Below are 847,096 nucleotides of genomic sequence, written 5' to 3' on the forward strand. Positions count from 1 at the left end.
TCGAGGTACTCGGCCACGGTCAGCAGGTGCCGCGGGGCGACCGGCTGGATCGTCACGGGGGCTCCTCCCAGTTCGCTGTGAAGTTTGGCAGGAGCCGTGGCCCGCGCACCCACGACCCGCCGCGCAGCGCGGGCCGAACGTCAGCGCGGCGCCGCGGCGGCGAGTCCCGTGACCATCCCGCGGAAGGTCCGGGTCAGCACGAGGCCGTAGAGCCAGCCCGTGCCGGGGCGCCCGGGGAAGAAGGTGGCGCTCCACCGGATGCGCGTGCCCGTCCCGGCCGGTGTCAGATCCACGACGGCCCGGTAGTCGCGCAGCGGCAGGCCGGAGAGCAGCGCGTAGCTCAGGCGACGGGCAGGCTCCCGCTCCACGATCTCCTCCTGCACGCAGTGCCGCCCGGTGTTGAACTGCGCGATGCCGCCGAGCCCGTCCGGCGTGCCGTCCCGGCCGGGCCGCACGCCGGAATGCGAGCCGAGCGGCGACCAGTTCGGCCACGTCGACCGGTCGGAGAGCAGCGACCAGACCGCGTCGGGCCCTGCCTCCGTGGTGGTCTCGGCGGCGATGCGCTTCATCCTCATGTCAGCCTCCTGATGTACAGCTCGTGAGCCGCGTCGGTGGCCGCGCGGTCACCGGTGGCCAGTAGGTCGAGCAGGAGCCCGCGGACGGTCGCGAGGCCGAGCCGGACGGTGGTGCGGGCCTCGTCGGACGGCAGCCCGCGATCGACGAGCAGACCGCTGAGCTGGTCGATCCAGGCCGGCACGACCCACTCCAGCATCGGCGCGGCACCCGGGTCGCCCTGCAGCGCGCGGCCGTACAGCTCGAAGAAGAGCCGCTCGTGCGGGTGCAGCCGCGGATCGGCCACGCGCTCCCACATCCGGCGGGCCAGGTCGGCCGTCGACGCGCCCGGGTCCGCGGCCAGCTCGGCCATCGCGTCGCGCTGCTGCTCCTCGACGGTGCGGACGATCGCGAGCAGCAGCCCGTCGCGGGACCCGAAGTGGTAGATCAGCATCCGATGGCTGGTGCCGATCGCCGACGCGATGCCGCGCAGGGTGGCGCCGCCGAGGCCGTGCTCGGCGAGGTGGGCGATCACCGACGCCAGCAGCGCCGCCTTCGCGTCCCCCTCCACACGAGGGACTGTACCACTTGGTACATGGCGCCTCGTCAGCGCACAGGCACCTGCACCGCGGCGAGCACGTCCGCCACCCGCACCGGGGCGCCAGTGCGGGCCGACTCGTACACCGCTTGCACGGTGGCCAGCGCGAGCAGCGCGTCGTCCAGCGTGACGCCGGGGCGGCGGCCGGTGCGGATCGCCTCGACGATGTCGCGGTACTGCCGGGCGTGCCCCGTGAACATCGGACCGTGGGCCGGGTCGGAGTCCTCGCCGGCCGGCAGGACGCGCGCGGTCTGGTCCGAGCGGTCACCCTGGTCGGCACCGACCCCCGCGTCCCCGCCCGCCTCGGCCCCCGCCAGCTCCTTGCTGTGGAAGTACCGGAGCCGGTCGTCGTCGATCACGGCGGAGCCGGCGTCGCCCAGCACCTGCAGCCGGACGGAGAGGCCCGGGTAGGCGGCCGTGGTGGCGTGCAGGGTGGCCAGCGCGCCCGACTCGAACCGGACGACCGCGGCGACCGTGTCCTCCACCTCGACGCGCTCGTGCGCGAGCAGCCCGGCGAGCGCCGTGACCTCGACCGGTGTGCCGAGGAACCACACCAGCAGGTCGACGGTGTGCACGCCCTGGTTCATGAGCGCGCCGCCGCCGTCGAGCTCCCAGGTGCCACGCCAGGCACCGGAGTCGTAGTAGTCCTGGCTGCGCCACCACGACACCGTCGCCACCGCCGACGTGATGCAGCCGAAGCGGCCCGCACCGATCGCCTCGCGCACCGCCACGCTCGCCGGGTCGAAACGGTGCTGGCTGATCACCGTGACCACGGTGCCCTCCGGCGCCGCCGCGGCAGCCGCCGCGATCGGGGCGGCCGCCTCGATCGTGACGTCCACCGGCTTCTCCACCACCACGTGCCGGCCGGTCTCCAGCGCCGCAACCGCGATCTGCGCGTGGGCCCCACTGGGTACGCAGATCGCCACCGCGTCGACGTCCTCGCGGGCCAGCGCCTCGTCCAGGGACGTCGTGACGGCCGGCGCCGGGTCGAGACGCCGGGCGAGCGCTCCGGCGACCGCCGCATCGCTGTCCACGAGCACGCTGACCGCCGTGTCCGGGTCGGCGGCGAGCACCTCGGCGTGCAGCGCGCCGATCACCCCGCAGCCGACCACCGCGAACCGCAGCGTCACCGGTACTCCACCCCCACCGCGTCGAGGATCCGCGTGAACGCCGTGGTCGCCCGGCGGAAGTGGTGCTCGCCGGAGAACCCGCCGAGCGCACCCGCGGTGGCCAGGTGCGGCTCCATCGAGCAGAACCCGTCGTAGCCGTCGGCCTGGAGCGCGCGCACCGTGGCCTCCACCTCGCCGTCCCCGGCCCCGGCCGGCACGACCGTGCCGTCCGCCAGCAACGCGTCCTTCACCTGCAGGTACTCCAGGTGCGGGCGGAGCGCCTCGTAACCGTCGGTGAACGGGGTGACGCCGACCTGCACGAAGTTGGCCGGGTCCCAGGCGAGCCGCAGCGCCGGCGAGCCGACGGACTCCACGATGTCGAGGCAGCGCTGCGGGGTGTCGCCGTAGATCTCCTTCTCGTTCTCGTGCAGCAGCACGACGTCGTGCCCCGCGGCCTCCGCGGCCAGCGCGGCCATCCGGCGCAACACCTCGTCGCGGTGCGCCGCCGGGTCGTCGCCCTTGGGGATGAAGAAGGAGAAGAGCCGGATGTAGGGCGCCTGCAGCGCCCGGGCCACGTGCAGGGCGCGACGCATCCGCACCAGGTGGGCCTCGAAGTCGTCGAGCACCCCGATCTTGCCGATCGGCGAACCGACCGAGGAGGTACCGATGCCGGCGCGCTCCAGCGTGGCGCGCACCTTCTCCAGCCGGTCGTCGTCGAGATCCAGGACGTTGGTGTCCCACGCGCTGCGGAACTCGATGTGGCGGATCCCGAGGTCGGTGAGGACCCGGCACTGCTCGTCGAGATCGGGGGAGATCTCGTCGGCGAAGCCGGAGAGGGTCCACATGCTGTTACGCTCCCGTCTGGGCGCCGTCCGATCGGGGCGCCCGGCAACCGAGCGTAGTAGGGGCTCGGCGCGGCGATTGCCGATCCAAGGGCCCGGGTAGGCGGGGGCCATGACGTCGACGGATGCGGAAGCCCGGCCGCGGGTCGTGATCGTCGGAGGCGGGTTCGCCGGGCACACGGCGGCGCGCGGGCTCGCGAAACGGATCGGCCACGCGGCCGAGATCGTGTTGATCAACCCCACGGACTACTTCCTCTACCTGCCGCTCCTGCCCGAGGTCGCGGCCGCCGTGATCGACCCGCGACGGATCACGGTGCCGCTCGCGGCGACGTTGCCCGGCGTGCGGGTCGCGCTCGGGGAGGTCGACGCCATCGACCTCGACGCCCGCACGGTCGGCTGGGCCGACCCCGAGGGCGGTCGGGGCGAGCTGCGCTACGACCGGCTCGTCCTCGCCGCCGGCAGCGTCAACAAGCTGCTCCCGATACCCGGCGTGGCCGACCACGCCCACGGCTTCCGCGGCATCCCGGAGGCCCTCTACCTGCGCGACCACATCACCCGGCAGATCGAGCTGGCCGCCTCCGCCACCGACCCCGCGGAACGCGAGGCGCGCTGCACGTTCGTCGTGGTGGGCGCCGGCTACACCGGCACGGAGGTCGCCGCCCAGGGCCCGCTGTTCACCGACGCGCTGGTGCGCCAGCACGCCGCGCTGCACGACCAGCCGGTGCGCTGGCTGCTGCTCGACCTCGCCGAACGCGTCCTGCCCGAGCTGGACCCGCGGCTCTCGCACACCGCGGACCACGTGCTGCGCGAGCGCGGGGTCGAGGTGCGCACCGGGCAGTCGGTGCAGGAGGCCACCCGCGAGCATGTGTGCCTCACGACCGGGGAGAAGGTGCCCACCCGGACCCTGGTGTGGTGCGTCGGGGTGCGGCCCGACCCGCTCGTGGAGGGCGTCGGGCTGCCCACGGAGAAGGGCCGGCTCGCCGTCGACACCCAGCTCGCGGTTCCCGATCACCCCGACGTGTTCGCCTGCGGCGACGCGGCCGCGGTGCCGGACGTGACGCGTCCCGGGGAGGTCACGGCGATGACCGCGCAGCACGCCACCCGGCAGGGCAAGCTCGCCGCGCGCAACGTCGCCGCGTCCCTCGGGTTCGGGTCGCCCCGCGGCTACCGCCACCACGACCTCGGCTTCGTCGTCGAGCTCGGCGGGCACGACGCCGCCGCCAACCCGCTGCACGTGCCGCTCTCCGGCGTCGTGGCCAAGGCCGTCACCCGCGGCTACCACCTGTTGTCGATGCCGACCAACCGCACCCGCACCGCAGCCGACTGGCTCCTCGACGCGGTGCTCCCCCGCCAGACCGTGCAGCTCGGGCTCGTCCGCGGGTCCGACGTGCCGCTCGAGACGGCTTCACCCGAGGTGGGAGGACCGAAGGGACCGGCGGCGAGGCGGTGATCGGGTAGCTTCCGCCCGTGGAGCGGGAGAAGGTCACGCTGACCGGAGCGCCGGAGACACTGCTCGCCACCCTGTACGGGCGGGCGCTCGACAGCCGCGCACCCCGCTCCGTCCTGCACGACGAGACGGCGGCCCGCGTCGTCGAGCGGATCGACTACGACTTCCGCCGCACCGGGATGACCGCCACCACCGCGGCGGGGGTCGCGCTGCGCGGCCGGCAGCTCGACACCTGGACGCGCGAGTTCCTCGACGCCCACCCCGAGGCCACCGTCCTGCACCTGGCGTGCGGGTTGGACACCCGCGCCCAACGGCTGGCGACGGGCCCGTCCGTCCGCTGGATCGACCTCGACCACCCGGAGGTCGTCGCGCTCCGGGAGCGCCTGCTGCCGCCCCCTGCGGGCGACTACCGCCTCGTCGGCGCCTCTGCCACCGACGACGGCTGGCTCCAGGCGGTGCCCGCCGACCGTCCCACCGTCGCCGTGTTCGAGGGCCTCACGATGTACCTGCACGAGGAGGACGGGCGCCGGCTGATCGAGCGGATCACCGGCCGGTTCCCGAGCGGCCAGCTGCTCTTCGACTGCTACGGCACCATCGGCATCCGGATGCAGAAGCTCGTCACCGCCGTCCGCAACTCCGGCGCCACCCTGCACTGGGGCATCGACGACCCCCGCGAGCTCGAGGCCTGGCACGACGGCCTGGTGCTCCTCGACGCCCTGCGCAGCGTCGACATGCCCGGCCTGGACCTGCTCCCCCGCGCCGGCCGCGTCCAGATGCGGGTGCTCGCACGGCTGCCCAAGCTCCGGGACGTGGGGCGGATCCTGCGCTACCGCTTCTGACGGCCACCCCGATCAGCCACACACCAACTGTGGTGCTCCCACACCAACTGCAGTTCGTGTGCCGGCTACACAGTTGGTGTGCGACCGCCCCCAAGCCGCGGCCCACCCCCTCGCACACCAACATCAGCGCTCCCACACCAACTGCAGTTCGGGTGCCGGCCCCACAGTTGGTGTGCGACCGGCCTCGGGGCTCAGCGCACCAGGCGGAAGAAGGCCCGCAGCTCCGCCGCGAAGAGCTCCGGCTGCTCGAAGGCCGCGAAGTGGCCGCCGCGCTCGGGCTCGTTCCAGTAGCGGATGTCGGGGAAGCGGCGGGCCGCCCAGCGCCGGGACGGGCGGGGGTTCTCGTGCGGGAACACCGAGCAGCCGACGGGGACGCGCACCTCGTCGGTGGTCTCGCCGGCGAACGTGCGCTGCACCTCCCGGAAGCTCTCCCAGTACAGCCGCGCGGCCGATGCGCCGGTGCCTGGCAGCCAGTAGAGCATCAGGTTGTCCAGCATCCGGTCGCGGGTGATCGTGCTCGCCGGGTCGGTCCAGGCGTGGAACTTCTCGACGATCCACGCGGCGAGCAGGGCCGGTGAGTCGACGAGGCCGTACCCGATCGTCTGCGGGCGGGTGGACTGCTGCATCGAGTAGCCGTCGCCGTCCGCCCGGCCCCGGGCGAGGTCGTCGAGGGCGGCCCGCTCGGCCGCGGTGAGGTCGTCGAACGTGGCCGGGTCCGGGGCCGCGAGGGGTGGGACGAGGTGGATGCCCGCGACGTGGGCCGGGTCGAGCTTGCCGATCCAGGTGCTGACCGACGTGCCCCAGTCGCTGCCGGCGGCGCCGTAGCGGTCGTAGCCGAGCCGGGCCATGAGCTGCGCCCACGCCGCGGCGATGCGCTGCACGGTCCAGCCGCGGCGGGCCGGCCGGTCGCTCCAGCCGTATCCGGGCAGCGAGGGGCACACGATGTGGAACGGGTCCGGCGGCTCGGTCAGCAGCGCGATGACATCGAGGAACTCGACGACGGAGCCGGGCCAGCCGTGCGTGAGCACGAGAGGCAGGGCGTCCGGGTGCGGCGAGCGGACGTGCAGGAAGTGGATGCCGAGGCCGTCGAGCTCGGTGCGGAACTGTGGCAGCGCATTCAGCCGCGCCTCGGTGGCGCGCCAGTCGTAGCCGTCGGCCCAGTACGCGCACAGCTCCTGCAGGTGCGCGATCGGCACGCCCTGCTCCCAGCCGTCGACGGTCTCGCGCTCGGGCCATCGGGTGCGCCGCAGCCGGTCGCGCAGGTCGGTCAGGTCGGCGTCGGGCACCGCGACGCGGAACGGGGTCACGCGCACGGGTCCAGGAGGCGCGCGAGCTGCGCGAGGTCGGCGATGCGCAGGTCGCCGTCCAGCCCGCGGAGTGCGGCCGTGCGCATGCCGGCGGCCCGGCCGGACGCGAGGCCGGGCTCGCTGTCCTCCACCACCAGGCACGCCGCGGGATCGACGCCGAGCCGGGCGGCCGCGATCCGGAACCCCTCCGGGTCGGGCTTGCCGCGCCGGACGTCCTCGACCGTCACCAGCGCTTCCCGCCGGGGGTACGTCGGGGGTATCGGTGGATCCAGCTTCTCGCTGGGCGTGCCGGCGGGCAGTCCTCGTTCCGGGTTGTGCTCGGGCTGTTCGCCGGTGCGTCCAGCGTGGAGCTGGGCCGCCGAGACCCTTGGCGCACCTCCGGCGGGGAGCGCTAGCAGCGGCGGTTCGATCCCCGCCGCACCCAGTCGCGCCTTGGCCAGCCGCACGTCCGCGCTGGTCACGACGGCCCAGGGCAACCCCAGCCGGTCCAGCGCGGCGAGCAGTTCGGGCGCGCCCGGCGCGGCGACGACGTCCGCGACGTCGTCGTACTGCAGGTCCATCTGGCGCTGCGCGGACGCCGCGACGGCCCCGTCGTCGAGCTCGGGGAGCAGGCGGCGCACGGTGGGCCCGGGCGGGCTGCCGTGCGCGATGGCGATCACGGATGCCGGGTCGAGACCGTGCTCGGCCGACCAGGTGCTCCACGCCCGCTCCACGGCCGCGTCCGAGTCGACCAGGGTGCCGTCCATGTCGAGCAGGACCGCGCGCACCGACGTCATCTCCATGGGACCTCCGATTAAACTCGGTATCCGAACATAATCTGCCCGGCGACGAACCCGCGGCCCGACCCGGGGTGGGGCGTGCCCCACCCCGGGTCGGAGGTCAGCACGGTGGGCCGCCGATCACCACCTCGGCAGGCTCCTCGCCATGAAGACGCTCGCCGTGGCCGCCGCCGTCACCGTCCTCCTCGCCGCTTCGGCCGCCTGCGCCGCGCCGGCCACCGCCGAGCCCACCGCGCTCGCCTGGGGTCCGTGCCCCGGGGGGAACGCCGACCCGCGCCAGCGGTGCGCAACCCTCGACGTGCCGCTCGATCACGACATCCCCACCGGCGAGCACATCGGGCTCGCCGTCTCCCGGATCCCGGCCGCGAACCCGGCGGCACGCCACGGCACGCTCGTGCTCGTGCCCGGCGGACCCGGCGAACCCGGCCTGGACGACCCGTCCGACGCCGCCTCCCGCCTCCCGCAGGAGATCCTCGACGCGTACGACATCGTCGGTTTCGACCCGCGCGGGGTCGCCCGCTCCGCGCCGGTGAGCTGTGGGCTGGCGACGGAGGACCTGTCCCTGGTGAAGCTGCGCTCATGGCCTGCGGCGAACGGCGACATCGCGGAGAACGCCGCCTTCGCCGAGCGCACCGCCGACGCGTGCGCGGAGCACGGCGGCCCGCTGCTGGCCGAGATCAGCACGGCGAACGAGGCCCGCGACATCGACCTGATCAGGGCGGCGCTGGGGAAGGACCAGGTGTCGCTGTGGGGCGTCTCGTACGGCACGTACGCCGGCGCCGTCTACGCCCAGCTGTTCCCCGGGCGCACCGACCGGGTCCTGCTCGACAGCGTCGACGATCCCGACCCGCAGCGGGTGGCCCGCGGCTGGCTGGCGAACTACGCGGTCGGCGTCGAGGACGCGTTCCCGGCCTTCGCGCGGTGGGCGGCCGACCCGGGCAACCCGGAGCGCCTGGCCGACATCCCGGAGGCGGTGCGGAAGCGGTTCCTCGACCTCGCCGAGCGCCTGGACCGGGACCCGCTGCCGTGGCCGGGCGCCAAGCCGCCGGAGCTGAGCGGCAACGTCTTGCGCCAGGCCCTGCTGGACGGTCTGTACGCACCCGACCGCTACCCGACGGTGGCGGGGCTGATCCGCACCGCGCGGGATGTCGCCGACGGCCGGCCCGGCGCCGCGCTGCCCCCGGCGAGGACCCCGCCGGACGAGGTGATGCAGAACTCGGCGGCCGCGGTCGCGGCGACGATCTGCAACGACGTCGCCTGGCCCACCGACATCGCCGCGTACCAGCGGGCCGTCGCCGAGAGCCGCCAGCGCCACCCGCTGACCGCCGGCATGCCGGTGAACGTGACGCTCTGCGCGTTCTGGGATCGGCGGTCGGCCGAGGAACCGGTGCGGATCGGCGACGACGGCCCGGAGAACGTGCTGCTGGTACAGAACCTGCGCGATCCGGCGACGCCGCACTCCGGCGCGCTCGCGATGCGCGACGCGCTCGGGGACCGGGCGCGGATGGTGACCGTCGACGCCACCGGCCACGGCTCCTACGTCAAGACCGGCAACGCCTGCGGCGACGGCCTGGTGACCGGCTTCCTCCTGACCGGCGACCGCCCGGACGAGGATGTCTTCTGCCCGGCCGCCTGATCGCGAGCGGCATCAGGGCGTGTCTGGTGGATCAGGGTCGGTGGGCTTCGGGATCCGGATCGTCCCTGGCAAGGCGGAGGCGCGAGCCGTCGTACCTGGTGTACCCGGTCGTGCCGACAACGCAGCCAGGGGCGATCTGGGCCCGAAGACCGCGATCATGATCCGCCGGACACGCCCTAAACTCGGCAAGCAGGCATAATCCGCGAGGAAGGCCCGATGGCGAGCCCACGCTGGCACGGAGCACTCACCGTGCTCACCGAGATGCGCCGCTCCCCGGGCACCACGCGAGCGGCGGTGGCGCAGCGGCTCGGGTTGTCCAGCGGCTCCGCCACGGACATCACGGCCCGGCTGCGCGAGCTCGCGCTGCTGACCGAGACCCCGGCGGCCGTGGAGGGACGCGGCCGGCCCACCACGATCCTCGCCCCGCACCCCGACGGCCCCGTCGTCATCGCCGTCGACCTGCGCCACGAGGACTGGCGCTGCGCGGTGGCCGGCCTCGACGGCCACCCGACCGTCGTGGACGGCGCCCCGCACGCCATTCGCGAGCCCGAGCGGGCCGTTGCCGCCGTCCGGGAGGCGATCCGGCGTGCGCACGCCGGGCTGCGGGACCGGGTCCGCGCGGTCGGCGTCGCGGTCGCCGCCACCGTGCAGGACGGGCGCGTCGTGCAGGCGTCCACTCTGGGCTGGGGCCCGGTCGACCTCACCCCGCTCGGCCTGCCCGGCGTCCCGCTCCGGATCGACAACGACGCGACCCTCGCCGGGGTCGCCGAAGCCCGCGGCGGCGCGGCGGCGGGTGCCGGCACCGCGCTGCACGTCACGGTGGAGGTGGGGGTCGGCGGCACGCTCGTGGTGGACGGCCGGTCGGTGCGCGGGGCCACCGGCGCCGGCGGCGAGATCGGCCACCTGCCGTTCGGCGACCGGACGCTGCGCTGCCCGTGCGGCGCACTCGGCTGCTGGGACCTCACCGTCGACGGGCGCGCGCTCGCCCGCCACCTGGGCGAGCCGCCACCGCCCGATCCGCGTACCTACGCCAAGGCCGTGCTGGACCGGACCGACCCCACCGCCCGGGCCGCCGTCGGACGCGCGGCGGCGAGCCTCGGCGGCGGCATCGCCGGCCTCGTCAACGCCCTCGACCCGCAGGTCGTGACACTGGGCGGGCTCGCGCAGCCGCTGCGGGCCGCCGGGGCGGGCGCGTTCACCGAGGCGTTCACCGGCGGGCTGATGACGTTCCGCCGGGCGGCTCCTCCCCCGCTGCGCGCCGCGGCGCTGGGGGACGGCGCGGCGCTGCACGGGGCAGCCGCCACGGCCCTGGACGCGGTGCTCACCGAGGAGTCGCTCTCGACGTGGGCGCGGCTGCGAGGCGCGTAGGCCACGTCCGATTGCCGCCAGCCCCGGCCGTCGCCGGTGTGCAGGCTCGGGTGCCATGACCGCCCGCTTCGACGAGCTCATCGATCGGTACGTCCTGACCAGCGCGGAGTTCGAGCAGCGGCTGCGGCGGGTGCGGGCCGACCAGTGGACCCTGCCCACCCCGTGCAGCGAGTGGAACGTGCGTGACCTGGTCAACCACATGGCCCGGGGGAACCTCAACTACGTCCGGCTCATCGGCGGCGCCACGAGCGCGGAGTTCCTGCGGCTCCGGGATGCCGACGCGCTGGGCGCGGATCCGGTCGCGGCCTACGCGCGATCCGTCCGGGAGTGCGCGGCGGCCTTCGCGGCGCCGGGCGCCGTGCGGCGCACCGTCGACTACCCCCTCGGCCGGGTGACCGGGCGGCAGGCGCTGGCCGTGCGGACCACGGACAGCACGATCCACACCTGGGACCTCGCCCGCGCGATCGGCGCCGAGGACACCCTCGACGCCGGGCTGGTCCGGTGGATCGACGACCACCTCGACGAGATCTACGCCGGCCTCGCGGAGACACCCGTGTCGCTCGACTCCACCCACCGCTTCTTCGCCGCACCGCAGGGCGAGCCCGGTTCCGGCGCGTCGCGGCAGGACCGGCTGCTGCACCGAATGGGCAGGACCATCACGCACCGGCCGGGGCACGTCCGTATCTAGGCGCGCGGCTGGGACCCGTGCGCGGTCGCGCCTCCAGCAGCGGCAGGACACGGGGTTCGACCACCACCGAGAGCACCACCACGCTGGTCGAGCGGGCGATGGTGGGGCTGCGCCCCAGTGCGAGCAGGGTGTCCTGCAGATCCTGGTGGGACGACGCGCCCAGCCGGCAGAGGACATCGGACGAGCCGGTGGTGGCGTAGGCCTCCAGCACGGCGGGCAGGCCCGCGAGCTCCGCGGCGACGTCCGCCAGCTGACCCTGCGCGATCTCCAGCGTCGCGAAGGCCTGCACGGGGTATCCGGCCGCGGCCAGATCGACGTCGGGGCCGTAGCCGGTGACCACACCCTCGTGCTCCAGCCGGTCGAGCCGCGCCTGCACGGTGCCCCGCGCGACCCCCAGCGTGCGCGAGAGCTCCAGCACCCCGGCCCGCGGGCTCGCCCGCAACGCCCGCAACAGGTCGACGTCCAGCGCGTCCAACTCCATGTGGGCGGACTGTACAGCTGGTCCGGCTATCAAGCGCACAATCCGTTCAGGACGACCAGATCCGATGCCGGGAGTTGCGTAGCAGTTACGACGTGAGCTGTCCTGTGCCATGGCCATCGAGCAGACCCTCACCAACCAGGAGCGCCTGGCCGAGCTGGACCTCGACCAGCTGCGGCAGCTCGTCGGGCTCGTCGAGTACGACGCCGGGGGCGACCCCTTCCCGGTCACCGGCTGGGACGCCGTCGTGTGGGCCGTCGGCAACGCCACCCAGGCCGCCGCCTTCTACCAGCTCGCCTTCGGCATGGAGCTCGTCGCGTACTCCGGCCCGGAGACGGGCAACCGCGACCACCACGCGTACGTCCTGCGCTCGGGCGCGATCCGCTTCGTGCTGAAGGGCGGGGTGGACCCGGCCAGCCCGGTGCTCGACCACCACCGGCGCCACGGCGACGGGATCGTCGACATCGCGCTCGAGGTGCCGGACGTCGACCGCTGTATCCGCCACGCCCGCGCCGAGGGCGCCACGGTGCTGGAGGAGCCGCACGACGTCACCGACGAGCACGGCACCGTCCGGCTCGCCGCGATCGCCACCTACGGCGAGACCCGGCACACGCTCGTGGACCGCTCCGGCTACACCGGCCCCTACCTGCCCGGATACGCGGCACGCACCTCCGCGCGGCCCGCGCGGAAGCGGCTCTTCCAGGCGCTCGACCACGTCGTCGGGAACGTGGAGCTGGGCCGGATGGACGAGTGGGTGGGCTTCTACCACCGGGTCATGGGCTTCACGAACATGGCGGAGTTCATCGGGGACGACATCGCCACGGAGTACTCGGCCCTGATGAGCAAGGTGGTGGCGAGCGGCAACCACCGCGTCAAGTTCCCGCTGAACGAGCCCGCGATCGGCAAGAAGCGCTCGCAGATCGACGAGTACCTGGAGTTCTACGGCGGCGCCGGCGCCCAGCACCTCGCGCTCGCCACGAACGACATCCTGCGCACCGTCGACGCGCTGCGCGCCGCCGGCGTCGAGTTCCTCCCGACACCCGACTCGTACTACACCGACCCCACCCTGCGGGCGCGGATCGGGGAGGTCCGGGTGCCGATCGAGGAGCTGCGGGCCCGCGGCATCCTCGTCGACCGCGACGAGGACGGCTACCTGCTGCAGATCTTCACCAAGCCGGTCGGCGACCGCCCGACGGTGTTCTTCGAGCTGATCGAGCGCCACGGCTCCCTGGGCTTCGGCAAGGGCAACTTCCAGGCGTTGTTCGAGGCGATCGAGCGCGAGCAGGCGAGGCGGGGGAACTTCTAGGCGGTTCAGACCATGATTTTGGGTAGCTGCGTCGTCTTCGGGGTCGCCGTCGCCTTCTCCGAGCCCGCGCCGGTCAGCGCCCGGACCTCCATCTCGGCCTGCCGGGCGTCGGCCCCATCGTCCTTGCGGCCGAGGAAGGTGCCGATCACCCCGAGCAGGAACGACGCCGGGATGGACACCAGGCCGGGGTTGGCGAGCGGGAAGACGGCGATGTCGAGGCTCGGGACCATCGCCGTCGGGCGGCCGGACACCGCGGGTGAGAGCACGATCAGCCCCACGCTGATGCCGAGGCCGCCGTAGATGCTGCACAGCGCGCCCATGGTGTTGAACCGCTTCCAGAACAGCGAGTAGAGGATCGTCGGCAGGTTCGCCGACGCCGCCACCGCGAACGCGAGCGCCACCAGGAACGCCACGTTCTGGTTGCGGGCGACGATGCCCGCCAGCACCGCCACGACGCCGACGAGCACCGCGGTGCGGCGCGCGACCCGCACCTCGGCGTCCGGCGACGCGTTGCCCCGCTTGATGACGTTCGCGTAGACGTCGTGGGCGAACGACGCCGACGCCGTGATCGTCAGGCCGGCCACCACGGCGAGGATCGTGGCGAACGCGATCGCCGAGATGATCCCGAGCAGGAGCTCCCCGCCGAGCTGGTAGGCCAGCAGCGGGGCCGCGGAGTTGGTACCGCCGGGAGCGGTGGCGATCCGCTGCGCGCCGCCGGGCACGAGTGCGGCCGCGCCGTAGCCGAGCACGAGCGAGAACAGGTAGAAGATGCCGATCAGCCAGATCGCCCACACCACCGAGCGCCGCGCCTCCTTGGCGTTGGGCACGGTGTAGAAGCGCATCAGGATGTGCGGCAGGCCGGCCGTGCCGAGCACCAGCGCGAGGGCCAGCGACAGGAAGTCGATCTTGGCGAGGTCGGACGCACCGTACTGCAGGCCGGGGATGAGCAGCTTCTCCCCGAGCTCCTTGACCGCGCCCGTGGACGTCGTCATCGACGGGTTCGCCTCCACCGCCTCGCCCAGCAGCTCGGAGAAGTCGAACGCGTGCCGCCCGAGCACCCACGTCACCAGGGTGGCGGCGCCCACCAGCAGCAGCCCGGCCTTGATGATCTGCACCCACGTGGTGCCCTTCATGCCCCCCACCAGCACATAGGTGATCATCAACAGCCCGACGACCGCGATCACGACGCCCTGGCCGAACGTGTTGCTGTTCGGGATCTGCAACAGCAGGGCGATCAGCGCACCCGCACCGGCCATCTGGGCCAGCAGGTAGAACAGCGACACCACGAGCGTGGAGGTGGCGGCCGCCGCCCGCACCGGACGCTGCCGCATCCGGAAGCTCAGCACGTCGCCCATCGTGAACTTGCCGGTGTTGCGCAGCAGCTCCGCGACCAGGAGCAACGCCACCAGCCACGCGACGAGGAACCCGATCGAGTAGAGGAACCCGTCGTACCCGTTCACCGCGATCGCACCCGCGATACCGAGGAACGAGGCCGCCGACAGGTAGTCACCCGCGATGGCGATGCCGTTCTGCGGACCGGTGAACGACCGGCCGGCCGCGTAGTAGTCCGACGCGGTCCGGTTGCTGCGGCTCACGCGGAACACCACGACCAGCGTCACGAGGACGAACGCCGCGAACACGGAGATGTTGAGGACCGGGCTGCCGAGGTTCTCGGACATCAGTGCTGCCCCTCCATGCGGGTGCGGATGGACTCCGCGACGGGGTCGAGCCGGGCGCCGGCGTAGCGCACGTAGAGCCCGGTGATCACGAAGGTCGTCACGAACTGCAACAGGCCGACGACGATCCCCACGTTGATGTAGCCCAAGAGCGGGATCGCCATGAGGCGGGGCGCGTAGGAGGCGACCAGGACGTAGCCCAGGTACCAGAGCATGAAGGCCGCGCTCATCGGGAACACGAACCGCCGCAGTCGCGACCGCAGCTCGGCGAACTCGGGGCTCGCCTGAACCCGCTCATGGAGCGTCTGCTCGTCTCTCACCCGGCACCGTCCCAAATCAACTTTCGAGGTGTCTGCCAGCCCGGTGCAACGACCGCGGGACCAACCGGTTCCGCAGCCCTGACCTGCAAGATCGAATTTCGGGCACGATGGGGAGCGCCGTTCTCGATGGGGCCGACCCGACCGGGTGAAAGTACGTGGGACGCGGTGAGCGTCATCACGCAGCAACGCAGGAACGGCCACCCGGAGTAACCGAATAGGGCCGGTGCCTGCGATCTTCATTCCTTCGGGCCGACTTCTCGCCGCACTCCCGAGCGACAGGCCGATGCCCCGGCGTGACGGACCCCGCGGCTACGCTCCCCCGCGATGGGGGGAACCAGGGAGCTCGTCCGGGCCGCGGCGCGCCCGGTCGCGGTCACCGCGGCCACCGCGGCCTGGGTGCTCGGCGCCGTCGTCAACGACCTCGACGGCTGGTCGTTCACGCTCGCGGCGGCGGTGGGCGCCGTGCTCACCGCGCTCGCCGTCGGCATCCCGCTGCGGGCCGAGCACAACGCGCGTGTGCGCGCCGACAGCGCCGAGCAGATCGCCGAGGACGCGTCGGCGCGCATCCAGCTGGTGTTGAACGACGCGCTCGAGCCCCTCACCTACCTCATCGGTCGCATCACCGACCGCAGGCGCTGGTCGTTCGGGCGGGAGGCGGGCGAGCTGCAGGGCCAGGCCATGGCGGTGGTGCTGTCGGCGGCCGCCGAGGTCCTCGGTGCCGACCGCCTGCGCTCCTGCTTCTTCGTCCGTGAGGACGAGAAGCCGGTCCGGCTCGTGCCGTCGGCGTTCCACGGGCGCGCGGAGGAGCCGCGCACCACGTTCGTGGAGGGCACGGATCTCGGTGACTTCGCGCTGGGCCTGCTCGCCCGGCGCGAGGACCTGTTCTGCGCCGACACCGAGACCGCTTTCCCGCCCGGCTGGGACCCGGGCCCGCACAAGTACCGCACCTTCATCGTGGTGCCGGTGGCCACGGAGGCCCGCCAGTTCGGGATCCTCACCGTCGACGGGCTCGAGGTCGGCGACCTCACCGAGGACGACGTCGCAGCCGTACGGGTGCTCGCCCGCCTCTTGGCGGTCGCCCTGGGCACCTGAACCCGGCTATCCTTGGGTCGTGGCGAAATCCCGGAAGAACGGCGACGACGTCCAGCGCGCCCGGCTGGCCCGGCTGCTGAGCGACCCGGCCACCTATTTCGCCGACGCCCGCCGCCAGGCCCACGAGCAGGCCAAGCGCCTGCTGGCCGCCCGCCTCGACGAGCACGGCGAGCCCTCCCCCGGCCGCCCCTGAGCCGGGGCCGACGGCTCACACCCCCAGCTGTCGCGTCACACACGAACCGTGGCGCTCACACACCAACTGCAGTTCATGTGCCGGCACCGAAGTTGGTGTGTGACCGGGTGAACGACGTCGCAAGCGAGACCTCCACACTTTCTCCACATCGCGACCAGCTCCCCTCCACAGCCGCGGCCTAGATTCGGCGCCATGACCGGGGGGCGGCGGGTGCTGGTGGTCGACGACGAGCCGACGATCGCCGGGTCGATCGCCGCGCGCCTGCGGGCCGAGGGGTACGCGGTCGGGGTGGCGCACGACGGCCCGTCCGCGATGGCCCGGTTCGAGGCGGACGAGCCGGACCTCGTGGTGCTGGACGTCATGCTCCCCGGCTTCGACGGGCTGGAGGTGTGCCGCCGCATCCAGGCGCACCGGTCCGTCCCGGTGCTCATGCTGACGGCCCGCGACACCGAGACCGACCTGCTGGTGGGTCTCGCCGTCGGCGCGGACGACTACCTGACGAAGCCGTTCTCGATCCGGGAGCTGGCCGCCAGGGTCGGGGTGCTGTTCCGCCGGGTCGAGCGCGCGGCGGCCGCGCACCGGGTGACGGGGCGGATCGTGCTCGGCGACCTGGAGATCGACCCCGCTGAGCGGCGCGTGCTGCGCGGCGGCGCGGCCGCCCACCTCACGCCAACCGAGTTCGACCTGCTCGTGCACCTGGCCAAGCAGCCACGCACCGTGCACCCGCGGGAGGCGCTGCTCGCGAGCGTGTGGGGCTGGGCCGACGCCACCGGCACCCGCACCGTCGACAGCCATGTCAAGGCGCTGCGCCGCAAGCTGGGCGCCGACCTCATCCGCACCGTGCACGGGGTGGGCTACGCCCTGGACATCCCCCGATGAGGCCGCTCGCGGACCTGCTCCCGCGGCCGCTCGACCCGCTGCGCTCGATCAAGCTCAAGATCAGTGTCCTGCTGCTGGGGTCCGGGGCGGCCGGCGCGGTGTACCTGTGGCTGGAGTACCGGTGGCTCCCGCCGCTGGCGACCACGCTCGTGGCGCTCGCGATCGTGCTGCTCACCGCGCAGCTGCTCGCCCACGGCATGACCCGGCCGCTGCGCGACATGACGGCGGCCGCGATCGCGATGGCGCGGGGGGACTACACCCGCCGGGTGCGGGCCACCTCGCGGGACGAGGTCGGCACACTCGCCACGGCCTTCAACCAGATGGCGGGCGACCTCGCCGCCGCCGACCAGCAGCGCCGCGAGCTCATCGCCAACGTGTCGCACGAGCTGCGGACGCCGATCGCCGCGTTGCAGGCCGTGCTCGAGAACGTCGCCGACGGCGTCGCCGAGCCCGACCCGGCCACCCTGCGCACCGCGCTCGCCCAGACCGAGCGGCTCGGCGCGCTCGTCCGCGAGCTGCTGGACCTGTCCCGCATCGACGCCGGCGCGCTCACGTTGCAGCCGGAGCTCGTGCAGCTCGTGCCGATGCTGGACCGGGCGGTGGCCGAGGCGCGGGTGGCGGCCGACGTGGCCGGGCGGGACGTCGGCTTCCGGCTCGACGTCGCGCCGCCGGGGCTCTCGGTGCGCGCCGACCCCAACCGGCTGCACCAGGTGGTGCTCAACCTGCTCGACAACGCGGCGCGGCACGCGCCGCCGGGAACGGACGTCCACGTCGTCGGACGTCGAGAGGGAGGGGATCTCGTGCTCGAGGTGCGGGACGAGGGGCCGGGGATCGCCCCCGAGGAACGGGACCGGGTGTTCCACCGCTTCACGCGCGGTGAGCGGGCCGTGGGCGGGGGCACCGGTCTCGGGCTCTCGATCGCCCGGTGGGTGGTGGACCTGCACGGCGGGCGGATCGCCGTCGTCGACGGGCCGGGGACGAACGGGCACCCGGGCTGCCGCATCCGCGTGACCCTGCCGGGGCGGTCGTGAACGAGGCGCCGCCGGCAGCGGCGGAGCCGGTCGAGCCGGTGGCGGCACCCGGGCCGGTGGCAGCGGGATCGCCCGTCGAGGTCTTCCCCCTCTGGCGCGCCCCGGCCACACCGCCCACGCGGCTGCTGCTCGGGGCGGCCGCGGCGGCGGGACTCACCACGGCGATCGTGCTGCCACTGGAGCGGCCGGGGCTCGGCTGGTTCGTCGCCGCGGTCGTGAGCGCGGTCGTCGTGGCGGCGGTCGCCCGGCAGGCGCACCGCCTCGACCCCACCCCGCACGCACGGCGCGCGTACGCGGTCGACGGGGCCTGGGCGCTCGCCGCCGTCGGCCTGGTCGGGATCGGCGCCGTCCGGGACGCGGAGTGGCTGATCGCGCTCTGCCTGCTCGCGGCCGCGTGCGCGGCGTCGATCGCGGTGGCCGGGCGGCACTTCCGCAGCCTCGTCTTCAGCGCGATGGCCGTTCCGCTGGCCGCGATGCGGGCGCTGCCCTGGGTCGGGAGGGCGCTCTGGGCGGCGCGGCAGGGCGCCGGCGGGCACGCCGCCCGCACGACGGTGGCGGCTGCGGTCGGGCTGTGCCTGGTGGCCGTGTTCGCGCCGCTGCTCGCCTCGGCCGACCCGGCGTTCGCCCGGCTGCTGGACGACCTCGTGCCCACCGTCGACGACGCGGGCGTCGCGCGGGCGGTGCTGTTCGTGCTCGCCGCCTGCGCCGTGCTCGGCTGCGGGTTCCTGCTGGTGGCTCCGCCGGCCCCACCCGGACCGCGCCCGAGCGGCCCGGCCCGGCTGCGTCGCGTCGAGTGGGCCCTGCCGATCGGGCTGCTGGTCGCGCTCTTCGGGCTGTTCGTCGGGGTGCAGTTCGCGACGCTCTTCGGCTCGGACGACTACGTCCGGCGCACCACCGGCGTCACCTACGCCGAGTACGCGCGCGGCGGGTTCTGGCAGCTGCTCGCGGTCACCGTGCTGGCGCTGGGCGTCGTGCTGCTCGCCTCCCGGTACGCACCCACCCCGAGCCGCGCCGACCGCGCGTGGAAACGGGGCCTGCTGGCCACGCTCGCCGCGCTCACGCTGGTGATCGTCGCCTCGGCGCTGGGCCGCATGTGGCTCTACCAGGAGGCGTACGGCTTCACGACGTTGCGGCTCGTCGTGCTGACCTGCGAGCTGTGGCTCGGCGCCTGCTTCCTGCTCGTGCTGGGGGCGGTGCTGCGCCTGCGGGCGAGGCCGCTGGTCCGGGAGATGGCGGCCGCGGGAGTGGTGGCCCTGCTCGCGCTCGCGGTCCTCGACCCCGACGAGTTCGTCGCGACCTCCAACGTCGACCGGTACGCGACGACCGGTCAGCTCGACACCTGGTACCTGGGCACGCTGTCGGCCGACGCGGTGCCGGCCCTCGCCCGGCTGCCGGAGCAGCAGCGCTGCGAGGTCCTTCCCCGCATCGCCGCGAGGCTGACCGGACCGGAGGAGGGCTGGACGGGCTGGAACGCGTCCCGCACGGCGGCGCGCGAGGTGCTGGCCGAGATGCACTGCTGAGTCCCCGTGACGTGAACTAGGCTCGGTGGCACCACGTTCGCCGCCGAATGGGGAGCTCGATGACCGCCGTTCAGGAACCACCCACCGCGGTCCGCACCGTGGCCGTCACGATCGACGGCCGAGAGGTCACCGTCGCCGAGGGCACCACGATCTACGACGCGGCCCGGCAGGTCGGCGTGGACATCCCGGTGTTGTGCCACAACGAGCGGTACGACCCGGTCGGCGTGTGCCGGATGTGCGTGGTCGACACGGGCTCCCGCGTGTACGCCGCGGCCTGCGTGCGGCCGTGCGAGGACGGGATGCAGGTGCAGACCTCCACCCCGGAGGTCGAGCGTTCGCGAGCGGTGCTGACCGAGATGCTGATGGCGGACCAGCCGGCCCCGGAGGACGACCGCAAGCACACCACCACGCGGGACAACCTGCTGTTCGAACTCGCTGACGGGTACGACGTCGTCGGGCCGGACGGCCTGCCCCGCGGTTCGGGGCGGGGCACGGACCTGTCCAACCCGGTGATCGCGGTGGACCACGACGCGTGCATCCTGTGCGACCGCTGCGTGCGGGCGTGCGACGACGTGCAGGGCAACGACGTGATCGGCCGCTCCGGCAAGGGCTACTCCACTCGGATCGCGTTCGACCTGAACGACCCCATGGGCAAGAGCTCGTGCGTGACGTGCGGCGAGTGCGTGCAGGCCTGCCCCACCGGGGCGCTGACGAACAAGTCCATCGGTGGCATCCCGATCCGGCCCCGCGAGGAGCTGGACCAGGTCGACTCGGTGTGCCCGTACTGCGGCGTCGGCTGCGCGCTCACCTACAACGTCGACCGCGAGCGCGGCGCGATCGTCTTCGCCGAGGGCCGCGACCAGCCGGGTTCGCAGAGCAGGCTGTGCGTGAAGGGCCGTTACGGCTGGGACTACTCCGCCTCCCCGCAGCGGCTCACGATGCCGCTGATCCGCATCGACTCCTCGTACCCGAAGGGCCCGCTGTCCGCGGACGTGCGCGGTGACCGCAACAGCGAGAACGACCGGGGCCGCGCCGGATCGGGCGGCAACCGCAGCGGCGGCGGGAGCCGGGACAACCGGCCGGGCAAGGACCGCGGGCGCAAGCCGGGCGGCCTCGTCGACTACGACGAGGTGATGCCGCACTTCCGGGAGGCCACCTGGGACGAGGCGCTCGACCTCGTCGCCCGGCGCCTGAAGGAGGTCCACGCGGAGGGCGGGCCGGGTGCGATCGCCGGCTTCGGGTCGGCGAAGTGCTCCAACGAGGAGGCATACCTCTTCCAGAAGCTGATCCGCACCGGCTTCGGCACCAACAACGTCGACCACTGCACGCGCCTGTGCCACGCGTCGTCGGTGGCGGCCCTGTTCGAGGGGGTCGGCTCCGGAGCGGTGTCGACGACCTACGGCGACGTCGCCAACGCCGACGTCGTGATCATCACCGGTTCCAACCCGACGGCGAACCACCCCGTCGCGAGCTCGTTCTTCAAGCAGGCCCGCCGCCGGGGCACGAAGGTGATCTACGTCGACCCGCGTGCCTCCACGGTGGCGGAGCACGCCGACATCTTCGTGCAGCTCAAGCCGGGCACCGACGTGGCCTTCTACAACGCGCTGATGCACGAGGTGATCCGGCTCGGGCTGATCGACCGGGAGTTCATCGCCGGCCGCACGTCGAACTACGACGAGCTGGCCCGCACGGTGGCCGACTACCCGCCGGAGCGCGCCGCGCAGATCACCGGCGTCGACGCGGACACCATCCGTGAGGTCGCCCGCACCTGGGGCGAGGCGGGCGCCGCGGTCGTCTACTGGGGGATGGGGATCTCCCAGCACACGACGGGCACGGACAACGCCCGCTGCCTGATCGCGCTCTGCTCGATCACCGGCAACGTGGGCCGCCCGGGCACCGGGCTGCACCCGCTGCGCGGCCAGAACAACGTGCAGGGCGCCTCGGACGCGGGCTTGATCCCGATGTTCTACCCGGACTACCAGGGCGTTGACGCCGACGCGACGCGTGAGCTGTTCGAGCAGGCCTGGGGCACGCGGCTCGACCCCAACCGCGGCCTGACCGTCACCGAGATCGTCAAGTCGGCGCTGGAGCCGGGCGGCGTGCGGGGCATGTACATGCTCGGCGAGAACCCGTTCCTGTCCGACCCCAACACCAACAAGGTGCGCAAGGCGCTCGCGGCGCTCGACTTCCTCGTGGTGCAGGACATCTTCTTCACCGAGACCGCCGAGTTCGCCGACGTCATCCTGCCCGCCACCTCGTACCTGGAGAAGGACGGCACCTACACCAACACCGACCGCCGGGTGCAGCTCGGGCGCAAGGTTCTCGATCCACCGGGCGAGGCCCGCCCGGACTGGGTGATCGTGCAGGACATCGCGCGGCGGGTGGGGCTCGACTGGCGCTACGAGGACCCGAGCACGGTGTTCGACGAGATGGTCGAGCTGATGCCGTCGTACGCGAACCTGCGGTGGGACAACCTGGGCTCCTCCGGCAAGCTCTACCCGAACGCCGACCCGGAGCACACCGACGGCACGATCGTCATGTTCGACGACCGGTTCAACACCGACGACGGGCTCGCCCACCTCGTGCCCGCCCAGTGGCTGCCGCCCAGGGAGCTGCCCGACGCCGGCTACCCGATGGTGCTCAACACGGGGCGGCTGCTCGAGCACTGGCACACCGGCTCGATGACGCGGCGCTCGTTCGCGCTCGACGCGATCTCACCCGTGGCCGAGGTCTACATGCACCCCAAGGACGCCGCCGACCGCGGGTTGGCGCACGGGGAGCGGGCGCGGGTGCGGTCCCGGCGCGGCACGATCGAGCTGCTGGTGCGGGTGAGCCACCGCGAGCAGCTGGGCAACGTCTTCATCCCGTTCCACTTCCGGGAGGCGGCGGCCAACCTGCTGACCATCGACGAGATCGATCCGGTCGGCAAGATCCCGGAGTTCAAGTTCTGCGCGGTACAGGTCGAGGCTCTGTGAGCGAGCTTGCGAGCTCACCATCGACACAGCGAATCTTCGCGGCGGTGACGAGCGCCAGCGAGGAGGCGCCGTGAAGGAAGGGCCTCGGGCGGCCGGGAGGGAGTTCTTCTCCACCCGCACGGTCGCCGAGGCCCTCGCCGGGTTCCGGCCCGCGCGGCGCACCCCGGTGGAGGACGTGCCGCTCGCCGACGCCCTGCACCGGGTACCCGCCGGCGCCGTGCCGGCCGCGGCGTCGCTGCCCGGGTTCGCCCGCTCCACCGTCGACGGCTACGCGGTGCGCGCCGCCGACACGTACGGCGCGTCCGAGGCCCTGCCCTCCTACCTCGACCTGCTGGGCGCCGTGCGGATGGGCGCGGCTCCGACGGTGGCCGTACGGCCGGGTGGGGCGGTCGGGATGCCGACCGGCGGCGTGCTGCCCGACGGCGCCGACGCCGTGGTGATGGTCGAGCACACCGCCGAGACGATGCCCGGGACGATCGAGGTCACCCGGCCGGTCGCACCGGGCGGCGGGATCGTGCGCGCCGACGAGGACGTCGCGGCGGGCGATGCGCTCGTACGTGGCGGGCGGCCGCTGCGTGCCCCCGACCTCGGGCTGCTCGCGGCGGCGGGCGTCACCACGGTGCCGGCGCACGCCCGGCCGCGCGTGGTGATCGTCTCAACCGGCGACGAGGTCGTGCCGCCGGACACCCCGGCGCTGCTCCCCGGCCAGGTGCGCGACGCCACGGCCTCCGCGCTGGCCGGGCTCGTCCGGGACGCGGGTGGTGACCCGGTGGTCGCCGGGATCGTCTCCGACGATCCGGGCGCGTTGGAGGCCCGCCTGCGCGAGGTCCTCCCGGGGGCCGACCTGGTGGTCGTCTCCGCGGGCTCGTCGGTCGGCGCCCGCGACGAGACGGCGGGCGCCGTGGCCGCCCTCGGCGATGTCTGGTGCCACGGCCTCGCCATCAAGCCCGGCAAGCCGACGCTGCTCGCCGAGTGTTCCGGCGTGCCCGTGGTCGGCCTGCCCGGCAACCCGCTGTCGGCGCTGGTGGTGTTCCGGCTGGTCGGGGTGCCGCTGGTGTGGCGGCTGGCCGGTTGCGCCACCCCGCCCCCGGAACCGTCCACGCGCGCCCGCCTCGCCCGCGACCTCCCGTCGGCGGCGGGCCGGCTGGACGTGGTGCAGGTCGCTCTGCGGGACGGCGAGGCCGAACCGATCTTCGGCCCCTCGGCGCTCCTGTCGGTGCTCACCCGCGCCGACGGCTACGTGGTGGTGAACGAACCGGCAACGGGCCTGGAAGCGGGCCGCGAGGTGAAGGTGACCCTGTACGGGTAGGCGCCACCGAGCGAGCGGCACCCTGGCTCGCTCGGCCGGTGCGAGCGAATGTGCCGTTCGCTCCCCGGCGCCCGCTTCACCAGAACACACCTTTCGGGTCCAGGTCCGACATCAGCTCCGCCCGGCCCGCCACCTCGATCGGCCAGTCGTTCGCCGCCCGCTCGCCGAAGCGGAAGTTCGGGGTGGTTCCCGCCGTCCACGGCGCGACCGCGTCCATCAGCTCCCGGTGCAGGCGGCCGGGCACGTCGGTGCCGTCCACCAGCGAGAGGACCTGCAGCAGGTAGGGGGCGTCGCGGTGCGCCACCGCGTCCGGCACGGCGGGCGGGCGGGCCAGCGCCCCGCCCAGGTGGCGCAGGCTCAGCACGCACATGACCGGCGCGCCGGGCCCGGTGATGCCGAGCGCGGCGTCCAGCACGGCGGGGTCGAGCGCGCGCAGCATGGCGTTCGTACCGGTGTAGGGGTGCGGGTCGGCCGGCTCGTTGAAGATCGCCGCGGCCCGGGTGTACGGCAGCTCGCCCAGCGTGCCGGTGGTCGGCACGGCTGCGCGCAGGGGTGCGACCAGCCGCTCCCCCTCCGCCGCCGAACCGGTCCAGGCGATCCGGACCTGCGCGATGTAGCGCCCCCGCAGGTGCTCGGGCACCATCGGCAGGTCGGGGTAGGGCAGCGCCCCGATCGACGACGTGAGCCCGTCGGGCAGGCCGGCCGTCCACTCGCGGTACGCGGCGAGCAGGGCCGGCACGTGCTCGCCCGCGACGGACAGCGCGCCGCCGTAGATGCGGCCGACCGGCGCGAGCTCGATCTCCATCCCCGTGACGACGCCGAGGCCGTGCCCGGCCCCGCGCAGCGCCCGGAAGAGCTCCGGGTCCGACTCGGCCGTGACGTGCCGCGGACCGGTGGCAGTGACGAGGTCGATGCTGCGGACCCGGTCGCTCGCCCACCCCAGCTCCCGGGCGAGCACGCCGATGCCGCCGCCGAGCGTGTAGCCCACGACGCCCGCCTCCGGCGAGGAACCGCTGGGCGGGGCCAGCCCGTGCTCGGCGGCCGCCTCGACGACCTGCGCCCAGCGGGTGCCCGCCTCGACCCGCGCCACGCGGGTCACCGGGTCGATGCGGACGCCGTCCATCCGCCGGGTGGTGATCAGCACGCCGCCCGGGAGCGGCACCCCGCGCCCGTGGCCGCTGGTCTCCACCGCCACCGGCAGCCCGTGATCGGCGGCGTACCGGACGGCCGCCCGGACGTCGTCCGCGCTCGTCGCGCCGACGACGAGGTCCGGCCGGTGCGGGTGCGCCACCTGGTAACCGGAGAGCTCCCCGTGGAACCCGTCGTCGTCGGGCCGGAACACCGGCCCGTTCACGTTCTCGATCGCGTTCATGCCGGCGACGCTACGGACCCTTCCGGACAGTATCGGTCCGGAAGGCGTCACGGGTCGAGCTCGGCCACACCCACGAGCACCCGCTCGCACGCCTGCACCAGCACGGCGGCCGCCTTCCGCAGGTCGACCCCGGCGAGCGGGTTCGCCGCGTGGCGCTGCCACCGGGCCAGCTGCTCGGCCGCCGCCTGCGCGACCTCCTGCGGCGTCGCATCCGGCGCGAGCCCGAGCCGGGTACGGGGATCGGGGCCCGCGGCCCCGAGCAGTCGCTCGACGGCGGAGCGCTCGCCGGCCGGGAGCTCCAGCTCGCCGGCCCGCACCGCGTCGACGACGTCCAGCTCCGTGAGCTCGAACGCCGCGGAACGGATCCGGTCCAGCCGGTAGCGCAGCCCGTCGCCACCGACCGGCGGCGGCTCGTGCCGCACCAGGTCCTCCAGGGCCAGCAACACCGCGCGCGACCGGAACGCGTCCGCGCGCCGGGTGAGCCGTTCCGCCACCAGCTCGCGCAACACGGGCAGGCCGCTGTCCTGCACGAGCGCGGCCGCGAGTGCCTGCCGGGTCGGGGCCCGCCCGGACCGGATCTCGGCGACGGCGACCCCCACGACCGCACCTTCGAACGGGACGCGACGCTCGACCCCGGACGGCGCCGCACCAGGACCCCCTACGGGCGCCTCCCCCGCAGGTCCGGTGCCGACCGCCACGGGCTCGGCGTCGCGTTCGGCCCGGGCCTGCAACGCCCGGAACTGCTCGTCGGACAGCCGGACCCCCGCCTGCGCGAACGGGGGTGCCACGGGGACGACGACGTGGCAGAGCCGCCGCACGTCGGCCACCGCCGCGCACTCGATCGCCACCCGCTGCGCCGCCTCGTCCACGGGCCCGTCCACCAGGAGGGCCCCGACCGCGTGCGCGGGGCGATGCCACGCGGACCCGAACGGCCGGCCGGGCAGGAGCACGCCGCCTGCGGGGTCGAGCCGCAGCAGCACGACGAAGGCGTCGGCGGGCGGTGCCGCCGGTGCCGCGACGTCGACGAGGCCGGCCACCCCGTCCGTCCCGAGCGCCGCGAGCGTCGCCGACCCGTCACCCGCCACCCCGATCCGCGACGGCGCCTCGAGCCGCTCGGCGAGCACGCGCACGGCGTCGGTGCGCGCGGTGCTGCGATAGCGCTCCCGCGCCTCCCGCACAGCATCGCGGACCTGCTCGATGAGGGGCTGGGCCACCTCCGGGGCGCCGTCGACGACCGCCGCGGCGGGCCGTGGAACGGGCACCGAGCCCTCCACCGTCGTGCCTTTCCCGGGGGCCGACCGCACGTCGATCTCCCCGCCCACCGTGGAGATCCGGACGCCGACGTTGCGCAGGCCCCGGCCCGGGGAGCCGGTCACGCCGCTCCGGTCCCAGCCCGGGCCGTCGTCCCGCACGGTGAAACGCAGCCGGCCGTCCTCGGTGCACAGGCGGACGGCGATCGGGGCACCCTCGGCGTGCTTGCGCGCGTTGTTCACCGCCTCCAGGCAGGAGAAGTACACCGCCGACTCGACGTCGTCCGGGAACCGGTCCCCGGCCACGCCGCTCGCATCCACGGCGACCGGCGGCTCGCCGCCCGCCAGCTCCTTCTCCAGCGCCCGCAGGAGCCCCAGCTCGGCCAGCAGCGGCGACGACACCCCCATGGCCGTCTCCGCGAGGACCGACTCGGCCACGTCGATCTGGCCGCAGACCTGCGCGAGCCGTTCCCGCGCCTTGACGAACTGGGCCATGGACACCTGGTGCTCCACCAGACCGAGCGCGAGCCGCAGCGACACGAGGTGGTGCTGCGCCCCGTCGTGGAGGTCCCGCTCGATGCGCCGCCGCTCCCCGTCCATCTCGGCGACGACGGCGCGCCGGGACGCGGCGAGCTCACTGGCGTGGGCGAGGGCGGCCCGCAGCTGCCGCTCCAGCTCGATGCCGTACCGGCTGGCCTGCAGCACCGCGCCGAGGCTCTCGGCGACGTCCTCCAGCAGGTGCTGCCGTTGCTGCTGCAGGCCGGCGACGGCGTCGTAGTCCACCGCGATCGTGCCGATGGCTTCCGTCCCGTGCCGGACGACCACCTCGACGAGCTCGTCATGAGCACGCGCGGACCCTTCGCTCCAGGTGTAGCTGCGGTCCCGCAGCCCCGGGCGGGTGACCGTGAGCCGGCACGTGGCGGCTCCCAGCCCGCGCCCGACGGCCTCCGCGACGCGCGCCAGGTCCGGCGCGTCGGTCGCGGTGACGCGGGAGAACGCCGTGATCCCGGCGAGCACGCTGTACGGGGTGGGGCGGGTGCCGAAGAGGAGCCGGTCGGTCCACCGTTCGGCCCAGATGTAGGCGGGGCGCAGCGCCACCGCCGCGAGGACGGTCGCGAGCAGGGTGGGCAGGAGCGCGCCCTCCGCGAACGCCAGGCTCGTCGTGCTGATCACCGCGCAGTAGCCGCCACCGACCAGGGCCGCCGTGAGCCCTGCCGCGAGCCCGCGGCTGAACAGGCGCTCGACGTTCCACAGTCCGCCGGGCCGGGTCGCCACGAACACCGCGCCGGCGATCGAGACGCTGGCGAGCCGGGAGAACCAGAACAGCAGCGCGGTCGGCTCGCCGCCGGGAGGCCCGCCCACACCGGCGGTCGGGTCGGCCAGGAGCAGCAGGTCGCCCAACCCCGTCGCCCACATCAGCAGGGTGATCCCGGCGAGCACGATCGCGATGGCGGCGGCCACCGCCACCACGCTGAACAGCAACCGCGCCTGGGTGCGCGCCGTCGCCGTCGGGGCACCCCTGATCTGACGCGGCAGGACCAGCACCCCGACGATCGGCCCGAGGAAACCGAGCAGCAGCACGCCGCTGACGGCGTGCGGCAGTGCGGTACCGAGCCCGACGAGCAGCAGCGTGCCGCAGGCGGCGAGCACCAGAACGGTGCGGACCGTCCGGACGGGACGGGGCTCGCGCTCCACCGGGAACACGAGCAGCGCGAGGATGTAGGCGACACCCGGGACGCCCTGGTGCAGCAACTGGTGGAGCGGGCCGAGGTGCAGCCCGAGGGCCGTCTCGACCCCCATGGCCGTGGCGTGGGCCTGCAGGTTGAAGCCGCCGGCCGACCCGACCAGCGCGAGCACCTGCAGCCGGGTGGACCAGCTCGATCGCGTCTCCTTCCGCGCGACGAGCGCGCCCGCGACGCCGAGCGCGAGCAGGCTGATCGCGTAGTCGAGGGCGCCCTGTGCCGTGGGCCAGCCGGCCTGTGCCGTCGCGAGGATGCCCTGCGCCCACGGGTCGCCTGCGGCGGCGGAGATGGCGAGGGTCGCGGCAACCGCCGGGTCGCGGGCGGCGACCCACGCGACGACGCCGACACCGAGCGACGCCAGCGACAGCACGCCACAGACCAGCAGGAACGCCGCGTACGCGGCCAGCACGAGCCCGCCGCGACGGGGCCTCGCGGCGACGGCGGTCACGAGGTCCTCAGTTCGGCGCCGACGCTGCTGCCGACGACCGGTTCGAGCCGGTCGGGCAGCCGTACGCACAACCGGACCGAGCCCGAACCGGCGGACTCGGGCGTCCCGGCGTCCGTCGTGATCGTGAGGTCACCGCCGAGCGCCGCGAGCCGCTCGCCCTCGTCGGCGAGCGCGCCGGCGAGCGCTTCCGGGTTCACCGCGGCCGCCGGGTCCTCGATGCTCACCACCACGTGAGCGTCGGCGCGGTCGAGGTGTGCGAGCAGCTCGCCCTCGTCCGGGCGGCCCGCGAGCACTCCCAGGGCCGCGGCGACGACGTAGTACACGCCGGACTCGATCTCGTAGTCCAGCCGGCCGCCCAGGTCACCGGACAGCCGCACCGGCCGCGGCAGGTCGGCCGCCACCTCGTCGAGCGCCGCGGCGGGACCCTGGTCGCGCAGCACGGCGGGGTAGACCCCGCGGGCGATCAGGCGGAACCGGGCGAGGAGCTCGTCGAGCGCGAGCCGGGCGTGCGCGAGCGCCCGCTGCGCCGACTCCACGTCCTCGGGGGAGCGGCCGAGCTCCGCGCCCGCGGCCGCGACGTCGGCCCGCAGGGCGGCCAGCCGGATGCTCGTGGCGTTGCCCAGCTCCATGACCAGGCGCCTGCGCTCCACCTCCCGGGCCCGGGCGAGGCGTTGCCGCGACGCGTGCAGCTCCCGGGCGAGGTCGTCGGCACGGCGCACCCGCTCCGCGAGCTCGGCGTTGAGCGCCACCCCGCGCAGCAGCAGCGCAGCACCGTTGGCGACGTCCCGCACGAGCTCCTGGTCGCCGGGGGTGATGGGCGCGCCGGGCTTGGTGATCGTGAGCGCCGCGCGCAGGATCGTGCCGTCCAGCACCGGGACGACGTGGTCGACCTCCGGTCTCGCGAGCAGCACCGCCAGGTTCTCCACGGTGTCGGGGCCGCGGCTGGAGCCCAGGTGCGGCCACTCCGCCGCGGCCACCAGCCGGTCGCCGACGGCGAGCCACACGACCGCCCTGGTGGCGCCGGTGCCGTCGGCGAGCACCTGTGCGAGCCCCGGCAACGCCTTCTCCAGCGCTCCCCCGCGGATGCGCGCCGCGGCCGCCGCGAGCGACGAGTACGGCGTGACCTCGCGGTGGTGGGTGACCCGCTCGACGATGCTGTCGATCCACGGCTGGACGGCCCCGAGCCCCACCGCCGCCACGACCACCGCGACGAACGGCGTCAGCACCTCGAGCGCGCCGTGGCCCACCACCCGCGCCGACCAGTTGACCACGACGACGAGCACGACTGCGACGCCGCAGGCGACCAGCAGTGCCCGCAGCGACCGCGCCACGCTCGTCCGACTCATCGCGCCGCCGATCCGCGCCCGATCGGGTAGTGGTGGTGCCCCAGCGACGTCACGTTATGTGCCAGGGCGACGGAGGCCAATCGGGCGGACGGGCTAGTGCGGGCCATCGATGGGCGTCAGTCGCCGTCACGCTGCGAGCGCAGGTAGGTGAGCACGGCCAGCACCCTGCGGTGGTGCTCCGTGGTGTCGGGTTGCAGGTTCAGCTTCCCGAAGATGCTGGCGATGTGCTTCTCGACCGCCTTCGGGGTGACGAACAGCTGCCCGGCGATGCCGTTGTTCGACCGCCCCTCGGCCATGAGGCGCAGCACGTCGAGCTCGCGCTCGGACAGCGTGGAGATGATCCCCTTCCGCTCCCCGCGCGGCCGCTCCACCAGCCGCCTGGCGAGCACCGGCTCGATGACGATCTCACCGCCGCTGATCCGGGAGAGCGTGTCGCTGAGGACGTCGACGCTCCCGACCTTCTCCTTGAGGCGGTAGCCGACGGACTCGGTGCCGATCTGCAGGATGCGCATCAGGTAGTGCGACTCGGCGTAGTGGGACAGGAACAGCAGCCCCATGCCCGGGTACGAGGTGCGCAGGCGTTCCGCGGTGACCAGGCCGCCGTCCGGCTCGGGGGGCATCCGGATGTCGAGGATCGCGATGTCCGCGGGTTCCTCCCGCAGCAGCTCGACGAGGGAGTCGCCGTCGGCGGTGCAGCCCACGACCTCGTGCCCCGCCGCCTCCAGGAGCATGACCAGTCCCTCGCGGAACAGTGCACCGTCCTCGGCAAGCGCTACTCGCATGGGATCCTCATCGTGATGGTTGTGGCGTCCGGTCCACCCGCCACGTCGATCGCACCGTCCAAACGCCGGACGGCCCCGAGCATCGCGTCGGCGTGGCGCTGCTCGACGCCGACGACGTCCACGGCCAGCGTGCGGTCCTCGCGCCGCACGACGACGTCGAGGCGGGGCGAGCCGGGAGGCACGGTCTCCAGGCACCCGACCACCGCGAAGTAGGCGGCGCCCTCGGCCGCGGGTCCGAAGCGGTCCTCGGGGGCGTCCACCCGCACCGGCACGTCCATCTGCTCGGCCACCTCGCGCAGGGCCGCTCCGAGGCCCGCCTCGTCGAGCAGCGGGGGGTAGATCTTCCCGGAGACGTCGCGCAGCTCCTGCAGCACAGCATGCAGCTCGTCCTGGAAGCCGTCGATGTAACCCTGCAGGTCGCACTCCGCCTTGGCGGCGCGGTGGCGCAGCAGCCCGAGCTGCAGGGTGAGCGCGGAGATCCGCAGTGCCGCGCCGTCGTGCAACTGCCGCTCCAGGCTGCGGCGCAGCCACCACCGCTCGCGTTCGGTGCGGAGGCGGGCCTCCTTGGTGGGGGCGGACAGCCGGGTGCCGGGATCGGCGGACGGCGACGGGGACGGGGACGGGGACTGCGGCGGTTCGGGAGACGGGCCCTGCTCGGAGGCCGTGCGGGGAGCGTCGCCGGCGCGCTGCGCTGGCTCGAGCATCATGCAGTCATCGTCCGGCGACAGCGCGTATCAGTGAATGGGGCGCACCCCACCTCGGGTAGGGCTGTCCCCCTTGTTCGCCCGGAATTCGGCCAGAACGGTAATAGCCGGCCCCCGGGCGGCGACGGGGCAGACACGAGACCCGATGGTGGGAGGAGACGTGGGCTATCACCTCGGGGTGGACCTCGGAACGACGTTCGTCGCAGCCGCACTGGCCACGGACACCGGAATCGAGATGTTCACCCTCGGCGACCGCACGGTGGTGACACCCGCCGTCGTGTACCTGCGGGAGGACGGCGCCCTCGTCTCCGGGGACGCGGCCGCCCGCCGGGCGGTGAGCAGCCCGGAGCGGATCGGGCGTGAGTTCAAGCGCCGCCTCGGCGACCCCACGCCGGTGATGCTCGGGGGCACGCCGTACGCGGTCACCGTGCTGCTCGGCTCCCTGCTGCACGACGTCCTCACCCGGGTCACCGAGACCGAGGGCACCAAGCCGGACAGCGTGGTGCTCACCCACCCGGCCAACTGGGGGCCGTTCCGGCGGGAGCTGTTCGACGAGGTCCCCCACGTCGCGGGGCTCACGGCGCCGCGGATGGTCACCGAGCCGGAGGCCGCTGCGGCGCACTACGCCGCGTCCCGGCAGCTGTCGGACGGCGAGATCATCGCCGTGTACGACCTGGGCGGCGGCACGTTCGACGCCACCGTGCTGCGCAAGCACCCGGGTGGCATCGAGATCCTCGGCGTCCCCGAGGGGATCGAACGCCTCGGCGGCGTCGACTTCGACGAGTCCATCCTCTCCCACGTCAACTACGTCGCGGGAGGTGCGCTGAGCGAGCTCGACATGAGCGACCCGCAGACCGGCGTCGCGCTCGCCCGCCTGAACCAGGACTGCGTGCTGGCCAAGGAAGCGCTCTCGATCGACACCGAGACGACCATCCCGGTGTTCCTGCCGAACCGGCACTTCGACGTGCGGCTGACGAGGGCCGAGTTCGAGGACATGATCCGGGCGCCGATCGAGTCGACGATCGGCACCCTCGTGCGCACGCTGCGCTCCGCCCAGGTCGACCCGAGCCGGCTCTCCGCCGTGCTGCTGGTCGGAGGATCGTCGCGCATCCCACTGGTGGCGCGGATGATCTCCGAGGAGCTGGGCCGGCCGACGGTGGTCGACGCGCATCCGAAGTACGCCGTCGCGCTGGGGGCGGCCACGCTCGCGCGCGCCGGTGCGAGCACCACGCGCAGCAGTGCCGCCGCCGGGGCCCCGGCCGCACCCGTCACCGAGTTCCCGAACATCGTCCCGGACGAGGCGGGCGCGCCCGCCGTCCCCCACGTGCTCGACGCGGGGCCCGCACCGGCGTTCCGCACACCGCCTCCGATGGCCGAGCCCGGAACCCAACCGCCCATGCCGGTGCCCGCCGCGCACCCGGGGTTCGGCGCTCCGGGTACGACCCAGGACCGGTCGCCCGCCGGGCCGCCCACCGGCCCACCGGCTCCCCCCGTCCTGGACGGCGACCGGGGCAGCAGCAACCGCGTCCTGCTGGTCGTGGCGGCGGTGGTCGCGCTGCTCGCCGTGGTCGGCGGGGTCGGGTACGTCGCGATCGACCAGCTCCGGGCGGCCCAGCAGGCGCCCGCCGCGCAACCGGCCGCCGTGCCCGGGCCTGCGGCGGCCGCCGCACCCCCGCCGGCGGCAGCCGTGCCGCCGTCCCCCGCCGCTCCCGCCTCGAGCGTGCCGGTGCCGTCCCTCGGCCCCACCGTTCCGGCCGGGGCCACCTCCGGGTTCGTCGTCGTCTCACCCAACGGGCGGCAGGCCTACGTCGCGAACCGGACCGCCGGCGTCGTCACGGTCCTCGACACCGCGGTGAACCGGGTCACGGCCACGATCCCCGTGGCAGCGGGCCCACCGCAGTTCCTCTCGTTCTCACCGGACGGCAGGACCATCTACGTCAGCATCTGGGACGACGCCCGCACGATCGCCGCCGTCGGCGTGCTCGACACCACGAGCAACTCGATGGTCGCCACGATCCCGGTCCGCACCAGGCCCTACCTCGCCGCCGTGAGCCGCGACGGGAAATGGCTGTACGTGCCCAACCACGACTCCGGCACGGTGTCCCTGATCGACACCGCCACCAACCAGGTCACGACCGAGATCAAGGTGGCCCCCAACCCGCACTGGATCGATTTCTCGAAGGACGGCACGCGCGCCTACATCGCCAACCACGAGTCCAACCTCGTGTCGGTGCTCGACACGTCGAACAACACCGTGATCGCCGAGGTCCCCGTCGACGTCAGCCCGCACAGCGTGGCGGTGCACCCGACCCGGCCGCTCGTGGCCAACGTCAACTACGACTCCAGCACCGTCACGATGATCGACACGAACACCGAGCAGGTCGTGGCGAGGATCCCGGTGGGCAGGAAGCCACAGGACATCACCTGGGCGCCCGATGGCCGGTTCGCCTACACCGCCAACGTCGAGGGCAACTCCGTCTCGGTGATCAACGTCGACACGATGACCGTGACGGCCACCATCCCGACCGGCGCGTCGCCCACGTCGGTGGCGGTGAACCCGGACGGCAGGACCGGCTACGTCACCAACCTCGACGACGGCACGCTCACGCTGCTGAACCTCGCCGGCTGATCCGGTGGGGTCCGCCCCACCCCGGAATGGCGGGTCGGCCCGCCGGTTCCGTAGGGCAGGCGCCATGTATCGCCGAAGATCAGGGGAGCATCCTTCACGGGTCGGAAGAAATTGCCGGACCGGAAGGAGAACGACGATGAGCACCACCGCCGCACCCCTCAGCAATCGTGATCGTGCCGTTCTCCGGGCCGTCGCCGCCGGCCGGTGCCGGATTTCCCCGGCCGGCGGTGCACTGGTCGTCGACGGCATGTACTTCGCCGACCAGTTCGCCGGTTCGCGCCTCGCCGCCGCAGGCCTGATCGTCCCTTCCCCGAAGCCGGGGCCGGCGCTGCTCACCGCGTCCGGGCGCGCCCTGATCGGCGCCGGAGTGGCCGCCTGACCAGCGCCGTCACCCCGGATCCCGGACCCGTTCCGACCCTCCCACGAGCCCGGCCGCCTCCCGCGCGGCCGGGCTCGCCCACGTCCGGCCCGGCCTGGAGGAGGGTTCACCCCAACCCGCGAACGGGTGCCAACTCCCCGCGCCGTGGGGTCCACTCGGTGTTGTCGACGCCCGCGAACCGCCATTCTCGACATGGGCAGAAACTGCGGAAACACGTCCCGCAGCCCGTTTACCGAAAGGTGGAGCACATGTCGGACTACTGCGACGACGAGTACGAGGACGTCGACTGGGAGGACGAGACCGAGGAGTCGGACGAGGACGAGCAGGAGGAGGTCGACCACGAGGACGAGGACTGCGAGGACTACGAGTACGCCTGATCCTCGCACCGGCCTCGGATCGAGAACATGAACGCGCAGCCCGTGCCGGGATCTCGACGAGCCCACCCGGGCCCATCGGTCACCGTGCAGGTTGCCGGCGGCACGCAGCAGGACCGGACCGCGCTCGCCGCGGCCCTGCTGCGTGCCGGGTCCGGCGGCGTCACGTTCACCGGAGGCCAACCCGGCGGCCCCCTGGGCGCCGCGGTCGACGCCGTCGTGCTCCTCGCCCCCGCGGCACAGGTCATCGGGGCCGCCGAGCTCGACCTGGCACACACCCTGCGCCACCGCTCCCCCCGCATCCTGCTCGCCCTCACCGGATTCGACCGGCACCCCGGGTGGCGGGAGGTGGTCGACGCCGACCTCGATCGGCTGCGGGCCGTCGGCGCCACCGTCGCGCCGTTCGCGGTGTCGGTCGACATGCACCACCGCGCCGTCGCCACGGGCGACCTCGACCTCGCGGCCGCCTCCGGCATCCCCGCACTCGCCCGGCGCCTCGACGACATCGCCGAGCAGGCCGCCCCCCGCCCCGCACGCCGGCCACGCACCGTCCCCGACCGCGCCCGCTGGCAGCAGGTGCTCGCCGACGGCATGGCCGCCGCGTCCTCCGACGTCGACTTCGACCTGCGCAGCCGCGTCCGCGCCGCCGTCGCCGACGCGGAGGGCGTCGTGGAGGCGAGCGACCCCACGCGGGACTGGACCGCCATCGAGACGTGGCTGCGCGCCCGCCTCACCTACGAGTGCGAGCAGACGTTCGCCCTGTTGGCCGACCGCACCGCGGACGTCACGGCAGCACTCGACCGGGAGCTCGGCGGCGAACCGCTGCCCCGCCCCACCCCTCCCGACCTGCCCGACCCCTTCGGCCACCTCCCGGCCCGGGACGCACCGCAGGGCTTCCGCCGCCCCCTGGCGACGCGCGGCCGGAGCATTCTGATGTCCGGGTACGGCGGCCTGATGATGGCGCTGATCCTGCCCCGCTTCGCCGGCGTGCACCTGCCGGCGTGGGTGATCGTGACCGGCGCCCTCACCACCGCCCTCCTCCTGGGCGGCGCCACGCTGAGCGGCGAACGCAAGCGACAGCTGGAAACGACCCGCACGCGAACGAAGACCCGGGTCCGCCAGATGACGGACACGTACGTCCTGGTGACAACAAAGACAACCCGCGACACGATACGCAACACCAACCAAAAACTACGCACCGAATGCACGAACCGCACTATGGAGCCATAGCGCTGTTTGACGGGCTTGAAAACAGCAGTATGGCTCCACAACGCTACCTGTGGATGGCTTGTGGATGGTCGTTTGACCATCTTCCCTTCTTCCTGCAGCTTTCTCTCGTGGCTCTTCCTCCGCTGCCCTTGCTGTTTCGTGGGTCCGAGGCCGTCTCGCGCGGCTTTCTCACGTCCGCGCAGCTGCGTGGAACCGGTGTCCTCAGGCTCTGCCGGGACATCTACACGTCGTCCGGTACCAGGGTCACCCACGAGCTGCGCTGCCGCGCGCTCGCGATGGCCCTACCGCCGGGCACCGTGATCACCGGCCGGTCGGCCGCCACCGTGCGCGGGGTGCGCCTGTGCTGGCCGGAGGACGACGTGCAGGTCCTGGCGCCGTTGGAGGCGCGGCTCGGGCGGCGCAGCGGTGTGGACGTCCGGCGGACGGAGATCGCACCGGACGAGTGGGAGCCGTGGGCGGGCGGGCGGATCGCCACGCCTCTCCGCATGGCACTCGACCTGCTGCTCGCCCGGCCGTTGCCCGACGCGGTCGCCGACATGGATGCCGTGCTGCGCGCCGGGAAGATCGATCCAGCGGTGGTCACGCGGATGCTGGGGGAGCGTTCCGACAACGGGATCGTGCTCGCGCGGCGCGCCCTCGAGCTCACCGATGCGCGCGCCGAGTCCCTGCCGGAGTCGAAGCTGCGGGTCCACCTGGTGCTGGACGGCCTCGATCCGGTGCCCCAGTACTGGATCGAGGACGAGACCGGCCGCATCGCCCGAGTCGATCTCGCGCTCCCGGAGCACAAGCTCGCGATCGAGTACGACGGCGACTGGCGCGACGGCGAAACGTGGGCGCTGAACCGCGACCGCGACCGCCTGAACCGCGTCCACGCCCTGGACTGGCGCGTGATCTTCGTGACGGCCCCCCTGCTACGCAACACACAGAGATTGCTGGGGACGGTAAGGGGAGGGATCCCCAACTGAGTGTTATGGAGCCATAGTGCTGTTTTCGACGCCCCTAAAACAGCACTATGGAGCCATACTGCGGTCGAGGTGGCGGTGTTGGCGGTTGGACAAGGCCTTCAGCAAGGTTGTCAGGGCCACCGTTGCTGCTATTGCTGCTGCCAGGAGCGTTGCCATGCCTCCTGGGGTAGCGGCGCGTGTTCGGGGCGCCGCGGTCGCCTCGCCGTGGTGGTCGGCGTGTTCCACCGGTGTCAGCACGGGGCGGGGCGCGGTCCCCAGCGCGAGCTTCAGCGCGTCGTGTGCCGGCTTGGGGCCGCCTTCGGCCCAGGTGTTGGTCCACTCGACCGTGGTCCCGGCCGCATCCGTGCAGGCCGCCCGGATGCGGACCGGGCCCGCGCCCTCCGGCATCAGGTCCACGTGCATGGTGAAGTCCACCGCTTCGGCGTCCCGGGGGGCCGTGGCCGTCCACTCCACTGCCGACACGGTCTCCGTCACGGGGCCGTCCGCGCTCGGGGCGGGCGCCGGGAGCGTGGACGTGGTGAGCTGCGCCGTCCATCCCGGCGGGTCCGCCGCCGTGACGCCGACCAGGGGCCGCCCGGTGGGCAGGAGCAGCCGGAAGCCGGTGGCGGGGGCCGCCGGGTCGCCGCCGGTCATGCGGAAGACCAGCGTGACGTCGCGGGCACCGGGCTCGACGTGGTCGGGCTCGATCACGACCTGCGTCCCGCCCAGCGCCCCGGCCGCGCTGCCGGCACCCGACAACAGCGGCCCGAGCGCCAGCAGGACCGCGGCGACGACCCGCTGCACCGTCATCCGTGACGGCTCAGGTCGTGGAAGAAGCCGTCGACGACGTGCAGGTCGCCGGCGCGGGCCACCTCGTCGTAGACGTGCTTGCCCACGGCGAGGTCGAGCACGCCGAGGCCGAACGGGGAGAACACCACCGGCTTGTCCACCGGGATGCGCACCCGACCGGCCATCACGTCGTCGAGCGTGCCGTCCAGGAACTCGCGGTTCCCGGTGAGCTGTTCGACCAGGTGCGGCGACGTGTCCGCCTTGAGGCAGTGCTCGACGTCGTCGACGACGTTGGTCGACGCGAGCAGGATCTCCGGCGCGAGGTCGCGCAGGGACACGTGCAGCACCACCGGGTTGTGCGCGAACCACGACACTTCGTGGACGTGCGGCGTGCTCGCCACGGTGGCGAAGACGACCAGGTCGGACGACCGGATCAGCCGCTCGATGCTGTCGTGCACCGTGATGCGCCCCGCCACCCCGGACCGCTCCAGGTGACCGCGGAAGCCCGCGGCGCTCTCGGCGGACAGGTCGTGCACGCCGACCTCGTCGAACGACCAGCCGGTGCCCGCCAGGAACGTCTGGATGTAGCGGGCGATCAGCCCCGTCCCGACGAACCCGACACGCGTCGGCCGCGCCCGCCCCCGCGTGAGCCGGTCGGCCCCCAGCGCCGCCGACGCGGCCGTCCGGGTGGCGCTGATGATCGAGCTCTCCAGGCAGGCGAACGGGTAGCCGGTGTCGTGGTCGTTGAGGATCAGCACCGCCGAGGCCCGCGGGACGCCTGCCGCCACGTTCTCCGGGAAGCTGGAGATCCACTTCAGGCCGTCCACCCGGATCCCCCCGCCGATCGACGCGGGAAGCGCGATGATCCGGGCCGTCGGGCGGTCCGGGAACCGCAGGAAGTACGACGGCGGGTTCACCGAGTCGCCTGCGCCGTGCAGCCGGTAGGTGGCCTCGACGAGCTCCACCACCCGCTTCTCCCCGCCCTGCAGCGCGCGCTGGACCTGGGCACCCGAGATCACCGCGAACGGCGGCACCCCGCTCACCGCACGGCCTCGCTGCCGCTCGCTCACCGCACGGCCTCGCTGCCGCTCGCTCACCGCACGGCCTCGCTGCCGCTCGCTCACCGCACGGCCTCGCTGCCGCTCGGCCGGCGCTTCGCGCAGGCGCTGTGACATTGGTTCGCTCGCTGCCGCTCGCTCACTGGTCGGCCCCCGGCACCGGCATGCGCAGCGGGGCGCTCATGCCGACGACGACCTCGCGTTCCCCCTCGTACGGCTCCCGGCTGTGCGCCATCCGCACGTTGTCGACGAGCATCAGGTCGCCGGCCTGCCAGGGCTCGCGGAGGGTGTTGGCCTCGTAGACCTGGTTGAGCAGCTCGACGACGTCCGCGCCCACCGGTTCACCGCCGCCGAACCAGGTGGTGAACGGGAGGCCGTCGGCGCCGTAGGCCTCCGCGAGGTACTCGTGCACGTCCGGGTCCATCGTCCACTCGCTCAGGAAGGCGATCTGGTTGAACCAGCACGCCTGCCCGGTGGCGGGGTGCCCGACGAGGGCGTGGCGTCGCTGCCAGGTGCGCAGGCCGCCGTCGGGCCGCCACTCGAACCCGATCGCGTTGGCCCGGCAGTAGGCCTCGACGGCGCCCCGGTCGTCCGTGCCGAACGCGTCGGCGTAGGACGCGCCGATCTCGTCGTTGTAGTTGCGGACCAGCGTCCAGCCCTCCCGCGCGAACCGCTGCACCAGGTCCGGGGGCAGCTGGTTCAGCACGGCCGTCGAGTCGGCCACCCCGGTGACGCCGCCCGCCCTCGGCGGGGTGATGCAGGCGAACAGCATCAGCGACGGGACCTCGAGGGTGTAGCTCAGCTCGTGGTGCATGCACATCGGCTGGTTCGCGGGCCACTTGGTCGACGAGTAGACGCCCTCGACGTAGGGCCTGCGCGGCGCGAACGCCTCCCGCTCGGCCATCAGGCCGGTGCCGAGGTTCTGGAACACGGCCGCTGCGCCCGCGGCGTCGCGCAGGCCGAGGCCGCGGACGAGAACGGCGCCGTGCTGCGCCACCACGCCCCGTAGCCCGTCCCGGTGTTGGGCCGTCCAGGCCGCGGCGTCGGCGGTGGGTTCGACGTGCAGGAGCGGGGTCCGACCGGGGCGCAGCTCGACGTCGAGCGGTGGCGCCAGGTGTGGGGACGACATCGCGATCTCCTCTTGTCCGGTTTTCTCGTGTGAGGGACTCGGATCGGATCAATCAGGCGTATCGGCAGGCGAGGGCGACGTTGCGTCCGTCGTCCGCCGGCTCGTTCGGTGTCGGCCTGCTGTCGATCAGGCCGGCGAGATCGGCCAGCACGGGGTGTCGGATGACGTCCTTGAGGGACACGACGCGGTCGAGGGCGACCGCGAGCTTCACGGCGGACAGCGAGGAGCCGCCGAGGTCGAAGAAGTGGTCGCGCCGGCCGATCCGGTCCGCGTCGAGGCCGAGCATCCGCGCCCACACGGCCGCGAGCAGCATCTCCGTCGGGGTGACCGGCGGTTCGCGGTCGTCCTCGTCGGTGGTCACCGCGAGCGCGGCCAGCTCGGTGAGCGCCTTCGTGTCGATCTTGCCGTTGGCCGTCAGCGGCAGGCTCTCCCGCCAGTGGAACGCGACCGGCACCATGTAGTGCGGCAGCGACGCCCCGAGCCGCTCCCGCAGGAGGTCGGCGTCGAGGGGCCCGTCACCCGAGTAGAAGGCGACCAGGTGCTTGCCCCGGTCGGGCCGCTCGGCCACGACGACCGCGCCGTCGCGGACGCCGGGCACGCGCAGCAGGGTGTTGTCGATCTCGCCGATCTCGATGCGGAAGCCGGAGATCTTCACCTGGCTGTCGCGGCGCCCGAGGAACTCCAGCTTGCCGTCCGGCCGCCAGCGGCCGTAGTCGCCGCCCTTGTAGAGCCGCCGGCCGGGGCGGTGCGGGTCGGTCAGGTACGTGGTGCGCGTGCGCTCGGGGTCGTTGACGTACCCGCGGCCCACGCAGACGCCGGAGAAGGCGATCAGCCCGGGAGCGCCGAGCGGCACCGGGTGGAGGTGCTCGTCGACGACGTAGACGCTGACGTTCTGCACCGCGGGGCCCAGGGGCATCCGGTCCGTGTCCGGGGCCGCGCGCATGACCTCGTGGTTGGTGTCGTCCGAGGTCTCGGTCAGGCCGTAGGCGTTGACCAGCGCGGTGCCGGGCCGGGCGGCGAAGTAGCGCTGGGCGAGCTCGGTCTTGAGGGCCTCGCCGGTGGCGGAGACGCAGTGCAGGTCCGGCAGCTCGTGCGGGTGCTGCTCGAGGTAGGACAGGACGACCTCGAGGTAGGAGGGCACGACCTGCGCGACCCCGACCCGCTCGCGCTCCACGGTGTCGACGAACCGCGCGACGTCCAGGATCACGTCCTGCTCGACGAGGACGGTCCGCCCGCCGACCAGCAGCGCGGACACCAGCTGCCACAGCGAGATGTCGAAGCACTGGGGCGCGACCTGCGCCACCACCTCGCGCTCCCGGATGCCGAGGTCGGCGATCTTGGCGTGGAGGTGGTTGAGCATGCCGGCGTGCTCGCACATCGCGCCCTTCGGCTCGCCGGTGGAGCCCGACGTGAAGTAGATGTAGGCGAGCTGGTCCGGCGCGACGGCGACGCCGAGGTCGTCGGCCGCGTGCCCCTCCGCGTAGGCGGTGTCGGCGAACACCTGCTGCACCCCCGGGACCGTGTCGAGGGCCTTGTCGAGCGTGGTGGTGCTGCCGGGTTCGGTCAGCACCAGCGTGCAGTCCGCCCGGGACAGGGTCCTCGCGATGCGGTCCGCTGGGAAGTGCGGCTCGATGGGCAGGTACACGCCACCGGCCTTGAAGATCGCGATGACGGCGGCCATCCAGTCCAGGTTCCGCTCGGTCACCACCGCGACCACGCCCTCGCGGCGCAGCCCGCGCGCGAGCAGCGACCGCCCCAGGCGGTTCGCCCGCGCGTTGAGTTCCCGGTAGGTCCACTGCCGGTCGCGGTGCACGGCGGCGACGGCGTCCGGCTGCAGCCGTACGCGCTGCTCGAACAGCTCGTGGAAGCGGCGGTCCGGCAGCTCGCGGCGCGGGCCGGCCAGCCCGTCGAGCTGGAGGCGCAGCTCCTCGGCCGACAGCAGCCCCGCCCGGCCGTGCTCGGCATCCGGGCCGGCGACCATCGCCTCGAGCGCGGCCACGTGGTACCCGGCGATCCGCTCGACGCTCGGGGCGTCCAGGGCTTCGGTGCGGTACCGGAGGCGCAGCGCGCCGCCCCCGTTCGTCAGCCCGATCCGGAGCACGACGCCGCCGGCGAGGCCGGCCCGGTCGTCGAGGATGTCGATCGGGTCGAACTCGGTCTCGAACCGCGGCGCGGTGACGCCCAGCTCGCCCTCCATCTCGTCCAGGTCGAACGCCCGGTGCCGCACCACGTCCATCTCGACCGGGGCGACCGCCCGCAGCAGCGACCGCCACGAACCGGGTTCGGCCGCGAGCGGGCAGGGCAGCGCCCGCCCGGCCGGGCCGGCCGCGTAGCCCGTGACGACGTGCCGCTCGGCGGACAGGGCCGCCAGCACCTTCGCGTGCGCGGCCAGCACGAGGGTGTGCAGGGGCAGGTCCATCGAGCCGGCCAGCCGGCGCATCGCGGCGACGAGCCCGGTGCCCAGCGGCGCGACGCGCTCGCCGGTTCCGGGGGCCGGGTCGAGCGTCCACCTCGGGATCGCGGTCGCGCCGCCGGTCAGCAGGACCCGGCTCCAGAAGTCCCGGCCGGTCTCGATCTGCGTGTTCATCGAATCGTTCCTCTCCTTGCCGGGTCTACTGGCCGCGGACGAGCACGGCGGCACAGTTGTCGTCGATGCTGATCCGGCGCACCTGCAGATCAGCGGACTGCTCGCGCATCTTCTTCGCGGGGTTTCCGCCCCACCGCGCGTCGGAGGGCATTTCCTCGCCCTTCATGAGGAACGAGTCGGCGGCGAGCACCGCGCGGTCGCCCATCGTGACGCCGTAGAGGACGAATGCGCCGACGCCGATCGTGCAGCCGGCGCCGATCACGGTGCGGTCGGACTTGAAACCGCCGTCCTCCTGAGAGTGGCACTGGATGACGCTGCCCGCGTTGAGCGTGCAGTCGTCCCCGATCGTCACGAACGACCGTTCCGACATGTAGCAGCCGTCGTCGAAGACGCGGCGGCCGATCCGCACACCCAGCAGCCGCCACATCACGTTCTTGAGCGGGGTGCCGTTGAAGACGTTGAAGTAGGCGTCGGCACGAACCTTCCAGAAGCGTTCGTGCCGCCAGAACGCACGGTCGTAGAGCGAGCAGCCCAGCGGCCGCAAGGCCTGCAGCGGCCGGAGCAGCCGGTCGACGAGGACGAAGTACACGACGGTGAAGACGAACGCCCCCACGCTGGCGACCGCGATCCCGAGTCCGCCCCACGACGCCCAGAGGTCGAGCGCCCCCATGTAGAGCACGGTGACCACGAAGAAGTAGATCCAGCGCACCAGGAGCGACAGCGCGATCGTGATGGTGTTGTGGACGTTCTTGGCCCGCAGGCCGCGGCGCAGCTCGTCGGCGCCGTTCACGAGGAGCTGCTTGTCGCGTTCGACCGACCGCGGGATCTCGAAGGCGGGCGATCCGAGCAGCCCCACGCCCTCCCGCACCCGGTCGTCGACGGGAACCATCACCTTCGTCGCCAGCAGGCAGTTCTCGCCGGTCGCGCCCTGCGCGGGATAGGCGACCCTGTTGCCGATGAAGTTGTGCGCCCCGATCGACACGCGGGACATCCGGAACGATGTGTTCGAGAAGTCGGCGTTGATGATCGACAGGCCGTCCGCGACCATCGTCGCGCTGCCGACGGTGGTGAGGAACGGGGTGTCGTGCTTGACTTCCTCGCCGAAGTTCGCGCCGGTCTGCACGCGCGCGGGAAAATCGTATCCGAGCCAGCGCAGGTAGTGGACGATGTAGGAGCTGTCACCGAAGAGGCGCGTGAAGAACTTCTGGTTGGTCGTGCGTGCGATCGCGCGCTGGGCCCAGTAGTGGAATCCGTAGAACGGGTAGACCCGGTCCGGTCGCACGGCCAGGTTGAGAAGCCGGGGAACGGTGCCGACGAACGCGAGACCGAGCAGCATGCCGCCGAACAGCAGCAAGGTGGTGATGGCCAGCGCGTCGACGTAGAACGTCCAGCTCCGGAGGGACAGGGGCCCCGGGTCGAGCAGCGCGGCGAGCTGCGGGACCTCGGTGAGCAGCAGGACCAGGCCGCCGATCGCCAACGGCGTGCCCACCAGGAGCAGGTTGACGAGCTGCACCGTCACGAAGGCGGCCCGGCGCACGATGCCGACCTTCCGCGGGTCGAGCGGCCGGGCGGCCGGCTCCGTCCGCAGCGCGGGGGAACCGTGCCAGCGCTCGCCGTCGGGCACGGTCTGCCCGGCGTGCAGCGAGGAGGAGTGTGCCAGCTCGGCACGGTCGCCGAGCGACGTCCAGATGTCGAGCACCGTCGCCTCTCCGACCAGAGCACCGTTGCCGAGGCTGACCGCACCCGTCTGGATGACGCCGTCGTGGGCTCGATAGCCGGGGAAGAACGAGTCCTTCCGGACCACCGCGCCGGCGCCGATCCTGAGCATGTCGGTGCACACCGGCACGTTGCCGGACAGCACCACGGCGCCCCGGCCGATCTTCGCGCCGAGCATCCGCAGGTAGAGCGCGTAGAGCGGGGAGCCGACGAACAGTGCCATCGGGTTGCGCTGGACGAGGGTCCTGACGAGCCAGAAGCGGAAGTACGCCATGCTCCAGACCGGGATCTCCTGGGGCTTCCAGCGCCCGACGAGCACCCACTTGAGCAGGACCGGAAGGGCGCAGAGGCCGAGGAACATCGCGCTCCCGACTGCGACCGACCGCAGGTAGATGTCGACCAGGCCCTGGCTGACCAGGATCCATTCGTAACCCTCGACCCCGACGACCGCGACGGCCGACGGGTAGCCGATGAGGAACAGCAACTGCAGCGCGCCGCAGAGGACGTACCGCTGCTTGCGGGTGGGCGCCTGCCGGTGCCGGGCAGCGCGCACCGTGCGGACCGCCCGCACAGCCCGCATGATCTGCGTCCCGAGCACCGGCGGCTCCGCCGAGTCGTCCGGACCGGCGGCCCCGGACGCCCGCGCACCGAACGCCGCGGCCAGCTTCGTGACCGAGGGGTTCGCGTAGACGTCCTTCATCGCGATCGCGGGCAGGTCGTCGCGCTTGCGGAGCTTGGCGCAGAACCGCGCCATCAGCATCGAGTCCGCGCCCAGGTCGTCGAAGAAGTGCGCGTCGACCGGGACCTCGGCCCCGGTCACCTCGGCCAGGACGTTCGCGAGCGCGGCGGCGAGGCCGGGGTCGGCCGATCCCGGCGCCGGTGCGAACGCGCCCGCGAGGCCCGCGATGCTGGGGTTCGCGTAGACGTCCTTCATCGCGACGGACGGCAGGTCGTCCCGCTTGCGGAGCCGGGCGCAGAACCGCGCCATCAGCATCGAGTCCGCGCCCAGGTCGTCGAAGAAGTGCGCATCGACCGCGACCTGCGGGGTGCCGATGACCTCGGCCAGCACGCCGGCGAGGTCCCGCTCCAGGTCGGAGAGCGGGCCGGCACCGGTGGGCGGCGCGGCCGGCGGCTCCGCCAGGTCGACGAAGGGCGCGACGACGGGCGCCACGAACGGCGTCGGGAGGACCTCGACGGCCTGCGGAACCGGGAGGGCGACGGCCTGCGGAACCGGCAGCTCGACGGCCTGCGGAACCGGGAGTGCCACCGCCTGCGGAACGGGCGGCTCGACCGCCTGCGGCGCCCGCGGGAAGGGTGTCGGTCGCCGGAAGGGTGTCGGGCGCGCCGGCGGAGTCGCGGGCTCGATCTCGCCGGTCCGCAACTCGGCCGCCACGTCCTGCCCGTCGAGCCGACCGAGGTACTCGATCTCGCCGGCCGGGTTGACGCGGCCCAGGTCGCCGGTGCGGAGGATCCGGCCGGACGGGTTCGCCGGGATGCCGAGGAAGTCGGGGATGAAGGTCTTGTCGGTGAGGTCGTCGCGGTTCAGGTAGCCGCAGGCCAGCCCGATCCCGGCGATACCGATCTCCCCGACCTGCCCGTGCGGGAGGGCGTGGAACGGGTCCGCCGCGTCGAGGACGACCGTGCTGTAGGTGGGCAGGGGGATCCCGATGGTCGCCGGTTTGACCGGGTCCAGCTCGGTCCACGTGGCCGACACCGTGGCCTCGGCCGGGCCGTAGACGCCCAGGAACCGGCGGCCGGGCCGGTGCCACCGCCGGACGAGGTCGTCCGGGCAGCCCTGCCCGGACACGAGCAGGAACCGCAGGCCGGGAACGTCGCGCTCGAGCGTGGCCAGCAGCCCCGGGGTGCAGCACAGCGCGGTGACGCCCTGCGCGTTCAGGAAGTCGTGGAGGTCCGCTCCCCGCAGGTCGACGCCGGCCGGCCGGGGCACCAGCGTCGCGCCGACGGCCCACGGCACCCAGATCTCCTCGGCCGAGAAGTCGCAGGCGAGCGGCACGCCCTGGTAGACGCGGTCCGACGGGCGGATGCCGTACACCTCCGCGGCGACCTTGATGAAGTTGCAGACGCTCCGGTGGTCGACGGCCACGCCGGTCGGCCTGCCGTCCGGGCCCTGCCGGTAGGTGATGTAGGCGAGCGAGTCGTCCCGCCCGCCCCGCTCGGTGTCCGTGAGCCGGTAGGACTTCTGCTCGTCGATCAGCGGCGCCGCGTGGTCGAGGCGGACGATCTCGGCACCCGACGCGGTGAGCAGGCCGATCTGCTCGACCCGGTCGACCACGTCCGAGTACGACAGCACCGTGTGCATCCCGGCGTCCTCGACGACGGCGGCCACGCGGTCCGCCGGGAGGCCCGGGTCCACCGGAACGTACGCGGCCCCGATCTTCAGGACGGCGAGGATCGCCACGTACGCGTCGGCCGGCCGGTCGAACAGCACACCGACCCGGTCGCCCGCGTTCGAACCCCGCGCGCGCAGGAAGCGGGCGAGCTGGTTGGCCCGGGCGTCGAGCTGGTCGTAGGTGAGCGACAGGTCGGCGGAGTCGACCGCGAGCCGGTCCGCCCGGCCGTAGGTGCGGACCCAGTCGCACCGCTCCTCGAAGAGGCGGTCGAGGCGCTCGTCCGTGCGCACCCGCCAGCCCTGCGCCTCGTACCGGTCGACCAGCACCAGCTCGGACATCGGGATGGACCGCCGGATGTCGTCGCGCTCCGCGAGCGGGACGAGGTGCTGTGTGCTCATCGCAGTGCTCCTCAGGCCGTGCGGCTGCCGGCGGACAGCTCGTCGAGCACGCCCTCGCCGTAGAGGTCCTGCACCCAGTTGCTCTGGTAGATCGTGTCGAGGTAGCGCTCGCCGAGGTCGGGCGCGATGGCCACCGCGGTGAGGTCACGCGCGTCGTGGCGGGTCAGCCAACCCGTCGCACCGCTGACGACCGTGCCCGTCGAACCGCCGAACAGGAACCCGCGTCGGGCCAGCCGGTGGCAGGTCCGGATCGCGTCGGCCTCCTCGACGTGCAGGACCTCGTCCACGTAGCTCACGTCGAGCAGCGGCGGGCGGACGTTCATGCCGAGACCGGGGAGCATCCGGCGCGCGGCCGGCGTGCCGAAGCTGACGGATCCGACGCTGTCGATCGCGACGATCCGCACCGAGGGGTGGTGGTCCTTGAAGTAGCGGGCGCAGCCCATGAGCGTCCCGGTCGTGCCGGCCCCGACGAACAGGACGTCCAGCCCGGGGAACTGTCGCGCGATCGCGGGTCCGGTCGTCCGGTAGTGCGCCTTCCAGGAGTTGTCGTTCGTGTACTGGTTGAGCCACACGTAACGCTTGTCGGACGCGCAGAGGTTGCGGACGTAGTTCAGGCGCGCGCCGAGGTACCCGGTCTCCGGGTCGGGTTCGGTGATCACGTGGACCTCGCTGCCCAACGCCTCCATCAGCAACCGGGTCGCCAGGTTGCAGCGGGAGTCGGTCACGCACCGGAACCCGTAGCCCTTGCTCGCGGCGATGATGGCGAGCGCTACGCCGAGGTTCCCGGACGAGGACTCGACCAGGACGGACCCCGGCCGCAGGGCACCGCTGCGCTCGGCCGCCTCGACCATCTCGTTCGCGGCCTTCAGCTTCACGGATCCCGCGAAGTTGAACCCCTCGCACTTCAGGAACAGCGGGCGTCCGAAGATCGATCGCAGGTCGACGTAGAGGTCGTCCTGGTTGAACTCCTGAGGAACGGAGATGATCGGCATGATGCCCCCTCACTGCTGAACCGGCCGGATGTCTCGGCCGATGAGCCACTGGGTACGAGAATGCGGTCGGGAGCGGCGCGGAACGATGGGGGCAGCACGTCGCTCGGTGCGGCCCACCCCCGGATCCACGTGGGGTTGTCCCGACCGCCGGGAGCGGGGGTGAACCCGCCTCGGCGCGACCGGGCGTACCGTTCCGAGGTGGTCGCCGACTCCCCGTTCGTCTCCGACGTCCCCGCCGTGGCGGCGCTGGACGCGTGGCGGGACGCGTGCGCGGCCGCCGGCTGCCCCCCGCGGGTGGACGCCGTGCGGGTTCCCGTGGGCGAGGCGGTCGGACGGGTGACGGCCGAGCCCGTGTGGGCCCGCCGCTCCTCCCCGGCGTTCGATTCCGCGGGCATGGACGGGATCGCGGTACGGGCGGCCGACACCGTCGGCGCGGCGGAGACCACGCCCGTGCTCCTCGCCGACTTCGCCGTGGTCGACACCGGTGACCCGCTGCCCGACGGCTACGACGCCGTGGTCATGCGCGAGCACGTCCACCACGTCGGCGAGGCCGCCGAGGTGCGCTCCGCCGTACCGCCGTACCAGCACGTGCGCTCGATCGGCGAGGACGTGTCCGCATCCGAGTTGCTGCTCCCGGCCGGGCACCGGCTGCGCCCGGTCGACGTCGCGGCGGCCGCGGCGGCCGGGGCCGTGGAGCTGGCGGTGCGGCGGGCGCCGGTGGTCGTGGTGGTCCCGACCGGCGACGAGATCCGCCCCATCGGCACCGAGCCGGCGCCGGGCGAGATCCTCGACACCAACTCGCTGATGCTGGCGGCGCAGGCCCGGGAGCTGGGCTGCTCGGCCCGCGTCACGCCGATCATTCCCGACGACCCGGCGCTCATCACCGAGGCGATGCGCAAGGCCGCGGCCGACGCCGACCTGGTGGTGCTCGTCGCGGGCTCGAGCGCGGGGCGCGACGACTACACGGCGCGGGTCGTCGCCGGCGCCGGCACGCTCGCCGTGCACGGCGTCGCCGTGCGGCCCGGCCACCCGGTCGTGCTCGGCGCCGTGGACGCCACGCCGGTGCTCGGTGCCCCCGGCTACCCGGTGTCCGCCGCGCTGACCTTCGACATCTTCGCCGCGCCCCTGCTGGCCGCGCTGGAGGGCGCCGCACCCCGCGAGCGCCCCACGACCACGGCCCGGCTGGCCCGCAAGCTCGCCTCCAACGTCGGCATGGACGACTGGGTGCGGGTGCGGCTGGGACGGGTCGGCGGCGAGATCGTCGCGACCCCGCTGCCCCGCGGGGCGGGCGTGCTCACCTCGCTCGTGCGCGCCGACGGGCTGCTCGTGGTGCCGGCCGGCCTGGAGGGCCACCACGCCGGGGAGCGGGTGCGGGTGGAGCTGCTGCGCGGGCTCGGCGAGATCGGCCGGACGATCGTCGCGATCGGCTCGCACGACCTGGTGCTCGACGTCGCCGCGTCCGCGCTGCGTACCGCCGACCCGCTGCTCACGCTCGCCGGCTCGAACGTCGGGTCCCTCGGCGGGCTCGTCGCGCTACGGGACGGGCTGTGCCACCTCGCGGGCTCGCACCTGCTCGACCCGGCCACCGGGGAGTACACGCTGCCGTACGTCGAGAAGGTGCTCGTGGGCGAGGACGTCGCGGTCGTGCGGCTCGTGCACCGCGAACAGGGCCTGCTCGTCGCGCCCGGCAACCCGCTCGGCGTCTCCGGCATCGGGGACCTGCCCCGCGTCCGCTACGTCAACCGGCAGCGCGGCGCGGGCACCCGGGTGCTGCTCGACCACGAACTGTCGAACCGCGGCATCGAGCCCGCGGAGGTCGACGGTTACACCCGGGAGGAGCACACCCACCTCGCCGTGGCCGCCGCCGTCGCGGCCGGCCGCGCGGACGCGGGCCTGGGCATCCTCGCCGCGGCGCGGGCGTTCGGGCTGGACTTCGTGCCGGTCGCGCGGGAGCCCTACGACCTCGTCCTGCGCGCGTCGACGGTCGACGACCCCCTGCTCGCGCCGCTGTGGGAGCTCATGGCGAGCGCGCCGTTCCGCGCGGAGGTGGAGGCCCTGGGCGGCTACGGCTGCACGGAGACGGGCCGCAGGATCATCTAGCGGGGCACATCGGTGGAGCGACCGGCACCTTCGCTCGCACCAAGATGAGTGAGTCCGAACCCGGCCGTCCCTCCGATGATCGCCAGGTGCGGTTCCAGAGCCGCAAATCTGCGGCTCCACGACCGCTTACGGCGATCATGCGACTGCCGGCGACCGACCGCTGTCACGGGGCGGTGCCTTCCGCGGAACCCACCGCAATGCATGGTCGAGTCGACGCCGCGGGTCTTGCGCCTTGATCGGAAACGCAAGGTGTCGACGTGACCATGAAACGTTGCGGTGGGCGCGCCGTACCCGGCCGGTGACCGGCTGCCCCGCAACCTCGACCCGGCCCCGCACGCCGTCACCGGCCTTCCCCCGCCCCTACCCGTGTGTGCAGTGGCCGGGTGGGCACAACTACCGGACCCCGTGGCCCGTGATCAGCCGCCAACCGTCGAGCTCGGACTTACTCATCGAGTGTCCCCCGGTGGGGTTCGCTCCTCGGGGACCGCCGTCACTCGTCGCTCAGCTCGTCCTCCAGGGGACGCAGCTCGGCCGTGAACTCGTCGAGGAACCCGGCCCAGCCCGGGAGGGGCGCGGCCGGTCGCACCACGAACTTGGTGAGGCCCACGTCGACGTACCGGCGGACGAGGTCGCGCGCCTCGCCCCAGCCGTGCGGCACGAGGCCGTCCGGGTCGAGGTCCGGGCGGCGCCGGACGACGCGCTCCCGGGCCGCGGCCACCTCGGCGTCGGAGGCGTCCGCCGCCACGACGGCGATGTTGGTGCCGTAGTGGTCGTCCTCGATCTCCCGGCCCGCCTCCGCCGCCGCGCGCTCGATCTGCGCGCGGGCGTCCCCGGCCTCGTCCGGGGTGACGAAGCTGCCCAGCCAGCCGTCGGCGAGCCGGCCGACCCGCCGCAGCCCGGCCGGGGCGCGGCCGCCCAGCCAGATGTCCGGCGGCCGGGGCGGCAGCGGGGCCACGGACACGTCGTCGAGGTGGAAGAACCGGCCGTGGTGCGTGACGCGGGGTTCGGCGAGCAGGCGGCGCACGACCTCGAGGGACTCGTCGAAGAGGGCGGCGCGGGACCCGTCCGGCGCGGGGAAGAGCTGCCGCTCCGCTGCGATGGCCGGCTGCACCCCGAACGCGGGCAGGATGCGCTTGGGCGCGAGGGCGGCCAGCGACGCGAGTTGGGCCGCGACCAGCGCCGGGTTCCGGCCGGGCAGCACGATGACCCCGCTGCCGACCTTCAACGTCCGGGTGCGGGACGCGGCGAAGCCCATCCCGACGAGCGGGTCGATCAGCGGGCCGGACGCCTGGTCCGCCAGCCACAGCGAGTCGATCCCCCTCGCCTCCAGCTCGTCGACGAGCTCGCCCAGCTCCGGGCCGGGACCCGGCCCGCCGGCGAGTGGAACCGACCCGATGCCCACGCGGACCTTCACGGTCGTCACGCTACTGGGACCGGCCGACTACTGTCGGCGCGTTGTTGTGCACGCGACCCCGGCCGGCCCCTGCCCCGCGTCGCTCAGTCGAGGACCCGGAGCACCCAGGGCCAGGCCGGCCGGCCGGAGTCGGGGTGGTACTCGCACGCGTACGCCTTCGGCGCACCGTCGGCCGTGAGCTCCTTGCCCCAGGCGTGGCATTCGGACTCCGTGGTCGTGTAGCCGTAGGTGTACCAGGTGGACTGGACCGAGCTCGCGGGTGGCGGGGCGGGCAGGCGCTCCTCCGGCGGCGCCGCTGCGCCCGTACCGGTCAGCCCCAGGCAGAGTGCGCCCGCAACAGCGAGAACAACGAACACGCGTCTCATGTCATCTCCTCGAATCGGTCCGGCGGGTTGTCGATCAACACCGCCGGAGTGATCTTGAAGTGATCGACTTGGCGGGGCCAGGCCAGCAACCGGTAACCAACCGGACATCGGACAGGTGGCCGTAGGGTCGGCGCGTGGCCGTCCACCCCGAACACCACCAGCAGGGCTACGACATCCGGTTGGAGTGGGGCCGGGAGGGCCGCGGCGCTGCTGGCCGCCGAATGCGCGGTCGTGATCGTCGTCGACATGCTGTCGTTCTCCACCGCCGTCGACGTCGCCGTGGGTCGCGGGGCGGCGGTGCTCCCGCTGCGCTCCGCGGATCGCGAGCGGCCCGTTCCGCCGGACGTCGTCCGCGCCGGTCCACGGCGCGGACCCGGCCCGTCGCTCTCCCCCGCGTCGCTCACCGGGCTGGCCGCCGGCACGCGCCTCGCCCTGCCCTCGCCCAACGGCGCCACCCTCTGCGCCGCCGTCGCCGCCGGCGGGGCCGTGCTGTTCGCGGGGTGCCTGCGCAACGCGTCGGCCGTGGCGGCCGCGGCCCGGGACGTCGGCGGGCCGATCGGGATCGTCCCGGCCGGGGAGCGCTGGCCGGACGACACCATGCGCGTCGCCGCCGAGGACGCGCTGGGCGCAGGCGCCATCGCGGCCGCGCTGCCGGGCCGTTCCCCGGAGGCCGAGCTCGCCGTCGCGCAGTTCACGGCCGCCCGCGGCCGGGGGCTCGGCGAGCTGCTCGCCGCCACGTCCTCGGGGCGCGAGCTGCACGCCGACGGCTTCGCGGCCGACGTCGAGCTCGCCGCCGCCCTGGACACCAGCACCGCCGTCCCGCGCCTGCGCGACGGATTCCTGCAAGGCGTGTGATGGACGGGCGCTGGCTCGAGGTCGGGGACGGCGTGCTCGCCCGGCGGTACGGGGAGCTGGACCTCACCGTCGGGCTGGTGCTCGGCACCGAGCGGGCGCTCGTCGTCGACACCCGGGGCGACGCGCGGCAGGGCGCCGAGCTCGCCGCCGCGGTACGGGAGATCACCACCCTGCCGCTGGTCGTCGCGATCACGCACGCCCACTTCGACCACTGCTTCGGCACCGCCGCCTTCGTCCCGGCCCCGGTGCACGCGCTGCCCCGCTGCCGCGCGGTGCTCGCCGCCACCGCGGCGGCCCAGCGCAGCCGGTGGGCCGCCCACTACCGCGCCCACGGCGATCCCGGCACCGCCGACGCGCTGGCCGCCACCGAGCCCCGGCTGCCCGACGCCGACGCGCCCGCCGCCCTGGACCTCGGCGGCCGCCCGGTCGAGCTGCTACACCCCGGCCGGGGCCACACCGACCACGACCTGGTCGTCGCGGTGCCCGACGCCGGCGTCGTGTTCGCCGGTGACCTCGTCGAGCAGGGTGCGCCACCAGACCTTGAGGACGCGGTCGTGCCGGAGTGGCCCGCCACCCTGGACACGCTCCTCGCCCTGCGGCCCCACACGGTGGTGCCCGGCCACGGCGACCCGGTCGGCCCCGCGTTCGTGGCCGGGCAGCGGGCGGAGCTGGCCGGCGTGGCGGCCCTGTACGCCGCGGTGGCAGCGGGTGCGCTGTCCGCCGCCGAGGCGGCCCACCGCTCCCCCTACCCGGACGTCCCGTGGCCCGACCCTCACTAGGGTCACCCGGGTGACGTTCTCAGCACAGCTGCGGGAGCTGACCGCGCCCACGTGGGACGCGGCCGTCGGGCACCGGTTCGTCGACGAGATCTGGCGCGGCGGGATCGACAGCGATGTCCTCGCGACCTACCTCGTGCAGGACCACCAGTTCGTCGACGCCTTCCTGGCTCTGATGGGCGCGGCCGTGGCCTCGGCCGACCGCGCGGACGCCCGGGTGGTCCACGCCCGCCAGCTCGGCATCATCGCCGGCCCGGAGAACGACTTCTTCGCCCGCGCGCTGGACACGCTCGACGTCCCGCTGGCCGATCGCACCGATCCCGGCCTGCTGGAGCCGACGCGCGGCTTCGTCGACCTCATGGACGAGGCCCGCCGCAGCGCCGACTACCCGTCCTGCCTCGCCGTGCTCCTCGTCGCCGAGTGGCTCTACCTGGAGTGGGCGACGCGGCCGGAGGAAACCCCGCCGGAGGAGCCGCTGCAGGCGGAGTGGATCGCCCTGCACAGCGGGCGGGCGTTCACCGCGTGGGTGGAGTTCCTGCGTGCGGAGTTCGACCGCAGGTGCGCCGACCTCGATGCGCCCCACCGGGACCGGGTCCAGGAGCTGTTCGTGCGCGCCGTCGACCTCGAGCTGGCGTTCTTCGACACGGCGTACACCTGACCGGGCCCGTCAGGAGACGCGCGTCACACCCACGCCGGCGACCTCACATCCGGCGGCGCTGCCGGGTCGTGGAGGTATGGACGCTCGCCTGGATCTCACCACCAACCCGGTCTCGGCCAAGGTCGTGAAGCACATCGTCGCGGCCAGCCGGGCCGTCGAGGACTCGGCGCTGCCCGCCGCGACGTATCAACTGGTGGCCCTGCGCGCCAGCCAGATCAACGGCTGCGGGTTCTGCACCGACATGCACACCAAGGACGCCGCGCACGCCGGGGAGACCGCCACGCGCATCAACCTGGTCGCCACCTGGCGGGAGGCAACGGTGTTCACCGACGCCGAACGCGCCGCACTGGAGCTGACCGAGCAGGGCACCCGGATCGGCGATGCCGCCGGCGGCGTCTCCGACGACACCTGGGCGGACGTCGCGAAGCACTACGACGAGGACCAGCTCGCCGCCCTGGTGTCGCTCATCGCCGTCATGAACGCCTTCAACCGCGCGAACGTCATCGTCAAGCAGCCCGCGGGCGACTACCAGCCCGGCCAGTTCGGGTAGCGAGCGTTCGACCACCCACCCACTCCGCCACATCCGTGAGGAACCCATGCCCACTTCCGTTGCGATCCCCGGCTACCTGGCCGGAACCTGGACCCCCGACCCGGCGCACTCGGAGATCGCCTTCTCCGTCCGCCACCTCATGATCAGCAAGGTGCGCGGCCGGTTCACCGGCTACGACGTCACGATCGTCACCGGCGACGACCCGATGGACTCGTCGGTCACCGCCACGATCGACATCGCCTCCGTCGACACCGGCAGCGAGACGCGCGACACCCACCTCCGCTCCGGCGACTTCCTCGATGCCGAGAAGTACCCGACGATGACCTACCGGTCGACCGGCGTCCGCCGCACCGGCGACAGCTGGACCGTCGAGGGCGACCTGACGGTGCACGGCGTCACCCGCCGCGTGCCCCTGGCCCTCGAGATGAACGGCTTCAGCCCCGACCCCTGGGGCGGGCTGCGGGCCGGCTTCTCCGCCACCGCGGAGATCGACCGGCACGACTTCGGCATCGACCTCACCGTCCCGATGGACACCGGTGGCGTCGCGCTCGGGGACAAGGTGTCGATCAGCATCGAGATCCAGGCGGTCCGCCAGGGCTGATCGCGGGGTGTCGTGGCGGTGCGTCCCTCGTGGGCGCGCCCGGTCACCTCGGGACGGCATGCCCACCACTCCTACCCGAGTGGTCGCAGCCGGCAGCTGGGTTGGATCCGTCCGGTGCGTCGGGGTGGGTGGCCGGCCTGGGTTCACTACCGACCCCCGGGGTTACGCGGGCGGCCGTCCCCGACGTGGGGGCACGCCCGTCTGTGGACGAGACCGTCCCCGCCGGGTGCCTACGCCGCGGCGGGAGGCGAGACACACAACGGCCGGTCGGGTACGGCGCGCCCACCCTCCGAGTCGGGTCGCGATCATGGCGAGATGGTCGCCAGTTGATCTTCGGGGGACATTTGCCCTTGATCGCCGCCGCAGGACCCCGATGACCTCCCGGTTCAGTCGCCGGTGACCCGCCCGTATCCGGAGCCGAGGACGTTGTTGCGAATGGTGATCCCCGAGCTTCCGTCGGTCTGCTGGACGGCCTTCCGGCCGGCGCCGGCGAAGTTGTTGTTCTGGATGACGAAATCGTGGGCGTCGCGCAGCGCGATGGTCTGGTTGGCATAGCACTGGAAGTAGTTGTGCTCGATCTTCCAGCCCCTGGTGGCCCCCCTGCCGCCGCCACCGCCGTCGGTGCTGCCGGGGCCCTCCACCATCAGGCACTGGTGGAAGGCCGGGTCCTCGCAGTGGTTGTCGGCGATGACCGCACCCGCGCTGCCGCCGCCCGTGCTCGGGGTGGCGTAGGTCTGCATGCAGTCGAGGTGGGCGTCCTTCTCGGCACCCTTGAGGATGTCGAAGAACCGGTTGCGCAGGATCTTCGCGCCGTCCCCGAAGAACCGGAGGCCGTCGATGTCGTCGCCCGCGTAGTAGACCTGCGAGATCGAGTTGTCCTGCACGACGTTGTTCGTGCCCTTGGTCCACACGCAGTTGCCGGCGCAGTTGGCGAAGTTGAAATTCTGGACGGTGACGTTGTCCGCGTTCACCGTGATGCCGACGGCGTCGTGCCCCCGCCCGTCGTAGATCACGTTCGAGGTGGTGATGTTGATCCGGGACGTCTGGTCCGAGGTGATGCACACGACCCCGGGCGCGGCGCAGTACGTCGAGGCGGCCGGCGGCTCGAGGGGTGTCGAGCTCGAGCGGAGCTGCACCCCGGACGCCGCCCCGGACGCTGCGGTGCCGGCCCACAGCGACGGCAGCAGGAAGGCGACCGCGGCCAGCGCCGCGAGCAGCGGCGGGAACCATCGAACGCGCGCCCGCACGGCGTGGATGCGTCGATGCGCCGCCACGTCGACCCCGCCGGAACCCTGGTCGATCAAGACCCTCCCTGGATGGTGCTCAGGACATTCCTACCCCCGCCCCGCGCAGGCCGAGACGAGGGGTAGCGGATCGGGCGACTCCCCGGTGGGCTGGAACACCACCGTGCCGGCCCCGATCCCGGAGAGCACCTTGATCGACTCGTCGATGCGGGCCGCCAGGTCGGGGGCGCCCGTGTCGACCTCGACGAAGACGACCATGTCGAACGGCTCCCCTGCGCGGCCCGCGGCCCGGCACCCGGCGGCCGCGGTGGCGATGCCCTCCCGGACCTGGTCGAGGCTGAGCACCGAGTCGAGGATGACACCGTCGGCCACCTCGCCGGCCAGGCCGACCGTCTTGGGCCCCCGGCCACCGACGAGCAGCGGCGGCGGGGTGGCCGGCGGCCAGTCCAGCGCGACGTCGCGCAGGCGCACGTAGCGACCCTCGACGTCGACGGTGCGGCCGTGCAGGAGATCCCGGACGGCGGTGGTGTACTCGCGCAGCAGCGTCATCGGTGACGGGACCCGCGCCCCGACCTGCTCCATCCACTCCAGGACGCCGTGGCCGAGCCCGGGGTGGAACCGGCCGGGGAACATCCGGGCGACGGTGGCGATCTCCATCGCGGCGAGCGCCGGGTTGCGCAGTGGCACCGGCAGCAGCCCGATCGCGACGTGCAACCGCTCCGTCCAGGCGAGCGCCGCGGTGGCCGCGCTGAGGCCGCCCTCGCAGAAGCAGTCCTCCCACAGCCACAGCTGGGCGATGCCCGCCGCCTCGGCGGCCCGCGCGACCTCGCGCAGCTCCTCGGGCGGCGACTGCGGCCGGAAGGTCACGCCGATCGTCGGATCCGTCATGGGTGCGATCACACCATGGGGGGCCGACACGAACTGGAAACACGTCGTGGCTTGCGCCGGTGCCCCGCGGCGTCGTCCACTCGACGAGTATTTTCCGGTTCCGGCGATCAGGCACCTCGACGGGCGTGCCTGCAGACCCGGACTCGAGGAGAACGAACATGGGCTCCGACGCGTTGTAGCAGGTAGCACCGTCGGAGATGGAGCAGCAGGCAAGGGGGCTGTGACAGATGGAGCAGGTGGGGACGCCGGGTTTCACGGAGCGACGGCTCGCTCGCCTCGGCGGGGGCACCGACACGCCTGGGCTCTTCTCCTCGCGCTTCTTCCATCCGGCCCCGTCCCCGGACGGCGCGCTGCTCGCCTGGATCTCCGACCGCGACGGCCGTCCGCGCGCGTGGGTCGCTCCGCTGCCGCCCGTCGGCAGGGCGGTGATCGAGCCGGACCGGCCCCTGCCCGCCGACGGCGACGTCGAGACGATGTGCTGGTCACCCGACGGTCTCTGGATCGCCTGCCAGGTCGCGCCGTACGGCGGCGAGCGCACGCGCGTGCAGGTCGTCTCGCCGGACGGCAGCGAGGTGCGCGACCTCGCGCGCGGCGCGGCGGCCAGCACCCTCGGGGTGTGGTCCCCCACCGGCCGCCAGCTCGGCATCACGGTCTACGCCGAGGGTTCCGGTGACGGGCAGGCATGTCTCGTCGACCTCCGCGACGGCACCTCCACCGTGCTCGCGGCCGGCCCGTCGGCGCGCGTCTGCGCGGTGAGCGGCGACGGCAGGCGGGCGGTCGTGGGGCTCGGCCCCCGCGGGGCCCGCCGGCTGGAGCTGGTGGACCTGCGCAGCGGTCGGCGCACGGAGCTGCTGCCCGGTGGCGCCAACGTGGCCGACGCCCGGTTCGGCGTCACCGGCCGCCAGCTCTACGTGCACACCGACGCGGGCCGCGAGCGCCCCGCGCTGCTCGCCGTCACGCTGCGCGGCTCCAGCGGGGTGTCCACCGTCTACCCCATCGCCGAGCGCCCGGACGACGACCTCGACCTGGTGTCCCTCGATCCCGCGGGCGTGCGCGCCGCGCTCTCCTGGAACGTCGACGGGCGCAGCGAGGTGGAGCTGCTCGACCTGCGTTCCGGGCTGCTCGAACCGGTCGTGCCGGTGCCCGGCGACGTCGTCACGAACGCCGCGTTCACCCTCGACGGCACGGCGCTGCTCGTCGCGAACGAGGGCCCCGCGGTCTCGCCACGGCTGTCGCGGATCGCGCTCGACGTCCACGGCGACGCCACCCCGCTGCTGCGCCCCGCAAAGCAGTTCGGCGCGGCGCTCGTCGAGCCCACGCTGCACGAGTTCCGCGGTGAGGACGGGCTGCGCCTGTCCGGCTGGCTGTTCCGGCCGCGCGGCGCCCTCGGCCCGCTGCCCACGCTGATCTGGCTGCACGGCGGCCCCGAGGCGCAGGAACGGCCCACGTTCCAGCCGCTGTTCCAGGCTTTGGTTGCGGAGGGCGTGGCCGTCTTCGCACCGAACGTGCGCGGCTCCGGCGGCTACGGTCGTACGTTCACCACGGCCGACGACGGCGAGCGCCGTTTCGGCGCGATCAACGACGTGCGGGCGGCCGTCGAGTTCCTGGTCGCGGCGGGTCTGGCCGACCAGACCCGCGTCGGGGTGTCCGGCCGCTCCTACGGCGGCTACCTCACCCTCGCGGCGCTGGCCTGGTTCCCCGACCTGTTCACGGTGGGCGTGGACGTGTGCGGCATCTCCGACTTCACCACCTTCTACGCGCGCACCGAACCGTGGATCGCCACCGCGGCCACATCCAAGTACGGCGACCCGCACGCCGACGCCGCCCTGCTGCAGGAGCTCTCACCGCTGCACCACGTCGACCACATCGCCGCACCGCTGCTCGTGGTGCACGGCGCGCACGACACGAACGTGCCGCTCGCGGAGGCGCAGCAGGTGGTGGACGCCCTGCGCGAGCGCGGCGCGAGCCCGGGGTTCCTGCTCTTCGAGGACGAGGGCCACGAGGTGCACGGCACCGACAACCGGGTGGTGTTCGTCCGCGAGGTGGTGCGCTGGGTCACCGCGCACCTGCTGGGCCTGTCCGAGCAGACCGCCTGAGCCGGCGCGGGCGAGGCCGAGAAGAGGCGCAGCACCACGTCCACCCTTCCCGTTCGCCCGCCGGCGGCTGGGCGACGTCCGCGGGTGAGCCTCGACTCGCCGGCCTCCATGCGAGCTACAGCTTGCTGAACGACTGGATGATCGTCTGGCCGTCGGAGCCCGTGCCCACGACGAACCGGTAGGGCTCGCTCGACGTGCCGCCGTCGCGGCGGGTGAACACCACGGTGCCCTCGACGGTGTCGTCGCCGGTCTGGCGAACGTTCTGCAGGCTCACCGATGCCACCTCGGCCCAGAAGCCGTCGTAGCCGCTCTGCCCGCCCGACCGGTTCTGCGCCTCCGAGCCGAGCAGCTTCCACGCGGCGTCGGTGTTGTCGGGCAGCAGGCCGTAGTAGTTCTGGACGAACGCGGCGGCGCCCGATGCGGGGGCGGGAGCCGAGGTCGGCGCCGTGGTGGGCGGTGCGGTGGTGGCCGCGGGCGCCGTGGTGGCCGGCGGTGCGGGAGCGGCCGGGGCGCTGGTGGTGGCCGGCTGGGCGGCGGGGGTGCCGTCGCCGGTACCGGCGTCCGCCCCGCTGGTGAGGATCGCGATGGTGACGCCCGCAGCCACCGCGAGGACGCCGAGCGCACCCAACAGCAGGGGCATCCGGCTGCGGCGGCGGCGCGGCGGCTCCCGGAGCGGCACGTCGGACAGCGTGCGCGTCCCCGGCGGAGCGGGCGGCGCGGCCGCCGCGGTGCGCACCGGGACCGTGGCCACGAGCGGCGCCAACCCGGAGTCGGCGCCCATCGCGAGCGCGGCGAACGCGTCGCGGGCCTGGGACGCCGTCGGCCGGTCCGCCGGCTCCCGGCTCAGCAGCCGCATGATCAGGCCGACGACCGGGCCCTCCTGCTTCGGGCGGCGCGCCTGCTCGGTGGCGACCTTGTGCAGGAGGGCGTAGGCGTTGTCGTCGAGCCCGAACGGCGGGGTGCCCTCGACGGCGGCGTACAGCGTGGCGCCGAGCGCGAACACGTCGGACGCGGCCGTGGGGGTGAGCCCGCGCGCCACCTCGGGTGACAGGAACGCGGGGGTGCCGGCGATCAGGCCCGTGCGGGTGAGCTGCACGTCGTCGACGGCGCGGGACACGCCGAAGTCCGTGAGCTTGACCCGCCCGTCGTCGGCGATCAGCACATTGCCCGGCTTGACGTCGCGGTGGGTGACGCCGGCGAGGTGCGCGGCGGCCAGTCCGTCGGCCACCTGGCGCCCGATGTCGCCGACCTGCTCCTGGGGCAACGGGCCCTTCTCCCCGAGGACCTGGGCCAGCGACCGCGAGGGGAGGTACTCCATCACCAGCCAGGGCCGGTCCTCGTGCACCACGACGTCGAACATGCTGATGACGTGGGCGTGCTGCAGCCGGGCTCCGATCCGCCCCTCGCGCAGGATGCGCTGGCGCGACACCTCGAGCGCCTCGTTGCCCGCCGCGGTGGGCGGCTCGGCGGCCGCGAGCAGCTCCTTCACCGCCACCGTGCGGTTGAGCAGCTCGTCCGTGGCTCGCCAGACGGCCCCCATCGCACCAGCGCCGATGTGCTCGTCGAGCCGGTAACGGCCGCCGACGCGGACCGGGGTGTCATCGGATGCGGGGCTCATCGCCCGCAAGGGTAGCCAGGTGCGCTGAGAGCGTGCTTAAGGCGGTGCCCGTCCGCGACCGGCTTACCGCCGATGCTCCGAAAGGGTCAACCGCGCCGCCAGCACGCTACCCACAGCAGCGTCGCTGCGCCAACCGTGAGAGCTGCGCAGAGGAAGGCGGGGCCGTCGGCGAGCGCACCCATCACCGCGACGCCGACGGTCGCGCCGGTCTGCCGGACCGCGTTCAGCAGGCCGCCCGCCGTGCCGGCGGTGCCCGGCGGCGCCGCCGCGACCACGACGGTGACCAGGGCCGGCAACGTCAACGACACCCCGGTACCGATCAGGAGCAGCCCGGCCCCGAGCACCGGGTACGGCGCGGCGGGCCAGGCCGCGAGCAGCGCCGGGCCCGCGACGAGCAGCACGAGCCCGGCGAGGACGGGCAGCCGCGGACCGCGGGCGGCGACGATGCGGGCCGTCAGCACCGGCCCGGCCGCGGTCGGGAGCGTGAGCGGGAGGAACGCGAGGCCGGCCTGCAGCGGGTCGAGCCCGTGCCCGTCCTGCAGGAGCAACGTCGTGGTGAACAGCACGCCGGCGAGCACGAAGTTGACGGCCGCCCCGGCCACGAGCCCGGCGGCCACCCCGGGCGCGTGCAGGAGCGCGGGCGGGACGGTGGGCGTCGGGCTGCGCCGCTCCCAGCGGACGAACAGCAGCGCGCCGAGCACCGCCGGCACCGCCGCCAGTGGCTGCGCCGCGACGACCCCGTCGGTGAGGGAGGCGAGCACGACGCAGGCGGCGAGTTGCGCGCGCCATCCCGGCCGGCCGGACACCGGCCCGGCGCGCCCGTCGAGGTGCCCGGTCAGGGCCAGGCTCGCGGCGGCGAGCGGGACGTTCACCAGGAAGACGGCCCGCCAGCCGCCCAGGTCCACGAGCAACCCGCCGACGAGCGGCCCGGCGACCAGCGCGACGCCGGTCGTGGCCGCCCACGTGCCGAGCGCCTTCGCCCGGCGTTGCGGGTCCGGGTGCAGCTGCGTGATCAGCGCCAGCGAGCTCGGCAGGCACGCCGCCGCGGCCACCCCGAGCAGCGCGCGCAGGCCGGTCAGGACGCCCATCGTGGGTGCACAGGCGGAGACCAGCGACAGGAGGCCGAACGCGGCGACACCCCAGCGGAAGACGCGGTGGGCGCCGAGGCGGTCCGCGGCCGCGCCACCACCGAGGAGGAACGCGGCGAACGTGACGGTGTAGGCGTCGACCACCCATTGCTGGCCGGCGAGCGACCCGCCCGTCGAGGCCCGGAGGTCCGGCAGCGCGACGGTCAGGACCGTCGTGTCGAGGAGCACGAGGAAGTACGCGAGGGAGATCCCCAGGAGCCGCGGGGTGGATGCGGCGGTGTTCGGAGCAGTCGTCACGCCGCCGACTCTGAACAGCGCCCGGCCGCTGACCAACAGGCCGGACCGGCGTCGGCGTTCGGTCATCCCGAACGCAGGAGACCTACCCTGGTCGGGTGGACCTACGACACCTGCGCGTCTTCCTGGCGGTCGCGGAGACGGGCACGGTGGCGGCGGGCGCCGAGCGCGCCGCGCTGTCCCGCGCCACGGTGTCCGAGCAGGTCCGGTCCCTCGAGGGCGCGCTCGGCGTCGTGCTCTTCGAGCGCCGGCGCGACGGGATGGTGCTCACCGAGCGGGGACGGCGGCTCGTGCCTGCCGCGCGGCAGCTGCTCGAGCACGCCGACGCCGTGCGCCGCCTCGTCACCGGCGCCCGGACGACCATCGGGATCGGCGCACTGGAGACGCTCGTGGCCACCCGCCTCCCCGCCGTGATCGCCCGGCTCGCCGACCGTCGCCCCGATCTCCGGCTGGACGTGCGGTCGATGATGCGCGGCCCCCTCCTGCGGGCCGTCGCCACCGGCGCCCTGGACGCCGCGCTCCTGCTGGACGTGGGGACGTCGCTCGGGGAGCTCGGGTTCGACGACGAGGGTGGCGCGCTCCAGTTCGTCGACATCGGCTCGGTCCGGCTGCGCCTCGTGGCTCGGCCGGGACACCGGCTCGCGGCGGCCGGGCCGCTCACGCCCGCGGACCTGGCCGACGAGCACGTCCTCGTGACACCGTCCGGCTGCTCGTTCCGGATGGCCGCGGAACGGCTGCTCGGCCCCGACGGCCGGCGCACCGAGCTCGCCAGCGTCTCCACCGTCAAGGCATGGGTCGGGCAGGGCATCGGCATCGCGCTGCTGCCCGACTTCGCGGTGGCCGGCGAGCTGGCCGACGGCACCCTCGTGCCGCTGCCGCTGCACGGCCCGCCGGTGGAGCTCGCCCTGCGCGTCGTCTGGAAGGGCGGCGACGACGGCCGCGAGCTGCGCGACGCGCTCTATGCAATTGCCTCCTGAGCGGCCGGTTCCTTGCGGGAACCTTCCGTTCGGCGCACCAGATCAGGCATCGGTGACAGACCGTGCGTCTTTTCGGTGACGACGCTCTCGCGTGGCGGCGGGAGGGCCCTCACGGGGGCACGATGGTCGCATCGTGCGGCGCGGTCGGGCGCTCCACGAGCTCATCGCAGCCGGCAGCGAAGGGGAGAAGATGAAGATCGCCGACATCCTCGAGACCAAGGGTTCCACCGTTCACTCCGTGCTGCCGTGGCTCACGGTGACCGAAGTCGTCGACCGGCTAGGCATGCTCGGGATCGGTGCCGTGCTGGTGTGCGACGAGAACAGCGCGATCGCGGGCATCGTGTCCGAGCGCGACATCGTCCGCGCCCTGCGCAAGCACGGCGCCGACCTGCTCACGCTGCCCGTCAGCGAGGTCATGACCCACTACGTCCAGACGACCCACCCGGACGAGACGGTCGCCCACGCGATGGCCCGCATGACCGCGGGCCGCTACCGCCACCTCCCGGTCATCGACAGCGGCCGCCTCGTCGGCATGGTCAGCATCGGCGACCTGGTCAAGCACCGCGTGCGCGAGATGGAACTGGAGACGGGCGTCCTGCGCGATGCGCTGATCTCCCGGTACTGACCCCCGGTCGCGGCAAAGCCACTCTCACGCCATCTGGTGGCGTGAAAGTGGCTTTGCCGCAATGCGGTCCAGTGATCAGTCGAACGCCGGGTCTTCCGTGCGCGTGCGCTTGAGCTCGAAGAAGTGGGGGTAGGACGCCAGCAGGCGGGCGCCATCGAACACGCGGCCGGCGTCCTCGCCGCGGGGGATGCGGGAGAGGACCGGGCCGAAGAAGGCCACGCCGTCGACGTGGATGGTCGGGGTGCCGACGTCCAGGCCCACCGGGTCCATCCCGCGGTGGTGGCTCGCCTTGAGCTCCTCGTCGTACTCGGTGCTGGTGGCGGCCTCGGCGAGGGTGGCGGGCAGGCCCAGCTCCGCGAGGGCCTCCTTGATCACGACGTCGAAGTCCTTGTTGCCCTGGTTGTGGATGCGGGTGCCGAGGGCGGTGTAGAGGGGTGCCAGGATCTCGACGCCCTCGGAGCGGGCGGCGGCGATCGCGACGCGGACCGGGCCCCAGGCGCGGTCCATGAGCTCGCGGTAGTTCTCGGGCAGGTCCCGGCCCTCGTTGAGCACGGCGAGGCTCATCACGTGCCAGTCGATCCGGACGTCGCGGACCTCGCGCACCTCGAGCATCCAGCGCGAGGTGATCCACGCCCAGGGGCAGAGCGGGTCGAACCAGAAGTCGACGTGAGCGGTCTCGGCGGGTGCGGCGCTAGTCACTGCTGCTCCTCGGGTCAGGTGCTCTTCCAGCGGCACCAACTCGTCGGAGGTACCCCGCATTCCGCCACGGGCCCGATCTCGACGGCGCGCCGCGGACGCACGTGGTTGGATCGGCAGCCAGTCCGAGCGTCCCACCGACCCAGGAGTGCCGAGTCCGCATGGCCCCTCCCAACCTGACCCGCACCGACGCCGAGCGTCGGGCCGCGCTGCTGGAGGTCGTCGACTACTCCGTCGAGCTCGACCTCACCGACGGCGGCGGAGCCCCGGGTGACGCGACGTTCGCCACGGCGACGACCGTCCGCTTCCGCTGCGCCGAGCCCGGCGCCGGGAGCTGGATCGACTTCGTCGGCCCCGCGGTCGCCGAGGCCACGCTGAACGGCGAGCCGCTCGACGTGTCGGGCTACCGCGAGGAGGACGGGATCCCGCTGCCCGCGCTGGCGGCCGACAACGAGCTGCGGGTCGTGGCCACCGGCCGGTACATGAACACCGGCGAGGGCCTGCACCGGTTCGTCGATCCGGTGGACGGCGCCGTCTACCTGTACTCGCAGTTCGAGACGGCCGATGCGAAGCGCATGTTCGCCTGCTTCGACCAGCCCGACCTGAAGGCGCGCTACACGCTCACCGTCACCGCACCCCCCGCCTGGAAGGTGGTATCCAACGCCACCGCTTCGAGCGTCGCCGACGGCGTGCACCGGTTCGCGACCACCGAGATCATGTCGACGTACCTGGTGGCGCTGATCGCGGGACCGTACGCGGAGTGGCGCGACGAGCACGACGGCATTCCCCTGGGGATCTACTGCCGCGCCTCGCTGGCCGAGCACATGGACGCCGAGCGGCTGTTCACCGAGACCAAGCAGGGCTTCGACTTCTACCACCGCAACTTCGGCGTGCGGTACCCGTTCGGCAAGTACGACCAGCTGTTCGTGCCCGAGTTCAACGCCGGCGCCATGGAGAACGCCGGCGCGGTGACGTTCCTGGAGGACTACGTCTTCCGCTCCCGCGTCACCCGGTTCCTCTACGAGCGCCGGGCCGAGACCGTGCTGCACGAGATGGCGCACATGTGGTTCGGTGACCTCGTCACCATGCGCTGGTGGGACGACCTGTGGCTGAACGAGTCGTTCGCCACCTGGGCGTCGGTGCTCTGCCAGGCCGATGCCACCGAGTACCGCAACGCGTGGACCACGTTCGCCAACGTCGAGAAGTCGTGGGCGTACCGGCAGGACCAGCTGCCCTCCACGCACCCGGTGGCCGCCGACATCCCCGACCTGCAGGCCGTCGAGGTCAACTTCGACGGGATCACCTACGCCAAGGGCGCGTCGGTGCTCAAGCAGCTCGTGGCGTACGTCGGGCTGGAGCCGTTCCTCGCGGGCCTGCGCACCTACTTCCAGCACCACGCCTGGGGCAACGCCACGTTCGCCGACCTGCTGGCGGCGCTCGAGGAGTCGTCGGGCCGGGACCTGTCCGGCTGGGGCGCGCAGTGGCTGCGCACCACCGGGCTCAACCTCCTGCGCCCGTCGTTCGACGTGGACGCCGAAGGCCGGTTCACCCGCTTCGCCGTGGTGCAGGGCGGTGCGCGGCCGGGGGCGGGCGAGCTGCGCACCCACCGGCTCGCCGTCGGCGTCTACGACGACCGGGACGGCAAGCTGGTGCGCACCCACCGCGTGGAGGTCGACGTCTCGGGCGACCGCACCGAGGTGCCGGAGCTCGTCGGGGTGCCGCGCGGCCGGCTCGTGCTGGTCAACGACGACGACCTCACGTACTGCGCCCTGCGCCTCGACCCGGGCTCGCTCGCCACGCTCGTCGACCGCATCGGAGACATCGCCGAGCCGCTGCCCCGCACGCTGTGCTGGTCGGCCGCCTGGGAGATGACCCGCGAGGCCGAGCTGAAGGCCCGCGACTTCGTGGCGCTGGTGGCCGGCGGGTTCGGGGCCGAGTCCGAGGTGGGTGTGGTGCAGCGGCTGCTCATGCAGGCACAGACCGCCACGGCGTCCTACGCCGACGAGCAGTGGGCCGCCGAACGCGGCTGGCCGCTCCTGGTCGACGCGCTGCTGTTCCGGCTCTCCACGGCACCGGCCGGTTCGGACGCGCAGCTGGCCGTCGTCAACGCGCTCACCGGCAGCGTGCTCTACACCTCGGTGTTGGAGGGCATGCGCGGCTGGCTGGACGGCGTCGACGTGCCGGACGGGCTCACCGTCGACACCGACCTGCGCTGGCGGCTCCTGCACGCGCTCGTGGCGCACAGCTACGCGCGCGAGCCCGAGATCGACGCCGAGCTGGAGCGCGACCCCACCTCCACCGGGCAGCGGCAGGCCGAGCGCGCCCGCGCGCTGATCCCGACGGCCGAGGCCAAGGAGCGGGCCTGGAACCGCGCCGTGCACGACGACGAGATCCCGAACGCCGTGCAGGAGGCCATCATCAGCGGCTTCGCCCACCCGGCGCAGCGCGGGCTCCTCGGCGGGTACGTCGAGCGCTACTTCGCCGAGGTGGCCGAGGTGTGGTCCCGGCGCACCAGCGAGCGGGCCCAGCAGGTGGTCATGGGCCTGTTCCCGTCGTGGGCGGTGGACAAGTCCACCGTCGAGGCCGCCGACGCCTGGCTGGCCGACGCGTCGCACCCGCCTGCGCTGCGTCGCCTGGTCTCGGAGGGCCGCGCCGGGATCGTCCGGGCGCTGGGGGCGCGGGAGTTCGACCGGTCCTAGCCGCCCGTGCCGGGCTCACACACCAACTCCGGTGCTGGCGCACCAACTGCAGTTGGTGTGTGAGCGCGGATGTTGGTGTGCGAGCGCCTCGGGGCGGCCTGGCTCAGCGCGCGCCCAGGGTCTCGGCCAGCGCGTCGCGGACCTCCGGCTCCTTCGGCGGCTCCTGGCCGCGCTCCCCGGCGAGCACCTGCAGCGACGTGATCGGGTCGGCCAGGCCGCAGGAGACGAACTGGTCGAAGGCCCTCATGTCGGGGTCGACGTTCAGGGCGAAGCCGTGGCTGCTGACGCCGCCGCGGATCCGCATGCCGATCGAGGCGATCTTCCGGTGGTCCTGGGTCCACACGCCGACGAGGCTGGAGCCGCCCGGCGGGGTCTGGCGGCGGACGGCGGGGAAGCCCAGCACGTCCAGCGCGGCGATGATGCCCTGCTCCATCCAGCGGACGACGTCGGCGGGGCCGCGCTCGCGCACGTTGGCGACGAGGTAGCCGACGATCTGGCCGGGTCCGTGGTAGGTGGCCTGTCCCCCGCGGTCGACCTCGACCACGGGGAGGCCGGACGCGGCCGGTGGGAGGTCGGCGGGTGAGGTCCGCGAGCCGTAGGTGACGACCGGTGGGTGGGAGAGCAGGAACAGCCGGTCGCCCGCCGTGCCCGCCTGGCATTCGGCCACCCAGCCCTGCATGGCCGTGATGGCGTCGTCGTAGTCGACCTCGCCCAGTTCTACGCGGGCGAGGTCAGGGAAGACCCGCACCACTCAGCGGTCGAGCCCCACGCTGCGCAGGAAGCGCCGCCACGTGCTGTTGGCGGGGCGGTACTCACCGCACGTGGCGCGGCCGCAGGCGCCGCAGTCGGAGCCGGGCCGGTAGTGCTCGTGCGCCTCCGGGCCGTGGCCGCACGTGCACGGATCGACGACCGTGTGCTGCGCGGGCGGCTCGGGCGGGTCTGTCGGCGCCGGGAGCGGCTCCCGCCGCTGCACCGGGAAGGAGCTCTCGAGGTCCGGGATGGCCGGCATACCCGTGGGTGGTGTGAGCACGGACGAGCCTGCAGTGCTCCGCCGGCCGCGACGCTGCCCATCGCCGGCTGAATATCCCGATGCCGCGTCACCCATGTAGGTCCCTGCCCTTCATCAGTCCGTGGCCCCGAAGGGCCGTGGACGAACAGTATGCGACGCAGACCACTGGGTCGACCATCACCAACTCCGGTTAAAGCTCGGAGGTTACGGCCGATCTGTTACCGGTCGCATACCGTGTACGGGCCCGGGTACCCGGCGGTGGGCGGTCGGGAAACGGCGGCCACGAGGGTGCTGGAGGACTCTGGCAGTAGCGAGCGGCGTCCAGGGTGTCATCGCCAAGGCGAAGGCTCGGACCGACACACCCGGTCGCCGACGCGGCCAACAGTGGTCAGAGGCGCGGGGCGGCCCACTTCACACAGCCAGCACTGGCTTCACACAAAGCCGGCCATGTGTGAAGCCGGTCCTGGATGTGTGAAGTCTTGTCGGCGAGGGCTGGGCCGACGCGAGCAGCGATCCAGGCCCTTCAAGGAACAAGTGGGTGAAACCCGGGCGGCGCGCAGCAGGTCGGAGTCCTCCAGCGCGCTCCTGGACATCGGCGGGTGGGGCCGACCTCAGTGCGTGCGGGGGCGGCCGCCCGCCTGGTCGGCGAGCATGCGCAGGCCGCTCAGCAGGCCACCGAGCAGGTCGCCCTCCCTGAAGGAGGCCAGCATGCTCATGACGGCGAGCTTGGCGCCGCGGTCGGGCAGCCGGGTGCGGGCCTCGGCGCCGCTGAGCACCTCGACGAACCGCTGCTCCGGGCTCACGGCCACGAGCACGGCGTCGCTGGAGCCCTCGAGCTGGTCGTGCAGCTCGGCGACGCGGGTGGACGGCTCGGGGCCGAGGTCACCGAGGTACACGCTGAAGCGCAGCCCGGTGGCCCGGCTGGTGAGCGTGAGCGCCTCGTCGAGCCGCGCCATCTGCACCGGGGTGAAGGGCTGCTCGGCTCGCGACGGCTCCTGGTACTCCTCCGCGCGCGAGATCCGGCCCGACGCGGTGACGACGGCCCCGACGGGCAGGTCCTCGCTGCCGGGATCGACGACGGCCGTGCCGGTGCCACCGTGGTCGGTGGTGCTTCCCGGGTGCACCTCACCAGCTGCCACGGGCACCTCCTCGATCAGCGCCGGCGCGCGCGCCCACGAGGGCGGGGGCGCGGTCGGCGGAGTGGTCGCCGGTGTGGTCGACCGCGGGCAGCTGCGCCCCCTCGGGGTTGGCCGTCCACCACATCGGTTCGTGCGGCCACGGCTGCCCCACCCGGTACCGGGGCCTGCGGGCCATCCTCGGTGCGACCACGAGCAACGCGATACCCAGGTACAACGCTGCCGCGGGCACCGCGAAGTAGAGGATCGTCTCCCACACGCTCACGTGCTCAGACGATAGTCGACGGCCCGCGGGCACCCGGCCGCAGGGCGCCCCCGGAGCCGCCGCTGCGCGGCGCGGGATCGTCCGCAACGGGCATTGCACATTCGAGCGCATTTCGGGCGCTCCAAGCGGCCGCAGCACCCGATTTTGACCCGTTCGTAGTAACTCATTGGGCCAAGTGTGCTGTAACGTGTCCCCCAAACGCCGACCTGAGAAAACGCTGTAACACCCCCTCCTATTCTCCAGATAGCCAGAACAGGCGGCGGGCTCGGCATTCGAAGTTCTCGTCGGCGGCGTTCGTGATCAGCTGGGGCACGGGACGCGAACACCGCTCGAGATCCGCGGATGCGGACCCATCGCCTACGACGACGGCGCGACCTCGCGCCGACGTCCGTCAGGGGGAGCAGCATCGCAGGGTCTGGGGGACCGGTGGCGAAGCGAGTGGGAACTCGGGTGGCCGTAGTGGGGTATGGCTACTGGGGGAGCAAGCACGTACGTGTGCTGAGCACGATGCCGGACGTTGCCGTCGTGGTCGTGGACGAGCACGTCGGACGCCTCGAGGAGGCGGTGGCCTACTACCCGTCGATCGAGAGAACGGCCACGTCCCTCGCGGACGTGCTCGACGACGTCGATGCCGTGCTGGTGGCCACGCCACCCGCGGGGCATGCCGAGATCGCGTTGCAGGCGATCAACGCGGGCAAGCACGTGCTCGTGGAGAAGCCGATGGCCACGTCGGTCGCGGACGCCGAGGCGATGGTGATCGCGGCCGCCGTGCACGGCGTGCAGCTGATGGTCGGGCACACCTTCGAGTACAACGCGGCCGTCCGCCGGCTGCGGGAGATCATCCGTTCGGGAGCGCTGGGCCGCGTCCTCTACATCGACTCGGCCCGGTTGAGCCTCGGGCGGTACCAGCGCGACGTGAACGTGATCTGGGACCTCGCCCCGCACGACATCTCGATCGCCTCGTACCTGCTCGACGAGCTGCCGGTCGCGGCCTCGGTGTGGGGTGACCGCAACGTCACGCCGTGGCGCGAGGACGTCGCCTACCTGCGGCTGGACTTCCCGCAGACGCGCGCGTTCGTGCACGTGAGCTGGTTGAACCCGAACAAGGTGCGCCGCACCACCGTGGTGGGCGAGCGGAAGATGGCCGTCTACGACGACATGTCCGACAACGAGCGGATCCGGATCTACGACATCGGGGTCGACCCCTCGAGCATCGACGACCCGCACAGTGCCCACGAGCGCCCGGTGAGCTACCGCACCGGCGACATCGTCTCGCCGTTCGTGGCGTTCCACGAGCCGTTGATGGCCCAGGACCGGGCCTTCGTGGACTCGGTGCGCACCGGTATCCCGTCGGAGACGCCGGGCGAGCGCGGCCTCGACATCGTGCGGGTGCTCGCGGCCACCGACTCCGCGCTGGTCACCGGGCGTACCGCCCCGGTGCTGAAGCCCGCGCAGATCGCCGGCGTGCGAGCCGTCTCATGACCGGCTCGGTCAAGGTTCCGTTCCTCGACCTGGCCGCGGTACACCTCGACCTGCGCGACGACCTCGACGTCGCGTGGAAGGAGGTGCTCGCGCACGGGCGGTTCATCGGCGGCCCCGAGGTCGCCGCGTTCGAGGCCGAGTTCGCCGCGCACTGCGAGGTGGAGCACGGCGTCGGGGTCGGCAACGGGACCGACGCGCTCGAACTGGTCCTCGCCGGGCTGGGGATCGGCCCGGGCGACGAGGTCATCGTGCCCGGCAACACGTTCGTCGCCACCGTCGAGGCGGTGCGCGCGGTGGGCGCGCGGCCGCGGTTCGTGGACGTGCGTCCCGACACCCTGCTCGCCGACCCGGCGGCCGTGGCCGCCGCCATCACCCCGCAGACGGCGGCGATCGTGGCCGTCCACCTGTTCGGGCAGATGGCCGACGTCGACGCGCTGGGGCGGCTCGCCACCCGGCACGGCATCGCGCTGGTCGAGGACGCCGCGCAGGCCCACGGGGCCCGGTACCTGAGCCGGCGGCCGGGCGGCTGGGGCGCGGCCGCCGCGTTCAGCTTCTACCCGGGCAAGAACCTCGGTGCCCTCGGCGACGGCGGCGCGGTGGTGTCGAACGACGCGCAGCTGATCGAGAAGATCCGCCTGCTCGCCGACCACGGCCGTTCTCCGACCGACCGCTACGTCCACGAGGTCTCCGGCCGCAACAGCCGCCTGGACACGCTCCAGGCGGCGGCGCTGCGGGTCAAGCTCGCCCGGCTGGACCGGATGAACGCCGCACGCGTCGCGCTGGTCGAGCAGTACCGGCGCGGGCTGCCGTCGTGGTGCGTGCCGGTCGCGGAGGACTCGGCCGCCGAGGCCGTCTACCACCTGGCCGTGGTCCAGGTGCCCGACCGGCCCGCGGTCACGGCGGCGCTCGACGCCGCCGGCATCGGCTGGGGCCTGCACTACCCGGTCCCCTGCCACCGCCAGCCCGCGTTCGCCGAGTACGCCGACGGGCCGCTGCCTGTGGTGGAGGCGGCGGCCGGTCGGATCCTGTCGCTCCCGCTGTCGCCCGCGATGGCACCGGAGCAGGTCGACCTGGTCTGCGAGGTCCTCCACGATGTCCCGACCTGATCGCCGTCGCCGCGTCCCGTCGCTGCGGTCGCCCCGCGTGCTGATGTACCACTACTTCGGGGAGGCGCCCGGCGCCGACCCGGAGCAGCTCTTCGTCGGCGAGCGGGCGTTCGCGGCGCAGCTCTCGCACCTGCGGCGCCGCGGCTGGCGGGCGCTCACGCTCGACGAGTACCTGGCCGCCCTGGACGGCACCCCGACCCCGCGCCGGTCGTACCTGCTGACGATCGACGACGGCCACGAGTCGGCGCCCAGGATCGCCGCGCCCGCGCTCCGGGCCGCCGGTGTGCCGTCGGTGTTGTTCGTCTGCCCGGACCGGCTCGGCGGCCGGGCCGAGTGGACGGACGCGTACTCCGCCGAGCGGCTCGCACCGGCCGAGGAGCTGAAGGGGCTGCCGGACGTCGGCATGGAGCTGGGCGTCCACAGCGCCGACCACACGCGCATGGTCGGGATGGGCGCGTCCGAGCTGCGGGTCCACGTCTCCGACGCGCGCGACCGGCTCGAGGCCACCACCGGTGTGCGGGCCCGCACGTTCGCCTACCCCTACGGCACGCACGACCCGGCGGCCCGGGCCGCCGTCGCCGGCGCGGGCTACGACGCGGCGTTCGCGGTGGCCCGCGAGCACGGCCGGTTCGCGGTGGACCGGGTGTTCGTCCGCAGCACCGACTCGATGCTGCGGTTCCGCTTCAAGCTCTCCACGGTCTACCGGGTGATCTCGCGCGTCGGCGGGCGGGCCTGGCGGCTGCGGCACGCGGTCCGCGGGATCGGGGCGCGGCTGCGCAACCCGGTGTCCGCACGCGGGGCCGCCACGGTGCGCCGGCTGGCCGACGTGGTGATCTCGGGCGCGGCGCTCGTGGCGTTGGCGCTCCCGATGCTCGTCATCGCCGCCGCCATCCGCGTCGAGAGCCGCGGCCCTTCCCTGTTCCGGCAGCAGCGGGTCGGGCTGCGCCGCCGCTCGTTCGAGATGCTGAAGTTCCGCACCATGAAGCCGGGCGGCGACGACAGCGCGCTGCGGGACCTCATCGCTCGCGAGCTGCGGGGCGAGGACACCGTCGTCAACGGCAGCTCGAAGCTCGACGGCGACACCCGCATCACCCGGGTCGGCCGCTTCCTGCGCCGCACCAGCCTCGACGAGCTGCCGCAGCTGATCAACGTGCTGCGCGGCGACATGACGCTCGTGGGGCCGCGGCCGTGCCTGGAGTGGGAGGCCGACATGTTCCCGGCCGAGTACGCCACGCGGTTCGACGTGCCGCCGGGCCTCACCGGGCTGTGGCAGGTCAGCGGCCGCAGCGAGCTCGGCACGCTCGACATGTTGCGCCTCGACGTCCGGTACGTGGAACAACGCTCGCTCGCGCGCGACCTGGAGATCCTGGTCCGCACGGTCCCGGCCATGCTGGGCGGGGGCGGGTCGCGGTGACCACGGTCCTCGTCGCGACGACGGGCGGTCACCTCACCCAGCTGAACGCACTGGCCGAGCGCATCCCGCCCGACCCGGACGCCGTGTGGGTCACCCACGCCAACGAGCAGAGCACCTCGCTGCTGGCCGGGCGCGACGTGGAGTACGTCCCGTACGTCGGGCAGAAGGACGTGCCGGGCGTGCTGCGCTGCATGCTGCACGCCCACCGGCTGTTCCGGGCCCGGCACCCCACGCGGGCGGTGTCCACGGGCTCGGGCATCGCGCTGGGCTACCTGCCCTACCTCGCCGCCCGCGGGGTGGAGTGCCACTACATCGAGAGCGCGGCCCGGGTGGGTGGGCCGTCGCTCACCGGCCGTGTCCTGCGCTGGGTCCCCCGGGTGCACACCTACACCCAGTCCCGGCGGTGGAGCGGTGGGCCGTGGCGCTACGGGGGCAACGGGTTCGACGTGTACGAGGCGGTGCCGGCCGAGCGGGTGCCCGGCGAGCGCGTCAAGGTCGTCGTCACGGTGGGCACGGCGGCCGAGTTCACGTTCCGGCGGCTCGTGCTCCCGCTGGCGAAGCTGCTGGCCGCCGACGGCCCCCTCGAACAAGCGCTCGGGCGGCCGGTCGACGTGCTGTGGCAGACGGGCTGCACGCCGGTCGACGACCTGCCGATCACGGCCACCCCGTTCCTGCCCGCCGCGGACCTCATGAGCGCCCTCGAAGCGGCGGACATCGTGGTGAGCCACGCGGGCACCGGGTCCGCGATCGCCAACCTCGCCGCCGGCCGCTTCGCCGTGATGGCGAGCCGGGAGGCCGAGTTCGGCGAGGCGGGCGACGACCACCAGCGGGAGCTCGCCGACGAGCTCGCCGCGCGCGGCCTGGCGCTGCACCGCGGCCCCGCCGACATCACGGTGAACGACCTGGTCTCCACGCTGTCCACGGCGGTGCGCAGGGTGTCGGAGGTCCCGCCGTTCGAGCTGCGGCCATGACCGTTCCGAGCATCATCGCGGCCGACCCCGTCACCGATCCGCGGTGGCGGCGGCTCGCCGCGCAACCGGTGGGAAGCCTGTTCACCTCCCCGCCGTGGATCAGTGCGGTCTGCCGGTCCTACGGCTTCACGCCGGAGGCGCGGATCTCGGTCGACGCCGCGGGGGAACCGCTCGGCGGGTTCGCCTGGGTCACCGTGGATGATGTGCGCGGCAGGCGCGTGTCGAGCCTGCCCTTCTCGGACCGCGCCGACCCGCTCGTCACCGACCCTCCGGTCTGGACCGCGCTCCTGGACGCGGCGAAGACCGGCGACCACCAGCTCACGCTGCGCTGCATGGACGACTCGGCGGCGCTCGCCGACCCCCGGCTGCGCGCCATCGGCGCGGCGGCGTGGCACGGCACCCCGCTGGACGCCGGGATCGACGAGCTCCACCGGCGCATCTCCGGCACGTCGCGGCGCAACATCGCCGCGGCCGGGCGGGCCGGGGTCCGCGTGGACGTCCGGGACGACCTGGACGCGGTGCGCGCCTTCCACCGCCTGCACGTCGGGCTGCGCAAGCACAAGTACCACCTGCTGGCGCAGCCGCTCGCGTTCTTCGAGAACATCTGGCACGAGCTCCACGAGGGTGGGGGCTGCGTCACGCTGCTGGCGTCCCTCGACGGCGAGGTGATCGCGGGCGCGATGTTCCTCGAGTGGAACGACGTCCTCTACTACAAGTTCGGCGCCTCCGATCCCGCCCACCTGCGGGCCCGCCCGAACGACGCCGTCTACTGGACCGGGATCCGGCGTGGCGTGGAGCGGGGGCTCCGGCTCGTCGACTGGGGGCTCTCCGATCTCGACCAGCCCGGCCTCGTCGCGTTCAAGGGGAAATGGGCCACCGACGAGCGCCGGATCGTCACGCTGCGTTCGGGCACCTGGCTGCAGGCGCCCGAGCAGGAGGAGTTCGGGCGGGAGCTGGGTGAGCTCACCCGCCTGCTCACCGACCCGTCGGTGCCCGACGAGATCACCGCGCGGGCGGGCGCACTCCTCTACCGCTACTTCTGCTGAGGGGGAACCAGTCATGACCGTCGTCGCCGGTCCGGTCGTCGTCGTCGGGCAGGGTTATGTCGGCCTGCCACTCTCCGTGCGGGCCGTTCAGGTCGGCCACGAGGTGATCGGGTTCGACCTGGACAAGCACCGCACCGACCAGCTGCGCCGCGGTGAGAGCTTCATCGACGACATCAGCGACGAGGACATCGCGGCCTGCCTGCGCACGGGCCGGTTCATGCCCACCGACGACCCGCGCGAGCTCGCGGGCTTCCGGATCGCCGTGGTGTGCGTGCCCACCCCGCTGCGCGACGGCGCCCCCGACCTGTCCTACATCGAGGAGTCGGCCCGCATGCTCGCGCCGCACCTCACGCGGGGTGCCTGCGTCGTGCTCGAGTCCACGACCTATCCGGGCACCACCGAGGAGGTGTTCGGCCCGATCCTCGAGGCCGGGTCCGGGCTCGAGGCCGGCACCGACTTCCACCTCGGGTACAGCCCCGAGCGCATCGACCCGAACAACCCCACCTGGCACCTGGAGAACACTCCGAAGATCGTCTCCGGTGTCGACGAGGCCTCCGCGGCCTCCGTGCGGGCGTTCTACGACACGATCGTCGACCGCACGGTGCCGGCGCCCGGCACGCAGGAGGCCGAGCTCGCGAAGCTGCTCGAGAACACGTTCCGCCACGTCAACATCGCGCTGGTCAACGAGCTGGCGATGTACTGCCACGAGCTCGGCATCGACGTGTGGTCGGTCGTGGACATGGCGGCCACGAAGCCGTTCGGGTTCATGAAGTTCACCCCGGGCCCCGGCGTGGGCGGGCACTGCCTGCCGATCGACCCGTCGTACCTGTCGTGGCAGGTGCGCCGCTCGCTGGGCCGCACGTTCCGGTTCGTCGAGATCGCCAACGACGTCAACGACAACATGCCCGCCTACGTGGCATCCCGGGTCACCGAGCACCTGAACCGCCGGAAGCTCGCGGTCAACGGCAGCCGGGTGCTGCTCGTCGGGCTGACCTACAAGCGCAACTCGGGCGACGCCCGCCAGAGCCCCGCCGTGCCGGTGGCCCACCGGCTCGCCGACCTCGGCGCGCAGCTGTCGGCGATCGACCCGCTGGTGGCCGCCACCGACGTGCCGGACGGTGTGGAACTGGTCGAGTGCACGCCCGAGGTGCTCGCCGCCGCCGACGTCGTGGTCGTCCTCACCGACCACGACGACGTCGACTGGGAACTGGTCGAGCGTCACGCCGACCGGGTGCTGGACACCCGCAACCGGCTCTCCGGCTCGGGGGTGGATCGGCTGTGATCCGCATCCGACAGCGCTGCCACGATCCCGACGAGCCCGAAGAACAGGCCGAACACCGGCGGGCCCGTGAACGTCACGGTGGCGACGGACTGCACCAGGCAGGCCACCATCCACCCGATCGTCACCAGGCCGATCCACCGCTGGAGCGGCGGCCGGGACGACCGCCACAGCCTGCGGGCCGCCAGGTAGATCGCGAGCAGGCCGGCCACGAAGGCGATGGCGCCGAGGAAGCCGCTCTCGCCGATGACCGCAGGCCACTCGGTGTCGGTGAGGAAGCGGCCGTCCTCCACGCCGCGGCCCAGCCCCCACACGTCGGGGAACCCCCGCGCGACGTACTCGGGGCTGTAGTTCTCGGCGGCCGTGGCCGACCCGTACCGGCCGAACCCGGCGCCGAGGGGGAAGTGGTCCGCGGCCACCTCGAAGGAGCCGATGGTGAGCACCGTGCGGGCCGCCGAGGTGGCGGCGTTGGGGTCGAGGTACTCCTGGTAGGTCTCGTTGGCCACGGACGCGAGCGGCGCGGCCAGCAGCACCGCCGCGAGCGGGACGCACACGGCTGCGGCGAGCAGCGTGCCCTTGGAGCGTGCCAGCGCGTGCACCCAGACCCACGCCGCGGCGAGGCTGCCGATGGCGGTGCGGCGGGCGGACAGCAGCGAGCCGGCCGCGGTGGCGATCATGAGCACGAACGTCAGCGGGCCCTTCCGCACCGCCACCCGCCAGGCGGTGAGGGCGATCGCGGACAGCGTCATGAACTGCCCGAGGTCGATCGGGTGGCTGAACGGCCCGACGAGGGACGGGAGCGCGCCGCGCGCCTGCACGGCGTTCTCGTCGCTCGCCATGAACGCCAGCCAGGGGTCCTCGAGCACGAAGTTGGCCGCCGTGGCGACGACGCAGAAGACCACGAGCACCGTGCCGGCCTTGGCCGCGGAGCGCAGGTGCCGTTCCTCCCAGTCGACCTGGGCCACGGCCCACGCGAACACGAGGCCCTTGGCCATCACGAACGCGCCGGTGAGGAAGATGTCGGGCGCCACCCCGAGGAAGAGGCCGCTCAGCAGCCCGGCCACGAGGAAACCGGCGAACCACCACTGCCCCGGGAACACGCGCAGCGGCTGCCGCGCCACGAGCCGGCGCAGCGGCAGCACGAAGGCGCAGAGCAGCACCATCGCCTCGTCCAGGTAGCTCAGCTCCGGCACCGGCACCAGGTGCGTCAGCGGGCGGACGAACAGCGCCGCGAGCACGGCGAGCCCCACGGTGGTGCGGGGTGCCACCACCGCCACCAGGAGCAGGACCACGCCGGCGAGGGTGGCCACGGCGGCGATCGGCTGCACGACGGCCAGCGCACCCAGTGCGGCCGCCGCGAGCGCCCACGGCCACATCGGCCGGCTCAACACGGTCATCACATCCAAGGTGCCAGGCTGGTGATGATTGGTGCAAGGCGCGCTCCCCCACCCTGCACGTCCGGACACCGAATATTGCGACGGGCTGATTCCCGGGGGCGAAAATGACCGTTGACCGAGCCATTCACATCCTGCGCGAGCGCTGGAAGATCGTGGCGCTCTGCCTGGTTCTCGGCGTGCTCGGCGCGGGGGTCGCGAACTACTTCGCGCCGCGCGAGTACAGCTCAGACATCACGCTCTACGTGTCCCTGCAGGGCACCGCCGAGGACTCGGACGAGGCCTACCAGGCCAACGAGCTCGCCAAGGAGCGGGTGCTGTCGTACGAGCCGCTCCTCACCGACGAGCGCATCACCCAGGCCGTGATCGACCGGCTCGGGCTGACGATGACGCCCGCGGAGCTGGCCCAGCACATCACCGTCACGGTCGACTCGGACTCCGTCGTCATGACGGCCGCCGTGCGGGACTCCACCCCGCAGGGGGCGGCGGACGTCGCCAACGCGCTCGCCGCGGAGTTCGTCGGCCTCGTCGGGCAGCTCGAGGAGCCGATCGGCCCCACGGCCGCGCCCGCCGCGCCGGCGCCCGGCCAGCCGGCCCCGCCCGCCCCGGAACCCGCGAAGATCGGGGCGGAGATCATCCGCCCGGCCACCCCGCAGCCCACTCCGGTGTCGCCCGACACCCCGTTCAACCTGGCGTTGGGCGCAGCGCTGGGCCTGCTGATCGGCGTCCTCGGGCTGGTCATCCGCGAGGCGCGGGACCACTCGGTCCGCTCGGTGTCCGAGCTGAACCGGCTGGCGCCGGGCCCGGTGCTTGCGGAGATCGCCCACGACCGCCACGTGCCGTCCCGCCCGCTGATCGTGGACGAGCCGTTCACCTCCCCGCGCGCCGAGGCGTTCCGGAAGCTGCGCACGAACCTGCAGTTCCGCGGTGGCCGCCGCGGCCACCACGTCGTCGTGGTGACGAGCGCCCGCATGGGCGAGGGGGTGTCCACCACCGCGTGCAACCTCGCGATCGCGATGGCGGAGGCCGGGAACCGCGTCCTGCTGGTGGACGCCAACCTGCGCAACCCGCGGGTGAGCGACTACCTGGGGCTGGACCCGTTCCCCGGCCTCGTGGACGTGCTCGCCGGACGGATGGTCTGGCAGTACGCGCGGCAGCCGTGGAACCGCGGCGGTTTCGACGTGCTCACCGCCGGCCCCTACCCGCACAACCACAGCCAGCTGCTCGCCTCCTATAGCCTGGCTGACCTCTTCGCCGACATGCGCAAGCACTACGACTTCGTCGTCGTCGACACCCCGGCGCTGCTCGCGGTGTCCGACGCGGCAGCGGTGGCCGCGCGGGCCGACGGCGTGGTCCTCGCGGTCCAGCACCTCCAGACGTCGCAGGAGCAGGTGAGCGCGGCCGTGGAGGCGCTGCACACCGTGTCCGCCCGGCTGCTCGGCACCGTCCTCACGATGACGAAGGGCCGGCTGCGCCGGGAGGGGCGGGTGCCGTCCTACCAGGCGCCCGTGTCGACCGCCCGCCGCGACGGGCCACTCGCGCCGCCCACCACGACTCCGCCCGAGCCGGTGATCCAGAGCCCGCCCAACGGGCTGCCGCGCGCCATACCGGCACAGGCCGGCAGTGACGACCTGCCGGCCGACGGGCCGGCCGAGCCGGCTGACGTCCCGGAGGAGACCACGGTCGAGTCGACCACCCGGCCCGTCGACCACCCGGAACGGCGGCCGTCACCCACGCCGCGGCGCTAGCACCGCCCCCACGCTCCTAGCGTTCCTGGCCGATCGTCTGCGGCACCGCGGTGCGCAGGAGCACGAGGTAGACCCCGGCCATCGTCCAGCGCAGGAGCAGCGTGGCCAGCACGATGCCGATCGGGCCGAGGAGGACGTAGAAGATCGTGTCGAGCGCGGCGTTGAGCACGGCCGTGACGGCGGCGATCGCCAGCATCCAGCGTTGCCTGCGGGCCACCACGAGCAGGCGGGTGCCGACCACGTTGAACACGTGCGCCGGGAGCGACAGCATCACGATCGCGCCCCACAGGAAGCCCTGGCCCCATGACTCGGGCAGCAGGCCCGACGCGAGCGCGGCGAGGCACACGATCGCCCCACCGGCGGTGAGTACCGCCGTGACGACGCCGAGCACGCGGCCGTCGCGGCGCAGCAACGCGGTGGCGTCGCCGGGCGCCATCGTCGGCAGGCGGGCCCACGCACCCACGCGCCGCACGAGGAAGGCCATGTTGACGAACTGGGCCGCCGCGTACATCAGCCGGTCCGCGATCTCGTAGCTCGAGACGGAGCCCGCTCCCGATGCGGAGAGGTACAGCCGGTCGACCGCCGGTCCGAGCTGGGTGACCCCGGACGAGAGGGCCTGCGCGACCAGCCCGAACGGGGTCAGTGCACCGTCCTCGGCGCCGGCCTGCTGGGCGCGCAGCCTGCGCACCCACACCGCGAGGACGACGGCCCGGACCGCCTCCCCGGCGGGGAGCATCGCCGCCACGGCGACCAGCGGCGCGTCCCACCAGACCGCGAGGAGCACCGCGGGCAGCAGCGTGCGCATCGCCTGCACCGCGATCGGCACCGTCGGGCCGCCTCGGGCGATGCACTCACCAGAGAGGATGCTCGCGATCGCGGCGAGGATCGGGGCCGGCGCGACGGCGCACACGAGCATGACGAACTCGCCCCGCGCAGGCGAGCCGATGGCGTATGCGATCGCCAGCGCCGGCACCACCAGCACCGTGACGACCGTGGCGAACAGCAGGACCCGCCGCCGGTAGTCGCGCAGCGCGGCGGGCGCCGGGCGCCGGTCCCGCCCGAGCACCCGCCCGTACTCGGCGATGGTGGTCAGCTCGACTGCGGAGCTGATGATCACCGACACCGTGATGGCGACCGACGTCGCGAGCAGCAGGATGTCGGAGTCGCCCGGATCGAGCACCAGCGCGGCGACGAACGGGAACGTGAAGCCCGGCAGCGAACCGATGATCGCCGCTGCCGCGGTGTGCAGGTCCTGCCTCACCGGGCTAGCGCGTATTCAAGCGGCGGAGCCGCTTCATAGGAGCACGCCACCGGCACCGCCGCGGGTTCTCAGACGTCTGCTCGCGAGGACAGCGGCGACGTGGTGAATTGGCATTCATGAGGAGTCGATCCCGGCGTGAGCAGGCGTCTGAGGTTCCGCTACCGGCACCGCTACGCAAAACCATGCTCGAACACTCTCTCAGGTCAGGACTGAAGCGGCCCACCGGTACTGCTCCGCCAGCCCTTCGCGCAGTGGCACGGCGGGTGCCCAGCCGACGGCCGCCTCGATGGCCGCCGTGCTCCCGCCGGTGCGTTCGACGTCGCCGGGCACGGGGTCTCCCCTGCGGACGGCGGGCACCCGGCCCGAGATCTCGCCCAGGAGCTCGATGACCTCGTTCACCGTGGTGGAGGTGCCGCCCGCCACGTTGAACACGGCGCCCGCCGCGACGTCGGCGGCCGCCACGCGCACGTTGGCCTCGACGACGTCCTCGACGTAGGTGAAGTCGCGGACCTGCTCGCCGGTGCCGAACACCGGGATCTCCGCGCCGTCGCGGACGGCCGTGCAGAAGCGCGTGAAGGCCATGTCCGGCCGCTGCCGCGGGCCGTAGACGGTGAAGTAGCGCAGCGAGACGGTGGGCAGGCCGTAGTTCTGCGCGTAGAGGACGCACAGGTGCTCTGCGGCGAGCTTCGTGACGCCGTACGGGGACAGCGGCCGCGGCAGGTCGGACTCCTGCGTGGGGTAGCGCAGCGCGTTGCCGTACACCGACGAGGAGGAGGCGTAGACGAAGCGGGTGAGGTGCGGCGCCCGCAGCGCCGCTTCCAGGAGCTTCTGGGTGGCGCCGACGTTGCCCTGCAGGTACTCGCCGAAGTCGGCGCCCCAGGACTTGCGCACGCCGGGCTGGCCGGCCTGGTGGTAGACGACCTCGACGTCGGCCAGCAGCGCGCCCAGGTCGGCGGCGTTCAGATCGGCCTCCACCAGCCGCAGCCGGGGGTGCTCGATGTCCCGCAGGTTGTCGCGCTTGAGCCGCGGGTCGTAGTAGTCGGTGAGCGCGTCCACGCCGACGACGTCGTGCCCGTCGGCGAGCAGCCGGCGCGCGAGCGTGCTGCCGACGAAGCCGGCCACGCCCGTGACCATCGCCCTCATGACGGCGCCCTCATGACGGCGCCCTCACGACGACGCGACCGGGGTGAGGCCGCGGAAGAAGACCTCGCGGACGACCTGGGGAGCGCTCAGGCCGGCGACGGCGGCGGTGACGGCGCTCCGGTCCAGGCCGCGCGCCGCGCGGATGGCGGCGGCGAGCGCGGCGCGGTCCCGCCCCCGCACGAACCCCGACACACCCTCCGCGACCAGGCCGCCGGTGTCGGCGCCGTCGGTGACCACGGCCGGCAGCCCCATGGCCAGCGCCTCGACCAGGACCCGCGGGAAGCCCTCGTAGCCGGCGTGCGAGGTCATCAGGAAGACCCCGGAGCGACCGCGGGCCTCCGCGACGTCGGCGGGGCCGAGCCGGCCCCGCAGCGTGATGCGGGCGCCGACCTCCGGCGGCAGGGCCGCGATCTGCTCCTCGAGCGCGGGCTGCAGGGGGCCGGAGCCGATCACTTCGAGCGTCCACGGCTCGTCGGGGTGCTCCGCCGCGAGGTGGGCGAAGGCGCGCACGGCCAGCGCGGGGTCCTTCGGGACCACCAGCCGGCCCACCCAGACCACGTTGTAGGGGTTCGCGGGCGTGTCGACCGGATGCGTGATGGCCGGGTCGAACCAGGTGGGCGCCGAGACCGTGCGCGGGTTCCACTGCCGCACCTTCTCCGCGTACGCCGGGTTGAACACGATCACCCGCTCGGCCATCCGCGCGATCATCCGGTCGAGCCGCTCGTGCAGGCCCCCGGTGAACCGCCAGTACGAGTCCGACGTCGGTCCGAGCAGCCCGCGTTCCTGCGTGTGGATGCAGTACACGAGCGGCCCGCGGAACAGCAGGCGGGTGAACAGGCCCACGTCGACGCGGTGCGCCTGGACCGCCTTCGCCTTCGGGATGCGCCGCCGGTAACGCAGCAGCCCGGCCACGAGCCGCAGCGAGAAGGGCACGAGGCCCTTCGGCCGGGACGTGTCGATCCGGGCGACCGGCATGAACCAGAACTCGCGCTCGCCGCGGCGGACCCGTTGCCACACGCCGAGCGGCCCGTCGGGCGAGCCCGGTTCGTGGATGCCGACCAGGCCCAGCCGGACGTCCTCCGGCGCGTACTCGAAGAAGCCGCGCAGGCAGGTGTCGATCCCGCCGATCGTGACCGCGCGCCGCGGGTCGGACTGCTGGATCACGAGGCGGTCGATCTCGCCGTTCCCCGGTGCGGCACCGTCACGCATCTCGTTCCTCCGGAACGCGCTCGGCGAGCCGGGGCGGGCGCCCGACCGCCATCCAGGAGAAGCCGGCGCGGCTCAGGACGTCCGGGTCGACGAGGTTCCTCGTGTCGACCACGATCGCCTGCCGGACGACCGTGGCCAGCCGCTGCCAGTCCAGCCCGCGGAACTCCGGCCACTCGGTGAGGACGACCAGCGCGTCGGCGTCCTTCGCGGCCACGTACGGGTCGTCGACGACGGTCAGCAGGTCGTCGTCGAACGCGGCGCCGTGCCGCACCGGGTCGTCGGCCCGGATCGCCGGGTCGAACGCCTGCAGCTCGGCGCCGGCCTGCCGGAGCAGGGCGGCGACGGCGAGTGCGGGCGAGTCGCGCAGGTCGCTGGTGCCCGCCTTGAACGCCAGCCCGAGCAGGGCGACCCGCTTGCGGGTGAGCGACCCGTTGCGCTTGCCGGTGACGGCGGTCTGGACCTTCTCGACGATCCGCCTGCTCTGGCGCGTGTTCGTCTCGATCGCCGCGCGCAGGAGGCGGAACTCGAAGTCGACGGAGTCGGCGAGCTGCAGCAGCGCCGAGGTGTCCTTGGGCAGGCACGAGCCGCCCCAGCCGGGTCCGGGCGAGAGGTAGGACTGGCCGATCCGCTTGTCGTAGCCGAGACCCTCGGTGACGTCCTCGACGTCGGCACCGAGCCGTTCGCACAGCTCGGCGATCGCGTTGACGTACGACAGCTTCGTCGCGAGGAAGCAGTTGGCGGCGTACTTGATCATCTCGGCGCTCGCCAGATCGGTGAGCACGGTCGGGGCGCCGAGCCGCGCGTACAGCGCGGCAACGCGCTCCGCGGCGTCCTGGGCGTTCGACCCGACGATGATGCGGTCGGGGTGCAGGAAGTCGTACACCCCGGAACCCTCGCGGAGGAACTCCGGGTTGCTCACCACGGCGACGTCGGGCCGCTCGATGAGCTCCGCGGTGCGCTCGCCCGTGCCCACGGGCACGGTGGACTTGTTGACCACGATCGCCCCGGCGGGCAGCACCTCGCGGACCTCGTCGATGACCGCCTCGACCGCGGAGAGGTCGGCGATGCCCCCGACCCCCATGGGGGTGGGCACGCAGACGAACAGGACCTCGCACGGCGTGCCGTCGCGGCGCAGCTCGTCCAGCGCGGCCCGCGCTCCGGTGACGAACGACAGGCGCCCGGCCGCCAGCATCTCCCCGACCATCTCGGCGAGCCCCGGCTCCCGGATGTCGATCTTCCCGGCCTGCAGCCGCTCGACCTTGGCGCGGTCGACGTCGGCACAGATCACCCGATGGCCCAACGACGCGAGACACGCACCCGTCGTCAGGCCGACATACCCCGTTCCCACCACCGCGATGCGGCGGGCAAACTCCGACACCAGCGTCTCCTCCCCCGTCAACGCAGGACGTCGTCATGACCCCTTTCGGGCCAACGCCGGGCCGCGTTACCAGTTACTACTCGGCCGGGGGACCCTGGTAGCCCTCCGCCGCCGACGGGTCGTCGAACCCGACCTCACGGCCGTACCCCGAGCCGACCCGGTTGTCCCGCACGACCACGCCCGTGGAGTCGCGGCCGAGCGCGAAGGCCTTGTTGCCCTCGCCGACCATTTCGTTGTTGCTGATCGTCACGTCCTGGATGTCCTCGAGCGCCACCGACTGCGCATCGGCGTTGGACTCGCAATAGTTCCCGTCGAACAACCAGTTGCGGCTCACGCCGTCACCGGAGCCGCCTTCGTCGTTCGGGCCCTCCGCCATCAGGCACTGCGCCCGGATCCCCTCGCACCGGTTGCCCTGGATCACGACGTTCGAGCTGCCGGGCAGCTCCACCGCGAACGTCTGGATGCAGTCGACGTGCGAGTCCTCGACGTCGTTGGCCTCGAGGTCGTAGACGCGGTTGTTCAGGATCTGAGCCCCGTCGCCGAAGAAGCGGATCGCATCGACGTCGTCACCCGCGTACTCGACCTGGGTGATCTCGTTGTCCCGCACGGTGACGTTCTCGCCGTTCGCGACGATGCCGGTGCTGTCGGCGCCCTTGGACACGAAGCCCTCGACCACGACGTTGTCGGCCTCGATCCGGATCCCCGGGACCTCGGCCCCGTTGCCCCGGTAGTACACCGGGGCGTCCGGGGTGCCGCTCGACGTGATGTCCAGCTCGTCGTCCAGATCCCCGGAGAAGCACACGGCGTCACCCGGAGCCGGGGTCTCCTCCGGCGTGAGGCAACGCTCCGGCGCCGATGGTGGCGGCGACGGGAGACCGGCCGGGCGCGCCGGCGTGGCCGTTCCCGATGTCGAACAGGCCACCAGACCCGTGAACATCAGCACCGCGACGAGCGCCCCCAGGCCCCGCAGCACCATGCCCGCACCTCCCCCGCCGAGCACATCGTGCTCAGCCTCCACCTGGCAGCGTACGGAAGGCATGAAGTGCAGGACGGGAGAAACTGTGAGGGCTCACAGCTACCGAAAGATCGCGGCCATCTTGTCGAGGCACTGCTCCAGGCCGGCCCGGGACACGTCACGGGCCTCGGCGGTGCCGTAGCCGAACTCCCGCACGGTCAGCTCGGTGCGCCCGCCGTCGGCCGGCCGGAGCGTGACCACGTGCCGCACCGCGCGGGGCACCCCCGGCGGGATGGCCTCGTCGGGGAGCAGCGCACGTTGCGCGTCGGTGAAGTCGAGCGCGAACTCGAGCCGTTCGGGCGGAACGACCGTGCGATACGTCCAGGTGTTGTACATGTCCTGACCGCCGTACTCGGCGGGTGCGCGCATGCAGACCAGCGACGTGCCACCCTCCCGGACGTCCAGCTCCGCGAGGGGCGCGGTGAAGCCCGTCGGGCCCCACCAGCGCATGACGTACGCGGGTTCCGTCCATGCCTTCCACACCTGCCCGACCGGGGCGTCGAGCACCCGGGTGACGGCGAGGTCGTGCGTCGGGATGCCGCCCCGGCCGCTGATCTGCTGCACCGACCACCGGTTGCCGTCCGGGTCGCCGAAGTGCACGAACCCGACGTTGTCGAGCGCGTCACCGGCGCCGGCCGGCCGGAACGACACGCCGTCCTCGCTGACGACCACCCCGCTGTTCTCCACGCCCCGCTCCACCAGCTCCGCGTGCGCGGCACGGACGTCCGGGACGACGAGCACGAGTCCGCGGAGCGACCCCGGCACCATCTCCTCGAAGTAGCCCGCTGCCACCTGGATCGAGCAGCCCGAACCCGGCGGCGTCAGCTGGACGAACCGGTGCCCGTCGTCGGCTCGCACGTCGAAGTCGACGGTGAACCCGAGCCGATCGGCGTAGAACGCCTTCGCGCGCTCCACCTCCGCCACGGGCACCTGCACGACCTCCAGCGTCCACTGCATGACCTGCTCTCCCTTCCCTCGGCGCCCCTCCGAGCGTGCCCCGCGGACCGGCCTGCCGGATCCGTGCCGACCACCTATCGGCTACGCGGGCACCACTCGTCCGCGCGTACGGTGGGCCTGGCACGGCCACGAGGGGGAGTTGAGGCAGTGCTGGAGATCGAGGTCGACGACAAGCCGTCGCACCCGGAATGGGATGAGTGGGTCGCCGCCGCACCCGGTGGGCACCACCTGCAGTCCAGCGGCTGGGCGCACGTCAAGGCCGGCACCGGCTGGCGGGCCACGCGGTTCCTGCTGCGCCGCTCCGGTGAGCTGGTGGGTGGCTGCCAGCTGCTGGACCGGGACGTCGCCGTCGTGGGCCGGATCGGCTACGTGCCGCGCGGACCGGTCATCGCGGACCGCGACGCCGACCTCGTCGACTCAGTGCTGGATGCGCTCCGCGAGCACGCGCGGCGCCGCCGGATCGCCGTCGTGAAGATCCAGCCACCGGTCGACCGCGGAGACCTCCCGCCGCTGCTCGAGTCGCGGGGCCTGGTCGCCAGCGAACTGCACACCGCGCCCGCGGCCAGCGTCGTCGTGGACGTCGGTCCGGAGCGCGACGAGGAGGCCATCTTCCGCGGTCTGCGCGCCACCACCCGCCGCCGCGTCCGGCAGGCGCGCAAGCACGGCGTCACCGTGCGGACCGGGGGCGCCGACGACCTGCCCGTCCTGCAGGCGATCATCGAGGCCACGGCCCGGCGGCAGGGCTTCGCCCCGTACCCCGCGGACTACTACCAGCGGCTGTGGGCGGCGTTCGGCACGTCCGGCCACGCCCGGCTGTTGATCGCCGAGCACGAGGGCGTTCCGCTGTCGGCGGTGCTGCTCGTCGCGTTCGGGGACACCGTGATCTACAAGATCGGTGGACTGGCCGACGTCGAGGGCGCGCCGCCTGGGGCCAGCGAACTGACGCACTGGACGGGCATCACCTGGGCGCGCGAAGCCGGCTACCGCTACTACGACTTCGAGGGCATCCCGCTCGAGCTCGCGCAGGCCATGCGCGAGGGGAAGCCGGTGGAGCCGAAGGGCGTCGCGTTCTTCAAGCTCGGGTTCGGGGGCGAGCCGGTCGTGTACCCGGGCACCTCCGACCTCCTTCCCGAGGGGCTCCCCGGGCGCGCGCTCAAGTACGTCCTGCCGCGTGCGGAACGGTGGCGGGGCGTGGTGCACCGGCTGTCAGGGCGCGGCAGCTAGCTCGCCGCGGCCGGATCTGCGGCCGCCAAGGCACCCGGCTGGGGATCATGCGTGCCGGCCGGGTGGTTCAACGGAACGGGACCCGGGCATTTCGTCCACACGCTCGACGTAGACGTGAGCGGGCTCCGGTCGAGATCGAAAACCGCTGGTGTCTACCTCGTCCGTGTGGACAACCAGCCGGCGCGACCGCTCCACCGAGGCCGTGGCGGGTGCGGGTCGGGACCACCGGGCAGGAGCATGAGCGTGGCGGCCCGCTCGAACGTCGCCCCGATGCGCTCGAAACCTGTGACGGCGGCCGCGAGCGCGTCCCGGTCGCCGTGCAACCGGCCGGTGGCGCGGGCGAGGCACGCGGCCGCCCACGCATGCCCGGCCGTGGCGGGTCCGGCGGCCGCGAGCCGTTCGGCGGCGTCCGCCCGGCCGGCCACGACGGCCAGCTCGGCGTGGGCGGCCACCGCGTAGGCGTGGTAGCGGCCCTCCGTCGGCTCCGGCACGTCCGCCGGGCGGCCGAGGTGCACGGCGGTCCGCGCCGCGGTGAACACGCCCAGCGGCGCGTGCTGCAGGTGGAAGACGTTTGCGGTGCCGGCCTCCGCCGCGCGGGCGTTCCAGGTGGCGGCCTGCCCCACGTCCCCGCCGAGCCCGCACGCGAGCGCGGCGAACTGCGCCGCCACCGGCAGCCACACCGCGGGCGGGCGGCCCGCCCGCTCCCAGCCCTCCCACATCGCCGGCGCCTCGCGGCGGGCTCGGTCGAGGTCACCGGCCAGCACCAGCGCCGGCAGCACGGTGCTGACCGGGAGGTAGGGCGAGTCGCCGTGCGCGTCCCCCAGGATCCGGCGGGCCACGTCCTGCGCCGCCGCGACCTCCCCGACCGCCACCGCGTCGGCGCACGCCACCGCGAGCACGTCCTCGATCTCGGCGGCACCCTCGGGCTCGGTCGGATCGAACGCCGGGAGGAACGCGAGCCGCTCGGTGGACAGCCGGTGCGCGTCCTGGAGGCCGCCCTCGACGACGGCGGCGCCGCGGAGCGCCCCGAGAGCCGCGCTCAGCAGCAACGGATCCCCCGTCCGCCGTGCCGCGACGACCGCGTCCTCGGCGAGCGCGCGGTCCGGCGAGAGCTTCCGCGGCCCGGCGTTCCACGCGGCCGCGATCGCGAGCCGGGCGGACGCCACCGCGTCGGTGCCGTCCGCCGCGGCCGCCGCCTCGGCGAGCAGCGCACACAGCCGCTCGTGGGGCACCTCGACCGTGAACGTGGCCGGGCAGCGGCAGGCCAGGTCGACCGCCAGGGCCAGCACCGCCGCCGTGGCGTTCCCGTCCGCGGCGACCCGCCCGGCATCGACCAGGAGGTCGAAGGCGATGCCCGTGTCGTGGCCCACCTCGGCGCACTCGGCCGCCGAGCGCAGGTCACGGGCCCGATCGTCCCGCGTCCCGGCGTGCCCGGCCGCCTGCTGGTACCGCCCGCGCGCCTCCTGGAGGAAACCGCTGATGTGGGTGATCCGCCCGAGCGAGCGCGCGAGCCGGTGCGCCGCCGGGTCGGGACCGGGCGGGTACGACGCCAGCGCGTCGCGCAGGTCGTCGAGCACGAGGTCGACGTCCGCGCGGCCCGGCACGGCCCGGTCGACCGCCCACATCCGGTACCGGTGCTGCACGTCGCCGGTCTCCCCCGACTCGCGCAGCTTGTCCGCGGCCACGGCGCGGATCGTGGCGAGCAGCCGCCACCGGCCCTGCGCCCGATCGTGGAGCACCAGGCTCTTGTCGACGAGGCGGCCGAGGACGTCGGCGGCCACCGGGGGCTCGATCCCGCCGACGGCGGCCGCGGCGGGCAGGTCGAACCCGCCGGCGAACGCGGCGAGCCGTCGGAACAGGGCGCGCTCCTCGTCGTCGAGCAGGTCGTGGCTCCAACCGATCACCGCACGCAGCGACCGGTGCCGCACCTCCTGCCCGCGACCGCCCGCGAGGAGCCGCAGGTAGTCACCGAGGCCCGTGAGCAGGCCGGGGGCGCCCAGCGCCGCGCTGCGGGCCGCCGCGAGCTCGATGGCGAGCGGGAGCCCGTCGAGGCGGGCGCACAGGTCCGCGACGGCGCCGGCCTCGATCGGCGCCACGGCGCGGTCGGCGAAGAGCCGCTCGGCGTCCGACCCGAGCGGGAGCGGACCGACGGCCACCACCCGCTCCCCCGGCACCGCGAGCCGCTCCCGGCTGGTGGCGAGCACGGTGCCGGTGGGGCACGCGGCGAGCAACCGTTCGACGAACCCGGCGACGGCGTCGACGACGTGCTCGCAGTTGTCCAGCACGAGCAGCGAGCGGCCGCGGGCGAGCCTCCCGGCGATCGCCGCTTCGAGGGGCTGCTGGGGTCCCTCGACCACCCCGAGCGCGGCCGCCACGGCCTGCGGCACCGAGTCGTCGCGGGAGGGCACCAGGTCGACGAACGCGCCGCCGAACGGGAACGCCGCCTCCCCGGCCGCGACCGCTGCCAGCCGCGTCTTGCCCACGCCGCCCGGCCCGGTCAGCGTCACGAGCCGGTGCCCGGCCAGTGCGGCGAGCACCGCGGACCGCTCGACGGCCCGCCCGACGAACGACGTCCGGGCGGCCGGCAGCCCCGCGATCCCGCCCGGCGGCGGCCCGGCCTCCGGCCCGACCAGCGCGGCCAGCTCCCGCCGGTCGGCCACGCCGTACTTGCGCAGCAACGACGAGACGTGCCCCTCGACGGTGCGCACCGACAGGTGCAGGCGCCCGGCGATCTGGGCGTTGCTCAGGTGCGCGCCCACGGCCGCGAGTACCTCGGACTCGCGGCCGGACACCTCGACGGGGTGCGCCATCCGCCCATCATCGTCCACGTGAGAAGCGCGGTAGCTTGGATGGAGTGACGGCCATCGCCCCGCGCCCCGACCGGGCGCTCATCCCGCCCGGGCTGCGCGCGCCCGCCGCAGCCGTCTCGGTGCTGGCGCTCCTGGTCTTCGGCTTCTTCGCGGCGCGGTACGCGGACGACACGACCGCGGGCCGCCTCGACCGGCGCGTCGAACGGCTCGTCAGCGACGGGCCGTCGCTGCCCGGCGCCGTGATCCTCCTCGGCAACCCGATCACGGTCGCCGTGCTCGCCGTGCTGCTCTCCGTACTCGCGTTCGCGCTCGGTCACCGCAGGCTGGCGGCGCTGGCGATCATCGGGCCGGGGCTCACCGGCCTTGCCACCACCGGCCTCAAACCGCTCGTCGGCCGGACGATCGACGGCGGGCTCGCCTTCCCGAGCGGCCACACCGGCGGGGCCACCGCGCTCGGGGTGGTGGCCGCGCTGCTGCTGATCGCCGTGCTGCGCACGGCCACCGGCGCGAGCGCCCTCCTCATCACGGCGGGTGCGCTCGTGTCCGGGGGCGGGATGGCGCTCGCGCTCGTCTCCGACCGCATCCACTACCCCACCGACACGGTCGGCGGCTTCTGCGTGGCCGTCGCGGTGGTGCTGACCAGCGCGTTGGTGATCGAGCGGTATCCCTCGATGGGGAAGGCGTCGGGCCCCGGTCCATCATGAGCGGGACGACCCACCAGGACGAAGGTGCCCGCATGCCGCTCCCCGATGCGCCCCTGCCGAAGTCGGCGGCGCTGAACGCCCGCCTGCACGCCGCGGTCCCGGGGGGCGCCCACACCTACGCCAAGGGCGACGACCAGTACCCCGAGAACCTGGCGCCCGTCATCTCCCACGGCCGCGGCGCCCACGTCTGGGACGCCGACGGCAACGAGTACATCGAGTACGGCTCCGGGCTCCGGGCGGTCAGCCTCGGCCACGCCCATCCTCGCGTCGTCGAGGCCGTGCGCGGCGAGCTGGACAAGGGGAGCAACTTCGTCCGCCCCGCCGTCATCGAGGTCGAGGCCGCCGAACGCTTCCTCGCCACGGTGCCCACCGCCGAGATGGTCAAGTTCACCAAGAACGGCTCCGACGCCACCACCGCCGCCGTCCGGCTGGCCCGCGCGCACACCGGCCGCACCGTGGTCGCCCTGTGCCGCGACCACCCGTTCTTCTCCACCGACGACTGGTTCATCGGCGGCACCCCGATGTCGGCCGGCATCCCGCAACAGGACACCGTCACCTTCCCCTACGGCGACCTCGACACCCTCTCCTCGCTGCTGGAGCAGCACGAAGTCGCCGCGATCATCCTCGAGGCCGCCACCCAGACCGAACCTCCCGCGGGCTACCTGGAGGGCGTCCGCGAGCTGGCCACCCGGCACGGGTCGGTCCTCGTCCTCGACGAGATGATCACCGGTTTCCGCTGGAGCGAGCACGGCGCCCAGGGCCTCTACGGCATCACGCCCGACCTCTCCACCTTCGGCAAGGCCATGGGCAACGGCTTCGCCGTCTCCGCCCTCGCCGGCCGCCGCGACATCATGGAACGGGGCGGCCTGCACACCGACCAGGAGCGCGTGTTCCTGCTCTCCACCACCCACGGCGCCGAGACCCACTCCCTCGCCGCCGCCATCGCCGTCATGGACACCTACGCCGAAGAGGGCATCGCCGACCGGCTCCACGCGCTCGGCAACCGCCTCGCCGCCGGCGTCCGCGACGCCGCCGCCGGCATGGGCGTCGCCGACCACGTCAAGGTCCGCGGGCGCGCCAGCAACCTCGTCTTCGCCACCCTCGACGCCGACGGCAGACCGTCCCAGCCCTACCGCACCCTATTCCTGCGGCAGCTGCTCGGCGGCGGTGTCATCGGGCCGTCGTTCGTGGTCAGCGCCGCCCTCACCGAGGACGACATCGACCGCACCGTCGAGGTCGTCGGCCAGGCGTGCGCGGTCTACCGGAAGGCACTCGACGCCGGGGACCCCACTCCGTGGGTGGGTGGGCGACCGGTCAAGCCGGTGTTCCGGCGCTACGTCTGATCGGGTTCGGGTCGCGCTCGACATCCCGCGGTGCGGCCTCGATCACGCCGATTCCCCCGACCCGGGAATCCCACGAGGCGGGCAGAAATTCGCAATCACACCGGTTCCCGGCGGCGCACTGAATTGTCGGAGCGTGGCCGATCGGGGCCGGCGTGAGCCTTTGCCCCGACCCATGAAGATTCGGACGATGCGCACCGAGCAGCCCGCGGTGATTACGCCGTTCGACGCCCGCTCGAACCGCCCCGGATACGCGATCCGACGACCGTCGTTGCGCTGAGCCGCGGACGGGCGAAAGCGCTCGACAGCGGACGGCGCGTCAGGCGACGCGTCCCCCCGGCGGGACCGCCCGTCCCGCCCGTGTGCATCCGGCCGGCGGGCGCCGACGAGCCGGCACCCGACTGACCTCGTGGTTCACGGTGGACCACACCCCGGCATCTCGAGCCGCCACATCGCACGCACGTGGCACTCCATGACTCCCCTCACGCCATGTCCACCGTCTCGGGAGCTCAGATCGTTACAAGATTTCCGAACAGCGCAGGCGCTTTGGGCCGTTCGGCGCAGATGGAAGCCTCCGCGTGCGGGCCGAATGCAGCAGTTGCTCCGGCACCGAACGCGTTCCTGTGAAAACCCTTATTTCGCTCGCGTAACAGCGGCGACGAGAACGTCGAAAAACTTTTTACGTGCCGCGTACGACGGGGGGTCGGCGGCAGTCGGCGAGCGAGCGACAGCCCTTGTATGAAGCCGACTCGGCACGCGAGACAACAACCATGGGGGGAACACAACGATGGCAGTAATGCCACCTCCGAGGCTCCTCGACCGCCTCGTTGCGGATCGCCTGCCACATCATCCACCGAGGCGTCTCGAGCACTTCTTCGAAGCCGGCTGCGACCGGAACCCTTCGGCCGTCGCCGTCGAGGACGGCGACCTCGCCCTGACCTACGCCGAGCTGGAACGACGGGCGAACCAGCTCGCGCACCTGCTCCGCGCGCACGGGGTGGTCGCCGGGTCGCGGGTCGGCCTGCTCCTCGAGCGGTCATGGCTCACGTACGCGGCCCTGCTCGGGGTGCTCAAGGCCGGCGCGACGTTCGTTCCGATCGATCCGGGCGCGCCTGCCGACCGCGTCGCCTACATCGCCGAGAACGCCGCCCTGAACCTGCTGCTCAGCACCACGACGTTGGCCCCGACCACCGCGGAGCTCACCGCCACGCCGGTGTGGCACCTCGACGAGCTGGGCGAACACCTCCAGCGCGCCCCCGCCTCCCGGCCGGCGCCTGCCACCACCGATCCCGACGACGACCCGATCTGCTACGTGATCTACACGTCCGGATCGAGCGGGCGCCCGAAGGGCGTCGCCGTGACGCAGTCGAGCATCTGCAACTTCATCGACGTCGTGCCCGGCGTCTACGACGTCCGGCCCACCGACCGCGTCTACCAGGGGATGACCGTCTCCTTCGACTTCTCGATCGAGGAGATCTGGCCGACCTTCGCCGTGGGCGCGACGCTCGTCGTGGGGCCCACCGACTCGCGCAGGCTGGGCGGGGAGCTGGCCGACTTCCTCGAGGGGACCCGGGTCACCGTCCTGTACTGCGTGCCGACACTCCTCGCGACGATCCCCCGCGACCTCCCCCGCATCCGGAACCTCCTGGTCGGCGGCGAAGCGTGCCCCGCGGGCCTCGTCCAGCGGTGGAGCCGCCCCGGCCGGCGCATGCTCAACACCTACGGGCCGACCGAAGCCACGGTCACGTGCACCTGGGGGCAGCTCGTCCCCGACAGGCCCGTCACCATCGGGCGGCCACTCCCGACGTACTCGATCGTCATCCTCGACGACCAGCTGAGGCCCGTGCCGGACGGCGAGGTCGGCGAGATCTGCGTGGGTGGCCCCGGCGTGGCGCTGGGCTATGTCGGCCTGCCCGAGAAGACCGCCGAGCGGTTCGTGCCCCATCCCCTCGCCCCTCCCCGGCCGGACGGCCGGCCGGGGCGCCTCTACCGCACCGGCGATCTCGGGCGGATCGACCCCCACGGCGAGATCGTCTACCTCGGCCGGGCCGACAGCGAGGTCAAGATCCGGGGCCACCGGGTGGACCTCGAAGAGATCGAGAACGTGCTGCTCGAGGACCAGGACGTCGAGAGCGCCGTGGCGGCGCTCAAGGCGGTCGGGGGCAGCGAGGAGCTGGCGACGTACATCGTGCCGCTCACGGGCCCCGACGATCGGGACGCCCTCGTGACGCGCCTGCTCGAGCAGATGCGAAGGCGTCTGCCCGGCTACATGGTGCCGGCCTACCTCGACGTGCTCGACGCGCTGCCGATGATGCCCAGCGGCAAGGTCGACCGGAACCGGCTGCCCGCACCGGCGGCCCGACGCGTTGCCGCGGCCGGCCCGGGCGGGCCCGTGGTTGATGTCGCCGGTGACCTCGAGCGCCGCATCCGGGAGGTGTGGGCCGAGGCGATCGGGGTCGAACCGGACGCGCTGTCGGTCGAGGCCGACTTCTTCACCGACCTCGGCGGGCACTCGATGCTGGCAGCCACGGTCGTCTCCGCGATGCGCGAACGGGGGATCGGCCGCAGCCCGGCCATCCGGGACCTGTACGCGAACCCGACGGTCCGCTCGCTCGCCGCCGCCCTCGACGCATCCGGGGCCACCCAGCCCCTCGGCGCGGTGCCGGCGCGGGTGGAACCAGCCGGGCTCCACCCGTGGAGGAAGGTCGCCGGTGCCGGCACGGTGCAGGCCGCATTCCTCTACGCGCTGCTGTTCGTGGTGGGGTTCCCGATCGTCGTGGTGTACAGCCTGAACGACGGCGACGTCTCGATCGAGGTGCTCGGCCAGCTGGCCGTCGCCATCGCGGCGGCCTACCTGGGTGCGCGCTGGTTGCTGGTGCCGTTCTTCATCCGCCTGCTCGCGGCGGACGTCCGGCCCGGCCGCTACCCGCTGTGGTCGATGACCTTCGTACGCCTGTGGGCGATGGACGTCCTGCTCGGGTTCGCCCCGCTGCCCGTGCTCAGCGGCTCGCCGTTCATGCCCGGGTTCCTGCGCGTGCTCGGCGCTCGCATCGGGGCGGACGTGCACATCGCCACGGGCGCGGTGTCGATGCCGACGATGCTCGCGATCGGCCCCGGAACCGCCGTCGGCTACGGCGTCGAGGTGCGACCGTGGATCGTCGAGGACGGTTGGGTCCACGTCGCACCGGTGCAGATCGGGGCGGACGCCTTCGTCGGCGCCGGAGCCGTCCTCGAACCCGGGTCGTCCATCGGGCCCGAAGCTGCCGTCGCGAACCACTCGATGATCGGGCAGGGCCAGGTGGTCGGGGACCGCGAACGGTGGGCCGGATCGCCGTCGGCCCGGGTCGAGCGCCTCTCGCCCGCGGTCGAGTCGATGCTCGCGGCCATGCCCGTGCCCGGGTGGACACCCCGGCTGCGGGGGCGGGCGCTGCTCGGCCTGTGCCTGCTCGAACTGCTTCCGCTGGTGATGTTCGTGCCCGGCGTCGCGATGGTGTGGTGGGCGCTGCTGAACCACGGGATCGTGGCCGGCCTCGTGGCGGCCGCATTCGTCGGGCCCGTGTTCGTGCTCACCGTGTGCGTGCTGATCGCGGTCGCGCGACGCCTCGTCCTCCCCCGCACCCCGTCCGGGGTACACGGCCTGCACTCCGGGCTCGGCATCCGCAAGTGGGTCGTCGACAAGCTGCTCGAGCAGAGCCTCACCTACACGAACTCGCTGTACGCAACCCTCTACACGGTCCCGTGGCTGCGCGCGCTCGGCGCCGAGGTCGGCCGCGGCGCCGAGGTGTCGACCGCCGCCCACCTCGACCCGGCCCTGCTGACGCTGCACGACGAGAGCTTCGTCGCGGACATGGCCAGCGTCGGCAGCGCCACGTTCGCCAACGGCCGGATGGCCCTGCAGCACACCGTGGTCGGGCGGCGCGCCTTCGTCGGCAACGCCTCCATGGTCCCGGCGGGCACGACGATGGGTGACGACTCGCTCGTCGGTGTGCACACGGTGCCCCCGGCGGGGGGTGTGCCGCCCGGGACGTCGTGGCTCGGTTCCCCGGCGATCTACCTGCCGAAGCGGCAGGACAGCGGCACGTTCGACGAAGCGCTGACCTTCCGGCCCAGCCGGCGGCAGCGGGTCGAGCGGCTCGTGATCGAGTTCTTCCGGATCGCGCTCCCACCATCGCTCCTGGCGGTGGCGTTCTACCTGTACCTGCTCGGGATCTCGCAGCTCGCCGACCGCACGAGCCTCCTCGCGGTGGCCGCGCTCGCCCCGCTGCTCGCGATCGCCGCGAGCCTGCTCGTCGTGTTCACGGTGGCCACGGTGAAGTGGTGCGTCGTCGGCGCGTACCGCCCGCGGGTCGAGCCGCTGTGGAGCCGGTTCGTGCGGCGCACCGAGTTCGTCACCGGCCTCTACGAGGCCGCGGCCGTGCCCGCGCTGCTGAACCTGGTCATCGGCACGCCGTTCCTGCCACCGCTGCTGCGCCTGTTCGGGGCCCACATCGGGAAGCGGACCTGGATCGGCACCACCTACCTCACCGAGTTCGACCTCGTGACGATCGACGACCACGCGACGGTCGGCCGTGGGGTGTCCCTGCAGACCCACCTGTTCGAGGACCGCGTGATGAAGATGTCCACGGTCCACATCGGAGCCGGAGCGACCCTCGGGGATCGCGCGATCGTCCTGTACGACGCCGTCGTCGGCCCGCACACGGTGCTGAGCGCGCTGTCGCTGGTGATGAAGGGCGAGCAGCTCCCAGCCGAGACCAGGTGGCGCGGCATCCCGGCAGAGGGGGTGGCGGTGTGACGAGCGTGCAGATCACGGTGCTCGACCTCGACGGCGTCCCGGAGGACGCCCTCCGCGAGGGGCTCACGCCGGGCGACGTCGCCACGGCCGCGCACGTGCGGAACGAGCGGCGGCGCCGGCGGCTCCTCGCCGCCCGCCGCGAGTTCCGGGCCGCGGCCGCAGCTCTCGCCGGATGCCCTCCGGAAGCGGCGACGCTGCGCCGTGGGCTGGACGGCCGGCCGCTGACCGTCGCGCCCGACCGGCACGTCGCGGCCGCCGAGCAGGGTCGGTACTGCGTCGTCGCCACCGCGCACGGCCTGCCCGCCGGGGTGGACCTGAAGCACGTCGTCCACGCCCCGCCGGCCCCGGCGCTGGTGGGATTCCTGCCGGAGAGCGCCCGCGCGGCGCTGGCGGACGGTCCGGCCGACCAGGCCCCTCGGGAGTTCGCGCTGTGGTGGTGCCGCATCGAAGCAGCGGCCCGGGTGTGCGGCGCCGGCCTGGACGACGGCGCACGGTGCCTCGCGTCCTGTGCCCACCACGCGGAGGTGGTCGGGCCCGGCCTGGCGGTCGCCGTGGCCGTACCCGACCGGGCGCCGCTGCGGGTGCGGGTGTCGTTCACGCCCTCGCTGGCGGGAGCCCTGCCATGAGTACGCCCCTCGCGCTGGTCTACCGGGGCAAGGCCGCGAAGCCGGCCGCCTGCTCGGACGCGGTCGCCGAGCTGCTCGCCGACTCCGCCCACGGCTTCGACGTCCGGTTCGTCGGCCCGAAGGAGGACCTCGGGCTCACGAGCGACGTCCTGGCCGGGGCGGCCCTGTACGCCCAGCCCGGCGGCGGCGAGCTCGGGCCCGCGTACCGCAGGATGCGCCGCTACCGCGACGCCATCCGGGCCTACGTCGCCGGCGGCGGCCGATACCTGGGCGTCTGCCTGGGCGGCTACCTCGCCGGCCGGACCCCGGGCTTCGCGCTCCTGCCCGGCGACACCGACCAGTACGTCCGGACGCCGGACGCGACCGTACGCACCACCGACGACACCGTGGTCGAGGTCCGGTGGCGCGGCTCGCACCGGCACCTGTTCTTCCAGGACGGGCCGGTGTTCCGCCTCGGCCCCGACGCCACCGGCGTGGACGTGCTCTCCCGGTATCCCAACGGGGAGCTCGCCGCGCTCGTCGCGCCGTTCGGCGCCGGCCGGGTCGGGGTGGTCGGCCCGCATCCCGAAGCCACTCCCGACTGGTACGGCGACCTCGGCCTCGCCGACCCCGACCCCCGTCACGCCGAGCTCGGCCACAACCTGGTCGATGCACTCATGGGCGGCCCGGCCGCCACCGCTGCCCGGCCCGGCGGGGCCGGCTCGAGGAGGATCTCGTGAACTCCCGTCCGCTGACACTGGACAACCCCGCTGCCGCCCGGGCGATGCAGGCGGTGGCGTCGTGACGCAGACCGCGCCCGCCAACGGGTACCCGCCCCCGGCGATCGCCTTCCCCCCGCCACGCCGGCCCCGCCTCGCCGGGGTCGACATGGCACGCGGCCTCGCGCTGGTCGGGATGGTCGCGGTGCACGCCCTCGTCGTCGTCACCGACGACGGCGCACCCACCCCGCTCTACACCGTCGTCGCGGGCCGGTCCGCCGCCCTCTTCGCCGTTCTGGCCGGGGTCGGGATCGCGTTCACGACGGGACGCGCCCGGGTGGCACCCGGCCGCCCGTTCTGGGCCGCCGCGGCGGCCCTCGTCGCCCGCGCGGGGGCCATCGGGCTGATCGGGCTCGCACTCGGCGGCACGGACGCGGAGATCGTGTCCGTCATCCTGTGCTACTACGCGATCCTGTTCCTCTTCGCAGTGCCGCTGGTGCTGCTGCCGACCTGGGCGGTTGCCGCCACTGGCGCCGTGGTCGCGGCCGGCGTCCCGGTCCTGAGCCACCTCGTGCGCCCGGGGCTGCCTGCGCCGAGCCTCGACAACCCCTCGTTCGCCGACCTGTTCGGCCACCCGCTCGAACTCCTCACGGAGCTCACGCTCACCGGCACCTACCCGGCGTTGCCGTGGCTGACCTACCTCTGCGCCGGTCTGGTGGTCGGCCGGCTGCGCCTGTCGTCGGTGCGCGTGGCAACGGGGCTGGTCGCCGGCGGCGTCGGGGCGGCGCTGGCCGCGTCCGTCGCGTCGCTGATCCTGCTCGACCCGCTCGGCGGCATGGCGAGCATCGCGGCCGCCACGCCCGCCGAGGACCTGGAGGGGTACCGCTCGGTCGCGGACTACCTCGCCCTGGTGCCCGAAGGCACCACCCCGACGACGACGTGGTGGTGGCTCGCGGTCATGGCGCCCCACTCGGGCACCACGCCCGACCTCGTCCAGACGACCGGCTCGGCGCTGGCCGTGATCGGGTCGATGCTGCTGCTCGCCCGGCTGGCGGGGCCGGTCGCCGGCCGCATCATCGGGATCGTGGGGGTGCCGCTCGCGGCGGCGGGATCGATGACGCTGACCCTCTACACCGCCTCGGCGATGTTCATGGACTCCGACCTCGACGGGTACGACCCGATGGGAGGGTTCCTCGTGCAGGTCGGGGTCGGCGTCGTGTTCGCACTGGTGTGGCGGAAGGCGATGGGAAGGGGGCCACTGGAGTCGCTGGTGAGCTGGGCCGCGCACCGGGCGCGCTCGTTCGTCGACCGGTGGAACCAGCTCCCCGCCCCGACGTGGCGGGAACGGACCTGGTGAGGGCGGGCCGGCCCGGCGCCGTCGTCGGGCTGCTCGTCGCGTTCGCCGCCGCGCTCGCCGGGTGCACGGCCGGGCCGGGCGCCCCACGACCGGCCGAGCCGGAACGCGCCGAGCCGTGGGAACAGCGGCCCGTCGTCGACCTCGCGTTCGACGTCGCCGACGACCTCACCAGCGTCCGCGGGCGCGAAACGCTCACCTTCACCCCGGATGCACCGGTCTGCGAGCTGGTGCTGCGGATGTGGCCGAACAAGCCGACGACCGCGGAGAGCGGCAGCGGGATGTCGCTCACCTCTGCCGTGGTCGACGGCGTGGCGACCCGGCCGGTCGTCCGGGCCGCAGGCGCACCGGAGTCGCACGACGGCACCCTCGCCGAGTTGCCGCTGCAACGTTGCCGGCAACCGGGCGAGCCGATCCGGGCGGATCTGGAGTTCGCACTCGCGCTCGGCGACGACGCCCCCGAACGGATGGGCTACTCCTCGTCGGCCGACGTCGCGTGGTTCGCCACCGCCTTCCCCCTCCTGTCGTGGGTGCGCGGTGAAGGCTGGACGCGCGACGACGCCGTCGACCTCAGCGGCGAGACCGTGGTCAGCGAGGACTTCCGGCTCGCCCAGCTGACCGTCACGGCCCCGAGCCGCTACCGCGTCCTCGCCACCGGCACGCCCGGCGGGACCAGCGGGGAGTCCGGCCGGACGACGCACCGCTTCACCGCCGACGCCGTCCGCGACGTCGCCGTCGCCGTCGGCGACTACGACGTGAGCGTGCACGAGCTCGCGGGTGTCACGGTGTCGCTGGGGACGCCGGCGAGCGGCACCCGCGTGCCGCCGGACGTGTGGGCATCGGAGATCGAGGACATGCTCTCGGCCCTGCAGGTGTTGCTGGGCCCGTACCCGTACCCGGAGCTCGCCGTGGCGATCGCGCCCCCGCAGTCCGACGGCATCGAGTTCCCGGCCGCGCTGCAGTTCGGCGACGTCGACCGCCGCGGCCTGCGCTCACTCGTCGCCCACGAGCTGGCGCACCAGTGGTTCTACGCCCTCGTCGGCAACAACCAGGCCAGGGACCCCTGGATCGACGAGGCCTTCGCCACCTACGCCCAGGCCGCCGTCGCCGGCCAGCGGGACGTCTACCGGCTCGACGACGTGTCCCGGCGGTGGCGCGGGCACCTCGGCGAACCGATGTCGTACTGGGCCGACCAGGGCAGCTTCGGACGCTACGAGCAGGGCGTGTACAGCCAAGGCGCGGCCCTGCTGCTCGAGGCGCGCGACCGCGTGGGGGCCGACCGGTTCGACAAGGCGCTCCGCGGCTACATCGCGGTCAACGCGCACCGCTTGGCGCGTCCGGCGGACGTCAAGGCGGCCTTCGCCGACCTGCCCGAGGTCGTCGAGATGCTCGACCAGCACGGTGCGTTGAGCTGAACCCGGCCGTTACGGAGCTGCTGTGCTCAGCACGGGCGAGACGGCGTCCGACGCGTCGATGCGCCACGGCATCCACGGCGTGTTCGCGGCCTGGTACATCGCCTCCAGCGCGATCCGTTCCTTCAGCGTGTCCGCGGGCTGCCAGAACCCGCTGTACGGGTACGCGGCCAGGCGGCCTTCCTTCGCCAGCACCGCGCACGCGTCCGCAACGAGGTCGCTGTTCTCCGGCAGGTAGTCGAAAACCTCCGGGCGCAGCACGAGGTACCCACCGTTCTCCTGCAGCCGCATGTCCTTCAGCGCGGTGATCGCCTCGATTCGATTGCCCTCATTCACCTCGACCACGTGGAACGCCGCCTGCGGCGGAACCGCGAGGAGCTGCCCGACGGCGTCGGGGTTCGCGGCGAACTGGTCGATCATCGTGTTGATGGGCGCGTCGGTGAGTACGTCGGCGTAGTTCGCGAGGAACATCTCCTCGCCCTCGAGCAGGCGCCGCACCCGGCGCAGCCGCTCGCCGATCGGGGACTCGAGGCCGGTGTCGACGAACGTGATCGACCAGTCGGCGATGTCGCTGCCGAGCAGCCGCACCTCGCCGCCGTGGAGGACGAAGTCGTTGGACCCGGTCTCGTGGTAGTCGAGGAAGTACTGCTTGATGTGGTGCCCGCCGTACCCCAGGCACAGGATGAAGTCCTTGTGCCCGTAGTGGGCGTAGTAGCGCATGACGTGCCAGAGCAGGGGCCGCGGCCCCACCGGCACCATCGGCTTCGGCGTGTCCGAGGTCCCGTCCCGCATCCGCATCCCGTAGCCGCCGCAGAAGAGCACGACCTTCACCGCTGGACCTCCTCCACGCCGCGACCACTCGGTTCCGAGCGTCTAGTCGGGTGCCCGACGAGGGCTGTTACACGCGCCACTGCCGTAACGGCGTGCGGCGGAAGGCCGAGTCAGCCGGTGACCACGTCGGTCCCGCCCCCTGAGGAGACATCGGTGAACCCTGCGTGCCGCCTGTGCGCCGCGCCGCTCACACGCACCTTCGTCGACCTCGGGATGTCACCGCCGTGCGAGAGCTACCTGCGCCCCGACCAGCTCGGCGAACCCGAGGCCTTCTACCCGCTCCACGTGCGGATCTGCGAACGCTGCCTGCTCGTGCAGCTGCCGGCGCTCGTCGCGGCCGAGGAGATCTTCACGGCCGACTACGCCTATTTCTCCTCGTACTCCGACAGCTGGGTGGCGCACGCCGGCCGCTTCGTCGAGGACGCGGCGGCACGGCTGGGACTGGGATCGAGCAGCTTCGTCGTCGAGGCGGCGAGCAACGACGGCTACCTCCTCCAGCACGCCGCGGCGCGGGGGATCCGGGTGCTCGGCGTCGAGCCGTGCGGCGGTGTCGCCGAGGCCGCGCGCGAGCGTGGCGTACCGACGGAGTCGGTGTTCCTCGGTGAGCGGACCGGCACGGACATCGCCGAGCGGCACGGCCCGGCCGACCTCGTGGTGGCGAACAACGTGCTCGCGCACGTGCCCGACCTGCTCGACTTCGTCCGCGGTCTGCGGGCCCTCGTCGCGGACGGCGGCCCGAACGGTGGCGGCACGGTCTCGCTGGAGTTCCCGCACCTGCTGCGGCTCATCGAGGGCCGGCAGTACGACACGATCTACCACGAGCACTACTCGTACTTCACGCTGCGCACGGCCGCGGCCGCACTCGCCACGGCCGGGCTCACCGTGGTCGACGTCGAGGAGCTGTCCACCCACGGTGGCTCGCTGCGCGTGTTCGCGCGGCCGGGCGAGCACCCGCCGTCGGAGATGGTGGAGAAGGTCCTCGCCGACGAGCGGGCAGCGGGCCTGCACACCGTCGAGGGCCATGCCGGGTTCGCCCGCGAGGTGTTCGAGGTCAAGGCCGGCCTGCTCGAGTTCCTGCTGAGGGCGAAGCGCGAGGGCCGGTCGGTGGCCGGGTACGGCGCCCCGGGCAAGGGCAACACCCTGCTGAACCACTGCGGGATCCGCGAGGACCTGCTGCCGTTCACCGTGGACCGCAACCCGCACAAGCACGGCATGTACCTGCCCGGCACGCGCATCCCGGTGTACCCGCCCACGCGGCTCGCCGAGGTGCGGCCCGACTACGTCCTGGTCCTGCCCTGGAACCTGCGCGCCGAGATCGCCCAGCAGATCGCCTACACGCGCAAGTGGGGGGCGCGACTGGTGGTACCGATCCCCCGGCTGGAGCTCGTCTGATGCCACGCCCTCGGTCCGCTGCCCTCAACGAGCGGCTGCACGCCGTCGTGCCGGGCGGCGCCCACACCTACGCCAAGGGCGACGACCAGTACCCCGAGGACCTCGCGCCGATCATCTCCCACGGCCGCGGCGCCCACGTCTGGGACGCCGACGGCAACGAGTACATCGAGTACGGCTCGGGCCTGCGCGCCGTGTCCCTCGGCCACGCCTATCCCCGCGTCGTCGACGCCGTCCGCCGCGAGCTCGACAAGGGCAGCAACTTCGTCCGCCCAGCCGTCATCGAGGTCGAAGCCGCCGAACGGTTCCTGCAGACCGTCCCGACCGCAGAGATGGTCAAGTTCACCAAGAACGGCTCCGACGCCACCACCGCCGCAGTGCGGTTGGCTCGCGCCGCCACCGGCCGCAGCCGAATCGCCCTCTGCCGCGACCACCCGTTCTTCTCCACCGACGACTGGTTCATCGGCGGCACCCCGATGTCCGCGGGCATCCCCCAGCAGGACGTCGTCACGTTTCCCTACGGCGACCTGGCCGCCGTCGAAACCGTGCTCGACCAGCACGAACCCGCCTGCGTGATCCTCGAGGCCGGCACCCGGACCGAACCACCCGCGGGCTACCTGGAGGGCGTCCGCGAGCTGGCCACCCGGCACGGGTCGGTCCTCGTCCTCGACGAAATGATCACCGGGTTCCGCTGGTCGGAACACGGCGCCCAGGGCCTGTACGGGGTCACCCCGGACCTGTCCACGTTCGGCAAGGCGCTCGGCAACGGTTTCGCGATCTCGGCGCTGGCCGGCAAGCGCGAGCTCATGGAGCGCGGCGGCCTGCGCAGCCACCACGAGCGCGTCTTCCTCCTGTCCACGACGCACGGCGCCGAGACCCACTCCCTCGCCGCCGCCATCGCCGTCATGGACGCCTACGCCGAGGAAGGCATCACCGAGCGGCTGCACGAGCTCGGCGACCGGCTCGCCGCCGGCGTCCGGGAGGCCGCCGCCGGCATGGGCGTCGCCGATCACGTCCAGGTCCTGGGACGGGCCTCGAACCTCGTCTTCGCCACCCTCGACACCGACGGCGAACCATCCCAGCCCTACCGCACCCTCTTCCTCCGCCAACTGCTCACCGGAGGCGTCATCGGACCGTCGTTCGTGGTCAGCGCCGCCCTCACCGACGACGACATCGACCGCACCGTCGAGGTCGTCGCCCAGGCCTGCGCCGTCTACCGCAAGGCCCTCGACGCCGGCGACCCGACACCCTGGATGGGCGGACGACCGGTCAAACCCGTCTTCCGGCGCTACGCCTGATGGCCCCGGACCCGCCGGGCTCGGAGACACTCACCGGCCGAGGGCAGCCCCGTACCGGATGCGACCCGCTGCGCTGCAGCGGCCAGGTAATGGACGTTGCACGGCCACCGCTCGGCCGACCGGGTCTGCCACCGGCACGCCGTGCACCGCCCATCTCGGTCGGGAACGTGCTCGGCGAGCAATGCACGCCAGACCTGCACCATCGGCGCGAGGGCAACGGCAATTGTGCTCGGGGGAACCATCGCCCCAGCGCCTGATGGTTGACGAGCTGGAATCGCCACATGGTCTCCCGAGAACTGGCCGTCAGATCGGATCTTCGGGAGGGTATTGCCGCATCGGCCATGCCAGCGAGCAGATTTCTCGTAATTTCTCGCTTCCTGCTGATCGACCCCGATACCCAGAAATCAGGCGCTATCGTCGCCGGCCTCGTCCGCAAGGTCGTTCATCACGCGCGCGATGATCGCTCGCGCAGAGCGGCCATAGCCAGCAACGGCAGCCAGTTGCCCGAAAGCGTCGCTGTAGAGCTCGACCTCCTGGGGCTGTCTTAGATCCAACGCTGCCGACATCGTCTCGACCAGGACCTTCTTGTCGTCATACAGCCAGAACCCGTGCCACGGAGAGGTGGTGTATCGGGTTTCGAAGCCGATGATGCCCAGCTTCACGTTTGGCAGCTGGGACAGGGAGATCAGCCGGTCCAGTTGGCCGAGCAGCACGTCGGGCGAGCACAACCGGAATCGCAAAGCCGCCTCGGTCAGCACGAAGTGGAACCTCTTGTCCGCCCGGTACAGGATTTCCTGCCGCTGGACCCGTGCTTGCACGGCATCGTTGACGTCGTTGTGCAGCTTGAGCCGCACGACGCCTTCGGCGAAGCGTGCTCGCGCGTACTCCGGTGTCTGCAGCAGACCCGGGATGACCGTCGCTTCGAAGGCGCGGAACAACCGCGTCTTCTGGTCCAGCTCCGCGAGCGCTCTCTGACGCGGGCGGAGGCCGCCCCGGAGGAGTCGCTGCCAGTCGGCGTGCTGGACCTCGAGGGTGTGCAGCGACGCAAGCAGCCCGGCCGACTCACCCTCGCTGGCGGTGGCGCGGGTCCATGCTCGTATATCGTCACCCGTCGGCGTCTGCCGACCATTTTCCAGCTTGGACACCTTCGACGGTGGCCAGGACAACGACTCCGCGAGCTGCTTGCCGCTGAACTCGGCATGTTGGCGGAGCTCGCGGAGTCGTCTGCCGAGCGCTTGGCGCGCCTCAAGGACGTTCGATACGTCCGACGCCCTGCTGTGTGGCAAAGTCGTCCCGTCCTGCTGCGTGATGCCTTGCGGCATCACGCCAGTAGTTGTGCTGCACGATCACTGCCGCATCATCGACGACTTCTCCGCCGAGAAATGCGTTGGAGTCGTCGAAGTGCATCCGGACCAGCTTGCACGAATCGAACAGCCAGTAGTCATGATCGGGTATATTTTGGCAGTCCGCCTGATCGCGCGGCAGGTAGCGGATGTCCTCACCCGCAGCATTGGTGAACTGTGCGCACCACACACCGAAACGGCTGTAGTCGGTGAGCGGCATGCTCACCACGCGGACCCGGGCGAAACGCCTTCCCGCAGCCGTTGCCTCCCGCAGCATGTCCAGCCAGCTCTGCATCCACGGGAGATCATCCGGCTCACCCGCGAGGAACCTCCGCAACGACTCGTTCTCGTACGTCACGTCGTAGGTATCACGCGTCTCCAAGCGGAACGCCGTGTGCTCGAAGGTGTGGAAGAGGTGCCGGAACTCCGGACCAGGCGCGATCAGGCTCAGCGTGCCTCCTCGAGATAGCGACGTGCATAGAACTTCAACACGTCCTCGGGGATCTCGATCAACTCCTCGTGGTCGGGGACCGGCCCGATGTCCGCCAGGGCCTGTGGATCGGTGACCTTCCAGCCCTGCGCGATGTAGGTCACGCGGTCCGCGCGGTCCGTCGCGTACAGGGTGGGCGAGTTGTCCACCTGCGAGTTGGGATCTTTTCCTAGGAAGAACGCTCGCACGGCGCCTCCATGCTCGAAATCCGTAGAAAATTCTTCTCCATCGTTGCGCAGGCTTACCCGCACGTCAAGGGCAAGCGGCGACGGCGCGCGGCACCCCTGGGCGGCCGGCCGAGTCGGCCTTCCGCCGCTACGGCTGAAGCCGGAGCAGGAGCAGCCAGTCCTCGCCACCCGCCGAGTTCCGGCCCGGCGTTGGGACAGCGCCGGAGGGATCTATGGCGACCTCCAGCGGCGGGGCCGTGGCGTCGGCGGGGTCCACCCAGCGGGCCGTCAACTGCGCGAGCCTCGTCGGATCCACGGTCAGCGTGCGCGCGGTCGGGACGTACGCCACCAGCGAGCCGCCGGCCCGCGCCGCGGTGACGTAGTCGCTGCCCATGATCCCCACCTCGGCGCCGGCGGCGACCGGATCGCCACGACCGCCGGTGATGACCTCCGCGGACTCGTCCGGCACGAGCGTCGGCCACTCGAGCGACTCGAAGAACTCCCGCAGCCGACCCAGCTGCACCACCGCAGGCGTGTCCAGCCGGCCCTCCCAGCCGGGCAGGAGCTCCCAGTCGTCGGAACCGTAGAAGTAGCCCGGCGAGCCGGACGTCAGCGCCCAGGCCATCTGCCGGCGCAGCACCACGTCCCCGGTGACCGGCGTGCCGGGCAGGTTGTTCTCGCCCTCGTAGTTGGCCTCCGACAGCAAGGCCGGCTTGCGGTCGCGCCGGTACGCGTCGAGAACCGCCCGGTAGGTCGGGAGATAGGTGTAGACGAAGTCGAAGTCGACCCTCGGGGCCCACTGGGGACTGTCGGTCGAGATCGATGCCGGGTAGCCGAGCTGGATCGAGAACGGCCGGTTGTCGCCCGTCGACCGGATGCCCGAGAGCATCTCCCCGAACAGCTCGTCGTACGCGGGGGGCGAGTCGTGCCGGCCCGGGAGGTCGTTCGGGAAGTGATCTCCGCCGGTCATCCACACGATGTTCGGGAAGCGCGCGTACCGGGCAGCGACCATCTCGCCATAGCGGTGGGCTTGCGCGCGTGTTGCGTTCCGGAAGGCGTTGCCGACGGTCCAGCCGTCCACCGGGTACAGGAACAGCGTGTTCCCGTGGGCGCACGCCACCTGGACGTACTCGTCGACCCGCTGCCAGTACGCCTCGTTCCACCGCGTGACGTCGCCACCCTCGAAGGGCAGGAGCCCGTCGTAGGTGCGGCCGTCGTCGCCCGGCCCACCGTTGTCGATCGCGCCGATCAGCGAGACGATCGACGCGTTGAAGCCCCGCGCCTCGCGATCGGCGAAGTACACCTCCGCCTGCGTCGGCGACCAACGCACCATTCCCGCCCACGGGGAGTCGCCGAAGACGAGCAGCGGGTCGCCGTGCTGGTCGGTGAAGTACCGGCCACGCGGTTCGACCGCGCTGACGTACCTGTGGTCCTGCATCCTCGCCTCGTCGCATGCCGGCTGGGGTTGCGTGACGGCGGGCGCGGGCGCCTGCCCGCAGGCGGCGCCCGCACCGACGATCAGCGACAGGCAGCCGATCACCAGCACACGCCGCACCCGGATCAGCCTATCGACGGCTCCTCGACGAGCGAGAACACCCGCTCGTAGGCCTCCTTGCCGAGTTCGATCTGGGTGCTCGCCCGCTCGCGCAATGGGGACCGGAGCACGGTTGCCTGTTCCCACGCCGATCGCGCGGCGGCCGCGACCCGGCCCTCGAGATCGGGATCGTCCAGCCGGACGAGGTGCAGCCCATCGTCACCGAACATCGCAGCGAGTCCGAGGAGCTTGTCGTCGTAGTAGCGCGACGACGACAGCCCAACCACGGGAATGCCCTGTGAAAGCGCGAACACCGCCAGGTGGTAAGCGCCGGTCACGACCACCCGGCAACCGCCGACCCGGCGGGCGACCTCCAGCGGGGTCACGAACCGCCCCTGCACCGGCGCCACATCGAGGTACTCGGCCACCAGCGGCAGGGTGGACCGCCGGTCCTCCGAGGCCTGCTCCGAGATGACCAGCGGGACCAGCCGGGCCGTGAACTCGCCCGCCACCGCGCGGACGGCCCGGCCGACGGCCTCCTGGGCCCGCACAGCGACCGGCGAGTAGCCGGCAACGCGCAGGCAGACACCGAGGCCGGTGCCCAGCTCCTCCCGACGGACCCCGTACGCGAGCTCGATCGCGTCGTCGCCGGTGATCACGATGTGGTCGGACGGCACCCCGAAGTCCGACAGCAGGTCCGGCCCGACCCGGTCCTCCCGCAACGCGATGAGGTCCACCCCCGGGAGCACCTTCGCGGCGCGAGACACCAACGAAGGCTCGGTCAGCGGGCCGAAGCCCTGCCCGACCATCACCGTGGGGATACCGCGTTCGACACCGTGCTGCAGCAGGTCGAGCGTGCGGTGGAACTGCCACGGGTCGATGTCGTTCATGTACCCGCCGCCGATCGCGAGGACGAGCGATGTCTCTCGCAACGCAGCCGCCACCACTGGGCGAGTCGAGATATCCGGTCCGGCACCGTCCGGCCCGCCTGCCTCGACAGATTCGGTCGCCGCCGCTGCTGTCCGCCGCTTGCGCAACCGCTTGACGACGCCCCTCAGCTCCTCACCGGCGCGCAGGGATCCCACCGAAGCGGTTCCGGCAACCCTCAGCCCGAGTCGCGATCCCACGGCGGCAAGTGGCTCTGCGACGAACCGGGGTAGCCGGCCGTCGGAGATCGGGTGCACGTCGGGGTGGTGGGCGCGCAGCAGCGTCGGTGCGCTGGTCATCACGTGCAGCGAGACGCCGGGCCAGCGCTCCCGCAAGCGACGCAGCGTGACGGAGAGCATTGCCAAGTCACCGATGTTGCTCATCCAGTGCTCGCCGTTCTGCACCACGATGCGAACTGGCGGGCTGTCCACTCTTCTCGTCATCGGACTCCTGCGGGACAAGATCGGTCAGCCTATCGGTCCGCACTCGACGGACCGCTGTTACTCGCTCTCCGACCCGGCGCGGTTAGCTGGTCGGTCGGCGGAGTGATGCACGACTCGGGGTAGAGCTAACGCTGCGGGTCGCCGCGGCGAGCTTCAAAGCAAGCGTCAGATCGACGCGCACCCCACGACCCCCGAGGGAGCAGGTGGACACACCGCAGCCGGGCAGCACGCAGCTGCGGAAGAAGCTCACCCGCGTAGCAACCGCCTCCGCCGGGGCGCAGGCCATCGCCCAGTGCGTCTCGCTCCTGCACACGATCGTGCTCGCACGCCTGCTGAGCCCGGCCGAGGTCGGCATCTTCGCGGCCGGCACGGTGCTCACCGCACTTCTCCTCGACGTCTCCGAGGGCGGCCTGCGGGCGGCGCTGGTGAACCGGCAGCGCGACGTCGAGGCTGCTGCGGAGACGGTGTTCTGGGCGACGCTGGTGAGCGGCGTGCTCATCAGCGTCGGAGCGCTCGCCACAGCACCCCTGATCGGCCTTGTGTTCAGCGACTCGACGGTCGGGCTGGTCGCTGCCGCCTCCGCCGGGGGGCTGCTGCTCCACTCGCTGACGAACGTGCCCGAGGCGCTCCTCCAGCGCGAGTACAGCGTGGCGCGCAACATCGTCCTCAGCCCGGCCGCCTCGCTCTCCTTCGCCGTCGTGTCCGTGACCTGCGCAGTGCTGGGACTCGGGGTGTGGAGCCTCGTGATCGGCACCTACGCGTCGTCGGTGACGCTGCTCGTCGGCGTGTGGGTGCTCGTCTCGTGGCGTCCGGGACGGGCGAAGGCCTCGGTGGCCCTGTGGCGCCAGCTCGCGCGCTACGGCTACCCGCTGCTGATCGACCACGTCGCCAGTCAGATCCGCACCACCGCGGAGCCGGTGGTGGTCGGACGGCTGCTCGACACCGCGGCGCTCGGGTTCTACCGCTACGGCCTGCGCATCGCCCGGTTGCCCGTCAACGTCATGATCAGCGTGGTGGCGTACGCGCTCTTCCCGGCGTTCTCCCACATCGCAGCCGATCCGGAGCGGCTGCGTCAGACCTACCTGAAGGCACTGCGCTGGGTCACTTTCTGCGCCGCACCGGTGTCCGGCCTCATGCTCGCGATCGGCGAGCCGGCCGCCGTCGTGGTGCTGGGCGAGCCGTGGCGGGAGGCCGGGGTCGTGCTCGTCGCCATGGCGGGGCTCGGGATCGGCAAGGCGTTCGCCTCAGTCAGCGAGGAGGCGATCAAGGGCTGCGGCCGGACCGCGCTGATCAACGTCGCGACCGCGGTGGAGTTCGCGCTCGGGTTGTCCCTGCTGGTCCTGATCGTACCGTTCGGGCTGCCCGGGGTCGGTCTGGCAATCTCGGCATCGGCGCTGGTCGTCGGCGTCCTGTGCCTCGCGCTGGCGCGCTCGGCGCTCGGCGCTCGGGCCTCGCAGATCGTCCGCGCGACGCTGCCGTCGGTGGCGGCCAGCATTGCCGCTACGGCGGCCGCCGGCGCACTCGAACGGCTCGTCCTGCACACCGACACCCGGGGGGTCGCCGTCGCCGTGGCCTTCCTCGTGCTCGACGCCGTGGTCTTCCTGGCGGTGTACCTCGCGGTACTCGCCGCCGTCGCGCCGTCGATGGTGGGCACGATCTGTCGTGTTGCCTGGTCGCGGCTGCTCCCCGGGCGGGATCAGCGCTCGGGCACCGACTGAAGGTCTCGGCCAGCCGAGCAGCACGGTGTCATGGGCGCCGGATCTGCTTCCGCCGGAGGTCGCCCGACCAATTGTCGGTCTCGGACGGTCAGGACCTCGACTGTCTTCGTGGCTCACGGCCGCTCCCCCCGGCGCGCTAGCGCGGCGACGATGTCCAACTCCTCGGCGGTGAGCGCGACCTCCCGGCCGGCAGGCCGAGCCCTCCGTCCAGTTGATCAGACGAATCGACAGTTCGAGAGGGGCTGCGCCAGTTCGCGCCCGGTAGGCGCGCGAGCACCACCTGCTGATGACTCCCAGACCACTTTGGCGTCATCGGACGCGGCCAGGCTCGGCGGCACCGCTGGCGATGCGAATCGCGTCGCTGACATCCCGCCCGCACGCGGGCGTGCATGCGTCAGACGATTTCGTCGAAGGGTATCGCGCGCAATCGGCGGAGATACCAGAAAAGGGTGCGGATGACGACGCCGATAAGCTTGTGAGTCCGGACGGGCAAGACTACTGTGACTCGCGTGAGGCTCGTACTCGTAACGGCGTTCCCTGCCGATCCGGGCACGCCGCGCGGCGGCGTGGAGGGTGTGAGCGTGGTGCTGGGCGGCGCTCTACGGCATCACCGCGATCTCGACCTCCATATCGTGACGACCGGGAACGTCGATGCGGTGCAGGTCGATCATTGGGGCGCGGCGCGCATTCACCGGCTGCCGTGGACCGCATCCCGCATGCTCTCGGGAGCGCTCGGACGGGACGCCCGCCGCCTGCGCGAGTATGTCAGCGGTCTCCGCCCGGATGTCGTGCACGCGCACGACACCTACGGGATCATGATGCAGTCGATCGACACGCCGCGCGTGCTGACCATTCACGGCTTCATCCATGCCGATACGTGGGTATCCGGTGCGTCACTGGCCCGTACACGCGCATTCGTCTGGAGACAGATCGAGATGCGCGCGTGGGCGAGTTATCCGCACATCATTTCTATCAGCCCGTACGTGCGCGAACGACTGACCGGTATCGCGACCGGTGCGGTGCACAACATCGACAATCCCATCGCCGATGCATTCTTCGACGTTCGACGCCGCGATGGCGCCGCGCAGGTGTTCTGCGCCGCCACGATCTCGCCGCGGAAGAACACGCTGGCCGTGGTCGACGGTTTTGCGCGGGCGAAGGCGCAAGGCCTGTGCGCCACGTTGCGGCTCGCCGGTCCACAGCCCGTCCCCGCTTACACCGAGGCAGTCCGCCAGCGCATCCGGCAGCACGGGCTCGACGACGCGGTCGTGCTGCTCGGCCAGCTGAGTACCGACGCCATGCTCAGCGAACTGGCAGGCGCCAGCGTCTCGGTGCTGATGTCGGTCGAGGAGAACGCGCCGCTGGCGGTGCAGGAGGCGATGGCCGCCGGCGTTCCGGTGATCGCCTCCAGCCGCTGCGGCATGCCGTACCAGATCGACGACGGCGAGAGTGGGTTTCTGGTCGAGCCGGACCGTGTCGACGACCTGGCGGCGCGATTGCTGCAGATCATCGGCGACGGCGATCTTCGCGAACGGCTGGCGCGGCGCGCACGCGAAGTGGCGCGCGAGCGGTTCCACTCCGAGCGCGTCGCGACGAGGACGATCGTGGCCTACCAGCGCGCCTGCGGCATCACCTCGCCGCCAGCTCGCCAATCGCCTCCAGGGCCGCTTGCGGCCACAGCAGGTGGTGGACGGCTGCCGGACTGAGCCGGCGCTCGACGATCGTCGAGGTCTGCGTCGGTGATGGCGGGTCGAGCAGCGCGCCAGGCCCGCCGCGCGCACCAGGTCACACAGAGCCGCCTTGCAACGAGTACTCGAGGTGCCTGCTGAACACGCCGTTACCCCGCCGACGCTGAGCATCCTCTGCGCGGCCCACGACACCGAGCCCTACCTGGCCGAGGCGATCGACTCGGTCGTGGCACAGACCGTCGGCGACTGGGAGCTGATCGTCGTCGACAACGGGATGTCCGACGAGGTCGTCCGGATCGTCGGGCAGTACGCCGACGACCAGCGGATCCGGCTCCTGCGCCAGGAGTTCCGCAGCCTGGCCGGCGGGATCGACGCCGCAGCCGGGGACGCCAGGGGCTCCTACTACGCCGTCCTGCCCAGCGACGGCCGGATCGAGCCCACGTTCTGCGAACGCGTCGCTGAGGTGCTCGCCGAGCATCCCGGGATCGACGTCCTCTGCATCGACGCACTCCCGTTCGTCGGGAGCGAGGACCGTCCGCCGACCTTCCGACAGCGCTGCGGCGTCACCGACGAACCCGGCGTGGGGCACAGCTTCGAGCTGGTCGAGATCATCCGGGAGGGTGCGCTCTACCACCCGGCCGCCATCCGAGCGTCTGCGTGGGATGCGGCCGGCGGGTACGTCGGCGACACCCCGCAGGTGGACGACCTCTCGATGTGCATCCGACTGGCGGCCGCCGGGCGTGACCTGCGGGTGCTGCCCGAACCGCTCGGCCGCTACCGACTCCGGTCCGACGCCGACCGCACCCGTGCTCAGGCCGACGAGTACGACGCCAGCGTGGAGCGGGCGTTCCTCCGGGCCGCCACCCTGACCGACGATCCGGCGGTGCGTGCCGAGGTGCGCACTGTGGTGCGCAACCACCGCTACGCGCGGGCGCTGCGGCTGGCCCGCGAGGCGATGCGCACCGGTGACCCCGCGACCGCGCGGCAACAGGCCTGGCTCGCCTTCCGTCAGCGCCCAGGACTCCGGCCTGCGGCGCTCTGGGCCGTGCTCCGGCTAGCGCCCGGTGGCGTCGATCAGGTGAAGGCGGCCAAGCGGTGGATCACCGGGCTGGTGCGCCCCGGCACCCGGCATCCGTGAGGGCCGCGCTCGCCGAGAAATCCGAAGAAGGGGCGCGCTCGCAGGTATCAGCGTTGGGCGACGACATACACTCCGGGCGCCAGGAGCTCTCGCACCGGTCGGCTACCGATCACCTTCATCACCTGCTGCGGGATCCTCGACCCGTATTTGAACATCAGGTAGTCACCGGTCAGGAACTCAGCTTCTCGGAACTGCCCTCGGAGTAGCTCCGCCAGCTCGTTCTGGCTGAATCCCGCGTGCGCGCCCAGCTCGTTCCGGAACCGGCCCCGCAGGCGCTTGCCCAAGTCGATGGCATTCCAGCGCAGCTTCTGTTTCCACGTGGCGTCGTACGAGCCGATGTAGCCGATCGCGCGGTTCCGGTTGGGGGTGGCCAGGTAGAGCAGCCCGCCGGGACGCAGCACGCGGGCCAACTCGGACAAGCTGCGGGCCGGGTCGGCCACGTGCTCGATTACATGATGGTAGAACACCATATCGAAGTCGTCGCCGGAAAACGGCATATCGAGCACCGAGCCCCGCTGGAGTTCGAATCCGGGAATGTCCGGGTAGTTTTCGGTCTCCCAGGCGGCGTCGATGTCGATCCCGACCAGTTCACCACCGAGCTCGTCGTGGATGTACCTCGCTTCGTGGCCTTTCCCGCAGCCTGCGACGAGGATCCGCGGGGGCTGGCTCGAGCGGGCCTTCCGGCGGACCGCGCGGACGAAATGCTGAGCGCCGGCGTGGGTGTTCTCGAGACTTCTTCCCTGGTAGTACATGAAGACCCTCCGAAAAGCAGCGGGTGGCCTCACCGCCCCCCTCGCGTCTACAGGCTCGCTGTATGGCGAGCCGGCGTTACGGCGTACGGCTCGTCATGGAATGGACGGTCGCCGCCCGCGCCAGCACCCGCGCGCCCGCGCGGCTGAGCCGCTGCTTGACCGGCCGGATCACCCGCAGCGCACCCGGAGCAACGGTGACGCCGACGACGACTGCGGTGCTGCGCAGGGTGCGGCGGGCCGCGAACGCCACCCGGGCCGCCGCGCGCGCCCCGGCCACGTCGCCGTTGAGGAACGCCCATCGCGCGCGCCGCAGCGCCTGCCGGTAGCGGAACCCGCGGAGCCTGCGGTCGAGCAGGACGAGTGTGGCGCCGTCACCGGACTCCACGGCGGCCGCGGTGTAGACCCGCTCGCAGGCCGCTTCGAACGCCTCGACACCGGTGGGGTCGCGCGACGCCGAGTCATCCCGCAGCCGGTACCTCGTGAGGCACTCGGGCAGCACGCGGATGTCGCGACCCGCGACGATCAGCCGCAGGTAGAGCGCGATGTCCTCGACGAGATCCGTGCCCGCGGCATACCCTCCAGCGGCCTCCCACGCGGCCCGCCGGAACGCCGCGAAGTAGGGGATCACGTCGTGCCCACCGATCATGTCCGCAAGCGTGATCCGGTGCTCCAGCCCGAATCGCCTGCGCAGGAACGAGCCGGCGAGGTCGTCGTCGCCATCGCGGAAGACCCGGGCGTCGCACGAGAGAACGTCGATCTCCGGCCGGTCGTCGAGCACCTCGGCCATCCGCCGGCAGAACGTCGGGGCGAGCAGATCGTCGCTGTCGAGGGGCACGAGGTAGCGACCGGAGGACGCCTCGACCGCGGCGGCGATACCACCGATCAACCTCCGGTTCTGCTGCCGGACGAGCCGGACGCGCGGGTCGCCGGTGTAGCGGCGGACGATGTCGGCGATCTCGTCCGACGGGCCGTTGTCGACGACGATCAGTTCCCAGTCCGGCATCGTCTGCGCGACGACCGACTCGATCGTCTCCGCCAGGTAGGCCTCGCACTGGTACGCCGAGCACAGGATGCTGAAGGCCGGCGGCCTGCTCCCAGGGGTCATCGCTCGAGCTACCAGCCGATCCCGACGTAGTGGGCACTGCTGCGCCTCGTTCCGGCGGCGGGCAATCGCACGAGGTCGACGACGGGACGATCGGCAATCGGGTCGACGGCCGCCGCGATCTCCGGTGCGGCGGAACCGACGACGAAGACCTCGGCGTGAGCGACGACCTCGGCGAGGTCGACGGTGAGGAGCCGGCCGATGTGCGGCAGGCGATCCGCGATGTGCTCCCGGTTGGCGCCGACGAGCCGGGACACCGAGACGTTCGGGTCGTAGATGCGCAGGTCGTACCCCTTGCCGATGAGCCGCTCGGCCAGCTCGACCAGCGGGCTCTCGCGGAGGTCGTCGGTGCCTGCCTTGAAGGACAGGCCCATCAGAGCGATCCGCCTGCGTCCGAGGGCGACGACCAGGTCCACGGCGCGACGCAGGTGAGCTTCGTTCGCGGGCATCACGTTCGCGAGCAGCGGGACGTCGACGGCGTGGCGCTGTGCGGTGTGCACGAGCGCGCGGACGTCCTTGGGCAGGCAGGAACCGCCGAAGGCGAAGCCGGGCCGCAGGTAGGCCGGGCTGATGTTGAGCTTGGTATCGGCGAGGAAGACGTCCATCACCTCGTGGGAGTCCAGGCCGGCCGCACGGCAGACCGCGCCGATCTCGTTGCCGAACACCACCTTCAGGGCGTGGAAGGAGTTGTCGACGTACTTCGACATCTCCGCGACGGCGATCGACACCCGGAACCGCGGGCCGGACAGCCCCGCGTACAGGCGCATCACCGCGTCGCCGCTGCGCGGGTCGCTCTCCCCCACCACGGTCTTGGGCGGCGACTCGAAGTCGCGCACGCTCGTACCCTCGCGGAGGTACTCGGGGTTGATGCACACGCCGAAGTCCACACCGGCTCGCTTCCCGGACGCGCGTTCGAGGGCGGGGACGAGGAGGCCCTCGCACGTGCCGGGCGTCATCGTGCTGCGGAAGACGACGACGTGCCACGACGGCTTCGTTGCCAGCGCTGCACCGATCTCGGCGCACGCCCGTTCCAGGAACTCCGTGGACAGGCTGCCGTTCGGTGCCGACGGCGTGCCGACGCAGACGAGGGTGACCTCGGTGGCCGCTACTGCCGCTCGGGCGTCGTCGACGATCCTCAGCCGCCCTGACGAAACGACGTCCGCGACGATGTCGTTGATCCGCTCCTCGACGATCGGCGAGCGTCCGGAGCGCAGCAGCGCCGCCTTGCGCTCGTCGACCTCGACGCCGACGACCTCGTGTCCGCGTGCGGCGAAGCAGGCCGCCGACACGCACCCGACGTAGCCGAGCCCGACGACGCCGAGCGGCGCGGGCGGCGCCCCGTCTTCCCACCGGTTCATGATCCCGCCCTCATCCGGCCAGGGCCGGACCGTTCCCCGGGGGCGGCAGGACCACTTGCCTGGAAGTGCCGATCCGCCAGTCGTCGAGGTAGACCCGTCCGACCGAGTCGATGCTGCGGTCGCGGTAGTACCCGGTCTTCACGGAGACGGTGGAGGTCACGCCCGCCGGGTTGACGTACATCGTCCCGCCGGGCGGCGCGAACCGGGGGAGGACGAGCTCGCCGTCGCGCCACACCTCGACGTACCCGACGGCCGGATCCGGCGAGAACTTCACGTGCATGATCCAGTCGGCCCAGCGGCCCTTGTCGGCGAGCCCGACCGGGTGGATGAACTGCCGAGGACCGTCGGGGTGCCCGTACCCCCCCTCGATGCGGAAGTCCCCGTCCTCCACGGTCAGCTCGAGTGGGGGCGAACCGTCGAAGTTCTGCTTGAACTGCATGATCACCTGCCACTCCGAGTAGTAGGTCGGGAAGTTCGGGTCGAGGTAGGTCGAGAACCCGAACCAGAGGTCCTCCCCTTCGACCATCTCCCGGAACTTCGGCTCGATCTCGTTGCGGCTGCCGCAACAGATCCCGTCGTCCGGTCCGGTTCTTCCGACGAGCGCCAGCTCCACGGCGTAGCCGCCGCTGCGCGCAGGGTTCTGGACGACCTTCGGCGGGGGTCCACCGACGGTGTTCCAGGGCGTGTCCAGGAACTGGGAGAGATCCCCTGTCTCCAGGTCGCCCGACCACAGGAGCATCCCCGGCGGCTGCGGCGCGGGGCTCTGACTGCACGCCATCAGGCTCGCCACGGCCAACAGGACCGACCCCCACCTGCTCGTTCGCGCAGCGATCCGCCCCCTCATGCCAGAACCGCCACATCGAAGGAGACCGCGCCCGGCGTACCCGTGTCGACCCGCACCGCGGCCCGCGTCGTTCCGTCCGTCCAAGTCACGTCCACCCCGCGCGATCCGTCCCGGGCGACCCAGAGGTCCTCCACCCTGAGGTCGCGATCGGCCGAGACGGTGAGCACGGTGGCGACGACCACCGGGCACTCCGCGTCCTCGACCACCGCACCGACCAGCCAGGCCGGCACGCGCGACTCGAAGGACGGCGACCACCACCCCAGCCCCTCGTCGTCGTCACCGCGCACCTGGTACGAGTCCAGTGCGGCGGTGCTGGTGCTCGCCACCTGCAGGACCGGTACGCCGGCCCGCGTCACGAGTTGCGTCGGCCCGTGGGCCTCGACGTCGAGGTCGGGGCCCAGGGGCCAGGAGGTCCGGAAGCGGTGCCGTCCCGTCCCCTCGAGAAGATCGAGGACGAGCACCCAGTCCCGGTCCGGTGGGGCGACGAGGTAGCGCCGGTGCAGCACGGGGTCGTCGAGCCGGGTGTACCCGTCGTGCTCCGCCTCGACGACTCCACGTCCCAAATCCATGCCGCGCACGCTCGTCGCCGCGTGCCGCGTCCACAGGAACGGCCCGCCCGCGACCGATTGGTCGAGTCGGTCGACCTCGACCGTGGCGTGCATCCTGGTGCGCCGGAAAGCGGTGCGCCACAACGGCTCGGCGTAGTAGCTGCCGGTGCCCGGATCCCCCACGAGATCGTGCCCGTCGGCGGCGATCGTGACGGCGAGGGCGTCCGCGTGCCCGTGCGCGGCCAGGGCCAGGTAGCCGAGCGGGCCGACGTCCATCATGATCCGCTGCTGCGCCCTGCGGAGAACCACCAGGCCGCCGCGCGGGGCGTACCAGCTCCCCGCTCGCACCGGACGGGTCTCCTGCTCGCGGCTCCCACCGGGGGCGAGCCACTGCGCAGGGAGGTCGGACGAGGCGGGCCAGGGGCCGCCGGTCGTCGCCGCGACCAGCGCGAGGTGGCGTTCGAGCGTGGCGATCGGATCCGGATTCAGCCGGAGCGCGAACCCGCCGTCCTCGTCGCCGTACCTCGGCAGCGGATCGCCGTCGCCGACGAGGTCGGCGAGGTACTCCGCGCTGCGCCGCACGGCCGCGCAGATCGCCTCCGGTGGCTGGTCCCCCCGCAGCGCCAGGAGGGTAGCGGGGACGAGCAGCAGCTGCGCACTGAAGATCAGGTAGGCCGACGACTGCTCGGCCCCAGCGCCGTCGGACAGGATCTGCCGGTCTGCCTCGCGCGCGAGAGCCGCGAGCGCGTCCCGCTCCCAGCGCCGCGCCCACGCCAGCTCGGGAAAGAGGATGCCGACGGTCGCCGCGCCGGCCAGCTCGCCGAGGAGGTGGTTGTTGGCGGAGCTGAACCGGGAGCGGTCCCGCCAGCAGAGGTCCGCGCTATCGGCGAGCATCGTGACGATCCGCCGGTACCGCTCGGGGGTCATGGCCGGGGCGTCCCGCAGGCCCTGCACCGCGATCGAGACCGAGATCGCCCGCAGGCCTGCCTCGAACCCACCGCGCCACGCGATCCCGTGGCCCGTCGGGTTCTGGTCGAGCCAGCTGTCGATCTGGTCGAGTGCCGCTTCGGCGTAGCCGTCGTCGCCGGTGAACAGCCAGGCCTGGGCGAGCCATGGCAGGTGCTGCAGCCGGTTGAGCTCCCAGATCCACTTGGCATCACCGCGATGGGTGCGGTGGTTGATGCGTGCCGCGGGCTTGTCCGGCCACCGGCAGCCGGTGCGCGGGTCGAGGTTCCAGTCGATGCGGCCGGGGAACCGGACCGGCGGGTTCCCGAAGAAGGCGAACGTGCCGTCACGGACGGCGTCCGCCGCACGGACGACCGCACTCGCCTCGTGGGGCAGTTCCCGGGCTATCGCGGCGGCCCGGGCCCGGTCGAGCACCACGGGCCGATCGGCGGCGTCCTGGAATCGCCGGAACGCCGTCTCCCATCCCGAGCCGGTGGCGTCGTCCAGCACCCCCGCGTCGCGGACGCGGAAGCCGAGAGCCCGCGTCGATCCGCCCACCGCGCTCGCGATCCGCCAGCCCACCTCGCGCGGCCCCATCATCCGGGCGCGCGTCGCGTACCAACCGATCCTGCCCACAGCCACCGCTGTCCCCCGCCCTGTCTGCGCGCCCCGTGGCTCCCCCCTCGACGGCGGGAGCGGGGCGATCCGTGAGTAGAAGTCCGTGAGGTTCCGCCGCGAGTGCGCCCACGACAGCTCACCCGCGACCCTGGCCTTGCCGATCTCGCCCATCTCCTCCCGCCTGCGCCGGTCACCGAGCAGCTCGTCGACGCACTTCGCGAAGGCGAGCTCGTCGTCCGCGGGGGCGTAGACGGCGGCGCCGCCCGCCGAGACCCGCGCCTCGACGAGGTCGAACGCGACGATCGGCCGTCCGGTCGCCATGTACTCGACGATCTTGTTCATCGAGGAGACATCGTTCAGCGGCGTCCGCGGATCCGGCGCGAGGCACACGTCGGCCGTGGACAGGCAGCGCTGCACGAACTCGTCCGGCACCCGTCCGGTGAACTCCACGCAGTCGTCGAGTCCGAGCCGGGTGCACAGCTCGCGCACCTCGTCGAAGCAGTCCCCGCTGCCCATGAAGATCGTGTGCAGGTCGGCGCGGCCCAGGTCGTGCCGCAGGTGCGCGAGGGCCCGCAGCGCGTAGTCGATGCCGTCCTGCGGCCCCATGACGCCGAGGTACGCCGCGAGGTGGCGCTTGCCCCGGCGGAGGTCGGGATCGGACTCGGTCGTCGTGAAGCGCTCCAGGTCGGGTGCGCTGCGCACCACCTGCACCACGGCCGGGTCCTTGCGGCCCCGGTCGATCGCGACCTGCCGGTAGCTCTCGTTCGTGCTGATCACGCCGGCGGCGAGGACGAAGGTCAGCCGCTCGCACAGCAGGGTCACCCGGAACAGCCACCTCCCACCGCGGGGGAACCGGGAGCGGAACAGCTCGGGTACGAGGTCGTGGTGGTCGAACACGAACGTGGCACCGCGCGCCATGAGCGGCAGCGCGGCCAGGAACAACAGGTCCGGCGGGTTGCAGGCCTGCACCACGTGCACCGGACCCTCCCGGCGCACGCGCAGGGCCAGCCGCAGCGTGTGCCACAGCGCGGAGCCGTACTCCCGCACGTAGCCGACCGGACCACCGGTGGCCGCCCGCAGCGGGTAGCGCAGGATCCGCACCCCGTCCAGCACGACCTCCGGCTCGGCGTCCCGGCCGGTCCCGGCCGGGCAGATCACCACCACTTGGTAGCCGGCCTCGACCAGCGCCCGGCTCTCCTGCCACACCCGCCGGTCGAACGGCACCGGCAGGTTCTCGACCAGGATCAGCACCCGAGGCCCCCGCGTCGACGCGCCCCCGGCCCCGCGAGTGCGGATCGCACGCTCACTCATCGCGTGCCCACCAGCTCGGTGAGCAGCCGCTGGTAGCCGGCAACGGTGTTCTCGATCGAGTACTCCCGCTCGGCCCGGTCCCGGGCCCGGGCGCCCATCGTGGCGCGCAGCACCGGGTCGTCGGCCAGCCTGCCCAGCCGATCGGCCAGCCCATCCTGGTCGCCGACCGGGACCAGGAAACCGTCCTGGCCCTCCGTCACCATGTCGGCCAACGCTCCGCAGTCGGTGCTGACCACCGGCAGCGCAGCCGCCATCGCCTCGAGCAGGGTCAGCGGGACACCCTCGTGCACCGAGGACAGACAGGACACGTCCAGGCCCGGCAGCAACTCGGCGACGTCGGACCGGACCCCCGTGAACCGCACGCGGGATGCGATCCCCAGCTCGTCGGCGAGTGCGCGCAGCTCCTGCTCCCGCTCCCCGCCGCCCACCACCACCAGCCGCAGCGCCGGGCGGGTCGCGGCGGCCGCTGCAAAGGCGCGCAGCAGCACGTGGTGCGCCTTCTGCGGGCTCAACCGGGCCACGATGCCGAACACGACGTCGTCCACGCCCAGGCCGAGCCGCTCCCGGGCCGCCGCCCGGTCCGCCGGCGTCGGGGGGGGTCGCAGCACGATCCCGTTGGGCACCACGACCTCGCGGGTCCGCCGCCACCAAAAGCGCCCGATGCCCTCCTCCTCCCGCAGGTATCGCCCCTGGCTGGGGGTCAGCAGCACGAGCGCGTCGGACAGGAACAGGGTGTCCACGTCGTGGCGGGGCAGCACCCGGTCTCCTACCCGGGTCAGGTCCATGTCGTGCACGGCGATCACGTTGGCGGGCACCCGGGCCAGTTCGGCGGCCAGCCGGCCGAGGGTGAGCGCGGCACGGTTGTGGTGGGTGACCAGAACCACGTCGGTGCGGTCCCGGCGCAGCAGCCGGACGAGCCGGGGCAGGGTCCGCAGGTCGCGGCGGCCGGCGCGGTCCATCACGTCCACGGGCACCCCGGCGGCGCGGAACTCCTCGGCCAGCGGGCCGCCGTCACGCAGGCAGATCAGCCGGGGCACCACCTTGTCCCGGTCCAGGTGCCGGAACAGGGTGAGCAGCAGCAACTCGGCCCCACCGACGAAGGTGCGGTCCAACACCGCGGTCAGCCGGATCGGCCGAGCCGGGGCCGCCGAGGCAGGGCCCGCCGCACCGCGCCCGGCAGTGCGCTCGATCGCCGTCTCCGCCTCGGTCACCGACCGCTCCAGGGTGAAATGCGACTCCACCAACCCCAGCTCACCGAACGTCGTGTCAGCACCGGGGCTCACCCCCGATCACCTCCCGATACAGGGCGTCCAACCTCCGCCAGACGACATCGACGTCGAACTCCGCCAGCACGCGGCGCCGTGCCTCACCACCCAAGCGCTCGCGCAGGCCCCGGTCATCCAGCACCTGGCGCATCGCGTTCATGAGGGAATCGACGTCATCCGGGGGCACGAGCACAGCAGAGCGGCCGTCTTCGACGAGTTCGGGAATCCCGCCGACATCGGTGGCCACGACGCAGACGCCGCGAGCCATCGCTTCGAGGACCGCCATCGGCTGCCCCTCCGAACGCGAGGGCAGGACGAAGACATCGGCCGCAGTGAGGAGCGTGGCGACCTCGGACGCGGGCAGCCAGTCCAGCACCTCGGCCGATCCCTCGATCCCGAGCTCCGCGATCGTCCGGCGCGCATCGTCGACTCCGCGATCCCCGGCCAGCGTCAAGTGAGCGGGAACGCGGCCGTCCCGCTCCGCTGTGAGCTTCGCCCAGGCCTCCAGCAGGCAGAACGCGCCCTTGGCCGCGCAGATCGCCCCGAGGAAGACCACCTTCAGCGTGTCGCCGGCGCGAGAGGCCGCCAGCCCCGGTACGACGACGGCGTTCGGGACGACCTCGACCCGCGCCCGGGGAGCGATCCGGCGGATGCGTGCCGCCCATCCATCGCCCAAGGTCACTACGACCGCGGCCTGCGTCAGCACCCGGCGTACCACCCAGCGGAACGGAGCCGGTAGCCGGGCGTGGAAGCGGTCGAACCGTCCTGAATGAATGTGGACGATCACCGGGACACGGAACGCACGCGCGATCCAGAAGAGCACGGCCTTACGGACGAAGCTCCCGCTCGACGACATGTGCAGGTGGACGAGATCGGGTCGCGCGCCCACGAGGGCACGCAGGTACCGGGGTACCGCCGACGCGAACGTGAAGATCTTCCGCATCGGGCTCCCGTCGCGATGGGTGACCACGTGATGCGTGTGCCACCGCGTCCAGAGCGGCGTATCCCGAATATTTCGCACGTGGGTCGCGATGCCGCCGCGGGTGTCCAGGCTCGTCGAAGCGACGAGCACCCGCCCCACGGGTGGTGCGGTCGATGCCTCGTCAATCGCCCGGTCGTCCATCACACAGCCACTCCGTCTCGTCGTTCGACCGAACTCGCCGTTGGATTCCGCTCGTTCCCGGACGAGTTCTCGAGTGAGGCGCCGACCGCAGCCCCGGCGATGAGGAACACCAGCAGGTTGGGGAAGTCGAAGAAGCGAAGATCGACCGTGGCTCCGCTGGCGGACCACACCAGGAGAGAGGCGAGCGCAATCACCCCGACGGCCCGCCCGTTCACCCCACGGGCCGGCAACCGCCGAAAGGCGCGGACCACCTGCCTCAACAGGAGCGCGAGGACGGTGAGCCACAGTCCGAGCCCGACCAGCCCGAGCTCGGCGGCGATGCCCAGCTCGTTCTCGTGGGAGGAGTACCCATAGCCCCGCTCCCACTTGATGTCGTTGGCCCATTGCTGGTGGTGGTGTGTGTTGATCTGCTGAAACCTGCCGAAACCCCAACCGATGACGGGTTCCTCCTGGATCGCCCATAGGGACGTCGAGATCATGTTCATCCGGTCCTGGACCTCACCGAGCGAACCCAGCCCGCCCTTCGCCCGATCAGCACTCGAGATCGTCGACCAATCCGCTGCGATAAACATGCATGCGCCGATCAGGACAACCACGAAGACGGCGCGTACGCCCCGTGCGATGAGCGCGCAGAGCACGACTGCGAGACCGAACACCATGAGCGCGGCACGGGTGTGAGTCAGGTAGACACCGACTGCACACATCGGCGCCACCAGCGCCGACAGCACCCGCTGCCACGCACGCAGCGATCGCTCCCGGGCGAGCACCACGGCCGCGACGAACCCCGCCGACATGACGAGTCCGTTGATGACAGGCTGGTCGAAGACGCCAACCGCCCGTTCCGGCCAGGACGGGGAATCGACGATGTAGCGCGGCCATACCAATGCTTTCGGCCCGGTGAACTGCAGTACGCTCACCACTGCCGAATATGCGGAGAACGCGAGCAGGCTCAGGAGCAGGACTCGAATCCGGGACGCACTGCGGAAGTACGCCCGCCCCACGACGTACCCGACGAACGGGAAGATGACTCCGGCCAGGAGGAAGCGGTAGAGGACGATCGGCTCGCCGCTTCTCGGATCCACCGCCGGATACACGTGCGGCCACACCACCGACACGACGTTCCAGAGCAGGTAGGCGACCATCACCGCTTCGAGCGGGCCGAAGTGGAAGCGGGTCTTCGCCCGAAGGCCCGCGAGGGCCGCCGACGCGACGAGCGCGACGAAAAGGAGCGTCATCGGCTCGGCCGGGAGGCCGCTGACGTGCATCGCCAGCCGCACGAACGAGGCGACCAGCAGCAGAACGGTCGTGACGAGCGGCGAGCCGAGCACGACCGCGAGGAGCGCGCACCCGGCGACGGTGATCAGCAGGCCCGACGGCCCCGGCACTGGGCCGGCGTACATCAGGCCGATGATCAGGACGATGCCGATGGCCGCGGCCACCGCCGTCCGGCCCGCGTGCGACGGCGGCGCGGTAAGGGGCAAGACCGCGGCACCGCGGAGCCTGACGCGCTCTCGGAGCGGGATCAGTGCGCCCAGCAGGGTGGTCACGTCCCGTCCTTCGACCCGTTCGACTCGATGGACACGGCACTCACCTGTGGGTACGGGGTCTGCCGGCCGTTCTGGGAGTCGCTGGTCGGCACGATCCCGACGCCGGCGCCGACGCGCGGGGTCAGGGAGTGCTGCTGCGGCGCCGCGTCCGCGGTGGCCGGCGGGGGCCGGCGCGTGCCGAGGTCGCCGCGCGTCCCGTCGATCACGACGCCCGCGACCACGGCCTCCGCGGTACGCAGGAGGCCGACGGCGGCGGAGAGGTCGTCGCTGCGTGTGCGCTCCTCGTCGACCAGAACGATCACCCGGTCCGCCGCCGCACAGATCAACTGGCTCTCCGGAGCCTCGAGCAGCGGTGGTGCCTCGATGATCACCAGCGCGACAGCGCGCGACGCGTCGCGGAGGACGTCGGCAACCAGCCTTGGGTCAGCGAGGCCGTACGGGTCGATGTGGGCAGCATCTCCGGGGGGAAGCACCCACAGGCCTTTCGTCCGGGCGATCGCCGCGTCGAACAGGCTCGTGCGGCCCTCCAGCACGTCGACGAGCCCCGGGGTCTCCTCGTACCCGGACCGGGAGACCCTCAGGTCGGCAAGGATGTGCAGAACACCACCGCGGCGCGCCGGCCACGCGCTCGCGAGTTCATGGGCGAATGCCGACAACCCGTCGCTCCGGCGCGCACCGACGACAGCGACCACCGTCGTCGCGCCGCCCGCGGTGGTGATGCTGTTGAGAAGGCCCTGCATGCGGACGCCGCTGTCGTCCCCACGCGACAGCTCCGCGAGAACCGGCACTCCCGCCACCTCCTGCACCTCGCCGGCATTTCGGACACGTCGGTCGAACACCGAGATGACGAGTGCGATCAGGACTCCGAGAACGGCACCGCCGAACGCACCGGCGACGACCCCCGGCAGCGGGCTGGGCGTAGAGCTGAAGACACCGGGGTCGAGCTGGAGTTGCTTGATGTGGTTGGTGTCGTCCGCGAGGAACTCCGTGAGTCGTCCCTGCAGCGACCTGATCTGGTCGAGGAGCACACTCTTCTGGAGATCGGTGCGCGCCTCTGAGTTGATGATCTCGACGTTCTTGTCGATCTCGGCTTGGAGGTCGTCGGCCGCTCGCCGGCGTTCCGCGACGAGGTTCTGCCGGATGTCCTCGCGAAACGTCTGGGTCGCTCCGACCACGGCGTTCCGCACAACGTCTTCGGATTCACCCGACGCCTGGATGTAGATGATAGGAGCCGACGCTGCGGTCTGCGCGGACAGCGTCACGTCATCAGGAACGCCGACCTGCGCGCGCAGCAACTGCTGATAGCTATTCTGGTTGAAATAGTCGACGTAACCGATCGCGAGAACAGCGTCCTGCTCGGGCGCTCGACTCTGCGATTGGCTGCTGAGAGCGGTCGTCGCGGTCCATGTGGTCGTGGCGGTCGGGATCGACCACAGCGCCGCGAGACCACCGCCGGCCACTGCTAGAACCACTACCAGTACCCACCATTCTACGACGCGTAGAGTATATTTCCGAAGGGGGGTCATCGGCTGCCTTTGCTGACGTTCGGGAACGCCCCGGCTCTCCGCTGCGTCCTGGAGTCCGGGCGTGGTTTGCAGTGGAGTACTCGTTGTGCGGGGCCCCACCATTACGCCCTTCAGCGGGCACCACGGCCCCTGAACGCCGCGCCCAGGGCTTTCCGCAGGATCAGCAGGTCGAGCGCCGGGCTCCAGTTCTCGACGTACCGCAGGTGGAGCCGGACGGACTCGTCCCACGACAAGTCGCCACGCCCCCTCAGCTGCCACACACCGGTCAGGCCGGGCTTGACCAGGAGCCGACGGCGCGCGTCGACACCGAATGCGGCCACCTCGGCGGGTAGCGGCGGGCGAGGGCCGACGAGTGCCATCGTGCCGGCGACCACGTTGAGCAACTGCGGAAGCTCGTCCAGCGAATACCGGCGCAGGACGGCACCCACGCGCGTCACGCACGGATCCGCCCGCCTCCCAGCGGGTGGTCCCGCTCCCCCGTGCTGCTCGACGGGCTCGGGGACGCGCTGCTCGGCGCCCACGGCCATCGAGCGGAACCTCAACATCCGAAACTCGCTGCCGTACCTTCCGACGCGCGTCTGGCGGAGCAGGACCGGTCCCCGGTCATCGATCTTGATAGCGACCGCCACGGCCACCAGTACGGGCAGGAGCAGGACGACGAGCAGGAAGGCGCCGAGCCGGTCGTAGCCGTGCTTGACCATCCGGGAGAAGCCGGTGAACGCCGACTTCCCGAGACGCAGCAACGGCAGTCCGTCCACCGGCTCCACGCGCAGGCGCGGGCCTGCGACATCCATGAGACCGGGGTCGACGACGAGCTCGGCGCCGACGTCCTCGATGCGCCAGGCGAGCTCGTGCAGGTGCCGCGTCGACCACTCCATGGTGCGTGCGACCGCCACCACCCGGTGCTCGCCCCGGGATACGACCCCCACGGCAGCATCCAGGTCACCCAGTACCGGCACGCCGTTGATCCGGTCGGTGCCGTCCGGTGCGATCCCGGTCGGCGTGCAGACCCCCGCCACGACCCAGCCCCGCGTCTCGTCGCGGCGGGTGCGGTCGATGAGATCCGCCACGGAGTCGCTCGTCCCGATCGCCAGCACGGGAACGACGCACCGCCCGCCCTTGCGTTGACGGCGGAGCCGGGCGCGCAGCAGCAGGCGGCCGGCCGCCGCGAGGACGCCGGCGAGCGGGATCACTCCGAATACCCATGGCCGCGCGGCCGAGGGCAACAGCGCAAGCCCCAGCATGCCCAGGACGACGGCGCCGAGCCCGACTCCTTTCACCAGCCGGGTGAACTCCTCGGAGCCGTGCCCGAGGACTCGGACGTCCCACGCCCGCGCGGCGGTCAATCCGGCCAGGGTGAGCAGCCCGGCGAGGACCGCCACTCCCGGACCGACGGCACCGGGGGTGGGGACGATCCTCCCCGCTCCGAGGAGGATCTCGGCGAGAACGGCCACGACCACGCCCGCGACGTCGGAGGCGATCACCTGGGTCCGGTAGCCCTTCTCCCACCGCGACGGTCCCGACTCGCCCACGGACCCGACGACACCGAGTCCCTCCGGCGGCACGTGCCACGGTTCGGCCGCGGACGACGGGCCATCGTCAGGGCGCGGCCCGTTGAGGCCGAGGTGAGGAGTCACGTATCCCTCGCTGCTCCGGGCACGTAGAAGTGCACGCCCGTGGAAGGTGAACGGGATGGCTCGACGCGATGCGGTCCGCGGACCGGCACTGATCACCGCTGAGCTCGCCGGACCCCGCCAGCTCGTTACTCGCGCGGGTCGATCAGTACGCGCCGTCGCCGTGCACCACGGCCCGCGCGGTCAGCAGCAGGATCCGGGCGTCCAGGGCGAGGGTCCAGTTCTCGACGTAGCGCAGGTCCAGGCGCAGCGTCTCCTCCCAGGACAAGTCGCTGCGGCCGCTCACCTGCCACAGCCCCGTCATGCCGGGCTTCACGAGCAGCCGTCGCGACGCCTCGGCCGCGTAGCCGGCCACCTCCGACGGGAGCGGGGGCCGCGGGCCCACCAGCGACATCGAGCCGCCGAGCACGTTGAACAGCTGCGGCAGCTCGTCGAGGGAGAACCGGCGCAGGAACTGGCCCACCCGAGTGATTCGCGGGTCGCTACGCATCTTGAACAACGGGCCCGCCCCCTCGTCCTGCTCCAGCAGCTTCTCGCGCTGCTGCTCGGCGTTCGGCACCATCGACCGGAATTTGATCATCTTGAACTCCCGGCCGCCCACGCCCACGCGCGTCTGCCGGAAGAACACCCGACCGCCGTCGAGCGCCACAGCGATCGCGATTGCGATCAGCAGGGGCCCGATAACCAGCACGAGCAACACCGACGCGACTCGATCGAGCAGACCCTTGAGCAGGCGGGAGGTACCTGTGAACGTCGGGTGGGTCAGCCGCAGCAGCGGCAGCCCGTCGAGCGAGTCGACGTGCAGGCGCGGACCGGCGATCTCCATCAGCCCCGGCTCGACGACCAGCTCCGTGTCGGTCTCCTCGAGGTCCCAGGCCAGCTGCTGGAGCCGTCGCGGTGACCACCCGGGCGCCTGCGCCACGCTGACGGCGTCGAACTCCCAGCTCCGTGTCAGCCCGGCGACCGCGTCGAGGTCGCCGATCACCGGCACGCCCGCTAGGTCCGGGCAGCCGCCCTCGCCGCGTCCCGTGGGTGTGCACGCCGCGATGACCGTCCAGCCTTCGTGAGGAGCGCGGCGGGTCTGTGCGACGAGTGCGGCAATGGCTTCCTCCGTGCCGACGGCGAGCACGCGTGCCATCGCTGCACCGGCGCGTCGCCGCCGGTGCAGCTCCCACCGCAGCCCGAGCCGTCCGGCCGTCGCGAGGGCGCCCGCGATCGGGAGCACCCCGAAGACCCACGGCCGCCCGGCGGGGAGCTGGCTGGCGAGGCTGACGAGCGCGACGACGACCGCGGCGCCGAGGAACCCACGCAACAGGCGGCTGAACTCGGCAGACCCGTGTCCGACCACCAGCGGATCCCACGCCCGGGCCACCCCGAGCGCGCAAGCGGTGAGGCCGAGCACGATCGCCCCCATGGCGAGGACGACCTGAGGATCGGCGCTGCCCCACTGTGCATAGAGCGCCGCCGACACGACCACCGCGACCAGATCCAGAACGATCGCGGCCCGGCGGTACCCCCGCTGCCACCGCGAATGAGTCGCAACCCGTTGCGCGGGTTCCCTCGGTAGCCGCCGAACGAGGTGCGGACGAGGTGCGGGGTGAACCGGACGGCCGACTCGAAGAGCATCACTGCTCATGCGCTGCCTCCCCCTCGCGGAGCCTCCGATCCGACGACGAAACGGTTCGATCCCGGCGGGTCAGGCGTTAACCGGCGGGGCATCAACACCCGATCCGGGCGATACGAACAGGTGCCGGACGGGCCAACCCGCGAGCCGATCGGAGCAGAGCGGATTGGGTCCGACGGGACAGGGGTCTTCCCGTCCTCACGAGGCACATCACCGAGCTACCCGGTGCTCTCCGGTCGGTTGCTGGGGTCGGGATGCGAGGCGCCCGCCCGGCAGCGCCGCACGTTGCGGCCGGCGGCGAACGTCGTCCCACAGACAGGCGCGTTCCGAATGTGCTCGCAGGGTGTCCGGGCTGGTGACACGGGTGCCAAGGGATCGCGGCGAACGATCTCTCGCCATCTGCAGCCCTGACCGCGTAACGGGGTGCTGCTACGCGACGAGCCCATCACGTGCCAGCGGCTCGTTCAGGCCGCATCACCCCGATCGGAGCGGAAACGGATGCGACAACGCGAGGGCACCCGGCTCGTCGTGTTCGGATGGCACAACGTCGAGAAGACCTGGTACTTCGCCCCCCGCAGAGGATCCGGTCCACGCGGGCTCGCCCAACAGCTACGGCTCCTGCGGACCTTCGCGAACGTCCTGCCGCTCGAGTCCGCGCTGGCCGACCTCACCGCCGGTCGCCCGCTGCCGCGGCGCGCCGTCGCGCTCACCTTCGACGATGGATACCGCGACAACCTCACGATCGCCGGGCCGATCCTGCGCGACCTGGGGCTCCCTGCCACCTGCTTCCTCGTGCCGGGGCTCCTCTCGAGGACCGCGCGGCCGTGGTGGGAGGAGCTGGCGCATGCTGTGGCGCACGCCGGGGTCACCGAGATCACCTGGGATCAGCGGGTGCTTCCACTGCGCACGACGGTTCAGCGGCGTGCAGCGCTCCCCCCGCTCGTGCAGGGGCTGAAGGACCGCGACCGCACAGCTCGGGAAGCCGCCACGGAGAAGATCGTCGAATTGCTCGCACCGTCTCGTCGTTTCCACGTCGACGAGCACTTCATGGACTGGGACGACGCGCTGCGGCTGCGCGCCCACATGACGATCGGCTCCCACTCTTCGCACCACGCAATCCTTTCCCGGGAGGACGACGCCACGCAGGCGGCTGACCTGCGCTCGGCCCGGGCACAGCTTCAGGAGCGGCTCGAGGTCGAGACGCCCGTCCTGGCATACCCCAACGGCGGAACGGCCGACTACTGCACGGGCACGCTGAAGGCGGCACAACGCGCGGGACACTCGCACGCCGTGACCACCCGGCCCGGGATGAACAAGGCCACGACTCCACCGTTCGAGGTCCGGCGGATCATGATGAACCCCGAGCGCGGAGCGCTCGACCTCGCGAAGGTCCTCCGGGATGCTGTGGCCGGAGACCGATGACGCGCGATGGTGGATGCCCGTTCGCCGCGCATCGCACCGACGGCAATCGCGATCGGGCGATCGCTACCGTGATGAGGTGAAGAGGGAACCGCGCGGCCGGAGGTGGGAGCTGCGCGCGGCAGCGGGCCTGGTATGGGTCGCGGCAACGCTCGTCGGGCTCGCTGTGGCAGCAACGACGCGGATCGGACCCGTGATGTTCACCGTCTCGGGCAGCCACGGTGTGCATCTCGGTGACCTGGTCGCGTTCGCGGTGACCTACGGCGCGGGAGCTGTGCTCACACGCCGCATGCTGGTTCGGCGTGCGCCGCGCTCTCGACCGGACGGCCGACGCCCGGCCACCATCGGTCGCAACACGGACGTTGATCGGTAACAGGACCCGCCTGCCTGTCGAAAGCCCTGGTGGAGCTCCCCAGCCCCCGGCCACCACGGCCGCCCCTGACGTCGAGGGGTCACCACCTTGCCCAGTACCCCGTGGCACAGCACCGCCTTCAGCCACCGCGCCCGGATCGCCTGTGCCCTCTTCCCCGTCGGCCGTGCGATCGCCGTCGACCTGCTCGTGCTCGCCGCCCTGTTCACGGGCGCCACGCTGCTGGGGATCCTGATCCACGGCAGGCACGCCGTGGCGCACGAGGCGGTGGGGGTGCTGGCGCTCGCCGCCGGGCTCGCCGCCGCCATCCTGCTGGCGGCCGTGGCCGCGCTCACCGGCAGCGCGCGCACGGGGCGGATCGCCGGAGCGATCGCCCTCTACGCCGGCGTGGCGCTCCTCGTGGAGGCGACCGGCCTCGAGGACCCGATGAACATCTGGGTGCTCGCCGGCTCCGTCGCGGTGCTCGGCGCGCTCGGGCTGCTCGTGCTCGGTGTCCGCGGGCCGGTCACGGGGCTGGCCGGGCGATGGGCGGCGGGCGCCGTCGGCGGGGTGGCCATGGCGGTCGTCGCGGCCATCGCCGTCGTCGCCGTCGCCCGCCCCGGGCTGATGCCGCCCGGCTGGGTGGTGGCCACGACCGACGTCGTCGCGTGGTCGGGTGCCGGCGCCGCCGGGATCATCGCGCTCGCATCGGGCGCCCGCTCCGGGCGGGCGCTGGTCCGCCGCACCGGGATCGCCTTCGCCGCCCTCTCGGCCGCCCACGCCATCCGGATCATCGCGGGCGAGCCGCCCGGCTCCGGCCGCGGCGCCATCGACGCCGCCCTCGAACTCGCCGCCGTCGCGATGCTGCTCGTCGCCGCCGTCGCCTTCTTCGTCGCCGTCCTGCACGGCCTCCGCACACCGACCACGCCGGTCCCGGCCCTGGTCCGCACCCTCGAACGCGCCGACGACCACGAGGACACCGCCGCCCCGAGCCCGCTCGGCGCCGCCACCCTCGGCCCCGTCACGGACGGGATCCGGATCCTCACCCCCGCCCTCGTGGCCGGCGCCACCGCCGACGGCCACGACCGCGCGGGCGGCCCCCCACGCCGCTGGGGCCGCCCGAGCCCCCACCGCCGTGGCCGCCCCGACCGCGGCCGCCCACGGGGACGCCGCACCCGCGACTGACGCCCGGGTCGATCGTCAGTCCAGATCCGCCATGTCGAGCACGAACCGGTAGCGGACGTCGCCCCGTTCCAGCCGCTCGAGGGCCTCGTTCACCCGTGCCGACGGAAGCACCTCGACGTCGGCGGTGACGTCGTGCTCGGCGCAGAACTCCAGCAGGGCGCCGGTCGCGGCGAGCCCGCCGCTGCCCGCGGAGCCGAGCTTCTTGCGACCGATGAGGAGAGCCGTGGTCGGGACGGTCACCGGTCCGAGGTAGCCGACCTGGCTGAGCGTTCCGTCCATGGCCACCAGCTGCAGGTAGGGGACGAGATCGTGCGGACCCGAGATGGTGTCGATCAGGACGTCGAACCGGTCCCGGGCCGCCGCCATCCGGGCGGCGTCGGTGGAGACGACCAGGTCGTCCGCGCCGAGCCGGCGGGCGTCGTCGGCCTTCCCCGCCGACCTGCTGATGACCGAGGTCTCGGCGCCGAGGGCGACGGCGAGCTTGACCGCGAGATGCCCGAGCCCGCCCAGCCCGGCGACGGCGACCCGGGTTCCCGCTCCCACCCCGAGGGCGCGCAGCGGTTCCCAGACGGTGATCCCGGCGCAGAGCAGCGGGGCCGCGGCCGCGGGGTCGATGCCGGCCGGAAGCCGGTGGACGAACCGGTCGCGGACGACGTACTCGCGGGAGAACCCGCCGAGCGTCGTCGAACCGTCGCGCCGGTCCGATCCGCCGTAGGTCAACGTGGGGAACTCGTGGCAGAAGTTCTCCTGGCCCGCCACGCACATGGTGCACGCGCCGCAGGAGTCGACGATGTTGCCGACCGCGACGCGGTCCCCGGGCGTGAAGCGGGTGACGTCCGGCCCGGCCAAGACGACCACGCCCGTGAACTCGTGGCCCGGCACGAGCGGGCCGTCGCCGCGATGAGCGCGCACGGCGTGCAGGTCCGTGTGGCAGACGCCGCAGTGGTCCACGCGCACCGCGACGTCGTCGCGGCGGAGGTCGCGCCGCTCGAGGGGCGCCCGCTGCAGCGGCGTCGCGGAACCGCCCGCTCGCCAGCCCACGGTGCGTCTCATGACCCATCCTCCTTCAAACAGACTGTTCGGTCTGTTCTACGCTAGCAGCAAAGCAAACCGACTGTTCTGTTGATACGGTGCGCGCATGGTCGACCGGCCCCTCACGTCACGCGGCGCCGCCACCCGCCAACGCATCCTCGACGTGGCGACCCGTGAGTTCGCCGAGCACGGGATCGCCGGCGCCCGCGTCGAGCGGATCGTGGCGGCGGCCCGCACCAACAAGGCGCAGCTCTACGGCTACTTCGGGAGCAAGGACGGGTTGTTCGACGCGATCTTCTTCGGCTCGTTGGAGCGGATCGTGAACGTCGTCCCGATCGACGCCGCGGACCTCGCGGACTGGGCCGTGCGGCTGTACGACGAGTACCTGCGGCGCCCCGACCTCATCCGGCTGGCCACGTGGGCGCGCCTCGAGCGGCGCCCCGCAGGCCACCTCGTCGACGACGCGGACCGGCTCGACGACCGCAAGCTGCGCGCCATCGCCGACGCGCAGGAGGCGGGCGTCGTGCGAGCGGGCGACCCGTTCGACGTGCTGGCCATGGTCATCGCGATGTCCATGGCGTGGTCACCGGTGAGCAACGTCTACGCGGCCACCGCCGCCGAACCCCCGGAGGTCCACGAACAGCGGCGCACCCTGCTCCGGGAGAGCGTCACGCGCGCCGTGGGCACCGGCTGAGCAGGCGTCAGGCCGCGCGCTCGCCCAGCCACGGCTCCCAGGACGGCAGCGGCTCGACCGCCAGCACCAGGATCCCGCCCGCCGCGCGGTCGGGTGCCCGGGGCGCGACGGCGAGCGTCCAGCCGAGCTCCTCGATCAGCCGGTCGGCCTTGCGGGAGTTGCAGGTGCGGCAGGCCGCGACGCAGTTGTCCCACGCGTGGGCGCCGCCCTTGCTGCGCGGGACCACGTGATCGATCGTGTCGGCCCGCTTGCCGCAGTAGGCACAGCGCCGCCCGTCCCGCCGGAGCACACCGGCGCGGGTCATCGGGACGGCGTGGCGGTAGGGCACACGCACGTAGCGGGAGAGCCGCATGACCGACGGCGCGGGGATGGTGAGGTTCTCGGAGTGGAAGGCGGCGCCGAGGGTTTCCTCGACGCACTCGGCCTTGCCGGTGAGCATCAGGACGACGGCGCGCTTCGCGGTGACGACGGCGAGCGGCTCGAAGGTGGCGTTGAGAAGCAGGACCCGGGACCCCGTCGGGATCGCGCTCGGGTGCCGCGCGATCCCCGGTACCTCCCCTGGATCGGGGTCGGCACCGATGGGGTCCGGTTGTCGATGCTTCACGCGACCACCTCCCTGCCGCAGATAAGACCACAGCCGGGCGGGTTACGCACGTGTGATATAGAACCGACGCGCCGGGACGTGACCCGTTCGCGGTCAGCGGGCCGCGTCGGCCAGGAGATCGCTCTCGATGACGACCCGCATCCTGCCGAGCACGTCCATCATCGTGTCCACGAGCTGCTGCGCCTCCTTGCCGGAGCGGGCGGAGGCGATCTCGCGGCGGGCGTCGCCCATGAAGCTGGTGAGCAGCGCGACCAGCACCCGGTTGACCGGGCTGTTGCTCGCGCCGAGCAGCCGGAAGTTGTCCTTCACCCACGCCTTGCTGCTCTGCCGCAGCAGCTTCTGGAAGCCGGGCGGGGTGTCCCCGTCGTGCACGAGCTTGACCATGTCGCGGTTGGCCCACGTGGCTTCCAGGTACGCCCGCGCACCCGCCTCGAACAGCGCGAACGGATCGGAGGCCCCCTCGGCACGGGCGGCGGCGACGGCCCGGGCCGCCACGACGTGCTGCTCGTCGCGGTAGCGCTCCCACAGGGCCGTGAACAGCTCGCCCTTGCCGCCGAAGTGGTGGTAGAGGCTGCCGACGCTGGACCCCGCGCGCTCGACGACCTCCGAGACGCTCGCCTCCGCGAAGCCGCGCTGGGCGAACACGGCCCGGGCGGCGTCCAGGAACTGCGTGCGCGTCTGCTCGGTGGTGCTCCACTGCCGGCCTGCGCTGCGGCCGCTGCGCACTGTCACGGCGCCTCCCTCGGGGACCAGGCTCCACTCGGGGGCCGGTCGCGCGAGCCTACGTGGCCAGGGTACGGGCGGGGTGGAACACCGGGACCGCGGTCTCGTCGTGGTCCTCCCATCCCACCTCCACCCGCATGCCGACGTGGACCGCATCGGGGTCGGCGTCCACCTCCGCCAGGAGGCGGAAACCCTCGTCGAGATCGACGTACGCGACGACGTACGGGGTGCGCGCGCGGAAGTACGGGTGGCCGTGCCGGCGCACCACCGTGAAGGTGTAGACCACGCCTCGGCCCGCCGACTCGTGGACCTGCCCACCCTCGGTGCGGCGCGGGTAGAACACGACCTCGCCGTCGGGGCCGGTGCCGTAGGTGAGCCGGTGCTCGCCGCAGGCCAGCCAGAACGGGGCCGTGTCGGGCTCGGTGAGCACGGGCAGCGGGCGGGTGGGGGTGTCGGGCACTTCTCAGCCCCTCTCCAGGACGACGGTGGCGGCGGCGTGCCGGGTTCCGAGCAGCCCGCCGTTGCCGTGGGCGACGGCCGTGCGGGCATCCTCGACCTGCGACGTGGACTCCCCGCGCAGCTGCCGGGCGGCCTCGATGAGCAGGAAGATCCCCCGCATGCCCGGGTGGTTGGACGACAGCCCTCCGCCGTCGGTGTTGAGCGCGGGCCCGCCGGGCCGGTCGAAGCGCAGCCGCCCGCCCTCGACGAACTGCCCGCCCTCGCCCTTCTTGGCGAACCCGAGGTCCTCGAGCAGCGTGAGCACGGTGATCGTGAACGAGTCGTAGATCATCGCGATGTCGACGTCCTCGGGGCGCACCCCGGCCGCCGAGAACGCGGGCGGCCCGGAGAGCGCGGCGGCGCTGGTGGTGATGTCGCGGCCGTTGCCGGGGTAGCCGACGGCCTCGCCGGAGCCGGTGATCCACACAGGAGCGGTGCGGCAGTCGCGCGCGACGTCGGCCGCGGCGATCACGACCGCGCCGCCCCCGTCGGAGACGAGGCAGCAGTCGAGCAGGTGCAGCGGGTCGGCGACGAGCCGCGAGCCGAGCACGTCGTCGACGGTGATCTCCCCGGAGCTGCGGATGCCGAGCGCGGCGAGCCCGGCGACGGCCTCCGGGTTGCGGACGGCGTGGGCGCGCGTGGTGACCGCGATCTCGGCGAGCTGCTCGGGCGTGGTGCCGTACTCGTGCATGTGCCGCTGCGCGACCAGCGCGTAGTTGCCGATGAGCGGCAGCCCGTAGGGCATTTCCATGTTGTTCGCGGGCGCCGGGTCGGCCATCGGCCGGGCACCGGTGCCGATGGCGCGCGACTCGCTCTTCGCCGTGGACCCGTAGGTCAGCAGCGCGACGCGCGCCCGGCCGGCGGCGATGTCGCGCGCGGCGTGCGCCGCGTGGAACTCGTAGGAGCTGCCACCCACGGCGGTGGTGTCGACCAGCCGGGGCGAGATCCCCAGGTACTCGGGCACGGCGATCCCGGCCATGGGGCCGGTCTCCCCCGCGTCGTACACGGCGTCGACGTCGGCGAGCGTGAGGCCGGCGTCGGCGAGGGCGGCGGCCGCGCTCTCGGCCTTGATCTGCCACTTGGACAGCCCGTCGACCCGCCTCGACGGGTGCTCGTGGATCCCGACGATCGCCGCGTCGCGTGCTGCCATCCCCTACCTCCTAGTGGAACCGGATGCGGCCGCGGTCGATCACCACGGTGCCGTCGTCGGTGGTGGTGCGGAAGAGCCCCGAGCCTTCACCAGCGCCCGGCCCGTCGTCCCAGACCGAGACGACCAGGTCCTGGCCCGGCAGCACCGGCCTGGTGAACCGCCCGGACATCGCGTCGAACCGGTCCGGGTCGCCGGAGCAGACCGCGTGCAGCAGGGCGCGGCCGGTGAAGCCGTAGGTGCACAGCCCGTGCAGGATCGGCCGCTCGAACCCGCCGCGCGCGGCGAACGCGGGGTCGGCGTGGAGCGGGTTGCGGTCGCCGGACAGCCGGTAGAGCAGCGCCTGCTCGGGCCGGGTGGGGTAGCGGACCTGCTCGTCGGGCGCCCGGTCGGGCAGCGTCCACGGCTCGCTCGCGGCGCCGGATCGGCCGAACCCGCCCTCGCCGCGGATGAACACCCCGCTCCGGCTGGTGACGAGCGGCTTTCCGGTCTCGGCGTCGGTGGCCGTGTTCTCGCTGGTCACGAGCGCCCCGCTGCCCTTGTCGGCGATGCCGGTGACGGTGGAGACCACCTGCACCCGGCCGTCGACCGGCAGCGGCGCGTGCAGCTCGAACGCCTGCTCGGCGTGCACGAGCTTCGCCGGGTCGAAGTCGCCGAGGCGGCGGCCGGTGCGGGCCTGGGCGGCCAGCACGGCGAACGTGGGCAGCACCCGCAGCTCGACGCCCGCGGTGTTCTCGGTGGTGAAGGCGAGCTCGGCCGTGGGGTCGGACGCCCCGGCACCGACGCCGAGTGCGTAGAGGATGACGTCGTCGGCGCGCCACGTCCGTTCGACCGGGTCGGACGCGACCCCCACCACGCCGTGGTCCAGCGCCATCGCACAGCCTTCCGCTCGGCAGTCTTGGAACGCGGTTCTAGGACAGAGTTGCGGCGCCGCGGGCCCCGTGTCAAGCCGTTGACATGCACCTCGAGCCGCGCTCATAGTCGAATGCGGTTCTAGGATGCCGATCCAGATCCGGTTCCGGGAGGACGCGATGCCGCGATCAGTGACGCTCGACGCCGCAGACCCCGACGCCACCGACCTCGACACCGCGCGCAGGCGGCTCGCCACCCCGGACCGGCTGCGGGAGTTCTTCCGGCCGCGCAGCGTCGCGCTCGTGGGCGCGTCCGACGGCTCGGGCTGGAGCCGGTTCATCGTCGACAGCCTGCGCACGGCCGGCTTCAGCGGCGCGCTGCGCATGGTGCACCCGACCCGGCCCACCGCGTTCGAGCTGCCCACCGTGCCGAGCCTGCGCGCGTTGGACGAGCCGGTGGACCTGGCCTACGTCCTCGCGCCGACCCGGGCCGTCGAGGGCGTTCTCGAGGACGCCGCCGCGGCCGGGATCCGCAACGCGATCGTGCTGGCATCCGGCTACGGCGACGGCGGCGGCGCGGAGGGCCGCGCGCTGGAGCGCCGGCTCGTCGAGCGCGCCGTCGAGCTGGACGTCACGTTGCTCGGCCCCAACTGCCTCGGCTTCGTCAACGCCGCGGGCTCGGTGGCGCCGTTCGGGCTCGGGATCGTGCCGCCGCTGCGCCGCGGACCAGTGGGCATCGTGCTCCAGAGCGGGGCCCTGACCAGCAACGTCCTCGCGTTCGCCCGGGCCCACCAGGTGGGCATCAGCCTGCTGACCTCGATGGGCAACGAGGCCGTGATCACCACGGCGGACGTGGTCGAACACCTGATCGCAGACAGCGACTGCCGCGTCATCGGCCTCTTCCTCGAGTCGGTGCGCGACGCGCCACGCTTCACGGCGCTCGCCGCGGCCGCGCTGGCCGCGGGCAAGCCGATCGTCGCGCTCAAGGTCGGGCGCACCGAGGCCGGGCAGCGCACCGCGCTCGCGCACACCGGCGCGGTGGCGGGCGACGACGCGGTGGTGGACGCCGCGTTCCGCCAGTACGGCGTGATCCGGGTCGACAGCCTGGAGGAGCTGCTCGTGACGTGCGGGCTGCTCGGGTCGGGGCAGGTGCCGCGCGGGCGGCGGATGGGAGTGGTCACCGCGTCCGGCGGGGCCTGCGACATCATCGCCGACCGCAGCACCGACGAGGGGATTTCGATCCCGGAGTTCGGCGCGGCGACCACGGAACGATTGCGCGCGGTGCTGCCACCGTTCGCGGCCGCGCGGAACCCGCTCGACGTCACCGGTGTGATCCTCGCCGACCGGGGGTCGGCGCAGGCCGGCCTCGGCGACGTCGCCCTGAACGCGGTGGTCGAGGACCCCGGCGTCGACTTCGTGTTCAACATGCTCGCCCTGCCCGCCGTCCCGCCCCCGGACCCGTCGCTGATCGAGCAGCGGGTGGCCGCGATCGCCGCCACCCGCGACCGCTCCCCCGTTCCGGTCGTCAACTTCACCGCCACCTGCACCGACCTCTCGCCCTACGCCCAGTCCCTGCTGGACGCCCACGGGCTGCACGCGCTCGGCGGCATCGAGTTCGGCCTCCGGGCCGTCCGGCACGCGCTGCGCTGGCACGAGACCCGGCAGGAGCCGCCACCCGTCCCGGCGCCCGGCGCGGCGAGTTCCCCCGCCGGGCTGCCCACCGGGTCGTGGTCGGAGGCCCGCGGGCGGGAGCTGCTCGCGGCGGTCGGGGTGCCGCTGGTGCCGGCCGAGCTGGTGGCCGACGCGGACGCGGCGGTCGCCGCCGCCGAACGGTTCGGCGGCCCGGTGGCCCTCAAGGTCTGCTCGGCGGAGATCACGCACAAGAGCGACGTCGGCGGCGTCGCGCTGGGTGTCGGGGGTCTGGGCGTCACGGGCGCGGACGAGGTGCGCGCAGCGTTCGCGCGGGTGCTCGCGGCCGGGCGTGCCGTCACCACGGGCGTGGACGGCGTGCTGGTGAGCCCGATGCGCCCGCCCGCCACGGAGCTCTTCGTCGGCGTCACGGTCGACCCGTCGTTCGGGCCCGTGCTCGCCGTCGGTCTCGGCGGGGTGTTCATCGAGGTCCTGCACGACGTCGCGCTGCGGCTGCTGCCGGTGGACCCCGCGCAGGTGCGCCGGATGCTCGGCGAGCTGCGCGGCGCGGCGGTGCTCGACGGCGCGCGCGGCACCCGGCCCGCCGACCTGGACCGCGTGGCCGAGGTCGTCGCGCAGGTCGCCGAGGCGGCCGCCGCGCTCGGGCCGGCCCTGCAGACGCTGGAGATCAACCCGCTGCGCGTCGACGGCGCGGACGTCGAGGCCCTCGACGTGCTCGTCGTGACGTCCTGACCAGGAGGAACCATGGAACTCGATCTGGGGCCCGAGGCGGCCGCGTTCCGGGAGGAGGTCCGCGACTGGATCGCCCGCAACGCCCCCGCCGGGCTCGCCGAGCTGGTGGACTGGACGTCCCCACCGATGACGGGCGGTGACCGGGCCGCGTTCGAGAACGCGGAGGCCGACCCGCGGTACGAGGAGTGGGGGCAGCGCCTGCTCGACGACGGGTGGATCTGCCCGCAGTGGCCGGAGCACTTCGGCGGCCGCGGCCTCGGCCCGGTGCAGAACGCGATCTACAGCGAGGAGCTGGTGCGGGCGGGCCTGCCGCGCATCCGGCGCGGGTTCGGCGAGAACATGGTCGGGCCCTCGATCATGGTGCACGGCACCGAGGAGCAGCAGAAGCACTTCCTGCCCCGGATCATCACCGCCGAGGACGTCTACTGCCAGGGCTTCTCCGAGCCCGAGCAGGGCTCCGACCTCGGCGGGGTGCAGACCCGCGCGGCCGTCGTCGGCGACGAGGTGGTCGTCACCGGGCAGAAGGTGTGGACGTCCGGGTTCTACCGGGCGAACATGATCTTCGTCCTGTGCCGGACCGACCCGGACTCGCCCAAGCACAAGGGCCTGTCCTACGTGCTGCTGCCGATGCACGACAACAACATCGACGCCCGGCCGCTCAAGCAGCTCACCGGCTCCGCCGAGTTCGGCGAGGAGTTCATCGACGGCGCGCGGGCGCCGCTGTTCAACGTCATCGGGGGGCTGAACAACGGCTGGCGCGTCGCGATGACGACGCTGGGGCACGAGCGCGGCGGCAGCGCGACGATCGCGCACCTGCGGTACCGCCGCCAGTTCGAGGCCCTCGTGGAGCTGGCCCGGGAGAAGGGCCGCGACCGCGACCCCGCGGTGCGCCAGGACCTCGCCTGGTGCCACACGCACGTCGAGATCATGCGCTACCAGGGCATGCGGCTCATGGCGCAGCTGGCCGAGGGCCGCGAGCCCGGACCGGAGGCATCGGTGTCGAAGCTGTTCTGGAGCGAGTACGAGCGGCGCGTCGGCGAGATCGCCGCCGAGCTGCTCGGCGCGGAGGCCCTGGTGCGGCCGGAGGGCGAGGGCTACCGGACCAGCCACTGGCAGGGCGTGTTCCTCGCCAGCCGGGCCGGCACGATCTTCTCCGGCACCAGCGAGATCCAGCGCAACATCATCGCGGAGCGGGCCCTGGGCCTGCCCCGCGAACCGGCGCCGGTGGGTGCCCGGTGAGGGCACCGGGAGTTCAGGAAAGCCACATTCCTGAACCTGCAGTACATGAATGTGGCTTTCCTGAACCTCGGACGGACGGGAGGAGCGTGCGATGAGCGGGCGGTTGGACGGGCGGGTCGCCGTCGTCACCGGCGCCGGGCGGGGCATCGGGGCCGGGATCGCCCGGCTGCTCGCCGCCGAGGGGGCCGCCGTCGTCGTCAACGACCTGGGCGTGGAGCTGGACGGCAGCGGCGCCGACACCGGACCCGCGGCGACGGTGGCCCGGGAGATCACCGACGCGGGCGGCACGGCGGTGTCCGACGGCGGGGACGTCTCCGACACCGAGGTCGGGGAGCGCCTCGTCCGCACCGCGGTCGAGAAGTTCGGGGCGCTGGACGTGCTGGTCAACGTGGCCGGCATCCTGCGCGACCGGATGATCTTCAACCTGGCCGAGCAGGAGTGGGACGACGTCATCCGCGTCCACCTCAAGGGGCACTTCTCCACGATCAAACCGGCGGCCGGGTACTGGCGCGAGCAGCGCAACGCCGAGGGCCACTACCGGCTGGTCAACTTCACGTCGGTGTCCGGCCTGTACGGCGCCCCGGGCCAGCCGAACTACGCCGCGGCGAAGATGGGCATCATCGGGCTCACGTACTCGTGCGCGAACGCGCTGGGGAAGTACGGGGTCACCGCCAACGCGATCTCCCCCGGCGCCGCCACGCGGATGACCGCGTCGATCCCGACGGAGCGGCAGCGCGGCACGAGCGCGGGCGACGACGAGCGCTCACCGGACAACATCGCGCCGATCGTCGCCTACCTGGCGAGCACCGCGTCGGACTGGCTCACCGGGCAGGTGATCGGGGCCCGCGGCTACGAGGTGCACCTGATGAACAAGCCCGAGCCGGTGCGCCACGTCGTCTCCGACGGCCCGTGGCAGCCCGACCGGCTCGCCGACCTGGTCGAACGCGTCTTCAAGCCCGCCGTCAGCTAGGTCGTGTTTCAGAGCGGCGAAGCCGCTTCGTGGGGGCACGCCACCGGCACCGCCGCGGGTTCTCAGGCGCCTTCTCGCGAGGACAGCGCCGACGCTGTGAACTGGCGTTCATGAGGAGGCGATCCCGGAGCGAGAAGGCGTCTGAGGTTCCGCTACCGGCACCGCTACGCAAACCAGCCAATTCATAACAGGAGTTCAACGATGCAGCTCGTGTTCGACACCGAGCAGGAGGACCTGCGCCGCGCCGTGCGCCGGTTCCTGGAGAACGAGGTGCCGCTGACGACGGTGCGCACCCTGATGGGGACGCCGGACGCCCACGACCCGGCGCTGTGGCGCCGGATGGCCGGGGAGCTCGGCCTCCAGGGCCTCCTGGTGCCCGAGGAGCACGGCGGCAGCGGAGCGGGCTTCGTCGAGCTCGCGGTGGTGGCCGAGGAGATGGGCCGGGCGGTGCTGCCGGGGCCCTTCCTGTCCAGCGCCGTGCTCGCGGTGTCCGCGGTGCTCGACGCCGGCGACGACGAGGCGGCCAAGGACCTGCTGCCCGGCGTCGCGGACGGCTCGACGATCGCCACGCTCGCCGTCACCGAGGGCGAGGGGCGCTGGGAGGTGGAGGCGACGGCCGCCACCGCGCAGCCGTCCGGGCAGGGCTGGGCGCTGCACGGGACCAAGGACTACGTGCCGGACGGGGCGCTGGCCGACCTGCTGCTCGTGGTGGCCCGCACCGACGCCGGGCTCTCCCTCTTCGCGGTGGACGGCACGGCGGCAGGCGTCACCCGCACGGCGCGGCCCACCCTGGACCAGACGCGCCCGCTCGCCCGCGTCGGGCTCGACGGGGCGGTCGGCCGGCTCGTCGGCGCCGACGGCGCCGCCGGGGACACCGTCGGGCGGACGCTGCAGAAGGCCGCGGTCGCGCTCGCGCTGGAGCAGGTCGGCGGCGCGCAGGCGGCGCTGGACATGGCGGTGGCCTACGCGAAGCAACGCGTCCAGTTCGGCCGGGTGATCGGGTCGTTCCAGGCCGTGAAGCACAAGGCGGCCGACGTGATGCTGAAGGTCGAGTCGGCCCGTGCGGCCGCCTACTACGGGGCGTGGGCGGTGGCCGCCGGCTCCGACGAGGTGCCCGCCGTCGCGAGCCTGGCCAAGGCGTACTGCTCCGACGCCTACTTCGCCGCCGCCGCGGAGAACATCCAGATCCACGGCGGCATCGGGTTCACGTGGGAGCACGACGCCCACCTGCACCTCAAGCGGGCGGAGGCCACGAGGCTGTGGCTCGGGGACCCGAGCTGGCACCGCGCGCGGCTGGCCGATGCCATCGGGGTGTGACCGGGGCGGCCGGCGTCCGGTCGGGGGAGCGCGACCGAATCCGCTACGCGTGGCGGCTGCTCTCGGTGGTCTGCCTGGCGTCGCTGATGACCGGGATCAACGTCAGCTCGCTCAACATCGCGCTCCCGGCGATCGTCGACGGGCTCGACGCGGGCCCGGTGGCGGCGAGCTGGATCCTGCTGTCGTTCCAGCTCACGCACGTCACGCTGATGGTGTTCTTCGGGCGGCTGGCCGACGTGCTGGGCAGGCGCACGATGTACCTCACCGGCGTCGCGCTGTTCTCGGCGGCGAGCCTGTTCGCCGGGGCGGCGCCGGACGTCGGGCTGCTCATCGCGTGCCGGGTGGTGCAGGCGACGGGCGCGGCGATGCTCATCGCGAACAGCGCGGCGCTGGTCACGGCCGCGTTCCCGCGGCGGCTGCTCGGGCAGGGCCTCGGCATCTACATGGCGTCGTTCTCGCTGGCGCAGATGCTCGGGCCCACCGTTGGTGGGCTGGTCACCACCGAGCTCGGCTGGCGCTGGACGCTGCTGCTCAACGTGCCGGTCGGCGTGGTCTGCCTGCTGTGGGGCCTGCGGGTGATGGAACGGGTGCCGCGTTCGGGCGAGCCGCTGCGGCTGGACCCGGTGGGCAACGTGCTCGTGGTGCTGGCCCTCGGCGGGCTGCTCACGGCGCTCTCCCAGGGCGGTACGACGGGCTGGACGGACCCGGTGGTGATCGGCGGCGTCGTCGCGTTCGTCGTGGCGCTGCCGCTGTTCCTGGTCGTGGAGCTGCGCGTCCCGTTCCCGGTGGTCGACGTGCGGCTGTTCCGCGTGCCGGTGGTGGGCATCGGGGTGCTCGCCGGGTTCCTCGGCACGATGTCGCGCTTCGCGGTGGTGCTGCTGATGGGCCTGTACTTCCAGGCCGTCCAGGGGGACACGCCCAGCGAGGCGGGCCTCAAGATACTGCCGCTCGCGGTGGCCTCGATCGTGTCGTCGCCGGGCGCGGGGACCCTCCTGCGGTGGGTGCGGGCCCGGACGATGGCCGCGGTCGCGTCGTCGGTCTCGCTGGCCGGGCTGGTGCTGCTGCTGGTCGTGATCGACGTCGACACGCCGTACCCGCTGCTCATCGCCGCGGTCGTGGTGATCGGGTTCGGGTCGGGCGCGTTCATCCCGGCCAACAGCACCGCGATGCTGCAGGACGTCCGCTCCGAGCGGCTCGGGATCGTCAACGGCGTGCGTTTGATGGCGCAGAGCTCGGGGGTGGTGGTCAGCACGGCCGTGACGCTCACGCTGATCAGCCTGCCGCTGCCGCCCGCCCTGCGCGGGCACGTGCTCGACGGCTCGATCGCCCGGGTCGACCCGTCCGCCCTGGACGGGCTGATCACCGGCTTCCGGTGGTCGTTCGGCGTGATGGCGGTGACGGCAGCGCTCTGCGTGCTGACCTCGCTCGTGGGCAGGCGGGTGGCGCCGCCCGGGGTTCAGGAAAGCCACGTTCCTGAACCTGGAGGACAGCAATGTGGCTTTCCTGAACTTCCGGCATCTCGATAGGAGGCACATCAGATGGGAGTGCTCGACGGGCGGGTCGCACTCGTCACCGGCGCCAGCCGGGGCATCGGGGCGGCCATCGCGCGGCGGCTCGCCGCCGAAGGGGCCGCCGTCGCGGTCTCCGCGCGCACCACCGCGGCGGGCGAGTCGCGCTTCGCCGGCACGATCGCCGAGACGGCCGCGGCCGTCGAGGCCGCGGGCGGGCGGGCGCTGGCCGTGCGCGCCGACCTGTCCCGCCCGGCCGACCGCGCCGCGCTGGTCGAGCGGGTGGAGGCCGGGCTCGGGCCCGTCGACGTGCTGGTGAACAACGCGGCGGTCACCTGGTTCACGCCGGTCACCGAGTTCTCCGACAAGCGGTTCGCGCTGATGTTCGAGGTGCAGGTGACGGCGCCGTTCGACCTGGCCCGGCGGGTGCTGCCGGGCATGCGTGCGCGGGGCGGCGGCGCGATCCTCAACGTCTCCTCGCGGGCGGCGATCCACCCGCCGGTCACGCGCGCGGGCCGGGGCGGCACCGTCTACGGGATGTGCAAGGCCGCGGTGGAGCGGTTCAGCACCGGGCTCGCGGCCGAGGTGCACGAGGACGGCGTCGCGGTCAACGCGCTCTCGCCCAACCGCGTCGTGCCCACCCCGGGCACGCTCCACCACCACCTCACCAGCGAGGACGACCCGGACGCCGAGCCACCGTCGGTGATGGCCGAGGCCGCGCTCGCACTGTGCCGGCCGAGCGACCCGCTCCTGTCCGGCCGGATCGCCTACTCCCAGGACCTGCTCGCCGAGCTCGGCATCGCCGTCCCGGCATGAGACCGGGCTGGGTGCGGGTCGACTGCCACCTGCACACGGTCGCGTCCGGCGACTCCGTCCTCGGGTTGGAGGAGCTGGCCGACCGCGCCCTCGCGCGGGGCATCGACGTGGTGTTCGTGACCGACCACCACGAGGTCGCCGCGGCCGTCGCCGCGCGGGAGCGCGACCTGGGCGTGCGCATCGAGGTCGGCGAGGAGATCCGGACGCCGGACGGGGAGGTGCTGGGGTTGTTCCTCACCGAGCGGATCCCGTACGTGCTGCCGCTGCCGGAGGTGGTGGCCCGGATCCGCGCGCAGGGCGGGCTCGTCGGGCTCCCGCACGCCTACGACCCGGTGCGCGCCGGCACCGGCGCCGTGGCCGACGGGCTCTGTGCGGCCGGCCAGGTCGACTTCGTGGAGGCGTTCAACGCCAAGGTCGGCGACGCGGAGCACAACGCGGCGGCCGCGGCGTTGGCCGCCCGGCACAGCCTTCCCGCCACCGCGGGCTCGGACGCGCACGACGGGCCCGGCGTGGGCGCCGCGTACGTCGAGATGCCGGCGTTCGACGGTCCCGCGGACTTCCTCGACGCGCTCGGCCGCGGGCGGATCGTCGGTGAGCTCCGGCCGCACGCGCGGCGATTTGCGAGCCTTGACACGCGGCGTGACGTATCGCACGATCGAGAGCGATTCTAGAGCAGGATTCTAACGGTTTCGGCCGCTCGCAGCGCTGCGAGCGCACTGCGCCCCAACGAGGAGGCTGCGTGCCCACCACCGTGCCGACCCCGCAGCCGACCCCGCAGCCCGCCGCTCCGCTGCTGCGGATCGAGGACCTCCACGTCGAGTTCGACACCCCGGACGGCACGGTCGAGGCGGTCGCCGGGGTGGGCTTCACGGTCGGGGCACAGGAGACCGTCGCGGTGGTCGGCGAGTCCGGCTCGGGCAAGACCGTCACCGCGCTCGCCGTGCTCCAACTGCTCGACGGCGGGCGGATCAGCGGCGGCCGGGTGCTCTGGGACGGCACCGACCTCACCGCGGTCGACCGCCGCGCGCTGCGCCGGATCCGGGGCAACGAGATCGCGATGATCTTCCAGGACCCGATGACGTCGCTCGACCCGCTCTACAGCGTGGGTCACCAGATCGTCGAGGCGGTGCGGCTGCACCGCCGGATCGACAAGCGCGCCGCGCGGGAGCGCGCCGTGGAGCTGCTGGAGCAGGTCGGCATGCCCGACCCGCGGCGCAGGCTCGAGGCCTACCCGCACCAGCTCTCCGGCGGGCAGCGGCAGCGCGTGATGATCGCGATCGCGCTGGCGTGCTCGCCCCGGCTGCTCATCGCCGACGAGCCCACCACCGCCCTCGACGTGACGATCGAGGCGCAGATCCTCGAGCTGCTGCGCAGCCTGCAGGTCGAGTACCGCAGCGCGATGCTGCTCGTCACCCACGACATGGGGGTGGTGGCCGAGACGGCCGACCGCGTGGTGGTGTTCTACGCGGGGCAGGTCGTCGAGCAGGGCCCCACGGCCGAGGTGCTGCGCGACCCGCAGCACCCGTACACCGCGGCGCTGCTGGCCGCTGTCCCCAGCCCCGAGTCCGACCGCGCCGAGCCGCTCGCGGCCATCCCGGGGGTCGTCCCGCCGCTGCGGGCGATGCCGTCCGGATGCCGCTTCCACACGCGCTGCGCGATGGCGTGGGACGAGTGCGCGCGCGAGGAGCCCGCGTTGGCGCCCCTGCCGGGCGCACGCTCGGCCCGCTGCCTGCTGCACCGCTCGGGAGCGCCGCTACCGGCGGCCACCGGGAAGGGGGCCTGATGTCCTCGCCCGCGCCCCGGACGCTGCCCGGGGACGTCGCACCCGGCGGCGACCTGCTGGAGGTCGGCGACCTCGTCAAGCACTTCCCGATCACCCGCGGGCTGCTGCGGCGGACCGTCGGGCACGTCCGCGCCGTCGACGGCGTGTCCTTCCGCGTCGCGCCCGGGGAGACCGTCGGGCTGGTCGGCGAGTCCGGTTCCGGCAAGTCCACCGTGGCCCGGCTCGTGCTGCGCCTGCTGGAGCCGACGAGCGGGAGCATCCGCTTCACGGGCCGCGAGATCGGCCACCTCTCGGCGAAGGAGCTGGTGCCGCTGCGCCGGCAGATGTCGATCGTGTTCCAGGACCCGGTGAGCTCGTTCGACCCGCGCATGACGGTCGGCGCGGTGATCACCGAGCCGCTGGAGGCACAGGGCATCTCGTCCGGACGGACGGCCCGGCGGCGTGCCGGCGAGCTCCTGGAGCTGGTCGGGCTCTCGGCAGGCGACCTCGACCGCTACCCGCACCAGTTCTCCGGCGGGCAGGCCCAGCGCATCGGCATCGCCAGGGCGCTGGCCACCGACCCGCGGCTGCTCGTCTGCGACGAGGCCGTGAGCGCCCTGGACGTCTCCGTGCAGGCGCAGGTGCTCAACCTGCTGCGCAGGCTGCAGGCCGAGCTGGGGCTGTCGTACCTGTTCATCGCGCACGACCTCAACGTCGTGCGCTACGTGTCCGACCGGATCTGCGTCATGTACCTCGGGCGCATCGTCGAGCAGGGCCCCGCCGATCAGCTCCTCGCCGACCCGCGCCACCCGTACACGCAGAGCCTCGCCGCCGCGATCGCGGCCGACCCGCGCAGCCCGGTCCGGCGCCGCCGCGGCGTCGTCCGCGGGGAGACGCCGAGCCCGAGCGACCCGCCGCTCGGCTGCCACTTCCACCCGCGCTGCCCGCACGCGTTCGACCCGTGCACCTCCGTCGCGCCGGCGCCCGTCGCGGCGGGCCCGGGCCGCACCGCGTCCTGCCACCTCGTCGGGGAGGCCCGCGGTGCTTGAGTACGTCGTCCGCCGCGGGCTCTACGGGGTGCTCGTCGTCGCGCTCGTCACCGTCTTCGTGTTCCTGACGCTCCGGCTGATCCCCGGCGACGTCGTGCGCCTGCAGCTCGCCGACGCCCCCGGCGTGAGCCCGGAGCAGATCGCCGAGCGCGCCGCGCAGCTCGGCCTCGACCAGCCGCTGCTCGCCCAGCTCTGGCGGTTCGTCGCCGACGCCGCCACCGGCGACTTCGGCACGTCGTTCCAGAGCGGCGAGCCGGTCACCGCGCTCATCGCGGACCGGCTGCCCACCACGCTGCAGCTGGGGGTCATGGCGCTGGTCGTGAGCGTCGTGCTCGGCGTGCCGCTCGGGCTGCTGTCGGCCGTGCGCCAGAACAGCTGGCTCGACCAGGGGCTGCGCGCGGTCTCGGTGGCCGGCCTGTCGATCCCGAACTTCTGGCTGGGGCTGCTGCTCGTCACCTACCTCGCGCTGTGGTTCTCGTGGTCGCCGCCGCTGGTGTACCGCACGCCCGCCGAGGATCTCGGCTCCAACCTGGTGCACATGGCGCTGCCGGCGTTCGCGCTGGGTGTGGCCGGCATGGCCGCGATCGCGCGCATGCTGCGCTCCTCGATGCTGGAGGTGCTGCGCTCGCCGTACATCCGCACGGTGCGGGCCAAGGGCGCGCCGGAACGCACGGTCCTGTTCACCCACGCCGTGCGCAACTCCCTGGTACCGGTCTTCAGCCTGATCGGCCTGCAGGTCGGGCACATCCTCGGCGGCACGGTCATCCTGGAATCGATCTTCGCGATCCCCGGGATGGGGATGCTGATCTTCGAGTCCGTGCAGCTGCGCGACTACCCCGTCGTCCTCGGCTGCGTCGTCGTGTACGGCGCCGTGTTCATCCTGGTCAACCTCGTCGTCGACGTGCTGTACGGCGTCATCGACCCGCGCATCCGCTACGCCTGAGGGGAGTCGGCATGAGTGACGTCACGGCGTCGGTGCCGCTGCCGGCGCGCCGTCCGGCCGGTGGTCGCAGGGCCCGGTGGCTGCTCCGCCGCCAGCCGCTGGGCGCCGTCGCGGGGGTCGTGGTCGTGCTGCTCGTGGTGGCGGCGGCGCTCGCGCCCGTCATCGCGCCCTTCGACCCCACCGCCCAGCACCGCGAGAGCTTCCTCCAGATCCCCGGCGGCCCGTTCCTCATGGGCACCGACGACCTCGGCCGCGACATCTTCAGCCGGGTGCTCTACGGCGCTCGCACGTCGTTGCTCGTCGCGGTGTGCACGCTGGCGGTGGGCGGGGTCCTGGGCGTGGCGATCGGGGTGGTCTCGGGCTACTTCGCGGGCGGCTGGGTCGACACGCTCCTGCAGCGCGTCATGGACACGCTGATGGCGATCCCCGGCATCGTGCTGCTGCTGTTCGTGGCCGCGCTGCTCGGGCCGAGCATCCGCAACACCGTGATCGCGCTCAGCCTGCTCGTGGTGCCCTCGTTCAACCGGGTGGCCCGCGGCGAGATGCTGCGCATCCGCGAGGAGCTCTACATCGACTCGGCGCGCGCCGCCGGCTGCAGCACGTGGCGCATCCTGCGCCGGCACGGGCTGCCCAACCTGCTGGCGCCGATCCTCGTCGTCACCAGCCTCATGTTCGCGATCGTGATCATCGCGGAGTCCGCGCTGAGCTTCCTCGGCATCGGCACCCCGCCGCCCACGCCGTCGTGGGGAGCCATGCTCAGCGACGGCTCCCGCTACATGGAGATCGCCCCGTGGATGGTCGTCTTCCCCGGGGGTGCGCTCACCGTCGCCGTGCTCGCGTTCAACCTGCTCGGCGACGCGCTGCGCGACGTCTTCGACCCGAAGCAGTCCCGCTGAGAATCCGGGGGTCCCCATGCGCTCGTTCCGGCTCGTGATCGCGCTCGTGCTCGTGGCGCTCCTCGGCTCCGCCTGCTTCAGCGCTCCGGGGGGTGGGGGCTCCGGCGCCAGCCTCGACGAGCGCCGCCCGCAGCAGGACGCCGGACCGCCGCAGCCGGGCGGCGTGTTCCGCTACGCGCTGCCGTCCGACGCCCGCTCGCTCGACCCGCACAGCCAGTCGTCGTTCAACACCCACATCGCGATCGGCTCCACCTACTCCAAGCTCGTCGACTTCAAGACCGGGCCGGACATCCCCTACGGCGCGCCGGAGCTGGAAGGCGACCTCGCCGAGAGCTGGGAGACCTCCCCCGACGGGCGCACCTGGACGTTCCACCTGCGGCACGGCGTGCGGTTCCACGACGTGGCTCCGGTGAGCGGGCGCGAGTTCACCTCGCAGGACGTCCTGTGCACGCTCCAGCGGATCCGCGAGCTGCCCGGCCACCAGATCAACCAGATCGCGATGGTGCAGGACGTCACCGCACCCGACCCGTACACGGTGGTCTTCCAGCTCGCCGAGCCCTACGCCGAGTTCGACACCAACCTGGCAGGCCACTTCATGTGGATGCTGCCGTGCGAGGGCACCCGTGGCGAGTTCGACCTCGCCACCACCGCGATCGGCACCGGGCCGTACGTGCTGGAGCGCTGGGAACGCGACCGCGAGCGGGTGCTCACCGCCCACCCCGGCTACTACGTCGAGGGCCAGCCCTACATCGACCGCATCGAGATCTCGATCGTGCCCGACCAGGCCGCCGCGATCGCCGCGTTCCGCACCGGGCAGACCGACTTCCTCAGCGCGCTGACCCTCGACGTCGCCCAGGCCGAGCGCCTCCTCGCCGAGGACCCGGAGGCCGTCCTCCAGCGCGAGCAGGGCCTCACCCAGACCCGCGTGTACATGAACCAGGAACGCGAGCCGTTCGACGACGTGCGCGTGCGCCGCGCCGTCGCACTCGCGGTCGACCGGCAGGGGATGATCGACTCCATCCGTGCGGGAGGGAGCCCGACGGCGGCCGTCACGCCCACCCTGTTCGGCGGTCTCCCGTCCGAGGAGGCCGTGCGGCTGCAGCCGCACGACCCGGAGCGGGCGCGGGCGCTGCTCGCCGAGGCCGGGTTCCCGCAGGGCTTCTCCACCAAGATGATCATCACCGACGGGTACGGCGAGAACGTCGTGCGCGAGGCGCAGTGGGTGCAGCAGGACCTCGCGGAGGTCGGCATCCAGGTCGAGCTCGTCGTGCAGGACTACGCCACGTACTTCACCGAGAGCTTCGCCGGCAAGAACTACGACATGGGCTACGGGCTGCAGACCCCGATGCTCTCCGCCGACGAGTACCTGACCGGCGAGTGGACCTCCGACGGCACCCGCAACTGGTACGGCATCGCCGACCCGGCGCTCGACCAGATGATCGCCGCGCAGCGCGGCGAGCTGGACCGGGCCGCCCGCGAGCAGCAGCTGCACGACATCCAGCGCTACATCATCGAGAACGTGTCCAACCCGGTGCCGCTCTACGTCTACGACGGCCTGTCCATCTACGCGCCCTACCTGCACGACGTGTACCCGCACCCCGACTACGGCACGAGGCACCAGGCGCGGATGTGGCTGGGCCCGGAGGCGCCGGGGCGGGAGTGAGCCCCGCTCACGCGACGAACGGCACTCCCGTCGGTTCGACGAGAGTGCCGTTCGTCCCTCACGGGAGCGCTCAGCCGAGGCCGAGCTTGTCCGAGCAGGCGGGCCAGGCGTTCCAGCCCTGCGCGTCCTGGACGCGCTCGGCCACGGCGATCTGCTGGGCGCGGCTGGCGTTGTGCGCCTTGCCCTCGCCGCCGAAGGCCTTCCAGGTCGACGGCGTGAACTGCAGGCCACCGGAGAAGCCGTTGCCGGTGTTGGCCGACCAGTCACCGCTGCTCTCGCACTGGGCGAGCTTGTCCCAGACGCCGGACGGGGCGGCGTCGGCGGTACCGGCCAGGGCGAGCGGGGCGCCGACGGCGATCGCTCCGGCCACGGCGAGCCGGAGAAGGTGCTTGGACGTGGACGTGCGGGAGCGCAAAGCCATTCTTCGGGTTTCTCCTCGATGGGGGGCGAATGCCTCACGGGGCATCGTCGGCTCACTCAGCAGACCGACCGGAACGACCGTACGTGCAGGTCAGCCGCGTTCGTCAAACACGACTAGCCGGTGAGCCGAATCACGCAAAGCTTCCCCACCGAAAGTAATCATCGCAAATTCGCAGCGCACACCCGAAATCGATCAGCGCGGGGATTCGATCGATATCTTCGATATCAGCTCGTGATGGAGATGCGCTTCACACGGCGATCATGCGCCCGTGTGAGCGGTAACACCGTGGGCCGCGGCGTCAGCGCGTGATCGCGTCCAGGGCCAGCCCCACATCGGCGACCAGGTCCTCGGAGTCCTCGCAGCCCGCCGAGAAACGCAGCATGCCGGGCGCCACGGCGTCGCCCCAGCGCTGCCTGCGGTCGGCGGTGCTGCGCAGGCCGCCGAAGCTCGTGGCCGAGCCGACCAGCCGGGATGCGGCGAGGAACTCACCCACGGCCGACTCCGATGCGAGCGTGAACCGCAGCACGCCGTTCCAGCGGCGCATCTGGCGGGCCGCCACGGCGTGGGCCGGATCGGCCGGGTCGCCGGGCCAGCGCACATCGGCCACCGCGGGGTGGGCGCGCAGGACGGGGACGAGCGCGGCGGCGTTGCGGGCCTGCCGGTCCAGCCGCAGGTCGAGGGTGGCGAGGCCGCGGTGGGCGAGCCACGCCTCCATCGGCCCGGGCACCGCGCCGCCCCGCGAACGCGACTCGCGCAGGCGCGCCACCAGCCCGGGATCGCGCGCGCTGACGTGGCCGAGCACCACGTCGCCGTGCCCGGCGAGCGCCTTGGTGTCGGAGGCGATCACCAGGTCGGCACCGAGCTCGAGGGGGCGCTGCCCCAGCGGCGTCGCGGTCGTGTTGTCGACGGCGAGCAGTGCGCCGACCGCGTGGGCGGCCGCCGCGGCCGCGGCGATGTCGGTGACCTCGAGACCGGGGTTCGACGGCGTCTCGAGCAGCACGAGCGCCGCCCCGTCGAGCGGTGGGAGCGGCGCGGCCGTCGGCGTCTCGCGGACCTCGACGCCCAGTGGCGCCAGCTCCCCGTACGCGAGGGCGCGGGCGAGGTAGTAGCCGTCGGAGGGCAGCACGATCGCGCCGTCCCGGCCGGCCGGCCGCAGGACGGCGGAGATGGCGGCCATCCCGGACGCGAAGAGCACGCACTCGCCGCCGTCGAGCTCCCCGATCGCGGTCTCGAGCGCCCGCCAGGTCGGGTTGTCGGCACGCCCGTAGGAGTCGGCCGGGGTGGGGTCGCCCGGAAGGCCGAGCTGGAAGGTCGACGAGAGCACGGGCCCCGGATGCATCGGCGCCCCCGGCGCGCCGGTCTCGTGTCCCCCGTGGACGCACCGCGTGCCGTCACCGATCACGCCGGCACCCTACGTCCCGCCGGACTTCACACACCGCGCACCGGCGCTCGATGTGTGAAGTCGCCCTACTCCGGTCGGGGAGCCCGGCTGATCAGTTCCTTGCCCATCTCCGATGCGGAGAGGCCCTCGTGGCAGACCCTCCGGACCGCGTCGGCGATCGGGAGCTCCACCCCGAGGCGCTCGCCCAGGGCGCAGATGCTCTTGCAGCTCTTCACGCCCTCCGCGATCTGCCCGTGGTTGCCCGCCTCCGCCTGGGCGAGGGAGTCGCCGCGGCCGAGGTGCTCGCCGAAGGTCCGGTTGCGCGACAGCGGGGAGGAGCAGGTGGCCACGAGATCACCGAGCCCGGCCAGGCCGGCGAACGTCAGCGGGTCGGCGCCGAGCTCGACGCCCAGCCGCGCCGTCTCGGCGAGCCCGCGCGTGATCAGCGACGCCCTGGTGTTGTCGCCGAAGCCCATGCCGGCGGCGATGCCGCACGCCAGCGCGATGACGTTCTTGCCGGCGCCGCCCAGCTCGCAGCCGATGACGTCGGTGTTGGTGTAGGAGCGGAAGTAGCCGGTGGTGCACGCCTGTTGCAGCGCGACCGCGCGGTCGTGGTCGGCGCACGCGATCACGGTGGCGGTGGGCTCCTCGGCGGCGATCTCCCGGGCGAGGTTCGGCCCGGACACCACCGCGACCCGTTCCGCCGGCGCGCCGGCGACCTCGGCGATCACCTCGCTCATCCGCAGCAGCGTGCCCAGCTCCACGCCCTTCGCGAGGCTCACCAGCGTGCCTTCCGGCGGCAGCAGGTCGCGCCAGCCCGCGAGGTTGGCCCGCAGCGTCTGCGACGGCACGGCGAAGACGACCGCATCGGCCCCCTCGAGGGCCTCGGCGGGGTCCGCGGTGGCCGTCAGCAGCCCCGGGAGCGCGATCCCGGGGAGGTAGTCCGGGTTGGCGTGGCGCTCGTTCACCGCGGCGGCCACCTCGGGACGGCGCGCCCACAGCCGCACGTCCCGCCCGGCGTCGGCCATCACCTTCGCGAACGTCGTGCCCCACGAGCCGGCACCGAGCACCGCGACGCGACGCACCGTCACGAGGCCGTCCTCCGGTAGAACTCCTCGGGGGCGGGCTCGCCGCGCACCGTGGCGAGCAGGTCGCGCACCCTCGTCATGATCAGGTCGGTGACCTCACGCAGGAGCGCGGCGTCGACCGGGCGGTCGCGGTAGGCGGAGAGGTCGATGGGCTCCGCGCACCGCACGATGATCGGCTTCCGCGGCAGCGGCCGGAACTTCCTGTTGTAGCCGTCCAGCACCTCGCGCGTGCCCCAGTGGACGAAGGGCACCACCGGCACACCGGCCGACAGCGCCAGCCGGGCGACGCCGGTGCGCGCCTGCATCGGCCAGCCGTCGGGATCGCGGGTGATCGTGCCCTCGGGGTAGATCACGACGACCTTGCCCTCCTGCAGCGCGCGCGTGCCGTCGCGCAGACTCTGCTGCGCGTCGGCCGAGTCCCGGTAGACCGGGATCTGCCCGCTCCCGGCGAGCGCCCAGCCGAGCACCGGCGCGCGCCACAGGCTGTGCTTGGCGAGGAACCGCGGAACCCGGCCGGCCCGGTGCACCACGAGCCCGCTGAAGATCGGGTCGAGGTGGGAGACGTGGTTCGCGACCATCAGCGCGCCGCCGGACCGGGGAACGTGTTCCTTGCCCTCGAACCGGGAGCGGGCAACCAGCCAGCTGATCGGGTAGAAGAAGATCGCGCAGAACGCGATCCAGAACCCGCCCCTCTCACGCCTGACCACGACCCAGAGTGTTCCTGGCTCGGTCCCCGAGGTCCACCACCGGGTCAGGCACGATGGAGGGGTGACCTCGACCGTGGACCTCGTCGTCCCCGTGAAGCCGCTCGCCAAGGCGAAGTCCCGGCTCCGTGGTGCCGCCGACGGCGGTATCGGCTCCCCCCGCGCGCACGCCCGGCTGGCGATGGCGCTCCTGCGCGACACGATCGACGCGGTCCGGGCGGCCCCCGCAGTCCGGCGCCTGCTGGTGGTCAGCTCCGACCCGGTCGTGGCCGCCGAGCTGGGCGTCTTCGGCATCGAGGTGGCGCCGGACGGCCCGGTGCCCGGCCTCAACCCGGCGTACGGGCGCGGCGCCGCCCTGCTGCGCGGGCAGGACCCCGCCACGGCCGTCGGCGCGCTGCAGGCGGACCTCCCCGCCCTGCGCCCCGACGAGCTCGACGAGGCGATCGCCGCCGCGATCACGCTGTTCGACGCGGGTGTGCAGCGGGCCTTCGTCGCCGACGCCGAAGGCACCGGCACCACGTTCCTGCTCGCCGCGCCCGGCACCGCGCTCGACCCGCGGTTCGGGGTGGGCTCCGCCCGCGAGCACGAGCGCTCCGGCGCCCACCCCCTCGCCGGGGAGTGGCCCGGCCTGCGCCGCGACGTGGACACGGCCGCCGACCTGCGGGAGGCGGCCGACCTCGGCCTGGGCGAGCACACGAGCCGCGCGCTCACCCCAATCCCCGGCTGCGGTCCTCCCTGCAGGCGATGACCCCGTCGGGCCGGACGAGCACCCGGCGCCCGGCGTACACGGCGTCCCACCGGGCCCGGTGGTCGGGGTGCACGTCCGCGCGCGTGACCGCACCGTCCGGGACGAGGGTGCAGGTCGTCGGGTCGAACAGGTCGAGGAGGCTCCGCCCGCCGCCGAGGTTGACGTGCGGCGCCCGGGTGCCGGGCTCACCGCTCGGGGTGGCGGGGTCCTCGACCAGGGCGCCGGCCGCGGGCGGGTAGCGGAACCCCAGCACGATGGCGGCGGCGTCGATCTGGTCCGGTGGCGGCGGCTGCCCGGGGGTCTTGCGGGACCGCAGGAGCGCCTGCGCCACGGTGAGCTCGGCGATCGGGAGCCGTTCGTCCTGGTAGGTGTCGAGGACGCCGGCCGGTGCGGAACCGCGGCAGGCGGCGGCCAGCTTCCAGGCGAGGTTGTGCGCGTCGGCGACACCGGTGTTCCCGCCGAACCCGCCGTAGGGCGGCATGACGTGGGCGGCGTCCCCGACGAGGAACAGCCGACCGTGGCGGAACCGGTCGGCGACCCACGCGCCCGTGCTCCAGGTCTGCACGCTCTCGACCACCGGATCGAGGTCCGGCAGCCCGGTGGCCGTCCGCACGGCGTCCCGCAGGTGCATCACCAGGTCGGCGCGGTCCCACCCCGGGCGCAGGTGGGTGCCGAGCTGCCACGTCCGGTCGGCCGGGTCGCCCCGGGCGAACAGGAACGCCTCCGCCGAGCGGCACATGATCGCGCCGACGTGGCGCCCACGGAGCGCGGGCCCGAGGTCGGCCCGGAAGAGCGCGCTGACCGCGGTGCCCGCCACCGGCTCGCCGTGCATCCCGATCCCGAGCCGCCGGCGCAGGGCGCTGCGGGCGCCGTCCGCAGCGATCGCGTAGCGCGCCCGCACCGTGCTCGTCCCGGCCGGGCCGCGCAGGCGTGCCGACACGTCGCCGTCCCCGACGACGAGCCCCTCGACCGCCGTGGCGAACCGCAGGTCCGCGCCGAGCTCGGCGGCCCGGCGCCGCAGGACGGGCTCGATCCGCTGCTGGTCGCACGAGTACGGCCGGCTCGGGCTGACGTCCTCGGCCACCGACGTCTCCTCCGGGGGAGGGGCCACCCACACGTCGTGCTCGTCGGCCACGGTGGCGGCCACCACGAACCCCGCGTTCGGCTCGCCTGCCGCGAGGATGTCGTCCTCGACGCCCAGCGCGCGGTAGATCTCCATCGACCGGACGTTCACCAGCCGCGCCTTGGGGTGCAGCGACGTCGCCGGGTGGCGTTCGGCGACGACCACGCGGGTGCCGTGCAGGGCCAGGAGGGCCCCGGCGGTGAGACCGGCCAGCCCGCCGCCCACCACCAGCACGTCGGTCTCGACGTCCGCCATCAGTGCCGCCACGGGTTGCGCGTCCGCGCCCGTGCGGGGGTGTCCACGACGTCGTCGGCGAGCGAGGTCACCAGGCGCGACAGCTGTGCGGCGAACGTCGCCACCTCCTCGTCCGGCCATCCCTCGAGGTGCCGCGCGAAGCGCCGCGTCAGGTCGGCGCGGAACCGCGCACGCTCGCGGTGCCCCTCGTCGGTCAGCTCGATCACGTACGAGCGGCCGTCCGCCGCGTCGCCGACCCGCTGCACGAGGCCGGCCCCGGCCAGCTCCCCGACGGCCCGGGTGATCGACTGCGGCGGCACGCCCAGCTCCGCGGCCGCGGCGGAGGGACGCACGGGCTGCTGGGAGGCCAGGTTCAGCAGTCCCAGTGCCACCGGTCCCGGTTCGGACGCGGCAGCGGCGCGCTGCTGGATGCGGGCGACCCGGTGCAGGTCGCGGACGATCGACCAGACCTGATTACTTCCTTCCACGCAGGAAGTATATTGCAACCCACAGTTCACCTCGATGTCGGCCGCCGCCACGAACACATCACGGCCCGCGTGGGGAACAATCGCTACGTGGGTGACGACGTGCGCAGGACTCAGACGAACGGCAAGGGCGAGGTCACCACTCCCCGCCGGACCCGGACCGGGCGCACCGCCCCCCGACCGTCCACCCGCCGCGTCAGTCCGGCCGGCAGTGCCGGCGCCGGCGGGGCGGTCTCCACCGCGGCCCGCGAGCACCCCGGCCCGGCGGCGCCGCCCACCGGAGCCCGCGCGGCCAACCCGCCGTCGGCCGCCGCCGTGCCGGTGAGCCCGCCCGCACGCACGCCCGCGCCCGTCTCGGAGCTGCCCGACGACCGCTACCTCAACCGCGAGCTGTCGTGGCTGGACTTCAACGCCAGGGTGCTGGCGCTGGCCGAGGACGAGAGCCAGCCGCTGCTGGAACGCGCCAAGTTCCTGGCGATCTTCGCGTCCAACCTCGACGAGTTCTACATGGTCCGCGTCGCCGGCCTGAAGCGCCGCGACGAGACGGGGCTCGCCGTCCGCAGCGCCGACGGCCTCTCCCCGCGCGAGCAGCTGGCCCGCATCGCGACTCGCACGCAGGCCATCCAGGAGGCGCACGCGCGCCTGTTCCTCGACCACGTCCGTCCCGAGCTGCAGGCGCGGGGGATCCGCATCCTGCGCTGGGCCGACCTGACCGACGACCAGCACGCCCGCCTGTCGGCCTACTTCTCCGCCCAGGTGTTCCCCGTGCTCACGCCGCTGGCGGTCGACCCGGCCCACCCGTTCCCGTACATCTCGGGGCTCTCGCTGAACCTCGCCGTCACCGTCCGCGACCCGGACGGGCGCACCGAGCGGTTCGCGCGCGTCAAGGTGCCCAACAACGTGCCGCGGCTCGTGCGCGTCGACACCGACGACGACGGGGTCACCTTCCTGCCGATCGAGGACCTCATCTCCGCGCACCTCGGCGAGCTGTTCACCGGGGTCGAGGTGGCCGAGGTGCACGCGTTCCGGGTCACCCGCAACGCCGACCTCGAGGTCGAGGAGGACCGCGACGAGGACCTCCTGCAGTCGCTCGAGCGCGAGCTCGCGCGCCGCCGGTTCGGCCCGCCGGTACGCCTCGAGGTCACCGACACGATGAGCGACCACGTGCTGGAGCTGCTCCTGCGCGAGCTCGACGTCGACCCGCACGACGTCGTCACGGTGCCCGGCCTGCTCGACCTCACCGCGCTCTGGGCCGTGCACTCGGTGGACCGGCCCGACCTCAAGGACGACCCGTGGGTGCCGGCCACCCACCCGGCGTTCGCCGACCGCGAGACCCCGCGCAGCGTGTTCGCCACCCTCCGCGAGGGCGACGTGCTGGTCCACCACCCCTACGACTCGTTCTCCACGAGCGTGCAGCGCTTCATCGAGCAGGCCGCCGAGGACGAGGACGTCCTCGCGATCAAGCAGACGCTCTACCGCACGTCCGGCGACTCCCCCATCGTCGACGCCCTCATCGACGCGGCCGCGGCCGGCAAGCAGGTCGTCGCGCTCGTGGAGATCAAGGCGCGGTTCGACGAGCAGGCCAACATCCGCTGGGCCCGTGAGCTGGAGAAGGCGGGCGTGCACGTCGTCTACGGGCTGGTCGGGCTGAAGACCCACTGCAAGACCTCGCTCGTGGTGCGCCAGGAGGGTTCCACGATCCGCCGCTACTGCCACGTGGGCACCGGCAACTACAACCCCAAGACCGCCCGGCTCTACGAGGACATCGGCGTGCTCACCGCCGACCCGACGATCGGTGCCGACCTCACCGACCTGTTCAACTCGCTCACCGGCTACTCCCGCCAGACCTCCTACCGCAGCCTGCTCGTGGCGCCCTACGGGGTGCGGCGGGGGATCGTGCGGCGCATCGAGGACGAGATCGAGGCCAAGCGCGAGGGCCGGGAGGCCGGCATCCGCATCAAGGTCAACTCGCTGGTGGACGAGCAGGTGATCGATGCGCTGTACCGGGCCTCCCAGGCGGGCGTGCCGGTGGACGTCGTGGTCCGCGGCATCTGCGCGCTGCGGCCCGGCCGGCCCGGGCTGTCGGAGAACATCCGGGTGCGCTCGATCCTCGGCCGTTTCCTCGAGCACTCCCGCGTCTTCCACTTCGTCGACGCCGACGAGTACTGGATCGGCAGCGCCGACATGATGCACCGCAACCTCGACCGCCGGGTCGAGGTGCTCCTCCGCGTGGCCGACCCGCGCCTCGCCGCCAAGCTCGGGGAGATGTTCGACTCCTGCCTCGACCCGGCCACCCGCTGCTGGACGCTGCACGCCGACGGCCCGTGGGAGCCGTCGCCGCCACCGGAGGCGGACGTCTCGCACGTGCGCGACCACCAGGCCGAGATGATGATGCTCCGCCACGCCGCCGCCTCGGCGACGGACGCCGAGTGACTGCGCTGCGGATGATGGAGCCCACCGCGGCGGACGTCCTGGCCGCCGGTGCCGTCCTGTGGCGCCACGGCGCGCACGGCGTGGAGATCGGGCTCGTGCACCGCCCGAAGTACGACGACTGGTCGTTCCCGAAGGGCAAGCTCGACGCGGGCGAGACGATGCCCTTCGCCGCCGTCCGCGAGATCGCCGAGGAGACCGGCCAGGTGTCGCGGCTCGGCCCGGTGCTCGGCGACGTCCGCTACGCCGTGCCGGAGGGCGGCAAGCTCGTGCGGTACTGGGCGGCCGAGGCGCGGGGCGGCGGGTTCACGCCGGGAGACGAGACCGACGAGCTGCGCTGGCTGGACGCCGCAGCGGCCGAGGAGCTGCTGTCCTACTCGCACGACCTCGACATCCTGCACCGGTTCGCGCACGTCGGTCCGCCGGTCTCGGTGATCGCGCTCGTCCGGCACGCGAAGGCGGGGAGCCGCAGCCAGTGGGACGGCGACGACGAGCTGCGTCCCCTCTCCGGCTCCGGCCAGGAGCAGGCGCGGCACCTCGACGGGCTGCTGGGGCTGTTCGGGCCCGACCGCGTGACCTCCGTGCCTGCGGTGCGCTGCCGCGACACCGTCGCCCCCCTCGCCGGCCGCTTGGCGCTTCCCATCGGCGAGGAGCCCCTGCTCGGCGAGGGCACCTACCAGGACGACCCGGCGGCCGGCCTCGCCCGCATCCACGCGATGGCCGGCGTCCCGGGCGTCACCGTCGCGTGCAGCCAGGGCGGCGTGGTCCCCCACCTCGTCCGGGCCCTCGCCACCGGCGCCCGCCTGCCCGGCGTGGACCCCGACGACGTCCCGGCCCGCAAGGGCAGCACCTGGCTGCTCACGTTCGGGCCCGAGGCCGCGCTCCGCGCCGCCGACTACTACGAGCACCCCACGGGCTGAGGGCCCGGCCGGCTGGCTGGCCGGCAGTGGGCGGCGGCCGCCTGGCCGTCACGTCAGGAGCAGCGGCGCGTCCCAGACGTCCGGGCCGATGGTGCCGGGGTGGTTCGCGAACGTCGCCAGCACGAGGGCGACGCCCGCCGCACCCTGGAGCAGGCCAGGCTCGTCCACGCCGATCCGGCGCCCGGAACGCGTCCGGTGCCCGTGCCGGAAGCCGAACGGCGCCGTCCGGTCGAAGTCGTAGAGCACGCGCTGCGCGAGGAGGCCGACCACGGAGAGCAGCACGGGGTCGGGGTCGCGTTCGGTGACCCGCAGGACGACCTGCAGCAGGCCGGCGGCCCCGTGGCAGATGGTCGGCCCGACGAGGCCGGTCTCGGACCACGGGCGCAGGGCGGCCCCCCGCAGCGCCGCCACCGCCACCGCGCACAGCTGCGCGTCGCCGAGCACGGTGCCGGCCAGGTGCAGGGCCCGGGCGACGCCGGCGGTCCCGTAGCACCAGGCCGCCTTGGCGGCCCCCGGGACGAGCGGTTCGTCCCCGGCCTCCTGCGCGAACCCGATCCGGGACGGCCACAGCGGACCGGCCTCGTCGGCGACGGCACGGCGCAACAGCCAGTCGGCGATGACGCGCATCGCGTCGGGCATGCCCTCCACCCGGTGCCCCCGCTCGTGGGCCACGGCCATCAGCGCCAACGGCCCGGCGATCCCGTGCGCGAGGCCGACGTCCAGGTAGCCGTGCGGGTACTCGGCGGGGTCGTCGGCGCGGCACCACCAGCCCGGCACGGGCCCACCGGGCGCGGCGACCGGGCGGGTGCACGCGACGAGGTGGCCGAGCGTGGTGTGGAGCGCTTCGGCGCTGCGCTCGTCGCCCAGTGCCAGCAGGAGCCTGCCCGTGCCGGCGAGCCCGCTCACCACGTCGTAGTCCGAGACCGCGAGGCCCGGGCCGTCCTCCGCGGCCCGCCGGGCCTGCGCCGCGACCCGCTCCTCGCACGCCGCCGACACCGCGTGCGCCAGCGTGCGCAGGAGCTTCGGGTAACCGCCGTGGACGCTTCCGTGCAGGACCGCCGCGGGCACCAGGTCGGCGCCCGCCCCGCTCGCGGCGGCCGCCAGGTGGGCGTGGGTGGCCGCCGCCCACGACGGGTCGGCGACCGACATCGTCGCGTGCAGCAGCGCGACACCGGGGTGGCCGAGCAGCAGCGAGGACGGGCCCCACGCCGGGTGCCCCGCCGGGCGCCGGGCGCGGCGGGCGGCGGTGGCGACCGGCTCTGGGGAGCGGAGCCGGTCGGCCACCTCCGTCGCGACGTCGATCGCACGCCGGCGCAGGTCGGGCGGGACGGCGAGCGGCAGCGCGGTCATCGCCCGTACCTCGCCCTTCCCGCCCGGACGGCCAGCGCCCGGTGCAGGAGGGCGTAGACGCCGCGCTCGCGGGCGTGGTCGACGCCGAGAAGGCGGTTGCAGTGCATGTGCGTGAGGCTCGCGGCGATGTGCGCCCGCCGTCCGGGAGGGCATCCGGTGCGTTCGAGCGCGGCGGCGTACGCCGCGAGTGCGTTCGCTCGCCGCGCGCGGAGCGCGTCATCCGGTACGCCGGGGAGCGGGCCCGCCACCTGCCTGCGCCGCGCCGCCGGCACCGCCCGGCGGTCGGCCACCGGCACCGCGGCGGCGAACCGGTCGGCGAGCCCGCCGGACGGGTCGAAGCCGAGCAGCAGGTCGTGCACGCTCGCCGCGGCCCGCACGTCGGCGTCGTCGCCGTCCGGGTCCCAGGCGAGGGCCAGCACGCTGTCGGCGTGGAAGGCCCGCTCGGCGTCGGCCATCGCCTCCGGCCCCCCGTAGCGCTCGACCTCGGGGTCGTACGCGTCGAGTGACGCCGAGGTCAACAGCCCGTCCTGGCGCAGCCGGTTCGCCCAGGCGTGCAGGCGCGGCAGCAGCTCGCCCCACAGCCCGTCCGGCTTGCCGCGGAACCGCAGCCGCAGGTGCGGCTCGGGATCGCGGTAGCGGACGAAGAACCAGCCGTCGACGCCGGCCGCGGCGAGCGCGGCGTCGTCCACCAGTTCGGGCAGCCGGGAACGCAGCACGGCCCGCTGCGCCTGCTCCGTCGCGTGGAGCTTCGCGTAGAGCCATTCCCCACCGGGCAGCTGGAGCAGGTCCGCCTCGCGCCGCCGCACCGTCCCGGCCACGGCCGGCGCCGCGGCCTCCGTACGCCTGCCCAGCAGCTGGAACACCACCTCGCAGGTGTGCGTCCCGCGGGGCCCGCGCAGCCAGCCCGCGTCGGACGGCGCCTCCAGCACCACGAGCCCGGGGTGCCGGCGCAGCTCGTCGCGGAACACCAGCCGGTGCAGCGGGTCGTCGAGGTCGACCGGGACGTGGTTGTCGGCGACGGTCAGCCGGACGTGCCGGGGCACGTCCCAGCGCTCCCGCCACTCGGCGAGGCGCCGGTCCGACCGGTCCGCCCCACGCAGCCCGCGTGGCGGCGACCAGCGGGCAGGAGCGAGCACGGTGCGGCCGTGCCGGACGCGGGGCAGGTACGGGGCGGCGGCGAGCGCACCCCAGCTCCACGGCAGGCACTGGGGGGTGTCCTGCGCGCCCAGCTCCAGCAGGAACCTCGCCACCGGGGGAACGTGCCCGCTGCGCGGGTTGAGCATCGAGCCGGGCACGGGGGCGATCCGCGTGCCGTCGTCGACGTCCACGACGTGGAGCCGGTCGGTGGTGGCGGTGACCGCGAGCCGGTGCAGCGGCAGGTCGGTCACGGAGGCGTCGGCCGTGCCCGGTGCGAGCGGGATGCGCAGGGGCAGTCGCTGCGGGACCGCCGCGACGTTCGCCGAGCGCGGCACGAGCGGGCGGTAGGCGACCTGCGCGGCCCGCACGCCGTCCGCCGGCGCGCCGGCCCGGACCAGCCCCGTCAGCTCGGCATCCAGCTCGGGGAGCAGGGGCGCGAACCGGGCCACGGTGGTGCCGGCGAGCGCCGAGCCGAGGCTCTGCCCCACGACGAGGCGGAAGTCGCCCGCGCACAGCTCGTCCCACCCGTCGGCGAGCACCTCGGCGCACAGCTCCATGGACGGCGGGGCGGGCTCGTCCCGCGCGAGCCGCTCGACGAGGGCGTCGTCGAGCACGATCTCGGTGCGCCGCTCGCGGACCGCGGTGAGGAGCTCGGCGGCGAGGACCGCCATGCGCTCCTCGTCCTGGTCCGGACCGGACGGCGGTTCGTCCCACCGCGGCAGGCCGAGGCCGGTGCCGCCCAGCAGCTCGGTGACGGGCACGGCGCGCTCGGTGCCGTACCGCTCGAGGAACCGCTCGTGGTAACCCGGCAGCCACGCGGCGGTGACCGGGGTGGACAGGCGCCACAGCACGGTGGCGGCGCGCTCGGCCTCGCGGGCCACCTCGACGGGGAGCGTGAGGTCCACGTCGAGGCGCAGGTCGGTCCGCACCGGCGAGGCGCCGTCGTCGTCGTGCAGCTCCCGCATCCGCGCGGCGACCCGCCTCCCGGCGCGCAGGTCGCCGTCGATCCCGCGCAGCGCCCCGAAGAGCTCGTGCGCGTCACCGCCCACCGCGAGCACGTGCCGGAGGGGATCGGCGCAGTCCGCGGGTGGGTCGAGGTCGGTGAGCAGCGCGTCGAGGTCGACGAGCCGGCACAGCACCGGCTCGAGCGTCCGCCGGTCGACCCCGAAGCGCCCGGCGAGGCCGGCCAGGAGCTCGGTCCAGCGAACCGGGGCGCCGGTCGCTTCCAGCGCGGCGGCGACGATCGGGGTCAGCCGGATCGAGGTCTCCCGCCGGGCCCCCGGGTCCGCCGTCCGCGCCGGCAGCAGCAGCCGTCCGTCGCGCACGGACCGGACCGGGTTGGCGACGACGCTCGCCCGCGCCAGGACCGCGGGCACGCTCCGCACTCCTGCGAGCAGCGCATCGAGCCAGGCCGCGTCCGGCCGGCCGGACGCCCGGTGCCGGTCCCCCGCGCGCAGCGCCGGGTTCTCACCGAACCGCACGGGCGCGACGCCGGCGAAGAGCCCGAACGGGGTCGCCCGGCCGGTCAACCGCAGGTGGTACTTGGTGAGCGCGATGAGCGCCCGGTGCAGATCCTTCGCCTTCGCCGGTGCGCCGGCAGCGATCGCCCGGACGTCACGCGCGAGGCTCGGGCTGGCGGAGTCGACCGCCTCCAGGAGCTGTCCGTCCGCCGCGAGAGCGACCAGGCGCTCCCGCTCGTCGGGCACCTCGGGCAGAAGGGCCGTCCGGCCGGGCCGGCGCGGCGCGGCCGCGGCCCGCAACAGGCCCACGGCTGCGCTCTCGAAGGCCGAGTCGCGCCGGACCGGCCGGACGGGCGTCATCACTTCTGGCAGGGCCAGTAGATCGTGGTGCAGATGTCGGTCACGCCGGTCTTCTGCGCGGACATCTGCGGCTCCACGACGACGGCGACCTCGATGTCCAGGTCGAAGTCGGCGGGGGCGAGCGTCTCGGTCGGCATCAGGCTGCTCCGATCGTCGGTGACGGGTTTTCGCGGTACCGCGCCCATCACACTAAGGATCGTTCAACGATCCGACAAGATGTTGATCCTTCGATCCTCGCGAGCTAGGGTGTCGCAGGCGCACGAAGAGGCGGGGCCGCGCGCATGCACGGCCCCGCCTCCATCCGAGGTGAGAGCTACTTCTTCGACTTGGCCTTCTTGGACTTGCCGTCCTTGGCCTTGCCACGGTCCTTCTCGGCCTTGGCGTCCTTGCTCCTCGCGCCCTTGGTCCCGACCGCGGTCCGGACCGCCTTGCCGTTCGTGGCCTTGCCCCGCTTGGCGGGCGCCTCGACGGCGGGCTCCGCCGCGACCGGCGCCGGCGCGGAAGCACTCGGCTTCGCCGCCCCGCCGACCGCCGCGCGGAACCCGGCACCGGGCCGGAAGGCCGGCACGGTGGTGGCCGGCACGGCCACGGCGGCGCCGGTGCGCGGGTTGCGCGCGGTGCGGGCGGCCCGGGCACGACCCTCGAAGACCCCGAACCCGGTGAGCGTCACCGACTCACCGGAGCGGACCCTGTCGACGATGGTCTCGAGCAGCCCATCGACGGCTGCCGCGGCGGTGCGCCGGTCCCCGAGGCGCTCGGTGAGCGCGTCCACGAGCTGCGTCTTGTTCATACACCCACGGTAGAAGGGTGTGCCCGGCCGCCCGAAGCGGCACGCCGGTCAGACCTGCGCGGTGGTGGGCAACCGTCCCGGACGGGTGACCTCGAACGCGGTGATCTCGTCGACGTGACGCATCGTGAGCCCGATGTCGTCCAGGCCCTCCAGCAGCCGCCAGCGGGTGTAGTCGTCGATCTGGAACGGGACCGTGAGGTCGCGCGCGTGCACGGTCTTCTCCTCGAGGTCGACCGTGACCTCGACGCCCGGCTCGTTCTCCAGCAGCTTCCACAGCAACTCGACGTCCGGCTGCGCGACCTGCGCCGCGACCAGGCCCTGCTTGGCCGAGTTGCCGCGGAAGATGTCGCCGAACCGGGCGGCGATCACCACGCGGAACCCGTAGTCCATGAGCGCCCAGACCGCGTGCTCGCGCGACGAGCCCGTGCCGAAGTCGGGCCCTGCGACCAGCACCGATCCCTGCGAGAACGGCTCCTGGTTGAGGATGAAGTCCGCGTTCGCCCGCCAGGCCGCGAACAGGCCGTCCTGGAACCCGGTGCGCGTGACGCGCTTGAGGTAGACGGCCGGGATGATCTGGTCGGTGTCGACGTTGGACCGGCGCAGCGGCACGCCGATGCCGGTGTGGGTGCGGAACGCTTCCATCAGGCCAGGTCCTCCGGGCTGCTCAGGGTGCCGCGCACCGCCGTGGCCGCGGCCACCAGCGGGGACACCAGGTGCGTGCGGCCGCCCTTGCCCTGGCGGCCCTCGAAGTTGCGGTTGGACGTGGACGCGCTGCGCTCACCGGGCGCGAGCTGGTCGGGGTTCATGCCGAGGCACATCGAGCAGCCCGCCGAGCGCCACTCGGCACCGGCCTCCCGGAACACGTCGTCGAGGCCCTCCGACTCGGCCTGGAACCGCACCCGCATCGAACCCGGCACCACCAGCATCCGGACACCGTCGGCCACCTTGCGGCCCTTGATGACGTCGGCGGCGGCGCGCAGGTCCTCGATCCGGCCGTTGGTGCAGGAGCCGACGAACACCGTGTCGACGTGGATGTCCCGCAGCGGCATCCCGGCCTGCAGCCCCATGTAGGTCAGGGCCTTCTCGGCGGTGACGCGCTCGTTCTCGTCGACGATCTTCTCCGGGTCCGGCACCTTCGCCCCGAGCGGCAGGCCCTGGCCGGGGTTGGTGCCCCAGGTGACGAACGGGGTGAGCGCGTCGCCGTCGATGTCGACCTCGGCGTCGAACGCCGCGTCGTCGTCGGTGCGCAGCTCGCGCCACGCGGCCACGGCCGCGTCCCAGTCGGCGCCCTTCGGCGCGCGGTCGCGGCCCTTCAGGTAGTCGAAGGTGGTCTCGTCGGGAGCGATCATGCCGGCCCGGGCGCCCGCCTCGATCGACATGTTGCAGACCGTCATCCGGGCCTCCATCGAGAGGTTCTCGATGACGTTGCCGCGGTACTCCAGCACATAGCCCTGGCCGCCGCCGGTGCCGATCTGCGCGATGATCGCCAGCACGACGTCCTTGCTCGTGACGCCCGGACGGAGCTTCCCGTCCTTCGAGCTGACGTTGATCGCCATGGTCTTGAACCGCTTGAGCGGCAGCGTCTGCGTGGCCAGCACGTGCTCGACCTCGGACGTGCCGATGCCGAACGCCATGGCGCCGAACGCGCCGTGCGTGGAGGTGTGGCTGTCGCCGCAGACGACCGTGAGGCCGGGCTGGGTGAGCCCCAGCTGCGGGCCGACGACGTGCACGATGCCCTGCTCGGCGTGGTTCATCGGGTAGAGCGGCACCCCGAACTCGGCGCAGTTCTTGCGCAGCGTCTCCACCTGCGTGCGCGAGACCGGGTCCGCGATCGGGAGGTTGGTGTCCACCGTGGGCACGTTGTGGTCCTCGGTGGCGACCGTGAGGTCGGGCCTGCGCACCCCGCGCCCGGCGAGGCGGAGCCCGTCGAACGCCTGCGGGCTGGTGACCTCGTGCACCAGGTGCAGGTCGATGTAGAGGAGATCGGGCTCCTGTCCCTCACCCTTGCGGACCAGGTGCTGGTCCCAGACCTTCTCGGCCAGCGTGCGTGAGTTCCCCACGGCTGCAGCCTCCTCGCTGGACGTCTCACATTTCGGGAAGTTAGTATCGGCTCGTGAGACAGCATAGCGGCATCGGTGTGCTCGACAAGGCCATGGGGGTGCTGCGGGCCACCGCCGCCGAGCCCTGCGGCCTCGCGGAACTGTGCGAACGCACCGGGCTGCCCCGGGCCACCGCCCACCGGCTCGCCGTCGGCCTGGAGGTGCACGGTCTCCTCCACCGCGGCGCCGACGGCCGCTGGCGCCCCGGCCCGGCTCTCGCGGAGCTCGCCGCCGGGGGCGTCGACCCGCTGCTGGAGGCCGCGGGCGCCGTGCTCCCGCGGCTGCGCGACATCACGGGCGAGAGCGTGCAGCTCTACCGCCGCGACGGCACCCACCGCATCTGCATCGCCGCCGCCGAACCCACGAGCGGCCTGCGCGACACCGTGCCGGTGGGCACGCGCCTGCCGATGACGGCCGGCTCCGGCGCGAAGGTGCTGGCGGCGTGGGCCGAACCGGCCGTCCAGCGCGCCGTGCTCGCCGAGGCCACGTACGGCGACCGCGTGCTGGTCGACGTCCGCAGGCGCGGGTGGGCGCAGAGCGTGGCGGAGCGCGAGTCCGGCGTCGCGAGCGTCTCGGCGCCGGTGCGCGACAGCACGGGCCAGGTCGTAGCAGCCGTCTCGGTGTCCGGTCCGGTCGACCGCATCGGCCGCCGCCCCGGCGTGCGATGGGCCGCCGACCTGCTGGCCGCCGCGGAAGCGCTACAACACCGCCTCTAGGAGTGACGCTGCGGGCGTCATGGATCCACAACGCGATCTGCAGGCCGTCGAAGCAGCACTACGGCTCCATGGAGCCGATGGCCTCACCGGGGCTGTACGCGCACCCGCGACTCGTGCACAGTCGTCTCGTTGCGCACAGGAGTCGTCCTGTCGCGCACGGAGACGGAGCGAGGCCGGACGGGGGCGGGCGCGGTGCACGAGAGCGAGCGCACGCGCATCACCCGGCTCGTCCTCGCCGGCGGCTCGGTCATCCGCAAGGAACCGCTGGGACCGGACGCCGAGCGCCGGCTGCGCCACGAACTGGCGATCCTCGAGCGGCTCCGCGGCGTGCCGGGAGTCGCGCAGCTCCTCGGCCCTCCGGAGGGCCACCCGGACGGCGGGACCGCGATCCTGCTCGCGGACGTCCACGGCACGAGCCTCGCCGAGCGGGCGCCACCCCGGACCCCCGGCGAGCTGATCGCACTCGCGACGAGGGTGGCACGAGCGGTGGCCGGCATGCACGGCCGCGGCGTGATGCACCGGGACATCACCCCGGCGAACATCGTCGTCTCCCCCGACGGCGCCCCGTGCCTGGTGGACTTCGCGCTGGCGACGTCGCTCGCCGAGCTGCGCCCCGAGTTCACCCACCACACCGAGATCGTGGGCACGCTGGCGTACCTCGCGCCTGAGCAGACCGGGCGCACCGGACGTCCCGTCGACCAGCGGGCCGACCTCTACGCCCTCGGCGCCACGCTGTACGAGCTGGCCACCGGCGCGCCGCCGTTCGGCTCCGGCGACCCGCTGCGGCTCACGCACGATCACCTGGCTCGGGTTCCGGCACCCCCGGCGGAGGCGAACCCGGACGTACCGGCGGCGCTCTCGGAGATCATCCTGCACCTGCTGGAGAAGGAGCCGGACAACCGGTACCAGTCGGCCGAGGGCGTGGTCCACGACCTCGAGCAGGCGCAGGCGGGACCGGGCCGGCTGCGGGTCGGTGAGCGCGACGTCCCGCTGCGGTTGCCGCCACCGTCCCGGCTGGTCGGGCGCCACCACGAGGTGGCGGCGCTGCGGGCGGCGTTCGACGGCGCGCTGGCGGGCCGCTGCCGGGGCGCGCTCGTCGGCGGCGCCCCGGGGGTGGGGAAGACCGCCCTGGTCGACCAGCTGCGGCCCGCGGTCACCGGCAGCCACGGGTGGTTCGTGGCAGGCAAGTTCGACCAGCACCGCCGGAATCCGCATTTCAACGCCGGGTACCACGCGTTCCGCGCGCTGGGTCGGCTGCTGCTGGCCGAGCCGGAACGCGAGCTGGCCGAGGTTCGCCGCCGGCTCCTCGCGGAACTGGGCCCGAACGCGCCCCTGATCGCGGCGATCCTGCCCGAGTTCGGCACCCTCCTGGGAACGCCGCCCGATCCGGGCGATCCGCTGTCGTCGCAGGTGCGGTCGCAGCGCGCGGGCGTTGCGATCCTGCGGGCCGTCGCGTCGCCGACCCGACCAGTCGTGATGTTCTTCGACGACATGCAGTGGAGCGAGCGCACCCCGCTCGGCTTCGTCGACCTCGTACTGACCGAGGAGCCCATCGACGGGGTGCTGCTGGTCGGCACGTACCGCGAGGCCGACCTCGACGGGGCGGATCCGCTCACGCCGTTGATGTCGCGGTGGCGCGAGCGGGACGACGTGCTGCACGTGCGCCTGGAGAACCTGCCCGTGGCGGGCTCCGTCGCCCTGGTCGCCGAGATGTTGCACGTGGACCGGGACGCGGCGGCGGGTCTCGTCGAGCTGATCGGCCCGCAGACGTCGGGCAACCCCTACGAGGTCGTGGAGCTGCTGGACGCGCTCCGGCGCGACGGTGCGCTGACGGCGACGGAAGCCGGGTGGCGGTGGGACGAGCAGGCGGTGCGCGCCCGGCTGGACCGGGCCGATGCCGGCGGGCTGGCGATCTCCCGCGCGCATGCGCTCGCGCCGCCATCCCGTGAGCTCACGGAGGCGATGGCGTGCCTGGGCGGGCGGGTCGAGCGGGGCGTCCTGCACACCGCGACCGGTGTTCCGGCGGCCGAGGTCGAGCAGCGCCTGGCACCGGCCCTCGACGAGGGCGTTCTCGTCGTGGAGCCCGGTGCGCGCACGGGGGGTGGGCGAGGCGCGGTGGTGCGGTTCCGGCACGACCGCATGCGTGAGGCCGTGCTGAGCGGGCTGGGCGCGCGGCGGCGGCGCGCCCTCCACCTCGCCATGGCGCGGCGACTCGCCCTGGATCCGGAGCACCCCGGGACGGCGGCGGAGCAGTACCTGCCGGTGATCGACCTGGTCACCGAGCGGACGGAGCGGCGGGCCGTGGTGCGCCTGCTCCGCCGGGCCACCGGGCCGGCGGTGCTGATCGGGGACCACGAGCTGGTGGCCCAGCTCCTGACGGCCGCGCTCGGCATCGCCGACCCGGCCGACACCGCCACGCTGCTCGAGCTGCACACCGGCCGCCACCGCGCGCTGTTCAGCATGGGCCGGCTGGAGGAGGCGGACGAGCAGTTCCGCGCGATCGACGGGCTGACCCGTTCCGCCACGGACCGGGCGCTCGCGACGTCCGTGCAGGTGCGGAGCCTGACCCACCGGAAGCGTTTCGCCGAGGCGACCGCCATGGGCGTCGAGGCGCTGCGCGACCTGGGCATCGGCGTGCCGCCGGCCGACCGGCTTGCCGGCGAGCTCGACCGCCAGTTCGACCACTTCTACCGGTGGCTGGCCACGGAGACCGCCGACGAACCGGCCGGCCCGGCCATCACCGACCCGGCCCTGGTCGCCGCCACCCACGTGCTCAACGCCCTGCTGCCGACCGCCTACTACAGCGACCACGCGTTGGTCGGCTGGCTCTCCCTCGAGGCCGTGCGGATCTGGCTCCACCACGGTCCGGGCCCGACGCTGATCGGCCCCGCGAGCATCGCGGCCTTCCACGCCATCGCGCTGCGCGGCGACACCGCTGCCGGGTGCCGGGCGGCGCAGCGGATTCTCGAGCTGGGCGAGGCGCGCGGCTACGAACCCGGGACCTCGCAGGCCCGCTTCGTGTCCGCGTGCGTCGGCTGGTGGTGCGAGCCGATCGAGAACGGCGTCCAGGCGGGCCGGCGCGCCACGGAAGGGCTGATCGCGAGCGACGACCTGGCCAACGCCGGCTACGCCCTCTACGCGATCGTGCCGAACCTGCTGGACTGCGCCCCCTCGGTGGACGCCTTCGTCACCCAGGTGGAGACCGGTCTGGCGTTCGTGCGGCGGACCGGCAGCGCCGACCTCGGCCAGTGGCTGGACGGGTACCGGTGGCTGGCCGACGCATTGCGGGGAGGCGGCGCCGACCCCAGCCCGGTCGAGCGGCTCACCGACAACCCGGTCGCGCTGCTCGTCGCCCACCTCACCAGGGCGATCGCCGCCGCCGTGTTCGGCGAGCCCGCCGAGATGTCCCGGCACGCCGCATCCGCGATGCCGCTGCTGCCGGCCGCGCTGGGCCTCTACCCGACGGCGGTCGCCCACCTGCTGCGCGGGCTCGCCCTCGCCGGGGACGTACGGGCCGCCGACGAGGACGAGCGCGCCGACCTGCTGTCCGAGCTCGACGGCGTGGTGCACTGGCTCGGCGCCCGCGCCGCGGACGCGCCCGAGAACCTCCTGCACCTGCAGTGGCTGGTCGAGGCCGAGCGGGCGTGGGCGGTGGGCGACTTCCGCGCCGCGGCCGTTGCATTCGACGCCGCGCGCCGCGAGTCCGCGCTGCGCCGGCGGCCGTGGCACCGGGCCCTGATCGCCGAACGGGCCGCCCGCTTCTTCCTCGAGCACGGCCTCGACCACACCGGACACGAGCTGCTCGCCCAGGCCCGCGCGCAGTACGCCGCCTGGGGTGCCGCCGCGAAGACCGAGCAGCTGGACTGGGCCTACCCGGCACTGCGGCCACCGGCCGACCTGCCGCACCGCCGGTCCACGGTGGCCTCCGGCACGCTCGACCTGCTCGGCGTCCTGTCCGCGTCCCAGGCGCTGAGCTCCGAGACCAGCGTCGAACGGCTGCACACCCGCGTCGCCGACGTGCTCAGCGCGATGACCGGCGCCACCGCGGTGCACCTGCTGCTGTGGAGCGGCGACCGGGACGACTGGGTCCAGCCCGCTGCGCCCCCCGGCGGTACCCAACCCGCGCCACCGATGTCCGTGCTCCGCTACGCGCGACGGCTACGCGAGCCGCTCGTCGTCACCGACGCCACCGACGACGACCGGTTCGCCCGCGACCCCTACTTCGCCGGCGCCGGCTGCTGCTCGCTGCTGGCCCTGCCCGTACTCAGCCGGGGAGCCCTCCGGGCGGTGCTGCTGCTCGAGAACCGCCTCATCCGCGGCGCCTTCACCGTCGACCGCCTCGACGCCGTCGCGCTCATCGCGGGCCAGCTCGCGGTCTCGCTCGACAACGCCCAGCTCTACGCCGAGCTCAGCGCCTCGCGGGCGCGGATCGTCGCCGCGGCCGACCAGGAGCGCAGGCGGATCGAGCGGGACCTGCACGACGGTGCCCAGCAGCGGCTGGTCTCGCTGGCGCTGCAGCTGGATGCGGCGCGGGCCGCGGTCCCGCCCGAGCTCGACCCGCTCGCCGGACGGCTGCGCGCCGCCCTGGACGAGGCCAACGGGGCGGCGCGCGAGCTGCGCGAGATCGCCCGCGGCATCCACCCGGCGATACTGGTGGAGGGCGGCCTCCCGCCCGCACTGCGGACGCTCGCCCGCCGCTCGACGCTCCCCGTCGACCTCCGGATCCGCGCCGAGGGGCGGCTGCCCGAGCCGGTGGAGGTCAGCGCGTACTACGTCGTCGCCGAGGCACTGACCAACGCGGCCAAGCACGCTCTCGCCTCGACCGTCACCGTCACCGTCGAGGCCGACGCGGACCGTGGGGCCCTGCACGTCACCGTGCACGACGACGGCCCCGGCGGCGCCGATCTCATGCGCGGCACGGGCCTGCTCGGCATCAAGGACCGCGTGGAGGCCCTCGGCGGCCGCGTCGACGTCGACAGCCCGCCCGGGGCGGGCACCAGATTGATCGCGCAGCTACCGCTCACCGCGGTGAGCGGCTCCGTCACCTCCCGCTAGTACCGATCGCGCGACCTGCCCAGCCATCATCCTGCCGGGCCGCTAACGTGGCCTCTGACGGCGCGCTCACCACAGCAAGTCACCACGCAAGCCGCCAAGCGACTGAAGACGGGGGACGATGAGTTACCTGCTCGGCATCGATCTGGGCACCACGCGCACGGCTGCCGCGATCGGTAGGCTCGACGCGCGCCCCGGCGAGACCGAGATCGTCAACCTCGGCGACCGCGCCAGCGCCGTCCCCTCGGTGCTCTACCTCGGTGACGACGGCAGCGTCGTCGTCGGAGAGGCGGCCGAACGCCGCGCGGTGAGCTCGCCCGACCACGTCGTCCGCGAGTTCAAGCGCCGCATCGGCGACCCGACCCCGCTGATCGTCGGCGGCCGGCCGTGGGCCCCGGAGGACCTCTCGGCCCGGCTCGTTCGCTGGGTCGTCGACCGCGTCGCGCAGCGCGAGGCCGGCCCCGCCGCCCGGATCGCCGTCACGCTGCCCGCCTCGTGGGGGCCGCACAAGACCGAGCGGCTCGGCGGTGCGCTCGCCGGGCAGGGCCTGCAGGTCTCCTACCTCGCCGAGCCGCAGGCCGCGGCGCTGCACTACGCGTCGGCCGAACGGGTGGAGCCCGGCTCGACGATCGCCGTCTACGACTTCGGCGGCGGCACGTTCGACGCGGCCGTCGTGCACAAGGACGGGCACACCTTCAAGCTCCTCGGCCGGCCGGAAGGGGTCGACCGCCTCGGCGGCATCGACTTCGACGAGATCGTCTTCGAGCACGTCATGGCCGGCATGCCGGAGGCGTTCGAAGGCCTCGACGAGAGCGATCCCGCGGTCCTGTCCGCGATCGCCGCGATCCGGCGCGAGTGCGTCGAGGCGAAGGAAGCGCTCAGCAGCGACACCGAGGTGTCGATCCCCGTGCTGACGCCCAGGGCGCAGGGTTCGGTGCGGATGCACCGCAGCGAGTTCGAGGCGGCCATCCGCCCGCAGGTCGAGGACACGGTCGACGCGCTGCAGCGCGCGGTGGGCTCGGCCGGGCTGGCGCCGCAGCAGCTGTCGGCGGTGCTGCTGGTCGGCGGTTCGTCGCGCATCCCGCTGGTGGGGCAGCTCGTCTCGGAGCTGCTCGGCCGGCCCGTCACGGTCGACGTCGACCCGAAGAACGCCATCTCGATGGGTGCCGTCCTGTCGTTGCTGCCGGCACCGCCCACCGGCTCCGGGCCGCGGCCGCGCGTCCCGGCGCCGCGCACGGGCGGCTCGGCGCGGTTCCCGATCGCCGCCGGCGCCGCGGGTGCCCCGCCGCACGGCGGGGGCGGTGGTCCGCAGGGGCCGTACGGGCCGCCCGCGGCGCCGCCGGGCGGCGGCCCGTACGGCCCTGGCCCGATGGGCGGTGCGAGCTCGAGCCTTCCGCCGTACCGGCCCGCACCCCCGCGCCCACCCGTGGCTCCCCCGCCCCGCCCGGCCACCCCCAACTACGCCCCGGACTTCGACGACGAGCCCTACGAGCCCTACGAGCCCCGGTACGACTACGCACCCGAGCCTCGTGGGAAGAGCCCGTCGTTCCTGGTGACGGCCGGCGCGGTGGCAGCGGCCATGGCCGTGATCGCCGCCGTGTTCCTGTGGCCGCAGCCGGACACGGAACCGGCCGCCGCGACCACCCCCCGCCCCGCCCCCACGCAGGAGGCCAGCGAGCCGGCGCCGACCACGACGGAGCGCCCGGCGCCCACGGAGGAGCAGCCGCCGGTCACCCGCCCGGTCCCGCCACCGCCACCGCAGACGCGCCCCACCACGGAAGACCCGCCGGTGACGACCACGGAACCCCCCGTGACGACCACGCCCCCGCCGGACACCACGGTGCCGACCACCCCGCCGACGACGGAACCGACCACCGAGCCCACGGACAACCAGGGCGGCGGCGCCAGCCAGACGCCCGACGCGGCGGCGCCGGTCTGACGGGTCAGGCGTCCCAGGTGACCGGGAGGCTCTTCACCCCGTAGATGTCCGCGGTCTCCGGGCGCAGGCCGACCTCGTCGGCCGGTACGGCCAGGCGCAGCGTGGGGAACCGGCTGAACAGCGCCGGGAACGCGACCCGCATCTCGACGCGGGCCAGCTGCTGCCCCAGGCACTGGTGGATGCCGTGGCCGAAGGCCAGGTGCCCGCCGGCGTGCCTGCGGACGTCGAGCACGTGGGGATCGGCGAACCGCCCGCGGTCCCGGTTGGCCGTGTTGTAGGAAAGGATCACCGTCGTGCCGGCCTCGATGGTCGTGCCGCCCAGCTCGACGTCCTGAAGCGCCGTCCGCATGAACGTCTTGGCAACGCTCAGGTACCGCAGCAGCTCCTCCACGGCCGGCTCGGCGAGCGCGGGGTCGGCGCGCAGCGCTGCCAGCTGCGCCGGGTTGCTCAGCAGCGCGAAGGTGCCTAAGCCCAGCATGTTCGCGGTGGTGTCGAGCCCGGCCGCCAGCAGGATCAGGCTCATCCCCCGCAGCTCCTCATCGGTCAGATCGCTGTCCGTGAGGTCGCTGAGCACGTCGTCCGTGGGGTTCGCGCGCTTGGCGGCCACCAGCTCCGCGAGGTACTGCTGGACCGCGGTGTAGGCCGCGATCATCTCCTCGTCGCTCGTCTCCCCGTTCATGAACGACTCGACCTGCTTCTCGAAGGAGCCCCGGTCCTCGTACGGCACGCCGAGCAGCTCGCAGATCATGATGGCGGGGATGGGCGTGGCGAACGCCGTCATCAGGTCGGTCGGCGGCCCGGCCTCCTCCATGGCGTCGAGGTGGTCGGCGGTGATCTGCTCGACGCGCTCGGTGAGCAGCCGCATCCGCCGTACGGTGAACTTGCCCACCAGCGGTTTCCGATAGCGCCCGTGCCGCGGCTCGTCCATGAGCAGGAACTCGCCGGGAGGCGCAGGCGGGACCTCCACCCCGCTGAAGTCGATGAGCGGGTGGTGGAGCATCAGCTCCTTGCGCGAGCTGAACCGCGAGTCCGCCAGAACCGCCCTGACCAGGTCATACCCGGTGACCAGCCAGCCCTCGTGCCCGTCGGGGAACCGGTAGCGGCTGATCGGGCCGTGCCGCCGGGCGTCGATCAGCTCTGCCGGCGGGTCGAAGGGGCAGCCGGGCCGACGCGCCGTCGGCAGGGTCGTGACGGCGTGGACGGACTCACCCATGACCATTCCTCGTCTCGCTCGTGTTGAGCCAATCTGGCATCACTATGGTGCCACAGCAGCGGGGCCAGCTGGTGTCCCGCCTGTCGAATGAGGCCGAAACACCCACTTCACCTGGAGGAACACCCGGGCTGGACCGACCGCGCGGCTGGCACCGCACATGGCACCACCGCTCGGAGCGGCGCAGATGAAGTCTGCCCCGGACCGCAGGGCCTCCGGTGGCGCCGCGCATCGTGCGGGGCCGCCCCTCACCCGTCAAGGGCGCTTCGCGTCGCTTCGCGCCCCTTGACGGGCGAGCCTCTGCGACCCCTCCGGGCAGTATCGCGGGCAGGCCAGGGCCTGCCCGGTGGGGCGCGCGGCGCCACCGGAGGCCGGTTTCACGGACATGATCACGGCTTCGGTGCGAAAACGGGCAAATATGACACGCAAACGCGCCGAATCGCCGATCAAGCCTCGGGCGGCCGGGCCCACGCACGAGACGCAACGCGGGAGGGATGCCCACGCAACCACAAGAGGCGAGCCGCCAGCCGAAGCCGAAGCCCAGGCGGAAGGCGAGGCCGAAGCCGAAGGCCAGGCGGAAGGCGAGGCCGAAGCCGAAGGCCAGGCGGAAGGCGAGGCCGAAGCCGAAGGCCAGGCGGAAGGCGAGGCCGAAGCCGAAGGCCAGGCGGAAGCCGAAGATGCCAACGCAACCACAGGAGGGGGGTCCGGGGGGCGAAGCCCCTCCGGGTGGGGTCTGGGGGCTGCGCCCCCAGAAATAAAGCGGAGCGAGGTGGTCCGCGTTCTCCGCGAACACACCTCGCCCCTCGCGTAGCCCCGACGGGATTTGAACCCGCGCTACCGCCTTGAGAGGGCGGCGTCCTAGGCCGCTAGACGACGGGGCCCTGGGAATCGCTCCGTGTTGAGTTTATCAGACCGCTTCTGGAGCGTTTCCGCTGGGGTACCAGGACTCGAACCTAGACTAACTGAACCAGAATCAGTCGTGCTGCCAATTACACCATACCCCAAGGGTTCACGATCGCCGGAGGCGTCCGTACCCTGCGCCGACCACTCTAGCCGAGGCTCGCAGCGCGCTCCAAACCGGCCCTCAGGCGGGCGAGGGAGCGCTCGCGACCCAGCAGTTCCATGGACTCGTAGAGCGGCGGCGAGACCGTGCGGCCGCTGACGGCCACCCGCACGGGTGCGAATGCCTTGCGTGGTTTGAGGCCCAGGCCGTCCACGAGCGCGGCCTTGAGGGCGCCCTCGATCTGCTCGTGGGACCACTCGGGAACGGCGTCGAGGCCGGTCAGGGCCGCTTCGAGCACCGGGGCGGCGTCGGCGCCGAGGTTCTTCTCCGCCGCGTCGTCGTCCGGTGCGAAGCCGTCCTCGGGCACGAAGAGGAAGCGCAGCATGCGCGCGGCGTCGGACAGCACGACGCTGCGCTCCTGCACCAGTGGCGCCGCGGCCGCAAGCACCGCGCGCTGCTCCTCGGTGGGCGTGCCGGTGATCACACCCTCGGCCTCGAGGTAGGGCTCGACGCGTCGGGCGAACTCGTCGACCGGCAGCGCCCGCAGATGCGCCGCATTGATCGCTTCGGCCTTCTTGAGATCGAATCGCGCGGCATTGCTCGACACGCGTGTGACGTCGAACGCATCGACCATCTCGGCGATCGTGAACACATCGCGGTCATCGGCGATCGACCAGCCGAGCAATGCGAGGTAGTTCAGCAACCCCTCGGGCAGGAATCCGCGATCGCGGTAGAGGAAGAGGTTCGACTGCGGGTCGCGCTTGGACAACTTGCGGTTGCCCTCGCCGGTGACGAGCGGCAGGTGCCCGTACCGGAACGGTCCGTTCCCGATCCCCACCCGCTGCAGCGCCTCGAGCAGCGCGATCTGGCGCGGGGTGGACGAGAGCAGGTCCTCCCCGCGCAGCACGTCGGTGATGCCCATGAGGGCGTCGTCGAGCGGGTTGGTGAGCGGGTAGAGCGGGGTGCCGTCACCGCGGGCGAGCACGAAGTCGGGCACCGTGCCGACCTTGAACGTGACGGGGCCGCGGACGAGGTCGTCGAACGTGATGTCGCGGTGGGGCATCCGCAGCCGGAACACCGGCGAGCGCCCCTCGGCGCGGAACGCCGCCTTCTGTTCCTCGGTGAGGTCGCGGTCGGCGTTGTCGTAGCCGAGCTTGGGGTCGCGGCCGGCCGCCCGGTGCCGGGCCTCGATCTCCTCGGGTGTCGAGTACGACTCGTATGCCTCGCCCGCCTGCACGAGGAGCCCGAGGGCGTTGCGGTAGGAGTCGCCACGCTCGCTCTGGCGGTAGGGCCCGTGCGGGCCCCCGACCTCCGGGCCCTCGTCCCAGTCGAGACCGAGCCAACGCAGGGCGTCGAGCAGGGCCTCGTACGACTCGACGGAGTCGCGCCGGGCGTCGGTGTCCTCGATCCGGAACACGAAGGTGCCGCCGTTGTGGCGGGCGTGTGCCCAGTTGAACAGGGCGGTGCGGATCAGTCCGACGTGCGGGGTGCCCGTCGGCGACGGGCAGAAGCGCACCCGGACGTCATTGCCAGCGTTCATGATGCGGCCAGCCTATCGAGGCCTGGCCAGGAGGTTCCCGTCGGCGTAGAAACCGACGGGTGTCGAGCACTGAGCGCACGACCTGCCTCGTCGTCGGCGGTGGTCCGGCGGGGATGATCCTCGGCCTGCTCATGGCGCGGGCCGGCGTCGAGACCACCGTCCTGGAGAAGCACGCCGACTTCCTGCGGGACTTCCGCGGCGACACCGTGCACGCCTCGACCCTCACCCTGCTCGACGAGCTGGGGCTCGGCGAGCGTTTCGCGGCGTTGCCGCACCGCGAGGTCGACCAGATCCAGGTGCAGCTCGACGCCGGGACCGTGCAGGTCGGCGACCTGAGCAGGTTGCCCGGCGCGCACCAGCACATCGCCCTCGTGCCGCAGTGGGACTTCCTCGACCTGGTGGCCGACGCGGCCGAGGAGGAGCCGACGTTCACGCTGCGGCGCAACGCCGAAGCCGTCGGGCTGTTGCGCGACGGCGAACGCGTGAGCGGGGTCCACTACCGCGACCGCACCGATGGTTCCGAGCACGAGATCCGGGCGAGCCTCACGGTCGCCTGTGACGGCCGTGACTCGGCGGTGCGCGCGGCTGCCGGTCTCGTACCCCGCACCTTCGGTGTGCCGATCGACGTCTGGTGGTTCCGGCTGCCCCGGCGGGAGACCGACCCGGCGGGCCTGCTCGGCCGCGTCTCCGGCGGGCAGTTCGCCGTCATGATCGATCGCGGCGACTACTGGCAGTGCGCGTTCCTCATCGCCAAGGGCAGCGACGCCGCGATGCGCGCGGCGGGCCTGGAGCGGTTCCGGGAGCGGATCGCGGCCCTGGCGCCGTGGATGGCCGACCGGCTCGACGCGTTGACGTCCCTCGACGACGTGAAGCTGCTGGACGTGAAGCTGGAACGGCTGCGCAGCTGGCACCGCGAGGGCCTGCTGCTGATCGGTGACGCCGCGCACGCGATGTCACCGGTGGGCGGTGTGGGGATCAACCTCGCCGTCGCCGACGCCGTGGCCGCCGCGAGGCTGCTCGCGCCCGCCCTGCGCTCCGGCGGCGTCGTGCCGCGCTCGTTGCTCCGGCGGGTGCAGCGGCGCCGGTGGTGGCCCACGGCGCTGATCCAGGGTGCCCAGCGCCTCGCCCACCGGGCCGTGCTCAGCCGCCGGGCCACCACGGCGAACACCCCGGTGGCGAGCCCCGCCGGCCCGGCCGACGGCTCCGTGCCGACCGCGCCGACCGAGGCGCTCCCGCCGCCCCTGCGCCTGCTGCGCCGCTTCCCGGTGCTGCAGGGCGTGCCGGGGCGCCTCGTCGCGATCGGCCCCTTCCCGGAGCACGCACCCGCCTGGGCGCGCCGCGCGCCCGAGCCCGCCCCTCCGCCGAGTTGATCCGGGCTTACAGGAAGTTGTTCGGCCAGATCATGGTGCGCCACATGTGCGCGACCGGTGACCCGTCGAACCCCAGCCCTTCGCTCGGCTGCCGGAAGTGCCGCCCGACGAGGTCGGTGAACTCCTCGAAGTCCACGCGGGCGTCCGGATCGAACGAGTACATGTCGTTCAGCGTGACGAGCCGCGACGTCATGTACCAGCGGTGCGTGCGGGCCGCCTCGTGCTCGCGGTGGATGTACTCCGGCGGGTCGTAGTCGGCGCCGAAGAAGGCGATGTACTCCTTCGGGTAGGCGTAGCCGACCGACTCGTCCGCGAAGTACCGCAACGCCTCGTGCTTCTCGATCGCCCAGGCGACCTCCTCGTCCACGTACGGCGCCACCATCTGCGCGCCCCAGTAGCCGTGGTCGCTGCGCAGCAGGCCGGGCACGGCGATGTCGTGCAGCAGGCAGGCCAGCACGACCTTCTCGTCGAGGCCCTTCTCCCGGGCCAGCCGGGCGCTCTGCAGCATGTGCGAGACGGAGAAGTCGTCGAAACGCAGCCGGTAGAAGTCCTCCAGCGTGGGACGCTCGGGCATCTTCGGCAGGGCCGGGTTGTCGCCCATCATGTACACGGTGTTCGGCTTGTCCATCTCGGCCCGCTGGGCGGCCTTCGCGCCGCTGTGGGCCGGGGTGCCGAGCGTGGCCGCGGCGGGTGGGGCGATCACCCGGCGCCTGCCGCCCACCGCGTCGTCCAGCGGCTCGCGGACCCAGCCCATGTCCCCGACGGCCCGGAACGGGCTCGGAGCCTGCGGTTCCTCGTGATCGGTCATCGTGGCCCCCTCGCGGCGATCAACCGTTAGCGTTGCACAGCAGTCCCGGTCCAGAAAGCCTTCCGGCGAGCCTTACCCGCCGGGTCATCGACCCGGCTACCCCACGGGCGCCACCGTGGTCCTCGTCAGCACGACGACGAGGAGACCACGATGTCGCACTTCACCACGCACGACGGAACCCGCCTCGCGTACGAGGACCACGGAACCGGCGAGCCGATCGTCTTCGTCTCCAGCTGGGTGCTGGACACGGACATGTGGGAGTACCAGATCCCGTACTTCGTCGAGCGCGGGTACCGCTGCATCGCGCTCGACCGGCGCGGGCACGGCCGTTCCGACCGCCCGTCGACCGACTACGACGTGGACACCACGTCCGACGACCTCGCCGCCCTGCTGGAGCACCTCGACCTGACCGGCGTCACGCTGGTGGGGCACTCGTTCGGCGGGGCCGAGGTGGCCCGCTACCTGGTCCGGCACGGCGAGGAGCGGGTTGCGCGCGTCGCGTTCCTCGCCGCCGTCATCCCGTTCATGAAGCAGACCGAGGACAACCCCGACGGGCTCCCCGAGGCCGCCCACGAAGCGGTGCTCGCCCAGCTCCGGACCGACCGCCCGAAGTGGTTCGCCCGGCAGGCCCAGGTCTGGTACGCCACCCACCTGGGCAACGACGTCTCGCCCGCCCTGATCGACTGGACGATCCGCAAGTGCCTGTCCGCCTCGCCGTGGGCGACCGCGCAGCTCTTCCGGTCCATGTTCCACGCTGACCACCGGGCCGGGCTGCGCGAGATCACGGTGCCCACGCTGGTCGTGCACGGTGCCGCGGACACGTCCGCACCCGTCGCGCTCACCGGCAGGCGCACCGCGGACCTGGTGCCCGGGTGCCGTTACGTCGAGTACCCGACGGCGGGGCACGGGCTGTTCGTCACGCACGCGGAACAGCTGAACGCCGAGCTGCTGGAGCTGCTCAAGGGCTGACCGCGACGCGCTCGCGCAGGGCCGCGTAGGCGAGGGCGTCCACCAGCGCCAGCCAGGACGCCTCGACGACGTTGCCGTGCACCCCGACGGTCGTCCACGACCCGGAGCGATCCGTCGACTCGACCAGCACGCGCGTCACGGCATCGGTGCCGTGGCTGAGGATGCGCACCTTGTAGTCGGAGAGCTCCACCCCCGCCAGCCACGGACACCTCGGCGACAGCGCCGCACGCAGCGCCGCGTCCAGGGCGTTGACCGGGCCGTTGCCCTCCTGGGTGGCGATCAGTCGCTCCCCGTCCAGCTGCACCCGGACCGTCGCCTCGGCGACCACCGCGCCGTCGGCGCCGTGCTCGATGATCACGCGGTACGACTCGAGCGTGAACGGTGCCGGCGCGTCCGCGCCGATGGCCGAGCGCATGAGCAGCTCGAGCGAGGCGTCCGCGGCCTCGAACGACCACCCCACCGCCTCGCGCTCCTTCACCGTCCGCGCGACCGACGACACCGCGTCGGGATGGCCGGCCAGGTCCAGGCCGAGCTCAGAGCCCTTGAGCTCGACGCTGGCCCGGCCGGCCATCTCGGTGACGAGCACCCGCTGCCCGTTGCCCACAACCGCAGGGTCCATGTGGTTGTAGAGCTCCGGGTCCACCTTGATCGCACTCGCGTGCAGGCCCGCCTTGTGGGCGAACGCAGACGTCCCGACGTAGGCCTGGTGGCCCTCGGGTGCGATGTTGGCGATCTCCGCCAACGCGTGCGAGGTGCGGGTCAGCTCGCCGGGCGCGCCGTCCGGTAGGACGGGCATGCCCAGCTTCGTCACCAGGTTCCCGACCACGGCGAACAGGTCGGCGTTGCCGGTCCGCTCGCCGTAGCCGTTGGCGGTGCACTGCACGTGCGTCGCACCCGCCTGTACCGCCGTGACCGAGTTGGCCACCGCGGCGCCCGTGTCGTCCTGGCAGTGGATGCCCAGGCGGAAGCCCGTGCGCGCGGCCACCTCGGTCACCACCTCCGCGATGCCCAGCGGGAGCATGCCGCCGTTCGTGTCGCACAGCACCGCGACGTCGGCGCCGGCCGTCACGGCCGCATCCAGCACCCGCAGCGCCGTGTCGGGGTCGAACCGGTAGCCGTCGAAGAAGTGCTCGGCGTCGAGGAACACCCGCCGCCCCTCGCCCCGCAGGAACGAGACCGTGTCGGCGACCATCGCGCAGTTCTCGGCGACGTCGGTGCGCAGGGCCCGCTCGATGTGGCGGCGGTCGGACTTCGCCACCAGCGTCACGACCGGGGCCCGGGAGTCGAGCAGCGCGCGCACCTGCGGGTCCGCCGCCGCGGTGAGCCCGGCCCGCCGCGTCGAGCCGAACGCCACGAGCACCGCGTGCCGCAACTCGAGCTCCCCCGCCGCGGCGCGGGCGAAGAACTCGGTGTCCTTCGGCAGCGCGCCCGGCCAGCCGCCCTCGATGAAACCGACGCCCAGCGCGTCGAGGTGGCGGGCGACGGCGAGCTTGTCGGCCACCGAGTAGCTGATGCCCTCGCGCTGGGCCCCGTCCCGAAGCGTCGTGTCGAAGACGTGGAAGGCGTCACCGAGCGGGGTTCCGGCCGGTTCGGTTCGGGACATTTCGAGGGGCTCCTGGCTGTCGGGACGCGATTCGGGCAACAAAAAAGACCCCCCGCGAATGCGAGAGGTCTGCGCGTCGGCTGTGGTGCTGGTTAGCCGACGCGCTCGTCAATAATGATCACGTAGAGGTGCTGCACGAGCCCAGTGTGGCACGCGCCGTCCCGCCGTGTCACACGCGCCCCCCTGCGGCGGCGAGCCGCGGGACGAACCCGTCCAGCAGGTGCGGCAGGCTGAGCACGCTCGAGAACTGCAGCGCGTCGTAGTCGGTGCCGTCCATGAACAGCGCCCGGCCCTCGCGGACCACGGGCAACGCGGCGAGGATCGGGTCGGCCTCGATCCCGGCCCGCTCCTGCGGAGAGCCGGCCTGCCAGACCAGCACGTCGGCGTTCAGCATGCCCGCGTTCTCCCGGCTCACCGTGCCGTAGAAGCTGTCGCCCGCCGCCGCGTCGAGCTCGGGTGGCACGACCATGCCGAGCGCGCCGAAGAACCGGGTGCGGGTGTCGTCGGTGGCGTGGAAGGGGTAGTTGCCGTCGTACATCGGACCGGAGAGGGCGACGGTGCGGCCCTCGAGCCCGGGATGCGCGGCCCTGACCTCGGCGAACCGCGCCTCGACCTGCGCCACGAGCTCCTCGGCGCGCTCCGGCTGCCCGAGCGCCTGGCCCGTCACCCTCGTCTGCACCTGCCACGGCGTGCCGAAGTCGACGTACTCGGCGGGTTGCACGACCGTGGGCGCGATGCGGCTGAGCGTGTCGTACTGCTGCCGGTCCAGGCCCGCCGTGACGGCCATGATCAGGTCCGGCTGCAGCGCGGCGATCTGCTCGAAGTCGACGCCCTCCCGCGGCAGGATCACCGGCCGGGCGGGGCCCGCGGCGGCGTCGGCCCACGGGAAGAACGCGTCGTCCTCCGGCCCGAACGCGTAGCGGACGGCGACCGGCACCACCCCGAACGCCAGGATCGCGTCCTGCTCGGTGTAGCCGAGCGACACCACGCGCTGCGGATGCGCCGGCACCACCGTCTCACCGAACTCGTGCGCCACCGTGACGCCGGCGGGTGGCGCCGCCTGCGGCGCGGCACCCGAGGCGCACCCGGCGAGGAGGGCTGCGGCGGCGAGACCGATCAGGAGGCGACGGAGCACCGGGGCTGTCTATCTCAAGTTAGGTGAGGCTGCAATAACCTGGATCACGCATCGGCTTCGAGCCGCAGGTCCCGGCCCCGCGTCTCGGGCATCCTGATCGCCGTGACCAGGCTGATGAGCATGATCGCGCTCATGTAGATCGCCACCCCGATCCAACCGGCGGTGACCTGCACCAGCACCGCCGCGAGCAGCGGCGCGATCCCGCCACCGAGCACCGCGGAGAACTCCCGCCCGAGCGTCACCCCCGCATAGCGGTAGCGCGAGCCGACCAGCTCGGCGAACGCGGCACCCTGCGAGCCGACCGTGCCGTACGCGGCGAAGATGAAGCCGATCACGATCACCAGCACGACGAGCGCCGGGTTGCCCGTGTCCAGCATCAGGAAGGCCGGTGCCGGGAACACGACCAGGAACGCGGCCACCGCGATGATCACCGGCCGCCGCCCGAAACGGTCGGTGAGCGAGCCCGTGACGTACGCGGACAGGCAGCCGAACAGCGCCCCGACCAGCAACGCCTGCGGCACCAACCGCGCGTCGACCCCCACCGTCTGGATCAGGTAGCTGGCCATGAACACCTGGAACACGTACGACTGCGTGTGGCCGCCGATGTTCAACGCGAGCGTCCGGTAGAACGGCCTGCGCCCCACCGTGAACACGCTCTTGATCGGAGAGACCTCGACCCGCTGCTCCTGCGCCCGCTCGCGCTTCGCCTGCTCGAACACCGGCGCGTCGCGCAACCGCCTGCGCAGGACGTACGCCGCGATCGTCACGAACGCGCTGGAGAAGAACACCACCCGCCAGCCCCACGCCAGCAGCTGGTCCGGCGGCAGCATCTGGACGAGGATCCAGATCACCGCCCCGAGCGCCGTCCCGGCCGACGCCCCCACGAACACCAGCGACGCGTACCGGCCACGACGCTCCCGCGGCGCGACCTCGGTGAGCAGCACCACCCCACCCGCCTGCTCCGCCCCGGCCCCGAGCCCCTGCAACAGCCGCAACACCACGAGCAACGCCGGCGCCAGCGCACCCACCTGCTCGTACGTCGGCAACGCCCCGATCAGGAACGTCGAGATCCCCATCAGGAACAGCGTCGCCACCAGCACGAACTTCCGCCCCAGCCGGTCGCCGTAGCGGGAGAAGAACAACCCGCCCAGCGGCCGGGCGAGGAAGCCCACCGCGTACGTCGCGAAACCCGCCAGCACCCCGATCGCCGGATCCGCCTGGGTGAAGAAGATCTTGTTGAAGATGATCGCGGTCGCGGTGCCGTAGATGACGAAGTCGTACTGCTCCAGAGCGGTGCCGATGAGCCCACCCCACGCCGCCGTGCGCAGGTTGCGACGGTCGACGACGTTGCCGGAGCCGTCGTCGACCTGATTCCCGGCAGAGGGCCTCACATCTTCGTCCACCCGGGTGACCCTAAGTGGGTGCCGCCCCCGCCGCAGGACCACCCCGCGATTGCAGCAAAGCCACTTCCATGCCATCTCATTGCATGAAAGTGGCTTTGCTGCAACGGGTCTTCCCATTCCGCCCCATCGGCTCCATCGTGCCGGTCAGCATGGGCTCATGGAGCTCATCAGGTTGCGCGCCACATTTCCCGATGGTGTGGCTTCGGCGAAGCAGCTCGTCGCGGCGGGGGTGCCGGAGCGGACCGTCTACTACCGCTGTCTCGACGGCGGCCCCTGGCAGAACCCGTTACCCGGCATCATCTTCCTGTTCTCGGGCAGGCCCACCCGCCGGCAGTCGGTGCTGGCGGCCGTGTTGCTGGGCGGGCCAGGGGCGATGGTGACGGGTGCAGAGGCCTGCCGCCGGCACGGGCTGCGGCGCGGGCCGGCGAAGCTGCGAGACGAGCGCGATGCGATCGACGAGGTCCAGTTGCTCGTGCCTGCCGGCCGCCAGCTGCGATCGACGGAGTACGTCCACGTCGAGCGCACGAAGTTCCTGCCCGAACCCGTCATCCGGTCCGGGGTTCCCCTGGCGCCGCTCCCCCGCGCCTGCATGAACGCCGTCCGGCGGCTGAGGACGGAAGGGGAGATCGCCGAGCTGCTCTCGGACGCGGTGCAGCGCCGGCTGTGCACGGTGGCCGAGCTCGCCGGAGAGCTGGACAGGAGTCCCCGCGCCCATACCGCCCTTCCCCGCCGGGTGCTGCGTTCGGTCGCCGACGGCGTGCACTCCGCCGCCGAGCTCGCCGCCAAGCGGATGTGGAGCAGAACGGGGCTTCCGACCCCGATGTGGAACGTCGAGATCTACACGGAGGATGGGGTGTTCCTCGGCGTGGCGGACTGCTGGCTCGACGAGGTCGCGATGGTGTGGGAGATCGAGTCGACGGAGTGGCACCTGAGCCCGGAGGACCACGACCGCACGGTCGAGCGCGCCGCCCGCTTCACCGCTGCCGGCGCGGTCTACACCGCATCGAAGCCCAGGAAGATCCGGACGGACCCGGCGGATGTGGCGCGGATCCTCCGCGCGACCCATGCGCAGGCTGCGGCCCGCCCTCGCCCACCCCTACGCGCCGTTGCAGCAAAGCCACTTTCACGCAACGACATTGCGTGAAAGTGGCTTTGCTGCAAGATCTCTCGGCCCCTACGACGCCGGGGAAGGGGTGGCCCTCGCGCTCACCAGCGCCGCTAGGCGGTCGCCGATGGACTGGGTGTGGCCCGTGGCGCTGTGGTCGCGGGTGGCCAGGTCGAAGGCGACGGCGGCCTCGATGCGGCGGGCGGCGTCGCGGTTGCCGAGGTGGTCGAGCAGGAGGGCCACCGAGAGGATGGCGGCGGTGGGGTCGGCGATGCCCTGGCCCGCGATGTCGGGGGCGCTGCCGTGCACGGGCTCGAACATGCTCGGGTTGCGCCGGCTCACGTCGAGGTTGCCGCTGGCCGCGAGGCCGATGCCGCCGGTGATGGCCGCGGCGAGGTCGGTGAGGATGTCGCCGAACAGGTTGTCGGTGACGATCACGTCGAACCGGCTCGGGTCGGTGACGAGGTGGATCGTGGTGGCGTCGATGTGCTGGTAGGCCACCGACACCTCGGGGTGCTCCAGCGACACCTCCTCCACGATGCGCGACCACAGCCGGCCCGAGTAGCTCAGCACGTTCGTCTTGTGCACGAGCGTGAGGTGCTTGCGGGGGCGCCGGGTCGCGCGGTCGAACGCGTCGCGCACCACCCGGTCCACGCCGAACGCGGTGTTGGTGCTGACCTCGGTGGCGATCTCGTGCGGGGTGTCCTTGCGCAGGATGCCGCCGGTGCCGACGTACGGGCCCTCGGTGCCTTCCCGCACGACGAGCATGTCGACCTCGCCGGCCGACGCGAGCGGGCCGCGGACGCCCGGGTAGAGGCGCGCGGGGCGCAGGTTGACGTGGTGGTCGAGCTCGAACCGCAGGCGCAGCAGCAGGCCGCGCTCCAGGATGCCGCTGGGCACCGATGGGTCGCCGACGGCGCCGAGCAGGATCGCGTCGTGCTGCTGCAGTTCGGTGAGCACCGACTCCGGCAGCAGCTCTCCCGTGGAATGCCAGCGTGCGGCGCCGAGGTCGTACGTGGTGGTCTCGGCGCCGGGGGAAACCTCGTTGAGGACTTTGAGCGCCTCGTCGATGACCTCCGGCCCGATGCCGTCCCCCGGAATGACCGCAAGGCGCATTGCCGATGTCCTCTCTCCGTCTGGCCCCGAAGCAGCCGGGCGCACGTTACCGGCCGCGACGGCACCACTCCGCCGTCGGCCACCCGATCGCGGTCACCCGGTGGCGTGGATCTGGTACGAAAGCGGATCACCGCGCCGTTCCTCGGCCCGGGACACGCCCTCGAGCGGGCCATTCTGCCCCTCGGCTCGACCACCGCGTTCGGCGCCCCCGCACTTGGCCAGCACCCGGTCGGCGGAAGGTCGACCCTCCGAACGCGCGCAGACGGTGGCGTCCGGAACGCCGAGTGATCAACTTCCGGTGAGCGTCCACGACGCCAGCGGCTCGTACCGGGCGGTCCGCCCGGGTCCGGCGCCGAGGTGGCTGCGCACGAGGGACAGTTCGCCGGCGGTCCACGGGTGCCCGGCGAAGCCGGCCAGTGCCTGGACGACCGGCCGCAGGTCGGCGCCCTCGCGGCCACGGGCGAGGGTGAGGTGCGGTCGGTAGGGCCGGTCCTCGACGTCCACCCCTGCCCGCTGCGCTGCCGCCCGCACGGACTCGGCGAGCCCGCGCAGCGCCGCGACGTCGCCGGTGACGCGGGTCCACAGCACCCGGTCGGTGAACCGGCCGGCGCCGTGCAGCGCGAGCCGCATCGGCGGGTGGCGGGACGCGGTGTGGCCGAGCCGTGCGGACAGGTCGGCACGTGCCCGGTCGCCGACCTCGCCGAGGAACGCCAGCGTGAGGTGCCACTTGTCGGGCCGGGTCCAACGCAGCTCCGGCTCCCCGGCACGCAGCGCCGCCGTGGCCGAGCTCAGCTCGTCGAGCGCCCCGGCGGGCGGCGTCACCGCCACGAACACGCGCATCATCGCTCGACCTCGCCGACGCTCGGCCAGCGCTTCGCGCGGGCGCTGTGACATTGATTCGCTCGCAAGCTCGCTCATCCCCGCCGGGGCGGCAGCGGCACGTGGGCGAGGTCCTCGGCCACCACGATCTCGCCACCGAACACCTCGGCCGCCTCGGCGGCGAACCGGGTGGGGTCGGGGTAGCGCTGGGAGAAGTGCGTCAACACCAGCTTCCGCACGCCGCACTCGGCGGCCACGGACCCGGCCTGCCGTGCGGTCAGGTGCCCGTACGTCCGCGCGAGCCACTCGTCCTCGGCGAGGAACGTGGACTCGATCACGAGCATGTCGACGCCGTCGGCCAGCGCGTACACGCCGTCGCAGAGGCGGGTGTCCATGACGAAGGCGAACCGCTGGCCACGCCGCGGCACGCTGACGTCCGCGAGGCGCACGGTGCGCCCACCCACGTCGAGCTCCCCCTCGCGCTGCAGCCTGCCCACGTCGGGACCGGATATCCCGCGCTCCGCGAGCCGTCCGGGCAGCATGCGCCGCCCGCCCGGTTCGGCGAAGCGGTACCCGAAGGCCTCCACGGGGTGGTCGAGGCGGCGCGCCTCGAGCACGCCGCGCGGGCCGGACGCGAGCACGCCGTCGCGCTCGACCGGCTCCTCGCGCACGTCCGCGATCTCGTGGAACGAGCTGGCGTGCCGCAGCCGCGCGAAGTACTCCCGTCCGGACGCGGGGAAGTGCGCGAACACCGGGTGCGTGACGCCGTCGAGCGAGAGCCGCTGGACGACGCCGGGCACCCCCAGGCAGTGATCGCCGTGGAAGTGGGTGACGCAGATCCGGGTGACCGCGCTGCTCGCCACCCCGGCCAGCAGCATCTGCCGCTGCGTGCCCTCCCCCGGGTCGAAGAGGAAGCCCTCACCGTCCCAGCGGAGCAGGTAGCCGTTGTGGTTGCGGGTGCGGGTCGGGGCCTGGCTGGCGGTGCCCAGCACCACGAGCTCGCGACCCGACATCGGTTACTCGAACGAGATGAGACGGGTGGTCCTGGCTCCCACCGAGGCGCCGATGGGTTCCAGCACCGCCGGGTCGATCGGCCGGTCCACCCGGAGCAGCATGATCGCGTCCTTGTGGTCGGTGGTCTGGCTGATCTGCGCGGCCTCGATGTTGACGGCGGCCTCGCCGAGCAGTGAGCCGACGCGGCCCATCACGCCCGGCCGGTCGGCGTACTCGAGCAGCAGCACCTCGCCCTCGGCGCGCAGGTCGAAGTGCCGGCCGTTGACCTCGACGAGCTTCTCCACCTGGGCGCGGCCGGTGAGCGTGCCGGACACGGTGATCGACTCGCCGTCCGGCATCGCGGCGCGCAGCTGCACGACGCTGCGGTGGTTCTCGCTCTCCGGCGCCGTGGTCAGCTCGACGTCGACCCCGCGCTCGGCCGCCAGTGCCGGCGTGTTGACGAACGTGACCTGGTCCTCGACGACGTTGGTGAACACCCCGCGCAGCGCGGCGAGCTGCAACACCGAGACGTCCTCGGCGGCCAGCTCCCCGGCGACGTCGACCGTGACGGTGGTGGGCAGGCGCCCGGCTACGGCGTAGAGCACGGCACCGAGCTTCTGCACCAGCGGGAGCCAGGGCCGCACCTCCTCGCCGACGATGCCGCCGACCTGCACGTTCACCGCGTCCGGCACGAACTCGCCTGCCAGCGCGAGCTGCACGGACCTCGCGACGTCGGTGCCGGCCCGGTCCTGCGCCTCGTCGGTGGACGCGCCCAGGTGCGGGGTGACGACCACCTGCGGCAGCTCGAACAGCGGGCTGGAGGTGGTGGGCTCGGTGACGTAGACGTCGACGCCCGCGCCGCCGACGTGCCCGCTGCGCACGGCCTCGGCCAGCGCGTCCTCGTCGACGAGACCGCCGCGGGCGGCGTTGACGATCAGCACGCCCTTCTTGGTGAGGGCGAGCTGGTCCTTGCCGATGAGCCCGAGCGTCTCCGGGGTCTTGGGCAGGTGGATCGAGATCGCGTCGGCCCGGCGCAGCAGGTCCTCCAGCGACACCAGCTCGATGCCGAGCTGCGCGGCGCGGGCCGGGGCGACGTACGGGTCGTAGGCGATCAGCTCGACGTCGAACGCGGCGAGCCGCTGCGCCACCAGCTGGCCGATCTTGCCGAGGCCGACGACACCGACCGTCTTGCCGTTCAGCTCGACACCGGTGAACGAGCTGCGCTTCCACTGCCCCTGCCGCAGGCTCGCGTCGGCGGCGGCGATGTGCCGGGCGGTGGAGAGCAGCAGGGCGACCGCGTGCTCGGCGGCCGAGACGATGTTCGAGGTCGGCGCGTTCACGACCATGACTCCGCGGGCGGTGGCCGCGGGCACGTCCACGTTGTCGAGACCGACGCCCGCACGGGCGACGACCTTCAACCGGGTGGAGGCGGCGAGCGCCTCGGCGTCGACCTTCGTGGCCGACCGGACCAGCAGGGCGTCGGCGTCGGCGATCGCGGCCAGCAGCGCGGGGCGGTCGGTGCCGTCCACGTGGCGGATCTCGACGTCGTCACCGAGAAGGGCGACGGCGGACGGCGCGAGCTTCTCGGCGAGCAGGACGACTGGACGGGCAGCTGCGGTGCTCACGGCGGATGCAGGGCTCCTGGATCGAGGTCGGGTGTGCGACCCCCGATCGTAGAACCCCGGCCTCACACCGCGGCCGGTCGCACCTGTTCCGCGAGCAGCTCGACCGAGCGCATCCAGGCCGCGCGATCCACCACCGGGAACGTCACGATCAGCTCGTCGGCGTCCGCGGTGCGCGCGAAGTCCTCCAGGTACTTCACGACGACGTCGGGGGTGCCCGCCGCGGTGTAGCGGGTCATCCCCCGGATCTGCTGGCCCGCCGGCGCCTCGAGCAGGACCTCCGCCTCCTCGTCGGTGAGGTCGTGGCCGCCGCGCGACAGGAACCGCTTCACCCGGTCGCGTTGCACGGCGTACAGCCGTTGCGCGGCCTCGTCGGCGGAGTCGGCGGCCACGACGTTGACGGCGGCCATCACGTGCGGCCGGGAGAGCTGCGCCGACGGCCGGAACTCCTGGCGATAGAGCGCGACGGCCTGTTCGAGCGCGTCGGGCGCGAAGTGCGACGCGAACGCGTACGGGAGCCCGAGGGCCGCGGCCACCTGGGCCCCGTACAGCGACGATCCGAGGATCGTGAGCGGCACGCCGGTGCCCCGGCCCGGGTACGCGTGCACGCCCGGCACGAGGCTCTCGTCGGAGAGGAACGCCTGCAGCTCCTGGACGTCCTGGGGGAACCGGTCGGAGGCCCGCGGGTCGCGGCGCAGCGCGGTGACGGTCTGCTGGTCGGTGCCCGGAGCCCGGCCCAGACCCAGCTCGATGCGTCCGGGGTGCAGGCTGGCGAGCGTGCCGAACTGCTCGGCTATCACCAGCGGGGAGTGGTTGGGGAGCATGACGCCGCCGGAGCCGAGCGCGATCCGCTCGGTGTTCGCCGCGACGTGCGCGATCAGCACGCTGGTGGCCGACGACGCGATCGCCCGCATGTTGTGGTGCTCGGCGTACCAGATCCGCCGGAAGCCCCACTCCTCCGCGCGCTGCGCGAGCCCGACGCTCGCCTCGAGGCCTTCGCGGACCGTCTCGCCGTCGCCGACGGTGGCGAGGTCGAGGATCGACAGGGGGAGCGGGAGGGACACGGCAGCGACCTTTCGTGAGGGACACGAACGTCAACCGACGGGGCCCGCCGGATCTTCCCGGCCCGGAACCCCAGCAAGGTGGCTTTGCTCCGGTTGAACCGGAGCAAAGCCACCTTGCTGCGTCGCGGGTAGCTCAGGTGGCCTTCTCACCCACCCAGCTCATCAGGCCGCGCAGCTTCTCCCCGACCTGCTCGATCGGGTGCTGCTGGCCCTCCGCCTGCAACTTCGTGAACGTCGGGCGACCGTTGTCGTCCTCGGCCACCCACTCGCGGGCGAACGTGCCGTCCTGGATCTCGCCCAGGATCTTGCGCATCTCGTCCTTCACCGCCGGCGTGATCACGCGCGGGCCGCGGGTGAGGTCGCCGTACTCGGCGGTGTCGGAGATGGAGAAGCGCTCGTTCGCGATGCCACCCTCGTACATGAGGTCGACGATCAGCTTGAGCTCGTGCAGGCACTCGAAGTAGGCGATCTCCGGGGCGTAGCCGGCCTCGGTGAGCACCTCGAACCCGGTCTGCACGAGCGCGGCCGCGCCGCCGCAGAGGACGGCCTGCTCACCGAACAGGTCGGTCTCGGTCTCCTCCTTGAACGTGGTCTCGATGACGCCCGCGCGGGCGCCGCCGATGGCCGCGGCGTAGGCGAGCGCGAGTGCCTTGGCGCCGCCGCTGGCGTCCTGTTCGACGGCGATGAGGCAGGGCACGCCCTTGCCGTCGACGAACTGGCGGCGCACCAGGTGGCCGGGGCCCTTCGGCGCGACCATCGCGACGTCGACGCTGGCCGGCGGCTGGATCAGCTCGTAGCGGATGTTGAAGCCGTGCCCGAAGAAGATCGCGTCGCCGTCCTTCAGGTTCGGCGCGATGTCCTGAGAGTAGATGAAGCGCTGCTTCGTGTCCGGCGCCAGGATCATGATCACGTCGGCCCAGGCGGAGACCTCGGCGGGCGTACCCACCTGCAGCCCCTCGTCCTGCGCCTTCTGCCGGGACTTCGAACCCTCGGGCAGGCCGATGCGGACGTCGACGCCGGAGTCGCGCAGCGACAGCGAGTGCGCGTGGCCCTGGCTGCCGTAGCCGATCACCGCGACCTTGCGGCCCTGGATGATCGACAGGTCGGCGTCGTCGTCGTAGTAGATGTTCACGCTCATGACGGGTGTGGTACGTCCTCTCCTGTTAACGAACGGCTGCAGCGGTGATGGAGCGGGGCCCGCGGCCGACGGCCACCATCCCGGACTGCACCATCTCCCGGATCCCGAAGGGCTCGAGGTTCTTCAGCAGTGCGCCGAGCTTGTCAGCCGTGCCGGTGGCCTCGATCGTGAGGGCCTCGGGTGTGACGTCGACGGCCTTGGCGCGGAACAGGTCGACGATCTCGAGCACCTGGCTGCGGACCCCGGGGTCGGCGCGCACCTTCACGAGCAGGAGCTCGCGCTGCACCGAGGCCGCCGACTCCAGCTCGACGATCTTGATGACGTGCACCAGCTTGTTGAGCTGCTTCGTGACCTGCTCGAGCGGGAAATCGTCGACGGCGACCACGATCGTCATCCGCGAGACCCCGGAGTGCTCGGTGGGCCCGACGGCGAGCGAGGTGATGTTGAACCCGCGGCGCGAGAACAGGCCGGAGACGCGGGCGAGCACGCCGGGCTTGTCCTCGACCAGCACCGACAGGGTGTGTCTCTGGGTCATGCTTCCCTCGTCATCTGCGTGCTGGCCGCCGCGTCGTCGGCCACGATCTCGTCCGCGTCGAACAGCGGACGGATGTCCCGGGCCGCCATGATCTGGTCGTTGCCGGTGCCGGCCGCGACCATGGGCCACACCTGCGCGTCGGCGCCGACCACGAAGTCGATCACGACCGGCCGGTCGTTGATCTCCATGGCCTGATGGATCACCTTGTCGACCTCGTCCTTGGACTCCGCGCGCAGGCCCACGCAACCCATGGCCTCGGCCAGGAGCTTGAAGTCCGGGATCCGGTGCTTGTGGGTGCCGAGGTCGGTGTTGGAGTACCGCTCCGAGTAGAAGAGGTTCTGCCACTGCCGGACCATGCCCAGGTTGCCGTTGTTGATGACGGCGACCTTGATCGGGATGTTCTCGATCGCGCAGGTGGCGAGCTCCTGGTTGGTCATCTGGAAGCAGCCGTCGCCGTCGATGCACCAGACCACCGAGTCCGGAAGCGCCATCTTGGCGCCCATCGCCGCGGGCACGGCGAAGCCCATCGTGCCGAGTCCGCCGGAGTTCAGCCACGAGCGCGGCTTCTCGTACCGGATGAACTGGGCCGCCCACATCTGGTGCTGCCCGACGCCCGCGGTGTAGACCGCGTCCGGCCCGGCGATCTCCCCGATCCGCTCGATCACGTACTGCGGCGACAGCGAGCCGTCGGCCGGCCAGTCGTACCCGAGCGGGTACGTCGTCCTGAGCTCGTCCAGCTGCTCCCACCACGACCCGAGGTCGGTGGCACCGGAGGCGCGCTCGGCGCGGACGGCGTCGATCAGCTCGACGATGACCTCCTTGCAGTCACCCACGATCGGGACGTCCGCGCGGCGGTTCTTGGAGATCTCGGCCGGGTCGATGTCGGCGTGCACGATGGCGGCGTTCGGCGCGAACGTCGACAGCTGACCGGTGACGCGGTCGTCGAACCGGGACCCGAGCGCCACCAGCAGGTCGGCCTTCTGCATGGCGGCCACCGCGGCGACGGTGCCGTGCATGCCCGGCATTCCGACGTGCTGCCGGTGGCTGTCCGGGAAAGCCCCCCGCGCCATCAGGGTGGTGACGACCGGGATGTCCGTGAGCTCGGCCAGCTCGAGCAGCTCGGCCGTGGCCTCGGCCTTCAGCACGCCGCCGCCGACGTAGAGCACGGGCTGCTTGGCCGAGGACATCAGCTTGGCCGCCTCGCGGATCTGCTTGCCGTGCGGCCGGGTCGTCGGCCGGTAGCCGGGCAGCTTCATCTCCGGGGGCCAGGAGAACGTGGTCCTCTCCTGCAGCACGTCCTTCGGGATGTCGACGAGCACGGGGCCGGGTCGGCCCGTGGACGCCAGGTGGAACGCCTCGAGGATCGCCTGCGGGATCTCCGCGGCGTCCGTGACGAGCATGTTGTGCTTGGTCACCGGCATGGTGATGCCGGTGATGTCGGCTTCCTGGAACGCGTCGGTGCCGATCAGCGGGCGGGACTGCTGCCCGGTGATCGCGACCACCGGGACCGAGTCCATGTGCGCGTCGGCGAGCGGTGTGACCAGGTTGGTGGCGCCCGGACCCGACGTCGCCATGCAGACGCCCACCTTGCCGGTGGCCTGCGCGTACCCGGTGGCCGCGTGGCCCGCACCCTGCTCGTGGCGCACGAGCACGTGCCGCACCCTGGTGGAGTCGAGCAGCGGGTCGTACGCCGGGAGGATCGTGCCGCCGGGGATGCCGAAGACGACTTCGCAGCCCACCTCCTCGAGCGAGCGCACGAGGGACTGGGCGCCGGTCATCGGCACCTCCTCGACACGCCGTACCGGCTGGCCGGTGGACGTGGCCTGGCCCTGGCGGCCGGGAGGCGGCCCGGGTTTCGGTGCCGGCGGCCCGGGGACCGGGCCGGATCGGGGCGTTGCGGTGGTCATCTGCTGATCGCTCCGCATGGGGTTCGGGATCCGGACAGAAAAAAACCCCCGACCGTCGGGCTGACGGAACGAGGGTGGCGCGTCGACGACCGAGGGCTCGCTCAGGCGTGGACGCGCCTGCGAAGTACGAGCACCCGGATGGCGGACATGGTGGCGACGCTAGCCGCCGGGCGCGTCGCGCGTCAATTCCGTGAGACGCACGTACCAGATCGTGGGACGGCCGGGGATCCAGCCGGCGACCGGTCGGCCGGCGATCCGCGTAGTTCTGCGGACGCGCGAGCCCCGGCGACGGGCGACCCTGCCCGGGTGAGCTCCGGCCTGTACGCCCTCAAGCCCTGGTACGCCGACCGTCTCGCCGGCATCCGGCGAGCCCTGGCCGCCCGCGGGGTGACGCCGGGCGCCGTCACCGCCGCAGGCGTCGGCTTCGGGGCGCTCGCCGGGCTCGTCCTGGCGACGGTGCACGGCCCGGTCGTGGCGGCGGTGCTGGTGGCCGCGCTGCTCGCGCTGCGGCTGGCCGCGGCGAACCTGGACGGCGCGCTCGCCCGCGAGACCGGCAGGTGCACCCGCTGGGGCGCCGTCGTCAACGAGCTGGGCGACCGCGCCGCCGAGCTGGCCGTGCTCGCGGGCTGCTTCGCCCTCGCGCCGCCGTGGGTGGTGCTGCTGGCGATGCTCGCCGCGAGCGCCCCGTCGTGGGTGGCGCTCGCAGGGGCCGCCGCCGGGGCGGCGCGGATCAACGGCGGGCCGGTGGGCAAGACCGAACGCTGCCTGCTGCTCGTCGTGCTCGCGGCGGCGCCCGCGTACGCGGCGGTGCTGCTCGTCGTGCTGGCCGCGGGGTCGGCCGGCACCGCAGCGCTCCGGCTGCGGGCCCTCCACGCCTCGTCCTGACCCGACGGACAGGGCAACTGCTTGACAAGGCAAGCAGCCCTCCGAACACTCGCGTTCAGCCAGCCGCACAGCGTTCCGAATGCTGAACGGCCCGGTCGACGCCCGTCGAGGAGGACGCGTGCCGTGAAGCTCCCCGCCTTCGCCTACCACCGTGCGGAGACGCTCGCCGACGCCACCGCCGTGCTCGCCGAGCACGCCGGGGAGGCCCGCGTCCTCGCCGGTGGGCAGAGCCTGCTCCCGGTCATGGCGCTGCGGATGTCCCACCCCGAGGTGCTCGTCGACATCACGTCGGCGAACGATCTTCAGACCCACCAGGTCTGCGAGGTCGTGCGGGTGCCGGCGGCCGTCACTGCGCGGACCGTCGAGACCGATCCGGCGGTCGCGCGGGCCCACCCGCTGCTCATCGCGTGCCTGGCCGAGGTCGGGCACGTCGAGATCCGCACCCGCGGCACGGTGTGCGGCTCGCTCGCCCACGCCGATCCCGCGGCCGAGATGCCGGCGCTGGCGCTCGCGACCGACGGTGTGCTCGAGCTGGTGAGCAGCCGGGGTAGCAGGCGGGTGCCGGCCGCCGACTTCGTGCTGGGGCCGTACACGACCGCGATCGAGGACGACGAGCTGGTCGCAGCGGTCGAGCTGCCCTGCCCACCGGCAACGGCGGGCTGGTCCGTCCGCGAGATCGCCCGCAGGCGGGGCGACTTCGCGCTCGCGGGCGCGGTCGTCGTGCTCGACCGGGGTCCGGACGGGCGGTGCGCGAGCGCCCGGGTCGCGCTGTTCGCGGTGGCGGCGGCGCCGTCCCGGGCGGCCCGGGCCGAGGAGGTGCTGATCGGCTCCACGCTGGACGACGCCGCACTCGACGAGGCCGCGCACCGCGCCTTCGCCGGCGTCGAGGTGCTCGGCGACCTGCACGGATCCGCCGAGTACCGCAGGCGGGCCGGCACCCGGCTGGTCGCCCGCGCGCTCCGCGACGCCCGTGGCCGTGCCCAGTGCCGACACCCGGAGGCCGCCCGTGCGTGACGCCCACCTGCCCGCCCCCGTGACCGTCACCGTGAACGGCAGGCGGGAGACCGCCGCCGTCACCCCGCGCACCACGCTCGCCGACTTCCTGCGCCACGGCATCGGGCTCACCGGCACCCACCTCGGCTGCGAGCACGGGGTCTGCGGCGCCTGCACGGTGCTGCTGGACCGGCGGCCGGTGCGCTCGTGCCTGACCCTCGCCGTGCAGGCCGACGGCCGGGACGTGGACACCGTCGAGGGGCTCGCCGGGCCCGGCGGCGAGCTGCACCCGCTGCAGGAGCAGTTCTGGCGCCACCAGGCGCTGCAGTGCGGGTTCTGCACGCCGGGCTTCCTCATGGCCGCGGTCGCCGCGGTCGAGGAGGACCCGGAGATGGACCGGGACGGGATCCGCGAGCGCCTCTCCGGCAACGCCTGCCGCTGCACCGGCTACCAGCCGATCGTCGACGCCGTCGAGGAGTACGCCCGGGGTGAGGGCCGGTGAACGTCACCGAGGGCTGGGTCGGCCGGCGCGTGCGGCGCGTCGAGGACCCGCGCATCCTCCTCGGCCGCGGCCGCTACGCCGACGACGTCACCCCCGCCCGGTGCCTGCACGCGGCGTTCGTCCGCTCGCCGCTCGCCCACGCGACGATCACCGCGATCGACACGGCGGAGGCGGTCGGGGCGCCGGGCGTGACGGCGGTGCTGACGGCCGCCGACCTGCAGCCCCACCACCGGTCGTGGAAGGGCCTGCTCGACTGGGCGGGCCTGGTGGGCGGCGACCAGCACCCGCTCGCCGTCGACGCCGTCCGGTACGTCGGCGAGCCCCTGGCCATCGTGCTGGCGGACAGCCGCGCGCTCGCCGAGGACGCCGCGGGGCTCGTGGTGGTCGACTACGAGGAGCTCCCGCCCGTCGTCGACCCGGTGCGCGCGCTCGAACCGGGTGGGCCGCTCGTGCACCCGGAGCTGGGCACCAACCAGGCGTTCGAGGGCGAGTTCGGCGGCGGGGACGTCGAAGATGCGTTCGCGGGCGCCGCCGTGGTCACCGAGGTCGCGATGAGCACGGCCCGGCACACGGCGGTGGCGATGGAGCCGCGCGGCGCGGTGGCCGAGTTCGACCCGGTGGCCCGCTCGCTCACCGTCCGGCTGTCCACGCAGGCACCGCACATGCTGCAGGCGGCGCTCGCGCAGATCCTCGGCCTGCCGGAGAACGCCGTGCGCATCCTCACCGACGAGGTGGGCGGCGCGTTCGGCATGAAGGCCCACGTCTACTCGGACGAGGTGGCGACCTGCCTGGCCAGCATGCTGGTCGGACGGCCGGTGAAGTGGATCCAGGACCGGGCCGAGTCGCTGGCGGCCGACACCCAGGCCCGCGACGAGCGGGTGCGTGCCGCGCTCGCCCTCGCCGCGGACGGCACGATCCTCGGCCTGCGCTCGGAGACGGTCAGCGACGGCGGCGCCTACTCGGTGTTCCCGCGCAGCATGGTGACCGAGGGCATCCAGGTCGCGACGATCATGCCGGGCCCGTACCGCGTGCCCGCCTACCGCGGCCGCATCCGGGTAGCGATCACGAACAAGGCGCCGCTCGCGGTCTACCGGGCCGTGGGCCACCCCGTCGCGATCCTCGTCATGGAAGCGCTGATGGACGAGGCCGCCCGCACCATGGGCATTGCCCCCGACGAGCTGCGGCGCCGCAACCTCATCGCCCCCGAGGAGCTGCCCTACACCTCGATCACGGGCCAGGTCTACGACAGCGGCTCGCACCGGGAGGCCCTCGAACGGCTCGTGGAGCGGCTCGGCCCGGCCGAGGAGCGCCGGGCGGACGCCGAGGCCCGCGGGCGGCTGCTGGGGGTGGGCCTGTCCTGCTTCGTGGAGGTCACCGCGCCGGGCGTGGCCTTCTACGGCAAGCGCGGCGCGCCGATCACCGCGCACGACCAGGTGGAGGTGCGCGTCGAGCCGGACGGGTCGGTGACCGTGCTGCTCGGCACCCCGGGCCAGGGCCAGGGCCTGCACACGACGGCGGCCCAGGTGGTGGCCGACCACCTCGGCGTCTCCTTCGAGACGATCACCGTGCTCTCCGGCGACACCCGCACGATGCCGCACGGCACCGGTGTGTGGGCGAGCCGGTCGGCCGTGGTCAGCTCGGGCGCCGCCTCGACCGCCGCCGCCGAGGTCCGGCAGCGGATGCTCGCGATCGCCGGCCACCTGCTCGAGGTCGACCCGGCGGACCTCGAGGTCCGCGACGGGATCGTGCAGGTCGCGGGCGCCCCGAACGCCCGGCTCACCGTGGCCGACGTGGCGGAGGCCGCCCACTGGCGCACCCACCGCCTCCCGCCCGAGCTGCGGGTCGGCCTCGCGGCCGTCGGCGAGTACAGCGGCCCGAACGTCACGTTCAACAACGGGGCGCACGCCGCCGTCGTCGAGATCGAGGAGGACAGCGGGCTGGTCCACCTCGTCGACTACGTCTGCGTCGAGGACTGCGGGGTGCTCATCAACCCCGAGATCGTCGCCGGCCAGATCCGCGGCGGCGTGGCCCAGGGCGTCGGTGGGGCGCTGCTGGAGCGCCTGCACTACGACGAGCACGGGCAGCTGCTCACGTCGACGCTCCTGGACTACCTGCTGCCGACCGGGCCGGACCTGCCCGACATCCGGCTGGACCACATCGAGACCCCGAGTCCGGTGACGAAGCTCGGCGTCAAGGGCGCCGGGGAGGCCGGCGCGGCGGGTGCGCCCGCGGCCGTGCACAACGCGGTGAACGACGCGCTGTCCCGGCGCGGGGCGCGGGTGTGGCACCAGCCGCTCACCCCCGAACGCGTGCTGCGCGCCCTCGACCGTGCCCGCGACGACCTCTGGCCGGACCCGCCGGAGGCCGTGAGCGTCCCGAGCTGGCCCGCGGCGGAAGGAGCTTCCTGATGTCCGGATCCGAGCTGCTGCTCACCGTCTTCAACGGGCTGAGCTTCGCGGGCCTGCTGTTCCTCGTGGCGAGCGGGTTCACGCTCATCTTCAGCCTGATGGGCGTGCTCAACCTCGCCCACGGCACCTTCTACCTCTGGGGCGGCTACCTCGGCCTCGTCACCCTCGGCGCGACCGGCAGCTGGGTCCTCGCTCTGGTGGCCGGGGCGCTCGGGGTGGCCGTCGGCGGTGGGGTCCTCGAACGGCTCGTGTTCCGCCGGGTGCGCGGGCTCGAGCTGCCCGAGGTGCTGCTCTCCGTCGGCATCTCGCTCGTGCTCGCCGACCTCGCGCTCGCCGGCTTCGGCGGTGACTCCCTCACGATGGCGCCACCCGCGGCCCTCGACGGCAGCATCGTCCTCGGCGACCTCGTCGTCCCCCGGTTCCGGCTCGCGGTGATCGCGGCCGCCGTCGTGGTCATGGCCGGTCTCGCGCTCCTGCTGAGACGCACGAGGGTGGGCGCGGTCATCCGCGCGGGCGTCGACGACGAGGAGATGCTCGACGCCCTCGGGGTGAACATCCGCCGGGTCGCGGCCGCCGTGTTCGTGCTCGGTGCGGCGCTCGCCGGGGCGAGCGGCGTGGTCGGCGGCGTGTTCTTCGGCCTCTACCCCGGGGCCGACGCCGAGATGCTGCTGTTCGCGCTCGTGGTCGTCGTGGTCGGGGGCCTCGGCAGCCTCGCGGGTGCCGTGCTCGGGAGCGTCGTCGTCGGGCTGGTCTACAGCTTCGGCGTCGCCCTCGCCCCCGACCTCCTCTACTTCGTTCTCTTCGGGCCGATGCTGCTCGTCCTCGTGCTGCGGCCCCGCGGACTCCTCGGAGGCAGGCTGTGACCGAACGCAGATCACGCATCGTCGCGCTCGTCGTCCTCGGCGTGGCCGCGGCTCTGGTCCCCTACGCCGTCGGCGAGTACTGGGTGGGCATCGCGACGGAGGCCGCGATCTTCGCCATCGTCGCCCTCGGGCTGAACGTGCTGATCGGCCTCGGCAGGCTCGTGTCCGTCGGGCACGCCGGCCTGTTCGCCACCAGCGCCTACGCCGCGTCGCTCACCCAGCAGCACTTCGACCTCGACTTCGTCGGCTCCGGGATCGCCGCCATCGCCGTGACGGTCGCGGTCACCGCCGTGTTCGCGGTGCTCGCGGTCCGCACGACCGGCATGTACTTCCTGATGATCACCCTCGCGGCGGGCATGCTCGTGTGGGGCCTCGCGCACCGCTTCACCGCGCTCACCGGCGGGGACAACGGGGCGGTCAGCGGCATCCGGCCGCTCGGCCTCACGCAGTACTACGCGTACTACTGGCTCGTCCTCGCCGTGCTCGTGGTCGTCGCCTGCGGGCTGTGGCGGTTCCAGGCCTCGCAGGCGGGGATGCGCATCCGCGGCACCCGCGACAGCACCGCCCGGATGACGAGCCTCGGCTACTCCCCCGCCGCACAGCGGTTCGTCGCCTTCCTCGCCTCGGGCACCGTCACCGCGGTCGCCGGGGTGCTCTACGCCGGCTACTACCCGGTGGTCAGCCCGTCCACGGCGCACCTGTCCATGTCGATCCTGTTCATGGTCATGGTCGTCGCCGGCGGGTCGTCGGTGTTCCTCGGGCCCGTCGTCGGCGCCGTCGTGCTCACGGTGCTGCGGGCCGTGGTGTCGGCCGAGACCCCGCGCTGGCCGACCGTCATGGGTCTGATCCTCGTCGCCGTCGTGCTGTTCGCCCGCGAGGGCATCACGGGGACGCTGCGGGACCGGATGCGCGACCGCCGCCGAGCCGCGAGAACCGCGCCACCCGTCGAGCTCGCCCCGACCTCCTGAGCCCCCGAAGCGGAGCAACGATGCGCACTCACCAGGCATTCGCGGCAGGCCTGCTGGTCCTGCTCGCCGGCTGTGCCCCTCCCGCGGCAGCCGACACGGACGTCCACCGGACCACCGGCCCGATCACCGTCGGGTACGTCGACAGCCTGTCCGGCCCGCTCGCCGGGGCCGGCCAGGACATGCTCGAGGGCACCCAGCTGTGGCTCGAGCAGCACGGCGGGCAGATGGCGGGCCGGCCCGTCGAGCTCCTCGTCGAGGACGACCACGGCTCGACCGAGACCGGCGTGCAGGTCACCAAACGGCTCGTCGAGGCCGAGGGCGCCGATCTCGTGATCGGCCCGCTCGCCGGCAACGTCGGCGTGGCGCTGGGCCGGTACGTGACCACCACCGAGGTGCCGCTGGTCTACCCGATCCCCACCAGCGACGTGTTCGTCCACGAGGACTACCCGACGGTCTTCCCGGTGACCGGCACCGCGCCCCAGTTCAACGCCCCGCTCGGCGACTGGGCCGTCCGCCACGGGCACCGCCGGGTGATCACGATCTGTTCGGACTACGCGTTCGGGCAGCAGGTCTGCGGTGGCTTCGCCGGCCGGTACGTCGCCGCGGGCGGCGAGCTCGTCGCGCAGATCTGGCCGCCGCTGGGCAGCTCCGACCTCGCACCGTTCATCTCGCAGCTGCAGCGCACCCCGGCCGACGCGGTGTTCAGCGGGCTGATCGGGGCCGACAGCGTCAAGTTCCTGCGCGCGTGGCGGAACTTCGGCATGCAGGACCGAATGACGCTGCTCGGCTCGGACCCGGCGTTCGACCAGGCCGTGCTGCGGGGAGTGGGCGCCGACGCGGCCGGGCTGGTCTCGATCGGACACTTCGCCGAGGGCCGGGACAACCCCGAGACGCGGCACTTCAGCGAGGCCTTCCAGCAGCGGTTCGGCAAGATCCCCAGCTACTACGCAGCCAGCGGCTACCTCGCCGCCGACTGGACGGCCCGCGCGCTCCAGGCGAACGGCGGGAAGGTCGGGGAGGCCGCCGAGTTCGTGCGCGTGATGCGGTCCATCGACTACCCGGACAGCGTCTTCGGCCCGATCAGCGTGGACGAGCGCGGCCAACCCGTCTACAGCGCCTACCTGCGCGAGGTGGCGCCCGGGCCGGGCGGCAAGCCGTGGAACACCGTGACCGAGACGATCGAGCAGGTCGGCCCGACGGGCGGGCTCTCCTACGCCGACTACCTGTCCCGGCCCGTGTTCTCCCGCGACTACCAGGGTTTGCCCGGACAGGAGGACGGATGAACGGCGTGCTCGCCCTGCACAACGTCGGCCGCGAGTACGGCGGCCTGCGCGCGCTCGACGACGTGAGCTTCTCCGTGGACACCGGCGAGCGCGTCGGTGTGATCGGCCCGAACGGCGCCGGCAAGAGCACGCTCTTCCGCGTGATCGCCGGCAGCGAGCGGGCGAGCTTCGGCCGCATCTCGATGGACGGGGTCGACGTCGGGCGCGTCCCCGAGCGGCGGCGGGCCATGATGGGGATCGGCCGCACATTCCAGATCACCGAGCTGTTCGACACGCTCACCGTGCGGGAGAACCTCCTGCTCGCGGCGCGGCGCGTCGACTTCGCCGCGGTCGTGGAGCGCTTCGGGCTCGGGAGCTGGGTCGACACCACCGTCGGCGACCTCGGGTACGGCCAGCAACGGCTCGTCGAGCTGGCCGTCACGTTCGCCACCGGCGCCCGGCTCCTGCTGCTCGACGAGCCCGCCGCCGGGCTGGGCGCCGCCGAACGCGTCGCGATCTCGGAAGCGATCGCCGGCCTTCCCGCCGACGTCACCGTGCTGCTCATCGAGCACGACATCGACCTCGTGCTCGGGCTCGTGGGCCGGGTGCTGTGCCTGGCGAGCGGGCGGCTCGTGGCGGACTGCCCCGCCGAGGAGGTGCGCACCCACCCGGCGGTGCGCGAGGTGTACCTGGGCGACCGGGAGGACGTCGGATGAGCGAGCTTGCGAGCGAATCATCGGCACAGCGCCCGCGCGCTGCGTTGTTTCCTGATGGGCCGGCCGAGCGCAGCGAGGCCGAGCGTTGAGCACCCTCACCGTCACCGGGCTCTCGGCCGGCTACCAGGGCCACCCCGTCGTCGATGGCCTCGACCTGACCGTCGGGCGGGGCGAGGCGGTGGCCCTCGCCGGCCGCAACGGGATGGGCAAGACGACCACCCTGCGCGCGCTGATGGGCCTGGCCACCCCGCGGGTGAGCGGCGGCAGCGTCCGGTTCGGCGACGTCGAGCTGCGCGGCCTCCCGCCGCACCGCATCGCCCGCGCCGGGATCGGCTACGTCCCGCAGGGCAGGCGGATCTTCCCGAGCCTGACCGTGGCCGAGCACCTGGCCGTGGTCGCCGCACCGGCCCGGTCCCACACCGAGCCGTGGACCGCGGGCCGCGTCCACGACCTCTTCCCGCGGCTCGCCGAGCGCAGCGGTCAGCGCGCCGGCACCCTCTCCGGAGGGGAGCAGCAGATGCTCGCGATCGCGCGGGCGCTCATGACCAACCCCCGGCTCGTGCTGCTCGACGAGCCGAGCGAGGGGCTCGCGCCCCGCGTGGTCCGCCAGGTCGGGGACATCATCCGCACGCTGCACTCCGCGGGCGTCGGGGTGCTGATCGCCGAGCAGGACCTGTCGATGGTCCGCCGCGTGGCGGACCGCGTCTACTTCATCCACCGCGGCGGCGTCGCCGCGGAGTCCGCCACCGACGGGCTCCAGGACGACCTGCTCGACCGCTATCTCGGCGCCTGAGGGGAACCACATGGACGACCGGCTCAGGACCATCAGCCACGTGATCGGCGGCGCGATCGCCGACGACGAACCGCCGGCGTGGGGCGACGTGTTCGACCCCGCCCGCGGCACCGTGACCGGCCGGGTGGCGCTGGGCGGCAGCGACGCCGTCGGCCGCGCGGTCGCGGTGGCGCGGGGCGCGCAACCCGAGTGGCGCGACACGCCGCTCGGCGCCCGGCAGCAGGTGTTGCTGCGGCTCGTGCGGCTCGTCGAGGAGCACCGCGACGAGCTCGCCGACCTCGTCACCGGCGAGCACGGCAAGACGCTCGCCGACGCCCACGGCGAGATCGAGGCGGGCCTCGACGTGGCGCGGTTCGCCTGCGGCATCCCGCACCTGCTGAAGGGCGACTTCAGCGAGAACGTCTCGCGCGGGGTCGACACCTACTCGATCAGCCAGCCGCTCGGGGTGGTCGCCGGGATCACGCCGTTCAACTTCCCGGTCATGGTGCCGATGTGGATGTTCCCGATCGCCGTCGCCTGCGGGAACGCGTTCGTGCTCAAGCCGAGCGAGAAGGACCCCTCGGCCGCCAACCTGCTCGCCGGGCTCGCGGTGCGGGCCGGTCTCCCGCCGGGCGTGCTCAACGTCGTGCACGGCGGCGTCGCGGCCGTCGAGGCGCTGCTGACGCACCCGGACGTCGCCGCGATCAGCTTCGTGGGCTCCACCCCGGTCGCCCGGCACGTCTACGCGACCGCCGCCGCGCGCGGCAAGCGGGTGCAGGCGCTCGGTGGCGCGAAGAACCACCTGGTCGTGCTGCCCGACGCCGACCTCGACGCCGCGGCCGACGCACTGGTCTCGGCCGCGTACGGCTCGGCGGGCGAGCGCTGCATGGCGATCTCCGTCGGCGTCGCCGTCGGCGACGTCGGCGACGCGCTGCGCGAGCGGCTCGTGCAGCGGATCGCGAAGCTCCGCACCGCCGACGGGCGCGAGGAGGCCACGGACATGGGGCCGCTCGTCACACCGGAACACCTGGCGCGGGTGCGCGGCTACGTCCAGGCGGGCGTCGACGCCGGAGCGGACCTCGTGGTCGACGGGCGCGAGGTGCGCGTGCCGGACCGCGAAGCGGGCTTCTTCCTCGCCCCGACGCTCTTCGACCACGTCCGGCCGGACATGTCCGTCTACACGGACGAGATCTTCGGCCCGGTGCTGGTCGTGCTGCGCGCCGGCACCCTCGACGAGGCGATCGAGCTGATCAACTCGGGGACCCACGGCAACGGGACGTCGGTGTTCACCCGCTCCGGCGCCGCGGCCCGGACGTTCCGGCACGGCATCGAGGTCGGCATGGTCGGGATCAACGTGCCGATCCCGGTGCCCGTGCCGTACTACCCGTTCGGCGGGTGGAAGCAGTCGCTCTTCGGCGACTCCGGGCAATACGGCGAGGACGGCGTGCGGTTCTTCACCCGGCGCAAGGTCGTCACGACCCGTTGGGGTGACGCGGCGGGCGGGGTGGACATGCGCTTTCCCGCCGCCCCGGCGCACAGCGGGCCCGCGAAGTAGCTTTGGCGCCATGGCTGACGAGGTCGTTCCGCCGGGCAGGCCGGCGGTCCCGGCGGTCGCCCGCGCCGTCCGCGTGCTCGAGGAGGTGGCGGCGGAGCCGGACGGGCTCACCCTCAGCGCGCTCGCCCGCGCCGTCGGAGCGCCGAAGAGCAGCTGCCTCGCCGTCTGCACGACGCTGGTGGACACGGGCCTGCTGGTGCGGTCCGAGTCCGGCCGGTACCAGCTGGGCCTCAAGGTGGTGCAGCTGGGCCGCACCTACCTCGCCCGCTCCGACCTCGCCACGGAGTTCCGGCGCGCGGACGCGGAGCTGGGGCTGCTGCCCGGCGACACCATCGTCCTGTCGGTGCTGAACGGGCGGGAGGTCACCTACGTCGGCACCCGCGCCGGGAAGCGGCCCGTCGCGATGCGCTACGAGATCGGCCTGCGGCTCCCCGCCCACTGCACGGCCAGCGGGAAGTCGCTGCTCGCCGCGCTCCCGGCCGGCCAGATCGCCGAGCGGTACGCCGACGGCCGGTTCGAGACGCTCACCCGCCGCAGCATCTCCACGGCCGACGGGCTGGCGGCGGAGCTCGAACGGGTCCGGGCCCGCGGCTACGCGGTCGACGACGAGGAGGCCGCCCTGGGCATGCTCTGCTTCGGCGCCGCGGTGCTCGACATCAGCGGCCGGCCCGCGGGCGCGCTGAGCGTGAGCATGGTGAAGGCGGCGGTCGACGCCGACCGGGCCGCGACGGCCTCGCGGGCGATCCTGGAGCTCGCCCGGGCGCTGACCCGGCGCCTCGGTGGGCCCGACCTCGAGCTGACGGGGCTGGCACCGCCTGCGTAGGACTACGTACCACCATCGAGTGGTCGCACGGAGGGATCGGGGCGCGACCGGCGGCACGCTCGGCGCATGGATCCGGTCACCCTCACCCTCGGCGCCCTCGGCATCGGCGGAGTCGCCGTCGGCGGTGCCCGCCGCGCGGAGCTCACCGCGCGCTGGCGCACCTGGGTGATCGCCGCGCCGCTCGTGCTCGGCCCGCTGCTGCTGGGCGGGCGGGCCGGCGGGGCCGCGCTCGCCGCCGCGCTGGGGGTCGTCGCCGCGGCCGAGTTCGCCCGGCTGGCCGGCCTCCCCCGCTGGGACGCGATCGCACTGGCGGCGCGGGTGGCGGGCGTCCCCGTCGTGGCGCTGCTGCGCCCCGACCTGCTCGGGCTGCTGCTGCCGGTGCTCGCGATCGCCGCGGCCGTCCCCGCGGTGCTCACCGGCGACGCCGAGACCGGGGGGCGGCGGGCGGCCTACGGGGCGTTCGGCACCGTGTGGATCGGTGGCGGGCTCGCGGGGCTCGCCGTCCTCGACCCGCAGGTCGCCGTCGCGGTCTGCCTCGCCGTCGGCGTCGCGGACGTCGGGGCGTGGTGCGGCGGCCGGCTGCTGGGCCGGCGCGGGCCGGGCGCACGGCCGCTCTCTCCGCTGTCCCCCTCGAAGACCTGGGGCGGCGTCGCCGGGGCCGTCGTCGGCGCCGGGGCCGTGCTGCTCGCGCTGGGCAGGCCCTCGGCCGGGCTGCTGGTCGCGGTCGTTGCCGGTGGGGTGCTGGGCGACCTGCTGGAGTCGATGCTCAAGCGGGAGGCGGGCCGCAAGGACGCCGGGACCTGGCTGCCCGGCTTCGGTGGCCTGCTCGACCGGGTCGACTCGCTGCTGGTGGCGCTGCCCCTCGCGGTCCTCGTGACGGAGCTGTCATGACGGCGCTCGCCGCGGCGGCGCGGCACTGGCTGTGGCGGCTGGTGCTGGCGCTGACCGGCGGCCTCACCGTCGTGGGTTCCCTCCCGCGGGGCGGGTGCGTGGTCGTCGCCAACCACAGCTCGCACGCCGACACCGCGGCCCTGCTCGCCGCGGTCGACAGCGGGCACGCCCCGCGCGTAGCCGCCGCGGCCGACTACTGGTTCGCACGCGGCTGGCGCTCCACGGCCTGCCGGGTGCTGGCGGCCGCGTTCCCGGTGCGGCGCACGGGCGGCGGGAGCGCCGACATCGCCGCCGCCGCGGCGTTGCTGCGCGCGGGCCGGGCGGTGATCGTCTACCCGGAGGGGACGCGCGGGGCCGGCGGCGCGGCCCGGTTCCACGCGGGCGCGTTCCGCCTCGCCGCGGCGGCGGGCGTGCCGGTGGTGCCGGTCGGTATCGCCGGCACCGCGGACCTGCTGCCCAAGCACGGGCGGCTGCGCCGCACCCGCGTGACCGTCCGGATCGGCGCCCCGCTCACCCCCGACCCGGACGCGGCCCGCGCCGAGGTGACCCGCCTCGCGACCTCCCCGTCACACACCAACTTCGGTGCTCACACACCAACTGCAGTTCGTGTGCCGGCACCACAGTTGGTGTGTGAGCGGCCGAACTCGGCCGCGTCGGCGCGGCGCCTCGCGGGGTCCGGGGTGGGGCTCGGCCTCGTCGTCGCGTGGAGCTTCGCCGAGGCGATCTGGTGGCCGCTCGTGCCGGAGCTCGTGCTGTTCGCGCTGCTGCTCGCGGCGCCGCGCGCCGGCGTCCGGCTGGTCCCGGCGGCGGTGCTCGCGAGCATGGCGGGCGGGCTCTGCACCCTCGCCCTCGCGACGGTGGGCGCCGCGCCGGCGGCCCCGCTCGTCACCGAGCGGATGCGGGCCGCGGTGGTGGAGCAGACCGCCGCCGAGGGTGCGTACGCGGTACGGCACCAGCCGCTGTCCGGCATCCCGTTCAAGGTCTACGCGGCCGAGGCGGGGCGGGCCGGCGTCGAACCGCTCTCGTTCCTCGGCGCGGCGATCGGCCACCGCGGGGTGCGCATCGCGTCGGTCGGCACGGCGTGCGCCCTGCTCGGCGTCGCGCTGCGGCGGTGGCCGCACCGCTACGTCCACGTCGTCGGGACCGGCATCGCGCTCTTCGCGGTGGGCCTCACGCTGGTGGTCGCGGCCTGGACGTGACCCGATGCGACGATGGTGGCGTGAGCGCTCCCCCCGAGCCACCGCCGCGCGCGGTCTTCCGCATCTCCCCGCTCGTCGTGCTCGCGGCGCTGACGTTCGCCGTCTGCGCCACCCCCGTGGCGTTCGCCGCGCCGTTCCTGTGGCTGGTCTACCTGATCCCGATCGGGATCATCGTGTGGACGCTGCGCGTGCGCACCGTGGCCGACCCCGAGACGGTCACCGTGCGCCGGGTGGTCGGCGGCCGCCGCGTGCCCTGGAGCGACATCACGTCGGTGCACCTGGGCCGGGCCCGCAACCCGGGCGCCGCCCGCGTCAGCGCGGTGCTGAACGACGGTTCGGAGCTCGCCCTGCCGGCCGTGCACCTGCGCGACCTGCCCCGGCTCGCCGCGGTGAGCGGCGGCCGCCTCCCCGACCCGACCGCGGACGCCTAGAAAGGCACCTCGACACCGAGCAGACCCTCCCCGTGGCCGCGTCCGGAGAGCAGCGCAGCTGGTCGAGGTCGCGGCCGTACTCGGTGGCGGCGAGCCGCATCGCCGTCTCCCGGTCGAGCAGGCAGCGGCGGGGTGGGCCGTCGGGCGGGTGTCGGTGACGGTCATGGTTCCTCCGGTGGCAGGTGGAGGGCGTCGGCGTACATGTCGACGGCGCGGTCGAGGAGGCGGGCGTAGCGGTCCCCGCCCGGGTCGTTGGCCCACTGGGAGCCGGCCGCGCGATCTCCCGGAGCACGCCGCGCGGCTCGTCCGGCAGGCGCCCCGCCGAGTCCGCGGCGAGCCGGTCGTACTCCTCCCACGCCTGCCCGAACATCGCATCGAAGATCGCGTGCTTCGACGCGAAGTGGGAGTACAGCGACGGCGCCCGCATGCCGACGCGGGTGGCGACCTCGCGCAGGGTCGGTGCCGCGAGCCCGTGCTCCCGGGCGACGTCCCACGCGGCGGAGAGGATCGCCCTCGGCGCAGGACCGCTGGTCAAGGACGCCTGCGGTTGCCCAGGCGCGCCCCCACCAACACACCGATGATCATCGAGCCGATCATCGCTCCTGCGACGGCCCGGCCCGGTGCGGTGCGTGCCGGGACCGCGACCGGCACGACGACCGGCACCTCGGCCGGTGCCGGCGCCAGATTGCCCCGCATGGTGGCGGCCCACGCCGTCACGAGGAGGACGAACCGGGAGACGAGGTAGGCGAACACCAGCAGCCCGAGCAGCGAGCCGAAGACGGTCCCGCCCACGGAACCGGTGATCCGGCCCAGGTAGATCACCAGCCCCTGCTTCAGCACCTCGAGACCGATCGCGCCGAGCAGCGCCGCCCGCGCTGCGCCCCGAACGGGTTCCCGGGTCCGGGGCAACCGGGTGATGATCCAGAAGAAGATCAGCCAGTCGGCGACGAGGCCGAGGACCAGGCCGAGGCTGATCCGGGTGGTCTCCGTCCAGGCGGCGCCCTGCCACCCGGCGAGCCTCAGGACGCCTTCCCCCGCACCGGTCCCGATCGCGCTGATCGCGAGGGAACCGATCACGGCGATCCACAACCCGGCGAGGGCAGCGAGGTCCGAGAGCAGGCGCCGGGGCGACGCCGGGCTCTGCGGCGGGATCGCCCACTGCGCCGAGACCGCTTCGCGAAGGTTGAACATCCACCAGATGCCGGCCCACAGGGCCGCGAGCAGCCCGATGCCCGCGACGGTGTTGCGCTGCGCGATCGCGGCGTCGATGACCGGCTCGACGGTGTCGGACAGCTCCGTCGGCACGGCCCGGGCGATCGCGGCCTCGAGAGCGGCGAGCAACGACGGGTTGAAGACGAGCGCATACCCGGTCGCCGCGAAGGCGATCATCAGCAGCGGAACCGCGTTGAGAACGCTGAAGAACGTGATCGCGGCGGCAAGGTGGTTGCCGCGGAGCTGGTGGTACCGCTCGCCGGCACGCAGCAGGTGGTCGATCCACTCGTGCCCGGCTCGCAGCCTCGTGACCGCTGCCCGGGCCCGAGCCGGAGGAGACGTGCTCATCATGCGCCACCACCATCTGCGGTCACCGAACGGTCGACACAGGATGGGCCAGCGGACATCGATCTGCCGCGCGCGTACGCGGGCCTGGGCGCGAAGTGCGCGCTGATCACCGACGGCCGGTTCTCCGGCGGGTCCAGCGGCATCTCGGTGGGGCACATCTCCCCGGAGGCCGCGGCCGGCGGCGTGATCGGCCTGATCGAGGACGGCGACACCGTCGTCATCGACGTGCGGGCGCGCGTCCTCGAGGTGGAGGTCGCCGACGAGGTGCTCGCCGAGCGCCGCGCCAAGGTGGACGCGAGCGAGCGCCCGTGGCAGCGGAAGGACCGCGACCGCCCGGTCACGAAGGCGCTGCGCGCCTACGCGGCCCTGGCCACCAGCGCGGACCGGGGAGCCGTCCGGCAGGTCCGGGGCACTCCTCACCGGGCCAGCAAGCTCCTGATGATCTCCGTGACGTCGGCGGGTGCCTCCTCGGCCATGAAGTGGCCGGCGTCCAGGGTCCGGTGGTCGAGGTCCACGGTCCACGCCTTCCAGAGGGCTGCGGCGTCGAAGCCGAAGGCGGCGCCCCAGTCCTGCTGGACGACGGTGACCGGCATGGTGAGCCGCCGCCCGGCGGCGCGGTCGGCACGGTCGTGCTCGCGGTCGATCCCGGCCGACGCGCGGTAGTCGGCGACGATCGAGGGCACGGCCTCGCGCGAGGCCCGCAGGTACTCGGCGCGGACGTCCCCGGGGATCGCGTCGGGATCGCGGGCCCACACGTCGAGGAAGTGGCCGAAGAACGTGTCCGCGCTGCGGTGGATCATCTCCTCGGGCAGACCGGGCCGCTGCGCCATGAGGTACAGGTGGAACGCCACCGCGGCGTCCGCGCCGTGCAGGATGTCCCACATGTCGAGCGTGGGCAGCACGTCCAGCGGCCCGAGGTGGGTGACAGCGTCGGGGTGGTCGAGACCCGCCCGGATCGCGACCAGCGCCCCCCGGTCGTGCCCGACCAGTGCGAACCGGTCCGCGCCGAGATGACGGGCCACCGCCACGACGTCCGCGGCCATCGTGCGCTTCGAGTACGCCGACCCGTCGTCGGCGGGCTTGTCGCTGGCCCCGTAGCCGCGCAGGTCGGGGCAGATCACCCGGTGGTCGGCGGCGAGGTCGGCCGCGACATGCCGCCACATGAGGTGGGTCTGGGGAAAGCCGTGCAGCAGCACGACCGGGCTGCCGTGGCCGCCGACGGCGACGTTGATCCGGGTCCCGTCGGCGCCGGGCAGCAGTTCGGTGCGGAAGCCGGGGATCGTGGTGGTCATGCCCCCGAGTCTGTGCGGGGCCGATCAGCATCCGGTCAGCACCGGTGAACGCGGTGAGGATCCAGGTTCTCGGTCCCGTCGCGGCGTACGACGAGCAGGACCGGCCGCTCAACCTCCGGGGCCCCCGCCACCGCGCGGTGCTCGCGCGGCTGATCGTGGCCCGCGGGCGCACGGTCCCGGTGCCCGCCGTGGTCGAGGACCTCTGGCCGGGCGACCCCCCGCGGCGCGCGGTCGGCGCGGTACGGACGTTCGTGTCCGACCTCCGCGCCGCGCTCGGGGCCCGGATGATCGCCACCGCCGGGCCCGGCTACGCGTTCCGCGGCGAGTCCGTGGACGCGTGGCGCTTCGAGTCCGCGGTCGCCCGGTCCGGTTCCGAGGCCGACGCCGTCGGGCCGCTGGAGGAGGCGCTGGACCGGTGGCGAGGCCCGGCCTACGCCGACTTCCCCGACGCCGCATGGCTCCGATCGGAACGCAGGAGGCTCACCGAGCTGCGGCTCGGCGCCGTCGAGCAGCTGGCACGGGCCCGGCTGGCGGCCGGGCGGCCCGAGGCCGCCGTGCCCGACCTCGACGCGCACGTCACCGACCACCCGTGGCGGGAGGAGGGCTGGCGGCTGCTCGCGCTGGCGCTGTACCGCTGCGAGCGACCGGGCGACGCGCTCGCCGTCCTGCGCCGGGCCCGCCACCAGCTCGTCGATGAGCTCGGCATCGACCCGGGCCCGACGCTCGCCGCCATGGAGATCGACATCCTGCGCCGCTCACCCCGCCTCCTGCCGACGTCCGCTGTGGACCGCGTGTGGGCGAGCGCGGCCGCGGAATGGGAGCGCAGCGCGACGATCGGGGCGCGCGCGAAGTTGGAGTCGACGACCTCGCTGCTGCGCAGCCTGGCGATCCACGGTGGCGGACCCCGCGCGGCCGCGGCCCGCCACGCGGCCACCGTCGCCGTGGCCGAGCAACTCGGCGACAGCCCGCTGACCGCCCGGGTGATCGGCGGCTACGGGGTGCCCAGCGTGTGGGCCCGCTCGGACGACCCCCGGTCCTCGGCGGTGGTCGTCGCGGCCGCCGAGCGGGCCCTGCCGGGCGCCGATGCACCTGCGGACCGGGCCCGCTTGCTCGCCGCCATCGCGATCGAGACGCGCGGGGTGCCCGGCAGCCGGGGGCCGGCGGTCGCCCGCGAGGCGGAGCGACTCGCCCGGCGCGTGGGCGACCCCGCCCTGCTGGGCTTCGCGCTGTCGGGCCGGATCATGCAGTCGTTCCACCGGGCCGGCCTCGCCGCGCAGCGCGGGGAGATCGCCCGCGAGATCCGCGCGCTCGCCGCCGAGCACGAACTCCCCACCTACACGATCCTCGGCCACCTCGTGACGATGCAGTCCCTCGGCGCGCTCGGTGATCTCGACGGCGCGGCCGCCGAAGCCGCGGCGCTGGCCGCAGCGGGTGCGCGCTTCGACAGCCCGCTGGTGCCGGTGTTCGTCGCCGGGTTCGGCGCCGTGCGCGCTGCCGAGGGCGGCGCCGCGGACGCCGAGGCCCGCTACCGGGAGGCCGCCCGGCTCCTCGCCGCCGCGGACATGCCGGGCGTCGAGCACGGCCTGCTCGACCTCGCTCTCGTGTGCCTGCGGCTGCGGCGAAGCGAGGGCCCCGGACCGGTGAACGACCCCGGCCCGTACGCACCCTGGATCCGGCCCCACCTCCTGCTCGCCGACGGGCGCACGGCCGCGGCCGCCGACGCCCTGCGGTCGCTTCCCGAGCCGCCGCCCGACCAGCTGCTCGAAGTCCTCTGGTGCCTGGCCGGACGCGCGGCGCTCGTGCTCGGCGACGCGGAGACGATCGCCCGCGCCGAGCGGGCACTCGCTCCCGCCGCCGGCGAGATCGCCGGGGCCGGCAGCGGCATGCTGACGTTCGGACCCGTCAGCGAGCACCTCGACGCGCTGCGGCGCTAGCGGCCCTCCAGCAGCGGGCTGGCGGGGTCGTGACCGCTCCCCTGCTTCCGCCACGCCAGCCCCGAGAGCGCCTCCAGCACCACGCGGTTCGCCAGGGCCGCGGTGATGTCGGCGTGGTCGTAGGGCGGCGAGACCTCCACGACGTCGACGCCGACGACCGGGAGCTCCATGCAGATCCGGCGGACGGAGTCGAGAAGCTGCCGGGCCGAGAATCCGCCGGGCTCCGGGGTGCCGGTGCCGGGCGCGTGGCCGGGATCGCAGACGTCGATGTCGACGGACAGGAACACCCCGTCGCACCCGTCCACCGCGATCGCGAAGGCCTCGTCGAGGCAGGCGGTGAGCCCGCGGGCGCCGATCTCGGTCATCTCGTAGGACCGCATGTGCTGCTCGGCCATCCACGCGAGCGTCTCGGGGCCGGGCCAGTAGCCGCGCAGCCCGAGCTGCAGGAAGCGGTCGCCGCGCAGCGCGCCGGACTCGATCAGCCGCCGCATCGGCTGCCCGTGGCCCCAGAGCGAGCCGTGCAGGATGTCGCCGGTGTCGGCGTCCGCGTCGAAGTGGAGCATCGAGACCCGGCCGTACCCGCGGTGGTTGGCCACCCCCTTCGCGTCGGCGAACGCGATGGCGTGGTCGCCGCCGAGGACCAGCGGCAGCGCACCGTTCCGGGCCACCGTGGTGACGGCTTCCTCCAGTACCCGGAGGCTGCGCTCGACGTCGCCGGAGAACATCTCGACGTCGCCCGCGTCGAGCACCCGCAGATCCTGCAGCCCGTCGACGCGCAGGGCGAGGCTGGGGCGGGTCGCGTCGGGCGGGAGGTAGTCGGCGGTCCGGATCGCCTGCGGTCCGAAACGGGTACCGGGCCGGTGGGATGTGCTGCCGTCGAACGGTGCGCCCAGCACGACGACGTCGGCGCCGGCGTAGGTGGCCGGCTCGTCGATCGTGCAGCGGTCGACGCCGAGGAACGTGATGTCCGGGCCGTACATCGGGCCGTAGCGCGGCATGATCACACGGTAGTCACCCCGGTAGTCACCCGGTGAGGGTCTGGGTGCCGAGAACGGTGATCAGCGCGAGGCGTTCGGCGTCCTCGGTGCCGGGCACCGCGGTGTAGATCATGATGCGCAGGTCGCTGCCGGCCACGGTGAGCATGTCGCAGTCCAGCGTCACGGGCCCGGCGTGCGGGTGGTCGACGACCTTGCGCGCGGTCTCGTGGTGGCCGACGGCGCCGGAGTCCCACAGCTCGGCGAACCGGTCGCTGGCGGTGCGCAGCTCCGCGACCAGCCGCCGCAGCTGCTGGTCGGCGGGGTAGCGGCCGGCGGCGGCACGCAGGTCGGCGACCAGCGTGGCCTCGAGGGCCCGCCGGGAGTCGGGGGTCTGCCGGACCCGGGTGCCGCGACCGACCAGGTTGCGCCACACGGCGTTGCGCTCGCGGCCCCGCCATCCACCCGGGTCGCCCATCAACGCCGCGTAGGGCTGGTTGGCCACCAGCAGCGTCCAGGCTGCGTCGAAGACCGCGACGGGGGTGGCGGGCATCCGGTCGAGCAGGTGCTGGACGCTCGGGGTGATGTAGGCGGACACCGTCTCCGGGCCCGGTGGGGTCATCCCGGCCAGGTGGAACAGGTGGTCGCGCTCGGCGGGCGTCAGGCGCAGGGCCCTGGCCAGCGCTTCGATGACCTGGTCCGACGGGTGGGACGCGCGGCCCTGCTCGAGGCGGGTGATGTAGTCGACGGAGATCCCGGCCAGCAGGGCCAGCTCCTCCCGGCGCAGCCCGGCCGCCCGCCGGTACCCACCGGCCGGCAGTCCCGCGGCCTCGGGCGGGACCCGGTCGCGCCAGCGGCGCAGGGCCCGCCCGAACTCCGAGATCGCCATGCCCACCAGTCTGCATCCGCATCGGCGGGCCCGCCTGGTACCAGCGGTCCCAGGAAGACGGGACTCTGGTGGCCCGCGCGTTGCGCCACGACCGTGGAGGCATGTCACTCGACCCATCCCCCGTCTGGTTCATCACCGGCTGCTCCACCGGCCTCGGCCGCGCGCTGGCCACCCACGTCCTCGACCGTGGCTGGCGGGCGGCGGTCACCGCCCGCGACCCGCGGACCGTCGCCGACCTCGTCGACGCCCACGGCGACCGGGCAGTGGCCCTGCCGCTGGACGTCACGGATCCCGAGCAGGTCTCGGCCGCGGTCGCGCGCGCCGAAGAGGCATTCGGCCGGATCGACGTGCTGGTCAACAACGCCGGCTACGGGTACCTGGCCGCCATCGAGGAGGGCGAGGACGCCGAGGTGCGGGCGCTGTTCGAGGCCAACGTCTTCGGCGTCGTCGCGGTGACCAAGGCCGTCCTCCCGGGCATGCGCGCCCGGCGCACCGGTCACGTCGTCACCATCTCCTCGCTCGGTGGGCTCGCCGCGTTCGGCGCCACCGGCTACTACCACGCCACCAAGTTCGCCGTGGAAGGGTTGTCGGAGTCCTTGGCGGCGGAGGTCGCGCCGCTGGGCATCGGGGTCACGATCGTGGAGCCCGGGGCCTTCCGGACCAACTGGTCCGGGCCGTCGATGCGGCAGTCCGCCACCCGGATCGACGACTACGCCGAGACCGCGGGCAGACGCCGCGACGCGACGCTGGCCACGTACGGCCGGCAGCCCGGCGACCCGGCCCGCGCCGCCGAGGCCGTCGTCGCCGCGCTCGAGGCGAGGGAGCCGCCGCTGCGGCTGCTCCTCGGCACCGCCGCGCTGCAGGTCGCCCGCGGCAAGCTCGACGCGCTGCAGCGGAACTTCACCGACTGGGAGCGGCTCACCCTGAGCACCGAGGTCGCGACCTCACCCGCGTGACGCCGTGGTCAGCGCGGGGCCGAGCGCGTCCAGGGCACGGGCGGCGGTGTCGACCATCTCGACGACGCGTCCGGTGCCCAGGTGGTCGGCGGCGAAGCCCAGGTACTGGACGTGCACCTGGACCTGGGCCCACAGCCGCTCCACCTCCCGCAGCGCCGGCGGGAGCTGCGGCGCGGCGTACGTGACCGGCGCGGTGGCGCCCTGCGCGGCCAGCGTCGCGACGTCCAGCCCGGCCGGGGCGACGCGGGCGTTGCCCCAGTCGATCAGCACGGCGCCGTCCGGGTCGAGCAGCACGTTGCCGCGGTGGGCGTCGCCGTGGGTCAGCGTGCGCGGCAGCAGGGCGAGGGCGGCGCGGAGGCGGGCGTCGGTCGACCATCCCTCGAGCAGTTCGGCGATCTCGGCGAGGCGGGGTTCGCCGGTACGGCCGTGCGCGCCGCGGACCGCGGGCAGCGTGTGCCCGGCGACCAGCGCCCGCCACCAGCCCGCGTCGACCACCGGGATGCCGCGCGGGCGCCGGCGGTGCCAGTGGGTGTGCACCCTGCCCAGCACGTCCCACACCGCCGCCGGCACCGCACCGCCGTCCAGCGCGGCGCCCGCGTAGAACGGCAGGAGCAGCCAGTCGCCGTGGTCGTCGCGGCCGGTGGCGAGCAGGCGCGGGCGGTCCACACCCGGCACCACGGCGAGCGCGCGCATCGCGGCCACCTCGCTCGGCCGTGCCCGCTTGAGGACGACCGCGGCGGGCCGACCGGCCACGTCCAGATCGATGCGTTCGACGGTGTCGGCGACGTACCCGCCCGCCAGCGGAGCCCGCGCGGTGACCGTGACCGGCGCTCCCGCCCACCGCGCGGCCGCGTCGATCCACGCGGAATCCGGCGGCGTCACCGCAGGAGCACGAGCACCAGCACGGCGGCGGTCACGCCGATGATCAGGGCCAGCACGCCCCATGAGGCTGGGCGGACGTTCCAGGTGCGTCCCTTGTCGAGAGCGATCCGGCCCGCCCCGGTGAGCACGAGCGCGGCAGCGGCCAGGCCGAGCACCACGTCCAGCTCCACCGCGTTCGGGCCGGCGGGCGAGGCGATGAAGAAGCCGTTGCCGACCTTCACCGCCACCGAGTTGATCATCAGGGCGAGCAGGCCCGCCGCCGCGATCGGGGTGAGGAGGCCCAGCACCACCAGCGCGCCGCCGACCAGGGCCGTGAGGCCCGCGACCCAGGCCAGCACCGGCGCCTGCTGGTAGCCGAAGCCCTCCAGCGTGCGGGTGAACTCCCCGATGCCGGGGCCGCCCCACATCCCGGTGACGATCTGCATGCCGTGGGCGAAGAACGTGCCGCCGACGGCGAAGCGCATCAGGAGCAGGCCCACGTCGGTGCCCGGGTTCCACGCCAGCGGCCGCCGGTTGGGCCGGGTCTGGGAAGGCTCCTGGGAACCGAACCCACCCCCGCCGGGCAGGATCGAGGTGGGCTGGTCGCTCATGGTGCCAGAGCGTAGCCGTCCCCGTTGTCGGCAAAGCCACTTTGCCGCAAGCACGTGTCGGCGAGGTGGCTTTGCCGCAATGGCGAGCACCCCGGCCACGGCACCCGATTCACCGGCCGCTCACCCGGCGCCACCTAACCTTGACCCCGTGGGAGGACGGGTGCGGCGCGCGGCCGCGGCGGCGCTGCTCGTGCTGACGCTCGGTGGGTGTGCCACGTTCCCCGAGCAGGGCCCCCGCGAGTGGCACGAGCAGTTGGAGGGCGCGGGCGAGCTCGGCGGGCCCCCGGTGGTGCCGGAGCCCACACCGCAGCCCCGGCCGCAGCAGCCGCCCGGGCAGGAGGGGCAGGACGGCCCGCAGCAGCCGCCGTCGGGCTGCCAGGACCCCGACCCCCAGGTCATCGCCACGTGCCTGAACCCGGTCGGAGCCATCGCGGTGCTCCCCGATGCGGCCACGGCGCTCGTCGGCGAGCGGCAGACCGGGCGCGTGCTGCGCGTCGAGCAGGGCAGCGAGCCGGAACTGGTGGGCACGGTGCCGGTGGACCCCACCGGCGGTGGTGGCCTCACCGGGCTGGTGCTGTCGCCGTCCTACATCGAGGACCAGCTCGTCTACGCCTACGTCACCACGCCCGAGGACAACCGCGTCGTGCGCATCGCGGCAGGCGAACCGGCCAAGCCCGTGCTCACCGGCATCCCCCGTGGCCCGTCGAACAACAGCGGCGCGCTCGCCGTCGACGAGGACGGCTCGCTGCTCGTGGCCACCGGCAACGCCGGGCAGATCACCCCCGCGCCCGAGTCCCTGGCCGGGAAGCTGCTGCGCATCGACGTGCAGGGCCGCCCGGCCAAGGGCAACCCGGACCCCCTCTCGCCGACCTTGAGCACCGGGCTGCAGTCCCCCGGCGGGATCTGTGTCGACCCCCGGCGGGGCGCGGCCTGGGTGACCGACCGGCGTGCCGGCGAGGACGTGCTGCACCTGGTCGTCCCCGGCGAGCTCCCGGCGCCCGCCTGGCGCTGGCCGGACCGGCCCGGTGTCGCGGGCTGCACGGCCCAGGACGGTGCCGTGGCCGTCGCCCAGGTGCAGCCGGAGTCGCTGTTCGTGATCCGGTCCGACGCGAAGAACCTGTTCGTCGGCGCACCCGAGACGATCCTGCAGGAGACCTACGGCCGCCTCTCCGCAGCCACCCTCGCGCCGGACGGCCTGCTCTGGCTGGGCACCGTCAACAAGGCGGGTGGCGAGCCGGTGTCCTCCGACGACCGCGTGATCCGGATCCAGCCCCTCGCAGCCGGCGGCGACAACCGGCAGTAGACCGGATCAGCCGCAGCGCTCGATCACCAGCTCCCGCACGCGCTTGGCGTCGGCCTGCCCCTTGGTGGCCTTCATGACCGCGCCGACGATCGCACCCGCGGCCTGGACCTTGCCGCCGCGGATCTTCTCGGCGATGTCCGGCTGGGCGGCGAGGGCCTCGTCGACGGCGGCGAGCAGCGCGGTGTCGTCCGAGACGACCACCAGTCCGCGCGCGGCGACGACCTCGTCGGGCCCGCCCTCACCGGCGAGGACGCCGTCGACGGCCTGGCGCGCCAGCTTGTTGGACAGCTCGCCGGACGTCACGAGCTCGATCACCCGGGCCACCTGGGCCGGTGTGATCGGCAGCCCGGCCAGCTCGACGCCGCGGGTGTTGGCCTGCTGGGTCAGGTAGGAGACCCACCACGACCGGGCCTCGCCCGCCGGGGCGCCCGCGGCGACGGTGGCCTCGATCAGCTCGAGCGCGCCCGCGTTGACCAGGTCGCGTAGCTCGGCGGCGGTGAGGCCCCACTCCTGCCGGATCCGGCCACGGCGCTCCCACGGCAGCTCGGGCAGCGTGGCACGCAGCTCCTCGACCCACTCGGCCGGCGGGGCGATCGGCACCAGGTCGGGCTCCGGGAAGTACCGGTAGTCCTCGGCGGTCTCCTTCGTCCGGCCCGACGACGTGGTGCCGGTGGACTCGTCGAAGTGCCGAGTCTCCTGCACGACGCGGTCGCCCGCGAGCAGCACGCCCGCCTGGCGCGTCATCTCGTAGCGGATCGCGCGCTCCACCGACCGCAGCGAGTTGACGTTCTTGGTCTCGGTGCGGGTGCCGAGCTCCGTCGCACCCTTCGGCATCAGCGAGATGTTGGCGTCGCAGCGCAGCGAGCCCTGGTCCATGCGGACGTCCGAGACGCCGAGCGCGCGCAGCAGGTCGCGCAGTGCCGTGACGTACGCCCGCGCGACCTCGGGCGCCCGCTCCCCGGTGCCGGAGATCGTCTTCGTGACGATCTCGATCAACGGCACCCCGGCGCGATTGTAGTCGAGCAGCGAGTACTCGGCGCCGTGGATGCGCCCGGTGGCGCCGCCGACGTGCAGCGACTTGCCGGTGTCCTCCTCCATGTGCGCGCGCTCGATCTCCACGCGGAACACGGAGCCGTCGTCGAGCGGCACGTCCAGGTACCCGTTCACGGCGATCGGCTCGTCGTACTGGGAGGTCTGGAAGTTCTTCGGCATGTCCGGGTAGAAGTAGTTCTTCCGCGCGAACCGGCCCCACGGCGCGATCGTGCAGTTCAGCGCCAGCCCGATCCGGATGGCCGACTCCACCGCCGAGCGGTTGACCACCGGCAGCGCCCCGGGCAGGCCGAGGCACACCGGGCACACCTGGGTGTTCGGCTCCGCCCCGAACATGGTGGGGCAGCCGCAGAACATCTTGGTCTGCGTGTTGAGCTCGACGTGGACCTCGAGCCCGAGCACCGGGTCGAAGCGCTCGAGCACCTCGGCGTAGTCGACGAGTGTCGGCGCGCTCATGCGGCAACCTCCGGAACGCGATCGATCAGCGGGCCGTCCTCGGCGTTGCGGGCCGCCTCGTACGCCGCCGCCACCCGGTACATGCGGGCCTCGCCGAGCGCGGGGGCCATCACCTGCAGCCCGACCGGCAGCCCGTCGGCGAGCCCGGACGGCACCGAGATCGCGGCGGTGCCCGCCAGGTTGGTGGGGATCGTGGCCAGGTCGTTGAGGTACATCGCCAGCGGGTCGTCCACCTTGTCGCCGATGGTGAACGCCGTGGTGGGCGTCGTCGGCGAGACCAGGACGTCGGCCTGCTCGAACGCCGCCGCGAAGTCGCGGCTGATGAGCGTGCGCACCTTCTGCGCCTGCCCGTAGTAGGCGTCCCAGTAGCCGGACGAGAGCGCGTACGTGCCGAGGATGACGCGCCGCTTCACCTCCGCGCCGAACCCGGCCTCGCGGGTGGCGGCCATGACCTCCTCGGCGGACGCACCGCCGTCGACGCGCAGCCCGTAGCGCATGGCGTCGAACCGGGCGAGGTTGGAGGACACCTCGCTCGGCAGGATCAGGTAGTACGCCGCCAGCCCGTACTCGAAGTGCGGGCAGGAGACCTCGACCAGCTCCGCGCCGAGCTTCTCCAGCTGCCGCAGCGCGTCCTCGTAGGACGCGCGGACGCCGGGCTGGTAGCCGTCGCCGGACATCTCGCGCACCACGCCGACGCGCAGCCCGGACAGGTCGCCGCTCGCGCCGCGGCGCGCGGCCTCGACGACCGCAGGAACCGGCTCGTCGATCGAGGTGGAGTCCATCGGGTCGTACCCGGCGATCACCTCGTGCAGCAGCGCGGCGTCCAGCACGGTGCGCGCACACGGCCCGCCCTGGTCGAGCGAGGACGCGCAGGCGATCAGCCCGTACCGGGAGACGCCGCCGTAGGTCGGCTTGGCGCCGACGGTGCCGGTGAACGAGGCCGGCTGGCGGATCGAACCGCCCGTGTCGGTGCCGATCGCGAGCGGCGCCTCGAACGCGGCGAGGGCCGCCGCCGAGCCGCCACCGGACCCGCCGGGCACGCGGCTGGTGTCCCACGGGTTGCGGGTAGGGCCGAAGGCGGAGTGCTCGGTGGACGAGCCCATCGCGAACTCGTCCATGTTGGTCTTGCCCAGGATCGTGATGCCGGCGGCGCGCAGCCGGGCCGCGACCGTGGCGTCGTACGGCGGACGCCAGCCGTCCAGGATCTTCGAGCCCGCCGTGGTGGGCATGTCGATCGTGGCGAACACGTCCTTGAGCGCGAGCGGGACGCCGGCCAGCGGCGACGCGGGCGCGGTGCCCACGGCGAGGCCCTCGTCCACCAGCGCCGCCGACGCGAGCGCGGCGTCGCCCGCGACGTGCAGGAACGCGTGCACGTCGCCGTCGACGGCCGCGATGCGGTCGAGGTGGGCCTGCGCGACCTCCACGGCCGACACCTCGCGGGAGTGGATCTTCGCGGCGAGGTCCGCCGCGTTCATCCTGGTGAGCTCGCTCATGCCTCCTCCCCCAGGATCCGCGGCACGCGGAAACGGCCGTCCTCCGCGGCGGGAGCACAGGCCAGCGCCTGCTCCTGGGTGAGGCCGGGGCGCAGCTCGTCGGGGCGGAACACGTTCTGCAACGGCACCGCGTGCGAGGTGGGCGGGATGTCGTCGGCAGCGACCTCGCCCACGCGGGTGACCGCACCGAGGATCACCTCGAGCTGGCCGGCGAAGACATCCAGTTCGGCGTCGGTGACGGCGAGCCGGGAGAGCCGGGCGAGGTGTGCAACCTCCTCCCGGCTGATGTGCGCTGCCGCGGGTTCGGCGGACATGTCCCTCCAGGACTGGCGTGCTCAGGGGCCCGCAACCGGGTGCGGACGATGGCGATACGTGCCGCGCCGGGCGCTGGCATCGACACCTTGCGAGTCTAGTCGTCGCCGCATTCGATATCGGGGGCGGTACGAGCTGCCGCCCTCGTGCCGAAACGGCTCGCTCCTGACACAATCCGCATAGCAGTGCCGCCGCGTGAACCGCCCCGACTGACGCGGGAGGAGTCCCGCGGTGGGGGGCGCGTACGCGAGAGGACGTGTGGTGTGTCGTTCCTGCTCCGGGTCGTTCTTCCGGACAAGCCGGGCAGCCTCGGGTCCGTGGCCACCGCGCTGGGCAACGCGGGGGCCGACATCCTCGGCGTGGACGTCGTGGAGCGGGCCCATGGCCATGCCGTGGACGACCTCGCGGTCGAGCTGCAGCACGGCCGCCCGCCGGACGTCCTGATCACGGCGGCCGAGTCCGTCCCCGGCGTCGAGGTCGAGTCCGTCCGGCCGCATTCGGGCAAGCTCGAGACGCACCACGAGCTGGAGCTGATCGACCAGATCGCCGGCGACCCCGAGCACGGCCTGCAGTTGCTCGCCGACGGCGTGCCCCGGATCTTCCGCGCGGGCTGGGCGATCGTCGCCGTGCGGGACAACGGGTCGTCCTACCGGCTCGCCGAGAGCCCGGCCGCCCCGGAGACCCGCGCGGGCGACCTGCCGTGGCTGCCGCTGGAGAAGGCCACGGTGCTGGACCCCGCCGTGCACTGGATGCCGGAGCCGTGGAGTGCGCTCGACACCGAGCTCGCGGCGGCGCCGTTCGGGCCGAAGGCACGCGCCCTCGTCGTCGGGCGGCCCGGCGGGCCGGCGTTCCGGCCCTCCGAGCTGGCGCGCCTCACCCACCTGGCCGGCATCGTCGTCACGGTCCTCGGGCCTTGAGCACGGTCCACTAGTGGACCGCCCCTGGTCCCGCGTCCCGAGCTGGGTCGGCCCGGCCCTGCGGCCCGAGCTCGCCGGCACGATCGACGGCATCATCGCCGCCGTCCGGGCCGAGGTGCCCGAGTACGCCCGCCCGCTCACGGGCCGTTTCGGCGCCCGGATCACCGAGGGCGTCTCGGTGGCGCTGGGCCAGTTCCTCGACCTGCTGGGCCGCGACGACCCCCTCGACGACGCCCGGGTGTACCGGGCGCTCGGGCAGCTGGAGCACCGTGAGGGCCGCACGCTCGCGGCCCTGCAGACCGCCTACCAGGTGGGCACCCGAACGCTCTGGCAGCGCCTCGCCGCCAGCACCACCGCGCGCCGGCTTCCCCCGGAGGTGATCTTCAACCTGGCCGAGGCGCTGTTCGGGTACATCGAGCAGATCAGCGCCGCCTCCGTCGCCGGGTGGGCGGACGAGGAGGCCAGCCAGGCGGGGTCGCTGCAGGCCCGCCGGCACGCGCTCGTGGAGCTGCTCGCCCGGCCGACCCCACCGGCGGCGCCAGCCGAGCTGGAACGGGCCGCCGCGGCCGCGGGCTGGACCGTGCCGGCCCGGGTCGCGGCGCTCGTCGTCGACGACGCGGTGGCCGTCGCCGCGCGCCTTCCCGGCGCGGTGGGCGCCGACCTGGACCCCGTGGGCCTCGTCGTCGTGGCCGCCCGCGGGGAAGCGGACTCGGCCTGGCTGGACCGCGTCCGCGGTGCGGCCGGTGAGCGGCGTGCCGTGCTCGGGCCGGTGGTCGAACCCGCGCAGGCGCACCGCTCGGCCGGCCTCGCCCAGGCCGCGTGGCCGCTGCACGCCGCCAACCGGCTGGACGACGACGCGCCCCTCGTCCGCGCGGACGAGCACCTCGTTCCCCTGCTGCTCGCCGCGGCCCCGGACCTCGCCGCCGCGCTCACCGAGCGTGCGCTGGCCCCCCTGCGCGCCTTACCGACCGGCGCCGCCGCCCGCGCCGAGGAGACCCTGCGCGCCTGGCTGGACGCCCACGGCGACGTCACGGCCACCGCGGCCGCGCTGCACGTGCACCCGCAGACCGTGCGCTACCGCCTCGCCGCCCTGCGCGAGACGTTCGGCGGGGCGCTGGACGACCCGGCGGCCCGCCTGGAGCTGGCGGTTGCCCTGCAGGCAGGCGCCAGCTGCGAGCACCCGTAACCGGGGGCCGCACCGCGAGGTAGCCCGCCCGCAGCCGTCACACACCAACCTTGGTGCCCACACACGAACTGCAGTTGGTGTGCCGGCACCACAGTTGGTGTGCGACCGCGGGGTCAGGTCGTCGAGAGGCCGCGCAGGACGATGTCGAGGCCCCGCCGGAACTCCTCGTCGGGCGGCACCGACCGGGCGTCGGCAGCCGTGCGCGCGAGGAGCGGGTAGTCGGCGGCGGACAGCTCCGACATCACGATCGTGCCCGGCCCCGACAGCGCGGCGAAGTGCTCGTTCTGCAGGAACCCGAGGACGTGGCCGATCAGCGTGCGCTGGGCGAGCACGCGGTCGGCGCCGTCGAGCCCGCCCTCGGTGAGCACCGACAACATGGCCTCGATCAGCCGCAGCGAGCCCGGCGCGGCCTGCCGGTGCCGCAGCACCAACGGAACGACCGCGGGATGCCGGGCCACCGCCACCCGCATGCGGTCCAGCAGCACCCGGACGCGTTCCTGCCAGCCGGCGTCCGGCAGCGACGTGTCGACCGAGCGGAACACGTGGTCCACGACCAGCAGCTCCAGCGCCTGCCGGTCGGCGACGTAGCGGTACAGGCCCATCGTGGCCACGCCGAGCTCGCGCGCGACCGCACGCATCGTGAGCGCCGCGAGCCCCTCGCGATCGACGACGGCGAGTGCGGCGGCGACCAGCTGGTCGTCGGTGAGCGAGCGGGGGCGGGGCACGACTTGACAGCGTACAAGGTACGCGCATACTGGATCGTAAGCGTACTTCGTACACCTAAGGAGGATCCATGGCGCCCACACACATCGCGCCCCGCACGCTGGACACCGTCGCCGGGTCGCGGGTGCCGGTACCGCACCCCGATCACCTGGTCCACCTGCAGTTCCGCCGGTTCGCCGGGTGCCCCGTGTGCAACCTGCACCTGCGCTCGTTCGTCAACCGGCTCGCGGACGTCGAGGCGGCCGGCGTCCACGAGGTCGTGGTCTTCCACTCGAGCGCCGACACGCTGCGCACCTACACGTCGGACCTGCCGCTCGACGTGATCGCCGATCCCGACCGTGTCCTCTACCGGGAGTTCGGCGTGGAGTACGGGGCGCGCTCGTTGCTCGACCCGCGCGGCTGGCCGACCATCGTCCGCGCCGTCGCGTGGGAGCTGCAGGCCATCCGGCGCCACGCGCGGCCCGCTCCGCCGACCACCCCGGAGGGCGGCCGCCTCGGCCTGCCGGCCGACTTCCTGATCGCACCCGACGGGAGGGTGCTCGCCGCCAAGCACGGCGCGCACGTCGACGACCAGTGGTCGGTGGAGGAGCTCCTCTCGCTGGTCCCGGCCGGGACGGAGCACCGGGCATGATGACCATCGAGGTGTTCGTCACCGGCCGCACGCTCACCGCCGATGCGGAGCGCGAGCTCGCCGACCGCATCCTCCGGACGCTGACGTTCGAGGAAGCGGCCCCGCACTCGGTGCTGGACTCCACACGCGAGCTCATCCACGTCGTGGTCGTGCAGCCGCGGACCTGGGCCACCGGCGGGCCGGCGGCGGGCCCGGCGCCCCGCTACCTGGTACGGGTCACGGTGCCGGGGTCCTGGAGCAACCCGGAGTTCGCCGGCCACATCGTGCCCATGATCACCGATGCCGTCGCCGGCACCGAGCCCGACGCCACCCGCCTGCGCCGCGAGCCGCACTGCGTCGTGCAGATCATCGGCCTGCGCGAGCACTGCGTGGGCACGCTCGGCCGCGCCATGGCGAGCACCGAGATCGTGCGGCTGATGACGCAGGGCTTCCGCGACTCCGGTGAGCGGCCGGTGGCCCCGGAGGGCAGCACGATCGACCCGGTGTGCGGGATGGCCGTCGAGTGGGCCACAGCCCGGTACACCCTCACCCACGACGGGGTCGACCACGCCTTCTGCGCCCCGGGCTGCCGCAAGGTCTACGCGGAGGATCACAGCCTCGTGTGAGCCACACACCAACCGTGGTGCTCACACACGAACTGCAGTTCATGTGTGAGCACCGAAGTTGGTGTGCGTGAGGGTGGGACCCGGCGCGCTCAGCCGGCGAGGCGGACCGGGTCGCCGAGCGGCTTCGGGCGGGGCGGGAGCGGGGTGACCTCCGCCTTCGGGGCACCACCGGGGAACGCGAGGCGGGCGAGCTTGCGCACCACCTTGCCGTACTGCCGCGGGAGCGAGCCCGTGGTGTAGGGCAGGCCGTAGCGCTCGCAGATCTCCCGCACCCGCGGTGCGATCTCGGCGTAGCGGTTGCTCGGGAGGTCCGGGAACAGGTGGTGCTCGATCTGGTGCGACAGGTTGCCGGTCATGATGTGGAACAGCGAACCGCCGGACAGGTTGGCCGAGCCCAGCATCTGCCGGACGTACCACTGGCCCTTCGTCTCGCCCTCGAGCCGGTCCTCGTCGAACGTCTCGGTGCCGTCCGGGAAGTGCCCGCAGAAGATCACGGCGTGCGACCACATGTTGCGCACGACGCTGGCGGTGGCGTTGGCGGCCATCGTGGAGAGGAACCCGGGGCCGGACAGCAGCGGGAACAGCACGTAGTCCTTGGCGAGTTGCTTACGCGCCTTGCGCCAGAGACCGCGGGCCTCCTTGCGGACCTGCTCCCACGACTTGGTGCCCTCCTGCGCCTTCTCGACCTCGAGGTCGTACAGGGCGATGCCCCACTCGAAGATCATGGAGAGGCCGACGTTGTAGATCGGCTGCAGCAGGTAGACCGGCTTCCACTCCTGCTCGGGGGTGACCCGCATGATCGCGTAGCCGAGGTCGCGGTCCTTGCCGCGGATGTTGGTGAACGTGTGGTGCTCGTAGTTGTGCGACCTCTTCCACGACTCGGCCGGGGAGGCGTGGTCCCACTCCCACGTCGTGGAGTGGATCCTCGGGTCGCGCATCCAGTCCCACTGGCCGTGCAGGATGTTGTGGCCGAGCTCCATGTTCTCGAGGATCTTGGCCACGGACAGCGCCGCCGTGCCGGCGATCCATGCCGGGGGGAACCGGGAGAACAGCAGCGTGGCCCGGCCGCCGACCTCGAGGGCCCGCTGCACGGCGACGACCTTGTGGATGTAGCGGGCGTCGCGTTCGCCGAGGGTGCCGACCACCTCGGCGCGGATCGCGTCGAGCTCGGCACCGATCGCCTCGACCTGCTCGTCGGTCAGGTGTGCCGCAGCACTCGGGGTCTGAGTCATGGTTGCTCCAGGGGTTGACGAGCGGCGAAGCCGCTTGGGTGAGCACGCAACCGGCACCGCCGCGGGTTCTCAGACGTCTCCTCGCGAGGACAGCGCCGACGTGGTGAATCGGCATTCATGAGGAGGCGATCCCGGAGCGAGGGGACGTCTGAGGTTCCGCTACCGGCACCGCTACGCAACGATCATCACCACTTCTCAAAGCTCGATCTCGACGTCGCCCGCGGCGCCGGAGACGCAGGTGCGGACGATCTGGCCTGGGGCGTCGTGCAGATCGCCGGTGCGCAGGTCGCACACGCCACCGGAGCGCAGCCGCCCGACGCAGGTGTGGCAGATGCCCATGCGGCAGCCGTTCGGCAGCAGCGCGCCCGCCGACTCACCCGCTGCGAGCAGCGCGACGCCGGGGCCTGCCTCCGCGGTGATCCCGCTGGTCGTGAACGTGACCCGGCCACCGGTGCCCGGGTCGGCGACCGGCGTGGGTGCGACGAAGCGTTCGACGTGCAGCGCCTCGAGGTCGCCGTAGCGCGACCAGTGCTCGGTGAGCGCCTCCAGCAGCCCCGCCGGCCCGCACGCCCACGCCTGGCGCGCCGCCCAGTCGGGCACGACGTCCGCGAGCGCGTCCGGGGTGAGCCGGCCCTCGGCGGCGGTGTGCCGCTCGACGAGCCGCAGCCCGGTGGTCGCGGCGAGCGCGCGCAGCTCGCTCCCGAACACCAGGTCGTCCGGTGTGCGGTCGCAGTGCACGACGACGGCACCGTCCAGGGCGCAGGGCCGGCCGGCCGCGACGTCGCGCAGCATGCCCATGACGGGCGTGATCCCGCTGCCCGCCGTGACGAACAGCAGCTTCTCCGGCACCGGGTCCGGCAGCACGAACTCGCCCGCGGGCGGCGCGATCCGCAGCAGCGTGCCCACCGGCGTGCGGTGTGCGAGCGCCCCGGAGACGGTGCCGCCCGGCACCGCGGTGACGGTGACGGCGAGGCGCGCGTCGCCCGGCCTGGAGGTGACGGAGTAGGTGCGCCACTGCCACACGCCGTCGAGCCGGGTCCCGATCCCGACGAACTGGCCGGCCCGGTGCGGGATGCGCGAGCGGGCGGTGTGCAACAGCAGCGTGGTCGTGTCGGCGGTCTCGCGGCGCAGTCCCACCACGCGCGCATGCGGCTCGCTCGTGGACCACAGCGGGTTCAGCGTGCCGAGCAGATCGTCGGGCAGCAGCGGTTGGGTGAACAGCGCCGCCGCCCCACGAGCTCGCCTGCCGATCTCGCCGAGCACTCCCATGCAGGCGACGCTATTGCTCGCATCGCACACGATGCCACGGCTCCGGCCACGGTCACGGCCGCAGTTCTGTGGCGAAACCCAAAGAGGGTGGGCTAGATCCGGTAGCCGCTCAGCTGGAGATCCTGGCGGAGATCGAGCACCTCGGACACGAGGTGGTTGTTGCCGGCGGCGAGGAGCCCCCTCCGGGTGACGAGCACGTCCTCGAACCCGATCCGGGTGTCGACGCCCAACAGCATCGCCTGCTCCAGCACCGGCCACGCGCCCGTGTCCTCGCCGTGCAACAGGATCGGCACCGGCATCGAACCGAGCGCGCGCAGGATGCGCAGGCCCTCGGCCACCGCCGTGCTGGGGTCGGTGACGGTGGACTCCGCGAGAACCCGGGTGGTGCCGGGCGGCACCCCATTGGCGCGCAGGGTGACGGCGTCGCCGCTGGTCCACACGCCCAGCTCGATGCCGATGCCCACCGAGCGGACCGCGGCGCAGACGTCGACCCAGCCCTTCTCGTGCACGTTGACCGAGCACACGTCGGGCTTCCCGAGACCGAGGTGACCCCACGCGAGCACGGCCTCGATCCGCTTCCGCGGGTCGCGCTCGATCCAGCGGCCGGTGGTGACGCCGATCTCCATCGAACGTGCCTGGGCCCGGATCGCGGCCACGGTGTCCCCGACGAACACCGGGTCGAGCGTCTCCAGCCCGGACGGGTCGCGGGGGTGCACGTGCACCGAGCCGACCTTGAGCTCGGAGACCGCGCGCGCGTCCCGGGCGAGGTGTCGCGGAGTGACCGGGAGCAAGGGGTGCGCGTCTGCGGGCCACGACCCGTTCAGCACCGCCTGCAGCACCCTGGCACCCCCCGATCCCCACGGATCCTAGTCACCGGACGCTCGGATCCTACGGGCCGCCACCGGGCATGATCATGCCGGTCAGCTCTCGACGGTGGCGACCTCCCTCGCGGCGTCCGGGCCCCGCTCCAACAGCACGCGAAAGCCCGCCTCGTCGAGGATCGGGACACCGACCTCGAGCGCCTTGTCGTACTTCGACCCCGGCGAGTCGCCCGCGACGACGAAGGCCGTCTTCTTCGACACCGAGCCCGCGGCCCGGCCCCCGCGGGCGGTGATCGCCTCCTTGGCCTCGTCGCGGGAGAAGCCCTCCATCGAGCCGGTGATCACGATTGACATCCCGTCGAGCGTGCGCGGGACCGACGCGTCGGCCTCGTCCTCCATCCGCACCCCGGCGGCCCGCCACTTGCGGACGACCTCGCGATGCCAGTCGACCGAGAACCAGTCGCGCAGGGCCGCCGCGATGGTGGGCCCGACGCCCTCCACGCTCGCGATCGGGGCCAACGCGGCGGCGAGCGCCTTGGCCTGCGCCCGCACGGCGTCGCGCGCCGCGCGTTCCTCGGCCACAGCCCGCTCGTCCGCGGTGGGTTCGCCGGCTGCCTCGGTGGCCGCGGCGACCGCCTCGGCGCCGGTGGCCGCCGGCGCCGCGCTGCCGCCGGCCTCCTCGTCACCCGGTTCGTCGGCCGTGCCGTCGGAGGTGATCACGTACCCGGCCTCGGCAGTGGCCCGCGCGGCCTCCTCGGCGGCGGCCTCGATGGCGTCCATCGACCGGAACTCGCGCGCCAGCGCCTGCGCGGCCGTGGGCCCGACGTGCCGGATGGACAGACCCACGAGCGCCCGCCACAGCGGCCGCTCCTTCACCGCCTCCAGGTTGGCGAGGAGGCGGTGACCGTTGGCGGACAGCTCGCCGTCCTTCTTGCGGAAGAGCTCGACCCGCAGCAGGTCGGCCTCCGTGAGCCCGAAGACGTCACCCTCGTCCTGCACCACCCCGGACGTGAGCAGCGCCGTGGCGGCCTCGTAGCCGAGGCCTTCGATGTCGAACGCGCCACGGCCGGCCACGTGGAACAGCCGCTCCCGCAGCTGCGCCGGGCAGGACCGGGCGTTGGGGCAGCGCAGATCGACGTCGCCCGCCTTCTGCTGGGCGAGCTCGGTGCCGCACTCCGGGCAGTGCGTGGGCATCACGAACTCGCGCTCGGTGCCGTCGCGCAGGTCGACGACCGGACCCAGCACCTCGGGGATGACGTCGCCCGCCTTGCGGATGACCACGTGGTCGCCGATGAGCACGCCCTTGCGCTTGACCTCCTGCGCGTTGTGCAGGGTGGCCAGCGCGACCGTGGAGCCCGCGATGACGACCGGCTCCATCTGCGCGAACGGTGTGACGCGCCCGGTGCGCCCGACGTTGACCTGGATGTCGAGCAGCCTGGTGGTGGCCTCCTCCGGCGGGTACTTGAAGGCGATCGCCCAGCGCGGCGCCCGGGACGTGGAGCCGAGGCGCCGCTGCAACGCCACCTCGTCGACCTTGACCACGACGCCGTCGATCTCGTGCTCGATGTCGTGGCGGTGCTCGCCCCAGTACTCGACGTGGGCGAGCACCTCGTCGATGCCGGTGACGACGGCGCTGCGCTCGGACACCGGCAGGCCCCATGCGCGCAGCGCGTCGTAGCCCTGCGACTGGCGTTCGAGGGTGAACCCCTCGCGCTTGCCGAACCCGTGGCAGATGAGGCGGAGCCTGCGCGAGGCGGTGACCTTGGGGTCCTTCTGCCGCAGCGACCCCGCTGCGGTATTGCGCGGGTTGGCGAACGGCGGCTTGCCCGCCTCGACGAGGGAGGCGTTGAGCGCCTGGAAGTCCTCCAGCCGGAAGTAGACCTCGCCGCGCACCTCCACCACCCGGGGCACCGGGAACTCGTCGGTGCCGGTGAGGCGGTCGGGCACCTCCTCGAGGGTGCGCATGTTGAGTGTGATGTCCTCGCCGGTGCGGCCGTCGCCACGGGTGAGCGCACGGGTGAGCGCGCCGTCCTCGTAGAGCAGGTTGACGGCGAGCCCATCGATCTTCAGCTCGCACAGGTGGTGGAGCTTGCCCTCCCCGACGTCGCGCGTGATCCGCTCGGCCCACGCGCGCAGCTCGTCCTCGGTGAACGTGTTGTCGAGGCTGAGCATGCGCTCGAGGTGGTCGTGCGCCGCGAAGTCGGTGGCGAACTTCCCGACCACCCGCTGCGTGGGCGACTCGGGGGTGACCAGCTCGGGGTGGGCGCTCTCCAGATCGACCAGCTCGCGCCACAGCGCGTCGAACTGCCCGTCGGAGACGACGGGCGCGTCGAGCACGTAGTAGCGGAACTGGTGGTCGGCCACCTCCGCGGCCAGCCGCGCGTGCCGTTCGCGCACGTCAGTGTCAGTGCTCACGAGCAGAGGTTAGCGACGAGGACCGACATCCGGCGGCAACCGGCGTTCACCGCTTCCGGCGCAGTGGGACGACGCGGGCGTCCTCCGTGCGACCCAGCTTCTCGAGGTGCTCCACGTAGCGGTCGGATCCGGGCGGCTCGTCCTCGACGATGACCCCGAACAGGTGCTTCGCTACCACCTCGCCGATCGCGTGCAGCACGTCGTGCCGGTCCATGCCGGTGGCCGACAGGCGCCGCGCCGCCTGCCAGACCTCCGGCGGCTCGTCGTCCCACAGCTGGTTGGCGACGATCTCGTGCACCGTGATGTGCAGGCGGGGGTTCACCCCGTCGACGGTGTCGGAGTCGGGATCGGCGAGCGCCCGGTGGTACTCCGGGTGCTCCCCCTCGATCAGCATGCCGCGGTCGTCCGGGTCGCTCGGGTCGAGGAACGGGAACTGCTCGTCCCCGATGCGGGTGCCAACGGTGGGCGCCGCGAACATCCGGCGTTCGAGCAGGTCGGGCAGGTCCTCCGGCCGGACGTCGTCCAGGTCCAGGCCGGCGAGGTAGGCGTCGGCGACGTCGGACGCGACCGGCTCGGCGTCGCTGGGACGGCCGATGGAGCACACCATGTCGTCCACCTCGTCCCGCAGGACGGCCAGCGCCGTCTCGGGGAGCTCGGCGCGCCGTCCGGCCCAGCTCGCCCAGGCCAGCACGGTCGCGGGAAGCGCCTCGAACTCGTCGTCCGAGATCTCCGGCCCCTCGTTGAGGGTCTCGTCGAGGAACAGGTCGATCAGGCCGGGCCCGACGCGCAGCGGCCGGGCGGGATCGACCGAGGACCCGAACTCGACGAGCAGCTCGGCGCATCCGCGGGCCGCGGGCGGAAGGTCCCGTGCCTCGCCCGAGCCGAGGAACTCGGCCACGACAGCGGCCTCCGCCGCCGCATCGAGCTCCTCGGGAACGGGCGTCGGCACGGGCGTCGGGAGCTGCCGCACCCGGGCCACGGCCACGGCGCGGGACGGCGCGAACTCCTCGTCCACGGGCGGCTCGAGGCCGGCGCGCCCCTGCTCGTCGGTCAGGGCGAACGCCGGCACGAGCAGGGCGGCGGCCGCCTCGGGCGAGAGCTCGCGGATCTCGGTGACGGCGTCGTCGATCCCGCGGATGTCCGCGAGGACCGCGTCGGGTTCCGCGGTGACGAACGTGTCCTTCACGATGCCGCCGAGCGTGTGGTCGATCAGCGTGACCACCCCGTGCCGGGCACCGGAGCGCTCGACCACGAGCTGCACGCTCGTCTGGTCCCCGAAGACGTCGCCGTACGCCCACGCCGCGGTCACCCGCTCGGTGCCGATCTCCCGCACCCAGCCGGGCTCGCCCGTCCCGCGCGCGACCAGCTCCTCGGCCGCGGCGGTGGCCAGCTCGCGCTGCCGTTCGGTGCCGAGCGACCCGATCAGCCGGAGCATGCCCACCGCGCCCGGACGCCGCTTCCGTCCCGCGTACGCCACCAGCGCCTCGCCGAGGACGACGTCCGGATCGGCGCCGACCAGATGCTTCCCCCACCACGCCCCGAGCACGCCCGACGCATGCAGCTCGGCCTCGAGCAGGTCGGACGCGGCCTCCACGTCGCGGATGGCGGCCTGGGCCATCCGGGCGATCACCGCCTCCGGCCCGTCCGGCATGCCCTGGTTCCGCGCCCCCGACTGCTTGCGCTTCCGTCCCTTGCTCTGCGGGCTCACCCCACCAACGGTGCCAGAGCGGTGGTGGCTACCAGCCCTCGGGAGGGTCGACGAACGCCTGCCCGAGATCACGGACGAGCGCCATCGCCCGCCGCGCCCACGCCGGGGTCGCCCCGGCGAGTCCGCATGTGGGTGTGGGGACCGCGAGGGCACCGAGGCGGGCCCGGTCGAACCCGAGCCGGTCGGCGAGGTCGAACGCAGGGCGCGCGAGGTCGCGCAGCTCCGGCCGGGCCGCGGGCTCCCGCGCCGGCACGAGCCCGAGCAGCAGGGGCGTCCCGGCGTCCCAGACCTCGCCGAGCGCGTCGAGGGCCGCCGGCAGCGCGGTCTCCCCGCGGAGGACCGGCAGCGTGGCATCGATCCCGACGCCCACCACGCCCGTGCCGGCGAGCAACCGGACGGGCGGCCGGTCCGCGCAGCAGTGCACGACCACCGGCGCCCCGAGCGCCGAGACGAACTCGCGCAGGGCGTCCTGGGCCTCCGTACGCCCGACCGCGGGCACCGTGCCGTAACCGGACGCGGTGGGCAGCACGCCCGCCAGCACAGCGGGCAGCGTCGGCTCGTCGAGCTGGACGAGCACGTGGGCGCCGGTGCGGGTGGCCACCTCCGCCACGTGGGCGCGAAGCCCCTCCAGGAGGCTCGCGGTGAACTCCCGGACCGCGCCCGGGTCGGTCAGCACGCGGTGACCGCTGTGCACCTCCACCGCGGCGGCGAGCGTCCAGGGCCCGGCCGCCTGCACCTTCACCCAGCCCGGCCGGGCCGGTTCGCAGGCCTCGTCGAACGCGTCGAGGTCGCCGCGGAGCAGGTCGACGGCCCTCCGGTGGTCCCGCCCGGTCCGCGCCGCGACCCGGTAGCCGGAGGGCACGACCTCCACGGCGAGGTCGACGAGCAGCCCCGCCGTCCGGCCGATCATGTCCGCTCCGACGCCACGGGCCGGCAGCTCCGGCAGGTTCGGCAACAGCGGCAGCTCGCCCACCACCGTGGCGGCGGCCTCCCGCGGATCGGTGCCGGGCATCGAGCCGACGCCGGTCGCGGCGCCGTCGGGCCAGCGCGCGGGCGGCGCGGACGGCTCATCGGCGTCGGGGCTGCCGGGCACGACGAACGCGCCGCCGCCCACCGTCTCCCCCGGCGTGGCGCCGGCCAAGCCGGCCGCGGCGAGGGCGGCCTCGAGCGGATCGGTACTCACGGGCGCTGGTCTACCACGGTCGTGGGTGGTGACGAGTGCCGGAGCACTCGTTACCGCTCACGGCCCGGTGGCGGTGATCGTGGCGCTGCCCAGGACGACGTCGCCTGCCGCGTCGGGGCGGTAGAGCGCGACCGCCTGGCCACGGGCGACGCCGCGCAAGGGCTCCTCCAGCTCGATGCGCAGGCCGCCGGGAGTGGGCTCGGCGACCGCCGCGGCCAGGCCGCCGTGGGCGCGGACCTGCGCGACGCAGTCGAACCGGGCCCCCGGCGCGGCACCGGCGCTCCAGACCGGGCTCGCACCCTCGATCGTGCGGACGTCGAGCGCGGTGGCCGGCCCGACCGTCACCGTGCCGGTGGCGGGCTCGATGCCGAGCACGTACCGCGGGCGGCCGTCGGCGGCGGGGGCGTCGACACCCAGCCCCTTGCGCTGCCCGACCGTGAATCCGTGGACGCCGTCGTGGCGGGCCAGCTCGGCACCCGTCGCGGCGTCGACCACCGCGCCGGGCCGGACACCGAGCCGCGCTCCGAGGAACGCGCGGGTGTCGCCGGAGGGGATGAAGCAGATGTCGTGGCTGTCGGGCTTGTCGGCCACGCGCAGGCCGCGCACGCCGGCCTCGGCCCGCACGGCCGGCTTCGGGGTGTCGCCGATCGGGAACATCGCGTGCGCCAGTTGGTGCGGCGTGAGCACGGCGAGCACGTACGACTGGTCCTTGCCGGCGTCGACGGCCCGCCGCAGCTCGCCTGCCACCAGCCGTGCGTAGTGGCCGGTGCAGACCGCGTCGAAGCCCAGCGCCAGCGCCTTGTCGAGCAGCGCGGCGAACTTGATCTTCTCGTTGCAGCGGAGGCACGGGTTGGGGGTCTGGCCCTCGGCGTAGGCGGCGACGAAGTCGTCCACCACGTCCTCGCGGAAGCGCGCGGCGAAGTCCCAGACGTAGAACGGGATGCCGAGCACGTCCGCGGCGCGGCGGGCATCGGCGGCGTCCTCTCGGGAGCAGCAGCCGCGCGAACCGCTGCGCAGGGCGTCCGGGGTCTCGGACAGCGCCAGGTGCACGCCCACCACGTCGTGCCCGGCGTCGACGGCACGGGCAGCGGCCACGGCCGAGTCGACACCACCGCTCATCGCCGCGAGCACCCTCATCGAGCCACCGCCGTGCCCGCCCGCCGGGCCCGCTCCACGACCTGACCGATCACGGAGGCGACCGCGTCGACGTCGGCGGCGGTGGACGTGTGGCCGAGCGTGAAGCGCAGCGAACCGCGGGCGGTGGCCTCGTCGGCCCCCATCGCGAGCAGCACGTGGCTGGGCTGCGCCACCCCGGCCGTGCACGCCGAACCGGTGGAGCACTCGACGCCCTGCGCGTCGAGCAGCATGAGCAGGCTGTCGCCCTCGCACCCCGGGAACGACAGGTGCGCGTTGCCGGGCAGCCGCGACGGGCCGCCCTCGACCACACCGGTGCCCGGGTCGCCGTTCAGCGTGGCCTCCGGGGCCACGGCGGTGATCCGGGCCACGAGGTCGTCGCGCAGGGCCGCCAGCGCCGGAGCCCGCCGGGGCGCGTCCGCGACGGCGAGCTCCACGGCGGTGGCCAGCCCCACCACCGCGGGGGTGTCGAGGGTGCCGGACCGCACGTCACGTTCCTGCCCGCCGCCGTGCAGCAACGGGGTGAGCACCACCTCGCGGCCCAGGAGCAGCGCGCCCGCCCCGATGGGGCCGCCGAGCTTGTGGCCGGTGAGCGACAACGCGTCGACGCCCGACGCGGCGAAGTCGATGGGGAGCACCCCCACGGCCTGGACCGCGTCGGTGTGCACCGGCACGCCGAACTCGTGGGCGATCGCCGCGAGCTCGCGCACCGGGTTGACCGTGCCGACCTCGTTGTTGGCCCACATCACCGAGACCAGCGCGACCCGCTCGGGCTCCTTCGCGAGGGCGGCGCGCAGCGTCTCCGGGCGCACCCTGCCGACGTCGTCGACGTCCAGCAGCTCGACCTCGGCGCCTTCGTGCGCACCCAGCCAATCGGCGGCGTCGAGCACGGCGTGGTGCTCGATCGCGGAGACGAGCACGCGGGTGCGGCGCTCGTCGGCATCCCGCCGCGCCCAGTACAGGCCCTTGACGGCGAGGTTGTCGCTCTCCGTGCCGCCGGTGGTGAGCACCACCTCGGACGGCCGGGCGCCCACGGCGGCGGCGATGCGTTCGCGCGCCTCCTCTACGTCGCGGCGCGCGCGCCGGCCGGCCGAGTGCAGCGAGGACGCGTTGCCGGTGTGAGTGAGTGCCTCAGCCATCGCCGCCACGGCCTCGGGAAGCATCGGCGTGGTGGCGGCGTGGTCGAGGTAGATCGCGCTCGTGGCGGCCACCTCCCCCGGTAGATCGGTCCGGGCCAGGATAGTCGCCGCGACGGGCCGCCCCCGGGCAGCGGTGGCGCCCGCCCGTTGGACGGGCAAATGGCGCCGCTAAGCCGCCATCGGCGCACGCTCGTGGCGTCGGCGCACCGTCGGGTGGGGCACCTCCGTCACCGCGGCGATCGCGTCGCCCGCCCGGCGGGCCAGCTCCCGGCGGTCGGCCGCGGGCGGCAGCGCGGGCAGGATCGTGAGCTCGCACTCGAGGCCGGGCAGCCGCAGCACCCGCATCAGGGAGTCCCACAGCGTCTGCTCGCCGACGAACGCCGCGGCACTCGTCCGGTCCCCACCCGGCAGGCGCAGGACGACGGCGATCGGCCGTACCGGCGCGCCGGCGTCGATCGCGGCCTGGAACACCGCCCGCCGGAACGGTCCCGCGGCAGCGCCGCACCAGGTCGTGCCCTCGGGGAACACCGCGACGTCGGCACCGGCCCGCAGTGCGTCGGCGGTGGCCGCGACCGTGGCCCGCAGCCCCCGCAGCCCCGCCCGGTCGACGAACAGCGCCCCGCTGCGCCGCGCGATCCCCCCGATCACGGGCCAGTCACCCATCTCCCGCTTCGCCACCATCCGCACCGGGCGCAGCGTCCCGACGGCGAGCACCTCGATCCAGGACAGGTGGTTCACCGCGAGCAACTCACCGCCGTCGCCGAGCTCGCCCGCCACCCGCAGCCGCACGCCGCTGCACCGCAGCACCGCCCGGTAGGAAACGCGGAGCCAGCGGGCCCGTGCAGCGCCCGGCAGCAGCGCGCCGCCGACGAGCGCGCCCACCAGCACGGCCACCAGGCCGCAGAGGCGGGCCGGCACGAGCGGCGCCCGCGCACCGGCACCGTCGACGGGCGCGTGGCAGCCGGGCCCGCACGGTGACACCGGCAGCCAGCCGGACGCCGGGGCCGGGGGGTGGCCGGGCACTAGTGTCCCCCGCCGGAAGTTCGTCGGGCAGGTCGGTGGATCCAGGTTCTCGCTGCGGGTGCCGGGCGGCGGCCCTCGTACCGGGCGTACTCGGGTCGTCGACCGGTGCGCGCAGGGTGGAGCTGGGCCGCCGAGTCATTCGGCGGACTTCCGGCGGGGGACACCTAGGAGTCGCCGAAGAAGAACCGGGCGTAGCGCTCGTCCAGGTGGTCGAGGCCGAGGAGGACGAAGAAGTCCGCGCAGTCGAAGTCGGGGTCCAGCGCCGGCGGCCCGCAGACCCACGCCCCCAACCGCAGGTAGCCCTGCAACAGCGGCGGGATCGCGACCCGGCGGGGCCGGCGCAGCACCGGCGGCTGCCACGGCTTCAGGGGCTGCACCCGGTACGGCTCGGGGGACAGGTGCCGCGCCAGCACGCGGTCCCAGACCGCCGATGCCGCTGCCCCGCCGTCGGCGAGCGGCACGCTCGCACAGCCCGCCAGCCAGCGGTGCCCGGTGAGCAACATGTAGCGCGCGAGACCCGCCCAGACCAGGCCGACGACCGCCCCGTTGCGGTGGTCCGGATGCACGCACGAGCGCCCGGTCTCCACCAGCGACGAGCGGAGCGGCGCGATCTCGCCCAGCTCGAACTCGTTCGCGGAGTACAACCCGCCGGCCCGCTCGGCCGCGGCGGGCGGCAGCATCCGGTAGTTCCCGACGATCTCGCCGCTGCCCTCGTCGCGCACCAGCAGGTGGTCGCAGAAGGCGTCGAACCGGTCGACGTCGAGCCCCGGTTCCGGGGTGTGCAGGACGGCCCCGAGCTCCTCGGCGAAGACGCGGTGGCGCAGGCGCTGGGCGGCGCGCACCTCGTCCGGTTCCGTCGAGAGCAGCAGGGAGTAGCGGGGGGAGGTATCCGACTGCGGCGTACGGGCGAGCACCTGCGTCGAGGTCACGGGGTCTTGGTACGGGCCTGAAGCAACACCCGTACCCGAGCGCATCGACGAGGGGATGGCAGGAGGGTGAACAGCGCAACGTGCCCCGGGCGATGATCCGCCCGGGGCACGTCGATGGCGCTGTGATCAGCCCTTGCGCTTGGCGATCTCCTCCGTCAGCTGGGGTGCGACCTTGAACAGGTCACCCACCACGCCGAAGTCGGCGATCTCGAAGATCGGCGCCTCGGGGTCCTTGTTCACCGCGATGATCGTCTTCGACGTCTGCATCCCGGCCCGGTGCTGGATCGCACCGGAGATGCCCAACGCGATGTACAGCTGCGGCGACACCGTCTTGCCGGTCTGCCCGACCTGGAACTGGTGCGGGTAGTAACCCGAGTCCACCGCCGCCCGCGACGCCCCCACCGCGGCACCCAACGAGTCGGCCAGCGCCTCGACCACGGAGAAGTCCTCCGCCGACCCCACACCACGGCCACCGGAGACCACCACCGACGCCTCCGTCAGCTCCGGCCGGTCCCCACCGGTGATCGGCTCCCGGCTCACCACCGTGGCCGACCGCCCCGAACCCGCCGACACCGCCACCGACTCCTCGACACCCGCGCCCGGGGCCGGCTCGGCCTCCACCGAACCCGGCCGCACCGTGATCACCGGGTGGGCGCCGTTCGCCTTCGCCTCCGCGGTGTACGCGCCACCGAACACCGAGTGCGTGGCGCCCTCCGGTGTCACGGCGACGACGTCGCCCAGCAGACCCGAGCCCGTGCGTACCGCGACCCGGCCGGCGATCTCCTTGCCGTCCGCGGACACCCCGATCAGCACCGCCGCCGGACCCTTGTCCTCGACCAGCGACGACAGCACCGCCACCTCGGGCGTCAGGAACTCGTCCGAATCGGACTCGGCGACGTAGACCTTCGCCGCCCCGTACTCCTTCAACCCGTCGGCCAGCTTGCCCGCCGTACCCGCCGGGCCGACCACCACCGCCGACGGCTCACCCAGCGACCGCGCCGCGGTCAACAACTCGTACGTGCTCTTCTTGATCTCACCCTCGAGGTGGTCGACGAGGACCAGCACCTCAGCCATGAGCTTGTCTCCTTCTCGTCGAACGCGGGTCAGATGAGCTTCTGGCCGACCAGGAACGCGGCCGCCTTCTGACCACCGTCACCCTCGTCCTCGACCTTCTCGCCCGCGCTCTTCGGCGGCTTGGGCTGCGACGAGGTGACGCTCGACAGGGCGTTCGCCAGCCCCACCTCGGAGGCGTCGACACCCGCATCGGCCAGACCCAACGTGGCGACCGGCTTCTTCTTCGCCGCCATGATCCCCTTGAACGACGGGTACCGCGGCTCGTTGATCTTCTCGTTCACGCTCACCACCGCCGGCAACCCGGCGGTCAACGTGGTGACCCCGTCGTCGGTCTCGCGGCGCACCGTGACCGTCGACCCGTCCACGGTGACCTCACGGGCATGGGTCAACGCCGGCAGGCCCAGCACGTCGGCCACCATCGCCGGCACCGCGCCCGACCGCCCGTCCGACGCCTCGTTACCGGCCACCACCAGGTCGACACCCTCGACGGTCCCGATCGCCTTCGCCAGCGCCCGCGCCGTCTGCACCGCGTCCGACCCCGCGAGGGCCTCGTCCGACAGGTGCACCGCCTTGTCCGCACCCATCGACAACGCCTTGCGGATCGCGTCCGTCGCCCGGTCCGGACCCATGGTCAACACCGTGACCTCGGAACCGTCGTGAGCTTCCTTCAGCTGCAGGGCCGCCTCCACCGCACGCTCGTTGATCTCGTCCAGCACCGCGTCGGTGGCGTCGCGGTCCAAGGTGCCGTCCGAGCGCAGTTTCCGTTCGGAGTAGGTATCGGGCACCTGCTTGATCAACACGACGATGTTCATCGGACCTCTTCGACCTCCTGCCGGTGCGGACGTGCCGCGATGGGCCTGTCGGACGCTCGGCGCCCCGCGCCGACAATGCCATCACAACGCGGCTTCGGCGCGCCGGACGCCCGGTTCGGGCAATTGTTACCAGCGGGTAGCGGCGCGGCAAACGCCCCGCAGGTGAGACTCCTCACCCGCACCGTGTGAGGCGACACCACTATGGGTAACTGGGACTTATGCCGCTCTTGCACCGAATCCGCACATTTCTCGCGAGCCCCCAGGGCCGGCGCCTCACGGACCAGGGTCGGCGCATGGCCTCCGACCCGCGCAACCGCGAGCGCGCCCGCAGCTTCCTCTCGCGCCTGCGCCGCCGCTGACTCCGTCCGGCGGCGGCCCGGAACGCCTACGGGCGAACCTGCCGCGGCGGGGGTACGGCCGGACGGTTCCGCGAGTACTGTCCGGCCACCCGACCCGCGGAGCCGCGCATGTCCGTATCGGCCCGACCCGGGCGAGACCGCCTCCCGCGCGTGACCGGTGGCAGTGTGGTGAGCGTGCTCGATCACGCAGCCCGCCGGCCCTCCCGAACCGTCCCGGGGCGGCGCCGATGATCGTCACGGGATACGACGACCGCCAGGGCTGCGGTTACGTCCTGCGCACCGGCGCCGACGCCACCGACGGGATCCCGATCGGCGAGGAGGTCAGCTACGACGGCATCGCCGTGCGGGCCACCCCGGAGCTCGCCGCGATGCTGCGGGACGCGCTGCGGAGCCGCCCCACCGCGCTGCTGAGCTGGCAGGGCCCGCGGGTGCCCCTCACGCTCGAGGACGGCATCCTCCTCGCCTGGCTCATGCACGACGTCGGTGGCGTCCTGTCCGTCCGCGGCGCGCCACGGCCCCCGCCGGCCGGCTGACGCGCTCCGCGGCCGGGTGGGCCTCCGACCGTTCACCCGGCCGACTTCGCACATCCATCCTGGGCTTCGCACAAGGCGGGCCTTGTGCGAAGCCGATAGTTGGTGTGCGAAGTCCACTCGGCGGGGCCCCTACCCCAGGCGCCGGACGCGCAGGACGTTGTCCTCGCGGTGGCCCGGGCGGCCGTCCGGGTCGGGGAAGTCGCGCGCCACCACCTCCTCCAGTTCCACGACCCACCGCTGCGGCTCGAGGTCCAGCGCGTCGAGCACTTCGGAGGTGGTCGGGAAGTGGTGGTCGAACGGCGGCTCCTCCTGCCAGGACGGCCAGCCGGCGTGACCGACGACGAGCAGGACGCCGCGCGGCGCCACCGCGGCCGCGGCCCGGCGGAGAATCCCGTCGCGCTCCCCGTCGGCGGCCACCGGCGAGTGGAGGAACTGGGCCGAGACCAGGTCGAACGAGCCCTCCGGGAAGGACCGGGACAGGTCGTGGCGCTCCCACCGGATCCCCTCCGCGACGCCTGCGTCCCGCGCGTGGTCCGCGCCCCGGCGCATCGCCGTGGCGGAGATGTCGACGGCCGTGACCTGCCATCCCCGGGCGGCCAGCCAGATCGCGTCCCCGCCCTCACCGCAGCCGAGGTCGAGCGCGGTGCCGGGCGTGAGCGGCGTGACCTCCCGGACGAGGAGCGGGTTCGGCCGGCCGCTCCAGACCCGCTCCTCGTCGCCGTAGCGTTCTTCCCAGTACCGCTCGGCGCTCTTCGTCGGGTCGGTGGCCGCTGTGTGCTGGTGCATGAGCGCACGGTGCCCCCGCGCGCTCGCGATGGCAACGTTGCTTGCCATTCCGGCAACAGCCTTAGGGTTGGGACCGTGACCGTCGTGCGCTCCGTCGCCCTGTTCGTCCTGGCCGCGCTCGCCGAGATCGGCGGTGCCTGGCTGGTCTGGCAGGGCGTGCGGGAGCACCGCGGCCTGCTCTGGATCGGCGCCGGGGTGCTCGCCCTCGGCGCCTACGGTTTCGTCGCGACCCTCCAGCCGGACCCGCACTTCGGCCGGATCCTCGCCGCCTACGGGGGCATCTTCGTGGCCGGCGCGCTGCTCTGGGGCGTCGTGCTCGACGGGTTCCGGCCCGACCGCTACGACGTCATCGGCGCGGCGATCTGCCTCGTCGGCGTCGGCGTGATCATGTACGCCCCGCGCGCGGCATGACCCCCGATCCGTCCCTCCCCCTCACCGGTGAGCGCACGGTGCCGGGCATCCCGGAGGAGAACTACTGGTTCCGGCGGCACGAAGCCGTCTACCTCGCGCTCCGGGACCGGTGCGCCGGTGCGCTGGTGCTGGAGGCCGGCTGCGGCGAGGGGTACGGCGCCGGCATGCTCGCCGAGGTCGCGGCCGGGGTCCTCGCGCTGGACCTCGATCCGCTGACCGCGACCCACGTCGCCCACCGCTACCCCCGCGCCGGCGTCGCGCGGGCGAACCTCGTCGCCCTGCCCGTGCGCGACGAGGGGTGCGACGTCGTGGTGTCGCTGCAGGTGATCGAACACCTGTGGGAGCAGGAACGGTTCCTGCGCGAATGCTTCCGCGTGCTGCGCCCCGGCGGCGGTCTCGTGCTGTCCACGCCGAACCGCCTCACGTTCTCCCCGGGCCGCGAGACCCCGCTCAACCCGTTCCACACCCGGGAGCTGTCCGCCGCGGAGCTCGCCGGGCTCGTCCGGGACGCGGGCTTCGCCGATGTCGAGGTCCACGGCCTGCACCACGGGTCGCGGCTGCGCGAGCTCGACGCCCGCCACGGCGGCTCGCTCGTCGACGCCCAGGTGGCCGTCGCGCTCGGCGGTGGGAGGTGGCCCGCCGCACTGCGAGCGGATGTCGAGTCGGTGACGGCGGCCGACTTCGCGCTGCAGGCGGCGGAGGTGGACGCGAGCCTGGACCTGGTGGCCGTTGCAGCAAAGCCACATTTACGCCATCTGCTTGCGTGAAAGTGGCTTTGCTGCAACGCACGTAGCGTTCCCGGTGTGACCGAGCCCGTCGGGACGTTCTGCCTGGTCCTGCACAGCCACCTGCCCTGGCTCGCGCACCACGGCCGCTGGCCCGTCGGGGAGGAGTGGCTGTACCAGTCCTGGGCGCACGCCTACCTGCCCGTCCTCGACCTCGTGGGCCGGCTGGCCGCCGAGGGCAGGCGGGAGCTGCTCACGCTCGGCGTCACGCCGGTGCTGGCCGCCCAGCTCGACGACCCGCACTGCCTGCGCGGGGTGCACGGCTGGCTCGGCGGCTGGCTGCTGCGGGCGCACGGCGCCGCCGCGCGCCTGCCCGGGCACGCCGCGCGGGAGCACCGGTCGGCGACGGCCGCGCTGGAGGTGTTCGAACGCGACTGGCGCCACGGCGCGTCCCCGCTGCTGCGCAGGCTGGCGGACGCCGGCGCGCTCGAGCTGCTCGGCGGCCCGGCGACGCACCCGTTCGGCCCCCTGCTGCAGCCCGACGTGCGTGCGTTCGCGCTGGAGACCGGGCTCACCGACACGGCCGTGCGGCTCGGGTCCCGGCCGGCCGGGATATGGGCGCCGGAGTGCGGTTACGCGCCCGGCATGGAGCGCGGGTACGCGGCGGCGGGGGTGCGGCGCTTCCTCGTGGACGGCCCCACGCTGCGCGGTGACACGGCGCTCGCCCGGCCCGTCGCCGACTCGGACGTGCTGGCGTTCGGCCGCGACCTCGAGGTGACCTACCGGGTCTGGTCACCGCGGTCGGGCTACCCAGGCGGGCGCGACTACCGCGACTTCCACACCTACGACCACCCGTCGGGGCTCAAGCCGGCGCGGGTGACGGGGCGGCGGGTGCCCCCGGAGGCCAAGCGGCCCTACGAGCCGGCGCGCGCCGCCGTGGCCGTGGCCCGCGACGCCGCCGACTTCGTCCGCGTGGTCCGGGATCGGCTCGCCGGGCTGCGCGAGCGGCTCGGGCGGCCGGGGCTGACGGTCGCGGCGTTCGACACCGAGCTGTTCGGACACTGGTGGCACGAGGGCCCCGCATGGCTGGATTCGGTGCTGCGCGCCCTGCCGGACGCCGGTGTGCGGGTCACGACGCTGCGGGGTGCCGCGGACGCCGGGCTGGTCGGGTCCCCGGTGGCGCTGCCGGCGTCGTCGTGGGGGTCGGGCAAGGACTGGCGGGTCTGGGCGGGCCCGCAGGTCGCCGACCTGGTGGCGGTGCAGGAGCGGGTGCAGAAGGCGCTGCTCGGCGTCCCGGCCCCCGGGCTCGCGCGCGACCCGGTCCGCGACGCCGTGGCGACCGAGGCTCTGCTCGCGCTGTCGAGCGACTGGGCGTTCATGGTCAGCAAGGACTCGGCGGCCGGCTACGCCCGCGAGCGGGCGATGGGGCACGCCGCGCGCGTCGAGGAGCTCGCCGGCCTGCTGGCCGGCGGCCGCAGGCGGGCGGCCGAGCGCCGCGTCGCGGGCTGGGGCGGTGACGACGCCGTCTTCGGCCACCTCGACGCCCGGGGCCTGCTCACGACCGTTTCCGCTACCCACCGGTAGGTTCCACGGGTGCGCGTGCTGATGGTCTCGTGGGAGTACCCGCCCGTCGTCGTCGGCGGGCTGGGCCGGCACGTGCACGCCCTCGCCACGGAGCTGGCCGCGGCCGGGCACGAGGTCGTGGTGCTCTCCCGGCAGCCCGCGGGGAGCGACGCCTCGACGCACCCGACCAGCGACGAGCTGCTGGACGGCGTGCGCGTGCTGCGCGCGGCCGAGGACCCGCCGCACCTGGAGTTCGACCGCGACCTCGTGGCGTGGACGCTCGCGATGGGGCACGGGATGCTGCGAGCCGCGCTGACCCGGCTGCTCCCGTCCTGGCGCCCGGACGTGGTGCACGCCCACGACTGGCTCGTGGCGCACCCGGCGATCGCGCTGGCGGAGGTGCTCGAGGTCCCGCTCGTCGCGACGATCCACGCCACGGAGGCGGGTCGCCACGCCGGCTGGCTCTCCTCGCCGTTGTCCCGGCAGGTGCACTCCGCCGAGTGGTGGCTCGCGCACCGCGCCGACACGCTGATCACGTGCTCCGCGGCCATGCGGACCGAGGTGGCCGAGCTGTTCGACGTGGACCCCGGTCCGATCGTGGTGCGGCACAACGGCATCGCGCCGCGGCGCTGGCAGGCGAACGCGGCCCGGGTGCGCGCCGTGCGCGAGCGGTACGCGCCCGGCGGCGCGCCCGTGCTGATGTACTTCGGCCGCCTGGAGTACGAGAAGGGCGTGCAGGACCTGATCGCGGCGCTGCCCCGGATCCGGCGCGCGCACCCGGGCACCCGGGTGGTGGTGACCGGCACCGGGACCGCCCACGACCAGCTCGTGGCCGCGGTCGAGAAGCGCCGGGTGCGCCGGAGCGTGACGTTCACCGGCCACCTGCCCGACGCCGACCTCTCGGCCCTGCTCCGCGCCGTGGACGCGGTGGTGCTGCCGAGCCGCTACGAGCCGTTCGGGATCGTGGCGCTGGAGGCCGCCGCGGCGGGTGCGCCGCTGGTGGCTTCCACGGCGGGTGGCCTCGGTGAGGTGGTGGTGAACGGCGAGACGGGTCTGTCGTTCGCGCCCGGTGACATCGCCGGCCTGGCCGCGGCCGCGGGTGCCGTTCTCGACGACCCTGCGGCTGCCGTCCGCCGGGCCCGCGCTGCGCGGAAGCGTCTGGGGAGCGCTTTCGAGTGGGGGCGCATCGCCGAGGACACCGCGTCGGTGTACGCGACGGCCGCCCGGGGCGGCGCGGCCGAGCCGGGCCGCCCGAAGATCCCTACCGGGAACGCCTTCGGGCGGGACTAGTGGTTCCCGCCGGGAACCACTAGCTCAGGCCGCGCTGCTGCGCAGCACGTCGAGTGCCGCGTCGGGGTACTCGGTGGCGAGCTGCTCCACGAGGTCGTCGCGGTTCTCGCCTACCGCCGCATTCACCGCGAAGGTGTACTCCTCCTCCAGCTCCTGCAGGCGGCGGACGGTGGCGTCCTTCATGGTCGGAACGCTTCCTCTCGGAACGGTTTGTGATTCCACCGTGACCAACGGAGTGGGTGCCGGCTTCGTTCCCGCAACGATCTCGGCATGCCGAGGCTCACACCTACGAGGGACTGCTAGGAGGTCCTGAGCAACTCCGGCCGTGGCGAGCGGCGCCACCGGAGGCGGGGCCGCGGGCGTGATCGCCAGGATCGGGACGTCACGCTCACTTGGAGGATGTTGCCGAATCGGGGGTGCGCTGCCCAGGCTTGATCAGCGCATGCGGTCCTCAGGCCGCATCCGTGCGGCTCTGTGACCGCACTCGACGATCAAGGTCGCCACGCGTCGGGACGCGGGGTGTTCCGCGGAACGCGGCAACCGGCCGTCGGCCGGTCCGAGCAGTACCTCACGGTGTGCTGCTCGGGCTGATCATGGGCTGCGAGTCGCACCTCAGCGTCGCTGCGGCCCCTGCGTGGTGCACGCGAGGTCCCGTTTCCGCTGATCGAACCGCACCGGGAGATGAGCGATGCAGCAGGCCCGGCTTGCTCAGGGCTGGGTAAGCCTCTCCTGCACCGCGGCGGCGGTCTTGCGGGCGACGTCGGCGAGCGCGGCGCGCTGCTTCGCCGCGGCGTCGTAGTCGGCCTTCCGGTCCCGCACGACGCGGGCGGGTGCGCCGACGGCGATCGAGTAGCCCGGCACGTCACCGCGGACGACGGCGTGCGCGCCGAGCACGCACCCGCGGCCGACGCGGGAACCCCGCAGCACGGTCGACTTCACGCCGAGCCAACAGTCGGGGCCGATCCGCACCGGCGTCTTGACGATGCCCTGGTCCTTGATGGGTGAGTGCACGTCCTCGGTGCGGTGGTCGAAGTCGGTGACGTACACCCAGTCGGCGACGATCGTGGCGGCGCCGATCTCGACGTCCAGGTAGCAGTTGATCGTGTTCTGCCGCCCGAGCACGACCTTGTCGCCGATGCGCAGCGACCCCTCGTGGCAGCGGATCGCGTTGCCGTCGCCGATGTGGACCCACCGGCCGATCTCCAGCCGGCCGTAGCCGGGGCGCGCGTGCAGCTCCACGCGCTTGCCGAGGAACACCATGCCGCGCAGCACCACGTGCGGGTTGGCGAGGCGGAACCGCAGGAGCCGCCAGTAGCGCACGAGGTACCAGGGCGTGTACGCGCGATGGCGGAGCACCCAGCGCAGCGAGGCGAGCGTGAGGAAGCGGGCCTGCCGCGGGTCGCGCCGACCCGCGCGTCCCCACCGGTGGCGCAGCGGCGCCCCCCACATGCTCGTCATGGGCGCGACCCTATGACGCGGGCCGGGCCGCTTGCGCCGGCGGCGGTGATCGGCGAACGTCTGCGGCGTGTCCCGGATCGCCGTGATCGGCAGCGTCAACCTCGACCTCGTGGCCCGGGTGCCACGCCTTCCCGAGCCGGGCGAGACGCTCGCCGCGAGCGGGTTGCGGCGGGTGCCCGGCGGGAAGGGCGCGAACCAGGCCCTGGCGGCACGGCGGTTGGGCGCCGACGTCACGATGGTGGCCGCGGTGGGCACCGACGCGGCCGCCGACGAGGCACTCGCCCTGCTCGCCGCGGACGGGGTGCAGCTCGGCCGCCTGCGCCGCGAGCCGGGCGAGCCCACCGGCCACGCCCTCATCACCGTGGACGACGCGGGCGAGACCACGATCGTGGTGATCGCCGGGGCCAACGCCGGCCTCACCGTGACGCCGGACGACGTCCGCGACGCCGACGCCGTGCTCACGGTCCTGGAGATCCCGGACACCGCCGTCGCCGACACCGTGCGGCTCGCCACGGGCATGGTCGTGCTCAACGCGGCGCCCGCGCGGCCCCTGGACCCCGAGCTGATCCGCCGCGTCGACCTCATGGTCGTCAACTCCGCCGAGTACGCCGCGATCGACGGGCTCGACGCCGCGGGCGCGGTCGCCGTCACCTACGGCGGCAAGGGCGCGGTGCTGCGCCGCGGTGGTCACGAGGTGGCCCGTGCGGAGCCCCCGCCCGTCACCGTGGTGGACGGCACCGCGGCGGGCGACACGTTCACCGCGGCGCTCACCGTCGCGCTGCTCGACGGCGCCTCCGACAGCGAGGCGCTGCGCCGGGCCTGCGCCGCCGGGGCGCTGGCCGTCACGAAGGCGGGCGCGCAGCCGTCGCTGCCGACCGTCGCCGAACTGGAGGCCGTCCTGTGAGCACACCGATGGTGATCGACACGGACCCGGGGGTCGACGACGCGGTCGCGATCATGCTCGCGCTCGCGTCGCCCGAGGTGGAGCTGAAGGCCGTCACGACGGTCTTCGGCAACGTCGCGCTGGACCTCACCACCGCGAACGCGGGCCGCCTCCTCGCGCTGTACGACCGTGCCGACATCCCGATCGCCGCGGGTGCCGCGCGCCCGCTCGTCCATCCGCAGCGCGAGCGGGCGGCGGAATGGCACGGCAACGACGGGCTCGGCGGGCGGGCGACCACGCTCCCCGAGCCGGTGGCCCCGGGGCCGCAGCCCGCGGTGGAACTGCTCGCGTCGGTGCTGCGCGCGTCCGACCGGCCGGTGACGCTCGTGCCGATCGGGCCCCTGACGAACATCGCGCTCCTGCTGGCGGCGCACCCGGAGCTGGCGCCGCGGATCGGGCGGATCGTCTGGATGGGCGGCTCGCTGGGCGCCGGCAACACCACAGGTACGGCCGAGTTCAACGCGTACTCCGACCCGGAGGCCGCGCACCGCGTGCTCACGCAGGACGACGTCCCGGTCACGATGGTGCCGCTGGACCTCACCCTGCGCTGCCCGGCGGGCCCCGAGTGGATCGAGGCGCTCGCCGCGGGCGGTCCGCGCGGCGCCGCGCTCGCCGGCGTGATCACCCACTACCGGGCGGCGTTCCGCGAGCGCTACGGCATCGACGCCGTGGCCGTGCACGACGCGGTGGCGGTGCTGGAGGCCGTGCTCCCCGGGACGCTGCGCCCGACGCCGACCCCGATGGCGGTGGCCTGCGACCTCGGCCCGGCCCGCGGCGCGACCGTGGGCATGCCCGCGGGCTCCGGCGCACCGGTGCAGGTGGCCATGGACGCCGACACCGACAAGGTGCTGGCCGAGATCCTGGAGCGCCTGCGCCGCCTCGGCTGATCCCGGGGAACTCAGGCGAGGCCCTGCTCGATCGCGTAGCGCACCAGCGCGGCCCGGCTGTGCAGGTGCAGCTTGCGGAGGACGTTCTGCACGTGGTTCTCCACCGTGCGCGGGGAGAGCACGAGGCGGGTGGCGATCTGGCGCGCCGTGAACCCCTCCACGACGAGCCGCACGACGTCGGACTCCCGGTCGGTGAGCTGGCGCTCGCGCTCGGCGGCCGGGCGGCCGAACTCCTCGAGCAGCACGTCGGCGAGGCCGGGGCTGAACACCACCTCCCCGGCGGCGGTGCGCCGCACCGCACCCGCGAGCTCCGTGGGCTCCACCGGGCCAGCGAGGTGGCTGGTCGCCCCGGCGCGCACGGCGGCGAGCGCGACGGCGTGATCGGACACGGCGGAGAGGGTGAGCAGGGGGACCTGGGGAACCGCGACCGCGAGCTCCGCGACCGTGCCGAGGACCGCTGAGCCACCGTCGAGCTCGACGACGACCACCTGCGGGTGGTGCTCCTCGACGAGCGGGAGCGCCCCCGCCGGACCGGTGCTGCCGGCGACGTCGACACCCGCGTGCACGAGTGCCGCCGCGACGTCCGGGACGTCGCACGCTGCGGTGACGAGCACGGCGGAAGCCTGAGGGTTCATCCGGCCGACGCCGCCCACCGCCGCACGATCATGTCCGGATCCTCCCAAAGAGGGAGGGTCCGCGGAGCCGGTTCAGATGTGATCACCCGTACGGCGCAGGCGGTGACGGGCCGTGCTCACTCCTCGACGATGCCCTTCTCGATCGCGTACCGGGCGAGCTGAACGCGGTTGTGCAGCTGAAGTTTGCGCAGCGTGCTCTGGACGTGGGTCTCGACGGTGCGGTGCGAGACACCGAGCCGTTCGCCGATCTGTCGGGCCGTGAGACCCTTCGCGACCAGGCGCAACACGTCGGTCTCCCGCTCGGTGAGCGCCGGGACCGCGGGGCCGGACCGGTCGCTCCCCGCGAGCCTGCGGTACTCCCCCAGCACCAGGCCTGCGAGGCCCGGGGTGAACACCGGGAAGCCGTCCGCGGTGCGCCGCACGGCGGCGAGGAGCTCCTCCGCGCTCGCGGACTTCACGAGGTAGCCCGCCGCCCCCGCCTTGACCGCCTCCAGGACGTCGGCGTGCTCGCCGCTCGCCGAGAGCACGAGGATCCGGGTCTCGGGCAGGGCGTCGAGGATCCCCTCGATCGCCTGGAGGCCCGTGGTCTCACCGAGGTTGAGATCCATCAGCACGACGCGCGGCCGCACGGCGCGGGCGATCCGGACGGCGGCGTCCGCGTCCGGGGCGGTGGCCACCACGTCGAGGCCGCGCTCGGTCAGGTCGCGGGCAACGCCCTCGCGCCAGATCGGGTGGTCGTCGACCACCATCACCGTGATCCCGTCCGTCACGCCCGGTCCTCCCGCGCCACTTCGATGATCCACTCGGTGCCCCGGCCGGGCCCGGTCTCGCAGCTGATCGTGCCACCGAGGTCGTGCACGCGGCCGCGCATCGACCGGGCCACCCCGATCCGCCCCTCCGCCTCGGCGGCCGCGAGCCTGCCCTCGGGGATGCCCGGCCCCTCGTCCCGGACGCTGATCTCCACGCCGGCCCCGACGTCCTCGAGCAGCACCCAGGCCGGCGCCTCCGCGCCGACGTGCAACGCGACGTTGGCGAGCGCGGTGCTCACCACGGCCACCAGCTCGTCGACGGCGTGCGCCGGCAGCTCGACGGGATGGGCGGGTGCCGACACCGTGACGCGCGACGACGCGAGCACGCGCAGCGCGGCGGCGAGGTCGCGGTGGCCGCGCTCGTCGACGGCCGCCGAGCCGCTGGTCAGCAGCGTGCGCAGCGCGACCTCCTGCTCCCCGGCCAGCGTGCCGAGCTCGCCCGCCGCGCCGCCGAGCTCGCGGCCGCGCCGCCGCACGTACCCGAGGACCTGCAGCACCCCGTCGTGCACGGCGCGGGCCAGCCGCTCCCGCTCGGCCATGGCGGCCTCGGAGGCGACGGCCCGGCGCACGCGCTCGGCGGAGCGGCGCAGCACGGTGGAGGCGAACCCGATGGTCAGCCCGGCGAGCGCGAGCAGCTGGATGTCGTACAGCTCGTCCTGGAGCGTCGCCTGGAACCCCGCCAGCGCGGCGGAGACGACCGCCGCGCTCACGATCCCACCCGGCACGCCGAAGGCGATCGCGCAGGCCAGCACCGCACCGGACGTCCAGATCGAGCCCACCACGGGCGCGTCGCCCGCGAACTGCGCCGGGGTCTGCACCACCGGCGTGGTGGCCATGACCGCGACCGTCACCGCGACGTCGGCGACGGCGACCCGGCCGCGCCGGTCCGGCCCGGCGGGCCTGCGCAGGTAGGCGTAGCCGGAGCCGGCCGTCCACGCCACCATCCCGGCGACCACCGCCACCGCTCCCGTGGTCGAGGCGTACTCGTCGAGGGATACCAGCAGCACGGCCGAGGCGCTGACCAGCGTCAGCACCCGGTACACGAGCATCCCGCGCCACAGCGGCTCGAGCGGGTGCTCGACGTCGGCGCCGGTCGGAGTCATCTCGTCCCGGTCACCAGCGCGTTGTAGAACCACGCGCGGGGGACGACGCGCGCGAGCACGTTGGCGTCCAGCCAGGACAGCCGCTGCCAGGACCGGTACGCGAACATCGCCCAGCCCCACCCGAGCCTCCCCGGCGGCACCGCGGCCTCGAACGTGCGCACGGGCCAGCCGACCATCGCGGCCGTGAGCTCCTCGGTGACCACCCGCACGTCCCCGGCGCCCGCCCGGCGCGCGGTGGCCTCCAGCTCGTCGGGGTCGAACACGTGGATGTCCACCACCGCCTCCAGCGCGGCCGCGCGGGACGACTCGTCGAGCTCCTCCTGCGACCGCCGCCACCCCTGCAGCGCGGGCAGCTTGGTGATCGTGGTGACGGCCTTCCAGGTGAGGGAGCCGAGCCGCCGGGCGTAGCGGTCGCCGATCCGCGTCGGTTCGCCGGCGAACACGAACCGCCCGCCCGGCTTGAGGACGCGCAGCACCTCGCGCAACGCCAGCTCCACGTCCGGGATGTGGTGCAGCACCGCGTGCCCGACGACCAGGTCGAACGTCGCGTCCTCGTACGGGATGCGCTCGGCGTCGGCGACCCGGCCGTCGACGTCGAGGCCGAGGTGCTCCGCGTTCCGCAGTGCCGCCTGCACCATGCCCGGCGAGAGATCGGTGACCGATCCGCGCGTGGCGATCCCCGCCTGCATGAGGTTGAGCAGGAAGAACCCGGTGCCGCTGCCCAGCTCGAGCGCCCGCCCGTACGGCCAGGCCCGCTCGCCCGCGGCGTACCGGAAGCGGTCGGCGGCGTAGGTGATGCAGCGCTCGTCGTAGGAGATCGACCACTTCTCGTCGTAGGTGCCGGCCTCCCAGTCGTGGTAGAGCACGTTGGCCAGCTTCCGGTCGTGCCGCGCCGCCGCCACCTGCTCGGCGGTGGCGTGCGGGTTCGGGGCCGGATCTGGCGTGCTCATGGGTTGGGACACTATCCCGCACACCCACCGGTCCCGGCCGTCGAGGAGCTGCGGTGAAGTACCTGATGTTGATCTACGGCAACGAGCGGATCTGGAACAGCCTTCCCGCCGCCGACTTCGCCGACCTGGTCGGCGAGGTCGACGCGTTCAGCGAAGGGCTGCGGGCGTCCGGGGAGCTGGTGGACAGCCAGGGCCTGGTCACCCGGCCCCACGCGGTCCGCATGGGTGGCGACGGCCCGATCGTCACCGACGGGCCGTACCTGGAGGCGAAGGAGTACGTCGGCTCCTACTTCGTGGTGGACGTCGACGACGAGGCGCGGGCGCTGGAGATCGCCCGGTCGTACCCCGCCCTGCGGTTCGGCACGACGGTGGGCGGCGGGCTGGAGGTGTGGCCGCTGATGACGCGCGACGGTGGCGACATCTAGCGACGTCGAGGACCTGCTGCGCGAGCTCGCGCCGCAGGCCCTCGGGTCCGTCGTGCGCCGGTACGGCGACTTCGCCCGTGCCGAGGACGCGCTGCAGGAGGCCCTGCTCGCGGCGCTGGAGGTGTGGACGCGGGACGGCGTGCCGGAGCACCCGGCGGGATGGTTGCGGACGGTCGCCCTGCGCCGGTACGTCGACCAGCTGCGCACCGACGCCGCCCGCAGCCGCCGCGAGGCCGCGCTCGTCGACGCAACGCCGCGCGACGCGCTCGTCACGCCGCCGCCGGACGCCGAGCCGGTGCGCGACGACCTGCTGGAGCTGCTGTTCCTGTGCTGCCACCCCGCGCTCGGCCCGAGCGCGCAGGTCGCCCTCACCCTGCGGGCGGTCGGCGGGCTGACCACCGCGGAGATCGCCGCGGCGTTCCTGGTGCCCGAGCCGACGATGGCGCAGCGCATCGTCCGGGCGAAGCAGCGGCTCCGCGACGCGGGCGCCCGGTTCGCCCCGCTGTCCGGGCCCGAGCTCGACGCGCGGCTCGCCGCGGTGCTGCACGTGCTCTACCTGATGTTCAACGAGGGGTACGCGGCCACCAGCGGGCCCGCGTTGCGGCGGGTCGAGCTGACCGGGCACGCGGTGCGCCTGACCCGCAGGTTGCACGAGCGAACCCCCGAGGCCGGCGAGGTGGCCGGGCTGCTCGCCCTGATGCTGCTGACGGAGGCCAGGGGGCCGGGCCGCACCGGGGCGGACGGCGAGCTGGTCCCGCTGGCCGAGCAGGACCGCGCGGCCTGGGACCGCAGCGCCGTCGCGGAGGGCACCGAGCTGATCACCCGGACCCTGGCCACGGCCCCGATCGGCCCGTACCAGGTTCAGGCCGCGATCGCCGCGGTGCACGCGGAGGCCCCGTCGGCCGCCGACACCGACTGGCAGCAGGTCCTCGCGCTGTACGACCTGCTGGAGAAGCTGGCACCCAACCCGGTCGTCACCCTCAACCGGGCGGTCGCGCTGGGCGAGGTGCGCGGCCCGCGGGCGGCCCTGGACCTGCTGGCCGAGCTGGACGACGGACCGCTCGCGGCGCACCACCGGCTGGCCGCGGTCCGCGCCCACCTGCTGGAGCGCAACGGCGACCGGGACGCGGCGGCGCACGCGTGGCGCGAGGCCGCGCGCCTCGCCGGCAGCCTCCCCGAGCGCCGCTACCTCGTCCGGCGGGCGGCCGACCTGGCGTGACGCAGGTCACGCCGGGTGCCGTCGATCGCGGGCGGGTGGCTCCGATCCCCCGGCGGACGGGCGCCACCGGGGCGCCCCGAACCCGAGAGGTGGGCCATGACGAAGGTGACCGCGCAGATGTCGGTGTCGCTGGACGGCTTCTACGCCGGCCCCGAGCACACCGGCGACGGGAGCTGGCTGGAGTCCGCGGAGGCCGCGGGCTTCTTCCGCGTCACCCGCTGGGCGACCGAGGCGATGGCGTGGCGGGAGCGCCTGGGCTTCGCGGGTGGCGAGCAGGACGTCGACTCGGAGATCATGGCCGAGACGTTCGCCGCCGCCGGCGCCTACGTGATGGGGCGGCGGATGTTCGACGGCGGCGAGGTGCCGTGGGGCGAGGAGCCGCCGTTCCGGGCCCCGGTGTTCGTGGTGACCCACCGCCCCCGGGTGACCCTGCACCGGCGCGGCGGCACCAGCTTCACCTACGTCACCGACGGGGTCGCCGCCGCGGTCGAGCAGGCGCGCGCCGCGGCGGGCGACCGCGACGTGGCGGTGGCCGGCGGCGGCCGCCTGGTGCGGCAGGTGATCCGCGCAGGCCTCCTCGACGAGCTGGAGCTGCACATCTCGCCCGTGGTGCTCGGGCGCGGCATGCGACTGCTCGACGCCGATCTCGACCTGGGGGACAAGGAGGGGATCGAGCTGGTCCAGGCCCGGGTCGTCGACACGCCGGGCATCATCCACGTCCGCTACCGCGTCGCCGGGCGGGCCCCGCTGCTGCTCGACGACCGGGGCCGCGGCGGCGGCCGCACGGAGACGGTGCCCGCATAGGTACCTCTTTGCCCGGCCTTTAGGATCCGCGGCGATGAACGAGCCGCGCGTGAACCCGCCGGCCGGGGCCTGGGGCGCGAGTCACCAGGCCCTGGCGCCGGGCGCCGGGCACGGGGCCGTCGTGGTGGTGTCGACCGTGCTCGCGGCGGCGCTGGTCGCGAGCAGCTCCGCGGTCGGCGGCACCGGCCTGGTCCCACTGCTCATGCTGCTGCTCGCGTGCGGCGCGCTCGTGGTGCCGGTGGCCCTGATGGTCATGACCTGGACGCACGCCGGGCCCCGGATGCGCGTGCTGTTCGCCGTGGCCGGCGTGGCCGCCGTGCTGGTGCTCGCATTCGCCGTGGCCGGCATCGTCACCGTCGCGCCGCCGCTCCTGTCGTCCTGAGCGCACCGGCGGCCGAAGCGAGCGGCGTCACGCACCAACAGCGGCGTCACACACCAACCGTGGTGCCGGCACAGCAACTGCAGTTGCTGTGTGAGCGCCGGAGTTGGTGTGTGAGTGGGCCGGCCCGCCTCGCGCCCTGCGGTCGACGCGACGCGTCTCCGCCTAGGCAACCTGTCGACCGGTGGCGTGAGCAATCAAGGCATGCGTGAGCGGACACGGTTACGTCGGCGAGGCCTCTCCCGGGCCGTCGCACACCAACCTTGGTGCCGACGCACCAACTGCAGTTGGTGTGCCAACGCCACAGTTCATGTGCGAGCGAGCAGCCTGCGCCGGGGGCCGGCCGCCCCTCGGCCCCTACTGCCCGACGAACTTCGCCTTGCCCGGCCCGTTCTCGATGAACGACTCCATGCCGGCCCTGCGGTCCTCGGTGGCGAAGAGCGCCGCGAACAGCTCGGCCTCGATGTCGAGCCCGGTGCGCAGGTCGACGTCCAGCCCGCCGTCGATCGCCTTCTTCGCCGCGGCGAGCGCCACGGCGGGCCCGTTCGCGAACTTCTCGGCCCACCGCCGCGCGGTGGCGTAGACCTCGTCGGCCGGGACGACCTCGTCGACCAGCCCGATCCCGAGCGCCTCCTGCGCGTCGACCATCCGCCCGGTGAAGATCAGGTCCTTGGCGCGCGACGGCCCGATCAGGCGCGACATCCGCTGCGTGCCACCGCCGCCGGGGATGATGCCGAGCAGGATCTCGGGCTGCCCGAGCTTGGCGTTGTCGCCGCAGACGCGCCGGTCGCAGCCCAGCGCCACCTCCATGCCGCCGCCGAGCGCGTAGCCGGTGATCGCCGCGACCGTGGGCTTGGGCACCTCGGACAGCGCACCGAAGCACGCCGACAGCCTGCGGGCGACGGAAGCCATGTCCGCGTAGGACAGCCCGGCCATCTCCTTGATGTCGGCACCGGCAGCGAACACCTTCTCGCCGCCGTACACGACCACCGCGCGCACGTCCGCACGCCGGGTGGCCTCCTCCGCGCAGGCCTTGAGCTCCTCCTGCACCTGCCGGTTGAAGGCGTTCATGGGCGGCCGGTCCAGCCGGATCGTCCCGATACCGCCCTCGACGTCGAGCCTCACGAATTCGGTCACGCCCGTGACAGTAAGGCCTCGACCAGTTCCACGGGCCGGCTGAGCGCGAGGAGGTGCCCGCCCGGCAGCTCCTCGACCTCGACGCCGGGCAGGCGCTCGGCCACCACCCGGCGCTGGAACTCCAGCGGGAAGAACCGGTCCTCCCGGCCCTGCAGGAACCGGGTGGGCACCTCCGGCCACGCCGCGAGCGGCCACGGCTTCTCGAAGGGGGTGCCGGACTGGTTCGCGCCGCCGGCCATCGCCACCGCCGTGACGTCCGGCGGGACGTCGTGGAAGAAGTCGACGAGCGGATCGAACGTGTCCCCGGCCCGGCCCTCCCGGACGGCGAACGCGGCACGCGCCTCGGCCTGGCCGGTCACCTCCCACCACGCTCCCCCGGACTCACCCGGCTTCGGGACCATCGCGTTGAGCAGCACGATCCGCTCGACCGGCACCCGATCGGCCACCAGCGGCACGGTGAAGCCGCCCAGCGACTGGCCGACGAGCACGAGGCCATCGCGCCGATCCCCGATCGCGCCGACCACCACGTCGGCGTACTCGGCCAATCCGGCGCCGTCGTCGGTGGCGGGGAGGTCGACCGCGATCACCTCGTGCCCCCTGGCCCGCAGCTCGGGCACCACGCGGTGCCAGTACCACGCCTGCCCGCCCGCGCCGGGGACCAGCACGAATGTCGTCATGCTCCCAATTTAGGAGTACGGGGCGACGCGGAGAAGGCGACCGGTTTCGTGACCCGCTTCCCGCGCCCCGCCCCGTGGGCGTCCAGCCGGGTGCACCCGACGGCGAATGGGCCGGCCCTGCCGTCAGGCCGGCGCCGGAGGGACGGCTTCCCGGGGCAGGTCGGCGGGCACCGGGTCCTCGGCGGCCGGGCGCACCAGCAGGATGCAGACGAGGCCGATCAGCGCCGAGAGCGCGATCATCACCGGGATGGGCCAGTAGGCGCCGCCCGCGGCGCCGACGAACGAGGCGGCGACGAGCGGGACGAACCCGGCGATCGCGCCGCCGAACTGGTAGCCGATGGAGGCGCCGCTGTAGCGGACGCGCGCGGGGAACATCTCCGAGTACAGCGCGGCCGTCGGCGAGTACACGGCGTTGTGGCCGACACAGATGGAGATGACCACCGCGAGCCAGGCCAGCACCGCGACCTGCGAGGTGATCATGAAGTTCAGCGGGATCGCGAACAGGGCGATGAAGAGGGTGCCGAAGATGATCACCGGGCGCCGGCCCAGCCGGTCCGACAGGATGCCCATGATGGGGATCGTGACGATCTGCACCGCGCCCGCGGCGGTGACCCCCACCAGGTAGAGGTTCCGCTCGAGGCCGTACTGGCTCGTCGTGTAGGCGATCGTGTAGACGGTCATGGCGTAGAACAGCACGCCGTGCGCCAGGTACAGCCCCGCGGCCAGCAGCACGTTCCGGAGGTCGTTGCGCATCAGTTCGACCACCGGCACCTTCGCGACGCCATCGGTCTGCTGGACCCGCGTGAACTCGGGGGACTCCGTGATGCGCAGCCGGATGAACAGGCCGACACCCACCAGCACGATGCTGATCAGGAACGGCACCCGCCAGCCCCACGCCAGGAAGTCCTCCTCGGGCAGCTGCTGCATCAGCAGGAACATGCCCGTGGCCAACAACCCGCCGACCGCGCTGCCCATCTGCGCGAAGCTGCCGAAGAAGCCCCGCCGCTTCTTGTCCGAGTGCTCCACGGCCATCAGCACCGCGCCGCCCCACTCGCCGCCGACCGCCATGCCCTGCACGAACCGGAGCACGACCATGAGGACGGGGGCCCAGATCCCGATGGTCGCGAAGGTGGGCAGCATGCCCATCACGAAGGTGGCCAGGCCCATCATCGTCAGCGTCACGATCAGGGTGGTCTTGCGCCCGACGCGGTCGCCCACGTGGCCGAACAGCAGCCCGCCGACCGGCCGGGCCACGAAGCCGACCGCGAACGAGGCGAAGGCCGCCAGCGTGCCGGCGAGCTCGGAGAAGGTGGGGAAGAACAGCTGCCCGAACACCAGCGCCGACGCGGTGCCGAAGATGAAGAAGTCGTACCACTCGATGGACGTCCCGACCATGCTGGCGAGGGCCACCCGCCGCGTGGACTCCGCCCGAACCGGACTGCTCTGCGTCTGCATCGTTGCGTTGCCGCCTTCCGGATGGTGTCGGCCCGCCACCCCCGCACGGCCGGCGCGACGTCTGTCGGTCGACCTGTCTGTCGGTCTGTCTGACAAACATAGGGTGTGCAGCGTCGGAGCGGAACAGCGAAATCTCCCCGGACTACCGCAGCCAGGCCGTGTAGCGGCCCCTCCGCTTCTGCACCGAGAGCGGCAGGCCGAACGTCGTGCTCAGGTTCTCGTCGGTCAGCACGTCGTCCAGGAGCCCGGCGGCCACCACCGCGCCCTCGCGCAGCAGCAGGGCGTGGCTGTAGCCCACCGGGATCTCCTCGACGTGGTGGGTGACCAGCACCGACGCCGGCGCGTCCGGGTCGGCGGCGAGCGCGGCGAGGCGCCCGACGAGGTCCTCGCGCCCGCCCAGGTCGAGGCCTGCGGCCGGCTCGTCGAAGAGGATCATCTCCGGGTCGGTCATGAGGGCACGGGCGATCAGGGTGCGCTTGCGCTCCCCCTCGGACAGCGTGCCGTACTCGCGGGCCGCGAACCCCCGCATGCCCAGCGCGGCGAGCAGGCGGTCGGCGCGATCGGTGTCGGCCGCGTCGTAGCGTTCCCGCCAGCGGCCGAGCACGCCCCACCCCGCGCTGACGACGACGTCGCGCACCGTCTCGTCGTTCGGCACCCGCAGCCCCAGCGCGGAGGACGTCAGGCCGATCCGGGTCCGCAGCTCGAACACGTTGACGCGCCCCAGCTGCTCGCCGAGCACGTGCACCGTGCCGGCCGACGGGTGCAGCTCGGCCGCGGCGATGCGCAGCAGGGTGGTCTTCCCGGCGCCGTTCGGGCCGAGGACCACCCAGCGTTCGTCGAGCTCAACGGTCCAGTCGACGTCGCGTAGCAGGGTGCTCCCCCCACGGCGGACGGTGACCCCGGACATCCGGACGACGGTGTCCGCGAGATCGCCAGCGGTGGCAGTTGGGAACTCAGAGCTTGATCCGGGCGCAGCCACGGGGCATATCCTCGCCGATCGTGCCGGTCTTCCCACTGGGTGCCCATGCCGACGAGGGTGGCGTGCGCTTCGCCGTGGCCTCGACCAGCGCGGATGCCGTAGAAGTTTGCCTCGTCGACGGTCTGGACGACGCCCCGTCCGAGAAGCGGGTGGCGCTCACGGAGCGCACGTTCGGGGTATGGCACGGCTACGTCGAAGGGGTGCGGCCGGGACAGCGCTACGGCTATCGCGTGCACGGTCCGTACCGGCCGTGGGACGGCGTCCGGGCCAACCCCGCCAAGATCCTCGTCGACCCCTACGCGCGGCGGATCACCGGCCACGTGGCCGACCTGCGGGCCGCCCGGGGCTGGGTGGACGATCCGATGACCGGCCCGCCCAGCCCGGTCGACTCGCTCGGGCGCGTACCGCTGTCGGTCATCACCCCACCGGACGAGGCGGCGCCCGGCCCGCGCCCCGACGTGCCGTGGTCGGAGACGGTGATCGCCGAGCTGCACGTGCGCGGCTACACCAAGATGCACCCGGACGTGCCACCGGAACACCGCGGCACGTACCTCGGGCTCGCCCACCCGGCCGTGATCGAGCACCTGTGCCGGCTCGGCGTCACGGCCGTGGAGCTGATGCCGGTGGCGGCGATCGCGGACGAGCCGCCGCTGCTGGAGCGCGGGCGCGCGAACTACTGGGGCTACGCCACCCTGGGCTTCCTCGCCCCGCACGCCGGCTACGCGAGCCGACCGGGCGCCGAGATCGAGGAGTTCCGCGCGATGGTGGCGGCGCTGCACGCCGCGGGCATCGAGGTGATCCTCGACCTCGTGCCGAACCACACCGCCGAGGGCGGGGTCGGGGGCACCACACTGTCCTACCGCGGCCTGGACGCCCCCGCGTACTACGCCCTGCGCAGCGACGGGCAGGACGCCGACATCACCGGCACCGGCAACACCCTGGACGCGGGCTCGCCCACCGTGATCCGGCTCGTCTGCGACGCGATGCGGCACTGGGTCACGGTGATGGGCGTCGACGGCTTCCGGATCGACCTGGCCAGCGTGCTCGGCCGGCCCCGCTCCGGCCCCTTCGATCCCCACGCGCCGTTGCTCACCGCGATCGCCGTCGACCCGGTCCTGACCACCGCGAAGCTCATCGCGGAGCCGTGGGACGCCACCGGCGAGGGCTACCAGGTGGGCGGGTTCGGCGTGGCCTGGTCGGAGTGGAACGGCCGCTACCGCGACGCCCTGCGCGACTTCTGGCGCGGTCACGGCAGCATCGGCGAGGTCGCGTCCCGGCTCACCGGGAGCTCCGACCTGTACCGGATCTCGGGCAGGCGACCGTGGGCGTCGATCAACTTCGTCACGGCGCACGACGGGTTCACCCTGCGCGACCTGGTCTCCTACGGGAACAAGCACAACGAGCGCAACGGCGAGGACAACCACGACGGCACCGACGACAACCGCTCGCAGAACTTCGGCGAGGAGGGCGAGACCACCTCTCCGGTGCGCGCGGCCCGCAGGCTCGCCGCGGCACGCGCGATGCTGGCCACGCTGCTGCTGTCCACCGGCACGCCCATGCTGCTGGGCGGCGACGAGCTGTGGCGCACGCAGGGCGGCAACAACAACGCCTACTGCCTGGACGACGAGACGTCCTGGGTGGACTGGTCGGGGCGCGACGGCGCGCTCGCCGCCTTCACCGCCCGGGTCGCGGCGATCAGGCGCAGTTCCCCCGCCCTGCACCGCGACCGGTTCTACCGCGACGGCGAGGTGCTCTGGTGGCACCCGTCCGGGCGCAGGCTCGGCGGCGCCGACTGGCACGACGTACACCTGCGGACCCTCGGGCTGCTGCGCCGCGAGTGGCTGCTGCTCCTGCACGCGGGCACGGAGGCGGTGGCCGCCACGCTCCCCCCGGGCGGCCCCTACGCGCCCGAGCTCGACAGCACCTGCGACGACGGCGTCCCGGCCACCTCGCGCCCCCTCCTCGGTGGCGCCACGATCACCCTGCCCCCGCGCTCGCTGCTGCTGCTCCGCGTCCCCTGACCCGGCGACTTCACAGACCTGAGGCGGGCTTCACACACGGCCGGCCTTGTGTGCGGCCCGGCCACGATGTGTGAAGTGGCCCGGGCCGGTGCGGGCAAGGCGGCGTCAGCCGCCGCAGCAACCGCCCCCGCAGCACCCGCCGCCTGCGGGCCCGGGAGCGGAACCGCGCCCGCCCACGGCGACCGTGCTGAGCAGCTTCACCGTGTCGTCGTGCCCGTCCGGGCAGCGCGCCGGCTCGGCGGCATCGGCCATCGGACGGCTGACCTCGAAGGTCGAGCCGCACTCGCGGCAGCGGAAGTCGTAGCGGGGCACGGGCAGAGCTTACGTCCCACGCCGGCGTGGCGAGCAAGTGAACGTTGCGTTTCCTAGACGTGGCCAGTAACCTCCACAGAGAACGGAGCGTTCTCTAAGGGGGTCGGGATGGCGCGCCGCGTGCTGCCGGGTCTCATGCTCGTGATGCTGCTCGGCGCCCTCGACCAGACGGTGATGGCGCCGGCCCTGCCCGCCGTGGCCGCGAACCTCGGCCGGTTCGACCTCATGCCCGCCGTGATCACGGCGTACCTGGCGGCCGCCACCGTCTCGATGCCGCTGCACGGCAAGCTCGGGGACCGGTTCGGACGCAAGCCCGTGCTGCTGGCGGCGATCGTGGTCTTCGTGCTCGGCGCCTTCCTCTGCGCCACGGCGACGTCGATGCCCGAGCTGGTCGCCTGGCGGATCATCCAGGGCGCGGGAGGCGGCGGGCTCATGATCGGCGCCCAGGCCGTGCTCGGCGAGGTGGTGAGCCCGCGGGAGCGCGGGCGCTACCTCGGCCTGCTCGGCGGCGTGTACGTCGTCGCGGCGGTGGGCGGGCCGCTCCTGGGCGGGCTCGCCGTCGACCACCTCACGTGGCGCTGGATCTTCGCGCTCTACCCGCCGCTCGGCCTGGTGGCGCTGATCGTCGTCGCCCGCACGTTGCGCCTGCCCACGCCGCGCGAGCGCCCGCCGTTCGACGTGCTCGGCACCGTGACGCTCTCCCTCACCGTGACGGGGGTGGTCCTGCTCAGCAGCGGCCCGGGCCGCCTCACCCCGCTCGTCGCCGCGGCCACCGTGCTGGCGGCGGCGGGCTGGCTGGCCACCGCCAGCCGGGCCGCCGACCCCGTGCTGCCGCTGCGCCTGTTCCGCACGCGCTCGATCGCGATCCCCACGGCCGTGAGCGTGCTCATCGGCTTCGCCCTGTTCGGCACCGTCAGCTACCTGCCGGCGTACCTCCAGGTGGCCGGTGGCGCCTCGGCCACGCAGGCCGGCCTCGTGGTCACCGCGCTGATGGCGGGAGTGCTGGTCACCACCACGGCATCCGGCCGGATCATCACCCGCACCGGCCGCTACAAGGCGTTCCCCATCGCCGGGACGGCCACCGCCGCGCTCGGCCTCGCGCTGCTGGGCACCATCGGGCGCACGACGCCGCTCCCGTTGCTGCTCGCCGCCCTGCTGCTGGTCGGACTGGGCGTCGGGATGGTCATGCAGGTGATGGTGCTGGTCGCGCAGAACGGGGCCGAGCACCGCGACCTCGGGGCCGCCACCTCCGCGGTGACGTTCCTGCGCCAGATCGGCGCGAGCACCGGGGTCGCCTCGATCGGCGCCGTGATCACGTCGCGGTTCGCGGCCGCGCTGCCCCCGGGCACCGACGCGCAGATCGCCACCACCCTCGACCCGGAACGGCTCGCGCACCTCCCCGCCACCGTGCGCGACGCCTTCGGCGCCGCGGTCCCCCCGGTGTTCGGGTTCGTCGCCCCGCTGCTCGGGCTGGCCTTCGTGCTGGCCGTCGCACTGCCCGCCCGGCCGCTGCGCAACACCGCGCACGTCGGCAACACCTCGGAAAGGAGCGCTCGATGACCCACGCGCCCACCCGTCCCGCCACGGGCTTCGTGCTCCCGCTGTCCGCCGTCGGCCGCGACGACCTCGCGGCGGCCGGCGGCAAGGGCGCCAACCTCGGCGAGCTGGTCCGCGCCGGGTTCCCGGTCCCGGACGGCGCCGTGATCACCACCGATGCCTATGCGGCCGTCGTCGAGCACGCGGGCCTCGGCCCGGCCCTCGCCACGGCCGAGCGGGACGAGGGCGCCGGCCTGCGGGCGGCCTTCGCGGCCGCCGACGTCCCCGACGAGCTGCGTGGCGCGATCCTCGACGCCTACGCGCTGCTCAGGAACGGACCGGTGGCCGTCCGGTCGAGCGCCACCGCGGAGGACCTGCCCGGCGCCGCCTTCGCGGGCCAGCAGGACACCTACCTCAACATCGTCGGCCCCGACGCGTTGATCGACGCGGTCCGCCGCTGCTGGGGGTCGCTGTGGACGGAGCGCGCCATCGCCTACCGGGCGCGCCGCGACGTCGATCCCGCCACCGTGCGGATCGCCGTGGTGGTGCAACGGATGGTGCCGGCCGCGTTCGCGGGCGTGCTGTTCACGGCCAACCCGGTGACCGGTCACCGCGGGGAGGTCGTCGTCGACGCGAGCAGCGGGCTGGGTGAGGCCGTGGTGTCCGGGCTGGTCACGCCCGACCACTACGTGCTCGACACGGACGGGCGCGTGCGCGAGCGGCGGCCCGGGCTGCGCGAGGTCGTGGTGCGCGGGGTCGAGGGCGGCGGGGTCGAGCACCACACCGACCGGCACGGAGCCGACGAGGCGCGCGAGGAGCTCCCGGACGCGGTGCTCGCCGAGCTGGCCGTGCTCGCCCGATTGGTGGCCGGGCACTTCGGCCGGCCGCAGGACATCGAGTGGGCGTGGGCCGACGGACGGGTCTGGCTGGTGCAGGCCCGCCCGATGACGGCCCTCCCGCCGCCACCGGTCCGCCTGTCCCGGATCCAGCGCCTCACCGGCCCGCAGATCGCCGAGTACCTGCCGATCCGGCCCTACCCCATGGACACGAGCGGCTGGATCGAGCGGGGCATCGGGCGGATGGTCCACCGGATGCTCGGGGAGATCCCCGGGCTGCACCTCGACTTCGCCGACGTGCTCCCGGAGATCGACGGCGTCGTGGACTCCTACGTTCCGCCGCAGCCTCGGCCCACCCGCAAGCTGCTCAGCGCACCGGCCCGCAACCTGCCTCGGATCCGGCGCCACCGCCCGGCCGACTGGACGCGCGACCCGCGGTACATCCGCTTCGAGCGGGAGACGCTCGAGCTCGCCGCCGTCGACGTGCGCACGCTCGGCTGGGACGCGCTGCGCCGGCTGCCCCAGCGCGCGTTCGACGTCGTGGACGTCGTCACCGACCTGCGGGTCGACTACCTGCCCCGGGTCGCGGTCGACCTGGTGCGGTTGCGCCTGCTCCAGGCGCTGCTGCGCCGCCGCGACCTCTCCGGGCTGACGCTCGGCACGCGCACCCGCACCGAGGACGCCAACCGGGAGCTGCTGCGGCTCGCCGAGCGCGTGCGCGCCGACGGGGCGCTGCGCGCCGTCTTCGGGCTCGAACCGGAGGCCCTCGCGGAGCGGATCGCGCAGGATCCGGCGTTCGCCGACTTCCGCGCGGCGTTCGCGGCCTTCCTCGACGAGTACGGCCACCGGGAGACGACGAGCCCGCTGCTGATGTCCACGCCGACGTGGAGCGACGCGCCCGCCACCGTGCTGGGCATGGTGAAGGTCCTGGTGGAGGACGCCCCGCCGGCACCGGCCGCCGACCGGGCGGAGAAGGCCGAACGGCAACTGCTGGCGCACCCGCTGGTGCGGCTGACCCGCTCCGAGCGGCGCGTCCGCCGGCTGCTCGCCGAGGCCCGCAGCGGGATCGCCTTCCGCGAGGACAGCCACTTCCACGGCACCCGCGTACTCCCGGCCCTGCGCCACGCCGTGCTGGAGATGGGCCGCCGGTTGGCCGCGGCGGGCGTGCTGCGCGATGGGGACGACGTGCTGCACCTGCGCCTCGGCGAGCTGGAGGAGCTCGGCGACCCGGCCACGCTCCCCCCGGCCGACGTGGAACGGGTGCGAGCCGCGGTGCGCAGCCGGGCGGCGCGCCGGGCGGAGCTGGCGGGCGTGCCGCTCATCGCGCCCTCGGTCCTCTTCCCCGACCGCGCGGCCGCGGGAGACGCACTGGTCACGGGCACGCCGGCAAGCGGTGGGCGGGCCAGCGGGCCGGTTCGGGTGATCCGCGAGGTGGCGGACTTCGGGCAGCTGCGCAGCGGTGACGTGCTCGTCTGCCCGTACACGAACCCGTCGTGGACACCGCTCTTCCAGCGGGCCGCCGCCGTCGTCGTCGACACCGGCGGCAGCGGGTCGCACGCCGCGATCGTCGCGCGGGAGTACGGGATCCCGGCCGTGATGGGCTCGGCCATCGGCACGAGCGTCCTCGTCGACGGTCGGGTCGTGACGGTCGACGGCGACAGCGGCCGGGTCACGGGAGACTGAGGGCGTGAGTTCCCCGGCACGGAGCGCAACCGAAGCGGACGTCGACCACCGGAAGCGGCCGCGCAGGCGCGGCGCCGCGCTCGAGAGCGCGATCCTCGATGCGGCGCTCGCCGAGCTCTCCGAGGTGGGCTACTCGCAGCTCTCGGTGGAGCGGGTGGCCGAGCGGGCGGGTGCGAGCAAGGCGTCGCTGTACCGGCGGTGGCCGAGCAAGGTCGAGCTGGTGATGGACGCGGTGTACCACGTCTTCCCCGACGCGGCCTCGCCACCGGACACGGGCGGCCTGCGCGGCGACCTCCTCGCGGTGATGCGAGCGGTCGCCGACCGGCTGGCGGGCCCGGCCGGCCAGGCGCTGGGCGGGGTCATGAGCGACGCTCTCGGTCACCCGGACAAGGCCCGGCAGGTGCGTTCCTACGCGCGCGGCAACAGCCAGGCGGCGATGCGCGAGATCGTGCGCCGCGCGGTCGAGCGGGGTGAGGTGCACCCGGCCGCCGTGACGGAACGCCGGCTCGAGTCCGGGCACGCCCTGCTGCGGTACCACTTCCTCACCCGCGGCGTCCCGATCCCGGACGACGTGATCACCGAGATCGTGGACGAGGTGACGATCCCGCTGCTTCAGCTGCCGAGGGCGTGACCGGGCGTCAGCCGGGCAGGACGATCTTGGCGAGCTCCGCCGACGAGGCCAGCAGCGGGTGGGACGGGAGCACGCGCACGGTGTAGCCGGCGAGCCCGGCGTGCGGCAGCTTGACCATCGACTCGAACCGCTCGCCCATCCCGTCCGCCACGCCGACGTGCTCCATCGCCACGGTGACCGCCTCGCCGAGGTCGTCGGTCTCGCCGACGCGCCCGATCACGGCCTCCACCGCGACGTCGCGCGGGGCGAGCCCGGCCAGCTGCACCGACGCGCGCACGGTCATCGGCGCGCCCACCTCGGGGGTGTCCGGCAGCCCCGACGCGTCGACGCCGGTGATCTGCACCCGCTGCCAGGAGGCGTTGAGACGCGACCGGTACGCGGCCAGCTCCCGCGCCGGGCCGAAGTCGTCGCCGGAGATCCGGGCGGCCGCCCGCGCGGCGGGCGCGTACCAGTCCTCGACGTACTCGCGCACCATCCGGGTGGCCTGCACCTGCGGGCGCAGGGTGGTGAGCGTGTGGCGCACCAGCTCCACCCACCGCGCCGGCACCCCGTCCACGCGCTCGTAGAACGCGGGCGCCACCTGCGTGGCGAGCAGCTCGTAGAGGGCGTTGGCCTCCAGGTCGTCGCGCCGGATCGGGTCGTCGATGCCGTCGGCGGTGGGGATCGCCCAGCCGTTGGCGCCGTCGTAGAACTCGTCCCACCAGCCGTCGCGGATCGACAGGTTGAGCCCGCCGTTCAGCGCCGACTTCATGCCGGACGTGCCGCAGGCCTCCAGCGGCCGCAACGGGTTGTTCAGCCACACGTCGCAGCCCCAGTACAGGTACCGCGCCATCGACATGTCGTAGTCGGGCAGGAAGACGATGCGGTGGCGCACCGCGGGGTCGTCGGCGAACCGGACGATCTCCTGGATCAGCGCCTTGCCGCCGTCGTCGGCGGGGTGGCTCTTCCCGGCGACGACGAGCTGCACCGGCCGGTGCGGGTCGAGCAGCAGGTCACGCAGCCGGTCCTTGTCGCGCAGCATCAGCGTGAGCCGCTTGTAGGTGGGCACGCGGCGGGCGAACCCGACGGTGAGCACCTCCGGGTCGAAGACGTGGTCGGTCCAGGACAGCTCCGGCGTGGACGCCCCGCGCTGCAGCCACGCCTCCCGCACCCGGCGGCGCACCTCGGACACCAGCCTTGCGCGCAGCGCCCCGCGCAGCTCCCAGAGCATCTCGTCCGAGACCGGCTCGCGCGGCGTGCTGTTCCCGGACGAGCCGGCGTCCCCGAGGAGCGCCGTGACCTCCCGCGCCTCCCAGGTGGCGCCGTGCACGCCGTTGGTGACCGAGCCGATCGGCACCTCGTCGCGGTCGAAGCCGTCCCACAGCGGGCCGAACATGCCGCGCGAGACCGCGCCGTGCAGCCGGGAGACGCCGTTGGCGCGCTGGGCCAGCCGCAGGCCCATGTGCGCCATGTTGAACATGTTGGGGTTCTCCTCGGCGCCCAGCGCGAGCACGCGGTCCATCGGAACGCCGGGCAGCATCTCGTCGGAGAAGTAGTGCCGCACGAGGTCGAGCGGGAACCGGTCGATGCCGGCCGGTACCGGGGTGTGCGTGGTGAAGACGGTGCCCGCCCGGACCGCGGCCACGGCCTCGTCGAACGAGAGCCCGTCGCGCTCGTGCAGCTCGCGGATGCGCTCCAGCCCGAGGTAGCCGGCGTGCCCCTCGTTGGTGTGGAACACCTCCGGCGCCGGGAGCCCGGTGCTGGCGCAGAACGCACGCACGGCGCGCACTCCGCCGATTCCGACGAGGATCTCCTGCTTGATCCGGTGGTCCTGGTCGCCTCCGTAGAGGCGGTCGGTGACGCCACGCAGGTCGGGCTCGTTCTCCTCGATGTCGGAGTCGAGCAGCAGCAACGGCACGCGTCCGACGGTGGCCTGCCAGACGCGCGCCTTCAGCGCGCGGCCGCGCGGCATCGCCACCTGGACGAGCATGGGCTCGCCCTCGGCGTCGAGGAGGAGCTGCAGCGGGAGGCCCTGCGGGTCGAGCACGGGGTAGTGCTCGAGCTGCCAGCCGTCGAGCGAGAGCGACTGGCGGAAGTATCCGGAGCGGTAGAGCAGCCCGACGCCGATCAGCGGTACGCCGAGGTCGGAGGCGGCTTTCAGGTGGTCGCCCGCGAGCACCCCGAGGCCGCCGGAGTAGTTCGGCAGCACCTCGCTCACGCCGAACTCCATGGAGAAGTAGCCCACTGCCGCGGGCAGCGTGGGGTCGTCCTCGCGCTCCAGCTGGTACCAGCGCGGCTCCTGCAGGTAGCTCCCGAGGTCGTCGGCCAGCTCCCGCACCGTCACGACGGTGTCGGCGTCCTTGGCCAGCTCGGCGAGCCTCGCCGACGGGATCTCCCCGAGCAACCGGACCGGGTCGTGCCCCGCGCGCTCCCACGCGTCGGGGTCGAGCGTGGCGAAGAGGTCCTGGGTGGGGGTGTGCCAGGTCCAGCGCAGGTTGGTGGCCAGGGTCTGCAGCGGGGCCAGCGCCGAAGGCAGCTGGGCGCGGACGGTGAACCTGCGAAGAGCCTTCACCCTCCAGACCATAGAGGAATGGATCCCGAGATCGGTCCAGAACTCGCCACACCCCGCGTTGACGGGGCCCGCTCACCGGCCATTACGGTCGTGCGATGGACCTCGACGACGCGCGGGACGTCCTCCGCGAGCAGCACCGGGCCGTCCTCGCCACGATGCGCGGCGACGGCACCCCGCAGATGTCGCCGGTGCTGGTCGCGGTGGACGACGGGGGACGTGTCCTGGTGAGCACCCGCGAGACCGCCCTCAAGGTGCGCAACCTGCGCCGGGACCCGCGGTCGTGGCTGTGCGTGCTGCCGGACGGGTTCTTCGGGCGGTGGGTTCAGGTCGAGGGCCGGACGGAGATCGTGTCCCTGCCGGCCGCGATGGACGGCCTCGTCGACTACTACCGGCGCGTCTCCGGCGAGCACGACGACTGGGACGGCTACCGGGAGGCCATGCGGCGGGAAGAGCGGGTGCTGCTGCGGATCGAGCTCGTCCGGGCCGGCCCCGACCGTTCCGGCTGACGGGCTTCCGCCCGCTCACCGCAGGTGCCGGGCGAACCAGTCCACGGCCAGCCGGTCCGCCTCGGCGGCCGCGGGCAGCCGCGGCGCGGGCTCGATGCCGGGCTCCTCCGCCAAGGCGTGCGGCATCCCGGGCACGACCACGAGCTCGGCCCGCACCCGCCGCGCGAGCGCGTCGCGCAGTTTCCGGGCCGGTGCCCGGAAGCCCTGCTCGTCGTCGTCCTCGCCCACCACGAGCAGCGTGGCCGGGCACGCCGCCACCTCGTCGGCGCGCGCCACGAAGTCCAGCCGCCCGGCGATCTCGAGCGCCGGCTCCGACCACGGGTAGCTCATCCCGAACTTGCGGCCCACCGCCTCGACCACCGCGTTCAATTGTGCCAGCGGGCTGACCAGCACCGCCGCGGCGACGTCGAACCCGCCGCCCGCGACCACGAGCTGCGCGACGGCCGAACCGAGCGACCCGCCGAGCAGCCCGATCGGCCCGTCCCGGAAGCCGAGCCGCCCCCGCAGCTCCGCGTAGGCGGGCGTGAACTCCGCCGCCGCCCGCGCGCTGATCGGCCCGTACAGGTTCTGCACCGCGTCCTCGTAGCCGAGCCGCATCAGCCCGTCGACGCCGTCGTCGGGGAACCGCGCCCCGTGCATGGGCAAGCCGAGGTAGATCCGCCATGCGTCCAGCCCGGCGAGGGGTAGCGCCGCAGCGAACGCCGCCTCGGTGCGCGGCGGGTCCATCAGGTGCCACGCGACGACGACGGGCGTGGCCGCGCGGTCTCCTTCCGGGGGAACCGCGAGGAACGGGACTCCCGCCGCGGTGCCGGTGATCGCGGTTGCGACTGCCATGACTCCTCCTTCAAGCTGTACGCTGTCCAATTTAACTGAACAATGTACAGTTCGCAAGGTGCAGGGCACCCGAGGCCCCGGCCAGCGCGCCGGGCTGAGCCGAGACCGCGTCCTCGACGCCGCCACCGACCTGATCGCCGAGCGCGGAACGGTGACGATGCGCGCCGTCGCACAGCGGCTCGGCGTCGCGCCGAACGCGCTCTACAGCCACGTCGCGGACAAGACCGAACTGGTGGACGGCGTCCTGGACCGGGTGCTCGCGCAGGTGGACGCGCCCGACCCCGGACCGGGCGACGATCCCGGCGACGCGATGCACCGGTTGATGACGTCCGCCCACGAGGTATTGCTGCGCCAGCCGCAACTGGTGCCGGCCTTCCTCACCCGCCAGGGGGCGCGCGGCGAGAACGCGCGACACCTCGGCGCCGTCATGCTCGAGCACCTGGCGGCGGCCGGGGTCACCGGCGACGCGGCCCGCGAGGCCCTGCGCGTCCTGATCGTGTACACGATCGGGTTCGCCGCCTTCGACGGCGCTCCCGACGAGCGACCGGTCCCCGGCCCCGAACTACGGGACAACTTCGACCGCGGGCTGCGCTGGTTGATCGCGGGAATCACGGCTGGTGATACCCGGTGAGGGCGCCGGCTCCCGGGTATTCTGAATCGTTGCGGTGACCAACGGGTGAACGCGCGCTCCCCGTTCTGCTGCCGGGCGGATCGGGTAGGTAGGTTTGTGACTCCGCGACGGGGACGTGATGGTAGCTGGGGGTGTGCCGATGACCGGCCGGCTCGGGATCGATGACGTTACTCCCACGGTGGGCGGCGGCCGTCATCCGAGCAAAGCCGTGGTCGGCGAGGTCGTCCCGATCACCGCCACGGTGTGGCGCGAAGGCCACGACGCGGTCGCGGCCAACGTCGTCTGGCGCCGGGTCGGCAGCCAGGGCGCCGCGCACCACGTGCGCATGACGCCCGTCGGCAGCGGCACCGACCGGTACGCCGCCACCGTCGTGCCCGACGAGCCGGGCCTGTGGACCTTCCGCGTCGACGCGTGGAGCGACCCGTGGTCCACGTGGCGCCACACCGTCACGGTCAAGCTGTCGGCAGGGCAGGGCGCCGAGGAGCTGGCCAACGACCTGGAGGGCGGTGCCCGGCTGCTGCAGCGGGTCGGCCGCCGCCCCGGTGAGCGCCCGCACCGCGACCTGCTCTTCGGCGCCGCCAACGCGCTGCGCGACACCGCGCTCCCGCTGCACGCGCGCGTGGCGCCCGCGCTGTTCCCGGCTGTCGAGAAGATCATGACCGAGCGGCCCGTCCGCGAGCTGATCACGCGCGGGCGCGCGCAACAGGTCCACGTCGACCGCGAACGGGCCCTGTTCGGCTCCTGGTACGAGTTCTTCCCGCGCTCCACCGGCGGCGTCGACGAGCAGGGCCGCCCGATCCACGGCACGTTCGTCACCGCGTCGAAGGAGCTCGACCGGGTCGCCGCAATGGGGTTCGACGTCGTCTACCTGCCGCCGATCCACCCGATCGGCACGGTGCACCGCAAGGGCCGCAACAACAACGTCAACGCCGGCCCGGGCGACGTCGGCTCGCCGTGGGCGATCGGCTCCGCCGAGGGCGGCCACGACGCCATCGAGCCGGAGCTCGGCACCATCGAGGACTTCGACGCGTTCGTCGACCGCACCCGGGACCTGGGGATGGAGGTCGCGCTCGACTTCGCCTTGCAGTGCGCCCCCGACCACCCGTGGGTGACCGACCACCCCGAGTGGTTCACCGTCCGCCCCGACGGCACGATCGCGTACGCGGAGAACCCGCCGAAGCGCTACCAGGACATCTACCCGGTCAACTTCGACAACGACCCCTCCGGGATCTACGCCGAGTCGCTGCGGGTGGTGCTGCACTGGGTCGAGCACGGGGTGCGGATCTTCCGCGTGGACAACCCGCACACCAAGCCGCCGAACTTCTGGCACTGGCTGATCTGGCAGGTCAAGTCCCGCCACCCGGACGTGCTGTTCCTCGCCGAGGCCTTCACACGCCCGGCGCGGCTCTTCGGGCTCGCCCGGCTGGGCTTCACGCAGTCGTACACCTACTTCACGTGGCGCACCACCAAGGCCGAGCTCACCGACTTCGCGCTGATGCACGCCGAGCGCGCCGACGAGTGCCGCCCCAACTACTTCGTCAACACCCCGGACATCCTGCACGAGTCGCTGCAGACCGGCGGGCCCGCGATGTTCGCGATCCGCGCCACCCTCGCGGCCACCCTGTCGCCGACCTGGGGCGTGTACTCGGGGTTCGAGCTGTTCGAGTCCCAGCCGGTGCGCCCGGGCAGCGAGGAGTACCTCGACTCCGAGAAGTACGAGCTGCGGCCCCGCGACTTCGACTCCGCCCGGGGCCGGCACCGCTCGCTCGAGCCCTACCTCGCCCGGCTCAACGAGATCCGCCGCGCCCACCCCGCGTTGCAGCAGCTGCGCGACCTGCACTTCCACCAGGTCGACAACGAATCGATCATCGCCTACTCCAAGACCGACCCGGTCACCGGCGACACCGTGCTCGTGGTCTGCACGCTCGACTCCCGCACCCCGCAGGAGGGCACCATCTCGCTGGACATGCCCTCCCTGCGCGCCGAGTGGGACGACCGCCTCACGGTCCACGACGAGATCACCGTCGAGACGTACGAGTGGGGCCAGTACAACTACGTGCGGCTGGAGCCGGGACGGAACGTGGCGCACGTCTTCCGCGTGGAGCGGTAGCCTTCAGCGGAAGGCCACCACGTTGCGCCCCACCCACTCGGCATACGGGCGCGGCGGGCGGGCGAGCAGCCGCTCCACGTCGGGGCTCACCCGCTGCTCGGCCGGCGTCGGCTCCCCCAGGGCGCCGAGGGTCGCCTCGACGACCGGCGCGGGCATGAACCCCAGCATCTGCGACCTCGCCTCCGCACGGGTCTGCTCGACGAGCCGCACCTCCTCGCCCAGCGCGGCGCCGATCGCCGCGACCCGCTGCCGGGGTGCGACCGGCGCCGGCCCGGTGAGCTCGTACGTCCGGCCGGCGTGCCCGTCGCCGAGCAGCACGGCCGCGGCGACGTCGGCGATGTCGACCGGGTCGACGACGGGCACCGCGACGTCCGGGAACGGGGTGTGCACCGTCCGCGCCGTGCGTACCGGCTCCGCCCACGCCAGGTCGTTCGACGCGAACGCGCCCGGCCGCAGCAGCGTCCACCCCAGCCCGGACGCGGTGACCGACTCCTCCAGTCCGGACGGGTGCCGGCCGGTGCCGACGCCGATGGAGGACAGCAGCACGACCCGTCGGACACCGCCGTTCCGGGCGACGTCCAGGACGGCGTCGAGGTCGGCCGCGGCGCCGTGCACGTCGGCGGAGGTCAGCAGGAAGAGCGCCTCCGCCCCGGCCACGGCCGGCTGGAGGGTGCCCGGGCGCAACAGGTCGGCCGGCACCGCCTCGACGGCCGCCGGCACGTCCGGCGGTCTCCGGGAAACCGCCCGCACCTTCTCTCCGGCCGCGGCGAGCGCCTCCACCAGCGGCCGCCCGACGTTCCCGGTGGCTCCGGTCACCACGATCACGATCTGCCCCTTCCGTCCGTCCATCCGGTACGGAGGGAAGCTAATATCGTGGGGCTAGTAGGTACCTAGAGGAAAGCGACTCCATGGCAGCACAGGTGTGCCCGGTGAGCCCCGTCGTCGACATCGTGTTCAGCCGGTGGACCACCCCGATCCTCTGGACGCTGCACGAGCTCGGCCGCCTGCGGTTCGTCGAGCTCCAGCGGCACATCGAGACGATCACACCGAAGGTCCTCACCCAGCGGCTGCGGCAGCTGGAGCGCGACGGCCTCGTGGTGCGCACCTACCACCCCAGCGTCCCGCCGAAGGTCGAGTACGAGATCAGCGAGCTGGGGCTCAGCCTGGCCCCGCTGTTCGCGCAGCTCGCCCACTGGGCCGACGCGCACCTCGGCGAGGTCGACCGGGCGCGCCGCAGCTACGACGCCGCCGGCCGCCCCCTGAGCAGCTAGCGCCCCACCCCGCCCTGCTCACACACCAACTGTGGTGCCGGCACACGAACTGCAGTTGGTGTGGGAGCGCTGATGTTGGTGTGTGGGCCACCATGCCGGCCGGCGAGTGGTGTTCGGCCCCGAGATCGCCGATTCGGTGTGCGCGGCGCCACCGGAGGCCCGGGCGCCGGGGCCGCCGGGATGGCCTCGAGCCAGTGGCACACCAACCCTGGCGCCCACACACGAACTGCAGTTGGTGTGTGGGCGCCACAGTTCGTGTGTGACCACCCGGCGGCGGCCGCTCGGCGTCAGCCCGGCGAGTGCAGCCACGGCTCCCGGAGGTCGTGGTAGTGCACGTCCTGCATGAGGTCCATCTCCTCCCGCAGCGCCTCGACGGCCTCGGGAGGCATCTCACCCTGCTCGCCCGCACGTGCCTCCTGCTCCGAGGTGAAGTAGGCGACCTGCGTGAACCTCCCGTCCTCGCCGTCGTGCAGCGCGGCGATGAATCCGAGCAGGTCGGGTCGCAGGTCCGGGAACCGGTCGTCGAACGTGGCCGCCAACTCCCGTAGGCGGGCCACGTCGCGGGCACGCCCCTGGATGACCTGGACGAAGCCGGCGTCGTCCGAGCCGCCGAGGCGCGCGACGTCGACCTCGCTGCAGTCGTGGAACTCCACTCCGTGCGGGAACAGCTTCTCGACGCCGGAGAACCACTCGCCCTGCTGCGCCCGCCCGCTGTTGCGCCGTGCGGCCTCGGCGGACTCGAAGCGCGCGATCCCGAAGAGGCGGCCGTCGTCGGTCACGCCCGTCGTGCTGCCCAGCCAGCCCTCCGCGCCGGGCGCGAGCCGTTGCAGCCAGTCCTCGGTGGCCCGTCGCGCCTGGTCGGCGTCTCTCACCTGTCCCTGGAACACCTGTACGAACACAGCCCGCTCCTTCCGCTCGAGGGGCGGTCCAGGGTCCTCCCGGCGGCGGGTGCGGACGAGCGCCGGCCGACGCAAGGCGACGCCGCCACGCATCGTCCATCCGGCGTACCGGACGGCCTGGGGAGCGGCCCGAGGAACCGCGGAGAACCAGTCACGCGCGGTGATGTTGCGGACGCGGTGCGCGACACATCCGAGGTCCCTGCCCCCGCGCTCCGTGATGCCGGGAGCTACGCTCCGACGCAGCCGCCGAGCCACGTCGTGCATCGGGCCCAGAGCCCCGCGAGACTGGCCGGGTGCGCCCTCCGCCATATGTCCCCGCCCGGTAGGAACGCGATACACCCATGTCGACCGACATCTCGGCCCCAGAGACCCGGCACACCGAAGACGACCAGCTCGTCGAGACCTCGTCCGAGGATTTCGAGCATGCGCGCCCGCTGGACGTCGATCATGATTGGTTCAAGCGGGCGGTCTTCTACGAAGTACTGGTCCGGGCGTTCTCGGACTCCAACCGGGACGGCACCGGCGACCTGCGCGGCCTGACCGAGAAGCTCGACTACATCCAGTGGCTCGGCGTCGACTGCCTCTGGCTGCCGCCGTTCTACGACTCGCCGCTGCGTGACGGCGGTTACGACATCCGCGACTTCCGGGCGGTGCTGCCCGAGTTCGGCACCGTGGACGACTTCGTGGTGCTGCTCGACGAGGCCCACAAGCGTGGGATCCGGGTCATCACCGACCTCGTCATGAACCACACCTCCGACCAGCACCCGTGGTTCGAGGAGTCGCGGCGCAACCCGGAGGGACCTTACGGCGATTTCTACGTCTGGTCCGACGACGACTCCCGCTACGCCGACGCCCGGATCATCTTCGTCGACACCGAGACGTCCAACTGGACCTACGACCCGATCCGCGGGCAGTTCTACTGGCACCGGTTCTTCTCCCACCAGCCGGACCTGAACTACGACAACCCGGACGTGCAGGAGGCGATGATCGAGGTCCTGCGGTTCTGGCTGGACCTCGGGATCGACGGCTTCCGGCTCGACGCCGTGCCCTACCTGTTCGAGCGGGAGGGCACGAACTGCGAGAACCTGCGGGAGTCGCACGAGTTCCTGAAGCGCTGCCGCAAGGTGATGGAGGTCGAGTACCCCGGCCGGGTGATGCTGGCGGAGGCCAACCAGTGGCCGTCGGACGTGGTGGAGTACTTCGGCGACGCCGGCATCGGTGGCGACGAGTGCCAGATGGCCTTCCACTTCCCGCTGATGCCGCGCATCTTCATGGCCGTGCGCCGGGAGAACCGCTTCCCGATCTCGGAGATCCTGGCCCAGACGCCGGCGATCCCGTCGGGCTGCCAGTGGGGCATCTTCCTGCGCAACCACGACGAGCTCACGCTCGAGATGGTCACCGACGAAGAGCGCGACTACATGTACGCGGAGTACGCCAAGGACCCGCGCATGAAGGCCAACATCGGCATCCGCCGCCGGCTGGCCCCGCTGCTCGACAACGACCGCAACCAGCTCGAGCTGTTCACGGCGCTGCTGCTCTCGCTGCCCGGCTCGCCCGTCCTGTACTACGGCGACGAGATCGGGATGGGCGACAACATCTGGCTCGGTGACCGGGACGCCGTGCGCAGCCCGATGCAGTGGACGCCGGACCGCAACGCCGGCTTCTCCACGTGCGACCCCGGGCGGCTGTACCTGCCCCTGATCATGGATCCGCTCTACGGCTACCAGGCCGTGAACATCGAGGCGCAGCTCAACAGCACGACGTCGCTGCTGCACTGGAACCGGCACATGATCGAGATCCGCAAGCGTCACACCGCGTTCGGGCTGGGCGAGTACCACGAGCTGGGCGGCTCGAACCCGTCGGTGCTCGCCTACATCCGCTCGTGCGGCGACGACGTCGTGCTCTGCGTCAACAACATGTCGCGCTTCCCGCAGCCGGTGGAGCTGGACCTCTCGGCATGGCAGGGTCATGCCCCCCATGAGTTGACTGGTGGCGTGCCGTTCCCGAAGATCGGAGAACTTCCCTACCTGCTGACCCTTCCCGGGCACGGCTTCTACTGGTTCTCGATCACCCCTGCGGAGGACGCTGGATGAGGCTGGACGAGGAGCTCCCCGAACTTCTGCCCGAGTGGCTGCCGAAGCAGCGCTGGTTCGCGGCGAAGGGCAGGCAGGTCCGGTCCGTCGCGGTCGCGTCCAGCACGCCGCTGCGGACGGACGGGGAACCGCTCCTCGACCACGTTCTCCTCGCCGTCGACTTCGCCGACGACTCCCCCGTGCAGCACTACCAGCTCCTCGTCGCCCGGCGCGAGCACCTGCGCGGCGAGCTCGAGCACGTGGTGATCGGGGCCGTCGACGGTCACGTCGCCTACGACGGTCTCTGGGACACCGCGGTCACCGCGTGGTTGCTCGACGCCATCCGCGCCGGGCGCACGGTGGGCGAGATCCGGTTCGTCGCCGAACCGGGTGCCGAGATCGCGGAGGGCTCGCCGGGCCGGGTGCTCGGGGTCGAGCAGTCCAACACCTCGGTGTCGTGGGGCGAGCAGTCGATCCTCAAGCTCTTCCGACGCGTGCTGCCCGGCATCAACCCGGACCTCGAGCTGCACCGGGCGCTGCGCTCGGTCGGGAGCGACGAGGTGGCCGCCCTGCAGGGCGCGGTCGAGGGTGTCCTCCACGGGGAACCCGTCACGTTCGCGATTCTCCAGGACTTCGCCGCGAACTCCGCCGACGGTTGGGCCATGGCCCAGGCGAGCGTGCGTGACCTGTTCGCCGAGGGCGACCTGAGGGCCGACGAGGTGGGCGGCGACTTCGCGGCCGAGGCGTCGCGGCTGGGCGAGACGATCGCCGTGGTGCACGCCGAGCTGCGCGACGCCCTCCCCACCGGCGGGGTCGACCCGCGCGCGCTGGCGACGGCGTGGCACGAGCGCCTCTCCGCCTCCGTGAACGAGGTGCCCGCGCTCGCCGAGCACGCCGAGCCGATCCACGCCGTCTACGACGCCGTCGCGGCGATGCCCGGCCCGATCCCCACCCAGCGCGTGCACGGCGACCTGCACCTCGGGCAGGCGCTGCGCACGCCGCAGGGCTGGCTGGTGATCGACTTCGAGGGTGAGCCCGCCGCCCCGCTCGCGGAGCGGGTCCGTCCCGACTCGGCGTTGCGCGACGTCGCCGGCATGCTCCGCTCGTTCGACTACGCCGCGTTCCACCAGCTCTCGCAGTGGGAGCCGACCGACCAGTGGACCGACCCGGACCACGACTCCCAGCTCGTGTGGCGCGCCCGGGAGTGGGCCGACCGCAACCGGTCCGCGTTCTGCGACGGCTACGCCCTGCGCGCCGGCGCCGACCCCCGGGAGCAGGCCGTCCTGCTGCGGGCGTTCGAGCTCGACAAGGCCGTGTACGAGGTGGTCTACGAGTCCCGCTTCCGCCCGACCTGGGCCCCGATCCCGCTCGCGTCGATCGGCCGCCTGACCACCGCCGCGCAGTCGGATGCCGGAGTCTGACGAAACCGTCGGTGCGCTCGGGCACACTCGTGTTCGATGACCGAGACTCCCGGCGAGGTGGCAGAGGCCGAGCTCCCGCGTGCGCGGGCCGGCGACGACGAGGCGTTCCACCGCCTCGTCGCTCCCCTGCAGCGTGAGCTGCACGCCCACTGCTACCGCATGCTCGGCTCGCTCCACGACGCCGAGGACGCCCTCCAGGACGCGCTGCTGCGGGCCTGGCGGGGCATCGACCGGTTCGAGGGGCGCAGCTCGGTGCGCTCCTGGCTGTACAAGATCGCCACCAACGCCTGCCTCGACGCGATCGCCCGGCGGGGCAGGCGGGCACTGCCGATCGACATCGGCCCGTCGGTGGAGCGCGCGGCGGTCGACGACCAGCCGCTCACGGATGTCGCCTGGCTCGGGCCCTACCCCGACTCCGGGATAGCCGACGGCCCCGCCGCCCCGCACGCGCGCTACGAGCGGCGCGAGAGCGTGGAGCTGGCGTTCGTCGCCGCGATGCAGCACCTGCCGGGCAACCAGCGGGCCGCGCTGCTGCTGTTCGAGGTGCTGGGTTACTCGGCCAAGGAGGTCGCCGACACGCTCGACACCACCACGGCGTCGGTCAACAGCGCGTTGCAGCGAGCCCGGAAGGTGGTCCAGGAACTGCGGCCGGAGCAGAGCCAGCAGCAGACGCTCCGCTCGCTCGGCGACGCCCGGCTGCGCGAGCTCGTCACCGGGTACGCCACCGCGCTCGAGCGCGGCGACGCCGCCACTCTCGTCTCGATGCTCACCGCCGACGCCACGTGGTCGATGCCGCCCCTGCCGAGCTGGTACCGCGGCACCGCGGCGGTCACCGACTTCCTCGTCCGGCTGCCGCTGCGGTGCCGCTGGCGGCACCTGCCGGTGCGCGCCAACGGCCAGCAGGCGGTCGCCTGCTACATCTGGGACGACGAAGCCGGCGCGTTCGTCGGGCGCATCATCGACGTCCTCACGCTCCGCGGCGACCGCATCGCCGCGGTCACGGCGTTCATCGACGAGGGCCTGTTCCCCCACTTCGACCTGCCGGCAACGCTTCCGGAGGAACACCCACCCTGGAGGTAGGAGCTTCCCGGCGGGGGCGAGCGGCCGCGGCGGTGATCACCGCGGCCATGCTCGCCTCCAGCACCGAGGTCCCGGTTCCCGCGGCCCAGGCCACGCGGTCCTGGCACCGGTGCTCCAGGTAGGTGATCGCCGGTGCCGCGCTCCCGGGGGCGAGTGACTGCTGGGTCAGGCCCAGCACCTCGATCGGGAGGCCGGCGGCGGCCAGGATCCGGGTGAGCGCGTCCACCGGCCCGGTCCCGGTGGCGCGGTGGGTGGCGCGGTCGCCGCGGATCGTCAGATCGACCTTGAGCTCGTCGGCTCCGGCGCCCGCCGAGCTCGCCTGCCACTCGTGCATCACGACCAGGGGCGCCTCCGGGGCGAGGTAGGTGGCCGCGAACAGCTCCCACAGCTGCGCCGCGGTGACCTCGGCGCCGCCGGCGTCGGTGGCCCGCTGCACGTGGCGCGAGAAGTCGATCTGCAACGGCCGCGGCAGCTCGAGGCCGTACCCGGCGTGCAGCAGGTAGGCGATCCCGCCCTTGCCGGACTGGCTGTTGACGCGGATGACGGCGTCGTAGTCGCGGCCGATGTCGGCCGGGTCGATCGGCAGGTACGGCACGTCCCAGCGGGCGAGCGACTCGGGGACCCCCGCGGCGGCCGCGGCCGCCCGGTGGTGGGCGAAGCCCTTGCCGATGGCGTCCTGGTGCGTCCCCGAGAAGGCGGTGTGGACCAGGTCCCCGACGTAGGGGTGGCGCTCGTGCACCGCGATCCGGTTGCAGTGCTCGACGGTGCGCCGGATCTCGTCGATGTCCGAGAAGTCGATCATCGGGTCGACGCCCTGGGCGTGCAGGTTCAGCGCCAGCGTCACGAGGTCGACGTTGCCGGTGCGCTCGCCGTTGCCGAACAGGCAGCCCTCCACGCGCTGGGCGCCGGCCAGCACCGCGAGCTCGGCGCACGCGACGCCGGTGCCGCGGTCGTTGTGCGGGTGCACCGAGAGGATCACCCCGTCGCGGCGGGCGAGGTTGCGGTGCACGTACTCGATCTGGTCGGCGTAGACGTTCGGGGTGGCGACCTCCACGGTCGCCGGCAGGTTGAGGATCACCGGGCGCTCCGGGCGGGCGTCCCACCGGTTCGTGACGCGGTCGCACAGGTCGAGCACGTAGTCGGGCTCGGTCAGGTTGAACACCTCGGGCGAGAACTCGAAGCGCACGTGCGGGTCGTCGCCGACGAGCCGGTGCACCTCGGCCGTGCCGGCCAGCACCATGTCGGTGAGGGCGGCGCGGTCGGCGCGCAGCACCACGTCCCTCCAGGTCGGAGCGGTGGCGGTGTACATGTGCACGACCACCTCGCCCCGCATGCCCGCGACCGACTCGACGGTCCGCGCGATCAGCTCCGGGCGGGCCGGGGTGAACACCACCACGGTGACGTCGTCCGGTACGAGGTCGGTCTCGGCCAGCAGCCGCACGAAGTCGAAGTCGGTCTGCGACGCCGACGGGTAGCCGACCTCGATCTCCTTGTAGCCCATCGCCACCATCAGCTCGAAGAAGCGCCGCTTGCGCTGCGGGTCCATGGGTTCGACCAGCGCCTGGTTGCCGTCACGCAGGTCGACCGGCACCCACAGCGGTGCGGCCGTGAGCCGGTTGCCCGGCCAGCGCCGGTCGGGCAGCGGCGACACCGGCGTCCGGGCGAAGACGTCCCGGTAGCGGTGCGACGGCATCTGCGAGCCGCGCTGCCGGTTCCAGGCCGGGGCGCCGGCCGGTACCGGGCCGGCCGGCGTGGCGAGGGTGGGGAAGGGGTGTGTCACGAGGAACTCCTGGGATCGGTCCGGGACGGACCGGCGCGCGTCGGCACCCACGGCGGGGTGCCGGTCCTCAGGCCCCGCCGTGGCTGCGAAGAAGGAGGGCGCTCCACGACACGTCGGCTACGCTAACAGTCCTCAGGTTCTCAGACAAGCAGAGAGGTGTGCGGTGGCGAAGCTCGAACGGCTCCCGCTGGCCACGCAGGCGGCGAAGGTGATCCTCGACCGGGTCGCATCGCAGGAGTGGCCCGTCGGCCGGAAGCTTCCGGGGGAGGCGGCGCTGGCCGCCGAGCTGGGCGTAGGCCGCTCCACCGTGCGCGAGGCGATCCGGGAGCTGGCCGGGCGGGGGGTGCTGGCAACCCGGCAGGGCGCCGGCGTGTTCGTGGTCTCCGCCGAGCCGATCGAGGACTGGGAGACCGTCCTGCGCCGCGCCGAGATCGCCGACATCGTCGAGGGCCGGATCGCCATCGAGACCGAGTCGGCGCACCGCGCTGCCCAGCGGCGCACCCCACGGGACCTGCTGGCGATGCAGAGGGCGCTGGCCCGGCGCGCGGAGGCGGCCCCGGACGCCCCCGACGCCGCATACGTCGACGTCGACCTGGAGTTCCACCGCGCCGTCGTCGCCGCGGCCCACAACCCGGTGCTGGCCGAGCTGTTCGACTCGTTCCGCCCGCGCGTGCGCGAGGCGATGATCGACCTGGTGGCCCTCGCCGGGCCCGCCGCCCGCTCCGCGCACGACCAGGACGTGCACGCCGACATCGTCAGCGCCGTCCGCGACCGCGACCCGGAGCGCGCCGCGGCGGTGAGCCGGGCACACCTGGTGGGGATCCACGACCGGATGGAGCCCTGAGCGCCGGTCAGCCCCGGGGGAAGCTCCCGCCCGCCGCGAGATCCGCGATCAGCGCGTGCACATCGTTCCGCACGGTCCAGCGGCTCACCGCACACGCCGCCTGCGCGTAGACTCCGGCGTCGGCGCCGGCAGCACGCAGCCAGTCGTCGAGCGTCTCCGGCAGCGGCCCCGCGGGCTCGACGAGGCAGCGGTCGCCCTCGCCCGCGGGGCGCAGGTACCGCGGGTCGTCCGCGACGAGGACGGCGAGCCCCTCGTCGAACCACTGCGGGACGGACCCCTTCCCGAGCCGGGTGTGCAGCTCGACGTGGGTGAGCTCGTGGGCGGTGATCACCGGGTCGATCCCCCGGGGGGACAGCAGCACGGCACGGTTCAGCACCGCGACCCCGCGCTCACCGCCACCGCCGATCCGCGCGTAGCACCGGTCGGTGAGGCAGGCGAGGAAGTCCGGGTCGCTGCGCAGGCCGCCGAAGAACGCCGCGACCCGCTGCTCGCCCTCGTCGACGGCGGCACCCACCCGCGCGCGTTCCTCCGCACCGACCCGGGGCTCGACGTGCAGCCCCTTCCGCACCCGCTCGAGCCCGTAGCAGCCCGGGCAGGCGGTGGCCGCGACGGCCGGGAACGCGACGGCGACCGCGACGACGAGGGCGAGGAGCACCGCGAACGTCCCGCCGAGCAGCAGTCGCCTCCGCACCTCCCCGATCATGCAGGATGCGCACGGTGATCGGATCGTTGCTCCCAGGTTCGGCGAGGGGCGATCCGGCGCACTAGGGTGCGCGCGTGGATCGTGAGGAGAACCGGACCCAGACGATCAGCGAGCGGAGCGACCCGTGCCCGCCGGACCCGCACACGATCGACCGGCTGCTCGGGGGCGCACACCACGACCCGCACTCGATCCTCGGCGCCCATCCGCACGAGGACGGCACCGTGGTGCGGGTGCTGCGTCCGCACGCCGACGAGGTGCAGGTCGTGCGCGACGGCGGGGAGGGGTTCCCGCTCGTCAAGGTGCACGACTCCGGCCTGTTCTCCGGTGTGGTGCCGGGGCCGTCCGCGGACTACCGGCTCGCCGTGCGGTACGGCGAGCGCGTCGACGTCGTCGACGACCCCTACCGCTGGCTCCCGACGCTCGGCGAGATCGACCTGCACCTGATCGGTGAAGGGCGCCACGAGCGGCTGTGGGACGTGCTCGGGGCGCACGTGCGCAGCTACGACACGCCTGCGGGCGCGGTCACGGGCACGAGCTTCGCGGTGTGGGCCCCCACCGCAAAGGGCGTGCGCGTCACCGGCGACTTCGACGGCTGGTCGGGGTGGGCGCACCCGATGCGCGCGCTCGGCAGCTCGGGCGTGTGGGAGCTGTTCGTCCCCGGCATCGAGCCGGGCACCCGCTACAAGTTCCGCATCCTCGGCCGGGACGGGCAGTGGCGGGACAAGGCCGACCCGCTGGCCTTCCGCACCGAGGTCCCGCCGGCCACCGCGTCGATCGTGGACGCCTCCACCCACGAGTGGCGCGACGAGGAGTGGATGGCGGCCCGGTCCCTGCGCCAGGCGCACACCGAGCCGATGAGCGTCTACGAGGTGCACCTCGGGTCGTGGCGGCCCGGGCTCGGCTACCGCGAGCTCGCCGACGAGCTCGCCGGCTACCTGAGCGAGATGGGCTTCACCCACGTCGAGCTGCTGCCGGTGGCCGAGCATCCGTTCGGCGGGTCATGGGGCTACCAGGTCACGTCCTTCTACGCCCCGACCGCCCGCTTCGGCACCCCCGACGACTTCCGGTACTTCGTCGACCACCTGCACCAGCGCGGCTTCGGCGTCATCGTCGACTGGGTGCCGGGGCACTTCCCCCGCGACGAGTGGGCGCTCGCGAAGTTCGACGGCAGCGCGCTCTACGAACACGCCGACCCGCGCCGCGGTGAGCAGCCCGACTGGGGCACGCTCGTGTTCGACTTCGGCCGCCGCGAGGTGCGCAACTTCCTCGTGGCCAACGCGCTCTACTGGCTCGACGAGTTCCACATCGACGGCCTGCGCGTCGACGCCGTGGCCAGCATGCTCTACCTCGACTACTCCCGCCCCGAGGGCCAGTGGCTGCCCAACGTCCACGGCGGCCGCGAGAACCTCGACGCGGTGACGTTCCTGCAGGAGATGAACGCCACCGTCTACCGCAACCACCCCGGCGTCGTCACGATCGCCGAGGAGTCCACGGCCTGGCCCGGCGTCACGCGGCCCACCCACCTCGGCGGCCTGGGCTTCGGCTTCAAGTGGAACATGGGCTGGATGCACGACACGCTCGACTACGCCGGGCGCGACCCGATCTACCGGGCCTACCACCACAACCAGATGACGTTCTCGCTGATGTACGCGTTCAGCGAGAACTTCGTGCTCCCGCTCTCCCACGACGAGGTCGTGCACGGGAAGGGCTCGCTGTGGCAGCGCATGCCCGGCGACGCGTGGAACAAGTCGGCGCAGCTGCGCGCGCTGCTGGCGTACATGTGGGCGCACCCGGGCAAGCAGCTGCTGTTCCAGGGCGGGGAGTTCGGCCAGGAGCGGGAGTGGTCCGAGTCGCGCTCGATCGACTGGCACCTGCTCCAGGACCCGCTGCACGGCGGGGTGAAGACGCTGGTCGGAGACCTGAACCGGACCTACCGCGCCACGCCCGCGCTGTGGACGAAGGACTTCACGCCCGAGGGCTTCTCCTGGATCGACGCCAACGACGCCTCGGGCAACGTCCTGAGCTTCCTGCGCCACGGTGTCGACGCCGACGGCAAGCCCACCGTGCTCGCCTGCATCGCGAACTTCTCCGGCAGCCCCAAGCGGGACTACCGCATCGGGCTGCCGTTCGCCGGCCGGTGGCGCGAGGTGCTCAACACCGACGCGCAGATCTACGGCGGCTCCGGCGTCGGGAACCTGGGCGCCGTCGAGGCCGAGCGGACGATGTGGCACGGGCGACCGGCGTCGGCCGTGCTGCAGCTCCCGCCGGCGGGCGTGCTGTGGCTCGTGCCGGAGCCGGGTGCCGGTGCGGTGAGCCGCCGCACCGCGGCGACGAGGACGGCCGCGCCGGCCCCCGTCGCGGACGTCCCCGCGACCGGCCCGGGAGACGACCCCGATCTCGCCGCCGAGGTCCCCGCCTCCGACGCGGCCGAGCGAGCACCCTCGCCGTCGCCGTCGCCGAGCGAGAGCACCGGCGACCCGGCTCTGGACGCCGAGGTCCCGGCGTCGGATGCGCCCGCGCGACCGTCGCCGGTCGCGCGGCCCGCGGCCGACGTCGCCCTGCCGGCCTCGCAGAACGGTCTCCGTTCCGCAGCGCCGGAGGTCGCCTCCTGGGACCCCGCGCCGTGGAGCTCCGCACGGTCCGGGGAACCGGGCCCCGACGACGCGGACACCGGGGAGCTGCCCACGGTGTCCGCCGACCCGGAGCCGGTGGCTCAGTCCGGCGACACCGGTTCCGCCGCAGGGAGCGCGGGTTCCTCCGATGCTGATCGCACGGACGCCGATCGCACCGACGACGACAGCAGCACCGCCCAGTAGCCCAGCAGGATCGCGCAGTAGAGCGAGCGGCCGATGTCGGCGCCGATCCCCTCGGGCGGCCAGTCCGCGTTCCAGGACACCGGGATGACGGCCAGCGCGAGCCCGGCCGCCGTGAGCGCGCCGAGCCCGAGCGGCACGAGCGCGAGCGCGCCGGGGAACAGCAGCATGAGGTAGTTGTGCCAGGCGATCGGGGAGAACAGCAGCCCGGCCGCGAGCACCGCCCACGGCGCGGTGCCGGCCGGGTCGACCCGGTGGCGGTTGCGGCCGACCCAGACGAGGGTGCCGACGAGCACGGCCAGCCCCGCCAGCATGCCGAACACGGCCGGCACGCCGAACCGCACGGCCAGCCCCGGCAACGAGGCGTTGTCGACCGTGTCCGGCACCGGCTCGGTGAAGGCGATCTTCAGCCACTCGATGGCGCTGGACGGCCCGGCGACGATCGCTCCCGCGAGCGTCGCGACCACTGCCGCGGCGATGCCGGCCCGCAACGGCACCCACCGGCGCTGGACGGCGAGCAGGAGCAGCACCGGCGCGAGCGACGGCTTGAGCGCCACCGTGACCCCGTACAGCACGGCGGCGAGCACCGGGCGCCCACGGCGCTCGGCGATCCAGCCCGCGACGAGGCCCGCGAGGAGCAGCGGGTAGATCTGCCCGAGCACGAGCGTGCCGTGCAGCGGGGAGGAGGCCAGCACCGCGAGGAGCGCCAGCACGGTGGCGGTGCGGGAGAGCCGCAGCTCCCGGGCCACGGCGAGCACCGAGGCCGCGACCAGCAGCAGCGTGAGGACCACGAACACCCGGTACGCCGAGAGCGCGTCCAGCCAGGCGAACGGGGCCAGCAGCACCGTCAGCAGCGGCGGGTTGAGGTTGGTCAGCTTCGCCGGTGTGTCGTAGATGTCGTCGCCCCCCACGAGGGCGACGGCGGAGTGCCAGAACGTGTCGAAGTCGACGTGCAGGTCGCGCATGTCGGTCCCCGGCAGCATCGTCACCAACGCGTCGGGGTGCCGCACGTGCAGCGCCACGGTGACCACGAGCGACGCCAGCACCAGCAGCCCGGACACCGCCCGGCGCACCGCCGGGGCGCGCCGGCCCGGCTCCGGAGGGGCCAGATCCAGCGCTCGGTTCAGCAAGGGCCGTCCGAACTTCAGGGACACGGTGCCTGACGCTATCCGGCCCGTACGTGTTCGGCCGAACCGCTCCCCCGCAACGGCCCGGCGCGCGATGATGTGCGGCGTGTCAGCCCGGCTCGCCGCCCTCGCCGCGGTCCTGATCCTCACGAGCGCGTGCAGCCAGGTCCTGCCCGGGACCGCGCGCCCGGCCGCCGCTCCCGCCCCGGCCACGGCGGCTGTCGCCGGCCAGTCCGATCCCGCCGGGCGGGTCGCGGATGCCACCGCATGGGCGCTGCAGGAGTTCTGGCGCGCCGAGCTCCCGGCCGCGTTCGGACAGGAGTGGCGCGACATCGGCACGTTCGCCCCCGTCGCCACGCGGGACCCCGCGGCCACGGCGCCGCCCTGCGTCAACCGGGCGGCCGACCTCGCCGATCAGGCCTTCTACTGCCCCTCCGCCGATGCCGTCGCCTGGGATGCCGACGGCCTGATCCCGGAGCTGCACGAACGGTTCGGGCCGGCGGGCGTCGCGGTGGTGATCGCGCACGAGGTGGGCCACGCCGTGCAGTCCCGGCTCGGCGTGGACGCGGAGCAGGGCCAAGACCCGCAGCGGTTCCCCACGATCCTGCTCGAGTCGATGGCCGACTGCTACGCGGGCGCCGCGCTGGCCGACTTCGCCGAGGAGCCCGTCGCCGGCATCCCGCTCGGACCGGAGGAGCGCGATCGGGCGATGCAGGCGCTCGTCGGGTTCCGCGACCCGCTCGGCGTCTCCGCGGGCGACGAGTCGGCGCACGGCAACGCGTTCGACCGGGTCTCCGCGTTCCAGGACGGCTGGACCGACGGCGCCACGCTCTGCGCGGACATGAGCGTGGACAACCGCACGTTCACGCAACGCCGGTTCGGCTCCGAGGCCGATCAGGCCCGGGGCGGCAACCTGCCGCTGCGCGAGCTGCTCGCGTTCGTCCAGCGCGACGCCGGCGAGTTCTTCGCCGGCCTGGCGCCCGGTTTCGACCCGCCGCCGCTCTCCACCGGCGGCGCCTGCCCCGTCCCCGAGCTGGCCCCGCAGGGGCCCGCGGCCTACTGCCGCGAGGACCGCGGTGTGGCGGTCGACGTCGCCGCACTCCAACGGCTCCACGACGACATCGGCGACTTCGCCGGCGCCACCGTCGTGGCCGGCCGGTACGGGCTCGCCATGCTCGACGCCACCGGGCGGTCCCCGGTCGGCCGGTCGGCCGGCGCCGCGGCCACCTGCCTCACGGGCGCCTACACCGGCCGGCTGTTCGGCTCCACCGACGGCTTCCACCTCTCCCCCGGCGACCTCGACGAGGCCGTCGAGGTGCTGCTCGCGGCCGACTGGGTCGCCCGCGACGCGGCGGGCGCATCCGACCCGGCCGAGCACGGGTTCGAGCGCGTCGCCCGGTTCCGCACGGGGCTGCTCGACGGCCCGGCCGCCTGCTGAGGCACCGGCCGGGCTTGACGCGGTGAACGGCAGCGGCGACGCTGTCGTCCGTGGATCTCCGGACGGCCGACCTGCTCCGGCGGCCGCTGTACGGGCAGTGCTACGACCGGGGCGACGCCGACTGGTAGCGGCGCTCCCGCGCTCGCCGTCCCGTCCCGTCCGTCCTCCCGAGAGGGTCCCCGTGTCCGCGTCCCCCGTGGCGGCGTTCGTCGCTGCCCTGCCCAAGGTCGAACTGCACCTGCACCTGGTCGGCTCCGCCTCGCTCGACACCGTGCTCGCGCTCGCCCGCCGCCACCCCGACGGCGGCGTCCCCACCGACCGCGAAGAGCTGCGCCGCTTCTACGCCTTCACCGACTTCCCGCACTTCCTGACCGTCTACCACCGCGCGAACCTGCTGGTCACCACCGGCGCCGACGTCGTCACGCTGCTCGAAGGGCTCGCGGCGGAGCTAGCGGCCCGCAACGCGCGCTACGCCGAGGTGCAGGTCACGCCGGTGCGCAACCGCATGGCCGGTATCGGCTACGCGGACCTCGCCGCGGCGCTCGCGGACGGCCGCGCGCTGGCGCGCGAACGGCACGGCGTGGAGCTGGGCTGGATCTTCGACGCCGATGCCACGCTCGGCCCGGCGGGGGCGGAGGAGACCGTCGACTTCGCGATCGGGCACCGGCCGGAGGGGACGGTCGGCATCGGCCTCGGCGGGCCCGAGGTGGGCGTTCGCCGGGCCGACTTCGCGCCGGCCTTCCGCCGCGCCGTCGCCGCCGGCCTGCACAGCGTGCCCCACGCCGGGGAGACCGTCGGTCCGGACGAGGTGTGGGCCGCGGTCAGGGAGCTCGGCGCGGAGCGGATCGGTCACGGGATCGGTGCCGCGGGCGACCCGCGCCTGGTGGAGCACCTCGCCGAGCACGGCATCGCACTCGAGGTGTGCCCGGTCTCGAACCTGCGCACCGGCGCGGTCCGGGACATCGCGGCACATCCGCTCCCGGCGCTCGTGGCCGCCGGGGTGCCGGTGACCCTCGCCACCGACGACCCCGGCATGTTCCACACCGACCTCGACGCCGAGTACCTGCTCTGCCACGAGGCCTTCGGCATGGGCGTCGCCGAGCTCGCGGACATCGCCCGCACCGGAGCCCGGGCCGCGTTCTGCTCCGCCGAGGTCCGCAACGAGCTGCTGTCCGACATCGACCAGGTGGAGGCTGCCCACGCATCCGGCGCTCAGGTCTAGAAGCACACTCGTGGTACTGCAGCGCTGTTCGTGATGGTGCCCGGCGCAGCGTCGCTGGTGGTGTGGGGTCCGCCGGCGCTGTCCAGGTCTGAGACCTGGTTCGGGCCTGCTCCGGTGGTGGGTGTGTTCCGCGGAACGCACAAACGATCATCGGCTGGGCCTGACCAGGGATTCGCCACCGGTGGGCGCGCCGTACCCGGCTCGTAGCGTGGGGCCCCCGTCTCGACCCGGTCCGGGGTGCGTTCCCTCCGGTTCGCCTCGTCCCTGCACCTTTGCGGGGTGGTCGGTTTGGCGTCACTACCGTCCCCCGGGCTCACCCGGGCGGCCGTCCCCGGCCTGCTGGCACGCCCGTCCGCGACGGGATCATGCGGCTGGGTGGGACTCGACCGGCGGTGGTGCCGTTCCCCCTGCGACCCCGATCGTGGTGTCGGCACCGAATGTCCGGCCGGCCGACAGCCGGCCTGGAGCGACCCGAGGATGGGGCTTGATCAGCGGATACGGGACCTGGCGTGCATGTGTGAGCGTGATGTCCCGATCCCGCCGATCACGGCCCGCTGGGTGTCGACCTCGGGGTTGTTCGTGGGGGACGCCCGGGCGTCTGGGGAGTGCAGGGTGGGCCGGCGGGACCACCGCAGGTCGAGTGGCCGCCAGCAGCGGCGGTCTCGTCGGGACTGGCGTGCCAGCCGGTCGGGGACGGCCGCCCCGGTGACCCCGGGGGACGGTAATGGTGCCAACCCGACCACCCCGCGGGGTGAGGTGTGGGCGGAGAACGGGAGTGGTCGCACCCGGGACCGGGTCGAAGGGGTGCGGCGGTCGGGCTACGAGCCGGGTACGGCGCGCCCACCGGCAGCCGATCCCGCGACGAGGCAGCCCCGACCCCGCGGCCGCGGTCACGTTCATGATCCGCGGTATCGGTTGTCCATGGCTGCGGCCACCGCCATGGACAACCGATATCCGCGATCTTCCCCGCCAAGATCCGAGGTATCGGGCGTCCATGGTCGTGTGGACAGCCATGGACACCCGAAACTTCGGATCATGCCCGCGCATCGACGGGCATCGGCCCTCCGCCGCGTGCGCAGGTCCCCGCCCAGCCGATCAGGTCCGCTCGGATAGCTGGCCGACGACCCGACGCCAACACAGTGGCCCGAACCAGCTACTACGGCCACCGACCAGCAACATGATCACGACCTACCGCTGGAGTGCTGGGCCATCAGAACAACGCGCGGGCCAAGGCCCGGCGGGCGCTGCTGACCCTCGGGTCGTCGACCGGGTACAGCTCGAACAGGCCCACCAGGTGCTCGCGCACGCGGTCGCGCTCCTCGCCCGCCGTGCGGGCGACCGTCGACACCAGGCGGTTGAACGCCGCCTCGGCACGGTCACCTGCCACCTCGGCATCGGCGGCGGCGAGCTGCGCGTCGACGTCGTCGGGCGCGGCGTCGGCGCGGGCCACGGCCGACGGGTCGGCCGACTCCGCCCGCGCGAGGAACCGCACCTGCGCCAGCGCGGCGGTCGCCTGCTCGTTGGCCGGCTCGGCCGCGAGGATCTGCTGGTAGGCAGCCTCGGCCGCGGCGTAGTCGCCGCGTTCGAGTGCGTCCTCGGCCGCGGTGAACCGCGGGTCCTCCGGCTCCTCGACGGGCTCTTCACCCGTGGCGCCCGCCTCGGCCTCTGCGATGGCCGGCATCCGCTCGCGCAACGCGTCGAGCAGGGCAGCGATCCACTGCTTGACCTGCGACTCGGGCAGCGCGCCGGTGAACGCGTCGACCGGCTGCCCACCGGCGACGGCCACCACCATCGGGATGGACTGGGCACCGAAGGCCTGCGCGATCCGCGGGTTCGCGTCGACGTCGACCTTGGCGAGAACCCATGCTCCGCCGCCGGCCTCGGCGAGCCGCTCGAGCACCGGCGAGAGCTGCTTGCAGGGCTCGCACCACTCGGCCCAGAGATCGACGACCACCGGGATCTGCAGGGAGCGCTCCAGCACGTCGGCCTGGAAGCTCTGCTCCGTGACGTCGACGACGAACTGGCTCGCGCCGTCGTCGCCGTCGGGCCGCGGGGCCGCCTTCTGGCGGGCTGCCGCCTCGGATCGGGCTTTCAACGCGGACAGGTCCACAGCACCGGCCATCGCGCGCGACAACGCGGCCGTCTGTGCCGCCTGACGAGGATCGGGTCGAGACACGCTGTTCATCCTGCCACCGGCCACGGGAACCGCGCGCAGCCACCGAACATCCGCCGAACGTGTCGAGCCGAACGGGAACTCGTCACGGCGGGTGATCACGGTGCGCGATCTCCTGATCGCGCTCCGCCACCGATCACCGGACCGGGCGAGCACCAGACCAGCGGGCCATTCGTTGAGCATGTGGGAGTGACCGAATGGTCGCTCTGAGTAGACATCCGCTCGGCCGCACCCCGCGGCTTCCCTCACTCGAAGGAACCTGCATGAGCACGGAGAACACCGTCGCCGACCGCCTGCTCGAGGACGCCCGCAAGAAGACCGCCAAGAGCGAGAGCCCCGTGCTGGGCAAGGTGGCCCTGATCGTGGGGGCGATCGCCCTGCTCGTCAGCCCGATCTCGATCATCGGCTGGATCGTCGGCGCCGTGGCCATCGGCCTCGGTGCCGCCGCCCTCCGCCGGCCCGCCGCCGCCAAGCAGGCGAAGATCGCGATGGCGCTCGGCGGCGCGGCGATCCTGGTCGGCGTCTTCTTCTTCACCCTGAACGTCGCCATGAGCTGACGTCACCCACGCGAGAGGGCCGCACGACGACCGTGCGGCCCTCTCGTCTTTCAGCCCTCCTCGAGGTGCGCCTCGACCCGTTCCACCTTCGAGCCGAGCTGACCGGTGTACCCGGGACGGATGTCGGCCTTGAGCACCAGGCTCACCCGCGGCGCGTGGGCCTGCACCGCCTCGACCGCCCGCTTGACCACGGCCATCCCCTCGTCCCACGTCTCCGCCTCGATCGTGGTGAACATCGAGGTGGTCTCGTTGGGCAGGCCCGACTCGCGGACCACGCGGACGGCGGCGGCGACCGCGGCACTCACACTGTCGCCGGGCGTGCCGGCAGGCGCGATGCTGAAGGCGAAGAGCATGGGCCCACACTGCCCCAGCCGGCCCGGCGACCGCGACCCGAGGAGCCCCCGTGATCAGCGTCAGCCGCCTCCGTCCGGACGACCGCGCCCGCTGGGAGGAGCTCTTCCGCGGCTACATCGCCTTCTACGAGCGGAGCATCCCCGACGGGGAGTACGAGCGGGCGTGGGAGGCGTTCCAGCTCGACACCCGCGTGCACGCGTTCGGGGCCCGCAGGCAGGACCTGCTCGTGGGCATCGCGCACTTCTTCCCGCACCCGCACACGAACGCGCGCGACGTCTGCTACCTGCAGGACCTGTTCACCGCGCCGGAGGCCCGCGGCCACGGCGTGGCCCGTGCACTGATCCAGGCCGTGCACGGCTGGGCGCGCGAGCGGGGCTGCAGCCAGCTGTACTGGCACACCCACGAGTCGAACGCCACCGCACGACGGCTCTACGACGGAGTGGCCGAGAACCGGGGCTTCATCCGCTACCAGATGTCGATCTGACCGCACGCACTCCCCGGCTCGTGACAGCAACACTGCTAACGTCGCGAGCCATGGCCAGTCGGCAGCCGCTGCCCTTCGACCCGATACTGCGCGCCGCCGAGCTGTGGGACGCGCGGATCGGCCCGGCCCGGACCATGGCGGCGGTGACCAGCGTGATGCGGGTGCAGCAGATCCTCCTCTCCGCCGTGGACGGCGCTCTGCGGCCCCACGGCCTGACCTTCGCCCGCTACGAGGCGCTCGTGCTGCTCACGTTCTCCCGGACCGGGCGCCTCCCCATGCGCGTGATGGGCGAGCGCCTGCAGCTGCACCCCACCAGCGTGACCAACATCGTCGACCGGCTGCAGGCCGACGGCCTCGTGCGCCGCATCCCGCACCCCACCGACCGGCGCGCCACCCTCGTCGAGATCTCCGATGCCGGCTCGTCGCTGCAGGAGGCGGCCACCAAGTCGGTGACGGCCATCGACTTCGGGCTCAGCGGCCTCACCCCCGACGAGGAGGCCCAGCTCACCACGCTGCTGGGCCGGGTGCGGCAAGCGGCGGGCGACTTCGAGGAGGGCGGCGACCAGCCGCGCTCCTGACCCGGGCACACCCACGGCTGCGGCCGACTCGCACACCAACCTCGGTGCTCGCACACCAACTGCAGTTGGTGTGCCGGCACCACGGTTCGTGTGTGGGCGGCCGCAGCCCGGCGACGGCACCCCCGTCGGACCGCGCCGGCCACGAAGCCGGCGGCCGCGGTCAGCTCCGCTCGGTGTCCTCCGCTCCCCCGCCGTTCGCGGGCGGCGGGTGCCCGGCACCGCCCGGCCAGGAGCGCATGGCCGACCCGCCCCGGGACCGGCGCTGCGCCCGGGCGCGCCGCCGCCCCGGCCCCGGACGGTTGCCGGCGCCGGCCGCCGTCCCCCCTCGCCTGCGTCGACGTCGCCTACCCACGCAGTAGCCACCGACCGCGCCGCCCGCCGAGCCGGCCAGCGCCCACACCGAGCACGTCGTGAGATCCACGTGACCCTCCACCTCGTCAGATGTTGCCGCCCTGTTGCGGCAACCCCGTTGACACTAGGTCGGATCCCCGACATCCTGGAATCGACGCCGGACCGATCTGGGGGATGCGGATGTGATGGGTCGACTGATGCTGCTGGCCACGGTGCTCGTGGCGATCGCCGTCACCGTGGCCACCACGGTGGCACTGCTGCTCGTCGAGCCCACCGCCCCGCGCTCCGAGGCCGTGCGCACGGGCGCGCTGAGCGGAGGCGCGGTCGTCGCGCTCTACGCCCTGTGGCTCAACGACCGCAGGCGCCGGGTCGAGGAGGACCGCCACCAGCTGGAGGGGGTCAAGGTCGCCGACGAACGCTTCGCGCGGTCCGTCGAGCTGCTCGGCAACGAGGCCGACCAGGTACGGGTCGGCGCGATGCACTCCCTCGTCTGGCTCGCCGGCTCCACCCCGCGCTACAAGCAGACGGTGCTCGAGATCCTGTGCGCCTACCTGCGCCGGCCGTACGAGCATCCCGACCTGCCCGACGAGAGGGGCACTGCGAGCGATACGGCGAGCGCCCCCGAGGCCGACCGGGAACGGGACGTGCGGCTCACCGCGCAGCGGCTGATCGCCGACCTGCTCCCGTGGGGCGAGGATCCGGACGAACGCCTCTACCACCTCGACCTCTCGGGAGCATGCCTGGAACACCTCCGACTGGAAGGCAGGCGGATCGGGCGGCTCACGGCGCGCCGTGCCCGGTTCCACGGCACCACCCGGCTGGGGCAGCTGGAGGCGGCCAAGCCCGTGCTGTTCACCGACGCGTCGTTCCTGGGGCGCCTCGACCTGCGGAACGCGCGGCTCGACGGCGGCGTCTCCTTCCAGCACACCCGCTTCCACGGCGAGGTGGCGTTCGACCACGCCGCCGTGTCCACGTTCCTCGACCTCAGCACCACCGCGCCCGCGGCTCGGACGGGCACGCTCGCCCTCGGCCCGCAGACCCGCATCGACGGCGCGGTCGAGGGTTGGGCGCTCGCAGCGCCATGACCGGACGCGTCGGGGCGGGCGGGCTACGGGCAGCGCGGGCGGCTCGCGGTTGGTCGCAGTCCCAGGCCGCGCGCGAGTTGGCCGCGCTCGCCGGGTCGAGCGGCGCCCCGGTGGCGGGCGCCGCCAGCCTCAAGACGCTGCTGTCCCGATGGGAGAACGGCCACTCCGTGCCCGAGCCGCAGTACCGGGCCCTCCTCGGCGAGCTCTACGACCGGACGCCCGTCGAGCTCGGCATCGCGGGCCCGCCCGCCGATCCCGACGCGGCCGGAGCGCCGGCCCGGCTCCGGGCCGCCCTCGCCGCGGCCGGCGCCGTCGACGGGGCGGCGCTGGATCTGTGGCGCGAGCAGCTCGACGTCGCCACCCGCCTCGACGACGAGCTGGGCACCACGGGCGCGGGAGAGGTGGTCCGGGCCCTGGTCGAGCGCCTCGACCACACCGTCCAGCACATGATCGACCCGTCCCGGCGCACAGCGGTCGCCACCGTGCTCGCCGCGGCGGCGATCCTCGCGGGCACCCAGGAGCTCGATCGCGGCCGGCCCGACCTCGCCTGGCACCGCTACCTCCGAGCCCGCACCGCAGCCGCCGAGGCGGGGCAACCCGGGCTGCTCGCCGACGCGTACGCCGGTCAGGCCGCCGTGCTGGTCGACGCGGGCGAGCCCGCCGCCGCGGAGCTGCTGCTCCAGGCGGCCGAGGCCGAGCTGCCCCACCCCGCGCGTGCCCTGCTCGCGGGAGCGCGGGCCGCCGCCGCGGCCGCGCTGGGCGACGCCGCAGGCGCGCGCCGCGCGATCGCCGTGGCCGACATCGCGGCGCCCACGGTTCCGGTCGAGCTCGGCGACCTGCACCGCTGGCACGGGCACGCGCTCACCGTCCTCCACGACCCGGCGGCGGCCGAGCCGCTGCGCCGCGCACTCGCCGCCGCACCCCGCTCGGTTCGCCACCGGGCGGCGGTCCACGCCGACCTCGCCCTCACCCTGGCCGTCGAGCACCCCCGGGATTCCGCCGACCACGCGCGCGCCGCGCGCGAGCTCGCCGAACGCATCGGCTCGGCCCGCACCGAGGCCCGCCTGGCCGCCCTCCGCCCGCCGGCACGACACCCCCCGACCCGGGCTTGATCAGGTGGGACCGCGCTCCTTCCGGTCCCCGCCGAGCCGGGCGGTCAACGCGTCGGCGGCTCCGTACGGGTCGAGCTCGCCCCTCAGCACCCGCTCGGCGAGCTGCCGAAGCCCGACGGTGCCACGGAGGTCGCCGATCCGGCTGCGGTGCTGCTCGAGCGCGATGGCCTCGATCTCGGCCTCCGCCCGGGCCCGCCGGCGACGAGCGCGCTCCCCGCTGCGATCGAGCCACTCCCGGTGGGCGTCGAGCGCGGCCACCAGGTCGTCCACGCCCTCGGCGCGGGTGGCCACGGTGCGCACCACCGGCCGGCGCCACCCGTCCTCGTCGCCCTGCTCCCCCAACGCGAGCATTTGCCGCAGGTCGCGCACGGTCTGCCGGGCGCCGTCCCGGTCGGCCTTGTTCACCGCGAACACGTCGGCGATCTCGAGGATGCCGGCCTTCGCGGCCTGCACGCCGTCGCCCATCCCGGGCGCGAGGAGCACCACGGTGGTGTCGGCGAGGCCGACGACCTCCACCTCGGACTGGCCTACACCCACCGTCTCGACGACCACCACGTCGCACCCGGCCGCGTCGAGCACCCGCAGCGCCTGCGGGGTGGACCAGGCGAGCCCGCCGAGGTGGCCGCGGGTGGCCATCGACCGGATGAAGACGCTGTCGTCCGTGGCGTGTTCGCCCATCCGCACCCGGTCGCCGAGCAGGGCGCCGCCGGAGAACGGCGAGGACGGGTCGACGGCGAGCACGCCCACCTTGCGACCTTGTTTCCGCAGGAGGCCGATCAGCGCCGATGTGGTGGTCGACTTGCCGACACCGGGCGGCCCGGTGACGCCCAGGACGTGCGCGCGTCCGGTGTGCGGGCCGAGCGCGGCGGCCACCTCCCGCAGGGCGGCCTCGGCGCCGTCCTCGACGAGCGAGATCAGCCGCGCGACGGCCAACTGCTGGCCGCCCCGGGCGCGCTCGACCAGCTCGGGGACCCCGGCTCGCCGTCCCACGCGGCTCCGCTCAGCTCGCCGCCGGCACCCGGATGATCAGCGCGTCGCCCTGGCCACCCCCGCCGCAGAGCGCGGCGGCGCCCACACCGCCGCCCCGGCGGCCGAGCTCCATGGCGAGGTGCAGCGCGATCCGGGCGCCGGACATGCCGATCGGGTGGCCGAGCGCGATGGCGCCGCCGTTGACGTTGACCTTGTCCGGGTCGATGCCCAGCTTCTTCGTGGACACCAGGCCCACGGCGGCGAACGCCTCGTTGATCTCCACGAGGTCGAGGTCGGTGGGCGCGATGCCCGCCTTCTCGCACGCCGCCGTGATCGCGTTGGCCGGCTGCTCGTGCAGGCTCGCGTCCGGCCCGGCCACCACCCCGTGCGCGCCGATCTCGGCGATCCAGGGCACGCCCAGCTCCTCGGCCTTCGCGCGGCTCATCACAACGACGGCGGCGGCGCCGTCGGAGATCTGCGAGGACGAGCCCGCGGTGATCGTGCCGTCGGAGGAGAACGCCGGGCGCAGCTTGGCGAGGCTCTCGCCGGTGGTGTCGCCGCGCACACCCTCGTCGGTGGAGACGACGAGCGGGTCGCCCTTGCGCTGGGGCACGCTGACGGGCGCGATCTCGGCGTCGAACGTGCCGTCGACGGCGGCCTTCGCGGCGAGCTGGTGCGACCGCGCGGCGAAGGCGTCCTGGTCCTCGCGCGTGACGCCGTAGCGGGCGTTGAACTTCTCGGTGGAGGCGCCCATCGGCAGCTGGTCGAACGCGCAGAACAGCCCGTCGTGGGCCATGTGGTCGAGCATCGTGACGTCGCCGAACTTGAAGCCGGCACGCGACTTGGGCAGCAGGTGCGGGGCCTGCGTCATCGACTCCTGCCCGCCGGCCACCACGATGTCGAACTCGCCCGCTCGGATGAGCTGGTCGGCCAGCGCGATCGCGTCGAGCCCGGAGAGGCAGACCTTGTTGATCGTGAGCGCGGGGACGTCCATCGGGATGCCGGCGCCGGACGCCGCCTGCCGGGCGGGGATCTGGCCGGCCCCGGCCGTGAGGACCTGACCCATGATCACGTACTGGACCCGGTCGGGCGCCACACCGGCGCGCTCCAGCGCGGCCTTGATGGCGACGGAACCCAGCTGGGCGCCGCTGAAGTCCTTCAACGCACCCGACATCCTGCCCATCGGTGTGCGGGCCCCGGCGACGATCACGGATCCGGACACGGCTGACCTCCATCGGCTGCGCTGGCGGGCGCCTCGGACGATACCCGCGGGTAGCGTCCTCCGCGGTCGTGAGAACTCGCACAGCTGCCGGTGGTGAGCTGCGGCGGTTACATTCCGGAAATGGGAGAACACACGGTCCTCGCGGTCGACCACGTCGGCATCGCGGTGGCGGACCTCGATGCGGCGATCGAGTGGTATGCCTCCACCTTCGGACTGGTGACGACGCACACGGAGACCAACGAGGAGCAGGGCGTCCGCGAGGCGATGCTGTCCGCCCCGGGCGACGGGGGCGCGGCCGTCCAGCTCCTCGCCCCGCTGCGGGCCGACTCGGCGATCGCGAAGTTCCTCGACCGCAGCGGCCCGGGGATCCAGCAGCTGGCCTACCGCGTGGCCGACGTCGACGCGAGCTGCGCGGCGCTGCGGGAGAAGGGGCTGCGCCTGCTCTACGACGAGCCGCGCCGTGGCACTGCGGGCTCGCGCATCAACTTCGTCCACCCGAAGGACACCGGCGGTGTGCTCGTCGAGCTGGTGGAGCCGGCGGGCGCTCGACACTGACGTGGGCGCCGTCACGCGGCGGGATCATGCAGGTCACGGTTACCCTACCGACCGGTAACCGCCGCGACTCGAGCCAACGGAGGCCAGCCGTGCAGGAGATCCGCGACGCAATCCTCGCTGAGCAGTACGACGCCCTCGCCGGGCTGGACGTGCCCGACCACTACCGGGGTGTCACGGTGCACGCCGACGAGGCGGAGATGTTCGCCAGCATCCCCACGCGGGAGAAGGACCCGCGCAAGAGCCTGCACCTCGACGAGGTGGCCACGCCCGAGCTGGGGCCGGGTGAGGCGATCGTGGCCGTGATGGCGAGCGCCATCAACTACAACACGGTGTGGACCTCGATCTTCGAGCCGCTGTCGACGTTCGGCTTCCTGCGCCGCTACGGGCGCGTGTCGGAGCTGACCAAGCGGCACGACCTGCCCTACCACGTGGTCGGCTCGGACCTCGCCGGTGTCGTCCTGCGCACCGGCGCCGGCGTCACCCGCTGGAAGCCGGGTGACCGCGTGGTGGCGCACTGCCTGTCCGTCGAGCTGGAGAGCCCGGACGGGCACGACGACACGATGCTCGACCCGGAGCAGCGCATCTGGGGCTTCGAGACCAACTTCGGCGGGCTCGCCCAGCTCGCGCTCGTGAAGTCCAACCAGCTCATGCCCAAGCCGGCCCACCTGTCCTGGGAGGAGGCGGCGTGCCCCGGCCTGGTCAACTCCACCGCCTACCGCCAGCTCGTCTCCCGGCACGGCGCGGACATGAAGCAGGGCGACACCGTGCTGGTCTGGGGCGCGTCGGGCGGGCTCGGCTCCTACGCCACGCAGTACGCCCTGAACGGGGGCGCGATCCCGATCTGCGTGGTGTCGTCGCCGCAGAAGGCCGAGATCTGCCGCCGCATGGGCGCGGAGCTGATCATCGATCGCAACGCGGAGGACTACCGGTTCTGGAAGGACGAGCACACGCAGGACCCGCAGGAGTGGAAGCGCCTCGGTGCGCGCATCCGGGAGCTCACCGGCGGTGACGACCCGGACATCGTCTTCGAGCACCCGGGACGGGAGACCTTCGGCGCGAGCGTCTACGTCACGCGCAAGGGCGGCACGATCGTGACCTGCGCCTCGACGTCCGGTTACGAGCACAGCTACGACAACCGCTACCTCTGGATGAACCTCAAGCGGATCGTCGGGTCGCACTTCGCCAACTACCGGGAGTCGTTCGAGGCGAACCGGTTGATCGACAAGGGTTTGATCCACCCGACGCTCTCGAAGGTCTACCCGCTCGCCGAGACCGGTCAGGCCGCCCTCGACGTGCACACCAACAGCCATCAGGGGAAGGTCGGCGTTCTCGCGCTCGCCCCCCAGGAGGGGCTCGGTGTCACCGATCCGGACAAACGTGCCCGTCATCTGGACGCGATAAACCGCTTCCGTGGAGTCTGATCAACTCCGGACCACCCACAGGGGTGAGGCTGTTCACCCGGTCAACCCGCAGCCAACCACCCTCTGCGGCCCGCCCGGTACGGTGACGGCATGGCCGGGAACCCCTCACCGCCCCCGTCCGATGCCGGCTTCGAGGTCGTCCGAAGGGGCTACGACCAGGGTCAGGTCGACGCGCACCTGCGCCGACTGGACGCCGAAGTGAGCATTCTCGTCACCGATCGGGACGCTGCTCTCGCGCAGGCCGTGCAGCTGGCGAGGGAACTGGACGAGTCACGGGTGCGGGCGGAGAAGCTGCGGGCGCAGGTCCGCACGCTGGCGAGCCCGAGCCAGAGCCCGCAGGGCACCACGGAGCGGATCCGCTCGATGTTGCGCCTCGCGGAGGACGAGGTCGCCGACATGCTCGCCCGTGCCGAGACGGAGGCGAACCGGCGCACCACGGAGGCCGAGGCGCAGGCCGCGCAGACCCTCGCCGCCGCGCAGGCCGACGCCGACGCCATCCGCGAGGAGGGCCGCACCGACGCCGAGAAGGTTCAGCAGGAGATCGACGAGGAGCGCGAGGCCTTCTCCCTGGAGCGCGCCGCCGCCCTGGAACGACTGGCGGCCGAGCGCACCTCCACCGAGGCCGATCTGGCCGCCCGGATCGAGCGGGCCACGGAGGAACGGGACCGGGCATGGGCGGAGTCGGAGGCCGGTCGCACGCGGGTGGAGGAGGACTTCACCATCGCCATGGACCAGCGGCGGGCCGAGTCGCTCTCCGCGCTCGCGGCCACGCACACGGCGGCGATCCGCGACGCCGAGACGCTGCGCGAGTCCGCCGCCGCCCAGGCCCGTGAGGTGATCGCCCGCGCCGAGGAGCAGGCCCGCGAGCAGATCACGGAGGCCCAGCGCCGGGTCGACGACCTGGTCACGGCCCGCGCCCGCATGGCCGATCAGCTGGGACGCACGCGCGCGATGCTCGACGAGACGCTCGGCTCCCTCGCCCTGCCGCCGGAACAGCTCATCCCGGCCGCGCGGCCCGCGAGCGACGGGCGGGGTTCGCCCGACTCGGACGGGGCAGAGACCGTCGCGGGGGCGGAGGCGGCCGACGGGGCCGAGCAGGCGGCCGAGCCGCCTGCGGCCGGTGGCGCCGCCGACGACGACGAGGGCGGCCAGCCGGGCGACGGCGCGAGCACGACCGCGGTCCGCCACACCTCTCGCCGACGCCGCCGCTCCAGGGCCGGATCCAGCCACCGCTGACACCGCGGCTCGCGGAAGGCCTTCATGCGGCCGGCGCGGCGCTCCCCTGCGTCCGCCAGGTCGGGGACGTCTGCACGCTCGTCAGCCGCCATCCCTCGTCCGTGCGGCGGGCGGAGAACCGGTACACCTCGCCCATCATGAGCACCGGCCGCCCGTCGATGCGGTCGGCGAAGGTCACGAGCGCGTTCGCGCGGACGGCGGCTGTGTGCTCGCCGAGCTCGACGAGTACGCCACCGATGAGGTGCTGCGTCGCCTTGTCGGGGGTGTGGTTGCGCGCAGCCTGTGCGACGAGGGCGTCGCGGCCCTCCGCGGTGCCGCCGGGTGTTCGGGCGGTCGCGTCGACGGTGAAGAGGGACCCCATGTCGTCGAACCGGGCGTCGTCCAGGCACGCCGCGAGGCGCTGCACGAGGTCCTCGATGTCCCGCAGGTCGTCCATCCGACCCTCCATTCCGTTGGTGTCACCAACGATAGCGGAACGTTGGTGTCCCCAACGGATTGAGTAGGGTGCCCGCGTGGACGTCCGAACGGCCCCGGCCCGGCTTCGCTCGATGCCCAGCTGGTTGCTGAACCAGGTCACGCTGCCCGCACGTCGGATCGTCAGCGAGGCGCTCGGTGACGTCAGCGCGCGGCGCCCGCACTACTCGGTCCTGTCCGCCCTGGAGGAGTTCGGCCCGGCCAGCCAGGCGGCGCTCGGCCGCCGGTGCGGGATCGACCGCAGCGACATGGTGGCGCTCGTCAACGAGCTCGCCTCGGCCGGCCGGCTGGAGCGCACGCCCGACCCGGACGACCGCCGCCGCAACGTCGTCGCGATCACCGACGCGGGCCGCCAGTTCCTCTCGGAGCTCGACCGGCTGCTGCGGCACGCGCAGGACGAGCTGCTCGCCCCGCTGTCGTCACCCGAGCGGGCCGAACTGGCCCGGCTCCTCGATGCGGTGCTCGCCCACCATTCCGGCGGGGACCGCTAGCCGGGCCGCCGCCGGCCACGCGCCGCCCAGCAGGCCGCGTGCCAGTGCCGACGGTCGGCCACCGACCCCAGCTCGTCCGCGGGCCAGGCCACGACGTGGCCGGTGCCCGCGCGGATCAGCTGCTGGCAGCCGGGGCAGCGGTAGTCCTTCCCGGCCGCCGAGCCCGGCACGCTGCGCACCACCCAGTCCCCGTCGGGGGCGGACTCGCGGCGCACGGCGGCCGCCGACCGCAGCGGCACGTGCTCCGGTCGGCGGCGACGGTGGCGGTTGGAACGAGCCACTAGCGACCGTTGTAGTCCCGGAACCCGTGACCCGTCTTGCGCCCCAGCCTGCCGGCCGTCACGAGGTGTTCCAGGAGCGGCGCCGGCGCGAACCCGGAGAGCCGGAACTCCTGGTAGAGCGTGCGCTCGATGGCCAGCGACACGTCGAGGCCCACCACGTCGAGCAGCTCGAACGGCCCCATCGGCAGGGCACAGCCGGTCTTCATCGCCGCGTCGATGTCGTCGGCCGTGGCGTAGTGCGCCTCGAGCATCTTCACCGCGTCGTTGAGGTACGGGAAGAGCAGCGCGTTGACGATGAACCCGGCCCGGTCCACGCACGAGACGGGGACCTTGCCCAGCCGCTCGCACAGCGCGATGCCGGTGGCCGTGACGTCGGCGCCGGTGGTGATCGTCGAGACGACCTCCACGAGCTTCATGACCGGCGCCGGGTTGAAGAAGTGCAGGCCGAGCACGTCCTGCTGCCTGGCGGTGGCGGCCGCGCACTCGACGACCGGCAGCGACGACGTCGTGGTGGCGAGGATCGCGCCCGGCTTGCAGATCTCGTCCAGCGCGGCGAAGACGGCGCGCTTGACGTCGAGCTCCTCGGCGACGGCCTCGACCACCAGGTCGACGTCGGCGAGGTCCTCCAGCCGGGTGGTCGTGGTGATCCGGGCCAGCGTGGCGTCCCGTTCGGGCTCCTCGAGCTTGCCCCGCACCACGGCCTTGTCCAGCGACTTGCGGATGCCCGCGAGCGCGCCGTCGACCTTGGACCCGCTGCGCCCGCGCACCACCACGTCGAACCCGGCCTTCGCGAAGACCTCGACGATGCCCGAGGCCATCGTGCCCGTGCCGACCACGCCGACGCGCTGCACGTCGCGCACGGCCGCGTCGGCCGGGACCGCCGAGGCGGGGGTGAGCGCGTCCGGGACGACCTCGGAGCTGTGCGGCTTGGCGTAGGTGTAGAAGCCGCGCCCGGTCTTGCGGCCGAGCAGGCCGGCCGTGGTCATCTGCTTCAGGACCGGCGCGGGCGCGTGCAGCGGGTTGCGCGACTGCCGGTACATCGTGTCGAGGATCTCGTAGGACGTGTCCAGCCCGATGAGGTCGAGCAGCGCCAGCGGGCCCATCGGGTAGCCGCAGCCGTGGCGCATGGCGGCGTCGAGGTCCTCACGGGTGGCGTAGCGGGACTCGTACATCCGCGCGGCGTGGTTGAGGTAGCCGAAGAGCAGGGCGTTGGCGATGAACCCGGCCCGGTCGCCGATGACGACGGGCACCTTGTCCAGCGACGCGGCGAACGCGCGCGCGTCGTCGATGACGTCCGGCTCCGTGACGACCGTGCGGACGAGCTCCACGAGCTTCTGCACCGGCGCCGGGTTGAAGAAGTGCATCCCGACGACCTTGCCGGGCCGGCCGGTGCGCACGGCCAGCTCCGTGACCGACAGCGAGGACGTGTTGGACGCGAGGATCACGTCGGGCCGGCACACCCGGTCGAGCTCGCCGAGGACCTGCGCCTTCAGGTCCAGGTGCTCGGGCACCGCCTCGACCACGAAGTCGGCGTCCGCGAGGTCGGCGAGCGACGTGGTGCTGGTGATGCGCCCCAGCAGCTCGTCGGCGGCCTCCTGGGTGAGCTTGCCGCGTCCGACCGCGCGCGCGGTGGACGTCTCGAGGTGCACCCGGCCGCGTTCCACGGCCTCGGCGTCGACCTCGGCGGCAAGCACCCGTAGCCCGTTGCGGGCGAACACCTCGACGATGCCCGCCCCCATCGTGCCCAGGCCGACGACTCCGACCGTCCGGAACTCGCGCACGCTTTGGCCTCCCGCTTCCCCGAGGGACGATTCGCCGCGATCCTCCCATCCGGGGAGCGGTCACGGGGTGTGAGAGCTACCTCCCGTGGCGTACCCGCACGAGCCCGACCAGCGCCTTCATGGTGCGCGCACCCCGGGAGAAGCTGGTGACGGGCACGGGCAGCGGGAAGCGCTGGCTCGCGACCGCCTGCGGGCGGGCGAACTCGCGCAGCCCGTCCTCGCCGTGGATGCGCCCGAACCCCGAGTCGCCCACTCCCCCGAAGGGGAGGCCCGGGATGCCGGCGAACGAGATCACCCCGTTGACGGCGACCATCCCGCAGCGCAGGCGCCCGGCGATCTCCTCGCCGCGGGCCCGGGAGAACACGGCGGCGCCGAGGCCGTACGCGGTGGCGTTGGCGCGGCGCACCGCCTCGTCGACGTCCGGGACGCGGTTGACCACCAGCAGCGGCCCGAACGTCTCCTGGGTGACCGCGCAGCTGTCCTCCGGGACGTCGACGATCACGACCGGCTCCACGAACGGCGGCTGCACCGACTCCGCGCCGCCGACGACCGCGCGCCCGCCGCGCGCCAGCGCGTCCTCGACATGGCGGCGCACGACGTCGATCTGCGCCGGCATCGTCATCGGCCCGTAGGCGCCACCGGACCCGGCCCGCAGCCCGCGGGACCTCGCCACGACCTTCGCCGTGAACTCCTCGGCCACCGCGTCGAGCACGTAGACCCGCTCCACGCCTGCGCACGTCTGGCCCGCGTTCGACATGCCACCCCACACGGCGGCGTCGGCCGCGGCGTCGAGGTCCGCGTCGGCGTCGACGATCATCGGGTCCTTGCCGCCGCACTCGACGAGCACCGGGGTCAGGTTCTCCGCGCAGGCGGCCATCACGCGCTTGCCGGTGGCCGTCGAGCCGGTGAAGGCGATCTTCCCGATGCCGGGGGCGCGGCAGAGCGCGGCGCCCGTCTCGCCGAAACCGGTGACGACCTGCAGCACCGGCCGGCCGTCCACGATCTCGGCGAACGTGTCGGCGAGCGCCATGCCGACACCCGGGGTGAGCTCGCTGGGCTTGAACACCACGGCGTTGCCGGCGGCCAGCGCGTAGGCGATCGAACCCATCGGCGTGAAGACCGGGTAGTTCCACGGCCCGATCACGCCGATCACGCCGTACGGCCGGTAGGTGACGCTCGCCGCCTGGTTGCTCATCAGCAGGCCGGGCGCGACCTTGCGGCGGCCGAGCACCTTCTCCGCGTGCTTGGTGGCCCAGTCGAGGTGGTCGATCGCCAGGATGAGCTCGAGGCGCGCGTCGTCGAGCGGTTTGCCGGTCTCCTCGACCACGACGGCGGCCAGGTCGTCGAGCTTGTTCACGAGCGCCGCCCGCCAGGCCGCGAGGAGCTGCCTGCGCTCGACGTCGCCGATCCCGTCCCACCACTCCGCGGCCGACGCCCCCCGGGCCACCGCGGCGCGCACCGCGGCCTCGTCGTGCACCGGGTGCGTGCCGACGACGTCGCCGGTGCGCGGGTCGAGGGACTCGAAGGTCGCCGGCGCTTCGGTGGCGGTCATTACCCAAGGGTAGGGCGTCGGCGGCGGGTCACACAGGCCGACGACGGCCCGCCCGGGCCTACCCCTCCCGCGGCGGCGGGATCGGACCGGACGGGGGAACCCACACCTCGCAGGGTGTGTTCGCACCCGCCAGCCGCCGGTCCGTCGTCACGAGCGGGCAACCCAGCTCGTCGGCCAGCGCGACATACAACCCGTCGGACACACGGATGCGATCGCGCAGGGCAAACGCGCGCCGGACGTGGGCGGCGGAGGGGGGCACCAGTTGCTGGGCCCTACCGAGCGCCGCATCGAGGGCGATCCTCGCCGCGTCCGGCGCCAAACCTCCAGAACGGACGAGCCGGGCGAGTGCCGAAAGGACCTCGGCCGGCTGATGCGACGGAGCGGCGACCTCCTCCTCGTCGAGCAGCCCGAGGATCCACTTCGCGTTCCGCTGGACCAGAACGACGTCGACGAGAGCCGACGCATCGAGAACGATCACTCGCCGAACTCCTCGCGGACTTCGTCGAGGAGGGCGGCGGAGTCGATGACCAGATCGCCGGGAGGTGGCAGAGCACGCATCCGCGCCACCCACTCCTTGCGCTCCGAGGTGCGGAGGGCGCGCTCGACGGCCTCCTGGGTCAGCGCCGAGAGCGGGAGCTTGTGCTCCTGGGCCGCCCGGTAGAGCTCGTCCGGGAGGTAGACGCTGACCTTTGGCATACCCCCAGTGTACCCCCAAGCTTTCAGAACAGGAGCAGGTCGTCCCGCTGCATGCCGCGCAGGGCGTCGTAGTCGACGGTGACGCAGCGGATGCCGCGGTCCTCGGCCAGCGTGCGGGCCTGCGGCTTGATCTGCTGCGCCGCGAACACCCCCGCCACCGGCGCGAGCAGCGGGTCCCGGTTCATCAGCTCGAGGTAGCGGGTGAGCTGCTCCACGCCGTCGATCTCGCCGCGGCGCTTCACCTCCACCGCGACCGCGCCGCCGTCGGCGTCGCGGCAGAGCAGGTCCACCGGGCCGATCGCGGTCATGTACTCCCGGCGCACGAGCGTGTAGCCCTCACCCAGCGTGCCGGGGTGCGCGGCGAGCAGCTCCTGCAGGTGCGCCTCGACGCCGTCCTTCACGAGCCCGGGGTCGACGCCGAGCTCGTGCTTCGAGTCGTGCAGCACCTCGTCGATCGTGATCACGAGCGACTCCTCGGCCTTGTTGCGCACCGTCCACACGCCCGGCTGCTCCTCGAGCCAGCACGGCGGGCTCATCCAGTTCAGGGGCTTGTAGGCGCGGTCGTCGGCGTGGACGCTGACCGAACCGTCGGCCTTGACGAGCAGCAGCCGCGGCGCCATGGGCAGATGGGCGGTGAGCCGCCCGACGTAGTCGACCTGACACCGAGCGATGACGAGACGCACAGGGGGACCTTAGGGGCTCGCCCCCGCTCCCCCGTGCGCGGTCAGCGCGGCGCGTTGCGGGCCGCCAACGCCGTGCCCGCCGCGGCCAGCGCCGTCCGCAGCTCCGGGGGGTCGAGCGCCTCGACCTCACCGCCGAGCGCCGTGAGCTGGCCCGCGGCGACGTCGATGCCCTCGACGTCGAGCTCGAGCTCGCGCCACCCCTCCGCGTCCGGGGGCCCGGCCTGTGCGATCGCCTTGAGCGCCGCGTCGTGGTCGGCGGCGTGCGGGAGGGCCTTGAGCCCGCGCGGCCCCACGCGCAGTCGGACCGTCGCGCGCAGCATCTGGCTCTCGAACCGCCCGGCCGCCCCCTCCCACCACTCGGCGAGGTCGAAGTCGTCGGGCCGCTCGAAACGATCGCCGGTGGGCTGCGCGGCCACGATCCGGTCGACCCGGTACGTGCGGACGGCGCCGTCGACACCACCGGCGACGTACCAGGTGCCCGCCTTCAGCACGAGTCCCAGCGGCTCCATCGTCCGCTCGACGATGTGATCGCGACCGCGCCGGTAACCGATGTGCAGGCGCTGCTGATCCCACACCGCCTCGGCGACGGCCGCCAGCTGCGTCACCTGCTGCGGCGTGTGGAACCAGCCCGGGGCGTCCAGGTGGAACCGCTCAGCCACGGCCCGTGCGTGCTCCCGCAGGTCGGCGGGCAGGGTGGCGAGCAACTTGGCCTGCGCACCCGCCAGCGCCGCGCTCATCCCGAGCTCGGCGAGCACCTGCGGGGCACCCACGGCGAAGATCGCCGCCGCCTCGTGGGCCGTCAGCCCGTCGAGGCGCGTGCGCCAGCCGTCGAGCATCCGGATCCCGCCGCCCCGGCCGGGCTCCGTCCACAACGGCACACCGGCCGCCGACAGCGCGGCGACGTCGCGGTAGATCGTGCGCTCCGACACCTCCAGCTCCCGGGCGAGCTCGGCCGCGGTCGCCCCCCGCAGACGCTGGAGGGTGAACAGCAGCGTGACGAGCCGGGACGCGCGCACCCCGGCATCGTGCCCGATCCGGCCACGGGGCACGGTGGGTGGCGTGCAGAGGATCAGCAGCCGGCAGGTGTACGCCAACGCGTGGATGACCGTCCGGGAGGACACCGTCCGGCGCGACGACGGGTCGGAGGGGATCTACGGGGTCGTCGACAAGCCGACGGCGGCCATCGTCATCCCCCGCGACGGGGACCGGCTGCACCTGGTCGAGCAGTTCCGCTACCCGGTCGGGCAGCGGCGCTGGGAGTTCCCGATGGGCACCGCCCCCGACCGGGCGGAGGTCGACCCGGCGGAGCTCGCCGCCCGCGAGCTCGCCGAGGAGACCGGGCTCGTCGCGGGGCACATGGAGTTCCTCGGCGATCTCGACCTCGCGCCCGGTACGTCCAGCCAGCGCGAGCACGTGTTCCTCGCGACCGACCTGCGCGAGGGCCCGATCAGCCGTGAGCCCAGCGAGCAGGACATGCAGGCCCGCTGGTTCACGATCGGCGAGTTCGACAAGATGGTCCGGCGCTCCGAGGTGGTCGACGCGCAGACGCTCGCCGCCTACCTGCTGATGCTGCTGCGCGAGCGGTGACCTCGGGCGACCGGCGGCGTACCGGCCCTACCTCTTCCGGAGCAGCGTCACGCACAGCCGCCACCCGCCTCCGGGCCGGACGATGAGGGGCTCGTTCAACGCCGCGTCCGTGTCGAACTCGCCTCGGTCCTGCAGCGCGTAGTACGCGCCAGGGCGCATCCGGACCGACGTCGACGGCTTCCCATCCGACCCCGTGCAGGCCGCCTCGCGGCTGTCGTACGCCGGGGCGCAGGTCGTGCAGGCCGGCAGCGTGACCTCGTGCGCCGTCGGTCCGGCGATCAGCACGCGCACCTCGGTGGCCGCCGCGTTGTAGACCAGAACGGTCTCGCTCGCCGGAGCGTCGATCGGCGCGGGGAGCGGCAGCGACCGGCCCGCTGCGGCGCCTACCTCAGCCGTGATGAGGGCCGAGCGGGCCTGCGGGACGCCCGGGTCGCCCGGGTAGTCGACCATCAGCGTCTCGAAGCGCTCGGTTGCGCCGCCGTAGTCACCCGCGGCGAAGTTCGCGAGCCCGCACCCGGAGAGCGAGCGCGCCCGGTCCCCGTTGGCCGCCGCGGCGACGCCCGCGGCGTCCGGAAGCGTGATCGCGTAGTCGAGCACGGGGAGCGCCTCGCAGAACCGTCCCTCGGCGAACGCCGAGTTGGCCTCGGTGAACGTGTCGAGGACGGCCTGTGGCACCCCGGCGGCCGGCGCGGTGTCCGCGAGGTCCCGCTCGACCAGCAGCAGGTCGTCCATCGCCGACCGCATCGCGTCGACCCGGGCCGCACCTGCGGCCGCGGCCATCGTGGCGCGCGCCGCCGTGGCCCGCTCGACGTGCGTGGCGGCGAGGTCCTCGCGCACCTGCGCCGCGTCCGGCTCGCCGCCGAGCTCGTGCAGCAGCTCGCCGTAGCGGGCGATGGCACCGTCGAGGTCACCCGCACCGCGGAGTGCCACCGCCCATGCCAGCAGCGCGCGGCGGGCGCCGTCGCGGGCGAACGGCTCGAGCAGGCTGCCGGTGTGGTCCCGCCGGAACGCCTGGTAACCGGTCACCGCCGCCGCGAGGGCACCGGCCCGCTCGGACCCCTCGGCACTGAGGAAGTCGTCGCACTCGGCCCGCCGCAGCGCCGCGGCCGGGACGTCCCGGCTCAGGGTGAGCTCGTACGGCCCGGTGAGCGCCGCGAAGGAACGGTTCGCGGCCGTGCAGTCGGCCCGGCCCTGGGCGTCGAGGCCACCCGCGTACGTGGCGCGCGCGGCACCGGCGTACCCGATGTGGCCGCCGACGACCACCAGGACGGCGACGATCCCGAGGGCGACCGGCCGCAGCCGGTCGGCGAGCGTGACCGGCCGTGGGCGCACGCGGGCCACCGTCCAGGCGTCGACGGCCGTGGCGACCGCCCACGTCCCGAGGAGGATCCGCCACAGCCACGGCGAGCCGGCCGCGTCGTTGGCGAAGGCGACCACGACCATCAACGCCACGATGACGAGGCACGCGGTGGCCCGCAGCCAGCACCGCAGGTAGAGGTAGCCGAGCCCGAGCCCGGTGAGGTTCAGCAGCGCCGCCGCCACCGCCGACCACCCGGCGGCCTCCCGGGGCTCCGGCGATCCGGCGGGCTCCGTCGGGTCGCCGGTGCCGTCGCCACCCATGCCCCCCACCCCTCTCCGTCCCCCTCACCGGAGAGAGTTGACCACGGCAGGCCGCGGGGCAATCCCCAACTGCGGATCCGCGGTGGGCGGCGACGGCACCCTGTTCGTGGGCGGCTACCGCAGCCGCACCGGCAGCCGGGCGAGCCGCCGCATCCCCGGCGCCCGCACCCACTCGAGCTCGTCGGAAGCGAGCGCGAGCCGCGGGTACCGCTCGACGAGCGCCCGCAGCGCCACCTCCCCCTCCTGCCGGGCGAGCGCCGCCCCGAGGCAGTAGTGGAACCCGTGGCCGAACCCGACGTGGCCCTCGCCGTGCCCGGCCGGGCGGCGCGTGACGTCCAGCCGCTCGACGTCCGCGTACTCGCGGGGGTCGTGGTTGGCCGAGACGAGCACGGGCTGCACCACCTCGCCCCGGCGGATCGTCACGCCACCGAGCTCCAGGTCCTCGGCCGCGTAGCGCATCCGGGCGATCGCCACGGGGCCGCACCAGCGCATGAGCTCGTGGACGGCGCCGGGCCACCGGGCCGGGTCGTCCCGCAGCAGGGCGAGCTGGTCGGGATGGGTGAGCAGCGCGACCGTCGCGTTGCCGATGAGGTGCGCGGTGGTCTCGTGGCCCGCGATCACGAGGGTGATGACCATCGTGACGAGCTCGTCCGCGCTGAGCCGGTCGCCGCCCTCCTCCTGCACCTGGACCAGGGCCGAGAGCAGGTCGTCGGCGGGCTCGGCGCGACGGCGGGCGATCTGCTCGTGGACGTGGTCGACCATCTCGCGGGCGGCCGGCGCGATGGCTCCGGGCTGCATCCGCATCAGCGCGGTGCTCCAGCGGTGCCAGGCCGGCCGGTCCTCCTCCGCGACGCCGACCAGCTCGCAGATCACGGTGATCGGCAGCGGGTAGGCGTACTCGGCGACCAGGTCGACGGGCTCCGCCTGCCCCGCCATGCGGTCCAGCAGGGCTGCGGTGATCTCCTCCACCCGCGGCCGCAGCGCGTTCACCCGGCGCACGGTGAACGCGCGGGACACGAGCTTGCGCAGGCGCGAGTGGTCGGCGCCGTCGTAGTCGAGGATCGAGTCGGCGAAGTAGTGCGCGAGCTCGGCCGGGATGCCGATCTGCTCGATCATCTTGTCGCGCACGCTGTCGGCCTTCACCCCTGGCACCGAGCGGGCGCTGTTGACGAAGCGCGGGTCGGACAGGACCGTCCGAACGTCGGCCTGCCGGGTGACGAACCACGCCGGGCTGCCGTCGGGCGCCTCGCCGCGCACCACGGCCGCCTGCTCCCGCAGCTGCCCGTAGCCGCCCGCCGGGTCGGCGATCAGCCCAGGGTCCATGATGTTGGGCACGACGGGTGGCGTCGCGGTCATCGGTGGCTCCGTTTCCCGGCGCCGCGCGGATCCCGGTTCAGCGGACACGGCGGCTCCATTCCTCGTCGATGTGCACCAGCAGCGCCCGGTAGCGCTGCGCGATCACGGGTGCGATCCGCTCGAGCACGGCGGCGGGCGGGTCGGCCACCTCCAGGGCCGCCGCGAGGGTGCTCTCGAGCAGGTCGGCGGGCGCGCCGACGCCCAGCCGGGGGATCCCGGGCCCCAACCCGTCGATGACGACGAACCCCATGCCGACGGCGGAGAACACGTACAGCGCCGACTCCGGGCCGAGGCCCGGGCGCAGGCAACCGGCGTCGGCGAGCAGGCGGATGTGCTCGACGATCGCCTCTTGGCGGTGCGCGGTGAACTCGCCGAGGCTCCCGGCGGCCTCGTGCACGAGCTTCCCGAGCACCTCCACGTCGCCCAGGTAGAGGGAGCGCGCCACCGGGTCTGCCGTCATGTCCTCGTAGACGTGCCGCATCATGCGGCTCGGCAGCACCTCGCGCGCGTCCGACTCCATCCGCTCGGCCACGCCACGCGCGATCACGCGGTGCACGCGCATGAGCACGGTCAGGAAGAGCGCGTCCTTCGACCGGAAGTGCAGGTAGACGGTGCCCTTGCCGATGCCGGCGTGCCTGGCGACGTCGTCGATGGTGACCCGTTGGTAGCCCCACCGCACGAGCAGCTCGGCGGCGCTGTCGAGCATCCGCTCGACGCGCGGTTCCGACGCTGCCACGGGTCCCCCTCAGAACTCTTTGACCAGATTTACGCATCCAGTCATACGGTCACAGTACGACGGCTCGGCACGCCTGGCAACAGCGGGCTACCGTCGGGACATGGGCGACTACGAGCACCTGCTGGTGAAGCAGGACGGCGACACCCTGCGGATCACGATGAACCGGCCGGAGCGGCGCAACACGCTCACCGAGGCCCACATGCGCGAGCTGCTGGATGCCTTCGAGACCGCGGGCCGCTCCGACGCCACCGGCATCGTGCTGGCCGGTGAGGGCAAGGCCTTCTCCGCCGGGCACGACTTCGCCGACGTCGCCGCCCGCGATCTCGCGGGCGTGCGCGACCTGCTGCAGCTGTGCACGCGGCTGATGCGCACGATCGAGTCCGTCCCGCAGGTCGTGATCGCGCGCGTCCAGGCGATCGCGACGGCCGCCGGGTGCCAGCTCGTGGCGTCCTGCGACCTCGCCGTCGCCGGCGAGTCCGCGGCGTTCGCCATCCCGGGCGGCAAGGGCGGCTGGTTCTGCCACACCCCCGCCGTGCCCGTCGCCCGCAACGTCGGCCGCAAGCGGCTGATGGAGATGGCGTTCACCGGCGACCCGATCGACGCCGGGACGGCCGCCGAATGGGGTCTGATCAACTACGCCGTGCCCGACGCCGATCTCGACGCCCGCGTCGACGAGCTGCTCGCCCGCGCCACCCGGGGCAGCCGGTTCGCGAAGGGCGTCGGCAAGCAGACCCTGTACGCCCAGCTCGACCGGCCCGAGGCGGACGCCTACGCCATCGCGCTGGAGGTCATGGCGTCGATGTCCCAGACCCCGGGCGCCCGGGAAGGGATGGCGGCGTTCCTGGAGAAGCGCCGACCGGTCTGGCCCGACTGAGATCACGGCCTGTCGACACCTACGCTGCTCGGGATGCTTTCCCGACGGCGGCTCCTCGCGATCACGGTCACGGCCGGCACGGTCGCGGCGTGCGGGCGGCCCTCGGGCACCAGCCTGGAACGGGCGCGTGCCGCCGGCGCGATGCGCATCGGGATCTCCGGCGAGCAGCCCTACTCGTACACCGACACGGACGGCCGGGTCACGGGCGCGCAACCCGAGGTGGCCCGCGTGGTGCTCGACCGCATCGGGGTGCCCGGGCTCGACGCGGTGCAGGTGCCGTTCCACGAGCTCCTCCCGCGGCTGCGCGACGGCCAGTTCGACCTGGTGGCCGCCGGGATGACGGTGACCCCCGACCGCTGCCGTGACGTCGCGTTCACCCGTCCAGACTTCGTGGCCTTCCCCGCGTTCCTGGTCCGCAAGGGCAACCCGGAGGGGATCGAGTCCTTCCGGGACGTCGCCCGCTCCCGCGCCAGGCTCGCCGTGCTCGCGGCCGCCAGCGAGATCGACTACGCCCGGGCGGCCGGCGTGCCGGACGACCGGCTGGAGATCGTCGACAGCCAGTCCACGCTCTTCCGCAGCGTCGCCGACGAACGCGTGGCGGCAGGCGCCCTCACCCGGATCTCGCTGGTGGACGTCCTGCGCCGCAACCCCGGATCGGGGCTCGCCGTCACCGACGCCGTCGAACCGGTGGTGGGCGGCCGCCGGACCGTGCCCGGCGCCGCCTTCGCCGTCCGCACCGGGGAGAACGACCTGCTGGCCGCGTTCGACCCGGTGCTCGCGGACCTGCAGGCCTCGGGCGAATGGCTGCGGCTCACGGAGCCGTTCGGCTTCACGCGCGACAACCTGCCGCCGCCCGACCTGACGACCGAGGACCTCTGCCGGGCCTGAGCCGGTGCCCAGGACGTCAGTGCCCCAGGACCGCCTTCAGGAACTCCTGGGTACGGGGGTGGTCGGGCTCCGAGAACAGCTTCTGCGGCGCCGCGTCCTCGATCACCTTCCCGCTGTCGAACATCATCACCCGGTGCGAGAAGTCGCGGGCGAAACCCATCTCGTGCGTGACGCAGAGGATCGTGATGTCGGTGCTCTCCCCGATGTCGCGCAGCAGGGCGAGCACGCCGGCGACCAGCTCGGGGTCGAGTGCCGACGTCACCTCGTCGAGCAGCAGGACGTCGGGTTGCATGGCGAGCGCGCGGGCGATCGCCACGCGCTGCTGCTGCCCGCCCGAGAGCCGGGACGGGTGCTCGTCGATCTTCTCCCCGAGCCCCACCAGGTCGAGCAGCTCCTGCGCCCGGGCGTTCGCCTCGTCCTTGGACAGGCCGAGCACCCTGGTGGGCGCCTCGACGAGGTTGCCGCGAACGGTCATGTTCGGGAACAGGTTGAACTGCTGGAACACCATCCCGATGCGCTTGCGCACCTCGCGGCTGTGCTTCTCGTCGGCCGGGACGAGCTTGCCGCCCTTCTCCATGTGGGACAGGCCCTTGCCGGCGACCTGGATCGTGCCCGCGCTGACGGACTCCAGGCACATCAGCAGCCGCAGGATCGTGGTCTTGCCCGACCCGGACGGGCCGATCAGGGTGACGTGCTCGCCGGGCGCGACCGTGAAGCTGAGGTCGGACAGGACGACGTTGTCCCCGAACCGCTTCTCCACCTCGTCGAAAACGATCATCGGCTCGGCGGCACCGTCAGATTGCACCGACACGACGCTCCAATCTGCGCATCAGCAGCGACGCGGGATAGCTCAGCAGCAGGAAGAACACACCCGCCATGGTGTAGGGCTCGACGTAGCGGAAGTACGTGTCACCAGCCTCCTGCGCCCGGCCGACGACGTCCAGGATGCCGATCCCGATCAGCAGCGGGACCTCCTTGAACATCGAGATCACGTAGTTGCCCAGCGCCGGGATCACGCGCGGGACGGCTTGCGGCAGCACCACACCGGTCCAGACCCGCGACCGCGGCAGGGAGAGCGCCGTGGCGGCCTCCCACTGCCCGCGCGGGATCGCCTCGATGCCGGCGCGGTACACCTCGGAGGTGTAGCAGGCGTAGTGCACACCGAGGGCGATGACGCCGACCACGAGCCCCGGCAGCACGATGCCGAGCGTCGGGAGCCCGAAGAACAGGAAGAAGATCTGCACCAGCAGCGGCGTGCTGCGGACGAACTCGACGAAACCACGCACGATGATCGCGACGATCCGCGGCCCGCGCAGCAGCACCGCGAACACGAGGCCGAGCAGCATCGCGATGATCGAGCCGAGCACGGTGGCGACGAGCGTGAGCCCGAGCCCCTGGACCAGTGCGGGCAGGATCGAGAACGCGTAGTTCCAGTCCCAGACGGCCATCAGTGGGCCCCCGCCAGTGCTCGGGCCGGGCCGCGGGTCGTCCGCCGGCCGAGGCGGACGGCGGTCGTCCGCTCCAGCATCCGCATCACCGCGGTGATGACCAGCGACATGATCAGGTAGTAGACCAGGAGCAGCAGGTAGATCTGGATCACCCAGGGGTTGAAGTTCGGGACGAGTACGTCCTTCGCCTGCCGGGTGATCTCGTGGATGAACACGAACGACAAGATCGACGTGCTCTTGAGCAGCTGGATGAAGAGGTTGTTGAAGGGCGGGATCATCTCGGCCACCGCCTGCGGGAGGATCACCCGGCGCATCCGCTGGGCCGGCGACAGGCTGAGCGCGAGCGCCCCCTCGTACTGGGCCCGCGGCACCGACTGCACCGCACCACGGACGATCTCGGCGCCGTACGCACCGTGGTTGAGGCCCAGCACGGCGACGCCGCCCCAGATCGGGATGAACTCGAAGCCGACCAGCACCGGAAGCGCGAAGAAGATCCAGAACAGCTGCACGACCTCGGACGTGCCCCGCAGCCCCTCCACGTAGATCCGGCTGATCACCCGCACCCACCGCCACGGAGACAGCAGCGCCAGGCCGGCGACCAGCGACAGCACGATCGTGAGCGCGATGCCCCCGATCGTGGCGATCAGCGTGTTCGACAGGCCCTGGTTGAGGATCGACACCCAGGCGCCGAGGTTCTCCATGGCCGGCTCAGGCGGCGCAGAGCTTCTCGGTGGTCAACCCGTCGGCGGGCAGGTTGGCCTCCGCGAAGCCGAACGGGCTCGCGGCCGTGAGCCACCGCCCGTCGTCGTGGGCCTTCTGCAGCTCGGCGTTGAACGCCTCCCGCAGGTCGTTGTCCGCCTGCCGGAACACGAAGCCACCCGCGGAGACGACCGGCTGCCCGTTCTCGGTGGGCGTGAAGCCCTCGGTGACCTCCACACCGGCGTTCGGGTTCTTGCCGGCCAGCCACTTGAGCGAGATGTCCGTGAGCGCGCCGGCGTAGGCCCGGCCCGACGTGACGGCCTGCAGCAGCGCGTTCTGGTCGTCGAACGCGCTGATGTTGCCGCCGGGGACCCCTGCCGACTCGGCGTACCCCTGCTCCACCGCGGCGCTCAGCACCGCGAGCGGAAGCCCCTTGGACGCGATGTCCTCGAACGTCTTGACCTGCTGGGGGTTGCCGGCGGGCACGAGGAACGCCGTGAGAGCCGAGTAGTCCGGGATCGAGAACGCGGCCTGGCCGCACCGCTCCGGCGTGATGTTCATGCCGGCGCACACCATGTCGTAGCGGTTGGCGTTCAGCGCGGGGATGAGCGAGCCGAAGTCGACCTGCTCGGCCTGTACGTCGCCGATGCCGATGCCCTGCAGCACGACCCGGGCGACCGCCGGGGCCTCGCCGGTGACCTGGCCGCTGGTGTCGCTGAAGCCGTAGGGCTCCTCACCCGCGATACCGATCTTGATCGTGCCGGCGCTCCGGGCGCGCTCCAGGACGCTGCCGCCCTCGCCGCCACCACCGCCACCGCCACCGGTCGCCTGGCACGCGCCGAGCACCGTCCCGCCGCCCAGCGCGACCGCCCCGGCCGTCGCCGTGCGGCGGAGGAAGTCCCGCCTGCTCCAGCCTCGCTGCGTCATCTGGTTCCCCTTCTCGTCGGACCGCGGCCCCCCTCCGGCCACCGCCGTTCGACGTCCGAACGTAGGTGAACTCCACGGGCGAGCCCGCACCCGGGCTCTCCAGACCACCACTCGTTACGCGACCGCAATGAGTAGCCCGCAGCCGGCCGATGTTCACCCGATCGGACGCCATGAGCGGAGCTGGAACGGGGTACTCAGGTCAGTTTCGCCGGTGATCACGCGGATGGCCCGGCAAGCCGGTGGCCCCGCGATGCGACAGGATCGGGGCCATGCTGCGCATCGCCGGGCTACCGGTCTGGGTCGGCCCGTCCGACGTCATCGCCGGGGCGCGCGCCGTCGCCGGGTGGAGCGACGAGGCCGTCGAGGTCGTCGCCACCCTGCCGGCGCGGGTGTCCGGCCTCCTCGACGAGGCCGACGGGCTGGTCGGGCGGATCACGGCCGTGGCCGACCGCGCCGACGTCATCGTCGATCGCACCGACGGCGTCATGCGGTCGGTCGACGAGCTGCTGGGCACGGTGCGGGCGACGGTGGGGCGCGTCGACGAGGTGCTCCGGGGCGTCGACGCCCTGCTGGCCGACGTCCGCTCCGTCGCCGATGGCGCAGCGCTCCTCGTCCGGAAGGCGGGATCCGTGGCCGACGAGGCCGCCGTCGTGGTGACCGGCGCCGGCACGATCACCGAGGGCGCGCGCACGATCGTCGCCACGGCCGGCGCGGTGACCGATCGCGCGGGTGGCGTCATCGACCAGGCGGCCGGTGCCACGGAGGCCGCCACCGAGCTGCTCGCCGTCTACCAGCCGATCGCACACCGCGCCGCCCCGCTCGCCGAGCGGTTCGTGGAGGAGTTCTCCGAGGACGAGGTCCGCGCGGCGATCCGGCTGGTCGACCAGCTGCCGCAGCTCACCGAGCACATGGAGCGCGACATCATGCCGATCCTCGCCACCCTCGACCGCGTCGGCCCGGACGTCCACGAGCTGCTCGAGCAGCTCAAGGAGGTGCGCCAGGCGATTCAGGGCATCCCCGGCCTGCGGTTCTTCCGCCGCCGCGGCGAGCGGGAGGACGCCGAGGAGAAAAGTCCCCGCTGAGCACCGATGAGTTCCGTTCGTGCGGGCTGTCTACATGGCAGCAGACTCCACCCCTCCCGAACGGAGCCCTCCGATGACCGCCATCACCGCCACCCGCCCCGTCACCATCCGCATCGCGAACGTCGCCCTCTGGGTGGTGCAGGTCCTGCTCGCCGCAACCTACGCGTTCGCGGCGGCCGGCAAGCTCGGCGGAGACCCGGCGGTCCTCGCCGGGTTCGCGGCCATGGGCATCGGCACCACCGTCGTGTACCTCATCGGCGCGCTGGAGCTGGCCGGCGCGATCGCGATGTTCGTCCCCCGCCTGACCGGGCTCGCCGCCACCTGCTTCGTCGCGCTGATGGTGGGCGCAGTGATCGCCACCCTGGCCGCAGGCGGCGGCGCGATCGTCGCGTTCCCCGCGACCGTCGGCGTCGTGGCGGCCGTGGTCGCGTGGGGCAGGCGCGAGAGCACCCGCCGGCTGATCGCCCAGCTGCGCCGCTGAGGCCGCCCCAACGCGGTCACACACCAACAGTGGTGCCGGCACACGAACTGCAGTTCGTGTGCCGGCACCACTGTTGGTGTGTCAGTGGCCGTGGGCTGCCAGCACCAGCGTGACGATCTCGTCCATCATGGCCGTGAGCTGGTAGTCCTTCGGCGTGAACACCGCCGCAACCCCGCGCCGCCGCAGCTCCGCGGCGTCCTCCGCGGGGATGATCCCGCCGACCACCACCGGCACGTCGTCGGCGCCCGCCGCGCGCAGACCCTCCACCACGGCGGGCACGACCTCCAGGTGCGACCCGGAGAGCACCGAGAGCCCCACCACGTGCACGCCCTCCTGCACCGCCGCGGCCACGATCTGGGCAGGCGTGAGCCGGATGCCCTGGTAGACCACCTCGAAGCCGACGTCGCGGGCCCGCACGGCCACCTGCTCCGCCCCGTTGGAATGCCCGTCGAGGCCCGGCTTGCCCACCAGCATCCTCAGGCGTGACCCGATGGTCTCGCTGCCGGCGCGCACCCTCTCGCGCACCTCTGCGATCTCGGTGGCCGCGGCTCCGCCCACCGCGACGGCCGACACCCCGGTGGGTGCGCGGAACTCGCCGAACACCTCGCGCAGCACCCCGGACCACTCGCCGGTCGTGACGCCGGCCTTCGCGCAGGCGATCGAGGCGTCCATCAGGTTGGTGTCGGTCTTCGCGGCGTCGCGCAGCCCCGCCAGCGCGGACTGGACGGCGGCGGCGTCCCGCCCGGCCCGCCATTCGCGGACCGCCTCGATCGCGGCGGCCTCCGTGGTCGGGTCCACCGTCTCGACCGACGCGGCCCCCTCCGCCTGCAGCGGGCTCGGCTCCGTGCTCTGGTACCGGTTGACGCCGACGACCACGTCCTCGCCCGCCTCCATGCGCTTGCGCCGCTCGGCGAGCGAGCTCACGAGCCGACCCTTGATGTAGCCGGACTCCACGGCGGCGACGACCCCGCCCATCTCCTGCACCCGGTCGATCTCCACACGGGCGCCATCGACGAGCTCGGACACCTTGGCCTCGACGACCCGGCTGCCGTCGAAGAGGTCCTCGTACTCCAGCAGGTCGGTCTCGAAGGCGAGCACCTGCTGCATGCGCAGCGCCCACTGCTGGTCCCACGGCCGGGGCAGGCCGAGCGCCTCGTTCCAGGCGGGCAGCTGGATCGCGCGGGCCCGCGCGTCGCGCGACAGCGTCACCGCCAGCATCTCCAGCACGATGCGCTGCACGTTGTTCTCCGGCTGCGCCTCGGTGAGCCCGAGCGAGTTGACCTGCACCCCGTAGCGGAGCCGCCGCTGCTTGGGGTCCTGCACGCCGTAGCGCTCGCGTGTGATCTCGTCCCAGAGCCGGGCGAACGCGCGCATCTTGCACATCTCCTCGACGAACCGCAGTCCGGCGTTCACGAAGAACGAGATGCGCCCGACGACGTCGCCGAACCGCTCCTGCGGCACCTGCCCGGCGTCACGCACGGCGTCCAGCACGGCGATCGCCGTGGACAGCGCGTACGCCAGCTCCTGGGGCGGCGTGGCGCCCGCCTCCTGCAGGTGGTAGCTGCAGATGTTGATCGGGTTCCACTTCGGGATGTTCGGCACCGACCAGGCGATCATGTCGGCGATCAGGCGCATGCTCGGCGCGGGCGGGAACACGTAGGTCCCGCGCGAGAGGTACTCCTTGACGATATCGTTCTGCGTCGTGCCGGCGAGCAGCTCGGCGTCGGCGCCGTGCTCGTCGGCCACGGCCACGTACAGCGCGAGCAGCCACATCGCCGGAGCGTTGATCGTCATCGAGGTGTTGGCCTCGGCCATCGGGATGCCGTCGAACAGGGCGCGCATGTCACCGATGTGGCTCACCGGCACCCCGACCTTGCCGACCTCGCCCTTCGCGAGCTCGTCGTCGGGGTCGTAGCCGGTCTGCGTGGGCAGGTCGAACGCGACCGAGAGCCCGGTCTGGCCCTTCGCGAGGTTGCGGCGGTAGAGCGCGTTCGACTTCTTGGCGGACGAGTGGCCCGCATACGTGCGGATCACCCAGGGGCGATCGCGCTCGCGGTCGGTCGGGTACGGCACCGTGCACCTCCGCGTCGAGATGAGCTGACACGATGCTACTGGCGCGTAACCCGCTGGGCGCCGGTTCACGAGCGGCGTCACACCATGGGATCGATCCAGGCAGGGGGGCGCGGATTCTGCGCCCAGGACGCACAATCACCCGGTGTCCGACGCCCGGCTCACCATGGTTATCGGCGTTGTCCTGATGCTCGGGATCCTGCTGCTCGCGCTGCGCTGGACGTTCGGCACCGGCCGGGACCAGCCCGCGCCGCACCTGCCCGATCCGGACGACCCCACGGGCGACGGCCTGCTCACGGAGGTCTCGCGGGTGCCGACGGAGGCTGCGGCGCAGGTGCTGCGCTCCCGCCTCGCCGATGCCGGGATCCGCGCGACCATCGGCCGCACCGGCGACGCCTACCGGCTTCTCGTGTTCCCCGCGGACCTGGGCGACGCCAAGGTCGTGGCCCGCACGAACGAATGAGGTGGCCGTGCCCCGCGTCGCCGGAGCACGGCCACCTCTTCCCCCGTGGAACGGGCGCCGCCCCCACGGCCGCCCGGCCCGTTCAGCGGCGCTCGGACGCCTCCCCCGCTGCGATCGCCACGGTCGGCGCGTCGCCGGTGGCCTGCTCCCCAGCCGGCCGCCGGCGCTTGCGCACCGCCCGCACGATCAGCGCGACCACGACCGCGGCGACCGCCGTGGTCGTGACCGTCGGTCCGAGCAGGTGCGCGGAATGCCGGATCGCGATCGATGCGGTGCTGCCGAGCCCGACGTAGACCAGGCCCCACAGCACCGCGCCGACCGCGGTGTACCGCGCGTACCGCCCCCACGGCATGCGCAGCGTTCCGGCGATCACCGGCACCAGCGAGTGGGCCACGGCGAGGAACCGCGACCCGACGAGCGCGCGCCCCGTTCCCCCGCGCAGCACGCCCTCTGCCCGCACCCAGTTCGCCTCGCCGATCTTGCGACCGCCCCAGCTCGCCCGGATCCGTCCCCCGAACCTCCGGCCGAGCAGGTACCCCCCGGTCTGCCCGACGAGGCTCGCCCCCGCCGCGACGGCGGCGAGCACCAGGTACTCCCCCGTGGTGACCACGGTCGTCGCCGCGGCGAGCAGGACGACCTCCCCCGGTGTCACCAGACCGACGAGCACGGTGGTCTCCAGCACCAACAACACGCCGACCACCGCGTAGAGCTGCCACGCGGGGATCGCGTCGATCATCGAGAAGAAGGAGCCGAGCCAGTCGCCGATCACTCGTCCACCCTGTCGCGGGTGCGGCGCCGGGCCTATCGGGGCAGCCCCTGAACCGGGGTGGGGATCTCCCCCGTCTTCACTCGGGGCTTGCCCCTGGGTGTGAGGTTCCCTACGTTCGCACCGCGGCTGTAATCGATTTCTCGGGGGACGGAGGTGGCTCGTGCCCGACAGCGGCGGCGCACTGGTCACCATGAGCGGCATCACGAAGCGCTTCGGTGGCGTGCTGGCGTGCGACGACGCCGAGCTCTCCGTCCGGGCCGGCGAGGTCCGCGCACTGCTCGGGGAGAACGGCGCGGGCAAGTCCACGCTGATGAACGTCCTGGCGGGTGTGATCACCGACCACGAGGGCACGATCAGCGTGGCCGGCCGGCCGTACCGGTTCCGCGGCCCGGGCGACGCGCAGGCGGCCGGCATCGCGATGATCCACCAGGAGCTGGACCTCGTGCCCGGCCTGTCGGTGGCCGAGAACATCTTCCTGGGCCGGGAGCCCCGCACCCGCCTCCGCACCGTCGACACCAGGCGGATGGCCGCCGCCGCAAGGACCCAGCTCGCCGAGCTCGGCGTCGAGCTCGACCCGAACCGGTCGGTCGGGTCGCTGCGCGTCGGCGAGCAGCAGCTCGTGGAGATCGCCAAAGCGCTCTGCTCATACTCGGGCCCGCAAGCGACCCGTCGGCCGACGGACGCGCGCGTGCTGGTGATGGACGAGCCGACGGCCGCGCTCGCCGACGCCGAGGTGCGGTTGCTCTTCGCCACGATCGCCCGGCTGCGCGAACGCGGGGTGGCGATCATCTACATCTCGCACCGCATGGAGGAGATCGAGGAGATCGCCGACCGCGCCACCGTCATGCGCAACGGCCGGGTGGCCGGCACCGTCGACCCGCGCACCGCGACGCGCCAGGACGTGATCGAGCTGATGGTCGGCCGGGCCGAGGACGAGCAGTTCGGCCACGCACCCACCGCCGACCACGCGAAGGTGCTGCTGGAGGTGCGCGACCTCACCGTGCACGCGAGCGGGCACCGGGCCGGCCGCACCGACCCGGCCGGCATCGACCTCACCGTCGGCGAGGGTGAGATCGTCGGGCTCGCCGGGCTGATGGGCGCGGGCCGCACCGAGCTGCTCGAGACGCTCTACGGGGCCGCCCCGGCCGGCCGGCGCACCGGAACCGTGCGCCTCGAGGGCCACCCCTACGCCCCTTCCGGGCCGCGCGCCGCGCTCGCCCGCGGCGTCGGCTTCGTGCCGGAGGACCGGCGCGGCAGCGGGCTGCAGCTCGACCACTCGGTCGGGCACAACATCGCGCTCACCGCGCTGCGATCGCTGTGCACGGCGGGGGTCGTCCGGGCCCGGCGGGAGCGCCGGTCGGTGCGGGAGCAGATCTCGGCGCTGGCGATCCGGACCGCGTCGGCGGCCGTTCCGGTCGGTACGCTGTCCGGCGGCAACCAGCAGAAGGTCGTCTTCGCCCGCCAGTTGCTCGCGCGGCCCCGGCTCCTGCTGCTGGACGAGCCGACGCGCGGGATCGACATCGGCGCCAAGGCCGAGCTGTACCGGCTGCTGCAGCGCCTGGCGGGCGAGGGCATCGGCATCCTCTTCGCCTCGTCGGAGCTGCCGGAACTGCTCGGCGTATGCGACCGGATCGTGGTCCTGCGCCGCGGCCGGGTGGTCGCCGACCTGCCGCGGTACCGCGCGGACCAGGCGACCGTGCTGGCCGCCGCCATGGGCGCGGCTCAGGAGGGACAGCGATGAGAGACCCCGAAGCGGCGCGCGAGCAGGCCGGGCGCCGTCCTGCGGGGGAGGCGCGCAGGGAGCGAGGAACGAGCGACCGAGCACCGGAGGAGCAGGACGGCGCCTCGAAGGGCCTGCGAGCAGCCGGAGCGAAGCGCAGGCGATCCGACACAGCCGACACGCTCTTCCGGTTCCAGAGCCTGTTCGGCCTGGTGGTCGTGTTCGTGGTGGCCGTGCTCGCCTCGCCGCAGCGCAACGGGGAGCTCATCTTCCTGTCGCTGTCCAACCTGGGCAACGTCGTCCGCGCGGTGTCCGAGATCGGGATCATCGCGATCGGGATGACGTTCGTGATCCTCATCGGCGGCATCGACCTCTCGGTCGGCGCCGTGCTGGGCCTCTCCGCCGTCGGCACCGCGATCCTCATGGTCGACAGCGGCTGGGGCGTGCTCCCCACCGTGCTGGTGGTGCTGCTGATCGGCGCCGCGTTCGGTGCGCTGCAAGGCGTCGCGACGGCCGTGATCGGCATCCAGGCGTTCATCGTGACGCTCGCCGGGCTCCAGGTGGCGCGGGGCCTCGCCCGGATCTGGTCCGGCGGGGTCGGCGTGCCGATCGCGTACGGCGACGGGCCGCAGCAGGCGCCGCCGTCGTTCGAGATCCTGCGCGGCTCGATCAACGGCGTGCTGCCGGCACCCGCGGTGATCTTCCTCGTGCTCGGCGCGATCGCCGTGATCGTGCTGCGCACCACGGCGTTCTCCCGGCACGTGTACGCGATCGGCGGCAACGAGAAGGCCGCGCGGCTGGCCGGCGTCCCCGTGACGCGGGTGAAGATCGCCGTCTTCACCATCGCGGGGTTGTTGACGGCGGTGGCCGGGATCATCCACGCCGGCCAGCTGAGCCAGGGCAGCCCGAACGACGGGATCGGCTACGAGCTGAACGCGATCGCCGCCGTGGTGATCGGCGGCACCAGCCTCGCCGGTGGCGTCGGCACGATGAGCGGCACGCTCGCCGGCGCACTGCTGCTCGGGATCCTCACCAACATCCTCGGCCTCAACAACATCGACGCCAACATCCAGCTGCTGATCACCGGGCTGGTGATCGTCGCCGCTGCCGGCCTGCAGAAGCTCCGCCGCACCGTCACCTGACGGGCGGGAAAGATCGCCATTCGAGGTTCAGGGGGATCCGAACGATGCACCGATTCGGCAGGCCGGCGCTGCTGGCCGTCACCGCCCTCGCGCTCGCCGCGTGCAGCGTCGAGCAGCCCGAGAGCGCGCCGCCGGGAGACGCCGCCGCGGCCGACTGCGGCCCCGGGCGCGACTACCTGATCGGCATGTCCCAGGCGAACAACGCCGAGCCCTACCGGGAGGTGATGAACGCCGACATCGAGACGGCGGCCGAGGCCGTCGACGGCTTCGAGGTGAACGTCGCCGACGCCGCCCAGGACAACAGCAAGCAGGTGGCCGACGTCGAGAACTTCATCACCCAGCAGGTCGACCTGCTGATCATCTCCCCGAACGAGGCGGCGCCCCTGACCGCCGCCGTGGCGAAGGCGTACGACGCGGGCATCCCGGTGATCGTGCTGGACCGCAAGGTGGACGGCGACAAGTACACGGCCTTCATCGGTGCCGACAACACCGAGATCGGCCGCAAGGTCGGCGAGTACTACGCCACGACCCTGCTCCCCCAGGGCGGCAAGGTGCTGGAGATCGCCGGCCTCCCCGGCTCCACCCCGGCCGCGGAGCGCGCCGACGGCTTCCGGAAGGGCATCGCCTCCAACCCGGCGATCGAGATCGTGGCGAGCCAGCCCGCCGACTGGCTGCGGGACAAGAGCCAGGCCGTGGCGGACGCGCTGCTCAAGGCCCACCCGGACGCCAACGCGATCTACTCGCACAACGACCCGATGGCCGAGGGTGCCTACCTCGCGGCCGACGCCGCCGGCCGGGCCGGCGACCTGATCTTCACCGGCATCGACGCGCTGCCGATCCCGTCCGGCGGGATCAAGGCGGTGGAGCAGGGCCGGCTGAAGGCGACCTACGTCTACCCGACCGGCGGCCGGGAGGCGGTCGACCTGGCCAAGAAGATCCTCGTCGACTGCGCGGACGTGCCGAAGACCACCACGCTGGAGACCCAGCAGGTCACGGCCGACAACGCCGCGCAGGTCTACACGCAGCTGGGCGGACAGTCGTAACCGGTCCTTCCCGGCGCCGCCTCAGCGTTGGGGCTGCGTCTGCACCCGCGCGACGTCGGCGCCCAGGGCGCAGAGGTTCTCCACGAACCGCGGGTAGCCGCGGTCGATGTGCTCGACGTCCCACACCTCGGTCTGCCCCTCGGCGCACAGCCCGGCCAGGACGAGGCCCGCGCCCGCGCGGATGTCGCTCGCCCACACCGGGGCGCTGGACAGCCGGTCGACGCCCCGGACGACGGCGTGGTGGCCGTCCGTGCGGGCGTCGGCGCCCAGGCGCACCATCTCGTCGACGAACCGGAACCGGGCCTCGAACACGTTCTCGGTGATCATCGACGTGCCGTCGGAGACGGCGGACAGCGCGATCGCCATCGGCTGCAGGTCGGTGGCGAAGCCCGGGTAGGGCAGCGTGACGAAGTCGACGGCCCGGGGCCGGTCCTCCATCCGCACCGTGAACTCGCCGGTGCCGATCTCGGTCTCGGCGCCCGCGCTGCGCAGCTTGTCGAGGACGAGGTCGATGTGGTGCGGGTCGATGCCGCGGACGGTGACCTCGCCGCGGGTCATCGCCGCGGCGAACGCCCACGTGGCGCCGACGATCCGGTCCCCGAGCACGCGGTGCTCGGTGGGTTGCAGGCCGGGGACGCCGTGCACGGTCAGCGTGGAGCTGCCCACCCCGTCGATCTTGGCGCCCATCTGCTGCAGCATCGTGCAGACGTCGACGATCTCCGGCTCGCGCGCGGCGTTGTCGATCACCGTGGTGCCCTCGGCCAGCACCGCGGCCATCAGGATGTTCTCGGTGGCGCCGACGCTGGGGAAGTCGAGCCAGATCTGCGCCCCGCGCAGCTCCTCGGCGTGTGCGACCACGCGTCCGTGCTCGATCTCGGTGGTCGCGCCCAGCTTGCGCAGGCCCGCCTGGTGCATGTCCAGCGGGCGGGAACCGATCGCGTCCCCGCCCGGCAACGGCACGACGGCGCGGCGGCAGCGGGCGACGAGCGGCCCGAGCACGCACACCGAGGCCCGCAACCGGGACACCGACGCGTAGTCGGCCTGCGCGCCGGGGCGGGCCGGCACGTCGATCGCGACCGTGTCCTGGTCGACATCGACGGTGCAGCCGAGGCTGCGCAGCACGTCGGCCATCAGCGGGACGTCCAGGATCTCCGGGCAGTTGGTGATCGTCGTCGTGCCCTCTGCCAGCAGCGCCGCCGCCATCAGCTTCAACACGCTGTTCTTCGCCCCGACCACGTCGACGGCGCCGACGAGCCGGGCGCCACCGTTCACCGCGAAGTGCTCTGCCACGCGGGCGACGCTATCCGGTGCCGACCGCGGGGATGCGGGCGGCCACCACGGCCTCCCATCCGGCCAGCATGCAGTCCACCACCGCGTCCAGCTCGTCGCGGGTGGCTCCGTCGCGCGCCTGCAGCGAGAGGCCGTACTGCACCGACATGACGTAGGCGGCCAACGCTGCGGTGTCTGCGCCGGACGTCACGTCCCCGTCGGCCTGCCCGCGCGCGAGCCGCTCCTGCACGGCCGCCGTGGTGGCCCGGCGAAGCTCGGCGAGGAAGTCGCGGATGCCCTCGGTGCTCGGCGTGTACGTGGTGGCCGCCAGCACGATCATGCAGCCCGTGGGCCGGCCGGCCGTGGTGTAGGAGCGGACGTTCCCCCGCAGCATGGCCTCGATGCCCGCGCGTGCGGTGGGCGCCTCCCACAACGTCCGGAACGCCGGCTCGCCGTCCATGTCCTGGTAGAGCGCCACAGCCTCGCGGAAGAGCTCCTCCTTGCTCCCGAAGGCGGCGTAGAGGCTCGGCGGGCGGATGCCCATCCGGGCTGTGAGGTCGCCGATGGACGTGCCCTCGTAGCCGTGCTCCCAGAACGACTCCATGGCCAGCTGCAATGCGGCTGCGCGGTCGAACCCGCGCGGTCGTCCCCGCTCGGCCATGAGCAACCCTTCTGTAGCGACTCCTCAACATACTCTCCGCTACTTAGTAGCCATGTACTTAATAGCCATGTACTTTAAATCTCATGCGATCGGAACCGCAGGGCGCCGCTGCCGGCGCCCTCGTGTGGCGACTGGCGACGCGGTGGCGGGTCGCGGTCGACCGGGCACTGGCCCCGCTGGACCTGACCCACGCCCAGTACGTCCTGCTGGCCGCCCTGTACGGCCTGGAGCGCGCGGGACGACGGCCGAGCCAGCGCGAGCTGGCCGACGAGACCGGCCTGGAGGCGCTCTACGTCTCCAAGCTGGCGCGCACGCTCGAGGCGAAGGGACTCGTCGCCCGCCACCGCGACCCGCACGACACCCGCGCCGTCCGGCTCACCCTCACCGACCGCGGGCACGCCGGCGTGCGATCGGCCATGCGGACCGTCCAGGACCTGCTCGAACGCCTCCTCGCACCGATCGGGGGCCGGGACGGCGCACGGGCCGCGGCCCTCGTCCGCGACCTCGCCGCACTGCTCGACGCACCACTCACGCAGGAAGGAACCCCGCCATGACCGACACCCCCGTTCTCGGCTCGACCATCCACCACACGGAGACCGGGAGCGGGAGGACGTTCGTCTTCCTGCACGGCAACCCCGCCTCGTCCCACATGTGGCGCGAGGTCCTGCCCCGGGTCGGCCCCGGCCGCCTGCTCGCGCCCGACCTCATCGGGATGGGCCGGTCCGGGAAGCCCGACATCCCGTACCTGTTCGCCGACCACGCGCGCTACCTCGACGCCTGGTTCGACGCCCTCGACCTGGACGACGTCGTGCTGGTCGGCCACGACTGGGGTGGCGCGCTCGCGTGCGACTGGGCCGCCCGGCACCCGGAGCGGGTGCGCGGGCTCGCCCTTCTCGAGGCGATCGTCAAGCCGATCGACAGCGCCACTCTCACACCGCAGGCCATGGGCCGCGCCGAGCTGGTCCGCAGCCGCGGCGAGGAGCTCCTGCAGTCCGACCAGCTGATCCGGATGGCCTACACCGGCGCCGTACTCGCTCCCGTCGCCGAGGACGTGCTGGCCGAGTACCTCGCCCCGTTCCCGACCCCGCGCTCCCGCCGCCCCGTCCTGGCCTGGGCGCAGCAGATGCCGATCGACGGCGAGCCCGCCGAGCTCGTCGCCCGCATCGAGGCCTACGGCGCCTGGCTCGCGAAGAGCGGGGACGTGCCGAAGCTGCTGATGACGTTCGAGGGTTCACCCACGCTGGTGATCGGTCCCGAGACGGCCGCGTGGTGCGCGGAGAACATTTCCGGCCTCGAGGTCGTCCGGTGCGGGGAGGCCGGGCACCACGCCGCGGAGGACCGGCACGCGGAGATCGGGGACGCCATCACCGCCTGGGCCTCCCGCTGCGTTTTGTAGCGATCATTCAAAATATCCCTTGACGGGCCGCTCGCGTCGCCGCAGACTTCCTTAGCGTTCACTACAGAAAAGGAGTCGAGATGACCGACCTCACCGGCCGCGTGGCCCTCGTCACCGGCGGCAGCCGCGGCATCGGCGCGGCGATCGCGGTCCGGCTGGCCCGGGAAGGCGCCGACGTGGCTCTGACCTACCGCGAAGCGGACGACCGCGCCGCGAAGGTCGTCCGCGAGATCGAAGGGCTGGGCCGGCGCGGGCTCGCCCTCCGGGCCGACAGCGCGGATCCGGCTCAGGTGCGAGCGGCCGTCGACCGGGCCGCCGCCGAGCTCGGCCGGCTGGACGTGCTCGTCAACAACGCCGGCGTGTTCCCGTACGGCCCGTTCGAGCAGGTCGGGCCCGAGGAGCTGGACCGGACCATCGCGATCCACGTGCGCTCGGCGTTCGTGGCGGCGCAGGCGGCGTCCCCGCACCTCGGCGCAGGCGGACGGATCATCAGCATCGGCAGCAACCTCGCCGAGCGGGCCCCGCACGACGGGATCGCCCTCTACTCGATGACGAAGTCCGCGCTCACCGGCTTCAGCCGCGCGCTGGCCCGCGAGCTCGGTCCCCGGGGCATCACCGTCAACGTCGTGCACCCCGGCTCCACGGACACGGACATGAACCCGGCCGACGGGCCGTCGGCCGACGGCCAGCGCGGCCTCACCGCCCTGGGCAGCTACCAGAGCGCCGACGACGTCGCCGCCACCGTGGCGCACCTCGCCGGTCCGGGCGGGCGGACGATCACCGGCACCGCGCTGCTCGTCGACTCCGGCGCGAACGCATGACGACATAGGCTGCCCTCATGGCGGTGCACCTGACCAGGATCTACACGAAGACCGGCGACGACGGCACCACGGCGCTCGGCGACTTCAGCCGCGTGCCCAAGACCGACCCCCGGCTCGCGGCGTACGCCGACACCGACGAGTGCAACACGGCGCTCGGTGTCGCCGTCACCGTCGGCGGGCTGGCCCCGGAGCTGCTCGGCCCGCTCCGGCAGGTGCAGAACGACCTCTTCGACGTCGGCGCCGACCTGTGCGCGCCGATCGTCGAAAATCCGCAGTACCCGCCGCTGCGGGTCACCGAGGAGTACGTCACCCGGCTCGAGGGCTGGTGCGACGAGTTCAACGAGGGCCTGCCCAAGCTCGACTCGTTCGTGCTGCCGGGCGGCACCCCGGGGGCGGCCTACCTGCACGTGGCCCGCACCGTGGCGCGGCGGGCCGAGCGTTCGGTGTGGGCGCTGCTGGAGGTCGACGCCGAGCGCACCAACCCGCTCACGGCGAAGTACCTCAACCGCCTCTCCGACCTGCTCTTCATCCTCGGCCGCGTGGCCAACCCCGACGGCGACGTCCTCTGGCGTCCCGGCGGCCCGACGAGCTCCTGACCAGCAGCCGACCTGGCGCTGCAGCAGCTATTCCGGCCGGTCGAGGCCGGATACCTGCTGGAGCGCCACAAGGGCTCACGCCGTCCGTCGGCCACGGGCGAAGGCACGATGGAACCGGGCCACCACCATGCTCCGCCGCGCCGGTGTGCGCATCTCGCGCGGAACCCAGCGGACGACCTCGACGCCGTAGGTGTCCCGCAGCCAGTCCTCGCGCAGCTTCTCGGTGAACAGCGACCCCGGCTCGTCGTACTTGCCCGCCCCGTCGGCCTCGCCGACCGTGCGCTGCTCGGCGAACCACATGTCGACCGCGGGATCGCGGTCGCTCGTCCCGGTGGGGAACGGCACCTGGAGCTGCGGGCGCGGTAGCCCTGCTTCCAGCAACCACCAGCGGGAGATCGACTCGAACCAGCTCTGGGGGCCCGGCGCTGCCCGTTCGACGACGAGGCGGGCGACCCGTGACCCTGGCCGGCCGCGGCGGCGGCGCAGCTCCGCCTGAAGGCCCTCCAGGTCGGTGAGACCGCGGGTGAGCGCGGCGTCGGCGACCGCCAGAGCGCAGTCCGCAGGCATGGCGTCGCAGCAGTCGAGAACGAGCCGGGCACCGGCGAGGACGGGCACACCAGCGAGATACCGCAGATCGGCGTCGTCGTAATCGGCTAGATGCACCGTGAGCGGGGCGGCCGGACCGGAGCGCGGGCCGTTGGTGGGTGCCGGCGGGCGCCGGGTGATGCTGATCCGGGAATCCACCCGAGGCGGGAGCGGCAGCCCCAGCAGCCGGGCCGCGCTGAGGTGCGAGACGACCCCGGTGCCGGCGGTGAGACCGGTGAGCACCGCCGCGCACTGTCGGAGGTGCCCGTCGGCGCTCGGCCGCCGGGAGTCTGCGTAGACGCCCCGGCGCACCCGGCGCCACTCGCCACTGCCCAGCAGGCGTCGGATGTCGGAGTCGGTGGCGCCGAGCACATGGCACTGCCCGGCCGTGATCACACCGCCCTGCTGCTGCGCAACGCGACGCATCCGCTCGCCAAGAGCCCGCTCCTGCGGCGACAACGGTGTTCGAGTGCGGCCCACGCACCCGAGCGTGACCGATCGGCCACGTAGATCGTTCGAGTTGTCCACAGGCCACCCGAGCCGCGGCCCGCACACCTGGCGTTGCAGCAGCAATTCCGGTCGATCGAGGCCGGATACCTGCCGGAGCGCCATACCGGCGGCCACCTGAGGGTCAGGAGGCCCGGCGGTAGCCGGTGCGGCCGGGCGGGCCGGCCTCGACCCAGGAGAGGAAGCCGGTCAGGACGCCGGGGGCCATCGCGAGCTCCAGCTCGGCCTCGCGGATGCGGCAGAGCAGCACGGCCGCTCCCTGCGGGATGACGTAGGCCTCCGGGTTCACGGGCGTGCGGCGGCCGACGATCTCCAGCTCGGTGCGGTCGACGACGACGGTGGGGCCCGGCCGCAGCGACGTCAACCGGAACCAGGCCAGCTGGTCCCCGCGGTAGCGCCCCACACCGAAGTGCCATCCCGCGGTGCCGTCCTGTGCGCGGAACCGGGAAAGACGAGCGGGGCGGCGGCGCAGACAGACGTCCACGCCACCGCCCCGCATGAGGCGTACTCGCCGAAAGGCGAGGTATCCGAGACAGAGACAGGCGAGCAGCAACAGCAGACTGACGAGCAGCGCTGTCGCTCCCACCCCCGTGCCCTACTCGGAAGCGCCGGCGGCTTTCAGCCGCACATTCGCTCGTGCCGCCGCGGCGACGCCCTCCGGCTCGGAATCGTCCGCTCGCTGGAGCGCATCGCGCGCCCGCGACACGTCGATCTCGTCGGCCAGCTCGGCGTACTCCGCCAGCACCGTGACGGTGTCCGGCGTGACCGACAGGAACCCGCCGTGCACGGCCAGCGTGGTGGTCGTGCCGTCGGTGCTGTCGACGCGTACCAGCGCCGTCTCCTCCAGCTGCGCGAGCGTGGGCTCGTGACCGGGCAGCACGCCGATCTCACCCACGGTGGTGCGGGCGAAGACGAACGTGGCCTTTCCCGACCAGATCCGCCGCTCGACCGCGACCAGCTCCACCGCCATCTCAGCCACCGGGTCAGCCCTCGAGCTTCTTGCGGTTCTTGTCGAGGTCCTCGAGGCCACCGCAGAGGAAGAACGCCTGCTCGGGCACGTCGTCGAACTCGCCCTTGGCGATCTTGTCGAACGCCTCGATGGTCTCCTTGAGCGGGACCGTGGAGCCCTCCTGCCCGGTGAACTGCTGGGCGACCAGCAGGTTCTGGGAGAGGAACCGCTCGATGCGCCGCGCGCGGCCCACCAGCTGGCGGTCCTCCTCGGAGAGCTCGTCGATGCCGAGGATCGCGATGATGTCCTGCAGGTCGTTGTACTTCTGCAGGATCCGCTTGACCTCGTTGGCCACCCGGAAGTGCTCGTCACCGACGTACTGCGGGTCCAGGATCCGCGAGGTCGACGTCAGCGGGTCCACCGCCGGGTAGATCCCCTTCTGGGAGATCGGGCGGGAGAGCTCCGTGGTGGCGTCGAGGTGCGCGAACGTGGTGGCCGGCGCGGGGTCGGTGTAGTCGTCCGCGGGCACGTAGATCGCCTGCATCGAGGTGATCGAACGGCCACGGGTCGAGGTGATCCGCTCCTGCAGCTCGCCCATCTCGTCGGCCAGCGTGGGCTGGTAGCCCACCGCGGACGGCATGCGGCCGAGCAGCGTGGAGACCTCGGAGCCGGCCTGCGTGAACCGGAAGATGTTGTCGATGAAGAGCAGCACGTCCTGGTTCTGCTCGTCGCGGAAGTACTCCGCCATCGTCAGCGCCGAGAGGGCCACGCGCATACGCGTGCCGGGCGGCTCGTCCATCTGCCCGAAGACGAGCGCGGTGTCCTTGATGACGCCGGACTCGGTCATCTCCGTGATGAGGTCGTTGCCCTCGCGGGTGCGCTCACCGACGCCGGCGAACACCGAGGTGCCACCGAAGTTCTTGGCGACACGGGTGATCATCTCCTGGATGAGCACCGTCTTGCCCACGCCGGCGCCGCCGAACAGGCCGATCTTCCCGCCCTGCACGTACGGGGTGAGCAGGTCGATGACCTTGATGCCGGTCTCCAGCATCTCGGTCTTGCCCTCGAGCTGGTCGAACGCGGGGGCCCTGCGGTGGATGCTCCACAGGTCGCCCGTCGGCTGGAAGCTCGTGTCGTCGAGGCAGTCGCCCAGGGCGTTGAACACGTGCCCCTTGACCTGGTCGCCCACCGGCACCGAGATCGAGCGGCCGAGGTCGGTGACCTCCTGGCCGCGGACCAGGCCGTCGGTCGGCTGCATGGAGATCGCCCGTACCTGGTTGTCGCCCAGGTGCTGGGCGATCTCCAGGGTGAGCTTCTTGGCCAGGTCGCCGAAGGTGACCTCGACGGTGAGGGCGTTGTAGAGCGGCGGCACCTGGTTGCGCGGGAACTCCACGTCGACGACCGGGCCGGTGACCCGGACGACCCGGCCGGTCCTGGTCTGGGTGCCTGGATCAGCGGTGGCGGTCATCAGTCCTCACTTCCTGCGCTCACGAGCGCGTCGGCCCCGCCGACGATCTCGCTGATCTCCTGGGTGATCTGTGCCTGCCTGGCCTGGTTGCTCTCCAGGGTCAGGGTACGGATGAGTTCGTTGGCATTGTCGGTTGCGGCCTTCATCGCCCGCTGCCGGTTGGCCGACTCCGACGCCGCCGACTCCAGCAGCGCGGCGAACAGCCGGGCGCCGACGTACTTCGGCAGCAGCGCGTCGAAGAGGGTGTCGGCATCCGGCTCGAACTCGTAGAGGGCCTTCAGCTCACCACCGGACGACTCCCTCGAGGCGTCCGCCTCGGCGTACTCCACTTCCATGGGAGCCATCCGCCGGGCCGCAGGTGTCTGCGTGACCATGTTCTTGAACTGCGTGTACACCATGTGCAGCTCGTCGACCGACTCGACGGCCTCGGCCGGGGCGCCCGCGATCTCCGCGGCGCTGCCGGTCTCCTGGCCGCCCGCGCCCGCCATGAACGCGGCCACCAGCACCTTGGCCACCTCGGCCGCGTCGGCGTAGCTGGGCTGCTCGGAGAACCCGGTCCAGGACGCGACCACGGGGCGGCGGCGGAACCGGTAGTAGTTCACGCCCTTGCGACCGATGACGTAGAGCATCGGCTCCTTGCCCTGGTCGCGAAGCAGCGACTGCAACTGCTCGGCCTCGCGCAACACGTTGGCGTTGTACCCGCCGGCCTGACCGCGGTCGCTCGTGACCACCAGCACCGCGGCCCGGCGCGGGTTCTCCCGCTCGACCAGCAGCGGGTGGTTCAGCGCCGAGTTGGAGGCCAGCTCGGTGAGCATCGCCGTCATCTGCTCGGCGTAGGGCTTCGCAGCCTCGGCGCGAGCACGCGCCTTGGCGATGCGCGAGGTGGCGATGAGCTCCATCGCCCTGGTGATCTTCTTGATGGACTGCGTCGACCGGATCCGTCGCCGCAGCACACGGATCTGTGCCGCCATGAACTAACCGCCTAGCTTCCGGAGGGGGCCGGCTTGTTGACCTTGACGGTCTCCTGGTCGACCTCGTCCTCGTCGAGCGACTCGGCCTTCGCTTCCTTCGGCACCACGGAGGAGCCGTCGGAGGCGGTGAAGCTCTTCTTGAACTCCGCGGTGACGTCCTCGAGCCGCTGCACGTTGTCGTCGTTCAGCTTCCCGGTGTCCCGGATGTCGCCGAAGATCCCCTCGTGGTTGCGCCGCACGTTGTCGAGGAACTCCTGCTCGAACCGCCGCACGTCGCCGACCGGCACCGAGTCGAGCTTGCCGGTGGTGCCCAGCCACAGCGAGACCACCTGCTCCTCGACCGGGAACGGCGCGTACTGGGCCTGCTTGAGCAGCTCCACCAGCCGGCCACCACGGGCCAGGGCAGCCGCGGACGCGGCGTCGAGGTCGGAGCCGAACGCGGCGAACGCCTCCAGCTCGCGGAACTGCGACAGGTCCAGTCGCAGCGAGCCGGACACCTGGCGCATGGCCCGCACCTGCGCGGCACCACCCACGCGGGACACCGAGATACCGACGTTGATCGCCGGCCGGACGCCCTGGTTGAACAGGTCGGACTCCAGGAAGACCTGGCCGTCGGTGATCGAGATGACGTTGGTCGGGATGTAGGCCGACACGTCGTTCGCCTTGGTCTCGATGATCGGCAGCCCGGTCATCGAACCGCCGCCGAGCTCGTCCGACAGCTTCGCGCAGCGCTCCAGGAGCCGGGAGTGCAGGTAGAACACGTCGCCGGGGTAGGCCTCGCGGCCGGGCGGGCGGCGCAGCAGCAGCGAGATCGCCCGGTAGGCCTCGGCCTGCTTGGACAGGTCGTCGAACACGATCAGGACGTGGTTGCCCTCGTACATCCAGTGCTGGCCGAGGGCCGAACCGGTGTAGGGGGCCAGCCACTTGAACCCGGCCGGGTCGGAGGCCGGAGCAGCGACGATGGTGGTGTAGGCCAGCGCGCCGGCGTCCTCCAGGGACTGCCGGATGCCGGCGATCGTCGAGCCCTTCTGCCCGATCGCCACGTAGATGCAGCGGACCTGCTTCTTCGGGTCGCCGCTCTCCCAGTTGCCCTTCTGGTTGATGATCGTGTCGACGCAGACCGCGGTCTTGCCGGTCTTGCGGTCGCCGATCACCAGCTGGCGCTGGCCGCGGCCGATCGGGGTCATCGCGTCGATGGCCTTGATGCCGGTCTGCAGCGCCTCGGAGACGCCCTGGCGCTCCACCACCGACGCGGCCTGCAGTTCCAGCACGCGGCGGTCGGTGGACTCGACGTCGCCCAACCCGTCGATCGGGGCGCCCAGCGGGTCGATGACCCGGCCGAGGAAGTTGTCGCCCACCGGCACCGACAGGATCTCCCCGGTGCGACGGACCTGCTGGCCCTCCTCGATCCCGCTGTACGGGCCGAGGACGACCGCGCCGATCGCGCGCTGGTCGAGGTTCAGCGCGACGCCGAGCACGCCGCCGTCGAACTCGAGCAGCTCGTTGGTCATGACCGAGGGAAGGCCCTCGACGTGGGCGATGCCGTCACCGGTGTCGGCGACGGTGCCCACCTCTTCGCGGGAGGTCTCGGTCTCCAACGACGAGACGTAGCTGGAGATCGCGCTCCGGATCTCCTCCGGGGAGATCGTCAGCTCTGCCATGGCTGTCCTTCGTATCGCGGGTCTGTGGGTTGGGCGCTCAGCGGGCGGCCGTCAGTCGGGGAGGGTGCGGCGGGCGGCGGCCAGCCGGCCGGCGATGCTGCCGTCGATCACCTCGCCGCCGACGCGCACGACCAGCCCGCCCAGCAGGCTGTCGTCCGGTTCGACCTGCAACGAGATCGGGCGGCCGTAGAGCCGGGTGAGCGCCTCGGTCAGTCGGCGTTCCTGGACGGCGGTCAGCGGCATCGGCGAACGGACGTGTGCGACGTAGCGGTCGCGACGGGCCGCGGCCAGCTCCGACAGCTCCTCGGCCGCCCGGTCCAGGCTGCGCCCCCGCGGGTAGCGCACGGTCTGCTCGAGCAGCCTCGCCGTGACCGGCGAGGCCTTGCCGGCGAGCACGCCCGAGAGCAGGCCGACCCGCTGGTCGGCCGCGGCGCTCTCGTCCGACAGCAGGGTGGCCAGCTGCGGCTCGCGGTCCAGGATGCGGCCGAACCGGAACAGCTGGTCCTCGACGTCATCGAGGCTGTTGTCCTTCTCCGCCGCCCCCAGCACCGAACGCCGGGCAAGCACCTCGACCGCCTCGGTGAGGTCCGACGGGCGTGACCAGCGCGAGGACACGAGGTCCGAGACCGCGTCCAGGGCCGGCTTGCCGACCTTGTCCGCGAGCAGCCGATCGGCCAGGCTGGAGCGTGCGGTCGCGGGGGTGGCCGGGTCGGCGAGGGCCCGGCGGAGCGTGGGCTCCCGGACCAACAGGCCCAGCACCGCGAACAGGTCGTCGCCCAGCCGGGTCAGATCCGCCGACCGGCCGGCGTCGATCGCCCGATCGAGCGTCCGCTCCGCCTCGGCCAACGACTCCCGGCTGGCGGACTGCAGCAGCACCGCCATCAGTTGCCCCCATTCCCGGCTGCCGCCGTCGGCGCAGCCGTCCGGTCGTCCCGCCCGACCATGCCCTCGAGCTCGTCGAGGAAGGTGTCGACGGACGCCGACCGGCTCGCGTCGTCGGACAGGTCCTGCACGACGATCCGTTCGGCCAGGTCCATGGACTGCCCGCCCAGCTCCCCGCGCAGCCGCCGGACCAGCAGGTCCCGCTGGGCCCCGAGCTGTTCCTCGCCGCGCCGGCGCATGCGCTCGACCTCGCGCTCGGCCTGCTCGACGAGCTCCTCGCGGATGCGGGTGGAGTCCGCCCTGGCGTCGTCGCGGATCCGGGCGGCCTCGTTGCGGGCGTCGGCGATGGCCGACTCCAGCTTCTGCTCCGCTTCCCGGTACTGCCCCGCCGCCGCCTCGGCCGCGTCCACCTGCTGTTGGATCGTGTCCTGGCGGGTCTTCACCATGTTCTGCACCGGGGGCAGCACGAAGCGGTAGAGCACCCAGAGCACGACCACGAAGCCGACCAGCTCGGCGATCAAGATGGCCATCAGCGCTTCCCCTCGCTCCCGGCCGGGGCCCGCTCGAGCTCGGCGAGGTAGCTGTCGACGGTGGAGCGGTGGGCCCCGTCGCCGGACAGCGGGCGCCCCAGCACCCGTCCGGCCAGCTGCGTGGACAGCCCGCCGATCTCGGCGCGCAGGCTGCGCACCGCCTCCTCGCGCTGGGCGGCCAGCTGCTCCTCGCCACGGCGGTGGATCTCGGCCACCTCGCGGTCGGTGTCCGCCCGCATCTCGTCCCGGATCTTCTGGGCGTCGGCGCGCGCCTCGTCCCGGATCCGGCCGGCCTCGCCCCGGGCCTCGGCGAGCGCCTTCTGGTAGCGCTGCTCCGCCTCCGCCAGCTTGCGCTGGGCGTTGTCCCGGTCCTCGGCCTGCTTGCGGTTCATCTCGTCACGGTCGGCCATCGCCTTGGTCAGCGGCGGCACGACGAAGCGGTAGAAGAAGAACAGGACGAGCAGGAAGATCACGAAGACGACGATGATCGTCGCGTTCGGTACGAGGAAGTTCGGCGGTGCGCCTTCTCCCGCCGCAGCCATCACTCTCGTCATGGGGTTCCGATCAGCCCGCGCCCAGCACGAACACGAACAGAGCCATGAATGCCAGGTTGATGAAGTACATGCCCTCGACGAGGCCGATGATCAGGAACATCGTGGTGTTCAGCCGGCCGGCGGCCTCGGGCTGGCGGGCCACCCCGTTGATGACCGCGGCGCCGGCCAGGCCGTCACCGATCGCCGCACCGATGGCGCCGCCGGCGAGGGCGATGCCACCGCCGACCATGGCGAGGCCCGTCAGCAGGCCCTCGGTGCCGCCTTGAGCAGCCTCCTGGGCCAGAACTGCAACGCTCATGACTCTCCTCTTTCCCGCGGAACCGCGTCCCGCGCGTCGTCTCTTGGGGAGCTTTCGAACTCGGTGCGCTAGTGCGCGTGCTCGTCCTCGCTGCCGATCGCCTCGCTGAAGTAGATCAAAGTCAGCAGCGTGAAGATCAGGGCCTGGATCACCCCGACGAACATGTCGAACAGCTTCCAGCCCGCGTTCGGCAGCCACAGGATGTACGGCGGCAGCAGCGCGATCACCGAGACCATGATCCCGCCGGCGAAGATGTTGCCGAACAGCCGCAGCGCCAGCGACGCCGGCCGGGACAGGTACTGGGTGATGAACTCGATCGGCGCCAGCGCGGCGTACGGCTTGGCCAGGTGGCCGAAGTGCCGGCCCGCGCCGTTGGCCCGGATGCCCGCCACGTTCACCCAGACCAGCACCATGAGGGCCATCGGGTAGACGAGGTTGACGTCCGCGGTCGGCGGCGGGACGTAGTGCTCCGACGGCAGCGCGGCCAGCCAGTTGCAGATGAGGATGAAGGCGAAGAGGGTGATACAGAGCCCGACGACGCCCCGCGGCACCCGCCGGCCCATGCCCTCGCGCACCTGGGTCTGCACCCACCCGGCGAGCGCCTCGAAGGCGATCTGCAGCCAGGACGGGCGGCCCTTGGTGGCGCGCCGTGCCATGTAGTAGCCGGCCCCGCACACGATGACACCGGCGATCAGCGTGCCGATGATGGTGTCGAGGTTGAACGTGAGCCCCAGGAACTCACCGGTCCAGTGCTCTCCGGGGGTGATCTCGCCCTCGGCGGCGAGCACGGCGGTGGGCACGGCGGTCATCTGTTACGGATCTCCTTGATCAGGGGAACCATCGAGCTCGCGACGGCGATGAGCTGGAACAGTGCGAGCCCGCCGAACACGGCGATCCCGGCCGGCCGGAAGAGCAGCGCGCAGCCGAACGCGATCACCGTGATGACCGCGAGCCGGGCGAGCACCGAACCGGAGAATCGGACCTTGGACGGTTGGGTACCGGCGAACCTGGCGACCGAGCGCACCGCGACGGCCAGGTTGGCCAACCCCAGCGCCATGCCGACCAGGCAGAACAGAGCGAACGGGGCGAGGCTCATGGGCACGAGCACCGCGAGGACCAGCACAGCGGCGACCCCGGCGGCGATCGCCGCTCGCCGGAACGTCGCACGGGTGACCGGCGGCGTGTACTCGGATGAATTCAGCACCATGCTGGCCTCACCCCTTTCCCGAATATCTCTCGAACAGCTTGTAGACATATAGCGACGCCGCTCCCACCCCGAGCAGTAGCCCGACCAGGGTGAAGACCGGGAAGGTTTCGAACGGCAAGTCGACGAGCCATCCCAGCCCGAGCCCTGCAGCGACGCACAGAGCCAGTGTGACCCCCATCGAGAGCAGGTCACCCAGCTCCGGCCCTTCGCCGGCCACGGGCTCTACTCGGCTGAGCCGAGGTCGCACCCTGCCCAGGTGTGAGCCTTCACCGCACCTAACTCCTCGATCAGAACGGGGAGGGCCTCTCATCCCGAAAGCCCGGTCGACACCCGACCAGGCCATCGACCGGCCCGCGAGACGGACGCTATCACAGCGTCAACGGATCTCTCGGATCGCCCTGACCTGCGCACACGACTGTCAGCCATGTCACTGTGCGTCGGATGTCCGATTCCCCAAGATCGCTTCGAGAAGTAGCTGCACCATCACACTGCGTTCACGGAATGGGCCTGCCGGCCGAACCGTTCTGCGCGCGCCTGCGCTCCCGCGGAACGGCCGTCGCGATGACCGCGACCAGCAGTCCCAGCCCGGTGGTCCACGCGGCCACGGTCACGTCGTCGAGCAGGGCGAGCGCGACCGCACCGAACGCCAGCACGCCGGCCCACAGGTAGATCAGCAGCACCGCGCGCCGCTGGCTGTGCCCGATCTCGAGCAGCCGGTGGTGCAGGTGCATCTTGTCCGGGGAGAAGGGCGACAGGCCCTTGCGCGTGCGCCGCACCACGGCCATGAGCAGGTCGAGCAGGGGCACGAACACCACGGCGGCCAGCACGATGAGCGGTGCGAACAGCGCCAGGACGTCCCTCGTGTCCGCGCCGATGATCGAGATCTTGCCCGACGCGCTCGTGGTGGCCGCGGCCAGCAGAACACCGATCAGCATGGAACCGGAGTCGCCCATGAAGATGCGCGCGGGATTGAAATTGTGCGGCAGGAACCCGAGGCACGCGCCCGCCAGCACGGCCGCGATCAAGGCCGGCGAGTACACCGAGGGGTCGTTGCCGACCCGGCCGACCAGCCCGATCGCGAACAGGCCCACGGCCGCCGCGGCGATCATCCCGACGCCTGCGGCGAGCCCGTCCAGCCCGTCGACGAAGTTCATGGCGTTCACCAGCGCCACCGTGAGCAGCACCGTGAGCAGCACGCCCTGCTCCTGGCCCAGCACCAGGAGCGAGCCGGACTCGTTCCAGTCCGAACCGCCCCACGGCACGAAGAAGACCGTCCACTGCACCCCGAAGATCACCAGGACGCCCGCGGCCGTGGTCTGGCCCGCGAACTTGGTGAGCGCGTCGAGGTCGTAGCGGTCGTCGAGCGCGCCGACGGCCGCGAGCAGCAGCGCGGCGAGCAACACCCCGCCCACCTCGGAGGCGTTGTTGTCGAACGCCAGCCGCAGGGCCGGGAGCTGGTAGGCCATCCCGACGCCCGCCAGCACACCGCCGAGCATGGCCAGGCCGCCCCAGCGCGGGGTCGGCGTGACGTGCACGTCGCGCTTGCGCGGCCACGCCACCGCACCGAGCCGCAGCGCGAGCACCCGCACCGGGCCGACCAGCAGGAACGTCACGACCGTGGCCGTCAGACCCGTGAGCAGGAACTCCCGGATCGGCAGGACGAGCGTGGGGACCGCCACGGCGAGCGAGCGTCAGGCGCGGGGGTACGCAGGGGCCCGCGCGACGAGCGTCGACACCGCGGTGGCCACCTCGGCCAGCTCCGCGTCGCCTCCCGGGGTGCCGTGCTCGGCCCGTACCGCGCGACCCAGCAGGGAGCCGACCTCGGCCATGTCCGTCTCCGTCATGCCCTGCGTGGTGACGCTCGGCGATCCGACGCGCAGGCCGGACGGCTTGAGCGGCGGGGCCGGGTCGTACGGGATGGAGTTCTTGTTCAGGGTGATGCGCGCGGCGTCGCAGCGGTTCTCGGCCTGGTCGCCGCTGACGCCGATCGGGCGCAGGTCGACGAGCGCGAGGTGGGTGTCGGTGCCACCGGACACCGGCCGCATGCCCTCCGCCTCGAGGGCCTTGGCCAGCGCCTGCGCGTTGGCGATCACCTGGCCCGCGTACGCCTGGTACTCCGGCTGCGCCGCCTCGCGCATGGCGACCGCCTTCGCGGCGACGGCGTGCATGAGCGGACCACCCTGCGAGAACGGGAACACGGCCTTGTCGATGGCCTTGGCGTGCTCCGCCTTCGCGAGGATCATGCCGCCGCGCGGGCCGCGCAGGACCTTGTGCGTGGTGGCCGTGACGACGTCGGCGAACGGAACCGGCGAGGGGATCGCCTTGCCTGCCACCAGGCCGATGAAGTGCGCCGCGTCGACCATGAGCTTGGCGCCCACCTCGTCGGCGATCTCGCGGAACAGGGCGAAGTCGATCAGCCGCGGGTACGCGGTGGCGCCGGCGATGATGAGCTTGGGGCGGTGTTCGAGGGCGAGGTCGCGCACCTGGTCGTAGTCGATCAGCTCGCTGTCCTCGCGCACCGTGTAGGACACGGCGTTGAACCACTTGCCGGAGAAGCTGACCTTGCTGCCGTGCGTGAGGTGCCCGCCCTGCTTGAGGTCCATCGCGAGCACGGTGTCGCCGGGCTTCGTGAACGCGGCGTAGACGGCGAAGTTGGCCGACGCGCCCGAGTGGGGCTGCAGGTTGACGTGATCGGCGTCGAACAGCCCCTTGGCCCGGGCGTTGCCGATCTCCTCGGCCCGGTCGACGACCTCGCAGCCGCCGTAGTAGCGCCGGCCCGGGTAGCCCTCGGCGTACTTGTTCGACAGCGTCGATCCCAGCGCCGCCAGCACGGCCGGGCTGGTGAGGTTCTCGCTGGCGATGAGCTGGAGGCCGCCCCGCAACCGGTCCAGCTCGTCGAGCACCACTCCCGCGATCTCCGGGTCCTGGTGCTGCAGCGCGGTGAAGTCCGGGCCCCAGAAGGGGGTGCTCTGCTCGCTCACGGTTGAACGGTACCCGCTGGGGGCCGCGACCCGTCCGGGCGTTACCAGAGCAACGATCTCATTTGTTGCCAGTGCTCTCAACGCATGACAGACTGCGCCGATGACCGCCGCCGGAGCCCGCGCCCGCGTGCGCGCCGAACTCACCCGCGAAATCGTCGAGGCCGCCCGTCGCCACCTCGCCACCGACGGGGCCACCGGGCTGTCGCTGCGCGCCGTCGCGCGCGAGCTGGGCATGGCGTCCTCGGCGGTGTACCGCTACTTCTCGAGCCGCGACGAGCTGCTCACCGCCCTCATCGTCGACGCGTACGACGCAATCGGCGCGGCCGCCGAGAAGGCGGAGGCCGCCGTCCCGCGGGCCGACCTGCGCGAACGCTGGCGGGCCACCTGCCGTGCGGCCAGGGTGTGGGCGGTGGCGCACCCGCACGAGTACGCCCTGATCTACGGCTCCCCGGTGCCCGGCTACGCCGCACCCGAGGCCACCATCGGTCCCGCGTCCCGCGTGGCCGTGCTGTTGTGCCGGGTGGTGGCCGACGGCGTCGCGGCGGGCACCGTCGACGCGACACCGGACGGGCCGGACGCGGGCGACGTGCTCACCCCGGGTGTCGCCGAGGGCCTCGGCCTGCCGGAACCACTCGCTCCCCGGATGGTCACGGCGTGGAGCAGCCTCTACGGGGCGATCAGCTTCGAGCTGTTCGGCCAGACCCACAACGTGGTCGCCGACCACGCCGCATACTTCGACACCACGGTCGAGCGCCTCGCCGACCTCGTGCCGCTCCCCTGAGCCGGCCGGGTCAGGCCGGGAGCACCTCTCGGCCCAGCACCTCGGCGACCGCCTCCGTGGTGACCGCGCCCTCGCGGAGGACGCGCGGCTCGTCGCCGGTCAGGTCGACGATCGTCGACGCCACCGGCTCGCCGGACGGCCCGCCGTCGAGGTAGGCCGCGACCTTCTCCCCGAGCTGCTCCTCCGCCTCCGCAGCCGACGCCGCGGGCGGCTTCCCGGAGACGTTCGCGCTGGACACCGCCATCGGGCCGACCTCGCGCAGCAGCTCCAGCGCCACCGGGTGCAACGGCATGCGGAGCATGACCGTGCCCTTGGTGGCGCCCAGGTCCCAGTTGAGCGACGGCGCGTGCGAGAGCACCAGCGACAGCCCGCCCGGCCAGAACGCCTCGATGAGGTCGCGCGCCGACTTCGGCACGCCGAGCACCAGGCCGTCGATCGTCGACCAGGAGCCGACGAGCACCGGGACGGGCATGTCCGGCCCGCGCTCCTTCGCGGTGAGCAGGCTGCGCACGGCCGGGGCGCTGAACGCGTCGCAGCCGATGCCGTAGACGGTGTCGGTGGGCAGCACCACGAGCCGCCCTGCCTTCACCGCCCGGGCCGCCGCAGCGAGCCCCTCCGCGCGCTGGTCCGGGACCGCGCAGTCGTACGTGGAAGCCACGGGGGGAGCCTATGCCGCGCGCCCACGCGCCCCTTCTCGGCCCGCACAACCCGTCGGCGGGCGCGGCAGTATCGGTTGTCCATGGTTGCCGTGACGACCATGGACAACCGATACCTGGGATCTTCCCGCCGGTGATCCGCAGTATCGGGTGCTCATCGTCGTAGCCGAAGCAATGGACAACCGATACTTCCGATCATGGTCGCCTCCGGCCCCGCGACGAGCTGCGGGGGCGGAGACGGGGTGCGTCAGGCCCGGTGGAGCGGGCGGCGGCGGGCGGTGGTGAAGCGGGGGCGCCCGGCCAGGTCGGGGTGGTCCTCGACGTCGGTGAGCACGCGGCGACGGTGCATCAGGGCGGGGACGGCCTCGCCGTGGGTGTCGTCGTGCTCGATCGCGAGCGCGCCGCCGTTGCGCAGCAGAGCGGCGGACGCCGAGACGACGGCCCGGATGATTTCCAGCCCGTCCGGACCCCCGAAGAGGGCCGCAGGCGGGTCCCAACCCGTGACCTCCGGCGGCAGCGGGGTGCCGTCGGGGACGTAGGGAGGGTTGCAGAGCACGAGGTCGACGTGGGTCTCGAGCTCGACGAGCAGGTCGGGCTCGCGCACGTCGGCGGCGTGCAGGATGACCGGGGTGCCACCCGCGGCGACGTGATCAGCGACGTTGCGGTGCGCGTAGGTCAGGGCGGCGGGGTCGAGCTCGACGGCGTGCACCACCGCGTCCGGGCGGCTCTTCGCGACCGCGAGGGCCAGCGCCGCGGTGCCCGTGCAGAGGTCGACGACCACCGGGGCGGCGACGTCGACGATCTCGTTCAACCCCCACTCGAGCAGGAGCTCCGTCTCGGGGCGCGGGGTGAACACGCCGGGACCGACCGCGACCTCCGCGGGGCCGAGCACCGCCGTGCCGAGCAGGTGCTGCAGCGGCTCGCGGGCGGCGCGGCGCTCGACGAGCCTGCGCAGGGCCTCCAGGGCGGGCGCGTCGACGAGCGGATGCATCATCAGCTTCCCCCGGTCGACGCCGACGACGTGAGCCGCTAGCATCTCCGCGTCCGCCCGGGGCGAGGCCACCCCGGCCCCGGCGAGCACCCGCTCGGCCTCGAGGATGGCCAGCCGCAGCGGTTCACGACTCACGACGAGCCTTTCGCGGATTGCAGCAAGGCCACTTCACGCGACCCCGTGGCATGAAAGTGGCTTTGCTGCAATCACGGGGCCTCACCTGCCCACGGCCTCCGCGCGGTCCGCCGCCTGCAGAGCGTCCACCACCCCGTCGAGGTCGCCGTCCAGCACCGACGAGAGGTTGTGGGCCTTGTAGCCCACGCGGTGGTCGGAGATGCGGTTCTCCGGGAAGTTGTAGGTGCGGATGCGCTCGGAGCGGTCGACGGTGCGCACCTGGGAGCGACGCTCCACGGACGCCTTCGCGGCCGCCTCCTCCTCGGCGAGGGCCTGCAGCCGGGAGCGCAGCACCTCCATGGCGCGGGCCCGGTTCTGCAGCTGGGAGCGCTCGTTCTGGCAGCTCACGACGATGCCGGTGGGCAGGTGCGTGATGCGGACGGCCGAGTCGGTGGTGTTGACGCTCTGCCCGCCGTGGCCGGAGGAGCGGAAGACGTCGATGCGCAGGTCGTTCTCGTCGACCTCGACGTCGGCGTCCTCGCCGGTGTCGGGGTAGACGAGCACGCCGGCGGCGGAGGTGTGGATGCGCCCCTGCGACTCGGTGACGGGCACCCGCTGCACGCGGTGCACCCCGCCCTCGAACTTCAGGGCCGACCAGACGCCGTCGGCGACGGGTGCGCGCGAGCGCACGGAGACGGTGACGTCCTTGTAGCCGCCGAGGTCGGAGGCCACCGAGTCGATGATCTGGGTGGACCAGCCGCGGTGCTCGGCGTACCGCAGGTACATGCGGGCGAGATCCCCGGCGAAGAGCGCCGACTCCTCGCCGCCCTCCCCCGACTTGATCTCGAGGATGACGTCGTCGGAGTCGTGCGGGTCGCGGGGTACGAGCAGCTCGGCGAGCCGCCGCTCGAGCGCGGGGATCTTCTCCGCCAGCTCGTCGGCCTCGGCGGCGAACGAGGAGTCCTCCGCCGCGAGCTCACGAGCGGTGGCCAGGTCGCCGCGGGCGGCGGTCAGCTCCTGCGCCACCGCGACGATCGGCCCGATCTCGGAGTACCGCCTGCCCAGCTTGCGGGCGGTGGCGGGGTCGGCGTGCACGGACGGGTCGGCGAGCCGCAGCTCCAGCTCGGCGTGCTCGGCGAGCACCGCTTCGACGGCCGGTGCTGTCATGGCAGCTCCTCCTCCCCTGGTCAGGACACGACAAACCCCCATCGCGGAAACCGCCGAGAACGATCGGCCACCGAGACGGGGGTCCGGGGGCTTGCCCCTGGCTGGGGGTGTGGGGGGCTCGGCCCCCCACAGTGACGCGATGATCGACGACCGGCGAGCGCGTTCCGCGAGCAGACCACGCCCGCCCGATCGAGCCCTACTTCTTGCCGGCCCGCTTGCCGTAGCGCGCCTCGAAGCGGGCGACGCGCCCGCCGGAGTCGAGGATCCGCTGCTTGCCGGTGTAGAACGGGTGGCACGCCGAGCAGGTTTCGACCGTCATCTTGCCGCTGGTCTTGGTGCTGCGGGTGGTGAACGAGTTGCCGCAACCGCAGACGACCTGCGTCTCGACGTACTCGGGGTGGATGCCTGAACGCACGTTGGTTCCTCTCGAAGTGGCGCCGGGTCCCCGCGACGGCGGGGTGAACCGGAACCGGAGCGTGACGTCCCATTCAACCACCCGGGCCGCCCGCGGATTCCCGCGGGCGGCCCGGGTGTGGGACGGGTGGGTCAGTCGTTGTCGGTGCCGGGGGTGCTCTTCGCGACCTGCATCAGGAACTCGATGTTGGTGCGCGTCTTGCGGAGCTGGGTGAGCAGCAGGTCGATGGCCTGCTGGTCGTCCAGGGCCGAGAGGACCCGGCGCAGCTTCACCATCACCCCGTACTCGTCGGGCGACATCAGCAGCTCGTCCTTGCGGGTGCTGGAGTCGCCGACGTCGATGGCCGGGAAGACCCGCTTGTCGGCGATCTTGCGGTCGAGCTTGAGCTCGGCGTTGCCGGTGCCCTTGAACTCTTCGAAGATCACCGTGTCCATCGTGGACCCGGTCTCGACGAGCGCCGTGGCGAAGATCGTCAGCGAGCCGCCGTCCTCGATGTTGCGCGCGGCGCCGAGGAAGCGCTTGGGCGGGTACAGCGCGGTGGAGTCGACACCACCGGACAGGATCCGGCCCGACGCGGGCGCGGCCAGGTTGTAGGCCCGGCCGAGGCGCGTGATGTTGTCGAGCAGCACGACCACGTCGTGGCCCAGCTCGACCAGGCGCTTCGCCCGCTCGATCGACAGCTCCGCGACCGTGGTGTGGTCGGTCGGCGGCCGGTCGAACGTGGAGGCGATGACCTCGCCCTTCACCGACCGCTGCATGTCGGTGACCTCCTCCGGCCGCTCGTCGACGAGGACGACCATGAGGTGGCATTCGGGGTTGTTCGTGGTGATCGCGTTGGCGATGTTCTGCATGATCGTGGTCTTGCCCGCCTTCGGCGGCGACACGATCAGCGCACGCTGGCCCTTGCCCACCGGCATGACCAGGTCGATCACGCGCGTGGTGAGCTTGTGCGGCTCGGTCTCCAGGCGCAGCCGCTCGTTGGGGTAGAGCGGGGTGAGCTTGGTGAACTCCGGCCGCTGCTTCGACGTCTCCGGGTCCTGCCCGTTGATCGCGTCGACGCGGACCAGCGGGTTGAACTTCTGCCGCGACTGCTCGCCCTCGCGGGGCTCGCGCACGGCGCCGGTGATGGCGTCGCCACGGCGCAGGCCGTACTTGCGGACCATCGACAGCGACACGTAGACGTCCGTGGGGCCGGACAGGTAGCCGGTGGTGCGGACGAACGCGTAGTTGTCGAGGATGTCGACGATGCCGGCGACCGGCAGCAGCACGTCGCCGTCGCGCACCTCGGTGTCGACGTTGCCCTGACCGCCGCCGCTGCTGCTGCTGCCGCGGTCGCGGTCGCGGCCCCGGCGACGGTCGCGGAACCGGCGGCCGCGCCGGCCCCGGCCCTCACCATCGTCGTCATCGTCGTCCGGCCGGTTGTCGCGGGGGCCGCGCGAGTCGGAGCGGTTGTCGGCACGGTTGTCCGGACGGTCACCGCGGTTGTCGCGGTCACCACGGTTGTCCCGGTTGTCCCGGTTGCCGTCCCGGTTGTCGCGGTTCCCGTCGCGGTTGTCACGGTCACCGCGGTTGTCGCGGTTGCCGTCGCGCCCGCCACGGTCACGGCCGCTCTCCCGGTCGCCGCGGTCACCACGGCCGCTCTCGCGGCGGGTGTCGGGGCGCGCGTCGCCGCCGTCGCTCTGCCGTTCCTCGGCGGGCGCGGTGCTCGGCGCGGTGCTCGTGGCCTCCGCCGGCTGCGGGGCCTGCTCGGCCTGCTGCTCGGCGCGGTTGCGCCGGCTCTGCCGTGAGCGCCGGGTGGGCGCAGCGGTTTCGGTGGGCTCGGCCGCGGGGGCGGCTCCGTTCTCGGCCGCGGGTGCGGACTCGGTGGCCGGAGCGGGCTCGGCGGCGGGCGGGGCGGCGGGCGCGGCATCGGCCGCGGCGGCACCGTTCACGGTGGACGTCCCGGGCTGGGACGTGGCGGACGGCGCACCGGCCGGCCGGGACGCGGCCCGGCGGCGTCGGGTGGGGGCCGCCGCGGGGGCGGCTTCGGCAGCGGGGGCGGCCGGCGCGGCCTCGGCTGCGGGGGCGGCCTCGGCGGCCGGAGCGGAGCCGTTGACGGCAGGCGCCTCGGTGTTCGCCGGGGCGGCGGGCTCCGCACCGGTGCCCGGGAGGGTCTGCTGGGCCGGGGCGGAGCGCTTGCGGCTCGGCGGCGCACCCTGCTTCTCCTTGATGGCGGCGATCAGATCGCCCTTCCGCATCCCGGCGATGTCCGGGATGTTCAGCTCGCCGGCCAGCTGGCGAAGCTCCGCCAGCACCATGCCGGTGAGGCCGCCGCGCTTTCGAGGGGCGGGCACAGCCTCGGTGCTGACGAGATCGGTCTCGCTCACAGATGTCCTTCCTGACCGACCGGGCATCCAGCCCTGGTCAGCGGGATTCACACACTCGCCCGGACGGTGTGCCGGACGACATGTCGGTCAACGGGTCGCGGGAACAGCGGCCGCCCCGACAGCAATGGTGGCGATCGTCGCGACGCTCCTGGGAAGAGGCCGCTCGGGTCGGAACCGGTCTGGCTCGGTGGATCTTGGAGGATTCCGGCCGAGTGGCCACGCGGATGCCGCGTGGATCGCCGTTGCGGTGCCGAGCGTAGACGGTCCGCCCTGATCGCGGCAACAACCCCCTGTCATGGCGCGCCGGTTGGACGAAGATCAGCCGATCTCGACCGTCGCACCCGTCTCGTCGACGGGCAGCGCGTGGGCGGTGAACCCGTGCAGGTCCAGGTCCGGGGGCAGGATGCCGTCGGCGGTGAGGGCCAGCACGGTGGGACCGGCGCCCGAGATCGCGGCCGGAATGCCGCGGTCACGCAGCGTGCCGACCAGGTCGGCCGACAGCGGATAGGCCGGGCGCCGGTAGTTCTGGTGGAGCCGGTCCTCGGTGGCCGGCAACAGCAGCTCGGGGCGCTGGGTGAAGGCCAGCACGGCGAGCGCGGTGCGGCTGCCGGTGAAGGCCGCGTCGACCAGCGGCACGCGGTCGGGCAACAGCCCGCGCGTGGTGCTGGTGAGCGATTCAGTTCCCGCGACGAGTGCGACCGGGTGGATGCCCGGATGCAACTCGAGGCGTACAGCGCTGAACCGCTGCGCGGTATTCCCGCCGGCGTCCCACGCGATGACGAACCCGCCGAGCAGGCTGGCCGCCGCATTGTCCGCGTGACCCTCCATACCGGCCGCGACCTGCAGGATGGTGTCCCGCTCCAGCTCGGCGTCCCGCCCGGCCAGCACCACGGCCGCCGTGGCACCCGCCACCGCGGCGGCCGCCGAGCTGCCCAGCCCCCGCGAGTGCGGGATCGCGTTGTGGCAGCGCATGCGGATACCGGGCGGGGCATCCCCGACGACGTCCCATGCCGTGCGCATCGCCCTGGCCACGAGGTGCGCCTCGTCGCACGGGACGCGCCCCGCGCCCTCGCCGGTCACCTCGATCGCGATGCCGTCGGACGCCACCGCCACCTCGACCGAGTCGTGGAGGCCGAGGGCGAGCCCGAGCGTGTCGAAGCCGGGCCCGAGGTTCGCCGACGAGCCCGGCACCCGCAGCCGGACCTCGCGGGGCCGCCCCATCAGCCCAGTTCCAGCGCCGCGGCGACGGCGCCCGGGTCGATCGGCACCACGGTGGGCTCGGGCGCCGCGAGCAGTGCCGTGTCCGGGTCCTTCAGGCCGTGGCCCGTGACGGTGCACACGACGAGCGAGCCGCGGGGCAACGTGCCGTCCGCGGCGGACTGCAGCAGCCCGGCGACGCTCGCGGCCGACGCGGGCTCGACGAACACGCCCTCGCGCGCCGAGAGGAGCCGGTATGCGGAGAGGATCTCGTCGTCGGTGACGGCGGCGAAGCGGCCGTCGGACTCGTCGCGGGCCTTCATGGCGCCCGCCCACGAGGCCGGCGCGCCGATCCGGATCGCGGTGGCGATGGTCTCCGGCGCCACCACCGGCTCGCCGTGCACGAGCGGCGCGGCGCCCGCGGCCTGGAACCCGAACATCCGCGGCGGCGTGTGGATCAGCCCGTCGGCGAGGTAGGCGCGGTATCCCTGCCAGTACGCGGTGATGTTGCCCGCGTTGCCCACCGGCAGGCAGTGCACGTCGGGGGCGCGGCCGAGCTCGTCGCAGATCTCGTACGCCGCGCTCGCCTGGCCGGCGATCCGGGTGGGGTTCACGGAGTTGACGAGCGCGGCGACCGGGTAGTCGGCCGTGGTCTTGCGCGCGAGCTCGAGGCAGTCGTCGAAGTTGCCGTCGATCTGCAGGATCCGGGCGCCGTGCGCCACGGCCTGCGCCAGCTTGCCGAGCGCGATCTTGCCCCTCGGCACGAGGACGGCGCAGGTCATCCCCGCGCGCGTCGCATAGGCGGCGGCGGAGGCGGAGGTGTTGCCGGTGGACGCGCACAGCACGCCCTGCTTCCCCTCGGCGAGCGCGTGCGTGACCGCCATCGTCATCCCGCGGTCCTTGAACGACCCCGTGGGGTTCGCGCCGTCGACCTTCAGGAGGACCTCGCAGCCGGTGGCCGCGGACAGGTGTGGCGCGGGCAGCAACGGCGTGCCGCCCTCGCCGAGCGTGACGACGGTCCAGCCCTCCTGGACCGGCATCCGCTCCCGGTAGGCCTCGATCACCCCCGGCCAGCGGGTGAGCTTCTGCGCGGCGGTCATCCCGCAACTCCCTTCCGGCCCAGGTCCTCGACCCGAAGCACGCTGTGGACACCGTGCACGACGTCGAGCCCGGCCAGCACCTCAACCGTGGCGGCGAGCGCCGCCTCCGGCGCCCGGTGCGTCACGACGACGATCCGCGCGGAGGCGTTGCCGTCGCCCTCGCCCGTCTGCCGGGCCGCGGCGATGCTGACGCCGTGGCGGGCGAACTCGCCGGTGATCGTCGACAGCACGCCGGCGCGGTCGGCGACCTCGAGGCTGACGTGGTAGCGCGTGCGCAGCGTGCCCATCGGCCGGACCGGCAGGCTCGCGTACGCCGACTCCCGCGGCCCGCGCCCGCCGAGCACCCGGTTGCGGGCCACCGCGACGAGGTCGCCGAGCACGGCGCTCGCCGTGGGCGCGCCACCCGCGCCCTGCCCGTAGAACATCAGCTGACCCGCGGCCTCGGCCTCGACGAACACGGCGTTGAAGGCCCCGTCGACGGCCGCGAGCGGGTGTGCGGCGGGGATCATCGCGGGGTACACGCGCGCCGAGACCGACTCGGGCGTCGACTCCTCGCCGGGTGTCCGCTCGCAGATCGCCAGCAGCTTGATCACGCAGCCCATCGCCGACGCGGCCGCGATGTCCCCCGCGGTGACCGCGCGGATGCCCTCGCAGTGCACGTCGGCCGCTGTGACGCGGGTGTGGAAGGCCAGCGACGCGAGGATCGCCGCCTTGGACGCCGCGTCGTAGCCGTCGACGTCGGCACTCGGGTCGGCCTCGGCGTAGCCCAGCCGCGTGGCCTCCTCGAGCGCGTCGGCGTAGCTCGCCCCGGAGGCGGCCATCGCGGACAGGATGAAGTTCGTGGTGCCGTTCACGATGCCGGCGACGCGCATGATCCGGTCCCCGGCCAGCGACTCGCGCAGCGGGCGCAGCAGCGGGATCGCGCCCGCGACGGAGGCCTCGTAGTAGAGGTCGGCCCCCGAGGCGTCGGCGGCCTCGGCGAGCGCGGCGCCGTCCTCGGCGAGCAGCGCCTTGTTGGCGGTGACCACCGACTTCCCGGCCTTCAGCGCCTCCAGCAGCAGCGCGCGCGCCGGCTCGATGCCGCCGATCACCTCGACGACCACGTCCACGTCGTCGCGGGTGACCAGGCCGGACGCGTCGGCGGTGATCAGGTCGCCGAGGTCGGCGTGCTTGTGCCGGCGGCGCACGGCCACCCCGGCCAGCTCGAGTGGGGCACCGGCGCGGGCTGCCAGCTCGCCGGCCTGCTCGTGCAGCAGCCGCACGACCTCCCGGCCGACGGTGCCACAGCCCAGCATCGCCACGCGGATCGGTTTCACGCCCCGATCCTCGCTGGTGCGCACTCGCGAGCGGCACCCCGGGTGGGCGGCCTCACGACGAGACCTCCAGCCGGAACTGGTCCTCGAGCGTCTCCCGGCGCAGCAGGGGCCGCGCCTCGCCGTCGCGCACGGCCACCACCGCGGGCCGCGGCAGGCGGTTGTAGGAGCTCGCCATCGAGTAGCAGTAGGCGCCGGTGGCGGCCACCGCCAGCAGGTCGCCGGGGGCGAGGTCGGCGGGCAGCCAGCAGTCGCGCACCACGACGTCGCCGCTCTCGCAGTGCTTGCCGACCACCCGCGAGAGCACCGCGTCGCCGCTCCCGTCGCGCTCGGACGACCGCGAGGCGAGCCGGCAGTCGTACACCGCGTCGTAGAGCGCGGTGCGGATGTTGTCGCTCATGCCGCCGTCGACGCTCACGTACCGCCGCGCCGACGCCCCACCCAGCGGCACGTCCTTGAGCGTGCCCACGGCGTACAGCGTGATGCCGGCCGGTCCGGCGATCGCCCGGCCCGGCTCCACCGCGATGTGCGGCACGACCAGGTCCTCGGCGTGGCACTCCCGCTTGACGATCGAGCGCAGCTCCTCGGCCAGCTCCGGCACGTCGACCGGGGTTTCGTCGGCGCGGTAGGCGATGCCGAACCCGCCGCCGAGGTCGAGGGTGGTGAGCGCCGCCACGGCGTCGCCGCCGTGCTCCTTGTGCAGCCGCGCGAGGAACCGCACGACGCGGTGGGCCGCCACCTCGAAGCCCTCGGTGTCGAAGATCTGGCTGCCGATGTGGCTGTGCAGGCCCACGAGCGCCAGCCCGCCGGCCGCGAGCACCCGCCGCACGGCCTCGGCGGCCGCGCTCGCCTCACCACCGGAGATCGAGAAGCCGAACTTCTGGTCCTCGTGGGCGGTGGCGATGAACTCGTGCGTGTGCGCCTCGACGCCCACCGTCAGCCGGACCATCACCGGCACGACGACGCCGCGCTCGCGCGCCACCGCGTCCAGCCGGGCGATCTCGTGGAACGAGTCGAGCACGACCCGGCCCACCCCCGCCTCCACGGCGGCCACGAGCTCGTCGATCGACTTGTTGTTGCCGTGCAGCGCGATCCGCTCCGGCGGGAACCCGGCGCGCAGCGCGACGGCCAGCTCGCCGCCGCTCGCGACGTCCAGGGAGAGGCCCTCATCGGCGACCCAGCGCGCCACCTCGGTGCACAGGAACGCCTTCGCCGCATAGTGCACCGCCTCCGCCCCGAACGCGGCGGCGAACTCGGCCGCGCGGGAGCGGAAGTCGGCCTCGTCGATCACGAAGAGCGGGGTGCCGTAGCGCTCGGCGAGGTCGCGGACGTCGACGCCCGCGACCTCCAGCGCGCCGCCCGCACCGCGGGCCGCGCTCCGCGGCCAGACGGCGGGCGCGAGCTCGTCGAGCCCGGCGGCGTCCTGCGGGCGGAGCCCCGCGGTCTCCGGGGGTACCGAGATGCCGGCGTGCAGCGGGCCGGCGGGGTGCGCGTTCACATCCGCTCCGGAGCCGAGACACCCAGCAGCCCGAGGCCGTTGGCGAGGACCTGGCGCGCGGCGACGCAGAGCGCGAGGCGGGCGCGGTGCAGGTCGCTGACCTCCTCGTCGCCCATCGGCAGCACGCGGCACGTGTCGTAGAACTTGTGGTAGGCGCTCGCCAGCTGTTCGAGGTAGCGGGCCACCCGGTGCGGCTCGCGCAGCTCGGCGGCGGCCGCCACGACGCCGGGGAACTCACCGATCGTGCGGATCAGGTCGCCCTCGCGCGGGTGCTCCAGCAGGCCGTAGTCCTCGCCCGGCTCGACGCCCAGGTCGGCGGCGTTGCGGGCGAGCGACGCCAGCCGGGCGTGCGCGTACTGCACGTAGAAGACCGGGTTGTCGTTCGAGCGCTTGACGAGCAGGTCGAGATCGATGTCGAGCGGCGAGTCGGCCGACGAGCGCACCAGCGAGTACCGCGCCGCGTCGACGCCGACGGCCTCGACCAGGTCGTCCATCGTGACCGTGTTGCCCGCGCGCTTGCTCATCCGCACCGGCTTGCCGTCCTTGACGAGGTTGACCAGCTGCCCGATCAGCACCTCGACCACGCCCGGGTCGTCGCCGAAGGCCGCGGCCGCCGCCTTGAGCCGGCCGACGTAGCCGTGGTGGTCGGCGCCGAGCATGTAGATGCACAGGTCGAAGCCGCGCGAGCGCTTGTCGAGCAGGTAGGCCAGGTCACCCGCGATGTAGGCCGGGTTGCCGTCGCTCTTGATGACCGGGCGGTCCTTGTCGTCGCCGAAGTCCTTGGAGCGCAGCCACCACGCGCCGTCGGCGAAGTAGAGGGCGCCGGAGTCCTTCAGCCGCTGGACGGCCGCGTCGACCGCGCCCGACTCGTGCAGCGACTGCTCGTGGAAGAACACGTCGAAGTCGGTGCCGAAGTCGTGCAGCGTGCTCTTGATGCTGTCGAACATCCGCCCGACGCCCACGCGCCGGAACGCCTCGTCCCGCTCGGCGTCGGGCAGGTCCAGCACACCCGGTTCCGCCGCCACGACCTGCTGGGCGACCTCCCCGATGTACGCGCCGGCATATCCGTTCTCCGGGGTCGGCCGACCCTGGGCGGCCGCCACCAGGGACCCGACGAACCGGTCGATCTGGGCGCCCGCGTCGTTGAAGTAGTACTCGCGCGTGACCTTGGCTCCCCGCGCCGTCAGCACGCGGCCCAGCGCGTCGCCGACCGCCGCCCAGCGGGTGGCACCCATGTGCAGCGGGCCCGTCGGGTTGGCGGAGACGAACTCCAGGTTGACGTTGCGCCCCGCGTAGTCGTCGCCGGTGCCGTAGCCCTCGGCCGCCGCGACCACGTTCCCGACGACCGCGCCCTGCGCGTCGGCGGCCAGCCGGAGGTTGATGAACCCCGGCCCGGCCACCTCGGCGCCGGCCACGCCCGCACGCCCGGCCAGCTCCTCGGCCAGCCAGCCCGCGAGGTCCCGCGGGGAGACACCGGCCTTCTTCGCGGTGCGCATGGCCACGTTGGTGGCGTAGTCGCCGTGCTCGGGGTTGCGCGGCCGCTCCACGGTGACGTCCGCGGGCAGCGCCGTCAGGTCCAGGCCGCGTCGCGTCAGCACGTCGGACGCAGCGGCACGGACCAGTTCGGCAAGCACGTCGGGAGTCACCAGTCAAGTTTAGGCAGGTGCGCTCACGGGTTTCTCATGCGCCGCACCTACACTGCGTTCTCGCAAGGGGCCGTCGGAGTGACGGGTGCGACGCCCCGATTCCGAGGTCTGGACGGTTCATGGTCAGCGGTAAGACGAGCAAGGCCGCACGCAAGTCCCGCCCGACGGTGGTCGTCCAGAAGTCCACCCCGTGGGGACTCATCGCGGCCGTCGTCGTCGTCGCGCTCTTCGCCGGCGTCGTCTTCGGTTACGCGTTCATGCGCGGCCAGGAGAACGAGGCGCAGGCCAACGCCATGGCGCCGTTCACGCCCACCGCGGAGAAGCAGGACCCGTCCACGCAGATCCCCGGCGTGCAGGTCCAGCCGTACGAGGGCGGGCTGCACGTCGACCGGACCACCCACGTCGCCTACACCCACGCCCCGCCGATGGGCGGCGCCCACGACTACAGCTGGGCCACCTGCACCGGCGTCGTCTACCCGGAGGCCATCCGCAGCGAGAACGCGGTGCACTCGATGGAGCACGGCTCCATCTGGATCGCCTACAACCCGGACCAGGTCACCGGGCCCGCGCTGGACACGCTGCGCAGCAAGGTGGAGGGCCAGCCCTACATGCTGATGTCCCCCTTCCCCGGACTCGACCAGCCGATCTCGCTGCAGTCCTGGGGCCACCAGCTCAAGCTGGCCGACGCGAACGACCCGCGGATCGACCAGTTCATCACCGCCCTGCGGCTGAACCAGTACCAGTACCCGGAGCCCGGCGCGAGCTGCAACGAGATCGGCCCGCAGGAGGGCGGCTTCCAGCAGGACAGCCCGCCACCGTTCGAACCGGCCCCGGCTCCCGGCTCGCCGGGCGCGTACCCGGAGACCGCCGGCCAGCCGACACCGGACGGGGCCGCACCGGGCGGCATGGCGCCGGGCGGGGCCGCCCCGGCACCGGCACCGGCCCCCGGTTCGTGATGGCTGTGAGCACCTCCACAGCACCGGCCGAGGCAGGGCAGCCCGCCCCGCAGGAGGCCCGCTGGATCCGTCCCGTCCTGGCCGTCGTCGCCGTCGTCGGGCTGCTGCTGCTCGGGGCCGCCGGCGGGCTGCTCATCAGCGGCGTCCCCGGCTCGGGCGCGCCCGCCGTCCCCGCCGTCGACTCGGTGGACGTCGGGTTCGCCCAGGACATGACCGTGCACCACGAGCAGGCTGTGACGATGGCCTCGTGGGAGCGCGACCACACCAGCGACCCCTACGTCCACCAGATCGCCTCCGACATCGCGGCCACCCAGACCTCCCAGATCGGCCGCATGCAGGGGTGGCTGGAGCTGTGGGGCGCCCCGTCGCTGCCGACGGGCGGCAAGCACATGGCCTGGATGACCGAGCCGACGCACATGCACTCCCCCATGCCCGCGGGCGGCGTCGCCACCATGCCTGGCATGGCCGACGACCAGGAGCTCACCGCCCTGCGCGCCGCCACCGGCCCCCAGCTCGACGTCCTCTTCCTGCAGCTCATGCTCCGCCACCACCAGGGCGGCGCCGGCATGCTCGAGTACAGCGCCCAGCACGCCGCCGTGCCGCAGGTCCGCAACCTCGCCTCGCAGATGCTCCGTTCCCAGACCACCGAGGCCGACTACCTGCGCCAGCTGCTCACCGAACGCGGGGGGCAACCCCTGCCGCTCTAGATCCGGGCGTGCGCTAGGGTTGCTCCATCGCACGGCCCCCGTAGCTCAGGGGATAGAGCACCGCCCTCCGGAGGCGGGAGCGCAGGTTCGAATCCTGCCGGGGGCACTCGATTGGCCGATGTCTGCTCGCGGAGAGCGCGAGCAGACATCGAGTGTTCGTGCCTTCTGGGGGCCAAGCCCCCAGACCCCCTGCCGGAGGGGCTCCGCCCCCCGGACCCCCCAACCTCGCGCCGCCCGGGGGACCATCACTTGACCACGAGAATCGGCCTCTCACCTGTACGAGCTGGGCGAGGGGCCGATCTTGTCATGTCCGCCTGTCGCCAGCCTTGACCGGCCGTGGGCGGCCGTCTACGCCCAATACGCGCCCAAGTTCGCCGGTACGGCCGCCCCAGGTGCCCGAGCGCCTGCTCAACTCGGCGACGCGCGATCGCGTCCGGAGGGCGACCAGCGGGATCCCACAGTCATCCGAGGCGCCGTAGCGCTGTCTCGACAGCGACCTCGACCCGGGAAGTCATGCCGGGCACATCGACGGGACGGCGCCCAGCGACCTGACTGCAGATCCACTTCGGGCCGCTATCGTCATGGTGCAGCAGGGCATACAGGTCCCACCACGGATCGAGAGTCACCCCGGCGATCGACTCGTAGAGCGACCGAAGCTGCTCCGACCACTCGGGCGAGTAGAGCGCCGCCAAGTATCGCCGACAGTGCCCGACGTCAATCGCGCGCGCCCCGCGATGGATGGAGTTCCAGTCGGTCAGCCCAGTAATCCTCCCGCGCGACCACAGCATGTTGACAGGCAGGAGATCGCAGTGCAGAAAGACGGCAGTGTCCTTTGGCGGCGGCGCCGTCATGACACCAAACGCCGCCTTCCACACAGCCGGCTTCGGTGCGTCGATGGGTACCTGGAACCCACCAAGAGGAGCGATCCAAGAATCCTTCCAAGGTCTGAATATCTTCGCGGGGAGATCGAGGGAATGCAGTAATACAGCAATCTCCGCGATCCTCGTCATCCACGACCGAGGCTCCGCCGGACTGAGGTGAACATGCCCCTGCAACCGTGTCATCAGCAACGATGGCGCGCCCCCCGTCGAAGCACCGGCAACATCAGTAGCCAGGATGCCCGGAACCGGGAGCCCGCTTCCCGCCACCACACCAAGGTTGGCGATCTCCTTCTCCAAACTCCCCTGCAGGCCAAGCCCGCCCGGGTACTGCCGCAGTACGACGAACGTTCGCATTCCACGTCGCTCGACAGTCAACCGATTCACAGCGGAGCAGACGCCACCGGTCAATCGGCGATAGCCGACGATGCGACTGCCCCGACCCATCGACGCCGCAACCCAGGCGAGAGTCTCCACGGAGGGCCGACGCCGTATGAACCCGCCATCCCTCCAGTCGCCGTCGGTCACGAGCGCGAGCCTATTCGTCAGGGGCCAGCGGCGATAGGGGTTTTCGATGAGTGAGCTTCCGAACTCCAGTCGATTCCGATACACGAACCCGTCGCCAGGAAAGCCGGCCTCCCGAGTCGGGAGCGCAGGTTCGAATCCTGCCGGGGCACCATCACGGTGACCACACGAAACGGCCCCTCACTGCTGGAACAGGTTGGGGGCCGACCTTGTCGCGTCCTGACCGGCTCGTGGTGACAGCAGCGGCGGTCGGTCGGGGATCGGCTTCGGGGACTGCTCGACCCGCCGATCCCACCGCGCCCGCTGTGCGGCTTACGGCTCCGCCTCCTGGAGGAACCGCACGAGCAGTCCCGTGAGCGCGGTCCGCTCGGCCGGCTCGAGGTGGGCGAGCAGCCCCTCGCTGGTCCGGCGGGCGGACTTCTCGGCGGCGCGGAAGACCTCCCGGCCGCGGTCGGTCAGCTCGACCGCACGCAGCCGCCGGTCCCCGGGGACCGGGCGGCGCACCGCGAGCTCCCGGGCCTCGAGGTCGTCGACGATTCGCATCATCGACACCCGATCGCTTCCCACGCGCTCCACCAGGTCCCGCTGGGTCTGCGGCCCGTCGCCGGCGAGGATCAGGAGCACGCCGAAGTGGCGGCCCTCGATCCCCAGCGGGGCCAGCGCACCGGCGAACGCCCGGGCGGCCCGGCTGTGGGCCCGGCGCAGCAGCTGTCCCACGGCGTAGGGCGGGAGCTCATCGGGCACCGGCGCGGCGCTCATGGCAGCACCCTAGCTCAACCGGTACTGCTTCACATGTAGCAGTTACATGTGTAACAATCTCCGCGCCGACCTGATGAGGAGATCCGATGCCCGACTTCCCGACGTCCCCGGCCACACCGCCTGCCCCCCTCGCCGACAGCTCCGCCACGAGCCGGCGGGCCAGGATCGGCCGAGCCCTCTTGGTGATCGTCGCGGCGGTCACGGTGGTGCTGCCGGTGCTCCTCGACGGCGTCGTGCTCGGAGGCGCCCACATGCAGAATCCCGCCTGGCTACCCCACGCCAAGCTGCACGCAGCGATCTCGCTCCTGGCCGCCATCGCCCTGGGCGGCGGCGCGCTGGTGTGCCTGCTCGCCCGTCCGGTCACCGATCGCTTCACCATGGCGATGGGCGGCTACCTCGCGAGCGCGTTCTGGATCGCGCTGATCGCCGCCGGGTGCTGGCCCGGCACCTCGTACTACTTCGCCGGCGACCCCGTGTACGCCCCCGGCATCGACGAAGCCCGATCGCTCGGCGTGCCGAACAACGTCGCCACAGCCCTGCTCATGCTCGCGGCCGTGATCGTCGGCCTCCTGCTCGTCCTGGGGCCTGGCAGCCGTCGGCAAGGGCCCCACGGCGACGATCACGGGGTCCATCCCGGCTACTCGTCGGGCGACCCGGCGAGGTAGGTGGCGGCGAAGAGCGCGACCGGGGTGGCGGCCCGGCCCCGGGCATCGGGCCTCACCGCGAGGTGCCACCACGCGGCGGCCGCCGCGGGCGGCAGCGGGGCATCGTCGCCGCCGTGATCCAAGCCATGCGACCGGCACCACCGGCGGGCCCGGTCGGCCAGTTCCCGGTAGTCCGCTGGGCGGGAGAGCCGGATCCGGGTGGTGGCGGCGTCCGGGAGTGGGACGGCTCGGAGGAAGTCGCGTTCGGCGGCCTTGAGGGGCAACTGCTCGCGCCGCAGACCGAACTCGACGGCGGCGACCGTGCACACCGGCTGCACCGAGGCGGCGATGGCGTGTCGGCCGGACACCCGCGCGAGCGCGACGCGATGGTGGCCGTCGAGGACGAAGTACAGCGCGCCGATGCGCAGGAGCCGGATCGGCGGCACCGACCCGCCGTGTGCCACGTGCTCGGCGAGACGGTCCAACCGCACGCGCGACGACTCGGTGAGCGGTTGGAAGCGCTGGGTGAACTGCCCGGGCCGACCGACGGTGCCCACGACGGCCCCGACCGGGACGAACGTCGATCCGATCGGTTGTCCCGCGAGGCGGTCGCAGCGTCCCGGCCGGGCGCCGGCGGCCGTCAGGACCTCGTGGAACACGAGGGCGGGTTCTCGCCCCCACTCGTCGGCGATCGACCCCGAGAGCGCGTTCACATCGTCCCCTCTCCGCGGCCGTGTCCGCCCGCTACTCCCACGGCAGGGCGGCGTCCGCGTTCTCCGGATCGGGTATCAGCGACGCGGCCTCCGCGCCGCCGTCGTCGCGCACGTCGCCGCTGATGAACTGCAACTCATCGTCGGAGTCCGGCAGTGCGATTCGGATGATGTCACCGGACCGGAACTCCTCGTGCTCGCCGGCCATCAGCTGCCTCCTCGGTCGCCTCGGTTGTCGTGATGCGGTCCGCGCCGATCGCGATGCCGACGATCGTGCAGGACTCGGTGCCGTGGTTGCGCCAGGCGTGCCGGGTGCCGTTCTGGACGACCGTGTCACCCGCCCGCAGGACCGTCCGCTCGCCGTCGTCGAGTTCCAGTGTGACCTCACCCGTGACGACCAGCACGTAGTCGATGCTGTCGGTGGTGTGCAGTCCCGGGACGTCGGGCTCGTTCGCGGCCATCGCGCCCGGCATCAGGCGCTCCAGATCGGCCAACGCCGCGGCCACATCCAGACCGGGAGGCGGGACCAGCTCGCCCGGCGGGATCGTGTTGATCATGAATCGCGATCCGCCCCGGGGCGGGTAGTACGCCTCCGCGCGGTGCGGTGAGCCGTCGTCCGGGAACGCGGGCCGCTCGTCCCGACCCCACAGGCGGTAGGCCGCACAGCCGGGCATCAGGTCGGACGTGATGGGCTCGACATCACGGTCGTCGACCACGCGGGCCTTGCCCGCGGAGTCGTGCCCGGTGACCACTCGACGGATCCTCACGTGCTCCATCCGGTCGCTCCTCCGTACGGTTGCGTATTGATACGGGTGCGTATTGATACGCCACCGTATGCTGGTCTCGCGAACCGGTCAATACGCCGGCGTATCCTCCTGCCGGTGGTGAGCGAGTCGACGCGGCTGTCCGCCCAGGACTGGGCGCGGGCAGCGCTGAAGGCGATCGCGGACGGCGGGCTCGCCGCGGTCGGGATCGAACCGCTGGCACGGACGCTCGGCGTGACCAAGGGCAGCTTCTACGCGCACTACCGCAACCGGGACGAGCTGATCGCGGCGGCACTCGCGGAGTGGGAGCGAAGCCACAGCGACGCGGGACTCGCCGAGCTCGCCGCGATCGCCGACCCGGCACAGCGGTTGCGCGTGCTGCTCACCACCGTGGTGCACGCCGTCCGGCCACTGGCGCCATCGGTGCACCTGAGCCTGCTCGGCGACCGCAACGACCCCCGGGTCGGGGACGTGGTTCGCCGGGTGAACCGAGCCCGGCTGGAGCTCCTGACCCGCACCTACCGGGAGCTCGGCCTCCCACCGGACCGGGCGGCGGCCCGGGCGCGGGTCGCCTACGCGGCCATCCTCGGGCTGATGCACCTGGCACAGACCGATCCGGACGCCCCGCGCTCCGCCGAACTCGCCGACGAGGCGACCGCGGTCTTCCTGCCGTCATGACCGCGGGCGCCGTTCAGTGCTGCCGGTGCGGCGTGCCCCGCAACGTGCACCAGTAGACCGACTGCTCGGCCGGGGTGACCGCGATGGACACCCGCGCGGACACGTCCTCGCCGAAGCGGCGGCGCAACGCCTTCCGCACGGTCTTCTGCACGCGCTTCGCGATCTCGTCCCGGTCCCACGACGTCCCGTCGGCGAGCGAGAGGACGGCGACGAACCCGTGGCGGTGGGGCACGGTGCCGAGCTTCGGGCGGACGTCCTCGGCCCGGGAGACCTCCGCGGTCATCGCGAGCTTGCGGCGGGCGCTGATCGCCCTGGCCAGCTCGGCCTCGATCGCGTACGGGTCCACGCCGGGCGGTGCCGTGACGTGCAGGACCGCCATGACGGCGTCTTTCGTGATCATGCGTCCGCTCCTCCGGCACCGATGGGTCGTGCGACTCCGGTAGTAGACGAAGAGCGGTCGGCAAACACAAGACCCTGCCGTTCCCGACCGGTTGCTGATCAGCAATTGACAGCGGGGCGCAAGTGGACGAGTTTGTGCTCGGTCGGCAGTGCTGCCGGCAAGGCGGCAACCCGACCAGCCCGTGGTGCCAAGGCACAGGATCGGAGAGTCCGCCATGAGCACAGACGCTGCACCCGCCCCGTTGATCCGATCGCAACGGCGCCGCGCCGTCGTCGCCAGCACGGTCGGGACCGCCATCGAGTGGTACGACTTCTTCCTGTACGGCACCGCGGCGGCGCTCGTCTTCCCCCACATCTTCTTCCCGGGCGAGGACCCCTACGTCGGGGTGCTCGCGGCGTTCGGCACGCAGTTCGTCGGGTTCGCGGCCCGGCCCGTCGGGGCCGCGATCTTCGGTCACTACGGCGACCGGATCGGCCGCAAGGCCACGCTGATCGCCACGTTGCTCATCATGGGGATCGGCACCGCCCTGATCGGCGTGCTGCCCGGATACGCGGCCATCGGCGTGGCGGCGCCGGTCCTGCTCACCGTGCTGCGCCTGCTGCAGGGCATCGCGGTCGGCGGCGAGTGGGGCGGCTCGGTGCTGCTGGCGATGGAGTGGGGATCGCGCGAACGCCGCGGGTTCTACGCGAGCTGGCCGCAGCTCGGCGTGCCCATCGGCCTGCTGCTGTCCACGGCCATGGTCGCGATCATGTCGTCGCTGACCGGGCCGGACTTCCTCACCTGGGGATGGCGCGTGCCGTTCCTGGTGAGCATCCTGCTGATCGCCGTGGGCCTCTACGTCCGGCTGCGCGTGCTGGAGAGCCCGGAGTTCGCAGCGGTCAAGAAGAAGAAGACCGTCGCCCACCGCCCGCTCGTCGAGGTCATCCAGAAGCAGTGGCGGGACATCCTCGTCTCCGCGTTCGTGCGAATGTCGGAGCAGGCGCCGTTCTACCTGTTCGTCACGTTCGTGCTGACCTACGGCACGCAGGAGATCGGGCTGGAGCGCGGTGAGCTGCTGAACGCCACCTTGATCGCCGCGGCGATCGGGCTGGTGAGCGTGCCGCTGTTCGGCCACCTGTCCGACATCATCGGCCGCAAGCTGATGTACGGGATCGGGGTCGTCTGCGTCGGCCTGTTCGCGTTCCCGTACTTCGGGTTGCTGAACACCGGCGCCTCGGGGCTGATCGTGCTCGCGATCGTCCTGTCGCTGGTGTTCCACGACATGCAGTACGGCCCGCAGGCTGCGCTCATCGCGGAGAGCTTCGGCACCAACGTCCGCTACAGCGGAGCCGGCCTGGGCTACCAGCTCGCCTCGGTCATCGCCGGCGGTCCGGCGCCGCTGATCGCCGCGGCGATCCTGCAGTCGACGGGGTCCAGCACCTGGATCAGCTGGTACATCGTCGGTTGTGCGGTGGTCTCGCTGATCGCCCTGCTCGCGATGCCGGGGCCGGGCAAGGTGTACGACCCCGAACCGTCCGTTCAGGCATCCATCGACGATCAGTGAGATCCGGTGTCGATCCCGGCGCTTCCCGTTCGACCTGGGGGGTGAGAGGGTCCGAACCGGACCCGCCGATCCCCAGGGGATGACCGTGAAGTACATGCTGATCATGCGCGCGACCGACGAGTCCTTCGCGGCGTACGCGGACGTCGACTTCGACCAGATCATGGAGTCGATGGGCCGGTACAACGACGAGCTGATCCAGGCCGGCGTCCTCGTGGCCGCCGAGGGGCTCGCCGACGCCGCGGAGGGCGTGGTCGTCGACTACTCGGCGGAGACGCCCGTCGTGACGGACGGGCCGTACGGCGAGACGAAGGAGCTGTTCGGCGGCTTCTGGATCCTCGACGTCGCGTCCAAGGAGGAAGCCGTGGAGTGGGCGAAGCGGGCTCCGCTGGCCGGCCCCGGCTCGAAGGCCGAGATCCGCCGGGTGACGAGCATCGACGAGCTGCCGCAGGACAACGAGTGGATCAAGAAGGAGCGGGCCTGGCGGGAGGCGACCGGCCAGCTGTGAGCCGCACCGACTCCGGTGGCGGGCGGCGGGCGGTCGAGGCGGTCTGGCGGATCGAGTCCGCGCGGATCGTCGGCGCCCTCGCCCGCTACACCAGGGACTTCGCGCTCGCCGAGGACCTCGCCCAGGAGGCGCTGGCCGAGGCGCTCGTCACGTGGCCGAGCGGCGGCGTCCCCCGCAACCCGGCGGGCTGGCTGCTCACCGTGGGCCGCCGCCGCGCCATCGACGGGTTCCGCCGCCGGTCGGCGCTCGACGACCGGTACGCCGACCTCGCCCGCGAGCTGGGCGAGGACGGCGGCTCGGCGGACGCCGACGTGCTCTGGGACCCCGACCGGCTCGACGACGACGTGCTGGCGCTGGCGTTCATCGCCTGCCACCCGGTGGTGTCGCGGGAGGCGCGGGTGGCGCTGACGCTGCGGGTGATCGGCGGCCTGACCAGCGACGAGATCGCCCGGGCGTTCCTCGTGCCGACGGCCACCGTCCAGGCCCGCATCACGCGGGCCAAGAAGACCCTCGCTGCGGCGCGCGTGCCGTTCGAGGTGCCGGCGCGGGACGAGCGCCGCGAGCGGCTGGGCTCGGTGCTCAGCGTCGCGTACGTGATCTTCACCGAGGGCTCGACGGCGACGTCGGGCCGGGAGTGGATCCGCACCGACCTGGCGCACGAGGCGATGCGGATGGCGCGGATCCTCGCGAACCTGATGCCGGACGAGCCGGAGGTCCTCGGACTGCTCGCGCTGCTGGAGCTGACCGCGGCGCGGTTCCCGGCCCGCACCGGCCCGGACGGCGAACCGGTGCTGCTGGAGCACCAGGACCGGCGGCGCTGGGACCGGGCGGCGATCGGGCGCGGGCGCGCGCTGCTCGCCCGCGCCGGGGGTGCCGGCCGCGGGTTGGGCGCGTACGGCCTGCAGGCCGCGATCGCCGAGTGCCACGCCACCGCGCCGTCGGTCCGGGAGACGAACTGGGAGCGGATCGTCCTGCTCTACGACGCGCTCGGCCGGCTCGCGCCCTCCCCCGTCGTCGACCTCAACCGCGCGGTCGCGATCTCGATGGCCGAGGGGCCCGCGGCCGCGCTTCGGATCGTCGACGGCCTCGCCGCCGCCGACGCGCTCCCCGGATCGCACCTCCTCCCGAGCGTGCGCGGGGAGCTGCTCGCCCGGCTCGGCCGCACGGAGGAGGCCCGGGCGGAGCTGGCCCGCGCCGCCGGCCTCTGCGGCAACGCCCGGGAGCGGGAGCTGCTGGAACGGAAGCGAGCGGCGCTGGAGTGTGCTGACGAACCCCGGCCGTAGCGAGCGGCGGCCACGTGGTGTCGTCGCAAGGCGAACGATCGGACCGATACCCCGGTCGCCGACGCGGCCTCGCAGCGGCAGTACTCGGAGGAGCCGGGGGTGGGCCGCGCTGCCGGCCCTCGGGCGGCCGCCCTTCCACCGGGAGCGGCTTGATCAGCAGATCGGTGCATCCACGGCCCCGCACCGAAGCCGTGATCATGCCCGCGAGCCCAGGCCTCCGGTGGCGTCGCGCAGTGCGCCGGGATTCTTCAGCGCATCCCTACGACCCGCGGCGCACCGCATCCTCCGGAGGTCGCAAGCCGGACTGGGAACCTGCGCCCGATGTGCGGGCGCGCTCGTCCCGACAGGCTCGGCGCATGACATCGAAGGCCCCGCGCGGGCTCGCGGCGCTCGCCGCCGCCTGCGCCGTGGTGGCGCTGGTGAGCGGCTGCGGCGCCCCGGCGACCACGACCCCGGCCCCGCCGGTCCCCGCCCCGAGCACCGCGGCCCTGACCGGGCCGGACGTCGACGCGTGGCTGGACGGGCTGGTCCCGGCCGCCCTCGAACGGTCCGGCATCGCGGGTGCCGCGGTCACCGTGGTCCACGACGGGCAGCTGCTCACCGCCCGCGGGTACGGCTGGGCCGACGCGGGCACCGACGGTTCCGCTCCGCGGCGCGTCGACCCCGACCGGACGCTCTTCCGGGTCGGGTCGGTCTCGAAGGTGTTCGTCGCGACCGCGGTTCTGCAGCTGGTCGAGCAGGGGCGGATCGACCTCGACGCCGACGTGCAGACCTACCTCGACTTCCCCCTGCCGCGGACGTTCGACCCTCCCATCACGATGCGCCACCTCCTGACGCACACGGCGGGTTTCGAGGAGCGGATCAAGGGCATCATCACCCGGGGTGAGCGCCGGGTGGACCTGCGCGACACCGTCGCCGTCGACCCGCCGGAGCAGGTGTTCGAACCCGGCACCGTGCCGTCGTACTCCAACTACGGCTATACGCTCGCCGGCTACGTCGTCGAGCGGGTGAGCGGAATGCCGTTCGACTCGTACGTGCAGCGCAACGTGCTCGACCGCGCCGGCATGGCGTCGTCGAGCTTCGCGCAGCCGTTGCCGCCGGAGCTGTCCGGCAGGCTCTCGCGGGGCTATGTCACCGACTCCGACCCGCCCGGCGCCTTCGAGACGGTGGGCCCCGCCCCCGCCGGCGCGCTGTCGGCGTCCGCGACGGACATGGGTCGGTTCATGCTCGCGCAGCTCGGCGAGCTCGGACCGGATCGGGCCCTGCTCCGCCCCGACACCCTGGCGCTGATGAAGCGGCCCGCCCTCGACGCGACGTCCCTCGGCACGCTGGCCGCCGGTCCCCGGATGGCGCTCGGTCTGTTCGAGGAGGACCGGGGCGGCCACCGCATCGTCGGGCACGGTGGCGACACGGACTACTTCCACTCGCACATGACGCTCTTCCCGGACGACCGGACCGGCGTCTTCGTCACGCTCAACAGCGGCGGCCGCGGCGCGACGGACACCCTCGAGCTGCGGCAGTCGCTGCTCGACGGGTTCACCGACCGGTACTTCCCCGCGACCGGCCCCACGGACCGGCCGGCGACGCCGACGGCGGCGAGCCACGCCGCGCAGGCCGAAGGCAGCTACGAGAACGCGCGTTCGCCCTACAGCACGTTCCTCAGCGCGCTCCGGCTCAGCGGCCAGACCCGCGTCACCGCGCGACCGGACGGAACGGTGCTCATCGACCCGGGACCGCTGAGCATGTACCCGGCCGTCTACCGCGAGGTCGAGCCCTGGGTCTGGCAGGAGGTCGGGGGCCTGCGGACCGTCACGATGCGCACGGTGGGAGACCGGGTCGAGGCGATCGGTTTCGAGTCGGCGTTCACGCTCCTGCGCACCGGGCCCGGCCGCGACGCCGGCCTCGTGGTCCCGGTGGTCCTGGCATCGGCGGCCGTGCTGGTCATCGGCCTGCTGGCCTGGCCGATCGGAGCGATGACCCGCCGCCGCTACCGCATTCCGGCGGCTCCGCGGCCGGCCCGCGCGGCCCGCGTCCTGACCCGGGTCGCCGCGGCAGCCGCCGTGCTCGCGCTCGGGGGGTGGACGGCGGTCGTCCTCACCATCGCCGGCCTGGGGGATGTGCCGGAGCCGCTCATCCGCGCGCTTCAGGTCGCCCAGTGGGTGGCGCTCGCCGGGGTGCTCCCGGCGGGGCTCGTCCTCGTCTCCTCCGCCCGGCACCGCGCAGGCCCGATCAGGATCCTCGGTAGCGTGTCGCTGCTGCTGGGCCTGGTGGGAACCGCGTGGTTCGCGCAGAGCTTCGGCCTGCTCTCGCTCGACGTGTCCTACTGACGGCCCGGTGACCCGATGACCTCCCAGATTGCCGCCCCGATCGAGGCCGACCCGCCGCAGGGCTGGCCGGACCGGTTCGCGGGATGGGCCGACACCCGACTCACGCGCGTGGGCCTGACCGGTGAGTTCCGGCGGGACTGCGCGCTCGCCGTGGTCTTGTGCCTGGTCACGACCGTCCTCCTGCTGGTGGTGTTGGCCGACCCGGCGCAGACCGCCGACCTGGGGATGGCGCCGTTCCACGGCACCGCGGCGATCGTCGTGACGGCCGCGCAGTCGCTCGTGCTGTGCATCCGGCGCGTGAGCCCGGTGCTGTGCCTGTGGGTGGTGGCGCTGCTGCAGGTGATGATGTTCGCCATGCTCCCGGCCGGGGCGGCCATCCGCGGTCTCGCGCCCGCGGTCGCCGCGTACGGCTGCGGGGCGCTGCTGCCCGGTCCCCGAGCGGCCCGGGTGGTCGCCGGCGTCGCCCTGTTCGAGAGCACCGCGCTCGTGGTGGCCAACGTCGTCCCCACGGTGAGCCCGGTGTCGGCGGTGGTCGCGCAGGCGCTGTCGAGCGTGCTGACCTACACCGCAGGCGCCCTCTTCGGCGCCTACGTCGCGACGCGCCGGCAGTACGTCGGGCTCGTGCGGGTGCGCGCGGCGGAGGCGGTCGAGGCGCAGCGGGCGAGGGCGGATGCCGCCATCGGGTCGGAACGGGCGCGGATGGCCCGCGAGCTGCACGACATCGCGGCCCACCACCTGTCCGGCATGGTCGTGCAGACGGCCGTCGTCGAGCGGTTGATCGACCGCGATCCGCAGGCGGCCAAGGAGGCGGCCGCGTGGATCCGCGCGCAGGGCAAGGAGACGCTGCACAACCTGCGCCTCGTCGTCGGCGCGCTCCGCGGGCCCGGGCAGGGTGACCTGGAGGACGGTGGAGCTCCGGTGCCCGGGCTGGCCGTCCTCGACCGCCTCGTGCAGGCGGCGCGCGAGCTCGGCACGCCCGTCGTGCTCGTGCAGGACGGTGAGCGGAAGGAGCTCCCGCCGATCGCCGACATCACGTTCTACCGGGTCACCCAGGAGGCGCTCTCGAACGCCCGGGAGCACGCGCCGGGTGCTCCCGCGCGGGTCGTCCTGCGCTACGGCGGGTCCGAGGTCTCGTTGGCCGTCGAGAACGAGGCCCGCCCGGCGCCGGACCGCCCGCGGGTCCACCGCGGGTTCGGCCTGGCCGGGATGCGGGAGCGGGCGCAGCTGATCGGGGCGGAGTTCGACGCCGGGCCGACGGCGGCCGGCGGGTGGCGGGTGTCGCTGCGCCTGCCCGCCGACCGGGAGACCGCGTCGCCGCACGCGGGGGCCCACCGATCCGCCCCGCGCCCGGGCACGAGACTGACGCCGTGATCAGAGTGGTGCTCGCGGACGACCAGTCCGTGGTCCGGGCGGGGTTCAAGGTCATCCTCGAGCTCGCGGGTGACATCGAGGTCGTCGGCGAGTGCGCCGACGGTCCCGCGGCCGTACGGCTCGCCCGCCACCTCCGGCCCGACGTCGTCTGCATGGACGTGCGCATGCCCGGCGGCGACGGCCTCGCCGCCACCCGCGAGATCACCTCCGGCGAGGCCGACGGGTCCGCGCCGGCCGTGCTCGTCGTGACCACGTTCGACCTCGACGAGTACGTCTTCGGCGCGCTCGAGGCCGGTGCCAGCGGGTTCATCCTTAAGGACACCGAGCCCGACGACCTCGTCGACGCGGTCCGCCGGCTCGCGAACGGGTACGGCCTCGTCGACCAGGTCGTGACGCGGCGGGTGATCACCGAGTTCGCCCGCCGCAGGCCGGCCCGCACCGCGTCCGGCGACGCGGCGCGCCAGCTCACGGCCCGGGAGACCGACATCGTGCGGCTGCTCGCCCGGGGCATGTCGAACGCCGAGATCGCGCGGGAGCTCGTGATCGAGACGAGCACGGTGAAGTCCCACCTGGGACGCGCGATGACCAAGATCGGTGTGCGGGACCGCCTCCAGACGGTGGTGTGGGCGTACCAGAACGGCATGGCCTCGTGAGCGACGTGGCGGGGCTTCGGCCGGGGGTCACGCTGCGGCGCCACCAGCTCGACGCGCTCGACGGGGTGGGCAAGGTGCTGGCACGAGGCGGGCGGCGCGCCTGGGTCGTGTTGCCGCCGGGCGCGGGCAAGACCGTGGTGGGCCTGGAGGCGGCACGGCGGTTGGGGCGGCCGATCGTCGCGTTCGCCCCGAACACGGCGATCCAGGGCCAGTGGCTCGCGGAGTGGTCCCGCTTCGGCCCCGACCCGCCGGCAGGCTCCGTCGACCGCGGGCTCGGCGCCGCCGTCACGGCGCTGACGTACCAGTCGCTCGCGAACTTCGACCCGGACGCCGAGATCGACCCGGACGGGCACGACCGCGGGGTGCACATCCAGCGGCTGCGGTCCTCCGGCCGTGAGCTGGTGGCGGCGCTGGGCAGGCGACCGGTCACGCTGGTGCTCGACGAGTGCCACCACCTGCTGGACGTGTGGGGTGAGTTGCTCGCCGAGGTGCTCGAACGCCTGCCCGACGCCACGGTCATCGGGCTCACGGCCACCCCGCCGAGCGCGCTGACCCGCGACGAGCGCGCGCTCGTGGACCGCCTCTTCGGGCGGATGGTCACCGGACCCTCGATCCCGGCGATGGTGCGCGAGGGCGAGCTCGTGCCGTTCGCCGAGCTCGCGTGGTTCACCACGCCGACCGGCCGGGAGCAGGCGTGGCTGGCGGCGCAGACCGAGCGGTTCACCGACCTGACGGCGGACCTGGTCGACCCCGGCTTCGCCACCGTCGGTTTCCTGCCCTGGCTGGACCGGTACGCGGTGCGCCGGGAACACAGCTCGGGCGAGGGCGCCGCCGTGCCGTGGCACCGGTTCGCCCGCGACCACCCCGAGGTGGCGGACGCGGCGCTGCGTTTCCACCACGCCGGGATGCTGGCGCTCCCGGACGGGGCCCGGCTGCACGAGCGGCACCGGCACGCACCCACCGCCGACGACTGGATGCGGCTGCTGCACGTCTACGCCCACCGGTTCCTCGCCCGCAGCGACGACCCGCGCGATGCCCACGCCCACGACGCGATCCGCGCCGCGCTGCCCGGCGTCGGCTACCGGCTCACCCGGCACGGCGTGCGCAGCGGCCGTTCCCCGGTCGACCGGGTGATCGCCCGCAGCTCCGGGAAGATCGACGCCGCCGGCCGGATCCTCACCGCCGAGCACGAGGCGCTCGGCGACCGGATGCGCGCGGTGGTGATCTGCGACCACGAGCGGGCCCGCGCCACCCTGCCGTCGGGCCTCGTCGGCGTGCTCGACGCCGACGCCGGCTCGGCCCGGCTGGCCCTGCGCCACCTCGCGCGGCTGCCGGGGCTGGCGCCGCTCCTGGTGACCGGTCGGACGGTCGCAGCGGGCGCCGACGTCGCGCGCGCCTTTCACGAGTACGCCGCCGAGGCCGACCCCGACCTGCAGCTGGACCCGGTGCCTGCGGACGCCACCGGCGTCGTGGAGATCACCGGGGGGTGGGCCTCGCGCCGCTGGGTCCCGCTGGTGACCGGGTTCTTCACCGCCAGCGGGTCGATCACGCTGATCGGCACCCGCGCGATCCTCGGCGAGGGGTGGGACTGCGCCGCGGTCAACACCCTGGTCGACCTCACCGAGGCCACCACCGGCACGTCCGTCGTGCAGCTGCGCGGGCGGGCGCTGCGCCGGGACCCGGGCTGGCCCGGCAAGGTCGCGCACACCTGGTCCGTCGTCTGCGTCGCGGAGGACCACCCGAAGGGCGCCGCCGACTTCGAGCGGTTCGTCCGCAAGCACGAGGGCTACTACGGCGTCACCGAGCAGGGGAACGTCATGGACGGGGTGACGCACGTCGATCCGGCGCTCTCCGCGTACGCTGCGCCGCCCGCCGGGGAGTTCGCCGGCTTCAACGACCGGATGCTGGCGCGCTGCGGGGCCCGCGACCGGGCGCGGGAGCTGTGGCGGGTGGGCGCGCCGTACGCGGACCGCCCCGTGCGGGTGGTCCGGCTGGTGGGCCGCGCTCCCGTCCGCGAGCGGGCGGAGCCGCGCCCTCCCGCGGTGGTGGCGACGCGGCTGGGCCTGTCCACCGACGCCCGCACGCCGTGGCCGATCGCGGCGCTGGTCACGTCGATCGCCGCCGTCGCGTTCCTCGCGGCGGGCGCCGGCGCGGTGGCGGCCGTCCCGCTCGTCGCGGCGGTGCTCTGCGCCGGGGCGTACGCCCGGCACGCCCACCGGCGCGGCCTTCTGCTCCACGACGTCGCCACCTCGTCGCCCGACGTGCCCGCGATCGCCTACGCCACCGCCGAAGCGCTGCACGCCGCCGGGCAGATCGACCGCGGGGCCGACGCCGTCATGATCGAGCCCGACGAGACGGGGGCCTGGCAGTTCCGCCTGACCGGCGCCGATCCGGCCGGCTCCGAGCGGTACGCGGCCGCGTTGGACGAGGTGCTCAGCCCGCCCGCCGACCCGCGTTACCTGATCGGCCGCTACGTGCCGGCGGACCCGGGAACTTCGTGGCCCGCCACGCTGCTCGCCGGGTTGCGCCCGCCCGCGCGCTGGGCCCGTCCCCATGCCGTGGCCCACCACGCGGTGCCGGCCGCGCTGGCCGAGCACCGACGGCACGCGGACCTCTTCGCCCGGGCCTGGCGGCGCTGGGTCAGCGACGGGCCGCGGCCCGTCTACACCCGCAGCCCGGAGGGGTCGCTGCTGCTCGCGTCCCGGCGCGGCCTCTCCCCGCTGGATGCCCACACAGCTCTGCGCCTGACGTGGGAGTAGCCGTCCTGGTGTCGCTGGGCACCCTCCACTCGGGCACCGAGGCGTTCTTCCGCGCCTGCTTCGACGTGCTCGCCGACCTCCCCGCGCGGGTCCTGATCGCCGTCGGCTCCCACACCGATCCCGCCCGGCTCGGGACGCCGCCCGCGAACACGCTGGTCCGCGCGTCCGTCCCGCAGCTGGAGGTGCTCCGGCGCACCGCGGTGTTCGTCACCCACGGCGGCATGAACAGCGCGCTGGAGGGCCTCGCGAACGGGGTGCCGCTCGTCGTCGTCCCCCAGCAGTTCGAGCAGCTGCTCATCGGCCGGGCCGTCGCCGAGCGCGGCGCGGGCATCGTGCTGCGGCACAACCTGTCGAATCGGCCCGTCCCGCCGGCCGAGCTGCGGGCCTCCGTCGAACGCGCCCTCACCGACCCGTCGCGCAGCGTAGCCGCGAAGTCCCTCGCCGACACCGTCGGCGACGGCGGCGGGGTACCCGCGGGGGTCCGGGCGATCAAGGACCTGCTGGGCGCAGCCGGCTGAGCAGCTCGACCACCGGCGCGGACGGCCGGGGCGGGTGCACGACGTAGACCTCGCGGACCGGGGCGCGCCCGTGCAGGTCCCTGGCGACGACCCGGCGCCCCGCCAGCAGGCTCGCCGGCACGAAGGAGACGCCGAGCCCCGACTCGACGAGCGCGAGCGTGACCTCGTAGTCCCTGGTCTCGTAGGCCACGTGCAGCGGGCCCAGCGAGTCCAGGCAGATCCGGTTCGGCACGCCCGGCGCCCCGGAGATCCAGTCCTCGTCGGCGAGGTCGTCGAGCGCGATCTCCTCGGCGGTGGCGAGCCGGTGGGCGGGCGGAAGCACCAGGTGCAACCGGTCCCGGAGCAGGAGCCGCCGGTGCAGGCCGCGGGCCGGCGGCAACGTGACCCCCGGGTAGCGGTGCGTGACGAGCAGGTCGAGCTCGCGCGCGGCGACGAGGCCGTAGCCCTCGGGAGGCTCGACGTCCACCAGGGAGGTGCGGATCCCGGGACGCTCCTCCTTCAACGCGGCCAGCGCCCGCGGCAGCAGCGTCCGGGCGGCCGTCGAGAAGGCGCCGACCGCGATCCGCTGTGGCTCCGCACCCGCGGCCTCGCGCACGGCCTCCTCGGCGGCGCGCAGCTCACCGATCACCCGTTCCCCGTGCTCCAGCAGGACCCGCCCGGGCCCGGTCAGTCGGGTGCCGGTGCGGCCCCGCTCGATCAGCGGGGCACCGACCTCGCGTTCCAGCTTCGCGAGCTGCTGGGAGAGCGCCGACGGCGTGAACCCCATGCGCGCGGCCGCCGCCGCGATCGAACCGGCATGGGCCACCTCGACGAGCACGCGCACGCGTTCCGCGTCCAGTGCCATTAGCGTTCCTGATGCTCGCCCAGCAGGTCGAACTTCAGCTTAACGATCGCCGGACGCATCCTCGTCGTATGACGTCCCTTCCCACGGCCGCCGACGTCGCCGCGGCCGCGATCCGCCTGGCCCCCTACGTCCGGCGCACCCCCGTGCTGCGCGCCGAGATCGACGGCCACCCGGTGGTACTCAAGCTCGAGCACCTGCAGCGCAGCGGGTCGTTCAAGCTCCGCGGCGCCCTCAACGCGCTGCTCGCCGGGGAACCGCCGGAGCGCGTCGTCACGGCGTCCGGCGGCAACCACGGGCTCGGCGTGGCCACCGCGGCCGGCATCCTCGGCGTCCCGGCCGTGGTCTACGTGCCGCGCGGCGTGCCCGAGAGCAAGGCCAGCAGGATCGAGGCGACCGGCGCCAAGCTGATCCGACACGGCGACACCTACGCCGACGCCGCGGCGGCCGCCCGCGCCGAACCCGGCCGGTACGTGCACGCCTACGACGAACCCGTCGTCGTGGCCGGGCAGGGCACGGTCACGGCCGAGATCGTCGAGGAGTGCCCGGACGTCGACGCCGTCGTGGTCGCCGCGGGCGGCGGCGGGCTCGCCGCCGGCACCGCCCTCGCCGCCGGCGGCCGCGCGGTCGTCACCGCCGAGCCGACCGGCTGCCGGGCGGTGCACGCCGCTCTCGAGGCCGGCACGCCGGTGGACGTCGAGATCGACTCGGTGGCCGCCTCGGCCCTCGGCGCCACGAGGATCGGCGACCTGCCCTTCGCCGTCCTCCGCGCCTCCGACGCGGTGGCGACGCTCGTGACCGACGCCGAGATCCTGTCCGCGCAGGAACTGCTGTGGGAGGAGTTCCGGCTGCGGGTCGAGCCGGCCGCGGCGGCCCCCTTCGCGGCGTGGCAGGCCGGGAGGGTCCCCGGCGAGCTCCCGTGCCTCGTGCTGTGCGGAGCGAACTCGTGAGGGCACGAACGCACCGCGGAAAGACGCCGTGCGCCCGGCGGGTTTCCGATGCCCGTCGATCCGCGGGCATGATCCGAAGTATCGGTTGCCCATGGCTGTCCACAGGACAATGGACGCCCGATACTGCGACGATAGGGCGGGGAGCCCGCGTCGTTGGCTCAGCAATCCGGCTCAGCAATCCGGCTCAGCTCGGGTACGTCGCCGTCCGGACGAAGCGCACCTCGTCCAGCGGGACCTCCTCCCCCAAGGTCGCCCACCTCGACGTCCCGAAGAGCGACCCGGCGACGATCGCCGTGCTGGCCCTCGACGGCGTCCGCGACGGCGCGCCGGAGGTCGTGGCCGACGACGTCAGCCGCAACGTCCGCAGCGGGCTGTCCGCCGAGATGCCGGTGCTCTACCCGCAGCTCATGCCCGCCGGAAGTGCCAGATGATCTCGATGGGGAAGCCGGCGTCGGCCGCGCGGGCGGCCTCCGGCACCACCGCGGCGAGCGACCACGGCCAGGCGTCCCACGGCCCGGGGTCCGATGCCCGCTCCGGGGCCGGGCCGACGGGTTCGAGGACGGGCTCCTCGCACCGGCGCAGCTCCAGGCCCACGGCGAGCGCCGCACGCAGGTAGTCGCTCACGAGGTGGCGGTGGCCGGGCAGCCGTCCGGGGCGCCCGGCGGAGTCGCGCACGGTGGGGATGGACCCGCGCAGGATCCGTTCGGGGTGCATGTCGGAGACCACCAGGTGACCGCCGGGACGCAGCACCCGCGCGAACTCCGCGAAGGCCGGCCGCAGGTCGGGGACGTGGGCCAGCGCCAGCCCGCAGGTCACCAGGTCGGCGGACGCGTCGGCGACCGGCAGGGCGCCGAGGTCGCCGGACCGGAAGTCGCCGCCCGGGACGTTGGCGCGGGCCCGGGCGAGCATGTCCGGTGAGCTGTCCACGCCGATCACCCGATGCCCGCGCTCGACGAGCATCGCCGAGAACCGGCCGGTGCCACAGGCCGCGTCGACGGCGACGCCCGCCGGTACGGCGTCGACGATCTCCTTCACGATCGGCTCGTCGAAGTCGAAGGCCGTGTTGTGCCCGTCGTCGTAGGTGGCCGACCACACCCGGTACCCGTCGACCGAGCCCACCCGGTCGACGGTGACGGCGGCGTCGGCGAGCGACTCGTCGGCCAGCAGGTCCCGGACCTCCGCGATCCGCGCCTCGACGAACTCGCGGTCGTACTCGCCGATGAACCCCCGCAGCAGGGCGATGCCCTCGATCCCGACGAGGTAGGCCAGCGGGTGCTCGTAGATCACGGCCCGGGACGGTAACCGCGGGCGCCGCTCTGCGGCCACCGACTTCTCAGCAGCCGCAGCATCGCGACGATCCCGGCCAACGGACCGATCGCCAGCAGTGCGAACGCCCAGTACCAGCCGGCCGCCTGCTCGACGGCGGGAACGAGCCAGATCGTCGCGCCCGTGAGCAGGAACCCGAGCGCCATCTGCACGGTCAGAGCGGTCCCGACGTAGCTCTGGTCGGCCAGCTCGGTGACGAGCGTGGAGAACTGCGTCGAGTCGCCGACCACGCTGTACCCCCACACCAGCCCGACGATGACGAGCAGCCAGAGGGGGCCGTCGATCAGCAGGCCGATGGTGGCGGCGCAGGCGCCCGACACGGTCATCATCCCGATGGCGGTCCGCTCCCGACCGATCCGGTCGCCCAGCGCACCTCCGCTCCAGTTGGCGAGCCCGCCGGCCACGAACACCGCGAACGTGACGTACGCGGCCAGCACCGGCTGGTCCAGCCCGCGCCGGTGCAGCGCTGCCGTGAAGAAGACCAGGAACCAGGCCCACATCGCGTACAGCTCCCACATGTGGCACAGGTAGCCGATCATCGCGAGTCGGGTGCCGCGGTCGCGCAGTACCGCCCAGACCTGCCGCGGGTCGAACACCGCCCCGGGGAACGGGAACGGGCCTTCCCGCACGACGGTCAGGGTGATCACCCCGCCGGCCACGGTGAGGACCGAGGTGGTCACGATGACGGTCCGCCAGTCCAGCCCGCCGAGGCCGTTGACGAGGTGCGGCACGCCCTGGCTGACGCTCAGCGCGCCCACCAGCACCCCGAGGGCGGTGCCCCGGCCGTGCCGGTACCAGGTGGAGATCAGCTTGAGCGCGGGCGGGTAGATGCCGGCGATGAAGAAGCCGGTGGCGAACCGGGCGGTGACGCCGAGGCCCACGCCGTCGGTGGCGAGGAGGAGCAGGTTCGCGCTCGCGGCTCCGAGCGAGCACAGGAAGATCAGCCGGGTCGACGCGAGCGCGTCGGCGACGGTGCACGCGGCCGAGAGCAGCGCACCGCCGACGAACCCCCACTGCACCGCGATCGTCATCCAGGCGACGGCCTCCGCCGAGAGCTGCCATTCCACGCGCACGTGCGGTATGACGGCGGTCGCGGAGAACCAGGTCGACATGAACAGCAGGGCCGTCGCGGTGAGCACGGCGAGGGTGCCCCGAGGCGTCGTGCACCGCACGGTCATGAGGTGCGTCGGGCCCGGAACGCCGCGACGGAGCTGCGGTTCTGGCAGGCCCGCGAGCAGTAGCGGCGGCGGGGGCCGCGCTGGACGTCGGCGTACACCCGGTCGCAGCCCGCGGCCCGGCAGGTACCCAGCCGCTCGGCGTCGTGCTCGCAGACGGCCAGCGCCAGCCCGAACGCCGTGTTGGCCCGTACCCGGTCGACGAGACCCGTGCCCGGCTCGCCGTAGTGCAGGTGCGGGCCCAGCCCGTGGTCGGAGATGTGCGGCTGCAGCGGTACCTCGGCGAGCAACCCGTTGAGCAGCGCGATCACCTCGCCGCCGCCGAAGGCGGGACGCAGCCGGCGGGCCCAGTCCCGCAGCCGGTCCCCGTCGGCCGCGGAGAGCTCCGTGGGAACGAGGTATCGATGCGCGCCGAGCAGCTCGACGAGCCCGGCATCGGGGACACCCGCACCCGTCGTGACCGCGTTGATCAGGGCAACCGCCGTGGCGGCGCCGTCGATCCGGTATCCGCTCGTGTCCATGCGTCCCCCTGTAAGCGCAATGGAACCACAATTGCCTTAGCGGCGCAGCCCGAGCGTTCCGGACAGGTGGTGACCGGTAGGTTGCAGGCAGTTCCGAGGGGAGATCACGGCCGTGGACGCGGAGCCGGGCATCGATCCGCGACGGGTGGCCGAGGTCATCGCCACAGGGGCCGACGGGGTCGGCCGGCGGGCCTCCGGCTACCGGGTCGCCTCGGGCGTGGTGCTCACCGCGGCCCACGCGGTGAGCGACGCCCGCGCCGTCCACGTGCGCTTCGACGCCGACCGGCCGGGCGAGTGGAGCGCCCCGGCCCTCGACGTGGTGGCCGACCCGGCCTCGGATCTCGCGGCGGTGCACATCGACGCCCCCGACGACGTGCCCGCGTCCGCCTTCGGCCGGATCGGCGACCGCTCCGGCGTGCTCGCCGTGCAGACCGTCGGGTTCCCGCGGTTCAAGCTGAGGGACTACACCGCCCCGCGGAGCGGCTCCTACCGCGACTCGCACCACGCGGTGGGCACGGTGGCGCCGCTGTCGAACCGGCGCTCCCGCCGTCTCGAGGTGAGCGTCACCGCGCCCGAGCGCGATCCGGATCCGGACGCCTCACCGTGGGAGGGCATGTCCGGAGCCGCCCTGTGGGCCGGCGGCTGCATCGTCGGGGTCGTCACCGACCACCACCGCTCCGACGGGCTCGGCCGGCTCGCGGCGGCGCGCGTCACGGACCTCCTGGACGACGCGGCGGAGAACGCGGCGCGCGGGCTGCGGGACCTCCTCGGGTTGCCGCCGCGCCTGGACGACGTGGCCGGGCCGAAGGAGGCGACCTACCGGCGGCAGATCCGGGACATCGCTCCCGAGGAGCTGCTCGAGCGGGAGGGCGAGCAGCTCGCCCTCGCCGGGTTCGCCGATCCGTACGGGTGGTGGGAGGGGCCCGCGTGGGGCGGCAAGACCGCGCTCATGGCGTGGTTCGCCCTCCACCCGCCGGCGGACGTCCACGTCGTCGCGTACTTCGCGGGTGCGGGCGGCGCCACCTTCCTCGACGCGGTGTCCGAGCAGCTGGCCGCGCTGGCCGGGCGGCCGTTCGAGGCGCCCGCGACGAGCGCCGACCTCCGCCGCGGGCTGTTCGAGCTGGTCGAGGCCGCGGCGCAGCGGTGCCGGGACGCCGGACGGAGGCTCGTCCTCGTCGTCGACGGGCTCGACGAGGACACCGGACCGGCCACGCGGGAGCCCAGCATCGCCGCGCTGCTGCCGCGCCGCCCCCCGCCGGGCGCGACCGTGCTCGTGACGAGCCGCCCGGACCACCCGCTCCCGCCGGACGTGCCCGCCGACCACCCGCTCCACCGGTGCGTCCGGCAACGGCTCCCGGTCTCGCCGCACGCCCGCGACGTGGAGCTCTTCGCGCGGTCGGAGCTGGCGAACCAGTTGCGGGAGGGCCAGCTCCACGAGGACCTGATCGGGCTGATCACCGCGTCCGGCGGCGGCCTCACCAGGGACGACCTCGCCGAGCTCAGCGGCGCATCCCCGTTCGCGGTCTCGGGCCTGCTGTCCGGCGCGTTCGGGCGCAGCGTGCGCGTCCGGACGAACCGGGGCTACGTCCTCGCGCACCGGGCGCTGCGGGACGCCGCCGAACGGGAGCTCGGGTCGCACCTCGACAAGCACCGGACGCGGCTGGCCGACTGGTGCGAGGACCACCGGCGGCGCGGCTGGCCCGCGGGCACACCCGCCTACCTCCTGCACGACTACCCCCGCACGCTGGCTGCCGCCGGCGACGTCATGCGGCTCGCCGCCCTCGCCTCCGACCCCGCGCGCCACGAACGGCTGCTGGAGGTCACCGGCGGCGACGCCGCGGCGTTCGACGAGGTCGCGCTGGCCCAGCGGCTGGGGACCGAGGAGCGCGAGCCGGACCTGATGGCGGCCACGGTGCTCGCGATGCGCCACGAGGAGCTCGCCGGCCGGAACAGGCAGGTTCCGGTGCGGCTACCGGCGGTGTGGGCCGCGCTGGGCCGCCGGGACCGGGCCGCGGCGCTGGCGCGGGGGTTCCCGAAGCGCAAGCGGCGGGCGGCCGCGCTGGCCGGCGCGGCGTGCGCCGCCGCGTGCGCGGGCCACCTCGACGACGCCGAGATGCTCGCGGAACGGGTACCGGACGAGGACCGGCAGGACGGCGCGCTCGCCACGATGGCCGCGGCCGCCGCCGTCCACGACCCGGACCGGGCTCTGCGGTGGGCGCACAACTGCTCGCCCGCTCGTCGGACGGGTGCGCTCGCGCGGGTCGCCACCGCGCTGGCCGCGCGGGACCGGGCGAGGGCCCGGGAGGTCGTCGCCGAGCTGGCGGCGTCCCCGCTGGGCCAGGGTTCCCGGGTCGCCGTGGCGGTGGCCGCCGTCGCGGCCGGCCGGCCGGACCACGCCGAGGCGCTCGTCGCCGGCATCCCGCGGGGCGGGTTCCGGAACCGGGCCCTCGCCGCGGTGGCGGTGGCGCTCGCCGATGCGGGCGAGGCGGGCCGGGCGGAGCAGATCGCGGAGACCATCCGGCGGCCGGGGCCGCGGCTCCCGGCGCTGGCCGCGCTGGTCCGTGGTGCGGTACGCCGGGGCGACGCCACGGCGGCCCGGCGGCACCTCGCCGCGCTGCACGACGCCGCGCGGCTCGCCCCGCACCCCGGTGAGGTGCTGGTCGACGTGGTCACGCTCGCCCGCACGGTGGCCGACCCCGCTGTGGCCGCCGAGCTGCTGCAGGCGGCCGAGCGGCTGGTCGCGGACCGGATCGACCGCGACCAGCGCGACTGGGCCCGCGCGCGGCTGGCCGTCGCGCATGCCGCGGCCGGCGACCCGGAGCGTTCCGAGGAGCTGCTCGAGCTGCTCCCGGACGGCGACCGGACCGCGGGCGCGCTCATCGAGATCGCCGCGCAGGCCGCGCGGGACGGACGGGCCGGCCGGGCCGAGGCGGTGGTCCGCCGGGTGTCCGGCGACGGCAGGCGGATGCGCGCGCTGGTCGACGTCGCCGCCGCCCTCGCCGCCCAGGACCCGCGCCGGGCCGAGGCGATCGCCGCCGAGGCCGAGAGCATGGCGCGGCGGACGAGCGACCCGCACCGGTTCGCGACGATGGCGGAGCCGGTGGTGGACGGCCTGATCGGGCTGGGCGGGGTCGAAGCGGCGCTGGGGGTCGCCGAGCGGATCGCGGAGCCGTCCGCGCGCGACGCGGCGTTGGGGCGGGTGGCCACGGCGCTCGCCAGGAGCGGCGCGGTCGAGGACGCGATCGACCTCGCCCACGCGCTCCACGAGCCCGAGCACCGCTCGTGGGCGCTGGTCGGGATCTGCGAGGCCCGGGCCGCACGGGGTGACCGGGACGGTGCGGCCGCCACCGCCGCCGCGGTCCTCGCGGAGCCGTCGGGGGGCGGCTACCCGCGCGTCGTCGAGTTCCTGCTGCTCTCGGCGGCCCTGCACGGCGCGGGTGCGGTCGACGAGGCGGGGCGGCTGCGGGCGGCCGCCGGTAGGCAGGTCGTCGACGACGTCCCGGATCCCGGGCAGCGGGTGCGGGCGATCGCGCAGCTGGCGGTCACCCTCGCGGCCGCGGACGACGCCGTCCCGGCCGCGGTACTGGTGCGGCGCACCGGGGCGATGCTGTCCGGCATCGACGACCAGCGGCGGCAGGACCGGGCACGCACGCGGGTGGTCGAGGTCTTCGCGGCGGCCGGCCGGACGAGCTGGGCCGACGACAGCGCCCGCCCGATCGTCGCCCCGGCGAGCCGGGTGCGCGCGCTGGCCGCGCTCGGCGCGGCGACGGCCGATGACCCGGACCGCGCGTGGACCCTGCTGGGCCTCGCCGAGGAATCGCTGCCTCGCATCGAGGCCGCGGAGGACCGGTGGGCCGCGACCGGCCGGATCGCCGCGGCCGCCGCCGTGGTGCTCGCCGCCGGGACCGCGCCCGCCCACGACCGCCGTGCGTGGATCACCCGCCTGGTGGCGGAGCTGCTCGGCACCGCCGGCTGGCTGGAGGCCGTTGCGGCCCTCGCCCGGCTCGACCGCGCGGCATTCGACGTGCTCGCGAGCTGGCTCGCGGAGCACACCGCGTCGTGACGAAATCCTTGGAAAGGCTTAAGGCGGCGATGCGTGTGCGCTATCACGTTGCCCACTAGGCTCGGAGTCGTCCGACTCCGACCCCACCGAGAGGAGGCAGGCGGTGTACGACCTGCCGAACATGTCGCCACTGCGCGTGCCAACCCGGTGTGCGCGGAAGCTCGACGGAATCGTCGAGTCCATCCGGGTCCACCCTCCCGGTCGATCGCACCGACCACGCGTGGGGATGGGTTACCTGCTGTAACAGGCGGATCGCCATCCCGGCACCGGGTCGTGCGGCCCGACCGTGGATTGCGATTCCGCGAGGAGCCTCGTAATGCCGTTGGCGCTCTCGGAAGTCATCACACAACTGCGCGCCGAACTCGCGGACGCCATGCGCGCCGGCGAGAACGAGCAGCTGCGCTTCGAGCTCGGCCCCGTCGAGGTCGAACTCACCGTGGGTGTCGACAAAGAGGCGAAGCCGGGCGCCAAAGCCAAATTCTGGGTGCTCGAGCTGGGCACGGAGACCCGGTTCGCAGCCTCCTCCACCCAGAAGATCAAACTCACGCTCGAGCCGCGACACCTCGCCCAGCCGGGCCGCCGCCCCACGATCTCGGGCGACGCAGCGCCCGACGAGCGCTGACGCCCGGCCCTCCCCCGCCCCGGCTCCGCGTGCCGAGCACGTGACGACCGGGTGGTCGCCACGGATGCCCCGGGGGGCCCGCGGATGGAGGCTGGTCCCCCCGACCTCATCCGCAAGGAGTCGTGACCGCCGTGAAGATGCTGCTCGAGCTCATCCCCCTGCCCGTGTCGGACATCGACCGCGCCAAGGAGTTCTACGTGGACGCGGGCTTCACCGTCGACGTCGATGTGCGGCCCGCGGAGGGGGTGCGGGTGTGCCAGCTGACCCCGCCCGGCTCGGCCTGCTCGATCACGTTGACCAGCGGCCTGCCGCAGCTCGCCGACGCGACCCCCGGTTCCGTGCGGGGCCTGCACCTCGTCGTCGCCGACGCCGCGGCCGCGCGCGCCGAGCTCGCCCGGCGGGGTGTGGCCGTCGGTGAGATCGACGAGCACGCCCAGGGCATGCGGTACGTCCCGTTCAGCGACCCGGACGGCAACACGTGGATGCTGCAGGAGATGCCGTGGCGGGCGGGGGACTTCGCGTCAGCCGAGTGACCCCAGGTTCGGCAGGTCGTGGCCCAGGCGGTCGCGTTTCGCCGTGAGGTAGCGGACGTTGTGCTCGTCCACCGGGGCCAGCAGCGGGACGCGCCCGGTGACCTTGACGCCGTTCTCGGTGAGCGCCAGCACCTTGTCGGTGTTGTTCGACAGGAGCCGGACCGACCGAACGCCGAGGTGCCGCAGCACGCGGGCCGCCGCACCGAAGTCGCGCACGTCCACCGGCAGACCGAGCGCGGTGGCCGAGTCGACCGTGTCGAGGCCCTGCTCGTCCTGCAGCACGTGGGTGCGGACCTTCGCGACGAGCCCGATCCCCCGGCCCTCGTGGCCGCGCAGGTACACGAGCACGCCGCACCCCGCGTCGGCGATCGCCTCGACCGCCGACCGGAGCTGGGCCCCGCACTCGCAGCGCAGGGCACCGAACACGTCACCGGTGAGGCACTCGGAGTGGACCCGGACCAGCACGTCCGCCTCGCCGCGCGGTTCGCCGCTGACGAGGGCGAGGTGCTCGTTCCCGTCGTGCGGGTCCCGGAACGCGACGGCTCGGAACCGCCCCCGCCGCGTCACCAGGTCCGACTCCGCGACCTCGGCCAGTTCGGTGTTGCGCGTGTCCTGCATGAGCTGTCCCTCTCGTCCACTCTCGCGAACCGTGAGAAGGTCCATCGTGATGGACCTCCTCCCGGTCGACACCACGTTCGACGCGCGTGACCGCGGCGCCACGGTCGCGCTGTTGCCGGTCGGCAGCTTCGAGCAGCACGGCCCCCACCTGCCGCTCACCACCGACACCCTGGTCGCGGGCACGATCGCGGTCGAGCTCGCGGCCGCGTACCCGGTGTTCAGACTTCCACCGCTCACGATTTCCTGCTCCCACGAGCACGCCGCATGGGCGGGCACGGTCAGCATCTCGGCCACCACGCTCGCTGCGATCGTGCGCGACGTGGCCGCGTCGGTCGAACGCGCGGGCGCGAGCACGCTCGTGCTCGTCAACGGGCACGGCGGCAACTACGTGCTCGGCAACGTCGTGCAGGAGGCGAGCCTCGGCCCGTTGCCGATGGTGCTCTTCCCCAACGAGCTGGACTGGGAGGACGCCCGCACCGAGGCCGGCCTGGGCACCACCGGCCCGTCCGACATGCACGCCGGTGAGCTGGAGACCTCGATCCTCCTGCATGCGCATCCGGATCTCGTCAGGCCGGGGTACGAGCGAGCCGACCACCTCGCCGACGACCGCCGGTACCTGCTGGCACGGGGGATGCGGGCGTACACGGAGTCGGGAGTGGTGGGCCGTCCGTCACTGGCGTCCGCGGAGAAGGGACGTGCGGTGCTCGCGAGCCTCGCGCGGTCGTTCGCCGGGCACCTGTGAAGCGCCTGGTCGTCACGCGCAGCAGCAGCACTGCCCCGCCCGGCAGGCAGGCCACCATGCAGAGCACGCCGTAGGCGACGGCGGCGGCGAAGCCCTGGTCCGCCCCGAGCCCCACCGCGGCGAACCCGACGGCGGCGACGGCCTCCCGCGGCCCCCACCCGCCGACGTTGAGCGGCAGCGCCATGACCAGGAGCGCGAGCACGAGCAGCGGGAGCAGCTGGGTGACGGGCGCGGTGGCGCCGACGGCGCGGGCGGCCACCACGAACGTGGCGAGGTAACCGGCGAGGGCCACCACGGAGAGACCGACGATTCCCGGCGCCGAGCCGGCGCGCACCACCGCACGCACGTCAGCGGCCATCGGGCGCAGGCGCCCGCGCAGCATCCAACCCAGTACCGGCAGCGCCACCAGCGCGAGGATCCCGATCCACCCGGCGCCGGGCACGAGGTCCCCGAGCACGCCGAGCAGGGTGGGTTCCACGGCCAGCACCACGGCGGCCACGCCCACCAGCACGACCAGACCCACCAGCCGTTCGAACACGACCGCGCGCACACCCCGCCCGACGTCACCGGCCCGCCTGCCGTGCCCGACGGCCCGGTGCAGGTCGCCGAGCATCCCGGCGGGCAGCACGGCGTTGAGGAACAGGGCCTGGTAGCAGTCGGCGACGGCCCTGGGTAGCGAGAGGCGCATGCCCATGCCGCGCGCCACCAGGCACCAGCGCCACGCGCTGCACACCGTGGTGACGACGCCGAACCCGAGCGTGGCGAGCACCGGCCCCGCCTGTAGCGCGGAGAGCGCGTCGAGGACCGCCTGCGGGCCCGACCACCACACGAGCACGCCGACGAGCACGGCGACCGCCACCGGCCGCGCCACGCGTGCGGCGCTCACGAGCGGTTCTCCGGAAGGGCGAGCAGGTCGGCGTGCCCGACGACGACCCGCAGGTCACCGCGTGCGGCCGCCGCGAGCCTGCGATGCAGGTAGGCCTCCGCCTGCTGGGCGAGGGCCGGGCGGTGCTCGCAGGCGGCCGCGAGCCAACCGCGCAGCCACTGCTCGATCAGTGCGCCGTCGGCGACGCCGAGGCGCCACGGGCTGGGCGCCCGCACGACCGCGACGCCGTGCCGGCCGAACGCCGCCGCGGCCGCGGGCGCGGCGTCCGGTCCGAGCAGCCTGCGCCCGTCGACCGTGCGCCGCTGGTGGGCGTCGAACGCGGCGGCGAAGGCGGAGTCGAGCGGGTCTGCGGGTGTGAGCAGCACGCTCCCGGTGACCGAGAGCGCCAGCAGCGCCGCACAACCGACCGCCGCGCACGCCGCAGCGAGGCGCTCCACCTCGTCGGCGGTGAGCAGGTCCAGCAGCGCGGACGCGGCGACCACCGCCGTGCCGGCGAGCTGCGCTGCACCGAGACCGGTGAGGTCGCCGACCCGCGGCTCGGCGCTGATCCCGGCCGGCAGGCTCGCCATGGCCCGGTCGACCAGGGCGGGGTCCCGGTCGTGCAACAGCCAGTGCTGCGGCCCGGGCAGCCGGCCGGCGAGCCAGCGGCCCATCGAACCGGTCCCGCAGCCGAGGTCGCGCACCACGAGCGGGGCGCCGGACCGGCCACGCAGCCACGTACCCAGCCGGTCGGTGAGCGCGGCGGACCGGGCGGCGGCGTCCGCGGGCTCGCGCAACGCCAGCCAGTCCGGGGTGACCGGCGCGCCGGGGGAGCTCACGTCAACGCGTCGGCCAAGCACCGCGCGGTCACCTCCCAACCGGTGAGGGCGCCGCGCCGGTCCCGCGCGGCCCCGCGCGCCGTGCGGCGCAGCCGCGGCTCGTCGAGCCAGCGGGCCAGGCCGGTGGCCAGCGCGGAGACGTCGCCCGGGGGGACGAGGAGGCCGGGGAGCTCGCCGTCCGGCGCCCGGCCGAGCGTCTCGGGCACGCCGTCGACGGCGGCCGCGAGCACCGGGACGCCCCTGGCGAGCGCCTCCGTCACGACCATGCCGTACGACTCGGCGCGCGACGGGAGCACCAGCAGGTCGGCCGTCGCGTACACGGCGTTGAGCGCCGCGCCGCGCAGGGGGCCGGTGAGCGCCACGCGGTCACCCAGGCCGTACCGCTGCACGAGGTCGCAGACGTGCGCGACGTGGCCGGGGGCGCGCGTCACCGGGCCGACGAGGAGGCAGCCCCAGTCGCGGTCGCGGATCCGGGCGAGCGCCTCGACCAGGAGGTCCTGGCCCTTCGTCGGCGTGATCGAACCGAGGCACAGCAGCCGCGTGCCGCTCTCCTCGGCGTCGGCGAGCGGGGCCGGCTCCACACCGGGCGGCACGACGTGCACCCGGTCGGCCGAGAGCCCGTGCACCGTGACGAGCCGGCGGGCCGCCCACGGGCTGGTGGCCACGACCGCCGCGGCGGCGTGCACGGTGATGCGCTCGCGGGCCACGCGGTCGGCCACGACCGCGGGCGGCAGCCCGGTCTCGTCACCGAGCGGCAGGTGGATGAGCACGACGAGCCGCAGCCGCCGCACGTGCGGGGCGAGCACGTCCGGCACGGCGCACGCGACGAGCCCGTCGAGCAGCACGTCGGCCCCGTCCGGCACCGCCGCGAGCCGCCGGCCCAGCTCCCCGCGCGCCGCCGCGTCCGGCTCCGGCCACCTGCCGTTGACGGCGATCTCGCACACGGTCCGGCCCGCCGCCGGCAGTGCCTGGCAGACGCGCCGGTCGTACGCGTTGCCGCCGCTGGGACGGGCCGGGTCGTCGATGTCGCCCGGCACCACGACGTAGATCGTCCGGGCGGTCACGGGAGCCGTCACAAGGACCGCTCGTAGCTCGCCCACGCGATGTGCGACTCGTTCAGCGTCACCGCGATCGCCGAGATCCCGCGCGCACCCTCGCCGAGCGCTCCCGAGTGGATGCGGTCGGCGAGCCGGTCGGCCACCACGCGGGCCAGGAACTCGGTGGAGGTGTTGACCCCCTCGAAGGCCGGCTCGTCGTCGAGGTTGCGGTAGTTGAGCTCGCCCAGGACCTCGCCGAGCTGCTGGGTGGCCAGCCCGATGTCGACCACGATCCCGTCGTCGTCGAGATCCGGGCGGCGGAACGTCGCATCCACCACGAACGTCGCGCCGTGCAGGCGCTGGGCCGGACCGAAGACGTCACCCCGGAAGCTGTGGGCGACCATCATGTGGTCCCGGACGGTAATGCTGAACACTCTCGCTCCCTCGCCCCGCGGCCGGATTCCGTTCCTACCCCACACGTGCCGCCGTCCGCGGAAGTTCACCGCGACCGGTGAAACGGTGACCGGGCGCCCCGGGTGCGTCAGGCGGTCGGGTGGCGCAGGCGAACGCACAGGGCCGGGAGCGTGCCGTCGGCGAGGCGCGGCAGCAGCGCGGGCAGCTCCTCGAACGGGTGCTCGGCCGTGACCAGCGCATCGAAGCGCGGGTCGGTGAGCAGGCGCAGCGCGACCGCCATGCGCCCGGCGTAGCCGCGGCGGGCCCGGCGCGGCGAGACCGTGCCGACCTGGCTGCTGCGGACCGTCAGGCGCTTGGTGTGGAACGCCTCGCCGAGCGGCAGGGCCACCGGCCGGTCGCCGTACCAGGACAGCTCCACGACCTCCCCCTCCGCGGCCAGGAGCTGCAGCGACCGGGCGAGGCCCGCCTCGGTGGCGCTGGCGTGCACGACGAGATCGCAGTCGCCCGCTGCGGTGTCCGGTGTGGCGAAGCCGACCCCCAGCGCGTCGGCGATCGCGGCGCGGGCCGGGTCGGCGTCCACCAGCTCGACCCGGCCCCCGGGGATCCCGGCGAGCAGGGCCGCGACGCTGCACCCCACCATGCCCCCACCGACCACGGCGATCCGATCGCCCACCAGCGGCGCGGCGTCCCACAGCGCGTTCACCGCCGTCTCGACCGTGCCCGCCAGCACCGCACGGGCCGCCGGCACGTCGTCGGGCACCGGCGTGACGGCGGTCGCCGGCACCACGAAGCGCGTCTGGTGCGGGTACAGGCAGAAGACCGTCCGGCCGACGAGATCGGGTGGACCGTGTTCGACGACCCCGACCGCGAGGTACCCGTACTTCACCGGAGCGGGGAACTCCCCCTCCTGGAACGGGGCCCGCATCGCGGCGTGCTGGCTCCGTGGCACCTCGCCGCGGAAGACGAGGGTCTCGGTGCCGCGGCTCACCCCGGAGAACAACGTGCGGACGACGACATCGGCGGGGCCGGGTTCGGGCAGCTCGACGGTCCGGATCTCACCCTCGCGCGGGGCCGCGAGCCAGAACGCCTGGGCTGTGTGACCCATGTCTCATACCCTCCCGTGGTGAACCGGCGCGGCCGTGCGGACGTGATGCGGAGGTGGAACGCGGAGTGGTCACCAGCACCTGCACATTAGTGAAGGGGGGCCCGGAACAGGCGGCAGCGGCCGGCGCGCAGCTGCTGATCCTGGCCGGGCTCGCCGCCGCGTTCGGGCTCGGACCGCTCGGTGTGCTGGTCGGAGTGGTGTACGCGGCGGCCTTGCTGGGGCTGCTGTCCGCCGCGATGCACCGTGCCGGGCGGTCCGTGCTCGGGCCCGCCGACGTCGTCACGCTCGTCAGGGCGCTGCTCGTCGGCGGTGTCGCCGCGATCGTCGCCGACGGCCTGCTCACCGGGTGGACGGCGCCGGCCCCGCTGGTCGCCCTCGCCTCCGTGGCGCTGGCCCTCGACGCCGTCGACGGCAAGGTGGCCCGGCGCACCGGGACGGTGTCGCCGGTGGGCGCCCGCTTCGACATGGAGGTCGACGCGTTCCTCGTACTCGTGCTGAGCGTGCACGTCGCCGGGATCCTCGGGCCGTGGGTGCTCGCGATCGGCCTGATGCGGTACGCGTTCGTCGGCGCGAGCCGGCTGCTGCCCTGGCTCCGCGGGACGGTGCCGCCGAGCTACGTCGCGAAGACGGTGGCCGCCGTGCAGGGCGTGGTGCTCGTGGTCGCGGCCTCGCGGTTGCTCCCGCACCCGGTCGCGGTCGCCCTGGTGGCCGTGGCGCTCGCGCTGCTGGTCTGGTCGTTCGGCCGGACGGTGCAGTGGCTGTGGCGGGCCGAGCGGGTGCGTTCCGCGGCCTGACCGGAGAGCGAACCGCGTGGCCGTCACCGCGGGGGGATCGGTAGCGTCGAGGGTCCGACAAGACGAGGAGCCACTCGATGACCGGCCCAGCCACCGGCCAGCACGACGCCGAACCGGCCGAGCCGGAACCGCAGCCCACCCCGGCAGCGGGCGCATCGCTGGTGATCTGGCTCCTCGTCGGCTCCGCGTTCGTCATGATCCTCAACGAGACGATCATGAGCGTCGCCCTGCCGGTGCTGATCGCCGACCTCGGCATCTCCGTCAGCACGGCACAGTGGCTCACCAGCGGCTTCCTGCTGACGATGGCCGTGGTCATCCCGATCACCGGTTTCCTGCTGCAGCGGTTCCCGCCGCGCCGGGTCTACCTCACGTCGATGCTGCTGTTCAGCACCGGCACGTTCATCAGCGCGCTCGCGCCCGGGTTCCCGGTGCTGCTCGCCGGCCGGATCGTGCAGGCGGCCGGCACCGCGGTGATGGTCCCGCTGCTCATGACCACCGTGCTGCGCCTGGTGCCCGCCGAACGCAGGGGCGCCACGATGGGCACGATCACGATCGTGATCGCCGTCGCACCCGCGGTGGGGCCCACGCTCTCCGGCGTCATCCTCAGCACGCTCGGCTGGCGGTTCATGTTCTGGATCGTGCTGCCGATCGCCCTGGTGGCGTTCGCGGCGGGCGCCCGCTGGCTGCGGGTGGCCGCCGAGGTGCGCCCGGTGCCCCTCGACCTCGGCTCGGTGGCGCTCTCGGCGCTCGGGTTCGGCGGCCTCGTGTTCGGGCTGAGCAGCGTAGGGGAGGCCGCCCGGGGCGAGGCGCTGGTCACGCCGTGGATCCCCACGGTCGTCGGGCTGGTGGCGCTCGCGCTGTTCGTCGCCCGCCAACTGCGGCTGCAGGGCGACGGCAACGCGCTGCTGGACCTGCGGCCGCTCGCGCACCGGCCGTTCGTCCTCGCGATGGTGCTGGTCGTGCTGAGCATGATGTCGCTCTTCGGCGTGCTGATCCTGCTGCCGCTCTACCTGCAGGACGTGCTGCGGGTCAGCGCGTTCGTCGCCGGGCTCGCGGTGCTGCCGGGCGGGCTCGCGATGGGCCTGCTGGGGCCGGTGGTCGGGCGCCTGTACGACCGGCTCGGCCCGCGCACGCTCGTCATCCCCGGCGCCGTGGTGCTCACCTGCGCCCTCTGGGCGTTCACCAGCCTGGGCGCGGGCTCACCGCTGTGGATGATCATCGTGTTCCACGTCGTGCTGGTGGTCGGGATCTCACTGATGCTCACCCCCCTCATGACCGACGCGCTCGGCCGGCTGCCCGGGCACCTCGACTCGCACGGCAGCGCGATCATGGCGACCCTCCAGCAGGTGGCCGGTGCCGCCGGCACGGCGCTGTTCATCACCGTGATGGCGGTGGCGTCCGCGGGAGCCGGCGCGGGCACGGACGTGGACGGCGCCCGGGCCGCGTTCATGGTCGCCGCGATCATCGCGACGGTCGCCCTGCCGCTCACCCTCCTCGTCGGGGGCAAGGAGCGCTCCCATGGAGCGAACGGCGCTCTGGCGCGCTAGGTGAGTGAGAGAGTGCCGCTCGTGCAACAGAAGCACTCCCTGGAGCGCAGAGGGCCGGGGCTCGCGCGGGTCGGCGCCTGGTGATCGATCCGCCATGCGGGAAACTGCCCTGACGAGGGCGTTCAGCGTGGTTTCGCAGCGATCAAGGCCGACGACCACTGGCGGGCCCACCACGCTCACGGGTAGGGGTCAGCGCGTGCCGAACGTCCCGTCCGGTGGCGGGGGCGAGGCGGTGGCGCGGGCATCGGCGACCGGGCGGGCGTCGCCGCGGAACCGGTCGAGATCCGACCCGTGCAACAGGCGCCCCGCTGACCGGCCGCCCGCGGCCCGCGTCGCCAGCACGTCCACCGGTAGCGGGTCCCGGCGGCCCACGAGCAGCAGGTTCCCGAACCGCCTCCCACGAAGCACCGCCGGGTCGGCCACCAGGCAGGTGTGCGGGAACACCGCCTGCAGCGTGGCCACCTGGGCGCGGGCGAAGGCCAGCGGGCCGCCGTCGGTCAGGTTGGCCGCGTAGGTCGCGGCCGGGGCCATGAGGTCCGCGACCGCGTGCAGGAACTCGGTGGAGGCGAGGTGTGCGGGCGTGCGGGCGCCGTCGAACACGTCCAGGACGACGAGGTCGAACGTGCCGGGCCGGAGCCGTTCGACGACATCACGCGCGTCACCGGTCCGCACCCGCAGCCGCCAGGAACGCTCGAGCGGCAGCTCCCGGCGCACGAACTCCACCAGGGCCCCGTCCCGCTCCACCACCTGCTGGGTCGACCGCGGCCGGGTGGCCGCGACGTAGCGGGCCAGCGTGAACGCCCCGCCGCCCAGGTGCAGCGCGCGCAGCGGCCTGCGGGGCGGTGCGGCCAGGTCGACGACGTGCCCGAGCATGCGGGTGTAGCCGAACTCCAGGTGCGTCGGGTCGTCGAGGTCGACGTGCGACTGCGGCGTGCCGTCGAGCAGGAGCGTGAACCCGCGCCGCCGATCGCGATCCGGCCGGATCTCAACGCCGCCGATCCCACGCACGCCCACCCCCCGAGTATCCGACGACGCAGCACCATGGCTCCACAGTGCTGTTCCCCGGGCCTTCCAGCAGCGTCATGGAGCCATGACGCCGAGTGTCAGCGCGGCCACCGCCGCGGTGCAGGCCAGGGCGCGGACGTGGTTCCAGGCCGTCCAGCGGGACAGGTGGTCGGCCCAGATCGCGGCACCTTCGTCGGTGAGGGGGTTGGCGGCGTCGAGCCGGTTGTTCATCGGGACGTTCACCACGAACGTCAGCCCGATGCTGCCGACGAGGTACAGCAGCCCGCCGATCACGATCCAGGCCGTGCCCGGGCCACCGGTGATCGGCGCCCCGATCACGAGCAGCAGGCAGAGCAACCCGGTGCCCATGAACACGAGGAGGAACAGCGGGTTCTGGATCACGCGGTTCAGCTGCTGCATCGCCTCGATGCCCGCGGCGGGGCGCAGCAGGCGCAGCCCCGGCATCACCGCCGTGGAGAAGGCGAAGAACACGCCCGCCATGAGGCCCGAGCCGATGACGCCGAGCAGCGCGACGACGGGTAGGACGGTGGCGATCACGGTGCCTCCTCGCTGTGGTGTGGACATCCAGACTGCCCGGGTGATCCAGGACCATCAATGCTCGCGAGTCGCGCTCTCCTGCTCGTTCGTCCAGGAGCCGTGGATGCGGCGCATACTCCCGTGGTGACGACCGACCCGATGCTGGCCGACGACCCGCTCGGCGAGGCGCTGCACTTCCTGCGCGTGACCGGCAGCTTCTACTGCCGTTCCGAGCTGGCGGCGCCGTGGGGCCTGACGATGCCGAGCTGGCCGGACTGCATGTGGTTCCACATCGTCACCGCGGGCCGCTGCGAGCTCGACGTGGAGGGCACCGGCCCGCGCCTGCTGCAGGCCGGGGACGTCGCCCTCGCCCCCCACGGGCAGGGGCACGCGCTGCGCAGCGAGGCCGGCGTCGCCGCGCCGGACGTCATGAGCCTCGAGCACGAGTTCCGCAACCGGTACGCGATCCTGCGCCACGGCGGCGGCGGCGCCGGCACCACGCTGGTCTGCGGCGCCGTACGGCTCGACCACCCGGTCGCGCACCACATCGTCCCGCTGCTGCCGGACCTGATCCACGTCGAGCCCGCGGGCGGGCCGCAGGACGAGTGGATGCAGAGCACGCTCCGGCTCATCGCCGCGGAGGCCGCGTCGCTGCGCCCGGGCGGCGAGGCCGTGATCACGCGGCTCTCGGACATCCTCGTCATCCAGACGCTGCGCGCCTGGATCGAGCACGACCCGGCCGCGCAACGCGGGTGGCTCGGCGCGCTGCGGGACCGCCAGATCGGCCGGGCGATCTCGCTGATCCACCGCGAACCGGCCCGGGACTGGACGGTCGCCTCCCTCGCCGGCGAGCTCGCGATGTCACGCTCGGCCTTCTCGGCGCGGTTCACCGATCTCGTCGAGGAACCCGCGATGCGCTACGTCACGCGCTGGCGCATGCAGGTGGCCCGCACCTGGCTCGCCGAGGACGGTGCCACCGTCGGGGAGGTGGCCGGCCGGCTCGGCTACCAGTCCGAAGCCGCGTTCAGCCGGGCGTTCAAGCGGACGGTCGGGATGTCGCCCGGCGTCCTCACCCGCAGCTGATCAACCCGGCGGGAGCCGGCCCGTTCACCCGTACTAGTGTCACCCACTCGAATGGTGCATACAGTATGGAAGCGGGCGCATGGACCTTTCACGTCGAACCGTCCTCCTCGGAGTCCCGGCGCTCGCCGCCGCCGGACTGATCACCCCGGCGGCGGCCGCGGCACCACCGCGGCAGAGCCCGATCCACATCCGCTCCCGCGACGCGGTCACCACCCCCGACCTGCCCGGACTCGACGTCGACTACCCGCGTCACGTCGAACTGCTGGTGCATTACGTGCGCAAGGACGAGAGCGACCCTGCCGGATGTTCCACGCGCGACCGGGAGGAGGTGGTGCAGGCCGAGGTCCCGGAAGGCGCGGCCGGCGTCCGGATCGGCGGCACGCCGTACGAGCTCCTGCAGTTCCACTTCCACACCCCGGCCGAGCACCGGCTCGACGGCCACCACTTCCCCGTCGAGCAGCACTTCGTGCACCGCGGCCCGGACGGGGAGACCCTCGTGGTCGCCCTGTTCCTGGCCCCCGGCGGGCACGGCGGCACGCTGCAGGACACCGTGCTCGGCGGCCTACCGCAGGAATGCGGCCCCGAGCGCGAGATCACCGGAGACCTGGCCGCAGCGTTGCCGCACGACCTCTCGACGTTCCGCTACCCGGGCTCGCTGACCACCGCCCCGTACAGCGAACCCGTGTCGTGGCTCGTGCTGGCACAGCACCGGAACGTGGCGACGGCGAGCACCAGGGGCTACCGGAAGCTGTTCCCGGAGGGCGACGCACGCGAACCGCAGCCCCTCAACGGCCGGGTGGTGCGGTACCGCCCGCAGTAGCGCCGGCGAGCTGTCCGCATCCCACGCTCGGGCCCGCGGCGTCCCCCGGCGGCGCCGCCAGCTCCGCGAGCCGCAAGAGCGCGGCACGGACACGTAGCCGGCAGCGGCCCGGGTCGCCGACACGGCAACATCTGCGCTCACGCACCAACCCGAGTCGGTGTGCGGTACCCGCCACCGGCGTGCGGGCATTCCGTCGGAGCCGCCGCCGATCACCGGCGCCGGCTCCCCCGAACGGGGCAAAAGGAACACCGCTCGTCGCTCGGGGCCGTGCTCTCGTCCGGTTCAGCAGGCCGGTGACGTGCAGCGATCTTCCGGGTTGCTTACGTTCCCTCTCGGATCAATGACGGCTCGGTCACGAAAAGGACACGGGACTCCCCACCCGCCGGCACCCCCGACGCCGGACGTCCTTACCGGGCCGCCGATCCGGAAGGCAGGTCGTGGCTCGGCATCGCTCCCCCCGGGGCCGAGGCGCGCACCAGCACCCGCTCGCGGTGGTCCCCCGCCACCGACGACGAGCGAGTGCGAGCGCGCTACGGTCCGTACCGACCCCGCTGCGGCGGGGTGCCGCTGCAGTCGCCGTAACCGGCAGCGCATTCTCGCTGGTCGGCGGCGCTGCACCCGATCAGCAAGCGCGTCCCGAAGCCGCGGTCGTGCCGGTCGCGCAATCGAGCGCGGAGGACGACGGCCCGGCCGCCGTCCTCGCGGCGGTCGTCGAACCGGTCGATACGGAGCCGGAGATCGCCGACGCGGCCGGGCTCGTCAAGGCCGCGCAGCTCGCGGAGCAGCAGGTCGCACGCGCGGCCGAGCAGGCCCGCGTCGAGGCGGAACGGGCCGCGGCCGAGGCGGCCCGCGGGCCCGTGAGCTGCGACCTGAGCACGTCCGGCCTCGGATCCGTCAAGTCGAACGTGCGCACGGCCGCGGAACAGCTCGGGTGCACGTTCGGCGAGCCCACGATGTACGGCGTGGCCGGGCGGGCCGGCACGTCCGACCACCCGGGCGGCCTCGCCGTCGACTTCATGGTCGACCGCGCCACCGGCGACCGGCTCGCCACCTGTGCCCTGGAGAACATGGGCGCCCTCGGCGTCAAGTACGTGATCTGGCGGCAGCGCATCAACCACGGCAGCGGCTGGAAGGCCATGGAGGATCGCGGCGGCGCCACCGCGAACCACTTCGACCACGTCCACGTGTCCTTCGACCGCGGAGCGGGCGGCGGCACCTTGCGCGGCTGCTGAGACACACAGGGTGAGCGCTCCTATCGCTGAGTGACCGATCCGCTATGGTCTGTGACGGACCGACGCGCGATCCCGCTCCCCCGCGGGCATCCCCCACCTCGCCCGCACGGGTCGCGCGGTCCGGAAGGCAGGTCGTGTCTCGGCACCGCTTCCCCGGCGGCCGGAACGCGCACCCGCGGCCCGTCGCGAGCGCGGTCGCACCCCCCGGTGCGCAGGCCCCCCGACCGGCGCGCCACCGCGCCCCGCGTGAGTCCGCCGTGCGCAACGGGATGGCCGCGGCCGCCGCTACCGGCGGCGCCCTCGCCGTGACCGTGCCGGTGGTGAACGCCCCGGCGCCCCCGGCCGCGGCCGGCGACATGTACATCCGCTCCACCGCCGCGGAGACCGACGGCGTCCGGATGGTCGCGAACCTCGTCCCGGTACCGGCCACCCACGAACCCGAACCCCTCGAGCTCGACGTCTCCGACCTCGTCAAGGCCGTCGGCCTGAACGCGATCGAGGCGCGCCGGGCGGAGGCGAACTGCGCCGCCGACCTCAGCTCCCTCGGCCGCGTCAAACCATGGGTGCGGGACGCCGCCCGCTTCCTGTCGTGCCTGTACGACGAGCCCGACCTGATCGGCATCGGGCAGCGCAGCCGCGACTCCGACCACCCGCGCGGGCTCGCGGTCGACCTCATGACCCGCGGCGAGAAGGGCGACCGAATCGCCGAGTGCGCCCTGGACAACCAGGAGGAGCTCGGCGTCGAGTACGTGATCTGGAAGCAGCGGATCAACTACGGCGACGGCTGGGAACGCATGGAGGACCGCGGCGGGACCACCGAGAACCACTACGACCACGTGCACGTCTCGTTCGAGCGCGGCGCAGGCGACGGCACCCCGCGAGCGGAGCGCTGCAGCTGACCCGGCAGGTTCAGGAAAGCCACATTCCTGAACCTGGAGGACAGCAATGTGGCTTTCCTGAACTTCGGCTATGCCCCGATCCGCCCCGGCCGGCCTGCGCGGCCCGTCCGCCAGATGTTCACCACCGACGGGCGGGGTTGGCTTCCGGGGCCGTCGGGCCACACGCTCTTCGGGGCGTCCGGGCTCGCCTCGTCGAGGTCGCCGGGGTGCTGCGGTGAGATCAGCACGAAGTTCTCGGTGACGACCGGGCCGCAGCACTCGGCGCCCGCCGGCACACTCGCGAAGAGCGTGGTCCGCCCCCGCGTCTCCCCCTCCAGCGAGACCGCGTAGAGGCCGTCGTTGATGTTCAGTGCCAGGCCGGAGTCGGTGGAGATCCAGAGGTTCCCGTAGGGGTCGAAGGCGAGGTTGTCCGGCGACGTGATCGGGCTGACCTGCGCCTTGTCGAACCCGCCGAAGTAGGTGCCCGGGTCGTTGGGGTCGCCGCAGACCAGCAGGATCGACCAGCCGAACGATGCGGCCGTCGGGTCGCCGCCCTGCTCGATCAGCTCGACGACGTGCCCGTGCTTGTTGTCCACGCGCGGGTTCGCCTCGTCCGCGCCCGTGGTGCGGGTGGCGTCGGCCTTGCCGCGGTCGGTGTTGTTGGTGAGCGCGATGTAGACGTTGCCGGTGTGCGGGTTGGACTCGATGTCCTCGGGCCGGTCCATCTTGGTGGCCCCGGCCTTGTCGGCCGCCTCGCGGGTGAAGACGTAGACCTCGGCGGCGGTCATGCCGTCGACGAAGGACCGGTCGCCCGCGGCCAGCGGGATCCACTCGCCGCCACCGTCGAACGTGCCGTCGGTGGGCAGGCGCCCGCTGCCGTCGATCTCCGCGGTGGGGCTCGAGCCCGTGAACCGGGCGACGTGGAGCGTGCCGCGGGTGAGCAGCGTGCGGTTGTGCTCGCGGGCCGCGCGGGTCTCGCCGTCCATCATCGGCTCGTCGGAGACGTACTTGTAGACGTAGTCGAACCGCTCGTCGTCGCCCATGTACGCGACCACGCGCCCGTCGGACGCGACCCGGATCGTGGCGCCCTCGTGCTTGAGGCGCCCGAGCGCGGTGTGTTTGACGGGCGGGGCCGCGGGGTCCTGCGGGTCGACCTCGACGACCCAGCCGAACCGGTTGACCTCGTTCGGTTCCCGGGTGACGTCGAAGCGGGGGTCGAATCGCTCCCACAGCCGTTCGGTGCCCTCTTCCTCGACGCCGTACCGGGCGAGGCGGGCGGCCGCGACCGGCTCGGTGACCCCGGCGGCGCCCGCGAAGTACCCGTTGAAGTTCTCCTCGCCCGACAGGAACGTGCCCCACGGGGTCACGCCGCCCGAGCAGTTGTTGAACGTGCCGAGCACGCGCGTGCCGGTGGGGTCGGCGGAGGTGCGCAGCCAGTCGGAGCCCGCGGCCGGGCCGTCGAGGACGAACTCGGAGGTCCCGGTGTAGCGGCGGTTGTACTGGGGGTCCAGCAGCGGGGTGATCCGGCCGGTGCCGCGGTCGCGTTCCACCACGACGACGGTCAGGCCGTGGGCCGCCAGCCCGATCCGGTACTGCTCCTCGGTGGGGTTGGCCGCGTCGTAGCCGCGGAACATCAGCGGCTCGGTCGTGTACTCGTGGTTGGAGAACATCAGGTACCGCTCGCCCGCACCGCGCAGCGGCAGCAGCCCGCAGAAGTCGTTGTTGTACCCGAACTGGGTGGCCTGTGCCTCCGCCGTCTGGTTGTCGAAGTCGAACGCGGGTGCGCCGGGCACCACTGGGTCGCCCCAGCGGATCACGACGTTGCTCTCGTAGCCGGGCGGCAGCGTGATCGCGTCGGTGGTGTTGGGGGCGACCGGCTCGAAGTCGAGCCCCTGCGGGCCGGATGGCGCGGCCGCGGCCTCCTCACCCTCGGAACCGGGCGAGCACGCCGCGAGGGCGGCGGTGGCGCCGCCGGCGAGGGTCAGGACGGCGCCGGCGCGCAGCACGCCGCGCCGGGTGACGGCGCGGGCAAGCACGTCGCCGAAGTACTCGTTGTCCGAGGTGTTGGGCGCGTCGTGGGCACACGCGTTGGCGCAGCGGTACCGGCAGGTGAGGCCTTGGCGGCCACCGTGGCTGTTCGTCAGCAGCGGGAGCGCGATACGGCCGGACGGGCGCGGCTGGGCCACGTCATCCTCCTGGGGGATTCGGGAAACGCGCTGACCCTAGGCAGTCCCGGCGAGTGAACGATGGCCCCCAGGTGGAGTAGAGGTGAACGGGCCTGCCGGTCCACGAGGCGTTGCTCACCCGCTCGCCCTCGGCGAACGGCGCCGCCGAGAGCGAACACGGCACCCCGTCGGCGCGTGCCCGGCCTAGCGTCGGGACGACGCCGACGAGAGGAGCTCCCGATGTCGATCCAGGACGCCGTGCACCACCCGCGCCCCCCGGGGCCGCCGCACCGCCCGGTCCCGCCGCCCGCGCGGCCGGCGCTGCCCCCGATCGGCGGACCCGTCCTGTACGCCGCCACCCCGGCCGCCGGCACCGACCCGGTGCTCGACAGGCTGCTCGAGGAACGGATCGTCTTCCTCGGCCGCGAGGTCGACGACGAGATCGCCAACCGGATCAGCGCGCAGCTGCTCCTGCTCGCCGCGCAGGACCCGGACCGCGACATCACGATGTACATCAACTCGCCCGGCGGCTCGGTCACCGCGGGCATGGCCATCTACGACACGATGCGGCTGGTCCGTCCGGACGTCGCCACGTGGGCCATCGGCTTCGCCGCGTCGATGGGGCAGTTCCTGCTGACGGCGGGCGCCCCCGGCAAGCGCCACGCGCTGCCGCACGCCCGGATCCTCATGCACCAGCCCTCCGCCGGCATCGGTGGAGCGGCCACCGACATCGCGATCCGGGCCGGGGTCTACGCGCAGATGAAGCGCGAGATCGCCGAGATCACGGCCGGGCACACCGGCCAGTCCGTCGAGACGATCACGGCCGACTCCGATCGCGACCACTGGTTCACAGCGGCGGAGGCACAGGCGTACGGCCTGGTGGACCACGTGATCGCGGAATGAGCCCTGCTACCCGGGTGACAGGGGGAACGTGGCGAGCAACGACGTGCCCTCCCCCGGCGTGCTGCTGACCGTGAACTCCCCGCCGGCCGCCTCCACGCGGTCGACGAGGCCGATCAGCCCCGATCCCCGGCCGACGTCCGCCCCGCCGACGCCGTCGTCCCGCACGACGACGCGCGCGACCCCGTTCGTCGCGTCGACATCGATCTCGACCAGGGACGCCCCCGCGTGCTTCGCGACGTTCGTGAGCGCCTCCGACACGACGTAGTAGGCGGGCACCTCGACCCGCTCCGGCAGCCGGCCGGCGACGCGCACGTTGAGCGTGGCCGGCACGGCGGAGCGGCGGCGAGCGACCGCAACGCGTAGGCGAGACCGCCCTCCGACAGGATCGCCGGGTGCAGCCCGCGGGAGATCTCGCGGAGCTCCGACAGCACCCCGCTCAGGCCGTCCACGACCCGCCCGATCGCCGCGGGCAGCTCGCGCGGCTCGGGCGGCGCCATCGACTCCACCTCACGCAGGGCGAGCGCCAGCGACACGAGCCCCTGCTGGATCCCGTCGTGCAGGTCCCGTTCGAGCCGCCGCCTTGCGTCGTCCGCCGCGGCCACGACCCGCGCCCTCGACGTGGTGAGCTGGGCGCGGGCGTCCGCATTGGAGATCGCGATGGCGATCAGGTCCGCGAACTTGGCGATGCCCTCCTCGGCATCCGCCGGCAGCCCACCCGGCCGGATCGCGTCGGCGCCGGGCGGCGCCGCACCGGTACGCGGCGCCCAGGTCGCTGCCGCGGTGCCCCACAACCGGTCGCCGACCATGATCGGGGCTCCCACACTGGCGACGTCGGCGCTGTACACCGCCGCCGCGATGGGCCCGGCGGCGTCGCGGTAGCTGTCGATGTGCGCGGAGCGGCCGGTGCGGAACACCCGCACGGCGACGCTGTCGCCGTGGAGCGGCCAGCGGGAGCCGACCCGCACCGGCACGTCGACGGTGCCGGTGCTCGCGAGGACCGTCACCGTGGCGTCGGGTTCGAACCGCCCCACGAACCCGTGGTCGACGTGCGGGATCCGGGCGATCTCCTCCGCGACGCGCGTGACGATGACCTCCAGTGTCTCGCCCTTCGCGACGAGCGTCGCCACGCGCCGCAGCGCGGCCTGCTCGTCGGCGAGCCGCACGACCTCGGCACGTGCCTGCGCGTTCGAGATCGACGTCGCGACGAGCTGCGCGAACTCGGCGATGCGCGACTCCGCGTCGACGGGCGGCTCGAGGGCGAGCCAGCCCGCGACCATCACGCCCCAGAGCCGGTCCTCGACCTCGACCGGGCTCGCCGTCGCCGAGCGGAGGCCGCGCCCGTGGACGTGCTCGGCGATGGGTCCCCCGGCCGGGAGCTCCTCGCTGTTCATGCGGGTGGCGCGGTGCTCGCGGAGGACGAGGCCGGCGAGCCCGTCCCGCTCGACCGCCACCCGCGTGCCGAGCGCGAGGCCCGGGCCATGGACGTCCGAGCCGGTCCAGCCGGCCACCGCCGTGGCCGTCGTCGACCCGGCGCCCTCGTACCGGAGCATCTGCGTCATGCCGGCGCGGAGGAGCCGCCCGACCTCCTCCGTCACGCTGGCGAGCACCTGTCCGGTGCCGGGCTGGCGCGCCACGAGCGTGGCCACCCGCCGCAGCGCGGCCTGCTCGTCCGCGAGCTGCTCGAGCAACGTCTGGTGGTCGGTCAGTGTCGCGAGCAGGTGGGCGTTCTCGGCGCTCTGGCGCTGGCTCTCCTTGCGCAGGGCGCGCTCGTCGTCGAGGAAGCGGAGCATGCGCAGGGTCATCGAGGTCACGCGAGCCATGGCGTGCAGGAGCCCGACCTCGTCGGCGCTCAGTGGCTCCGGGCCGGAACGCGCGACGACGAGGCGCGCGCCCGGCGGGTGCTCGAGCGCCACGACGGCGGCCGGGGCACTCCCGGAACCGGGAACGACGAGCTCCCGGCGCAGCCCGCCGGCCACCGAGGTGAGCTCGGCGACGGGGGTGTCCCCCTCGGGATAGCCGATGGCGGCCACGGCGCTGCCGCGCGCCACGATCGCAACGACCTCGGCGTCCAGTGACTCCGCCACCCGTTCCACCGCGCCCGCCGCGGCCTCGGCCTCCGTGGCGAACGACGAGACCGCGGCCAGGAACTCGGCGAGCTTCTGGGCCGACCATCCCGGGGGTGCCGACATCTCAGGCGACCGACAGGACGACGAGTGTCTGGTTGTGGAAACCGATCACCCCCTGTTTGCGGGCGATCTCCCCGTGCGTGAAGAAGCCGGCCACCGGCGCTCCACCGGAGCACTTCACGATCTCGTCGATCTCCACCCGGACCCCTTCGTCGCCGAGCACGGGACGCCTGCCGACGCACTCGAACGCGAGCACTCCGAGCGGCGGGTTGCCCTCGAGTGCTTCGAGGGCATCGGCGCACGCCGCGGTGCCGGCCCAGCGGACCGACTCGACGTCGCCTTCCATGAGCCAGACGAGCGCTGCCTGGGGCACCTCCGCGATGCACGCGAGGGACCGGTCTCCGAAGTCGCCGCCCGCGATGAACCGGATCTCCTCCTCTCCCGCGCGCTGGCCGAGCCCGAGCGGGTGCACCAGCGCGAGCCGGGCGAGCTCTTCCTGGTCGGTGTGAGCTTCGGCCGGAGCGCCGAGGCGCTCCAGGTACACGTCGAGCGCCGGCTCCCCGTTGAGCGTGTGGACCCGGTTGCCGCCGCTCTCCGTCACGAGCATCGGCTCGCCGACCCGGCGCCATCCGTGGCGCACGCCGATGCCGAGCGGAGCGTCGGACCCGATCCCGGCCGCGACCACCGAGTCGGTCAGCACCTGGTCGCCGTGCAGCTGGGATGTCCGCGCCATCCGCACGTCGCCCGCGCACCCGCCCACTAGCGGCACGCCCGCCCCGAGCACCCGGTAGACGCCGCGCAGGATCTCCCGCTGGTCGCCCGCGAGGCCGTCGGTGAGCAGCAGCAGGACGCGGTGCGGTCGCTCGTCGATCCCGGCGAGGCAACGCGCCGCCGAGGCGCCGGCCGCGCGGAGGTCGTCCGACGCCGGGCCGGCCGCGGCCGTGCCGATCGAGAACCCGTCGCCGCCCAGCGCCGTGACGACGACGCTCCGCAGCCCGGGGCCGCTCGACGTGATCTCGGCGGACGTGGAGCACCCGATCAGGGGAACTCCGCCGGACCGCTCGTTGATCTGCCGCAGCACCACGGGCAGGTCGAGCAGCTCGGAGCAGAAGACGATCAGCAGCTTCGCGTCGGCGTGCAGGAGTGCGCAGTCAGCCGCCCGAGCTCCCGGCTCCGGCTCGGTTCCTCCGGCCTGTCCGACTCCGAGCCAACGCTGCGCGCCCATGGTCACCCCGGTTCGAGGAATCCCACAACGCTACTCACGCGCACAATGCGCCACCCGAGCGAAGAACCGGTGTTCTCCCCGCGGTGCAGTGGGTGGCGCCGTCGCGGTGTCCCGGCGGTGCCGCTAGCGTGGCGCACTCGCCACCTTCTGCATCGATGGAGAGGTCACCACCCATGCGCGTCGGCGTGCTCACCGGGGGCGGGGACTGCCCCGGCCTGAACGCGGTCATCCGGGCGATCGTCCGCAAGGGCGTGCCGGAGTACGGGTACTCGTTCCTCGGCTTCCGCGACGGCTGGCGCGGCCCGCTCGAGGCGCTCACCCGGCCGCTGGACATCCCCGCCGTGCGCGGGCTGCTGCCCCGCGGCGGCACGATCCTCGGCTCGTCGCGCACCAACCCGTTCGCCGTGGAGGGCGGGGTCGAGAAGATCCGCCGCAACCTGCAGAACCTCGGCGTCGACGCCCTCATCGTGATCGGCGGCGAGGACACCCTCGGCGTCGCCACCAAGCTCCACGAGACGGGCGTCAACGTCGTCGGCGTGCCCAAGACGATCGACAACGACCTCAACGGCACCGACTACACCTTCGGCTTCGACACCGCCGTCAACATCGCGACCGAGGCGATCGACCGGCTGCACACCACCGCGGAGTCGCACCACCGCGCGCTGATCGTCGAGGTGATGGGGCGGCACGCCGGCTGGATCGCGCTGCACTCCGGCATGGCGGGCGGCGCCAACGCGATCCTCATCCCGGAGGTGCGTTTCGACCTCGACCAGGTCTGCAAGTGGGTCGAGGCGCGGTTCCAGCTCGACTACGCGCCGATCATCGTCGTCGCCGAGGGCGCCATGCCCAAGGAGGGCGAGGAGGTGCTGCAGGGCGGCGAGACGGACGCGTTCGGGCACGTCCGGCTCGGTGGCATCGGCGACTGGCTCGCCCACCGGATCGAGGAGCGCACCGGCAAGGAAGCCCGCACCACGGTGCTCGGGCACGTCCAGCGCGGCGGCACCCCCACCGCCCGCGACCGCTGGCTCGCCACCCGATTCGGCCTCCACGCGATCGATGCCGTGCACGCGGGCAAGTGGGGCCACATGACCGCGTTGCGCGGCACCGACGTCGTCACCGTGCCGCTCGCCGAGGCCACCAAGGAGCTCAAGGTCGTCGACCCGAGCCTGTACGCCGAGGCCGAGGTCTTCTTCGGCTGACCGCCCCGCGCGGTCAGGCCGCGAGCGGAGCCGGCGTCGTCTTGAGGGTGGGGGCGGTACCGGACCGCAGGCGCCGGGCCGTCCCGGCGACCGAGCCGATCGTCGTGCCGATGCCGAGGCTCACCGCGAGGGCGAGGAGCGGGTCGCCTGCGAACGTAGCGCCGCCGAGGAAGCCCAGCATCGCGACGTACGCGGCCGACATGGTGGCCCCGAGCGCGCTGTAGCCGACGTACCGCCGGACCGGGAACCGGCTCGCGCCGGCGGCCAGCGCCGCCACCGTCCGACCGGCCGGGATGTAGCGGGCGGTGAGCAGGATGAGCCCGCCCCGCGTCGTCAACGTGCGCTCGGTGCGGGTGAACAGGTCGGCCCGCGGCGTGCCGGGCGCGATCCTGCCGCGCACCGCGGCCCCGAACCCCCGGCCGACGAGGAAGGTCGCGAGCTCGCCGACGAACGAGCCCAGCGAGGCCGCCGCGATCACGGCGACCAGGCTCTGGTGACCCGCTGCCGCGCCCACTCCGGCCGCGATGATGAGCGCCTCGCTCGGCACCATCGGCACCAGGGCGTCGACGACGGCGAGCCCGACGATCACCAGCAGCAGCCACTGGGAGGTCAGGGCACCGTCGAGGAGCAGCCGCAGTCCATCGATCACCGGACCAGGCTATTGACCGCCCGGTCGGCACCGCATCGGTCGAAAGGACCCGGCTGCCCCGATTTCGTCTCAGGGACTTCCCTTAAGTGAAGGTCTCTAGACGATGCCCTGCCGCGTAGCGGTGTAGACGATCTCGGTGCGTCGCCGTACGTCGAGCTTGTCGCGCAGGTTCCGCACGTGGAACTTGACGGTGGCCTCGCTGATCACGAGCCGCCTGCCGATCTCGCGGTTGGACATGCCGACGGCCAACAGCCGCAGCACCTGGTTCTCCCGCTCGGTCAGCATCGCGCCGCCGAGCCCGCGCACGGGTGGGCGGTCCTCGTCGCGCAGCACGTCCATGACGACGGAGCCGGTCGGGCCCCCGGCGTCGAACACGCTCTCGCCGCGCAGCAACGTGTGCACGGCGCGGACGATGTCGGCGGTGTCGGCGCCCTTGCGCACGTAGCCGTGTACGCCGAGGCGCACGGTCCGCATCATGACGTCCCGGTCGCGGCAGCCGGTGAGCACGAGCACCCGCACCCCGCGATGGCGTTCCAGCAGCATGCGGGCCAGTTCCACGCCCGCGGCGTCGCCGCGGCCGAGCGCGACGTCGAGGATCACCAGGTCGGGTGGACATCGGTCGGCGATCACGAGCGCGTCCCGGGGCGTGGCGGCTTCCCCGATCACGGACACGTTCGGGTCGGGGGCGAACAGCTGGCGCAGCCCGAAGCGGACGATGGCCTCGTCGTCCACGACGAGGATGCGAGCAGTTCGCCGTACGGTGGTGCTCGGAGCGGTACTCACCGGGTCGAGCAGGGCGTGGTGGTCGAGCAGGGCGTCAGCGGTCATCGGGCTCCCTCCCCTGGCGCTTGGTCGGGTGGGAGAAGGCTAGGGATCCACACGTTGCCTGGACGTTGCACGCGCAACGTCTGGCGCGCTTGCTGCCCGAGCCGCCCTGGGTGATGATGGCCGGGTCCTGGGGCGATGACGCTCGGAGTGCTGATGACTACCGATGGCATGTTCGACCCCACGGCCCATGCGCACCGGCTGCAGCAGGTGTTCGAGGCCGTGCTGGCCGGTGACCCCGTCCCCGGCTCACCTCGCACGCTCGTGTCCGAGTCGTGGCAGCGCAGCCTCGCCGCTCACGTCGACCCGGACCGGCGCACGCCGCCCGTCGTCCTCGGCGAGTCGGAGATCCCCCAGCTGCGAGCGGCCCACCCGCTCAACGCGGTGATGCCCCTGCTGCGCAGCACGCTCGTGAGCATCGCCGACGAGGCCATGCACGTCATGCTCGTCACCGACGCCGACGGCACCATCCTCTGGCGCGAGGGCGCCACCGCCGTCCTCAGCTCGGCCGACGAGGTGGGTCTCACCCCGGGTACCCGGTGGACGGAGGACGCCATCGGCACCAACGCGATGGGCACCACGCTCGCCGTCGACGCGCCGGTGACGATCCACTCCGCCGAGCACCTGGTGCGCACCTACCACGCGTGGACGTGCGCCGCCGCCCCCGTGCACGACCCGGACACGGGCACGATCCTCGGCGCCATCGACATCAGCGGCCCGCTGCACACGGTGCACCCGGCGATGAAGCAGCTGGTGATGGCCACCGCCCAGCTCGCCGAGCACCAACTGCGGGTGCGCCTCGCCATCGAGGACGAGCGGCTGCGCCTGCGCAACATGCCCCACCTCGCCAGCCTCCGCGGGCAGGCGGGCGCGCTGATCACGGCGAGCGGCCGGATCATCGCGGGCGAGCCGTACGGCCTGTGGCCGGAGCGCGTGGCCCTGCACCCCGGTGCCGACCGGGTGGCGCTCGACGACGGCCGCGAGATGGTCGTGGAGCAGCTCGCCGAGGGCTACCTGCTGCGCGCGCCGCAGCCCAGCAGCCCCGCTCCGCCGCGCTCCGCGCTGTCGCTGCGCTTCACCGGCGAGGGCGCGCCGACCGCCATCCTCGACGGCCGGTCCGTCCCGCTGACGCTGCGCCCCGCCGAGCTGCTCACCGCGCTCGCCCTGCACCCCGACGGGCTCACTGCGGAGCAGCTCGCCCTGCTCCTCTACGGCGAGGAGGGCAACCCCACCACGGTGCGCGGCGAGGTCCTGCGGTTGCGCGGGCTCATCGGTACCGACGTGCTGCGCACCCGCCCGTACCGCCTCGCGGCCACGGTCGACACCGACTTCCAGGCGGCGCGCCGCGCGATCCGCGCGCACCGCTGCGCCGACGCCCTGCGTTCCTGCGCAGGCCCGCTGCTGCCGCGCTCGGACGCCCCCGCGATCCGGGAGCTGCGCGCCGAGCTGGAGGCCGGGCTGCGCGGCATCGTGCTGGAGAGCGAGGACGTGGACCTGCTCGTCGAGTTCGCCGGCCATCCCCTCGGCCGCGACGACCTCGAGGTCCACGACCGCCTCCTGGCGCTGCTACCCCCGTCCGACCCCCGGCGCGGGCCGGTCTCGGCCCGCCGGATGCACCTGCTCTTCTGAGGCCCCGGCGCCGAACCTCCGCTCGCACACCAACTTCGTGGCTCGCACACCAACTGCAGTTGGTGCGTGAGCGTCAGAGTTGGTGTGTGGGCCCCGGCCGGCGGCCGCTCACTCCACCGTGACGCTCTTGGCCAGGTTGCGGGGCTTGTCGACGTCCCGGTCCAGGGCGACTGCGGCGTGGTAGGCGAGGACCTGCAGCGGGATCGACAGCAGGATCGGGTCCAGCTCCGGCTCGGCGCGGGGCACGACGATGGTGCGGTCGGCGAGGTCGGAGGGCAGTTCCCGGTGCGCCACCGCGATCACCGGGCCCTTGCGCGCCTTGATCTCCGAGAGCGTCGAGGTGTTCTTGTCGAGCAGGTCGTCGTCCGGGACGATCGCGACGGTCGGCATCTCCGGGCTGATCAGCGCGAGCGGACCGTGCTTCAGCTCGGCCGACGGGTACGCCTCCGCGTGGACGTAGCTGATCTCCTTCAGCTTCTGCGCGCCCTCGCGGGCCACCGGCCAGCCGCGGCGGCGGCCGACGAACATCACGCTGTGGCTCTTCGCGATGTCCTTGGCGACCTCGGCGAGCGCGTCCGACTGCTCCAGGATCTGCGCGATCTGGTCCGGCAGCGCGTTCAGCCCCGCGATGATCCGCCTGCCCTGCTCGGGCGAGAGGTCGCGGATGCGGCCCAGGTGGAGGGCGAGCAGCGCGAACGCCGCCACCGTCGAGGTGAACGACTTCGTGGCGGCCACCGACATCTCCGGGCCGGCGTGCAGGTAGATGCCGCCGTCGACCTGGCGGGCGATCGTCGAGCCGACCACGTTGACGATGCCGATCACGCGGCCGCCCTTGCGCTGCAGCTCCTGCACCGCGGCGAGCGTGTCGATGGTCTCGCCGGACTGGCTGACCGCGACGTACAGCGTGTCCGGCTCGACCACCGGGTTGCGGTAGCGGAACTCCGACGCCGGCTCGGAGCTCGCGGGCACGCGGGCGAGGTCCTCGATCAGCTGCGCGCCGAGCTCCCCGGCGTAGCAGGCCGTGCCGCAGCCGAGGATCTTCACCCGCCGGAACTCCCGCGCCTCGCGGACCGTCATGTTGAGCCCGCCGAGGTGCGCGGTGGCGAAGCGCTCGTCGATGCGGCCCTTCAGCGCCCGCTCGACGGTTCGCGGCTGCTCCCGGATCTCCTTCGCCAGGAAGTGCGCGTGGTCGCCGATCTCGGCGCCCACCACGTCCCAGTCGATCGTGGACGGGCTCTTCGCCACGGCGCGGTCGTCGAGCGTGTAGGTCCGGTAGCCGCTCGCCGTGATCGTCGCCAGCTCACCGTCGTCGAGGTACACGACCTGGCGGGTGTAGCCGATCAGCGCCGCGACGTCCGACGCCACGAACATCTCCCGCTCACCGACGCCGAGCAGCACCGGGCTGCCGTTGCGGGCCACGACGATCCGGTCCGGGTGCTCGGCGTCCAGCACCGCGAGGCCGTAGGCCCCGACCACCTGCCGCAAGGCCTGGCGGACCGCCTGCTCCAGGTCGTCGGCGCCGGCGGCGAACGCTGCGGCCACGAGGTGCGCGACCGTCTCGGTGTCGGTCTGCGACGTGAACTCCACGCCGTCGGCCGCCAGCTTCGCGCGCAGCTCGTCGGCGTTCTCGATGATCCCGTTGTGGACCACCGCGATCCGACCCGCCGCGTCCGTCTGCGGGTGGGCGTTGGCCTCGGTCGGCTCACCGTGCGTGGCCCAGCGGGTGTGCCCGATTCCCGGCGCACCCTTGAAACGCGCGGGCAGGTCCGCGGCCAGCTCGGCGACCCGCCCGCTCACCTTCCGGACCTTCAGCCCGCTGCGCCCGCGCACCGCGAGGCCGGCGCTGTCGTACCCGCGGTACTCCAGGCGCCCCAGCCCCTCCAGGAGGATCGGGGCGGCGTCCTGGGGTCCGACGTATCCGACGATGCCGCACATAGAAGTCCCTTCACCCGTAGACCATCCGCCGCAGCTGGCGCGTGGACAGCGCAGGCGGGGCCACCCGCCGCGCCGCCAGCTCCGCGTCCAGCACCGCGAATATCTGCTCGTTCGTGAGCCCGCGACGTTTCAGCTCCGCGTGCCTGCGCCGGACGAACTCCGGTAGCTGCTCGGAGAAGTAGCCGAGAACCTCGGCCACCACACGTGCCGCCTCCCCCGCGTCGAGCGGGGTGCTGCGGACCAGGTGCGCGATGAGGTCGTCGTACGGTCCGGCGGGCACGAGAGGAGATGGTGCCCCACGGGGACGGGAAACCCAAAGTTCCTGCCCGGAATCGGGCAGGATTCGCCGGAACGGGGGCCCGGCTACGGAGCGCGATCAGCGGCCGAAGGCCTGGGAGCGGAACCACTCGATCTCGGCCACCATCTCCCCGGCGCTGAGCGGCAGGATGCTCTGCGGGATCATGACGGGTGGCAACCCGAACATCGGGTTGAGCCGTGCCGCCCAGCGCCCGACCGGGTTCAGCCGGGCGCGGTACGCCGCCGGGTCGACCAGATCGATCCCGACCCACCGCTGCCACCTGAAGACGCGCACGCCGCAGCCGGTGATCTCGGACCACGGGATCCAGCCGCCACCCGCTGCCGACGCGCTGCCGTGGATCCCCAGGCGATCGATCACCAGCACCGGCCTGGGTGCGGCCAGCCGCCAGATCCCGCACCCTCCGCAGGCGGCGAAGAACACGATGCCGAGCGCACCTTTGATGGCGGTCAACCCGCCTTCGGACACCATGAAGGCCGCGCCGATCACGAACGCCAGAGAGCCGACAGACATCAGCGCGAGCTTGGCGCGGCTGGGGAAGACGACGACCCGCTCGTCACCGCTGCCGGGGCGCCCGAATCGTTGGATGCTCATGCCGACTCACGACCGGCGGCGCGGGCCCCATCGTTGGGACCGAGTGACGCGCGTCACGCAGCGGGTTCCATCTCGCCGGCCTGCCACAGCCGCGCGTAGTGCCCGCCCACGGCGAGCAGCTCGGTGTGCGAGCCCACCTCGACGATCCGGCCGCCGTCGAGCACCACGATCCGGTCGGCGCGCGCCGCCGTGCCCAACCGGTGGGCCACGACGAACGCCGTGCGGCGGGAGGTGACGCGGTCGCCCGCGGCGTGCACCGCCGCCTCGGTGGCCGGGTCGAGCGCCGCCGTGGCCTCGTCGAACAGCAGCACGTCGGGGTCGGCGAGCTCGGCGCGGGCGAGCGCGATGAGCTGGCGCTGCCCCGCGGACAGGCCCTGCCCGCGCTCGCCGACCGGGTGCCGGAACCCGCCGGGCAGCCCGCGCACCAGCTCCAGCGCGCCGACGGCCCGCGCCGCGGCCTCGATCTCGGCCGGGCTCGCGTCGGGACGCGCGTAGGCGATGTTGGCGGCGACGTCGCCGGTGAACAGGTGCGGCTCCTGCGGCACGATCCCCAGGCGGTGCCGGTACGCGGCCAGCGGGTAGCGCCGGACGTCCACCCCGTCGACGAGCACCCCGCCCGTGCCGGCGTCGTAGAACCGGGCGAGCAGCTTGACCACCGTGGACTTGCCCGCGCCCGTGGCCCCGACGAGCGCGATCGTCTCGCCGGGCGCGACCCGCAGCGAGACGCCGTCGAGCGCGGGTGCCGCGGCGCCCGCGTAGGTGAAGCCGAGGTCGCGCAGCTCGACCTCGCCGCGCAACCGCTCGGGCACCGGTACCGGGTCGGCCGCAGGCTCCGGGGGCACCGACGTGGGGGTGCGCAGCAGGTCGGCGATGCGCGACAGCCCGATGCGGGCCTGCTGGTAGCCGTCGAAGACCTGCGACAGCTGCTGGACGGGCGCGAAGAACAGCGCGAGGTAGAGCAGGAACGCGGTGAGCACGCCGGGCGTCAGGTCGCCACCGGCCACCCGCGCCGCACCGACGCCGAGCACGGCGGCCGTGGCGACGTCCGACAGCAGGGCGACGAACGGGAAGTACGTCGCGATGTAGCGCTGCGCGCGCAGCCGGGAGCTCCGGTAGGCGGCGCTGCGCTCGCCGAACCTGCTGGCGCTGCGCTCCTCGCGGACGTAGGCCTGCGCGACCCGCACGCCGGTGACGTTCTCCTGGAAGTCGGCGTTGACGATGCTCACCCGCTCCCTCGCCTCCGCGTACGCCGCCGAGGCCACCCGGCGGAACAGGACCGTGGCGACCGCGAGCACCGGCACCACCGCGAGCGCGACGAGCGCCAGCTCCGGATCGGTGGCCAGCAGCGCGACCGCGACACCGCCGATCGTGAGCACGCTGACCACGGCCTGCGCGAGCCCGGTCTGCAGGAACGTCGACAACGCGTCGACGTCGGTGGTCATCCGCGTCATGATGCGGCCGGACAGCTCGCGCTCGAAGTAGTCCAGCCCCAGCCGCTGCAGATGGGCGTAGCTGCGCACGCGCAGCAGGTAGAGCAGGGTCTCGCCGGCCCGCGACGTGACGACGGTCTGCGCGGCCACCACGAGCCACCCCACGACCACCAGCCCGAGCCCCAGCAGCGAGGCCGTGACGAGCACGCCGGGCGCCCCAGCCGTGATGCCGCCGTCGATCGCCAGCCGGGTGATGCCGGGGAGCGCGAGGCTGCCGAGGGCGTCGAGCGCGACCAGAGCGATCCCGAACAGGAGCGGACCGCGCACCGGACGCAGCAGGCGGGCGAGCCGGAACCCGGGATCGGGTGCGGTGGGGTCCTCACCGGGCACGTGGGGCACCTCGGTGGCCGGCGGCAGCGCCTCGACCGCGGCGAGCAGCTCCGGGGTGGGCGCCATGTCGCCCGCGGCGGAGCTCATGCCGCCGCCCCCACGGGCCCCCACCCCGCTCGACGCGGTGGCCGTGCGGGCCGCCGGCACCGCGGCGTCGGCGACCGGCTCCGGCCACAGCTCGCGCGAGTCCCCCGGGTCGGCCGGGTGGGCGCCGCGTTCGGGCACGCCGTCGGGGGCGTCGAGCAGCTCCCGGAACAGCGCGCAGCGCTCCATCAGCTCCGCCTCCGTGCCGACGTCGACGACGCGGCCCGCGTCGAGCACGGCGATCCGGTCGGCGAGGGCGAGGCTCGAGCGGCGGTGCGCGATGAGCAGCGTGGTGCGCCCGGCGGTGAGGGCGCGCAGCGTGTCGTGGATGGCGGCCTCGGTGGCCGTGTCGACCGCCGACGTTGCGTCGTCCAGCACCAGCACGCGCGGGTCGGTGAGCACGGCCCTGGCCAGCGCGATCCGCTGGCGCTGCCCACCCGAGAGCGTGAGGCCGCGCTCGCCGACGAGCGTGTCGTAGCCGTCGGGCAGCATCTCGACGAACCCGTCGACCTGCGCCGCGCGTGCCGCCGCCCGCACGTCCTCGTCGCTCGCGTCCGGGCAGCCGTAGGCGATGTTGGCGCGGATGGTGTCGGAGAAGAGGAACGCCTCCTCGAACACCACGCCGAGCTCGCGACGCAGGTCGGCGAGCCGCAGCTGCGGCAACGGCACCCCGCCGAGCCGCACCTCGCCCCGCTGGGGGTCGTAGAAGCGGGGCAGCAGCAGCGCGACGGTGGACTTGCCCGATCCTGCGGTCCCAACTATTGCAACCGTCTCGCACGGCTCCACGCGCAACGTGACGTCGTCGAGCACGGGGTCGTGGCGCGAGTAGCCGAACGTGACGTCCCGCAGCTCCACCGACAGCGGGCCCTCCGGGAGGGTGGCCGGGGACGCCGGGTCGACGACGTCCGGCCGGGAGTCGATCAGGTCGTGGACGCGCTCCACGCCCGCCCGGGCGAGCTGGGCGCTCACGATCACCGAGCCGAGCAGGCGGGCGGGCCCGACCAGCTGGGCGACGTAGGTGGAGAACGCCAGGAACGTGCCGATGCTGATGGAGTCGTGCAGCGCGAGCCAACCGCCCACGGCGATCACGCCGACCTGCCCGAACGTGGGGAGGGCGAGCAGCGTGGGGTTGAGCCGGGCGGTGAGCCGCGCGGCGCGCATCCGCTCGGCGAACAGGCGTGCGGCACCCCGTTCGAGCCCGGCGGTCTCGCGCGCCTCCTGGCCGAAGCCCTTCACCACCCGGACGCCGGTGACGGTCTCCTCCACGTGCTGGGCGATGTCGGCCGCCCGCTGCTGCGCCGACCACGTGGCCGGGAACAGCTTCGCCCTGGTGCGCAGCGCGATCCAGCCCACGGCGGGTACCACCACGAGCGCGACGACCGTGAGCAGCGGGGAGAGCCACAGCATGGCCGCCACCGAGGCGACGACGAGCACGATCGCGCCGAGCGCGAGCGGCGCCATCGACAGCAGCGACTGCACCAGCTGCAGGTCGGTGATCGCGCGCGACACGACCTGGCCGGTGCGCAGCGCGTCCTGGCGCTCGCCGTCGAGGCGCTGCATGGCGGCGAACACCTGCCGCCGCAGGTCGTGCTGCACGTCGAGGGCGAGGCGGCCGGCGAGGTAGCGCCGCAGGAACGCGGCGCCGAAGCGCACCAGCGCCAGCCCCAGCACCGCCGCGACCACCGGGGCGAGCACCGCTGTGGACCCGGCGACGGCGTCGTCCACGGCGACGCGGGTGAGCAGCGGCCCGATCGCCTCCAGGCTGACCCCGAACACCGACGCCAGCAGTGCCCCCGCCGCCACCGCACGGTGACGAACGCAGGCGTGGACGAGCCGGCGGATCCAGCCGGAGGAGGGAGCATCGGGCACGCCTCCACGTTATGTCGCCGCACCGACACGCGGCCCCGGGTTAGGTCGTCGGTCACGAATCGGTGTCCGGTTCGGACGGATCGGAACACCGCGGTCGGTCTCCGCGCTGCAACGGGCACCTCGTGCGATGCTGACCGCCCGGTCGACGCGCCCAACCGACAGGAGACCCCGGTGCGCTCCAAGATCATCGCAGTAGCCACCGTGCTGCTGGCCGCCCTCGGCATCGCCGGGTGCGGAGGCGGATCCGACGCCGGCACCCTCCGGGTCGGCACCGAGGGCACCTACAGCCCGTTCAGCTTCCAGGGGCCGGACGGCCAGCTCACCGGGTACGACGTCGAGGTCGCGCAGGCCGTCGGGGCGAAGCTCGGCAAGCAGGTCGAGTTCGTGCAGACCCCGTGGGACGCGATCTTCGCCGGGTTGGAGTCCAAGCGCTTCGACCTGGTCGCCAACCAGGTGACGATCAACGACGAGCGCAAGGCGAAGTACGACCTCTCGCAGCCCTACACGGTCTCCGAGGGCGTGATCGTCACCCGCGCCGACAACACCGACATCACCAGCCTGGCCGACCTCAGCGGCAAGACCACCGCGCAGACCGCCACCAGCAACTGGGCCACCGTGGCCCGGGACGCCGGCGCCAACGTGGAGGCGGTGGAGGGCTTCGTGCAGGCCGTCCAGCTGCTGAAGGACGGCCGGGTGGACGCCACGGTCAACGACACGCTCGCGGTCGCCGAGTTCCAGAAGGTGCGGGGCGACGCCGCCGTGAAGATCGCCGGAACCACGGGCGACACGAGCCAGCAGGCGTTCGCTGCCCGCAAGGACAGCGGGCTGATCGCCGACGTCGACCGGGCGCTCGGCGAGCTGCGCGCGGACGGCACGCTGAAGCAGATCTCGGACAAGTACTTCGGCTCCGACGTCAGCGGGCCCTAGTGGACCCAGACACCTGGGACCTGATCTGGCGAAACCTGTGGCCGATGCTGGTTGCCACCGTCACGAAGACGCTGCCGCTGACGGCCATCAGCTTCGTGCTCGGCCTGGTGCTCGCGCTCTTCCTCGCGCTGGCCCGGATCTCCAAGATCCGTCCGCTCTCCCTGCTGGCGCGCGGGTACATCTCCGTCATCCGCGGCACGCCGCTGCTGGTCCAGCTGTTCATCGTGTTCTACGCGTTGCCGCAGCTGAACATCGTGATCGACCCGTTCCCGGCGGCGGTGATCGCCTTCACCCTCAACGTCGGGGGCTACGCGGCCGAGGTGGTCCGCGCGGCCATCCTGAGCCTTCCCAAGGGGCAGTGGGAGGCAGCGCAGACGATCGGGATGGGCTATCCGACGACGCTGCGCCGAATCATCCTGCCGCAGGCTGCGCGCACCGCGGTGCCGCCGCTGTCCAACACGTTGATCTCGCTGGTCAAGGACACGTCGCTGGCCTCGACCATCCTGGTGACCGAGCTGCTGCGGGTCGCGCAGCTGGCGGCGGCGCCGACGTTCGACTTCTTCGCGCTGTACGGGGTGGCGGCGGTCTACTACTGGGTGATCTGCCTGGTCCTGTCGTCCGGGCAGGTCCGGCTCGAGACGAGGCTGGAGAGGTACGTGGCCAGGTGACCGACCTGCTGACGGTCCGCGGCGTCGAGAAGGCGTTCGGCGACCTACGGGTGTTGCACGACGTCTCGTTCGACGTGCCGGCCGGCACGGTGACCGCGGTGATCGGGCCTTCGGGATCGGGCAAGACCACCGTGCTGCGCACGTTGAACGCCCTCGACCACGCCGACTCCGGGGTGATCACGATCGGCGACCTGTCGGTGGACTTCGCCGCCGACGTCGACCGCGCCACCCTCACGCGCTTCCGGTTGCAGAGCGGCATGGTGTTCCAGAGCCACAACCTGTTCCCGCACATGACGGTCCTGCAGAACGTGATCGAGGGCCCGGTGATCGTCCAGAAACGGCCGAAGGACGAGGCCACGGCGGACGCCCGGCGGCTGCTGGAGCAGGTGGGCCTGGCTGAGAAGGCCGACCAGTACCCGTTCCAGCTGTCCGGCGGGCAGCAGCAACGGGTCGGCATCGCCCGGGCGCTCGCACTGGCGCCCAAGCTGATGCTGTTCGACGAGCCGACCTCGGCGCTGGATCCCGAGCTGGTCGGCGACGTGCTGCGGGTGATCAAGGATCTGGCCAACGAGGGCTGGACGATGGTGATCGTCACCCACGAGATCCGGTTCGCCCAGCAGGTGGCCGATCAGGTGCTGTTCCTCGACGGCGGTGTGGTGCTCGAGTCCGGTCCGCCGGAGCGGGTCCTCACCGAGCCGAGAGAGGCCCGCACGAGGCAGTTCCTGGACCGCATCCTCAATCCGATCTGACCGCGCACACCGTGTGGGCTCCGCGCACATGCCGGAGCATGTGTGCCGTCCCGCGCCGGTGTGTGCGGCGCCCGCTGGGGACGGCGGTCAGGTGATGTCGCGGCGGGCGCCTACCAGCCAGCCCACGGCGCCTGCGGCCGCCGTCCAGGCCGCCAGGACGAGCAGGGCCGCGCCCCAGCCCGGTGGGGACGTCACACCGGCGAGCAGCTCGACGAGCTCGGGCCCCGTGGCGGGGCCCGCGATCTCGTACACCGGGATGCCGTAGACCGCCACCTCGCCGGCGTTGCCCGGCAGGTAGGACGACAGGGCGCGGACGGCCTCGGACTCGGCCCCGTCGAGCAGCGCACCCACCAGGAGCTCGCCGATCATGAGGTACAGCAGCAGGGCCACGAGGGCGCTGACCTGGTTGCTCACCGCCGTGCCGAACGCGGCCCCGAGCGCGCCCCACAGCGCCGACACCACGACACCGATCACGACGGTGGCCGCGAGCGCGCCCAGGCCGGGGAACGCGGCACCCGCGTCGGCGACGACGCCGGCGAGCACCCCGGTGACCGCCGCCGCCATGGCGTAGCAGGCCCCGACCCCGCCGCTCACCAGCATCTTCGCCACCAGCACCGGCGCCCGGCCGCGGGTCGTGAGGTAGGTCGTGGTGATCGTGCGGTGGCGGTACTCGCCCGCCGCGGCGGCGACGCCGTGCACGGCGGCGAACACGCTCGTCAGCCCGAGCGCGTAGGCGAGCGATCCCAGCAGCAGCGGCAGCTGCTCGGCCTCGGCGAAGGCCGCGGTGAACACCCCGCCGAAGAGGTTGATCATGCTCGAGAGCAGGGCCACCGGGATCAGCAGCCCCCACCACAGCCTCGTCGACGCGACCTTGCGGAACTCCGCACGGACCGGCGCCCCGATCGCGCCCGGCGTCACCCCGCCCGCCACGGCTCGGCGGTGAGCTGGAAGAACAGCTGCTCCAGCTCCACCCGCTCGTGCACCATCCCGTAGATCGCCACGCCGGCCCCGAGCGCCACGTCCCCGACGTGGACGGGGTCGGTGCCGGCCACCCCCAGCCAGCCGTCGGAGAGGGTGTCGATCTCCAGCACACCCGTGGTGGCGAGCGCCTCCGCCAGCCGGGCGGGATCAGCGCAGCGCACCAGGACGCGGGCGCTGCGCGACCCCTTCAGCTGCTCGAGCGATCCCTGGTAGACGCAGCGGCCGTGGCTGATCACCACGAGGTGGTCGGCGGCCTGCTCCACCTCGGCGAGCAGGTGGGTGGAGATCAGGACGCTTCGTCCCTGTGCGGCGAACGCCCGCAGGAACGCCCGCAGCCACGCGATCCCCTCCGGGTCCAGCCCGTTGCCCGGCTCGTCGAGCACCAGCACCTGCGGATCGCCGAGCAGCGCGACGGCGAGCGCGAGCCGCTGGCGCATGCCGAGCGAGTACTCGCCCACCGGCCGCTCGCCCATGTCCCCGAGCCCGACGGTGCCGAGCGCGTGCTCCACCGCCTCGTCGGGCACCCCGATCGCCGCCGCGCAGGCGAGCAGGTGCGCGCGGGCCGTGCGGACGGGGTGGAAGCCCTGCGCCTCGAGCACGGCCCCGACCGCCCGGGCCGGCCGCGGCAGCTGCCCGAACGGCATGCCGTTGATCCGCGCCTCGCCCGCGGTCGGCGTGACGAGCCCGAGGATCATCCGTAGCGTCGTGGTCTTTCCGGAGCCGTTCGGCCCGAGGAAACCGGTCACGGCGCCCGGCTCCACCGAGAACGTCAGCCCCTCGACGGCCTGCACGGCACCGAACCGCTTGCTCAGCTCGCGAACGGTGATGCGGCCGGTCCGGTCGTCCTCCACCAGGTTGCTGGGTCCGCTCTAGTCGTCGGCCGGGTCGGTGTCGCCTGCCGGCTTGTGGCTGTTGACCGCCTTGCGGTCGGCCGCGGGCTTGGCGTCGGGGGCCGGCTTGGCGTCGGCAGGCTTGCCGTCATCGGCCGACACCACGGGCAGCTCGGGGTCGGTGGACGGCGCGACCTCGGCCGGCGGGCCGTCGATCGCGACGAGGACGGCCTCGGCCCACCCGGCGTGCTCGACGTCGCCGAGCGGGTTCATCGCCCGTCCCTTGCTGCCGGGCCCGAACCTCGGTGGCAGCTCGGCCACGCGCAGCCGGTGCCGCGCGGCCTCCTCGCGCGTGATCGCGTCGAGCGCCGCGGCGGGCCCGCCACGCGCGCCGCGCGCGAACGTGGCGACCACCGCACCCGACGGGAGCGAGGCGAGGAGCTGTCGCAGCGACACGTCGAGGCCGGGGACGTGGCGGGAGATGTCCTCTGCACCGATGATGCAGCTCACCAGGGCCGCGGACTGGTCCCGGGTCAGGTCGATCAGCTCGGGGAGCTGGCGGGCGAGCACGTCGGCCACGCCCGCGCCCGCGCGCGAGAGGTTGACGACGCGCCATGCCTCCCGGTGCCGCAGCCGCTCGTGCACCACGCCGACGTAGCCGGTCTCCCGCCGGGTCGCTCCGATGCCCTGGCTGGCCGAGTCGCCGAGCACGATCCACAGCGGGCCGGTGGCCTGCCTCGCCTCCAGGTTGGCGGCGGCCCAGTCGTCGGCGAAGGCCCTGATCTGCAGCCTGCGGGCGGACGCGCCGGGCAGCACGCCGCCGAGGAAGCGCTCGCCACCCGCCTTCACCCGTCGCGCCGCGGCGCGCATCCGAGGGACCTGCATGGGAGAGCTCATACGGAACTCCGAGGGGTCGTGACTGCCCGCCGGCACGGGGGTTGCACGCGGGTGGGGACCGTCACCGTATCCAGTGGTGTCCGCCCACTGACAGCCGGGGCGCGTGTCGGCGGTCCGGTTCGTCCTGTTCTCGCGAACATCACCCGCCGTTATGCTCCGGTGCCGGTAAGTGTGCCCTGTCTCACAGCCCCGAGACGACGTGGAGGCCTCATGCCCACCCAGCTCCCCGACTACTCCGCGATCCTCTCGCACTGGGCGGAGCAGCGCCCCGACGCTCCGGCCGTCAGCTACGGCCGCACCACCCGCACGTGGGCCGGGCTGGCGCGGCGGGTGCAGCAGAACGCGGCGGCGCAGCGGGCCGCGGGCCTGGTGCCGGGCGACCGGGTCGCCGTGCTCGACCTCAACCACCCGTCGTGCCTAGAGCTGACGCTCGCGTGCGCCCGGGCCGGCACGGTCAACGCGGTGGTGAACTTCCGGCTGGCCCCACCCGAGATCGCGTACGTGATCAACGATGCCGCGGCGCGCGTGCTGTTCGTCGGCCCCGAGTTCGCCGACGCCGTCGAGCAGCTGCTCCCGAAGCTGCCCACGGTGGAGCGGGTGATCCCGGTCGGCGGCCCGGACGACGAGTACGAGGGCTGGCTCGCCGCGGAGGAGCCGGACGGTGACGCGCACGCCGGCGCCCCGGACGACTGCTTCGTGCAGCTGTACACGTCCGGCACCACGGGCTTCCCGAAGGGCGCGATGCTGACCCACCGCGGGATGACGGCGCACGCCCGCAACGTCGCCGCCGACTTCGACATCGACACCGACGCGCGGGTGCAGGTGGCGATGCCGCTCTACCACGTCGGCGGCACCAGCTACTCGCTGCTGGCGCTGTCTCGCGGCGCCCACATCGTGATGCTGCGGATGCCCGATCCCGCGGCCGTCCTGGAGACGCTGGAGACCGGACGGATCACCCACACCTTCCTGGTGCCCGCGCTGATGGCGGCGATGACGCAGGTGCCGGGGGCCGCCGAGCGCGACTTCTCCGCGCTGCAGGCACTCTCGTACGGCGCCTCGCCGATGCCCCTGCCGGTCATGCGGGCGTGCCTCGCGCTCTTCCCGGGCGTGATGCACCAGGTGTACGGGATGACCGAGGCCTGCGGCGTCGTCAGCTCGCTCGGCCCCGAGGACCACGAGAACCCGGCCACGGCCCACCGCCTCGTCTCCGCGGGCACGCCGATCCAGGGCGTCGAGATCGAGGTGCGCGACCCGGCCACCGGCGACCCGGTGCCCACCGGGGCGCCGGGCGAGGTCTGGGTGCGCACCGAACAGATCATGGGCGGCTACTGGAGCAAGCCGGAGGCGACGGCCGCGGCGGTCACCGAGGACGGCTGGCTCCGGACCGGCGACGGCGGCCACCTGGACGCCGACGGCTACCTCTACGTCACCGACCGGATCAAGGACATGATCGTCAGCGGTGGCGAGAACATCTACCCCGCCGAGATCGAGCGCGTGCTGGCCGAGCACCCCACCGTCGACGACGTCGCGGTCATCGGGGTCCCGGACGTCAGGTGGGGCGAGGTGCCGAAGGCGGTGGTGGTCGCGGCGCCGGGCGCCACCGTCGACCCGGACGCCCTCGTCGCGCACTGCCGCGAGCACCTGGCGGCGTTCAAATGCCCGAAGAGCGTGGACGTGGTGGCGGAGCTGCCCCGCAACCTCACGGGCAAGGTCCTCAAGAAGCAGCTGCGCGAGCCGTACTGGCAGGGCCGGGAGCGGACGATCGTGTGAGCGTCAGAACCCGAAGGCCGTGATCGTCGGCAGGGTGCCATCGCCCAGGGCGTCGAGCACGTACCGCTCGTGCGGCACCACCGGCTCCGGCAACGCGGTGAGCCGGTACCAGCCCAGGCCGGCCGCCTTGGCCGCCTCCAGCAGCCGCGGCTCGCCCGTCCAGCGGCGGCAGGCGAAGAAGAAGTCGACGCGCTCGTCGATCGGGTCGCCGTTGGCGTGGGTGCGGTGCATCGTGGTGAGCGGCTCGAGATCGACCGGCTCGATCTTCACGCCGATCTCCTCCGCCGCCTCCCGGCAGGCGGCCGCGAACACCGACTCGTCGGCCTCGACGTGCCCGGCCGCCGCGGCGGCCCAGTGCCCGTCCCGATATCCGGTGCCCTGGCGCAGTTGCAGCAGCACCTCGGCCTCGCGGCCGGTTCCGCGGAGGAGGAGCACGTAGGCGGCCGGGACGACGCGGAACCTCACACGGGCACCCTAGGCTGCGGCCGTGGTCAACACCCATTACGAGACGATCAGCACTCCGGACGGCGACTTCGAGGCGTTCTGCGCGCTGCCCGGGACCTCCCCGGCCCCGGCGGTCCTGGTCTTCCAGGAGGTCTTCGGGATCAACGACAACATCCGCGGGCTGGCCCGGCAGCTCGCCGAGGCGGGCTACCTGGCGCTCGCCCCGGACGTGTTCTGGCGGACCGCGCCACGCTTCGAACGCAAGGACGAGTCCGGCCTCACCGAGGGCATGGCCCACCTCCAGCAGCTGGACTTCGACGGCCTGGTACCCGCCGACCTCACCGCCACCCTCGCGCACGTCCTGGCGATGCCGCAGTGCAACGGCCGGGTTGGTGGTGTCGGGTTCTGCCTCGGCGGCACCCTCGCCTACCTGTTCGCGGCCACGGCGCGGGTCGACGGGCGCGGGCCGGACGTGGCGGTGTCCTACTACGGCTCCGGCGTCGACCGGATGCTGGACAAGGCCGAGCACGTCGAGTGCCCGGTGCTGTTCCACTACGGCGCCCAGGACCAGTTCATCCCGGAGGAGCAGATCGACGCGGTGGAGCATGCGTTCGCCGGGCGGAGCGACGTCGTCCTGCACCGCTACGCCGCCGGCCACGCCTTCTCCAACTGGGACGCCCCGACGTTCTACGACGAGCAGGCGGCCCGCACGGCGTGGCCCCGCACCCTGGACTTCCTGGCCGAACACCTGAAGCCCTGACACTTCGGTGGGTCAGGCCGAGTGGGGGCCGAAGAGCCCCGGCGTCCAGGCCGCCGCCCTCGGGCGGGAGGCCCACCACAGGCGGGCGTAGAGGCGCAGGACCGGCGACGGGCGGGACCGCCGGGCGCAGCTGCGGGCCAGGCGGTGGGCCGCCGCGGCGGCCTCCAGCTCCCGGCGACGCGCCTGCACGATGTGCATCTCGTGGGCGAACGGGTGCACGGCTCACCCCTCGTCGTGCGCGGGCCGGGGCAGGTACTGGGCGAGGAAGAGCCGCACCGCACGGGAGCCGGGCGGCCGGAGCGAGGGGTCCTCGAGGCGGCCGTCGTAGCGGGCCCAGACGGCCGCGACGTCGCGCGAGAGCTCCGCGAACTCGTCGGCGGTGAGCCAGGTGATGGTGGCGCGGTTGCGCGCGTGGCGCCGCCACTCCTCCGGCTCCCGGTCCCGCCGCCGGCCGAACTCCTTGATCCGGCCGACCTCGTAGTCCAGGAAGACATCTGTGAGCGCCTCGGCCGCCAGCGCCCCCTCGGGCCCCAGGTCGGTGGCCTCCCAGCTCTGGTCGTACTTGACAAGCTTCCAGGGCCGCTCGCGGCCGGTGCCCCCGCCGGCCTGCTCGACGAAACCGTATTTGGCCAGCATGTTCAGGTGGTACGAGCAGCTGGCCACGCTCTCCCCCGTGAAGTCGGCGCAGCGCGTGGCGGTGGCCGTGCGCTCGAGGCCGAGCAGCTCGATCAGCTTCCACCGGGTGGGGTGCGACAGCGCGCGGAGCGCCTTCGGGTCGGTGATCCGTTCGGGCAGCTGCTCGGTCACGCATCACAACATATCTTTAGCAAGCTTCCTTTCGCAAGAAACCTTGCTCATCCTTACTTGACTCGTCGGTAACATCTCCGGCCATGCTGCTGTCGACCCAACTCCAGTACAGCGAGGACCCCGCCCGATCCGCCGAGTCGGTGCTCGCGATGGAGCAGGCGGGCCTGGACGTCGTGTGGGTCGCGGAGGCGTACAGCTTCGACGCGGTCTCGCTCATGGGGTACCTCGCCGCGCGCACCGAGCGCGTGCAGATCGGCTCCGGGATCCTGCCGATCTACAGCCGGACCCCCACCCTCACCGCGATGACCGCCGCCGGGCTCGACGCGCTGTCGGGCGGCCGCGCGATCCTCGGGCTGGGCGCCTCCGGGCCACAGGTGATCGAGGGCTTCCACGGCGTGCCCTACGACAAGCCGGTGGCGCGCACGCGCGAGATCATCGAGATCTGCCGGAAGGTCTGGCGGCGGGAGCGGCTCACCAACGAGGGCCTCTACCCGATCCCGCTGCCCGAGGGCCGGGGCACCGGGCTGGGCAAGCCGCTGAAGCTGATCAACCACCCGAAGCGGGCGGACATCCCGATCTGGGTGGCCGCGCTCGGCGACAAGAACGTCGAGATGACGGCCGAGCTCGCGAACGGGTGGCTCCCGCACGTGATGCTCCCGGAGAAGATCCGGGACGTCTTCGGGCCCGCGCTCGACGCCGGACTCGCGAAGCGCGCGCCCGAGCTCGGGCCGCTGCAGATCACCGGCGGCGGGATCCTCGCGGTCGAGGAGGAGATGTTCGAGCCGGCCCGCAAGCTCGCCCGCGGCATGTACGCCCTGTACATCGGGGGCATGGGAGCGCGCGGGCGCAACTTCTACAACACGGTCTTCGCCCGCCAGGGCTACGCCGACGCGGCACGGCTCGTGCAGGACCTCTACCTCGACGGCCGCAAGGAGGAGGCCGCCGCCGCGCTGCCCGACGACTTCATCGACAGGGTCACGCTGATCGGGCCCCCGTCGTACGTCCGGGAGCGGATCGGCGTGCTGGGCGCGGCGGGCGTCACGCACCTGCACGTCAGCCCGGCGAGTGCGGACGTCCCCAAGCTGCTCACGCAGGTGAAGGAGTGGATCAGCTAGGTCGACGCGATCACGCACGGTGACTGAGTCACACTCTGTTGTCGACCGTCGCCGAGAGCAGGGAGCGCCGTGATCGAGCCCGCCATCGCTGTGTCCGACCGACCGATGGCGCCGCACCAGTACCGCTTCGTGGAGACGCACGCGTGGTGGCTCGGCACCTTCGGGCCCCACCAGCACCTCACCGAGCACCGGCTGCGGCAGTGGATCCCCGTGCAGGCCGACCGGGAGTGGGTGCTGGAGCGCGAGCTGACGGGCGCGCAGACCTGGCTCACCGGCTCGGCGGAGGAGGCCCGTGAGGACGGGTTCGACCTCCAGGCCGTCGCCCCCGTCGGCCGCTTCCGCGCCCGCCACGGCGACTTCGACACCGCGCGGGACACCGAGGACGATCTCGGGATCGAGATCGAGACCGTGTTGTGCGCGCCGTCGCGGCCGCCGCGACGCGGGAGCTGGCAGTCCCCCAACCCGGAGTTCCTGCATCGCCTGCCCCGGGACCCGGCCACGCTCCTCGCCCGGCTCCACGAGGACAACCCGGGCAGCTGGTTCGGACCGTTCGCGGCCGCGGTCACGGCGCTGCGCACGGCGCTCGTGCCGGCCGAGCTGCGGGCGGCGTTCTTCCGGGCGCTCTCCGCGCTCCCCGGCGTGAGCTTCACCGACGACGCGCAGAACATCGACGGGCGCACGTGCCTGGCTCTCGTCCACGACGCCGGGCGCACCCGCACCGAACTGCTCCTCGACCCGGCCGACGGCCAGTTCGCGGGCGAGCGCGACACGCTGCGCACCGACTCCCGCGCCGGGCTGAGGGCCGGCACCGTGATCAGCACCACTGCGGTGCGGACCGCGGTCGTCGACGCCGAGGGCGCGCTCCCGGCGGCCTAGGAGCGCGCCCCGTCCACGCAACCGGTCGACGGGGTGGGTCCCTCCACCCTGGCTGCGCGCGTCAGGCCCCAGGCTTGATCAGCCGATGGGTGCGCCCGCGGCCGCATGTGGCCGTTCCCGCACCTGGCTGTCGATCATGGCCCGCACCGCCTCCGGTGACACCCGGGCGGGCCCTCGTACCCCGTCCACGCTCATGCCCGCAGTCGACCGGTTGCGTCCGCCGACACGGTGTGCGGGGGCACCGGGACGGCGCGGCGCCCGATCGGCCCGGCCGCGCACCGCGATGAAGTTCACTGAACCGACCCCTTGACCGGTGCAGCCGATCACCTCCCCCGCGCGGTACCCGCCTCCGTGGTGCGGAGGACTAACCTGGCGGGCAGTCCTCGGCGATGTCGATGAGATCCGATCAAGGCGGTCATCAGCGTGTCCAGCAGCAGTACGTCCAGTCCAGCAGGCGAGTTCGGGCCGAACGAATGGCTCGTCGAGGAGATGTACCAGCGTTTCCTCGACGACCCCAGCAACGTCGACCCCGCATGGCACGAGTTCTTCGCCGACTACCGACCGACCGACACCGCTGCCGCCGACACCGCCGATGACTCGGCCGGCACCGGATCCGTCCAGGAAGCCGCCCAACAGCCCGGCAGGCCGTCCACGCCCTCCGACGCGCCCACGGCGCCCGCCCCCACGCCCGCCACCGAGCGACCGGAGCCCAACGAGCGCGTCCGGGCCGCCGACCGCGCGGCGCTCACGCCCACGAACGGCAGCGCGCTCACCCAGAAGCGCAGCACCCCCTCCACCGGGGCGAAGCCGCCCGCGGGCAGCACCTCCCAGGCCGCCCGGCCCGCCGCACGGGCAGCGGCCGACCCCGACGCCGGCACCTCCATCCCGCTGCGCGGTGCCGCAAACGCGGTCGTCAAGAACATGAACGCCTCGCTCACCGTGCCCACGGCCACGAGCGTGCGGGCCGTGCCGGCGAAGCTCCTCGCCGACAACCGGGTCGTCATCAACAACCAGCTCAAGCGCACCCGCGGTGGCAAGGTCTCCTTCACGCACCTCATCGGGTACGCGCTGGTCAAGGCGCTCGCCGACTTCCCGGGGATGAACCGCCACTTCACCGAGCAGGACGGCAGGCCGGTCGTCGTGCAGCCCGACCACGTCAACCTCGGGCTCGCGATCGACCTGCCGGGCAAGAACGGGCAGCGCTCGCTCGTCGTCGTCTCGATCAAGGGCTGCGAGACGATGAACTTCGCGCAGTTCTGGTCGGCCTACGAGGCCATCGTGCACAAGGCGCGGGCCGGCTCCCTGCAGGGTGAGGACTTCGCGGGCACCACCATCACGCTCACCAACCCCGGCACGCTGGGCACCAACCACTCGGTGCCGCGGCTGATGCAGGGCCAGGGCGCGATCATCGGCGTCGGCGCGATGGAGTACCCGGCCCAGTTCCAGGGCGCGAGCGACGAGAAGCTGGCCGAGATCGGCGTCAGCAAGATCATCACGCTGACCTCCACGTACGACCACCGGATCATCCAGGGCGCCGAGTCCGGCGACTTCCTGCGCCGGATGCACGCCCTGCTGCTGGGCGAGGACGAGTTCTACGACGAGATCTTCCGGTCCGTGCGGGTGCCGTACGAGCCGGTGCGGTGGGTGCAGGACATCCCCGAGGGTGCGATCGACAAGACCGCCCGGGTGATCGAGGTGATCGACGCCCACCGCACGCGCGGGCACCTCATGGCCGACACCGACCCGCTGAACTACCGCCAGCGCCGCCACCCCGACCTGGACATCCTGTCCCACGGCCTCACGCTGTGGGACCTCGACCGGGAGTTCGCCGTCGGCGGGTTCGCCGGCCAGCAGCACATGAAGCTGCGCGACGTGCTCGGCGTGCTGCGCGACGCGTACTGCCGCACCATCGGCACCGAGTACATGCACATCGCCGACCCCGAGCAGCGCGCGTGGCTGCAGGAGCGGATCGAGGTGCCGCACCAGAAGCCGGGCGCCGCCGAGCAGAAGTACGTGCTGTCGAAGCTCAACGCGGCCGAGGCCTTCGAGACGTTCCTGCAGACCAAGTACGTCGGGCAGAAGCGGTTCTCCCTGGAGGGCGGCGAGACGGTCATCCCGCTGCTCGACGCGGTGCTGGACAAGGCGGCCGAGCACGAGCTCGACGAGGTCGTCATCGGCATGCCCCACCGCGGACGGCTCAACGTGCTGGCCAACATCGTGGGCAAGCCGATCAGCCAGATCTTCCGCGAGTTCGAGGGCAACCTCGACCCGGGCCAGGCCCACGGTTCCGGCGACGTGAAGTACCACCTCGGCGCCGAGGGCAAGTACTTCCGGATGTTCGGCGACGGCGAGACGGTCGTGTCGCTCGCGTCCAACCCGTCGCACCTCGAGGCCGTCGACCCGGTGCTCGAGGGCATCGTCCGCGCCAAGCAGGACCTCCTCGACAAGGGCGAGGGCGGCTTCAGCGTCCTGCCGCTGATGATGCACGGCGACGCCGCGTTCGCCGGCCAGGGCGTGGTCGCGGAGACGCTCAACCTCGCCAAGCTGCGCGGCTACCGCACCGGCGGCACCGTGCACGTCGTGGTCAACAACCAGGTCGGCTTCACCACCGCGCCCGAGCACTCGCGCTCGTCGCAGTACTCCACCGACGTCGCGAAGATGATCGACGCGCCGGTCTTCCACGTGAACGGCGACGACCCGGAGGCGTGCGTCTGGGTGGCGAAGCTGGCGGTGGAGTACCGCGAGCGCTGGCACAACGACGTCGTGATCGACATGATCTGCTACCGGCGCCGCGGCCACAACGAGGGCGACGACCCCTCGATGACGCAGCCGGCCATGTACGACATCATCGACGCGAAGCGCAGCGTCCGGAAGCTCTACACCGAGTCGCTGATCGGCCGCGGGGACATCACGGTCGAGGACGCGGAGCACGCGCTCAAGGACTTCTCCAACCAGCTGGAGCACGTCTTCAACGAGGTTCGGGAGCTCGAGCGGACCCCGCCGGCGCCGAGCCCTTCGGTGGAGCGGGAGCAGTCGGTCCCCACCGACCTCGACACGTCCGTCTCGCAGGAGGTCGTCCACCGCATCGGTGACGCGCACGTCGAGCTGCCCGAGGGCTTCACCGTTCACCAGCGGGTCAAGCCGGTGCTGCAGCGGCGCTACCAGATGTCGCGCGAGGGCAACGTCGACTGGGCGTTCGGCGAGCTGCTCGCCCTCGGCTCCCTCGCGATGGACGGCAAGCTCGTGCGGATCTCCGGCCAGGACACCCGCCGCGGCACGTTCGTCCAGCGCCACTCCGTGATCATCGACCGGCGCTCGGGCGAGGAGTACTACCCGCTGCGCAACCTGTCCGAGGACCAGGACCGGTTCCTGCCATACGACTCGGCGCTCTCGGAGTTCGCCGCCGTCGGCTTCGAGTACGGCTACTCCGTGGCCAACCCCGAGGCGTTCGTGGCGTGGGAGGCCCAGTTCGGCGACTTCGTCAACGGGGCACAGTCGATCATCGACGAGTTCATCTCGTCCGGTGAGGCCAAGTGGGGCCAGATGTCCGACGTCGTGCTGCTGCTGCCGCACGGCCTCGAGGGGCAGGGCCCGGACCACTCCTCGGGTCGCATCGAGCGGTTCCTGCAGCTGTGCGCCGAGGGCTCGATGACCGTGGCCGTCCCCACCGAGCCCGCCAACTACTTCCACCTGCTGCGCCGCCACGCGATGGACGGGGTGCGCCGCCCGCTGGTGGTGTTCACGCCCAAGTGGATGCTGCGCGCCAAGCAGGCGGTGAGCCCGCTGGCCGACTTCACCGGCGGCCGGTTCCGTCCGGTCATCGACGACCCGCACTTCCGCGAGAACGGTGACCCGGCCTCCGAGGTGCGAAAGGTCCTGCTCTGCTACGGCAAGGTCTACTACGAGCTGGCGGCCGCGCGCGAGAAGCGGGGTGTCGAGGACACCGCGATCGTGCGCATCGAGCAGCTGTACCCGGTGCCGGACCGCCAGCTCGCCGCCGTGCTGGAGCGCTACCCGAACGCCGAGGACGTCCGCTGGGTCCAGGAGGAGCCGGCCAACCAGGGCGGGTGGCCGTTCGTGGGCCTCGAGCTGCCGATGAAGCTGCCCCGGCTCGTCGGGTTCCGGCGCGTGTCGCGGCGGCGGATGGCCGCGCCTGCCGCCGGCTCGGGCAAGGTCCACGAGGTCGAGCAGGCGGCCCTCATCGACGAGGCCCTGGGCACTTCTGACTGATCAACGCCGCCAGGCGGAGACAAATCAGGGAGAACGGAGTCGGAGTAGCCGTGTACGCAACGGATCGCGGCATCGAGGAGCTGGTCGATCGGCGCGGCGAGGAGCAGGTCAGCGTGGAATGGCTGGCCGATCGGCTGCGCACGTTCGTCGACCTCAACCCCGGCTTCGAGAACGCCGTCGACCGGGTCGCGAGCTTCCTGGCCCGCGACGACGCCGACGACCTGGAGGACTGAGCCGCCGAACCGACGACCTCGCGGGTCATAGGTCGTCGGTTCGGCGGCGTTCCAGGAAGACGGTGTCGCGCCAGACGCCGTGGTGGCGGCCGATGCGTTCGCGCATGCCGAGGGTGCGGAACCCGGCGGACCGGTGCAGGGCGATGCCGGCCCGGTTCTCGGGGAAGATCGAGGTCTGCAGCGTCCACAGCCCGGCGTCGTCGGCGCCCACCACCTGGCGGTGGATCAGCGCCTTACCGGCACCGCGGCCGCGGTGGCCGTCCCCGACGTAGATCGAGGTCTCGGCGACGCCGGAGTGGACGGCCCGGGCGGACACCGGCGCGGCGGCGGCCCAGCCGACGACCTGGCCGTCGAGTTCGGCGACCCAGCGGTGGTCGGGCAGCCAGGCGCGGTCCAGGGTGCGCCGGTCGGGGGCCTCCGTCTCGAAGGTGGCGTTTCCGGTGGCGATGCCCTCGGCGTAGATGCGGCGCACGTCGGCCCAGTCGGCCGGGTCCATGGCGCGGACGGTGACGTCGGCGGGGACGTCGGTGGGGCAGCACGGGCGCGGCCCGAGCATTCCCATCACGGCGTCGGCGGCGTGCGGGAGACCGGTGCAGCAGGTCGGGTTGACCGACACCAGGGTCGCGGTGCCCTCCTTGCGCAACCGCACGAACCCGGCGTCGGCGAGCTTGCGCAGGTGGTGGGAGCAGGTGGACTGGCTGATGCCGAGCTGCCCGGTGAGCGCCCCGACGGTGGTCTCCCGCCCGGCCACCGCGACGGCGTGCAGCAGCCGCACCCGCATCGGTTCCGCGAGGCAGGCGAACCACCCCGCGTACGTCGCCGCGTCCCGCGACGCCAGCTGCGCCGGCTGGAACGCCGACTCCTCCGGGGGCACCACGGACAGCGGCAGCGAGGCGCTCATGGCGCACATTATCGACACACATCGATGGTTGCGTCAATCGACAACGGTCGATACAGTCCGGCACCATCAATCGACACAGATCGATGGAGGGTGTCATGAACGAGGCGAACGAGGCGCTGCCGGTCGTGGTGGTGGGCGCCGGCCCGGCCGGGCTGGCCGCGGCGGCACACCTGGTCGAGCATGGCCTGGCCCCGGTGGTGCTGGAGACCGGGCCGGCGGCGGGGGCGGCGGTGCGGGAATGGCACCACGTGCGGTTGTTCTCGCGGTGGGGGGAGCTGGTCGACACGGCCGGGGAGAAGCTGCTGGCCCCGACGGGGTGGCAGGCCCCGGATGCGGACCGCTACCCGACCGGCCAGGAGTGGGCCGACCAGTACCTGCAGCCACTCGCCGACGCCCTCGGCGATCAGGTTCGCTACGGAGCGCGCGTCGTGGGCGTGGCGCGGCGGGGCTGGGACCGCGTGGTCGACGCCGCCCGTGCGAGCGAGCCGCTCACCGTGCGGGTCGAGACCACCGACGGCGAGGAACGGATCACCGCACGCGCGGTGATCGACGCATCCGGAACGTGGGGGCTGCCGAACCCGCTGGGCGGGGACGGCTTGCCCGCGGTGGGCGAGCACGCCGCGGCGGAGCGGATCCGCTACCGAGTGCCCGACCTGACCGACGCGGGCGAGCGCACCCGCTACGCCGGCAAGCGGATCGCGGTCGCCGGCAGCGGCCACTCGGCCCTGACCGCGCTGGTGGCCTTCGCCGAGCTGGCCGACCAGGAGCCGGGCACCCGGGTGGTGTGGCTGCTACGGCGCGGCGAGATCGGCAACACCTTCGGCGGCGGGGATGCCGACCAGCTGCCGGCCCGCGGGGCGCTCGGGAGGCGCGCCGCGCAGGCCGCCGCGGCCGGGCACATCCGCACCGTGACCGGGTTCCGCACCGCCGCTGTCCAGCACGATCCGAACGGCCGGCTCGTGCTGGAGTCCTTCGACGGCGTCCAGCTGGACCCCGTGGACGAGGTCGTCGTGCTCACCGGGTTCCGGCCCGATCTGAGCTTCCTGTCCGAGGTCCGGCTGGACCTGGACCCGGTGCTGCAGGCCCCGCGAGAGCTGGCACCGCTGATCGACCCGAACGTGCACTCGTGCGGCACCGTGTACCCGCACGGCGCCCGCGAGCTGGCCCAGCCGGAACCGGACGTCTACCTGGTCGGCATGAAGTCCTACGGGCGGGCGCCGACGTTCCTGTCGCTGACCGGCTACGAGCAGGTCCGCTCCGTGGTCGCCGCGATCGCCGGGGACCGCGAGGCAGCCGAGCGCGTCGAGCTGGTGCTGCCCGAGACCGGCGTCTGCTCGGGTGGGGGCCTCGTCGACAACGCCGAGGAGGTCGCGGGTGACGAGGCCTCCGCCGCGGGCGGATGCTGCGGCCCGGCGACGCCGAACCTCGCCGCCCCGCCGAGCGCCGCGCACTGACCGCTTCGTGCACGCCGAGCGGATGACCGAGCGACCCAGCACGCTGTCGCGCGCCGGGTTGCGGCGGGTGCTCGCCGTCCTGTGCGTCACCGAGATCGTCAGCTGGGGCGTGCTCTACTACGCCTTCCCGGTGCTCGCCCCGGGGATCGCGGCCGATACCGGCTGGTCGATCGGCACGATCACCGCCGCGTACTCGCTGGGGCTGGTGGTGGCCGCACTCGTCGGGATCCCGGCGGGGCGATGGTTGGACCGGCTCGGCCCGCGGCTGGTCATGACCACGGGCTCGGTGCTGGCCGTTCCCGCGGTGCTCGGCATCGCCGGCGCCGGGTCGCTGCCGTGGTTCTTCGCCGCCTGGGTGCTGGCCGGAGTGGCCCAGGCCGGGGTGCTCTACCAGCCCGCGTTCGCCGCGCTGACGCGCTGGTGGGGGTCGCGCCGAGTCACCGCCCTCACGTCCCTCACGCTGCTGGCCGGTCTGGCCAGCACCATCTTCGCCCCGCTCACCGCGGCGCTCTTCGAGCAGCTTGGCTGGCGGGGCACCTATCTGGTGCTCGCCGTGGTTCTCGCGGTGGTGACGATCCCGGCGCACCTGTTCGGGCTGCGTGGCCGGTGGCCGGACCCCGACCCGGAAGAGCACGCCGAGCACGGCGGCCACGACCCCGGGGCGGTCGCGCGCAGCCGGCCGTTCGTCCTGCTGGTCGCGGCCATCGCGCTCGGCACGTTCGCCGCGTTCGCGGTGGTGGTCAACCAGGTGCCGCTGCTGATCGAGCGCGGCATGTCGACCACCTTCGCGGCGTGGGCGCTGGGCCTCGGCGGGCTCGGGCAGGTGCTCGGGCGGCTCGGCTACGGCGGCCTCACGGCGCACACGAGCGTCCGGGCACGTGGCGTGCTCGTCCTCGCCGGCACGGCGGCGGCAACGGCCCTGCTCGGGCTGCTCCCCGGTCCTGCCGGGCTGCTCGTCGCCGCGGCCATGCTCGCGGGCGCCGCCCGCGGCGTGTTCACCCTGCTGCAGGCCACCGCCGTCAGCGACCGCTGGGGCGCCGCGCACTACGGGCGCCTGTCCGGCCTGCTGTCCGCACCGGCCATGGTGGCCACCGCGTTGGCTCCGTGGGCCGGGGCGGCGCTGGCCGGGCTCCTCGGCGGGTACCCGCCGGTGTTCGTCGTGCTCGCGGTCCTGGCTGCGCTGGCCTCGGTTCTCGCCCTCGGCAGCGTCCCGCGACACCGCGGCGGCTAGCCGGGCTTGCGGGCGATGGCGGCCGCCGCGTTCTCGTGCACCCGGTGCGTTTCGACGATCTCGACGTCCACCAGGCCCGCGTCCATCAGCGCTCCGGTGAACTCCGCCGGGGTCAGGGCTCCGGCGGCGCAGCCGGTCCACTGCCCCATGGCGGCGCGGGCCCGGTCGTCGACGTCGGGATCGGCCACCACGTCGGACACCGCGAAGCGGCCGCCGGGTCGCAGGACCCGTGCGGCCTCGCGCAGATGCTCGCTCATCCCGCACCCCGGCTGTATCGACGATTGTCGAGACAGAGGTTGCGCCGCTGAATCGAAGCCTGTCAAGGTAGACAGATGTCGAAGCAGGAGCGGGAGCTGATCGGGCTCGCCCAGTTGTCCTCGATGGTCGGCTGCGGGACGCCGCTGGTGCGGGAGCCGATCCGGGCCGAGCAGGCGGTGCAGCTGTCGCGGGCGTTCAAGGCGCTCGGTGATCCGGTGCGGTTGCGGCTGGTGTCCCTGATCGCCTCGCACGACGGCGGCGAGGCCTGCGTCTGCGACCTGACCGCAGTCTTCGACCTGTCCGGACCGACGATCTCGCACCACCTCAAGGTGCTCCGGGAGGCCGGACTGATCTCCGGCGAGCGGCGCGGCACCTGGGTCTACTACCGCGTCGAGCCGCCCGCACTGGCCCGGCTGTCCGACGTACTGGCGATCGAGCAAGGCGTCGGCCCGTGACCAGGACGAATCCGACGGAAGCGCAGCCGGTCGCGGCGCGGCTGCCGACGCTGGACCGGTTCCTGCCCGTGTCGATCCTCGTCGCGATGCTCCTCGGCCTGGCCGCCGGACGTCTGGCGCCCGGGCTCGGCCCCGCGCTCGACGCCATCGCCGTGCAAGGTGTCTCGCTGCCGATCGCGCTCGGCCTGCTCGTGATGATGTACCCGGTGCTGGCGAAGGTGCGCTACGACCGCCTCGACACCGTCACCCGCGACCGGCGCCTGCTCGCCGCCTCGCTGCTGCTCAACTGGGTCGTCGGCCCCGCGCTCATGTTCGCGCTGGCCTGGCTGCTGCTGCCGGACCTGCCCGAGTACCGCACCGGGCTGATCATCGTCGGCCTCGCCCGGTGCATCGCCATGGTCATCATCTGGAACGACCTCGCCTGCGGCGACCGCGAGGCCGCCGCCGTGCTGGTCGCGCTGAACTCGGTGTTCCAGGTCATCGCGTTCGCCGCGCTCGGCTGGTTCTACCTCGACCTGCTGCCCGGTTGGCTCGGCCTGCCCCAGGCCACGCTCGACGTCTCGCCCTGGGAGATCGCAGCCTCCGTACTGGTGTTCCTCGGCATCCCGCTGGTCGCCGGCTACCTCTCACGCCGGCTCGGTGAACGCGCCAAGGGACGCACCTGGTACGAGGACCGGTTCCTGCCCCGCATCGGCCCGCTCGCCCTCTACGGGCTGCTGTTCACCATCGTCATCCTGTTCGCCCTGCAGGGCGAGGCCATCACCTCGCAGCCGCTGGACGTCGCACGCATCGCGCTGCCCCTGCTGGCCTACTTCGCGATCATGTGGCTGGGCTCGCTCGCCCTCGCCCGAGCGATCGGACTCGGCTACGAGCGCGCAGCCACGTTGGCTTTCACCGCGGCCGGTAACAACTTCGAGCTCGCCATCGCCGTCGCCATCGCCACCTTCGGCGTCACCTCCGGGCAAGCCCTCGCCGGCGTCGTCGGACCATTGATCGAGGTCCCGGTGCTCGTCGCGCTCGTCCACGTGTCACTCGGCCTGCGTCGACGGTGGTGGCCCGCCGCCCCCGCAGACCGATGACCCCCCGCCTTCGATCTCCCACCCGCTCGTCCGCGCCGAAGGAGCCATCGTGTCCGCCGTCCCCGAGGTCCTGTTCGTCTGCGTCCACAACGCCGGGCGCTCGCAGATGGCCGCCGCCCTGCTCGACCACCACGCCCGAGGGCGGGTGCACGTCCGTTCTGCCGGATCCACCCCGGCCGACCAGATCAACCCCGCCGTGCGCGAGGTCATGGCCGAGATCGGGCTGGATCTGTCGAAGGAGTTCCCCAAGCCGCTCACCGACGACGTCGTCCGCGGCGCCGACGTCGTGATCAGCATGGGGTGTGGCGACGCCTGCCCGGTGTATCCGGGCAAGCGCTACCTGGACTGGGATCTGGCCGACCCGGCCGGCAGGACCGCCGCCGAGATCCGCCCCATCCGCGACGAGATCGACACCCGCGTCCGCGCTCTCCTCGTGGAGCTGGCCCCGGCATCGATCTGAAAGCGCCACGAAGGAGCAGGGCGCTAGGCGACGGAGCGTTCCAGGGCGTCGACCAGCCACGCCTGCGCCAGACCCACCGTCACGGGCTCGCCGGTCACGTCGCCCACGAGCCGCCAGTAGCGGCGGAGCCGGGGATCGCGGTCGACGGTGGCGGTGGTGAGCAGCTCCTTGCGGAAGCCCGGGGTGTCCCGGCGCCGCTGCCCGCCTGCGTACGCGGCCACGAACCGGTCGAGCGCCTCGCCGGGCTCGGGCCGCCGCCCCGCGAGGAGCAGCGGATGGGCCAGCTCGCACGCGGCACCGATCCCGGTGAGCAGCTCCGCCTCGTCCGTGATCCACTCGAGGTTCACCCGTGCCCTCGCCCGCATCCGGTGCATCAGGGTGCGGTCGCCGGCGAGCGCGACCATCTCGGCGTACGCCACCACCTGGCGCGATGTCGGGTCCGCGGGCGGCAGCGGGACGCTGACCTCGAGGAACATGTCGACGAACTCCGCCGGCAACGGGGCGATGAACAGGCGCCGCCAGAACGAGACCAGCGCGTCCCGCGCCGCCCGGCGATCCTGCGCCGCCGCGAGCAGCTCGAGGCGCGCCGCCCGCTCGGCGGGCGCGGCCGCCTCCACGGCGGCGAGCGACGCCCGTCGCCAGGCGAGTGCCGCCAGCTCGACGTCGAGCTGCGCGCGTTCCGCCGCGACGACCTCGGCGATCGACCGCTCCTCGGTGAGGACGGCCGCGATCGCGGGCAGCCCGAGCCCGAGCGCACGCAGCCGGCGGACGAGGTCGAGCCGCTCGACGGCCGCGGGCGCGAACCGGCGGTGCCCGCCCGCGCTGCGCCCGGAGTCGAGCAGCCCTTCGTCGCAGTAGAAGCGGACCGTCCGGACGGGCACACCGGTGAGCGCGGCGAGATCGCCGATGCCGAGCGCCGTGTCCCTGCTCACAGTTGCTAGAACCTCCAGCGGGGTGGAGTTCCTACGGTACGGCCCGTGGATCGGATACGGAGCAGTGATGCGCGCGTCGACCGGCTGACCACGGCGCTGCGAGAGGTCACCGCCGCCTTCGCCGACGCGGTCGCCGGCCTCGACCCGCAGGCCACGGTGCCGACCTGCCCGGAGTGGCGGGTGCGGGACCTGGTGGGCCACATCGGACAGGCCTACCGGTGGAGCGCCGAGCTCGTGCGCACGCGCGCGGGCACTCCTCCACCGGACCCGCGCGACTCGGATCCGGGCCGGCCGCAGGACTGGCCCCGCCGGCTGCACGACAGTGCCGCCGACCTCGCGAGCGCGATCACCGACACCGGCCCGGACACCGCCGTGTGGACGTTCCTCGGGAACCGGCCGGCGCGGTTCTGGCTGCGGCGCATGGTGGCCGACACGGCGGTGCACGTCGCGGACGCGGCGTTCGCCGCGGGACGCCCGTTCACCATCGCCCCGGACCTCGCCGCCGAGACGATCAGCGAGGGGCTCGGGCTGATCTCGGCGGCCGAGGCCGCCGACCTGAAGCCCGAACTGGGCGAGCTGCGCGGCGACGGGCAGACCCTGCTGCTGCGGCCCACCGACGTCGAGACCGGCTGGCTGATCACCCGCGGCCCCGGTGGCGTGACGTGGGAGCGCGGCACGAGCGACGCGGACGTGGTGGTGGGCGCGCCGGTGGGCGACCTGCTGCTCGTGTTCTCCCGGCGCATCACGCCCGACGACCCCCGGCTCGCGATCACCGGCGACCGGGCATTGCTGCAGCACTGGTGGGCACACACGGCGTTCTGATGCCCCGTTCAGGTGAAGATCGGCTCGTCTGTACTATTCCGCCACCCCGAACGGGTGATGTGAACGTGCCGTCGCCCGCCGGGCGGAGCACGCACAGCACCTGGGGGGAACGATGGCCGGACTACTGACGCTGACGGCAGCCGTGGCAACCGCGATCGCCACACTCGGCCCGGTTCAGCCAGCACCTGCAGCACCACCCGAGCTCAAGATCCTGGCGGAACGGGTGATCAACTGCCGGAACAACGCGAACATCGACTCGCGACTGATCGCCGCCACCCTGGCCCGCAGCGCCGCGGGCGACGCGATCGTGTTCGACGGCACCTGCCTGGTCACCGAGACGATCCCGCTGCTGGGCAACCGCTCGTACCAGGGACGCTCCCGCACCGGCACGGTCGTCCAGCAGGCCGACGGCGCGAACCTGCGGGCGATCTTCGCCAGCGACAGCTGGCTCGACAACTCGCCGACCACCGGCAGCGCCACCTCGCTGCGCACCATGACGATCAAGGCCAACAGCGCGGCGAACCCCGACGCTGCCGACGCCGTGGTGGTGCGGTCGTGGCAGACGTTCGTCGAGGACGTGCAGATCGAGGATGCGAAGCGGGACGCCATCCGGCTGACCAACCTGTCGGCGAACGGCACCGAGCTCACGAACACGCAGGTGAACGGGCGCATCGCGAACAACCAGCTCAACGACTCCGGCGGCAGCGGCGTCTTCGTCGAGGACACCGGCAACTCCGTCACCGACTGGCAGCTCGAGGACAACTACATCGCCGAAACCGGCGGCGACGGGATCGCGCTGGACAACACCGCCGGGTGGATGATCAGCGGCAACCACATCTACGACGTCGGGGGCGACAGCGCCCTCTACGCCGACCGCCTGTACGGCTCCTCGATCACCGACAACTACATCGAGGACTTCGGGACGACCGGGATCCTCGCGAAGGTCCAGGGCGGCGCCGCGAGCACGATCATCGGCAACCGGATCTTCCAGAACGAGGGCCGCGGCGGCAGCTTCCTGCAGGTCCTCGGCAACTACGGGGACGCGAAGGCCGCGGTCAACAGCAACACGATCCGCGGGAAGGGCCTGGGGATCGGGCTGGACTACCAGCGCGGCAGCGCCGACAGCCTCGAGGTCACCTCCAACGGCAACCTCGTCACCGAGGTCGAGGTCGACCGCCAGGTCGGGGAGGGCGTGATCATCAACCCGGGCACGCTCACCCTCGGCCAGCCGTGACCGGCTTCGTCCAGAGCAGGGAGTAGCGGCGCTCGCACACCAACCGTGGTGCCGGCACACCAACTGCAGTTGGTGTGCGAGCCCCAAGGTTGGTGTGTGAGCGACCTGGAACGGCCTTCCGGCCGTCGTCGCGTGTGTGTCAGCGGCGGGGCAGGCGGAAGCGGCGGCGGGTCGCCTCCAGCAGCGCGGCCGCCCTGGCCTCCACCTCGGCGTCCAGCTCGTCGATGGCCGCCGCGTCGGCACGCCGGTCGGGGGCGGGGCGGGGCCGCAGCTTCATCCACGACTCGACCCACAGGGCGTCCAGCGCGGCCTCCCAGTGCAGCTCGACGCCGAGGCGGGTGAGACCCGCGCGCTCCTCCGCGTGCGCCATCGCCCGGCCGAGCCCGACCAGCTCGCGGTTCAGCGCGGCCGCCCGCGCCCGGTCCCGCTCGTGCAGGGCCTCCGCGGCCGCCGCGATCCCCGCGACGACCTCCTTGTACTCCCGCGCCGCGCTCACGTCGACAGCTCCTCCAACGAGGGCACGATGACCACCTCGGGCTGGGTGTGCTGGGCCCGGTCGAACAGCAGCCCACGCCCCGGGCGGGGCGACCAGGTGACGAACATGCCGGGCACGAGCGGCTGCACCTCCGAGCCCTGGACGTCGAGGGCCACCCACGCCCCCAGGTCGTCGGGCGAGGCGCCCATCATGAGGAGGGCCTTCAACCGCGCCGGGCTCCGCCACCACCCGAGGACGTGCACCCCGGTCTCCGGACCGAAGTGCAGCACCTTGCGCAGCGCCTCCGTTCCGGCCCGGTCCAGCGCGGTGTCGGCGGCGTCCGCGGCGTAGAGCACCAGCGCCACGGGATGGCGCGACGCCGTGCCGGCCAGGCGCTCGGTCACCTCCTGCGCCAGCGCCTCGACGCGGGCGCGCACGCCGTCCAGCCGGACCGTCTCGACGCGCTGCCCGGCCCCCGCCGCCCGCTCGGCGAGCCGCTCCGCGGGCTCGAGGGCCTCCGCGATGAGGGGGGCGATCACCACGTCGAGGGTGTCCCGGGGGTGCTGGCCCGCCAGCGACGCGGCGGCCGCGCCCAGCACCTGCACCGCCTCCCGCGCGGCGGACGCGAGCACGCCGAGGTTGCGCCCGGGTGCGTCCGGCAGCCCGACCGCGGCCGCGCTGCCCGCCACGTCGATGCACTGTCCGACCAACGCCCGGGGGCCCGCGGGGAGGACGGTGAGCAGCTCGGACAGGCGCGGGGAGCGGCTCCCGTCGAACAGGCGCGGCTCGGGACGCCCCCGCGCGTACGTCTCGTGCAGCAGGTGCTGCACCTCGTCCACCGAGCCCTTCCCGGTGGCGTCCGGGAGCCGCACCACCTCGTTGCCGTGCGTGATACCCGACTCGTGGTTGATCACGGCGTGCCAGCGCGGCAGGCCGAGCGTGGCGTCGTTCAGCTCGGCGAGCACCCGGCGCGCACGGGGCAGCGCGATCCGCAGCACGAACTGTTCGAAGATCGCCGGACGCCCCCAGAACGCCTCGATGCCGGACACGTCCTGGCTGGCCAGGACCAGGTGGATGCCCTGCGAACGCCCACGCCGCGCCACGTCCTCCAGCAGGAGGGTGGCCTGCCGCGTGACGGCGTCGCGTTCGGCGAAGAGGTACTGGAACTCGTCGATCACGGCCACGATCCGCGGCCAGCGGCCGGCCGGGTCCTCGCGCCGCAGCTCCTCCAGCTTCGTCACCTCGTGCGCCTTGGCCGCCTCGGCGCGACGGCGCATCTCGTCCGAGAGGAACTGCAGGAGCGCGAGTCCGAACTCGCGGTCGGTGTTGATGTTCACGCCGATCAGCCGCGCGTGGGGCAGCCACGTCTGATCCCGCCGCCCCGGGGCGAACTGCGCGAACGAGACGCCCTCCTTGAAGTCGAGGAGGTAGAACTCGAGCTCGTCGGGGCCGTAGCGGGCGGCCATCGAGCTGATCATGGTGAGGAGCAGGTTGGTCTTCCCGGAGCCACTGGGGCCGCCGATCAGGGCGTGCGGGGAGGCGTCGGCCAGCGAGACCTGGGCCGGCAGCCCGTCGGCGAACCCCACGGGTGCGTGCAGCCCGCTCACCGACCGGGAAGCACCCCACTTCTCCGTGCCCGGCAGCAGATCGGTGAACGTGCCGACCCGGCTGCGCCAGCGCTCGTGCTCGTCGGCGATGGTGTGAGCGGCACGGGTGACCTCCGCCGGCGGCAGCACGGGATCCGGTTCCACCGTGACGTGCGGCCCGGTCATCGACGAGACCGCGAGGCCACTGTCGTCGAGCCGGACCGTCTCGATCGGCGCGTTGGCCGTCATCGGGACGTCCAGCAGCACCAGCTGCACCCCGCAGGCGAGCCCGTCGCGCGCCACCCGCTGCAGCTGGCGGTGCTCGGCGTCCTTCAACGACGCCCGGTTGCCCAGCAGCACCGCGACGACCCACGGCTCGGTGCGGCCGCCGTTCGCCTCGGCCATCGCCCGCAGCGACGGGTGCCCGTCGACGAGGACGCGCGTGTGGACGCGCCGGATCCGGTCCGACAGCTCCTCGAGCAGCTCGTCGAGCATCGCCGGGTCGTGCACCGTGAGCAGCCCGGTGCGGGTGAGCGGGTAGAGACCGGGCAGCGAGCCGGTGAACCGGCCGACGTCCCAGACGTGCAGCTGCACCACACCGGGCCGGAAGCTGCTCATCACCCGCAGCAGCAGGTTCTCCACCAGCGACTCGGCCCGGGGCCGGCTGTCGTGCGTGGAGCTGATCTGCAGGTGCGACTCGTCGAGCAGGGGGACCGCGACCGGGAACCCGGGCTCCGCCCGGCCGATCCGCCCGGTGCCGATCGTCCACAGCGACGGCACCGGACCCGACCCGTCGACCTTGCCGACCTGGCCGAGCCACTCGTCGGGGTCGCCGCCCGCCGCGGCGGGCGCCGCCTCGGCGAGGATCTGCCCGAGCTGCCGGGGACCGGTGGCGAGCCACTCCCGGAACGCGGCCGTCCGATCGGACGCGACCCGGGCGACCGGCCCGGCGAGATCCGGGTTCGCGAGCAACCTGCGCAGGCCGGGATCGTTCTCGACCGCCTCGAGGCCGTCCTCGCGCAACCACATCTCGACCATCGCCTCGGCATGTGCGCGCACCGCCGACCCGCGCGCGCCCTCCGCCGCGCCGAGCGCCCGCGCGATCGCGTCGCACAGCGCGTCGAACGCCGTGGCGATGCGCTGCTGCCGTTTGCTGGGCCCGCGTACCACTGATCGTCCTAGGTTGTTTTGAGCAAGCGGCGGAGCCGCTTGTCAGGAGCACGCAGCCGGCACCGCGGCGGGTTCTCAGGCGTCTTCTCGCGAGGACAGCTCCGACGCGGTGAACTGGCGTTCATGAGGAGGAGTTCCCGGAGCGAGAAGGCGTCTGAGGTTCCGCTACCGGCACCGCTACGCAAACGGGCCACGTCATAAACACTCCCTACAACCTCGCGTCGATGTCGGCCACGGCGGTGGCACCGCCGCTGATCAGGCCAAGGCCGCGCTCCAGCTCGTCGGCCGCCTGCCGCAGCTCGGGGGGCAGAAGCGGCTCGGAGTGCTGCTCGCCCAGCCCGTCGAGCACGGCGACGGCGTCGTCGATCCGTGCTCGCGCGACCCCCGCCTGCTGGTAGGCGCTGCCGAGCTGCTCGGCAACGGCCGCCAGCACGGCGCGGATCTCCCCCAGATCACTCACCCGACCTCCTCGCTGCGTTCACCCACCCGCCGGCTCCGCAAGCTCCGCCGGCTGCCGTCCCCCGGGCTCGCTCACAGTCGGTTGGCGACGCCCTCGGACGCCTGGATCGCGGCCTGCACCTGGTTCTGCACCTCGCCGATGCTCCCGACGGCCTGGGCGAGCAGCCCGTTCGCCTCGGAAACGTCCGCCTGCGTACTGCCTTCCGTCACACGCTGCAACGCACCTTGCGCCTGCTCCAGCGAAGAGTGCGCCTGTTGCAGCGCCCCGAGGCTCTCCGAGGCCTTGTCGTTGGCCAGCGCGATGCCGGCTCTGACCTCTTCGATGCTCGCCATCTTCTTCGTAACTCCCCGTCGTACCAAATCCAGTCGTACGGTGCGAATCTAGCCGCGATACGGCTACCCGACGCATGCGGCTCGCTACTCGGTTTCCCGATTTTTCGTGCATCCGTACGCTCAGCCGTCGTGACGGAAGGAGGGCATGCCGACCCGGGCACGCGCGGTAGCCGGGGTGGACCGGTCCTGATCGGCGCACTCGCCGTCGACTCCCTCGGCAACGGGCTCTTCCTCCCCCTGTCCCTCGTCTACTTCGTCGAGCTCACCGCCGTGCCGCTGGCGCTGGTCGGGGTGCTGCTCACCATCGCCAACGCGGTGACGCTGCCGATCCCGGTCTGGGCGGGCACGCTCGCCGACCGGTTCGGGGCGCTGCCGCTCGTGGTGGGCGCGCAGTTGCTGCAGGCCGTCGGCTTCCTGGCGTACGCCTGGGTGAGCGGGCCGGCCGGCATCCTCGTGTCGTCCGCGCTCGTCGCGATCGGCGTGCGGTTCTTCTGGTCGGCGGTGTTCACCGCGATCGCCGACCACGTCGACGGCAGCGCGTCCACGCTCTCCCGCGACACCTGGTACGCGCTGGCCAACGGCGCCCGCACGGCCGGGCTCGCGGCGGGCGGGCTCGTCACGGGGATCGTCGTGTCCGACGGGCGGGACGCCGCCTACCGGGCCGTGGCGTACGGCGCCGCCGTGTGCTTCACGGCCGCCGCCGTGCTCATCACGGTGTTCGTCCGCACCGGGGCCGGCCACGCGCACGAGCCGCTCGAGCGCTCCGGGTACGGCACGCTGCTGCGCGACCGGCCGTTCCTCGGCCTGATCGCGCTCAACGCGGTGTACGCGCTCTCCACCATGATGCTCGGCGTCGCGCTCCCGACCGTGGTGCTCACCGGGATCGAGGGGCCGGCCTGGCTCACGGCCGTGCTGCTCGCCGGGAACGCGGTGCTGATCGCGGTGCTGTCCGCACCGGTCGTCGCGCGCCTGACCGGGTTCCGCCGCACGCGCAGCATCATCGTGGCCGCTTCCCTGTGGGCCGGGTGGTGCGTCTCGCTCGCGGTGCTCGTACCCGGGCAACCGGGCTGGGTGCTGCCGGTGCTCATCGGGGGCACGCTGCTCTTCACGGCGGCCGAGATCGTGCACGCGCCCGTGTCGATGGGGCTGGCCACCGCGGCGGCGCCACCCGCGGCCCGCGGCCGCTACCTCGCCACGTTCCAGTACTCGTTCACGATCTCGTCGATCATCGCGCCGGCGTTCTTCGCCACGCTCTTCGAGCTGGCCCGCTCCGCACCGTGGATCGTGCTGGGTGTGCTCAACCTGGCGAGCATCGCCGGGATGCTGGCGCTGGAGCGCAGGCTCCCGGCACGGGTGCTACGCGACCCGGCCCGGTCCGGGTCAGGCGGCTGACGTTGACGATAGGACAGCCACCCGCGAGTGGGTAGGACGAAGCACCACCGCATTTGGGTCTTGCGACGGGGTGCGTCGGCGTTCGAAGGTGTCCCCTTCTGGGCGAGACGTCGGAGGGCTGGCGATGGCGGGAGAATCCCAGGTGGTACGCGCGGCACTGGTGCAGGCGAAGTGGACGGGCGATACCGCCTCGATGATCGACGTGCACGAGTCGTACGCGCGGTCCGCCGCCGAGCAGGGCGCGCAGATCATGGGTTTCCAGGAGGTCTTCAACGCGCCGTACTTCTGCCAGGTGCAGGAGGCGGAGCACTACAGGTGGGCCGAGCCGGTGCCGGACGGGCCCACCGTGCAGCGGATGCAGGCGCTGGCCAGGGAGACCGGCATGGTGCTCGTCGTGCCGGTGTTCGAGGTCGAGAGCGCGGGCAACTACTACAACACCGCTGCCGTGATCGACGCCGACGGCACCGTCCTCGGCAAGTACCGCAAGCACCACATCCCGCAGGTCACGGGGTTCTGGGAGAAGTACTACTTCCGGCCCGGGAACCTCGGCTGGCCGGTGTTCGACACCGCGGTCGGCCGCATCGGCGTCTACATCTGCTACGACCGGCACTTCCCCGAGGGCTGGCGTGCACTGGGACTGGCCGGGGCGCAGATCGTCTACAACCCGAGCGCCACCAGCCGCGGGCTCTCGGCGTACCTGTGGAAGCTGGAGCAGCCGGCCGCCGCCGTCGCCAACGAGTACTTCATCGCGGCGATCAACCGCGTAGGCGTGGAGGAGTACGGCGACAACGACTTCTACGGCACCAGCTACTTCGTCGACCCGCGCGGGCAGTTCGTCGGCGAGCCGGCGTCCGACCGGGACGAGGAGCTCGTGGTGCGCGACCTCGACCTCGGGATGATCGACGAGGTGCGCCAGCAGTGGGCGTTCTACCGCGACCGGCGACCCGACGCCTACGACCCGCTGGTGCAAGCATGAGCGCCGGCGACGACCTGCTCGCGCGCACCCGCGCCGTCCTCCCGTCCTGGCTGGCGATCTACTACCAGGAGCCCATCGAGATCGAGCGCGGCGAGGGCCGCTACGTCTGGGACGCCGACGGCCGGCGCTACCTGGACTTCTTCGGCGGCATCCTCACCACGATGACGGCGCACGCCCTTCCCGAGGTGACGAAGGCCGTCGCCGACCAGGCCGGCCGGATCATCCACAGCTCCACGCTCTACCTGAACCGGCCGATGGTGGAGCTGTCCGAGCAGATCGCGTCCGTGTCCGGGATCCCGGACGCGAAGGTGTTCCTGACGACGAGCGGCACCGAGGCCAACGACACCGCGCTGCTGCTGGCCAGCTCGCTGCGGCGGTCGAACCAGATCCTGGCGCTGCGCAACAGCTACCACGGGCGCTCGTTCTCGACGGTGGCGATCACCGGGAACCGCACGTGGTCGCCCACGTCGCTCTCGCCGTTCCAGGTCTACTACGTGCACGGCGGGCAGCGGTACCGCTCGCCGTTCGCGCACCTGTCCGACGGCGAGTTCATCGCCGCGTGCGTGGCGGACCTGAAGGAGGTGCTCGACCAGGCGGGCGGTGACGTCGCGGCCCTGATCGCGGAACCGATCCAGGGCGTCGGCGGGTTCACGTCGGGCCCGGACGGGCTGCTGGGCGCGTTCGCCGAGGTGCTGCGCGAGCGCGGGATCCTGTGGATCTCCGACGAGGTGCAGACCGGGTGGGGCCGCACCGGGGAGCACTTCTGGGGCTGGCAGTCCCACGGCGCCACCCCGGACATCGTCACGTTCGCCAAGGGCATCGGCAACGGGCTGTCCATGGGCGGCGTGATCGCGCGGCCCGAGGTGATGGACTGCCTCTCCGCCAACTCGATCTCGACGTTCGGCGGCTCGCCGTTGACGTCGGCGGGCGCGCTGGCCAACCTGCGCTACGTGCTCGACCACGACCTGCAGGGCAACGCCGCCCGGCACGGGCCGACCCTGTTCGAGGGCCTGCGCGCGGTCGGGTCTCCGATCGTGGGCGACGTCCGGGGCAAGGGCCTGATGATCGGCGTCGAGCTGGTGCGTCCGGGGACGGGTACGCCCGGCGAGCCCGCGCCGGAGCTCGCGACGGCCGTGCTCGAGGCGTGCAAGCGCCGCGGGCTGCTCGTCGGCAAGGGCGGGCTGCACGGCAACGCGCTGCGCATCGCCCCGCTGCTGACCCTCACCGCCGACGAGGCGGCGGAAGGCCTCGCCATCCTGGTGGCCGCGATCGAGGAGGTCACGCCATGACCCGCACGCTCATCCGCAACGGCCTCGTGATCACCGCGTCGGACGAGCTCTCGGCGGACGTACTGGTCGAGGACGAGAAGGTGGTGGCCCTCGCCGATCCGGCGCTCGCGCAGTCCTGGACCGCGGACACCGTCATCGACGCCACGGGCCGCTACGTCGTGCCCGGTGGCGTGGACGCGCACACGCACATGGAGATGCCCTTCGGCGGCACGAAGGCCATCGACACGTTCGAGACCGGCACCCGCGCCGCGGCGTGGGGCGGCACGACGACGATCATCGACTTCGCGATCCAGTCCGTCGGCGGCTCGCTGCGCGAGGGCCTCGACGCCTGGCACGCGAAGGCCGACGGCAACTGCGCGATCGACTACGCGTTCCACATGATCCTCGCCGACGTCAACGAGGGCTCGCTCAAGGAGATGGAGGCGCTCGTCGGCGAGGGCGTCACGAGCTTCAAGCTGTTCATGGCCTACCCGGGCGTCTTCTACTCCGACGACGGCAAGATCCTGCGGGCGCTGCAGAAGGGCGCCGAGACCGGCGGGCTGGTCATGATGCACGCCGAGAACGGCATCGCGATCGACGTCCTGGTGGAGCAGGCGCTCGCCAAGGGCCACACCGACCCGCGCTACCACGGCGAGGTGCGCCACGCGCTGCTGGAGGCCGAGGCGACGCACCGGGCGATCAAGCTCGCGCAGGTTGCGGGCGCGCCGATCTACATCGTGCACCTCTCGGCCACTCAGGCGCTGGCGCAGGTCGCGGCGGCCCGCGACGAGGGCTACAACGCCTTCGCCGAGACGTGCCCGCAGTACCTGTTCCTCTCCACCGACGACCTGGCCCGCCCCGGGTTCGAGGGGGCCAAGTACGTCTGCTCGACGCCGTTGCGCCCGGCCGAGCACCAGGCCGCGCTGTGGCGGGGCCTGCGCACCGACGACCTGTCGGTCGTGTCCACCGACCACTGCCCGTTCTGCTTCAAGGGGCAGAAGGACATGGGCATCGGCGACTTCTCGAAGATCCCGAACGGGCTGCCGGGCGTCGAGACGCGGATGGACCTGCTGCACCAGGGCGTGGTGGACGGGCACATCTCGCGGAAACGCTGGATCGAGATCGCCTCCGCCACGCCCGCGAAGATGTTCGGGCTCTACCCGCGCAAGGGCACGATCGCGCCCGGGTCGGACGCCGACATCGTGATCTACGACCCGGCGGCCACCCAGGTGCACTCCGCGCAGACGCACCACATGGCCGTCGACTACTCCTGCTACGAGGGGCGCGAGACCACCGGGAAGGTCAGCACGGTGCTCAGCCGCGGCCGCGTGATCGTCGACGGCGGCGAGTACCGCGGCTCGGCGGGCGACGGCTCGTTCCTCACCCGCGACACCTGCCAGTACCTCAGGTGACCACCATGGACATCGGGGTCGTTCTGCAGACCGACCCGCCTGCACAGGCCGTCGTCGACCTCATGGTGCGGGCCGAGGAGCTCGGGTTCAGCCACGGCTGGACGTTCGACTCGCACGTGCTCTGGCAGGAGCCCTACGTCATCTACCCGCGGATCCTGGAGCGGACTCAGCGGTTGACGGTCGGGCCGATGGTGACCAACCCGGCCACCCGCGACTGGACGGTCATCGCGTCGCTGCACGCCACGCTGAACGAGCAGTTCGGCAACCGCACCGTCTGCGGCATCGGCCGGGGCGACTCGGCCGTGCGCGTGCAGGGCCGCCCGCCCACGACCCTCGCCCGGCTGGAGGAGTCGATCCGCGTGATCCGCGACCTCGCGGAGGGCCGCGCCGTCGATCTGCGCGGCACCGCGGTGCAGATCCCGTGGGTCGCCGAGGGCACGAGGCTGCCGGTCTGGATGGCCGGGTACGGGCCGAAGGCGCTCGACCTCGTCGGCCGCGCGGCCGACGGGTTCATCCTCCAGCTCGCCGACCCGTACCTCGTGGAGTGGACGGTCAAGACCGTGCGCGCCGCGGCGGAGGCCGCCGGCCGGGACCCCGCGACGATCACGATCTGCGTGGCGGCCCCGGCGTACGTCGGCGACGGCAGCGCCGAATCCTCGGGGCATGCCCGCGACCAGTGCCGCTGGTTCGGCGGGATGGTCGGCAACCACGTCGCCGACCTCGTCACCCGCTACGGCGAGACGTCCGCGGCGGTGCCCGCCGCGCTCACCGGCTACATCAAGGGCCGCGCCGGCTACGACTACAGCCACCACGGCCGCGCCGACAACCGGTCCACCGACTTCGTGCCCGACGAGGTCGTCGAGCGGTTCTGCCTGCTCGGCCCGCCGTCCGCGCAGCTCGAACGGCTCGCCGAGCTGAAGGAGCTGGGAGTCGACCAGTTCGCGATCTACGCCATGCACGACGCCAGGGAGGCGACGATCGACGCGTACGGCGCGTCGGTGATCCCCGCCCTGTCGTAGCGTCCCGGACCGGAGGTCCACCACACAATTCGACGGCCCAGCTTCCCGCTGGGCGCACCGGCGAACCGGCCGAGTACGCCCGGTACGAGGCCGGCCCGCCGGCACACCCAGCGAGAACCTGGATCCGCCGATTTGCGCACCGGACCTCCGGTCCGGGTCGCTAACCCTGGAGGTCTCATGCCCGGCTACCTCATCCTGCACGGCGAGGTGACCGACCCCGACGGCTACGAGGAGTACAAGGCGAAGGCGCAGGTCCTGATCGCCGAGCACGGCGGCCGCTACCTCTCGCGCGGCGCGAGGTCCATGCGGCTGGAGGGAGAGTGGCTGCCGCGTTTCGTGGTGGTGGAGTTCCCGAGCTACGACGCCGCGCTGGCCTTCTACAACTCGCCGGAGTACCAGGAGGTCGCCGAGATCCGGAAGCGGTGCAGCACGTCGGCGGTGGCGATCGTGGAGGGCCTGCCCGCGCAGTGAGGCCCCTCGTTGCAGCGCGAGCCGGTACAGCAGATCCATCCGGAACTGGTCCATGTTGGTGGACCGGTTCTCGGTTAGCGTCGGGCCGTGCAGTCCTCGAACTCCATCTTCACGTCACTCGAGCACCAGCCCCTGCCGCCGGTCCCCGACGGCGCCGAGGTCATGACGGCCACGGTCGAGGTGCCGCCCGGCGATCCGGGTACGCCGCCGCACCGCCACTCCGGCCCGGTGTTCGGCTATGTCACCGAGGGGGCGATCGTCTGGGAGCTGGAGGGCGAGCCGGAGCGGGTGATCCGGGCCGGTGAGGCGTTCTGGGAGCCCGGCGGCGACGTGATCCACTACCAGGCCGGGAACGCGCTCGCCGATGCCCGGAGCCGGTTCGTCGTGGTGATGATCCACGCGCCGGGGGCGCCCATGCTCACCCTGGTCGACGAGGCCGAGCTCGCCGAACGCCGCCACCTGCGGGCGCCGCGACCGGTGCAGGCCTGAGCCCGGTGCGCATCCTGCTGGCCGGGTCCACCGGCGTCGTCGGGAGGCGGCTCGTCCCGCTGCTGGTCGCCGACGGCCACCACGTCACCGCGCTCACCCGCAGGCCCGAGCGGGCCGCCCTGCTCCGTGCCGCGGGGGCGCACGCCGCCGTCGTCGACGTGCGTGACGCCGGCGCGCTCGCGGCGACGGTCCGCGCCGCCGAGCCCGAGGTGGTGCTGCACCAGATCACCGACCTCGGCGCGGCGGACCTCGCCGCCAACTCCGAGCTGCGCGTCACCGGCACCCGCCACCTCGTCGACGCCGCCCTCGCCGCCGGGGCCCGCCGGATCGTGGCGCAGAGCATCGCCTGGGCCTACACCGGCGGGGACGACCCCGCCGACGAGGACACCCCGTTCGACCTCGACGCCCCCGAGCCACGTGCCGGGTCCGTGCGCGGGATCGCCGCGCTCGAGGCGGCGGTGCGCGAGGCGCCGGAGTGGGTGGCGCTGCGCTACGGGATGTTCTACGGCCCGGGCACCTGGTTCGCCCCGGACGGGCTGCGCGTCGCCGACGCCGTTGCCGGCCGGCTGGTGGCCGACGGGGACGTGACGAGCTTCCTGCACGTCGACGACGCGGCCGCGGCGGCGGTGGCCGCGCTGGACTGGCCGTCCGGCGCGGTCAACGTGTGCGACGACGAGCCGGCGGCCACCCGCGACTGGGTGCCGGCCTTCTGCGCGGCCGTGGGAGCACCGCCGCCGCCGGTCTCGGACGCGCCACGGCGGGCGTGGGCCCGCGGCGCGGACAACCGGCTCGCCCGGGAGAAGCTCGGCTGGACGCCTCAGCACCCGTCGTGGCGCCAGGGCTTCCCCCTCACCGCAGCAGCTCGGTGAGGGCGTCGAGCGCCCCGCGCCACGCGTGGCCCGCGGGCGTCGCGTAGCCGACCACGAGCGCGCCGGGGCGGTCCGGGCCGGGCCGGTGCCAGTAGCCGCCGGTGTGCAGGCCGTGCACGTGCACACCGGCCCGCTCGGCGGCCGCCACCGTCGCCCGCTCCCGCTCCGCCGAGCCGAGCGGGAGCAGCGCGTGCAGCCCGGCCGCCACCCCGGCCGGTGACGCGCCGACCGCCGCGAGCCGGGCCCCGAGCTCCTGCCGTCGCGCCCGGTAGACCAGTCGCATCCGCCGCACGTGCCGGTCGTACTCGCCGCGTGCGAGCAGGTCGGCGAGGGCGAGCTGGTCGACGGCCGGGGCCCAGGCGCCGAACGCCGTGATCTCGGCGTCCAGGGCCGCCCGCAGTGCCCGCGGAACCACCAGCCAGCCCAGGCGCACGCCCGGTGCGAGGGTCTTGCTCGCGCTGCCGGCGAACACGACGCGGTCCGGATCGAGGGGCTGCATCGCCCCGACCGGCTGCCGGTCGTAGCGGAACTCGCCGTCGTAGTCGTCCTCCACGACGAAGCCGTCGCAGCGCCGGGCCCACTCCACCACGGCGGCCCGCCGCGCGGGCGCGAGCACCACGCCGTACGGGTGCTGGTGGGCCGGCGTGAGCAGCGTGAGCGCCGGCTCATCGGGGAGCGCGGCCGGGTCGGCGCCCGCATCGTCGACGGGCAGCGGGACCAGGTTCAGCCCGGCGGCGCGCAGCACGTGCCGGTGGCGCGCGAAGCTCGGGTCCTCGACCCCGGCGTGCCTGATCCCGCGCCGGTGCGCGACCCGGGCCAGCAGGGCCAGCGCCTGCGTGAACCCCGCCGTCACGACGACGGCGTCCGGGCTCGCCCGCACGCCGCGGGTCCGTGCGACGTGCTCGGCGACCGCGGCCCGCAGCGCCGGGAGGCCGGCGGGGTCGGGGTAGTCCAGCAGGACGGCGCTCCCGGTGAGCGCCCGCCGGACGGCGCCCGCCCAGGGCGTGCGGGGGAACGCGCTGAGGTCGGGCCGCCCGGGCCGCAGGTCGATCGCGGGACCGGGGTGGGCCGGGGCCGGGCGGCCGTCCGGTTCGGCCGGGTGGGACACGGCCGGGACCGTGCCGACCACCGTGCCCGAGCCCGCCACGCCGACCAGCCAGCCCTCCGCCACGAGCTGGCCGAACGCCTGCACGACGGTGCCGCGGGACAGGCCGAGATCGGCCGCGAGGCTGCGGGTGCCCGGCAGCCGGGTGCCCGGTGCGAGGCGGCCCGACCGCACCGCGGCGCGCAGCGCGGCCTCGAGCGCGCGGCCGCGCCCCCTGCCCGCGCCGACGTCCAGGTGCAGGTCGAGCCCGCGTACGTGGGTCACCGACGCCCGCCGGCCGGCGGGATGCGGGCCTCGAGCCCGGCCAGGAAGTTCGGGCACTCGATGAAGTCGGGCGCCGGGCACCTCAGCCCGTGGCCGATCAGCTCCCGCGCCGCGGTGGCCGACGCGATGCGGCGCTCCAGCTCGGCGTCGTGCCGGGCGAGCACCTCCTTGCGGGCCGCGGGGTCCGTGGTGTTCAGCATCGCGCGAACCTGCTCCAACCCGAAGCCGAGCTCCTTGAACTGCTGGATGAGGGCCACCCGCGCGAGCCCGTCCCGGCCGTACCGGCGTCGCCCGCTCACGCGGCGCACGGGCGTGAGGAGGCCGACCGCCTCCCAGTGCCGCAGGACGTGCGTGGCGAGACCGAACCGGTCGGCCAGCTCGCCGATCGTCATCTCGTCCTGGCCGGAGCTTGACTTCACGTCAACATGAAAAGGCAGGGTCGACCCCGTGGACAAGACCTTTCTGGAACTCCTCGTCGCCTTCGACCGCCGGCCGGCCTCCGTCCGGTTGCGGCGCCGGTCGTACGAGCTGCTGCAGGTCGAGCACGGCCGCCGGGTGGTGGACGTCGGGTGCGGCGGTGGCACCGCCGTGGCCGAGCTCGCGGACCTCGGGTCGGACGCCGTCGGCATCGACGCCGCCGAGGAGGCCGTCGCCTTCGCCCGCGAGCACCACCCGGGCCACCGGTTCGAGGTGGGCGACGCCGTGGCGCTGCCGTTCCCCGACGGGAGCCTCGACGGGTACCGGGCCGAGAAGCTCTACCACGTGCTCGACGACCCGGCGAAGGCCTGCGCCGAGGCCCGCCGGGTGCTCGCACCGGGCGGGCGGATCGCCCTCGTCGGCCAGGACTGGGACGCATACGTGATCGACTCCGACGACCCCGTGCTCACCAGGACGATCGTGGCCGCGGCCGCCGACGACATGGTGCACGGCCGGGTGGCCCGCCGCTACCGCAACCTGCTGCTGGACGCCGGCTTCGACGACGTCGTCTGCGAGGTGCACACGCCCGTCCTCGACGATCAGGAGCTGGCGCTCTTCACCGTCACCCGGCTGGTCACGGGCGCGGTGCGGGCCGGCGTGGTGAGCCAGGAGCAGGGCGACGCGTGGCTCGGGGAGCAGCGCACGCGGGCCGACCGCGACCGGCTCTTCGTCGCGATGCCGCTGTTCCTCGCCGCCGGGCGCCTGCCGGTCACACCGTCCTGATCGTCGCCATCATCGCCATGTCCTCGTGTTCGAGGTTGTGGCAGTGGAAGACGAACCGGCCGGCGTGGTCGGAGAACCGCACCGCCACGTCGACGACCTCCGCCGGCCGCACGTCCACGGTGTCCTTCCAGCCGGCGTCGTAGGTGCCGGGGTCCCGGCCGCCGCGGCTCAGCACCTGGAACGCGTCCAGGTGCAGGTGGACCGGGTGGTGCACGTCGGTGACGAAGCGCCACACCTCGGTCTCACCGAGCGGGATGTCGGCGAGCGAGGTGTTCGGGTCGAACGACGTGCCGTTGATCGTCCAGCCCTTGTGGTCACCGACGGCGCCGCGGTTGAACCGGAACGTGCGCTGCCGGGCGCCCGCCGGCGGCACCAACGGCTCGACGTCGGCGAGGCGGTCCGGCACCCGGCTGTCGTCGCGGGCAGCGCGCACCACCCGGAACCGCAGCACCCGGCCGGCCGGCCCGCCGTCCAGGCCGTTCACCATCGTCACCTCGGTGCCGACGGGCAGCGCCGAGAAGTCCACCACCACGTCGAACCGCTCCCCCGGCGCGATCTCGATCGCCCCGTGCTCCTGCGGCGCCCCGAGCAGCCCGCCGTCGGACCCGATCTGCACGAACGGCACGTCCGGGCCACCGGGAACGGTGAGGGCGAGGCGGTAGCGGCGGGCGTTCGAGGCGTTCAGCAGCCGCAGCCGGTAGCGCGCGGCATCGACCTCGTGCACCGGCCACGGCGCCCCGTTGACGAGCACGACGTCGCCGAGCACACCCTCCATCCAGTCGTCCTCCACGCCGGGGAGCGAGCGCATCCCCTGGTCGAGCCCGGGATAGGCGAACGAGCCGTCGGCGGCGAACGCGCGATCGCAGATCATGAGCGGCAGCTCGCGCTCGCCGCGGGGCAGCGGCAGGGCGTCCTCGACGTCGTCGCGCACGATGTGGAACCCGGCCAGCCCGCGGTAGACGGCCGGGCCGGTGAAGTCCATCCGGTGGTCGTGGTACCAGAGCGTGGCGGCCCGCTGGTCGTTCGGGTACCGGTGCTCGCGCTCGCCGGCGGCGAGGTCACCGGTCATGCCGTGATGGCTCCAGCCGCTCGTGTCACCGACGGGCAGTACGAGATCCAGCGGCCAGCCGTCGTGCTCGGCCGGGGTGTGCCCGCCGTGCAGGTGCACCACGGTCGGCACGGGCAGCTCGTTGCGGTACCGCACCACCAGCGGCTCGCCCCGGCGCGTCTCGAACGTCGGGCCGGGGAAGATCCCGTCGTAGCCCAGGATCGGCGTGCGCAGCCCGGGCAGGATCTCCGCGTCGGCCACCCGCTGCGTCACCCGGTACAGCTGCGCCCCGGCATCGTCGACGCCGACGGGCCGCGCGACCGGCGGCACCGGCAGCGGCACCCGGAACGGCTCCGGCAACGGCGCCGCGCTCGCCAGCACCTCCCCCGTGGAACCTGCCGTCGCGCCCGACCCGCACGCCGGGAGCGCGGCGAGCGCCGCCGCCCCACCCAGCATGCCGAGGAACCCCCGCCGCGAGATGTTCATCGCCGGCCCCGCGGGCGAGCGGCCGACGGGGTCCAGACCCATGCGGTGAGCAGCACGGCCACGACCACGATCGCGACGCCGAGCGGCACGTGCACCGCCAGCTCCCGGGAGTAGCCCATCCCGATCTGGTAGCCCTCGGCGAGGAACAGCAGCACGGTGACCGGCAGCACCCAGAGCCGTCCACGCCCGAAGAGGACGTAGCCCAGGGCACCGGCGATGAGGGCCATGGCCACCAGCGACAGCAGCGATCCGAGGAGGCCGTGCACCGTGATCGCGTCGACGTCACCGGTGAGGTAGCGACCGGCGAGCACGGGCTGGGCGAGCACGGCGACGAGGTGCCCGGTGAGCAGGAACCGCAACGTCCAGAGCGATACCCGCGGTCTCCTGGTCGGAGCGGCCGCTGGGGGTGCGAGGGTGTCCACGGCCACGGACGTTATAGGTAGACAGCCTACTTATAAATCCGGGATCTCCCTGATACGGGCCGGATGTTTCGGGGCACGGGATAGGTAGGATTCCTGGATATGAAGCCCGACGCCGTCCGCGGCCACCTGGACGGGCTGATCCTCGCGGTGCTCGAGGACGGCCCGCGGCACGGCTACGCGATCATCGAGGCGCTGCAGGGCCTCAGCGGCGGCCGGCTCGACCTGCCCACGGGCACCGTCTACCCGGCCCTGCGCCGCCTGGAGCGGGCGGCGCTGCTGTCGGGCGCCTGGAGCACGGTGGGCGGGCGCGAACGGCGCACGTACACCCTCACCAGGGCCGGCCGGCACGCCCTCGCCGGCCAGCGCGCCGACTGGACCGAGTTCAGCGCGGTGGTCGATGCCGTCCTGCGGCCGGCGGCAGGCACGTCGTGACGGCCGCCGTCGACCCGGTCCGTGCCCACGTCGCCGAGCTCGACCGCGTGCTGCGCGGGCCCGCCGCCGTGAAGCGGAGCATGATCGCCGAGGTGCGCGACGGCCTCGCCGACGCCGTTGCCGGCCACCTCGACCGGGGCCTCGACCCGCAGCGCGCCGCCACCGCGGCCGTCCGCGAGTTCGGTTCCGTACGCCAGGTGGCTCCGCTGCTGCAGGAGGAGCTCACCGCCCGGCAAGGACGGCGCACATCGCTGCTGCTCGTCGTGACGTTCCCCGCCGATCTCCTCGCGTGGGACGCGCTGTGGATGACGGGACACGGCTGGCCGGCTCCCCCGACGGCCGCGGTCACCGCGCTGGCCCGCGCCACCGACGTCCTCACCGTGCTGATCACGGCGGCCGCGTTCGTCCTGCTGCTGGCCACGTTCCAGGGCCACCCGCTGTCCCGTTGGGTCACCGGGCTCACCGGCCTCCTCGGCGCCCTCGGCGTCGTCGGCTGCGGCGGCATGTCCGTCGTCATGAACCTCTTGATGCCCGGCGAGGACGGACCGCTCCCGGTCACCCCGGCGACCGGCCTCGTCATCGCGTTCACCGTGGTGGTCGGCGGGCTGGTGACGCGGTCCGCCGCCCGGTCGCTGCGCTTCGCGCGCGCTTCCCACGAGTCAGATCAGGGAGCGGACCCGCAGGTCGGGTAGGGCCGCCGCCAGCAAGTCGAAGGAGATCAATTTTCGTACGAACGGCACTCTCGTCCAGCTCTATCGGACGAGAGTGCCGTTCGTACGATCGGATCTGGCGGCTACATCCCGTTGGCGGAGAGCCAGCCCTTCGCGACCGTGTCGACCTCCGGCTTGTCCGGGGCGTTGAGCTGGCGGTTCAGCTCGACGAGGCCCTCCGTGTCGAGCTTGGCCGACACGGCATTGAGCGCCTCGGTGACCTGCGGGGTTGCCTTCGCCGAGTTGATCAGCGGCACGACGTTCTGCGCGGCGAAGTTGCTCTGCGGGTCCTCGAGCGCCACGAACCCGTTCTCCTCGATGGCGGGGTCGGTGGTGAACAGGTCGGCTGCCTGCACCGTGCCGTCGGCGAGCGCCGCGACCGTGACCGGCCCGCCGGTGTCGAGCGCGCGGAACTCCTTGAACGTGCACCCGTAGGTCTCCGCGATACCCGGCAGCCCGTCGGGCCGGGTCTCGAACTCGGGCGGGCCGCCGAACACCAGCTGCCCGCACACCGGTCCGTAGTCGGCGAGCGAGGTGCCGTACTGCTGCGCGGTGGCGGCCGTGACGACGATCGCGTCCTTGTTCTCGGCCGCCGAGCGCTCGAGCACGGTGAGCGGGGCGGGCGCCTGGGCCTTCAGCGCGTCGTAGACCGCGTCCGGGGCGGTCTCGGTGGCGTCGGGGTTGATGAACTGCAGGAGCACCCCGGTGTAGTCGGGGACGAGGTCCCACGAGCCGTCCTTCATGCCCGGGAAGTAGACCTCACGGGCACCGATGCCGAAGTCCCGCTCGACCGTGACTCCGGCCTTCTCCAGCGCCTGCGCGTAGATCTCCGCGAGGAGGCGGTTCTCCGGGAAGTCGGCGGATGCGATGCGGATGGTGTCGGCGGCCGCGGGTTCCTCACCGCCGCCGCCCGGGGCGAGCGGGTCGCCCCCGCCGCCGCATGCCGACAGCAGCAGTAGCCCTGCGAATGCGCCGGCGAGGAGGGTGGACGTGCGCTTCATCGTTCGACTCCAGCGAGTTCGGGAGCGGGGGTTCGTGGGGCGGGAGGAGCGTCGGGTTCGGGGCGGGCGACGTCGACGGTGGGCGATCGCAGGGAACCGCCGCGCAGGCCGGGCGAGACGACCGCCCGCTGCACCAGCGCGAGCACGGCCTCGACGACGAGCGCGAGCAGGGCGATCAGCAGTGCGCCCGCGACCATCTGGGCGTAGTCCTGCTGACGCAGACCGTCGATGAGGTAGCGGCCGAGCCCGCCGTAGCTCACGTACGCCGCGACCGCCGCAGTGGCGATCACCTGCAGCGCCGCCGACCGCGCGCCGCCGAGCACCAGCGGCAGCGCGTTCGGCAGCTCGACCTTGAAGAGCAGTTGGGCCTCCCGCATGCCCATGCCGCGGGCGGCGTCGACGACCGACCGGTCGACGTTGCGGACGCCCGCGTACGTGCCGGCCAGCAGTGGCGGCACGGCGAGCACGGTGAGGGCGAGGACGACCGGGAGCAGGCCGATGCCCATCGAGAGCACGAGCAGGATGAGCAGCCCCAGCTCGGGAAGCGCCCGCAGCCCGTTGGCGACGCCCACGACCAGGAAGCTGCCCCGCCCGGTGTGCCCGACCACCACCCCGATCGGGACGGCCACCACCAACCCGAGCAACAACGCGAGCCCGCTGTAGTACAGGTGCTCCACCAGCCGGATCGGCACACCGCCGCCGCCGGTCCAGTTCGCGGACGTGGTGAGCCACGCCACCACCTCGTTGACGATGTTCACGCTCGGCTCCTCGTCGTCCCTCGGCTCGCCCGTTCCCACGGGGTGGCGAGGCGCCCGGCGGCGAGCAGGACGGCATCCGCGAGCAGCGCCAGAATCACGATCAGCGCGATGCCCGCCACGATCTCGCTCGGGATGTTGCGCTGGTAGCCGTCTGTGAAGAGACCGCCGAGCCCGCCGACACCGATGAGCGCGCCCACGCTGACGAGGCTGATGTTCGCCACCGTGGCGACGCGCAGGCCCGCGACCAGGACCGGGACCGCGAGGGGGAGCTCCACCGCGACGAACCGCCTCGCCGGGCGGAACCCCATCGCCGTGGCGGAGGCGACGACCATGCCCGGTACGGCGGCAAGGGCGTCGGCGATGGTGCGCACGAGCAGCGCGACCGTGTAGATCGTGAGCGCGACGATGACGTTGACGGGGCTCTTGACCTGCGTGCCGAGGATGCCGGGGAGCAGGACGAACAACGCGAGGGACGGGATCGTGTAGAGCAACCCGGATGCGGGGATGAGCACGGCGCGCGCCGGGGCGCTGCGGTTGGCGTACCAGCCGAGCGGGACGGCGAGCACCAGCCCGATGATCACCGGCAGCAGCGACAGCACCACGTGCTCGCCGAGCAGCCCGACGATCCGGCCGACGTTGCGGGGGATCCACTCCCAGACCACGGACGGGTGTCCTCTCAGGCCGCGGCCACGTCCCGCCGGACATCGTCCAGCGCACGCAGCACGTCATCGGCGGTGATCGACCCCGCAACCCGCCCCTCGCCGTCGATCGCGACGCCGCGGCCCGACGGCGACGACAGCGCCGCGTCCAGTGCGCTGCGCAGCGAACCGCTCCCGATGTCGTAGAGCGACCCGCCCGGCACGAGGTGCTCGGCGTCGACGACGGTGGCCCCGTTCCGTTCCGCCCCGTTCAGCCAGCCCTGCGGGTAGCGATCGGAGTCGACGACCAGCACCCAGGCGTCGTCGTCGGGCAGCGGCTCGCCCAGGCCGACGGTGGGCAGCTCGCCGATGGGGATGTCGGCGGACGACAGGAAGCCGAGGCCGCGGTAGCCGCGGTCGCGACCCACGAAGTTGTCGACGAAGTCGTCGACGGGCCGGGCGAGGATCTGGCCCGGCTGGTCGTACTGCGCGAGCACGCCGCCGACGCGCAGCACGGCGACCTTGTCGCCCAGCTTGATCGCCTCGTCGATGTCGTGGGTGACGAACACGATGGTCTTGCCCAGCTCGGACTGCAGGCGCAGCAGCTCGTCCTGCAGGCTCTCGCGCACCACCGGGTCGACCGCGCTGAACGGCTCGTCCATGAGCAGGATCGGCGGGTCGGCGGCCAGCGCCCTGGCCACGCCGACGCGCTGCTGCTGCCCGCCCGACAGCTGCGAGGGGTAGCGCCCCGCCATCTCCGACGCCAGGCCGACGATCTCCATCAGGTCGGCGGCGCGCGAGCGGGCCTTCGCCTTGCTCCAGCCGAGCAGCAGCGGGACCGTGGCGATGTTGTCGAGGATGGTGCGGTGCGGGAAGAGCCCCGCCTGCTGGATGACGTAGCCGATGCCGCGGCGCAGCTCGGCGGCGTCGGTGGCGGTGACGTCGCGCCCGTCGACCATGATCGTGCCCTCGGTGGGCTCGATCATGCGGTTGATCATCCGGAGGGACGTGGTCTTGCCGCAGCCGGACGGCCCGACGAAGACCGTGATCCCACCGGCCTCGACGACGAGGTCGAGGTGGTCGACCGCAACGGTGCCGTCGGGGAAGCGCTTGGTCACGCCCCGGAACTCGATCATCCGAGGGACCTCCGTGTTCGCCGACGACCCCTTGCCGGTCGCCACTAACCAGCGAGGCTAACGTGAGGGACCGACAACCGCGACCGATGTGATCGGTCCGCGATCAGACGGCCCATGAACGGCCGGCGGATGCGGGGGTCGCGAGCCTCCCGCGGGCGAGGACGTCACGCACGCCGGCGGACCGCACCGGCCGGGAGAACAGCCAGCCCTGGTAGGCGTCCACGCCGATGCCGCGCAGCACGTGGAACTGCTCCGCCGTCTCCACGCCCTCGGCCACGGTGGTGCGCCCCATGGCCCGCGCCATGTCCACGACGGCGCGCGCGACGGCGAAGTCGGCCGGGTCGTCGGCGATGCCGGTCACGAACGCGCGGTCGACCTTGACCGTCTGCGCCGGCAGCTCCTTGAGCCGCGCCAGCGAGGAGTAGCCGGTGCCGAAGTCGTCCACGGCGAACCGGACACCGCGCTCGGTGAGCTCGGCCATCGCCGCGAGCGCGGGCGGTGGGAGGGCGACGAGGCTGGTCTCGACGAGCTCGAGCACGAGGCGGTCCCACTCGAGGCCGGCCTCGGAGACGGCGTCGCTCACGGCGGCGCTGAACCCCGCGTCCCCGGGCAGCAGCCCGGCCAGGTTCACGGCGACCGCGCACCGGCGCCCGCGGTGCTCGGGCCAGGCCGCCGCCTCGCGCGTGGCGGCGCGCAACACCCAGAGGTCCAGGTCGCGCAGCAGGCCGCTGCGCTGCGCGACGGGCAGGAAGTCCGCAGGCGGGATCAGCCCGCGCTCCGGGTGCGGCCAGCGCACGAGCGCCTCGGCCGAGAGCACCGTGCCGTCGGGGCCCACCACGGGCTGGTAGTCGAGCACGAGCCCGTCGCCCGCGATCGCCGCCCGCAGCTCGGCCTCCAGCTCGAGGGCCTTGGTGGCCGAGCTGACCACGCCGTCGGTGGCGATCCCGATGCCGCCGCGGGACTGCCGGCGCTTGGCGTCGTGCATGGCCGCCTCGGCGAACCGCAGCAGGTCGGCGGCCCGCACCTCGCCCGTCGGCACCGGGGTGGCGAGCCCGACGGACGCCGTCATCTGCACCGGGCGCCCGTGCACGGTGATCGTGGTGCGCAGCAGGTCGGCGACGGTCCGCGCGAGCAGGTCCGGCCCGCCGACCTCGGCGTGGTCGGCGCAGATCACGACGAACTCGTCGGCGCCCAACCGCGCCGCGGTGCAGCCGAACGGCAGCTCGCGCTGCAGGCGGCCGGCGAGCGCGACGAGCAGGTCGTCACCCGCGTCGTGGCCGAGCGAGGAGTTGACGCGCGCGAAGTCGTCGAGGTCGCCGCACACGACCGCGACCCGGTCCCGGTCGGGCCCCGCCAGCAGCCGGTCCACGAGCTCGAGCCCCGCGGCGCGGTTGGGCAGGCGCGTGAGCTCGTCCACCGTGCCGGCGCTGCGCAGCAGCTCGGCGGCCCGGCGGCGGTCCGAGACGTCGGTGCACGCCACCAGCCAGAACCATCCGCCGTCGTCCGCGGCCGTCGCGGTGACGGCCAGCTCGCACCACACCGTGGTGCCGTCGGCGCGACGCAGCGGAGCGCTGTCGACGCGGTAGGCGTGTCGTGCGCCCGTGGGGACCGGCCGCAGCCACCCCGGCAGCGCCGCCTCGCCCGCCGGTGCGTCGTCGGCGGACAGGGCGGTGGCCGCGGTGCCCCGCAACCGTTCGAGGGGGACGTCCAGCAGCGCGCACATGCCCCCGTTGGCGTCCACGACGCGGCCCGCGGGGTCCAGCAGCGCGACGCCGCCGGGCACGAGCGCCATCAGGTCGGCGAAGCGCCTGCCCGCGCGCTCCGTCCGGAACCTGGCGATCCGGTCCGCGCTCACGTCGTGCACGATGCCGACCAGCCGGACCGGGGCCCCGTCCGCGCCGCGCTCCACCTGGGCCCGGCAGCTCAGCATCCCGTCCCCGGGCAGCTGCACCTCGACGTGGTGGTCGGCGACGGCGTTCCCGGCACGCAGCTCCGCGCACAGCGCAGCCACCTGCTCGCCCTCGATGGGCCCGGAGCCGCGGTCCGGGTCGATCCCGACCGAGCCGTAGAGCTCGTCGAGCGTCCCGCTGCGCTCCAGGGAGGAGGTCGCCAGGTCGAAGGACCAGGTCCCGATGCGGGCCAGCCGCTCGAGCTCGCTGACCCAGACCGGGTCCACCACCGGCGCGGCGTCCCGCTCGAGGATCACGACGGCGGTCAGGCCGACGCCCGGCAGCGGCCACCGCACCGCGCGGACGGGCACGAGGCTCCCGTCCGCGCGCACCAGCTGCGTGTCCTGGTCCGGCCCCACGAGGAGCCGGTGCATCCGGGCACCGACGAGCGCCCTCGTCTCCGCGGCCCCGGCCAGGGCCGCGAGCGCGTCGTTGGCGCGCACGACCCGGTCGTCGAGGTCGTGGAGGAGCGCGGGCCCCGCCGGGAGCGGAACGGCAGGGCACCGCTCCCGATCGGGCGCCGGGGCCTCCGCGACGGCACGGGCCAGCGTGGAGGCGAAGAACGCCGCCTCCGGGTGCACCTCGGCACCGAGCACGGCGTGCCGCTCGCGGTACATGTCCGCCCGCAACACAGCGTCGGACCCACCGTGCGGCTCGGTCGGTGGCTCGACCACCGGGCCATCGCCGAGGCGGTGTCCGAGCTCTCTCACGTGCGTCTCCCAGCGTCGCGGCGTCGATACTCATCGCTACAACGACGGCGACGGCCACACGATCTGCCCGAAATGCTCGGTCGGCCTACACCGCCACGAGTGAGTGAACGGCCCCGTCGACACCGTGCGTGACGATGCTGATCACCATCGGAGCAAACGTGCAGGCCCGGGGCCTCAGGTAGTACCGTCCGCCGCCGCGGCGACGGCTGACGACACGGCCAGGGCGACCCGCGGGTCGAACGGGCTCGGCACGATCGCGTCCGCCGAGAGCTCCGCGGACGCCACCGAGAAGATGGCCTCCGCCGCCGCGAGCTTCATCGCATCCGTGATGCGTCGCGCCCCCGCGTCGAGGGCACCGCGGAACACTCCCGGGAACGCGAGCACGTTGTTGATCTGGTTCGGGAAGTCGCTCCGCCCGGTGGCCACGATGGCGGCGTGCCGCTTCGCGACGTCGGGGTGCACCTCGGGGTCCGGGTTGGAGAGCGCGAAGACGATCGCGTCGGCCGCCATCCGCGCCAGCAGCTCCTCGGGCACCGTCGCGCTCGACAGGCCCACGAACACGTCGGCGCCCTCGAGGGCCTCGGCCAGGCCGCCGGTCACCCCCCGCGGGTTGGTGACGGCGGCCAGCGCCGCCTTCTCCCCGCCGCGCCCGGCGTCGAGCACACCGCGCGAGTCGAGGACGACGACGTCGGGCACGCCGGCCGCGAGCAGGATCCGCGCGCACGCGACCCCCGCCGCCCCCGCCCCGGACACGACGACGCGCAACCCGTCGAGCCCGCGGTCCTGCACCGCGCAGGCGCCGCGCAACGCGGCGAGCAGCACGATCGCGGTGCCGTGCTGGTCGTCGTGCATGACCGGGCAGTCGAGCGCCTCGACGAGCCGCCGCTCCAGCTCGAAGCAGCGCGGCGCGGCCACGTCCTCCAGGTTCACCGCGCCGAAGCTCGGGCGCAGCCGCACGAGCGTCTCGACGATCTCGTCGACATCGGTGGTGTCGAGCACGAGCGGGATCGAGTCCAGCCCGGCGAACGCCTTGAACAGCGCGGACTTGCCCTCCATCACGGGCAGCGCGGCGCGCGGGCCGATGTCGCCGAGCCCGAGGACGGCCGTGCCGTCACTCACGACGGCGACGAGGCGGTTGGTCCAGGTGTAGCGGGCCACGAGGCCCGGTTCGGCGGCGATGGCCCGGCTGACCTCGGCCACGCCGGGCGTGTAGGCGACGGCGAGGTCGCGCGCGTCCGCCAGCGGGGCGGTGAGCGCGGTGCCCAGCTTGCCGCCTCCGTGTGCGGCGAAGATCTCCTCGCGGGTGGGGATGGTGCGTTCTGAAGCGATCGTCACGGGTCCACTTCCTCGTGGTGCTCAGGGGCGCCGACACGGGCGCCTGCGCTCGCCGTGCACCGGGGGCCACGGGTCCGCGACCACTGCCGGACGGCCGAGCGCCGAGCAGCCGCAGGATGCCGCGGCGAGCCCGGCGGAAGGGCAGTCGGGTACCGCGCCGATCTTACGCAGCCGGCCGCCCGCTCCGAGCGGGAAGGCGACGAACGGCACTCAGGCGACGCTGCGGAACCGCCGGGGACGGGGCCACATCCGGCACCGCACCACGGCGAGCACCGTGGCGGGGCCGAGCGTCCGTGAGTCGGTCGAGCCGAAGTCGTTGTCGCCGAGCACCCACCAGCCGTCCTCCGAGGGCCGCGCGGCCCGCTTCACCGACAGCTGCTCCGGCCGGGCGGTCCAGCGCACCAGCACGACGTCCCCGGCACGCACCCGGGCTCCGAACCGCACGAGCAGGACGTCCCCGTCCCGCAGCGTGGGCGACATCGACGGCCCTCGCACAGCAACCCTCCGCCAGTGCACGCCCACCCCCTCATCACCCTGCTGTGCCCCGACGCCGGGAGTAGTGTCGGACACGCCAGAACGATCACCATCAGGGAGGACCCATGCGGCTGCTCGCCCGCATTCTCCGCCCGCGGCTGGAGGCCACCGCGCACTGCGACCTCCCCTGCGGCGTGTACGACCCGGCACAGGCCCGGATCGAGGCCGAGTCGGTGAAGGCGATCCAGGAGAAGTACCAGTCCAACGAGGACCCGGAGTTCCGCTCGCGGGCGCTCGAGATCAAGGAGCAGCGCGCGGACCTGGTCAAGCACCATCTCTGGGTCCTCTGGACCGACTACTTCAAGCCCCCGCACTTCGAGAAGTACCCGGAGCTGCACGAGCTGTTCAACAAGGCCACCAAGAAGGCGGGCGGCGGCCCCGGGGGCGCCAAGGCCTCCTCGGACCCGGCCACCGGCCAGGAACTGCTCGACTACATCGCCCAGATCGACAAGATCTTCTGGGAGACCAAGCAGGCTGCCTGATCCAGGCGATCGAAGCGGCGCTGACCAGCGGGAATGACCTTCCGCTGGTCAGCGTCTTTCTCGTTGTCGGGCGACTTTCGGCGGCCCGGTCACGGTCCAGACGGCCCCCGGACAGCCCAGGTCGGGAGCCCGGGCGAGCGCATCGTCTCTAGGTCATGAGTCAGGTGCGGGACCCGTTCTTGACCTCAACGTGAGTGAAGCCCGGACCATGCTGGGCATGGACTTCGATGTCGATGAGTTCTTGCTGGGTCCGCTGACGGCGCGTGTCGCAACATCTGGCCCGACCGTCCGTCCCACGTGGTACCTCTGGGAAGACGGCGCATTCTGGATCCTCACAGCGGTCTGTCGCCCGCAGTCCCATGATCGCCGTAAGCGGTCGTGGAGCCGCAGATTTGCGGCTCTGGAACCGCACCTGGCGATCATCGGAGGGACGGCCGGGTTCGCACTCACCCATCTAAGGTCGAGGCCATGACCGGTCGCGTGTTCCTGCTCCGTCACGGAGAGACCGAGTGGTCGCTCTCCGGCAAGCACACCGGCCGCACCGACGTCCCCCTCACCGAGCGGGGCCGGGAGCTCGCGGCCGCCGCGGGGCAGCTCGTCACGGACCTGCACGACCCCCCGCCCGCTCTCGTGCTCGCCAGCCCGCGCAGCCGTGCGCAGGACACCGCCCGGCTCGCCGGGTTCCGCGTCGACGGCGTCGACGAGCGGCTCTCCGAGTGGGACTACGGCGAGTACGAGGGCCGTACCACCGCCGAGATCCGCGAGTCGGTGCCGGGATGGACGGTGTGGACGCACCCGTGCCCGGGCGGGGAGACCGCCGACGAGGTCGGCACGCGGGCCGACGGCGTCATCGCGCACGCCGCCGACGCGCTCGGGCGGGGCGACGTCGTGCTCGTCGGGCACGGCCACTTCAGCCGCGTCCTCGTGGCCCGGTGGATCGGGCTGTCACCCACCGACGGCGTCCGGTTCGCGATGGAGGCGCCGTCCTGGGCGGTGCTGGGCGACGAACGCGGCGTGCCGCGGCTCGACCACGTCAACCTGACCCCGAAGGGCCACCAGTGATCCGGGAAGCACGCGCCGAGGACGTACCCGCGGTCGTCGGCCTCGTCCACGAGCTCGCCGAGTACGAGCGCAGCCCCGAGCTGTGCACGCTCACGGAGGAGCAGCTGCACGCCGCCGTGTTCGGCCCCGACCCCGTGGCGCACTGCCACATCGCGGAGTCGGCGGGCGAGGTCGTGGGGTGCGCCATCTGGTTCCGCAACTTCTCGACCTGGCGCGGGGTACCCGGGATCTACCTCGAGGACCTGTTCGTGCGGCCGGCCCACCGCGGCAGCGGGCTGGGCAGGGCGCTGCTGGCCGCGCTCGCCGCCGTCTGCGCCGAACGCGGCTACGCCCGGCTCGAGTGGCAGGTGCTCGACTGGAACGAGCCGTCGATCGGCTTCTACCGGGCGCTGGGCGCCGTGGCGATGGACGAGTGGACGACGTACCGGCTCGACGGCGAGGCGCTCACGACGTTCGCGAAGAGCGCCGAGGGCTGACGCCCGGCAGCTCGCCGGCGGACGACGCGGCCGGTGCCCGGCGCGCGCCGCGGCCGCAGGCACCCCGTCGCCGAGCGCTGCGAGCGCCTCCCGCGGGACCAGTCCACCGAAGGCACCGGGACGGCCTGAGATCGATACGGCGGGCGCTATCCCTGCCGCCGCAGCTCGTCCATCCCGATCGCCCAGGTCCTGGAGGCCTCGCTGATCAGCAGCAGGAACGTGCAGACGACGTATACGCCCGCCAGGATGCCGAGCACGAGCTGGTGGGACGGCCCGATCAGCGTGTAGACGACGGGCAGGAGCAGCAACTGCGTGACGATCGCCGGGGTACGTGCCCAGCGACGACCGGCAACCAGGCCGAGCCCGACGGCGATGAGCGCGGCTCCGACGAGCACGAAGTAGCCGGCCTCACCCACGATGTCGCGCACCAGCAGGTCCGTGTCCTCCGCACCCAGCGCGCGCACGACCAGGGCGACCGCGAAGCCCAGCCCCAGCAGGCCCTGGGCGCCGACGAGCACGCCGGCCAGACGTACCTGGCGCGGCGCCCGCTCCGAGCTCATGCCCTCGAGGATAGGCCCGTGACGCCCGCGAACCCGGGGCGGTTGCCCGACCTGGGGCCCGGCGACCACGACTCCTGGCCGTGTCCGGCGCGCTACGCGTCGTCGTGCGAGGAACGCAACTCGTCGCAGCCAAGCGCGCCGATCACCCGCTGGAGTGACGATCGGAGGCCATTCACCGCTGCTCGTGGACCGTCGAGCCGATAAGGGCTCGCACCTGGGGAAACGTTGCCCCATGGTAGTCACGGACAAGCGAGTGATCGTAAGTGGACCTCTCGCATGGTCCGACCGGGCGCGGGGTAATCGGGCCCGGTGGGCGGTTCGGGGTTGATCGCTCAGCGCAGCGGCACGGCAGGCGGTACGGGCACAGTAACCGTCAGTACTGGCGCTCGTTGCGTTGAGTGGGTGAGAGTGCTCACCTGGGTGGACCTCGACCCTTGAAGATCGAGCGTGCTCGTGAAACTATTCACAAGCGCGTCCACAAGACCGTGACAGACGATCGGCGCGACCCCGATCGCGCAAGCACAAGGAGCCGAAGACCAATGGATTGGCGTCACCGCGCTATCTGCCGCGACGAGGACCCCGAGCTGTTCTTCCCCGTGGGGACCAGCGGTCCTGCGCTGCTGCAGATCGCCGAGGCCAAGACCGTCTGCCGGCGCTGCCCCGTGGTCACCGAGTGCCTCAGCTGGGCGCTCGAGAGCGGCCAGGATGCAGGCGTCTGGGGCGGCATGAGTGAGGACGAGCGCCGGGCGCTGAAGCGCCGCAACGCGCGCACCCGGGCACGTACTGCCTGATATATCCCTTCCTTCCCCAACCGCGGGCCCGAAGCCGGACTGCACCCGGCTCCGGGCCCGCGGTCGTTGCACCGGGCGCACGCGGGGGCTGCTCCGGAGGGGGCCGACGGTCCGGGCGGCGCGACCACGCCTGCAGGACCAACGGCCTCCTGGTGAAGGCTAGCGTCCCCGCAACGAGAGCTTGATGACGGCCTCCGTTCCGCCTCCCGCGCGGGGCCGCACCTCCAGCACGGAGCCGAGTTCGGAGTCCACGAGGGTCCGCACGATCTGCAGACCAAGGCCGGTCGAACGCTCCAGGTCGATCCCCTCGGGGAGGCCACGCCCGTCGTCGCCGACCACGACCTCGAGCTCGCCGCTCGAGCGGTTCGCCGACACCACCACCTCCCCCGCCCGCCCGGGGTCGAAGGCGTGGGCGAGGGCGTTGTGCACCAGCTCGGTGAGCACCAGCACCAGCGGTGTGGCCAGCGCGGCGGGGAGCGTGCCGAAGCTGCCCTCCCGGCGCACCTTGGCCCGGGACTCCGCGGTGGCCCCGTCACCGATGGCCGGCAGCACCTTGTCGACGAGCTCGTCGAGGTCCACCCGCTCGGCCACCGAGACCGACAGCGCCTCGTGCACCAGCGCGATCGAGTTCACCCGCCGCACGCTCTCGGCGAGCGCGATCCGCGCCTCCGGGATGGCCGTGCGGCGTGCCTGCAGCCGCAGCAGGGCCGCAACCGTCTGCAGGTTGTTCTTGACCCGGTGATGGATCTCCCGGATCGTCGCGTCCTTCGACAGCAGGGCCATGTCGCGACGGCGCAGGTCGGTGACGTCACGCACCAGTATCAGCGCGCCCGCCGCGTCGCCGCGGGGCCGCAACGGCATCGCACGCACCAACATGACCGCCCCGCGGGCGCGGACCTCCATCCGCAGCGAGTGCTTGCCGTCGAGCGCACCCTCGATCCGCTCCGCGACCTCCGCCGCGTCGAACGGGTCGTGCACCACCTCGCGCATCGCGTCCGCGAGGACGACGCCGACGAGGTCGCTGGCGTGGCCCATGCGGTGGTACGCCGAGAGGGCGTTGGGGCTCGCGTACGCCACGAGGCCGTGCGCGTCCAGCCGGATCAGGCCATCGCCCGCCCGTGGGCTGCTGACGGCTCCCACGGCCTCCGCGGTGGGCGGGAAGGTGCCGTCGGCCACCATCTGGCACAGGTCGGACGCGCTGCCGAGGTAGGCGATCTCCAGCGGGCTGGGCACCCGGGGCATGGCGAGGTTGGTGTCCCGGGAGAGCACCGCGATCACCGAGCCGCCGAACCGCACCGGGATCGTCTCGCGCCGCACCGGCACCTCCAGGTGCCAGCGTGGGTTCTCCTCACGGCAGATCCGGCCCTCGACGACCGCGCGCCGCAACTGCGGGCTCTCCGTGGCGCCGATCCGGGCGGCCACGATGTCCTCGGGGTGCGCGGTGGGCGCCGTGGTGGGACGGGCCTGCGCCACGCAGAGGAACTCGCCGCCGCCCGCCAGGTTGATCCCCGCCAACGGGATCCACAGCAGGAAGTCGGCGAACGACATGTCCGCCAGCAACTGCCACTCGGCGACGACACGCTGGAGGTGCTCGACCGCGTCGCCGCGCAACTCCGTGTGCTCGGCGAGCAGCTCACTCAGGGTGGACACCCGATGCCGCCTCCCGGTCCGTACTGGGGTCCATGAAACCACGTGGGAGAATCGGCGCATCCCGCGGAGTGAGGAGGTCGAGCATGTCCAAGCGCGCACGCAAGCGCCGCGACCGGAACAAGAAGGGCGCGAACCACGGCAAGAAGCCGAACACCTGACAGCGCCCCGGTCCGCGGGGGCGGCGTCCCGTCGTCCCCGCGGGTGCTAGCCGCGCTGTTCGATGCGCGTGCTGCGCACCTCGACCGTGGTGGTGGTGCCCTGAGGGCCCTCCTCCACCGTCACCGCGGCCTGCTCCAGGACCGCCACCCGGATCTGCTGGCGCAGCCGGTCCTTCAGCCCCGCCGGGGCGTGCTCACCGCCGCACTTCGCGGCCAGGAGCCTCTTCAGCTTCTCGTCGAGGCCGTACTCCGACAGGCACGGCTCGCACTCGTCCAGGTGCTGGGCGAGCAGCCTGCGCCGCGAGTCGTCGCACTCGTGGTCGAGGAAGAGCCACACCTCGGCGAGCACTTCGGAGCAGTCGGTGTCGTGATGGTTGCCGCAACTCATGAGGAGACCCCCTCCTCCTGCCGTCCGCGCATGAACCCGCGGTCACGGGCGGTGCCGGTGAGCAGGTCCCGCAGCTGCCGCCTGCCCCGGTGCAGCCGGGACATCACGGTGCCGATCGGGGTGCCCATGATGTCAGCGATCTCCTTGTAGGCGAAGCCCTCGACGTCGGCGAGGTACACCGCCATCCGGAAGTCGTCGGGGAGCTGCTGCAACGCAGCCTTCACGTCGTTGTCCGGAAGCCGGTCCAGCGCCTCCATCTCGGCCGACGGCAGCCCCTGCGAGGTGTGCTCTCCCGCCTGGGCGATCTGCCAGTCGGTGATCTCCTCGGTGGGCGCCTGCACCGGCTGGCGCTGCCGCTTCCGGTAGCCGTTGATGTAGGTGTTGGTGAGGATCCGGTACAGCCAGGCCTTCAGGTTCGTGCCCGCCCGGAAGGTGCGGAACGCCGAGTAGGCCTTGAGGTAGGTCTCCTGGACGAGGTCCTCGGCATCGGCCGGGTTGCGCGTCATGCGCAGCGCCGCGCCGTACAGCTGGTCGATCAGCGGCATGGCGTCGCGCTCGAAACGAGCCGCGCGCTCCTCGGTGGTCTCATCGGACTCGCCGGCCGGCTGTCCACCGTCCGCGCTCTCGTTGACCGGGCGGCCGTCGCGCTGGTCGTCGACGGCGTCTGCCGCGTGCTCGGTGCCGGGCACCGCGCTCCTCTCGCGCCGGGTCGCCCGCGCGGCGACCTCGGGAACGGTCACCCCCGTGGCGACCGCGTAACGCCCTGAGGGTACGCCGCCCGGCCCGGTCGAGCCCGCCCGGCGCACCCGGTCGGTGCGCGGCCCCTCCATCACTGCCTGTGTCACGGCTGCGTCAACACCCCGCGGTAGCGGGTGATTCCCCGCGCAATGACTGTTCTAGTCTCCGCACCGTGGCAGGCAAGGGGACCCCGGCGACGGCGCTGCTGACGAAACAGGGCGTCACCCACCGGGTGCACAGCTACGACCACGGCGCCGGGCAGGCGTACGGCCCCGAGGCCGCCGACCGGCTGGGGCTCGACCCGGAGCGGGTGTACAAGACGCTGGTGGCCGAGGTGGACGGCACGCTCACCGTGGGCGTCGTACCGGTCTCCGCCACCCTCGACCTCAAGGCACTGGCCGGGGCCGTCGGCGGGAAGCGCGCCCGCATGGCGGAGATCGCGGCGGCCGAGCGCGCCACCGGTTACGTCGCAGGCGGCATCTCCCCGCTGGGGCAGCGCAAGCGCCTCCCGACCGTGGTCGACGCATCGGCACAGCAGTGGGAGACGATGTTCTGCAGCGGCGGCCGCCGGGGCCTGGAGATCGAGCTGGCCCCGTCGGAACTGGTGCGCCTGTGCGGAGCGACGGTGGCGGAGATCGCCGCCTGAAACGCCGGCCCCGCCCGGGCCGACGACCGCCGGCAGTGGGGACGACCTCCACATGAAGAGTGCGGCCGAGGCGGTGATCAGCAGTACTCCACGGTGGTGGCGACAGCGATGGCCTGCTGCCCGCCGTGAGTGGAAATGGGGCCCCAGCGTCCGCATGGAGCGCGTTGCCGAGTCGGTTGCGGCGGCCGCCCTCGGACGGCGTTCAGCCACCGGAGCTGCGTGGCCGTCGATCGGTGGATCGACGGCCACATGAGGCTGTTGCCAGATCCAGCCGCCGGGCGCCGGCCCGTGATCGGCGGTATCGGTTGTCCATGGTTGTAACAACGACGATGTGCACCCGATAACGGCAGGCCAGTGCGTCGATCAAGGGCAGATCGTGGCTGTTGAAGATGGCGGGCTCAGCTGCATTTCGCCTTGATCGCCGAACGCCGGCGCGGCCGGTGATCAGCAGTAGCTGCTCGCACGTGATCACACATATGCCGCGTTCAGCGACGAGACCTGCTCGTCCCGAGCTCCGGCAGGCGCTCCCCCAACCACGAGGTGACTGCCGCCCGGAGGCCGGGCGCGTCGGACTTCAGGCTGTGGTCGCCGCGCAGCAGCACCACGTCCCGGCCCGGCGCGGGCTCCGGGCGGCCGAACGGGTCGGTCTGCCCCTGCACGACGAGGATCGGCACGGTCGGCATCGCCAGCTCGGGGAGCCGGTCCTTCTCAGGCCTGCCCGGCGGGTGCACGGGGAACGCCAGGCACAGCACGCCCACCGTGCCCGCGTCCGTTGCCGTCCGGCAGGCCACCCGCGCACCCGAGCTGCGCCCCCCGACCACGAGCGGCAGGTCGTCGCGGACGTGTTCCACCACGGCGAGCCAGGCCGCGTCGAGCTGCGCCGCGGGCGCCGGGGCACGCCGGCCGGCCACCCGGTACGGCTGCTCCACGAGCACGACGTGCACGCCGAGGGCGAGGGCCACCCCCGCCGCGACGAGCAGGTCGGGGGCTCCGACGCCACCTCCGGCGCCGTGGCCGAGCAGCAACCGGCCCCGCGCGGGACCGTCGGTGTCGCGGCGGGTGATGCGGGCCGGACCGTGCGGCGTGGGGACCTCGGTGGTCACGCCTCCAGGATCAGAGGTCGGCATCGACCCAATGTAGAGGCCTTCTACGCTCTGCCGTCCGACGACGACGCCGTGGGGCCGCGTTATGGAGCCACAACGCGATCTGCACGCCCGCCGAAACAGCACTACGGCTCCATAGTGCTGGGCCCGTCTACTTTGCGTTCGGCCCTGACAGGAGGTCTAGTTGGATCGGCTCCCGCTCCTCCGCCATGGCCTCCAGCAGCTGCGGTCCGTTGTTGCGGACGCTGTTGACCAGCGCCGACACCGGCCGGAGCTCCAGCTGTGCGACGAGGTCGGGCGAGGGCGGTGTGATGAGCGACGCGACCTCGTCGTCGTCGGCGTGCCGGTCGGGGTCGAGCCACGCGTCCCACGCGGACGACGGCAGCACCAGCGGCATCCGGTCGTGGATCTGGGCGAGCGGGCCGACGGCGCCCGTGGTGAGCACGGTGGCGGTGACGAGCCCGTCCGGGTAGGCGTTGTCCGGGTCGTCCTTGGGCTTCCAGTACTCCCAGAGCCCGGCCATGGCGAGCGAGCTGCCGTCGGCGTAGTGCGTGTAGTAGGGCTGCTTGTGCTCGGGGCCCCGCTGCCACTCGAACCAACCATCGGCGGGGATGAGGCAGCGGCGGGCGTTGAACGCCCGGCGGAACGCCGGCTTCGTGGCCACCGACTCGGACCGCGCGTTGATCATGCGCGCGCCGCCCTTCGGGTCCTTCGCCCAGGACGGCACCAGGCCCCAGCGCACCATCCGCAGCGTGCGCTCGGTGCGGTCCGGGTCCGGGGTGCCCTCGGCGTCGCGCGGGTGTCGCTGGACCACGGTGATGATCTGTTTGGTCGGCGCGACGTTGTAGTCCGCCTGCGCCGCGCCGTCGGTGGCGTCGACGGCGCGGAACTCGTCGGCGAGGTCCGCGGGAGCCTTGATCGAGGCGTATCGGCCGCACATGCCTCCATCGTTGCAGCTCGGCGGCCGCCCGGCTCGGGACCTGCCGCAGTCGTCGCGGAAGGGACCCGCGGGACGCGCCGCGCGGTTACGCTCGCGTCATGCCCGATCCCGCCGAAGGCGATCTCGAGGGCCGAGTGCGCGAGCTGGAGCGTGAGGTGGCGCGCCTGAAGGACGGCGTCGAGATCTCCCGCGCCGACGCCGCGGCCGCTCGCGTGCTCGCCGGCGGCGCCGACCGCGACGTGTCGGACATCAAGACGCTGCTGCGTGCCCACACGCAGACACTGAACGCCCTGCGCGAGACACAGCTGGAAGAGCACGGCGAGCTGACAGCGCTCGACGACAAGGTGACCTCGCTCGGCGACAAGTCGACATCCCTGCAAGCCCAGCTCGATGGTCTCCGGTCGGAGGTGCAGCGTGGCTTCGGGATGCTCCAGACCGGGATGGCCCAGATCATCGCCTCCCTCCCGGGCCGGCGAGGCGGCCCCGATCAGCCCGGATGAGCCCGTCGCGGCTGAGCCTCCGCCCGCCATGCGGAATCATGGTGGGGTGACCGCACCCTGGCCCGCCCCGCACGCCGCCACGCCCGTTCGCGGCCGGGTGAGCGTGCCGGGCTCCAAGTCCGTGACCAACCGCGCGCTGCTGCTCGCCGCGCTCTCCGGCGGGCGGGCCACCGTCACCGGAGCGCCCGAGTCCCGCGACACCGCGCTGATGGTGGGGGCGTTGCGCGCGCTGGGCGTGCCGGTCGAGGTCGACGGGGAGCGGATCGCGTTCGGCGGCCACGACGGGCTGCGCGGCGGCGGGAGCGTGGACTGCGGGCTCGCCGGCACGGTGATGCGGTTCGTTCCGCCCGCGGCGGCGCTCGCCGACGGGCCGGTCACGTTCGACGGCGACCCGCGTGCCCGCGAGCGCCCGATGGGCACCGTGCTGGACGCGCTGCGCGCCCTCGGCGCCCGCATCGAGGGCGAGGCACTGCCGTTCGTGCTGCACGGCGCCGGCGGCCTGCCCGGCGGCACCGTGGTGATCGACGCGTCGGCGTCCTCGCAGTTCGTCTCCGGGCTGCTGCTCTCCGGTGCCCGCTACGACAAGGGCCTCACCGTGCACCACGACGGGAAGCCGGTGCCCTCGCTGCCGCACATCGAGATGACGGTGGCGATGCTCCGCGAGGCCGGGGTCGAGGTCGACGACTCGGAGCCGAACACCTGGCGGGTCGCCCCCGGCCCGGTCGCGGCCCGCGACTGGGCGGTGGAGCCGGACCTGTCGAACGCCGCGGTGTTCCTCGCCGCCGCGGCCATCACCGGAGGCGAGGTCACGGTCGCCGGCTGGCCCGCCCGCTCCACGCAGCCGGGCAGCGAGATCCTCTCGGTGCTCGGGCAGGCGGGCTGCGCGGTCATCCCCGGCCCCGACGGGATGACCGTGCGCGGACCGGCCGAGCTGGCGGGCGTGGACGTCGACCTGCACGACGCCAGCGAGCTGACTCCCACGGTTGCCGCGGTGGCCGCGCTCGCGGCCGGGCCGTCACGGATCCGCGGTGTCGCCCACATCCGCGGTCACGAGACCGACCGGCTTGCCGCGCTTGCCGCCGAGCTCACCGCGCTGGGCGGCGACGTCGACGAGATCCCGGACGGCCTGGAGATCCGGCCCGTCCCGCTCACGGCCCGGCCGGACCGGCCGTGGGGCGCATACGCCGACCACCGGATGGCCACCGCCGGCGCGCTGGTGGGACTCGCGGTGCCGGGCGTCGCCATCGACGACATCGGCTGCACCGACAAGACCATCCCCGACTTCCCGGCCCGCTGGGCGGCGCTGCTCGCAGCGTGAAGCCTCGCGAGTACGACGAGTCCGACGTCCGGGTCCGGCCCGGGCGCCGGGGCTCGCGGCCGCGCAGCAAACGCCGCCCCGAACACGCCGACGCGGCGGAGGCCATGGTCACGGCGGTGGACCGCGGCCGCTGGACCTGCGCGCTCGGCGGTGACGCCCACCGGCCGCCGGTGATCGCCATGCGGGCCCGTGAGCTGGGCCGCACACCCGTCGTCGTCGGGGACCGGGTGGGCCTCGTCGGGGACCTCTCCGGCACCGTCGACACGCTCGCCCGCATCGTGCGCGTCGAGGAGCGCCGGACCGTACTGCGGCGCACCGCCGACGACACCGACCCGTACGAGCGGGTGGTCGTCGCCAACGCCGAACAGCTGGTGATCGTCACCTCGATCACGGATCCGCCCCCGCGCAGCGGTTTCGTGGACCGCTGCCTGGTGGCCGCGTACGCAGGCGGTCTCGCTCCCGTGCTGTGCCTGACCAAGGCCGACCTCGCCGACCCGGAACAGTTCGCCGCGCCGTACCGGGAGCTGGACCTCCCCGTGGTCGTCACCCGGCGCGACCGCGAGCCCACCGCCCTCGCCGAGGTGCTCCGCGGCCGGGTCTCCGCGCTCGTCGGCCACTCGGGGGTCGGCAAGTCGACGCTGGTCAACGTGCTCGTGCCGGACGCGGCTCGGGCCGTGGGGGTGGTGTCGGCCGTGGGCAAGGGCCGGCACACCACCACGGCGGCCCTCGCGCTGCCGCTGCCCGACGAGCTGGGGGCCGGGTGGGTGGTCGACACCCCGGGCGTGCGCTCGTTCGGCCTCGCCCACGTCACGGCGGACGACGTGCCGGCCGCGTTCGACGACCTCGCCGACGCGATCGAGGACTGCCCCCGGGGATGCGGGCACCTCGGCCCACCGGCAGACCCGGAGTGCGCCCTCGACACCATGGTCGAGGAGGGCAGGTTGCGGCCCGGCCGGCTCGCGGCGCTGCGCCGGGTCCTCGTAGCCCTGCGGTGAGGCCCGCCGGGATGGCAGACTTGCGTTCGCGACCCAGCCGCCGAAGCGCAGCGGAGGCCATGTGACCAGCGAGGAGCCGTCGCCACTTCGCATCGGCCACGCGGAGCGCACGTCGGCGCAGCAGGCGCTCGACGAGCACCTCGCGGCGGGCCGGTTGGGCGTCGACGAGTACGCCGACCGCTCGGCGGCCGCCGCGAACGCGGTCGTGGCGGCCGACCTGGCAACCCTGTTCACCGACCTGCCGCAGCCCCACCCGGAGTTGCCGGGCGGCCCGGCCGGGCCCCCCACGACGGCACCGCTGCCGACGACACCGCCGCCCGGCGAGGTGGCACCGGCGAGCGGTGGTCCACTCGCGAACCTGGGCCCGGGGATGATGGGCCTCGCCGTGGTGGCCGCGATCGGGTTGTTCCTGCTCACGCGGCAGGCCGGGGTCTTCATCCTGATCCCGCTGGCGGCCGTGCTGCTGTGGTTCTCCCGGCGCTGACGGCCCGGGGTCGCTGCTCGCGGCGGCCACCTCGGAGCGCCTTGATCGCCACGGTCGTGACAGGAGCCGCGGATGGTGCTTGTTGCCGAACCGGCATTACCGGATCTTGGGGTTGCGTTGGCGGCCGTCCGAGGACTGTCGCTACGGCCGGAGTCGTTCAGGACCCCTACGACCGGCCCTCCACCAGGAACGCCACCTCGGACGGGTCGTACCAGGCCAGCTCGTGGTCCTCCGCCTCGCCCACGAGGAACTCGGCGTCGAGGTCCCCGAGGTCCGCCGCGTCGACGGCGCCCGCGGCCCCGCGGACCGCGTACGCGGCCTCCTCGGTGTCGACGTGCACCGCGGCGATCGACTCGAACGGCACGGACCCCGAGATCCGCACGGCGCCGTCGTCGAGGTCGGGGCGCAGCGTGACGTCGTCGAGGTCGGCGGACACCACGATGCGCCGCGCAGGCGTCGCATCCTCGCCGAGGCCGAACTCGACGGAGAGCAGCCGCAGCGACGCACGGGCGGCGTGGCTCATCGCCGCGTACTCGAGTTCCTCGTCGTCACCGCTGGTGTAGGCCTCCCGCAGGGCGGGGGTGAGGGCGAACGCGGTGCCGCCGATCGGGTCGAGCACCCCCGTCTTGACCAGCGTCCGCAGCATCGGCCATGTGGCCGGGACATAGATGCGCATCAGGATCACGCCACCGTGGTCAGGAGCTCGTCGAGGGACTCGTTCACCATCCCGGCCAGCACGTCGAGATCGTGCATGGCGTCGCGGTCCCCGTTGAACCCGTAGTAGACCCCGCCGTCGTAGGAGGTGAGACCGATCGCGAGGGCCTGGCCCTTCGCGAGCGGCACGACGGGGAACATCTCCAGCATGCGGGCACCGGCGGCGTAGAGCGGGAACTGCGGTCCCGGCACGTTCGTCACCACCAAGTTGAAGATCCGCTTCGAGAACCCGCTGGCGGCACGCGCCCCCAGGGCGTGCAGCGTAGGCGGCGCGAATCCGCCGATGCGGACCAGGGTGTCGGCACCCACGGACTGGCCGCCCGCCGTGTGCTCGCGCATCGCGTGCGTGACGTGGTGCAGGCGCACCACCGGGCTCGGCTCGCCGACGGGCAGGTCCACCAGGAACGACGTGACCCGGTTGCCCAGCGACCCGGCCGTGGCGGAGCTGGGCACGTCGGCCTCCCCCCTGACCGACAGCGGCACCATCGCCCGCACCGTGGACGACGGCGTGACCGGCTCGCCGCGGGAGAGCAGCCAGCTGCGTAGGGCACCCGAGATGACGCTGAGCACGACGTCGTTCACGGAGCACCCGTGCGCGGCGCGAACGCGCCGGTAGTCCTCCAGCTCGGCCCGGGCCACCGCGAACCGCCGCTGGGTGGAGATGTCGACGTTGAGCGGGGTGCCCGGAGCGGGCCTGCTCGCCGTCCACACCATCGAGAACAGCTTGCCGGCCGCGCCCGCGACCTTGTTGACGGTGGCCATCGCGTCGCCGGTGGCCACCCGGACGTTGTCGACGGCCTCCCCGGGGCGCGCGACGGCCTCGGCGACGGCGCCGAGCACCAGTTCCGCGCCCGACGGCTCCGGGCGGGGCATCCACAGCTCCTCGGGCACCACCCGCGGTTCGGCGGACACGTCGAGGATCACCTGCCCGATGTCGATCGCGCTGATGCCGTCGACCATCGCCTGGTGGGTCTTCGTGACGACGGCGATGCGGCCCTGCGCCAGCCCTTCGACCAGGTACATCTCCCAGAGCGGGCGCGTGTGGTCCAGCGGGCGCGACATCAGGCGCGCGACGAGCTCGGTGAGCTGCTCCTCGGAGCCCGGCTTGGGGAGCGCGGAGCGGCGGACGTGGTAGGCGACGTCGAAGTCGGGGTCGTCGATCCACACCGGCCGTGCGAGGTTGCCCGGCACGTACCGGACCTTCTGCCGGTAGCGCGGCACGAGCGCGATGCGCTGCTCGACCAGGTCCACGAGCCGGTCGTAGTCGAACCCCGCCCTCGACCGCCGGAAGATCGACACGGCCCCGACGTGCATCGGGGTGGTGGGCTGCTCCAGGTACAGGAACGAGGCGTCGAGGGGCGAGAGCCGGGGCGGCATGTGGTGATCGTAGGCCGTGCCCTGTGGACCCCGGTCGATGAAATTCGTGATCCAGACAGCCTCTGGCAAGGCGGAGGCACGAGCCGTCGTATCGGGTATACCCGGTCGTGCCTCCAACGCGGCCAGGGGCCGTCCGGGCGCGAAGGTCGCGATCGGGGTCCGCAGGGCGGCGGCCTACGCTCGGTCCATGGCTGGCGAGCGGTCACCGAAGGACACCTTCATCACGGTGTACGGCCGCAAGCCCGTGCTCGAGGCGCTCGACGACCCCGCGCTGCGGGTGGACAAGGTGGTGCTCGCCGAGGGGTCGCGCGGCGAGCCGGTGCGGGCCATCCTCGATGCCGCGCGCGACCGGGGAGTGCCCGTGCAGCGGGCATCGGCGCACCGGGTGAAGGTGCTCGCCGGCAACGGACGGCACGACCAGGGCGTGCTCGCCGACGTCGTCGCGCCGCGGATGGCGCCCGTCGCCGAGTTCACGGCCGCCCTTCGCCCCGGTGCGCCCGCCGCGGTGCTGGTGCTCGACCGGCTCACCAACCCCGCCAACGTCGGGATGATCCTGCGCAGCGCCACCGCGGCCGGCCTCGACGGAGTGCTGCTCGCGCGGCGCGGGCTGCCCGCGATCGACCCGCTGGTCGTGAAGGCGTCGGCGGGGATCGCGTTCCGGGCGCCCGTGCTGCGGTCGGGCACCGTCGAGGACGGGTGCGCCGCCCTGGCCGACGCGGGGTTCGAGCTGTACGGCCTGGACACCCGCGGCGACTCGCTGCCCGCCGCCACCCTGCCCGGCCGGGTCGCGCTCGTGCTCGGCAACGAGACCGACGGGCTGTCGCAGGCCGTACGTCCCCTGCTCGACGGGCTCCTCGCCATCCCCATGCACGGCGACGTCGAGTCGCTGGGGGTGGCGAGCGCGGGCGCAGTCGCGGCGTTCGAACTCTCTCGAAGGCGGCACCAACCGGCTTAGGGTGGCGGCATGGTCCAACGCCGGTTCCCCCGCCCGTCCGAACTGCGTCCGCTCCTGCGGCCGGCCCCGTTCGTGTGGGACGCCGACGAACGGCGGTTGCGACGCGCGGCGAGCATCGCCGACCTGCGGGCGATCGCGCGCAGGCGCGTCCCCCGCGCGGTGTTCGACTACGTCGACGGCGCCGCCGACGGGGAGCACTCGCTGCGCCGGGCGCGGCAGGCCTTCGCGCGGGTCGAGTTCTCCCCCACGGTCCTGCGCGACGTCTCCGAGGTCGACACCGGCCGGGAGATCCTCGGGCAGCGGGCGACCCTGCCGTTCGCGTTCGGCCCCACCGGCTTCACGCGGATGATGCATCACTCCGGTGAGCCCACCGTCGCGTCCGTGGCCCAGCAGTTCGGCATCCCGTACACGCTCTCCACGATGGGCACCACCACCATCGAGGACGTCGCGGCGGCCGCTCCTCAGGCGCGCAAGTGGTTCCAGCTCTACGTCTGGCGCGACCGCGCGCCCGCCAAGGACCTCGTGCAGCGGGCGGCCGATGCCGGCTACGACACCTTGATGCTCACGGTCGACACCCCGGTCGGCGGGTCGCGGCAGCGCGACGTGCGCAACGGCCTCACGATCCCGCCCGCGCTGACGCTTCGCACGTTCCTGGACGGCGCCCTGCACCCGAACTGGTGGTTCAACCTGCTCACCACCGAGCCGTTGAGGTTCTCCAGCCTCGAATCGCGGTACGGCTCGGTCGAGGGCATGATCAACCGGGTCTTCGACCCCGCGCTCACCATCGACGACGTGGCCTGGCTGCGCGAGGCCTGGCCCGGCAAGCTCGTGATCAAGGGCATCCAGAGCGTCGACGACGCCGTGCGTGTGGTCGACGCCGGAGCCGACGGCGTGCTCCTGTCGAACCACGGCGGCCGCCAGCTCGACCGCGCGCCCGTGCCGCTCGAGCTCGTCGAACCCACCGTGCAGGCCCTCGGCGGCCGGGCCGAGGTGCTCGTCGACACCGGCATCACGAACGGCGCCGACGTCCTCGCGGCCGTTGCGCTCGGCGCCCGCGCAGCCCTGATCGGGCGGGCCTACCTCTACGGGCTGATGGCCGGCGGCCGGCTCGGCGTCGAGAAGGCGGTCACGATCCTCGCCGCCGAGATCGTGCGAACCCTGCAGCTCATCGGGGTCAACAGCGTCGACGAGCTTCACCCGTCCCACGTGCGTCTACGCCCGAACGGGTGAGAGAAGCTGCAGCGTTGCCGCATCAGGTCCATGGTGCAGGGATGGGTTTCATGGACAAGGCCAAGGAAATGCTGGGTCAGCACGACGACAAGGTCGACCAGGGCCTGGACAAAGCCGGTGACGCGGCCAAGGAGCGCTTCGGCGGCCACGACGAGCAGATCGACCAGGGCGTCGACAAGCTGCAGGAGATGACGGGCGAGGGCGACACCACCCGCGCCCCGGAGGGGGAGCAGCCGCCCCCGCCTCCGCCGCCGCAGTGACCAACCTCTGACCCCACCCACACCTCGACAAGGTGGCCTCGCCCCGGCAGCACCGGGGCAGGGCCACTTTGCTCCTGATCAGGCCTCGAGATCGAAGAGCACCGACAGCTCGTCGATCGTGGCCGCCTCGTCCCGGTGGTGCACCACCACGGCGCCCGCCGCGCGGGCGCCCCGAACGTTGCGCTCGTGGTCGTCCACCACGACGCAGCCGGTCACCGGCACGCCGATCCGGTCCGCCACCCGGCGGTACAGATCCGGATCCGGCTTCCGGACGCCCAGCATGGAACCCAGAACCACCAGGTCGAACGCCGCCGCACACGGCTCGGGCACCGTGTCGGCGTCGGTCACCAGCGCGGTCGGCGTCCCGGTGGAGCGCACGCGCCGGACCAGATCGAGCAGCTGCGGCCCGTCGGCGAGCACGCCCGCGTAGTCCATCACCAGCGCTCCCAGGGCCACTGCGCCGAAGCTAGGGCATCCCGTCGTCCACGGCTTGCAGGAGGCCGCTCAGGTACGCGCGGATCAGCGGCTCCTCCGCCATGGCCGGTCCGGGCAGCGCCCCGACGGCTCTCGCGACGCCGGCCGCGGCAGCCGTGTGCCGGTCCCGCCCGCGCCGGGTGATCGCGACACGCACGATCCGGCGATCGGCGCCGTCCCGCACGCGCCTCAGCGCACCGTCCCCTTCGAGCGCGTCCAGGACGGGCGTGAGGGTGGCCGGGGCGAGCCGGAGACGTCCTGCCAGGTCGCGGTGCGACAGCGCCTCGACCTCGATGAGCGCGGCCAGCACGGCCAGCGCCGTGACGCTCAGCCCGTGAGCGGCGGCCGCCTTCCGGGTGAGGCGCTGCAACGCCAGCCCGGCGCGCACGATCAGCCGATCGAGTGGTTCCGTGGCGGATCCGGGAGGCACGGCCGGACGGTACGGCGGCAGTGGTGCGGACACGTACCGTACGGGCACGAAGCAACTCGTTCGGCCCTGCGGTCGGCCCCGACCGCCGAGGATCGAGCCGTGACGATCACGCTGCCCGCACCCGCGCAGCCCCGCCTGCGCCCCGTTCCCTACGAGCCCCTCCCCGGCCAGGCTCCGGCACGAGCCGCCCCGGGCGAACCACCGCCGGAACGACCACCGGGGGAACGACCGCTCGGGGAACGACCGCCGGGTGGCGCACGCGAGTTCTTCGACGCCCACCGGGCCGCCACCCGCATCCTGCGCCTGGCCCTCGAGGTGCTCGACGGCAAGCGCGCCCCGATGCAGCTCACACCGCACTTCGCCGCGCGACCCCTGCGCTACTGGCGGGCGGCCTCCGGGCAGCGCGCCACCCGGGTGCCGGTACGGCACGGCCGCATCCGGCTCTGCATCCCGCGCCCCGGCGTGGCGGAGGTCGCCGTCACGTGCCGCGTGGACGGCACCTACCGCGCGCTCGCCGCCCGCCTGGAGCGTGCCGGCGACCGGTGGCGCTGCACCGCGGTGCGCCTGCTCTGACCTGGTTTCGAAGAGCGGCGTAGCCGCTCGTACTTGCGAGCACGCACCCAGCACCGCCGCGGGTTCTCAGACGTCGTCTCGCGAGGAAAGCCCCGACGTGGTGAACTGGCGTTCATGAGGAGGGGCTCCCGGAGCGAGACGGCGTCTGAGGTTCCGCTACCGGCACCGCAACGCAAGCCTTCTCCGAACGCTCCCTAGGGGCGTGCCGCGGTGGGTGAGCCGTGGCACTGCTTGTACTTGCGCCCCGAGCCACACGGACAGGGGCGGTTGCGCGACGGCTCCGCGTTGCCGGTGACCGTGGACTCGCCACGGCTGCCGTCACGCCCGCCGCTGCCGCCCGCGGTGCGCCTGGCGGTGGTGCCGCCGTCCTCGGCCGGACCGCTGTAGCGCAGCTCGGTGGGCCGGGAGCCGCGGAACGCCGCCGGGAGGACGCTGCCGCTTCCCGTCGGGTCGCCGCCACCGGGTGCCGGCGCCGCGTGCCGCCCCGCCGGGGGCTGAGCGGGCGCCTGCGGCGCTGCGGGTGGCGCCGTTTCCTGCGGAGGAGCGGCACCCGCCTGCTGGACGGCAGCAGGCTCGCTCGCCGCCCCCGGGGCGGGCTGCGCCGGCTGCACGGCCTGCACCGTGGCGTTGAACAGGTAGCCGACCGTCTCCTCCTTGATGCCCTCCGACATCGCGTTGAACATGTCGTAGCCCTCGCGCTGGTACTCGATGAGCGGGTCGCGCTGGGCCATGGCCCGCAGGCCGATGCCGTCCTTGAGGTAATCCATCTCGTACAGGTGCTCGCGCCATTTGCGGTCGATCACCGTGAGCAGGACCTGCCGCTCCAGCTCGCGCATCCCGCCGAGCGGGGCGATGAGCTGGTCGACCTCGGCCTCCCGCCGGTCGTACGCGTTCCTCGAGTCGGCGAGGACCTCCTGGTAGAGGGTCTCCTTGTTGAGGTCGTCGATCCCGTCCTCGTCGCCCTCACCCACGAGGTCCTGCCAGCGGGTGCCGACGGGGTAGATGGTGCGCAGCGCCGTCCAGAGCTTCTCGAAGTCCCAGTCCTCGGCGTAGCCGTCCGCGGTGGCACCGTCGACGTACGCCTTGATGACGTCCTCGATCATGTTCTCGATCTGGGTCTGGATGTTCTCGCCGTCGAGGACGCGGCGCCGCTCCTCGTAGATGACGGTGCGCTGCTTGTTGAGCACCTCGTCGTACTTGAGGACGTTCTTGCGGATCTCGAAGTTCTGCTGCTCGACCTGGGTCTGTGCGCTGCGGATGGCCTTGGTGACCATGCCTGCCTCGATCGGCACGTCGTCCGGCAGGTTGAACCGGTTCATGATCGACTCGACCACCTGGCCGTTGAAGCGGCGCATCAGGTCGTCGCCGAGCGAGAGGTAGAACCGCGACTCGCCCGGGTCGCCCTGGCGGCCGGACCGGCCGCGCAGCTGGTTGTCGATGCGGCGGGACTCGTGGCGCTCGGTGCCGAGCACGTACAGCCCGCCTGCCGCCTTGACCTCCTCGGCCTCCTCGGCGACCTGCTCCGTCATCTTCGTGACGGTGCCCTCCCAGGCGGCCTCGTACTCCTCGCGGGTGTCGACGGGGTCGAGCCCGCGGCGGCGCAGCTCCAGGTCGGCCAGGAACTCGGGGTTGCCGCCGAGCATGATGTCGGTGCCGCGGCCCGCCATGTTGGTGGCCACCGTGACCGCGCCCGCGTGACCGGCCTGGGCGACGATCGTGGCCTCGCCCTCGTGGTGCTTCGCGTTCAGGACGTTGTGCGGCACCTGGAGCCGCCGCAGCAGCCCCGACAGGTACTCCGACTTCTCCACGCTCGTGGTGCCGACCAGCACCGGCTGGCCCACGTTGTACTTGTCGGCGATGTCGGCCGCGACGGCGTCGAACTTCGCCTCTTCCGTCTTGTAGATCAGGTCCGGCTGGTCCTCGCGGATCATCGGCCGGTTGGTGGGGATCGACACCACGCCCAGCTTGTAGATCTGGTGCAGCTCGGCCGCCTCCGTCTGGGCGGTGCCGGTCATGCCCGAGAGCTTGGTGTAGAGCCGGAAGTAGTTCTGCAGCGTGATCGTGGCGAGCGTCTGGTTCTCGTTCTGGACCTGGACCTGCTCCTTGGCCTCGATGGCCTGGTGCATGCCCTCGTTGTAGCGCCGGCCCGCCAGCACACGGCCGGTGAACTCGTCGACGATCAGGACCTGGCCGTCGCGGACGATGTAGTCCCGGTCCTTCTTGAACAGCTCCTTGGCCTTGAGCGCGTTGTTCAGGTAGCCGACGAGCGGGGTGTTGGCCGCCTCGTAGAGGTTGTCGATGCCGAGCTGGTCCTCGACGTGCTTCACGCCCTTGTCGGAGACCCCGATCGTGCGCTTCTTCAGGTCGTACTCGTAGTCGTACCCCTGGATCTCCGCGCTGCGGCGCGACAGCTCCTGCGGCGTGAGGCTGGTGACGTCGTAGCCACGCATCACCCCGCGCGCGGTGCCGCGGCCGTTGGCCATGTCGGCGAAGGCCTGGTACCAGCGCGAGCTCGCCTCCGCGGGACCGGAGATGATCAGCGGGGTGCGCGCCTCGTCGATCAGGATGGAGTCGGCCTCGTCGACGATGGCGAAGTTGTGCCCGCGCTGCACCATGTCGGCCTTCTTCCAGGCCATGTTGTCGCGCAGGTAGTCGAAGCCGAACTCGTTGTTGGTGCCGTAGGTGATGTCGGCGCCGTACTGCTCCCGGCGCACCACGGGCGGCATCTCCGAGAGGATCACACCGACGGTGAGCCCGAGGAAGCGGTGGATGCGCCCCATCTTCTCGGAGTCGCGCTTGGCCAGGTAGTCGTTGGTGGTGACGACGTGGACGCCGTCGCCGGAGAGCGCGTTGAGGTACACGGGGAACACCGAGGTGAGGGTCTTGCCCTCACCGGTCTTCATCTCGGCGACGTTGCCCAGGTGCAGCGCCCCGCCACCCATCAGCTGAACGGGGTACGCCCGCTGGCCCAGCGTTCGCACCGCCGCCTCGCGCACCACGGCGAACGCCTCGAACATCATCTCGTCGAGCGACTCGCCGTCGCGGTAGCGTTCGCGGAACTCGTCGGTCTTCGCCCGCAGCTCGGCGTCGGTGAGCGCCTGCGTCTCCGGCTCGAGTTCCTCGATCACCTTGGCGTACTTCGCGAGCCGCTTCACCAGCTTGGTCTCGCCGGCGCGGAGCAGACGGTTCAACAGCGGCACGGATCGACCTCATTCGCCTTCGCGGAGCAGTTCGCGTTGCAGGCAGCCCCGCCGGAGCACGCGCTGCCCCGACCAGGGTAGCGAAGCGGCGGGCCGCCACCGGTAACAACGCCCGAGGGGCGGCCCGCGTTCCGATCGAACGCGGACCGCCCCTCGGAGCAGGCCGGAGATCGCTACGGCTAGTGCTCCAGGCGGATCATCCCGTAGTCGTAGCCCTTGCGGCGGTAGACGACGCACGGGTAGCCGCTGTCGGCGTCCGAGAACAGGTAGAAGTCGTGTCCCACGAGCTCCATCCGGGAGAGCGCGTCGTCGACGCTCATCGGCTTGGCCGTGTGCACCTTGTGCCGGACGATGCGACCCGGGAGCACGTCCGGCAGGTCTTCGTCGTGGGCGCGCGGGCCGGGGATGTCGAGCGTGTCGTCGGCCCTGAGGTCGGCGTCGTCGACCCGGTCGTCCTCGGTGACGGCCACGTCGTCGAGTACCGCGGTGCCCGCGCCACGGCCCGCCACCACACGGGTGCGCTTCCCGGTGACCCGGCGCCGGTCGTGCGAGCGGCGCAGCTGCGCCTCCAGCTTGGCGACCGCGGCGTCCAGTGCGGCGTAGAAGTCCTGCGCGCAGGCCTCTGCTCTCGCGGCGGGCCCACACCCCTTGCCGGTGATCTCGACACGCTGGCAGTTCTTGAGCTGGCGGCGGTTGCGCTCGTGGAAGAGCTCGACCTCCATTTCCACGATCTTGTAGTCGTACCGCTCAAGTCGACCGATCTTCTCGGTCACATGGACCCGGAAATGGTCTGGGACCTCGACGTTTCGGCCGGTGACAACGATCTCCACGCAGACTTCCCTCGCTCTCAGCATCGCTTGGGCGTCGGGTTGACGTTTGCAGGGTCGCCGGAGAGTGCCCACCCCCGGCGCTCGATCGGTGATCCTCCTGATGGGTGCCTCGGTGGGATCCGAGCACCGTAACGCGCATCACGGTTCGGCAACAGCCCTCTGAGCCGACTGGCCCCGGCCTGGGTGGAACCGGCGCTCGAGAGGTTCCGCGCACCGGCCCGCGGCGGTACGATTAGCCGAATCCAAGATCAACTGACCGTTCCGGGGCGGTGGCGTCGCAGAGCACGATCGCCGCCCCCACGTCCACGCCGGCCCCGGCGAGCGCGTCGCGACAGGTCCGGAGCGTGGCGCCCGTCGTCACCACGTCGTCGACGAGCAGCACCGCCCCGGGACCGGGCAGCGCTGCGGGCCGCACGCGCACCCGGCCCGCCAGGTTGGCGGCGCGCTGCTCCGCGTCGAGGCCCACCGAGTCCCGCGCCCGGCGGGCCAGCTGCAGCGGCCGCGCGGCCCGCACACCGGGACGCAGGCCGGCCACCGCGCGGCACAGGCGCGCGACGTGGTCGCCGCCGCGCTCCCGCGCCGCCGCCGGGCGCGACGGGGCGGGCACGAGCCACACCGGCACCGGGCCGGCCGCCTCGTCGAGCGCCGCGGCGAGCAGCGCCCCGAGCGGGCCGGCGAGGTCGCGCCGGCCACGCTCCTTGTACCGCAGCAGCGCCGACCGCAGCGGCCCCCGGTACCGCCCGACCGCGAGGACCGCGGGGCCGCCGGGCAGGTGCGGCCGCCTCGGCGGCCCGAGCCCGGCCCGGCACCGCGGGCACCACGGGGACTCGGGCCCGCCACATCCCGCGCAGTCGCCGGGCAGCACGAGATCGACCAGCGCTGCGCCCAGCCCTCGCACGTCCACGGGACCAGCATCCCGTTCCCCTCGGTCACCCGGCGGCGCGCGAACCGGGGTTGTCCACAACCCCCGGCGCTCAGCCCGGGTACAGGGGGACGGCGTCGGGGGCGCCGGAGAGCACCTGGCGCCATGCGGCCTGCTCGCCGCCGCCGAAGCTCCAGACCCCGGTCTGGTCGGTGACCCACAGGGGTCGGTTGGCGGCGGCCGCGACCGCGGTCAGCGGGGCGGTGAGGTTGTTGCTCACGATCTGCGCGACGACGAGGCCGTCGACGGCGACCTGCCCGACCAGCATCTCGGGGTTACGGGTGATCGCGACGATCGACTCGGTCGAGCGCCAGTCGGCGGCCACGACCGCGCCCAGGTCCTCCGAGCGCAGCCGGCGGACGTTGCGGATCGCCACCTCGCCGTCGATGGTGCGGGCGACGGCACCGGTGTACAAGCCGCCCCCGACGACCGCCAGGACGCGCATGCCGTCCCGCGACAGCCGCAGGTCGGCGATCGGCCCGAGGCCGGCGAGCTCGTCGGCGTTGACCCGCCCGGATCGGGGCGGCGCCGTGTCGTCGACGAGCACGCGGGCGACGACCCTGGAGTCCAGGACGGTCCACACCTCACCGCCGGTGGGCGTCCAGGACGGCCTCGTCATGGTTCCCGCGGTGAGCGGAACCGCCTCGACGGCACCCGCCTCCTCCCGGCCGACGAGCAACGTCCGCTGCGCGCCGACCGTCGCGACGGCCGCGAGCCGCTTCCCGTCCACCGTGGAGGCCGCCGACTGCACGTCGAAGGCGCCGTTGCCCAGCTGACCGGGCAGCGGCGCGCTCGGTTCCGGGCCACTGAGCTGGCGCACGCGCCCGCCCGCCACGACGAGCCCCGGCACGTCGGCACCCGGCTCGATCTCGGCCGACAGCGCGGCGACGTCCTCCCGGGTGAGGTCCTGCCGGTCCGGCAGGAGCGGCTCGCCGTCGGCCAGCAGCCGGACCCGCCCGACGTTCACCTCGGACAGCGACAGCACCACCTGCGCGGCCAGCAGCATCCGGGAGGACTGGTCGAGGTCGCCGAGGCGGGTCAGGTCGACGACCACGGCGCCGTCGTCGCTCGTCGTCACGTTCGAACGCAGCTGCGCGCCCGGCGGCAGGAGGGAGACGGCCGCGCCGGTCAGCGCGCCGGACGGCCCGGCGAGCAACAGCTCCATCACCCGCGCGGCCTGGGCCCGCGACGGCACGCTGGGCACGTGCCGCACGTCGGCGACGGCGAGCCGGCGCACCGGGTCGACGAACCAGGTGCGCACCGGCTTGTAGTTGTCCCGGAAGACCGAGAGCGGCACGACGACCCCGGGCGGGAGGTCGGAGATCCGCCACTGACCGTCCCGGCGGACGACGGTGACGTCCTGCTGGAACAGCGTCTGACCGGGCTCGAACGAGCCCGACGAGGTGAGGTGGCCGATCGCCGTGCCGCGGATCCGGATCGTCGTGGTGTCGGAGCTCGGGCCGGCCGCGCCCGGGGCCGGGACGGTGTCGAACTGGCCGTCGAGCACGGTGAGGCCCGCGGAGTCGTCCCAGCCCTCGGCGTCGGCGGAGAGGAACCGGCGGGCCGCGCCGTGCCGCTCGGTGCTGCTGCCGGACGCGAAAACGAAGTCGCGCACGAGGTCGAGCGGGTTGCTGCCGGCGACCGGGCCGGGGGGCACGAGCGCGTCCTCGCCGCCGCCGACCTGGCGCAGCACCTGCACGGGCGAGCTCTCGGGCACGCTCGCGCACCCGGCCAGCGTGGCGAGTGCGACCAGGAGTGCCGGCACGACCGCGGCGCGGCTACGCCTCACGGCTCCTCCTGCTCGAACCCGTCGGGTCGCGCGGGCACGGTGGTCGTGCGCGGACGCGGCGGGGTGGGCACCGACGCGGGCTCGTCCGGGGCCGGCGGCTCCTCGGGCCCCAGCGGCAACGGACTCGACTCGACGACGTCGCCGACGGTGCGCGGCAACGTCAGCCGGAACGCGGCACCCTTCCCGATCTCGCCCCATGCCTGCAACCACCCGCCGTGCAGGCGGGCGTCCTCGATGGCGATCGAGAGCCCCAGCCCACTGCCACCGCTGCGCCGGGCCCGCGACTCCTCGGCGCGCCAGAACCGGTTGAACACCAGGCCGGCCTCGCCGGGCCGCAGGCCGCCGCCCTGGTCACGCACCAGCACGGCCACGGTCCGCGCGTCGCCGCCGAGGACGATGCGGACGGGTTTGCCCTCGCTGTGGTCGATCGCGTTGGCGACGAGGTTGCGGACGATGCGCTCGACGCGACGCGGGTCGACCTCGGCCGGCACGCCGACCGGTAGGTGCAGCTCCAGCGGGGTGCCGGTCTCGTCGGCGATGCCGCGGACCGCCTCGACGGCCCTCGTGACGACCCCGTGCATGTCCACGCGCTCGGCCCCCAGCTCCGCGACGCCCGCGTCCAGCCGGCTGATCTCGAGCAGGTCGGCGAGCAGCGCCTCGAACCGGTCCAGCTCCGCGACGAGCAACTCGGAGCTGCGGCGCAGCGCCGGGAGCAGCTCCTCGCGCGACGCGTAGAGAACGTCCGCGGCCATGCGCACGGTCGTCAGCGGCGTGCGCAGCTCGTGGCTGACGTCGGAGGTGAACCGCCGCTGCAGCGCACCGAACTCCTCCAGCTGCCGGATCTGGCTCTGGATGCTCGTGGCCATCTCGTTGTAGGACTCCCCCAGGCGCGCCACCTCGTCCTCGCCCTGCACCGGCATCCGCTCGTCGAGGTGGCCGTCGGCGAACCGTTCCGCGATCTCGGCGGCCTGGCGCACCGGCCGCACCACCTGTCTCGTGACGATGCCGGCGATCCCCGCGAGCAGGAGCAGGAGCACCAGCCCACCCACGATCAGCGTGCTCTGCACCGTGCCGAGCGTCCGTTGCTCAGCGGTGAGCGGGAACAGCAGGTAGAACTCCAGGTCGCCGACGGCGGTGCGCACCGGCTGCCCGACGATGAGCGTCGGGACCTCGACACCCTGTTCGGTGAGCGTGGTCTGGTACTGGCTCGACAGCGTTCCCGCGGCCACCGCCTCGCGCAGCGTCGCCGGGACGTCGTCGACCGGTCCGGCGGCGACCTGCGCCCCCGCGTCCCGGACGCTCGTGCTGAGCACCGCCCGGAACTCGCCGGCCGTGGCGGGCTGGTCCTCCGCGGAGCTCGCGTTCGTCAACCGGTCGAGGGCGTTGTTGAGCTCGCCCTGCGCGCCCTCCCGGTCCGGGTCGACGCCGGCGAGGTCACGTTCCAGGAGCACGGCGCCGGTCTCCGTGCGCAGCCGCGCGTCGGCCTCCTTGGCCTGCAACAGCCGCTGCGCGATCTGCGTCTGCAGCACGAGGCCGAGCACCAGCACCACGGCCGTCGACAGCGCCAGGGTGCTGATCACGACCCGCAGCTGCAACGAGCGGCGCCACGCCACGCTCCACGCGTCGGTCAGCTCCGCGATCAGCTGCCGGGTGGGGACCAGGGCACGCCGAACCCGCTCGGCGAGCGGCGCGGTCATGCCGGGTGGCGGGCCCGGGCGGTCACGGCGGTCCCGCCTTGTATCCCACGCCGCGGACGGTAAGCACGACCTCCGGGTGCTCCGGATCGCGCTCGACCTTCGACCGCAGCCGCTGCACGTGGACGTTCACCAGCCGCGTGTCGGCCGCGTGCCGGTAACCCCACACCTGCTCCAGCAGGACCTCGCGGGTGAACACCTGCCGCGGCTTGCGGGCCAGCGCCACCAGCAGGTCGAACTCCAGCGGGGTGAGCGCGATCTGCTCGCCGTCCCTGATCACCTGGTGGGCGGGCACGTCGATCGTGACGTCGCCGATCGCGAGCTGCTCGGCGGGCTCCGCCTCGGTGCGCCGGACCCTGGCCCGGATGCGCGCCACCAGCTCCTTCGGCTTGAACGGCTTCACCACGTAGTCGTCCGCGCCCGACTCCAGGCCGAGGACGATGTCGACGGTGTCGGTCTTGGCGGTCAGCATCACGATCGGCACGCCCGACTCGGACCGGATCGCCCGGCACACGTCGATACCGTTCATGCCGGGGAGCATCAGGTCGAGCAGCACGACGTCGGGCCGCAGCTCCCGGACGGCAGGGAGGGCCCGCGTGCCATCGGCGACCACGGCGGTGTCGAAACCCTCGCCCCGCAACACGATCGTCAGCATCTCGGCAAGCGCCGGGTCGTCGTCGACCACCAGAACGCGCGACTTCATGAGCGCAGCATCCCACCCCGGCGCCGCGGGCCCGCCTCGGACCCGCGGGTTCGCGCAATGTGCACCCACCCTGCATGCACTCTCGCTAGCCTGGACCGGTGCCCAAGAACGTGCAGATCCGCAATCTGGACGACGCGACGTACGCCAAGCTGCGCTCCCGCGCCGCGGCCGACGGCATGTCACTCAGCCAGTACCTGCGGCGGGAGCTGGAACACCTGGCGAGCCTTGCGACGATGGCCGAGGTCCTGGAGCGCGCGGACCGATGGCGCGCTGAAGGAGGCGCCATACCCGGTCACGTGCTCGCCGCCGCCCACGAAGCCGACCGAGCCGAACGCCGGTGATCGGTTTCGTCATCGACGCGTCAGCAATCCTCGAGCTCATCACGGGCCCCGCGCCGCATCCAGAACTACGGCGGACCGCGATGACCGCCCGCGGAGCGGCTCCCGAGCTGATCGATCTCGAAGCCGCGAGCATGATCCGGCGCGCCGTGCTCTCCGGGCAGGTGCCGGCGGAGGTGGGGCGCGCGCGGCTGCAGGCGGTGAGCGACACCCCCATCACGCGGACCGCGCATCGTCCGCTGCTGCCCCGGGTCTGGGAGCTGCGCCATGCGATCACCGCGTACGACGCCTCCTACGTCGCTCTCGCCGAGCAGTTCGACGTCCCGCTCCTCACGTGTGATGCCAGGCTGGGCGGGGCGAACGGGCATCGAGCCGAGATGGTCGTCTATCCGAGGAGCTGAGCGGCGAGCGCGTCGGCGTCGATCGAGGCGCTGCCATCCAGCACCGTCCACGGCGACAGCCAGGACGCCGCCGCGAGCTGCGCATATGCCGCGGCGGTGCGTTCCTGCAGCCCGGCATCCGACTCGTATGCGTCCCGTTCCCGGCCCTCCTCGGTGCGCTCCCGGTGCGCGGCCCGCTGTGCCGCAACCGACCGGGGCACGGCGAGCAGCAGCTGGTGGTCCGGCACCGGCACGCCGAACCGCTCCACCTCCAGCTCCCGCGACCATCGGGCGAACTCGCCGTCGGCGGGCTCGTGCAGCCGGGCCGCGTTGTAGGCGACGTTCGAGGCGATGTACCGGTCGACGAGCACCACGTCGTGCGACTCGCGAGCGGCTCGCAGCTCCGGGGCGGCCGCGCGGCGGTCCAGGGCGAACAGCAGCGCCATCCCGTGGACGGACGCCGCGAGGTCGCCGTGGCGCCCGTACAGGGCCTCGCGGGCCAGCTCGGCGTGCACGTCGGCGTCGTAGCGGGGGAACGCGAAGCGCGCGACGCTCGCCCCCTTGGCGGCGAGCCCCGCGCACAGCGCGTCGGACAGGGTGCGCTTGCCGGCCCCGTCCAGCCCTTCCACGACGATCAGCCGCCCCATGCTCGCATGATGGCAGTCCCGCGGCACACACCGTCACCGGACCGCACATATCGCCGGGAACGTGTGCGGTCTCCACCCGGTATGTGCGGTCAGCTCAGCCGGGACCGCCACAGGAGCCAGGCGAAGTACGGGGTGCCGATCAGGGCCGTCAGCGTGCCGGCCGGGAGTTGGGCTGGGGCGATCACCGTGCGGCCTACGACATCGGCCAGGCACACCAACAGGCCCCCGAGCAACGCCGCGACCGGGAGGACCCGGACGTGCCGGGCCCCGACCAGCGCCCGCGCGGCGTGCGGGGCGACGAGCCCCACGAAGGCGAGCAGCCCGATCGCCGAGACCGCGGTGGCGGTGAGCACGGCGGCGGTGGTGAGCAGCGCGAGCCGGGCGTTCCCGAGCGGGATGCCGAGGACCCGGGGGGTGTCGTCGTCGAGGGCGAGGAGGTCGAGTTCGTCGCGGACGCGCACGAACCCGGTCGCGGCGAGCAGCAGCACGACGGCGACGGGGATCACCTGCGAGAACGTCCGCCCGTACGTCGAGCCGGCGAGCCAGGTGAGGGCCTTGGCGCCGTTCCACGGGTCGGTGAACACGATCAGGAGCGTGATCAGGGCCATCGAGCCGTAGGAGACCCCGATCCCGACCAGTACGAGCCGGTCGGTGGCCAGCCCGCCGCGGGCGGCGAGGCCGAACACCAGCGCGGACGCCAGCAGCGCGCCGAGCGCGGCGCTGCCGGTGAGCGTCCAGACGCCGACGGTGGGCACGATCGTGATCACCGCGACCGCGGCGACCCCCGCCCCGCCGCTCACCCCGAGGAGCGCGGGCTCGGCGAGCGGGTTGCGGCACACCGACTGCACGACCGCGCCCGCGACCGCCAGCGCGGCGCCGGCGAGGAGCGCGGCCAGGACCCGCGGCACCCGCGCGTCCAGCACGAACATCGTGACGGGCCCGGCGCGGCCGGCGAACCAGGTCAGCACGTCGCCCATGAGCAGGAACGCGTCGCCGAGGAGGAGGCTCCCCGCCGCGGTCGCGACGGTCAGCGCCGCCGTCACGGCCGCGACCACGAGGAACGTGCGATGGTCGCGCAGCCGGCCCGAACGGGCCGCCGGCGCCTGCCGCACCGGCCCGGAGTCGCGGAACCGGCGGGCCACCGCCACCAGCACGACCGCCCCGAACACCGTGGTCACCACGCCGGTCGGCACCTCGATCCCGCCCTGGCCGCCCAGCGCGAGCCGGACCAGCACGTCGGCCGCGAGCACCACACCGACCCCGGCCAGTGCGGACATCGGCACGAGCACCCGGTGCCGGTAGAGCCCCGGCACGAGCGGGGCGACGAGCCGGACGGCGGCCGGGGCGCAGAGACCGACGAACCCGATCGGGCCCGCGACCGTCACGGCGGCCGCCGACAGCAGCACGGCGAGTACGGCCGCCACGACGCGCGTGCGGCGCACCGGCACACCCAGCACCACGGCGGTGTCGTCACCGAGGCCCAGCACGTCCAACCGGCTGCCGAGCACGACGAGCCCCGCGATCCCGAGCAGGACGACCGGGGCCATCCGGGCGACCGAACCCATGCCGATCTGCGCGAGCTGCCCGCTGCCCCACGCGTACAACCCCGTGGTCTCCTCGGTTGACAGCAGGATGAGCAGGTTGACCAGCGCGAACAGGGCGAGCGACACCGCCGACCCGGCCAGCACCAGCCGGGTCGGCCCGGCGCCCCCGCCGGACAGGGCGAACACAAGCGCCGCCGCACCGAGGCCGCCGGCGAGGGCGAGCAGCGCCGACACCTCGACCGGCACCACCACGCCGAACGCCGCGCACGCGACGATCACGAGGTGCGCGCCGGCGTTCACCGCGAGCGTGTCCGGCGCGGCGAGGGCGTTGCGGGTGATCGATTGCAGTGCGGCACCGGCGGCACCGAGCGCCGCCCCGACGACGACGCCTGCGAGCAGCCGCGGCGCCCGCGAGGCCACCAGGACCGCGGCCGTCCCGTCCGTGCCGTCGCCGGTGAGCAGCGCCAGCAGGTCCGCGACGCCGACGCTCGACGTGCCCTGGGTGAGGTGCACCGCCGAGAGCACGAGGACGACCGCGACGCCGACCGCGACGACCACGGCCACGGTGACCCGGGACGCCACCTGCGGCGCGACAAGGGCTTCCTGCACCTTTCAGCCGGCCAGCGCGGCCGTGATCGCGTCGATGTACTGGCGCATCGACGCCGGGCCACCGAACATCCAGATGCCGTCGGGCAACCGCGTGACGTTCCCGGCCTGCACGAACGGGAGCGACTGCCAGACGGCGTTGCCGGAGAGCCCGTCGACGAACGGGTCGGGGCCGTCCACCTGGTTGGTCCAGTAGACGAACTCGACGTCGCCCAACGTGGTGAGCCCCTCGACGTCGGTGCTGGCCAGGCCGTAGTCCTCGTCGCCGCCCATCGGCCACGCGTTCACCAGGCCCAGCTCCCGCGACACCGTCTCGACCAGCGAGCCCTCGGTGAACGGGCGGATCGACAGCCGCCCGCCGTCGAGGTAGCCGTCCGCGAAGGCGATCCGGCGCCCGGCCAGCCCGGCGGCGGCGATCCGCCGAGCGCTCTCGGCCAGCGCCGCGTCGAAGTCGGCGAGCAGCCGATCCGCCTCCGCCCGCTTCCCGGTGGTCTCGGCGACGAGCTCCACGTTGCGGCGCATCTGCCCGATCGCGTCGGACGCGTCCGCCGGCCGCACGACCACGACCGGGGCGATCGCCTCGATCTGCGCGATCGCGCCCTCGTTCACCTCGGGTGTCGTGAACACGACGTCCGGCCGCAGCGCCGCGATCGCCTCGACGCTCGGCTCACCGCGGACACCGACATCGGTGACGTCCTCGGAGAGCGGAGCGGCCTGCACCCACGCGGCGTAGCCGTCGACGTCGGCGACCCCGACGGGCATCACGCCGAGCGAGACGAGGTGTTCCACCAGGTTCCACTCGAGCCCGACCACGCGGGTGGCCGGGCCGTCGAAGGCGACCTGCTGGCCGCGAGCGTCGGTGACCTCGATCCGCGGCCCGCTCCCGGAAGCCGCGGGTTCCGGCTCGCCGGCCGGGGCCTCGGTGGTGCCGCACGCGGCGAGCGCCAGTGCGGCGACGGCCGCGCCAAGGGCGACGACGATCCGCCGTCCTCTCATGCCGACTCCTTCTTGTCCCGTCTGGTGGTGTGCCGGCCGACCGGCCGGACGCGCAGGAGACCCGAGACCGGGTCGCGGTCGACCGCCACCCGGATCCCGTAGGCCTCGGTGATCAGCTCGGGCGTGAGGACGGCAGCGGGCGGGCCCACCGCGCGCACGCGCCCGTCGACGAGCAGCAGCACCTCGTCGGCGACGGCGGCGGCCTGGTTCAGGTCGTGCAGCACCACGCCGACCGCGATGCCGGACTCGTCGGCCAGGTCGCGCAGCAGGTCGAGGATCTCCACCTGGTAGCGCAGGTCGAGGTGGTTGGTGGGCTCGTCGAGCAGGAGCACGCCGGTGTCCTGGGCGAGGCAGCACGCCAGCCAGACCCGCTGCAGCTGCCCGCCGGACAGCTCGTCGACCGGCCGGTCCGCCAGGTCCGCCACACGCGTGAGCGCCATCGCGCGCTCGACCGCGGCCGGCCCGTCGGGATCGTCGCCGCGGAAGCGCCCGCGGTACGGGTACCGGCCGAAGCCGACGACGTCGTGCACCGACAACCCCGCCGGTACCGGGCGGCTCTGGGTGAGCAGCGTGACGCGGCGCGCGAACTCGCGCCGGGTGAGCGCGAGGGCGTCGGCGGGCGGGTCGCCGTCGAGGAGGATCTCGCCACGATCGGGGCGGTGCAGGCGCGCGAGCGCCCGGAGCAGGGTGGACTTGCCGCTGCCGTTGGGCCCCACGAGCGCCGTGACCTGCCCTGGGCGGACGCGGGCCGCGGCCCCGTGCACGACCTGGATGCCGTGGTAGCCGAGATCGAGGTCGACGCCGCTCAGCGTGGTGGGCACGGCTTAGGATAGCCAGACCTTATTCCGACACAAGGGGTGATCACTGAGATCGACGCAACGCCTCGACTATCGTCCGTTTCTGTGACCGACCAACCACGTCCCGAGATCCGCTTCGACGTCCCGCACGGGGCCCGGATCTGGAACTACTGGCTCGGCGGCAAGGACAACTACCAGGCCGACCGCGAGGTCGGCGACGCGGCGAAGGCCGCGTGGCCGGACATCGCCGACGCCGCCAAGAAGTCACGCCAGTTCCTGATCCGCGCAGTCCGGTTCCTCGCGGCCGAGGCCGGGATCCGCCAGTTCTTGGACATCGGCACCGGCCTGCCGACGATGCAGAACACCCACGAAGTGGCCCAGTCGGTGGCGCCCGACGCCCGGATCGTCTACGTCGACAACGACCCCCTCGTGCTGGCCCACGCGCGGTCGTTGCTGGTGAACACCACCGCCGAGGGCGTCACCAGGTACGTCGACGCCGACTACCGCGACAGCGACCGCATCATCTCCCACGCCCGCGACGTGCTGGATTTCGACCGACCGATCGGCGTCATGTTCATGGGCGTACTCGGGTACGTCCCCGAGCCGGACGAGGCAAACACGATCATCACGCGGATCGTGGACGCCGTCCCGCCGGGCAGCTACCTGGCGCTGTGGGACGGCACCGACACCAGCGAGCGGGCCCGAGCCGGTGCGAAAGCGCAGGCCGAGGCCGGCTCCCCCTACCACCAGCGCAGCGTGGCGCAGATCGAGCGATGGTTCGACGGGCTGGAACTGGTCGAGCCCGGCGTCGTGTCGATCACAGGATGGCGACCGGACGACGTGGAGGTCGGCCAGATCGAGCCGATCGACGCGTACGGCGGGGTTGCGCGCAAGCCCTAGGCACTCCGTTCCGACGCCAGCATTCGCGGGCTAGATGATCGATTCCTTGAAGGTGGTGTGTCGATCGGCCAGGAGCGCGCCCGGCACACGCGGCCTCACCGCCTGCAACCACTGAACACAAGACGCTCTCGTGGGCGCGCCGTTCCCGGCCGGTGGCGGACTGCATCGCCCGCCTCGCCCGGGCCTCCCGTGCGTTTCCCCCGGTTCGGCCGCCCCTTCGCGCGAGCAGCGTGGTCGGGTGGGCGCAGCTACCGGACCCCGTGGTCACCGTGACAGCCGTCCCCGACACGCTGGCACGCCCGTCTTCGACGACACCGACCCCTGCTGGGTGCCACTCATCCCGCGGTGGTGCCGTTGCACCCCGCCCAGCGTGGGTATCGGATACTCACCTTGTGATCGACTCGCCTTGCGGGGGCCATGATCAGCAGGGTGTGGCGGGGCGTTGTGGGGGTCATGGGGACGGGACCACAGCAGGTTGCGTCCCACCCGACCGCAGCACCGGCCGACGACACCCTCATGATCGCCAGAAGTGGTGTCAGGGCGTCAGAAATGTCGCCCTGACACCAGTACTGGCGATCAACGCCTGAGGAGACAGAGCAGCCAGACTGTTGCTCCCGGACCGGCGCGACGACGGGCCCGTCACGGCAACCTCACCGCCTACGACCACTGAACACCAACTTCACGGAATCAATCGTCTAGGCGATCGCGCGCACCGTCTCCCAGGTCGCCGCGAAGCCGGGGTGCAGCGGCAGGTCACCCAGGCTGTCGGCCCGTACCCAGCGCACCTCCAGGGTCTCGCCGGTCAAGCCGGTGGGCAGCACACCGTCGCGAGCCCGGCCCACGACGGTGGTGTAGGACCAGCCACCGTGGTCGTCGACGTAGGTGCCCGTGACCTGGTAGGCGTCGGCGCCCAGGCCCGCCTCCTCGGCGGCCTCGCGCCGGGCGGCCTGCTCCGCGGTCTCCGCGCGGTTGCGGGCGCCGCCGAGCAGCCCCCACGTGCCGCCGTGGTGGCTCCACAGCGCGCGGTGTTGCAGCAGCACGCACTCGCGGTGCCACAGCAGGAGCCCGGCCGCGCCGAATATCCCCCAGTGCTTGTGGCCGAGCGCGCAGTGCGTCCAACCGTCGCCGTCGCCGCGGGGGAGCACCACGCGTTCACACTATGTCGGAGGACTCCCCCGGGGCGAGGGTCGGCAGCCGGCCCGCTCAGTACCGGTAGTGCTCCGGCTTGAAGGGGCCCTCGACGTCCACGCCGATGTACTCGGCCTGGTCCTTCGTGAGCTTGGTCAGCTCACCGGCCAGCGCCTGCACGTGGATCTTGGCGACCTTCTCGTCCAGCACCTTGGGCAGCCGGTAGACGTCCTTGTTGTACTCCTCGAACCTGGTGAACAGCTCGACCTGAGCGATCACCTGGTTCGAGAAGCTGTTGGACATCACGAACGACGGGTGCCCCGTGGCGTTGCCCAGGTTCAGCAGCCGCCCCTCGGACAGCACGATGATCGAATGCCCGTCCGGGAAGACCCACTCGTCGACCTGCGGCTTGATGTTCAACTTCCGGATCCCCGGGAAACGGCCCAGCCCGGCGATGTCGATCTCGTTGTCGAAGTGACCGACGTTGCCGATGATCGCCTGGTGCTTCGTGCGCGACATCAGCTCCGCGGACACGATGTCCTTGTTGCCGGTGGTCGTGATGATGATGTCGGCCTGGCCGATCACATCCTCCAGCCGCGCCACCTGGTAGCCCTCCAGCAGCGCCTGCAACGCGCAGATCGGGTCCACCTCGGTCACGATCACCCGGGCACCCTGCCCGGCCAGCGCCTCCGCCGAGCCCTTCCCCACGTCGCCGTACCCGCACACGACCGCGACCTTGCCGCCGATCAGCACATCGGTGGCGCGGTTGATGCCGTCCACCAGCGAGTGGCGGATGCCGTACTTGTTGTCGAACTTGCTCTTGGTGACCGAGTCGTTCACGTTGATCGCCGGGAACAGCAACAGACCCTGCTCGGCCAGCTGGTAGAGCCGGTGCACACCCGTGGTGGTCTCCTCGGTGACACCGCGGATGTCCGAAGCCACCGTGGTCCAGTGCTTCGCGTCCTCGGCCAGCGACCGGCGCAGCGTGTCCAGGATGATCCGGTACTCGTCCGAGACCGTCAGGTCCTCGTCCTCGACCGTCGGCACGACACCGGTCTTCTCGAACTCCACACCCTTGTGCACCAGCAGCGTGGCGTCACCACCGTCGTCGAGGATCATGTTCGGGCCCACGACGTTGCCCGCCTCGTCGGTGAACTTGAACAGCTGCTCGGTGCACCACCAGTACTCCTCGAGCGTCTCGCCCTTCCAGGCGAAGACCGGGACGCCGGCAGGCGCCTCCGCGGTGCCGTTCGGGCCGACCACGATCGCCGCGGCGGAGTGGTCCTGGGTGGAGAAGATGTTGCAGGACACCCAGCGCACATCGGCCCCGAGGCTCACCAGGGTCTCGATCAACACCGCGGTCTGCACCGTCATGTGCAACGAACCCGCGACCCGGGCGCCGTGCAACGGACGCGCCTCCGCGTACTCGCGACGCAACGCCATCAGGCCGGGCATCTCGTGCTCCGCGAGCCGGATCTCCTTGCGGCCGAACTCCGCCAGGCCCAGATCGGCCACGGCGAAGTCGATGCCGTTGCGCTTCTGCAGCCTGCTGCTGATGTCGGCAGTGGCGGTCATGGGGTACTAACGCCTCCTCGTACGGCTGGGTGCGGCCGGCCACGCTACTCGTGCCCCGGCACGCTGGGACTTCGAGGACGGCGGAACGGAATGCACGGGCCCGCCCTCCTCGCGTGAGTGCAGGCGCCCTTGTTCCGTGTGCAATGGCCAGGTGGTCGAGCGTGGCGGGCTCCGGCCCGTCGCAGCGCCTCTCGACCCCGACTTCGCGATTGCCCTTCAAGCATCCGAGCTCCCGCAGGGGCTGTCAACTTCGCAGGTCATAGGGTGGCGGGGTGAGGATTGCGCTGTTCCTGACGTGCCTGGGAGACGCGGTGCATCCCGAGGTCGGCCGGGCCACCGTCACGCTGCTGGAGCGGCTGGGACACGAGGTCGTGTTCCCGGCCGACCAGACGTGCTGCGGCCAGATGCACGTCAACACGGGGTACCAGCGCGAGGCGGTGCCGCTCGTCCGCCACCACGTCGAGACCTTCGAGCCCTACGACGTGATCGTCGCCCCGTCCGGGTCGTGCGTGGGCTGCGTGCGCCACCAGCACGCGATGGTCGCCCGCGGCGCCCACGACGAGCGGCTCGCCGAGCGCGCCGGCGCCGTGGCCGCGCGCACGTACGAGCTGTCCGAGCTGCTCGTGGACGTGCTGGGGGTCGAGGACGTCGGCGCCTACTACCCGCACCGCGTCACCTACCACCCCACCTGCCACTCGCTGCGGATGCTGCGCGTGGGCGACAAGCCGTTGCGGCTGCTGCGCCACGTACGCGGCATGACGTTGCTGGAGCTGCCCGAGGCCGACCAGTGCTGCGGCTTCGGCGGCACGTTCGCGCTGAAGAACGCCGACACGTCCACCGCGATGCTGGCCGACAAGATGCGCAACGTCCTTTCCACCGGCGCCGAGGTCACCACGGCCGGCGACGCCTCGTGTCTCATGCACATCGGCGGCGGCCTGTCGCGGCTGCGCAGCGGCACCCGCACGGTCCACCTGGCCGAGATCCTGGCGAGTGAACAGCCTTCGTGAGTGGATACGAGTGCTGGAGCACTCGTATCCACTCACGACCGAGCGCAGCGAGGCGGCACGATGAGCACTTTCCTTGGAGTTCCCGCGCCGCGCGGTGTGGGGCACCTGCGCGGCGAGCGCTCCTTCCCCGACGCCGCCCGCGGCGCCCTGGCCGACTCCCAGCTGCGGCGCAACCTCGGCCACGCCACCCGCACGATCCGCGACAAGCGCGCGAACGTCGTGGGCGAGCTGGACGACTGGGAGCAGCTGCGGCTGGCCGGCTCGGCGCTGAAGGCCGCCACGATGGCGCGGCTGGACGAGCACCTGGAGCGGCTCGAACGCGAGGTCACCGCGCGCGGCGGCGCGGTGCACTGGGCCCGCGACGCGAACGAGGCGAACGCGATCGTCACCCGGCTCGTGCGGGAGACCGGCGAGTCCGAGGTCGTCAAGGTCAAGTCGATGGCGACGCAGGAGATCGGGCTGAACGAGGCGTTGGAGGCCGCGGGCGTCACCGCGCACGAGACCGACCTCGCCGAGCTCATCGTGCAGCTGGGCGGCGACCTGCCCAGCCACATCCTCGTGCCGGCCATCCACCGCAACCGCGCGGAGATCCGCGAGATCTTCCTGCGCGAGATGCCGGGCGTCGACCCGGACCTCACGGCCGAGCCGCGCCGGCTCGCCATGGCCGCGCGGGCCCACCTGCGGGAGCGGTTCCTGCGCGCGAAGGTCGCGATCTCGGGGGCCAACTTCGCCGTGGCCGACACCGGCACGCTGCTCGTCGTCGAGTCCGAGGGCAACGGGCGGATGTGCCTCACGCTGCCGGAGACGCTGATCACGGTGATGGGGATCGAGAAGGTCGTGCCGACCTGGCAGGACCTGGAGGTCTTCCTGCAGCTGCTGCCGCGCTCGTCCACCGGCGAGCGGATGAACCCGTACACGTCGGCGTGGACCGGGGCGACGCCCGGCGACGGCCCGCAGGCGTTCCACCTCGTGCTGCTCGACAACGGGCGCACCGCGGCGCTCGGCGACGAGCTGGGCCGCAGCGCCCTGCACTGCATCAAGTGCTCGGCGTGCCTCAACGTCTGCCCGGTCTACGAGCGCACCGGCGGGCACGCCTACGGCTCCGTGTACCCGGGCCCCATCGGCGCGGTGCTCTCGCCGCAGCTCACCGGCGTGGAGGACAACGCATCGCTCCCGTACGCCTCCAGCCTCTGCGGGGCGTGCTTCGACGCGTGCCCGGTGCGGATCGACATCCCGTCGCTGCTGGTGAAGCTGCGCGCCCGGCACGTCGACGAGCGGCGGGCGCGCACCGTGCCGAGCGCGGAGGCGATCGCGATGGCGGCGGCGGCGTGGGTGATGTCCTCGCCGGGCCGGTTCGCGGCCGCGGAGAAGGGGTCGCGGGCCGGGCGGCTGCTGGGCCGCGGCGCCGGCCGGATCCGCGCGCTACCGCCCCCGCTGTCGGCGTGGACGGCCAGCCGGGACGCCCCGCGCCCACCGGCCGAGACGTTCCGCGAGTGGTGGGCCCGCGAGCGCGGGGGTGCGTCATCATGAGCGAGCCTGCGAGCGAATCATCGGCACAGCGGCCGCGGGCAGCGCGGCCCGAGCGCCAGCGAGGGCTTGCGTCTGCCCGGGAGGAGGTGCTCGGCCGCATCCGGGCTGCCAACGCCGCCACCGGGCACCCGGCGCCGCCGGACGTGCCGCGCGACTACCACCGCCGCGGTACGCACGCGGCCGGCGCACCCGAGCTGCTCGCGCTCTTCCGCGACCGGCTCGTCGACTACAAGGCCACGGTGCTCGACGCGCCCGCGGACGGGGTGGTGGAGGCGGTGCGGATCGCGCTGGCCGACGTCACCGGGCCCGTGGTCGTGCCACCGGGTCTGCCGGACGGCTGGTGGCCCGGCGACGTCGCGGCCACCCGCCGCACCGACGACGGGCTGTCCCCCGCCGACCTCGACACCGCCGCCGCCGTGCTCACCGGCTGCGCCGCGGCCTGCGCCGTCACGGGCACGATCGCCCTCGACGGATCCCCGGACCAGGGCCGGCGCGCGATCACCCTGGTGCCCGACGTGCACGTCTGCGTGGTGCGCGCCGAGCAGGTGGTGGAGACGGTGCCCGAGCTGGTCGCCGCGCTGGAGCCGACCCGCCCGATCACCTTCGTCAGCGGCCCCTCGGCCACCAGCGACATCGAGCTGGAGCGCGTCGAGGGCGTCCACGGCCCGCGCACGCTGATCGTCGTGCTCGCCGGCTGACGGCGCGGGGAGCCGTCAGGGTTTCGGGGCCGCGGCCTTGTCACCGTCCGGGGTGACGGCGAACCACTTGCCGTCCGCGCCGTGCCCGTCGGTGGCCCCCGGCGCCTCACCGGCGTGGCGGTAGACGGGCCAGCCGCCGACGGTCAGCTGCGCCTGCCCGTCCGGGCGCTGGACGGTGCCGACGTCCTCCTCGTCGAGGCCGTCGATCCGGATCGGGTCGCTCGCCGGTACGGGCTCCCAGGTCTCGGCGCACGGACCGGCGCAGGTCGCGGCCGGCGGCTGCGCGCTGTCGCCGTCGAACCGGTAGAGGGTGAAGCCCAGCCCGTCGATGACCACGGTGCCGAGCTTGGCCGTGCTGTTCGCGCTCACGATCGTTCCCGGCGGTCGCTCGAGCTCGGTGACGGGCGCCGCCTGGCCCGGCGTGGCGGGCACCGGGACCTCGCCGACGCTGCAGGCGGACAGTGCGATCGCGGCGACGGCGGCAACGGCAGCAGCCAGCGCAGTGGTGCGGAACATGCGGGAACCTCCGATTCGGAACCGGCCTTCGCCTCGACACACGGGCCGTGGCCCGGGCGGTTCGGAGTCCTCGGTGACGGGGCCTGCGCCGTCGGTGAGCGGTGCCGCGGCGCGGTCAGCCGAGCAGGTGGTCGCGCAGCAGCGACTCCGCCGCATCGCCGCGCCCGCGGGCGACGAGCAGCCCGGCGGGCACCACCGCGAAGTCGGAGTCGACCACGACCGGCGCGTCGGCGAGCACCGGGGCGAGGACGGGGTCGGTGCGCAGGGTGGCCACCACCGCCGGCAGTCCACCGGCGAGGTTCCGCTGGCGGAACACCCCGCCCGCCAGCACGACCAGCCCCACGTCGCGCCCGGCGTCGGCGTGCACGCGCAGGTGCCGGCGGACGGCGATCACGGCCGCCAGCGCGGCGATGCGCCGGTCCTCGGCGGCGCTTCCCCGGTCGCGGGGGACGTACCCGGTCTCGGTGGCCATCCGGGCAACGGTGGGACCGAGCAGGTCGGCCTCCACCGGGTCGACGATCCCCTCGGTCTGGCTCTCCACCAGCACGCCACCGGCTGCCGCGCGCACGCCGAGGTCGCCCTCGACGGTGCGGACCGGCTCGGACCGGTCGGCGGAGTGGACGTCGGTGGTCGCACAGCCCACGTCGACCACGAGTGCCCGGGCGTCGCAGATCGCGGCGAGGCGGGTGGCCGCGTGCCCCACCGCCTCCGGCGTGACCACCCGCACGAGCCTGCGGAACCGGGGGGCGACGGCCGGGCCGCGCCCGCCGATCGCGTGCCGCCGGTAGAGATCGGCGAGGGCGGCACGCGCCGCGCCCGGCACCACCTCGCCCAGGCGGGGAAGCACGTTGTCGCACGCCACCACGCTGCGGCCGGTGGCGCGCAGCAGGGCGAGCGCGTCCTCGCGGGCCGCCGAGTTGCCGGCGAGGACGATCGGATGGCGGATCCTGGCCCTGGCCAGCCGGCCGGCGTTGTGCAGCAGCCCGGCCGGGTCGTCGCCGTCCGCGCCGCCCACGAGCAGCACCACGCCGGGCCGGGCGCTGCGCAGCAGCCGCACGTCCGACGGCTCCAACGGACCGGCGTGCACGTGGACGACGTGCGCTCCGGCGGAAACGGCCACCCGGTGCCCCGCCTCGGTCGCCGACAGCCGCTCGGCGCCCACCACGGCGAGGCGCAGCCCACCCCCCGCGGACGAGCAGGCCAGCAGCTCCGGCTCGGCGCCCCCGCCGGCGGCCGACACCGCGCGCACGGCGGCGTCCATGCCGGCGAGAACGTCACCGGTGGTGGTCGGATGCTCGGCGAAACCCGCCAGCGACCCGTCGGCGTGCACCAGAACCGCCTTGGTCCACGTCGACCCCACGTCGAGGCAGACCGATGCGGCCTGGTCGGTGGGCGTCACGGCGCACGAGCCTAACCGCTGGCGCCCCCGATGGCGCTGCGTGAAGCCGATGGTGAAGCCACTCGTCCGGAGGTAACTTTCGGTGACGCCTGCCACAGTCGCCTTCAGGAGGCCCTCGATGCTCGGTCTGATGCAGGATCGACCGCTCGCCCTGCCGCACGTCTTCCACCGGGCCGAGCAGTACTTCGGGCACAAGACGATCGTCACGGCGGGCACCGCCGGGGAGACGCGCACCACCGTGGCCGAGTGGGCGCACCGCGTGCGGCGGCTGGCCACGGTGCTCGACACCCTCGACGTCAGCGCGGACGGCCGGGTTGCCACGTTCGCCTGGAACAACGCTCGCCATCTCGAGCTGTACCTGGCCGTCCCCTGCACCGGCCGGGTGCTGCACACGCTCAACATCCGGCTCTTCCCCGAGCAGCTGGTCTACGTGGCGAACCACGCCGAGGACGAGGTGGTGTTCGTCGACCGGTCCCTGCTGCCGCTGTTCTGGCCGCTGGTCGACAAGCTGGAGAGCGTCCGGCACGTCATCGTGCTCGACGACGGCGCCGACACCGAGATCCCCGCCGACCCGCGCGTGCACGACTACGAGGAGCTGCTCGCCGCGGCGGCCCCCTTCGGGGGGCGGTTCGAGATCGCGGACGAGAACACCGCGGCCGCGATGTGCTACACGTCCGGCACCACCGGCAACCCGAAGGGCGTGGTCTACAGCCACCGCTCCGCCCTGCTGCATTCATTGATCACGCTGATCGCCGACGGCATCGCGCTGTCCGAGCGCGACGTGCTGCTCCCGGTCGTCCCGATGTTCCACGCCAACGCGTGGGGCCTGCCGTACGGGGCGCTGCTGGCCGGCGCAGACCTGGTGTTCCCCGGCCCGAACATGACCCCTCCGGCCATCGCCGACCTGCTGGAACGCCACCGCGTCACCATCACCGGCGGCGTGCCGACCATCTGGATGGGGATGCTGCCGCTGCTCGCCCAGCACGACCTCGGCGCGCTGCGGACGATCCTCTGCGGTGGGTCGGCCGTGCCGAAGGCGCTGTCCGAGGCGTACCGGGAGGCCATCGGGGTGCCGATGCTGCACGCCTGGGGCATGACCGAGACCAGCCCGATCGCCACCATGAGCACCGCCCGCAGCCAGCACGGGTCGCTCACCGAGACCGAGCGCGCCGACGTCCGCGCCCGGCAGGGCCAGGCCGTGCCGCTCGTCGACGTGCGGCTGACCGACCCGGCCACCGGCGAGCTGCAGCCGTGGGACGACGTCGCCACCGGTGAGATCCAGGCCGCCGGGCCGTGGATCGCCGCCGAGTACTACCGCGGCGAGGGCGGAGGCACCCAGTTCACCGACGACGGCTGGCTGCGCACCGGCGACGTCGCCTCCGTCGACCGGTACGGCTTCCTGCGGCTCGTCGACCGCACGAAGGACCTCATCAAGTCCGGCGGCGAGTGGATCGGCTCCGTCGAGCTGGAGAACGAGATCATGGCGCACCCGAAGGTCGCCGAGGCCGCCGTGATCGCGATCCCGCACCCGAAATGGGTGGAACGTCCGCTCGCGTGCGTCGTCGTCAAGCCCGGAGAGAGCCTCACCGCCGAGGAGGTCATCGCCCACCTCGAACCCCGCGTGGCGAAGTGGTGGCTCCCCGATGCGGTGGAGTTCATCGACGAGGTGCCCAAGACCAGCGTGGGGAAGTTCTCCAAGAAGACGCTTCGTGAGAAGTTCGGTGGCTACCAGGTAGCCACGCCCACAGCGGCCAGCACGACCGATGACGGCAGGACATGACAACGGCACGACTCGTTTCAACCCGCACCACGACCAACCGCCCGAACGGGAGCCTGCCGCACACGATGAGCGGTGCTTCGCGGAGCGAACCCCCGCGAACGGCACCGCTGCAGAGCCCGGAGCTCACCGCCCTGCGGATCGCGTACTCCGACATCTCGACGATCGCCTCCTCGCTCGCCGAGGAGGACTCCTGGCTGCCCACCCGCTGCCTGGGATGGACCGTGCGCGACCTGCTCGTGCACCTGCTCGGCGACGTCCAGCGGGCGCTCGTGGCGCTGGCGACCCCGGCGGCCGGCCCGGCCGACCGTGACGCCGTGACCTGGTGGACGGCGGTCGAACCGACCGAGGATCCGGGGTTCCGGGAGCTGCGCAACCTGCGCACGATCGCCGGGGCGTGGGAGCTCGAGGACCTGGTGCGCACGTTCATGGAGACCACCCGTGCCGTCGTCGGGCTGGCCGGGCGCACGCCGCCGGAAGCGCTGGTCGCGACGCACGGGCACGTCCTGCAGGCGGTGGATCTCGTCACCACCCTCGCGGTGAAGGGGGCCGTCCACCACCTCGACCTCGTGGTGGATCTGCGTCGGCCGGGCCCGCGCCCCGAGCCCCTCGCGCTGGTCCGCTGCACGCTCGACGCGCTGCTCGGCCATCCGGCACCCACCGACTGGTCCGACGAGCGCTGGGCGCTGCTGGGCACGGGCCGGGTCCCACCGGGCGGCGGAGAGCGACGGGTTCTGGGAGCGGAGGCGGCCCGGCTCCCCCTGCTCTGCTGAGCTCCCGGGACGTAGCCTGCCCCCGTGGAGATCGCCGCGCTCGCCGAGCGGGTGCGCGCGACGCCTCCCCGATGCGGGGCCACCCGGCTGGTCTGCATCGACGGGCCGTCGGGCGCGGGCAAGACCAGCCTCGCCGCCCGCCTCGCCGCGGCACTCGGCGAGCCGCCGGTGCTGCACATGGACGACATCTACCCCGGCTGGGACGGCCTCGCCGCCTCCGTGCCGCTGCTGTACGACCAGGTGGTGGCGCCGCTGGTGGCCGGACAGCCCGCCGGCTACCGCCCCTACGACTGGCACCGCGGCGAGTTCGGACAGGTGCACGATCTCGGCTCGCCGGAGCTGCTCGTCGTCGAGGGGGCGGGGTGCGGGGCGCGGGTCATCGCCGATCGGGCCGTCCTGCTGGTGTGGATCGAGGCGCCGCGGGACGTGCGGTTCCGCCGCGGGATCGCCCGCGACGGCGAGACGTACCGCCCGCACTGGGAACGCTGGGCCCGGCAGGAGGCGGCCCTCTTCGCCGCCGAGGGGACGTCGGGCCGGGCGGACGTCCGCATCGACGGGGCGCCGGCCTCACCCCACGACCCGACCCGCGAGCTGGTGCTGCTCCCCCGGGCTTGATCAGCAGCTTGGCGCACCCCCGGCCACGTAGAGGGTGTTGCCCGAATCGCGGCCGCGGTGGTGTTCCGGTGGTCGAGGGGCCGGTCGGTCTCCCGGGATCCGCTGCGGTGGGCCCGCCGTGCCCGGCCGAGCGGGTCGGGTCGGATAGCGCTCCCCATTGATCACATGCTTGCGACCGTCCCCAGGAGGGCGCTGAGCGGGATCTCGCGACGATCAACGCGCCATGATCGGTCCGAGATTCGCCGCAGCGCCCACCCGAGGGCGCCCAGCCACAGCTGATCACAAAGAGGCCGCCTCCGGCGGCACCCGGACACACACGGCCCTCGGAATGCACCCGACGACGCGAGGGCCGCCCCGACCCTGACTCGGCAACACACTCCATACGCCCATGCACCAGGGCCGTGATCATGCCCTCCCCGAAGCGACCTCCGGATCAGCGGCCCGTGGGCACGGCCTCCAGCCGGTCCAGCAGCTCCGCGATCCGGACGCGGTCGGCGTCGAGTGCGGCGTCCGGGTCGCCCCCGGCTCCGGTGTGGGTGAGCAGCAGCCGGGCGCCGTGCCCGGTGCCCGCCACCAGCTCCCACCGCAGCGAGCCACCGTCCTCGGCGTTGTGCTCCAGCACGTTCTCGCGGGCGGAGGCACCTGGCGGGGCCAGATCGGTGAGCACGCCCCACACCCCGTCGGCCGGGCGGGTGAGCTGGCGCTCGTGCCGCACCCGCCAGCCGTCGGCACCCGTCTCGACGGTGCCGGCGTCCAGCCCGAACTGCGCGACGAGCCGCTCGTGCAGCGCGATGTCGTCCACCCCCGGGTCGGCGCCCGGGCGCCCGTCGAGCGCGAGGTCGAGGGCCACGATGCAGGTGTGCCACCCGGCGCCGAAGCTGGCCGCGCCCGCGCGGTCGTCGAACGTGTGCAGCAGGACGAGCCGGGTGCCCTCGCCGTCCGGGTGCAGCTCCCAACGCAGGTGGTCGGTGCCCCAGGTGTACGCGATCAGCCGCGGCGGGTCGAGGTCGGTGATGGTTCCCGTGTCGCCATCGCCGTCCAGGTCGAAGGTGAGGGCGCCACCCGCCCGCAGGTCGAGCGTCACGTTCCCCGGAAACCAGTCCGCGAGCCGGTCCGGCTCGGTCACCGCCCTCCAGACCTTCTGCGGCGGGTGCTTCAGCCACCGCTCCATGCGCAGCACGGAACGTCCCTCCCGGGCTTGCAGGCTCTCGGTCATGTCTCCTCCGGGTCGGCATCGAGATGCCGTTCGAGGGCGTCGAACCGGTCGGCCCACATCCAGCGGTACGGCGCGAGCCACTCGTCGACCTCGGCGAGCGGCGCCGGGTCGAGCTCGTACCACCGCCGCTGCGCGTCGGCCCGCACCTTCACGAGCCCGGCCTCGCGCAGCACCCGCAGGTGCTTGGACGTGCCGGGTTGGCTGAGGCCGAGCTCGGCGGTGAGCTCCCCGACCAGCCGCGGCCGTTCCCGCAGCAGGTCGAGGATCCGCCGGCGCACCGGCTCGGCGAGCACCTCGAACGTCACGGCATCAACATACCAAGACGGCTATATAGCCGCAACGGCATTATCACTGCTGGCGGGCCCGCCTCCCGAGCACGGAGTGCGAGCGGCCGTAGGCGAAGTAGACGACGATGCCGATCACCATCCAGATGACGAACCGCAGCCAGGTCTCGACCGAGAGGTTGATCATCAACCACAGGCAGGCCAGCACGGCGAGGATCGGCACGAGCGGCACGAGCGGCGTGCGGAACCCCCGCGGGAGGTCCGGCCGGGTGCGCCGCAGGATGACGACGCCGATGGACACCAGCACGAACGCGAACAGCGTGCCGATGTTGACCATCTCTTCCAGCGCCCCGATCGGGAAGAACACCGCGACGACCGCCACGATCCCGCCGATGATCAGGCTGACCCGGTACGGCGTGCCGTGCGTGCCGGTGTGCGACAGCCACTGCGGCAGCAGCCCGTCGCGCGACATCGCGAACCCCACCCGGATCTGCCCGAGCAGCAGCACCATGACCACCGTGGTGAGGCCGGCGAGCGCGCCGATCGCGATGATCGTCGCCGCCCAGTCGACCCCGACCGTCGCGAAAGCGGTCGCGAGCGTGGCCCGGGTGCCGTCCGGCTGGGTCGCCAGATCGGTGTAGGGCACCATGCCGGTGAGCACGAGCGCGACGGCCACGTACAGCACCGTGACGATGGCCAGCGACCCCAGGATCCCGCGCGGCAGCGACCGCTGCGGGTTCTTGGTCTCCTCGGCCGTGGTCGCGACGACGTCGAACCCGATGAACGCGAAGAACACCAGCGACGCCGCGGCGAGCAGCCCGTACACCCCGAAGGTGCTGCTCGCCGCACCGCCGAACAGCGAGAGCAGCGACTGCGTCAGGACGCCCGCCCCCTCCTCCCCGGCCGGCGCGGGCGGCGGGATGAACGGGACGTAGTTCGCGGCGTTGATGTAGAAGGCACCGAGGACGATCACGAAGAGCACGATCCCGACCTTGATCGCCGTGATCACCATGCTGAACCGGCTGGACAGCTTGGTCCCGAGCACGAGCAGCGTGATGAGCACCGCGAGGAGCAGCAGCACGCCCCAGTCGACGGCGAGCCCCCCGATCGTCACGGTGGTCGGCACATCGAGGCCGAACTGGCTGAACACCGTCTCCAGGTAGACCGACCAGCCCTTGCCGACCACGGCGGCCGCGACGGAGAACTCGAGCACGAGGTCCCAGCCGATGATCCAGGCGATGAACTCGCCGAACGTCGCGTAGGAGAACGTGTACGCGCTTCCGGCCACCGGCACCGTGGAGGCGAACTCCGCGTAGCACAGCGCGGCCAGCGCGCAGGCGACCGCGGCGAGGACGAACGCCAGCGAGACCGAGGGCCCCGCGACGTCTCCCGCCGTGCTCGCGGCCAGCGTGAAGATCCCGGCTCCGATCACGACCGCGACGCCGAAGACGATCAGGTCCCAGGTCGTCAGGTCCTTCCGGAGCTTGCTGTCCGGCTCGTCGGTGTCGGCGATCGACTGCTCGACCGGCTTGGTACGCATGATCCCGTTGCGGGTCCCGCGGAGGGCCATCCGCGCAACCTAACTCCACACCGGGCCGACCAGCCAATCCTCCATAAGGGGTGGTCAGCCCGCGAGGGCGGCCCGGTCGAGGTCCGGCTCCAGGTAGATCAGGCGGGCGACCGGCACGCACTCGCGGACCCTGGCCTCGGCCGCGTCGATCGCGGCGGCGACACCCTCGAGCGGCAGGCCGGGCGCGAGCGCGATCTTCGCGGCCACCAGCAGCTCCTCCGGGCCGAGGTACTGCGTCTTGATGTGGATGACGCGCTGCACCTCGCCGGACTCGAGGGCCGAGACGATCTCGCCGAGCACCTTGGGCCCGGCGCCCTCGCCGATGAGCAGGCTCTTCATCTCGATGATCAGGATGATCGCGATGGCGCCGAGCAGCACGCCGATGCAGATCGTGCCGATGGCGTCCCAGACCGGGTCACCCGTCAGCACGCTGAGCCCGACACCCAGGAGGGCGAAGGCCAGGCCGATGAGCGCGCCGAGGTCCTCCAGCAGCACCACCGGAAGCTCGGGCACCTTGGCCTGGCGGATGAACTGCCACCAGCTGCCGGTGCCCTTCAGCGGCCGGGACTCGTGGATCGCCGTGCGGAACGAGAACGACTCGAGCCCGATCGCCACCACCAGGATCGCCACCGCGACGATCGGCGACGTGAGCGGCTCGTGGGCCCCCAGCTTGTGGATGCCCTCGTAGATCGCGAACACCGATCCGAGCGAGAACAGCAGCAATGCCACGACGAACGAGTAGAAGTACCGGTCACGGCCGTAGCCGAACGGGTGCTCCGGGGTGGCCGCGCGCCGCGCCGTACGGCCGCCGAGCAGCAGCAGGCCCTGGTTGGACGTGTCGGCGACCGAGTGCACGGCCTCGGCGAGCATCGAGGACGAGCCGGTGATCAGGTACCCGATGAACTTCGCGAGCGCGATCCCCGCGTTGGCGAGCAGAGCCGCCACGATCGCCCGCGTTCCCCCGCCTGCCGCCATGACGGAGCAGCCTAGTGCCCCGGCACGGGAGGCTCGGCACGCAACTCGGCGGCCCAGGCGCCCGCTGGCTGCGTTGTCGGAAGGCCCGCGTACGCCCACGACCTTCCTCCGCCTTGCCGGCGAACGCCTGGACCCACCGATCTACGCACCAGCCTCCCGTGCCGGGGCACCAACCGGACGAATCCCGACAGCCGGGAGGATGGCCTGGTCGACGATCTCCGCCAGCCGCTCCGCCGACGGCTCCTCCCCCGTGTCGAGCGCGTGCTTCAGGACCAGCGCTTCCCCGATGTCCTCGACCACGGGCGTGACCAGGGCGGGGTCGACCTGGCCGAGCGTCGCGTAGTGGTGCAGCACGGTGGCGGTGAACCGCCTGCCGGCACGGTCGAAGATGCCCTGCAGGCTCTCGACGAGGTCGGGGTGGCGGTGACGTTCGAGCATGATCGCCTGCACGGCGCGGGCGGTGGGGTGGCGCGACCACCGCAGCAGCAGCTCCAGGGCCGCGATCAGGTCTCCGCGCAGGTCGTCGGCGGCCGGAGAGGGCTCCTCCACGGGGTAGGCGGCCGTGATCGCATCGAGCAGCACCTGCTCGGGCGCGGCCCAGCGCCGGTAGAGCGTGGTCTTGGGGGTGCCGGCGCGGCGGGCGATGCCTTCCATCGTCAGCCGCCCGAGGCCGACCTCGTCGAGCTCGGCGAGCGCCGCGGCGTGCAGGTCCGCGAGTAGCGCCGCGCCGCGGCGCCGTGGTCGACCGGCCATGATCCTCCTTGCCTAGATACGCAAACGTATCTTACGCTGCATTAGCTACGAATCCGTATCTTACGAGAGGTCTGGTGTGCCCTCGACCCGCTACGAGCCCCCGCCCGTCCCCCGGGTGCGCGCCCTCGCCCCCGACCTCGCGCGCGGCACGATGCTCGCCGTCATCGCCCTGGCCCACTCCCAGGTGCTCGCCCAGCCGTTCCTCGGCCCGGTCCCCGGGCCGGGCCCGGCCCTGGACACCGCGGTGCAGGTTCTGCTGACGCTGTTCGTCGACAGCCGCGGCTACCCGATGTTCGCCGCGCTCTTCGGCTACGGGATGGTGCAGATCCTGCGGAGCAGGGAGCCCACACTCGGCCCGGAGGGCGCACGCCGCGTGCTCCGGCGCCGTGCCTGCTGGCTCGTCGTGTTCGGGTTCGTGCACGTCCTACTGCTCTTCCCCGGCGACATCCTCGCCTCCTACGGCGTCCTCGCCCTCCTGTTCCTCGACGCGCTGCGCTGGCCGGCCGCCCGCCTGTTCGCGGTCGCGGGAGGGCTCGCCGTCCTCGGCGCGCTCGGCTACGGCACGGTGCTCGCCCTTCCCGCGCCGGCCGGCCTGGCGCAGGAGCTGGACCCGCTGGTCTCGGCGGCATACCGCGTCGCGTCGTTCCCGCTGGCGATGCCGATGAACGCCGTGATGGCCGCGGCGCCCCTCCTCGTCGGGATCTGGGCCGGCCGCCGCAGGCTCCTCGAGGAACCCGAGCGGCACCGCCGGCTCCTCGCCCGGGCGGCGGGTGCCGGCATCACGATCGCCGCCGTGGGCGCCGTCCCCCACGCGTTCGTCACCACCGGGCTGTGGCACCCCGGCACGGGCGTGCTCATCGCCGTGGGGACGCTGCACACCGCCGTGGGGTACGCGGGCGGGCTCGGCTGCGCCGCGTTGGTCGGCCTCGTCGCGGCGCGCCTGACCCGCACGCCGCCGGGGCCCGTGACGAACGCCCTCGCCGCGTGCGGGCAACGCTCCATGACGTGCTACCTGGCGCAGTCACTCGCGTGGTTCCTGCTGCTCGAGCCGTACCTGGCGGGCCTCACCGGCGCCGCCGGGGTCGCCGCGGCGGCCGCCGTGGGGCTCGGGGTCTGGCTGGCCACGGTGCTCGTCGCGGACGCGCTCCGCCGCGCCGGCCGTCCCGGACCGGCCGAGGCCCTCCTGCGCCGCCTGGCCTACGGCAGGTGAGATCGTCAGATCGCGAGGGAGTCGCTCGCCAGGAAGAGCTGGGTGCCGCCGGCGCGGGCCTCGACCGTGACGGCGATGTCGGCCGCACCGAGCCACAGCGAGGCACCCCGCCCGATCTCCAGCTCGCCCCCGAGGGAGCGCACGCACGCCCTGCCCGCGGTGCAGAGCACGATGCGCGGCCCGCCGTCGGGCACCGGCACGGGAACGCCCGGGGCGCCGTCGAAGCGACGGAGCAGGAACTCCTCGGCCGGGGTGTCGTAGCGCACCCAGTCGCCGTCCGGCTTGCCCACGACGATCGGAGCGGGCGTGGAGCGGAAGTCGAGCACGCGCAGCAACTCCGGGACGTCCACGTGCTTGGGGGTGAGCCCGCCGCGCAGCACGTTGTCGGAGTTGGCCATGATCTCGATGCCCGCCCCGGAGAGGTACGCGTGCAGGTTGCCCGCCGGCAGGTACAGCGCGTCGCCCGGATCGATCGTGACCCGGTTGAGCAGCAGCGCGGCGAGGACGCCCGCGTCGCCCGGGTAGCGCTCGGACAGCTCCAGCACCGTGCGCGCCTCGGTGGAGAACTCCCCGTCGCCGCCGGCGAGGCCGACGCAGCCGTCCTGCAGCGCGGGCACGAGCGTGTCGAGCACGGCCTGGGGCAGCGTGATCCACGTGGTGAAGAGGGCGCGCAGGCCGTCGGCGTCCGGCTGGGCGGCCAGCAGCTCGGCGTGCCCGGTGAGCTCGGGCACCCCGAGGGCCCGCAGCAGCCGCACCGTGGCGGCCGGGTCGCGGAACCCGGCGAGGGCGTGGAGCTCGGTGAGCGCGCAGATCAGCTCGGGCTTGTGGTTGGCGTCCTTGTAGTTGCGGTCGGACGCGTCCCGGGCGATCCCGGCGGCGTCCTCACGGGCGAACCCCTCCCTGGCCTGCTCGATGCTCGGGTGCGCCTGCAGCGACAGCGGCTCGTCGGCCGCCAGCACCTTGAGCAGGTACGGCAAGGTGGAGTCCCACCGCTCCGTGCGCTCGGGCCCGAGCAGCTGCTTCGGGTCGGCGCCCAGCGCGTCGAGCAGCGACGTGCGCCCCCCGTCCGGGTGGACGAGTCGCGACGGGTCGGCCGGGTGGGCCCCGAGCCACAACTCGGCCTGCGGGTGCGGCGAGGGCACCTCCTGGCCCAGCAGGTCGGGAATCACCGTGCGCGATCCCCATGCGTAGGCACGCACGGGATTGTCCAGCAGCTCCACGTCCGGTCAGCTCTCCTCAGGCAGGCTCGATCGTGCGGGTGGCCAGTCCCAGGTACACCGCGGCCACGTCCAGCCGGGACGCCAGCAGCGCGGCCCGGAGCAGGGCGGCGTGCCGGGTGCCGCGCGCCACCTCGTCGACCGGGTGCTGCACGTCGGCCGCCGGCCATCCGCGCCCGGCCCGCCGCAACGTCACCTGACCGGGATCATCCTCCCCGGTGGCCAGGAGCACGAGACGCACGGGGGGTGCCCCCGCGGATCCGTCCGGGTCCGCGAACGGGTCCCGGAAGATGTCGACGCCGGACGCCCCGCGGTCGAGCGCCCGCACGAGCGCGGTGGCCCCGGCACCCTCGGTGGCCTCGGCGGAATGGGCGACGACGCCGGCGTGCGTGGCGAGCGCGGCGGCGCCGTGGGCGGCGACGGCGGCCGCGAGCCGGTCGGTGCCCCACAGCAACGGGGTGTGGTCGGCGAGACGGAGGGCGAGCGACTTCGCCGGGTTCATGAACGGCTCGTGGCCGGGCTGGTTGCGCTCGGCCTCGGCATCGAGGGCGTCGGCGAGCACGTCCATCCCGAGGCCGAGCGGAGCGTCCAGCAGGCCGAGCGCGCGAATGGCGGCGAGCCCCACGGCCAGCGCCCTCGGCAGGTCCAGCCCGGGGGGCACCGGGATGCGCGGCTCCACCAGCCGGGCCCGGCCGGCGCCCGCCGACGCCACCGGCCCCTCGGGGGGCGCGGACAGCACCACCTCGGCACCGCGGCGCACCGCGAGCACGACGCTGTCGGCGAGCTCGGCGTCGGTGGCCTCCGAGGTATGGGCCACCACGACGTCGAGCGGCCCGATCCACGACGGCGTGGCGTCGGCGACCACCACCGGCACCGGCGCCGTCGGGCCCAGCAACGCCGCCAGGACGCCCCAGGCTGTGGCGGACGCCCCAGGCCGGTGCAGCAGCACCAGTGCACGCGGCCGGTGGCCGGCGAGGTCGCCGACGCCGCCCTCGGTGGCGCCCTGCGCCGCCGACCGCACCTGCGCGCCCGCCGTGGCCGCCGACCGCAGGACACCGCCCGTGTCGAGCGCCGCCAGAGCGCGCGGGTCGGCGAGCAGGGTGTCGTCGAGCACTAGTGCCTCCCGCCGGAAGCTCGTTGGTCGAGTCGGTGGATCCATGTTCTCGCTGGGTGCGCCGGACGACGGCCCTCGTACCGGGCGTACTCGGGTCGTCGGCCGGTGCGGCCGGCGCGGACCTGGGCCGCCGAATCGGTCGGCGGGCTTGCGGCGGGGGGCACTTCAGTCGCCGGTGGGCGCGGGGGTGGGCGGGATCGCCTCGTCAAGCAGCAACACCGGGATCCCGTCGACCACCGGGAACCCGCGCCCGCACTCGGTGCAGGTGAGCACGTCGGCGTCGGGGTCGGCGGGGGTGCCGGCCCGCAGCGGGGCGTGGTCGTCGGACGGGCAGGCCAGGATTTCCATGAGCTGAGGGTCGAGCTGTACGGCCACGAGCCTCCTCCTTCGCAAGGGCACGCGGAGCTGCCCGCGATGTTGCCAGTGCGCGGCGCGATCCGCCCGGTTCGTTGCCGAGCAATCGGGCACGATTACGCGCGGACCACCCCGAGCACGTCGTCCCGCAGCGCCGCCATCGCGGCGGCGTCGGCGGCCTCGACGTTCAGCCGCAGCAGCGGCTCGGTGTTGGACGGGCGCAGGTTGAACCAGGAGCCGTCCGGCAGGCTCACGGTGAGCCCGTCGAGCTCGTCGAGCTCGACGCCCTCGCGCGCGCCGTACGTCTGCTTGATCGCGGCGATCCGCCCGGCCTGGTCGGCCACCGTCGAGTTGATCTCGCCGGAGGCGGAGTAGCGCTCGTAGGCGGCCATCAGCCGCGACAGCGGCCCGTCCTGCTCGGCGAGCGCCGCGAGCACGTGCAGCGCGGCCAGCATGCCGGAGTCGGCCTTCCAGAAGTCGCGGAAGTAGTAGTGCGCCGAGTGCTCACCGCCGAACACCGCGCCGGTCTCGGCCATCGTCTGCTTGATGAACGAGTGGCCGACGCGCGTGCGCACGGGCTTGCCGCCGTGCTCGGCGACGATCTCGGGCACCGCCTTCGACGTGATCAGGTTGTGGATGACGGTGGCGCCGGGGTCCTTGGCCAGCTCCCGGACGGCGACGAGGGCCGTGATCGCGCTCGGGCTCACCGGCTCGCCGCGCTCGTCGATCACGAAGCAGCGGTCGGCGTCGCCGTCGAAGGCGATGCCGATGTCGGCGCCCTCGGCGACGACGCGCTTCTGGAGGTCGACCAGGTTGGCCGGGTCGAGCGGGTTGGCCTCGTGGTTGGGGAACGAGCCGTCGAGCTCGAAGTACATCGGCACCACGTCGAACGGCAGCGGCTCGAACACCGCGGGCACCGTGTGTCCGCCCATGCCGTTGCCGGCGTCGGCCACCACGCGCAGCCGGCGGGACCCGCTGAGGTCGACGAGCTTGCGCAGGTAGGCCGCGTACTCGGAGAGCAGCTCGCGGTTGCTCACGGTGCCGCCGCCGGGCCCGGCGGGCACCCCCGCCTCGACGGCGGCCCGGATCGTGGCGAGCCCGGTGTCCTGCCCGATCGGCGTGGCGCCTGCCCGGCAGAGCTTGATGCCGTTGTACTTGGCCGGGTTGTGGCTGGCGGTGAACATCGCGCCGGGCAGGCCGAGCGTGCCCGAGGCGAAGTAGAGCATGTCGGTGCTCGCAAGCCCGATCGAGACGACGTCGAGGCCCTGCCCGGTGACGCCCTCGGCGAACGCGGCCGAGAGCTCCGGGGAGCTGTCGCGCATGTCGTGGCCGATCACGACCCCCTGCGCGCCCTCACCCCGCACGAGCGCGGCCATGGCCGCTCCGAGGTCGCGCACGGTGGAAGCGTCGAACTGCTCACCGACCACACCGCGGATGTCATAGGCCTTCACGATCGCGCCGAGATCTGCCACGCCGCAGACCCTAGCGACCCCCACCGGACGTCCCGCACATACCTCGACGGCCCATCTACGCACCGGACGTCCGGCGGGGGCGCTCGCGAGGCCCGGTGTCAGTCCTCCGCGGGCCCGGGCAGGACGCGCAGATGCCCCCGCCGCCCCGTGCCCGCGGCCGGCACCGGCTCCGCGGGCCGGTCGGCGCGCCCGGCCTCCCGCACCGCCTCGGCGAGCGCGGTGAGGTCGTCGCTGTTGTGCTGCGGCGCGGCGAACTCGCCTTCGAACCGCACGACCTCCCAGCCCCGCGGCGCCGTGAGGCGGTGGGCATGCCGGGTGCACAGGTCGTAGGAATGGGGCTCGGCCTGCGTGGCCAGTGGGCCGACGACCGCCGTGGAATCGGCGTAGACGTAGGTGAGCGTGGCCACCGCGGGCTCGGTGCACCCGGTTCGTGAACACCGCCGCACACTCAGCACGTCCGGGACGATACCCCGTCCGGCCCGCGCTACCCCGCCGCGACGCGCGGCCGTCCGCGAGTAGCTCCCCCGACCCGCCGAGCGGTACGGCCATCCCGGGGAGTCCCACGTCCGTTCGGGCGAGCCTTCCGCACGGCCGGCCGAGTGTCGCGCACGTGACAGGAGGGTCCTGCATCCGACGACGGTCGCCGGGCCGGGTGGTGTCGCCGCCCGCCGCGGTGTCGCGGAGTGGGGCGGGCGCGCCCGGGGCCGTAGCATTCACGGGGTGACGACCGCGCGCCGCACACTGCGTCGCTCTCCCCGGAGGCGGGACCGCCGGGGCCGTGGCCTGCGCGGGCTGATGTACCCCGCCACCACGCCGGCCTCGCGCACCCGCGCCGAGAAGTTCGATGCGATGGTCCTGGAAGCGCTCGAGCCGATCGAGCTGCGCTGGGGATCCGAGCTCTCCGAGCTCGACCTCGCCGTCGACGAGGTCCCGGAGGTCGAGCAGACGTCCCCGGACGACGTGGTGTGGGGCCAGGGGGTGCTCGCCGACGTCGGTGTGCCGCTCGCGCAGCTCGTGCCCGCGGGCGTCGACCCGGAGGGCCTGCCGTCGCGGGCCCGCATCGTGATCTACCGCAGGCCGCTGGAAGCGCGCGCCCGTGACGGCGCCGACCTGGCCGACCTGCTGCACGAGGTGCTCGTCGAGCAGGTGGCCGAGTACCTCAACATCGAGCCGGACGCCGTCGACGGCGGTGGCGACGGCGACGAGGGCTAGCGGTCCGTCACGAGGCGGCGCGGCGCAGCCTGCGCCGCTCCCGCTCGGACAGCCCACCCCAGATCCCGAAGCGCTCGTCGTGCGCCAAGGCGTACTCGAGGCACTCCGCGCGCACCTCGCAGCCCGAGCAGATGCGCTTGGCCTCCCGCGTGGAGCCGCCCTTCTCGGGGAAGAACGCCTCCGGGTCGGTCTGCGCACACAGCGCCCGCTCCTGCCAGTCCTGCTCCTCGCCGTCCTCCTCGGCGAGAGAACCGATGGCTTCGCCGAACTGATCGGTGGCCGGATCCGGCACTCCCGCTGAGGTTTCGACCAGCCCCATCGTGGCTGTGATCACGTTCACAATTGCCCACCTCCCCGCGCGCCCCCGGCGTGGCTGCCACCAACCCTACGGGCTGGGAATGACAGCGATGTAAGTACAACGCTGTCGGTTCGCGGTTGGCAAGCTGAAGCTGCCGACCGGGTGATGCAGTCCACCCGGTCGGTCGCTCGTTCAGCACAATGATCCGGTGCGTGTCGAGTCTCATCGGGTCAGCCCCTGGTTCCTGCTGCTCGTGGCGATCACCGTAGCGGGAGCCCTACTCACCGTGATCGGTACACCGACCACGGCCACCGACGGCACCCCCGTGCTGCTCACCACGGGGATCGTGCTGCTGGTGCTCGGCGGGTGGGCGGTGTCGCTGTGCCTGCACGAGTTCGGGCACGCCGCGGTCGCCTACCGCGCCGGCGACCGCTCGGTGCGCGCCAAGGGCTACCTGACGCTCGACATCCGCCGCTACGCCGATCTCGGGCTGTCGCTGGTGCTGCCGATCCTGATCCTCCTCATCGGCGGGATCCCGCTCCCCGGTGGCGCGGTGTGGATCGAGCACGCCGCGATCCGCTCCCGGGCCGCGCGGAGCCTCGTGTCGCTCGCGGGCCCCGCCACCAACCTGGTGCTCGGCGGGCTGCTCACCGCGGCCGTCGCACTGGTGGAGATGCCGATCGGGCTCGCGGTCGGGCTGTCGTGCCTCGCGTTCATCCAGGTGATCGCGTTCGTCCTCAACATCCTCCCGATCCCCGGCCTCGACGGGTTCGGCGTGATCGAACCGTTCCTCTCCATGAACGCGCGCCGGATGGCGGCCCGGGTGCGGCCGTGGGCACCCCTCGTCCTGTTCCTGCTGATCATCGGCGTGCCGGGCGTCAGCTCGGTGTTCTTCCAGATCGGCGGCACGGTGTTCGCGGCGGTCGGCGGCGACGCCACCCTCGCGTTCGCCGGCTACGGCGAGCTCCTCTTCTGGCGCTGACTCGCGAGCCGGGGTCAGTCGAGGCGGCGGCGGGCGGCGGCGACCATCGCCGGGACGGTGTCGGTGTCGTAGGGCAGGGCGTCCAGCGGCCACCAGCGCAGATCGTCGGACTCGTCGCTGATCCGCGGCACGGCACCGGCGGGCGCCCGCACGAGGAACCGGACGTCGAGGTGGCGCGTCGGGAGCCCGAGCGAGCAGGTGATCGAGTGGACGTCGACGTGCAGCGGCTCCGGGTCGATCACGAGTCCGGCCATGCCCGACTCCTCGGTGGCCTCGCGCAGGGCAGCATCGGCGAGCGACGGGTCGCCCGGCTCGCAGTGCCCGCCCAGCTGCAGCCAGCGCCCCACCCGCGGGTGCAGCGTGAGCAGCGTGTGCTCCGCGGCGGCGTCCACCACGAGCGCGGACGCCGTCAGGTGGCCGGGCACGCAGGAACGCGAGCACGCGTCCTCCGGGCGGGCGTCGAGGAACGCGAGCAGCGCGTGCCGCAGTCCCTGCTGGCCCGCGTCTGGCGGGTCCCAGGCGCGCAGCTCCGCGGCGGCGGCTGCGGGCGCTACCACTCGACGAGCCCGGTGGCCGGGTCGGCCGGCGGGCGCGGCTGCAGCGGCTCCACCGGCACCCCGAGGGCGACGACCCCGAGCGGCCGCCGGCCGGTCGGGACGTCCAGGTCGGCAGCATCGCCGGTCGCCGTCCAGTGCGCCCCGAGCCCCTCGGCCGCCAACGCCGCGAGGAACGCCCGCACGGCCGCGGCCTCGCCCGGCGAACCGTCGCCGAGGACCACCACCAGCTCGGGCGCCCCGTCCTCGGCGCCGACCGCTTCGAGGAACGCGGCCCGCCGCACCGGGTCGCGCAACCAGCCGAACCGGACCGGCGCCGCGGACGCGGCGAGCGCGGCCCCCACCGCGCGCCGCACGGCCGCCTCGTCCACCGGCTCGTCGCGGAAGTCGCGGACGTCGCGGGGCAGCAGGAGTGCCTCGCGCCGCCCCTGGGCGATCGCCTCCTCGGTGCCGAGCGAGAACAGGTCCTCCTCGACGGGGCGGACGAGGTCGCGCGCCGTGGAGCCGTCGTCCACCGGGTGCAGGCCGCGGACCACCGCCACCGGGAGCCCGCCGAGCTTCCCCTTGACCAGGTCGGCGGCCGCCGCCAGCTCGTCGGCCAGCGCCACCTCCGTGACCAGCAGCTCGTTGCCCTCGGTGTCGTGCTCGCCCTCGTAGCCGTGCAGGACGGGCACCCCGGCCGAGCCGATCGCCACGTCGGTCTGCCCCACCCGCCAGGTGCGGCCCATCGTGTCGGTGACGACCACGGCCACCCCGACACCGAGCAACCGCCGCAGGTCGGCGCGCAGCCGGGCGGCGCTCGCGTCCGGGTCGGCCGGGAGCAGCGCGAGCTCGTCGCGCCGCACGTTGGAGCCGTCGACCCCCGCCGCGGCCTGCACGATGCCGAGCTTGCCCGCCACAATCAGCGTCCGCCCGCGCCGGGCGAGGACCCGCTCGGTCTCGGCGTCGACGAGCTCGCGGCGCAGCGCGTCGCGCGCCTCCGGGTCGGTGGGCGCCTTGACGAGCCTGCCCTCCGTCTTGGAGAAGACCTTCGAGGTGACGACCACGACGTCGCCGTCCTCGAGCCACGGAGCCGCCGCGGCCAGGGCGCCCGCGAGATCGTCGCCCGGGCGGAAGTCGGGGAGCCCGCGGACCGGCAGGACGGAAAGGCCCTCGGGAGCGGCGTGATCACGCAACGGTGGTACCCGCCAGCTCCAGGGCGCGCCGCGCCATCTCGGCGGTGGCATCGACGTCCGTCATCAGCAGCGGCACGGACCGCACGTCGACCCCCGGCACGTCGGCGACGTCGCTGCTGTGCACGAGCCAGCCGTCGAGCACACCCCCCTCGGCGCGGGCCCCGAGGTGCCGCCCGACGGCCTCCGCCGTGGTCTCCACGCCGATGGCGGTGAGGCAGGCGTCGGCCATCCCGCGCACAGGCTTGCCGCCGACGATCGGTGCGAGCCCCACGACCTTCGCCCCGGTCTCGCGCAGCGCGTCACGCACGCCGGGGACCGCGAGGATCGTCCCGATGCTCACCACCGGGTTGGACGGCGCGAGCAGCACGGCGTCGGCGTCCCGGATCGCGTCGCGGGCGGCCGGCAGCACGCTCGCCTCCTCCGCACCGACCGAGACGATCTGGTGGGCCGCCGGCTCGGCGTGGTACCGGACCCACCACTCCTGGAAGTGGATCGCCTTGCGCGCCTGCGGGCCGGTGTCCGGGTCGTCCACGACGACGTGCGTCTCCACGCGGTCGTCGGTGGCCGGGAGCAGCCGCACGCCCGGGCGCCAGCGCTCGCACAGCGCGGTGGTGACGTCCGAGAGCGGGTAGCCGGCGCGGAGCATCCGGCTGCGCACGAGGTGGGTGGCGAGGTCGCGGTCGCCGAGGCCGAACCAGGTCGGCTCGGCACCGTAGGCGGCGAGCTCGTCGCGCACCGTCCACGTCTCGCCGACCCGGCCCCAGCCGCGCTCGGTGTCGATGCCACCGGCCAGCGTGTACATGCAGGTGTCGAGGTCGGGACAGATCCGCACGCCGTGCATCCACACGTCGTCGCCGACGTTCACGACCGCCGTGATCTCGTGCCCCGACCCGCCCTCACCAGTGGCCGGCAGCCCCAGGGCCGCCTTCACCCCGAGCAGGAAACGGGCCCCGCCGACACCACCCACCAGCACCGTGACTCTCACGCGCGCGAGCCTACGCACGCGGGAAGAGCAAGATGCCGCTACCGCTCCGTCTCCCGCCGGTAGTGCTCGGCGATCTCGTCGCTGGTCGTCAGCCACACGTCGGGGTGCGCGGCGACGTAGGCCAGCGCCTGGTCGAGGTACTTCGTCCGGAACGGCTGGCCGGTGACGAACGGGTGCAGGGCCAGGGCCATCACCCGGCCGCTGCCGGCCGAGTCGGCGTGGAGCTGGTCCAGCTGGTCCGAGACCGCCTGCACGAAGTCCGCCCCGGACAGGCCGTGCATCGTGAACAGGGTCAGGTCGTTCAGCTCGATCGGGTACGGCACGCTCAGCATCCCGGGCACGTTCAACCGGTACGGCTGGTCGTCGTTGGTCCAGTCCAGCACGTACCCCACCCCGAGCTCGGCCAGCAGCGACGGCGTCTCGAAGGTCTCGCTCAGCGCGGGCCCGAGCCACCCGCGCGGCCGCTTCCCGGTGGCCTTCTCGATGGTCTCGACGACGTCGGCCAGGTAGGTCCGCTCGTCCGCGGCCACGTCGGACTGCAGGGTGGAGTTGTTCCGGCCGTGCGCCAGCCACGCCCAGTCCCGGGACCGGCCGGCCTCGATGATCTGCGGGTAGCGCTCGGCGACGTCGGCGTTCAGCAGCACGCTCGGGCGGATCCCGTGGCGGTCGAACACCTCGATCATCCGCCAGATGGCCACGCGCGGCCCGTAGTCGCGCCAGCCGTAGTTCAGCGGGTCGGGCACCTGGCCTGCGGTGATCGTGTTGATGCTGGTCGACGGGCGGTCGACCAGGAAGTGCTCGACGTTGAGACCCACGTAGAAGGCGACCCGGGCGCCACCCGGCCAGTGGATCGGCTCCCGCTCGACGATGGGGCTGTAGTCGAACAACCGGTTCTCCATGCGCCCACCGTGCCAGAGCGGGAAGCCCGTCGAGATCAGTCCGGGAGGGTGGACGAGCGCACCCCGCCCGCGCCCCCACGCGTCAGATCGCCCGGTAGTCCTTCGCCGAGAAGCGCGGGCCGAAGCGGGGGCGGCGGAACCCCGAGGCCTCGATGTAGCGCACCGCACGGTGCCGCTGGGGCGCGTACGGGGCGAGCTCGGCGAGCATCCCCGCGTCGTCGAGCGGGCGGCCGAGCAGCGCCCAGCCGACCACCGACGGGATGTGGAAGTCACCGACGCTCACCGCGTCCGGGTCGCCCCACACCCGCTGGGCGACCTCGGCCGCGGTCCACACCCCGATCCCCGGCACCTTCCGGAGCAGTTCCCGCCCGGGGGCGCCGCCCAGCTCGCAGGCCGCCTCCAGGCGATGGGCCACCACCGCCGAGGCGAGCACCGCCCGCCGCCGGGCGAGATCGACACCTGCCCGGTGCCACTCCCAGTCCGGGATCGCGCGCACCTGCGCGGGCGACGGCGGGACCCGCATGCCGGCCGGGGCGGGCCCGGGCGCCGGGTCGCCGAAGCGCCGGCACAGCTCCCGCCACGACCGGCGCGCCTCGGTACCGGTGACCTTCTGCTCCAGCACCGACGGCACCAGCACGTCCCACACCCGCATCGACGCGCCGAGGCGCAGCCCGGGCATCCGCTTCGCGGCGTCCGCGACCAGCGGGTGGTGGGCGACGAACTCCTCCGGCCGGTCGTCGGCGCCGAGCAGCGCGGGGATCCCGTCGAGGGTCCACGCGCCGCCGGGCCCCCATGCGTGCGCGACCACGGTGCCGTCGGGGCGCCGCTGCAGCCGCAGCGTGGCCGGCCCGTCCGGCGTGGTGCCGGTCCGCCAGATCGCCGAACCGTCGGCGCGCCACGTCGGGTCACCGCGGCCGCGGCGCAGCGGGCCGAGCACGCCGGCCACGTCCAGCCGGTACTCCGGCCGCCACTCCCGCGTGCTCGCCCCGGTCACGATCAGACGTCTGGGGAGAAGCGCAGCCCGTGCGGGGGCAGCGTGACGTCGGGCCAGATCCGCATGCCGTGCCGCAGCTCGCAGTGGGCGCCGACGACCGCCCGGTCCCCGATCACGGCGTCGTACACGGCGGCGCTCTGCTCGACGCGCGCGCCGGTCCCGACCACCGAGTTCACCACGCGGGCGTTCTCCCCGACGACGGCGCCGTCGAACAGCATCGAGCCGTCGACCCGGGCCCCCTTGCCGATCCTCACGCCGCGCCCGACGATCGTGCCGCCGAACACGCGAGCCGTGTCGTCGGCCTGCGCACCCTCCAGCAGCAGCGACTCGCCGGTCGGCCCCGGCAGCGCGGCCGAGGGCGCGACGCCGCGGACCAGGTCGGCGGAGCCCTTCACCAGGTCGAGCGGGGTGCCCAGGTCACGCCAGTAGGCGGCGTCGACGTGCCCGGAGACGCGGGCGCCGGACTCCAGCATGCCGGGGAAGGTCTCGCGCTCCACCGACACCGGCCGGCCCTCCGGGATCGACTCGATCACCTCGCGCCGGAACACGTAGCAGCCGGCGTTGATCTGGTCGGTCGGCGGGTCCTCGGTCTTCTCCAGGAACGCGGTGACGCGGCCCTCGTCGTCGGTGGGCACGCAGCCGAACGCGCGCGGGTCCTGCACGCGCACCAGGTGCAGCGTGGCGTCGGCCTTGGTGCGGCGGTGGGTGTCGACCACGGCGTTCAGGTCCGTGCCGCACAGCACGTCGCCGTTGAACACCAGGACGTCCGGTGCGGTGAGGTACTTGTGGACGTTCCGGATCCCGCCGCCGGTGCCCAGCGGCTCCGTCTCGACCACGTACTCGAGCTCGAGCCCCATCTCGGTGCCGTCGCCGAAGAACTCGGAGAAGGTCTCGGCGAGGTAGCTCGTGCCGAGCACAACCCGGCGCACGCCGGCCGCCTGGATGCGGGAGAGCAGGTGTGCCAGGAACGGCACGCCGGCCGTCGGCAGCATGGGCTTGGGCGCCGACAGCGTGAGCGGCCGGAGCCGCGTTCCCTTGCCGCCGACCAGCACCACGGCCTCGACGTCGTCCAGCACGCGCTCTCCTCCTACGGTTCGGGGTCAGGTACGCGGCGCGCGAGCGCCGCCAGCGCCCGCGCCGGTCCACGAGCGCGGTCGCGCACGAACCGGTGCAGCCCGGCCGCGTGCGGCTCCAGGATGCCGTGCCCGTCCACGAACGAGTCACGGGGTTCGGCATCCGCCGCGATCTCCGGGACCGAGACGACGAGCCACCCCGCCCGGCCCAGCCGGTCGCCCAGGTCGACGTCGCCGATCCCGCCCGGTCCGCCCAGGTAGCGGCCGTCGAACCCGTCGACGGAGTCCCACGCGGCCCGCCGGACGAGCGCGCCCGCCGTGGACACCCAGCCGGTCGGTCCGGTGCAGGCGCCGCCCGCGATCCGGCCCCGCGCGACGGCGAGCAGGCCTGGCACCGGCCCACCGCTCGCGCCCAGCAGCCCGGCCCGGGGATAGCGGGCCGCGGCGGCGAGCAACCCCTCGATCCCGCCGGGGCGCCAGCGCGGTCGCGGGTCGGCGAGCACGACCCAGCCGACGTCCGGTGCCAGCCCGGCCACCGCCCGGTTGACCGCCGCCGCCCGCCCGATGTCCTCGGCCAGGCGCACGACGTCCCCGTCCCCTGCGGTCGATGCGGTGTCGACGACCACCAGCCGGGTTCCCGCAGGTAACGAGGCCCGCAACCCGTCGACGGGCGGCCGCCCACGCCGCGTGACGGTGACGACGGCGAGCCCGTCGCCGTAGGCCCGCACGGGATCGCTCAGCACGTGCGGAACGCTATCCACGGCCGGGCCGGCTGCAGCAAAGTGGCTTTGCTGCAACGCGCCGGCCTCCGGATCAGTACTCGTCTACGTCCAACCCGTCCAGCTCGGCCAGTGCCGCGAGGGCGTCCCGGTCGCCCTCCTCTACCGCGGTCTGCAGGCAGCGACGCGCCTCGTCGAGCCTGCCGTCGTCGAGGAGGAAGCGGCCGTAGGCGAACGCCCACCCGGGCTCGGCGATCCGCTCGGCCTCCCGGAGTTCCCGCTCGGCCGCCTCCGGGGCACCGCGGCCGACCAGGAACTGCGCGTAGGCGCTGTGCGCCTGCAACGCGCCGAGCTCCGCCGCCCGGCGGTACATCACGTCGGCGTCGTCGTGGCGGCCCTCCTGCGCGCGCACGTCGGCGAGCGCGAGGATCGTGTCGGGGCGCCGTTCCGACGCGTACTGCTCCGCGGCGGCCACTGCCGCGGGCAGGTCACCCGCCTCGAGCTGCAGCGCCACGAGGTTGGCCGCGGCGAGCTGGTCGCCCTCGGCGGCCGCGTCGACGAGCAGGCGCGCGGCCTCGACCAGGCGGCCCTCGTCGCGCAGCAGGATCGCGAGGTCGTTGGCCGCCGGCACGTCGCCCGCCTCGACGGCGAGCCGCAGGGCCTCCTCGGCCCGGTCGCGCTCGTTCAGCTGCACCAGCGCCACCCCCAGCCTGCCGGCGAAGCGCACGTGTCCCTGCTCGACGAGCGGCCCGAGCCAGTCGACGACCGCGCGGAAGCTCCCGCTGTCGAAGTACGCCCGCACCAGCAGGTCGGGCGCCGAGGGTTCCCCGCCCGCGATCGCCTGCCGCAGCGCGTCGATCGCCTCGAGCGGGCGGCCTTCGGCGAGCAGGGCGGCCCCCTGCACGGTGAGGTCTTCCGGGGCCGGTCCGGGTTGCTGGTTCATCGCACCCCCTCGTTCGGGTGGCGCGATGCTGCCACCCGAACGGGGAGAGCTCACCGGCGGTAAGGCGCTATCACCTTTCGGTAGGCCGAACGGCGGAACGACTCGGGCACCAATCGGTAGCCACCGCGTACGACGAGGTTGCGCGCGCACTGGGCGGGCGTGGTGAACCCGAGGGCACGGAACCGGCGCTGGAGTGCGATCTCGGCACGCAGCAGATCGCGCCCGCCGCGGCGGGCGTACGCCCCCGCGCCCACCCGGTACCTCACGAGCGGCTCGGCGACGTTGGCCACCCGCGCGTCGGCGAGGATCAGCTTCGCCCAGAGCAGGTAGTCCTCCATCTTCGCGAAGTCGGTGTAGCCACCCACGCCGGTGACGAGCGGCCGCCGGTACACGACCGTCGGATGGTTGAACGGGGTCGCGAACCGGGCCCGGCGCCGGATCTCGTCCGGATCGGTCGGAACCGCCCGCGTGGCGACGATCTCGTCCGGGTCGTCGGCGAATTCCACCAGGCCGGAGCCCACGATGTCGGCCCCGGACTCCATGATCGGCAGCTGCACGGCGAACCGGTGGGGCAGGGAGATGTCGTCGGCGTCCATGCGGGCGACCACGTCGTACTTGCACGCCGCGAGCCCGGCGTCGAGCGCCGGGCCGAGCCCGACGTTGCGCTCGAGCTCCACGACGTCCACCGGCACCGGGCTGCCGTCCGCGAGCTCCGTGATCGTCCCGGCGAGCGGCTCGGGCACCGGCCCGTCACGGACGATGACGACCTGGTCGGGACGGCGGGTCTGCGCGTCCACCGACGACCGGAACGCGTCGGTGAGGAAGTCGGGCCGGTCACCTGCCCAGACGGGCAGCAGAAGCGACAGCTGCTCGGACAACGAGAGCTCCCTCCGCTCCGGCCACGTACACCGGAGTAACGGTGCGTAACTGGCGGTGCCGCGGCGGCGGTCACCCGCGACACGCCCCTCGGCGGTGTGGACGAGCGCGCCCCGTGTTGCACCCTAGGAGACACGGCGATCAGGACGAGCGGAGGTGCACCGATGAACGGACGGAGCACCGGTCGCTCGACGCTCACGCGCCCGGCGGCCGGCTGGGACCGCGCGCCGGCCGTTCCGCCGCGCCGACGTCCGGACGTCCCGCATCCGCCGCGCACCCGGTCGTGGCCGGAGCGCCCCGCGCGGACGAAGCGCGGCGTCCGGCGCCGCATCCGGACCGTCCTCGTGGTCGCGTCGGCTCTGGTCATGGTGCTCACCGGTACGGCGTGGGGCCTGTACCGCGACGTGACGGCGGGCATCACCACCACCGATGTCATCGCGGGCGGCGGGGACGGCGGCGACCTCAACATCCTGCTCGTCGGCGTGGACAGCCGCACCGACGCGCACGGCAACCCGTTGCCGCCCGAGGTGCAGCGGATGCTCTCGAGCGGCCCCGACACCGGGGTGCTGAACTCCGACACGATCATCCTGCTGCACGTGCCGGAGGGCGGCGGGTCCGCCACCGCGTTCTCCATCCCGCGCGACGCCTACGTCGACATCCCCGGCTACCGCCGCGACAAGATCAACGCCGCGTACCCGGCGACCAAGGCCCTCGCCGCCGAGCGGCTGGCGGCCGAGGGCGTGCAGGAGCCGGAGCGGGAGGCCGAGTCGGCGAAGGAAGGCCGCAGCGCCCTGATCCGCACGGTCGAGAACCTGACGGGGCAGACCGTCGACCACTACGCCGAGGTCAACCTGCTCGGCTTCTACAACCTCACCACCGCGATCGGCGGCGTGGACGTCTGCCTGCGCAAGCCCGTCGACGAACCGCTGTCCGGTGCCCACTTCACGGCGGGCCCGCAGACGATCGCCGGGACCGACGCGCTGGCGTTCGTCCGACAGCGCCACGACCTGCCCGAGGGTGACCTGTCCCGCATCCGCCGCCAGCAGGCGTTCCTCGCCGCGGTCGCGGACAAGGTCCTCGCCGGCGGCACGCTCACCGACCCGACCAGGCTCGGGGCCCTCGTCGGCGTCGCACAGCAGTCCCTCGTCGTCGACGAGGGCTGGGACCTGCTCGGGTTCGCGCGGCAGGCGGCCGATCTCGCCGCCGGGAACCTGCAGTTCGTCACGATCCCCACGAACGGCCGCGACTCCAACTCGCGCGGCGACGTCGTGATCGTCGAGCCCCGTGCCGTCGAGGAGTTCATAGATCAGCGGATCGGCGAGCAGGCCGCGGCCGTGCAGGCCGCCGCGGACGCCGCCGAGGTCGCCGACGCGGTGCCTCCGCCGCCTCCCGACCTCATCGCGTCGCGCTACGTGGTGGACGTCAGCAACGGTTCGGAACTGGGTGGGATGGCCGGCTCGGTGGCCGACCACCTGCGCGGCCTCGGCTTCGCACGCGGGATCGTGGACAACACCCACGCCACCGACACCTCGGTGGTGCGCTATGCAGGGCCGGATGCCGATGCCGCGCAGGCCGTGGCGGAGCAACTCGGCGACATCAGCACCGAAGCCGACGGATCGGTGGCCCGCGGACACCTGGACGTGGTCCTGGGTGCCGACTTCGACCCCGCGGTGGTGCCCACGCCCGCGAACGAGCCGGCTGCACCCATCACCCCGGCCACGCCGGCGCCGACCGCGCCGATCACCGCGGCGGGTGTGCCCTGCATCGACTGACGCACGCTTCATAGAGTGGCGGGCGTGACGCTCACCGCCGCCCTCCTCGGCCCGCTGCGCACGGGCACTGCCGCCGCCCGCCCGCTCATCACGTTCTACGACGACGCGACGGGCGAACGCGTGGAACTGTCCGGGACCACCACGGCGAACTGGGCCGCGAAGGCGGCCAACCTGCTCCGCGAGGAGTGCGACGTCGAGCCCGGCACGCCGGTGGCGTTGCTGCTGCCCGCGCACTGGCAGACGGCCGCCGTGCTGCTCGCGGCCTGGTGGTGCGGGGCGGTGGTCGTCGGGGAACCCGCCGAGGCCGAGTGGGTGATCTGCGACGCCGACCGCGTCGACATCGCGCTGGCGTCCGGCCCGGCGGGCGGCGTGGTGGCGCTGTCGCTCGACGCCTTCGGCAAGGGCATCAGCGGGCTGCCGCCCGGTGTGGTCGACTTCGCCACCGAGGTGCGGCGCCACGGCGACGAGTTCGTGCCGTGGGAGCAGGTCCCCGACAGCGCCCCGGCGCTCGACGGCGCCACGATCGGCGAGGTCCTCGCCGATGCCAGGGCTCGGGCGGGCGAGCTGGGCCTGTCGCGCACGGACCGGGTGCTGTCCACCCTGGACTGGAACACGGCGGACGGGCTGCGGGACGGCCTGCTCGCGGTGCTGGCCGCGGAGGCGTCGCTGGTGCAGGTCCGCAACCCCGACGATGCGGCGCTCGCCCGGCGCGCCACCACCGAACGCACGACCGTCCGGCTCGGGTAGCCGCTCACTCCGTGCGCGACCGCTCCGTCATGCCGGGACCGGCGCGGGACCGCGGTACGCCAGCCGCGACGGCAGTGCGAACAGCCCCGTCGCACCCCCTGCCACCAGCACGCGATGCGTCAGGAGCGACAGCACCGTGCACCCGACGGCCAGCACTGCGGGAAGCACGTAGGTCGCCGCGGGCGGGACGTACAAGTACTGCAACCCGACCATGGCGACGGCGATCCAGAAGATGTGGATCAGGTAGACCGGGAGGGTCTGCGCGCCGAGGACGACCAGCGGACGCCCCAGCCGGTACCGGGAGATCCAGGCGGCGAACAGCACCCCGAACGTCACCGCGAGGACGTTCAGCCCGAACGCGACGCCCGGGATCCACCGGATGCCGAGCGCGACTGCGCCCGCGGCGCTACCCACGCACGCGGCGGCGGCCACCGTCACCCGGACCGCCGTGCTCGCCCGGGCCACGCGCTCGACCAGCGCCCGGGCGTGCCAGCCGAGCAGGAAGAAGAACAGGTGCCGGGCCATGCGCTCCCACACCTCGCTCTCGACCTGCAGGACCTCCGCCCCGACGAACGCGGACAGCACGCCGGCGACACCCAGCTGGAGCCACACCGGGGCACCCTTGACCAGTTTGGCGATCACCGCGAACAGCGCGAGTGCGTAGATGAACCACATCCCCGATCCGGGGATCACGAGCGCCAGTGCCAACGCGACGACGTCCGTGTCGTCGACGTACGGGTCCACGGCCGCCACGGCGGGGATGTGGAAGAAGGCGAAGCGGATCAGGGTCCACAGCACGAAGAGGTGGAGGAGGAAGACGACCCGCTTGTGCAGCATCGTCCGCCACGACGCCGCCAGCGGCCCGGCGACGAAGAGCCCGGAGACGAGGAAGAACAGCGGCATGCGCATCGACGCGAGCGCGGTGTTGGCGACCACCACGGCGGGTGGCGCCAGCCCGGAGGTGTGGAGGAACGACACCGCGTGGTGGGCCACCACGAGCAGGATCGACAGCCCCTTCGCCGCATCGACCCATGCCAGTCGTGTGGAGTCGCGCGCCGGGGGCGAGGACAGTGGGGAGCCGTGTTGCGCCGACATCCGGGCGGAGGATTCCAGCCTTCCGCACCAGGCACAACCGGCGACGGCGTGGCGGTGCGGCCGGCGGCACCCGCGCCGTCACCATCCGCTGAACCCGCTCCGCGTCCTCACCGATCCGGGTGATCTCGACGTGGTCGTGGTCGACCGGCCGGTTCCCGGCCGCACGGTCCGCGCCTACGCAGCCATCCGTGTGTGAACTTGCCGATCATGGAGTCCCGCTGCTCACGATCAACCGGTAGCCCGCGTCGAGCCGGTCGAGGGTCGACAGCTCGCGGTGACGCTCGTGCCAGGCGCCGGAGCCGAGGTCGGCGGCGAGCGCCGCGAGGCCGTCGACGAGCGTGCCCGGGTCGGCCTGGGCCAGCATCGAGATGCCGGAGCGCACCCGGCGGTCGAGGTATGCCTCGGGGCGGCGCCAGTAGGCGGCCCCGAAGCCGTCGGTGCAGTCGTGCGGGACCGGCACCGGCTCGACCCGCGCCCCGGACAGCAGCTCCACGAGCCGACCGACGGGCACCGCGTGACCCCCGCTGACCGCGGCGGCGGCGGGGAGGTACTCCCGAACGAGCCAGAACTCGCGGAACACCGGCTGGTCCCAGGTGAGGATCACGATCCGCTTCCGGGCGACCCGGCGGAGCTCGGCGATGCCGGCTTCGACATCGGTCCAGTGGTGGACGGTCAGCACCGCGAGAGCGGCGTCGACGCTGCCGTCGCGCAGCGGCAGCTCCTCGGCGACGCCCCGCACGCAGGCGGCCGACGACGAGGGGCGCTGCTCGATCATCGTCGAGCTGGGCTCGACCGCGACGAGCGTCTCGGCCGGCTCGTACGAACCGGCGCCGGCGCCGACGTTCACGACGCTCGTCATGCCCGACAGCGCCGTCGCCACCTGGGCCGCGATCCGCGGGTCGGGTCTCCGCGTGGTCCGGTAGCCGCGGCCGATCCGGTCGTAGGTGGTCACTTGAGCAGGGCCCGCGCCATCACCATGCGCTGGATCTGGTTGGTGCCCTCGTAGATCTGGGTGATCTTGGCGTCACGCATCATGCGCTCCACCGGGAAGTCCTTGGTGTAGCCGTACCCGCCCAGTAGCTGCACGGCGTCGGTGGTGACGCTCATGGCCGTGTCGGAGGCGAAGCACTTCGCGGCGCTCGAGATGAAGCCGAGGCCCGGCTCCCCACGCTCGGCGCGCGAGGTGGCGACGTAGACGAGCTGGCGGGCCGCTTCCACCTTCATCGCCATGTCCGCGAGCATGAACTGCACGCCCTGGAACTCGCCGATGGTCCGGCCGAACTGCTTGCGTTCCTTGATGTAGGCGGTGGCCACGTCGAGCGCACCCTGGGCGATCCCGACGGCCTGCGCACCGATGGTCGGGCGGGTGTGGTCGAGCGTGGCGAGCGCCGTCCTGAACCCGGTGCCCTCGGCGCCGATGATCCTCGTCGCCGGGATGCGGCAGTCGGTGAAGTAGATCTCGCGCGTGGGCGAGCCGTTGATGCCGAGCTTCCGCTCCTTCGGCCCCACCTCGAAGCCGGGGTCGTCGCGGTGCACGACGAACGCGGAGATCCCGCCGGCCCGCTTCTCCGGGTCGGTCACGGCCATCACCGTGTACCAGGTGGACTCGCCGGCGTTGGTGATCCAGCACTTGGTGCCGTTCAACACGTAGGACTCGCCGTCGCGGCGGGCGCGGGTCCGCATCGAGGCGGCGTCCGAGCCCGCCTCGCGCTCCGACAGCGCGTAGCTGATCATCGCGTCGCCCGCCGCGATGGACGGCAGGACCTGGCGCTTCAGCTCGTCGGAAGCCGACAGCAGGATCGGCGTGAGCCCCAGCCCGTTGACGGCCGGGATCAGCGAGGACGAGGCGCAGACCCGCGCCACCTCCTCGATCACGATGCAGCCCGCCAGCTCGTCGGCGCCCTGCCCGCCGTACTCCTCGGGGATGACGACGGCCTGGAAACCCGCCTTGACCAGGGCGTTCTGGGCCTCGATCGGATAGCGGCCCTGGTCATCGACCTCCGCCGCGTACGGCGCGATCTCCTTCTCCGCGAGCGCCCGCACCGCCTGGCGCAGCGCCTCGTGCTCGTCGCTGAGCCGGTAGGTGTCGAAGTCGCGGTTCATGCCGACCAGCGTAACGGCACTGAGTGCCACTTGTACACCGCCGCTGTTACCCTCCGTGCCATGAACTCCCGTCGCGGTCGCTCGGCCGAGGGACGCGCGGAGGTGCGGCGCGAGCTCGTCGCGGCCGCCGTGCGACTGTTCCGCACCCGCGGCTACGACGAGACGACGGTCGACGACATCGCGGCCGCGGCGGGCGTCGGGCGGCGGACCTTCTTCCGCTACTTCCCGAGCAAGGAGGACGCGATCTCGCCCGACCACGAGGTCGGGCTCGCGCGGATCGCCGAGGTGTTCGCGGCCGCTCACCCGACGGAGCCCGTTGCGGTGCTCGTGGTGCGCGCCGGGGAGACCGTCTTCGACCTGTACGCCGACGATCCCGCGCTCTCCGTGGAACGCTTCCGCCTCACGCACGAGGTGCCGGCCCTGCGCGACCGCGAGTCGGCGCGGGTGGACCACTACCGCCGGCTGTTCACCCGCCGGCTGCGGGAGCGCTTCGCCTGCGAGCAGGACGGCGACCTGCGGGCCGCGGTGACCGGCGCCGCCGTCGTGGCCGCCCACAACCTCGCGCTGCGCGCCTGGCTCGCCGACGGCGGCCGGGCCGACCGGCTGGACGGCTACCGGGCCCGGTTCCGGAAGGTGGTGGACCTGCTGCCGGGCGAGCCCGGTGCAGCGGAGCCGGCGCTGCACGGCGTGACGGACCGGCTCGAGGCTGCCGTCGCCCGCCTGGAACGCCAGGGCGCGAACGGGCAGTGACGAGTACCACAGCACCGTCGCGGCGTCCACCGCAGGTGTGGGGGTCAGCCCCCATCGTCAAGGTGAGGCTGGCGGGAGTCCGACGGGAGGGCAGCGGGGTGGCAGCCCCGTCGCCCGGTGCCGGATGCTTCTCCTTGCCGCAGACAGCGATCCGATGGACAGCGATCGGGCGGGACGGAGAACGACGATGAGCACGCAGGCGCCCCCCTCAGCCACCGTGAGCTCGCCACTCTCCCCGCTCCCGATCGCTTCGGGATCCGCGGCACGGTCGGCGAACTGGTCGTGGGCGGCAGGCACCTCCACGACCAGTCCGCTGCACTCCGGCTAGCGGGAGGGCCTCATGTTCACCGCCGACACGGTTCCCGTCCTCACCAGCCAGGACCTCTGCGACCGCTGCCCGGCCACGGCCCACGTGCGGGCCGTGCTCCCGGCCGGGAACGACCTGTTGTTCTGCGAGCACCACGCCCGCCAGCACGCACCCCGGCTGCGTGAGATCGGCGCGCTGCTCTCGCCCGAGCCCTGAGCTCCCCGGCACCCGCCGCGGACCCGGTCGCCGTCGCGATCGGGCTCGCGGTGGTGAGGCCGTGCCTCGGACGTGCGTGATCCCCGGGCCGCAGCGAACTGCGTCACCGAGCTGGACGGGCTCGGACCCGGGGATCACGGGTGACTGCCTGGGATTTGCCGGCACCACACCGGCTTCCACAACGGCCGTCGGAAACGAGTCCTTGTGGTGCTAGCGGACAGCCACCTCACGAGTCCTGTAGCTATTCAACGCTGGACCACCTCCTCTCCCGTGTACCGCCACACTACGACCGGCGGCGGGCGGCGCGCCACGAGAATTCCGCAGATCACTTCTCGGCGGCGGCGGCGCGCAGCGCGGCGTCCTTGACGAGCACGGAGGCGGCGAGGTCCGCCTGGAAGCGCACCATCCGCTCGCGCAGCGCGGGATCCCCGGCCGCGAGGATGCGGACGGCGAGCAGCCCCGCGTTGCGGGCCCCGCCGACGGCCACGGTGGCCACCGGCACGCCCGCCGGCATCTGGGCGATCGAGAGCAGCGAGTCGAGCCCGTCGAGCTGGGCGAGCGGCACCGGAACGCCGATCACCGGCAGCGGGGTGGCGGCGGCGACCATCCCGGGCAGGTGAGCCGCCCCACCGGCCCCGGCGATCACCACGCGCAAGCCCCGCTCGGCCGCGCTCGTGGCGTAGTCGAGCATGCGCTGCGGGGTGCGGTGCGCGGAGTACACCCCGACCTCGTAGGGCACCTCGAACTCGGCGACCGCGTCGGCCGCGGCCTGCATGACGCGCCAGTCCGAGTCGCTGCCCATGATCACGCCGACCTGCGGGTCAGGCATTCCGCACCTCCTGGGGCGTCGGGAGGCCGGTGTGCGACGACCAGCCGTCCGGCCACTCGGCCGTGGACAGCCACGCCGCGGCGAGTGCCGCCCGCGCCCGCACCGCTGTCATGTCGTCGCCGAGCACGGTGACGTGCCCGATCTTGCGGGCCGGCCGCTCGCCCTTGCCGTAGAGGTGCACCTTGACGTCCGGGAACCGGGCGAGCAGGTGGTGCACCCGCTCATCCATCGACATCGCGGGCGACTGCGCCGCCCCGAGCACGTTGGCCATCACCACGGCGGGCGCCGTGGGCGCGGTGGCGCCGAGCGGGTAGTCCAGCACGGCGCGCAGGTGCTGCTCGAACTGCGACGTGCGGGCGCCCTCGATCGTCCAGTGCCCGGAGTTGTGCGGGCGCATCGCCAGCTCGTTGACGACCAGTTCCCCACCGGTCCGCTCGAACAGCTCCACCGCCAGCAGCCCGGTGACCCCGAGCTCCGCCGCGATCCGCAGCGCCATCCCCTGCGCGCCCGCGGCCACGTCCGGATCCAGGCCGGGAGCCGGGGCGAGCACCTGCACGCACTGGCCGTCCTCCTGCACGGTCTCCACCACCGGCCACGCGGCCGCCTGGCCGAACGGGGAGCGCGCGACGAGCGCGGCCAGCTCCCTGCGCATCGGCACGGCCTCCTCGACGAGCAGCGGTGTGCCGGCCGCGAGCAGCTCGGCGACGAGCTCGGGTTCCGGACCGCGCAGGAACCACACGCCGCGCCCGTCGTACCCGCCCCGTGCCGCCTTGAGCACGACGGGCCAGCCGTGCTCGGCGGCGAACCCCGCGACGTCGCCCGGCTCCCGCACCTCGATGAACGCCGGCCCGGCCAGGCCCAGCCCGGCGAGCCTGCGGCGCATGACGAGCTTGTCCTGCGCGTGCAGCAGCGCGTCGGGGCCGGGGTGGACGGGCACGCCTGCGTCGACGAGGGCGCGCAGGTTCTCCTGCGGGACCTGCTCGTGGTCGAACGTGACGGCCGAGCAGCCGCGGGCGAACGCGCGCAGGGCGGGCAGGTCGGAGGCCGCGCCGGCGTGCACGTCGGCGCAGACGATGGCGGCGGGGTCGGCCGGGTCGGCGGCGAGCACGCGCAGCGACTGGCCGAGTGCGATGGCGGCCTGGTGCGTCATGCGGGCGAGCTGCCCGGCACCGACCATCCCGACGACTGGCAGGCGCCCGGCGGGGTGCGAGCGGGTGGCGTCCACGGTGGAGGAAGCCTACCGGCGGGCCGTCCGGCACCGGCGTCTGGCACGATCGAACAGGTGTCCGTTGTCGAGTCGGCGCTCGCGATCATCCCGCAGCCGTACCGCGACGTCGCCATCAAGCACCGTGAGCTGGTGAAGTTCGCGTTCGTCGGCGGCACTACCTGGGTGATCGACACCGTGGTGTTCCTGCTGCTCAAGTCCACGGTACTGGCCGAGAAGCCGCTCACGGCGAAGATCATCGCGGTGTTGGTGGCGACGATCGTGTCCTACGTGCTCAACCGGGAGTGGTCGTTCCGCACCCGCGGGGGCCGGGAACGCCACCACGAGGCGGCGCTGTTCTTCCTCGTCAGCGGCGTCGGCGTGGCCGTCTACTCGGCGCCGCTCGCGATCTCGCGCTACGTGTTCCACCTCTCGGTACCGGAGGTGAGCCTCCTCACCCAGGAGGTCTCCGACTTCGTCAGCGGCCAGATCATCGGCGTGCTGGTCGGCATGGCGTTCCGCTGGTGGGCCTTCCGCCGCTTCGTCTTCCCGGACCAGGACGTCCGCAGGCGGGTTCCGGCCGGCTAGTTCTCCGAACCGGGCTCAGCGGGGCAACGACGTGCGGCGCGGTGCCGCCGACACCACGTCGTCCGCCCTGGCCGCCGGCAGGAAGATCGTGAAGACCGGCGGGCGGGCCCGGGACAGCTCCAGCCGACCGCCGTCGGCCTCGACGAGCGCGCGGGCCAGCGCGAGCCCGATGCCGGTGGACGAGCCGACCGACACGCCGCGGTCGAACACGTGCGGTACGAGCTCCTCCGGCACGCCCGCGCCCGCGTCGGTGACCTCCACGAGCAGGCTGGTCTCGGCCGCGCGGGCGCTGAGGGTGACCGTGCCGGAGCCGTGCTGGATCGCGTTGTCGAGCAGCGCCCCGATCGCCTCGCGGATCCGGGCCGGCGTGACCCGGGCGAGCAGCCCTTCCGGCACCCGGACCTTGAGCGAGCGCCCATCGGCCTTCAGGGCGGGCCGCCACTCCTCCGCGACGGCCGAGAGTGCCTCCCGCAGGTCCTGGGGCTCGGCGCCGGCGGCCCGGGCGACCCGGGCGGCCTCCAGCAGCTCGTCGAGCACCTCCGCGAGCCGCTCGGCCTGCTCCAGCGCGGCGAGCGCCTCGCCGCGCGCCGTGGGGTCGGGATGGGACGCGAGCTCGTCGAGCCGCAACTGCAGCGCGGTGAGGCGGCTGCGCAGCTGGTGGGACACGTCCCCGACGAGCGCCCGCTCCCGCTGCAGCAGGTCCGCGAGCGCGACCGCGGACGTGTCGAGCACGTCCGACACCCGGTCCAGCTCCGGGATCCCGTGGCGGCCGGGCGCGGCACGGAAGTCACCGGCGCCGAGCCGCGCCGCCCGATCGGCCACCCCGCGCAGCGGCTCGGCGAGGCGCCGCGCCGTGACGGTGGCGACGACCGCGCCGGTGCCGACCGACAGCACGACGAGCAGCAGCACCACGGCCGTCACCTGCAGCTGCTCGGTGCGCATCAGCTGCAGCGGCTCCTGCATGACGAGCACGTCGCCCGGCGCGAAGGGCAGCGACTCGGACACCGGGTCGTCCCCCACGTCCGCGCCCACCACCTGATCCGGCACGCCCGTGCGCTGCAGCACGAGCCGCCCACCCGTCGGCACGGCGAGCTCGATGGACGCGCGGTCGATCGTGGCGCCCCCGGTGTCCAGCCGGGCGGCCACCTGTTCGAGGCGCGACAGCAGGTCCGCGCGGTGGATGTCCTCCACCAGCCGCCACGTGGTGATCGCGAGCGGGCCACCGAGCACGAGCGCGGTGATGGCGACGACGAGCAACGTCGACTGCAGGATCCGGCGGCGCATACCCGACTTCTAGTCGTGGTTGAAGCGGAAGCCGACGCCGCGCACCGTGGCGATCCTGCGCTCCCCGCCGATCTTGCGGCGCAGCCACGACATGTGCATGTCCAGCGTCTTGGACGTCTTCATCTCCGGGTCGTTCCACACCTCACGCAGGATCTCCTCCCGCGTGACGACCTGGCCCGCACGCAGGAGCAACACCCGCAGCAGCTCGAACTCCTTGTTGGCGAGGCCCACCTCGGCACCGTCGACGAGCACCCGGCGGCCGGAGAGCTCCATCCGCACACCGCCCACCTCGACGGCCTCGGGGGTGAGCCGGCGCAGCAGGGCCCGCACGCGTGCGAGCAGCTCCGCGAGCCGGAACGGCTTGCCGACGTAGTCGTCGGCGCCCGCGTCGAGCCCGACGACGAAGTCGACCTCGTCGGTGCGGGCGGTGAGCATCAGCACCGGCAGGTCCGCGTCGTCCAGCCGTACGCGCCGGCAGACCTCGAGACCGTCCATGCCGGGCAGGCCCAGGTCGAGCACGAGCAGGTCCACCTGGCCGCGCCGCACGCGCTCGAGCGCGGCGGCGCCGTCGGTGGCGACCTCGACGACGTACCCCTCTCGCTGCAGCGCCCGGGACAGGGGCTCGGCGATCGCGGTGTCGTCCTCGGCAAGCAGGACGGTGGTCACCGAGCCAGTCTAGGAGTGCGCCGAAGCACCCCGGCCGTAGCGAGCGGCGGCCAGGTGGTGTCATGGAGCGCGCACTCGGCAGGAACGGGCTCGTCGGGAACCGGCGTGCCGGACAGACGGGGACGGCCGCCAACGCAACCTCAGGATCCGGTGGTGCACTCAACCCCAGGCGACGGGGCGACGAAGCGGGCCGAAACGCGCGCGAGGCCGGCGGCGGGAGGCGGGGCAGGATGCGGCCGGTCGGGTACGGCGGGCCCACCGCAGCGGGATCCCCATCGGATGCCCGCGCCGCGCCCCGGTGCGACCCGTGATCGATGCGAGCAGCACCCCGCTGCCACCGCGACCGCGTGATCGTCGAGTGCGGTCACAGAACCGCACCGGTGCGGCCTGAGAACCGCATGCGCTGATCAAGCCCGGGCAGCGCGCCCCAATTCGGCGGCACCCTCCATGCGGCCGCTCCCAACCGGGCACAGCCCGAGAGGGCCCGCACCCCGTCCCCCGTCACCCACCCCGGTCGACGGGGCGGATCATCGGATCCGTGTCCGACGACGAGCGACCACGCCCACCCGCCGCCGCCGCCGAGCGCACCATGCTCGCGGGGTGGCTCGAGTTCCACCGTGCCACCCTCGAGCTGAAATGTGCCGGCCTCACCCCCGCCCAACTCGCCACCCGCGCCGCGGAGCCGTCCGGCCTGTCGCTGCTCGGGCTCGTCCGCCACATGGCCGACGTCGAACGCAGCTGGTTCCGGCGCGGCCTGGGCGGCGAGGACGCCCCGCCGGTGTTCTACTCCGACGCCGATCCGGACGGCGACTTCGACAACGTCGACCCCGCGACCGCGGACGCCGACTTCGCCACGTGGCGGGTCGAGTGCGCGCGGGCCAGGGAGATCGCCGCGGCCATCCCGTCGCTGGACGTGATGATGACCCGCCGCAACGGGGAGGCGGTGTCGGCCCGCTGGGTGCTTCACCACATGGTGGAGGAGTACGCCCGCCACAACGGCCACGCCGACCTGCTGCGGGAGCGGATCGACGGCGTCACCGGTGAATGAGGCAGGCTTGCCCCTCGTGGACGCCGATCTCGAGCTCGCCCTGCGCCTCGCCGACACGGCCGATGCGATCACCCTCGCGCGCTTCCGGGCCGCCGACCTGCGGGTCACCCGCAAACCCGACCGCACACCCGTCACCGACGCCGACACCGCCGTCGAGGACGCGCTCCGCGCCACGATCGCAGCGGTTCGCCCCGGCGACGCGGTGCTCGGCGAGGAGCGCGGTGGCGGCGTGGCCGACGCGGAGCGCGGCTGGGTGCTCGACCCGATCGACGGCACGAAGAACTACTCGCGCGGGGTGCCGGTGTGGGCCACGCTGGTCGCGCTCACCCTGCGGGGCGAGCCGGTGGTCGGCGTCGCGAGCGCGCCGGCGCTAGGCCGGCGCTGGTGGGCTGCACGCGGCGCGGGCGCCTGGAGCTCCGATCCGTCCGGCACCCGGCGGATCACGGTCTCCGGTGTGGGCGAGCTGGCCGACGCCTACCTCTCCACCACCGACGTCAAGACGTTCACCGAGATCGGCCGCCGGGACGACTACCTGCGGCTGGTCGACTCGTGCTGGGAGACGCGCGCGTTCGGCGACTTCTGGATGTACTGCCTGGTGGCCGAGGGCGTGCTCGACGTCGCCGTCGACGCCGTGGCGAGCCCGTGGGACCTCGCGGCCCTCGTGCCGATCCTCACCGAGGCGGGGGGCACGCTCACCGACCTCGCGGGTGTCGAGACGTTCGCCGGTGGCGACGGGCTCGCCTCGAACGGGGCCGTCCACAAGGCGGCGCTCGCAATCGTCGGGCGATGAGCGAGCGTCAGCGAACGAATCGATGTCACAGCGCCAGCGCGAAGCGCCGGCCGAGCGCCGGCGAGGACGTGCGATGAGTGTGGAGCTCTTCTTCGAGGACTTCCCGCCCGGCCGGGTCTTCGACCTGGGCACCACGGTCGTCGACCGCGACGAGATGGTCACCTTCGCCCGCCGGTTCGACCCGCAGCCGTTCCACGTGGACGACGAGGCCGGCAAGGCGTCGCTCTTCGGCGCGCTCGCGGCGTCGGGCTGGTTCACCGCGTCGCTGTGGATGCGCGCCTACGTCGACGGCGTGCTCGCCCGCGCCGCCTCCCTCGGCTCACCGGGCGGTGAGGAGATCGCCTGGCCCGCGCCGGTGTTCGCGGGCGACGAGCTGCGCGCCGCGATGGAGGTGCTGGAGGCCCGCCGCTCCCGCAGCCGCCCGACCATGGGCCTGGTGAAGCTGCGCGCCTCCCTGCACCGCGCCGACGAGCTGGTCTTCCGCAGCGTGTTCACGGGGATGTTCGGCACCCGCGACTAGACACTAGCCGCGGTCGGCCAGCTCCTTCTGGTACTTCTCCGTCATGTGCGCGACGGCCGCCACCTGCTGCTCGGCGTGACCGGAGCGGGTCTCGCTCGCCCGTGCCTTGGCGTCCAGCGTGGCCTGCGCCTGCCCCTGGAACCGCGGCATGACGTGCTGCGCGATCAGCTCGTAGGAGCGGCGGGTGGCCTGCGGGTTCGCCCATTCGTGCGCGAGCAGCAGCATCGCGCCGAAGCCGCCGGACTGGTCGACGAGCCGCTGCACCTGCGCGGCCGCGTCCTCCGGCGTGCCGATGGCGCCGATCCCGGCCTCGTTGACGAAATCGATCATCTCCCGCACGTCGCCGCCCTCCACGGCCATCTGCGGGAACGCGGCGACCTTCTGGAAGTAGCGGAACCACTGCTCGATGCCGTGCTCGACGTCGCGGTAGGCCTGCTCGCGCGTCTCCGCGACGTGCATGAGCCCGACCAGCCGCCATGCCGCCCGGTCCACCGCGGTGCCGTAGGTGGAGGCCCGCTCCTCCATGACGTTCCAGTGGTGGGCCAGCGCGTCGAAGCCCTCCTTGGTGAGCGTGGCCCCGATCGAGAGCAGCCCGACGCCGTGCCGGCCCGCCAGCCGCGGCCCGGTGGGCGAGGCCACCGCGGCCACCGCGACGTCGAACAGCGGGTCGGAGTAGGGCCGCAGGTGCAGCCGGGCGTCGATCAGCTGGTGGGTGCGGGTGGTGGCCGTGACGGGCTCGTCGCCGCGCAGCAGCCGCATGACGATGTCGAGGTTCTCCTCGAGCAGCTCGCGGGTGTCGGTGGGGTTGAGCCCGATCATCGCCGAGTCGGTGGGCAGGGAGCCGGGGCCGACGCCGAGCATCACCCGCCCGCGCGTCAGGTGGTCGAGCAGCACCATCCGCTCCGCCACCCACAGCGGGTTGTGGTAGCTCAGCGAGGTCACGCCCGTGCCGAACCGGATGCGGCGCGTGCGCTCGGCCGCCGCGGCGATGAAGATCTCCGGCGACGCGATGATCTCCGAACCCGCGGAGTGGTGCTCACCGATCCACGCCTCGTCATACCCCAGCTCGTCGAGGTGCTCGACGAGCCGCAGGTCACGCTGCAGCGCGCTGGTCGGGTTCTCCCCCGCGGGGTGGAAGGGGGCCAGGAAGATGCCGAACCGCAGTCGGGACACGGGCTGCTCCAGTCGTCGCTGACGGGGAGCTTCGACCGTAGGCACGATCGGCCCGCCGGGTCACCCCTCCGTTGGGTTGGGGCGCCGGTTCACGAGCGACCGGATGTCGATCCGCATCGGGAACGGCTCATGAACGGTCAGCACGCCCGTGGCCGTCTGGCTCTCCACGTAGCCGTCGCCGGGAGCGCCCAGCCCGTACACCGTGATCGATGGCGCGGGTGGGTCGAGGTCGACGACCCAGTAGTGGGGGATCCCCGCCTCGGCGTACTCGAAGTGCTTCATGTGAGTGTCGATCTTGCGGGAGCCCGGCGAGATGATCTCGGCGGCAAGCAGCACGTCGCCGGCCGATACCCGATTCTCAGGGACCTCTGCACGCACCATGACGAGATCGGGCGCACGGACGGTCGCGGGTCCCTCGGCCTGCACGACGACCTCGAAGTCGGGGACGACATCCCAGTCCACGGGCAACTGCCGTTCCATCTGGGAGGCTAGTCGCGTGACCGCGAGCTGATGCCTCTTTGCCGGTTTCGGTGACACGACGAGCACGCCCTCCTGCAGCTCGTAGTGCGCCGAGTCGTCCTCGGGCAGGGCGTCCCACTCGTCGAGAGTCATCAGCTCTCGGGGGATCGGCAGCGCCACCGCCCACCTCCTCGATCGGTCCGCACCATTGTGTCGCAGGCCACTGACAAACTACTTCGCGCCGCCGAGCGCCCGCACCACCCGCGACGGCGAGGGCCGGCCCAGCCGCTCGGCCATCCACACGCTCGTGGCGACCAGCGCGTCGAGGTCCACCCCGTGCCCGACGCCGAGGCCGTCGAGCATCCAGACCAGGTCCTCGGTGGCGAGGTTGCCGGTGGCCGACTCGGCGTAGGGGCAGCCGCCGAGACCGCCCGCGCTCGCGTCCACGGTGCGGACGCCGTGGCGCAGGGCGGCGAGCGTGTTGGCGAGCGCCTGGCCGTAGGTGTCGTGGAAGTGCACCGCGATCTGGCGGACGGGCACCCCGGCCGCGACGCAGGCGTCCAGCACCGCGTCGACGTGCCCGGGGGTGCCGGTGCCGATCGTGTCGCCGAGGGAGATCTGGTGGCAGCCCATCTCGGCGAGCCGGCGCGTCACCGTCGCCACCTGCTCGGGCGCCACGGCGCCCTCCCACGGGTCGCCGAAGCACATCGAGACGTACCCGCGCACCCGCAGGCCGGCCGCGAGCGCCCGCTCCACCACCGGCCCGAACATGGCGAACTGCGAGTCGAGGGTGCGGTTGAGGTTGCGCTCGGCGAAGGTCTCGGTGGCGCTGGCGAAGATCGCGACGTGCGAGACGCCGGCGTCGAGCGCCCGGTCGAGGCCGCGCTCGTTGGGCACCAGCACCGGGTAGTCCACGCCTTCGGCGCGGACGAGCCTGCGCAGGAGATCGCCGGCGTCCGCGAGCTGGGGCACCCACTTGGGGTGCACGAAGCTGGTGGCCTCCAGCACCCGCAGTCCCGCGGCGGCGAGCCGGTGCAGGAACTCCGCCTTCACCTCCACGGGCACGATCGCGGACTCGTTCTGCAGCCCGTCCCTCGCCCCGACCTCGTAGATCGTGACGTGCTCCGGCAGCCCGGCTGCGGGCATCTGCATGGGCAACGGTCTCGTCAATCGGCCACCTCGTCGTAGAGCACGGCGTGCACGTGCCGCACGCCCGGGATGTCGTCGAACTCGAGCGACTCGTCGGAGTCCGACTCGACGACCAGCGTGCCCGCTCCGAGCATCCGCTCCAACAGTCCCTGCCGGAACCGCACGCTGCTGATCCGCTTCAGGGGGATGTCCATTCCCCGGCGGGTGAACACGCCCTCCCGCACGAGCACGCGGCGGTCGGTCACCACGAAGTGGGTGGTGCGCCAGCGCACCACCGGGTACACCGTGAACCGGCCGACGAGCGCGAGGCCGGCCGCCGTGAGCCCGAGCCACGCCCAGGCCGCCCAGGTCTGCGCGCTCACGAGCGCGGCGAGGAAGCTGGCGACCCCCACGACGAGCAGCAGCACGACCACCGGCACCAGGAGCATCTTCCAGTGCGGGTGCCGGTGCACGACCACCTGCTCGTCCTCGACGAGCAGGTCGTCCGGGTAGGCCACGCGGCCCACGTTAGGCGTTGGCCGGGTGGTGCCGAAGGACGGCGCGCTACCCCGACGGGCGCAGGTGCACCACGTCGCCGGCGGCGACGGCGCGGCGGTGGCCCGCCGCGTCGAGGATCAGGAGCCGCCCGTCGCGGTCGACGTCCTCGGCGATGCCGCGCAGGCCCGCGCCCCCGGGCAGCTCGACCTTGACCTCGGAGCCGAGGGTGACGCATCCGGCCCGGTAGTCGGCGCGCAGCCCGGTGGACTCCGCGTCGCCGCGGCCGTCGCGCCACTCCGCTTCCCGCTCGGCGAGGCGGTCCAGGAAGGTGGCGAGCACGTGCGTGCGGTCGACGACGGCGCCCTCACCTGCGAGCGACGTGGCTCCCGGCTGGTCGGGGGGCGAGGCCGCGACGTTCAGCCCGATCCCGACCACGACGGCCGGCCGGGCGGAGTCGGCGACCTCGGCGAGGATGCCCGCCGCCTTGCGCTGCCCCGGTCCGAGCAGCAGGTCGTTGGGCCACTTGAGCCCTGCAGGGACGTCGCAGACCGCACGGATGCTGTCGAGCAGCGCGAGCCCGACCAGCAACGGCAGCCAGGCGAACCGGGTGGGGGGCACGCCCGTGGGGCGCAGCAGCACGCTGACCGTGATCCCGGTGCCGGGCGGGGCCACCCAGGTGCGGGCCAGCCGGCCCCGGCCGGCCTCCTGGTGTTCCGCGACGAGGACGGTGCGGTCGGGCGCACCGTCCGCGGCGGCGGCGAGGAGGTCCGCGTTGGTGGATCCGGTGCGCTCCACCACGTCGACCTGCGCCCACGGCCCGGTGAGCGCAGCCCTCAGCGCGGCTGCGTCCAGCGGCTCGACGGTCCGGTGCATGCCTCGTGACGCTACCGGCGAGCCACCAGACCTGCTGGCCTTTGCCTCCTCCCTCGACGGACGGCGGCCGCGCGTCGCCGGGCGCGCGGCGGGCTGCGTCGGGAGGCGCTGCAACTCCGCGGCTGCGTGACGCGCATCGCGTCGGCGGAGCGGCGGGCGGCATTAGGCTCCGGGGCCATGAGCGCCGCAACGGAGCCGTTCGCGTCCGGCCCCGACGAGCCCGACATCCACACGACCGCGGGCAAGGTCGCCGACCTGTACCAGCGCATGGATGACGCGGTGCACGCCGGCAGCGAGGCCGCGATCGAGCGGCAGCACGCGAAGGGCCGGCAGACCGCGCGCGAACGCGTCGACCAGCTGCTCGATCCCGACTCGTTCGTCGAGATCGACGCGCTCACCCGGCACCGCTCCACGAACTTCGGGATGCAGGACAAGCGCCCGCTCGGCGACGGCGTGGTCACCGGCACCGGCACGATCGACGGCCGGCCGGTCGCGGTGTTCAGCCAGGACGCCACGGTGTTCGGCGGCGCGCTCGGCGAGGTGTACGGCGAGAAGATCGTCAAGGTGATGGACCTGGCCACCAAGATCGGTTGCCCGGTCATCGGGATCAACGACGGCGGCGGCGCGCGCATCCAGGAGGGCGTGGTCGCGCTCGGGCTCTACGGCGAGATCTTCGTGCGCAACGTCCGCAGCTCCGGGGTGATCCCGCAGATCTCACTGGTGTTGGGGCCGTGCGCGGGCGGTGCCGTGTACTCGCCCGCCATCACGGACTTCACGGTGATGGTCGACGGCACGAGCCACATGTTCATCACCGGCCCGGACATCATCAAGACGGTCACGGGTGAGGACGTCGACTTCGAGGAGCTCGGCGGCGGCCGGGCGCACAACACGAAGTCCGGGGTGGCCCACTACCTCGCGGACGACGAGGCCGACGCCTTCTCCTACGTGAAGGAACTGCTGTCGTTCCTGCCGTCCAACAACCTGTCCGAGCCGCCGTCCTACCCCGCGCCGGAGCCGACCGGAGGTGCCTTCGCCGACGCGCTCACCGAGAGCGACCTCGAGCTCGACGCGATCGTCCCGGACTCGCCCAACACCCCGTACGACATCCACGACGTGATCACCCGGGTGCTGGACGACGGCGAGTTCCTCGAGGTGCACGCGCTCTTCGCGCCCAACATCGTGGTCGGCTTCGGGCGGGTCGACGGCCGCTCGGTCGGCGTGGTCGCGAACCAGCCCACCCAGTTCGCGGGCTGCCTGGACATCGACGCCTCCGAGAAGGCGGCCCGGTTCGTCCGCACGTGCGACGCGTTCAACGTCCCGATCCTCACGTTCGTGGACGTCCCCGGCTTCCTGCCCGGCACCGACCAGGAGTGGAACGGGATCATCCGCCGCGGCGCGAAGCTGATCTACGCCTACGCCGAGGCCACCGTCCCCAAGGTCACCGTGATCACCCGCAAGGCCTACGGCGGGGCGTACGACGTGATGGGCTCGAAGCACCTCGGGGCGGACGTGAACCTCGCCTGGCCCACGGCGCAGATCGCCGTCACCGGTGCGGCGGGTGCGGTCAGCATCCTCCACCGCAAGGAGCTCGGCGCGCTGTCGGGCGACGAGCTGGCCGCCCGCCGGGTGGACCTGCAGCAGGAGTACGAGGACACCCTCGCCAACCCGTACATCGCGGCCGACCGCGGGTACATCGACGGCGTCATCCCGCCCTCGCACACCCGCGGTCACGTCGCGCGTGCACTGCGGCTGCTCGCCACGAAACGCGAGGCCGTGCCGGCGCGCAAGCACGGGAACATCCCGCTGTGACGACGGCCGACGGGCCGGGCACCCCTGAGGAGCGCAGGGCGGCGTTCCGCGTGCTCAGCGGCGAGCCGTCGGACGCGGAGCTCGCGGCGCTGACGGTCGTGCTCGCGGCCGCCACGGCAGCCCCTCCCGACCAGGTGGCGCCCACCGTTCCCGACCGCTGGTCCGACCCCGCCATGCGCTTCCGCGCACCGCTGCACCCGGGCCCCGGGGCGTGGCGCGCCTCGACCTGGCCCCGCTGAACAGCACCTCAAAGGTTCCTCAAGATCCTGGCCCGTCCCCGTGGCGCAGACCACACTCGGGTCCACGGCTGCGGCGATCGGCGTCCAGGGGGGACGGCGCGCCGGCGGCCACGAGGAGGCGATCGAGGTGGAAGCAGTCATCTGGATCGGCATCGCCGCGATCATCGTGATCGCCGCGGTGATCGCCGCGATCGGCCGTCCGGGCGGTGGTCCGGGCCGCGACGGGAGCAGCAACACGCGGCGCCGGGTCGGCAGCTACAGCGGCGTCGGCGGCAACAGCGGTGCGTACAGCGCCGGCGCGTGGAGCGGCGACAGCGGCTCGGGTAGCTGCGGCGACAGCTCCGGCGGCGGCTACAGCGGCGGTGACTGCGGCGGAGGCGGCGGGAGCTTCTGACCACGAGCACCACGAGACCGGCCCGTCCCCCTCGGGGGGCGGGCCGGTCTGCTGTGCCAGGAAGCCGTCAGCCGGCGCGGGCCACGGCGGTGCGGTTGAGCGCGTGCTCGACCAGGGTCACCAGCGCGTCCCGGCTGGACTGCGGGTCCCGCGCGTCCATCCACACGAGCGGGGTGTCCGGCGACAACGCGAGCGCGTCGCGCACGGTCTCGGCGTCGTAGTCGTCGGCTTCGGGGAACCGGTTGACCCCGACGACGAACGGCAGCCGCCGGTTCTCGAAGAAGTCGATCGCGGGGAAGCAGTCGTCGATCCGGCGCAGGTCCACCAGCACGACGGCGCCGACGGAGCCACGGGCGAGCTCGTCCCACATGAACCAGAACCGGGACTGCCCCGGCGTGCCGAAGAGGTAGAGGATCAACGACTCGTCGACGGTGATGCGCCCGAAGTCCATCGCCACCGTCGTGGTGGTCTTGGTGGGCACCATGTCCGCCTCGTCCACGCCGATCGACGCGGCGGTCATGGCCTGCTCGGTGAGGAGCGGCGGGATCTCCGACAGCGAGCTCACGAGCGTCGTCTTGCCCACCCCGAATCCGCCGGCGATGAGCACCTTCAGCGGAATCAGGTCGCCAGGCTCAGTGTGAGCGTGCACGTAGTCCCTCCAACAGCCGTTCCAAGATCTCGGGGGTCGGGCCGCCCTCCGCCGTCGGCGGGAGGTGCACGGCCAGGTAGCCGGCATCGACGAGGTCGCTGACCAGCACCCTGGCCACGCCGACCGGCACCCGCAGCGCCGCCCCGATCTCGACCACCGAGATCGGGCGCGCCGCGAGGTCGACCGTCGCGCGGTACTCCAGGTGCAGCTCGTCGGCGCGCCGGCCGCTCGGGGTGACCGTCACCAGCGTCTCCACCGGCAGCTCCGCCCCGTTCGAGGAGCGGGTCCGCCCGCCGGTGAGCGCGTACACCGGCACCACGCGGCCCCCGTGCTCCTCGTGGGCGCCGAACGAGTTGGCGCCCATCGCGTCGGGGAGCACCACACCTACCGTCCCGCGTTCGCGCGCGGTGCGGGGGTGAGGGCGTGCCCGACGCGCGACGCGAGCATCGTCATCTCGTAGCCGACCATGCCGATGTCGCACTGCCGGTACGTGAACACCGCCAGCGTGGCCCCCTGGCTCACCGACGAGACGAACAGGTAGCCGCCGGCCATCTCGAGGATGGTCTGGGTGACCGGCCCCGCGTCGAGCAGGTGTGCCGTGCCGCGGGCCAGGCTGACCAGCCCGGAGGCGGCCGCGGCGAGCTGGTCGCCCAGCGCCACGCCGACGTCGGGGGACGTGGCCAACCGCAGGCCGTCGCTGGAGACCACGACGCCGTGGACGACGCCCGGTACATCGCGGGAGAACTCCGCGAGCAACCAGTCCAGCTGTCCAGATCGGACGCTCACCGGCGGATCCCTTCTGCTTCTCCTGCATCCTCGACGACAGCCTGCGCCGCCTGCCTGCTCGCCTGGTACCGCGACAGCGCGCTGGCAGCCGCGTTGTCGATCGGTGGCGGGGCGTCGGGCTCGTCGGCCGCCGCCTGCCGCAGCTCCGGGGCGAGGTGCGCTTGTGGCACCCGCCGCCGCAGCCCGGGCCTGCCGTTCGCGGCGACGGCCTCGCCGTTGCGCCGTGGCGCCGGGATGTCCGGGTCGGCCGGGGCCTCGGCCTCGGCGACCTCCTGAGCGGGCTCCGGCTCGGGGACGGCGGCCATCGCCTGCCGCTGCCGCGGGGTGGGCGAGGGCTGCCACGCGGCCGCCTGCCGCTCGGTGGCGGCGGTGCCGCCGGCTGGGCCGTTGCCCTCACGCCTGTCGTCGACACGGCCATCGTCGACACGGCCGTTGTCCTCGAAGCCCGCGTCGACCGGCTCGCGGTCGCTGTGCCGGCTCGGCGCGCCCATCGACTCCGGGTTCCACCACCCGCGCCAGCCACCGTCCGGTGCGCCGTCGAGGCCGTGGCGGTTCGCATCCGCCGCATCCACCGGCCCGCCGGACCATTCGACCCGTGCGGATCCGTTGGCGCTCCGCGCGTTGCCCGCGGTGGACACCGGCTCGACCCAGCCGGTGCTCTCCGGCAGTTGGTCGGCCCGCGGCTCGCGCTGGCTCACCCGGCCGGTGACGTACGGCCGCGCCTCCGTGATGTTCATGTCGAGCGGGAGCGCGACGTCGGTCGGGGCCGCGGCGAAGAGCGGCGCGGGGAGCGCGACGACGGCCGTGACGCCCGAACCCGGCGTGTTGCCGAGCGAGACCGAGATCGCGTGGCGGGCGGCGAGCCTCGCCACCACGTGGAAGCCGAGCCGCTGCGCGACGGCGAGGTCCACCTCGCGCGGGCTGGCGAGGAGCTCGTTGGCCGCGGCCAGGTCCTCGGCCGGCATGCCGACGCCCCAGTCCTCGATCGTCAGCAGGTAGCCGCCCTCGTCGCGCCGGTCGGGCCGGGCACGGATCGTCACGGCGGTGTCCGGCGGCGAGAAGCGCACCGCGTTCTCGGTGAGCTCGGCGAGCAGGTGGGTCAGGTCGGCGACGGCCCCGCCGGAGACGGCGACGCGGTCGTCGATCGCGAACACGACGCGGTCGAGGTCCTCGGTCTCGGCGATCGCGGCGCGCACGACGTCACGCAGCGGGACCGGTGCGGACCAGGTGCGCGGCGGCTGCTCGCCCGCGAGGACCAGCAGGCTCTCGGCGTTGCGACGGACCCGGGTGGCGAGGTGGTCGAGCGTGAAGAGGTTGGAGAGGGTGTCGGGGTCCCGCTCCTTCTCCTCGAGCTGGTTGATGATGTCCAGCTGCCGGTACAGCATGCTCTGGTTGCGCCGGGCGAGGTTGACCAGCATGTCCGAGGTGAAGCGGCGGCGCCCGATCTCCGCGTCCGCGGTGATGAGCCGCCGGCCGAGCGCCTCCTTCTCTGTCTGTTCCTCCTCCGTGATCCGCCAGAAGATCACCATGCCGACGCACGCGAAGAGCACCGCGATGCCGTGGATGAACGACCACAGCCACGGATGGGCCTGGGCCGCCGGGTGGTTGAAGATCAGGTTGCCCAGCCAGAGCGTGCCGATGCCGTGGCTCACGAAGGTGAACGTGACGTTCCAGAGGAACGGCACCCAGTCCTGGTAGAGCGCGATGAACCCGATGATGATGAAGAAGTGGAAGTGCGCCTCGATGGTGCCCGTCGTGAGCACGACCAGCCCTGCCGAGCAGAACACCAGGCCGCCCGTCACGCTGAACGACGCGAGCCTGCGGGTGCGCAGCACGTGCCCGAGTACGAGGAAGACCACGGGCGCGATCAGCGTGTAGCCGATCTCGAGCGGCGGGTCGCCCAGCGCCAGCCCGAGCGCGAGCATGCAGGGCAGGTGGATCAACAGCACCCACTGCAGCAGGTTGTGGCGCCGCTTCCACGACTTGTCGTCGAGTGTGTTGCCGCGCGGCAGGTAGGCCAGTAGGCGGTCCACCGCCCGGCCCGTTCCGTCGGTTCCCTCCTCGGGAGGGCCGATCGGCGTACTGGTCTGCATGGAGGTCTGCTCCGTCCGGTCGCCAACACGATTTCCGTGCACGATCGGCGGGACAGTACAAGGCGAACTTCAGAGCCCGGCGACGCTCATGCCAGCGATACGCGAAATGGCCTAACCGCTGAACCGCTCGGCCTCAACCCTCGTCCGTTCGGCTCATTCATACATTAAGGAATCAGCGGTTAGCGACCAGGGGTAATTACGGCTAGCAGGCATGCGAGCGCACTCCGTGACAACCTAGCGTCTCTGAGCGCGGCAGAACCGCCGCTGAGCGCGCCGCCTTCAACGGTACGTATCGTCAGCATAAGGAGTAGTGGATATAGGCCAAACGGTCGCAAGAGAGCGTCCATTTGGACCGACTTCCTGCCGCCGAGGGCGGGTTACAGTGCGATCACGCACCTCTCCCCGCTCCCTCAACGATCGACCCACCGGGAAGGTGCGCCGGAAACCGATGGCGTCATGGCCGACGCCGTTATCGGTGTGCATCCACACGGTTCGCCCCGTATTCACCGAATCGTTCAGCGCTGTGCTCGAAAATCCCGACAACGGAGATCCCCGTGAGAATCCTGCTGCTGTGCTCGTCGTTCAACGGCCTCACCCAGCGGATATGGACAGATCTGCGGGGGGATGGGCACGAGGTCACGACGCAGACCGCGAGTTCGGACGCCGCCATCAGAGGAGCGGTCTCCGCCATCGACCCTGACGTCATCATCTGCCCGTTCCTGAAGGAACGCGTGCCGGACGACGTGTGGTCATCCCGGCCGACCGTGATCATCCATCCCGGGCCGGAGGGCGACCGCGGACCGTCGTCGCTGGACTGGGCGATCAGCGGGGCGGAGCCGGAGTGGGGCGTCACCGCCCTCGGGGCGATCGACGAGATGGACGCCGGCCCGATCTGGGCCACCCGTACGTTCGCCCTCCCGACCGACCCCCCACGCAAGAGCGCGCTCTACGCGGGGCCGGTCACCGAGGCCGCCGCCGCGCTCGCCAGGGAGGTCGTGGCGAAGGTCGGCGACCCGACGTTCGCGCCGCGGCCGCTCGACTACTCCCGCCCCGGCGTCCGCGGCCGCCTCCGGCCCACGATGCGCCAGGTGGACCGGGCCTTCTCCTGGTCCGATCCCACCGAGCACGTGCTGCGACGCATCCGCGCGGCCGACGGCTCGCCCGGCGTCCGCAGCGAACTGGCCGGGCTCCCGGTGTCGGTGTTCGACGCGCATCGCGGGCCGGCCACCCCCGGCGAGCCCGGCACGATCGCCCTGCGACGCCACGGGGCCGTGCTCGTCCGCACCGGCGACGGCGCGGTGTGGATCGGGCACCTGCGCCCGATCGGGGACGGCCCTCGGATCAAGCTGCCCGCCACCACGGTCCTGCGGGACCGGCTCGGCGGCGTCCCGGAGTCGCTCGAGCCGCTCGGCGCGCCGGGCGGCGGCTACCGGGAGATCAGCTACCAGCGCCACGGCCCGGTCGGCGTCGTCGGCTTCGACTTCCACAACGGGGCGATGTCCACGGCGCAGTGCCACCGGCTCGCGGCGGCGCTGCGGGCCGCGGCCGCCCAGGACACGTCCGTGCTGGTCCTGCGCGGGGGGCAGTTCTTCTCCAACGGGATCCACCTGAACGTCATCGAGGGCCGCCCGGACTCGGCCGCCGAGGCGTGGCGGAACATCAACGCGATCAACGACGTCTGCCGCGAGATCATCACGTGCACGCACCAGCTCGTGGTCGCCGCGGTGGGCGGAAACGCCGGCGCGGGCGGCGTCATGCTCGGCCTGGGAGCCGACCAGGTGCTCGTGCGCGCGGGCGTGGTGCTCAACCCGCACTACCGCACGATGGGTCTCTCCGGTTCGGAGTACTGGACCTACACGCTCCCCCGCCGCGTCGGGGCCGCCGAGGCGCAGCGGCTCACCGGGGAGTGCCTCCCGATCGGCGCGGCCGAGGCGGTGTCCACCGGGCTCGCGGACGCCGTGCTCCCCGGCTCACCCGACGCGTTCGACGCCGCGGTGCTGGAACACGCGTTCCGGCTGGCCACCTCCGACGGGATCTCCCAGCACCTCGCGGCGAAGGCCGCGGCCCGGGCGACCGACGAGCGGCGCAGGCCGCTGGAGACGTACCGCATCCGGGAGCTCGCCGAGATGAGCCGCGACATCTTCGACGACCGCCACGGCTTCGCCGCCGCCCGGCGCGCGTTCGTGACGAAGCGGCCGGCCCCAGCGGCGGAACCGGTCCGGCACGCCGAGCTGCTCGCCCCGGCCGCGGGTTCGTAAGGCCGCGTCCGGGACGCAGTCACACACGAACTTCGGTGCTCGCACACCAACTGCAGTTGCTGTGCCGGCACCGAAGTTGGTGTGTGAGCACTTCGCGAAGCTGCCGCGGTCGCCCGCGCGGAGGTCTCGTAGGCTGACCGGCCGTGCGTGTCGTGCTGGCCTCCGCCTCCCCCGCCCGCCTGGCCGTGTTGCGAGCCGCGGGCATCGACCCGCTCGTCGAGGTCGCCGACGTCGACGAGGACGCGCTGCTCGCGGCGATGCCCCAGGCCCCGCCCGGCGAGAAGGTCACGCACCTCGCCGCCGCGAAGGCCACAACCGTCGCCCGGCGCATCGGCCACGCCCACCCCGACGCGGTCCTCATCGGCTGCGACTCGATGCTGCACGTCGGCGGTGAGCTGGTCGGCAAGCCGGGCGACCCGGACACGGCCCGCCGCCGCTGGAAGGCGATGGCGGGCGGCACCGGCGAGCTCGTGACCGGCCACGCCGTCCTCCGCCTGGCGGCGGGCGAGATCGACCGGGTCGCCGAGGGCCACGCGGTCACGACCGTCCGGTTCGCCGAGCCGGCCGACGCCGAACTGGAGGCCTACCTCGCCAGCGGCGAGCCGCTCGTCGTCGCGGGCGCGTTCACGCTGGACGGCCTGGGCGGGTGGTTCGTCGAGGGCATCGACGGCGACCCGTCCAACGTGATCGGGATCAGTCTCCCCCTGGTGCGGCGGCTCCTGGCGGCCGTGGGCGTCCGCGTCACGGACCTGTGGAGCGGGCCGACCGGCTGAACGCGGGCCTCCGGTCCGATCAGGTCCGACGGCCAAGGCAGGCTGTGCGGGTGGAGGTTCTGCTGCTCGTCGTCGGGCTGATGCTCGCGGCCGTGCTCCTCGTCGGTGTGGGCGATCGGACGCATCTGCCGTGGCCGGTGCTGATGGTGCTGCTCGGGGTGGTGGTCGCGGCCGTCCCGGGGCTGCCGGACGCGTTCGACCTCGATCCCGACCTGATCCTCCCGCTGTTCCTCCCGCCGCTGCTCTTCGCGACGGCCCAGCGCACGTCGTGGGCGCTGTTCCGGGCCCGGTGGCGCAGCATCGCGCTGCTCGCCGTCGCGCTCGTGGCCGTGACGATCACCGCGGTGGCCGGCACCGCGCTCGCACTCGTGCCCGGCATCACGCTCACGGCGGCCGTGGCGCTGGGCGCGATGGTCGCACCGCCGGATCCCGTGGCGGTCGAGGCCGTCGCGGGGCCGGTCCGCATGCCGCGCCGGTTGCTGTCGGTGCTGCAGAGCGAGGGCCTCTTCAACGACGCCACGGCGCTGGTCGTCTTCCAGACGGCCGTGCTCGCCACCGTGCAGGGCAGCGAGCTGTCGGCGTCCGGGTTGCTGACGAGCTTCGTACTCGGCGTGGTCGCGGCGGTCGCGCTGGGGGTCGTGTTCGCCCGCGTGGCTCGCTGGATCACCGACCGGGTGGCCGACCCCACCGGCCGCAGCGCGCTCACCCTCGTGCTGCCGTTCGCGGTCTACCTCGCCGCGGAGGAGCTGCACGCGTCCGGTGTGGTCGCCGTCGTGGTGGTCGCGCTCCAGCTGCGCGCGGCCAGCTCCGTGGACGAGGCCGCGGAACGGCTCGTGCAGCGCTCGTTCTGGGACGTGGTCGAGCTGCTCGTCACGGGTGTCGCGTTCGGCCTCATCGGGTTGGACATGCGGCAGGTGGTCGAGGCCGCGGGGCCGGACCTCCCGCGGATGCTCGGGCACGCGGCGGTCGTCTGCGGGGTGGTGATCGGCATCCGGGCGGTGTGGATGGTGGGTGCGTGGCTCCTGGTGCGGCGCGCGCCGACCGCGCTGGCCGCGCCCGTCACCGGCCGCGAGGCCGTGGTGCTCGGCTGGTGCGGGATGCGGGGCATGGCGACCCTCGCCCTCGCCCTCGCCCTCCCCGTCGCCACCGTCGACGGGCCGTTCCCGGCGCGCGCGGAGCTCGTGGTGATCGGGTGCTCCGTCCTGGTCGTGACGTTGATCGGGCCGGGGCTCACGCTCCCGTGGCTCGTCCGGCTGCTCGGCGTGCAGTCGGATGCGGACGCGGAGCAGGCGGCCGAGAAGCAGCTCACCCTGCGCGCCCGCCGCGCCGCGCTCACCCGCATGTCGCAGCGCGAGCGCACGGCCGACCTGCCGGAGGAGGCGGCCACCGCACTGCACGAACGGATGGGGCGGCTCGAGGCGATGCTGCGCGGTGACCCGCCGACCACCGAGGAGCGCGAGCGGTTCGAGGCGCTGCGCCGGGGCCGGGGGCTCGCGATGGAGGTCCAGGCGGACGCGCTGGCCGCGGCCCGCGAGGAGGTGCTCGCCGCCCGGCGCGAGCCGGGTGTCGACCCGGAGGCGGCCGACCGGGTCCTGCACCGGCTCGACCTGCAGACGGTCCTGCTCGACTGATCCCGGAGGACTAGCCTCTCGGGCATGGGACTGCCCAACGACACCGACCCGAAGCTGGCCGTGTACGCGCACCCCGAGCGCCTCGTCACCACCGAGTGGCTCGCCCAGCACCTGGGTGACGACGGGCTCGTCGTCGTGGAGTCCGACGAGGACGTGCTGCTCTACGACACGGGGCACATCCCGGGCGCGGTGAAGGTCGACTGGCACACCGAGCTGAACGACCCGGTCACCCGCGACTACGTGGACGGCGAGCGCTTCGCCCAGCTCTGCGGGGAGCGCGGCATCACGCGCGACAGCACGGTCGTGTTCTACGGCGACCGCAACAACTGGTGGGCCACGTACGCGCTCTGGGTGTTCTCCCTGTTCGGGCACCAGGACGTGCGGATCCTCGACGGCGGCCGCGCCAAGTGGGTGGCCGAGAGCCGCGAGATGACCACCGAGCAGCCCAAGCCGGCCACCGTGGACTACCCGGTCGTCGAGCGCGACGACGCCACGATCCGGGCGTTCAAGGAGCAGGTGCTCGACCACCTCGGGCTCGATACATCCGAGAAGGCGCTCGTCGACGTGCGGTCGCCGGGCGAGTACTCGGGCGAGCTGCTGCACATGCCCGACTACCCGCAGGAGGGCGCGGTGCGCGGCGGCCACATCCCGGGCGCGGCGAGCGTGCCGTGGGCCCGAGCCGCGGCCGAGGACGCCACGTTCAAGCCGCGTGCCGATCTCGAGGCGATCTACCAGCAGGAGCAGGGCCTGTCGCCCGGCGACGACGTCATCGCCTACTGCCGCATCGGCGAGCGGTCCAGCCACACATGGTTCGTGCTCACGCACCTGCTCGGCTTCTCGAAGGTCCGCAACTACGATGGCAGCTGGACGGAGTGGGGCAACTCGGTCCGCGTGCCGATCGTGCAGGGCTCGGAGCGCGGATCCGCATGACGGCAACGCTGCCCCCGCAGCTCGCGGAGCTGGTGGACGACTTCGCCGGCGTCGGGCCGAAGGACCGGCTGCAGCTGCTGCTGGAGCTCTCGCAGGAGCTGCCCGGCCTCCCGCAGCGCTACGCCGACGCGGCCGACACGATGGAGCAGGTGCACGAGTGCCAGTCGCCGCTGTTCCTGGCGGTCGAGGTGGACGCCGACCCCGAACGGCACGTGCACCTGTTCTTCTCGGCCCCGCGCGAGGCGCCGACCACCCGCGGGTTCGCGTCGATCATGCACACCGGCCTCGACGGCGAGGCCGCCGCCGACGTGCTCGCGGTGCCCGACGACTTCTACACGGCCCTCGGGCTCGCCGAGGCGGTGAGCCCGCTGCGGCTGCGCGGCATGTCCGCGATGCTCGCGCGGATCAAGAAGCAGGTCAGGGCCGCAACGGCAACCTGAACGCCACTTCTCCCGCAACCTCAAGTCCTTGTGAAGAACGTTCCGTGCGCCGGGTGTGGGCCGCAACACTGTTGCTACCCACCCCGCCGGCTCCGCAAGCTCCGCCGGCTTCCATCCCCGGGTGAGCCGTCTCACGAAGACGGCTCTGGAGGTGTTCGATGGCCCTCGCAGCTACCGCTGAGACCTGGGGCATCGCCGGTTCGACCTTCCTGCCCGCCTACCTGATGATCGCGGTGGCGGTCGGGGCGGGCGGCGTCTGCGTGCGGAGGGCGCTCGCCGAGCCGGGAGCAACGAAGCCCATCGCCGATCTCACCGACCGCCCGCACGACGTCGCGTACCTGGCCGGCGGCGGCGAGCTGGCGGTCTGGTCGGCCCTGTGCGCGATGCACCTGCGCGGCACGCTCACCGCCACCGACGGCACGGTGCGTGCGGTCGGGCGCCTCGACGCCGCGACCGACGCGCTCGAGGAGGCGATCCACACCACGGCCGGCACCCCGGTCGGGCGGCGCCGCCTCGTGTTCCACCGCTCGGTGCGGCCCGCTCTCGGCCGGATCGAGGAGCGGCTGGTGGCCGCCGGGTTCCTGCTGTCCGACGACCGTCGCCGGCGGATCCGGCGGGTCGGGTTCTGGATGCTCGCGGTCGCGGCGCTCGGGCTCGTACGCGTGCTCGCGGACATCGCCGAGGTGCGGCCGGTCGGGCTCCTCGTCGCCGCGCTACTGCTCGTCACGGCGGTGGCCGTGTTGCAACTCACGATGTCCCCGCGGCGCACCCGGCGCGGCAACCGTGCGCTTGCGGCGCTGCGCGACCGGCACCGTGCACTCGCCCCGGAGCGGGAACCGGACTGGCAGTCACACGGCCCAGCCGGTGCGGCGCTGGGGATCGGGCTCTTCGGCACGGGGGCGCTGGCCGTCTCCGCACCGGGCCTCGCCAGGGAGATCGCGCCGCAGGTGACGGGTACGAGCGAAGCCGGGACATCGGGTCTCGCCGTCAGCGGAGGGGGTGACGGCGCGGGTGGCGGTGGCGGCAACCGGGGGTGAGCCGCCACCGCCAGGGCATTCGGTCGGAGTGATCGCGCTCGCCTGACGCAACCGGGCGAAGGGGAAGAGTGGCAACCGCCGCACCCCCGCAGCGCCGTCTCGAGGGGTGACGGGGCTGCGGGGGCGGGTCGGCGGGTACCGGCATCGGCCACACCACGGCTTGGTGATCGGGCATCGGTCCCTAAACTCCGGGGTAACCACTGCACCGGGGCCAGGGTCCCCCGGGGCACGCCACTCCAGGAGGCCGACCGTGCCGCGCTTGAGCAAGGTCCTCGTGGCCAACCGCGGGGAGATCGCAGTCCGGGTCGTCCGGGCCTGTCGCGACGCCGGGATCGCCAGCGTCGCCGTGTACGCGGACCCCGACCGCGACGCACCGTTCGTCCGGCTGGCCGACGAGGCGTTCGGGCTGGGCGGCTCCACGGCGGCCGAGTCCTACCTCGACTTCGACAAGGTGATCGGCGCCGCCCGCCGGGCCGGCGCCGACGGGATCCATCCCGGTTACGGCTTCCTCTCCGAGAACGCGGAGTTCGCGCAGGCCGTGATCGACGCGGGCATCACGTGGATCGGGCCCACCCCGCAGGCGATCCGCGACCTCGGGGACAAGGTCACCGCCCGCCACATCGCCACCCGGGCCGGGGCGCCGCTCGTGCCGGGCACGCCGGACCCCGTCTCCGGCCCGGACGAGGTGGAGGCGTTCGCCGAGGAGTACGGGCTGCCGATCGCCATCAAGGCGGCGTTCGGCGGCGGGGGCCGCGGCATGAAGGTCGCGCGGGAGCACAAGGAGATCCGCGAGCTCTACGACTCCGCGGTCCGCGAGGCCGTCTCCGCCTTCGGGCGCGGCGAGTGCTTCGTGGAGCGCTACCTCGACAAACCGCGCCACGTCGAGGCGCAGGTGCTGGCCGACACCCACGGCAACGTCATCGTCGTCGGCACCCGGGACTGCTCGCTGCAACGCCGGTTCCAGAAGCTCGTCGAGGAGGCGCCCGCCCCGTTCCTGTCCGACGAGCAGCGCGCCACGATCCACGAGGCCGCAAAGGCGATCTGCAAGGAGGCCGGCTACCACGGCGCCGGCACCGTCGAGTTCCTGGTCGGGCAGGACGGGCTCATCTCCTTCCTCGAGGTCAACACCCGGCTGCAGGTCGAGCACCCGGTCTCGGAGGAGACCTCGGGCCTCGACCTGGTGCGCGAGCAGTTCCGCATCGCCGAGGGTGAGGTGCTCAACCTGCTCTCCGACCCGCAGCCGCGCGGGCACTCGATCGAGTTCCGGATCAACGGCGAGGACGCCGGCCGCAACTTCCTGCCGGCGCCGGGCACCGTCTCGTCGATCACGCTGCCGTCCGGGCCGGGTGTGCGGGTCGACGCCGGCGTGGAGGCGGGTTCGGTGATCGGCGGCCAGTTCGACTCGCTGCTCGCCAAGTTGATCGTCACCGGCTCCGACCGCGCCCAGGCCCTGGAACGCTCCCGGCGGGCGCTCGCCGAGTTCCAGGTCGAGGGCATGGCCACGGTGCTGGCGTTCCACCGGCTCGTCGTCGACGACCCCGCGTTCACGGCCACCGACGACGACGGGTTCACCGTGCACACGCGCTGGATCGAGACCGAGTGGGACAACACGGTCGAGCCGTTCACCGCAGGCGAGGGCGCCGACGCCGAGGCGACGCCGCGCCAGACGGTCGTGGTCGAGGTGGGCGGGCGGCGGCTGGAGGTGTCGCTGCCGGGAGACCTCGCGATCGGCGGCGGCCAGGCCGCCGCGGCGAAGGCCCCGCCCCGCAAGCGCGGCAGCGGCAAGGGCGGGTCGGCGGTGTCCGGCGACGCCGTCACCGCACCGATGCAGGGCACGATCATCAAGGTCGCCGTGTCCGACGGGGACACGGTCGCGGCGGGTGACCTCGTCGTCGTGCTCGAGGCGATGAAGATGGAGAACCCGGTCACCGCCCACAAGGCCGGCACGATCACCGGCCTCTCCGCCGCACAGGGGAACCCGGTGTCCCAGGGCAGCGTCATCTGCGAGATCAAGGACTGAAGGACCTGGAACCGGTCGAGATCAACGCAGGTCTCTGGTACCTGCGCGCCCTGCGCTGCGATGAGAGGGTGGACGACCGGCCGGCGGTGGTCACCTCCAGCCTCGACCCGGAGATCGCGAGGTGGCGGCACCGGCCGCCCGCGGACCCGGCCGACGCGGAGGCGTACATCCGGCGGCGGGCCGCCGAGTGGCTGCGTGACGAACGGTGCTCCTGGGCCGTGTGCGAGCCGACGACCGGCGAGATGCTCGGCGAGGTCGAGCTCGCCGATCTGGACCTCTGCCACGGCACCGCCGAGGTCGCCTGCCTCGCGCTCCCGGCCGCACGCGGTCGCGGGATGACCACCACCGCCCTCTCCGCGGTGCTCCGGTTCGCGTACGGCGGGCTCGGCCTGCACCACATCACCTACGCCTGGGCGGACGGCAACACCGCGTCTGCGCGGGTGGCCGAGCGGTGCGGGTTCCGGATCGAGGGCTGCCGGCGCGAGGCGTGGCTGGTGGACGGGCGCCGGGTGGACGTGCACCTCGCCGGCCGGTTGGCGACGGACTGTTGACGGTCGACTACACACCGAATTAACGTCGACGAGCCAGGTGATTCCACCGCAACCCGCACCGTGCTGGACAAGTGCATAGCGGAAGCAGTGACTACCCGTGTGACAACCCACCACGGGGCCCGGTGATCCCGCCACGCGGAGCGCCGCGCCGCGGATCCGTTCACCACGCTGGCTCAGGCCGCGCCGTGAACACGCCAGCAGTCCACTCCGGCGACCAGGATCCGTCATGCCCCCCGATACACACATAACGAGTCATATCCATACGGACGGGCCGATACCCGGCCCCCACTCCCTGCTCACCCTCGTCTCCGCTGCGTATCCGCGTAGCGACGGGCGACCAACCTCCGTGTTCACCACCAACGTCCGAGAGCTGCCCGGAGCCACCCTCCACCCGCTCGCTCTCCAGTCCTGGAGGCGTCGCTCGGAGGACTGGCTCTCCACCCGGCGGGCAAGCCGACCCCCTGCCCCTGCGATGAACGCCTACGCCAGCTGGGTCCACCGGCTGGCGGGACGTCCGGTGTTCGTCACCGACACCGCTGATCCGGACTACCTGTTCCTCTACTGGTACCTGCAGCGGTTCACCGGGAGCTGGCCCTTCGCCGGCACCCGCGGCGACGCGGAGCTCCATCGCCGCCTCGCCTGCACGGCGCTCTGCCCGCTCACCGGGTGCCGCACCACCGACGCGGCGCTGGCCCGGACGAGCTGATCGACCTGCCGACGGCCGGTGTGGGGCCCCGCACCGGCCGTCGGCGTGTCCGGCATCGTTCGCACTCGCACACGTTTCTCCGCGAACGGCCACCCCGGGACGAACCCGCACATAACGTCCCGGCTCGTGGCCGAACCCGTCTTCGTCCTCTCCCTCGACACCCGCCGGCACGTCCTCACCACCGCCGAGTTCGACGTGCTGTGGGAGTGGCTCGGGCTGGCGCCCACCCCCGTGGTCCTGCAGCTCGCCTCCCTCGGACGCACCCACGCCGAGCGACGGTCGGTGCAGGCCGCGGCGTGGCAGGGCCTGCGCGAGCGCGGGCTCGCCGGGCCCGACGGCCCCGATCCCGAGCTCGCCCGGCTCCTGCACCTGCTCGCGCGTCCCGATGAGCAGCTGGAGTTGCGGGCGTGGTGGGGCCGCGACGTGCGGGTGCTCACCGCCGGCCGGCACGGCACCGGGGCGCTCGCGCTGCGCGACGGCGACACGGTCACCGTCACGGCGTGCGGCTCGCTCCCGATCGGGATCCTCGGGGCGTTCCCGCCGGCCGACCGCGGGCCGGGACGGGCGTGCACGGTGCCCAGCGCCGTGCTCGCCGCGGCCCCGGCTGCCCAGGTACGGCCGGCGCTGCTCGGCGCCGGGGTGGCGCCGGCCGATGCGGCGCTGCTCGCGGCGATGGTCGCCGACACCCGGCGGCGGGCCCAGGTCGTGGCGCTCGGCGCCGACCGCTGGGGCGTCCTGCGGCGGGCCGGCGGCGTGGTCGGCGTGCTGGACGGGCCTCGCGGCCGCTACCTGCTCACCCGCAGCGCCGCCGAGGACGGCGTCGAGTGGGCCACCATCGCCCCGGCCGACGACCGGCAGCTGCAGCACCGGATCGCCGACCTGCTCGCCACCGCCGTCACGGCCGCGGGCGGGACGCCCGGAGCGGCTACTTGTCGAGCCCGGCCGTGAGCCCTCGCCCGGCCACGGCCCCGGCCACCCCGGCCAGGACGGTCAGCCCGGCGAGCACGATCGTCAGGAACCCGAGCCCGGACACGAGGAGCCCCACCCCCGCCGACACGGCGCCGACCACGAGCCCGGTGCGGGCCACGGCGGCCCCGGTGCGGTTGCGGGTGACGATGCGGGCGGCGGCCGCGGTGAGCAGGATCGCGATCAGCCCGCTCAACGGGGCCATGAGGGCGGTCGGCGGGAGGACGAAGTAGGCGGCGTCGTCCACGAACTGCGCGCCGACCCCGGCGAGCAGCGCAGCGCCGACGGGCACGCGGGACGTGGCAGGCAGGGTGGTCATGCCTGCGATGCTCCGCCCCGGCCCACCCCCAGACATCGGGGATCACCCGGAGCCGCCCCCGGGACCCGCGGGGCGTCAGTCCAGATCGCCGTGCCGCATCAGCTGCCGCCCGGCCTCGGTGATCGACCCCGACAGCGACGGGTAGACCGAGAACGTGTGGGCGAGATCGGCCACCGTCAGCCCGTTCTGCACGGCGAGGGCGATCGGCAGGATCAGCTCGCTCGCGACCGGCGCGACCACGACCCCACCGACCACGACCCCGGTGGCCGGCCGGCAGAACAGCTTGACGAACCCCCTGCGCAGCCCCTGCATCTTCGCGCGGGGGTTGGTGGAGAGCGGGAGCATGATCGTGCGGGCCGGTACCTCACCGGCGTCGATCGCCCGCTGGCTGATGCCGACGGTGGCGATCTCCGGCCGGGTGAACACGGCGGCCGCCACCGTCTTGAGCTTGATCGGCGCGACGCCCTCGCCGAGCGCGTGCCACATGGCGATCCTGCCCTGCATGGCGGCGACCGAGGCGAGCATGAGCAGCCCCGTGCAGTCGCCGGCCGCGTACACCCCGGGCACGGAGGTGCGCGACACCCGGTCGACCGGGATGAAACCGCCACGCCCGGTCTCGACGCCGATCTTCTCCAGCCCCAGGTCGACGGTGTTCGGCACCGAGCCGACCGTCATGAGCGCATGTGAACCGGTGACGGCGCGGCCGTCCGCGAGCGTGACGACGACGCCGTCGCCGTCGCGCTTCACCGAGTCGGCGCGCGCCTGCGGGAGGATCTCGACGCCGCGCTCGGTGAAGACGTCCTGCAGCACGGCTGCCGCGTCGGCGTCCTCACCGGGCAGCACGCGGTCGCGGCTCGACACCAGCGTGACGTGGGCCCCGAGCTCGACGTACGCCGACACGAACTCGGCGCCGGTGACCCCCGAACCGACCACGATCAGGTGCTCTGGCAGCTCCTGCAGGTCGTAGAGCTGTCGCCACGTCAGGATCCGCTCGCCGTCCGGCACGGCGTCGGGCAGCACCCGCGGGGTGGCGCCGGTGGCGACGAGCACGACGTCGGCGGGGAGCTCCTCGCCGGCACCGTCGGCGGTGCGGGCCTCGACGAGGTGCGGCGCATGCGGCGAGGCCTTCTCGCTGAAGGCGGCCGTGCCCCGGATGATCCGCACCCCTTCGCGCTCGACCCGGGCCCGGACGTCGGCCGACTGGGCGAGCGCGAGCCCTTTGACCCGCGCGTGCACGGTGGGCAGGTCGACGCCGACCGCGTGCGGATCGGTGGTGACACCGAGATCGGGGGCCCGGTGCATGTCGACGCGGACGCCCGCCGAGGAGATGAAGGTCTTCGACGGCACGCAGTCGTCGAGTACGCAGGCGCCGCCCATGCCGGCGCGCTCCACGACCGTGACGTCGCTGCCGTGCTGGGCTGCCACCAAGGCGGCCTCGTAGCCCGCCGGCCCGCCGCCCATGATCACGATCCGCGTCACCGGAGCACGCCCTTCCCGTCCGTTCTACGTTCCCCGAGCACGGTACGCGGAGAGCGTCGCTCTACTCTGTGGCGGTGCCGCTGTACGCCGCCTACGGGTCGAACATGGATCCAGCCCAGATGAAGGAGCGTGCCCCGCACTCGCCGATGGCGGGTACCGGGTGGCTCATGGGATGGCGGCTGACGTTCGGCGGCGAGGACTTCGCCTGGGAGGGTGCGCTCTCCAGCGTGGTCGAGGACGTCGGCTCCCAGGTGTTCGTCGTGCTGTACGACGTCTCCGAACTCGACGCCGCTCAGCTGGACCGCTGGGAGGGCGGCGAGCTCGGGCTGCACAAGAAGCTGCGGCTGCGGGTGCACACCCTGGAGGGCGACGTGCTCGCCTGGATCTACGTGCTGGACGCCTACGAGGGCGGGCTTCCGAGCGCGCGCTACCTCGGGGTCATCGCGGACGCGGCCGAGCTGGCGGGGGCTCCCGACGACTACGTCTCGGCGCTGCGCATGCGCCCGAGCCGCAAGTCCCTCTGACCGTGAACCCCGCGAGTCGCGGTCTGCGTGCACGCGAGTCGCGGTCTCAGTGCATCGCTGACGATCGGGCCCGGCGCCCCGCCGTCCGGGGAGGGCGGTCGCGCGGCTCGCGGTGGCGCCTCCCCTGCAGCGCACCGGGCGTCCGCTTGCTCACGTCGACTCCTCGCTGCCTGAACGCCAGTTCGAGCGCGGCCTCGAACCGGCTGGGGCGGGCTAGGTCCTCGGCCTGCACGACGATGACGATCCAGCCGCGGCGGCGGAGATCCTCGATGCGGGCGGCATCCTCGGCCTCCTGCCCGCTGTGCGCGGCGTATCCGTTGTACTCGACCGCGATCCGCAACTCCGGCCAGGCGTAGTCGAGCCGGTAGACCTCCCGACCATCCGGGGCGCGCACCGACCAGTTGACCGCTGGGGCGGGGAACCCGCAGTCGACAATGCGCCACAGGAACCAACTCTCGGCCGGAGACGCGGCTCTGCCCGTGGCCACGGCGAGGATCCGCGCACCCCTGCGCCGTCCCCTCGGGTCCCGGCGCCGCTCCAACCGGCGCGCGATCGTGTCGCGGTACGCCTCCCTCTGATCGGGATCGATCATCGCCAGTGCCTCGTCGACCAGGGCGAGCGCGTCCGGCGGCCGGGCGCGGCAGAGCATGTCGCTGAGCACGCGCTCCAAGCTCAGCACCGGCAACTCGTCGCGGACCTCCCGATCGGCGTCGAGGTGCCTGGCGTTGTGCACGACGAGGCCGGGCCGGGAACGCAGCCAGTGTCCGTACGGAACCGCGAGATGGATCGGCGACGGCTCCACGCTGCGGCAGCCGTGAATATAGGCCGCCGTAGGGCCGCTCAGCAGGGCGTCGGGCCCTCCGAGCGCAAGTCCCGCCGACGCGCGGGCGAGTGGGTCGGCGAGCCGGTCAACGTCGATGAGCACTCCGGACCAGGGCACCTGCCAGCGGCCCGCCTCCTGCATCCGGCGCACCTCTTGGATGCCGAAGCAGTTGATGGCTTGCTGCCGTGGCATCGCGCCGTACGGGCCGAGCTTCGGGGTCTCCACATCCCGCACCATGACGCGCGCGAAGCGCGGTTCGACAGACCCCGCCCGTACCTGTGGATGCCGCGAGCGCGTTGTGGACAACTCGGCCGCGCTGAAAGCGCAACTCGAGTGCATCCACACCGCGACTCGCGTGCACTCACACCGCGACTCGCGGACTTGCGCTCAGGCCGTCAGGGCCGTGAGGGCGGCGTGGGTCAGGACGCGGACGCCGAACGGGAGGGCCCGCTCGTCCAGGTCGAACGTGGGCTGGTGGATGTCGCGCATCGGGCCGTGGCCGGGCCATACGCCGAGGCGTGCCATCGCCCCCGGGACGTGCTCGAGGTACCAGGCGAAGTCCTCGCCACCGCTGGACTGCGGGGTCTCGGCCGCCGCATCGGCCCCGCCGACGATGACGGCCGCACCGGCGAGCATGCCGGAGCTGACCGCCTCGTTGACGACCGGCGGTACGCCGCGGATGTGCTCGAGCTCGTAGGTGACCCCGGTGGGGGCGAGCACGGACTCCACGAGCCGCTGGACGGTGTCCTCCAGCTCGCCCCACGTGGCGTGGTCGGCCGTGCGCAGGGTGCCGCGCAGCACGCCGTGCTGCGGGATCGCGTTGGCCGCCTCGCCCGCCTGCACCGCACCCCAGACGAGGACGGTGCCGGAGCGCGGGTCGACCTGCCGGGTGAGCAGCAACGGGACCTGCGTGATCAGCAGGCCGATGGCCTCGACGAGGTCGGCGGTGAGGTGCGGGCGCGAGGTGTGACCGCCCGGCGAGGTGAGCCGGACCTCGACGACGTCGCAGGCGGACGTGATCGGACCGACCCGGGTGCCGACCCGGCCGGCCTCCAGGCGCGGGTCGCAGTGCAGCGCGAAGATCCGGTCGACGCCCTCCATGGCGCCGTCGGCGACCATGTCGATGGCCCCGCCGGGTTGGACCTCCTCCGCGGGCTGGAAGATCAGCCGGACCCGGCCCGGCAACGCGGGTGCCGAGGCCAGCGCGAGGCCGGCGCCGAGCAGCATGGCGGCGTGGGCGTCGTGGCCGCAGGCGTGCATCACGCCGTCGACGGTGGAGGCGAACGGGAGCCCGGTGCTCTCCTGGAGGGGCAGCGCGTCGAGGTCGGCGCGCAACGCTACGCAACGCTCGCCGAACCCGATGTCACAGACGAGACCGGTGCCACCGGGAAGGGTGCGGGGCTCGAGGCCGGCCGCCATCAGACGCTTGGCGATCATCTGCGTGGTGCGGAGCTCGGCGCGGCCGAGCTCCGGTACCGCGTGGAACGATCGACGCCAGCCCACGACGTCGGCGCGGTGGGCGTCGAGCCAGGCGTCGAGCCAGGCAGGGCCACTACCCGCGCCGAGGTCGGGAACGTCGAGGTCGGCGGCGGCGAGGTCGGGATGCGCCTCCAGGAGGGTCATCGGGCACCACCGGCCCGGACGCCCCACGGTCGGTCTGCCACGGCGCGGTGCGTCAGCGGACCGCGCATCGAGGCTGCTCTCACGTGCATCTCCCAATCGTGCTCACCCGGACGGCGGTAGACCAACCGGAACAGGGCCTGTTCGCGGTTTCGGCGCCGAGGTGTTGCCGATCTGAGGCGGGCGGGCTCGCAGCTGCTGACGAACGGTCGCCGCGCCACGCGCCGAACGGGGACTCGCGCCGTTCGTCGCATCTGTTACGCGCGCGCGAGACGTCCGGGTGCCGGCCGGGTGGGCACTGCGAGGCCGGTACATGCACGGGCATTACCCGCTGGACGGCCGGTGACGCGCGGCGGGGCCGAGACCACCCGGATCGGGGATCCGGGGGTCGGAGGGGCGAGGTGCGCCCCGACTGGCCAGAATGGGCGGGTGGGACAGGACGGCTCGGACGGCGAGCAGGTGCGGCGGATCGGTGGCCGCTACACGCTGTCCGGGCAGCTCGGCGCGGGTGCGATGGGCACCGTGTGGTCGGGTTTCGACGAGGTGCTGCAGCGCCGGGTCGCGGTCAAGGAGCTGAAGGTCCCTCCCGGCGTGCCCTCCCACGAGGCGGCCGAGGCGCGAGAACGGATCATGCGCGAGGCACGTGCCCTCGGCGGCCTCTCCCACCCGAACATCATCACCGTCTTCGACGTGGTCGACGTCGAGGGCGAGCCCGTGGTCGTCATGGAGCTCGTGCCCTCGCGCAACCTGGCCACGATGATCAGCGAGCACGGCACCCTCACGATGTCCCAGGTCGCGGTCGTCGGCTTCGCCACGGCGGGCGGGCTGCGCGCGGCGCACCGCAGCGGGATCACCCACCGTGACGTGAAGCCCGGCAACGTGCTCATCGCCGACGACGGCCGCGTCAAGCTCACGGACTTCGGCATCGCCCGCAACGTGGCCGACGCACCGATGACCAGCGCCGGGCTGGTGCTGGGCTCGCCCGCGTACATCGCACCCGAGGTCGCGATGGGCAAGGCCGTCACCCCCGCGGCGGACCTGTGGGGGCTGGGCGCCACGCTGTTCGCCGCCGTCGAGGGCCGCCCGCCCTACGACGTGGGGGGCGACCCGGTCGCCACGATCACCGAGGTCGTCGACGGCGACGTGCCGCGTCCCCGTGGGTCCGGGCCGGTGGCGGACGTGATCGCCGCGTTGATGCGCAAGGAACCGGACGCCCGGATGCCGCTCGAGGAGGTGCGCCAGCGCCTGCGGCCGCTCATCGAGGACCCGGACGACCCGGTGTACCCCGGCTCGCCGGACGCCCCGACGATCGGGGCCGGGATCCACGTGCCGGCACCGGCGGCGCGCACCGAGCTCTCCGGTCCGCGCCCGGCCCCGTCGCCGCCCAACCCGACCGGTGCGCGCGCGCCGGTCGGTGGCGCGCCGCTCGCGGCGGCTCCGGGCCCGCTGCCGGGCCTGCCGCGCTCCCCGGCGAGCTCGCAGCCGAGCACTCCGTCGAGCTCCGGCGACTTCGTCGCGGGGCCCGCCCCGCGCGGCGGGGTGACCGGCCTGGCCGCCGTCGGCTACGTCCTCGCGGGCGCGGTGGTCGTGCTGGCCGGGATCCTGGGCGGCTGGACCGCCACCCGCCTGCTGGGCGGCCAGTCCCCCGAGAGCACGCTGAACATCACCTCCGCGAGCACCGAGCTCGCCCAGCACAGCGACCAGCTCGGCTTCACGATGCCCGTGCCCCGCGGCTGGACCGCCTACCCCCACGAACCGATGGAGGGCGAGCCGTCGGTCAGCTTCGTGAGCCCGGACGGCAGCGAGGAGCTCACGGTGCAGCGGGCCGCGTCGACCGAGGCCGGCCAGTCGGTGCCCGGGACGGTGCAGGACGGCCCGACCGAAACCTCGGGCGGGGCCGTCCAGCTGCGGTACACCTCCGACGACCGCACCTCGTGGCGGCACGTCGAGCCCGCGGGGAAGAGCGCCTGGACCGTCACGCTCACGGTGCCGCAACGCGTCGCGGGAGAGACGTCGGCGGCCCTCTTCGAGCTGCTCGTGGAAGGGTTCGCACCCACCACCGCATAGGGTGCGGGCCATGAGCGAGCGCAGCGAGCGAATCATCGACACAGCGCGTGCGCGAAGCGCTCGCCCGAGCGCCGGCGAGGGCGTGCGTTGAGCCCCGACGACGACCCGGCCGCCGCCGCTGCGGCCATCGCGAAGGCCACCGGTGCGGACAGCCACGACGTCGCCGTCGTGCTGGGCTCCGGGTGGCGCCCCGCCGCCGACGTGATCGGCGCGCCGGACCACGAGCTCGCGATGGCCGACCTGCCCGGCTTCCGCCCGCCGGGGGTGGCCGGGCACTCCGGCACGGTGCGCTCCGTGCCGGTCGGCGGGCGCCGGGCGCTCGTGCTGCTCGGTCGCACCCACCTCTACGAAGGCCACGGCGTCGACCCCGTGGTGCACGGCGTGCGCACCGCCGCCGCGGCGGGCTGCCGCACGGTCGTGCTGACCAACGCCGCCGGCGGGATCCGCGACGGCCTGCACGTCGGCGAGCCCGTGCTGATCTCCGACCACCTCAACCTGACGAGCCTGTCGCCCCTCTCCGGGCCGCGCTTCACCGACCTGACGGACCTGTACTCGCCGCGGCTGCGCGCGATCGCCCGCGAGATCGACCCGGAGCTCACCGAGGGCGTCTACGTGGGCCTGCCCGGACCGCACTTCGAGACGCCCGCGGAGATCCGCATGTTCCGCCTGCTCGGCGCCGACCTGGTCGGCATGTCGACGGTGCTGGAGGCGATCGCGGCGCGGGCCGAGGGGGTGGAGGTGTTCGGCCTGTCCCTCGTCACGAACCTGGCGGCGGGCATCACCGGCGAACCGCTCGACCACCACGAGGTGCTGGCTGCGGGCGCCGCGGCGGCCGGCCGGATGGGGGCGCTGCTGCGCGATCTGATCGAGCAGGCATGACCCTGCGCCCCGAGTTGCGCGACGCGGCGATGCGCTGGATCGCCGACGACCCCGACCCGGCAACCCGTACCGAGCTGCAGCGGGTGCTGGCCGCGGCGATGGTCGGCACGGCGGGCGCGGCCGACGACCTCGCCGACCGCATGTCCGGGATGCTCCGCTTCGGCACCGCGGGCCTGCGCGGCCCGGTGCGCGCCGGGCCGGCGGGGATGAACGTCGCCGTCGTCCGGCGGGCAACGGCCGGGCTGGCCGCGTGGCTCGCGCGCGGGGGCGAACAGGGCACCGTCGTGGTCGGGCGGGACGCGCGGCACGGATCCGCGGCGTTCGCCACCGCGGCGGCCGAGGTGCTCGCCGGCGCCGGGTTCGCGGTGCGGGTGCTACCGGGCCCGCTGCCCACGCCGGTGCTCGCGTTCGCGGTCCGGGAGCTGGGCGCCGTGGCGGGTGTGCAGATCACGGCCTCGCACAACCCGCCTGCGGACAACGGCTACAAGGTCTACCTGGCCGACGGCGCACAGCTCGCCCCGCCGTCCGACGCCGAGATCGAGGCCGCCATCGCCGCGGCGCCGGCAGCCGTCACGATCCCGGCGGCCGCGGCGGCCACCGAGGTCGACGTCACCGACGCCTACCTGGAACGCGTCGCCCGGATGCCCCGCGGGACGGCGCGGGACCTGCGCGTGGCGCTCACCCCGATGCACGGCGTCGGGGGCGCCACCGCCGTGCACGCGCTGCACCGGGCCGGCTTCACGAACGTCCACGTCGTCGGGTCGCAGGCCGCGCCCGACCCCGACTTCCCCACGGTCGCCTTCCCGAACCCGGAGGAGCCGGGGGCCACCGACGCCCTGCTCGCCCTGGCCGTCGACGTCGACGCCGACCTCGCAATCGCACTCGACCCGGACGCCGACCGCTGCGCCCTCGCCGTTCCCGGCGGGAGCGGGTGGCGGCTGCTCACCGGCGACGAGACGGGCGTGCTGCTGGGGGATCACCTGCTGCGGTCCGGCGGCTACGCGGACCCGCTCGTGGCCACCACCGTGGTGTCGTCGTCGATGCTGCGCCTGGTCGCGGCGGCGCACGGCGCCCGGTACGCCGAGACGCTCACCGGCTTCAAGTGGATCGTCCGCGGCGGGCCGGGCCTCGTCTACGGCTACGAGGAGGCCCTGGGGTACTGCGTCGACCCGGACACCGTGCGCGACAAGGACGGCATCGCCACGGCCGTGCTGGCCTGCGATCTCGCGGCCACGCTGAAGGCGGCCGGGCAGCGCCTCCCGGACCGGCTCGACGAGCTGGCCGGCACGCACGGGGTGCACCTGACGGAAGGTGTGTCGCTGCGGATGGAGCCCGCCGCGCGGGACGCGGCCGCGGTGCGGCTGCGCGCGGCACCACCGGAGGGCTGGACGAGCGAGCTGCCCGCGCCGGACGTCCTGGTGCTGCGCCGCGCGGGCGAGCGCCTCGTGGTCCGCCCGTCGGGCACGGAGCCCAAGCTGAAGGCCTACCTGGAGGTGGTGGAGGCGGTGCCGGACGCCGGTTCGCTCGCGGCGGCGCGGGAGGCTGCCCGAGCTCGTCTCGACGCGCTGCGCGCCGAGGTCACGACCCTGCTCGCCGCCCCGTGACGGTCAGGATCTGGCGCTCCCACATCGCGGCGATCAGCCGGTAGCCGGCGGCGTTCGGGTGCAGGCCGTCGAACAGCTCCTCGGACTCCAGCAGCTCGGAGGTGTCGGCGTACCGCACCGAGCGCCCGCGCTCCCGGAACCCGGCGACGACCGCCGCGCCGAGGCGGGCGAACTCCGCTCGGTCCCACGTGTCACCGCTGAGCGGTGCCCACACGCCGGCGACGATCACATGCGCGCCGGTGACCGCGGTGATCTGGTCGAGGACGGCGTCGAGGCGCCCGGCCGCCTCCGCCGCCGAGGCGCCCTTCAGGAGGTCGTTGGTGCCGGTGTGCAGCAGCACGACGTCCGGGTCGGCGCGACGCACCCACTCCGCGACGTGCGGGAGCAGGTCTTCGAGGGTCATGCCGCCGTAGCCCTCGTAGTCGCGATCGGGCACCGACGCGGGTCCGCCGCGCTGCGAACCGACCATGTCGACCACCACGTGGTCCCGCGCGAGGAGCGCCTGCAGCGGCCCGCGGTACCCCGCCGTCTCGGGGCTACCGGCCCCCACGGTGCTGGACGCGCCCAGCGGCATCACCCGCAGCACGACCGGCGCCGGCACCGGAGCGGGCACCGCCGCGGCGCGGCGCTGCACCGGGACCGCGCCCGCGCTCACCCCCACCAGCACCATCACGAGTACCACGATCACGAGCAGCCCACGTCCGAACAGAGAACCGACGCCCGCCATCCCGCCCCTTCTCACCGCCCGCATGTCAATCTAGCCGCCGGGCGGGGATGGGAGCATGCCTTTCGTGGCCCGGTTGCTGATCGTCCATCACACCCCGTCGCCCGCCACCGCGGAGCTCCTCGACGCGGTCGTGCGCGGCGCGTCCGACCCGGAGATCACCGGCGTCGACGTGGTCCGCCGGGCCGCCCTGGCCGCGACGGCCCCGGACCTGCTCGCCGCCGACGCGGTGGTGCTCGGCACGCCCGCCAACATCGGCTACATGTCCGGCGCCCTCAAGCACTTCTTCGACACCGTCTACTACGTCTGCGGCGACGACACGCGCGGCCTGCCCTACGGCTGCTACGTGCACGGCAACCTCGGTGTGGAGGGCGCGGTGCGGGCCATCGGGTCGATCACCGAGGGCATGGGGTGGTCGCGCGCCGCCGCCCCGGTGGAGGTCATGGGCGCGCCCGACAAGGCGGCGCTGGAGGCGTGCTACGAGCTCGGCGCGGTCCTGGCGGCAGGCATCGCACCGGAGGAGGCCGGGTAGGTGCGGCCGCTACGGTAACGATGAGTAGTCCTTCGAGTCTCCGTCGTTGTTCTCAGCGTCACCCGATCAGTACGTTCCGTCGCTGTGACGTCGTCGCTCATCGCCGCCATGTCGGCCGAGTCCGTACATCGGTTCTGGGCCGTCGTCGTCTTGGTGACAGTCGGCGGGATGGTGCTTCTCCCGTTCTTCCCCCGACGGATCGGAGGAGCGGGCGGAGGGTCGGAGAAGGCGATCATCGGGTTCATCTGGGTTCTCGCGGCCATCAGCCTGGGATTCTTCATGTTCCACGGCGCCGGGGAGTCGGCCGCGGCCGGATGACATGAAGGGGCGGGCGATGATCGTTCTGAGATCCGCCTCGGCGCCCTCGTAAGGGCCGCGTGCGCAACCTCGCACCGATCATGGCGGAATGATCGCCACGAGATCCGGCTGAGCGCCGTCCGGGGGACGCTCGGGCCGATCTCGGGTGAATCTAGACCGCGCCGAACTGGCGGTCACCCGCGTCGCCGAGGCCCGGGACGATGAACGCGGAGTCGTTCAGGCGCTCGTCGATGCTGGAGGTGATGACCCGCACCGGGAGGCCGCTGTCGCGCAGGTGGGCGACGCCCTCCGGCGCGGCGAGCACGCAGATGGCGGTGACGTCCGTGGCCCCGCGCTCGGTGAGCAGCCGGATCGTGTGGGCCATCGAGCCCCCGGTGGCGAGCATCGGGTCGAGCACGAACACCGGCCGGCCCTCGAGCGAGGCCGGCAGCGACTCCATGTACGGCACCGGCCGGTGGGTCTCCTCGTCGCGGGCGAGGCCCACGAAGCCCATCTGCGCCTCCGGCATGAGGCCCAGCGCGGCGTCGGCCATGCCCAGCCCCGCCCGCAGCACGGGCACCAGGAGCGGGGGCACGGCGAGCCGGTAGCCCGTGGTGCGCGCCACCGGGGTGTGCAGCGGGGCCGTGGCGAGCGGGGCGTCGCGGGTGGCCTCGTAGATCAGCATGAGGGTGAGGTCGCGCAGGGCGGCGCGGAAGGCCGCGTTGTCCGTGCGCGCGTCCCGCAGCTCCGAGAGCCGGGCCTTGGCCAGTGGGTGGTCGACGACACGCACGTCCATGCGGCAGAGGCTAGCGGGGTCCGGCACCACGGGCCGGAACCCGTTGCGGTCACCGCCGCCCGGTCCACATCCCCCAGCACGCCATGATCAGCGGCCTGGTGCGAACCGGCCGGACAGAGGTGTTGCCGAATCGAGGCGATGTGAGCCCGATCCCGCCGCGGTCGGCGTGGCTGGCCGGCGCGACCGTTCCACCGATCGCCGGGCGGGGCGGGGCTCGTAGCGGTGCGTCTCTCGCGGGCGCGCCCGGTCACCTCGGGGCGGCATGCTCGCCACACCCCGTCCGGGGTGGTCGCGGCCGGCACCCGCGTTGCGTCGGGTCCCGCGCCTGGGGTGGTGGCCGTCTCGGGCCCCGCGCTCGAACTGTCCGGCGCGCAGTGGCTCGATGCCGAGCAGGTAGACGAGTCGGGCCGGTTCCGCACCAGGGCTCTCGCCGAGGCCGTGGCGGGTGTGGGGGCGGGACCACCGGACAGTCCGCGCGCACCCGGCAGCGACGGGCTCGTCCAGAACCGGCGTGCCCCCACGTCGGGGACGGCCGCCAACGCAACCCCAAGATCCGGTAATCCACCCAACCCGGCCACCCACCGCGGCGACCGTGATCGCCGAGTGCGGTCACAGAGCCGCACGGGTGCGGCTTTACAACCGCATGCGCTGATCAAGCTCGGACAGCGCGCCCCAGTTCGGCAACACCCTCGATGTGGCTGTTCTCGCCCCCGGACCAGCGATCATGTGACGGTCGGCGCCGCCCCAGCCTCCGCGGGCACCGGTTCGGCCGCGCGGGTGTCGTAGGCGCTGCGGGCGGCGGCGATCTCGCGCTGGTGGCCCTCCGTCCAGGTCACGAGCGCCTGGATCGTCTCGTGCAGGGATGCGCCGAGGGGTGTGAGCTCGTAGTCGACGCGCGGTGGCACGACGGGATGGACGGTGCGGCGCACCAGCCCGTCCCGCTCGAGCTGGCGCAGCGTGACGGTGAGCATCCGCTGGCTCACGCCGTCGATCTCGCGGCGCAGCTCGGTGAACCGGAGCCGCCTGCGGTCGAGCAGCGCGATGACGAGCAGGGACCACTTGTCGGCGATGCGGTCCAGGATCTGGCGGACCTCGCAGTCCTCGCGGGTGTCCCACTGGTAGGCGTCCCAGTCGCAGCACGAGCCGCCGGCCACGGTGCCCTGCGGGTGCGTCGGTGACTTCGAAGTGCCTTCTTCCACGGCCGTCGATGGTGACGCACGATGCGGTCAGTTACAAGAAGGAACCGAAGAATGGGAGAAGACGCCGTGTCCGCACCATCCGCCCCGCCGCGCGCGGAACGCATGACCGCGCGTGCGTGGGGCCTGCTGCTCGTCCTGTCCGGGGCGATCTTCCTCGAGGGCATCGACGTCTCGATGATGGGTGTCGCGCTGCCGTCCATCCGCGCCGAGCTGGGCATGTCGACCAGCTCGCTGCAGTGGGTCGTGAGCGCGTACGTACTCGGCTACGCCGGGTTCGTGCTGCTCGGCGGCCGCGCCGCCGACCTGCTTGGCCGCCGCAGGATGTTCCTGACCTGGCTGGTCGTGTTCGTGGCGTTCTCCGGCCTCGGGGGTCTCGCCACCGAGGGCTGGGTGCTCGTCGTCGCCCGGTTCGTCACCGGCGTCGCTGCCGCGTTCCTCACCCCGGCCGGCCTGTCGATCATCACGACGACCTTCGCCGAGGGACCGGTCCGCAACCGTGCCGTGCTCGTGTACGCGGGGGCGGGTGCCGGCGGGTTCTCGCTCGGCATGGTGGTCGGTGGCCTGCTCACCGCCGCGCACTGGCGCTGGGTGTTCTTCGCGCCCGTGGTCGTGGCGGCCGCGCTCCTCGTCGCGGCCACCGCGCTGATCCCGCGGGGTGAGCGAGCTTGCGAGCGAACCGATGTCACAGCGCCTGCGCGAAGCGCCGGCCGAGCGACAGCGAGGCCGTGCGAGGAGCGACGTGAACGCGCCGCTGGCGGGTTCGACGTCGCCGGCACGCTGACGCTCACCGGAGCGATGTCGCTCCTGGTGCTCACGCTGGTGCACGCGCCCGAGGTCGCGCCCGGCACCACGTCCGTGACGCTCGCCGGCGCCGTGGTGCTGCTCGTGGCGTTCGTCCGGATCGAACGACGCTCGGCCGCCCCGCTCGTGCGGCTCGGGATCCTGCGCTCGGCCCCGCTGCTCCGGGCCAACGCGGGCGCGATGATGCTGGTCGGCTCGTTCATGGCGTTCCAGTTCATCGCGGTGCTCTACATGCAGGAGCTGCGGGGCTGGTCGACCGTGGAGACGGGGCTCGCCCTCGCCGTCGCCGGCATCGACGCCGTGCTCGCCCCGACGCTCACCCCGGTGCTGGTGAACCGGTTCGGCAACCCGCGGGTGCTCGTCGTCGGGATGTCGCTCGCCGTGCTCGCCTACCTGCTCTTCCTCCCCGTCGGGCCGGACTGGGGCTTCCTCGCGATGCTGCCGGCGTTCCTGGCGCTCGGCCTGGCGTTCACGCTGGCCTACGGGCCGCTGACGATCGCGGCGACGGACGGTGTCGCCGACGAGGAGCAGGGGCTCGCGAGCGGGCTGTTGGCGACGTCGTTCCAGTTCGGAGCCGCACTGGGACTGGCGGTCGCGACCGCGGTGATCGTCGCCGGCACCGCGGACACCTCGGCGCAAGCCGTGCTGGAGGGTTACCGGGCGGGTCTCGTGGTGCCGCTGGTCGCCGCGGCGCTCGGCGCGGTGCTCGTGGCGACGGGGCTGCGCCGCGCACGGCCCTGACTCACGGGACCGCACGGCCGGGCGTCTCGCTGCGCCACTCCCAGCGGCCGTCGTCCGCGCGGACCGCGCGGAGCCGGTCCTCGAGCACGGGGTTCAGCTCGTGCTCGCGGCAGCCGGTGGCCGCCCAGCAGGAGATGACGATGTCTTCGGCGGAGGCGTCCAGCCGCAGGAAGCTCTTGAACTGCGGCACGGCGTTCGAGTCGAACAGCAGCGACATCAGGTTGTGCGCCGGCGCCGAGCCGCGTGCCGGCAGCGGGAAGACGCGGTCGGCGGCGCGACGGGCGCGGGCGCTCACGGTGGTCGGGGACGAGCGCGGGGGCTCGTTCCCGACCCGCTCGGCCATGATCACCGTGGCCTCCTCGGGCGAGATGACCAGGTGGCCGAGCCCGAAGCGGAGCAGCTTGTCGTAGCGGCGGCTGAAGTGCGCGAGCGAGTCGCCGCGGAGCGGGTAGCAGCGGAAGTCCTCCTCGTGCACGGCCGGGGCGAGCCGGTCGACGTTCGGGATCTGGTGCGTGGCCGACAGGTAGGCGCCCGACCCGCCCGCCACCAGGTACTGGATGGTGCGCCCGTCGCGCTGGAGCACCGGGTAGCGCTGGTAGTTGTGGTCGTCGCCGCCGATGCAGGCCACGTAGTTGAACGCCGGGTCCGTGACGATCTCGTTGACGTCCCCGCCACCCTCGATGGGACACAGCTGCAGGTTCGCGTACGTGTAGATGGGCCGGCCGGTGAGCAGGATCTTCGGGCGGTCGCCCCCGGAGACCTCCCGCAGCCACTCGCCCTGGTCGCGGTCGATGTGCCCGTCGATGCCGGTGTCGATCAGTACCAGCCGGACCGGTCCCGCGTCGATCGCGCAGTACGGCCCGGGCTGGCCGCACTGCTGCGATTCGGCATCGCGGTACCAGCGCATGTCGGCGACGTCCTCCACGGTGGCAGCGGGCGCCCGGCGCCACAGGAGCTTGAGCAGCATCCGCTTCCACCACGAGCCGGTGAACACGGGCTCCGGGTCGCCCGCGTCGGGTGGGGCGTCGCAGAAGGCGGTCATGAAACCGGAGAGCCCGTCGTACCAGTCGTGGTTGCCCGGCAGCCCGTAGATCGGACCCTGGTAGCCGGCGTACGGGCGGTAGAAGCGGTCGGCGTAGGCGCGGACCCCACCGGCCGGGTAGACGACGTCGCTGCACAGCACGGCGAGATCCGTGTCGCCGGCGACCCGCTCCAGCACCGGCACCACCACGTACTGCGAGGCGTCGCCCTCGCCCGGATCGCCCAGCAGGGCCACCGACACGCGCTCGCGGTCGGCGAACCGGGTGATCAACCGGTCGCGGGGTGGGGGCGGCGCGACCGCGGCCTGCGCGTACTCGTCGAGGCGGCGCAGCCACTCGCGACGCTGGTCGTCGGTGGGGTCGCCGAACCTGCGGGCGAGCACGTCGTTGCGCGACGCGATCAGCGGTCCCGGGCGGAGCCAGGAGAAGCGGCTGTCGCGGGGCGCGAGCCGGGCACCCACGCCGCGGGTCCGGCAACCCCACCCGGCTCCGCGGGTGGAGCTGCGGGAAGGTCCGGCGGTGTCGGAGTCGGGGAGCGAGCTCATGATCCGATCCTGGCAGCGGAGGTGCCCGTCGGTCACCCTTCGCAATCACAGCGACGCCCCACCTCGGCGCCGCATGGCGTTCGCGGGGCGCCGCGAGATCTGGCCCGGGGGCCGTCACACGACGAACTGCACCCCGGGGCCACGGGACCATCCTGCGCTCACGGAGAGTGCTTGCTCAGTGACAGAAACGGCTGTCGGACCCCGTTCCCCATGCCCACCGTGCTCCCGACGACACGAGGGGTGATCAACGCGAACTTTCACCCTGACCCGAACGGGTGGTCTGGCACGAACACTGTCACGCCGGAAGCCTCCTCGACGCTGTACTTAGTGACTAGGAGGTGATCCGGTGCCGGAGAACACGACTTCCGACGAGGCGACGCTGGTCGCAGCGGCGGAGAAGCTCACACAGTGCGACGGATACGTCGTACTCGCCGTCGACCCCCAGACCGGGGAGGTCGACGCACACGGCCCGTTCGACGGGCTCACGGCCACGGTCAAGGCCGACCAGCTGCGCCGCGACTTCGACCGCGGTGGCCTGGAGGACGTGACCGTGGGCGTCGTGCGGCTGCACAGCTCCACCTGACCCGAACAGGAAGATCTGCGCAGCTCCCCGTTGGCGCGGAAGCACGACCGCACAACTGCACGACAGAACTACCCCCGCTCCCCCTGCACTCATCCCCGCCCGCCGCTCCTCCCGCGCGGCGGGCGGCGTGCTGTCCGGGCCGTTCTCGAGGAGGCTCCACCTGCCTCGTCCCCGCCTAGACTCGCCCGCGTGACCACGACCGTTACCGCCCAGCGCGACGGAGCGTTCGCCGACGCGGTCCGCGACGACGCGTCGCTGCGGCGGTTCCTGCACGGCCTGCCCGGCGTCGACCACGTGGGCGTCGAGCGGCGCGCGGCGACGCTGGCCACCCGGAGCATCAAGAAGGAGTCCAAGCTCCAGGCCCTCGACATGGCGATCTCGATGATCGACCTGACCACGCTGGAGGGCGCGGACACCCCGGGCAAGGTGCGGTCGCTGTGCGCCCAGGCCCGCAGGCCGGACCCGGACCACCCGGACGTCCCGTCCGTCGCCGCGGTCTGCGTCTACCCGGACCTGGCCGCGGTGGCCGTCGAGGCGCTGCAGGGATCCGGGGTGGCCGTGGCGGCGGTGGCCACCGCGTTCCCGTCCGGACGGTCGTCGCGCGCGGTCAAGCTCGCCGACACCGCGCTCGCCGTAGAGGCCGGCGCAGGCGAGATCGACATGGTGATCGACCGCGGGGCGTTCCTCACGGGGCGCTACGGCGCCGTGCACGACGAGATCGTCGCGGTCAAGGAGGCCTGCGGCAGCGCGCACCTCAAGGTCATCCTCGAGACCGGCGAGCTCGCGGGCTACGACGACGTGCGCCGCGCGTCCTGGCTCGCGATGCTCGCGGGCGCCGACGTCATCAAGACCTCCACGGGCAAGGTCTCACCCGCGGCCACCCTGCCGGTCGTGCAGGTGATGCTGCAGGCCGTCCGCGACTGGCACCGCGCCACCGGCGAGCACCGGGGCGTCAAGGCCGCCGGCGGGATCCGCACGGCCAAGGACGCCATCCGCCACCTCGTGGCCGTCCACGAGGTGGCCGGCGCCGACTGGCTCACCCCGGAGCTGTTCCGGTTCGGGGCGTCGTCCCTGCTCGGCGACCTGCTGCGGCAGCGGCGCACCCAGCTCGAAGGCCACTACGCCGACCGCGACCACATCGGAGGGGCCTGATGCCGGACTGGACCTACGCCCCCGCCCCCGAGTCGGCCGCGCTCGCGAACCTCAAGCAGGCGTACCGGCCGTTCGTCGACGGTGAGTTCGTCGACGGCGGCGGGGAGCCGCTCAAGACGCTGAACCCGGCCACGGAGGAGGCGCTCGCCGAGGTCGGCACGGCGAACCAGGAGGACGTCGACCGGGCCGTGGCCGCGGCGCGCCGCGCGCACGAGCAGGTGTGGGGACCGATGCCGGGCGCGGAGCGCGCCAAGTACCTGTTCCGGATCGCGCGGGTGGTGGCCGAGCGGGCTCGCGAGCTCGCCGTCCTGGAGACCCTCGACAACGGCAAGCCGATCCGGGAGTCCCGCGACGTGGACGTGCCCACGGCGTCGGCGCACCTGTTCCACCACGCCGGCTGGGCCGACAAGCTCGGTTACGCGGGCCTCGGCCCGGACCCGCGGCCGGTCGGGGTGGTCGGGTCGGTGATCCCCTGGAACTTCCCGCTGCTCATGGCCGCCTGGAAGATCGGGCCCGCACTCGCGTGCGGCAACACGATCGTCCTCAAGCCGGCCGAGACCACGCCGCTCACCGCCCTCGTGCTGGCCGAGATCGCGGCCGACGCCGGGCTCCCGCCCGGGGTGGTCAACGTGCTGCCGGGCGCCGGTGACGTCGGGGCCGCCGTGGTGGGCCACGGCGGCCTGGACAAGGTGGCGTTCACCGGCTCCACCGACGTCGGCAAGGAGATCCAGCGCCGGCTCGCCGGTACCGGGCGCAGGCTCACGCTCGAGCTGGGCGGCAAGGCCGCCAACATCGTCTACGACGACGCACCGCTGGACCAGGCGGTCGACGGCGTCGTCGACGGGATCTTCTTCAACCAGGGCCACGTCTGCTGCGCGGGCTCCCGCCTGCTCGTGCAGGAGTCGATCGAGCAGGAGTTCATGGAGCTCCTGCAGGCCCGGATCGAGACGCTGCGCGTCGGCGACCCGCTGGACAAGAACACGGACGTGGGCGCGATCAACTCGCGCCCGCAGCTGGAGAAGATCGTCGACCTCGCCGCCGCCGGCGATGCGGAGGGCGCGCAGCGCTGGACCAGCTCGTGCCCCCTGCCCGAGCGCGGCCTCTTCTTCCCGCCCACCGTCTTCTCCGGGGTGGAGCAGACCATGCGCGTGGCGCGGGAGGAGATCTTCGGCCCCGTCCTCTCCGTGCTGACCTTCCGCACACCCGACGAGGCGATCGCGAAGGCGAACAACACGCCCTACGGCCTCTCCGCCGGGATCTGGACGGAGAAGGGCTCCAAGGCGCTGTGGACGGCCCAGCGCCTGCGGGCGGGGGTGGTGTGGACGAACACCTTCAACCGCTTCGACCCCACGGCGCCGTTCGGCGGGTACCGGGAGAGCGGGTTCGGGCGCGAGGGCGGGCGCGTGGGGCTGGAGGCGTACCTGCGTGCCTGACGTCCCACCAGGAGACGGCACACATCGTCCGGCGTCGGCACACACCGCGGGACGTGTGTGTCGTGTCCCGCAGGTGTGTGCGGCCGTCAGGCCTGGCCGAACTCCCCAGGCAGCGTGATCCAGGTGGGCGGTCGGATGTCGGCTGCCCACATCCGGTCGTCCTCACGTCCCCCGGGTGGTCGCGACCAGCCAGCGCCAGCGCGGCAGGTTCGAGGCCGCCGCGGCCAGTACGAGGAGGAGCACGAGCACCGCGGCCCACTCCGGCCAGGCGAGGGTGGCGCCCACGACCGCCGACGCGAAGAGCAGGAGCTCGATCCCGATCCGCACCGGCCCGGACACGGCGCGGCCACCGATCTTGTGCTTGTCGCCGGGCACGTTGAACGCGGCCGGCAGCGCCAGCAGGACGACGAGCACGACCACGGCGAGGACCACGGACACCCGGCTCGCGGCCCACGGTGCCGCGACCCACGCGGCGAGCTCCGAGAGGAACCGCGTGGCCGACGCGAGCGCACCGTCGACGGCATCCGGACTGCGCCCCGTCACTTCCGCCATGTAGCCCTCCCGGTCGCCATCAGTCGATCAGCCGGAGCCGGCCGTCCCAGCCGTCGGCCAGCAGGCCGGGCAGGAGCTCGCCGAGCTGGAGCGGGTAGACGGTCTCGGTCGTGCGGCGCAGGTCGTCGGCGCTCCACCAGCGGTGCCCGCGGACGGTGCGGTTCTCCAGGTCGGTGAAGCCCGCCGTGTCGACGTCGGCCGGGTCGGTCAGGGCGGCCAGGAAGAACCACTCGTCGCTGTCGTACTCCACGCCCTCGAAGCTGAACCGCACCCGGCGCAGCCACACGGGTCCGACGAGCCGGTCCGGCGGCAGCCGAAGGCCCGTCTCCTCCTGCAGCTCCCGCCGGGCCCCGGAGAGCAGCTCCTCCCCCGGTTCCACCCCGCCACCCGCCGTGAACCAGAACGACTCGTCGGGCACGTGCGGGTCGACCCCCTGGAACAGCAGCACCCGCTGCACCGGGTCGACGAGGAGCACGCGCGCGGCCACCCGGACTCCGGAGCGAGGGCCCGGACCCGAGATCAGCTCCCCCACGCCGGGGACGCTACGCCTGTGATGCAGAGCACAACTTGCTCGAAGTCGTCGAGAGCCCGGCCCCGGCTCCGTCTCCCTCACACAGGATCGGACGACAGGAGACGACCATGGACCGCAGCGACGTCACCGAGGTGCTCGGCAAGCCGATCTCGCAGAAGCTCCTGGGCTCGTCGACCCCGGCACGCCTGGCCTACACCGCCGTGGACGGCGACCCGCGGGTCGTCCCGATCGGGTTCGTGTGGAACGGCGCGCAGCTGGTGCTCTTCTCCGTGCCGGCCATGGCGAAGGTGCGGGCGCTGCAGCGCAACCCCCGCGTCGCGATCACCATCGACACGATCGATCCGTGGCCGCCGCGGGTGCTGCTGGTCCGGGGCGCCGCGAGTCTCGAGCTCGTCGACGGTTGTCCGGACGAGTATGTCGAGGCCGGGCGCAAGGTCACACCGGCCGAGGTGGCCGACGACTGGGAAGCCGGGGTGCGCGGGCTGTACGACCAGATGGTGCGCATCACCATCGAGCCGGACTGGGCGAAGCTGCTGGACTTCGAGACGACGATCCCCAAGGCGGTCGAGGACCTGATCAACGCCAAGATGGCGCAGAGCTGACGCCGGCCGCGAGCGTCACACACCAACCGTGGCTCTCACACACCAACTGCAGTTGGTGTGCCGGCACCACAGTTGGTGTGTGAGTGTCGGGGCGCGAACTCCGGGGCCGACGTCCGGGCGGAGTTCGCGCTCGCGATGGTCGGGGTCGGGGCCGCGAGCGTGCTCGTCGGGCTGGTGCCCACGTTCTGGCTCGTGGTGGTCGGGCGGCTGTTGCAGGGCGCGGCGGGAGCGCTGATCGTCGCCGTCTACATGCCGATCATCACCACGAGCGTGCTGCGCGAGCAGCGCGGACGGGCGATCGGCTTCGTCATCACGATCATGACGGTGGGCTCGATGGCCGGCGCCCCGTTCGGCGGCCTCATCGCCGACGCGTGGGGCTGGCGGGCGGTGTTCCTGGTGAAGCTGCCGCTGGTGCTCGCGGTGCTGTGGGTCGGGCTGCGGACGATCACCGGGCGACCCGACCGCGGGCTCCCGCGGCCCGGCGCGGCGCTGGTCCGCGAGGCCGTGCTGCTCGGCGGGTCGGTGGCCGTGCTGCTGCTCGCCTTCGACCAGGTCGAGGGGCGCCCGCTCGTCGCCGCGGCGCTGGCGGTGGGCGCGGTCGGGCTGGCGGTGTGGTGGTCCCGGCTGACGTCCTCGCGCCCGGTGCTCGGGCTCGTGCGGAACCGCGAGTTCGGCGTCACCCTGCTCTCGCTGCTGGCGGTGTCCCTCACCGGCGGGCTGGTCGCCTTCCTGCTGCCCTACTTCGTGTCCGACGTCCTGCACGGCGGCCCGAACCTCACGGGCGTCGCGCTGCTGTTCTTCGTCGGTGCGATGGCCCCGTTGTCGGCGGCCGCGGGCGCGCTGGCCGACCGGTTCGGCAACCGGGCGATGGCGATCGCCGGCAGCGCGGTGCTGCGCCGCAGGGCCCGGCGCAGCCGGCCACCGGAGAGACCAGCTCCCCCGGCCCCGGCCCCGACCCGCTCGCCGAGCTCACCCCGCAGGAACTGCAGGTCGTCCGGCTCGCCGCGGCGGGGCTGTCCAACCGCGACATCGGCGCCCAGCTGTTCCTGTCCCCGCGCACCGTCGGCTACCACCTCTACAAGGCCTTCCCGAAGCTCGGGGTGGCCTCGCGCGCACACCTCGTCCGGCTCGCCCTCCCGGCGTAACCTGCCCGACGTGACGACCACCGACCGGCTCGCCGTCGCCAAGACCTACAAGCTGTACGTCGGCGGCGCCTTCCCGCGGTCGGAGTCGGGCCGCAGCTACCCGGTCACGGGCACCGGCGGCACGCTGCTCGCCCACGCCGCCCTCGCGTCCCGCAAGGACGTGCGCGACGCGGTGAGCGCCGCCCGCACGGCGTTCCCCGGCTGGTCCGGTGCCACCGCGTACAACCGCGGCCAGGTGCTCTACCGGGTCGCCGAGATGCTGCAGGGGCGCCGCGCGCAGTTCGTCGACGACGTGGTGGCCGCCGAGGGCGCGCGCAAGGGGCAGGCGACGGCGCTGGTGGACGCGGCGATCGATCACTGGGTCTGGTACGCGGGGTGGACCGACAAGATCGCCTCCGTGCTCGGGTCCGTGAACCCGGTGGCCGGGCCGCTGCTGAACTGGTCCACCCCGGAGCCCACCGGTGTCGTCGGGGTGCTGGCGCCGCAGTCCTCGTCGCTCCTCGGGCTCGTCGACGTGCTCGCGCCCGTGCTCGCCACCGGCTGCACGGCCGTGGTCGTCGCCTCGGAGCGCAGGCCGCTGCCAGCGGTGGAGCTGGCCGAGGTGCTCGCCACCTCCGACCTGCCCGGTGGGGTGGCCAACGTGCTCACGGGGCGCACCGCGGAACTCGCGCCGTGGCTCGCCGCGCACGGCGAGGTGCAGGCCCTCGACCTGGTGGGCGCCCCCGCCGAGCTGGCCGTCGACCTGGAGCGATCCGCGGCCGAGAGCGTCAAGCGGGTGCTTCCGCGCCCCGCCACCGAGCCCGACCCGGCCCGCGAACCCGATCTTGTGCGGCTCCGCGCCTGGACCGAGATCAAGACAGTGTGGCACCCGGTCGGGCGTTGACAGCCGGGCCTCCTAGGCTTTGCCCGTGGCCAGCGACATCGTCCCGATCCAGCTCTCGCTCACGGCCGGCGACCTCGTCACGCTGTGGGCCCCGCGGTGGCGGGAGGACGGCGAGGAGTGGGAAGCCTTCCTGGGCGACGACGACTCGTTGTTCGCCTTCCCGGAGGTCGCCCAGCTTGCGGCGTTCGTCCGCACGGCAGCCGAGCACGACCTCGTCGACCACCCGGCGTGGTCCGTGGTGCCCGACCTCACGGTGCCGGAGCTGACCCCGGACGACACCCAGCGGTACGACATCGTCGGCGTCCCGGAACTCGTCGCCGCAGACCCCGACACCTGGACCGTCGGCGAGCTCGCCGAGCTCACGGAGATGATCCGCGCGATCGCCGACGTCTGCGAGCTGGACGCCGTCACCGACGTGCTCGGCGCCGCGCCCGCGTTCAACCTCCTGAGGCAGGGCACGCTGCCGTTCGCCGGTCGCGAGGGCCAGCGGCTGTGGACGCAGATGGTCGAGACGATCGCGGAGCGCTGGGACGAGGTCATCGACGCGCTCGACGACATCGTCGCCACCCCCGACGTCGACGCCGCCGCGCTCGCGGCCGCCGAGAAGGAGATCGTGGTCGTCGACGACACGGACGAGCCCACGATCACCGAGGCCGACGAGGACGGAGCGGCCGACGAGGATGAGGACGCGGAACCCGGCTTCTGGGAGGAGGTCGGCATCGACCCCGTCCGGATCAGCACCCGCGAGGGCGACCACTACACCCTGCGCTGCTACCTCGACGACAAGGCCGTCTTCCTCGGCTCGGAGGGGCGCATCGACGTCTTCCGCACAGAACAGGCCCTCGCCCGCTGGATCGCCGAGGACGGCGCCGACGGTCACGACCTGGCGGCCGCGTCCACGTGGCCGGAGATCGTCGAGCGGGCCGGGGTGGGCGAGCTGGACGTGCAGGTCGACGACCTGAACGCCTACACCCTCACCGGCCTCCCCGACGACCTCGCCGAGGGACCGACCGCGGTCGACCCCTCCCAGCTGGAGCTCGCCGGCGAGCTCCTGCTCGACGTCGGCGACTGGACCGACGACGACGAGGCCCGCCGCGCCCTCGTCGAGTCGCAGGCGCTGGGCTGGCTCGTCTCCTTCATCACGAAGCCCGACCCCACCCGCCTCGCCCCCAGCCCGCCGTTCGACACCGAGTCGGCGCGGTTCCGCGAGCTCGTCGAGGACGTCACGAACCGCTTCCGCACCCACTAGCGTCCCGGAACTACCCCCTGAGGCCCGCCTCGCGGGCCAGGAGGCCCAGCTGGGTGCGGTTGGCACACCCGAGCTTGTCCAGCGCGTTGGAGACGTAGCCCTTCACGGTGGCCTCGGTGAGGTGCAGCCGCCGCGCCACCTCGGCGTTGGAGCAGCCCTCCCCGAGCAGCGCGACGACGTCGCGCTCCCGCTCCGTCAGCGCCGCCAGGCGGGCCCCGGCGCGCCGGCGGGCCACGTGCTCGTCGCCGGCCCGGTCCACCAGGCGGCGCGCCGCCGACCGGGAGAGCACGGTGTGCCCCTGCGCGGCCACCCGCACCAGCGTGGCCAGCTCGTCGGGCGGGGTGGACTTGAGCAGGTAGCCGGCCGCGCCGGCGCGCAGTGCCCGGTGCACGTGCTCGTCGCCGTCGAACGTGGTGAGCGCGACGACCGGCGGCGGGGACGGGAGCTCGACGATCCGCGCCGTCGCGGCGATCCCGTCCACCCCGGGCATCCGCAGGTCCATGAGCACGACGTCCGGCTCGTGCAGGACGACGGCCTCCACCGCCTCCGCCCCGTCGGCGGCGGTGGCGACCACCTCGATCCCGTCGGCCGCGCCGAGGATCGTGCGCAGGTGCGCGCACACCATCGGCTCGTCGTCGACCACCAGCACCTGGACCGTCACGGTCTTCTCCTTCACCGCCCCACCGGGAGCCGGGCACGCACCGCGAACCCGCCCTCGGGGCATGGCCCGGCCTGCATGGTCCCGCCGATGATCGCCACGCGCTCCCGCAGGCCGCGCAGCCCGCTCCCGGAACCGGTCGGGGCGAGCGCGGGATCGGCGGTGGCGGCCGTGTTGGTCACCGCCACGGTCACGACCTCTGCGCCGTAGCGCACGTCGACCCGCACCCGCCCGCCCGGCGCGTGCTTGTGCACGTTCGTCAACGCCTCCTGCACGACGCGATGGGCCGTGCGCAGCACCGCCGCCGGCACGGCGTCGGCGTCCCCGCCGCAGTCCAGCCGCACGTCCACGCCGGCCGCGACGGATGCGCCGACGAGCTCCCGCAGCTCGACGCGCGGCACGGGCGGGCCCACCGACGGCGACTCACCGGTCCGCTCCCCGCCGAACACCCCGACCAGGTCACGCAGCTCGTCAAGGGCCTGCATGCCGGCGTCGCGGAGGCCTTCGGCCGCGCGGCGCGTCTCCGGGTCCGGCGCGGTGACCTCGATGGCACCGGCCTGCAGCACCATGAGGCTGACCCGGTGGGTGACGACGTCGTGCATCTCGGATGCGAGCCGCGCCCGTTCCTCGGCGCGGGCCTGCTCGGCGAGGAGGAGCTGCTCCCGGTCGGTGCGCTCCGCGCGTTCCCGCAGGCTCGTCATCAGGTTGCGCCGGGCCACCAGGTAGCGGCCGAGAAGCGCGGGGACCCCGGTGATCAGCAGGCCGAGGGAGACCGTGAGCCACGACGGGTCCCACGGGCGCGTCGCGAGCAACGTGAGCACCCCGATGAGCACCCACGTGGAACGCCGGTTGCGCAGCTGGACCACGGCGTTGACCACGACCGGGGTCACGCTCAGCGTCAGCGGGTCGCCACCGATCACCGGGGTCGCGACGAGCAGCCCCGGGATCAGCAGCTCGCTCAGCTGCAACGCGCCGGCGCCGGCGATCATCAGCCACGTCAGCAGGACCGGCGCCCGCAGCACCGCGAGCACCGCGGCATCGAGGACGAGCCGGAACGCGAGCCCGGCCCACGGGCCCGCCGGACCGGTGGTCCGGGACCCGAGCACGGTGTAGAGGACGTCGAGGCCGGCGAAGAACAGCACGGCGGCGACGAGCAGGGCGAACGCCTCTTTCGGGTGGTCTCCCGGCTCCGTCTGCTGACGCACCAGGACACGGTAACCGGGCCCGAGGCCTGCCGATCACCTTCGTCGTGCGGGATGCCGCACCTACTTCCGTAGGGGGCGTCGCCATCCGTCGGGCCTGGTCAGGAGGGGTCCGCGGCCGGTCTGATGTCGATCGTGACCACCACCGCCGAGGCCGCCGTGACGCGTCCCCTGCCCCGCACCGTGCCCTTCGCCCGCGGCCCCGTCCTGTCGATCACGGCTGTCGTCGCCATCACCCAGCTGGCCGCGAGCTTCGGCGGCGGCTACTGGTTCGACGAGGTGTACATGCTGGCCATCGGCCGCAACCACCTCGACTGGGGCTCGGCCGACCAACCCCCGATGGCACCGCTGCTGGCCGCGCTGATGGACGCGATCGCGCCCGGCTCGATCGTCGCGCTGCGGCTGCCGGCGGTGCTCGCGACGGCCGGGGCGGTGGTCGTCGCCGCGCTCGTCGCCCGCGAGCTCGGCGGTGACCGGCGCGCGCAGACGCTGACGGCGGGCGCGCAGGCCACCGGGCTGTGGACCATGATGGCCGGGCACTGGCTCACCCCGTACACGCTCGAGCCCGTCCAGTGGCTGGTGGTGGGCTGGCTGCTGGTCCGCTGGATCCGCGTCCGCGACGACCGGCTGCTGCTGGCGCTCGGGGTGGCGTTCGGCATCGCGGCCCAGACCAAGTTCCAGGTGCTGCTGCTCGCGGCCGTGCTGCTCCTGGCCGTGCTCGCCTGCGGCCCCAGGGAGCTGCTGCGCAGGCCGATGCTGTGGGCCGGGGCCGGCATCGGCGCGCTGATCGCGCTGCCCACCCTCGCCTGGCAGGCCCTGAACGGCTGGCCCCAGTTGCAGATGTCCTCCGTGGTGGCCGCGGAGGCCGACGCGCTCTACGGGGGGCGGCCAGGCGTCGCGGTGGCGCTGATCGGCATGGCCGGCATCGCCGGGAGCGTGCTCCTCTTCCACGGCCTGGGGATGCTCCTGCGGGCCGATGAGATGCGCCCGTACCGCTTCCTCGCCGTGACGTTCCTCGTGCTGTTCGCCGTGTTCGTCGTGGCGCCGGGCCGGCCGTACTACCTGGGCGGGCTGTACGGGATCATCGCCGCGGCAGGGACGCTCGGCCTGCAACGGCGCCGGGAGGCGGGGCACCGTCGCTTCAGCTGGGCGGCCTGGCCCGCCTACGCGCTGAGTGCCGCCGCGGCGGGTGGGTTCCTCCTCTTCTCCGCCACGACGATCACGGCGACGTCCGACGACATCGGCCGGGCGATCGCCCAGCGGGCCGCCACCGCGTACCAGGCCCTCCCGGCGGAGACGCGGGAGCACACCGCGCTCATGGGCGGGTCCTACATCCTCGCCGCCTACCTCGACGGCTACTCGCTGCAGTACGACCTCCCGCAGGCCTACAGCGGCAACCGCGGGTACGGCTGGTTCCCGGCCCCGGCCGAGGACGACGACACCGTGCTGTTCGTCGGCCGGGACCCCGAGGCGATGCGGCCGTACTTCTCCGACGTGCGCATGGTGGCCGACGGCGGGGAGGACGCGAGCGTCTGGCTGCTCACCGGGCGGGAGCTTCCGTGGACCGAGCTCTGGCCCCGCCTGCGCACCCTCACCGTCGGCTGACGTGGTTAGGGCAGGCTAACATCATCGGGTGAAGCTCATCCCCGCCATCGCGCTCGGCGCGCTGCTCTCCCTCGTCGTGGCCGCGTGCGGCTCCGCGCCGGAGGAGGCCGCGCCGCAGGGCGCGCCCTTCCGGGTGGTCACGCACGCCATGGGAGAAACCGCGATCCCCTCCCCACCGAAGCGGGTGGTCGCGCTCGACCAGAGCTTCGTCGACGCCGTCCTGACGCTGGAGACGCCGGTCGTCGGGTACACGACCTACCGTGCGATCACCGAGGGGCTCCAGGACTACCTCGGCCCGCTCGCCGCGACGTTCGCGGGCGATGCCGTCTCGGTCGGGCCGCTGGAGGACCCCAGCCTCGAGCGGGTCGCCGCGCTCCAGCCGGACCTCATCGTGTCCGCCAAGGTCCGGCACGAGGCGCTGTACGAGCAGCTCTCCCGGATCGCGCCCACCGTCTTCAGCGAGGCGACGGGAGCCATCTGGAAGGACAACCTGCGCCTGATGGGGCAGGCCCTCGGCGAGGAGGAGCTCGCGGAGACCAGGATCACCGAGTACGAGCAGCGCGCGGCGACCATCGGCCGGGAGATCGGGGAGGCGTCCGGCGGCACGCTGCCGACGATCTCGGTCGTCCGCTTCGCCGGCGAGGACACCGTCCGCCTCTACGGGGAGAAGTCCTACTCCGGGGTCGTCCTGCAGGACGTCGGGCTCCCGCGGCCCGCGGACCAGCCCACCACGGACAAGATCGCCGTGGATCTCTCGCAGGAACGCATCCTCGACCTCGACGCCGACCACATCTTCGTCGCGACCTACCCCGACTCCACGACCGACGGGCCGAAGGCCCAGTTCACCAGCAACCCGCTGTGGAGCCGGCTCAGCGGCACCCAGCACGAGGTCAGCGACCTGACGTGGATGAGCGCCGTGGGCATCCAGGGCGCGAACGCGATGCTGGACGACGTCGCCCGCACCTTCTCGGTGGACCCGGCCCGGCACTAGAGTCCCCGAACCGGAGGAGCGGTCCCGTCCGGTCGTACCTGCCGCCAACCCGACTTCACATACCGCGCACCGGCTTCACAGAAGGTCGGCCTTGTGTGAAGCCACTGCTGAGTGTGTGAAGTCGGCCGCTACGCCATGAGCGCGGCGTAGCCGGGCTTGATCACGTCGTTGATCAGCGCGAGCCGCTCGTCGAAGCCGATGAAGGCCGACTTCATCGCGTTCACGGTGAACCACTGCAGATCGGCCCAGCCGTAACCGAAGGTGTCGGCAAGCGCGGTGAGCTCGCTCGTCATCGACACGTCCGACATCAAGCGGTTGTCGGTGTTGACGGTGACGCGGAACCGCAGCTGCGTGAGCAACCCGATCGGGTGATCCGCCAGGGATTTCGCCGCACCGGTGTGCAGGTTCGACGTCGGGCACATTTCCAGCGGGATCCGCTTGTCCCGCACGTAGGCGGCGAGAAGGCCCAGTCGAGGGGTCCCGTCGGCACCGAGCGTGATGTCGTCCACGATGCGGACGCCGTGCCCGAGCCGATCGGCACCGCACCACTGCAGCGCCTCCCAGATCGACGGCAAACCGAACGCCTCACCTGCGTGGATCGTGAAATGCGCGTTCTGCTGGCGCACGTACTCGAACGCGTCCAGGTGCCGCGTGGGAGGGAACCCGGCTTCCGCCCCCGCGATGTCGAACCCGACGACACCGAGATCGCGGTAGCGCACCGCCAGCTCCGCGATCTCGCGCGACCGCGCCGCGTGCCGCATGGCGGTCAGCAGGCAGCCCACCCGGATCCGCCTGCCGTTCCCGGCCGCGCGGACCGCGCCCACCCGGAAGCCCTCGAGCACCGCCTCGACCACGGCATCCAGTTCCAGGCCGGCCTCCACGTGCAGCTCGGGCGCGAACCGCACCTCCGCGTACACGACGCCGTCGGCCGCGAGGTCCTCCGCGCACTCGGCGGCCACGCGGACCAGCGCGTCGGGCGTCTGCATCACGCCGACCGTGTGCCCGAACGTCTCCAGGTAGCGCACGAGCGACCCGGAGTGCGCGGCGGCGAGGAACCACCCGCCCAGCTCCGTCGAGTCCGTCGACGGCAGCTCCCGGTAACCGGTGGCGTCGGCCAGCTCGATCACGGTGGCGGGCCGCAGCCCGCCGTCGAGGTGGTCGTGCAGGAGCACCTTCGGCGCGTCGCGAATGGTGTCGACGGTGAGCGGGGCAGGCACCTGGTCACGCTAGAGCACGTCCCTCGCCTCGGGCGGCCCGGGCGCGACGAGCTGCTCCGATCGGGGTATGACACCTCCGAACGGGGAGCCGCGGACGGGTGACGCACCGTGGTCGCTACCCTCATTGCCGCACTACCCGATGTCCGGCTCAGAGGAAGCTCCCCGCCGCCATGAGCAATGACTCCACCCTCTCGTTCGACCGCATGCGCGGAATGCTGATGCGCGCAGCGGAGATCCGTGACAGCGAGCAGCAGCAGATTTTCGACTCGCTCGACGAGATCCACGCACGGCTCGCGGCGCTCGATGCCCTCGGCACGGTGCGCAAGCGCCTCACCGAGCTCCCCGACCGCACCGAGGTCAGCGTCCTCGCCGAACGCCTCGACGAGACCGTCGCCAAGCTCGACGCCCAGGACGCCTCGATCGCGTCCGTCCTGCGGGCGGTGGAGGCGATGCCGGACAAGTTGGCGAAGCCGATCGCGCAGCTCGACGGCCGCCTCGACGGGATGGCCGGCCGCCTCGAGGGCGTCTCCGGGCGGATGGACGGGCTGGACGACCGGCTCGGGGGCCTGCACAAGCGCCTCGACGACCTCGACAACCGGCTCGACCGGCACGAGATGCGCCTCGACGCGATGCCGTCGTCGGTGGGCGCGCCGATCAAGGAGCGCGTCGACGGGATCGAGCGCGTCGTCCGCGAGCAGCTCGACAACGCGCTCCGCTCGGTCGACGAGTCCGGCGAGGGCCTGCGCAACCTGCTCGGCGACACCAGCGTCGGCCTGCACCGCAGGCTGGAGGACCTGGCCGCCCGCCCCGCCGTCGACCCGACGGAGCCGCTGAGCGGCCTCGAGAAGCGCCTCGAGAACCTCGCCGCCCGCCTCGATGCCATCGAGGAGAGCATGGCCGGGCGCCTCGGCAACCTCGGCGGCACGATCGACGAGCGCCTCGGCAAGCTCGACGCCGCGCTCGTCGACCGGCCCGACACCTCGTCCCTGCGCTCGCTCGTGGAGCGCGCCAACTCCGAGTCGGAGCGGCGCAATGCCGGCCAGCTGGACGAGGCCATGGCCACGTTCGCCGAGCTCATCCTCGGCCGCGGGCCCTCGGTGCACCAGATGCCGCCGCCCCCGCCGCGGCAGACCCCGCGCCGCAACCGCAGCAAGGTCACGGTGAAGAGCCCGAACGGCGCGTCGTCCCACGACACGGTGACCGACGACCCGGACGTCTGAGGCGCGGCCTCTTCGTGACAGCAAGGTGGCCATACTGCCGTGTTGCGCCAGTACGGCCACCTTGCCGGCGTTCGGGGCTGGAACTGCGTGGCGGGACACGGTCGCGCCGGGCAGGGTTCACGAAATGATCCGCAGCGTCGCCGACCTCGTCTCGCACCCCGCCGACGGGCGATCCGTCGAGTACCTGTTCTTCTGGGGTCACCGGCCGCACCCGTCCGGGCGGATCGGGCCGAGCTGCCTGTCGCAGTGGTGGCCCGCTCCGTTCAGCGTCGACGGTGTCCGCTACGGCTCGGCGGAGCACTGGATGATGGCCGAGAAGGCGCGGCTGTTCGGCGACCAGCAGAGCGCCGCGGCCATCACCGCGGCCGCCTCGCCGAAGGAGGCCAAAGCGCTCGGCCGGGGCGTCGCCGGCTTCGACGCCGAGCGCTGGGCCGCCGCGGGATTCGACGTCGTCGTGCGCGGGAACGTCGCGAAGTTCGGGCAGGACCCGGCGCTGCGCGACTACCTGCTCGACACCGGTGATGCGGTGCTGGTCGAGGCGAGCCCGACAGATCGGGTGTGGGGCATCGGGCTCACCGCCGACGACCCGAGGGCCCGGCGCCCCGCGGAGTGGCCGGGGACGAACCTGCTCGGGTTCGCGCTGATGCAGGCCCGCGCTGTGCTGGCCGCGGCCGACGTGCCCACCGGGGGCTGACCCCCGGTCAGCCCCGCACGGTGTCCCGCACCAGAGCGGGGCGGGTCGCGGGCTCGTCGGACACCAGCACCCCGCCCTCCAGGGCCGCATGGGCGCCGGGCACGGCGTCAGGGGTGTCGGTGTGCAGCTCCAACAGCGGCCGGCCGGCCTCGACCTCCTCGCCCACATCCACCAGCAGCCGAACGCCGGCGGCGGCCTGCACGGCGTCCTCCTTGCGGGCCCGGCCGGCCCCGAGCCGCCACGCCGCAACCCCGACGGCGAGGGCGTCCAACCGGCTGAGCACCCCGGACCGGTCGGCCACCAGCTCCTCGACGTGCGACGCCACCGGCAGCGGGGCGCTCGGGTCGCCGCCCTGCGCGGCGATCATCCGCTCCCACACCTCGTAGGCCTTGCCGGAGGCGAGCACCTGCGCCGGGTCGGCGTCGGTGATGCCGGCGAGCGCGAGCATCTCGCGGGCCAGCGCCACGGTCAGCTCGACGACGTCGGCCGGCCCGCCGCCGCGCAGCACCTCGACGGACTCGGCGACCTCCAGCGCGTTGCCCACCGCCCGCCCGAGGGGCACCGACATGTCGGTCAGCAGCGCCGTGGTGGCCAGGCCGTGCGCCGACCCGATCGCGACCATCGTCTCGGCGAGCGCCCGGGCCTGCTCGGGCGTCTTCATGAACGCCCCGGAGCCGACCTTGACGTCGAGGACCAGACCGTCGGTGCCCTCGGCGATCTTCTTGCTCATGATCGAGCTCGCGATCAGGGGGATCGACTCGACGGTGCCGGTGACGTCGCGCAGCGCGTAGAGCTTGCGGTCGGCGGGTGCGAGCGTCGGGGTGGTGGCGCAGACCACCGCGCCGACGTCGGCGAGCTGCGCCGCGATCTCCTCCTCCGTGAGCGACGCGCGCCAGCCGGGGATCGCCTCCAGCTTGTCGAGCGTGCCGCCGGTGTGGCCGAGCCCGCGCCCGGACAGCTGCGGCACCGCCGCCCCGCAGGCCGCCACGAGCGGGGCGAGCGGGAGCGTGATCTTGTCGCCCACGCCGCCGGTGGAGTGCTTGTCCACCAGCGGCCGGCCGACGTCCCCGAATGCCAGCACCTCACCGGAGTCGATCATGGCCTGGGTCCAGCGGGCGATCTCGCCCGCGTCCATGCCGTTGAGCAGGATCGCCATCGCGAGCGCGGCCATCTGCTCGTCCGCGACGGCCCCGCGCGTGTAGGCGTCGACGACCCAGTCGATCTGCGAGTCGGTGAGTCGCGCTCCGTCCCGCTTGTTGTGGATCACTTCTACGGCGTGCATGGGCCCAACCTATGTGGACGAACGGCACTGTCGCGTCACTGGCGGACATGCATGGCGTACCGCTCCATCGGACAAGGGTGCCGTTCGTACGTTCAGGTGGGCAGGTCCTCGGGGCCGAACGCGTCCGGGAGGACCTCCCGCAGCGGGAGGATCCCGCGGGGCGTGTCCAGGAGGCAGTCGGGCCCGCCGAACTCGTAGAGCACCTGCCGGCACCGCCCGCAGGGCATCAGCAGCTCGCCGGTGCCCGAGCGGCAGGCCACCGCGGTGAACCGACCGCCGCCGGTGAGGCGCAGCTGCCCGGCCATCGTGCACTCGGCGCACAGCCCGAGGCCGTAGGAGGCGTTCTCGACGTTGCACCCGGTGACGAGGCGCCCGTCGTCGCAGAGCGCGGCGGCGCCGACCTGCAGCCGGGAGTAGGGCGCGTAGGCCGAGCCCGCGGCCGCGACCGCCGCGGCGCGCAGGGCCGGCCAATCGAGGTCAGTCACCTTCACCTCGGCGGTACTCGAGCCCGATCGCGGCCGGTGGCCGGAGCCGTTGCGAGGCCACCGCGAGGACGAGCAGCGTGACCAGCTGCGGCGCGTAGGAGGCGAACTCGCGCGGCACCTCGGGGATCGCCCAGTACACGGCGTACACGACCACGCCGGCCGCCAGCGCGATGCCGGCCGAGCGCCAGTTCCGCCGGGCCGCCCAGAACACCGCCACGATCACCGCGAGGATCGTGGTGGCGTAGAGCAGGGCGTGCACGGCCTCACCGCCGGCCCGCAGCTGCACGCCGTCGACGTACCCGAACAGGGCCGAGCCGGCGAGCAAGCCACCGGGCCGCCAGTTGCCGAAGATCATCGCGGCCAGGCCGATGTAGCCGCGACCGCCGGTCTGGCCCTCCAGGTAGCCGAGCTGCCCGGGGTTGAGGGTGAGGGCCGCGCCACCGAGCCCGGCCAGCCCACCCGAGATGATCACGGCGAGGTACTTGTAGGTGAACACCTTCACGCCCAGCGACTCGGCCGCCACCGGGTTCTCCCCGCACGAGCGCAGCCGCAACCCGAACCGCGTGCGCCACAGCACGTAGTAGCTCACGGGCACGAGCAGGAACCCGAGGACGACGAGCGGGGTGAGCCCGGAGATCAGGCCACCGAGCAGCCCGGCCACGTCGGAGAGCAACACCCGCTGCTGGTCCTCCAGCGCGGCGAGCCAGTCGGCGAACGGCTGGATCGAGAACGTCTCGAACCCCTCGATCCGCGGCGACTGCCGCGGGTTCTGCGAGAGCGGCACGAAGATCAGCTGGGCGAGGTACTGCGTGACGCCCATCCCGAGCAGCGTGATCGCGACGCCGGAGACGATGTGGTTGACGCCGAACGTCACCGTGGCCACCGCGTGCAGCGCTCCGCCCAGCGCGCCGAACACGAGCCCGCCGATCACCGCGGCCCACGGGCCCCAGTAGAACCCGGCCCACGCCGCGCCCCACGTGCCGAGGATCATCATGCCCTCGAGCCCGATGTTGATGATCCCCGACCGCTCGGACCAGAGCCCGCCGAGCGCGGCGAAGAGGATCGGCAGCAGCAGCCGGACGGCGGCCTGGGTGGTGCCGCTGGAGGTGAGCTGGATCTGCCCGGTGAGCGTTGTGGTGATCGTCAGGATCCCGACCCCGATCGCGACGACGATCGCCGCCCGTGCCCAGCCGGGCAGCCGCCGCCCGTTCCGGACGCCGGCCGCGGGCGTGGTCGGCGCCGTGTCGACGGCCGTCATGACGCCACCTCCGCCGGCACGCCCGCCGTGGCGCGCAGTTCGGCGGCGACCCGGCGCTGCTCGGCCGCGAGCTCGTAGCGCCGGACGATCTCGTAGGCGACGATCACGGAGAGCACCACCGATCCCTGCATGATCAACACGATCTCGCGCGGCACCCCGATGTTGTCCAGGGCCAGCGCCGACTTGTCCAGGAACGCCCAGAGCAGCGCGCCGAGCGCGATGCCGACGGGGTGGTTGCGCCCCAGCAGGGCCACGGCGATCCCGGTGAACCCGTAGCCCGCGGGCGAGGTGAGCGTGTAGGCGTAGTCGCGGCCGACCAGCTCGGGCAGGCCGACGAGGCCCGCCATCGCACCCGAGAGCAGCAGCGCCACGATCACCATCCGCCGCGCGTCCACGCCGCCTGCCGCCGCGGCGGTGGGGGACTCCCCCGACGCCTTCAGCTCGAACCCGAACCGCGTGCGGTTCAGCATGAACCCGTAGGCGACCCCGAGCGCCGCGGCCACGAACACGAACCCGAAGATCGTGCCGCTCCCGCCGAAGGAGATGCCGGGGAAGTGACCGGAGGGCTCGATCGGATCGGTCGAGATGTTGTTGCCCTGCAGCACTCCGAACCCCCCGGTGCTGATCAGGAAGGCGATCATCCCGGTGGCGATGAAGTTCATCATGATCGACGAGATGACCTCGTGCACCCCGCGGTAGGCCTTGAGCAGCGCCGGCACCGAGGCCCAGAGCGCGCCCACCGCCGCGCCGACCAGGATGATCACCAGCGTGTGCAGCCCGGGCGGGAGCGACAGCGAGCCGCCGACGATCGCGGCCACGCACGCTGCGAGCCGGAACTGGCCCTCGATGCCGATGTTGAACAGCTTCATCTGGAAGCCGATGGCCACGGCGAGCCCGGCGATGTAGTAGATCGCCCCGCTGTTGATGATGTCGACGGCCGTGGTGCCCTCGCCGACCTGGGTGACCATCACCGTGAGGGCCGTGATCGGCGAGTCGCCGTTGATCAGCAGCGCCACCGCGCACAGCAGGGCGGCGAAGACGATCGCCAGCACGGGTGGCAGCAGGACCGTCCGGATGCGGGTCACGCGGCACCCTCCGCGTCGGCGCCGGTCATCGCGGCACCCAGCTCCTCGGGTGTGACGGTGGCCGGGTCGGCATCGGCGACGAGCCGACCCCGCAGCATCACCTTGATCGTGTCGGACAGCCCGATCAGCTCGTCGAGGTCGGCGCTCACGAGCAGCACCGCGAGGCCGCGGGCCCTGGCCCGCCGCAGCACGTCCCAGATGCCCGCCTGTGCGCCGACGTCCACGCCGCGGGTCGGGTGGGCGGCGATGAGCAGCACCGGTTCGCCGGAGAGCTCGCGGCCCACCACGAGCTTCTGCTGGTTGCCCCCGGACAGCGCCGCCGCCGGCACGTCGACGCCGGGCGTGCGCACGTCGAACTCCTCGACGATGCGCTCGGTGTCGCGCCGCGCCGCCGCCCGGTCGAGCACGCCGAGCAGCCCACCCGATGCCACCGGCTTGCGGCTCTGATAGCCGAGGATCCGGTTCGCCCACAGCGGCTGCGTGGCGAGGAGCCCGTGGCGGGTGCGGTCCTCCGGCACGTAGCCGATGCCCGCCTCCCGGCGTTGCAGCGTGTGGGCGCGCGTGATGTCCTTGCCCCCCAGCACGACGGTGCCGCCGCTCGCCCGGCGCATCCCCATGATCGTCTCGACGAGCTCGGTCTGCCCGTTGCCCTCGACGCCGGCGATCCCGAGCACCTCACCCGCCCGCACCACGAGGTCCACGCCGTCGAGCACCGGGCGTCCGCCGCCCTCGGCGCCGAGCGTGAGCCCGGTGACGCGCAGCACCTCCTCGTCGGTGACCGTGGACTCCCGCGTCTCCGGGCTGGGCAGCTCGCTGCCGACCATCATCTCCGCGAGCTGGCGGCTCGTCACGACCTTCGGGTCGGCGCTGCCCACACAGGCCCCGCGCCGGATCACGGTGACCGTGTCGGCGATCGCGCGCACCTCGTCGAGCTTGTGGGAGATGAAGACGAACGTGAACCCCTCGGCCCGCATCCTGCGCAGCGTGGTGAACAGCTCCTCGACCTCCTGCGGCACCAGCACCGCCGTCGGCTCGTCCAGGATCACGGTGCGCGCGCCCCGGTAGAGCACCTTGAGGATCTCGACGCGCTGCCGGTCGGCCACCCCGAGCCGCTCGACGAGCACGTCGAGCCCGGCCTGCAGCCCGACCGTGCCCTCGAGCTCCGTGATGCGCCGCCGCGCGGCGGCGCCCATTCCGTGCAGCGCCTCGGCGCCGAGCAGGATGTTCTCGGCGACGGTGAGGTTGTCGGCCAGCATGAAGTGCTGGTGCACCATGCCGATCCCGGCCTTGATCGCATCGGCGGGCGAACGGAAGTGAACCACCTCGCCGTCCACCGAGATGGTGCCCTCGTCGGGTTGCTGCATCCCGTAGAGGATCTTCATCAGGGTCGACTTGCCGGCGCCGTTCTCCCCGCACAGTGCGTGCACCTCGCCGCGGCGTACCTGGAGCGAGATGTCGCTGTTGGCGACCACGCCGGGGAAGCGCTTGGTGATGCCCGCCAGCTCGACGGCGTACTGGTCGCGCGGTGGCGCGGTCTCGGCTACGGCCATACCTCCAGCCTTCCGGGGTCGCCGGTTCTCTCCGGGAATACGGCGCGGGGGCCGGGATCCGTGCGGACCCGGCCCCCGATGGTGCCTCACACGCGGGACGACCGCGCTACTGCCGCTTGCTGGGCACCGTGATCTCGCCGTTGATGATCGCGGCCTTGTAGGCGTCGAGCTGGTCGGCGATGTCGTCGATCTTGCCGCCCGACGTGGAGTAGCCCACGCCGTCGATGGACAGGTCGAAGGCCTCCGGGAGCGCGTCCCGGTGGTCACCCGCCACCGCGTTGATGTAGTTGAACACCGCGACGTCGACGCGCTTGAGCATCGAGGTCATGATCACCTCGTTGACCGGCGGCGCGACGGTGTTGTACTGGTCGGAGTCGACGCCGATCGCGAGCTTCGGCACCTCCGCCGTGGTGGCCGCGTTGACGGCCTCGAACACGCCCTGGCCGGAAGCACCCGCGGCCTGGTAGACGATGTCGGCGCCGCCGTCGAGCTGGCCGCGCGCCACCTCGGTGCCGCGGGCGGAGTCGTTGAAGCCGGAGAAGTCGCCTGCGGGGCTGATGTAGTCGACGTCGACCTGGATGTTCGGCGCCACCGCCTTGGCACCCGCCAGGTAGCCCACCTCGAACTTCTGGATCAGCGGCGTGTCGACACCACCCACGAAGCCGATCCGGCACGTCGTCGTCTTCAACGCCGCCGCGGCGCCCACCAGGAACGAGCCCTGCTCCTCGGCGAAGACCAGCGGGGTGACGTTCGGCAGCTCGACGGTGGCGTCGTCCACGATCGCGAACTGCACGTTCGGGTTCTCGGTGGCGACGGTCTGCAGGGCCGTCGCGTACTTGAAGCCGACCGCGATGATCGGGTTGAAGCCGTCGGCCACGAGCTGGCGCAGGCGGGTGGCCGCCGCGTCCTCGCTCTCGTTCTCGGCGGCGGCGAGCTCGCGGGTGTTGGCCTGCTGGAGGCCGATGTCGCTGATCGCCTTCTCGAGCCCGGCGGCCGCGGAGTCGTTGAACGACAGGTCGCCACGCCCACCGATGTCGTAGGCCATCCCCACCTTCAGCGCGCTGGCGTCGGCGTCCGGGGCGACCGGCGCCGGGGTGGGAACGCCGCCTGCCGCGGCGGGCGGGGGATTACGGGTGCACTCGGTGCCTGCGCCACCACCACCCTGCGAGGTGCCGGTGTCGCGAGCGCAACCCGTCACCACGAGCGCGCTGGTCAGCACGGCGGCTACCAGAACGAATCCTCGACTGATCCGCAAGGGAGACCTCTCCTGTTCCGGCCGGGACGACGGTGGGGAACCGTATCCGAGGGCCCGGCGTGTTCACATGATCGACCGCTGGGCGTGACCGAATCGTCGACTCCGGAGCGTGACCGGCTGAGCGCGTCCCCCATTCGATCATCATCCGGCATCCGCCAGGCGCATCCGGGCTGAACCGATCTACAGTCGACGACGTGCGATGGGTCACGGCGGTGGCGCTGGTGCTCGCACTGGCGTTCCCGGCCGTCGCGGCCGCGGATCCCCAGCCGGTGGCGAGCGTGACGGTGGGCTGCCCGGGTCAGCAATCCCCTCCCGGCCCGCCCGTCGAGGAGGAGGAAGCGGACCCGGCGCCCGCCCCGCTGCCGTGGCCCGCGGAACCGGTGGGCGGGGCGCAGATGGGCACGTGCGGCCGGATCGGCCCCGACGGTGCCCCGGATCTGACCGCCGAGTCGTGGGTGCTCGCCGACCTCGACACCGGTGCCGTGCTCGCGGCGCGCGCCCCGCACGCCCGGCACCGTCCCGCGTCCACCCTCAAACTGCTCACCGCCATCACCGCCCTGCGGTCGCTCGACCCGGACCAGGTGGTCGCCGGCACGGCCGAGGACCAGGCGATCGACGGCAGCAAGGCCGGCATCGGGCCCGGCGGGCAGTACACCGTGCGGCAACTGCTCGCGGGACTCCTGCTCAACTCCGGAAACGACACCGCGCAGGCACTCGCCCGGGCGATGGGCGGCAACGCCGCCACGGTCGCCAAGATGACCGACGTCGCCCACGAGCTGGGTGCGCTCGACACCCGCCCCGCCACCCCGTCCGGGCTCGACGGGCCGGGCATGGCGTGCTCGGCGTACGACCTCGCACTGCTGTTCCGGGCGGCGATGCGCGAACCCCTGTTCGCCGAGACCACCGCCCTGCACTCGACACCGTTCCCCGGCTACGCCGAGCACCCCGGGTTCGTGCTCTACAACAGCAGCAAGAACCTCGCCCACTACGAGGGCACGATCGGCGGCAAGACCGGCTTCACCCAGGCCGCCCGGCACACCCTCGTCACCGCGGCCGATCGCGGCGGGAGGCGTCTCGTCGCGGTGCTGATGCGGGGCGAGCAGACCCCGACCCCGATGTGGAAGCAGGGCGCCCACCTGCTCGACTGGGGATTCGAGCTGCCTCCCACCACCCCGGCCGTCGGCCAGCTGGTGGAGGCCACGCCCGCCCCGCCCGCACCCCCGGCCGCGGCGGACGCGGCGGCCGCCAACACCCTCGCCGGCGGCCCCGTCCCCCCGCTGCTCCCGGTCGGCCTCGGCGCGATCGCGGTCACCGGGATGGTCATCGGCGGCCTCACCCTGCGCCGCCGCCGCTGACCGCGGCCCGAGTCGCGGGTCAGGCGCGTTGCATCGCCGCCGCCGTGAACTCGAGCTCCGGGCTGTAGCGCGGGGTCCCGTCGAGCGCATCGCCGAGGTAGAACGTCGTGGCCATGGCGCGCCGTTCGAGATCGAGGACGGAGCGCCAGAGGGTCCGGATCGGGTAGCCCTCGTCCGTGCGCGCGTCGAAGCTCACGGCGCCGAGCACCTCCCGCATCGCGTCGGCCGACAGGCCGGTGCCGGCCCCGCGCTCGGACAGCGTGCGGTAGCGCCGGTAGCTCAGCATCGTCTCGGCGTTGTCGGCCGGTAGGTCGGCCGGGTCGGGGTGGCGGTGCACGAGGTGGTTGGTGACGCAGAGCGCGCCACCGTCAAGACGCACGGCGTGCTCGTCCCCACCCGGCCCGCGCTCCCAGACGAACGCGTCGCCCGACGGGTCACCGACGATGTAGTGCAGCGGGACGCCGAGGTCGTACTGCTTGGCGGCGAACAGGGCGTCCAGCGCCTCCGCGGCGGTCGCGCACGTGTCCAGCAGGAAACGTGGCAGCTGGGCGCTCGCCAGCCCGACCTGAGGGCCGGCGTCCACCGGTGCGGAGACCGTCTCGGCGTCGGCGATCAACAGGGCCACCGCGAGCCCGTGCTCGTTGACCCCTTCCATCGCGCCGTCCAGCTCGTTCATCGTGAGGACGGTGGTCGCGGGCCCGTCAGCGGGAACGCTCGTGATCACGTGCGGACGGGACGACATCGGCAGCTCGGTCCCGTCGTCCGCGGCCGGTCCACCGTTCAGCATCGCGACCATCGCCGTGGCGCTGGTGGTGAAGAAGTCGTAGTTGCGGCCGAGGACGGCGCGGCCACCGGTGGTGCGCCCCGGCGGGTAGTAGCTCGCCGAGCAGGCGGAGCCGTTCGGGATTCCGCCGGCGCCGTCGAGGTACGCGGTGTCGTCCTCGGGGTCGAGGCCCAGTGCCTCGGCGGCACCTTGCATGCGGGCAAGGTGCTGGGGCCAGTGCCGCGCGAACCACGCGCGACGGGCGCGGGCCTTGACGGGGTCGGCGGGCCGCGGGGTCCAGCCGTAGACGCGGCGGGCCTGCTCGGCGAGCGCCCGGCCGATCTCGACCTGGCTCCCGGACGCGGTGACGTGCTGCACCGTCATGAAGTCGGTGCCGCCGCCGGCGACGATCTGGGTGGTGACGGGCATGTTCTCCTCCTGGTCGGGGTGAGGGCTCAGGGCTGGGCGGCGCGCCACATCGGCCAGATGGCCGGGCCGTCGGGCAACCGGATCGGCTCGGCGCCGAGATCCCGGAAGCCGTGCCGCACGTAGGGCGCCCGGCTCCGCTGCGAGCTCGCCTCCAGGTACGCGGGCAGGCCCTCGGCGTCGGCTCGGGCGAGGCGCCGCCGCAGCAGGGCGCCGCCGGGCCCGCGTCCCTGCGCTTCGGGCACGACGCCGGGGAACACCAGGTACAGGTGTGCCGTGCCGGCCGGGTGGCGCGCCTCGGTCAGCTCCGTGAACGTGCGGAGACGCGCGAGCTCGTCCGGGATGGGCGGGATCACCGGTGGCTCCGCCGCACGGGCAGCCAGACGGCGGCCGCCGTTCCGTCCTGGAGGACGGCGAGCTCGCCGTGGGCGGCCGAGCTCTCCGCGAGCGGGCCGAACAGGATGTCGGCCGCCGCCGACGGGTCTCCGGGCAGCAGCCGGCCCGCCGGCGGATCGTCGGCGAACGCCGCCGTCAGCACCTGGACCGTGTCTCGACATCTGCCGTTGTCGTGCTCATGCGTACACCGTATGAGTGCTGCAGATCCGGTGTCGACATCACCCAGTGCACTTTAACCAACAGGGCATATGCTGCCGGGGACGAGGCACGCCCGCACTAGTACAGTTGGCCTCGTGCTGCCCACCGATGACGGCGAGCCGCCGTACCTGCGGATCGCGACCGCCATCCGCCACCGCATCGAGACGGGCGCGTTGCGCCCCGGTGACCGCGTACCGTCCACCCGCCAGGTGGTGCGGGACTTCGGGGTGGCGATGGCCACCGCCACCCGCGCGCTCGCCGTCCTCCGGGACCGGGGTCTCGTGGTCACGCGTCCCGGTTCGGGCACGGTCGTCCGCGCCCCCGGTGCGCCGGCGCGCCGGCGCGCGCCCGACCCCGAGCTGAGCCCGGCCCGGATCGTGTCCACCGCGATGGCACTGGCCGACGCCGAGGGCCTGGACGCCGTCTCGATGCGCCGGCTCGCCGCCGATCTCGGCACCGCCCCGATGTCGCTGTACCGCCACGTGGCCGGGCGGGACGCGCTGGAGCTGATGCTGGTGCGCGCCGTGTTCCGGGCACACCCGCTTCCCGAGCCGGGGCCGCCGGGCTGGCGGGCGAAGCTGGAGCTGGTGAGCCGCCTGCACTGGCAGCTCTTCCGCGCGCACCCGTGGCTGGCCGAGATGATCTCCATGACCCGGCCGGTGCTCATGCCGGAGGCGATGGCGCACACCGAGTGGACGCTGAGGGCGCTGGACGGGCTCGGGCTCACCACCACCGAGCGCGCCCGGGAGGCCGTCACGCTCCCGGCGCTGGTCCGCGGGCTGGCGGCCAGCGCCGCCGCGGAGCAGCGGGCGGAGCGGGAGACCGGGCAGGCGAACGACCAGTGGTGGCTCACCCTGCAGGACGAGCTGGACGCCCTGATGCGGTCGGGCCGGTTCCCGCTGTTGGCCGAGATACCGGACGACGCGGTCCGCGACCTGGACGCGCTGCTGGAGCACGCGTTGGCCCGGCACCTCGACGGCCTGGAGATGCGGCTCGCCCGGGGCGGGTAGGCCCGCGCTACTCGGCTCGGCGGCGGCCGAGCAGGAGGCGACCGCCCAGCACGCCCGTCAGCAGGCCGGCGCCGAGCAGGCCGAACGCGACGCCACCGGTGGGCCGGCCACGCACCACCACCTGCGAGTGCAGCACCGGCGGCTCCGGGACCGGCACCGGCTCCTCCTGCTCGTTCTCCCGCGCGGTGGCGGCCCATGCCGTGACGAAGAGGACGAAGCGGGACGCGAAGAACACGAAGACCAGCAGGCCGAGGAACGAGCCGAACACGGCGCCGCTGGGTGACGCCGTCACGGACGAGAGGTAGTAGGTCATGATCACCTTCAGCACCTCGAAGCCGACCGCGCCGAACAGCGCCGCCTTCACCGCGCTGCGCAGCGTCACGTGCTGGCGCGGGAGCCGGGCGATCACCCACAGGAAGATCAGCCAGTTCGCGAGCAGGCCCAGCAGGAACCCGACGACGCCGAGCAGGATGTGCGCCCACTCCGCGTCGGCGAGGCCCACCAGCTCCAACAGCCCGGCGGCGAAGCCGTTCACGATGCCGGTGATGGCGAACGACCCCACGAGCGCCAGGCCGAGGCCGCCCAGCGCGAGGAGGTCGAGCAGCAGCCGCTTCGGCAACGCGGGCGTGGCCGGCACCTGCGCCCACTGCTCGGACAACGCCTCGCGCAGGTTCGACATCCAGCCGATCCCCGAGTAGAGCGCCGCCAGCAGGCCGACGGTGCCGACCGCCGCGCGCGACGCGATGGCCTGATCGATCGTCGGGTTGATGATCTCGCCGAGGCCGGGCGGCACGTTCTCCGCGATGCCGTCCTGCAACTCGCGCAGCAGATCCGGGTTGAAGAACAGCACGTAGCCTGCGACGGCGAACGCGATCATCAGCAGCGGCACCAGCGACAGCACGCTGAAGAACGTGATCGCCGCGGCGTAGTGGTCCCCGTGCCGCTCGGTGTAGCGGGTGCCGGCGCGCAGCAGGTGGTCGAGCCACGCGTGCCGGGCACGCAGCCGCTCGATCATGGAAGGCTTCTCCGGTGCGGCCACGGTGTCACCCCATCACGTCGGCGGCAGGAAACCGATCCTCTCGTGGACGGCCGCGAGTGTCGCCCCTGCGATCTCGCGCGCCCGGGTGGCTCCGCGGGCGAGCACCCGGTCCAGCTCCGCCGGGTCGTCCCGGTAGGTGCGTACCCGTTCCCGCAGGGGTTCCACGAACTGCCCGACGACCTCCGCGAGATCCTTCTTCAGGTCGCCGTAACCCTTGCCCGCGTAGTCGGCCTCGAGCTCGGAGACCTTCCGGTCGGTGAGCGCCGAGTAGATCGTGAGCAGGTTGGAGATTCCCGGCTTGGCCTCCGTGTCGTAGCGGATCTCCCGCTCCGCGTCGGTGACGGCCGAGCGGATCTTCTTGGCACTCACCTTGGGGTCGTCGAGCAGCTCGACGATGCCGGCCGGGCTGGACGCCGACTTGCTCATCTTCGCCGTGGGATCCTGCAGGTCCTGGATCTTCGCGATCCCCGGGGGGATGAACGGCTCGGGCACCGTGAACGCCTTGCCGAAGCGCGTGTTGAACCGCTGCGCGAGGTCGCGGGTGAGCTCCAGGTGCTGGCGCTGGTCCTCGCCCACCGGCACGCCGTCGGCCTGGTAGAGCAGGATGTCGGCGGCCTGCAGGATCGGGTAGGTGAACAGGCCGACGGTGGCCCGGTCGGCGCCCTGGCGGGCCGCCTTGTCCTTGAACTGGGTCATCCGGCTCGCCTCGCCGAAGCCCGTGAGGCAGCCGAGCACCCACTCGAGCTGGGCGTGCTCGGGCACCTGGGACTGCACGAACAGCGTGCAGCGCTGCGCGTCGAGGCCGAGCGCCAGCAGCTGGGCCACCGCGTTGCGGGTGCGGTCGGCGAGCGTCTTCGGGTCGTGCTCGACGGTGATCGCGTGCAGGTCCGGGATGAAGTAGAACGCGTCGTACGTGTCCTGCATCGCCACCCACTGCCGGACCGCGCCGAGGTAGTTGCCCAGGTGGAACGAGTCCGCGGTGGGCTGGATGCCGGAGAGCACCCGCTGACGACGGTCGGTGGGGGCGGTCATGCCCCGGATTCTCCCAGCTCGCGCGAACGGGTTACGCGGGGGCGGGCCCGTCCGGCTCGGGTTCGTCGGCCACGCGCTGCACCTGAACCGTGCGGTTGTCCAGGTCGATCGGCCCGAGCTGGAAGTGCTCCTCGCCGTCGCCGGCCTCGGTGGACTCGTCCCGGATCTTCCGCCCGGGGAACATCTCTCCCAGAACGCCCATGCCGCCACGGTACGCGTCGCAGGATGAGACAGCCGGGAGTGACCTGCCTCACTAGCGTCGCCCTCGCGACAGCGACCAGCGGAGGCACCAGATGAAGGCACTCGTCTACCACGGTCCGGACGACAAGGCCTGGGAGGACGTCCCGGACGCGGCCGTGCAGGAGCCGACCGACGTCGTCGTGAAGGTCGACACCACCACGATCTGCGGCACCGACCTGCACATCCTGCAGGGCGACGTGCCCGCCGTCACCGACGGGCGGATCCTCGGCCACGAGGCCGTGGGGACGGTCACCGAGGTCGGCGGCGCGGTGCGCGGCTTCTCGGTCGGCGACCGGGTGCTGGTGCCGGCGATCACCAAGTGCGGCCGCTGCGAGTACTGCCAGCGCGGGATGCCGTCGCACTGCCAGACGGTCGGTGGGATCGGCTGGATCTTCGGGCACCTGATCGACGGCACCCAGGCCGAGTACGTCCGCGTCCCGTACGCGGACACCTCGCTGTACACGATCCCCCACGGCGTCTCCGACGAGCAGGCGATCTTCCTGGCCGACTCGCTCCCCACCGGCTACGAGGTCGGGGTGCTCGCCGGCAACGTGCGGCCCGGGCACACCGTCGCCGTCGTCGGCGCCGGGGCGGTCGGGCTGGCGGCGGTGCTCACGACCGGCCTGTGGGGCGCCTCGAAGGTCATCGCCGTCGACACCAACAAGTTCCGGCTGGAGAAGGCGGTCGAGTTCGGCGCCACCGACACCGTCGAGGCGGGTCCGGGCACGGTCGACGAGGTCACCGCGCTCACCGACGGCCTCGGCGTGGACGTCGCCATCGAGGCCGTCGGGTACCCGGAGACGCTGCGCACCACGGCCGCGCTGGTCCGGCCCGGCGGCACGATCGCGAACATCGGTGTGCACGGGGTCTCGGTGGAGATCCCCATGCACGAGATGTGGATCAAGAACGTCACCATGACGATGGGGCTGGTCGACACCGTCTCGATCCCGACCCTGCTCAAGATGGTCGCCGGCGGGCGCATCCCCGCCGAGAAGATGGGCACGCACTCGTTCACGTTCGACCGCATCGACGACGCGTACGACGTGTTCAAGAACGCTGCGGCCAACCAGGCGCTCAAGGTCGTCATCACGCCGGGCTGAGGAGGGCGGAGCCCACCCGTGCCAGCATGGGCGCTGTGATCAGCGCCCTGCGCATCGGCGTGCTCGGGCCCCTGCAGGTGAACGACGGCGACGGCCCCCCGATCGCCGTCGGTGGCCCGCGCCCGCGGGCCCTGCTGGTGCTGCTGGCGCTGCAGCCCGGCCGCACGGTGCCGGTCGAGCAGCTCGTCGACGGCCAGTACGGCGAGGACCCGCCCGCCGACGCCGTCGGCGCGGTGCAGGCCCAGGTGGCGCGGCTGCGCCGGGCACTGCCCGCGGGTGTGCTCGCCTTCGAGGGCGGGGGCTACCGGCTCGTGGTCGACCCGGCCGACGTCGACGCCACCGCGTTCGAGCGCCTCGCCGAACAGGGACGGGTGCTGCTCGCCGCCGGGGACCCGAAGGGGGCGGCCGCCGCGCTGCGGTCCGGGCTCGCGCTCTGGCGCGGCCCGGCGCTCACCGATCTGCCGCACGGCGGGGCCGCGGCGGCCCGCCTGACCGAGCTGCGCCTGACCGCGGTCGAGGACGCCGCCGAGGCGGAGCTCGCGCTGCAGGCACCGACCACCGACCTCGTGGCGCAGCTGCGCGCGATGGTGGCCGCGCACCCGCTGCGGGAGCGGCTGCGCGGGCTGCTCATGCGGGCTCTCGTCGCCGCCGGCCGGCCCGGCGAGGCGCTGACCGAGTTCGCGCAGGTCCGCCGGCTGCTCGCGGACGAGCTGGGCACCGACCCGTCGCCCGAGCTCGCCGGGGTGCACGCCGCGGTGCTGCGCGCCGAGCGCCCCGCGACCCGCCCGCACCGGCCGCCCGCCCCGCTCACCTCGATCGTCGGACGCGCCACGGAGCTCGCCCGGCTGCGGGCGGTGGCGGACGCCCGGCTGGTGACGATCGTCGGTCCCGGCGGCGTCGGCAAGACCCGGCTGGCCCTGGAGGCGGCACCGGACGCCCCGGTCGTCGACCTCGCCGACGTGGGCGCCGACGGTCCGGCGGCCGTGGCGACGGCCGTCCTCGCCGGGCTGGGGGTGCGCGAGGCCGGCCTGGGCATGGGACCGGTCGCGGACCCCGGGCAGCGGCTGGCCGCGGCGCTCGCCGACGTACCGCGGCTGGTGCTGGACAACTGCGAGCACCTCACCGCCGCGGTGGCGCCGCTGGTCCGGCAGGTCCTGGCCGGGTGCCCCGACCTGGCGGTGCTCACCACCAGCCGGGAGCCGCTCGGCATCACCGGCGAGGTGCTCGTGCCGCTCGACCCGCTCCCGGCGGACGCGGCCCAGCGCCTGTTCGCCGAGCGGGCCGCGGCCGTGCGGCCCGGCGCCGAGGTGGACGGGCACGCGGCGGCGATCTGCGCCGCACTCGACGGGCTCCCGCTCGCGATCGAGCTGGCCGCGGCCCGGCTACGGCAGTTCCCGGTGGCCGAGCTGGCCCGCCGGCTCGCAGGGGACGACCGGTTCACGCTGCTCAGCCGGGGTGACCGGACGGCCGCCGCCCGGCACCGGACGCTGCGGGCGGCCGTCGAGTGGAGCTGGGATCTGCTGCGGCCCGACGAGCAGGCGCTGGCGCGGCGGTTCGCGGTGTTCCGCGGCGGGGCGCGCGGGGACGCGGTGGCGCAGGTGTGCGGCGTCGAAGAGCCCGACGACCTGCTCGCCGACCTCGTCGACCGCAGCGTCCTCGTCGCCGACCCGGACGCCGACGGCGCGCGGTACCGGATGCTCGAGACGATTCGCGCGTTCTGCGCCGAGCGGTTGACCGCGTCGGGTGAGGACGGGCCCGTGCACCGGGCGCACGCGCGGTGGGCGCTGCGGTACGCGCGCGACACCGACCCGCTGCTTCGCCGCGCCGAGCAGCTCGCTGCCCAGCGCCGGCTCGCGGTCGAGGACGCGAACCTCGGCGCCGCGCTCGACTGGTCCGTCGGGCACGACCCGGGTACGGCGTTCGAGCTGGTCGCCGCCCTGTCCGCGTACTGGTGGCTGTCCGGGCGGCGGGTGCGGCCGGGCGCCGCCGCGGCCGCCCTGCTGGAGCGCGAGCCGCCGCCCGGGCTCGACGAGGAGTACGTCGGCGTCGTCGTGTACGCGCTGCCGCGCGCGGCGCCCGCACGGTGGCGCCGGGCGGCGCGGATCATGCGCGAGCGGGACCGGCCGCTGCGCCACCCGTTCACCGCGGCGATCTGGGGCATGGCCGCCGGGCCGTGGGCGGCGGACGGCGCCGACCCGCGGTCCGTCCTCGGCGGCGACGGCTGGAGCACCGCCCTGGCCGGGCTGAGCGATGGCCTGATGCAGGTCCTGCACGGCGAACCGGCGGCGGGGGAGGCCGGGCTGCGCGACGTGCTCGCGCGCTTCCGCGAGCTGGGCGAGCGGTGGGGCACCGCGCAGGCGCTCGACGGCCTGGCCCAGGTGGCGAGCTGGCGCGGGCACTGGGACCGCGCCGACGAGCAGTGGTCCGCCGCCCTCACCGCGATGACCGAGCTGGGCGCGCTGGAGGAGTGCGCCGACCTGCTCTGCCGGCGCGCGCACAACGCCCTGGGCCGCGAGGACCTCGCCACGGCCGCCGCGCACACCCGCGCCGCCCAGGAGCGCTGGACCGAAGCCGGCCGGCCCGGCCGGGGTCCGGCCTCCGCGCTCCTCGCGGGCGCCGAGGTGGCCCACCGGTGCGGGGACGACGAGAAGGCGCGCGTGCTGCTCGAAGCGGCCGTCGAAGCCGCCCGCGACGGCGACTTCGGCAGCGCCGGGGTGCGGGCGCGGGCCCTCGCCGCGCTCGCCCGGCTCACCGCGAACGACGACGCGGCCGCGGAGCTGCGCCGCACCGCGATCGCCGCCGTGCGCGACTCACCACTGCGCAGCGACCTCGCCGAGGCGGCCGAGTGCGGGGCCGAGGCCGCGCTGCGGGCCGGCGAGCCACAGCGGGCGGCGCTGCTGCTCGGGGCCGCGGTGGCGCTGCGCGGGACGACCGTGGCCGGCCGGACCGGGGCCGCCGACGTGGCCGGCGCGGCCCGCGACGAGCTCGGCGCCGAAGCCTTCGCCGCCCAGTTCGCCCGGGGCGTCGCCCTGGACCCGGCCGCCGCGGCGGCCACCGTCGATGGGTAGTCGGTGGACTGTCGGTGAGCTGTCGGCGGCACCCGCGAACCTCTCTACATGACCGAGACCCGACCGCTCGACCTCGACGTCCTCGTCTCCGGCGCCAGCATCGCCGGCCCGGCCCTCGCCTTCTGGCTGCAGCGCTACGGCGCGCGCGTCACGGTGGTGGAGAAGGCCCCGGTGCTGCGACCGGGCGGGCAGGCCGTGGACGTCAAGGGCGACGTGCACCGCACCGTGCTGGAGCGGATGGGCATCCTCGACGAGCTGCGCGCCCTCGAGACCGGGGGCACCGACCAGACGATCGTCGACGCCACCGGCCGGGCCCTCGCCGTGTTGCCGGGCGAGTTCACCGGCGGCGAGCTGGAGATCCGCCGCGGCGACCTCTCCGCGATCCTCTACGCGCACACCCGCGACACCTGCGAGTACGTCTTCGGCGACGCCGTCACCTCTCTCACCGAGACCGCATCCGGGGTGCACGTCACGTTCGAGCGCGGCACGCCGCGCACCTTCGACGTGGTCGTGGGTGCCGACGGCATCCACTCCGGCGTCCGGCGCCTCGCGTTCGGCCCGGAGGAGCGGTTCGTGCGCCACCTCGGCCACTACTACGCGCTGGTCGAGCTGCCCGACGGGCACCCGTTCGCCGGCGACCCGGCCGTCATGTTCAACGAGCCGGGCCGGATGGCCGCCGTCGGTGGCCCGAAATCACCGGCGTTCTTCGTGTTCGCGTCCGAACCGCTCTCCTACGACCGCTACGCCGTGGACGAGCAGCGGCAGCTGGTGCTGGACGCGTTCGCCGGCGGTGGCTGGCGGCTACCGGAGCTGCTGGAGCAGGTGCGCGTCGCCCCGGACGTCTACGTCGACTCGATCAGCCGCACGGAGATGGACCACTACGCCGCGGGCCGGGTGGTCCTCACCGGCGACGCCGCATACGGCAACACTCTCGGCGGTTTCGGCACCGGGCTGGCCCTCGTCGCCGGATACGTGCTGGCCGGCGAGCTGGCCCTGGCCGCCGGCGACCACCGCCGGGCCTTCCGCGCCTACGAGGAGCGGTTCCGGCCGTACGCGGCGGTGGCACGCAAGGGACACGCCGGATCGTTCCTCGCCCCGACCACCCGGCGCGGCATCTGGCTGCGCAACCTCATGTTCCGGGCCCGCCCGCTGATGGGTGCGATGATGCGGATCACCGACCGGTTCGCGACGAACATCGAGCTGCCCGACTACCAGGCACTGCTCGCCCGGCCGGTGCGCGCGCACCGCTGAACGTCGCCGGAGCTCAGGGGCCGAGCGCCACCACCGTCATGCCGGCCGGGGTCGGCCCGTCCATCGCCGCCAGTGCCGCCCCGGCCTCGTCCAGCGTGACGACCCGTCCGACCAGGGCCGCCGGGTCGAGGCCTGCCGTCGTGATGAGGTCGAGCAGGCCGCGGTACTCGTGCGCGGCGATGCCGTGGGAGCCGTGCAGCGACAGCTCCCAGGCGAGCACGCGGTCCATCGGCAACGGCGGGGTGGCCGCCGCCCCCAGCAGGAGGCCGACCTGCACGTGCCGGCCCCGGCGGCGCAGCGACAGCACCGACGCCGCCGCGGTGGCGGGCGAGCCCAGCGCGTCGAGCGAGACGTGCGCCCCACCGCCGGTGATCTCGTGGATCGCGGCCGGGACGTCCCCCGTCGCGGAGGCGTCGACGACGGCCTCCGCCCCGCGGTCCCCGGCCAGCGCGAGGGCGCCCGCGGAGACGTCGACGGCCACCACGCGGGCGCCGAGCGCCGTGGCGAGGAGTACGGCCGACAGGCCCACGCCGCCGCAGCCGTGCACGGCCAGCCACTCCCCCGCGCCGAGCCGACCGTGCGCGGTGAGGGCCCGGTACGCGGTGGCCACGCGGCAGCCGAGCCCGGCAGCCGCCACGAACGACATCCGGTCGGGCAGCCGCACCAGGTTGAAGTCGGCTGCTCGCACGAGCACCTGCTCGGCGAATGAGCCGTGATGGGTGAAGCCGGGCTGCGTCTGGTCCGGGCACACCTGCGGGTCGCCCGCCCGGCAGTACCCGCACACCCCGCACCCGCAGGCGAACGGCGCCGTGACCCGGTCCCCCGGTCGCCACGACGCGACGCCCGCACCCACCCGGGCGACGACCCCGGCGAACTCGTGCCCCGGCACGTGCGGCAGCGCCACCGGGTCGTGGCCGCGCCACGCGTGCCAGTCCGACCGGCAGACGCCCGTGGCCCGCACGGAGACGACGACCGCATCGGCCGGACATCCCGGCGAGGGCAGGTCCCGGACGGTGAGCGGCCCGCCGAAGCTCTCGAAGGTGACGGCGCGCATGGTCAAGCCCGCGCCTCGTACGAGCGGCACATCCGTACAGCTCTGTCGGACGGGCGTGCCGTTCGTACGGGCATTACGCGGAGCTCAGCGGCAGGAGGCGCCGCGCCGGCACCAGCTTCTCCACCGGGTCCCGGTACGTCGTGCTGCGCTGGCGCACCGGGCGGCCTGCCGCCTCCGCGATCGCGGTCAGCTCGGTGACCGTGCGGGCGGAGCCGTTCTCCGACCCGGCCATCCGGCTGATCGTCTCTTCCATCAACGTGCCGCCCATGTCGTCGGCGCCGCCGCGGAGGATGTCGGCGGCGGGCTCGTCGCCGAGCTTCACCCAGGAGCACTGGACGTGGTCGATCCGCCCGTGCAGGGCGAGCCGGGCGAACGCGTGCACGGCCCGGTTGTCGCGCACCGTCGGGCCCGGGCGGGCGATGCCGGCCAGGTAGATGGGCGCGTTGTGGTGCACGAACGGCAGCGGCACGAACTCGGTGAAGCCGCCCGTCTCGTCCTGCAGGGCGGCGAGCGTGCGCAGGTGGCCGAGCCAGTGGCGGGGCTCGTCGACGTGCCCGTACATCATCGTGGACGACGACGGGATCCCCAGCCGGTGCGCGGTGCCCACCACCTCCAACCACTGGGCGGCGGGCAGCTTGCCCTTGGTGAGCACCCAGCGGACCTCGTCGTCGAGGATCTCGGCGGCCGTGCCCGGGATCGAGCCCAGGCCGGCGTCGCGCAGCTCGGTGAGCCACTCCTCGATCGACACACCCGCCTTCGCCGCCGCCGACACGACCTCCATCGGCGAGAACGCGTGGACGTGCATGCCCGGCACCGCGGCCTTCACCGCGCGCACGAGGTCGGCGTAGAAGGTGACGGGCAGCTGCGGGTCGATCCCACCCTGCATGCACACCTCGGTGGCCCCGGCCTCGGCCGCCTCGACGGCGCGCGCGGCGACCTCGTCCAGCGAGAGCCGGAACGCGTCGGTGTCGCGCTCGCGCTGCGCGAACGCGCAGAACCGGCACCCGACGTAGCAGACGTTCGAGAAGTTGATGTTGCGGTTGACCACGTAGGTGACCTCGTCGCCCACGACGTCCGCGCGCACCGCATCGGCGAGGCGGGCGAGCTCGTCCAGGGCCGGGCCGTCGGCGGTGAGCACGGCCATCGCCGCCGCCTCGTGCGCCGGGTCGAGCAACGCCGCCGGGTCGGACGCCGCGAGCGCGAGCCCGGCGCGGACGTCGGCGTCGAGGTGTTCGGGCGCCGACCGCTGCGTGGCCGCCAGCTCCTCGGCGACCGCCTCCCAGTCGCCGTAGACGGACGCGAAGTCGCCGCGCCGGTCGTCGGTGCGCCCCTCCGTGTCGATCGCGGTGTTCAGGTCCGTGCGACCGGACGAGGCGAACCCGCCGTCCGGCTCCTGCCACGGCCGCCCGACCACGTCGGCACTCTCGTCCGCGAGCCCGGTGTCCGGGTCGGCGAGCGCCGCGACGTGCGCGTGCAGGCGGGAGTCGATCCACGGCGAGCCGGCCTGCACGTACTTCGGGTAGACGGCGAGCCGCTCCCGGATCCGGAACCCGGCCGCGGCCGAGCGCGTGGCGAGCTCGTCGATGGCGGGCCACGGCATCTCCGGGCTGACGTGGTCGGCGGTGACCGGCGAGACGCCGCCCCAGTCGTCGATCCCGGCGCGGAGCATCAGCTCGTACTCCTCGCCGATCAGGTTCGGCGGCGCCTGGATCCGCATCTTGGGGCCGAGCACCACCCGGGCGACGGCGATCGTGGTGGCGAGTTCGTGCAGGTCGGCGTCGGGGTCGTTGGCCATCGCGGTATCCGGCTTGGCCCGGAAGTTCTGGATGATCACTTCCTGGACGTGCCCGTGCGCCCGCGCGGCCGACCGGATCGCGAACAGCGACTCGGCGCGCTCGGTGCGGTTCTCGCCGATCCCGATCAGGATCCCGGTGGTGTACGGGACGCCGACGCGCCCGGCATCGGTGATGGCCCGGAGCCGGACGGCGGGCTCCTTGTCCGGGCTGCCGTAGTGCGGGCCGCCGGGCTCGCTCCACAGCCGCTCGGCCGTGGTCTCCAGCATCATCCCCATGCTCGCCGCCACCGGCTTGAGCCGCGTCAGCTCGGCCCAGGACAGCACGCCGGGGTTGAGGTGCGGCAGCAGACCGGTCTCCTCCAGCACCGCGATCGCCGATGCGCGGACGTAGTCCAGCGTGGAGTCGTAGCCGCGGGCATCCAGCCACTCCCGGGCCGCCGGCCAGCGCTCCTCCGGCCGGTCGCCGAGGGTGAACAGCGCCTCCTTGCACCCGGCCGCCGCCCCGGCGCGGGCGATCTCCAGCACCTCGTCGCGCTCCAGGAACGCCGCGGGCAGCCGGTGGGGCACCGTGGCGAACGTGCAGTAGTGGCAGCGGTCGCGGCACAGCCGCGTGAGCGGGATGAACACGTTCTTCGAGTACGTGACGACACCCGGCCGCCCCTCGGCCACCAGGCCCGCGTCCCGCACCCGGGACGACACGGCGAGCAGCTCGTCCAGCGCCTCGCCGCGGGCGGCGAGCAGCACGGACGCCTCGGCGACGTCGATCGTGACGCCGTCGCGCGCCCGCCGCAGCGCGCGGCGGAGAGCGGCGTCGGACGGCGCGGTCTCGCGGGGCACCTCGACCATGTGGTGAACAGTAGGTCGGCCCACCGACGAGGTCGACCTGCCGGGCACAGCTACAGATCACAGCGCAACACGGGAATACGACGCGCCCCCCGGCACCATGAGGCGTGCTCACGCGTTCGCTCGCGGCCCTCGCATGCCTCCTCGCGCTGGCCGGGTGCGCCCCCGCTCCCGCGCAGGGCGGCTCGGCGACGACCGACCGGACCGTCGTCCTGTCCACCGCCGACGGCGACCGCACCGCGCACGTCCACCACCCCGCGGGCGCACCGGCGGGCGCGCCCCTCGTGGTCGTGCTGCACGGCGCGGGCGGCTCCGGCTCCCAGGTGGAGGCCGACCTCGGCTGGGACGGCCTCGCCGACCGGCAAGGGTTCGTCGTCACCTACCCCGACGGGCTCGACGGCACCTGGAACGGCGGCGGTTGCTGCGGGCGGGCCCGCACCCGCGGCGTCGACGACGTCGGCTACCTCGCGGCACTGGCGGACCGGCTGACCGCGGAGGACGGCACGGACCGGCGCCGCGTCTACGCCGTCGGGTTCTCCAACGGCGCGATCCTCGCCTACGCCTGGGCCTGCAGCCGGCCCGGCGACCTCGCCGGCATCGGGCCGGTGGCCGGCGCCGTCCTCGTGCCCTGCGCGGCACCGGGCCCGGTCGCCGTGGCGGCCGTCCACGGCACCGAGGACGACCGCGTCCCGTTCCACGGCGGCGCCGGGGCGGGCGGGGCGCAGTACCCGACGGTGGACGGTTCGCTCGCCCCGTTCCTGGCCGGTGACGGGTGCTCCGCGGCCCCCGCGCTCGCCGCCGACCCACCGGCCGCGGTCGCCACCTGGACGTGCTCCTCCGGTCACCCGGTGGTGCGTGACGTCATCGACGGCGGCGGGCACGCGTGGCCCGGCGCCGGCCCCACGGACTCCCCGCGGGACGCAACCGGCTTCCTCTGGACGCACCTGACCGGGTCGTAGACGCGAACCTGGCGCTCACACACCAACTGTGGCGCTCAACCGCATGAGGTTCTAGGCCAGCGCGGCCGAGATCTGCACGACCAGTGCGTCGATCACCGTCGGGAGGCTGAGCACCGTGCCCCACGTCCAGGCGGCGGAGACCAGCGGGTCGTCGACGAACACCGAGCGGCCGGCCCGCACCACGTCCAGCCGCGAGTACAGCGGCGCCCGCTCGATGTCCCGGCGCGCTTCGGGGGTGAAACCGGTGTTCCACAGCAGGACGTCGCGGTCCAGCAGGCCCATCTGCTCGTCGCTGATCGTCGCGCCGTCCTCGTCGCCCGCGAGCTCACCGATCTCGGGCGGGATCGTGAACCCGAGCGCCGCCACCAGCTGCGAGCGCTGGTCGTTCGGCGATCGGACGAAGGTCTGGCCGGCCTCCTGCCGCTCCGCGACCACTGCCGTGCGCCCCTCGAACCGCGGGTTTGCGGCGCGGGCCGCCTCGATCTGCGCGTCGACGCCGGCGATCAGCTGCTCGGCGCGGTCCGGGACGCCGAACGTGCGGCCCGCGAGGCGCGTGTACTCGTCCCAGGGCGCACCCCACTCCGGGTAGCCGGCGGGCGGGGCGACGGTGGGGGCGATCCGCGAGAGCGTCTGGTACTCCGTGTTGTCCATCGACGTGTAGAGCCCGATGATCAGGTCCGGGGAGAGCGCGGCGATCTCCTCGTACCGGTATTCGGGGGTGCCGGTGAACGCGCCCCGGTTCAGCACCGTGGGCCGCGCGTCGCCGAGCTCGTCCTGCGCCCACGGCCAGGTGGCGTACGGGTGGTCGCCGTACCAGTCCGTGACGCCAACCGGCCGGACCCCCATCGCGAGCACCGGGTCCTGGTCGCTGAACCCGACCGTGACGACGCGCTGCGGCGCGCTCGCGATCTCGGTGGCGCCCTTGCTGTGCTCGACGGTGAGCGGGAACGCGCCCGCGGGTGCCGGCCCGGGCGCCGCCGGCGCCGCCGGGTCCGTGGAACCGCCACCGCAGGCCGCCAGCAGTCCCGTCGCCCCGAGCGCCGCGGCACCGGTGAGCAACCGGCGGCGGCTGAGGTGACCGACGGGACGGGGAGCGGCGGGCACGGTACCTCCACGGATCTTCGACGCGACGCGGGCGCCTGAGGCTAGCCTGTCCTATTCGGGAGCTCGTGCCCCTGTTCGGCAACCGACCCGATCCGCCATTCGACGACGAGCGGGTCCACCCGTTCCACGTGACCAGGAGTACACCACCGGCTCCCAGCAGTTGGGGGCGCAGTGTGGTCAACGCGCGCAGTAGAGATCGATCGCGGTGGTCATCCGCGTCCGGAACTCGTCGCGGGTGCCCGCATCGTGCTTGATGCCGGTCGCCGTGCTGAGCAGTGTCCTGGCCACGTCGGCCGGGGGAACACGGGCTCGGGTGGGATCGCGGGCGGCAGCGAGGGCGTCGGCGACGATCGCGAGGAAGCGCTTCGGGTACTCGACCGGCATCGTGCCGAGCAGATCGGGATGCGAGTCGAGCAGCATGCCGATCTCCTCGGCCATCGGTCCGACATAGCGGCCGGACCAGTGGTCGAACGCCTCGATCAGCCGCTCGCGCAGCGGCCGATCGGGATCGGCGAGGGCCAGTTCAGCCGCTTGGACGCTGCCTTCGAGCGCGCGCCCCACGGCAGCACGGAACAGTTCGGGCTTGGACGAGAAGTAGAAGTACAGGCCGGGCCGGGAGATGTCCGCGGCCTGCGCCACATCGTCCATCGAGGTCTTGCGGTAGCCGTAGCGGGCGAAGACCGGCAGGGCGGCGTCGAGCACGTGCGTGCGCCGATCGATGCCGCTCACAACACCCCCGTGCAAGATCGGGCTTACTATACAAAGTGTCCAATTATTGTATAGCTTGACGTCGTGCCCCGCACAGCGCTGATCAGCACCGCCTTCGACGCCACGAGCACCTCCGGCGACGTCGTCGCCGGGCTCGACCTCGCGGGCGTCCACGCCGTCGTCACCGGCGCCACCTCGGGTCTCGGTCGCGAGACCGCCCGCGCGCTCGCCAGCACCGGCGCCGAGGTCACCATCGCCGTGCGCAACACCGACGCCGGCGCCGAGGTCGCCGACGACATCGCCGCGACCACGGGGAACAGCGCAGTCCACGTCACCCACCTCGAACTCGCCGACCCCGCCTCGATCGCCCGCTTCGCCGACGGCTGGGGCGGTCCGCTGCACCTGTTGATCAACAACGCCGGGATCATGGCCTCGGCGCCGGCGCGAACGCCCCTGGGGTGGGAACTGCAGTTCGCGACCAACCACCTCGGCCACTTCGCCCTGGCCGCCGGCCTGCACGACGCCCTCGCCGCCGGCGCGGCCGAGCGCGGCGAGGCCCGGATCGTCGCGTTGACCTCCGGGGCGCACATGTACTCGCCCGTCGTGTTCGAGGACATCCACTTCACCCGGCGCGCCTACGACCCGCAACTCGCCTACGGGCAGTCCAAGACGGCGAACTCGTTGTTCGCCGTGGAGGCCACCCGGCGCTGGGCGGCCGACGGCATCGTCGCCAACGCGGTCAACCCCGGGGGCGTGTCCACCGGCCTGCAACGGGACTTCACCCAGGACATGAGGGACCACCTCGACCGGCTGGAAGCCGCAGGCGTCTTCGCGTACAAGAGCGTCGAGCAGGGCGCCGCCACCACCCTCGTCGCCGCGACCGCTCCGGAGTTCGCCCACAGCGGTGGCCACTACCTCGACGACGGCAACGAAGCGGGCACCGTGCCCGACGACGCCGAACTGCTCGGCAACAGCCACGCCGTCAAGCGGTGGGCACTCGACCCCGACGCCGCCGGAAAGCTCTGGCAGGTCTCACTCGACCTGATCCATGGGTGCTGAACCCCGGGATGGCCGTTCCGTACAAGAGCGGCAGCCGAACCCGGCCTAACGTCCCGCTCGTGCTACTCATCACCGGCGGCCTGGGATCCATCGGGTCGCACACCGCACGGGCGCTGCTCGACATGGGCGAGTCCGTCGTCCTCACCTCCCACCGGTCCACGCGGCTGCCCGAGTTCCTCGCCGACGAACCCGGCGGCCGCGTCGTCGTCGAGCCGCTGGACACGACCGACGAGGCGGCCTTCCTCGACATCGGCAAGCGGCACGAGATCACCGGCATCGTGCACCTCGCGGCGGCCCGCTACGACCTGCCCGACCCGGTCGAGTACCTCCGCGCCGACACCCGCGGGCTGCTCAACGCGCTCGCGGCGGCCGCCACGTGGCGCGTACGGCGGTTCTCCGTCGCCAGTAGCATCGCTGTCTACCTGGGGGTGGACGAGGTGCCGCTGCGCGAGGACACCCCGCTGCCCGCGGTGGCGGCACACCAGATCCCGGTGTTCAAGAAGACCGCGGAGCTGTTCGCCGCGCTGGCGGGCGACAGCGCCGGGTTCGACACCGTGAGCCTGCGGATCGGCACCATCTGGGGCCCCCTCGGCGTGCCCGACAACCCGTTCACCCCGCTCCCCCGCCTGCTCAGCGCGGCCGTGCGGGGCGAGGACCCCGACCTCACCCCGCCCCGCCCCGCGGCGTACACCGAGGACGGCACGGACCTCTGCTACGTGAAGGACTGCGGCCGGGCCATCGCGCTGCTCATGCTCGCCGAACGGCTCGAGCACCGCGCCTACAACGTCTCGAGCGGACGGCTCGTGCGCTACGGCGAAGTCGTCGCCGCGATCAACGCCGCGGTCCCGGGCGCCGGCATCACCCTCCCGGCGGGCCGCAACCCCGACCGCCCCCCGGACACCCACCTCGACACCACCCGGCTCCGGGAGGGCACCGGATTCACGCCCGAGTACGACGTCGAGCGCGCCGTACCGGACTACGTCGGCTGGCTGCGGGAACACGACCGCTGATCGGTCTCGGGAGAGGAGCGGAGATGGCCAGGGTCGTCATTCAGGCCGTCGTGTCGGTGGACGGCTACATCGCCTACCCCGACGACACGGTCGGGCCGCTGTTCGACTGGTACGCAGGCGGCGACACCGAGCTGTCCGCGACGGCGAGCGGCTGGACGTTCCAGGTCTCGCGGACCTCCGCCGAGTACGTCCAACCCCTCTGGGACGCCATCAAGGTCACGGTGATCGGCCGTCACCTGTTCGACACCACCAACGGCTGGGACGGCAAGCCGGCCGCCGGAGACGAGCTGGTCGTCGTCACCCACCGGCCGCTTCCGGAGGAGTGGCTCGCCGCCCACCCGGACGCCCCGTTCCACACCGCCGACTCGGTCGAGTCGGGAATCGCGCTCGCCAGGAAGCTCGCGGGTGACGGTCTCGTCGACGTGGCCGCAGGCAACCTCGGCGGGCAGGCGTTCTCGGCGGGGCTGGTCGACGAGGTCGCGATGGACGTCGTCCCGGTGGTCCTGGGTGAAGGGGTGCGCTTCTTCGGCAGCCACGCCGGCACGGTGCTCCTCGACGATCCCGACCGGGTGGTCCAGGGCGACCGCGTGCTGCACGTGCACTACACGGTCAAGCGCTGACCGAACGCCGGCGCGGCAGAGGCCCCCTCCGTCGCGCCGGCGTTCGGGTCCGACCCGAACTGCTATCGGCTGGCCCAGAGGACCTTCCCGTCCGGCGTCCGGAGGGTCAGGTTCTCGTCGTCCTGGACGTGCAAGGTCACGTTCTTGCCCTGGGTGGCGGTGTGGAACAGCGCCTTGCCGTTCCTCGTGACCGTGAGGTTCCCGTCGGCCTGCATGGTCGCCACGGCACCCGGATTCGGAGCCGTACCGGTGTGGAACAGCACCTTGCCAGCGGAATTGGTGAGGACCAGGTTCCCGTCCTCCTGCATCCGCAGCGTGTTCTTCCCGTTGTGGGACTTGCGCTCCTCGCCGCCCTTCAGCTTCTCGCCGGTGCGCAGCTGGGCCTTCCCCGCATTGACGTCGCTGAGCGCCCAGAGCACCTTTCCGTCCGGGGTCCGCACGGTCAGGTTTCCGTCGTTCTGGACGTGCATGTTCACACCGGTACCCTGGGTGCCGGTGTGGAAGAGCGCCTTTCCGTTCTTCGTGACCGTGAAGTTCCCGTCGGTCTGCATCGTCGCCACGGCGCCCTCGTTCGGGGCGGTGCCGGTGTGGAAGAGCACCTTCTTCTCGTCGTCCAGGAAGACCAGGTTCCCGTCCGTCTGCATGCGCAGGGTGTACTCGCCGTTGGCGGATCTGACCTCCTCGCCGCCCTCCAGCTTCTCCCCGGACCTCACCGTTCCGCTCGTCGCGGCGGCCGAAGCGGGCGCCGCGATGGCCGCGCTGTTCAGGGATGAGCCTGCGAGCACCGCGGCGGTCGCGACGGCAGCCGCCCCGGCACGCAGCGCAACACGCCTCGATACGATCGAAATCTTCCCCACTGTCCTCTCCCCATTCCGGGACGCACGTGTGCTCGAGTTCGGCTCCACCCACCGGCCGGCGCAGATTGCCTCACGGCGAATTCGCTCCCCAGCCGAGGAAGATCGACGAGCACGCGAACGCTATCCACCAAAGGGTGACGACCGTAAGCCGAAGAATGGACACCGGGCGCCTCGTTCTTGCCATCCGACGACCGGCGCTGCACAATTCGGGCGCCTGCGGAACAGAGGAATGTATCCGACCCGCCCGCACCCCATTCATCCGGGGTCCGAGTCGCGGTCCGCTGCCGGGCTCGACCGCCCGTCGATGAGTTCGGAACCGGCGATCGGTCCTACCTGCATCCCACGCTGAGGAGGCTCCCATGGGCAACACCGGCAACCCACGCCCGGTCAAGGCCGCCATCACCGTGTCGCTCGATGGCTACATCACCGGCCCCGACGACCGCGCGGGCCAGGGCCTCGGCGTCGGCGGGGAGCGGCTCCACTACTGGGTGATGGGCGGCCCGTGGACCTACGCGACCGACCGTGAGCCCGGAGCCGGCATGACCGACGCGGACCGCGCCTACTACGACGCGCTGCTCGAGGGGACGAGCGGTGGCCTGTGCGGCCGAGCCATGTACGACAGTGCCGGCGCCTGGGGCGGCCGCAACCCGTTCGGCGGCACCATGATCGTCCTGACGCACCGCACGGCGGACCGACCCGACCCGGATGCAGGCTTCCTCATGGTCGAAGGCTTCGACGAGGCGCTGGCGGCAGCCCGGAAGGAGGCCGGTGACGGCGCCGTCGCCATCGGCGGGGGAGCCGACACCATCCGGCAGGCCCTCGCGGCCGGGTCGTCGACGAACTCGGGATCACCACCGCCCCCGTCCTTCTCGGCCGCGGGAAGCGGCTCTTCGAGGGATTCGACCGGGACGTCGACCTCGAGATCCTCTCGGTGCACCACTCCCCGTACGCCGTGCACGTCAGGTACGCCGTCCGGCGTTGATCCTCGACCGCGAGGGGAGCGCCGTCATCGAGTTCATGACGGGCTCCCTGATCATGAACCCTCGCCGCACCGGCAAACCACTGCGTCGAGAACTCACCGGCCCGTACTCCGCTCGCCGCGGCACCTTCCGGATCATCTACCGCATCGACGACGCCGAGAACCTGGTCACGGTCGTCCGAGTCGAGCACCGACCCGTCACCAGGCATTTCGAGGTCACCCCACCACTACGCCACATCCGCCGGCTCGCCGCCAGTGACCACTTCCGTTTCCGCGAAGGTGCTTGGAAACACGGCGTGGGCGAACCGCCCGATCTGACATCGTCTTCCGCGCGCCCACCAACCACCGGGAGCCCCGCTGATGGCTATCGACCACGACATGACGAGCGTGTGGGACGCCGTGGAACAGTCGACGAAGTGGCTGGACAGCCACCGCGAGCCGGACGACGCCGAGATCACGATGCGACTGCTGAAGCTGACCGAGGAATCCGGCGAGGCCGCCCAGGCGTGGATCGGCACCACCGGCGGCAACCCCCGCAAGGGGGTCACGCACAGCCGACACGACGTCGCCGCGGAGCTTGCCGACGTCGTGTTCAGCGCTCTGGTCGCGATGACCAGCCTCGGCGTCGACCCCGCCGCAGTGCTGATCGACAGGGCGCGCGTTCTCATCACCCGAGCTGAGGCCAGGACTGCACCGGACCAGTCGCCCAGCACGTGAGCACGGCATCGCGAGGCGATCTGGTCGCGCGCTATCCGTAGGCGTCCCCGCGGTGTGCAATCTTGATCACGTCCACGGTGACCTCATGCTCGTCGATCCGGTAGATGACACGGTACTGCCCGCGGCAGGCCGAGTAGTACCCATCCAAGTCGAATCGGAGGCGGTTCCCGACCCGATGCGGGTTGTCGAGCAACGGGCCGTTGACGAACCCCCAGACCGCGGCGGCCACGCTCTCGGGCAGCGTCTCCGCCAACGCCCTTCGCGCCGCCCGGGACAGCCGCAGCGAGTACCTCACGCCGCGCCGCGGCCCAGCCTCTTCGCCATGATCGATACCATCTCCTGACCCGCCGTCAGCTCTGCCGTGCCGGCGCGGTCTTCTGCAATGGCCGCCATCGCCTCCGGATCGGACAAAACCTCCAGCGTCTCGGTCAGGCTCTCCAGGTCCTCGACCGCCATCAGCACCGCCACGGGCTTGCCGTTCTTGGTGATCGTCACCCGTTCCCAGGTGCCGTGCACCGCGCTGACCAGCTCACTCAGCCGATTCTTCGCATCAGCCAACGAGGTCGTCTCCATGGCCATAATCATAGCCAGGTGATGCACCTCAGGCTACGTCTGCCATCACACCGCCCGTGACCGTCACCAGCTCCGCGCACGTACTCGGGAAGACAGCGTGCGCTATCCCGCCGGCCGCCCACACCTCGTCGAACGCATCGAGCGCCCGGTCGACGAGGGTGCGCAGCGGCCGCGGGTGCCCGACCGGCGCCACCCCACCGATGGTCTGCCCGGTGGCGGTGCGCACGAAGTCCGGCGAGGCCCGGCGCACCCGCTCCACGCCGACCAGCTGGGCGACCTTCGCGGTGTCCACCCGGTGCGCGCCGGAGGTCAGCACGAGCAGCGGGTCGCCGTCGGCGTCGAAGACGAGGGAGTTCGCGATCTGGCCGACCTCGACGCCCAGTGCGGCCGCCGCGGCCGCGGCGGTGGTGACGGCGTCGGGCAGCACCCGCATCCGGGCCACCCGGGAGGGGTCGGCGCCGCCCGCGGTGAGGGCGGCGACCACGAGGTCGATGTTGCGGTGGGTCGCGGTGCTCACCCCCGCATCAGACCATGCCCGTCATCCGCGTTTCCCGGCGACGCGGCCGCCGTCGAGCGCGCTCCCGTCCGTGGCCCGCACGACGCAGTGGACCTCGCGCTCGCCGACGCCGAATCCGGTCCGGGCCGGGACGAGTGCCACGAGCTCCAGCCCGGACGGCTCGACGACGGCGTCGAACACCGGCATGCACGCTCCCGCCGCGAACCGGGAGAACGCCTCCGGACCGGGGTACGGCACGTCCCGCCCACCGAACGGGTCGAGGGAGGCGAGGACCTCGGCTCCGTGCGGACCCGCGCAGCCCGCCGCGGTGAGGACCACCCCCGGCGCCGGTGCGGCGGCCAGGCACGCGCCGGCGACCGGCCCGCCGAGCTGCACGTCGCCGCCCGGCCCGTAGGTGAGCCCCTCGATCCGCGGTGCGGCGAGCACGAACCCGGCGGCCAGCCCGGCCACCAGGCCGAGGGCCACTCCCCCGGCCGCCCACCGCCAGCGGTGGACGCGGTCGCGGGCCGCACCGGCGGGCACCCGTGCGGCGTCGAGCGCGCCGGCCACCTGCCGGGCCGATGGCCGCTCCCGCGGCTCCCGCCGCAACAGCCCGGCGAGCACGCTCCCCAGCGCACCGCCGCCGAACACCGGGACGGCGCCGTCGGCGGGTGGGCCGCCGAGCACCGCGACGTGCAGCGCGGCGCCGAACGCCCAGAGGTCGGACTCCGGGGTGGCCGGCCCACCGTCGTGCAGCTCCGGCGCGAGGAACTCGGGGTCGCGGGTGGTGCGCTGCGGGTCGACGGCCTCGGCGACGCCGACACCGGCGAGCCGCACCGTCCCGTCCGGGCCGAGCAGCACCGTGTGCGGGTTGATGTCGCCGTGCACGATCCCCGCGCCGTGAGCGGCCTGCAGGGCCGAGGCGAGCTGCCGGGCCATCGCGGAGGCGGCGCGCTCGTCGAGCGGGCCGTCGGCCGTCACCCGGTCGGCGAGCGCCGGCGCGTCCACGAGCTCGGTGACGATGTGGTCGGCGTCGCCGTCGGTCACCACGTCGTGGATCGTGACGAACCCGGGATGGTCCAGCCGGCCGGCCGTCCTCGCGACCCGCAGCAGCTCCTCCCGCACGAGCCGCCGCCCGTCGGGGTCGCGGGGCAGCCGCAACTCCTCGACGGCCACCTGGCCGCCCGTCACGCGGTCGGCGGCGCGCCATACGTCGCTACCGATGTCCCCGAGGACGACGTACCTTCCGCCGATCATGCGGGTGGGGCTGAATCCGGTCATGCGGGCTCAGGCGCAGTTCGTGCCGGGCAGCGGGTTCAGGAACTGGTCGGCCGCCCAGCGGCCCTCCTCGAGCTGCCGGAACCCGTCGGTGACGACCCGGGTGCCGTCGACGTGCGCGGCCCGGGGCAGCGTCTCGACGAGCGCGGCGCCCGGGCTCGGCCCGCTGCGGACGTTGAGCTGGTCGGTGGTCACCTCGAGTTGGCAGCCGGTGGAACCGTCGGCAACGGTGATGGCGTTCAGGCCGCCCCGGTCGATGATGGCGAGCAGCGCCAGCACGACACCCGCGATCAGTACGAATGTCCATCCCTTGAAGCTGGAGGCCTCCAGCTTGGGAACGGTGATCCTGGCCACGCCGTGCCTCCCCGAGATGGTGTGCAAACCCACGGTAGCGGGCATGTGGCCTCCCGCGCCTCATGGCGCGGTCCACCTGTGGTTCGGGATAGCGTGTCGCTCAGGAAAAAGAGTCCGATCACCCGTCCCGAGGCAGGCCGAAGCAGAAGATGAAGGTCATCTACACCTACACCGACGAAGCGCCCGCGCTTGCCACGCATTCGTTCCTGCCGATCATCGAGGCGTATGCCGGCAAGGCGGGCGTCGAGGTCGAGACCCGCGACATCTCGCTGGCGGGGCGCATCCTCGCCGCGTTCGACCTCGCGCCCGACTCGCTCGCCGAGCTCGGCGAGCTCGCCAGGACCCCCGCCGCCAACATCATCAAGCTGCCCAACATCAGCGCCTCGATCCCGCAGCTCAAGGCCGCGATCAAGGAACTGCAGGGCGCCGGGTACGCCGTACCGGACTTCCCGGACGACCCGGGCACCGACGAGGAGCGCGCCGCGCGCGCGGCGTACGACGCGGTGAAGGGCAGCGCGGTGAACCCGGTGCTGCGCGAGGGCAACTCCGACCGCAGGGCACCGGCGTCGGTGAAGAACTACGCGAAGAAGCACCCGCACTCGATGGGTGCGTGGTCGGCCGACTCCACCTCGCACGTCGCCACGATGCCGGACGGTGACTTCCGGCACTCCGAGCGCTCGGTCACGGTGGCCGAGGCAGGCGCGCTGCGGATCGAGCACGTGGCCGCCGACGGCACCGTCACCGTGCTCAAGCAGTCCGTGCCCGTGCTGGCCGGCGAGGTCGTCGACGCCGCGGTGATGCGCGTCGACGCGCTGCGCGCGTTCCTCACCGAGCAGGTGGCCGACGCCAAGGCCACGGGTGTGCTGTTCTCGGTGCACCTCAAGGCCACGATGATGAAGGTCTCCGACCCGGTCCTGTTCGGGCACGCCGTGCAGACCTACTTCGCCGACGTCTTCGCGCAGTACGGCGCCGACCTCGCGAGCGTGGGCGCCGACCCCGACGACGGCCTCGCGAGCATCCTCACCGCCCTCGAGAAGCTGCCCGCCGAGAAGCGGGAGGCGATCGAGAAGGCGATCACCGCCACCTACGACAGCGGTCCCGGCCTCGCGATGGTCGACTCCGACCGCGGCATCACGAACCTGCACGTCCCGAGCGACGTCATCGTCGACGCCTCGATGCCGGCCGCGATCCGCTCGTCCGGGCAGATGTGGAACGCGAAGGGCGAGCTGCAGGACACGAAGTTCGTGATCCCGGACTCGTCCTACGCGGCGCTCTACGCCGAGACCGTCGCGTTCTGCCGCGAGAAGGGCGCGTTCGACCCGACGACGATGGGCACCGTGCCCAACGTCGGGCTGATGGCGCAGAAGGCCGAGGAGTACGGCAGCCACGACAAGACGTTCGAGATCAGCGCGCCGGGCACGGTCCGCGTGGTGGACGGTGCCGGTGCCACGCTGCTCGAGCACGAGGTCGCCCCCGGCGACCTCTGGCGCGCCTGCCAGACCAAGGACGCCCCGATCCACAACTGGGTGCAGCTGGCCGTCTCCCGTGCCCGCGCCACCGGCTGGCCGGCCGTGTTCTGGCTCGACGAGACGCGCGGGCACGACGCCCAGGTGATCGAGAAGGTCCGCGCCTACCTCGCCGAGGAGGACACGGACGAGCTCACCATCGAGATCCTCCCGGTGGCCGAGGCCACCCGGTACACGCTGGAGCGCGCCAAGCGCGGCGAGGACACGATCTCCGTCACCGGCAACGTCCTGCGCGACTACCTCACCGACCTCTTCCCGATCATGGAGCTCGGCACCAGCGCCAAGATGCTCTCGATCGTGCCGCTGATGAACGGCGGCGGGCTGTTCGAGACCGGCGCCGGCGGCTCGGCCCCCAAGCACGTCCAGCAGCTCGTGCGCGAGAACCACCTGCGGTGGGACTCCCTCGGGGAGTTCCTCGCGCTGGCCGTCTCGCTCGAGTTCCTGGGGGACGAGACCGGCAACCCGCGCGCGAAGGTGCTCGGCAAGGCCCTCGACGACGCCACGGGCGCGCTGCTCGAGAACGGGAGGTCCCCGTCCCGGCGGGCGGGCGAGCTCGACAACCGGGGCAGCCACTTCTACCTCGCCCTCTACTGGGCCCGGGCGCTGGCCGAGCAGACCGAGGACGCGGAGCTGGCCACGATCTTCGCCCCGCTCGCGGAGCGGCTCGCCGGGGACGAGGAGAAGATCGTCGGCGAGCTGAACGGCGTGCAGGGCGGCCCGGTGGAGCTCGGCGGCTACTACTTCGTCGACAAGGCCGAGGCCGACGAGGTGATGCGCCCCAGCCCGACGTTCAACGCTGCGATAGCGGAGCTCTGAAGGCCCGCGAGTTCAGGAAAGCCACATTCATGTCCTGCAGGTTCATGAATGTGGCTTTCCTGAACTTCGGCATCATGCGCAGCCACTGACGAAAACCGGTTGCGGGCGGTCGTAACGTGGATCGACGTGCTCGCGCCGTATCCTCAGCTGCTGCGCGCGGGCTACCGCCGCCACGCCGGCTACCGTCAGGCCTCCCTCGCCGGGCTCAGCGCGAACGTCGTGTTCGGGCTGCTCAGGGCCGCCGTCCTGACGGCGGTGCTGGCCGAACGCGGCACCGTGGCCGGCTACGACCTGGCGGCCGCCGTCACCTACGTCTGGCTCGGCCAGGGCCTGCTCGGCGTCGTGTGGTTGTGGGGGGACACGGAGCTGTCGCAGCGGATCCGCAAGGGGGACGTCGTCGTCGACCTCGGCCGCCCGTGGGACCTGCAGCTCGCCCTGCTGATGACCGACCTCGGCCGCGCCGCGCACGCCGTGCTCATCCGGCTGCTGCCGCCCGTCGCGATCGGGGCGCTGTTCTTCCCGTTCCGCTGGCCGGAGCGCCCGGAGACGGCCGTGCTGTTCGCCGTGTCCGTGGCGCTCGCGGTGGTGGTGAGCTTCGGCATCCGGTTCCTGATCAACGCCGCCGCGTTCTGGCTGCTGGACGTGCGCGGCCTGAACGGGGTGTGGGGCGCCGCGGGCGGGGTGCTGTCCGGGCTCGTGCTGCCGCTGTCCTGGTTCCCGCCGTGGGCGCAGGCGGTGCTCGGCTGGACGCCCTTCCCGGCGTTGTTCCAGACGCCGATCGACGTGTTCACCGAGCGCGGCGACGTCACGACCCTGCTCGCCACGCAGGTGGGGTGGGCCGTGCTGCTGTTCCTCGTCGGACGGCTCGTGCTCGGGCGCGGGTCGCGGCGGCTGGTGGTGCAGGGTGGCTGAGCCGAACGACGTCCGGCGCATCTACCTGCGGATCATCGGCTCGCGCATCCGCAGCCAGCTCACCTACCGCACCTCGTTCGTCCTCGACGTGATCGCGCAGTTCCTCGGGCAGAGCACCGAGCTCGTCGCGATCCTCGTGCTGTTCACGCAGGTCACCGCGCTCGGCGGGTTCTCGGCGCAGGAAGTGCTGCTGATCTACGGGCTCGCCGGCACCGCGTTCGGGCTCGCCGACCTCGCGGTCGGCCAGATCGAGGAGCTGCCGAACTTCATCCGCACCGGCGAGTTCGACGTCATGCTCCTGCGGCCGCTCGGCACGCTCCCGCAGCTGCTCTCGGCCGACATCGCGCTCAAGCGGCTCGGCCGCGTGGCCTCCGGGCTGCTGGTCCTCGGCTGGTCGCTGGCCACCCTCGACCTGCCCTGGACACCCGCCCGCGTACTGCTCGCCGTCATCACGCCGATCACCGGGGCGGTGATCCTCTCCGCGATCTGGGTGGCCGCCAACTCGGTGTCGTTCTGGATCGTCGACGGCCGCGAGATGGCCAACTCGTTCACCTACGGGTCCAACTTCTCCACCGCGTACCCGATCAACATCTACGGCTCGTGGCTGCGGCGGGCGCTCTGCTACGCGGTGCCGGGCGCGTTCGTGGCGTACTTCCCGGCGCTCGGGCTGCTCGGCCGGGCCGACCCGCTCGGGCTCCCGGCGGCACTGCAGTGGAGCTCGCCGGTCGTGGCCGCGGTCGCCGTGGCGGTCGCGGGGCTGATCTGGCGCAGCGGCGTCCGGCACTACCAGGGGGCGGGATCATGATCATCACTACCGAGGACCTGCAACGCGACTACCTCGTCGGCACCCGGCTGCGCCGGCGCCGGGTCACGGCGGTCGCCGGCGTCACCCTCGCCGTCGAGCCGGGTGAGGCCGTCGGCTTCCTCGGGCCGAACGGTGCCGGCAAGTCGACGACGATCAAGATGCTCACCGGCGTGCTCGTCCCGACGGCGGGGCGGGCCACCGTGTGCGACCTGGACCCGGTCCGCGAGCGCCGGGAGCTCGCGAGGCACATCGGCGTGGTGTTCGGCCAGCGCAGCCAGCTGTGGTGGGACCTGCCGCTCGCCGACAGCTTCGACCTGCACGCGGCGATCCACCGCGTGCCGCGGGCCCGCTACCGCGAGCGGCTCGACGAGTGCGTCGAGCTGCTGGACATGACGGGCTTCCTCGAGACGCCGGTGCGGCAGCTGTCGCTGGGGCAGCGGATGCGCGGCGAGGTCACCGCCGCCCTGCTGCACGCGCCCCGGCTGCTCGTGCTCGACGAGCCCACCATCGGTCTCGACCTCGCGAGCAAGGAGCGGCTGCGCTCGTTCCTCGCGGCCGTCAACGCCCGCGGGGACATCACCCTGCTGCTCACCACGCACGACCTGCCGGACGTCGAACGGCTGTGCCGCCGGGTCGTCGTCATAGACCAGGGCCGGGTGCTCGTCGACGACGACCTGGCCACGCTGCGGCGCCGGTTCGCCGGCAACCGGACCCTCGTGGTGGAGCTCGCCGAGCCGGCGCCTCCGCTGCTCGGCCTCGGCGGCGTCGTCGACGTGAGCGTGGAGGCGCAGGGCCTGCGCCAGCGCCTGGAGTTCGCGCCCGCGGCCACCACCGCCGCCGAGCTGATCGCCGACGTGGCCCGGCGCGCCGAGCTGCGCGACGTCACGATCGACGAGCCGTCCATCGAGGACCTGGTGCGAACCCTCTACGCCTGCCGCTGACCGGTGTATGGTGCGGTGTATGCATCGCACGAACATCTATCTCACGGACGAGCAGATCGCGCAGCTCGACCGGCGCGCCCGCGAGGAGGGGGTGTCACGTGCCGAGCTGATCCGGCAATTGCTCGATCGGTTGCTGCACAGCGACTCGGATCGCCTCGGCGCCGACCTCGCCGCCATCGACATGTCGTTCGGCCTACTCACCGACGTGGAGATCGAACTCGATCGCTCCGACGGGGTGCGCGGCGCCCACCTGGAGCGGGTCGCCAACTCGTGATCCTCGTCGACTCGGACGTTCTGATCGCACATCTGCGCGGGATGGACGTCGCTCGGGACTGGCTCGTCGACGCCCGGCGCCGCACTGGACCACTGGCCGTCAGCGTTGTGTCGATCGCCGAGATCGGGGGCGGGAGGCGATCCGGTGAGCGACTGGAGGTGACCCGGCTCCTCGGCTCCCTCCAGCCGGTTCCGGTCGACGCATCTGTCGCGTGGAGGGCTGGCGAGTTCCGCCGGACGTACCACCGATCGCACAACGCCATAGGCACGGCCGACTACCTGATCGCCGCCTCAGCCGAGGTGCACGGGTGCGAACTTGCGACGCTCAACGTGAAGCACTTCCCGATGTTCGACGGTCTCGAACCGCCGTTCGCGTTGTGATTCACGATTCGGCCGAGGCGGCCACACCCGGGATCCGGCCGTTCCGGAACGCGTCCACGAAGAGGGAGTGGTCCTCGCGCACCTGGGCGGCGTAGGCGTGGGCGAACTCCACCACCCAGGCCACGAACTCGTCCTCCCTCCCCGTGACGACCTGCGCGATCGCCTCCTCGGTCTGGAACGGCACCAGGGAGTGGTCGGAGTCGGAGTCGGCCACGCAGTGCACCTTCGCCGTGGCCCGGCCGAGGTAGTCCACCACCGGCGCGATCTCCGCCGGTTCGGTGAGCTCCGACCAGTCCAGATCCGCCTCGTAGGGCGACACCTCGCTCACCACGAACCCGACGCCGTCGAGGTCGGTCCAGCCCAGCAGCGGGTCGGCGTGCGCCTGCAGCGCCCGCTGCGACACCGCGGTGCGGTGGCCGTGGTGGCGGAAGGCCCCGGCGACGGCCGGGTCGGTGACCACCCGCGACGGCGCGGCGACGTTGCCCTGCTTCATCGACAGCACCACGTCGTTGTCCAGCGCCTGGTTGTACCCCTCGATCAGCACCGTGTACGCGGGGAGCCCGGCGCTTCCGATGCCGAAGCCGGAACGCCCCGCCACGTCCTTCACCGTGTACGCGACCCCGCGCAGCCGCTTCGTCGCCGGGATCGTCTCCAGGTAGCGCCCGAAGGCCGCCGTCACCGCCGCGCGCTCGGCCTCCTCGAGCCGGCGCAGGCCGGGCACCTCCCGCAGCACCCGGTCGAAGCCCTCCGCCTCCGTGACGGCGTCGAGCAACCTGACCCGCGTGCGCAGCTTCGCCAGCTGCAGCACCTGGTGGACCGCGCCCTCGGTGGTGTCGAGCCGCAGCGAGAAGCTCCGGTCGTCGGCCTGGTCGACGAACCACCGCACCTGGTCGAGGTAGGACCGCACGTACCGCTCGACGAGGCGGGAGATGTCGGCGTCCGAGATCGCCTTGCGCCGGCCCAGCAGGGCCATGCTGGCGGCGAACCGGGTGATGTCCCAGGTGAAGTGGCCGACGTACGCCTCGTCGAAGTCGTTCACGTCGAAGATCAGTACGCCGTCGCCGTCCATGTAGGTGCCGAAGTTCTCCGCGTGCAGGTCGCCCTGGATCCAGACACGGCCCGTCCGCTCGTCGGCCCACGGGTCGTCCCGCTCCGCGACGTCGGCGTAGAAGAGGCAGGCGCTCCCGCGGTAGAACGCGAACGGATCGGCCGCCATCTTGCGGAACTTCGTCCGGAACGCGCCCGGATCGGCCGACATGAGATCGGAGAACGCACCGACCAGGGTGTCGACGATGCGTTCCGCGCGGTCGGTCATCCCCCGATCATGCCGGGAACTCGACGGCGGGGGCGCCGCCCGGGAGCGGCACCCGCAGCACGCGCATCTGCATCGCGAGGAGCGAGTAGTAGCCCACGAGCGTGGTGAGCTCCACGGTGCCCGCCTCACCGAGCGCGCCGACGGCACCGGCCCACGCGTCGTCGTCGACGTCGCCGGTGGCGAGCAACTGCGTGACGACGGCGGCGGCGGCCCGCTCGGCCGGGTCGCCCGGCTCGACGGAGCCGCCCGTGCGAACGCTCTCGATGAGCGGCGCCGGCAGCCCGGCCGCGGCCGCGATCGGGGCGTGGGCGTACCACTCGAAGCCCGATCGGTGGTGCGCCGACACCTGCAGCGTCGCGAGCTCGCGGACCCGCTCGGGGAGCACGCTGCGGTACCGCAGCGCCGCACCCACGGACTGCAGCGCCGCACCGGACCGCGGGGCCCGAAGCATCGCGTCGAACGGGCCCTGCAGGCTCCCGTCGGCGGCGACCCCCACCCGGCCGGGCGGGTCGGCCAGCGCGTCGTACACGGCACGCTGGTCGGCGTCCATCTCGTCGGGGCGCAGCGGGCGCAGCCGTCGCTCGGTCATGCTCACCCGCCGTTCAGCAGGCTCGCGGTGATCGTCATGGCCAGCACGGAGATCACCGTACCCAGGCCCGCGTAGCAGAGCACGTCGATCGGGCGGCTGCGGATCGCGAGCAGCCCGACCCGTTCGGTCGGCAGCAGCATCCGCAGCACGGCCGCCACGAGCAGCGCACCGCCGAGCAGCACCGCTCCCTCACGCCAGTGCTGGGTGAGCGTCCTGACCATGCCCGCACCCGCGATGAGCAGGACGAACGTCATCGGCGCGTGCACCGGCAGGCGGGAGCGGAGCTCGGTCATGGCCGCTCGCCGACCGCCCGCTCGGCAGCCTCCACCACGTTGGTCAGCAGCATCGCCCGCGTCATCGGCCCGACCCCGCCGGGCATCGGCGCCAGCAGCCCGGCGACCTCGGCCACCTCGGGCGCGACGTCCCCGACCAGCCCGGCCTCGGTGCGCGTGACGCCGACGTCGAGGACCGTGGCGCCCGGCCGCACCATGTCGGCCGTGATCAGCCCCTGCACACCGGCGGCGGCGACCACGACGTCGGCACGCCGCACCTCCGCGGCGAGGTCCTTCGTGCCCGTGTGGCACAACGTCACGGTGGCGTTCTCGGACCGGCGGGTGAGCAGCAGCCCGAGCGGCCGCCCGACCGTGACACCACGGCCCACCACCGTGACCCGCGCACCGTTCAGCTCCACGCCGTAGCGCCGGCAGAGCTCGACGATCCCGCGCGGCGTGCACGGCAGCGGACCCGGCTCGCCGAGCACGAGCCGGCCCAGGCTCACCGGGGCGAGCCCGTCGGCATCCTTCACCGGATCGATCCGCCCGAGCGCCGCGCCCGCGTCGAGGCCCTTCGGCAGCGGCAGCTGCACGATGAACCCGGTGCAGGCCGGGTCGGCGTTCAGCTCGTCGACGGCCGCCTCGACGGCGGCCTGGGTGGCGTCGGCAGGCAGCTCCCGCTGGATCGAGGTGATCCCGACCTTCGCGCAGTCGCGGTGCTTGCCCCGCACGTAGGAGTGGGATCCCGGGTCGTCGCCGACGATGAGCGTGCCCAGGCCCGGGGTCACGCCGCTCGCCCGCAGCTTCTCGACCCGCCCGGCCAGCTCACCGAGCAGCTCCTGCAACGTGGCCTTGCCGTCCATCACCGTCGCCGTCACGGAACCCATCCTCCCAGCTTCGCGGGTTGCGTTCATCGGCCGGTGCGCCGAGTCGCGGATACGTCAGGCGACGCGGAGGCCGTGGGCCGCCGCGAAGGCGATGGCCTGCTCGACGTCGACCGAGGCGCCGGTGAGCCGGGCCTGGACCAGGCCGTCCGGGTCCATCCGGGCCCCGCGCAGGTCGGCACCCTCCAGCCGCGCCCGCAGCAGGCGGGCCCCCGTGAGGTCGGCGCCGTGCAGGTCGGCGCCCCGCAGGTCGGCCTCCACCAGGTTGGCCTCCCGCAGCCGCTGCCCGGACAGGTCCGTCTCGCGCAGGTCGGCGCGGCCGAGGGCGGCGAGCGTCAGATCGCAGTCGGTGAACGTGATCGGGCGCAACCGCGAGTCGATCAGCGCCGTCCCCAGCAACGAGCAGCTGCGGAACGCGGACCCGCCGAGCGTGGCCCGCACGACCCGACACGTGCGGAAGGCCCCACCGCGGTGGTCGGACTCCCCGAGGTCGGCCCCGGTGAAGTCGCACTCGTCGAACGTGCACGACTCGGTGACCAGCCCGCGCAGGTCCGCCTCCGCGAAGCTGCAGCGCACGAACCGGCGCCGCCGCCAAGGCTCGCCCCCGGCATGCACCTCGGACAGATCGAGATCGGCGTATTCGCCGTCGTCCCCCAGATCCACCGGGGCACCTTCCCACGGCTCAACCCGGGCCGACGCCACCGGCCGCCTCCGCCAGCTGCCGCACCGAGCAGGGCGCCGTGGTCCGGCAGGACCGGCACCAGCCGGTAGCGGGGTGGCGGGCGAGGAGTCGCGGGGCGATGCCCGCATCCAGGGCCGCGATCAGGCCAGGCACCTCCCAGTGGCGCGGGTGCTCAACCACGGCTCGGTCGCAGTTCGAAGCGCGGGCGGGTATTGCGGCCGGGGCGGTGCCTGCCGCCTGGCGGGCGCCCGAGCAGGGCGTCGAGGAGGCGAAGTGGAGGTGAAGGTGGCACGTCGGTGAGTCCTTCCAGCCGAAGCAGTCTCCGCAGTATTCGAGAATTCTCGCGGCGATGCAAGGGCATCTTGCGGAATCAGCGTCGTGATGCGAGCATGGCGAGCCGACGACACGATGGCGGTGGACCATGGCGCTTCGACGCCTGTGCAAGGCGGCCAACTCGTTCCCACAAGACAAGTGCCCCGCCGTCTACGTCGAGGTGGACGACCCATCGACGATGGTCGGCCAGGGCAAGAAGATGTCTGCCAAGGCGAAGGCTGAGCTGCGCGATCTCGCCGCTGAAGAGGATGCCGTGCGGATCCCCACAGAGACTGTCCTGCGTGCAGTTGGGCTGTTCCTCGCCGGACAAGGCAGACCTGTCGTACTCGCCGAAGTAGAGGCCTATCTCGAGGAGGCCGGACGATGATCCGTTGGATCGGCGATGACGACACCACGGAGTGGGCGGCACTCTTCCGCGCGTACGAGCGATCGGCGTATCGACTGGAAGGCCAGCAGATCTATTCGAGCCCGGAAGAGGACGCGTACCTCGCCACATTCCTGGCCGGGAAGCCGGTGGAGCTCGATTTGTCGGACCGCCGAGACCGGATGCGGCAGGACTCAACGACCGGCCGGACAAAGATCATCGTCCGGATCATCGTCGAGCCACCCACGCCCTATACGAGGCTGGAGCTTGCGGTGTACCCGCAGATGGCACGGACGGGGGACGACATCCGCATCATCGCGGTGCCACAAGGAAGCCGCCCGACCGAGCTGCCGTTGCACGACTACTGGCTGTTCGACGAGCGGGAGGTGTGGAAGATGCACTACTACGAGAACTTCCGCTTCGCCGGCGCCGAGTTGCTCGACGCCCCCGAGGTGGTGGCCGAGCACCTCCGTTGGCGCGACATCGCGATGAGCCGAGCAGTGCCGCTGCACGACTACCTCGCCTCCCGTGAGGCCGACATCCCGGAGAACACGACCGCTTGAATCCCACACCCTCCAACTCGACCCTCAATGCGCTCGGCTCTCGGTTGCGCGACCTGCGTGAGCAGGCCGGCCTCACCGGCGCCGAGCTTGCAACCGCTCTCGGGGCAGGATGGCGCCAGCCCAAGGTCTCCAAGATCGAGACCGGGCGACAGCTCCCCACCGAGGCCGAACTCGCCACGTGGGTCGCGACGACGGGGGGCGAGCTCGACGAGCTGACTCAGCTCCGGGAGCAGGCTGCCGTCGATTACCGCACGCACAAGGAGCGCATCTCAGGGGCCGGCGGTGCAGAAGCCCACCAGCAGGACCTCACCGCGCTCGCGGAATCCTGCACGTTCCTCGCCGAGTTCCAGCCCGCGCTCGTGCCGGGGTACCTGCAGACCGCCGCGTACATGCGGGAGATGGCGGCCACGCACGTCTTCCTGGAGGACGACGGCATGCCGCCGGAGACGTTCCAGCGCGTGGTCGCGGCAAAGATCCGTCGCCAGGCGATCCTGTACGAGCCCGGGCGCGAGTTCGTCCATGTGGTCACCGAAGCTGCATTGAGGTTGCGGATCGGCGCGATATCCACAGCCACGCTCCGCGGACAACTCATCCACCTCGCCGAGCTCGCGACGCTCCCGAGGCACACATTCGGCGTACTGCCGTTCACGTCGCAATGCCCCGCACAACCTTCGGGCTTCTCGCTGTACGACCGCGACCTCGTCAGTGTCGAGACCACCGCCGGCGTCCTCCAACTCACGGACCCGGACGCCATCGCCCGCCACCACCGATGGCTCGACCAGCTGGTCGAGGCTGCCCTCACCGGCCACGACGCGGCCACCTTCTGCCGCCAGCTGGCAGCAGACCTGTCGGCAGACTGATCGAGCACACTTCGCACACGCATGCCCGGCTGCATGTGTGAAGTCCCCCTGACGGTCAGGCGTGGGGCGGCCGGTAGTACCGCATCGTGACCGAGCCGCCTTCTGGCGTCGTCCAGTCGGCCGTCGCACTCGCCGTATGGCGCCAACCGGCGCGTTCGTAGAGAGCGATCGCCGCGCCGCTCCCCAGTTCGGCGACGTCCAGGATGAGCGACAGCCCTGACCGGACGGCCCAAGCCTGGCCGGGGGCAAGGAGCTGCTCGCCGATGCCCTGTCGACGGGCCGACGGAGTCACGAACAGGCGCTTGACCACGGCAAGCGGCCGTCCATCGGGCTGGAGCCCGTCCGGTGCGTCGCCGCCCCTGGCGAGAACGACGTGTCCGACGATCGAATCCGAACGCTCGGCGATCCAACCCTGAAGCAGGTTCGACGGGCTCAGCCACCCCGCGGGGTCTGCCGGCCAGGCGATCGGATAGCCGTCGGCTTCGTGGACCTCGGCGAGCGCCTCGACGCACCGGGGGACGTCGGTCGGTTCTCGGTCTCTGATCATCACGTCCGTCACGGCGCGTCAGCTCCCGTCCACGGCGTGAGGTCCAGGCCCGGGTAGCGGAGCGCGATCCCCATCAACGCCTCGGCCGTCCAGTACGGGTGGCCGGGCGGTGGGAAGCCGAACAGCGCGAGCTGGCGGGGCGTGGACTCCTCGACGAACCGGTACCAGGCGGGGTCGTGGCTGCGATCGGCCCAGCCCTGCCGCTGCGCCCACTCCGCGGCCGCGGCCCGGAAGCACAGGTGCATGGTGTAGCGGGCGCCGCCCGCCCGGGTCAGGGCCGTGCCGCGGTGCAGGGTGTCCGGTGTGAAGGCCACCACCGTGCCGGCGGGGCCCGCGGCCGACACCTCGGCGGCGTAGAGGTCGGGACGACCGACGGTCGCGACGAACCGGTCGCCGGAGTCGGTGTCGGCGCGCGGGTGCCAGTTCGGCAAGGGCGGCAGATCGGCCGTGTGGGAGCGCGGGACAAGATTGGGCGGCCCGAGATCCTCCGGCACGTCGACGAGATGGACGAACAGCTCGACTTGCTGGAGATCGGTGGGTACGAGCAGCGTGTGGTTGAGGAAATCCCGATGCAGGCGCTGGTCGTAGTCGGCGGCGCCGGTGTACTTCGCCCATGCCTCGGCCGAGTAGAGGCGGATGTCGTCGGTGCCGAGAAGCGCCTCGGCCAGATCGATGATGCGGGCGTGGACCGCCAGGTGGCTCAGCCGACGGCTGGCGAAGGGGAAGGTGTCGATGCCGTTGAACTCGTCATCGAGGAACCGCGCACGCCGGGGATCGGAGCCCTCGTGGAAGCCGGCGGCGGTCGGGAAGCACCGGCCCAGCTCGTCGAGCGCCGGCGTCAGTTCGTCAGCGGAGAGGTAGCCCGGCACGACGGCGAAGCCATCCGTGCGCCACGCCCGCTTCACGTCGCTGAGCAGCATCAGCAGATCGTCCCGGCATCGGGATCAACAGGCACTCGAATTCGGCGGTGGGTGAGCGCGACGGTCCGGGCGACGGCGAGCGCCACCCCCGACAGTGCCCAGACCGCGATCAGGACCATCACGTCCGGCATCGCCAGGCAGAGCTGCCAGAACGTGAACCTCCGGCCGATCAGCGTGCCCAGTAGCGCGGGCATCCCCACCAGGAGGGCCACTGGCAGCACCAGCCAGGCGAGCCCGACCGCCGCCGTCCAGCGGGGACGGCCGGCGCGCCGGCGGCGCCAGCGCGGCAGGCGCACGAGCTGGCGCACCCGCAGGGCGAGCACCGCGAGGGCGGCGGCGCCGAGCACGGCGGCCAGCAGCGCGGTGCTCCGCGGCCCGGCCGGCGGGGCCGCGCCGGTGAGGAGCGCGGTGAGCCCGGCGGCGACGCCCGCCGTGTCGGCCGTTGCGCTGTTGCCGTCGAAGAGCAGCACGAAGCCCTGGTCGCTCGCCGGGAGCAGCACCTGGATCGCGCTGTACGTCGAGAGGACGCCGGTGTGCTCGAGCCGGTCCGGCGCGACGACCTGCCAGCCCATCGCGTATCCCCCGGCCACGCCGGGTGGTGGCGTCTGCATCAGCGTGACGTCGTCGGGCCGGAGCACGGGCCCACCTCCGGACGACTGCGCCGCGAGCCACCGGCCCATGTCCCGCGCCGTCGACACCACCCCGCCCGATCCGGCGAGCAGGCCGTCGAGCTCGGGGCGGGCGATCGGCGTGCCGAACAGGAGGACGTGGCCCGGCGCCGCGTCGGCCTGCGCGGCGGTGGCGCCCGCGACCGTGTCCGTCGCGCCGAGCGGGGCGAACACCCGCTCGTCGAGGTAGGCCGCCCACGGCCGCCCCGACCCGACCTCGACCAGCCGCGCGAGCACCTGGTAGTTCACGTCGCAGTAGTGGAACTCGCGGCCCGGCTCGCTGACGAGCCGCGCCCCGCGCAGGCTCGCCACCCGCCGGGCCAGGTCCTCCTCGCCGTCGTTCAGCGTGGGGACGCCGGCGTCGGCGATGCCGCTCGTCTGGTTCAGCAGGTGCCGGACGGTGATCGGGCCCGCCGGCATGAAGCCCGGCAGGTAGTCGCGCACCGGCGCGTCGAGGGCGATGCGCCCGGCGTCCACGAGCTGGAGCACCGCCGCCGCGGTGAACGACTTCGTCAGCGAGCCGACCCGGAACGGGGTGCGCGGCGTGACCGGGTCGCCACGCCCGTCCGTGCCGTACCCGGCCGCGTGCACGACCTCGCCGCCCCGGACGATCGCGACGGCCATCCCCGGGAAGCCCGTGGCGGCCAGGCTGTCGGCGAGGTAGCGGTCGACGGCCGCGGGCTCCGGCGTCGCCGCGGCGGCCGGGGCCCCGAGCACCGCGGCAGCGACGCATCCCACCGCCGCCGCAACACGCCCGAGCACTCCCACGGGGCCAGTTCAACACGGGCGGGTCAGCGGAAGTCGCGCGACTTCACCGCCACCGTGAGGGCCAGCCTCTGCAGCCGGTCGGCCACCAGGTTGAGCACGCCCTCGGGGCTGCGTTCCAGCCGCCCGCGCACGAGCAGCGCCGTGCTGCTGACCGCCACCGTGCGGTAGCGCGCCCACAGCCCCTCCGAGCAGGTGACGTTGAGCATGCCGCCCTCGTCCTCCAGGTTGATGAAGGTGACGCCGCGGGCCGTGGCGGGGCGTTGCCGGTGGGTGACGAGCCCACCGACCAGCACCCGCGGCATGACGTGCTCCGGGTCGCCGGGTGGGACGGTGCGGCCGACGGCGTCGAGCGCGTCGATCCGGACGGCGCCGAGGGCGTCGAGCTTCTCGCGCAGGTGCTGCATCGGGTGGGTGCCGGGCGAGACGCCGGTGGCCCACACGTCCGCGGCGGTGAGCTCGACGTCGGTGAGCCCGGGCAGGGCGGGCGCCTCCAGCCCGACGGCGGTGCCGGGCAACTGCTCGGGCCGCACGGCCGCGACCACCCCGGCGGCCCACAACGCCGAGCGGCGGTCGATGCCGAAGCTGCCGAACGCGCCCGCGGTGGCGAGCGCCTCGGCCTGCGGCACGGTGAGCCGGACGCGGCGGGCGAGGTCGGCGAGGTCGCGGTACGGCCCGCCCCGGTCGCGCTCGGCGTCGATCTGCTCGGCCAGCTCGATGCCGATCCCGCGCACCTCGGCGAGCCCGAGCCGGACGGCCTGCCCGCCGGTGGAGAGCGGGTCGGGCGAAAGGATCGCCTCGGCCCGCCCGAGGTTGACGTCGGCACCGCGGGTGAGCACCCCGTGCCGGCGCGCGTCGGCCACCAGCGACTGCGGCGAGTAGAAGCCCATCGGCTGGGAGTTGAGCAGCGCCGCGCAGAACGCGGCCGGGTGGTAGAGCTTGAACCAGGCGCTGTAGTAGACGAGTGACGCGAAGCTGATCGCGTGGCTCTCCGGGAAGCCGAAGTTGGCGAACGCGATCATCTTGCGGAAGATCCCGTCGGCCGTCTCGCCGGTGATGCCGTTGGTCGCCATGCCGGCGAAGAAGCGGTCGCGCAGCCGCTCCATCTTCTCCTCCGAGCGTTTGGCGCCCATCGCGCGGCGCAGCTCGTCGGCGTCGGCGGCGGAGAAGCCTGCGACGTCCACGGCGATCTGCATGAGCTGCTCCTGGAACAGCGGCACACCCAGCGTCTTCTCCAGCGCGCCCTTGAGCAGCGGGTGGTCGTAGTCCCACTCCTCCAGCTCGTTGCGGCGCCGCACGTAGGGGTGCACCGAGCCGCCCTGGATCGGGCCGGGCCGGATCAGCGCCACCTCCACGACCAGGTCGTAGAACTTCCGCGGTTTCAGCCGGGGCAGGGTGGCCATCTGGGCCCGCGACTCCACCTGGAACACCCCGACCGAGTCGGCCCGGGCGAGCATCGCGTAGACGTCCGGGTCGGTGGGCTGCAGCTCGTGCAGCCGGATCGTCTTCCCGTGGTGCTCCTCGACCAGGTCGAGCATCAGGTGCAGGGCCGTGAGCATGCCCAGCCCGAGCAGGTCGAACTTGACGAGCCCCGCGTACGCGCAGTCGTCCTTGTCCCACTGCACGACGGTGCGGCCGGGCATGCGCGCCCACTCGACGGGCACCACCTCCGACACCGGCCGGTCGCAGATGACCATGCCGCCGGAGTGGATGCCGAGGTGGCGCGGGAAGCCGAGCAGCTCGTTGGCCAGCCCCACCACCTGGTCGGGGATCCCGGCGGGCGCGTCGGCGACCGGGCCGCCCCACCGTTCGATCTGCTTGCTCCACGCGTCCTGCTGGCCCGGCGAGAACCCGAACGCCTTCGCCATGTCGCGGACGGCCGAGCGGGGCCGGTAGGTGATCACGTTGGCCACCTGAGCGGCGCACCCGCGCCCGTACTTGGCGTAGACGTACTGGATGACCTCCTCGCGGCGGCCTGACTCGATGTCGAGGTCGATGTCCGGGTAGCCCTCCCGGGCCGGGGAGAGGAACCGCTCGAACAGCAGCCCCATCGCCACGGCGTCGACGTTGGTGATGCCCAGCGCGTAGCAGACGGCCGAGTTGGCGGCCGAGCCGCGGCCCTGGCAGAGGATGTCGACCCGGCGGCAGAACTCGACGATGTCGTGGACGATCAGGAAGTAGCCGGGGAAGTTCTTCTTCTCGATGATCTCGAACTCGCGCCGGATCGTCTCGACGGCCTCGGGGTGCTCGGCGTGGCTGCCGTAGCGGGTCATCATCCCGCGCTGGACCAGCTCCCACAGCCAGCTCGCCTCGTCGTGCCCCGGCGGGACGTCGAACGGGGGCAGGTCCGGCGCGACGAGGCGGATCGGGAACGCGCACGAGGTGCCGATCTCCGCCGCCCGCGCCACCGCGCCGGGGTGGCGGGCGTCGAACCGGGCCGCCATCTCCGCGCCGGAGCGCAGGTGGGCGGTGCCGGCGGGCGGGAGCCAGCCGTCGGCCTCGTCGAGGCTGCGCCGGGACCGCACCGCGGCCAGCGCCGTGGCCAGGGGGAACCGGCGCGGGGTGGCGTAGTGGGCCGCGGTGGTGGCCACCGTGGGCAGCCCGGCGTCGAGGGCGAGCTCGGCGAGCACGTCGTTCAGCTCGGTGTCGGTGGGCAGCGCGGCGTGGGTGAGCTCGACGGCCACGTGGTCGGCCCCGAACCGCTCGACGAGCCGGCGCAGCTCCTTGCCCGCGGCGTCGCGCCCGCCGGAGCGCAGCGCCTGGCGCACGCCGCCCTTGCGGCAGCCGGTGAGCACCTGGACCTGCCCCGCGGTGTCGGCCACCACCTCGTCGAGGTCGTAGACCGGCCGCCCCTTCTCCTGCCCGCGCAGCTGGGCGGTGCTGGTCGTGCGGCAGAGCGCGCGGTAGCCCTCGGGTCCGAGGGCGAGCAGCAGCAGGTGGCTGCCCTCCGGGTCGGCCACGCCGTTCTGCGGGGCGGTGAGGTCCAGCGAGAGCTCGGTGCCGAACACGGTGCGGACGCCCAGCTCGGCGGCGGCCTCGGCGAACCGCACCACGCCGTACATGCCGTCGTGGTCGGTGAGCGCGATCGCGTCCAGGCCCAGCCGCGCGGCCTCCTCCACCAGCTCCTCGGGGTGGCTCGCGCCGTCGAGGAAGCTGAAGTTGGAGTGGCAGTGCAGCTCGGCGTACGGCACGCGCTCACCCGGCTCACCGACCGGCGGGGCGACGTAGGGTTCCCGCTTGCGCGACCACGCCGGGCTGTCGCCGCCGTCGGCCTCCGGCCCGCCGCTGAGGCTGCCGCCGTTCCACGCACGGCCCGACAGCGCGGCCTCCAGCTCGTGCCACGGGACATCCGGGTTGTTCCAGCCCACACCGACAGTCGAACAGCTGTTCGAGATCATCTCAACCGCCCGACCAGGCGAATCGGTCACACCACGGTGCGTGGTGCCCCGGTCACGGCGAAATCCCGGTGCTCCGCCGAACCCCGGCCGCTACCTTCCGCGGCAGCGGCGACGACGGGCGTGACGACCCCCGAGCCGCCCGGCCGGTCACCGTCATCGACCACGACGAGGCCGGCCGCTGCGCGGTCGGTGAAGGTGTGGTGGCACCGCGAGCGACCCGATCGCCCACACCTCCCGGGGGAGACCACCGAGGAGGCACCGATGTCCAGGACGCTCACCGCAGACCTACCACGACGGATCGGGCAGCGCGTCACGATGCGGGGATGGGTCCACCGCCGCAGGCGGCTGTCCCGGGTCGCGTTCCTCGTGATCCGCGACCGCAGCGGGCTCGCCCAGGTCGTGACGGACGGGAGGCTGCTCGACGCCATCGGGGAGGAGACCGTCGTCGCCGTCGAGGGCACCGTGGTCGCGAACCCGAAAGCTCCCGGCGGCGCCGAGCTGACCGACCCGCGGATCACCGTGCTCGGTTCGGCCACCCCGCCGCCGGTGGAGCTGTGGCGCCCGACCCTCGCCGCCGGCCTGCCCACGCTGCTCGACCACGCGCCGGTCACATGGCGCCATCCGACGCAGGCGGCCGCCTGGCAGCTGGCGGCCGCGTCGCTGCGCGGGTTCCGCCGCACGCTGGACGAGCGCGGGTTCACCGAGATCCAGTCCCCGAAGCTGGTGGGCGGGTCCACCGAGTCGGGCGCGAACGTGTTCACCGTCGACTACTTCGGCCGCCCCGCCTTCCTCGCGCAGTCGCCGCAGTTCTACAAGCAGATGATGGTGGGGGTGTTCGAGCGGGTCTACGAGGTCGGCCCGGTCTTCCGCGCCGAACCCCACGACACGGTCCGGCACCTCGCCGAGTACGTGTCGCTCGACGTCGAGCTGGGCTTCATCGACGACCACCGTGACGTCCTCGCCGTGCTGCGCGAGGTGCTCGCCGGGATGGTCGACACGATCCGGACCGACGCGGGCGGCGCGGTGGACCGGGCGGGTGCGCACCTACCGGAGGTGCCCGAGCGACTACCGGTGATCCACTTCCGGGACGCGCTCGCGCTCGTCGGCGCCGACCCGGACGAGCCCGACCTGGCACCCGAGCACGAGCGGCGCATCGGACGGTGGGCGCTCCAGGAGCACGGTTCGGACTTCGTGGCCGTCGAGGGCTACCCGGCGCGCAAGCGCCCCTTCTACACGCACCCGGAGCCGGGCGACCCGCGCTCGACCAACTCCTTCGACCTGCTCTTCCGCGGCCTGGAGCTCGTGACCGGCGGCCAGCGGCTGCACGAGTACGCCGACTACGCCCGGGCACTCGCGGAACGGGGCGAGGCCACCGACGCGTACGAGCCGTACCTGCAGGCGTTCCGGCACGGCATGCCGCCGCACGGCGGGTTCGCCATCGGGCTGGAGCGGTGGGTCGCGCGGCTGGTGGAAGCGGACAACGTGCGGCGGACGACGCTGTTCCCCCGCGACCTGCACCGCCTCACGCCCTGAGGCACGGGCCCTCGCCCCTACCGCAGCAAGGTGGCCATACTGCGGTTGAGCCGGAGCATGGCCACCTTGCTGCGGTTCAGATGCGAGCGATCGCGTCGGCGGCACCCGCCTGCACGGCCTTGGCCCGCACGACGTCCGGGAGCTCCACCTCGCGGACCGTAGCGAGCGCGCCCCGCCGCCGCGACGGAGTTCGGGGCTGCCAGGCTGCCTGGATGATCGTCTGGATCGACGGCGCGTTCGGCAGCGGCAAGACGACCCTCGTGGCGGAGCTGCACAGGCAGTGGCCGGAGGCGCTCGTGTTCGACGCGGAACACATCGGCTACGTGTTGCGGGAGATCGTCGAGGTGCCGACCGGCAACTTCCAGGACCTCCCGCTGTGGCGCACCCAGGTGGCCGCCATGGCGATCGGGCTCGTCGAGGAGTACGCACGCCCGCTGCTCGTGCCGATGACGCTGGTGGAGGCCGGCTACGCCGAGGAGATCTTCACCGCGGTGCGCCGGCGCGGCATCGTCCTCCAGCACGTCTACCTGGACGTCCCCGCCGACGAGCTGGCCCGGCGCATCGGTGTGCGCGTCCACGCCCCCGGTGACCCCGCGCGCGAGGCGCGGGTCCGGGCCTGGGGCGTCGCCCAGATCGACCGGTGCGCCGCGGCCCGGGCGCTGCTGCCGCGCGACACCCTCGTGCTCGACGGTCGCCGGCCGGTGGCCGAGCTCGCCGCCGAGGTGCTGGCCCTCAGGCAGGCACCGGGAGGTGCTCGGCGATCGCCCGCATGATCGCCGCCTTCGGCCGCGCCCCGACGACCTGGGTGGCCACCCGCCCACCCACGTAGAGGTTCAGCGTCGGCATCCCGAGCACGCCCGCGGCCCGGGCGGTGCGCGGGTTGGTGTCGACGTCGAGCTCGGCGACGACCAGCTGTCCCGCCAGCTCTTCGGCCAGCTCGTGCAGCACCGGCTTGATCATCTTGCAGGGCGGGCACCAGTCGGCCGTGAAGTCCAGCAGCACCGGCAGCTCGGCGCGCAGCACCAGCTCGTCGAACGTGCCGTCGGACACGGTGATGATCATCAGTTCTCCTCCGAGAAGAAGCAGCATCGTGGGACGGGCGGGTCGCCGAGCTGGGAGACGAGCTCGCGGCGCACGGCGTGCAGCCGGGCGAGCCAGTCGTCCACCTCGGCCAGCTTCCGGCGCTGCACGGCGCGCGAGTCCGCACAGCTCGCGCCCGTCGGGTTGCCGGCACGCAGGCACTCGACGAACGGCCTGGTCTCCTCGAGCGCGAACCCGAGGTCGACCAGCGACCGGATCTCGGCGATGAGCGCCACGTCGCGCTCGTCGTAGTCGCGATAGCCGTTGGCCCGCCGCCGCGCCGCGAGCAGGCCGATCTCCTCGTAGTGCCGCAGCGTCCGGGGGCTCACCCCGGCGCGGCGGCCCAGCTCACCGATCCGCACGAGGACGACGCTAAACCTTGCCGCCGACGGGAACGCCAGCGTTCAGCGGGAGCGGATCTCGCCGGAGCCGCGGCGGATCAGCGCCGTCGGGACCAAGCGGACCGCGGGCGGGCTGGTGTCGCCGCTGATGCGGGCGAACAGCAGGTTGGCGGCCGTCCGTCCGATCGCGGCCGGGTCCTGCGCCACCACGGTGATGCCGGGCGAGAGCAGGTCGGCGAGCAGGACGTCGTCGAACCCGACGAGCGCGACCGACCACTCCGCACCGAGCCGCCGCAGCGCCCGCACCGCGCCGATCGTGATCAGGTTCTGCGCGGTGAACAGGGCGGTGGGCGGGTCGGGTCCGGCGAGCAGGGCGGTGACGGCGCCGTCGGCGTCGGCGGACTCCCGCAGGTCGTGCACCACGAGGCCGGGGTCGAGGGGCCGGCCGAGCGACGCGAGGGCGTCGCGGTAGCCCGCATAGCGGTGCTCGGCGGTGCGGATCGAGCGCCGGTCCCCGAGGAACGCGATCCGCCGGTGCCCGGCCGCGGCGAGGTGCCGCACGCCCTCCGCCGCACCGAGCGCATTGGTGGTGATCACGGAGTCGACGGCGAGGTTGCTCGCTTCCCGGTCCACGCAGACCACCGGGGTGCCCGACGGGAGCTCGTCCGCGAGGTAGGACTGGTCGTCGCCGGCCGGCGCGAGCAGCAGCCCGTCGGCCCGCCGCGCGCCGAACTCGCGGGCCAGCGCCCGCTCCCGCGCCGGGTCCTCGTCGATGCTCGCGGAGAACACGACGACACCCCGCTCGCGCGCCTCGTTCTCCACCGCCCGCTGGACGGCCGCCGAGAACGGGTTGGCGACGTCCTCGAGCAGCAGTGCGATCGCCGACGTCCGGCCGTCGGTGCGCAGGAGGCGGGCACCGTGGTGCGGGCGAAAGCCCAGCTCGTCGATCGCCCGCCGCACCCGGACCGCGAGGGCGGTCGAGACCCCCTGCTCGTCGTTGACCACTCGCGAGACCGTCTTGAGGCTGACGTCGGCGCGCTGAGCGACGTCACGCATGGTCGGGCGGCGGCGCGGCGCCGGGACGGTCTGCACGCTCGCAGCATCGTCCTCCCGCCTTGACATCGTTGTCAGCGTGACCTGTTCGTTACTGGTCGATGTTGGAAACACCCTTGTGGCGGGAGGGTGTCGGACGCCACAGTTCCGACAACGTTGTCCCCCACGTCGACGCTGACGAGAGGTCGTTGCGATGAACCAGGCAGGAACGGCCCGCAGGCGGGCCACCGCGCTCGCCATCGGGGCCGTGGCGGCCCTCGCGCTCACCGCGTGCGGTGGCGGATCCGAGCCGGGCGGCGGAGGAGACGGCGACAAGCCGGTCGTCGGCCTCATCACGAAGACCGACACCAACCCGTTCTTCGTCAAGATGAAGGAAGGCGCCCAGCAGGCGGCCGACGCGGCCGGCGTCGAGCTGCAGAGCTTCGCGGGCCGCCAGGACGGCGACAACGAGACGCAGGTGCAGGCCATCGAGACCCTGATCTCCGCGGGCGCGGCCGGCTTCCTGATCACGCCGAACGACTCGGCGGCGATCGTGCCCACGCTCGACCGTGCGCGGCAGCAGGGCCTGTACGTCATCGCGCTCGACACCCAGACCGAGCCGCCGGACGCCGCCGACGCCACCTTCGCCACCGACAACTTCCAGGCCGGCCTGCTCATCGGACAGTGGGCGAAGTCGAAGTTCGAGGCCGAGGGCAAGCAGGCCCGGATCGCGATGCTCGACCTGTCGCCGAACCGGCCCACCGTCGACGTCCAGCGCGACCAGGGATTCATGCAGGGCTTCGGCATGGATGTGGGCGACCCCGAGCAGATCGGCGACGAGTCCGACCCGCGCATCGTGGGCCACGACGTCACCGACGGCGCCGAGGAGGGCGGCCGCACGGCGATGGAGAACCTGTTGCAGAAGGACCCGACGATCAACCTCGTCTACACGATCAACGAACCGGCCGCTGCCGGCGCGTACGAGGCGATCAAGGCCGCCGGACGCCAGGACGACATCGAGATCGTCTCCGTCGACGGCGGCTGCCCGGGCGTCGACAACGTGAAGGCCGGGATCATCGGGGCCACGTCGCAGCAGTACCCGCTGAAGATGGCGTCGCTGGGCGTCGAGGCACTCGCCGCGCATGCGAGCAGCGGCACGGAGGCGCAGCCCACCTCGGGCAAGGACTTCACCGACACCGGCGTCACGCTCATCACCGACGAGCCGCAGCCGGGCATCGAGTCCCAGGACACCGCGTTCGGTCTCGAGAACTGCTGGGGCTGATCGGATGTCCGACGACAGCCGGGGCCCGGTCGCCACCGCGGCCGCGCCACCGCCCCAGGGGTTCGAGGAGCGGCGGGCCGACACGCCCCTGCAGCGGTTGCAGCACGTCCTGCACGCCCGCCCCATCCTCGGCCCGCTGGCCGTGCTCCTGCTCGCGATCATCGCGTTCTCGCTGGTGAGCGACCGCTTCCTCACAGCGGCCAACCTCGGTCTCGTGATGCAGCAGGTCACGGTGATCGCGGTGCTCGCGCTCGGCCAGACGCTGGTGATCCTCACCGCCGGCATCGACCTCTCCGTCGGCGCGATCGCCGTGTTCTCCTCGATCATCATGGCCAACCTGGCCACCGACCTGGGCATGCCCGGCGTGCTCGCACTGGTGCTCGGGATCGTGTGCGGCACCGCGATGGGGGCCTTCAACGGCTTCCTGGTGACGCGGATCGCGCTCCCACCGTTCATCGTCACGCTGGGCACGCTCTCGATCTTCTTCTCGCTCAACTCGGTGGTGTCCAAGAGCGAGACCGTCCGCGGCACGGACATGCCGTCGATCCTGACGTGGACCGGCATCACGTTCCCGATCGGCGACTTCCGGATCACCTACGGGTCGATCATCATGCTGCTGCTCTTCGCGCTCTTCTACTACGCGCTCGGCTACACCGCGTGGGGCCGGCACGTCTACGCCACGGGCGACGACATCGAGGCCGCCCGGCTGGCCGGCATCCGGACCAACCACGTGCGGTTCTCCGTCTACGTGGTGGCCGGGGTGATCTACGCCATCGGCGCGTGGATCCTGATCGGCCGGCTCGCGTCGGCCAGCCCGAACGTCGGCATCGAGTACAACCTCGACTCCATCACCGCCGTCGTGCTCGGCGGCACCAGCCTCTTCGGCGGCCGCGGCCTCGTGCTCGGCACGCTGATCGGCGCGCTCATCGTCGGCGTGTTCCGCAACGGGCTGCAGCTCGGCGGCGTCGACGTCGTGTGGCAGGGCTTCGCGATCGGCCTGCTGGTGCTCGTCGCCGTCTCCATCGACCAGTGGATCAGGAAGGTCCGCTCATGACCGCCACCGAGCAGCCCGTGCTGCAGGCACGCGGCCTCGTCAAGCGCTACGGGCCGGTCACGGCGCTCGCGAGCGGCGACCTCGAGCTCTACCCCAGCGAGATCCTCGCGATCATCGGGGACAACGGCGCCGGCAAGACCAGCCTGATCAAGGCGCTGTGCGGGGCGCTCATCCCGGACGCCGGCGAGATCCTCCTCGACGGCGAACCGGTGCACTTCCGCAGCCCGATGGACGCCCGCCGCGCCGGGATCGAGACCGTCTACCAGACCCTCGCCGTCGCGCCCGGCCTCGACATCGCCGACAACCTGTTCCTCGGCCGCGAGGAGCGCAAGCCCGGGATCCTCGGCTCGGTGTTCCGGATGCTCGACCGCAAGCACATGCGGTCGGAGGCGAAGCGGCACATGACCGACCTCGGCATCACCACGCTGCAGAACATCGGCCAGGCCGTGGAGAGCCTGTCCGGTGGGCAGCGGCAGGGCGTGGCCGTAGCGCGGTCGGCCGCGTTCGGCAGCAAGGTCGTGATCCTCGACGAGCCGACGGCGGCGCTGGGCGTCAAGGAGGGCAACCGGGTGCTGCAGCTCATCCGGGACGTCCGCGACCGCGGCCTGCCGGTGATCCTCATCAGCCACAACATGCCGCACGTGTTCGAGCTCGCCGACCGGATCCAGATCCAGCGGCTCGGCCGCCGCGCCACGGTGATCACCCCGCAGTCGCACACGATGACCGAAGCGGTGGCGATCATGACGGGGGCGGCGGAACCTCCCCCGCCCGTGGCCTGAAAGAGGCAGACTGCCCCGCATGCGGACCGTGCGCGCCCTGGTACTCGTTGCGATCACGGCGGTGGCGTGCGGCGCACCGGGCGCCACCCCACCCGCGCCGCCGGCACCCGATCCGGCCCTGCCGTCCCGGCTGGTCGAGCAGGTCACCGGGGACGGCGCGCTGACGCACCTCACCGAGCTGCAGCGCATCGCCGACACGCACGGCGGCAACCGGGCGCTCGGCACGCCCGGCTACGACGCGAGCGTCGACCACGTCGCCGGGGTGCTGCGCGGCGCGGGCTACGACGTGCAGACGCCGACGTTCACCGCACGGCGGTTCGACGCGCAGCGGGAGCAGCTCGTGGTCGGTGGCGGGCCGGTGGCGGTCTCGGCGCTCACCTTCTCGCCGACCACGCCGGAGGGCGGCGTCACCGGGCCCCTCACCCTGATGGTCGGCGAGGGCTGCAACCCGGCCGACGCCTCGGCCGTGACACCCGGGTCCGTGGCCCTCGTCCGGCGGGGCACGTGCACGTTCGCCCAGAAGGCCACGCACGCCGCCACGGCCGGCGCCACCGGCCTCATCGTGATCAACAACGAGGACGAGCCTCTGGAGGACGGCACCCTCGGTGAGGCCGCGACCGGGGTGGTGCCCACCGGCGGCGTGTCCCGGTCGGCGGGCGACGCGCTGGCCGGCCGGGCCGGAGCACCCGTCACGCTGACGCTGGTGACCACCACCCAGGAGACCCAGAGCCGCAACGTGATCGCCCAGACCCGCACCGGCAACCCGGACGAGGTGGTCGTCGCGGGCGCGCACCTCGACTCCGTGCCCGAAGGGCCGGGCATCAACGACAACGGCTCCGGCGTGGCCACGCTGCTGGAGACGGCCGTCCACCTCGGCGCGACGCCGCCGGTGACGAACGCCGTGCGGTTCGCCTTCTGGGGTGCCGAGGAGGTCGGGCTCGTGGGCTCGACCGCGTACGTGCAGGGGCTCCCCGAGGAGGAACGCAACCGCATCGCGCTCTACCTGAACCTCGACATGGTCGCCTCGCCGAACACCGGCTACCTCGTCTACGACGGCGACGACTCCGACCACGAGGGGGACGGCCCCGGCCCGCCCGGCTCGGCCGCCGTCGAGCGCGCGCTCGTGGAAGGCCTGGCCACGGCGGGTGTGCAAGCAGCCGGCACCGACTTCAGCGGCCGCTCCGACTACGGCCCGTTCATCGAGCGGGGCATCCCCTCCGGCGGGCTGTTCACCGGCGCGGAGGAGACCAAGTCGGCCGAGGAGGCGCAACGCTGGGGCGGCACCGGGGGCGAGGCGTACGACCCCTGCTACCACCAGGCCTGCGACCGCCTGGACACGCTCGACCGCACCGCGCTCGACCGCAACGTCGACGCCCTCGCCGCCACGGTGGCCCGCTTCGCGCTCTCGACGGACGAGCTCGCGAAAGGCTGACCAGCCGCGAGAGGGGCCGCTTCACACATCCCGGACCGGCTTCGCACAAGGCCGGCCCCAGGCCGGCCCTGTGCGAAGTCGGTCTCAGGTGTGTGAAGTCGCCGGTGACGGCGCTGCGCAAGCCGGGGTCAGTCGTACTCGCCGATGACCCACCACCTCCCCTCCCGGTGCAGGAGCAGCAGCGCCTCGCCATCCCGCAGGCGGACCTGCAGGCGGCTGGCCTCCGCACTGCCCGCCGCCCACCAGCGCTGCCGCACCGGCCACGGCCCGGCCCACCCCTGCACCTGCCGCGGATCACCGCCGTCGACCGCGACGGATGCCGGCAGCCCGAAGAGCAGGTCGGGCGCGCGGAGCAGGACCGGGCTCCCGTCGGCGCCGGTCAGCTCGGCCGGGAGGGGTTGTGGCGGCACCGTGGCCGGTGATGGTGCGGGGAGCCGACCCGGCCACGACGGCGGTGGCTCGCGCGGCGCGGCGCGGCCGGCGGGGCGGCGGGGCGGCGGGACCCGCCGCCGCCGGTTGGTGGTGCGCATGCGCTCCGCCTCGGGCAGGTCGGCCGCGGAGACCCGGCCGGTGCTGCGCACGACGTCCTCCGGCCAGCCGGCCGGCGCGACGAGCGGCCCGGAACTCGCCCACGTGCGCACCTCACCCGTTGGACGAACGGCACTCTTGTCCGATAGAGCGGGACGAGGGTGCCGTTCGTGCACCTCGGTGCCGGGAGCGGGGAGGCCCAGGTCCCGGTCGTCGCCCCACGGGACGAACCGGACCTGCTCCGCCGGGTCCCGCCCGCCCACCAGCACGGCGGTGACCACGGCCTCCGGTCCGAGCAGCGCCTGCACCCGCACCAGCGCTCGCCCGGCGCGCTCCCCCGCCTCCCCGACGTCACCCCACAGGCCCAGCTGCAGGGCACCCGCCGTGACGGTCTCCTCCGGGACGAGCCGGAGCCGGGCCACCGCGCCGCCCGCGTCGTCCGGCACGTCCCCGGAGCGGCGGCGCCGGGTGAGCCAGGCGTCCAGCTGCCACCGGACGCGGTCGACGGTGCCGGCCGGGGTGAGCGGCTCGGCGCACCGCCAGATCCGGTGCAGCTCCTCCCCACCCACCGTGTGCGCGGCGACCCCGAGCCGGGTGCACGAGAGGCCGTGCGAGGCCAACGTGCGGTGCAGCCGCTCGGCGAGCGCGCGGGCGGCGAAGGCGGCGGCATCGACCCGGTCGACGGGAGGGTCCAGCTCGACCTCGACGGTGAGCTCCTCCGGCGGGGCGCGGCGCACCGGCGGGCGCGGGTCGAGGCCGCGGGCGAGCCGGTGGCAGTGCACGGCGTCGGCCCCGAACCGGGAGGCGACGTCCTCGGCGTCGAGCCTGGCGAACGCCCCCAGGCTGCGCAGCCCCAGCCTGCGCAGCAGCCCGACCAGCTCGGAGCGGTCGACGTCGGGCTCGCGGTCCAGCTCCTCGACACCGAGCGGGGCCAGGAAGGCCGGGGTGTCGCCCGGTGCGACGGCCAGGGCCCGCCGGGCCGCGAGCACCGCGGCGAACAGCCCGTCGGCCACCCCCACCTGGCTCTCGACGGCGGCGCGGGCGGCGGCCTGGTCGACGAGGGCCTCCGCGGCCTCCTGCTCCCCGCCGAACCAGCTCACCGGCCCCTTCGCCGCCAGCGCCACCAGCCCGGGCCGGACCACCTCCACCCCCGGTGCCAGCTCCTCGACGGCGGCGACGACCGGCTCGAACGCACGGGCGTCGCGGTCGGGGTCGCGATCGAGCACCGCGAGGTCGGGGCACCGCGCCTGCGCCTCCCGCCTGCGCAACCCGCGCCGCACCCCCTGCGCCCTGGCGACCGCCGAGCACGCCAGCACCCGGTTGGCGACGACCACCGCCGCGGGCCGGTGGGGTGGGACGTGCGCCGCCATGGCCGCCGCGGTGACCGGCCAGTCGGGCGACCACAGCGCGAGCACGCGCGCGGCCCCGGCCGGCTCGGCGCCGTCATGCGTGCCGGCCGCCCTCATCCGGCCACCTGCTCGATGTCCGGCACGGCGACCGCGGGTACGACTCTCTCCGGGACCGCCGCCACCGCACCCCCGGGCGCCGGCAGCAGCAGCCCCGCCGACCGCCCACCGGGTGCGACACCCCGCCCGCGCACCCGCAGCCGCACCTGCCGCTCCCTCAGCCGCCCGGCCCCGGGCCCCAGCCCTTGCCAGCCGGCGTCGGTGCAGCTCAGCTCCAGGTCGGCACCCGGCCATGCCCCGAACGCCACCAGTACCGCGCCCCGCTGCCGGGCCCGTGCGGCCAGCCGCTGCCGCTCGGCCGCACGCACCCCGGCCCGCTCCGCGCCCGCCACCGCCACGACGTCCATCCCGTCGATCAGGGCGATGGTGACGGCCATGAGGTCGGGCCCCGGCTCGGGGACCAGCGCGAGCCGTTCCAGCCGCACCCCGGCCTCGGCCGCCGCCACCAGCCCGAGCCCAGGCCGGCCGACCACGGCCGCCCACGCCCCGTCGGCCGACGCCTCCGCGAGCAGCGCGAGCAGCAACGACGTGGCGGCGGGGGCGCGCGGGAGGGCGACCGTGGACCCGCGCCGCAGCCCACCCGCGGGCAGCAGCCGCGCCAGCGGCTCGGCCACCGGGAGCACCCGGCCGTCGGGCTCGGGCGCCGGCCGGACCACCGCCGACCGGTCCTCCATGCGCCGCAGCAGCCCGCGGGCGAGCTCGAGCCGATCAGCGACAACAGGTGCACCCACACACGCCTCCCCAACATCCAAGCCGCGGGGAAGGCGGCAATTCGAACGCGTGTTCGATACTACTGGAAGATGCGCGGGCCGCTCAAGGCTCTCAGTGGGCGAAGTGGCGGGTGCCCGTGAAGTACATCGACACGCCCGCCGCGGCCGCGGCGTCGATCGACAGCTGGTCGCGCACCGAACCACCCGGCTGCACGACGGCCCGCACGCCCGCCTCGAGCAGCACCTCGAGGCCGTCGGCGAACGGGAAGTACGCGTCGGACGCCGCGACCGAACCGCGGGCGCGGTCACCGGCGCGCTGCACCGCGAGCCGGCACGAGTCGACGCGGTTGACCTGTCCCATCCCGATCCCGACGGCGGCGCCGCCGGACGCGAGCAGGATCGCGTTCGACTTCACCGACCGGCAGGCCCGCCACGCGAACGCCAGGTCGGCAAGCACATCGGCCGGCGCCGGCTCGCCGGTGGCGAGGGTCCAAATGGCGGGATCGTCCCCGGTGGCGTCCAGCGCGTCGCGCTGCTGGACCAGCAGGCCGCCCGAGACCGGCCGCAGCTCCGCGCCCCGCCGCTCGACGGCGGCCGGCAGCCGCAGCACCCGGACGTTCTTCTTCTGCGTGAGCACCTCGAGCGCACCGTCCGCATAGCCGGGCGCGACCACGACCTCGGTGAACACCTCGGCGACCTGCTCCGCCATCGTGACGCTGACCTCGGTGTTCGTCGCGATCACACCCCCGAACGCGCTGACGGGGTCGGTGGCGTGAGCCAGCCGGTGCGCCCCGGCGACATCCGCACCGACCGCGATGCCGCACGGGTTGGCGTGCTTGATGATCGCGACGCACGCAGCGTCGTGGTCGTGCGCGGCGCGCCAGGCGGCGTCGGCGTCGACGTAGTTGTTGTACGACATCTCCTTGCCGTGCAGCTGCTCCGCGGCCGCGAGGCCGGGCCGGCCGGAGACGTACAACGCGGCCTGCTGGTGCGGGTTCTCGCCGTAGCGCAGGGTGGAGGCGCGGTCCCAGGTGGCACCGACCCAGGAGGGGAACGCCCCCTCCTCCTCGGGCGCGAGGACGTTGCCCATCCAGGACGCCACGGCGACGTCGTACGTGGCGGTGTGCCGGAACGCCGCCGCCGCGAGCCGCTGCCGGTCCTCGAGCTCGAAGCCGCCGTTCTTGACCTGCTCGAGCGCCCACTCGTACCGCGCGGGCTCGACGACGACGGCCATGCTGCCGTGGTTCTTCGCCGAGGCGCGGACCATCGCGGGCCCACCGATGTCGATCTGCTCGACGCACTCGGCGGGCGTGGCCCCCGACGCCACCGTCTCGGTGAACGGGTAGAGGTTCGACACGAGCAGCTCGAACGGCGCGATCTCGAGCTCCTCGAGCTGGGCCACGTGCGCCGGATTGTCCGTGTCGGCGAGCAGGCCGGCGTGCACCCGGGGGTGGAGCGTCTTCACCCGGCCGTCCAGGCACTCCGGGAACCCGGTGAGCTGCTCGACCGGCATGACGGGCACCCCGGCGTCGGCGATCCGCTGCGCCGTGGTGCCGGTGGAGACGATCTCGACGCCGAGGGCGTGCAGGCCCGCGGCCAGCTCGGTGAGACCCGCCTTGTCGTAGACGCTGATCAGGGCTCGCCGCACCGGCTTGCGCTCACTCAGCGCTGATGGTTCGCTCGCAAGCTCGCTCACGGGATGGTCACCTCTCGTCCGGTCACGGTGGCCCCTTCCCGGGCCAGCGCGGCGACGGCGCCGACCAGCAACCGCCGCTCCTCGATCTTGATGCGTTCGTGCAGCGTGTCGACGGTGTCGCCGGGCTCGACGGGCACCGCGCCCTGGGCGAGCACCGGGCCGGTGTCCACGCCGTCGTCGACGATGTGCACCGTGGCGCCGGTGACCTTCACGCCGTAGGCCAGGGCGTCGGCCACGCCGCGGACGCCGGGGAACGCCGGCAGCAGCGCGGGATGAGTGTTGATCATCGGGGTGCCGACGACCGCGAGGAAACCCGGACCGAGGATCTTCATGAAGCCCGCGCTCACCACGAGATCGGGGCGGTGCGCGGCGACGGCCTCGGCCATCGCGGCGTCCCAGGCAGCCCGGTCGGGGTGGTCGGGGACCCGGGTCGTGAACGTCGCGACACCGGCGCGCCGTGCGCGGGCGAGGCCCTCGATGCCGTCGCGGTCGGCCCCGACGGCCACCACCCGCGCCGGGTAACCGGGTTCGGCGGCGGCGTCGAGCAGCGCCTGCAGGAGCGAACCCGTGCCCGACACGAGCACGACGACCCGGGCCGGCACGGGGATCTCGACCCGGTACGAACGGCTCGGGGACGCGGGCACGCAGCAGCTCCTCGACGGGTCGGGGGAATCGCGGATGACGTGTCCAGGGTAGGCCGCGGTGCAGGTCACACCGCCTTCGGACCCGTCACTCGCCCCCGGGAGGGCGCTCGCCCGCCTCCTCCTCGGCGCGCTGGGCGACGAGGTCGGCAACGGTCTGCGGGCGTCGCTGTTCCGGAACGTCCGCGGGCTCCGCCACCTGCGGCTCGGTCCGCCGCCACCACCGGCGGCGCACCCGCTCCGGAGAACGCCGGGCGGCCGGCACGCGGCGCGGCGCGGCGCGCTCGGCGGAGCCGCCCCGGTCGGCGGTGTCGGCGGTATCGGTGGGGTCGCCGCCCCGGCGGCGCTGCGCACCGGGCGCGGGCTCTCCTCCGTCATCGGGGTCGCCGGAACCACCCACCCCGTCCCCGGTGTCCCCGGTGTCCTCGTCCTGCTCCGGCGCCGTGTCGGCCGGCTCCTCGCCGGTCTCCTCCACTCTGTCGGCCGGGCTCTCGACCGGCCCGCCCGCCTCGTCGTCCTCGGCGCGCCCGCCTCCGCCCTCGGGCTCTCCCGTACCGTCGCCGCCCGGCGCACCGGCGCCCCCGGCCGGCGCGCCCGGCCGGGTGCGGTCGCGGTAGGCGCGTCCCTGGGCCGACCGGAGCACCGCGACCAGCATGATGGGCACCCCCACCCACAGCAGCACCGCCGGCACCAGCAGCGCGACCGGCAGCCGCACCGGGTCGAACGGCCCGGTGGCCAGGCGGCCGCCGGTCAGGATCGCGAGCATCCCGATCACGACGGCGGTGGCGACGGCGGTGGCGAGGGCCGCCGAGAACCGGTAGTGGACGGGCGCAGCGCGCCGGCACGCGGTGCCGGCGAGCAGGCCGACGCCGATCGGCAGCACGAACACCGTGAGCGCCCACACCGGCGGCACGCCGCTCGGCAGCGCCGCGAGCAGCGGGAAGCTCGACGGGGCCGACGTGTTCGTGACGAACGGTGACGCGGTGGCCGCGCCGATCGTGATCCCCGGGCCGAGAGCCCAGCTGACGCCACCGACCACGGCGTTGGGCAGGTAGGCGATCGCCAGGAAGGTGACGCCGACCCCGGCCCCGAAGCCGGGGGCCAGCCGCGAGTAGGCCGACGCCACCGCGCCCGCCTGCACGGCCAGGCCCACCAGCAGGACGGCAGAGCCGGTGCAGGCGAGCCCGGTGAGTGCCACCGCCGTGCCGCGCATGGCCGGGCGCAGCCACGGGGGCAGGCCGGCCGCCAGGTCGGCGGGCAACCCGCACACCCGCACCACACCGGCGGCGGCCGCGAACCCGGCCACCAGCCCGCCTCCCAGCATCGCCGACCACGGCGCCACCGCGACCTCCGCCGCCCGCGGGAGCAACGCGCTCCCGAGGACCGCGACCGCGGCGTGGGCTCCGGCGACGGCCGCGAGCACGGCGCCGGCATCGTGCCGGGGCCGGCAACCGAGCCGGCGCACCGTCCAGCCCGCTCCCAGCGCGATCACGGCGGCGACACCGGCGGTCGGCAGCAGGGGCAGCACGCTGAGCGGCTGACCCTCCAGCACGAGCGGGATCTGGTGCGCCGCGAGCCAGAGCGGGATCGCCGCGGCGAACGCGCCGTCGAACGAGACCGCGCCGCCCGCCGTGAAGATCACCACCGCGGCGGCGGGAACGAGCAAGGCGTAGCTGAGCAGGACGGTGCCCATCGCCCCGGCCAGCAGCAGCCGCAGCCGGTCGAGGCCTTCGACCCCGCTCCGGTCGGACCCGGGCTCCGGATCGGGCGCTTCATCGTGGTCGGTGCCGGCGAGGGTGCGCGTCACCCGCTCAGGGTCGCAGCGCTACTCGCCCGGGTGGAGCAGGCTCGCCGAGGCCGGCTAGCCGGGGTTGTTGGACGGGCCGTTCTGGCCGGGCTGGCGCTCGACGGGTTGCTTGATGATCCGGGTCTGGTCGACGTCGGTCTTGTCGGCGTCGCCGTTCTCCGGCCGGGCCGGTGCCGGCGTCTGCGGGATGGCGGTCGTGGGCTCGCCCTGGGGAACGGGGGTGCCGGGGGCGCCCGGGGTGTCGCCGCCCTCCGTGGAACCGCCGTACCAGCTCGGCGCCGCGCCCGCGGGGCGCGCACCGGGTTGTTCGCCCTGGCCCCAGGGGCCCTGCGGCTGCTGCTGCCCGTAGCTGCCGGGCGCCCCGTAACCCGGCTGCTGGCCGTACCCCGGCTGCTGGCCGTACTGCCCGGGCTGCTGGCCGAAGCCGGGTGCCCCGTAGCCCTGCTGTCCGTACCCCGGCTGGGCCCCGTACTGCCCGTAGCCCGGCTGCTGGCCGTACCCCGGCGGGTACTGGCCGTAGCCACCCGGCTGGCCGTAGCCCTGCGGCGCACGGGGCCGCGGAGCGGGCGCCTTGACCAGGCCCGCGTCGAGCAGCACGGCCCCGATCACGGCCACCGACTGGAGGAACGCCAGCACCAACGCGATGATCGCGGGGGTGGACGCGCCACCCTGGGTCACGGCCTGCAGCAGGAACAACGTGCCGGTGACGACGGTCACCGCGGCGGGCACGAGCACGCGCCCCACCCTGGGCAGCAGGGCCGCACCCGCGAGCAACCCGCCACCGAGCAGCAGGAAGCCGATGAGGCTGCCCGAGAGCCCGAGCTCGACGAAGCTGAGCACGTAGATCACGAGACCGAGCCCGGCGGTGGCGAGCACCAGCAGGCGGGCCGGGCCTGGCGCGAGCTGAGGCGCCTCCGATGTGGCGGTCGCCGATTCCGGGCTCGAGGCGGCGGCTGCCGGCGATCCGGACGCCTGCGGAGCCGACGGGGCCGGCGATGCGGACGGCACGGACTGCCCTGGGCCCTGGGCCCCCGGCTGCTGGCTCATGAAGATCTCCCTCCGTTGCGGACTCCCGCGGTCCGGCGCAGGCGGTGAAACGAACGTAGTCCATCGATCGTGCCCCGGCCCGGTAGGGCGATCAGCGCTGCGGGCCGGCGACCTCGTGCAGCTCGCCGTCGACGCTCCACCACCGGGAACATCCGATCCGGTGCAGGAACGGCACGTCGTGGCTCGCGACGACGAGCGCTCCGCGGAGCGCGGCCAGCGCCTCGGTCAGCCGTTCGACGCTGTCCAGATCTAGGTTGTTCGTCGGCTCGTCGAGCAGCAGGAGCTGCGGCGGCGGATCGGCGAGCAGCAGCCGGGCCAGCACCACCCGGAACCGCTCACCGCCCGACAACGTGCCCGCCCGCTGATCGACGGTGTCCCCTTGCACGCGGAACCGGGCCAGACCTGCCCGCACGTACCCGGGCGGGACGGCGGGCGCCGCGGCACCCACGTTGTCGAGCACCGACGCGTCGTCGTCGAGCACGTCCAGCCGTTGAGGCAGGTGGGCGTGCGGGACGGCCGGCCCGAGGCGGCGCAGCAGCGTGGTCTTTCCGCTGCCGTTCGCGCCGAGCAGGCCGATCCGCTCGGGGCCGCGGACGGTGAGACCGTCGACCTCGACCACCGTCCGGCCTGCCGGCACGGCCGTCCCGGGCAGGTCGACCCGGATCCGGTCGTCGTCCCGGACGGCCCCCTCGGCGGCACGCAGCTCCCGGCGCGCGCCGGCGAGCCGCTGCTCGTGCATGATCCGGTGCTTGCCCGCCGAGACCTGCGCCTCCTGCCGGCGCTGGTTCATGATGACCTTGGGACGGCGCTTGTTGGCGTGGTCCGTGTTCGCGTAGCGGACGCGCCGGGCCAGCTTGGTCCGCGCCTCCACGAGCTGGCGCTGCTCGCGCCGCAGGTCCGCCTCGGCCACCCGGACGAGCCGCCGCGCCGTCTCCTGCTCGGCGGACAGCTGCGCCTCGTACTCCGAGAGCGTGCCACCGAACAGGCGCACCGCGCCGTCGCGCAGCTCGGCGATCCCGTCCACGAGCTCGAGCAGCTCCCGGTCGTGGCTCACGACGAGCAGCACGCCCGGCCACGTCGCCACGGCCGCGTGGAGCACCTCCCTGGCCCGGCGGTCGAGGTTGTTGGTCGGCTCGTCGAGCAGCGTGATCGCGGGCCGGCGCAGGAGCAGGCCGGCCAACCCGGTGAGCACCGCCTCGCCGCCGGAGAGCGTGCCGGCAGCGCGGTCGAGGTCCGTCGGCAGGCCGAGGCGGGAGAGCTCCGCGACGGCGCGTTCCTCGACGTCCCACCAGTCCCCGACGCCCGCGACCGCCGCCGCGTCCCCCGCCTCGACGGCGTGCAGCGCGGCTCGCCGCTCGGCGATCCCCAGCAGCTCGGCGACCGTGCGCCCGGCGTCGAGGGCAACCTCCTGGGGCAGGTGACCCACGTTCCCGGCGGCGGTGACCGTGCCACCGGTGGGGGCGAGCCGGCCCGCGACGAGCCGCAGGAGGGTGGACTTGCCGGACCCGTTGGCCCCGACGAGGCCCGTGCGGCCGGCGCCGAACGCGACGTCGAGATCGCGCAGCACCGGGGAGCCGTCCGGCCAGGAGAACGACAGGCCGGAACAGACGATGGCGGGGGATGACATGTGACGACACCTCGCGGACGAGCCGGAACCCGCCGGGCAGAGCCTCGGACGCGGGCGGGGAGGTGTCAGCTGCGCACGGAGGAGAGGCTACGCGCGATCACCCTCAAACGCAACACAGGTCGCGTTAAGCGCATGCCTCCTCATTGCAGCAAAGCCACTTCCCTGCAACGTGGTTGCGGGAAAGTGGCTGCGCTTTCCCCGGGGAGCCACCGCCTTGCTTCGCTGCGGCGGCGGCTTCCCGGAAGTGCGTTTGGGCTGCAGCCGAGACCTACTGGGCGGCGAGGATGTCCTTCATCAGCTGGGCGGTCTCGCTGGGGGTCTTGCCGACCTTCACCCCGGCGGCCTCCAGCGCGTCCTTCTTGGCCTGGGCGGTGCCGGCCGAGCCGGACACGATCGCCCCGGCATGCCCCATGGTCTTGCCCTCCGGGGCGGTGAACCCGGCCACGTAACCCACGACCGGCTTGGACACGCTGGCCTTGATGTAGTCCGCGGCCCGCTCCTCCGCGTCCCCACCGATCTCACCGATCATCACGATCGCCCTCGTGTCCGGGTCGGCCTCGAACGCCTCCAACGCATCGATGTGCGTGGTCCCGATCACCGGGTCCCCACCGATCCCGATCGCCGTGGAGAACCCGAACTCCCGCAACTCGTACATCATCTGATAGGTCAACGTGCCCGACTTCGACACCAGCCCGATCGGGCCCGCACCCGCGATGTCGGCCGGGATGATCCCCGCGTTCGACTTCCCCGGCGAGATGACACCGGGGCAGTTCGGGCCGATGATCCGCGTCTTGTTCCCCTTGGCACCCGCGTGGGCCCAGAAGTAGGCGGAGTCGTGCACCGGGATGCCCTCGGTGATCACCACCGCCAGCGGGATCTCGGCGTCGATCGCCTCGATCACCGCGTCCTTGGCGAACCGCGGCGGCACGAACACGACGCTCACGTCCGCGCCGGTCTCCTTCATGGCCTCCTCGACGGTGCCGAACACCGTGAGGTCCTTCCCGCCGATCGTGACGGTGGAACCGGCCTTGCGGGCGTTCACGCCGCCGACGATGTTCGTGCCGGCCGCCAGCATCTTGGTGCTGTGCTTGGTGCCCTCACCGCCGGTGATGCCCTGGACGATGACCTTGCTGTTCTCGTTGAGGAAGATCGACATGGGTCAGGCTCCCGCCGCTGCCAGCTCGGCGGCCTTGTCGGCCGCGTTGTCCATCGTGTCCACCTGGGTGACCAGCGGGTGGTTCGCCTCGTCGAGGATCCGGCGGCCCTCGACGACGTTGTTGCCGTCCAGCCGCACCACCAGCGGCTTGGTAGCCGCGTCACCGAGGATCCCCAGCGCCTCGACGATGCCGTTGGCCACCGCGTCACACGCGGTGATCCCACCGAACACGTTCACGAACACGCTCTTGACCGCCGGGTCACCCAGGATCACGTCCAGACCCGCGGCCATCACCTCCGCCGACGCACCACCACCGATGTCCAGGAAGTTCGCCGGCTTCACCCCGCCGTGGCGCTCACCCGCGTACGCGACCACGTCCAGCGTCGACATCACCAACCCGGCACCGTTGCCGATGATCCCGACCTCACCGTCGAGCTTGACGTAGTTGAGGTCCTTCGCCTTCGCCTTCGCCTCCAGCGGGTCCTCGGTGCGCTGGTCCACCAGGTCCGCGTGACCCGGGTGCCGGAAGGCGGCGTTGCCGTCCAGCGTCACCTTGCCGTCGAGCGCGACGACCTTGCCCTGCGGGTCGCGCACCAGCGGGTTGACCTCGACCAGCGTGGCGTCCTCGGAGACGAACGTCTCCCACAGCTTGACGATCACGTCGGCAGCCTGGTCGGCCACCGCGGCCGGGATCTTGCCCTTGGCGACGATCTCGTCGGCCTTCGCGCGGTCGACCCCGGCGATCGCGTCGACGGGCACGCGCGCCAGCGCCTCCGGGCGCTCCACGGCCAGCTGCTCGATCTCCATGCCGCCCTCGGCGGAACACATCGCGAGGAACGTGCGGTTCGAACGGTCCAGCAGGAACGAGAAGTAGTACTCCTCGGCGATGTCACTGGCCTCCGTGACCAGCACCTGGTGCACCGTGTGGCCCTTGATGTCCATGCCGAGGATCGCGGAGGCCTTCTCCTTCGCCTCCTCCGGCGTCTCGGCGAGCTTCACGCCGCCGGCCTTGCCTCGCCCACCGGTCTTCACCTGGGCCTTCACCACGACGGCAGTGCCGATCTCGGCGGCGACGACGCCCGCCTCCTCCGCCGTGTCGACCGTGCGTCCCGGCAGGACCGGCACTCCGTGCGTGGCGAAGACTTCCTTCGCCTGGTACTCGTAGAGGTCCACTCGGGTCTCCCTGCCCACTCCGCTGTGCGTCGCGGGCCGCCTGGCCCGCGAAATCCGCTGCCGCGCCGACCATAGCGACGCGCCCCGAACCCACTCTGACCTGGTCCGGTGACGGCAGTCACCCTGCAGCGCCACCGTTGCAGCGACGGATCTCAGAACGGGCGGTAACGGCGTTCCTCACCTACCGTTCTCCCATGGCGCTGGTCCATGCAGGGGTGGACCGCCTGGCTCAGGTGGCCGGTGCGGCACACACCGCTGCGGTGGACGTCACCCGCGCCGGCGCCTACGCCGCTCGGACGTTCGGCAGCCCGGCCGGTATCCGCGGGCTCGCGGTGGAATGGGCATGGCTCACCGCGCATCTCGCCGTCTACCCGGCCGGGCTCGTGCACACGCAGCTGCACGCCCCCGCCGGCCATCGCACCGACCCGCTGCCCCCGCTGCACCGCAGCCTCGTGGTCACCGACGTCGAGGCGGCCGGCACCCCGATCCTGCTGCTGCACGGGATCATGGACAACCGATCGGTGTTCACGGTGTTCCGGCGGGCGTTGCGTCGCCGGGGGTTCGGCGTCGTGCACGCGGTGAACTACAGCGTGTTCACCGAGGACATCCGCACGGCGGCGCGCCGGCTGCACGAGCAGGTCGAGGAGGTGCGCGAGCTCGCAGGCGCGGAGCGGATCCACATCGTCGGTCACTCGCTCGGCGGGATGATCGCCCGCTACTACGTGCAGCGGATGGGCGGCAGCGCCGCCGTCGACACGCTCGTCACGCTCGGCAGCCCGCACGGCGGCACGCTGGCCGCCCACCTGCTCCCCACGCCGCTCGCCCGCCAGCTCCGTCCCGGGTCGGACGTGATCGCCGAGCTCGCCGAACCGGCACCGTCCTGCGACACGCGTTTCCTCGTGGTGTGGAGCCGGATGGACCAGCTGGTCCTGCCACAGCGCAACGGCCGGCTGCGGCATCCCGACCTGGATGTGGAGGAGCTGGAGATACGTGACGTCGGTCACTTGTCACTCCCGATCGACCGGCGGACAGTGCACTGGGTAGCCGGCGCCTTGGGCCGAACGGCCCGGTCTATTCACCCGTTCCGCCCAGGTCAGCCCCACCCGCGGGCTACTTTCGAACGCTCCGCAGTCGCGTGTCACCCGGATTCTGACGCTCCGTCGATGACCCCACCACGCCGTGCGAGAAGTTGCCGGTAGCGGACTAGCCTCGCTACCGTCCCTCGGTCCGTGTCACAGACCGATCACGGCGGCACAGGTGGCGCCCCCCGAGCGCCACCGCGGGATCCCCAGCCCGCGCCGCCGGGTCCGCGACTCGGCACCCCGGTCAGTCGAGAAGGGCAGGTCTTGGCGCGCCACCGCTCCCCCAGCGGCGCCGAGGCGGACGACCCGGGACGCACGACCCCCATCCGGGTCGTCGGCGTCCCAGGCGTGCACCGTCTCCCGGCGCCCCCTGTTGCCTCGGTCCGCGGGCGCGCCACCGTCGCCGCGGTGGCCGCCGGCGCAGTCGTGGCGGGCGGCCAGACCGTGGCGACGGTGTTCTTCGACAGCACGCACGCGGTCGCCGCGTTGCAGCCCGTCGCCCAGGTGACGAAGGAAGCACCCGCCGACGCCACGTCCGCCTCCCTCGAGGGTGCGATCGGCGGCGATCAGCTACTGCCCGACCCGCTCGCCGTCGACGCGCTCGACCCGGCCTCCCAGGTGGACGTCCAGAACCTCGCCAAGGCCGTGGACATCGGGCGGGAGCTCGCCCAGCAGGCCGCGAAGATCGAGGCGGCGCTGGCCGACGGCGCCCCCGAGGCCTTCCTCTACGGCGAGTCCGTCTACGCCATGCCCGCCGTCGGGCACCTCACGTCCCTGTTCGGCAGCCGTTGGGGCACCTCCCACCAGGGCATCGACGTGGCCGGCCCGATCGGCACCCCGATCTACGCGCTCACCGACGCCGTGGTCGAGGAGGCCGGCCCGGCCACCGGCTTCGGGCTCTGGGTGGTGCTGCGCCACACGGACGGAACGCAGAGCGTGTACGGGCACGTGAACCGGATGTTCGTCGACGAGGGCGAGCGGGTGAAGGCGGGCGAGAAGATCGCCGAGATCGGCAACCGCGGCTACTCCACCGGTCCGCACCTGCATCTGGAGATCTGGAGCGAGGACGGCACCAAGATCAACCCGATGCCCTGGCTGCGCAAGCGCGGGATCGACTACTAGACGCGCGGGTGCCGCGTGGCAGGCGCGGCTGGCCGCGCACACCGTCCGGGCACCGCACACATGGTCGGACGTGTGTGCGGTGCCGCGGCAGTGTGCGCGGTGGGGCGGCTGGGCGCCGTCCGACTCACAGCTTCTGCAGCGGAACCCCGCCGATGAGCATCAGCCGCACCGTGCCCGCACTGCCGAAGTCGATCAACACCCGCTGGGTGGACTTGTCGGACTCGATGACGGTGCCGAGGCCGTACTTGTCGTGGTTGACGCGGTCGCCCACGTCGAGGGAGATCGACGCCTTGAGCGCGGCCTTCGGGACGTTCCAGTTGCCGCGGTCGGTGGCGGTGGGCCGGCGACCGAACCCGAAGCGCCCCACCGGGGCCGAGCGCTCCGGCTCGGCACGCCGCCAGTCGACCAGGTCGTCGGGCACCTCGGCGAGGAAGCGCGACGCCGGGTTGGCGTTGGGCTGGCCGAACGACGAGCGGATCATCGCCCGGGACAGGTACAGCCGCTGCTGCGCGCGCGTGATGCCGACGTAGGCGAGCCTGCGCTCCTCGGCCAGCTCGGCCGGGTCACCCATCGCGCGCATGTGCGGGAACACCCCGTCCTCCCAGCCGCTGAGGAACACGACCGGGAACTCGAGGCCCTTCGCCGTGTGCAGGGTCATCAACGTGACCATGCCCTCGTCGTTGTCGGGGATCGAGTCGGCGTCGGCGACGAGCGCCACCCGCTCGAGGAACGCCGCGAGCGAGCCGGGCGCCGGGGCGCCGGCCTCCACGTCGGAGTCGTCCAGGTCGGCCACGGCGGCGTCGCCCGCGAACTCGCGCGCGACGGTGACGAGCTCGGCGAGGTTCTCCCGGCGCGAGCCGTCCTGCGGGTCGTCGCTCGCCTCCAGCTCGGCGGTGTAGCCGGTGCGGGCGTAGACGGCCTCGAGGATCTCCGCCGTCTCGTCCCCGCGCTCCACCAGCTCGTTCAGCTCGTCCAGCAGCCGGACGAACGACGCGATGCACCGCTGTGACCGCGTGACCAGCCCGGGGACGCGGTCGGGCCGGTCGGCCGCGATCCGCAGCGCCGCGGCGAACGAGATGCGCTCCCGGTCGGCGTAGGTGGCCGCCAGCTCCTCGGCGCGCTCGCCGATGCCGCGCTTGGGCACGTTGAGGATGCGGCGCAGGCTGACGGTGTCCTCCGGGTTGGACAGCACCCGCAGGTAGGCCAGCGCGTCGCGCACCTCCTTGCGCTCGTAGAAGCGCACCCCGCCCACGACCTTGTACGGCAGCCCGACCCGCAGGAACACGTCCTCGAACACGCGGGACTGCGAGTTGGTGCGGTAGAAGACCGCGACCTCGGAGTTGCGCACCTCACCGGAGTCGACGAGCCGGTCGATCTCCTGCGCGACGAACGCGGCCTCGTCGTGCTCGTTGTCGGCGACGTACCCGATCACCTTCGCGCCGTCGCCCTGGTCGGACCAGAGCCGCTTGTCGCGCCGGTCCGGGTTGCGCGCGATGACCGCGTTGGCCGCCGACAGGATGCGCTGCGTGGAGCGGTAGTTCTGCTCCAGCATGATCGTGCGGGCGTCCGGGAAGTCCAGCTCGAACTCGATGATGTTGCGGATGCTCGCGCCGCGGAACGCGTAGATCGACTGGTCGGAGTCGCCCACCACGCACAGCTCGCCCGGCTGCACGCCCTCGGCCGCGGGCGCGACCAGCTCGCGCACCAGCGCGTACTGGGCGTGGTTGGTGTCCTGGTACTCGTCGACGAGCACGTGCCGGAACCGCCGCCGGTAGTACTCCGCGACGGCCGGCAGCCGCTGCAGCAGCGTGACCGTCTCCATGATCAGGTCGTCGAAGTCGAACGCGTTGGCCGTGTGCAGCCGGGCCTGGTACACGCCGTAGACCTCGGCGACCTTGCGCTCGAAGTCGTTGGCGGCCCGCTCCGCGGCGTCGTCGGCTGAGCGCAGCTCGTTCTTGAGGTTGGAGATCTGGGCGGCGACCCCGCGGGCGGAGAACTTCTTCGGGTCGAGCTCCAGGTCCCGCACGACGAGCCCGACGAGCCTGCGCGTGTCGTCGGCGTCGTAGACGGAGAACGCGCTGCGCACGCCCAGGTGCTTGGCCTCGCGCCGCAGGATGCGCACGCACATCGAGTGGAACGTGGAGACCCACATCGAGTTGGCCCGCCGGCCGACGAGCGCGTCGACCCGCTCCTTCATCTCGGCGGCGGCCTTGTTGGTGAAGGTGATCGACATGATCTCGCCGGGGTGCGCCCCGCGCTCGGCGAGCAACCACGCGATGCGGTGCGTGAGCACGCGGGTCTTGCCCGAGCCCGCTCCCGCGACGATCAGGAGCGGCGACCCGGCGTGGACCACTGCCTCGCGCTGGCGCGGGTTGAGCCCCTCCAGCAGCGCAGCGCCCCGCTCGGTGCGGGGCTGGACGGGGTGGTCAGTAGGCAGTTCGAACAGCGCACTCATCGCATGGCCTCGCTGACGCTCGGCCAGCGCTTCGCGCAGGCGCTGTGCTGATGATTCGCTCGCTGACGCTCCCTCATTGTGTTCGAAAGGGTACCGCCGCGCTCCGACAGCCCCGGTGTGGCACACTGCGGACGTGCCACTGATCAGCCACCGATTTTTCTACGGGTACCGGACACCGGTGCCCGTGGCCAGCTGACCAGCCCCCACGACGCCCCGGAGTCCATCGGACCCGGGGCGTTCGCGCGTCACGGGACCGGGCCGGGCACATGCCAGGAGGAGACCGTGACCGTGACGAGTGAGAACACCCCCGCCGACACCCCCGCTGCCGACATCGACGCGCTGCGGGTCGAGATCGACCACCTCGACGCGGAGATCCTGCGGCTGGTCAAACGCCGCACCGAGGTGTCGAGGACCATCGGCAAGGCCCGGATGGCCGCCGGCGGGCCGCGGATCGTCTACAGCCGTGAGATGGCCGTGCTCGCCCGCTTCCGCGAGCTCGGGAGCGAGGGCCGCGACCTCGGGCTGCTCCTCCTGCGGCTGGGCCGGGGGCGCCTCGGCGGCGTCTAGTGCGATGGCCCTGGGAACGCGCTCCTGACCGGATACCGCGAGCGCGGGCGCGCGGGCCCCTTCCGTGGCACTCTGGTGCCATGGGTGCGGTGTTCGGGATCGTCGCAGCAGTGATCGCCCTGGTCGGCCTGGTCGTCGCGCTCGGGCACGTGGGCTACCTCGCGCTGCTGAGCAACGCGGCGAAGAAGAAGGGCCTGTCCGGCGGCACCACCACCGACTACGTCAACGGACGGTGGAAGGTGGCCGGCGGCACGGCGGGCGTCGCGCTGCTCGGCCTGCTGCTCACCGCCGGCAGCTCGGTGCCGATCGATCTCGTCGGGCTGCTGCTCGGCGGCGGTGCCGGGATCTACGCCAAGCAGGCGCTCGACTCCACCCGCTCGCGGTTCCGCGCCCTTCCCTGATCGAAAACCGGCTTCCCCCGATCTCGGGGAGATCACGACGCGATCCACCTGCCGCACGGCGTTCGCAGGTCGAGCGGCGGTGCGGACCCGACGAGCGGGTGGCCGGATCGCCGGACGGCAGCTCGATCGGTCGAACGGTCAGTAATCATCGTTGAGCGGAAATAGACCGTTCGTGTGACGTGCGACGAGCGGATGAATGACACTTGGTACCCGCCATCGGCATCCGGTAGACATTCGAGCGTCCGTTCACTCCAAGGGAGGACGTCTCGCTGTGGCTCAGATCCTGTACCGAGATGGATCAGATGCATCCGCGACGGAAGTGATCACCGTTGCCGACCTGCTGAGCCGCAATGCGCCCGCGCCCTTCAGGGAGGCCGAACCGGACGGTGAGCCGGACACGGACGGCATCTCCGTCGGCGCCCTCCTGCGTCGCGAGGGCCGCGCAGCCGACCGGCCGCGGCAGCCCCGCCCCCGCCAGCAGGCGGCACGCGCCGACGAGGGCGGCACCGACCGGCGGGTCCTGGTGCGTCGCGGCGCCATCGCCGCGGGCACGCTCCTGGCCGCCGGCTCCGTGCTCGGGGCCACGCTGCTCACCGACGTCACCCCCACCGCCAACCAGACACCGGCGCCCGGCGGCGCCGAGGACGACGGCCCGTACCCCGGTCAGGGCCTGCTCGACCCCGAGGGCCCGGTCGCCGCGCCCCCGGACAGCGTCGTGATCGACCAGGCCGCGGCACGCGACCCGCTCGACCCCGGCAGCGCCGCCCCGACCGACTGGGTCCCGGTGGCGTTCCCCGGCGCACTGGCCGGCGGCGAGACCGGCACCGACGACGCCGGCAGCACCGACGGCGGCAGCACCGACGGCGGCGGTTCCAGCGGCAGCTCCGGCGACGAGGGCCCGTCGGGATCGGCCGCTCCCTCCGACGATGATGACGACGACGAGACCACCAAGTCGTCTGCCGACAGCGGCTCGTCCTCGAGCGGCGACTCGAACCGCGACTCCGGCGACGGCGACGACTCCGGCAGTTCGTCGAGCGACAGCGACAACAGCGGTGACAGCGACGACGACGGCGACAACGATCGCGGCCTCGTCGGCGGGCTGGTCGACACGGTCGGCGGCGTCCTCGGCCTCGGCGGGGACGACGACAACAGCGACAGCAGGAAGAGCGACAGCAAGAACGACGGCGACGACGGCGACGACAAGGACTCCCGGTCCATGCGCGCCCTCTCCGCCGACGCCGAAGATGATGAAGACTCGTCCGCTCCCCAAGACGAGGATGACTCGGACTCCAGCAGCGACGCCAAGAGCGGCGACGGCGACGGCTCCGAGGACAGCGACAGCGACGACCGCGGTGACAGCGACGACGACGGCGACGGTGGCCTCGTCAGCGGGCTGCTCGGCACCGTCGGCGGCCTGATCGGCTGACGCCATCTGCTGCGTCGGGCCGGCGCCCTCCTAGACGAGGCGCCGGTCCGACGCCCAGCGCGACAGCTCGTAGCGGTTCGACAGCTGGGTCTTGCGCAGCACGCTCGAGACGTGGGTCTCCACGGTCTTGACCGAGATGAACAGCTCCCCCGCGATCTCCTTGTACGCGTAGCCCCGCGCGAGCAGGCGCAGCACGTCCCGCTCGCGGCGGGTGAGCAGGTCGAGTTCCGGGTCGCCGGGTGGGGCGGCGCCGGGCCGGTCGGAGAACACGTCCAGGACGAAGCCGGCGAGCCGCGGTGAGAACACCGGGTCTCCCGACTTCACCCGCCGCACCGCATCGGCGAGCTCCCGCCCGGAGATCGTCTTCGTGACATACCCGCGGGCGCCTGCGCGGATGACGGCGATGACGTCCTCCGCCGCGTCGGACACCGACAGCGCAAGGAACACGACGTCCGGCAGCTCGGGCCGCAGCTGGCGCAGCACCTCGGCGCCGCCGCCGTCGGGCATGTGGACGTCCAGCAGCACCACGTCGGGACGCATGTGGCGGATCGCGGCGACCGCCTCGTCGACGGAGCCTGCCTCCCCCACCACGGTGACGTCCGGGACGTGCCGGTCGAGTTCGGCACGCACCCCGGACCGGAACAGGCCGTGGTCGTCGACCAGGAAGACGCGGATGGGCGCGTCGGTCGATTCGGTGGTCATCTGTTGGATTCCTCCTGCGCCCGCACCGGGGGTGCGGGTTCGTCCTGCTCGGCGGTGTGCCCGTCGACCGGCCCGTCGAGGGTCATGCTGAGGTGCACCTCGGTGCCCTCGCCGGGCGTGCTGCGCAGCCGCACGGCGCCGCCGTGCCGCTCCATCCTGCCGTGCACCGAGTCGGCCAGGCCGTGGCGGTCACCGGGAACGGCGTCCGGGTCGAAGCCGACGCCGCGGTCGCGCACGAACACGTGCACCTCCTCCGGCTCGACCTCGACGTAGACGCTCACCTCGCCGACCTGCGCGTGCTTGGCCGCGTTGACCATCGCCTCCCGGGCGGCGAGCACGAGCGCCCGCAGCCCGTCGTCGAGGGGGCGGTCGCCGACCACGACCGGGCGGACGTCGATCGCGTAGGTGTCCTCCACCTCGGCGGCGGCGGCGGTGATCGCGTCTGCGAGCCCTTCCGAGAGCGCCGGGTCGCCGGACGCACGCCCGGAACGGCCGTAGCCCGTGGGCCCGTACAACCAGTGCCGTAGCTCCCGTTCCTGGCCCCTGGCGAGCCGCAGCACCTCGCGCGGCTGGTCGGACTGGCGCTGGATGAGCGCGAGCGTCTGCAGCACGGAGTCGTGCAGGTGGGCGGCGATCTCGGCGCGCTCGGTCTCGACGATGCGCTCGCGGCGCTCCTCACCCAGCTCGCGCATCAGCCGCACCCACCACGGGATGGTGAGCACGCCGACCCCGAGCAGCGTGGCCAGCACGGCCAGCAACCCGAACTGCACCTGTGAGAGGTCAAGGTTGCCCAAGAGGAACACCCCGATCCCGGTGGCGACGAACAGCGCGCCCGCCAGCACGCGCCACAGCGCGGCCCGGCCGCCACCCGTGACGCCGGTGACGCCCGACCGCGCGCCGGCGGTCCAACGCCTGCGCTGCGACTCGTCGGCCTCCCGCCACACGACCGCGGCGCCGACCGCGGCCACCCCGAGCGGGCCGACGATCCAACCGACCACCGTGTTGCCCAACGCCGCGGCGGCGAGGCCCGCCCCGATGCCGAGCGCGGCCAGCCCGAGGGCCTGCTGGCGCTCGGCCCGCCCGAACGGGCGCCGGACCTCCGTGGGCTCCTGCCGCACGAAGATCCACAGCAGCCCGTAGGCGATGACACCGGCACCGTTGATCGCGGCGAGCACGACGAACGCCGTGCGCACCCACAGCACGTTGACACCGAGGTGGTCGGCCACACCGCCCGCAACGCCCGCCACGAAGCGGGCGCTGCGCCTGCGGGTGAGCGACGGCGCACCGGAAGGCAACGGCGCCGGTACACCGGCCGCGGGAACTCCCATCACACACCCATGGTCACACGCGCGGGAAGGGCGGACATCGGGGAAACCTCCGGGACGGCTCGGGGCCATCCCCCATCCGCGGGGATCCGGTGGCGGGCAGTCTGAGCGTCATGAGTCGTACGGACGTCGGCGAGACACTGCGGGAGATGTGGGATACGCGCCCCGCCCGGCCACGGGACGGCCGCCAGATCGCGGGGGTCGCAGCGGGCATCGCGCGCCGCTACGACATCGACCCGGTTCTGGTGCGGGTCGGGTTCGTGGTGGCGGCGTTCTCCGGGATCGGGGCCGCGCTCTACATCGCGGGTTGGATCCTGCTGCCCGACGAGCCCGCCGATCCGGCGGCTCCGCGGCCGGACCGGCCGCGCACCTGGCTCGTCATCGGGCTCGCCATCGCCGCCGCGATCACGATGGGCAGCGTGTTCGGCGGCAACGGCCCGGACGTGATCCTGCCGCTGCTGGCGGTGGCCGGGCTGCTGTACCTGCTGCACCGCAGCCGCGGCGATCGCAACACCCAGGCGGGGGACGCGGCCACCGTCGCCGCCCCGATGGCCGCGCCCGGACCGTCCCAGGTGAAGGACGGTGCCGCCGGCAGCACCGAGCCGCCGGTGGCCCCACCCGCGTGGGACCCGCTCGGCGCCGCACCGTTCGCCTGGGACCTGCCGGAGCCGTCGCCCCCGCCGGCCGAGCCACCGCCGCGCCGGCTGCCCGTCACGCCGGTGACGCTCGGGGCCGCGCTGATCGCGGGCAGCGCCACCGCGGTGATCATGATGCTCGGGGGCATGCTGACGCTTGCGAACCTCGGTGTGCTGTGCGGCGTCGTGCTCGCGGTGCTCGGCGCCGGGCTGATCGTGGGGGCGTTCCTGCGGACCGGGCGTGGTCTCATCCCGTTCGCGCTGCTGATCAGCGCGCTCACGTGGGGTCTCGTGGCCGCCCCGGTGGACCGCTGGCAGGGCGACGGCTACGGCGAGCTCGTCGCCGCGCCCACCACCGTGGCCGCGCTGCAGCCCAGTTACGAGCGCGGCGCCGGGGAGATCGACCTCGACCTGCGCAACCTCGACCTCGCCGTGCCGCCGGACGGCAACACCAGCCCCGTGCGGACCCGGATCTCGATGGGCGCGGGCGACGTGACGGTGCGCGTGCCACCCGCCGCCGACGTCACACTCACCGCGACGGCCGGGTTCGGGGACGTCAGGTTCGACGACCGCGAGGACGACGGTCCGGACGCGCACGTACAGGTGATCGACGACCTCGGCACCGACGGCGTGCCCACCGGTCGCCCACTCGTGATCGACATCGATGCAGGACTCGCGGATGTGGAGGTGCGCCGTGGCTGAGCCGGCGAAGAAGGAAGCAGTCAGGCGCGGGCCCGACCCGCTGGCACTGGTCGTCGGGCTCCTCACGCTGGGGATGGCCACCAGCGCGTTCGTCGGCGAGGTGCCCTCGCTCGCCGGCCTCGACGCGAGGTGGCTGCTGGCGGCGGGAGCGGCCGCGATCGGGCTGCTGCTGCTCGTGGGCAGCCTGCGCGGACGCCGCCGCTAGAAGCCGAGAGCTACTCCCACTCGATGGTGCCCGGCGGCTTGCTCGTGACGTCCAGGACGACCCGGTTGACCTCGGCCACCTCGTTGGTGATGCGGGTGGAGATGCGCTCGAGCAGGTCGTACGGCAGCCGCGTCCAGTCGGCCGTCATCGCGTCCTCGCTGGAGACGGGCCGCAGCACCACGGGGTGGCCGTACGTGCGCCCGTCGCCCTGGACGCCGACGCTGCGGACCTCGGCCAGCAGCACGACCGGGCACTGCCAGATGTCGCGGTCGAGCCCGGCGTAGGTGAGCTCCTCGCGGGCGATCGCGTCGGCGGCCCGCAGCGTGGCCAGCCGGTCGGCCGTGACCTCGCCGATGATCCGGATGCCGAGGCCCGGTCCGGGGAACGGCTGGCGGTGCACGATCGTCTCCGGCAGACCGAGCTCGGCGCCCACCCGGCGCACCTCGTCCTTGAACAACGCCCGCAGCGGCTCCACCAGCTCGAACTCGAGGTCGTCCGGCAGCCCGCCGACATTGTGATGGCTCTTGATCGTGGCCGTGCCGGACCCGCCCCCGGACTCGACGACGTCGGGGTAGAGCGTGCCCTGCACGAGGAACCCGACGTGATCGCTCTCGACGACCTCCGCGGTGGCGGCCTCGAAGACCCGGATGAACTCCCGCCCGATGATCTTGCGCTTCTCCTCCGGGTCGCTGACCCCGGCGAGGGCGTCGAGGAAGCGGTCCCGGGCGTCCACCGTGTGCAGCTTCGCGCCCGTGGCGGCCACGAAGTCGCGCTCCACCTGCTCGCGCTCGCCGGAGCGCAGCAGGCCGTGGTCGACGAACACGCACGTCAGCCGATCGCCGATGGCGCGCTGCACGAGGGCCGCCGCGACGGCCGAGTCGACCCCGCCGGAAAGGCCGCAGATGGCCCGCCCCTCCCCGACCTGCGCGCGCACCGCGTCGATGGTGTCGTCGATGATCGAGGAGGTGGTCCATCCGGGCGTGATGCCCGCGACCTCGTGCAGGAACCGGCGCAGCACCTCCTGCCCGTGCGGGGAGTGCCCGACCTCGGGGTGGTACTGCACGCCCGCCAGCCGCCGCACCGGATCCTCGAACGCCGCCACCGTCGCCCGCTCGGACGAGGCCGTGACCGTGAAGCCCTCCGGGGCGCGCACCACCGAGTCGCCGTGGCTCATCCACACCGGGTGCCGCTCCGGCAGCCCGCCGTGCAGCACGCTCCCGCCGCACAAGGCGAGCTCGGTGCGGCCGTACTCGCGGGTGCCGTCCGGGGCCACCTCGCCGCCGAGCGCCTGCGCCATCACCTGGAAGCCGTAGCACAGCCCCAGCACCGGGATGCCGGTGCGGAACAGCTCGGGGTCGACCGACGGCGCCCCCGGCGCGTACACGCTCGACGGCCCGCCGGACAGGATCAGCGCCGCGGGCTTGCGCGCGACGATCTCGGCCACCGGCGTTTCCCCCGGCACGATCTCCGAGTAGACCTGCGCCTCCCGCACCCGGCGGGCGATGAGCTGGGCGTACTGCGCGCCGTAGTCGATGACGAGGACGGTGGGGGGCTGCACGGCACCAGCGTAATGGCCGGTCTCGCCGCCCTGGCAGGACAGGGCGACAGCCGAGCGTGCATCCCTTCACAGAGGATCATGAGCCCGTGCGCATTCGCCGCCGAACGGAACCGGGCGCTCATCTCCATCGTCCATGCAGGCCATGCGATCACCGACTGCCCGGCCGTTCCGCGGGTCCAGTGCACTCGCCGCCGGAACCCTGACCCGCGGCGTGTTGTACGGCCCGGACTACCTCCGGCTCTACCCCGACATCCACATCGCCGCCGGTGCGCAGCTGAGCCTCGAGACGTGGTCCCGCGCAGCTCACGAGCTCGTCGCGCCCTCCGGCGTGGTTGCCGGCTACTCCGCCGCCGAGCTGCACGGCGCGTCCTGCGCTCCTGAGGGCGCGCCCGCCGAGGTACTCCTGCTCGACGGGTACCGCAGACGAGCGGTGCGCATGCTCGTCGTGCACCTCGACAACGTCGAGAACCACGAGATTACCGAGTGGGACGGGGTCCGGCTGACCACGCCCGAGCGCACCGCCACCGATCTCGCCCGATGGGCACCAACCCTGACCGAGGCGGTTGTCGCAGTGGATGCGCTGAGCTCCACCTGCGGGTTCGACCCGGCGAAGATCATGGAACTCGTGGTGTCAGGGAGGCGCGGCGCCGCGCGCGTGCCCCGGGTGGTCGAGCTGGCGGACCGCCGGTCGCAGTCCCCGATGGAGTCCCGTATCCGCCTCGCGATCGTGCTCGCCCGCCTGCCGCCACCGGTCCCGCAGCACCCGGTGGTGCTGGCCGGTCGGGAGTTCGCACTCGACCTCGCGTACCCCGAGGTCGGGCTCGCGATCGAGTACAACGGAGCCGACCATCTGCGGCCGGACCGTGCGCTCCGCGACCTCGAGCGCGAGCAACTCCTGGTGGCGGCCGGTTGGCGCATCATCCGCTTCGACGCCGTCACCGCCATGTACTACCCACGAACCATCGCGGCTCGAGTCCGCCAGGAGCTGCGCGCCCGAGGCATCCGAACGTGATCAGAACACAGTCGTTCATCCACGAGCATGAACCAGTGCGCTCTGGCTAGCCGCGGACCGTCAGCCCCACCCGCTGGAACTCCTTCAGGTCCGAGTAGCCCGTCTTCGCCATCGCCCGGCGCAGGGCGCCGAAGAGGTTGACGGTGCCGTACGGGCTGCGGGTCGGCCCGAAGAGCAGGGTCTCCAGGTCGATCTCGCCCTGGAGGAAACCGGTGATCTCCGAGCGCGGGAGCGACGGGTGCGCCACCGCCGACGTCCAGTACAGGCCGTGGCCGGGGCTCTCGGTTGCGCCGGCGAGCTGCTCGCCCAGCATCACGGCGTCGGCGCCGCAGGCGATCGCCTTGGCCATGTCGCCCGACCCGGCCATGCCGCCGTCGGCGATCACGTGGACGTACCGGCCGCCGGTCTCGTCGAGGTAGTCGCGGCGCGCCGCGGCCGCGTCGACGATGGCCGTTGCCATCGGCACCCCGATGCCGAGGACGTCGTCGGTGGTGGTGGCCGACGACTCGCCGTACCCGACGATCACGCCGGCCGCGCCGGTGCGCATGAGGTGCATCGCGGTGCGGTAGTCACCGCAGCCGCCGGCGACCACCGGGACGTCGAGGGAGTTGATGAACTCCTTGAGGTTGAGCGGCTCCCCGCCGGACACGTGCTCGGCGGAGATGATCGTGCCCTGCACGACCAGGATCTCGACGCCGCCTGCGAGCAGGTCGGGGGTGAGCTCCCGGGCCCGCTGGGGGCTCACCCGGGCGGCGACCGTGACGCCGGCCTCCCGCACGGTCTTCAACGCCTCCGTGAGCAGGGCCGGCTGGATCGGGGCGGAGTGCAGCTCCTGCAGCAGCCGGATGGCGGCGAGGGGGTCGTCGTCGTCCGCCGCTTCGACCACCCGCTCCAGCGCGCCGTCGGCGTCGGCGTGGCGTGCCCACAGGCCCTCCGCGTTGAGCACCGCGAGCCCGCCGAGCCCACCGATCCGCGCGGCGGTGGCCGGCGAGACGATCGCATCGGTGGGATGGGTGACGAGCGGTATCCCGAACGGGTACGCGTCGAGCTGCCAGGCGGTCGAGACCTCCTGGGAGCTCCGCGTGCGGCGGGACGGCACTATCTCGACCTGGTTCAGGTCGTAGCTGCGACGGGCCTCCCGGCCCATCCCGATCTCCACGAGGTCACGCACGGGTGACCACCCTAAGCCTCCGGTCAGCGTGCCGAGTAGTTGGGCGCCTCGACCGTCATGGTGATGTCGTGCGGGTGGCTCTCCTTGAGCCCCGCGGCGGTGACCCGTACGAGCTGGGCCTCCTGGAGTTGCTCGATCGTCTGGGCGCCCGCGTAGCCCATCCCGGAGCGCAGCCCGCCGACCAGCTGGTGCACCACCTGCGCGAGCGGACCGCGGAACGGGATGCGGCCCTCGATGCCCTCCGGCACCAGCTTGTCCTCGCTGAGCACGTCGTCCTGGGCGTAGCGGTCCTTGGAGAACGACTTCGAGTCGCCGCGCGACCGCATCGCGCCGATCGATCCCATGCCGCGGTAGGTCTTGAACTGCTTACCCCCGACGAGGATCAGCTCGCCCGGCGACTCGGCCGTGCCGGCGAGCAGGCTGCCGAGCATCACGGTGGACGCACCGGCGACGATGGCCTTGGTGATGTCACCCGAGTACTGGATGCCGCCGTCGCCGATCACCGGGACGCCGGCCGCGGCGCACGCCTGCGCCGCCTCGTAGATCGCGGTGATCTGCGGCGCGCCGACGCCGGCCACCACCCGGGTGGTGCAGATCGAGCCCGGGCCGACGCCGACCTTGACCGCGTCGGCGCCCGCCTCCACGAGAGCCGCCGCACCCGCGCGGGTGGCGACGTTGCCGCCGACCACGTCGACGTTGTGCCCGACCTCCGCCTTGAGCTTGGCGACGGTCTCCAGCACCCGCCGGGAGTGACCGTGAGCGGTGTCGACGATCAGCACGTCGACCCCGGCGTCGACCAGGTTCATCGCGCGCGCGTACCCGTCGTCGCCGACGCCCACCGCTGCCGCGACCACGAGGCGCCCGTCCGGGTCCTTCGTGGCGAGCGGGTACTTCTCCGTCTTGTTGAAGTCCTTGATCGTGATGAGGCCGCGCAGGATGCCGTCACCGTCGATGATCGGCAGCTTCTCCAGCTTGTGGCGGCGGAGCAGCCCGAGCGCGGCCTCAGCGGTGACCCCGACCCGTGCCGTGATCAGCGGCGCGTGCGTCATGACCTCGTGGACCGGGCGGGAGTGGTCCATCTCGAACCGCATGTCCCGGTTGGTGATGATCCCGACCAGGCACCCGCCCGCGTCGGTGACCGGGACCCCGGAGATCCGGAACTTGGCGCACAGCGCGTCGACGTCGGCCAGGGTGTCGTCCGGGGCGCACGTGACCGGGTCGGTGACCATGCCCGCCTCGGACCGCTTCACGACCTCCGCCTGCGCCGCCTGCCCGTCGGGAGAGAGGTTGCGGTGCAGCACGCCCAGCCCTCCGGCCCGGGCCATCGCGATCGCCATCCGGGACTCGGTGACGGTGTCCATCGGCGAGGACACGATGGGCACCTTCAACCGGAGCCTGCGCGTGACCTGCGTGCTCGTGTCGGCCGCACTCGGCACGATGTCCGATTCCGCCGGGAGCAGCAGCACGTCGTCGAACGTCAGGCCCAGCATCGCGAACTTGGGGGCTAGTTCCCGGCTATCGGCCTCGGTCGTCATCGCCACCATCCCGTCTCGCCCTGCACGACCCCTCCCACCCATCGTATCGACGGGTGTCCCGCCGATCGCGGGGGTCGTCGGAGGCCCTGCGCACACCGGTCCGGGCCGTTGCCCGCGCGTGATCACCCATTGGCAGCGGCGATCGCTGTGCGGTGCGGCCGGAGCTTCTCACGTGCGAGTATCGTCAGCTCCGTGTCACGTGATGCGCTGCCACCGGACCCGTTCGCCGGAGATCCGCACGACCCCGCGCTGTCGCTCGACCGCCCGGAGACCGTCGAACAGGATTCGCTGAGCGAGGCCGAGCGCGACGAGGTCGTCGCCGATCTCGCCGATCTCGCCGTCTACCAGGCTCTCCTGGAGGCGCGCGGTGTGCGCGGCATCGTCGTCGACTGCGGCGACTGCGGCGAGCAGCACTTCCACGAGTGGAGCCTGTTGCGCTCCAGCCTTCAGCAGTTGCTCGACGAGGGCCAGATGCGCCCGCACGAGCCGGCCTTCGATCCCGACCCGACGAACTACGTCACCTGGGAGTACTGCCGCGGGTACGCCGACGCGGTGCTGTCCGACTCCTAGGAGTGTGCTGAAGGGCCCCGGCCGTAGCGAGCGGCGTCCAGGTGGCCGCATCGCATCGGGTCATGTGATGGGAGGAAGCCGATACCGGGTTGTATCTGCGACGAGGACAACGCAGCGAGGTGGCCGCCTGGGCGTCGCGCAGTAGGTCGGGGCCTTTCAGCGCGCTCCTGACGCCGCAGACCACCACGACGAAGCCCCCCGATCCGGTGGAGATCGGGGGGCTTCGTCGTGGCCGGTGTCAGTTGCCGGTGGCCGGGGCTTCCGCGCCGGACGCGCTCGGACCGCCGGTGTCGGGCGCGTCGCCCCCGCCCTCGTTGCTGGGCGGCGGTGCCGGCGTCGTGGTGGGGTCGGGCTTGCCCTCCGAGGTGGCCGGCGGGTTGTTCCCGCTCGTCGGCTTGTCCGGCTTGCCCTCCCCGTGCCCGTCACCGGGGGCCGGGGTCGGCTTGGTCGTGGGCGTCGAGCTCCCCTGATCAGGGGCGGCCGCACGCCGCGGATCAGCGGTGGGGCGGGTGGTGCCGCTGCCGGTGGGGTCGTCGGGCGTGCTGGCGACCTCGGGGCCGGGCTCGCCCTCGGGTGTGGCCGACGAGGAGTCCGGGTCCTCGGTGGTGGTGTCCGCGTCCTCGGACTCCGACGGCCGCGGCTCCCGCACGCTCTCCGGCACTTCCCGGGAGGGCTGCGTGGCGAGCGGCGACGCCGGGTTCACCTTCTGCCCCTCGGGGGTCTCGGCGGCCTTCGCCCGGAGGAAGTCCTGCGCCTCGGCGAGCTCGCTCTGCCCCTCCTGGGGACGCACGACGTCGAGGTCCTTGTTGGCCTGCGCGAGCTCCTGCGCGGCGAGCACCGGCTGACCCGAGGCGAGCGCGTCCTTGGCGTTGTCGATCCGATCCTCGACGCGCGCGGCCGCCTCCACCGACTCGGCACGCTCGCTGTAGAGCACCTTCGAGATGCCCCACAGGGCGTCGTCCGGTTGAGCGTTGTACGAGCTGACGGACACACCGCCTATCACGAGCACGAGGAACGCGGCGGCCGCGGCGACCGGCACCAGGTGCCGGGCGCGACCGGACGACGGGCGCGCGGCGAGCACCGTGGACACGGCCGTGTCGGCGTCGACGAGATCCGGGATCGGCTCGGCGTCGACGTCCGCCTTCCAGGCGGCGAGGATCGCGGCAACTCGGTCGTCGGCGTCGTAGCCCCCCAGCCCGGGTGCCGACACGGACATCCCGGCGGCGAGGGCGTTGATGAGCTCGTCGTCGGCCTGCACGGCGACCAGGTCGACCGGCTCGGCGACGTCGTCGAAGGCCACCGGCTGCGCCTCCATGTCAGGTGGCCGCGACCCGTTCGTGCCGTTCTGATCTCGGCCGTGGCCGTTGTGGCCACCGAAGGGGTGGCGCGTGTCGTCGGGCACTCAGACCACCTCCTCCTCGGGCATCGACTTCCTGAGGCGCGCGAGCGCCCTGTGCTGCGCCACCCGGACCGCTCCCGGGGTGGAGCCGACGGCATCTGCCGTCTCCTCGGCCGACAGGCCGACGACCACGCGCAGCACGAGGATCTCCCGCTGCTTGTCGGGGAGCGTGTCGAGCAGCTTGCCCATCTCGCTCGACAACTCGATCCGCAGCGCGCGCTGCTCGGGCCCGTCGGACGACTCGGCCGCGTCGGGGATGTCCGCGACCGGCTCCGACCGGTTGCGGGTGGCTGCCCGATGTGCGTCGATCACCTTGTGAGAGGCGATCCCGTACACGAACGCGAGGAACGGGCGTCCCTGCACGCGGTATCCGGGCAAGGCCGTGAGCACGGCCAAACACACCTCCTGCGCGACGTCGTCGGCGGAGACCGACGACCTGTCCACTCGGCCCAGGCGCGCCCGGCAGTAGCGCACGACCATGGGCCGGATGAGTGCGATCACGGACCCGACGGCCTGGGGATCGCCCGTCATGGCGCGGGCCACCAGTTCGTCGGGTACGTCTGTCTGCTCACTCATCGCGGACCGTGGTTCGCGCGTTACGGAACATGTTCGGCATCATCCGTTCGTGAGGCTGACCACGGAGAGTGTTCAACCGTGCCTCATTACGGACCACCGTAGCGAAGCCGCTCGGCGGACCGGGATGGGCTACTTCGTCTGCTGAGGTAGACGCACGAAGGAGGCTCTCGGTTGCCGAACCCGGACGATGACCACCCGATCGGGTGCCGGAACCGCCGCGGGAGGACGACACCGCGGGGGTGAGAACTGCCTACTCGCACACGGAGCGCGAGTGGCAGTGAAGTGCGCGGGAGGGTTCACGCCGGAGCAGGCGGAAGCGCGCATGGAACGAGCAACGAGCGATCGAGCACCACAGGGACAGGTGGAACGCGGAGCGCGAGCGGGAACGGCGCCTCACGGCGCCGCTCCCCGCGCTCGTCGCGTCCGGCAGCGGTCGGAGCCGGACGTCAGGAGACGAGACCCCTGCGGAAGCCGTGGGCGACGGCCTGGGCACGGTCACGCACGCCGAGCTTGCGGAACAGCCGCCGGGCGTGGGTCTTGACCGTGTCCTCCGACAGGTAGAGCTCGCGGCCGATCTGGCCGTTGCTCTTGCCCTGGCTCATGCCGCGCAGCACCTGGAGCTCGCGCTCGGTGAGCTGCACGCCGGGATCGGTGGGTGCACGGGGCGTCGGCACGGCCGTGCTCGCCAGCGTGTGCGCGAGGGCGGCCACCAGTTCGGGACGCGACGCGTCCCAACGCAGGTAGCCGCGCGCACCACCGGCAATCGCGGCAGCGATGCTGCCCGCGTCGTCGGGGGCGCCGAAGACGATGACGTTGGCCTGTGGGTGGGCGGCGACCAGCCGCCGCGTGGCTTCGACCCCGGTGGGCACCGCACGCTGGGTGCCGACCAGAACCACGTCCACCGGCTGACGGGAGAACCTCGCCAGCAACTCGTCCCCATGCGCAACGCAATCGATCCGGTGCACCCCCGGCACCGCGGACATCACGCGGGTCAGGCCTTCGCGGACGCTGCGACGATCGTCGCAGATGAGTACCGTCGTCACGACGATTCCTTCCTGCAGCTTCCTGCAGCCGGGTGATGTGTCACCCCCCTCATCGGCGGGTGACAAGCTCACCTTGACACGATCAGGGCCGGTTTGTGCCCTCCATTCGGGAGTGTTGCGCCAAGTGGCACTCGTCATGTGGGTGACGTAGGTCCGAACGGAGTAGTCAGGTTACCGGGAGCCGACCAGGTAGGCCCAGACCCTCCCTCATCAGGCGCCTCCCAACGGGGTCACATCGCCGCAGGATGACGCTCACCGTGGCGGTCCCGGCGTGTCGTCGGCGTGGCGCGTCGCTCGGCCGGCCGTTCACCGACCGCTGCGCCGTTCGGGCGGCAGGGTCGTTTGCTGTCGAGACTCCGTTCGGGGCCTCTTGTGTGAGGTCCGCCGCGGCGAACCGGGCGGGCCAGACGAGGGACAGCAGCCCGGCCCGTTCGGCGTGCTCGGCCGCGGCGTCGAGCTCGGCGAGCGCCAGGCCGGTGTCACCACCCGCAACCACCTCTGCGACGGCGTGCACGATCCGCGATTTGAGCACGTGCCGCACCGATCCGGCGGCCGTCGCGAGCTCGAGGGCGGCCCGGGCCGGCGCGACCGCCGCCGCCGCATCGCCGCGCAGGAGCGCCAACTCGGCGCGCACCCAGCCCAGCCGGACGGCGGGGCGCCACGCCGGGTGCCCTCGCATCGCACCGGCCGCGGCGTCCAACAGCCGCTGTGCCTGGCCCACCGCACCCGGGCCGACCGCGTCGGCGGCCAGCCCGACCAGCGCGTCGACGCGGGCGGCACGCGCGTCGGTCCCGTCGGCGTCGAGCGGGCCCCGGGGCGCCGCGGCCGCGAGCCGCAGGCCCAGCGCGTCGAGGCGGCGCGCGGTGGCATGCCCGCCGAGCTGACGGCGATGCGCAGCCAGGGTGATGGCGGCGTGGGCCACGACCGCCGGGGGCACCCCCGGCGCCCGCAACAGGTCGTCCAGGACGGCGGCGGCCGCGGCGTACCGGCCCTGGCCGCCGAGGGTCACGGCCACCAGCCACCGATCGACGGCCGGCATCCCGGGGCGCACGCGTACGGCGGCGTCCGGGTGGGCACCGAACGCCGTGGCGCGGGGGTGGGGCGCTCGCGTCACACCAGGACCGCGGCGCTGATCGTCGCGACGGCGGCGCGGAGCGACGTCAGCCGCCCGGTGCGCTGCGGGAGCGCCGCGCCGGACCACCCCGGGCCCGCCACGAACGTGCGGAAGCGGGGGCGCGTGCGGGGCATGGTGGCGAGCATCCGCGGGTCGGCGGTGTCCGGTCGCAGCGACCAGAGCACGACGGCGACCGGAGCCGTACGCCGGGCCGCCGCCGCGAGGGCGTCGACCGGCAGGTCCGCTCCGAGGTAGCGGTGGGCGACACCGTGCACCCGCAGCGCCGCGGCGAGGGCGAGGATCGGCAGCGTGTGGTGCTCCCCCGGCACGGCCGCGAGGAGCACGGGGCGCGCGTCCCGGGCATCCTCTGCCGCACCGCTCAGGAGCGCCCCGAAGACGGCGCTCACGCAGGCGGTGACGAGGTGCTCGACCTCCACACCCGTGGTGGTGTCGGCCCAGCGGGTGCCGACCGCCCCGAGGACCGGGCACACGACCTCGTCCCACGTGGCCTCGACCCCGGCGCCACGCACCGACTCGGCCAGCAGGTCGGACACCGCCACGGAGTCGAGGGCCGACGCGGCCCGTCCCAGGCCGCGGGCGCGGCCACCCGCCCCGGGCAACCCCGGCCCGCGACCCCCGCCGCGCGGCCGCCCCTCACCCACGTCCGACGGTGCCGGCACACCTTCGGGTACCGGGACCGAGATCGCGTAGCGCGCCGCGTCACCCGGGGACACCCCGCGCACGAGAGCCCGCTGCATCAGCTCGAGCCGGGCCACGTCGGCCGTCGAGTAGCGGCGGTGCCGCCCGGGCGCGTGATCGCTCGGTCCGATCCCGTAGCGGCGGTCCCAGGTGCGCAGCGTGCCGGGAGCCACCCCGAGCCGGCGGGCCGTCGCGGACACCGTGAGACCCGGCGCGTGCGCGGTGTGGGCCACCGCACCATCGTCGACGGCAGTTCGGGGGCGGGGCAACCCCGGCCCTATACGGACGAACGGCACCCTCGCGGACGAGGGTGCCGTTCGGCGGGTGAATCGCTCGGGCTTGTCCGATCAGTGACCGTGACCGTGCCCGTGGCCGTGGCCCCCTGCGGCGGGGGCCGGCGGCTCCGGCTTGTCGACGACCGAGCTCTCGGTGGTGAGCACCATCCGAGCGATCGACGCGGCGTTCACCACGGCGGACCGGGTGACCTTGACCGGGTCGATCACGCCGGCGGCGAGCAGGTCGCCGTAGGTGGCGCTGGCGGCGTTGAAGCCATGGCCCCACTCCTGGTCGGCGACGCGGCCGACGACGACCGCGCCCTCCAGACCGCCGTTGGCGGCGATCCAGTAGAGCGGTGCCGAGAGCGCCCGCTGCACGACGGCGACACCGGTGGCCTCGTCACCCTTGAGGCCGAGGGCGCCCTCGAGCGCCTTCGCGGCCTGCACCAGCGCCGAACCACCGCCGGGGACGATGCCCTCCTCGACCGCGGCACGCGTGGCCGAGACGGCGTCCTCGATGCGGTGCTTTCGCTCCTTGAGGGCGGTCTCGGTGGCGGCACCCGCCTTGATGACGGCGACACCACCCGAGAGCTTCGCGAGCCGCTCCTGCAGCTTCTCGCGGTCCCAGTCGGAGTCGGTCTCCTCGATCTCGCGCCGCAGCTGCGCGATGCGCCCGTCGATGGCCTCCTTGGACCCGGCACCCTCGACGAGGGTGGTGGTGTCCTTGGTGACCACGGCGCGCCGGACCCGGCCCAGCAGGTCCAGCCCGGCCTCGGACAGCTTCAGGCCGACCTCGGGCTTGATGACCGTGCCGCCGGTGGCGATCGCGAGGTCGTCCATGAACGCCTTGCGGCGGTCGCCGAAGAACGGCGACTTGACCGGGGCGACCTTCACGGTCTTGCGGATCGAGTTGACCACGAGGGTGGACAGCGCCTCGCCCTCGACGTCCTCGGCCACGATGAGGAGCGGCTTGCCCTCACCGAGCACCTTCTCCAGCAGCGGGAGCAGGTCGGCGATCGCGCCGATCTTCTCCTGGTGCAGGAGGACGTAGACGTCCTCGAGCACGGCCTCCATCGACTCGGCGTCGGTGACGAAGTACGGCGAGAGGTAGCCCTTGTCGAACTGCAGGCCCTCGGTGATCTCCAGCTCGGTGGCGAGCGTGGAGCCCTCCTCGACGGTGATGACGCCGTCGGTGCCGACCTTCTCCAGCGCCTCGCTGATCAGCGCGCCGATCTCCTCCTCGCGGGAGGCGATGGCTCCGACCTGCGCGATGGCCTTGCCCTCGACCGGGACGGCCTTCTCCTTGAGCACCTCGGCCACCTTCTCGGCGGCGAGCGCGATGCCCTTGCCGAGCGCGGTCGGGTTGGCGCCGGCCGCGACGTTGCGCAGGCCTGCGGCCACCATCGCCTGTGCGAGCACGGTGGCGGTGGTGGTGCCGTCGCCCGCCACGTCGTTGGTCTTGGTGGCGACGGTCTTCGCGAGCTGGGCGCCCAGGTTCTCGAACGGGTCTTCCAGGTCGATCTCACGTGCGATGGTGACGCCGTCGTTGGTGACGGTCGGCCCACCGAACTTCTTGTCCAGCACGACGTGGCGACCGCGCGGGCCGAGGGTGACCTTGACCGCGTCGGCCAGCTGGTTCACCCCGCGCTCCAGCGCGCGGCGCGCCGTCTCGTCGAAGCTGATCTGCTTCGGCATGCCTGCCTCTCTCTACTCAGCTGAACACGCCACCGCCCCGGCGGCCCGCTCGGTCGAGGGACCACCGGGGCGGCGGTGACACGGGGTGGGTCAGTTGACGACCGCGAGCACGTCGCGGGCGGAGAGGATGAGGTACTCCTCGCCGTTGTACTTGACCTCGGTGCCGCCGTACTTCGAGTAGATGACGACGTCGCCGACGCTCACGTCGAGCGGGACGCGGTTGCCGTTGTCGTCGATGCGACCGGGGCCGACCGCGAGGACCTTGCCCTCCTGCGGCTTCTCCTTGGCCGTGTCCGGGATGACGATGCCGGACGCGGTGGTGGTCTCGGCCTCGCTGGCCTGGACGACGATCTTGTCCTCGAGCGGCTTGATGTTCGCCACTTGATGACCTCCCCTTCCTGGGGTGCGTGCACTCGCTGAATGGGTTCTGGTGGACAGCGCGCGGGCGCCCCGTCGTCGCGGGTGCCGGAGCGTCCGGGCCGTACCGTTGGCACTCTACCCATGAGAGTGCCAGGCCTCAACGCCGACACCCCCGCCGCGTCTGCGCCCCTCCGCCGCTGCTCGTAGGCTTGTGAACCATGGTGAAGATCGGCTCGAGCGACCTCGACGTCACACGGCTCTGCCTCGGCGGCAACGTCTTCGGCTGGACGGCCGACCGCGATACGTCCTTCGCCGTGCTCGACGCGTACGTCGCCGCGGGCGGCAACTTCGTCGACACCGCCGATTCCTACTTCTGGCGTGCGCCGGGCAACTCGGGCGGCGAGTCGGAGGCGCTCATCGGGGAGTGGATCCAGGCGCGCGGCAACCGCGACGACGTCGTGATCGCCACGAAGGTGGGCTCCTGGCCGGAGCGCAAGGGGCTGTCCGCGAAGAACATCGCCGCGGCCGCGGACGACTCGCTGCGGCGGCTGCGCACCGACCACATCGACCTCTACTACGCCCACCGCGACGACGAGGACACGCCGCAGGAGGAGACCGCCGACGCGTTCGACGCGCTCGTCCGGGCCGGCAAGGTGCGCGCGCTCGGCGCCTCCAACTTCACCGCCGAGCGGCTGCGGTCGGCCCTGGAGGTCTCCGCCCGGGACGGCCTCGCCCCCTACGTGGCGCTGCAGCCGCACTACAACCTCATGGAGCGCGAGGACTACGAGAACGCGCTCGCCCCGCTCGTCGAGAGCGAGGGCCTCGCCTGCATGCCGTACTACGCGCTCGCGAAGGGCTTCCTCACCGGCAAGTACCGGCCCGACACGCGGGTCGAGAGCGAGCGCTCCGAGGGGGCGCTCGCCTACCTCGACGACCGCGGCCGCGCCGTCCTCGCGGTGCTGGACGAGATCGCCGCGGGCCACCGGGTCCCGGTGGCGGCCGTGGCGCTCGCGTGGCTCGCCGAGCAGCCGACCGTCACCGCGCCGATCGCGAGCGCCCGTAACCCCGAACAGCTGGCCGCCCTGCTGCCGATGCTGCGGCTGCAGCTGACCGACGACGAGCTGCGCCTGCTGTCCCACGCCTCGGCGTAGCGGCGGCCCGGGGGGCGGTGTGCGGCAGGATGAACCCCGGCTGACACACCAACTTGCGTCGTCGCACACCAACTGCAGTTGGTGTGTCAGCGCCGGAGTTCGTGTGTGAGCGCCCTCAGCCGACGAGTACCTCGGTGACCGGGAGGGCGGAGTCGGCCGGCAGGTCGGCCGGGCTGGGCTTCGCGCCAGCCGCGAAGAGGTGGGCGCCCAGCGCCGCCACCATCGCCCCGTTGTCCGTGCACAGGCCCGGCCGGGGCACCCGGAGCCGGATCCCGGCCGCGGCACATCGCTCCTCCGCCAGCACCCGCAGCCGCGAGTTGGCGGCCACACCGCCGCCGAGCAACAGGGTGTCCATCCCGCGCTCCCGGGCGGCGCGCACGGCCTTCGCCGTCAGCACGTCGACGACGGCCTCCTGGAAGCTCGCGGCCACGTCCGGCACCGGGACCGGGGTACCGGCCCGCTCGAGCGCCTCGACGTGGCGGGCGACGGCCGTCTTCAGGCCGGAGAAGGAGAAGTCGAAGGGTGCGTCGCGCGGCCCGGTGAGGCCGCGGGGGAACGCGACCGCGGCGGGGTCGCCATCGCGGGCGACGCGGTCGATGTGCGGCCCGCCGGGGAACGGGAGCCCGAGCAGCCGCGCCACCTTGTCGAACGCCTCCCCCGCCGCGTCGTCGATCGTGGCGCCGAGCGGGGTGACCGGGCCGGCCAGGTCGGGCACGTCCAGCAGGCTCGAATGCCCGCCGGAGACGAGCAGCGCGAGCGCGGGCGGCAGCGGGCCGTGCTGCAGCGTGTCGACGGCGACGTGGGCGGCGAGGTGGTTCACGCCGTACAGCGGCACGTCCCACGCGGCGGCGTACGCCTTCGCGGCGGCGACCCCGACGAGCAGGGCGCCGGTGAGCCCGGGGCCGGCGGTCACCGCGACCGCCGCCACGTCACGGCCGGTCACGCCCGCGGTGGCGAGCGCACGGTGCACGGCGGGCACCATCGCCTGCAGGTGCGCCCGCGACGCCACCTCCGGCACCACGCCGCCGAACCGCGCGTGCTCCTCCACAGAGGACGCCACCTCGTTGGCCAGCAACGTGACGCCGCCGTCGTGGGCGACGGCCACCACGCCCACGCCGGTCTCGTCGCAGGACGTCTCGATCCCCAGAACGATCATGAACTCGATCCCCGCCGCATCGTGTACGCATCCGCGCCGCTGGGCCGGTAGTAGCGCTTGCGCAGGCCCACGACGGCGAAGCCCTCCATCTCGTAGAGCGCCCGCGCGGCCTCGTTGTCCGTGCGGACCTCGAGGAACACGGTGGCGCCCAGCTCGTCGGCCACCGTGAGGAGCCCGCGCAACAACGCCCGGCCGATGCCGCGCCGCTGGTGGGCAGGGTCCACGCCGATCGTGTGGATCTCCGCCTCGACCTGCGGCGGCCCGGCGACGAACCCGAGCCCCGCGTACCCGACGAGCAGTTCGCCGTCCCGCGCCGCCAGGTACGGGTGACCGGCCCGCAACTCGTCGCGGAACGCGCGCTCGCTCCACGGGTCGTCGCCGGGGAACAGCAGCCGCTCCAGCTCCGCGCAGCGCGCGGCGTCCGACTCGCGCAGCGTGTCGATCTGGACGGTGGCGGGCATCAGGCGCCCACCCGCTTGCGGGCGCCGGGCTCCACGGCGTCGGGGCGACGGAGGTACAGCGGTTCGAGCGGGTCGGGTGCCGCGCCCGCGCGCAGGGCCGGCGCCGCGACCGCGACGAGCCCCGTGGGCGACGGCGACTCCGGCGGGCGCACCGCCGGCCCGACCAGCGCGGCCGACCCGCCGGCCGCCGCCACGGCACCCAGCTCGCGGGCCCGCTCGACCACCGCGGCCGGCGCCTGCACGTGCGGCCCGTCGACCCGGCCACCGGCGTCGTCGTACGCGGCCCAGTAGACCTCGCGGCGCCGGGCATCCGTGACGACGAGCAGCGGCCCCTCCCCGGCCGCGTCGACGGCGATCGCGTCGAGCGAGCACACGCCGTGCACCGGGACGTCGAGCGCGTCGCCCAGCGCGGCGGCGGTGACCATGCCGACCCGCAGCCCGGTGAACGGCCCCGGCCCCACACCCACGACGATCGCGGCGATCCCCCGCAACGACGTGTCGGCATCGGCGCACACCGCGTGCACGGCCGGGATCAACAGCTCGGCATGTTTGCGGGCGTCGTGCTCCACGCGCGCGGCCCGCAGCAGGACGGCGTCGGTGGTCAGCTCGACGACCCCCGCGGTGACGGCGGGCGTTGCGGTGTCGATGGCCAGGACCAGCACGACCCGAGCCTACGAGCGTGGGTTCACCAGTCCGCGATGAGGTCGGGTAGGTCCGTGAGCCGGTGCAGCACGGCGTCGGGATGCACGTCCACCGGCACCTGCTGCGCCACCGGGATCGTCGAGTGCGGCACGAACACGGCCCGCATGCCCACGGCCTTGGCGCCGCTGATGTCGTCGTAGGGGCGGTCGCCCACGTAGACGCACAGCGCGGGGTCGTCGACGCCCACGGCGTCCATCGCGGCCCGGAACGCCGTGGGGTGCGGCTTGGTCCACTCCAGGTCGCTCGACCACACGCACGCGTCGAACAGGTCCAGGACGCCGTCGGTGCGGAACCGGTCCTCGTGCCAGTCGCGCGGCCACGAGGTGGACGACAGCACCCCGAGCTTCAGCCCGCGCTCGCGCAAGGCGCGCAGCACCGGAGGAGCGGTGGGGTCGGTGGGGAGCTGGCCGAGCCAGAACTCGCGGTGGACGGCCAGCGCGGCATCGTGCACCGCCGCCGGCACGTCGGCCGGGTGGTGCGCGGCGGCATCGGCCAGCACCTGCGCGATCGTGAACGCCCGGTGCTCGTCGCGCACCGCCGCCCAGCGGGCGTCCTCCGCGACGAGCAGGGCGTCGGCGAGTACGGCGGCCCGTTCCGCGTCGCCCTCGTGCAGGACGTCGGCGAGCAGGCGCCATCCCGCGAGGTTGTCGACCGTCTTCCACGGGCTCAGGGTGCCGCCCCAGTCGAAGATCACGGCTTCGATCACCGGCACTACAGCTCCTCGATGCGGGACACGGTGGCGGTGCGCACGTCGTCCGGTTGCCGTTGCAGCCGCACGAGCAGGTGCCGCTCGGCCAGCCGCTCCGCGACGCCCTCGCCCCACTCGACGGCGACGACCGCTTCGGCGAGGTCGGTGTCGAGGTCGAGGTCGTCCAGCTCGGCGGCCCCGCCGAGGCGGTAGGCGTCGACGTGCACGAGCGGCACGCCGCGGCCGCCGGGGAGGGGCCGGTGCTCGCGGGCGATCACGAACGTCGGGGAGGTGACCGGTCCGGCCACCCCGAGCCCGCGGGCGATGCCCCGCACGAGCACGGTCTTGCCGGCGCCGAGCGGCCCGGACAGCACGACGAGGTCGCCCGGCCCCAGCTCGGCGGCGAGGCGCTCGCCGAGCGCCTCCGTGTCGGCGGGCTCGGGCAGTACCAGCTCTGTTTCCAACTCCAGTCCCGTCTCGGTGAACGTCGTCATGCGCGCCACCGGTATCGGCGCGGGCGGACGCGGTCGGCGCTGCGCCGGATGAGATCGATCAGGGCCTCGTCCATCGCGGCCGGCTGCTCCAGCATCGGCAGGTGCCCGACGCCCGGGAAGTGGATCAGCCGGGCGGCCGGTAACTCGGCCGCGATCACGTCGCTGTGCCTGACGGGGATGACGCGATCGGCGTCGCCCGCCGCCACGAGCACGTCGCAGCCCGCCAGCGCGGGCAGCGCGGCGACCCGGTTGTGGCTGTTGACGGTGTCCGTGAAGTCGATCAACGCGTCGACGGCGTTGGTGCTGATCATCGTGTCCACGAGGTCGACCAGCCAGGGCGCGACGTTGCGGTCGCCGTAGGCGAAGCTGCGGGTGAGGGACCAGAGGACCTCCCCCAGCGCCCGCCTCGCGGTCTCCACGAGGGTGGGCTGCAACCGCGCGACCAACCCGACGCCGCGGGTGAGCGGGTTGTGCCGGGAGAGCAGGGTGCCCGGCAGACCACCGCTCGCCACCTCGCCCGCCGACGTCGACACGAGCGCGACCCCGGCCACGCGCTCGGCGAACAACGCCGGGTTCTGCTCGGCGAGCGCCATGATCGTCATACCGCCCATCGAGTGGCCGGCGAGCACGAGCGGACCCTCGGGGGCCAGCGCCCTGATCACCGCGTCGAGGTCGTGGCCGAGCTGCTCGATCGTGCAGCTCTCCCGCGGGGCGCGCTCCGAACGGCCGTGGCTGCGCTGGTCGTAGAGCACCACCCGGATCGACGGGTCGGAGAGCGCGGGCAGCGACTGGCGCTGGAAGTGCCACGTGCGGCGGTCCAGCGCGAAGCCGTGCACCAGCACCACGGTGAGCGCCGGGTTGCCGTCGCGCGCCTCGATCTCCTCGCAGGACAGGCGCACCCCGTCGTCGGCGGTGACCGACGACGGCTCGCTCTCCGGCAGCCCGGCCAGCTGCGGCGGCTTCTCCGACAGCTGTGCCGCCAGCCGCCTGCGCTCCGCCGCGACCCGTGAATGCTTCCGCGCGGCCACGCCGACGGCGACACCGGTGACCGCCGCGCCGGTCGCTCCGGCGACGGCCCCCCAGATCTGTCCTCGTCTCACCCGGCGGCCCCGGTGTACGTACGGCTCACTCGCCTGCTGTGCACGCCCGTCACGATCTCGTAGTGGATGGTGCCGAGCTCGTCCGCCCAGTCCTGCGCGGTCGGCTCACCGTCGTCACCGGGCCCGAAGAACACCGCTGTGTCACCCTCCCGGACGTCCGCGTCGTCCCCGCAGTCCACCACGACCTGATCCATGCTCACGCGGCCGACGACCGGTCGCAGGCCGGCGGCGAGCCACACCCGCATCCGCCCGCCCAACCGGCGCGGCACGCCGTCGGCGTACCCGAGCGGCACGAGGGCCAGTGTGGTGGCGCACGGGGTGGTCCACTCGTGCCCGTACGACACGCCCTCGCCGGCCGGCACCCGCTTGACCAGCGCCACGCGGCCGCGCAGCGTCATCGCCGGCCGGAGGGAGGTCTCGGCGGGCGGGCGCCCCAGCGGGTCGAGCCCGTAGACCGCGATCCCCGGCCGGACCAGGTCGAAGTGCAGGTCGGGGCGGGTGAGCGTGGCCGCGGCGTTCGCGAGGTGCCGGATCGGCGCGAACCCGCGCTCGCGGGCCGCCTCCCACGCCGCGGTGAGCCGCGCGGCCTGCGCGTCGAGCGAGGGGTGGCCGGGGACGTCGGCGTTGGCCAGGTGGGACCAGACCGCCACGACCTCCACCCGCCCGTCGGCGGCCGCCTTCTCGACGTCGTCGAGCAGGCCGTGCCACTCCGCGGGCTGCGCGCCGCCCCGGGACAACCCCGTGTCGACCTTCAGGTGCACCCGCGCCGGACGGCCCGCGCGCCGGGCACCGGCGATGACGGCGGCGAGGTGCGACCTCGACGCGACCGAGAGGTCCACGTCGGCGCCGACGGCATCGGTGAAGTCGTCGTCCGGCAGGTGCAGCCACGACAGCAGCGGCGCCGTGATCCCGGCCCCACGCAGCTCGGCGGCCTCCTCGAGCGTGCACACACCCAGCCAGGACGCGCCCGCCGCCAGCGCCGCCTCCGCCACCGGCACCGCGCCGTGCCCGTACCCGTCGGCCTTGACCACCGCCATCAGCTCGGCTGTCGAGGCCGCCGCGCGAAGCACCTCCACGTTGTGGCGGACAGCGGCGAGATCGACGAGGGCTTCGGCCCGCGGCGCGCTCGACGGAGACTCCACGTAGTCAATCATCGCACTTGCCGGGGAGCACGCATCCCGGCTGGCCCGACCTCCGATCCACCCGCGAGCGGGCATCGGTGTCAGAGCGGAGCAGCCCGTACGGAGCGGATCGCCGCCGGCAGCGCGGCCTGCAACCGCGACGCCGGGGCCGGGGCGCCGCGCGCGGCCAGATCCGCCGCCAGGCCGTGGACGTACGCGGCGCAACCCGCGGCCCACCACGGCTCGAGGCCCGCGGCGAGCAGGGCACCGATCATGCCGGTGAGGACGTCGCCGGACCCTGCCGTGGCCGCCCACGAGGAGGTCGCCGGGTGCACGAGCACGCGCCCGTCCGGATCGGCGACGACGGTGGCGTTGCCCTTGAGCAGCACGGTGACGCCGAGGTCGGCCGCCACCCGGCGCGCCGCCCCGATCCGGTCGGCGCCCACCTCGTCCGCCACCCGGGCGAACTCCCGGCCGTGGGGGGTGATCACCACCGGCCGTCCCCGCAGCGCGTCCCTGAGGTCCTCGTGGGCGGCGAGCAGCGTGATGGCGTCGGCGTCCACGCACAGCCGCACCCCGGCGGCGATCGCTGCCGCCAGCACCGCGCGGCCGGCGTCGTCCGTGCCGATGCCCGGCCCCACCGACCAGGCCTGCACGCGCCCGGCCTCCTCGATCGACCCGGCGGCCACCACCTCCGGCCAGCGGTAGCGCACGCCGGGCGCCGCGCTGCCGGCGAACCGGACCATGCCACTGGTCGCGAGCGCGGCGGCGCCGGCCGCCAGCACCGCCGCCCCCGGGTACGTCGCCGATCCGGCCGCGATCCCCGTGACGCCCTGCGTGTACTTGTCGTCGCCCGGCCCGGGCACCGGCCAGCACCGGCCCACGTCGGGGGCGTCGAGGACGTGGGCGTGCGGCTCGGGCAGCAGCGGGGTGAGCCCGATGTCCACCAGGTGCACCGGTCCGCAACGACCCGCGGCGAGGACGTGCACCGGCTTGAGCGCACCGAACGTGACGGTCGCGGCGGCGGTGACGGCGGGACCGTCGACGGCGCCGGTGTCCGGGTCGACACCGCTGGGCAGATCCACGGCCAGCACCGGGACGCCGGCGTGCTCGACGGCCGTGACCAGCCGGGCGGCCGGCTCCCGCAACGCGCCCCGGCCGGAGATGCCGATGACGCCGTCGATCACGAGGTCGGCGCCGGCGACCGCGACGAGCCCGGCCTCGGCGTCCACCGTGCGCCCGCCGGCGCGCAGCAACGCCTCGAGTCCCGCGGCGTGCGCCCGGGCCGGTTCGAGCAGCACCGCGGTGACGCCCACCCCGCGCCTGCGCAGCTCCATGCCGGCCCACAGCGCGTCGCCGCCGTTGTTGCCCGCCCCGACGAGCAGCACGACCCGCCGCCCGGCCACCCGGCCGTCGGCGGCGAGCATCCGGCGCGCGTGCACCGCGAGCCCGAACGCGGCCCGCCGCATCAGCGCACCTTCCGGGGTGCGGGCCAGCAGCACGGCCTCGGCATCCCGCACCTGCTGCGCGGTCCACACACCCCTCATGCGGCGAGCCTAGAACGGCTGCGCGCGTCCCGTCGCCTCGTCACGCCGGGGCCGCTAACGTGCCCGTGTGACCCGCACCCGCTCCGCAGCCCGACCGCCCGAGGTGCGCGGCGCCAAGGACGCCGTCGAGCAGCTGTCGCGGCCCGGCCCGCACACCGTCCTGCGTGGCGACCTCGGCATGGTCGGCCTCCCCGGCGTGGTCTTCGCGCCCGAGGAAGGCCTCGGGCTGCCCGCCGTCGCGTTCGGGCACGACTGGCTGCAACCGCCCGAGCGCTACGCCGGCCTGTTGCGCCACCTGGCGTCCTGGGGCATGGTCGCCGCCGCCCCCGGCAGCCACCGCGGCCCGCTGCCCAGCCACGCCGGCTTCGCCGCCGACCTGCGCACCACCCTCGACGTGTGCGCCGGCGTGCGGCTCGGCGACGGGCGGATCAGCGTCGACGCCCGCCGCACCGCGTTCGCCGGCCACGGCATCGGGGGCGGGGCCGCGCTCGTGGCCGCCCACGGCCACTCGCGGGCCGCGGCCGTCGTCACGATCGCGGTGGCCCACACGCACGCATCCGTCATCGAGGCGGCGCAGGCGGTCACGGTGCCCGTGCTGCACCTCGCCGCTGGTCGCGACACCGTCTCGCCGGCCGCGGGCAACGCCGAGCCGGTGGCGGCGGCCGCCGGCGGACCCGTCTGGCTGCGCACCCTCACCAAGGCTTCCCACACCGGGTTCCTCGAGGGCGTGCACTGGAGCGACCTCGTGCTGTCCGGCAGCCCGGATGCCAAGACCCGCCGCCTCACCCGCGCCCTCGTCACGGCGTTCCTGCTCCACCACCTCCTGGGCGAGGACCGCGTCGACGTCCTCGTCGACGGCAAGGTGTCCGGCACCACCCTGACCGCCCGCCCCTGATCCGTACCGCTGGTCCGTCGTAGCTCAGCCACCCGGAGGAGGTGGATCGAGCCCGGCGATCCGCATGCCCCGCTCGTCGTCGACGCGCTGGGCGTCCGTGCCACCGAGCCGCATCCCGGTGCCCCGCCCGGCACGGGCGTACGACCCGCCGAGCTCGGCCGCGGCCGTCGCCTCCCGCTGGAGCAGGCCACCGAGCGACGACGTGCGTTCCGCCCACTCGCGGCCGTGGGCGTCCGGCCAGTCGCGGGCCACCAGCTGACCGAGCTCCACGGCCCGGCGGCCGACGTCACCGAGGACCTCGGCGAGCCGCGCGCACCACCGCGCCGCGTCGTGGAGCGCATCGTCGCTCACGGCTCGCCCAGGGCATCCCGGAGGCGGGTGAGCACGGCCGACATCTCCGCGTCCGCCGTGTCCCCGGCGACGGCGGCACCGTGGAGCGCGGCGGCGAGCTCCGCGAGCTCGGACACCGCCGCCCGGACCGCACCCCGGAGTCGCTCGGCCTCGAAGCCCGCGGGCGCGCCACGCAGTGCGGCATGCAGCTCGTCCGCCAGCCCGGACGCCGAACGGGCGTGCAGGCGCAGCCCGTCGGGTTGGAGGTGCAGATCGGGCGGCATGGGGCGATCGTGCCCCGAGCGACCGCCCACCGGGGCAGAATGCGGAAATCGGCGTGGGGGGGATGCCATGGGGGATGTGCTGCGGGATGTCGTTGTCGTAGGTGCCGGTCCCGCCGGCCTCGTGCTGGCGCGCCTGCTCCAGAGGGCCGGGATCGCGGTCGAGGTGGTCGAACGCCGGTCGCGGGCCGAGCTGACCGCCAAGCTCGGGGCCGGCCTGATCGAGTACCGCACCGTCGAGCTGCTGCGGACGGCCGGCATCGCCGGTGTGGATCTCGACTTCGGGCTCCGCAACGGCCGCATGGAGTTCCGGACGCCCGCCGCGTCGACGGTGTTCGACTACGGCCGGCTGACCGGCGACCGGCCGAACTTCATCTACCCCCAGCACGAGCTGGTCGGCGCCCTGAGCGACGCGGTGGTGGCCGACGGCGGCGACGTGCGGTTCGCCTGCACCGTCACCGGGGCACGCCAGGACGCCGACGGCGCCGTCGTCACGCTCGCCGACGGCGCCGAGGTCGGCGGCCGGGTCGTGGTCGGGTGCGAGGGCTCCCACAGCGTGGTCGCCGCGGCGATGACGGGCCTGCGCTCGAGCGAGGAGGACCTGCCCGCCCGCCTCGTCGCGGTGATCGCCGACGCCCCGCCGCTCGAGGAGCACCAGATCTACGGCCTGCACCCGCGCGGCTTCGCGGGGCAGATGCGCCGGGGCCCGCACCAGACCCGCTACTACCTGGAGGCGTCGGCCACGGACACCTCCGCGGACTGGCCCGAGGCCCGGATCCGCGCGGAGCTGGCACACCGGCTCGCCATCCACGGCAAGCTCGACGGCGTGCCGCTCGGCGAGCCGACCGTGGTCGACCTGCGGGTGCGGGTCCACGAGCCGATGCAGGACGGCCGGCTCTTCCTCGCGGGCGACTCCGCGCACCTCATCACGTCCGCGGCCGGCAAGGGCATGAACCTCGCGATCCAGGACGCGGTCGAGCTGGCCGCCGGGCTCGTCGACCGCTTCGGCGCGGCCCGGGACGGTCGCCGCCTCGCGGCGTACTCGAGCACCCGGCTGCCCGCGATCTGGCGCACCGAGGCGTTCACCATGTGGTACCTGCGGATGATCATGTCCGGCTTCCGCAACGGCGCCGAACCCCTCGGCGCGGCGCCGGGCGGGTTCGCGACCGGCCTGCGGGAGGGCTGGCTCTCGGCATTGCTCGGCGACCCGCTGCTGGCGAGCTGGTTCGCACACGCCTACGCCGGGGTCGACACCTCGCCGTAGGCCGAGCTCGATCTCCCCGCGGCGCCCGGCGTCGGTGGTACGGGCGGCGCGCTCGCTCGCGCCTGGCGTGCGAGGGTGCCGTTCGCCCCACCCGGGGCGGCTCGCGCGAGGCGTACTAGTGGACCGCGGCGACGACTTCGGCCAACCGGACAGCGGTGGCCTGTGCCTGCTCCGGCGTGGGTGCCTCGACCATGACCCGCACGAGCTGCTCGGTGCCGGACGGCCGCAGCAGGACGCGCCCGGAGCCCGCGAGCTCGATCTCGGCCTTCTCCACCGCCCGGCGGACGGCGGGGGACCCGGCCACCGCGGCCTTGTCGGCCACGCGCACGTTCTGCAGCACCTGGGGCAGCGGGGTGACGATCGCGGCGAGCTCGGCGAGCGACCGCCCGGTGGCCGCCATGCGCGCCATCAGCCGCAACGCGGTGAGCAGGCCGTCGCCGGTGGTGGAGTACCGCGGCATCACGACGTGCCCCGACTGCTCACCGCCGAGGCTGAACCCGCCCTGGCGCAGCTCCTCGAGCACGTACCGGTCGCCGACGGCCGTGGTGCGCACCGTGATGCCGGCCTCGCGCATCGCCAGGTGCAGCCCGAGGTTGCTCATGACGGTGGCGACGAGCGTGTCGGCGGCCAGCTCACCCGCATCGCGCAGGGCGAGGGCCAGCACGGCCATGATCTGGTCGCCGTCGACGTCCGCGCCGGTGGCGTCGACGGCCAGGCAGCGGTCGGCGTCGCCGTCGTGGGCGATGCCCAGCTCAGCACCGCTTGCCAGGACCGCCGCACGTAGCGCGCCGACGTCGGTGGAGCCGACGCCGTCGTTGATGTTGAGCCCGTCCGGCTCGGCGTGCAGCGCCACCACCTCGGCACCCGCGCGCCGGTACGTCTCCGGGGCAACCGTGGACGCGGCCCCGTGCGCGCAGTCGACCACCACGCGCAGCCCGGACAGCGGGGCGGGCGTGACGGTCAGCAGGTGGTCGCGGTAGCGGGCGGAGGCGTCGCCGAGATCGTGCACCCGGCCGATGGCCGGGCCGGTGGGCCGAGCCGCAGCGGCACCCAACCCGTCCTCGACGGCGCTCTCCACGGCGTCCGGGAGCTTGTGGCCGCCCGCGGCGAACAGCTTGATGCCGTTGTCCGGCATCGGGTTGTGCGACGCGGAGATCATCACGCCGAGGTCGGCCCCGAGGTCACCGACCAGGTACGCGACCGCGGGTGTGGGCAGGACCCCGACGCGCACCGCGTCGGCACCGGCGGACGTGAGCCCGGCGACGACCGCGGCCTCGAGCATCTCGCCGCTCGCGCGCGGGTCGCGTCCGACGACGGCGACCGGGCGCCGCGAGCGGTCGCGCTCCGCCAGCACCCGGGCAGCCGATGCGGAAAGCGCCACGGCGAGCTCCGGGGTGAGGAGCTCGCCGTTGGCCAGTCCGCGGACGCCGTCGGTGCCGAACAGGCGCCGTGCGCTCAATGCGTCAGCGCTTGCTGTACTGGGGCGCCTTGCGGGCCTTCTTGAGGCCGTACTTCTTGCGCTCGATGACCCGCGGGTCACGGGTGAGGAAGCCGGCCTTCTTCAGCGGCGGGCGGTCCTCGGAGTCGGCCTCGACCAGCGCGCGGGCGATGGCCAGCCGCAGTGCGCCTGCCTGGCCGGACGTGCCGCCACCCTTGAGGTTGGCGAAGATGTCGAAGCGCTCGGTCTTCTCGACGGTGACGAGCGGCTCCCGGATCAGCTGCTGGTGCAGCTTGTTGGGGAAGTACTCCTCGAGCGACTTGCCGTTGAGCCGGAAGGAACCGGACCCGGGCATGAGCCGCACCCGGACCACGGCCTCCTTGCGGCGGCCGACGGTCTGGATCGGGCGGTCGGAGAAGACGGCCGGGATCTCGGGCAGCGCGACGTCGGCGGCGATGTCGGTGTCGAACTCGTCAGCGGCGTCGGCGATCTCGGTGGCCTCGTCGGCGTCGGTGGCCTCGTCGGCGTCGGTGGCCTCGTCGGCGTCGGTGGCCTCGTCGGCCTCAGTGGCGTCGGTGGCCTCGGCGTCTTCGGTGGCCTCGGCGTCGACCGCGGCCTCCTCGACGGCCTCGACCTCGGACTCGGGGGTGGTCACGGGCTGTCCCTCTTCCGGTGTGGTCGCGTCTGGCGTGGTCACTGCGCGACCTGGGTGATCTCGAACGCGGCCGGCTTCTGCGCGGCGTGCGGGTGCTCGGGGCCGGCGTAGACCTTGAGCTTCTTGGCCATCGCCCGGCCCAGGCGGTTCTTCGGGAGCATGCCCTTGATCGCCTTCTCGACGAGCCGGTCCGGGTGCTTCTCGATCATCTCACCGACGGTGCGCTGCTTCAGGCCGCCGGGGTAGCCGCTGTGGCGGTAGACGAACTTGTCGTCCCGCTTGGTGCCCGAGACGGCGATCTTCTCGGCGTTGACGATGATGACGAAGTCGCCCGTGTCCATGTGCGGGGCGTAGGTGGGCTTGTGCTTCCCGCGCAGGAGGGTGGCGGCGTGCGTGGCGAGGCGGCCGAGCACCACGTCGGTGGCGTCGATCACGTGCCAGGCGTGAGTGATCTCGCCGGGCTTGGGGCTGTACGTGGGCACGGACCTACCTCGTCGCTGTCGTCTGCTCGTGGGAGCTGCCTCTGGTGCGCGAGTGCGGCATGCTGGGGCGCCGGGCCCGTGGGCCGGGCCGTGCGGGCCGTGCTGGCACGGCCGCGGGTGTCCACCCGCCGCACATCGAATATCGAGGGTACCCGCCGCGTCCGAGGGGGGTCAAAACGCCCCCTGGTGTCCCCCGCTGGGGGTCCGGTGCGTGTATCGGCGGACCCAGGTTTCCGCTGGGTGTGCCGGCGAGCCGCCGCGCGTATCGGCATACTCGGGCGGTTCGCCGGTGCGCCCAGCGGGGACCTGGGCCGTCGAGACATGTGTTGGACTCCCGGCGGGGGGCACCTCACGCGGCGGAACGTCATCGCCAGCGCGCGGCGTTGGCCTGTTCGACCCGACGGTAGCTCTCGTTCGCCGACGCGAGCGCAACGCCGATCTGGCCGAGCACGGTGGCGAGGTTGGCGGCCGCGGTGTCCCACCGGCGCTGTTCGACCTGGTAGTCGGTGGCTGCCTGCCCCACCCAGGTGGCGACCAGCGGCGTGAGGAACCGCTTGAGGTCCTCCAGTTCGCCGGCCATGCGGGTCGCGACGCCGGTGACGTCGGACTGCGCGGCCTCGAGCGCCGCGAACGTGACCCTGATCTCGGTCATCCCGGTCTCCCTCAGCCCAGCGCCGCGCGGATCGCGGACAGGTCACCGGTGTGCTGGTCCTCCTGCGCCTGGTAGCTCACACCGCTTCCCCGTATCGACTCGCCGATGCCCCGCAGGGCGTCGCTCAGCGCCTTCGCGTCGGTGTCCCAGCGCAGCATGAGCTTCGCGAACTCCGCCGCCGCGGCGCCCTGCCACGCCCCGGCGAGCGGGGCGAGCCGGGCCCGCAACGTGGCCAGGTCGGTCTGCACCGTGTCGTTGACGGCGAGCACGTGCTTCGCGGCGGTCTGCATCTCCTCGACGCTGGCGCCGAACCCCTGGGTCATGCCGGTCCCCTTTCCGTGCGGATGCCGTCACGCTCGCACCGGGGCCCGCCCCGGCGGGCCGGAACGCGGCAGATCGTTCGCAGGTGTGAACGTCACGCACGGCGGACCGACGCGACGACCACGGCGCAGGCCGCCCGCACCGCCTCCGCGCCCGCAGGCGTGTGGCGACAGCCGACGCTGAGCTGCGCGTCGCGGTCGAGGACGACGAACCAGTCGACGGCGGTGCCGCCGGGCTCCTCCTGCCGGTAGGCGGTGACCGGGCGTCCGGCGAAGCGGCTGGCCGGGTCGTAGCCGGAGAACGCGGAGCCGGCGGTCACGGCGGCGTCGAACGCGGCGCGCAGCTCGGCCCGCGCCCGCTGCGGCTCGGCGGCCGTGTCGTAGCCGAGCGGCGAACGCTCGACCGCGATCAGGTCGCTGGCCTCCGGCGCGGCCAGCGGGGTGAGCAGCACCCTGCGCCGCTCGGGCAGCCCGCCCGTGTGCTCCCAGCCCGCGGGCACGTCCAGCCGGTAGCCGTACTGCACCAGGACACCCGCCGGCAGGGCGTCGGCGGCCGGCGGAGCCAGGAGCCGCCCGAGCAGGAGCAGCCCGACGCAGACGACTGCGCCAACGCAACCCACCAACGCCACCCGCAAGGGCCGCCGCCGACGGGAGGGCAGCTCGGGCAGATGGACAGCAGTATGGAGCCGTACTGCTGTCGAGGGGCCCTCAGAACAGCAGTACGGATCCACAACGCTGTCCAATGCACCCAGCACTGCGGCAGCCTCCGGACGATGGGCAACCTCCACCTGCGTGATGCCTGCCTCATCGACCGCACGAGCTAGCGCGGGGGTGCGGGCCAGCCCGCCGATGAGCAGGACCCGCGGGGCGTCCGCCAGCACCTCGCGCAACACCTCCACCGCGGCCCCGAGCGGCACTGCGAGCAGCGTCCGAACGTCCGCGGCTCCGACCCCGTCCACGACCGGGAGCAGCGACAACGCCTCCCGCACCGCCCGTGCCGCCGCCGGGTCACGGCCCGTGCGAGCGGCCACCTTCTCGTCCAGGAGCCGCCCGCCGACCTCCGCCGCGGCCACGGCCCGCACGTGACCGGCTGGGTCCAGCAGGGCGGCCTCCGCCACCGTCTCGCCGACGTCGAGCACGGCGACCTCGCCCGGGCCGGCGGCCGCGAGCGGCGCGGGCACGGTGCGGACCCGGCCGGCCAGCCCGGCGCACTCCCGGACCCATCGCTGCGCGCACGCGGGCGACCACCGCGCGGGATGGACGAGCACCAGCTCCTGCGGCGGCGGCCCGACGAGCTCGGCGAGGAGCACGGCGACCCCGGGCCCCGGTGCCGGCAGCTCGGCGATCAGCCACGGCGGGCCGTCCGCGGCCGCACCCGCGACCCGGACGAAGCCCGCGCCCTCCTGGACCGCGACGCGAACCGGGACGCCGGTCACGACCCGTCGTCCTGCGGTGGCAGCCAGGCGAGCTGGACGCGGCGCGCGTTCCGCCGCCGGTCGACCAGCATCCCGCGCCCCGGCGGCTCGGAGGACGGCTTGACGGCGCCGATCAGGGCGCCCTCGTCGGGGCTGCCGTTCATGACGAGGCCGGGGGTGGCGAGCTCGCGGAGCCGCCCGAGCACGGGGTCGTACAGGGCCCGCGCGGCGCCACCGCACCGCCGGGCGACGACCAGGTGCAGCCCGACGTCCTTGGCCTGCGCGAGGAACTCCACGAGTGGGAGCAGCGGGTTCGCCGTGCCGCCGCCCGGGGCGACGAGGTCGTAGTCGTCGACGAGCACGTACACGTCGGGCCCGCTCCACCAGCTGCGTCCCCGCAGCTCCCGGGGCGTGACGCCCGGGCCGGGCAGCCGCGCGCGCAGCGAGTCCGCCACCTCGCGGGCGGCCACCGCGGTGGCATCGGGGGTGCTCGTGTAGCCGATCAGGTGGGTGCCGGGCACCACGCCCAGGAGGGTGCGCCGGTGGTCGACCACCACGATGCGCGCCTCTTCGGGCGCGAGTGCCGTGACGACGCCGTGCGCGACCAGCCGCAGCAGCGCGGTCTTGCCGCTCTCCGCGTCGGCGAAGCACAGCAGGTGCGGGTCGGCGGCGGGGTCGAGCGCCACGCGTGCGAGCCGCTCCTCGTCCACCCCGAGCGGAACGCCCGTGGCGCCGGGCGGCAGCCGGCCGAGGTCGATGCGATCGGGCAGCAGCCGCACCCCGGCGAACCCGGGGCCGCGCCGGTCGCGGGCGATCCCGGCCACGAGCGCCGGGAGGTCCGCTGTGGAGAGCCGGGGGGCGGCGACCACGGCGGGCGCGCCGTCGGCCGCGAGCCCGTGCCCCGGGCGGGCGGGCACGGCGGCGGCCCGGCGCCGGTCGACCTCGGACTCGGCGGCCTCGCCCAGCCGCAGCTCGATACGGCCGACGACCAGGTCCTTCAGCGCCGGGCGCAGCTCGCTCCAGCGGGTGGCCGACAGCGCGAGGTGCAGCCCGTAGGACAGGCCCTGCGCGGCCAGCGGCAGCAGCCGCGCCTCCAGCTCGTCGAACTCGCCCCGCAGGACGAGGTACCCGTCGACGACGAGCAGGACGTCGGTGGCCGGTTCGTCCGGGAACGCACCCGTGGCCCGGCCGGCCCGGAACGCCTCCACCGAAGCGATGCCGTGTTCCCGGAAGAGCTGCTCGCGCCGCGCGAGCACGGCCGCGAACTCGGCGACGACCCGGCGCACGAGGTCCGGCTGCTGCCGGTCGGCGACCGTGCCGACGTGCGGGAGCCCGGCCAGCGCGGACAGCGCGCCGCCGCCGAAGTCGAGCACGTGCACGCCGAGCTCGTCGGGGGTGCTGGAGAGAGCCAACCCCAGCACGGTGGTGGCCAGCGCGGAGGACTTCCCGGTGCGGGGCGCACCGACGACGGCGAGGTGCCCGCCGGCCAGGTCGACGACGAGCGCGTCACGGCGCTGCTGGTAGGGCCGGTCGACGAGCCCGACGGCCACCTCCAGCGGGGCGCCGGCGGGTCCGCGCACCTCGTCCAGCGGCGGCGGGTCGTCCAGCGGCGGGAGCCAGACCCGGTGGGCGGGCGGACCGGACCCGGCCATCGCCGCGATGACGGAGTCGAGGACGCTCGGCCCGTCCGCGGTGTCCCCGTCCGGCAGTGGCGGTGCGTGGGGCGCCCGCACGGGCGCGACGCGGAACGGGTGGGCCCGCGGGCGCCGCGGCGCCGGGGCGGGTGCGCTCGCCATCGTGTCCGGCCCCGACACGTACGCGGACCGGAACCGGACGAGCTCGCCGGTGCCGGTGGCGAGGAACGCCGAACCGGGCGTGGACGGCAGCCGGTGTGCGTCCGGCACGCCGAGGACGGCCCGGGACTCCGCGACGGAGAAGGTGCGCAGCGCGATCCGGTAGGACAGGTGCGACTCGAGCCCGCGCAGCCGGCCCTCGTCGAGGCGCTGCGAGGCCAGCAGCAGGTGCAGCCCGAGCGAGCGCCCGAGCCTGCCGATCGTGACGAGCAGGTCGATCAGCTCCGGCCGCTGGGCGAGCAGCTCGGAGAACTCGTCGACCACGACGAACAGGGCGGGCAGCGGCGGCAGGCCGGAGCCCGCGCGCCGGGCCGCGGCGTACTCGGTGACCCCGACGAGGTTGCCCGCCGCCCGCAGCAGCTCCTGCCGGCGGGTGATCTCACCGGCGAGCGCGTCGGCCATCCGGTCGACGAGGCCGAGCTCGTCGGCGAGGTTCGTGATCACCGCGGAGACGTGCGGCAGGCCGGCGAGCCCGAGGAACGTGGCACCGCCCTTGAAGTCGACGAGGACGAGGTTGAGCTCCTCCGACGAATGGGTGGCGGCCAGGCCGAGCACGAGCGTGCGCAGCAGCTCGCTCTTGCCCGAACCCGTGGCGCCGACGCACAGCCCGTGCGGGCCGCTGCCGCCCAGCGCCGACTCCTTGAGATCGAGGGTGACGGGGCCGCCGCTCTCGTCGACGCCGATCGGCACGCGCAGCCGGTCGCCGTCCGAGCGCGCCCAGCGGGCCCGCAGCGCGGCGATCCCGGCCGGGCCGGGCCCGAGGCCGAGCAGCGTGGGCAGGCCTGCCGGCGCCCCGGAGCCCGCGGCGCCCACGGCCGTGACGTCGGCCGCACGGTGGCGCGCCAGCCGGCGGGCGAACGCCGTGGCCTCCGCGGCGGTGAGCTCGTCGGGGCACCCGATCACGACGGGCTGCTCGTCGCCACCGCCACGCAGCAGGAGCTCCGGCGCCACCGACAGCCGCACCACCGAGGGTGCCGGACGCCTGCCCGGTGGCGCCCCGACCCGCAGGACGGTGACACCCGCGACGCCGGCCCAGGCCCCCGGTCCCTCGGCCACGCCGTCGACCAGGACGAGCAGGTGTGGCTCGCCGCTGCCCGGGCCGCTCGCGCGGCCGGTGAGCTCGGCGAGCCACCAGTGCCGCACGTCGTCGGCGTCGGCCGTGACCATCCGCAGCGGCCCGACCACGTCCTGGCGGCGCGGGTGCCCGGCGTGCGGCAGCCACTTCACCCACTCCCACTCGTGGGCGAGCGACGGTGGCGCCACCACGGCGAGCAGCGCGTCGGCGGGCGCGTGCCAGAGCGCGTACTGGACGACGGCGGCGCGGGCGAGCGCGCGCACTCGATCCATCCCCGCGCCACCCGCCGGTTCGAGCCAGACCATGCCGCTCGCCCGCAGTGACAGCGCCACCGGCAGGTCCGGCACGACGGCGTGGCCCAGCAGGAAACGGCGCAGCGCCAGCGCGGTGACGGGCTCGAGGCCGTCGACCGGCCCGGTCTGCGGCGGCACGAGGCGGGTGGCGATGCGCTGGGCGCCGCGTCCGACGCGGACGTGGGCGAAGTCGGGGTCGCCCGGCCTGCGTTCCCACATCCGGCCCGCCCGCAGCACCGCCGGCCATGCGGACGGCTCCGGGTGCGACCACTCGAGCGCCGCTCGCTGTGCGTCCGCGATGCCCCGTACCCGTCCGCGGAGCAGGGACAGGTACCGCAGGTAGTCGCGGCGGTCCTCGTCGATGTCGGCCGCGCGGCCACCGCCGGCCCGACCGCTGCCGGTGAGCAGCATCCCGAGCGAGGAGATCGCGAACATCCCTCCGAACAGCCACGAGGTCGGCTGGTCCACCCCGGCCACGGCGACGAAGCCCACCGAGCCGATCAGCATGACCAGCGGCAGCATCCGCTGCAGCACGCCCGCCGGGACGACCCGTTCCGGCTCCGGCGGCGGTTCGAGCGTGAGCTCGCCGCCCGGCATCGGGGGCGGTGCGGGTCGCGGCATCTTCGGCCCCCACGAGTTCGCTCGAAACGGCCCCGCGGGGCCATGGGCGCTGCGATGCTAGGCAGCCGACGGGTGGCGCCGGGGCCGTTTCGCAGAACTCGCGCACCGGCGACGCGGAGGGGACCCACCATGCTCACGGCAGGTCAGGAGGCGGTGTACCGCGCGCCGTACCGCCACCTCACCGTGCTCGCGCCGCGCGCCACCGTCGATGTCGCGCTGCCCGCCGACGTGCCGGTGGCCGAGCTGGTCCCGATGATGCTCGACCTGGTCGGTGAGCCGATCTTCGGTGTGCGGCCGGTGCCGTGGCGGCTCACGGGCGCGGCGGGCGCCCCGCTTCCGCCCGGGGCCTCGCTCGCCGAGCTGGGCGTGCCGGACGGCGAGCTGCTGCGCCTCGCGCCGGACGTCCAGCCACCGCCGCCACCCGTGTTCGACGACCCGGTCGACGAGCTCGCCTCCGGAGCGGGCAGCGCGGCCCGCGACGACCGCAGGTTCTCCGCCGCGGCGGTGCTGCTGGTCGCCGTGGCGGGGGCCGCGCTGCTCGCGGTGGGCTCCACCGACACGGCGGTGCTGCGCGCGGTGGCCGCCACGCTCGCGGCAGGGGTGGCGGTGGGCCTCGCGGCGCGGTCGGCCCGGGTGGAGCCGGATGCCCACACCCACCTCGCGGGGTGCACCGCGGCGCTCGCGGCCGGGCCGTTCGCCGCAGCGGCCGGCTGGGCGGCTCTTCCCGGCTCCTCCGCCGCGGCGCGGCTGCTGCTCGCCGCCGTGGCCGCAGGCACTGTGGCCGCGGCCGCACAGCTCGCGCTCCGGGTGGTGGCCCCTGCGCTCGTCGCCGTCGTGGTGGCGGCCGTGCCCGTGGGGCTGGGCGCGGTGGCCGTGTTGCGGTTCGAGAGCCCGCCCTCGTCCGTCGCGGCGGCGGTGGGGGCGCTCGCCGTGGCGGTCGGGCCGGTGCTGCCCCGCGTCGCGCTGCGGTTGTCGGGGCTGCCCCGCCCGGTGGTACCGGCCGACGGCGCCGATCTGGTGGACGCCGACCGCGGCCCCGACGTCCTGCCGCCGGACGAGTTCGCCGAGCGCTCCGACCTCGCCCGCGGCTACCTCGCGGGCCTCGCGGGCGGGTGCGCCGCCGTGGCCGTCGCGGGTGCGCTCCCGGCCGCGGCCGCGGGCGGTTGGGCCGGGCCCGCGCTGGCCTGCGTGATCATCGCGGTGCTCGCCCTGCGGTCTCGCGGCTTCGCCGACCCCGTTCCGTCGCACACGCTGCTCGGCTGCGCGGTCGTCGGCCTGGTGGGCCTCGCGATCCTCACGGCCGTCCGGCCCGAGCCACTGGCACGGCTGGTCGCGGTGGGGGTCCTGCTCGCGGTGGTCGGGCTCGGCCTCGTCGCGGTCGGGCGGAGCGGCCCGGCAGGCTCCCCGGTGTCGCGGCGCGCGATCGACCTGCTCGACATGGTTCTCGTCGCCGCTGCCGTGCCGCTGGCACTCGCGGCGATGGACCTCTTCCGGCTCGTCCGCGGGCTGTGAGCCCGCGCGCCCGGCTCGGGCACGTGGCGGCGGCGGCGCTCGTCTGCGTCGCCACGGTCACGGGCGTGCCGGATGCCCCACCGGCGGCGGCCGGGACCGCCCCGGCCTCCCTGGCCCGAACCGCCGCACCCGGCCCCACCGGGGACCCCGCGCCGCCCGGGCCGCCGCTCGTCATCCGCGTGGCCCCGCCCCCGGGCCGGCGGCCGGGTCCGGCGCCGGGGATCCGGGCGGCCGCGCGCTGCACTCCGCCCCGCGCCGACCCGTCGGGCGTCCCGTCGGGCCGGGGCAGCGTCGCCGCGCGCCTGCGCCTCGCCGACCTGCGGCAGCTCGCCACCGGGCGGGGCCAGGTGATCGCCGTGATCGACACCGGGATCGCCCCGCACCCGCTGCTCGGCTCCCGGTTGCGCGGCGGGGGCGACTACCTCACCGGCGGCGACGGCCTCGACGACTGCGACGGCCACGGCACCGCCGTCGCCGGGCTGATCGCCGCCGGCCCGGTCCGCGGCGGCCGCTCCACCACGCCCGTCGGGATCGCACCGGACGCGCAGCTGCTCGCGATCCGGCAGTCGAGCCCCTCGTTCGACGTACCCGCACCGGGCGGCGGGCGGCGCGCGGCCGGCGACACCGCCACCCTCGCCGAGGCGGTGATGCTCGCCGTCCGCTCGGGCGCGGACGTCGTCAACATCTCGGAGGCCGTCTGCCTGCCCGCGGCACGCGCCGCCGAGGCGGGCGGCACGATGCAGGCCGCGTTGCGGGCCGCCGCCGCAGCCGACGTCGTGGTGGTCGCCGCCGCGGGCAACGTCGGGTCCGGTTCCTGCGCCGCGGACGCCCGCGACCAGGTCGCCCTGCCCGGCTGGTACGACGCGGACGTCCTGACGGTCGGCGCGGTCGGCCCCGACGACACCCCGGCCCCGTTCACGATGCCCGGACCGTGGGTCGACGTGGCGGCGCCCGGCACCGGGCTGCGCTCGCTCGCGGTGGGCGGCGGCACCACCGGCGGCCTGGACGGCACCAGCTTCGCGGCGCCGTGGGTGGCGGGCCTCGCCGCGCTGGTCCGCGAGCGGTTCCCCGAGCTCAGCGCGTCCGAGGTCGCGGATCGCATCGCGGCCACCGCGCGCAGGGCGCCCGGCGACGCCGGCTCGCTGGGCCACGGCGTGGTGGACCCGTTCGCCGCGCTCACCGCCGTGCCCGCCCACCTCACCCCCGACCCTGAGGGCCTCGCGAACGCCGCCGCGCTCGCGGCCGACCTCCCCGGCGCCCAGCCCTCTCCCGGCGAGCGGCCGGCCCCCGACAGCCCGCTGGACCTGCTGGCGGCAGCGGCCTTGCTCGCGGCGGCGGGCGTCACGATCGCGGTGCTCCGCCGCCGCCCGAACCGCAGGTAGCGCCGCAACCGGCGCCCTGTCCGACGAACGCGCCGCTAGCCGGCCGGGAGCACATCGACCACCTGCCCGGCGGCGCCCACGTCCAGGGGCGGGCCCGTCGGCAGCAGGCGCAGGGCGGCCTCCGGGGCCGGCTCCGCCGCGGTGATCCCCAGCGCTGCGGCCGTGGCCTCGTCGGCCACGCCGTGGGCCACACCGCTGCCGGACACGAGCCACAACGCCCCGGTGCCCGGCTCGCTGCCCTGGCTGGTGGCCCGCACCGGGCCGCCGGGCCCGACGGCCACCGCGTCGAGCCGGTCGCCGGCCCCGTCGGCCTGCGCGAGCGCCACCGGGACCACCCCCGCCAGGGGCGGCGCCGCGGCCGTCCGGACGGCGCCGCCCGGCTCGCCGTCGGCGGCCCAGGTCCAGCAGAGCACGGGTGCTTCGGCGGCCTCCACCAGCCGCGGGGCGACGTCCGGCCAGCCCGTGACCGGAAGCTCGTCGACGACGGCGGCGCCGGCCAGTTCCGCGGCACCGACCGGCTGCGGCTCGCGCGACTCCGAGGCCGCGCCCAGCAGCTCGGCCAGCACCGCGGGCACCTCCTGCACACCGTCGGCGAGCACCACGTAGTGCTGCACGGCGCCACCGGGAGGGCGGGCGACCAGCACGTCGCCGATCCGGCCCGGCAGCCCGTCGGGCGCCCGCCGGCCACGCCCGGGCACGGCCGGGTCGACGAGCGGTGGACCCTCTGGCAGGAGCGGCAGCAGGGCCGGTGACACCGCCCGCGGCACCCGTCCGGTGATCCCCAGCACCGCGGCGGCCCGGCCGTCCTCGGCGTCGACGCGGTGCCGACGGCCTGCCGTGACGAGCCACGTGCTCCCGTCGGCGTCGAGCAGCACGCTCTCCTCGGCCGGGCCGGGCGCGAGCGGGGCTGCGCCGCCGATCACCGTGGTGGCCACGAGCGTCCCGTCGGGCGTCACGGAGTCGCAGACGGCCCAGCTCGGCGGCACCGGCGGCCCGCCCGGCCGCACGCCGAGCGCGCCGGGGACGGCCGCGGCCGGTGTGCGCGGGGCGCCGTCGAGGAGGGGGTCCGGGACGGGGACCGGAGTGGCGGTGGCCGGGTCGACGTCCGTGCTCCCGCCGGCCCGGAGCGCGGCGAGCACGAGCCGGGCCGCAGGCAGGTTCGCCACCGGGACGAGCCGGTCCGGGTCGTGCGCCACCGCGTACATGGCCCCGGAACCCATGCCGACGACCACGGCCTGGTGGGTCCAGTTCGGCCGCGGCGACACGGCCGCGAGCACGGCGGCCACGCACAGGCCGAGCAGGCCGAGCACGACACCGACCAGCGCCGCACGCCGCTGGGACCGGATCTGCTCGTGCAGGGGCACCGGGTCGCCCCGCACCAGCGCCGCCTCGAGCCGCCGGAGGCCGAACCGGTAGGCGTCGGCCTGGTCGCGGGTGGCGGGCGCCGGCACGCCGTTCGCTCGGCGGGACACGGGCCGACGGTAGCGGCGGGACCCGTCCCGGCGTGGGCGTTCGGGGGAATCCGCGGACGGGCCCCAACCGCACCGTGAGCGAGAGCGGCCTGCTCAGCCGATGGAGATCGCGTCCAACCGCTCGCGCAGGAACGGCGCCGACACCACCGGCTCGAGGTCCGCCCGCCGCCCCAGCGGGGGTACGAGCGGGGTGACCAGCGCGTCGTGGTCGAGCTCGAAGAAGAACACCAGCGAGACGAGCTCCTCGTTCGGGGCGTCCGGCTGGGGCGGGAGCACCCGGTGCCGGCCCGAACGCCAGCGCAGCCCGGTCCAGTGGGCGAGCAGGTCGCCGATGTTGACGGTGAACGCGGCCGGGTCGTAGGGGGCGTCCCTCCAGCCCGCCCCCTCGACGTCGACCTGGAGGCCACCCGCGCCCGGCTCGCGGTCCAGCACGGTGACCGTGCCGAAGTCGGTGTGGGCGCCGATCCGGAACTGGCCCGGCACGGGCTCACCGACCTCGGTGAGCGGCGGGTAGCGGTTGATGTTGAACGTCCAGGTCGGGTGGTTCGCGAGGGCGGTCAGGGCGTCGCGCGGCAGGCCGAGCGCGGCGGCGCACAGCTCCAGCAGCTCACGGGACACGGCGGTCATCGCCGAGACGTAGCGGCCGACCGCGTCGCGCAGCTCCGGGACCTCCGCGGGCCACACGTTCGGTGGGAACCACACCGCGTCGACGGCCGGATCACCGGTGGGGGTCTCCGGGCCCACCGCGAACGACTCCTTGAGGTCCGGCGGGGTCTCCACGCCCTCGACGTTGCCGTTGGCCTCCACACCGGGCGCGAGCCAGCCCCGGCCGCCGATCCGCACGGCGTAGCGCTGCTTGACCTCGGTGGGGAGCGCGAAGAACCGCCGGGCGGCGGCCCGGACCTCCGCACGCAGCGCGTCGTCGACGCCGTGCCCGGCCGCGAGCAGGAACCCGGCCCGCTGCAGCGCCTCGTCGACGGTCGGGCCGATCGCCGGGTCGCCCGCGCGCCAGGCCGCCATGTCGATGTTGGGGATCATGAAGGGGCCTCTCCGATGTCCTCGTACCAGAGCTCGGGGTGGGTGGCGATGAAGTCGGTCATGAGCGCGACGCAGCGCTCGTCGTCGAGCATCGTGACGGTCACCCCGTGCTCGGCGAGCCAGTCGTGACCGCCGGAGAACGTGCGCGCCTCGCCGACCACCACCGCCCCGATCCCGAACTGGCGCACGAGCCCCGAGCAGTACCAGCAGGGCGAGAGCGTGGTGACCATCACCGTGCCGCGGTAGTCCCGCTGCCGGCCCGCGGCGCGGAAGGCGGCCGTCTCGGCGTGCATCGACGGGTCGTCGTCCTGCACGCGCCGGTTGTGCCCGCGGCCCAGCAGGGTGCCGTCGGCGGCGAACAGCGCAGCCCCGATCGGGATGCCGCCCTCGTCGAGGCCGGCCTTCGCCTCGTCGAGCGCGACGTCGAGCAGCGTGCCGGGGTCGGGAGCCACGGGCCTCACCCTCCGGCCCCCGTGGTGTTCACCGCAACCCGCCGGAAGAGCAGCGCGTACAGCCCGGCCGCCAGCACGAAGCCGACCACGAACGTCACGTCGCCCACTCCGGGCACGAGCGCGGGCACCAGGCCCGTGAACAACGCCTGGTTCGAGAACAGCGGCACGGACACGACGATGCCGGCCAGCAGCGCGACGAGGCCGGCGTGGTTGCGGTAGCCGCGGTCGTAGAGCATCCCGACCGGCAGCCCGCCCCGGCGCAGGTACTGGTCGGTGAGCACGACACCGAGCCAGGGCCCGATCCAGTAGACGATGACGAGCAGGAACGCCTCGTAGCTGTGGGCGGCATCGGCGAGCGCCACCAGCGCGATCACGAACCCGACCACCCCGAAGGCCACCGCCACCACCGCACGTGCCCAGCGCAGCGGCACGTCCACACCCGCGCTGAGGAAGGCCATCGCGCCCGAGTAGACGTTCAGCACGTTGGCGGCCACCGCGCCGAGGGCGATCGCGAGCAGGGTGAGCGCCGCGAGCGCGCCCGGCAGCACGCCGACGAACGCGGTGGCCGGGTTGTCCGACGCCATGCCGGCGGCCGCGGTTGCGCTGACCGACGCCGCGCCGACGATCATCAGCACGGTCGTCGACCCGAAGAGTCCCAGCCCGGCGGCGAGGCCGGTGCGTGGCCGCGAGGAGTCTGCGGGCAGGTAGCGCGCGTAGTCGGCCGCGTACGGGGTCCAGCCCGCGGTGTACCCGACGACCGCGCCGACGGTCAGCAGGAACCCGCCGAGCCCACCGGTGCCGCCGCCCTCGGGCACGAAGGACGGGTCGGACCGCGCGAGCACGATCACCGCGCCGATCGCGAACACGATCGCGAGAGCCGGGAACGCGAACCGTTCGAACGCCTGCACGAGGTTGTGCCCGAAGAAGGCGACCGCGATCTGCACGAGCACGACGACGACCAGCCAGGCCGGGGCCGGCCAGCCGGTGAGGGACTCCAGCGCGAACGCGGCGCTGACGCTGTTGACAGCGAACCAGCCGAAGCCGGACGTGATCGTCATCAGCGCGGACGGAACGGCGTTTCCGCGGTACCCGAACGCCGCCCGGCCGAGGACCATCTGCGGCACGCCGACCGACGGGGCGCGCGCCGACAGCATCCCGTGGGCCAGCGCCGAGAGCCCGTTGCCGAGCAGGATGGCGGCGACGGCCTGCGGGAACGTCAGCCCGAACGCCGACACGGACAGGACACCGACGAAGACGGTGGCGAACTCGAGGTTCGGCGACGTCCACGTCCAGAACAGCTGGCGGGGCCGGCCGTGCCGTTCGGCGGCCGGGATGGGCTCGTTCCCACCGGGCTCGACGGCGGTCACCCTATCGCCGTACTTGCGGTCCTCGGCGGTGGCAGCGGGTGAGGGCTCGGCAGTCACCCGATCACTCTCGACCAGGTGATGCCGCCGAGGCAACGCCTCGGCTCGACGGTTAACGCCGAAGTTCGTTGTCGGAGACGACGGTGAGGTCGAGTGCCCGCAGGATGGCCTGCATCTGCTCCGCGGCGGGCCGTCCGCGGCGCTCCCGCAGCTGACGTACGGCCTGGTCGAGCTGTGCCGACGTGACCGTGCGCGGAGCGACGGCGGGCGCGGGCCGGCAGTCGACTTCCAGGGAGACGCTCTCGCAGGCGGCGGTGGTGGGATCCAGCTCCTCCAGCCGGACCTCAGGCATCGTCGTCAAGGCGTCTCCGTTCGCCGGGTGCGCAACAGGTGAGGCTCGATCTATCGGGTGAAACGATAAGGTCCGCGTCACCGTACGTGTTGTCCCCCTTCGTGTGAATTGCGCACGGGGAAACTCCAAGTGACACCTGGAGGGGGCCGGCGAACGTAACCCGTTCGGCCTAGTCAGCTCTCAGGTCGGGTGCGCAGCCGCCGCGTGGCGTGCGCGCGGGCCGCGAGTTCGGTCGCCGGCGGGTAGTCCACCGCCACCAACGTGAGTCCGTGGGCCGGAGCCACCGGCACCTCGCTCGCCCGCTCCGAACGGAGCAGCAGCCCGGCGGGCCAGCCCGCCACCCGCCGGCCCCGCCCGACGTCCAGCAGCGCGCCGACGAGGCTGCGCACCATCGAGTGGCAGAACGCGTCGGCCGCCACGGTGGCCTGCACCACACCGTCGGCACCGCGGGTCCAGGTGAGCTCCTGCAGCGCCCGCACGGTGGTGGCACCCTCCCGCCGCTTGCAGAACGCCGCGAAGTCGTGCTCCCCCAGCAGGCCGTCCGAGGCGGCCTGCACGGCCTCGACGTCGAGCGGGTGGGGCCAGGCGAGCGTGTCCCGGGCGCGCAGCGGCTCGGCGCCGTGCGCGGCCGTCGCGACCCGGTAGCGATAGTGGCGGCGCAGCGCGGAGAAGCGCGCGTCGAACGCCTCGGGCACGGGGGTGACGGCCCGCACGCGCACGTCCGGCGGCAGGAGCCGGGCGAGCCGGCGCACCAACCACGCCGGATCCAGCGTTCCCGGGAGGTCGGCATGGGCGACCTGACCTGCGGCGTGGACGCCGGCGTCGGTGCGCCCGGCGACGGTGAGCGCCACCGGCTCGCGCAGCACGACGCCGAGCGCGTCCTCGAGCACCCCGCACACGGTGCGGCGGCCGGGCTGGCGCGCCCACCCGGAGAAGTCCGTGCCGTCGTAGGCGATGTCGAGCCGGAACCGCCGGCCCGGAACGCCGACGAGCCCGCCACCCCGGGGGGCGGCGGGCTCGATCGGAGGATGCGCGATCAGGACTCCTCGGAGTCGGAGTCCTCACGCTGGGCGGCAGGCAGCTGGAAACCGGCGGCCTCGGCGGCCTCCGGCGTGGCGAACCAGACCTCGGCCACGGTGCGGGCGTAGTGCGACGACCCGGGCACGTGGTACAGCTTCGAGTCCTCGTTGCCCTTGATCGGGAAACCCTCCGGGGCCTCGGCCGCGTCCTCCAGCGGGGCGTGGCTGCCCTCGCCGTACGGCGAGTCCTCGGTGGAGGAGCTCTCCTCGACGGCCTCGGTGGCCTCGGCCGCGGTGTCCTCCGCGGGCGCGGGCTCCTCGGCGGGTGCCGGGGTAGCGGCCTTCTGCTGCTGCGACGCCGCGACCCGGCGGGCCCGGTCGGCCTCGTCGGCGACGGTCTTCTGCGAGACCAGCTCGATCACCGCCATCGGGGCGTTGTCGCCCTTGCGCGGCAGCGTCTTGGTGATCCGCGTGTACCCGCCGTTGCGATCCGAGAAGAACGGGCCGATCTCCTCGATCAGCCGGTGCACGACATCCTTGCGCCGGATCACCTTGAGGATCTCGCGGCGGTTGTGCAGGTCGCCCCGCTTCGCCTTGGTGATCAGCCGCTCCGCGTACGGACGCAGCCGGCGCGCCTTCGCCTCGGTGGTGGTGATCCGACCGTGCTCGAAGAGCGCCGTGGCCAGGTTGGCCAGGATCAGCCGCTGGTGCGCGGGCGACCCGCCGAGGCGGGGCCCCTTGGTGGGCTGAGGCATGGCTACAGCTGCTCCGTTTCTGCGTAGTCCTGGCCGTCGTCCCCGAAGCGGTCGGGGTCGAACGCCTCGGACCCGTACTCGACGGCGGCGGCCGACGGGTCGAATCCGGGCGGGCTGTCCTTCAGGGCCAGGCCGAGGCCGACGAGCTTCATCTTGACCTCGTCGATGGACTTGGCACCGAAGTTGCGGATGTCGAGCAGGTCGGCCTCGCTGCGGCCCACCAGCTCGCCGACCGTGTGGATGCCCTCGCGCTTGAGGCAGTTGTAGGAGCGGACGGTGAGGTCCAGCTCCTCGATCGGCATCGCGAAGGCCGCGATGGTGTCGGCCTCCTGCGGCGACGGGCCGATCTCGATGCCCTCGGCGTCGACGTTGAGCTCGCGGGCGAGCCCGAACAGCTCCACCAGGGTCTTGCCGGCCGAGGCCAGCGCGTCCCGCGGGGTGATCGACGGCTTGGTCTCGACGTCGAGCACCAGCTTGTCGAAGTCGGTGCGCTGCTCGACGCGGGTGGCCTCGACCTTGTAGGTCACCTTGAGCACCGGCGAGTAGATCGAGTCGACCGGGATGCGGCCGATCTCGGCGCCGGTGGCCTTGTTCTGCATGGCCGGCACGTAGCCGCGACCCCGCTCGACGACGAGCTCCACCTCGAGGCGGCCCTTGTCGTTCAGGGTGGCGATGTGCAGGTCGGGGTTGTGCACGGTGACACCGGCCGGCGGCACGATGTCGCCCGCGGTGACGGTGCCAGGGCCCTGCTTGCGCAGGTACATGGTGACCGGCTCGTCCTCCTCGGAGCTGACGACCAGCTCCTTGAGGTTCAGGATGATGTCGGTGACGTCCTCCTTGACCCCGGGCACGGTGGTGAACTCGTGCAGGACGCCGTCGATGCGGATGCTCGTGACGGCGGCGCCGGGGATGGACGAGAGCAGCGTGCGCCGGAGCGAGTTGCCCAGCGTGTAGCCGAAGCCCGGCTCCAGCGGCTCGATGACGAACCGGGAACGGGTGTCGACGACCGTGTCCTCGGCCAATGAGGGGCGCTGAGAGATCAGCATGGGTGTGGTGCCTCCTTCAGGCCTGCGGCAACCGCTATTTGATGCCGCAGCATGCCCCGGCTCCACCCTGCGGAGCCGGGGAGTTCGAGCGCTACTTGGAGTAGAGCTCGACGATCAGCTGCTCGTTGACCTGCGTGTCGATCTGGGCCCGCTCGGGGAGCTGGTGCACCAGGATGCGCAGGCTCGAGGGGACCACCTGGAGCCAGGCCGGGACCGGGCGGTCACCGAGGAGCTCCTTGGCGATGATGAACGGGTCGGTGCCGAGCGACTTGGGCCGCACGTCGATGATGTCGAACCTCGACACCCGGTAGCTGGGGATGTTCACCTTCTCGCCGTTGACGAGGAAGTGACCGTGAGCCACCAGCTGGCGGGCCATCCGCCGGGTGCGGGCGAGGCCCGACCGGTACACGACGTTGTCGAGCCGGGACTCGAGGATCTGCAGCAGGTTGTCGCCGGTCTTGCCCTGGCGGCGGTTGGCCTCGACGTAGTAGCGGCTGAACTGCCGCTCCAGCACGCCGTAGGCGAACTTCGCCTTCTGCTTCTCCTGCGACTGCAGGAGGAACTCGGTCTCCTTGATCCGGATCCGGCCGTGCTGGCCGGGCGGGTAGGGACGGCGCTCGAACGCCTGGTCGCCGCCGACGAGGTCGACCTTCAGCCGGCGGGACTTGCGGGTCATGGGGCCGGTGTAACGAGCCATCTCTGGTTACTCCCTTTCCCTAGACCCGGCGCCGCTTGGGCGGACGGCAGCCGTTGTGCGGCTGGGGGGTGACGTCGGAGATCGTGCCGACCTCGAGGCCGGCTGCCTGCAGCGAACGGATCGCGGTCTCGCGGCCGGAGCCGGGACCCTTCACGAACACGTCGACCTTCTTCATGCCGTGCTCGGCGGCCTTGCGCGCGGCGCTCTCGGCGGCCATCTGCGCCGCGAACGGCGTCGACTTGCGCGAGCCCTTGAATCCGACGTGGCCCGCGGAGGCCCACGCGATCACGGCACCGGCCGGGTCGGTGATGGAGACGATCGTGTTGTTGAACGTGCTCTTGATGTGGGCCTGGCCCACGGCGATGTTCTTCTTCTCCTTGCGGCGGACCTTCTTGGGCCCGCCCGCGGTGCGACTGCGGGGCGGCATTACTTCTTACCTGCCTTCTTCTTGCCGGCGACCGTCTTCTTCGGTCCCTTGCGGCCGCGGGCGTTGGTCTTGGTGCGCTGGCCGCGCACCGGCAGGCCCCGGCGGTGCCGGATCCCCTGGTAGGCGCCGATCTCGATCTTGCGGCGGATGTCGGCCTGCACCTCCCGGCGCAGGTCGCCCTCGACGCGGAGGTTCGCCTCGATGTACTCGCGGAGGGCGGCCAGATCCTCGTCGGTCAGGTCCTTCGACCGCATGTCCCGGTCGATCCCGGTGGCGGCGAGGATCTGGAGGGAGCGGGTGCGCCCGATCCCGTAGATGTAGGTCAGCGCGATCTCCATCCGCTTGTCGCGGGGGAGGTCGACGCCAGAGAGTCGTGCCATGCGGCGGGTTCTCCTCTGTCGTTTCGCCAGGTCTTCCCAGCGCCCGTCCCGGGTGACTCGTCGTCCGGGCCCCGGCCTGGTTCCGGGGGTGGTGGCGCCCGTGTGGCGCGGTAGGTGCGCTGGGTTCCTCGGTTGTGCTGCGGCTGTCGGGTGATCAGCCCTGACGCTGCTTGTGGCGCAGGTTCTCGCAGATCACCATGACCCGCCCGTGACGGCGGATCACCTTGCACTTGTCGCAGATCTTCTTGACGCTCGGCTGGACCTTCACGTCCGTCGCTCTCTTGTTGGTCAGGTAGTCACTACTTGTAGCGGTAGACGATGCGGCCGCGGGTCAGGTCGTACGGCGACAGCTCGACCACGACCCGGTCCTCGGGGAGGATCCGGATGTAGTGCTGGCGCATCTTGCCGCTGATGTGTGCGAGGACCCGGTGTCCGTTCTCCAGCTCCACGCGGAACATCGCGTTCGGCAGGGGCTCGACGACCCGGCCTTCGACCTCGATCGCCCCGTCCTTCTTGGCCATGTCCTCCGCGTTTCGTGACAGGTGGACGTACTCTTGTTCCGTGCTTGGGCACGTCGCTGCTCCGGGACCGTGAGGTGCGGGAGGCACGACGGAACCGGCGCCAGTAGGCGCGCCGAAAGACCAGTGTACGACCGTTGCATGCGTGCACGCACACGGGGTTGGGCCACACCGCGGTCGTGCCCGAAACCGGATGATCCTGTCGGTGTGCGACGTTACCGTCCCTTGACCTCGACCCGCCTTCATGTAGTCACGTGGAACGGTGATGACCGCACGAGCCACCCGCCTGCCCCGGCCGTTGCGCCCGTTCCGCCACCGGGAGTACCGGCTGCTGGTCACCTCCATGGCGGCGTCGCTGTTCGCGAGCGGGCTGTGGCTCGTCGCCGGCGTCTACCAGGTCATCGCGCTCGGCGGCGGCCCCACCGAGCTCTCGGTCGTGGCCACGGCCACCGCCGTCGGCCTGCTGGTCAGCGCCCTCGGTGGCGGTGTCGCCGCCGACCGGCTGCCCAAGCGGGCCCTCCTGCTCGGCGTCGAGGGCGTCCGGGTCGTCGCGGCCGGCACGGCGGGCCTGCTGGCCGTCACGGGGACGCTTCAGCTGTGGCACCTCGCCGTCATCGCCTTCGTGCTCGGCGCCGCCGAGGCCTTCTTCTTCCCCGCGTACTCGGCGATCCTGCCCACCCTGCTCCCCTCCGACGAGCTGCTCGCCGCCAACGGCGTCGAGGGCACGCTGCGCCCGGTGGCCCAGCAGGCACTGGGCCCGGCCCTCGCCGGCCTGCTGGTCGGAGCGTTCGCCCCGAGCGCCGCACTGCTGCTCGCGGCCGCCATCTACGCGATCGCCGCGATCACGCTCGTGGCGATGCGTCACGTGGCCATCGTGCCCGCGGGCGAACCCACCTCCGTGGTCGGCGACCTCGCCGAGGGCTTCCGCTACCTGTTCCGCACCGGCTGGCTGTTCGCCACGCTGGCCTTCGCCACGTTCTACGTCCTCGTGCTGATCGGGCCGATCGAGGTGCTCCTGCCGTTCGCCGTGCGCGACCAGACCGGCGGCGGGGCCAGCAGCTTCGCGCTCGTCCTCGGCGCGTTCGGGATCGGCGGCGCGGTCGGGTCGATCGTCGTGTCGTCGTGGCGGCTGCCCCGGCGCTACCTCACGGTGATGATCCTCCTGTGGGGAGCGGGCGCCGCCCCGCTCGCACTGATCGGCCTCACCACGCACCTGTGGGTCATGGCGGTCGCCACCTTCGTCGTCGGGTTCACCGGCTCGGCCGCGATGGTCATCTGGGGCACGCTGCTGCAGCGGCGCGTCCCGCCGCACCTGCTCGGGCGCGTCTCCAGCCTCGACTTCTTCGTCTCCCTGGCCCTCATGCCGATCTCGATGGCCGTGGCCGGCCCGGTCGGCGAGCTGCTGGGCGTCCCGATGACGTTCGTGCTGGCCGGGCTCCTGCCGGTGTTCCTCGCCGTCGCCGCGATCCTCGGCTGGCGCCTCCCGGCCGACGAGATCGCCCACCCCCTCGACGCATCCTGAGGCCGGGCAGGTCGCTGCGACGCAGGCCACTGTCACCGGATCCCGTGGTGCCTCGTCTCAGGGGGCAAGGACATCGAGGGAGTGGGAGGAGACCGCGATGCGGATCTTCGTCGCAGGTGGGACGGGGGCGTTGGGCCGGCGGCTGGTGCCGCGGCTGGTGGCGCGCGGGCACGAGGTGACCGCGACCACCCGGAGCGCTGGCAAGGTCGGTGAGCTGCAGGCCCTCGGGGCCCACCCGGTGGTGGTGGACGGGCTGGACGGGGCCGCGGTCGGGCAGGCGGTCGCCGAGGCGCAGCCGGACGCGATCGTGCACCAGATGACCGCGCTCGCCGCGACCGCGGACCTGCGCCGGTTCGACCGCTGGTTCGCCACCACCAACGAGCTGCGCACCGCCGGCACGAGGCACCTGCTCGCCGCGGCGCAGGCGAGCGGTGTCCGGAAGGTCGTCGCGCAGAGCTACATCGGGTGGAACAACAGCCGGACCGGCACGCCGGTCAAGTCCGAGGACGATCCACTCGACCCCGAACCCGCGAAGGCGCAGCGCGAGAGCATGGCGGCCATCCGGTTCCTGGAGCGCGCCGTCACCGAGGCGCCGCTCACCGGGATCGTCCTGCGCTACGGCAACTTCTACGGGCCGGGAGCGTCCGAGTCGATGGTCGAGATGGTCCGCGCACGCAAGATGCCGGTGGTCGGCGCGGGCACGGGGGTGTGGTCGTTCATCCACCTCGACGACGCCGCGACCGCTACGGTCGCCGCTGTGGAGCGGGGCGAGGCGGGCGTCTACAACATCGTCGACGACGAGCCGGCGCCGGTGGCGGAGTGGCTGCCCCACCTCGCCGAGGCCGTGGGCGCGAAGCCGCCGATGCGGCTGCCGGTGTGGCTCGCACGCCCGCTCGCGGGCGAGGTCGTGGTGCGCTGGATGACCGAGGGCCGCGGCTCGTCCAACGAGAAGGCGAAGCGCGAGCTGGACTGGGCACCGGCCTGGGCCGGCTGGCGGGACGGCTTCCGCCACGGGCTGACCGACCCGGTGGCGCCGCAGGAGGCACGCGGATGACCGGTCCCGAGGAGCCGGCGGAGGCGCTGCGCCCGCTGCTGTTCTCGATCGCCTACCGGATGCTCGGCACCGTAAGCGACGCCGAGGACATCGTCCAGGAGACGTTCCTGCGCCACCAGCGGGCGCTCGCGGACGGCACCCGGATCGAGTCGACGCGCGCCTACCTCTCCGCCGTGACCACCCGGCTCGCGATCGACCACCTGCGCTCGGCCCGGGTGCGGCGCGAGTCGTACGTCGGGCAGTGGCTCCCCGAGCCGCTGCTCACCGACGACACCGAGGACCCGGCCGGGCACGCCGAGCAGGCCGACTCGCTGTCGATGGCCTTCCTGCTCGTGCTGGAGCGGCTCAACCCGGTGGAACGGGCCGTCTTCCTGCTCCGCGACGTGTTCGGCTACGGATACGACGAGGTCGCCGGGATCGTCGGCAAGAGCGAGGCGAACAGCCGCCAGCTGGCCACGCGCGCCCGCCGGCACCTCGAGGAGAGCAGGCGGCGGTTCGACGCCTCCCGGCAGGAACAGCAGGAGCTCGCCGAACGGTTCTTCGCCGCGGTCACCGACGGCGACATGGACGAGCTGGTCGACACGCTGGCCGCCGACGTCGTCGTCTACGGGGACGGTGGCGGCAAGGCTCCGCAGTGGATGGTGCCGATCGCCGGGGTCGACAAGGTGTCGCGCCTCTTCGCCGGCGTGGGGCGCCAGATGCGCGAGGCGGGCGTCACGATGCGGCCGCGCGAGATCAACGGGCAGCCGGGGGCGCTGCTGCTCGACCCGGACGGGCAGATCACGAACGTGTTCGTGATCGACGTGGCCGACGGTGCGGTGCAGACGATCCGATCGGTCATCAACCCCGACAAGCTCCAGCACCTGGGGCCCGTCGCCGACGTGCGTGCCCTCATGCGCCGACGGCGGAGCTGACGAACCACCGCACACACCGTCTCCGCACCGCACAGGTTCCCGACCATGTGTGCGGACCCACCACGATGTGTGCGGTCGCCCTTCTCAGGGCTGGCCGATCCGGTCCACCTCTCCCGGCGTCATCGGGCCGCTCACCTCGTCGGAGAAGATCACGTGGGTGTTGGGGTCGGCCTGGCTCAGCGCCCAGAGCCCGACGGCGTCGGCCGCGGCGAACACCAGTGCGGCGAGGATCGCGAGCACCAGCCGCCTGCGCCGGTAGCGGCGCCGCCACCCCGCACTCGCCCGCCGGTACGCGCCCGGGTCGGCCCGCACGCCCGAGGCGAGGGCGTCGAACGCCTCCCGCAGCCGCTCGTCGGCGCCAGGTGAGGTCATCTGCGCTCCTCGAGCACGCGCGACAGCGCGGCCATCCCGCGGGAGACGTGCACCTTGACCGACCCCACCGTAATGCCCATCGCGTCGGCGATCTCGCTCTCGCGCAGGTCGAGCCAGAACCGTAACACCAACGCCTCCCGCTGCCGGGCCGGCAACGCGCGCACCGCGTCCACCAGCGCTTTCTGGTCGTCCCGCAACACCGCGCGCTCCTCGCCGGAGACGGCGTGCGCCGGCTCGGCGCCGTCGCGGGCCGCGTGCTTGCGCACCACCTGCAGGTGCCGGATGCGCATCCGCGTCAGGTTCACCACGACGGAGCGCAGGTAGGTCGCCGCCGCCTCGGGGCTGCGCAGCCGCCGCCACCGGCGGTAGAGCTGGTAGAACGCCTCCGCGACGACGTCCTCGGCGTCGTCGGCGCCGAGGAGCACCGCCAGCCGCACGAGCGGCAGGTGGTGGATCTCGAACAGCTCCGCGATCGCCTCCTCGCGGTCGCGGTCGCGGTCCGGATCGGGCCGCGCCTGCGCGCCCCGCACGACCGTGCGGATGTCCTTCACGTCGCCACCCCCGCCCGGGGCATGCCGCGCCCGGAGAACACGGGGGTGAGCACCGCCGCCACGGCGAGGTTCACCACGAGGGCGACGACGGCGACGTACACCAGGACCGGCCCGATCGCGACCACCGAGGTGAACCCGCCGGTCACCGCGAGCACGGTGCCGACGACCATGCCCGCGGCCCAACCGGCCAGCAACGCGGAGCGGTGCCACCACCCGGTGAACAGCCCGAGCGCGACGGCCGGGAACGTCTGCAGGATCCAGATCCCGCCGAGCAGCTGCAGGTTGATGGCGTCCTGCTCGCGCAGCCCGAACACGAACCCGAGCGCCGCGACCTTGGCGACCAGCGACACCCAGCGCGCCACCTTCACCTCGTGCTTGGGCGTGGCGCGCGGCAGGAAGAACTCGACGTAGACGTTGCGGGTGAAGAGCGTCGCGACCGCCACCGACATGACCGCGGCCGGCACCAGCGCACCGACGGCCAGTGCCCCGAACACCGCTCCGCTGGCCAGTTCGGGGAGGAGCTCCCGGACCAGCAGCGGGACGGCCACCTCGGCGTTGCCCACCGGCGCGGTGATGCCCGCGGCCAGCGCGGCGATGCCGAGCAGCCCGAAGAGGCCGAGCACGAACGTCCACGCGGGCATCGCGACGGCACTGCGGCGCAGCGCGTCCGGGCTGTCGGCGGCGAACGCCGCCGTGAGGACGTGCGGGTACATCGGGAGGGCGAGGGCGGAGCCCAGCGCGAGCGTGGCGAAGGCCGGGTGCAGGGCGGGGTCGAGCAGCAGCCCGCCGCCCCCGCCCAGCTCCCGCTCGGCGCCGTCGAACACCGCCGCGAAGCCACCGAGGTGCCCGACGGCCACCCCGACCACCCCGAACGCCGCCCCGAACACGAGTACGCCCTTGGCCAGCGAGATCACCGCGGGTGCCCGCAACCCGCTGCGGAACGTGGCCCCGGCCAGCACCGCGAAGACCGCGGTGAGGGCGAGGTCGCCCGCGAGCCCCTCCGGGTACAGCCCGCCCGCCGCGAGCACCGCGCGCACGCCGAGCAACTGCAGCGCGATGTACGGCATCGTCGCCAGCACGCCGGTGAGCGCGACCACGAGCATGAGCGCGGGCGAGTCGTAGCGCGCACGCACGTAGTCGGCCACCGTCACCGCGCCCGTCTCCCGCGCCGCCGACCACAGCCGGGGCAGCAGCACGAACAGGACCGGGCAGAGGATCACCGTGTAGGCGAGCGGGAAGAAGCCCAGCGCACCGGTGCCGTAGGCGAGGCCCGGCACGGCGGCGAACGTGTACGCGGTGAAGATCGATCCGCCGAGCAGGAACCAGGTGACACCGGTGCCGAACCGGCGGTCCGCCAGCGCCCAGCCCTCCAGGTGCGGCAGCACGTCGCGGCGGTGGAACCAGCGCGCCGAGAACGCCAGCATCGACGTCACGCCGAGCACGGCGATGAAGGCGACAGTGGCCAGCGGCTCGTCCATGGCCCCCACACCTCATCAGGCCGTTCTCCCCGTGTCCATGTCGGGAGCCCGGGAAAGTGCGCGCCGGCTGTCAACCGGATGCCGGTCGTCGGCAACTACTGCTCGAGCCGCGGCGAGGGCGCCGCGGAGGGCGAGGAGATGTGATGTTGAAGTGGCTGGGGTCCCGGCTCGTTCCCGGAGGCACCGCATGACGCTCACCGAGGCACGGTCGCGGATGAACCCGCGCTCGGTGCTGATCTGGACCGCCGTCGCCATCGTCGGCGCGGTGTCGTGGGGCGTGCTCGCCGTCTCGCGCGGGGAGAACGTGTCCGCGATCTGGCTGGTGACGGCCGCGCTCGGGTCGTACGCGATCGCCTACCGGTTCTACGCGCGGTACATCGTCAAACGGGTGCTGCGGGCCGACGACGACCGGGCCACCCCCGGCGAGCGCCTGGACAACGGCACCGACTTCCAGCCGATGGACCGGCGCGTGCTGTTCGGCCACCACTTCGCCGCCATCGCCGGCGCCGGTCCGCTCGTCGGCCCGGTGCTCGCCGCGCAGATGGGGTACCTGCCCGGCACGATCTGGATCATCGTCGGCGTCATCTTCGCCGGCGCCGTCCAGGACATGGTCGTGCTGTTCTTCTCGATGCGCCGCGACGGCCGCAGCCTCGGCCAGATGGCCCGCGACGAGATCGGCGTGGTCGGTGGTGTCGCGGCGCTCGTCGCCGTGTTCGCGATCATGATCATCCTGCTCGCGGTGCTCGCGCTCGTCGTCGTGAACGCGCTCGCGCACTCCCCGTGGGGCACCTTCTCGATCGCGATGACGATCCCGATCGCCATCTTCATGGGCTTCTACATGCGCAACATCCGGCCCGGCCGGGTCGTGGAGACGAGCCTCATCGGCGTCGCGCTGCTGCTGCTCGCGATCGTCGCGGGTGGCTGGGTGCAGAACTCGAGCTGGGCCGAGGCCTTCACCCTCGACCCGCGCACGCTGGTGATCTGCCTGGTGGTCTACGGCTTCGCGGCGTCGTTGCTGCCGGTCTGGATGCTGCTCGCCCCCCGCGACTACCTGTCGACGTTCATGAAGATCGGCACGATCGGCCTGCTCGCGCTCGGCGTGATCTTCACGGCGCCGGTGATGAACACCCCGGCGTTCACCGAGTTCGCCTTCACCGGCGCGGGCCCGGTGTTCGCCGGGTCGCTGTTCCCGTTCGTGTTCATCACGATCGCCTGCGGCGCCCTCTCCGGCTTCCACGCACTGGTCTCGTCGGGCACCACGCCGAAGCTGATCCAGAAGGAGTCGCAGGTCCGGCTCATCGGCTACGGCGCGATGCTCATGGAGTCCTTCGTCGCGATCATGGCGCTGATCGCCGCGTGCATCCTGGACCCGGGGCTCTACTTCGCGATGAACGCCCCCGCCGGGGTGCTCGGCAGCACGGTCGAGTCCGCGTCCGAGGCCGTCAACAACCTCGGCTTCACGATCACGCCGGAGGCTCTCACCGCGGCGGCCGCCTCGGTGCAGGAGAGCACCCTGGTGGCGAGGACCGGTGGCGCTCCCACCCTCGCCGTCGGCATGTCGGAGATCTTCTCCGGCGTCTTCGGCGGCGATGCGCTGAAGGCGTTCTGGTACCACTTCGCGATCATGTTCGAGGCGCTGTTCATCCTCACCACGGTGGACGCCGGCACCCGCGTCGGGCGCTACATGCTGTCGGACACCCTCGGCAACGTCTACAAGCCGTTCGCCAACGCGAACTGGCGGCCGGGCCAGTGGATCACCAGCGCGGTCGTCGTGCTCGCGTGGGGCTACTTCCTCTACGCGGGTGTCACCGACCCGCTGGGCGGGATCAACCAGCTCTTCCCGCTGTTCGGCATCGCCAACCAGCTGCTCGCGGCGGTCGCCCTCACGGTGGCGACCACGATCCTCATCAAGACGGGTCGCGCGAAGTACGCCTGGGTGACGCTGATCCCGCTGGCGTGGGACACCGCCGTCACGCTCGTGGCGAGCTGGCAGAAGGTGTTCTCGCCCGACCCGAAGCTCGGCTTCTTCGCGCAACGGGACAAGTACGCGGCGGCGCTGGAGCAGGGCCAGGTCCTCGGGCCGGCGAAGAGCATCGACGAGATGCACACCGTGGTCGTGAACTCCACGGTCGACGGCGTGCTGTCGGTCCTGTTCGCGGTCCTGATCATCATCGTGATCGTGAACGCGATGCTGATCTGGTACCGGGCGCTCACATCGTCCGAACCGCTTCCCGACTCCGAGGTGCCCGCCGTTCCGTCGAACATCGTGGCACCGTCCGACCTCATCGCCACGGCGGCGGAGAAGCGCGCGCTCGCGGCGGCCGGGGAACGGCCGTGACCACCCTCGTGCGGGCCTTCCGGGGCGTGCGCTGGTACCTGCGCGAGCTCACCGGCGAGACCCAGTACGACCGCTACCTCGAGCGGCACGGCCGCGAGCACGGGGACGCTCCCCCGCTCTCGCGTCGCGAGTTCGAACGCCGCCGCATCGCGGGAGCGGACGCGAAGCCGGGTAGCCGCTGCTGCTGACGCGCGAAGGGCCCTCCCGCCGGGCGGGAGGGCCCTTCGTCGGCCGGCGGTTACAGCGCCTTGAGCTCCTCCGTCACCTCGGCGACGCTCTTCTTCGCGTCCCCGAAGAGCATCGAGGTGTTGTCGGCGTAGAACAGCGGGTTGTCGATGCCGGCGAAGCCGCTGCTCATCGAGCGCTTGAGCACGATCACCGAGTGGCTCTCGTCGACGTTGAGGATCGGCATGCCGTGGATCGGCGAGCTGGGGTCGGTGCGGGCCGCGGGGTTGGTGACGTCGTTCGCCCCGATCACCAGCGTGACGTCGGTGCGGCTGAACTCGCCGTTGATGTCGTCCATCTCCTTGAGCGCGTCGTAGGAGACGTCCGCCTCGGCGAGCAGCACGTTCATGTGCCCCGGCATCCGGCCGGCCACGGGGTGGATCGCGTACTTGACCTCCACGCCCTTGGCCTCCAGCAGGTCGGCCATCTCCTTGACGGCGTGCTGGGCCTGCGCCACCGCCATCCCGTAGCCGGGAACGACGATCACCTGCCCCGCGTAGGCCATCTGGATCGCCGCGTCGGCCGCGGACGTGGACTTCACGGTGCGGTCCACGCCGTCGTCGGCGCCCGGCAGGGCCGATGTGCCGCCGAACCCGCCCGCGACGATGGCCGGGATCGACCGGTTCATGGCCTTGGCCATCAGGTTGGTCAGGATCGAGCCGGACGCCCCGACGATCATGCCCGCGACGATCATGGCCGTGTTGTCCAGCGCGAGCCCCGCCGCCGCGGCCGAGAGGCCGGTGAGCGCGTTGAGCAGCGAGATGACCACCGGCATGTCGGCGCCGCCGATGGGCAGCACCACGAGCACGCCGAGCACGGCCGCGAGCACGAGCAACAGGACGATCCAGATCTGCGGCGCCCCGCCGAGCCCGGCCACCACCGCGCACGCCACGGCGCCGAGCAGCAGCAGCCCGTTCACCAGCTGCTGGGCCTTCCCCAGCCCGATCGGGCGGCCGGGCAGGATCTCCTGCAGCTTGCCGAACGCGATCAACGAGCCCCAGAACGAGATCGACCCGATGATCGCCGCGAACATCGAGGCCACCACGACGTGGGTCGGCTCGCCCGAGAACCCCTCGGTGCTGCGGAACTCCGACCAGGCGATCAGCGCCACTGCCCCGCCGCCGACGCCGTTGAACAGCGCCACCATCTGCGGCATCGCGGTCATCTTCACCTGCCGTGCGGACGGCACCCCCAGAGCCGCACCGATCACGAGGCCGACGACGATCAGGATCCAGTTGTGCCGCACCTGCAGCAGCGTGGCGACCACTGCGAGGGTCATACCGGCGGCGGCGATCCAGTTGCCGCGCACCGCCGTCTTCGGGCCGGTGAGGCCCATCAGGCCGTAGATGAAGAGCGAGAACGCGATGATGTAGAGGATCGCGACGAGAGCGTCCATCAGGAGTCGCCCTTCCCGTTCGACGCGATCTTCTCGGCGGCCGGGGCCTGCGGCTTGCTCTTGAACATGCCGAGCATGCGGTCGGTCACGAGGAAGCCGCCGATGACGTTGATCATGCCGAACGCGATGGCGACGACCAGGAGGATCGCGTCGACCACCGACGGGTTCTCCAGGTGCCCGAGCACGATGAGCCCGCCGAGCAGCACGATGCCGTGGATCGCGTTGGTGCCCGACATCAACGGTGTGTGCAGCGTGTTGGGCACCTTCGAGATCACGGCGAAGCCGACGAAGCCGGCCAGCACCAGGATGGCGAGGTTCGCGAGAAGCCCGCTTTCCATCAGTCCCTCCCTCGGGTGACGCAGGCCTTGGCGAGCACCTCGTCGTCCCAGTTCGGCGCGACGGCGCCGGAGTCGTCCAGCATCAGTTCGAGCAGCGCCGAGACGTTGCGCGCGTACAGCTCCGAGGCGTGCTCGGGCATCGTGGCGGGCAGGTTGAGCGGCGACGCGATCGTGACGTCGTGCTTCACGACCACCTCGCCGGGCTCGGTGAGCTCGCAGTTGCCGCCGCTCTCGCCGGCCAGGTCGACGACCACGCTGCCCGGGCGCATCCCCTTCACGGCCGCGGCCGTGACCAGGGTGGGCGCGGTGCGGCCCGGCACGTTCGCCGTGGTGATGACGACGTCGAAGCCGGTGATCGCCTCCTCGAGGCGCTTCTGCTGTTCGGACCGCTCCTCGGCCGTGAGCTCGCGGGCGTAGCCACCCTCGCCGGCCGCCTCGATGCCGAGGTCGAGCCACTGGGCCCCGAGCGAGCGCACCTGGTCGGCCACCTCGGGCCGCACGTCGTAGCCGGTGGTGCGGGCGCCCAGGCGCTTCGCGGTGGCGAGCGCCTGCAGCCCCGCGACGCCCACCCCGAGCACGAGCGCGGTGGCGGGCTTCACGGTGCCGGCCGCCGTGGTGAGCATCGGGAAGAATCGGGTGCTGTGCTCCGCGGCGAGCAGCACGGCCTTGTAGCCGGACACGTTCGCCTGCGACGACAGCGCATCCATGGACTGGGCGCGGGAGATGCGCGGGATGGACTCCATGGCGAACGCCTGGACGCCCGCCGTCGCCAGCGCGTCGATCGTCTCCGGTGACGTGAGCGGCGCGAGGAACCCGATGAACGTGCTGCCGCGCGCCAGCCTGCCGATCTCCTCGGTGGTGGGCGGGTTCACCTTCGCCACGACGTCGCATGCCCACGGGTCCCCGACCGTGGCGCCGGCCTGCGTGAACAGCTCGTCGGGGATCAGCGCACCGAGCCCGGCTCCGGCTTCGACCACGACGTCCACACTCCGCGTCCGGAGCTTCTCGACGACCTTGGGCACCAGGGCGACCCGGCGCTCCCCGGCGGCAGACTCGCGCGGCACCCCGACGGTGGTCCGCCGCGGTACTGTGGATTCTGTATTCACAAGACCGGAGCCTAGACCAGGGTGCGCCCGATCAGGCGATGAGTGTGACGCGCACTGCCTTCTACGTGGAAGTTCGGCGCGGTGGAATGCTCAGCGAAGGGTGAGGATCCAGGGGCCGTCGTCCGTGATGGCGACGCTGTGCTCCCAGTGGACCGCCCGGCCGCCATCGGCGGTGACCACCGTCCAGCCGTCGTCGAGCTCCCGGGTCTCCGGGTCGCCCGCGGTGAGCATCGGCTCCACGGCGAGGGCCATCCCGGTGACCAACCGCGGCCCCTGCCCGGGGTCGCCGTAGTTGGGCAGGAACGGGTCCATGTGCATCGCCGTACCGATGCCGTGGCCGCCGTACTCGGCGACGATCCCGTACCGCACGCCGTCGCGCTCGCCCGCGGCCTCGGCGGCCACCTGCACGGCGTGCGAGATGTCGGTGAGGTGCCCGCCGGCGCGCACGGCGGCGATCCCGGCGTGCAGCGACTCCTCGCAGGCGGCCGACAGCGCGAGGTCGGCGTCCGAGACCGCGCCGATCGGGATGGTCACCGCGGCGTCGCCGTGCCAGTCGTCCAGGATCGCCCCGCAGTCGACGGAGATCAGGTCCCCGTCGGCGAGGACCTGCGAGGCCGCCGGGATGCCGTGCACGATCTGCTCGTTCACGGACGCGCAGATCGACGCCGGGTAGCCGTGGTAGCCCAGGAACGACGGGACGGCACCGCCGTCCCGGATGGTCTGCTCGGCGAGCGCGTCCAGCTCCGCGGTGCTCACCCCGGCCTTCGCCGCCTCGACCACCGCGGCGAGCGTGGTGGCCACGAGGGCTCCGGCGGCGCGCATCGCATCCAGCTCGCCCGGGGTCTTCAGCTCGATGTCCCGGCCCCGCCAGCGTGCGATGAAGCCGCGAACGCCCCGGCGCCCCGTGTTCACTGGTTCCGCAGCGCGTCGGACAGCCGGTCGGTGATCTCCTCCACGGCGCCGACCGCGTCGATCGTCGCGAGCCGGTCGCGGTAGTGGTCCAGCAGCGGCGCCGTCTCGTCGCGGTAGACCTGCTGCCGGCGACGGATGACGTCCTCGGTGTCGTCGGTGCGACCCCGGCTCAGCAGGCGGCTCACCAGCTCGTCCTCGGGCACCTGGAGCTCGACGACCCGGTCGATCTCCTCGCCGCGCTCGGCAAGCAGCTGCTCGAGCGAGCCGGCCTGGCTCAGGTTGCGCGGGAAGCCGTCGAGGAGGAAGCCCTTCGCGGCGTCGTCCTGCGCGAGGCGTTCGCGCATCATCGCGATGGTGACGCTGTCCGGCACGAGGTCACCGGCGTCGATGTACCGCTTGGCCTCGAGCCCGATCGGCGTCTCCGCCCCGGGATGCAGGTTGGCGCGGAACAGGTCACCGCTGGAGATGTGCGGCACGTCCAGACGCTCCGCGAGACGCACCGCCTGGGTGCCCTTGCCCGCGCCTGGTGGACCGACCAGAAGAACACGCACGCGACACCGACCTCCTGAACTCGACGACGAACCGAACCCGGCCGACCGATGGACGTTAACGCAAGAACCCGTCGTACTTGCGTTGCATGAGCTGGCTCTCGATCTGCTTGACGGTGTCGAGGCCCACTCCGACCATGATCAGCACAGCCGTGCCCCCGAAGGGGAAGTTCTGGTTCTGGCCCGAGCCGGTGATGCCGAGGAAGAAGTTCGGCAGCACGGCGATGATGCCGAGGTACAGCGAGCCGGGAAGCGTGATGCGCGACAGGACGAACTGCAGGTACTCCGCTGTCGGCCGGCCCGGGCGGATGCCCGGGATGAACCCGCCGAACTTCTTCATCTCGTCGGCCCGTTCCTCGGGGTTGAACGTGATGCCGACGTAGAAGTAGGTGAAGAAGATGATCAACCCGAGGTAGAGCGCGATGTGCACCCAACTCGACTGGTCGACGAGATAGGTCTGTACGAACTGCTGGAACCCGCCGCCGGTGTTGCCGGCCAGCCGGGCGATCAGGTCCGGCAGGTAGAGCAGCGACGAGCCGAAGATGACCGGGATGACACCGGCCTGGTTGACCTTCAACGGCAGGTAGGTGGACGTGCCGCCGTACATGCGACGCCCGACCATGCGCTTGGCGTACTGCACCGGGATGCGGCGCTGGCCCTGCTCGACGAAGACCACGCTCGCGATGATGGCCAGGCCGAAGACGCAGACACCGGCGAAGACGAGGCCGCCGTTCTGCAGGATGTTGGCGCCCTCACTGGGGATCCGGGCCGCGATCGAGGTGAAGATCAGCAGCGACATGCCGTTGCCGACGCCGCGCTCGGTGGCCTGCTCACCCAGCCACATGATGACCGCGGTGCCGGCCGTCATCACGATCACGATCACCGAGAGCGTGAAGATGTTGGACTCGGGGATCACCGGGAGGGAGCAGTTGGTGAACAGCTGCCCGCGGTCGGCCAGGGCGACGATGCCCGTGGCCTGCAGGATGGCGAGCGCGATCGTGAGGTAGCGGGTGTACTGGGTCAGCTTGTTCTGACCCGACTGCCCTTCCTTCTTGAGCTGCTCGAAGCGCGGGATGACGACCGTGAGCAGCTGGACGATGATGCTCGCGGTGATGTACGGCATGATGCCGAGCGCGAAGATCGACAGCTGCAGCAGCGCGCCGCCGGAGAACAGGTTGATCAGCGAGTAGATGCTCGAGCTGTCGCTCTGCTCGACCTGCTGGAGGCACTCCTGGATGTTCGGGTAGGAGACACCGGGCGACGGGATCGAGCACCCGAGGCGGTACACCGCGACGATCCCGAGCGTGAAGAGGATCTTCTTCCGCAGGTCAGGCGTGGTCAGTGCCGACCGAAAAGCGCTGAGCACTCGGTGATCCTCCTGTACTGGGTGGCCCGCTCGACGGCGGACCGGTCCGTCGCGAGTGACTGCGACGCTCGTCGGGCCACCGGTGGACTTCGACGAACCCGGGCGGGAACGACTCTAACAGCGGCCGCTCCACCCGTACGGCGCGGACCGGGGCGGATGGCCCCGGTCCGCACCGAACGGACGTGAGCTCTCAGAGCTCGGTGGCCGTCCCGCCGGCGGCCGTGATCTTGTCACGGGCGCTGCCGGAGAACGCGTTCGCGCTCACGGTGAGCGCGACGCCCTCGAGGTCGCCGTTGCCGAGGACCTTCACCGGCTGGTTGCGCCGCACCGCACCGGCCGCGACGAGCTCGTCGGGACCGACGGTGCCGCCCTGGGGGAACAGCTGGGCGAGGTCGCCCACGTTCACCACCTGGTACTCGACCCGGAACCGGTTCTTGAAGCCCTTGAGCTTCGGCAGCCGCATGTGCAGCGGCATCTGGCCACCCTCGAAGGCGGGCGAGACCGTCTTGCGTGCCTTGGTGCCCTTGGTACCGCGGCCCGCCGTCTTGCCCTTGCTGCCCTCGCCGCGCCCGACCCGGGTCTTCTCGGTCTTGGCCCCCGGGGCGGGGCGGAGGTGGTGGATCTTGATGGTGGTCATCAGGAGCCGACCTCCTCGACCGTCACGAGGTGCCGGACGGTCTTGATCATGCCGCGGATCTGCGGGGTGTCGTCCCGCTCGACCTGCTGGCGAATCTTGCGCAGCCCGAGCGAGAGCAGCGTGGCCCGCTGGTTCTGCTTACGGCCGATGGTGCTGCGAACCTGGGTGATCACGAGCTTTCCGGCCATCACGACCTCGCACCCTGCGCGGCGGCCGCACGGGCCCGCAGCATCTCGGCGGGGGCGACGTCCTCGAGGGGCAGGCCGCGACGGGCCGCGACCTCCTCGGGGCGCTGGATCGCCTTCAGCGCGGCCACCGTGGCGTGCACGATGTTGATCGCGTTGTCGCTGCCCAGGGACTTCGACAGGATGTCGTGGATGCCGGCGCACTCCAGCACCGCGCGCACCGGGCCACCGGCGATGACGCCGGTACCGGGGCTCGCGGGCCGCAGCATGACGACGCCCGCGGCGGCCTCACCCTGCACGCGGTGCACGATCGTGCCGCCGATGCGCGGGACGCGGAAGAAGTTCTTCTTCGCCTCCTCGACACCCTTGGCGATCGCCGCCGGCACCTCCTTGGCCTTGCCGTAGCCGACACCGACCATGCCGTCGCCGTCACCCACGATCATAAGAGCGGTGAAGCTGAAGCGCCGACCACCCTTGACCACCTTCGCCACGCGGTTGATCGTGACCAGGCGCTCGATGTACGGGGTCTTGTCCTGGGCCGCCCCGCCACGGCCTCCGTCCCGGCGGTCCCGGCGGTCGCGGTTGTCGCCGCCCCCTGGGCCCCCGCCGTCACGCCGTGTACGTCCCGGCATCAGACGTTCCCTTCCATCTTGTTCGTGTACATCAGAACTCCAGACCGCCCTCGCGGGCGGCGTCGGCCAGCGCGGCGATCCGACCGTGGTAGTCGTAGCCACCCCGGTCGAACACCACTGCGGTGACGCCGGCCTCACGGGCACGGGAGGCCACCAGCTCGCCGACCTTCGCCGCGCGGGCCTTCTTGTCGCCGTCCAGCGCGCGGACATCGGCCTCGAGCGTGGACGCCGAGGCCAGCGTGTGGCCGGCGACGTCGTCGATCAGCTGCACGACGAGGTGCCGCGAGCTGCGCTTGACGGCGAGGCGCGGACGCTCGGCGCTGCCGATGACCTTCTTGCGCAGGCGGGCGTGCCTGCGGCCGATCGCGGTGCGCCGCATGGCCGACACCTGCGATGCGGTGCGCTTCCGGGCGTTGGCAGAGGTCGTCGACTCAGAAGTAGTCGCAGCCATGATCACTTACCCGTCTTTCCGACCTTGCGGCGGACGTTCTCGCCCGCGTACCGCACACCCTTGCCCTTGTACGGCTCGGGCTTGCGGATCTTGCGGATGTTGGCTGCGGTCTCGCCGACCAGCTGCTTGTCGATGCCGCTGACCGAGAACCGGGTGGGCGTCTCCACCGCGAAGGTGACGCCCGCCGGCGGCTCGACCACGACGGGGTGGCTGAAGCCGAGCGCGAACTCCAGGTTGGAGCCCTTCAGCGCCACGCGGTAACCGACGCCGACGATCTCGAGCTTCTTCTCGTAGCCCGCGGTGACGCCGACGACCAGGTTGTTGACGAGCGAGCGGCTGAGGCCGTGGTAGGCCCGGCTGCGGCGCTCGTCGTCGGGGCGCTTCACGAGGATGGCGCCGTCGTCGTCGCGCTCGACGGTGATCGGCTCGATGACGGTGTGCGACAAGGTGCCCTTGGGGCCCTTCACGGTGACCGTGCGGCCGTCGATGGTGACGTCCACCCCGGCAGGCACGGTGACGGGCAGCTTCCCGATGCGGGACATGTCTCCTACCCCCTACCAGACGTAGGCGAGGACTTCCCCGCCCACGCCGTTCTTCTTCGCCTGCTGGTCGGTCTGCAGACCGCTCGACGTCGAGATGATCGCGACGCCGAGGCCACCGAGGACCCGGGGCAGGTTGGTGTGCTTCGCGTAGACCCGCAGGCCGGGCTTCGACACGCGCCGAAGACCGGCGATGCTGCGCTCGCGGTTGCGCCCGTACTTGAGCTCGACCACCAGGTTCTTGCCGACCTCGGCGTCCTCCACGTCGTGGGAGGCGATGTAGCCCTCCTTCTGGAGGATCTCCGCGATCGCGACCTTGAGCTTCGAGTGCGGCATGACCACGCGGTCGTGGTAGGCCGAGTTGGCGTTGCGCAGACGCGTGAGCATGTCTGCGATGGGGTCGGTCATCGTCATGTGACGTCGTCACTTTCCCGCCGTGGTTCCCCCGGGTGGGGGCCTGCGACGAAAGGGGTTACCAGGAGGACTTGTGCACGCCGGGCAGCTCGCCCGCGTGCGCCATGTCCCGGACGCAGATGCGGCAGAGGCCGAACTTGCGAAGGACGGCGCGCGGCCGGCCGCACTTCTGGCAGCGGGTGTAGCCCCGCACCTTGAACTTCGGCTTGCTCGCGGCCTTGATGATGAGAGCCTTCTTGGCCATCTCACGCCTCCTTGAAAGGAAACCCGAGCTTGCGCAGGAGCGCCCGGCCTTCCTCGTCATTCGTGGCCGTGGTGACGACCGTGATGTCCATGCCGCGCGGGCGGTCGATCGTGTCCGGGTCGATCTCGTGGAACATCGACTGCTCGGTGAGCCCGAACGTGTAGTTGCCGCGCCCGTCGAACTGCGCGGGCGACAGGCCACGGAAGTCGCGGATGCGCGGCAGCGCGATCGTGAGCAGGCGGTCGAGGAACTCCCACATCCGGTCGCCGCGCAGGGTGACCTTCGCGCCGATCGGCATGCCCTCACGCAGCTTGAACTGCGCGATCGACTTGGTGGCCCGGCGGACCTGCGGCTTCTGGCCGGTGATGGTGGCCAGGTCGCGGACCGCGCCGTCGATCAGCTTCGCGTCGCGGGCGGCGTCGCCGACACCCATGTTGACGACGACCTTCACGACGCCGGGGATCTGCATGACGTTGGCGTAGGAGAACTGCTCGCGCAGCTCACCGGTGATCTCGTCGCGGTAGCGCTGCTTGAGGCGCGGCGCGACGCGCTCTGCGGTGGTCATCCTCAGATCTCCTTCCCGGAACGCCGGGAGATCCGGACGCGCTTGCCGTCGTCGGTGGTCTTCTTGCCGACGCGGGTGGGCTTGCCATCGCCGTCGACCAGCATCACGTTCGAGACGTGGATGGCGGCCTCGGTGGTGATGATCCCGCCGGACTGCGCGCCGCGCTGGTTCTGGGTGATCCGGGTGTGCTTCTTGATCCGGTTGATGCCCTCGACGAGCACGCGCTGCGTGTCCGGGTAGGCCTGGATGACCTTGCCCTTCGCGCCCCTGTCCTTGCCGGCGATCACCTGCACGGTGTCGCCCTTCTTGATCTTCATGTCAGAGCACCTCCGGGGCGAGGGAGATGATCTTCATGAACCGCTTGTCGCGCAGCTCGCGCCCGACCGGGCCGAAGATGCGGGTCCCTCGCGGCTCGTTGTTGTCCCGGATCAGCACCGCCGCGTTCTCGTCGAACCGGATGTAGCTGCCGTCCGGACGCCGCCGCTCCTTGACCGTGCGCACGATGACGGCCTTGACCACGTCACCACGCTTCACCCCGGCGGCCGGGATGGCGTCCTTCACGGTGGCGACGATGACGTCACCGATCCCTGCATACCGGCGCCCGGAGCCGCCCAGCACCCGGATGCACAGGATCTCCTTGGCACCGGTGTTGTCGGCGACGCGCAGCCGCGACTCCTGCTGGATCACTTCGCCTTCTCCAGGATCTCCACCAGCCGCCACCGCTTGGTGGCCGACAGCGGGCGGGTCTCCATCAGCCGGACGCGGTCGCCGACGCCGGCCGAGTTGGCCTCGTCGTGCGCGTTGACCTTGCTCGTCCGGCGGATGACCTTGCCGTACATCCGGTGCTTCACGCGGTCCTCGAGCGAGACCACGATCGTCTTGTCCATCTTGTCGGAGACGACCAGGCCCTCACGGACCTTCCGCTCCGCGCGCTCCACCGCCACCGGCGGCGTCTTGTCTGCGTCGCTCATGCCGCGCCCTCGTCGTTGTCATCGGGGGCGGCCGACAGGCCCAGCTCGCGCTCACGCATGATCGTGTAGATCCGCGCGATGTCGTGCCGGACGGTACGCAGCCGCCGGTTGTTGTCCATCTGCCCGGTCGCCATCTGGAAGCGGAGGTTGAACAGCTCCTCCTTCGATTCCCGCACGCGCAGCACGAGCTCCTCGTCGGAGAGCTCACGCAGCTCGGCAGCGGTCGTCGACGCGGCCATCAGATGTCACCACCTTCACGGGTCACGATCCGGCACTTCATCGGCAGCTTGTGGATCGCGCGCCGCAGCGCCTCCCGAGCGGTCTGATCGTTCGGGTAGCTCATCTCGAACACGACCCGGCCGGGCTTGACGTTCGCGATCCACTTCTCCGGCGAGCCCTTGCCGGAACCCATCCGGGTCTCAGCGGGCTTCTTGGTGAGCGGGCGGTCCGGGAACACGTTGATCCAGACCTTGCCACCACGACGGATGTGCCGGTTGATGGCGATACGGGCCGACTCGATCTGCCGGTTGGTGACGTACGCCGGCTCGAGGGCCTGGATGCCGTAGTCGCCGAAGGTCACGCGCGTGCCGCCGGTGGCCATGCCGGTGCGGTGCGGACGGTGCTGCTTGCGGTGCTTGACCTTGCGTGGGATCAGCATGGCTCAGCTCCCGCCCTGCTGGTTCTCGGCGGTGGCGGTGGCCGTGGCCGTACCGCCGCCACCCGCGGACTGCTCGGCGGCGGCCCGCCCGGCCTCGGTGCCCGAGCCGGTGGTGCCCGACGCACCCGAGCGGCGACGCTGCGGACGCTCGCGGCGCGGACGCTCCGGCGCGGACGCCGCGGCGGCTGCAGCCTCTCGGCGTCCACCGACGACGTCGCCCTTGTAGATCCACACCTTGACGCCGATGCGCCCGAACGTGGTGCGGGCCTCGAACAGGCCGTAGTCGATGTCGGCGCGCAGCGTGTGCAGCGGCACCCGACCCTCGCGGTAGAACTCGGAGCGCGACATCTCCGCGCCACCGAGGCGACCCGAGCACTGGATCCGGATACCCTTCACCACCGGGCTGCGCATGGCGGACTGGATGCCCTTGCGCATCGCGCGGCGGAACGCCACGCGGTTGGACAGCTGCTCGGCCACCGCCTGGGCGACCAGCTGGGCGTCCGACTCGGAGTTCTTCACCTCGAGGATGTTCAGCTGGACCTGCTTCTTGGTCAGCTTCTCGAGCTGGCCGCGGATGCGGTCCGCCTCGGCGCCACGGCGGCCGATCACGATGCCCGGGCGCGCGGTGTGGATGTCCACCCGCACGCGGTCGCGGGTGCGCTCGATCTCGACCTTCGAGATGCCGGCCCGCTCCATGCCCTTCGAGAGCATGCGGCGGATCTCGACATCCTCCTTGACGTACTCGGCGTACTGCTTGTCGGCATACCAGCGCGACTTCCAGTCGGTGGTGATGCCGAGCCGGAACCCGTGCGGGTTGATCTTCTGACCCATCAGCGGGCCCTCCCCTTCGCACCGCGAGCGCCGCGGCCGGCGCGCGCCGGCTGCGACTCGACCTCGACGGTGATGTGGCTCGTGCGCTTGCGGATCCGGTAGGCGCGGCCCTGGGCCCGCGGTCGGATGCGCTTGAGCGTCGGGCCCTCGTCCGCGTAGGCCGCCGCCACCACGAGGGTGTCGGGGTCCAGGTCGAGGTTGTTCTCGGCGTTGGCCGCAGCGCTCGCCACGACCTTGAACAGCGGCTCCGCCGCCGCCTGCGGCGAGAACCGCAGGATGTCGAGCGCCTCCTGGACCGGGCGGTCCTTGATCAGCGCGACGACCCGCCGCACCTTGGTGGGCGACATGTGCACGTACCGCGCCACCGCGCGCGCCCGTGCGGGCGCGGCGGCAGGGGCTTCGGTGGTCTCAGCCACGTCTCTCTCCTCTGCTACCAAAGCCCGCTCAGCGCCTGCGCGCCTTGCGGTCGTCCTTGATGTGGCCCCGGAAGGTGCGCGTCGGCGCGAACTCCCCGAGCTTGTGGCCCACCATCGAGTCCGAGACGAAGACCGGCACGTGCTTGCGGCCGTCGTGCACCGCAATCGTGTGACCGATCATGTCCGGGATGATGGTGGAACGGCGGGACCAGGTCCTGATCACCGTCTTCTTGCCGGACTCGTTGAGGGCGTCCACCTTCTTGAGCAGGTGGTCGTCCACGAACGGACCCTTCTTCAGGCTGCGCGGCATCTCTTACCTCCCTGCTCAGCGCTTCTTGCCGGTACGGCGCCGGCGGACGATCAACTTGTCGGACGGCTTGGTGCGGCGGGTGCGGCCCTCGGGCTTGCCCGCGGGGTTGACCGGGTGGCGACCACCCGAGGTCTTGCCCTCACCACCACCGTGGGGGTGGTCGACCGGGTTCATCGCGACACCGCGGACGGTGGGGCGCTTGCCCTTCCACCGCATGCGGCCCGCCTTGCCCCAGTTGATGTTGGAGTGGTCGGAGTTGCCCACCTCGCCGACGGTGGCGCGGCAGCGCACGTCGACGTTGCGGATCTCCCCGGACGGCATGCGCAGCTGCGCGTAGGGGCCGTCCTTCGCCACGAGCTGCACGCTCGAACCGGCCGACCGCGCGATCTTCGCGCCGCCGCCGGGGCGGAGCTCGATCGCGTGGATCACGGTGCCGGTCGGGATGTTGCGCAGCGGCAGGTTGTTGCCCACCTTGATGTCGGCCCGGGGACCGGCCTCGACGGTGTCGCCCTGCTTGAGCCTCGCCGGCGCGATGATGTAGCGCTTCTCGCCGTCGGCGTAGTGCAGCAGCGCGATGCGGCTGGTGCGGTTCGGGTCGTACTCGATGTGCGCGACCTTGGCCGGGACGCCGTCCTTGTCGTTGCGCCGGAAGTCGATCAGCCGGTAGGCGCGCTTGTGGCCGCCACCCTGGTGCCGGGTGGTGACCCGCCCGTGCACGTTGCGGCCGCCCTTGCTGTGCAGCGGGCGGATCAGCGACTTCTCGGGCGTCGAACGCGTGATCTCGGCGAAGTCCGAGACGCTCGACCCGCGGCGACCCGGGGTCGTCGGCTTGTACTTACGGATGCCCATATGTGTCGTCAGCCCCTCAGCTCGCCCGGCCGCCGAACACGTCGATCGCCCGGCTCTCCTCGGAGAGCGTGACGATGGCGCGCTTGGTGTCCTTGCGCTTGCCGTAGCCGGTGCGGGTGCGCTTGCGCTTCCCCGGGCGGTTCAGCGTGTTGACGCTGAGCACCTTGACCCCGAACACCTTCTCCACGGCGATCTTGATCTCGGTCTTGTTCGCGCCCGGGGCGACGACGAAGGTGTACTGGCGCTCCTCGAGCAGCCCGTAGCTCTTCTCCGACACCACCGGCGCGAGCAGGATGTCCCGCGGATCGGGGATCACTTGTCAGCCTCCTTGCGCTGCGACGGCGGCGCCTGGAAACCTGCCGCCTCGGCCGCCTCGGCGGAGGCGAACCAGACCTCGGCCTCCGTGCGGGCGTAGAACGAGCTGCCCGGCACGTGGTAGAGCATCGAGTCGGCGTTGCCCTTCACCGGGAAGCCCTCCGGCTGCGAGCCGTCGGCCAGCGGCGCGTGGCTCTGCGGGCCGTACTGGCCCTCCTCGGTGGCCGGCGCGGCACCCTTCCCGGGCTCCACGGTCTCGCTCTCCCGTGCGGCGGCCCGGACCGATGCCTTCTTCGAGGTCGCGATCGGACCGGCGAGGAACGCGTCGAGCGCCTCCTGGGTGAACACCACCGCGTCGTTGACCAGCACGTCGTACGTGTTGAGCTGGTCGGGCGAGATCAGGTGCACCGTGGGCAGGTTGCGCAGCGACAGCCAGGCCGCCTCGTCGTCGCGGCCGAGCACCACGAGCACCCGCTGCGCGGCGTCGCCGGTGACGGCCTCGATCGCCTTGCGGGCCGACTTGGTGGACGGGGCGTCGCCCGTGACCACGGAGGACACGACGTGCACCAGCCCGCCACGCGCCCGGTCGGAGAGGGCACCGCGCAGGGCGGCGGCCTTCATCTTCTTGGGCGTCTTCTGCGTGTAGTCACGCGGCGTGGGCCCGTGGACGATGCCACCACCCGCGAACTGCGGCGCGCGGGTGGAGCCCTGACGGGCGCGACCGGTGCCCTTCTGGCGGTACGGCTTCTTGCCGCCGCCGCGCACCTCGCCGCGGGTCTTCGTGTCGTGCGTGCCCTGGCGGGCAGCCGCCAGCTGGGCCACCACGACCTGGTGCATCAGCGGCACGTTGGCCGTGACGTCGAAGACGTGGTCCGGCAGCTCGACGGAGCCGCCCTTCTTGCCCTCGGGGGACAGGACGTCGACGGAGGTCACTGCGCACCACCCTTCGAAGCCGTCTTGACGAGGACGAGGCCGCCGCGCGGGCCGGGGATCGCACCCTTGATCAGCAGCAGGCCGTTCTCGCCGTCCACGCGGTGGACCGTGAGGCTCTGCGTGGTGGTGCGCACGTTGCCCATGCGGCCGGCCATGCGCACGCCCTTGAAGACCCGGCCCGGCGTGGCGCACCCGCCGATGGAGCCCGGCGAACGGTGCTTGCGCTGCGTGCCGTGGCTGCTGCTGAGGCCCTTGAAGCCGTGACGCTTCATGACGCCCGCGGTGCCCTTGCCCTTGCTGGTGCCCACGACGTCGACGGTGGTTCCGGCGTCGAACACCTCGGCCGTGATCTCCTGGCCGACGGTGTACTCGCTCGCGTCGATCGTGCGGAGCTCGACCAGGTGCCGGCGCGGCGTGACGCCCGCCTTGGTGAAGTGGCCGGTGCGCGGCTGGTTCACCTTGCGCGGGTCGATCGCGCCGTAGGCGAGCTGCACGGCCGTGTAGCCGTCGGTCTCCGGCGTGCGGACCTGCGTCACCACGTTCGGGCCCGCCTGGACCACGGTGACTGGGACCACCCGGTTGTTCTCGTCGAAGACCTGGGTCATCCCGAGCTTCGTGCCCAGGATCCCGGTGATCTTTCGTTCGGTCATCGGTCCAAGCCCTACTGGATGTTGACGTCGACGCTGGCCGGCAGGTCGATGCGCATGAGCGCGTCGACCGTCTTGGGCGTCGGGTCGAGGATGTCGATCAGCCGCTTGTGCGTGCGCATCTCGAAGTGCTCCCGCGAGTCCTTGTACTTGTGCGGCGAGCGGATGACGCAGTAGATGTTCTTCTCCGTCGGCAGCGGCACCGGCCCGACGACCCGAGCTCCCGTGCGGGTGACCGTCTCGACGATCTTGCGCGCGGAGGCGTCGATGGCCTCGTGGTCATAGGCCTTCAGCCTGATGCGGATCTTTTGTCCCGCCATGGTCGTCGGTCGTCCTTCTCTTCCTGCCGCTTGTCGTACGCATCCGGGGTGGGCGCCCCGAGGAGCGCAGCCTCAGTGGTTCCTGGGCGGTCTCACTCGTGGCTGCTCCGGTCCACGAGGTCGGGCGTGTCGCTACCTGACCTCATACCGGTCCCCGGGCGATCGGCGTCCCCCTGGGGGGATGGCTCGAGCTCAGGGGCTGAGCGTGGCCGCGGCGCACTCGGACGCCAGGTCGTGAGACAGGAGTCCGGGCGCGCCGCAGCCCTACGCGCAACCCGTCAAGGATGCCACACGTGAGCGTGGCGCCCTCGACCGGGGGGTACTACTTGTTGATCTTCGTGACCTGGCCGGCGCCGACGGTGCGGCCGCCCTCGCGGATGGCGAGCTGCAGGCCCTCCTCCATGGCGATCGGCTGGATCAGCTGGACGCTGATCCCGGTGTTGTCGCCGGGCATCACCATCTCGGTGCCCTGCGGCAGCGTCACGACGCCCGTCACGTCCGTGGTCCGGAAGTAGAACTGCGGACGGTAGTTGTTGAAGAACGGCGTGTGCCGGCCACCCTCGTCCTTGGACAGGATGTAGACCTGCGCCTCGAACTCCGTGTGCGGGGTGATCGAGTTCGGCTTCACGACGACCTGGCCGCGCTCGACGTCCTCGCGCTTGACGCCGCGGAGCAGCAGGCCGACGTTCTCGCCCGCGCGACCCTCGTCGAGGATCTTGCGGAACATCTCGACACCGGTGACGGTGGTGGAGGTCGACTTCTCGCGGATGCCCACGATCTCGACGGTCTCGTTCACCTTCACGATGCCGCGCTCGATGCGGCCGGTGACCACGGTGCCGCGGCCGGTGATCGTGAAGACGTCCTCGACGGGCATGAGGAACGGCTTCTCGGTGTCGCGCTCCGGCTCCGGGATCGCCTCGTCGACGGCGTTCATGAGTTCCATGACCTTGTCCGCCCACTCGGCGTCGCCCTCGAGCGCCTTGAGCGCCGACACGCGGACGATCGGCAGGTCGTCGCCCGGGTACTCCTGCGAGGACAGGAGCTCCCGGACCTCCAGCTCGACGAGCTCGAGGATCTCCTCGTCGTCGACCATGTCGGCCTTGTTCAGCGCCACCACGATGTACGGCACACCGACCTGACGGGCGAGCAGCACGTGCTCACGCGTCTGCGGCATCGGGCCGTCGGTGGCGGCGACCACCAGGATCGCACCGTCCATCTGGGCGGCACCGGTGATCATGTTCTTGATGTAGTCGGCGTGACCGGGGCAGTCTACGTGCGCGTAGTGCCGCTTCTCGGTCTGGTACTCGACGTGCGCGATCGAGATGGTGATACCGCGCTGACGCTCCTCGGGCGCCTTGTCGATCTGGTCGAACGCCGACGCCTCGTTGAGGGTCGGGTACTTGTCGTGCAGAACCTTGGTGATTGCCGCCGTCAGCGTGGTCTTGCCGTGGTCGATGTGACCAATGGTGCCGATGTTGACGTGCGGCTTGGTCCGCTCGAACTTCGCCTTCGCCACTGCAGGGTCCTCCTGGACTGGTTTCTTCTTGTCCGCCGTGCTGACGGCAGGTCTTTGGTGGGTGGTACTCGGAATGGGCCGCGGACCTTACCGGCCCGCGGCACACCCCACTTACTCGCCCGTGGCCTTGGCGATGATCTCCTTGGCCACGTTGGTCGGGACCTCCGCGTAGGAGTCGAAGACCATCGTGTAGTTCGCCCGGCCCTGGGTCCGCGACCGCAGGTCGCCGACGTAGCCGAACATCTCCGAGAGCGGAACCAGCGCCTTGATGACGCGGGCGCCGGCCCGTTCCTCCATGGCCTGGATGTGACCACGGCGGGAGTTGAGGTCGCCGATCACGTCGCCCATGTAGTCCTCGGGCGTGGTGACCTCGACGGCCATCATCGGCTCGAGCAGGGCCGGGTCGGCCTTGCGCGCAGCCTCCTTGAGAGCCATCGAACCGGCAACCTTGAACGCCATCTCGGACGAGTCGACCTCGTGGTACTGGCCGTCGAGCAGCGTGAGCTTGATGCCGGTCAGCGGGTAACCGGCCAGCACGCCGTACTGCATGGCGTCCTGGGCACCGGCGTCCACCGACGGGATGTACTCCCGCGGGATGCGACCACCGGTCACCTTGTTGTCGAACTCGTACAGCGCACCGTCGGCCGTGTCGAGCGGCTCCAGCTTGATGATGACGCGGGCGAACTGACCCGAACCACCGGTCTGCTTCTTGTGCGTGTACTCGTGCTTCGCGACCGTCTTGCGGATGGTCTCGCGGTAGGCCACCTGCGGCTTGCCGATGTTGGCCTCGACCTTGAACTCGCTCTTCATGCGGTTGACCAGCACCTCGAGGTGCAGCTCACCCATGCCGGCGAGAATGGTCTGGCCGGTGTCGTCGTCCAGCGACACCTGGAACGTCGGGTCCTCCTCGGCCAGCTTCTGGATGGCCGTGGAGAGCTTCTCCTGGTCCGCCTTGGTCTTCGGCTCCACCGCGACCTGGATGACCGGGTCCGGGAACGTCATCGACTCGAGCACGATCGGCAACTGCGGGTCGCTGAGCGTGTCGCCCGTGGTGGTGTCCTTCAGCCCGATGACCGCATAGATGTGACCGACAAGGGCCTCGTCGACCGGGTTCTCCTTGTTGGCGTGCATCTGGAAGATCTTCCCGATGCGCTCCTTGCGGTCCTTGGTCGAGTTGATGACCTGCGAACCGGCGGCGACCCGACCCGAGTAGACCCGGATGTAGGTCAGCTTGCCGAAGAACGGGTGCGCGGCGATCTTGAACGCCAGCGCCGAGAACGGCTCGTCCTTCTCGGGCTTGCGGCTGGCCGCGGTCTCCCCGTCCTGCAGCGTGCCCTCGACGGGCGGCAGCTCGACCGGCGACGGCAGGTAGTCGATCACGGCGTCGAGCAGGGGCTGCACGCCCTTGTTCTTGAACGCCGAGCCGCACAGCACCGGGTAGGCGCTGCGGTCCTTCACGATCCGGCGGATGCCGTGCTTCAGCTGCTGGACCGTGAGCTCCTCCCCGCCGAGGTAGAGCTCCATGAGGTCGTCGTCGGTCTCGGCGACGGCCTCCACGAGCGCGGTGCGGTACTCCTCCGCGCGGTCGCGCAGGTCGGCCGGGATCTCCTCGACCGCGTAGTCCTCACCCTTCTGGACCTCGCCACGCCAGGTGAGGGCGCGCATCTCGACCAGGTCGATGACGCCGATGAAGTCGTTCTCCGAGCCGATGGGCAGCTGGATCGGGAGCGGCTTGGCACCCAGGCGGTTCTGGATGGTGCCGACCGTGAAGTAGAAGTCCGCGCCCAGCTTGTCCATCTTGTTGACGAAGCAGATGCGCGGGACGTCGTACTTGGTGGCCTGCCGCCAGACCTGCTCGGACTGCGGCTCGACGCCCTCCTTGCCGTCGAAGACGGCGACGGCACCGTCGAGCACCCGCAGGTTGCGCTCCACCTCGACGGTGAAGTCCACGTGCCCCGGGGTGTCGATCAGGTTGATCTGGTGGTCTTTCCAGAAGCAGGTCGTCGCGGCGGACGTGATCGTGATGCCGCGCTTCTGCTCCTCCTCCATCCAGTCCATCGTGGCCGCGCCGTCGTGGACCTCACCGATCTTGTAGTTGATCCCGGTGTAGAACAGGATCCGCTCGGTGGTGGTGGTCTTGCCGGCGTCGATGTGCGCCATGATGCCGATGTTGCGGACCTTGCCCAGGTCCGTCAGCACGTCCCGTGCCACTTCAGATTCTCCCTCGGATTGGCGCGGACGATCAGCCCGTCACCAGCGGTAGTGGGCGAAGGCCTTGTTGGACTCCGCCATCTTGTGCATGTCCTCGCGCCGCTTCACGCTGGCGCCCAGCCCGTTGCTCGCGTCGAGCAGCTCGTTCATCAGCCGATCGACCATCGTCTTCTCGCGGCGCTGGCCGGCGTACGAGACGATCCAGCGCAGCGCGAGGGTGGTCTGCCGGACGGCGCGCACCTCGACGGGGACCTGGTAGGTGGCACCACCCACGCGGCGGCTCTTGACCTCGAGAGCCGGCTTCACGTTGTCCATGGCGCGCTTGAGCGTGACGACCGGGTCGGTGCCGGTCTTGTCCCGGGTGCCCTCCAGGGCGGCGTACACGACGCGCTCGGCGAGCGAACGCTTGCCGTCCTTGAGGACCTTGTTCACCAGCTGGGTGACCAGCGGCGAGCCGTAGACCGGGTCGGAGACCAGCGGGCGCTTCGGCGCCGCTCCCTTGCGGGGCATCAGCTCTTCTCCTTCTTCGCGCCGTAGCGGCTGCGGGACTGCTTGCGGTTGCGGACCCCCTGGGTGTCCAGCGAGCCGCGAATGATCTTGTAGCGAACACCGGGCAGGTCCTTCACCCGGCCGCCGCGCACCAGCACGATCGAGTGCTCCTGGAGGTTGTGCCCCTCACCCGGGATGTAGGCCGTGACCTCGATGTCGCTGGAGAGCCGCACACGCGCGACCTTGCGGAGCGCGGAGTTGGGCTTCTTGGGCGTGGTGGTGTACACGCGGGTGCACACGCCGCGCCGCTGCGGGCTCCCCTTGAGCGCTGCGGTCTTGGTCTTGCCGACCTTGTCCTGACGGCCCTTGCGGACCAGCTGCTGGATCGTGGGCATGAACCGTCTACTTCTTCCCGTCGGTGGTTCTCGAGCTTCGTCATGTGGTTCTGGTGCTGTGCGGGTTGCCCGGCCCCCGAGGTCGGGCGTGTCCCCGAGTCGGGCGTACTGCTACCCGGGCACCGAACGAGATCTGGGGACCTCACGGGGGCCAGGGCCCGCGCACCCCGAGGTCGGCGACCACCGGGCACGCAGATCGGCCCGACCGTGGCCGAGCGCAAGACAACAGGGTACCCGCCCCGTCGAAGAGGGGTCAAAACGGGTCCCGGTCAGCGCTGCCGGTACCCGCAGGGTGCCTGAAGGCCGCGCCCGCCGCAAGGGGACGCGCCCGCTCGCCGCGCGATACGCCCCGCTCGTCGCAGGTAGCGGCCGTGCAGCTCGAGCATTCCGTTGCACCTCGGCGCAAGTTACCGTCCGGTATGCGGTTGCCCCGTCCCGTCGTCCGGCAGCTCACCCGCGCTGTCGTGCGTCCACTGCTCTCTCCTCGCCTCCCGCTCGCCGTGCGGCGCCCACTGCTGGACGCCACCGGTCGTGTCGTACCCCTCCCGCGCGGCACCCGGCGCGGCTACGGCCCGCTGGGCGGGGTGCCAACCGAGCGGCTGGCGGCGCGCGGGGCAACCGGACCGCACCAGGTGCTGTACGTGCACGGCGGCGGCTACCAGGTCGGTTCACCGACCTCGCACCGCGCGCTCGCCGCCCACCTGAGCCGGGCCGCCCGCGCCCCCGTGCACCTGCCGGACTACCGGCTCGCACCGGAGCACCCGTACCCCGCCGCCGTGGACGACGTGGCCGCGGCCTACCAGGCCCTGCGCGACGCAGGACACCCAGCACAACGCATCGCGGTGGCCGGTGATTCCGCCGGCGGCGGGATCGTCATGGCACTGGTGCTGCGGCTGCGCGCCGCGGGTGACGAGCTGCCGGGATCGATCGGGCTGCTCTCCCCGTGGCTCGACCTGGACCTCGGCTCACCCCTGCTCCGGGCGAACGCCGCCACCGACGCGATGCTGGACCCGGCCTGGCTCCCCGATGCCGCCGCTCGTTACCGCGGCGGGATCGACGCACCCGAGATCCGACCGCTCGAGGCCGATCTCGCCGGGCTCCCGCCCACCCACGTGATCGCCGGCAGCGAGGAGATCCTGCTCGGCGACTCGGATGCGCTGGTGGCACGGATCCGGGAAGCGGGCGGTCCGGTGGACTACCTGCGGACCGCGGGCATGTGGCACGCCTACCCGGTGTTCGCCGGCATGCTCCGCGAGGCCGACGACGCGGTGACCGCGCTGGGCGCGGCGATCCGTTTCGACTGCGCCGGGAGCGGAGCGCGCCGGAGCGAAGCGGAGGCAAGCGGACACCGCCGTCCGCGCGTGGCCGTCGTCGGGGCGGGGTTCGGAGGCGTCGGACTGGGCATGGCGCTGCGCGGCGCCGGGTGGACCGACCCGGCCGAGCTCACGATCCTCGACCGCGCCGACGACGTCGGCGGTGTCTGGCGGGCCAACACCTACCCGGGCGCGGCCTGCGACGTCCCGTCTCACCTCTACTCGTTCTCGGGTGCGCCCGGAATCGAGTGGACCCGCCGGTTCGCCCCGCAACCGGACATCCTGCGCTACCTCGAGCGGCTCACCCGCGAGCACGGGCTCACGGAGCACCTGCGGCTCGGCACCGAGGTCACCGAGGCCCGCTGGGACGAGGCCCGCTCCGTCTGGCGGCTGTCCCTGGCCGGTGCCGACGCGATCGAGGCAGACGTGCTGGTGCCGGCCTGCGGCCAGCTCTCCCGGCCCGTCCGCCCGGCGATCCCCGGCCTCGATCGGTTCGCCGGACCCGTCTTCCACTCGGCGGAGTGGGACCACGGCGTCGACCTCGCCGGCAAGCGGGTCGCCGTGGTCGGCACCGGGGCGAGCGCGATCCAGTTCGTCCCCGCGATCGTCGACCGGGTGGCGGCCCTGACGGTGTTCCAGCGGTCCGCACCGCACGTGATCCCGAAGCCGGACCGCGCGTACGCCGCCCGGCCGCCGGGCAACCGCGCCGCGGCCCGCGCCTTCTGGTCCGCCTTCTTCGAGACCGGCGCACTCGGCCTCACCTCACTGCGCGCCGCCTCGCTGCCGCTCCGCCTCGCCGCGGTGGCGCTGCGCCGCAGCCAGGTGCCCGACCCCGCCCTGCGCTCCCGCCTCACCCCGGACCACCCGATCGGGTGCAAGCGCATCCTGATCTCGTCGGACTACTACCCGGCGCTGCGCCGCCCGCACGTCGACGTCATCACCGAAGCGATCACCGAGGTCACCGCCGCCGGCGTGCGGACGGCCGGCGGCCGGGAGCACCCGGCCGACGTGATCATCCTGGGCACGGGGTTCGCTGCCACCGAGTTCCTGACCCCGATGAAGGTGTTCGGCGCCGGGGGGCAGGAGCTCTCCGAGCGGTGGCGCGACGGCGCGACCGCCCACCTCGGCATCACCGTGCCCGGCTTCCCCAACCTCTTCCTGCTCTACGGGCCGAACACGAACCTCGGCTCCGGCTCGATCGTGCACATGCTGGAGTGCCAGATCGGCTACGTGCGCCAGGCCCTCGACCTGCTGCGCTCCGGGGTACGAACCCTCACCGTGCGCCCCGAGGTCGCCGCGCGCTCCGACACCGAGATCCAGCGACGCCTCGCCCGCTCGGTGTGGACGGGATGCCACAACTGGTACCGCACCGCGACGGGACGGGTGGTGAACAACTGGCCCGGCACGATGCGCGAGTACGCGAGGCGCACGAGGCACTTGAAGGTCACGGAGTACGAGACACACCCCTGAGCTGGACGAACGGCACTCCCGTACCGCTCTATCGGACGGGAGTGCCGCTCGTACGGTTTGGGAGTTGTCCACATCGGGATCCGGGTATCCACAGATTGCGCGGGCCCGGCCCCTCGCTCCCCCTGGGCACGCACGATCGGGCCCATGCCTCGACGATCATCCCCACGCCCGGACGAGCTCATCGTCGCCCTGGGCGGCGCCACTGTCGTACGGGTCGAGCACCTCGTGGCGCTCGGGCTCACCCGGAGCACGATCGCGCACCGTTGCCGGTCGGGTGGTCCGTGGCGCCGGCTCGCGCCAGGCATCGTCAAGCTCGACAACGGTCCGGTCACCAGGGTCGACCGCCGCAAGGCAGCGCTGCTCCACGCCGGCTGCGGCGCCGTCCTCACCGGCCTCGACGCACTGGAGCTGCACGGGATGCTGCGGATGCCGTCGCCGTCCGGGCCGGTGCACATGCTGATCCCGGGCGAGCGCCGCCGCGGTGGCTCCGGCCTCGCACTCGTCGAACGCACCAATCGCCTCCCGGTCGCCGTCCCCGGGCGGTGGCCGCTCGCCCCGATCGCCAGGGCCGCGCTCGACGCCGCTCGGCGTCTCACAGCCCGTGACGAGGTCCGAGGGCTGCTCGCCGAGGTCGTGCAGCGCGGCCGATGCTCTCCGGCCGAGCTGAACGCCGAGCTCGCCGACGGAAGCGGCCGAGGTGCGCGGCTCCCCCGCGAGGTGCTCCTCGAGATCAGCGACGGCGTGCGGTCCGTCGCCGAGGCCGACGCGCGGGAGATCGCGCAGCGCAGCGGCCTGCCTGCGCCCATCTGGAACGCGAAGCTCCACGACCGTCACGGGCGGTTCATCGCCATGCCGGATGCCTGGTTCGACGCCGTCGGGATGGCCTGGGAGATCGACTCCCGCGAGTTCCACCTGAGTCCCGCCGACTACGAACGCACGCTCGAGAGGCGCTCCGCGATGATGGCTGAAGGGATCATCGTGCTGCACACGCTGCCGAAGAAGCTCAGGCACCGCGAAGACGCCGTGAACGAACTGCGCCGCGTGTATGCGAGTGCCGCGCGTCGCCCCCGCCCCGGGGTTCTTGCCCTTCCCGGAGGGCGGTGAGCGCTACGAGCGGCACATTCGTACCGCTCTATCGGACGAAGGTGCCGCTCGTACCGAGGACGCACGAACGGGGCCGGTCACCTCCACGGGAGAGAGGTGGCCGGCCCCGTTCATCGGCGTCGGGCACCTGTGGTCGGACCGTCGCCCGACCACAGGCTTCGATTACCTACCGGTAGTCGCGCCCGAAGTCGTAGTCGTCCAGCGGCACCGCAGCACCGGTGCCGGTGCCGAACACGTCGGGGCTGTAGTAGCCGTCGTCGTAGCTCGGCAGCGCGTAGGCGGCCGCGCGGGCCTCCTCCGTGGGCTGGACCTGGATGTTGCGGTACCGGTTGATGCCGGTACCGGCCGGGATCAGCTTGCCGATGATCACGTTCTCCTTGAGCCCGACGAGCTTGTCGCGCTTTCCGTTGATCGCGGCATCGGTGAGGATCTTCGTGGTCTCCTGGAACGACGCCGCGGACAGCCACGACTCCGTGGCCAGCGAGGCCTTCGTGATCCCCATCAGCACCGGACGGCCCGAGGCCGGCTCGCCACCCTCGGCCACCGCCTGGCGGTTGGCGGTCTCGAACTCCGACCGCTCCGCCAGCGCACCCGGCAGGAACTCCGTGGAACCCGAGTCGATGATCGTGACCCGGCGGAGCATCTGACGGACGATGACCTCGACGTGCTTGTCGTGGATGTCCACGCTCTGCGTGCGGTACACCTTCTGCACCTCACGCACCAGGTGCAGCTGCACCTCACGCGGGCCCATGACACGCAGCACCTCGTGCGGGTCGGCCGTGCCCTCGAGCAGCAGCTGCCCGACGTGCACGTGGTCGCCGTCGCCCAGCGGACGCTCCTGGCCGTCGACCGTGGTCATCGCGAGCCACTGCCGCTTCGACAGCTTCTCGTAGACGATCTCCTCGCCGCCGTCGTCCGGCGTGAGGACGATCTTCCAGAAGCGGTCGCCGTCCTCGATGGCGATGCGGCCGTCGACGTCGGCGATCGGCGCCTTGCCCTTCGGCACGCGGGCCTCGAACAGCTCCGTGACGCGGGGCAGACCGGTGGTGATGTCGTCTCCGGCGACACCGCCCTGGTGGAACGTACGCATCGTCAGCTGCGTGCCGGGCTCACCGATCGACTGCGCGGCCACGATGCCGACGGCCTCGCCGACGTCCACCAGCTTGCCGGTGGCCATCGAGCGGCCGTAGCACATGCCGCAGATCCCGGTGGCCGACGTGCAGGTCAGGGCGCTACGCACCTTGATCTGCCGCACACCCGCCTCGACCAGCGCGTCGAGCGCCGGGTCGCCGAGGTCGTCGCCGCGGTGCAGGATGATCTGCCCGTCCGGCCCCGTGACGTCCTCGGCGGACGACCGGGCGTACACCGAGGTGCGCAGGTAGCGGTGCGGGATCAGGCGCCCGTCCGACAGCTCCTCGGTGACCGGCATGGTGATGCTGCGCTCGGTGCCGCAGTCGACCTCGCGGACGATGACGTCCTGCGACACGTCCACCAGACGACGGGTGAGGTAGCCCGAGTCGGCCGTGCGCAGCGCCGTGTCTGCCAGACCCTTGCGGGTGCCGTGGGTGGAGATGAAGTACTCACCCACCGACAGGCCCTCGCGGAAGTTGGACTTGATCGGCCGGGGGATGTACTCGCCCTTCGGGTTGGCCACCAGACCACGCATCCCGGCGAGCTGCCGGACCTGGGTCATGTTGCCCGCCGCGCCCGACTTCACGATCGTCGGGATCGGGTTGTCCTCGGGGAAGTTCTCCTCCATGGCCCGGGCGACCTCTTCGGTGGCCTGGGTCCAGATCTTGACCATCTCGTCGTTGCGCTCCTGGTGCGACAGGGCACCACGCTGGTAGCGCTTGTTGATCTGGTCGGCCTTGGCCTCGTAGCCGTCGAGGATCTCCTGCTTGTTCGGCGGCACCACGACGTCGGAGATCGCCATCGTGACCCCCGAACGCGTGGCCCAGTAGAAGCCCGCCTCCTTGAGCCGGTCGAGGACCTGCGCCACCTCGGTCATCGAGTACCGCTCGGCCAGATCGTTGATGATCGTGGCCTGCCGCTTCTTGGGCAGCGGCTCGTTGATGAACGGGTAGTCCGGCGGCAGCAGCTCGTTGAACAGGACCCGGCCGAGAGTGGTCTCGGCGAGCCACGGGTCGCCCTGCTGCCAGCCATCGGCCTCCAGCGCGGCGACGACGTCGGCCGGCGGGACCACGCCGAGGAGGCGGATCTTCACCGGCGCCTGCAGGTGCAGCGCCTTCCGGTCGTAGGCCATGATCGCCTCGGCGGGCGAGGAGTACACCTGGCCCTCGCCGTGGGCGCCGTCGCGCAGCCGGGAGAGGTGGTAGAGCCCGGTGACCATGTCCAGGCGGGGCATGGCCAGCGGACGACCCGACGCCGGCGACAGGATGTTGTTGCTCGAGAGCATCAGCACCCGGGCCTCGGACTGCGCCTCGGCCGACAGCGGCAGGTGCACCGCCATCTGGTCACCGTCGAAGTCGGCGTTGAACGCCTCGCAGACCAGCGGGTGCAGCTGGATTGCCTTGCCCTCCACCAGCTGCGGCTCGAAGGCCTGGATGCCGAGGCGGTGCAGCGTGGGCGCGCGGTTGAGCAGCACGGGGTGCTCGGAGATGACCTCCTCGAGCACATCCCACACCTGCGAGCGGCCGCGCTCCACCATGCGCTTGGCGGACTTGATGTTCTGCGCGTGGTTGAGGTCGACCAGCCGCTTCATCACGAACGGCTTGAACAGCTCCAGCGCCATGCCCTTGGGCAGGCCGCACTGGTGCAGCTTCAGCTGCGGGCCGACCACGATGACCGAACGGCCCGAGTAGTCGACGCGCTTGCCGAGCAGGTTCTGGCGGAACCGGCCCTGCTTGCCCTTGAGCAGGTCGGACAGCGACTTGAGCGGGCGGTTGCCCGGCCCGGTGACCGGCCGGCCCCGGCGGCCGTTGTCGAACAGCGCGTCGACGGCCTCCTGCAGCATCCGCTTCTCGTTGTTGACGATGATCTCGGGCGCGCCGAGGTCGATCAGCCTCTTGAGGCGGTTGTTGCGGTTGATGACCCGGCGGTACAGGTCGTTGAGGTCCGAGGTGGCGAAGCGGCCACCGTCGAGCTGCACCATCGGGCGCAGGTCCGGCGGGATGACCGGGACGCAGTCGAGCACCATGCCCATCGGGCTGTTGCCGGTGGCCTGGAACGCCGCGACGACCTTGAGCCGCTTCAGCGCGCGGAGCTTCTTCTGCCCCTTGCCGTTGCGGATGGTCTCCCGCAGGTTCTCGGCCTCGGCCGCGATGTCGAAGTTCTGCAGCAGGGTCTGGATCGCCTCGGCGCCCATGGCGCCGGTGAAGTAGTCGCCGTAGCGGTCGTAGAGCTCGCGGTAGAGCCCCTCGTCGGCGATCAGCTGCTGGACACCGAGCTTGGTGAAGGTGGTCCAGATCTCGTCGAGCCGGTCCAGCTCGCGCTGGGCGCGGTCGCGGAGCTGGCGCATCTCGCGCTCGCCACCCTCCTTGACCTTGCGGCGGACGTCGCTCTTGGCGCCCTCCGCCTCCAGCTCGGCGATGTCGGTCTCGAGCTTCTGGGCCCGGGCCTCCAGGTCGGAGTCGCGACGGTTCTCGACTCGCTTGCGCTCCACGCTCATCTCGTTCTCGAGCGTGGAGAGGTCCTGGTGGCGCAGCTCCGTGTTCACCGAGGTGATCACGTAGGCGGCGAAGTAGATGATCTTCTCGAGGTCCTTGGGAGCCAGGTCGAGCAGGTAGCCCAGCCGGCTCGGGACGCCCTTGAAGTACCAGATGTGCGTGACCGGGGCGGCCAGCTCGATGTGGCCCATCCGCTCGCGCCGCACCTTGGCGCGGGTGACCTCCACGCCACAGCGCTCACAGATGATGCCCTTGAACCGGACTCGCTTGTACTTGCCGCAGTAGCACTCCCAGTCGCGGGTGGGACCGAAGATCTTCTCGCAGAAGAGCCCGTCCTTCTCCGGCTTGAGGGTGCGGTAGTTGATGGTTTCGGGCTTCTTGACCTCGCCGTGAGACCACTGGCGGATGTCCTCGGCGGTGGCCAGGCCGATGCGCAGCTCGTCGAAGAAGTTGACGTCGAGCAAAATCGTGTCCTTCGTTCGTATCTCGGCTCTGGGCGGGATCAGTTGACGACGTCGTCGACGGTCATCGAGTCGGAACCGGGACGGCTGGACAGGTTGATGCCCAGGTTCGCCGCGGCCCGCTCGAGGTCCTCGTCGTCGGTGTCGCGCATCTCGATCGCCGCGCCGTCGCTGGAGAGCACCTCGACGTTCAGGCACAGCGACTGGAGCTCCTTGAGGAGCACCTTGAACGACTCCGGGATGCCCGGCTCGGGGATGTTCTCGCCCTTGACGATGGCCTCGTACACCTTCACGCGGCCCACCACGTCGTCGGACTTGATGGTGAGCAGCTCCTGCAGGGTGTAGGCGGCGCCGTACGCCTGCATGGCCCAGCACTCCATCTCGCCGAACCGCTGGCCGCCGAACTGGGCCTTACCGCCCAGCGGCTGCTGCGTGATCATCGAGTACGGGCCGGTGGAACGCGCGTGGATCTTGTCGTCCACCAGGTGCGCCAGCTTCAGGATGTACATGTAGCCGACGGCCACCGGGAACGGGAACGGCTCGCCCGAACGCCCGTCGAGCAGCGTGGCCTTCCCGTCCGGGCCGACCATGCGGTCGCCGTCGCGGTTGGGCCGGGTGGAGCCCAGCAGCCCGGTGATCTCCTGCTCGCGCGCGCCGTCGAAGACCGGGGTGGCGGTCCTCGTGCCCGGCGGCACCGAGTGGAGCTCCTCGGGCATCTTGGACGCCCAGTCCGGCTCGCCCTCGACCTCCCAGCCCGACTTGGCGATCCACCCGAGGTGGGTCTCCAGGATCTGGCCGATGTTCATGCGGCGCGGCACGCCGTGGGTGTTGAGGATGATGTCGACCGGCGTGCCGTCCGGGAGGAACGGCATGTCCTCGGCGGGCAGGATCTTGCCGATCACGCCCTTGTTGCCGTGGCGGCCGGCGAGCTTGTCGCCGTCCTGGATCTTGCGCTTCTGCGCCACGTACACGCGGACCAGCTCGTTGACGCCGGGCGCCAGCTCGTCCTCGTCGTCGCGGGAGAAGACGCGGATGCCGATGACCTTGCCGTTCTCGCCGTGCGGCACCTTGAGCGAGGTGTCGCGCACCTCACGGGCCTTCTCGCCGAAGATGGCGCGCAGCAGGCGCTCCTCGGGAGTCAGCTCGGTCTCCCCCTTCGGGGTGACCTTGCCGACGAGGATGTCGCCAGGCTGCACCTCGGCACCGATGCGGATGATGCCGCGCTCGTCGAGGTCGGCGAGGACCTCCTCGGAGACGTTCGGGATGTCCCGGGTGATCTCCTCGGCGCCCAGCTTCGTGTCGCGGGCGTCGATCTCGTGCTCCTCGATGTGGATCGACGTCAGCACGTCGTCCTGCACGAGACGCTGCGAGAGGATGATCGCGTCCTCGTAGTTGTGGCCCTCCCACGGCATGATCGCCACGAGCAGGTTCTTGCCGAGGGCCATCTCACCGTCCTCGGTGCACGGCCCGTCGGCGATGACCTGGCCGGCCTCGACGCGGTCGCCCTCGTCGATGATCGGCTTCTGGTTGTTGCACGTGCCCTGGTTGGACCGGCGGAACTTGTTGAGCCGGTACGTGGTGCGCGTGCCGTCGTCGGCCATCACGGTGATGTAGTCGGCGCACAGCTCCTCGACCACACCGGCCTTGTCGGCCACCAGCACGTCGCCGGCGTCGACCGCGGCCCGCAGCTCCATGCCCGTGCCGACCAGCGGCGACTCGCTGCGCAGCAGCGGCACCGACTGGCGCTGCATGTTGGCGCCCATCAGCGCGCGGTTGGCGTCGTCGTGCTCGAGGAACGGGATGAGCGCCGTGGCCACCGACACCATCTGCCGCGGCGACACGTCCATGTAGTCGACGCCGTCCGGGGCGATGAAGTCGAGCTCGCCGCCCTTGCGCCGGACGAGGACGCGGTCCTCCTGGAAGTGGCCGTCGTCGACGAGAGGCGCGTTGGCCTGGGCGACGACGAAGCGGTCCTCCTCGTCGGCGGTGAGGTAGTCGATCTGCTCGGTGACCCGGCCGTCCTCGACCTTGCGGTACGGCGTCTGGATGAAGCCGAACGGGTTGACCTGCGCGAACGTGGCCAACGAGCCGATCAGGCCGATGTTCGGCCCCTCAGGGGTCTCGATCGGGCACATGCGGCCGTAGTGGCTGGGGTGCACGTCGCGCACCTCCATGCCCGCCCGCTCCCGGGACAGACCGCCGGGGCCGAGCGCGTTCAGGCGGCGCTTGTGCGTGAGCCCTGCGAGGGGGTTGTGCTGGTCCATGAACTGCGACAGCTGCGAGGTGCCGAAGAACTCCTTGATCGCCGCCACGACCGGGCGGATGTTGATCAGGGTCTGCGGCGTGATGGCCTCGACGTCCTGCGTGGTCATCCGCTCGCGGACGACGCGCTCCATGCGGGAGAGGCCGACGCGGACCTGGTTCTGGATCAGCTCGCCGACCGTGCGGATGCGCCGGTTGCCGAAGTGGTCGATGTCGTCGACCTCGACGGGGATGTCGACGCCCGCGGTGCTGGTCATCGCGGTCTCGCCGGCGTGGAGCCGGACGAGGTACTCGATGGTGGTGGCGACGTCCTCTTCGGTGAGCGTGCCCACCGGCATGTCGATGGCCAGGCCCAGCTTCTTGTTGGCCTTGTAGCGGCCGACCTTGGCCAGGTCGTAGCGCTTGTCCTTGAAGAACAGGTTCTCGAGCAGGGTCTGGGCGCTCTCGCGGGTGGGCGGCTCGCCCGGACGCAGCTTGCGGTAGATGTCGAGCAGCGCCTCGTCCTGGCCCGCGGTGTGGTCCTTCTCGAGCGTGGCGAGGATGGTCTCGGAGAACCCGAAACGCTCCCGGATCTGCTCGTTGGTCCAACCCAACGCCTTGAGCAGCACGGTGACCGGCTGGCGGCGCTTGCGGTCGATGCGGACGCCGACGGTGTCGCGCTTGTCGACGTCGAACTCCAGCCACGCACCCCGACTCGGGATGATCTTGACCGAGTAGACGTCCTTCTCGGTGGTCTTGTCGATCGTGTGGTCGAAGTAGACACCGGGCGACCGCACGAGCTGCGACACGACGACACGCTCGGTGCCGTTGATGATGAACGTGCCCTTGCTGGTCATCACCGGGAAGTCACCCATGAACACCGTCTGGCTCTTGATCTCGCCGGTGGTGTTGTTGGTGAACTCGGCCGTGACGAACAGCGGGGCCGCGTAGGTCATGTCCTTGTCGCGGCACTCCTCCTCGGAGGCCTTGACCTCGTCGAAGCGCGGGTCCGAGAAGGACAGGGACATCGAACCGGAGAAGTCCTCGATCGGAGAGATCTCCGTGAGGATCTCCTCGAGACCTCCGACCGGGTTCTCGTCGCCGGCGTCGATCCGACGCTGGAACCAGGCCTCGTCGCCGACCAGCCACTGGAAGGACTGGATCTGCAGGTCGAGGAGGTCGGGCACCTCGAGCGGCTCACGGATCTTCGCGAAGGTGACCCGGGTGGGGGCACCAGGGAAATTCGGGTTGGCCGAGACGGCAGCGGGCGCGGGGGTCGCGAGGGGGCTGGTGGCGCGGGACGAAGCCAAGATGCGTCCTTCCGAGAACTGCGCTCTCGTTCTGGCGGGCACCGGCTCCACGCGATACCGTCTGCTCGTCCGCCCCGGGCGGGAGGTCCGGGCCGAACGGGCTCGCGGATGGTGGGATCCGACGCACGCCGTCTGTTGTCATGGCGCGGCCATCGCCGACGCGCGTGAGCCCGGGAGGGACACCCTGGAGCGGGAGGACTCCTCTTGAGCGCGCGCGCAGCTGGACGAGGGCAGCGCAAAGAGGCAGTCTAGCTGCAAATGCAGCCGCTGTCGAGACAGGTCGCCGAGACAACCATCGAGACCTAAGAGTGACTTGACGGACGCATCCCGTCAAGACTCTACGCGCCGGTAAGTGGTCCTTTTCGCGGGACGAACGGCAGAGAGCCCCTGCTCCAGGGCATGGGACGCCGCTCGTCGATCCCCTCCGGCCCGTTCGGGGGACCGCCGAACGGGCGCAATCGGCGGGTCCGGCCGCACGCCGGCGTCATCGGCCCGTCGCCAGACCGTGTCGCCACCGTCACTTCCCTTCGTCCGCCACCCCTGGCGGTCAGGTGGGTGCGCACCTTGACACCGTCTCACGGGGCGGCTGACGATCGGCACGCAGGGCAGGGCGCCGATCAATCCGCTCGATGGCCCGCGGGGCCGCCGCGGAGCGGGCGGCGATCGAGCAGAGAGGGACGATGGTGTCCGCAACGAAGACGTACGACGAGCGGCCGTGGCTGGCGCGCTACGACGCAGGGCAGCCGCACGATCTGGAACTCGAGCACAGCGACGCGCTGGCGATGTTCCGCGCCGCGGTGACCCGCAACCCGAACGGCGACGCCGTGCGGTACTTCGACGGCCGGATCACGCTGCGCGAGCTGGACGAGCTCTCCGATGCGTTCGCCGTCGGACTCCTCGACTCAGGCCTGGCGGCGGGTGACCGGGTGGCGCTGTACCTGCAGAACGTGCCGCAGTTCGTCATCGGGCTCCTCGGCACGTGGAAGGCGGGCGGCATCGCCGTTCCGATCAACCCGATGAACCGGCAGCGGGAACTGGAGCTCCTGCTCACCGACTCGGGCGCGCGGGTGCTCGTGTGCCTGCAGAGCCTCTACGGCGACGTCGCGGCCGAGGTGGTCGGGCGCACCGGGGTGCAGACGGTGGTCACGACGTCCGAGCTGGACCACCAGAGCAAGGGCGACCCGCGGGCGTTCGGCGGGTCCGCCCGCATCGACGTCCCGGGCACCGTCGACATGGTCGAGCTGACGGCCCGGTTCCGCGGCCAGGTCCCTCCCCCGGTGTCGTTCACCCCGGAGGACACCGCGTGCCTCACCTACACGTCCGGCACCACCGGCCCGCCCAAGGGCGCCATGAACACCCACGGGAACGTGGTGTTCAACAGCCAGGCCTACCGCGAGTGGTGCAACCTCACCGCCGACGACGTCATCCTCGGGGTGGCGCCGCTCTTCCACATCACCGGGCTCATCGCGGGGGTCACCTCGGCGTTGCTGCTCGGGGCCCCGCTCGTGCTGTTCCACCGCTTCGAGCCCTCGCTCGCGATCGACGTGCTCCGCGAGGAGCGCCCGACGTTCACGGTCGGGTCCATCACGGTGTTCATCGCGCTGATCAACGCGCCGAACGCCGAGCGCGACGCCCTCGCGTCGCTCACGAAGATCTGGTCGGGCGGCGCGCCGATCCCGCCGTCCACGGTGAAGGCGTTCTCGGCGGCGTTCGGGCAGTACATCCACAACATCTACGGCCTCACGGAGACCACGTCGCCGTCGCACGGCGTGCCCGCGGGGGCCGACGCGCCGGTCGACGAGGCCTCCGGGGCGCTCTCGGTGGGCGTCCCCATCTACAACACGGTCGTGCGCATCCTCGGCGACGAGGGCGAGGAGCTCCCGCCCGGCGAGATCGGCGAGATCGTGACGAGCGGCCCGCAGGTCGTCTCCGGCTACTGGAACAAGCCCGAGGAGACCGCGCGGGCCATCCCCGGCGGGGCGCTGCACACCGGCGACGTCGGGTACATGGACGCCGACGGCTGGTTCTACATCGTCGACCGGAAGAAGGACCAGATCAACGCGGGCGGCTACAAGGTGTGGCCACGTGAGGTGGAGGACGTGCTCTACGAGCACGAGGCGGTGCGCGAGGCCGCGGTGGTGGGGGTGCCCGACGAGTACCGCGGGGAGACGGTGAAGGCCTACGTCAGCCTCCGGCCCGGCCGCACCGCCGACGAGGCCGAGCTGATCGCGTTCTGCCGGGAGCGGATGGCGGCCTACAAGTACCCGCGCCAGGTGGAGTTCATGGACGAGATCCCGAAGACGGTGACGGGCAAGCTGCTCCGGCGGGAGCTGCGCGCCCGGGGCTGAACGCACGAACGGCACTCCCGTCCATATCTATCGGACAAGAGTGCCGTTCGTACGGTGCGCGGAGCGCGAGGTCAGCTCAGGCTGACCTTGGCGCCGGCATCCTCGAGCTTGGCCTTGGCGGCGTCGGCCGCGTCCTTGGCCACGGCCTCGAGGATCGGCTTCGGGGCGCTCTCGACGAGGTCCTTGGCCTCCTTCAGGCCCAGGCCCGAGACGAGCTCGCGGACGACCTTGATGACCTGGATCTTCTTGTCACCGGCGGCCTCGAGGACGACGTTGAACTCGTCCTTCTCCTCGGGGGCCTCGGCCGCGGCACCGGCCGCGGCGGGACCGGCGGCGGCCACGGCGACCGGGGCGGCCGCGGTGACGTCGAAGGTCTCCTCGAACTTCTTCACGAACTCCGACAGCTCGATGAGGGTGAGGTCCTTGAAGGCCTCGAGCAGCTCGTCGGTGGACAGCTTCGCCATGGTGGTGCCTCTCTGGGTGTCGCTGAGCAGTGTTGCTGAGCTGGGGGTGGGATCAGGCCTCGGTGGCGGGGGCGGCCGAGCCGCCCTCCTCCTCGGCACGCTTGTCGGCCAGCGCCTGCGCCATGCGGGCGACCTGCGAGGCGGGGGCGGCGAACAGGCCCGCGGCCTTCGCCATGGTGCCCTTCATCGCTCCGGCCAGCTTGGACAGCAGGACCTCGCGGGACTCCAGGTCGGCGAGCTGGTTGACCTCGGTGACGGTCAGCGCGCGACCGTCCATGAAGCCACCCTTGATCACCAGGCCCTGGTTGCCCTTGGCGAAGTCGCGCAGCGCCTTGGCCGCGTCGACGGGCTCGCCGGTGATGAACGTGATCGCCGTGGGGCCGACGAGCAGCCCGTCGAGGCCCTCGACGCCCGCGTCCTCAGCAGCGCGCTTGACCAGCGTGTTCTTGGCGATGCGGTACGTCGCACCGTCGCCGAGCGACCGGCGCAGCGTGGTGAGCTGCGACATCGTCAGGCCGCGGTACTCGGTGACCACCGAGGCGGACGCGCCCCGAAACCTGTCGGCGATCTCCTCGACCGCTGCGACCTTGTCGGGTCGGGCCATCCTCGCCTCCTCTCGTCGTGGTCGGTATGGATCTCTTGCGGTTCGCGCCACCGAACGACCTCGAAAACGACGGACGCCCCGGCGCAGGAGCGCACGGGGCGTGACAGGGGTGCCCGGGGGCACACCCGCGATGACCTCGTCCTCCTGCGCGGGCCGCCCGCGGATGCGGGGCCTTCGTGTGCCCCGTGAAGGGCACAGACCTGCGGTCTTCGGTGGAACCGTCGTCCAGGATACGGCACCGCGGGGCACGCCCGCGGCTCGGGTGGGTCGTGGTCAGAGGGGGGTGACCGCGGCGATCTTCCAGCGGCCGTCCACGCGCTCGCCGGTCACCGTGAGCCGGCCGGCCGCCGCCAGCTGCTGCGACTGCGCGTCCGGGGCGGCCCGGGTGGCCTGCTGGTCGACGAACGCCACCAGCACGGCCCGATCGCCGGTGATCTCCTTGACCGCTGTGTGGGTGACCGTCGCGGACACGACCGCCTGCTGCTGCGGCGCGCGCGCCCTGACCTCGCCGAACAGGCGGTCGAACTCGGCCGCGAACGCCGGCGTGATCACGTTGCGGGCGGCGTTCTCGTTCTCGTCGAGCCGGGCGAAGTCGAACGAGTACACGGTCTCGATCGCGTCCGACAGCTGCCCGGCCGCCTCGGCGGTGGTCCCGACGTCCACGAGCGCCGTGTTCTGCGCCGCCGGGGTGCCGCGCAGCTGCGCGTCCTGGACGCCGGCGAACACGGCCACGGCGGCGAGCAGCACCGCCGCCACCGCGAGCAGCGGGACGGCCCGGCGGCGCAGCAGCGCGGCCAGCCGGGCGCCGCGGCCTTCTGCGGGGGCCTCGCCGGTCTCGCGGCCCGCGTCCTCCTCGACGGTCTCGACCGAGCTGGACCGGACCGGCTTCCTGCGGGGCTTTGCCGCGGGCTTCGCCTGCTCCTCGCCCTCGACGACCGGCAACTGCTCGGTCACGCCACCGGTGGGGTCGGGGGCGGGCTTCGGGCGCGGCCGCTTCGGCTTGGCCTTGCCGGTCGGCGGCGCCGCCTCGGCCGGACGTTCCGGCGCCGGCGCGACGACGGTGGCCTCGGTGGCCTCCTCCGCCCGGTCGGACGGGCGGGGGACGGTGGGTGCCATCCCCGCCACCCGGGGGCGGCGGGACGGGGCCGGGCGGGGGCGGGGGGAGCGGGGACGAGGGGGCATTCGAGGTGCTCCTGTCAGCTCGGCGTGCGGACCGGGGCCACCCGGCTCGCCTTCCAGCCCTGGTCGGTGCGGGTCATCTCGAGCTCGAGCCGCTGGCGCGTGACGACGGGGTCCTGGCCCTCCGGGCGGACCTCGACGTCGACGGCCAGCAGGACGCGGGCCGTGCCGGCGCGCACGTCCAGCTCGGCGACGGCGGCGTCCGGGACCGTGGCGACGGTGACCCGCTTGGCCTGCGTCACGACCTGCTCGTACTCGGCCCGGTTGGCGCGGAACTCGTCGAGCAGCGTGCCGGTGGAGGTCTGCTCCCACAGGTCGAGCCCGGGTGCGACGTTCCGGTAGTCGAGCGTGTTGAGGTTGATCGCCGCCTGCCGCGCGTCCACCAGCACGGCCTCGCGGTCGGCCGCGAGGGCCAGGCCCTCGTCGCCCAGGTCGAGTGCCCACCGCCCGCCGAAGAACAGGGCGGCGAGCGCAGCGAGCGCCACGAGCGCGGCGACGGCGCGGACTGGGGTGATCTCGAAACGCCGCCGGGGCGGCGGGTCCTTCTCCTGCGTGCTGGGCTTCTCGAGGACGGTCATGCGGCTCTCCGTCGGGGGTCGGGTCGGCGCGGAATGTCCTGGGTCAACTGAGGATCTGGGCCAGTGAGCTGAGCGGCGGGAGCGAGCCCACGCGGTCGGGGATCACGGGGGCGGAGCCGGCCGGCGCACCGCCCCGCGGGGTCCCGGACGGCGAGCCGACGGCCGCCATCGGCGTCTTCGCGTGCGGCACATTCTGCGCACCGCGCACGTCGATGGGGCTCCCGGGGGGTTCCGCGCAGTACGCCTTGCGGTTGAACGGCGCATCCGACACGTCGCTGCCGGGACGCCGGTTCGTGCCCTCGTAGCCCCGGACGCAGGGGGGCGGATCGCCGATGTTGCTGAGCACGAGGCCGAGGTGCGCGGTGCCGTCGCCGGGGACCACGGTGTAGGTCGTGGACGTGACGCCCGGGTAGGTGACGAGGATCTGCCGGAGCGCGGCCTGGCGCGGCTCGGCCACGCGGGAGATCGTGAGCAGGTCGGCGACGAGGTCGCCGAGACCGCCGCCGCTCTCCCGCAGCAGGCCCCTGATCTGGGTGGACGCCTCGGGGCCCGTCTCGATGAGCCTCCGCAGGTCCGGGTCGGACTCGGCCAGCTGGTCGGCGAGCAGCGCGAGGTCCTTGCTGAAGCTCTGGAAGGAACCCGCGACGTCGTTCTGCGTGGTGAGAACGGTGCGCCCGTCCTCGATGAGGGTCACGGTCTCCGGCAGCGCGTCGACGGCGTCCTCGGTGAACGCGTCGGTGGTGTCGAGCAGCTTCTGCAGCGGCAGCGCGGTGTCGGAGAAGGCGGCGCCGAGCTCGTCCACGGTGGTGCGCAGGGAGTCCAGCGGCACCGACCGGACGAAGTCGTCGAGGCTGACGACGAGCTGCTCGACGGGTACGGGGGTGCTCGTGCGCCCCACCGGGATCACCGAGCCGTCCTCCAGGTAGGGAGCGCCGTCGCTCGCCGGCTGCAGGTCGACGTACTGCTCGCCGATCGCGGACAGGTTGTGGACGGCGGCGTCGACGTCGGCGGGTATCGCCGCGGCGGCGCGCCGGATGTCGAGCTGCGCCTCGACCCCGTCCGGGGTGATCGTCAACGGGCCGACGCGGCCGACGCTCACCCCCCGGTAGGTGACATCGGCGCCGGTGAAGATCCCGCCGGACCGCGCGAGCTCCACGCGCACCGGGTACGTCGTGGTGCCGAACACGTCACCGAACCCCGCGTAGCGGAACCCGGCGTACCCGACGCCGGCGATGGTGACCAGCAGGAACGCCACCAGCTGGAGCCGGATGACCTTGGTGATCATCGGTCACCTCCGAGCAGCCCACCCAGCAGCCCGCCCTCGCGGGTCTGATCGTCGTCCTCGTCATGCGGCTCCGGCGATCCCGCGGTGGGGGTCGGCTCGACCTCACCGGGCACCGGAAGGAGGTCGCCCTCGCCCAGCAGCGGGAAGCTCGGCAGCGACGGGGGCTCCGGGCCGAGCAGCGGCCCCAGGAGCTTCGACGTCGGCGGCAGCATCCCCAGCGGCCCGTCGGGACCCGGGAACGGCTCACCGGAGCGCGCCAGGTTCTCGAGGAGGCTGCTCAGGTCGAGGTCGAGCTTGATGTAGAGGTTGGCGTAGTCGCCCGCGAACCCGTCCACCGTGCCGTCGCTGAACGGGAAGGTGGGCAACAGGCTCAGCGAGTTGACGAGGTCGGGCCCGGACTCGACGAGCTTCGCCAGCACCGGCTTCAGCAGCTCCAGGTCGGCGACCACGTCGTCGTGGCTGCGGTTGACGACGTCGGTGGCGACGCCCGAGAGCCGGTCGAGCGCCTTCAGCATGTCGACGAGCTTGCCGCGCTGGTCCTCCAGCTCACGCAGGCCCGGCGACAGGTCGTCAAGCGCCGTCTGGATCTGCCCCTTGCGGTCGCGCAACGTGCCGGCGAGGCGGTTGACCTCGTCGATGGCCCGGGTGATCTCGGACTTGTGGTCGTCGAGCGCGCCGACGAGCGCGTCGAGGTCGTCGAGCAGCGCCCGGATCTCCGGCTCGTTGCCGGATAGCGCCTTGTTGAGCTCGCTCGCGATCGTCCGGATCTGGGCGACGCCACCGCCGTTGAGCAGCATCGACAGCGCGCCGAGCACCTCCTCCACCTCGGCGGCCCGGCTCGTGCGCAGCAGCGGGATGGTGGCGCCGTCGGCGATCCGGCCGGACGCGGCGTCCTGCGGAGCGAGCAGCTCCACGAACTTCTCGCCCAGCAGGCTCGTGGTGCGCACCCGGGCCCGGGCATCGGGCGGGAGGGCGACGTCACCGTTGACGAGCACCGTGACCTGGGCCGTCCAGTCGGGGCCGACCCTGATGTCGCTGACGGTCCCGACCGGCACGTCCGCGACCTTCACGAGCGACTGCGGCACGAGGTCGACGACGTCGGTGAACTCGATCGTCAGCTGGTACGGGTGGTCGCCGAGGCTCGCACCGCCGGGCAGGTCGACGCCGCGCAGGCCGCCCGACAGCACGCCACAGCCGCTCGTGAGCAGCAGTGCGGCGGCGGTCGCGACGGCGGCGAGCCGGTGGCGGATCACCGGTCACCACCCCCGAACAGGTCCGAGAGACCCGGCCGTTCGTCGGACTCCCGCTCCTGCTTCCCCTGGTTCTTCTCGGACTTCTCCGAGCTCTTCTCCGAGGGCTCGGCCTTGCCGGTCGACTCCGGCGTGGCCGTGTCGGTGGACTCGGGCTCCCCCTCCGGCTGCGCCGTCGGCGCGCCGGGGAGGCCGGGCAGCGGCAGCGCGGGCAGCGGGGCCGCGGGATCCGCCGGCACGGTCGGCAGCGCGAGCCCCGGCACGGGCGGCGGCTGGCCGCTCTGCAGGGCCGTGATCACGTCGGCCGCGCTGGGCAGGGGGACGAGGCCGTCGAGGATCGGGGCGAGTTTCCCGCAGGCTTCGCCGAGCTTGTCCGGAAGATTCTCGGGTGTGCCCCTCTTCACCAGCTCGCAGAGCAGCACCGGGACCGGCATGGTCAGCTCGTTGATGTCCGCGCGGGCGTCGAGGGTGCCGGACGAGCCGTTGTAGGCCAGCGAGAGGTTGCCGAGCGCGACCGGCGCGACGTCCAGGACCTCGGCGAGGGCCTTGCGCTGGTCGACGACCACCTCGGTGACGTCGTTGAGCCGGTCGACGTTGGACTTCACCAGGTCCCGGTTGTCCCGGACGAAGTCGGCCACCTCGCCGAGCGCGATGGACAGCTCCCGCACCGCGGTGCCCAGGTCCCCGCGCTCGTCGGCGAGGAACCCTGACACGTCCGCGAGGCGCCGGTTGAACTCGCGCACCTCGCCGTCGTTCGCGGCGAGCATCGACGTGAAGGACTGGAGCTCCTTCACCGTGCCGAAGAGGTCCTCGCGGGAGTCGGCGAGCGTGCCCGACAGCTCCCCGAGGTTGCGGATCGTGTCGTTCAGCGCCCGGCCGTTGCCGTCCAGGTTCGCGGCCCCGACGTCGAGGGCGTTCGACAGCGCACCCTGCGAGTTGACGCCGTCGGGCCCCAGCGCGTCGGCGAGCTGGGTCGCGGTGCGGGCGAGGTCGTCGACGCCGAGCGGCACCGCGGTGCGCTCGAGCGGGATCACGGCGCCGTCCTGCAACTCGGGGCCGCCGCCCCACGTGGGGGCGAGCTGGATGTAGCGCCCGGTGACCAGGCTCGGCGAGACGACGACGGCCTTCGCGTCGGCCGGCAGCTTGAGGTCGGGGTCGTCGATGCGCATCTCGACGCGCACCCGGGTGCCCTCCGGGGTGATGCTGACGATGTCGCCGACCTGCACGCCGAGAACCCGCACCGAGTTGTCCTCGAACACCCCGGTGGCCGACGTGAAGTAGGCGGTGATCATCCGAGTGGGGTGCCGCAGCACGAGGTAGAGGCCGCTCGCCGCCAGCACGGCGATCACGGCCAGGAGCGCGGTGAACTGCAGCTGCCTGCGGTCGGTCGTGTTCAGCGCCATCAGCAGCCCTCGTGGTTGATCGGGCCCACCGAGGGCGGGAGCAGCGCGCAGATGTAGTTGTCGAACCACTCGCCGTTGCCGGTGGCGTTCGCGAAGAGCCGCACGAACACGGCGAGGTCGCGGATGCCGGCGCCGAGGGAGTCCTTGTTGCGCTGCAGCAGCGCCGCCACCCGGTCGAGCTGCTCCAGCGTGGGCGTCAGCTGGTCCTTGTTGTCGGCGACCAGCCCGCGCAGCTGCTCGGACAGCGCGATCGTGCCGTCGAGGAGCCTGCTGATCGCGTCCCGCCGGCGCTGCAGCTCGTCGAGCAGCAGGTTGCCGTCCTTGAGCAGCTTCTCGACGTCGGCGTTGCGGTCGGCCAGGACCCCCGCGAGCTCGTGGGTACCGGCGAGCAGCTTGCGGATCTCCTCGTCGCGGCTCGCGATCGTGGTGGACAGCCGCGAGAGCCCGTCGAGCGCGCCGCGGATCTCCGGTGGGGTGTCCTTGAAGGTGTCCGAGAGGGTGTTCAGGCTCTGCGCGAGCTGCCCGGTGTCGACCTGGTCGAGCGTGCCGGACAGCCCGTCGAACGCCTCCACCACGTCGAACGGCGACGAGGTGCGCGCCAGCGGGATGATCCCGTCCTCGTCGAGGTCGGCGTCACCCTGCGGGTCGAGGGCGAGGGTCTTGGCCCCGAGCAGGGTGCGGATCTGGATCGACGCCGACGTGCGGTCGCCCACCCACGCGTCGATGACCTTGAACGTGACCAGCACGTGGTCGCCCTCGAGCCCCACGTCCTGGACGCGGCCCGCCTCGACGCCGGCCACCGTGACCATGTCGCCGGTCGTGAGCCCGGCCGCCTCGCGGAACTCGGCCTGGTACGTGGTGCCGCCGCCGAAGATCGCCGGGCCGTTGAACGCGAGCACCACGACGAGCACGACCACCAGCAGACCGATGATCGCCGTGGCCACGGGGTTGCGGGTGCCCGGCATCAGCCGCCGCCGAGGGAGAGGTCGGACAGCAGGGGCAGGTCGGGCACGGGGAGCTGCGGGACGCCGGAGTCCCCGCCCGGCAGGGGCAGGTCGGGCAAGGGCAGGTCGGGCAGGGGCAGTCCCGCGAGCGAGTCCGTGTTCCCGCTGTCCTTGCCATCCGGGTCTGCGCCGCAGCGCGGCACACCGCTGGTGTACACCGGGATCTCGAACGTCGGGAGGATCTCCCCGAGGCCGACCTTCCCGCTCGCCCCGCACAGGTAGAAGTTGAACCAGCTGCCGTAGCTGCCGGCGCGGATGACCTTCTTGAGCTTGGGCGGCAGGTTCTTGATCGTCTGTTCGAGCCGCTCGTCCTGGGCGTTGAGGTTCTCGGCGAGGTCGCCCAGGTGCCCGATGTCGTCCTTGAGCGGGGGCCGCGCGTCCTTCAGGAGGTCCGCGGTGACGGTGGTGAGGTCGCCGATCGACACGATCGCCTCGCCGATCGGCTCGCGGTCCGCCGAGAGGCCGGACACCAGCGCCTGCAGCGAGCCGATGAGCTCCGACAACCGCCCGTCGCGGGCGTTGACGGTGTCCAGCACCGCGTTCAGGTTGTCGATCACCTGGCCGATCACCTCGTCGCGGTCGGCGAGGGTGTTGGTGAGCGACGCGGTGTGCGCGAGCAGGCTCCTGACGGTGCCGCCCTGGCCCTGCAGCACCTGGATGATCTCGAAGGAGAGCTGGTTCACCTGCTCCGGGTCGAGCGCCGTGAGCAACGGCTTGAACCCGTTGAACAGCACCGTGAGGTTGAGCGGCGGGCGCGTGCGCTCGGCCGGGATCGAGCCGCCCGCCGGCAGGGTCTCGCCCGCGGGCCCCGCGCCCTGCTCGAGCGAGAGGTAGCGCTGCCCGATGAGGTTGCGGTAGAGGATCGACGCGCCCACCGAGGCCGGGAGCGGCTGGTCCTGCGCCACGCTGAACGCGACCTCCGCGAACCGCCGGTCGACGATCCGCACGTCGTCGACGGTGCCGACGACCACGCCCGCGATCCGGACGTCGTCGCCGGGGAGCAGGCCACTGGCGTCGGTGAAGCGCGCGGTGTACGACGTGTGCGCGCCGCCGGAGGAGTTGGCGATGGTCAGGGCGAGCACGGTGGTGCAGAGCGCCACCACCACCGCCAGCGACACGAACTTGACCAGCGGGCCGACCGGAATCCGACTCACGTCACCGTCACCTCGGTCCCGCGGTACAGCGGCCCGACGAGCATCGTGCTCCAGGCCGGGACCGCATCGGGCGAGGTGCCGTCCTGGAGCGCGAGCAGCTCGCCGACGATCTGGCGCTCACCCGGTGAGTTGGGCACGCCCATGTCGGCGCCGCCGGTGTAGGAGCTCGGGACCGCGCCGAACTCCTCCGCACTGCCCAGCGGGGTACTGGCCGGCGGGTTCTCGTGCGGCTTCGTGCCGTCCTTGAACGGTCCACCCGGCGGCTGGTCCGGCCCCGGGTAGACGATCGGGTAGCAGCGCGGGCCGCGGTCGTCGAGGTAGCGCGGCTCGTCCTGGTTCGGGATGTACTTCCCCTGGCTGGCGACGATCTCGACCGTGGCACGGAGGCCGGGGCTGTCGGTGCCGTGGCCGAACGCCTCGTCCAGCCGCGGGACCAGCCCGGCCAGCTGGTTGAACAGGCACGGGAACTCCGGCGCGTACCGGGCGAGGGTCGCGAGCGTCGGGCGGGCCGAGTCGGCGAGCGAGATGATGTTCTCGCCGTTCGCGTCGAGGAACGCGCGCAGGTCGTCCGACGCCCCCGTGACGCTGGTCAGCAGCTCGCGCAGCTGGGCCCGCTGCTCCACCACCGTGCGGCTGGTGACGGTGAAGTCCTCCAGCGCGTCGAGCAGGTCGGGGGCCGCCTTGTCCACGTTGTGGGCGAAGTCGGCGAGCTCGGTGACGTCGGCCTGCAGGTCCGGGATCGCCGGGCGGAGGCCCGACGTCAGCTTCTGCAGCCGCACCAGCGTCTGCCCCAGGTTCTCGCCGCGGCCCTCGAGCGCCTGCGACATGGCACCGAGCGTGGTGGCCAGCTCCTGCGGCTCGACGGCGGTGAGCAACGGCAGGAGGCCGTCGAGCACCCGTTCCAGCTCGCGGGCGGACGCGCTGCGGTCCATCGGGATCACGTCGCCCGCCGCGAGCGGCGGCCCCTTCGGGCCGTCGGGCGGCACGAGCGAGACGTACCGCTCACCGAAGAGCGTCTTGGGGATGAGCTGTGCGGAGACGTTCGCGGAGATCAGGTCGACCTTGTCCGGGTCGATGGACATCTCCACCGTGGCCTGCTCGCCGTCCGTGGTGACGGAGGTGACCTTGCCTACGTCAAGCCCACGCACCTTCACGTCGGCCTTCTCGGCGAGCTGGTTGCCGACGCGGTCCACCTGCAGCGTGACCGGAACGCCGCGGTCGAACGCCCCGGAGTACTCGCCGACCGCCAGCGCGACGAGCGCCAGCAGCACCCCGACGAACAGCAGACCCTGCAAGCGACGTTTCATCCCGCCACCCGCACCGAGGTCTCGGTGCCGAAGAGCACCAGCGTGAGGAAGAAGTCCAGGATCGCGGTGCTCACGATCGACAGCCGCACCGACCGGCCCACCGCGATGCCGACGCCGGCAGGACCACCGCGTGCCGTGTACCCGTAGTGGCAGTGGATCAGGATGATCACGATCGCGAACGCGATCACCTTGACGTACGAGTACAGGACGTCGCTGACCGGCAGGAACAGGTCGAAGTAGTGGTCGTAGGTGCCGCCGGGCAGGTTGTTGATCAGCGTGACGTTCAGCCGCGACGCCACGAAGCTGGCCAGCAGGCCGATCGTGTACATCGGGATGATCGCGATGACCCCGGCGATCACGCGGGTCGTGATGAGGTACGGCACGCTGGGCACCGCCATCACCTCGAGCGCGTCGATCTCCTCCGAGATCCGCATCGCACCCAGCTGCGCGGTGAAGCCCGCGCCGAGCGTGGCCGTCAGCGCTGCCGCCGCCACCAGCGGGGCGATGTCGCGGGTGTTGAAGTACGCGGTGATGAAGCCGGTGAGCGCCTCGACGCCGAGCGAGTCGAGCGCCCGGAAACCCTGCAGGCCCACGAGGCTGCCGACGAACAGCGACAGCGACAGCATCACTCCCGCCGTGCCGAGGATGACGATGAGCGCGCCCGACCCGAAGCTGACCTCGGCCAGCAGGCGCCCGATCTCCCCCCGGTAGCGGCGCAGCGTGCGCGGCGTCCACGCGATCGCGCGGGCGTAGAGCGAGAGCTGGTCGCCGAGCTCGTCGAGGGCGTTGAGCGGGCCGCCCGCGACGCGGCGCGCCCGGCCGTTCAGCAGCGCCATCTCACGACCCCTTCGGCGGGACGAGCTCGAGGTACAGGCCCGTCAGCACGAGGTTGATCAGGAAGACCAGCACGAACGAGATGACGACGGACTGGTTCACCGCGTCACCGACGCCCTTGGGGCCAGGCGGCGGGTTGAGGCCCCGGTAGGCCGCCACGACGCCGGCGGTGAAGCCGAACAGGAACGCCTTCGCCTCGCTCACGACGATGTCGGAGACCTGGGCCACCGCGGAGAAGCTCGCGATGTACGCCCCGGGCGTGCCGCCCTGGACGATGACGTTGAAGTAGTAGCCGCCGGCCACACCGACCACGCTGGCGAGCCCGTTGAGCACCACGGCCGTGGTGGCCATCGCGAGCACCCGCGGCACCACGAGCCGCTGGATCGGCGAGATGCCCAGCACCTCCATGGCGGCGATCTCCTCGCGGATCGTGCGCGCACCCAGGTCGGCGCAGACCGCGCTACCACCCGCACCGGAGATCAACAGGGCGGTGACGATCGGTGCCGCCTGCTGCACGATCGCGAGCACGCTGCCGGCGCCGGTCTGGCTCTGCGCACCGAACTGGCGGGTGAGCTCGGCGAGCAGCAGCGCGATCGTGGCGCCGAACGGGATCGTGAACAGCGCCGTCGGCAGCGCGGAGACCTTCGTGACGAACCACGTCTGCTCGATGTACTCGGCCAGCTGGAACGGCGGCCGGAAGGCGTTGCGCACCACGGCGCCACCGAGGCCGAAGAGCCGGCCGACCGGTGTGAGCGCACGGGTGATCGGAGCGGGCGAGGTCATCGGCTGCTCAGGACCGTCCCTGGTCGCGGGACGTGGGGTCGTCGTAGCCGGCGTCGAAGCCGCCGATCACCTCGGTGGGCTCGTCACGGGCCAGGCCCGGGGACGCGAACCGCGGCCGCGGCAGGGGTTGCGGGGCGATCGGGCCGGTGGGCGGGTCGACGGCGAACGAGTCCTCGGCGTAGCTGTCGCGGATGGCCTGCTGGGCGTTGGGCGGCAGCGTGTGCAGCAGGTCCAGCACCCGCTCGCGCCTGCGCGTCACCGCCCGGCGCTCCCCCACCCCGGTGCTCGGCTGCAGCTGGGGCTTCAGCGGGGGCAGGCCCTCCAGCTCGCCCGCCTCCTCCATCTCCCGCTGCGCCTGCGCGGCGTCCTTCTCTTCCGCCATGCCGATCGGCCCCTGCGTGCGACCGTTGAGGAACTGCGCGACGACCGGCTCCTCCGAGGTCAGCAGGACCTCGCGCGGGCCGAACATCGCCAGGTGCTTGCGGTAGAGCATCCCGATGTTGTCCGGCACCGTCTGCGCCGTGTTGATGTCGTGGGTGACGATCAGGAACGTGGCGTCGGTCTGCGCGTTCAGGTCGATGATCAGCTGGTTGATGTAGGCGGTGCGCACCGGGTCGAGCCCGGAGTCCGGCTCGTCGAACAGGATGATCTCGGGATCGAGCACGAGCGCCCGCGCCAGCCCGGCCCGCTTGCGCATGCCGCCCGAGATCTCCCCGGGCAGCTTGTCCTCGTCCCCGGTGAGCCCGACCATCGCCACCTTCTCCTCGACGATGTCCCGGATCTCCGACTCGGACTTCTTCGTGTGCTCGCGCAGCGGGAACGCGATGTTGTCGTAGAGGTTCATGGAGCCGAACAGCGCGCCGTCCTGGAACAGCACGCCGAACAGCTTGCGCAGCTCGTACATCCGCGACTCGGAGCAGCGCACCAGGTCGGTGTCGTGGATGACGATCGAGCCGCGCTCCGGCTTCAACAGGCCGATCAGCGTCTTCAGGAACACCGACTTGCCGGTGCCCGACGGACCCAGCAGCACCGACACCTCACCGGGCGGCAGCGTGAGCGTGACATCGGACCAGATGTTGGCGCGACCGAAGGACTTCGACAGCCCCTCGACCTTCACCTCGACACCCGCCACCGACGCCTCCTGAGAACTTTCCGGTGGGGCCTTGCCGACGCTGGCGCGGAGCTGGGGCGGCGGCTGCCCACAACGGGACAACGACACCCGCCGAGGCGGGTTACTCGCGAGTCAGGACCCGAGCGATAGTTGCTCCGATCGGACCGTAGCAGGTCGACCAGCCGCAGTACGTCGTCGCTCTCCGTCCGCAAACACCCACCTCATGAGCGCGGACCGTCACCAAAACGGGTGGATCAAAAGAATTTGTTGACGCGTATATACGCCTATCATCATACTTCTGTGCGTGGACGTGTTCGAGGCCGTCGCCGAGCCCCATCGGCGGGCACTTCTCGACCTGCTCGCCGAGCGCGAGCGGGCCGCGGGCGAGCTCGTCGCGAGCCTGCCCGCGCTCACCCAGCCCGCCGTGTCCCGGCACCTGCGGATCCTGCGCGAGGTCGGCCTCGTCGAGGTCCGGCCCGACGGGCAGCGCCGGATCTACGCGCTGCGGGCCGATCGGCTGATCGAGATCGACAGCTGGCTCGACCGCTACCGCAGGTACTGGCACGACCACCTCGGCGCCCTGGAACGACACCTCGCAGAACGGAGCAGAGATGACGGAGACGACTGACGACCGGTACGGCGACCTCGAGATCGACGGCGACCACGCCACGATCACCTTCCGCCGCCGCCTCCCGTACCCCGTCGAGACGGTGTGGGCCGCGCTCACCGACCCGGCCCAGCGCGCGGCGTGGTTCGGCGAGACCGTCATCGACGGCCGGAGCGGCGGCACCATCGAGATGGTGGCCGCCGACCCCCCTGCCGCGGCGGACGCGAAGCGCATGACCGGGCGCATCCTGGTCTGGGACCCACCGCACGTCCTCGAGCACGAGTGGCGCCAGCGCATCGTCGAGGACGGGGTCGTCCGCTACGAGCTTGCCGAGGACGGCGTGGGCACGCTGCTCACCTTCACCCACCGCGGCCTGTCCGCGCACAACGCCAAGGGGTTCATCCCCGGCACCCACGCCTTCCTCGACCGGCTGGAGGCGCACCTGTCCGGCGCCGCGCTGCCGGACTGGGGCGAGCGCTACGCCGAGACGGCCCCGGCCTACCCGAGCTGGTCCTGACCAGGCCGTGAGGCGGCCGCCGCCAGTGCCGCGACGCGGGCCGTGCGCTGCCCGCGCCGCCAGCACAGGACCCAACGCACCGGCGGCGAGCACGGCGCGAACGGCACCATGGCCAGGCTCGGGCGGGCGAAGTAGTCCGCGGTGTGCGCAGCCAGCGGGCACACCCCCTCGCCCGCGGCGATCATCGTCATGAGGTCCAGCAGGGTGGCGGCGGTGCGGTCCGGCTCCCGTCGGTACGGCGCGGCACGCCGGCCCGCCCGGAACACGGTCTCGCCGTCGAGGTCGGCCAGGGTGACGGTCTCCCGCCCCGCCAGGCGGTGCCCGCGCGGCACGACGAGCACGACGGGTTCGCGGTGCACCTCGGGGCCCTCCTCGAACCCCTCCTCGTCGACGGGCGCGTTGGTGACGGCGACGTCCACCTCGCCGTCGCGCAACAGGTCGAGCGGATCGGTGAAGCCGGTCTCGCGGAACACGACCTCGACGCCGGGGTGCCGCTCCCGGAAGCGGGCGAACACGCCCGCCGCGAGCTCGGCCACGGCGGGGGCCTCCAGCCCGACGGCGAGCGTGCCGGTGACGCCGCGCCCTGCCGCCATCGCCGCGGCGACGCCCTTCCGGATGCGGTCGTGCCCGGCGCGCACGTCGGCGTACAGCGAGGAGCCGACCGGGGTGAGGGCCACGCGGCGGCTCGTGCGCTCGAACAGGGAGACGCCGAACCGCCGTTCAAGCTTCGCGATCGTCTGGCTGACGCGGGCCTGGGAGACGAGCAACCGCTCGGCCGTGCGCCCGAAGTGCAGCTCCTCGGCGAGGGTCAGGAAGATCTCGATCTCCCGGCGTTCCATAACTCACACGTTATCAGTCCATGCCGATCCTGTCGTTGTTCCCGCAGGTCAGCAAGCTGATAGTCGAGGCATGACGGACTTCCTCACCCCCTCCGACCCCAGCTACGACGCCGAGCGCACCGGCTACAACCTCGCCGTCGACCACAAGCCCGAGGTGATCGTGCCGGCCGCCTCCGTCGCCGACGTCGTCGCCGCGGTCCGCCACGCCACCGCCCGCGGCCTCGGGGTCGCCGTGCAGGCCACCGGCCACGGACCGTCCCGCGCAGCCGACGGCGTCGTCCTGATCACCACGTCCCGGATGGACGGGATCACGATCGACCCCGTGGCCCGCACCGCGCGCGTCGAGGCGGGCGTCCGCGGCGGCGCGCTGGTGCGCGCGGCCGCCGAGCACGGCCTGGCCCCGCTCAACGGCTCGTCGCCCGAGGTCGGGGTGGTCTCCTACCACCTGGGCGGAGGCATCGGAATGCTCGGGCGCAGCCTCGGCTGGGCCGTCGACCACGTCCGCGCGCTGGAGGTCGTCACCGCCGACGGCGAGCTGCGCCGGGCGAGCGCCACCGAGGAGACCGAGCTGTTCTGGGCGCTGCGCGGGGGCGGCCGGGGCACGCTCGGCGTCGTGGTCGCGGTCGAGATCGACCTGCACCCGGTCGCGCGGCTGTACGGGGGCGGCATGCACTTCGCCGCCGCCGACGCGCAGCGCGCGCTGACCACCTGGGCGGAGTGGACGCGGACGGCCCCGGAGGCGATGGGCTCCTCGGTCCTGCTGATCCGGATGCCCGACCTGCCCGTTCTGCCCGACGCGCTGCGCGGCCGGTACGTCGTCCACATCCGGTTCGCCTTCACCGGCAGCGCCGAGGAAGGAGAACGGCTCGTGCGGCCGTTCCGCGACCTCGGGCCGGTGACCGACACCCTCGCGGAGATGCCGTACTCGGCCGTCGGATCGATCCACGCGGAGCCGACGACGCCGGTGCCGTTCCACGGCCGCAACACCATGCTCGCGTCCCTCGACACCACCGCGGTGGCCGAGCTGCTGCGCCACGCCGGGCCGGACGCGGACGCGCCGTACCTCGTCGAGCTGCGCCTCATGGGTGGCGCACTCGCCCGGCCCGGTGCGGTACCGAGCGCGCTCGCCCGCCGCGACGGCGAGTTCGTGCTGTACGCGGGCGCGGCGGCGGAGGCCGGGCAGGTGCCCGCTCTGCACGCGGCGTACGACCGGCTGTTCGCGGCGATGGCACCGTGGCGCACCGGCGGGGTGTGCATGAACTTCCTGGCCGGTCCGGACGTGACCGCCGCGCAGCTCGCCACCGGGTACCTCCCGGCCGACGTCGCGCGCCTCGCCGCGGTCAAGCGGGCCGTGGACCCCGCCGACGTGTTCCACGTCCACCACGGGCGCGCCGGGGCATGACCGTCAGCCCACCGCCGCCAACTGCGCCGTGTCCTCGACGTGGAAGCGTTCCTCGAGGGCCTCGGGGCTCGCGTCGACGTCGATGACGTGCAGGTCCGCGCCGCGGGCCGTCTCGATGGCGCCGAGGCGGCGGCCGACCTTGTCCATCGCGTACTCGGCCATCTCGTTCATGTCGACGGCGAACGGCGGCGGCCCGTCCCACCGCTCGAAGGTGGCCGTCACCACGCCCATCGCCGGCACCAGCAGCTCCTGCATCCGCTCGTCGACGGCGCCCCACATCGCGTCGTCGGCCGCGACGTGGCGGCGGCAGGTGAACGTGCCCCACGCCATGTGCCGGCGCTCGTCGTCGCCGATGTGCTTGATGATCTGCTGCATCCCCGGGAGGATCCCGCGGCTCGCACAGATCTTCTGCCAGGAGAAGTAGCCGGTGAGCGCGAGCGTGCCCTCGACGATGTGGTTGTAGGTCACCGAGGCCCGGATCTGGTTGCGCGGCGACGGGTCCTGCGCCAGCGCGTGCAGGCTCGCCGGCAGCTCCTTGGTGAAGATCAGCTGGTAGGGCTCGTTGTCGGCGATGTAGGAGTTCAGGTCGTCCGTGACGCCGACGGCGTCGAACCACCGGCGGAAGGCCTCGGTGTGCTTGGCCTCCTCGTAGACGAACTGGGTCAGGTACATCTCGTCGGCGAGCCGGCCCTCCGCGGCCATCGCCCCCAGGAACGGCTGCAGGTCCTGCGTCACCGACTCCTCGCCCGCCATGAACTGCGCGGCGAGCGAGAACGTCCACCACCGCTCCTCGTCGGTCATCGCGGCGACGTCCGCGGCGTCGCGGGACAGGTCGATGTCCGCCGGGTTCCACTGGCGGCCGTTGCCCTTGATGAACAGCCGCATCGGGAACGAGTCGAAGTTGATCCCACCTTGCTTGAGGCTGGTGAAGCCGGTGCGTTCTGACATCGTCGTGTTCCCTTCAGAACCGGATGAGGCCGCGGATGTTGCGACCCTCCCGCATGTCCTGGTAGCCGGTGTTGATCTCCTCGAGCGCGTACTCGCGCGTGATCAGCTCGGCGAGCTTGAGCTGCCCGAGGTTGTACATCTCGAGCAGCCGGGGCACGTCGTGCTGTCCGTTCGAGCTACCGAACAGCGCGCCGCGCACCTGCTTCTCGTAGAGCGTGAGCTCCAGCAACGACATCGACACCGTGTCCTCGCCGGGGTGTCCGAGCGCCGTGACGACGACGCGGCCCCGCTTGCCGACGAGCTGGAGCGCCGGCTGCAGCTGCGCGCCCTCCGCCACTCCCGTCGTGAGGATCGCGGCGTCGGCGAGCTGCCCGCGTGTTATCGACGAGACGGTGTTCCACGCCTCGTCGATGCTCGCGGCGACGTGCGTGGCACCCAGTTCGAGCGCCTTGTCCCGCTTGAGCTCCACCGGGTCGACCGCGACGACGTAGCGGCAGCCCGCGATCCGCGCACCCTGCACGGCGTTGGCACCGATGCCGCCGATGCCGATCACGACGGCGGTGTCGCCCGCCCGCAGCTCCGCAGTGCGGACGGCCGAGCCGAAGCCGGTGGTGACACCGCAGCCCACCAGCGCGGCCAGGTGCAGCGGAAACCCCTCGTCGATCTTCACGACCGACTTGACCGGCACCACCGTGTGCCGCGCGAACGTCCCGAGCAGGCACATCTGGCCCACGTCCGCCCCCCGGGCGTGGAAACGGTAGGTGCCGTCGAGCTGCGGGCCCAGCGTGGCGCCCGCTCCGTCGTCGCAGAGGGCGGTGTAGCCGCGCACGCAGTAGCTGCAGCGCCCGCAGCTGGGCAGGAACGTCATCACGACCGGGTCGCCGACCTCCACCTCGGTGACGCCGGGCCCGACCTCCACCACCCGACCGGCACCCTCGTGGCCCCCGACCATCGGGTACGCGACCGGCAGGTCCCCGGTGACCAGGTGCTCGTCGGAGTGGCACAGGCCGCTCGCCGCGAGCTCCACGAGCACCTCGCCCGCACGGGGCCCGTCGAGCTCGACCTCGCCCACCTCCCACTTGCCCCCGAGCTCCCAGAGCACCGCTGCCTTGGTCTTCATGCGACGAGCATGACCGCGATCACGCACACCCGCAGCGGGCCACGGGTTCCTGCGCTGGCCCGCGGGTGCCACACCACCCGATCAGGCGGCCGGGACCGGGAGGGCGAGGCGGGCGACCAGGCCGCCGCCCTCGCGCGGGAGGAGGCGCAGCTCGCCGTCCATCGCCGCCACCAGCGCCTCCACGATCCACAGCCCGAGCCCGGCGGTGCCCCGGCGCTCCCCCAGGGCCACCCCCTTCGCCGTGACCACACCCTCCTGGCCCGGCGGGAGGCCGGGGCCGCGGTCGCGGACCTCGGCGACCAGCCGCCCGTCGGTGTGCCGGAGGACCAGCTCGACCGGGGCGTCCCCGCTGTGCCGGGCGGCGTTCTCGACGAGGTTGGTGAGCACGCGGCGCAGGCGCTGCGGATCGCACCGCACGGCGGCCTCCGGCGGCTCGACGTGCGACACCCGCCGCTCCGGCGCGACCCCCGCCGCGTCGAGGACGGCGCCCGCCAGCTCCGCGAGCCGGACCGTCCGCTCGCGCACGCGCCCGAGCGGGCTCCCCTCCTGCACCGCGACGTCGGCGAGGCCGTCGAGCATGTCCCGCAGGTGCACGGCGTGCTCGGCGAGCAGCCGGGTGGCCGTCTCCCGGGCCGGGCCGGCGAGCCGGTCGGCGGCGAGGTCGGCCGACAGCGCGGTGAGCGACGCTACCGGCGTGCGGAACTCGTGCAGCACGACGCGCACGCCGTCCAGCCGCGCCTGCTGAGCGGCGAGCAACCGGGACCGCAGGTCGCGCTCCTCCAGGAACGCCTCGTGTTCCGCCCGCGCCCGCGCCCGCGACTCCGCCGCGTCCTCGTACTGGCGCTCCAGCATCCGCAGCAGCACCCCGACGAGCACCGCGGCCGCCACGAGGTAGCCGGTCCACCATGCGCCGGCCGCCCACCGGTCGGCCGTCGGCACCTGCGGGTCGGAGCCCGCGAGCGCGGCGACGGTGAACCCCGCGCCCACACCGAGGGCCCCGAGCCGGCCCACCACCACGCCGCCCCGCAGCGCCACCGCGATCACCACGAGCGGCAGGATCGCGACCATCACGCTGTCCGCACCGCCGGTGAGGGCGCAGGCCAGCAGGGCGAGCGCCGCGTCGATCGAGGTCGCGAGCCGCGGCGGCACCAACGGCCGGCCACGCCACTGCGCCACCGCGAGCACCAGCCCGTAGCCGAGCGTCGCCAGCACGAGCGCCCCGAGCAACGGAGCCCGGCCGCGGGCGAGCCCCGGCTCCACGACGAGCGCCAACCCCACCGAGCAGACCACCAGCAGCCGGATGACCACGGCGGTGCGCTCCTCGACCGAGCGCAGCACGGCGGCGGGACCGTCGCCGGGAACACTGGGCACGGCGCCAGCATCTCGCACCGCGGGCGGGTCTACGGTCCTGCTGTGCGGGAGGGCCGGTACGCCGTGGTCATCGTCGACGACCACGCCCTGTTCTCGCAGGGCCTGGCGCTGCTGCTCGAGTCGCGCGCGGGCGACACCTTCGAGGTGGCCGGCTCCACCACAGCGGGCGAACAGGCCGTCGCGCTCGTCGGGCGCGAGGCCGCGGACATCGCGATCGTCGACCTCGCGCTGCCCCCGCTGGGCGGCGTCGAGACCATCCGGCGGATCACCGCGGCCTACCCCCGCACGCGGATCCTCGCGCTCTCCGGCACCGAGGACCTCGGGCTGGCCACCGCTGCCCTGCGCGCCGGGGCCGCCGGCTTCCTGGCCAAGTCGGCCGATCCGGAGGTGCTGGTCGCGCCGTTGCTGACGGTCGCGGCCGGGGTCCGGGTCGTGCCGCCCGACCTGCTCGACGCGCTGCTCGCCGTGGGCGACCGCGCGGGCAGCGAGATCGTGGAGCGGCTGGACGAGCGGGAGTTGCAGCTCTGGGCCCTGCTCGCACGGGGCCTGGAGACGAGCGAGATCGCCAAGGTCGTGCTCGTGAGCGAGCGGACGGCCAAACGGATGATCGCGAGCCTGCTGCACCGGCTGGGCGCGGCGAACCGCATCGAGGCCGCAGCTCTCGCCGGTCGCCACGGCCTGCTGGACGACGGGCCGCCCCGCGCTCGCTGACGTTCCTCCCCGCTTCCGACTTGGCCCGCGTGGGCCGGACGTGGCCCGATCGTGGGGTCCCCGCCCGCCCGGGCCTGGGTCAGACTTCCCCGGTCGGCGACGGACGGGAGGGTGGCGGTGGCGGCGTTTCGCGACGAGGCCGAGGTCTACGAGTTCCTCGGCGGGATCTTCCGGCGTGGGATGGAGGATCGGGTGCTGGTGGAGAAGCTGCGGCCCAGCGGGATCGTCCTGCGGATCACCTACGCCGAACCGGACGCCGTGCTCACGGTGGACATGGCGAACACGCAGGTCCACGAGGGCGCGGGCGCCGGTCCCGACCCGAACGTCGAACTGTTCATGACCGCCGACACCGGCAACCGGTTCTGGCTCGGCAAGGTGATCCTCCCGGTCGCGCTCGCCAAGGGTCAGGTGCGGGCCAAGGGGCCGGTGGCGAAGCTGCTCACCGTTCTCCCGATGGCGAAGGGCATGTTCGGCCCGTACCGGGAGCACCTCGAGACCGCCGGCCGCACGGACCTGCTGAACGCCTGATCCGACCAGGGCGAAAGCCGGGTCGGGCGGCCAGTGGGCGTGGTGCTCGTAGGATTGGCCTGCTTGGGCAGTGCCAATCCTGGAGGTGGACCGCGTGGAGCGTGCCGACATCGAGCGCCGCATCGGTGCGCGCAGCTTCGCCCGGCTGCTCGGCGACTGGCGTCCACCCGGCGGGAAGGGACTGGCCGGCGCGCTGGCCGACCGGATCCGGCTGCTCGTCCTCGACGGGAGGTTGCCGCTCCAGACCCGGCTGCCCGCAGAGCGCGAGCTCGCCGCGGCCATCGCGGTCAGCCGGACCACGGTGGCCGCCTCCTACGAGGCCCTGCGCAGCGCCGGCGTGCTCCGCAGCAGGCGCGGGGCCGGTAGCTGGACCCGGCTTCCCGCCGGCCCGCCCGACGACGCCGGCCCGGCGCCGTTCTCGCCGCTCGGCGGCAGCCCGCTGTACGACCTCGCCCACGCCGCGCTCCCCGCGCCGGGCGAAGCGCTTCGGGCTGCGGCCGCGGCCGCCGTCCAGGACCTCGACGTCCTGCTGGCCGGCCACGGCTACGACCTCGGCGGCCAACCGGCCCTGCGCGCGGCCATCGCCGACAAGTACAGCGCCGCGGGCCTCCCCACCACGCCCGACCAGGTGCTGGTCACCGCCGGTGGTGTGCACGGGATCCACCTCGCCCTCATGGTGCTGGCCGGACCGGGTGACCGCGTGCTCGTCGAGCACCCGACGTACCCCAACGCACTCGGCGCCGTGACGACCCGCGGTGCCCGCCCCGTCCCCGTCCCGATGGCGCCCGACCCGGACGGAGGCAGCCGGTGGGACCTCGACCTGCTCACGTCCGCGGTCCGGGACGCCGCGCCGCGCCTCGCCTACGTCATCCCCGACTTCCAGAACCCCACGGGCGCCCTGCTCGACCGCGCCGACCGGGCCCGGCTCGTGGACCTGGCCCGGCGGACGGGCACCACGCTGCTGGTCGACGAGACGCTCATCGACCTCGTGCTGGACGGCCAGACCGTGGTGCCCGTCGCCGCGCACGGCGCCGCCGACTCATCGCTCGTGCTGAGCATCGGGTCGGCGAGCAAGACGTTCTGGGGCGGGCTGCGGATCGGCTGGATCCGCACATCGGCCGCGATGGTGCGCCGGCTCGCCGCCGCCCGCGCCGGCATCGACCTGGGCGGGCCGGTGCTGGAACAGCTCACCCTCGCCCGGCTGCTGACCGATCACGGCTCCGTCATCGCGAGCAGGCGCCGCGAGCTGGCCGCCGCCCGCGACCACCTCCTCAACCGGCTCGCCCGGACCTTCCCCGACTGGCGTCCGTCCCGGCCCGGCGGCGGGTTGAGCCTGTGGGTCGATCTCGGCCGGCCGGGGTCGAGCCGGCTGGCCGGCGCCGCCCGGCGACACGACGTGCTGCTCGCGGCCGGGCCCCGGTTCGGCCTGGACGGGGCGTTCGAGCGATACCTGCGGCTGCCGTTCACCCTTCGGCGGGACCGGATGGACGAGGCGGTGGACCGCCTCGCCGCGGCGTGGGCCGAACTCGACCGCCCGGGCACCGCCGTGGAGAGCGAACCCGTCGCGGTGGCGTGATCGCGGCCCGGGACCGGGACGGGTATGTAGGGTGCCTGCGGGCCGGTGCCGCTCCGCGGGGAGGGGAACGGGCGACGAGACCGGGGCGGAGCGGAGGCACGTGAACACAGGGCCGTTGACCGGGGTGAAGGTCGTGGAGCTCGCCGGGATCGGGCCCGGGCCGCACGCCGCGATGGTGCTGGCCGACCTCGGCGCCGACGTCGTCCGCGTCGACCGGCCCACCGGCAGCCTCGAGATCGGCGAGCCGGGCGCCGACCCGACGCTGCGCGGCAGGCGCCGCGTGGCCGCCGATCTCAAGGACCCGGCCGGGCGGCAGACCGTGCTGCGCCTGGTCGAACACGCCGACGTGCTGCTGGAGGGCTACCGGCCGGGCGTCACCGAGCGGCTCGGGGTCGGCCCCGCCGACTGCCACGCGCGCAACCCGCGCCTCGTCTACGCGCGCATGACCGGGTGGGGGCAGGACGGGCCCCTGGCCACCCGCGCGGGGCACGACATCAACTACATCTCGCTGACCGGCGCCCTGCACGCCATCGGCCGGGCCGGGGAGCGGCCGGTGCCGCCGCTGAACCTCGTCGGCGACTTCGGCGGCGGGTCGATGCTCCTCGTCGTCGGCGTGCTGGCCGCGCTGTGGGAAGCGCAGCGTTCCGGGCAGGGCCAGGTGGTCGACGCCGCGATGGTGGACGGCGCGTCGCTCCTCGTCCAGATGGTGTGGGGGATGCGCGGGCAGGGGCTGTGGACCGACGCGCGCGAGGCGAACCTGCTCGACGGGTACGCGCCGTTCTACGACACGTACACCTGCGCCGACGGCAGGCACGTGGCCGTCGGGGCGCTCGAGCCGCAGTTCTACGCCGCGCTGCTGGCCGGGCTCGGCCTCGACGGCGAAGACCTGCCGGCGCAGTACGACCGTGCCGGCTGGCCGACGTTGCGGGCCCGGTTCACCGAGGTCTTCGTGGGCCGCGACCGCGACGAGTGGGCGGAGGCGTTCGCCGGCACCGACGCGTGCGTCACGCCGGTGCTGTCGTTCGCCGAGGTGCCCGCCCACCCCCATCTGGCCGCCCGCGGCACGGTCGTCGAACGCGACGGCGTGCCCCAGGCCGCCCCGGCTCCGAGGTTCTCCCGGACGACGACGGAGCTCCCCGACCCCCCGCGCGATCCGGAGCCGGTGGAACACGTCCTGGCCGACTGGTCGCGCTGACCCCGACCCACCCGCACTCATACCGCGACTCGCGGGGACGGGGAGGCCTCCTTCCCGCGAGTCGCGGGCTCCGTGCGCGCGAGTCGCGGCCTGAATGCACCGAAGCCCCTGGCGCGGGAGGCGCCGGGGGCTTCGGTGAACCGTGCTCAGGCGGTGGCGGCGTCGTCCACCAGCAGGTTGCGGGTGCGGTTCGGGTCGACCGGGATGCCAGGGCCCATGGTCGTGGAGATCGTGATCTTCTTCACGTAGCGGCCCTTCGCGGCCGAGGGCTTGGCCCGCAGGATCTCGTCGAGGGCGGCGCCGTAGTTCTCCACCAGCTTCTCGGTGTCGAACGAGGCCTTGCCGATGACGATGTGCAGGTTCGCCTGCTTGTCCACCCGGAAGTTGATCTTCCCGCCCTTGATGTCCTGGATGGCCTTGGTGACATCCGGGGTGACGGTGCCGGTCTTCGGGTTCGGCATCAGGCCGCGCGGGCCCAGGATGCGGGCGATCCGGCCGACCTTGGCCATCTGGTCCGGCGTGGCGATCGCCGCGTCGAACTCCAGCCAGCCGCCCTGGATGCGCTCGATGAGGTCCTCGGCGCCCACCACGTCGGCGCCTGCGGCCTCGGCCTCCGCGGCCTTGTCACCGGTGGCGAACACGATGACGCGCGCCGTCTTGCCGGTGCCGTGAGGCAGGTTCACGGTGCCGCGGACCATCTGGTCGGCCTTGCGGGGGTCGACCCCGAGCCGCATCGCCACCTCGACGGTGGCGTCCATCTTGGCGCTCGAGGTGTCCTTCGCCAGACCGGCGGCCTCGAGCGGGCTGTAGAGCCGGTCATCATCGATCTTCTCGGCGGCCTGGCGGTAGGCCTTGCTGCGCTGAGCCATGCTCTGTTCCTCTGTTTCGGATCAGGTCGTGGTGCGAGCCGCGCCCGGCTCTCCCACGCTTGCCTGTTGTCTTGTGACGGTCAGCCGTCGACGGTGATGCCCATCGACCGGGCGGTGCCAGCGATGATCTTGGCGGCCTGGTCGACGTCGTTGGCGTTGAGGTCGCGCATCTTGGTCTGCGCGATCTGCCGCACCTGCTCCATGGTGACCGAAGCGACCTTGTTGCGGTGCGGCTCGCCGCTGCCCTTCTCGACACCAGCCGCCTTGAGCAGCAGCCTGGCCGCGGGCGGGGTCTTGAGCTCGAAGGTGAACGAGCGGTCCTCGTACACCGAGATCTCGACGGGCACCACGTCGCCGCGCTGCGACTCGGTGGCGGCGTTGTACGCCTTGCAGAACTCCATGATGTTGACGCCGTGCTGGCCGAGCGCGGGGCCCACCGGCGGGGCGGGCGTGGCTGCGCCCGCCTTGATCTGGAGCTTGATGATCGCGGAAAGCTTCCGCTTCTTGGGAGGCATGTCGTTTCCCTGTCGTGGTTTTCCTGCGCGCCGCGGACCTGCCTGCCGCGGCGTGGGTCAGATCTTCGAGACCTGGCTGAACGCCAGCTCGACGGGGGTCTCGCGGCCGAAGATGGACACGAGGACCTTGAGCTTCTGGGCGTCGATGTTGACCTCGTTGATGGTGGCCGGCAGCGTGGCGAACGGGCCGTCCATCACGGTGACCGACTCACCCACCTCGAAGTCGACCTCGACCGCCGCCTTGCCACCCGATGCCGCCGAGGCGTCGGCCTTGCCGCCGCCTGCGCCCGCAGCCGCGGGCTGCTTGGGCTCGGTGCGCGGCAGCAGGAACTTGATGACGTCGTCGTGCGACAGCGGCGACGGGCGCGACGTGGCGCCCACGAACCCGGTGACGCCGGGGGTGTTGCGGACCGCGCCCCACGACTGGTCGTTGAGGTCCATCCGGACGAGGATGTAGCCGGGCAGCACCTTGCGCTGCACCTGCTTGCGCTGCCCGTTCTTGATCTCGGTGACCTCTTCCGTGGGCACCTCGACCTGGAAGATGTAGTCCTCGACGTCCAGGGTCTGGATGCGGGTCTCGAGGTTGGTCTTGACCTTGTTCTCGTAGCCCGCGTAGGAGTGCACGACGTACCAGTCGCCGGGGGCGCGTCGCAGGGCCGCCCGCATCTCCTCGATCGGGTCGGCTTCCTCCTCGACGGCCTCGGCATCGGCGGCCTCGGCATCGGCGGCCTCGGCATCGGCGGCCTCGGTGGCGGAGTCCGCGTCGTCGGCGGCGGACTCCGCGTCCGCCTCCTCGGCGGCGGAATCCGCGTCATCGGCCTCGGCGGCCGTGTCGTCGACGTCGGTGTCGTCGGCGTCCGTTCCGTCGGTGTTGTCGTCGGCGTCCGTGAGTTCGGCGTCGGCGGCCGCGGCCGGCTCCTCGACGGCATCCACGGCCTCCGCCGCGCCATCGAGCTGGTCAGCCTCGCGCTCGGTCACGTGCCTCTCGCTTCCTTCGTTCGTGTCGTGCGTGCTGGAGGCCGGGGTCACGTGCCGAACACGTACTGCACACCCTGCGCGAACGCCAGGTCCAGCAGCCAGACCAGCGCGACCATGAACGACACGAAGACCAGCACGACGATCGTGTAGGTGACCAGCTGGTTGCGGGTGGGCCAGATGACCTTCCGCAGCTCGGCGACCACCTCGCGCATGAAACGGGCGAGCTTGCCGAAGGGCGACACGCGCGCCGGGGAGGCCTCGCGGACCGCGGCCCGGCCGCCCCGCGTGTCGCCGGTGGGCGCAGGTCCGGAGCGCCGACCCCGACGGTCGGCGGCGGTGCTCGGGCGCTCCCGCCCGTCCCCGCGCGCCTCGCGTTCCTCAGTCACGCCCGCATCCTCCAGCTCACTCGCGGCCCGGCCGCCGTTCGTCCCTTGACTCCGATCCAGCACATCCTGCAGTGGCAGGGGCGACAGGACTTGAACCTGCAACCTGCGGTTTTGGAGACCGCTGCTCTGCCAATTGAGCTACACCCCTAGACCAGCTCCGCTCAGGGCTTCGGCCCATGAACGGAGGAGTGAACCGCGGTGCGGTACACCCAGCAGGTCGAGTGTACGGCACCCCACACGGGCTCCCGTCACCGCACACCCCAGGCGGGGCACCAGGGCCGTGCGTGACCCGCTGGGGGAGGATGCTGCCATGGCTGTCAGCACCCCGAGCTCGGTCCCCGCCACCCGCCGCATCTCCGCCCGCATCGGCGGCATCGCCGAGTCGGCGACGATGGCCGTGGACGCGAAGGCCAAGGCGCTGAAGGCAGCGGGACGTCCCGTCATCGGCTTCGGTGCCGGCGAGCCGGACTTCCCGACGCCGGCCCCGATCGTGGCCGCGGCCGCGGCGGCCTGCAGCGACCCGCGCAACCACCGCTACACGCCCGCCGCCGGCCTGCCCGAGCTGCGGGAGGCCATCGCCGAGAAGACCCGCCGGGACTCCGGCCTCGAGGTCGCCCCGTCCCAGGTGCTCGTCACGAACGGCGGCAAGCAGGCCGTCTACGAGGCGTTCGCCACGCTGGTCGACCCGGGCGACGAGGTGCTGCTGCCGACGCCCTACTGGACCACCTACCCGGAGACGGTGGCGCTGGCCGGTGGGGTCGCCGTCCCGGTCGTCTGCGGGCCCGAGGCCGACTACCTGCCATCGGTGGAGCAGCTCGAGCAGGCGCGCACGGAGCGCACGAAGGTGCTGCTGTGGTGCTCGCCGTCGAACCCGACGGGGGCGGTGGCCTCCCGCGAGCTCACGGAGGCGGTCGGCCGTTGGGCCGTCGAGCACGGCATCTGGGTGATCACGGACGAGATCTACGAGCACCTCGTCTACGACGGCGCCGAGGCCGTGTCGATGCCCGTGGTCGTCCCCGAACTGGCCGACACCTGCATCGTGGTCAACGGCGTCGCCAAGACGTACGCGATGACCGGCTGGCGGGTGGGCTGGCTGGCCGGCCCGGGCGACGTCGTCAAGGCGGCCGCGAACCTGCAGTCGCACCTGTCGTCCAACGTCGCCAACGTCTCGCAGCGGGCGGCGCTGACGGCGATCTCCGGACCGCTCGACGCGGTCGTCGAGATGCGCACGGCGTTCGACCGCAGGCGCCGCACCATCGTGGACCTGCTGCGGGCGATTCCCGGCATCGAGTGCCCGACCCCGCGCGGGGCGTTCTACGCCTACCCGTCCGTCCAGGCGCTGCTGGGCAAGGAGCTGCGAGGCACGCGTCCGCAGACGAGCATGGAGCTGGCCGCCGCCGTGCTGGAGCACGCCGAGGTGGCGGTGGTGCCCGGGGAGGCGTTCGGTACGCCGGGATTCTTCCGGCTGTCCTACGCGCTCGGCGACGACGACCTGCGCACCGGAGTCGAGCGGATGGGTGCCCTCCTGGCCGAGGCGAGGTGAGAGGCGCCGGACGAGCTCATGGCCCGTCCGGCGCTGCCTCACTTGTCGAGATCGGCGAGTTCGACGAGCGCCGCCGCACGGGTGGCGTACTTCCACTTGCCGAGGTCCTCGACCGTCTTGATGCCGAGCGACTTCAGGGCCTCGTCGTGCTTCTCGGTGAGCCCTTCCAACGCCGATGGCGGGGCCTTGAGGACCTCCGCTGCCGTCTTGCCCTCCCACGCCTTGTCCACGAGTTTGCCGAACTGCACGTCGTGCTCCCCTCGGGGTCGAGCCGATGTTGGCGTGCCCGAGGATCGACCCATCGACCGCGACGGGCAACCGGAGGCGTCACCCGGGCTGGACGGTCACCTCGGCGACGGCGCGGCCGAGCACGGTCTTCCCGTCGAACGCGGCCGTGATCGCGACCTTCGCGACGCGCTCGCCGTCGTCGGTCTCGGTGACGGCCGTGACCTTGCCGCTGAACTCGACGAGGGCACCCTCGTCGTCGTCCGGCACGAGGACGGGCCGGGTGAAGCGCACGCCGTAGGTGCGCACGGCCGCCGGGCCGCCCGCCCACTCGGTGACGAGGCGCCCGGCGAGCGCCATCGTGAGCATGCCGTGGGCGATGACGCCGGGCAGGCCCGCCGAGGCCGCGACGCGGTCGCTCCAGTGGATCGGGTTGAAGTCGCCGGACGCCCCGGCGTAGCGCACGAGGTCGGCGCGCGTGACGCGCACCGACAGCGGTGGCAGTTCGTCGCCGACGGCCGTCACGACGCCGCCTCCTCGGCGGCCGTGACGAGCAGGAGCCGGGTGGTGGCGACCGGCTCGCCCGCAGGGTCGGCGACCTCGCAGCGCAGGGTGAGCAGGTGGCTCCCGCCGCGGGTCTTGAGGTCGTCGACGTGGATCGTGGTGACGAGGTCGTCGCCGCCGCATATCGGCCGGTGCAGGGTGATCGACTGATCGCCGTGCACCATGCGGAGGTAGTCCCAGCCGAACGCCGGGTCGCGCAGGAACGCTTCGATCACCGGCATCGTGAACGTGACCGCGAACGTGGGCGGCGCGACGACGTCCGGGTGGCCTGCGGCCCGGGCGGCGTCGACGTCCCGGCACACGGAAGCGCCCTCGCCGATGGCGAGGGCGAACTCCCGGACCTTCTCACGGCCGACCCGGTACGGAGCCGTCGGCGGCAGCGCCCTGCCGACGTACGAGACGTCGGGCACGCTCAGCGCGTCTCGCGGTGCTCTCGGTGGGTGCCGCAGTTGGGGCAGAACTTCTTGATGGCGAGCCGGTCGGGGTCGTTCCGCCGGTTCTTCTTCGTGATGTAGTTGCGGTGCTTGCACTGCTCGCACGCCAGCGTGATCTTCGGCCGGATGTCCGTGGCCTTCGCCATCGCGGGTGCCTCCTGCTTGCTGTCTGTCTCTGGGTCCTGGTAGCGGCGGCCGGACTTGAACCGGCGACACAGCGATTATGAGCCGCTTGCTCTACCGACTGAGCTACGCCGCTTCGCGGAGCCGGAACGCACCGCCCCGCAGAGCCCCTTTACGGAATCGAACCGTAGACCTTCTCCTTACCATGGAGACGCTCTGCCGACTGAGCTAAAGGGGCGGCAGGCCGAGCGGACGGTCACTCCCGCACGGCCGCAGACGATGCTACACAACCCGTGCGCAGGCCCGGAAACGGGTGCCGGTCACCAGCTCGCCTTGCGCACCCCGGGCAGGTGACCGTTGTGCGCCAGCCCGCGCAGCCGCACCCGCGACACCCCGAAGGCCCTCAGGTGCCCGCGCGGGCGCCCGTCCACGGAGTCGCGGTTGCGCACGCGGGTGGCGCTGGCATCGCGGGGCTGGCGGGCGAGCTCCCGCCGGGCCAGTGCCTTCTCGTCCGGGGTGGCCGACGGCCGCACGATCACGGCCTTCAGCTCCGCGCGCCGGGCGGCGTAGCGCGCCACCACGGACTTCCGGTGCTCGTTGCGGGCGATCTTCGCCGTGGTCGCCATCAGATCTTCTCCCCACGGGCCCGGATCAGCGCCACAGCGGCGTCGACGCCGATCCGGTCGATGGTGCGGATCGCGTCCGTGGAGAGGCGCAGCCGGACGTGGCGCCGCTCGGCCGGGTACCAGTACCGCTTGGACTGCACGTTCGGGTCGAAGCGTCGGCCCGTGCGGCGGTGGGAGTGCGAGACGGACTTGCCGAACGCGGGCCCGCGCCCGGTGAGCTGGCAGCGTCGGGACACGGTCAGCCCCTCCCGGCGGGCGCGCAGGACGGGAACGCCATCAGCGCTCCTCCCGGAACTCGACGTGCCGCCGGACCGCGGGGTCGTACTTGCGCAGCACCATGCGGTCCGGGTCGTTGCGCCGGTTCTTGCGGGTCACGTACGTCGTGCCGGTGCCGGCCACAGACCGCAGCCGGACGATCGGGCGCAGTTCGTTGCGAGCCATCGCTCACCCTCCTCATAAACGACATTCATTTTCATCTAGGCTCAACGTACCCGACCGAGGAGGCATTCCGTGACCCGACCCGAGCTGCTGGTGCTCAGCGGGCTGCACCTGCCCGGCGCCGAGGCCGTCATCGCCCGGATCCGGACGCTCGACCCCGGCGTGGCCGTCCTGCACCACGACCTGCGCGACATCGGATCCGGGCGGGTCCACCGACGACTGCGCCACGGCGACCGCGACGAGCTGACCCTGCTGGAGCTCGCCCACGGCTGCCTGTCCTGCGCGCTGCGCGAGGACCTGCTGCCGCAGCTGCACCTGTTGAGCGCGACGGGCGGCCCGCGGCGGATCGTGCTGCACCTCGACCCGGCGCTCGAACCGGAACCGGTCTGCTGGGCGCTCCTGCACGTGCTCGTCGACGGCGCCCCGATCACCGACCGCGTCGACCTGCGCGGAGTGATCACCTGCATCGACGCGGGCAGCTGGCTCGAGGACGCCACGGGCGACCTCACCGTCGACGAGCGCGGCCTGGCCGAGCTGCCCGACGACGAGCGGACGGTGGCGCAGGTCGCCGTCGGGCAGGCCGAGTTCGCCGACGTGCTCGTGCACACCGGAACCGCGGACGCGTGGCGGCTCGCCCGCACCGACGCCGTGCTGGAGCGGCTGGCGCCGACCGGGACGCGGGCGTTCCTGGCGGACCTCGACGCGCGCGTGCTGCTCGTCGACCTGCCCGCGACCGCCCGCCGCGGCCGCCCGGACGACGTGCACGCCCCGCTGCTGCGCGGGCAGCCGCCGCTCGGGCGCGACTGCGGCGTGCAGCTCTCGGTGTTCTCCGCACGCAGGCCGTTCCACCCCGAACGGCTGCACGAGGCCGTCGACGCGCTGCTCGACGGCGTCGTGCGCACGCGCGGGCGGATCTGGCTGGCCACCCGGCCGGAGGCCGTGCTCTGGCTGGAGTCGGCCGGGGGTGGGCTGCGGATCGGGCACGCGGGCGAGTGGCTGGCCGCGGGGGATGCCGCCGGATGGGCGGCCGCGGATCCCGAACGGCGCGCGCTCGCGTCGCTCGGCTGGCACCCGCGTTTCGGCGACCGCGCCCAGGACGTAGTCGTGCTCTCCCACGACGCCGACCCGACCGGCATCGAGGCCGCCCTCGCCGCCGCGCTGCTGACCGACGCCGAACTGGCCGCGGGCGAGGCAGCCTGGCGCGCGCTGCCCGACCCCTTCGGCTGGTGGCACACCGACCCCTGCGACCCACCGGCGGGCCGCACCACCGCGGGCCACCCGGACACCGAGCACGAGGAGCACTGATGGCCGTCCCCAAGCGCCGCTCGTCCCGGTCGAACACCCGCAAGCGCCGGGCGCGGTGGAAGGCCACCGCGCCGGACCTCGTGCCGATCACGATCGCCGGCCGCCGCCTGGTGGTCCCCCGCCGCCTCGTGCGGGCCTACCAGCTTGGGTTCGGATAGCGCTCCCCATTGATCACATGCTTGCGACCGTCCCCGGGAGGACCATGAGCGGGACGTCGCAACGATCAACGCGTCATGATCGGTCCGAGATTCGCCGCAGCGCCCACCCGAGGGCGCCCAGCCACAGCTGATCACGACGAGGCCGCCTCCGGCGGGTAAGGGCCCGATGGCAGACCCTTACCCGGGATGCGCGACCGGTGGGGCGAGTACGACGTGATCGCCTGATGTGCCGACCGGGCCCTCAGGCCGAACCTGGTCTCATGTTCGTCGACCTCTCACAAGTCTCCGCCGAGTCCGAGCACCACCGCGCCGCGCTGCTCGCTGACGCCGAGAACTACCGGCTCGCTCGGCTGGCCCGCCGGGCGCGGCGCTCGCGGCGGGTGTCGCCCCGGAGCGATCCCCCGCAACCCGATCGCTCACAGCACAATGACGAGGCAGAACGTCGGTACGCCGTGTCACGATGACCGGTGTGGCGCGGCTGGGGGTCGGCATCGAGCTGGTGGGGCGCCGGCACGAGGTGTCGGCGCTCGGCGGTGCCCTCGAGCGCGCCGCGGTCGGCAGGCCCACCGGGCTGCTGATGTCGGGCGACGCCGGGGTGGGCAAGTCCCGGCTGGTCGCCGAGGCGGTCGAGCGCGCGGCCGCGGCGGGGTTCACGGTGCTGGTGGGCCGCTGCCTCGACACCGCCGAGTCGGCGCTGCCGTACCTGCCGTTCACCGAGATCGTGGGTGCGCTGGCGGCCACCCGCCCGGAGCTGGTCGCCGAGCACATCGCGCTGCGCCACCTGTTGCCGGGAGGGCTGGCGAGGGCGGCCGCAACCGGTGAGCAGCGCGACCTCGGGCAGCTGCAGGTGTTCGACGCCGTCCTGTCGGTCCTCGACGACCTCACCGCCACCACGCCCGCGCTGCTGGTGGTGGAGGACATGCACTGGTCCGACCGCTCCAGCCGCGACCTGCTGTTCTTCCTGCTCTCCCGGCTCACCGGCCAGCGGCTCGTCGTGCTCGCCACGTACCGCAGCGACGACCTGCACCGGCGCCACCCGCTGCGGCCGCTGCTCTCGGAGCTGGTGCGGCTCCCCCAGGTCGAGCGGCTCGACCTGGGGCCGCTCGACGCCCGGGAGTCGCTGTCGCTCGTGCGCCTGCTCGCGGATGGCGGCCTTCCCGAGCCGAAGCTGCGCCGGATCGCGCGGCGCAGCGAGGGCAACGCGTTCTTCGCCGAGGAGCTGGTGTCGGCCTCCTCCGACGGCCTGCCGCACGGGCTCGTCGAGGTGCTGGTGGCGCGCATCGAAGGGCTCTCCGCCATCTCGCAGCGCGTGCTGCGGATCGCGTCGGTCGCGGGGCGGCGCGTGAGCCACCGCAGGCTGGCCGCAGTGTCCGGCCTGCCCGACGACGACCTCGAGCAGGCGCTGCGCGAGGCGGTGGCCCACCACGTCCTCGTCGCGGCCGACCCCGAGCCTGGCGCGTTCGGAGCCGACGACGGCTACCACTTCCGGCACGCCCTGCTGCGCGAGGCGATCTACCACGAGCTGCTGCCCGGCGAGCGGAGCCGGGTGCACGCCCGCTACGCCGAGCTGCTCGCGGTACCGGGCGGCACGGGCCCGCGCGGGGTCGCCGATCCCGGCCGGGCCGCGGAGCTGGCCCACCACGCGATGGCGGGCCACGACCTGCGGCTCGCGCTCGCGGCGTCGGTCCAGGCCGCGATGGAGGCCGACGACCGCGAGGCGCCCGCCGAGGTGCTGCTGCACGCCGAACGGGCCATCGAGCTGTGGCGCGCGGTGCCCGACGCGGAGGAGGCGGCGGGTGTCGACGAGGGGTCGGTCACCCGCTGGGCCGCGTGGGGCGCGAGCAGCACCGGCGACCCCGACCGCGGCATCGCGCTCGGCAGGCGGGCGCTCGAGCTCGCCGAGGAGCGGGGCGACCCCGCGCTGAGCGCCCGGATCGGGCAGCGGTACGCGCTGCGGCTGCTGGATCTCGCGGGCCGGGAGCAGGAGGCCCTCGCCACGGCTCGCCGGGCGCTGGAGCAGCTCGAACGCGAGCCGCCGTCGTCCGAGCTCGCCTGGATCCACACCACGCTCGCCCGCGTGCACACCCGGATCGACCAGTTCGCCGATGCCGTCGCCGAGGCGGAGACCGCGCTCGCGGTGGCCCGGCACGTGCCCGCCGACCCCGACGGCGACCTCGATGCCGCCAGGGCCGACGCCCTGGTCTCGCTCGCCGTGTGCGCGGAGTACGGCGGCGACCCGGAACGCGCCCGGCAGCTCCTCGGTGAGGCCAAGCCGCTGGCGCGGCAGTCCGGCAACCTGGCCGTCGAGCTGCGCGCCACCTACTCGCTCGGGATCTCCCTGCTCGACGAGGGCCGGCTCGCGGAGGCCGGCGCGGAGTTCGCCGCGGGCGAGGAGCGCGCCGCCGCCACCGGCACCACGTGGAGCGCGTACGGGCTGAACCTGCGCGTGGCCCACGTGATCGCCCGGTTCATGCGCGGTGAGTGGGATGCGGCAGAGGCGGCCGCCGAGATCGCGGGCGAGTCGGTGTCGGCCGTCGTCGCCACCCGGCTCGCCGCGGCCGGCCTGCTCACCGCGGTGGGGCGCGGGCGGTTCGCGCCTGCGGAGCGGCGGCTCGAGGAGCTGCGCGACTCCGCGCCCGTCGACGAGCAGGTGATCCTGCTCATGGGCCAGGCGGCCGCCGAGGCCGCGCTCTGGCAGGGCCGGCCCGACGAGGCGGCGCGCCGCGCCCGCGAGGCCATCGCCGGCCTCGACATCGTCACCTTCACCGAGCTGGCCCCGCACCTGGGCCGCATCCTGCTCGGGGCGCTCGGCGCGGCAGCGCACGTCGAGATGGCGGCCGCCGGGCTGCAGCCGGTCGAGGAAGCCACGGCCGCGGCTCGGGAGATGGTGGAGTTCGCCGAGCAGGCCGCCGAGCGGGGCCTCCCCCGCGCCGGAACGCTCGGGCCCGAGGGCACCGCGTGGTTGGGGCGCGCGCGGGCCGAGCTCACCCGGCTCACCGCGCCGTCCGATGCCGGCCCGTGGCGGGAGGTCGCCGACGCGTTCGACTACGAGACCGGCGGCGCAGGCCCGGTCGGGTACCGCCAGGCGTACGCGCTGATGCGGCACGCCGAGGCCGTGCTGGCGAGCGGCGGCGCCCACGTGCTCGTCGAGCCCGACCTGCGCGCGGCGCACGCCACCGCCACCGCGTTGGGCGCGGCGCCGCTCACCGGCGCGCTGCGGGAGCTGGCCCGGCGGGCGGGAGTGCAGCTCGAGGCGGCGGCACCGGATGCCGGACCGGCCGGGCCCGATCCGCTCACGCCCCGCGAGCGTTCGGTGCTCGCACTCGTCGCCGAGGGCCGCACCAACCGGCAGGTGGGGGCGGAGCTGTTCATCAGCGAGAAGACGGTGAGCGTGCACCTGTCGCGGGTGATGGCGAAGCTGGGTGCGAGCAGCCGCACGGAGGCGGTCAGCGTCGCCTACGCGCGAGGGCTGTTGGCCCCGGCGGACCGGGAACTGGCGCGGCCGACCCCTTGAGGGATACCCCCCGGTAACTACTGTGTGATCGAGTCCACAATCGGGGGAGGCCAACGATGAGCGCCAGCACCGCAGCGACCTGGGCCGGGCGGCCGGATGTGTCCGACATCGGCTTCTGGACGGCGCCGATCGCGGAGCGCGCCGCCGCCTTCGCCGCCCTCCGGCAGCACGAGCCGGTGCCGTTCTTCCCGGAGCCGGACATCGGACTCCCCCGCGGGCCCGGCTTCTGGGCGCTCACCAGGATGGACGACCTCGCGGAGGCCAGCCGCAACGCCGCGGTGTTCACCTCCGGCAAGGGCTCCACCAACGTGGTGGACCAGCCGCCGGAGTTCCGCGAGTTCTACGGGTCGATGATCAACATGGACGACCCGCGGCACTCCCGGCTGCGTCGCATCGTCTCCCGCGGGTTCACGCCGAAGCGGCTCGCCCGGCTCACCGACGAGGTCCAGCACACGGCGCGCACCATCGTCGACGACGTGATCGACCAGGGCGAGTGCGACGCGGTCGGCGCGATCTCCGCCCGCCTGCCGCTGAAGATCGTGTGCGACATGATGGGCGTGCCCGCGAGCCAGTACGACTTCGTGTTCGACCGCAGCAACATCATCCTCGGGCCGAACGACCCCGAGTACGTCGCGAACACCGAGAACATCATCACCGCCCTGCTGCAGGCGGGCCACGACCTCGCCGAGCTGATGCGCGAGCTGGGCCGCCACCGCATCGAGAACCCGACGGACGACGTCACGTCCGCGCTGGTCAACGCCGAGATCGACGGCGAGCAGCTCACACCGGACGAGCTGGCGAGCTTCTTCATCCTGCTCGTCGTGGCCGGCAACGAGACCACCCGCAACGCGATCAGCTGGGGGCTGCACCTGCTCACCGAGCACCCCGAGCAGCGGGCCGCCTGGCTGGCCGACATCGACGCCGTCACGCCCACCGCGGTGGAGGAGATCGTCCGGTGGGCGTCCCCGGTGATCTACATGCGGCGCACGCTCGCCGTCGACGCGGTTCTGGGCGGACAGCAGATGCGCGAGGGCGACAAGGTCGCGCTGTTCTACTGGGCGGCCAACCGCGACCCGGCGCACTTCCGCGACCCGGACGCGTTCGACGTCCGCCGCTCGCCCAACCCGCACGTCGGCTTCGGCGGCGCCGGGCCGCACTTCTGCCTGGGCGCGCACCTCGCGCGCCGGGAGATGACGGTGATGTTCCGCGAGCTGCTCACCCGCGTGCCCGACATCGCCGCCACGGCGCCGCCCCAGCGGCTGACGTCGATGTTCATCAACGGGATCAAGCGCCTGCCGGTGGCGTTCACACCGGGCGGGGTGGGGTGATGGACTACCCCGAGGTGCCCGTCGGCGCGATGCTCGCGGGCTCGGCGCGTCGGTTCGCGGAGCGCGTCGCCGTGCACTACTACGGGCGGGACCTCACGTTCACGCAGCTGTACGCGCGAGCGGCGGCGTTCGCGCAGGCGTTGGGCGCGTCGGGGGTCGGCCGTGGGGACGTCGTCGCGCTGCACCTGCCGAACTGCCCGCAGTACCCGATCGCGTACTACGGCACGCTCATGGCCGGCGCCACCTTCTCGCCGGCCAACCCGCTGCTCCCGCCGGCCGACCTCCGCGCGCAGCTCGTCGACTGCGGCGCCGTCGCGGCCGTCACCTGGGCGCCCGCCGCGCCCGCCCTCGCGGCCGTGCTCCCGCACACCCGGATCCGGCTCGTGCTGGCCACCGACCGCGCGCAGGCGCTCGACCCGAGCACACCGGTCGCGGTGCCGGACGCGCTGGACTTCGAGGCGTTCCACGCCGACGCCCCCGCGGTAACGCCCGACGTTGCGGTCGACGTGCGCACCGACCTCGCCCACCTCGCCTACACCGGGGGCACCACCGGACGCTCGAAGGGCGTGCGGCTGCCGCACCGCAACGTCGTGGTGAACACCCTCCAGGCGGCGTGCTGGGGCAGCGGCTCGGTTCCCGCGCTCGACGAGGCCGGCGGGCTGGTACTCCGCCAGGTGGAGCCGCCGGAGGAACGGCCGGTGCGGCTGGGCACGGGGTGCGCCGTCACCGTCACCCCGTGGTTCCACGCCATGGGCACCATCGGCGGGATGAACGTGCCGGTGCTGAAGGGCGACACGCTGGTGCTGCACGAGCGGTTCGACCCGGGTGCCTACCTCGCCGACGCGGAGCGGTTCCGCGTCACGACGCTGGGTGGTGCCCCGCCGCTGTTCGGGGCGTTGCTCCGGCACCCCGACCTCGACACCCGGGACCTCTCCTCGGTCCGGTCGATCACGTCCGGGGCTGCGCCGATGCCGCTGGAGATGATCGAGGCGCTGCGCGCTCGCTTCGGGCCGGAGGTCGTGATCGCCGAGGGGTACGGCCTCACCGAGGTCACGATGGTGGCCACGCAGGCCCCGCTGTCCCGTTCGGGCGTGCGCAAGCCCGGCACCGTCGGGCCGCCGGTGTACGACACCGAGGTCCGCATCGTCGACGCGGCCGCGAGCGACCTGGAGCCGCTGCCGGCGGGCGAACCGGGCGAGGTGTGCATCCGCGGCCCCCAGGTGATGGAGGGTTACAAGGACCGGCCGGAGGAGACGGCCGCCGCGCTAGTGGACGGCTGGCTGCGCACCGGCGACGTCGGCACCCTCGACGGGGACGGCTACCTGTCGATCGTCGACCGCAAGAAGGACATGCTGCTCTACAAGGGCTACAACGTGTACCCGCGGGAGCTGGAGGAGCTGCTGCACGCCCGGCCCGGCGTGGTCGGGGCCGCCGTCGTGGGACGGCCGGATCCCATGGCCGGCGAGCTGCCGGTCGCGTTCGTCGTGGCCCCCGGCCTCGCCGAGAGCGACGCCGCCTCGCTGATGGAAGCGGTCAACGCGCAGGTGCTGCCGTACAAGCGGCTGCGCGAGGTGCACCTGGTGGACGAGATCCCGGTCTCGGCCGCGGGCAAGGTGCTCAAGCGTGCGCTCCGCGACCGGTTGACGCTTCCGGGTTAACAACCATCGCACGGAGCGCGATAGCACGGGCATGGCCGCTCCTGCCGGGTACCGCCCCTCCCGCGCCACACGTCGCCGACGGGCCGGAAGGGTACGGGCCGGGATCGAGTACGTGGGCTATGCGGGCAGCTTCGTCACGCTGGCGGCGATGCTCGTGCTGGCGGCCACCGCGGGTGCGGTCGCCGACGGCGTGTCGGTCGGCACCCCGACCGTCACGGCGACGTACGGGCGCTAGCCGGCGGCTCGGCTACGCCGCGTCGGCTTCCGCGGCCGGCTGTGGGATCGGCGTCTTGAGCACGTGGTCGACGAGCCGCATCACGAGCTGCTCGCCACCGAGGCGGTACCCGAACTCCTCCCATGTGAGCAGCTCGCGGGAGACCAGCTCGCCGACCGGCCCGGGGTACAGCCGGGTGGCCCGGAACGCAGCGGCCCGTAGCCTCATCTTCTCGTGATGATCCATCGGAGCGGGATCCATTCGACTCACCTCCGCAGTGCAAATGCGGTCCGACGCGCTCGGCGCTGAGTCGCCGCCCGTGGGTGGTTCCATGGTGAACTACCGGTGTCGGGACGCAGGAGAGAAGCATACGGAAGAGTGAGCGATATCTCATTTCCTGGCCACCTCTCGGGCGGCGCGCTGAGCTGGGCGTTCCCTGCAATTGCATGGGTAAACGCCCATGCAATTGCGTACGGAAAATCGATGGGTTCCACCCGGGCCGGGGCCGTCGTAGCGTTCCGTTCATGGTGACCCCGGCCCGCTCCACCCGGCGCACCCGCGACGCCCTGTGGGCGGATGTCGAGGACGTGTACGCCGCGATCCTCGCCCACCCGTTCCTCACCGGGCTGGCCGACGGGACGCTCCCCCGCGACTCCTTCCGGCACTACATCGTCCAGGACGCGCACTACCTGCGCGGCTACGCGCGGGCCCTCGCCGTCTGCGCGGCCAAGGCCCCCGACGAGGACGGCACCGTGATGTTCGCCGAGCACGCGGCGCAGGCGATCGCGGCGGAGCGCGACCTGCACGCCGCGCTGATGACCGAACTCGGCTCCTCGCCGGAGGAGGCCGCGCTGGAGCCGGTGGCACCCACCACCCAGGCCTACGTCAGCTACCTGCTCGCCACCGGGTACGGCGGGTCGTTCGCAGAGGCGCTGGGCGCCGTCCTGCCGTGCTACTGGATCTACGCGAGGGTCGGTGACGAACTGCTCGCCCGCAGCTCGCCCGACCCGCTCTACGCCCGCTGGATCGCGATGTACGGCAGCGACGAGTTCCAGGCGGTCGTGGACTCGGTCCTGGACCTCACCGACCGCGTGGGCGAGACGCTGTCCGACTCCGAGCGCGCGCTGATGCGCCAGCACTTCCACCGGACGTCGACGTACGAGTGGATGTTCTGGGACGCCGGGTACCGGCAGGAGACCTGGCCCGTGTAGCGCCCGGCTAACGCTGGTCGAGGCTGTCCGGGATCAGGACGTGGAGCAGGAAGCCGACCACGGCCACCACGATCGCGCCGAGGAACGCCGCCCCGAAGCCCCCGACCACGAACGGCACTCCGAGCCCACCGGCGATCCAGCCGACGAGCATGAACAACAGTGCGTTGACGACCAGTCCGATGAGACCGAGCGTGAGGATGTAGAACGGGCAGCCGACGACTTTGATCAGCGGCTTCAGCACGGCATTCACCAGGCCGAAGATCAATGCAACGACCACCAGCGTGCCGATCCGCGTGGAGGTCGTCCCGGCCGTGTTGTCGATTCCGGGAACGATCAGGGTGGCCACCCACAGGCTGACCGCCACCACGACCACCCGGATGACGAGCGCGAGCGCGTTGGACATCGGGATCAGTCCACCAGCGCCTGGTTGACCAGCGTGCGCAGCTGGGGCCGGATCGGGTAGGTGCTCGACGGGAGCAGCTGGGTGAAGAACATCGCGGTGACCTCCGCGGCCGGGTCGACGTAGAACGCGGTGCTGGCGAGGCCGCCCCACGCGAACTCGCCCTCGTGTGTGAGTGCCTTCCCCGCCGCCGCCTCCACGACCACGGACACGCCGAGACCGAACCCGACCCCGCGGTTCGCGGACTCGGCGAAGATCGGCCTGCCGAACGTCTCCAGGTCGAGGCCGCCGGGCAGGTGGTTGCGGGTCATGTACGCGACGGTGTGCGGGCCGAGCAGCCGGGCGCCGTCGAGCTCACCGCCCCGGGCGAGCATCTGGGCGAAGCGATGGTAGTCGGCCGCCGTGGAGACCAGCCCGCCGCCGCCGGACAGGTACGTGGGCTCCCGGGTGGCGGCGTCCCCCATCACCGTGTTGCGCAGCAGCCCGCCTTCCGGGTTCCGCATGTACAGGCCCGCGAGCCGGTCGAGCTCGTCGGGGGCGACGGAGAAGCCCGTGTCGTCCATGCCGAGCGGCGCGAAGACCTCCTCGGAGAGGAACGTGTCGAGCCGCTGCCCGGACACCACCTCGACGATCCGGCCGAGCACGTCGGTGGCCACCGAGTAGTTCCACTCGGATCCCGGCTCGAACAGCAGCGGGAGGGACGCCCAGGCATCGCAGGCCGCGGCCAGGTCCATCCCGCGCGGTGCCCCGAACTCGAAACCCTTGGCGCGGTAGATCTCGTCGACCGCGTGGGCGTGGTGGAAGCCGTAGGTGAGCCCGGCGGTGTGGGTGAGCAGGTGCCAGACGCGCATCGGTTCGGACGCGGGCGCCGTACCCGGGTTCGCCGCCGACCCGCCGCGGTACACGCGCATGTCCGCGAATGCCGGGATGTAGCGGGCCACCGGGTCGGTGAGCTCGAGCAGGCCGCGCTCGTAGAGCATCAGCACGGCCACGGAGGTGATCGGCTTGCTCATCGAGTAGATGCGCCAGATCGTGTCGTCGGCGACCGGCCGCTGGGCCTCGACGTCGGCGAGACCGTGGTGGGCGTGGAGCGCGACCCGGCCGCGGCGCGACACCGCCGCCGTCCAGCCCGCGAGCTTGCCCTCGTCGACGTAACGACGGAAGTGCGAGACGACCCGCTGCAGCCGCTGCGCGTCGAACCCGAGTTCCTCCGGCTCCGCATCCACCTTGAGCTGTGCCACGGGGCCGACATTACCGCCGGGCGATCGCCCCGTCCGTGGCACCGTTGATCCCGTGGAGAGCACCCTCAGCGCCGTCGTCGTGCCCGTACCCGAAGCCGAGCCCCGGGTGGGCGCGTTGCGCGCCGCGCTGGACCCGTCCGCCGCGCTCGGGGTGCCGGCCCACGTGACGATCATGTTCCCGTTCGTGCCGCCCGCCCGCCTCGACGACGCCGTGCTGGCCGCGCTCGGCGAGGTGCTCGCCGCCGCCCCGGCGTTCACGGCGGAGTTCTCGACGGTGTCCTGGTTCGAGGACGTCGTGTGGTGGGCGCCCGAGCCGGTGGCGCCGTTCGTGGCGCTGACCCGCGCCGTGGCCGGCCGGTTCGGCCTGGAGCCGTACGAGGGGGCCCACGGCGACGACGTCGTCCCGCACCTGACCATCGGCCACGGCGCGCCGGTCGAGCGGATGCGCGCGGCGGAGGCCGAGGTGTCGGCCGGGCCACCGGTGCGGGCGGCCGTCCGGTCCGCGCTGGTCATGACGGGTTCCCGGGCCCCGGCGTCGTGGACGACGCTGGCCGAGCTCCCGCTCGGCGGGGGATGATCCGGCTGTGGGCGTGACACGGCGGGTCGGAACGCGCGACGCGCCGCACCCCTCCGAGGGGATGACCGGCGACGACGAGGTGTTGCGGGCCCTGCTGCGCAGGCGGGATGCGGGCAGCAGGGCCGACGGGAACCGGATCGCGCTGGCGGTGAGCGGCGGCGGGATGCGCGGCGCGTACGCGGGCGGGATGGTGCACGCGCTCTCCGACGCCGGGCTCGCGCCGTTCTTCGACGTGGTCTACGGCAGCTCGGCGGGGGCCTACATCGGCGCCGGGCTGCTGCTGGGCAGCGGTCGCGGCTCGGCGGCGATCTTCTACGAGGACATGGCGTGCCGCGAGTTCATCGACCCGCGCCGCTTCCCGCGCCGCCCGCTGGTGTCCCTGGACCACCTGCTCGACGACGTCCTCGTCCGCTCGAAGCCGCTCGACTGGGACCGGCTGCGGGACTCCCCCGTGCCGTTGCGCGTCGTCGCCACCGCGCTCGACGACCTGGCGGCGCACGTCCTGGAACCGACGACGTCGCCGGAGTGGAAGCTCGCCCTGCGGGCCACCGCCTCGATCCCGTTGCTGGCCGGCCCGGCCGTCGAACTGCACGGGCGGCGCTGGATCGACGGCTCGGTCGGCGAGCCGTTGCCGGTGCTGCGGGCGCTCGCCGAGGGCGCCACGCACGTGCTCGCGCTGTTCACGCGGTCGGCGTCGGAGCTGCGGCGCGGCGGCCCGAGCGGGCAGTCGGGATGGGCGCGTGCCCTCGACCGGCTCGCGCCCGGCCTCGGCCGGATGGCGCAGGAGAGCAGGCGGCACGCCCCCGTGCTCGCCGTGCTCGACGACGCGGCGCACGCGTCCCGCGGCGGCGCCCACCTGCTGGCGCTGCTCCCCGAGCGCGACGAGGGGGTCCGCGGTCTCACCACCGACGTCGCCCGCGTCGAGCGGGCCGCGCGGTCGGGATACGCCGCGGTCGGAATCGCGCTCGCCCGGGTGCGCTCCTAGTTCTTCGGTGCGGCGACGACGCCCGGGTCCACCCGGCGGCGCGGCTCCGGTGCGGGGCCGGCCGCGGCCGTCAGCCCGACACCTCGCGTCTCGGGGGCGAGCCACAGGGAGATCACGAAGCCGGCGGCGACCACGCCGGCCAGGACGAACATCGTCGGGCCGACCCCGGCACCGGCCAGCAGCAGTGGGAGCACGAAGGTGCTCAGCGCGGCCCCGATCCGGCTGATGGACGTCGCCACGCCCACGCCGGAAGCCCGGATCTCGGTCGGGAAGATCTCGGGGGGATAGACGCTCTCCAGGTCGGCCGCCGCGGAGATGACGAACGCGAGCACGAGCAGCGTCGGCAGCAGGACCACGAGTGAGGCGTGCGGGTTGAGGCCGAGCACGACCAACGTGATGCCGATGACGAGGAACGACCAGATGACGAACCCGCGTCGCGGGAGGCGGTCCATGAGCACCAGGCCGGCGAGGGCACCGACCAGCAGCACGCCGTTGTAGACGATCTCGCTGAGCGTCGAGTCCTCGACGCCGAAGGCGGTGATGATGCCGGGCAGGAAGATCCCCACCGCGAAGTAGGGGAAGACCTGGCAGAAGTAGAAGGCGCCGGCGAAGAACGTCTGGCGGCCGTAGCGGCGCGTGAACAGGTCCCGGTAGCGGCTGCGCGGCGCGGTCACCTCGGCGGGATCGAGGTCGTACTCCGGGCCGATGTAGGTCTTGACCACCTGCCGGGCCTCCTCGACCCGGCCCTTGCCGAGCAGCCACCGCGGCGACTCCGGGGCGCCGAGCCGCAGCAGCAGGGTGATCAGCGCGGGTACGGCGCTGCTGGCCAGCATCCAGCGCCACGCGTCCGGGCCGGCCGTGTCCTGCAGCAGCACCCCGACGCCGTAGGAGGCCACGAACCCGACGGTCCACGTCGCGTTCAGGCTGGCCATCATCCGGCCGCGCCACCTGCGCGGCGCGAACTCGGCCAGCAACGCCCCGCCGATGGCGTAGTCCGCCCCGATGGCGATACCCAGCACCAGTCTCAGGACGAGCAACGTGACCGCGGTGTCCGCGAAGAACTGCAACGCGGACGCCGCCACGAAGACGACGAGGTCCGCCAGGTAGATCTTCTGCCGACCGAACCGGTCGGTGATCGGACCGAAGACCAGGGCCCCGACGAACAGCCCGACCAGCACGGATGCGGCCATCGCTCCCTGCCACACCGGGCTGAGCCCCATCGCCGGCGTGAGCAGGGGAAGGGCTAGCCCGATCGAGCCGATGATGTAGCCGTCGCAGAACAGCCCGCCCGCGGTGAAGACGGTGACCCGCAGGTGGAACCGGGTGAACGGGGATTCGTCGAGCGAAAGGCCGGTAGGACTCATCGTTGATCTCCTCCTGCCGCGCGCGGCTCAGACCGCGCGTGCCGACTCGTGGTGGAAGGTCGGGACGAAGTCGGGATCGGTCAAGGCCGGCCGGTCCGCCCGGAACGCCTCGATCGGATGGGCGGTCGCTCCCTCGGTGACCAGGTCGGCGAGGATCTGGCCGAGCAGGCCGGCGAACTTCCCGCCGTGACCCGCGCCCACGCACGCGGCGACCCGGGGGTGGCCGGGCAGGGTGTCTGCGAGGAACTCCCGGTCCGGAGGCATGTCGTAGACGCAGGTCTTGCTCAGCCGCTCCGGGCCGAGACCGGCCGGCAGGTGCTGGGCGACGAACCCGCGCAGGATCTCGGTCTCCGCCGGGTCCGGTTCGAAGGACCGGGTCTCCTGGGTGACGAACCGGCCGGCCATGTCCCGCGCCAGCTTGATCGCGGGCTCGCCGTAGACCGGGAAGCCGTACCAGTCGTCCTCCCCGTGCCAGATCCAGACCGGGAACCGGTCCATGGCGAACTCGCGCAGGTTCGGCGTGGAGAAGTAGCCGACCTGCTCCTGGCTCAGGGTGATGGGCAGGTCGACGCCCAGGTCGGGCAGCAGCTGACCGGTCCAGGAGCCCGCGCAGAGCACGAGGTGGTCGGCGGTGAACGGGCCGCGGGAGGTGTGGACGACGTACGCCCCGCCCGCCCCGTCGATGCGGTGCACCGGTGTCTCGTCGAGCACGTCCACACCGGCGGCGCGGGCCAACGCGAGGTGCGCGGCCGTGGCGTGCCGGATGTCGAGGATCCCGCCCTCGGCCTGGTGGATGCCCACCATCTCCCCCGGGAACCGCCACTGCGGCCAGCGCGCCCGCAACGCGTCGGTGTCGAGGTCCTCGAACGGGGTGCCGACCTCCCGCAGCGCGTTGCGGGCGCTCGCCACCGCCTGCGCGCCGGGGGTCCCGGCGACGGCGATGTCCAGCCCGCCGGTGCGGTGCACGAGCCGCAGCCCGGTCGCGGCCTCGACGTGGTCCCAGGCGGCGTAGGCGGCGGGGGCGAGGCGGGTGTAGTCCGTCGAGTGGTAGGTGTGCCGGATGATCCGCGAGTGGTCCTCCGAGGCGCCGAAGGTGTGGCCCGTGCGGTACTGCTCGAGGACCAGGACGCTGGTCCCGGCCTTCCCCGAGAGCCAGTAGGCGGCTGCGCTGCCCAACGCCCCCGCACCGATCACGATGTGCGAATACCGCTCCCGCACCCGGCCACCTCCGTGCTGCCCGCCGATGAGTCGGCTACAGCGTGAGCCGGAGCACAGGCGGCGGTCATGCACGCCGAGTGGGAAAGTACGCCGACCGCTTCCTACATCTGTCGGAAGTCGGCGTGGTCGCCCCAGCCGGCGAGCCGGGCGAGCTTCACCCCGAGGTGGACGGTGAGCCGGTCGGCCCCGTCCCGCAGGTCGATGCCGGCGACCTGCTCGGCCCGGCCGAGCCGGTAGTACAGCGTGGTGCGGTGGATCCGCAGGGCCGCCGCGGTGCGCGCCGCGTCACCCGCGAGGTCGAGGTAGGTCTCGAGCGTGTCCAGCAGGTGCGCGGTGCGCCCGCCGGCCAGCAGGCGGGCCACCGGCGCCGGGCAGCTCTGCGGTGTCAGGTCCTCCGGGCCCAGCCGGGCCAGCAGCGCGTACGCGCCCAGCCGGTCCCAGACGGCGACCGGCCCCGCGCCCGGCACGGCACGCGCCACCCGTTGCGCGCTCGTGGCCTGCCGGTAGGACGACACGGCGTGTGCCAGGTCCGCACCGGTGGACCCGACGCCGACGGCGCACCCGACGTCGTCGCCGGCCAGCTCGGCGACCCGGGCCACGAGCCGCTGCGCGACCTCGGTCCCGCTCGCCTCCGTGGCGAGCGCGGCGTTCGAGATCAGCAACGTGAGGCCGGCTCCGGCCGCCCGCACCAGTACGGCTCCCGCCGGCAGCGACCGCACCGCGTACTCGGCCGCCGCGGGCAGCAGCACGTCCAGCTCCGGGGCGTCACCCTGCAGCGCGGCCGCCAGCACGACGACCGGCCCGGGGTCGGTGAGCAGCCGCTCGTCGCGCGCCACCACCACGGCCTGCGCCCGCCGCTCCGCGTCGGCGGACAGCAGGTCGAGCAGCACCTCGGCGGCCCTGCGCTCGTGCTGCTCGTGCAGCATCAACCTGCGGTAGAGCACCACGCCCGCGGCCTCCGCGGCGCGGACCACCGGGTCCAGGTCACCCGCCAGCGCGGTCCCCTCCGGATCGATCAGCCACAGGTAGCCCAGCAACAGGCCGTGGCACCGGATGGGCGCGCAGAGCCTGCCGTGCACGCCGAGCTCGTCGTTCGGCGGCATCCAGCCCGGCTCGTGCCACCCCGAGATCCCGTGCGACACGACGTACCGGACGTTCTCCGGCGCCACCTCCCGGTGCAACACCGACTGGATCCGGGCCCGATCCTCGTCACCGAAGTGCCGGCTCGCCGCGAGGAGCTTGATCTGCGGATCGTCGATGGCCACCGAGCGTTGCAGCCGCGTCGCCAGCGAGTCCACGACGTCCTGCAGCATTCGATCGGCGTGCTGCACGGCGAGCGATGCTACTCGGCGGCGCCGGACCCTACTGTTGCCGAATGGACGCCGACGTCATCGTCGTGGGTGCCGGTCTCGCCGGCCTGGTCGCGACGGCCGAGCTGGCCGGCGCCGGGAAGAAGGTGCTGCTGCTCGACCAGGAGGCCGCGACCGGCCTCGGCGGGCAGGCGTTCTGGTCGTTCGGCGGGCTGTTCCTCGTCGACAGCCCGGAGCAGCGCCGGATGGGCGTGCGGGACTCCGTCGACCTCGCGCTGCAGGACTGGCTCGGCACCGCAGGCTTCGACCGCGGCGCCGACGACCCGGCGGGCGAGGACTTCTGGGCCAGGCAGTGGGCCACCGCCTACGTCGACTTCGCCCACCGGGAGAAGCGCGCCTGGCTGCACGGTCTGGGCGTGCGCTGGTTCCCGGTGGTCGGGTGGGCCGAGCGCGGCGGCGGGCTCGCCGACGGCCACGGCAACTCGGTGCCGCGCTTCCACATCGTCTGGGGCACCGGGCCCGGGCTGCTCGAACCGTTCGTGCGGCAGGTGCGCGACGCCGCCGCGCGCGGGCTCGTCGACATGCGGTTCCGGCACCGTGTCGACGGGCTGTCGGTCACCGACGGCGTGGTCGACGGCGTGCGCGGCGCCGTGCTCGAGCCCAGCTCGGCGGCGCGCGGCACGGCCGGCTCGCGCACCGAGGTCGGCGAGTTCGAGCTGCGCGCCCAGGCCGTGATCGTCACGTCCGGCGGGATCGGCGGCGACCACGACCTCGTCCGCGCCAACTGGCCGTCCCGGCTGGGTCCCGCGCCCCGGAAGATGATCTCCGGGGTGCCCGCGCACGTCGACGGGCGGATGCTGGGCATCGCCGAGGACGCGGGCGGACGCGTGGTCAACCGCGACCGGATGTGGCACTACACCGAGGGCATCCGCAACTGGAACCCGATCTGGGACCGGCACGGGATCCGGATCCTGGCCGGGCCGTCGTCGCTGTGGTTCGACGCGCGCGGGCGCCGGTTCCCCGCGCCGTGCTTCCCCGGCTTCGACACCCTGGCCACCTTGGCGGCGATCACCGCCAGCGGTCACGACCACTCCTGGTTCGTGCTCACGCAGAAGATCATCGAGAAGGAGTTCGCGCTCTCCGGGTCGGAGCAGAACCCGGACCTCACGGGCAAGGACATCCGCCAGGTGCTCGCGCGCGTGCGGCCCGGCGCCCCCGCGCCCGTGGAGGCGTTCAAGCGGCACGGCGCCGACTTCGTCGTGGCCGACACGCTGCCCGAGCTCGTGACCGGGATGAACGAGCTCACCGACGAGCCGCTGATCGACCTCGCCGTGCTGGAGGGGCAGATCGCCGCCCGCGACCGCGAGATCGACAACCCGTTCGGCAAGGACCTGCAGGTCACCGCCCTGCACGGGGCGCGGCGCTACCGGGGCGACCGGCTCGTCCGCACGGCCGCCCCACACAAGATCCTCGACCCGGCGGCCGGCCCGCTGATCGCCGTGCAGCTGCACGTGCTCACCCGCAAGACGCTCGGCGGACTGCAGACCGACCTCTCCGGTCGGGTGCTGCGCGCCGACTCGACCCCGTTCCCCGGCCTGTACGCGGCGGGCGAGGTGGCCGGTTTCGGCGGCGGGGGCGTGCACGGCTACCGCTCCCTGGAAGGCACGTTCCTGGGCGGTTGCCTGTTCTCGGGCCGCCAGGCAGGCCGAGCGGTCGCGATGACCCTCTGAGGGGCCCCTCGACCGCCGGCATGGTGGCTTTGCTGCCGTGCTGTGCCAGTAAAGCCACCATGCTGGCGTGGGAGCGTGGCACGCGGCCCCGGCTGGGTACTGGGAACGCGGTCGGACCGGCGGGTGCGGTCTTCCGGCGGCTCGCGGAGCCCGCCCCCGTGCGGGCGGAGCCTGCGGTCCGGTAGGCACGTGGGTGTGGACGGGCGAACGGTCGGGCGGGCCATGCGGCGGTTCTGGTCGCTCGGGAGCGAGGTGCTCGCACTGGACGGTGCGACGGCGGTCCGCAGCGCGGCCGCACCCGGCCACCCGCTCGGAACGTTCCTGTGCGAGCTGCGGACGGAGGAGGTCGCGCCCCTGCTCGTCGAGCCGTTCCGGCGGGTTCTCGTCGACCCGGACACCCCGCCGGCCGCGGAGGCGCACCTCGCACTGCACGACTGGCGGCTCGACGTCCAGCTGCACCTCGCGCTCCCCGGCGACGTCACGGTCGACGCTCCCGCATCGGCCGTTCGTCCGGTCGTCGACGACGCCGGCTGGGCCGAGGTCCAGCGCCTGTTCCGGATCGATCACGTCGAGGAGGACGCCCGCCTCGGCCGGCCGGCCCGATCCGAGGCGGCGACCGCGGCCGCCGTGGCGTTGCGCCGCAGCCTCGGACCCGGCGTCACCTACCTGCTCGCCGAACGCTCCGGCGAGGTGGCCGGCTGCATCGCGACGTGGCCGGGCGAGGACGGGATCGGCCTGGTCGAGGACGTGTTCGTGCACCCGGGACACCGGCGCAGGGGCGTCGCCGCCGAGCTGCTGCGGCACGCGGTCACGCACGCCCGGGACCGCGGGGCGTCCGGCGTGGCGATCGGCGCCGAGGTCGGGGACACACCCAAGCACCTCTACGCCCGGTTCGGCTTCCGGCCGGTCGCGGTGGCCCGCAGCTACGAGCTCACGACGGGCCGAGGAACGGGATGAGCACGGCCAGCAACTCCTCGGGCGCCTCCTCCGGGACGAAGTGCCCGCCCGGCACTCGCGCCGCGGTGAGGTCGCCGGCCCACGCGGCCCATACGCCGGGCGCGTCGGCGAGCTGGGTCTCGTCGGCGCCGGTGACGACCAGGAGCGGGGCGGCGATCCGGCGCCCGGCCTCGCGGTCGGCGGCGTCGTGCGCGCGGTCGAGGTGGAAGCTGGCGCGGTAGTCACCGCACATCGCAGCGATCGTCTCCGGGGTCGCCGCAGCGAGGTACTCCGCGCGGTGCTGCGCGTCGATCGCGGCGGGGCGGCTCGTCCAGGTGTCGAACGCGTGGTCCAGCAGGGCGGCCGGATCAGCGCCCACCAATCGCTCCGGGAACGGCGCCGGCTGCGCCAGCAGGAACCACGGCCAGTACCCCAGCGACGGCCCGCCGCCCATGCGCGCGAACTGGTCGAGCGTCGAGACGATGTTCAGCACCGCGACCCGCTCGACCCGGTCGGGGTGGTCGAGCGCCATCCGGTAGGCGACGCGGGCGCCGCGGTCGTGCCCCACCACGGCGAACCGCCGGTGGCCCAGCCCCGCCATCAGCTCGACGAGCTCGGCCGCCATCTCGCGCTTCGTGTAGCCCTCGCCCCGCGGGCCACCGGCCGGCGCGCGGGATGCGCCGTACCCGCGCAGGTCCGGGGCCACGACGGTGTGCCGCTGCGCCAGCGCGGGCGCGACGCCGGACCAGCAGGCGTGCGTCTGCGGGAAACCGTGGAGCAGCAGGAGCGGCAGGCCCTGGCCGCCGAACGTGACCGCGTACGCGACCTCGCCGACGGTCACCCGCCGGTCCTGGAACCCGGGTCCGATCACGAGGGGCGGGCGGCCAACGCCGTCAGGTGGGCGTCCATGCGGGCCAGGACGCCCGCGAGCACGTCGAGCGTGCCGGTCAGGTCACCGGCGCGTTCGAGGGAGTGATCGGCGCCCGGCACCTCGAAGACCGCGGCGCCGGTGGCGGCGGCCGCGGCGCCGTCCCAGTACGGGTCGGCGGTGCCCCCGATCAGCAGCGCGGACGCCGCGGCGCGCGCGGCCGCCCGGCGCACGTCCTCGACGCCGAGCAGCGGGGTGAGCCAGATGCCCGGCAGGCCGCGCTCAGCGGCGGCGGGCAGCGCGAGCGAACCGAGCGACTTGCCGACGACGAGATCGCGCAGCGGGTCCACCGTGGCGAGCACCTCCCCCGCGAACGCCGCGACCGCAGCGTGGTCGGCGAGGTCGAGGCCGGGGGTCTTCTCCCAGTCGACCGTCCGGACCGTCCACCCACGCCCGCGCAACAGCAGGCGCGCGTAGTAGAGCAGCGGGGCATGCGGGCCGTATCCGCGTCCCGGCAACACGATGGCCACGGGCGGGCCCGGTGCGACCCGCTCGGTCCCCGCGGCTGACATGAGCCGAGGGTGGCACAGCCGGGCCGCTCTGGACAGGGAGATCACCTGCCGTCGGGCCCGATCATGATCGCTGTCAGACTCGCGGGATGACGATCACTGTGGATCGGCGGGTCTGCTTCGTCGGCGACTCGTTCGTCGCCGGGGTGGGGGACCCCGAGCACCGGGGTTGGGTCGGCCGGATCGTCGCCACGTCGTATCGCGACGGCCGGCCCGTCACGGCCTACAACCTGGGCATCCGCAGGGACACGAGCGAGGACGTGCGCCGGAGGCTGCCGGTGGAGACGGCGGCCCGCTGGGTCGCGGGCTGCGACAACCGCCTCGTGGTCTCGTTCGGGGTGAACGACACCACCGAGGTCGACGGCGCGGTCCGCGTCGCGCCCGAACGGAGCGTCGCCAACCTGCAGGGCATCGCGGACGACATGGCGGCCCAGCGCGTCCCGCTGCTCGTGGTCGGCCCACCCCCGGTGGCCGACGCCGAGCAGAACGAGCGGATCGAGGCGCTCGACGAGCGGCTGGCCGAGGTCGTGCTCTCGTACGTGAGCGTCTTCGGGGCGCTGCGGATGGAGCGGAACTGGATGCACGCGGTCACCCTCGGCGACGGGGCCCATCCCGGCGCCGAGGGCTACGCCGTGCTCGCCGAGCTCGTCCTGCCGGCCTGGGAGGACTGGTTGCACTAGAGGGCGAGCTTCATGCCCTCGTGCGAGGCCACGAACCCGAGGCGGTCGTAGAACCGGTGGGCGTCGGTGCGGCGCTTGTCGGTGGTGAGCTGGACGAGCGCGCAGCCGCGGTGCCGGGCCTCGTCGATCGCCCACCCGATCATCTGCGCACCCAGCCCGCGGCTGCGGACGTCCTCGTGCACGCGGACGGCCTCGATCTGCGCCCGCCACGCCCCTTGACGGGCGAGACCGGGGATGAGGCTGAGCTGCATCGTGCCGACCACCCGGCCGCCGTCGTCGGCGACGACGAGCAGGTGCGCGGGGTCGGCCGTGATCGCGGCGAACGCCGCCCGGTACGGCTCCAGGTCGTCCGCCGCCTCGCGGTGGACGCCGAGCTGGTCGGCGGCGAGCAGCGCCACGACCTCGGGCAGGTCGTCGGGCACCGCCTCGCGGAGCGTGATCCCGTCGGCGAGCTTCGCAAGATCCTCCATGGGAGCCATCCTCCACGGAGTTCTGCTTTGATGTGCGCATGTCGTGCGTGCAGCTCCGGTGGTGGTCGCCTCTCCGGCGACCGTGACTGCTGCATCGTGCTCGGCCGCCCCGCACCCGGCCGCCGAGCACGTCCGCCTTTCCGATCATGCGAAGCGGCCATGATCCGGAAGGAATTGCCATGCTCTTCCCGACCGTGCTCTCCGCCCTCCTCCGCGGCGAGGACCTGCCGGCCGCGCTGACCGAGCGGGTCATGGACGAGATCGTCTCCGACGCCGCCACGCCGGCGCAGATCGCGGCGTTCGCCGTGCTGCTACGGGCCAAGGGGGAGACCGCGGACGAGATCGCCGGGCTGGCCGCCTCGTTGGTGCGGCACGCCACGCCGGTGCCGATCGACGGCCACGCCGTGGACGTCGTGGGCACCGGCGGGGACGGCGCCGACACCGTGAACGTCTCGACGATGGCCGCCCTCGTGGTGGCCGGCACGGGACGGCGGGTGGTCAAGCACGGGGCGCGCAGCGCGTCGTCGGCATGCGGTGCGGCCGACGTCCTGGAGGAGCTGGGGGTGCGGATCGACCTACCGGCGGCCGGGGTCGCCCGGACCGTGGCGGAGGCCGGGATCGGCTTCTGCTTCGCACCGGTCTTCCAGCCCGGCCTGCGCCACACGTCGGTGCCGCGCCGCCAGATCGGCGTCCCCACCGTGTTCAACCTGCTCGGGCCGCTGATCAACCCGGCCCGCCCGCCCGCCTCGCTCATCGGGTGCGCGGACCCGGCGAAGGCACCGCTGCTCGCGCAGGTGTTCGCCGACCGGAGCCTCACGGCCCTGGTCGTCCGGGGCGACGACGGCCTCGACGAGCTCACGACCACCACCACGTCCACGATGTGGGTCGCGGACGGCGGCGGGGTCGGGCGGCTGCGGATCGACCCGACGGCACTCGGCATCCCCCGCGCGCCCGCCGGGGCCCTGCGCGGGGGCGACCGCGTGCACAACGCGGAGGTCGTACGGGCTGTCCTCGGCGGGCGGCGCGGCCCGGTGCGCGACGCTGTGCTGCTCAACGCGGCCGCCGCGATCGTCGCCCACGACGCCCGCCCCACGCTCGACGCGTTCCCCGCCGCGCTCGGGATCGCCGCCGACTCGATCGACTCGGGCGCCGCTGCCCGCACCCTCGACGCGTGGGTGGTCAGTCCCGGGTCTTGATCCGCTTCATCGTCTGGTGGGAGACGACCCGCGACACCGCGGGCAGACCGAGGAGCTTCATGTGGTGCTCCTCGTACGCCGCGTGGTCGGCCACGAGGACGCGCAGGAAGTAGTCGGGCCTGCCGAACATCCGGCGGAACTCGACCACCTCCTCGAACCCGGCCACGGTGGCCTCGAAGTCCTGGAGCGTGCCGAGGTCGGTGACGTTGATCTCCACCGAGACGATCACCTCGAAGCTCTGGCCGGTGGCCACGGGATCGACCGTGGCCCGGTAGCCGGAGATCACGCCGGCCTCCTCCAGCCGCTTGACCCGCCGCAGGCACGGCGGCGGCGTCAGGCCCACCCGCCGCGAAAGCTCGACGTTGCTCAGCCGCCCGTTACGCTGGAGTTGGAACAATATTTCACGATCAATGGCGTCGAGGCGATACGGGTTGCGCACGGCATCAGAATAGCGCCACAAATGAAAATCAACCTGCACAGGAATCGACATATCGTTGCAGGATGATGTGCGCGTTCCGGCGCGCCCTGGGCGACTCCCTCTCGGTCGGGTTCGCGGCCGCCGCGATGGGGATGGCGTTCGGGGTGCTGGTCACCCGGTCCGGCCTGCCCTGGTGGTGGGCCACGATCTTCGCCTCGGTGATCTTCGCCGGCTCGCTGGAGTTCCTCCTGCTGGGCATGGTCACCGCGGTCGCCCCGCTCGGCCAGGTGGCCGTCGCCGCGTTCCTGGTGAACTTCAGGCACGTCTTCTACACCCTGTCGTTCCCGCTGCACCGCGTGCCCGGGGCCGCGGCCAAGGCCTACAGCACGTTCGCCCTCACCGACGAGGCCTACGCCGTGACGGCCCGGCCCGAGGCGCGGACGTGGGGCAGGGCGCGGATCCTGTGGCTGCAGGCGTTCGTGCACGTGTACTGGGCCGGCAGCGTGACGCTCGGGGCGCTCGGTGGCACCCTGATCCCGCCGGCCGTGAAGGGACTCGACTTCGCGGTCACCGCGCTCTTCCTCGTGCTCGGGATCGACGCCTTCCGCGCCCGCCGGGAGATCCCCGCCGCGGTCGTGGCGGTCGCCTGCGCTCTGGTCGGGAACGTCGTGTTCGGCGAGCAGATGCTCGTGGCCGCGATGGCGATGTTCACCGCGTTCCTGCTCGCCCGGTACGCGATCGCGGGGCGCCGTGCCTGACACCGCCTACCTCGCATCCGTCGTTGCGGTCGCCGCCGCGGTGACGTGGACGCTGCGCGCGCTGCCCTTCGCGCTGCTCGCCCCGCTGCGCCGGAGCAACGTGCTGCCCTACCTCGCGGCGGGCATGCCCGTCGGGGTGATGGCCGTCCTGGTGGTCCACAGCCTGCGGCACACGGTGCTCACCGCGCCGCCCTTCGGCGCCGCCGTCGGGATCGCGCTCGCCACCACCGTGGCGCTGCACCTCTGGCGCCGCAACGTCGTGCTCAGCATCGCCGGCGGCACCGCGGTCCACGTGCTGCTCGCGAGCGTCGTGTTCACCGGCTGACGGTCACCGCTTGACATTAGGCAGGTAAAAACCTGCATAATGGCCGGCATGGACCAGGTCTTCAAGGCGCTGGCCGACCCCACCAGGCGGCTCATGCTCGACCGCCTGCGCGAGCGCAACGGCCAGACGCTGCGCGAGCTGTGCGAACAGCTGGACATGGCGCGCCAATCGGCGACGCAGCATCTCGACCTGCTCGTCCAGGCCAACCTGGTGACCGTCCTGCGGCGCGGCCGGGAGCGGCTGCACTACCTCAACCCGGCGCCGATCCACGAGATCGAGGAGCGCTGGATGTCGGGGTTCGACAAGGCCCGCATGCGGGTGATCAGTGACATCAAGATCCAGGCAGAGGAGTACGCCATGGCCGAGGAACCCACCTCCGTGCCCACCTACGTCTACGTCACCTACATCCGCGCCGATGCGGAGCAGGTGTGGCGGGCGTTGACGGATGCGGACCTGACGTCGCGCTACTGGGGCCACGCCAACGTCTCCGACTGGCAGCCGGGTTCGTCCTGGGAGCACCGGCGGACCGACGGCTCGGGCCGCGTCGACGTCGTCGGCAAGGTGATCGAGGCCGAGCCCCCGACGCGGCTGGTGATCACCTTCGAGGACAGTCCGGACGAGTCACGTGCGTCCTCGCTCGTGACCTTCCTCGTCGAACCGCACCACGACATCGTCCGACTCACCGTGACGCACGAGAACCTGCCGAACGAGGCGATGCTGCGCGGGATCTCGGCCGGCTGGCCGGCCGTGCTGGCGAACCTCAAGTCGCTGCTCGAGACCGGCGAGGTCCTCCCGCAGGCGCCGTGGGAGATGTCTCCGGCACACCCCTGAGCCCGAGCAGACCACCGAGAGGAGAACACCGATGGACACCACCCCGCTCCGGGACGCCTACGGCGCGCTGCTGGAGGCGGCCGCGACCGTGGCCGAGTCCGGCGGCCCGAAGGCCCCGCCCGCCGGTGAGTGGAACGCCGACCAGATCCTGGCGCACGTCGCCATCATCACGTCCACCACCATCGCCGCCGCATCCTGCGTGGCCGCAGGCACGAACACGACCTACGACAACCGCATCGCGTCCGACACCTGGACCATCGACCGCGTCATCGCACTCGCCGGCGGCAACGCCGGGCTCCGCGAGCGCATCCGCGCCCAGGGAGATGCCCTCTGCGCGTTCGGCGGACCCGCCCTCAGCGAGGTCGAGCTCGACACGCCCGTACCCGCCCTGCTCCTCTCCAACGGCGTGGTGCTGGTCGACCAGCCGCTGCCGTTGAGGGACCTCGTCATGGGGCTCGCGGAGGCGGAGCTGCCCGGCCACACGAAGCAACTCCTGGCTCTGCTGCCGTGACGGGCTCCGCGCCGCTGCATCTCGGCGGTCGCGTTGTTGTTCTAGATCGGCATGTCGTTGCCGACGAGGGTCACCGTCGTGCCGGCGGCACTGCGTTGGATCCGCATGTCCGCGGTGAGGCCGTTCATGACGGTGAGGCCGTGCCCGCGGAACCCGCGGTCGTCGACGGTGCGGTGTCCGGGGTCCCAGCTCCCGCGGTCGGAGATCATGACGATGACCCGGCGGGTCGCGGGTGCGGATCCCGTGCCGCTGCGGGCGTGCACCCGCACGGGGCCGGGCCGATCGGCCGGGTAGGCGTGCTCGATGGCGTTGGTGAGGGCTTCGTTGACCGCGAGGACGACGTCGTCCGCGTCATCGGGCGGCCAGTGCTGCTCGGCCAGCCAGGCGACGAGCGCGGTGCGGACCGCTCGGAGGGAGCTCGGCGCTGCGGGCAGCACCTGCGTCCACTCCTGCGTCGGCGCGTTGTCCTCGGTCATGGCGTGAGGTGGAGTGCGTCGGGTGTCGGCTGGCGGCGTCGGCCGAGTATGTCCGACGGGCCCGCGATCCGCCGGACGGAGCAGGAGGCGTCAGGACAGCCATGACGTGCCGCGCCGCCGGGTCCGTGCCGCGCTCGGCCGGTTCACACGGCCATCGCCGCGGGTGTGCGCGTGCTTGCGCCGGTCGGATCGTACGCGTGCCAGGCCTCGGCGAGCCGCTCCACGGCGGAGGTCAACTCGTCCTCGGGCAGGACGTGGTGCAGGCGCAGCCGGTCGGCAGATCCGCCGGACGCGTCGAGTCCCGCACCGGGCAGCACGGCGACGCCGTGGCGGATGGCCAGCTGCGCGAACGACATGCCGTCGCCGCGCGGCAGCCGGACCCACAGCGTCTGGCCACCGGACACGGCGGGGACGTCCCAGTCGGGCAGGTGCGTGGTGAGCAGCCGGCGCAGGTGATCGTGTCGGGTCTGCAGCGCCGCCGCCTGGCGCCGGCACAGGTTGTCCAGCACGGGCACGAGCTCGACCGCGGCGAGCTGCGCGGGGACGTTGCCGCCGAGGTCGTGGACGGCCCGCAGCCGCGCCAACCGCTGGACGAGGGCCTCCGGCGCGCGGATCCAGCCCAGGCGCAGCCCTCCCCACACGGTCTTCGACAGCGACCCGACGGAGATCACGGTCGCCGGGCCGGCCCCGGCGAGCGGTGGCGGTGGCGTCCGGCCCGGGAAGGTGAGGTCGGCGAGCACCTCGTCCTCGATCACCGGCACCCCCGCGGTCGCGGCGATCTCGGCCAGCCGTCGCCTGCGCAGCGGCGCGAGGGTCGCTCCGGTCGGGTTGTGGTTGGTCGGGACGACGTAGGCGAGCGCGAGCCGGTGCTGCCGCACCGCGGTCCCGAACCCGTCGAGCCCGACGGGCAGCGGGACGGGCACGGCGCCTGACTCGTGGAACGCCTCCAGCGCGCCGGGGTACGTGGGCGTCTCGACCGCGACGCGTCCGCCGGCGCCGAGCAGGACGGCGGCGAGCAGGGACAGCGCCTGCTGCCCGCCGCCCGTGACCATGATCTGCTCGGCGGTGGCCGGCACACCGCGCGCCGTGTAGCGGTCGGCCAGCGCGCGGCGCAACGCCGGGATCCCGGCCGGGTGGTACCCGATGTCGCCGCGGATGGCGGACAGGGCGGGGACGATCCGCTCGTACGCCGCGACCAGGCCGGCCGGTGGGGCCGTCGGCGCGGCGCAGGCGAGTGGGATCACGCCTTCGCCGGGCTCGAGGAGGTGCAGGAAGATCGGCGCGGTCGTGCCGTCCGCCGCCCGCTCGGCCACCGGTCTGCCGGCCACCCGGGTGCCGCTGCCCTGGCGCCTGACGATGCGCCCCTCGGCGCGCAGCAGCTCGTAGGCGTTGACGACGGTGGTGCGGCCGACCGCCAGTGCGCGGGCGAGCGCCCGGTCCGGAGGCAGCCCCGATCCCGGGGTCAGGTCGCCATCGTCGATGAGCCGGCGCAGCCGGCCGGCGAGCAGCACGTAGAGCGGCCCCCGGCCGGTCGACCACCGACCCAGCCGCTCGGCGAGGACAATTGGATCCATAGGCAAACCAATCTTGCCCGATTGGCTCTCGTCCTTCCACGGCGATTGCTCGACCGTCGGGTCATGGACAACGCAACCGTCTCGATCGACGCGGCGATCGCCACGCTGACTGGGCCATGGCAGCCACGGGACCTCGTGGTCGCCAACGACACCGTCGTACGCATCGCCCGCTTCGACGGCGAGTTCCCGTGGCACGTCCACGACGAGGACGAGCTCTTCCTGTGCTGGGACGGCAGCTTCCGCGTCGAGGTGGAGGGGCGGGAGCCGGTCACGCTCCGGGCCGGAGACCTGTTCGTCGTGCCGCGCGGGGCCCGCCACCGGCCGGTCGCCGACGACGTGGCGCACGGGCTCATGGTCGAGCGTCCGGAGACGAAGCAGTACGGGAACTGACCCGCCGGCCGTCACACATCCCCGTCGCGACGTGTCAATGCGGTGAACCCGATCGCCAAGGAGAGATCATGGAATCCCGCATCGACTACTACGCCAACCCCGTCGCCGCCAAGTTCGCCCGCTACATCAACTCGGCCGGGAAGGTCGTCGCCGACTCGACGCTGCCGCCCGTCGTCCAGGAGCTGGTGAAGATCCGGGCCAGCCAGATCAACGGCTGCGCCGTCTGCCTCGACATGCACACCAAGGACGCCGCCCACGCCGGGGAGACGCCGGTGCGGCTCAACATGATCGCGGCCTGGCGCGAGGCGACCCTCTTCACCGACGCCGAGCGGGCCGCGCTCGCCGTCACCGAGGAGGGCAGCCGCCTCGCCGACGGCGCCGGTGGGGTGAGCGACGAGACCTGGGAGCTGGCCCGCAAGCACTTCGACGACGACCAGCTCGTCGCGCTCGTCTCCCTCGTCGCGCTCATCAACGCCTACAACCGCATGAACGCGATCCCGCGCATCCCCGCGGGGGACTACGAGCCCGGCCGGTGGGGGTGAGCCCCCGGCCCACGTGACGGCCGTCACCCCAACCCGAACACCGGTAGCCGGGTCCTCGCGATCGAAGACCTGGAACACCGAGGGTTCGTCCGTACGGCGACTCAGCCGACGGACCGGGGGAACGACGATGTCGGCACAGTTCGGTCCACCACCGCCCGGGCACATCTCCCGGCGCCGGCTGCTCGCCGGTGCGGCCGGGCTGGCGGGCAGCGCGACGCTGGGCGTCGCGTGCACCCCGGCCGGTCCAGGACCGACCGCGCCGCCGTCCGCCCGACCGGCGCCACCCACGTCCGCGGCGCCACCTCCCCCACCCGTGATCGAGGAGCGCGTGCTCGACGTGCGCTGGGACCGGGACAACGCGTACTCGTTCACCCTCGGGCAGGCCGACGGGCTCCCGGCCGTCCTCGTGGGCGACGAGGACGGGCAGCTGCGGGTCCGGGAGCTCACCTCGGACCGCGACGTGGGTCAACCCGTGCCGGGCAAGGCGACGTACACCGGGGAGTCCGGCGTGGCCGACGTCGACGGCCGGCCCGTCCTGCTGATCAACAACTTCAGCGGTGCCGTCGAGGTGATCGACCTGCGGACCGCGACCCGCAGCCAGATCGGTATGCAGGCACCCGGTGTCGCCGCGACCGCAGCGACGTTCGGCGGGCGGCCGATCGCGGCGACACTGGGGGTCGACGGGATCGTGCACCGCTGGGACCTGCGGACCCGCACGCCGCTCGGAGAGCCGCTCGCCTTCCCGGAGGGCCGCATCGGGGGCGACCTCGCCACCGCCGTCGTGCACGGCCGCCTGTGGCTCGTCGGGGAGAGCTACCCCAGCACGACGCAGGTCTGGGACGCCGAGACCGGGGAGCCGGTCGCCCGTGCGAACGACACGGGGGAGATCACCGTGCTCGACGGCCTTCCCGTCCTCGTCGACACCCGCCCGGTGATCAGGGCGATCACGGCGCTCGACCTGCGCACCGGCGCCGTCGCCCGCCGCCACGACGTCGGGGAGGAGATCCTGCGCGGCGCGGTCGCGGTGCTGGACGGGCGGCCGGTCATCGCCACCAGCGGTTGGGGCAACACGATCGTCATCCGGGACCTCGACACCGGCATGCAGCTCGGCGCACCCCTCGCGGGACACGAGGCCACGCCGATCCGGCTCGGTGTCGCCGGCCTGAAAGGCCGTCCGGTGCTCGTGTCGGCCGCCCAGGACGACACGATCCGGGTCTGGGACGTGGCCGTGCGCGCAGCGGGCTAATGTCCCGGACCACGTGACCGGAGGAGTCGATGCTGGGATGACGGCAAGATCATCGATGCCCACGCAGGACGATGTGCTCGGGTACTTCGACACGCTGTCCAACTGGGGACGGTGGGGCGACGACGACGAGCGCGGCACCCTGAACCACATCACCGACGACGTCCGGCTGGCGGCGGCGCGGGCCGTGCGCCACGGCAGGAGCGTGTCGTGCGCGTGGGAGGTCGCCGTGCCGGCGGAGATGGAGCGGTCGACCACGACGTGCCCGTGCGCCGCCGACATGCCGGGCGCCGAGAACATGCCGGTGGCCGCATTCCACAACGACCGCCGCTGGGGCTTCTCGAACGAGCGGCTCGGGATCATGTTCCACGGCAACACCATCACCCACGTCGACTCGCCGTGCCACCTCTTCTGGGACGGCACGATGTACAACGGGCGGTCGCACTCGCTGGTCGACGCCGAAACGGGATCGGCGTGGGCGGCCGTCACGGCGGCGGCGAACGGGATCAGCACGCGTGGTGTCCTCCTGGACATCACGAAGGTCCGCGATGTGCCGTGGTTGGAACCGGGGCAGGGCGTGTTCCCCGAGGACCTCGAGGAGGCCGAGCGTCGCCAGGGCGTGCGGGTGCGATCCGGCGATGCGGTGCTCCTGCGGACCGGCTACGGCCGCGCCCGGCACGAGGCCGGTGCGGCCGGCGGGTTCACGCAGGCCGGCTGGCACGCGTCCTGCCTGCCGTGGCTGCACGAACGGGAGGTCGCGCTGATCGGCGCCGACACCCCCCAGGACGTCCAACCGTCGGGGTACGACGACGTGCTGATGCCGGTTCACGCCGTGAGCCTCGTCGCGATGGGGCTGTGGCTGCTCGACAACTGCGACCTGGAGGCGTGCGCCACGACGGCCGCCGAGCTCGGCCAGTGGGACTTCCACCTCGCCGTCGCGCCCGTCCGCTTCGCCGGTACGTCCGGCAGCCCGGTCAACCCGATCGCCACGTTCTGACCGCGGCTCGCGAGGGGCCAGCCGGACCCGACCGGACACGGGCAGAACGGCGGTAGGAACCAACTCATGTGGTCGAGAGCGGCCTCATGTCCGATCGATCCTAGGGGCTCGAGGTGGCTGAACCGACGTCGCGACATGACCGGCCGAGCCGCTCCGAGCAGTTCGCCAGGTGGGGCCGATGGGCGCGCTGGGTGCCGTTCCTCGTCATCGGGGCGCTCAGTGCGTGGGCGGCCGGCCGGGCCCCGTCGGGCCGGCGCTCGCCGGAGTTCGACTGGACCCTGACCTGGGACACGGCACTTCAGGCGCTGAGCAAGCGCCCCCACATCGTGAACATGTTGCTGTTGTTCCTCCTGGCCGTCACCGCGGTGGGCGTGGCCCGGTGCCGGTGGGCAGCAACGATGACGTTCGGGATCGGCCTGCTGTGGGAGTTGGTCCAGACCACTGCCGTGGGTCAGCACCCCCGACTCGCCGATCTCCTGCCGGACCTGCTGGGGATCGGCATCGGCTGGTTCCTCGTGCGCGCCGCGGTCGCCCTGGTCACGAGACTCCGCAGGCCAGCACCATCGTCGGACGAGCCGACGGAAGTGATTGGCCCGCTCAGATTCCGACCGGACGGACGAGAACGGCCCCCGACCAGAGTTTCCCCTGGTCGGGGGCCGTTACCCCGGGCTGTGGCGGGTGAAGGATTCGAACCTTCGTAGGCTGAGCCGACGGATTTACAGTCCGCTCCCTTTGGCCACTCGGGCAACCCGCCCGGGCACGCCGTGGCGCGGAGACGAGGATACGACAGTGACTTGCCGGGTTCTGCAGGGGCCCGGTCGACGAGGAGGCAGGCGTGGCAGACCCGTCGTTCGACGTGGTGAGCAAGGTCGACCGGCAGGAGGTCGACAACGCCCTCAACCAGGCAGCGAGGGAGCTCTCGCAGCGGTTCGACTTCCGCGGCACGAGCACCTCGATCGCCTGGGCGGGCGAAGAGGCCGTGGCGATCGAGTCGGAGACCGAGGAACGCGCTAAGGCCGCGGTCGAGGTCTTCAAGGAGAAGCTGGTCAAGCGGAGCATCTCGCTCAAGGCCTTCGAGGTGGGTGAGCCCGCGGTGTCCGGGAAGACCTACAAGGTCAGCGGCAAGATCCTGCAGGGCATCGCGGCCGACAAGGCCAAGGAGATCAGCAAGACCATCCGGGACGAGAAGCTCAAGGGCGTGCAGGCCCAGATCCAGGGCGACCAACTGCGGGTCTCGGGCAAGAAGAAGGACGACCTGCAGGCCGTGATCGCGCTGCTCAAGGGCAAGGACTTCGGGATCGCCCTGCAGTTCACCAACTACCGCTGACTCACCGATCCTGACCTACGGTCGACGGGGAACGCGGGATCTCCGCCTGCCCGGCCAACGTCGACCAGTCTTCGATGTCCATGGCAGGGATGGGACCAGCACTCGTTGGAATCAGTTCCTGGGACTACGGTCCGAATGTGGTCCGCTCCCTCATCGACGACCTCCGCGCGGTACGCGAGCCGAATTCGGAGCAGGTCCTGGTCACGGCGCCCGTCGAGCAGGTGCGCAGGCTCGTCCTCGAACCGGCCCGAATGGCTGAGCTCGGTGAGGAGATCGAAAGCATCAGCTGGCTCGACGAGGCGGACGCTCCGGCGCTCGGCGCCAGGTTCCTGGGACGGAACCGCAAAGGCCGACGACGGTGGGAGACGGAGTGCACCGTGACCGAATGCACTCCCGACCGGCTCGGGTACGACGTCCACGCCCGCGTCGGAAGTGCGCGCGTGCCGATCTCCCACTGGCGCTACGACGTCGAACAGGTCGATGCCGCCACCAGTCGGGTCACCGAGACCAACTGGATCAAGGCGCCGTTGTGGTTCGCGCCGATCGGTGCCCTCATCACCGGTGCGGCCTGGCGCCCGGCCGCCAACCGCGCGCACATCACGACCACGCTGGAGCGGGTCCGTGCGGTCTTCGAGCAGCCCGACGGGCACGAGTCGGCACCCTGAGGCCCGAGGACGGCGTGGCAACCCTGCGCTACGGGATCAAGAAGTAGGTGCCCTTGCGGGTGACTTCGGCGCCAGGTTCGTCAACTACCGATGAGTGCTTGACTCGATCACCTTCCACGTTGTGCCATGAGGGTGACATTGGTCACATGGCCGATGTTGCGGAGGTGGACCGTGATCGGCACCAGGACTCCCTTCACCAGCGAGCGCGCGCCCTGCGGGAAGCAGGTGAGCGGCACCCGCTACTTCGAGGACGACGGCTCCGGCATCCGGTGCGACGACGTCATGTACGCCTGCGGCTGCCGGTCGATGTCGCACCAGTTCTCTGACGGCAGCTGCCGCACCAGGATCACCAGGCACGACGGCCGGGTGCTGCTGAACGAGCTCTCCGCAGAGCACGCCGAGTAGCGATGGCCGACCACGACGTCGTGGTGGTGGGTGGTGGCGGCGCGGGGCTGCGCGCTGCCATCGCGATCGTGCAGGCGCAGCCGGAGCTCTCCGTGGCGGTCGTGTCGAAGGTCTACCCGATGCGCAGCCACACGGTCTCCGCGGAGGGCGGCGCCGCCGCGGTCATCGCGAGCGACGACAGCCTCGACGAGCACGCGTACGACACGGTGTCGGGGAGCGACTGGCTCTGCGACCAGGACGTCGTGGAGGCGTTCGTCGAGGAGGCGCCGCGCGAGCTGCTGCAGCTGGAGCACTGGGGCTGCCCCTGGAGCCGCCTGCCCGACGGCGAGGTCGCCGTGCGCGCGTTCGGCGGCATGAGGAAGATGCGCACCTGGTTCGCGGCCGACAAGACCGGGTTCCACCTGCTCCACACGCTGTTCCAGACCACGCTCCGGTACCCGCAGATCGTCCGCTACGACGAGTGGTACGTCACCACGCTGCTGGTCGACGAGGGCCGGGCGCGCGGCGTCGTCGGGATCGAGCTGGCCAGCGGGCGGGTCGAGGCCGTCACCGGGCGGGCCGTCGTGCTGTGCACGGGTGGGTGCGGGCGCGTCTTCCCGTTCACGACGAACGGCAACATCAAGACCGGGGACGGGATGGCACTCGCCTACCGCGCGGGCGCACCGCTCAAGGACATGGAGTTCGTCCAGTACCACCCGACCGGCCTGCCGTTCACCGGCATTCTGATCACCGAGGCGGCGCGGGCCGAGGGTGGCTGGCTGCTCAACAAGGACGGCTACCGCTACCTGCAGGACTACGACCTCGGCACGCCGTCACCCACGCCCGTCCTGCGCAGCATGGAGCTCGGCCCGCGGGACCGCATCTCCCAGGCGTTCGTGCACGAGCAGGAGAAGGGCAACACGGTCGACACCCCGTACGGCCCGGTCGTCTACCTGGACCTGCGGCACCTCGGCGAGGAGGTGATCGACGCCAAGCTGCCGTTCGTGCGCGAGCTGTGCCAGCAGTACGAGCGGATCGACCCGGTCACCGAGCTGATCCCGGTGCGACCGGTGCAGCACTACATGATGGGCGGCGTCCACACCGACGTCGACGGCGCCACGGGCCTGCCCGGCCTGTTCGCTGCCGGCGAGGTCGCGTGCGTGAGCATCAACGGCGCCAACCGGCTCGGCTCCAACTCGCTGCCCGAGTGCCTGGTGTTCGGTCGCAGGGCGGGGATCGCTGCAGCCGACTACGCCGCTGCGCACACGGGACGTCCGAGGGTGGACGCCCAGCTCGCCGACGAGCGGCGGCGCCTGGAACACGACCTGCTCGCCCACCGCAACGGTCACGACCGGATCGCCGACGTGCGCACCGACATGCAGCACGTGATGGAGGGCAGCGTCGGGATCTTCCGCGACGTCGAGTCGTTGCTCACGGGCGCGGAGAAGCTGGCCGAGCTGCGGGAGCGGTTCGACAAGGCCACGCTCGAGGACACCAGCCGGACGTTCAACACCGAGCTCGTCGCGGCCCTCGAACTCGGGTTCATGCTCGACGTGGCCGAGACGATGGTGGCGAGCGCGCTGCGCCGCGAGGAGTCGCGCGGCGCTCACCAGCGCACCGACTTCCCCCGCCGCGACGACTCGCGCTTCCTCGCCCACTCGCTCGTCACCCGGGAGCCGGGCGGGTCGCCGCGCGTCGCGTACCTGCCGGTGACGATCACCCGCTGGCCGCCCGGCGAGCGGGTCTACGGGAGGTGACCCGTGCCCGACACGATCATGCTGCAGGTCGCCCGCTACCGGCCGGAGTCGGAGAGCGCGCCGACGGTGCAGGAGTACGAGGTGCCCATGCGCGAGGAGTGGGCCGTGCTCGACGGGCTGAACTACGTCAAGGACCACCTCGACGGCACGCTGTCGTTCCGCTGGTCGTGCCGGATGGGGATCTGCGGCAGCTGCGGGATGACGGTGAACGGCGACCCGGCGCTCTCCTGCGGAACCTTCCTCACCGACTACGCGCCGGGGCCGGTGCGGGTCGAGCCGCTGGCGAACTTCCCGGTGATCCGCGACCTCGTGGTGGAGGTCGACGACTTCATGCGGAAGCTGCCCGAGGTGAAGCCCTGGCTCGTACGCGACGACGCCGGCGACGTGGCCGACGTCGAGTTCCTCCAGACTCCGGACCAGCTGGACGCGTACAAGCAGTACAGCATGTGCATCAACTGCATGCTGTGCTACTCGGCGTGCCCGGTGTACGGGATCGAGCCGGACTTCCTCGGCCCCGCCGCGCTCGCGCTCGCGCAGCGCTACAACCTCGACTCCCGCGACCAGGGCGCCCATCAGCGGCTGGACGTGCTCGCCACGGACGCCGGTGTGTGGGCGTGCACCTACGTCGGCGAGTGCACCCGGGCCTGCCCGAAGGGGGTCGACCCGGCGGGGGCGATCCAGCGGTACAAGCTCACCGCCGCGGCGCGCACGCTGCTGCCCTGGGGCAAGCGATGACGCAGGCCGGGGGATGGAAGCCGGCGGAGCACGCGGAGCCGGCGGGACGGGTGGACACAGCTCAGAGGTACCGGCAGCCCGTCCCGCTGTTCTGGTGGACGAAGCGCCGGTCGTACCTGGTGTTCGTGCTGCGGGAGCTGTCGAGCGTCGCCGTGGCGTGGTTCGTCGTGCACTTCCTGCTCCTGGTCACCGCGGTCCACGACGGCCCTGCCGCTTACCGGGCGTTCCTCGACCGGAGCGCGACACCGTTCATCCTCCTCGTCAACCTCGTCGCGCTGGCTTTCGTGGTGCTGCACGCCGTCACGTGGTTCAACCTGGCCCCGAAGGCGCTCGTCGTCCGGATGCGGGGGCGGCGGGTGCCACCACGGGCAGTGGCGGCAGGGCACTTCGGCGCGTGGATCGCGGTCTCCGCGATCGCGGCCTGGGTGTTGGTGGTGATGCTCTGATGACCAGACCGTCGAAGGCCGAGGCCGTGGCGTGGCTGCTGTTCAGCGCGGGCGGGATGGTGTCGGCGCTGCTGGTTCCCGTGCTGGTGCTGCTGTTCGGGGTGCTGTTCCCGCTGGGGGTGCTCGCCCCGCCCGACCACGCGGGGTTCGCGACGTTGCTGGCCCACCCACTCGTCCGGATCCTGCTGCTCGGGCTGTGCGTGCTCGCCCTCCTGCACTGGGCGCACCGGTTCCGCTTCACGCTCTTCGACGGGCTGCAGCTGGACCGCATGCGCGGCCCGGTCAGCGCGCTCTGCTACGCCGCGGTGCTCGCGGGCTCGGTGTGGGCGGCCTTCGTGCTGCTCGGCTGACCGCGATCGGCATGAACGAGATGCGACCAAATGATCGCTGTGGGTAGCGGAGGCCGGTGGGTATGCTGAGTGGCCGCGCCGAGCCCGATCGCCACATCCCCGCCGGAGCGCGCCATGGAGGATGAAGATCGCCGCGCGCTCGCGGCAGGTCGTCCCGCCCGGCCGCCGGCCCGGATGGAGGACCCCATGGAGCTGCCGGCGCCCGCCGTCGCCCGCTCCCCGGGCGAGGCCGAGACGCAGGCCGCGCTGCGGCGCCTGGCCATGATGGTCGCGAAGGCCGAACCGGGCGAGGGCGTCTTGCGGGCGGTCGCCGCGCAGGCCGCCCGTCAGTTCGGACCGGCCACCGCCGACGTGATCATGTTCGAGCCCGACGGGCGGACCACGCTCGTCGCCGACAGCACGCAAGGTTCGCCCGAAGCCGGCTGGGGAGGCCGGCTACCGGCCGGGTTGACGACCTCCGTGCTCCGCACCGGGCGGTTCGTCTCGGCCTCCGTGGGGAGCCGGTTCACGGCCGCCATGCCGGTGCACGTCGGCGACGTGCTGTGGGGCCTCCTCGCCGTCGGCTCGGGACAGGCGCTGCCACCCGACACCGAACAGCGGCTCGCCGACCTGGCCGAGATCGTGACGATGGCCGTCACCAACGAGCAGCGCGAGGCCGAGCTCACGGCGTCCCGGGCCCGGCTCGTGGCCGCGTCGGACGAGGCCAGGCGGCGGATCGAGCGCGACCTGCACGACGGCGCACAGCAGTTCCTCGTCACGCTGGAGCTGCGGCTGCGCTCGGTGGCGGAGACGCCCGGCCTGCTCCCCGGGATCCGGGCCGAGATCGAGGACATCGCCGCCGAGCTCGCCGGCGGGCTCGACGACCTGCGCGAGCTCTCCCGTGGTATCCACCCGGAGATCCTGTCCAAGGGTGGGCTGCGCCCGGCGCTGCGCGCGCTCGCCCGGCGCTCGGCCGTGCCCGTCGTCATGGACCTGCGGATCCACAGCAGGCTTCCCGAACCGGTCGAGGTGGCGGCCTACTACGTGGTCTCCGAGGTGCTCGCCAACGCCATGAAGCACGGCCGCGCATCCACCGTGGAGGTGGAGGCGGAGACCGCCGACGGCGCGCTCCACGTGCAGGTCCGCGACGACGGGGTCGGCGGCGCCGACCTGGCGGGAGGGTCCGGCCTGGTCGGGCTCAGGGACCGGATCGAGGCGCTCGGCGGGACGTTCTCCGTGGAGAGCCCGCACGGAGTGGGCACGACCGTGTTCTGCACCCTTCCCATGGCGACGATGTGACCGGAAGGTCTCAGCGCGTGCGCACGAGCCCGGCCACCGCGGCCGGGGCCTCCACGTGCGCGTTGTGACCCAGGCCCGGCAGGTCGACCGGGGCCGGGACGAGCGCGTGGAGCTGTTCCGCGCTGACCATGACGTCGTGCTCGCCCCTCGCCAGGACGACCGGGACCGGCGCCGCCTCCAGCAGGCGGGCCACCTGCGGGTCGCCCACGCCGAACGCCCGCAGGTCGAGCGCGGCGCGCCACATCCCGTCCTGCTCGACCACGCCCGCCGTCGCCGCGGGCGCATCGGCGGCGACGAGGCCGTGGAGCCCCGAGAGGCGCAGGTGCCGTGCGACGGCCTCGGCGCGCGTGGCGAACCGGACCGGCTCCCGGGCACCGAGCTGGGCCGCGCGGGCGAGCTCGTCCGACGTCCACGCGACCTTGACACCCAGACCGATCACCGCCCGGGCGCCGGGCCGCGACGCCAGGTGCAGCCCGACCACCCCGCCGAAGGAATGACCGAGCACCACGGTGCCGCTCGGCTCGACCAGGTGGGCGACGGCGTCGGCCACGCCGGCGAACGTGTAGGCCGGCAACGGGGCGGAGCCGCCGTGGCCCGGCAGGTCCGGCGCCACCCACGCACCGGGCAGCAGTGGCACGAGCCCGTCCCACACCTCCGCGGTGGCACCGAGCCCGTGCAGTAGCAGCACCACCGGCCCGCCACGGCCGCCCGACCGCACTCGAACGTCACGCACTGATCGGAGCCTCCATCCGCTGGCAGGCGTGGGCGTAGGCGACGGGTGTCATCCCGATGGCGGCCGTGAAGTCGCGGATGAAATGGCTCTGGTCGAAGTAGCCGAGCTCCGCCGCCACCTCCGCCCAGGGGCGCTGCTGCTCGCGGGCGAGCACGGCGGCGGCCTCGTGCAGGCGGTACCGGCGCAGCACCCACTTCGGGCTGACCCCGACGTAGCGCTGGAACAGCCGCTGCAGCGTTCGTGAGCTGATGTCGAACATCTCGGTGACGTCGTCGACGCGGGCGATCCTGCGGTCGTGCAGCAAGGCGGCGACCATGGTCTGTACGAGCTCGACCTGCGGGTCGGGCGGCGGCCGGCGCTCGCGCAGGAACTCCTCGACGAGCGCGATGCGGCGGCCCGGTTCGGCCACCATCCGCTCGGTGAGAGCGGCGGCGGCCGGGCCCCAGACCGCCTCGGCAGGAAGCACGGTGTCGGTGAGATCGACCAACGGCCCGCCGAGGAAGGGGTGGAACGCCCCGGGCCGGAACTTGATCCCGAACACCCCGCCCACACCCCGGTACGCGTAGGTGAACCGGTCGCGCCCCACCCCGTGCACGGTGAGCCGGCCGCCGTCGAGCACGACGTTGACACACGGGTGCGGCAGCAGGGTGATCGAGGACTCGCGGCCCGGCGGCACCTCCCACGACACGATCCAGTAGCGCTCCACCAGGCCGGAGAGATCGGCAGCGGCCGGGTACCGGTCGAGCGAGAAGTGCCCCGCCGGGGACTCGTCGCGCACCCCGAGCACGCCGTACTCGCTGGTGGTGGCGATCCTCGGCTCGGGCACGGCCCAAGTGTGCACCGAGGAGCGCGCTGAAGGGCCCCGGCCCATTGGTCGAAGTGGAGGTCGGGTTCGACGAGCTCGTCTGCGGTATGACTCCTACCTCACGGCGAACCGGTCGAGCGCTTCCCGGACCCGCTCGGACATGGTGTCGCTGCCGCTGTGTCCCGCGTCGTCGACGATGACCAGTTCGGCGTCCGGCCAGGCACGGGCGAGCGCCCAGGCGGTGTCCAGGGGGCAGCTCAGGTCGAGTCGGCCGTGGATCAGCACGCCGGCGATACCGGCCAGGCGCGGTGCGTCGCGCAGCAGCTCGCCGGCGGAAAGCCAGGCTCCATGGGCGAAGTAGTGCGCGCAGAGGCGGACGACGGCCAGCCGGTCGGCCAGGGGTCGACTCGCGAAAGCCCCCGGTGACCCGTTGGGCTCGTGGGCCTGGAGCGCGTCCTCCCAGGCACACCAGGCGTCCGCCGCGCGCTCCCGCACGACCGGATCGGGATCCTCCATCAGGCGCGCGTAGGCGGCGACGAGGTCACCGTCGCGCTCGGCCTCCGGAACGGCGCCGCGGAACGCCTCCCACTGCTCGGGCAGGAGCCGGCCGACGTCGCGGTAGAGCCAGTCGATCTCGGCCCGCCGGCCGGTCGTGACGCCGACGATGACGATCTCCGAGACCCGCGCGGGGTACTGCTGGGCGTAGGCCAGCATCAGCGTGGAGCCCCAGGATCCGCCGTGCAGCAGCCAACGCTCGATCCCGAGGTGTTCGCGCAGCCGCTCCATGTCGGCGATCAGGTGGGCGGTCGTGTTGTGGCGCAGGTCGGCGGACGGGTCGCTCGCGTGCGGGGTGCTGCGCCCACAGCCGCGCTGGTCGAACAGCACAGCCCGGTACCGGTCGGGGTCGAAACACCGGCGGCGCACCGGGAGACTCCCCCAGCCGGGTCCGCCGTGCACGAACAGGGCGGGTTTGCCTTCAGCGTTGCCGCACGCCTCCCAGTAGATCCGAGCGCCGTCGCCGACGTCGAGCAGGCCGTGCTCGTAGGGCTCGATGGGCGGGTACAGCGGGTCTGCCTTCTCGACGCTTCTCACGACCGCGAATGTATAAGCACTTATACGCAGCACCTCGGAGCGACTTGAGCGCCACGATCGCGACATGAACCGCGGATGGAGGGTGTTGCCGAATCGGGGCGCGCTGCCCAGGCTTGATCAGCGCATGCGGTGCTCAGGCCGCACCCGGGCGGCTGCCAAGTCCGGACACATCGGTGACAGGTATGTCTCGGGACATCGGTGACAGCTGACCTGGTCGCGGTCGAGACTTTCGGCCGTGGTCGGAAGGGTTGTCCCGATGGAGACACGGCTGGCGAT

At 73.1% G+C, this 847,096-nt stretch carries 814 protein-coding genes, 8 tRNA genes and 7 pseudogenes (1 of these 829 cut by a window edge); 352 read left to right on the forward strand and 477 right to left on the reverse strand.

Translation table 11 applies throughout. The features are described 5' to 3' along the window. From ACU436_RS07170 to ACU436_RS07190, 5 genes are all read right to left on the reverse strand, one after another. Positions 1 to 56, reverse strand: the 5' end (the start) of a protein-coding gene (locus tag ACU436_RS07170; RefSeq protein WP_459022911.1) for a Uma2 family endonuclease. It extends 523 nt beyond the left edge of the window; 56 of the gene's 579 nt are visible here — the first part of the coding sequence; its start codon is at positions 54 to 56; the stop codon falls past the left edge of the window. Positions 57 to 140: 84 nt separating this feature from the next. Further along, positions 141 to 575: an SRPBCC family protein gene (locus ACU436_RS07175; protein ID WP_459022912.1), complete on the reverse strand. Its 435-nt coding sequence runs from the start codon at positions 573 to 575 to the stop codon at positions 141 to 143. Next, positions 572 to 1,123: a TetR/AcrR family transcriptional regulator gene (locus ACU436_RS07180; protein ID WP_459022913.1), complete on the reverse strand. Its 552-nt coding sequence runs from the start codon at positions 1,121 to 1,123 to the stop codon at positions 572 to 574. Before ACU436_RS07180 ends, ACU436_RS07175 begins: the two co-directional genes overlap by 4 nt. Positions 1,124 to 1,158: 35 nt before the next feature. Continuing rightward, positions 1,159 to 2,280, reverse strand: coding sequence for a Gfo/Idh/MocA family protein (locus tag ACU436_RS07185; protein ID WP_459022915.1), 1,122 nt, complete (start codon positions 2,278 to 2,280; stop codon positions 1,159 to 1,161). Continuing rightward, the gene (locus ACU436_RS07190) at positions 2,277 to 3,104 is read right to left on the reverse strand and encodes a sugar phosphate isomerase/epimerase family protein (protein ID WP_459022916.1); all 828 of its coding nucleotides are present in this window, start codon (positions 3,102 to 3,104) and stop codon (positions 2,277 to 2,279) included. The genes ACU436_RS07185 and ACU436_RS07190 overlap by 4 nt, the downstream gene beginning before the upstream one ends. Positions 3,105 to 3,213: 109 nt before the next feature. Between ACU436_RS07190 and ACU436_RS07195 the strand changes: the two genes are divergently transcribed. Further along, positions 3,214 to 4,551, forward strand: a complete 1,338-nt coding sequence (locus tag ACU436_RS07195) for an NAD(P)/FAD-dependent oxidoreductase (protein WP_459022917.1) — start codon at positions 3,214 to 3,216, stop codon at positions 4,549 to 4,551. 17 nt (positions 4,552 to 4,568) lie between these two features. Continuing rightward, complete coding sequence (locus ACU436_RS07200; protein ID WP_459022919.1) at positions 4,569 to 5,387, forward strand: class I SAM-dependent methyltransferase; 819 nt, start codon at positions 4,569 to 4,571, stop codon at positions 5,385 to 5,387. A gap of 191 nt (positions 5,388 to 5,578) precedes the next feature. Here ACU436_RS07200 and ACU436_RS07205 read toward each other — a convergent pair whose 3' ends face one another. Together ACU436_RS07205 and ACU436_RS07210 are read right to left on the reverse strand one after the other, a co-directional pair. Further along, entirely contained in the window at positions 5,579 to 6,700 is a 1,122-nt protein-coding gene (locus ACU436_RS07205) for an epoxide hydrolase family protein (protein WP_459022921.1), read from the reverse strand. After that, positions 6,691 to 7,476 (reverse strand): HAD-IA family hydrolase, encoded by a 786-nt coding sequence (locus tag ACU436_RS07210; protein WP_459022923.1) that lies wholly within the window; start codon positions 7,474 to 7,476, stop codon positions 6,691 to 6,693. Before ACU436_RS07210 ends, ACU436_RS07205 begins: the two co-directional genes overlap by 10 nt. A gap of 142 nt (positions 7,477 to 7,618) precedes the next feature. Between ACU436_RS07210 and ACU436_RS07215 the strand changes: the two genes are divergently transcribed. From ACU436_RS07215 to ACU436_RS07225, 3 genes are all read left to right on the forward strand, one after another. Then, positions 7,619 to 9,109: an alpha/beta hydrolase gene (locus ACU436_RS07215; protein WP_459022925.1), complete on the forward strand. Its 1,491-nt coding sequence runs from the start codon at positions 7,619 to 7,621 to the stop codon at positions 9,107 to 9,109. Between the two features lie 216 nt (positions 9,110 to 9,325). Then, a complete protein-coding gene (locus tag ACU436_RS07220) occupies positions 9,326 to 10,477 on the forward strand; it encodes an ROK family transcriptional regulator (RefSeq protein ID WP_459022926.1) in 1,152 nt (383 codons plus the stop codon). Positions 10,478 to 10,532: 55 nt separating this feature from the next. Next, positions 10,533 to 11,165 carry a TIGR03086 family metal-binding protein gene (locus ACU436_RS07225; RefSeq protein WP_459022928.1) on the forward strand — a complete coding sequence of 211 codons (633 nt, stop codon included), beginning with the start codon at positions 10,533 to 10,535 and terminating at the stop codon, positions 11,163 to 11,165. Here ACU436_RS07225 and ACU436_RS07230 read toward each other — a convergent pair. Continuing rightward, the gene (locus ACU436_RS07230; RefSeq protein ID WP_459022929.1) at positions 11,134 to 11,646 is read right to left on the reverse strand and encodes an Lrp/AsnC family transcriptional regulator; all 513 of its coding nucleotides are present in this window, start codon (positions 11,644 to 11,646) and stop codon (positions 11,134 to 11,136) included. The two genes, ACU436_RS07225 and ACU436_RS07230, sit on opposite strands and share 32 nt — an antisense overlap. A 109-nt stretch (positions 11,647 to 11,755) precedes the next feature. Here ACU436_RS07230 and hppD point away from each other — a divergent pair, with 109 nt between their 5' ends. Next, positions 11,756 to 12,949 carry a 4-hydroxyphenylpyruvate dioxygenase gene (gene hppD, locus ACU436_RS07235; protein WP_459022930.1) on the forward strand — a complete coding sequence of 398 codons (1,194 nt, stop codon included), beginning with the start codon at positions 11,756 to 11,758 and terminating at the stop codon, positions 12,947 to 12,949. Between the two features lie 5 nt (positions 12,950 to 12,954). Here hppD and ACU436_RS07240 read toward each other — a convergent pair whose 3' ends face one another. Together ACU436_RS07240 and ACU436_RS07245 are read right to left on the reverse strand one after the other, a co-directional pair. Next, positions 12,955 to 14,628, reverse strand: coding sequence for a solute symporter family protein (locus ACU436_RS07240; RefSeq protein WP_459022932.1), 1,674 nt, complete (start codon positions 14,626 to 14,628; stop codon positions 12,955 to 12,957). Further along, entirely contained in the window at positions 14,628 to 14,945 is a 318-nt protein-coding gene (locus ACU436_RS07245) for a DUF485 domain-containing protein (protein ID WP_459022934.1), read from the reverse strand. The genes ACU436_RS07240 and ACU436_RS07245 overlap by 1 nt, the downstream gene beginning before the upstream one ends. A gap of 324 nt (positions 14,946 to 15,269) precedes the next feature. Between ACU436_RS07245 and ACU436_RS07250 the strand changes: the two genes are divergently transcribed. The 7 genes from ACU436_RS07250 (at position 15,270) to ACU436_RS07280 (ending at position 23,944) form a co-directional block, all read left to right on the forward strand. After that, complete coding sequence (locus tag ACU436_RS07250) at positions 15,270 to 16,037, forward strand: GAF domain-containing protein (RefSeq protein ID WP_459022936.1); 768 nt, start codon at positions 15,270 to 15,272, stop codon at positions 16,035 to 16,037. 19 nt (positions 16,038 to 16,056) lie between these two features. Further along, positions 16,057 to 16,230, forward strand: coding sequence for a hypothetical protein (locus tag ACU436_RS07255; RefSeq protein ID WP_459022938.1), 174 nt, complete (start codon positions 16,057 to 16,059; stop codon positions 16,228 to 16,230). 192 nt (positions 16,231 to 16,422) lie between these two features. Then, positions 16,423 to 17,109 carry a response regulator transcription factor gene (locus tag ACU436_RS07260; protein WP_459022940.1) on the forward strand — a complete coding sequence of 229 codons (687 nt, stop codon included), beginning with the start codon at positions 16,423 to 16,425 and terminating at the stop codon, positions 17,107 to 17,109. Next, positions 17,106 to 18,140, forward strand: a complete 1,035-nt coding sequence (locus tag ACU436_RS07265; RefSeq protein ID WP_459022942.1) for a HAMP domain-containing sensor histidine kinase — start codon at positions 17,106 to 17,108, stop codon at positions 18,138 to 18,140. The genes ACU436_RS07260 and ACU436_RS07265 overlap by 4 nt, the downstream gene beginning before the upstream one ends. Next, positions 18,137 to 19,660 (forward strand): DUF4153 domain-containing protein, encoded by a 1,524-nt coding sequence (locus ACU436_RS07270; protein WP_459022944.1) that lies wholly within the window; start codon positions 18,137 to 18,139, stop codon positions 19,658 to 19,660. The genes ACU436_RS07265 and ACU436_RS07270 overlap by 4 nt, the downstream gene beginning before the upstream one ends. Positions 19,661 to 19,719: 59 nt before the next feature. Next, positions 19,720 to 22,635 (forward strand): formate dehydrogenase subunit alpha, encoded by a 2,916-nt coding sequence (fdhF, locus tag ACU436_RS07275; protein WP_459022946.1) that lies wholly within the window; start codon positions 19,720 to 19,722, stop codon positions 22,633 to 22,635. 70 nt (positions 22,636 to 22,705) lie between these two features. Next, positions 22,706 to 23,944 carry a molybdenum cofactor synthesis domain-containing protein gene (locus ACU436_RS07280; RefSeq protein ID WP_459022947.1) on the forward strand — a complete coding sequence of 413 codons (1,239 nt, stop codon included), beginning with the start codon at positions 22,706 to 22,708 and terminating at the stop codon, positions 23,942 to 23,944. Between the two features lie 76 nt (positions 23,945 to 24,020). Here the strand turns inward: ACU436_RS07280 and ACU436_RS07285 are convergent, their stop codons facing one another. From ACU436_RS07285 to ACU436_RS07305, 5 genes are all read right to left on the reverse strand, one after another. Continuing rightward, positions 24,021 to 25,316: an FAD-binding oxidoreductase gene (locus ACU436_RS07285; RefSeq protein WP_459022949.1), complete on the reverse strand. Its 1,296-nt coding sequence runs from the start codon at positions 25,314 to 25,316 to the stop codon at positions 24,021 to 24,023. 47 nt (positions 25,317 to 25,363) lie between these two features. Beyond that, positions 25,364 to 28,756, reverse strand: a complete 3,393-nt coding sequence (locus ACU436_RS07290; RefSeq protein ID WP_459022951.1) for a sensor histidine kinase — start codon at positions 28,754 to 28,756, stop codon at positions 25,364 to 25,366. Continuing rightward, positions 28,753 to 30,102 carry a sensor histidine kinase gene (locus tag ACU436_RS07295; RefSeq protein WP_459022953.1) on the reverse strand — a complete coding sequence of 450 codons (1,350 nt, stop codon included), beginning with the start codon at positions 30,100 to 30,102 and terminating at the stop codon, positions 28,753 to 28,755. The genes ACU436_RS07290 and ACU436_RS07295 overlap by 4 nt, the downstream gene beginning before the upstream one ends. Before the next feature lie 116 nt (positions 30,103 to 30,218). After that, positions 30,219 to 30,884, reverse strand: coding sequence for a LuxR C-terminal-related transcriptional regulator (locus ACU436_RS07300; protein ID WP_459022954.1), 666 nt, complete (start codon positions 30,882 to 30,884; stop codon positions 30,219 to 30,221). Then, positions 30,875 to 31,591, reverse strand: coding sequence for a sensor histidine kinase (locus tag ACU436_RS07305; protein ID WP_459022956.1), 717 nt, complete (start codon positions 31,589 to 31,591; stop codon positions 30,875 to 30,877). The genes ACU436_RS07300 and ACU436_RS07305 overlap by 10 nt, the downstream gene beginning before the upstream one ends. A 142-nt stretch (positions 31,592 to 31,733) precedes the next feature. Here ACU436_RS07305 and ACU436_RS07310 point away from each other — a divergent pair, with 142 nt between their 5' ends. The 5 genes from ACU436_RS07310 to ACU436_RS07330 all read left to right on the forward strand — a co-directional run bounded on the left by ACU436_RS07310 (position 31,734) and on the right by ACU436_RS07330 (position 37,165). Next, positions 31,734 to 34,217 (forward strand): Hsp70 family protein, encoded by a 2,484-nt coding sequence (locus tag ACU436_RS07310; protein ID WP_459022958.1) that lies wholly within the window; start codon positions 31,734 to 31,736, stop codon positions 34,215 to 34,217. A 136-nt stretch (positions 34,218 to 34,353) separates the two neighbouring features. After that, positions 34,354 to 34,596, forward strand: a complete 243-nt coding sequence (locus ACU436_RS07315; RefSeq protein WP_459022959.1) for a hypothetical protein — start codon at positions 34,354 to 34,356, stop codon at positions 34,594 to 34,596. Between the two features lie 248 nt (positions 34,597 to 34,844). Next, positions 34,845 to 34,973 (forward strand): hypothetical protein, encoded by a 129-nt coding sequence (locus tag ACU436_RS07320; RefSeq protein ID WP_459022961.1) that lies wholly within the window; start codon positions 34,845 to 34,847, stop codon positions 34,971 to 34,973. 27 nt (positions 34,974 to 35,000) lie between these two features. Further along, positions 35,001 to 36,200, forward strand: coding sequence for a P-loop NTPase family protein (locus ACU436_RS07325; RefSeq protein ID WP_459022963.1), 1,200 nt, complete (start codon positions 35,001 to 35,003; stop codon positions 36,198 to 36,200). Then, positions 36,173 to 37,165: an endonuclease domain-containing protein gene (locus ACU436_RS07330; protein WP_459022964.1), complete on the forward strand. Its 993-nt coding sequence runs from the start codon at positions 36,173 to 36,175 to the stop codon at positions 37,163 to 37,165. Before ACU436_RS07325 ends, ACU436_RS07330 begins: the two co-directional genes overlap by 28 nt. A gap of 45 nt (positions 37,166 to 37,210) precedes the next feature. Here the strand turns inward: ACU436_RS07330 and ACU436_RS07335 are convergent, their stop codons facing one another. The 6 genes from ACU436_RS07335 to sbnA form a co-directional block, all read right to left on the reverse strand. Beyond that, positions 37,211 to 37,954, reverse strand: coding sequence for a DUF1775 domain-containing protein (locus ACU436_RS07335; protein WP_459022966.1), 744 nt, complete (start codon positions 37,952 to 37,954; stop codon positions 37,211 to 37,213). After that, positions 37,951 to 39,003 carry a 2,3-diaminopropionate biosynthesis protein SbnB gene (gene sbnB, locus ACU436_RS07340; protein ID WP_459022968.1) on the reverse strand — a complete coding sequence of 351 codons (1,053 nt, stop codon included), beginning with the start codon at positions 39,001 to 39,003 and terminating at the stop codon, positions 37,951 to 37,953. Before sbnB ends, ACU436_RS07335 begins: the two co-directional genes overlap by 4 nt. 127 nt (positions 39,004 to 39,130) lie before the next feature. Continuing rightward, a complete protein-coding gene (locus ACU436_RS07345; RefSeq protein WP_459022969.1) occupies positions 39,131 to 40,120 on the reverse strand; it encodes a TauD/TfdA family dioxygenase in 990 nt (329 codons plus the stop codon). A gap of 52 nt (positions 40,121 to 40,172) precedes the next feature. Beyond that, positions 40,173 to 42,707: a non-ribosomal peptide synthetase gene (locus ACU436_RS07350; RefSeq protein WP_459022971.1), complete on the reverse strand. Its 2,535-nt coding sequence runs from the start codon at positions 42,705 to 42,707 to the stop codon at positions 40,173 to 40,175. 25 nt (positions 42,708 to 42,732) lie between these two features. Then, positions 42,733 to 47,172 carry a Pls/PosA family non-ribosomal peptide synthetase gene (locus ACU436_RS07355; protein ID WP_459022973.1) on the reverse strand — a complete coding sequence of 1,480 codons (4,440 nt, stop codon included), beginning with the start codon at positions 47,170 to 47,172 and terminating at the stop codon, positions 42,733 to 42,735. Positions 47,173 to 47,183: 11 nt separating this feature from the next. After that, entirely contained in the window at positions 47,184 to 48,164 is a 981-nt protein-coding gene (sbnA, locus tag ACU436_RS07360; RefSeq protein WP_459022975.1) for a 2,3-diaminopropionate biosynthesis protein SbnA, read from the reverse strand. A 198-nt stretch (positions 48,165 to 48,362) separates the two neighbouring features. Between sbnA and ACU436_RS07365 the strand changes: the two genes are divergently transcribed. Beyond that, positions 48,363 to 50,264 carry a molybdopterin biosynthesis protein gene (locus tag ACU436_RS07365; RefSeq protein WP_459022977.1) on the forward strand — a complete coding sequence of 634 codons (1,902 nt, stop codon included), beginning with the start codon at positions 48,363 to 48,365 and terminating at the stop codon, positions 50,262 to 50,264. Between the two features lie 490 nt (positions 50,265 to 50,754). On the opposite strand, the gene ACU436_RS07370 is transcribed toward ACU436_RS07365, so the two are convergent. The 3 genes from ACU436_RS07370 to ACU436_RS07380 all read right to left on the reverse strand — a co-directional run bounded on the left by ACU436_RS07370 (position 50,755) and on the right by ACU436_RS07380 (position 52,291). Beyond that, positions 50,755 to 51,678: a TIGR03854 family LLM class F420-dependent oxidoreductase gene (locus ACU436_RS07370; RefSeq protein ID WP_459022979.1), complete on the reverse strand. Its 924-nt coding sequence runs from the start codon at positions 51,676 to 51,678 to the stop codon at positions 50,755 to 50,757. A gap of 83 nt (positions 51,679 to 51,761) precedes the next feature. Further along, positions 51,762 to 52,043, reverse strand: a complete 282-nt coding sequence (locus tag ACU436_RS07375) for a hypothetical protein (protein ID WP_459022981.1) — start codon at positions 52,041 to 52,043, stop codon at positions 51,762 to 51,764. Next, positions 52,040 to 52,291 (reverse strand): hypothetical protein, encoded by a 252-nt coding sequence (locus tag ACU436_RS07380; RefSeq protein ID WP_459022983.1) that lies wholly within the window; start codon positions 52,289 to 52,291, stop codon positions 52,040 to 52,042. The genes ACU436_RS07375 and ACU436_RS07380 overlap by 4 nt, the downstream gene beginning before the upstream one ends. Here ACU436_RS07380 and ACU436_RS07385 point away from each other — a divergent pair. The 5 genes from ACU436_RS07385 (at position 52,275) to ACU436_RS07405 (ending at position 55,483) form a co-directional block, all read left to right on the forward strand. Continuing rightward, positions 52,275 to 52,898, forward strand: coding sequence for a 2-phosphosulfolactate phosphatase (locus ACU436_RS07385; RefSeq protein WP_459022985.1), 624 nt, complete (start codon positions 52,275 to 52,277; stop codon positions 52,896 to 52,898). The genes ACU436_RS07380 and ACU436_RS07385 overlap by 17 nt on opposite strands. Continuing rightward, entirely contained in the window at positions 52,898 to 53,677 is a 780-nt protein-coding gene (locus ACU436_RS07390) for an MBL fold metallo-hydrolase (protein WP_459022986.1), read from the forward strand. The genes ACU436_RS07385 and ACU436_RS07390 overlap by 1 nt, the downstream gene beginning before the upstream one ends. Positions 53,678 to 53,687: 10 nt before the next feature. Then, entirely contained in the window at positions 53,688 to 54,332 is a 645-nt protein-coding gene (locus tag ACU436_RS07395; RefSeq protein ID WP_459022987.1) for a TenA family protein, read from the forward strand. A 76-nt stretch (positions 54,333 to 54,408) separates the two neighbouring features. Continuing rightward, a complete protein-coding gene (locus ACU436_RS07400; protein ID WP_459022988.1) occupies positions 54,409 to 54,882 on the forward strand; it encodes a carboxymuconolactone decarboxylase family protein in 474 nt (157 codons plus the stop codon). A 46-nt stretch (positions 54,883 to 54,928) separates the two neighbouring features. Further along, a complete protein-coding gene (locus ACU436_RS07405; RefSeq protein WP_459022990.1) occupies positions 54,929 to 55,483 on the forward strand; it encodes a YceI family protein in 555 nt (184 codons plus the stop codon). Between the two features lie 386 nt (positions 55,484 to 55,869). On the opposite strand, the gene ACU436_RS07410 is transcribed toward ACU436_RS07405, so the two are convergent. Both ACU436_RS07410 and ACU436_RS07415 read right to left on the reverse strand, forming a co-directional pair. After that, on the reverse strand, positions 55,870 to 56,787 hold the full coding sequence (locus ACU436_RS07410; RefSeq protein ID WP_459022992.1) for a hypothetical protein: 918 nt from the start codon (positions 56,785 to 56,787) through the stop codon (positions 55,870 to 55,872). Positions 56,788 to 56,817: 30 nt separating this feature from the next. After that, positions 56,818 to 57,615 carry an LLM class flavin-dependent oxidoreductase gene (locus ACU436_RS07415; protein ID WP_459022993.1) on the reverse strand — a complete coding sequence of 266 codons (798 nt, stop codon included), beginning with the start codon at positions 57,613 to 57,615 and terminating at the stop codon, positions 56,818 to 56,820. Positions 57,616 to 57,842: 227 nt separating this feature from the next. Here ACU436_RS07415 and ACU436_RS07420 point away from each other — a divergent pair, with 227 nt between their 5' ends. Next, a complete protein-coding gene (locus tag ACU436_RS07420; RefSeq protein ID WP_459022995.1) occupies positions 57,843 to 59,711 on the forward strand; it encodes a prolyl oligopeptidase family serine peptidase in 1,869 nt (622 codons plus the stop codon). Positions 59,712 to 59,826: 115 nt separating this feature from the next. On the opposite strand, the gene ACU436_RS07425 is transcribed toward ACU436_RS07420, so the two are convergent. Beyond that, positions 59,827 to 61,329 carry a serine/threonine-protein kinase gene (locus tag ACU436_RS07425; protein ID WP_459022997.1) on the reverse strand — a complete coding sequence of 501 codons (1,503 nt, stop codon included), beginning with the start codon at positions 61,327 to 61,329 and terminating at the stop codon, positions 59,827 to 59,829. Positions 61,330 to 61,415: 86 nt separating this feature from the next. Beyond that, positions 61,416 to 62,714, reverse strand: coding sequence for an MFS transporter (locus ACU436_RS07430; RefSeq protein ID WP_459022999.1), 1,299 nt, complete (start codon positions 62,712 to 62,714; stop codon positions 61,416 to 61,418). A gap of 95 nt (positions 62,715 to 62,809) precedes the next feature. On the opposite strand from ACU436_RS07430, the gene ACU436_RS07435 reads away from it, so the two are divergent. Next, entirely contained in the window at positions 62,810 to 63,688 is an 879-nt protein-coding gene (locus tag ACU436_RS07435; RefSeq protein ID WP_459023001.1) for a LysR family transcriptional regulator, read from the forward strand. A gap of 133 nt (positions 63,689 to 63,821) precedes the next feature. Next, positions 63,822 to 64,313 carry a CBS domain-containing protein gene (locus ACU436_RS07440; protein WP_459023003.1) on the forward strand — a complete coding sequence of 164 codons (492 nt, stop codon included), beginning with the start codon at positions 63,822 to 63,824 and terminating at the stop codon, positions 64,311 to 64,313. A 75-nt stretch (positions 64,314 to 64,388) separates the two neighbouring features. Here ACU436_RS07440 and ACU436_RS07445 read toward each other — a convergent pair whose 3' ends face one another. Next, the gene (locus ACU436_RS07445; RefSeq protein WP_459023004.1) at positions 64,389 to 65,012 is read right to left on the reverse strand and encodes a mycothiol-dependent nitroreductase Rv2466c family protein; all 624 of its coding nucleotides are present in this window, start codon (positions 65,010 to 65,012) and stop codon (positions 64,389 to 64,391) included. 158 nt (positions 65,013 to 65,170) lie between these two features. Between ACU436_RS07445 and pepN the strand changes: the two genes are divergently transcribed. Next, positions 65,171 to 67,708 carry an aminopeptidase N gene (gene pepN, locus ACU436_RS07450; RefSeq protein WP_459023006.1) on the forward strand — a complete coding sequence of 846 codons (2,538 nt, stop codon included), beginning with the start codon at positions 65,171 to 65,173 and terminating at the stop codon, positions 67,706 to 67,708. Between the two features lie 103 nt (positions 67,709 to 67,811). Here pepN and lipB read toward each other — a convergent pair whose 3' ends face one another. From lipB to ctaJ, 4 genes are all read right to left on the reverse strand, one after another. Then, on the reverse strand, positions 67,812 to 68,456 hold the full coding sequence (lipB, locus tag ACU436_RS07455) for a lipoyl(octanoyl) transferase LipB (protein ID WP_459023007.1): 645 nt from the start codon (positions 68,454 to 68,456) through the stop codon (positions 67,812 to 67,814). A gap of 3 nt (positions 68,457 to 68,459) precedes the next feature. Then, positions 68,460 to 68,738: a hypothetical protein gene (locus tag ACU436_RS07460; RefSeq protein ID WP_459023009.1), complete on the reverse strand. Its 279-nt coding sequence runs from the start codon at positions 68,736 to 68,738 to the stop codon at positions 68,460 to 68,462. Positions 68,739 to 69,328: 590 nt separating this feature from the next. Then, on the reverse strand, positions 69,329 to 69,856 hold the full coding sequence (locus ACU436_RS07465; RefSeq protein ID WP_459023011.1) for a DUF5130 family protein: 528 nt from the start codon (positions 69,854 to 69,856) through the stop codon (positions 69,329 to 69,331). Continuing rightward, on the reverse strand, positions 69,843 to 70,118 hold the full coding sequence (gene ctaJ, locus ACU436_RS07470) for an aa3-type cytochrome oxidase subunit CtaJ (RefSeq protein WP_459023013.1): 276 nt from the start codon (positions 70,116 to 70,118) through the stop codon (positions 69,843 to 69,845). The genes ACU436_RS07465 and ctaJ overlap by 14 nt, the downstream gene beginning before the upstream one ends. A 459-nt stretch (positions 70,119 to 70,577) precedes the next feature. On the opposite strand from ctaJ, the gene ACU436_RS07475 reads away from it, so the two are divergent. Genes ACU436_RS07475 through ACU436_RS07500 form a run of 6 tightly spaced genes read left to right on the forward strand, consistent with a single transcriptional unit; the run spans position 70,578 to position 77,419 of the window. Beyond that, positions 70,578 to 71,600, forward strand: a complete 1,023-nt coding sequence (locus tag ACU436_RS07475) for a Gfo/Idh/MocA family protein (protein ID WP_459023015.1) — start codon at positions 70,578 to 70,580, stop codon at positions 71,598 to 71,600. Continuing rightward, on the forward strand, positions 71,597 to 72,706 hold the full coding sequence (locus ACU436_RS07480; protein WP_459023016.1) for a DegT/DnrJ/EryC1/StrS family aminotransferase: 1,110 nt from the start codon (positions 71,597 to 71,599) through the stop codon (positions 72,704 to 72,706). Before ACU436_RS07475 ends, ACU436_RS07480 begins: the two co-directional genes overlap by 4 nt. After that, positions 72,693 to 74,120 carry a sugar transferase gene (locus ACU436_RS07485; RefSeq protein WP_459023017.1) on the forward strand — a complete coding sequence of 476 codons (1,428 nt, stop codon included), beginning with the start codon at positions 72,693 to 72,695 and terminating at the stop codon, positions 74,118 to 74,120. The genes ACU436_RS07480 and ACU436_RS07485 overlap by 14 nt, the downstream gene beginning before the upstream one ends. Next, positions 74,117 to 75,091, forward strand: a complete 975-nt coding sequence (locus tag ACU436_RS07490; RefSeq protein WP_459023019.1) for a glycosyltransferase — start codon at positions 74,117 to 74,119, stop codon at positions 75,089 to 75,091. The genes ACU436_RS07485 and ACU436_RS07490 overlap by 4 nt, the downstream gene beginning before the upstream one ends. Beyond that, positions 75,088 to 76,137, forward strand: coding sequence for a GNAT family N-acetyltransferase (locus tag ACU436_RS07495; RefSeq protein WP_459023020.1), 1,050 nt, complete (start codon positions 75,088 to 75,090; stop codon positions 76,135 to 76,137). Before ACU436_RS07490 ends, ACU436_RS07495 begins: the two co-directional genes overlap by 4 nt. 13 nt (positions 76,138 to 76,150) lie before the next feature. Further along, positions 76,151 to 77,419: a nucleotide sugar dehydrogenase gene (locus ACU436_RS07500; RefSeq protein WP_459023022.1), complete on the forward strand. Its 1,269-nt coding sequence runs from the start codon at positions 76,151 to 76,153 to the stop codon at positions 77,417 to 77,419. Here ACU436_RS07500 and ACU436_RS07505 read toward each other — a convergent pair. Further along, the gene (locus tag ACU436_RS07505) at positions 77,356 to 78,813 is read right to left on the reverse strand and encodes a hypothetical protein (protein ID WP_459023024.1); all 1,458 of its coding nucleotides are present in this window, start codon (positions 78,811 to 78,813) and stop codon (positions 77,356 to 77,358) included. The two genes, ACU436_RS07500 and ACU436_RS07505, sit on opposite strands and share 64 nt — an antisense overlap. A gap of 104 nt (positions 78,814 to 78,917) precedes the next feature. Between ACU436_RS07505 and ACU436_RS07510 the strand changes: the two genes are divergently transcribed. Beyond that, positions 78,918 to 80,558: a tyrosine-protein kinase domain-containing protein gene (locus ACU436_RS07510; RefSeq protein WP_459023025.1), complete on the forward strand. Its 1,641-nt coding sequence runs from the start codon at positions 78,918 to 78,920 to the stop codon at positions 80,556 to 80,558. Positions 80,559 to 80,574: 16 nt separating this feature from the next. Here ACU436_RS07510 and ACU436_RS07515 read toward each other — a convergent pair whose 3' ends face one another. The 6 genes from ACU436_RS07515 to ACU436_RS07540 form a co-directional block, all read right to left on the reverse strand. After that, a complete protein-coding gene (locus tag ACU436_RS07515; protein WP_459023027.1) occupies positions 80,575 to 81,819 on the reverse strand; it encodes a polysaccharide biosynthesis protein in 1,245 nt (414 codons plus the stop codon). Positions 81,820 to 82,017: 198 nt separating this feature from the next. Next, complete coding sequence (locus ACU436_RS07520; protein ID WP_459023029.1) at positions 82,018 to 82,962, reverse strand: NAD-dependent epimerase/dehydratase family protein; 945 nt, start codon at positions 82,960 to 82,962, stop codon at positions 82,018 to 82,020. Between the two features lie 24 nt (positions 82,963 to 82,986). Beyond that, positions 82,987 to 84,171: a glycosyltransferase gene (locus tag ACU436_RS07525; protein ID WP_459023030.1), complete on the reverse strand. Its 1,185-nt coding sequence runs from the start codon at positions 84,169 to 84,171 to the stop codon at positions 82,987 to 82,989. Then, positions 84,164 to 85,549, reverse strand: a complete 1,386-nt coding sequence (locus ACU436_RS07530; RefSeq protein WP_459023032.1) for a UDP-glucose dehydrogenase family protein — start codon at positions 85,547 to 85,549, stop codon at positions 84,164 to 84,166. The genes ACU436_RS07525 and ACU436_RS07530 overlap by 8 nt, the downstream gene beginning before the upstream one ends. A gap of 76 nt (positions 85,550 to 85,625) precedes the next feature. After that, a complete protein-coding gene (locus ACU436_RS07535; protein WP_459023034.1) occupies positions 85,626 to 86,567 on the reverse strand; it encodes a right-handed parallel beta-helix repeat-containing protein in 942 nt (313 codons plus the stop codon). 57 nt (positions 86,568 to 86,624) lie between these two features. After that, positions 86,625 to 87,521 carry an SRPBCC domain-containing protein gene (locus ACU436_RS07540; protein ID WP_459023036.1) on the reverse strand — a complete coding sequence of 299 codons (897 nt, stop codon included), beginning with the start codon at positions 87,519 to 87,521 and terminating at the stop codon, positions 86,625 to 86,627. Positions 87,522 to 87,668: 147 nt separating this feature from the next. Here ACU436_RS07540 and ACU436_RS07545 point away from each other — a divergent pair, with 147 nt between their 5' ends. After that, a complete protein-coding gene (locus ACU436_RS07545; RefSeq protein ID WP_459023038.1) occupies positions 87,669 to 88,745 on the forward strand; it encodes a lipid II:glycine glycyltransferase FemX in 1,077 nt (358 codons plus the stop codon). 152 nt (positions 88,746 to 88,897) lie between these two features. On the opposite strand, the gene ACU436_RS07550 is transcribed toward ACU436_RS07545, so the two are convergent. Continuing rightward, a complete protein-coding gene (locus ACU436_RS07550) occupies positions 88,898 to 91,555 on the reverse strand; it encodes an ATP-binding protein (protein ID WP_459023040.1) in 2,658 nt (885 codons plus the stop codon). A gap of 44 nt (positions 91,556 to 91,599) precedes the next feature. Between ACU436_RS07550 and ACU436_RS07555 the strand changes: the two genes are divergently transcribed. The 7 genes from ACU436_RS07555 to ACU436_RS07585 all read left to right on the forward strand — a co-directional run bounded on the left by ACU436_RS07555 (position 91,600) and on the right by ACU436_RS07585 (position 102,484). Beyond that, positions 91,600 to 92,259 (forward strand): phosphatase PAP2 family protein, encoded by a 660-nt coding sequence (locus tag ACU436_RS07555; protein ID WP_459023042.1) that lies wholly within the window; start codon positions 91,600 to 91,602, stop codon positions 92,257 to 92,259. A gap of 32 nt (positions 92,260 to 92,291) precedes the next feature. Continuing rightward, the gene (locus ACU436_RS07560) at positions 92,292 to 93,602 is read left to right on the forward strand and encodes a glutamate-1-semialdehyde 2,1-aminomutase (RefSeq protein WP_459023044.1); all 1,311 of its coding nucleotides are present in this window, start codon (positions 92,292 to 92,294) and stop codon (positions 93,600 to 93,602) included. A gap of 793 nt (positions 93,603 to 94,395) precedes the next feature. Continuing rightward, on the forward strand, positions 94,396 to 98,391 hold the full coding sequence (locus ACU436_RS07565; protein ID WP_459023046.1) for a Pls/PosA family non-ribosomal peptide synthetase: 3,996 nt from the start codon (positions 94,396 to 94,398) through the stop codon (positions 98,389 to 98,391). Next, entirely contained in the window at positions 98,388 to 99,017 is a 630-nt protein-coding gene (locus ACU436_RS07570; protein WP_459023047.1) for a 4'-phosphopantetheinyl transferase family protein, read from the forward strand. Before ACU436_RS07565 ends, ACU436_RS07570 begins: the two co-directional genes overlap by 4 nt. Then, positions 99,014 to 99,736, forward strand: coding sequence for a BPL-N domain-containing protein (locus tag ACU436_RS07575; protein ID WP_459023049.1), 723 nt, complete (start codon positions 99,014 to 99,016; stop codon positions 99,734 to 99,736). The genes ACU436_RS07570 and ACU436_RS07575 overlap by 4 nt, the downstream gene beginning before the upstream one ends. Positions 99,737 to 99,797: 61 nt before the next feature. Then, positions 99,798 to 101,072, forward strand: a complete 1,275-nt coding sequence (locus ACU436_RS07580; protein ID WP_459023050.1) for a heparan-alpha-glucosaminide N-acetyltransferase domain-containing protein — start codon at positions 99,798 to 99,800, stop codon at positions 101,070 to 101,072. Beyond that, entirely contained in the window at positions 101,027 to 102,484 is a 1,458-nt protein-coding gene (locus ACU436_RS07585) for a M1 family aminopeptidase (protein ID WP_459023052.1), read from the forward strand. Before ACU436_RS07580 ends, ACU436_RS07585 begins: the two co-directional genes overlap by 46 nt. Before the next feature lie 9 nt (positions 102,485 to 102,493). Here the strand turns inward: ACU436_RS07585 and ACU436_RS07590 are convergent, their stop codons facing one another. Continuing rightward, entirely contained in the window at positions 102,494 to 103,312 is an 819-nt protein-coding gene (locus tag ACU436_RS07590; RefSeq protein WP_459023054.1) for a sugar phosphate nucleotidyltransferase, read from the reverse strand. A gap of 153 nt (positions 103,313 to 103,465) precedes the next feature. Here ACU436_RS07590 and ACU436_RS07595 point away from each other — a divergent pair, with 153 nt between their 5' ends. Then, positions 103,466 to 104,704, forward strand: coding sequence for a methyltransferase domain-containing protein (locus ACU436_RS07595; protein WP_459023056.1), 1,239 nt, complete (start codon positions 103,466 to 103,468; stop codon positions 104,702 to 104,704). Beyond that, the gene (locus tag ACU436_RS07600) at positions 104,704 to 105,999 is read left to right on the forward strand and encodes a glutamate-1-semialdehyde 2,1-aminomutase (protein ID WP_459023058.1); all 1,296 of its coding nucleotides are present in this window, start codon (positions 104,704 to 104,706) and stop codon (positions 105,997 to 105,999) included. Before ACU436_RS07595 ends, ACU436_RS07600 begins: the two co-directional genes overlap by 1 nt. A gap of 404 nt (positions 106,000 to 106,403) precedes the next feature. On the opposite strand, the gene ACU436_RS07605 is transcribed toward ACU436_RS07600, so the two are convergent. From ACU436_RS07605 to ACU436_RS07625, 5 genes are all read right to left on the reverse strand, one after another. Beyond that, complete coding sequence (locus ACU436_RS07605) at positions 106,404 to 107,321, reverse strand: helix-turn-helix domain-containing protein (protein ID WP_459024279.1); 918 nt, start codon at positions 107,319 to 107,321, stop codon at positions 106,404 to 106,406. Continuing rightward, positions 107,245 to 107,793: a DUF6879 family protein gene (locus tag ACU436_RS07610; RefSeq protein ID WP_459024281.1), complete on the reverse strand. Its 549-nt coding sequence runs from the start codon at positions 107,791 to 107,793 to the stop codon at positions 107,245 to 107,247. The genes ACU436_RS07605 and ACU436_RS07610 overlap by 77 nt, the downstream gene beginning before the upstream one ends. Beyond that, on the reverse strand, positions 107,790 to 108,020 hold the full coding sequence (locus tag ACU436_RS07615; protein ID WP_459023060.1) for a hypothetical protein: 231 nt from the start codon (positions 108,018 to 108,020) through the stop codon (positions 107,790 to 107,792). The genes ACU436_RS07610 and ACU436_RS07615 overlap by 4 nt, the downstream gene beginning before the upstream one ends. Before the next feature lie 127 nt (positions 108,021 to 108,147). Further along, on the reverse strand, positions 108,148 to 109,554 hold the full coding sequence (locus ACU436_RS07620; protein ID WP_459023062.1) for an apiosidase-like domain-containing protein: 1,407 nt from the start codon (positions 109,552 to 109,554) through the stop codon (positions 108,148 to 108,150). A 5-nt stretch (positions 109,555 to 109,559) separates the two neighbouring features. After that, positions 109,560 to 110,921: a polysaccharide pyruvyl transferase family protein gene (locus ACU436_RS07625; RefSeq protein WP_459023063.1), complete on the reverse strand. Its 1,362-nt coding sequence runs from the start codon at positions 110,919 to 110,921 to the stop codon at positions 109,560 to 109,562. A 185-nt stretch (positions 110,922 to 111,106) separates the two neighbouring features. Here ACU436_RS07625 and ACU436_RS07630 point away from each other — a divergent pair, with 185 nt between their 5' ends. The 3 genes from ACU436_RS07630 to ACU436_RS07640 all read left to right on the forward strand — a co-directional run bounded on the left by ACU436_RS07630 (position 111,107) and on the right by ACU436_RS07640 (position 115,447). Next, a complete protein-coding gene (locus tag ACU436_RS07630; protein ID WP_459023065.1) occupies positions 111,107 to 112,621 on the forward strand; it encodes an oligosaccharide flippase family protein in 1,515 nt (504 codons plus the stop codon). Positions 112,622 to 113,130: 509 nt separating this feature from the next. Next, a complete protein-coding gene (locus ACU436_RS07635) occupies positions 113,131 to 114,327 on the forward strand; it encodes a glycosyltransferase family 4 protein (protein ID WP_459023066.1) in 1,197 nt (398 codons plus the stop codon). 112 nt (positions 114,328 to 114,439) lie between these two features. Then, positions 114,440 to 115,447 (forward strand): glycosyltransferase family A protein, encoded by a 1,008-nt coding sequence (locus ACU436_RS07640; RefSeq protein WP_459023068.1) that lies wholly within the window; start codon positions 114,440 to 114,442, stop codon positions 115,445 to 115,447. A 47-nt stretch (positions 115,448 to 115,494) separates the two neighbouring features. Here ACU436_RS07640 and ACU436_RS07645 read toward each other — a convergent pair whose 3' ends face one another. From ACU436_RS07645 to ACU436_RS07695, 11 genes are all read right to left on the reverse strand, one after another. Beyond that, positions 115,495 to 116,199: a class I SAM-dependent methyltransferase gene (locus ACU436_RS07645; RefSeq protein WP_459023070.1), complete on the reverse strand. Its 705-nt coding sequence runs from the start codon at positions 116,197 to 116,199 to the stop codon at positions 115,495 to 115,497. A 76-nt stretch (positions 116,200 to 116,275) separates the two neighbouring features. Beyond that, positions 116,276 to 117,304, reverse strand: a complete 1,029-nt coding sequence (locus ACU436_RS07650) for a glycosyltransferase family 2 protein (protein ID WP_459023072.1) — start codon at positions 117,302 to 117,304, stop codon at positions 116,276 to 116,278. A gap of 8 nt (positions 117,305 to 117,312) precedes the next feature. After that, a complete protein-coding gene (locus ACU436_RS07655) occupies positions 117,313 to 118,659 on the reverse strand; it encodes a nucleotide sugar dehydrogenase (RefSeq protein WP_459023074.1) in 1,347 nt (448 codons plus the stop codon). Positions 118,660 to 118,669: 10 nt separating this feature from the next. Beyond that, positions 118,670 to 119,398 carry a polysaccharide lyase gene (locus ACU436_RS07660; RefSeq protein ID WP_459023076.1) on the reverse strand — a complete coding sequence of 243 codons (729 nt, stop codon included), beginning with the start codon at positions 119,396 to 119,398 and terminating at the stop codon, positions 118,670 to 118,672. A gap of 101 nt (positions 119,399 to 119,499) precedes the next feature. After that, the gene (locus ACU436_RS07665) at positions 119,500 to 122,865 is read right to left on the reverse strand and encodes a heparinase II/III domain-containing protein (RefSeq protein ID WP_459023078.1); all 3,366 of its coding nucleotides are present in this window, start codon (positions 122,863 to 122,865) and stop codon (positions 119,500 to 119,502) included. 56 nt (positions 122,866 to 122,921) lie between these two features. Beyond that, complete coding sequence (locus ACU436_RS07670; RefSeq protein WP_459023080.1) at positions 122,922 to 124,208, reverse strand: glycosyltransferase; 1,287 nt, start codon at positions 124,206 to 124,208, stop codon at positions 122,922 to 122,924. Continuing rightward, complete coding sequence (locus ACU436_RS07675; RefSeq protein ID WP_459024283.1) at positions 124,192 to 125,313, reverse strand: glycosyltransferase family 4 protein; 1,122 nt, start codon at positions 125,311 to 125,313, stop codon at positions 124,192 to 124,194. The genes ACU436_RS07670 and ACU436_RS07675 overlap by 17 nt, the downstream gene beginning before the upstream one ends. Then, complete coding sequence (locus tag ACU436_RS07680; RefSeq protein WP_459023082.1) at positions 125,313 to 126,860, reverse strand: O-antigen ligase family protein; 1,548 nt, start codon at positions 126,858 to 126,860, stop codon at positions 125,313 to 125,315. The genes ACU436_RS07675 and ACU436_RS07680 overlap by 1 nt, the downstream gene beginning before the upstream one ends. Continuing rightward, positions 126,857 to 128,320 carry a hypothetical protein gene (locus ACU436_RS07685; protein ID WP_459023084.1) on the reverse strand — a complete coding sequence of 488 codons (1,464 nt, stop codon included), beginning with the start codon at positions 128,318 to 128,320 and terminating at the stop codon, positions 126,857 to 126,859. The genes ACU436_RS07680 and ACU436_RS07685 overlap by 4 nt, the downstream gene beginning before the upstream one ends. Before the next feature lie 176 nt (positions 128,321 to 128,496). Next, positions 128,497 to 129,918, reverse strand: coding sequence for an exopolysaccharide biosynthesis polyprenyl glycosylphosphotransferase (locus ACU436_RS07690; protein ID WP_459023086.1), 1,422 nt, complete (start codon positions 129,916 to 129,918; stop codon positions 128,497 to 128,499). A gap of 247 nt (positions 129,919 to 130,165) precedes the next feature. Next, a complete protein-coding gene (locus tag ACU436_RS07695; RefSeq protein ID WP_459023087.1) occupies positions 130,166 to 131,656 on the reverse strand; it encodes a sugar transferase in 1,491 nt (496 codons plus the stop codon). Positions 131,657 to 132,142: 486 nt separating this feature from the next. On the opposite strand from ACU436_RS07695, the gene ACU436_RS07700 reads away from it, so the two are divergent. Continuing rightward, positions 132,143 to 133,066, forward strand: coding sequence for a polysaccharide deacetylase family protein (locus ACU436_RS07700; protein WP_459023089.1), 924 nt, complete (start codon positions 132,143 to 132,145; stop codon positions 133,064 to 133,066). A 457-nt stretch (positions 133,067 to 133,523) separates the two neighbouring features. Beyond that, positions 133,524 to 134,597, forward strand: coding sequence for a hypothetical protein (locus ACU436_RS07705; RefSeq protein ID WP_459023091.1), 1,074 nt, complete (start codon positions 133,524 to 133,526; stop codon positions 134,595 to 134,597). 15 nt (positions 134,598 to 134,612) lie between these two features. Here the strand turns inward: ACU436_RS07705 and ACU436_RS07710 are convergent, their stop codons facing one another. Further along, the gene (locus ACU436_RS07710; protein ID WP_459023092.1) at positions 134,613 to 135,650 is read right to left on the reverse strand and encodes an NAD(P)-dependent alcohol dehydrogenase; all 1,038 of its coding nucleotides are present in this window, start codon (positions 135,648 to 135,650) and stop codon (positions 134,613 to 134,615) included. Between the two features lie 85 nt (positions 135,651 to 135,735). Between ACU436_RS07710 and ACU436_RS07715 the strand changes: the two genes are divergently transcribed. Then, the gene (locus ACU436_RS07715) at positions 135,736 to 136,323 is read left to right on the forward strand and encodes a TetR family transcriptional regulator (RefSeq protein WP_459023094.1); all 588 of its coding nucleotides are present in this window, start codon (positions 135,736 to 135,738) and stop codon (positions 136,321 to 136,323) included. 7 nt (positions 136,324 to 136,330) lie between these two features. On the opposite strand, the gene ACU436_RS07720 is transcribed toward ACU436_RS07715, so the two are convergent. The 5 genes from ACU436_RS07720 to ACU436_RS07740 form a co-directional block, all read right to left on the reverse strand. Beyond that, positions 136,331 to 136,927 (reverse strand): HNH endonuclease, encoded by a 597-nt coding sequence (locus ACU436_RS07720; protein ID WP_459023096.1) that lies wholly within the window; start codon positions 136,925 to 136,927, stop codon positions 136,331 to 136,333. Between the two features lie 93 nt (positions 136,928 to 137,020). Further along, entirely contained in the window at positions 137,021 to 137,659 is a 639-nt protein-coding gene (locus tag ACU436_RS07725) for a TetR/AcrR family transcriptional regulator (RefSeq protein ID WP_459023098.1), read from the reverse strand. Between the two features lie 49 nt (positions 137,660 to 137,708). Continuing rightward, on the reverse strand, positions 137,709 to 138,110 hold the full coding sequence (locus ACU436_RS07730) for a Zn-ribbon domain-containing OB-fold protein (protein WP_459023099.1): 402 nt from the start codon (positions 138,108 to 138,110) through the stop codon (positions 137,709 to 137,711). Between the two features lie 3 nt (positions 138,111 to 138,113). Continuing rightward, complete coding sequence (locus tag ACU436_RS07735; protein WP_459023100.1) at positions 138,114 to 139,298, reverse strand: thiolase C-terminal domain-containing protein; 1,185 nt, start codon at positions 139,296 to 139,298, stop codon at positions 138,114 to 138,116. A 10-nt stretch (positions 139,299 to 139,308) separates the two neighbouring features. After that, positions 139,309 to 140,169 (reverse strand): MaoC/PaaZ C-terminal domain-containing protein, encoded by an 861-nt coding sequence (locus ACU436_RS07740; protein WP_459023101.1) that lies wholly within the window; start codon positions 140,167 to 140,169, stop codon positions 139,309 to 139,311. 124 nt (positions 140,170 to 140,293) lie between these two features. Between ACU436_RS07740 and ACU436_RS07745 the strand changes: the two genes are divergently transcribed. From ACU436_RS07745 to ACU436_RS07800, 12 genes are all read left to right on the forward strand, one after another. Beyond that, positions 140,294 to 142,528 carry an acetate--CoA ligase family protein gene (locus tag ACU436_RS07745; RefSeq protein ID WP_459023103.1) on the forward strand — a complete coding sequence of 745 codons (2,235 nt, stop codon included), beginning with the start codon at positions 140,294 to 140,296 and terminating at the stop codon, positions 142,526 to 142,528. A 12-nt stretch (positions 142,529 to 142,540) separates the two neighbouring features. After that, positions 142,541 to 143,767: an acyl-CoA dehydrogenase family protein gene (locus ACU436_RS07750; RefSeq protein ID WP_459023105.1), complete on the forward strand. Its 1,227-nt coding sequence runs from the start codon at positions 142,541 to 142,543 to the stop codon at positions 143,765 to 143,767. A gap of 91 nt (positions 143,768 to 143,858) precedes the next feature. Beyond that, positions 143,859 to 144,737, forward strand: coding sequence for an SDR family NAD(P)-dependent oxidoreductase (locus ACU436_RS07755; protein WP_459023107.1), 879 nt, complete (start codon positions 143,859 to 143,861; stop codon positions 144,735 to 144,737). A 201-nt stretch (positions 144,738 to 144,938) separates the two neighbouring features. After that, entirely contained in the window at positions 144,939 to 146,054 is a 1,116-nt protein-coding gene (locus tag ACU436_RS07760) for an acyl-CoA dehydrogenase family protein (protein ID WP_459023108.1), read from the forward strand. Beyond that, entirely contained in the window at positions 146,051 to 147,580 is a 1,530-nt protein-coding gene (locus ACU436_RS07765; RefSeq protein WP_459023110.1) for an MFS transporter, read from the forward strand. Before ACU436_RS07760 ends, ACU436_RS07765 begins: the two co-directional genes overlap by 4 nt. A 12-nt stretch (positions 147,581 to 147,592) precedes the next feature. Beyond that, positions 147,593 to 148,378: an SDR family NAD(P)-dependent oxidoreductase gene (locus ACU436_RS07770; protein WP_459023112.1), complete on the forward strand. Its 786-nt coding sequence runs from the start codon at positions 147,593 to 147,595 to the stop codon at positions 148,376 to 148,378. Next, positions 148,375 to 149,049, forward strand: a complete 675-nt coding sequence (locus ACU436_RS07775; RefSeq protein ID WP_459023113.1) for a PHP-associated domain-containing protein — start codon at positions 148,375 to 148,377, stop codon at positions 149,047 to 149,049. The genes ACU436_RS07770 and ACU436_RS07775 overlap by 4 nt, the downstream gene beginning before the upstream one ends. 68 nt (positions 149,050 to 149,117) lie before the next feature. Then, positions 149,118 to 150,161 carry an ABC transporter ATP-binding protein gene (locus ACU436_RS07780; protein WP_459023115.1) on the forward strand — a complete coding sequence of 348 codons (1,044 nt, stop codon included), beginning with the start codon at positions 149,118 to 149,120 and terminating at the stop codon, positions 150,159 to 150,161. After that, on the forward strand, positions 150,161 to 151,189 hold the full coding sequence (locus ACU436_RS07785) for an ABC transporter ATP-binding protein (RefSeq protein ID WP_459023117.1): 1,029 nt from the start codon (positions 150,161 to 150,163) through the stop codon (positions 151,187 to 151,189). The genes ACU436_RS07780 and ACU436_RS07785 overlap by 1 nt, the downstream gene beginning before the upstream one ends. Then, positions 151,182 to 152,132, forward strand: coding sequence for an ABC transporter permease (locus ACU436_RS07790; protein ID WP_459023119.1), 951 nt, complete (start codon positions 151,182 to 151,184; stop codon positions 152,130 to 152,132). Before ACU436_RS07785 ends, ACU436_RS07790 begins: the two co-directional genes overlap by 8 nt. A gap of 11 nt (positions 152,133 to 152,143) precedes the next feature. Next, positions 152,144 to 153,028 (forward strand): ABC transporter permease, encoded by an 885-nt coding sequence (locus tag ACU436_RS07795; RefSeq protein WP_459023121.1) that lies wholly within the window; start codon positions 152,144 to 152,146, stop codon positions 153,026 to 153,028. 16 nt (positions 153,029 to 153,044) lie between these two features. Then, a complete protein-coding gene (locus ACU436_RS07800; protein WP_459023123.1) occupies positions 153,045 to 154,691 on the forward strand; it encodes an ABC transporter substrate-binding protein in 1,647 nt (548 codons plus the stop codon). A gap of 70 nt (positions 154,692 to 154,761) precedes the next feature. Here ACU436_RS07800 and ACU436_RS07805 read toward each other — a convergent pair whose 3' ends face one another. From ACU436_RS07805 to ACU436_RS07820, 4 genes are all read right to left on the reverse strand, one after another. Beyond that, the gene (locus tag ACU436_RS07805) at positions 154,762 to 155,112 is read right to left on the reverse strand and encodes a transglycosylase family protein (RefSeq protein WP_459023125.1); all 351 of its coding nucleotides are present in this window, start codon (positions 155,110 to 155,112) and stop codon (positions 154,762 to 154,764) included. A 298-nt stretch (positions 155,113 to 155,410) separates the two neighbouring features. After that, positions 155,411 to 156,514, reverse strand: a complete 1,104-nt coding sequence (locus ACU436_RS07810; protein ID WP_459023127.1) for a cystathionine gamma-lyase — start codon at positions 156,512 to 156,514, stop codon at positions 155,411 to 155,413. 65 nt (positions 156,515 to 156,579) lie between these two features. After that, positions 156,580 to 157,578 (reverse strand): NAD(P)H-dependent glycerol-3-phosphate dehydrogenase, encoded by a 999-nt coding sequence (locus ACU436_RS07815; RefSeq protein WP_459024285.1) that lies wholly within the window; start codon positions 157,576 to 157,578, stop codon positions 156,580 to 156,582. A gap of 2 nt (positions 157,579 to 157,580) precedes the next feature. Then, positions 157,581 to 158,288 (reverse strand): lysophospholipid acyltransferase family protein, encoded by a 708-nt coding sequence (locus ACU436_RS07820; protein WP_459023129.1) that lies wholly within the window; start codon positions 158,286 to 158,288, stop codon positions 157,581 to 157,583. Between the two features lie 61 nt (positions 158,289 to 158,349). Between ACU436_RS07820 and cofC the strand changes: the two genes are divergently transcribed. Then, positions 158,350 to 159,033 (forward strand): 2-phospho-L-lactate guanylyltransferase, encoded by a 684-nt coding sequence (gene cofC / locus ACU436_RS07825; protein ID WP_459023130.1) that lies wholly within the window; start codon positions 158,350 to 158,352, stop codon positions 159,031 to 159,033. Here the strand turns inward: cofC and ACU436_RS07830 are convergent. Further along, positions 158,993 to 160,411 carry an FAD-dependent monooxygenase gene (locus ACU436_RS07830; RefSeq protein WP_459023132.1) on the reverse strand — a complete coding sequence of 473 codons (1,419 nt, stop codon included), beginning with the start codon at positions 160,409 to 160,411 and terminating at the stop codon, positions 158,993 to 158,995. The two genes, cofC and ACU436_RS07830, sit on opposite strands and share 41 nt — an antisense overlap. After that, positions 160,411 to 160,878, reverse strand: a complete 468-nt coding sequence (locus ACU436_RS07835; RefSeq protein WP_459023134.1) for a MarR family winged helix-turn-helix transcriptional regulator — start codon at positions 160,876 to 160,878, stop codon at positions 160,411 to 160,413. The genes ACU436_RS07830 and ACU436_RS07835 overlap by 1 nt, the downstream gene beginning before the upstream one ends. Positions 160,879 to 160,965: 87 nt before the next feature. Here ACU436_RS07835 and ACU436_RS07840 point away from each other — a divergent pair, with 87 nt between their 5' ends. Both ACU436_RS07840 and ACU436_RS07845 read left to right on the forward strand, forming a co-directional pair. Continuing rightward, positions 160,966 to 163,308 (forward strand): RNA degradosome polyphosphate kinase, encoded by a 2,343-nt coding sequence (locus ACU436_RS07840; protein WP_459023136.1) that lies wholly within the window; start codon positions 160,966 to 160,968, stop codon positions 163,306 to 163,308. Continuing rightward, positions 163,305 to 164,225: an NUDIX hydrolase gene (locus ACU436_RS07845; RefSeq protein WP_459023138.1), complete on the forward strand. Its 921-nt coding sequence runs from the start codon at positions 163,305 to 163,307 to the stop codon at positions 164,223 to 164,225. The genes ACU436_RS07840 and ACU436_RS07845 overlap by 4 nt, the downstream gene beginning before the upstream one ends. 48 nt (positions 164,226 to 164,273) lie before the next feature. Here the strand turns inward: ACU436_RS07845 and ACU436_RS07850 are convergent, their stop codons facing one another. The 6 genes from ACU436_RS07850 to leuC all read right to left on the reverse strand — a co-directional run bounded on the left by ACU436_RS07850 (position 164,274) and on the right by leuC (position 171,382). Further along, on the reverse strand, positions 164,274 to 165,575 hold the full coding sequence (locus ACU436_RS07850; protein WP_459023140.1) for a lanthionine synthetase C family protein: 1,302 nt from the start codon (positions 165,573 to 165,575) through the stop codon (positions 164,274 to 164,276). Continuing rightward, on the reverse strand, positions 165,572 to 168,532 hold the full coding sequence (locus ACU436_RS07855) for a lantibiotic dehydratase (protein WP_459023142.1): 2,961 nt from the start codon (positions 168,530 to 168,532) through the stop codon (positions 165,572 to 165,574). The genes ACU436_RS07850 and ACU436_RS07855 overlap by 4 nt, the downstream gene beginning before the upstream one ends. Beyond that, positions 168,532 to 168,669 (reverse strand): FDLD family class I lanthipeptide, encoded by a 138-nt coding sequence (locus ACU436_RS07860; RefSeq protein WP_459023144.1) that lies wholly within the window; start codon positions 168,667 to 168,669, stop codon positions 168,532 to 168,534. The genes ACU436_RS07855 and ACU436_RS07860 overlap by 1 nt, the downstream gene beginning before the upstream one ends. 176 nt (positions 168,670 to 168,845) lie before the next feature. Beyond that, positions 168,846 to 169,322 carry an HU family DNA-binding protein gene (locus ACU436_RS07865; protein WP_459023146.1) on the reverse strand — a complete coding sequence of 159 codons (477 nt, stop codon included), beginning with the start codon at positions 169,320 to 169,322 and terminating at the stop codon, positions 168,846 to 168,848. 48 nt (positions 169,323 to 169,370) lie between these two features. Next, complete coding sequence (gene leuD, locus ACU436_RS07870; protein ID WP_459023148.1) at positions 169,371 to 169,964, reverse strand: 3-isopropylmalate dehydratase small subunit; 594 nt, start codon at positions 169,962 to 169,964, stop codon at positions 169,371 to 169,373. Beyond that, positions 169,964 to 171,382, reverse strand: coding sequence for a 3-isopropylmalate dehydratase large subunit (gene leuC, locus ACU436_RS07875; RefSeq protein WP_459023150.1), 1,419 nt, complete (start codon positions 171,380 to 171,382; stop codon positions 169,964 to 169,966). Before leuC ends, leuD begins: the two co-directional genes overlap by 1 nt. 53 nt (positions 171,383 to 171,435) lie before the next feature. Between leuC and ACU436_RS07880 the strand changes: the two genes are divergently transcribed. The 3 genes from ACU436_RS07880 (at position 171,436) to ACU436_RS07890 (ending at position 179,128) form a co-directional block, all read left to right on the forward strand. Beyond that, complete coding sequence (locus ACU436_RS07880; protein ID WP_459023151.1) at positions 171,436 to 172,137, forward strand: IclR family transcriptional regulator; 702 nt, start codon at positions 171,436 to 171,438, stop codon at positions 172,135 to 172,137. A 129-nt stretch (positions 172,138 to 172,266) separates the two neighbouring features. Then, positions 172,267 to 177,192: an AAA family ATPase gene (locus tag ACU436_RS07885; RefSeq protein ID WP_459023153.1), complete on the forward strand. Its 4,926-nt coding sequence runs from the start codon at positions 172,267 to 172,269 to the stop codon at positions 177,190 to 177,192. Between the two features lie 118 nt (positions 177,193 to 177,310). Further along, positions 177,311 to 179,128 (forward strand): Hsp70 family protein, encoded by a 1,818-nt coding sequence (locus tag ACU436_RS07890; protein WP_459023155.1) that lies wholly within the window; start codon positions 177,311 to 177,313, stop codon positions 179,126 to 179,128. Between the two features lie 4 nt (positions 179,129 to 179,132). On the opposite strand, the gene ACU436_RS07895 is transcribed toward ACU436_RS07890, so the two are convergent. Beyond that, positions 179,133 to 180,341 (reverse strand): cytochrome P450, encoded by a 1,209-nt coding sequence (locus tag ACU436_RS07895; protein ID WP_459023157.1) that lies wholly within the window; start codon positions 180,339 to 180,341, stop codon positions 179,133 to 179,135. 382 nt (positions 180,342 to 180,723) lie between these two features. Here ACU436_RS07895 and ACU436_RS07900 point away from each other — a divergent pair, with 382 nt between their 5' ends. Further along, the gene (locus ACU436_RS07900; protein ID WP_459023159.1) at positions 180,724 to 181,149 is read left to right on the forward strand and encodes a hypothetical protein; all 426 of its coding nucleotides are present in this window, start codon (positions 180,724 to 180,726) and stop codon (positions 181,147 to 181,149) included. Here the strand turns inward: ACU436_RS07900 and ACU436_RS07905 are convergent. The 3 genes from ACU436_RS07905 to gltX all read right to left on the reverse strand — a co-directional run bounded on the left by ACU436_RS07905 (position 181,147) and on the right by gltX (position 182,881). Next, a tRNA-Glu gene (locus ACU436_RS07905) sits at positions 181,147 to 181,219 on the reverse strand. The two genes, ACU436_RS07900 and ACU436_RS07905, sit on opposite strands and share 3 nt — an antisense overlap. 51 nt (positions 181,220 to 181,270) lie before the next feature. Next, positions 181,271 to 181,342: transfer RNA gene (locus ACU436_RS07910), tRNA-Gln, on the reverse strand. Between the two features lie 45 nt (positions 181,343 to 181,387). Continuing rightward, positions 181,388 to 182,881 carry a glutamate--tRNA ligase gene (gene gltX, locus ACU436_RS07915; RefSeq protein WP_459023161.1) on the reverse strand — a complete coding sequence of 498 codons (1,494 nt, stop codon included), beginning with the start codon at positions 182,879 to 182,881 and terminating at the stop codon, positions 181,388 to 181,390. A gap of 113 nt (positions 182,882 to 182,994) precedes the next feature. Between gltX and ACU436_RS07920 the strand changes: the two genes are divergently transcribed. Next, entirely contained in the window at positions 182,995 to 184,251 is a 1,257-nt protein-coding gene (locus ACU436_RS07920) for an FAD-dependent oxidoreductase (protein WP_459024287.1), read from the forward strand. A gap of 7 nt (positions 184,252 to 184,258) precedes the next feature. On the opposite strand, the gene ACU436_RS07925 is transcribed toward ACU436_RS07920, so the two are convergent. Continuing rightward, the gene (locus ACU436_RS07925; RefSeq protein WP_459023163.1) at positions 184,259 to 185,059 is read right to left on the reverse strand and encodes an HD domain-containing protein; all 801 of its coding nucleotides are present in this window, start codon (positions 185,057 to 185,059) and stop codon (positions 184,259 to 184,261) included. Between the two features lie 150 nt (positions 185,060 to 185,209). Here ACU436_RS07925 and ACU436_RS07930 point away from each other — a divergent pair, with 150 nt between their 5' ends. After that, entirely contained in the window at positions 185,210 to 186,028 is an 819-nt protein-coding gene (locus ACU436_RS07930) for an alpha/beta fold hydrolase (RefSeq protein WP_459023164.1), read from the forward strand. Here the strand turns inward: ACU436_RS07930 and cimA are convergent. The 3 genes from cimA to ACU436_RS07945 form a co-directional block, all read right to left on the reverse strand. Further along, on the reverse strand, positions 186,018 to 187,631 hold the full coding sequence (gene cimA, locus ACU436_RS07935) for a citramalate synthase (protein WP_459023166.1): 1,614 nt from the start codon (positions 187,629 to 187,631) through the stop codon (positions 186,018 to 186,020). The genes ACU436_RS07930 and cimA overlap by 11 nt on opposite strands. A gap of 169 nt (positions 187,632 to 187,800) precedes the next feature. Next, the gene (locus ACU436_RS07940) at positions 187,801 to 188,766 is read right to left on the reverse strand and encodes an iron-siderophore ABC transporter substrate-binding protein (protein WP_459023168.1); all 966 of its coding nucleotides are present in this window, start codon (positions 188,764 to 188,766) and stop codon (positions 187,801 to 187,803) included. A 44-nt stretch (positions 188,767 to 188,810) separates the two neighbouring features. Next, positions 188,811 to 190,169, reverse strand: coding sequence for an MFS transporter (locus ACU436_RS07945; protein WP_459023170.1), 1,359 nt, complete (start codon positions 190,167 to 190,169; stop codon positions 188,811 to 188,813). Between the two features lie 157 nt (positions 190,170 to 190,326). On the opposite strand from ACU436_RS07945, the gene ACU436_RS07950 reads away from it, so the two are divergent. Then, positions 190,327 to 191,313 carry a hypothetical protein gene (locus tag ACU436_RS07950; protein WP_459023172.1) on the forward strand — a complete coding sequence of 329 codons (987 nt, stop codon included), beginning with the start codon at positions 190,327 to 190,329 and terminating at the stop codon, positions 191,311 to 191,313. 30 nt (positions 191,314 to 191,343) lie between these two features. Here ACU436_RS07950 and ACU436_RS07955 read toward each other — a convergent pair whose 3' ends face one another. From ACU436_RS07955 to ACU436_RS07990, 8 genes are all read right to left on the reverse strand, one after another. Beyond that, entirely contained in the window at positions 191,344 to 192,390 is a 1,047-nt protein-coding gene (locus ACU436_RS07955; RefSeq protein ID WP_459023174.1) for a 3-isopropylmalate dehydrogenase, read from the reverse strand. A gap of 288 nt (positions 192,391 to 192,678) precedes the next feature. Next, entirely contained in the window at positions 192,679 to 193,233 is a 555-nt protein-coding gene (gene thpR / locus ACU436_RS07960) for an RNA 2',3'-cyclic phosphodiesterase (RefSeq protein ID WP_459023176.1), read from the reverse strand. Between the two features lie 71 nt (positions 193,234 to 193,304). After that, entirely contained in the window at positions 193,305 to 194,222 is a 918-nt protein-coding gene (locus ACU436_RS07965; protein ID WP_459023178.1) for a ribonuclease Z, read from the reverse strand. 3 nt (positions 194,223 to 194,225) lie between these two features. After that, complete coding sequence (gene serA, locus ACU436_RS07970) at positions 194,226 to 195,827, reverse strand: phosphoglycerate dehydrogenase (protein WP_459023180.1); 1,602 nt, start codon at positions 195,825 to 195,827, stop codon at positions 194,226 to 194,228. A 62-nt stretch (positions 195,828 to 195,889) separates the two neighbouring features. After that, positions 195,890 to 196,888 carry an LLM class flavin-dependent oxidoreductase gene (locus ACU436_RS07975; RefSeq protein ID WP_459023182.1) on the reverse strand — a complete coding sequence of 333 codons (999 nt, stop codon included), beginning with the start codon at positions 196,886 to 196,888 and terminating at the stop codon, positions 195,890 to 195,892. A 133-nt stretch (positions 196,889 to 197,021) separates the two neighbouring features. Further along, on the reverse strand, positions 197,022 to 198,026 hold the full coding sequence (gene ilvC, locus ACU436_RS07980; RefSeq protein WP_459023183.1) for a ketol-acid reductoisomerase: 1,005 nt from the start codon (positions 198,024 to 198,026) through the stop codon (positions 197,022 to 197,024). Positions 198,027 to 198,051: 25 nt separating this feature from the next. Next, complete coding sequence (gene ilvN, locus ACU436_RS07985; RefSeq protein ID WP_459023185.1) at positions 198,052 to 198,561, reverse strand: acetolactate synthase small subunit; 510 nt, start codon at positions 198,559 to 198,561, stop codon at positions 198,052 to 198,054. Then, entirely contained in the window at positions 198,558 to 200,468 is a 1,911-nt protein-coding gene (locus ACU436_RS07990; RefSeq protein ID WP_459023187.1) for an acetolactate synthase large subunit, read from the reverse strand. Before ACU436_RS07990 ends, ilvN begins: the two co-directional genes overlap by 4 nt. Positions 200,469 to 200,774: 306 nt before the next feature. Here ACU436_RS07990 and ACU436_RS07995 point away from each other — a divergent pair, with 306 nt between their 5' ends. From ACU436_RS07995 to ACU436_RS08060, 14 genes are all read left to right on the forward strand, one after another. After that, entirely contained in the window at positions 200,775 to 201,353 is a 579-nt protein-coding gene (locus tag ACU436_RS07995; RefSeq protein ID WP_459023189.1) for a CDP-alcohol phosphatidyltransferase family protein, read from the forward strand. Positions 201,354 to 201,476: 123 nt separating this feature from the next. Then, the gene (locus tag ACU436_RS08000) at positions 201,477 to 202,367 is read left to right on the forward strand and encodes an FAD binding domain-containing protein (RefSeq protein WP_459023191.1); all 891 of its coding nucleotides are present in this window, start codon (positions 201,477 to 201,479) and stop codon (positions 202,365 to 202,367) included. Continuing rightward, positions 202,360 to 202,848 (forward strand): (2Fe-2S)-binding protein, encoded by a 489-nt coding sequence (locus ACU436_RS08005; protein WP_459023193.1) that lies wholly within the window; start codon positions 202,360 to 202,362, stop codon positions 202,846 to 202,848. Before ACU436_RS08000 ends, ACU436_RS08005 begins: the two co-directional genes overlap by 8 nt. Further along, positions 202,845 to 205,256: a xanthine dehydrogenase family protein molybdopterin-binding subunit gene (locus tag ACU436_RS08010; protein WP_459023195.1), complete on the forward strand. Its 2,412-nt coding sequence runs from the start codon at positions 202,845 to 202,847 to the stop codon at positions 205,254 to 205,256. The genes ACU436_RS08005 and ACU436_RS08010 overlap by 4 nt, the downstream gene beginning before the upstream one ends. Beyond that, complete coding sequence (locus ACU436_RS08015; RefSeq protein ID WP_459023197.1) at positions 205,256 to 206,119, forward strand: branched-chain amino acid ABC transporter permease; 864 nt, start codon at positions 205,256 to 205,258, stop codon at positions 206,117 to 206,119. Before ACU436_RS08010 ends, ACU436_RS08015 begins: the two co-directional genes overlap by 1 nt. Next, positions 206,116 to 207,087 carry a branched-chain amino acid ABC transporter permease gene (locus tag ACU436_RS08020; protein WP_459023198.1) on the forward strand — a complete coding sequence of 324 codons (972 nt, stop codon included), beginning with the start codon at positions 206,116 to 206,118 and terminating at the stop codon, positions 207,085 to 207,087. The genes ACU436_RS08015 and ACU436_RS08020 overlap by 4 nt, the downstream gene beginning before the upstream one ends. 20 nt (positions 207,088 to 207,107) lie before the next feature. After that, positions 207,108 to 208,370: an ABC transporter substrate-binding protein gene (locus ACU436_RS08025; RefSeq protein WP_459023200.1), complete on the forward strand. Its 1,263-nt coding sequence runs from the start codon at positions 207,108 to 207,110 to the stop codon at positions 208,368 to 208,370. After that, the gene (locus ACU436_RS08030) at positions 208,367 to 209,065 is read left to right on the forward strand and encodes an ABC transporter ATP-binding protein (RefSeq protein WP_459023202.1); all 699 of its coding nucleotides are present in this window, start codon (positions 208,367 to 208,369) and stop codon (positions 209,063 to 209,065) included. The genes ACU436_RS08025 and ACU436_RS08030 overlap by 4 nt, the downstream gene beginning before the upstream one ends. 85 nt (positions 209,066 to 209,150) lie before the next feature. Beyond that, positions 209,151 to 209,858, forward strand: a complete 708-nt coding sequence (locus ACU436_RS08035) for an ABC transporter ATP-binding protein (RefSeq protein WP_459023204.1) — start codon at positions 209,151 to 209,153, stop codon at positions 209,856 to 209,858. Between the two features lie 10 nt (positions 209,859 to 209,868). Then, positions 209,869 to 211,392, forward strand: coding sequence for a CoA-acylating methylmalonate-semialdehyde dehydrogenase (locus ACU436_RS08040; protein ID WP_459023206.1), 1,524 nt, complete (start codon positions 209,869 to 209,871; stop codon positions 211,390 to 211,392). Between the two features lie 10 nt (positions 211,393 to 211,402). Continuing rightward, on the forward strand, positions 211,403 to 212,215 hold the full coding sequence (locus ACU436_RS08045; RefSeq protein ID WP_459023207.1) for an IclR family transcriptional regulator: 813 nt from the start codon (positions 211,403 to 211,405) through the stop codon (positions 212,213 to 212,215). Positions 212,216 to 212,281: 66 nt separating this feature from the next. After that, positions 212,282 to 213,106 (forward strand): phosphatidate cytidylyltransferase, encoded by an 825-nt coding sequence (locus ACU436_RS08050; protein WP_459023209.1) that lies wholly within the window; start codon positions 212,282 to 212,284, stop codon positions 213,104 to 213,106. Next, positions 213,103 to 214,305: a lysophospholipid acyltransferase family protein gene (locus ACU436_RS08055; RefSeq protein ID WP_459023211.1), complete on the forward strand. Its 1,203-nt coding sequence runs from the start codon at positions 213,103 to 213,105 to the stop codon at positions 214,303 to 214,305. The genes ACU436_RS08050 and ACU436_RS08055 overlap by 4 nt, the downstream gene beginning before the upstream one ends. 20 nt (positions 214,306 to 214,325) lie before the next feature. Then, positions 214,326 to 214,736 (forward strand): PH domain-containing protein, encoded by a 411-nt coding sequence (locus tag ACU436_RS08060; protein ID WP_459023214.1) that lies wholly within the window; start codon positions 214,326 to 214,328, stop codon positions 214,734 to 214,736. Here ACU436_RS08060 and ACU436_RS08065 read toward each other — a convergent pair. Beyond that, positions 214,618 to 215,271 (reverse strand): TetR/AcrR family transcriptional regulator, encoded by a 654-nt coding sequence (locus tag ACU436_RS08065; protein ID WP_459023215.1) that lies wholly within the window; start codon positions 215,269 to 215,271, stop codon positions 214,618 to 214,620. The two genes, ACU436_RS08060 and ACU436_RS08065, sit on opposite strands and share 119 nt — an antisense overlap. Continuing rightward, the gene (locus ACU436_RS08070) at positions 215,268 to 216,299 is read right to left on the reverse strand and encodes a YhjD/YihY/BrkB family envelope integrity protein (protein WP_459023217.1); all 1,032 of its coding nucleotides are present in this window, start codon (positions 216,297 to 216,299) and stop codon (positions 215,268 to 215,270) included. The genes ACU436_RS08065 and ACU436_RS08070 overlap by 4 nt, the downstream gene beginning before the upstream one ends. 75 nt (positions 216,300 to 216,374) lie before the next feature. Here ACU436_RS08070 and ACU436_RS08075 point away from each other — a divergent pair. Continuing rightward, positions 216,375 to 216,701 (forward strand): annotated as a pseudogene (locus ACU436_RS08075) (dihydroxy-acid dehydratase); the annotation flags it as partial. Positions 216,702 to 216,712: 11 nt separating this feature from the next. On the opposite strand, the gene ACU436_RS08080 reads toward ACU436_RS08075, so the two are convergent. After that, positions 216,713 to 217,588, reverse strand: a complete 876-nt coding sequence (locus tag ACU436_RS08080) for an alpha/beta fold hydrolase (RefSeq protein ID WP_459023219.1) — start codon at positions 217,586 to 217,588, stop codon at positions 216,713 to 216,715. Positions 217,589 to 217,641: 53 nt separating this feature from the next. Here ACU436_RS08080 and ACU436_RS08085 point away from each other — a divergent pair, with 53 nt between their 5' ends. After that, on the forward strand, positions 217,642 to 219,522 hold the full coding sequence (locus tag ACU436_RS08085) for a BTAD domain-containing putative transcriptional regulator (RefSeq protein ID WP_459023221.1): 1,881 nt from the start codon (positions 217,642 to 217,644) through the stop codon (positions 219,520 to 219,522). Here ACU436_RS08085 and speB read toward each other — a convergent pair. After that, positions 219,519 to 220,520, reverse strand: coding sequence for an agmatinase (gene speB, locus ACU436_RS08090; RefSeq protein ID WP_459023223.1), 1,002 nt, complete (start codon positions 220,518 to 220,520; stop codon positions 219,519 to 219,521). The two genes, ACU436_RS08085 and speB, sit on opposite strands and share 4 nt — an antisense overlap. Before the next feature lie 25 nt (positions 220,521 to 220,545). Continuing rightward, a complete protein-coding gene (locus ACU436_RS08095) occupies positions 220,546 to 221,385 on the reverse strand; it encodes a helix-turn-helix transcriptional regulator (RefSeq protein ID WP_459023225.1) in 840 nt (279 codons plus the stop codon). Between the two features lie 101 nt (positions 221,386 to 221,486). On the opposite strand from ACU436_RS08095, the gene ACU436_RS08100 reads away from it, so the two are divergent. Further along, on the forward strand, positions 221,487 to 222,341 hold the full coding sequence (locus ACU436_RS08100; protein WP_459023227.1) for an oxidoreductase: 855 nt from the start codon (positions 221,487 to 221,489) through the stop codon (positions 222,339 to 222,341). On the opposite strand, the gene ACU436_RS08105 is transcribed toward ACU436_RS08100, so the two are convergent. Then, on the reverse strand, positions 222,330 to 223,223 hold the full coding sequence (locus ACU436_RS08105; protein WP_459023229.1) for an aminoglycoside phosphotransferase family protein: 894 nt from the start codon (positions 223,221 to 223,223) through the stop codon (positions 222,330 to 222,332). The genes ACU436_RS08100 and ACU436_RS08105 overlap by 12 nt on opposite strands. Next, positions 223,220 to 223,813, reverse strand: a complete 594-nt coding sequence (locus ACU436_RS08110; protein ID WP_459023231.1) for a DoxX family protein — start codon at positions 223,811 to 223,813, stop codon at positions 223,220 to 223,222. Before ACU436_RS08110 ends, ACU436_RS08105 begins: the two co-directional genes overlap by 4 nt. A 148-nt stretch (positions 223,814 to 223,961) precedes the next feature. Between ACU436_RS08110 and ACU436_RS08115 the strand changes: the two genes are divergently transcribed. Then, positions 223,962 to 225,116, forward strand: coding sequence for a PQQ-dependent sugar dehydrogenase (locus ACU436_RS08115; protein WP_459023233.1), 1,155 nt, complete (start codon positions 223,962 to 223,964; stop codon positions 225,114 to 225,116). Positions 225,117 to 225,122: 6 nt separating this feature from the next. Here ACU436_RS08115 and gatB read toward each other — a convergent pair whose 3' ends face one another. From gatB to gatC, 3 genes are read right to left on the reverse strand one after another with little or no spacing between them, the layout of a single operon-like run. Continuing rightward, positions 225,123 to 226,622, reverse strand: a complete 1,500-nt coding sequence (gene gatB, locus ACU436_RS08120) for an Asp-tRNA(Asn)/Glu-tRNA(Gln) amidotransferase subunit GatB (protein ID WP_459023235.1) — start codon at positions 226,620 to 226,622, stop codon at positions 225,123 to 225,125. Further along, positions 226,619 to 228,115: an Asp-tRNA(Asn)/Glu-tRNA(Gln) amidotransferase subunit GatA gene (gene gatA / locus ACU436_RS08125; protein ID WP_459023237.1), complete on the reverse strand. Its 1,497-nt coding sequence runs from the start codon at positions 228,113 to 228,115 to the stop codon at positions 226,619 to 226,621. Before gatA ends, gatB begins: the two co-directional genes overlap by 4 nt. After that, on the reverse strand, positions 228,112 to 228,429 hold the full coding sequence (gene gatC / locus ACU436_RS08130) for an Asp-tRNA(Asn)/Glu-tRNA(Gln) amidotransferase subunit GatC (protein ID WP_459023238.1): 318 nt from the start codon (positions 228,427 to 228,429) through the stop codon (positions 228,112 to 228,114). The genes gatA and gatC overlap by 4 nt, the downstream gene beginning before the upstream one ends. Before the next feature lie 261 nt (positions 228,430 to 228,690). On the opposite strand from gatC, the gene ACU436_RS08135 reads away from it, so the two are divergent. Both ACU436_RS08135 and ACU436_RS08140 read left to right on the forward strand, forming a co-directional pair. After that, positions 228,691 to 229,344, forward strand: coding sequence for an ACT domain-containing protein (locus ACU436_RS08135; RefSeq protein ID WP_459023240.1), 654 nt, complete (start codon positions 228,691 to 228,693; stop codon positions 229,342 to 229,344). A 13-nt stretch (positions 229,345 to 229,357) separates the two neighbouring features. Continuing rightward, complete coding sequence (locus tag ACU436_RS08140; RefSeq protein ID WP_459023242.1) at positions 229,358 to 230,530, forward strand: helix-turn-helix domain-containing protein; 1,173 nt, start codon at positions 229,358 to 229,360, stop codon at positions 230,528 to 230,530. A 113-nt stretch (positions 230,531 to 230,643) separates the two neighbouring features. On the opposite strand, the gene ACU436_RS08145 is transcribed toward ACU436_RS08140, so the two are convergent. After that, positions 230,644 to 231,255 (reverse strand): TetR/AcrR family transcriptional regulator, encoded by a 612-nt coding sequence (locus ACU436_RS08145; RefSeq protein ID WP_459023243.1) that lies wholly within the window; start codon positions 231,253 to 231,255, stop codon positions 230,644 to 230,646. 68 nt (positions 231,256 to 231,323) lie between these two features. Between ACU436_RS08145 and ACU436_RS08150 the strand changes: the two genes are divergently transcribed. Beyond that, complete coding sequence (locus ACU436_RS08150) at positions 231,324 to 231,884, forward strand: peroxiredoxin-like family protein (protein ID WP_459023244.1); 561 nt, start codon at positions 231,324 to 231,326, stop codon at positions 231,882 to 231,884. After that, on the forward strand, positions 231,881 to 232,489 hold the full coding sequence (locus tag ACU436_RS08155) for a hypothetical protein (protein ID WP_459023246.1): 609 nt from the start codon (positions 231,881 to 231,883) through the stop codon (positions 232,487 to 232,489). Before ACU436_RS08150 ends, ACU436_RS08155 begins: the two co-directional genes overlap by 4 nt. A gap of 89 nt (positions 232,490 to 232,578) precedes the next feature. Here ACU436_RS08155 and ACU436_RS08160 read toward each other — a convergent pair whose 3' ends face one another. The 12 genes from ACU436_RS08160 to ACU436_RS08215 form a co-directional block, all read right to left on the reverse strand. Beyond that, a complete protein-coding gene (locus ACU436_RS08160; RefSeq protein WP_459023248.1) occupies positions 232,579 to 233,721 on the reverse strand; it encodes a fatty acid desaturase family protein in 1,143 nt (380 codons plus the stop codon). Positions 233,722 to 233,916: 195 nt separating this feature from the next. Beyond that, complete coding sequence (locus ACU436_RS08165) at positions 233,917 to 234,990, reverse strand: ferredoxin reductase (protein WP_459023249.1); 1,074 nt, start codon at positions 234,988 to 234,990, stop codon at positions 233,917 to 233,919. A 92-nt stretch (positions 234,991 to 235,082) separates the two neighbouring features. Beyond that, positions 235,083 to 235,829, reverse strand: coding sequence for a 3-keto-5-aminohexanoate cleavage protein (locus ACU436_RS08170; RefSeq protein ID WP_459023251.1), 747 nt, complete (start codon positions 235,827 to 235,829; stop codon positions 235,083 to 235,085). Between the two features lie 81 nt (positions 235,830 to 235,910). Further along, positions 235,911 to 238,232: an NAD-dependent DNA ligase LigA gene (gene ligA, locus ACU436_RS08175; RefSeq protein WP_459024289.1), complete on the reverse strand. Its 2,322-nt coding sequence runs from the start codon at positions 238,230 to 238,232 to the stop codon at positions 235,911 to 235,913. 40 nt (positions 238,233 to 238,272) lie between these two features. Then, the gene (locus tag ACU436_RS08180; protein WP_459023253.1) at positions 238,273 to 239,934 is read right to left on the reverse strand and encodes a DUF1841 family protein; all 1,662 of its coding nucleotides are present in this window, start codon (positions 239,932 to 239,934) and stop codon (positions 238,273 to 238,275) included. 28 nt (positions 239,935 to 239,962) lie between these two features. Next, entirely contained in the window at positions 239,963 to 241,027 is a 1,065-nt protein-coding gene (locus ACU436_RS08185) for a uroporphyrinogen decarboxylase/cobalamine-independent methonine synthase family protein (RefSeq protein WP_459024290.1), read from the reverse strand. 147 nt (positions 241,028 to 241,174) lie between these two features. Next, a complete protein-coding gene (mnmA, locus tag ACU436_RS08190) occupies positions 241,175 to 242,254 on the reverse strand; it encodes a tRNA 2-thiouridine(34) synthase MnmA (RefSeq protein ID WP_459023255.1) in 1,080 nt (359 codons plus the stop codon). Next, on the reverse strand, positions 242,251 to 243,462 hold the full coding sequence (locus tag ACU436_RS08195) for a cysteine desulfurase family protein (RefSeq protein WP_459023257.1): 1,212 nt from the start codon (positions 243,460 to 243,462) through the stop codon (positions 242,251 to 242,253). Before ACU436_RS08195 ends, mnmA begins: the two co-directional genes overlap by 4 nt. Before the next feature lie 96 nt (positions 243,463 to 243,558). Continuing rightward, on the reverse strand, positions 243,559 to 244,413 hold the full coding sequence (locus ACU436_RS08200) for a lysophospholipid acyltransferase family protein (protein ID WP_459023259.1): 855 nt from the start codon (positions 244,411 to 244,413) through the stop codon (positions 243,559 to 243,561). Positions 244,414 to 244,577: 164 nt separating this feature from the next. Further along, complete coding sequence (locus tag ACU436_RS08205) at positions 244,578 to 245,342, reverse strand: GNAT family N-acetyltransferase (protein ID WP_459023261.1); 765 nt, start codon at positions 245,340 to 245,342, stop codon at positions 244,578 to 244,580. A gap of 126 nt (positions 245,343 to 245,468) precedes the next feature. Beyond that, positions 245,469 to 246,416 carry an electron transfer flavoprotein subunit alpha/FixB family protein gene (locus ACU436_RS08210; protein ID WP_459023263.1) on the reverse strand — a complete coding sequence of 316 codons (948 nt, stop codon included), beginning with the start codon at positions 246,414 to 246,416 and terminating at the stop codon, positions 245,469 to 245,471. Positions 246,417 to 246,445: 29 nt separating this feature from the next. Beyond that, the gene (locus ACU436_RS08215; protein WP_459023265.1) at positions 246,446 to 247,228 is read right to left on the reverse strand and encodes an electron transfer flavoprotein subunit beta/FixA family protein; all 783 of its coding nucleotides are present in this window, start codon (positions 247,226 to 247,228) and stop codon (positions 246,446 to 246,448) included. Positions 247,229 to 247,814: 586 nt separating this feature from the next. On the opposite strand from ACU436_RS08215, the gene ACU436_RS08220 reads away from it, so the two are divergent. Further along, positions 247,815 to 248,120, forward strand: coding sequence for a hypothetical protein (locus ACU436_RS08220; protein ID WP_459023266.1), 306 nt, complete (start codon positions 247,815 to 247,817; stop codon positions 248,118 to 248,120). Positions 248,121 to 248,249: 129 nt separating this feature from the next. Here ACU436_RS08220 and ACU436_RS08225 read toward each other — a convergent pair whose 3' ends face one another. Next, positions 248,250 to 248,906: a class I SAM-dependent methyltransferase gene (locus ACU436_RS08225; protein WP_459023268.1), complete on the reverse strand. Its 657-nt coding sequence runs from the start codon at positions 248,904 to 248,906 to the stop codon at positions 248,250 to 248,252. A 75-nt stretch (positions 248,907 to 248,981) separates the two neighbouring features. Here ACU436_RS08225 and ACU436_RS08230 point away from each other — a divergent pair, with 75 nt between their 5' ends. Genes ACU436_RS08230 through ACU436_RS08245 form a run of 4 tightly spaced genes read left to right on the forward strand, consistent with a single transcriptional unit; the run spans position 248,982 to position 252,895 of the window. Further along, on the forward strand, positions 248,982 to 249,317 hold the full coding sequence (locus tag ACU436_RS08230; protein WP_459023270.1) for a YnfA family protein: 336 nt from the start codon (positions 248,982 to 248,984) through the stop codon (positions 249,315 to 249,317). Continuing rightward, positions 249,314 to 250,084 carry a class I SAM-dependent methyltransferase gene (locus tag ACU436_RS08235; protein WP_459023272.1) on the forward strand — a complete coding sequence of 257 codons (771 nt, stop codon included), beginning with the start codon at positions 249,314 to 249,316 and terminating at the stop codon, positions 250,082 to 250,084. The genes ACU436_RS08230 and ACU436_RS08235 overlap by 4 nt, the downstream gene beginning before the upstream one ends. A gap of 36 nt (positions 250,085 to 250,120) precedes the next feature. Continuing rightward, on the forward strand, positions 250,121 to 251,626 hold the full coding sequence (locus ACU436_RS08240; protein WP_459023274.1) for a 1,4-alpha-glucan branching protein domain-containing protein: 1,506 nt from the start codon (positions 250,121 to 250,123) through the stop codon (positions 251,624 to 251,626). A gap of 9 nt (positions 251,627 to 251,635) precedes the next feature. After that, positions 251,636 to 252,895: a glycosyltransferase family 4 protein gene (locus ACU436_RS08245; RefSeq protein WP_459023276.1), complete on the forward strand. Its 1,260-nt coding sequence runs from the start codon at positions 251,636 to 251,638 to the stop codon at positions 252,893 to 252,895. A 24-nt stretch (positions 252,896 to 252,919) separates the two neighbouring features. Here the strand turns inward: ACU436_RS08245 and ACU436_RS08250 are convergent, their stop codons facing one another. After that, positions 252,920 to 253,078, reverse strand: a complete 159-nt coding sequence (locus ACU436_RS08250; protein ID WP_459023278.1) for a hypothetical protein — start codon at positions 253,076 to 253,078, stop codon at positions 252,920 to 252,922. Between the two features lie 525 nt (positions 253,079 to 253,603). Further along, positions 253,604 to 254,353 (reverse strand): acyltransferase, encoded by a 750-nt coding sequence (locus ACU436_RS08255; protein WP_459023279.1) that lies wholly within the window; start codon positions 254,351 to 254,353, stop codon positions 253,604 to 253,606. Between the two features lie 67 nt (positions 254,354 to 254,420). On the opposite strand from ACU436_RS08255, the gene ACU436_RS08260 reads away from it, so the two are divergent. Both ACU436_RS08260 and ACU436_RS08265 read left to right on the forward strand, forming a co-directional pair. Beyond that, positions 254,421 to 255,257 (forward strand): ribokinase, encoded by an 837-nt coding sequence (locus ACU436_RS08260; RefSeq protein WP_459023281.1) that lies wholly within the window; start codon positions 254,421 to 254,423, stop codon positions 255,255 to 255,257. Then, positions 255,254 to 256,183 carry a nucleoside hydrolase gene (locus ACU436_RS08265; protein ID WP_459023283.1) on the forward strand — a complete coding sequence of 310 codons (930 nt, stop codon included), beginning with the start codon at positions 255,254 to 255,256 and terminating at the stop codon, positions 256,181 to 256,183. The genes ACU436_RS08260 and ACU436_RS08265 overlap by 4 nt, the downstream gene beginning before the upstream one ends. A gap of 11 nt (positions 256,184 to 256,194) precedes the next feature. On the opposite strand, the gene ACU436_RS08270 is transcribed toward ACU436_RS08265, so the two are convergent. The 4 genes from ACU436_RS08270 to ACU436_RS08285 all read right to left on the reverse strand — a co-directional run bounded on the left by ACU436_RS08270 (position 256,195) and on the right by ACU436_RS08285 (position 259,680). After that, positions 256,195 to 256,797, reverse strand: a complete 603-nt coding sequence (locus tag ACU436_RS08270) for a LuxR C-terminal-related transcriptional regulator (protein ID WP_459023285.1) — start codon at positions 256,795 to 256,797, stop codon at positions 256,195 to 256,197. A 137-nt stretch (positions 256,798 to 256,934) separates the two neighbouring features. After that, positions 256,935 to 257,567, reverse strand: a complete 633-nt coding sequence (locus ACU436_RS08275; protein WP_459024292.1) for a response regulator — start codon at positions 257,565 to 257,567, stop codon at positions 256,935 to 256,937. A 17-nt stretch (positions 257,568 to 257,584) separates the two neighbouring features. Further along, positions 257,585 to 258,730 (reverse strand): MacS family sensor histidine kinase, encoded by a 1,146-nt coding sequence (macS, locus tag ACU436_RS08280; RefSeq protein WP_459023286.1) that lies wholly within the window; start codon positions 258,728 to 258,730, stop codon positions 257,585 to 257,587. Then, positions 258,727 to 259,680 carry a class I SAM-dependent methyltransferase gene (locus ACU436_RS08285; protein ID WP_459023287.1) on the reverse strand — a complete coding sequence of 318 codons (954 nt, stop codon included), beginning with the start codon at positions 259,678 to 259,680 and terminating at the stop codon, positions 258,727 to 258,729. Before ACU436_RS08285 ends, macS begins: the two co-directional genes overlap by 4 nt. Positions 259,681 to 259,733: 53 nt before the next feature. Between ACU436_RS08285 and ACU436_RS08290 the strand changes: the two genes are divergently transcribed. The 4 genes from ACU436_RS08290 to ACU436_RS08305 all read left to right on the forward strand — a co-directional run bounded on the left by ACU436_RS08290 (position 259,734) and on the right by ACU436_RS08305 (position 262,510). Further along, positions 259,734 to 260,105, forward strand: coding sequence for a YciI family protein (locus ACU436_RS08290; protein ID WP_459023289.1), 372 nt, complete (start codon positions 259,734 to 259,736; stop codon positions 260,103 to 260,105). Next, the gene (locus tag ACU436_RS08295) at positions 260,092 to 261,324 is read left to right on the forward strand and encodes an RNA polymerase sigma factor (RefSeq protein WP_459023291.1); all 1,233 of its coding nucleotides are present in this window, start codon (positions 260,092 to 260,094) and stop codon (positions 261,322 to 261,324) included. The genes ACU436_RS08290 and ACU436_RS08295 overlap by 14 nt, the downstream gene beginning before the upstream one ends. Positions 261,325 to 261,420: 96 nt before the next feature. Continuing rightward, positions 261,421 to 262,128, forward strand: coding sequence for a dihydrofolate reductase family protein (locus ACU436_RS08300; RefSeq protein ID WP_459023293.1), 708 nt, complete (start codon positions 261,421 to 261,423; stop codon positions 262,126 to 262,128). Positions 262,129 to 262,162: 34 nt separating this feature from the next. Then, a complete protein-coding gene (locus ACU436_RS08305; protein ID WP_459023295.1) occupies positions 262,163 to 262,510 on the forward strand; it encodes a hypothetical protein in 348 nt (115 codons plus the stop codon). A gap of 354 nt (positions 262,511 to 262,864) precedes the next feature. Here ACU436_RS08305 and ACU436_RS08310 read toward each other — a convergent pair whose 3' ends face one another. From ACU436_RS08310 to ACU436_RS08325, 4 genes are all read right to left on the reverse strand, one after another. Further along, positions 262,865 to 263,644 (reverse strand): enoyl-CoA hydratase/isomerase family protein, encoded by a 780-nt coding sequence (locus tag ACU436_RS08310; protein WP_459023297.1) that lies wholly within the window; start codon positions 263,642 to 263,644, stop codon positions 262,865 to 262,867. Further along, positions 263,641 to 264,321, reverse strand: coding sequence for an alpha/beta fold hydrolase (locus ACU436_RS08315; protein WP_459023298.1), 681 nt, complete (start codon positions 264,319 to 264,321; stop codon positions 263,641 to 263,643). The genes ACU436_RS08310 and ACU436_RS08315 overlap by 4 nt, the downstream gene beginning before the upstream one ends. A 123-nt stretch (positions 264,322 to 264,444) precedes the next feature. After that, the gene (locus tag ACU436_RS08320) at positions 264,445 to 265,776 is read right to left on the reverse strand and encodes an MFS transporter (protein ID WP_459023300.1); all 1,332 of its coding nucleotides are present in this window, start codon (positions 265,774 to 265,776) and stop codon (positions 264,445 to 264,447) included. 142 nt (positions 265,777 to 265,918) lie between these two features. Further along, complete coding sequence (locus tag ACU436_RS08325; RefSeq protein WP_459023302.1) at positions 265,919 to 266,683, reverse strand: ABC transporter ATP-binding protein; 765 nt, start codon at positions 266,681 to 266,683, stop codon at positions 265,919 to 265,921. 92 nt (positions 266,684 to 266,775) lie between these two features. Between ACU436_RS08325 and glgX the strand changes: the two genes are divergently transcribed. After that, positions 266,776 to 268,776: a glycogen debranching protein GlgX gene (gene glgX / locus ACU436_RS08330; RefSeq protein WP_459023304.1), complete on the forward strand. Its 2,001-nt coding sequence runs from the start codon at positions 266,776 to 266,778 to the stop codon at positions 268,774 to 268,776. Between the two features lie 105 nt (positions 268,777 to 268,881). Here the strand turns inward: glgX and ACU436_RS08335 are convergent, their stop codons facing one another. Beyond that, positions 268,882 to 269,088 carry an FmdB family zinc ribbon protein gene (locus tag ACU436_RS08335; RefSeq protein ID WP_459023306.1) on the reverse strand — a complete coding sequence of 69 codons (207 nt, stop codon included), beginning with the start codon at positions 269,086 to 269,088 and terminating at the stop codon, positions 268,882 to 268,884. Between the two features lie 108 nt (positions 269,089 to 269,196). On the opposite strand from ACU436_RS08335, the gene ACU436_RS08340 reads away from it, so the two are divergent. The 3 genes from ACU436_RS08340 to ACU436_RS08350 are packed head-to-tail and all read left to right on the forward strand — an operon-like array spanning position 269,197 to position 273,774. After that, positions 269,197 to 270,648 carry an MFS transporter gene (locus ACU436_RS08340; RefSeq protein ID WP_459023307.1) on the forward strand — a complete coding sequence of 484 codons (1,452 nt, stop codon included), beginning with the start codon at positions 269,197 to 269,199 and terminating at the stop codon, positions 270,646 to 270,648. Beyond that, positions 270,645 to 273,143, forward strand: a complete 2,499-nt coding sequence (locus tag ACU436_RS08345; RefSeq protein ID WP_459023309.1) for a PEP/pyruvate-binding domain-containing protein — start codon at positions 270,645 to 270,647, stop codon at positions 273,141 to 273,143. Before ACU436_RS08340 ends, ACU436_RS08345 begins: the two co-directional genes overlap by 4 nt. Before the next feature lie 4 nt (positions 273,144 to 273,147). Continuing rightward, positions 273,148 to 273,774 carry a TetR/AcrR family transcriptional regulator gene (locus ACU436_RS08350; RefSeq protein ID WP_459023310.1) on the forward strand — a complete coding sequence of 209 codons (627 nt, stop codon included), beginning with the start codon at positions 273,148 to 273,150 and terminating at the stop codon, positions 273,772 to 273,774. A 7-nt stretch (positions 273,775 to 273,781) separates the two neighbouring features. Here ACU436_RS08350 and glgP read toward each other — a convergent pair whose 3' ends face one another. Then, positions 273,782 to 276,325: an alpha-glucan family phosphorylase gene (glgP, locus tag ACU436_RS08355; protein WP_459023312.1), complete on the reverse strand. Its 2,544-nt coding sequence runs from the start codon at positions 276,323 to 276,325 to the stop codon at positions 273,782 to 273,784. A gap of 95 nt (positions 276,326 to 276,420) precedes the next feature. Between glgP and ACU436_RS08360 the strand changes: the two genes are divergently transcribed. Continuing rightward, entirely contained in the window at positions 276,421 to 276,831 is a 411-nt protein-coding gene (locus ACU436_RS08360; RefSeq protein ID WP_459023314.1) for a PPOX class F420-dependent oxidoreductase, read from the forward strand. A gap of 15 nt (positions 276,832 to 276,846) precedes the next feature. Here the strand turns inward: ACU436_RS08360 and ACU436_RS08365 are convergent, their stop codons facing one another. Next, the gene (locus tag ACU436_RS08365; protein ID WP_459023316.1) at positions 276,847 to 277,665 is read right to left on the reverse strand and encodes an alpha/beta hydrolase family protein; all 819 of its coding nucleotides are present in this window, start codon (positions 277,663 to 277,665) and stop codon (positions 276,847 to 276,849) included. A gap of 58 nt (positions 277,666 to 277,723) precedes the next feature. On the opposite strand from ACU436_RS08365, the gene ACU436_RS08370 reads away from it, so the two are divergent. Both ACU436_RS08370 and ACU436_RS08375 read left to right on the forward strand, forming a co-directional pair. Next, positions 277,724 to 278,296, forward strand: coding sequence for a TetR/AcrR family transcriptional regulator (locus ACU436_RS08370; protein WP_459023318.1), 573 nt, complete (start codon positions 277,724 to 277,726; stop codon positions 278,294 to 278,296). Between the two features lie 139 nt (positions 278,297 to 278,435). Further along, on the forward strand, positions 278,436 to 280,406 hold the full coding sequence (locus tag ACU436_RS08375) for an alpha-1,4-glucan--maltose-1-phosphate maltosyltransferase (RefSeq protein ID WP_459023320.1): 1,971 nt from the start codon (positions 278,436 to 278,438) through the stop codon (positions 280,404 to 280,406). Positions 280,407 to 280,409: 3 nt separating this feature from the next. On the opposite strand, the gene ACU436_RS08380 is transcribed toward ACU436_RS08375, so the two are convergent. Next, the gene (locus ACU436_RS08380) at positions 280,410 to 281,231 is read right to left on the reverse strand and encodes an NAD(P)H-binding protein (protein WP_459024294.1); all 822 of its coding nucleotides are present in this window, start codon (positions 281,229 to 281,231) and stop codon (positions 280,410 to 280,412) included. Between the two features lie 83 nt (positions 281,232 to 281,314). On the opposite strand from ACU436_RS08380, the gene ACU436_RS08385 reads away from it, so the two are divergent. Further along, a complete protein-coding gene (locus ACU436_RS08385; protein ID WP_459023322.1) occupies positions 281,315 to 281,677 on the forward strand; it encodes a winged helix-turn-helix transcriptional regulator in 363 nt (120 codons plus the stop codon). A gap of 287 nt (positions 281,678 to 281,964) precedes the next feature. Here ACU436_RS08385 and ACU436_RS08390 read toward each other — a convergent pair whose 3' ends face one another. Next, entirely contained in the window at positions 281,965 to 282,576 is a 612-nt protein-coding gene (locus ACU436_RS08390) for a hypothetical protein (RefSeq protein ID WP_459023324.1), read from the reverse strand. A gap of 341 nt (positions 282,577 to 282,917) precedes the next feature. Between ACU436_RS08390 and treS the strand changes: the two genes are divergently transcribed. The 3 genes from treS to ACU436_RS08405 are packed head-to-tail and all read left to right on the forward strand — an operon-like array spanning position 282,918 to position 287,149. After that, entirely contained in the window at positions 282,918 to 284,669 is a 1,752-nt protein-coding gene (gene treS / locus ACU436_RS08395; protein ID WP_459023326.1) for a maltose alpha-D-glucosyltransferase, read from the forward strand. Continuing rightward, complete coding sequence (locus ACU436_RS08400) at positions 284,666 to 286,069, forward strand: maltokinase N-terminal cap-like domain-containing protein (RefSeq protein WP_459023328.1); 1,404 nt, start codon at positions 284,666 to 284,668, stop codon at positions 286,067 to 286,069. Before treS ends, ACU436_RS08400 begins: the two co-directional genes overlap by 4 nt. 36 nt (positions 286,070 to 286,105) lie before the next feature. Beyond that, positions 286,106 to 287,149 (forward strand): sigma-70 family RNA polymerase sigma factor, encoded by a 1,044-nt coding sequence (locus ACU436_RS08405; protein ID WP_459023329.1) that lies wholly within the window; start codon positions 286,106 to 286,108, stop codon positions 287,147 to 287,149. Here the strand turns inward: ACU436_RS08405 and ACU436_RS08410 are convergent. Further along, on the reverse strand, positions 287,076 to 288,842 hold the full coding sequence (locus ACU436_RS08410; RefSeq protein WP_459024296.1) for a 2-isopropylmalate synthase: 1,767 nt from the start codon (positions 288,840 to 288,842) through the stop codon (positions 287,076 to 287,078). The two genes, ACU436_RS08405 and ACU436_RS08410, sit on opposite strands and share 74 nt — an antisense overlap. A gap of 250 nt (positions 288,843 to 289,092) precedes the next feature. On the opposite strand from ACU436_RS08410, the gene ACU436_RS08415 reads away from it, so the two are divergent. Next, positions 289,093 to 289,773, forward strand: coding sequence for a FadR/GntR family transcriptional regulator (locus tag ACU436_RS08415; protein ID WP_459023331.1), 681 nt, complete (start codon positions 289,093 to 289,095; stop codon positions 289,771 to 289,773). A 7-nt stretch (positions 289,774 to 289,780) separates the two neighbouring features. Here the strand turns inward: ACU436_RS08415 and ACU436_RS08420 are convergent, their stop codons facing one another. Further along, positions 289,781 to 290,464 (reverse strand): hypothetical protein, encoded by a 684-nt coding sequence (locus tag ACU436_RS08420; protein WP_459023332.1) that lies wholly within the window; start codon positions 290,462 to 290,464, stop codon positions 289,781 to 289,783. Positions 290,465 to 290,580: 116 nt separating this feature from the next. Between ACU436_RS08420 and glgB the strand changes: the two are divergent. Continuing rightward, a pseudogene (gene glgB / locus ACU436_RS08425) lies at positions 290,581 to 292,770 on the forward strand (1,4-alpha-glucan branching protein GlgB); the annotation flags it as partial. A gap of 419 nt (positions 292,771 to 293,189) precedes the next feature. Here glgB and ACU436_RS08430 read toward each other — a convergent pair. After that, entirely contained in the window at positions 293,190 to 294,443 is a 1,254-nt protein-coding gene (locus ACU436_RS08430) for a glycosyltransferase family 87 protein (protein ID WP_459023333.1), read from the reverse strand. Positions 294,444 to 294,522: 79 nt separating this feature from the next. Here ACU436_RS08430 and ACU436_RS08435 point away from each other — a divergent pair, with 79 nt between their 5' ends. Together ACU436_RS08435 and add are read left to right on the forward strand one after the other, a co-directional pair. After that, entirely contained in the window at positions 294,523 to 295,854 is a 1,332-nt protein-coding gene (locus ACU436_RS08435) for a neutral zinc metallopeptidase (protein ID WP_459023335.1), read from the forward strand. A gap of 181 nt (positions 295,855 to 296,035) precedes the next feature. After that, entirely contained in the window at positions 296,036 to 297,076 is a 1,041-nt protein-coding gene (gene add, locus ACU436_RS08440; RefSeq protein WP_459023336.1) for an adenosine deaminase, read from the forward strand. Between the two features lie 1,210 nt (positions 297,077 to 298,286). Here add and ACU436_RS08445 read toward each other — a convergent pair. Continuing rightward, the gene (locus ACU436_RS08445; RefSeq protein ID WP_459024298.1) at positions 298,287 to 299,198 is read right to left on the reverse strand and encodes a tetratricopeptide repeat protein; all 912 of its coding nucleotides are present in this window, start codon (positions 299,196 to 299,198) and stop codon (positions 298,287 to 298,289) included. Positions 299,199 to 299,512: 314 nt separating this feature from the next. Between ACU436_RS08445 and ACU436_RS08450 the strand changes: the two genes are divergently transcribed. Next, positions 299,513 to 299,806 (forward strand): hypothetical protein, encoded by a 294-nt coding sequence (locus ACU436_RS08450; RefSeq protein WP_459023337.1) that lies wholly within the window; start codon positions 299,513 to 299,515, stop codon positions 299,804 to 299,806. Between the two features lie 50 nt (positions 299,807 to 299,856). Here the strand turns inward: ACU436_RS08450 and ACU436_RS08455 are convergent, their stop codons facing one another. After that, positions 299,857 to 300,159 (reverse strand): MTH1187 family thiamine-binding protein, encoded by a 303-nt coding sequence (locus tag ACU436_RS08455; protein ID WP_459023338.1) that lies wholly within the window; start codon positions 300,157 to 300,159, stop codon positions 299,857 to 299,859. 50 nt (positions 300,160 to 300,209) lie between these two features. Between ACU436_RS08455 and ACU436_RS08460 the strand changes: the two genes are divergently transcribed. Continuing rightward, a complete protein-coding gene (locus tag ACU436_RS08460; protein ID WP_459023339.1) occupies positions 300,210 to 300,644 on the forward strand; it encodes a GNAT family N-acetyltransferase in 435 nt (144 codons plus the stop codon). Between the two features lie 50 nt (positions 300,645 to 300,694). After that, complete coding sequence (locus tag ACU436_RS08465; RefSeq protein WP_459023341.1) at positions 300,695 to 301,222, forward strand: MarR family winged helix-turn-helix transcriptional regulator; 528 nt, start codon at positions 300,695 to 300,697, stop codon at positions 301,220 to 301,222. A gap of 160 nt (positions 301,223 to 301,382) precedes the next feature. Here ACU436_RS08465 and ACU436_RS08470 read toward each other — a convergent pair whose 3' ends face one another. Further along, positions 301,383 to 301,643, reverse strand: coding sequence for a hypothetical protein (locus ACU436_RS08470; protein WP_459023343.1), 261 nt, complete (start codon positions 301,641 to 301,643; stop codon positions 301,383 to 301,385). A 115-nt stretch (positions 301,644 to 301,758) separates the two neighbouring features. Between ACU436_RS08470 and ACU436_RS08475 the strand changes: the two genes are divergently transcribed. Together ACU436_RS08475 and ACU436_RS08480 are read left to right on the forward strand one after the other, a co-directional pair. Beyond that, positions 301,759 to 302,658, forward strand: coding sequence for a pentapeptide repeat-containing protein (locus ACU436_RS08475; RefSeq protein ID WP_459024300.1), 900 nt, complete (start codon positions 301,759 to 301,761; stop codon positions 302,656 to 302,658). After that, the gene (locus ACU436_RS08480; protein ID WP_459023344.1) at positions 302,655 to 303,770 is read left to right on the forward strand and encodes a hypothetical protein; all 1,116 of its coding nucleotides are present in this window, start codon (positions 302,655 to 302,657) and stop codon (positions 303,768 to 303,770) included. Before ACU436_RS08475 ends, ACU436_RS08480 begins: the two co-directional genes overlap by 4 nt. Here the strand turns inward: ACU436_RS08480 and meaB are convergent, their stop codons facing one another. After that, positions 303,771 to 304,760 (reverse strand): methylmalonyl Co-A mutase-associated GTPase MeaB, encoded by a 990-nt coding sequence (gene meaB, locus ACU436_RS08485; RefSeq protein WP_459023346.1) that lies wholly within the window; start codon positions 304,758 to 304,760, stop codon positions 303,771 to 303,773. Between the two features lie 10 nt (positions 304,761 to 304,770). Continuing rightward, entirely contained in the window at positions 304,771 to 305,961 is a 1,191-nt protein-coding gene (locus tag ACU436_RS08490) for an acetyl-CoA C-acetyltransferase (protein ID WP_459023348.1), read from the reverse strand. A 120-nt stretch (positions 305,962 to 306,081) separates the two neighbouring features. Here ACU436_RS08490 and mce point away from each other — a divergent pair, with 120 nt between their 5' ends. The 3 genes from mce to ACU436_RS08505 all read left to right on the forward strand — a co-directional run bounded on the left by mce (position 306,082) and on the right by ACU436_RS08505 (position 309,173). After that, positions 306,082 to 306,516 (forward strand): methylmalonyl-CoA epimerase, encoded by a 435-nt coding sequence (gene mce, locus ACU436_RS08495; protein WP_459023350.1) that lies wholly within the window; start codon positions 306,082 to 306,084, stop codon positions 306,514 to 306,516. An 89-nt stretch (positions 306,517 to 306,605) separates the two neighbouring features. Next, positions 306,606 to 307,937, forward strand: coding sequence for a crotonyl-CoA carboxylase/reductase (gene ccrA, locus ACU436_RS08500; protein WP_459023351.1), 1,332 nt, complete (start codon positions 306,606 to 306,608; stop codon positions 307,935 to 307,937). A gap of 90 nt (positions 307,938 to 308,027) precedes the next feature. Then, complete coding sequence (locus tag ACU436_RS08505; RefSeq protein WP_459023353.1) at positions 308,028 to 309,173, forward strand: hypothetical protein; 1,146 nt, start codon at positions 308,028 to 308,030, stop codon at positions 309,171 to 309,173. 22 nt (positions 309,174 to 309,195) lie between these two features. Here ACU436_RS08505 and ACU436_RS08510 read toward each other — a convergent pair whose 3' ends face one another. After that, positions 309,196 to 309,609, reverse strand: a complete 414-nt coding sequence (locus ACU436_RS08510) for a nuclear transport factor 2 family protein (RefSeq protein WP_459023355.1) — start codon at positions 309,607 to 309,609, stop codon at positions 309,196 to 309,198. Positions 309,610 to 309,685: 76 nt separating this feature from the next. Here ACU436_RS08510 and ACU436_RS08515 point away from each other — a divergent pair, with 76 nt between their 5' ends. Beyond that, entirely contained in the window at positions 309,686 to 310,138 is a 453-nt protein-coding gene (locus ACU436_RS08515) for a MarR family winged helix-turn-helix transcriptional regulator (protein WP_459023357.1), read from the forward strand. On the opposite strand, the gene ACU436_RS08520 is transcribed toward ACU436_RS08515, so the two are convergent. From ACU436_RS08520 to ACU436_RS08550, 7 genes are all read right to left on the reverse strand, one after another. Further along, entirely contained in the window at positions 310,135 to 310,419 is a 285-nt protein-coding gene (locus ACU436_RS08520; protein ID WP_459023358.1) for a hypothetical protein, read from the reverse strand. The two genes, ACU436_RS08515 and ACU436_RS08520, sit on opposite strands and share 4 nt — an antisense overlap. Then, entirely contained in the window at positions 310,419 to 312,200 is a 1,782-nt protein-coding gene (locus ACU436_RS08525; RefSeq protein WP_459023359.1) for a 3-hydroxyacyl-CoA dehydrogenase family protein, read from the reverse strand. The genes ACU436_RS08520 and ACU436_RS08525 overlap by 1 nt, the downstream gene beginning before the upstream one ends. A gap of 76 nt (positions 312,201 to 312,276) precedes the next feature. Continuing rightward, positions 312,277 to 313,752, reverse strand: a complete 1,476-nt coding sequence (locus ACU436_RS08530) for an aldehyde dehydrogenase family protein (protein WP_459023361.1) — start codon at positions 313,750 to 313,752, stop codon at positions 312,277 to 312,279. Between the two features lie 58 nt (positions 313,753 to 313,810). Continuing rightward, positions 313,811 to 314,230 (reverse strand): type II toxin-antitoxin system VapC family toxin, encoded by a 420-nt coding sequence (locus tag ACU436_RS08535; RefSeq protein ID WP_459023363.1) that lies wholly within the window; start codon positions 314,228 to 314,230, stop codon positions 313,811 to 313,813. Continuing rightward, positions 314,227 to 314,448 carry a type II toxin-antitoxin system CcdA family antitoxin gene (locus tag ACU436_RS08540; protein WP_459023365.1) on the reverse strand — a complete coding sequence of 74 codons (222 nt, stop codon included), beginning with the start codon at positions 314,446 to 314,448 and terminating at the stop codon, positions 314,227 to 314,229. The genes ACU436_RS08535 and ACU436_RS08540 overlap by 4 nt, the downstream gene beginning before the upstream one ends. A gap of 23 nt (positions 314,449 to 314,471) precedes the next feature. Continuing rightward, the gene (nucS, locus tag ACU436_RS08545) at positions 314,472 to 315,131 is read right to left on the reverse strand and encodes an endonuclease NucS (protein ID WP_459023367.1); all 660 of its coding nucleotides are present in this window, start codon (positions 315,129 to 315,131) and stop codon (positions 314,472 to 314,474) included. A 41-nt stretch (positions 315,132 to 315,172) separates the two neighbouring features. Next, complete coding sequence (locus ACU436_RS08550; protein WP_459023369.1) at positions 315,173 to 316,147, reverse strand: helix-turn-helix transcriptional regulator; 975 nt, start codon at positions 316,145 to 316,147, stop codon at positions 315,173 to 315,175. A 34-nt stretch (positions 316,148 to 316,181) separates the two neighbouring features. Between ACU436_RS08550 and ACU436_RS08555 the strand changes: the two genes are divergently transcribed. Further along, a complete protein-coding gene (locus tag ACU436_RS08555) occupies positions 316,182 to 316,718 on the forward strand; it encodes an NUDIX domain-containing protein (RefSeq protein ID WP_459024302.1) in 537 nt (178 codons plus the stop codon). 27 nt (positions 316,719 to 316,745) lie between these two features. Here ACU436_RS08555 and ACU436_RS08560 read toward each other — a convergent pair whose 3' ends face one another. The 3 genes from ACU436_RS08560 to ACU436_RS08570 form a co-directional block, all read right to left on the reverse strand. After that, on the reverse strand, positions 316,746 to 318,338 hold the full coding sequence (locus tag ACU436_RS08560; RefSeq protein ID WP_459023371.1) for a hypothetical protein: 1,593 nt from the start codon (positions 318,336 to 318,338) through the stop codon (positions 316,746 to 316,748). A gap of 114 nt (positions 318,339 to 318,452) precedes the next feature. After that, entirely contained in the window at positions 318,453 to 319,694 is a 1,242-nt protein-coding gene (locus ACU436_RS08565; protein WP_459023373.1) for a cytochrome P450 family protein, read from the reverse strand. 37 nt (positions 319,695 to 319,731) lie between these two features. Continuing rightward, positions 319,732 to 320,430, reverse strand: a complete 699-nt coding sequence (locus ACU436_RS08570) for a TetR/AcrR family transcriptional regulator (RefSeq protein ID WP_459023374.1) — start codon at positions 320,428 to 320,430, stop codon at positions 319,732 to 319,734. Positions 320,431 to 320,530: 100 nt separating this feature from the next. Between ACU436_RS08570 and ACU436_RS08575 the strand changes: the two genes are divergently transcribed. Both ACU436_RS08575 and ACU436_RS08580 read left to right on the forward strand, forming a co-directional pair. Next, entirely contained in the window at positions 320,531 to 321,304 is a 774-nt protein-coding gene (locus ACU436_RS08575) for an enoyl-CoA hydratase-related protein (RefSeq protein ID WP_459023376.1), read from the forward strand. 33 nt (positions 321,305 to 321,337) lie between these two features. Further along, positions 321,338 to 322,192 carry a transporter substrate-binding domain-containing protein gene (locus ACU436_RS08580; protein ID WP_459023378.1) on the forward strand — a complete coding sequence of 285 codons (855 nt, stop codon included), beginning with the start codon at positions 321,338 to 321,340 and terminating at the stop codon, positions 322,190 to 322,192. A 16-nt stretch (positions 322,193 to 322,208) separates the two neighbouring features. Here ACU436_RS08580 and ehuA read toward each other — a convergent pair whose 3' ends face one another. Genes ehuA through ehuB form a run of 4 tightly spaced genes read right to left on the reverse strand, consistent with a single transcriptional unit; the run spans position 322,209 to position 325,266 of the window. Then, positions 322,209 to 322,970, reverse strand: coding sequence for an ectoine/hydroxyectoine ABC transporter ATP-binding protein EhuA (gene ehuA / locus ACU436_RS08585; RefSeq protein WP_459024304.1), 762 nt, complete (start codon positions 322,968 to 322,970; stop codon positions 322,209 to 322,211). A gap of 16 nt (positions 322,971 to 322,986) precedes the next feature. Next, positions 322,987 to 323,640, reverse strand: a complete 654-nt coding sequence (gene ehuD, locus ACU436_RS08590) for an ectoine/hydroxyectoine ABC transporter permease subunit EhuD (RefSeq protein WP_459023379.1) — start codon at positions 323,638 to 323,640, stop codon at positions 322,987 to 322,989. After that, the gene (ehuC, locus tag ACU436_RS08595) at positions 323,640 to 324,341 is read right to left on the reverse strand and encodes an ectoine/hydroxyectoine ABC transporter permease subunit EhuC (RefSeq protein ID WP_459023381.1); all 702 of its coding nucleotides are present in this window, start codon (positions 324,339 to 324,341) and stop codon (positions 323,640 to 323,642) included. Before ehuC ends, ehuD begins: the two co-directional genes overlap by 1 nt. Before the next feature lie 7 nt (positions 324,342 to 324,348). Next, positions 324,349 to 325,266 (reverse strand): ectoine/hydroxyectoine ABC transporter substrate-binding protein EhuB, encoded by a 918-nt coding sequence (gene ehuB / locus ACU436_RS08600; protein ID WP_459023383.1) that lies wholly within the window; start codon positions 325,264 to 325,266, stop codon positions 324,349 to 324,351. 269 nt (positions 325,267 to 325,535) lie between these two features. Here ehuB and ACU436_RS08605 point away from each other — a divergent pair, with 269 nt between their 5' ends. Then, positions 325,536 to 326,348 carry a hypothetical protein gene (locus ACU436_RS08605; RefSeq protein WP_459023385.1) on the forward strand — a complete coding sequence of 271 codons (813 nt, stop codon included), beginning with the start codon at positions 325,536 to 325,538 and terminating at the stop codon, positions 326,346 to 326,348. A 73-nt stretch (positions 326,349 to 326,421) separates the two neighbouring features. Beyond that, a complete protein-coding gene (locus tag ACU436_RS08610; RefSeq protein ID WP_459023387.1) occupies positions 326,422 to 326,829 on the forward strand; it encodes a DoxX family protein in 408 nt (135 codons plus the stop codon). Between the two features lie 81 nt (positions 326,830 to 326,910). On the opposite strand, the gene ACU436_RS08615 is transcribed toward ACU436_RS08610, so the two are convergent. Continuing rightward, a complete protein-coding gene (locus tag ACU436_RS08615) occupies positions 326,911 to 328,902 on the reverse strand; it encodes a protein meaA (RefSeq protein WP_459023388.1) in 1,992 nt (663 codons plus the stop codon). Between the two features lie 142 nt (positions 328,903 to 329,044). On the opposite strand from ACU436_RS08615, the gene ACU436_RS08620 reads away from it, so the two are divergent. Further along, a complete protein-coding gene (locus tag ACU436_RS08620; RefSeq protein ID WP_459023390.1) occupies positions 329,045 to 329,362 on the forward strand; it encodes a hypothetical protein in 318 nt (105 codons plus the stop codon). 82 nt (positions 329,363 to 329,444) lie between these two features. Here the strand turns inward: ACU436_RS08620 and ACU436_RS08625 are convergent, their stop codons facing one another. Continuing rightward, positions 329,445 to 330,131, reverse strand: a complete 687-nt coding sequence (locus ACU436_RS08625; protein ID WP_459023392.1) for a DedA family protein — start codon at positions 330,129 to 330,131, stop codon at positions 329,445 to 329,447. 160 nt (positions 330,132 to 330,291) lie between these two features. Here ACU436_RS08625 and ACU436_RS08630 point away from each other — a divergent pair, with 160 nt between their 5' ends. The 3 genes from ACU436_RS08630 to ACU436_RS08640 are packed head-to-tail and all read left to right on the forward strand — an operon-like array spanning position 330,292 to position 334,036. Further along, positions 330,292 to 331,872: a sugar ABC transporter ATP-binding protein gene (locus ACU436_RS08630; RefSeq protein ID WP_459023394.1), complete on the forward strand. Its 1,581-nt coding sequence runs from the start codon at positions 330,292 to 330,294 to the stop codon at positions 331,870 to 331,872. Continuing rightward, entirely contained in the window at positions 331,869 to 332,993 is a 1,125-nt protein-coding gene (locus tag ACU436_RS08635; protein ID WP_459023396.1) for an ABC transporter permease, read from the forward strand. The genes ACU436_RS08630 and ACU436_RS08635 overlap by 4 nt, the downstream gene beginning before the upstream one ends. A gap of 44 nt (positions 332,994 to 333,037) precedes the next feature. Then, on the forward strand, positions 333,038 to 334,036 hold the full coding sequence (locus ACU436_RS08640) for a substrate-binding domain-containing protein (protein ID WP_459023397.1): 999 nt from the start codon (positions 333,038 to 333,040) through the stop codon (positions 334,034 to 334,036). A 21-nt stretch (positions 334,037 to 334,057) separates the two neighbouring features. On the opposite strand, the gene murA is transcribed toward ACU436_RS08640, so the two are convergent. Then, positions 334,058 to 335,326, reverse strand: a complete 1,269-nt coding sequence (gene murA, locus ACU436_RS08645) for a UDP-N-acetylglucosamine 1-carboxyvinyltransferase (RefSeq protein ID WP_459023399.1) — start codon at positions 335,324 to 335,326, stop codon at positions 334,058 to 334,060. A 10-nt stretch (positions 335,327 to 335,336) separates the two neighbouring features. Next, positions 335,337 to 335,966, reverse strand: coding sequence for a TetR/AcrR family transcriptional regulator (locus tag ACU436_RS08650; protein WP_459023401.1), 630 nt, complete (start codon positions 335,964 to 335,966; stop codon positions 335,337 to 335,339). A gap of 83 nt (positions 335,967 to 336,049) precedes the next feature. Here ACU436_RS08650 and ACU436_RS08655 point away from each other — a divergent pair, with 83 nt between their 5' ends. The 4 genes from ACU436_RS08655 to ACU436_RS08670 all read left to right on the forward strand — a co-directional run bounded on the left by ACU436_RS08655 (position 336,050) and on the right by ACU436_RS08670 (position 338,779). Beyond that, the gene (locus tag ACU436_RS08655; protein WP_459023402.1) at positions 336,050 to 336,520 is read left to right on the forward strand and encodes a MarR family winged helix-turn-helix transcriptional regulator; all 471 of its coding nucleotides are present in this window, start codon (positions 336,050 to 336,052) and stop codon (positions 336,518 to 336,520) included. Beyond that, the gene (locus tag ACU436_RS08660) at positions 336,517 to 337,362 is read left to right on the forward strand and encodes a haloalkane dehalogenase (RefSeq protein WP_459023404.1); all 846 of its coding nucleotides are present in this window, start codon (positions 336,517 to 336,519) and stop codon (positions 337,360 to 337,362) included. The genes ACU436_RS08655 and ACU436_RS08660 overlap by 4 nt, the downstream gene beginning before the upstream one ends. An 80-nt stretch (positions 337,363 to 337,442) precedes the next feature. Continuing rightward, positions 337,443 to 338,183, forward strand: coding sequence for an SDR family NAD(P)-dependent oxidoreductase (locus tag ACU436_RS08665; protein ID WP_459023406.1), 741 nt, complete (start codon positions 337,443 to 337,445; stop codon positions 338,181 to 338,183). A 17-nt stretch (positions 338,184 to 338,200) separates the two neighbouring features. Continuing rightward, positions 338,201 to 338,779, forward strand: coding sequence for a cob(I)yrinic acid a,c-diamide adenosyltransferase (locus ACU436_RS08670; protein ID WP_459023408.1), 579 nt, complete (start codon positions 338,201 to 338,203; stop codon positions 338,777 to 338,779). Positions 338,780 to 338,854: 75 nt separating this feature from the next. On the opposite strand, the gene ACU436_RS08675 is transcribed toward ACU436_RS08670, so the two are convergent. The 15 genes from ACU436_RS08675 to ACU436_RS08745 all read right to left on the reverse strand — a co-directional run bounded on the left by ACU436_RS08675 (position 338,855) and on the right by ACU436_RS08745 (position 351,372). After that, positions 338,855 to 339,790, reverse strand: a complete 936-nt coding sequence (locus ACU436_RS08675; RefSeq protein ID WP_459023410.1) for a type IV toxin-antitoxin system AbiEi family antitoxin domain-containing protein — start codon at positions 339,788 to 339,790, stop codon at positions 338,855 to 338,857. Between the two features lie 205 nt (positions 339,791 to 339,995). Beyond that, positions 339,996 to 340,457, reverse strand: coding sequence for a DUF2550 domain-containing protein (locus ACU436_RS08680; RefSeq protein WP_459023411.1), 462 nt, complete (start codon positions 340,455 to 340,457; stop codon positions 339,996 to 339,998). Between the two features lie 9 nt (positions 340,458 to 340,466). Next, positions 340,467 to 340,841, reverse strand: a complete 375-nt coding sequence (locus tag ACU436_RS08685) for a F0F1 ATP synthase subunit epsilon (protein ID WP_459024306.1) — start codon at positions 340,839 to 340,841, stop codon at positions 340,467 to 340,469. 13 nt (positions 340,842 to 340,854) lie between these two features. Further along, positions 340,855 to 342,288 (reverse strand): F0F1 ATP synthase subunit beta, encoded by a 1,434-nt coding sequence (gene atpD / locus ACU436_RS08690; protein WP_459023412.1) that lies wholly within the window; start codon positions 342,286 to 342,288, stop codon positions 340,855 to 340,857. After that, a complete protein-coding gene (locus tag ACU436_RS08695) occupies positions 342,288 to 343,259 on the reverse strand; it encodes a F0F1 ATP synthase subunit gamma (RefSeq protein ID WP_459023414.1) in 972 nt (323 codons plus the stop codon). The genes atpD and ACU436_RS08695 overlap by 1 nt, the downstream gene beginning before the upstream one ends. 11 nt (positions 343,260 to 343,270) lie before the next feature. Continuing rightward, the gene (gene atpA, locus ACU436_RS08700; protein ID WP_459023416.1) at positions 343,271 to 344,920 is read right to left on the reverse strand and encodes a F0F1 ATP synthase subunit alpha; all 1,650 of its coding nucleotides are present in this window, start codon (positions 344,918 to 344,920) and stop codon (positions 343,271 to 343,273) included. Between the two features lie 51 nt (positions 344,921 to 344,971). Next, positions 344,972 to 345,802: a F0F1 ATP synthase subunit delta gene (locus tag ACU436_RS08705; protein WP_459023418.1), complete on the reverse strand. Its 831-nt coding sequence runs from the start codon at positions 345,800 to 345,802 to the stop codon at positions 344,972 to 344,974. Next, positions 345,802 to 346,332: a F0F1 ATP synthase subunit B gene (gene atpF / locus ACU436_RS08710; protein WP_459023420.1), complete on the reverse strand. Its 531-nt coding sequence runs from the start codon at positions 346,330 to 346,332 to the stop codon at positions 345,802 to 345,804. Before atpF ends, ACU436_RS08705 begins: the two co-directional genes overlap by 1 nt. Beyond that, complete coding sequence (locus tag ACU436_RS08715) at positions 346,332 to 346,886, reverse strand: F0F1 ATP synthase subunit B (protein ID WP_459023422.1); 555 nt, start codon at positions 346,884 to 346,886, stop codon at positions 346,332 to 346,334. Before ACU436_RS08715 ends, atpF begins: the two co-directional genes overlap by 1 nt. A gap of 10 nt (positions 346,887 to 346,896) precedes the next feature. After that, positions 346,897 to 347,184, reverse strand: a complete 288-nt coding sequence (gene atpE, locus ACU436_RS08720) for an ATP synthase F0 subunit C (protein ID WP_459023424.1) — start codon at positions 347,182 to 347,184, stop codon at positions 346,897 to 346,899. A gap of 68 nt (positions 347,185 to 347,252) precedes the next feature. Further along, complete coding sequence (gene atpB, locus ACU436_RS08725) at positions 347,253 to 347,993, reverse strand: F0F1 ATP synthase subunit A (RefSeq protein WP_459023426.1); 741 nt, start codon at positions 347,991 to 347,993, stop codon at positions 347,253 to 347,255. Then, positions 347,990 to 348,391, reverse strand: a complete 402-nt coding sequence (locus ACU436_RS08730) for a hypothetical protein (RefSeq protein WP_459023428.1) — start codon at positions 348,389 to 348,391, stop codon at positions 347,990 to 347,992. Before ACU436_RS08730 ends, atpB begins: the two co-directional genes overlap by 4 nt. A gap of 7 nt (positions 348,392 to 348,398) precedes the next feature. Beyond that, positions 348,399 to 348,608, reverse strand: a complete 210-nt coding sequence (locus tag ACU436_RS08735; RefSeq protein ID WP_459023430.1) for an AtpZ/AtpI family protein — start codon at positions 348,606 to 348,608, stop codon at positions 348,399 to 348,401. Positions 348,609 to 348,885: 277 nt separating this feature from the next. Then, complete coding sequence (locus ACU436_RS08740; protein WP_459023432.1) at positions 348,886 to 350,070, reverse strand: glycosyltransferase family 4 protein; 1,185 nt, start codon at positions 350,068 to 350,070, stop codon at positions 348,886 to 348,888. Between the two features lie 12 nt (positions 350,071 to 350,082). Then, positions 350,083 to 351,372, reverse strand: a complete 1,290-nt coding sequence (locus tag ACU436_RS08745; RefSeq protein ID WP_459023434.1) for a serine hydroxymethyltransferase — start codon at positions 351,370 to 351,372, stop codon at positions 350,083 to 350,085. Positions 351,373 to 351,472: 100 nt separating this feature from the next. Between ACU436_RS08745 and ACU436_RS08750 the strand changes: the two genes are divergently transcribed. After that, positions 351,473 to 352,153: a TetR/AcrR family transcriptional regulator gene (locus ACU436_RS08750; protein ID WP_459023435.1), complete on the forward strand. Its 681-nt coding sequence runs from the start codon at positions 351,473 to 351,475 to the stop codon at positions 352,151 to 352,153. A 10-nt stretch (positions 352,154 to 352,163) separates the two neighbouring features. On the opposite strand, the gene ACU436_RS08755 is transcribed toward ACU436_RS08750, so the two are convergent. The 10 genes from ACU436_RS08755 to argS all read right to left on the reverse strand — a co-directional run bounded on the left by ACU436_RS08755 (position 352,164) and on the right by argS (position 364,616). After that, a complete protein-coding gene (locus ACU436_RS08755; protein ID WP_459023437.1) occupies positions 352,164 to 352,811 on the reverse strand; it encodes an L-threonylcarbamoyladenylate synthase in 648 nt (215 codons plus the stop codon). Between the two features lie 245 nt (positions 352,812 to 353,056). Further along, positions 353,057 to 353,935, reverse strand: coding sequence for a peptide chain release factor N(5)-glutamine methyltransferase (gene prmC / locus ACU436_RS08760; RefSeq protein ID WP_459023439.1), 879 nt, complete (start codon positions 353,933 to 353,935; stop codon positions 353,057 to 353,059). 81 nt (positions 353,936 to 354,016) lie between these two features. After that, on the reverse strand, positions 354,017 to 355,081 hold the full coding sequence (gene prfA / locus ACU436_RS08765; RefSeq protein WP_459023441.1) for a peptide chain release factor 1: 1,065 nt from the start codon (positions 355,079 to 355,081) through the stop codon (positions 354,017 to 354,019). Between the two features lie 196 nt (positions 355,082 to 355,277). Then, positions 355,278 to 355,496 (reverse strand): 50S ribosomal protein L31, encoded by a 219-nt coding sequence (gene rpmE, locus ACU436_RS08770; RefSeq protein WP_094923524.1) that lies wholly within the window; start codon positions 355,494 to 355,496, stop codon positions 355,278 to 355,280. Between the two features lie 131 nt (positions 355,497 to 355,627). After that, entirely contained in the window at positions 355,628 to 357,862 is a 2,235-nt protein-coding gene (rho, locus tag ACU436_RS08775; protein ID WP_459023442.1) for a transcription termination factor Rho, read from the reverse strand. A gap of 318 nt (positions 357,863 to 358,180) precedes the next feature. Further along, the gene (gene thrB, locus ACU436_RS08780; protein ID WP_459023444.1) at positions 358,181 to 359,083 is read right to left on the reverse strand and encodes a homoserine kinase; all 903 of its coding nucleotides are present in this window, start codon (positions 359,081 to 359,083) and stop codon (positions 358,181 to 358,183) included. Continuing rightward, positions 359,083 to 360,159, reverse strand: coding sequence for a threonine synthase (gene thrC, locus ACU436_RS08785; protein WP_459023445.1), 1,077 nt, complete (start codon positions 360,157 to 360,159; stop codon positions 359,083 to 359,085). Before thrC ends, thrB begins: the two co-directional genes overlap by 1 nt. Beyond that, complete coding sequence (locus ACU436_RS08790) at positions 360,156 to 361,475, reverse strand: homoserine dehydrogenase (RefSeq protein WP_459023447.1); 1,320 nt, start codon at positions 361,473 to 361,475, stop codon at positions 360,156 to 360,158. Before ACU436_RS08790 ends, thrC begins: the two co-directional genes overlap by 4 nt. A 52-nt stretch (positions 361,476 to 361,527) precedes the next feature. Further along, complete coding sequence (gene lysA / locus ACU436_RS08795) at positions 361,528 to 362,970, reverse strand: diaminopimelate decarboxylase (protein ID WP_459023449.1); 1,443 nt, start codon at positions 362,968 to 362,970, stop codon at positions 361,528 to 361,530. After that, positions 362,967 to 364,616, reverse strand: a complete 1,650-nt coding sequence (gene argS, locus ACU436_RS08800; protein ID WP_459023451.1) for an arginine--tRNA ligase — start codon at positions 364,614 to 364,616, stop codon at positions 362,967 to 362,969. Before argS ends, lysA begins: the two co-directional genes overlap by 4 nt. Before the next feature lie 119 nt (positions 364,617 to 364,735). Between argS and ACU436_RS08805 the strand changes: the two genes are divergently transcribed. From ACU436_RS08805 to ACU436_RS08815, 3 genes are all read left to right on the forward strand, one after another. Then, positions 364,736 to 365,572 (forward strand): DUF3105 domain-containing protein, encoded by an 837-nt coding sequence (locus ACU436_RS08805; RefSeq protein WP_459023453.1) that lies wholly within the window; start codon positions 364,736 to 364,738, stop codon positions 365,570 to 365,572. A 5-nt stretch (positions 365,573 to 365,577) separates the two neighbouring features. Beyond that, positions 365,578 to 366,279 (forward strand): DUF305 domain-containing protein, encoded by a 702-nt coding sequence (locus ACU436_RS08810; RefSeq protein WP_459023455.1) that lies wholly within the window; start codon positions 365,578 to 365,580, stop codon positions 366,277 to 366,279. 34 nt (positions 366,280 to 366,313) lie between these two features. Then, positions 366,314 to 366,385, forward strand: a tRNA-Arg gene (locus ACU436_RS08815). Positions 366,386 to 366,740: 355 nt separating this feature from the next. Here ACU436_RS08815 and ACU436_RS08820 read toward each other — a convergent pair. Next, positions 366,741 to 367,685: a phosphotransferase family protein gene (locus ACU436_RS08820; protein ID WP_459023457.1), complete on the reverse strand. Its 945-nt coding sequence runs from the start codon at positions 367,683 to 367,685 to the stop codon at positions 366,741 to 366,743. Positions 367,686 to 367,769: 84 nt separating this feature from the next. On the opposite strand from ACU436_RS08820, the gene ACU436_RS08825 reads away from it, so the two are divergent. Further along, positions 367,770 to 367,836, forward strand: a tRNA-Ser gene (locus ACU436_RS08825). 158 nt (positions 367,837 to 367,994) lie between these two features. Here the strand turns inward: ACU436_RS08825 and ACU436_RS08830 are convergent. Beyond that, positions 367,995 to 368,441 carry a MarR family winged helix-turn-helix transcriptional regulator gene (locus ACU436_RS08830; RefSeq protein WP_459023459.1) on the reverse strand — a complete coding sequence of 149 codons (447 nt, stop codon included), beginning with the start codon at positions 368,439 to 368,441 and terminating at the stop codon, positions 367,995 to 367,997. An 86-nt stretch (positions 368,442 to 368,527) separates the two neighbouring features. Between ACU436_RS08830 and ACU436_RS08835 the strand changes: the two genes are divergently transcribed. Beyond that, the gene (locus ACU436_RS08835; protein WP_459023461.1) at positions 368,528 to 369,106 is read left to right on the forward strand and encodes a hypothetical protein; all 579 of its coding nucleotides are present in this window, start codon (positions 368,528 to 368,530) and stop codon (positions 369,104 to 369,106) included. On the opposite strand, the gene ACU436_RS08840 is transcribed toward ACU436_RS08835, so the two are convergent. From ACU436_RS08840 to ACU436_RS08850, 3 genes are read right to left on the reverse strand one after another with little or no spacing between them, the layout of a single operon-like run. Next, positions 369,079 to 369,798: a hypothetical protein gene (locus tag ACU436_RS08840; RefSeq protein WP_459023463.1), complete on the reverse strand. Its 720-nt coding sequence runs from the start codon at positions 369,796 to 369,798 to the stop codon at positions 369,079 to 369,081. The genes ACU436_RS08835 and ACU436_RS08840 overlap by 28 nt on opposite strands. A 31-nt stretch (positions 369,799 to 369,829) precedes the next feature. Further along, a complete protein-coding gene (locus ACU436_RS08845; protein WP_459023465.1) occupies positions 369,830 to 370,003 on the reverse strand; it encodes a hypothetical protein in 174 nt (57 codons plus the stop codon). Further along, the gene (locus ACU436_RS08850) at positions 369,969 to 370,571 is read right to left on the reverse strand and encodes a cupin domain-containing protein (RefSeq protein WP_459023467.1); all 603 of its coding nucleotides are present in this window, start codon (positions 370,569 to 370,571) and stop codon (positions 369,969 to 369,971) included. Before ACU436_RS08850 ends, ACU436_RS08845 begins: the two co-directional genes overlap by 35 nt. Positions 370,572 to 370,676: 105 nt before the next feature. On the opposite strand from ACU436_RS08850, the gene ACU436_RS08855 reads away from it, so the two are divergent. Beyond that, positions 370,677 to 371,237, forward strand: coding sequence for a TetR/AcrR family transcriptional regulator (locus tag ACU436_RS08855; protein ID WP_459023469.1), 561 nt, complete (start codon positions 370,677 to 370,679; stop codon positions 371,235 to 371,237). 13 nt (positions 371,238 to 371,250) lie between these two features. On the opposite strand, the gene ACU436_RS08860 is transcribed toward ACU436_RS08855, so the two are convergent. After that, positions 371,251 to 371,637: a hypothetical protein gene (locus tag ACU436_RS08860; RefSeq protein ID WP_459023471.1), complete on the reverse strand. Its 387-nt coding sequence runs from the start codon at positions 371,635 to 371,637 to the stop codon at positions 371,251 to 371,253. A 214-nt stretch (positions 371,638 to 371,851) separates the two neighbouring features. On the opposite strand from ACU436_RS08860, the gene ACU436_RS08865 reads away from it, so the two are divergent. The 8 genes from ACU436_RS08865 (at position 371,852) to ACU436_RS08900 (ending at position 382,596) form a co-directional block, all read left to right on the forward strand. Further along, positions 371,852 to 373,180: an MFS transporter gene (locus ACU436_RS08865; RefSeq protein ID WP_459023473.1), complete on the forward strand. Its 1,329-nt coding sequence runs from the start codon at positions 371,852 to 371,854 to the stop codon at positions 373,178 to 373,180. A gap of 85 nt (positions 373,181 to 373,265) precedes the next feature. Further along, positions 373,266 to 373,685, forward strand: a complete 420-nt coding sequence (locus tag ACU436_RS08870; RefSeq protein WP_459024308.1) for a YciI family protein — start codon at positions 373,266 to 373,268, stop codon at positions 373,683 to 373,685. Further along, entirely contained in the window at positions 373,682 to 374,968 is a 1,287-nt protein-coding gene (locus ACU436_RS08875) for an RNA polymerase sigma factor (RefSeq protein WP_459023474.1), read from the forward strand. The genes ACU436_RS08870 and ACU436_RS08875 overlap by 4 nt, the downstream gene beginning before the upstream one ends. A gap of 356 nt (positions 374,969 to 375,324) precedes the next feature. Next, positions 375,325 to 377,295: a serine hydrolase domain-containing protein gene (locus tag ACU436_RS08880; protein WP_459023475.1), complete on the forward strand. Its 1,971-nt coding sequence runs from the start codon at positions 375,325 to 375,327 to the stop codon at positions 377,293 to 377,295. Positions 377,296 to 377,310: 15 nt separating this feature from the next. After that, complete coding sequence (locus tag ACU436_RS08885) at positions 377,311 to 378,666, forward strand: sensor histidine kinase (protein WP_459023477.1); 1,356 nt, start codon at positions 377,311 to 377,313, stop codon at positions 378,664 to 378,666. Then, complete coding sequence (locus ACU436_RS08890; RefSeq protein WP_459023479.1) at positions 378,663 to 379,319, forward strand: response regulator; 657 nt, start codon at positions 378,663 to 378,665, stop codon at positions 379,317 to 379,319. Before ACU436_RS08885 ends, ACU436_RS08890 begins: the two co-directional genes overlap by 4 nt. Further along, positions 379,316 to 382,078: a DEAD/DEAH box helicase family protein gene (locus ACU436_RS08895; protein ID WP_459023481.1), complete on the forward strand. Its 2,763-nt coding sequence runs from the start codon at positions 379,316 to 379,318 to the stop codon at positions 382,076 to 382,078. The genes ACU436_RS08890 and ACU436_RS08895 overlap by 4 nt, the downstream gene beginning before the upstream one ends. Then, the gene (locus ACU436_RS08900; protein ID WP_459023483.1) at positions 382,069 to 382,596 is read left to right on the forward strand and encodes a glycosyltransferase; all 528 of its coding nucleotides are present in this window, start codon (positions 382,069 to 382,071) and stop codon (positions 382,594 to 382,596) included. The genes ACU436_RS08895 and ACU436_RS08900 overlap by 10 nt, the downstream gene beginning before the upstream one ends. On the opposite strand, the gene ACU436_RS08905 is transcribed toward ACU436_RS08900, so the two are convergent. After that, a complete protein-coding gene (locus tag ACU436_RS08905; protein ID WP_459023485.1) occupies positions 382,568 to 383,440 on the reverse strand; it encodes a LysR family transcriptional regulator in 873 nt (290 codons plus the stop codon). The two genes, ACU436_RS08900 and ACU436_RS08905, sit on opposite strands and share 29 nt — an antisense overlap. 68 nt (positions 383,441 to 383,508) lie before the next feature. Here ACU436_RS08905 and ACU436_RS08910 point away from each other — a divergent pair, with 68 nt between their 5' ends. Then, the gene (locus ACU436_RS08910) at positions 383,509 to 384,387 is read left to right on the forward strand and encodes a serine/threonine dehydratase (RefSeq protein WP_459023487.1); all 879 of its coding nucleotides are present in this window, start codon (positions 383,509 to 383,511) and stop codon (positions 384,385 to 384,387) included. Between the two features lie 293 nt (positions 384,388 to 384,680). Then, positions 384,681 to 384,818, forward strand: coding sequence for a hypothetical protein (locus ACU436_RS08915; RefSeq protein WP_459023488.1), 138 nt, complete (start codon positions 384,681 to 384,683; stop codon positions 384,816 to 384,818). Here ACU436_RS08915 and ACU436_RS08920 read toward each other — a convergent pair. The 3 genes from ACU436_RS08920 to ACU436_RS08930 are packed head-to-tail and all read right to left on the reverse strand — an operon-like array spanning position 384,793 to position 387,409. Next, on the reverse strand, positions 384,793 to 385,674 hold the full coding sequence (locus ACU436_RS08920) for a class I SAM-dependent methyltransferase (RefSeq protein WP_459023490.1): 882 nt from the start codon (positions 385,672 to 385,674) through the stop codon (positions 384,793 to 384,795). The genes ACU436_RS08915 and ACU436_RS08920 overlap by 26 nt on opposite strands. After that, positions 385,671 to 386,852: an MFS transporter gene (locus ACU436_RS08925; RefSeq protein WP_459023491.1), complete on the reverse strand. Its 1,182-nt coding sequence runs from the start codon at positions 386,850 to 386,852 to the stop codon at positions 385,671 to 385,673. Before ACU436_RS08925 ends, ACU436_RS08920 begins: the two co-directional genes overlap by 4 nt. A 35-nt stretch (positions 386,853 to 386,887) precedes the next feature. Further along, positions 386,888 to 387,409 (reverse strand): CGNR zinc finger domain-containing protein, encoded by a 522-nt coding sequence (locus ACU436_RS08930; protein WP_459023493.1) that lies wholly within the window; start codon positions 387,407 to 387,409, stop codon positions 386,888 to 386,890. Positions 387,410 to 387,521: 112 nt separating this feature from the next. Here ACU436_RS08930 and ACU436_RS08935 point away from each other — a divergent pair, with 112 nt between their 5' ends. The 3 genes from ACU436_RS08935 (at position 387,522) to ACU436_RS08945 (ending at position 392,627) form a co-directional block, all read left to right on the forward strand. Beyond that, entirely contained in the window at positions 387,522 to 391,472 is a 3,951-nt protein-coding gene (locus ACU436_RS08935) for a trypsin-like peptidase domain-containing protein (protein WP_459023495.1), read from the forward strand. 316 nt (positions 391,473 to 391,788) lie between these two features. Beyond that, complete coding sequence (locus tag ACU436_RS08940; RefSeq protein ID WP_459023497.1) at positions 391,789 to 392,094, forward strand: trypco2 family protein; 306 nt, start codon at positions 391,789 to 391,791, stop codon at positions 392,092 to 392,094. A 122-nt stretch (positions 392,095 to 392,216) separates the two neighbouring features. Beyond that, the gene (locus ACU436_RS08945) at positions 392,217 to 392,627 is read left to right on the forward strand and encodes a VOC family protein (protein ID WP_459023499.1); all 411 of its coding nucleotides are present in this window, start codon (positions 392,217 to 392,219) and stop codon (positions 392,625 to 392,627) included. Here the strand turns inward: ACU436_RS08945 and ACU436_RS08950 are convergent. Beyond that, positions 392,616 to 393,245, reverse strand: coding sequence for a GTP cyclohydrolase II (locus ACU436_RS08950; RefSeq protein WP_459023500.1), 630 nt, complete (start codon positions 393,243 to 393,245; stop codon positions 392,616 to 392,618). The two genes, ACU436_RS08945 and ACU436_RS08950, sit on opposite strands and share 12 nt — an antisense overlap. Before the next feature lie 49 nt (positions 393,246 to 393,294). Between ACU436_RS08950 and ACU436_RS08955 the strand changes: the two genes are divergently transcribed. Then, positions 393,295 to 393,987 carry a creatininase family protein gene (locus tag ACU436_RS08955; protein WP_459023502.1) on the forward strand — a complete coding sequence of 231 codons (693 nt, stop codon included), beginning with the start codon at positions 393,295 to 393,297 and terminating at the stop codon, positions 393,985 to 393,987. A gap of 121 nt (positions 393,988 to 394,108) precedes the next feature. Here ACU436_RS08955 and ACU436_RS08960 read toward each other — a convergent pair. From ACU436_RS08960 to ACU436_RS08980, 5 genes and pseudogenes are all read right to left on the reverse strand, one after another. Next, a pseudogene (locus ACU436_RS08960) lies at positions 394,109 to 394,873 on the reverse strand (lysylphosphatidylglycerol synthase domain-containing protein); the annotation flags it as partial. Next, complete coding sequence (locus ACU436_RS08965; protein ID WP_459023503.1) at positions 394,870 to 395,691, reverse strand: methyltransferase domain-containing protein; 822 nt, start codon at positions 395,689 to 395,691, stop codon at positions 394,870 to 394,872. The gene ACU436_RS08965 and the pseudogene ACU436_RS08960, both read right to left, overlap by 4 nt. Further along, positions 395,688 to 396,767, reverse strand: coding sequence for a glycosyltransferase family 4 protein (locus tag ACU436_RS08970; RefSeq protein ID WP_459023505.1), 1,080 nt, complete (start codon positions 396,765 to 396,767; stop codon positions 395,688 to 395,690). Before ACU436_RS08970 ends, ACU436_RS08965 begins: the two co-directional genes overlap by 4 nt. Continuing rightward, complete coding sequence (locus tag ACU436_RS08975; protein WP_459023507.1) at positions 396,764 to 397,162, reverse strand: 6-pyruvoyl trahydropterin synthase family protein; 399 nt, start codon at positions 397,160 to 397,162, stop codon at positions 396,764 to 396,766. The genes ACU436_RS08970 and ACU436_RS08975 overlap by 4 nt, the downstream gene beginning before the upstream one ends. A gap of 107 nt (positions 397,163 to 397,269) precedes the next feature. After that, complete coding sequence (locus ACU436_RS08980; RefSeq protein WP_459023508.1) at positions 397,270 to 398,247, reverse strand: zinc-dependent alcohol dehydrogenase; 978 nt, start codon at positions 398,245 to 398,247, stop codon at positions 397,270 to 397,272. An 89-nt stretch (positions 398,248 to 398,336) separates the two neighbouring features. On the opposite strand from ACU436_RS08980, the gene ACU436_RS08985 reads away from it, so the two are divergent. Then, complete coding sequence (locus ACU436_RS08985; RefSeq protein WP_459023509.1) at positions 398,337 to 399,041, forward strand: CDP-alcohol phosphatidyltransferase family protein; 705 nt, start codon at positions 398,337 to 398,339, stop codon at positions 399,039 to 399,041. Positions 399,042 to 399,118: 77 nt separating this feature from the next. After that, a complete protein-coding gene (locus ACU436_RS08990) occupies positions 399,119 to 400,588 on the forward strand; it encodes an MDR family MFS transporter (RefSeq protein ID WP_459023511.1) in 1,470 nt (489 codons plus the stop codon). A gap of 189 nt (positions 400,589 to 400,777) precedes the next feature. Here ACU436_RS08990 and ACU436_RS08995 read toward each other — a convergent pair whose 3' ends face one another. Together ACU436_RS08995 and ACU436_RS09000 are read right to left on the reverse strand one after the other, a co-directional pair. Then, a complete protein-coding gene (locus tag ACU436_RS08995) occupies positions 400,778 to 401,602 on the reverse strand; it encodes a spermidine synthase (RefSeq protein ID WP_459023512.1) in 825 nt (274 codons plus the stop codon). Positions 401,603 to 401,668: 66 nt separating this feature from the next. Continuing rightward, complete coding sequence (locus tag ACU436_RS09000) at positions 401,669 to 402,151, reverse strand: anthrone oxygenase family protein (RefSeq protein WP_459023513.1); 483 nt, start codon at positions 402,149 to 402,151, stop codon at positions 401,669 to 401,671. A gap of 123 nt (positions 402,152 to 402,274) precedes the next feature. Between ACU436_RS09000 and ACU436_RS09005 the strand changes: the two genes are divergently transcribed. The 4 genes from ACU436_RS09005 (at position 402,275) to ACU436_RS09020 (ending at position 406,164) form a co-directional block, all read left to right on the forward strand. After that, positions 402,275 to 403,213, forward strand: a complete 939-nt coding sequence (locus ACU436_RS09005) for an AraC family transcriptional regulator (RefSeq protein WP_459023515.1) — start codon at positions 402,275 to 402,277, stop codon at positions 403,211 to 403,213. Positions 403,214 to 403,292: 79 nt separating this feature from the next. Beyond that, positions 403,293 to 404,033: a carbonic anhydrase family protein gene (locus ACU436_RS09010; protein ID WP_459023517.1), complete on the forward strand. Its 741-nt coding sequence runs from the start codon at positions 403,293 to 403,295 to the stop codon at positions 404,031 to 404,033. 650 nt (positions 404,034 to 404,683) lie between these two features. Further along, positions 404,684 to 405,265, forward strand: a complete 582-nt coding sequence (locus ACU436_RS09015) for a hypothetical protein (RefSeq protein WP_459023519.1) — start codon at positions 404,684 to 404,686, stop codon at positions 405,263 to 405,265. Positions 405,266 to 405,522: 257 nt separating this feature from the next. Then, positions 405,523 to 406,164, forward strand: a complete 642-nt coding sequence (locus tag ACU436_RS09020) for a hypothetical protein (protein WP_459023520.1) — start codon at positions 405,523 to 405,525, stop codon at positions 406,162 to 406,164. A gap of 68 nt (positions 406,165 to 406,232) precedes the next feature. On the opposite strand, the gene ACU436_RS09025 is transcribed toward ACU436_RS09020, so the two are convergent. Continuing rightward, on the reverse strand, positions 406,233 to 408,329 hold the full coding sequence (locus ACU436_RS09025; protein WP_459023522.1) for a PhoX family protein: 2,097 nt from the start codon (positions 408,327 to 408,329) through the stop codon (positions 406,233 to 406,235). Positions 408,330 to 408,548: 219 nt separating this feature from the next. Between ACU436_RS09025 and ACU436_RS09030 the strand changes: the two genes are divergently transcribed. After that, positions 408,549 to 409,211, forward strand: a complete 663-nt coding sequence (locus tag ACU436_RS09030) for an ATP-dependent Clp protease proteolytic subunit (protein WP_459023524.1) — start codon at positions 408,549 to 408,551, stop codon at positions 409,209 to 409,211. A 6-nt stretch (positions 409,212 to 409,217) separates the two neighbouring features. On the opposite strand, the gene ACU436_RS09035 is transcribed toward ACU436_RS09030, so the two are convergent. The 3 genes and pseudogenes from ACU436_RS09035 to ACU436_RS09045 all read right to left on the reverse strand — a co-directional run bounded on the left by ACU436_RS09035 (position 409,218) and on the right by ACU436_RS09045 (position 412,562). Continuing rightward, a complete protein-coding gene (locus ACU436_RS09035) occupies positions 409,218 to 409,541 on the reverse strand; it encodes a sensor histidine kinase (RefSeq protein ID WP_459023526.1) in 324 nt (107 codons plus the stop codon). Positions 409,542 to 409,609: 68 nt separating this feature from the next. Further along, positions 409,610 to 411,400 (reverse strand): annotated as a pseudogene (locus tag ACU436_RS09040) (GAF domain-containing protein); the annotation flags it as partial. Position 411,401: 1 nt separating this feature from the next. After that, entirely contained in the window at positions 411,402 to 412,562 is a 1,161-nt protein-coding gene (locus ACU436_RS09045) for an FIST signal transduction protein (RefSeq protein WP_459023527.1), read from the reverse strand. Positions 412,563 to 412,735: 173 nt separating this feature from the next. Here ACU436_RS09045 and ACU436_RS09050 point away from each other — a divergent pair, with 173 nt between their 5' ends. Then, on the forward strand, positions 412,736 to 413,761 hold the full coding sequence (locus ACU436_RS09050; RefSeq protein WP_459023528.1) for a 6-phosphofructokinase: 1,026 nt from the start codon (positions 412,736 to 412,738) through the stop codon (positions 413,759 to 413,761). Positions 413,762 to 413,774: 13 nt separating this feature from the next. On the opposite strand, the gene ACU436_RS09055 is transcribed toward ACU436_RS09050, so the two are convergent. Beyond that, a complete protein-coding gene (locus tag ACU436_RS09055; protein WP_459023529.1) occupies positions 413,775 to 414,410 on the reverse strand; it encodes a DedA family protein in 636 nt (211 codons plus the stop codon). Positions 414,411 to 414,506: 96 nt separating this feature from the next. Then, entirely contained in the window at positions 414,507 to 415,238 is a 732-nt protein-coding gene (locus ACU436_RS09060; RefSeq protein WP_459023531.1) for a LuxR C-terminal-related transcriptional regulator, read from the reverse strand. Positions 415,239 to 415,391: 153 nt separating this feature from the next. On the opposite strand from ACU436_RS09060, the gene ACU436_RS09065 reads away from it, so the two are divergent. Then, positions 415,392 to 416,864 (forward strand): helix-turn-helix domain-containing protein, encoded by a 1,473-nt coding sequence (locus ACU436_RS09065; RefSeq protein WP_459023533.1) that lies wholly within the window; start codon positions 415,392 to 415,394, stop codon positions 416,862 to 416,864. Positions 416,865 to 416,972: 108 nt separating this feature from the next. On the opposite strand, the gene glmS is transcribed toward ACU436_RS09065, so the two are convergent. The 4 genes from glmS to ACU436_RS09085 all read right to left on the reverse strand — a co-directional run bounded on the left by glmS (position 416,973) and on the right by ACU436_RS09085 (position 423,482). Beyond that, positions 416,973 to 418,799 carry a glutamine--fructose-6-phosphate transaminase (isomerizing) gene (gene glmS / locus ACU436_RS09070; protein ID WP_459023535.1) on the reverse strand — a complete coding sequence of 609 codons (1,827 nt, stop codon included), beginning with the start codon at positions 418,797 to 418,799 and terminating at the stop codon, positions 416,973 to 416,975. Between the two features lie 10 nt (positions 418,800 to 418,809). Continuing rightward, on the reverse strand, positions 418,810 to 419,079 hold the full coding sequence (locus ACU436_RS09075; protein ID WP_459023537.1) for a hypothetical protein: 270 nt from the start codon (positions 419,077 to 419,079) through the stop codon (positions 418,810 to 418,812). Between the two features lie 96 nt (positions 419,080 to 419,175). Further along, a complete protein-coding gene (locus ACU436_RS09080) occupies positions 419,176 to 419,709 on the reverse strand; it encodes an STM3941 family protein (RefSeq protein ID WP_459023538.1) in 534 nt (177 codons plus the stop codon). Between the two features lie 53 nt (positions 419,710 to 419,762). Further along, positions 419,763 to 423,482, reverse strand: a complete 3,720-nt coding sequence (locus ACU436_RS09085; protein WP_459023540.1) for an ABC transporter ATP-binding protein — start codon at positions 423,480 to 423,482, stop codon at positions 419,763 to 419,765. A gap of 171 nt (positions 423,483 to 423,653) precedes the next feature. Here ACU436_RS09085 and ACU436_RS09090 point away from each other — a divergent pair, with 171 nt between their 5' ends. Genes ACU436_RS09090 through ACU436_RS09100 form a run of 3 tightly spaced genes read left to right on the forward strand, consistent with a single transcriptional unit; the run spans position 423,654 to position 425,826 of the window. Then, positions 423,654 to 424,409, forward strand: coding sequence for an amino acid ABC transporter substrate-binding protein (locus ACU436_RS09090; RefSeq protein WP_459023542.1), 756 nt, complete (start codon positions 423,654 to 423,656; stop codon positions 424,407 to 424,409). Positions 424,410 to 424,453: 44 nt separating this feature from the next. Continuing rightward, the gene (locus tag ACU436_RS09095) at positions 424,454 to 425,077 is read left to right on the forward strand and encodes an amino acid ABC transporter permease (RefSeq protein ID WP_459023544.1); all 624 of its coding nucleotides are present in this window, start codon (positions 424,454 to 424,456) and stop codon (positions 425,075 to 425,077) included. Further along, a complete protein-coding gene (locus ACU436_RS09100) occupies positions 425,074 to 425,826 on the forward strand; it encodes an amino acid ABC transporter ATP-binding protein (RefSeq protein ID WP_459023546.1) in 753 nt (250 codons plus the stop codon). Before ACU436_RS09095 ends, ACU436_RS09100 begins: the two co-directional genes overlap by 4 nt. 87 nt (positions 425,827 to 425,913) lie before the next feature. Here the strand turns inward: ACU436_RS09100 and ACU436_RS09105 are convergent, their stop codons facing one another. The 3 genes from ACU436_RS09105 to ACU436_RS09115 are packed head-to-tail and all read right to left on the reverse strand — an operon-like array spanning position 425,914 to position 428,522. Further along, positions 425,914 to 426,756, reverse strand: a complete 843-nt coding sequence (locus ACU436_RS09105; protein WP_459023548.1) for a hypothetical protein — start codon at positions 426,754 to 426,756, stop codon at positions 425,914 to 425,916. Next, complete coding sequence (locus ACU436_RS09110; protein WP_459023550.1) at positions 426,741 to 427,658, reverse strand: ABC transporter ATP-binding protein; 918 nt, start codon at positions 427,656 to 427,658, stop codon at positions 426,741 to 426,743. The genes ACU436_RS09105 and ACU436_RS09110 overlap by 16 nt, the downstream gene beginning before the upstream one ends. A gap of 18 nt (positions 427,659 to 427,676) precedes the next feature. After that, positions 427,677 to 428,522, reverse strand: coding sequence for an SGNH/GDSL hydrolase family protein (locus ACU436_RS09115; protein WP_459023552.1), 846 nt, complete (start codon positions 428,520 to 428,522; stop codon positions 427,677 to 427,679). 222 nt (positions 428,523 to 428,744) lie between these two features. Here ACU436_RS09115 and ACU436_RS09120 point away from each other — a divergent pair, with 222 nt between their 5' ends. Then, positions 428,745 to 430,304 (forward strand): long-chain-fatty-acid--CoA ligase, encoded by a 1,560-nt coding sequence (locus tag ACU436_RS09120; RefSeq protein ID WP_459023554.1) that lies wholly within the window; start codon positions 428,745 to 428,747, stop codon positions 430,302 to 430,304. Positions 430,305 to 430,307: 3 nt separating this feature from the next. Here ACU436_RS09120 and ACU436_RS09125 read toward each other — a convergent pair whose 3' ends face one another. Further along, on the reverse strand, positions 430,308 to 430,769 hold the full coding sequence (locus ACU436_RS09125; RefSeq protein WP_459023556.1) for an NUDIX domain-containing protein: 462 nt from the start codon (positions 430,767 to 430,769) through the stop codon (positions 430,308 to 430,310). Positions 430,770 to 430,791: 22 nt separating this feature from the next. On the opposite strand from ACU436_RS09125, the gene ACU436_RS09130 reads away from it, so the two are divergent. Continuing rightward, positions 430,792 to 431,508 carry a dienelactone hydrolase family protein gene (locus tag ACU436_RS09130; protein ID WP_459023558.1) on the forward strand — a complete coding sequence of 239 codons (717 nt, stop codon included), beginning with the start codon at positions 430,792 to 430,794 and terminating at the stop codon, positions 431,506 to 431,508. Positions 431,509 to 431,520: 12 nt separating this feature from the next. Here ACU436_RS09130 and ACU436_RS09135 read toward each other — a convergent pair whose 3' ends face one another. Together ACU436_RS09135 and ACU436_RS09140 are read right to left on the reverse strand one after the other, a co-directional pair. After that, a complete protein-coding gene (locus ACU436_RS09135) occupies positions 431,521 to 431,727 on the reverse strand; it encodes a hypothetical protein (RefSeq protein ID WP_459023560.1) in 207 nt (68 codons plus the stop codon). A 3-nt stretch (positions 431,728 to 431,730) separates the two neighbouring features. Continuing rightward, positions 431,731 to 432,315, reverse strand: coding sequence for a helix-turn-helix domain-containing protein (locus ACU436_RS09140; protein WP_459023562.1), 585 nt, complete (start codon positions 432,313 to 432,315; stop codon positions 431,731 to 431,733). 83 nt (positions 432,316 to 432,398) lie between these two features. Here ACU436_RS09140 and ACU436_RS09145 point away from each other — a divergent pair, with 83 nt between their 5' ends. The 4 genes from ACU436_RS09145 (at position 432,399) to ACU436_RS09160 (ending at position 438,769) form a co-directional block, all read left to right on the forward strand. After that, a complete protein-coding gene (locus ACU436_RS09145; RefSeq protein ID WP_459023564.1) occupies positions 432,399 to 433,430 on the forward strand; it encodes an LLM class F420-dependent oxidoreductase in 1,032 nt (343 codons plus the stop codon). Between the two features lie 69 nt (positions 433,431 to 433,499). Further along, complete coding sequence (locus ACU436_RS09150; RefSeq protein ID WP_459023566.1) at positions 433,500 to 434,306, forward strand: hypothetical protein; 807 nt, start codon at positions 433,500 to 433,502, stop codon at positions 434,304 to 434,306. Positions 434,307 to 434,795: 489 nt separating this feature from the next. Beyond that, positions 434,796 to 438,536: a multifunctional oxoglutarate decarboxylase/oxoglutarate dehydrogenase thiamine pyrophosphate-binding subunit/dihydrolipoyllysine-residue succinyltransferase subunit gene (locus tag ACU436_RS09155; RefSeq protein ID WP_459024310.1), complete on the forward strand. Its 3,741-nt coding sequence runs from the start codon at positions 434,796 to 434,798 to the stop codon at positions 438,534 to 438,536. Positions 438,537 to 438,586: 50 nt separating this feature from the next. Beyond that, positions 438,587 to 438,769, forward strand: coding sequence for a DUF6104 family protein (locus ACU436_RS09160; RefSeq protein WP_459023568.1), 183 nt, complete (start codon positions 438,587 to 438,589; stop codon positions 438,767 to 438,769). Positions 438,770 to 438,794: 25 nt separating this feature from the next. Here ACU436_RS09160 and ACU436_RS09165 read toward each other — a convergent pair whose 3' ends face one another. After that, positions 438,795 to 439,670: a helix-turn-helix domain-containing GNAT family N-acetyltransferase gene (locus ACU436_RS09165; RefSeq protein WP_459023570.1), complete on the reverse strand. Its 876-nt coding sequence runs from the start codon at positions 439,668 to 439,670 to the stop codon at positions 438,795 to 438,797. Between the two features lie 95 nt (positions 439,671 to 439,765). On the opposite strand from ACU436_RS09165, the gene ACU436_RS09170 reads away from it, so the two are divergent. Beyond that, on the forward strand, positions 439,766 to 441,124 hold the full coding sequence (locus ACU436_RS09170; RefSeq protein WP_459023573.1) for an NAD(P)-binding domain-containing protein: 1,359 nt from the start codon (positions 439,766 to 439,768) through the stop codon (positions 441,122 to 441,124). A gap of 22 nt (positions 441,125 to 441,146) precedes the next feature. Beyond that, positions 441,147 to 442,355, forward strand: a complete 1,209-nt coding sequence (locus ACU436_RS09175) for an MFS transporter (protein ID WP_459023575.1) — start codon at positions 441,147 to 441,149, stop codon at positions 442,353 to 442,355. Here the strand turns inward: ACU436_RS09175 and ACU436_RS09180 are convergent. After that, on the reverse strand, positions 442,352 to 442,612 hold the full coding sequence (locus tag ACU436_RS09180) for a hypothetical protein (protein ID WP_459023577.1): 261 nt from the start codon (positions 442,610 to 442,612) through the stop codon (positions 442,352 to 442,354). The genes ACU436_RS09175 and ACU436_RS09180 overlap by 4 nt on opposite strands. A gap of 75 nt (positions 442,613 to 442,687) precedes the next feature. Between ACU436_RS09180 and ACU436_RS09185 the strand changes: the two genes are divergently transcribed. Genes ACU436_RS09185 through ACU436_RS09195 form a run of 3 tightly spaced genes read left to right on the forward strand, consistent with a single transcriptional unit; the run spans position 442,688 to position 444,607 of the window. After that, positions 442,688 to 443,068, forward strand: coding sequence for an ArsR/SmtB family transcription factor (locus ACU436_RS09185; protein ID WP_459023579.1), 381 nt, complete (start codon positions 442,688 to 442,690; stop codon positions 443,066 to 443,068). Continuing rightward, positions 443,065 to 444,147, forward strand: a complete 1,083-nt coding sequence (gene arsB, locus ACU436_RS09190; RefSeq protein ID WP_459023581.1) for an ACR3 family arsenite efflux transporter — start codon at positions 443,065 to 443,067, stop codon at positions 444,145 to 444,147. Before ACU436_RS09185 ends, arsB begins: the two co-directional genes overlap by 4 nt. 49 nt (positions 444,148 to 444,196) lie before the next feature. After that, complete coding sequence (locus ACU436_RS09195) at positions 444,197 to 444,607, forward strand: arsenate reductase ArsC (protein ID WP_459023584.1); 411 nt, start codon at positions 444,197 to 444,199, stop codon at positions 444,605 to 444,607. A 23-nt stretch (positions 444,608 to 444,630) separates the two neighbouring features. On the opposite strand, the gene ACU436_RS09200 is transcribed toward ACU436_RS09195, so the two are convergent. Beyond that, entirely contained in the window at positions 444,631 to 445,539 is a 909-nt protein-coding gene (locus tag ACU436_RS09200) for a MerR family transcriptional regulator (protein WP_459023586.1), read from the reverse strand. Positions 445,540 to 445,584: 45 nt separating this feature from the next. Here ACU436_RS09200 and ACU436_RS09205 point away from each other — a divergent pair, with 45 nt between their 5' ends. Then, positions 445,585 to 446,361, forward strand: a complete 777-nt coding sequence (locus tag ACU436_RS09205; RefSeq protein WP_459023588.1) for a maleylpyruvate isomerase family mycothiol-dependent enzyme — start codon at positions 445,585 to 445,587, stop codon at positions 446,359 to 446,361. A 112-nt stretch (positions 446,362 to 446,473) separates the two neighbouring features. Continuing rightward, positions 446,474 to 447,595 (forward strand): right-handed parallel beta-helix repeat-containing protein, encoded by a 1,122-nt coding sequence (locus ACU436_RS09210; RefSeq protein WP_459023590.1) that lies wholly within the window; start codon positions 446,474 to 446,476, stop codon positions 447,593 to 447,595. Positions 447,596 to 447,734: 139 nt separating this feature from the next. On the opposite strand, the gene ACU436_RS09215 is transcribed toward ACU436_RS09210, so the two are convergent. The 4 genes from ACU436_RS09215 to ACU436_RS09230 form a co-directional block, all read right to left on the reverse strand. Further along, positions 447,735 to 448,091 (reverse strand): hypothetical protein, encoded by a 357-nt coding sequence (locus tag ACU436_RS09215; RefSeq protein ID WP_459023592.1) that lies wholly within the window; start codon positions 448,089 to 448,091, stop codon positions 447,735 to 447,737. Further along, entirely contained in the window at positions 448,088 to 450,826 is a 2,739-nt protein-coding gene (locus tag ACU436_RS09220; RefSeq protein ID WP_459023594.1) for an FtsK/SpoIIIE domain-containing protein, read from the reverse strand. Before ACU436_RS09220 ends, ACU436_RS09215 begins: the two co-directional genes overlap by 4 nt. Positions 450,827 to 451,034: 208 nt before the next feature. Then, positions 451,035 to 451,286 (reverse strand): hypothetical protein, encoded by a 252-nt coding sequence (locus ACU436_RS09225; RefSeq protein WP_459023596.1) that lies wholly within the window; start codon positions 451,284 to 451,286, stop codon positions 451,035 to 451,037. Between the two features lie 71 nt (positions 451,287 to 451,357). Next, entirely contained in the window at positions 451,358 to 451,618 is a 261-nt protein-coding gene (locus tag ACU436_RS09230) for a hypothetical protein (protein ID WP_220257148.1), read from the reverse strand. A gap of 129 nt (positions 451,619 to 451,747) precedes the next feature. Here ACU436_RS09230 and ACU436_RS09235 point away from each other — a divergent pair, with 129 nt between their 5' ends. The 8 genes from ACU436_RS09235 (at position 451,748) to ACU436_RS09270 (ending at position 459,514) form a co-directional block, all read left to right on the forward strand. Further along, positions 451,748 to 453,010: an MFS transporter gene (locus ACU436_RS09235; RefSeq protein WP_459023599.1), complete on the forward strand. Its 1,263-nt coding sequence runs from the start codon at positions 451,748 to 451,750 to the stop codon at positions 453,008 to 453,010. Positions 453,011 to 453,134: 124 nt separating this feature from the next. Further along, positions 453,135 to 453,986, forward strand: coding sequence for a nitrilase-related carbon-nitrogen hydrolase (locus tag ACU436_RS09240; RefSeq protein WP_459023601.1), 852 nt, complete (start codon positions 453,135 to 453,137; stop codon positions 453,984 to 453,986). Then, entirely contained in the window at positions 453,983 to 455,275 is a 1,293-nt protein-coding gene (locus tag ACU436_RS09245; protein ID WP_459023603.1) for an aspartate aminotransferase family protein, read from the forward strand. Before ACU436_RS09240 ends, ACU436_RS09245 begins: the two co-directional genes overlap by 4 nt. After that, positions 455,272 to 456,666 carry a dihydropyrimidinase gene (hydA, locus tag ACU436_RS09250; RefSeq protein ID WP_459023605.1) on the forward strand — a complete coding sequence of 465 codons (1,395 nt, stop codon included), beginning with the start codon at positions 455,272 to 455,274 and terminating at the stop codon, positions 456,664 to 456,666. The genes ACU436_RS09245 and hydA overlap by 4 nt, the downstream gene beginning before the upstream one ends. A gap of 5 nt (positions 456,667 to 456,671) precedes the next feature. Then, on the forward strand, positions 456,672 to 457,685 hold the full coding sequence (locus tag ACU436_RS09255; protein ID WP_459023607.1) for a TIGR03842 family LLM class F420-dependent oxidoreductase: 1,014 nt from the start codon (positions 456,672 to 456,674) through the stop codon (positions 457,683 to 457,685). A gap of 177 nt (positions 457,686 to 457,862) precedes the next feature. Continuing rightward, the gene (locus tag ACU436_RS09260) at positions 457,863 to 458,156 is read left to right on the forward strand and encodes a DUF1330 domain-containing protein (protein WP_459023608.1); all 294 of its coding nucleotides are present in this window, start codon (positions 457,863 to 457,865) and stop codon (positions 458,154 to 458,156) included. 87 nt (positions 458,157 to 458,243) lie between these two features. Further along, entirely contained in the window at positions 458,244 to 458,645 is a 402-nt protein-coding gene (locus ACU436_RS09265) for a cupin domain-containing protein (RefSeq protein WP_459023610.1), read from the forward strand. Between the two features lie 5 nt (positions 458,646 to 458,650). Next, positions 458,651 to 459,514, forward strand: coding sequence for an NAD-dependent epimerase/dehydratase family protein (locus ACU436_RS09270; RefSeq protein WP_459023612.1), 864 nt, complete (start codon positions 458,651 to 458,653; stop codon positions 459,512 to 459,514). On the opposite strand, the gene pdxR is transcribed toward ACU436_RS09270, so the two are convergent. Next, a complete protein-coding gene (gene pdxR / locus ACU436_RS09275) occupies positions 459,495 to 460,883 on the reverse strand; it encodes a MocR-like pyridoxine biosynthesis transcription factor PdxR (protein ID WP_459023613.1) in 1,389 nt (462 codons plus the stop codon). The two genes, ACU436_RS09270 and pdxR, sit on opposite strands and share 20 nt — an antisense overlap. Beyond that, positions 460,880 to 461,302, reverse strand: a complete 423-nt coding sequence (locus ACU436_RS09280) for a MerR family transcriptional regulator (RefSeq protein WP_459023615.1) — start codon at positions 461,300 to 461,302, stop codon at positions 460,880 to 460,882. The genes pdxR and ACU436_RS09280 overlap by 4 nt, the downstream gene beginning before the upstream one ends. A 28-nt stretch (positions 461,303 to 461,330) precedes the next feature. Here ACU436_RS09280 and ACU436_RS09285 point away from each other — a divergent pair, with 28 nt between their 5' ends. Beyond that, a complete protein-coding gene (locus ACU436_RS09285; RefSeq protein ID WP_459023617.1) occupies positions 461,331 to 462,083 on the forward strand; it encodes a methyltransferase domain-containing protein in 753 nt (250 codons plus the stop codon). On the opposite strand, the gene ACU436_RS09290 is transcribed toward ACU436_RS09285, so the two are convergent. Together ACU436_RS09290 and ACU436_RS09295 are read right to left on the reverse strand one after the other, a co-directional pair. Further along, on the reverse strand, positions 462,070 to 463,659 hold the full coding sequence (locus tag ACU436_RS09290) for a multicopper oxidase family protein (protein ID WP_459023619.1): 1,590 nt from the start codon (positions 463,657 to 463,659) through the stop codon (positions 462,070 to 462,072). The genes ACU436_RS09285 and ACU436_RS09290 overlap by 14 nt on opposite strands. After that, a complete protein-coding gene (locus tag ACU436_RS09295) occupies positions 463,614 to 464,039 on the reverse strand; it encodes a hypothetical protein (protein ID WP_459023621.1) in 426 nt (141 codons plus the stop codon). The genes ACU436_RS09290 and ACU436_RS09295 overlap by 46 nt, the downstream gene beginning before the upstream one ends. A gap of 99 nt (positions 464,040 to 464,138) precedes the next feature. Between ACU436_RS09295 and ACU436_RS09300 the strand changes: the two genes are divergently transcribed. Together ACU436_RS09300 and ACU436_RS09305 are read left to right on the forward strand one after the other, a co-directional pair. Beyond that, entirely contained in the window at positions 464,139 to 464,471 is a 333-nt protein-coding gene (locus tag ACU436_RS09300; RefSeq protein ID WP_459023623.1) for a PadR family transcriptional regulator, read from the forward strand. After that, positions 464,468 to 465,163, forward strand: a complete 696-nt coding sequence (locus tag ACU436_RS09305) for a permease prefix domain 1-containing protein (protein ID WP_459023625.1) — start codon at positions 464,468 to 464,470, stop codon at positions 465,161 to 465,163. The genes ACU436_RS09300 and ACU436_RS09305 overlap by 4 nt, the downstream gene beginning before the upstream one ends. A gap of 101 nt (positions 465,164 to 465,264) precedes the next feature. Here the strand turns inward: ACU436_RS09305 and ACU436_RS09310 are convergent, their stop codons facing one another. From ACU436_RS09310 to ACU436_RS09340, 7 genes are all read right to left on the reverse strand, one after another. Next, entirely contained in the window at positions 465,265 to 466,182 is a 918-nt protein-coding gene (locus ACU436_RS09310) for an ABC transporter substrate-binding protein (protein WP_459023627.1), read from the reverse strand. Beyond that, on the reverse strand, positions 466,179 to 466,940 hold the full coding sequence (locus ACU436_RS09315) for an ABC transporter permease (protein WP_459023629.1): 762 nt from the start codon (positions 466,938 to 466,940) through the stop codon (positions 466,179 to 466,181). The genes ACU436_RS09310 and ACU436_RS09315 overlap by 4 nt, the downstream gene beginning before the upstream one ends. Next, a complete protein-coding gene (locus ACU436_RS09320; RefSeq protein WP_459023631.1) occupies positions 466,937 to 467,602 on the reverse strand; it encodes an ABC transporter permease in 666 nt (221 codons plus the stop codon). Before ACU436_RS09320 ends, ACU436_RS09315 begins: the two co-directional genes overlap by 4 nt. Before the next feature lie 14 nt (positions 467,603 to 467,616). Next, complete coding sequence (locus tag ACU436_RS09325; protein WP_459023633.1) at positions 467,617 to 468,714, reverse strand: ABC transporter ATP-binding protein; 1,098 nt, start codon at positions 468,712 to 468,714, stop codon at positions 467,617 to 467,619. A 103-nt stretch (positions 468,715 to 468,817) separates the two neighbouring features. Beyond that, positions 468,818 to 471,373: a putative bifunctional diguanylate cyclase/phosphodiesterase gene (locus tag ACU436_RS09330; RefSeq protein WP_459023635.1), complete on the reverse strand. Its 2,556-nt coding sequence runs from the start codon at positions 471,371 to 471,373 to the stop codon at positions 468,818 to 468,820. A gap of 174 nt (positions 471,374 to 471,547) precedes the next feature. Beyond that, complete coding sequence (locus tag ACU436_RS09335) at positions 471,548 to 472,708, reverse strand: NAD(P)-dependent malic enzyme (RefSeq protein WP_459023637.1); 1,161 nt, start codon at positions 472,706 to 472,708, stop codon at positions 471,548 to 471,550. 210 nt (positions 472,709 to 472,918) lie between these two features. Then, complete coding sequence (locus ACU436_RS09340; RefSeq protein WP_459023639.1) at positions 472,919 to 473,278, reverse strand: S26 family signal peptidase; 360 nt, start codon at positions 473,276 to 473,278, stop codon at positions 472,919 to 472,921. 29 nt (positions 473,279 to 473,307) lie between these two features. Here ACU436_RS09340 and sodN point away from each other — a divergent pair, with 29 nt between their 5' ends. The 3 genes from sodN to ACU436_RS09355 all read left to right on the forward strand — a co-directional run bounded on the left by sodN (position 473,308) and on the right by ACU436_RS09355 (position 475,262). After that, entirely contained in the window at positions 473,308 to 473,724 is a 417-nt protein-coding gene (gene sodN, locus ACU436_RS09345) for a superoxide dismutase, Ni (protein ID WP_459023641.1), read from the forward strand. Between the two features lie 468 nt (positions 473,725 to 474,192). Next, the gene (locus ACU436_RS09350) at positions 474,193 to 474,786 is read left to right on the forward strand and encodes an acid phosphatase (protein ID WP_459023644.1); all 594 of its coding nucleotides are present in this window, start codon (positions 474,193 to 474,195) and stop codon (positions 474,784 to 474,786) included. Beyond that, on the forward strand, positions 474,783 to 475,262 hold the full coding sequence (locus ACU436_RS09355) for a GNAT family N-acetyltransferase (protein ID WP_459023646.1): 480 nt from the start codon (positions 474,783 to 474,785) through the stop codon (positions 475,260 to 475,262). The genes ACU436_RS09350 and ACU436_RS09355 overlap by 4 nt, the downstream gene beginning before the upstream one ends. A 146-nt stretch (positions 475,263 to 475,408) precedes the next feature. Here ACU436_RS09355 and ACU436_RS09360 read toward each other — a convergent pair whose 3' ends face one another. After that, complete coding sequence (locus ACU436_RS09360; RefSeq protein ID WP_459023648.1) at positions 475,409 to 475,822, reverse strand: hypothetical protein; 414 nt, start codon at positions 475,820 to 475,822, stop codon at positions 475,409 to 475,411. A 539-nt stretch (positions 475,823 to 476,361) separates the two neighbouring features. Between ACU436_RS09360 and ACU436_RS09365 the strand changes: the two genes are divergently transcribed. Further along, entirely contained in the window at positions 476,362 to 476,613 is a 252-nt protein-coding gene (locus tag ACU436_RS09365) for a WhiB family transcriptional regulator (protein ID WP_343943538.1), read from the forward strand. Positions 476,614 to 476,772: 159 nt separating this feature from the next. Here the strand turns inward: ACU436_RS09365 and ACU436_RS09370 are convergent, their stop codons facing one another. After that, complete coding sequence (locus ACU436_RS09370) at positions 476,773 to 478,263, reverse strand: sensor histidine kinase (protein WP_459023650.1); 1,491 nt, start codon at positions 478,261 to 478,263, stop codon at positions 476,773 to 476,775. 83 nt (positions 478,264 to 478,346) lie between these two features. Here ACU436_RS09370 and ACU436_RS09375 point away from each other — a divergent pair, with 83 nt between their 5' ends. Further along, the gene (locus ACU436_RS09375) at positions 478,347 to 478,421 is read left to right on the forward strand and encodes a 50S ribosomal protein bL37 (RefSeq protein WP_369805044.1); all 75 of its coding nucleotides are present in this window, start codon (positions 478,347 to 478,349) and stop codon (positions 478,419 to 478,421) included. A 46-nt stretch (positions 478,422 to 478,467) separates the two neighbouring features. On the opposite strand, the gene rsrA is transcribed toward ACU436_RS09375, so the two are convergent. Both rsrA and ACU436_RS09385 read right to left on the reverse strand, forming a co-directional pair. Continuing rightward, entirely contained in the window at positions 478,468 to 478,809 is a 342-nt protein-coding gene (rsrA, locus tag ACU436_RS09380; RefSeq protein WP_459023652.1) for a mycothiol system anti-sigma-R factor, read from the reverse strand. Next, positions 478,806 to 479,498 carry a sigma-70 family RNA polymerase sigma factor gene (locus tag ACU436_RS09385; protein WP_459024312.1) on the reverse strand — a complete coding sequence of 231 codons (693 nt, stop codon included), beginning with the start codon at positions 479,496 to 479,498 and terminating at the stop codon, positions 478,806 to 478,808. Before ACU436_RS09385 ends, rsrA begins: the two co-directional genes overlap by 4 nt. Positions 479,499 to 479,719: 221 nt before the next feature. Between ACU436_RS09385 and ybaK the strand changes: the two genes are divergently transcribed. After that, on the forward strand, positions 479,720 to 480,193 hold the full coding sequence (gene ybaK / locus ACU436_RS09390; RefSeq protein WP_459023654.1) for a Cys-tRNA(Pro) deacylase: 474 nt from the start codon (positions 479,720 to 479,722) through the stop codon (positions 480,191 to 480,193). Positions 480,194 to 480,678: 485 nt separating this feature from the next. Here the strand turns inward: ybaK and ACU436_RS09395 are convergent, their stop codons facing one another. Next, a complete protein-coding gene (locus tag ACU436_RS09395) occupies positions 480,679 to 481,296 on the reverse strand; it encodes an alpha/beta hydrolase family protein (RefSeq protein WP_459023656.1) in 618 nt (205 codons plus the stop codon). 151 nt (positions 481,297 to 481,447) lie between these two features. Further along, positions 481,448 to 482,236, reverse strand: coding sequence for an SOS response-associated peptidase (locus tag ACU436_RS09400; RefSeq protein WP_459023658.1), 789 nt, complete (start codon positions 482,234 to 482,236; stop codon positions 481,448 to 481,450). A 98-nt stretch (positions 482,237 to 482,334) separates the two neighbouring features. On the opposite strand from ACU436_RS09400, the gene ACU436_RS09405 reads away from it, so the two are divergent. The 4 genes from ACU436_RS09405 (at position 482,335) to ACU436_RS09420 (ending at position 485,533) form a co-directional block, all read left to right on the forward strand. Then, a complete protein-coding gene (locus ACU436_RS09405; RefSeq protein ID WP_459023659.1) occupies positions 482,335 to 482,736 on the forward strand; it encodes a hypothetical protein in 402 nt (133 codons plus the stop codon). 46 nt (positions 482,737 to 482,782) lie between these two features. Then, positions 482,783 to 484,054 carry a 3-phosphoshikimate 1-carboxyvinyltransferase gene (gene aroA / locus ACU436_RS09410; protein ID WP_459023661.1) on the forward strand — a complete coding sequence of 424 codons (1,272 nt, stop codon included), beginning with the start codon at positions 482,783 to 482,785 and terminating at the stop codon, positions 484,052 to 484,054. Beyond that, the gene (rsgA, locus tag ACU436_RS09415; RefSeq protein ID WP_459023663.1) at positions 484,051 to 485,049 is read left to right on the forward strand and encodes a ribosome small subunit-dependent GTPase A; all 999 of its coding nucleotides are present in this window, start codon (positions 484,051 to 484,053) and stop codon (positions 485,047 to 485,049) included. Before aroA ends, rsgA begins: the two co-directional genes overlap by 4 nt. A gap of 61 nt (positions 485,050 to 485,110) precedes the next feature. Further along, a complete protein-coding gene (locus ACU436_RS09420; protein ID WP_459023665.1) occupies positions 485,111 to 485,533 on the forward strand; it encodes a DUF1707 SHOCT-like domain-containing protein in 423 nt (140 codons plus the stop codon). A gap of 166 nt (positions 485,534 to 485,699) precedes the next feature. Here ACU436_RS09420 and ACU436_RS09425 read toward each other — a convergent pair whose 3' ends face one another. Both ACU436_RS09425 and ACU436_RS09430 read right to left on the reverse strand, forming a co-directional pair. Then, positions 485,700 to 486,209: a DUF6912 family protein gene (locus ACU436_RS09425; protein ID WP_459023666.1), complete on the reverse strand. Its 510-nt coding sequence runs from the start codon at positions 486,207 to 486,209 to the stop codon at positions 485,700 to 485,702. Between the two features lie 5 nt (positions 486,210 to 486,214). After that, complete coding sequence (locus ACU436_RS09430) at positions 486,215 to 487,624, reverse strand: WS/DGAT/MGAT family O-acyltransferase (RefSeq protein WP_459023668.1); 1,410 nt, start codon at positions 487,622 to 487,624, stop codon at positions 486,215 to 486,217. A gap of 187 nt (positions 487,625 to 487,811) precedes the next feature. On the opposite strand from ACU436_RS09430, the gene ACU436_RS09435 reads away from it, so the two are divergent. Genes ACU436_RS09435 through ACU436_RS09445 form a run of 3 tightly spaced genes read left to right on the forward strand, consistent with a single transcriptional unit; the run spans position 487,812 to position 490,069 of the window. Beyond that, positions 487,812 to 488,579: a TrmH family RNA methyltransferase gene (locus ACU436_RS09435; protein ID WP_459023669.1), complete on the forward strand. Its 768-nt coding sequence runs from the start codon at positions 487,812 to 487,814 to the stop codon at positions 488,577 to 488,579. Positions 488,580 to 488,588: 9 nt separating this feature from the next. Continuing rightward, positions 488,589 to 489,809, forward strand: a complete 1,221-nt coding sequence (locus ACU436_RS09440; RefSeq protein ID WP_459023671.1) for an alpha-hydroxy acid oxidase — start codon at positions 488,589 to 488,591, stop codon at positions 489,807 to 489,809. Positions 489,810 to 489,850: 41 nt separating this feature from the next. Beyond that, positions 489,851 to 490,069 carry an antitoxin gene (locus ACU436_RS09445; RefSeq protein WP_459023673.1) on the forward strand — a complete coding sequence of 73 codons (219 nt, stop codon included), beginning with the start codon at positions 489,851 to 489,853 and terminating at the stop codon, positions 490,067 to 490,069. Positions 490,070 to 490,147: 78 nt separating this feature from the next. Here the strand turns inward: ACU436_RS09445 and ACU436_RS09450 are convergent, their stop codons facing one another. After that, positions 490,148 to 490,525 carry an HAD-IA family hydrolase gene (locus tag ACU436_RS09450; protein ID WP_459023675.1) on the reverse strand — a complete coding sequence of 126 codons (378 nt, stop codon included), beginning with the start codon at positions 490,523 to 490,525 and terminating at the stop codon, positions 490,148 to 490,150. Between the two features lie 10 nt (positions 490,526 to 490,535). After that, positions 490,536 to 490,973, reverse strand: coding sequence for a MarR family winged helix-turn-helix transcriptional regulator (locus tag ACU436_RS09455; RefSeq protein WP_459023677.1), 438 nt, complete (start codon positions 490,971 to 490,973; stop codon positions 490,536 to 490,538). Between the two features lie 99 nt (positions 490,974 to 491,072). Between ACU436_RS09455 and ACU436_RS09460 the strand changes: the two genes are divergently transcribed. Then, the gene (locus ACU436_RS09460) at positions 491,073 to 491,546 is read left to right on the forward strand and encodes an Rv3235 family protein (protein ID WP_459023679.1); all 474 of its coding nucleotides are present in this window, start codon (positions 491,073 to 491,075) and stop codon (positions 491,544 to 491,546) included. 194 nt (positions 491,547 to 491,740) lie between these two features. On the opposite strand, the gene secA is transcribed toward ACU436_RS09460, so the two are convergent. From secA to mtrA, 6 genes are all read right to left on the reverse strand, one after another. Then, the gene (gene secA, locus ACU436_RS09465) at positions 491,741 to 494,746 is read right to left on the reverse strand and encodes a preprotein translocase subunit SecA (RefSeq protein ID WP_459023681.1); all 3,006 of its coding nucleotides are present in this window, start codon (positions 494,744 to 494,746) and stop codon (positions 491,741 to 491,743) included. A 179-nt stretch (positions 494,747 to 494,925) separates the two neighbouring features. Further along, complete coding sequence (gene hpf, locus ACU436_RS09470; RefSeq protein ID WP_459023683.1) at positions 494,926 to 495,576, reverse strand: ribosome hibernation-promoting factor, HPF/YfiA family; 651 nt, start codon at positions 495,574 to 495,576, stop codon at positions 494,926 to 494,928. Between the two features lie 232 nt (positions 495,577 to 495,808). Beyond that, positions 495,809 to 496,480: a ComF family protein gene (locus tag ACU436_RS09475; RefSeq protein ID WP_459023685.1), complete on the reverse strand. Its 672-nt coding sequence runs from the start codon at positions 496,478 to 496,480 to the stop codon at positions 495,809 to 495,811. A 70-nt stretch (positions 496,481 to 496,550) separates the two neighbouring features. Beyond that, positions 496,551 to 498,287, reverse strand: a complete 1,737-nt coding sequence (locus ACU436_RS09480) for an LpqB family beta-propeller domain-containing protein (protein WP_459023687.1) — start codon at positions 498,285 to 498,287, stop codon at positions 496,551 to 496,553. After that, entirely contained in the window at positions 498,284 to 499,984 is a 1,701-nt protein-coding gene (mtrB, locus tag ACU436_RS09485; protein WP_459023689.1) for an MtrAB system histidine kinase MtrB, read from the reverse strand. Before mtrB ends, ACU436_RS09480 begins: the two co-directional genes overlap by 4 nt. A gap of 22 nt (positions 499,985 to 500,006) precedes the next feature. Next, a complete protein-coding gene (gene mtrA / locus ACU436_RS09490; protein WP_459023691.1) occupies positions 500,007 to 500,684 on the reverse strand; it encodes an MtrAB system response regulator MtrA in 678 nt (225 codons plus the stop codon). Positions 500,685 to 500,782: 98 nt separating this feature from the next. Between mtrA and ACU436_RS09495 the strand changes: the two genes are divergently transcribed. Then, positions 500,783 to 501,025, forward strand: coding sequence for a FitA-like ribbon-helix-helix domain-containing protein (locus ACU436_RS09495; protein ID WP_459023693.1), 243 nt, complete (start codon positions 500,783 to 500,785; stop codon positions 501,023 to 501,025). Next, the gene (locus tag ACU436_RS09500) at positions 501,022 to 501,423 is read left to right on the forward strand and encodes a type II toxin-antitoxin system VapC family toxin (RefSeq protein WP_459023695.1); all 402 of its coding nucleotides are present in this window, start codon (positions 501,022 to 501,024) and stop codon (positions 501,421 to 501,423) included. Before ACU436_RS09495 ends, ACU436_RS09500 begins: the two co-directional genes overlap by 4 nt. On the opposite strand, the gene ACU436_RS09505 is transcribed toward ACU436_RS09500, so the two are convergent. The 4 genes from ACU436_RS09505 to ACU436_RS09520 all read right to left on the reverse strand — a co-directional run bounded on the left by ACU436_RS09505 (position 501,408) and on the right by ACU436_RS09520 (position 506,016). Beyond that, positions 501,408 to 502,049: a dTMP kinase gene (locus tag ACU436_RS09505; protein WP_459023697.1), complete on the reverse strand. Its 642-nt coding sequence runs from the start codon at positions 502,047 to 502,049 to the stop codon at positions 501,408 to 501,410. The genes ACU436_RS09500 and ACU436_RS09505 overlap by 16 nt on opposite strands. Before the next feature lie 89 nt (positions 502,050 to 502,138). Continuing rightward, complete coding sequence (locus tag ACU436_RS09510; RefSeq protein ID WP_459023698.1) at positions 502,139 to 504,202, reverse strand: iron ABC transporter permease; 2,064 nt, start codon at positions 504,200 to 504,202, stop codon at positions 502,139 to 502,141. 3 nt (positions 504,203 to 504,205) lie between these two features. After that, complete coding sequence (locus ACU436_RS09515) at positions 504,206 to 505,195, reverse strand: ABC transporter substrate-binding protein (protein ID WP_459023700.1); 990 nt, start codon at positions 505,193 to 505,195, stop codon at positions 504,206 to 504,208. Next, positions 505,192 to 506,016: an ABC transporter ATP-binding protein gene (locus ACU436_RS09520; protein WP_459023702.1), complete on the reverse strand. Its 825-nt coding sequence runs from the start codon at positions 506,014 to 506,016 to the stop codon at positions 505,192 to 505,194. Before ACU436_RS09520 ends, ACU436_RS09515 begins: the two co-directional genes overlap by 4 nt. A gap of 81 nt (positions 506,017 to 506,097) precedes the next feature. On the opposite strand from ACU436_RS09520, the gene ACU436_RS09525 reads away from it, so the two are divergent. Continuing rightward, positions 506,098 to 506,892, forward strand: a complete 795-nt coding sequence (locus ACU436_RS09525) for an SAM-dependent methyltransferase (protein WP_459023704.1) — start codon at positions 506,098 to 506,100, stop codon at positions 506,890 to 506,892. A gap of 695 nt (positions 506,893 to 507,587) precedes the next feature. Here the strand turns inward: ACU436_RS09525 and ACU436_RS09530 are convergent. Together ACU436_RS09530 and ahcY are read right to left on the reverse strand one after the other, a co-directional pair. After that, entirely contained in the window at positions 507,588 to 508,040 is a 453-nt protein-coding gene (locus ACU436_RS09530) for an NUDIX domain-containing protein (protein WP_459023706.1), read from the reverse strand. A gap of 55 nt (positions 508,041 to 508,095) precedes the next feature. After that, positions 508,096 to 509,595 carry an adenosylhomocysteinase gene (gene ahcY / locus ACU436_RS09535; RefSeq protein WP_459023708.1) on the reverse strand — a complete coding sequence of 500 codons (1,500 nt, stop codon included), beginning with the start codon at positions 509,593 to 509,595 and terminating at the stop codon, positions 508,096 to 508,098. A 272-nt stretch (positions 509,596 to 509,867) separates the two neighbouring features. Between ahcY and ACU436_RS09540 the strand changes: the two genes are divergently transcribed. The 3 genes from ACU436_RS09540 (at position 509,868) to ACU436_RS09550 (ending at position 512,830) form a co-directional block, all read left to right on the forward strand. Then, positions 509,868 to 510,602 (forward strand): (Fe-S)-binding protein, encoded by a 735-nt coding sequence (locus ACU436_RS09540; RefSeq protein WP_459023710.1) that lies wholly within the window; start codon positions 509,868 to 509,870, stop codon positions 510,600 to 510,602. Positions 510,603 to 510,662: 60 nt separating this feature from the next. After that, positions 510,663 to 512,132 (forward strand): LutB/LldF family L-lactate oxidation iron-sulfur protein, encoded by a 1,470-nt coding sequence (locus ACU436_RS09545; RefSeq protein ID WP_459023712.1) that lies wholly within the window; start codon positions 510,663 to 510,665, stop codon positions 512,130 to 512,132. An 86-nt stretch (positions 512,133 to 512,218) separates the two neighbouring features. Then, positions 512,219 to 512,830 carry a LutC/YkgG family protein gene (locus tag ACU436_RS09550; protein WP_459023714.1) on the forward strand — a complete coding sequence of 204 codons (612 nt, stop codon included), beginning with the start codon at positions 512,219 to 512,221 and terminating at the stop codon, positions 512,828 to 512,830. A gap of 15 nt (positions 512,831 to 512,845) precedes the next feature. Here the strand turns inward: ACU436_RS09550 and ACU436_RS09555 are convergent, their stop codons facing one another. Next, on the reverse strand, positions 512,846 to 513,346 hold the full coding sequence (locus tag ACU436_RS09555; RefSeq protein ID WP_459023715.1) for a hypothetical protein: 501 nt from the start codon (positions 513,344 to 513,346) through the stop codon (positions 512,846 to 512,848). Between the two features lie 115 nt (positions 513,347 to 513,461). Further along, the gene (locus ACU436_RS09560; protein WP_459023716.1) at positions 513,462 to 514,745 is read right to left on the reverse strand and encodes a glutamate mutase L; all 1,284 of its coding nucleotides are present in this window, start codon (positions 514,743 to 514,745) and stop codon (positions 513,462 to 513,464) included. Positions 514,746 to 514,863: 118 nt separating this feature from the next. On the opposite strand from ACU436_RS09560, the gene ACU436_RS09565 reads away from it, so the two are divergent. From ACU436_RS09565 to ACU436_RS09575, 3 genes are all read left to right on the forward strand, one after another. Beyond that, positions 514,864 to 516,525, forward strand: coding sequence for a long-chain fatty acid--CoA ligase (locus ACU436_RS09565; protein WP_459023718.1), 1,662 nt, complete (start codon positions 514,864 to 514,866; stop codon positions 516,523 to 516,525). A gap of 65 nt (positions 516,526 to 516,590) precedes the next feature. Then, entirely contained in the window at positions 516,591 to 517,295 is a 705-nt protein-coding gene (locus ACU436_RS09570; protein ID WP_459023720.1) for a maleylpyruvate isomerase N-terminal domain-containing protein, read from the forward strand. Between the two features lie 24 nt (positions 517,296 to 517,319). After that, positions 517,320 to 517,910, forward strand: a complete 591-nt coding sequence (locus ACU436_RS09575; protein ID WP_459023722.1) for a nucleoside/nucleotide kinase family protein — start codon at positions 517,320 to 517,322, stop codon at positions 517,908 to 517,910. A gap of 433 nt (positions 517,911 to 518,343) precedes the next feature. Here ACU436_RS09575 and ACU436_RS09580 read toward each other — a convergent pair whose 3' ends face one another. The 5 genes from ACU436_RS09580 to ACU436_RS09600 all read right to left on the reverse strand — a co-directional run bounded on the left by ACU436_RS09580 (position 518,344) and on the right by ACU436_RS09600 (position 522,708). Next, the gene (locus ACU436_RS09580) at positions 518,344 to 519,126 is read right to left on the reverse strand and encodes an SRPBCC family protein (protein WP_459023724.1); all 783 of its coding nucleotides are present in this window, start codon (positions 519,124 to 519,126) and stop codon (positions 518,344 to 518,346) included. After that, a complete protein-coding gene (locus ACU436_RS09585; protein ID WP_345603045.1) occupies positions 519,123 to 519,431 on the reverse strand; it encodes an ArsR/SmtB family transcription factor in 309 nt (102 codons plus the stop codon). Before ACU436_RS09585 ends, ACU436_RS09580 begins: the two co-directional genes overlap by 4 nt. 43 nt (positions 519,432 to 519,474) lie before the next feature. Then, positions 519,475 to 520,980: an amino acid permease gene (locus ACU436_RS09590; RefSeq protein ID WP_459023726.1), complete on the reverse strand. Its 1,506-nt coding sequence runs from the start codon at positions 520,978 to 520,980 to the stop codon at positions 519,475 to 519,477. A gap of 54 nt (positions 520,981 to 521,034) precedes the next feature. Beyond that, positions 521,035 to 521,955: a cation diffusion facilitator family transporter gene (locus ACU436_RS09595; RefSeq protein WP_459023727.1), complete on the reverse strand. Its 921-nt coding sequence runs from the start codon at positions 521,953 to 521,955 to the stop codon at positions 521,035 to 521,037. Between the two features lie 141 nt (positions 521,956 to 522,096). Next, on the reverse strand, positions 522,097 to 522,708 hold the full coding sequence (locus ACU436_RS09600; RefSeq protein ID WP_459023729.1) for a TetR/AcrR family transcriptional regulator: 612 nt from the start codon (positions 522,706 to 522,708) through the stop codon (positions 522,097 to 522,099). A 76-nt stretch (positions 522,709 to 522,784) separates the two neighbouring features. Between ACU436_RS09600 and ACU436_RS09605 the strand changes: the two genes are divergently transcribed. Then, positions 522,785 to 523,918: a DUF418 domain-containing protein gene (locus ACU436_RS09605; protein WP_459023731.1), complete on the forward strand. Its 1,134-nt coding sequence runs from the start codon at positions 522,785 to 522,787 to the stop codon at positions 523,916 to 523,918. Between the two features lie 5 nt (positions 523,919 to 523,923). Here ACU436_RS09605 and manA read toward each other — a convergent pair whose 3' ends face one another. The 5 genes from manA to ACU436_RS09630 all read right to left on the reverse strand — a co-directional run bounded on the left by manA (position 523,924) and on the right by ACU436_RS09630 (position 528,530). Next, positions 523,924 to 525,138: a mannose-6-phosphate isomerase, class I gene (gene manA, locus ACU436_RS09610; protein WP_459023733.1), complete on the reverse strand. Its 1,215-nt coding sequence runs from the start codon at positions 525,136 to 525,138 to the stop codon at positions 523,924 to 523,926. Positions 525,139 to 525,154: 16 nt separating this feature from the next. Then, on the reverse strand, positions 525,155 to 526,249 hold the full coding sequence (locus ACU436_RS09615; RefSeq protein WP_459023735.1) for an SIS domain-containing protein: 1,095 nt from the start codon (positions 526,247 to 526,249) through the stop codon (positions 525,155 to 525,157). A 165-nt stretch (positions 526,250 to 526,414) separates the two neighbouring features. After that, entirely contained in the window at positions 526,415 to 526,624 is a 210-nt protein-coding gene (locus ACU436_RS09620) for a Trm112 family protein (protein WP_459023737.1), read from the reverse strand. Between the two features lie 95 nt (positions 526,625 to 526,719). Beyond that, positions 526,720 to 528,075, reverse strand: coding sequence for a phosphomannomutase/phosphoglucomutase (locus tag ACU436_RS09625; RefSeq protein ID WP_459023739.1), 1,356 nt, complete (start codon positions 528,073 to 528,075; stop codon positions 526,720 to 526,722). Positions 528,076 to 528,173: 98 nt separating this feature from the next. Beyond that, entirely contained in the window at positions 528,174 to 528,530 is a 357-nt protein-coding gene (locus ACU436_RS09630; protein WP_459023741.1) for a DUF3499 domain-containing protein, read from the reverse strand. A gap of 265 nt (positions 528,531 to 528,795) precedes the next feature. On the opposite strand from ACU436_RS09630, the gene ACU436_RS09635 reads away from it, so the two are divergent. Beyond that, positions 528,796 to 529,287 carry a metallopeptidase family protein gene (locus tag ACU436_RS09635; protein WP_459023743.1) on the forward strand — a complete coding sequence of 164 codons (492 nt, stop codon included), beginning with the start codon at positions 528,796 to 528,798 and terminating at the stop codon, positions 529,285 to 529,287. Between the two features lie 7 nt (positions 529,288 to 529,294). Here ACU436_RS09635 and ACU436_RS09640 read toward each other — a convergent pair whose 3' ends face one another. Further along, complete coding sequence (locus ACU436_RS09640; protein ID WP_459024314.1) at positions 529,295 to 529,606, reverse strand: WhiB family transcriptional regulator; 312 nt, start codon at positions 529,604 to 529,606, stop codon at positions 529,295 to 529,297. Positions 529,607 to 529,793: 187 nt separating this feature from the next. Between ACU436_RS09640 and ACU436_RS09645 the strand changes: the two genes are divergently transcribed. Continuing rightward, positions 529,794 to 530,567, forward strand: coding sequence for a site-2 protease family protein (locus ACU436_RS09645; RefSeq protein WP_459023744.1), 774 nt, complete (start codon positions 529,794 to 529,796; stop codon positions 530,565 to 530,567). A 14-nt stretch (positions 530,568 to 530,581) separates the two neighbouring features. On the opposite strand, the gene ACU436_RS09650 is transcribed toward ACU436_RS09645, so the two are convergent. From ACU436_RS09650 to ACU436_RS09690, 9 genes are all read right to left on the reverse strand, one after another. Further along, complete coding sequence (locus ACU436_RS09650) at positions 530,582 to 531,124, reverse strand: NUDIX hydrolase (RefSeq protein ID WP_459023746.1); 543 nt, start codon at positions 531,122 to 531,124, stop codon at positions 530,582 to 530,584. Continuing rightward, positions 531,118 to 532,296 carry a coenzyme F420-0:L-glutamate ligase gene (locus tag ACU436_RS09655; protein WP_459023749.1) on the reverse strand — a complete coding sequence of 393 codons (1,179 nt, stop codon included), beginning with the start codon at positions 532,294 to 532,296 and terminating at the stop codon, positions 531,118 to 531,120. The genes ACU436_RS09650 and ACU436_RS09655 overlap by 7 nt, the downstream gene beginning before the upstream one ends. After that, a complete protein-coding gene (cofD, locus tag ACU436_RS09660; protein WP_459023751.1) occupies positions 532,289 to 533,281 on the reverse strand; it encodes a 2-phospho-L-lactate transferase in 993 nt (330 codons plus the stop codon). Before cofD ends, ACU436_RS09655 begins: the two co-directional genes overlap by 8 nt. Positions 533,282 to 533,319: 38 nt before the next feature. Further along, a complete protein-coding gene (locus tag ACU436_RS09665; RefSeq protein WP_459023753.1) occupies positions 533,320 to 534,180 on the reverse strand; it encodes a polysaccharide deacetylase family protein in 861 nt (286 codons plus the stop codon). A gap of 82 nt (positions 534,181 to 534,262) precedes the next feature. Further along, a complete protein-coding gene (locus ACU436_RS09670; protein ID WP_459023754.1) occupies positions 534,263 to 535,174 on the reverse strand; it encodes a DNA-3-methyladenine glycosylase family protein in 912 nt (303 codons plus the stop codon). A gap of 2 nt (positions 535,175 to 535,176) precedes the next feature. Then, on the reverse strand, positions 535,177 to 536,247 hold the full coding sequence (manB, locus tag ACU436_RS09675) for a mannose-1-phosphate guanylyltransferase (RefSeq protein WP_459024316.1): 1,071 nt from the start codon (positions 536,245 to 536,247) through the stop codon (positions 535,177 to 535,179). A gap of 14 nt (positions 536,248 to 536,261) precedes the next feature. Further along, the gene (locus tag ACU436_RS09680) at positions 536,262 to 536,990 is read right to left on the reverse strand and encodes a glycosyltransferase family protein (RefSeq protein WP_459023755.1); all 729 of its coding nucleotides are present in this window, start codon (positions 536,988 to 536,990) and stop codon (positions 536,262 to 536,264) included. Positions 536,991 to 537,060: 70 nt separating this feature from the next. Then, on the reverse strand, positions 537,061 to 537,909 hold the full coding sequence (locus ACU436_RS09685) for a tetratricopeptide repeat protein (RefSeq protein ID WP_459023757.1): 849 nt from the start codon (positions 537,907 to 537,909) through the stop codon (positions 537,061 to 537,063). A gap of 50 nt (positions 537,910 to 537,959) precedes the next feature. Continuing rightward, entirely contained in the window at positions 537,960 to 538,787 is an 828-nt protein-coding gene (locus tag ACU436_RS09690; protein ID WP_459023758.1) for a glycosyltransferase, read from the reverse strand. Positions 538,788 to 538,949: 162 nt separating this feature from the next. On the opposite strand from ACU436_RS09690, the gene ACU436_RS09695 reads away from it, so the two are divergent. Continuing rightward, positions 538,950 to 540,557 carry an LCP family protein gene (locus ACU436_RS09695; protein WP_459023759.1) on the forward strand — a complete coding sequence of 536 codons (1,608 nt, stop codon included), beginning with the start codon at positions 538,950 to 538,952 and terminating at the stop codon, positions 540,555 to 540,557. 24 nt (positions 540,558 to 540,581) lie between these two features. After that, positions 540,582 to 541,304: a TIGR03089 family protein gene (locus ACU436_RS09700; protein WP_459023761.1), complete on the forward strand. Its 723-nt coding sequence runs from the start codon at positions 540,582 to 540,584 to the stop codon at positions 541,302 to 541,304. A gap of 27 nt (positions 541,305 to 541,331) precedes the next feature. On the opposite strand, the gene ACU436_RS09705 is transcribed toward ACU436_RS09700, so the two are convergent. From ACU436_RS09705 to ACU436_RS09715, 3 genes are all read right to left on the reverse strand, one after another. Further along, complete coding sequence (locus ACU436_RS09705) at positions 541,332 to 542,399, reverse strand: acyltransferase family protein (protein ID WP_459023763.1); 1,068 nt, start codon at positions 542,397 to 542,399, stop codon at positions 541,332 to 541,334. Between the two features lie 205 nt (positions 542,400 to 542,604). Next, positions 542,605 to 543,351, reverse strand: a complete 747-nt coding sequence (locus tag ACU436_RS09710; RefSeq protein WP_459023765.1) for a class I SAM-dependent methyltransferase — start codon at positions 543,349 to 543,351, stop codon at positions 542,605 to 542,607. After that, on the reverse strand, positions 543,348 to 544,502 hold the full coding sequence (locus ACU436_RS09715; protein WP_459023767.1) for an acyl-CoA dehydrogenase family protein: 1,155 nt from the start codon (positions 544,500 to 544,502) through the stop codon (positions 543,348 to 543,350). The genes ACU436_RS09710 and ACU436_RS09715 overlap by 4 nt, the downstream gene beginning before the upstream one ends. A 60-nt stretch (positions 544,503 to 544,562) precedes the next feature. On the opposite strand from ACU436_RS09715, the gene ACU436_RS09720 reads away from it, so the two are divergent. Together ACU436_RS09720 and ACU436_RS09725 are read left to right on the forward strand one after the other, a co-directional pair. Beyond that, on the forward strand, positions 544,563 to 545,252 hold the full coding sequence (locus ACU436_RS09720; protein ID WP_459023768.1) for a TetR family transcriptional regulator: 690 nt from the start codon (positions 544,563 to 544,565) through the stop codon (positions 545,250 to 545,252). A 340-nt stretch (positions 545,253 to 545,592) separates the two neighbouring features. Continuing rightward, positions 545,593 to 545,775 carry a DUF7455 domain-containing protein gene (locus ACU436_RS09725; RefSeq protein WP_459023769.1) on the forward strand — a complete coding sequence of 61 codons (183 nt, stop codon included), beginning with the start codon at positions 545,593 to 545,595 and terminating at the stop codon, positions 545,773 to 545,775. Positions 545,776 to 546,100: 325 nt separating this feature from the next. Here the strand turns inward: ACU436_RS09725 and purE are convergent, their stop codons facing one another. Together purE and ACU436_RS09735 are read right to left on the reverse strand one after the other, a co-directional pair. Next, entirely contained in the window at positions 546,101 to 546,604 is a 504-nt protein-coding gene (gene purE, locus ACU436_RS09730) for a 5-(carboxyamino)imidazole ribonucleotide mutase (protein ID WP_459023770.1), read from the reverse strand. Further along, entirely contained in the window at positions 546,597 to 547,829 is a 1,233-nt protein-coding gene (locus tag ACU436_RS09735) for a 5-(carboxyamino)imidazole ribonucleotide synthase (RefSeq protein ID WP_459023771.1), read from the reverse strand. Before ACU436_RS09735 ends, purE begins: the two co-directional genes overlap by 8 nt. A 57-nt stretch (positions 547,830 to 547,886) precedes the next feature. Between ACU436_RS09735 and ACU436_RS09740 the strand changes: the two genes are divergently transcribed. Then, positions 547,887 to 548,396 carry a GtrA family protein gene (locus ACU436_RS09740; protein WP_459023773.1) on the forward strand — a complete coding sequence of 170 codons (510 nt, stop codon included), beginning with the start codon at positions 547,887 to 547,889 and terminating at the stop codon, positions 548,394 to 548,396. A gap of 15 nt (positions 548,397 to 548,411) precedes the next feature. Here the strand turns inward: ACU436_RS09740 and ACU436_RS09745 are convergent, their stop codons facing one another. Further along, the gene (locus ACU436_RS09745; RefSeq protein ID WP_459023775.1) at positions 548,412 to 549,680 is read right to left on the reverse strand and encodes an ATP-binding protein; all 1,269 of its coding nucleotides are present in this window, start codon (positions 549,678 to 549,680) and stop codon (positions 548,412 to 548,414) included. A gap of 9 nt (positions 549,681 to 549,689) precedes the next feature. Further along, positions 549,690 to 550,346, reverse strand: coding sequence for a response regulator transcription factor (locus ACU436_RS09750; protein ID WP_459023776.1), 657 nt, complete (start codon positions 550,344 to 550,346; stop codon positions 549,690 to 549,692). Positions 550,347 to 550,884: 538 nt separating this feature from the next. Here ACU436_RS09750 and ACU436_RS09755 point away from each other — a divergent pair. The 3 genes from ACU436_RS09755 (at position 550,885) to ACU436_RS09765 (ending at position 552,704) form a co-directional block, all read left to right on the forward strand. Continuing rightward, positions 550,885 to 551,394: a DinB family protein gene (locus ACU436_RS09755; RefSeq protein WP_459023777.1), complete on the forward strand. Its 510-nt coding sequence runs from the start codon at positions 550,885 to 550,887 to the stop codon at positions 551,392 to 551,394. 7 nt (positions 551,395 to 551,401) lie between these two features. Beyond that, positions 551,402 to 552,184 carry a histidinol-phosphatase gene (gene hisN / locus ACU436_RS09760; protein ID WP_459023779.1) on the forward strand — a complete coding sequence of 261 codons (783 nt, stop codon included), beginning with the start codon at positions 551,402 to 551,404 and terminating at the stop codon, positions 552,182 to 552,184. A gap of 73 nt (positions 552,185 to 552,257) precedes the next feature. Beyond that, positions 552,258 to 552,704 (forward strand): MaoC family dehydratase, encoded by a 447-nt coding sequence (locus tag ACU436_RS09765; RefSeq protein ID WP_459023781.1) that lies wholly within the window; start codon positions 552,258 to 552,260, stop codon positions 552,702 to 552,704. Between the two features lie 3 nt (positions 552,705 to 552,707). Here ACU436_RS09765 and ACU436_RS09770 read toward each other — a convergent pair whose 3' ends face one another. The 5 genes from ACU436_RS09770 to ACU436_RS09790 are packed head-to-tail and all read right to left on the reverse strand — an operon-like array spanning position 552,708 to position 556,835. Continuing rightward, positions 552,708 to 553,877: an LLM class flavin-dependent oxidoreductase gene (locus tag ACU436_RS09770; RefSeq protein ID WP_459023783.1), complete on the reverse strand. Its 1,170-nt coding sequence runs from the start codon at positions 553,875 to 553,877 to the stop codon at positions 552,708 to 552,710. 60 nt (positions 553,878 to 553,937) lie between these two features. Then, positions 553,938 to 554,516, reverse strand: a complete 579-nt coding sequence (locus tag ACU436_RS09775) for a Uma2 family endonuclease (RefSeq protein ID WP_459023785.1) — start codon at positions 554,514 to 554,516, stop codon at positions 553,938 to 553,940. A gap of 51 nt (positions 554,517 to 554,567) precedes the next feature. Then, positions 554,568 to 555,488, reverse strand: coding sequence for a hydroxymethylglutaryl-CoA lyase (locus tag ACU436_RS09780; protein ID WP_459023786.1), 921 nt, complete (start codon positions 555,486 to 555,488; stop codon positions 554,568 to 554,570). Positions 555,489 to 555,502: 14 nt separating this feature from the next. Beyond that, positions 555,503 to 555,982 carry a PH domain-containing protein gene (locus ACU436_RS09785; protein ID WP_459023788.1) on the reverse strand — a complete coding sequence of 160 codons (480 nt, stop codon included), beginning with the start codon at positions 555,980 to 555,982 and terminating at the stop codon, positions 555,503 to 555,505. Positions 555,983 to 556,028: 46 nt separating this feature from the next. Further along, positions 556,029 to 556,835 (reverse strand): biotin--[acetyl-CoA-carboxylase] ligase, encoded by an 807-nt coding sequence (locus ACU436_RS09790; protein ID WP_459023790.1) that lies wholly within the window; start codon positions 556,833 to 556,835, stop codon positions 556,029 to 556,031. A gap of 177 nt (positions 556,836 to 557,012) precedes the next feature. On the opposite strand from ACU436_RS09790, the gene ACU436_RS09795 reads away from it, so the two are divergent. The 3 genes from ACU436_RS09795 to ACU436_RS09805 are packed head-to-tail and all read left to right on the forward strand — an operon-like array spanning position 557,013 to position 559,277. After that, the gene (locus ACU436_RS09795; RefSeq protein ID WP_459023792.1) at positions 557,013 to 558,644 is read left to right on the forward strand and encodes an acyl-CoA carboxylase subunit beta; all 1,632 of its coding nucleotides are present in this window, start codon (positions 557,013 to 557,015) and stop codon (positions 558,642 to 558,644) included. Continuing rightward, a complete protein-coding gene (locus tag ACU436_RS09800; RefSeq protein WP_459023793.1) occupies positions 558,641 to 558,883 on the forward strand; it encodes an acyl-CoA carboxylase epsilon subunit in 243 nt (80 codons plus the stop codon). The genes ACU436_RS09795 and ACU436_RS09800 overlap by 4 nt, the downstream gene beginning before the upstream one ends. A 40-nt stretch (positions 558,884 to 558,923) precedes the next feature. Then, a complete protein-coding gene (locus tag ACU436_RS09805; RefSeq protein ID WP_459023795.1) occupies positions 558,924 to 559,277 on the forward strand; it encodes a hypothetical protein in 354 nt (117 codons plus the stop codon). 67 nt (positions 559,278 to 559,344) lie between these two features. Here the strand turns inward: ACU436_RS09805 and ACU436_RS09810 are convergent, their stop codons facing one another. From ACU436_RS09810 to ACU436_RS09825, 4 genes are read right to left on the reverse strand one after another with little or no spacing between them, the layout of a single operon-like run. After that, positions 559,345 to 559,926, reverse strand: coding sequence for a GTP-binding protein (locus tag ACU436_RS09810; protein WP_459023796.1), 582 nt, complete (start codon positions 559,924 to 559,926; stop codon positions 559,345 to 559,347). Beyond that, entirely contained in the window at positions 559,910 to 560,305 is a 396-nt protein-coding gene (locus ACU436_RS09815) for a DUF742 domain-containing protein (protein WP_459023797.1), read from the reverse strand. Before ACU436_RS09815 ends, ACU436_RS09810 begins: the two co-directional genes overlap by 17 nt. 5 nt (positions 560,306 to 560,310) lie before the next feature. Next, on the reverse strand, positions 560,311 to 560,712 hold the full coding sequence (locus tag ACU436_RS09820; protein WP_459023799.1) for a roadblock/LC7 domain-containing protein: 402 nt from the start codon (positions 560,710 to 560,712) through the stop codon (positions 560,311 to 560,313). Next, a complete protein-coding gene (locus ACU436_RS09825; RefSeq protein WP_459023801.1) occupies positions 560,709 to 562,805 on the reverse strand; it encodes a sensor histidine kinase in 2,097 nt (698 codons plus the stop codon). Before ACU436_RS09825 ends, ACU436_RS09820 begins: the two co-directional genes overlap by 4 nt. 554 nt (positions 562,806 to 563,359) lie before the next feature. Between ACU436_RS09825 and ACU436_RS09830 the strand changes: the two genes are divergently transcribed. From ACU436_RS09830 to ACU436_RS09875, 10 genes are all read left to right on the forward strand, one after another. Then, entirely contained in the window at positions 563,360 to 565,063 is a 1,704-nt protein-coding gene (locus ACU436_RS09830) for an enoyl-CoA hydratase-related protein (protein WP_459023803.1), read from the forward strand. Positions 565,064 to 565,206: 143 nt separating this feature from the next. Then, positions 565,207 to 565,836, forward strand: a complete 630-nt coding sequence (locus ACU436_RS09835; protein WP_459023805.1) for a Maf family protein — start codon at positions 565,207 to 565,209, stop codon at positions 565,834 to 565,836. Between the two features lie 50 nt (positions 565,837 to 565,886). Then, positions 565,887 to 567,467, forward strand: coding sequence for a cation:proton antiporter (locus ACU436_RS09840; protein WP_459023806.1), 1,581 nt, complete (start codon positions 565,887 to 565,889; stop codon positions 567,465 to 567,467). A 24-nt stretch (positions 567,468 to 567,491) separates the two neighbouring features. Beyond that, positions 567,492 to 568,397 (forward strand): sulfurtransferase, encoded by a 906-nt coding sequence (locus ACU436_RS09845; RefSeq protein WP_459023808.1) that lies wholly within the window; start codon positions 567,492 to 567,494, stop codon positions 568,395 to 568,397. Then, entirely contained in the window at positions 568,394 to 568,837 is a 444-nt protein-coding gene (locus ACU436_RS09850) for a SufE family protein (protein ID WP_459023809.1), read from the forward strand. The genes ACU436_RS09845 and ACU436_RS09850 overlap by 4 nt, the downstream gene beginning before the upstream one ends. A gap of 158 nt (positions 568,838 to 568,995) precedes the next feature. Further along, complete coding sequence (locus ACU436_RS09855) at positions 568,996 to 569,874, forward strand: TIGR04222 domain-containing membrane protein (RefSeq protein ID WP_459023811.1); 879 nt, start codon at positions 568,996 to 568,998, stop codon at positions 569,872 to 569,874. 250 nt (positions 569,875 to 570,124) lie between these two features. Beyond that, positions 570,125 to 571,894, forward strand: coding sequence for an acetyl/propionyl/methylcrotonyl-CoA carboxylase subunit alpha (locus ACU436_RS09860; RefSeq protein WP_459023812.1), 1,770 nt, complete (start codon positions 570,125 to 570,127; stop codon positions 571,892 to 571,894). A 68-nt stretch (positions 571,895 to 571,962) separates the two neighbouring features. Beyond that, positions 571,963 to 572,445 (forward strand): GNAT family N-acetyltransferase, encoded by a 483-nt coding sequence (locus ACU436_RS09865; protein WP_459023813.1) that lies wholly within the window; start codon positions 571,963 to 571,965, stop codon positions 572,443 to 572,445. A gap of 472 nt (positions 572,446 to 572,917) precedes the next feature. Next, positions 572,918 to 573,151 (forward strand): hypothetical protein, encoded by a 234-nt coding sequence (locus tag ACU436_RS09870; RefSeq protein ID WP_459023814.1) that lies wholly within the window; start codon positions 572,918 to 572,920, stop codon positions 573,149 to 573,151. Positions 573,152 to 573,277: 126 nt separating this feature from the next. Continuing rightward, positions 573,278 to 574,099 carry an ESX secretion-associated protein EspG gene (locus tag ACU436_RS09875; protein WP_459023816.1) on the forward strand — a complete coding sequence of 274 codons (822 nt, stop codon included), beginning with the start codon at positions 573,278 to 573,280 and terminating at the stop codon, positions 574,097 to 574,099. Here ACU436_RS09875 and ACU436_RS09880 read toward each other — a convergent pair. Further along, on the reverse strand, positions 574,077 to 574,436 hold the full coding sequence (locus tag ACU436_RS09880; protein WP_459023817.1) for a hypothetical protein: 360 nt from the start codon (positions 574,434 to 574,436) through the stop codon (positions 574,077 to 574,079). The two genes, ACU436_RS09875 and ACU436_RS09880, sit on opposite strands and share 23 nt — an antisense overlap. A gap of 75 nt (positions 574,437 to 574,511) precedes the next feature. Beyond that, complete coding sequence (locus tag ACU436_RS09885; RefSeq protein ID WP_459023819.1) at positions 574,512 to 575,915, reverse strand: NAD(P)H-quinone dehydrogenase; 1,404 nt, start codon at positions 575,913 to 575,915, stop codon at positions 574,512 to 574,514. A gap of 74 nt (positions 575,916 to 575,989) precedes the next feature. Between ACU436_RS09885 and ACU436_RS09890 the strand changes: the two genes are divergently transcribed. Then, positions 575,990 to 576,439: a gamma-glutamylcyclotransferase gene (locus ACU436_RS09890; RefSeq protein ID WP_459023821.1), complete on the forward strand. Its 450-nt coding sequence runs from the start codon at positions 575,990 to 575,992 to the stop codon at positions 576,437 to 576,439. Positions 576,440 to 576,485: 46 nt separating this feature from the next. Here ACU436_RS09890 and ACU436_RS09895 read toward each other — a convergent pair whose 3' ends face one another. Both ACU436_RS09895 and ACU436_RS09900 read right to left on the reverse strand, forming a co-directional pair. Beyond that, entirely contained in the window at positions 576,486 to 577,487 is a 1,002-nt protein-coding gene (locus ACU436_RS09895; protein WP_459023822.1) for a hypothetical protein, read from the reverse strand. Positions 577,488 to 577,649: 162 nt separating this feature from the next. After that, entirely contained in the window at positions 577,650 to 578,885 is a 1,236-nt protein-coding gene (locus ACU436_RS09900; RefSeq protein ID WP_459023824.1) for an amidohydrolase, read from the reverse strand. 426 nt (positions 578,886 to 579,311) lie between these two features. Between ACU436_RS09900 and ACU436_RS09905 the strand changes: the two genes are divergently transcribed. From ACU436_RS09905 to ACU436_RS09915, 3 genes are all read left to right on the forward strand, one after another. After that, positions 579,312 to 580,949: a serine/threonine-protein kinase gene (locus ACU436_RS09905; protein WP_459023826.1), complete on the forward strand. Its 1,638-nt coding sequence runs from the start codon at positions 579,312 to 579,314 to the stop codon at positions 580,947 to 580,949. A gap of 87 nt (positions 580,950 to 581,036) precedes the next feature. Further along, entirely contained in the window at positions 581,037 to 581,828 is a 792-nt protein-coding gene (locus tag ACU436_RS09910; protein WP_459023827.1) for a purine-nucleoside phosphorylase, read from the forward strand. Next, entirely contained in the window at positions 581,825 to 583,432 is a 1,608-nt protein-coding gene (locus ACU436_RS09915; protein WP_459023829.1) for a phospho-sugar mutase, read from the forward strand. The genes ACU436_RS09910 and ACU436_RS09915 overlap by 4 nt, the downstream gene beginning before the upstream one ends. On the opposite strand, the gene ACU436_RS09920 is transcribed toward ACU436_RS09915, so the two are convergent. Beyond that, positions 583,407 to 584,120, reverse strand: a complete 714-nt coding sequence (locus ACU436_RS09920; protein ID WP_459023830.1) for a GDSL-type esterase/lipase family protein — start codon at positions 584,118 to 584,120, stop codon at positions 583,407 to 583,409. The two genes, ACU436_RS09915 and ACU436_RS09920, sit on opposite strands and share 26 nt — an antisense overlap. Positions 584,121 to 584,223: 103 nt before the next feature. On the opposite strand from ACU436_RS09920, the gene ACU436_RS09925 reads away from it, so the two are divergent. Together ACU436_RS09925 and ACU436_RS09930 are read left to right on the forward strand one after the other, a co-directional pair. Continuing rightward, positions 584,224 to 584,688 carry a flavodoxin family protein gene (locus ACU436_RS09925; RefSeq protein ID WP_459024318.1) on the forward strand — a complete coding sequence of 155 codons (465 nt, stop codon included), beginning with the start codon at positions 584,224 to 584,226 and terminating at the stop codon, positions 584,686 to 584,688. 168 nt (positions 584,689 to 584,856) lie between these two features. After that, entirely contained in the window at positions 584,857 to 585,006 is a 150-nt protein-coding gene (locus ACU436_RS09930) for a hypothetical protein (RefSeq protein WP_459023831.1), read from the forward strand. 151 nt (positions 585,007 to 585,157) lie between these two features. On the opposite strand, the gene upp is transcribed toward ACU436_RS09930, so the two are convergent. Next, complete coding sequence (upp, locus tag ACU436_RS09935; RefSeq protein ID WP_459023833.1) at positions 585,158 to 585,781, reverse strand: uracil phosphoribosyltransferase; 624 nt, start codon at positions 585,779 to 585,781, stop codon at positions 585,158 to 585,160. Positions 585,782 to 586,503: 722 nt separating this feature from the next. Further along, a complete protein-coding gene (locus tag ACU436_RS09940) occupies positions 586,504 to 586,980 on the reverse strand; it encodes a winged helix-turn-helix transcriptional regulator (RefSeq protein ID WP_459023835.1) in 477 nt (158 codons plus the stop codon). A gap of 66 nt (positions 586,981 to 587,046) precedes the next feature. Between ACU436_RS09940 and ACU436_RS09945 the strand changes: the two genes are divergently transcribed. Further along, the gene (locus ACU436_RS09945) at positions 587,047 to 588,522 is read left to right on the forward strand and encodes an MFS transporter (protein ID WP_459023836.1); all 1,476 of its coding nucleotides are present in this window, start codon (positions 587,047 to 587,049) and stop codon (positions 588,520 to 588,522) included. 1 nt (position 588,523) lies between these two features. On the opposite strand, the gene ACU436_RS09950 is transcribed toward ACU436_RS09945, so the two are convergent. Continuing rightward, the gene (locus ACU436_RS09950) at positions 588,524 to 590,107 is read right to left on the reverse strand and encodes a metallophosphoesterase family protein (protein WP_459023838.1); all 1,584 of its coding nucleotides are present in this window, start codon (positions 590,105 to 590,107) and stop codon (positions 588,524 to 588,526) included. Between the two features lie 346 nt (positions 590,108 to 590,453). Here ACU436_RS09950 and ACU436_RS09955 point away from each other — a divergent pair, with 346 nt between their 5' ends. From ACU436_RS09955 to ACU436_RS09965, 3 genes are all read left to right on the forward strand, one after another. Then, the gene (locus ACU436_RS09955) at positions 590,454 to 590,690 is read left to right on the forward strand and encodes a hypothetical protein (protein ID WP_075940218.1); all 237 of its coding nucleotides are present in this window, start codon (positions 590,454 to 590,456) and stop codon (positions 590,688 to 590,690) included. A 189-nt stretch (positions 590,691 to 590,879) separates the two neighbouring features. Next, positions 590,880 to 591,842, forward strand: a complete 963-nt coding sequence (gene deoC, locus ACU436_RS09960; RefSeq protein ID WP_459023840.1) for a deoxyribose-phosphate aldolase — start codon at positions 590,880 to 590,882, stop codon at positions 591,840 to 591,842. After that, positions 591,842 to 593,275 carry an aldehyde dehydrogenase family protein gene (locus ACU436_RS09965; RefSeq protein WP_459023841.1) on the forward strand — a complete coding sequence of 478 codons (1,434 nt, stop codon included), beginning with the start codon at positions 591,842 to 591,844 and terminating at the stop codon, positions 593,273 to 593,275. The genes deoC and ACU436_RS09965 overlap by 1 nt, the downstream gene beginning before the upstream one ends. A 162-nt stretch (positions 593,276 to 593,437) precedes the next feature. Here ACU436_RS09965 and ACU436_RS09970 read toward each other — a convergent pair whose 3' ends face one another. Together ACU436_RS09970 and ACU436_RS09975 are read right to left on the reverse strand one after the other, a co-directional pair. Then, on the reverse strand, positions 593,438 to 593,827 hold the full coding sequence (locus ACU436_RS09970) for a hypothetical protein (RefSeq protein WP_459023843.1): 390 nt from the start codon (positions 593,825 to 593,827) through the stop codon (positions 593,438 to 593,440). Positions 593,828 to 593,846: 19 nt separating this feature from the next. Further along, entirely contained in the window at positions 593,847 to 594,359 is a 513-nt protein-coding gene (locus tag ACU436_RS09975) for an NUDIX hydrolase (protein ID WP_459023845.1), read from the reverse strand. Positions 594,360 to 594,466: 107 nt separating this feature from the next. Between ACU436_RS09975 and ACU436_RS09980 the strand changes: the two genes are divergently transcribed. The 5 genes and pseudogenes from ACU436_RS09980 (at position 594,467) to ACU436_RS10000 (ending at position 598,238) form a co-directional block, all read left to right on the forward strand. Continuing rightward, positions 594,467 to 594,961, forward strand: a complete 495-nt coding sequence (locus tag ACU436_RS09980; protein ID WP_459023847.1) for a pyridoxamine 5'-phosphate oxidase family protein — start codon at positions 594,467 to 594,469, stop codon at positions 594,959 to 594,961. 135 nt (positions 594,962 to 595,096) lie between these two features. Continuing rightward, positions 595,097 to 595,786, forward strand: a pseudogene (locus ACU436_RS09985) (MFS transporter); the annotation flags it as partial. A 92-nt stretch (positions 595,787 to 595,878) separates the two neighbouring features. Beyond that, positions 595,879 to 596,106 (forward strand): annotated as a pseudogene (locus ACU436_RS09990) (helix-turn-helix domain-containing protein); the annotation flags it as partial. 1 nt (position 596,107) lies between these two features. Then, positions 596,108 to 596,989: an aldehyde dehydrogenase family protein gene (locus tag ACU436_RS09995; RefSeq protein WP_459024320.1), complete on the forward strand. Its 882-nt coding sequence runs from the start codon at positions 596,108 to 596,110 to the stop codon at positions 596,987 to 596,989. A 25-nt stretch (positions 596,990 to 597,014) separates the two neighbouring features. Continuing rightward, positions 597,015 to 598,238: a primosomal protein gene (locus tag ACU436_RS10000; protein ID WP_459023849.1), complete on the forward strand. Its 1,224-nt coding sequence runs from the start codon at positions 597,015 to 597,017 to the stop codon at positions 598,236 to 598,238. A gap of 10 nt (positions 598,239 to 598,248) precedes the next feature. Here ACU436_RS10000 and ACU436_RS10005 read toward each other — a convergent pair whose 3' ends face one another. Both ACU436_RS10005 and ACU436_RS10010 read right to left on the reverse strand, forming a co-directional pair. Next, a complete protein-coding gene (locus ACU436_RS10005) occupies positions 598,249 to 598,899 on the reverse strand; it encodes a response regulator (RefSeq protein ID WP_459023851.1) in 651 nt (216 codons plus the stop codon). Between the two features lie 11 nt (positions 598,900 to 598,910). Continuing rightward, complete coding sequence (locus ACU436_RS10010) at positions 598,911 to 600,101, reverse strand: sensor histidine kinase (protein WP_459023853.1); 1,191 nt, start codon at positions 600,099 to 600,101, stop codon at positions 598,911 to 598,913. 132 nt (positions 600,102 to 600,233) lie between these two features. Here ACU436_RS10010 and ACU436_RS10015 point away from each other — a divergent pair, with 132 nt between their 5' ends. Both ACU436_RS10015 and ACU436_RS10020 read left to right on the forward strand, forming a co-directional pair. Next, complete coding sequence (locus ACU436_RS10015; RefSeq protein ID WP_459023855.1) at positions 600,234 to 601,703, forward strand: glycosyltransferase family 39 protein; 1,470 nt, start codon at positions 600,234 to 600,236, stop codon at positions 601,701 to 601,703. 28 nt (positions 601,704 to 601,731) lie between these two features. Beyond that, positions 601,732 to 602,694 (forward strand): ABC transporter substrate-binding protein, encoded by a 963-nt coding sequence (locus tag ACU436_RS10020; protein WP_459023857.1) that lies wholly within the window; start codon positions 601,732 to 601,734, stop codon positions 602,692 to 602,694. Positions 602,695 to 602,822: 128 nt separating this feature from the next. Here the strand turns inward: ACU436_RS10020 and ACU436_RS10025 are convergent, their stop codons facing one another. Further along, positions 602,823 to 603,911 (reverse strand): adenosine deaminase, encoded by a 1,089-nt coding sequence (locus tag ACU436_RS10025; RefSeq protein ID WP_459023859.1) that lies wholly within the window; start codon positions 603,909 to 603,911, stop codon positions 602,823 to 602,825. A gap of 170 nt (positions 603,912 to 604,081) precedes the next feature. On the opposite strand from ACU436_RS10025, the gene ACU436_RS10030 reads away from it, so the two are divergent. Both ACU436_RS10030 and ACU436_RS10035 read left to right on the forward strand, forming a co-directional pair. Then, positions 604,082 to 605,131 carry a PA containing protein gene (locus tag ACU436_RS10030; RefSeq protein ID WP_459023861.1) on the forward strand — a complete coding sequence of 350 codons (1,050 nt, stop codon included), beginning with the start codon at positions 604,082 to 604,084 and terminating at the stop codon, positions 605,129 to 605,131. Between the two features lie 124 nt (positions 605,132 to 605,255). Further along, a complete protein-coding gene (locus ACU436_RS10035) occupies positions 605,256 to 605,825 on the forward strand; it encodes an NADAR family protein (RefSeq protein ID WP_459023863.1) in 570 nt (189 codons plus the stop codon). Positions 605,826 to 605,832: 7 nt separating this feature from the next. Here the strand turns inward: ACU436_RS10035 and ACU436_RS10040 are convergent, their stop codons facing one another. The 6 genes from ACU436_RS10040 to ACU436_RS10065 all read right to left on the reverse strand — a co-directional run bounded on the left by ACU436_RS10040 (position 605,833) and on the right by ACU436_RS10065 (position 612,701). Further along, positions 605,833 to 607,107, reverse strand: a complete 1,275-nt coding sequence (locus ACU436_RS10040) for a thymidine phosphorylase (protein WP_459023865.1) — start codon at positions 607,105 to 607,107, stop codon at positions 605,833 to 605,835. A 92-nt stretch (positions 607,108 to 607,199) separates the two neighbouring features. Then, positions 607,200 to 607,592, reverse strand: coding sequence for a cytidine deaminase (locus ACU436_RS10045; RefSeq protein ID WP_459023867.1), 393 nt, complete (start codon positions 607,590 to 607,592; stop codon positions 607,200 to 607,202). Further along, entirely contained in the window at positions 607,585 to 608,850 is a 1,266-nt protein-coding gene (locus tag ACU436_RS10050; RefSeq protein ID WP_459023869.1) for an ABC transporter permease, read from the reverse strand. The genes ACU436_RS10045 and ACU436_RS10050 overlap by 8 nt, the downstream gene beginning before the upstream one ends. Continuing rightward, entirely contained in the window at positions 608,847 to 609,935 is a 1,089-nt protein-coding gene (locus tag ACU436_RS10055; RefSeq protein ID WP_459023871.1) for an ABC transporter permease, read from the reverse strand. Before ACU436_RS10055 ends, ACU436_RS10050 begins: the two co-directional genes overlap by 4 nt. Beyond that, on the reverse strand, positions 609,932 to 611,485 hold the full coding sequence (locus ACU436_RS10060; protein ID WP_459023873.1) for an ABC transporter ATP-binding protein: 1,554 nt from the start codon (positions 611,483 to 611,485) through the stop codon (positions 609,932 to 609,934). The genes ACU436_RS10055 and ACU436_RS10060 overlap by 4 nt, the downstream gene beginning before the upstream one ends. Before the next feature lie 106 nt (positions 611,486 to 611,591). Further along, positions 611,592 to 612,701 (reverse strand): BMP family lipoprotein, encoded by a 1,110-nt coding sequence (locus ACU436_RS10065; protein ID WP_459024322.1) that lies wholly within the window; start codon positions 612,699 to 612,701, stop codon positions 611,592 to 611,594. Positions 612,702 to 612,934: 233 nt separating this feature from the next. On the opposite strand from ACU436_RS10065, the gene ACU436_RS10070 reads away from it, so the two are divergent. Continuing rightward, complete coding sequence (locus ACU436_RS10070) at positions 612,935 to 614,095, forward strand: D-alanyl-D-alanine carboxypeptidase family protein (protein ID WP_459023875.1); 1,161 nt, start codon at positions 612,935 to 612,937, stop codon at positions 614,093 to 614,095. 19 nt (positions 614,096 to 614,114) lie between these two features. On the opposite strand, the gene ACU436_RS10075 is transcribed toward ACU436_RS10070, so the two are convergent. The 3 genes from ACU436_RS10075 to ACU436_RS10085 are packed head-to-tail and all read right to left on the reverse strand — an operon-like array spanning position 614,115 to position 615,822. Beyond that, the gene (locus ACU436_RS10075; protein WP_459023877.1) at positions 614,115 to 615,287 is read right to left on the reverse strand and encodes a C45 family autoproteolytic acyltransferase/hydolase; all 1,173 of its coding nucleotides are present in this window, start codon (positions 615,285 to 615,287) and stop codon (positions 614,115 to 614,117) included. Positions 615,288 to 615,313: 26 nt separating this feature from the next. Beyond that, on the reverse strand, positions 615,314 to 615,640 hold the full coding sequence (locus ACU436_RS10080; protein ID WP_459023878.1) for a hypothetical protein: 327 nt from the start codon (positions 615,638 to 615,640) through the stop codon (positions 615,314 to 615,316). Further along, the gene (locus tag ACU436_RS10085) at positions 615,637 to 615,822 is read right to left on the reverse strand and encodes a hypothetical protein (RefSeq protein ID WP_459023880.1); all 186 of its coding nucleotides are present in this window, start codon (positions 615,820 to 615,822) and stop codon (positions 615,637 to 615,639) included. The genes ACU436_RS10080 and ACU436_RS10085 overlap by 4 nt, the downstream gene beginning before the upstream one ends. 151 nt (positions 615,823 to 615,973) lie before the next feature. Here ACU436_RS10085 and ACU436_RS10090 point away from each other — a divergent pair, with 151 nt between their 5' ends. After that, positions 615,974 to 616,888: a TetR/AcrR family transcriptional regulator C-terminal domain-containing protein gene (locus ACU436_RS10090; RefSeq protein WP_459023882.1), complete on the forward strand. Its 915-nt coding sequence runs from the start codon at positions 615,974 to 615,976 to the stop codon at positions 616,886 to 616,888. 7 nt (positions 616,889 to 616,895) lie between these two features. Here ACU436_RS10090 and yhjD read toward each other — a convergent pair whose 3' ends face one another. The 3 genes from yhjD to ACU436_RS10105 are packed head-to-tail and all read right to left on the reverse strand — an operon-like array spanning position 616,896 to position 619,161. Then, positions 616,896 to 617,903, reverse strand: a complete 1,008-nt coding sequence (yhjD, locus tag ACU436_RS10095) for an inner membrane protein YhjD (RefSeq protein WP_459023884.1) — start codon at positions 617,901 to 617,903, stop codon at positions 616,896 to 616,898. A gap of 36 nt (positions 617,904 to 617,939) precedes the next feature. After that, positions 617,940 to 618,959, reverse strand: a complete 1,020-nt coding sequence (gene trpS / locus ACU436_RS10100; RefSeq protein WP_459023886.1) for a tryptophan--tRNA ligase — start codon at positions 618,957 to 618,959, stop codon at positions 617,940 to 617,942. A 31-nt stretch (positions 618,960 to 618,990) separates the two neighbouring features. Continuing rightward, positions 618,991 to 619,161 carry a hypothetical protein gene (locus tag ACU436_RS10105; protein ID WP_459023887.1) on the reverse strand — a complete coding sequence of 57 codons (171 nt, stop codon included), beginning with the start codon at positions 619,159 to 619,161 and terminating at the stop codon, positions 618,991 to 618,993. A 91-nt stretch (positions 619,162 to 619,252) separates the two neighbouring features. On the opposite strand from ACU436_RS10105, the gene ACU436_RS10110 reads away from it, so the two are divergent. From ACU436_RS10110 to ACU436_RS10120, 3 genes are read left to right on the forward strand one after another with little or no spacing between them, the layout of a single operon-like run. After that, complete coding sequence (locus tag ACU436_RS10110) at positions 619,253 to 620,299, forward strand: alcohol dehydrogenase catalytic domain-containing protein (RefSeq protein WP_459023889.1); 1,047 nt, start codon at positions 619,253 to 619,255, stop codon at positions 620,297 to 620,299. Between the two features lie 26 nt (positions 620,300 to 620,325). Next, positions 620,326 to 623,367 (forward strand): BTAD domain-containing putative transcriptional regulator, encoded by a 3,042-nt coding sequence (locus ACU436_RS10115; RefSeq protein ID WP_459023890.1) that lies wholly within the window; start codon positions 620,326 to 620,328, stop codon positions 623,365 to 623,367. Between the two features lie 48 nt (positions 623,368 to 623,415). Then, entirely contained in the window at positions 623,416 to 624,618 is a 1,203-nt protein-coding gene (locus tag ACU436_RS10120) for an FAD-dependent monooxygenase (protein ID WP_459023892.1), read from the forward strand. Positions 624,619 to 624,631: 13 nt separating this feature from the next. Here the strand turns inward: ACU436_RS10120 and ACU436_RS10125 are convergent, their stop codons facing one another. Both ACU436_RS10125 and ACU436_RS10130 read right to left on the reverse strand, forming a co-directional pair. Then, positions 624,632 to 625,672, reverse strand: a complete 1,041-nt coding sequence (locus ACU436_RS10125) for a zinc-dependent alcohol dehydrogenase family protein (RefSeq protein ID WP_459024324.1) — start codon at positions 625,670 to 625,672, stop codon at positions 624,632 to 624,634. A 73-nt stretch (positions 625,673 to 625,745) separates the two neighbouring features. Further along, entirely contained in the window at positions 625,746 to 628,313 is a 2,568-nt protein-coding gene (locus tag ACU436_RS10130) for a bifunctional FO biosynthesis protein CofGH (RefSeq protein WP_459023894.1), read from the reverse strand. Between the two features lie 104 nt (positions 628,314 to 628,417). On the opposite strand from ACU436_RS10130, the gene ACU436_RS10135 reads away from it, so the two are divergent. Continuing rightward, positions 628,418 to 629,269 carry a CE1 family esterase gene (locus tag ACU436_RS10135; protein ID WP_459023896.1) on the forward strand — a complete coding sequence of 284 codons (852 nt, stop codon included), beginning with the start codon at positions 628,418 to 628,420 and terminating at the stop codon, positions 629,267 to 629,269. Between the two features lie 51 nt (positions 629,270 to 629,320). Here the strand turns inward: ACU436_RS10135 and ACU436_RS10140 are convergent, their stop codons facing one another. Then, positions 629,321 to 630,373: an ABC transporter substrate-binding protein gene (locus tag ACU436_RS10140; protein ID WP_459023897.1), complete on the reverse strand. Its 1,053-nt coding sequence runs from the start codon at positions 630,371 to 630,373 to the stop codon at positions 629,321 to 629,323. Between the two features lie 177 nt (positions 630,374 to 630,550). Next, positions 630,551 to 631,075 carry a TetR/AcrR family transcriptional regulator gene (locus ACU436_RS10145; RefSeq protein ID WP_459023899.1) on the reverse strand — a complete coding sequence of 175 codons (525 nt, stop codon included), beginning with the start codon at positions 631,073 to 631,075 and terminating at the stop codon, positions 630,551 to 630,553. A 90-nt stretch (positions 631,076 to 631,165) separates the two neighbouring features. Between ACU436_RS10145 and ACU436_RS10150 the strand changes: the two genes are divergently transcribed. Genes ACU436_RS10150 through ACU436_RS10160 form a run of 3 tightly spaced genes read left to right on the forward strand, consistent with a single transcriptional unit; the run spans position 631,166 to position 633,770 of the window. Next, on the forward strand, positions 631,166 to 632,140 hold the full coding sequence (locus tag ACU436_RS10150) for an SDR family NAD(P)-dependent oxidoreductase (RefSeq protein ID WP_459023901.1): 975 nt from the start codon (positions 631,166 to 631,168) through the stop codon (positions 632,138 to 632,140). A 59-nt stretch (positions 632,141 to 632,199) separates the two neighbouring features. After that, entirely contained in the window at positions 632,200 to 633,150 is a 951-nt protein-coding gene (locus ACU436_RS10155) for an NAD-dependent epimerase/dehydratase family protein (RefSeq protein WP_459023903.1), read from the forward strand. Between the two features lie 23 nt (positions 633,151 to 633,173). Next, positions 633,174 to 633,770 carry a dihydrofolate reductase family protein gene (locus ACU436_RS10160; protein ID WP_459023904.1) on the forward strand — a complete coding sequence of 199 codons (597 nt, stop codon included), beginning with the start codon at positions 633,174 to 633,176 and terminating at the stop codon, positions 633,768 to 633,770. Positions 633,771 to 633,832: 62 nt separating this feature from the next. Here the strand turns inward: ACU436_RS10160 and ACU436_RS10165 are convergent, their stop codons facing one another. After that, positions 633,833 to 634,483: a hypothetical protein gene (locus ACU436_RS10165; protein ID WP_459023905.1), complete on the reverse strand. Its 651-nt coding sequence runs from the start codon at positions 634,481 to 634,483 to the stop codon at positions 633,833 to 633,835. Positions 634,484 to 635,662: 1,179 nt separating this feature from the next. On the opposite strand from ACU436_RS10165, the pseudogene ACU436_RS10170 reads away from it, so the two are divergent. Beyond that, positions 635,663 to 635,740: pseudogene (locus ACU436_RS10170) on the forward strand (hypothetical protein); the annotation flags it as partial. A gap of 226 nt (positions 635,741 to 635,966) precedes the next feature. Continuing rightward, positions 635,967 to 636,323: a MazG-like family protein gene (locus ACU436_RS10175; protein ID WP_459023906.1), complete on the forward strand. Its 357-nt coding sequence runs from the start codon at positions 635,967 to 635,969 to the stop codon at positions 636,321 to 636,323. 31 nt (positions 636,324 to 636,354) lie between these two features. Here the strand turns inward: ACU436_RS10175 and ACU436_RS10180 are convergent, their stop codons facing one another. From ACU436_RS10180 to ACU436_RS10200, 5 genes are read right to left on the reverse strand one after another with little or no spacing between them, the layout of a single operon-like run. After that, on the reverse strand, positions 636,355 to 636,618 hold the full coding sequence (locus tag ACU436_RS10180; protein ID WP_459023907.1) for a type II toxin-antitoxin system RelE family toxin: 264 nt from the start codon (positions 636,616 to 636,618) through the stop codon (positions 636,355 to 636,357). Further along, the gene (locus tag ACU436_RS10185; RefSeq protein WP_459023909.1) at positions 636,615 to 636,896 is read right to left on the reverse strand and encodes a type II toxin-antitoxin system Phd/YefM family antitoxin; all 282 of its coding nucleotides are present in this window, start codon (positions 636,894 to 636,896) and stop codon (positions 636,615 to 636,617) included. The genes ACU436_RS10180 and ACU436_RS10185 overlap by 4 nt, the downstream gene beginning before the upstream one ends. 28 nt (positions 636,897 to 636,924) lie before the next feature. Further along, positions 636,925 to 637,413: a YbaK/EbsC family protein gene (locus ACU436_RS10190; protein ID WP_459023911.1), complete on the reverse strand. Its 489-nt coding sequence runs from the start codon at positions 637,411 to 637,413 to the stop codon at positions 636,925 to 636,927. Between the two features lie 21 nt (positions 637,414 to 637,434). Beyond that, a complete protein-coding gene (locus tag ACU436_RS10195) occupies positions 637,435 to 638,673 on the reverse strand; it encodes a serine/threonine-protein kinase (RefSeq protein WP_459023912.1) in 1,239 nt (412 codons plus the stop codon). Between the two features lie 6 nt (positions 638,674 to 638,679). Continuing rightward, entirely contained in the window at positions 638,680 to 639,024 is a 345-nt protein-coding gene (locus ACU436_RS10200) for an SH3 domain-containing protein (RefSeq protein WP_459023914.1), read from the reverse strand. A 149-nt stretch (positions 639,025 to 639,173) separates the two neighbouring features. Here ACU436_RS10200 and ACU436_RS10205 point away from each other — a divergent pair, with 149 nt between their 5' ends. The 6 genes from ACU436_RS10205 to ACU436_RS10230 all read left to right on the forward strand — a co-directional run bounded on the left by ACU436_RS10205 (position 639,174) and on the right by ACU436_RS10230 (position 644,678). Beyond that, entirely contained in the window at positions 639,174 to 641,366 is a 2,193-nt protein-coding gene (locus tag ACU436_RS10205) for an NADP-dependent isocitrate dehydrogenase (protein ID WP_459023916.1), read from the forward strand. A 126-nt stretch (positions 641,367 to 641,492) separates the two neighbouring features. Further along, positions 641,493 to 642,278, forward strand: a complete 786-nt coding sequence (locus tag ACU436_RS10210) for an ABC transporter permease (RefSeq protein WP_459023918.1) — start codon at positions 641,493 to 641,495, stop codon at positions 642,276 to 642,278. Further along, on the forward strand, positions 642,271 to 643,083 hold the full coding sequence (locus ACU436_RS10215; protein ID WP_459023919.1) for an ABC transporter permease: 813 nt from the start codon (positions 642,271 to 642,273) through the stop codon (positions 643,081 to 643,083). Before ACU436_RS10210 ends, ACU436_RS10215 begins: the two co-directional genes overlap by 8 nt. Next, positions 643,080 to 644,024, forward strand: a complete 945-nt coding sequence (locus ACU436_RS10220) for an ABC transporter ATP-binding protein (protein WP_459023921.1) — start codon at positions 643,080 to 643,082, stop codon at positions 644,022 to 644,024. The genes ACU436_RS10215 and ACU436_RS10220 overlap by 4 nt, the downstream gene beginning before the upstream one ends. Before the next feature lie 19 nt (positions 644,025 to 644,043). Then, a complete protein-coding gene (locus ACU436_RS10225; RefSeq protein ID WP_459023923.1) occupies positions 644,044 to 644,298 on the forward strand; it encodes a ribbon-helix-helix domain-containing protein in 255 nt (84 codons plus the stop codon). Next, positions 644,295 to 644,678 (forward strand): PIN domain-containing protein, encoded by a 384-nt coding sequence (locus ACU436_RS10230; protein WP_459023924.1) that lies wholly within the window; start codon positions 644,295 to 644,297, stop codon positions 644,676 to 644,678. Before ACU436_RS10225 ends, ACU436_RS10230 begins: the two co-directional genes overlap by 4 nt. A gap of 1 nt (position 644,679) precedes the next feature. Here the strand turns inward: ACU436_RS10230 and ACU436_RS10235 are convergent, their stop codons facing one another. The 5 genes from ACU436_RS10235 to ACU436_RS10255 form a co-directional block, all read right to left on the reverse strand. Beyond that, positions 644,680 to 645,993, reverse strand: a complete 1,314-nt coding sequence (locus tag ACU436_RS10235; protein WP_459023926.1) for a DUF2252 domain-containing protein — start codon at positions 645,991 to 645,993, stop codon at positions 644,680 to 644,682. Positions 645,994 to 646,000: 7 nt separating this feature from the next. After that, on the reverse strand, positions 646,001 to 646,582 hold the full coding sequence (locus ACU436_RS10240) for a carboxymuconolactone decarboxylase family protein (protein WP_459023927.1): 582 nt from the start codon (positions 646,580 to 646,582) through the stop codon (positions 646,001 to 646,003). Between the two features lie 2 nt (positions 646,583 to 646,584). Next, the gene (locus tag ACU436_RS10245) at positions 646,585 to 646,875 is read right to left on the reverse strand and encodes a DUF3017 domain-containing protein (RefSeq protein ID WP_459023929.1); all 291 of its coding nucleotides are present in this window, start codon (positions 646,873 to 646,875) and stop codon (positions 646,585 to 646,587) included. Beyond that, a complete protein-coding gene (locus ACU436_RS10250) occupies positions 646,872 to 647,732 on the reverse strand; it encodes a bifunctional methylenetetrahydrofolate dehydrogenase/methenyltetrahydrofolate cyclohydrolase (protein WP_459023931.1) in 861 nt (286 codons plus the stop codon). Before ACU436_RS10250 ends, ACU436_RS10245 begins: the two co-directional genes overlap by 4 nt. A 63-nt stretch (positions 647,733 to 647,795) precedes the next feature. Then, positions 647,796 to 648,401, reverse strand: a complete 606-nt coding sequence (locus tag ACU436_RS10255) for a pentapeptide repeat-containing protein (protein ID WP_459023933.1) — start codon at positions 648,399 to 648,401, stop codon at positions 647,796 to 647,798. A 440-nt stretch (positions 648,402 to 648,841) separates the two neighbouring features. Here ACU436_RS10255 and ACU436_RS10260 point away from each other — a divergent pair, with 440 nt between their 5' ends. Genes ACU436_RS10260 through ACU436_RS10270 form a run of 3 tightly spaced genes read left to right on the forward strand, consistent with a single transcriptional unit; the run spans position 648,842 to position 650,540 of the window. Then, on the forward strand, positions 648,842 to 649,120 hold the full coding sequence (locus ACU436_RS10260; RefSeq protein WP_459023935.1) for a hypothetical protein: 279 nt from the start codon (positions 648,842 to 648,844) through the stop codon (positions 649,118 to 649,120). Next, a complete protein-coding gene (locus tag ACU436_RS10265; protein WP_459023937.1) occupies positions 649,117 to 649,680 on the forward strand; it encodes a DUF6879 family protein in 564 nt (187 codons plus the stop codon). The genes ACU436_RS10260 and ACU436_RS10265 overlap by 4 nt, the downstream gene beginning before the upstream one ends. Further along, positions 649,677 to 650,540: a helix-turn-helix domain-containing protein gene (locus ACU436_RS10270; protein ID WP_459023938.1), complete on the forward strand. Its 864-nt coding sequence runs from the start codon at positions 649,677 to 649,679 to the stop codon at positions 650,538 to 650,540. Before ACU436_RS10265 ends, ACU436_RS10270 begins: the two co-directional genes overlap by 4 nt. Positions 650,541 to 650,595: 55 nt before the next feature. Here the strand turns inward: ACU436_RS10270 and ACU436_RS10275 are convergent, their stop codons facing one another. The 4 genes from ACU436_RS10275 to ACU436_RS10290 are packed head-to-tail and all read right to left on the reverse strand — an operon-like array spanning position 650,596 to position 656,808. Then, positions 650,596 to 651,099 (reverse strand): GNAT family N-acetyltransferase, encoded by a 504-nt coding sequence (locus ACU436_RS10275; protein WP_459023939.1) that lies wholly within the window; start codon positions 651,097 to 651,099, stop codon positions 650,596 to 650,598. Beyond that, positions 651,096 to 652,007 (reverse strand): phytanoyl-CoA dioxygenase family protein, encoded by a 912-nt coding sequence (locus ACU436_RS10280; RefSeq protein ID WP_459023941.1) that lies wholly within the window; start codon positions 652,005 to 652,007, stop codon positions 651,096 to 651,098. The genes ACU436_RS10275 and ACU436_RS10280 overlap by 4 nt, the downstream gene beginning before the upstream one ends. Next, a complete protein-coding gene (locus ACU436_RS10285; RefSeq protein ID WP_459023943.1) occupies positions 652,007 to 653,443 on the reverse strand; it encodes a serine hydrolase domain-containing protein in 1,437 nt (478 codons plus the stop codon). The genes ACU436_RS10280 and ACU436_RS10285 overlap by 1 nt, the downstream gene beginning before the upstream one ends. A 23-nt stretch (positions 653,444 to 653,466) precedes the next feature. Beyond that, positions 653,467 to 656,808, reverse strand: a complete 3,342-nt coding sequence (locus tag ACU436_RS10290) for an error-prone DNA polymerase (RefSeq protein ID WP_459023945.1) — start codon at positions 656,806 to 656,808, stop codon at positions 653,467 to 653,469. A 291-nt stretch (positions 656,809 to 657,099) separates the two neighbouring features. Between ACU436_RS10290 and aspS the strand changes: the two genes are divergently transcribed. Together aspS and ACU436_RS10300 are read left to right on the forward strand one after the other, a co-directional pair. Continuing rightward, positions 657,100 to 658,371: an aspartate--tRNA(Asn) ligase gene (gene aspS / locus ACU436_RS10295; protein WP_459023946.1), complete on the forward strand. Its 1,272-nt coding sequence runs from the start codon at positions 657,100 to 657,102 to the stop codon at positions 658,369 to 658,371. 212 nt (positions 658,372 to 658,583) lie between these two features. Further along, a complete protein-coding gene (locus ACU436_RS10300) occupies positions 658,584 to 659,144 on the forward strand; it encodes an AAA family ATPase (RefSeq protein WP_459023948.1) in 561 nt (186 codons plus the stop codon). Here ACU436_RS10300 and ACU436_RS10305 read toward each other — a convergent pair. From ACU436_RS10305 to ACU436_RS10315, 3 genes are read right to left on the reverse strand one after another with little or no spacing between them, the layout of a single operon-like run. Next, positions 659,104 to 659,433, reverse strand: a complete 330-nt coding sequence (locus ACU436_RS10305) for a thioredoxin family protein (protein WP_459023950.1) — start codon at positions 659,431 to 659,433, stop codon at positions 659,104 to 659,106. The two genes, ACU436_RS10300 and ACU436_RS10305, sit on opposite strands and share 41 nt — an antisense overlap. Then, the gene (locus tag ACU436_RS10310; RefSeq protein ID WP_459023952.1) at positions 659,433 to 659,813 is read right to left on the reverse strand and encodes a MerR family transcriptional regulator; all 381 of its coding nucleotides are present in this window, start codon (positions 659,811 to 659,813) and stop codon (positions 659,433 to 659,435) included. The genes ACU436_RS10305 and ACU436_RS10310 overlap by 1 nt, the downstream gene beginning before the upstream one ends. Positions 659,814 to 659,855: 42 nt before the next feature. Then, positions 659,856 to 660,884 (reverse strand): LacI family DNA-binding transcriptional regulator, encoded by a 1,029-nt coding sequence (locus ACU436_RS10315; protein ID WP_459023954.1) that lies wholly within the window; start codon positions 660,882 to 660,884, stop codon positions 659,856 to 659,858. A 154-nt stretch (positions 660,885 to 661,038) separates the two neighbouring features. Here ACU436_RS10315 and ACU436_RS10320 point away from each other — a divergent pair, with 154 nt between their 5' ends. Genes ACU436_RS10320 through ACU436_RS10335 form a run of 4 tightly spaced genes read left to right on the forward strand, consistent with a single transcriptional unit; the run spans position 661,039 to position 665,371 of the window. Continuing rightward, the gene (locus ACU436_RS10320; RefSeq protein ID WP_459023956.1) at positions 661,039 to 662,106 is read left to right on the forward strand and encodes a substrate-binding domain-containing protein; all 1,068 of its coding nucleotides are present in this window, start codon (positions 661,039 to 661,041) and stop codon (positions 662,104 to 662,106) included. A gap of 4 nt (positions 662,107 to 662,110) precedes the next feature. Next, positions 662,111 to 663,160, forward strand: coding sequence for an ABC transporter permease (locus tag ACU436_RS10325; protein WP_459023957.1), 1,050 nt, complete (start codon positions 662,111 to 662,113; stop codon positions 663,158 to 663,160). Then, a complete protein-coding gene (locus tag ACU436_RS10330; RefSeq protein WP_459023959.1) occupies positions 663,157 to 663,939 on the forward strand; it encodes an ATP-binding cassette domain-containing protein in 783 nt (260 codons plus the stop codon). Before ACU436_RS10325 ends, ACU436_RS10330 begins: the two co-directional genes overlap by 4 nt. 19 nt (positions 663,940 to 663,958) lie before the next feature. Beyond that, positions 663,959 to 665,371 carry a M28 family metallopeptidase gene (locus tag ACU436_RS10335; RefSeq protein ID WP_459023961.1) on the forward strand — a complete coding sequence of 471 codons (1,413 nt, stop codon included), beginning with the start codon at positions 663,959 to 663,961 and terminating at the stop codon, positions 665,369 to 665,371. Positions 665,372 to 665,499: 128 nt separating this feature from the next. On the opposite strand, the gene ACU436_RS10340 is transcribed toward ACU436_RS10335, so the two are convergent. The 9 genes from ACU436_RS10340 to sucC all read right to left on the reverse strand — a co-directional run bounded on the left by ACU436_RS10340 (position 665,500) and on the right by sucC (position 677,222). Further along, on the reverse strand, positions 665,500 to 667,365 hold the full coding sequence (locus ACU436_RS10340; protein ID WP_459023963.1) for a DNA polymerase Y family protein: 1,866 nt from the start codon (positions 667,363 to 667,365) through the stop codon (positions 665,500 to 665,502). After that, positions 667,362 to 668,096 carry a hypothetical protein gene (locus tag ACU436_RS10345; protein ID WP_459023965.1) on the reverse strand — a complete coding sequence of 245 codons (735 nt, stop codon included), beginning with the start codon at positions 668,094 to 668,096 and terminating at the stop codon, positions 667,362 to 667,364. Before ACU436_RS10345 ends, ACU436_RS10340 begins: the two co-directional genes overlap by 4 nt. 91 nt (positions 668,097 to 668,187) lie before the next feature. Then, a complete protein-coding gene (gene purH, locus ACU436_RS10350; RefSeq protein ID WP_459024326.1) occupies positions 668,188 to 669,741 on the reverse strand; it encodes a bifunctional phosphoribosylaminoimidazolecarboxamide formyltransferase/IMP cyclohydrolase in 1,554 nt (517 codons plus the stop codon). 26 nt (positions 669,742 to 669,767) lie between these two features. After that, the gene (purN, locus tag ACU436_RS10355; RefSeq protein WP_459023966.1) at positions 669,768 to 670,415 is read right to left on the reverse strand and encodes a phosphoribosylglycinamide formyltransferase; all 648 of its coding nucleotides are present in this window, start codon (positions 670,413 to 670,415) and stop codon (positions 669,768 to 669,770) included. Between the two features lie 85 nt (positions 670,416 to 670,500). Beyond that, the gene (locus ACU436_RS10360) at positions 670,501 to 672,219 is read right to left on the reverse strand and encodes a cell division protein PerM (protein WP_459023968.1); all 1,719 of its coding nucleotides are present in this window, start codon (positions 672,217 to 672,219) and stop codon (positions 670,501 to 670,503) included. Between the two features lie 54 nt (positions 672,220 to 672,273). Further along, on the reverse strand, positions 672,274 to 673,266 hold the full coding sequence (locus tag ACU436_RS10365; protein ID WP_459023970.1) for a DUF5336 domain-containing protein: 993 nt from the start codon (positions 673,264 to 673,266) through the stop codon (positions 672,274 to 672,276). A 91-nt stretch (positions 673,267 to 673,357) separates the two neighbouring features. After that, a complete protein-coding gene (locus ACU436_RS10370) occupies positions 673,358 to 674,893 on the reverse strand; it encodes an ABC-F family ATP-binding cassette domain-containing protein (RefSeq protein WP_459023971.1) in 1,536 nt (511 codons plus the stop codon). A 268-nt stretch (positions 674,894 to 675,161) separates the two neighbouring features. Then, positions 675,162 to 676,049, reverse strand: a complete 888-nt coding sequence (gene sucD, locus ACU436_RS10375) for a succinate--CoA ligase subunit alpha (protein WP_459023973.1) — start codon at positions 676,047 to 676,049, stop codon at positions 675,162 to 675,164. Positions 676,050 to 676,052: 3 nt separating this feature from the next. Continuing rightward, a complete protein-coding gene (gene sucC, locus ACU436_RS10380; protein ID WP_459023975.1) occupies positions 676,053 to 677,222 on the reverse strand; it encodes an ADP-forming succinate--CoA ligase subunit beta in 1,170 nt (389 codons plus the stop codon). A 194-nt stretch (positions 677,223 to 677,416) separates the two neighbouring features. On the opposite strand from sucC, the gene ACU436_RS10385 reads away from it, so the two are divergent. Further along, entirely contained in the window at positions 677,417 to 678,421 is a 1,005-nt protein-coding gene (locus ACU436_RS10385) for an esterase/lipase family protein (RefSeq protein ID WP_459023976.1), read from the forward strand. Positions 678,422 to 678,712: 291 nt separating this feature from the next. Then, the gene (locus ACU436_RS10390) at positions 678,713 to 679,426 is read left to right on the forward strand and encodes a M23 family metallopeptidase (protein ID WP_459023978.1); all 714 of its coding nucleotides are present in this window, start codon (positions 678,713 to 678,715) and stop codon (positions 679,424 to 679,426) included. A gap of 124 nt (positions 679,427 to 679,550) precedes the next feature. Here the strand turns inward: ACU436_RS10390 and pcrA are convergent, their stop codons facing one another. Beyond that, the gene (pcrA, locus tag ACU436_RS10395) at positions 679,551 to 681,881 is read right to left on the reverse strand and encodes a DNA helicase PcrA (protein ID WP_459023980.1); all 2,331 of its coding nucleotides are present in this window, start codon (positions 681,879 to 681,881) and stop codon (positions 679,551 to 679,553) included. 282 nt (positions 681,882 to 682,163) lie between these two features. Between pcrA and ACU436_RS10400 the strand changes: the two genes are divergently transcribed. The 3 genes from ACU436_RS10400 (at position 682,164) to ACU436_RS10410 (ending at position 684,275) form a co-directional block, all read left to right on the forward strand. Then, complete coding sequence (locus ACU436_RS10400; protein ID WP_459023982.1) at positions 682,164 to 682,448, forward strand: chorismate mutase; 285 nt, start codon at positions 682,164 to 682,166, stop codon at positions 682,446 to 682,448. 80 nt (positions 682,449 to 682,528) lie between these two features. Next, complete coding sequence (locus ACU436_RS10405; protein WP_459023983.1) at positions 682,529 to 682,849, forward strand: hypothetical protein; 321 nt, start codon at positions 682,529 to 682,531, stop codon at positions 682,847 to 682,849. A gap of 319 nt (positions 682,850 to 683,168) precedes the next feature. Then, entirely contained in the window at positions 683,169 to 684,275 is a 1,107-nt protein-coding gene (locus tag ACU436_RS10410; protein ID WP_459023985.1) for a hypothetical protein, read from the forward strand. A gap of 30 nt (positions 684,276 to 684,305) precedes the next feature. Here ACU436_RS10410 and ACU436_RS10415 read toward each other — a convergent pair whose 3' ends face one another. Together ACU436_RS10415 and ACU436_RS10420 are read right to left on the reverse strand one after the other, a co-directional pair. After that, complete coding sequence (locus ACU436_RS10415) at positions 684,306 to 684,977, reverse strand: response regulator (RefSeq protein ID WP_459023987.1); 672 nt, start codon at positions 684,975 to 684,977, stop codon at positions 684,306 to 684,308. Continuing rightward, the gene (locus ACU436_RS10420; RefSeq protein ID WP_459024328.1) at positions 684,974 to 686,305 is read right to left on the reverse strand and encodes an ATP-binding protein; all 1,332 of its coding nucleotides are present in this window, start codon (positions 686,303 to 686,305) and stop codon (positions 684,974 to 684,976) included. Before ACU436_RS10420 ends, ACU436_RS10415 begins: the two co-directional genes overlap by 4 nt. A gap of 110 nt (positions 686,306 to 686,415) precedes the next feature. On the opposite strand from ACU436_RS10420, the gene ACU436_RS10425 reads away from it, so the two are divergent. Continuing rightward, positions 686,416 to 687,639, forward strand: a complete 1,224-nt coding sequence (locus ACU436_RS10425) for a PspC domain-containing protein (RefSeq protein WP_459023989.1) — start codon at positions 686,416 to 686,418, stop codon at positions 687,637 to 687,639. Further along, positions 687,632 to 687,844 (forward strand): hypothetical protein, encoded by a 213-nt coding sequence (locus ACU436_RS10430; RefSeq protein WP_459023991.1) that lies wholly within the window; start codon positions 687,632 to 687,634, stop codon positions 687,842 to 687,844. The genes ACU436_RS10425 and ACU436_RS10430 overlap by 8 nt, the downstream gene beginning before the upstream one ends. Positions 687,845 to 687,854: 10 nt before the next feature. Here the strand turns inward: ACU436_RS10430 and guaA are convergent, their stop codons facing one another. Next, entirely contained in the window at positions 687,855 to 689,402 is a 1,548-nt protein-coding gene (guaA, locus tag ACU436_RS10435) for a glutamine-hydrolyzing GMP synthase (RefSeq protein ID WP_459023993.1), read from the reverse strand. A gap of 142 nt (positions 689,403 to 689,544) precedes the next feature. Between guaA and ACU436_RS10440 the strand changes: the two genes are divergently transcribed. Continuing rightward, positions 689,545 to 690,414 carry a hypothetical protein gene (locus tag ACU436_RS10440; protein WP_459023995.1) on the forward strand — a complete coding sequence of 290 codons (870 nt, stop codon included), beginning with the start codon at positions 689,545 to 689,547 and terminating at the stop codon, positions 690,412 to 690,414. A gap of 46 nt (positions 690,415 to 690,460) precedes the next feature. Here ACU436_RS10440 and ACU436_RS10445 read toward each other — a convergent pair whose 3' ends face one another. Together ACU436_RS10445 and guaB are read right to left on the reverse strand one after the other, a co-directional pair. Next, positions 690,461 to 691,585 carry a GuaB3 family IMP dehydrogenase-related protein gene (locus ACU436_RS10445; RefSeq protein ID WP_459023996.1) on the reverse strand — a complete coding sequence of 375 codons (1,125 nt, stop codon included), beginning with the start codon at positions 691,583 to 691,585 and terminating at the stop codon, positions 690,461 to 690,463. Between the two features lie 23 nt (positions 691,586 to 691,608). Further along, on the reverse strand, positions 691,609 to 693,120 hold the full coding sequence (guaB, locus tag ACU436_RS10450; protein WP_459023998.1) for an IMP dehydrogenase: 1,512 nt from the start codon (positions 693,118 to 693,120) through the stop codon (positions 691,609 to 691,611). A gap of 192 nt (positions 693,121 to 693,312) precedes the next feature. Between guaB and ACU436_RS10455 the strand changes: the two genes are divergently transcribed. Beyond that, on the forward strand, positions 693,313 to 693,690 hold the full coding sequence (locus ACU436_RS10455) for a DUF5319 family protein (RefSeq protein ID WP_459024000.1): 378 nt from the start codon (positions 693,313 to 693,315) through the stop codon (positions 693,688 to 693,690). Between the two features lie 238 nt (positions 693,691 to 693,928). Here the strand turns inward: ACU436_RS10455 and ACU436_RS10460 are convergent, their stop codons facing one another. The 7 genes from ACU436_RS10460 to groES all read right to left on the reverse strand — a co-directional run bounded on the left by ACU436_RS10460 (position 693,929) and on the right by groES (position 700,872). Next, positions 693,929 to 695,092, reverse strand: a complete 1,164-nt coding sequence (locus ACU436_RS10460; RefSeq protein WP_459024002.1) for an anti-sigma-D factor RsdA — start codon at positions 695,090 to 695,092, stop codon at positions 693,929 to 693,931. Then, positions 695,093 to 695,665 (reverse strand): sigma-70 family RNA polymerase sigma factor, encoded by a 573-nt coding sequence (locus ACU436_RS10465; RefSeq protein WP_459024003.1) that lies wholly within the window; start codon positions 695,663 to 695,665, stop codon positions 695,093 to 695,095. 446 nt (positions 695,666 to 696,111) lie between these two features. Further along, the gene (locus tag ACU436_RS10470) at positions 696,112 to 696,708 is read right to left on the reverse strand and encodes a response regulator transcription factor (RefSeq protein WP_075942692.1); all 597 of its coding nucleotides are present in this window, start codon (positions 696,706 to 696,708) and stop codon (positions 696,112 to 696,114) included. Between the two features lie 166 nt (positions 696,709 to 696,874). Beyond that, positions 696,875 to 697,822, reverse strand: a complete 948-nt coding sequence (locus ACU436_RS10475) for a hypothetical protein (RefSeq protein WP_459024004.1) — start codon at positions 697,820 to 697,822, stop codon at positions 696,875 to 696,877. Further along, the gene (locus ACU436_RS10480) at positions 697,819 to 698,754 is read right to left on the reverse strand and encodes a MerR family transcriptional regulator (RefSeq protein WP_459024005.1); all 936 of its coding nucleotides are present in this window, start codon (positions 698,752 to 698,754) and stop codon (positions 697,819 to 697,821) included. The genes ACU436_RS10475 and ACU436_RS10480 overlap by 4 nt, the downstream gene beginning before the upstream one ends. Before the next feature lie 114 nt (positions 698,755 to 698,868). Further along, positions 698,869 to 700,491, reverse strand: a complete 1,623-nt coding sequence (gene groL / locus ACU436_RS10485) for a chaperonin GroEL (protein WP_459024007.1) — start codon at positions 700,489 to 700,491, stop codon at positions 698,869 to 698,871. A 90-nt stretch (positions 700,492 to 700,581) separates the two neighbouring features. Next, complete coding sequence (gene groES, locus ACU436_RS10490; RefSeq protein WP_142051053.1) at positions 700,582 to 700,872, reverse strand: co-chaperone GroES; 291 nt, start codon at positions 700,870 to 700,872, stop codon at positions 700,582 to 700,584. 197 nt (positions 700,873 to 701,069) lie between these two features. Between groES and ACU436_RS10495 the strand changes: the two genes are divergently transcribed. Continuing rightward, positions 701,070 to 702,002, forward strand: coding sequence for an aldo/keto reductase (locus ACU436_RS10495; RefSeq protein ID WP_459024009.1), 933 nt, complete (start codon positions 701,070 to 701,072; stop codon positions 702,000 to 702,002). Positions 702,003 to 702,117: 115 nt separating this feature from the next. Here the strand turns inward: ACU436_RS10495 and tsaD are convergent, their stop codons facing one another. The 8 genes from tsaD to ACU436_RS10535 all read right to left on the reverse strand — a co-directional run bounded on the left by tsaD (position 702,118) and on the right by ACU436_RS10535 (position 709,271). Beyond that, positions 702,118 to 703,158 (reverse strand): tRNA (adenosine(37)-N6)-threonylcarbamoyltransferase complex transferase subunit TsaD, encoded by a 1,041-nt coding sequence (gene tsaD, locus ACU436_RS10500; RefSeq protein ID WP_459024010.1) that lies wholly within the window; start codon positions 703,156 to 703,158, stop codon positions 702,118 to 702,120. Further along, positions 703,155 to 703,619 carry a ribosomal protein S18-alanine N-acetyltransferase gene (gene rimI / locus ACU436_RS10505; protein WP_459024012.1) on the reverse strand — a complete coding sequence of 155 codons (465 nt, stop codon included), beginning with the start codon at positions 703,617 to 703,619 and terminating at the stop codon, positions 703,155 to 703,157. Before rimI ends, tsaD begins: the two co-directional genes overlap by 4 nt. Further along, positions 703,619 to 704,281: a tRNA (adenosine(37)-N6)-threonylcarbamoyltransferase complex dimerization subunit type 1 TsaB gene (tsaB, locus tag ACU436_RS10510; RefSeq protein WP_459024014.1), complete on the reverse strand. Its 663-nt coding sequence runs from the start codon at positions 704,279 to 704,281 to the stop codon at positions 703,619 to 703,621. The genes rimI and tsaB overlap by 1 nt, the downstream gene beginning before the upstream one ends. A gap of 23 nt (positions 704,282 to 704,304) precedes the next feature. Continuing rightward, on the reverse strand, positions 704,305 to 705,033 hold the full coding sequence (locus tag ACU436_RS10515) for an HAD family hydrolase (RefSeq protein WP_459024016.1): 729 nt from the start codon (positions 705,031 to 705,033) through the stop codon (positions 704,305 to 704,307). Next, entirely contained in the window at positions 705,033 to 705,503 is a 471-nt protein-coding gene (tsaE, locus tag ACU436_RS10520) for a tRNA (adenosine(37)-N6)-threonylcarbamoyltransferase complex ATPase subunit type 1 TsaE (RefSeq protein WP_459024017.1), read from the reverse strand. The genes ACU436_RS10515 and tsaE overlap by 1 nt, the downstream gene beginning before the upstream one ends. Further along, on the reverse strand, positions 705,500 to 706,603 hold the full coding sequence (locus ACU436_RS10525; protein WP_459024019.1) for an alpha/beta fold hydrolase: 1,104 nt from the start codon (positions 706,601 to 706,603) through the stop codon (positions 705,500 to 705,502). The genes tsaE and ACU436_RS10525 overlap by 4 nt, the downstream gene beginning before the upstream one ends. Further along, positions 706,600 to 707,757, reverse strand: coding sequence for an alanine racemase (alr, locus tag ACU436_RS10530; RefSeq protein ID WP_459024020.1), 1,158 nt, complete (start codon positions 707,755 to 707,757; stop codon positions 706,600 to 706,602). Before alr ends, ACU436_RS10525 begins: the two co-directional genes overlap by 4 nt. Before the next feature lie 68 nt (positions 707,758 to 707,825). Further along, on the reverse strand, positions 707,826 to 709,271 hold the full coding sequence (locus ACU436_RS10535; protein ID WP_459024022.1) for an NAD(P)H-hydrate dehydratase: 1,446 nt from the start codon (positions 709,269 to 709,271) through the stop codon (positions 707,826 to 707,828). 67 nt (positions 709,272 to 709,338) lie between these two features. Between ACU436_RS10535 and ACU436_RS10540 the strand changes: the two genes are divergently transcribed. After that, positions 709,339 to 710,166, forward strand: coding sequence for a poly(ethylene terephthalate) hydrolase family protein (locus ACU436_RS10540; protein WP_459024024.1), 828 nt, complete (start codon positions 709,339 to 709,341; stop codon positions 710,164 to 710,166). A gap of 24 nt (positions 710,167 to 710,190) precedes the next feature. Here the strand turns inward: ACU436_RS10540 and ACU436_RS10545 are convergent, their stop codons facing one another. Together ACU436_RS10545 and ACU436_RS10550 are read right to left on the reverse strand one after the other, a co-directional pair. Further along, positions 710,191 to 710,517, reverse strand: coding sequence for a hypothetical protein (locus ACU436_RS10545; RefSeq protein WP_459024025.1), 327 nt, complete (start codon positions 710,515 to 710,517; stop codon positions 710,191 to 710,193). Continuing rightward, complete coding sequence (locus ACU436_RS10550; protein WP_459024026.1) at positions 710,514 to 710,780, reverse strand: hypothetical protein; 267 nt, start codon at positions 710,778 to 710,780, stop codon at positions 710,514 to 710,516. The genes ACU436_RS10545 and ACU436_RS10550 overlap by 4 nt, the downstream gene beginning before the upstream one ends. A gap of 67 nt (positions 710,781 to 710,847) precedes the next feature. Between ACU436_RS10550 and ACU436_RS10555 the strand changes: the two genes are divergently transcribed. After that, on the forward strand, positions 710,848 to 712,041 hold the full coding sequence (locus ACU436_RS10555; RefSeq protein WP_459024028.1) for an FAD-dependent monooxygenase: 1,194 nt from the start codon (positions 710,848 to 710,850) through the stop codon (positions 712,039 to 712,041). A gap of 115 nt (positions 712,042 to 712,156) precedes the next feature. Here ACU436_RS10555 and glmM read toward each other — a convergent pair whose 3' ends face one another. The 7 genes from glmM to eccCa form a co-directional block, all read right to left on the reverse strand. Further along, on the reverse strand, positions 712,157 to 713,500 hold the full coding sequence (gene glmM, locus ACU436_RS10560; RefSeq protein WP_459024030.1) for a phosphoglucosamine mutase: 1,344 nt from the start codon (positions 713,498 to 713,500) through the stop codon (positions 712,157 to 712,159). A gap of 4 nt (positions 713,501 to 713,504) precedes the next feature. Then, a complete protein-coding gene (gene rpsI / locus ACU436_RS10565; protein WP_459024032.1) occupies positions 713,505 to 714,134 on the reverse strand; it encodes a 30S ribosomal protein S9 in 630 nt (209 codons plus the stop codon). A gap of 38 nt (positions 714,135 to 714,172) precedes the next feature. Beyond that, positions 714,173 to 714,616: a 50S ribosomal protein L13 gene (rplM, locus tag ACU436_RS10570; RefSeq protein WP_459024034.1), complete on the reverse strand. Its 444-nt coding sequence runs from the start codon at positions 714,614 to 714,616 to the stop codon at positions 714,173 to 714,175. 364 nt (positions 714,617 to 714,980) lie between these two features. After that, positions 714,981 to 715,268, reverse strand: a complete 288-nt coding sequence (locus tag ACU436_RS10575; RefSeq protein WP_459024036.1) for a WXG100 family type VII secretion target — start codon at positions 715,266 to 715,268, stop codon at positions 714,981 to 714,983. A gap of 11 nt (positions 715,269 to 715,279) precedes the next feature. Beyond that, positions 715,280 to 715,591 carry a WXG100 family type VII secretion target gene (locus ACU436_RS10580; RefSeq protein ID WP_459024038.1) on the reverse strand — a complete coding sequence of 104 codons (312 nt, stop codon included), beginning with the start codon at positions 715,589 to 715,591 and terminating at the stop codon, positions 715,280 to 715,282. 92 nt (positions 715,592 to 715,683) lie between these two features. Next, entirely contained in the window at positions 715,684 to 717,024 is a 1,341-nt protein-coding gene (locus ACU436_RS10585; RefSeq protein ID WP_459024039.1) for a type VII secretion-associated protein, read from the reverse strand. Further along, entirely contained in the window at positions 717,021 to 720,845 is a 3,825-nt protein-coding gene (gene eccCa / locus ACU436_RS10590; RefSeq protein ID WP_459024041.1) for a type VII secretion protein EccCa, read from the reverse strand. The genes ACU436_RS10585 and eccCa overlap by 4 nt, the downstream gene beginning before the upstream one ends. Before the next feature lie 129 nt (positions 720,846 to 720,974). Between eccCa and eccD the strand changes: the two genes are divergently transcribed. Together eccD and mycP are read left to right on the forward strand one after the other, a co-directional pair. After that, positions 720,975 to 722,357: a type VII secretion integral membrane protein EccD gene (eccD, locus tag ACU436_RS10595; protein ID WP_459024042.1), complete on the forward strand. Its 1,383-nt coding sequence runs from the start codon at positions 720,975 to 720,977 to the stop codon at positions 722,355 to 722,357. Continuing rightward, complete coding sequence (mycP, locus tag ACU436_RS10600; RefSeq protein ID WP_459024044.1) at positions 722,354 to 723,739, forward strand: type VII secretion-associated serine protease mycosin; 1,386 nt, start codon at positions 722,354 to 722,356, stop codon at positions 723,737 to 723,739. Before eccD ends, mycP begins: the two co-directional genes overlap by 4 nt. Before the next feature lie 35 nt (positions 723,740 to 723,774). Here mycP and eccB read toward each other — a convergent pair whose 3' ends face one another. From eccB to infA, 13 genes are all read right to left on the reverse strand, one after another. Next, positions 723,775 to 725,211: a type VII secretion protein EccB gene (eccB, locus tag ACU436_RS10605; protein WP_459024046.1), complete on the reverse strand. Its 1,437-nt coding sequence runs from the start codon at positions 725,209 to 725,211 to the stop codon at positions 723,775 to 723,777. Positions 725,212 to 725,304: 93 nt separating this feature from the next. Continuing rightward, positions 725,305 to 726,249, reverse strand: coding sequence for an isopenicillin N synthase family dioxygenase (locus tag ACU436_RS10610; protein WP_459024047.1), 945 nt, complete (start codon positions 726,247 to 726,249; stop codon positions 725,305 to 725,307). Continuing rightward, the gene (locus ACU436_RS10615) at positions 726,246 to 726,701 is read right to left on the reverse strand and encodes a nucleoside deaminase (protein WP_459024049.1); all 456 of its coding nucleotides are present in this window, start codon (positions 726,699 to 726,701) and stop codon (positions 726,246 to 726,248) included. Before ACU436_RS10615 ends, ACU436_RS10610 begins: the two co-directional genes overlap by 4 nt. A gap of 5 nt (positions 726,702 to 726,706) precedes the next feature. Beyond that, positions 726,707 to 728,125 carry a purine-cytosine permease family protein gene (locus ACU436_RS10620; protein ID WP_459024051.1) on the reverse strand — a complete coding sequence of 473 codons (1,419 nt, stop codon included), beginning with the start codon at positions 728,123 to 728,125 and terminating at the stop codon, positions 726,707 to 726,709. A 52-nt stretch (positions 728,126 to 728,177) separates the two neighbouring features. Next, entirely contained in the window at positions 728,178 to 728,426 is a 249-nt protein-coding gene (locus ACU436_RS10625; RefSeq protein ID WP_459024053.1) for a hypothetical protein, read from the reverse strand. 164 nt (positions 728,427 to 728,590) lie between these two features. Further along, complete coding sequence (gene truA / locus ACU436_RS10630) at positions 728,591 to 729,439, reverse strand: tRNA pseudouridine(38-40) synthase TruA (protein ID WP_459024329.1); 849 nt, start codon at positions 729,437 to 729,439, stop codon at positions 728,591 to 728,593. 14 nt (positions 729,440 to 729,453) lie between these two features. Beyond that, the gene (gene rplQ, locus ACU436_RS10635; RefSeq protein WP_459024055.1) at positions 729,454 to 730,191 is read right to left on the reverse strand and encodes a 50S ribosomal protein L17, sunset domain variant; all 738 of its coding nucleotides are present in this window, start codon (positions 730,189 to 730,191) and stop codon (positions 729,454 to 729,456) included. A 2-nt stretch (positions 730,192 to 730,193) separates the two neighbouring features. Continuing rightward, positions 730,194 to 731,237, reverse strand: a complete 1,044-nt coding sequence (locus ACU436_RS10640) for a DNA-directed RNA polymerase subunit alpha (protein WP_459024056.1) — start codon at positions 731,235 to 731,237, stop codon at positions 730,194 to 730,196. A gap of 91 nt (positions 731,238 to 731,328) precedes the next feature. Then, complete coding sequence (rpsD, locus tag ACU436_RS10645) at positions 731,329 to 731,934, reverse strand: 30S ribosomal protein S4 (protein WP_459024058.1); 606 nt, start codon at positions 731,932 to 731,934, stop codon at positions 731,329 to 731,331. Between the two features lie 19 nt (positions 731,935 to 731,953). Next, the gene (gene rpsK / locus ACU436_RS10650; RefSeq protein ID WP_459024060.1) at positions 731,954 to 732,361 is read right to left on the reverse strand and encodes a 30S ribosomal protein S11; all 408 of its coding nucleotides are present in this window, start codon (positions 732,359 to 732,361) and stop codon (positions 731,954 to 731,956) included. Continuing rightward, complete coding sequence (gene rpsM, locus ACU436_RS10655) at positions 732,361 to 732,741, reverse strand: 30S ribosomal protein S13 (protein WP_459024062.1); 381 nt, start codon at positions 732,739 to 732,741, stop codon at positions 732,361 to 732,363. Before rpsM ends, rpsK begins: the two co-directional genes overlap by 1 nt. 154 nt (positions 732,742 to 732,895) lie before the next feature. After that, on the reverse strand, positions 732,896 to 733,009 hold the full coding sequence (gene rpmJ, locus ACU436_RS10660; RefSeq protein WP_010148647.1) for a 50S ribosomal protein L36: 114 nt from the start codon (positions 733,007 to 733,009) through the stop codon (positions 732,896 to 732,898). Between the two features lie 31 nt (positions 733,010 to 733,040). Further along, entirely contained in the window at positions 733,041 to 733,262 is a 222-nt protein-coding gene (gene infA, locus ACU436_RS10665) for a translation initiation factor IF-1 (RefSeq protein WP_028929190.1), read from the reverse strand. A 262-nt stretch (positions 733,263 to 733,524) separates the two neighbouring features. Here infA and ACU436_RS10670 point away from each other — a divergent pair, with 262 nt between their 5' ends. The 3 genes from ACU436_RS10670 (at position 733,525) to ACU436_RS10680 (ending at position 736,749) form a co-directional block, all read left to right on the forward strand. Continuing rightward, the gene (locus tag ACU436_RS10670) at positions 733,525 to 734,781 is read left to right on the forward strand and encodes an MFS transporter (protein ID WP_459024066.1); all 1,257 of its coding nucleotides are present in this window, start codon (positions 733,525 to 733,527) and stop codon (positions 734,779 to 734,781) included. Positions 734,782 to 734,878: 97 nt separating this feature from the next. After that, complete coding sequence (locus tag ACU436_RS10675; RefSeq protein WP_459024068.1) at positions 734,879 to 735,835, forward strand: NAD-dependent epimerase/dehydratase family protein; 957 nt, start codon at positions 734,879 to 734,881, stop codon at positions 735,833 to 735,835. After that, positions 735,832 to 736,749, forward strand: a complete 918-nt coding sequence (locus ACU436_RS10680) for an RNA polymerase sigma-70 factor (protein ID WP_459024070.1) — start codon at positions 735,832 to 735,834, stop codon at positions 736,747 to 736,749. Before ACU436_RS10675 ends, ACU436_RS10680 begins: the two co-directional genes overlap by 4 nt. An 84-nt stretch (positions 736,750 to 736,833) precedes the next feature. Here ACU436_RS10680 and ACU436_RS10685 read toward each other — a convergent pair whose 3' ends face one another. Genes ACU436_RS10685 through ACU436_RS10695 form a run of 3 tightly spaced genes read right to left on the reverse strand, consistent with a single transcriptional unit; the run spans position 736,834 to position 739,150 of the window. Continuing rightward, positions 736,834 to 737,121 carry a hypothetical protein gene (locus ACU436_RS10685; protein ID WP_459024072.1) on the reverse strand — a complete coding sequence of 96 codons (288 nt, stop codon included), beginning with the start codon at positions 737,119 to 737,121 and terminating at the stop codon, positions 736,834 to 736,836. Further along, entirely contained in the window at positions 737,118 to 737,672 is a 555-nt protein-coding gene (locus ACU436_RS10690; protein WP_459024074.1) for an RNA polymerase sigma factor, read from the reverse strand. Before ACU436_RS10690 ends, ACU436_RS10685 begins: the two co-directional genes overlap by 4 nt. Next, a complete protein-coding gene (locus tag ACU436_RS10695; RefSeq protein ID WP_459024076.1) occupies positions 737,669 to 739,150 on the reverse strand; it encodes a sodium:solute symporter family protein in 1,482 nt (493 codons plus the stop codon). Before ACU436_RS10695 ends, ACU436_RS10690 begins: the two co-directional genes overlap by 4 nt. A gap of 187 nt (positions 739,151 to 739,337) precedes the next feature. Between ACU436_RS10695 and ACU436_RS10700 the strand changes: the two genes are divergently transcribed. Both ACU436_RS10700 and ACU436_RS10705 read left to right on the forward strand, forming a co-directional pair. Beyond that, complete coding sequence (locus ACU436_RS10700; protein WP_459024078.1) at positions 739,338 to 741,488, forward strand: carbon starvation CstA family protein; 2,151 nt, start codon at positions 739,338 to 739,340, stop codon at positions 741,486 to 741,488. Then, positions 741,485 to 741,676, forward strand: coding sequence for a YbdD/YjiX family protein (locus tag ACU436_RS10705; protein WP_459024080.1), 192 nt, complete (start codon positions 741,485 to 741,487; stop codon positions 741,674 to 741,676). The genes ACU436_RS10700 and ACU436_RS10705 overlap by 4 nt, the downstream gene beginning before the upstream one ends. Before the next feature lie 50 nt (positions 741,677 to 741,726). On the opposite strand, the gene ACU436_RS10710 is transcribed toward ACU436_RS10705, so the two are convergent. The 31 genes from ACU436_RS10710 to rpsL all read right to left on the reverse strand — a co-directional run bounded on the left by ACU436_RS10710 (position 741,727) and on the right by rpsL (position 761,907). Continuing rightward, complete coding sequence (locus tag ACU436_RS10710; protein ID WP_459024082.1) at positions 741,727 to 743,109, reverse strand: NAD(P)(+) transhydrogenase (Re/Si-specific) subunit beta; 1,383 nt, start codon at positions 743,107 to 743,109, stop codon at positions 741,727 to 741,729. Then, positions 743,109 to 743,447, reverse strand: a complete 339-nt coding sequence (locus ACU436_RS10715) for an NAD(P) transhydrogenase subunit alpha part 2 (protein ID WP_459024084.1) — start codon at positions 743,445 to 743,447, stop codon at positions 743,109 to 743,111. Before ACU436_RS10715 ends, ACU436_RS10710 begins: the two co-directional genes overlap by 1 nt. Next, a complete protein-coding gene (locus tag ACU436_RS10720) occupies positions 743,447 to 744,511 on the reverse strand; it encodes an NAD(P) transhydrogenase subunit alpha (RefSeq protein ID WP_459024085.1) in 1,065 nt (354 codons plus the stop codon). Before ACU436_RS10720 ends, ACU436_RS10715 begins: the two co-directional genes overlap by 1 nt. A 132-nt stretch (positions 744,512 to 744,643) precedes the next feature. Next, positions 744,644 to 745,465, reverse strand: coding sequence for a type I methionyl aminopeptidase (gene map, locus ACU436_RS10725; RefSeq protein ID WP_459024087.1), 822 nt, complete (start codon positions 745,463 to 745,465; stop codon positions 744,644 to 744,646). Beyond that, positions 745,462 to 746,016, reverse strand: a complete 555-nt coding sequence (locus tag ACU436_RS10730) for an adenylate kinase (RefSeq protein WP_459024089.1) — start codon at positions 746,014 to 746,016, stop codon at positions 745,462 to 745,464. The genes map and ACU436_RS10730 overlap by 4 nt, the downstream gene beginning before the upstream one ends. Before the next feature lie 55 nt (positions 746,017 to 746,071). Beyond that, positions 746,072 to 747,379: a preprotein translocase subunit SecY gene (gene secY / locus ACU436_RS10735; protein WP_459024090.1), complete on the reverse strand. Its 1,308-nt coding sequence runs from the start codon at positions 747,377 to 747,379 to the stop codon at positions 746,072 to 746,074. A 190-nt stretch (positions 747,380 to 747,569) separates the two neighbouring features. Further along, the gene (rplO, locus tag ACU436_RS10740; RefSeq protein ID WP_459024093.1) at positions 747,570 to 748,016 is read right to left on the reverse strand and encodes a 50S ribosomal protein L15; all 447 of its coding nucleotides are present in this window, start codon (positions 748,014 to 748,016) and stop codon (positions 747,570 to 747,572) included. Beyond that, positions 748,016 to 748,204, reverse strand: coding sequence for a 50S ribosomal protein L30 (gene rpmD, locus ACU436_RS10745; RefSeq protein WP_459024331.1), 189 nt, complete (start codon positions 748,202 to 748,204; stop codon positions 748,016 to 748,018). The genes rplO and rpmD overlap by 1 nt, the downstream gene beginning before the upstream one ends. Beyond that, positions 748,204 to 748,833, reverse strand: a complete 630-nt coding sequence (gene rpsE / locus ACU436_RS10750; RefSeq protein WP_459024096.1) for a 30S ribosomal protein S5 — start codon at positions 748,831 to 748,833, stop codon at positions 748,204 to 748,206. The genes rpmD and rpsE overlap by 1 nt, the downstream gene beginning before the upstream one ends. A 31-nt stretch (positions 748,834 to 748,864) precedes the next feature. Continuing rightward, entirely contained in the window at positions 748,865 to 749,212 is a 348-nt protein-coding gene (rplR, locus tag ACU436_RS10755) for a 50S ribosomal protein L18 (protein ID WP_459024098.1), read from the reverse strand. A 74-nt stretch (positions 749,213 to 749,286) separates the two neighbouring features. Then, positions 749,287 to 749,826 carry a 50S ribosomal protein L6 gene (gene rplF / locus ACU436_RS10760; RefSeq protein WP_459024099.1) on the reverse strand — a complete coding sequence of 180 codons (540 nt, stop codon included), beginning with the start codon at positions 749,824 to 749,826 and terminating at the stop codon, positions 749,287 to 749,289. 12 nt (positions 749,827 to 749,838) lie between these two features. Next, the gene (gene rpsH, locus ACU436_RS10765) at positions 749,839 to 750,237 is read right to left on the reverse strand and encodes a 30S ribosomal protein S8 (protein WP_459024101.1); all 399 of its coding nucleotides are present in this window, start codon (positions 750,235 to 750,237) and stop codon (positions 749,839 to 749,841) included. A gap of 58 nt (positions 750,238 to 750,295) precedes the next feature. After that, positions 750,296 to 750,481, reverse strand: a complete 186-nt coding sequence (locus ACU436_RS10770) for a type Z 30S ribosomal protein S14 (RefSeq protein WP_459024103.1) — start codon at positions 750,479 to 750,481, stop codon at positions 750,296 to 750,298. Position 750,482: 1 nt separating this feature from the next. Continuing rightward, positions 750,483 to 751,046 (reverse strand): 50S ribosomal protein L5, encoded by a 564-nt coding sequence (rplE, locus tag ACU436_RS10775; RefSeq protein ID WP_459024105.1) that lies wholly within the window; start codon positions 751,044 to 751,046, stop codon positions 750,483 to 750,485. 2 nt (positions 751,047 to 751,048) lie between these two features. Further along, positions 751,049 to 751,363 carry a 50S ribosomal protein L24 gene (rplX, locus tag ACU436_RS10780; RefSeq protein ID WP_459024107.1) on the reverse strand — a complete coding sequence of 105 codons (315 nt, stop codon included), beginning with the start codon at positions 751,361 to 751,363 and terminating at the stop codon, positions 751,049 to 751,051. A gap of 1 nt (position 751,364) precedes the next feature. Continuing rightward, complete coding sequence (gene rplN, locus ACU436_RS10785) at positions 751,365 to 751,733, reverse strand: 50S ribosomal protein L14 (protein WP_075952026.1); 369 nt, start codon at positions 751,731 to 751,733, stop codon at positions 751,365 to 751,367. Beyond that, complete coding sequence (gene rpsQ / locus ACU436_RS10790) at positions 751,730 to 752,017, reverse strand: 30S ribosomal protein S17 (protein WP_459024109.1); 288 nt, start codon at positions 752,015 to 752,017, stop codon at positions 751,730 to 751,732. Before rpsQ ends, rplN begins: the two co-directional genes overlap by 4 nt. After that, the gene (gene rpmC, locus ACU436_RS10795; protein WP_459024111.1) at positions 752,014 to 752,256 is read right to left on the reverse strand and encodes a 50S ribosomal protein L29; all 243 of its coding nucleotides are present in this window, start codon (positions 752,254 to 752,256) and stop codon (positions 752,014 to 752,016) included. The genes rpsQ and rpmC overlap by 4 nt, the downstream gene beginning before the upstream one ends. Next, entirely contained in the window at positions 752,256 to 752,675 is a 420-nt protein-coding gene (gene rplP / locus ACU436_RS10800; RefSeq protein ID WP_459024113.1) for a 50S ribosomal protein L16, read from the reverse strand. Before rplP ends, rpmC begins: the two co-directional genes overlap by 1 nt. A gap of 3 nt (positions 752,676 to 752,678) precedes the next feature. Beyond that, positions 752,679 to 753,506 (reverse strand): 30S ribosomal protein S3, encoded by an 828-nt coding sequence (gene rpsC, locus ACU436_RS10805; RefSeq protein ID WP_459024115.1) that lies wholly within the window; start codon positions 753,504 to 753,506, stop codon positions 752,679 to 752,681. Next, the gene (gene rplV / locus ACU436_RS10810; protein ID WP_459024117.1) at positions 753,506 to 753,943 is read right to left on the reverse strand and encodes a 50S ribosomal protein L22; all 438 of its coding nucleotides are present in this window, start codon (positions 753,941 to 753,943) and stop codon (positions 753,506 to 753,508) included. The genes rpsC and rplV overlap by 1 nt, the downstream gene beginning before the upstream one ends. Before the next feature lie 7 nt (positions 753,944 to 753,950). Next, complete coding sequence (gene rpsS, locus ACU436_RS10815) at positions 753,951 to 754,232, reverse strand: 30S ribosomal protein S19 (protein WP_020622935.1); 282 nt, start codon at positions 754,230 to 754,232, stop codon at positions 753,951 to 753,953. Positions 754,233 to 754,247: 15 nt separating this feature from the next. Next, entirely contained in the window at positions 754,248 to 755,081 is an 834-nt protein-coding gene (rplB, locus tag ACU436_RS10820; protein WP_459024120.1) for a 50S ribosomal protein L2, read from the reverse strand. 16 nt (positions 755,082 to 755,097) lie between these two features. Then, positions 755,098 to 755,397 (reverse strand): 50S ribosomal protein L23, encoded by a 300-nt coding sequence (gene rplW / locus ACU436_RS10825; protein WP_459024121.1) that lies wholly within the window; start codon positions 755,395 to 755,397, stop codon positions 755,098 to 755,100. Next, positions 755,394 to 756,329, reverse strand: a complete 936-nt coding sequence (gene rplD, locus ACU436_RS10830) for a 50S ribosomal protein L4, sunset domain variant (RefSeq protein ID WP_459024123.1) — start codon at positions 756,327 to 756,329, stop codon at positions 755,394 to 755,396. The genes rplW and rplD overlap by 4 nt, the downstream gene beginning before the upstream one ends. Continuing rightward, a complete protein-coding gene (gene rplC / locus ACU436_RS10835; protein WP_459024125.1) occupies positions 756,326 to 756,979 on the reverse strand; it encodes a 50S ribosomal protein L3 in 654 nt (217 codons plus the stop codon). Before rplC ends, rplD begins: the two co-directional genes overlap by 4 nt. 11 nt (positions 756,980 to 756,990) lie before the next feature. Beyond that, on the reverse strand, positions 756,991 to 757,296 hold the full coding sequence (gene rpsJ / locus ACU436_RS10840) for a 30S ribosomal protein S10 (RefSeq protein WP_040804197.1): 306 nt from the start codon (positions 757,294 to 757,296) through the stop codon (positions 756,991 to 756,993). 322 nt (positions 757,297 to 757,618) lie between these two features. Further along, positions 757,619 to 758,812, reverse strand: coding sequence for an elongation factor Tu (gene tuf, locus ACU436_RS10845; RefSeq protein ID WP_459024128.1), 1,194 nt, complete (start codon positions 758,810 to 758,812; stop codon positions 757,619 to 757,621). Positions 758,813 to 758,923: 111 nt separating this feature from the next. After that, positions 758,924 to 761,023: an elongation factor G gene (fusA, locus tag ACU436_RS10850; protein ID WP_459024130.1), complete on the reverse strand. Its 2,100-nt coding sequence runs from the start codon at positions 761,021 to 761,023 to the stop codon at positions 758,924 to 758,926. Positions 761,024 to 761,062: 39 nt separating this feature from the next. Further along, positions 761,063 to 761,533 carry a 30S ribosomal protein S7 gene (gene rpsG / locus ACU436_RS10855; protein WP_459024132.1) on the reverse strand — a complete coding sequence of 157 codons (471 nt, stop codon included), beginning with the start codon at positions 761,531 to 761,533 and terminating at the stop codon, positions 761,063 to 761,065. Continuing rightward, positions 761,533 to 761,907, reverse strand: a complete 375-nt coding sequence (rpsL, locus tag ACU436_RS10860) for a 30S ribosomal protein S12 (RefSeq protein ID WP_142051261.1) — start codon at positions 761,905 to 761,907, stop codon at positions 761,533 to 761,535. Before rpsL ends, rpsG begins: the two co-directional genes overlap by 1 nt. A gap of 419 nt (positions 761,908 to 762,326) precedes the next feature. Between rpsL and ACU436_RS10865 the strand changes: the two genes are divergently transcribed. Then, on the forward strand, positions 762,327 to 764,690 hold the full coding sequence (locus ACU436_RS10865) for an alpha/beta hydrolase fold domain-containing protein (RefSeq protein WP_459024134.1): 2,364 nt from the start codon (positions 762,327 to 762,329) through the stop codon (positions 764,688 to 764,690). Between the two features lie 144 nt (positions 764,691 to 764,834). Continuing rightward, positions 764,835 to 765,794, forward strand: a complete 960-nt coding sequence (locus ACU436_RS10870) for a hypothetical protein (RefSeq protein ID WP_459024136.1) — start codon at positions 764,835 to 764,837, stop codon at positions 765,792 to 765,794. 166 nt (positions 765,795 to 765,960) lie between these two features. Here ACU436_RS10870 and ACU436_RS10875 read toward each other — a convergent pair whose 3' ends face one another. Then, positions 765,961 to 769,884, reverse strand: a complete 3,924-nt coding sequence (locus tag ACU436_RS10875; RefSeq protein WP_459024138.1) for a DNA-directed RNA polymerase subunit beta' — start codon at positions 769,882 to 769,884, stop codon at positions 765,961 to 765,963. Positions 769,885 to 769,922: 38 nt separating this feature from the next. Beyond that, positions 769,923 to 773,432 (reverse strand): DNA-directed RNA polymerase subunit beta, encoded by a 3,510-nt coding sequence (gene rpoB, locus ACU436_RS10880; RefSeq protein WP_459024140.1) that lies wholly within the window; start codon positions 773,430 to 773,432, stop codon positions 769,923 to 769,925. Positions 773,433 to 774,112: 680 nt separating this feature from the next. Between rpoB and ACU436_RS10885 the strand changes: the two genes are divergently transcribed. Beyond that, entirely contained in the window at positions 774,113 to 775,780 is a 1,668-nt protein-coding gene (locus ACU436_RS10885; RefSeq protein ID WP_459024142.1) for a long-chain-fatty-acid--CoA ligase, read from the forward strand. Between the two features lie 71 nt (positions 775,781 to 775,851). On the opposite strand, the gene rplL is transcribed toward ACU436_RS10885, so the two are convergent. The 13 genes from rplL to ACU436_RS10950 form a co-directional block, all read right to left on the reverse strand. Next, complete coding sequence (rplL, locus tag ACU436_RS10890) at positions 775,852 to 776,244, reverse strand: 50S ribosomal protein L7/L12 (RefSeq protein WP_459024144.1); 393 nt, start codon at positions 776,242 to 776,244, stop codon at positions 775,852 to 775,854. Positions 776,245 to 776,296: 52 nt separating this feature from the next. Continuing rightward, positions 776,297 to 776,848 (reverse strand): 50S ribosomal protein L10, encoded by a 552-nt coding sequence (gene rplJ, locus ACU436_RS10895; RefSeq protein ID WP_459024146.1) that lies wholly within the window; start codon positions 776,846 to 776,848, stop codon positions 776,297 to 776,299. Between the two features lie 273 nt (positions 776,849 to 777,121). Beyond that, positions 777,122 to 777,964, reverse strand: a complete 843-nt coding sequence (locus tag ACU436_RS10900) for a hypothetical protein (protein WP_459024147.1) — start codon at positions 777,962 to 777,964, stop codon at positions 777,122 to 777,124. Positions 777,965 to 778,044: 80 nt separating this feature from the next. Continuing rightward, positions 778,045 to 778,605 (reverse strand): hypothetical protein, encoded by a 561-nt coding sequence (locus tag ACU436_RS10905; protein ID WP_459024149.1) that lies wholly within the window; start codon positions 778,603 to 778,605, stop codon positions 778,045 to 778,047. Positions 778,606 to 778,648: 43 nt separating this feature from the next. Further along, entirely contained in the window at positions 778,649 to 779,890 is a 1,242-nt protein-coding gene (locus ACU436_RS10910; RefSeq protein WP_459024150.1) for an MlaD family protein, read from the reverse strand. After that, a complete protein-coding gene (locus ACU436_RS10915) occupies positions 779,887 to 781,143 on the reverse strand; it encodes an MCE family protein (RefSeq protein WP_459024151.1) in 1,257 nt (418 codons plus the stop codon). The genes ACU436_RS10910 and ACU436_RS10915 overlap by 4 nt, the downstream gene beginning before the upstream one ends. Then, entirely contained in the window at positions 781,140 to 782,543 is a 1,404-nt protein-coding gene (locus ACU436_RS10920) for an MCE family protein (RefSeq protein ID WP_459024152.1), read from the reverse strand. The genes ACU436_RS10915 and ACU436_RS10920 overlap by 4 nt, the downstream gene beginning before the upstream one ends. Further along, a complete protein-coding gene (locus ACU436_RS10925; RefSeq protein ID WP_459024153.1) occupies positions 782,543 to 783,508 on the reverse strand; it encodes an MCE family protein in 966 nt (321 codons plus the stop codon). Before ACU436_RS10925 ends, ACU436_RS10920 begins: the two co-directional genes overlap by 1 nt. Beyond that, positions 783,508 to 784,701: an MCE family protein gene (locus ACU436_RS10930; RefSeq protein ID WP_459024154.1), complete on the reverse strand. Its 1,194-nt coding sequence runs from the start codon at positions 784,699 to 784,701 to the stop codon at positions 783,508 to 783,510. The genes ACU436_RS10925 and ACU436_RS10930 overlap by 1 nt, the downstream gene beginning before the upstream one ends. Next, positions 784,698 to 786,008: an MCE family protein gene (locus ACU436_RS10935; protein WP_459024155.1), complete on the reverse strand. Its 1,311-nt coding sequence runs from the start codon at positions 786,006 to 786,008 to the stop codon at positions 784,698 to 784,700. Before ACU436_RS10935 ends, ACU436_RS10930 begins: the two co-directional genes overlap by 4 nt. Then, positions 786,005 to 786,844: an MlaE family ABC transporter permease gene (locus ACU436_RS10940; RefSeq protein ID WP_459024156.1), complete on the reverse strand. Its 840-nt coding sequence runs from the start codon at positions 786,842 to 786,844 to the stop codon at positions 786,005 to 786,007. Before ACU436_RS10940 ends, ACU436_RS10935 begins: the two co-directional genes overlap by 4 nt. Position 786,845: 1 nt before the next feature. Beyond that, a complete protein-coding gene (locus ACU436_RS10945) occupies positions 786,846 to 787,625 on the reverse strand; it encodes an MlaE family ABC transporter permease (protein WP_459024157.1) in 780 nt (259 codons plus the stop codon). 7 nt (positions 787,626 to 787,632) lie between these two features. After that, positions 787,633 to 788,757, reverse strand: coding sequence for an ABC transporter ATP-binding protein (locus ACU436_RS10950; protein WP_459024158.1), 1,125 nt, complete (start codon positions 788,755 to 788,757; stop codon positions 787,633 to 787,635). Positions 788,758 to 789,040: 283 nt separating this feature from the next. Between ACU436_RS10950 and ACU436_RS10955 the strand changes: the two genes are divergently transcribed. Both ACU436_RS10955 and ACU436_RS10960 read left to right on the forward strand, forming a co-directional pair. Then, positions 789,041 to 789,364 carry an ArsR/SmtB family transcription factor gene (locus tag ACU436_RS10955; protein ID WP_459024159.1) on the forward strand — a complete coding sequence of 108 codons (324 nt, stop codon included), beginning with the start codon at positions 789,041 to 789,043 and terminating at the stop codon, positions 789,362 to 789,364. Then, on the forward strand, positions 789,348 to 789,860 hold the full coding sequence (locus tag ACU436_RS10960) for an SRPBCC family protein (RefSeq protein ID WP_459024160.1): 513 nt from the start codon (positions 789,348 to 789,350) through the stop codon (positions 789,858 to 789,860). The genes ACU436_RS10955 and ACU436_RS10960 overlap by 17 nt, the downstream gene beginning before the upstream one ends. Here the strand turns inward: ACU436_RS10960 and ACU436_RS10965 are convergent. Then, positions 789,842 to 790,699, reverse strand: coding sequence for a LysR family transcriptional regulator (locus ACU436_RS10965; RefSeq protein ID WP_459024161.1), 858 nt, complete (start codon positions 790,697 to 790,699; stop codon positions 789,842 to 789,844). The genes ACU436_RS10960 and ACU436_RS10965 overlap by 19 nt on opposite strands. A 70-nt stretch (positions 790,700 to 790,769) precedes the next feature. On the opposite strand from ACU436_RS10965, the gene ACU436_RS10970 reads away from it, so the two are divergent. Continuing rightward, positions 790,770 to 792,101 (forward strand): FAD-binding oxidoreductase, encoded by a 1,332-nt coding sequence (locus tag ACU436_RS10970; protein WP_459024162.1) that lies wholly within the window; start codon positions 790,770 to 790,772, stop codon positions 792,099 to 792,101. Positions 792,102 to 792,104: 3 nt separating this feature from the next. On the opposite strand, the gene ACU436_RS10975 is transcribed toward ACU436_RS10970, so the two are convergent. The 3 genes from ACU436_RS10975 to ACU436_RS10985 form a co-directional block, all read right to left on the reverse strand. Further along, positions 792,105 to 793,049, reverse strand: coding sequence for a R2-like ligand-binding oxidase (locus ACU436_RS10975; RefSeq protein WP_459024163.1), 945 nt, complete (start codon positions 793,047 to 793,049; stop codon positions 792,105 to 792,107). A 13-nt stretch (positions 793,050 to 793,062) separates the two neighbouring features. Next, positions 793,063 to 794,169, reverse strand: coding sequence for an NDMA-dependent alcohol dehydrogenase (locus ACU436_RS10980; RefSeq protein WP_459024164.1), 1,107 nt, complete (start codon positions 794,167 to 794,169; stop codon positions 793,063 to 793,065). A gap of 81 nt (positions 794,170 to 794,250) precedes the next feature. Beyond that, a complete protein-coding gene (locus ACU436_RS10985; RefSeq protein WP_459024165.1) occupies positions 794,251 to 795,540 on the reverse strand; it encodes a sensor histidine kinase in 1,290 nt (429 codons plus the stop codon). Positions 795,541 to 795,582: 42 nt separating this feature from the next. Between ACU436_RS10985 and ACU436_RS10990 the strand changes: the two genes are divergently transcribed. The 4 genes from ACU436_RS10990 (at position 795,583) to ACU436_RS11005 (ending at position 799,550) form a co-directional block, all read left to right on the forward strand. Next, positions 795,583 to 796,251, forward strand: coding sequence for a response regulator (locus ACU436_RS10990; protein WP_459024166.1), 669 nt, complete (start codon positions 795,583 to 795,585; stop codon positions 796,249 to 796,251). A gap of 117 nt (positions 796,252 to 796,368) precedes the next feature. Then, entirely contained in the window at positions 796,369 to 796,779 is a 411-nt protein-coding gene (locus tag ACU436_RS10995; protein ID WP_459024167.1) for a sterol carrier protein, read from the forward strand. Between the two features lie 94 nt (positions 796,780 to 796,873). Next, a complete protein-coding gene (gene yczR, locus ACU436_RS11000) occupies positions 796,874 to 798,355 on the forward strand; it encodes a MocR-like transcription factor YczR (protein WP_459024168.1) in 1,482 nt (493 codons plus the stop codon). 100 nt (positions 798,356 to 798,455) lie between these two features. Then, positions 798,456 to 799,550 (forward strand): CaiB/BaiF CoA transferase family protein, encoded by a 1,095-nt coding sequence (locus ACU436_RS11005; RefSeq protein ID WP_459024169.1) that lies wholly within the window; start codon positions 798,456 to 798,458, stop codon positions 799,548 to 799,550. Between the two features lie 146 nt (positions 799,551 to 799,696). On the opposite strand, the gene rplA is transcribed toward ACU436_RS11005, so the two are convergent. The 5 genes from rplA to ACU436_RS11030 form a co-directional block, all read right to left on the reverse strand. Beyond that, the gene (rplA, locus tag ACU436_RS11010; protein ID WP_459024170.1) at positions 799,697 to 800,419 is read right to left on the reverse strand and encodes a 50S ribosomal protein L1; all 723 of its coding nucleotides are present in this window, start codon (positions 800,417 to 800,419) and stop codon (positions 799,697 to 799,699) included. Between the two features lie 80 nt (positions 800,420 to 800,499). Then, entirely contained in the window at positions 800,500 to 800,934 is a 435-nt protein-coding gene (gene rplK / locus ACU436_RS11015; protein ID WP_459024171.1) for a 50S ribosomal protein L11, read from the reverse strand. 57 nt (positions 800,935 to 800,991) lie between these two features. After that, positions 800,992 to 801,912: a transcription termination/antitermination protein NusG gene (nusG, locus tag ACU436_RS11020; protein ID WP_459024172.1), complete on the reverse strand. Its 921-nt coding sequence runs from the start codon at positions 801,910 to 801,912 to the stop codon at positions 800,992 to 800,994. 47 nt (positions 801,913 to 801,959) lie between these two features. Then, a complete protein-coding gene (gene secE / locus ACU436_RS11025) occupies positions 801,960 to 802,298 on the reverse strand; it encodes a preprotein translocase subunit SecE (RefSeq protein WP_459024174.1) in 339 nt (112 codons plus the stop codon). Positions 802,299 to 802,370: 72 nt separating this feature from the next. Beyond that, positions 802,371 to 802,446: transfer RNA gene (locus tag ACU436_RS11030), tRNA-Trp, on the reverse strand. Positions 802,447 to 802,608: 162 nt separating this feature from the next. On the opposite strand from ACU436_RS11030, the gene ACU436_RS11035 reads away from it, so the two are divergent. After that, positions 802,609 to 803,841, forward strand: a complete 1,233-nt coding sequence (locus tag ACU436_RS11035) for a pyridoxal phosphate-dependent aminotransferase (RefSeq protein WP_459024176.1) — start codon at positions 802,609 to 802,611, stop codon at positions 803,839 to 803,841. Positions 803,842 to 803,879: 38 nt separating this feature from the next. Here the strand turns inward: ACU436_RS11035 and ACU436_RS11040 are convergent, their stop codons facing one another. The 9 genes from ACU436_RS11040 to rpmG (ACU436_RS11080) all read right to left on the reverse strand — a co-directional run bounded on the left by ACU436_RS11040 (position 803,880) and on the right by rpmG (ACU436_RS11080) (position 806,254). After that, the gene (locus ACU436_RS11040; protein ID WP_459024178.1) at positions 803,880 to 804,089 is read right to left on the reverse strand and encodes a hypothetical protein; all 210 of its coding nucleotides are present in this window, start codon (positions 804,087 to 804,089) and stop codon (positions 803,880 to 803,882) included. Between the two features lie 79 nt (positions 804,090 to 804,168). After that, positions 804,169 to 804,591, reverse strand: a complete 423-nt coding sequence (locus ACU436_RS11045) for a MaoC/PaaZ C-terminal domain-containing protein (protein WP_459024180.1) — start codon at positions 804,589 to 804,591, stop codon at positions 804,169 to 804,171. After that, positions 804,588 to 805,040, reverse strand: coding sequence for an FAS1-like dehydratase domain-containing protein (locus tag ACU436_RS11050; RefSeq protein WP_459024182.1), 453 nt, complete (start codon positions 805,038 to 805,040; stop codon positions 804,588 to 804,590). The genes ACU436_RS11045 and ACU436_RS11050 overlap by 4 nt, the downstream gene beginning before the upstream one ends. A gap of 2 nt (positions 805,041 to 805,042) precedes the next feature. After that, positions 805,043 to 805,210, reverse strand: a complete 168-nt coding sequence (gene rpmG, locus ACU436_RS11055) for a 50S ribosomal protein L33 (RefSeq protein WP_345607895.1) — start codon at positions 805,208 to 805,210, stop codon at positions 805,043 to 805,045. Positions 805,211 to 805,247: 37 nt separating this feature from the next. Then, positions 805,248 to 805,323 (reverse strand) — tRNA-Met (locus tag ACU436_RS11060). A gap of 29 nt (positions 805,324 to 805,352) precedes the next feature. Further along, positions 805,353 to 805,425: transfer RNA gene (locus tag ACU436_RS11065), tRNA-Thr, on the reverse strand. 82 nt (positions 805,426 to 805,507) lie between these two features. Further along, positions 805,508 to 805,813: a 30S ribosomal protein S14 gene (rpsN, locus tag ACU436_RS11070; RefSeq protein ID WP_459024184.1), complete on the reverse strand. Its 306-nt coding sequence runs from the start codon at positions 805,811 to 805,813 to the stop codon at positions 805,508 to 805,510. Next, positions 805,813 to 806,049: a 50S ribosomal protein L28 gene (gene rpmB / locus ACU436_RS11075; protein ID WP_459024186.1), complete on the reverse strand. Its 237-nt coding sequence runs from the start codon at positions 806,047 to 806,049 to the stop codon at positions 805,813 to 805,815. Before rpmB ends, rpsN begins: the two co-directional genes overlap by 1 nt. Positions 806,050 to 806,089: 40 nt before the next feature. Continuing rightward, a complete protein-coding gene (gene rpmG, locus ACU436_RS11080; RefSeq protein WP_459024187.1) occupies positions 806,090 to 806,254 on the reverse strand; it encodes a 50S ribosomal protein L33 in 165 nt (54 codons plus the stop codon). Between the two features lie 69 nt (positions 806,255 to 806,323). Here rpmG (ACU436_RS11080) and mrf point away from each other — a divergent pair, with 69 nt between their 5' ends. The 6 genes from mrf (at position 806,324) to ACU436_RS11110 (ending at position 814,449) form a co-directional block, all read left to right on the forward strand. After that, on the forward strand, positions 806,324 to 807,556 hold the full coding sequence (gene mrf / locus ACU436_RS11085; RefSeq protein ID WP_459024188.1) for a ribosome hibernation factor-recruiting GTPase MRF: 1,233 nt from the start codon (positions 806,324 to 806,326) through the stop codon (positions 807,554 to 807,556). Further along, positions 807,556 to 807,714, forward strand: a complete 159-nt coding sequence (gene rpmF / locus ACU436_RS11090) for a 50S ribosomal protein L32 (RefSeq protein ID WP_459024189.1) — start codon at positions 807,556 to 807,558, stop codon at positions 807,712 to 807,714. The genes mrf and rpmF overlap by 1 nt, the downstream gene beginning before the upstream one ends. A 460-nt stretch (positions 807,715 to 808,174) precedes the next feature. Beyond that, positions 808,175 to 811,228: a helix-turn-helix transcriptional regulator gene (locus tag ACU436_RS11095; protein ID WP_459024191.1), complete on the forward strand. Its 3,054-nt coding sequence runs from the start codon at positions 808,175 to 808,177 to the stop codon at positions 811,226 to 811,228. Positions 811,229 to 811,284: 56 nt separating this feature from the next. Continuing rightward, positions 811,285 to 812,556, forward strand: coding sequence for a cytochrome P450 (locus ACU436_RS11100; RefSeq protein WP_459024193.1), 1,272 nt, complete (start codon positions 811,285 to 811,287; stop codon positions 812,554 to 812,556). Further along, on the forward strand, positions 812,556 to 814,214 hold the full coding sequence (locus tag ACU436_RS11105) for an AMP-binding protein (RefSeq protein WP_459024194.1): 1,659 nt from the start codon (positions 812,556 to 812,558) through the stop codon (positions 814,212 to 814,214). The genes ACU436_RS11100 and ACU436_RS11105 overlap by 1 nt, the downstream gene beginning before the upstream one ends. Before the next feature lie 112 nt (positions 814,215 to 814,326). Next, positions 814,327 to 814,449, forward strand: coding sequence for a hypothetical protein (locus tag ACU436_RS11110; protein ID WP_459024196.1), 123 nt, complete (start codon positions 814,327 to 814,329; stop codon positions 814,447 to 814,449). Positions 814,450 to 814,461: 12 nt separating this feature from the next. On the opposite strand, the gene ACU436_RS11115 is transcribed toward ACU436_RS11110, so the two are convergent. Then, a complete protein-coding gene (locus ACU436_RS11115; protein ID WP_459024198.1) occupies positions 814,462 to 814,689 on the reverse strand; it encodes a hypothetical protein in 228 nt (75 codons plus the stop codon). Positions 814,690 to 814,952: 263 nt separating this feature from the next. Here ACU436_RS11115 and tenA point away from each other — a divergent pair, with 263 nt between their 5' ends. Continuing rightward, positions 814,953 to 815,639, forward strand: coding sequence for a thiaminase II (gene tenA, locus ACU436_RS11120; protein WP_459024199.1), 687 nt, complete (start codon positions 814,953 to 814,955; stop codon positions 815,637 to 815,639). Between the two features lie 7 nt (positions 815,640 to 815,646). On the opposite strand, the gene ACU436_RS11125 is transcribed toward tenA, so the two are convergent. Beyond that, the gene (locus tag ACU436_RS11125) at positions 815,647 to 816,042 is read right to left on the reverse strand and encodes a phage holin family protein (protein ID WP_459024200.1); all 396 of its coding nucleotides are present in this window, start codon (positions 816,040 to 816,042) and stop codon (positions 815,647 to 815,649) included. Positions 816,043 to 816,047: 5 nt separating this feature from the next. Then, positions 816,048 to 817,280, reverse strand: a complete 1,233-nt coding sequence (locus tag ACU436_RS11130) for a serine hydrolase domain-containing protein (RefSeq protein WP_459024202.1) — start codon at positions 817,278 to 817,280, stop codon at positions 816,048 to 816,050. Between the two features lie 52 nt (positions 817,281 to 817,332). On the opposite strand from ACU436_RS11130, the gene ACU436_RS11135 reads away from it, so the two are divergent. Both ACU436_RS11135 and ACU436_RS11140 read left to right on the forward strand, forming a co-directional pair. Then, positions 817,333 to 817,857: a 2'-5' RNA ligase family protein gene (locus ACU436_RS11135; RefSeq protein WP_459024204.1), complete on the forward strand. Its 525-nt coding sequence runs from the start codon at positions 817,333 to 817,335 to the stop codon at positions 817,855 to 817,857. Between the two features lie 7 nt (positions 817,858 to 817,864). Further along, the gene (locus ACU436_RS11140; RefSeq protein WP_459024206.1) at positions 817,865 to 818,842 is read left to right on the forward strand and encodes a patatin-like phospholipase family protein; all 978 of its coding nucleotides are present in this window, start codon (positions 817,865 to 817,867) and stop codon (positions 818,840 to 818,842) included. On the opposite strand, the gene ACU436_RS11145 is transcribed toward ACU436_RS11140, so the two are convergent. The 3 genes from ACU436_RS11145 to ACU436_RS11155 all read right to left on the reverse strand — a co-directional run bounded on the left by ACU436_RS11145 (position 818,839) and on the right by ACU436_RS11155 (position 822,755). Continuing rightward, a complete protein-coding gene (locus ACU436_RS11145) occupies positions 818,839 to 820,206 on the reverse strand; it encodes an MFS transporter (RefSeq protein ID WP_459024208.1) in 1,368 nt (455 codons plus the stop codon). The two genes, ACU436_RS11140 and ACU436_RS11145, sit on opposite strands and share 4 nt — an antisense overlap. Positions 820,207 to 820,233: 27 nt before the next feature. Then, positions 820,234 to 821,424, reverse strand: coding sequence for an N-methyl-L-tryptophan oxidase (gene solA / locus ACU436_RS11150; RefSeq protein ID WP_459024209.1), 1,191 nt, complete (start codon positions 821,422 to 821,424; stop codon positions 820,234 to 820,236). Between the two features lie 101 nt (positions 821,425 to 821,525). Further along, entirely contained in the window at positions 821,526 to 822,755 is a 1,230-nt protein-coding gene (locus tag ACU436_RS11155; RefSeq protein ID WP_459024211.1) for a PucR family transcriptional regulator, read from the reverse strand. 44 nt (positions 822,756 to 822,799) lie between these two features. On the opposite strand from ACU436_RS11155, the gene ACU436_RS11160 reads away from it, so the two are divergent. Both ACU436_RS11160 and ACU436_RS11165 read left to right on the forward strand, forming a co-directional pair. Further along, a complete protein-coding gene (locus tag ACU436_RS11160) occupies positions 822,800 to 824,464 on the forward strand; it encodes an FAD-binding dehydrogenase (RefSeq protein ID WP_459024213.1) in 1,665 nt (554 codons plus the stop codon). Between the two features lie 195 nt (positions 824,465 to 824,659). Next, entirely contained in the window at positions 824,660 to 825,421 is a 762-nt protein-coding gene (locus tag ACU436_RS11165) for a GNAT family N-acetyltransferase (protein WP_459024215.1), read from the forward strand. Here ACU436_RS11165 and ACU436_RS11170 read toward each other — a convergent pair. Together ACU436_RS11170 and ACU436_RS11175 are read right to left on the reverse strand one after the other, a co-directional pair. Further along, positions 825,396 to 826,241, reverse strand: a complete 846-nt coding sequence (locus tag ACU436_RS11170) for an alpha/beta fold hydrolase (RefSeq protein ID WP_459024217.1) — start codon at positions 826,239 to 826,241, stop codon at positions 825,396 to 825,398. The genes ACU436_RS11165 and ACU436_RS11170 overlap by 26 nt on opposite strands. A 26-nt stretch (positions 826,242 to 826,267) precedes the next feature. After that, entirely contained in the window at positions 826,268 to 826,840 is a 573-nt protein-coding gene (locus ACU436_RS11175) for a hypothetical protein (RefSeq protein ID WP_459024218.1), read from the reverse strand. A gap of 86 nt (positions 826,841 to 826,926) precedes the next feature. Here ACU436_RS11175 and ACU436_RS11180 point away from each other — a divergent pair, with 86 nt between their 5' ends. Continuing rightward, the gene (locus ACU436_RS11180; protein WP_459024220.1) at positions 826,927 to 827,517 is read left to right on the forward strand and encodes a GDSL-type esterase/lipase family protein; all 591 of its coding nucleotides are present in this window, start codon (positions 826,927 to 826,929) and stop codon (positions 827,515 to 827,517) included. Here ACU436_RS11180 and ACU436_RS11185 read toward each other — a convergent pair. After that, positions 827,514 to 827,987: a GNAT family N-acetyltransferase gene (locus ACU436_RS11185; protein WP_459024222.1), complete on the reverse strand. Its 474-nt coding sequence runs from the start codon at positions 827,985 to 827,987 to the stop codon at positions 827,514 to 827,516. The two genes, ACU436_RS11180 and ACU436_RS11185, sit on opposite strands and share 4 nt — an antisense overlap. A 179-nt stretch (positions 827,988 to 828,166) precedes the next feature. Between ACU436_RS11185 and trpD the strand changes: the two genes are divergently transcribed. Next, positions 828,167 to 829,183: an anthranilate phosphoribosyltransferase gene (gene trpD / locus ACU436_RS11190; RefSeq protein WP_459024224.1), complete on the forward strand. Its 1,017-nt coding sequence runs from the start codon at positions 828,167 to 828,169 to the stop codon at positions 829,181 to 829,183. Here trpD and ACU436_RS11195 read toward each other — a convergent pair. Continuing rightward, entirely contained in the window at positions 829,167 to 829,673 is a 507-nt protein-coding gene (locus ACU436_RS11195) for an Lrp/AsnC family transcriptional regulator (protein WP_459024225.1), read from the reverse strand. The two genes, trpD and ACU436_RS11195, sit on opposite strands and share 17 nt — an antisense overlap. A gap of 11 nt (positions 829,674 to 829,684) precedes the next feature. Here ACU436_RS11195 and ACU436_RS11200 point away from each other — a divergent pair, with 11 nt between their 5' ends. The 4 genes from ACU436_RS11200 to ACU436_RS11215 are packed head-to-tail and all read left to right on the forward strand — an operon-like array spanning position 829,685 to position 832,026. Then, complete coding sequence (locus tag ACU436_RS11200; protein ID WP_459024226.1) at positions 829,685 to 830,359, forward strand: AzlC family ABC transporter permease; 675 nt, start codon at positions 829,685 to 829,687, stop codon at positions 830,357 to 830,359. After that, a complete protein-coding gene (locus tag ACU436_RS11205; RefSeq protein WP_459024228.1) occupies positions 830,352 to 830,684 on the forward strand; it encodes a branched-chain amino acid transporter permease in 333 nt (110 codons plus the stop codon). Before ACU436_RS11200 ends, ACU436_RS11205 begins: the two co-directional genes overlap by 8 nt. Before the next feature lie 48 nt (positions 830,685 to 830,732). Beyond that, positions 830,733 to 831,515: an ArsR/SmtB family transcription factor gene (locus ACU436_RS11210; RefSeq protein ID WP_459024230.1), complete on the forward strand. Its 783-nt coding sequence runs from the start codon at positions 830,733 to 830,735 to the stop codon at positions 831,513 to 831,515. A gap of 31 nt (positions 831,516 to 831,546) precedes the next feature. Further along, complete coding sequence (locus ACU436_RS11215) at positions 831,547 to 832,026, forward strand: hypothetical protein (RefSeq protein WP_459024232.1); 480 nt, start codon at positions 831,547 to 831,549, stop codon at positions 832,024 to 832,026. A gap of 41 nt (positions 832,027 to 832,067) precedes the next feature. Here the strand turns inward: ACU436_RS11215 and ACU436_RS11220 are convergent, their stop codons facing one another. Together ACU436_RS11220 and ACU436_RS11225 are read right to left on the reverse strand one after the other, a co-directional pair. Continuing rightward, positions 832,068 to 832,502 carry an ATP-binding protein gene (locus ACU436_RS11220; RefSeq protein ID WP_459024234.1) on the reverse strand — a complete coding sequence of 145 codons (435 nt, stop codon included), beginning with the start codon at positions 832,500 to 832,502 and terminating at the stop codon, positions 832,068 to 832,070. A 143-nt stretch (positions 832,503 to 832,645) separates the two neighbouring features. Next, the gene (locus tag ACU436_RS11225; RefSeq protein ID WP_459024236.1) at positions 832,646 to 834,076 is read right to left on the reverse strand and encodes an aminotransferase-like domain-containing protein; all 1,431 of its coding nucleotides are present in this window, start codon (positions 834,074 to 834,076) and stop codon (positions 832,646 to 832,648) included. A 63-nt stretch (positions 834,077 to 834,139) separates the two neighbouring features. Here ACU436_RS11225 and ACU436_RS11230 point away from each other — a divergent pair, with 63 nt between their 5' ends. The 5 genes from ACU436_RS11230 to ACU436_RS11250 all read left to right on the forward strand — a co-directional run bounded on the left by ACU436_RS11230 (position 834,140) and on the right by ACU436_RS11250 (position 837,949). Next, entirely contained in the window at positions 834,140 to 834,466 is a 327-nt protein-coding gene (locus ACU436_RS11230) for a cupin domain-containing protein (protein WP_459024237.1), read from the forward strand. Between the two features lie 68 nt (positions 834,467 to 834,534). Next, on the forward strand, positions 834,535 to 835,008 hold the full coding sequence (locus tag ACU436_RS11235; RefSeq protein WP_459024239.1) for a carboxymuconolactone decarboxylase family protein: 474 nt from the start codon (positions 834,535 to 834,537) through the stop codon (positions 835,006 to 835,008). A 127-nt stretch (positions 835,009 to 835,135) separates the two neighbouring features. After that, positions 835,136 to 836,254 (forward strand): WD40 repeat domain-containing protein, encoded by a 1,119-nt coding sequence (locus ACU436_RS11240; protein WP_459024241.1) that lies wholly within the window; start codon positions 835,136 to 835,138, stop codon positions 836,252 to 836,254. 55 nt (positions 836,255 to 836,309) lie between these two features. Then, the gene (locus ACU436_RS11245; RefSeq protein WP_459024242.1) at positions 836,310 to 837,248 is read left to right on the forward strand and encodes a cyclase family protein; all 939 of its coding nucleotides are present in this window, start codon (positions 836,310 to 836,312) and stop codon (positions 837,246 to 837,248) included. A gap of 191 nt (positions 837,249 to 837,439) precedes the next feature. Continuing rightward, a complete protein-coding gene (locus tag ACU436_RS11250) occupies positions 837,440 to 837,949 on the forward strand; it encodes a hypothetical protein (RefSeq protein ID WP_459024244.1) in 510 nt (169 codons plus the stop codon). On the opposite strand, the gene ACU436_RS11255 is transcribed toward ACU436_RS11250, so the two are convergent. Further along, positions 837,921 to 838,002, reverse strand: a tRNA-Tyr gene (locus ACU436_RS11255). The genes ACU436_RS11250 and ACU436_RS11255 overlap by 29 nt on opposite strands. 81 nt (positions 838,003 to 838,083) lie before the next feature. On the opposite strand from ACU436_RS11255, the gene ACU436_RS11260 reads away from it, so the two are divergent. The 8 genes from ACU436_RS11260 to ACU436_RS11295 all read left to right on the forward strand — a co-directional run bounded on the left by ACU436_RS11260 (position 838,084) and on the right by ACU436_RS11295 (position 844,190). Continuing rightward, positions 838,084 to 838,575 (forward strand): YajQ family cyclic di-GMP-binding protein, encoded by a 492-nt coding sequence (locus ACU436_RS11260; RefSeq protein WP_459024246.1) that lies wholly within the window; start codon positions 838,084 to 838,086, stop codon positions 838,573 to 838,575. Between the two features lie 89 nt (positions 838,576 to 838,664). Further along, positions 838,665 to 839,240, forward strand: a complete 576-nt coding sequence (locus tag ACU436_RS11265; protein WP_459024248.1) for an SRPBCC family protein — start codon at positions 838,665 to 838,667, stop codon at positions 839,238 to 839,240. 171 nt (positions 839,241 to 839,411) lie between these two features. Beyond that, the gene (locus ACU436_RS11270) at positions 839,412 to 839,645 is read left to right on the forward strand and encodes a hypothetical protein (RefSeq protein ID WP_459024250.1); all 234 of its coding nucleotides are present in this window, start codon (positions 839,412 to 839,414) and stop codon (positions 839,643 to 839,645) included. Positions 839,646 to 839,647: 2 nt separating this feature from the next. Next, positions 839,648 to 841,381, forward strand: coding sequence for a fumarate reductase (quinol) flavoprotein subunit (gene frdA / locus ACU436_RS11275; protein ID WP_459024252.1), 1,734 nt, complete (start codon positions 839,648 to 839,650; stop codon positions 841,379 to 841,381). 3 nt (positions 841,382 to 841,384) lie between these two features. Further along, positions 841,385 to 842,116 (forward strand): succinate dehydrogenase iron-sulfur subunit, encoded by a 732-nt coding sequence (gene sdhB / locus ACU436_RS11280; protein WP_459024253.1) that lies wholly within the window; start codon positions 841,385 to 841,387, stop codon positions 842,114 to 842,116. Positions 842,117 to 842,166: 50 nt separating this feature from the next. Beyond that, a complete protein-coding gene (locus ACU436_RS11285; RefSeq protein WP_459024255.1) occupies positions 842,167 to 842,562 on the forward strand; it encodes a fumarate reductase subunit C in 396 nt (131 codons plus the stop codon). Then, the gene (locus ACU436_RS11290) at positions 842,562 to 842,912 is read left to right on the forward strand and encodes a hypothetical protein (protein WP_459024257.1); all 351 of its coding nucleotides are present in this window, start codon (positions 842,562 to 842,564) and stop codon (positions 842,910 to 842,912) included. Before ACU436_RS11285 ends, ACU436_RS11290 begins: the two co-directional genes overlap by 1 nt. A gap of 114 nt (positions 842,913 to 843,026) precedes the next feature. Beyond that, entirely contained in the window at positions 843,027 to 844,190 is a 1,164-nt protein-coding gene (locus ACU436_RS11295) for a sensor histidine kinase (RefSeq protein WP_459024259.1), read from the forward strand. Positions 844,191 to 844,200: 10 nt separating this feature from the next. Here the strand turns inward: ACU436_RS11295 and ACU436_RS11300 are convergent, their stop codons facing one another. From ACU436_RS11300 to pip, 3 genes are all read right to left on the reverse strand, one after another. Beyond that, positions 844,201 to 844,923, reverse strand: a complete 723-nt coding sequence (locus ACU436_RS11300; RefSeq protein WP_459024261.1) for an alpha/beta fold hydrolase — start codon at positions 844,921 to 844,923, stop codon at positions 844,201 to 844,203. Continuing rightward, positions 844,916 to 845,749 carry a DUF6597 domain-containing transcriptional factor gene (locus tag ACU436_RS11305; protein WP_459024263.1) on the reverse strand — a complete coding sequence of 278 codons (834 nt, stop codon included), beginning with the start codon at positions 845,747 to 845,749 and terminating at the stop codon, positions 844,916 to 844,918. The genes ACU436_RS11300 and ACU436_RS11305 overlap by 8 nt, the downstream gene beginning before the upstream one ends. A 93-nt stretch (positions 845,750 to 845,842) precedes the next feature. Then, positions 845,843 to 846,820, reverse strand: a complete 978-nt coding sequence (pip, locus tag ACU436_RS11310; protein WP_459024265.1) for a prolyl aminopeptidase — start codon at positions 846,818 to 846,820, stop codon at positions 845,843 to 845,845. Positions 846,821 to 847,096: the final 276 nt, after the last annotated feature.

The organism is Pseudonocardia wallangbongensis (assembly GCF_054486945.1).

What these genes read in the sequence shown, in the direction of transcription:
- ACU436_RS07175 (WP_459022912.1), bottom strand. Translation starts at nt 575, where the DNA reads ATGAGGATGAAGCGCATCGCCGCCGAGACCACCACGGAGGCAGGGCCC.
- ACU436_RS07190 (WP_459022916.1), bottom strand. Translation starts at nt 3,104, where the DNA reads ATGTGGACCCTCTCCGGCTTCGCCGACGAGATCTCCCCCGATCTCGAC.
- ACU436_RS07195 (WP_459022917.1), top strand. Translation starts at nt 3,214, where the DNA reads ATGACGTCGACGGATGCGGAAGCCCGGCCGCGGGTCGTGATCGTCGGA.
- ACU436_RS07210 (WP_459022923.1), bottom strand. Translation starts at nt 7,476, where the DNA reads ATGGAGATGACGTCGGTGCGCGCGGTCCTGCTCGACATGGACGGCACC.
- ACU436_RS07215 (WP_459022925.1), top strand. Translation starts at nt 7,619, where the DNA reads ATGAAGACGCTCGCCGTGGCCGCCGCCGTCACCGTCCTCCTCGCCGCT.
- ACU436_RS07220 (WP_459022926.1), top strand. Translation starts at nt 9,326, where the DNA reads ATGGCGAGCCCACGCTGGCACGGAGCACTCACCGTGCTCACCGAGATG.
- ACU436_RS07225 (WP_459022928.1), top strand. Translation starts at nt 10,533, where the DNA reads ATGACCGCCCGCTTCGACGAGCTCATCGATCGGTACGTCCTGACCAGC.
- ACU436_RS07230 (WP_459022929.1), bottom strand. Translation starts at nt 11,646, where the DNA reads ATGGAGTTGGACGCGCTGGACGTCGACCTGTTGCGGGCGTTGCGGGCG.
- hppD (WP_459022930.1), top strand. Translation starts at nt 11,756, where the DNA reads ATGGCCATCGAGCAGACCCTCACCAACCAGGAGCGCCTGGCCGAGCTG.
- ACU436_RS07240 (WP_459022932.1), bottom strand. Translation starts at nt 14,628, where the DNA reads ATGTCCGAGAACCTCGGCAGCCCGGTCCTCAACATCTCCGTGTTCGCG.
- ACU436_RS07250 (WP_459022936.1), top strand. Translation starts at nt 15,270, where the DNA reads ATGGGGGGAACCAGGGAGCTCGTCCGGGCCGCGGCGCGCCCGGTCGCG.
- ACU436_RS07260 (WP_459022940.1), top strand. Translation starts at nt 16,423, where the DNA reads ATGACCGGGGGGCGGCGGGTGCTGGTGGTCGACGACGAGCCGACGATC.
- ACU436_RS07265 (WP_459022942.1), top strand. Translation starts at nt 17,106, where the DNA reads ATGAGGCCGCTCGCGGACCTGCTCCCGCGGCCGCTCGACCCGCTGCGC.
- fdhF (WP_459022946.1), top strand. Translation starts at nt 19,720, where the DNA reads ATGACCGCCGTTCAGGAACCACCCACCGCGGTCCGCACCGTGGCCGTC.
- ACU436_RS07285 (WP_459022949.1), bottom strand. Translation starts at nt 25,316, where the DNA reads ATGAACGCGATCGAGAACGTGAACGGGCCGGTGTTCCGGCCCGACGAC.
- ACU436_RS07295 (WP_459022953.1), bottom strand. Translation starts at nt 30,102, where the DNA reads ATGAGTCGGACGAGCGTGGCGCGGTCGCTGCGGGCACTGCTGGTCGCC.
- ACU436_RS07300 (WP_459022954.1), bottom strand. Translation starts at nt 30,884, where the DNA reads ATGCGAGTAGCGCTTGCCGAGGACGGTGCACTGTTCCGCGAGGGACTG.
- ACU436_RS07305 (WP_459022956.1), bottom strand. Translation starts at nt 31,591, where the DNA reads ATGATGCTCGAGCCAGCGCAGCGCGCCGGCGACGCTCCCCGCACGGCC.
- ACU436_RS07310 (WP_459022958.1), top strand. Translation starts at nt 31,734, where the DNA reads ATGGTGGGAGGAGACGTGGGCTATCACCTCGGGGTGGACCTCGGAACG.
- ACU436_RS07315 (WP_459022959.1), top strand. Translation starts at nt 34,354, where the DNA reads ATGAGCACCACCGCCGCACCCCTCAGCAATCGTGATCGTGCCGTTCTC.
- ACU436_RS07320 (WP_459022961.1), top strand. Translation starts at nt 34,845, where the DNA reads ATGTCGGACTACTGCGACGACGAGTACGAGGACGTCGACTGGGAGGAC.
- ACU436_RS07325 (WP_459022963.1), top strand. Translation starts at nt 35,001, where the DNA reads ATGAACGCGCAGCCCGTGCCGGGATCTCGACGAGCCCACCCGGGCCCA.
- ACU436_RS07330 (WP_459022964.1), top strand. Translation starts at nt 36,173, where the DNA reads ATGCACGAACCGCACTATGGAGCCATAGCGCTGTTTGACGGGCTTGAA.
- ACU436_RS07335 (WP_459022966.1), bottom strand. Translation starts at nt 37,954, where the DNA reads ATGACGGTGCAGCGGGTCGTCGCCGCGGTCCTGCTGGCGCTCGGGCCG.
- ACU436_RS07345 (WP_459022969.1), bottom strand. Translation starts at nt 40,120, where the DNA reads ATGTCGTCCCCACACCTGGCGCCACCGCTCGACGTCGAGCTGCGCCCC.
- ACU436_RS07350 (WP_459022971.1), bottom strand. Translation starts at nt 42,707, where the DNA reads ATGAACACGCAGATCGAGACCGGCCGGGACTTCTGGAGCCGGGTCCTG.
- ACU436_RS07355 (WP_459022973.1), bottom strand. Translation starts at nt 47,172, where the DNA reads ATGAGCACACAGCACCTCGTCCCGCTCGCGGAGCGCGACGACATCCGG.
- sbnA (WP_459022975.1), bottom strand. Translation starts at nt 48,164, where the DNA reads ATGCCGATCATCTCCGTTCCTCAGGAGTTCAACCAGGACGACCTCTAC.
- ACU436_RS07375 (WP_459022981.1), bottom strand. Translation starts at nt 52,043, where the DNA reads ATGAGACGCGTGTTCGTTGTTCTCGCTGTTGCGGGCGCACTCTGCCTG.
- ACU436_RS07380 (WP_459022983.1), bottom strand. Translation starts at nt 52,291, where the DNA reads ATGTCGACGACGATCACGACCGCGCATTCGGCGGCCAGCAGCGCCGCG.
- ACU436_RS07390 (WP_459022986.1), top strand. Translation starts at nt 52,898, where the DNA reads ATGGACGGGCGCTGGCTCGAGGTCGGGGACGGCGTGCTCGCCCGGCGG.
- ACU436_RS07400 (WP_459022988.1), top strand. Translation starts at nt 54,409, where the DNA reads ATGGACGCTCGCCTGGATCTCACCACCAACCCGGTCTCGGCCAAGGTC.
- ACU436_RS07405 (WP_459022990.1), top strand. Translation starts at nt 54,929, where the DNA reads ATGCCCACTTCCGTTGCGATCCCCGGCTACCTGGCCGGAACCTGGACC.
- ACU436_RS07415 (WP_459022993.1), bottom strand. Translation starts at nt 57,615, where the DNA reads ATGACGGATCCGACGATCGGCGTGACCTTCCGGCCGCAGTCGCCGCCC.
- ACU436_RS07420 (WP_459022995.1), top strand. Translation starts at nt 57,843, where the DNA reads ATGGAGCAGGTGGGGACGCCGGGTTTCACGGAGCGACGGCTCGCTCGC.
- ACU436_RS07425 (WP_459022997.1), bottom strand. Translation starts at nt 61,329, where the DNA reads ATGAGCCCCGCATCCGATGACACCCCGGTCCGCGTCGGCGGCCGTTAC.
- pepN (WP_459023006.1), top strand. Translation starts at nt 65,171, where the DNA reads ATGGCCCCTCCCAACCTGACCCGCACCGACGCCGAGCGTCGGGCCGCG.
- ACU436_RS07480 (WP_459023016.1), top strand. Translation starts at nt 71,597, where the DNA reads ATGACCGGCTCGGTCAAGGTTCCGTTCCTCGACCTGGCCGCGGTACAC.
- ACU436_RS07485 (WP_459023017.1), top strand. Translation starts at nt 72,693, where the DNA reads ATGTCCCGACCTGATCGCCGTCGCCGCGTCCCGTCGCTGCGGTCGCCC.
- ACU436_RS07495 (WP_459023020.1), top strand. Translation starts at nt 75,088, where the DNA reads ATGACCGTTCCGAGCATCATCGCGGCCGACCCCGTCACCGATCCGCGG.
- ACU436_RS07500 (WP_459023022.1), top strand. Translation starts at nt 76,151, where the DNA reads ATGACCGTCGTCGCCGGTCCGGTCGTCGTCGTCGGGCAGGGTTATGTC.
- ACU436_RS07505 (WP_459023024.1), bottom strand. Translation starts at nt 78,813, where the DNA reads ATGACCGTGTTGAGCCGGCCGATGTGGCCGTGGGCGCTCGCGGCGGCC.
- ACU436_RS07510 (WP_459023025.1), top strand. Translation starts at nt 78,918, where the DNA reads ATGACCGTTGACCGAGCCATTCACATCCTGCGCGAGCGCTGGAAGATC.
- ACU436_RS07520 (WP_459023029.1), bottom strand. Translation starts at nt 82,962, where the DNA reads ATGAGGGCGATGGTCACGGGCGTGGCCGGCTTCGTCGGCAGCACGCTC.
- ACU436_RS07525 (WP_459023030.1), bottom strand. Translation starts at nt 84,171, where the DNA reads ATGCGTGACGGTGCCGCACCGGGGAACGGCGAGATCGACCGCCTCGTG.
- ACU436_RS07540 (WP_459023036.1), bottom strand. Translation starts at nt 87,521, where the DNA reads ATGCAGTGGACGCTGGAGGTCGTGCAGGTGCCCGTGGCGGAGGTGGAG.
- ACU436_RS07550 (WP_459023040.1), bottom strand. Translation starts at nt 91,555, where the DNA reads ATGGCGCACCCCGTCGAGGTGTCCGGCCGCGAGTCCGAGGTACTCGCG.
- ACU436_RS07560 (WP_459023044.1), top strand. Translation starts at nt 92,292, where the DNA reads ATGCCGCTCCCCGATGCGCCCCTGCCGAAGTCGGCGGCGCTGAACGCC.
- ACU436_RS07565 (WP_459023046.1), top strand. Translation starts at nt 94,396, where the DNA reads ATGCCACCTCCGAGGCTCCTCGACCGCCTCGTTGCGGATCGCCTGCCA.
- ACU436_RS07575 (WP_459023049.1), top strand. Translation starts at nt 99,014, where the DNA reads ATGAGTACGCCCCTCGCGCTGGTCTACCGGGGCAAGGCCGCGAAGCCG.
- ACU436_RS07600 (WP_459023058.1), top strand. Translation starts at nt 104,704, where the DNA reads ATGCCACGCCCTCGGTCCGCTGCCCTCAACGAGCGGCTGCACGCCGTC.
- ACU436_RS07605 (WP_459024279.1), bottom strand. Translation starts at nt 107,321, where the DNA reads ATGCCGCAAGGCATCACGCAGCAGGACGGGACGACTTTGCCACACAGC.
- ACU436_RS07645 (WP_459023070.1), bottom strand. Translation starts at nt 116,199, where the DNA reads ATGTACTACCAGGGAAGAAGTCTCGAGAACACCCACGCCGGCGCTCAG.
- ACU436_RS07650 (WP_459023072.1), bottom strand. Translation starts at nt 117,304, where the DNA reads ATGACCCCTGGGAGCAGGCCGCCGGCCTTCAGCATCCTGTGCTCGGCG.
- ACU436_RS07655 (WP_459023074.1), bottom strand. Translation starts at nt 118,659, where the DNA reads ATGAACCGGTGGGAAGACGGGGCGCCGCCCGCGCCGCTCGGCGTCGTC.
- ACU436_RS07660 (WP_459023076.1), bottom strand. Translation starts at nt 119,398, where the DNA reads ATGCTCCTGTGGTCGGGCGACCTGGAGACAGGGGATCTCTCCCAGTTC.
- ACU436_RS07675 (WP_459024283.1), bottom strand. Translation starts at nt 125,313, where the DNA reads ATGGACGACCGGGCGATTGACGAGGCATCGACCGCACCACCCGTGGGG.
- ACU436_RS07695 (WP_459023087.1), bottom strand. Translation starts at nt 131,656, where the DNA reads ATGAGCAGTGATGCTCTTCGAGTCGGCCGTCCGGTTCACCCCGCACCT.
- ACU436_RS07700 (WP_459023089.1), top strand. Translation starts at nt 132,143, where the DNA reads ATGCGACAACGCGAGGGCACCCGGCTCGTCGTGTTCGGATGGCACAAC.
- ACU436_RS07710 (WP_459023092.1), bottom strand. Translation starts at nt 135,650, where the DNA reads ATGAGACGCACCGTGGGCTGGCGAGCGGGCGGTTCCGCGACGCCGCTG.
- ACU436_RS07715 (WP_459023094.1), top strand. Translation starts at nt 135,736, where the DNA reads ATGGTCGACCGGCCCCTCACGTCACGCGGCGCCGCCACCCGCCAACGC.
- ACU436_RS07735 (WP_459023100.1), bottom strand. Translation starts at nt 139,298, where the DNA reads ATGGCAGCACGCGACGCGGCGATCGTCGGGATCCACGAGCACCCGTCG.
- ACU436_RS07740 (WP_459023101.1), bottom strand. Translation starts at nt 140,169, where the DNA reads ATGGCGCTGGACCACGGCGTGGTGGGGGTCGCGTCCGACCCGGTCGAA.
- ACU436_RS07745 (WP_459023103.1), top strand. Translation starts at nt 140,294, where the DNA reads ATGCCGATCCAGATCCGGTTCCGGGAGGACGCGATGCCGCGATCAGTG.
- ACU436_RS07750 (WP_459023105.1), top strand. Translation starts at nt 142,541, where the DNA reads ATGGAACTCGATCTGGGGCCCGAGGCGGCCGCGTTCCGGGAGGAGGTC.
- ACU436_RS07755 (WP_459023107.1), top strand. Translation starts at nt 143,859, where the DNA reads ATGAGCGGGCGGTTGGACGGGCGGGTCGCCGTCGTCACCGGCGCCGGG.
- ACU436_RS07760 (WP_459023108.1), top strand. Translation starts at nt 144,939, where the DNA reads ATGCAGCTCGTGTTCGACACCGAGCAGGAGGACCTGCGCCGCGCCGTG.
- ACU436_RS07770 (WP_459023112.1), top strand. Translation starts at nt 147,593, where the DNA reads ATGGGAGTGCTCGACGGGCGGGTCGCACTCGTCACCGGCGCCAGCCGG.
- ACU436_RS07775 (WP_459023113.1), top strand. Translation starts at nt 148,375, where the DNA reads ATGAGACCGGGCTGGGTGCGGGTCGACTGCCACCTGCACACGGTCGCG.
- ACU436_RS07785 (WP_459023117.1), top strand. Translation starts at nt 150,161, where the DNA reads ATGTCCTCGCCCGCGCCCCGGACGCTGCCCGGGGACGTCGCACCCGGC.
- ACU436_RS07795 (WP_459023121.1), top strand. Translation starts at nt 152,144, where the DNA reads ATGAGTGACGTCACGGCGTCGGTGCCGCTGCCGGCGCGCCGTCCGGCC.
- ACU436_RS07800 (WP_459023123.1), top strand. Translation starts at nt 153,045, where the DNA reads ATGCGCTCGTTCCGGCTCGTGATCGCGCTCGTGCTCGTGGCGCTCCTC.
- ACU436_RS07805 (WP_459023125.1), bottom strand. Translation starts at nt 155,112, where the DNA reads ATGGCTTTGCGCTCCCGCACGTCCACGTCCAAGCACCTTCTCCGGCTC.
- ACU436_RS07830 (WP_459023132.1), bottom strand. Translation starts at nt 160,411, where the DNA reads ATGGCGGACGTCGAGACCGACGTGCTGGTGGTGGGCGGCGGGCTGGCC.
- ACU436_RS07850 (WP_459023140.1), bottom strand. Translation starts at nt 165,575, where the DNA reads ATGACCGCGCTGCCGCTCGCCGTCCCGCCCGACCTGCGCCGGCGTGCG.
- ACU436_RS07855 (WP_459023142.1), bottom strand. Translation starts at nt 168,532, where the DNA reads ATGACGCCCGTCCGGCCGGTCCGGCGCGACTCGGCCTTCGAGAGCGCA.
- ACU436_RS07860 (WP_459023144.1), bottom strand. Translation starts at nt 168,669, where the DNA reads ATGCCGACCGAGACGCTCGCCCCCGCCGACTTCGACCTGGACATCGAG.
- ACU436_RS07865 (WP_459023146.1), bottom strand. Translation starts at nt 169,322, where the DNA reads ATGAACAAGACGCAGCTCGTGGACGCGCTCACCGAGCGCCTCGGGGAC.
- leuD (WP_459023148.1), bottom strand. Translation starts at nt 169,964, where the DNA reads ATGGAAGCGTTCCGCACCCACACCGGCATCGGCGTGCCGCTGCGCCGG.
- ACU436_RS07890 (WP_459023155.1), top strand. Translation starts at nt 177,311, where the DNA reads ATGAGTTACCTGCTCGGCATCGATCTGGGCACCACGCGCACGGCTGCC.
- ACU436_RS07895 (WP_459023157.1), bottom strand. Translation starts at nt 180,341, where the DNA reads ATGGGTGAGTCCGTCCACGCCGTCACGACCCTGCCGACGGCGCGTCGG.
- ACU436_RS07900 (WP_459023159.1), top strand. Translation starts at nt 180,724, where the DNA reads ATGATCACGGCTTCGGTGCGAAAACGGGCAAATATGACACGCAAACGC.
- gltX (WP_459023161.1), bottom strand. Translation starts at nt 182,881, where the DNA reads ATGAACGCTGGCAATGACGTCCGGGTGCGCTTCTGCCCGTCGCCGACG.
- ACU436_RS07920 (WP_459024287.1), top strand. Translation starts at nt 182,995, where the DNA reads ATGATCCTCGGCCTGCTCATGGCGCGGGCCGGCGTCGAGACCACCGTC.
- ACU436_RS07925 (WP_459023163.1), bottom strand. Translation starts at nt 185,059, where the DNA reads ATGACCGATCACGAGGAACCGCAGGCTCCGAGCCCGTTCCGGGCCGTC.
- ACU436_RS07930 (WP_459023164.1), top strand. Translation starts at nt 185,210, where the DNA reads ATGTCGCACTTCACCACGCACGACGGAACCCGCCTCGCGTACGAGGAC.
- cimA (WP_459023166.1), bottom strand. Translation starts at nt 187,631, where the DNA reads ATGTCCCGAACCGAACCGGCCGGAACCCCGCTCGGTGACGCCTTCCAC.
- ACU436_RS07950 (WP_459023172.1), top strand. Translation starts at nt 190,327, where the DNA reads ATGGAGCTCATCAGGTTGCGCGCCACATTTCCCGATGGTGTGGCTTCG.
- ACU436_RS07955 (WP_459023174.1), bottom strand. Translation starts at nt 192,390, where the DNA reads ATGCGCCTTGCGGTCATTCCGGGGGACGGCATCGGGCCGGAGGTCATC.
- thpR (WP_459023176.1), bottom strand. Translation starts at nt 193,233, where the DNA reads ATGATGCGCGTGTTCGTGGCGGTGACGCCGCCCGCCGGGGCGCTCGAC.
- ACU436_RS07965 (WP_459023178.1), bottom strand. Translation starts at nt 194,222, where the DNA reads ATGTCGGGTCGCGAGCTCGTGGTGCTGGGCACCGCCAGCCAGGCCCCG.
- ilvC (WP_459023183.1), bottom strand. Translation starts at nt 198,026, where the DNA reads ATGAGCGTGAACATCTACTACGACGACGACGCCGACCTGTCGATCATC.
- ilvN (WP_459023185.1), bottom strand. Translation starts at nt 198,561, where the DNA reads ATGACCCAGAGACACACCCTGTCGGTGCTGGTCGAGGACAAGCCCGGC.
- ACU436_RS07990 (WP_459023187.1), bottom strand. Translation starts at nt 200,468, where the DNA reads ATGACCACCGCAACGCCCCGATCCGGCCCGGTCCCCGGGCCGCCGGCA.
- ACU436_RS08015 (WP_459023197.1), top strand. Translation starts at nt 205,256, where the DNA reads ATGTCCGGATCCGAGCTGCTGCTCACCGTCTTCAACGGGCTGAGCTTC.
- ACU436_RS08025 (WP_459023200.1), top strand. Translation starts at nt 207,108, where the DNA reads ATGCGCACTCACCAGGCATTCGCGGCAGGCCTGCTGGTCCTGCTCGCC.
- ACU436_RS08030 (WP_459023202.1), top strand. Translation starts at nt 208,367, where the DNA reads ATGAACGGCGTGCTCGCCCTGCACAACGTCGGCCGCGAGTACGGCGGC.
- ACU436_RS08040 (WP_459023206.1), top strand. Translation starts at nt 209,869, where the DNA reads ATGGACGACCGGCTCAGGACCATCAGCCACGTGATCGGCGGCGCGATC.
- ACU436_RS08045 (WP_459023207.1), top strand. Translation starts at nt 211,403, where the DNA reads ATGGCTGACGAGGTCGTTCCGCCGGGCAGGCCGGCGGTCCCGGCGGTC.
- ACU436_RS08050 (WP_459023209.1), top strand. Translation starts at nt 212,282, where the DNA reads ATGGATCCGGTCACCCTCACCCTCGGCGCCCTCGGCATCGGCGGAGTC.
- ACU436_RS08055 (WP_459023211.1), top strand. Translation starts at nt 213,103, where the DNA reads ATGACGGCGCTCGCCGCGGCGGCGCGGCACTGGCTGTGGCGGCTGGTG.
- ACU436_RS08070 (WP_459023217.1), bottom strand. Translation starts at nt 216,299, where the DNA reads ATGATGAGCACGTCTCCTCCGGCTCGGGCCCGGGCAGCGGTCACGAGG.
- ACU436_RS08080 (WP_459023219.1), bottom strand. Translation starts at nt 217,588, where the DNA reads ATGACCACCACGATCCCCGGCTTCCGCACCGAACTGCTGCCCGGCGCC.
- speB (WP_459023223.1), bottom strand. Translation starts at nt 220,520, where the DNA reads ATGCCGCGCTACGGCCCGATGTACGGCCCGGACATCACGTTCCTCGGC.
- ACU436_RS08095 (WP_459023225.1), bottom strand. Translation starts at nt 221,385, where the DNA reads ATGGCGATCTCGGAGTTCGGGCGGGCCCTGCGCCGCTGGCGCGACCGG.
- ACU436_RS08100 (WP_459023227.1), top strand. Translation starts at nt 221,487, where the DNA reads ATGTCACTCGACCCATCCCCCGTCTGGTTCATCACCGGCTGCTCCACC.
- ACU436_RS08110 (WP_459023231.1), bottom strand. Translation starts at nt 223,813, where the DNA reads ATGAGCGACCAGCCCACCTCGATCCTGCCCGGCGGGGGTGGGTTCGGT.
- gatB (WP_459023235.1), bottom strand. Translation starts at nt 226,622, where the DNA reads ATGAGCGCGCCGACACTCGTCGACTACGCCGAGGTGCTCGAGCGCTTC.
- gatA (WP_459023237.1), bottom strand. Translation starts at nt 228,115, where the DNA reads ATGAGCGAGCTCACCAGGATGAACGCGGCGGACCTCGCCGCGAAGATC.
- gatC (WP_459023238.1), bottom strand. Translation starts at nt 228,429, where the DNA reads ATGTCCGCCGAACCCGCGGCAGCGCACATCAGCCGGGAGGAGGTTGCA.
- ACU436_RS08150 (WP_459023244.1), top strand. Translation starts at nt 231,324, where the DNA reads ATGGCGCCCACACACATCGCGCCCCGCACGCTGGACACCGTCGCCGGG.
- ACU436_RS08155 (WP_459023246.1), top strand. Translation starts at nt 231,881, where the DNA reads ATGATGACCATCGAGGTGTTCGTCACCGGCCGCACGCTCACCGCCGAT.
- ACU436_RS08160 (WP_459023248.1), bottom strand. Translation starts at nt 233,721, where the DNA reads ATGACTCAGACCCCGAGTGCTGCGGCACACCTGACCGACGAGCAGGTC.
- ACU436_RS08165 (WP_459023249.1), bottom strand. Translation starts at nt 234,990, where the DNA reads ATGGGAGTGCTCGGCGAGATCGGCAGGCGAGCTCGTGGGGCGGCGGCG.
- mnmA (WP_459023255.1), bottom strand. Translation starts at nt 242,254, where the DNA reads ATGAGGGTGCTCGCGGCGATGAGCGGTGGTGTCGACTCGGCCGTGGCC.
- ACU436_RS08210 (WP_459023263.1), bottom strand. Translation starts at nt 246,416, where the DNA reads ATGGCTGAGGTGCTGGTCCTCGTCGACCACCTCGAGGGTGAGATCAAG.
- ACU436_RS08215 (WP_459023265.1), bottom strand. Translation starts at nt 247,228, where the DNA reads ATGAACATCGTCGTGTTGATCAAGCAGGTGCCCGATACCTACTCCGAA.
- ACU436_RS08220 (WP_459023266.1), top strand. Translation starts at nt 247,815, where the DNA reads ATGATCGTCACGGGATACGACGACCGCCAGGGCTGCGGTTACGTCCTG.
- ACU436_RS08225 (WP_459023268.1), bottom strand. Translation starts at nt 248,906, where the DNA reads ATGCACCAGCACACAGCGGCCACCGACCCGACGAAGAGCGCCGAGCGG.
- ACU436_RS08235 (WP_459023272.1), top strand. Translation starts at nt 249,314, where the DNA reads ATGACCCCCGATCCGTCCCTCCCCCTCACCGGTGAGCGCACGGTGCCG.
- ACU436_RS08250 (WP_459023278.1), bottom strand. Translation starts at nt 253,078, where the DNA reads ATGAAGGACGCCACCGTCCGCCGCCTGCAGGAGCTGGAGGAGGAGTAC.
- ACU436_RS08255 (WP_459023279.1), bottom strand. Translation starts at nt 254,353, where the DNA reads ATGACGAGCATGTGGGGGGCGCCGCTGCGCCACCGGTGGGGACGCGCG.
- ACU436_RS08275 (WP_459024292.1), bottom strand. Translation starts at nt 257,567, where the DNA reads ATGGTGGTCGACGACCACCCGATCTGGCGCGAGGGCGTTGCCCGCGAC.
- macS (WP_459023286.1), bottom strand. Translation starts at nt 258,730, where the DNA reads ATGACTCCGACCGGCGCCGACGTCGAGCACCCGCTCGAGCCGCTGTGG.
- ACU436_RS08285 (WP_459023287.1), bottom strand. Translation starts at nt 259,680, where the DNA reads ATGAGCACGCCAGATCCGGCCCCGAACCCGCACGCCACCGCCGAGCAG.
- ACU436_RS08300 (WP_459023293.1), top strand. Translation starts at nt 261,421, where the DNA reads ATGACGAAGGTGACCGCGCAGATGTCGGTGTCGCTGGACGGCTTCTAC.
- ACU436_RS08305 (WP_459023295.1), top strand. Translation starts at nt 262,163, where the DNA reads ATGAACGAGCCGCGCGTGAACCCGCCGGCCGGGGCCTGGGGCGCGAGT.
- ACU436_RS08315 (WP_459023298.1), bottom strand. Translation starts at nt 264,321, where the DNA reads ATGACGACATTCGTGCTGGTCCCCGGCGCGGGCGGGCAGGCGTGGTAC.
- ACU436_RS08320 (WP_459023300.1), bottom strand. Translation starts at nt 265,776, where the DNA reads ATGCAGACGCAGAGCAGTCCGGTTCGGGCGGAGTCCACGCGGCGGGTG.
- ACU436_RS08325 (WP_459023302.1), bottom strand. Translation starts at nt 266,683, where the DNA reads ATGTCCGGGGTCACCGTCCGCCGTGGGGGGAGCACCCTGCTACGCGAC.
- ACU436_RS08340 (WP_459023307.1), top strand. Translation starts at nt 269,197, where the DNA reads ATGGCGCGCCGCGTGCTGCCGGGTCTCATGCTCGTGATGCTGCTCGGC.
- ACU436_RS08345 (WP_459023309.1), top strand. Translation starts at nt 270,645, where the DNA reads ATGACCCACGCGCCCACCCGTCCCGCCACGGGCTTCGTGCTCCCGCTG.
- ACU436_RS08360 (WP_459023314.1), top strand. Translation starts at nt 276,421, where the DNA reads ATGGACCTCGACGACGCGCGGGACGTCCTCCGCGAGCAGCACCGGGCC.
- ACU436_RS08365 (WP_459023316.1), bottom strand. Translation starts at nt 277,665, where the DNA reads ATGGCAGTCGCAACCGCGATCACCGGCACCGCGGCGGGAGTCCCGTTC.
- ACU436_RS08375 (WP_459023320.1), top strand. Translation starts at nt 278,436, where the DNA reads ATGACCGGCCGGCTCGGGATCGATGACGTTACTCCCACGGTGGGCGGC.
- ACU436_RS08385 (WP_459023322.1), top strand. Translation starts at nt 281,315, where the DNA reads ATGGCAGCACAGGTGTGCCCGGTGAGCCCCGTCGTCGACATCGTGTTC.
- treS (WP_459023326.1), top strand. Translation starts at nt 282,918, where the DNA reads ATGTCGACCGACATCTCGGCCCCAGAGACCCGGCACACCGAAGACGAC.
- ACU436_RS08400 (WP_459023328.1), top strand. Translation starts at nt 284,666, where the DNA reads ATGAGGCTGGACGAGGAGCTCCCCGAACTTCTGCCCGAGTGGCTGCCG.
- ACU436_RS08405 (WP_459023329.1), top strand. Translation starts at nt 286,106, where the DNA reads ATGACCGAGACTCCCGGCGAGGTGGCAGAGGCCGAGCTCCCGCGTGCG.
- ACU436_RS08410 (WP_459024296.1), bottom strand. Translation starts at nt 288,842, where the DNA reads ATGCCGTCGCACCGCTACCGGGACGTCTTCGCCCGGACGCCGGTGTCG.
- ACU436_RS08445 (WP_459024298.1), bottom strand. Translation starts at nt 299,198, where the DNA reads ATGGCCGGTGCTGTGGACCTGTCCGCGTTGAAAGCCCGATCCGAGGCG.
- ACU436_RS08450 (WP_459023337.1), top strand. Translation starts at nt 299,513, where the DNA reads ATGAGCACGGAGAACACCGTCGCCGACCGCCTGCTCGAGGACGCCCGC.
- ACU436_RS08455 (WP_459023338.1), bottom strand. Translation starts at nt 300,159, where the DNA reads ATGCTCTTCGCCTTCAGCATCGCGCCTGCCGGCACGCCCGGCGACAGT.
- ACU436_RS08465 (WP_459023341.1), top strand. Translation starts at nt 300,695, where the DNA reads ATGGCCAGTCGGCAGCCGCTGCCCTTCGACCCGATACTGCGCGCCGCC.
- ACU436_RS08475 (WP_459024300.1), top strand. Translation starts at nt 301,759, where the DNA reads ATGGGTCGACTGATGCTGCTGGCCACGGTGCTCGTGGCGATCGCCGTC.
- ACU436_RS08480 (WP_459023344.1), top strand. Translation starts at nt 302,655, where the DNA reads ATGACCGGACGCGTCGGGGCGGGCGGGCTACGGGCAGCGCGGGCGGCT.
- mce (WP_459023350.1), top strand. Translation starts at nt 306,082, where the DNA reads ATGGGAGAACACACGGTCCTCGCGGTCGACCACGTCGGCATCGCGGTG.
- ACU436_RS08505 (WP_459023353.1), top strand. Translation starts at nt 308,028, where the DNA reads ATGGCCGGGAACCCCTCACCGCCCCCGTCCGATGCCGGCTTCGAGGTC.
- ACU436_RS08510 (WP_459023355.1), bottom strand. Translation starts at nt 309,609, where the DNA reads ATGGACGACCTGCGGGACATCGAGGACCTCGTGCAGCGCCTCGCGGCG.
- ACU436_RS08530 (WP_459023361.1), bottom strand. Translation starts at nt 313,752, where the DNA reads ATGACCGCCACCGAAGCGCCGGCGACCTTCGAGTCCCTCGACCCGCGC.
- ACU436_RS08540 (WP_459023365.1), bottom strand. Translation starts at nt 314,448, where the DNA reads ATGCCAAAGGTCAGCGTCTACCTCCCGGACGAGCTCTACCGGGCGGCC.
- ACU436_RS08560 (WP_459023371.1), bottom strand. Translation starts at nt 318,338, where the DNA reads ATGGGTGGCGACGGCACCGGCGACCCGACGGAGCCCGCCGGATCGCCG.
- ACU436_RS08565 (WP_459023373.1), bottom strand. Translation starts at nt 319,694, where the DNA reads ATGACCGCGACGCCACCCGTCGTGCCCAACATCATGGACCCTGGGCTG.
- ACU436_RS08575 (WP_459023376.1), top strand. Translation starts at nt 320,531, where the DNA reads ATGGGCGACTACGAGCACCTGCTGGTGAAGCAGGACGGCGACACCCTG.
- ACU436_RS08580 (WP_459023378.1), top strand. Translation starts at nt 321,338, where the DNA reads ATGCTTTCCCGACGGCGGCTCCTCGCGATCACGGTCACGGCCGGCACG.
- ehuA (WP_459024304.1), bottom strand. Translation starts at nt 322,970, where the DNA reads ATGATCGTTTTCGACGAGGTGGAGAAGCGGTTCGGGGACAACGTCGTC.
- ehuD (WP_459023379.1), bottom strand. Translation starts at nt 323,640, where the DNA reads ATGGCCGTCTGGGACTGGAACTACGCGTTCTCGATCCTGCCCGCACTG.
- ehuC (WP_459023381.1), bottom strand. Translation starts at nt 324,341, where the DNA reads ATGGAGAACCTCGGCGCCTGGGTGTCGATCCTCAACCAGGGCCTGTCG.
- ehuB (WP_459023383.1), bottom strand. Translation starts at nt 325,266, where the DNA reads ATGACGCAGCGAGGCTGGAGCAGGCGGGACTTCCTCCGCCGCACGGCG.
- ACU436_RS08605 (WP_459023385.1), top strand. Translation starts at nt 325,536, where the DNA reads ATGCTGCGCATCGCCGGGCTACCGGTCTGGGTCGGCCCGTCCGACGTC.
- ACU436_RS08610 (WP_459023387.1), top strand. Translation starts at nt 326,422, where the DNA reads ATGACCGCCATCACCGCCACCCGCCCCGTCACCATCCGCATCGCGAAC.
- ACU436_RS08635 (WP_459023396.1), top strand. Translation starts at nt 331,869, where the DNA reads ATGAGAGACCCCGAAGCGGCGCGCGAGCAGGCCGGGCGCCGTCCTGCG.
- ACU436_RS08640 (WP_459023397.1), top strand. Translation starts at nt 333,038, where the DNA reads ATGCACCGATTCGGCAGGCCGGCGCTGCTGGCCGTCACCGCCCTCGCG.
- ACU436_RS08650 (WP_459023401.1), bottom strand. Translation starts at nt 335,966, where the DNA reads ATGGCCGAGCGGGGACGACCGCGCGGGTTCGACCGCGCAGCCGCATTG.
- ACU436_RS08655 (WP_459023402.1), top strand. Translation starts at nt 336,050, where the DNA reads ATGCGATCGGAACCGCAGGGCGCCGCTGCCGGCGCCCTCGTGTGGCGA.
- ACU436_RS08660 (WP_459023404.1), top strand. Translation starts at nt 336,517, where the DNA reads ATGACCGACACCCCCGTTCTCGGCTCGACCATCCACCACACGGAGACC.
- ACU436_RS08665 (WP_459023406.1), top strand. Translation starts at nt 337,443, where the DNA reads ATGACCGACCTCACCGGCCGCGTGGCCCTCGTCACCGGCGGCAGCCGC.
- ACU436_RS08670 (WP_459023408.1), top strand. Translation starts at nt 338,201, where the DNA reads ATGGCGGTGCACCTGACCAGGATCTACACGAAGACCGGCGACGACGGC.
- ACU436_RS08675 (WP_459023410.1), bottom strand. Translation starts at nt 339,790, where the DNA reads ATGCGTCGCGTTGCGCAGCAGCAGGGCGGTGTGATCACGGCCGGGCAG.
- ACU436_RS08685 (WP_459024306.1), bottom strand. Translation starts at nt 340,841, where the DNA reads ATGGCGGTGGAGCTGGTCGCGGTCGAGCGGCGGATCTGGTCGGGAAAG.
- atpD (WP_459023412.1), bottom strand. Translation starts at nt 342,288, where the DNA reads ATGACCGCCACCGCTGATCCAGGCACCCAGACCAGGACCGGCCGGGTC.
- ACU436_RS08695 (WP_459023414.1), bottom strand. Translation starts at nt 343,259, where the DNA reads ATGGCGGCACAGATCCGTGTGCTGCGGCGACGGATCCGGTCGACGCAG.
- atpA (WP_459023416.1), bottom strand. Translation starts at nt 344,920, where the DNA reads ATGGCAGAGCTGACGATCTCCCCGGAGGAGATCCGGAGCGCGATCTCC.
- ACU436_RS08705 (WP_459023418.1), bottom strand. Translation starts at nt 345,802, where the DNA reads ATGGCGGTGCTGCTGCAGTCCGCCAGCCGGGAGTCGTTGGCCGAGGCG.
- atpF (WP_459023420.1), bottom strand. Translation starts at nt 346,332, where the DNA reads ATGGCCATCTTGATCGCCGAGCTGGTCGGCTTCGTGGTCGTGCTCTGG.
- ACU436_RS08715 (WP_459023422.1), bottom strand. Translation starts at nt 346,886, where the DNA reads ATGACGAGAGTGATGGCTGCGGCGGGAGAAGGCGCACCGCCGAACTTC.
- atpE (WP_459023424.1), bottom strand. Translation starts at nt 347,184, where the DNA reads ATGAGCGTTGCAGTTCTGGCCCAGGAGGCTGCTCAAGGCGGCACCGAG.
- atpB (WP_459023426.1), bottom strand. Translation starts at nt 347,993, where the DNA reads ATGACCGCCGTGCCCACCGCCGTGCTCGCCGCCGAGGGCGAGATCACC.
- ACU436_RS08730 (WP_459023428.1), bottom strand. Translation starts at nt 348,391, where the DNA reads ATGGTGCTGAATTCATCCGAGTACACGCCGCCGGTCACCCGTGCGACG.
- ACU436_RS08750 (WP_459023435.1), top strand. Translation starts at nt 351,473, where the DNA reads ATGACCGCCGCCGGAGCCCGCGCCCGCGTGCGCGCCGAACTCACCCGC.
- prfA (WP_459023441.1), bottom strand. Translation starts at nt 355,081, where the DNA reads ATGACAGCACCGGCCGTCGAAGCGGTGCTCGCCGAGCACGCCGAGCTG.
- thrB (WP_459023444.1), bottom strand. Translation starts at nt 359,083, where the DNA reads ATGGGGCGGCCCCGCGAGGTCCGGCTGCGGGTGCCGGGCTCGTCGGCG.
- thrC (WP_459023445.1), bottom strand. Translation starts at nt 360,159, where the DNA reads ATGACCGCCGCGCAGAAGCTCACCCGCTGGCCGGGGGTGATCGAGGCC.
- ACU436_RS08805 (WP_459023453.1), top strand. Translation starts at nt 364,736, where the DNA reads ATGGTCAGCGGTAAGACGAGCAAGGCCGCACGCAAGTCCCGCCCGACG.
- ACU436_RS08830 (WP_459023459.1), bottom strand. Translation starts at nt 368,441, where the DNA reads ATGAGCGCCGCGCCGGTGCCCGATGAGCTCCCGCCCTACGCCGTGGGA.
- ACU436_RS08835 (WP_459023461.1), top strand. Translation starts at nt 368,528, where the DNA reads ATGCCCGACTTCCCGACGTCCCCGGCCACACCGCCTGCCCCCCTCGCC.
- ACU436_RS08845 (WP_459023465.1), bottom strand. Translation starts at nt 370,003, where the DNA reads ATGGCCGGCGAGCACGAGGAGTTCCGGTCCGGTGACATCATCCGAATC.
- ACU436_RS08850 (WP_459023467.1), bottom strand. Translation starts at nt 370,571, where the DNA reads ATGGAGCACGTGAGGATCCGTCGAGTGGTCACCGGGCACGACTCCGCG.
- ACU436_RS08860 (WP_459023471.1), bottom strand. Translation starts at nt 371,637, where the DNA reads ATGATCACGAAAGACGCCGTCATGGCGGTCCTGCACGTCACGGCACCG.
- ACU436_RS08865 (WP_459023473.1), top strand. Translation starts at nt 371,852, where the DNA reads ATGAGCACAGACGCTGCACCCGCCCCGTTGATCCGATCGCAACGGCGC.
- ACU436_RS08880 (WP_459023475.1), top strand. Translation starts at nt 375,325, where the DNA reads ATGACATCGAAGGCCCCGCGCGGGCTCGCGGCGCTCGCCGCCGCCTGC.
- ACU436_RS08885 (WP_459023477.1), top strand. Translation starts at nt 377,311, where the DNA reads ATGACCTCCCAGATTGCCGCCCCGATCGAGGCCGACCCGCCGCAGGGC.
- ACU436_RS08905 (WP_459023485.1), bottom strand. Translation starts at nt 383,440, where the DNA reads ATGGCACTGGACGCGGAACGCGTGCGCGTGCTCGTCGAGGTGGCCCAT.
- ACU436_RS08910 (WP_459023487.1), top strand. Translation starts at nt 383,509, where the DNA reads ATGACGTCCCTTCCCACGGCCGCCGACGTCGCCGCGGCCGCGATCCGC.
- ACU436_RS08930 (WP_459023493.1), bottom strand. Translation starts at nt 387,409, where the DNA reads ATGGACACGAGCGGATACCGGATCGACGGCGCCGCCACGGCGGTTGCC.
- ACU436_RS08940 (WP_459023497.1), top strand. Translation starts at nt 391,789, where the DNA reads ATGCCGTTGGCGCTCTCGGAAGTCATCACACAACTGCGCGCCGAACTC.
- ACU436_RS08950 (WP_459023500.1), bottom strand. Translation starts at nt 393,245, where the DNA reads ATGCAGGACACGCGCAACACCGAACTGGCCGAGGTCGCGGAGTCGGAC.
- ACU436_RS08955 (WP_459023502.1), top strand. Translation starts at nt 393,295, where the DNA reads ATGGACCTCCTCCCGGTCGACACCACGTTCGACGCGCGTGACCGCGGC.
- ACU436_RS08980 (WP_459023508.1), bottom strand. Translation starts at nt 398,247, where the DNA reads ATGGGTCACACAGCCCAGGCGTTCTGGCTCGCGGCCCCGCGCGAGGGT.
- ACU436_RS08990 (WP_459023511.1), top strand. Translation starts at nt 399,119, where the DNA reads ATGACCGGCCCAGCCACCGGCCAGCACGACGCCGAACCGGCCGAGCCG.
- ACU436_RS09010 (WP_459023517.1), top strand. Translation starts at nt 403,293, where the DNA reads ATGGACCTTTCACGTCGAACCGTCCTCCTCGGAGTCCCGGCGCTCGCC.
- ACU436_RS09030 (WP_459023524.1), top strand. Translation starts at nt 408,549, where the DNA reads ATGTCGATCCAGGACGCCGTGCACCACCCGCGCCCCCCGGGGCCGCCG.
- ACU436_RS09045 (WP_459023527.1), bottom strand. Translation starts at nt 412,562, where the DNA reads ATGGGCGCGCAGCGTTGGCTCGGAGTCGGACAGGCCGGAGGAACCGAG.
- ACU436_RS09050 (WP_459023528.1), top strand. Translation starts at nt 412,736, where the DNA reads ATGCGCGTCGGCGTGCTCACCGGGGGCGGGGACTGCCCCGGCCTGAAC.
- ACU436_RS09060 (WP_459023531.1), bottom strand. Translation starts at nt 415,238, where the DNA reads ATGACCGCTGACGCCCTGCTCGACCACCACGCCCTGCTCGACCCGGTG.
- ACU436_RS09065 (WP_459023533.1), top strand. Translation starts at nt 415,392, where the DNA reads ATGACTACCGATGGCATGTTCGACCCCACGGCCCATGCGCACCGGCTG.
- glmS (WP_459023535.1), bottom strand. Translation starts at nt 418,799, where the DNA reads ATGTGCGGCATCGTCGGATACGTCGGACCCCAGGACGCCGCCCCGATC.
- ACU436_RS09080 (WP_459023538.1), bottom strand. Translation starts at nt 419,709, where the DNA reads ATGAGCATCCAACGATTCGGGCGCCCCGGCAGCGGTGACGAGCGGGTC.
- ACU436_RS09095 (WP_459023544.1), top strand. Translation starts at nt 424,454, where the DNA reads ATGCTGGTTGCCACCGTCACGAAGACGCTGCCGCTGACGGCCATCAGC.
- ACU436_RS09115 (WP_459023552.1), bottom strand. Translation starts at nt 428,522, where the DNA reads ATGCAGGTCCCTCGGATGCGCGCCGCGGCGCGACGGGTGAAGGCGGGT.
- ACU436_RS09120 (WP_459023554.1), top strand. Translation starts at nt 428,745, where the DNA reads ATGCCCACCCAGCTCCCCGACTACTCCGCGATCCTCTCGCACTGGGCG.
- ACU436_RS09145 (WP_459023564.1), top strand. Translation starts at nt 432,399, where the DNA reads ATGCTGCTGTCGACCCAACTCCAGTACAGCGAGGACCCCGCCCGATCC.
- ACU436_RS09155 (WP_459024310.1), top strand. Translation starts at nt 434,796, where the DNA reads ATGTACCAGCGTTTCCTCGACGACCCCAGCAACGTCGACCCCGCATGG.
- ACU436_RS09165 (WP_459023570.1), bottom strand. Translation starts at nt 439,670, where the DNA reads ATGAGCGCCTCGCTGCCGCTGTCCGTGGTGCCCCCGGAGGAGTCGGCG.
- ACU436_RS09170 (WP_459023573.1), top strand. Translation starts at nt 439,766, where the DNA reads ATGAACGAGGCGAACGAGGCGCTGCCGGTCGTGGTGGTGGGCGCCGGC.
- ACU436_RS09175 (WP_459023575.1), top strand. Translation starts at nt 441,147, where the DNA reads ATGACCGAGCGACCCAGCACGCTGTCGCGCGCCGGGTTGCGGCGGGTG.
- ACU436_RS09180 (WP_459023577.1), bottom strand. Translation starts at nt 442,612, where the DNA reads ATGAGCGAGCATCTGCGCGAGGCCGCACGGGTCCTGCGACCCGGCGGC.
- ACU436_RS09185 (WP_459023579.1), top strand. Translation starts at nt 442,688, where the DNA reads ATGTCGAAGCAGGAGCGGGAGCTGATCGGGCTCGCCCAGTTGTCCTCG.
- ACU436_RS09210 (WP_459023590.1), top strand. Translation starts at nt 446,474, where the DNA reads ATGGCCGGACTACTGACGCTGACGGCAGCCGTGGCAACCGCGATCGCC.
- ACU436_RS09230 (WP_220257148.1), bottom strand. Translation starts at nt 451,618, where the DNA reads ATGGCGAGCATCGAAGAGGTCAGAGCCGGCATCGCGCTGGCCAACGAC.
- ACU436_RS09240 (WP_459023601.1), top strand. Translation starts at nt 453,135, where the DNA reads ATGGCGGGAGAATCCCAGGTGGTACGCGCGGCACTGGTGCAGGCGAAG.
- ACU436_RS09245 (WP_459023603.1), top strand. Translation starts at nt 453,983, where the DNA reads ATGAGCGCCGGCGACGACCTGCTCGCGCGCACCCGCGCCGTCCTCCCG.
- hydA (WP_459023605.1), top strand. Translation starts at nt 455,272, where the DNA reads ATGACCCGCACGCTCATCCGCAACGGCCTCGTGATCACCGCGTCGGAC.
- ACU436_RS09255 (WP_459023607.1), top strand. Translation starts at nt 456,672, where the DNA reads ATGGACATCGGGGTCGTTCTGCAGACCGACCCGCCTGCACAGGCCGTC.
- ACU436_RS09260 (WP_459023608.1), top strand. Translation starts at nt 457,863, where the DNA reads ATGCCCGGCTACCTCATCCTGCACGGCGAGGTGACCGACCCCGACGGC.
- ACU436_RS09290 (WP_459023619.1), bottom strand. Translation starts at nt 463,659, where the DNA reads ATGGGTCTGGACCCCGTCGGCCGCTCGCCCGCGGGGCCGGCGATGAAC.
- ACU436_RS09300 (WP_459023623.1), top strand. Translation starts at nt 464,139, where the DNA reads ATGAAGCCCGACGCCGTCCGCGGCCACCTGGACGGGCTGATCCTCGCG.
- ACU436_RS09310 (WP_459023627.1), bottom strand. Translation starts at nt 466,182, where the DNA reads ATGAAGCGCACGTCCACCCTCCTCGCCGGCGCATTCGCAGGGCTACTG.
- ACU436_RS09325 (WP_459023633.1), bottom strand. Translation starts at nt 468,714, where the DNA reads ATGATCGAGTTCCGGGGCGTGACCAAGCGCTTCCCCGACGGCACCGTT.
- sodN (WP_459023641.1), top strand. Translation starts at nt 473,308, where the DNA reads ATGCGGCTGCTCGCCCGCATTCTCCGCCCGCGGCTGGAGGCCACCGCG.
- ACU436_RS09350 (WP_459023644.1), top strand. Translation starts at nt 474,193, where the DNA reads ATGACCGGTCGCGTGTTCCTGCTCCGTCACGGAGAGACCGAGTGGTCG.
- ACU436_RS09360 (WP_459023648.1), bottom strand. Translation starts at nt 475,822, where the DNA reads ATGAGCTCGGAGCGGGCGCCGCGCCAGGTACGTCTGGCCGGCGTGCTC.
- ACU436_RS09365 (WP_343943538.1), top strand. Translation starts at nt 476,362, where the DNA reads ATGGATTGGCGTCACCGCGCTATCTGCCGCGACGAGGACCCCGAGCTG.
- rsrA (WP_459023652.1), bottom strand. Translation starts at nt 478,809, where the DNA reads ATGAGTTGCGGCAACCATCACGACACCGACTGCTCCGAAGTGCTCGCC.
- ACU436_RS09400 (WP_459023658.1), bottom strand. Translation starts at nt 482,236, where the DNA reads ATGTGCGGCCGATACGCCTCGATCAAGGCTCCCGCGGACCTCGCCGAC.
- ACU436_RS09405 (WP_459023659.1), top strand. Translation starts at nt 482,335, where the DNA reads ATGCCCGATCCCGCCGAAGGCGATCTCGAGGGCCGAGTGCGCGAGCTG.
- ACU436_RS09425 (WP_459023666.1), bottom strand. Translation starts at nt 486,209, where the DNA reads ATGCGCATCTATGTCCCGGCCACATGGCCGATGCTGCGGACGCTGGTC.
- ACU436_RS09430 (WP_459023668.1), bottom strand. Translation starts at nt 487,624, where the DNA reads ATGCCGCCCCGGCTCTCGCCCCTCGACGCCTCGTTCCTGTACCTGGAG.
- ACU436_RS09435 (WP_459023669.1), top strand. Translation starts at nt 487,812, where the DNA reads ATGGCTGGCGAGCGGTCACCGAAGGACACCTTCATCACGGTGTACGGC.
- ACU436_RS09440 (WP_459023671.1), top strand. Translation starts at nt 488,589, where the DNA reads ATGGTCCAACGCCGGTTCCCCCGCCCGTCCGAACTGCGTCCGCTCCTG.
- ACU436_RS09445 (WP_459023673.1), top strand. Translation starts at nt 489,851, where the DNA reads ATGGGTTTCATGGACAAGGCCAAGGAAATGCTGGGTCAGCACGACGAC.
- mtrB (WP_459023689.1), bottom strand. Translation starts at nt 499,984, where the DNA reads ATGACCGCGCCGCTCGCCGAGCGGGTTCGGCGTGCCCTGGTCCCCACC.
- mtrA (WP_459023691.1), bottom strand. Translation starts at nt 500,684, where the DNA reads ATGAAGTCGCGCGTTCTGGTGGTCGACGACGACCCGGCGCTTGCCGAG.
- ACU436_RS09505 (WP_459023697.1), bottom strand. Translation starts at nt 502,049, where the DNA reads ATGGGGCGGCTGATCGTCGTGGAAGGGCTGGACGGGGCCGGCAAGCGC.
- ACU436_RS09515 (WP_459023700.1), bottom strand. Translation starts at nt 505,195, where the DNA reads ATGAGAGGACGGCGGATCGTCGTCGCCCTTGGCGCGGCCGTCGCCGCA.
- ahcY (WP_459023708.1), bottom strand. Translation starts at nt 509,595, where the DNA reads ATGACCGCCACTGCCGACATCAGCAGCAGGCTGCAGAAGCGCAACGGC.
- ACU436_RS09545 (WP_459023712.1), top strand. Translation starts at nt 510,663, where the DNA reads ATGAGCACTTTCCTTGGAGTTCCCGCGCCGCGCGGTGTGGGGCACCTG.
- ACU436_RS09555 (WP_459023715.1), bottom strand. Translation starts at nt 513,346, where the DNA reads ATGTTCCGCACCACTGCGCTGGCTGCTGCCGTTGCCGCCGTCGCCGCG.
- ACU436_RS09565 (WP_459023718.1), top strand. Translation starts at nt 514,864, where the DNA reads ATGCTCGGTCTGATGCAGGATCGACCGCTCGCCCTGCCGCACGTCTTC.
- ACU436_RS09570 (WP_459023720.1), top strand. Translation starts at nt 516,591, where the DNA reads ATGAGCGGTGCTTCGCGGAGCGAACCCCCGCGAACGGCACCGCTGCAG.
- ACU436_RS09580 (WP_459023724.1), bottom strand. Translation starts at nt 519,126, where the DNA reads ATGACCGAGAGCCTGCAAGCCCGGGAGGGACGTTCCGTGCTGCGCATG.
- ACU436_RS09590 (WP_459023726.1), bottom strand. Translation starts at nt 520,980, where the DNA reads ATGGCCCTCCGCGGGACCCGCAACGGGATCATGCGTACCAAGCCGGTC.
- ACU436_RS09595 (WP_459023727.1), bottom strand. Translation starts at nt 521,955, where the DNA reads ATGGCGGCAGGCGGGGGAACGCGGGCGATCGTGGCGGCTCTGCTCGCC.
- ACU436_RS09600 (WP_459023729.1), bottom strand. Translation starts at nt 522,708, where the DNA reads ATGGCCGGTCGACCACGGCGCCGCGGCGCGGCGCTACTCGCGGACCTG.
- ACU436_RS09640 (WP_459024314.1), bottom strand. Translation starts at nt 529,606, where the DNA reads ATGGGGCTGGTCGAAACCTCAGCGGGAGTGCCGGATCCGGCCACCGAT.
- ACU436_RS09665 (WP_459023753.1), bottom strand. Translation starts at nt 534,180, where the DNA reads ATGGAGAACCGGTTGTTCGACTACAGCCCCATCGTCGAGCGGGAGCCG.
- ACU436_RS09685 (WP_459023757.1), bottom strand. Translation starts at nt 537,909, where the DNA reads ATGAACCAGCAACCCGGACCGGCCCCGGAAGACCTCACCGTGCAGGGG.
- ACU436_RS09695 (WP_459023759.1), top strand. Translation starts at nt 538,950, where the DNA reads ATGAACGGACGGAGCACCGGTCGCTCGACGCTCACGCGCCCGGCGGCC.
- ACU436_RS09705 (WP_459023763.1), bottom strand. Translation starts at nt 542,399, where the DNA reads ATGTCGGCGCAACACGGCTCCCCACTGTCCTCGCCCCCGGCGCGCGAC.
- ACU436_RS09715 (WP_459023767.1), bottom strand. Translation starts at nt 544,502, where the DNA reads ATGAACCGCGACTTCGACACCTACCGGCTCAGCGACGAGCACGAGGCG.
- ACU436_RS09720 (WP_459023768.1), top strand. Translation starts at nt 544,563, where the DNA reads ATGAACTCCCGTCGCGGTCGCTCGGCCGAGGGACGCGCGGAGGTGCGG.
- ACU436_RS09725 (WP_459023769.1), top strand. Translation starts at nt 545,593, where the DNA reads ATGTTCACCGCCGACACGGTTCCCGTCCTCACCAGCCAGGACCTCTGC.
- purE (WP_459023770.1), bottom strand. Translation starts at nt 546,604, where the DNA reads ATGCCTGACCCGCAGGTCGGCGTGATCATGGGCAGCGACTCGGACTGG.
- ACU436_RS09745 (WP_459023775.1), bottom strand. Translation starts at nt 549,680, where the DNA reads ATGCGCCGCCGGATCCTGCAGTCGACGTTGCTCGTCGTCGCCATCACC.
- ACU436_RS09765 (WP_459023781.1), top strand. Translation starts at nt 552,258, where the DNA reads ATGAGTGTGGAGCTCTTCTTCGAGGACTTCCCGCCCGGCCGGGTCTTC.
- ACU436_RS09780 (WP_459023786.1), bottom strand. Translation starts at nt 555,488, where the DNA reads ATGCAGATGCCCGCAGCCGGGCTGCCGGAGCACGTCACGATCTACGAG.
- ACU436_RS09790 (WP_459023790.1), bottom strand. Translation starts at nt 556,835, where the DNA reads ATGCACCGGACCGTCGAGCCGCTGGACGCAGCCGCGCTGAGGGCTGCG.
- ACU436_RS09795 (WP_459023792.1), top strand. Translation starts at nt 557,013, where the DNA reads ATGAGCGCCGCAACGGAGCCGTTCGCGTCCGGCCCCGACGAGCCCGAC.
- ACU436_RS09825 (WP_459023801.1), bottom strand. Translation starts at nt 562,805, where the DNA reads ATGCAGACCAGTACGCCGATCGGCCCTCCCGAGGAGGGAACCGACGGA.
- ACU436_RS09845 (WP_459023808.1), top strand. Translation starts at nt 567,492, where the DNA reads ATGGGACTGCCCAACGACACCGACCCGAAGCTGGCCGTGTACGCGCAC.
- ACU436_RS09850 (WP_459023809.1), top strand. Translation starts at nt 568,394, where the DNA reads ATGACGGCAACGCTGCCCCCGCAGCTCGCGGAGCTGGTGGACGACTTC.
- ACU436_RS09855 (WP_459023811.1), top strand. Translation starts at nt 568,996, where the DNA reads ATGGCCCTCGCAGCTACCGCTGAGACCTGGGGCATCGCCGGTTCGACC.
- ACU436_RS09870 (WP_459023814.1), top strand. Translation starts at nt 572,918, where the DNA reads ATGAACGCCTACGCCAGCTGGGTCCACCGGCTGGCGGGACGTCCGGTG.
- ACU436_RS09880 (WP_459023817.1), bottom strand. Translation starts at nt 574,436, where the DNA reads ATGACCACCCTGCCTGCCACGTCCCGCGTGCCCGTCGGCGCTGCGCTG.
- ACU436_RS09900 (WP_459023824.1), bottom strand. Translation starts at nt 578,885, where the DNA reads ATGACCCTCCTGGAGGCGCATCCCGACCTCGCCGCCGCCGACCTCGAC.
- ACU436_RS09915 (WP_459023829.1), top strand. Translation starts at nt 581,825, where the DNA reads ATGACCCTGCGCCCCGAGTTGCGCGACGCGGCGATGCGCTGGATCGCC.
- ACU436_RS09930 (WP_459023831.1), top strand. Translation starts at nt 584,857, where the DNA reads ATGGTGCTTCTCCCGTTCTTCCCCCGACGGATCGGAGGAGCGGGCGGA.
- upp (WP_459023833.1), bottom strand. Translation starts at nt 585,781, where the DNA reads ATGGACGTGCGTGTCGTCGACCACCCACTGGCCAAGGCCCGGCTCTCG.
- ACU436_RS09950 (WP_459023838.1), bottom strand. Translation starts at nt 590,107, where the DNA reads ATGAGCTCGCTCCCCGACTCCGACACCGCCGGACCTTCCCGCAGCTCC.
- ACU436_RS09965 (WP_459023841.1), top strand. Translation starts at nt 591,842, where the DNA reads ATGCCGGACTGGACCTACGCCCCCGCCCCCGAGTCGGCCGCGCTCGCG.
- ACU436_RS09970 (WP_459023843.1), bottom strand. Translation starts at nt 593,827, where the DNA reads ATGGCGGAAGTGACGGGGCGCAGTCCGGATGCCGTCGACGGTGCGCTC.
- ACU436_RS09980 (WP_459023847.1), top strand. Translation starts at nt 594,467, where the DNA reads ATGGACCGCAGCGACGTCACCGAGGTGCTCGGCAAGCCGATCTCGCAG.
- ACU436_RS10030 (WP_459023861.1), top strand. Translation starts at nt 604,082, where the DNA reads ATGAGCAATGACTCCACCCTCTCGTTCGACCGCATGCGCGGAATGCTG.
- ACU436_RS10035 (WP_459023863.1), top strand. Translation starts at nt 605,256, where the DNA reads ATGATCCGCAGCGTCGCCGACCTCGTCTCGCACCCCGCCGACGGGCGA.
- ACU436_RS10040 (WP_459023865.1), bottom strand. Translation starts at nt 607,107, where the DNA reads ATGCACGCCGTAGAAGTGATCCACAACAAGCGGGACGGAGCGCGACTC.
- ACU436_RS10050 (WP_459023869.1), bottom strand. Translation starts at nt 608,850, where the DNA reads ATGACGGCCGTCGACACGGCGCCGACCACGCCCGCGGCCGGCGTCCGG.
- ACU436_RS10060 (WP_459023873.1), bottom strand. Translation starts at nt 611,485, where the DNA reads ATGGCCGTAGCCGAGACCGCGCCACCGCGCGACCAGTACGCCGTCGAG.
- ACU436_RS10075 (WP_459023877.1), bottom strand. Translation starts at nt 615,287, where the DNA reads ATGCCCGTCACCACCCAGATCGTCGCCGGCGGCGGCACCGACTTCATG.
- yhjD (WP_459023884.1), bottom strand. Translation starts at nt 617,903, where the DNA reads ATGATCGAGCGGCTGCGTGCCCGGCACGCGTGGCTCGACCACCTGCTG.
- trpS (WP_459023886.1), bottom strand. Translation starts at nt 618,959, where the DNA reads ATGACCGCCCCCACCGACCGTCGTCAGCGGGTGCTCTCCGGCATCCAG.
- ACU436_RS10105 (WP_459023887.1), bottom strand. Translation starts at nt 619,161, where the DNA reads ATGGGCGTTCTGGGAGAGATGTTCCCCGGGCGGAAGATCCGGGACGAG.
- ACU436_RS10110 (WP_459023889.1), top strand. Translation starts at nt 619,253, where the DNA reads ATGAAGGCACTCGTCTACCACGGTCCGGACGACAAGGCCTGGGAGGAC.
- ACU436_RS10115 (WP_459023890.1), top strand. Translation starts at nt 620,326, where the DNA reads ATGGGCGCTGTGATCAGCGCCCTGCGCATCGGCGTGCTCGGGCCCCTG.
- ACU436_RS10120 (WP_459023892.1), top strand. Translation starts at nt 623,416, where the DNA reads ATGACCGAGACCCGACCGCTCGACCTCGACGTCCTCGTCTCCGGCGCC.
- ACU436_RS10125 (WP_459024324.1), bottom strand. Translation starts at nt 625,672, where the DNA reads ATGCGCGCCGTCACCTTCGAGAGCTTCGGCGGGCCGCTCACCGTCCGG.
- ACU436_RS10130 (WP_459023894.1), bottom strand. Translation starts at nt 628,313, where the DNA reads ATGGTCGAGGTGCCCCGCGAGACCGCGCCGTCCGACGCCGCTCTCCGC.
- ACU436_RS10160 (WP_459023904.1), top strand. Translation starts at nt 633,174, where the DNA reads ATGGCCAGGGTCGTCATTCAGGCCGTCGTGTCGGTGGACGGCTACATC.
- ACU436_RS10175 (WP_459023906.1), top strand. Translation starts at nt 635,967, where the DNA reads ATGGCTATCGACCACGACATGACGAGCGTGTGGGACGCCGTGGAACAG.
- ACU436_RS10185 (WP_459023909.1), bottom strand. Translation starts at nt 636,896, where the DNA reads ATGGAGACGACCTCGTTGGCTGATGCGAAGAATCGGCTGAGTGAGCTG.
- ACU436_RS10195 (WP_459023912.1), bottom strand. Translation starts at nt 638,673, where the DNA reads ATGACCGGATTCAGCCCCACCCGCATGATCGGCGGAAGGTACGTCGTC.
- ACU436_RS10205 (WP_459023916.1), top strand. Translation starts at nt 639,174, where the DNA reads ATGAAGGTCATCTACACCTACACCGACGAAGCGCCCGCGCTTGCCACG.
- ACU436_RS10220 (WP_459023921.1), top strand. Translation starts at nt 643,080, where the DNA reads ATGATCATCACTACCGAGGACCTGCAACGCGACTACCTCGTCGGCACC.
- ACU436_RS10225 (WP_459023923.1), top strand. Translation starts at nt 644,044, where the DNA reads ATGCATCGCACGAACATCTATCTCACGGACGAGCAGATCGCGCAGCTC.
- ACU436_RS10235 (WP_459023926.1), bottom strand. Translation starts at nt 645,993, where the DNA reads ATGACCGACCGCGCGGAACGCATCGTCGACACCCTGGTCGGTGCGTTC.
- ACU436_RS10240 (WP_459023927.1), bottom strand. Translation starts at nt 646,582, where the DNA reads ATGACCGAGCGACGGCTGCGCCCGCTGCGCCCCGACGAGATGGACGCC.
- ACU436_RS10245 (WP_459023929.1), bottom strand. Translation starts at nt 646,875, where the DNA reads ATGACCGAGCTCCGCTCCCGCCTGCCGGTGCACGCGCCGATGACGTTC.
- ACU436_RS10260 (WP_459023935.1), top strand. Translation starts at nt 648,842, where the DNA reads ATGGCGCTTCGACGCCTGTGCAAGGCGGCCAACTCGTTCCCACAAGAC.
- ACU436_RS10265 (WP_459023937.1), top strand. Translation starts at nt 649,117, where the DNA reads ATGATCCGTTGGATCGGCGATGACGACACCACGGAGTGGGCGGCACTC.
- ACU436_RS10280 (WP_459023941.1), bottom strand. Translation starts at nt 652,007, where the DNA reads ATGCTGCTCAGCGACGTGAAGCGGGCGTGGCGCACGGATGGCTTCGCC.
- aspS (WP_459023946.1), top strand. Translation starts at nt 657,100, where the DNA reads ATGTCCAGGACGCTCACCGCAGACCTACCACGACGGATCGGGCAGCGC.
- ACU436_RS10300 (WP_459023948.1), top strand. Translation starts at nt 658,584, where the DNA reads ATGATCGTCTGGATCGACGGCGCGTTCGGCAGCGGCAAGACGACCCTC.
- ACU436_RS10305 (WP_459023950.1), bottom strand. Translation starts at nt 659,433, where the DNA reads ATGATCATCACCGTGTCCGACGGCACGTTCGACGAGCTGGTGCTGCGC.
- ACU436_RS10320 (WP_459023956.1), top strand. Translation starts at nt 661,039, where the DNA reads ATGAACCAGGCAGGAACGGCCCGCAGGCGGGCCACCGCGCTCGCCATC.
- ACU436_RS10325 (WP_459023957.1), top strand. Translation starts at nt 662,111, where the DNA reads ATGTCCGACGACAGCCGGGGCCCGGTCGCCACCGCGGCCGCGCCACCG.
- ACU436_RS10330 (WP_459023959.1), top strand. Translation starts at nt 663,157, where the DNA reads ATGACCGCCACCGAGCAGCCCGTGCTGCAGGCACGCGGCCTCGTCAAG.
- ACU436_RS10335 (WP_459023961.1), top strand. Translation starts at nt 663,959, where the DNA reads ATGCGGACCGTGCGCGCCCTGGTACTCGTTGCGATCACGGCGGTGGCG.
- ACU436_RS10340 (WP_459023963.1), bottom strand. Translation starts at nt 667,365, where the DNA reads ATGAGGGCGGCCGGCACGCATGACGGCGCCGAGCCGGCCGGGGCCGCG.
- ACU436_RS10365 (WP_459023970.1), bottom strand. Translation starts at nt 673,266, where the DNA reads ATGAGCCAGCAGCCGGGGGCCCAGGGCCCAGGGCAGTCCGTGCCGTCC.
- ACU436_RS10370 (WP_459023971.1), bottom strand. Translation starts at nt 674,893, where the DNA reads ATGTCATCCCCCGCCATCGTCTGTTCCGGCCTGTCGTTCTCCTGGCCG.
- sucD (WP_459023973.1), bottom strand. Translation starts at nt 676,049, where the DNA reads ATGTCGATCTTCCTCAACGAGAACAGCAAGGTCATCGTCCAGGGCATC.
- ACU436_RS10385 (WP_459023976.1), top strand. Translation starts at nt 677,417, where the DNA reads ATGGCGCTGGTCCATGCAGGGGTGGACCGCCTGGCTCAGGTGGCCGGT.
- pcrA (WP_459023980.1), bottom strand. Translation starts at nt 681,881, where the DNA reads ATGAGTGCGCTGTTCGAACTGCCTACTGACCACCCCGTCCAGCCCCGC.
- ACU436_RS10405 (WP_459023983.1), top strand. Translation starts at nt 682,529, where the DNA reads ATGGGTGCGGTGTTCGGGATCGTCGCAGCAGTGATCGCCCTGGTCGGC.
- ACU436_RS10415 (WP_459023987.1), bottom strand. Translation starts at nt 684,977, where the DNA reads ATGACCACCGAATCGACCGACGCGCCCATCCGCGTCTTCCTGGTCGAC.
- ACU436_RS10420 (WP_459024328.1), bottom strand. Translation starts at nt 686,305, where the DNA reads ATGGGAGTTCCCGCGGCCGGTGTACCGGCGCCGTTGCCTTCCGGTGCG.
- ACU436_RS10425 (WP_459023989.1), top strand. Translation starts at nt 686,416, where the DNA reads ATGAGTCGTACGGACGTCGGCGAGACACTGCGGGAGATGTGGGATACG.
- ACU436_RS10440 (WP_459023995.1), top strand. Translation starts at nt 689,545, where the DNA reads ATGCGATCACCGACTGCCCGGCCGTTCCGCGGGTCCAGTGCACTCGCC.
- guaB (WP_459023998.1), bottom strand. Translation starts at nt 693,120, where the DNA reads ATGACGACCGAGGCCGATAGCCGGGAACTAGCCCCCAAGTTCGCGATG.
- ACU436_RS10465 (WP_459024003.1), bottom strand. Translation starts at nt 695,665, where the DNA reads ATGAGTGAGCAGACAGACGTACCCGACGAACTGGTGGCCCGCGCCATG.
- groL (WP_459024007.1), bottom strand. Translation starts at nt 700,491, where the DNA reads ATGCCGAAGCAGATCAGCTTCGACGAGACGGCGCGCCGCGCGCTGGAG.
- ACU436_RS10495 (WP_459024009.1), top strand. Translation starts at nt 701,070, where the DNA reads ATGGTGAAGATCGGCTCGAGCGACCTCGACGTCACACGGCTCTGCCTC.
- tsaD (WP_459024010.1), bottom strand. Translation starts at nt 703,158, where the DNA reads ATGATCGTTCTGGGGATCGAGACGTCCTGCGACGAGACCGGCGTGGGC.
- rimI (WP_459024012.1), bottom strand. Translation starts at nt 703,619, where the DNA reads ATGCCCGCCACCGTCCAGATCGACACGCTGCGCGAGTCGGACGCCGCG.
- tsaE (WP_459024017.1), bottom strand. Translation starts at nt 705,503, where the DNA reads ATGACGACGTTCACCGAGACGGGACTGGAGTTGGAAACAGAGCTGGTA.
- alr (WP_459024020.1), bottom strand. Translation starts at nt 707,757, where the DNA reads ATGATTGACTACGTGGAGTCTCCGTCGAGCGCGCCGCGGGCCGAAGCC.
- ACU436_RS10535 (WP_459024022.1), bottom strand. Translation starts at nt 709,271, where the DNA reads ATGAGGGGTGTGTGGACCGCGCAGCAGGTGCGGGATGCCGAGGCCGTG.
- ACU436_RS10550 (WP_459024026.1), bottom strand. Translation starts at nt 710,780, where the DNA reads ATGCCGCCCGATCTGCACCTCCAACCCGACGGGCTGCGCCTGCACGCC.
- ACU436_RS10555 (WP_459024028.1), top strand. Translation starts at nt 710,848, where the DNA reads ATGGGGGATGTGCTGCGGGATGTCGTTGTCGTAGGTGCCGGTCCCGCC.
- ACU436_RS10575 (WP_459024036.1), bottom strand. Translation starts at nt 715,268, where the DNA reads ATGACCGAGATCAGGGTCACGTTCGCGGCGCTCGAGGCCGCGCAGTCC.
- ACU436_RS10580 (WP_459024038.1), bottom strand. Translation starts at nt 715,591, where the DNA reads ATGACCCAGGGGTTCGGCGCCAGCGTCGAGGAGATGCAGACCGCCGCG.
- eccCa (WP_459024041.1), bottom strand. Translation starts at nt 720,845, where the DNA reads ATGCCGCGACCCGCACCGCCCCCGATGCCGGGCGGCGAGCTCACGCTC.
- eccD (WP_459024042.1), top strand. Translation starts at nt 720,975, where the DNA reads ATGCTCACGGCAGGTCAGGAGGCGGTGTACCGCGCGCCGTACCGCCAC.
- ACU436_RS10610 (WP_459024047.1), bottom strand. Translation starts at nt 726,249, where the DNA reads ATGATCCCCAACATCGACATGGCGGCCTGGCGCGCGGGCGACCCGGCG.
- rplQ (WP_459024055.1), bottom strand. Translation starts at nt 730,191, where the DNA reads ATGCCTCAGCCCACCAAGGGGCCCCGCCTCGGCGGGTCGCCCGCGCAC.
- ACU436_RS10640 (WP_459024056.1), bottom strand. Translation starts at nt 731,237, where the DNA reads ATGCTGATCTCTCAGCGCCCCTCATTGGCCGAGGACACGGTCGTCGAC.
- rpsD (WP_459024058.1), bottom strand. Translation starts at nt 731,934, where the DNA reads ATGGCTCGTTACACCGGCCCCATGACCCGCAAGTCCCGCCGGCTGAAG.
- rpsK (WP_459024060.1), bottom strand. Translation starts at nt 732,361, where the DNA reads ATGCCGCCCCGCAGTCGCACCGCGGGCGGGCCCAAGAAGGTCCGCCGC.
- rpsM (WP_459024062.1), bottom strand. Translation starts at nt 732,741, where the DNA reads ATGGCACGACTCTCTGGCGTCGACCTCCCCCGCGACAAGCGGATGGAG.
- infA (WP_028929190.1), bottom strand. Translation starts at nt 733,262, where the DNA reads ATGGCCAAGAAGGACGGGGCGATCGAGGTCGAAGGCCGGGTCGTCGAG.
- ACU436_RS10670 (WP_459024066.1), top strand. Translation starts at nt 733,525, where the DNA reads ATGACCGCACGAGCCACCCGCCTGCCCCGGCCGTTGCGCCCGTTCCGC.
- ACU436_RS10675 (WP_459024068.1), top strand. Translation starts at nt 734,879, where the DNA reads ATGCGGATCTTCGTCGCAGGTGGGACGGGGGCGTTGGGCCGGCGGCTG.
- ACU436_RS10680 (WP_459024070.1), top strand. Translation starts at nt 735,832, where the DNA reads ATGACCGGTCCCGAGGAGCCGGCGGAGGCGCTGCGCCCGCTGCTGTTC.
- ACU436_RS10685 (WP_459024072.1), bottom strand. Translation starts at nt 737,121, where the DNA reads ATGACCTCACCTGGCGCCGACGAGCGGCTGCGGGAGGCGTTCGACGCC.
- ACU436_RS10695 (WP_459024076.1), bottom strand. Translation starts at nt 739,150, where the DNA reads ATGGACGAGCCGCTGGCCACTGTCGCCTTCATCGCCGTGCTCGGCGTG.
- ACU436_RS10700 (WP_459024078.1), top strand. Translation starts at nt 739,338, where the DNA reads ATGACGCTCACCGAGGCACGGTCGCGGATGAACCCGCGCTCGGTGCTG.
- ACU436_RS10710 (WP_459024082.1), bottom strand. Translation starts at nt 743,109, where the DNA reads ATGGACGCTCTCGTCGCGATCCTCTACATCATCGCGTTCTCGCTCTTC.
- ACU436_RS10715 (WP_459024084.1), bottom strand. Translation starts at nt 743,447, where the DNA reads ATGGAAAGCGGGCTTCTCGCGAACCTCGCCATCCTGGTGCTGGCCGGC.
- rplO (WP_459024093.1), bottom strand. Translation starts at nt 748,016, where the DNA reads ATGACCACCATCAAGATCCACCACCTCCGCCCCGCCCCGGGGGCCAAG.
- rpmD (WP_459024331.1), bottom strand. Translation starts at nt 748,204, where the DNA reads ATGGCCGGAAAGCTCGTGATCACCCAGGTTCGCAGCACCATCGGCCGT.
- rpsE (WP_459024096.1), bottom strand. Translation starts at nt 748,833, where the DNA reads ATGCCGGGACGTACACGGCGTGACGGCGGGGGCCCAGGGGGCGGCGAC.
- rplR (WP_459024098.1), bottom strand. Translation starts at nt 749,212, where the DNA reads ATGCGGCGCACCGCGATCGGCCGCAGGCACGCCCGCCTGCGCAAGAAG.
- rplF (WP_459024099.1), bottom strand. Translation starts at nt 749,826, where the DNA reads ATGTCCCGCATCGGGAAGCTGCCCGTCACCGTGCCTGCCGGGGTGGAC.
- rpsH (WP_459024101.1), bottom strand. Translation starts at nt 750,237, where the DNA reads ATGACGATGACCGACCCCATCGCAGACATGCTCACGCGTCTGCGCAAC.
- ACU436_RS10770 (WP_459024103.1), bottom strand. Translation starts at nt 750,481, where the DNA reads ATGGCCAAGAAGGCTCTCATCATCAAGGCCGCGAGCAAGCCGAAGTTC.
- rplE (WP_459024105.1), bottom strand. Translation starts at nt 751,046, where the DNA reads ATGACCACCGCAGAGCGCGTCGCGCCGCGCCTCAAGCAGCGCTACCGC.
- rplX (WP_459024107.1), bottom strand. Translation starts at nt 751,363, where the DNA reads ATGAAGATCAAGAAGGGCGACACCGTGCAGGTGATCGCCGGCAAGGAC.
- rpsQ (WP_459024109.1), bottom strand. Translation starts at nt 752,017, where the DNA reads ATGAGCGACGCAGACAAGACGCCGCCGGTGGCGGTGGAGCGCGCGGAG.
- rpmC (WP_459024111.1), bottom strand. Translation starts at nt 752,256, where the DNA reads ATGGCCGCGTCGACGACCGCTGCCGAGCTGCGTGAGCTCTCCGACGAG.
- rplP (WP_459024113.1), bottom strand. Translation starts at nt 752,675, where the DNA reads ATGCTGATCCCACGCAAGGTCAAGCACCGCAAGCAGCACCGTCCGCAC.
- rpsC (WP_459024115.1), bottom strand. Translation starts at nt 753,506, where the DNA reads ATGGGTCAGAAGATCAACCCGCACGGGTTCCGGCTCGGCATCACCACC.
- rpsS (WP_020622935.1), bottom strand. Translation starts at nt 754,232, where the DNA reads ATGCCGCGCAGCCTGAAGAAGGGTCCGTTCGTGGACGACCACCTGCTC.
- rplB (WP_459024120.1), bottom strand. Translation starts at nt 755,081, where the DNA reads ATGGGCATCCGTAAGTACAAGCCGACGACCCCGGGTCGCCGCGGGTCG.
- rplC (WP_459024125.1), bottom strand. Translation starts at nt 756,979, where the DNA reads ATGACCGAACGAAAGATCACCGGGATCCTGGGCACGAAGCTCGGGATG.
- rpsJ (WP_040804197.1), bottom strand. Translation starts at nt 757,296, where the DNA reads ATGGCGGGACAAAAGATCCGCATCAGGCTGAAGGCCTATGACCACGAG.
- rpsG (WP_459024132.1), bottom strand. Translation starts at nt 761,533, where the DNA reads ATGCCCCGCAAGGGAGCGGCGCCGAAGCGCCCGCTGGTCTCCGACCCG.
- rpsL (WP_142051261.1), bottom strand. Translation starts at nt 761,907, where the DNA reads ATGCCCACGATCCAGCAGCTGGTCCGCAAGGGCCGTCAGGACAAGGTC.
- ACU436_RS10865 (WP_459024134.1), top strand. Translation starts at nt 762,327, where the DNA reads ATGCGGTTGCCCCGTCCCGTCGTCCGGCAGCTCACCCGCGCTGTCGTG.
- ACU436_RS10870 (WP_459024136.1), top strand. Translation starts at nt 764,835, where the DNA reads ATGCCTCGACGATCATCCCCACGCCCGGACGAGCTCATCGTCGCCCTG.
- ACU436_RS10885 (WP_459024142.1), top strand. Translation starts at nt 774,113, where the DNA reads ATGGTGTCCGCAACGAAGACGTACGACGAGCGGCCGTGGCTGGCGCGC.
- rplL (WP_459024144.1), bottom strand. Translation starts at nt 776,244, where the DNA reads ATGGCGAAGCTGTCCACCGACGAGCTGCTCGAGGCCTTCAAGGACCTC.
- rplJ (WP_459024146.1), bottom strand. Translation starts at nt 776,848, where the DNA reads ATGGCCCGACCCGACAAGGTCGCAGCGGTCGAGGAGATCGCCGACAGG.
- ACU436_RS10900 (WP_459024147.1), bottom strand. Translation starts at nt 777,964, where the DNA reads ATGGCACCCACCGTCCCCCGCCCGTCCGACCGGGCGGAGGAGGCCACC.
- ACU436_RS10905 (WP_459024149.1), bottom strand. Translation starts at nt 778,605, where the DNA reads ATGACCGTCCTCGAGAAGCCCAGCACGCAGGAGAAGGACCCGCCGCCC.
- ACU436_RS10910 (WP_459024150.1), bottom strand. Translation starts at nt 779,890, where the DNA reads ATGATCACCAAGGTCATCCGGCTCCAGCTGGTGGCGTTCCTGCTGGTC.
- ACU436_RS10920 (WP_459024152.1), bottom strand. Translation starts at nt 782,543, where the DNA reads ATGGCGCTGAACACGACCGACCGCAGGCAGCTGCAGTTCACCGCGCTC.
- ACU436_RS10925 (WP_459024153.1), bottom strand. Translation starts at nt 783,508, where the DNA reads ATGCCGGGCACCCGCAACCCCGTGGCCACGGCGATCATCGGTCTGCTG.
- ACU436_RS10935 (WP_459024155.1), bottom strand. Translation starts at nt 786,008, where the DNA reads ATGAAACGTCGCTTGCAGGGTCTGCTGTTCGTCGGGGTGCTGCTGGCG.
- ACU436_RS10940 (WP_459024156.1), bottom strand. Translation starts at nt 786,844, where the DNA reads ATGGCGCTGCTGAACGGCCGGGCGCGCCGCGTCGCGGGCGGCCCGCTC.
- ACU436_RS10945 (WP_459024157.1), bottom strand. Translation starts at nt 787,625, where the DNA reads ATGACCTCGCCCGCTCCGATCACCCGTGCGCTCACACCGGTCGGCCGG.
- ACU436_RS10960 (WP_459024160.1), top strand. Translation starts at nt 789,348, where the DNA reads ATGACGGAGACGACTGACGACCGGTACGGCGACCTCGAGATCGACGGC.
- ACU436_RS10965 (WP_459024161.1), bottom strand. Translation starts at nt 790,699, where the DNA reads ATGGAACGCCGGGAGATCGAGATCTTCCTGACCCTCGCCGAGGAGCTG.
- ACU436_RS10970 (WP_459024162.1), top strand. Translation starts at nt 790,770, where the DNA reads ATGACGGACTTCCTCACCCCCTCCGACCCCAGCTACGACGCCGAGCGC.
- ACU436_RS10975 (WP_459024163.1), bottom strand. Translation starts at nt 793,049, where the DNA reads ATGTCAGAACGCACCGGCTTCACCAGCCTCAAGCAAGGTGGGATCAAC.
- ACU436_RS10980 (WP_459024164.1), bottom strand. Translation starts at nt 794,169, where the DNA reads ATGAAGACCAAGGCAGCGGTGCTCTGGGAGCTCGGGGGCAAGTGGGAG.
- rplA (WP_459024170.1), bottom strand. Translation starts at nt 800,419, where the DNA reads ATGGCTCAGCGCAGCAAGGCCTACCGCCAGGCCGCCGAGAAGATCGAT.
- rplK (WP_459024171.1), bottom strand. Translation starts at nt 800,934, where the DNA reads ATGCCTCCCAAGAAGCGGAAGCTTTCCGCGATCATCAAGCTCCAGATC.
- ACU436_RS11035 (WP_459024176.1), top strand. Translation starts at nt 802,609, where the DNA reads ATGGCTGTCAGCACCCCGAGCTCGGTCCCCGCCACCCGCCGCATCTCC.
- rpmG (WP_345607895.1), bottom strand. Translation starts at nt 805,210, where the DNA reads ATGGCGAAGGCCACGGACATCCGGCCGAAGATCACGCTGGCGTGCGAG.
- rpsN (WP_459024184.1), bottom strand. Translation starts at nt 805,813, where the DNA reads ATGGCGACCACGGCGAAGATCGCCCGCAACGAGCACCGGAAGTCCGTG.
- rpmG (WP_459024187.1), bottom strand. Translation starts at nt 806,254, where the DNA reads ATGGCTCGCAACGAACTGCGCCCGATCGTCCGGCTGCGGTCTGTGGCC.
- rpmF (WP_459024189.1), top strand. Translation starts at nt 807,556, where the DNA reads ATGGCCGTCCCCAAGCGCCGCTCGTCCCGGTCGAACACCCGCAAGCGC.
- ACU436_RS11095 (WP_459024191.1), top strand. Translation starts at nt 808,175, where the DNA reads ATGACCGGTGTGGCGCGGCTGGGGGTCGGCATCGAGCTGGTGGGGCGC.
- ACU436_RS11100 (WP_459024193.1), top strand. Translation starts at nt 811,285, where the DNA reads ATGAGCGCCAGCACCGCAGCGACCTGGGCCGGGCGGCCGGATGTGTCC.
- ACU436_RS11105 (WP_459024194.1), top strand. Translation starts at nt 812,556, where the DNA reads ATGGACTACCCCGAGGTGCCCGTCGGCGCGATGCTCGCGGGCTCGGCG.
- ACU436_RS11115 (WP_459024198.1), bottom strand. Translation starts at nt 814,689, where the DNA reads ATGGATCCCGCTCCGATGGATCATCACGAGAAGATGAGGCTACGGGCC.
- tenA (WP_459024199.1), top strand. Translation starts at nt 814,953, where the DNA reads ATGGTGACCCCGGCCCGCTCCACCCGGCGCACCCGCGACGCCCTGTGG.
- ACU436_RS11125 (WP_459024200.1), bottom strand. Translation starts at nt 816,042, where the DNA reads ATGTCCAACGCGCTCGCGCTCGTCATCCGGGTGGTCGTGGTGGCGGTC.
- ACU436_RS11145 (WP_459024208.1), bottom strand. Translation starts at nt 820,206, where the DNA reads ATGAGTCCTACCGGCCTTTCGCTCGACGAATCCCCGTTCACCCGGTTC.
- ACU436_RS11160 (WP_459024213.1), top strand. Translation starts at nt 822,800, where the DNA reads ATGGACGCCGACGTCATCGTCGTGGGTGCCGGTCTCGCCGGCCTGGTC.
- ACU436_RS11175 (WP_459024218.1), bottom strand. Translation starts at nt 826,840, where the DNA reads ATGTCAGCCGCGGGGACCGAGCGGGTCGCACCGGGCCCGCCCGTGGCC.
- ACU436_RS11180 (WP_459024220.1), top strand. Translation starts at nt 826,927, where the DNA reads ATGACGATCACTGTGGATCGGCGGGTCTGCTTCGTCGGCGACTCGTTC.
- ACU436_RS11185 (WP_459024222.1), bottom strand. Translation starts at nt 827,987, where the DNA reads ATGGAGGATCTTGCGAAGCTCGCCGACGGGATCACGCTCCGCGAGGCG.
- trpD (WP_459024224.1), top strand. Translation starts at nt 828,167, where the DNA reads ATGCTCTTCCCGACCGTGCTCTCCGCCCTCCTCCGCGGCGAGGACCTG.
- ACU436_RS11195 (WP_459024225.1), bottom strand. Translation starts at nt 829,673, where the DNA reads ATGTCGATTCCTGTGCAGGTTGATTTTCATTTGTGGCGCTATTCTGAT.
- ACU436_RS11200 (WP_459024226.1), top strand. Translation starts at nt 829,685, where the DNA reads ATGATGTGCGCGTTCCGGCGCGCCCTGGGCGACTCCCTCTCGGTCGGG.
- ACU436_RS11210 (WP_459024230.1), top strand. Translation starts at nt 830,733, where the DNA reads ATGGACCAGGTCTTCAAGGCGCTGGCCGACCCCACCAGGCGGCTCATG.
- ACU436_RS11215 (WP_459024232.1), top strand. Translation starts at nt 831,547, where the DNA reads ATGGACACCACCCCGCTCCGGGACGCCTACGGCGCGCTGCTGGAGGCG.
- ACU436_RS11220 (WP_459024234.1), bottom strand. Translation starts at nt 832,502, where the DNA reads ATGACCGAGGACAACGCGCCGACGCAGGAGTGGACGCAGGTGCTGCCC.
- ACU436_RS11225 (WP_459024236.1), bottom strand. Translation starts at nt 834,076, where the DNA reads ATGGATCCAATTGTCCTCGCCGAGCGGCTGGGTCGGTGGTCGACCGGC.
- ACU436_RS11230 (WP_459024237.1), top strand. Translation starts at nt 834,140, where the DNA reads ATGGACAACGCAACCGTCTCGATCGACGCGGCGATCGCCACGCTGACT.
- ACU436_RS11235 (WP_459024239.1), top strand. Translation starts at nt 834,535, where the DNA reads ATGGAATCCCGCATCGACTACTACGCCAACCCCGTCGCCGCCAAGTTC.
- ACU436_RS11240 (WP_459024241.1), top strand. Translation starts at nt 835,136, where the DNA reads ATGTCGGCACAGTTCGGTCCACCACCGCCCGGGCACATCTCCCGGCGC.
- ACU436_RS11245 (WP_459024242.1), top strand. Translation starts at nt 836,310, where the DNA reads ATGCCCACGCAGGACGATGTGCTCGGGTACTTCGACACGCTGTCCAAC.
- ACU436_RS11265 (WP_459024248.1), top strand. Translation starts at nt 838,665, where the DNA reads ATGGGACCAGCACTCGTTGGAATCAGTTCCTGGGACTACGGTCCGAAT.
- frdA (WP_459024252.1), top strand. Translation starts at nt 839,648, where the DNA reads ATGGCCGACCACGACGTCGTGGTGGTGGGTGGTGGCGGCGCGGGGCTG.
- ACU436_RS11290 (WP_459024257.1), top strand. Translation starts at nt 842,562, where the DNA reads ATGACCAGACCGTCGAAGGCCGAGGCCGTGGCGTGGCTGCTGTTCAGC.
- ACU436_RS11295 (WP_459024259.1), top strand. Translation starts at nt 843,027, where the DNA reads ATGGAGGATGAAGATCGCCGCGCGCTCGCGGCAGGTCGTCCCGCCCGG.